General features: G+C 67.1%; 786 protein-coding genes, 9 tRNA genes, 3 rRNA genes, 3 pseudogenes and 1 riboswitch (2 of these 802 cut by a window edge). Of the genes and pseudogenes, 350 read left to right on the top strand and 451 right to left on the bottom strand.

What is annotated here, in order from left to right; translation table 11 throughout:
* On the top strand, positions 1-1,944 hold the 3' portion of the coding sequence (locus ACTWJ5_RS23650; RefSeq protein WP_444436677.1) for a PAS domain-containing hybrid sensor histidine kinase/response regulator. Its footprint begins 1,533 nt before the window's first position; 1,944 of the gene's 3,477 nt are visible here — the last part of the coding sequence; the start codon falls outside the window, past its left edge; its stop codon occupies positions 1,942-1,944.
* Positions 1,945-2,546: 602 nt separating this feature from the next.
* Positions 2,547-3,806, top strand: coding sequence for an MgtC/SapB family protein (locus ACTWJ5_RS23655; RefSeq protein WP_444436678.1), 1,260 nt, complete (start codon positions 2,547-2,549; stop codon positions 3,804-3,806).
* Between the two features lie 119 nt (positions 3,807-3,925).
* On the opposite strand, the gene ACTWJ5_RS23660 is transcribed toward ACTWJ5_RS23655, so the two are convergent.
* Positions 3,926-4,624 carry a MerR family transcriptional regulator gene (locus ACTWJ5_RS23660; RefSeq protein ID WP_245323030.1) on the bottom strand — a complete coding sequence of 233 codons (699 nt, stop codon included), beginning with the start codon at positions 4,622-4,624 and terminating at the stop codon, positions 3,926-3,928.
* 460 nt (positions 4,625-5,084) lie between these two features.
* Between ACTWJ5_RS23660 and ACTWJ5_RS23665 the strand changes: the two genes are divergently transcribed.
* Both ACTWJ5_RS23665 and ACTWJ5_RS23670 read left to right on the top strand, forming a co-directional pair.
* The gene (locus ACTWJ5_RS23665) at positions 5,085-6,860 is read left to right on the top strand and encodes an SDR family oxidoreductase (protein ID WP_444436679.1); all 1,776 of its coding nucleotides are present in this window, start codon (positions 5,085-5,087) and stop codon (positions 6,858-6,860) included.
* 8 nt (positions 6,861-6,868) lie between these two features.
* Entirely contained in the window at positions 6,869-7,756 is an 888-nt protein-coding gene (locus tag ACTWJ5_RS23670; protein ID WP_074981546.1) for a metal-dependent hydrolase, read from the top strand.
* Between the two features lie 304 nt (positions 7,757-8,060).
* Here the strand turns inward: ACTWJ5_RS23670 and rmuC are convergent, their stop codons facing one another.
* From rmuC to ACTWJ5_RS23690, 4 genes are all read right to left on the bottom strand, one after another.
* Positions 8,061-9,425 carry a DNA recombination protein RmuC gene (gene rmuC / locus ACTWJ5_RS23675; RefSeq protein ID WP_116423183.1) on the bottom strand — a complete coding sequence of 455 codons (1,365 nt, stop codon included), beginning with the start codon at positions 9,423-9,425 and terminating at the stop codon, positions 8,061-8,063.
* Between the two features lie 524 nt (positions 9,426-9,949).
* The gene (locus tag ACTWJ5_RS23680) at positions 9,950-10,156 is read right to left on the bottom strand and encodes a hypothetical protein (RefSeq protein WP_058490861.1); all 207 of its coding nucleotides are present in this window, start codon (positions 10,154-10,156) and stop codon (positions 9,950-9,952) included.
* A 75-nt stretch (positions 10,157-10,231) separates the two neighbouring features.
* Positions 10,232-11,002, bottom strand: a complete 771-nt coding sequence (locus tag ACTWJ5_RS23685) for an RES family NAD+ phosphorylase (protein WP_116423098.1) — start codon at positions 11,000-11,002, stop codon at positions 10,232-10,234.
* Positions 11,003-11,371, bottom strand: a complete 369-nt coding sequence (locus ACTWJ5_RS23690) for an antitoxin Xre/MbcA/ParS toxin-binding domain-containing protein (protein WP_043271094.1) — start codon at positions 11,369-11,371, stop codon at positions 11,003-11,005.
* A gap of 278 nt (positions 11,372-11,649) precedes the next feature.
* Between ACTWJ5_RS23690 and ACTWJ5_RS23695 the strand changes: the two genes are divergently transcribed.
* Positions 11,650-12,084 carry an RcnB family protein gene (locus tag ACTWJ5_RS23695; protein WP_074981540.1) on the top strand — a complete coding sequence of 145 codons (435 nt, stop codon included), beginning with the start codon at positions 11,650-11,652 and terminating at the stop codon, positions 12,082-12,084.
* 6 nt (positions 12,085-12,090) lie between these two features.
* On the opposite strand, the gene ACTWJ5_RS23700 is transcribed toward ACTWJ5_RS23695, so the two are convergent.
* Positions 12,091-12,522, bottom strand: a complete 432-nt coding sequence (locus tag ACTWJ5_RS23700) for a hypothetical protein (protein ID WP_301500627.1) — start codon at positions 12,520-12,522, stop codon at positions 12,091-12,093.
* A 128-nt stretch (positions 12,523-12,650) separates the two neighbouring features.
* On the opposite strand from ACTWJ5_RS23700, the gene ACTWJ5_RS23705 reads away from it, so the two are divergent.
* From ACTWJ5_RS23705 to ACTWJ5_RS23715, 3 genes are all read left to right on the top strand, one after another.
* Positions 12,651-13,133: a GreA/GreB family elongation factor gene (locus ACTWJ5_RS23705; RefSeq protein ID WP_253392323.1), complete on the top strand. Its 483-nt coding sequence runs from the start codon at positions 12,651-12,653 to the stop codon at positions 13,131-13,133.
* A gap of 71 nt (positions 13,134-13,204) precedes the next feature.
* Positions 13,205-13,546 (top strand): carboxymuconolactone decarboxylase family protein, encoded by a 342-nt coding sequence (locus tag ACTWJ5_RS23710; protein WP_009620588.1) that lies wholly within the window; start codon positions 13,205-13,207, stop codon positions 13,544-13,546.
* A 91-nt stretch (positions 13,547-13,637) separates the two neighbouring features.
* Positions 13,638-14,009 (top strand): hypothetical protein, encoded by a 372-nt coding sequence (locus ACTWJ5_RS23715; protein ID WP_074981535.1) that lies wholly within the window; start codon positions 13,638-13,640, stop codon positions 14,007-14,009.
* On the opposite strand, the gene ACTWJ5_RS23720 is transcribed toward ACTWJ5_RS23715, so the two are convergent.
* Entirely contained in the window at positions 13,997-15,046 is a 1,050-nt protein-coding gene (locus ACTWJ5_RS23720) for a diguanylate cyclase (protein ID WP_444436682.1), read from the bottom strand. The two genes, ACTWJ5_RS23715 and ACTWJ5_RS23720, sit on opposite strands and share 13 nt — an antisense overlap.
* Before the next feature lie 292 nt (positions 15,047-15,338).
* Here ACTWJ5_RS23720 and ACTWJ5_RS23725 point away from each other — a divergent pair, with 292 nt between their 5' ends.
* Complete coding sequence (locus tag ACTWJ5_RS23725) at positions 15,339-16,175, top strand: 5'-nucleotidase, lipoprotein e(P4) family (RefSeq protein WP_444436683.1); 837 nt, start codon at positions 15,339-15,341, stop codon at positions 16,173-16,175.
* Positions 16,176-16,361: 186 nt separating this feature from the next.
* On the opposite strand, the gene ACTWJ5_RS23730 is transcribed toward ACTWJ5_RS23725, so the two are convergent.
* The 6 genes from ACTWJ5_RS23730 to dapA (ACTWJ5_RS23755) form a co-directional block, all read right to left on the bottom strand.
* Positions 16,362-17,042: a PIN domain-containing protein gene (locus ACTWJ5_RS23730; RefSeq protein WP_064583934.1), complete on the bottom strand. Its 681-nt coding sequence runs from the start codon at positions 17,040-17,042 to the stop codon at positions 16,362-16,364.
* A gap of 152 nt (positions 17,043-17,194) precedes the next feature.
* Positions 17,195-17,284 (bottom strand) — tRNA-Ser (locus tag ACTWJ5_RS23735).
* Positions 17,285-17,379: 95 nt separating this feature from the next.
* On the bottom strand, positions 17,380-18,090 hold the full coding sequence (gene purC, locus ACTWJ5_RS23740) for a phosphoribosylaminoimidazolesuccinocarboxamide synthase (protein WP_009620599.1): 711 nt from the start codon (positions 18,088-18,090) through the stop codon (positions 17,380-17,382).
* 31 nt (positions 18,091-18,121) lie between these two features.
* Positions 18,122-18,880: an MBL fold metallo-hydrolase gene (locus ACTWJ5_RS23745; protein ID WP_444436684.1), complete on the bottom strand. Its 759-nt coding sequence runs from the start codon at positions 18,878-18,880 to the stop codon at positions 18,122-18,124.
* On the bottom strand, positions 18,819-20,015 hold the full coding sequence (gene bamC / locus ACTWJ5_RS23750; protein WP_009620603.1) for an outer membrane protein assembly factor BamC: 1,197 nt from the start codon (positions 20,013-20,015) through the stop codon (positions 18,819-18,821). Before bamC ends, ACTWJ5_RS23745 begins: the two co-directional genes overlap by 62 nt.
* A gap of 12 nt (positions 20,016-20,027) precedes the next feature.
* Entirely contained in the window at positions 20,028-20,906 is an 879-nt protein-coding gene (dapA, locus tag ACTWJ5_RS23755; protein ID WP_249917436.1) for a 4-hydroxy-tetrahydrodipicolinate synthase, read from the bottom strand.
* Between the two features lie 171 nt (positions 20,907-21,077).
* Here dapA (ACTWJ5_RS23755) and ACTWJ5_RS23760 point away from each other — a divergent pair, with 171 nt between their 5' ends.
* Positions 21,078-21,635, top strand: coding sequence for a glycine cleavage system protein R (locus ACTWJ5_RS23760; RefSeq protein ID WP_009620608.1), 558 nt, complete (start codon positions 21,078-21,080; stop codon positions 21,633-21,635).
* A gap of 42 nt (positions 21,636-21,677) precedes the next feature.
* The gene (locus tag ACTWJ5_RS23765) at positions 21,678-22,151 is read left to right on the top strand and encodes a peroxiredoxin (RefSeq protein WP_249917437.1); all 474 of its coding nucleotides are present in this window, start codon (positions 21,678-21,680) and stop codon (positions 22,149-22,151) included.
* An 801-nt stretch (positions 22,152-22,952) separates the two neighbouring features.
* On the opposite strand, the gene ACTWJ5_RS23770 is transcribed toward ACTWJ5_RS23765, so the two are convergent.
* Together ACTWJ5_RS23770 and ACTWJ5_RS23775 are read right to left on the bottom strand one after the other, a co-directional pair.
* Positions 22,953-24,032, bottom strand: coding sequence for an AI-2E family transporter (locus tag ACTWJ5_RS23770; protein WP_074981521.1), 1,080 nt, complete (start codon positions 24,030-24,032; stop codon positions 22,953-22,955).
* Between the two features lie 50 nt (positions 24,033-24,082).
* The gene (locus ACTWJ5_RS23775) at positions 24,083-24,334 is read right to left on the bottom strand and encodes a sulfurtransferase TusA family protein (RefSeq protein WP_074981519.1); all 252 of its coding nucleotides are present in this window, start codon (positions 24,332-24,334) and stop codon (positions 24,083-24,085) included.
* 216 nt (positions 24,335-24,550) lie between these two features.
* On the opposite strand from ACTWJ5_RS23775, the gene ACTWJ5_RS23780 reads away from it, so the two are divergent.
* Entirely contained in the window at positions 24,551-25,987 is a 1,437-nt protein-coding gene (locus tag ACTWJ5_RS23780) for a M48 family metalloprotease (RefSeq protein ID WP_253408271.1), read from the top strand.
* Positions 25,988-26,289: 302 nt separating this feature from the next.
* Here ACTWJ5_RS23780 and nadA read toward each other — a convergent pair whose 3' ends face one another.
* The gene (gene nadA / locus ACTWJ5_RS23785) at positions 26,290-27,348 is read right to left on the bottom strand and encodes a quinolinate synthase NadA (RefSeq protein ID WP_116423090.1); all 1,059 of its coding nucleotides are present in this window, start codon (positions 27,346-27,348) and stop codon (positions 26,290-26,292) included.
* 214 nt (positions 27,349-27,562) lie between these two features.
* On the opposite strand from nadA, the gene ACTWJ5_RS23790 reads away from it, so the two are divergent.
* The 3 genes from ACTWJ5_RS23790 (at position 27,563) to ACTWJ5_RS23800 (ending at position 31,549) form a co-directional block, all read left to right on the top strand.
* The gene (locus ACTWJ5_RS23790) at positions 27,563-28,717 is read left to right on the top strand and encodes an aromatic ring-hydroxylating oxygenase subunit alpha (RefSeq protein ID WP_444436685.1); all 1,155 of its coding nucleotides are present in this window, start codon (positions 27,563-27,565) and stop codon (positions 28,715-28,717) included.
* A gap of 11 nt (positions 28,718-28,728) precedes the next feature.
* A complete protein-coding gene (locus ACTWJ5_RS23795; protein ID WP_444436686.1) occupies positions 28,729-30,390 on the top strand; it encodes a choline dehydrogenase in 1,662 nt (553 codons plus the stop codon).
* A 112-nt stretch (positions 30,391-30,502) separates the two neighbouring features.
* The gene (locus ACTWJ5_RS23800; RefSeq protein WP_444436687.1) at positions 30,503-31,549 is read left to right on the top strand and encodes a GlxA family transcriptional regulator; all 1,047 of its coding nucleotides are present in this window, start codon (positions 30,503-30,505) and stop codon (positions 31,547-31,549) included.
* Here ACTWJ5_RS23800 and ACTWJ5_RS23805 read toward each other — a convergent pair.
* A complete protein-coding gene (locus ACTWJ5_RS23805; protein WP_253392314.1) occupies positions 31,537-32,286 on the bottom strand; it encodes a class II aldolase and adducin N-terminal domain-containing protein in 750 nt (249 codons plus the stop codon). The genes ACTWJ5_RS23800 and ACTWJ5_RS23805 overlap by 13 nt on opposite strands.
* 365 nt (positions 32,287-32,651) lie before the next feature.
* Here ACTWJ5_RS23805 and ACTWJ5_RS23810 point away from each other — a divergent pair, with 365 nt between their 5' ends.
* From ACTWJ5_RS23810 to ACTWJ5_RS23820, 3 genes are read left to right on the top strand one after another with little or no spacing between them, the layout of a single operon-like run.
* Positions 32,652-33,449, top strand: a complete 798-nt coding sequence (locus tag ACTWJ5_RS23810) for an energy transducer TonB (RefSeq protein WP_444436688.1) — start codon at positions 32,652-32,654, stop codon at positions 33,447-33,449.
* A 31-nt stretch (positions 33,450-33,480) separates the two neighbouring features.
* Complete coding sequence (locus ACTWJ5_RS23815; RefSeq protein ID WP_058490881.1) at positions 33,481-34,200, top strand: MotA/TolQ/ExbB proton channel family protein; 720 nt, start codon at positions 33,481-33,483, stop codon at positions 34,198-34,200.
* Position 34,201: 1 nt separating this feature from the next.
* A complete protein-coding gene (locus ACTWJ5_RS23820) occupies positions 34,202-34,603 on the top strand; it encodes an ExbD/TolR family protein (protein WP_009616955.1) in 402 nt (133 codons plus the stop codon).
* 495 nt (positions 34,604-35,098) lie between these two features.
* Here the strand turns inward: ACTWJ5_RS23820 and ACTWJ5_RS23825 are convergent, their stop codons facing one another.
* The 3 genes from ACTWJ5_RS23825 to ACTWJ5_RS23835 all read right to left on the bottom strand — a co-directional run bounded on the left by ACTWJ5_RS23825 (position 35,099) and on the right by ACTWJ5_RS23835 (position 39,252).
* Positions 35,099-36,709 (bottom strand): arylsulfatase, encoded by a 1,611-nt coding sequence (locus ACTWJ5_RS23825; protein ID WP_253408263.1) that lies wholly within the window; start codon positions 36,707-36,709, stop codon positions 35,099-35,101.
* Positions 36,710-36,823: 114 nt separating this feature from the next.
* Positions 36,824-37,651, bottom strand: coding sequence for an ABC transporter ATP-binding protein (locus ACTWJ5_RS23830; RefSeq protein WP_261747933.1), 828 nt, complete (start codon positions 37,649-37,651; stop codon positions 36,824-36,826).
* On the bottom strand, positions 37,648-39,252 hold the full coding sequence (locus tag ACTWJ5_RS23835) for an ABC transporter permease (protein WP_444436689.1): 1,605 nt from the start codon (positions 39,250-39,252) through the stop codon (positions 37,648-37,650). Before ACTWJ5_RS23835 ends, ACTWJ5_RS23830 begins: the two co-directional genes overlap by 4 nt.
* Positions 39,253-39,493: 241 nt before the next feature.
* Here ACTWJ5_RS23835 and ACTWJ5_RS23840 point away from each other — a divergent pair, with 241 nt between their 5' ends.
* Positions 39,494-40,555 carry an ABC transporter substrate-binding protein gene (locus ACTWJ5_RS23840; RefSeq protein WP_444436690.1) on the top strand — a complete coding sequence of 354 codons (1,062 nt, stop codon included), beginning with the start codon at positions 39,494-39,496 and terminating at the stop codon, positions 40,553-40,555.
* An 818-nt stretch (positions 40,556-41,373) separates the two neighbouring features.
* Here ACTWJ5_RS23840 and ACTWJ5_RS23845 read toward each other — a convergent pair.
* The gene (locus ACTWJ5_RS23845) at positions 41,374-42,294 is read right to left on the bottom strand and encodes a LysR family transcriptional regulator (protein WP_009616950.1); all 921 of its coding nucleotides are present in this window, start codon (positions 42,292-42,294) and stop codon (positions 41,374-41,376) included.
* A 346-nt stretch (positions 42,295-42,640) separates the two neighbouring features.
* On the opposite strand from ACTWJ5_RS23845, the gene ACTWJ5_RS23850 reads away from it, so the two are divergent.
* From ACTWJ5_RS23850 to ACTWJ5_RS23860, 3 genes are all read left to right on the top strand, one after another.
* The gene (locus ACTWJ5_RS23850; RefSeq protein ID WP_444436691.1) at positions 42,641-45,037 is read left to right on the top strand and encodes a TonB-dependent receptor; all 2,397 of its coding nucleotides are present in this window, start codon (positions 42,641-42,643) and stop codon (positions 45,035-45,037) included.
* Positions 45,038-45,097: 60 nt separating this feature from the next.
* The gene (locus ACTWJ5_RS23855; RefSeq protein ID WP_444436692.1) at positions 45,098-46,000 is read left to right on the top strand and encodes a TauD/TfdA dioxygenase family protein; all 903 of its coding nucleotides are present in this window, start codon (positions 45,098-45,100) and stop codon (positions 45,998-46,000) included.
* 206 nt (positions 46,001-46,206) lie between these two features.
* Positions 46,207-47,091: a TauD/TfdA dioxygenase family protein gene (locus tag ACTWJ5_RS23860; RefSeq protein WP_444436693.1), complete on the top strand. Its 885-nt coding sequence runs from the start codon at positions 46,207-46,209 to the stop codon at positions 47,089-47,091.
* A gap of 54 nt (positions 47,092-47,145) precedes the next feature.
* On the opposite strand, the gene ACTWJ5_RS23865 is transcribed toward ACTWJ5_RS23860, so the two are convergent.
* The 16 genes from ACTWJ5_RS23865 to ACTWJ5_RS23940 all read right to left on the bottom strand — a co-directional run bounded on the left by ACTWJ5_RS23865 (position 47,146) and on the right by ACTWJ5_RS23940 (position 59,964).
* Positions 47,146-47,221, bottom strand: a tRNA-Lys gene (locus ACTWJ5_RS23865).
* 59 nt (positions 47,222-47,280) lie between these two features.
* The gene (gene queC / locus ACTWJ5_RS23870) at positions 47,281-47,955 is read right to left on the bottom strand and encodes a 7-cyano-7-deazaguanine synthase QueC (protein WP_074981488.1); all 675 of its coding nucleotides are present in this window, start codon (positions 47,953-47,955) and stop codon (positions 47,281-47,283) included.
* A gap of 24 nt (positions 47,956-47,979) precedes the next feature.
* The gene (gene queE / locus ACTWJ5_RS23875; protein WP_444436694.1) at positions 47,980-48,627 is read right to left on the bottom strand and encodes a 7-carboxy-7-deazaguanine synthase QueE; all 648 of its coding nucleotides are present in this window, start codon (positions 48,625-48,627) and stop codon (positions 47,980-47,982) included.
* A gap of 702 nt (positions 48,628-49,329) precedes the next feature.
* Positions 49,330-50,154, bottom strand: a complete 825-nt coding sequence (gene ybgF / locus ACTWJ5_RS23880) for a tol-pal system protein YbgF (RefSeq protein ID WP_009616944.1) — start codon at positions 50,152-50,154, stop codon at positions 49,330-49,332.
* A 6-nt stretch (positions 50,155-50,160) separates the two neighbouring features.
* Positions 50,161-50,667 (bottom strand): peptidoglycan-associated lipoprotein Pal, encoded by a 507-nt coding sequence (pal, locus tag ACTWJ5_RS23885; protein ID WP_009616943.1) that lies wholly within the window; start codon positions 50,665-50,667, stop codon positions 50,161-50,163.
* 52 nt (positions 50,668-50,719) lie between these two features.
* Positions 50,720-51,964, bottom strand: a complete 1,245-nt coding sequence (tolB, locus tag ACTWJ5_RS23890) for a Tol-Pal system beta propeller repeat protein TolB (protein ID WP_218585322.1) — start codon at positions 51,962-51,964, stop codon at positions 50,720-50,722.
* A gap of 53 nt (positions 51,965-52,017) precedes the next feature.
* Positions 52,018-53,070, bottom strand: a complete 1,053-nt coding sequence (gene tolA / locus ACTWJ5_RS23895) for a cell envelope integrity protein TolA (protein ID WP_256512343.1) — start codon at positions 53,068-53,070, stop codon at positions 52,018-52,020.
* Between the two features lies 1 nt (position 53,071).
* The gene (gene tolR, locus ACTWJ5_RS23900) at positions 53,072-53,536 is read right to left on the bottom strand and encodes a protein TolR (RefSeq protein WP_074981477.1); all 465 of its coding nucleotides are present in this window, start codon (positions 53,534-53,536) and stop codon (positions 53,072-53,074) included.
* Positions 53,537-53,554: 18 nt separating this feature from the next.
* On the bottom strand, positions 53,555-54,250 hold the full coding sequence (gene tolQ / locus ACTWJ5_RS23905) for a protein TolQ (RefSeq protein ID WP_009616939.1): 696 nt from the start codon (positions 54,248-54,250) through the stop codon (positions 53,555-53,557).
* A gap of 1 nt (position 54,251) precedes the next feature.
* Positions 54,252-54,698, bottom strand: coding sequence for a tol-pal system-associated acyl-CoA thioesterase (gene ybgC, locus ACTWJ5_RS23910; protein WP_074981475.1), 447 nt, complete (start codon positions 54,696-54,698; stop codon positions 54,252-54,254).
* Between the two features lie 52 nt (positions 54,699-54,750).
* The gene (gene ruvB, locus ACTWJ5_RS23915; RefSeq protein ID WP_009616937.1) at positions 54,751-55,815 is read right to left on the bottom strand and encodes a Holliday junction branch migration DNA helicase RuvB; all 1,065 of its coding nucleotides are present in this window, start codon (positions 55,813-55,815) and stop codon (positions 54,751-54,753) included.
* A gap of 10 nt (positions 55,816-55,825) precedes the next feature.
* The gene (ruvA, locus tag ACTWJ5_RS23920; RefSeq protein WP_043267535.1) at positions 55,826-56,431 is read right to left on the bottom strand and encodes a Holliday junction branch migration protein RuvA; all 606 of its coding nucleotides are present in this window, start codon (positions 56,429-56,431) and stop codon (positions 55,826-55,828) included.
* A gap of 26 nt (positions 56,432-56,457) precedes the next feature.
* Positions 56,458-56,982, bottom strand: coding sequence for a crossover junction endodeoxyribonuclease RuvC (ruvC, locus tag ACTWJ5_RS23925; RefSeq protein ID WP_444436696.1), 525 nt, complete (start codon positions 56,980-56,982; stop codon positions 56,458-56,460).
* Positions 56,983-57,066: 84 nt separating this feature from the next.
* Positions 57,067-57,813 carry a YebC/PmpR family DNA-binding transcriptional regulator gene (locus ACTWJ5_RS23930; protein ID WP_009616929.1) on the bottom strand — a complete coding sequence of 249 codons (747 nt, stop codon included), beginning with the start codon at positions 57,811-57,813 and terminating at the stop codon, positions 57,067-57,069.
* A 65-nt stretch (positions 57,814-57,878) separates the two neighbouring features.
* Positions 57,879-59,657, bottom strand: coding sequence for an aspartate--tRNA ligase (gene aspS / locus ACTWJ5_RS23935; protein ID WP_116423076.1), 1,779 nt, complete (start codon positions 59,655-59,657; stop codon positions 57,879-57,881).
* 43 nt (positions 59,658-59,700) lie between these two features.
* Positions 59,701-59,964, bottom strand: coding sequence for an FmdB family zinc ribbon protein (locus ACTWJ5_RS23940; protein WP_009616925.1), 264 nt, complete (start codon positions 59,962-59,964; stop codon positions 59,701-59,703).
* 216 nt (positions 59,965-60,180) lie between these two features.
* On the opposite strand from ACTWJ5_RS23940, the gene ACTWJ5_RS23945 reads away from it, so the two are divergent.
* The 3 genes and pseudogenes from ACTWJ5_RS23945 to ACTWJ5_RS23955 all read left to right on the top strand — a co-directional run bounded on the left by ACTWJ5_RS23945 (position 60,181) and on the right by ACTWJ5_RS23955 (position 61,464).
* A complete protein-coding gene (locus tag ACTWJ5_RS23945; RefSeq protein WP_009616923.1) occupies positions 60,181-60,651 on the top strand; it encodes a Dps family protein in 471 nt (156 codons plus the stop codon).
* A gap of 216 nt (positions 60,652-60,867) precedes the next feature.
* Positions 60,868-61,125 (top strand): annotated as a pseudogene (locus ACTWJ5_RS23950) (cold shock domain-containing protein membrane protein); the annotation flags it as partial.
* 108 nt (positions 61,126-61,233) lie between these two features.
* Entirely contained in the window at positions 61,234-61,464 is a 231-nt protein-coding gene (locus ACTWJ5_RS23955) for a cold-shock protein (protein WP_134163507.1), read from the top strand.
* Between the two features lie 922 nt (positions 61,465-62,386).
* Here ACTWJ5_RS23955 and ACTWJ5_RS23960 read toward each other — a convergent pair.
* On the bottom strand, positions 62,387-62,593 hold the full coding sequence (locus ACTWJ5_RS23960) for a SlyX family protein (protein ID WP_009616920.1): 207 nt from the start codon (positions 62,591-62,593) through the stop codon (positions 62,387-62,389).
* A 5-nt stretch (positions 62,594-62,598) separates the two neighbouring features.
* A complete protein-coding gene (locus ACTWJ5_RS23965) occupies positions 62,599-63,021 on the bottom strand; it encodes an HIT family protein (RefSeq protein ID WP_009616918.1) in 423 nt (140 codons plus the stop codon).
* A gap of 711 nt (positions 63,022-63,732) precedes the next feature.
* Here ACTWJ5_RS23965 and ACTWJ5_RS23970 point away from each other — a divergent pair.
* From ACTWJ5_RS23970 to ACTWJ5_RS23980, 3 genes are all read left to right on the top strand, one after another.
* On the top strand, positions 63,733-65,070 hold the full coding sequence (locus ACTWJ5_RS23970) for an OprD family porin (RefSeq protein WP_444436697.1): 1,338 nt from the start codon (positions 63,733-63,735) through the stop codon (positions 65,068-65,070).
* 169 nt (positions 65,071-65,239) lie between these two features.
* Positions 65,240-66,955 carry a proline--tRNA ligase gene (locus ACTWJ5_RS23975; RefSeq protein ID WP_444436698.1) on the top strand — a complete coding sequence of 572 codons (1,716 nt, stop codon included), beginning with the start codon at positions 65,240-65,242 and terminating at the stop codon, positions 66,953-66,955.
* Positions 66,956-66,963: 8 nt separating this feature from the next.
* Positions 66,964-67,917 (top strand): hypothetical protein, encoded by a 954-nt coding sequence (locus tag ACTWJ5_RS23980; RefSeq protein WP_043317746.1) that lies wholly within the window; start codon positions 66,964-66,966, stop codon positions 67,915-67,917.
* A 22-nt stretch (positions 67,918-67,939) separates the two neighbouring features.
* Here ACTWJ5_RS23980 and ACTWJ5_RS23985 read toward each other — a convergent pair whose 3' ends face one another.
* Both ACTWJ5_RS23985 and ACTWJ5_RS23990 read right to left on the bottom strand, forming a co-directional pair.
* Entirely contained in the window at positions 67,940-68,215 is a 276-nt protein-coding gene (locus tag ACTWJ5_RS23985; RefSeq protein ID WP_116423070.1) for an acylphosphatase, read from the bottom strand.
* Entirely contained in the window at positions 68,215-68,685 is a 471-nt protein-coding gene (locus ACTWJ5_RS23990) for a TlpA disulfide reductase family protein (RefSeq protein WP_444436699.1), read from the bottom strand. The genes ACTWJ5_RS23985 and ACTWJ5_RS23990 overlap by 1 nt, the downstream gene beginning before the upstream one ends.
* A 30-nt stretch (positions 68,686-68,715) precedes the next feature.
* On the opposite strand from ACTWJ5_RS23990, the gene ACTWJ5_RS23995 reads away from it, so the two are divergent.
* On the top strand, positions 68,716-70,128 hold the full coding sequence (locus ACTWJ5_RS23995) for a PilZ domain-containing protein (protein WP_444436700.1): 1,413 nt from the start codon (positions 68,716-68,718) through the stop codon (positions 70,126-70,128).
* 177 nt (positions 70,129-70,305) lie between these two features.
* A complete protein-coding gene (locus ACTWJ5_RS24000; protein WP_116423069.1) occupies positions 70,306-70,704 on the top strand; it encodes a hypothetical protein in 399 nt (132 codons plus the stop codon).
* Positions 70,705-70,707: 3 nt separating this feature from the next.
* Here ACTWJ5_RS24000 and ACTWJ5_RS24005 read toward each other — a convergent pair whose 3' ends face one another.
* Together ACTWJ5_RS24005 and ACTWJ5_RS24010 are read right to left on the bottom strand one after the other, a co-directional pair.
* Positions 70,708-70,905 carry a hypothetical protein gene (locus tag ACTWJ5_RS24005; protein ID WP_074981608.1) on the bottom strand — a complete coding sequence of 66 codons (198 nt, stop codon included), beginning with the start codon at positions 70,903-70,905 and terminating at the stop codon, positions 70,708-70,710.
* A 158-nt stretch (positions 70,906-71,063) separates the two neighbouring features.
* On the bottom strand, positions 71,064-72,293 hold the full coding sequence (locus tag ACTWJ5_RS24010; protein WP_253408247.1) for a YihY family inner membrane protein: 1,230 nt from the start codon (positions 72,291-72,293) through the stop codon (positions 71,064-71,066).
* A gap of 113 nt (positions 72,294-72,406) precedes the next feature.
* Here ACTWJ5_RS24010 and arsC point away from each other — a divergent pair, with 113 nt between their 5' ends.
* From arsC to ACTWJ5_RS24025, 3 genes are read left to right on the top strand one after another with little or no spacing between them, the layout of a single operon-like run.
* Positions 72,407-72,760: an arsenate reductase (glutaredoxin) gene (gene arsC, locus ACTWJ5_RS24015; protein WP_074981455.1), complete on the top strand. Its 354-nt coding sequence runs from the start codon at positions 72,407-72,409 to the stop codon at positions 72,758-72,760.
* A complete protein-coding gene (gene wrbA, locus ACTWJ5_RS24020) occupies positions 72,757-73,353 on the top strand; it encodes an NAD(P)H:quinone oxidoreductase (protein ID WP_064582419.1) in 597 nt (198 codons plus the stop codon). Before arsC ends, wrbA begins: the two co-directional genes overlap by 4 nt.
* Positions 73,354-73,773 carry a DUF2069 domain-containing protein gene (locus ACTWJ5_RS24025; protein ID WP_043267557.1) on the top strand — a complete coding sequence of 140 codons (420 nt, stop codon included), beginning with the start codon at positions 73,354-73,356 and terminating at the stop codon, positions 73,771-73,773.
* Between the two features lie 240 nt (positions 73,774-74,013).
* Here the strand turns inward: ACTWJ5_RS24025 and hda are convergent, their stop codons facing one another.
* Together hda and ACTWJ5_RS24035 are read right to left on the bottom strand one after the other, a co-directional pair.
* The gene (gene hda / locus ACTWJ5_RS24030; RefSeq protein WP_009616904.1) at positions 74,014-74,721 is read right to left on the bottom strand and encodes a DnaA regulatory inactivator Hda; all 708 of its coding nucleotides are present in this window, start codon (positions 74,719-74,721) and stop codon (positions 74,014-74,016) included.
* Between the two features lie 144 nt (positions 74,722-74,865).
* Positions 74,866-75,906, bottom strand: a complete 1,041-nt coding sequence (locus ACTWJ5_RS24035; protein WP_256512367.1) for a DUF2066 domain-containing protein — start codon at positions 75,904-75,906, stop codon at positions 74,866-74,868.
* Positions 75,907-76,121: 215 nt separating this feature from the next.
* On the opposite strand from ACTWJ5_RS24035, the gene purM reads away from it, so the two are divergent.
* Genes purM through ACTWJ5_RS24050 form a run of 3 tightly spaced genes read left to right on the top strand, consistent with a single transcriptional unit; the run spans position 76,122 to position 78,560 of the window.
* A complete protein-coding gene (purM, locus tag ACTWJ5_RS24040) occupies positions 76,122-77,183 on the top strand; it encodes a phosphoribosylformylglycinamidine cyclo-ligase (RefSeq protein ID WP_253392266.1) in 1,062 nt (353 codons plus the stop codon).
* On the top strand, positions 77,183-77,833 hold the full coding sequence (gene purN / locus ACTWJ5_RS24045; RefSeq protein WP_074981449.1) for a phosphoribosylglycinamide formyltransferase: 651 nt from the start codon (positions 77,183-77,185) through the stop codon (positions 77,831-77,833). The genes purM and purN overlap by 1 nt, the downstream gene beginning before the upstream one ends.
* A 10-nt stretch (positions 77,834-77,843) precedes the next feature.
* The gene (locus tag ACTWJ5_RS24050) at positions 77,844-78,560 is read left to right on the top strand and encodes a DUF3108 domain-containing protein (protein ID WP_074981447.1); all 717 of its coding nucleotides are present in this window, start codon (positions 77,844-77,846) and stop codon (positions 78,558-78,560) included.
* Between the two features lie 57 nt (positions 78,561-78,617).
* Here the strand turns inward: ACTWJ5_RS24050 and ACTWJ5_RS24055 are convergent, their stop codons facing one another.
* Positions 78,618-79,157 (bottom strand): DUF2058 domain-containing protein, encoded by a 540-nt coding sequence (locus tag ACTWJ5_RS24055; protein ID WP_074981445.1) that lies wholly within the window; start codon positions 79,155-79,157, stop codon positions 78,618-78,620.
* A gap of 163 nt (positions 79,158-79,320) precedes the next feature.
* Here ACTWJ5_RS24055 and ACTWJ5_RS24060 point away from each other — a divergent pair, with 163 nt between their 5' ends.
* A complete protein-coding gene (locus ACTWJ5_RS24060; RefSeq protein WP_256512372.1) occupies positions 79,321-80,253 on the top strand; it encodes an aspartyl/asparaginyl beta-hydroxylase domain-containing protein in 933 nt (310 codons plus the stop codon).
* 284 nt (positions 80,254-80,537) lie between these two features.
* Here ACTWJ5_RS24060 and mazG read toward each other — a convergent pair whose 3' ends face one another.
* The 4 genes from mazG to cysM all read right to left on the bottom strand — a co-directional run bounded on the left by mazG (position 80,538) and on the right by cysM (position 85,978).
* Positions 80,538-81,371: a nucleoside triphosphate pyrophosphohydrolase gene (gene mazG, locus ACTWJ5_RS24065; RefSeq protein WP_116423063.1), complete on the bottom strand. Its 834-nt coding sequence runs from the start codon at positions 81,369-81,371 to the stop codon at positions 80,538-80,540.
* Entirely contained in the window at positions 81,364-83,622 is a 2,259-nt protein-coding gene (relA, locus tag ACTWJ5_RS24070) for a GTP diphosphokinase (protein WP_009616890.1), read from the bottom strand. Before relA ends, mazG begins: the two co-directional genes overlap by 8 nt.
* 90 nt (positions 83,623-83,712) lie before the next feature.
* The gene (gene rlmD / locus ACTWJ5_RS24075; RefSeq protein WP_253392265.1) at positions 83,713-85,077 is read right to left on the bottom strand and encodes a 23S rRNA (uracil(1939)-C(5))-methyltransferase RlmD; all 1,365 of its coding nucleotides are present in this window, start codon (positions 85,075-85,077) and stop codon (positions 83,713-83,715) included.
* A gap of 1 nt (position 85,078) precedes the next feature.
* Positions 85,079-85,978, bottom strand: coding sequence for a cysteine synthase CysM (cysM, locus tag ACTWJ5_RS24080; protein WP_058487256.1), 900 nt, complete (start codon positions 85,976-85,978; stop codon positions 85,079-85,081).
* Between the two features lie 332 nt (positions 85,979-86,310).
* On the opposite strand from cysM, the gene ACTWJ5_RS24085 reads away from it, so the two are divergent.
* On the top strand, positions 86,311-88,539 hold the full coding sequence (locus ACTWJ5_RS24085) for a TonB-dependent receptor domain-containing protein (protein WP_444436703.1): 2,229 nt from the start codon (positions 86,311-86,313) through the stop codon (positions 88,537-88,539).
* A 30-nt stretch (positions 88,540-88,569) separates the two neighbouring features.
* Here the strand turns inward: ACTWJ5_RS24085 and ACTWJ5_RS24090 are convergent, their stop codons facing one another.
* Positions 88,570-89,949 carry a HAMP domain-containing sensor histidine kinase gene (locus ACTWJ5_RS24090; RefSeq protein WP_305880426.1) on the bottom strand — a complete coding sequence of 460 codons (1,380 nt, stop codon included), beginning with the start codon at positions 89,947-89,949 and terminating at the stop codon, positions 88,570-88,572.
* A complete protein-coding gene (locus ACTWJ5_RS24095) occupies positions 89,927-90,637 on the bottom strand; it encodes a response regulator transcription factor (RefSeq protein ID WP_074981606.1) in 711 nt (236 codons plus the stop codon). The genes ACTWJ5_RS24090 and ACTWJ5_RS24095 overlap by 23 nt, the downstream gene beginning before the upstream one ends.
* 140 nt (positions 90,638-90,777) lie before the next feature.
* Between ACTWJ5_RS24095 and ACTWJ5_RS24100 the strand changes: the two genes are divergently transcribed.
* The 4 genes from ACTWJ5_RS24100 (at position 90,778) to ACTWJ5_RS24115 (ending at position 95,468) form a co-directional block, all read left to right on the top strand.
* A complete protein-coding gene (locus tag ACTWJ5_RS24100; protein WP_261747918.1) occupies positions 90,778-93,552 on the top strand; it encodes a response regulator in 2,775 nt (924 codons plus the stop codon).
* Positions 93,553-93,560: 8 nt separating this feature from the next.
* The gene (locus ACTWJ5_RS24105) at positions 93,561-94,550 is read left to right on the top strand and encodes a 2-hydroxyacid dehydrogenase (protein WP_058072441.1); all 990 of its coding nucleotides are present in this window, start codon (positions 93,561-93,563) and stop codon (positions 94,548-94,550) included.
* Positions 94,551-94,629: 79 nt separating this feature from the next.
* Positions 94,630-95,070 carry a hypothetical protein gene (locus ACTWJ5_RS24110; RefSeq protein WP_009616879.1) on the top strand — a complete coding sequence of 147 codons (441 nt, stop codon included), beginning with the start codon at positions 94,630-94,632 and terminating at the stop codon, positions 95,068-95,070.
* Entirely contained in the window at positions 95,067-95,468 is a 402-nt protein-coding gene (locus tag ACTWJ5_RS24115; protein ID WP_074981424.1) for an META domain-containing protein, read from the top strand. Before ACTWJ5_RS24110 ends, ACTWJ5_RS24115 begins: the two co-directional genes overlap by 4 nt.
* Before the next feature lie 296 nt (positions 95,469-95,764).
* On the opposite strand, the gene gcvT is transcribed toward ACTWJ5_RS24115, so the two are convergent.
* From gcvT to dinB, 5 genes are all read right to left on the bottom strand, one after another.
* A complete protein-coding gene (gene gcvT, locus ACTWJ5_RS24120) occupies positions 95,765-96,877 on the bottom strand; it encodes a glycine cleavage system aminomethyltransferase GcvT (protein ID WP_444436704.1) in 1,113 nt (370 codons plus the stop codon).
* A gap of 93 nt (positions 96,878-96,970) precedes the next feature.
* Entirely contained in the window at positions 96,971-99,832 is a 2,862-nt protein-coding gene (gene gcvP, locus ACTWJ5_RS24125) for an aminomethyl-transferring glycine dehydrogenase (RefSeq protein WP_444436705.1), read from the bottom strand.
* A 14-nt stretch (positions 99,833-99,846) separates the two neighbouring features.
* The gene (gene gcvH / locus ACTWJ5_RS24130) at positions 99,847-100,224 is read right to left on the bottom strand and encodes a glycine cleavage system protein GcvH (RefSeq protein ID WP_043271120.1); all 378 of its coding nucleotides are present in this window, start codon (positions 100,222-100,224) and stop codon (positions 99,847-99,849) included.
* A 265-nt stretch (positions 100,225-100,489) separates the two neighbouring features.
* A complete protein-coding gene (locus ACTWJ5_RS24135; RefSeq protein ID WP_043271122.1) occupies positions 100,490-102,016 on the bottom strand; it encodes a sigma-54-dependent transcriptional regulator in 1,527 nt (508 codons plus the stop codon).
* A gap of 201 nt (positions 102,017-102,217) precedes the next feature.
* Entirely contained in the window at positions 102,218-103,216 is a 999-nt protein-coding gene (dinB, locus tag ACTWJ5_RS24140) for a DNA polymerase IV (RefSeq protein WP_245323028.1), read from the bottom strand.
* 298 nt (positions 103,217-103,514) lie between these two features.
* Here dinB and ACTWJ5_RS24145 point away from each other — a divergent pair.
* The 5 genes from ACTWJ5_RS24145 (at position 103,515) to ACTWJ5_RS24165 (ending at position 108,545) form a co-directional block, all read left to right on the top strand.
* A tRNA-Met gene (locus ACTWJ5_RS24145) sits at positions 103,515-103,591 on the top strand.
* Between the two features lie 114 nt (positions 103,592-103,705).
* Positions 103,706-103,782, top strand: a tRNA-Met gene (locus tag ACTWJ5_RS24150).
* 164 nt (positions 103,783-103,946) lie between these two features.
* Positions 103,947-106,580: a bifunctional lysylphosphatidylglycerol flippase/synthetase MprF gene (gene mprF, locus ACTWJ5_RS24155; protein ID WP_256512382.1), complete on the top strand. Its 2,634-nt coding sequence runs from the start codon at positions 103,947-103,949 to the stop codon at positions 106,578-106,580.
* A 1-nt stretch (position 106,581) separates the two neighbouring features.
* On the top strand, positions 106,582-107,862 hold the full coding sequence (locus tag ACTWJ5_RS24160; protein ID WP_256512383.1) for a virulence factor family protein: 1,281 nt from the start codon (positions 106,582-106,584) through the stop codon (positions 107,860-107,862).
* 119 nt (positions 107,863-107,981) lie between these two features.
* A complete protein-coding gene (locus ACTWJ5_RS24165; protein WP_058073370.1) occupies positions 107,982-108,545 on the top strand; it encodes a cytochrome b in 564 nt (187 codons plus the stop codon).
* A 251-nt stretch (positions 108,546-108,796) separates the two neighbouring features.
* On the opposite strand, the gene ACTWJ5_RS24170 is transcribed toward ACTWJ5_RS24165, so the two are convergent.
* Positions 108,797-110,701, bottom strand: coding sequence for a potassium transporter Kup (locus tag ACTWJ5_RS24170; RefSeq protein WP_061562501.1), 1,905 nt, complete (start codon positions 110,699-110,701; stop codon positions 108,797-108,799).
* Positions 110,702-110,951: 250 nt separating this feature from the next.
* On the opposite strand from ACTWJ5_RS24170, the gene rimO reads away from it, so the two are divergent.
* The 4 genes from rimO to tsaA all read left to right on the top strand — a co-directional run bounded on the left by rimO (position 110,952) and on the right by tsaA (position 114,860).
* Positions 110,952-112,274, top strand: coding sequence for a 30S ribosomal protein S12 methylthiotransferase RimO (gene rimO / locus ACTWJ5_RS24175; RefSeq protein WP_064583991.1), 1,323 nt, complete (start codon positions 110,952-110,954; stop codon positions 112,272-112,274).
* A gap of 53 nt (positions 112,275-112,327) precedes the next feature.
* Positions 112,328-112,789, top strand: coding sequence for a DUF1456 family protein (locus ACTWJ5_RS24180; protein WP_444436707.1), 462 nt, complete (start codon positions 112,328-112,330; stop codon positions 112,787-112,789).
* 926 nt (positions 112,790-113,715) lie between these two features.
* Positions 113,716-114,081, top strand: coding sequence for a DUF2784 domain-containing protein (locus tag ACTWJ5_RS24185; RefSeq protein ID WP_074985497.1), 366 nt, complete (start codon positions 113,716-113,718; stop codon positions 114,079-114,081).
* 68 nt (positions 114,082-114,149) lie between these two features.
* On the top strand, positions 114,150-114,860 hold the full coding sequence (gene tsaA / locus ACTWJ5_RS24190; RefSeq protein ID WP_074985499.1) for a tRNA (N6-threonylcarbamoyladenosine(37)-N6)-methyltransferase TrmO: 711 nt from the start codon (positions 114,150-114,152) through the stop codon (positions 114,858-114,860).
* Between the two features lie 336 nt (positions 114,861-115,196).
* Here the strand turns inward: tsaA and fpr are convergent, their stop codons facing one another.
* Positions 115,197-115,973 (bottom strand): ferredoxin-NADP reductase, encoded by a 777-nt coding sequence (fpr, locus tag ACTWJ5_RS24195; protein WP_009616858.1) that lies wholly within the window; start codon positions 115,971-115,973, stop codon positions 115,197-115,199.
* A 233-nt stretch (positions 115,974-116,206) separates the two neighbouring features.
* On the opposite strand from fpr, the gene ACTWJ5_RS24200 reads away from it, so the two are divergent.
* Positions 116,207-117,133: a LysR family transcriptional regulator gene (locus ACTWJ5_RS24200; RefSeq protein WP_009616855.1), complete on the top strand. Its 927-nt coding sequence runs from the start codon at positions 116,207-116,209 to the stop codon at positions 117,131-117,133.
* A 273-nt stretch (positions 117,134-117,406) separates the two neighbouring features.
* Here the strand turns inward: ACTWJ5_RS24200 and ACTWJ5_RS24205 are convergent, their stop codons facing one another.
* Positions 117,407-117,778: a diacylglycerol kinase gene (locus tag ACTWJ5_RS24205; protein WP_009616854.1), complete on the bottom strand. Its 372-nt coding sequence runs from the start codon at positions 117,776-117,778 to the stop codon at positions 117,407-117,409.
* 82 nt (positions 117,779-117,860) lie between these two features.
* The gene (gene erdR / locus ACTWJ5_RS24210) at positions 117,861-118,511 is read right to left on the bottom strand and encodes a response regulator transcription factor ErdR (protein WP_074985503.1); all 651 of its coding nucleotides are present in this window, start codon (positions 118,509-118,511) and stop codon (positions 117,861-117,863) included.
* 226 nt (positions 118,512-118,737) lie between these two features.
* Here erdR and ACTWJ5_RS24215 point away from each other — a divergent pair, with 226 nt between their 5' ends.
* Positions 118,738-119,619 (top strand): DMT family transporter, encoded by an 882-nt coding sequence (locus tag ACTWJ5_RS24215; protein ID WP_444436708.1) that lies wholly within the window; start codon positions 118,738-118,740, stop codon positions 119,617-119,619.
* Between the two features lie 3 nt (positions 119,620-119,622).
* On the opposite strand, the gene ACTWJ5_RS24220 is transcribed toward ACTWJ5_RS24215, so the two are convergent.
* On the bottom strand, positions 119,623-120,363 hold the full coding sequence (locus tag ACTWJ5_RS24220; RefSeq protein ID WP_261747913.1) for a tRNA-uridine aminocarboxypropyltransferase: 741 nt from the start codon (positions 120,361-120,363) through the stop codon (positions 119,623-119,625).
* A 167-nt stretch (positions 120,364-120,530) separates the two neighbouring features.
* Here ACTWJ5_RS24220 and ACTWJ5_RS24225 point away from each other — a divergent pair, with 167 nt between their 5' ends.
* Positions 120,531-120,938, top strand: coding sequence for a quorum-sensing-regulated virulence factor family protein (locus ACTWJ5_RS24225; protein WP_043271144.1), 408 nt, complete (start codon positions 120,531-120,533; stop codon positions 120,936-120,938).
* Between the two features lie 10 nt (positions 120,939-120,948).
* On the top strand, positions 120,949-121,170 hold the full coding sequence (locus ACTWJ5_RS24230; protein WP_009616847.1) for a DUF3820 family protein: 222 nt from the start codon (positions 120,949-120,951) through the stop codon (positions 121,168-121,170).
* 14 nt (positions 121,171-121,184) lie between these two features.
* On the opposite strand, the gene ACTWJ5_RS24235 is transcribed toward ACTWJ5_RS24230, so the two are convergent.
* Positions 121,185-123,590, bottom strand: coding sequence for a xylulose 5-phosphate 3-epimerase (locus ACTWJ5_RS24235; protein ID WP_444436709.1), 2,406 nt, complete (start codon positions 123,588-123,590; stop codon positions 121,185-121,187).
* Between the two features lie 128 nt (positions 123,591-123,718).
* Here ACTWJ5_RS24235 and ACTWJ5_RS24240 point away from each other — a divergent pair, with 128 nt between their 5' ends.
* Both ACTWJ5_RS24240 and ACTWJ5_RS24245 read left to right on the top strand, forming a co-directional pair.
* The gene (locus ACTWJ5_RS24240; RefSeq protein ID WP_074985510.1) at positions 123,719-125,140 is read left to right on the top strand and encodes an MBL fold metallo-hydrolase RNA specificity domain-containing protein; all 1,422 of its coding nucleotides are present in this window, start codon (positions 123,719-123,721) and stop codon (positions 125,138-125,140) included.
* A gap of 85 nt (positions 125,141-125,225) precedes the next feature.
* A complete protein-coding gene (locus ACTWJ5_RS24245; protein ID WP_444436710.1) occupies positions 125,226-126,317 on the top strand; it encodes an LOG family protein in 1,092 nt (363 codons plus the stop codon).
* Between the two features lie 484 nt (positions 126,318-126,801).
* On the opposite strand, the gene recX is transcribed toward ACTWJ5_RS24245, so the two are convergent.
* The 3 genes from recX to ACTWJ5_RS24260 form a co-directional block, all read right to left on the bottom strand.
* A complete protein-coding gene (recX, locus tag ACTWJ5_RS24250) occupies positions 126,802-127,266 on the bottom strand; it encodes a recombination regulator RecX (RefSeq protein WP_444436711.1) in 465 nt (154 codons plus the stop codon).
* 8 nt (positions 127,267-127,274) lie between these two features.
* Complete coding sequence (recA, locus tag ACTWJ5_RS24255) at positions 127,275-128,336, bottom strand: recombinase RecA (protein WP_009616839.1); 1,062 nt, start codon at positions 128,334-128,336, stop codon at positions 127,275-127,277.
* An 87-nt stretch (positions 128,337-128,423) separates the two neighbouring features.
* Positions 128,424-128,936: a CinA family protein gene (locus ACTWJ5_RS24260; RefSeq protein ID WP_444436712.1), complete on the bottom strand. Its 513-nt coding sequence runs from the start codon at positions 128,934-128,936 to the stop codon at positions 128,424-128,426.
* Positions 128,937-129,018: 82 nt separating this feature from the next.
* On the opposite strand from ACTWJ5_RS24260, the gene mutS reads away from it, so the two are divergent.
* Together mutS and fdxA are read left to right on the top strand one after the other, a co-directional pair.
* Entirely contained in the window at positions 129,019-131,592 is a 2,574-nt protein-coding gene (mutS, locus tag ACTWJ5_RS24265) for a DNA mismatch repair protein MutS (RefSeq protein WP_253408222.1), read from the top strand.
* A 66-nt stretch (positions 131,593-131,658) separates the two neighbouring features.
* Entirely contained in the window at positions 131,659-131,982 is a 324-nt protein-coding gene (gene fdxA, locus ACTWJ5_RS24270; RefSeq protein ID WP_074985513.1) for a ferredoxin FdxA, read from the top strand.
* Positions 131,983-133,355: 1,373 nt separating this feature from the next.
* Here fdxA and rpoS read toward each other — a convergent pair.
* From rpoS to ACTWJ5_RS24310, 8 genes are all read right to left on the bottom strand, one after another.
* Positions 133,356-134,357: an RNA polymerase sigma factor RpoS gene (gene rpoS / locus ACTWJ5_RS24275; RefSeq protein ID WP_009616703.1), complete on the bottom strand. Its 1,002-nt coding sequence runs from the start codon at positions 134,355-134,357 to the stop codon at positions 133,356-133,358.
* A gap of 95 nt (positions 134,358-134,452) precedes the next feature.
* The gene (locus tag ACTWJ5_RS24280; protein ID WP_052267869.1) at positions 134,453-135,331 is read right to left on the bottom strand and encodes a peptidoglycan DD-metalloendopeptidase family protein; all 879 of its coding nucleotides are present in this window, start codon (positions 135,329-135,331) and stop codon (positions 134,453-134,455) included.
* Positions 135,332-135,397: 66 nt separating this feature from the next.
* A complete protein-coding gene (locus ACTWJ5_RS24285; RefSeq protein ID WP_099049128.1) occupies positions 135,398-136,033 on the bottom strand; it encodes a protein-L-isoaspartate(D-aspartate) O-methyltransferase in 636 nt (211 codons plus the stop codon).
* A gap of 22 nt (positions 136,034-136,055) precedes the next feature.
* Positions 136,056-136,814, bottom strand: a complete 759-nt coding sequence (gene surE, locus ACTWJ5_RS24290; protein ID WP_116423040.1) for a 5'/3'-nucleotidase SurE — start codon at positions 136,812-136,814, stop codon at positions 136,056-136,058.
* Positions 136,802-137,860 (bottom strand): tRNA pseudouridine(13) synthase TruD, encoded by a 1,059-nt coding sequence (gene truD, locus ACTWJ5_RS24295; protein ID WP_444436713.1) that lies wholly within the window; start codon positions 137,858-137,860, stop codon positions 136,802-136,804. Before truD ends, surE begins: the two co-directional genes overlap by 13 nt.
* Entirely contained in the window at positions 137,857-138,330 is a 474-nt protein-coding gene (gene ispF / locus ACTWJ5_RS24300) for a 2-C-methyl-D-erythritol 2,4-cyclodiphosphate synthase (protein WP_064584064.1), read from the bottom strand. The genes truD and ispF overlap by 4 nt, the downstream gene beginning before the upstream one ends.
* A 56-nt stretch (positions 138,331-138,386) precedes the next feature.
* Positions 138,387-139,223 (bottom strand): S-formylglutathione hydrolase, encoded by an 837-nt coding sequence (gene fghA, locus ACTWJ5_RS24305; RefSeq protein ID WP_444436714.1) that lies wholly within the window; start codon positions 139,221-139,223, stop codon positions 138,387-138,389.
* Between the two features lie 253 nt (positions 139,224-139,476).
* The gene (locus tag ACTWJ5_RS24310; RefSeq protein WP_058490920.1) at positions 139,477-140,589 is read right to left on the bottom strand and encodes an S-(hydroxymethyl)glutathione dehydrogenase/class III alcohol dehydrogenase; all 1,113 of its coding nucleotides are present in this window, start codon (positions 140,587-140,589) and stop codon (positions 139,477-139,479) included.
* A gap of 189 nt (positions 140,590-140,778) precedes the next feature.
* Here ACTWJ5_RS24310 and ACTWJ5_RS24315 point away from each other — a divergent pair, with 189 nt between their 5' ends.
* The 3 genes from ACTWJ5_RS24315 (at position 140,779) to yedF (ending at position 143,179) form a co-directional block, all read left to right on the top strand.
* The gene (locus tag ACTWJ5_RS24315; RefSeq protein ID WP_444436715.1) at positions 140,779-141,669 is read left to right on the top strand and encodes a LysR substrate-binding domain-containing protein; all 891 of its coding nucleotides are present in this window, start codon (positions 140,779-140,781) and stop codon (positions 141,667-141,669) included.
* A gap of 69 nt (positions 141,670-141,738) precedes the next feature.
* Positions 141,739-142,965, top strand: a complete 1,227-nt coding sequence (yedE, locus tag ACTWJ5_RS24320; protein ID WP_009616685.1) for a selenium metabolism membrane protein YedE/FdhT — start codon at positions 141,739-141,741, stop codon at positions 142,963-142,965.
* Complete coding sequence (gene yedF, locus ACTWJ5_RS24325) at positions 142,931-143,179, top strand: sulfurtransferase-like selenium metabolism protein YedF (RefSeq protein WP_009616683.1); 249 nt, start codon at positions 142,931-142,933, stop codon at positions 143,177-143,179. The genes yedE and yedF overlap by 35 nt, the downstream gene beginning before the upstream one ends.
* A 234-nt stretch (positions 143,180-143,413) precedes the next feature.
* Here the strand turns inward: yedF and ACTWJ5_RS24330 are convergent, their stop codons facing one another.
* The 24 genes from ACTWJ5_RS24330 to rpsB all read right to left on the bottom strand — a co-directional run bounded on the left by ACTWJ5_RS24330 (position 143,414) and on the right by rpsB (position 169,842).
* On the bottom strand, positions 143,414-143,986 hold the full coding sequence (locus ACTWJ5_RS24330) for a hypothetical protein (protein ID WP_147310714.1): 573 nt from the start codon (positions 143,984-143,986) through the stop codon (positions 143,414-143,416).
* A 4-nt stretch (positions 143,987-143,990) separates the two neighbouring features.
* Positions 143,991-144,704 (bottom strand): 2-C-methyl-D-erythritol 4-phosphate cytidylyltransferase, encoded by a 714-nt coding sequence (gene ispD, locus ACTWJ5_RS24335; protein ID WP_253389756.1) that lies wholly within the window; start codon positions 144,702-144,704, stop codon positions 143,991-143,993.
* Positions 144,701-144,979 carry a cell division protein FtsB gene (ftsB, locus tag ACTWJ5_RS24340; protein WP_024128518.1) on the bottom strand — a complete coding sequence of 93 codons (279 nt, stop codon included), beginning with the start codon at positions 144,977-144,979 and terminating at the stop codon, positions 144,701-144,703. The genes ispD and ftsB overlap by 4 nt, the downstream gene beginning before the upstream one ends.
* 75 nt (positions 144,980-145,054) lie before the next feature.
* Positions 145,055-146,344 (bottom strand): phosphopyruvate hydratase, encoded by a 1,290-nt coding sequence (eno, locus tag ACTWJ5_RS24345; protein WP_009616677.1) that lies wholly within the window; start codon positions 146,342-146,344, stop codon positions 145,055-145,057.
* 46 nt (positions 146,345-146,390) lie between these two features.
* Positions 146,391-147,236 carry a 3-deoxy-8-phosphooctulonate synthase gene (kdsA, locus tag ACTWJ5_RS24350; protein ID WP_043271168.1) on the bottom strand — a complete coding sequence of 282 codons (846 nt, stop codon included), beginning with the start codon at positions 147,234-147,236 and terminating at the stop codon, positions 146,391-146,393.
* Between the two features lie 2 nt (positions 147,237-147,238).
* Positions 147,239-148,867, bottom strand: a complete 1,629-nt coding sequence (locus tag ACTWJ5_RS24355; protein ID WP_253389757.1) for a CTP synthase — start codon at positions 148,865-148,867, stop codon at positions 147,239-147,241.
* 170 nt (positions 148,868-149,037) lie between these two features.
* Positions 149,038-150,351 carry a tRNA lysidine(34) synthetase TilS gene (tilS, locus tag ACTWJ5_RS24360; RefSeq protein ID WP_444436716.1) on the bottom strand — a complete coding sequence of 438 codons (1,314 nt, stop codon included), beginning with the start codon at positions 150,349-150,351 and terminating at the stop codon, positions 149,038-149,040.
* Between the two features lie 328 nt (positions 150,352-150,679).
* Positions 150,680-151,630 carry an acetyl-CoA carboxylase carboxyl transferase subunit alpha gene (gene accA / locus ACTWJ5_RS24365; protein WP_074985531.1) on the bottom strand — a complete coding sequence of 317 codons (951 nt, stop codon included), beginning with the start codon at positions 151,628-151,630 and terminating at the stop codon, positions 150,680-150,682.
* Between the two features lie 116 nt (positions 151,631-151,746).
* Complete coding sequence (gene dnaE / locus ACTWJ5_RS24370) at positions 151,747-155,274, bottom strand: DNA polymerase III subunit alpha (RefSeq protein ID WP_074985534.1); 3,528 nt, start codon at positions 155,272-155,274, stop codon at positions 151,747-151,749.
* A 97-nt stretch (positions 155,275-155,371) separates the two neighbouring features.
* Positions 155,372-155,983, bottom strand: coding sequence for a ribonuclease HII (gene rnhB / locus ACTWJ5_RS24375; RefSeq protein WP_074985537.1), 612 nt, complete (start codon positions 155,981-155,983; stop codon positions 155,372-155,374).
* Complete coding sequence (gene lpxB / locus ACTWJ5_RS24380) at positions 155,983-157,125, bottom strand: lipid-A-disaccharide synthase (RefSeq protein ID WP_444436718.1); 1,143 nt, start codon at positions 157,123-157,125, stop codon at positions 155,983-155,985. The genes rnhB and lpxB overlap by 1 nt, the downstream gene beginning before the upstream one ends.
* Positions 157,126-157,127: 2 nt before the next feature.
* Positions 157,128-157,904: an acyl-ACP--UDP-N-acetylglucosamine O-acyltransferase gene (gene lpxA, locus ACTWJ5_RS24385; RefSeq protein ID WP_009616654.1), complete on the bottom strand. Its 777-nt coding sequence runs from the start codon at positions 157,902-157,904 to the stop codon at positions 157,128-157,130.
* On the bottom strand, positions 157,901-158,341 hold the full coding sequence (gene fabZ, locus ACTWJ5_RS24390; protein ID WP_253389760.1) for a 3-hydroxyacyl-ACP dehydratase FabZ: 441 nt from the start codon (positions 158,339-158,341) through the stop codon (positions 157,901-157,903). The genes lpxA and fabZ overlap by 4 nt, the downstream gene beginning before the upstream one ends.
* Positions 158,342-158,389: 48 nt before the next feature.
* A complete protein-coding gene (gene lpxD / locus ACTWJ5_RS24395; protein WP_116423029.1) occupies positions 158,390-159,451 on the bottom strand; it encodes a UDP-3-O-(3-hydroxymyristoyl)glucosamine N-acyltransferase in 1,062 nt (353 codons plus the stop codon).
* Positions 159,451-159,954 carry an OmpH family outer membrane protein gene (locus ACTWJ5_RS24400; RefSeq protein ID WP_074985541.1) on the bottom strand — a complete coding sequence of 168 codons (504 nt, stop codon included), beginning with the start codon at positions 159,952-159,954 and terminating at the stop codon, positions 159,451-159,453. The genes lpxD and ACTWJ5_RS24400 overlap by 1 nt, the downstream gene beginning before the upstream one ends.
* A 48-nt stretch (positions 159,955-160,002) precedes the next feature.
* Positions 160,003-162,390, bottom strand: coding sequence for an outer membrane protein assembly factor BamA (bamA, locus tag ACTWJ5_RS24405; protein ID WP_444436719.1), 2,388 nt, complete (start codon positions 162,388-162,390; stop codon positions 160,003-160,005).
* Between the two features lie 72 nt (positions 162,391-162,462).
* Positions 162,463-163,815 carry an RIP metalloprotease RseP gene (gene rseP / locus ACTWJ5_RS24410; RefSeq protein ID WP_253408209.1) on the bottom strand — a complete coding sequence of 451 codons (1,353 nt, stop codon included), beginning with the start codon at positions 163,813-163,815 and terminating at the stop codon, positions 162,463-162,465.
* 22 nt (positions 163,816-163,837) lie between these two features.
* Entirely contained in the window at positions 163,838-165,028 is a 1,191-nt protein-coding gene (gene ispC / locus ACTWJ5_RS24415; RefSeq protein ID WP_444436720.1) for a 1-deoxy-D-xylulose-5-phosphate reductoisomerase, read from the bottom strand.
* Positions 165,025-165,840 (bottom strand): phosphatidate cytidylyltransferase, encoded by an 816-nt coding sequence (locus ACTWJ5_RS24420; RefSeq protein ID WP_084302065.1) that lies wholly within the window; start codon positions 165,838-165,840, stop codon positions 165,025-165,027. Before ACTWJ5_RS24420 ends, ispC begins: the two co-directional genes overlap by 4 nt.
* Entirely contained in the window at positions 165,834-166,589 is a 756-nt protein-coding gene (uppS, locus tag ACTWJ5_RS24425; protein ID WP_074985310.1) for a polyprenyl diphosphate synthase, read from the bottom strand. The genes ACTWJ5_RS24420 and uppS overlap by 7 nt, the downstream gene beginning before the upstream one ends.
* A 16-nt stretch (positions 166,590-166,605) precedes the next feature.
* Complete coding sequence (frr, locus tag ACTWJ5_RS24430; protein ID WP_074985309.1) at positions 166,606-167,163, bottom strand: ribosome recycling factor; 558 nt, start codon at positions 167,161-167,163, stop codon at positions 166,606-166,608.
* A 1-nt stretch (position 167,164) separates the two neighbouring features.
* The gene (gene pyrH / locus ACTWJ5_RS24435) at positions 167,165-167,902 is read right to left on the bottom strand and encodes a UMP kinase (protein ID WP_009616635.1); all 738 of its coding nucleotides are present in this window, start codon (positions 167,900-167,902) and stop codon (positions 167,165-167,167) included.
* Positions 167,903-168,106: 204 nt separating this feature from the next.
* Positions 168,107-168,976 carry a translation elongation factor Ts gene (tsf, locus tag ACTWJ5_RS24440; RefSeq protein WP_074985307.1) on the bottom strand — a complete coding sequence of 290 codons (870 nt, stop codon included), beginning with the start codon at positions 168,974-168,976 and terminating at the stop codon, positions 168,107-168,109.
* Positions 168,977-169,101: 125 nt separating this feature from the next.
* Positions 169,102-169,842 (bottom strand): 30S ribosomal protein S2, encoded by a 741-nt coding sequence (gene rpsB, locus ACTWJ5_RS24445; protein ID WP_074985305.1) that lies wholly within the window; start codon positions 169,840-169,842, stop codon positions 169,102-169,104.
* A gap of 400 nt (positions 169,843-170,242) precedes the next feature.
* On the opposite strand from rpsB, the gene map reads away from it, so the two are divergent.
* From map to dapC, 3 genes are all read left to right on the top strand, one after another.
* Positions 170,243-171,025 carry a type I methionyl aminopeptidase gene (map, locus tag ACTWJ5_RS24450; RefSeq protein ID WP_009616630.1) on the top strand — a complete coding sequence of 261 codons (783 nt, stop codon included), beginning with the start codon at positions 170,243-170,245 and terminating at the stop codon, positions 171,023-171,025.
* A 142-nt stretch (positions 171,026-171,167) separates the two neighbouring features.
* A complete protein-coding gene (locus ACTWJ5_RS24455) occupies positions 171,168-173,870 on the top strand; it encodes a [protein-PII] uridylyltransferase (protein ID WP_253408201.1) in 2,703 nt (900 codons plus the stop codon).
* Positions 173,871-173,882: 12 nt separating this feature from the next.
* The gene (dapC, locus tag ACTWJ5_RS24460; protein WP_444436721.1) at positions 173,883-175,079 is read left to right on the top strand and encodes a succinyldiaminopimelate transaminase; all 1,197 of its coding nucleotides are present in this window, start codon (positions 173,883-173,885) and stop codon (positions 175,077-175,079) included.
* Positions 175,080-175,376: 297 nt separating this feature from the next.
* On the opposite strand, the gene ACTWJ5_RS24465 is transcribed toward dapC, so the two are convergent.
* Complete coding sequence (locus ACTWJ5_RS24465) at positions 175,377-177,038, bottom strand: Na+/H+ antiporter (RefSeq protein ID WP_061562512.1); 1,662 nt, start codon at positions 177,036-177,038, stop codon at positions 175,377-175,379.
* A gap of 188 nt (positions 177,039-177,226) precedes the next feature.
* Here ACTWJ5_RS24465 and ACTWJ5_RS24470 point away from each other — a divergent pair, with 188 nt between their 5' ends.
* The 4 genes from ACTWJ5_RS24470 (at position 177,227) to ACTWJ5_RS24485 (ending at position 180,337) form a co-directional block, all read left to right on the top strand.
* Entirely contained in the window at positions 177,227-177,577 is a 351-nt protein-coding gene (locus tag ACTWJ5_RS24470) for an ArsC family reductase (protein ID WP_009616622.1), read from the top strand.
* A 33-nt stretch (positions 177,578-177,610) separates the two neighbouring features.
* Positions 177,611-178,645 carry a 2,3,4,5-tetrahydropyridine-2,6-dicarboxylate N-succinyltransferase gene (gene dapD / locus ACTWJ5_RS24475; protein ID WP_074985294.1) on the top strand — a complete coding sequence of 345 codons (1,035 nt, stop codon included), beginning with the start codon at positions 177,611-177,613 and terminating at the stop codon, positions 178,643-178,645.
* Positions 178,646-178,733: 88 nt separating this feature from the next.
* Positions 178,734-179,936: an aminotransferase class V-fold PLP-dependent enzyme gene (locus ACTWJ5_RS24480; RefSeq protein ID WP_444436723.1), complete on the top strand. Its 1,203-nt coding sequence runs from the start codon at positions 178,734-178,736 to the stop codon at positions 179,934-179,936.
* Positions 179,933-180,337 (top strand): SufE family protein, encoded by a 405-nt coding sequence (locus tag ACTWJ5_RS24485; RefSeq protein ID WP_444436724.1) that lies wholly within the window; start codon positions 179,933-179,935, stop codon positions 180,335-180,337. Before ACTWJ5_RS24480 ends, ACTWJ5_RS24485 begins: the two co-directional genes overlap by 4 nt.
* A 268-nt stretch (positions 180,338-180,605) precedes the next feature.
* Here the strand turns inward: ACTWJ5_RS24485 and tcdA are convergent, their stop codons facing one another.
* A complete protein-coding gene (tcdA, locus tag ACTWJ5_RS24490) occupies positions 180,606-181,424 on the bottom strand; it encodes a tRNA cyclic N6-threonylcarbamoyladenosine(37) synthase TcdA (protein WP_444436725.1) in 819 nt (272 codons plus the stop codon).
* Between the two features lie 215 nt (positions 181,425-181,639).
* Here tcdA and ACTWJ5_RS24495 point away from each other — a divergent pair, with 215 nt between their 5' ends.
* The 5 genes from ACTWJ5_RS24495 to ACTWJ5_RS24515 all read left to right on the top strand — a co-directional run bounded on the left by ACTWJ5_RS24495 (position 181,640) and on the right by ACTWJ5_RS24515 (position 187,127).
* The gene (locus tag ACTWJ5_RS24495) at positions 181,640-184,249 is read left to right on the top strand and encodes a glycosyltransferase (protein WP_444436726.1); all 2,610 of its coding nucleotides are present in this window, start codon (positions 181,640-181,642) and stop codon (positions 184,247-184,249) included.
* A 353-nt stretch (positions 184,250-184,602) separates the two neighbouring features.
* Positions 184,603-185,751: a succinyl-diaminopimelate desuccinylase gene (gene dapE, locus ACTWJ5_RS24500; protein ID WP_444436727.1), complete on the top strand. Its 1,149-nt coding sequence runs from the start codon at positions 184,603-184,605 to the stop codon at positions 185,749-185,751.
* Positions 185,748-185,921 carry a hypothetical protein gene (locus ACTWJ5_RS24505; protein WP_167361010.1) on the top strand — a complete coding sequence of 58 codons (174 nt, stop codon included), beginning with the start codon at positions 185,748-185,750 and terminating at the stop codon, positions 185,919-185,921. Before dapE ends, ACTWJ5_RS24505 begins: the two co-directional genes overlap by 4 nt.
* Before the next feature lies 1 nt (position 185,922).
* Positions 185,923-186,732 (top strand): putative RNA methyltransferase, encoded by an 810-nt coding sequence (locus ACTWJ5_RS24510; RefSeq protein WP_444436728.1) that lies wholly within the window; start codon positions 185,923-185,925, stop codon positions 186,730-186,732.
* 11 nt (positions 186,733-186,743) lie between these two features.
* On the top strand, positions 186,744-187,127 hold the full coding sequence (locus tag ACTWJ5_RS24515; RefSeq protein WP_116423019.1) for a hypothetical protein: 384 nt from the start codon (positions 186,744-186,746) through the stop codon (positions 187,125-187,127).
* A 112-nt stretch (positions 187,128-187,239) separates the two neighbouring features.
* Here ACTWJ5_RS24515 and ACTWJ5_RS24520 read toward each other — a convergent pair whose 3' ends face one another.
* The 5 genes from ACTWJ5_RS24520 to ACTWJ5_RS24540 all read right to left on the bottom strand — a co-directional run bounded on the left by ACTWJ5_RS24520 (position 187,240) and on the right by ACTWJ5_RS24540 (position 192,323).
* On the bottom strand, positions 187,240-187,449 hold the full coding sequence (locus ACTWJ5_RS24520) for a cold-shock protein (protein ID WP_003082372.1): 210 nt from the start codon (positions 187,447-187,449) through the stop codon (positions 187,240-187,242).
* A gap of 388 nt (positions 187,450-187,837) precedes the next feature.
* On the bottom strand, positions 187,838-188,812 hold the full coding sequence (locus ACTWJ5_RS24525; RefSeq protein ID WP_444436729.1) for a DUF4340 domain-containing protein: 975 nt from the start codon (positions 188,810-188,812) through the stop codon (positions 187,838-187,840).
* A 10-nt stretch (positions 188,813-188,822) separates the two neighbouring features.
* Positions 188,823-190,658, bottom strand: a complete 1,836-nt coding sequence (locus tag ACTWJ5_RS24530; RefSeq protein WP_444436730.1) for a GldG family protein — start codon at positions 190,656-190,658, stop codon at positions 188,823-188,825.
* Between the two features lie 10 nt (positions 190,659-190,668).
* A complete protein-coding gene (locus ACTWJ5_RS24535) occupies positions 190,669-191,403 on the bottom strand; it encodes an ABC transporter permease subunit (protein WP_009616584.1) in 735 nt (244 codons plus the stop codon).
* Positions 191,400-192,323 (bottom strand): ABC transporter ATP-binding protein, encoded by a 924-nt coding sequence (locus tag ACTWJ5_RS24540; RefSeq protein ID WP_074985271.1) that lies wholly within the window; start codon positions 192,321-192,323, stop codon positions 191,400-191,402. The genes ACTWJ5_RS24535 and ACTWJ5_RS24540 overlap by 4 nt, the downstream gene beginning before the upstream one ends.
* A gap of 312 nt (positions 192,324-192,635) precedes the next feature.
* On the opposite strand from ACTWJ5_RS24540, the gene plsB reads away from it, so the two are divergent.
* The 19 genes from plsB to ACTWJ5_RS24635 all read left to right on the top strand — a co-directional run bounded on the left by plsB (position 192,636) and on the right by ACTWJ5_RS24635 (position 215,006).
* A complete protein-coding gene (gene plsB / locus ACTWJ5_RS24545) occupies positions 192,636-195,128 on the top strand; it encodes a glycerol-3-phosphate 1-O-acyltransferase PlsB (RefSeq protein ID WP_444436731.1) in 2,493 nt (830 codons plus the stop codon).
* 196 nt (positions 195,129-195,324) lie between these two features.
* Positions 195,325-195,771, top strand: a complete 447-nt coding sequence (locus ACTWJ5_RS24550) for a low molecular weight protein-tyrosine-phosphatase (protein WP_009616581.1) — start codon at positions 195,325-195,327, stop codon at positions 195,769-195,771.
* Positions 195,772-195,805: 34 nt separating this feature from the next.
* Positions 195,806-198,034: a polysaccharide biosynthesis tyrosine autokinase gene (locus ACTWJ5_RS24555; RefSeq protein ID WP_116423014.1), complete on the top strand. Its 2,229-nt coding sequence runs from the start codon at positions 195,806-195,808 to the stop codon at positions 198,032-198,034.
* A gap of 96 nt (positions 198,035-198,130) precedes the next feature.
* The gene (gene rfaH / locus ACTWJ5_RS24560; RefSeq protein ID WP_116423013.1) at positions 198,131-198,631 is read left to right on the top strand and encodes a transcription/translation regulatory transformer protein RfaH; all 501 of its coding nucleotides are present in this window, start codon (positions 198,131-198,133) and stop codon (positions 198,629-198,631) included.
* A gap of 190 nt (positions 198,632-198,821) precedes the next feature.
* On the top strand, positions 198,822-200,048 hold the full coding sequence (locus ACTWJ5_RS24565; protein WP_116423012.1) for a polysaccharide pyruvyl transferase family protein: 1,227 nt from the start codon (positions 198,822-198,824) through the stop codon (positions 200,046-200,048).
* Positions 200,045-201,334 carry an oligosaccharide flippase family protein gene (locus tag ACTWJ5_RS24570; protein WP_116423011.1) on the top strand — a complete coding sequence of 430 codons (1,290 nt, stop codon included), beginning with the start codon at positions 200,045-200,047 and terminating at the stop codon, positions 201,332-201,334. The genes ACTWJ5_RS24565 and ACTWJ5_RS24570 overlap by 4 nt, the downstream gene beginning before the upstream one ends.
* Positions 201,331-202,314, top strand: coding sequence for a nitroreductase family protein (locus ACTWJ5_RS24575; protein WP_116423010.1), 984 nt, complete (start codon positions 201,331-201,333; stop codon positions 202,312-202,314). The genes ACTWJ5_RS24570 and ACTWJ5_RS24575 overlap by 4 nt, the downstream gene beginning before the upstream one ends.
* Positions 202,314-203,588: a hypothetical protein gene (locus ACTWJ5_RS24580; RefSeq protein WP_220376890.1), complete on the top strand. Its 1,275-nt coding sequence runs from the start codon at positions 202,314-202,316 to the stop codon at positions 203,586-203,588. The genes ACTWJ5_RS24575 and ACTWJ5_RS24580 overlap by 1 nt, the downstream gene beginning before the upstream one ends.
* A 28-nt stretch (positions 203,589-203,616) precedes the next feature.
* The gene (locus ACTWJ5_RS24585; RefSeq protein WP_181925964.1) at positions 203,617-204,612 is read left to right on the top strand and encodes a glycoside hydrolase family 5 protein; all 996 of its coding nucleotides are present in this window, start codon (positions 203,617-203,619) and stop codon (positions 204,610-204,612) included.
* Positions 204,613-204,626: 14 nt separating this feature from the next.
* The gene (locus tag ACTWJ5_RS24590; RefSeq protein ID WP_116423008.1) at positions 204,627-205,829 is read left to right on the top strand and encodes a glycosyltransferase family 4 protein; all 1,203 of its coding nucleotides are present in this window, start codon (positions 204,627-204,629) and stop codon (positions 205,827-205,829) included.
* Between the two features lie 6 nt (positions 205,830-205,835).
* The gene (locus ACTWJ5_RS24595; protein ID WP_116423007.1) at positions 205,836-206,936 is read left to right on the top strand and encodes a DUF1972 domain-containing protein; all 1,101 of its coding nucleotides are present in this window, start codon (positions 205,836-205,838) and stop codon (positions 206,934-206,936) included.
* Positions 206,937-206,989: 53 nt separating this feature from the next.
* Positions 206,990-208,405: an undecaprenyl-phosphate glucose phosphotransferase gene (locus ACTWJ5_RS24600; protein ID WP_116423006.1), complete on the top strand. Its 1,416-nt coding sequence runs from the start codon at positions 206,990-206,992 to the stop codon at positions 208,403-208,405.
* A 215-nt stretch (positions 208,406-208,620) separates the two neighbouring features.
* On the top strand, positions 208,621-208,896 hold the full coding sequence (locus ACTWJ5_RS24605) for a hypothetical protein (RefSeq protein WP_116423005.1): 276 nt from the start codon (positions 208,621-208,623) through the stop codon (positions 208,894-208,896).
* Positions 208,897-209,028: 132 nt separating this feature from the next.
* Complete coding sequence (locus tag ACTWJ5_RS24610; protein WP_116423004.1) at positions 209,029-210,135, top strand: polysaccharide export protein; 1,107 nt, start codon at positions 209,029-209,031, stop codon at positions 210,133-210,135.
* 24 nt (positions 210,136-210,159) lie between these two features.
* Positions 210,160-210,819: a YjbF family lipoprotein gene (locus ACTWJ5_RS24615; protein ID WP_074985236.1), complete on the top strand. Its 660-nt coding sequence runs from the start codon at positions 210,160-210,162 to the stop codon at positions 210,817-210,819.
* Positions 210,816-211,583 (top strand): capsule biosynthesis GfcC family protein, encoded by a 768-nt coding sequence (locus tag ACTWJ5_RS24620; protein WP_074985234.1) that lies wholly within the window; start codon positions 210,816-210,818, stop codon positions 211,581-211,583. Before ACTWJ5_RS24615 ends, ACTWJ5_RS24620 begins: the two co-directional genes overlap by 4 nt.
* Positions 211,580-213,676, top strand: a complete 2,097-nt coding sequence (locus tag ACTWJ5_RS24625) for a YjbH domain-containing protein (RefSeq protein WP_444436732.1) — start codon at positions 211,580-211,582, stop codon at positions 213,674-213,676. The genes ACTWJ5_RS24620 and ACTWJ5_RS24625 overlap by 4 nt, the downstream gene beginning before the upstream one ends.
* A 131-nt stretch (positions 213,677-213,807) precedes the next feature.
* On the top strand, positions 213,808-214,212 hold the full coding sequence (locus ACTWJ5_RS24630; RefSeq protein ID WP_074985230.1) for a YbaY family lipoprotein: 405 nt from the start codon (positions 213,808-213,810) through the stop codon (positions 214,210-214,212).
* Positions 214,213-214,328: 116 nt separating this feature from the next.
* A complete protein-coding gene (locus tag ACTWJ5_RS24635; protein ID WP_043314638.1) occupies positions 214,329-215,006 on the top strand; it encodes a DUF4197 domain-containing protein in 678 nt (225 codons plus the stop codon).
* Between the two features lie 346 nt (positions 215,007-215,352).
* Here the strand turns inward: ACTWJ5_RS24635 and ACTWJ5_RS24640 are convergent, their stop codons facing one another.
* From ACTWJ5_RS24640 to ACTWJ5_RS24655, 4 genes are all read right to left on the bottom strand, one after another.
* Complete coding sequence (locus ACTWJ5_RS24640) at positions 215,353-216,510, bottom strand: aromatic ring-hydroxylating oxygenase subunit alpha (RefSeq protein ID WP_444436733.1); 1,158 nt, start codon at positions 216,508-216,510, stop codon at positions 215,353-215,355.
* A gap of 16 nt (positions 216,511-216,526) precedes the next feature.
* Complete coding sequence (locus ACTWJ5_RS24645) at positions 216,527-217,126, bottom strand: TetR/AcrR family transcriptional regulator (RefSeq protein WP_074985225.1); 600 nt, start codon at positions 217,124-217,126, stop codon at positions 216,527-216,529.
* A 1,211-nt stretch (positions 217,127-218,337) separates the two neighbouring features.
* Complete coding sequence (locus ACTWJ5_RS24650; RefSeq protein WP_444436734.1) at positions 218,338-221,409, bottom strand: efflux RND transporter permease subunit; 3,072 nt, start codon at positions 221,407-221,409, stop codon at positions 218,338-218,340.
* A gap of 6 nt (positions 221,410-221,415) precedes the next feature.
* Positions 221,416-222,519: an efflux RND transporter periplasmic adaptor subunit gene (locus ACTWJ5_RS24655; protein ID WP_444436735.1), complete on the bottom strand. Its 1,104-nt coding sequence runs from the start codon at positions 222,517-222,519 to the stop codon at positions 221,416-221,418.
* 97 nt (positions 222,520-222,616) lie between these two features.
* Between ACTWJ5_RS24655 and ACTWJ5_RS24660 the strand changes: the two genes are divergently transcribed.
* Positions 222,617-223,249, top strand: coding sequence for a TetR/AcrR family transcriptional regulator (locus ACTWJ5_RS24660; RefSeq protein ID WP_444436736.1), 633 nt, complete (start codon positions 222,617-222,619; stop codon positions 223,247-223,249).
* A gap of 329 nt (positions 223,250-223,578) precedes the next feature.
* Here ACTWJ5_RS24660 and ACTWJ5_RS24665 read toward each other — a convergent pair whose 3' ends face one another.
* The 7 genes from ACTWJ5_RS24665 to ppc all read right to left on the bottom strand — a co-directional run bounded on the left by ACTWJ5_RS24665 (position 223,579) and on the right by ppc (position 230,768).
* Positions 223,579-224,364 carry a class I SAM-dependent methyltransferase gene (locus tag ACTWJ5_RS24665; protein ID WP_253389781.1) on the bottom strand — a complete coding sequence of 262 codons (786 nt, stop codon included), beginning with the start codon at positions 224,362-224,364 and terminating at the stop codon, positions 223,579-223,581.
* A 47-nt stretch (positions 224,365-224,411) separates the two neighbouring features.
* Entirely contained in the window at positions 224,412-225,239 is an 828-nt protein-coding gene (locus ACTWJ5_RS24670; protein ID WP_444436737.1) for an isocitrate lyase/PEP mutase family protein, read from the bottom strand.
* Between the two features lie 51 nt (positions 225,240-225,290).
* Complete coding sequence (locus tag ACTWJ5_RS24675; protein ID WP_253389917.1) at positions 225,291-226,151, bottom strand: DUF72 domain-containing protein; 861 nt, start codon at positions 226,149-226,151, stop codon at positions 225,291-225,293.
* Positions 226,148-226,498, bottom strand: a complete 351-nt coding sequence (locus tag ACTWJ5_RS24680; RefSeq protein WP_009616550.1) for a hypothetical protein — start codon at positions 226,496-226,498, stop codon at positions 226,148-226,150. The genes ACTWJ5_RS24675 and ACTWJ5_RS24680 overlap by 4 nt, the downstream gene beginning before the upstream one ends.
* Positions 226,499-226,561: 63 nt before the next feature.
* Complete coding sequence (tsaB, locus tag ACTWJ5_RS24685) at positions 226,562-227,236, bottom strand: tRNA (adenosine(37)-N6)-threonylcarbamoyltransferase complex dimerization subunit type 1 TsaB (protein ID WP_301500050.1); 675 nt, start codon at positions 227,234-227,236, stop codon at positions 226,562-226,564.
* A gap of 87 nt (positions 227,237-227,323) precedes the next feature.
* Positions 227,324-227,971 (bottom strand): adenylate kinase, encoded by a 648-nt coding sequence (gene adk / locus ACTWJ5_RS24690; protein ID WP_043271261.1) that lies wholly within the window; start codon positions 227,969-227,971, stop codon positions 227,324-227,326.
* Between the two features lie 160 nt (positions 227,972-228,131).
* Positions 228,132-230,768: a phosphoenolpyruvate carboxylase gene (gene ppc / locus ACTWJ5_RS24695; RefSeq protein ID WP_444436738.1), complete on the bottom strand. Its 2,637-nt coding sequence runs from the start codon at positions 230,766-230,768 to the stop codon at positions 228,132-228,134.
* A 194-nt stretch (positions 230,769-230,962) separates the two neighbouring features.
* On the opposite strand from ppc, the gene ACTWJ5_RS24700 reads away from it, so the two are divergent.
* The gene (locus tag ACTWJ5_RS24700) at positions 230,963-231,310 is read left to right on the top strand and encodes a hypothetical protein (RefSeq protein WP_009616546.1); all 348 of its coding nucleotides are present in this window, start codon (positions 230,963-230,965) and stop codon (positions 231,308-231,310) included.
* A 116-nt stretch (positions 231,311-231,426) separates the two neighbouring features.
* On the opposite strand, the gene cadR is transcribed toward ACTWJ5_RS24700, so the two are convergent.
* Positions 231,427-231,894, bottom strand: coding sequence for a Cd(II)/Pb(II)-responsive transcriptional regulator (cadR, locus tag ACTWJ5_RS24705; protein WP_444436739.1), 468 nt, complete (start codon positions 231,892-231,894; stop codon positions 231,427-231,429).
* Between the two features lie 85 nt (positions 231,895-231,979).
* Between cadR and ACTWJ5_RS24710 the strand changes: the two genes are divergently transcribed.
* The 3 genes from ACTWJ5_RS24710 to ACTWJ5_RS24720 all read left to right on the top strand — a co-directional run bounded on the left by ACTWJ5_RS24710 (position 231,980) and on the right by ACTWJ5_RS24720 (position 235,654).
* Positions 231,980-234,244 carry a heavy metal translocating P-type ATPase gene (locus ACTWJ5_RS24710; protein WP_444436740.1) on the top strand — a complete coding sequence of 755 codons (2,265 nt, stop codon included), beginning with the start codon at positions 231,980-231,982 and terminating at the stop codon, positions 234,242-234,244.
* 183 nt (positions 234,245-234,427) lie between these two features.
* A complete protein-coding gene (locus ACTWJ5_RS24715) occupies positions 234,428-234,829 on the top strand; it encodes a DUF4398 domain-containing protein (RefSeq protein ID WP_116422987.1) in 402 nt (133 codons plus the stop codon).
* Positions 234,830-234,874: 45 nt separating this feature from the next.
* Complete coding sequence (locus ACTWJ5_RS24720; RefSeq protein WP_444436741.1) at positions 234,875-235,654, top strand: OmpA family protein; 780 nt, start codon at positions 234,875-234,877, stop codon at positions 235,652-235,654.
* Positions 235,655-236,092: 438 nt separating this feature from the next.
* Here ACTWJ5_RS24720 and ACTWJ5_RS24725 read toward each other — a convergent pair whose 3' ends face one another.
* The 18 genes from ACTWJ5_RS24725 to ACTWJ5_RS24810 form a co-directional block, all read right to left on the bottom strand.
* Entirely contained in the window at positions 236,093-236,611 is a 519-nt protein-coding gene (locus tag ACTWJ5_RS24725) for an O-acetyl-ADP-ribose deacetylase (RefSeq protein WP_444436742.1), read from the bottom strand.
* A gap of 46 nt (positions 236,612-236,657) precedes the next feature.
* Positions 236,658-236,990: a hypothetical protein gene (locus ACTWJ5_RS24730; protein WP_116422984.1), complete on the bottom strand. Its 333-nt coding sequence runs from the start codon at positions 236,988-236,990 to the stop codon at positions 236,658-236,660.
* Positions 236,987-237,907: an alpha/beta hydrolase gene (locus ACTWJ5_RS24735; RefSeq protein WP_444436743.1), complete on the bottom strand. Its 921-nt coding sequence runs from the start codon at positions 237,905-237,907 to the stop codon at positions 236,987-236,989. The genes ACTWJ5_RS24730 and ACTWJ5_RS24735 overlap by 4 nt, the downstream gene beginning before the upstream one ends.
* A gap of 116 nt (positions 237,908-238,023) precedes the next feature.
* Positions 238,024-239,328, bottom strand: a complete 1,305-nt coding sequence (locus ACTWJ5_RS24740) for a flavohemoglobin expression-modulating QEGLA motif protein (protein WP_444436744.1) — start codon at positions 239,326-239,328, stop codon at positions 238,024-238,026.
* On the bottom strand, positions 239,325-239,888 hold the full coding sequence (locus tag ACTWJ5_RS24745) for a hypothetical protein (protein WP_444436745.1): 564 nt from the start codon (positions 239,886-239,888) through the stop codon (positions 239,325-239,327). The genes ACTWJ5_RS24740 and ACTWJ5_RS24745 overlap by 4 nt, the downstream gene beginning before the upstream one ends.
* A gap of 54 nt (positions 239,889-239,942) precedes the next feature.
* On the bottom strand, positions 239,943-240,656 hold the full coding sequence (locus tag ACTWJ5_RS24750; protein ID WP_009616533.1) for a TetR/AcrR family transcriptional regulator: 714 nt from the start codon (positions 240,654-240,656) through the stop codon (positions 239,943-239,945).
* Positions 240,657-240,973: 317 nt separating this feature from the next.
* A complete protein-coding gene (lysS, locus tag ACTWJ5_RS24755) occupies positions 240,974-242,479 on the bottom strand; it encodes a lysine--tRNA ligase (RefSeq protein ID WP_444436746.1) in 1,506 nt (501 codons plus the stop codon).
* Between the two features lie 118 nt (positions 242,480-242,597).
* Positions 242,598-243,693, bottom strand: a protein-coding gene (prfB, locus tag ACTWJ5_RS24760) for a peptide chain release factor 2 (protein WP_116422981.1) whose coding sequence is annotated in 2 segments (ribosomal slippage) — positions 242,598-243,620 and positions 243,622-243,693 — 1,095 coding nt in all. Because the reading frame shifts where the segments join, the coding sequence is not laid out codon by codon here.
* 78 nt (positions 243,694-243,771) lie between these two features.
* Positions 243,772-244,794 carry a response regulator gene (locus ACTWJ5_RS24765; protein WP_074986367.1) on the bottom strand — a complete coding sequence of 341 codons (1,023 nt, stop codon included), beginning with the start codon at positions 244,792-244,794 and terminating at the stop codon, positions 243,772-243,774.
* Positions 244,795-244,830: 36 nt separating this feature from the next.
* Complete coding sequence (locus tag ACTWJ5_RS24770) at positions 244,831-245,838, bottom strand: chemotaxis response regulator protein-glutamate methylesterase (RefSeq protein ID WP_444436747.1); 1,008 nt, start codon at positions 245,836-245,838, stop codon at positions 244,831-244,833.
* Between the two features lie 267 nt (positions 245,839-246,105).
* Positions 246,106-248,358, bottom strand: coding sequence for a hybrid sensor histidine kinase/response regulator (locus ACTWJ5_RS24775; protein ID WP_444436748.1), 2,253 nt, complete (start codon positions 248,356-248,358; stop codon positions 246,106-246,108).
* Positions 248,355-249,023: a chemotaxis protein CheW gene (locus ACTWJ5_RS24780; RefSeq protein WP_444436750.1), complete on the bottom strand. Its 669-nt coding sequence runs from the start codon at positions 249,021-249,023 to the stop codon at positions 248,355-248,357. Before ACTWJ5_RS24780 ends, ACTWJ5_RS24775 begins: the two co-directional genes overlap by 4 nt.
* Complete coding sequence (locus tag ACTWJ5_RS24785) at positions 249,016-250,257, bottom strand: CheR family methyltransferase (protein ID WP_444436751.1); 1,242 nt, start codon at positions 250,255-250,257, stop codon at positions 249,016-249,018. Before ACTWJ5_RS24785 ends, ACTWJ5_RS24780 begins: the two co-directional genes overlap by 8 nt.
* Positions 250,254-250,754, bottom strand: coding sequence for a chemotaxis protein CheW (locus ACTWJ5_RS24790; protein ID WP_444436752.1), 501 nt, complete (start codon positions 250,752-250,754; stop codon positions 250,254-250,256). Before ACTWJ5_RS24790 ends, ACTWJ5_RS24785 begins: the two co-directional genes overlap by 4 nt.
* Positions 250,729-252,348, bottom strand: coding sequence for a methyl-accepting chemotaxis protein (locus ACTWJ5_RS24795; protein WP_444436753.1), 1,620 nt, complete (start codon positions 252,346-252,348; stop codon positions 250,729-250,731). Before ACTWJ5_RS24795 ends, ACTWJ5_RS24790 begins: the two co-directional genes overlap by 26 nt.
* A gap of 172 nt (positions 252,349-252,520) precedes the next feature.
* Positions 252,521-253,264, bottom strand: a complete 744-nt coding sequence (locus ACTWJ5_RS24800; RefSeq protein WP_074986351.1) for a YkgJ family cysteine cluster protein — start codon at positions 253,262-253,264, stop codon at positions 252,521-252,523.
* A gap of 84 nt (positions 253,265-253,348) precedes the next feature.
* Positions 253,349-254,296, bottom strand: coding sequence for a class I SAM-dependent methyltransferase (locus ACTWJ5_RS24805; protein ID WP_444436754.1), 948 nt, complete (start codon positions 254,294-254,296; stop codon positions 253,349-253,351).
* Between the two features lie 71 nt (positions 254,297-254,367).
* Entirely contained in the window at positions 254,368-255,864 is a 1,497-nt protein-coding gene (locus ACTWJ5_RS24810) for a methyl-accepting chemotaxis protein (protein WP_074986346.1), read from the bottom strand.
* A gap of 148 nt (positions 255,865-256,012) precedes the next feature.
* Between ACTWJ5_RS24810 and ACTWJ5_RS24815 the strand changes: the two genes are divergently transcribed.
* Positions 256,013-258,376, top strand: coding sequence for a DNA polymerase II (locus ACTWJ5_RS24815; protein ID WP_444436755.1), 2,364 nt, complete (start codon positions 256,013-256,015; stop codon positions 258,374-258,376).
* A gap of 670 nt (positions 258,377-259,046) precedes the next feature.
* On the opposite strand, the gene ACTWJ5_RS24820 is transcribed toward ACTWJ5_RS24815, so the two are convergent.
* From ACTWJ5_RS24820 to ACTWJ5_RS24855, 8 genes are all read right to left on the bottom strand, one after another.
* On the bottom strand, positions 259,047-263,543 hold the full coding sequence (locus ACTWJ5_RS24820) for a calcium-binding protein (RefSeq protein WP_444436756.1): 4,497 nt from the start codon (positions 263,541-263,543) through the stop codon (positions 259,047-259,049).
* Positions 263,536-264,120, bottom strand: coding sequence for a hypothetical protein (locus tag ACTWJ5_RS24825; protein WP_135499966.1), 585 nt, complete (start codon positions 264,118-264,120; stop codon positions 263,536-263,538). The genes ACTWJ5_RS24820 and ACTWJ5_RS24825 overlap by 8 nt, the downstream gene beginning before the upstream one ends.
* Before the next feature lie 9 nt (positions 264,121-264,129).
* Positions 264,130-265,545, bottom strand: a complete 1,416-nt coding sequence (locus ACTWJ5_RS24830) for an HlyD family type I secretion periplasmic adaptor subunit (protein WP_444436757.1) — start codon at positions 265,543-265,545, stop codon at positions 264,130-264,132.
* Positions 265,542-267,698: a type I secretion system permease/ATPase gene (locus tag ACTWJ5_RS24835; RefSeq protein WP_444436758.1), complete on the bottom strand. Its 2,157-nt coding sequence runs from the start codon at positions 267,696-267,698 to the stop codon at positions 265,542-265,544. Before ACTWJ5_RS24835 ends, ACTWJ5_RS24830 begins: the two co-directional genes overlap by 4 nt.
* A 39-nt stretch (positions 267,699-267,737) precedes the next feature.
* Positions 267,738-268,964, bottom strand: a complete 1,227-nt coding sequence (locus tag ACTWJ5_RS24840; protein ID WP_444436759.1) for a glycosyltransferase family 4 protein — start codon at positions 268,962-268,964, stop codon at positions 267,738-267,740.
* A gap of 311 nt (positions 268,965-269,275) precedes the next feature.
* A complete protein-coding gene (locus ACTWJ5_RS24845; RefSeq protein ID WP_074978772.1) occupies positions 269,276-270,526 on the bottom strand; it encodes a calcium-binding protein in 1,251 nt (416 codons plus the stop codon).
* A 739-nt stretch (positions 270,527-271,265) separates the two neighbouring features.
* Positions 271,266-272,888, bottom strand: a complete 1,623-nt coding sequence (locus tag ACTWJ5_RS24850; protein WP_444436760.1) for an MFS transporter — start codon at positions 272,886-272,888, stop codon at positions 271,266-271,268.
* A gap of 120 nt (positions 272,889-273,008) precedes the next feature.
* Positions 273,009-274,667, bottom strand: a complete 1,659-nt coding sequence (locus ACTWJ5_RS24855) for a GMC family oxidoreductase (RefSeq protein WP_444436761.1) — start codon at positions 274,665-274,667, stop codon at positions 273,009-273,011.
* Between the two features lie 116 nt (positions 274,668-274,783).
* Between ACTWJ5_RS24855 and ACTWJ5_RS24860 the strand changes: the two genes are divergently transcribed.
* Complete coding sequence (locus ACTWJ5_RS24860; RefSeq protein ID WP_074978780.1) at positions 274,784-275,737, top strand: LysR family transcriptional regulator; 954 nt, start codon at positions 274,784-274,786, stop codon at positions 275,735-275,737.
* Between the two features lie 419 nt (positions 275,738-276,156).
* Here ACTWJ5_RS24860 and ACTWJ5_RS24865 read toward each other — a convergent pair whose 3' ends face one another.
* The 4 genes from ACTWJ5_RS24865 to ACTWJ5_RS24880 all read right to left on the bottom strand — a co-directional run bounded on the left by ACTWJ5_RS24865 (position 276,157) and on the right by ACTWJ5_RS24880 (position 279,234).
* The gene (locus tag ACTWJ5_RS24865; protein WP_444436762.1) at positions 276,157-276,699 is read right to left on the bottom strand and encodes a topology modulation protein; all 543 of its coding nucleotides are present in this window, start codon (positions 276,697-276,699) and stop codon (positions 276,157-276,159) included.
* 398 nt (positions 276,700-277,097) lie between these two features.
* Entirely contained in the window at positions 277,098-277,580 is a 483-nt protein-coding gene (gene eco, locus ACTWJ5_RS24870) for a serine protease inhibitor ecotin (RefSeq protein WP_253389805.1), read from the bottom strand.
* Between the two features lie 113 nt (positions 277,581-277,693).
* A complete protein-coding gene (locus tag ACTWJ5_RS24875; RefSeq protein ID WP_444436763.1) occupies positions 277,694-278,422 on the bottom strand; it encodes a DUF533 domain-containing protein in 729 nt (242 codons plus the stop codon).
* 95 nt (positions 278,423-278,517) lie between these two features.
* Positions 278,518-279,234 carry a tellurite resistance TerB family protein gene (locus ACTWJ5_RS24880; protein ID WP_074978786.1) on the bottom strand — a complete coding sequence of 239 codons (717 nt, stop codon included), beginning with the start codon at positions 279,232-279,234 and terminating at the stop codon, positions 278,518-278,520.
* Between the two features lie 327 nt (positions 279,235-279,561).
* On the opposite strand from ACTWJ5_RS24880, the gene ACTWJ5_RS24885 reads away from it, so the two are divergent.
* The 8 genes from ACTWJ5_RS24885 to ACTWJ5_RS24920 all read left to right on the top strand — a co-directional run bounded on the left by ACTWJ5_RS24885 (position 279,562) and on the right by ACTWJ5_RS24920 (position 288,652).
* Positions 279,562-280,473, top strand: coding sequence for a LysR family transcriptional regulator (locus tag ACTWJ5_RS24885; protein ID WP_009616507.1), 912 nt, complete (start codon positions 279,562-279,564; stop codon positions 280,471-280,473).
* Positions 280,474-280,593: 120 nt separating this feature from the next.
* The gene (locus ACTWJ5_RS24890) at positions 280,594-282,102 is read left to right on the top strand and encodes a gamma-aminobutyraldehyde dehydrogenase (RefSeq protein ID WP_253389807.1); all 1,509 of its coding nucleotides are present in this window, start codon (positions 280,594-280,596) and stop codon (positions 282,100-282,102) included.
* Between the two features lie 119 nt (positions 282,103-282,221).
* Positions 282,222-283,367, top strand: a complete 1,146-nt coding sequence (gene ydcS / locus ACTWJ5_RS24895; RefSeq protein ID WP_249917564.1) for a putative ABC transporter substrate-binding protein YdcS — start codon at positions 282,222-282,224, stop codon at positions 283,365-283,367.
* A 194-nt stretch (positions 283,368-283,561) separates the two neighbouring features.
* Positions 283,562-284,590, top strand: coding sequence for an ABC transporter ATP-binding protein (locus tag ACTWJ5_RS24900; protein ID WP_249917565.1), 1,029 nt, complete (start codon positions 283,562-283,564; stop codon positions 284,588-284,590).
* 1 nt (position 284,591) lies between these two features.
* Complete coding sequence (locus ACTWJ5_RS24905) at positions 284,592-285,542, top strand: ABC transporter permease (RefSeq protein ID WP_444436764.1); 951 nt, start codon at positions 284,592-284,594, stop codon at positions 285,540-285,542.
* Positions 285,532-286,338 carry an ABC transporter permease gene (locus ACTWJ5_RS24910; protein ID WP_253389810.1) on the top strand — a complete coding sequence of 269 codons (807 nt, stop codon included), beginning with the start codon at positions 285,532-285,534 and terminating at the stop codon, positions 286,336-286,338. The genes ACTWJ5_RS24905 and ACTWJ5_RS24910 overlap by 11 nt, the downstream gene beginning before the upstream one ends.
* Before the next feature lie 256 nt (positions 286,339-286,594).
* Complete coding sequence (locus tag ACTWJ5_RS24915) at positions 286,595-288,019, top strand: gamma-aminobutyraldehyde dehydrogenase (RefSeq protein WP_444436766.1); 1,425 nt, start codon at positions 286,595-286,597, stop codon at positions 288,017-288,019.
* Between the two features lie 156 nt (positions 288,020-288,175).
* Positions 288,176-288,652: an ester cyclase gene (locus ACTWJ5_RS24920; protein ID WP_444436767.1), complete on the top strand. Its 477-nt coding sequence runs from the start codon at positions 288,176-288,178 to the stop codon at positions 288,650-288,652.
* 270 nt (positions 288,653-288,922) lie between these two features.
* Here ACTWJ5_RS24920 and ACTWJ5_RS24925 read toward each other — a convergent pair whose 3' ends face one another.
* The 4 genes from ACTWJ5_RS24925 to ACTWJ5_RS24940 form a co-directional block, all read right to left on the bottom strand.
* Positions 288,923-289,960, bottom strand: a complete 1,038-nt coding sequence (locus ACTWJ5_RS24925) for a zinc-dependent alcohol dehydrogenase family protein (RefSeq protein ID WP_253408102.1) — start codon at positions 289,958-289,960, stop codon at positions 288,923-288,925.
* Between the two features lie 77 nt (positions 289,961-290,037).
* A complete protein-coding gene (locus tag ACTWJ5_RS24930; RefSeq protein ID WP_074978806.1) occupies positions 290,038-290,367 on the bottom strand; it encodes a hypothetical protein in 330 nt (109 codons plus the stop codon).
* 136 nt (positions 290,368-290,503) lie between these two features.
* The gene (locus ACTWJ5_RS24935) at positions 290,504-291,610 is read right to left on the bottom strand and encodes an NADH:flavin oxidoreductase/NADH oxidase (protein ID WP_444436769.1); all 1,107 of its coding nucleotides are present in this window, start codon (positions 291,608-291,610) and stop codon (positions 290,504-290,506) included.
* 102 nt (positions 291,611-291,712) lie between these two features.
* Positions 291,713-292,039: a ferric uptake regulator family protein gene (locus tag ACTWJ5_RS24940; protein ID WP_249917568.1), complete on the bottom strand. Its 327-nt coding sequence runs from the start codon at positions 292,037-292,039 to the stop codon at positions 291,713-291,715.
* Between the two features lie 211 nt (positions 292,040-292,250).
* On the opposite strand from ACTWJ5_RS24940, the gene ACTWJ5_RS24945 reads away from it, so the two are divergent.
* From ACTWJ5_RS24945 to ACTWJ5_RS24955, 3 genes are read left to right on the top strand one after another with little or no spacing between them, the layout of a single operon-like run.
* Entirely contained in the window at positions 292,251-293,420 is a 1,170-nt protein-coding gene (locus tag ACTWJ5_RS24945) for a PepSY-associated TM helix domain-containing protein (RefSeq protein WP_253408098.1), read from the top strand.
* 5 nt (positions 293,421-293,425) lie between these two features.
* Positions 293,426-293,956, top strand: coding sequence for a hypothetical protein (locus ACTWJ5_RS24950; RefSeq protein ID WP_064584149.1), 531 nt, complete (start codon positions 293,426-293,428; stop codon positions 293,954-293,956).
* A complete protein-coding gene (locus ACTWJ5_RS24955) occupies positions 293,953-294,261 on the top strand; it encodes a hypothetical protein (protein ID WP_043271358.1) in 309 nt (102 codons plus the stop codon). Before ACTWJ5_RS24950 ends, ACTWJ5_RS24955 begins: the two co-directional genes overlap by 4 nt.
* A gap of 10 nt (positions 294,262-294,271) precedes the next feature.
* On the opposite strand, the gene ACTWJ5_RS24960 is transcribed toward ACTWJ5_RS24955, so the two are convergent.
* Entirely contained in the window at positions 294,272-295,021 is a 750-nt protein-coding gene (locus ACTWJ5_RS24960; protein ID WP_043271359.1) for an AraC family transcriptional regulator, read from the bottom strand.
* Positions 295,022-295,088: 67 nt separating this feature from the next.
* Complete coding sequence (locus tag ACTWJ5_RS24965; RefSeq protein ID WP_444436770.1) at positions 295,089-295,979, bottom strand: ATP-binding protein; 891 nt, start codon at positions 295,977-295,979, stop codon at positions 295,089-295,091.
* 81 nt (positions 295,980-296,060) lie between these two features.
* Here ACTWJ5_RS24965 and ACTWJ5_RS24970 point away from each other — a divergent pair, with 81 nt between their 5' ends.
* The 8 genes from ACTWJ5_RS24970 (at position 296,061) to cmoB (ending at position 304,048) form a co-directional block, all read left to right on the top strand.
* Positions 296,061-296,867: an AraC family transcriptional regulator gene (locus ACTWJ5_RS24970; RefSeq protein ID WP_301500071.1), complete on the top strand. Its 807-nt coding sequence runs from the start codon at positions 296,061-296,063 to the stop codon at positions 296,865-296,867.
* Positions 296,868-296,922: 55 nt separating this feature from the next.
* On the top strand, positions 296,923-299,322 hold the full coding sequence (lon, locus tag ACTWJ5_RS24975; RefSeq protein ID WP_074978815.1) for an endopeptidase La: 2,400 nt from the start codon (positions 296,923-296,925) through the stop codon (positions 299,320-299,322).
* A gap of 331 nt (positions 299,323-299,653) precedes the next feature.
* On the top strand, positions 299,654-300,049 hold the full coding sequence (locus tag ACTWJ5_RS24980) for a protease inhibitor I42 family protein (RefSeq protein WP_043271366.1): 396 nt from the start codon (positions 299,654-299,656) through the stop codon (positions 300,047-300,049).
* Between the two features lie 97 nt (positions 300,050-300,146).
* Positions 300,147-300,809 (top strand): lysoplasmalogenase, encoded by a 663-nt coding sequence (locus ACTWJ5_RS24985; RefSeq protein WP_116422953.1) that lies wholly within the window; start codon positions 300,147-300,149, stop codon positions 300,807-300,809.
* 7 nt (positions 300,810-300,816) lie between these two features.
* The gene (locus tag ACTWJ5_RS24990) at positions 300,817-301,566 is read left to right on the top strand and encodes a substrate-binding periplasmic protein (protein ID WP_116422952.1); all 750 of its coding nucleotides are present in this window, start codon (positions 300,817-300,819) and stop codon (positions 301,564-301,566) included.
* 86 nt (positions 301,567-301,652) lie between these two features.
* Positions 301,653-302,225: a hypothetical protein gene (locus ACTWJ5_RS24995; RefSeq protein ID WP_009616464.1), complete on the top strand. Its 573-nt coding sequence runs from the start codon at positions 301,653-301,655 to the stop codon at positions 302,223-302,225.
* Positions 302,226-302,342: 117 nt separating this feature from the next.
* Complete coding sequence (gene cmoA / locus ACTWJ5_RS25000) at positions 302,343-303,083, top strand: carboxy-S-adenosyl-L-methionine synthase CmoA (protein WP_116422951.1); 741 nt, start codon at positions 302,343-302,345, stop codon at positions 303,081-303,083.
* On the top strand, positions 303,080-304,048 hold the full coding sequence (gene cmoB / locus ACTWJ5_RS25005; protein WP_116422950.1) for a tRNA 5-methoxyuridine(34)/uridine 5-oxyacetic acid(34) synthase CmoB: 969 nt from the start codon (positions 303,080-303,082) through the stop codon (positions 304,046-304,048). The genes cmoA and cmoB overlap by 4 nt, the downstream gene beginning before the upstream one ends.
* A gap of 341 nt (positions 304,049-304,389) precedes the next feature.
* On the opposite strand, the gene pdxJ is transcribed toward cmoB, so the two are convergent.
* From pdxJ to lepA, 7 genes are all read right to left on the bottom strand, one after another.
* On the bottom strand, positions 304,390-305,133 hold the full coding sequence (gene pdxJ, locus ACTWJ5_RS25010) for a pyridoxine 5'-phosphate synthase (protein WP_116422949.1): 744 nt from the start codon (positions 305,131-305,133) through the stop codon (positions 304,390-304,392).
* The gene (gene recO, locus ACTWJ5_RS25015; protein WP_074978824.1) at positions 305,126-305,830 is read right to left on the bottom strand and encodes a DNA repair protein RecO; all 705 of its coding nucleotides are present in this window, start codon (positions 305,828-305,830) and stop codon (positions 305,126-305,128) included. Before recO ends, pdxJ begins: the two co-directional genes overlap by 8 nt.
* 52 nt (positions 305,831-305,882) lie before the next feature.
* A complete protein-coding gene (gene era, locus ACTWJ5_RS25020; protein WP_074978826.1) occupies positions 305,883-306,791 on the bottom strand; it encodes a GTPase Era in 909 nt (302 codons plus the stop codon).
* Entirely contained in the window at positions 306,784-307,473 is a 690-nt protein-coding gene (gene rnc, locus ACTWJ5_RS25025; protein ID WP_009616452.1) for a ribonuclease III, read from the bottom strand. The genes era and rnc overlap by 8 nt, the downstream gene beginning before the upstream one ends.
* Positions 307,470-307,847 carry a DUF4845 domain-containing protein gene (locus ACTWJ5_RS25030; RefSeq protein ID WP_009616451.1) on the bottom strand — a complete coding sequence of 126 codons (378 nt, stop codon included), beginning with the start codon at positions 307,845-307,847 and terminating at the stop codon, positions 307,470-307,472. Before ACTWJ5_RS25030 ends, rnc begins: the two co-directional genes overlap by 4 nt.
* A gap of 138 nt (positions 307,848-307,985) precedes the next feature.
* Entirely contained in the window at positions 307,986-308,840 is an 855-nt protein-coding gene (lepB, locus tag ACTWJ5_RS25035) for a signal peptidase I (RefSeq protein WP_009616449.1), read from the bottom strand.
* Positions 308,841-308,845: 5 nt separating this feature from the next.
* Positions 308,846-310,645, bottom strand: a complete 1,800-nt coding sequence (gene lepA, locus ACTWJ5_RS25040) for a translation elongation factor 4 (RefSeq protein ID WP_074978829.1) — start codon at positions 310,643-310,645, stop codon at positions 308,846-308,848.
* Between the two features lie 316 nt (positions 310,646-310,961).
* Between lepA and ACTWJ5_RS25045 the strand changes: the two genes are divergently transcribed.
* Positions 310,962-313,451, top strand: coding sequence for a TonB-dependent receptor (locus ACTWJ5_RS25045; RefSeq protein ID WP_444436771.1), 2,490 nt, complete (start codon positions 310,962-310,964; stop codon positions 313,449-313,451).
* A 379-nt stretch (positions 313,452-313,830) separates the two neighbouring features.
* On the opposite strand, the gene ACTWJ5_RS25050 is transcribed toward ACTWJ5_RS25045, so the two are convergent.
* Genes ACTWJ5_RS25050 through rpoE form a run of 5 tightly spaced genes read right to left on the bottom strand, consistent with a single transcriptional unit; the run spans position 313,831 to position 317,914 of the window.
* Positions 313,831-315,246, bottom strand: a complete 1,416-nt coding sequence (locus ACTWJ5_RS25050) for a DegQ family serine endoprotease (protein ID WP_074978833.1) — start codon at positions 315,244-315,246, stop codon at positions 313,831-313,833.
* A 34-nt stretch (positions 315,247-315,280) separates the two neighbouring features.
* Positions 315,281-315,736 carry a SoxR reducing system RseC family protein gene (locus ACTWJ5_RS25055; RefSeq protein WP_253389823.1) on the bottom strand — a complete coding sequence of 152 codons (456 nt, stop codon included), beginning with the start codon at positions 315,734-315,736 and terminating at the stop codon, positions 315,281-315,283.
* A complete protein-coding gene (locus tag ACTWJ5_RS25060; protein ID WP_074978838.1) occupies positions 315,733-316,689 on the bottom strand; it encodes a MucB/RseB C-terminal domain-containing protein in 957 nt (318 codons plus the stop codon). Before ACTWJ5_RS25060 ends, ACTWJ5_RS25055 begins: the two co-directional genes overlap by 4 nt.
* Before the next feature lie 19 nt (positions 316,690-316,708).
* Positions 316,709-317,296, bottom strand: coding sequence for a sigma-E factor negative regulatory protein (locus tag ACTWJ5_RS25065; RefSeq protein WP_074978839.1), 588 nt, complete (start codon positions 317,294-317,296; stop codon positions 316,709-316,711).
* A gap of 30 nt (positions 317,297-317,326) precedes the next feature.
* Entirely contained in the window at positions 317,327-317,914 is a 588-nt protein-coding gene (gene rpoE / locus ACTWJ5_RS25070) for an RNA polymerase sigma factor RpoE (RefSeq protein ID WP_009616435.1), read from the bottom strand.
* 394 nt (positions 317,915-318,308) lie between these two features.
* Here rpoE and nadB point away from each other — a divergent pair, with 394 nt between their 5' ends.
* From nadB to pdxA, 5 genes are all read left to right on the top strand, one after another.
* Positions 318,309-319,913, top strand: coding sequence for an L-aspartate oxidase (gene nadB, locus ACTWJ5_RS25075; RefSeq protein ID WP_253389824.1), 1,605 nt, complete (start codon positions 318,309-318,311; stop codon positions 319,911-319,913).
* Positions 319,914-319,986: 73 nt separating this feature from the next.
* Positions 319,987-320,769 carry a DeoR/GlpR family DNA-binding transcription regulator gene (locus ACTWJ5_RS25080; RefSeq protein WP_444436772.1) on the top strand — a complete coding sequence of 261 codons (783 nt, stop codon included), beginning with the start codon at positions 319,987-319,989 and terminating at the stop codon, positions 320,767-320,769.
* A gap of 215 nt (positions 320,770-320,984) precedes the next feature.
* Positions 320,985-321,989 (top strand): 2-keto-3-deoxygluconate permease, encoded by a 1,005-nt coding sequence (locus ACTWJ5_RS25085; RefSeq protein ID WP_256512467.1) that lies wholly within the window; start codon positions 320,985-320,987, stop codon positions 321,987-321,989.
* Positions 321,986-323,233, top strand: coding sequence for a four-carbon acid sugar kinase family protein (locus ACTWJ5_RS25090; protein WP_444436773.1), 1,248 nt, complete (start codon positions 321,986-321,988; stop codon positions 323,231-323,233). The genes ACTWJ5_RS25085 and ACTWJ5_RS25090 overlap by 4 nt, the downstream gene beginning before the upstream one ends.
* An 18-nt stretch (positions 323,234-323,251) precedes the next feature.
* Positions 323,252-324,253 (top strand): 4-hydroxythreonine-4-phosphate dehydrogenase PdxA, encoded by a 1,002-nt coding sequence (pdxA, locus tag ACTWJ5_RS25095; protein ID WP_444436774.1) that lies wholly within the window; start codon positions 323,252-323,254, stop codon positions 324,251-324,253.
* A gap of 2 nt (positions 324,254-324,255) precedes the next feature.
* Here pdxA and ACTWJ5_RS25100 read toward each other — a convergent pair whose 3' ends face one another.
* Positions 324,256-324,708, bottom strand: a complete 453-nt coding sequence (locus ACTWJ5_RS25100; protein ID WP_058073181.1) for a protein YgfX — start codon at positions 324,706-324,708, stop codon at positions 324,256-324,258.
* On the bottom strand, positions 324,692-324,946 hold the full coding sequence (locus tag ACTWJ5_RS25105) for an FAD assembly factor SdhE (RefSeq protein ID WP_009616418.1): 255 nt from the start codon (positions 324,944-324,946) through the stop codon (positions 324,692-324,694). Before ACTWJ5_RS25105 ends, ACTWJ5_RS25100 begins: the two co-directional genes overlap by 17 nt.
* Positions 324,947-325,108: 162 nt before the next feature.
* Here ACTWJ5_RS25105 and ygfZ point away from each other — a divergent pair, with 162 nt between their 5' ends.
* Together ygfZ and ACTWJ5_RS25115 are read left to right on the top strand one after the other, a co-directional pair.
* On the top strand, positions 325,109-326,053 hold the full coding sequence (gene ygfZ / locus ACTWJ5_RS25110) for a CAF17-like 4Fe-4S cluster assembly/insertion protein YgfZ (protein ID WP_444436775.1): 945 nt from the start codon (positions 325,109-325,111) through the stop codon (positions 326,051-326,053).
* A gap of 48 nt (positions 326,054-326,101) precedes the next feature.
* A complete protein-coding gene (locus tag ACTWJ5_RS25115) occupies positions 326,102-326,938 on the top strand; it encodes an HDOD domain-containing protein (protein WP_074978867.1) in 837 nt (278 codons plus the stop codon).
* Between the two features lie 216 nt (positions 326,939-327,154).
* Here ACTWJ5_RS25115 and ACTWJ5_RS25120 read toward each other — a convergent pair whose 3' ends face one another.
* Together ACTWJ5_RS25120 and ACTWJ5_RS25125 are read right to left on the bottom strand one after the other, a co-directional pair.
* A complete protein-coding gene (locus tag ACTWJ5_RS25120) occupies positions 327,155-328,570 on the bottom strand; it encodes a sensor histidine kinase (RefSeq protein WP_444436776.1) in 1,416 nt (471 codons plus the stop codon).
* Positions 328,563-329,234, bottom strand: coding sequence for a response regulator (locus ACTWJ5_RS25125; RefSeq protein WP_074978874.1), 672 nt, complete (start codon positions 329,232-329,234; stop codon positions 328,563-328,565). The genes ACTWJ5_RS25120 and ACTWJ5_RS25125 overlap by 8 nt, the downstream gene beginning before the upstream one ends.
* 185 nt (positions 329,235-329,419) lie before the next feature.
* On the opposite strand from ACTWJ5_RS25125, the gene ACTWJ5_RS25130 reads away from it, so the two are divergent.
* From ACTWJ5_RS25130 to ACTWJ5_RS25145, 4 genes are read left to right on the top strand one after another with little or no spacing between them, the layout of a single operon-like run.
* A complete protein-coding gene (locus ACTWJ5_RS25130; RefSeq protein WP_444436777.1) occupies positions 329,420-330,712 on the top strand; it encodes an OprD family porin in 1,293 nt (430 codons plus the stop codon).
* Positions 330,713-330,734: 22 nt separating this feature from the next.
* Positions 330,735-331,718 carry a Bug family tripartite tricarboxylate transporter substrate binding protein gene (locus ACTWJ5_RS25135; protein WP_058487308.1) on the top strand — a complete coding sequence of 328 codons (984 nt, stop codon included), beginning with the start codon at positions 330,735-330,737 and terminating at the stop codon, positions 331,716-331,718.
* Between the two features lie 17 nt (positions 331,719-331,735).
* Complete coding sequence (locus tag ACTWJ5_RS25140; RefSeq protein ID WP_009616391.1) at positions 331,736-332,206, top strand: tripartite tricarboxylate transporter TctB family protein; 471 nt, start codon at positions 331,736-331,738, stop codon at positions 332,204-332,206.
* 10 nt (positions 332,207-332,216) lie between these two features.
* On the top strand, positions 332,217-333,734 hold the full coding sequence (locus ACTWJ5_RS25145; RefSeq protein WP_301500079.1) for a tripartite tricarboxylate transporter permease: 1,518 nt from the start codon (positions 332,217-332,219) through the stop codon (positions 333,732-333,734).
* Between the two features lie 206 nt (positions 333,735-333,940).
* Here ACTWJ5_RS25145 and recJ read toward each other — a convergent pair whose 3' ends face one another.
* The 3 genes from recJ to ACTWJ5_RS25160 form a co-directional block, all read right to left on the bottom strand.
* The gene (gene recJ, locus ACTWJ5_RS25150) at positions 333,941-335,656 is read right to left on the bottom strand and encodes a single-stranded-DNA-specific exonuclease RecJ (protein WP_444436778.1); all 1,716 of its coding nucleotides are present in this window, start codon (positions 335,654-335,656) and stop codon (positions 333,941-333,943) included.
* Between the two features lie 30 nt (positions 335,657-335,686).
* Entirely contained in the window at positions 335,687-336,226 is a 540-nt protein-coding gene (locus ACTWJ5_RS25155; RefSeq protein WP_009616386.1) for a YaeQ family protein, read from the bottom strand.
* 69 nt (positions 336,227-336,295) lie between these two features.
* Entirely contained in the window at positions 336,296-337,468 is a 1,173-nt protein-coding gene (locus ACTWJ5_RS25160; protein ID WP_074978887.1) for a GGDEF domain-containing protein, read from the bottom strand.
* A 258-nt stretch (positions 337,469-337,726) separates the two neighbouring features.
* On the opposite strand from ACTWJ5_RS25160, the gene ACTWJ5_RS25165 reads away from it, so the two are divergent.
* Entirely contained in the window at positions 337,727-338,926 is a 1,200-nt protein-coding gene (locus tag ACTWJ5_RS25165; RefSeq protein ID WP_074978889.1) for a CaiB/BaiF CoA transferase family protein, read from the top strand.
* A 290-nt stretch (positions 338,927-339,216) separates the two neighbouring features.
* The gene (locus ACTWJ5_RS25170) at positions 339,217-339,540 is read left to right on the top strand and encodes a hypothetical protein (RefSeq protein WP_116422936.1); all 324 of its coding nucleotides are present in this window, start codon (positions 339,217-339,219) and stop codon (positions 339,538-339,540) included.
* 60 nt (positions 339,541-339,600) lie between these two features.
* On the opposite strand, the gene ACTWJ5_RS25175 is transcribed toward ACTWJ5_RS25170, so the two are convergent.
* The 5 genes from ACTWJ5_RS25175 to xerD form a co-directional block, all read right to left on the bottom strand.
* Positions 339,601-339,885, bottom strand: coding sequence for a DUF3509 domain-containing protein (locus ACTWJ5_RS25175; RefSeq protein ID WP_074978892.1), 285 nt, complete (start codon positions 339,883-339,885; stop codon positions 339,601-339,603).
* 131 nt (positions 339,886-340,016) lie between these two features.
* Positions 340,017-341,426: a threonine synthase gene (gene thrC / locus ACTWJ5_RS25180; protein WP_061562593.1), complete on the bottom strand. Its 1,410-nt coding sequence runs from the start codon at positions 341,424-341,426 to the stop codon at positions 340,017-340,019.
* Between the two features lie 89 nt (positions 341,427-341,515).
* The gene (locus tag ACTWJ5_RS25185) at positions 341,516-342,820 is read right to left on the bottom strand and encodes a homoserine dehydrogenase (RefSeq protein ID WP_249917588.1); all 1,305 of its coding nucleotides are present in this window, start codon (positions 342,818-342,820) and stop codon (positions 341,516-341,518) included.
* Positions 342,821-342,992: 172 nt separating this feature from the next.
* Entirely contained in the window at positions 342,993-343,721 is a 729-nt protein-coding gene (locus tag ACTWJ5_RS25190) for a DsbC family protein (protein ID WP_009616374.1), read from the bottom strand.
* 448 nt (positions 343,722-344,169) lie between these two features.
* Positions 344,170-345,066, bottom strand: coding sequence for a site-specific tyrosine recombinase XerD (gene xerD / locus ACTWJ5_RS25195; protein ID WP_249917589.1), 897 nt, complete (start codon positions 345,064-345,066; stop codon positions 344,170-344,172).
* A 95-nt stretch (positions 345,067-345,161) separates the two neighbouring features.
* On the opposite strand from xerD, the gene ACTWJ5_RS25200 reads away from it, so the two are divergent.
* Together ACTWJ5_RS25200 and ACTWJ5_RS25205 are read left to right on the top strand one after the other, a co-directional pair.
* Positions 345,162-346,994 carry a cation:proton antiporter gene (locus ACTWJ5_RS25200; protein ID WP_074978900.1) on the top strand — a complete coding sequence of 611 codons (1,833 nt, stop codon included), beginning with the start codon at positions 345,162-345,164 and terminating at the stop codon, positions 346,992-346,994.
* Positions 346,995-347,110: 116 nt separating this feature from the next.
* Positions 347,111-347,788, top strand: coding sequence for a hypothetical protein (locus ACTWJ5_RS25205; protein WP_074978902.1), 678 nt, complete (start codon positions 347,111-347,113; stop codon positions 347,786-347,788).
* Positions 347,789-348,219: 431 nt separating this feature from the next.
* On the opposite strand, the gene rplS is transcribed toward ACTWJ5_RS25205, so the two are convergent.
* The 5 genes from rplS to ffh all read right to left on the bottom strand — a co-directional run bounded on the left by rplS (position 348,220) and on the right by ffh (position 351,687).
* Complete coding sequence (gene rplS / locus ACTWJ5_RS25210; protein WP_009616363.1) at positions 348,220-348,570, bottom strand: 50S ribosomal protein L19; 351 nt, start codon at positions 348,568-348,570, stop codon at positions 348,220-348,222.
* A 44-nt stretch (positions 348,571-348,614) separates the two neighbouring features.
* Positions 348,615-349,358, bottom strand: a complete 744-nt coding sequence (gene trmD / locus ACTWJ5_RS25215; RefSeq protein ID WP_009616361.1) for a tRNA (guanosine(37)-N1)-methyltransferase TrmD — start codon at positions 349,356-349,358, stop codon at positions 348,615-348,617.
* Between the two features lie 24 nt (positions 349,359-349,382).
* Positions 349,383-349,916, bottom strand: a complete 534-nt coding sequence (gene rimM / locus ACTWJ5_RS25220; protein ID WP_444436779.1) for a ribosome maturation factor RimM — start codon at positions 349,914-349,916, stop codon at positions 349,383-349,385.
* A gap of 5 nt (positions 349,917-349,921) precedes the next feature.
* Positions 349,922-350,170 carry a 30S ribosomal protein S16 gene (gene rpsP, locus ACTWJ5_RS25225; protein ID WP_024766882.1) on the bottom strand — a complete coding sequence of 83 codons (249 nt, stop codon included), beginning with the start codon at positions 350,168-350,170 and terminating at the stop codon, positions 349,922-349,924.
* Positions 350,171-350,313: 143 nt separating this feature from the next.
* On the bottom strand, positions 350,314-351,687 hold the full coding sequence (gene ffh / locus ACTWJ5_RS25230; RefSeq protein ID WP_074978905.1) for a signal recognition particle protein: 1,374 nt from the start codon (positions 351,685-351,687) through the stop codon (positions 350,314-350,316).
* 192 nt (positions 351,688-351,879) lie between these two features.
* On the opposite strand from ffh, the gene ACTWJ5_RS25235 reads away from it, so the two are divergent.
* From ACTWJ5_RS25235 to ACTWJ5_RS25245, 3 genes are all read left to right on the top strand, one after another.
* Entirely contained in the window at positions 351,880-352,680 is an 801-nt protein-coding gene (locus tag ACTWJ5_RS25235) for a cytochrome C assembly family protein (RefSeq protein ID WP_009616342.1), read from the top strand.
* Positions 352,681-352,726: 46 nt separating this feature from the next.
* Positions 352,727-354,025 carry an HlyC/CorC family transporter gene (locus ACTWJ5_RS25240; protein WP_256512480.1) on the top strand — a complete coding sequence of 433 codons (1,299 nt, stop codon included), beginning with the start codon at positions 352,727-352,729 and terminating at the stop codon, positions 354,023-354,025.
* A gap of 280 nt (positions 354,026-354,305) precedes the next feature.
* Positions 354,306-355,607 carry an MFS transporter gene (locus ACTWJ5_RS25245; protein WP_249917591.1) on the top strand — a complete coding sequence of 434 codons (1,302 nt, stop codon included), beginning with the start codon at positions 354,306-354,308 and terminating at the stop codon, positions 355,605-355,607.
* Between the two features lie 342 nt (positions 355,608-355,949).
* On the opposite strand, the gene ACTWJ5_RS25250 is transcribed toward ACTWJ5_RS25245, so the two are convergent.
* The 5 genes from ACTWJ5_RS25250 to ACTWJ5_RS25270 are packed head-to-tail and all read right to left on the bottom strand — an operon-like array spanning position 355,950 to position 359,242.
* Positions 355,950-356,681: an SGNH/GDSL hydrolase family protein gene (locus ACTWJ5_RS25250; RefSeq protein WP_256512482.1), complete on the bottom strand. Its 732-nt coding sequence runs from the start codon at positions 356,679-356,681 to the stop codon at positions 355,950-355,952.
* Positions 356,678-357,859 carry a formate-dependent phosphoribosylglycinamide formyltransferase gene (gene purT / locus ACTWJ5_RS25255; protein ID WP_444436780.1) on the bottom strand — a complete coding sequence of 394 codons (1,182 nt, stop codon included), beginning with the start codon at positions 357,857-357,859 and terminating at the stop codon, positions 356,678-356,680. The genes ACTWJ5_RS25250 and purT overlap by 4 nt, the downstream gene beginning before the upstream one ends.
* A 38-nt stretch (positions 357,860-357,897) precedes the next feature.
* The gene (locus ACTWJ5_RS25260; protein WP_009616323.1) at positions 357,898-358,086 is read right to left on the bottom strand and encodes a DUF1289 domain-containing protein; all 189 of its coding nucleotides are present in this window, start codon (positions 358,084-358,086) and stop codon (positions 357,898-357,900) included.
* Positions 358,083-358,607 (bottom strand): gamma carbonic anhydrase family protein, encoded by a 525-nt coding sequence (locus tag ACTWJ5_RS25265; protein WP_444436781.1) that lies wholly within the window; start codon positions 358,605-358,607, stop codon positions 358,083-358,085. The genes ACTWJ5_RS25260 and ACTWJ5_RS25265 overlap by 4 nt, the downstream gene beginning before the upstream one ends.
* A 38-nt stretch (positions 358,608-358,645) precedes the next feature.
* Positions 358,646-359,242, bottom strand: a complete 597-nt coding sequence (locus ACTWJ5_RS25270; RefSeq protein WP_253408069.1) for a CoA pyrophosphatase — start codon at positions 359,240-359,242, stop codon at positions 358,646-358,648.
* A 136-nt stretch (positions 359,243-359,378) separates the two neighbouring features.
* On the opposite strand from ACTWJ5_RS25270, the gene ACTWJ5_RS25275 reads away from it, so the two are divergent.
* Complete coding sequence (locus ACTWJ5_RS25275) at positions 359,379-359,933, top strand: NUDIX hydrolase (protein ID WP_009616318.1); 555 nt, start codon at positions 359,379-359,381, stop codon at positions 359,931-359,933.
* Positions 359,934-359,992: 59 nt separating this feature from the next.
* Positions 359,993-360,493 carry a L,D-transpeptidase family protein gene (locus tag ACTWJ5_RS25280; protein ID WP_009616312.1) on the top strand — a complete coding sequence of 167 codons (501 nt, stop codon included), beginning with the start codon at positions 359,993-359,995 and terminating at the stop codon, positions 360,491-360,493.
* Positions 360,494-360,544: 51 nt separating this feature from the next.
* Here the strand turns inward: ACTWJ5_RS25280 and ACTWJ5_RS25285 are convergent, their stop codons facing one another.
* Both ACTWJ5_RS25285 and purL read right to left on the bottom strand, forming a co-directional pair.
* The gene (locus ACTWJ5_RS25285) at positions 360,545-360,862 is read right to left on the bottom strand and encodes a Nif3-like dinuclear metal center hexameric protein (RefSeq protein WP_074978926.1); all 318 of its coding nucleotides are present in this window, start codon (positions 360,860-360,862) and stop codon (positions 360,545-360,547) included.
* A gap of 736 nt (positions 360,863-361,598) precedes the next feature.
* Positions 361,599-365,495 carry a phosphoribosylformylglycinamidine synthase gene (gene purL, locus ACTWJ5_RS25290; protein WP_444436782.1) on the bottom strand — a complete coding sequence of 1,299 codons (3,897 nt, stop codon included), beginning with the start codon at positions 365,493-365,495 and terminating at the stop codon, positions 361,599-361,601.
* A gap of 315 nt (positions 365,496-365,810) precedes the next feature.
* Here purL and mltF point away from each other — a divergent pair, with 315 nt between their 5' ends.
* On the top strand, positions 365,811-367,280 hold the full coding sequence (mltF, locus tag ACTWJ5_RS25295) for a membrane-bound lytic murein transglycosylase MltF (protein ID WP_444436783.1): 1,470 nt from the start codon (positions 365,811-365,813) through the stop codon (positions 367,278-367,280).
* Positions 367,281-367,584: 304 nt separating this feature from the next.
* On the opposite strand, the gene tadA is transcribed toward mltF, so the two are convergent.
* Together tadA and ACTWJ5_RS25305 are read right to left on the bottom strand one after the other, a co-directional pair.
* Positions 367,585-368,103 (bottom strand): tRNA adenosine(34) deaminase TadA, encoded by a 519-nt coding sequence (gene tadA, locus ACTWJ5_RS25300; protein WP_444439656.1) that lies wholly within the window; start codon positions 368,101-368,103, stop codon positions 367,585-367,587.
* Positions 368,091-369,482 (bottom strand): multicopper oxidase family protein, encoded by a 1,392-nt coding sequence (locus ACTWJ5_RS25305; protein WP_249919022.1) that lies wholly within the window; start codon positions 369,480-369,482, stop codon positions 368,091-368,093. Before ACTWJ5_RS25305 ends, tadA begins: the two co-directional genes overlap by 13 nt.
* Positions 369,483-369,691: 209 nt before the next feature.
* Between ACTWJ5_RS25305 and ACTWJ5_RS25310 the strand changes: the two genes are divergently transcribed.
* Positions 369,692-370,477: a crotonase/enoyl-CoA hydratase family protein gene (locus ACTWJ5_RS25310; RefSeq protein ID WP_444436784.1), complete on the top strand. Its 786-nt coding sequence runs from the start codon at positions 369,692-369,694 to the stop codon at positions 370,475-370,477.
* Between the two features lie 83 nt (positions 370,478-370,560).
* On the opposite strand, the gene guaA is transcribed toward ACTWJ5_RS25310, so the two are convergent.
* A complete protein-coding gene (gene guaA, locus ACTWJ5_RS25315) occupies positions 370,561-372,141 on the bottom strand; it encodes a glutamine-hydrolyzing GMP synthase (protein ID WP_253389842.1) in 1,581 nt (526 codons plus the stop codon).
* A 101-nt stretch (positions 372,142-372,242) separates the two neighbouring features.
* Positions 372,243-373,712: an IMP dehydrogenase gene (gene guaB / locus ACTWJ5_RS25320; protein WP_009616195.1), complete on the bottom strand. Its 1,470-nt coding sequence runs from the start codon at positions 373,710-373,712 to the stop codon at positions 372,243-372,245.
* Between the two features lie 137 nt (positions 373,713-373,849).
* Here guaB and xseA point away from each other — a divergent pair, with 137 nt between their 5' ends.
* Both xseA and ACTWJ5_RS25330 read left to right on the top strand, forming a co-directional pair.
* The gene (gene xseA / locus ACTWJ5_RS25325; protein ID WP_249919020.1) at positions 373,850-375,229 is read left to right on the top strand and encodes an exodeoxyribonuclease VII large subunit; all 1,380 of its coding nucleotides are present in this window, start codon (positions 373,850-373,852) and stop codon (positions 375,227-375,229) included.
* 328 nt (positions 375,230-375,557) lie between these two features.
* A complete protein-coding gene (locus tag ACTWJ5_RS25330; RefSeq protein WP_043271440.1) occupies positions 375,558-376,394 on the top strand; it encodes a M23 family metallopeptidase in 837 nt (278 codons plus the stop codon).
* 3 nt (positions 376,395-376,397) lie between these two features.
* Here the strand turns inward: ACTWJ5_RS25330 and ACTWJ5_RS25335 are convergent, their stop codons facing one another.
* The 4 genes from ACTWJ5_RS25335 to ACTWJ5_RS25350 all read right to left on the bottom strand — a co-directional run bounded on the left by ACTWJ5_RS25335 (position 376,398) and on the right by ACTWJ5_RS25350 (position 380,108).
* Positions 376,398-376,805, bottom strand: a complete 408-nt coding sequence (locus ACTWJ5_RS25335) for a DUF6491 family protein (protein WP_444436785.1) — start codon at positions 376,803-376,805, stop codon at positions 376,398-376,400.
* A gap of 102 nt (positions 376,806-376,907) precedes the next feature.
* On the bottom strand, positions 376,908-377,420 hold the full coding sequence (locus ACTWJ5_RS25340) for a copper chaperone PCu(A)C (RefSeq protein ID WP_253408048.1): 513 nt from the start codon (positions 377,418-377,420) through the stop codon (positions 376,908-376,910).
* 117 nt (positions 377,421-377,537) lie between these two features.
* Positions 377,538-379,649, bottom strand: a complete 2,112-nt coding sequence (locus ACTWJ5_RS25345; protein WP_444436786.1) for a TonB-dependent copper receptor — start codon at positions 379,647-379,649, stop codon at positions 377,538-377,540.
* Positions 379,650-379,760: 111 nt separating this feature from the next.
* Entirely contained in the window at positions 379,761-380,108 is a 348-nt protein-coding gene (locus ACTWJ5_RS25350; RefSeq protein ID WP_444436787.1) for a DUF2946 domain-containing protein, read from the bottom strand.
* A 467-nt stretch (positions 380,109-380,575) separates the two neighbouring features.
* Here ACTWJ5_RS25350 and leuA point away from each other — a divergent pair, with 467 nt between their 5' ends.
* Positions 380,576-382,246 carry a 2-isopropylmalate synthase gene (leuA, locus tag ACTWJ5_RS25355; RefSeq protein ID WP_074978951.1) on the top strand — a complete coding sequence of 557 codons (1,671 nt, stop codon included), beginning with the start codon at positions 380,576-380,578 and terminating at the stop codon, positions 382,244-382,246.
* 324 nt (positions 382,247-382,570) lie between these two features.
* Here leuA and ACTWJ5_RS25360 read toward each other — a convergent pair whose 3' ends face one another.
* Positions 382,571-382,906, bottom strand: a complete 336-nt coding sequence (locus ACTWJ5_RS25360; RefSeq protein ID WP_249919015.1) for a DUF5629 family protein — start codon at positions 382,904-382,906, stop codon at positions 382,571-382,573.
* Positions 382,907-382,971: 65 nt separating this feature from the next.
* Positions 382,972-383,838 (bottom strand): 4-hydroxy-tetrahydrodipicolinate synthase, encoded by an 867-nt coding sequence (dapA, locus tag ACTWJ5_RS25365; RefSeq protein WP_444436788.1) that lies wholly within the window; start codon positions 383,836-383,838, stop codon positions 382,972-382,974.
* 343 nt (positions 383,839-384,181) lie between these two features.
* Here dapA (ACTWJ5_RS25365) and ACTWJ5_RS25370 point away from each other — a divergent pair, with 343 nt between their 5' ends.
* Positions 384,182-385,135: an aldo/keto reductase gene (locus tag ACTWJ5_RS25370; protein WP_116422913.1), complete on the top strand. Its 954-nt coding sequence runs from the start codon at positions 384,182-384,184 to the stop codon at positions 385,133-385,135.
* A 523-nt stretch (positions 385,136-385,658) separates the two neighbouring features.
* On the opposite strand, the gene ACTWJ5_RS25375 is transcribed toward ACTWJ5_RS25370, so the two are convergent.
* The 21 genes from ACTWJ5_RS25375 to trmJ form a co-directional block, all read right to left on the bottom strand.
* A complete protein-coding gene (locus ACTWJ5_RS25375; protein WP_074978958.1) occupies positions 385,659-386,453 on the bottom strand; it encodes an amidohydrolase in 795 nt (264 codons plus the stop codon).
* Positions 386,441-387,589: a pyridoxal phosphate-dependent aminotransferase gene (locus tag ACTWJ5_RS25380; RefSeq protein WP_074978961.1), complete on the bottom strand. Its 1,149-nt coding sequence runs from the start codon at positions 387,587-387,589 to the stop codon at positions 386,441-386,443. Before ACTWJ5_RS25380 ends, ACTWJ5_RS25375 begins: the two co-directional genes overlap by 13 nt.
* Before the next feature lie 138 nt (positions 387,590-387,727).
* Positions 387,728-389,212, bottom strand: a complete 1,485-nt coding sequence (gene der, locus ACTWJ5_RS25385) for a ribosome biogenesis GTPase Der (RefSeq protein WP_074978963.1) — start codon at positions 389,210-389,212, stop codon at positions 387,728-387,730.
* A gap of 86 nt (positions 389,213-389,298) precedes the next feature.
* Entirely contained in the window at positions 389,299-390,441 is a 1,143-nt protein-coding gene (gene bamB, locus ACTWJ5_RS25390) for an outer membrane protein assembly factor BamB (protein WP_009616177.1), read from the bottom strand.
* Between the two features lies 1 nt (position 390,442).
* Positions 390,443-391,087, bottom strand: a complete 645-nt coding sequence (locus ACTWJ5_RS25395) for a YfgM family protein (protein ID WP_074978967.1) — start codon at positions 391,085-391,087, stop codon at positions 390,443-390,445.
* Positions 391,088-391,113: 26 nt separating this feature from the next.
* Complete coding sequence (gene hisS, locus ACTWJ5_RS25400; protein ID WP_074978970.1) at positions 391,114-392,403, bottom strand: histidine--tRNA ligase; 1,290 nt, start codon at positions 392,401-392,403, stop codon at positions 391,114-391,116.
* Positions 392,404-392,421: 18 nt separating this feature from the next.
* Positions 392,422-393,534, bottom strand: a complete 1,113-nt coding sequence (gene ispG, locus ACTWJ5_RS25405; RefSeq protein ID WP_009616174.1) for a flavodoxin-dependent (E)-4-hydroxy-3-methylbut-2-enyl-diphosphate synthase — start codon at positions 393,532-393,534, stop codon at positions 392,422-392,424.
* Positions 393,535-393,536: 2 nt separating this feature from the next.
* On the bottom strand, positions 393,537-394,571 hold the full coding sequence (locus ACTWJ5_RS25410; RefSeq protein WP_116422909.1) for a helix-turn-helix domain-containing protein: 1,035 nt from the start codon (positions 394,569-394,571) through the stop codon (positions 393,537-393,539).
* Positions 394,568-395,323, bottom strand: coding sequence for a type IV pilus biogenesis/stability protein PilW (gene pilW / locus ACTWJ5_RS25415; RefSeq protein WP_009616172.1), 756 nt, complete (start codon positions 395,321-395,323; stop codon positions 394,568-394,570). Before pilW ends, ACTWJ5_RS25410 begins: the two co-directional genes overlap by 4 nt.
* Positions 395,324-395,341: 18 nt before the next feature.
* Positions 395,342-396,484: a 23S rRNA (adenine(2503)-C(2))-methyltransferase RlmN gene (gene rlmN, locus ACTWJ5_RS25420; protein ID WP_116423180.1), complete on the bottom strand. Its 1,143-nt coding sequence runs from the start codon at positions 396,482-396,484 to the stop codon at positions 395,342-395,344.
* A 27-nt stretch (positions 396,485-396,511) separates the two neighbouring features.
* Positions 396,512-396,943 (bottom strand): nucleoside-diphosphate kinase, encoded by a 432-nt coding sequence (ndk, locus tag ACTWJ5_RS25425; RefSeq protein WP_074978975.1) that lies wholly within the window; start codon positions 396,941-396,943, stop codon positions 396,512-396,514.
* Between the two features lie 356 nt (positions 396,944-397,299).
* Positions 397,300-397,500: a Fe-S cluster assembly protein IscX gene (gene iscX / locus ACTWJ5_RS25430; protein ID WP_253389851.1), complete on the bottom strand. Its 201-nt coding sequence runs from the start codon at positions 397,498-397,500 to the stop codon at positions 397,300-397,302.
* 10 nt (positions 397,501-397,510) lie between these two features.
* The gene (gene fdx, locus ACTWJ5_RS25435; RefSeq protein ID WP_009616168.1) at positions 397,511-397,849 is read right to left on the bottom strand and encodes an ISC system 2Fe-2S type ferredoxin; all 339 of its coding nucleotides are present in this window, start codon (positions 397,847-397,849) and stop codon (positions 397,511-397,513) included.
* 6 nt (positions 397,850-397,855) lie between these two features.
* Positions 397,856-399,715, bottom strand: coding sequence for a Fe-S protein assembly chaperone HscA (hscA, locus tag ACTWJ5_RS25440; RefSeq protein WP_116422908.1), 1,860 nt, complete (start codon positions 399,713-399,715; stop codon positions 397,856-397,858).
* Between the two features lie 45 nt (positions 399,716-399,760).
* Complete coding sequence (gene hscB / locus ACTWJ5_RS25445) at positions 399,761-400,282, bottom strand: co-chaperone HscB (protein WP_043273029.1); 522 nt, start codon at positions 400,280-400,282, stop codon at positions 399,761-399,763.
* 7 nt (positions 400,283-400,289) lie between these two features.
* Positions 400,290-400,613, bottom strand: coding sequence for an iron-sulfur cluster assembly protein IscA (iscA, locus tag ACTWJ5_RS25450; protein ID WP_009616165.1), 324 nt, complete (start codon positions 400,611-400,613; stop codon positions 400,290-400,292).
* 25 nt (positions 400,614-400,638) lie between these two features.
* On the bottom strand, positions 400,639-401,025 hold the full coding sequence (gene iscU, locus ACTWJ5_RS25455; RefSeq protein WP_074978984.1) for a Fe-S cluster assembly scaffold IscU: 387 nt from the start codon (positions 401,023-401,025) through the stop codon (positions 400,639-400,641).
* A 28-nt stretch (positions 401,026-401,053) separates the two neighbouring features.
* Complete coding sequence (locus tag ACTWJ5_RS25460) at positions 401,054-402,268, bottom strand: IscS subfamily cysteine desulfurase (RefSeq protein WP_009616163.1); 1,215 nt, start codon at positions 402,266-402,268, stop codon at positions 401,054-401,056.
* A 28-nt stretch (positions 402,269-402,296) separates the two neighbouring features.
* Positions 402,297-402,794: a Fe-S cluster assembly transcriptional regulator IscR gene (iscR, locus tag ACTWJ5_RS25465; protein WP_009616162.1), complete on the bottom strand. Its 498-nt coding sequence runs from the start codon at positions 402,792-402,794 to the stop codon at positions 402,297-402,299.
* 139 nt (positions 402,795-402,933) lie between these two features.
* On the bottom strand, positions 402,934-403,710 hold the full coding sequence (cysE, locus tag ACTWJ5_RS25470) for a serine O-acetyltransferase (protein ID WP_009616161.1): 777 nt from the start codon (positions 403,708-403,710) through the stop codon (positions 402,934-402,936).
* Positions 403,703-404,482 carry a tRNA (cytosine(32)/uridine(32)-2'-O)-methyltransferase TrmJ gene (gene trmJ / locus ACTWJ5_RS25475; protein ID WP_074978989.1) on the bottom strand — a complete coding sequence of 260 codons (780 nt, stop codon included), beginning with the start codon at positions 404,480-404,482 and terminating at the stop codon, positions 403,703-403,705. The genes cysE and trmJ overlap by 8 nt, the downstream gene beginning before the upstream one ends.
* 152 nt (positions 404,483-404,634) lie before the next feature.
* Between trmJ and suhB the strand changes: the two genes are divergently transcribed.
* Entirely contained in the window at positions 404,635-405,450 is an 816-nt protein-coding gene (gene suhB, locus ACTWJ5_RS25480) for a type III secretion system regulator SuhB (RefSeq protein ID WP_009616159.1), read from the top strand.
* Between the two features lie 398 nt (positions 405,451-405,848).
* On the opposite strand, the gene ACTWJ5_RS25485 is transcribed toward suhB, so the two are convergent.
* From ACTWJ5_RS25485 to queA, 6 genes are all read right to left on the bottom strand, one after another.
* Entirely contained in the window at positions 405,849-406,385 is a 537-nt protein-coding gene (locus ACTWJ5_RS25485) for a glycine zipper 2TM domain-containing protein (protein WP_444436790.1), read from the bottom strand.
* Positions 406,386-406,567: 182 nt separating this feature from the next.
* Complete coding sequence (gene secF / locus ACTWJ5_RS25490) at positions 406,568-407,485, bottom strand: protein translocase subunit SecF (protein ID WP_009616157.1); 918 nt, start codon at positions 407,483-407,485, stop codon at positions 406,568-406,570.
* A 13-nt stretch (positions 407,486-407,498) separates the two neighbouring features.
* On the bottom strand, positions 407,499-409,361 hold the full coding sequence (secD, locus tag ACTWJ5_RS25495; protein ID WP_253389853.1) for a protein translocase subunit SecD: 1,863 nt from the start codon (positions 409,359-409,361) through the stop codon (positions 407,499-407,501).
* Positions 409,362-409,427: 66 nt separating this feature from the next.
* The gene (yajC, locus tag ACTWJ5_RS25500; RefSeq protein WP_074978993.1) at positions 409,428-409,769 is read right to left on the bottom strand and encodes a preprotein translocase subunit YajC; all 342 of its coding nucleotides are present in this window, start codon (positions 409,767-409,769) and stop codon (positions 409,428-409,430) included.
* Between the two features lie 39 nt (positions 409,770-409,808).
* Complete coding sequence (gene tgt / locus ACTWJ5_RS25505; RefSeq protein WP_134163504.1) at positions 409,809-410,927, bottom strand: tRNA guanosine(34) transglycosylase Tgt; 1,119 nt, start codon at positions 410,925-410,927, stop codon at positions 409,809-409,811.
* A 12-nt stretch (positions 410,928-410,939) separates the two neighbouring features.
* Positions 410,940-411,983: a tRNA preQ1(34) S-adenosylmethionine ribosyltransferase-isomerase QueA gene (queA, locus tag ACTWJ5_RS25510; protein ID WP_009616153.1), complete on the bottom strand. Its 1,044-nt coding sequence runs from the start codon at positions 411,981-411,983 to the stop codon at positions 410,940-410,942.
* A 103-nt stretch (positions 411,984-412,086) separates the two neighbouring features.
* Here queA and ACTWJ5_RS25515 point away from each other — a divergent pair.
* The 3 genes from ACTWJ5_RS25515 (at position 412,087) to ACTWJ5_RS25525 (ending at position 414,168) form a co-directional block, all read left to right on the top strand.
* Positions 412,087-412,172: transfer RNA gene (locus tag ACTWJ5_RS25515), tRNA-Leu, on the top strand.
* A gap of 133 nt (positions 412,173-412,305) precedes the next feature.
* Entirely contained in the window at positions 412,306-413,751 is a 1,446-nt protein-coding gene (locus ACTWJ5_RS25520) for a SulP family inorganic anion transporter (protein WP_444436791.1), read from the top strand.
* Positions 413,752-413,841: 90 nt separating this feature from the next.
* Entirely contained in the window at positions 413,842-414,168 is a 327-nt protein-coding gene (locus ACTWJ5_RS25525; RefSeq protein ID WP_249919006.1) for a hypothetical protein, read from the top strand.
* Positions 414,169-414,261: 93 nt separating this feature from the next.
* On the opposite strand, the gene ACTWJ5_RS25530 is transcribed toward ACTWJ5_RS25525, so the two are convergent.
* Positions 414,262-415,803, bottom strand: a complete 1,542-nt coding sequence (locus ACTWJ5_RS25530; protein WP_444436792.1) for an EAL domain-containing protein — start codon at positions 415,801-415,803, stop codon at positions 414,262-414,264.
* A 168-nt stretch (positions 415,804-415,971) separates the two neighbouring features.
* Between ACTWJ5_RS25530 and ACTWJ5_RS25535 the strand changes: the two genes are divergently transcribed.
* The gene (locus ACTWJ5_RS25535; RefSeq protein WP_074979044.1) at positions 415,972-416,484 is read left to right on the top strand and encodes an RDD family protein; all 513 of its coding nucleotides are present in this window, start codon (positions 415,972-415,974) and stop codon (positions 416,482-416,484) included.
* A gap of 671 nt (positions 416,485-417,155) precedes the next feature.
* Here ACTWJ5_RS25535 and lptG read toward each other — a convergent pair.
* Both lptG and lptF read right to left on the bottom strand, forming a co-directional pair.
* Complete coding sequence (lptG, locus tag ACTWJ5_RS25540; RefSeq protein ID WP_074979046.1) at positions 417,156-418,223, bottom strand: LPS export ABC transporter permease LptG; 1,068 nt, start codon at positions 418,221-418,223, stop codon at positions 417,156-417,158.
* Positions 418,216-419,340, bottom strand: coding sequence for an LPS export ABC transporter permease LptF (lptF, locus tag ACTWJ5_RS25545; RefSeq protein WP_074979048.1), 1,125 nt, complete (start codon positions 419,338-419,340; stop codon positions 418,216-418,218). Before lptF ends, lptG begins: the two co-directional genes overlap by 8 nt.
* A gap of 200 nt (positions 419,341-419,540) precedes the next feature.
* Here lptF and ACTWJ5_RS25550 point away from each other — a divergent pair, with 200 nt between their 5' ends.
* The 4 genes from ACTWJ5_RS25550 (at position 419,541) to ACTWJ5_RS25565 (ending at position 425,353) form a co-directional block, all read left to right on the top strand.
* Positions 419,541-421,028: a leucyl aminopeptidase gene (locus ACTWJ5_RS25550; RefSeq protein ID WP_444436793.1), complete on the top strand. Its 1,488-nt coding sequence runs from the start codon at positions 419,541-419,543 to the stop codon at positions 421,026-421,028.
* A 34-nt stretch (positions 421,029-421,062) separates the two neighbouring features.
* Positions 421,063-421,491 (top strand): DNA polymerase III subunit chi, encoded by a 429-nt coding sequence (locus ACTWJ5_RS25555; RefSeq protein ID WP_074979052.1) that lies wholly within the window; start codon positions 421,063-421,065, stop codon positions 421,489-421,491.
* 15 nt (positions 421,492-421,506) lie between these two features.
* A complete protein-coding gene (locus ACTWJ5_RS25560) occupies positions 421,507-421,878 on the top strand; it encodes a hypothetical protein (protein ID WP_009616139.1) in 372 nt (123 codons plus the stop codon).
* Positions 421,879-422,503: 625 nt separating this feature from the next.
* Positions 422,504-425,353 carry a valine--tRNA ligase gene (locus tag ACTWJ5_RS25565; RefSeq protein WP_444436794.1) on the top strand — a complete coding sequence of 950 codons (2,850 nt, stop codon included), beginning with the start codon at positions 422,504-422,506 and terminating at the stop codon, positions 425,351-425,353.
* A gap of 459 nt (positions 425,354-425,812) precedes the next feature.
* Here ACTWJ5_RS25565 and ACTWJ5_RS25570 read toward each other — a convergent pair whose 3' ends face one another.
* Positions 425,813-427,717, bottom strand: a complete 1,905-nt coding sequence (locus ACTWJ5_RS25570; protein ID WP_444436795.1) for a M14 family metallopeptidase — start codon at positions 427,715-427,717, stop codon at positions 425,813-425,815.
* Between the two features lie 209 nt (positions 427,718-427,926).
* Between ACTWJ5_RS25570 and ACTWJ5_RS25575 the strand changes: the two genes are divergently transcribed.
* The 4 genes from ACTWJ5_RS25575 (at position 427,927) to rlmF (ending at position 433,284) form a co-directional block, all read left to right on the top strand.
* Entirely contained in the window at positions 427,927-429,582 is a 1,656-nt protein-coding gene (locus ACTWJ5_RS25575; RefSeq protein ID WP_444436796.1) for a thiamine pyrophosphate-binding protein, read from the top strand.
* A 94-nt stretch (positions 429,583-429,676) separates the two neighbouring features.
* The gene (locus ACTWJ5_RS25580; RefSeq protein WP_444436797.1) at positions 429,677-431,509 is read left to right on the top strand and encodes an SLC13 family permease; all 1,833 of its coding nucleotides are present in this window, start codon (positions 429,677-429,679) and stop codon (positions 431,507-431,509) included.
* A gap of 17 nt (positions 431,510-431,526) precedes the next feature.
* Entirely contained in the window at positions 431,527-431,823 is a 297-nt protein-coding gene (locus ACTWJ5_RS25585) for a winged helix-turn-helix domain-containing protein (protein ID WP_256512579.1), read from the top strand.
* 477 nt (positions 431,824-432,300) lie between these two features.
* Positions 432,301-433,284, top strand: coding sequence for a 23S rRNA (adenine(1618)-N(6))-methyltransferase RlmF (gene rlmF, locus ACTWJ5_RS25590; RefSeq protein ID WP_301500129.1), 984 nt, complete (start codon positions 432,301-432,303; stop codon positions 433,282-433,284).
* On the opposite strand, the gene ACTWJ5_RS25595 is transcribed toward rlmF, so the two are convergent.
* Complete coding sequence (locus tag ACTWJ5_RS25595; protein ID WP_444436798.1) at positions 433,285-434,820, bottom strand: MFS transporter; 1,536 nt, start codon at positions 434,818-434,820, stop codon at positions 433,285-433,287.
* A 162-nt stretch (positions 434,821-434,982) separates the two neighbouring features.
* On the opposite strand from ACTWJ5_RS25595, the gene ACTWJ5_RS25600 reads away from it, so the two are divergent.
* Complete coding sequence (locus ACTWJ5_RS25600; RefSeq protein WP_253412776.1) at positions 434,983-435,873, top strand: LysR family transcriptional regulator; 891 nt, start codon at positions 434,983-434,985, stop codon at positions 435,871-435,873.
* 7 nt (positions 435,874-435,880) lie between these two features.
* Here the strand turns inward: ACTWJ5_RS25600 and ACTWJ5_RS25605 are convergent, their stop codons facing one another.
* Positions 435,881-436,423, bottom strand: coding sequence for a hydrolase (locus ACTWJ5_RS25605; protein WP_444436799.1), 543 nt, complete (start codon positions 436,421-436,423; stop codon positions 435,881-435,883).
* A gap of 119 nt (positions 436,424-436,542) precedes the next feature.
* Between ACTWJ5_RS25605 and ACTWJ5_RS25610 the strand changes: the two genes are divergently transcribed.
* A protein-coding gene (locus ACTWJ5_RS25610; protein WP_112302876.1) for an IS3 family transposase occupies positions 436,543-437,705 on the top strand; the annotation gives its coding sequence in 2 pieces (ribosomal slippage) (positions 436,543-436,798 and positions 436,798-437,705; 1,164 coding nt in all).
* Positions 437,706-438,042: 337 nt separating this feature from the next.
* On the opposite strand, the gene ACTWJ5_RS25615 is transcribed toward ACTWJ5_RS25610, so the two are convergent.
* From ACTWJ5_RS25615 to sbcD, 3 genes are all read right to left on the bottom strand, one after another.
* Complete coding sequence (locus ACTWJ5_RS25615) at positions 438,043-438,744, bottom strand: Dps family protein (protein ID WP_444436800.1); 702 nt, start codon at positions 438,742-438,744, stop codon at positions 438,043-438,045.
* Between the two features lie 191 nt (positions 438,745-438,935).
* On the bottom strand, positions 438,936-442,376 hold the full coding sequence (locus ACTWJ5_RS25620; RefSeq protein WP_444436801.1) for an AAA family ATPase: 3,441 nt from the start codon (positions 442,374-442,376) through the stop codon (positions 438,936-438,938).
* Complete coding sequence (gene sbcD, locus ACTWJ5_RS25625) at positions 442,376-443,596, bottom strand: exonuclease subunit SbcD (protein WP_444436802.1); 1,221 nt, start codon at positions 443,594-443,596, stop codon at positions 442,376-442,378. The genes ACTWJ5_RS25620 and sbcD overlap by 1 nt, the downstream gene beginning before the upstream one ends.
* Before the next feature lie 106 nt (positions 443,597-443,702).
* Between sbcD and ACTWJ5_RS25630 the strand changes: the two genes are divergently transcribed.
* Together ACTWJ5_RS25630 and yejK are read left to right on the top strand one after the other, a co-directional pair.
* The gene (locus tag ACTWJ5_RS25630) at positions 443,703-445,070 is read left to right on the top strand and encodes a TAXI family TRAP transporter solute-binding subunit (protein WP_444436803.1); all 1,368 of its coding nucleotides are present in this window, start codon (positions 443,703-443,705) and stop codon (positions 445,068-445,070) included.
* 64 nt (positions 445,071-445,134) lie between these two features.
* Positions 445,135-446,139 carry a nucleoid-associated protein YejK gene (yejK, locus tag ACTWJ5_RS25635; RefSeq protein WP_074979075.1) on the top strand — a complete coding sequence of 335 codons (1,005 nt, stop codon included), beginning with the start codon at positions 445,135-445,137 and terminating at the stop codon, positions 446,137-446,139.
* A 303-nt stretch (positions 446,140-446,442) separates the two neighbouring features.
* On the opposite strand, the gene ACTWJ5_RS25640 is transcribed toward yejK, so the two are convergent.
* From ACTWJ5_RS25640 to ACTWJ5_RS25675, 8 genes are all read right to left on the bottom strand, one after another.
* On the bottom strand, positions 446,443-447,378 hold the full coding sequence (locus tag ACTWJ5_RS25640; protein ID WP_444436804.1) for a glutathione S-transferase family protein: 936 nt from the start codon (positions 447,376-447,378) through the stop codon (positions 446,443-446,445).
* A 74-nt stretch (positions 447,379-447,452) separates the two neighbouring features.
* Positions 447,453-447,752 carry a GIY-YIG nuclease family protein gene (locus ACTWJ5_RS25645; RefSeq protein ID WP_061562634.1) on the bottom strand — a complete coding sequence of 100 codons (300 nt, stop codon included), beginning with the start codon at positions 447,750-447,752 and terminating at the stop codon, positions 447,453-447,455.
* Positions 447,749-448,447: a glutathione S-transferase C-terminal domain-containing protein gene (locus tag ACTWJ5_RS25650; RefSeq protein WP_058072564.1), complete on the bottom strand. Its 699-nt coding sequence runs from the start codon at positions 448,445-448,447 to the stop codon at positions 447,749-447,751. Before ACTWJ5_RS25650 ends, ACTWJ5_RS25645 begins: the two co-directional genes overlap by 4 nt.
* Before the next feature lie 899 nt (positions 448,448-449,346).
* A complete protein-coding gene (gene pcsA, locus ACTWJ5_RS25655; protein WP_116422880.1) occupies positions 449,347-450,063 on the bottom strand; it encodes a phosphatidylcholine synthase in 717 nt (238 codons plus the stop codon).
* A 261-nt stretch (positions 450,064-450,324) separates the two neighbouring features.
* On the bottom strand, positions 450,325-451,098 hold the full coding sequence (locus ACTWJ5_RS25660) for an amino acid ABC transporter ATP-binding protein (protein ID WP_043273076.1): 774 nt from the start codon (positions 451,096-451,098) through the stop codon (positions 450,325-450,327).
* 12 nt (positions 451,099-451,110) lie between these two features.
* Complete coding sequence (locus tag ACTWJ5_RS25665; protein ID WP_253389870.1) at positions 451,111-452,208, bottom strand: amino acid ABC transporter permease; 1,098 nt, start codon at positions 452,206-452,208, stop codon at positions 451,111-451,113.
* Positions 452,209-452,217: 9 nt separating this feature from the next.
* A complete protein-coding gene (locus tag ACTWJ5_RS25670) occupies positions 452,218-453,402 on the bottom strand; it encodes an amino acid ABC transporter permease (RefSeq protein WP_043273080.1) in 1,185 nt (394 codons plus the stop codon).
* A 118-nt stretch (positions 453,403-453,520) separates the two neighbouring features.
* Positions 453,521-454,549, bottom strand: coding sequence for an amino acid ABC transporter substrate-binding protein (locus ACTWJ5_RS25675; RefSeq protein ID WP_253389871.1), 1,029 nt, complete (start codon positions 454,547-454,549; stop codon positions 453,521-453,523).
* Positions 454,550-455,018: 469 nt separating this feature from the next.
* Here ACTWJ5_RS25675 and ACTWJ5_RS25680 point away from each other — a divergent pair, with 469 nt between their 5' ends.
* From ACTWJ5_RS25680 to ACTWJ5_RS25705, 6 genes and pseudogenes are all read left to right on the top strand, one after another.
* Positions 455,019-455,672: an alpha/beta hydrolase gene (locus tag ACTWJ5_RS25680; protein ID WP_116422878.1), complete on the top strand. Its 654-nt coding sequence runs from the start codon at positions 455,019-455,021 to the stop codon at positions 455,670-455,672.
* Between the two features lie 179 nt (positions 455,673-455,851).
* On the top strand, positions 455,852-456,790 hold the full coding sequence (locus ACTWJ5_RS25685) for a GGDEF domain-containing protein (RefSeq protein ID WP_116422877.1): 939 nt from the start codon (positions 455,852-455,854) through the stop codon (positions 456,788-456,790).
* 104 nt (positions 456,791-456,894) lie between these two features.
* A complete protein-coding gene (gene rhlB, locus ACTWJ5_RS25690) occupies positions 456,895-458,451 on the top strand; it encodes an ATP-dependent RNA helicase RhlB (RefSeq protein ID WP_249918985.1) in 1,557 nt (518 codons plus the stop codon).
* A gap of 1,776 nt (positions 458,452-460,227) precedes the next feature.
* Positions 460,228-460,737, top strand: a pseudogene (locus tag ACTWJ5_RS25695) (methyl-accepting chemotaxis protein); the annotation flags it as partial.
* A 345-nt stretch (positions 460,738-461,082) separates the two neighbouring features.
* Positions 461,083-462,225: an NAD(P)/FAD-dependent oxidoreductase gene (locus tag ACTWJ5_RS25700; RefSeq protein WP_444436805.1), complete on the top strand. Its 1,143-nt coding sequence runs from the start codon at positions 461,083-461,085 to the stop codon at positions 462,223-462,225.
* Positions 462,226-462,876: 651 nt separating this feature from the next.
* Positions 462,877-463,107: a hypothetical protein gene (locus ACTWJ5_RS25705; protein WP_009616111.1), complete on the top strand. Its 231-nt coding sequence runs from the start codon at positions 462,877-462,879 to the stop codon at positions 463,105-463,107.
* Between the two features lie 334 nt (positions 463,108-463,441).
* On the opposite strand, the gene moaA is transcribed toward ACTWJ5_RS25705, so the two are convergent.
* From moaA to ACTWJ5_RS25745, 8 genes are all read right to left on the bottom strand, one after another.
* The gene (moaA, locus tag ACTWJ5_RS25710; protein WP_253389876.1) at positions 463,442-464,431 is read right to left on the bottom strand and encodes a GTP 3',8-cyclase MoaA; all 990 of its coding nucleotides are present in this window, start codon (positions 464,429-464,431) and stop codon (positions 463,442-463,444) included.
* Positions 464,432-464,531: 100 nt separating this feature from the next.
* On the bottom strand, positions 464,532-465,350 hold the full coding sequence (locus ACTWJ5_RS25715) for a peptidylprolyl isomerase (RefSeq protein WP_249918981.1): 819 nt from the start codon (positions 465,348-465,350) through the stop codon (positions 464,532-464,534).
* Positions 465,351-465,414: 64 nt separating this feature from the next.
* Positions 465,415-466,101 carry a respiratory nitrate reductase subunit gamma gene (narI, locus tag ACTWJ5_RS25720; protein WP_009616108.1) on the bottom strand — a complete coding sequence of 229 codons (687 nt, stop codon included), beginning with the start codon at positions 466,099-466,101 and terminating at the stop codon, positions 465,415-465,417.
* 2 nt (positions 466,102-466,103) lie between these two features.
* Entirely contained in the window at positions 466,104-466,835 is a 732-nt protein-coding gene (narJ, locus tag ACTWJ5_RS25725; protein ID WP_116423176.1) for a nitrate reductase molybdenum cofactor assembly chaperone, read from the bottom strand.
* Between the two features lie 17 nt (positions 466,836-466,852).
* Positions 466,853-468,388 carry a nitrate reductase subunit beta gene (gene narH / locus ACTWJ5_RS25730; protein WP_444436806.1) on the bottom strand — a complete coding sequence of 512 codons (1,536 nt, stop codon included), beginning with the start codon at positions 468,386-468,388 and terminating at the stop codon, positions 466,853-466,855.
* A gap of 11 nt (positions 468,389-468,399) precedes the next feature.
* Positions 468,400-472,179, bottom strand: coding sequence for a nitrate reductase subunit alpha (locus tag ACTWJ5_RS25735; protein WP_444436807.1), 3,780 nt, complete (start codon positions 472,177-472,179; stop codon positions 468,400-468,402).
* A gap of 63 nt (positions 472,180-472,242) precedes the next feature.
* Complete coding sequence (locus ACTWJ5_RS25740) at positions 472,243-473,649, bottom strand: NarK family nitrate/nitrite MFS transporter (RefSeq protein WP_249918979.1); 1,407 nt, start codon at positions 473,647-473,649, stop codon at positions 472,243-472,245.
* Between the two features lie 12 nt (positions 473,650-473,661).
* The gene (locus ACTWJ5_RS25745; protein WP_116422868.1) at positions 473,662-474,963 is read right to left on the bottom strand and encodes a nitrate/nitrite transporter; all 1,302 of its coding nucleotides are present in this window, start codon (positions 474,961-474,963) and stop codon (positions 473,662-473,664) included.
* 173 nt (positions 474,964-475,136) lie between these two features.
* Between ACTWJ5_RS25745 and ACTWJ5_RS25750 the strand changes: the two genes are divergently transcribed.
* From ACTWJ5_RS25750 to ACTWJ5_RS25760, 3 genes are all read left to right on the top strand, one after another.
* On the top strand, positions 475,137-476,999 hold the full coding sequence (locus ACTWJ5_RS25750; protein ID WP_256512609.1) for a histidine kinase: 1,863 nt from the start codon (positions 475,137-475,139) through the stop codon (positions 476,997-476,999).
* A complete protein-coding gene (gene narL, locus ACTWJ5_RS25755) occupies positions 476,996-477,649 on the top strand; it encodes a two-component system response regulator NarL (protein WP_009616101.1) in 654 nt (217 codons plus the stop codon). Before ACTWJ5_RS25750 ends, narL begins: the two co-directional genes overlap by 4 nt.
* An 819-nt stretch (positions 477,650-478,468) precedes the next feature.
* Positions 478,469-478,837 (top strand): putative zinc-binding protein, encoded by a 369-nt coding sequence (locus ACTWJ5_RS25760; protein WP_074984560.1) that lies wholly within the window; start codon positions 478,469-478,471, stop codon positions 478,835-478,837.
* An 8-nt stretch (positions 478,838-478,845) separates the two neighbouring features.
* Here the strand turns inward: ACTWJ5_RS25760 and ubiT are convergent, their stop codons facing one another.
* From ubiT to ACTWJ5_RS25805, 9 genes are all read right to left on the bottom strand, one after another.
* Positions 478,846-479,322, bottom strand: coding sequence for a ubiquinone anaerobic biosynthesis accessory factor UbiT (gene ubiT, locus ACTWJ5_RS25765; protein ID WP_116422866.1), 477 nt, complete (start codon positions 479,320-479,322; stop codon positions 478,846-478,848).
* Entirely contained in the window at positions 479,316-480,206 is an 891-nt protein-coding gene (locus tag ACTWJ5_RS25770) for a U32 family peptidase (RefSeq protein ID WP_043273099.1), read from the bottom strand. Before ACTWJ5_RS25770 ends, ubiT begins: the two co-directional genes overlap by 7 nt.
* 11 nt (positions 480,207-480,217) lie before the next feature.
* Positions 480,218-481,213, bottom strand: a complete 996-nt coding sequence (ubiU, locus tag ACTWJ5_RS25775) for a ubiquinone anaerobic biosynthesis protein UbiU (RefSeq protein ID WP_043273102.1) — start codon at positions 481,211-481,213, stop codon at positions 480,218-480,220.
* Positions 481,214-481,273: 60 nt separating this feature from the next.
* Positions 481,274-482,509 (bottom strand): molybdopterin molybdotransferase MoeA, encoded by a 1,236-nt coding sequence (locus tag ACTWJ5_RS25780; protein ID WP_444436808.1) that lies wholly within the window; start codon positions 482,507-482,509, stop codon positions 481,274-481,276.
* Complete coding sequence (gene moaB / locus ACTWJ5_RS25785; protein ID WP_043273106.1) at positions 482,506-483,078, bottom strand: molybdenum cofactor biosynthesis protein B; 573 nt, start codon at positions 483,076-483,078, stop codon at positions 482,506-482,508. Before moaB ends, ACTWJ5_RS25780 begins: the two co-directional genes overlap by 4 nt.
* Before the next feature lie 83 nt (positions 483,079-483,161).
* Entirely contained in the window at positions 483,162-483,614 is a 453-nt protein-coding gene (gene moaE / locus ACTWJ5_RS25790; RefSeq protein WP_074984569.1) for a molybdopterin synthase catalytic subunit MoaE, read from the bottom strand.
* 4 nt (positions 483,615-483,618) lie between these two features.
* On the bottom strand, positions 483,619-483,867 hold the full coding sequence (locus ACTWJ5_RS25795; protein ID WP_009616093.1) for a MoaD/ThiS family protein: 249 nt from the start codon (positions 483,865-483,867) through the stop codon (positions 483,619-483,621).
* A complete protein-coding gene (gene moaC, locus ACTWJ5_RS25800; protein WP_009616092.1) occupies positions 483,864-484,340 on the bottom strand; it encodes a cyclic pyranopterin monophosphate synthase MoaC in 477 nt (158 codons plus the stop codon). Before moaC ends, ACTWJ5_RS25795 begins: the two co-directional genes overlap by 4 nt.
* A 741-nt stretch (positions 484,341-485,081) precedes the next feature.
* Positions 485,082-486,473: a PhoH family protein gene (locus ACTWJ5_RS25805; protein WP_009616091.1), complete on the bottom strand. Its 1,392-nt coding sequence runs from the start codon at positions 486,471-486,473 to the stop codon at positions 485,082-485,084.
* A gap of 407 nt (positions 486,474-486,880) precedes the next feature.
* Here ACTWJ5_RS25805 and yaaA point away from each other — a divergent pair, with 407 nt between their 5' ends.
* The 13 genes from yaaA (at position 486,881) to ACTWJ5_RS25870 (ending at position 505,610) form a co-directional block, all read left to right on the top strand.
* Positions 486,881-487,660 (top strand): peroxide stress protein YaaA, encoded by a 780-nt coding sequence (gene yaaA / locus ACTWJ5_RS25810; RefSeq protein ID WP_444436809.1) that lies wholly within the window; start codon positions 486,881-486,883, stop codon positions 487,658-487,660.
* A gap of 822 nt (positions 487,661-488,482) precedes the next feature.
* Entirely contained in the window at positions 488,483-489,793 is a 1,311-nt protein-coding gene (gene algD, locus ACTWJ5_RS25815) for a GDP-mannose 6-dehydrogenase (RefSeq protein ID WP_043312658.1), read from the top strand.
* Positions 489,794-489,937: 144 nt separating this feature from the next.
* A complete protein-coding gene (gene alg8, locus ACTWJ5_RS25820) occupies positions 489,938-491,419 on the top strand; it encodes a mannuronan synthase (protein ID WP_249918973.1) in 1,482 nt (493 codons plus the stop codon).
* 58 nt (positions 491,420-491,477) lie between these two features.
* On the top strand, positions 491,478-492,647 hold the full coding sequence (locus ACTWJ5_RS25825; RefSeq protein ID WP_444436810.1) for an alginate biosynthesis protein Alg44: 1,170 nt from the start codon (positions 491,478-491,480) through the stop codon (positions 492,645-492,647).
* A gap of 10 nt (positions 492,648-492,657) precedes the next feature.
* The gene (gene algK / locus ACTWJ5_RS25830) at positions 492,658-494,055 is read left to right on the top strand and encodes an alginate biosynthesis TPR repeat lipoprotein AlgK (protein WP_074984579.1); all 1,398 of its coding nucleotides are present in this window, start codon (positions 492,658-492,660) and stop codon (positions 494,053-494,055) included.
* A gap of 83 nt (positions 494,056-494,138) precedes the next feature.
* Positions 494,139-495,572, top strand: coding sequence for an alginate export family protein (locus ACTWJ5_RS25835; RefSeq protein WP_436278227.1), 1,434 nt, complete (start codon positions 494,139-494,141; stop codon positions 495,570-495,572).
* A gap of 185 nt (positions 495,573-495,757) precedes the next feature.
* The gene (algG, locus tag ACTWJ5_RS25840; RefSeq protein WP_444436811.1) at positions 495,758-497,368 is read left to right on the top strand and encodes a mannuronan 5-epimerase AlgG; all 1,611 of its coding nucleotides are present in this window, start codon (positions 495,758-495,760) and stop codon (positions 497,366-497,368) included.
* 11 nt (positions 497,369-497,379) lie between these two features.
* The gene (locus tag ACTWJ5_RS25845; RefSeq protein ID WP_301500152.1) at positions 497,380-498,813 is read left to right on the top strand and encodes an alginate O-acetyltransferase; all 1,434 of its coding nucleotides are present in this window, start codon (positions 497,380-497,382) and stop codon (positions 498,811-498,813) included.
* 57 nt (positions 498,814-498,870) lie between these two features.
* A complete protein-coding gene (locus ACTWJ5_RS25850) occupies positions 498,871-499,944 on the top strand; it encodes a mannuronate-specific alginate lyase (RefSeq protein WP_444439659.1) in 1,074 nt (357 codons plus the stop codon).
* A gap of 397 nt (positions 499,945-500,341) precedes the next feature.
* Positions 500,342-501,904: an MBOAT family O-acyltransferase gene (locus tag ACTWJ5_RS25855; RefSeq protein ID WP_444436812.1), complete on the top strand. Its 1,563-nt coding sequence runs from the start codon at positions 500,342-500,344 to the stop codon at positions 501,902-501,904.
* 13 nt (positions 501,905-501,917) lie between these two features.
* Positions 501,918-503,108 carry an alginate O-acetyltransferase gene (locus tag ACTWJ5_RS25860; RefSeq protein WP_444436813.1) on the top strand — a complete coding sequence of 397 codons (1,191 nt, stop codon included), beginning with the start codon at positions 501,918-501,920 and terminating at the stop codon, positions 503,106-503,108.
* Positions 503,109-503,137: 29 nt separating this feature from the next.
* Complete coding sequence (algF, locus tag ACTWJ5_RS25865) at positions 503,138-503,815, top strand: alginate O-acetyltransferase AlgF (RefSeq protein WP_099049081.1); 678 nt, start codon at positions 503,138-503,140, stop codon at positions 503,813-503,815.
* A gap of 349 nt (positions 503,816-504,164) precedes the next feature.
* Complete coding sequence (locus ACTWJ5_RS25870) at positions 504,165-505,610, top strand: mannose-1-phosphate guanylyltransferase/mannose-6-phosphate isomerase (protein ID WP_444436814.1); 1,446 nt, start codon at positions 504,165-504,167, stop codon at positions 505,608-505,610.
* Between the two features lie 657 nt (positions 505,611-506,267).
* Here ACTWJ5_RS25870 and codA read toward each other — a convergent pair.
* Genes codA through codB form a run of 3 tightly spaced genes read right to left on the bottom strand, consistent with a single transcriptional unit; the run spans position 506,268 to position 509,991 of the window.
* Positions 506,268-507,509, bottom strand: coding sequence for a cytosine deaminase (gene codA / locus ACTWJ5_RS25875; protein ID WP_444436815.1), 1,242 nt, complete (start codon positions 507,507-507,509; stop codon positions 506,268-506,270).
* A complete protein-coding gene (locus ACTWJ5_RS25880) occupies positions 507,509-508,735 on the bottom strand; it encodes a PucR family transcriptional regulator (protein ID WP_444436816.1) in 1,227 nt (408 codons plus the stop codon). The genes codA and ACTWJ5_RS25880 overlap by 1 nt, the downstream gene beginning before the upstream one ends.
* A complete protein-coding gene (gene codB, locus ACTWJ5_RS25885) occupies positions 508,732-509,991 on the bottom strand; it encodes a cytosine permease (RefSeq protein ID WP_074984597.1) in 1,260 nt (419 codons plus the stop codon). The genes ACTWJ5_RS25880 and codB overlap by 4 nt, the downstream gene beginning before the upstream one ends.
* Positions 509,992-510,303: 312 nt before the next feature.
* Between codB and ACTWJ5_RS25890 the strand changes: the two genes are divergently transcribed.
* From ACTWJ5_RS25890 to ACTWJ5_RS25915, 6 genes are all read left to right on the top strand, one after another.
* The gene (locus ACTWJ5_RS25890; protein WP_444436817.1) at positions 510,304-510,768 is read left to right on the top strand and encodes a multidrug transporter; all 465 of its coding nucleotides are present in this window, start codon (positions 510,304-510,306) and stop codon (positions 510,766-510,768) included.
* Between the two features lie 72 nt (positions 510,769-510,840).
* The gene (locus ACTWJ5_RS25895) at positions 510,841-511,671 is read left to right on the top strand and encodes an SDR family oxidoreductase (protein ID WP_444436818.1); all 831 of its coding nucleotides are present in this window, start codon (positions 510,841-510,843) and stop codon (positions 511,669-511,671) included.
* Positions 511,672-511,673: 2 nt separating this feature from the next.
* Positions 511,674-512,051 (top strand): hypothetical protein, encoded by a 378-nt coding sequence (locus ACTWJ5_RS25900; RefSeq protein ID WP_074984601.1) that lies wholly within the window; start codon positions 511,674-511,676, stop codon positions 512,049-512,051.
* 97 nt (positions 512,052-512,148) lie between these two features.
* Positions 512,149-512,829, top strand: coding sequence for a tyrosine-protein phosphatase (locus ACTWJ5_RS25905; protein ID WP_444436819.1), 681 nt, complete (start codon positions 512,149-512,151; stop codon positions 512,827-512,829).
* Between the two features lie 62 nt (positions 512,830-512,891).
* The gene (locus ACTWJ5_RS25910) at positions 512,892-513,779 is read left to right on the top strand and encodes a TIGR01459 family HAD-type hydrolase (protein WP_444436820.1); all 888 of its coding nucleotides are present in this window, start codon (positions 512,892-512,894) and stop codon (positions 513,777-513,779) included.
* A 31-nt stretch (positions 513,780-513,810) separates the two neighbouring features.
* Positions 513,811-514,059 carry a hypothetical protein gene (locus tag ACTWJ5_RS25915; RefSeq protein ID WP_444436821.1) on the top strand — a complete coding sequence of 83 codons (249 nt, stop codon included), beginning with the start codon at positions 513,811-513,813 and terminating at the stop codon, positions 514,057-514,059.
* A 146-nt stretch (positions 514,060-514,205) separates the two neighbouring features.
* Here the strand turns inward: ACTWJ5_RS25915 and ACTWJ5_RS25920 are convergent, their stop codons facing one another.
* The 7 genes from ACTWJ5_RS25920 to ACTWJ5_RS25950 all read right to left on the bottom strand — a co-directional run bounded on the left by ACTWJ5_RS25920 (position 514,206) and on the right by ACTWJ5_RS25950 (position 520,516).
* Positions 514,206-514,421, bottom strand: a complete 216-nt coding sequence (locus ACTWJ5_RS25920; protein ID WP_444436822.1) for a hypothetical protein — start codon at positions 514,419-514,421, stop codon at positions 514,206-514,208.
* A 474-nt stretch (positions 514,422-514,895) separates the two neighbouring features.
* On the bottom strand, positions 514,896-515,855 hold the full coding sequence (locus ACTWJ5_RS25925; protein ID WP_074984609.1) for a FecR domain-containing protein: 960 nt from the start codon (positions 515,853-515,855) through the stop codon (positions 514,896-514,898).
* Positions 515,852-516,361, bottom strand: coding sequence for a sigma-70 family RNA polymerase sigma factor (locus tag ACTWJ5_RS25930; RefSeq protein ID WP_074984611.1), 510 nt, complete (start codon positions 516,359-516,361; stop codon positions 515,852-515,854). The genes ACTWJ5_RS25925 and ACTWJ5_RS25930 overlap by 4 nt, the downstream gene beginning before the upstream one ends.
* Before the next feature lie 326 nt (positions 516,362-516,687).
* Positions 516,688-517,821 (bottom strand): ABC transporter permease, encoded by a 1,134-nt coding sequence (locus ACTWJ5_RS25935; protein WP_074984614.1) that lies wholly within the window; start codon positions 517,819-517,821, stop codon positions 516,688-516,690.
* A gap of 9 nt (positions 517,822-517,830) precedes the next feature.
* Positions 517,831-519,003, bottom strand: a complete 1,173-nt coding sequence (locus tag ACTWJ5_RS25940; protein ID WP_116422843.1) for an ABC transporter permease — start codon at positions 519,001-519,003, stop codon at positions 517,831-517,833.
* Positions 518,985-519,956, bottom strand: a complete 972-nt coding sequence (locus ACTWJ5_RS25945) for an HlyD family secretion protein (RefSeq protein WP_444436823.1) — start codon at positions 519,954-519,956, stop codon at positions 518,985-518,987. The genes ACTWJ5_RS25940 and ACTWJ5_RS25945 overlap by 19 nt, the downstream gene beginning before the upstream one ends.
* 86 nt (positions 519,957-520,042) lie before the next feature.
* Positions 520,043-520,516 carry a phosphate-starvation-inducible protein PsiE gene (locus ACTWJ5_RS25950; RefSeq protein WP_009616066.1) on the bottom strand — a complete coding sequence of 158 codons (474 nt, stop codon included), beginning with the start codon at positions 520,514-520,516 and terminating at the stop codon, positions 520,043-520,045.
* A gap of 168 nt (positions 520,517-520,684) precedes the next feature.
* Here ACTWJ5_RS25950 and ACTWJ5_RS25955 point away from each other — a divergent pair, with 168 nt between their 5' ends.
* Positions 520,685-520,963 (top strand): DUF3509 domain-containing protein, encoded by a 279-nt coding sequence (locus tag ACTWJ5_RS25955; RefSeq protein WP_024128466.1) that lies wholly within the window; start codon positions 520,685-520,687, stop codon positions 520,961-520,963.
* A 240-nt stretch (positions 520,964-521,203) separates the two neighbouring features.
* Positions 521,204-521,461 (top strand): YebG family protein, encoded by a 258-nt coding sequence (locus ACTWJ5_RS25960; RefSeq protein ID WP_009616064.1) that lies wholly within the window; start codon positions 521,204-521,206, stop codon positions 521,459-521,461.
* Between the two features lie 304 nt (positions 521,462-521,765).
* Here the strand turns inward: ACTWJ5_RS25960 and ACTWJ5_RS25965 are convergent, their stop codons facing one another.
* On the bottom strand, positions 521,766-522,794 hold the full coding sequence (locus ACTWJ5_RS25965) for a Glu/Leu/Phe/Val dehydrogenase family protein (RefSeq protein ID WP_043273133.1): 1,029 nt from the start codon (positions 522,792-522,794) through the stop codon (positions 521,766-521,768).
* 173 nt (positions 522,795-522,967) lie between these two features.
* Here ACTWJ5_RS25965 and ACTWJ5_RS25970 point away from each other — a divergent pair, with 173 nt between their 5' ends.
* A complete protein-coding gene (locus ACTWJ5_RS25970) occupies positions 522,968-523,777 on the top strand; it encodes a SirB1 family protein (RefSeq protein ID WP_074984625.1) in 810 nt (269 codons plus the stop codon).
* 246 nt (positions 523,778-524,023) lie between these two features.
* On the opposite strand, the gene ACTWJ5_RS25975 is transcribed toward ACTWJ5_RS25970, so the two are convergent.
* The 3 genes from ACTWJ5_RS25975 to ACTWJ5_RS25985 form a co-directional block, all read right to left on the bottom strand.
* Entirely contained in the window at positions 524,024-526,543 is a 2,520-nt protein-coding gene (locus tag ACTWJ5_RS25975; RefSeq protein ID WP_253389898.1) for a LuxR C-terminal-related transcriptional regulator, read from the bottom strand.
* 158 nt (positions 526,544-526,701) lie between these two features.
* Positions 526,702-528,072: a DUF1329 domain-containing protein gene (locus ACTWJ5_RS25980; RefSeq protein ID WP_074984631.1), complete on the bottom strand. Its 1,371-nt coding sequence runs from the start codon at positions 528,070-528,072 to the stop codon at positions 526,702-526,704.
* A gap of 23 nt (positions 528,073-528,095) precedes the next feature.
* On the bottom strand, positions 528,096-529,853 hold the full coding sequence (locus ACTWJ5_RS25985; RefSeq protein WP_074984634.1) for a DUF1302 domain-containing protein: 1,758 nt from the start codon (positions 529,851-529,853) through the stop codon (positions 528,096-528,098).
* 228 nt (positions 529,854-530,081) lie between these two features.
* Between ACTWJ5_RS25985 and ACTWJ5_RS25990 the strand changes: the two genes are divergently transcribed.
* The 3 genes from ACTWJ5_RS25990 to ACTWJ5_RS26000 all read left to right on the top strand — a co-directional run bounded on the left by ACTWJ5_RS25990 (position 530,082) and on the right by ACTWJ5_RS26000 (position 532,920).
* The gene (locus ACTWJ5_RS25990) at positions 530,082-530,888 is read left to right on the top strand and encodes an AraC family transcriptional regulator (protein ID WP_043300115.1); all 807 of its coding nucleotides are present in this window, start codon (positions 530,082-530,084) and stop codon (positions 530,886-530,888) included.
* A 224-nt stretch (positions 530,889-531,112) separates the two neighbouring features.
* Positions 531,113-532,534 (top strand): NAD(P)/FAD-dependent oxidoreductase, encoded by a 1,422-nt coding sequence (locus tag ACTWJ5_RS25995; protein ID WP_444436825.1) that lies wholly within the window; start codon positions 531,113-531,115, stop codon positions 532,532-532,534.
* A gap of 41 nt (positions 532,535-532,575) precedes the next feature.
* Positions 532,576-532,920 carry a cupin domain-containing protein gene (locus ACTWJ5_RS26000; protein WP_009616056.1) on the top strand — a complete coding sequence of 115 codons (345 nt, stop codon included), beginning with the start codon at positions 532,576-532,578 and terminating at the stop codon, positions 532,918-532,920.
* A 448-nt stretch (positions 532,921-533,368) separates the two neighbouring features.
* Here ACTWJ5_RS26000 and ACTWJ5_RS26005 read toward each other — a convergent pair whose 3' ends face one another.
* The 6 genes from ACTWJ5_RS26005 to ACTWJ5_RS26030 form a co-directional block, all read right to left on the bottom strand.
* Positions 533,369-534,136, bottom strand: a complete 768-nt coding sequence (locus ACTWJ5_RS26005) for a crotonase/enoyl-CoA hydratase family protein (protein WP_074984639.1) — start codon at positions 534,134-534,136, stop codon at positions 533,369-533,371.
* A 115-nt stretch (positions 534,137-534,251) separates the two neighbouring features.
* Complete coding sequence (locus ACTWJ5_RS26010; protein ID WP_009616054.1) at positions 534,252-535,163, bottom strand: SDR family oxidoreductase; 912 nt, start codon at positions 535,161-535,163, stop codon at positions 534,252-534,254.
* A gap of 121 nt (positions 535,164-535,284) precedes the next feature.
* Entirely contained in the window at positions 535,285-536,181 is an 897-nt protein-coding gene (locus ACTWJ5_RS26015) for an alpha/beta fold hydrolase (protein ID WP_444436827.1), read from the bottom strand.
* Positions 536,181-536,957 carry a class II aldolase/adducin family protein gene (locus ACTWJ5_RS26020; RefSeq protein WP_074984641.1) on the bottom strand — a complete coding sequence of 259 codons (777 nt, stop codon included), beginning with the start codon at positions 536,955-536,957 and terminating at the stop codon, positions 536,181-536,183. The genes ACTWJ5_RS26015 and ACTWJ5_RS26020 overlap by 1 nt, the downstream gene beginning before the upstream one ends.
* A 235-nt stretch (positions 536,958-537,192) precedes the next feature.
* Positions 537,193-537,879 carry an LrgB family protein gene (locus ACTWJ5_RS26025; protein ID WP_444436828.1) on the bottom strand — a complete coding sequence of 229 codons (687 nt, stop codon included), beginning with the start codon at positions 537,877-537,879 and terminating at the stop codon, positions 537,193-537,195.
* Positions 537,866-538,243 carry a CidA/LrgA family protein gene (locus tag ACTWJ5_RS26030; RefSeq protein ID WP_009616050.1) on the bottom strand — a complete coding sequence of 126 codons (378 nt, stop codon included), beginning with the start codon at positions 538,241-538,243 and terminating at the stop codon, positions 537,866-537,868. Before ACTWJ5_RS26030 ends, ACTWJ5_RS26025 begins: the two co-directional genes overlap by 14 nt.
* 98 nt (positions 538,244-538,341) lie before the next feature.
* On the opposite strand from ACTWJ5_RS26030, the gene ACTWJ5_RS26035 reads away from it, so the two are divergent.
* Positions 538,342-539,235, top strand: a complete 894-nt coding sequence (locus tag ACTWJ5_RS26035) for a LysR family transcriptional regulator (protein ID WP_444436829.1) — start codon at positions 538,342-538,344, stop codon at positions 539,233-539,235.
* A 277-nt stretch (positions 539,236-539,512) separates the two neighbouring features.
* On the opposite strand, the gene ACTWJ5_RS26040 is transcribed toward ACTWJ5_RS26035, so the two are convergent.
* Positions 539,513-539,965 (bottom strand): flavodoxin, encoded by a 453-nt coding sequence (locus tag ACTWJ5_RS26040; protein ID WP_444436830.1) that lies wholly within the window; start codon positions 539,963-539,965, stop codon positions 539,513-539,515.
* A gap of 148 nt (positions 539,966-540,113) precedes the next feature.
* On the opposite strand from ACTWJ5_RS26040, the gene folM reads away from it, so the two are divergent.
* The 5 genes from folM (at position 540,114) to ACTWJ5_RS26065 (ending at position 542,582) form a co-directional block, all read left to right on the top strand.
* Positions 540,114-540,824 carry a dihydromonapterin reductase gene (gene folM, locus ACTWJ5_RS26045; RefSeq protein WP_253389903.1) on the top strand — a complete coding sequence of 237 codons (711 nt, stop codon included), beginning with the start codon at positions 540,114-540,116 and terminating at the stop codon, positions 540,822-540,824.
* 29 nt (positions 540,825-540,853) lie between these two features.
* Entirely contained in the window at positions 540,854-541,414 is a 561-nt protein-coding gene (folE, locus tag ACTWJ5_RS26050; protein WP_210147067.1) for a GTP cyclohydrolase I FolE, read from the top strand.
* A 2-nt stretch (positions 541,415-541,416) separates the two neighbouring features.
* Positions 541,417-541,788: a dihydroneopterin triphosphate 2'-epimerase gene (folX, locus tag ACTWJ5_RS26055; protein WP_009616045.1), complete on the top strand. Its 372-nt coding sequence runs from the start codon at positions 541,417-541,419 to the stop codon at positions 541,786-541,788.
* A 118-nt stretch (positions 541,789-541,906) separates the two neighbouring features.
* Positions 541,907-542,230: a DUF1244 domain-containing protein gene (locus tag ACTWJ5_RS26060; RefSeq protein ID WP_009616044.1), complete on the top strand. Its 324-nt coding sequence runs from the start codon at positions 541,907-541,909 to the stop codon at positions 542,228-542,230.
* Between the two features lie 13 nt (positions 542,231-542,243).
* A complete protein-coding gene (locus ACTWJ5_RS26065) occupies positions 542,244-542,582 on the top strand; it encodes a HopJ type III effector protein (RefSeq protein ID WP_009616043.1) in 339 nt (112 codons plus the stop codon).
* A gap of 743 nt (positions 542,583-543,325) precedes the next feature.
* Here ACTWJ5_RS26065 and trxB read toward each other — a convergent pair.
* The gene (gene trxB, locus ACTWJ5_RS26070; RefSeq protein ID WP_444436831.1) at positions 543,326-544,273 is read right to left on the bottom strand and encodes a thioredoxin-disulfide reductase; all 948 of its coding nucleotides are present in this window, start codon (positions 544,271-544,273) and stop codon (positions 543,326-543,328) included.
* 378 nt (positions 544,274-544,651) lie between these two features.
* Here trxB and ACTWJ5_RS26075 point away from each other — a divergent pair, with 378 nt between their 5' ends.
* Positions 544,652-546,589 carry a diguanylate cyclase domain-containing protein gene (locus ACTWJ5_RS26075; protein WP_444436832.1) on the top strand — a complete coding sequence of 646 codons (1,938 nt, stop codon included), beginning with the start codon at positions 544,652-544,654 and terminating at the stop codon, positions 546,587-546,589.
* 86 nt (positions 546,590-546,675) lie between these two features.
* Positions 546,676-547,419 (top strand): sulfate transporter CysZ, encoded by a 744-nt coding sequence (gene cysZ, locus ACTWJ5_RS26080; protein WP_444436833.1) that lies wholly within the window; start codon positions 546,676-546,678, stop codon positions 547,417-547,419.
* Positions 547,420-548,020: 601 nt separating this feature from the next.
* On the opposite strand, the gene ACTWJ5_RS26085 is transcribed toward cysZ, so the two are convergent.
* Positions 548,021-549,715, bottom strand: a complete 1,695-nt coding sequence (locus ACTWJ5_RS26085) for an acid phosphatase (protein ID WP_444436834.1) — start codon at positions 549,713-549,715, stop codon at positions 548,021-548,023.
* A 174-nt stretch (positions 549,716-549,889) separates the two neighbouring features.
* On the opposite strand from ACTWJ5_RS26085, the gene ACTWJ5_RS26090 reads away from it, so the two are divergent.
* Positions 549,890-551,092 carry a glycosyltransferase family 4 protein gene (locus tag ACTWJ5_RS26090; RefSeq protein WP_074984660.1) on the top strand — a complete coding sequence of 401 codons (1,203 nt, stop codon included), beginning with the start codon at positions 549,890-549,892 and terminating at the stop codon, positions 551,090-551,092.
* On the opposite strand, the gene ACTWJ5_RS26095 is transcribed toward ACTWJ5_RS26090, so the two are convergent.
* From ACTWJ5_RS26095 to slyD, 6 genes are all read right to left on the bottom strand, one after another.
* Positions 551,093-552,052: a DegV family protein gene (locus ACTWJ5_RS26095; protein WP_444436835.1), complete on the bottom strand. Its 960-nt coding sequence runs from the start codon at positions 552,050-552,052 to the stop codon at positions 551,093-551,095. It abuts the gene before it with no gap.
* 198 nt (positions 552,053-552,250) lie between these two features.
* Complete coding sequence (locus tag ACTWJ5_RS26100) at positions 552,251-553,363, bottom strand: NADH:flavin oxidoreductase (RefSeq protein WP_444436836.1); 1,113 nt, start codon at positions 553,361-553,363, stop codon at positions 552,251-552,253.
* Positions 553,364-553,418: 55 nt separating this feature from the next.
* Entirely contained in the window at positions 553,419-554,012 is a 594-nt protein-coding gene (locus ACTWJ5_RS26105) for a TetR/AcrR family transcriptional regulator (RefSeq protein WP_253389911.1), read from the bottom strand.
* Positions 554,013-554,090: 78 nt separating this feature from the next.
* Entirely contained in the window at positions 554,091-554,831 is a 741-nt protein-coding gene (locus tag ACTWJ5_RS26110; RefSeq protein ID WP_444436837.1) for a nitroreductase family protein, read from the bottom strand.
* Positions 554,832-554,946: 115 nt separating this feature from the next.
* Complete coding sequence (locus ACTWJ5_RS26115; RefSeq protein WP_444436838.1) at positions 554,947-555,429, bottom strand: glutathione peroxidase; 483 nt, start codon at positions 555,427-555,429, stop codon at positions 554,947-554,949.
* A gap of 203 nt (positions 555,430-555,632) precedes the next feature.
* On the bottom strand, positions 555,633-556,118 hold the full coding sequence (slyD, locus tag ACTWJ5_RS26120; protein ID WP_064584245.1) for a peptidylprolyl isomerase: 486 nt from the start codon (positions 556,116-556,118) through the stop codon (positions 555,633-555,635).
* Here slyD and ACTWJ5_RS26125 point away from each other — a divergent pair.
* The 4 genes from ACTWJ5_RS26125 (at position 556,087) to ACTWJ5_RS26140 (ending at position 560,834) form a co-directional block, all read left to right on the top strand.
* On the top strand, positions 556,087-556,422 hold the full coding sequence (locus ACTWJ5_RS26125; protein ID WP_074984683.1) for a DUF3565 domain-containing protein: 336 nt from the start codon (positions 556,087-556,089) through the stop codon (positions 556,420-556,422). The two genes, slyD and ACTWJ5_RS26125, sit on opposite strands and share 32 nt — an antisense overlap.
* Positions 556,423-556,429: 7 nt before the next feature.
* Positions 556,430-557,617, top strand: coding sequence for an acetate kinase (locus ACTWJ5_RS26130; RefSeq protein ID WP_116425546.1), 1,188 nt, complete (start codon positions 556,430-556,432; stop codon positions 557,615-557,617).
* A gap of 59 nt (positions 557,618-557,676) precedes the next feature.
* Positions 557,677-559,800 (top strand): phosphate acetyltransferase, encoded by a 2,124-nt coding sequence (pta, locus tag ACTWJ5_RS26135; protein WP_249918939.1) that lies wholly within the window; start codon positions 557,677-557,679, stop codon positions 559,798-559,800.
* Between the two features lie 125 nt (positions 559,801-559,925).
* Positions 559,926-560,834, top strand: a complete 909-nt coding sequence (locus ACTWJ5_RS26140; protein ID WP_444436839.1) for an acyltransferase — start codon at positions 559,926-559,928, stop codon at positions 560,832-560,834.
* 858 nt (positions 560,835-561,692) lie between these two features.
* Here ACTWJ5_RS26140 and ACTWJ5_RS26145 read toward each other — a convergent pair.
* The 3 genes from ACTWJ5_RS26145 to ACTWJ5_RS26155 all read right to left on the bottom strand — a co-directional run bounded on the left by ACTWJ5_RS26145 (position 561,693) and on the right by ACTWJ5_RS26155 (position 564,239).
* A complete protein-coding gene (locus ACTWJ5_RS26145) occupies positions 561,693-562,421 on the bottom strand; it encodes an OmpA family protein (protein ID WP_058070675.1) in 729 nt (242 codons plus the stop codon).
* 84 nt (positions 562,422-562,505) lie between these two features.
* Positions 562,506-563,150, bottom strand: a complete 645-nt coding sequence (locus ACTWJ5_RS26150) for an MBL fold metallo-hydrolase (protein ID WP_074984674.1) — start codon at positions 563,148-563,150, stop codon at positions 562,506-562,508.
* A 72-nt stretch (positions 563,151-563,222) separates the two neighbouring features.
* Positions 563,223-564,239: an AraC family transcriptional regulator gene (locus ACTWJ5_RS26155; protein ID WP_116425548.1), complete on the bottom strand. Its 1,017-nt coding sequence runs from the start codon at positions 564,237-564,239 to the stop codon at positions 563,223-563,225.
* 123 nt (positions 564,240-564,362) lie between these two features.
* Between ACTWJ5_RS26155 and ACTWJ5_RS26160 the strand changes: the two genes are divergently transcribed.
* Positions 564,363-565,202 (top strand): metal-dependent hydrolase, encoded by an 840-nt coding sequence (locus ACTWJ5_RS26160; RefSeq protein WP_444436840.1) that lies wholly within the window; start codon positions 564,363-564,365, stop codon positions 565,200-565,202.
* Between the two features lie 288 nt (positions 565,203-565,490).
* Here ACTWJ5_RS26160 and ACTWJ5_RS26165 read toward each other — a convergent pair whose 3' ends face one another.
* Positions 565,491-566,429, bottom strand: a complete 939-nt coding sequence (locus ACTWJ5_RS26165) for an alpha/beta fold hydrolase (RefSeq protein WP_444436841.1) — start codon at positions 566,427-566,429, stop codon at positions 565,491-565,493.
* A 69-nt stretch (positions 566,430-566,498) separates the two neighbouring features.
* Positions 566,499-567,161 carry a TetR/AcrR family transcriptional regulator gene (locus ACTWJ5_RS26170; RefSeq protein ID WP_061562682.1) on the bottom strand — a complete coding sequence of 221 codons (663 nt, stop codon included), beginning with the start codon at positions 567,159-567,161 and terminating at the stop codon, positions 566,499-566,501.
* Positions 567,162-567,251: 90 nt separating this feature from the next.
* On the opposite strand from ACTWJ5_RS26170, the gene ACTWJ5_RS26175 reads away from it, so the two are divergent.
* A complete protein-coding gene (locus ACTWJ5_RS26175; protein WP_444436842.1) occupies positions 567,252-568,109 on the top strand; it encodes a hypothetical protein in 858 nt (285 codons plus the stop codon).
* A gap of 319 nt (positions 568,110-568,428) precedes the next feature.
* Here ACTWJ5_RS26175 and ACTWJ5_RS26180 read toward each other — a convergent pair whose 3' ends face one another.
* Together ACTWJ5_RS26180 and ACTWJ5_RS26185 are read right to left on the bottom strand one after the other, a co-directional pair.
* A complete protein-coding gene (locus tag ACTWJ5_RS26180; RefSeq protein WP_074985017.1) occupies positions 568,429-571,158 on the bottom strand; it encodes a LuxR C-terminal-related transcriptional regulator in 2,730 nt (909 codons plus the stop codon).
* A gap of 814 nt (positions 571,159-571,972) precedes the next feature.
* The gene (locus ACTWJ5_RS26185; RefSeq protein ID WP_444439661.1) at positions 571,973-573,868 is read right to left on the bottom strand and encodes a propionyl-CoA synthetase; all 1,896 of its coding nucleotides are present in this window, start codon (positions 573,866-573,868) and stop codon (positions 571,973-571,975) included.
* Between the two features lie 272 nt (positions 573,869-574,140).
* Between ACTWJ5_RS26185 and ACTWJ5_RS26190 the strand changes: the two genes are divergently transcribed.
* Both ACTWJ5_RS26190 and ACTWJ5_RS26195 read left to right on the top strand, forming a co-directional pair.
* Positions 574,141-575,034, top strand: coding sequence for an AraC family transcriptional regulator (locus tag ACTWJ5_RS26190; RefSeq protein ID WP_074985014.1), 894 nt, complete (start codon positions 574,141-574,143; stop codon positions 575,032-575,034).
* A gap of 92 nt (positions 575,035-575,126) precedes the next feature.
* The gene (locus ACTWJ5_RS26195) at positions 575,127-575,306 is read left to right on the top strand and encodes a hypothetical protein (RefSeq protein WP_009616018.1); all 180 of its coding nucleotides are present in this window, start codon (positions 575,127-575,129) and stop codon (positions 575,304-575,306) included.
* A 6-nt stretch (positions 575,307-575,312) separates the two neighbouring features.
* Here ACTWJ5_RS26195 and ACTWJ5_RS26200 read toward each other — a convergent pair whose 3' ends face one another.
* The 3 genes from ACTWJ5_RS26200 to ACTWJ5_RS26210 all read right to left on the bottom strand — a co-directional run bounded on the left by ACTWJ5_RS26200 (position 575,313) and on the right by ACTWJ5_RS26210 (position 581,028).
* Positions 575,313-576,488, bottom strand: coding sequence for a multidrug effflux MFS transporter (locus ACTWJ5_RS26200; RefSeq protein ID WP_444436843.1), 1,176 nt, complete (start codon positions 576,486-576,488; stop codon positions 575,313-575,315).
* Positions 576,489-576,665: 177 nt separating this feature from the next.
* Positions 576,666-579,830, bottom strand: a complete 3,165-nt coding sequence (locus ACTWJ5_RS26205; RefSeq protein WP_301500188.1) for an efflux RND transporter permease subunit — start codon at positions 579,828-579,830, stop codon at positions 576,666-576,668.
* Between the two features lie 13 nt (positions 579,831-579,843).
* On the bottom strand, positions 579,844-581,028 hold the full coding sequence (locus ACTWJ5_RS26210; protein WP_116425554.1) for an efflux RND transporter periplasmic adaptor subunit: 1,185 nt from the start codon (positions 581,026-581,028) through the stop codon (positions 579,844-579,846).
* Between the two features lie 148 nt (positions 581,029-581,176).
* Between ACTWJ5_RS26210 and ACTWJ5_RS26215 the strand changes: the two genes are divergently transcribed.
* Positions 581,177-581,830, top strand: coding sequence for a TetR family transcriptional regulator (locus tag ACTWJ5_RS26215; protein ID WP_116425555.1), 654 nt, complete (start codon positions 581,177-581,179; stop codon positions 581,828-581,830).
* Here the strand turns inward: ACTWJ5_RS26215 and ACTWJ5_RS26220 are convergent.
* Positions 581,809-582,006 carry a heavy-metal-associated domain-containing protein gene (locus ACTWJ5_RS26220; protein WP_009616013.1) on the bottom strand — a complete coding sequence of 66 codons (198 nt, stop codon included), beginning with the start codon at positions 582,004-582,006 and terminating at the stop codon, positions 581,809-581,811. The genes ACTWJ5_RS26215 and ACTWJ5_RS26220 overlap by 22 nt on opposite strands.
* A gap of 152 nt (positions 582,007-582,158) precedes the next feature.
* Here ACTWJ5_RS26220 and ACTWJ5_RS26225 point away from each other — a divergent pair, with 152 nt between their 5' ends.
* The 5 genes from ACTWJ5_RS26225 to ACTWJ5_RS26245 all read left to right on the top strand — a co-directional run bounded on the left by ACTWJ5_RS26225 (position 582,159) and on the right by ACTWJ5_RS26245 (position 586,316).
* Positions 582,159-582,563, top strand: a complete 405-nt coding sequence (locus ACTWJ5_RS26225; protein WP_116425556.1) for a hypothetical protein — start codon at positions 582,159-582,161, stop codon at positions 582,561-582,563.
* A gap of 109 nt (positions 582,564-582,672) precedes the next feature.
* A complete protein-coding gene (locus ACTWJ5_RS26230) occupies positions 582,673-585,096 on the top strand; it encodes a heavy metal translocating P-type ATPase (RefSeq protein ID WP_444436844.1) in 2,424 nt (807 codons plus the stop codon).
* Positions 585,083-585,484 carry a Cu(I)-responsive transcriptional regulator gene (gene cueR / locus ACTWJ5_RS26235; protein WP_253392247.1) on the top strand — a complete coding sequence of 134 codons (402 nt, stop codon included), beginning with the start codon at positions 585,083-585,085 and terminating at the stop codon, positions 585,482-585,484. Before ACTWJ5_RS26230 ends, cueR begins: the two co-directional genes overlap by 14 nt.
* A gap of 254 nt (positions 585,485-585,738) precedes the next feature.
* Positions 585,739-585,993 (top strand): type II toxin-antitoxin system HicA family toxin, encoded by a 255-nt coding sequence (locus ACTWJ5_RS26240; RefSeq protein ID WP_074984997.1) that lies wholly within the window; start codon positions 585,739-585,741, stop codon positions 585,991-585,993.
* Positions 585,990-586,316 carry a type II toxin-antitoxin system HicB family antitoxin gene (locus tag ACTWJ5_RS26245; RefSeq protein WP_074984995.1) on the top strand — a complete coding sequence of 109 codons (327 nt, stop codon included), beginning with the start codon at positions 585,990-585,992 and terminating at the stop codon, positions 586,314-586,316. The genes ACTWJ5_RS26240 and ACTWJ5_RS26245 overlap by 4 nt, the downstream gene beginning before the upstream one ends.
* Positions 586,317-586,743: 427 nt before the next feature.
* On the opposite strand, the gene ACTWJ5_RS26250 is transcribed toward ACTWJ5_RS26245, so the two are convergent.
* The 5 genes from ACTWJ5_RS26250 to ACTWJ5_RS26270 all read right to left on the bottom strand — a co-directional run bounded on the left by ACTWJ5_RS26250 (position 586,744) and on the right by ACTWJ5_RS26270 (position 592,822).
* Entirely contained in the window at positions 586,744-587,634 is an 891-nt protein-coding gene (locus tag ACTWJ5_RS26250; protein WP_444436845.1) for an EamA family transporter, read from the bottom strand.
* Positions 587,635-587,723: 89 nt separating this feature from the next.
* Complete coding sequence (locus tag ACTWJ5_RS26255; protein WP_249920208.1) at positions 587,724-588,275, bottom strand: nucleotidyltransferase family protein; 552 nt, start codon at positions 588,273-588,275, stop codon at positions 587,724-587,726.
* Positions 588,272-589,165, bottom strand: coding sequence for a PA4780 family RIO1-like protein kinase (locus ACTWJ5_RS26260; RefSeq protein ID WP_444436846.1), 894 nt, complete (start codon positions 589,163-589,165; stop codon positions 588,272-588,274). Before ACTWJ5_RS26260 ends, ACTWJ5_RS26255 begins: the two co-directional genes overlap by 4 nt.
* A 92-nt stretch (positions 589,166-589,257) precedes the next feature.
* Entirely contained in the window at positions 589,258-590,439 is a 1,182-nt protein-coding gene (locus tag ACTWJ5_RS26265; protein WP_253392245.1) for a response regulator, read from the bottom strand.
* A 19-nt stretch (positions 590,440-590,458) separates the two neighbouring features.
* Positions 590,459-592,822, bottom strand: coding sequence for an ATP-binding protein (locus ACTWJ5_RS26270; RefSeq protein ID WP_074984987.1), 2,364 nt, complete (start codon positions 592,820-592,822; stop codon positions 590,459-590,461).
* Between the two features lie 122 nt (positions 592,823-592,944).
* Between ACTWJ5_RS26270 and ada the strand changes: the two genes are divergently transcribed.
* The 11 genes from ada to ACTWJ5_RS26325 all read left to right on the top strand — a co-directional run bounded on the left by ada (position 592,945) and on the right by ACTWJ5_RS26325 (position 603,465).
* Entirely contained in the window at positions 592,945-594,003 is a 1,059-nt protein-coding gene (gene ada, locus ACTWJ5_RS26275; RefSeq protein ID WP_444436847.1) for a bifunctional DNA-binding transcriptional regulator/O6-methylguanine-DNA methyltransferase Ada, read from the top strand.
* Between the two features lie 81 nt (positions 594,004-594,084).
* Positions 594,085-594,726: a phosphatase PAP2 family protein gene (locus ACTWJ5_RS26280; protein WP_253411555.1), complete on the top strand. Its 642-nt coding sequence runs from the start codon at positions 594,085-594,087 to the stop codon at positions 594,724-594,726.
* A 455-nt stretch (positions 594,727-595,181) separates the two neighbouring features.
* Positions 595,182-596,090, top strand: coding sequence for a glutamate/aspartate ABC transporter substrate-binding protein (locus tag ACTWJ5_RS26285; RefSeq protein WP_058070656.1), 909 nt, complete (start codon positions 595,182-595,184; stop codon positions 596,088-596,090).
* Between the two features lie 186 nt (positions 596,091-596,276).
* Positions 596,277-597,023, top strand: a complete 747-nt coding sequence (locus tag ACTWJ5_RS26290; protein WP_256512667.1) for an amino acid ABC transporter permease — start codon at positions 596,277-596,279, stop codon at positions 597,021-597,023.
* On the top strand, positions 597,020-597,688 hold the full coding sequence (locus ACTWJ5_RS26295; RefSeq protein ID WP_174672455.1) for an amino acid ABC transporter permease: 669 nt from the start codon (positions 597,020-597,022) through the stop codon (positions 597,686-597,688). Before ACTWJ5_RS26290 ends, ACTWJ5_RS26295 begins: the two co-directional genes overlap by 4 nt.
* Positions 597,685-598,419 (top strand): amino acid ABC transporter ATP-binding protein, encoded by a 735-nt coding sequence (locus ACTWJ5_RS26300; protein WP_009615999.1) that lies wholly within the window; start codon positions 597,685-597,687, stop codon positions 598,417-598,419. Before ACTWJ5_RS26295 ends, ACTWJ5_RS26300 begins: the two co-directional genes overlap by 4 nt.
* A gap of 157 nt (positions 598,420-598,576) precedes the next feature.
* Entirely contained in the window at positions 598,577-600,463 is a 1,887-nt protein-coding gene (locus tag ACTWJ5_RS26305; protein ID WP_074984975.1) for a sensor histidine kinase, read from the top strand.
* A 47-nt stretch (positions 600,464-600,510) separates the two neighbouring features.
* A complete protein-coding gene (locus ACTWJ5_RS26310) occupies positions 600,511-601,788 on the top strand; it encodes a sigma-54-dependent transcriptional regulator (protein WP_444439663.1) in 1,278 nt (425 codons plus the stop codon).
* Positions 601,789-602,254: 466 nt separating this feature from the next.
* A complete protein-coding gene (locus ACTWJ5_RS26315; protein WP_444436848.1) occupies positions 602,255-602,707 on the top strand; it encodes a hypothetical protein in 453 nt (150 codons plus the stop codon).
* A gap of 112 nt (positions 602,708-602,819) precedes the next feature.
* Positions 602,820-603,050, top strand: coding sequence for a hypothetical protein (locus ACTWJ5_RS26320; RefSeq protein ID WP_009615992.1), 231 nt, complete (start codon positions 602,820-602,822; stop codon positions 603,048-603,050).
* Positions 603,051-603,225: 175 nt separating this feature from the next.
* Entirely contained in the window at positions 603,226-603,465 is a 240-nt protein-coding gene (locus ACTWJ5_RS26325) for a hypothetical protein (protein WP_009615991.1), read from the top strand.
* A 7-nt stretch (positions 603,466-603,472) separates the two neighbouring features.
* Here the strand turns inward: ACTWJ5_RS26325 and ACTWJ5_RS26330 are convergent, their stop codons facing one another.
* Complete coding sequence (locus tag ACTWJ5_RS26330) at positions 603,473-604,084, bottom strand: class I SAM-dependent methyltransferase (protein ID WP_058070652.1); 612 nt, start codon at positions 604,082-604,084, stop codon at positions 603,473-603,475.
* Between the two features lie 195 nt (positions 604,085-604,279).
* Between ACTWJ5_RS26330 and ACTWJ5_RS26335 the strand changes: the two genes are divergently transcribed.
* The 6 genes from ACTWJ5_RS26335 (at position 604,280) to prpD (ending at position 613,074) form a co-directional block, all read left to right on the top strand.
* Positions 604,280-605,002, top strand: coding sequence for a GntR family transcriptional regulator (locus ACTWJ5_RS26335; protein ID WP_009615989.1), 723 nt, complete (start codon positions 604,280-604,282; stop codon positions 605,000-605,002).
* Entirely contained in the window at positions 604,999-605,886 is an 888-nt protein-coding gene (gene prpB / locus ACTWJ5_RS26340) for a methylisocitrate lyase (RefSeq protein WP_444436849.1), read from the top strand. Before ACTWJ5_RS26335 ends, prpB begins: the two co-directional genes overlap by 4 nt.
* 145 nt (positions 605,887-606,031) lie before the next feature.
* Positions 606,032-607,192 (top strand): bifunctional 2-methylcitrate synthase/citrate synthase, encoded by a 1,161-nt coding sequence (gene prpC / locus ACTWJ5_RS26345; protein WP_444436850.1) that lies wholly within the window; start codon positions 606,032-606,034, stop codon positions 607,190-607,192.
* Between the two features lie 2 nt (positions 607,193-607,194).
* On the top strand, positions 607,195-609,804 hold the full coding sequence (acnD, locus tag ACTWJ5_RS26350) for a Fe/S-dependent 2-methylisocitrate dehydratase AcnD (RefSeq protein ID WP_444436851.1): 2,610 nt from the start codon (positions 607,195-607,197) through the stop codon (positions 609,802-609,804).
* Positions 609,805-610,089: 285 nt separating this feature from the next.
* Entirely contained in the window at positions 610,090-611,277 is a 1,188-nt protein-coding gene (gene prpF / locus ACTWJ5_RS26355) for a 2-methylaconitate cis-trans isomerase PrpF (RefSeq protein WP_116425567.1), read from the top strand.
* A 312-nt stretch (positions 611,278-611,589) separates the two neighbouring features.
* The gene (gene prpD, locus ACTWJ5_RS26360) at positions 611,590-613,074 is read left to right on the top strand and encodes a 2-methylcitrate dehydratase (protein ID WP_444436852.1); all 1,485 of its coding nucleotides are present in this window, start codon (positions 611,590-611,592) and stop codon (positions 613,072-613,074) included.
* Positions 613,075-613,263: 189 nt separating this feature from the next.
* On the opposite strand, the gene ACTWJ5_RS26365 is transcribed toward prpD, so the two are convergent.
* Genes ACTWJ5_RS26365 through ACTWJ5_RS26375 form a run of 3 tightly spaced genes read right to left on the bottom strand, consistent with a single transcriptional unit; the run spans position 613,264 to position 614,944 of the window.
* Positions 613,264-613,854 carry an LON peptidase substrate-binding domain-containing protein gene (locus ACTWJ5_RS26365; RefSeq protein ID WP_256512704.1) on the bottom strand — a complete coding sequence of 197 codons (591 nt, stop codon included), beginning with the start codon at positions 613,852-613,854 and terminating at the stop codon, positions 613,264-613,266.
* Between the two features lie 15 nt (positions 613,855-613,869).
* On the bottom strand, positions 613,870-614,583 hold the full coding sequence (locus tag ACTWJ5_RS26370; protein ID WP_043273208.1) for an LrgB family protein: 714 nt from the start codon (positions 614,581-614,583) through the stop codon (positions 613,870-613,872).
* The gene (locus ACTWJ5_RS26375) at positions 614,576-614,944 is read right to left on the bottom strand and encodes a CidA/LrgA family protein (RefSeq protein WP_256512707.1); all 369 of its coding nucleotides are present in this window, start codon (positions 614,942-614,944) and stop codon (positions 614,576-614,578) included. Before ACTWJ5_RS26375 ends, ACTWJ5_RS26370 begins: the two co-directional genes overlap by 8 nt.
* A 152-nt stretch (positions 614,945-615,096) precedes the next feature.
* On the opposite strand from ACTWJ5_RS26375, the gene ACTWJ5_RS26380 reads away from it, so the two are divergent.
* The 3 genes from ACTWJ5_RS26380 (at position 615,097) to ACTWJ5_RS26390 (ending at position 617,840) form a co-directional block, all read left to right on the top strand.
* Complete coding sequence (locus ACTWJ5_RS26380; protein WP_009615980.1) at positions 615,097-615,552, top strand: MaoC family dehydratase; 456 nt, start codon at positions 615,097-615,099, stop codon at positions 615,550-615,552.
* A gap of 89 nt (positions 615,553-615,641) precedes the next feature.
* Positions 615,642-617,156, top strand: a complete 1,515-nt coding sequence (locus ACTWJ5_RS26385) for a C13 family peptidase (protein WP_444436853.1) — start codon at positions 615,642-615,644, stop codon at positions 617,154-617,156.
* Between the two features lie 42 nt (positions 617,157-617,198).
* Entirely contained in the window at positions 617,199-617,840 is a 642-nt protein-coding gene (locus tag ACTWJ5_RS26390; protein ID WP_074984955.1) for an oxidoreductase, read from the top strand.
* A gap of 319 nt (positions 617,841-618,159) precedes the next feature.
* Here the strand turns inward: ACTWJ5_RS26390 and ACTWJ5_RS26395 are convergent, their stop codons facing one another.
* The 4 genes from ACTWJ5_RS26395 to ACTWJ5_RS26410 all read right to left on the bottom strand — a co-directional run bounded on the left by ACTWJ5_RS26395 (position 618,160) and on the right by ACTWJ5_RS26410 (position 622,640).
* Complete coding sequence (locus ACTWJ5_RS26395) at positions 618,160-618,420, bottom strand: YceK/YidQ family lipoprotein (RefSeq protein ID WP_009615977.1); 261 nt, start codon at positions 618,418-618,420, stop codon at positions 618,160-618,162.
* A 16-nt stretch (positions 618,421-618,436) separates the two neighbouring features.
* Positions 618,437-619,066, bottom strand: coding sequence for a flavin prenyltransferase UbiX (ubiX, locus tag ACTWJ5_RS26400; RefSeq protein WP_064584270.1), 630 nt, complete (start codon positions 619,064-619,066; stop codon positions 618,437-618,439).
* 1 nt (position 619,067) lies between these two features.
* A complete protein-coding gene (gene mpl, locus ACTWJ5_RS26405) occupies positions 619,068-620,420 on the bottom strand; it encodes a UDP-N-acetylmuramate:L-alanyl-gamma-D-glutamyl-meso-diaminopimelate ligase (protein ID WP_444436854.1) in 1,353 nt (450 codons plus the stop codon).
* A gap of 309 nt (positions 620,421-620,729) precedes the next feature.
* Positions 620,730-622,640: a sigma-54-dependent Fis family transcriptional regulator gene (locus tag ACTWJ5_RS26410; RefSeq protein ID WP_444436855.1), complete on the bottom strand. Its 1,911-nt coding sequence runs from the start codon at positions 622,638-622,640 to the stop codon at positions 620,730-620,732.
* Between the two features lie 304 nt (positions 622,641-622,944).
* On the opposite strand from ACTWJ5_RS26410, the gene exaC reads away from it, so the two are divergent.
* Positions 622,945-624,465 carry an acetaldehyde dehydrogenase ExaC gene (exaC, locus tag ACTWJ5_RS26415; RefSeq protein ID WP_009615972.1) on the top strand — a complete coding sequence of 507 codons (1,521 nt, stop codon included), beginning with the start codon at positions 622,945-622,947 and terminating at the stop codon, positions 624,463-624,465.
* 361 nt (positions 624,466-624,826) lie between these two features.
* On the opposite strand, the gene qhpR is transcribed toward exaC, so the two are convergent.
* Positions 624,827-625,876, bottom strand: coding sequence for an AraC-like transcriptional regulator QhpR (qhpR, locus tag ACTWJ5_RS26420; protein WP_253392236.1), 1,050 nt, complete (start codon positions 625,874-625,876; stop codon positions 624,827-624,829).
* 283 nt (positions 625,877-626,159) lie between these two features.
* Here qhpR and eat point away from each other — a divergent pair, with 283 nt between their 5' ends.
* The 5 genes from eat to ACTWJ5_RS26445 all read left to right on the top strand — a co-directional run bounded on the left by eat (position 626,160) and on the right by ACTWJ5_RS26445 (position 631,804).
* On the top strand, positions 626,160-627,524 hold the full coding sequence (gene eat / locus ACTWJ5_RS26425; protein WP_116425572.1) for an ethanolamine permease: 1,365 nt from the start codon (positions 626,160-626,162) through the stop codon (positions 627,522-627,524).
* Between the two features lie 52 nt (positions 627,525-627,576).
* Positions 627,577-628,971: an ethanolamine ammonia-lyase subunit EutB gene (locus ACTWJ5_RS26430; protein WP_074984943.1), complete on the top strand. Its 1,395-nt coding sequence runs from the start codon at positions 627,577-627,579 to the stop codon at positions 628,969-628,971.
* A 10-nt stretch (positions 628,972-628,981) separates the two neighbouring features.
* Positions 628,982-629,794, top strand: a complete 813-nt coding sequence (gene eutC / locus ACTWJ5_RS26435) for an ethanolamine ammonia-lyase subunit EutC (RefSeq protein ID WP_253392235.1) — start codon at positions 628,982-628,984, stop codon at positions 629,792-629,794.
* A 562-nt stretch (positions 629,795-630,356) separates the two neighbouring features.
* Entirely contained in the window at positions 630,357-630,821 is a 465-nt protein-coding gene (locus ACTWJ5_RS26440; RefSeq protein ID WP_009615966.1) for a GNAT family N-acetyltransferase, read from the top strand.
* A 92-nt stretch (positions 630,822-630,913) separates the two neighbouring features.
* The gene (locus tag ACTWJ5_RS26445) at positions 630,914-631,804 is read left to right on the top strand and encodes a substrate-binding periplasmic protein (RefSeq protein ID WP_074984937.1); all 891 of its coding nucleotides are present in this window, start codon (positions 630,914-630,916) and stop codon (positions 631,802-631,804) included.
* On the opposite strand, the gene ACTWJ5_RS26450 is transcribed toward ACTWJ5_RS26445, so the two are convergent.
* The gene (locus ACTWJ5_RS26450) at positions 631,700-633,280 is read right to left on the bottom strand and encodes a protein kinase (protein ID WP_253410260.1); all 1,581 of its coding nucleotides are present in this window, start codon (positions 633,278-633,280) and stop codon (positions 631,700-631,702) included. The two genes, ACTWJ5_RS26445 and ACTWJ5_RS26450, sit on opposite strands and share 105 nt — an antisense overlap.
* A gap of 191 nt (positions 633,281-633,471) precedes the next feature.
* Here ACTWJ5_RS26450 and ACTWJ5_RS26455 point away from each other — a divergent pair, with 191 nt between their 5' ends.
* The 4 genes from ACTWJ5_RS26455 (at position 633,472) to ACTWJ5_RS26470 (ending at position 636,723) form a co-directional block, all read left to right on the top strand.
* Positions 633,472-634,131 (top strand): DedA family protein, encoded by a 660-nt coding sequence (locus ACTWJ5_RS26455; protein WP_043273221.1) that lies wholly within the window; start codon positions 633,472-633,474, stop codon positions 634,129-634,131.
* A 7-nt stretch (positions 634,132-634,138) separates the two neighbouring features.
* Positions 634,139-634,957 carry a M90 family metallopeptidase gene (locus ACTWJ5_RS26460; RefSeq protein WP_116425577.1) on the top strand — a complete coding sequence of 273 codons (819 nt, stop codon included), beginning with the start codon at positions 634,139-634,141 and terminating at the stop codon, positions 634,955-634,957.
* Between the two features lie 82 nt (positions 634,958-635,039).
* A complete protein-coding gene (ppa, locus tag ACTWJ5_RS26465) occupies positions 635,040-635,570 on the top strand; it encodes an inorganic diphosphatase (protein ID WP_009615962.1) in 531 nt (176 codons plus the stop codon).
* Between the two features lie 709 nt (positions 635,571-636,279).
* Complete coding sequence (locus ACTWJ5_RS26470; RefSeq protein WP_253392231.1) at positions 636,280-636,723, top strand: hypothetical protein; 444 nt, start codon at positions 636,280-636,282, stop codon at positions 636,721-636,723.
* A 172-nt stretch (positions 636,724-636,895) separates the two neighbouring features.
* On the opposite strand, the gene ACTWJ5_RS26475 is transcribed toward ACTWJ5_RS26470, so the two are convergent.
* From ACTWJ5_RS26475 to ACTWJ5_RS26500, 6 genes and pseudogenes are all read right to left on the bottom strand, one after another.
* Positions 636,896-637,318, bottom strand: a complete 423-nt coding sequence (locus ACTWJ5_RS26475) for a hypothetical protein (RefSeq protein ID WP_253392230.1) — start codon at positions 637,316-637,318, stop codon at positions 636,896-636,898.
* A pseudogene (locus tag ACTWJ5_RS26480) lies at positions 637,315-638,013 on the bottom strand (RHS repeat-associated core domain-containing protein); the annotation flags it as partial. The gene ACTWJ5_RS26475 and the pseudogene ACTWJ5_RS26480, both read right to left, overlap by 4 nt.
* A 1,023-nt stretch (positions 638,014-639,036) precedes the next feature.
* Positions 639,037-643,794 carry a polymorphic toxin type 46 domain-containing protein gene (locus ACTWJ5_RS26485; RefSeq protein ID WP_444436856.1) on the bottom strand — a complete coding sequence of 1,586 codons (4,758 nt, stop codon included), beginning with the start codon at positions 643,792-643,794 and terminating at the stop codon, positions 639,037-639,039.
* The gene (locus ACTWJ5_RS26490) at positions 643,794-644,531 is read right to left on the bottom strand and encodes a DUF4123 domain-containing protein (RefSeq protein ID WP_253410252.1); all 738 of its coding nucleotides are present in this window, start codon (positions 644,529-644,531) and stop codon (positions 643,794-643,796) included. The genes ACTWJ5_RS26485 and ACTWJ5_RS26490 overlap by 1 nt, the downstream gene beginning before the upstream one ends.
* A complete protein-coding gene (gene tssI / locus ACTWJ5_RS26495) occupies positions 644,521-646,563 on the bottom strand; it encodes a type VI secretion system tip protein TssI/VgrG (RefSeq protein ID WP_444436857.1) in 2,043 nt (680 codons plus the stop codon). Before tssI (ACTWJ5_RS26495) ends, ACTWJ5_RS26490 begins: the two co-directional genes overlap by 11 nt.
* A gap of 116 nt (positions 646,564-646,679) precedes the next feature.
* Positions 646,680-647,198 (bottom strand): Hcp family type VI secretion system effector, encoded by a 519-nt coding sequence (locus ACTWJ5_RS26500; protein ID WP_043269424.1) that lies wholly within the window; start codon positions 647,196-647,198, stop codon positions 646,680-646,682.
* Positions 647,199-647,899: 701 nt separating this feature from the next.
* Between ACTWJ5_RS26500 and tssA the strand changes: the two genes are divergently transcribed.
* The 28 genes from tssA (at position 647,900) to ACTWJ5_RS26640 (ending at position 680,896) form a co-directional block, all read left to right on the top strand.
* The gene (gene tssA / locus ACTWJ5_RS26505) at positions 647,900-649,456 is read left to right on the top strand and encodes a type VI secretion system protein TssA (protein WP_074986240.1); all 1,557 of its coding nucleotides are present in this window, start codon (positions 647,900-647,902) and stop codon (positions 649,454-649,456) included.
* A gap of 32 nt (positions 649,457-649,488) precedes the next feature.
* Positions 649,489-649,992, top strand: a complete 504-nt coding sequence (gene tssB / locus ACTWJ5_RS26510) for a type VI secretion system contractile sheath small subunit (RefSeq protein ID WP_043273230.1) — start codon at positions 649,489-649,491, stop codon at positions 649,990-649,992.
* 27 nt (positions 649,993-650,019) lie between these two features.
* Complete coding sequence (tssC, locus tag ACTWJ5_RS26515; RefSeq protein WP_074986237.1) at positions 650,020-651,495, top strand: type VI secretion system contractile sheath large subunit; 1,476 nt, start codon at positions 650,020-650,022, stop codon at positions 651,493-651,495.
* A 14-nt stretch (positions 651,496-651,509) separates the two neighbouring features.
* Positions 651,510-651,917: a type VI secretion system baseplate subunit TssE gene (gene tssE / locus ACTWJ5_RS26520; protein ID WP_043273235.1), complete on the top strand. Its 408-nt coding sequence runs from the start codon at positions 651,510-651,512 to the stop codon at positions 651,915-651,917.
* Between the two features lie 10 nt (positions 651,918-651,927).
* A complete protein-coding gene (locus tag ACTWJ5_RS26525) occupies positions 651,928-652,425 on the top strand; it encodes a PAAR domain-containing protein (RefSeq protein WP_074986232.1) in 498 nt (165 codons plus the stop codon).
* Between the two features lie 11 nt (positions 652,426-652,436).
* Entirely contained in the window at positions 652,437-653,261 is an 825-nt protein-coding gene (locus tag ACTWJ5_RS26530) for a hypothetical protein (protein WP_245322943.1), read from the top strand.
* 76 nt (positions 653,262-653,337) lie between these two features.
* Positions 653,338-653,583 (top strand): hypothetical protein, encoded by a 246-nt coding sequence (locus ACTWJ5_RS26535; RefSeq protein WP_245322942.1) that lies wholly within the window; start codon positions 653,338-653,340, stop codon positions 653,581-653,583.
* A 144-nt stretch (positions 653,584-653,727) separates the two neighbouring features.
* A complete protein-coding gene (tssF, locus tag ACTWJ5_RS26540) occupies positions 653,728-655,506 on the top strand; it encodes a type VI secretion system baseplate subunit TssF (protein WP_058072780.1) in 1,779 nt (592 codons plus the stop codon).
* Positions 655,470-656,486: a type VI secretion system baseplate subunit TssG gene (gene tssG, locus ACTWJ5_RS26545; RefSeq protein ID WP_444436858.1), complete on the top strand. Its 1,017-nt coding sequence runs from the start codon at positions 655,470-655,472 to the stop codon at positions 656,484-656,486. The genes tssF and tssG overlap by 37 nt, the downstream gene beginning before the upstream one ends.
* Positions 656,487-656,499: 13 nt before the next feature.
* Positions 656,500-659,076, top strand: coding sequence for a type VI secretion system ATPase TssH (gene tssH, locus ACTWJ5_RS26550; protein WP_444436859.1), 2,577 nt, complete (start codon positions 656,500-656,502; stop codon positions 659,074-659,076).
* Positions 659,077-659,086: 10 nt separating this feature from the next.
* Positions 659,087-660,601 carry a sigma-54 interaction domain-containing protein gene (locus ACTWJ5_RS26555; protein WP_249918842.1) on the top strand — a complete coding sequence of 505 codons (1,515 nt, stop codon included), beginning with the start codon at positions 659,087-659,089 and terminating at the stop codon, positions 660,599-660,601.
* A gap of 54 nt (positions 660,602-660,655) precedes the next feature.
* Positions 660,656-660,796, top strand: coding sequence for a type VI secretion protein (locus ACTWJ5_RS26560; RefSeq protein ID WP_249918841.1), 141 nt, complete (start codon positions 660,656-660,658; stop codon positions 660,794-660,796).
* Positions 660,797-660,815: 19 nt separating this feature from the next.
* The gene (gene tagH, locus ACTWJ5_RS26565; protein ID WP_444436860.1) at positions 660,816-662,015 is read left to right on the top strand and encodes a type VI secretion system-associated FHA domain protein TagH; all 1,200 of its coding nucleotides are present in this window, start codon (positions 660,816-660,818) and stop codon (positions 662,013-662,015) included.
* Positions 662,016-662,020: 5 nt separating this feature from the next.
* The gene (gene tssJ, locus ACTWJ5_RS26570; RefSeq protein WP_253391427.1) at positions 662,021-662,506 is read left to right on the top strand and encodes a type VI secretion system lipoprotein TssJ; all 486 of its coding nucleotides are present in this window, start codon (positions 662,021-662,023) and stop codon (positions 662,504-662,506) included.
* A 2-nt stretch (positions 662,507-662,508) separates the two neighbouring features.
* A complete protein-coding gene (gene tssK / locus ACTWJ5_RS26575; protein ID WP_249918840.1) occupies positions 662,509-663,840 on the top strand; it encodes a type VI secretion system baseplate subunit TssK in 1,332 nt (443 codons plus the stop codon).
* Between the two features lie 4 nt (positions 663,841-663,844).
* A complete protein-coding gene (icmH, locus tag ACTWJ5_RS26580; RefSeq protein WP_116425589.1) occupies positions 663,845-664,714 on the top strand; it encodes a type IVB secretion system protein IcmH/DotU in 870 nt (289 codons plus the stop codon).
* Between the two features lie 16 nt (positions 664,715-664,730).
* A complete protein-coding gene (tssM, locus tag ACTWJ5_RS26585) occupies positions 664,731-668,267 on the top strand; it encodes a type VI secretion system membrane subunit TssM (protein WP_444436861.1) in 3,537 nt (1,178 codons plus the stop codon).
* Positions 668,267-668,995 (top strand): PP2C family protein-serine/threonine phosphatase, encoded by a 729-nt coding sequence (locus ACTWJ5_RS26590; RefSeq protein ID WP_116425591.1) that lies wholly within the window; start codon positions 668,267-668,269, stop codon positions 668,993-668,995. Before tssM ends, ACTWJ5_RS26590 begins: the two co-directional genes overlap by 1 nt.
* A gap of 11 nt (positions 668,996-669,006) precedes the next feature.
* A complete protein-coding gene (locus ACTWJ5_RS26595) occupies positions 669,007-670,011 on the top strand; it encodes a serine/threonine-protein kinase (RefSeq protein ID WP_444439666.1) in 1,005 nt (334 codons plus the stop codon).
* A gap of 22 nt (positions 670,012-670,033) precedes the next feature.
* Positions 670,034-672,076: a type VI secretion system tip protein TssI/VgrG gene (gene tssI, locus ACTWJ5_RS26600; RefSeq protein WP_444436862.1), complete on the top strand. Its 2,043-nt coding sequence runs from the start codon at positions 670,034-670,036 to the stop codon at positions 672,074-672,076.
* 61 nt (positions 672,077-672,137) lie between these two features.
* Positions 672,138-674,930, top strand: coding sequence for a hypothetical protein (locus ACTWJ5_RS26605; RefSeq protein ID WP_444436863.1), 2,793 nt, complete (start codon positions 672,138-672,140; stop codon positions 674,928-674,930).
* Positions 674,927-675,970 carry a tetratricopeptide repeat protein gene (locus ACTWJ5_RS26610; protein WP_444436864.1) on the top strand — a complete coding sequence of 348 codons (1,044 nt, stop codon included), beginning with the start codon at positions 674,927-674,929 and terminating at the stop codon, positions 675,968-675,970. Before ACTWJ5_RS26605 ends, ACTWJ5_RS26610 begins: the two co-directional genes overlap by 4 nt.
* Positions 675,971-676,108: 138 nt before the next feature.
* Positions 676,109-676,762 carry a hypothetical protein gene (locus ACTWJ5_RS26615; RefSeq protein WP_444436865.1) on the top strand — a complete coding sequence of 218 codons (654 nt, stop codon included), beginning with the start codon at positions 676,109-676,111 and terminating at the stop codon, positions 676,760-676,762.
* 261 nt (positions 676,763-677,023) lie between these two features.
* Positions 677,024-677,458, top strand: a complete 435-nt coding sequence (locus tag ACTWJ5_RS26620; protein ID WP_256512754.1) for a hypothetical protein — start codon at positions 677,024-677,026, stop codon at positions 677,456-677,458.
* Between the two features lie 52 nt (positions 677,459-677,510).
* Complete coding sequence (locus ACTWJ5_RS26625) at positions 677,511-677,897, top strand: XAC2610-related protein (RefSeq protein ID WP_444436866.1); 387 nt, start codon at positions 677,511-677,513, stop codon at positions 677,895-677,897.
* Between the two features lie 368 nt (positions 677,898-678,265).
* Positions 678,266-678,577 carry an ArsR/SmtB family transcription factor gene (locus ACTWJ5_RS26630; protein ID WP_444436867.1) on the top strand — a complete coding sequence of 104 codons (312 nt, stop codon included), beginning with the start codon at positions 678,266-678,268 and terminating at the stop codon, positions 678,575-678,577.
* 48 nt (positions 678,578-678,625) lie between these two features.
* Positions 678,626-679,789 (top strand): MFS transporter, encoded by a 1,164-nt coding sequence (locus ACTWJ5_RS26635; RefSeq protein WP_301500212.1) that lies wholly within the window; start codon positions 678,626-678,628, stop codon positions 679,787-679,789.
* 57 nt (positions 679,790-679,846) lie between these two features.
* Positions 679,847-680,896: an alkene reductase gene (locus ACTWJ5_RS26640; protein WP_256512756.1), complete on the top strand. Its 1,050-nt coding sequence runs from the start codon at positions 679,847-679,849 to the stop codon at positions 680,894-680,896.
* 499 nt (positions 680,897-681,395) lie between these two features.
* Here the strand turns inward: ACTWJ5_RS26640 and ACTWJ5_RS26645 are convergent, their stop codons facing one another.
* The gene (locus ACTWJ5_RS26645) at positions 681,396-682,238 is read right to left on the bottom strand and encodes an ATPase (RefSeq protein ID WP_301500214.1); all 843 of its coding nucleotides are present in this window, start codon (positions 682,236-682,238) and stop codon (positions 681,396-681,398) included.
* A gap of 262 nt (positions 682,239-682,500) precedes the next feature.
* Between ACTWJ5_RS26645 and ACTWJ5_RS26650 the strand changes: the two genes are divergently transcribed.
* Complete coding sequence (locus ACTWJ5_RS26650; protein ID WP_074982337.1) at positions 682,501-682,770, top strand: hypothetical protein; 270 nt, start codon at positions 682,501-682,503, stop codon at positions 682,768-682,770.
* Between the two features lie 81 nt (positions 682,771-682,851).
* On the opposite strand, the gene ACTWJ5_RS26655 is transcribed toward ACTWJ5_RS26650, so the two are convergent.
* On the bottom strand, positions 682,852-683,841 hold the full coding sequence (locus ACTWJ5_RS26655) for an NAD-dependent epimerase/dehydratase family protein (RefSeq protein WP_444436868.1): 990 nt from the start codon (positions 683,839-683,841) through the stop codon (positions 682,852-682,854).
* Between the two features lie 178 nt (positions 683,842-684,019).
* Between ACTWJ5_RS26655 and ACTWJ5_RS26660 the strand changes: the two genes are divergently transcribed.
* Positions 684,020-685,072 carry a saccharopine dehydrogenase family protein gene (locus ACTWJ5_RS26660; RefSeq protein WP_444436869.1) on the top strand — a complete coding sequence of 351 codons (1,053 nt, stop codon included), beginning with the start codon at positions 684,020-684,022 and terminating at the stop codon, positions 685,070-685,072.
* Here ACTWJ5_RS26660 and ACTWJ5_RS26665 read toward each other — a convergent pair.
* Positions 685,059-685,958 (bottom strand): LysR family transcriptional regulator ArgP, encoded by a 900-nt coding sequence (locus ACTWJ5_RS26665; protein WP_253391440.1) that lies wholly within the window; start codon positions 685,956-685,958, stop codon positions 685,059-685,061. The genes ACTWJ5_RS26660 and ACTWJ5_RS26665 overlap by 14 nt on opposite strands.
* A gap of 175 nt (positions 685,959-686,133) precedes the next feature.
* On the opposite strand from ACTWJ5_RS26665, the gene ACTWJ5_RS26670 reads away from it, so the two are divergent.
* The 9 genes from ACTWJ5_RS26670 (at position 686,134) to ACTWJ5_RS26710 (ending at position 699,764) form a co-directional block, all read left to right on the top strand.
* On the top strand, positions 686,134-686,736 hold the full coding sequence (locus ACTWJ5_RS26670; protein WP_074982323.1) for a LysE/ArgO family amino acid transporter: 603 nt from the start codon (positions 686,134-686,136) through the stop codon (positions 686,734-686,736).
* Positions 686,737-687,051: 315 nt separating this feature from the next.
* Positions 687,052-687,633 (top strand): superoxide dismutase [Fe], encoded by a 582-nt coding sequence (gene sodB / locus ACTWJ5_RS26675; RefSeq protein WP_074982322.1) that lies wholly within the window; start codon positions 687,052-687,054, stop codon positions 687,631-687,633.
* A gap of 193 nt (positions 687,634-687,826) precedes the next feature.
* Complete coding sequence (locus ACTWJ5_RS26680) at positions 687,827-689,899, top strand: putative bifunctional diguanylate cyclase/phosphodiesterase (protein WP_074982320.1); 2,073 nt, start codon at positions 687,827-687,829, stop codon at positions 689,897-689,899.
* Between the two features lie 128 nt (positions 689,900-690,027).
* Positions 690,028-691,374 carry an imelysin family protein gene (locus ACTWJ5_RS26685; protein WP_074982318.1) on the top strand — a complete coding sequence of 449 codons (1,347 nt, stop codon included), beginning with the start codon at positions 690,028-690,030 and terminating at the stop codon, positions 691,372-691,374.
* Positions 691,375-691,550: 176 nt separating this feature from the next.
* On the top strand, positions 691,551-692,969 hold the full coding sequence (locus tag ACTWJ5_RS26690) for a di-heme oxidoreductase family protein (protein WP_444436870.1): 1,419 nt from the start codon (positions 691,551-691,553) through the stop codon (positions 692,967-692,969).
* A gap of 10 nt (positions 692,970-692,979) precedes the next feature.
* Positions 692,980-694,041 (top strand): imelysin family protein, encoded by a 1,062-nt coding sequence (locus ACTWJ5_RS26695; RefSeq protein WP_444436871.1) that lies wholly within the window; start codon positions 692,980-692,982, stop codon positions 694,039-694,041.
* A 146-nt stretch (positions 694,042-694,187) separates the two neighbouring features.
* Positions 694,188-695,285 carry a DUF1513 domain-containing protein gene (locus ACTWJ5_RS26700; protein ID WP_444436872.1) on the top strand — a complete coding sequence of 366 codons (1,098 nt, stop codon included), beginning with the start codon at positions 694,188-694,190 and terminating at the stop codon, positions 695,283-695,285.
* A gap of 223 nt (positions 695,286-695,508) precedes the next feature.
* Positions 695,509-696,621 (top strand): efflux RND transporter periplasmic adaptor subunit, encoded by a 1,113-nt coding sequence (locus tag ACTWJ5_RS26705; RefSeq protein ID WP_261747712.1) that lies wholly within the window; start codon positions 695,509-695,511, stop codon positions 696,619-696,621.
* Between the two features lie 89 nt (positions 696,622-696,710).
* Positions 696,711-699,764 (top strand): multidrug efflux RND transporter permease subunit, encoded by a 3,054-nt coding sequence (locus ACTWJ5_RS26710; protein ID WP_444436873.1) that lies wholly within the window; start codon positions 696,711-696,713, stop codon positions 699,762-699,764.
* A gap of 165 nt (positions 699,765-699,929) precedes the next feature.
* Here ACTWJ5_RS26710 and ACTWJ5_RS26715 read toward each other — a convergent pair whose 3' ends face one another.
* The 4 genes from ACTWJ5_RS26715 to ACTWJ5_RS26730 form a co-directional block, all read right to left on the bottom strand.
* A complete protein-coding gene (locus tag ACTWJ5_RS26715) occupies positions 699,930-701,300 on the bottom strand; it encodes a spinster family MFS transporter (RefSeq protein WP_074982309.1) in 1,371 nt (456 codons plus the stop codon).
* A gap of 443 nt (positions 701,301-701,743) precedes the next feature.
* Entirely contained in the window at positions 701,744-702,361 is a 618-nt protein-coding gene (locus tag ACTWJ5_RS26720) for an SOS response-associated peptidase (RefSeq protein WP_253391447.1), read from the bottom strand.
* Between the two features lie 18 nt (positions 702,362-702,379).
* Positions 702,380-702,646, bottom strand: a complete 267-nt coding sequence (locus ACTWJ5_RS26725) for a putative signal transducing protein (protein ID WP_058487500.1) — start codon at positions 702,644-702,646, stop codon at positions 702,380-702,382.
* Entirely contained in the window at positions 702,646-702,828 is a 183-nt protein-coding gene (locus tag ACTWJ5_RS26730; protein WP_074982306.1) for a CPXCG motif-containing cysteine-rich protein, read from the bottom strand. Before ACTWJ5_RS26730 ends, ACTWJ5_RS26725 begins: the two co-directional genes overlap by 1 nt.
* 135 nt (positions 702,829-702,963) lie before the next feature.
* On the opposite strand from ACTWJ5_RS26730, the gene ACTWJ5_RS26735 reads away from it, so the two are divergent.
* The gene (locus ACTWJ5_RS26735; RefSeq protein ID WP_064584299.1) at positions 702,964-704,121 is read left to right on the top strand and encodes a 1-acyl-sn-glycerol-3-phosphate acyltransferase; all 1,158 of its coding nucleotides are present in this window, start codon (positions 702,964-702,966) and stop codon (positions 704,119-704,121) included.
* Between the two features lie 61 nt (positions 704,122-704,182).
* Here ACTWJ5_RS26735 and ACTWJ5_RS26740 read toward each other — a convergent pair whose 3' ends face one another.
* Complete coding sequence (locus ACTWJ5_RS26740; protein WP_043314065.1) at positions 704,183-704,470, bottom strand: hypothetical protein; 288 nt, start codon at positions 704,468-704,470, stop codon at positions 704,183-704,185.
* 271 nt (positions 704,471-704,741) lie between these two features.
* Here ACTWJ5_RS26740 and ACTWJ5_RS26745 point away from each other — a divergent pair, with 271 nt between their 5' ends.
* Entirely contained in the window at positions 704,742-704,951 is a 210-nt protein-coding gene (locus tag ACTWJ5_RS26745) for a hypothetical protein (protein ID WP_074982300.1), read from the top strand.
* Positions 704,952-705,015: 64 nt separating this feature from the next.
* On the opposite strand, the gene ACTWJ5_RS26750 is transcribed toward ACTWJ5_RS26745, so the two are convergent.
* On the bottom strand, positions 705,016-705,603 hold the full coding sequence (locus ACTWJ5_RS26750) for a YajG family lipoprotein (protein ID WP_253391450.1): 588 nt from the start codon (positions 705,601-705,603) through the stop codon (positions 705,016-705,018).
* Between the two features lie 512 nt (positions 705,604-706,115).
* Here ACTWJ5_RS26750 and mqo point away from each other — a divergent pair.
* On the top strand, positions 706,116-707,600 hold the full coding sequence (mqo, locus tag ACTWJ5_RS26755; RefSeq protein WP_444436874.1) for a malate dehydrogenase (quinone): 1,485 nt from the start codon (positions 706,116-706,118) through the stop codon (positions 707,598-707,600).
* A 60-nt stretch (positions 707,601-707,660) separates the two neighbouring features.
* On the opposite strand, the gene ACTWJ5_RS26760 is transcribed toward mqo, so the two are convergent.
* The 3 genes from ACTWJ5_RS26760 to ACTWJ5_RS26770 form a co-directional block, all read right to left on the bottom strand.
* Entirely contained in the window at positions 707,661-708,062 is a 402-nt protein-coding gene (locus tag ACTWJ5_RS26760) for a VOC family protein (protein WP_444436875.1), read from the bottom strand.
* A 173-nt stretch (positions 708,063-708,235) separates the two neighbouring features.
* Positions 708,236-708,523 carry a PA4642 family protein gene (locus tag ACTWJ5_RS26765; RefSeq protein ID WP_074982291.1) on the bottom strand — a complete coding sequence of 96 codons (288 nt, stop codon included), beginning with the start codon at positions 708,521-708,523 and terminating at the stop codon, positions 708,236-708,238.
* An 81-nt stretch (positions 708,524-708,604) separates the two neighbouring features.
* Entirely contained in the window at positions 708,605-709,090 is a 486-nt protein-coding gene (locus ACTWJ5_RS26770) for a hypothetical protein (RefSeq protein WP_074982288.1), read from the bottom strand.
* Between the two features lie 143 nt (positions 709,091-709,233).
* On the opposite strand from ACTWJ5_RS26770, the gene ACTWJ5_RS26775 reads away from it, so the two are divergent.
* The gene (locus ACTWJ5_RS26775) at positions 709,234-710,139 is read left to right on the top strand and encodes a LysR family transcriptional regulator (protein WP_444436876.1); all 906 of its coding nucleotides are present in this window, start codon (positions 709,234-709,236) and stop codon (positions 710,137-710,139) included.
* A gap of 255 nt (positions 710,140-710,394) precedes the next feature.
* On the opposite strand, the gene ACTWJ5_RS26780 is transcribed toward ACTWJ5_RS26775, so the two are convergent.
* The 3 genes from ACTWJ5_RS26780 to ACTWJ5_RS26790 form a co-directional block, all read right to left on the bottom strand.
* Positions 710,395-711,819, bottom strand: a complete 1,425-nt coding sequence (locus tag ACTWJ5_RS26780; protein WP_444436877.1) for an aldehyde dehydrogenase family protein — start codon at positions 711,817-711,819, stop codon at positions 710,395-710,397.
* Between the two features lie 193 nt (positions 711,820-712,012).
* Complete coding sequence (locus ACTWJ5_RS26785; RefSeq protein WP_261747707.1) at positions 712,013-712,489, bottom strand: WbuC family cupin fold metalloprotein; 477 nt, start codon at positions 712,487-712,489, stop codon at positions 712,013-712,015.
* A 3-nt stretch (positions 712,490-712,492) separates the two neighbouring features.
* Positions 712,493-713,050, bottom strand: a complete 558-nt coding sequence (locus ACTWJ5_RS26790; protein WP_009615834.1) for a hypoxanthine-guanine phosphoribosyltransferase — start codon at positions 713,048-713,050, stop codon at positions 712,493-712,495.
* A 216-nt stretch (positions 713,051-713,266) separates the two neighbouring features.
* On the opposite strand from ACTWJ5_RS26790, the gene upp reads away from it, so the two are divergent.
* From upp to ACTWJ5_RS26805, 3 genes are all read left to right on the top strand, one after another.
* Entirely contained in the window at positions 713,267-713,905 is a 639-nt protein-coding gene (upp, locus tag ACTWJ5_RS26795) for a uracil phosphoribosyltransferase (RefSeq protein WP_116425615.1), read from the top strand.
* Positions 713,906-713,908: 3 nt separating this feature from the next.
* The gene (locus ACTWJ5_RS26800; protein WP_444436878.1) at positions 713,909-715,198 is read left to right on the top strand and encodes a uracil-xanthine permease family protein; all 1,290 of its coding nucleotides are present in this window, start codon (positions 713,909-713,911) and stop codon (positions 715,196-715,198) included.
* 210 nt (positions 715,199-715,408) lie between these two features.
* On the top strand, positions 715,409-716,410 hold the full coding sequence (locus ACTWJ5_RS26805) for a lysylphosphatidylglycerol synthase transmembrane domain-containing protein (protein WP_058487504.1): 1,002 nt from the start codon (positions 715,409-715,411) through the stop codon (positions 716,408-716,410).
* Positions 716,411-716,735: 325 nt separating this feature from the next.
* Here the strand turns inward: ACTWJ5_RS26805 and ACTWJ5_RS26810 are convergent, their stop codons facing one another.
* The 3 genes from ACTWJ5_RS26810 to purU all read right to left on the bottom strand — a co-directional run bounded on the left by ACTWJ5_RS26810 (position 716,736) and on the right by purU (position 718,968).
* Positions 716,736-717,719: a zinc-dependent alcohol dehydrogenase family protein gene (locus ACTWJ5_RS26810; RefSeq protein ID WP_444436879.1), complete on the bottom strand. Its 984-nt coding sequence runs from the start codon at positions 717,717-717,719 to the stop codon at positions 716,736-716,738.
* Between the two features lie 26 nt (positions 717,720-717,745).
* On the bottom strand, positions 717,746-717,931 hold the full coding sequence (locus ACTWJ5_RS26815) for a hypothetical protein (protein ID WP_116425617.1): 186 nt from the start codon (positions 717,929-717,931) through the stop codon (positions 717,746-717,748).
* A gap of 185 nt (positions 717,932-718,116) precedes the next feature.
* Positions 718,117-718,968 (bottom strand): formyltetrahydrofolate deformylase, encoded by an 852-nt coding sequence (gene purU / locus ACTWJ5_RS26820; protein WP_009615828.1) that lies wholly within the window; start codon positions 718,966-718,968, stop codon positions 718,117-718,119.
* Positions 718,969-719,219: 251 nt separating this feature from the next.
* On the opposite strand from purU, the gene mvaT reads away from it, so the two are divergent.
* A complete protein-coding gene (gene mvaT / locus ACTWJ5_RS26825; protein ID WP_253391455.1) occupies positions 719,220-719,594 on the top strand; it encodes a histone-like nucleoid-structuring protein MvaT in 375 nt (124 codons plus the stop codon).
* Positions 719,595-719,663: 69 nt separating this feature from the next.
* On the opposite strand, the gene sbcB is transcribed toward mvaT, so the two are convergent.
* Positions 719,664-721,097, bottom strand: coding sequence for an exodeoxyribonuclease I (gene sbcB / locus ACTWJ5_RS26830; RefSeq protein WP_444436880.1), 1,434 nt, complete (start codon positions 721,095-721,097; stop codon positions 719,664-719,666).
* Positions 721,098-721,213: 116 nt separating this feature from the next.
* Between sbcB and ACTWJ5_RS26835 the strand changes: the two genes are divergently transcribed.
* From ACTWJ5_RS26835 to ACTWJ5_RS26865, 7 genes are all read left to right on the top strand, one after another.
* Entirely contained in the window at positions 721,214-721,969 is a 756-nt protein-coding gene (locus ACTWJ5_RS26835) for a hypothetical protein (RefSeq protein WP_444436881.1), read from the top strand.
* A gap of 90 nt (positions 721,970-722,059) precedes the next feature.
* Positions 722,060-722,785 (top strand): RDD family protein, encoded by a 726-nt coding sequence (locus tag ACTWJ5_RS26840; RefSeq protein ID WP_074982265.1) that lies wholly within the window; start codon positions 722,060-722,062, stop codon positions 722,783-722,785.
* Positions 722,782-723,765: a stage II sporulation protein M gene (locus tag ACTWJ5_RS26845; protein ID WP_444436882.1), complete on the top strand. Its 984-nt coding sequence runs from the start codon at positions 722,782-722,784 to the stop codon at positions 723,763-723,765. The genes ACTWJ5_RS26840 and ACTWJ5_RS26845 overlap by 4 nt, the downstream gene beginning before the upstream one ends.
* Positions 723,752-725,323 carry a DUF4129 domain-containing protein gene (locus ACTWJ5_RS26850; protein ID WP_256512782.1) on the top strand — a complete coding sequence of 524 codons (1,572 nt, stop codon included), beginning with the start codon at positions 723,752-723,754 and terminating at the stop codon, positions 725,321-725,323. Before ACTWJ5_RS26845 ends, ACTWJ5_RS26850 begins: the two co-directional genes overlap by 14 nt.
* A complete protein-coding gene (locus ACTWJ5_RS26855; RefSeq protein WP_249918812.1) occupies positions 725,320-726,594 on the top strand; it encodes a DUF4350 domain-containing protein in 1,275 nt (424 codons plus the stop codon). The genes ACTWJ5_RS26850 and ACTWJ5_RS26855 overlap by 4 nt, the downstream gene beginning before the upstream one ends.
* Positions 726,591-727,601: an AAA family ATPase gene (locus ACTWJ5_RS26860; protein ID WP_444436883.1), complete on the top strand. Its 1,011-nt coding sequence runs from the start codon at positions 726,591-726,593 to the stop codon at positions 727,599-727,601. Before ACTWJ5_RS26855 ends, ACTWJ5_RS26860 begins: the two co-directional genes overlap by 4 nt.
* Positions 727,598-728,929 carry a DUF58 domain-containing protein gene (locus tag ACTWJ5_RS26865; RefSeq protein WP_444436884.1) on the top strand — a complete coding sequence of 444 codons (1,332 nt, stop codon included), beginning with the start codon at positions 727,598-727,600 and terminating at the stop codon, positions 728,927-728,929. Before ACTWJ5_RS26860 ends, ACTWJ5_RS26865 begins: the two co-directional genes overlap by 4 nt.
* 437 nt (positions 728,930-729,366) lie before the next feature.
* Here ACTWJ5_RS26865 and ACTWJ5_RS26870 read toward each other — a convergent pair whose 3' ends face one another.
* The 3 genes from ACTWJ5_RS26870 to ACTWJ5_RS26880 all read right to left on the bottom strand — a co-directional run bounded on the left by ACTWJ5_RS26870 (position 729,367) and on the right by ACTWJ5_RS26880 (position 730,659).
* On the bottom strand, positions 729,367-729,726 hold the full coding sequence (locus tag ACTWJ5_RS26870) for a PilZ domain-containing protein (RefSeq protein ID WP_009615807.1): 360 nt from the start codon (positions 729,724-729,726) through the stop codon (positions 729,367-729,369).
* Positions 729,727-729,785: 59 nt separating this feature from the next.
* Positions 729,786-730,211, bottom strand: a complete 426-nt coding sequence (locus ACTWJ5_RS26875) for a DUF4124 domain-containing protein (RefSeq protein ID WP_009615806.1) — start codon at positions 730,209-730,211, stop codon at positions 729,786-729,788.
* Positions 730,212-730,287: 76 nt separating this feature from the next.
* Complete coding sequence (locus tag ACTWJ5_RS26880; RefSeq protein WP_061562741.1) at positions 730,288-730,659, bottom strand: hypothetical protein; 372 nt, start codon at positions 730,657-730,659, stop codon at positions 730,288-730,290.
* A gap of 101 nt (positions 730,660-730,760) precedes the next feature.
* Here ACTWJ5_RS26880 and ACTWJ5_RS26885 point away from each other — a divergent pair, with 101 nt between their 5' ends.
* The 3 genes from ACTWJ5_RS26885 (at position 730,761) to pyk (ending at position 734,078) form a co-directional block, all read left to right on the top strand.
* A complete protein-coding gene (locus tag ACTWJ5_RS26885) occupies positions 730,761-731,567 on the top strand; it encodes a tetratricopeptide repeat protein (protein ID WP_444436885.1) in 807 nt (268 codons plus the stop codon).
* Between the two features lie 64 nt (positions 731,568-731,631).
* Positions 731,632-732,561, top strand: a complete 930-nt coding sequence (locus ACTWJ5_RS26890) for a universal stress protein (RefSeq protein ID WP_444436886.1) — start codon at positions 731,632-731,634, stop codon at positions 732,559-732,561.
* A 65-nt stretch (positions 732,562-732,626) separates the two neighbouring features.
* Complete coding sequence (gene pyk / locus ACTWJ5_RS26895; RefSeq protein ID WP_444436887.1) at positions 732,627-734,078, top strand: pyruvate kinase; 1,452 nt, start codon at positions 732,627-732,629, stop codon at positions 734,076-734,078.
* A 911-nt stretch (positions 734,079-734,989) separates the two neighbouring features.
* On the opposite strand, the gene ACTWJ5_RS26900 is transcribed toward pyk, so the two are convergent.
* Genes ACTWJ5_RS26900 through ACTWJ5_RS26910 form a run of 3 tightly spaced genes read right to left on the bottom strand, consistent with a single transcriptional unit; the run spans position 734,990 to position 737,873 of the window.
* On the bottom strand, positions 734,990-735,763 hold the full coding sequence (locus tag ACTWJ5_RS26900) for an enoyl-CoA hydratase (protein ID WP_444436888.1): 774 nt from the start codon (positions 735,761-735,763) through the stop codon (positions 734,990-734,992).
* 48 nt (positions 735,764-735,811) lie between these two features.
* Positions 735,812-736,753, bottom strand: coding sequence for an iron-sulfur-binding ferredoxin reductase (locus tag ACTWJ5_RS26905; protein WP_444436889.1), 942 nt, complete (start codon positions 736,751-736,753; stop codon positions 735,812-735,814).
* Entirely contained in the window at positions 736,746-737,873 is a 1,128-nt protein-coding gene (locus ACTWJ5_RS26910; protein ID WP_043273307.1) for a GGDEF domain-containing protein, read from the bottom strand. The genes ACTWJ5_RS26905 and ACTWJ5_RS26910 overlap by 8 nt, the downstream gene beginning before the upstream one ends.
* Before the next feature lie 254 nt (positions 737,874-738,127).
* Between ACTWJ5_RS26910 and ACTWJ5_RS26915 the strand changes: the two genes are divergently transcribed.
* Positions 738,128-739,651 carry a fumarate hydratase gene (locus ACTWJ5_RS26915; RefSeq protein ID WP_043273308.1) on the top strand — a complete coding sequence of 508 codons (1,524 nt, stop codon included), beginning with the start codon at positions 738,128-738,130 and terminating at the stop codon, positions 739,649-739,651.
* Between the two features lie 446 nt (positions 739,652-740,097).
* Here ACTWJ5_RS26915 and ACTWJ5_RS26920 read toward each other — a convergent pair whose 3' ends face one another.
* The 8 genes from ACTWJ5_RS26920 to ACTWJ5_RS26955 all read right to left on the bottom strand — a co-directional run bounded on the left by ACTWJ5_RS26920 (position 740,098) and on the right by ACTWJ5_RS26955 (position 749,468).
* Positions 740,098-740,400 (bottom strand): ribbon-helix-helix domain-containing protein, encoded by a 303-nt coding sequence (locus tag ACTWJ5_RS26920; RefSeq protein WP_009615780.1) that lies wholly within the window; start codon positions 740,398-740,400, stop codon positions 740,098-740,100.
* Between the two features lie 33 nt (positions 740,401-740,433).
* On the bottom strand, positions 740,434-741,015 hold the full coding sequence (locus ACTWJ5_RS26925; RefSeq protein WP_009615778.1) for a DJ-1/PfpI family protein: 582 nt from the start codon (positions 741,013-741,015) through the stop codon (positions 740,434-740,436).
* A 93-nt stretch (positions 741,016-741,108) separates the two neighbouring features.
* Positions 741,109-742,758: a GMC family oxidoreductase gene (locus ACTWJ5_RS26930; RefSeq protein WP_444436890.1), complete on the bottom strand. Its 1,650-nt coding sequence runs from the start codon at positions 742,756-742,758 to the stop codon at positions 741,109-741,111.
* A 53-nt stretch (positions 742,759-742,811) separates the two neighbouring features.
* Positions 742,812-744,029 carry a mandelate racemase/muconate lactonizing enzyme family protein gene (locus tag ACTWJ5_RS26935; protein ID WP_444436892.1) on the bottom strand — a complete coding sequence of 406 codons (1,218 nt, stop codon included), beginning with the start codon at positions 744,027-744,029 and terminating at the stop codon, positions 742,812-742,814.
* Entirely contained in the window at positions 744,026-745,324 is a 1,299-nt protein-coding gene (locus tag ACTWJ5_RS26940; protein ID WP_444436893.1) for an MFS transporter, read from the bottom strand. Before ACTWJ5_RS26940 ends, ACTWJ5_RS26935 begins: the two co-directional genes overlap by 4 nt.
* Before the next feature lie 88 nt (positions 745,325-745,412).
* Positions 745,413-746,837, bottom strand: a complete 1,425-nt coding sequence (gene aldA / locus ACTWJ5_RS26945) for an aldehyde dehydrogenase (protein ID WP_444436894.1) — start codon at positions 746,835-746,837, stop codon at positions 745,413-745,415.
* 212 nt (positions 746,838-747,049) lie between these two features.
* Entirely contained in the window at positions 747,050-747,994 is a 945-nt protein-coding gene (locus ACTWJ5_RS26950) for a LysR substrate-binding domain-containing protein (protein ID WP_043273317.1), read from the bottom strand.
* Between the two features lie 292 nt (positions 747,995-748,286).
* A complete protein-coding gene (locus tag ACTWJ5_RS26955; protein WP_253391467.1) occupies positions 748,287-749,468 on the bottom strand; it encodes an OprO/OprP family phosphate-selective porin in 1,182 nt (393 codons plus the stop codon).
* A 233-nt stretch (positions 749,469-749,701) separates the two neighbouring features.
* Here ACTWJ5_RS26955 and ACTWJ5_RS26960 point away from each other — a divergent pair, with 233 nt between their 5' ends.
* Positions 749,702-750,577, top strand: coding sequence for a LysR substrate-binding domain-containing protein (locus ACTWJ5_RS26960; protein ID WP_444436895.1), 876 nt, complete (start codon positions 749,702-749,704; stop codon positions 750,575-750,577).
* Positions 750,578-750,751: 174 nt separating this feature from the next.
* The gene (locus ACTWJ5_RS26965; protein ID WP_009615762.1) at positions 750,752-751,012 is read left to right on the top strand and encodes a hypothetical protein; all 261 of its coding nucleotides are present in this window, start codon (positions 750,752-750,754) and stop codon (positions 751,010-751,012) included.
* A gap of 216 nt (positions 751,013-751,228) precedes the next feature.
* Here ACTWJ5_RS26965 and ACTWJ5_RS26970 read toward each other — a convergent pair whose 3' ends face one another.
* From ACTWJ5_RS26970 to ACTWJ5_RS27035, 14 genes are all read right to left on the bottom strand, one after another.
* Positions 751,229-751,753: a GNAT family N-acetyltransferase gene (locus tag ACTWJ5_RS26970; RefSeq protein ID WP_074982223.1), complete on the bottom strand. Its 525-nt coding sequence runs from the start codon at positions 751,751-751,753 to the stop codon at positions 751,229-751,231.
* A 22-nt stretch (positions 751,754-751,775) separates the two neighbouring features.
* Complete coding sequence (locus ACTWJ5_RS26975) at positions 751,776-752,228, bottom strand: hypothetical protein (protein WP_074982221.1); 453 nt, start codon at positions 752,226-752,228, stop codon at positions 751,776-751,778.
* A 159-nt stretch (positions 752,229-752,387) separates the two neighbouring features.
* Complete coding sequence (locus ACTWJ5_RS26980; protein ID WP_444436896.1) at positions 752,388-753,749, bottom strand: MFS transporter; 1,362 nt, start codon at positions 753,747-753,749, stop codon at positions 752,388-752,390.
* A gap of 119 nt (positions 753,750-753,868) precedes the next feature.
* Entirely contained in the window at positions 753,869-755,308 is a 1,440-nt protein-coding gene (locus ACTWJ5_RS26985) for an NAD-dependent succinate-semialdehyde dehydrogenase (RefSeq protein WP_249918801.1), read from the bottom strand.
* Positions 755,305-756,339, bottom strand: coding sequence for an aldo/keto reductase (locus tag ACTWJ5_RS26990; RefSeq protein ID WP_444436897.1), 1,035 nt, complete (start codon positions 756,337-756,339; stop codon positions 755,305-755,307). Before ACTWJ5_RS26990 ends, ACTWJ5_RS26985 begins: the two co-directional genes overlap by 4 nt.
* Before the next feature lie 10 nt (positions 756,340-756,349).
* Positions 756,350-756,862, bottom strand: a complete 513-nt coding sequence (gene fae / locus ACTWJ5_RS26995) for a formaldehyde-activating enzyme (protein ID WP_043273324.1) — start codon at positions 756,860-756,862, stop codon at positions 756,350-756,352.
* 274 nt (positions 756,863-757,136) lie between these two features.
* On the bottom strand, positions 757,137-757,736 hold the full coding sequence (locus tag ACTWJ5_RS27000; protein WP_444436898.1) for a DUF2846 domain-containing protein: 600 nt from the start codon (positions 757,734-757,736) through the stop codon (positions 757,137-757,139).
* A gap of 85 nt (positions 757,737-757,821) precedes the next feature.
* The gene (locus tag ACTWJ5_RS27005) at positions 757,822-759,039 is read right to left on the bottom strand and encodes an acyltransferase family protein (RefSeq protein WP_245323012.1); all 1,218 of its coding nucleotides are present in this window, start codon (positions 759,037-759,039) and stop codon (positions 757,822-757,824) included.
* 105 nt (positions 759,040-759,144) lie between these two features.
* Entirely contained in the window at positions 759,145-760,224 is a 1,080-nt protein-coding gene (locus ACTWJ5_RS27010) for a phospholipase D-like domain-containing protein (protein ID WP_116425652.1), read from the bottom strand.
* Positions 760,225-760,298: 74 nt separating this feature from the next.
* Positions 760,299-760,874: a YceI family protein gene (locus ACTWJ5_RS27015; protein ID WP_116425642.1), complete on the bottom strand. Its 576-nt coding sequence runs from the start codon at positions 760,872-760,874 to the stop codon at positions 760,299-760,301.
* A 254-nt stretch (positions 760,875-761,128) separates the two neighbouring features.
* On the bottom strand, positions 761,129-761,449 hold the full coding sequence (locus ACTWJ5_RS27020; RefSeq protein WP_444436899.1) for an amidase: 321 nt from the start codon (positions 761,447-761,449) through the stop codon (positions 761,129-761,131).
* Positions 761,446-762,573, bottom strand: coding sequence for a serine hydrolase domain-containing protein (locus ACTWJ5_RS27025; protein WP_444436900.1), 1,128 nt, complete (start codon positions 762,571-762,573; stop codon positions 761,446-761,448). The genes ACTWJ5_RS27020 and ACTWJ5_RS27025 overlap by 4 nt, the downstream gene beginning before the upstream one ends.
* Positions 762,574-762,663: 90 nt before the next feature.
* Positions 762,664-763,449 carry an MBL fold metallo-hydrolase gene (locus ACTWJ5_RS27030; protein ID WP_301500240.1) on the bottom strand — a complete coding sequence of 262 codons (786 nt, stop codon included), beginning with the start codon at positions 763,447-763,449 and terminating at the stop codon, positions 762,664-762,666.
* Positions 763,450-763,520: 71 nt separating this feature from the next.
* Complete coding sequence (locus ACTWJ5_RS27035; RefSeq protein ID WP_261747691.1) at positions 763,521-764,417, bottom strand: acyl-CoA dehydrogenase; 897 nt, start codon at positions 764,415-764,417, stop codon at positions 763,521-763,523.
* Positions 764,418-764,561: 144 nt separating this feature from the next.
* On the opposite strand from ACTWJ5_RS27035, the gene olsB reads away from it, so the two are divergent.
* Entirely contained in the window at positions 764,562-765,320 is a 759-nt protein-coding gene (olsB, locus tag ACTWJ5_RS27040; protein ID WP_043273335.1) for an L-ornithine N(alpha)-acyltransferase, read from the top strand.
* Entirely contained in the window at positions 765,320-766,084 is a 765-nt protein-coding gene (locus ACTWJ5_RS27045) for a lysophospholipid acyltransferase family protein (protein WP_444436901.1), read from the top strand. Before olsB ends, ACTWJ5_RS27045 begins: the two co-directional genes overlap by 1 nt.
* A 147-nt stretch (positions 766,085-766,231) precedes the next feature.
* On the opposite strand, the gene ACTWJ5_RS27050 is transcribed toward ACTWJ5_RS27045, so the two are convergent.
* Positions 766,232-767,098, bottom strand: a complete 867-nt coding sequence (locus ACTWJ5_RS27050; RefSeq protein ID WP_074982190.1) for a universal stress protein — start codon at positions 767,096-767,098, stop codon at positions 766,232-766,234.
* A gap of 67 nt (positions 767,099-767,165) precedes the next feature.
* On the bottom strand, positions 767,166-767,765 hold the full coding sequence (locus tag ACTWJ5_RS27055; RefSeq protein WP_043316628.1) for an acyl carrier protein phosphodiesterase: 600 nt from the start codon (positions 767,763-767,765) through the stop codon (positions 767,166-767,168).
* A gap of 118 nt (positions 767,766-767,883) precedes the next feature.
* On the opposite strand from ACTWJ5_RS27055, the gene ACTWJ5_RS27060 reads away from it, so the two are divergent.
* The 3 genes from ACTWJ5_RS27060 (at position 767,884) to dxs (ending at position 771,534) form a co-directional block, all read left to right on the top strand.
* Positions 767,884-768,126 (top strand): exodeoxyribonuclease VII small subunit, encoded by a 243-nt coding sequence (locus tag ACTWJ5_RS27060; protein WP_009615726.1) that lies wholly within the window; start codon positions 767,884-767,886, stop codon positions 768,124-768,126.
* Complete coding sequence (gene ispA, locus ACTWJ5_RS27065) at positions 768,123-769,010, top strand: (2E,6E)-farnesyl diphosphate synthase (protein WP_444436903.1); 888 nt, start codon at positions 768,123-768,125, stop codon at positions 769,008-769,010. Before ACTWJ5_RS27060 ends, ispA begins: the two co-directional genes overlap by 4 nt.
* Before the next feature lie 613 nt (positions 769,011-769,623).
* Complete coding sequence (dxs, locus tag ACTWJ5_RS27070; RefSeq protein WP_116426112.1) at positions 769,624-771,534, top strand: 1-deoxy-D-xylulose-5-phosphate synthase; 1,911 nt, start codon at positions 769,624-769,626, stop codon at positions 771,532-771,534.
* Between the two features lie 16 nt (positions 771,535-771,550).
* Here the strand turns inward: dxs and ACTWJ5_RS27075 are convergent, their stop codons facing one another.
* The 20 genes from ACTWJ5_RS27075 to eutS form a co-directional block, all read right to left on the bottom strand.
* Positions 771,551-772,735 (bottom strand): acetate/propionate family kinase, encoded by a 1,185-nt coding sequence (locus ACTWJ5_RS27075; protein ID WP_444436904.1) that lies wholly within the window; start codon positions 772,733-772,735, stop codon positions 771,551-771,553.
* 98 nt (positions 772,736-772,833) lie between these two features.
* Positions 772,834-773,892: an HTH-type transcriptional regulator EutR gene (eutR, locus tag ACTWJ5_RS27080; RefSeq protein ID WP_256512831.1), complete on the bottom strand. Its 1,059-nt coding sequence runs from the start codon at positions 773,890-773,892 to the stop codon at positions 772,834-772,836.
* Positions 773,893-774,001: 109 nt separating this feature from the next.
* The gene (locus ACTWJ5_RS27085) at positions 774,002-774,550 is read right to left on the bottom strand and encodes a BMC domain-containing protein (RefSeq protein ID WP_009615720.1); all 549 of its coding nucleotides are present in this window, start codon (positions 774,548-774,550) and stop codon (positions 774,002-774,004) included.
* Complete coding sequence (locus tag ACTWJ5_RS27090; RefSeq protein ID WP_444436905.1) at positions 774,550-775,905, bottom strand: 4Fe-4S dicluster domain-containing protein; 1,356 nt, start codon at positions 775,903-775,905, stop codon at positions 774,550-774,552. Before ACTWJ5_RS27090 ends, ACTWJ5_RS27085 begins: the two co-directional genes overlap by 1 nt.
* Positions 775,902-776,390, bottom strand: coding sequence for a BMC domain-containing protein (locus ACTWJ5_RS27095; protein WP_064584334.1), 489 nt, complete (start codon positions 776,388-776,390; stop codon positions 775,902-775,904). Before ACTWJ5_RS27095 ends, ACTWJ5_RS27090 begins: the two co-directional genes overlap by 4 nt.
* Before the next feature lie 13 nt (positions 776,391-776,403).
* The gene (gene eutL, locus ACTWJ5_RS27100; RefSeq protein ID WP_061562765.1) at positions 776,404-777,063 is read right to left on the bottom strand and encodes an ethanolamine utilization microcompartment protein EutL; all 660 of its coding nucleotides are present in this window, start codon (positions 777,061-777,063) and stop codon (positions 776,404-776,406) included.
* 25 nt (positions 777,064-777,088) lie between these two features.
* Positions 777,089-777,970 (bottom strand): ethanolamine ammonia-lyase subunit EutC, encoded by an 882-nt coding sequence (gene eutC / locus ACTWJ5_RS27105; RefSeq protein ID WP_261747684.1) that lies wholly within the window; start codon positions 777,968-777,970, stop codon positions 777,089-777,091.
* Positions 777,971-777,980: 10 nt separating this feature from the next.
* Positions 777,981-779,342, bottom strand: a complete 1,362-nt coding sequence (locus ACTWJ5_RS27110) for an ethanolamine ammonia-lyase subunit EutB (RefSeq protein ID WP_116426119.1) — start codon at positions 779,340-779,342, stop codon at positions 777,981-777,983.
* 9 nt (positions 779,343-779,351) lie between these two features.
* Entirely contained in the window at positions 779,352-780,770 is a 1,419-nt protein-coding gene (locus tag ACTWJ5_RS27115) for an ethanolamine ammonia-lyase reactivating factor EutA (RefSeq protein WP_444436906.1), read from the bottom strand.
* A gap of 9 nt (positions 780,771-780,779) precedes the next feature.
* A complete protein-coding gene (eutH, locus tag ACTWJ5_RS27120; RefSeq protein WP_444436907.1) occupies positions 780,780-782,024 on the bottom strand; it encodes an ethanolamine utilization protein EutH in 1,245 nt (414 codons plus the stop codon).
* Positions 782,021-783,268 carry an iron-containing alcohol dehydrogenase family protein gene (locus tag ACTWJ5_RS27125; protein WP_253410142.1) on the bottom strand — a complete coding sequence of 416 codons (1,248 nt, stop codon included), beginning with the start codon at positions 783,266-783,268 and terminating at the stop codon, positions 782,021-782,023. Before ACTWJ5_RS27125 ends, eutH begins: the two co-directional genes overlap by 4 nt.
* A gap of 1 nt (position 783,269) precedes the next feature.
* Positions 783,270-784,106, bottom strand: coding sequence for an ethanolamine utilization protein EutJ (gene eutJ, locus ACTWJ5_RS27130; RefSeq protein WP_074982166.1), 837 nt, complete (start codon positions 784,104-784,106; stop codon positions 783,270-783,272).
* A 7-nt stretch (positions 784,107-784,113) separates the two neighbouring features.
* On the bottom strand, positions 784,114-785,535 hold the full coding sequence (locus ACTWJ5_RS27135) for an aldehyde dehydrogenase family protein (protein ID WP_444436908.1): 1,422 nt from the start codon (positions 785,533-785,535) through the stop codon (positions 784,114-784,116).
* Positions 785,536-785,629: 94 nt separating this feature from the next.
* Positions 785,630-785,917, bottom strand: coding sequence for an ethanolamine utilization microcompartment protein EutN (eutN, locus tag ACTWJ5_RS27140; RefSeq protein WP_249918783.1), 288 nt, complete (start codon positions 785,915-785,917; stop codon positions 785,630-785,632).
* Positions 785,918-786,032: 115 nt separating this feature from the next.
* Positions 786,033-786,326, bottom strand: a complete 294-nt coding sequence (gene eutM / locus ACTWJ5_RS27145) for an ethanolamine utilization microcompartment protein EutM (RefSeq protein WP_009615702.1) — start codon at positions 786,324-786,326, stop codon at positions 786,033-786,035.
* A gap of 96 nt (positions 786,327-786,422) precedes the next feature.
* Positions 786,423-787,424, bottom strand: a complete 1,002-nt coding sequence (locus ACTWJ5_RS27150; protein WP_249918782.1) for a phosphate acetyltransferase — start codon at positions 787,422-787,424, stop codon at positions 786,423-786,425.
* The gene (eutT, locus tag ACTWJ5_RS27155) at positions 787,421-788,263 is read right to left on the bottom strand and encodes an ethanolamine utilization cob(I)yrinic acid a,c-diamide adenosyltransferase EutT (protein WP_043316655.1); all 843 of its coding nucleotides are present in this window, start codon (positions 788,261-788,263) and stop codon (positions 787,421-787,423) included. The genes ACTWJ5_RS27150 and eutT overlap by 4 nt, the downstream gene beginning before the upstream one ends.
* Before the next feature lie 7 nt (positions 788,264-788,270).
* Complete coding sequence (gene eutQ / locus ACTWJ5_RS27160; RefSeq protein ID WP_116426124.1) at positions 788,271-788,966, bottom strand: ethanolamine utilization acetate kinase EutQ; 696 nt, start codon at positions 788,964-788,966, stop codon at positions 788,271-788,273.
* Positions 788,963-789,430, bottom strand: a complete 468-nt coding sequence (locus ACTWJ5_RS27165; protein ID WP_074982150.1) for a EutP/PduV family microcompartment system protein — start codon at positions 789,428-789,430, stop codon at positions 788,963-788,965. Before ACTWJ5_RS27165 ends, eutQ begins: the two co-directional genes overlap by 4 nt.
* Positions 789,431-789,432: 2 nt before the next feature.
* The gene (gene eutS, locus ACTWJ5_RS27170; protein WP_009615694.1) at positions 789,433-789,768 is read right to left on the bottom strand and encodes an ethanolamine utilization microcompartment protein EutS; all 336 of its coding nucleotides are present in this window, start codon (positions 789,766-789,768) and stop codon (positions 789,433-789,435) included.
* 310 nt (positions 789,769-790,078) lie between these two features.
* A riboswitch (cobalamin riboswitch) is annotated at positions 790,079-790,278 on the top strand.
* A gap of 86 nt (positions 790,279-790,364) precedes the next feature.
* Between eutS and ACTWJ5_RS27175 the strand changes: the two genes are divergently transcribed.
* Together ACTWJ5_RS27175 and ACTWJ5_RS27180 are read left to right on the top strand one after the other, a co-directional pair.
* A complete protein-coding gene (locus ACTWJ5_RS27175) occupies positions 790,365-792,230 on the top strand; it encodes a TonB-dependent receptor domain-containing protein (RefSeq protein ID WP_074982148.1) in 1,866 nt (621 codons plus the stop codon).
* Positions 792,231-792,709: 479 nt separating this feature from the next.
* Positions 792,710-793,846: an IS481 family transposase gene (locus tag ACTWJ5_RS27180; RefSeq protein WP_444436909.1), complete on the top strand. Its 1,137-nt coding sequence runs from the start codon at positions 792,710-792,712 to the stop codon at positions 793,844-793,846.
* Positions 793,847-794,258: 412 nt separating this feature from the next.
* Here the strand turns inward: ACTWJ5_RS27180 and ACTWJ5_RS27185 are convergent, their stop codons facing one another.
* Genes ACTWJ5_RS27185 through ACTWJ5_RS27200 form a run of 4 tightly spaced genes read right to left on the bottom strand, consistent with a single transcriptional unit; the run spans position 794,259 to position 797,897 of the window.
* On the bottom strand, positions 794,259-794,858 hold the full coding sequence (locus ACTWJ5_RS27185) for an HAD family hydrolase (protein WP_253391489.1): 600 nt from the start codon (positions 794,856-794,858) through the stop codon (positions 794,259-794,261).
* Positions 794,855-795,724 carry an acyl-CoA thioesterase II gene (gene tesB / locus ACTWJ5_RS27190; RefSeq protein WP_074982143.1) on the bottom strand — a complete coding sequence of 290 codons (870 nt, stop codon included), beginning with the start codon at positions 795,722-795,724 and terminating at the stop codon, positions 794,855-794,857. The genes ACTWJ5_RS27185 and tesB overlap by 4 nt, the downstream gene beginning before the upstream one ends.
* The gene (locus ACTWJ5_RS27195) at positions 795,721-797,337 is read right to left on the bottom strand and encodes a SagB/ThcOx family dehydrogenase (RefSeq protein ID WP_444436910.1); all 1,617 of its coding nucleotides are present in this window, start codon (positions 797,335-797,337) and stop codon (positions 795,721-795,723) included. Before ACTWJ5_RS27195 ends, tesB begins: the two co-directional genes overlap by 4 nt.
* A complete protein-coding gene (locus tag ACTWJ5_RS27200) occupies positions 797,334-797,897 on the bottom strand; it encodes a GNAT family N-acetyltransferase (RefSeq protein WP_444436911.1) in 564 nt (187 codons plus the stop codon). The genes ACTWJ5_RS27195 and ACTWJ5_RS27200 overlap by 4 nt, the downstream gene beginning before the upstream one ends.
* A 110-nt stretch (positions 797,898-798,007) precedes the next feature.
* Between ACTWJ5_RS27200 and ACTWJ5_RS27205 the strand changes: the two genes are divergently transcribed.
* The 4 genes from ACTWJ5_RS27205 to ACTWJ5_RS27220 all read left to right on the top strand — a co-directional run bounded on the left by ACTWJ5_RS27205 (position 798,008) and on the right by ACTWJ5_RS27220 (position 801,756).
* Positions 798,008-798,928 carry a histone deacetylase family protein gene (locus ACTWJ5_RS27205; protein WP_253410127.1) on the top strand — a complete coding sequence of 307 codons (921 nt, stop codon included), beginning with the start codon at positions 798,008-798,010 and terminating at the stop codon, positions 798,926-798,928.
* A gap of 556 nt (positions 798,929-799,484) precedes the next feature.
* A complete protein-coding gene (locus ACTWJ5_RS27210) occupies positions 799,485-800,660 on the top strand; it encodes a TIGR03862 family flavoprotein (RefSeq protein ID WP_253410266.1) in 1,176 nt (391 codons plus the stop codon).
* Between the two features lie 38 nt (positions 800,661-800,698).
* On the top strand, positions 800,699-801,304 hold the full coding sequence (locus ACTWJ5_RS27215; protein ID WP_116426132.1) for a GNAT family N-acetyltransferase: 606 nt from the start codon (positions 800,699-800,701) through the stop codon (positions 801,302-801,304).
* Between the two features lie 80 nt (positions 801,305-801,384).
* Positions 801,385-801,756 (top strand): VOC family protein, encoded by a 372-nt coding sequence (locus tag ACTWJ5_RS27220; RefSeq protein WP_253410125.1) that lies wholly within the window; start codon positions 801,385-801,387, stop codon positions 801,754-801,756.
* 282 nt (positions 801,757-802,038) lie between these two features.
* On the opposite strand, the gene ACTWJ5_RS27225 is transcribed toward ACTWJ5_RS27220, so the two are convergent.
* The 9 genes from ACTWJ5_RS27225 to ACTWJ5_RS27265 form a co-directional block, all read right to left on the bottom strand.
* Positions 802,039-803,508 carry an aldehyde dehydrogenase family protein gene (locus ACTWJ5_RS27225; protein WP_444436912.1) on the bottom strand — a complete coding sequence of 490 codons (1,470 nt, stop codon included), beginning with the start codon at positions 803,506-803,508 and terminating at the stop codon, positions 802,039-802,041.
* 24 nt (positions 803,509-803,532) lie between these two features.
* The gene (locus ACTWJ5_RS27230) at positions 803,533-804,351 is read right to left on the bottom strand and encodes an ABC transporter permease (protein WP_116426135.1); all 819 of its coding nucleotides are present in this window, start codon (positions 804,349-804,351) and stop codon (positions 803,533-803,535) included.
* A gap of 1 nt (position 804,352) precedes the next feature.
* The gene (locus ACTWJ5_RS27235) at positions 804,353-805,261 is read right to left on the bottom strand and encodes an ABC transporter permease (RefSeq protein ID WP_116426136.1); all 909 of its coding nucleotides are present in this window, start codon (positions 805,259-805,261) and stop codon (positions 804,353-804,355) included.
* A gap of 117 nt (positions 805,262-805,378) precedes the next feature.
* On the bottom strand, positions 805,379-806,521 hold the full coding sequence (locus ACTWJ5_RS27240) for an ABC transporter substrate-binding protein (protein WP_253410121.1): 1,143 nt from the start codon (positions 806,519-806,521) through the stop codon (positions 805,379-805,381).
* 71 nt (positions 806,522-806,592) lie between these two features.
* A complete protein-coding gene (locus tag ACTWJ5_RS27245) occupies positions 806,593-807,708 on the bottom strand; it encodes an ABC transporter ATP-binding protein (protein ID WP_444436913.1) in 1,116 nt (371 codons plus the stop codon).
* A gap of 273 nt (positions 807,709-807,981) precedes the next feature.
* On the bottom strand, positions 807,982-808,800 hold the full coding sequence (locus ACTWJ5_RS27250; RefSeq protein ID WP_074982113.1) for a helix-turn-helix transcriptional regulator: 819 nt from the start codon (positions 808,798-808,800) through the stop codon (positions 807,982-807,984).
* A gap of 170 nt (positions 808,801-808,970) precedes the next feature.
* Positions 808,971-810,305: a DEAD/DEAH box helicase gene (locus ACTWJ5_RS27255; RefSeq protein WP_301500259.1), complete on the bottom strand. Its 1,335-nt coding sequence runs from the start codon at positions 810,303-810,305 to the stop codon at positions 808,971-808,973.
* Between the two features lie 45 nt (positions 810,306-810,350).
* A complete protein-coding gene (locus ACTWJ5_RS27260; RefSeq protein WP_058070349.1) occupies positions 810,351-810,827 on the bottom strand; it encodes a LabA-like NYN domain-containing protein in 477 nt (158 codons plus the stop codon).
* Positions 810,828-810,914: 87 nt separating this feature from the next.
* Positions 810,915-811,649 carry a DUF2076 domain-containing protein gene (locus ACTWJ5_RS27265; protein WP_444436914.1) on the bottom strand — a complete coding sequence of 245 codons (735 nt, stop codon included), beginning with the start codon at positions 811,647-811,649 and terminating at the stop codon, positions 810,915-810,917.
* Between the two features lie 172 nt (positions 811,650-811,821).
* Here ACTWJ5_RS27265 and ACTWJ5_RS27270 point away from each other — a divergent pair, with 172 nt between their 5' ends.
* Both ACTWJ5_RS27270 and ACTWJ5_RS27275 read left to right on the top strand, forming a co-directional pair.
* Complete coding sequence (locus ACTWJ5_RS27270; protein WP_043273363.1) at positions 811,822-812,475, top strand: YciC family protein; 654 nt, start codon at positions 811,822-811,824, stop codon at positions 812,473-812,475.
* Positions 812,476-812,533: 58 nt separating this feature from the next.
* Complete coding sequence (locus ACTWJ5_RS27275; RefSeq protein WP_253410111.1) at positions 812,534-812,959, top strand: VOC family protein; 426 nt, start codon at positions 812,534-812,536, stop codon at positions 812,957-812,959.
* Between the two features lie 10 nt (positions 812,960-812,969).
* Here ACTWJ5_RS27275 and ACTWJ5_RS27280 read toward each other — a convergent pair whose 3' ends face one another.
* Entirely contained in the window at positions 812,970-813,809 is an 840-nt protein-coding gene (locus tag ACTWJ5_RS27280; protein WP_444436915.1) for an SDR family oxidoreductase, read from the bottom strand.
* 208 nt (positions 813,810-814,017) lie between these two features.
* On the opposite strand from ACTWJ5_RS27280, the gene ACTWJ5_RS27285 reads away from it, so the two are divergent.
* Positions 814,018-814,767, top strand: a complete 750-nt coding sequence (locus tag ACTWJ5_RS27285) for a substrate-binding periplasmic protein (protein WP_009615677.1) — start codon at positions 814,018-814,020, stop codon at positions 814,765-814,767.
* A gap of 475 nt (positions 814,768-815,242) precedes the next feature.
* Here the strand turns inward: ACTWJ5_RS27285 and rrf are convergent.
* The 5 genes from rrf to ACTWJ5_RS27310 form a co-directional block, all read right to left on the bottom strand.
* Positions 815,243-815,358 (bottom strand): 5S ribosomal RNA (rrf, locus tag ACTWJ5_RS27290).
* Between the two features lie 131 nt (positions 815,359-815,489).
* A 23S ribosomal RNA gene (locus ACTWJ5_RS27295) occupies positions 815,490-818,380 on the bottom strand.
* A gap of 234 nt (positions 818,381-818,614) precedes the next feature.
* Positions 818,615-818,690: transfer RNA gene (locus ACTWJ5_RS27300), tRNA-Ala, on the bottom strand.
* A 14-nt stretch (positions 818,691-818,704) separates the two neighbouring features.
* A tRNA-Ile gene (locus ACTWJ5_RS27305) sits at positions 818,705-818,781 on the bottom strand.
* 78 nt (positions 818,782-818,859) lie between these two features.
* Positions 818,860-820,396, bottom strand: a 16S ribosomal RNA gene (locus tag ACTWJ5_RS27310).
* Together the 16S, 23S and 5S rRNA genes with 2 tRNA genes alongside form the textbook arrangement of a ribosomal RNA operon.
* Positions 820,397-820,531: 135 nt before the next feature.
* Here ACTWJ5_RS27310 and ACTWJ5_RS27315 point away from each other — a divergent pair.
* Positions 820,532-820,804 carry a hypothetical protein gene (locus tag ACTWJ5_RS27315; RefSeq protein ID WP_444436917.1) on the top strand — a complete coding sequence of 91 codons (273 nt, stop codon included), beginning with the start codon at positions 820,532-820,534 and terminating at the stop codon, positions 820,802-820,804.
* Positions 820,805-820,930: 126 nt separating this feature from the next.
* Here ACTWJ5_RS27315 and msrQ read toward each other — a convergent pair whose 3' ends face one another.
* From msrQ to ACTWJ5_RS27345, 6 genes are all read right to left on the bottom strand, one after another.
* Positions 820,931-821,539 (bottom strand): protein-methionine-sulfoxide reductase heme-binding subunit MsrQ, encoded by a 609-nt coding sequence (gene msrQ, locus ACTWJ5_RS27320; RefSeq protein ID WP_024128092.1) that lies wholly within the window; start codon positions 821,537-821,539, stop codon positions 820,931-820,933.
* Between the two features lie 5 nt (positions 821,540-821,544).
* Complete coding sequence (msrP, locus tag ACTWJ5_RS27325) at positions 821,545-822,558, bottom strand: protein-methionine-sulfoxide reductase catalytic subunit MsrP (protein WP_256512877.1); 1,014 nt, start codon at positions 822,556-822,558, stop codon at positions 821,545-821,547.
* Positions 822,559-822,620: 62 nt separating this feature from the next.
* Positions 822,621-823,439 carry a CDP-diacylglycerol--serine O-phosphatidyltransferase gene (pssA, locus tag ACTWJ5_RS27330; RefSeq protein ID WP_009612935.1) on the bottom strand — a complete coding sequence of 273 codons (819 nt, stop codon included), beginning with the start codon at positions 823,437-823,439 and terminating at the stop codon, positions 822,621-822,623.
* Between the two features lie 140 nt (positions 823,440-823,579).
* Positions 823,580-824,596 (bottom strand): ketol-acid reductoisomerase, encoded by a 1,017-nt coding sequence (gene ilvC / locus ACTWJ5_RS27335; protein WP_074981404.1) that lies wholly within the window; start codon positions 824,594-824,596, stop codon positions 823,580-823,582.
* A 46-nt stretch (positions 824,597-824,642) separates the two neighbouring features.
* Entirely contained in the window at positions 824,643-825,134 is a 492-nt protein-coding gene (ilvN, locus tag ACTWJ5_RS27340; protein WP_009612939.1) for an acetolactate synthase small subunit, read from the bottom strand.
* Between the two features lie 2 nt (positions 825,135-825,136).
* Positions 825,137-826,867 (bottom strand): acetolactate synthase 3 large subunit, encoded by a 1,731-nt coding sequence (locus ACTWJ5_RS27345; protein ID WP_116425853.1) that lies wholly within the window; start codon positions 826,865-826,867, stop codon positions 825,137-825,139.
* Positions 826,868-827,268: 401 nt separating this feature from the next.
* On the opposite strand from ACTWJ5_RS27345, the gene ACTWJ5_RS27350 reads away from it, so the two are divergent.
* Positions 827,269-827,715 carry a DUF4124 domain-containing protein gene (locus ACTWJ5_RS27350; protein WP_009612942.1) on the top strand — a complete coding sequence of 149 codons (447 nt, stop codon included), beginning with the start codon at positions 827,269-827,271 and terminating at the stop codon, positions 827,713-827,715.
* 18 nt (positions 827,716-827,733) lie between these two features.
* Here ACTWJ5_RS27350 and ACTWJ5_RS27355 read toward each other — a convergent pair whose 3' ends face one another.
* Genes ACTWJ5_RS27355 through mrcB form a run of 3 tightly spaced genes read right to left on the bottom strand, consistent with a single transcriptional unit; the run spans position 827,734 to position 831,231 of the window.
* Positions 827,734-828,063, bottom strand: a complete 330-nt coding sequence (locus ACTWJ5_RS27355; protein ID WP_301501349.1) for a YqcC family protein — start codon at positions 828,061-828,063, stop codon at positions 827,734-827,736.
* Entirely contained in the window at positions 828,063-828,893 is an 831-nt protein-coding gene (locus ACTWJ5_RS27360) for a hypothetical protein (protein WP_069863320.1), read from the bottom strand. The genes ACTWJ5_RS27355 and ACTWJ5_RS27360 overlap by 1 nt, the downstream gene beginning before the upstream one ends.
* 16 nt (positions 828,894-828,909) lie before the next feature.
* Positions 828,910-831,231, bottom strand: a complete 2,322-nt coding sequence (gene mrcB, locus ACTWJ5_RS27365) for a penicillin-binding protein 1B (RefSeq protein ID WP_301501347.1) — start codon at positions 831,229-831,231, stop codon at positions 828,910-828,912.
* A gap of 219 nt (positions 831,232-831,450) precedes the next feature.
* Between mrcB and ACTWJ5_RS27370 the strand changes: the two genes are divergently transcribed.
* The 3 genes from ACTWJ5_RS27370 (at position 831,451) to ACTWJ5_RS27380 (ending at position 834,403) form a co-directional block, all read left to right on the top strand.
* On the top strand, positions 831,451-833,013 hold the full coding sequence (locus ACTWJ5_RS27370) for a bifunctional aminoglycoside phosphotransferase/ATP-binding protein (protein ID WP_074981393.1): 1,563 nt from the start codon (positions 831,451-831,453) through the stop codon (positions 833,011-833,013).
* Between the two features lie 209 nt (positions 833,014-833,222).
* Complete coding sequence (locus ACTWJ5_RS27375; protein WP_009612953.1) at positions 833,223-833,495, top strand: TfoX/Sxy family protein; 273 nt, start codon at positions 833,223-833,225, stop codon at positions 833,493-833,495.
* Between the two features lie 107 nt (positions 833,496-833,602).
* Complete coding sequence (locus ACTWJ5_RS27380; RefSeq protein WP_074981391.1) at positions 833,603-834,403, top strand: Crp/Fnr family transcriptional regulator; 801 nt, start codon at positions 833,603-833,605, stop codon at positions 834,401-834,403.
* Between the two features lie 821 nt (positions 834,404-835,224).
* On the opposite strand, the gene ACTWJ5_RS27385 is transcribed toward ACTWJ5_RS27380, so the two are convergent.
* From ACTWJ5_RS27385 to ACTWJ5_RS27405, 5 genes are read right to left on the bottom strand one after another with little or no spacing between them, the layout of a single operon-like run.
* Entirely contained in the window at positions 835,225-836,109 is an 885-nt protein-coding gene (locus ACTWJ5_RS27385) for a ChaN family lipoprotein (protein ID WP_061562784.1), read from the bottom strand.
* 11 nt (positions 836,110-836,120) lie between these two features.
* Positions 836,121-836,888 carry a heme ABC transporter ATP-binding protein gene (locus tag ACTWJ5_RS27390; protein ID WP_444436918.1) on the bottom strand — a complete coding sequence of 256 codons (768 nt, stop codon included), beginning with the start codon at positions 836,886-836,888 and terminating at the stop codon, positions 836,121-836,123.
* On the bottom strand, positions 836,888-837,871 hold the full coding sequence (locus ACTWJ5_RS27395; protein ID WP_116425910.1) for a FecCD family ABC transporter permease: 984 nt from the start codon (positions 837,869-837,871) through the stop codon (positions 836,888-836,890). Before ACTWJ5_RS27395 ends, ACTWJ5_RS27390 begins: the two co-directional genes overlap by 1 nt.
* Before the next feature lie 50 nt (positions 837,872-837,921).
* Positions 837,922-838,815 (bottom strand): heme/hemin ABC transporter substrate-binding protein, encoded by an 894-nt coding sequence (locus ACTWJ5_RS27400; RefSeq protein WP_444436919.1) that lies wholly within the window; start codon positions 838,813-838,815, stop codon positions 837,922-837,924.
* Between the two features lie 10 nt (positions 838,816-838,825).
* Positions 838,826-839,881, bottom strand: coding sequence for a hemin-degrading factor (locus tag ACTWJ5_RS27405; RefSeq protein WP_074981383.1), 1,056 nt, complete (start codon positions 839,879-839,881; stop codon positions 838,826-838,828).
* A 446-nt stretch (positions 839,882-840,327) separates the two neighbouring features.
* Between ACTWJ5_RS27405 and ACTWJ5_RS27410 the strand changes: the two genes are divergently transcribed.
* Positions 840,328-840,657 carry a Rieske (2Fe-2S) protein gene (locus tag ACTWJ5_RS27410; protein ID WP_069863311.1) on the top strand — a complete coding sequence of 110 codons (330 nt, stop codon included), beginning with the start codon at positions 840,328-840,330 and terminating at the stop codon, positions 840,655-840,657.
* A 148-nt stretch (positions 840,658-840,805) separates the two neighbouring features.
* Here the strand turns inward: ACTWJ5_RS27410 and sfsA are convergent, their stop codons facing one another.
* Positions 840,806-841,513, bottom strand: a complete 708-nt coding sequence (gene sfsA / locus ACTWJ5_RS27415) for a DNA/RNA nuclease SfsA (RefSeq protein WP_249918762.1) — start codon at positions 841,511-841,513, stop codon at positions 840,806-840,808.
* A complete protein-coding gene (locus ACTWJ5_RS27420; protein WP_249918761.1) occupies positions 841,513-842,685 on the bottom strand; it encodes a pyridoxal phosphate-dependent aminotransferase in 1,173 nt (390 codons plus the stop codon). The genes sfsA and ACTWJ5_RS27420 overlap by 1 nt, the downstream gene beginning before the upstream one ends.
* A 191-nt stretch (positions 842,686-842,876) precedes the next feature.
* On the opposite strand from ACTWJ5_RS27420, the gene dksA reads away from it, so the two are divergent.
* The 19 genes from dksA (at position 842,877) to ACTWJ5_RS27515 (ending at position 866,378) form a co-directional block, all read left to right on the top strand.
* Positions 842,877-843,320, top strand: a complete 444-nt coding sequence (gene dksA / locus ACTWJ5_RS27425; RefSeq protein WP_009612973.1) for an RNA polymerase-binding protein DksA — start codon at positions 842,877-842,879, stop codon at positions 843,318-843,320.
* Between the two features lie 85 nt (positions 843,321-843,405).
* A complete protein-coding gene (gluQRS, locus tag ACTWJ5_RS27430; protein ID WP_253411224.1) occupies positions 843,406-844,293 on the top strand; it encodes a tRNA glutamyl-Q(34) synthetase GluQRS in 888 nt (295 codons plus the stop codon).
* Between the two features lie 84 nt (positions 844,294-844,377).
* Complete coding sequence (locus ACTWJ5_RS27435; protein ID WP_003095129.1) at positions 844,378-844,554, top strand: hypothetical protein; 177 nt, start codon at positions 844,378-844,380, stop codon at positions 844,552-844,554.
* Complete coding sequence (locus tag ACTWJ5_RS27440; RefSeq protein WP_249918759.1) at positions 844,538-847,489, top strand: sensor histidine kinase; 2,952 nt, start codon at positions 844,538-844,540, stop codon at positions 847,487-847,489. The genes ACTWJ5_RS27435 and ACTWJ5_RS27440 overlap by 17 nt, the downstream gene beginning before the upstream one ends.
* Positions 847,490-847,515: 26 nt before the next feature.
* On the top strand, positions 847,516-848,952 hold the full coding sequence (locus tag ACTWJ5_RS27445; RefSeq protein ID WP_009613009.1) for a sigma-54-dependent transcriptional regulator: 1,437 nt from the start codon (positions 847,516-847,518) through the stop codon (positions 848,950-848,952).
* 757 nt (positions 848,953-849,709) lie between these two features.
* Positions 849,710-851,113: a polynucleotide adenylyltransferase PcnB gene (locus tag ACTWJ5_RS27450; protein WP_253411226.1), complete on the top strand. Its 1,404-nt coding sequence runs from the start codon at positions 849,710-849,712 to the stop codon at positions 851,111-851,113.
* A complete protein-coding gene (folK, locus tag ACTWJ5_RS27455; RefSeq protein WP_444436920.1) occupies positions 851,110-851,595 on the top strand; it encodes a 2-amino-4-hydroxy-6-hydroxymethyldihydropteridine diphosphokinase in 486 nt (161 codons plus the stop codon). Before ACTWJ5_RS27450 ends, folK begins: the two co-directional genes overlap by 4 nt.
* 124 nt (positions 851,596-851,719) lie before the next feature.
* Complete coding sequence (gene panB / locus ACTWJ5_RS27460) at positions 851,720-852,520, top strand: 3-methyl-2-oxobutanoate hydroxymethyltransferase (protein ID WP_043318551.1); 801 nt, start codon at positions 851,720-851,722, stop codon at positions 852,518-852,520.
* Positions 852,517-853,368, top strand: coding sequence for a pantoate--beta-alanine ligase (gene panC / locus ACTWJ5_RS27465; protein WP_116425858.1), 852 nt, complete (start codon positions 852,517-852,519; stop codon positions 853,366-853,368). The genes panB and panC overlap by 4 nt, the downstream gene beginning before the upstream one ends.
* A 109-nt stretch (positions 853,369-853,477) precedes the next feature.
* Positions 853,478-853,858 carry an aspartate 1-decarboxylase gene (gene panD / locus ACTWJ5_RS27470; RefSeq protein WP_009613020.1) on the top strand — a complete coding sequence of 127 codons (381 nt, stop codon included), beginning with the start codon at positions 853,478-853,480 and terminating at the stop codon, positions 853,856-853,858.
* 68 nt (positions 853,859-853,926) lie between these two features.
* Positions 853,927-855,591, top strand: a complete 1,665-nt coding sequence (gene pgi, locus ACTWJ5_RS27475; protein WP_444436922.1) for a glucose-6-phosphate isomerase — start codon at positions 853,927-853,929, stop codon at positions 855,589-855,591.
* A gap of 480 nt (positions 855,592-856,071) precedes the next feature.
* Complete coding sequence (acs, locus tag ACTWJ5_RS27480; protein ID WP_249918757.1) at positions 856,072-858,009, top strand: acetate--CoA ligase; 1,938 nt, start codon at positions 856,072-856,074, stop codon at positions 858,007-858,009.
* Between the two features lie 108 nt (positions 858,010-858,117).
* Positions 858,118-858,996 (top strand): oxygenase MpaB family protein, encoded by an 879-nt coding sequence (locus ACTWJ5_RS27485; RefSeq protein ID WP_249918756.1) that lies wholly within the window; start codon positions 858,118-858,120, stop codon positions 858,994-858,996.
* Positions 858,997-859,113: 117 nt separating this feature from the next.
* Entirely contained in the window at positions 859,114-860,292 is a 1,179-nt protein-coding gene (locus ACTWJ5_RS27490) for an acetyl-CoA C-acetyltransferase (RefSeq protein WP_444436923.1), read from the top strand.
* 77 nt (positions 860,293-860,369) lie between these two features.
* Positions 860,370-860,990 carry a response regulator transcription factor gene (locus ACTWJ5_RS27495; RefSeq protein ID WP_253411232.1) on the top strand — a complete coding sequence of 207 codons (621 nt, stop codon included), beginning with the start codon at positions 860,370-860,372 and terminating at the stop codon, positions 860,988-860,990.
* A 91-nt stretch (positions 860,991-861,081) separates the two neighbouring features.
* Complete coding sequence (locus tag ACTWJ5_RS27500; RefSeq protein WP_444436924.1) at positions 861,082-864,252, top strand: DUF748 domain-containing protein; 3,171 nt, start codon at positions 861,082-861,084, stop codon at positions 864,250-864,252.
* 11 nt (positions 864,253-864,263) lie between these two features.
* On the top strand, positions 864,264-864,554 hold the full coding sequence (locus tag ACTWJ5_RS27505) for a DUF2845 domain-containing protein (protein WP_444436925.1): 291 nt from the start codon (positions 864,264-864,266) through the stop codon (positions 864,552-864,554).
* A gap of 16 nt (positions 864,555-864,570) precedes the next feature.
* Positions 864,571-864,867 carry a DUF2845 domain-containing protein gene (locus ACTWJ5_RS27510; RefSeq protein WP_444436926.1) on the top strand — a complete coding sequence of 99 codons (297 nt, stop codon included), beginning with the start codon at positions 864,571-864,573 and terminating at the stop codon, positions 864,865-864,867.
* Between the two features lie 59 nt (positions 864,868-864,926).
* Positions 864,927-866,378, top strand: coding sequence for a rhomboid family intramembrane serine protease (locus tag ACTWJ5_RS27515; RefSeq protein WP_444436927.1), 1,452 nt, complete (start codon positions 864,927-864,929; stop codon positions 866,376-866,378).
* A gap of 54 nt (positions 866,379-866,432) precedes the next feature.
* On the opposite strand, the gene ACTWJ5_RS27520 is transcribed toward ACTWJ5_RS27515, so the two are convergent.
* The 18 genes from ACTWJ5_RS27520 to rlmE form a co-directional block, all read right to left on the bottom strand.
* A complete protein-coding gene (locus ACTWJ5_RS27520) occupies positions 866,433-866,630 on the bottom strand; it encodes a CsbD family protein (protein ID WP_061562801.1) in 198 nt (65 codons plus the stop codon).
* 52 nt (positions 866,631-866,682) lie between these two features.
* A complete protein-coding gene (locus tag ACTWJ5_RS27525) occupies positions 866,683-867,033 on the bottom strand; it encodes a BON domain-containing protein (protein ID WP_009613032.1) in 351 nt (116 codons plus the stop codon).
* Positions 867,034-867,227: 194 nt separating this feature from the next.
* Positions 867,228-868,646, bottom strand: a complete 1,419-nt coding sequence (locus ACTWJ5_RS27530; RefSeq protein WP_444436928.1) for a hypothetical protein — start codon at positions 868,644-868,646, stop codon at positions 867,228-867,230.
* Positions 868,647-868,934: 288 nt separating this feature from the next.
* Complete coding sequence (pnp, locus tag ACTWJ5_RS27535; protein ID WP_116425865.1) at positions 868,935-871,040, bottom strand: polyribonucleotide nucleotidyltransferase; 2,106 nt, start codon at positions 871,038-871,040, stop codon at positions 868,935-868,937.
* Between the two features lie 167 nt (positions 871,041-871,207).
* A complete protein-coding gene (rpsO, locus tag ACTWJ5_RS27540) occupies positions 871,208-871,477 on the bottom strand; it encodes a 30S ribosomal protein S15 (RefSeq protein WP_009613036.1) in 270 nt (89 codons plus the stop codon).
* 99 nt (positions 871,478-871,576) lie between these two features.
* A complete protein-coding gene (gene truB / locus ACTWJ5_RS27545) occupies positions 871,577-872,491 on the bottom strand; it encodes a tRNA pseudouridine(55) synthase TruB (protein ID WP_069863297.1) in 915 nt (304 codons plus the stop codon).
* A 3-nt stretch (positions 872,492-872,494) separates the two neighbouring features.
* Positions 872,495-872,884 (bottom strand): 30S ribosome-binding factor RbfA, encoded by a 390-nt coding sequence (gene rbfA / locus ACTWJ5_RS27550; RefSeq protein ID WP_074981341.1) that lies wholly within the window; start codon positions 872,882-872,884, stop codon positions 872,495-872,497.
* Positions 872,885-872,987: 103 nt separating this feature from the next.
* Positions 872,988-875,513, bottom strand: coding sequence for a translation initiation factor IF-2 (infB, locus tag ACTWJ5_RS27555; protein WP_444436929.1), 2,526 nt, complete (start codon positions 875,511-875,513; stop codon positions 872,988-872,990).
* A gap of 27 nt (positions 875,514-875,540) precedes the next feature.
* A complete protein-coding gene (nusA, locus tag ACTWJ5_RS27560; protein WP_074981337.1) occupies positions 875,541-877,022 on the bottom strand; it encodes a transcription termination factor NusA in 1,482 nt (493 codons plus the stop codon).
* Positions 877,023-877,068: 46 nt separating this feature from the next.
* The gene (gene rimP, locus ACTWJ5_RS27565; RefSeq protein ID WP_444436931.1) at positions 877,069-877,527 is read right to left on the bottom strand and encodes a ribosome maturation factor RimP; all 459 of its coding nucleotides are present in this window, start codon (positions 877,525-877,527) and stop codon (positions 877,069-877,071) included.
* Between the two features lie 128 nt (positions 877,528-877,655).
* Positions 877,656-877,732, bottom strand: a tRNA-Met gene (locus ACTWJ5_RS27570).
* Positions 877,733-877,821: 89 nt separating this feature from the next.
* Positions 877,822-877,907, bottom strand: a tRNA-Leu gene (locus ACTWJ5_RS27575).
* A 13-nt stretch (positions 877,908-877,920) separates the two neighbouring features.
* Complete coding sequence (gene secG, locus ACTWJ5_RS27580; protein WP_074981335.1) at positions 877,921-878,313, bottom strand: preprotein translocase subunit SecG; 393 nt, start codon at positions 878,311-878,313, stop codon at positions 877,921-877,923.
* A 2-nt stretch (positions 878,314-878,315) separates the two neighbouring features.
* The gene (gene tpiA / locus ACTWJ5_RS27585; protein WP_444436932.1) at positions 878,316-879,071 is read right to left on the bottom strand and encodes a triose-phosphate isomerase; all 756 of its coding nucleotides are present in this window, start codon (positions 879,069-879,071) and stop codon (positions 878,316-878,318) included.
* Positions 879,072-879,136: 65 nt separating this feature from the next.
* Positions 879,137-880,477 carry a phosphoglucosamine mutase gene (gene glmM, locus ACTWJ5_RS27590; protein ID WP_074981333.1) on the bottom strand — a complete coding sequence of 447 codons (1,341 nt, stop codon included), beginning with the start codon at positions 880,475-880,477 and terminating at the stop codon, positions 879,137-879,139.
* On the bottom strand, positions 880,474-881,343 hold the full coding sequence (gene folP / locus ACTWJ5_RS27595; protein WP_074981330.1) for a dihydropteroate synthase: 870 nt from the start codon (positions 881,341-881,343) through the stop codon (positions 880,474-880,476). Before folP ends, glmM begins: the two co-directional genes overlap by 4 nt.
* Before the next feature lie 9 nt (positions 881,344-881,352).
* On the bottom strand, positions 881,353-883,272 hold the full coding sequence (ftsH, locus tag ACTWJ5_RS27600) for an ATP-dependent zinc metalloprotease FtsH (RefSeq protein WP_074981328.1): 1,920 nt from the start codon (positions 883,270-883,272) through the stop codon (positions 881,353-881,355).
* 198 nt (positions 883,273-883,470) lie between these two features.
* On the bottom strand, positions 883,471-884,094 hold the full coding sequence (gene rlmE, locus ACTWJ5_RS27605; RefSeq protein WP_249918749.1) for a 23S rRNA (uridine(2552)-2'-O)-methyltransferase RlmE: 624 nt from the start codon (positions 884,092-884,094) through the stop codon (positions 883,471-883,473).
* 78 nt (positions 884,095-884,172) lie between these two features.
* On the opposite strand from rlmE, the gene ACTWJ5_RS27610 reads away from it, so the two are divergent.
* Positions 884,173-884,487, top strand: coding sequence for a YhbY family RNA-binding protein (locus ACTWJ5_RS27610; RefSeq protein ID WP_444436933.1), 315 nt, complete (start codon positions 884,173-884,175; stop codon positions 884,485-884,487).
* A gap of 48 nt (positions 884,488-884,535) precedes the next feature.
* Here the strand turns inward: ACTWJ5_RS27610 and ACTWJ5_RS27615 are convergent, their stop codons facing one another.
* The 8 genes from ACTWJ5_RS27615 to dnaK form a co-directional block, all read right to left on the bottom strand.
* Positions 884,536-884,940, bottom strand: a complete 405-nt coding sequence (locus tag ACTWJ5_RS27615) for a DUF4149 domain-containing protein (RefSeq protein WP_444439669.1) — start codon at positions 884,938-884,940, stop codon at positions 884,536-884,538.
* Positions 884,941-884,950: 10 nt separating this feature from the next.
* Positions 884,951-885,427, bottom strand: coding sequence for a transcription elongation factor GreA (gene greA / locus ACTWJ5_RS27620; protein ID WP_074981323.1), 477 nt, complete (start codon positions 885,425-885,427; stop codon positions 884,951-884,953).
* Positions 885,424-888,645 carry a carbamoyl-phosphate synthase large subunit gene (gene carB / locus ACTWJ5_RS27625; protein WP_074981321.1) on the bottom strand — a complete coding sequence of 1,074 codons (3,222 nt, stop codon included), beginning with the start codon at positions 888,643-888,645 and terminating at the stop codon, positions 885,424-885,426. The genes greA and carB overlap by 4 nt, the downstream gene beginning before the upstream one ends.
* A gap of 19 nt (positions 888,646-888,664) precedes the next feature.
* Entirely contained in the window at positions 888,665-889,315 is a 651-nt protein-coding gene (gene leuE, locus ACTWJ5_RS27630; RefSeq protein ID WP_444439671.1) for a leucine efflux protein LeuE, read from the bottom strand.
* 26 nt (positions 889,316-889,341) lie between these two features.
* Positions 889,342-890,478: a glutamine-hydrolyzing carbamoyl-phosphate synthase small subunit gene (gene carA, locus ACTWJ5_RS27635; RefSeq protein ID WP_444436934.1), complete on the bottom strand. Its 1,137-nt coding sequence runs from the start codon at positions 890,476-890,478 to the stop codon at positions 889,342-889,344.
* Positions 890,479-890,704: 226 nt separating this feature from the next.
* Positions 890,705-891,511 (bottom strand): 4-hydroxy-tetrahydrodipicolinate reductase, encoded by an 807-nt coding sequence (gene dapB / locus ACTWJ5_RS27640; RefSeq protein ID WP_009613065.1) that lies wholly within the window; start codon positions 891,509-891,511, stop codon positions 890,705-890,707.
* 87 nt (positions 891,512-891,598) lie between these two features.
* Positions 891,599-892,729 carry a molecular chaperone DnaJ gene (gene dnaJ, locus ACTWJ5_RS27645; protein WP_444436935.1) on the bottom strand — a complete coding sequence of 377 codons (1,131 nt, stop codon included), beginning with the start codon at positions 892,727-892,729 and terminating at the stop codon, positions 891,599-891,601.
* A 122-nt stretch (positions 892,730-892,851) separates the two neighbouring features.
* Positions 892,852-893,748 carry the end of a molecular chaperone DnaK gene (gene dnaK, locus ACTWJ5_RS27650; protein WP_074981313.1) on the bottom strand. It continues 1,020 nt past the right edge of the window, so the window shows 897 of its 1,917 coding nt (coding positions 1,021-1,917); its start codon lies beyond the right edge, outside the window; the stop codon is at positions 892,852-892,854.

Genomic DNA, 893,748 nt, shown 5'->3' on the forward strand with positions numbered 1-893,748 from the left:
GTGTTCTCCCGCACCCGCGTCTCCGAGCACTGGCAGGCCAGCCGCTTCATCGGCCAGGAAATCTCCCAGCGGCTCAGCTCGCGCTCGATGCTGGCGGTGCAACTGGAAGACCTGCTGATGCTCGCCGCGCGCTTCGTCGGCGAGGAGCGCGCGCGGCAGAGCTTCATCCGCTTCGCCTACCGCCAGGGCAAGGGCTTCGTGCCCAGCCAGAACGCCAACGACGAGTGGATCGCCCACACCGAGCGCCTGCTCGCCGGCGTGCTCGGCGCCTCCTCGGCGCGCGCGGTGGTGAAGGCCGCCATCGAAGGCCGCGAGATGCAGGTAGAGGACGTGGTGAAGATCGCCGACGAAGCCTCCGAGGTGCTGCAATTCAACCGCGCCCTGCTGCAGGGCGCCATCGAGAACATCACCCAGGGCATCAGCGTGGTCGACCAGTCGCTGCGCCTGGTGGCCTGGAACCACCGCTACATCGAGCTGTTCGACTACCCCGAGGGGCTGATCCACGTCGGCCGGCCGATCGCCGACATCATCCGCTACAACGCCGAGCGCGGCCTGTGCGGGCCCGGCGACCCCGACCTGCACGTGGCCAAGCGCCTGTACTGGATGCGCCAGGGCACCCCGCACACCTCCGAGCGGCTGTTCCCCAACGGCCGCGTCATCGAGCTGATCGGCAACCCCATGCCCGGCGGCGGCTTCGTCATGAGCTTCACCGACATCACCGCGTTCCGCGACGCCGAGCACGGCCTCAAGGAAGCCAACGAGAGCCTGGAGCAGCGCGTCGAGGAACGCACCCAGGAACTCTCCCAGCTGAACCAGGCGCTGACCGAGGCCAAGGGCACCGCCGAGGCCGCCAACCAGTCGAAGACGCGCTTCCTCGCCGCGGTCAGCCACGACCTGATGCAGCCGCTGAACGCCGCGCGGCTGTTCTCCGCGGCGCTGGCGCAGAGCGAACTGCCCAGCGAGTCCAGCGACCTGGTGCGCCACCTGGACTCCTCGCTGCGTTCGGCCGAGGACCTGATCACCGACCTGCTGGACATCTCGCGCCTGGAAAGCGGCCGCGTCAGCGCCGAGCGCGCGGCCTTCCCGCTCAGCGCCCTGCTCGACCCGCTGGGCGCCGAGTTCCGCGCCCTGGCCCAGGAACAGGGCATCGACTTCCACCTGCGCGGCAGCAAGCTGCGGGTGGACAGCGACATCAAGCTGCTGCGCCGGGTGCTGCAGAACTTCCTGACCAACGCCTTCCGCTACGCCAAGGGCCGCGTGCTGCTGGGCGTGCGCCGCGAGGACGGGCACCTGCGCCTGGAGGTGTGGGACCGCGGCCCGGGCATCCCCGAGGACAAGCTCAGCGTGATCTTCGAGGAATTCAAGCGCCTGGACAGCCACCAGACCCGCGCCGAGAAGGGCCTGGGCCTGGGCCTGGCGATCGCCGACCGGCTGTGCAAGGTGCTCGGCCACCGCTTGCAGGTGCGCTCCTGGCCGGGCAAGGGCAGCGTGTTCAGCGTCAGCGTGCCGCTGGCGCGGCAACCGGCGCCGGCCGAGCTCAACGGCCACAAGGCCGAGGTGCCCACCGAGCTGAACGGCGCCCAGGTGCTGTGCGTGGACAACGAGGACAGCATCCTGGTCGGCATGAACAGCCTGCTCAGCCGCTGGGGCTGCCGCGTGCTCACCGCGCGCAGCAAGGCCGAGTGCGAGCAGTTGCTGGACAGCGACGCGCGCCCGGAACTGGCGCTGATCGACTACCACCTGGACAACGGCGAGACCGGCGCCGAACTGATGGCCTGGCTGCGCACGCGCCTGGGCGAACCGGTGCCCGGCGTGGTGATCAGCGCCGACGCCCGCCCCGAGCTGGTGGCGCAGATCCACGCCGCCGGCCTGGAATTCCTCGCCAAGCCGGTGAAACCGGCGGCGCTACGGGCACTGCTGAGCCGGCACCTGAGCTTGCGCTGAGCGGACGTCGTAGGCGCATAACGCCTACGGCGTTATCCGCCGCCTGGCCTTGCTTGCCGGCGGCTCCTGGGTTGACCTTGGCGTTGGCTGTGACCCCGGCGTATCGGCGGATAACCGCGAACGGTTATCCGCCCTACGGTTCCGGGAGGCACGGTATTCCTCCCCCGTAGGAGCAGACCTTGTCCGCGATAGCCGGGACCACCGGCGCGATTCGCGGATGAGATCCGCTCCTACGCCGCCCCATCCACGCCATTCCCTTGTAGGAGCGCGCCCTGCGCGCGAATCGCGGGCAGGGCCCGCTCCTACAGCCCATGGAGAGGCATGGCATTCCCTCGTAGGAGCACCTGTCTTGCCGGCCGCGTCGGGGCGCTCTTCGTAGGATCGAGGGGGACGCCTAGTTCTTGCTCGCGAATGAGCCCCGCAGCGAAGTCTGTTCGCGAGCAAGCTCGCTCCTACGAGAAGCCATGCCCACCGGAACCTTGTCCGCGATAGCCGGACGTCCCGCCGCGAATCACGAATGGCATCCCCGGCTTGACCTGGAACACCCCCTCCACGCCGCCAGCTTCTAGACTCCCAGCATCCCCGCACGGAGCCGTCCCACGATGCTGGACCACATGGAACTCGTCCTCGACCTCACCACCGCCCTGGCCATCGGCCTGCTGGTCGGCACCGAGCGCGGCTGGCGCGAGCGCGACTTCGAGGACATCCGCCAGGTCGCCGGCATCCGCACCTTCACCCTGGCCGGCCTGCTGGGCGGCTTGAGCGCGCTGCTGGCCGGGCACTTCGGCGTCTGGGCCTGGGCGGTGATGGCGCTGCTGGTGGGCCTGCTGGCCGTGGCCGGCTACCTGGCCGACGTGGGCCGCAGCGGCGACCAGGGCATGACCAGCGAGGTCGCCCTGCTCGCCACCTTCCTGCTGGGCAGCCTGGCAGTGGCCGACAGCCGCCTGCTGGCCGCCGGCGGCGGCGTGGTGGTGGCGCTGCTGCTGAGCCTGAAGGAATCCCTGCATGCGGCGCTGAAGCACCTGGAGGCCCGCGAACTCTCGGCGGCCTTCAAGCTGCTGTTCATCTCGGTGGTGATGCTGCCGGTGCTGCCCAACCAGGGCTACGGCCCCTGGCAGGTGTTCAACCCCTACGCCAACTGGTGGATGGTGGTGCTGATCGCCGGCCTGGGCTTCGCCGCCTACGTCGCCGTGCGCCTCACCGGCACCCGCCACGGCCTGCTGATCACCGCGCTGCTCGGCGGCCTGGTGTCGTCCACGGCGATGACCCTCACCCTCGCCGGCATGCACGAGCAGCGCCGCCTGCAACCGCTGCTGGCCGCCGGCCTGCTGGCCACCTCGGCGCTGATGTTCCCGCGGGTGGCCCTGGAGGTCGGCCTGGTCAACGCCGAGCTGCTGCCGAACCTGCTGCCGCCGCTGATCGTCGCCACCCTGATCTATGCCGGCGGCGCGCTGCTGTATTGGCAGCGCGCCAGCCGGGACGAGACGCCCGCCACCAGCGAACCGCCGCTGAAGAACCCCTTCGAACTGGGCCCGGCCTTGCGCTTCGCCGCCCTGCTGGCGCTGATCCTGTTCCTGGTCGAGGCCGGGCACCGCTACCTGGGCGACGTCGGCGTGTACCTGGTGGCGCTGCTCTCGGGCCTGGCCGACGTCGACGCCATCACCCTGTCCCTGGCCAGCAACGCCCTGGGCGGGTTGGGCGCCGAAGTGGCCGGGCACGGCATCGTCCTCGCCGTGGTCAGCAACAGCCTGGTCAAGGCCGCCCTGATCGCCCTGGTCGGCGGCGCCCGGCTGGCCCTGCGCTGCGTACCGGTGATGGTCGCCGGCCTCGCCGCGGGGGCGCTGACGCTGCTCTTCGTGTAGATCAGGCGAGCCAATGCAACGCCCGTAGGATGGGTGGAGCGAAGCGATACCCATCGCCATGACCGCATGGGTTTCGCAAGCTCAACCCATCCTACGAAAAGCACCTTGCAGAAGTGGCGTCAGCGCGGCTGCTCGAACTGGCGGAGGATCTCCTCCACCCGCTCACCGAGCATTTCGTTGGCCGACCGCTTCAGGCCCCGCGCCAGCTCCACCAGCACCACCTGCTCGGCCAGCGGACGCAGGCGCATGAACACCTCGGCCAGTTGCTCCAGGTCGGCCGCGCCAGGCAGCAGCTCGGCGCCGCGCTTGTCCACCAGGTGGGTGACCACCAGGCGCACGATGCCGGCGGCCAGGTGCTCGGTATCGCCGCGCAGCACCGCCAGGTGCTCCAGCAGCGCGGCCAGGGGAATGCCCGAGCGGTACAGCTCGACGCCGGCGTTGAACAACCGCGGGCTGGGGATGCTGATGCGCTCGCCGTCGAATTGCAGCAGACCCTGCTGCAGGGCGCGGTCGATGACCTCGTCGTCGAGTTCGTCGCCGAAGATCGCCTGCAGTTCGTCGAAGCCGATCTGCCCCGGCGTCTCCAGGTTCCAGGCGCCGAGGATGGCCTGGTCCAGGCCCAGCACGTGGTCCAGGTCGTGGCCGCGCTCCCAGCTTTCCAGCAGCTCCTTGATGTTCGACAGGCCGTAGCCGCGCTCCAGCAGGCCGCCGATCAGGCGCAGGCGGCGCAGGTGGCTGGCGAAGTACACGCCGCTGCGGCCGCGCCGCTCGGGCGGCGGCAGCAGGCCGCGGTCTTGGTAGGCGCGGATGTTGCGCACCGTACTGCCGGCCTCGCGGGCCAGCTCGTCGACGCTGAATTCGCGCTCGTCCTCCATCTCCGCCGGGCTTTGCTCGGGGCGCTGGAGCAGGCGCTGCAGAAGGCTCAGGGGCGTGCTCATGGCGGCGATCATAGCCAGCGCCCGGCGCCGGCCACAACCGCAAGGCATCGATACGCAAGCGCTTGCGAAGCCCGTCACAACGCCCAACCAAAGGCGGGACTTCATCGCCCCGCGTACCCTGCCCTTGCCACCAAACCCGCATGGCGACTGGGCTGCGCGCCGCTGCCCGCATTGGTAACAGCGCCGCCGGGCATGGCGCGGGCGGGGCGAATGGGTCAGCATCCACCGTGACATCGACCAATGTCATGGTCGCTCCGTACAACAACAATGGCCTGGAGAACGTCATGCCCCGAGGCACCCCGTCCGCCCATCCGCTCCCGCCGCCGCCACGGGAGGCCGCATGAACGCCATGCTCGAAAACCCCGGCCTGCCGCCGGCCGAACGCCTCGACGTGCAATCCGGCGCGGTGCGCCTGGCGGTGTACCGCTGGGGCGATGCGAACAAGCCGATGCTGCTGTTCGTCCACGGCTACCCGGACAACCACGAAGTCTGGCTGCCGCTGATCGCCCGCCTGCTCGGCCGCTACCAGGTGGTGGCCTACGACGTGCGCGGCGCCGGCGCCTCGGACAAACCACGGCGCACCCGCGACTACCGCCTGGAACTGCTCAGCCAGGACCTGAAAGCCGTGCTCGACGCCGTCAGCCCCGAACGCGCGGTGCACCTGGTGGCCCACGACTGGGGCTCGATCCAGACCTGGGAGAGCGTCACCGACCCGGCGTTGCGTGAACGCATCGCCTCCTACACCAGCATTTCCGGGCCCTGCCTGGACCACGTCGGCCACTGGATGCGCGACCGCCTGCGGCGCAGGCGCCCGGCCGCGCTGCTGCAGATGCTCAGCCAGCTGCTGCACTCCTGGTACATCTACTACTTCCACCTTCCGCTGCTGCCGGCGCTGTCCTGGCGCCTGGGCGCCGCGCGCCTGTGGCCGCAGTACCTGCGCAAGGTCGAGGGCATCCGCAACCCCGGGCGCAACCCGCACCAGGCCAGCGACGGCGAGCACGGCGTGAAGCTGTACCGGGCCAACTTCATCGGTTCGATCTTCAAGCCGCGCAAGCGCCATACCGAGGTGCCGGTGCAACTGGTGGTGCCGACCCGCGACCGCTACGTCGGCCAGCAGCTGTTCCAGCAGCTCTCGCTGTGGGCGCCGCGGCTATGGCGCCGCGAGGTGACCGCCGGGCACTGGCAACTGCTCGCCGAGCCGGAACAACTGGCCGGCTGGATCGACGAATTCGCCCGCCACATCGACGGCGGCGAGGCCAGCCAACCGCTGCAGCGCGCTCAGCAGAAACCCGGCGCCGGGCCCTTCGCCGGCAAGCTGGTGGTGGTCACCGGCGCCGGCGGCGGCATCGGCCGTTCCACGCTGCTGCGCTTCGCCGAACAGGGCGCCAGCGTGCTCGCCGCGGACATCGACCCGGCCGCCGCCGAAGCCAGCGCCGCCCAGGCCCGCAGCCTTGGCGCCACGGCCTTCAGCTATTGCGTGGACGTCGGCGACAGCGCCGCCATGGAACGCTTCGCCACCTGGGTGAAAAGCAGCCTGGGCGTGCCCGACGTGGTGGTCAGCAACGCCGGCATCGGCCTGGCCGGCGCCATGCTCGACACCAGCGCGCAGGACTGGGAGCGCCTGCTGCGCGTCAACCTGTGGAGCGTCATCGACGGCTGCCGCCTGTTCGGCCGGCAGATGGTCGAGGCCGGCAAGCCCGGGCACCTGGTCAACGTCGCCTCCGGCGTGGCCTTCGCACCCTCGCGCAACTACCCGGCCTACGCCACCAGCAAGGCGGCGGTGCTGATGCTCAGCGAATGCCTGCGCGCCGAGCTGGCCGGGCACGGCATCGGCGTCAGCGCGGCCTGCCCCGGCTTCGTCGACACCGGCATCGTCCAGGCCACCCGCTTCGCCGGCCTCAGCGAGGAGCAGCAGGCCCGCCGCCGCGCCAGGGTGCAGCGCTTCTACCGCCGTCGCCGGCTGAGCCCGGACAGGGTGGGCGAGAAGATCGTCCAGGCCGTGCAGCGCAACCAGCCGGTGGTCGCCGCCGGCGCCGAGGTGCACCTGGCGCGCTGGCAGTGGCGCCTGCTGCCCAGCCTGTCGCGCCTGTTGGCCCGTTTCGACCTGACTTCCTGAGGCCCGCCATGACCGACCATCATCACCGCCTGGTGCAACGCAAGGTGCAGTTCGACTACAGCGCCTCGCCACTGCACTGGATCCCCGGCGAGGCCGAGGCCTCCCACGTCATCAACGTCATTCACATGATGCTGCCGGCCGGCGAGCTGTGGTTCTGCCGCCTGTACAACAAGGCGCTGCCCTTCGTGAAGGACGCGCGCATGCGCGACGACGTACAGGGCTTCATCCGCCAGGAAGCGATGCACGCCCGCGCCCACTCCGGCGCCGTGGAGCGCTACCTGACGGTGCACAACATCGACTCCAGCCGCTACCTGAAGGCCATGGACTACCTGTTCGAACAGTTGCTCAGCGACACCCCGCTGGGGCTGCAGTTGTTCAACAGAACGCCCTGGCTGCGCCGCTGGTGGATCGGCCAGCGCTGCGCCATTGTCGCCGCGGTCGAGCACTTCACCTGTGTGCTCGGCAAATGGGTGCTGGAAGCCGAGGCGCTGGACCGCGCCGGCTCCGACCCGGTGCTGCTGGACCTGTTCCGCTGGCACGGCGCCGAGGAAGTGGAGCACCGCAACGTCGCCCACGACCTGCACGTGCACCTGGGCGGCAGCTTCGTCAGCCGCCAGTTGTGGATGTTCGTGGTCTGGCCGCTGATCATCTGGCTGTTCGCCTTCGGCACCCGCACCCTCGCCCGCCAGGACCCGAGCCTGGGCAGGCCGCGGCCCTTCTGGCGCATCTGGCGCGACAGCGAAAAGCGCGGCCTGCTGCCGCGGCGAGCCTCGCTGGCCGGCAGCTTCCTGCGCTACTTCAAGCCCTGGTACCACCCGGACCACGAGGCCAATACCCAGGAGGCCCTGGACTACCTGGCGCGCTCGCCGGCGGCGAGTCGGGCGGCTCGGGGTTGAGGGGAGTTCCGGGTAAGAGAAAGAGCACCCTCTCCCTAACCCTCTCCCTGAAGGGAGAGGGGACCGTTCGGAGTGCTCAGGTATTTCGGCGTTGGCCGGCTAGCACAGAGGCTACCGGCTGAAACCAAGTCTTCTCTCGGCACGGACAAGCCCCCTCTCCCTTCAGGGAGAGGGCTGGGGAGAGGGAGCGGACTCAATCCTCGTGCCACAGCCTAGGGTTCGCGAGCAAGCTCGCTCCTACGAAAAGCGCAGCATCGTATGGCGGATAACCGCGAACGGTTATGTGCCCTACAGCGCGGTAGGACTATTTATCTTCTTCCAGAACCTGCGGCTCGTCGCCCAGCGCCCGCTCCAGCCAGTCGCCCGGCAAGCTCTTGCTGGCCCGCGCCCCGAGCAGCTTGACCTGTTCCGCACGACTGATCAGGTTGCCGCGGCCCTCGCAGAGCTTGTTGCGCGCCGCCGCGTAGGCCTTGTCCAGCTGCTGCAGGCGCGAGCCCATCTCGTCCAGGTCCTGGACGAAGAGCACGAACTTGTCGTACAGCGCGCCGGCGCGCTCGGCGATCTCGCGGGCGTTCTGCGTCTGCCGCTCCTGGCGCCAGAGGCTGTCGATCACCCGCAGGGTGGCCAGCAGGGTGGTCGGGCTGACGATCACGATATTGCGCTCGAAGGCCTCCTGGAACAGGTTCGGCTCAGCCTGCAGGGCCACCGAGAAAGCCGCCTCCACCGGCATGAACAGCAGCACGAAGTCCAGGCTGTGCAGGCCCTCCAGGCGCCGGTAATCCTTGCCGGAGAGGCCCTTCACGTGGCTGCGCAGGGACAGCACGTGCTGTTTCAGCGCCTGCTGGCGGATCACCTCGTCGTCACTGGCGACGAACTGCTGGTAGGCCGTCAGGCTGACCTTGGCGTCCACCACCACCTGCTTGTCGCCGGGCAGGCGGATCAGCACGTCGGGCTGGAAGCGTTCGCCATCGGCGGCGCGCAGGCTCACCTGGGTCTCGTACTCGCGGCCCTTCTCCAGGCCGGCGTGTTCCAGCACGCGCTCCAGCACCAGCTCGCCCCAGTTGCCCTGGGTCTTCTGGCCCTTGAGCGCGCGGGTCAGGTTGGTCGCCTCCTCGCCCAGGCGCAGGTTGAGCTGCTGCAGGCGCTCCAGTTCCTTGCCCAGGGAGAAGCGCTCGCGGGCTTCCTGTTGATAACTCTCTTCCACGCGTTTCTCGAAGGCCTGGATGCGCTCCTTCAGCGGATCGAGCAATTGCCCCAGGCGCTGCTGGCTGGCCTCGGCGAAACGCTGCTCGCGCTCCTCGAAGATCTTCCCGGCCAGCTCGGCGAACTGCGCGCGCAGCTCGTCCCGCGCCGCCTGCAGGTCGCCCAGGCGCTGCTGGTGGCCTTCCTGCTGCTCGCGCAGTTCGGCGGCCAGCGCGGCGCGTTCGGCGGACAGCCGGCGCAGTTCCTCCTCGCGGCCCTCGCGCTCGGCCTGCCAACTGCGCTCGGCCTGCTGCTGGCGCTCGCGCTCGGCGCGGCCCAGGTCCACCTCGCGGCGCAGAGCCGCGGCCTCGCCGGCCAGCTCGCCGTGGCGGCCGCTCAGGCGCTGGAAGGCTTCGCGCTCGGCCTCCAGTTGCGCGCCCAGGCCATCCTGGGCCAGTTGCGCGGTGGTCAGGCGTTCGCGCAACAGCGCCAGTTCGCTCTCCTGCCGCGCCGCGCGCTCGCGCAGGTGCCAGGCCAACCAGCCCAGCGGCAGCGTGGCGGCCAGCAGTCCGATCAGCAGGTTGGGCAAGTCGACGGGCATGGGCGCTCCAGGGCGGGTGGTCGCAGGAAAATTCGCGTCATGGTAGCAGCCGCGAATAGGAATTCAGTGCGGCTTTTGCCGTCAGGGCTCTTGACAACGCGGAAGGAAAGCAAGCGCTTGGGACAATCCACAGAAGCTGTGGATAACCACGTGGATAAGGTGATGAAAACGTCTTATACGCCTTGCCCGCTGGGGCTGCCGCTTAGATTGGTGCTTTTTTCACCAATAAATAAAGCCATTAAAAATCAATAATTTACAAACGCTCAACGAAAAATCAAGCGCTTACGGAGGAATGTTTCCGGTGCTTGACAACAGCCACCAACATTGTGCACAAGTCCGCGCCGGACAGGGGCGGACCGCCTCATTTCAGGGCAATCCGAAGGGATTTTCAGGCAAGCTTCAGCAGAGAATCAGACGCATTCGCGGGCTCTGCGCCGACGTTCCTGGCTAGGAATACTGCCCGCCCCGGCAACAGGCGCGGCCTGGCCCAACGACTCCAGCACGCGCTCGTACATGCGTTGCGCGGTGGGCTTGTCGGGGTACTGGAAGAAGTACTGGTTGAGGTAGACGCGCCACTGGCGGCGGTCATGGGGATGGGCTTCCAGGCGAATGTCCATGGCGCACTCCGTTGCTTGGCCAGCGCAATAAGCTAGCGCGTTCGCCCCACCCCGCGCGGGCAGGACGACGGACGGTCACGCCGGGTGCGGCAGGTCGCCCTCGACCAGGAATCCCGCGCGCGGGAACAGCCGCGGCGCCCCCGGCACCTGGGCATGCTTGAAGGCCACGTAGTCGGCGGTGGTCTCGCACAGCCAGGGCATGAGGTTGCGCGGGCGCTTGTCGACGAAGGCCGAAGGCACGAAGAGCGCGGCATTCAGCCCACCTTCCGGGCAGCGCGCCGAGCGGTATTCGAAGGCCTCCACCGCGGCAGCGCGCATGGCGCTGCCCAGCGCCTGGGTCAGGCGGTAGTCCCGCGGGTCCTGCAGGCGCTCGGCATAGCTGTCGAAGGGCGGCGCCTGCAGGCGTATGCCCCGTTGCACCTGGAAACGCGCCTCGAAGGAAGCGTGCTCGGAAAGGATGCGCCCGCTGGGCGGCGGACTGGCCATGCCCTCCCAGAGCACGAAGCGGTAATAGGCCGCCTCGGCCATGGCCGTCTCCAGGCGCAACGCGGCGTAGAACAGGCTGGGTTCGTGGCGGCGGCCGAAGCGCGAGCCCCAGCGCAGCGGCGGGTAGCGGAACGGCGTCTTCAGCAGGTAGTGCAGGGTTTCGGTGGACGGCGGCAGGTGCGGCTTGCTGGTCTCGATCAGCTCTTCCAGCAGGGCCTGTTCCTCCAGGGTATCCACCAGTTGCAGGGTCGCGACCTGCTCCTGGCTCTCCACCAGGCGCACCAGCTTGCCCCGCAGCGGGGCGATGGCCTGCTCGCCCCGGCATTCGCGCCACAGTTCGGCGCCGACGTCGAGGGCCATTCAGATCTTGCCCCGGATGGCGTCGAGGTACTCGACCACCTGCACCAGGCCCTGCACCTGCTCCATCCGCTGCAGCGGCACACCGCTCAGGTGGCGGTTGGGGGTGCGCAGGAAGTGGCGCATGTCCTCCAGGTTGCCACCGAACAGGGCGAAGAGCGCGCGGTATACCCGCACCAGCAGCAGCGCCAGCTCGCCGGTCTTGCTGCCCACCCGCAGGCCGCCGCTCTTCCAGCGGCTCACCGCGCTGCGGTCGACGCCGACGATGGCGGCCAGCTCCTGCTGCGTCATGCCCAGTTGCTCACGGGCAGCCAGTACCGCCTTGGCCAGGACCAGATCGGCCGACGGAGTTTCCCGGATCAGTGCGCTCATGCCGTACCTCTTTCGTGCATTTGATGCAAACATACCATCAAACGTGAAAACCGCACAAAGCACTTCCCCTTTTCCGGCAGAGCGCCGGACGCGGTTCGGGCGGCCATGTATCAGCGCCCTGACGAAAGCGACGAATTCTTTACCGGACCTTTACTCCACATTGGCGTTTCTTGACCTGGACGCACGGTCTCATGAAGTACCCGAACCGGCTGCGCCCGGTGGCGGGATCGACCGATAGCAGCGCGCGCCGCAACCGCCGGCCGCGCCAGGAGAACACCATGAAGAAGACCGTCGCCCTGCTCTGTGCCGCCCTGATGCTCGGCAGCCCGCTGGCGAGTTTCGCCCAGCAGGGCCCCGGCCCGGACCACGGCCCGAACCGCCCGGACAATCGCCCGCAGCAGCACCAGCAATACCAGCAGCAGAAAGGCTCCCAGGGCGGCCACTACCAGGGCCGCACGGGCCACGCCGATCCGCGCTACTACCGCGACCCGCACTTCCGCCCGCAGGCCGGCATGCCGGTGCCGCATCGCGAATGGCGCCGCGGCGTGGTGGTGCAGCCGGTCTACCGCAGCGACCGCTACTGGGTCACCGACTGGCGCGCCCGTCACCTCTACGCGCCGCCGCGCGACCATCGCTGGCTGTACGTCAACGGCGACTACGTGCTGGTGGCCATCGCCACCGGGGTGATCGTCAACATCCTGGCCGGCTATTGAGGCGCCTCAGGCGCTGGTGCTGAGCAAGGCACCGGCGCCACCGCCGCCATTGCGGATCGCTTCGGCCAGCGCCGCCGCCGTGGCCTGCATGGCGGCGCTGGTGCTGGCGATGCGGCTCTGCAGGGCCATGATGATCGCGGTGCGCTCGTTTTCCGAGGAATATTGCCGCTCCTGCGCGGCCGCCAGTTCCTGCTGCTCCTGCTGCAACTGCTTCTGCAGCTGCTGCAGGCGCTTCTGCAACTGCTCGACGGCGACGCTGGAGCTGCCGCCGCTTTCGGCGCCGGCGCCAGCCGCGCCCTGGCTTTCAGACTTCGCGCCACGACTGGTCACGGCGCCGTCGTCCTGATTGGCATCGGCCGCCGTGCCGCCATCGCCATTGGCAGCTATCCGCAATTGACCGGCGAAGGCCTGGCTGGAAGGCGTCAGGGAAAGGTTCATGCCCGAGGTTCCTTTTTCCGGGTGTTCTGCCGCTCTATCGACTGCCGTAGGAAAAACTTGAAAGACCATTCGCCGATGCCAGGCAAAGGCCCTAGGATAGGCCCCTTCATGCCCAGGCAGCCGTCACCATGGACAAGCAACGCGCCCACCAGTTGATCCTCCAGCGCCTCGACGCCGACCTCGATGTCGCCGTCCGCGCCGCGCGCACCGCCCACGAGGCCGCCACCCACGAGGAAAACATCGCCGAGAACAAGTACGACACCCTCGGCCTGGAAGCGGCCTACCTGGCCGCCGGGCAATCGCGCCGGGTGGAGGAGATCCGCCAGGCGCTCGCTTCGTTCCAGGGCCTGGTGCTGCGCGACTTCGACGCCGAGCTGGGCATCCAGACCAGCGCCCTGGTCGAACTGGCAGACCATGAGGACCGCCGCCGCAGGCTGTTCCTGGGTCCAGACGCCGCCGGCCTGAAGATCGAACTGGACGGCCACGAGGTCCTGGTCATCACCCCGCGCTCGCCGCTGGGCGGCGCCCTGCTCGGCCGCCACCCCGGCGACGAGATCGAGGTCGGCCTGGGCTCGGCGCGCCAGGCCTACGAGATCGTCGCGGCGCTCTGAGCGCCCCGCCCGCAGACCGGCGAATCCCGGACTAAGCTGCATGGCCGTCAACCCGAAAAGGAGATGCCGCCATGCTGTTCAACTGGTCCGAATACGTTCCCGCGGTGAAGAAGGCCTTCGGCTCATTGGGTAAGAAACATCCGAAGATGATCGCCGCCTACCAGGCGCTGGATGCCGCCGCCGCGGATGGCGACGCGCTGGACGCCAAGACCCGCGAGCTGATCTCCCTGGCGGTGGCCATCACCACCCGCTGCGACGGCTGCATCGGCGTGCACGCCGAGGCCGCGCGCAAGGCCGGCGCCAGTGAGGCCGAAGTAGCCCAGGCGCTGGCCACGGCGATCGCCATGAACGCCGGCGCCGCCTACGTCTACTCGCTGCGCGCGCTGGAGGCCTTCGAACAGCCGCAGGGCTGAGGTTCAGGCGCGGCGCCGGGTGCCGCGCCCAGGCTTTCTCCGGCGGCGGAATTGGGTTATCCATTGCGTTTTCGCCCGACGATGAGCCGCCATGTCCTCGCCCAGCATCAGTCTCTGCAAACTCGCCCTCGGCATCGCCGCCGGCATCTGGCTGGGCTTCGTCGCCGTGGCCCTGAGCTGCGTCCTGCTCCTGCGCTTGTGGCCCGGCGCGCCCCTGCCGTTGCCCGCCGGCCTGTCGCCGGCGCCGGCCAGCGCTCCGGCGCCCACCCCGGATGCCAACGCGGCGATGTTCCAGCAGTACCTGGAGAACCAGCGCAAGGCCCAGGCCGAACAGAGCCGGCAACTCGAACAGAGCGAGCGGGAACAGCGCTTCAACAGCGCGCCCTGCCAGTTCTGGCGCCAGCAGTACCAGGCCGACCCCAGCGAGAAGAACCGGCTGAAGATGGACGGCTACTGCGGCTGAGGCTCGGCCCCCACCACCTGGTTGCGGCCCAGGCGCTTGGCCTGGTACAGCGCCCTGTCCGCATCGCTCAGCCAGGCGCTGGCATCCACCTGGTAGGGACTGTAGGAGGCTATGCCGATGCTCAGGCCGACGGACAGGTCCGTCGCCAGCTGGTAGTGCTTTTCCGCGAAGCTCTGGCGCAGGCGCTCCATGATCTCCACCGCCAGCGTCTGGGTGGTGCCGGGCAGGATCACGCAGAATTCGTCGCCGCCATAGCGCCCCGGGGTGTCGGTTTCACGCAGCGAGTGGGTGAGCAGGTGGCTGAGCTCGGTGATGACCATGTCGCCCAGCACATGGCCGAAGCGGTCGTTGATGCCCTTGAAGTGGTCGATGTCGATCAGCGCCACGCTGGCCCGGGTGTGCTGCTGGCGGCACTTCTGGAATTCGTTCTCCAGTTGGTCCATCCAGGAACCATGGTTGAGCAGCCCGGTGAGGCTGTCGGTGCGGCTGACCGCGCGCAGCGCCTGCTTGTGCTCGGACAGGCGCCTGGCCAGGCTGTAGCTCACGCCGCCCACCGCCAGCGGGTAGACCACCAGCATCGGCAGGCAGGCATATACCTGCAGCGGCGTGGCCACGGCGGTGAAGGCGATGCCGAAGCACAGCCAGGCCAGCAGCACGCCCAGCAACTGCGCCACGCTGCCCAACAGGAAGAAACGCAGGCCGCCGGCGGCGATGTTGTCCATCGCCATCATCGACAGGATGGTCACGCTCGGCAGCGGGTTGAGCTGCATGGCGCCGGCCCAGAAGCCGCCGAACAGCGAATCCAGCAACAGGTTGCGCCGCTCCGCCTGGTACGGCGCCCGCGACAGGCGCGCCAACTGGTAGGCCAGGTGCGGCCAGAGAAAGCCGTTGGCCACCAGCAGGGCCCAGGCCCAGCCCGGCCGCTGCAACGGCTCCAGCGCCGCCGCCACGCAGAAAAAGCCGATGCCCAACCCCACCATGCGCGGCAGATAGATGCGCCTGGCGAAAGACAACCCCTTACCGACTACAGCACCCATACATCATCCTGATCCAGGCATCCGGTAGAGCAAGCTAGCAGATCGACAGGAAAGCGCCTACGCGCATTGGCGGCAATTTGACATTATTTCCCGCCCAGGCCATCGCCGGGCCGCAGCGCCAATCCCATGGCGCCCGGGGACGCCGGTAATCGCCCGCAGCCGGGCTCGATCCTTCCGCAACCACGCCAACTCCTTACGGATATGCGTCGCCCCAATTGAGGCCCGCCCCCACCTGGGGTATGAGAACCCCACCCCCGCCGCCATGGCACACAAGCCACAAGGAACGTCACCCATGCCCAATCCAAGAACGACAATCGCTGCAGCCCTGCTCGTCCTCGCCGCGCCCTTCCAACTGGCGCTGGCCGAGACGGCGAAAACCGACACCGCCTCACCCAACCTGCTGACCGCTGCCGTCGCCTGGCGGCAGACGGCCGCCGAGTACCGCGCCCTCTACTACCAAGGCTTCAACCTGGCCAAACTGCGCCTGGACCAGGCCCTGGCCGAGCGCAAGCCCGGCGCCAGGCCACCGGCGATCATCAGCGACCTTGACGACACCATCCTCAGCAGCAACAGCTACTGGGGCGCCCTGCTCAGCCAGGGCAAGGACTTCTTCGACGACGCCCTCTGGGACCGCTGGGTAGCCGCCAACGGCCCCACCCTAACGCCCGGCGCGCTGGACTTCCTCGACTACGCCAAGTCCCGGGGCGTGGAAATCTTCTACGTCTCCAGCCGCGACCAAGGCGACAGGACCGACGAATACGCCCTGAACAACCTGCGCAACCTCAAGGTACCCTTCGCCGACAAGGAACACGTCACCATCCTGCGCGAAAGCTCCAACAAGGAACCCGCGCAGAAAGCCATCGCCGAACGCTACGACGTGCTGCTGATGCTGGGCGACAACCTCAACGACTTCAAACGCCGCTACTACGTCGACGACGCCAAGCAACGCGCCGCCCTGCTCGACGAGGACCGCGCCCAGTTCGGCGACCGCTTCATCCTCTTCCCCAACCCCACCGACGGCCACTGGATGAAAGCGATCTTCGGCGAATCGGAACCGGCCGACACCCCGGCCAATCGCGCCAAGTTCCGCGCCGCGGCGACTTCGGGGGCGTGGAAGGGGCAGGATTGAGGTAGACGCAGAAAGGACAAAGCTCCTGGAGCGCTGGGCGCTCCAGGAGCTTTGACTATCTGCAGGGCTTTGCCTGATCGCGGCGCCTACATTCCGCATAGAACTCCAGCGTCTAGAGCGCCCTCCCGTTCGGCTTGATCCCCATGGATGCGTAAGCTCCAGATTCGCAGCGTATGGAAGCCATCCCTAGACACGCTCCGGCAGCGAATAGGTGACCTTCTGCCCTTTCACCTTCACAAGGCCACGCTTGCACAGGAGCTGGTAAACGCGCTCAGCCTCGGCCAGTGGAGTGTCCTTGCCAAGCGTCGCTCGAATCGTGCTGGTCAGCGTCTTGACCGAAGCCGGCTTCGAAGCCTTCCGACGAACAAGGTCGGCCATGACGGTCTTCAGATGGGCATCGCTCTCAGAAGCAGGCTTGGAAGATGCCTGGCTGGCCGGCTTGGCATCGTTCGCGCTTGCCGCGCTGGCTGCCAGCGTCGCCTGCAGTGCAGGCAAATCCTTGAAGCAGGGCATGGCCTCGATGCTTTCGGAACGCATTGCGAAGATACCTTTGCCCTTCAGGTGCCTGAGCAGGGGATCGAAGCCCTTGTCGGCCGAAATCACGTGGAAGAAAGCCGTGGGATCCTCCAGGGCGAAGCGACCCAGGTAGTAAGCGATATGGAAGTCGAGGGCGTTGGGGCCGGCGGCTTCGAGCTGGATGTAGTCCGCCCGCTCACCCAGGCGCTGGATGGCGACGACCAGTTCGGTGGGCAGCCTGGAGTTGTTCGGGCCGAGGAAGACCCGCAGGCGAAAATGCGCGTCCTGCAGCAGGTCGAGCGACCGGACCGGAATGCTTTCGTAGTCGATCAGTACGTAGTTGGTACGCATCCGCTGCTTCCCGGGCATCCATGTTCCCGGCATTCTGCTGCAGTCATTGACGGAACGGAAGCAGGCTTGCGTCGGAGGTTTCGACTGCCCTGGCGCAGAAAAGACAAAGCCCCTGAAACGCTAGGCATTTCAGGGGCTTTGGCCATCTGTAATGGCGGAGAGATAGGGATTTGAACCCTAGGAGCCATTGCTGACTCAACGGATTTCGAATCCGTCCCGTTCGACCACTCCGGCATCTCTCCGTGCGGCGCGCATCATATCAGCTTGATCGGCGAACGCGAAGCCTTCTTTTGAGAAATTTTCGCGTGCTATCAGATGCTTGCGCGCCTGGAACAGGTCAGAGCGGTACGCCCAGGCGCTGCGCCACTTCCTCGTAGGCCTCGATCACGCCGCCCAGGCCCTGGCGGAAGCGGTCCTTGTCCATCTTCTTGCGGGTTTCCTTGTCCCACAGGCGGCAGCCGTCCGGGCTGAATTCGTCGCCGAGGACGATCTGGCCGTGGAACACGCCGAATTCCAGCTTGAAGTCCACCAGCAGCAGGCCGGCGTCGTCGAACAGCTTGCTCAGCACTTCGTTGACCTTGAAGGAGTAGGCCTTCATCTGCGCCAGCTGTTCCAGGGTCGCCCAGCCGAAGGCCTGGACGTGGGATTCGTTGATGAAGGGGTCGCCCAGGGCGTCGTTCTTCAGGAACAGCTCGAAGGTCGGCGGATTGAGCTGCAGGCCCTCTTCCACGCCCAGGCGGCGCACCAGACTGCCGGCGGCGTAGTTACGCACCACGCACTCGACCGGGATCATCGCCAGCTTCTTCACCAGCACTTCGTTGTCGGCCAGCAGCTTGTCGAACTGGGTCGGGATGCCCGCCGCTTCCAGCTTCTGCATGATGAAGGCGTTGAACTTGTTGTTCACCATGCCCTTGCGGTCCAGCTGTTCGATACGCTTGCCGTCGAACGCCGAGGTGTCGTTGCGGAACAGCAGGACGAGGCGGTCGGGGTCGTCGGTGGTGTAAACCGATTTGGCCTTGCCGCGATAGAGTTCTTCGCGTTTTTCCATGATGGGCTCCGCTTGCTAGGTTGGTAGGGGGTCAGGCGATTTCGCGCCAGTCCAGCCCCGAATGCTGATCGGCTACCTGCAGCCAGTCCGGGTCGCACCCGAGGGTGTCGACGAAACATTGCCGGGCCAGCTGCGGCGTGTTGTTCTTTTCGCTGAGGTGGGCCAGCACCAGGTGCTGCAGCCCTTCCCAGCCCAGTTCCGCGACGAATTGCGCGGACTGGCGGTTGTTCAGGTGTCCCCACTGGCCGCCCACGCGGACCTTCAGCGGGTAGGGATAGGGGCCGCGCGCCAGCATGTCGCTGTCGTGGTTGGCCTCCACTACCAGGGCATCCAGGCCACGATAGCATTCCAGCACCTCGGCGGTGACGCTGCCCAGGTCGGTGAGCTGGCCGAAACGCCGCCGGCCATCGGAAATCACGTATTGCAGGGGCTCGCGGGCATCGTGGGCCACGCCCACCGCGGTCACTTCCAGGTCCTTCAGCTCCAGGCGCTCGCCGGCCTTGAGCAGGCCCGCCGGCTGCAGCGGCTTGCGCAGCCCGCGCAGGGTGCCGTCGCTGAGGTACACGGGAATGCCGTAGTGCCGGGCCAGCAGCTCGACGCCGTGGACATGATCGGAATGCTCGTGGGTCACCAGGATGGCGTCCAGCTCGCCGAGGTGCATACCCAGGCGAGCCAGACGCTTGATGGTTTCACGCAGCGGAAAGCCGCAATCGATCAGTACCCGGGTGTCAGAACTGCTCACCAAGGCCGAATTGCCCCGGCTTCCGCTCCCCAGTACCGCGAAACGCATTGCGCATGCTCTCTTGAAGTTTTTCCAGGACGCTCTGCGCGACGTCGGTCGGCGCGGAGGTGTTGATGTCCTTGTCGAGGGTGACCTGCACCGTGTTGCTCACGGTGGTCAGGCGCACCTGGTAGCGCTGCGCCTTGGCGTCTTCCTCGGCCTTGGCCTTCTCTTCGCTGGCGCCGAACAGGCGGCTGAAGAAGCCGGGCTTCTTCGCTTCCTCGAGCTTCTTCGCGCCCTCGGCGACGTTCACGTAGTAAACGCCCAGGCTGCGGTTGAGGTCGTCGACGCGGATGTCGGCGCGCTCCAGGGCGCGGCCGACGCTGACCCAGGCGCGGTCGAAGTCGGAGTCGAGGGTCAGCATCGGGTTGCCGTTGCCGTCCTTCTCCAGCGTCACGCTGCCGGGAGTGTCGTAGGTGGAGTGCGCGGCCAGCAGCGACACCGAACCGCCCTTCTCGGCGCTGGTGGACATGTTGGCGAGCATTTCGTCGAGCAGCGCGGCGTCCAGCGCCGGGACCGCCGGCTTGCTCGGCCAGTCGGCGCTGGCGCTGCTGCCGGCCGGACGGGTTTCGCTGAGGACGTAGACTTCGCTGGTGTTGGTCTGCACGCCCGGCTCGATGCGCACGCGCACGCGCGCCTCGCTGCTGGGGTCGACGCCGGCGACGCGGCTGCCCAGGCGGCGGGCCAGGGGCGCGGAGAGCTGCGTCAGCGGCTGCCAGTTGGTGGAGAACTCACCGGTCTGCGGGCGCTCGTCGGCGAAGGAGAAGCCGTTGTCCTGGAAGAACTGGTGGGCCACCGGCCAGACTTCCGCCGGCGGGCGCTGGGCGATCAGCCAGCGCGAGTCGCCGCTCTTCTGCAGGCTGTAGTCGCTGGAGCTGCCGGCGTTGGCCAGGGGCAGCGGGCGCGGTACTTCGAACTCGCCGGCCTTCTCGTGGCTGTCGGCGATGTTCATGGGAATCGGCAGCAGCGGGTCGAGCTGCTTGCTCTGCAGCCCTTCGGGCACCTTCATCGGCCCGGTCTGCCGGGAATCCAGATAGTCGGTGCCGCGGTCACGGAAGTAGCCGTCCTTGCCCCACAGCCAGCCGCAGCCGGAGGTGTTGCCGATGACCAGGGCGAGCGCGGTCAGTCCTGCCAGTCGCTTCATGCGCGATGCTCCTCAGGCCAGCACGCCGGTCTGGCGCATGGCCTGACGCAGCGGCTCGTGGCAACGCGGGCTGAGCCAGGTCAGGGGCAGGCGGATGCCCTCGGGGATCAGGCCCATCTCATGCAGGGCCCATTTCACCGGAATGGGGTTGGATTCGATGAACAGAGCCTTGTGCAGCGGCATCAGGCGGTCGTTGATGGCGCGCGCGGCGGCGGCGTCACCGCGCATGGCGGCGGCGCACAGGTCGCTCATGGCGCGCGGGGCGACGTTGGCGGTCACCGAGATGTTGCCCTTGCCGCCCATCAGCATCAGTTCGACGGCGGTGGCGTCGTCGCCGGAGTAGACCAGGAAGTCCTTGCCGACGCGGTCGAGCACTTCCTTGCCGCGCTGCAGGTCGCCGGTGGCTTCCTTGATGCCGATGATGTTCGGCACCTTGGACAGGCGCTCGATGGTCTCCGGCAGCATGTCGCAGGCGGTGCGGCCCGGCACGTTGTAGAGGATCTGCGGGATGGCCACGGCTTCGGCGATGTGGCGGAAGTGCTGGTACAGGCCTTCCTGGGTCGGCTTGTTGTAGTACGGGGTGACCAGCAGGCAGGCATCGGCGCCGCCGCTCTTGGCCGCCTCGGTCAGCTCGACCGCTTCGCGGGTGGAGTTGGCGCCGGTACCGGCGATCACCGGGATGCGGCCCTTGACCTGGTCGACCACGCGGCGGATGACCTCGAGGTGTTCGGCCACGTCGAGGGTCGCCGACTCACCGGTGGTGCCGACGGCGACTATGGCGTTGGTGCCTTCCTGCAGGTGGAAGTCCACCAGCTTGGCAAGGCTGTCCCAGTCCAGTCGACCCTGAGCATCGAAGGGGGTGACCAGCGCCACCATACTGCCCGCAATCATGCAACCGCTCCTGCCGGAAAAAGAAAGCCGTAATGGTACTGGTGCCACCTGCCTTGCACAAGCTGAGCGCGGCGGCCGGCGCACGCCGGACATTCCCCTGGCGGCCGCTTTTCGCTACCCTTTCCCCTTTGTCGACGCGGCCCTCTTGGCCGCCCATCCCAGGAAAGCTGCATGTCCGCCTCACACCCCCGTGAACAATTCCTGCTGATCAGTGCCCTGGGGCCCAACCCCATGGAGCTGACCAGCGTGCTCTGCCGCACCTGCGTGGACAACCGCTGCTCGGTCGTCAGCAGCCGCCTGACCCGCCACGGCGAGTTCAGCGCGCTGGTGCTCCAGGTGTCTGGCAGCTGGGACGCCCTGGCCCGCCTCGAGGGCGGCCTGCCGGCGCTGGCCAAGCGCCACTCCTTCACCCTCAGCCTGACCCGCAGCAACGCCCACGTCACCCGCGCCCAGGCCCTGCCCTACGTGGCCTACGTCAGCGCGGTGTACCGCCCGGACATCCTCAACGAGTTGTGCCAGTTCTTCATCGACCACAACATCGAACTGGAGAACCTGACCTGCGACACCTACCAGGCGCCGCACACCAACACCAGCATGCTCAACGCCACCATCACCGTGACGCTGCCGGCCGGCACCCAGATCAGTTGGCTGCGCGACCAGTTCCTCGATTTCGCCGACGCCCTGAACCTGGACGCGCTGATCGAACCCTGGCGCCCGCAGCACCCGTAAGGCCCCAGTATTTCCAAGGCCGGTATTTCCAAGGAGAGCTCCATGGCTGTCGAACTCGACAAACCCGTCGCCGATTTCCAGGCCCCGGCCACCAGCGGCCAGCAGGTGCAGCTCTCGGCCCTGAAAGGCCAGCAGGTGGTGCTGTACTTCTACCCCAAGGACAGCACCCCGGGCTGCACCACCGAAGGCCAGGGCTTCCGCGACAAGATCGAGGCCTTCGCCAAGGCCAATACCGTGGTCTTCGGCGTGTCCCGCGACGGCCTGAAGTCCCACGAGAACTTCAAGGCCAAGCAGTGCTTCCCCTTCGAGCTGATCAGCGACAAGGACGAGGCGCTGTGCCAACTGTTCGACGTGATCAAGCTGAAGAAGCTCTACGGCAAGGAATATATGGGCGTGGACCGCAGCACCTTCCTGATCGACGCCAAGGGCGTGCTGCGTCGTGAGTGGCGCGGGGTCAAGGTGCCAGGCCATGTCGACGAGGTTCTTGCCGCTGCGCAGGAACTGGCCAAGGCCTGAGCCGTCGCCTGCTGCCTGGGTTCAGCGAAGGCGCCTGATCCAGGCTCCGCCCCCTCACCCCAACCCTCTCCCGGAGGGAGAGGGGGCTGTTCGTGCCATGGGGGTGTCCGGCGTGGCCGGTGAATCCAATCGCGGACAAAGTCCGCTCCTACGCCCGAGCTTCCCTGGAACTGTAGGAAGGCCGCTCCGAGGCGCTCATCGTAGGATGGGTTGAGCTTGCGAAACCCATGCGGTTGCGCTGATGGGTATCGCTTCGCTCAACACCATCCTACGAAAAGCCATGCTCGCTCATGCGGTAGGAGCGGACTCTGTCCGCGATTCAGCGGATTTCCAGAGAAACATCCGAGCGCACTGAAACGCCCCTTCAGAAGGCCGAGCGAAACCCGCGCTCAGGAGGTCATGCGACATGAATGTCGCGAGAGCCCCGTGGGCTACAGGGACGTACCCTCGGGGCGGGCCTCCGTGGCGGGGGAGTTCGTGAGGGTAGCCCGGCTCCATCGGGCCCGTATGTCGGGGCAAGCGTTTTGGTTACTTTGGGGCGATTGCCAAAGTGACTCGCCCGAGGGGGCGAAACTAGAAATCTCCGCAGACTCGGAGCGGCGCGCTACACCGAGCCCCCAAGCCACTGGGTTCCCGCGTTCGCGGGAATGACGGGGTGTGAGGATGGCGCCTGACCAACAAGCCGCTCAGGACAGCCACCTCTCCCTCCGGGAGAGGGTTGCGGTGAGGGGACGGAGCCAGGCTTAGGCTCCAAAGCATCTCTCAAGTATCAGCATCAAACTTTCAAGCAGCCTTTCTCGCTCACATCATCGGACTGACCTGGGGCTGCACCTCCGGCTGCCGCGGCCAGGCATCGAGCACCGCCTTGACCAGCGTGGCCAGAGGAATGGCGAAGAACACCCCCCAGAATCCCCACAGCCCGCCGAACAGCAGCACCGCACAGATGATCGCCACCGGATGCAGGTTCACCGCCTCGGAGAACAGCAGCGGCACCAGCACGTTGCCATCCAGCGCCTGGATGATCGCGTGGGCAGCCATCAGGTAGATGAACTGGTCGCTCCAGCCCCACTGGAACAGCGCGATCAGCGCCACCGGCACAGTCACCACCACCGCGCCTATGTAGGGCACCACCACCGACAGGCCGACCAGCAGGGCCAGCAGCGCTGCGTAGTTCAGCCCTAGGGCGACGAAAGCCACGTAGGTGACGCCGCCGGTGATGATGATCTCGATCACCTTGCCGCGGATGTAGTTGGCGATCTGCTTGTCCATCTCCGCCCACACCTGCTTCATCAGCCCGCGCTCGCGCGGCAGGTAGCTGCGGAACCAGTTGTAGAAGCGCCGGCGGTCCTTGAGGAAGAAGAACACCAGGATCGGCACCAGCACCAGGTAGATCATCACGTTGACCAGCACCGGCAGGCCCGACAGGGAGAAGGTCAGCGCCCACTGGCCGAGCTGGCCGAGTTCGTTGCGCGCGGTCTCGATCAGGCGCAGCACCTGCTCCTCGGTGACCATCGCCGGGTAGCGCTCGGGCAGCATCAGCAGCACCGACTGCCATTCGCCGAACATCCGCGGCAGCTCGTTGAGCAGGGTGAACAGCTGCTTCCAGATCAGCGGCACCAGCACCAGCAGGAACAGCGCGAGCATGCCCAGGAACAGCGCGTAGACCAGCCACAGGGCGAACAGCCGCGGCACCCGCAGGCGCTCCAGGTGGCCCTGCAGGCCCTTGATCAGGAAGGCGATGACCATGGCCGCGAGCACCGGCGCGAGCATGCTGCCGAAGGCCAGGATGACGGTGAAGCCAAGGGCCAGGATGACCGCCAGCACCACTGCTTCCTCGTCGGAAAAGTAGCGCTGCATCCAGCCTTGCAGAACTTTGAGCATCGGGGTTCCTGCGATCGATGAGGACGCCGTCCCGGGCGTCCGGAGGCGGGTTACTTCTTGCGCAACCAGTAGCGGTACAGGCCGTCTTCGACCTCTTCGCGCAGCAACTGGTGCCCGGCCAACTGGGCGAAGGCGCGGAAATCGCGCTGCGAGCCGGCATCGGTGGCCGTCACCTTGAGCACCTGGCCACTGGCCAGGCGGTTGAGCTCCAGCTTGGCCTTGAGCAGGGGCAAGGGACAATTGAGACCGCTGGCGTCCAGTTCCGCGTCACAAGGAATTTCGGCGGACGAGACAGGTGGCATGGCGAAGCACTCCGAGATGGGCGCCCAAGAATACCGAATCCGTTGGAAAAGCCGCCAGGGGCCGGCATGCACGCGGCCTTAAGCGATCCTTCAGACGCGCGGCCTACAAGGGTTGGACGGCATCCGCACAGACGGCCGCCGGGCGCCGCCCCGACCTAGGCATGGGCGACGACCTGCGGCTAAAGTAGAGCCTTTCCCGGAACGAGCTCCCTGTACATGAAAGTACTGCGCCCCGCCCTGCTGTCGCTTGCCTGCCTGTTGGCCATGCCCACCCTGGCCGACGACCTGCCCGCCCTGGGCGACGCCAGCTCGTCCATCGTCTCGCCGGAACAGGAGTTCCAGCTCGGCCGCGCCTGGCTGAGCATGCTGCGCAACCAGGTCGACTCGATCAACGACACCCAGCTCAAGGACTTCGTCGAAAGCAGCGTCTACCGCCTGGCGGAAACCAGCGACCTGCAGGACCACCGCCTGGCCTTCATCCTGATCAAGGACCCGCAGATCAACGCCTTCGCCGCCCCCGGCGGCGTCATCGGCGTCAACGGCGGCCTGTTCCTCTACGCCCAGACCGAAGGCGAGTACGCCGCGGTGCTGGCCCACGAACTCGGCCACCTGATCCAGCGCCACTTCGCCCGCGGCCTGGAAGCGCAGAAGCAGATGCAGCTGCCGGTGATGGCGGCGATGCTCGCCGGGATCGTGGCCGCGGCGGCGGGCGCCGGGGATGCCGGCATCGCCGCCATCGCCTCGACCCAGGCGGCGGCGATCCAGAACCAGCTGCGCTTCTCCCGGCAGAACGAGCAGGAGGCCGACCGCGTCGGGGTGACCAACATGGTCCGTGCCGGCTACGACCCTCGCTCCATGCCGACCATGTTCGAGCGCCTGGCGCGGCAGTACCGCTACGACGCCAGGCCACCGGAGTTCCTGCTCACCCACCCGGTGACCGACTCGCGTATCGCCGACACCCGCAACCGCGCCGAGCAGTACCCACAGGGCGGCAAGGAAGACTCGCTGCGCTACCAGCAGATGCGCGCCCGCGTGCAGCTGATCTTCGAGGAAACCCCGGGCATCGCCGGCAAGCGCTTCCGCGCCATGCTCGACGACAACCCCAAGCTCGACGCCGCGCGCTACGGCCTGGCGCTGTCGCAGATCCGCGTCGGCCAGCTCAACGACGCCCGCGCCACCCTCCAGCCGCTGCTGGCCAAGGCGCCCAACGACGTGGCCTACAACCTGGCCCAGGTCGACCTGGAGATCACCTCGAACAAGCTCGGCGACGCCCTCGCCCGGGTGCAGCGCCTGCTCGGCCAGTACCCCGGCAACTACCCGCTGATCCAGGCCCAGGCCGACATCCTGCTCAAGCAGAACAAGGCCGCCGATGCCGAGAAGATCCTGATCAAGCTGAGCCAGGACCGCCCGCTGGACCCGGACGTCTGGAGCCGCCTGGCCGACGCCCGCACCATCGACGGCAACGCCATCGGCGTGCACCAGGCCCGCGCCGAGTACCTGGCGCTGACCGGCGACTACCCCTCGGCCATCGAGCAGCTGGACTTCGCCAAGCGCCGCGCCGGCGGCAACTTCACCCTGGCGGCCAAGCTGGACGCGCGCCAGCAGGCGTTCCGCGAGCAGGAGAAGATCCTCAAGGAGATGATGCGCGGTTAACCGGATCGCGGTCGTAGAAGCGATTGCGGGCTCTTCGTAGGAGCGAGCTTGCTCGCGAACAGGCTCCGCTGCGGGGCTTATTCGCGAGCAAGCTCGCTCCTACGAGAAGCAGTGCCCGCCGGCAGGGTCCGCGATAGCCGGACGTTCCGGCGCGATTCGCGGATGAGATCCGCTCCTACGCAACCCCACCCGCGCCATTCCCCTGTAGGAGCGCGCCCTGCGCGCGAATCGCGGGCAGGGCCCGCTCCTACAGTAAAAGAAAAGCCCGGCATCGCCGGGCTTTTTCATGTCCGCTGGAAGGCTCAGGCGTTGCCCGCCACCTTCAGCCTCGCCGCCTGGGTGAACTCCAGCATGCGCTTGAGCGGGCGGATGGCCCGCGGGATCAGCGCCGGGTCGACGAAGATCTCGCCGCTGCCTTCCTTCAGGCAGGCCAGGGTGCGTTCCAGGGTGTTCATGGCCATCCACGGGCAGTGCGCGCAGCTGCGGCAGGCCGCGCCGTTGCCGGCGGTGGGGGCCTCGATGAATTCCTTGTCCGGGCACAGCTGCTGCATCTTGTAGAAGATGCCGCGGTCGGTGGCGACGATGAAGCGCTTGTTCGGCAGGGTCTGCGCGGCCTTGATCAACTGGCTGGTGGAACCCACCGCGTCGGCCAGCTCGACCACCGCCTCGGGCGATTCCGGGTGGACCAGGATGGCCGCGTCCGGGTACAGCGCCTTGAGGTCTTCCAGCTGCTTGGCCTTGAACTCCTCGTGGACGATGCAGGCGCCGTCCCAGAGCAGCATGTCGGCGCCGGTCTCGCGCTGGATGTAGCGGCCCAGGTGCTGGTCCGGGGCCCAGAGGATCGGCTCGCCGTTGTCCATCAGGTGCTCGACGATCTCCACCGCGCAGCTGGAGGTCACCACCCAGTCGGCGCGCGCCTTCACCGCCGCCGAGGTGTTGGCGTAGACCACCACGGTACGTTCCGGATGCTGGTCGCAGAAGGCCGAGAACTCCTCCACCGGGCAGCCCAGGTCCAGCGAGCAGGTGGCCTCGAGGGTCGGCATCAGCACGCGCTTCTCGGGGTTGAGGATCTTCGCCGTCTCGCCCATGAAGCGCACCCCGGCCACCACCACGGTCTGCGCCGGGTGCTGGTTGCCGAAGCGGGCCATCTCCAGGGAGTCGGAGACGCAACCGCCGGTCTCCTCGGCCAGGGCCTGGATCACCGGGTCGCAATAGTAGTGCGCCACCAGCACGGCGTTCTGCGCCTTCAGCTCGGCGGCGATGGCCGCGCGGTACTCGGCCTCTTCCTGCACGCTCAGCACACGGGGCTGCTTGGCGGCGAGGTGGGCCTGGACCAGGAGGCGTTCGGATATCTGCGTCATGTCTTCACTGCACCTGCGGGGGTACGACCAGCTGTGGGGGCGATTTTACATCGCCACGAAAGCGAGCGCGCGATCTTGCGGGGAAAGCCGCCGGGAGGCAAGCGCCGGCCGGCCGCGCGAACTTGTCGCATTCCATCAAGAGCGGGCGGTTCCGCTCCCCTAGATTGCTCTACAGCGAGCCCCCATCCCGAGGGGCGCTGCCTGGAGACCAGACATGCAATCCATCGAGCAGATCAAGCAGGGCACCCGCATCGAAGGCTGGGCCGAGCAGCGCCCGGAGGAAGCCTTCACCCTCCCCTCGCGCTATTTCTTCGACAAGGACATCTTCGCCGCCGAGCGCGACCGCATCTTCATGAGCGCCTGGCACCTGGCCGGGCACCGCAACGAGTTCGCCGAGCCCGGGCAGTTCGTGGTCTGCGACATTTTCGACCAGAGCGTGGTGGTGGCCTGCGGCAACGACGGCAAGGTCAACGCCTTCCACAACGTCTGCCAGCACCGCGGCAACCGCCTGCTGGACGTGCGCCGCGGCGCCGACACCCGGGTGCTGCGCTGCGCCTACCACTCCTGGTGCTACGAGATGGACGGCAGCCTGCGCGGCGCGCCGCGCAGCGAACGGCTGATCGCCTTCGACAAACAGCAGTTCAACATCCCGAAACTGCGCGTCGAGGAACTCGGCGGCTTCGTCTACTTCAACTTCGACGCCGAGGCGCCGTCGATGGCCGAACTGTTCCCCGGCGCCGACCAGGAAATGCGCGAGGTCTTCCCCGACCTCGGGCGGATGCGCCTGATCGAGGAGCAGGACGTGATAGTCCCGGCCAACTGGAAAGTCATCATGGACAACTCCATCGAGGGCTACCACTTCAAGCTCTCCGGGCCCTGCCACATAGATCTGGCCAGGCTCATCGATTTCAAGGGCTACCGCTTGAGCAAACGCGACAACTGGTGGACCTACATCGCCCCGGCCAACCTCGCCGCCGAGGAAGCCTACGGGGTGCCGCTGAACGGCCCGCGCAACCCCGACGAACGCTTCTTCAACATCGGCCTGTGGCCGAACAACACCTTCTACACCTTCCCGTTTTCCGAGTTCCTCGGCACCTTCATCATGATCCCGCTGGACGCCGAGCGTTCGCTGTTGCGCTTCGGCTACTACAGCCCCCACGAGACGGTGCCGGAGGTGTCCCACGCCTGCATGAAGTGGATGAACGAGGAACTCGGCCCGGAGGACATCGAACTCAACGTCAGCGTGCAGAAGGGCCTGCATTCCCTGGGCTACGACCAGGGCCGCTACATGATCGACGCCGAGCGCAGCAACGAGAGCGAGCACCTGGTGCACCACTTCCACAAGCTGGTGTTCGACGGCATCCGCTGAGGAGACAGGCCATGCTCGCCACGGAATACGACTACATCATCGTCGGCGCCGGCTCGGCCGGCTGCGTGCTGGCGCGGCGCCTGGGCGCGGACCCGGCGCTGCGCATCCTGGTGCTCGAAGCCGGCCCGGTGGACCGCAGCTGGACCATCGACATGCCCTCGGCGGTGGGCATAGTCGTCGGCGGCACCCGCTACAACTGGAGCTACGCCAGCGAGCCGGAGCCCTGGCTCGACGGCCGGCGCATCGGCACGCCGCGCGGGCGCACCCTGGGCGGCTCCTCGTCGATCAACGGCATGGTCTACGTCCGTGGCCACGCCCGCGACTACGACGGCTGGGCCGCGCGCGGCTGCGACGGCTGGAGCTACCGCGAGGTGCTGCCCTACTTCCGCCGCGCGCAGAGCCACCGCGACGGCGCCGACGCCTACCGCGGCGGCGACGGGCCGCTGCACGTCACCCCCGGCGATGCCTCGCCGCCCCTGTGCCGGGCCTTCCTCGATGCCGGCCAGGAAGCCGGCTACGGCTACAGCGCCGACCTCAACGGCCAGCGCCAGGAAGCCTTCGGCCCGGTGGACCGCACCACCCGCGACGGCAAGCGCTGGAGCACCGCCCGCGGCTACCTGGCCGAAGCCCTGGCCGGCGGCAACGTCACGGTGGCGACCTCGGCGCTGAGCCGGCGCATCCTCTTCGACGGCGCTGCGGCCTGCGGCGTGGAGTTCGAGATGGACGGCCAGCTGCACCAGGTGCGGGCACGCCGCGAGGTGCTGCTGAGCGCCGGGGCGATCAACTCGCCGCAACTGCTGATGCTCTCCGGCATCGGCCCGGCCGAGGACCTGCAGCGCCTGGGCATCCGCCCGCTGCACGACCTGCCCGGCGTCGGCCAGCGCCTCAACGACCACCCGGACACCGTGGTGCAGTACCGCTGCAAGCGCCCGGTGAGCATCTACCCCTGGACCCACGCGCCGGGCAAATGGCTGGTGGGCGCGCGCTGGTTCGCCCGCCACGACGGCCTGGCGGCGAGCAACCACTTCGAGGTGGGCGCGTTCATCCGCTCGCGGGCCGGCATCGAGCACCCCGACCTGCAGCTGACCTTCATGCCCCTGGCGGTACAGCCGGGCAGCGTCGACCTGGTGCCCGACCACGCCTTCCAGGTGCACATCGACCTGATGCGCCCCACCAGCCTGGGCAGCGTCACGCTCGCCAGCGCCGACCCGCGCCAGGCGCCGCGCATCCTCTTCAACTACCTGAAGACCGAGCGCGACCGCGAGGACATGCGCGCCGGCGCCCGCCTGGTGCGCGAGGTGCTGGCGCAGCCGGCGATGCGCGCCTTCGCCGGCGAGGAACTGGTGCCCGGCGCCGACCAGCTCAGCGATGCGCAGCTCGACGCCTGGGCGCGGCGCGTCACAGAAACCGGCTACCACGCCAGCGGCACCTGCAAGATGGGCCCGGCCGGCGACGCCCAGGCGGTGGTCGACGCGCAACTGCGCGTGCACGGCCTGCGCGGGCTGCGGGTGGTGGACGCGTCGATCATGCCGGAGATCGTCAGCGGCAACACCAACGCGCCGACAGTGATGATCGCCGAGAAGGCCAGCGACCTGATCCTCGGCCGCGCGCCGCTGCCGCCCAGCGACGCGCCGGTGTGGCTGCACCCGCGCTGGCGCGAATGCCAGCGCTGACGCGGCCCTTGCCAAACCCGGCCGACTGCCTTTGCATAGAGGCCGTGGGCCTTTCCCCTCCACGAGGCGCCGGCCGAAGCAGCCGCCGCCCAGCACAGTGCCGGATGCAGCCATGACCCTCACCGAACGCGCCGACTGGCCGCCCCTCGCCCGCGAACCCCAGCGCATCGGCATCCTGCTATTGCCGTGCTTCTCCAACTTCGGCCTGGCGGCGCTGATCGAGCCGCTGTCGATCGCCAACTGGCTGGCCCAGCGCAAGCTGTTCGACTGGACCCTGCTGTCGCTCGACGGCAAGCCGGTGCCGGCCAGCAACGGCCTGCTCGCCGCCGCCCAGCAGGGCATCGGCGAGCCGGGCGAGTTCGACGTCTGCGCAGTGATCGCCAGCTTCGACGTGCACCGCCACGCCCGCGACGCCGCGCTCAAGGCCTGGCTCAAGCGCCAGGCGGCGTTCGGCGCGGTGCTGATGGGCATCGAGACCGGCAGCGAGCTGCTGGCCGCCGCCGGCGTGCTCGACGGCCACCCCGCCGCGGTGCACTGGGACAACCTGCAGGGCTTCCAGGAAAGCTACCCGCGCGTGCAGGCCCGCGCGCAGCTCTACTCGGTCGGCCGCAAGCGCCTGACCTGCGCCGGCGCCACCGCGGTGCTGGACATGATGCTGGGCTGGCTGGAAGGAGTGGCCGGCGCCGGCCTGGCCCGCGAGGTGGCGATGCACATGCTGGTGGAGCGGGTGCGCGAACCCCAGGTCGGCCAGGTCAGCGGCTTCCAGCACCGCCTGCACGCCCAGGCCGGGCGCCTGGGGCGGGCCATCGCGCTGATGGAACAGTACCTGGAGGAACCGCTGAGCTGCGAGGCGCTGGCCGCGCGCGTCGGCCTGTCGCGCCGTCAGCTGGAACGGCAGTTCATGCAGCACACCGGGCTGACGCCGCTGAAGTACTACCTGGCCCTGCGCCTGGCGCGGGCCCACAACCTGCTGCAGCAGACGCGCATGAGCGTGGCCCAGGTCGCCGCCAGCGCCGGCTTCGGCTCGCTGGAGCACTTCTCCCGCGCCTATCGCGCGCGCTTCGGCTGCACGCCCAGCAGTGACCGCTCGCAAAGCCTGGAGGCACCGGTCATGCGCCAGCCCCTGGCGCATGACCACCTGCCGGCTCAGCTGCGGTAGTCCGGCTCCTCCTCGTCGAGGATGCCCTGCAGCGCGGCGAAGTGGCGGCGGGCGAAGTCCGGGTAGTCCAGCCACTGCCACGCGGTCTTGCGCGCCACCGCGTCGCTGGCGATGCGCAGCGGGCGCCCCGTGGCCAGCGCGGTGAGGTAGACCTCGCAGGCCCGCTCGAAGTAGTACAGGTCGTCGAAGGCCTGGGCCACGCTGGGCGCCGCCACCAGCACGCCGTGGTTGCCCATCAGCAGGATCGGCTTGTCGCCCAGTTGGCGGCTCACCCGCTCGGCCTCGTCACCCAGGCCCATGCCGTCGAAGCCTTCGTCGATGGCCACCCGCTCGAAGAAGCGCATGGAATTCTGCTCGATCGGCGGCAGCCGCGAATCGGCCAGGCAGGCCAGCGCGGTGGCGTACTTCGAATGCACGTGGAGGATGCAACGGGCGTGCGGATGGCGCCGGTGCAGCGCGCCGTGCAGGGCCCAGGCGGTGATGTCGGGAGCGTCGGGGCGCTCCAGCGCCGATGGGTCGTCGGCATCCAGCAGCAACAGGTCACTGGCGCGGACGCGTGAGAAATGGCGGCCGTAGGGGTTGATCAGGAAGCGCCGGCCGTCCTCGGACACGGCCAGGCTGAAGTGGTTGGCGATGGCCTCGTGCAGGCCCAGGCGCGCGGCCCAGCGGAAGGCGCAGGCCAGCTCGGCGCGGGCCTGGGCATGGGCCTCGGGAAAGGCGATGGCTTCGGTGTGCATGGCGGCGGCTCCTCGACACGGGCGCACCCGGCGGGCGCGCATCCGTTGGCCCCGAGTCTAGGGAGAGGGCCGGCGTCGGCTTGACGCGATGCGACGGGCCCTGTCGCGAAGCCTCTGGAACGGGCTTCGGCGCCCAGCCCTGCGGGCATATTTTTCATGCCGCAAAGGCATGAAGGCCTCCAGCGGATCGGCCAAGCCTTAGTGCCACGCTGCCTGCAGCGATCCGCGCGAATCACTTATTCCTTAAGGAAATTTAAATAAGGCAAACAATTACTTTAATAGCTAAGGCGCTCCCTCAATCATCCAGCCCGTACCCGGCGCCTCCACGGTGCCGCGCATTCGCTAGAAACCCGAGGAGATCGTCCATGGCCAACCCCCAGCCCGCCGTCGCGCAGGACCCGCTCCTGCGCCACGCGCCCGGTGGCGATATGGTCGAGCTGGGCCGGCCGCTGCGCCCGCCCCTGCAGCTGGTGCGCCACGTACCGGCGAAACACAACGTGCTGGGCCGCCGCGAAGCGCTGCTGCTCGGCCTGCTGGTCCTGACCCTGCATGGCTCCGTGGCCTACTGGCTGAGCCAGCAACCCACGCCCAGGCTGCCCGAGGTGCCGCCGCAGGTACCGCCCATGACCATCGAATTCAGCGCCCCCACCCCGCCGGTGGTGGAGCCGCCACCGCCCGAGCCGACGCCGCCGGTAGTGGAAGAACCGCCGCCGCCCGTGGTGGACGAGAACGCGGTGAAACCGCCGCCGCCCAAGCCGATCCCCAAGCCCAAGCCGAAACCCGTGGCCAAACCCAAGCCGGTGGAACAGCCGCCCGCGCCGCCCAAGGCGGAGACCCCGCCGGCACCGCCCGCGCGCCCTGCTCCGCCGGCGCCGGCCCCGGTCACGCCGCCCTCGGCCCACGCCGGCTACCTGCACAACCCGGCGCCGGAATACCCGGCCCTGGCGCAGCGCCGCGGCTGGGAAGGCACGGTGCTGCTGCGCGTCCACGTGCTGGCCAGCGGCGGCCCGAGCGAAATCCAGGTGCAGACCTCCAGCGGCCGCGAGGCCCTCGACCAGGCGGCGATCAAGGCCGTGCAGCGCTGGAAGTTCGTACCCGCCAAACGCGGCGACGTGGCCCAGGACGGCTGGGTCAGCGTGCCCATCGACTTCAAACTGAATTGATCTGCGACGAGTTCGCACAGGAGAGAACCCCATGAGTCTGCCCCTCAACCCCGTGGAATCCGTCGAAGGCGCGGTGATCTGGCTGCTGGCCGGCTTCTCCGTCCTCACCTGGAGCCTGGCCCTGGTCAAGGGCATCCAGTTCGGCCGGCAGAAATCCCAGGACCGCCGCTTCCAGAAGCAATTCTGGGGCGCCACCAGCCTCGAATCGGCCGGCGAGCAGTCCGCCGGCCAGCCCGGCGCCGGCGCCCGCGTGGCCCAGGCCGGCTTCGCCGCCATCCAGGTGCCGGACGGCAACCAGCATGACCTGGCCCAGTCGATCAACCACCAGGACCGCCTGGAGCGCGCCCTGCGCCAGCAGATCCAGCGTGAGCGCCGCTCCCTGGAATCGGGCCTGGCGGTGCTCGCCTCGATCGGCTCCACCTCGCCCTTCATCGGCCTGTTCGGCACCGTGTGGGGCATCATGGAAGCGCTCAAGGGCATCAGCGCCGCGGGCTCGGCGAGCCTGGAAACCGTGGCCGGCCCGATCGGCTCGGCGCTGATCGCCACCGGCGTGGGCATCGCCGTCGCCGTGCCCGCGGTGCTGGTCTACAACTACTTCCTGCGCCGCCTGAAGCTCACCGCGGCCGACCTCGACGACTTCGCCCACGACTTCTACAGCCTCGCGCAGAAGAGCGCCTTCCGCGTCATCGTCCACCCCGCCACGGCCCGCAAGCCGGTGGCCGGCGGCAAAAGCGTGAAGGAGGCGAGCTGACATGGCCTTCTCGACCCAGGACAGCGACGAGGTTCTTTCCGAGATCAACGTCACCCCGTTGGTGGACGTGATGCTGGTGCTGCTGGTGGTGTTCATCGTCACCGCGCCGCTGCTGACCAACGCCATCCCGATCAACCTGCCCAAGACCGAATCGGTGGCCCCGCCGGAGCAGAAGGACCCGCTGGTGGTCAGCATCGACGGCGCCGGCAAGTGGTTCATCAACAAGGACGAGATCCAGCCCGAACTGCTGCAGGGCAGCCTGGAGGCGGCCAAGGCCAAGGAACCTGAACTGCGCGTGCAGCTGCAGGCCGACGAGGGCGTGAACTACGGCCAGGTGGCCAAGGCCATGGCTTCGATCGAGAAGGCCGGGATCACCAAGCTGTCGGTGATCACGGCGCGCTGAGAGGTTCCGCGCGGATCTTCATGTAATACCCCATCGAAACATCCGTTCTTCCAGGTCGCTTTCTTCAACTCAGGCAGGGGAAAGCGGCCTTTTTTTATCTTCGAGAAAGGGCCTTGGGTATGCCGCGTTTCCCCGTAGGAGCGGACCTTGTCCGCGATAGCCGGGCATCCCGGCGCGATTCGCGGATAAGATCCGCTCCTACCGTACAGGCAGGCACGGCTTCTCGTAGGAGCGAGCTTGCTCGCGAACAGACTCCGCTGCGGGACTTATTCGCGAGCAAGCTCGCTCCTACGAAGAGCACCTCGGCGCTGGGACGGGAGTCCCGCCGTTCCCAACGATGAATCATCGCGGATGTCGCCATTCCCATGTAGGAGCGCGCCCTGCGCGCGATTCGCGGGCAGGGCCCGCTCCTACAACTGTGCCTCCCTGGTACCGCGGACTACAAAACAAAAACCCCGAGCATCGCTGCCCGGGGCTTTTTCGTCGCTCAGCGCATCACTTCACCAGGAACGGCGAAGCCCCCTCCACCACGCCGGTCTCGTTGACGTACTGCTTCCAATGCTCGATCAACTCCGCCAGCTTGCCCGGCTGGGCCTCGGCCAGGTCGTGGATCTCGCCCGGGTCCTTGCCCAGGTCATACAGCTGCCAACTGGCCGGCCCCACCGGCGCGGGGATGTACACCGCCTTCCAGTCGCCCTGGCGGATGGCGCGCATGCCGAACAGCTCCCAGCCGGTCACGGTCTTCTCGTCGTGGGCGCGTTCGGTCTCGCCGGAGAGCCAGCCCAGCCAGGACTTGCCGCGCGGCTCGGCGACCTCGCGGCCGCGCCAGCGCTTGCCCGGGTGGCGCACGCCGGCCAGGTCGAGGAGGGTCGGGGTGATGTCCATGACGGTGGCGAACTGCTCGCTGATCACGCCCTGGCGCGCCAGCTGCGGGTAGCGCACGAAGGCCGGCACGCGGATGCCGCCCTCGGTGGTGAAGGCCTTGAACAGCCGCGACGGCGCGGTGGCCGCCTGGGCCCAGCGCGGGCCGTACCAGACATAGGAGTTGGCGCGGCCGATGTTCTCCAGGCTGTTGTCGTAGTGCTGGTCGAGGAAGCCCAGCAGGTCCGGGCCGAACTTCGGGAAGGCCTCCAGCAGCGCGCCCTCGGCGCCGTTGTCGGACATGAACAGGACGAAGGTGTTGTCCAGCTCGCCCTGCCGGCGCAGGTAGTCGACCACCCGGCCGATGTTCCAGTCCATGCGCTCGACCATCGCCGCGTAGACCTCCATGGCCCGCGCCGACTTGGCCCGCTCCTCGTCGCTCAGCGCTTCCCACTCGCGGCTGATGGCGAGCACCGGGTGCGCCTCGACGTCGTGCGCCACCAGGCCCAGGTCCTTGAGCCGGGCCAGGCGCTCCTGACGCAATGCCTCGGGGCCGGCGTCGTAGCGGCCGCGGTATTTGTCCACCACCTCCTTGGGCGCCTGCAGCGGCCAGTGCGGCGCGGAGAATGGCAGGTAGGCGAAGAACGGCCGCGCCTGGTCGCGTTCCTTGAGGTACTGCAGCAGCTTGTCGCCGAAGGCATCGGAGGAATAGAAGCCCTCGGGCAGTTGCTCGACGAACCGGTCGTCCTCGATGTAGAGCGCCGGCGTGCCCTTGAGGATGCGCGGCGTGCTTTCGTCGTAGGGCGGCTCGTAGCCGTAGTGGTTGGCGGCGCCGGGCAGCAGCGAGAAGGAACGCTCGAAGCCGCGCGCGTGGGGCGCCTGCTCGGCCTTCAGGCCCAGGTGCCACTTGCCGGCCATCAGCGTCTGGTAGCCGGCCTCGCGCAGCAGTTCGGGCAGCGCCACCACGCGCTCGTTGAGGTAGCCCTCGTAGCCGGGCTTGCCTTCCAGCTCCGGGGTCAGCGCCTCGGCCATGGTGCCGATGCCGGCGATGTGATGGTCGGTGCCGGTGAGCAGCATCGAGCGCGTCGGCGAGCAGGTCGGCGCGGTGTGGAAGTCAGTCAGGCGCAGGCCGGCGTGGGCCAGGGCGTCGAGGTTGGGCGTGGCGATCTCGCCGCCGAAGGCGCCGATGTCGGAGAAGCCGAGGTCGTCGGCGACTATCACCAGGAAGTTGGGGCGTTTGCTCATGTCGGGACTCGGTCGGTGTTTGGGAAGTTTCCTGTAGGAGCGAGCTTGCTCGCGAACCGCATGGCACTGCGTTTGTTCGCGAGCAAGCTCGCTCCTACGAAAAGAAAAGACGCCTCAGCAGGCGATGAACTCGAACGGCAGGTTCTCCACCCGCCTGGGCTGCGGCGCGAGGTAGTCGCCATCGCCGGTCAGCTCGTGCAGCAGTTCCTCGCGCAGGCGCAGGAAGTCGAAGCCGCCGCGCTCGCGCGGGTGCGCCAGGGGCACCTCGACGATGCGCTTGATGCGCCCCGGGCGCGGCGCCATGACCACCACGCGGTCGGCCAGGAACAGCGCCTCCTCCACGTCGTGGGTCACCAGCAGGGTGGTGATGCGCTCGCGCTCGCGGATGCGCAGCAGTTCTTCCTGCAACTGCTGGCGGGTCAGCGCGTCGAGGGCGCCGAAGGGTTCGTCCAGCAGCAGGATGCGCGGGCTGGCCACCAGGCCGCGGGCGATGGCCACGCGCTGGGCCATGCCGCCGGAGAGCTGGTGCGGGTAGGCGCGGTTGAACGCGGACAGGCCGACCAGCTCGAGGTACTCGGCGACCTTGCGCGCCCTGCCCTCCTCGCTCAGCGGCTCGTTGACCAGGCCTAGGGCGACGTTCTGCTCCACCGTCAGCCAGGGGAACAGGCGGTGTTCCTGGAACACGATGCCACGCTCGCCGCCGATGCCGTCGATGGCCCTGTCGCCGATGCGGATCTCGCCGCGGTACTCGCGGTCCAGGCCCACCAGCAGGCGCAGCAGGGTGGACTTGCCGCAGCCGCTGGCGCCGACGATGGCGATGAACTCGCCTTCGGCTATGTCCAGGTCGAAGCGCTGGATGGCCTCCAGTTGCCGGCCGTCCACCGGGAAGCTCTTGCCGACCTGGCGGAAGCTCACCAGCGGCGCGGAAGTAAAAGCGTTCATGCGTGTCTCCAGCGCGTGGCGCGCGCTTCGATGCGTTGTCCGAGGGCGCCGAGCAGGGCGCCGGTGAGGCCGACCAGGAGCATTCCGGCGCTGACCAGGTCCATGCGGAACAGCTGCTGGGCGCCGATCATCAGGCTGCCGATGCCGCCGTCCGAGGGCATGAAGTACTCGGCGCCGATGGTGCCCAGCCAGGCGTAGATCAGGCCCAGGCGCAGGCCGGCGAAGATCGACGGCGCCGCGCCCGGCAACACCAGGCGGCGCAGACGCTGCCAGGGCGACAGGCGCAGCACGCGGGCGGCCTCGCCCAGTTGCGCCGGCAGGCTGGCGATGCCGCGCTGGGTGGCCAGCAGCAGCGGGAAGAAACTGGCCAGGGCGACGAACACCACCTTGGCCGCCTCGCCCAGGCCGAACCAGGCAGTGAGCAGCGGCACCCAGGCGAAGATCGCCACCTGGCGCAGGGCCGAGAACGACGGGCCGAGCAGGCGCTCCGCCGGGCGCCACAGCCCCAGGGCCAGGCCCAGCAGGAAGCCGGCGCCGGCGCCCAGCAGCAGGCCCAGCAGGGAACGCTGCAGGCTGGCCAGCAGGGCCGTCGGCAGGCTGCCGTCGAGCAGGCCGCGCCAGGTGGCCTCGACCACCGCGGCGGGGCTGGCGAGGATGGCCGGGTCGACCCACTGGCCAACGCTCGCCGCCTGCCACAGGCCGACCAGCGCCAGCGGCAACAGCCACGGCTGCAGGCGCTGCCAGCCCTGGCCGCGGACGCCACGGCGGAACTCGCCGGCGGCCTGCTGCGGCCAGTGCACCAGGCGCCGTTCCAGGGCCTGGATGCCCTGGTCCATGGCCGCGCCCACCAGGCCGATGACGAGGATGCAGACGAACACCACGTCGAGCATGAACAGTTGGCGGCTCTGCACCATCAGGTAGCCGATGCCTTCGCTGGAGGCCAGCAGCTCCACCGCCAGCAGCGAGGTCCAGCCCTGTGCCAGGGCCAGGCGCACGCCGGTGAGGAAGGCCGGCAGCGCCGCCGGCAACAGCAACCGGCGCACCAGCAGCGGCGGCGGCAGGCGCAGCACGGCGGCGGCCTCGCGCAGCCTGGGCTGGGCGTCGCGCACGCCGACCAGGGTATGCAGCGCCACCGGGACTATCACCGCCTTGACCAGCACCACCAGCTTGAGCAGTTCGCCGATGCCGAAGAACAGCATGAACAGCGGAATCCAGGCCAGCGTGGGGACCTGCGCCAGGGCCAGGAAGGTCGGCAGCACGAAGCGCTCGGCGCTGCGGCTGAAACCCAGCCAGGCGCCCAGCGCCGCGCCGCTGGCGATGCCGGCGAGCAGGCCCCAGAACAGCCGCTGCAGGCTGATCCACAGCTGCTGCCAGAGTTCGCCGGCGAACAGCTCGCGGGCGCTCTGCCAGACCAGCGCCGGCGCCGGCAGTATCTGCGCGGACATCCAGTGCTGGGCGGAGGCCAGCCACCAGAGAACTAACAGGGCCAGCGGCAACAACCAGGGCAGCAAGCGCGGGGCGATCAGCGCCAGCCGCTGCGAGGCGGCGGCGCTTGCGGTGGGGTACACAGGCAAGGCGAATGCCTTAGAAATATTCTTCATTGGAATATGAAAAAATCTATCAATGCATTTATGAGCTAAGAGCCTTCATTTAAGGGAAGCCTCCCCAGCGCAGCCAATGCATTCGACGAATATTTTTTATGCCTTTCGTGCATTCGCCCGGCAGCACGGATGCGGGCTGACTTATCTCTATAAATTATTAAAAAATAAATTTTTATTATTTTATTAATCACCCGCGACCTGCCTTAGTGCCTTTCCCATTCCCCCGCAGGAGGCAGGCGCCATGAAGGCCCTCACCCACCAGTTGCTGTCGCTCTTCGCCGCCCCGGTGCTCGCCGGATTGCTCGGTGCTTACGCCCCGTTCACCAGCGCCGCCGAAGCGCCGAAGGAAATCCGCATCGCCGTGCCCGACGTGGGCGCCGGGCAGAACCATTCCGGTGGCGGCCTCGTCGACGTGCTCTACACCCGCAAGCTGCTGGAGAAGGAGTTCGCCAACGACGGCATCCAGATCAAGTGGACCTACTTCAAGGGCGCCGGCCCGGTGATCAACGAGGCCTTCGCCAACGGCCAGGTGGACTTCGCCTACCTCGGCGACCTGGCGGCCATCATCGGCAAGGCCAGCGGCCTGGACACCCGCCTGCTGGCCGCCACCGGACGCGGCGTCAACCACTACCTGGGCGTGCAGCCGGGCTCGGGGATCAAGACCCTGGCCGACCTCAAGGGCAAGCGCGTGGGCATCTTCCGCGGCACCGCCAGCCAGCTGTCGTTCGACAACGCGCTGGCCAGCGTTGGCCTGAGCGAGAAGGACCTGAAGGTCATCAGCCTGGACTTCAACGCCGCCCTGGCGGCCCTCGCGGCCAAGCAGATCGACGCCACCTGGGGCCTGGCCGGCCTCTTCGCCCTGCGCGAGAAGGGCCTGGCGGAAATCCCCCTGAGCACCCGCGACCTCGGCGGCGCCGGCACCCTGCAAGCCGTGCTGGTAGGCAACGGCGCCTTCGTCGACGCCCACCCGGAAATCACCCAGCGCCTGCTCAAGGTGGAACTGCAGGCCCTGGCCTGGGCCGGCGCCGAAGCCAACCACGCGGCCTTCATCGACCTGGTGTCGAACCAGGCCGGCTACCCGTCGATCGTCCTGCAGACCGAATACAAGGACCGCCCGCTGGCCGAGGCCCTGTCGCCGCAACTGGACGCCGGCTTCCTCGGCCAGCTAGACGCCTCGATCCAGGCGGCCAGGCAGTACGGCCTGATCCGCCGCGACTTCAAGGCCGCCGACTGGGCCAGGCCGGACTACCTGGCCGGCGCCGCGAGGCTGGCTGCGGCGCAGCCGGTGGCGCAGGTGCGGTGATTGAGCCCTCAGCGGCCTGAGAGCTCAATCGCGGATGGAGTTTGCCGGGGGCTTTGGGGGCTGGGCTTTAGAGCGCCCTCTCCCCAACCCTCTCCCTGAAGGGAGAGGGGGCTGTTCTGAGCGATGTGTCGGTCAGGCGCCATCCTCCCCCCTAACCTCACCCCGTCATTCCCGCGAACGCGGGAACCCAGAGACTTCCTGCTTGGGTGTGACGCGCCGCTCCGAGTCTGCGGAGATTTCTTGTTTCGCCCCCTCGGGCGAGTCCCTTTTGTCAAACGCCACAAAAGGAACCAAAAAGGCTTACCCCAACATACGGGCCCGACAGAGTCGGGCTACCCTCACGAATTCCCCCGCCACGGAGGCCCGCCCCGAGGGTACGTCCCTGTAGCCCGCGGGGCTCTCGCGACATCCATGTCGCATGACCTCCTGAGCGCCGGTTTCGCTCGGCCTTCTGAAGGGGCGTTCCGGTGCGCTCGGATGTTTCTCTGGAAGTCCAAAAGCCAGAGCGAACGCGCTTTTGCTTTTGCTTTTGCTTTTCGTAGGAGCGAGCTTGCTCGCGAACCGCCCGTCACTGGGTGATTCCCCTTCGGGCCAGCGCAAGCGCTGTTCGCGATGGAGCCGCGTCCCGCATTCGCGGGAATGACGAGGTGGGGTGAGGAGTATCAGGCTGACTCCGAACTCCCCACCCACTCCGAACAGCCCCCTCTCCCGCTTGCGGGAGAGGGTTGGGGAGAGGGCGCTCTTGAACCCGACACCTACGGTAACCACTGTTCGCGAGCAAGCTCGCTCCTACACCCAGCCCCCTCCCCGCAAACACTTCACGCCACCGCGCTCCGCTCTTCCTCATCCAACTCCACCAACATCTCGATCAACGCCCTCGCTGCCGCCGAAAGGCGATAGCCGGTACGACTGACGATCCCGCAACGCGCCTGCAGACTGTCGATGTTATGCGGCAGATTGCGCAGATGCAGGCGCGCCACTTCGCCATTGGCCAGCGCATGGCGCAAACCATCCTCGCTGCCCACGCCGATGGCATCGGTCTGGCTGACGATGCGCACCAGCGAGCCCAGGTGCTCGCACTGGATGTTCGCCTGCAGGTCGCTCTTGCCGCTGAGGTTGGCCAGCAGCTTGCGGATGCCCGGCGGCATCCGCGCCGAGGCCAGCGGGTAGGCGAACAGATCGTTGGTGGACAGGCTCTCCTTGGCCAGCAGCGGGTGCCCGGTGCGACAGAAGAAGAAGCCCCGGCGCGGGCTCAGCGGCCGTGTCTGGAAGCCGGGGTCGGCCTCGAAGTGGCGGATGTCGGCGATGAAGAATTCGATCTCGTCGCGCAGCAGGCTGCGCGACAGACGCTCCCAGTTGTCCACCTGGAAATCGATCTGCAGCCGCGGGTGGCGCCGGATCAGCCGCGCCACCGCATCGGGCACCAGTTTCTGCGCCGGCGCCGGCCCGCAGCCGAAGTGCAGCTCGCCGGCGTCCAGCTTGTTCAGCTGGGTGATTTCCTGGGTCAGGTTGGCCGCGCCCTGCACCAGGCGCAGCGCATGCTGCAGCACCACCTGGCCTTCCGGCGTGGGGCGCAGTTCCTTGCTGCCGCGGTCCACCAGCTGGCAGCCCAGCTCCTGCTCCAGGCCCTGGATGCTGCGGCTGAAGGCCGGCTGGGTGATACCCATGGCATCGGCCGCGCGGACGAAACTGCGGTGTTCGGTGAGGGCGATGAAGTAACGCAGTTGGCGCAGATCCATGATGCTTTACCGGCATTGAAAATATTGGACAAAGGCATTTGCCGTCGGGGATGCGCTGGTTTTAAATGCAAGCTCTTATTCCGTCAACGAAGAATAAAACTTAAATTTATTCTTTTAAGAAATAAGAATATGCCCCTCGACCAGGAGCCCCCAATGGCCTTGCACCCTTTCGCCCCACGCCTGCTGCCGGCACGAATGCTTCCCTCTCGCGGCTGTAGCCGCTGAGCCCCGGCGTCGCCAGACGACGCCCACCGATTAGAAGAGAGCCGTTTCCGCCATGCCCCGCATGGTGCGGCCCCCTGTTGCCCGCGATCCGCCGGGCAGTGCCTGATGCAAGGAAAAGACGATGAGCCAGAGTGCCTCGCTGCAGACCCCATTCACGCTCCGCCCCGGCCGAACCCGGCCCGGCGCCCCCGACTACGCCCTGGCCCTGCTGCTCGCCCTGGGCGGCGCACTGCCGCTGCAGGCCGCCGAGCAGGACGAGGCCAGCACCACGCCCGAGGCCGCCAGCGCCGCCGACAAGGGCACCAGCACCCAGGCCACCGCCCTGGGCAAGGTCACGGTCACCGCCCGGCGCCGCGAGGAAGACTCGCAGAAGGTGCCCACGCCGATCACCGTGCTCGACGGCGCCACCCTGGAGAACCAGCGCATCACCAAGGTGCAGGACCTGCAGCAGGTGCTGCCCAGCGTCAACGTCGCCTACATCCACGCCCGCCAGTCGAGCATCGCCGTGCGCGGCATCGGCAACAACCCGGCCAGCGACGGCCTGGAAGGCTCCGCCGGGGTCTACCTGGACAACGTCTACCTGGGCCGCCCGGGCATGGCGGTGTTCGACTTGCTGGACATCGAGCAGTTGGAACTGCTGCGCGGCCCGCAGAGCACCCTGTTCGGCAAGAACACCACCGCCGGCGTGCTGAACATCAGCACCCGCGCGCCGACCTTCACCCCCGAGCGCACGGTGGAGGTCTCCGGCGGCCAGGAAGGCTACTTCCAGGGCCGCGGTACCGTCTCCGGGCCGCTCACCGACGCGCTGGCCGGGCGCGTTTCCGCCTACCGCACGCGCAGCGACGGCTACATCACCAACATCCACGACGACAACAAGCTCAACGGCGGCGAGCGCCAGGGCATCCGCGGCCAGCTGCTGTACAAGCCCAGCGAGGACTTCAGCCTGCGCTGGATCAGCGAGTACAACGAGGAGGACTCCAGCAACGGCAGCATGGTGGTCTATGGCGCCGCCCCGCGCTTCTGGCAGCGCGCCGCGCTGGTCGGCGCCTCGCCGATCGCCGATCCGGACCGGCACAAGGTCAACATCGACAGCCGCCAGCACGTCAGCGTGCACCAGGGCGGCAGTTCGGTGGAGGCCAACTGGAAGCTGGCCAACGACTTCACCCTGACCTCCATCAGCGCCTACCGCTTCTGGAACTTCACCCCGGCCAACGACGAGCAGTTGAACGTCTCGGCGATCCGCAACACCGGGGTGGCGGTGCGCGACCGCCAGTTCTCCCAGGAAATCCGCCTGGCCTCGCCCACCGGCGGCGCCTTCGACTATGTGGTCGGCGCCTACGCGTTCAACCAGAACCTGGGCAACAAGACCTTCACCGACTACGGCCCCTTCGCCGACAGCTACCTGCTGGGCACCAACCTCAACGCCCTGAACGACACCTCCAGCAAGGCCAACGGCAAGATCGAGACCGACAGCTTCGCGCTCTTCTCCCAGGGCACTTGGCACCTCACCGACCAGCTCGACTTCACCGCCGGCCTGCGCGGCACCTACGAGGAGAAGGACGCCAAGGTGAAGCGCTACGCCCCGGTGGGCGGCGCGCCCGTGACCGGCGCCGGCGCGGTGGTGCGCAACGGCCAACTGGGCGCCTACGACTCCGGCGACCTCAGCGTCTACAGCTTCGCCCCCTCGGCGCTGCTCAGCCTGAGCTACCAGTTCAGCGACGAGCTGCTGGGCTATGCCTCGCTGTCCCACGGTGAGAAGTCCGGCGGGGTGAACCTGGCGGTGGCCAGCGCGCCGACCGCTGGCGCCGACTCGCTGCTGGTCGGCCCGGAACGCGCCAACGATGCCGAACTGGGGATCAAGTCGACGCTGCTCGACCGCCGCCTGCAGCTCAACGCCAACATTTTCTGGACCGGCATCCACGGCTACCAGGCCACCACCCTGTACCAGCCGGCCGGCTCCACCCAACTGGTGCAGGTGCTGTCCAACGCCGGCAGCGTGCGCTCCCGCGGCCTGGAACTGGAGGCCACCGCCCTGCCGCTGCGCGGCCTGACGCTGAACTTCAACGGCTCCTACAACGACGTCAGCTACCTGTCGTTCAAGGACGCCCCGTGCCCGGCCGAGATCAGCACCCAGCCCGGCGCCCCGGCCAGCTGCGACCTCACCGGCAAGCGCGTGGTCGGCGCCTCGAAATGGATCGCCAACCTCAACGGCGAATACAAGTGGCAGTTGGCCAACCGCTTCGAGCCCTACGTCAACGCCAGCTACTCGTACCGCTCAGAGGCCGAGGGCACGCTGGACGACTCCGACCTCTCGAAGATCCCCGGCTACGGCCTGGCGAACTTCTCCGTGGGCGTGCGCCACGACCTGGGCGACGGCCAGCTGGACGCCTCGGTCTGGCTGAAGAACGCCTTCGACAAGGACTACTACCTGGCCGCCTTCGCCAGCATCAACGGCTCCTACACCGCCTCGGTGGGCCAGCCGCGCACCCTGGGCGCCTCGGTCCGCTACGACTTCTGATCCCACTCGCCGCCCCGCGCGGCCCCTTGCAGTACCACCTACAGCAATGAGGAACACGAGATGAGCAACGCAGCACAAGCCATTCGACCCGCCGTACAACTCGACATCCACCCGGTGGCTGGGCGCATCGGCGCCGAGATCCGCGGGGTGACGCTTTCCGGCCAGTTGGACGCGGCCACGGTTGAGGCCATCCAGGCCGCCCTGGTGAAGCACAAGGTGATCTTCTTCCGCGGCCAGAGCCAGCTCGACGACCAGGGCCAGGAAGCCTTCGCCAAGCTGCTCGGCGAGCCGGTGGCGCACCCGACGGTGCCGGTGCGCGACGGCACCGAATACCTGCTCGAACTGGACGGCGCCGAAGGCCGCCGGGCCAACTCCTGGCACACCGACGTGACCTTCGTCGAGGCCTACCCGAAGGCCTCGATCCTGCGCAACGTGGTGGCCCCGCAGGCCGGCGGCGACACCGTCTGGGCCAACACCGCGACCGCCTACGACGACCTCAGCGACGAACTCAAGGCCCTGGCCGACAAGCTCTGGGCGGTGCACAGCAATGAATACGACTACGCCGCCATCAAACCCAACGCCGACCCGGCGCGCCTGGAGCAGTACCGCAAGGTGTTCACCTCCACCGTCTACGAGACCGAGCACCCGGTAGTGCGCGTGCACCCCGTCAGCGGCGAACGCAACCTGCTGCTGGGGCACTTCGTGAAGCGCCTGAAGGGCCTGTCGCAGCACGACTCCCAGCATCTGTTCGCGGTGCTGCAGAGCCACGTCACCCGCCTGGAGAACACCGTGCGCTGGCGCTGGCAGGCCGGCGACGTGGCCATCTGGGACAACCGCGCCACCCAGCACTACGCGGTGGACGACTACGGCACCCAGCCGCGCATCGTGCGGCGTGTGACGCTGGCTGGTGAGGTGCCGGTGGGGGTGGATGGGCAGCGGAGTCGGACTGTCAGGAAAGTTTGAGTCCTGCTTTCAAGAGCCCCTCTCCCTAATCCTCTCCCTGAAGGGAGAGGGGACCGTTCGGTGCGCTTGGGTGTTCTGGAGTCAGCCGGCTAGCCCAGAGATTGCCGGCTGAAACCAAGCCTCCTCTCGGCACGGACAAGCCCCCTCTCCCTTCAGGGAGAGGGCTGGGGAGAGGGCAACCCAAGCCCGATACGGAGCACCAGACCATGAGCCAATCCTCCGCCCTGAAGATCACCCCCGAACCCTTCACCATCATCCCCCTCGACGCCCCGCTGGGCGCCGAGGTCCGCGGCCTGGACGCACGCCAGCCGCTGACGCCCGAGCAGATTCTGGCGATCAAGCAGGCCCACCGCGACCACCACATTCTCATCTTCAGGAACCAGCAACTGGACGATCGGCAGTACCTGAATTTCGCCACTCTGTTCGGCGCGGTGTTCCAGCCGCCGGCGGACGTGCCGGTGCTGTCTTCCGGCGTCGACGGCAAGGCCCCGGACATCGTCAAGGTGGCCAATACCGGCGATGGCGAACTGGGCAACTTCGCCCTGCCCGCGCACATCGACCACCAGTGGACGCCGCTGCCCTCCTCCGGCTCCTTCCTCTACGCGCTGGAAGTGCCGAGCCAGGGCGGCGAAACCCTGTTCACCAACCTGGCGCTCGCCTACCAGAGCCTGGACGCAGCCACGCGCAAGGAAATCGACGACCTGCGGCTGGTCAGCTACAACCCCTTCGTGCGCCTGAAGAACGGCTATTCGGGCGGTTTCGTCACCTACCGCACCCCGGACATCGAGCCGATCCAGGGCACCGAGCACCCGCTGGTGCGCACCCATCCGGAAAGCGGCAAGCGCGTGCTCTACCTCAGCGTCCACACCGAAGTGGAAATCCCCGGCCATGAGCCGCAGCAGGGCAAGGCCCTGGTCGAGCGCCTGCGCGCCCACCTGCAGAAGCCGGAGCTGATCTACAGCCACAAATGGCAGGTCAGCGACATCGTCTGGTGGGACAACCAGGCCACCCTGCACGGCCGCAACGCCTTCCCGGCCAGCGAGCGGCGCCGCCTGAAGCGCATCAGCCTGGGCGGCAGCCGGCCGTTCTGAGTTTCCCGCGGGCAAAGAAAAAGCCCCTGGCCGATGGCCAGGGGCTTTGCGAAGTGGTGGGTCGTGTAGGATTCGAACCTACGACCAATTGGTTAAAAGCCAACTGCTCTACCGACTGAGCTAACGACCCAACGCGAGGCGTATAATACTGATTTCTAACGCAAAAACAACACCTTTACGAAAAATTTTTCAGAAATATCGCGTAGGGTCTGAAATTCCCGCCGCGGCGAAGCCTTCGGCGCGCAGACGGCAGCTGTCGCACTTGCCGCAGGCGCGGCCTGCGTCGTCCGCCTGGTAGCAGCTCACGGTGAGCGCGTAGTCCACGCCGCGGGCCACGCCGGCCTGGATGATCTGCGCCTTGGAGAGGAACTGCAGCGGCGCCTGGATGCGGAAGCCATCGCCTTCCACTCCCGCCTTGGTGGCCAGGTTGGCCATGCGCTCGAAGGCCTCGACGAACTCGGGGCGGCAGTCCGGGTAGCCGGAATAGTCCACGGCGTTGACGCCGATGAAGATGTCCCGCGCACCGAGCACCTCGGCCCAGCCCAGGGCCAGGGAAAGGAACACGGTGTTGCGCGCCGGCACGTAGGTCACCGGGATGCCCTCGCTGGGCGCCTCGGGCACGGCGATGCTGCTGTCGGTCAGCGCCGAGCCGCCGATGCCGTTGAGGTTCAGGCCGATGACCTTGTGCTCGACCACGCCCAGTTGGCGGGCCACGCGCTCGGCGGCCTGGAGTTCGGCGCGGTGGCGCTGGCCATAGTCGAAGCTCATGCTGTAGCAGGCGTAGCCCTCGGCCTTGGCCATGGCTACCACGGTGGCGGAGTCGAGCCCGCCGGAGAGCAGGATGACGGCTTTCTTCTGAGTCATGTGGTTACCCTTCCCGTCCGCGTCTCAGCGGCCCGGTTCGTCGTTCCAGAGGATCTTGTGCAGTTGCATCTGGAAGCGCACCGGCAGGTTGTCGGCGACTATCCAGTCGGCCAGCTCGCGCGGCGCCAGCTGGTGATGGCTCGGCGAGAACAGCACTTCGCCGGCGCGCTCGTCGAGGCGGTATTCGATCAGCTTGGACACCGCCCAGTCGTAGTCCTCGCGGGAGCAGAGGACGAACTTGACCTGGTCGTTGCCGGTGAGCTCGGCGATGTTCTCGTAGCGGTTGCGGCGCACCTCGCCGGAGCCCGGGGTCTTCAGGTCGAGCACCCGGCTGACGCGGCGGTCGGTGGCGGAGATGTCCAGCGCGCCGCTGGTCTCCAGGGATACCGAGTAACCGGCGTCGCACAGGCGCTGCAGCAGCAGCAGGCAGTTGGGCTGCGCCAGCGGCTCGCCGCCGGTGACGCAGACGTAGCGCGGCCGGTAGCCGGCGACGGTTTCGAGGATGCTGTCCAGGCTGCGGATCTCGCCGCCACTGAAGGCGTAGGCGGAGTCGCAGTACTGGCAACGCAGGGGGCAGCCGGTCAGGCGCACGAACACGGTCGGCAATCCGACGGTGCGCGCTTCCCCCTGCAACGAGTAGAAGATCTCGGTGATTCGCAGGGTCTGTTGCATATCAGCCACGGGCGTGACGGCTACACAGGCCATCCGCCTCCGTTGCGGTGTAATCGAACGAACGCCAGGCGTTCGGGAATTCCCGGGCGGGCAGACATCAGCCGAGCTGAAACCGCTCCGCGGCTCCGGGTGGCGGCGATTCTAACGGAAAACCAGGTGTTCGGCGCGCAGAGTCGTTCGTTCGGGTGTAACGGGCGGGCACGCTTTTCGTAGGGGCTAGGCTGTTCGTGCCACCGGGGCGTCCGGCGTGGCCGGTGAATCCAATCGCGGACAAAGTCCGCTCCTACGTCCGTGCTTCCCTGAACCGTAATAGCAACTGTCTGCGTCGAGGAGCTTTTCGTAGGATGGGTTGAGCTTGCGATACCCATCGGGCCATGGTGATGGGTATCGCTTCGCTCAACCCATCCTACGGGACTCGTGCCACCGGGGCGTCTGGCGTGGCCGGTGAATCCAATCGCGGACAAAGTCCGCCCCTACGCCCGTGCTTCCCTGGAACCGTAGGAGCGGACTCCGTCCGCGATCCGGCGGATAACGCCGTAGGTGCTATGCGCCCTACGCAGAAACCTCCGGGTGAGGATCAGAGCGCGGGATAAAGGTTCGCGAGCAAGCTCGCTCCTACAGGAAGGACATGCCCGGCAGGAATGAAAAACGCCGTTTCCCCCAGCTGGAAGAAACGGCGTTTTCAGATGAACGACAAGAGGCTTACTTGAGGCTCTTCAGGTCCCGCTGGGCCAGCTGGGCGGCGGAGCTGCCCGGGTACTGGGCGACCACCTGCTGGAGGATGCCACGGGCCTTGTCGTTGTTGCCCAGGCGGCGCTCCACGTCGGCCAGCTTGTACAGCGAGTCCGGCACCTTGGGGCTGCTCGGATAGGCCTGGCTGACCTTGGCGAAGGCCTGGCCGGCGCCCTGCAGGTCGCCCTTGGCCAGGTTCACCTCGCCCAGCCAGTACTGCGCGTTGCCGGCGTACTGGCTGCTGGGGTATTTGCGCAGGAAGGCGCCGAAGGCCTGGCTGGCCTTGTCGAAGTCCTTGGCCTTGATCAGGTCGAAAGCCGCGTCGTAGTAGAGCTTCTCTTTCGCCGGATCGCCCGGCTCGCTGCTCGCGGGCTGGGCCTGTTGCTGCTGGGCGGCAGCGGCGCCGGCCGCTGCGCCCGCACCGGCGGCGCTGCCGTCGGTGGAGGGGTTCTGTGCTGCCGGAGCGGAGGAAAGGCGGCGGTCGAGGTCCTGATAACGCTCGAGGCTTTCCTGCTTCAGCTGCTGGATCTGGTTCTGCTGTTCTTCGAGGGTGCCGCGCAGGCGGGCGATCTCGTCCTGCATCTGCTGCAGTTGCAGGAACAGCTGGGCTTGCCCGGAGACGGGAGCGGCCGAAGCCGCCCCGCCACCGGCATAAGCACCATCAGCACCTGCGGTGCCGTACCCCGCGGGCGGCGCGCTGGCGTAGCCGCCATCGTTACCATCCACCACCGGAACCGCGGCCGCCGCCATCAGCGGCAGGCCGCAGACCATCAAGGTCAGGAGTCGCAGGCGCATAGGGTCTTACTTCTTCAGCTCAACGCGACGGTTCTGAGCCCAGGACTGTTCGTCGTGGCCGGTGGCAACCGGACGCTCTTTACCGTAGGAAACCAGTTCCAGCTGAGCCGGGGACACGCCCTGCAGCACCAGGTAGCGCTGAACGGCCTTGGCGCGACGCTCACCCAGAGCCATGTTGTACTCGCGGGTGCCGCGTTCGTCGGTGTGGCCTTCCAGGACGACGTGCTGGCCGCTGCCTTTCAGGTCCTTGGCGTGTACGTCCAGAGCGCGCATGGCTTCCGGCTTCAGGTCGGAGCTGTCGTACTCGAAGTAGAAGGTGGTGATCGCACGCAGAGCGGCTTCGTCGCTCAGGCTGCCGTCAACGGCACCGCTGTTGGCGCCGTAGCCAGCGTTCGGGTCAACGCCGCCATTGGCGCCTTCACCAGTAGCATCGCCTTTCTTGGACGAGCAACCTACGGCTACGGCCATGGCGAGGGCGATAACGGCAAATTTGCCGAATTTCAGCATTTCCATCATGTAACTCCTAATGAACCCCAGTGTATAAGTTTGGAACAGTTGGCAACCGTCAGTTCAGGTAAGGGGACCAGGATGGCTCGCGCACGTCGCCCTGAGCGGTGGGTAGCGGTAACCGAACACGTCCGTTGATGCTGGCGAGCATCAACACGCCCCGGTCCTGCTGGCGGGTGGCGTATATTAGCATCGTGCCATTTGGCGCAACAGTGGGCGAATCGTTGAGCGTGGTGTTCGAAAGCACCCGCAGATTGCCGCGTTGCAGGTCCTGGGCGGCGATCTGGAAGTTGGTGAAACCTTCCTGGCGGTGGACCATCACCAGGGTCTTCTCGTCGGCCGAGAGTTTCGGGTTGGCGTTGTAGTTGCCGGTGAAGGTCACGCGGTCGGTGGCGCCGCTGTTGACGTTCATCTTGTAGATCTGCGGCTTGCCGCCACGGTCCGAGGTGAAGTACAGCGTCGAGCCGTCCTTGCCCCAGAAGGGCTCGGTGTCGATGGCCGCGTTGTTGGTCAGGCGGCGCAGCTGGCGCGAGCCCAGGTCCATCAGGTAGATCTCCGGGTTGCCGTCGCGCGACAGCACCAGGGCCAGGCGGTTGCCGTCCGGGGAGAACGCCGGGGCGCCGTTGAGGCCTTCGAAGTTGGTCAGCTGCTCGCGGCGGCCGGTATCCACGTACTGCATGAAGATGCGCGGGCGCTTCTGCTCGAAGGACACGTAGGCGATGCGCCGGCCGTCGGGCGAGAAGCGCGGCGAGAGGATCGGCTCGCGCGACTGCAGCAGGGTCACCGGGCGGGCGCCGTCATAGTCGGCGCGCTGCAGGGTGAAGCGGGTGTTGTCGGCGGAGAAGCGCTCGGCGGTCACGTAGAGCAGCTTGGTGGAGAAGGCGCCCTTGATGCCGGTGAGCTTCTCGAACGACTGGTCGGCGATGAAGTGCGACATGTCGCGCAGCTGCTCGACGCTGCCGCCGACGCTGCCGGTGACGATCTGCTGCTGGGTGGCGACGTTGAACAGGCCGTACTGCACCTGCAGGCGGCCGCCGGCCGGGGTGATGTTGCCGATCAGCACGTATTGCGCGCCGAGGGCCTGCCAGTCGCGGTAGATCACCTCGCTGGCCTGGGCCGGCAGGCTGATCATGTTCTGCCGCGGGATCGGCTCGAAGTAGCCGGAGTTGCGCAGGTCGTTGCCGATGATGTTGGCCATGTCGTCGGGCAGGACGTTGCCGCCCTGCCAGCCGAAGGGCACCACGGCGATCGGCACGGCGCGATCGGCGCCGCTGGTCACCAGAATGTTCTTCTCATCTGCCATCGCCACTCCTGCCACGCAGAGCAGGGCGACGAGCAATCCTCTGAAAATCTTGATCACAGCGTGAGGTCCTCAGGCGTGAAGGTCATCTTGAAGGAGCGGTAGGGATTGAAGTCCTTGGGACTCAGGCCCTGCATTTCAGTAATGCGACCGACGTTCCTCACGGCATTCACCGCGGAACTGTCGAACGCCTTGTCGCCGCTGGAGCGGACGACGGTCGCATTGGTGATGGTGCCATCGGGCAGCATGTTGATCTGCACGGTAACACTCATGCCGTTACGGGCCGATGGCGGACGCGACCAGCCCTCGGATACCCGCGAGCGGATCAGGTCGTCGAAGTTGCCTGCCACCTCGTTGCCCTGTTCGTCGGCCAGGGCCTGCTGCCGCTGCGTGTCGTCGGACAGCAGTTCGGCCAGGGCCTGGGCCTTCTTGTCTTCCTGAGCCTTCTTCGCCGCAGCCTGGGCAGCGGCCTTCTTCTTCGCGGCGTCGGCGGCCGCCTTCTTCTTGGCGTCCTCCGCGGCGGCGAGTTTCTTGGCCTGCTCCTCGGCTTTCTTCCTGGCCTCTTCGGCAGCCTTCTTCTTGGCCTCCTCCGCGGCTTGTTTCTTGGCTTCTTCCTCGGCTTGCTTCTTGGCCTCGTCCTCGGCCTTCTTCTTGGCGATGTCTGCCTGCTGCTTCTGCGCTGCAGCCTTGGCCTCGGCCGCCTTCTTGGCGGCGTCTGCGGCCTTCTTCGCCTCGGCGGCCTTGGCTGCATCTGCAGCTTTCTCGGCCTCCGAAGCCTTTCGAGCCTCATCGGCTTTCTTTTGTTCCGCAGCTTTCGCTTCGGCTATGGCTTGCTGCTCGACCTTCTTTTGCTCCAGCTGTTCCTGTTCGTACTGCTTGGCAGAGGTCTTCTTCGCCTCCCCGGCGATCTTCTGGTTGGTCTGCTGCGTGGCCTGGCTCTTGGACTTGAGCTGGTAGAGCGTGGCCTGGACGATCGGACGCGCAGGCGGCAGCTCGGGCGTCATGGCCCAGCTGACGAAGAGCATCGCGAAAATCAGGACGTGCAGCGCTACCGCCAGTACGACCGGCCAGAAGTAGCTTTCCGATGGAGAGCGTTCGAGTTGGTGCATATCAGGTTCCGGGCGCCTCGGTGATCAGCCCGACGTTACCCACACCGGCCTTCTGCAACCCGCCCATGACAGCCATGACGGAGCCGTAGTCGACAGCCTTGTCGCCACGCACGAAGACCTGCACTTTCTTACCCTGACGGCTGTTCTCGGCCATGATGCCGGTGGCTGCGCTCACCAGCTGGTCGAGATTGATCGCGGTCTGACTGCCCTTGCCCTGGTCGGGATCGACTTCCGAACCCATGTTCCAGTAGTAGGTCTTGTCGGCCTTGATCGATATGGTCAGCACCCGCGAATCGTTGTCCTGCGGGAGCACTTCGCTGGAAACCTTGGGCAAATCGACCTTGACCCCCTGGTTCAGCATCGGTGCGGTCACCATGAAAATGACCAGCAGTACCAGCATCACGTCGATGTATGGCACCACGTTCATTTCCGCGACCGGCTTGCGTTTATGACGGACCCTTGCCATGTCGGCTTACCTCTCTGGTCAATCGTCGCTGGCGTGGACTTTGCGGTGCAGGATGGCCTGGAACTCGTCGGCGAAGGTGTAGTAGCGGCCGATCAGCATTTCCGAACGCGCGGCGAAGCGGTTATAGGCGATGACTGCGGGGATCGCGGCGAACAGGCCGATGGCGGTGGCGACCAGGGCCTCGGCGATGCCGGGGGCGACGGTGGCCAGGGTGGCCTGCTGCACGGCGGCCAGGCCGCGGAAGGAGTTCATGATGCCCCAGACGGTGCCGAACAGGCCGATGTACGGGCTGGTGGAACCGACGGTGGCGAGGAACGGCAGGCTGGTTTCCAGCTTCTCTTCCTCACGGGAGATGGCCACGCGCATGGAACGGGCCACGCCTTCCATCACCGCGTCCGGATCGACGCCGGGCTGCTGGCGCAGGCGCGAGAATTCCTTGAAGCCGGCACGGAAGATCTGCTCCACGCCCGAATCCGGGTCGGGGTTGCTGCCGGCCTGGCGGTACAGCTTGGACAGGTCGATGCCCGACCAGAAGCGTTCTTCGAAGCCATCCAGGGCTTTCTTGGCCGAGCGCATCATGTTGCTGCGCTGGAAGATCATGATCCAAGAAGTGACCGAGGCGGCCACCAGGGTGAGCATGACCAGCTGCACCACGATACTGGCGTTGCTGATCAGGCTCCACATGGAGGTATGGTCGACGACGTTCGGTTCCACGTTATTCTCCTGCTGAAAGGGTGTCCGGAGTGCCGGCAAATGCCGCACGCAACACTTCGGGGATGGCGCGGGGCCTGAGGTTGTCGGCCCGTACGCACGCCACCAGGAAGCGGCCCTCGCATAGCAAGGCCGAATCCGACGCTCGACGAACCTGTTGACGGAAACGCAGGCTCGCGCGGTTCAACTCCTCGACCTCGGCGCTGACGACCAGTTCGTCGTCCAGACGGGCCGGCGCGTGGTAGCGCGCTTCGGCCGAATGAACGACGAAAAGCAGGTTCTCACCTGCCAGCTGGGATTGGGCGAAGCCCAGAGCCCGCAGCCGCTCGGTGCGAGCCCGCTCCATGAACTTGAGGTAGTTGACGTAGTAGACGATGCCGCCTGCATCGGTGTCCTCGTAATAGACCCGGAATCGATGCTCGAACGGCTGACCCCCGTGTTGCGCGCGCATACTCTAGAACCAAGTTGGGGCTTTGCCAATCGGCAATCAGCCACAAATGCAATTAATTACCATCTTCAGGGGAGAAAAGATCCGGCATCGCCCCCTCACCCATCCGCTTCGGCAGTTTCAGGCCGAAATGCAGGTACGCATGCCGGGTGACGACCCGTCCCCGCGGCGTGCGCATGATATAGCCTTGCTGGATCAAATAGGGCTCCAGCACGTCCTCGATCGTATGTTTTTCTTCGCCGATGGCCGCAGCGATGTTGTCCAGCCCCACCGGCCCGCCGTCGAACTTGTCGATCATGGTCAGCAGTAGACGCCGGTCCTGGTGGTCGAAGCCACGTTCGTCGACGTCCAGCAGGTTCAACGCCTTGTCCGCCACCTCGCTGCTGATCGCCCCGCTGGCGCGCACCTCGGCGAAATCGCGCACGCGGCGCAGCAGGCGGTTGGCGATGCGCGGCGTGCCACGGGCGCGGCGGGCGATCTCGAAGGCCCCGGCCGGGTCCATGTCCAGGCCGAGGATGCCGGCCGAACGGGCGACGATGGTCGCCAGGTCGTCGACGCTGTAGAACTCCAGGCGCTGGACGATGCCGAAGCGGTCGCGCAGCGGGTTGGTCAGCATGCCGGCGCGGGTGGTGGCGCCGACCAGGGTGAAGGGCGGCAGGTCGAGCTTGATGGAGCGCGCCGCCGGCCCTTCGCCGATCATGATGTCGAGCTGGAAGTCTTCCATCGCCGGGTACAGCACTTCTTCGACGATGGGCGAGAGGCGGTGGATCTCGTCGACGAAAAGCACGTCGCCCGGCTCGAGATTCGTCAGCAGCGCGGCGAGATCACCCGGGCGTTCCAGCACCGGGCCGGAGGTGCTCTTGATGGCCACGCCCATCTCCTGGGCGATGATGTTCGCCAGGGTGGTCTTGCCCAGGCCCGGCGGGCCGAAGATCAGCGTGTGGTCCAGGGCCTCCTTGCGGCCGCGGGCGGCGCTGATGAACAGCTCCATCTGCTCGCGCACGCTGGGCTGGCCGATGTAGTCGGACAGGCTCAGCGGGCGGATGGCGCGGTCCAGCTGCTCCTCGCGCTCGCGAGGGCCGGCGGTGGCGGCCGAGATCAGGCGATCGGTCTCGATCATGCGCGGCTACCTAGACCATGCCCTTGAGCGAGCGGCGGATGAGTTCTTCGCTGGACAAATCTTTTTCCTCCACGGCGGCCACGGCGCGGCTCGCCTCCTGAGGTTTGAAGCCTAGCGCGATCAGCGCGCTGACGGCATCGGCCTCGGCGCTTGAGACTGTTGCGGCCAGTTTCGGTTCCGTCACCAGGGGGGCGATGGTCGGCATGTTCTCCCAGGCCTTGAAGCGGTCCTTGAGCTCCACCAGCAGGCGCTCGGCGGTCTTCTTGCCGACCCCGGGGATCTTCACCAGGGTGGAAGTATCCTGCGCCTGCACGCAACGCACCAGCTCATCCACTTCCAGGCCCGACATCAGGGCCAGGGCCAGCTTGGGGCCGACGCCGTTGAGGCGGATCAGCTCGCGGAACAGCTCGCGCTCGCGCTTCTCGGCGAAGCCGTAGAGCAGGTGGGCATCTTCGCGCACCACCAGGTGCGTGTGCAGGGTCACCGGCTCGCCGAGGGCGGGCAGGCGATAAAGGGTGGTCATCGGCACTTCCAGCTCGTAGCCGATGCCGTTGACGTCGAGGATCAGGTGCGGCGGCTGCTTTTCCGCCAGGGTGCCACGCAGGCGTCCAATCACGGCTCAGGGTCCTTGCAGGTTGTCGGTCAAAGGCGCAGGCGCCCGCTGCGGCGGCGCGCGGTGGACAGGCCATGGGGCACCAGGCTCTGCCGGGTGTGGGCGTGGCACAGGGCGATGGCCAGGGCGTCGGAGGCGTCGATCTGCGGTTTCTGCGTCAGTTTCAGCAGGTGCATGACCATCATCTGGACCTGCAGCTTGTCGGCCCCGCCGGTGCCGGCGATGGCCTGCTTGACCTGGCTGGCGGTGTATTCGGCGATTTCCAGCCCCTCCTCCGCCGCCGCGACTATGGCCGCGCCGCGGGCCTGGCCGAGCTTGAGCGCGGAGTCGGCGTTGCGCGCCATGAACACCTGCTCGATGCCCATCATGGTCGGGTGGTAGGTCTGGATGACCTCGCGCACGCCGCGGAAGACGATCTGCAGGCGTTCGTGCAGGGCGCCGCTGCCGGTGCGGATGCAGCCGGAGGCAACGTATTCGCAGCCGCGGCCGGTGTCCCTCACCACGCCGAAGCCGGTGATGCGCGAGCCGGGGTCGATGCCTAGGATCAGGGTCATATGCCGGAAACCAAAAGCCGGAAGCCGGAGCGGTCGAATCCGACGGCTCCGGCTTCCGGCGCGAGGCCCGGGTCGGGGATGGCGTCAGCCAAGCTGCGCCATCACCTCTTCGGGGATGTCCGCGTTTGAATAGACGTTCTGTACGTCGTCCAGGTCCTCGAGCATGTCGATCAGCTTGAGCACCTTCTGCGCGGTCTCCAGGTCCAGGGTCGCGGTGGTCGAGGGGATCATCGAGATCTCCGCCTCCTCGCCCTTGAAGCCGGCGGCGGTCAGCGCCTCGTTCACCGCGATGAAGTCGGCGAAGCTGGTGAAGACGTCGATGGAACCGTCGTCATTGGTCACCACGTCGTCGGCGCCGGCCTCCAGGGCCGCTTCCATCAGGGCATCCTCGTCGACGCCGGGGGCGAAGCTGATCTGCCCCTTGCGGTCGAACATGTAGGCCACCGAGCCATCGGTGCCGAGGTTGCCGCCGCACTTGCTGAAGGCGTGACGCACTTCCGCCGCGGTGCGGTTGCGGTTGTCGGTCATGGCCTCGACGATGATTGCCACGCCGCTGGGCGCGTAACCTTCGTAGGTCAGTTCTTCCATGTTGTCCGCGTCGTTCGAGCCGGCGCCACGGGCGATGGCTCGATCGATGGTGTCGCGGGTCATGTTGGCAGTCAGCGCCTTGTCCACGGCCAGGCGCAGACGCGGGTTGTCAGCCGGGTTGCCGCCGCCCTGCTTGGCGGCGACCGTCAGTTCGCGGATCAGCTTGGTGAAGATCTTCCCGCGCTTGGCGTCCTGACGCTCCTTGCGGTGCTTGATGTTGGCCCATTTGGAATGACCAGCCATAACTCACTCCGTCTAGCTTGTTGCGGCGGCGGCGCAGGCTGTGCGCCGCCGCGGTTCATCTGGAATTACTCGGCGGCCTTCTGCTGCTCGCGCAGGCGGATGTGCAGCTCGCGCAGGGCCTTGCCGTCCACGGTGCCCGGAGCCTGGGTCATGACGTCGCCGGCGCTCTGGGTTTTCGGGAAGGCGATCACTTCGCGGATCGACGCGGCGCCGGTCATCAGCATCACCAGGCGGTCCAGGCCGAAGGCCAGGCCACCGTGCGGCGGGGCGCCGTACTTGAGGGCGTCGAGGAGGAAGCCGAACTTCTCTTCCTGCTCCGCATCGTCGATGCCCAACACGCGGAACACCGCCTGCTGCATGGACTTGTCGTGGATACGGATGGAACCGCCGCCCAGCTCGGTGCCGTTGAGCACCATGTCGTAGGCACGGGACAGAGCGGCGGCCGGGTTGGCCTCCAGCTCTTGCGGGCTGCACTTGGGCGAGGTGAACGGGTGGTGCAGCGAGGTCAGGCTGCCGTCGTCGTTCTCTTCGAACATCGGGAAGTCCACGACCCACATCGGCGCCCACTCCTTGGTGAGCAGCTTGAGGTCATGGCCGACCTTGATGCGCAGCGCGCCCAGGGCGTCACAGACGACTTTCGCCTTGTCGGCGCCGAAGAACACGATGTCGCCATCCACGGCGCCGACGCGATCGAGGATCACGTTGAGGTTGGCCTCGGGGATGAACTTGACGATCGGCGACTGCAGGCCCTCGACGCCCTTGGCGCGCTCGTTGACCTTGATGTAGGCCAGGCCCTTGGCGCCGTAGATGCCGACGAACTTGGTGTAGTCGTCGATCTGGCTACGCGGCATGGACGCGGCGCCCGGAACGCGCAGGGCAGCGACACGGCCTTTCGGATCGTTGGCCGGGCCGGAGAAGACCTTGAACTCGACTTCCTTGAGCTGGTCGGCGACGTCCACCAGTTCCAGCGGGATGCGCAGGTCCGGCTTGTCCGAGCCATAGCGGCGCATGGCCTCTTCGAAGGGCATGTGCGGGAATTCGTCGAACTCCACGTCCAGCACTTCCTTGAACAGCTGGCGCACCATCTTCTCGGTAATGGCGATGATGTCGCTCTCGTCGAGGAAGCTGGTCTCGATGTCGATCTGGGTGAATTCCGGCTGGCGGTCGGCGCGCAGGTCCTCGTCGCGGAAGCACTTGGCGATCTGGTAGTAGCGGTCGAAGCCGGCGACCATCAGCAGCTGCTTGAACAGCTGCGGCGACTGCGGCAGGGCGAAGAAGTGGCCCGGGTAGGTGCGGCTGGGCACCAGGTAGTCGCGTGCGCCCTCGGGGGTCGGGCGGCCGAGGATCGGCGTCTCGACGTCGAGGAAGCCGTTGTCGTCCAGGTAGCGGCGGATGCTGCTGGTGATGCGCGCGCGCAGCTTCAGCTTGGCGGCCATTTCCGGGCGGCGCAGGTCGATGAAGCGGTAGCGCAGGCGGGTTTCCTCGCCCACATCGGAATATTCGTCCAGCGGGAACGGCGGAGTCTCAGCCTGGTTCAGCACGTCCAACTCGTAGCCCAGCACCTCGATGGCGCCGGAGGCCATGTTCGAGTTGCGTGCGCCTTCCGGACGCATGCGCACCTTGCCGGTGACCTTGACCACGTACTCGCTGCGCACGCGGTCGGCCTTGGCGAAGGTCTCGGCGCGATCCGGGTCGAACACCACCTGGGCCAGGCCTTCGCGGTCACGGATGTCGAGGAAGATCACCCCGCCGTGGTCGCGGCGGCGGTGCACCCAACCGCAAAGCGTGACTTCCTGGCCGTCCAGGCTCTCGTTCAATTGGCCGCAATAGTGGCTGCGCATCATGGTGTGTTTCGCTTCTCGCAAGTCTTGGATTCGAGGGAACCGCTCATTCGCCGGCGGCACAGGCGCCCGAGCCGCAGCCCGTGGCGGGGCAGGCGGGCTCGGCGGACGCCAGGTTCTTCTTCGCGCCGGTCTTGAAGTCGGTTTCGTACCAGCCGCCGCCGCTCAGGCGGAAGCCGGGGGCGGAGACCATCTTCTTCAATTCCGGGGCCTGGCAGGCCGGGCAATCGACCAGCGGCGCATCGCTGAGCTTCCGCATGGCTTCCAGCTGATGGCCGCAGGAACGGCATTGGTATTCGTAAATCGGCATCGGGACACCTTGGCTGCTACATGGCCGCGGGCCCGCATCCCGCGGCAAAGGCGCGGATTATAGCCTGAAAAAACCATGACTTGCAGCCGCCCTCCAGCGGCCCCCGCGGCGACCGGCCGATAGAAATCCACTATCGGAAGCTTTGATTCAAACCAAAAGGTTCCCGTCAAAGCCCGTGCTAGCCTGACCGGGAATTTTCATCAAGAGGAAGACGCCATGGAAATCGACATCGGCATCGCCGAACAGGACCGCGCCGCCATCGCCGAGGGGCTCTCGCGCCTGCTGGCCGATACCTACACCCTCTACCTGAAGACCCACAACTTCCACTGGAACGTCACCGGTCCGATGTTCAATACCCTGCACCTGATGTTCGAGGGGCAGTACACCGAGCTGGCCCTGGCGGTGGACAGCATCGCCGAGCGCATCCGCGCCCTCGGTTTCCCGGCGCCGGGCACCTACGCCGCCTACGCCCGCCTCTCCTCTATAAAGGAAGAGCAGGACGTGCCGGACGCCCAGGAAATGATCCGCCTGCTGGTCCAGGGCCAGGAAGCCGTGGTGCGCACCGCGCGCAGCATCTTCCCGTTGGCCGACAAGGCAGCCGACGAGCCCACCGCCGACCTGCTGACGCAACGCATGCAGGTCCACGAGAAGACCGCGTGGATGCTGCGCAGCCTGCTCGCTCACTGACACCTCCCCGCCGGGCCCGGCATCATGCCGGGCCCCTCTGCTCGCCCCAGGCGCTAAGCGGTTGATTTGAGAAGGCTATCGGTTTGCTGTTAAATACCGCCCGTGCGCCTCGCGCATAGGCCGCCGGCCTCTTTCAGGTCATTTTCATCGCTGCGAACCAGACCGCACGACCGGCTGCTTCTCTTTACGCTTATCGCTCAAGGTGAATCCATAACCATGCTGAAAATCGTCCACCTGCTAACGGGCGTTGCCGCCCTCGTGTTGTCCTTCGCACCCTCGCTGCGCACCGATGCCATCCCCTACCTGCAGAACCCCGACGCCGTCTACCTGGCCCTGCTCGGCCTGACCGCCCTGCTGCTCACCCCCGCCAACCAACGGGTGCAACAGCTGCAGAGCCTGGTATCGGCACTGATCGCCCTGGCCGTGGTCCTGCAGATTCTCATCCTGCTGGCGCCGCTGCCGTCCATCGGCGACCAACCGGCCATCGTCCTGCCCCTGCTGATCCTGGCCGTCGCCGTGGTCCTGCAACTCGCCAGCGGCCTGCAGAAGCGCCCCAGCGCCGGCGCAGCCCCCGAAGCCCCGATCAGCGACGAGAACCGCGAGACCGGCACCGTGAAGTGGTTCAACACTTCCAAGGGCTTCGGCTTCATCTCCCGCGACACCGGCGAGGATATCTTCGTGCACTTCCGCGCCATCCGTGGCGAAGGGCACCGTATCCTCATCGAGGGCCAGCGCGTGGAGTTCTCCGTGGTGCAACGCGACAAGGGCCTGCAGGCGGAGGACGTGATCGCCGCCCTGCCCGGCCGCCGCTGAGGAACGAGCCGAAGCGCCGATCGGCGCAATGCCGGTCGCTTGAGACAGATGCCGTTTCCCTCCATGGGGAAACGGCATTTTTCATTTTTGGCTCAAGAGCGCCCCCTCCCCCCGGCTGCGCGCCCTGCCTGGAAGGGAGAGCGGGCTGTTCGCGCCACCGGGGTGTCCGGCGTGGCCGGGGAGTCCAATCGCGGACAAGTCCGCTCCTACGCCCGTGCATCCCTGTAACCGAAGGAGCAACTGTCTTGCAAGCCGCGCCGGGGTGCTCTTCGTAGGATGGGTTGAGCTTGCGAAACCCATGCGGTCATGGCGATGGGTATCGCTTCGCTCAACACCATCCTACGGGTCTTGTGCTTGCCGGAGGGTGTAGGCGCGGACTCTGTCCGCGATTCGGCGGATAACGCCGTAGGCGTTATGCGCCCTACGGATTTCCAGAGAAACATCCGCGCGCACCGGAACGCCCCTTCAGAAGGCCGAGCGAAACCCGCGCTCAGGAGGTCATGCGACATGGATGTCGCGAGAGCCCCGCGGGCTACAGGGACGTACCCTCGGGGCGGGCCTCCGTGGCGGGGGAGTTCGCGAGGGTAGCCCGACTCTGTCGGGCCCGTATGCGGGGCAAGCCTTTTTGGTTCCTTTTTGCGGGGGTGGCCTTCCACCGTTTGACAAAAGGGACTCGCCCAGGGGGCGAAACAAGAAGGTCAGGCAGACTCGGTGCGGCGCAGAAACACCCAAGTCAGGGCAACTGGGCTCCCGCGTTCGCGGGAATGACGGGGGTGTGAGGATGGTGCCGGACTGGCAAGCCACTCAGGACAGCCCCTCTCCCGCTTGCGGGAGAGGGTTGGGGAGAGGGCGCTCTTGACCCCAACACCAACACCACCGGCAGGCACTAGCCCCCCCATAAACGGCATCCCCCCACCACAACTCAATAATGCGGCGGCGGCACATCATCCTCAGCAATACCGACCTGTCCCTGCAGATCCTCCAGGCGCTTCAGTAGCACCTGCATCTGCAGGCGCAGACGCTCGATCAGCCGCTCCTGCTCATAGACCACGTCGCTCAGCGTCTGCAGAGCGTCATCCTGGAACGCCAGCCGGCTCTCCAGATCGGTTACCCGTTCCTCCAGGCTCATGGCATTCACTCCTCGAAACGAAAGGCGTCGCCCAGGGCCATGCGCAGCTTGCCACGCACCGCCAGCAACTCCTCGGGCGTGTAGGGGCGCGCCGGATGCCGGCCCCAGACGGGGCCCGGCCAGGCCGCGTCGTCGCGGCGGCGCACGATGACGTGCATGTGCAACTGGCTGACCACGTTGCCCAGGTTGGCGACGTTCATCTTGTCGGCCTTGAAAGTGTCCTTGAGCACTTCCGCCAGATGGGTCGCCTCGCGCCACAGCTCCTGCTGCTCGTCCGGCGCCAGTTGGAAGATCTCGCTGACATCGTCGCGGCGCGGCACGAGGATGAGCCAGGGATATTGCGCATCGTTCATCAGCAGCAGGCGGCTCAGGGGAAAGTCACCCAGCGCGATGGTGTCCTGCTGCAGGCGGGAATCCAAGACGAACATCTGACTTCTCCTGTTCGACCAGTCTTGAAATAGAAGCTTAGCCCCCTCGGGGGAGCGCTGGACGCGGAGGATACTAGAGGCAGGCGGGGAACGGCAGCCGTCCCGCGGCGGCGCGGCACCCTATTCGTGCACTGCGCCAAATCGGGGCACTTTCCGACAACAGGGAAGCAGGGGTATCTGCTGCCTACGGAAAGGAACCTGGCAGGAAAACCCCGGCTTCTCGAGCGAACCTGCAACCCCGGGCGCCCGCCACGGGACTAGGACGGGCCGCAAATATTCCCGCAACATCTTGAAATCTGCGCGCCAACGGCATACACCGTGCAGCATCCGGAGCGATGGCGAAATCTTCGAGGGAGCGAATCGGGTTTTGAGCACGGATGTTGCTAGATGCTCGCCACCGGGAAGAACAACAAAAGCGCGGATCGCAACTGAGCAAAAAACAACCAGAAGATACGCGACATCACCAAGGGGAAATAAAACAAACAAGCGACTGTCAAGTCGTCGCAAAAGCAGATTCTCAAGATGAGACCTACTTGGAAGCGACACTTGTCATACATGTTTGCGACAGTGCCATAAAGAAACCGTTTGAAGTTTCCGGCAACTATCGCCAAGACAACACGCGTGCTATAAGTTAGCGCCGACAAGAAGAACGAGCCGTCACCGCGGCACATAGTGATGGCAAATAATTTCAAAACCAAAGGAGCAATCACGATGAAAGTGATGAAGTGGAGCGCCATTGCCCTGGCGATTTCTGCAGCCACCTCGCAACTGGCCATGGCCGAAGCCTTCGTCAGCGACCAAGCGGAATCCAAAGGCTTTATCGAAGACAGCAGCCTGAACTTCCTGGTTCGCAACTACTACTTCAACCGTGACAACAAGAACGGCAGCACCGACCAGCGCGACTGGACCCAGGGCTTCCTGGGCAACTTCAGTTCCGGCTTCACCCAAGGCACCGTCGGTTTCGGCGTCGATGCCTTCGGCTACCTGGGCCTGAAACTCGATGGCGGCAGCGGTTATGGCGGCACCGGCAACCTGCCGGTCCACGATGACGGCGAAAAGGCAGACTCCTTCGGGAAGGCTGGCGCTGCGCTGAAGATCCGCGTATCCAAGACCGAACTGAAACTGGGTGACATGCAGCCGACCGCTCCGGTATTCGCCGTCGGCGGTACCCGTCTGCTGCCGCAAACCGCCAGCGGCATCAGCCTGATGAGCAGCGAGATCCAGGGCCTCGACCTGGAAGCCGGCCACTACTATTCCGGCACCGGCCAGGACACCACCAACCGCGACGGCAGGCTGACCGCTACCTACGCCTGGTTCGGCGACGAAGACCTGGATGCCCGCACCGTTGATTTCGTCGGCGGCAAATACGCCTTCACCGACAACTTCAGCGCCTCGCTGTACGGCTCCAAGTTCAAGGACGTGTGGAATCAGTACTACACCAACCTGAACTACACCCTGCCGATCGCTGACGATCAGTCCCTGGGCTTCGACTTCAACTACTATCGCACTACCGATTCCGGCAGTGCGAAAGCGGGCGATATCGATAACAACACCTTCTCGCTGGCGGCCGCTTACACCCTCAGCGCGCACACCTTCACCCTGGCCTTCCAGAAGGTCAACGGCGATACCCCGTTCGACTACCTCGGCGTAGGCGACAACAACGCCGGTGGCGACTCGATCTTCCTCGCCAACTCCGTCCAGTACTCCGACTTCAACGGCCCGGGCGAAAAATCCTGGCAGGCTCGTTACGACCTGAACATGGCCGAGTACGGCGTTCCTGGCCTGACCTTCATGACCCGCTACATCACTGGTAAGGACATCGATGGCACCCACATCGACCCGACCAGCCCGTACGCGGCCTACGGTTACGGCGAAGACGGCAAGCACCACGAAACCGACCTGGAAGCCAAGTACGTCGTCCAGAACGGCCCGGCGAAGGACCTGTCCTTCCGCATCCGTCAAGCCTGGCACCGTGCCAACACCGACCAGGCCGAAGGCGACAACAACGAGTTCCGCCTGATCGTCGACTACCCGCTGTCCGTTCTGTAACCAGAACGACCGCAGGTCAAGGAAAGCCCGGCCCCGCGCCGGGCTTTTCCTTTTCCGCGCCCGTGTCCCGCCACTGCATCCAGCTCCCCCGGCCGCGCCCTGTACGGCGCCAGGCACGCACCGTACAATGCCCGCCTACCTCTGTCTCGCAATCGAATAACGGCCAACCATGCGTACCAGTCAGTACCTGCTGTCCACCCTGAAAGAAACCCCTGCCGATGCCGTGGTGATCAGCCACCAGCTGCTGCTGCGCGCCGGCATGATCCGCAAGCTGGCCTCGGGTCTGTACACCTGGCTGCCGATGGGCCTGCGGGTGCTGCGCAAGGCCGAGACCATCGTCCGCGAGGAAATGAACGCCGCCGGCGCCCTGGAAGTGCTGATGCCGGCCGTGCAGCCCGCCGAGCTGTGGCAGGAATCCGGCCGCTGGCAGCAGTACGGCCCCGAGCTGCTGCGCCTGAAGGACCGCCACGACCGCGAGTTCTGCGTCGGCCCGACCCATGAAGAGGTCATCACCGATCTGGCGCGCAACGAGCTGTCCAGCTACAAGCAGCTGCCGATCAACTTCTATCAGATCCAGACCAAGTTCCGTGACGAGATCCGTCCGCGCTTCGGCCTGATGCGCGGCCGCGAGTTCATCATGAAGGACGCCTACTCCTTCCACATGAACCAGGCATCGCTGCAGCAGACCTACGACGGCATGTACACGGCCTACTGCAAGGTCTTCACCCGCCTGGGCCTGGATTTCCGCCCCGTGCAGGCCGACAACGGCTCCATCGGCGGCAGCGGCTCCCACGAATTCCACGTGCTGGCCAACTCCGGCGAGGACGACATCGTCTTCAGCGACAGCTCCGACTACGCCGCCAACATCGAGAAGGCCGAAGCCGTACCGCGTGAAACCGCGCGCGGCCCCGCCACCGAGGAGCTGCGCCTGGTCGACACCCCGGACACCAAGACCATCGCCGACCTGGTGGAGAAGTTCGACCTGGCCATCGAGAAAACCATCAAGACCCTGGTGGTCCGCGGCGCCGAAGAAGGCAAGCTGGTCGCCCTGGTGGTCCGCGGCGACCACGAGCTGAACGAGATCAAGGCCGCCAACCAGCCCCTGGTCGCCAGCCCCCTGCAGATGGCCAGCGAAGCCGAGATCAAGGCCGCCATCGGCGCCGCCCCCGGCTCCCTCGGCCCGCTGAACCTGCCGCTGCCCTGCATCGTCGACCGTTCGGTGGCCCTGATGAGCGACTTCGCCATCGGCGCCAACCTCGACGACAAGCACTACTTCGGCGTGAACTGGGAACGCGACCTGCCGCTGCCGGAAGTCGCCGACCTGCGCAACGTCGTCGCCGGCGACCCCAGCCCCGACGGCAAGGGCACCCTGGTGATCCGCCGCGGCATCGAGGTCGGCCACATCTTCCAGCTCGGCACCAAGTACAGCGAGGCGATGGGCCTTTCCGTGCTCAGCGAGCAGGGCAAGCCGGTCACCCTGATCATGGGCTGCTACGGCATCGGCGTCTCCCGCGTGGTCGCCGCCGCCATCGAGCAGAACAACGACGAGCGCGGCATCCTCTGGCCGGCTGCCCTGGCGCCCTTCCAGGTCGCCATCGTGCCGCTGAAGTACGAGACCGAAAGCGTGCGCGAGGCCACCGACAAGCTCTACGCCGATCTGACCGCCGCCGGCTATGAAGTGCTGCTGGACGACCGCGACAAGAAGACCAGCCCCGGCGTGAAGTTCGCCGACATGGAGCTGATCGGCATCCCGCACCGCATCGTGGTCAGCGACCGCGGCCTGGGCGAAGGCACCCTGGAGTACAAGGGCCGTCGCGACAGCGAGTCGCAGAACGTCGCCGTGGCCGACGTGATGAGCTTCCTCAAGGCGAAGATCGGCAACTGAGCAGCACGATGTCCCGAAGCACCACCCGCCTCAAGGTTGCCGCCCTGTGCGGCAGCCTTGTCTTGAGCGGCTGCGCCAACCAGATGTCGCAGCGCAGCGAACACGAGGAGCGCGTCGAGCGCAAGCTGCTCGACCACAGCCTGCAGATCGACGTCGGCGAGCCCGGCGTCCTGCAGCTGCCGCAGCGCCGCGTCCGCGTGCAGGAGCAGAAGACCTTCGAAGTCACCACCTTCGAGGTCACCCGCCGCTACGACCGCTACACGCCCTACCAGGGCTGGCGCGAGTTCTACGAAGTGCCGCTGGGCGCGCTGACCTTCGTCGCCGGCATCGGCGCCAACGTGGTCAACGTGTTCGCCTTGGGCAACCTGCCGGAAAGCGTCACCCGCGGCTGGATCAGCTACGGCATCGACGGCATGAACCCGTTCATGAACGTGCAATCCAACGGCCGCGCCGAGCAGAACCTGGCCAACATCGACGAACAGCGGCGCAACAGGCACACCGAGTATTCCAGCCTGCCCTGGGCCGAGCGCCCGGTGCAGGTGAGCGTCGGCAAGGAGACCCAGGAACTGCTGACCGACCGTCACGGCATCCTGCGCCTGAACCTGCTGGACAGCCCCTTCAGCGACGACGCCGTGTACCGCGCCGGACGCCTGCAGCTGAGCGTGCGCGATGCCCAGGACAGCGCCCACGCCGAGGCCAGCCTGCTGGTCAGCCCGACGCTGCGGGGCAAGCTGCACGAAGCTCATGCGCTGATCTACGACGACCTTGAAGGCGAAGACGTGCAGCACTGGGTGCACCGCGTCAAGCGCCTGTCCGACCTCGGCCTGGAAGAGGAAGCCAGCGAGCTGGAACAGAGCCTGATCGAGCTGACGCGCAACGATCCGGAGCTGCAGAAGGAATTCCTCCAGCGCCTGCTGAGCGACGCCGGCCGCCTGGCCGCCGACCCCGGCGCCAGCAACTGAGCCCGGGCCGGCGCCGCCGGGTTCAACGCCGCACGATGAAGCCGGTGATGCCCTGAGCCGGCATGTCCTGCAATGCCACGTCCGTCACCTGGGCCTTCTCCGGGCCCTGGTGCAGCCACTCGCGCAGCGTGTGGACGGCGCTCTCCTCCCCTTCCATCAGCACCTCGACCCGCCCATCGGGCAGGTTGCGCACCCAGCCGTCGACGCCCAGCCGGTCGGCCTGCTCCTGGGTGCCCTGGCGGTAATAGACGCCCTGCACACGTCCACTGACGAAGCCGTGCATGCAGATTCTCGCCATCAGCGCTTCTCCTCCTGCAGGGCCAGCAGGCGCGCCTGTACGCCGCTGGCCGTCTGTTCGCCCAGCATGCGCTCGCGCACCTGGCCCTTGGCGTCGACGATGTAGGTCACCGGCAGCGCCTCGCTGCGCGGCAACTTGAAGCGCGGCGCCGGGTCGTCGGCCAGCACCGTGTAGCGGATGCCCAGGTCTTGCGCGGCCTTGCTCAGCTCGGCGTCACGCAGGCCATCGTAGTTGACGCCCAGCACCCGCACGCCCTTGTCCCGGTTGTCCTCCGCCAGGCGGTTGAACTCGGGCACTTCCTTGCGGCAAGGCACGCACCAGTCGGCCCAGTAATTGATGACTAGCCACTGGCCATCTAGGCTTGCTGTAGGTACCTTCTTTCCATACTGATCGACGCCGTAATCCGCCGAGCAGCCGGCCAGGATCAGGCCGGCCAACAGTCCACTGACAAAACGGAGCCGTACTCCCATGCCTTCAGTCCTCGTGTATGCGGGGTGGTCATGATGCTCTCAGCCCTGCGCCTGGAAGTGCCGGACATCCTGGAAGACAACGGCGACGCAGTGAGCAACCTGGCGGCAGGACTGGCGCAAGCCCGGCGGCTGCCCTTGCACGAAGGTCTGCAGCACTGCCTGGGCGTCCTCTTCCGGCTCAACCGTTGCGCACTGACCTTACTGGAAAGGCAGCGCGCGCTGCAAAGCCTCGCCGAAGAATATCGCCACTACACGCAACTGATCCGCGCCGAGAAGACGCCGCCGGCGCTCTTCGTGCACCTGTGCGGCGAACTGGCCGCCGGCTTCAAGCGCCTGCTGCTGCAGATACTCAACGGCCACAAGCCCTCGCGTCCGCACCTGGCCTGGTGCCTGTACATGGCCGAGCACTTCCTCGCCCAGGCCCTGCTGCGCCACTACCAGCAATACCAGCAGCCGCCGGGCTCGCTGTGGCGCGACAGCCACCTGCTGTACTGGATAGGCGAATACCAGCAGTGCCTCGACGAGCCCATCGCCGCCGCCTTCGAGCCCACCCCTGCCGGCACCCTGCGGGGCCTGTACCAGCAGTCCCTGCTGCTGGCGCTGAGCAACCCCTTCCACCTCACCGAGGGCGAGGCGCCGCACCTGTTCAGCGCCCTGGCCCCACTGGCCGGCCTGGCCCGGCTGCAGGACTGGGACGACGAGGAAGAGGAACAGGACGGCTACCTGGTCGATCTCGGCGACGATCACCCGTGCCTCGGCTTCGACCAGAAGCCCGAGGCGCCGGCCGAGCAGTTGCGCCGCCTGGAACTGGGCGCGCTGCTGATCGCCCTGCACGACCCGGCGCCGCTGCGCCCGGCGGCCGAGAGCCTGCTGCTGGAACGTGTCCGCCCGCACTGGCTGGGCCACCAACCGCGCCGCCATACGCGCGCCGAGAAACATGCGAGCTGCCAGTTGGTGATCGGCCTGACGGCCATCCAGGCCCACCTGCTGGCCAGCGCCGCCGGCAGTTGCGAGGCGCAGATGGCCGACGCCAGCCCCGGCGGGGCGCGCATCGTCTGCCAGGGCAGCCAGGCACAGCGCCTGCCGGTCGGGCAACTGCTGCTGATCCTCGACAAGCCGGGCTCGCCGATCCTGGCGATGGTGCGCTGGCGTCACCTCAACGGCGACGGCCTGCACCTGGGCCTGCGCTTCCTCAAAGGCCTGCCACGGCCGGCCTGGCTGCGCCGCACGCCTGACGCACAGCGGCACCCGGCGGTCCTGCAGAGCACCCCGGAACCGGGCAACGGCTGGTACCACGGCATCTGGCTGCCCCAGGGGCAATTCGTCGAAGGCGAGAACCTCTGGCTGCAACTGGCCAGCTTCGACAACCAGACCATCCTCCCGCTGCCCGCGGCCAACCTGACCACGCCCCTGGTCAGCCGGCATCCGCTGCGGCTGGGCTGATGATGTCATTTGGGAAACAGGTCACAGCCAGGATCGCTAACACGCACGTTTTGTGGGCTTGTTGCTCCCTATAATGCGGGGCTTGCGGAAGTTTTCCTTCCGTCAGGCCCTACATCCTGTCAGAACACGCAGGCGCCAAGTACGCCGGCCGAACCCATTCACGGAAGCGACAGACATATGCAGCCCACGGATCAGATCGTCAGCCGGGTGCCCGAACACATAGTGGCCAATGCCAGGCCCCTCGGTACCAGCAACGGTGGGCGGGCTTGCGACTACAACGTCGCCGCCTGGCTGCAGGTGCCGGGCATGGCCCAGCTGCCGGTGACGCTGCTGGCCAGCTACGGCGACGGCGAACGGCAGCACGAGGTGGTGATCGATCACGGCACCCTCAACGCCAGCGGACGCATATTGCTGTCCGGCATCGCGCGGCTGCCGTATCGCTACAGGATCGACAATCTGCAGATCAGATTGCGTTCGGCGGTGGGACTTTCGCGCCTGACGGTGGAAGAACTCTTCGTCCAGGCGGTGGAACAGATCGCCAGCGACCAGCGGATCAACGCCGGCCAGCTGTCGTAGCGCTCAACCCAGCTGGCGGGCGGGTTCGCCGACGGGCTCGGCGGTGCTGGCAGCCTGCTCGTCGAGCGCGGCATGGACGCTGGGCAGCAGCGACTCCGGCCAGCTGCTGAACTGCAGACCGGTGATTCTATTCAGCCGCTCCAGGGCGCTCTGCGGGTCGCGCTGGTGCAGGTGTACAACTTTGTTCAGGTCTTTGTTCATGAAGATGCGGGCCTTCTCGGAACTTCTGGGGAACACCACTGTCCTAAACCGGCTATAGCCAGAAGCGTGCCAAACTTTCGAGGCCCGCGATTCCACGCATTTTCATCTTCGCCCGGCCGCTTCCAGCATTCCGTTTCGCCGCAAACTGACCTTTTACGTCACCTGGAATGTGACGGACTCAACCATTCTGCGAGACTGCCGCCGAACAGCACCTCCCGCTCCGCCTGGTAGCGCTGCAGGGCCTCGCGCAGTGCCGGGTACCAATCCTCCGCCAGGCTGTCCGGCAGCGTCTCCAGGCACGGCAGCGGCCAGGGGCAGCGGTTCAGCAGGCGATGCAGGCTGTAGCTGCCCAGGTCGCGGCAGAGCACCCAGGTATCGTCGCTGCCGCCCGAGCGACAGACCATCTGCTCGCGTTCGAGGAAGGCCAGCATCTCCTCCCATTCGTCCTCCGGCAGCATCCAGCCGGCGCGGTGCAGGTGCGCCAGGCGCGTCGCCTCGCCCTGGCGCTGGCGCTCGTAGAACACCCGCAGCACGCCCAGCAGCACCAGCAGCCGCGGCAACGCCCTGCGCCGCCACAGGCGCGTCGAGGACAGGTTGCAGACCAGTTCGGCGCCGAACAGCACGATCAGCCAGGACAGGTAGATCCACAGCAGGAACAGCGGCACCGTGGCGAAGGCGCCGTAGATCAGCTTGTAGCCGGGGAACAGGCCGACGTAGAGGCCGAACAGCGACTTGGCCGCCTCGAACAGGAAAGCCGTCAGGGTGCCGCCGGCCAGGGCGTGCAACGGCGGCACGCGGGCGTTTGGCACCGCGGCGTAGATGAGGGTGAAGGCCGCCACGCTGAACAGCAGCGGCATGAACTTCAGCAGCATGCCGGCGCCGGGCAGCGCATGGGGCCCGGACAGCAGCGACAGCGAAGTGACGTAGGTCGACACCGCGAAGCCGGCGCCCAGCAGCAGCGGCCCCAGGCTGAGGATCGCCCAGTACAACAGGAAGCGCGTCACCCCGCGGCGCGGCTTGCGCACCCGCCAGATCTCGTTGAACACCCGCTCGATGGTCACCAGCATGCTGAACGCGGTGACCGCCAGGAAGGCCACCCCCAGCCAGGTCAGGTGGCGCGCCTGGACGATGAAGGCGCGCAGGTAGGTCTCCACCGCCTCGCCGGTGGACGGCACGAAGTTGTGGAAGATGAACAACTGGATGCGCTCGCCCATGCCTTCGAAGGTGGGAATGGCCGAGACGATGGCGAAGGTCACGGTCATCATCGGCACTACGGCGAATAGCGTGGTGTAGGTCAGCGCGGCGGCGTGGCTGCTGACGCGGTCGGCATGGAAACGCTGGAGCAGATAACGCCAGAACTCGATCAGGTTCCGCAGGCGCGGGTGCATGCTGTGTCCTTAAGTCGCAGGGCCGCCGGCCCGGCCGAACGCCGATGGTTCAGCCAACCCTCGGGAGGCGGTTAGAATAGCCGCCACTTTAACGGCCCAGCGAGCCCATGGATATGAGCCAACTGACACTTTTCCACAACCCGCGCTGCTCCAAGTCCCGCGGCGCCCTCGAACTGCTCGAGGCGCGCGGCCTGGCCCCGACCATCGTGCGCTACCTGGAAACGCCGCCCAGCGCCGCCGAACTGCAGGCGCTGCTCGGCAAGCTGGGCATAGGCGCGCGCCAGCTGCTGCGCACCGGCGAAGATGAATACAAGGCCCTCGGCCTGGACGACCCGCAGCTCAGCGACGCCCAGCTGATCGAGGCCATGGCCGCCCATCCGAAGCTGATCGAACGGCCCATCCTGGTGGCCGGCGACAAGGCGGTGATCGGCCGGCCGCCGGAGAAGGTGCTGGAGATCCTGCCTTGAGCGCGCCCTACATCCTGGTGCTCTACTACAGCCGCCACGGCGCCACCGCCGAGATGGCCCGGCAGATCGCCCGCGGCATCGAGCAGGGCGGCCTGGAGGCGCGCCTGCGCACGGTGCCGGCGGTATCCACCGAGTGCGAGGCAGTGGCCCCGGACATGCCAGAGGAAGGCGCGCTCTACGCCACCCTCGACGACCTCAAGGACTGCGCCGGCCTGGCCATGGGCAGCCCGACGCGCTTCGGCAACATGGCCGCGCCGCTGAAGTACTTCCTCGACGGCACCAGCAGCCTGTGGCTGACCGGCGCCCTGGTCGGCAAGCCGGCGGCAGTGTTCACCTCCACCGCCAGCCTGCACGGCGGCCAGGAGACCACCCAGCTGTCCATGCTGCTGCCGCTGCTGCACCACGGCATGCTGGTCACCGGCATTCCCTACAGCGAACCGGCCCTGCTGGAGACCCGCGGTGGCGGCACGCCCTATGGCGCCAGCCACTTCGCCGGCGCCGACGGCAAGCGCGCCCTGGACGAACACGAGATCACCCTGTGCCGCGCGCTGGGCAAGCGCCTGGCCGAGGTCGCCGGCAAACTGGAGCGCTGAATGGCCCGCAAGAAGAAACCCCTGCCCTCCCTGGAGCACCTGCGCCCGCGCCTGGCCGCGAGCCGCGCGGTAAGCCTGGGCAGCCTGCTGGGCCTGGTCCTGCTGATCCTCACCTGGGGCCTGCTGTTCACCGACGCCCGTGGCGCGCCGGACTGGGTGCCGAAGGTGTGGACCGCGCTCAAGCTGCTGCCGCTGCTGATCATCGCCCCGGGCATGCTGATCGGCAGCGCCCGCGGCCACGCCTGGGCCTGCTACGTGGTCAACCTGTACTTCATCACCGGCGTGCTCAACACCTTCGAGCCGGGCCAGCGCATCTATGGCTGGGCCGAAGTGCTGCTCAGCGTGAGCCTGTTCTGCGCGGCGCTGCTGTACACCCGCTGGCGCTTCCAGTACGAGCGCAAGCTGGCGGGGGAGGATTAGACCCTGTAGGAGCGCGCCCTGCGCGCGATTCGCGGGCAGGGCCCGCTCCTACAGGTGGGTTCGGAGGCGGACCCATCGTAGGAGCGAGCTTGCTCGCGAACAGATTCCGCTGCGGGGCCCATTCGCGAGCAAGCTCGCTCCTACGAAAAGCACCTCGGCGCAACGTCGTAGGGCGAAGAGCGTACGGCTCCCGGTGACTTGCAGCTTATGGCTTGCGGCTTGCAGCTCCCCCAAAGGGGCCTACCAACCCAGGGTTTCCTTGAGGAAGGGGATGGTCAGCTTGCGCTGGGCCTGCAGCGAGGCCTTGTCCAGCTCGTCCAGCAGGTCGAAGAGGAATTCCATGCTGCGCGCGCCGCGGGTGAGGATGAAGCGCCCGACTTCGTCGGTGAGGTGCAGGCCGCGGCGCGAAGCGCGCAGTTGCAGGGCGCGGAGCTTTTCCTCGTCGGTCAGCGGGTGCAGCTGGAAGATCAGCGAGAGGGTCAGCCGCGACTTCAGGTCAGGCAGCTTGACCGGCAGCTCGCGCGGCGGCATCGAGGCCGCCAGCAGCAGGCGCCGGCCGGCGTCGCGCAGGCGGTTGAACAGGTGGAACAGCGCCTCTTCCCACTCCGGCAGGCCGGCCAGGGCCTCGATGTCGTCGAGGCAGACCAGCTCCAGCTGTTCGAGGTCGTCGAAGATCGCCGGGCCGTATTGCACCAGCTCGGCCATCGGTAGGTACACCGAAGTCTCGCCGTACTGCTCGAAGCGCAGGCAGGCCGCCTGCAGCAGGTGGCTGCGCCCCACGCCCTCGACGCCCCACAGGTAGATGAGGCTCTCCGCCCAGCCGGCGTCGCAGTCGCACAGCCGCTCGACATACCCCAGCGCCGCGGCATTGGTGCCGGGGTAGAAGTTGGCGAAGGTGGCATCGTCGCGCAGACGGATGCCCAGGGGGAGCTGCATAGGTTGTTTCATGCCGGGCGGGGCTTTTCTTCGAAAACGCTTACAGTGAAGCCGTACGGATCAAAAGTGTAACCAAATCATCATTTTGGCGCATCCGAAAAGGCGCCGGAGGCGCAGCATACTGCGAATCCGGCGCCAGGCCCACCCACGGCGTCATTACCAGCGGAAGCGCATGACGTTGCTCGGCACCGCGGGCTGCGCCGGCAGCGGCTGGCCGTTGGCGTCCAGCGCCGGCTGGGCCGGCTCGGCCGGGGCCTCCTGCAGGTGCGCCAGACCCAGTTGGGCGCGCAGCTGGTCGGGGCTGGCGTTGAGGCGGTATTGCAGGTTGTCGCCCTGGGCCAGCAGCAGCTTCGCGCCCATCGGGTCGAGCAGTTTCTGCAACTGGGCATAACGTTCGAGGTTGGCGCCCTGCACCTGCAGGGTCAGGGCGCTAGCCGCGCCCGGCGCGCCGACGAAACGCGGCGCCAGGCGCTGGCTGACCGCCAGCATCACGGCATCGGCCAGGGCGTCCGGGCTGTCGCCCTGAACCTGGCCCTGTTCGCGGGAGTCGCCCAGCCACAGGCGCCATTGCGCCTGCCACTTGCCGCCGTCTTCCTTGGCGTCGACCGCCAGCAGGCCGTCGGCGGAATAGCGCTCGGAAGCGGCGCGCAGCGCGTCGGGCTGGGCGGCAGTGATGTTCTGCGCGGTGCCCACGCCCTGCTCGGAGAGGTCAGCCATCGGCAGCAGCAGCGGCAAGCCGCGGCGCTGGGCGGCGCGGTTGAGCGGCGCGGCGCCTTCCTGGCTGTCGCCCACCAGGCTGCTGCCGGCGGCGCTTTCGTTCAGCCACCAGGCCAGCAGGCTCGGGCGGTTGGCGCCCCAGACCGGCAGGCCGGCCTGGCGCAGGGCGTTGTTCACCGAGGTGGGGTCGAAGTCCACCACCAGGGCCAGCGGCGGGCCGTTCTCGTAGCCGTACTGGCTGATCAGTTGCTGCGGGTCCTTGAAGTAGCCGGCCAGCGCGCCGCTCTGGGCGGCGCGGGGATCGCCGGTCAGGCGCAGCACCAGGGTCTGCAGCGCGCGGGACAGGCCGGCGCTGCGCTCGTCCGGCTGCTGCGAGGCCACCGGCTCATGCACCTGGTAGAGGTTGCCCAGCGCGGCGGCGAAGGACGGCAGGCTGAGCAACGACAGGCAGAGGATCAACAGGCGGGCGGTAAATCGCATGACAGGCTCTCGACGAACGGAATAAGGAAGGGAACGGCACCTGGCAAGCCCTTCCGGAAGGCCTATACCTTAAACAGCCCTCCGGTCAGCGGCAACAGCGCGAGATGGCCGCTGCCGGGCAAGCCTGATAAAATCCCGCGCCTCCCGCGAGGTCGCCGCGAATCCTTCGCGCCGCGGCCGGCAGACGAATCACTCCTTTCTACAGGCCTGGATACATGAGCAGCAAGCAACCCTCGTTGAGCTACAAGGACGCCGGTGTGGACATCGACGCCGGCGAAGCCCTCGTCGAACGCATCAAAGGCGTCGCCAAGCGCACCGCGCGTCCTGAAGTCATGGGCGGCCTGGGCGGCTTCGGCGCGCTCTGCGAGATCCCGGCCGGCTACAAGCAGCCGGTGCTGGTTTCCGGCACCGACGGCGTCGGCACCAAGCTGCGCCTGGCGCTGAACCTGAACAAGCACGACAGCATCGGCCAAGACCTGGTCGCCATGTGCGTCAACGACCTGGTGGTCTGCGGCGCCGAGCCGCTGTTCTTCCTCGACTACTATGCCACCGGCAAGCTCAACGTCGATGTCGCCGCCACCGTGGTGACCGGCATCGGCGCCGGCTGCGAGCTGGCCGGCTGCTCGCTGGTCGGCGGTGAAACCGCCGAGATGCCCGGCATGTACGAGGGCGAGGACTACGACCTGGCCGGCTTCTGCGTCGGCGTGGTGGAGAAGGCCGAGATCATCGACGGCTCGAAGGTGGTCGCCGGCGACGCCCTGGTCGCCCTGCCCTCCTCCGGCCCGCACTCCAACGGCTACTCGCTGATCCGCAAGATCATCGAAGTCGCCGGCGCCGACATCGAGGCCACCCAGCTCGACGGCAAGCCCCTGGCCGACCTGCTGATGGCGCCGACGCGCATCTACGTCAAGCCGCTGCTGCAACTGATCAAGCAGACCGGCGCGGTCAAGGCCATGGCCCACATCACCGGCGGCGGCCTGCTGGACAACATCCCGCGCGTGCTGCCGGACAACGCCCAGGCCGTGATCGACGTGGCCAGCTGGCAGCGCCCGGCGGTGTTCGACTGGCTGCAGGAGAAGGGCAACGTCGACGAGCATGAGATGCACCGCGTGCTGAACTGCGGCGTGGGCATGGTCATCTGCGTCGCCCAGGACCAGGTCGAGGCCACCCTCGCCTCCCTGCGCGCTTCCGGCGAGCAGCCCTGGGTCATCGGCCGCATCGACGCCTGCGCTGCAGACGCCGAACGCGTGGTGCTGAACAACCTGAAAGGCCACTGATGTCCCATCCTTGCAATGTCGTGGTGCTGATTTCCGGCTCCGGCAGCAATCTGCAAGCACTGATCGACAGCCTGGCCGACGGCGCCACGCCGGCAACCATCCGCGCGGTGATTTCCAACCGCGCGGACGCCTATGGCCTGCAGCGCGCCGCCGCCGCCGGCATCGCCACCGAGGTCCTGGACCACAAGGGCTTCGCCGACCGCGAAGCCTTCGACGCCGAGCTGATCCGCCGCATCGACGCCCACGCCGCGGACCTGGTGGTCCTGGCCGGTTTCATGCGCATCCTCAGTTCGGCTTTCGTGCGCCACTACCACGGCCGCCTGCTGAACATCCACCCCTCGCTGTTGCCCAAGTACAAGGGCCTGCACACCCACCAGCGGGCGCTGGAGGCCGGTGACGCCGAGCACGGCTGCTCGGTGCATTTCGTCACCGAGGAACTCGATGGCGGCCCTCTGGTCGTACAGGCGGCAATCCCGGTAGAGTCGCAAGACACGCCGGAGACGCTCGCTGCGCGGGTGCACGCGCAGGAGCACCTGATCTACCCGCTGGCCATGCGCTGGTTCGCCGAAGGCCGTTTGCGCCTGGGCGAGCGAGGCGCCATGCTGGATGGCCAGGCGTTGCCGGCCACCGGCTACCCGTTCCGAACCTAGGAGATTCGCGATGCGTAGAGTCCTGCTGTTCCTGATGGCCCTGCTGACGTTGCCGGCGTATGCCGCCTCGTTCCAGATCAAGCCGTTCGAGGCCAGCTACACCGCGGACTGGAAGCAGATGCCGCTGAGCGGGACCGCGTCCCGCAGCCTCAAGCAAGGCGACGGCGGCAACTGGGAACTCGACTTCCAGGCCTCCATGCTGCTCGCCAGCCTGAAGGAGAGCAGTTCCTTCAAGGTCGAAGGCGATACCTACCTGCCGCAGACCTACCACTGGGCCCGCGAGGGCCTGGGCAAGAACAAGTCCACCGACCTGCAGTTCAACTGGGCGCAGAAACAGGTCACCGGCAGCGACCGCGGCGACGCCGTGCACCTGCCGCTGAACCGCGGCCAGCTCGACAAGTCCACCTACCAGCTGGTGCTGCAGCACGACGTCGCCGTCGGCAAGAAAAGCATGAGCTACCAGGTGATCGAGGGTACCGACACCGATACCTACGACTTCCGCGTGCTCGGCGAGGAGAAGGTCGCCACCCAGGCCGGCCAGATCGACGCCATCAAGGTCGAGCGCGTGCGCGACCCGACCAAGAGCAACCGCAAGACCGTCCTCTGGTTCGCCAAGGACTGGGACTACCTGCTCGTGCGCCTGTACCAGCAGGAGACCGACGGCAAGGAGTACCAGATCATGCTCAAGGCCGGCACCGTCGACGGCAAGCAGGTCAAGGGCTCGTAACCTCGGGCAGCATGAAAAAAACCGGGCATTTGCCCGGCTTTTTCGTTTCCGCAAGTGTCACCACATGAGGTCGTCGGGCACCACGTAGTCCTTGTACGGATCATCATCATCCGGCTCGCCGCTGGGCTCGTTGAGCAGCACCACGCGGCGCTCGTCGCGCTCCTGGATGCGCAGCGCGGCATCGCGCGGGACTATCTCGTAGCGCCCGTCGTAGCTGACGATGGCCAGGCTGCCGCGGCTGAGCTTGTCGCGGATCAGGGCGTTCACCGCGATGCGCTTGACCTTCTTGGCGTCGACGAAGTTGTAGTAGTCGTCGCCCTCCATCCTGGGCAGGCGGGTGCCTTCGATCAGTTGCTTGATCTGCGCGGCGCGGGCCTTCTTCTCGGATTTCTCCTGCTGCTGGCGGTTCAGCTCCTGGTCTCGGGCCTGCTTCTCGGCCTGGGCCTGCAACGCGGCCTGGCGCTGGCTGTCGTCCTTCTCGGCCTGGCCCTTGTGCTCCAGGCGCTGCTGTTTCTGCTTCTGCTTGCTGGCCTGCTTGGCCTGCTTTTCGTTGACCAGCCCGGCTTTCAGCAGCTGGTCACGCAATGACATGCTCATTGGCTAACGACTCTCCGACAGCCTGCGAATATGACGCAGGACAATTCTGACGTGGCGGAAAATTCAGCGGCGACGCGCGCTGAGGGTATAATCCTCGGGCCTGTGTCGGCGTTGCGCAAGTGGCCGGCCGTTTTTCAGCCAAACAGGGCGGACTCGCCATCCCATGATCAAGCTCCTCGTCCTCGCGATCCTCGCCATCTTCCTCATCGCCATTCTCTACGTGCACCTGCGCGGCAAGGTACGCCTGCCGTTCCTGCGCCAGGTGGTCAACCACTCGGCCTGGTTCGCTCCGTACAACTCGCTGATGTACCTGAACTCCAGCGTACCCTCCAAGCCCTACCTGGACCGTGAGCGCTTCCCGGAACTCGACAAGCTGCGCGACAACTGGCAGATGATCCGCGAGGAAGCCGAGCAGCTGTTCGACGAGGGCTACATCCGCGACGCCCTGAACAACAACGAGGCGGGTTTCGGCTCCTTCTTCAAGAAGGGCTGGACGCGTTTCTACCTGACCTGGTACGACGGTCCCCTGCCCTCCGCGCAGCGACTGTGCCCGAAGACCGTGGAGCTGGTCAGCAGCATCCCCAACGTCAAGGGCGCGATGTTCACCCGCCTGCCGCCGAACAGCCACCTGAACAAGCACCGCGACCCCTATGCCGGCTCCCTGCGCTACCACCTGGGCCTGGCCACGCCGAACTCGGACAGTTGCCGCATCTTCGTCGACGGCCAGCCCTACGCCTGGCGCGACGGCGAGGACGTGATGTTCGACGAGACCTTCGTGCACTGGGTGAAGAACGAGACGGACGAATCGCGCCTGATCCTCTTCTGCGACGTCGAGCGTCCGCTCAAGTCGCCGCTGCTGACGCGCATCAACCGCCGCGTCAGCGCCTTCCTCGGCCGCGCCACCGCGCCGCAGAACGTCGAGGGCGAGCGCGTCGGCGGGATCAACCAGGCCTACTCGGTGCTGATTCGTATCGGCAACGGAGTAGGTGGGCAGGTGAAGAAGTTCAAGCGGCGCTATCCCAAGGCCTACCGCATCGGTCGGCCGATTCTGGCGGTGCTGTTGCTGGTGTTGCTGATTCGCTGGATGTTTGGATGATGCGCTTTTCGTAGGAGCGAGCTTGCTCGCGAACCCAGCAGCCACTGGGTTCCCGCGTTCGCGGGAATGACGAGGTGGAGTTAAGCGTTTCAGGACGACTCCAAACTCACCACCCACTCCGAACAGCCCCCTCTCCCTTCAGGGAGAGGGCTGGGGAGAGGGCGCTCTCACCCCCAACACCGCAGCCACCGGCAAACCCCATTCGCGAGCAAGCTCGCTCCTACAAAGAGCCAGCCCATGAAAAAGCCCCGCACTGCGGGGCTTTTTTCGTAACACCGGCGAAACTAACCACACCCCAGCGGATTCTTCTCCTCCCGCTTAGCCTCGCCCCACAGCGCGTCCAGCTCTTCCAGGCCGCACTCCTCGGCCTTGCGGCCCTGGTCGCGCAGGGCGGTCTCGATGTAGCGGAAGCGCCTTTCGAACTTGCCATTCGCCGCACGCAGGGCGGTTTCCGGGTCGACCTTCAAGTGCCGGGCCAGGTTGACCACCACGAACAGCAGGTCGCCGACCTCTTCCGCCTGGGCTTCGGCATCGCCGTCGGCCATGGCTTCCAGCACTTCGTCCAGCTCTTCGCGCAGCTTGTCCACCACCGGCAGGGCTTCCGGCCAGTCGAAGCCGACCTGGGCTGCGCGCTTCTGCAGCTTGGCCGCGCGGCTGAGGGCCGGCAGCGCCACCGGCACGTCGTCCAGCAGCGACAGTTGCACTGGCTCGGCGGCCTTGGCCGCGCGTTCCTCGGCCTTGAGTTCTTCCCAGCGCTGCTTCACCGCCGCTTCCGCCAGCTTCGCCGCGTCGGGCGCGCCGTACAGGTCGCCGTCGGGGAACACATGGGGATGGCGGCGGACCAGCTTGGCGGTGATGCCGTGGACCACCTCGTCGAAGTCGAAGCGCTGCTCCTCGCGGGCCAGTTGGGCGTAGTAGACCACCTGGAACAACAGGTCGCCGGCCTCCTCGCGCAGGTGGTCGAAGTCGCCGCGCTCGATGGCGTCGGCGACCTCGTAGGCCTCCTCGATGGTGTAGGGGGCGATGCTCGCGTAGTCCTGCTTGAGGTCCCAAGGGCAGCCGTGCTGCGGGTCGCGCAGGCGCGCCATGAGGTACAGCAGGTCGTCGAGCTTATACATCCTTGCCACCCGCGCGGTCGCGCCGCGCCTCGATGATGTTGGGCAGTTGCGAGATACGCGCCAGCAGGCGGCCCAGGGAATCCAGGCCGGGGATCTCGATGGTCAGGCGCATGGTCGCGGTGTTGTCGTCCTTGTCCGAGCGGGTGTTCACCGCCAGCACGTTGATGCGCTCGTTGAGCAGCACCTGGGACACGTCGCGCAGCAGGCCGGAGCGGTCGTAGGCGCGGATGACGATGTCCACCGGGTAGGTCTGCACCGGCACCGGGCCCCAGCTCACCTGGATCATCCGCTCCGGCTCGCGGCCGGCCAGTTGCAGCACGGTGGCGCAATCCTGGCGGTGGATGGTGACGCCGCGGCCGAGGGTGATGTAGCCGACGATCGGGTCGCCCGGCAGTGGCTGGCAGCAGCCGGCCATCTGCGTCAGCAGGTTGCCCACGCCCTGGATCTGGATGTCGCCGCGCTTGCCGTGGCCGAGGCGGCTGGGCTTGCGCGGGATGAGTTCGAGCTGCTCGTTGCCGCGCTCCGGCTCCACCAGCGCCTGGGCGTAGTTGACCACGTGGGCCAGGCGCAGGTCGCCGGCGCCTAGGGCCGCGAACAGGTCCTCGCCGGTCTTGTAGTTGGCCTTCTCGGCCAGCTTCTCGAAGTCCACCGGCGGCAGCGCCAGGCGCCCCAGTTCGCGTTCGAGCATGGCCTTGCCGGCGGCGACGTTCTGGTCGCGGGCCTGCAGCTTGAACCAGTGGACGATCTTCGCCCGCGCCCGCGAGGTGGTGACGTAGCCGAGGTTCTGGTTCAGCCAGTCGCGGCTCGGGCCGCTGTGCTTGCCGGTGATGATCTCCACCTGCTCGCCGGTCTGCAGGCTGTAGTTCAGCGGCACGATGCGCCCGTTGATCTTGGCGCCGCGGCAGTTGTGGCCCACCTCGGTGTGCACGCGGTAGGCGAAGTCCAGCGGCGTGGAGCCCTTGGGCAGGTCGATGGCGTGGCCGTCGGGGGTGAACACGTACACCCGGTCCGGCTCGATGTCCACCCGCAGCTGTTCGGCCAGGCCGCCGATGTCGCCCAGTTCCTCGTGCCACTCCAGGACCTGGCGCAGCCAGGAGATCTTCTCCTCGTAGTGGTTGGAGCCGGACTTGACGTCGGTGCCCTTGTAGCGCCAGTGCGCGCACACGCCCAGTTCGGCTTCCTCGTGCATGGCGTGGGTGCGGATCTGCACTTCCAGTACCTTGCCCTCGGGGCCGATCACCGCGGTGTGCAGCGAGCGGTAGCCGTTCTCCTTGGGGTTGGCGATGTAGTCGTCGAATTCCTTGGGAATGTGCCGCCACAGGGTGTGCACGATGCCCAGCGCGGTGTAGCAGTCGCGCATCTCCGGGACCAGCACGCGCACCGCGCGCACGTCGTAGATCTGGCTGAAGTCCAGGCCCTTGCGCTGCATCTTCCTCCAGATCGAGTAGATGTGCTTGGCGCGGCCGGACAGGTCGGCCTTGATGCCGGTGGCGGCCAGGGCGTCCTTGAGCTGCTGCATCACGGTGGCGATGTACTGCTCGCGGTCCAGGCGGCGCTCGTGCAGCAGCTTGGCGATCTGCTTGTACTGGTCGGGCTCCAGGTAGCGGAAGGACAGGTCCTCCAGCTCCCACTTGATGTGGCCGATGCCCAGGCGGTGCGCCAGCGGCGCGTAGATGTCGAACACCTCGCGGGCGACGCGCATGCGCTTCTCCTCGTCGGCGTTCTTCACCGCGCGGATGGCGCAGGTGCGCTCGGCCAGCTTGATCAGCGCGACGCGCACGTCGTCGACCATGGCCACCAGCATCTTGCGCAGGTTCTCGATCTGCGCCTGGGTGCCGAGCACCATGGACTGCCGCGGGTTGAGGCTGGCGCTGATCGCCGCCATGCGCAGCACGCCCTCGATCAGCTTGGCCACCACCGGGCCGAAGCGCTGCTGCACTTCCTCCAGCTTGACCTTGCCCTCGCGGACGCCGCGGTAGATCACCGCGGCCACCAGCGACTCCTGGTCGAGCTTGAGGTCGGCGAGGATCTCGGCGATCTCAAGGCCGGTCTGGAAGCTCGAAGTGCCATCGGCCCAGGCGGCTTCCACCTGGCTGACCGCCTTGTTCTCGGCCTCGCGGGCGAACTCGCAGGCCTCCAGCAGGACCTTGCGATCCAGCACCGGGACCAGGGTCTGGACGTGGTCCAGCCAGGCCTCGAGGTTGATGCTGCCGTCGGTGTTGACCGGCTGGTGCGCTCTCACCTGTACCATCTTGTCTACCCTTCCCCACGGTGTGCCGTGGCACACCGCTCGACTGCGCCGGCCTTTCTGGCGTGGGCCGGTCGGATTGCGCAGGTCGTCCTAACCTGCCTCGAACAGAGCCATCGCCTCCACATGCGCCGTCTGCGGGAACATGTCGAGGATTCCGGCACGCTTCAGGCGATAGCCCTGACGGGCCAGTTCGCCGGCGTCGCGCGCCAGGGTCGCCGGATTGCAGGACACATAGAGTACCCGCTCGGCGCCCAGGGCGCGCATGCCCCGTGCCATCTCGAGCGCGCCGTCACGCGGCGGGTCGAGCAGCACGGCGGAAAATCCCTTGGCCGCGTCCCCGGCGAACCAGCGCGCCGCGGACAGCGGCTGCGCCAGGTCGGCCTGGTGGAACACGGCGTTGTCCAGGCCATTGGCCCGGGCGTTGGCCGCGGCGCGCGCGACCATGCTTTCCACGCCTTCCACGCCCACCACGCAGGCGGCGCTTCGGGCCAGCGGCAGGGCGAAATTGCCCAGGCCACAGAACAGGTCTAGCACCCGTTCCGCTGGTGCGGGGGCCAACCAGTCGAGAGCCTGCGCGACCATGGCCGCGTTGACCGGCTCGTTGACTTGGACGAAGTCCCCCGGCCGGTAGGCCAGGGTCAGGTCCCAGGCGTCCAGGCGGTAGCCCAGGCGCTCTTCGCCGTCGGCCGGCGTCGGTTCGCCGTCGCCCTGCAGCCACAGCTGCACATCCCGTGCCGAACAGAAGGCCCGGAGGCGTTCGAGGTCGGCGGCGGGCAGAGGTTCGGTGTGGCGCAGCAGCAAGGCGCAGGCGGTGCCGTGGAACAGTTCGACGTGGCCGATGGCCCGCGGCCGCTGGAAGCCCTGCAGCAGCCCCGGCAACGCGCGGGCCAGCACCTGCAGTTCGGGCACCAGCACCAGGCAGTCGTCGAAGGCGACGATGGCCTGGCTGACGGCGGCGCGGAACCCCACTTCCAGACGCTCGGCCTTGGCATCCCAGCGCACGGCGATGCGGGCCCGGCGGCGGTAACCGAATTCGGGGCCGGCCAGGGGCGCTGCCCACTCTTCCGGGACGATGTCGCCGAAGCGCTGCAGCTGCTCGGCCAGGGTGCGCTGCTTGAGCGCCAATTGTCCGGCGTGTGGCAGGTGCTGCAGGGTACAGCCACCGCACTTGCCGGCTACCGTGCAGGGTTCGGCGCGGCGCTCCGGCGCGGCGGCCAGGATGCGTTCGCCGCGGGCGTCCACCACCTGGCTGCGCGCGGCCAGCACGCGGGCCTCGACCTCTTCCCCGGGCAGCGCGCCGGCGACGAACCAGGTGCGCCCTTCCAGGTGCGCGATGCCGCGGCCGTCATGGGCCAGGCGCTCGATGCGCAGGCGCTGCTTCTTGCCCACCGGCACGCCGGCGTTGCGGGCGCCGCCGCTGGGCTGGAAGCGCAGGCCGCTTCTGTGCTTGGCCATGTCAGCTGGGGTCGTAGATTCCGGAGGACAGGTAGCGGTCGCCGCGGTCGCAGATGATCGCCACCAGCACCGCGTTCTCCAGTTCGCGGGACAGGCGCAGCATGGCCGCCACCGCACCGCCGGAGGACACGCCGCAGAAGATGCCTTCCTCGCGGGCCAGGCGGCGCATCACGTCTTCGGCCTCGCTCTGGTGCATGTCCACCACGCGGTCGACGCGGCTGGCGTCGAAGATTTTCGGCAGGTATTCCTGCGGCCAGCGGCGGATGCCGGGGATGGACGAGCCTTCCATCGGCTGCAGGCCGACGATCTGCACCGCCGGGTTCTGCTCCTTGAGGTAGCGCGACACGCCCATGATGGTGCCGGTGGTGCCCATGGAGCTGACGAAGTGGGTGATCTCGCCGTTGGTCTGGCGCCAGATCTCCGGGCCAGTGCCCTGGTAGTGGGCCACCGGGTTGTCGCCGTTGGCGAACTGGTCCAGCACCTTGCCCTTGCCTTCGCGCTGCATCTGGTCGGCCAGGTCGCGGGCGCCTTCCATGCCCTGCTCCTTGCTCACCAGGATCAGCTCGGCGCCGTAGGCGGTCATGGCCGCCTTGCGTTCGGCGGTGGAGTTGTCCGGCATGATCAGGATCATGCGGTAGCCCTTGATCGCCGCGGCCATGGCCAGGGCGATGCCGGTGTTGCCGGAGGTGGCCTCGATCAGGGTGTCGCCGGGGTGGATGTCGCCACGCAGCTCCGCGCGGGTGATCATCGACAACGCCGGGCGGTCCTTCACGGAGCCGGCCGGGTTGTTGCCTTCGAGTTTCACCAGCAGGGTGTTGGAGGTTTCCCCGGGCAGGCGCTGCAGGCGCACCAGCGGAGTATTGCCGATGCACTCGGCGATGGTGGGGTACTGCACGGTCATGGAGTCGCTCGTCGTCAGCAAGGCCAATCTGAATAGCGGCCTATGATACCGGTAAACCGTCGCCGGCCATATCGGCAAGCGCAGCGAGTGGCATCGGCGGCAGCGCCCGCCCCTGCTCTGCGGCCGAGGAATCCTTACTCGGACGCAGGAATATCCGAGTAGGAAATCTCCGCAATTCAAACACAGCTCCGATGGGTTCCAGCGCCCATGGGCCGGGGGCTGCGGTGCGATTGGAGGCCCCTGCCGACATATGCGGTAACTTCCTCGAAGATGAAAATGATTTGCGTTAACCACAGGCTCCGCCGCCATCACGAGCAGTCAGGAGCCTACCGATGTCCATTCCTCTTTCCCGCACTTCCCTGGCCGGCGCCATCGCCCTGGCCATGGCCGGCCAGGCCCAGGGCAACGACACCCTGAGCCTGGGCGACACCGTGGTCACCGCCGCCGGCTACGAACAGAAAGTCACCGAGGCGCCAGCCAGCATCAGCGTGCTGACCCGCGAGGAACTGCAAGAGAAGCGCTACAGCAACCTGGCCGAGGCCCTGGAAGACGTCGAAGGCGTCGACATCGGCCAGAGCACCGGCAAGACCGGCGGCCTGAACATCAGCATCCGCGGCCTGCCCAGCGACTACACCCTGGTGCTGATCGACGGCCGCCGGCAGAACAGCGCCGGCAACATCACCCCCAACGGTTTCGGCGAGACCTCCACCAGCTTCATGCCGCCGCTCTCGGCCATCGAGCGCATCGAGGTGATCCGTGGCCCCATGTCCACCCTCTACGGCTCCGATGCCATGGGCGGGGTGGTCAACATCATCACCCGCAAGGTGGCCCGCGAATGGGGCGCCAGCCTCAGCCTCGACCACACCATCCAGGAGCACCGCGACTACGGCGACAGCAGCGGCACCAGCCTCTACGCCAGCGGCCCGCTGGTGGCCGACCGGCTCGGCCTGAACCTGCGCGGCAGCTTCTTCGACCGCAGCGCCTCGGACCTGAGCTTCGACGACGGCGCCACCGTCAGCCGCCGCGGCGCCTCCCCGGTGGAAGGCCAGAACTACAACATCGGCAGCCGCCTGACCTTCACCCCCAACGCCGAGCACGACATCTCCCTGGACTTCGAGCGCGGCCGCCAGGTGTACAACAACGACGACTGCCAGTTGGGCAGCCTCGACGGCAAGGCCGGCGGCAGCGCCACCGACGGTTGCAGCCGCGACGCGCCGACACGCGCCAATGGCTACAAGGACGAACTGCGCTTCGAGCGCGACCAGTTCGCCCTCTCCCACACCGGCCGCCTGGGCTTCGGCACCCTGGACAGCAGCCTGACGCACAGCACCACCGAGACCATCGGGCGCACCATCCCCGGCACCGTCGGGCGGCCCTACAGCGGCTACCCGTCGATCGTCGGCGGCGACGACCGCACCCTCAAGTCCACCGACCTGGTGCTGGACAGCAAGCTGGTGATGCCCCTGGGCGACGCGCACATGTTCACCCTCGGCGGCCAGTACTGGGACGCGAAGGTCGAGGACGGCATCGCCGCCGAGGACTTCCGGCAGAGCTCCTGGGCGCTGTTCGCCGAGGACGAGTGGCGCCTGCGCCAGGACCTGGCGCTGACCCTCGGCGGCCGCTACGAGGACCACGAGGCCTTCGGCGGGCACTTCAGCCCGCGCGCCTACCTGGTGTGGAACACCACCGACAGCTGGACGCTCAAGGGCGGCGTCAGCCAGGGCTACAAGACGCCGACGCTGAACCAGTTGCACGACGGCATCAACGGCGTCAGCGGCCAGGGCCAGCTGCTCACCCTCGGCAGCCCCGACCTGGACCCGGAAACCAGCACCAACACCGAGTTCGGCGTCTACTACGACAACCTCGCCGACTTCAACGCCAACCTCACGCTGTTCCACACCCGCTTCAAGGACAAGATCGACAGCGGCACCCCGATCCCCAACTGCAACTGGCCGGACGCGCCGAACCAGTCCGGCTGCATCGACATGGGCAGCGGCTTCCTGCAGGAGAACTTCGCCCAGCAGGTGAACATCGGCAAGGCCCGCACCCAGGGCGTGGAGCTGGCCGGACGCTGGGCCTTCGCCCCGGCCCTGAGCGCCTCGCTGAACTACACCTACACCGACAGCGAGCAGCTCAGCGGCGACGACAAGGGCGCCCCGCTGACCAACACCCCGCGGCACATGGCCAACCTGCGCCTGGACTGGCAGGCCAGCGAGCGCCTGAAGCTCTGGCTGAAGGGCGAGTACCACGGCGAGCGGGCGCGCTTCACCGCGCGCTACGCCAACCTCAACGCGACCAACCAGGCCATCGCCGACCAGTTGGGCGACCTCGACGCCTACCAGGTGTTCCACCTCGGCGGCTCGTTCAAGGCCACGCCCAACCTGACGCTGAACGCCACCCTGTACAACCTGTTCGACAAGGACTTCCTCGGCGGCGACTCCTACACCGCCGCCAACGGCACCACGGGCTGGGCCTCGCACTACATCCAGGGCGGCGCGGGGACCACCGGCACCCTGGAGGAAGGGCGCCGGCTGTGGCTGTCGGCGGTGATGGAGTTCTGACCGCCGCCGGTCGCCTGGCGCCGTACGGCGTCAGGCGGCCGGCAGGCGCAGGTGCATGCGCAGGCCGGGGTTGCCGCGCTCGGCCCAGAGTTCGCCGCCCTGCAGGCGGATGGCGCTGCGGGCGATGCTCAGGCCCAGGCCGAAGCCCTCGCCGGAACGCGCCGCGGAAAGGCGGGTGAAGGGCAGGAAGATGCGCTCCAGGTCGGCGGCCTCCACCCCCGGCCCCTGGTCGGCCAGGCAGAGGTGCCAGTAGTCGCCTTCGCGCTGGCCGAGCAGGCGGACGCAGCCGCCCTCCGGGGAATGCCGGATGGCGTTGCGCAGCAGGTTCTCCAGGGCCTGCGCCAGGCCATTGAGGTGGCCGCGGACGACGCAGTCCGCCGGCACCTCGCAGTGGAAGCACGAAGGCGCCCAGCCGGACTCGAAGCCGGCGTCCTCCACCAGCAGTTCCCACAACGGCAGGATGGCGACGTCCTCCAGCGGCAGGCGCGGCCGCTCGGTGTCCATCCAGGCCAGTTCCAGGGTGTTGGCCACCAGCCGCTGCATGACTTCCACCTCGCGCTCCAGGCGCAGGCGCAGCGGGTCCTCGGCCGCCGCGCTCTCGGCGGCGACGCGCAGGCGGCTGAGCGGCGTGCGCAGCTCGTGGGACAGGTCGCGCAGCAACTGGCGCTGGAACTCCACGTGGCCGCTCAGGCGCTGGGCCATGTGGTCGAAGGCGCGGCCCAGCTCGCCCAGCTCGTCGCGGCGGACGCTGACCTCGCGGGCGGCGCCCGAGCCCAGGTCGTCGGCGCGCAGCGCGTTGGCGTGCTCGCGCAGGCGCGCCAGCGGGTGGATCAGTTGGCGGTAGAGCAGCCCGCACAGCAGCAGCGCCAGCGCGGCGGGCACCACCCCATGGGTGAAGATCCGCGCCAGCGTGGAGTAGCCGGCGGGCTTGAAGCGTTGCGGCAGCTGCAGCACCAGGCGACCGTCGGCGGGGTGCTCGGGGAAGGGAATGCCGATGTAGGGCAGGCTCCGGCTGCGCTCGCTCACCGGCCAGTCGAGGCCGCGCTGGAAGGTCAGGCGCGTGGCCTCCTCGATGCTCAGCGGCTGGCTGCCCAGGGGCTGCAGGCGGCCGTCCAGCGCCACCATCCAGGTCTGCTCGCTGGCCCGCATGCGTGCCAGCCAGTCGTCCACCGCGGCCTCGCCGCCGGCGTTCCAGGCCCGTTCCAGGTCGGCCGCGTAACCGCGGAGCACGGCCTGGGCCTGGGTATCGAGGAAATAGCCGCGGCGCTCGACCTGGCGGCCCCAGGTCCAGGACAGCCAGATCAGCACCAGGCAGAGCAGCACCACCGGCACCGCCAGGCGCCAGAACAGCGAATGGCGGCTGGGCAGTACCTGGCGGACGCGCCGCTCACTCGGCGCTAGCGAAAACATAGCCCTTGCCCCAGACCGCGCGCAGTTGATGGCGCGCATAACCGATGGACTGCAGCTTGCGGCGCAGGTGGCTGACGTGCATGTCCAGGCCACGGTCGTGGGCGGTGTAGCCACGGTTCAGCACGTGCTGGTAGAGGAACGGCTTGCTCAGTGTCTCGTCGACGTTGCCGAGGAAGGTTTCCAGCAGGCGCTGCTCGGTGGCGGTGAGCGCCGCGGTCTGGCCTTCCCAGACCACCTCGCAGGGTTCCTCGCGCAGCCGCAGCCCGGCGTCCGCGGGGCCGGCCGGCAGCAGGCTGCCGCGCTCCAGGGCGACGCGGCGGAGGATGGCGTCGATGCGCACGTTCAGTTCCGCCAGGCTGAAGGGCTTGGGCAGGTAGTCGTCGGCGCCCTGGGAGAAGCCGGCGATGCGGTCCTGCTCGGCGCCCAGGGCGGACATCAGGATCACCGGCACGCGCTGCTCGCGGCGCAGCTGGCGCAGGGCCTCCAGGCCGCTGCAGCCGGGCAGCATGACGTCCAGCAGGACCAGGTCGAAGGCCTCGCTCAGCGCCTGGTCGAGCCCCTCGCGGCCGTCGCGGCACCAGGTCACGGCGAAGCCGCGCTGGCTCAGGTGACTGTGCAGGTGCGCCCCCAGGGTGGGGTCGTCCTCGATGGTCAGCAGGCGGGGTTGGCTGGTGGCGGTCGGCGTCATGACAAACAAGACTTATTCGCGAACGACAAGTATTCATGACGGCACCTGCCCAGGGCAAGCGCAGCCGTCCGGCGGTCAATGTTCGGGATTCCCGCCCGGCGACCCGCTAAACTGCCCCGAAACCGTTTGGGAGGACGCGCGTGTTCAAGGATCTCGGCATCAAGGGGCGGGTGCTGCTGCTCACCCTGCTGCCCACCAGCCTGCTGACGCTGGTGCTGGGCGGCTACTTCACCTGGGTGCAGCTGTCGGACATGCGCGTGCAACTGATCGAGCGCGGCCAACTGATCGCCGAACAGCTCGCCCCGCTGTCGGCCTCCGCCCTGGACCATGGCGACCTGCCGCTGCTGGAGCGGATCGCCAACGAGGCCCTGGACCAGCCCGACGTGCGCGCGGTGACCTTCCTCAACCCCGAGCGCGTGCGCCTGGTGCATGCCGGGCCGAGCATCCTCACCCCCATGCCCAGCGGCGACGGCAGCCACCTGAGCCTGGTCAGCAGCCTGGACACCACGCACTTCCTGCTGCCGGTGCTGGGCCGCCACCGCAGCCTGTCCAGCACCCCGGAAGAGGACGCCAACCGCCTGCTCGGTTGGGTCGAGCTGGAACTCTCGCACCACGGCACCCTGCTGCGCGGCTACCGCAGCCTGTTCACCAGCCTGCTGCTGATCGTCACCGGCCTGGTGGTCACCGCCCTGCTCTCCCTGCGCATGAGCCGCGCCATCAGCGCGCCCCTGGGGCAGATCGCCCAGGGCGTCGCGCAGCTCAAGGAAGGCCGCCTGGAAACCCGCCTGCCGGCCCTGGGCAGCCACGAGCTGGACGAACTGGCGGGCGGCATCAACCGCATGGCCGAGGCCCTGCAGAGCGCCCAGGAAGAGATGCAGCACAACATCGACCAGGCCACCGAGGACGTGCGGCAGAACCTGGAGACCATCGAGATCCAGAACATCGAGCTGGACCTGGCGCGCAAGGAAGCCCTGGAGGCCAGCCGCATCAAGTCCGAGTTCCTGGCCAACATGAGCCACGAGATCCGCACCCCGCTCAACGGCATCATCGGCTTCACCAACCTGCTGCAGAAGAGCGACCTCACCGTGCGCCAGCAGGACTACCTGGGCACCATCCAGAAGTCCGCCGAGAGTCTGCTGGGGATCATCAGCGAGATCCTCGACTTCTCCAAGATCGAGGCCGGCAAGCTGATCCTCGAGAACATCCCGTTCAACCTCCGCGAACTGGTCCAGGACACCCTCACCATCCTCGCCCCGGCCGCCCACGAGAAGCGCCTGGAGCTGGTCAGCCTGATCTACCGCGACACCCCGCTGAACCTGGTGGGCGACCCGCTGCGCCTGAAGCAGGTGCTGACCAACCTGGTGAGCAACGCCATCAAGTTCACCCACGAAGGCACCATCGCCGTGCGCGCCATGCTCGAGGACGAGAACGACGAGCGCGCGCAGCTGCGCATCAGCGTGCGCGACACCGGCATCGGCCTGACCAACGCCGACCTGCGCGCGCTGTTCCAGGCCTTCAGCCAGGCCGACAACTCGCTGTCGCGGCAGGCCGGCGGCACCGGCCTGGGGCTGGTGATCTCCAAGCGCCTGATCGAGCAGATGGGCGGCGAGATAGGCGTCGACAGCAGCTCCGGCGAGGGCTCGGAATTCTGGATCAGCCTGAGCCTGCCCAAGGCCCGCGAGGACAGCGACGACAACCTGCCGGCGCCGCCCAGCGGCCACCACGTGGCGCTCTGCGAACCCCATGAGCTGACGCGCGCCGCGCTGCACCACCAACTGGAGGATTGCGGCCTGGAAGTGCATGAGTTCGAGGACCTCGACGCCCTGCGCGCGGCCCTGGACAAGCCCGCCGACGCCGGCAGCGCGCCGATCGAGCTGGCGGTGCTCGGCGTCAACCTCGCCGACAGCCAGCCGGACGTGCTGCGCCAGACCATCCGCGACTTCGAGTTCAAGGGCTGCAAGACCCTGGTGCTCTGCCCCACCGTCGACCAGTCGCAGTACAACGCCGTGCTGCCCGAGGGCCAGGTGCAGAGCAAGCCGGCCTGCACGCGCAAGCTGCAGCACGCCCTCGACCAGCTCCTGCACCTGCGCCCGGCGCGCAAGGACAAGCCCTCGCCGCGGGCCGAACGCCAGGTGCCGCACCTGCTGTGCGTCGACGACAACCCGGCCAACCTGCTGCTGGTGCAGACGCTGCTTTGCGACCTGGGCGCGGAAGTCACCGCGGTGGACAACGGCCTGGCCGCGGTGGAAGCGGTGCAGCGCGAGCGCTTCGACCTGGTCTTCATGGACGTGCAGATGCCCGGCATGGACGGCCGCCAGGCCACCGAGGCGATCCGCCACTGGGAAGCCCAGCGCGAGGTCAGCCCGGTGCCCATCGTCGCCCTCACCGCCCACGCCCTGGCCAACGAGAAGCGCGCCCTGCTGCAGGGCGGCATGGACGACTACCTGACCAAGCCCATCGACGAGCGCCAGTTGGCCCAGGTGGTGCTCAAGTGGACCGGCCTGGCCCTGGCCGGCCGCGGCGTGGCAGCCCAGGGCGCGCGCTTCGCCGCCGACGGCCTGGCCGTGCTCGACCCCGAGGAAGGCCTGCGCCTGGCCGCCGGCAAGGCCGACCTGGCCGCCGACATGCTGGCCATGCTGCTCGCCTCCCTGGCCGCCGACCGCCAGGCCATCCGCCTGGCCCGCGAGCGCAACGACCGCGCCACCCTGATCGAGCGCGTGCACCGCCTGCACGGCGCCACCCGCTACTGCGGCGTGCCGCAACTGCGCGCCGCCTGCCAGCGCACGGAAACCCTGCTCAAGCAGAACGATCCGCAGTCCGGCGCTGCGCTGGAGGACCTGGACCACGCCATCGGCGAACTGACCCGCGCCACCGAAAGCCACACCGGGCAGCGCACGCCCCACGACACCCATTGAGGCCGGCCATGCGCATCATCCTGTTCAGCAGCCAGAACTACGACCGCGAGAGCTTCCTCGCCGCCAACCCCGGGCACGGCTTCGAACTGCATTTCCAGCAGAGCCCGCTGCGCCCGGACACCGCCGCCCTGGCCATGGGCTTCGAGGTGGTCTGCCCGTTCGTCAACGACGACCTCTCGCGGCCGGTGCTGGAGCAACTGGCGGCCGGCGGCACGCGGCTGATCGCTCTGCGCTCGGCCGGCTACAACCACGTCGACCTGGCCGCCGCCCACGCCCTGGGCCTGACCGTGGTGCGGGTGCCGGCCTACTCGCCGCACGCGGTGGCCGAGCATGCCGTGGGGCTGGTCCTGGCCCTGTGCCGGCACCTGCACCGCGCCTACAACCGCACCCGCGAAGGCGATTTCTCGCTGCACGGCCTGACCGGCTTCGACCTGCACGGCAAGACCGTCGGCGTGGTCGGCAGCGGCCAGATCGGCCAGGTGTTCGCGCAGATCATGCGCGGCTTCGGCTGCCAGGTGCTGGCCTACGATCCCTACCCCAACCCGGCCATCGAGGCCCTCGGCGGGCGTTTCGTCGGCCTCGACCAGTTGCTGGCCGAGTCCGACATCATCAGCCTGCACTGCCCGCTCAACGACGCCACCCGCCACCTGGTCAACGCCGACAGCCTGCAGCGCATGAAGCGCGGCGCCATGCTGATCAACACCGGCCGCGGCGCGCTGGTGGACACCCCGGCGCTGATCGAGGCGCTCAAGAGCGGCCAACTGGGCTACCTGGGGCTGGACGTCTACGAGGAGGAAGCGGAGATCTTCTTCGCCGACCGCTCCGACCTGCCGCTGCAGGACGACGTGCTGGCGCGCCTGCTGACCTTCCCCAACGTGATCATCACCGCGCACCAGGCCTTCCTCACCCGCGAGGCGCTGGCGGCCATCGCCGGGACCACGCTGGACAACATCGGCGCCTGGCGCCAAGGTGCCCCTGTCAACCTCGTCGAACCCTGAGCCCCGGGGCCGTGGCCACGCCGCCACGGTCGCGAGTCCGGGCCACTTCCCCTACTATGGGCGGACTTTCGGAGGACCCATGGCTCAACACGATTTCCGCTACAACCTGCTCAACCCGCAACACACGCTGAACGAATGCCGCGCGCTCGGGCCGGGCCTCTACCAGGTCACCGGCAACGGTGGCTCGATCCAGAACGGCGACACCCTGCTGGTCAGCCTCAAGGGCAGCCGCGACCTGAGCATGACGCTGACGGTGGACAAGGTGCGCCACCTGATCAACCCGCCGGGGCAATGGACCGCGGTGGCCAAGGGCCCGGTGTTCAAGGAACTGTCGATCCTCAACTGGCAGGTCAAGTGCGACGGCTGCGGGACCATGCTGGACTTCGAGTTCGCCGTCGACGCCAGCCTCGGCAAGCCCGCCCATGCCCCCGCCGCCACCGCGCGCATCGCCGAACTGGGCTGGACGGTGGACGGCGACCGCCACCTCTGCCCCGCCTGCCAGGCCCGGGGGAACCCATGAACAAGACGCTGACGACCCTGCTCGGCGCCCTGCTGCTGGCCGGCTGCGCCCAGCACCCGACGGAACCGGAAAGCGACCAGGCCTACCGCGTGGAATGGATCGGCAAGCGCCCGCTGGTGGGCCGCAGCCACGTCAGCCTGACCTTCGACGGCCAGGGCCGTGCCTTCGGCAACGCCGGCTGCAACCACTGGTTCGCCAGCTACCAGCTGGACGGCGAAACGCTGAGCTTCGGCCAGCCCGGCAGCACCCGAAGGATGTGCGCGCCGGCGCTGATGGAGCAGGAGCAGCGGTTCTTCCAGGCGCTGGGCGAAGTGCAGCGTTGGGAAATAACAGACAAGGGCGAACTGCGCCTGCTCTCGGCCGACAGCCGCGCGCTGCGGATGTGGCCGGAGGATTGAGGCGCCCAGCGGCTCTTCGTAGGAGCGAGCTTGCTCGCGAACGAGGCTTCCGGGGACTCCGGCGCCAGGCCTGAAAGCGCCCTTGCCGGCGCAATCGCGGATGAATCCGCTCCTACGGGGAAATGCCATGCCTCCTGGCAAACGCGTAGGGCGAATAACGCGAAGCGTTATCCGCCGTTCGGACGCGTCATTTAGCACCCGCATGACCATGGCGCTCGGAACCACGGCGTATAACCGCGAACGGTTATACGCCCTACCCCGCTTTTCGTAGGAGCGGACTCCGTCCGCGATGCTCTTCAGCCGCGGTAATACCGCTGCGGCACGAACGGCGTGCGCGCCACCTTCATCGGCACGCGCTTGCCGCGCACCATGGCGAACACTTCGCTGTCCAGCGCCGCATGGGCGCTGGCCACGTAGCCCATGGCTACCGGGGCGCCCAGGCTCGGGCCGAAGCCGCCGCTGCTGACCTTGCCGATCACCGCGCCATCCGCGTCGACGATCTCCGCCCCTTCACGCACCGGCACGCGCTCCTGCGGCAGCAGGCCGACGCGCTTGCTGGCCACACCTTCGCGCTGCTGGGCGAAGATGCGCTCGGCGCCGGGGAAGCCGCCGGCACGCTCGCCATCGGCGCGGCGCACCTTGGAGATGGCCCAGCCCAGGCTCGCTTCCACCGGCGTGGTGGCGCTGTCCATGTCGTGGCCGTACAGGCACAGGCCGGCTTCCAGGCGCAGCGAGTCGCGCGCGCCAAGACCGATCGGCTGCACTTCTTCCTCGGCCAGCAGCGCACGGGCCAGGGCTTCGGCTTGGGCCACGGGCACGGAAATCTCGTAGCCATCCTCGCCGGTATAGCCGGAGCGGCTGACGTTGCATTGCACGCCCAGCAACTCGACGCTCGCCACCTGCATGAAGGTCAGGCCCTTCACCGCCGGGGCGAAACGCGCCAGCACCTCCGCCGCGGCCGGGCCCTGTAGGGCCAGCAGGGCGTGGCTGTCGAACAGCGATTCGATCTCGCAGCGCGCGCCGATGTGCTGGCGCAGGTGCGCCAGGTCCTGGTCCTTGCAGGCGGCGTTGACCACCAGGAACAGGTGGTCGCCGGCGTTGGCCACCATCAGGTCGTCGAGGATGCCGCCCTCGGCGTTGGTGAACAGCGCGTAGCGCTGCTGGCCGACCGGCAGGTCGAGGATGTCCACCGGCACCAGGCTTTCCAGCGCAGCAGCGGCGTCGGCGCCGCGCAGGTGCAGCTGGCCCATGTGCGACACGTCGAACAGGCCGGCCTGGGCGCGGGTGTGCAGGTGCTCCTTGAGCACGCCCAGCGGGTATTGCACCGGCATCTCGTAGCCGGCGAAGGGAACCATCTTCGCACCCAGTTCCAGGTGCAGGTCGTACAGCGGCGTCTTGGCGAGGCTCATGGCAACTCCTTGGCGAAAAAAAGGCCGCGTCGGCGCATCCGGCGCCAACCGCGGCCACGGCGCCCGCCGGAGCGGGCGCGGGGACTTAAGGGTTCACGCGTCCTGGTAGTCGGCGATCGACGGGCAGGAGCAGGCCAGGTTGCGGTCGCCGTAGACGTTGTCCACGCGGCCCACCGGCGGCCAGTACTTGCCGTCCACCAGGCTGGCCAGCGGATACACCGCCTGCTCACGGCTGTACCGGTGCGACCACTCGCCGACCAGCTCCGCCGCGGTGTGCGGGGCGTTCTTCAGCGGGTTGTCGTCCTTGTCCAGCTCACCGCGTTCCACCGCGCGGATTTCCTCGCGGATGCGGATCATGGCGTCGCAGAAGCGGTCCAGCTCCTGCTTCGACTCGCTCTCGGTGGGCTCCACCATCAGCGTGCCGGCCACCGGGAAGGACATGGTCGGGGCGTGGAAGCCGAAGTCGATCAGGCGCTTGGCCACGTCGTCGACGTTGATCCCGCTGGTTTCCTTGAGCGGGCGCAGGTCGAGGATGCACTCGTGGGCCACCAGGCCGTTCTCACCGGTATAGAGCACCGGGTAATGCTCTTCCAGGCGGCGGGCGATGTAGTTGGCGCCGAGGATGGCCGCCTGGGACGCGCGCTTGAGGCCCTGCCCGCCCATCATGCGGATGTACATCCAGGTGATCGGCAGGATGCTGGCGCTGCCGAAGGGCGCCGCGCTGACCGCGCCCTGCTTGCGCTCCAGCTGTTCGCCGTGGCCGGGCAGGAAGGGCGCCAGGTGCGCCTTCACGCCGATCGGGCCGACGCCCGGGCCGCCGCCGCCGTGGGGGATGCAGAAGGTCTTGTGCAGGTTCAGGTGCGAGACGTCGCCGCCGAATTTGCCCGGCGCGCACAAGCCGACCATGGCGTTCATGTTGGCGCCGTCGATGTACACCTGGCCGCCGTTGTCGTGGACGATGGCGCAGATGTCGCGCACCGCTTCCTCGAACACGCCGTGGGTCGACGGGTAGGTGATCATGATCGCCGCCAGGCGCTCGCGGTGTTCCTCGGCCTTGGCCTTGAGGTCGGCCAGGTCGACGTTGCCGCGGGCGTCGCAGGCGGTGACCACCACGCGCAAGCCGGCCATCTGGGCAGTGGCCGGGTTGGTGCCGTGGGCCGAGGACGGGATCAGGCAGATGTCGCGGTGGCCCTCGCCACGGCTGGCGTGGTAGGCGCGGATGGCCAGCAGGCCGGCGTACTCGCCCTGGGAACCGGCGTTGGGCTGCAGCGACACGGCGTCGTAGCCGGTGGCGGCGCAGAGCATGGCCTCCAGTTCCTCGGTCATGGCCCGGTAGCCGGCGGCCTGCTCGGCCGGGGCGAAGGGGTGCAGGTTGCCGAACTCGGCCCAGGTGATCGGGATCATCTCGCTGGCGGCGTTCAGCTTCATGGTGCAGGAGCCCAGCGGGATCATGCTGCGGTCCAGCGCCAGGTCCTTGTCGGCCAGCTTGCGCAGGTAGCGCATCAGCTCGGTTTCGGAGTGGTAGCGGTTGAACACTTCGTGGCGCAGGAAGGCCGAGGTGCGCAGCAGTGCTTGCGGCAGCTGGTCGCCGACACTAGCGGCCAGGGCGGCGAAGTCCGGCAGCGCCTGGCCGGCGGCGAACACCGCCCACAGGGCTTCGACGGCGGCCTGCTCGCAGGTCTCATCGAGGGAAACGCCGACGCGGCCGTCGTCGATCACCCGCAGGTTGAGGCCGGCGGCCTGGGCGGCGGCGTGGACTTCGGCGGCCGGGCGCGCGGTGGCGACGCTCAGGGTGTCGAAGAAGTATTCCTGCTCGACCTTGTGGCCCAGCTGCGCCAGGCCGGCGGCGAGGATGGCGGTCAGCCGGTGCACGCGCCGGGCGATGTCGCTCAGGCCCTGCGGGCCGTGGTAGACGGCGTACATGCTGGCGATGTTGGCCAGCAGCACCTGGGCGGTGCAGATGTTGCTGGTGGCCTTCTCGCGGCGGATGTGCTGCTCGCGGGTCTGCATGGCCAGGCGCAGCGCCGGGTTGCCGAAGCGGTCGATGGAGATGCCGACCAGGCGGCCCGGCATGTCGCGCTTGAAGGCGTCGCGGGTGGCGAAGTAGGCCGCGTGCGGGCCGCCGAAGCCCAGCGGCACGCCGAAGCGCTGGGCGCTGCCCAGGACCACGTCGGCGCCGAATTCGCCCGGCGGGGTGAGCAGGGTCAGCGCCAGCAGGTCGGCGGCTACGCCCACCAGGGTGCCGGCGGCGTGGGCGCGCTCGATCAGCTCGCGGTAGTCGATGACCGCGCCGGTGCTGGCCGGGTATTGCAGCAGCACGCCGAAGTAGGCGGAAAAGTCCTGCAGCGCAGCTTCGTCACCGACCACTACTTCGATGCCCAGCGGCTCGGCGCGGGTGCGCAGCACGTCGAGGGTCTGCGGGTGGCAATGCGCGGAGGCGAAGAAGGCCTGGGCGGCCTTGTTCTTCGACAGGCGCTTGCAGAAGGTCATGGCCTCGGCGGCGGCGGTGGCTTCGTCCAGCAGCGAGGCGTTGGCGATCTGCATGCCGGTGAGGTCGCTGATCAGCGTCTGGAAGTTCAGCAGCGCTTCCAGGCGGCCCTGGGAGATTTCCGGCTGGTAGGGGGTGTAGGCGGTGTACCAGGCCGGGTTTTCCAGGAGGTTGCGCAGGATCGGCGCCGGGGTGTGGCAGGGGTAGTAGCCCTGGCCGATGTGGTTGCGCAGCAGCTGGTTCTGCGCGGCGATGGCGCGCAGGTCGGCCAGGGCCTGGGCCTCGCCCTGCCCCGCGCTGCCGTCGAGCACGCTGGTGCCCTTGATGCTGTTGGGGATGACGCTGTCGGTCAGGGCGTCGAGGCTGGCGTAGCCGACCAGTTCGAGCATGGCCTGGGTGTCGGCCTCGCGCGGGCCGATGTGGCGGGCGATGAATTCGTTGCTGGTGCTCAGTTGGACCTTGCTCATGCGGGCTCCCCGGTTCAGGCGCGGGCGGACAGGTAGGCTTCGTAGCCGGCCTGGTCCATCAGGGTGTCGAGGGCGGCGGCGTCATCCAGGCGGATGCGGAAGAACCAGCCGTCGGCCAGCGGCGCCTGGTTGACCAGCTCCGGGCCATCGATCAGCGCGGGGTTGACCTCGGTGACCTCGCCGGCCAGCGGCATGACGATGTTGCTGGCGGCCTTCACCGACTCCAGCACCGCCACTTCGGCGCCCTGCTCATGGCGGCCGAGCTCCGGCAGCTGAACGTAGACCACGTCGCCCAGGGCCTCCTGGGCATAGTCGGTGACGCCGACGGTCACTTCGCCGGAAGCTTCGAGGCGCAGCCATTCATGGTCGGGTGTGAAGCGCAGGGTGGTCATGGGTCGTCCTCTTGGTCTCGAATCGAGCCGTCGGGTGGCTCGCGATTTTTCCCGGCACGAGAGCAAGGGTGATGCCAAAACCAACAAAGTACTTATAAATCAATCAGTTGATTAACATGGTCGCCAGATACGATCTAGCCATCGGAACGAAATCATTCCACAAAAACCAACCAGTCTCCTGGCCTTTAGCGCATCAGGGCCCCGGCTGGCGCGGCCGCCGCCAGATGGAACGAAACCGCTCCACCGGAGCGAAACCGTTCCACTCTCAGCGCTCGCCGATCCCGTACTTGCGCAGGCGCTGGCCGATGGCGGTGTGCGAGGTGCGCAGCCGCGCGGCCAGCTGGCGCGTCGAGGGGTAGGCCGCGTAGAGCCGCTGCAGCAGCGACTTCTCGAACTGCTGCACGGCCTCCTCCAGGCTGGTGACCTCCTCGTCGGCAGCCTGGCGGGTGTCCAGCTCGGTGCCGGCCACTTCCAGGTCCTCGACGCCGATCACCTCGCCCTCGCCGATGGCCGCGGCGCGGAAGATCTTGTTCTGCAACTGGCGCACGTTGCCGGCCCAGCGGTTGCCCAGCAGCAGCGGGTGGGTTTCCGGCGCCAGGCGGCACGGCGGGCGCTGGATCTGCGTGCAGGCCAGGCGCAGGAAGTGCTCGGCCAGCAGCAGGATGTCCTGGCCGCGCTCGCGCAGCGGCGGCACCTGCAGGTTGAGCACGTTGAGGCGGTAGTAGAGGTCTTCGCGGAAGCTGCCCTCGCCGACCATCTTCGCCAGGTTGCGGTGGGTGGCGCAGAGCACCCGCACGTTCACCCGCACCTCGCGCTCGCCGCCGATGCGGCGGAAGCAGCCGTCGCTGAGGAAGCGCAGCAGCTTGGCCTGCAGGTAGGGCGACATCTCGCCCACTTCGTCGAGGAACACGGTACCGCGGTCGGCCAGCTCCAGCAGACCCGGCTTGCCGCCGCGCTGGGCTCCGGTGAAAGCGCCGGAGGCATAGCCGAACAGCTCGCTCTCGGCCAGGCTTTCCGGCAGCGCCGCGCAGTTCAGCGCCAGGAAGGGTTCCTCGCGGCGCGCGCTCAGGGCATGACAGGCACGCGCCACCAGTTCCTTGCCGGTGCCGGTCTCGCCCTGGATCAGCAGCGGCGCGTCCAGCCCGGCAACCTTGCGCACCCGCGCCTTGAGTTGCATCAGCGGCGCGGAACGGCCGATCAGGCCTTGCAAGCCCTCGGCGTGGTCATGGTGCAGCAGCGACAGGCGTTCGCCGATGCGGCTCGGCGGGTAGAGGGTGAGCAGGCCGCCATCCAGCGCATCGCCAGTGCCGCGGATCGGCGTGGCGTCCAGCAGCAGCGGCTGGCCACCGAGGCTGACCTCGTGCATCGGCAGGCGGAAGCCCTTCTCCATCAGGTGCTCGGCCAGGCCCGGCTCGTCGAACAGGGTGGACAGCGACTCGCCGGCCGGCTGGCGGCCGCACAGGTCGATCAGCCGCGGGTTGGCGAGGAGCACCCGGGCCTGGGCGTCCACCGCCAGCACCGGGTCGCCCATGGCCGCCAGCAGCGCATCCAGGTGCAGGCTGCGGCGCTGGCCGGGAAGCATGTCGACGATCTGCACCGAGAGCACGCCGCGCACCCGCAGCAACGCGCCGTGCAGTTCGTGGAGCACTTCCTGGCGCAGCTCGGGGGCATCTATATAGACGTTCGGCGGCACCATCTCCACCGCGTCCAGGTTCAGGTTGCGCGCGCCCAGCAGCGCCAGGACTTCCTGGGTGATGCCGACGCGGTCGGTGAAGGTGACGTGGATTCGCATGCTTCGGGCCCTGGCTACGCGCTGCGCATGATCGGACTTTTACCCGGCGCCGACAACGCTCAGAACCTGTCTACGAGCTCGCGAGCTAGAGCAGAACAAGGCAAAAACAGGGGAGAGAGCGCAGTTTAGTCCACTAAATGAGCATCACTCGCCTGTTTTCAACGCAGTTATGCCGACGCGCAGCAGATCGTAGGCAGGTTCTCAGAACAGGCTGAGTTGCTCGGCCCTGCCACGCAGGTCGACCAGGCGCACGCCGACGCCGATCAGCCGCACCGGCCGGGCGCCGCGCTGGAAGGCCTGGTTCAGCAGTTGCCGGTAGCTGTCCAGGTCGCGGCTGGCGTTGGCCTGCTCCAGGGTGGTCTGGGTGAAGTCGTGGAACTTCAGCTTGACGAAGGGCTTGCCCGGCCGGTAGCTGGCGTCCAGGCGCTGCATGCGCCGCTGCAGTTCGTCGAGCAGGCCGGGCAGCTCGGCCAGGCAGGCATCGACGTCGGGCAGGTCGCGGTCGAAGGTGTTCTCCACACTGATCGACTGGCGCCGGCTGTCCACTTGCACCGGGCGCTCGTCGATGCCGCGGGCCAGGTTCCACAGGCGCTCGCCGAAGCCGCCGAACTCGCGTACCAGTGCCAGGCGCGACCAGTCGCGTAGTTGCCGGCAGTCCTGCACGCCCAGGCGCGCCAGCTTCTCGGCCGTCACCTTGCCCACGCCGTGGAGCTTCTTCACCGGCAGCTCGGCGACGAAGTCCTCGACCTGCTCCGGGGTGACCACGAACAAGCCGTTGGGCTTGCGCCAGTCGCTGGCGATCTTGGCCAGGAACTTGTTCGGCGCCACCCCGGCGGACACCGTGATGCCCAGCGACGACCAGACACGCCGGCGGATGTCCTGGGCGATCAGCGTGGCGCTGCCGGAAAACTGCTGGCAGTCGCTGACGTCCAGGTAGGCCTCGTCCAAGGACAGCGGTTCGATGAGGTCGGTGTAGTCGCGGAAGATCCCGTGGATTTCCCGCGACACGCCTTTATAGACGTCCATGCGCGGGCGCACGATGGTCAGGTCCGGGCACAGCTTGACCGCGGTGCGCATGGCCATGGCCGAGTGCAGGCCGTAGACGCGCGCCTCGTAGTTGCAGGTGGCGACCACCCCGCGCTTGTCCGGCGAGCCGCCCACGGCCAGCGGCTTGCCCGCGAGGCTGGGGTCGTCGCGCATCTCGATGGCGGCGTAGAAACAGTCGCAATCGATGTGGATGATCTTTCGCTGCCGGGAACTCAACGCGGAACCTGCTCGGAGGGGATAGCGCCGGAACTCGGAGGAGATGCCCCGTCCGTTCCTGCGCATTAGCTGAAGGCTTCCATGGTAATGCAAAACGGCGCGAACGCCTGCGCCGCCGGCCCGGCAGGCCGGGCAAGCCCCGCCCGGCCTGCCCCGCTTCGCTAAGCATCTGAAGAAAAACCAGTTTTTCTGAAAAAACGGTTGACAGGGTAGCCGTCCTGAGTAGAATGGCCGCCGCGGGATGGAGCAGTCTGGTAGCTCGTCGGGCTCATAACCCGAAGGTCGTTGGTTCAAATCCAGCTCCCGCAACCAACATAGAAAAAGGCCACTCTTCGGAGTGGCCTTTTTCGTTTGCGCTCAATTTAAATAATTGATCGGAAAGCAGAAATCGATTGACAGGGTGTTCATCCCGAGTAGAATGGCCGGCGCGGGATGGAGCAGTCTGGTAGCTCGTCGGGCTCATAACCCGAAGGTCGTTGGTTCAAATCCAGCTCCCGCAACCAACATAGAAAAAAGCCACTCTGCGGAGTGGCTTTTTTCGTTACGGCGGAAAAAGACCGAGCCTGACCCAGGCCGCGCCCTCCATAATTGCAGTCATTTGTTCCCATGGACTTGGGAATTCGCGCAGGTGCCCCCACCTGTCGCGCAACAGCCATTGAGGTGCCCGATGCGCGTCGACTCCACCGCGCCTGAGACTCCGGAAACTGCCAGCGCTCCTTCCCGCTCCCGCCTGTTCGAGCGGCTCGGCGCCCATCGCCAGGCCATCGGCGTCGGCGTCACCCTGTTGCTGTTCGCCCTGGCGCTGGTGGCCTGTTACCACCTGCTGCGCGACATCGATCCCTATTCCCTGCACGACGCCGTGCTGGACATCCCCGGCAACGCCCTGCTCGGCGCCCTGGCCGCCACCGTGGCCGGCTTCGTCTGCCTGCTCGGCTACGAATGGTCGGCCACCCGCTTCGCCGGGGTGAAGCTGCCGCTGCCGACGCTGCTCACCGGCGGCTTCAGCGCCTTCGCCATCGGCAACGCGGTGGGCCTGTCGATGCTCTCCGGCGGCTCGGTGCGCTACCGCCTTTATGCCCGCGCCGGGCTGAACGCCATGGAAGTGGCGCGCATGACGCTGTTCGCCAGCCTGTCCCTGGGCTGCGCGCTGCCGGTGCTGGCGGCCATGGCGGCGCTCAGCGACCTGCCCGACGCCGCCCAGGCGCTGAACCTGCCGCAGTGGCTGGTGGCGACCCTGGCGGTGGCCATTCTGGCCTTCTGCGTGCTGCTGGTGATCGGCATGGAGCGGCGCCGCGAGCCGGAACAGCCCTCGCCGGACAGCCAGCTGATCCGCATCGGCCGCCGCTCGGTGCGCCTGCCGGGCCTGCGCCTGTCGCTGCTGCAGCTGGTGATCACCGCGCTGGACGTGGCTGCCGCCGCTACCGTGCTCTACCTGCTGCTGCCCGAGGCGCCGCCGTTCGGCGCCTTCCTGCTGGTCTACATGATCGCCCTGGCCGCCGGCGTGCTCAGCCACGTGCCCGGCGGCGTCGGGGTGTTCGAGGCGATCCTGCTGGCCGCCTTCTCCGGGCAGATCGGCGCCGCGCCGCTGGCCGCCGCGCTGCTGATGTACCGCCTCATCTATGTGGTGCTGCCGCTGCTGCTGGCCTGCCTGCTGCTGCTGGTGGTCGAGGCGCGGCGCATGCTCCTGGCGCGCCAGGCCATGCGCGTGGCCTCCGGCCTGGCCGCGCCGGTGCTGGCGGTGCTGGTGTTCATTTCCGGCATCGTCCTGCTGTTCTCCGGTGCCACCCCGTCCATCGACACCCGCCTGGAGGAGCTGGACTTCCTGGTCCCGCACCGCCTGGTGGATGCCTCGCACTTCGCCGCCAGCCTGATCGGCGTGCTCTGCCTGCTGCTGGCCCAGGGCCTGCGCCGGCGCCTGTCGGCGGCCTGGGCCATCACCCTGGTGCTGCTGCTCAGCGGCGCGGTGCTGTCGCTGCTCAAGGGCGTGGACTGGGAGGAAGCGCTGATCCTCGGCGTCACCGCCCTGCTCCTGGCGATCTTCCGCCGCTCCTTCTACCGCCGCAGCCGGCTGATGGAAGTGCCCTTCTCGCCGCTGTACCTGGCGGCTGCCGGCTGCGTGGTGGCGGCATCCATCTGGCTGTTCCTGTTCGCCTACCAGGACGTGCCCTACAGCCACGAGCTGTGGTGGCAGTTCGCCCTCGACGCCGATGCCCCGCGCGGCCTGCGCGCGGCCCTGGGCAGTTGCCTGCTGCTGGCCGCGGTGGGCCTGACCTGGCTGCTGCGCACCTCGCCGCCGGCGATCCACGAGCCGACGCCCGAGGAACTGGACCGCGCCGCCGCCATCCTCGCCCGCTCCGAGCAGCCCGACGGCGGCCTGGCGCTGTCCGGCGACAAGGCCCTGCTGTTCCATCCGAGCCAGGACGCCTTCCTCATGTACGCCCGCCGCGGCCGCAGCCTGGTGGCGCTGTACGACCCGATCGGCCCGACCCAGGCCCGCGCCGAGCTGATCTGGCAGTTCCGCGACCTCTGCGACCTGCACCACGCGCGCCCGGTGTTCTACCAGGTGCGCGCGGAGAACCTGCCGTTCTACATGGACATCGGCCTGACCGCCCTCAAGCTCGGCGAGGAGGCGCGCGTGGACCTGCGCCGCTTCGACCTGGAAGCCAAGGGCAAGGACATGAAGGACCTGCGCTACACCTGGAACCGCGGCCAGCGCGACGGCCTCTCGGTGGAATTCCATGAAGCCGGGCAGGCGCCGCTGGACGAGCTGCGGGCGATCTCCGACGCCTGGCTGGGCGGCAAGGCCACCCGCGAGAAGGGCTTCTCCCTGGGCCGCTTCACCCCCGAGTACCTGCGCTTCTTCCGCGTCGCCGTGGTGCGCTACCAGGGCCGCGCGGTGGCCTTCGTCAACCTGCTGGAGACCGCCAGCCGCGAGCTGGCCAGCCTGGACCTGATGCGCGTGGTGCCGGACGCGCCGAAGATGACCATGGAATTCCTCATGCTCGGCCTGATCCTGCACTACAAGGAACACGGCTACGCCCGCTTCAGCCTCGGCATGGTGCCGCTCTCGGGCCTGCAGCCGCGCCGCGGCGCGCCGCTGACGCAGCGCCTGGGCGCGCTGGTGTTCCACCGCGGCGAACAGTTCTACAACTTCCAGGGGCTGCGTCGCTTCAAGGACAAGTTCCAGCCCGACTGGGAACCCCGCTACCTGGCCGTGCCCGCCGGACTGGATCCGCTGGTGGCGCTGGCCGATACCGCCGCCCTGATCGCGGGCGGTCTGTCCGGACTGGTGAAACGCTGATATGTCGAAACGTCGCTGGCGCCTGTTGGCCATCGTCCTGCTGCTGATAGTCGTCGCTGCTGCCGCAGCCGTGGCGCTGTGGTTCCACCCGCTGTCCCAGGCGCGCCTGGAGCACGGCAAGTTGCCCGACGGCAGCCCGGTGAGCCTGGCCATTCCCGCCCGCCATCCGACCGCCACCGTGCTGCTGGCGGTGCCCCAGGACAACAAGCTGGACGACGCCCAGCTGCTGGCCCTGGCCCACGACAACGGCGCGCGGGTGGTGCAGTTCCTCTTCCCCGACAACGACTGCGTGGCCCAGCAGCACCGCGTGCAGGCCGCGCTGAACCTGCTCGACGCCCAGCCCACCCTGGTCGCCGGCGTGCACCAGGGCGGCGCCTGGGCCTGGCGCTGGCTGGCCGGGCAGAACAGCGACAAGGCCAAGGCCCTGTCGGTCGGCTTCGCCCTCGACAAGCCCGACTGCGCCGCGCCCAAGCTGCCGCAGAGCGCGCCCCACGGCCACTGGACCGCGGCCTGGAACGACAACCCGGACGACGAGACCGCGCGCTTCGCCCGCACCCAGCAGAACGCCGAGACCGTCATCGCCAACTACTACGACAGCCTGCCGGTGGTCCTCGACGACCAGCTCAAGCGCCTGATCCAGGGCAGCGGCGACGACTTCCCGGTGGTCGAGGTGCCGGCCGCCAAGCCCTCGCCCACCGTCACCCTGTTCTATTCCGGCGACGGCGGCTGGCGCGACCTGGACCGCGACGTCGCCGGGCAGATGGCCGAACTGGGCTACCCGGTGGTGGGCATCGACGCGCTGCGCTACTTCTGGGAGCACAAGAGCCCCGAGCAGAGCGCCGCCGACCTCGCCCTGCTGATGCAGCATTACCGCGAGAAATGGGGCGCCACCCACTTCGTGCTGGCCGGCTACTCCTTCGGCGCCGACGTGCTGCCGGCCATCTACAACCGCCTGCCCGAGGCCGACAAGCAGCAGGTCAGCGCCGTGCTGCTGCTGGCCCTGGCGCGCAGCGGGAGCTTCGAGATCGAAGTGCAGGGCTGGCTGGGCAAGGCCGGCCAGGAAGCCGCCACCGGGCCGGAACTGGCGCGCATGCCCGGGCCCAAGGTGCTCTGCGTGTATGGCATCGACGAGAAGGACGAGAGCGGCTGCACCCAGCCCCAGGCCATCGGCGAGAACCTCGAACTGCCCGGCGGGCACCATTTCGACGAGAACTACCCGGCCCTGGCCAAGCGCCTGGTCAACGCCATCCGCGCGCGCCAGGTGCCGCCGAACGAGTCCTGAGGCGAAGGCTGGCTTACACTTCAGGCATTGGCTGCGTCTTCAGCCTGGCTTCAGGCTGCGGACGCAAGCTGCCCCGACCCGCCGCCACGAGCGGGACAGCCTGAAGAGAAGGAGTTTCCATGAGCCAGCCCCCCTACCCGCGCCGCTACGGCAGCCTGTCCATCGCCCTGCACTGGCTGATGCTGGTGCTGATCGCCGGCGTCTACGCCTGTATCGAACTCAAGGGCAACTACCCCAAGGGCAGCGACACCCGCGCCCTGCTAAGCCAGTGGCACTTCATGCTCGGCCTGAGCGTGTTCTGCCTGGTCTGGCTGCGCCTGATCGGCCGTTTCATCTACCCCACCCCGCCGATCGTGCCCGCCCCGCCGGCCTGGCAGATGCTGCTGGCCAAGACCGTGCACGTGGCGCTCTACGCGATGATGATCGGCCTGCCGCTGGCCGGCTGGACCATCCTCAGCGCCGCCGGCAAGCCGATCCCCTTCTGGGGCCTGCAACTGCCGCCTCTGGTGGCGGAGAACCCGGACCTGGCCAAGCAGGTCAAGGCCGTGCACGAGACCGTCGGCAACATCGGCTACTTCCTGATCGGCCTGCACGCCGTCGCCGCGCTGTTCCACCACTTCATCAGCCGCGACAACACCCTGGTGCGCATGCTGCCCGGCGCCGGCGAGGCGCGGCCGGAGTAACCGCGCCATCCCGCACCTGCGCGCGAATCGCGGACGGAGTCCCGTAGGATGGGTTGAGCTTGCGAAACCCATGCGGTTGCGGTGATGGGTATCGCTTCGCTCAACACCATCCTACGAAAAGCCGTGCATCCTGGAACCGTAGGAGCGGACTCCGTCCGCGATCGGCCGATCCCATGCACGATCGCTTGGCGAGCCCCCCAGAACGAAAAAGCGCGCCCTCAGGCGCGCTTTGTCTTCCCCAGCAAAACCACTCAGATCTCCACCTGCGTCCCCAGCTCGATCACCCGGTTCAGCGGCAGGTTGAAGTAGCGCAGGTTGCCGTTGGCATTCTTCAGCAGGAAGGCGAACAGCCCCTCGCGCCAGCGCGCCATGCCTATGCGCCGGGACGGGATGACCGTCTCGCGGCTGAGGAAGTAGGTGGTGCGCATGGGGCTGAAGTCCAGCTCGTTGAGGTGGCAGTACTTCAGCGCCGCCGGGATGTCCGGGTCCTCCATGAAGCCGAAGTGCAGCAGCACGCGGAAGAAGCCCTCGCCGTAGGCATCCACCTCGAAGCGGCGGTCGGTGGCGACCCGCGGGCTGTCTTCGTTGACCACCGTGAGCAGCACCACCTGCTCGTGCAGCACCTGGTTGTGCAGCAGGTTGTGCAACAACGCGTGGGGCACGGCGTCGGAACGCGCGGTGAGGAACACGGCGGTGCCCTGCACGCGGTGCGGCGGCTGCGAGCGGATGCTGGCGATGAACAGCGGCAGCGGCAGCGAGCCTTCGTCCAGGCGCTCCACCAGCAACTGGCGGCCGCGCTTCCAGGTGGTCATCAGGATGAACAGGGCGATACCGGCCACCACCGGGAAGGCGCCGCCCTGCACCACCTTCGGCAGGTTGGCCGAGAAGAACAGCACGTCCACCAGCAGCATCATGCAGAAGAACGGAATGGCCAGCCACAGCGGCCACTTCCAGTGCAGCCAGAGCACCACGCCCATCAGCAGGGTGGTCACCAGCATGGTCCCGGTCACCGCCACGCCGTAGGCCGAGGCCAGCGCCGCGGACGACTCGAAGCCCAGCACCAGCAGCACCACGCCGACCATCAGCGCCCAGTTCACCCCGGCGATGTAGATCTGCCCCTGCTCCTGGCTGGAGGTGTGCTGCACGAACATGCGCGGCACGAAGCCCAGCTGGATGGCCTGGCGGGTCAGCGAGAAGGCCCCGGAAATCACCGCCTGGGAGGCGATCACCGTGGCCACGGTGGACAGCGCTACCATCGGCAGCAACGCCCAGGACGGCGCCAGCAGGTAGAAAGGGTTGCGCGCGGCCTCCGGGTTGTAGAGGATCATCGCGCCCTGGCCGAAGTAGTTCAGCACCAGGCCCGGCAGCACCAGGGCGAACCAGGCGCGGGAAATCGGCTTGCGGCCGAAGTGGCCCATGTCCGCGTACAGCGCCTCGGCGCCGGTCAGCGCCAGCACGGTGGCGCCGAGGATGGCCACGCCGATGCCCGGGTGGACGATGAAGAAGTTCGCCGCCCAGTAGGGGTTCATCGCGTTCAGCACCACCGGGTGCTGGTAGATGCCGTACAGGCCGAGCGCGCCCAGCACCACGAACCAGATCACCATCACCGGGCCGAACAGGATGCCGATGCGCGCCGTGCCATGGCGCTGGATGAGGAACAGGCCGACCAGCACGATCAGCGCCAGCGGCACCACCCAGTGCTCCAGGCCGTCGAAGGCGATCTCCAGGCCCTCGATGGCCGAGAGCACCGAGATCGCCGGGGTGATCATGCTGTCGCCATAGAACAGCGAGGCGCCGAACAGGCCCAGCACCACCAGCACCGAACTCAGCCGCGGGTAATCGTGGGCGGCGCGGCGCGCCAGCGCGGTCAGCGCCATCACCCCGCCCTCGCCCTGGTTGTCGGCGCGCAGGACGAAGATCACGTACTTGATCGAGACCACCCAGACCAGCGACCAGAAGATCAGCGAGAGGATGCCGAGGATGGCGTCGTGCCCCACCTGCACGCCGTAGCCGCCGACGAAGACTTCCTTGAGCGTGTACAGCGGGCTGGTACCGATATCGCCGTAGCAGACGCCCACCGCGGCCACCATCATGCCCAGGGCGGAGCTTGAATGGTTTTCCTGCTGCTCCGCGGTTCCAGCGCTGGCGTTGGACATGTAACAAAATTCCTCTAGGAAAAATTCGGCGCATCCTGCGCCGACGGGCCCCGCGATGCAAGAGCCACGAAAACCTGATCTGAGTGACTATAGAAGGTGTTTGCCGCCCTTACCCTGTGTCCGGCGGCGCTTTCGCCGGCCGCTGCGGCAGCTTGTCTCACGGAGGCTGGTCAAGCGCGCGGGACGCCGCTAGAATTGCGCACTTTTTGATCAGAGGCGCCGCCAGCGCGCCCTTAGAGGTTAGCCGCCCATGTCCACCGCAACGCCCAAAGTCGGTTTCGTCAGCCTCGGTTGCCCCAAGGCAACGGTCGACTCCGAACGCATCCTCACCCAGCTGCGCATGGAGGGCTACGAGATCGTGCCCACCTACGAGGACGCCGACGTCGTTGTGGTGAACACCTGCGGCTTCATCGACAGCGCCAAGGCCGAATCCCTGGACGCCATCGGCGAGGCCATCGCCGAGAACGGCAAGGTCATCGTCACCGGCTGCATGGGCGTGGCCGAGGACAGCATCCGTGACGTGCACCCCAGCGTGCTGGCCGTGACCGGCCCGCAGCAGTACGAGCAGGTGGTCAGCGCCGTGCACGAGGTGGTGCCGCCCAAGGCCGAGCACAACCCTCTGATCGACCTGGTGCCGCCGCAGGGCATCAAGCTCACCCCGCGCCACTACGCCTACCTGAAGATTTCCGAGGGCTGCAACCACAGCTGCAGCTTCTGCATCATCCCGTCGATGCGCGGCAAGCTGGTCAGCCGCCCGGTGGGCGACGTGCTCAGCGAGGCCCAGCGCCTGGTCAAGGCCGGCGTCAAGGAACTGCTGGTGATCTCCCAGGACACCAGCGCCTACGGCGTGGACCTGAAGTACAAGCTGGACTTCTGGGACGGCCAGCCGGTGAAGACGCGCATGCTGGAGCTGTGCGAAGCCCTGTCGAGCATGGGCGTGTGGGTGCGCCTGCACTACGTCTACCCCTACCCCAACGTCGACGACGTGATCCCGCTGATGGCCCAGGGCAAGCTGCTGCCCTACCTGGACATCCCCTTCCAGCACGCCAGCCCGAAAGTGCTCAAGTCCATGAAGCGCCCGGCCTTCGAGGACAAGACCCTGGCGCGCATCAAGAAATGGCGCGAGCTCTGCCCCGAGTTGACCATCCGCTCGACCTTCATCGTCGGCTTCCCCGGCGAGACCGAGGAAGACTTCCAGTACCTGCTCGACTGGCTGACCGAAGCCCAGCTCGACCGCGTCGGCTGCTTCCAGTACTCCCCGGTGGAAGGCGCCCCGGCCAACGACCTGGGCCTGGAGCCGGTGCCCGATGACGTCAAGCAGGAACGCTGGGAGCGCTTCATGGCGCACCAGCAGGCGATTTCCGCCGCGCGCCTGCAACTGAAAGTGGGCAAGGAAATCGACGTGCTGATTGACGAAGTGGATGCCGAAGGCGCGGTGGGCCGTTCCTGGGCCGACGCTCCGGAGATCGACGGCGCCGTCTACATCGACACCTTCGACGTGAAGCCGGGCGACAAGGTGCGCGTGCGCATCACCGATGCCGACGAGTACGATCTCTGGGCCGAACTGGCCTGAGTCGCCGAAAGCCCCGCCTTGCGGGGCTTTTTCTTTCAACCGGGACACTACCGATGCTCAACAACGACATCCTGCGCAGCCTGCGCTACAGCCTCGACATCGCCGACCACGAGGTCGCCGCCATCGCCGGCCTGGCCGGATTGACGCTGGACGAGGCCGAGGTCGCCGCGCTGCTGGCCCGCGAGGACGAACCCGGCTACCGCGAGTGCCCGGACGAGGTGCTGGCGCGCTTTCTCGACGGCCTGATCATCCACCGCCGCGGCCGCGACGACAGCCGGCCGCTGCCGCCGCTGGAGTTGCCGCTGACCAATAATCTGGTGTTGAAGAAGTTGCGGGTGGCCTTCGAACTGCGCGACCACGATCTGCTGGCGATCCTCGACGATGCCGGGCTGGTGATGACCAAGGGGGAACTCAATGCGCTGTTCCGTGCTCCCGGTCACGGCAACTACCGTCCCTGTGGCGACCAGTTGCTGCGCAATTTCCTCAAGGGCCTGGCCCGGCGCTCCGATCTCTAACCTGTCATTCCCGCGAACGCGGGAACCCAGTGGCTTCTTGTTTGGGTGTGACGCGCCGCTCCGAGTTTGCGGAGATTTTTTGTTTCGCCCCCTCGGGCGAGTCACTTCTTTCAAACGCCAAAGAAGTAACCAAGAAGGCTTGCCCCAACATACGGGCCCGATGGAGCCGGGCTACCCTCACGAATTCCCCCGCCACGGAGGCCCGCCCCGAGGGTACGTCCCTGTAGCCCGCGGGGCTCTCGCGACATCCATGTCGCATGACCTCCTGAGCGCCGGTTTCGCTCGGCCTTCTGAAGGGGCGTTTCGGTGCGCGCGGAGGTTTCTCTGGAAGTCCAAAAGCCAGAGCAAAAGCGGACGCGCTTTTGCTTTTCGTAGGAGCGAGCTTGCTCGCGAACCCGCCAGTCACTGGGTTATTCCCCTTCGGGCCAGCGCAAGCGCTGTTCGCGATGGAGCCGCGTCCCGCGTTCGCGGGAATGACGGGGGTGGAGGATGGTGCCGGACTGGCAAGCCACTCAGGACAGCCCCCTCTCCCTTCAGGGAGAGGGCTGGGGAGAGGGTTACGGACTTCGCCCCCACACCTCTGCCAATCCTGTACTCCGCCCCCCTCCCTAACCCTCCCCCGCAAGCGGGAGAGGGAACCGTTCGGCGTGAAGCGCAATCACCAGCCTCCCTGAATCACAGTACGCAAATCATAGGGCGCGAATAGCAGGAGAACGGCTCCAGGGAGACACGGACGTAGGAGCGGACTCCGTCCGCGATTGGACTCCCCGGCCACACCGAATACCCCGACGGCACGGAGCGGAGCCAGGATTAGCCCCCCGCCAAACCGAAGCACCACCCAAATGAACAGCATCACCACCCTGCCGGCCTTTCCATTGACCCATCTATCCTTCCCTCGACCACTCCACCACGCCGGAAACACCACCATGCTCCTGCGCCTGGCCGCCGACGCCGTGGTGCTGCTGCACCTGGCCTTCATCCTCTTCGTCGTCCTCGGCGGCCCACTGGTGCTGCGCTGGCCGCGCCTGGCCTGGCTGCACCTGCCGGCCGCGGCCTGGGGCGTTACCGTGGAGTGGCTGCAGCTGGTCTGCCCATTGACGCCACTGGAAAACCACCTGCGCCGCGCCGCCGGCGAACAGGGCTACGCTGGCGGCTTCGTCGAGCACTACCTGATCCCGCTGATCTACCCGCCCGGCCTGACACCCGCCGTGCAACTGCTGCTGGGCACGCTGGTCGCGGCGCTCACCCTGGCCTGCTACGGCTGGCTGTTGCTGCGCAGGCGCCGGCGATGACGCAAGCGGCGGGGGTTTGCCGTGCCGATCGGGTAACATGGCGGCCCCTGCTCCACGCGCGTGCCGCCATGTCCTACTCCGTCTCCCCCATCGGCCATATCCGCTCCTGCTTCAAGGAGAAGTTCGCCATCCCGCGCCAACCGCAGCTGGCCCCGGCGGCGCGGGGCGTGCTGGAGCTGCTGCCACCATTCGACGGCGGCGAGGCGGTGGAAGGCCTGGAGCAGGTCAGCCACGTCTGGCTGCTGTTCCTCTTCCACCAGGCCCTGGAAGACAAGCCGCGGCTCAAGGTGCGCCCGCCGCGCCTGGGCGGCAACCGTTCCCTGGGCGTGTTCGCCACCCGCGCCACACATCGCCCCAACGGCATCGGCCAATCGGTGGTGCGCCTGGAGAAGGTCGAGCCCGGGCGCCTGTGGCTGTCGGGCATCGACCTGCTGGACGGCACCCCGGTGCTCGACATCAAGCCCTACGTGCCCTACGCCGACGCCGTGGCCGACGCGCGCAACGGCATCGCCGAGGCGCCGCCGGCGCCGATCCCGGTGCAGTGGAGCGACGCCGCCCTGGCCCAGGCCCGGGAGCAGGCCCTGCGCCTGGGCGAGCCGGTGGTCGAGCTGGTCGAACAGTGCCTGGCCCAGGACCCGCGCCCGGCCTACCAGCAACCCACGCCCGAACGCCGCTACGGCGCACGCCTGTGGGACCTGGATGTGCATTGGCATTACCCCGAGGCTGGGGTCATCCGGGTATTGGATGTGCAACCCGCGTTTCGCCGCCTCACCCCGTAGGGCGGATAACGCCTACGGCGTTATCCGCCGAATCGCGGACGGAGTCCGCTCCTACGGTTCCAGGAAGCACGGCTTTTCGTAGGATGGCGTTGAGCGAAGCGATACCCATCACCGCAACCGCATGGGTTTCGCAAGCTCAACCCATCCTACGAAGAGCACCTCGGCGCAAGACAGTTGCTCCTACGGTTCAGGGAAGCACGGTCGTAGGAGCGGATTCATCCGCGATTGGATTTACCGGCCACGCCGGACCCTACGCACTCCTACGCACGGCATTTCCCCGTATCCGCCATGAACGAAAAAGCCCGCCGGGTGGCGGGCTTTTTCAGCGGGCTGCGCTTACTTCTCGACGAAGGCGCGCTCGATCAGGTAGTCGCCCGGCTCGCCCATGCGCGGGGAGATCTGCAGGCCGAAGCCGTTCAGCACTTCGCTGGTCTCGTCCAGCATGCTCGGGCTGCCGCAGATCATGGCGCGGTCGTCCTGCGGGTTCATCGGCGGCAGGCCGATGTCGGCGAACAGCTTGCCGCTGCGCATCAGGTCGGTCTGGCGGCCCATGTTGCGGAACTCTTCACGGGTGACCAGGGGGTAATAGATCAGCTTCTCTTTCACCATGTCGCCGAAGTACTCGTGCTCCGGCAGAACCTTGGTGATGAAGTCGGCGTAGGCCAGCTCGCTGACCCAGCGCACGCCGTGGACCAGGATGACCTTGTCGAACTTCTCGTAGACTTCCGGGTCCTGGATCACGCTCAGGAACGGCGCCATGCCGGTGCCGGTGCTCAGCAGGTACAGGTGCTTGCCGGGCTTGAGGTCGTCCAGCACCAGGGTGCCGGTGGGCTTGCGGCTGACCATCAGCTCGTCGCCTTCCTTCAGGTGCTGCAGACGCGAGGTCAGCGGGCCGTCCGGGACCTTGATGCTGAAGAACTCCAGGTGCTCCTCGTAGTTCGGGCTGGCGATGGAGTAGGCGCGCATCAGCGGGCGACCGTTGACTTCCAGGCCGATCATCACGAACTGGCCAGTCTTGAAGCGCAGGCCCGGATTACGGGTGGTCTTGAAGCTGAAGAGAGTGTCGTTCCAGTGGTGCACGCTGAGAACGCGCTCGGTGTACAGGTTGCTCATCAAGGACTCCTAGAGATTCGTGGCGCACCCCAGCAGATCCCGGACGTAGCGCGATTGCGCGACATTTTATAGGGGGCGAGAATATCCGCAAAATAAATTATCTGGATATTGCTAATCCAAAACGCAGATAAGGGACGACTGGCGGCCGGCGCGCGCCAGCTTACGCCCCCTGCCGCCCCGCCAGGGGCGACCGAATGTCGCGCCCCTCGCCCGCCACGGAGCCAGCCGAACCGATGAAATTCACCCTGCGCCAGATGGAAGTCTTCGTCGCCGTGGCCCAGCAGGAAAGCGTGTCGCGCGCCGCCGAGGCACTCTCGCTGTCGCAGTCGGCCACCAGCACGGCCCTGGGCGAGCTGGAGCGGCAGTTCGACTGCAAGCTGTTCGACCGCGCCGGCAAGCGCCTGACCTTGAACGCCCTAGGCCGCCAGTTGCTGCCCCAGGCGGTGGCGCTGCTGGACCGCGGCAGCGAGATCGAGACGCTGCTCAACGGCAAGAGCGCCTTCGGCTCCCTGGACCTGGGCGCCACCCTGACCATCGGCAACTACCTGGCCACCCTGCTGATCGGCACCTTCATGCAGCGCCAGCCGGACTGCCGGGTGCGCCTGCACGTGCACAACACCGCCCACGTGGTGCAGCGCATCGCCCACTACGAGCTGGACCTGGGCCTGATCGAGGGCGACTGCCAGCACCCGGACATCGAGGTGCAACCGTGGATGGAGGACGAGCTGGTGGTGTTCTGCGCGCCGCAGCACCCGCTGGCCAACGCAGGCCCCGTGGACCTGCACCGGCTCAGCAGCGAGGCCTGGATCCTCCGCGAGCAGGGCTCGGGCACCCGCCTGACCTTCGACCAGGCCATGCGCCACCACATCGAGCCGCTGAATATCCGCCTGGAGCTGGAGCACACCGAGGCGATCAAGCGCGCCGTGGAGTCGGGCCTGGGCATCGGCTGCATCTCGCGCCTGGCCCTGCGCGACGCCTTCCGCCGCGGCAGCCTGGTGCCGGTGGATACCCCGCAGCTGGACCTGCGCCGGCAGTTCTACTTCATCTGGCACCGGCAGAAGTACCAGACCGCGACCATGCGCGAATTCCTCGACCTGTGCCGCAGCGAGACGGCGGGCATCAGCCGCAGCGACGAGATCGTGCTGCCGATGATTCCCTGAGGCGGGCCTGCCGAACGACCGTAGGAGCAATTGTCTATTGGGTTCCCGCGTTCGCGGGAATGACGTTGGAAAACATGACTTTCATCCCGTCATTCCCGCGTTCGCGGGAACCCAGAAAACAGCGTAGAACCTCGTCCGCGATAGCCGGAGATTGCGGCACGATTTGCGGATAAGATCCGCTCCTACGCTACCCCACCCACACCACTCCATGTAGGAGCGCGCCCTGCGCGCGAATCGCGGGCAGGGCCCGCTCCTACAGGTAACGGCGCAGGCTCAGCCGAGCAGGATCACCGCCCAGGTCACGGTGATGATGCTCAGTGCGACGAACTGCGCGGCGCTGCCCATGTCTTTGGCGTTCTTCGACAGCGGGTGGCGCTCCAGGGACACGCGGTCGACCACCGCCTCCACCGCCGAGTTGAGCAGTTCGACGATCAGCGCCAGCAGGCACACGGCGATCATCAGCGCGCGTTCGCCGCGGCTGACGTCGCAGAAGAACGCCAGCGGGACGAGGATGACGTTGATCAGCACCAGTTGGCGGAAGGCCGCCTCGCCACGGAAGGCGGCGACGAAACCGGCCATGGAGTAGCCGGCGGCGTTGAGGATGCGCTTCAGGCCGGTCTGGCCCTTGAAGGGAGAAGAAGTCACGAAGGGCTCTCTGCGAAAAAAGACGCGGCACTCTAAACCAGGCGCCGTAGGAAAATGTGAAACAAAGGTCACGGGCGGCCGATCAGGCGCCCGGAACCGTTTCCATCTGTTGCAGCAACAGCGCCGCCTGGGTGCGGGTGCGCACGTTGAGCTTGCGGAAGATAGCCGTGACGTGGGCCTTCACCGTCGCCTCGGAGACGTTCAGCTCGAAGGCGATCTGCTTGTTCAGCAGGCCCTCGCAGACCATGGTCAGCACGCGGAACTGCTGCGGCGTCAGGCTCGCCAGACCGGCGCTGGCGGCGCGCACTTCCTCGCTCAGCTCGGTCACCGCGTCGGCCTGCGGCGGCCACCAGACGTCGCCGTCGAGCACCGTGCGCACCGCTTGCTGCAGGGTGGCCATCTCGCTGGACTTGGGGATGAAGCCGCTGGCGCCGAACTCGCGGGAGCGCTGCACCACGGCGGCGTCCTCCTGGGCCGAGATCATCACCACCGGGATCTGCGGGTACTGCCCGCGCAGCAGCACCAGGCCGGAAAAGCCGTAGGCGCCGGGCATGTTCAGGTCCAGCAGGACCAGGTCCCAGTCGGCCTTCTCGTTGAGCCTGGCTTCCAGCTCGGCGATGCTCGCCGCCTCCACCAGTTTCGCTTCGGGGCCCAGGCCCAAGGTGAGGGCCTGGTGCAGGGCACTGCGGAACAGCGGATGATCGTCAGCGATCAGGATTTCATAGGAAGCCATGTAAGTTCCTTGATGGCCAGGCTCGATCCCGGCCGCGGATAACGGCGGGGCCAGCATGGGAAAGGTCGTGACCTGATTGGCGCATTGTACGCAAATGCATCGGCCGATGCCTGCCGAGAATGCAGATGCGGGCGACTCCCAGCGCACCCGCTGACGGGATGGACAGCTTTTCAAAGTCCCCGGCTTGCGGCAGAGTTGCGCTCTTTTTTTGCCTGCCGAGAACACCATGAAGAGCCACGCCCTGCGCGCCGATATCCTGATGCTGGTCACCGCCATGATCTGGGGCGTGTCCTTCGTCGCGCAGCGCCTGGGGATGGATGCCATCGGGCCCTTCCTCTATACCGGCCTGCGCTTCGCCCTCGGCGCGCTGATGCTGCTGCCGCTGCTGGCCTGGTCGGCCAGGCGCGGCGCCCAGCCGTTCAACCGCGGCCTGCTGCTGGCGGGCCTGGCCATCGGCACCGCGCTGACCCTCGGCATCAACCTGCAGCAGGTCGGCCTGCTGTTCACCAGCGTGACCAACTCCGGCTTCATCACCGGCCTGTACGTGATCATCGTGCCGCTGCTCGGCCTGCTGCTGGGCCACCGCACCGGCACGGGCACCTGGCTCGGCGCGGCGCTGGCGGTGATCGGCATGGCCATGCTGAGCATCGGCCCGGGCTTCAAGGTGGCCTCCGGCGACTGGCTGCAGCTGACCGGCGCGCTGGTGTGGGGCTGCCACGTGTTGCTGGTGGGCCTGTTCGCCAGCCGCTACGACCCCATCCGCCTGGCCTTCCTGCAGTTCGTCACCTGCTCGGTGGTGAGCATGGCGCTGGCGCTGGTGTTCGAGGAGATCCACTGGGACGCCATCGTCCAGGCCGGCCCGGCGCTGCTCTACGGCGGCCTGCTCGGCGTCGGCACCGGCTTCACCCTGCAGGTGATCGCGCAGAAGCACGCCATCGCCTCCCACGCCGCCATCATCCTGTCCCTGGAAGCGGTGTTCGCCGCCATCGCCGGGGCGATCTTCCTCGACGAGAGCCTGCACGCGCGCGGTTACTTCGGCTGCGCGCTGATGCTAGCCGGCATGCTGGTGGCCCAGCTGTGGCCGCAGAAGAAGGCCGCGGCGGCCTGAATCCTAGAGCGCGGTGTAGGGCCGCAGGGTCTGGTGCGCCGGGCTCTGCTCGTCCAGGCCGCGCTGGTGCTTGGCGCCCAGGTAGCGCTCGCTGAACACGTCCAGGTAGGCATCCAGCGCGTCCCCCGCGCGCTGGTCGCCAGCCAGGCCCAGGCACAGCGCCGCCACTTCCGCGGTGCACAGGTGCTCGTCGAACTTGGAGCGGCGCAGGCGGTAGCGCGACAGCGCGTCCGGGGTGATGCTCAGCACCGGGAAACGGTCCAGGTAGGGGCTCTTGCGGAACATCTTGCGCGCCTCGTTCCAGGTGGCGTCCAGCAGGATGAACAGCGGGCGCTTGCCGGGCTGCGGCGCGACCTTCTCCACCACCCGCTCGGCGGCGACGAACTCCCCCGGGAACACCACGTAGGGCTGCCACTGCGTATCGTCCAGCAGCGCCAGCAGGGCCGGGTCGACCTCGATCCGCGACCAGCCGAAGGCCCAGGTGTCCGGCACCGTCTCGGCGATCAGCCAGCCGGTGTTGCTCGGCTTCAGCGGCTCGGTGTCGAACATCACCAGGCACATGCCGGCGTTGGCCTGCACCTGCGGCTGCCAGGCGCACATGCAGTAGTCCGGGCGCAGGCGGCAGCCGGCGCAGCGCGGCGAACGCGAGCCGCGGGCCACGAAGGGCTTCACGCAACGGGCCAGGCGCTCGGCGCGCAGGCGGGCGACGGCATGGTTCTTGGTAGCGGGATGGACGGGCGACATCGGCGACTCGGGAGGGCGATCACGGCGGGCGGCGATTGTAACAGAGCCCCTGCGCGCCAAGGCCGCTCGGCAGCCAGGCGGTTTTCAGGGACAATGGGGGATTTGCGGCGTCGGCGAACCGTGCCGGCGTCGCGCGGTCGAATACGCACCCGTTTCAGGAGAAGCCCATGCTGCGCCTAACCGCCCTCGCCCTCTGCCTCGTCCTGCCCGCGGCCCACGCCGCGTCGCTCAAGGACTTCGAACTGGCCAAGACACTGGAGAAAGTCGCCAAGGAAAGCAGCGAAGGCACTCCGCGCGCGATCAACGAGGACATCCTCGACCAGGGCTACACCGTCGAAGGCAACCAGTTGATCAACCACCTCAGCGTGCGCGCCAGCCACGCCGCGAAGATGCGCGCCAACCCCGAGAGCGTGCGCAGCCAGCTGGGCGACAGCGTGTGCAGCAACACCGGCTACCGCCAGTTGCTGGCCCAGGGCGCGGTGCTCACCTACGACTTCACCGAGTACCACAGCAACGCCCCGGTGGCCGTCGAGCGCTTCGATGCCGGCAGCTGCCGCATCAAGCTGCAGAAGTGAAGCCGGAGCCATGCTGGAATCGGAAAAGCTCAACCTGCTGAAGATCGCCCGCACGCCGATGCCCTTCGGCAAGTACCAGGGACGCATGCTGGTGGACCTGCCGGAGGAGTACCTGCTGTGGTTCCAGCGCAATGACAGCTTTCCCAAGGGCGAGCTGGGCCGCCTGATGCAGATAGTGCTGGAGCTGAAGGTCGAGGGCCTTGATTCTCTGGTGAAACCGCTGAAGCGCTAAGACGCCTCAGCGTTTCAGCGCAGGGCCCGCGGGTCCCCCTTGCCGGCCAGCGCCGCGACCTCCTCGGCGGTCAGCAGCGCGCTGCGCGGTACTTCCAGCAGGCGCGCGCAGGCTGCCAGCACATCGCCCCAGCAGGCCCGGTTGGCGAACAGCATGCCGGGCTCGTCGAGGGTCCCGCCGCGGTTGCGGTAGCCCAGCACCGAGCTGCGCAGTGCATCCGGCAGGATCGGCCACAGGTGCCCGCGCGCCACTTCCGGGCGCATGTGGGTGAGCAGCACGCGGCGCCCGTAGGCGTCCGGGAACAGTTGCTCGATCAGCGCCTCGTCGGCCACCGCCGCCAGTTCCCAGTTGTCCCTCGGCGCGCGGAAGCGCCCCGGCTCCTGCAGGTAGACCAGGCGGTACGGGTAGCCGGCCTCGGCCAGACGCGCCACGGCGCGACGCATCTCACCGAGCTGGTAGCTGCCGTTGGCGATCAGCAGCAGCGGATCGCTGCCGGGATGTTCTTCCACCACGATGGCGCCATCGCGCGCCAGTTGTTCCGCCTGGGCCCGGTCGAACAGGTTCGGCCGCTCGCGCTTGGGCGCTACTACGCAGGCGAGCTGCCCACGGCTGCGGTAAATCTGCGGCAGCAGCGCCAGCAGGCTGTTGTGGTCGGCGGGGAACAGCACCCGCACCATGTCGCTCATCTCGCCGAGCAGGCTCTCGCAGAAGGTGGTGTCCTGGTGCGACTGCTGGTTCTTGCCGTTCTCCCAGGTGTGCGATGTGGCCACCAGCGGCCAGCCGAGCCAACCCGCCGGGCGCCCCGCCTCCTTCTGCAGGCGGGCGAAGATCAACGCCTGGCGCACCGCGCCGAGCATCTTCACGCAGAACGCCTCGTAGCTGGCCACCAGGTTGAGCCCGCCCTGGTTGGCCAGGCAGGCGGAAACCACGGCCTCCTCGTTGAGTGCGGTAATGACCCGCCCGTCGACGGCCTCCAGCGCGCTCTCCGGCTGGCAGACGCGGTGCTTCAGCGCCTTGAGCACGCCGCCCAGGCGGTTGCTGGCCAGCTCGTCGGGGTTGCCGACGCGGGCCCGCAGGTCCGGGTTCGCCGCGCACAGTTCGCTGAAGAAGCGGTCCAGCGCCAGCATCGGCGAGCACTGGTCGTTGCGGTAGTGCAGCTCCGGCAGGCTGGGCTCGATGGGCCGGCGCACCGCCAGCGGATTGTCGCGCTCCAGCAGGCGCCCCTGGCGGCTCGCGGTGAACAGTGCGCAGGCGGCGTCCAGCTCCGCTTCCGGCACCCACAGCCGCGCCGCGTGCTGGTTGAACAGCTCACGGGCGTTCGCATCGTCGTGAGGATTGCCCGGCAGCGGCAGGTTGTGCGCGGCGTTGCTGCCGGCGCCGTAGAAGCCGAAGCCCTTGACCGTCTCGGCGATGCCGTAGGGAATCGGCAGCGGGTACTGCAGGATGCCGCTGTTCTTCTCGTGAACGCGATGGGCCAGGCGCTGCTCCATCTCCCAGAGCGCGCAGACGAAGGCGGCCGGGTCGCGGCCGTCGAAACTCAGCGGGTCGAAGCCGCAACCGCTCAGGTGGTGCTTGAAGCCCTCCAGACCCTCGCGGGTGCCCAGTTGGGTGCGCTGCTCGATGCGCCGGCCATTGGCGATCATCACCGGCAGGGCCACGCCGCAGTCCTCGGCGCGCCACCAGCGGGGCATCCAGTCGCTGCCGCGCTGCTCCTCGGCGGCGCCGTCGGAGAGGAAGGCCACCAGGGTCTCGCCGGGTAGCGGCAGGTGCGCGTACTGCAGTTCGGCGAAGCCCAGGTAGCCGCCTTCGGCGATGCCGCCGGCGGTATGCGGGTTGACGTGGCTGCCCAGGGGCGCGGCGACGCTGCCGTCCGGCGCCTGGGCGTAGCTGTAGAAGTCCTGCACCAGGCGCTCCAGGCCGGCGGCGTCGATACTGTAGCGCCGCGCCTGCTCGGGCTGCAGGTTGGCGGTCAGCACGTTGAGCGCCTCGATGGCCGCCACGCAGTGCCCCTGCCCCATCAGCCAGCCGCGGGTGGTGCCGGTCAGGCCATTGAGCGCCAGGTAGCCGGCATAGGCTGGCACCATGTTCAGGGCGCCGCCGGTGTGGCCCTCGGGGCTGGCCTTGAAGTCCTCGGCCTGCAGCGGCGTGCCGTCCAGGTGCACACGGCGCGCGTAGGTCATGTGCACCACCAGCCAGAGCCCGGCGCAGGTCAACCGGTCCAGCGCGCGGAACAGCCGGTAGACGCTGGGCAGGTCCGGCTGCAGGCCGGCTTGGACCAATTGATGAGCCACGCGGAAGACCGCAGCCTGGGTCAGCGCGCTATGCTCAAGCGGACCGTATCCGCTCAACCATTCGGCGAATGCCGGCTGCTCCGCCGCGTGCGCGGCCAGTTCGTCCGGACTGGGCAGTATCTGCGACATGCTCGACGTTCTCCCTGGGGCTATGGGGGAAGTCTAGGTCGCCGGATGGGAGCGGCGCTGACCTGTATCAACGCCATTTCGTTCCAGCTACGCGAGTCTGAAATACCGAATCCTGCTAAGGAGGCCCCATGGCCCTACTCACTTTCATCGGCGCGGCCCAGGAAGTCACCGGTTCCTGCTACCTGCTGGAAACCCGGGACGGCGTGCGCGTGCTGCTCGAGTGCGGCATGCGCCAGGGCCGCAGCAACGGCAAGAGCACCCGCGACAACGAGGCCAGCAATCGCACGCCCTTCCCCTTCGACCCGAAGAGCCTGAACGCGGTGGTCATCTCCCACGCCCACATCGACCACAGCGGCCTGCTGCCGCGCCTGGCGAAGGAAGGCTACAAGGGGCCGATCTACGCCACCGAGTCCTGCTGCGAACTGCTGGAACTGATGCTGATGGATTCGGCCAACATCCAGGAAAAGGACGCCGAGTGGGAGAGCAAGTGGCGCGCCCGCCTGAACAAGCCGGCGGTCACCCCGATCTACACCGTGGAAGACACCGAGAAGGCCCTGAAGCTGCGCCGCAGCGTCAGCTACGGCAGCACCGTGGAAGTGGCGCCCGGCATCCGCGTGACCTTCCACAACGCCGGGCACATCCTCGGCTCGGCCATCGTCGAGATCGAGATCCACGAACAGGGCCTGACGCGCCGCCTGGTGTTCTCCGGCGACCTGGGCAACACCTGCTCGCCGCTGATGCGCACGCCGACGCCGCTGAGCCGCGCCGACGTGGTGCTGCTGGAATCTACCTACGGCGACCGCGACCACCGCGACAACAACGAGACGCTGCTGGAACTGGCGGACATCCTCGAACAGGCGCAAAAGGACGGCGGCAACGTGCTGATCCCCGCCTTCGCCGTCGGCCGCACCCAGGACCTGCTGTTCTACCTCGGGCGCTTCTACCAGGAAGGCCGCCTGCCGCAGCAGATGGTCTTCCTCGACAGCCCCATGGCCGCGCGGGCCAACGACATCTACCTGCGCCACTCCGGCGAATTCTCCGACAGCGACCGCGAATACATCCGCGGCACCGGCACCGTGAAGCTGTCCGAATGGCTGCCGCTGCTGCGCACCACGCAGACGCCGGAAGACTCCATGGCGATCAACCGCATCAAGAGCGGCGCCATCATCATCGCCGGCAGCGGCATGTGCACCGGCGGGCGCATCGTCCACCACTTCAAGCACAACCTCTGGCGCCAGGAGTGCCACATCGTCTTCCCCGGCTTCCAGGCCAAGGGCACCCTGGGCCGCACCATCGTCGACGGCGCCGAGAGCGTGCGCGTATTGCGCCAGCGCATCGCCGTGCGGGCGAAGGTCCACACCCTCGGCGGCTTCTCCGCCCATGCCGGACAATCGCAATTGATTCAGTGGGTTGGCCACTTCGAGAACAAACCCGAGCTATACCTGATACATGGCGAGCGGGAAAAGATGGATGCCCTGCAGGCCGCACTGCTCGAACGCCTCGACTGGAAAGCCAACATTCCCGAACAGGGGGACCGCATCGCAATCTGAAACAGGGTCATCGCCGACTGTCATCAGCGGCATGTCAGACTGGCGCACGCCTACGACAAGGGGTTGAAGAACAAGGAGTATCCCCATGCCCTATGAACCCGAGGACTACCTCTCCAGACACTTCCAGACCAGCGGCACCGACCTGACGCAGAAGGTCGAGGAGCTGGCGGCCCTCGCCGCGCAGGGCGACAGCCCGAACCTGCCGCTGTACCGCGAGATGCTCTTCACCGTGGCGCGCATGGCCCAGGCCGACCGCAACCGCTGGGACGCCAAGATCATGCTGCAGACGCTGCGCGAGATGGAGCACGCCTTCGCCACCCTCGAGCAGTTCAAGCGCCGGCGCAAGGTCACGGTGTTCGGCTCGGCGCGCACGCCCCCGGACCACCCGCTGTACGCCCTGGCCCGGGACCTGGGCCGCACCCTGGCGCGCTACGACCTGATGGTCGTCACCGGCGCCGGCGGCGGCATCATGGCCGCCGCCCACGAAGGCGCGGGGCTGGAGAACAGCCTGGGCTTCAACATCACCCTGCCCTTCGAGCAGCAGGCCAACCACACGGTGGCCGGCACCAACAACCTGCTGTCGTTCCACTTCTTCTTCCTGCGCAAGCTGTTCTTCGTCAAGGAAGCCGACGCCCTGGTGCTCTGCCCCGGCGGCTTCGGCACCCTGGACGAGGCGCTGGAAGTGCTGACGCTGATCCAGACCGGCAAGAGCCCGCTGGTGCCGGTGGTGCTGCTCGACCAACCCGGCGGGCATTACTGGGAGCAGGCGCTGCAGTTCATGCAGGAGCAACTGCTGGACAACCGCTACATCCTGCCCAGCGACATGCACCTGATGAAACTGGCCCGCTCGGTGGAGGACGCGGTCGGGGAGATCGCCCACTTCTACAGCAACTTCCACTCCAGCCGCTGGCTCAAGGACAACTTCGTCATCCGCCTCAACCACCGCCTCAGCGACAGCGCCATGCAGCGCCTGCACGAGGAATTCGGCAACCTCTGCCTGCACGACGGCTTCCACCAGCAGGCCTGCGGCGAACTGGAAAAGGACGAGCCGGAATTCACCCAGCTCACGCGCCTGGCCTTCGCCTTCAACGGCCGCGACCACGGCCGCCTGCGCGAGCTGGTGAACTTCATCAACGACAAGCAGAACTGGACCGAGGCTTGTCCCGTTCCTGCATAGGCCACTGCACCTGTAGGAGCGGGCCCTGCCCGCGATTCGCGCGCAGGGCGCGCTCCTACATGGAATGGCGCAGGTGATTCCGGCTATCGCGGACGGAGTCCGTTCCTACACCCACGCCCAACCGTAGGGCGTATAACCGTTCGCGGTTATACGCCGTTGGTCCGACGTGACACCGCACTGGCGCGTGATTCCGGGGGAAAACGGTGTGCGGAATGGCGTAGGGGCAACTGTCTTGCCAACCACGCCGAGGTGTTCTCTGTAGGAGCGAGCTTGCTCGCGAACAGACTCCGCAGCGGGATTTATTCGCGAGCAAGCTCGCTCCTACGAGAAGCCGTGCCCGCGTCTGTACAAACGGATCTTATCCGCAAACCACGCCGATACCGCCAGCTATCGCGGACAAGCGAACGTGGTATGTGAATGGCGTAGGAGCGGACTCCGTCCGCGATTCGGCCGACAGGCCGGTCAACCAGCGCCAGCCCCGGGCTCAGTCGTCCCCGCCCCGCCCACTGAACAGGCGATTGATGGCTTCCATGGAAAACCCCCGGTAGGCGAGGAAACGCCCCTGCTGGGCACGCTCCCTGGCGTCCTGGGGCAGGCGGGGGAACTTGCGGTGCCAGACATCCCGCAGTTGCGCCTGCCAGTCGACATCCGCCTCGCCCAGGGCCTTTTCGATCTCGCCCCGTGGCAGGCCGCGCAGGCTCAGCTCCTCGCGAATTCGCAAGGGGCCATAGCCGCTGCGCGCCTTGCTGGCGATGAAGGCTTCCAGGTAACGGGATTCGTTGAGTAGCCCTTCCTCGGCCAGGCGGTCGAGGGCGGGCTCGATGAGCTCCGCAAGCGCGCCGCGCTGGCGCAGCTTGCGGACGAGTTCGGCGCGACCGTGCTCGCGTCGCGCCAGGAGGTCCATGGCGGCCCGCCGCACGGCGACGGGCGTATCGAGCACGGTCGGCATCGGCGGGATCAGTAGTCGAGGTCGGCTTCAGCGGCCTCGGCAGCTTCGGCTGCAGCCAACTCGGCCTTGGTCGGCGCCGGCTGGTTGTTCAGCAGTTGCTCGCGGATGGCCTTGTCCAGCACCGCGCAGATTTCCGCGTTCTCTTCCAGGTACTTGGCGGCGTTGGCCTTGCCCTGGCCGATCTTGCTGCCCTGGTAGCTGTACCAGGCGCCGGATTTCTCCACCAGGCCCAGTTGCACGCCCAGGTCGATGATCTCGCCGGTGCGGTAGATGCCCTTGCCGTAGAGGATCTGGAACTCGGCCTGGCGGAACGGCGGGGCGACCTTGTTCTTCACCACCTTGACGCGGGTTTCGCTGCCGACCACCTCGTCGCCTTCCTTCACCGCGCCGGTACGGCGGATGTCCAGGCGCACGGAGGCGTAGAACTTCAGGGCGTTACCGCCGGTGGTGGTTTCCGGGTTGCCGAACATCACGCCGATCTTCATGCGGATCTGGTTGATGAAGATGACCAGGCAGTTGGCGTTCTTGATGTTGCCGGTGATCTTGCGCAGCGCCTGGGACATCAGGCGGGCCTGCAGGCCGACGTGGGCGTCGCCCATCTCGCCCTCGATCTCGGCCTTGGGCACCAGCGCCGCCACGGAGTCGACGATGATCACGTCCACCGCGTTGGAGCGCACCAGCATGTCGGTGATTTCCAGGGCCTGCTCGCCGGTGTCCGGCTGCGAGACCAGCAGGTCGTCGACGTTGACGCCCAGCTTGCCGGCGTAGTCCGGGTCCAGCGCGTGCTCGGCGTCGACGAAGGCGCAGGTGGCACCCTGGCGCTGGGCTTCGGCGATGACCGAGAGGGTCAGGGTGGTCTTGCCCGAGGATTCCGGGCCGTAGATCTCGACGATACGGCCTTTCGGCAGGCCGCCGATGCCCAGGGCGATGTCCAGGCCCAGGGAGCCGGTGGAGATGGCCGGGATGGCCTGGCGCTCGTGATCGCCCATGCGCATTACCGCGCCCTTGCCGAATTGGCGTTCGATCTGTCCCAGGGCCGCGGCCAGGGCGCGCTTCTTGTTGTCGTCCATTGAAGTCCTCGCGAAGTCAGGCGGCCGGGATGGGCCACGAACAACTGTATAAGTAGACAGTATTATTTCACAGGGCAAGGCGCGCGCCTACCCCCGAACGGGATTTTCCCCGACGGCCAGTCGCAACACCCCGTCCAGAGCGGCCGTCACCGCCTGCCGGCGCACCGCGAGGCGGTCGCCGGAAAAAAGAAAGCGCTGCGCGGAGCATTGTTCGCCATCGGCCCAGCACAACCAGACGGTTCCTACAGGCTTCTCTGGCGAACCACCATCCGGACCGGCGATGCCGCTGACCGCAACAGTGAAACGCGCGCCACTGCGCGCCTGTGCGCCGCGGGCCATGGCCTCGACCACTTCCCGGCTGACCGCGCCGACCTGTAGGAAAAGTTCGTCAGGCACGCCCAGCTGCGCGCTCTTCTGCGCGTTGGAATAGGTGACGTAGCCGGCGTCGAACCAGGCCGAGCTGCCGGCGATCCGCGTGATCGCCTCGGCGATGCCGCCGCCGGTGCAGGACTCGGCGGTGCTGACCCGCGCCCCCAGCCGCTGCAACTGCGCGCCCAGGCGCGCGGCCAGGTCGGTGATGCCTTCGTCGCTGATGCTCATTGCGTACTCCGATGCTTAAGCCGTCAGGCCGGATACCGTACACTAGGCGCTTTTGCATATAGAAGACGGACCGCCCAAAGTCATGAGCCAAAGCGACCTTTCTGCTCACACCCCGATGATGCAACAGTACTGGAAGCTGAAGAGACAGCATCCGGAACAACTGCTGTTCTACCGCATGGGCGACTTCTACGAGCTGTTCTACGAGGACGCCAAGAAGGCCGCCAAGCTGCTCGACATCACCCTCACCACCCGCGGCCAGTCCGCCGGCACGCCGATTCCCATGGCCGGCATCCCCTTCCACGCCGTGGAGGGCTACCTGGCCAAGCTGGTCAAGCTGGGCGAGTCGGTGGCCATCTGCGAACAGATCGGCGACCCGGCCACCAGCAAGGGCCCGGTGGAACGCCAGGTGGTGCGTATCATCACCCCCGGCACGGTCAGCGACGAGGCGCTGCTCGACGAGCGCCGCGACAACCTGCTGGCCGCCTTGCTCGGCGACGAGCGGTTGTTCGGCCTAGCGGTGCTGGACATCACCAGCGGCCGCTTCAGCGTCCAGGAAATCCGCGGCTGGGAAACCCTGCTGGCCGAGCTGGAGCGCCTGAACCCCGCGGAACTGCTGATCCCCGACGACTGGCCCGCCGGCCTGCCGGCGGAGAAGCGTCGTGGCGTGCGGCGTCGCGCACCCTGGGACTTCGACCGCGACTCGGCGTTCAAGAGCCTCTGCCAACAGTTCGCCACCCAGGACCTGAAGGGCTTCGGCTGCCAGGACCTGACCCTGGCCATCGGCGCCGCCGGCTGCCTGCTGGCCTACGCCAAGGAAACCCAGCGCACCGCCCTGCCGCACCTGCGCAGCCTGCGCCACGAGCGCCTGGACGACACCGTCATCCTCGACGGCGCCAGCCGCCGCAACCTGGAGCTGGATACCAACCTCTCCGGCGGCCGCGACAACACCCTGCAGTCGGTGGTGGACCGTTGCCAGACCGCCATGGGCAGCCGCCTGCTGACGCGCTGGCTGAACCGCCCGCTGCGCGACCGCGCCGTGCTGGAAGCCCGCCAGGAATCCATCGCCTGCCTGCTGGAACGCTACCGCTTCGAGAACCTGCAGCCGCAGTTGAAGGAAATCGGTGACGTCGAGCGCATCCTCGCCCGCATCGGCCTGCGCAACGCCCGCCCGCGCGACCTGGCGCGCCTGCGCGACGCCCTGGCCGCCCTGCCGGAGCTGCAACGCGGCATGACCGAGTTGGAGGCCCCGCACCTGGGCGAACTGGCCGCGAGCATCCGCACCTACCCGGAACTGGCCGACCTGCTGGCCCGCGCGATCATCGACAACCCGCCGGCGGTGATCCGCGACGGCGGCGTCATCAAGCGCGGCTACGACGCCGAGTTGGACGAGCTGCAGACGCTCAGCGAGAACGCCGGCCAGTACCTGATGGACCTGGAGACCCGCGAGAAGGAACGCACCGGGCTGCCGGGCCTGAAGGTCGGCTACAACCGAATCCATGGCTACTACATCGAGCTGCCGCGCATGCAGGCCGAGCAGGCGCCGGCCGACTACCAGCGGCGCCAGACGCTGAAGGGCGCCGAACGCTTCATCACCCCGGAGCTGAAGGCCTTCGAGGACAAGGCGCTGTCCGCCCAGAGCCGCGCCCTGGCGCGCGAGAAGCAGCTCTACGAGGAGCTGGTGGAGCTGCTGATCGCCCAGTTGGCGCCGCTGCAGGACACCGCCGCCGCCCTGGCCGAGCTGGACGTGCTGGCCAACCTGGCCGAGCGCGCGCTGAACCTCGACCTGAACCGTCCGCGCTTCGTCGAGGAGTCGGGAATCCTCATCGAGCAGGGCCGCCACCCGGTGGTGGAGCAGGTGCTGGACACGCCCTTCGTGGCCAACGACCTGAAGCTCGACGAAGACACCCGCATGCTGGTGATTACCGGTCCGAACATGGGTGGTAAATCCACCTACATGCGGCAAACGGCGCTGATCGTGCTGTTGGCGCACATCGGCAGTTTCGTCCCGGCGGCGCGCTGCGAACTGTCGCTGGTGGACCGCATCTTCACCCGTATCGGTTCGTCCGACGACCTCGCCGGCGGCCGTTCCACCTTCATGGTGGAGATGAGCGAAACCGCCAACATCCTGCACAACGCCACCGACCGCAGCTTGGTGCTGATGGACGAAGTGGGCCGCGGCACCAGCACCTTCGACGGCCTGTCGCTGGCCTGGTCCGCCGCCGAGCACCTGGCGCACCTGCGCGCCTTCACCCTGTTCGCCACCCACTACTTCGAGCTGACCGTGCTGCCGGAGAGCGAACCGGTGGTGGCCAACGTGCACCTGAACGCCACCGAGCACAACGAGCGCATCGTCTTCCTGCACCACGTGCTGCCCGGCCCGGCGAGCCAGAGCTACGGCCTGGCGGTGGCGCAACTGGCCGGCGTGCCCGGCCCGGTGATCCTGCGCGCCCGCGAGCACCTGGCGCGCCTGGAGACCACCAGCCTGCCCCACGAAGCGCCGCGCCAGGAGGCGGGCCAGCCCGCCGCGCCGATGCAGAGCGACCTGTTCGCCAGCCTGCCGCACCCGCTGATCGACGAGCTTGCACGCATCAAACCCGATGACCTGACACCGCGCCAGGCGCTCGATTTGTTATATGCATGGAAGACGCGAATCTGACGGACAGCGGAACAAGCTGCTAGAATCGCGCGCGCTTAGCCGCCCGCCTGAGGAGAGAATTAGAAAATGACCTTCGTCGTCACCGACAACTGCATCAAGTGCAAATACACCGACTGCGTGGAAGTCTGCCCGGTGGACTGCTTCTACGAAGGCCCGAACTTCCTGGTGATTCACCCGGATGAGTGCATCGACTGCGCCCTGTGCGAACCGGAATGCCCGGCACAGGCGATCTTCTCCGAGGACGAGGTCCCGGAGAACATGCAGGAGTTCATCGAGCTGAACAAGGATCTGGCCGAGGTCTGGCCGAACATCACCGAGAAGAAGGACTCGTTGCCGGACGCGGAAGAGTGGGACGGCGTCGCCGACAAGCTCAAGCACCTGGAGCGCTGATCGCTTCCTCCAAGCTCCAAGGCCCGCCTCGCGCGGGCCTTGTGCCATCTGTGACGGCACTTTTTCGCGGGCAAAAAAAAGGGGCGGGATGGCCCGCCCTTTTTTCCCTACCCCATCATCCTGATGAGTCGCATCCCGCGACGTCCTGACCGGCATCCTTGTCGGCCTGCGTCATTCCCTGTACGCAGGAGTGATATTAGCTTTCCGTACAAAAGCGGCAAGCGGCTGCGGGTCGCACCCCGGTAGGGCCAGGATTAGCGCAGTCGAAAATAAAGCCTTTTAAATTCAATTGGTTATTTATAAAGACTGAAGAAAAGGGCCCCTTGCCGGCAAGCCGAATCGTCAAAGACTCACAGCACGTGTAAGCGATGGCTTACAAAACCAAACTCAAAAACTGCTGTCTCGCCTGGCTCGAGCGGATGAAGTTGTTCGGGATGCGTATCCGTTTGGGGCGCCCGTGAAGTCCGGGACAAGGTGTTTTTCGTAGGATGGGTTGAGCTTGCGATACCCATCGCTGGTCCGGGGCCGGTCTTGCCGGTGGAGTCGCGGACGGAGTCCTAGCATGCCGGTGGGCATGGATTCTCGTAGGAGCGAGCTTGCTCGCGAACGGAGCTTCCCGGCGGTGTAGGTGCTGGGTTCAAGAGCACCCTCTCCCCAGCCCTCTCCCTGAAGGGAGAGGGGGCTGTCCTGAGCGAAGGGAGAATCCTGAGTCATCCTGAGACGCCTAACCCCACCCCGTCATTCCCGCGGACGCGGGAACCCAGTGACGGCCAGGGTTCGCGAGCAAGCTCGCTCCTACGAAAAGCAAAAGCGCGTTTGCTCTTGGACTTCCAGAGAAATAGCCGAACGCACCGAAACACCCCTTCAGAAGGCCGAGCGAAACCCGCGCTCAGGAGGTCATGCGACATGGATGTCGCGAGAGCCCCGCGGGCTACAGGGACGTACCCTCGGGGCGGGCCTCCGTGGCGGGGGAATTCGTGAGGGTAGCCCGGCTTTATCGGGCCCGTATGTTGGGGCAAGCCTTTTTGGTTCCTTTTGTGGCGTTTGACAAAAGGGACTCGCCCGAGGGGGCGAAACAAGAAGGTCGGGCAAACTCAGAGCGGCGCAGAAACACCCAAGCCAAGGCAGCTGGGTTCCCGCGTTCGCGGGAATGACGGGTTAGAGATCGGAGCGCGGGGCCAAGAGCCGCAAGCGAAGCCATAGCCCCACCCCATATGAAAAATGCCGTTTCTCCCAGACAGAGAAACGGCATTCCTTCTTACCCGTAGGAGCGCGCCCTGCGCGCGAATCGCGGGCAGGGCCCGCTCCTACAAATGGGGCGCAGGCGAAAAAAAGCCCGGAGCACTCCGGGCTTTTTCACTGCGGGTGGTGCCTTACTGGAACAACGCGTCGCTCGACAGGCCGTTCTTCTCCAGGATTTCCCGCAGACGCTTGAGCGCCTCGACCTGGATCTGCCGCACCCGCTCGCGGGTCAGGCCGATTTCCTGGCCGACCTCTTCCAGAGTGCTGCTTTCGTGGCCACGCAGGCCGAAGCGGCGAATCACCACCTCGCGCTGCTTGTCGGTCAGCTCGGACAGCCACTGGTCGATGCTCTGGCTCAGGTCGTCATCCTGCAGCAGTTCGCAGGGGTCGGTGGGACGATCGTCGGTCAGGGTGTCGAGCAGCGTCTTGTCCGAATCCGGGCCGAGGGACACGTCCACCGAAGTCACCCGCTCGTTGAGGCCGAGCATGCGCTTGACCTCGTCGACCGGCTTCTCCAGCAGGTTGGCGATTTCCTCGGGGGATGGCTCGTGATCCAGCTTGTGCGTCAGCTCGCGGGCCGCGCGCAGGTAGACGTTGAGTTCCTTGACCACATGGATCGGCAGGCGGATGGTGCGGGTCTGGTTCATGATGGCCCGTTCGATGGTCTGGCGAATCCACCACGTCGCGTAGGTGGAGAAGCGGAAACCCCGTTCCGGATCGAACTTCTCCACCGCCCGGATCAACCCCAGGTTGCCCTCCTCGATCAGGTCGAGCAGGGACAGGCCGCGGTTGACATAGCGCCGGGCGATCTTCACCACCAGGCGCAGGTTGCTTTCGATCATGCGCCGACGCCCAGCAGGATCGCCCCTTTGCGCGAGCCGCGCGAAGTGGACCTCCTCCTCGGGAGTCAGCAGTGGGGAAAAACCGATTTCGTTGAGGTAGAGCTGGGTGGCATCCAGCGCCCGGCTGTAATCGATGTGCTTGTGCTGCTTCGATGACAGCGAGCTGGCCTTGCCGGTGACCTGAAGTGAGACCTGCTCTTCGGCAAGTGACTCGTCGAATGTGATGGCGGGCTCCAGCAACAGCAGCTCGTCATCCACGTCAAACTCCGGCCCTTCTTTTTTGAGTGCCATGTCGTTATCCCTTGCTGAGTTCGACAACAAGCCCGGACGAATCCATATCCTTGGGACGTCCAAGCCCGCTCACCCACGCGGGATGCGGCGGTCGATCAACGAGGAGGCAGGTATTGCAAGGGGTCCACGGGTTTGCCCTGACGGCGAATCTCGAAGTGCAGCTTCACCCGGTCCGTGCCCGTGGAGCCCATCTCGGCAATGCTCTGCCCGACTTTGACCTGTTGCCCTTCCCGAACGAGCAGCCTGCGGTTGTGGCCGTAGGCACTCACGTAGGTATCGCTGTGCTTGATGATCACGAGTTCGCCGTAGCCCCGCAAACCACTACCGGCGTACACAACCGTGCCATTCGACGCAGCCAGGACAGGCTGGCCCAATTGCCCGGCTATATCAATCCCTTTATTCAAACTCCCGTTTGATGCAAAGCGGCCTATCAAAGTGCCACTGGTCGGCCACATCCAGCCCTCCACGCCCTTGCCGGAAGCCTGCGAAGGGGCAGTGCTGGCGGGGGGTGTCGAATTGCTGACGGTAGCCGCGGGAGCGGGCTTGGCCGGTGCCGGAGAACCGGCGGCAGGCTTGCCGACCACTACCGGGGCGACGGACGGCGTGGTTTTGGCGACGACGGGCTGTGCCGAGGTGCTGGAGCCGGCGCCGCCGAAACGAATGGCCTGCCCCGGGCGGATGGTGTAGGGCGGCGGGATGTTGTTGTGCGCGGCCAGGGCCTTCCAGTCCCAGCCGTAGCGGAAGGCGATCGAATACAGGGTGTCGCCGCGGCGCACCACGTACTGCCCGCTGGTGGTCGCCGGCGTGCGCTCGGCCTGGTTGCGGTCGACCACCTTGACCTTGCCCCCGGAGGAGGATGCGCAGGCCGCGAGCAGGGAACAAAATGCTGCCGCCAGCAGCATGCGCACGCCGCTCCGAATCCAGATCCATTGTTTCTGGGCCGCGATAGGGCTCACCCCTTCCCCCTTATCCATCGAATATGTGCCCGGCATCTCGCCGTTATGCTCCCCCTGGCCGCGCGACGGCGCTCCCGCCGCCGCTCAGCCCAGGGGGCCGTTGAGCAGGGGAACGAAGCGCACCGAATCCAGCACGCGCCGGTCGAATCCGTCGCCGGTGCGCTCGATCAGCATCAGTTGCTGCACTTCGCCGCTGCCCACCGGGATCACCAGGCGCCCGCCCGGCGCCAGCTGGTCGAGCAGCGCCTGCGGGACCTCGGCGGCTGCCGCGGTGACGATGATACCGTTGTACGGTGCCAGCGCCGACCAGCCTTCCCAGCCATCCCCCCAGCGAAAGACAACATTTCTCAGGTTTAGCTCCGCAAGACGCTCCTTGGCGCGGTCCTGCAGGGCCTGAATCCGCTCGACGGAGAACACCCGCTCGACCAGTTGCGCCAGCACCGCGGTCTGGTAGCCGGAGCCGGTGCCGATCTCCAGCACCTTGTCCAGGGGGCCGGCGGCCAGCAGCAGCTCGGTCATCCGCGCCACCATGAAGGGTTGCGAGATGGTCTGATTGTGGCCGATGGGCAGCGCGGTGTCCTCGTAGGCGCGGTGCGACAGCGCCTCGTCGACGAACAGGTGGCGCGGCGTGCGGCGGATCACCTCGAGCACCCGGGCGTTGGACAGGCCTTCCTCGTACAGGCGCTGGATCAGCCGTTCGCGGGTGCGCTGGGAGGTCATGCCGATGCCGCGGCGACTCAGTTCATCGGCCATGGTCCAGCCCTCCGATCCAGTCCTGCAGTCCATTGAACGCCTCGCGGAAGGTTCGGTCCAGTTGCAGTGGCGTGACCGAGACGTAGCCCTGCATCACCGCATGGAAATCAGTGCCCTCGCCGCCGTCCTCGACATCACCGGCCGCCGCGATCCAGTAGCCTTCGCGCCCGCGCGGGTTGACCACCTTGACCGGCGCCGCGGCGCGCTTGCGGTGGCCCAGGCGGGTCAGTTGGACGCCACGGATGCGTTCCAGCGGCAGGTTCGGGATGTTGACGTTGAGCACGGTGCGCGGCGGCAGTTCGAGCTGCTCGTGCGCCAGTACCAGCAGGCGCGCGAAGTGCATGGCGCTGTAGAGGTTGTCCGGCTGGCGCGAGAGCAGCGAGAAGGCGAACGCCGGCCGCTCCAGGAAGCGGCCCTCGATGGCGGCGGCCACGGTGCCGGAATAGAGCACGTCATCGCCCAGGTTGGCGCCCAGGTTGATACCCGAGACGACCATGTCCGGCAAGGTGTCCAGCAGGCCGTTGAGGCCCAGGTGCACGCAGTCGGTCGGCGTACCATCGACGCCGATGAATCCATTGCTCAGGCGCTGCGCGTGCAGCGGCCGATCCAGGGTCAGCGAGCTGCTGGCGCCGCTGCGGTCCTGTTCGGGAGCGACCACCACGCATTCGGCATGTTCGCTCAGCGCGTCGTAAAGCGCGGCGATACCGGGTGCGTTCACCCCGTCGTCGTTGGCAATCAGTATGCGCATGGGTTTTCCGTCTGCCCTGCCGGTACCAGCTCGACCAGCTCGCGCACGACGACGGTGGCGAAGCAGCCTGCCGGCAGGACGAATTCCAGTTGCAGAATGTCAGGGGCCGGATAATGCCATGCCAGGGCCTGGATGGGGAGGCGCAGGATGCGCCGTTCGTGCGCCAGGTCAGCATTGCCCAGCCACTGGCAAAGCGCCACTTCCGCGGCGCCTACGGCATTTTCCAGCTCGCCGCTGGCGCCGCCGGCCGGCGAGGCGCCCTTGCCCCAGAGCGGCCCGGTGGGGTGCAGGTCGAGTTCGGCCAGGCGCGGGTCGGCGCATTCCGCCTCGCCCGCCGGGAAGAAACTGCGGCTGTCGGTGAAGGCCAGCAGGTCGCCGACCTGGGCACAGTTCCAGCTACCGTCCGTCACCCGCCGCGCCAGCACCTGGTTGAACAGGTAGCTGCGCCCGGCGGAGAGCAGGCGCGAACGCAGGTTGCGCTGCTCCGGCAGGATGCCGCGCTCGGCACAGCTGCGGGCGTCCACGACGTTGCCGCCGTCGAAGCCGAAGCGCTGGCTGCCGAAATAGTTGGGCACGCCCTCGGCGGCGATACGTCGCAGCCGCTCGTCGAGCGCCTGGTGTTCGCCTTGCAGTTGCGTCAGGCGCAGGGTGAAACCGTTGGCCGCGTGGGCGCCACGCTGCAGCTTGCGCTGGTGGCGGGTGCGCTTGAGGATGCGCAGGCTGTCGTCCTCGGCCACTGCCAGGTCGGGGTCGGCCTTGCCCGGCAGGTGCAGGCTGAACCACTGGCGCGTCAGGGCCTGGCGATCCTTGAGTCCGGCATAGCTGATCAGCCGTTGCGACACCCCGGCCGCGCGGGCCAGGCGGCGCGCGGCCTCCTCGGTGTTCAGCCCGCGCTTCTCCACCCACAGCCAGAGGTGTTCGCCTTCGCCGGACAGCGGGATGTCCAGCACCTCGTCGACCTGGAAGTCCTCGGCCACCGCCTTGAGCACCGCCTGCCCGCAGGGTTCGCCATGGGCGCGCGGGCCCAGCAGTTCCAGCTCGGTCATGGACGGACCAGCAGGGCGACGGCGTGCACCGCGATGCCTTCCTCGCGCCCGGTGAAGCCGAGCTTCTCGGTGGTGGTGGCCTTGACGTTGACCTGTTCGAGGTCGACCTGCAGGTCCTCGGCGATGCTGCCGCGCATGGCCTCGATGTGCGGCGCCATCTTCGGCGCCTGGGCGATGATGGTGGCGTCGACGTTGCCGATCACGTAGCCCTTCTCGTGGACCAGGGCCACCACGTGGCGCAGCAGCGCGCGGCTGTCGGCGCCCTTGAAGCGCGGGTCGGTGTCGGGGAAGTGCTTGCCGATGTCCCCCAGGGCGCAGGCGCCGAGCAGCGCGTCGCTCAGCGCGTGCAGCAGCACGTCGCCGTCGGAGTGGGCGATGAGCCCGAACTTGTGGGGGATGCGCACGCCGCCGAGGGTGATGAAGTCGCCCTCGCCGAAGCGGTGTACGTCGTAGCCATGGCCGATACGCATAGAAAAACGCCCTGAGTCAGTCAGGGCGTCGATTCTACCGGAAAGCCGCGACGCCTTCAGGACAGCGCCCGCGCATGGTGGCGCAGGTGGTCGTCGATGAAGCTGGCGATGAAGTAGTAGCTGTGGTCGTAGCCCGGGTGCAGGCGCAGTTCCAGCGGGTGCCCCGCCGCTTCCGCCGCCTGGCGCAGGGCCTCGGGCTTGAGCTGGGTGGCGAGGAAGTCGTCGCGCTCGCCCTGGTCGACCAGGATCGGCAGCCGCTCGCTCGCGCCGGCCAGCAACTCGCAGGCATCCCACTCGGCCCAGGCGCTGCGGTCCTCGCCCAGGTAGCGGCCGAAGGCCTTCTGGCCCCAGGAGCAGTCGCTGGGATGAGCGATGGGCGCGAAGGCCGACAGCGACTGGTAGCGTCCCGGGTTGCGCAGCGCGCAGACCAGCGCGCCGTGGCCGCCCATGGAGTGCCCGGCGATGCCACGGCGGCTGGAGACCGGGAAGTTGTCCTCGATCAGCGCCGGCAGCTCGTGCACCACGTAGTCGTGCATACGGTAGTTGCGCGCCCAGGGTTCCTGGGTGGCGTTGAGGTAGAAGCCGGCGCCCAGGCCGAAGTCCCAGGCGCCTTGCGGGTCGCCCGGCACGTCCGGGCCCCGCGGGCTGGTGTCCGGCGCCACTATCACCAGGCCCAGTTCGGCGGCCAGGCGCTGGGCGCCGGCCTTCTGCATGAAGTTCTCGTCGGTGCAGGTCAGCCCCGACAGCCAGTAGAGCACCGGCAGGCCGGCCTCGGGCTCGGCCTGGGGCGGCAGGTAGATAGCGAACACCATGTCGCAGCCGAGCGCCTGGGAGCGGTGGCGGTAGCGCTGGTGCCAGCCCTCGAAGCTCTTGGTGCTGGAGACGATTTCCATAAAAAGCTCCGTGTAAAGACGAGGAAAGCGCTGGAGGCTGGACGAAAAAGCGCTGCGTATAGCCTTCAGCCTCCAGCGCTCCCGCCGGCTTTTCAGTAATGGATGACCAAGTGGATGCTCTTGCCTTCGTGCATCAGGTCGAAGGCCTCGCCGATTTCCATAAAAAGCTCCGTGTAAAGACGAGGAAAGCGCTGGAGGCTGGACGAAAAAGCGCTACGTATAGCCTTCAGCCTCCAGCGCTCTCGTCGGCTTTTCAGTAATGGATGACCGAGCGGATGCTCTTGCCTTCGTGCATCAGGTCGAAGGCCTCGTTGATCTTGTCCAGGCCCATGGTGTGGGTGATGAAGGTGTCCAGCGGGATTTCGCCCTTCTGCGCCTTCTCCACGTAGCTGGGCAGCTCGGTGCGGCCGCGCACGCCGCCGAACGCCGAACCGCGCCAGACGCGACCGGTGACCAGCTGGAACGGCCGGGTGCTGATTTCCTGGCCGGCACCGGCGACGCCGATGATGGTCGACTCGCCCCAGCCCTTGTGGCAGCACTCCAGCGCTGCGCGCATCAGCTGCACGTTGCCGACGCACTCGAAGGAGTAGTCCACGCCGCCGTCGGTCATCTCGACGATGACGTCCTGGATCGGCTTCTGGTGGTCCTTCGGGTTGACGAAGTCGGTGGCGCCCAGTTCCTTGGCGATGTCGAACTTGGCCGGGTTGATGTCGACGGCGATGATCCGCGAGGCCTTGGCCATCTTGGCGCCGATGATGGCCGCAAGGCCGATGCCGCCCAGGCCGAAGATAGCCACGGTGGCGCCCTCTTCCACCTTGGCGGTGTTGAGCACGGCGCCGATGCCGGTGGTGACGCCGCAGCCGAGCAGGCAGACCTTCTCCAGCGGGGCGTCCTTGGGAATCTTGGCCAGGGAGATTTCCGGCAGCACGGTGTATTCGGAGAAGGTCGAGCAGCCCATGTAGTGGTAGATCGGCTGGCCGTTGTAGGAGAAGCGGCTGGTGCCATCGGGCATCAGGCCCTTGCCCTGGGTGGCGCGCACGGCCTGGCAGAGATTGGTCTTGCCGGATTTGCAGAACTTGCACTCGCGGCATTCGGCGGTATACAGCGGGATCACGTGGTCGCCGACCTGCAGTGAGGTCACGCCCTCGCCCACCGCTTCGACGATGCCGCCACCCTCGTGGCCGAGGATGCACGGGAAGACGCCTTCGGAATCCTCGCCGGACAGGGTGTAGGCGTCGGTGTGGCAGACCCCGGTGGCGACGATGCGTACCAGCACCTCGCCCTTCTTCGGCGGCGCCACGTCCACCTCGACCACCTGCAGCGGCTGGTTGGGGGCGAAGGCGACGGCGGCACGGGACTTGATCATCTCGGAACTCCTGGCGGGTTGATGCATGGGCCTCCGCCTTCGGGGCGGAAGCGGCCGGCGATGGATGCCGGCGGAAACCGGGCGGCCCGGCGAAAAACGCAGGGCACAGCCTTGGAAGTGTAGAAAAGTGCCTGGAAAGAAATAATCAGGCAATAATCAAAACTTTATTGCCATACAGGGACAATCCAGATGAATCGCTGGGAAGGCCTCGACGAATTCGTCGCGGTGGCGGAAACCGGGCAGTTCACCGCCGCCGCCGAACGCCTGGGCGTCTCCTCCTCCCACGTCAGCCGGCAGATCGCCCGCCTGGAGGAACGCCTGCAGACCCGCCTGCTCTACCGCAGCACCCGGCGCGTGTCGCTGAGCGAAGCCGGGCAGACCTTCCTGCAGCACTGCCAGCGCCTGCAGGACGCCCGCGACGAGGCGCTGCGCGCGGTCAGCGACCTCTCCGCCGAGCCCAAGGGCCTGCTGCGCATGACCTGCGCCGTGGCCTACGGCGAGCGCTTCGTGGTGCCGCTGGTGAACGCCTTCATGGCCGACTACCCGCAGTTGCGGGTGGAGATGGAGCTGTCCAACCGCCAGCTCGACCTGCTCCACGAGGGTTTCGACCTGGCCATCCGCCTCGGCCGCCTGAGCGACTCGCGCCTGGTGGCCACGCGCCTGGCGCCGCGAGTGATGTACCTGTGCGCCACGCCCGGCTATCTGGAGCGCCACGGCGCGCCGCGCTCGCCGGCGGAACTGGCGCAGCACAACTGCCTGGTGGGCAGCAGCGACATCTGGACCTTCCTGGAAGACAGCCGCGAGACGCAACACCGCGTGCAGGGCAACTGGCGCTGCAACAGCGGCCAGGCAGTGCTCGACGCCGCGCTGCACGGCTTCGGCCTGTGCCAGTTGCCGGACTACTACGTGCTGGAGCACCTGCGCAGCGGGCGGCTGGTTTCCCTGCTGGAAGAACACCAGCCACCAAACACCGCAGTCTGGGCGCTGTACCCGCAGCAGCGGCACCTGTCGCCGAAGGTGCGGCAACTGGTGGATTTCCTCAAGGAAGGCCTGCAGCGGACGCATCCGGGGTTGTCCTGAAACAGGGTGGTTTCTGGCGATTCGGTTAGAATTACCAGTTTACCACGCTACCCTGCCAAGGATGCCGTCATGTCCGCCCTCTCCGCCTTCCGCGAGCGCTACCTGCTGCGCTTCTGGTCACCGCTGCCGACCCTGGTCGCGCTCGGTGTCGCCTCCGCCTACTACTTCGCCCTGACCGGGACCTTCTGGGCCGTCACCGGGGAGTTCACCCGCTGGGGCGGCCACGTGCTGTCCTGGTTCGGCGTGCCGGTGCAGGACTGGAGCTACTTCAAGATCATCGGCCTGCAGGGCACCCCGCTGGACCGCATCGATGGGGTGATGATCATCGGCATGTTCCTCGGCGCGCTGTGCTGCGCGCTCTGGGCCGGCAACGTCAGCCTGCGCTGGCCGACCAGCCGGCGGCGCCTGCTGCAGGGCCTGGTGGGCGGTATCATCGCCGGCTTCGGCGCGCGCCTGGCCATGGGCTGCAACCTGGCGGCGTTCTTCACCGGCATCCCGATGTTCTCGGTGCACGCCTGGGCCTTCATGCTCTCCACCGTGATCGGCGCCTGGTTCGGCGTGAAGCTGAGCCTGCTGCCGTTCCTGCGCACGCCGCTGAAGGTCACCGGCAAGGCCGCCAGCCTGCCCGACGCGGCGAGCCTAGCCCGCCGCGCGAAGGTGCAGTGGCGCCTGGGCCTGGCGGTGCTGGCCGTGGCCGCGCTGTTCGCCGCCTGGCGCTTCGAGGTGTCGCTGGTACTGGGCCTGGCCACCCTGTTCGGCCTGCTGTTCGGCGGCCTGATCGAGCGCGCGCAGATCTGCTTCACCAGCGCCGCCCGCGACCTCTGGACCACCGGCCGGACCAAGGCCGCCTTCGGCATCCTGCTGGGCATGGCCGCGGCCTGCGTCGGCACCTTCGCGGCGATCCACCTGGGCGTGGCGCCGAAGACCTTCTGGATGGGCCCCAACGCGGTGATCGGCGGCGTGCTGTTCGGCATCGGCATCGTCCTCGCCGGCGGCTGCGAGACCGGCTGGATGTACCGCTCGATGGAAGGCCAGGTGCATTTCTGGGTGGTCGGCGTCGGCAACGTCATCGGCGGCACCCTGGTGGCGGTGTACTGGGACGCGCTGGGCAGCGCCCTGGCCCTGCCCTATCCCAAGCTCAACCTGCTGCAGATGTTCGGCCCCGGCGGCGGCCTGCTGCTGACCTTCGCCGGCCTTGCGCTGTGCATGCTGCTGGTACAACTGAACGCCAACCGCTTCACCCGTTCGAGGAAAACCGCCAATGAGCGCGAACAAGACGCCGACGCTGTCGCTTGACCTGCGTGGCGAGCACTGCCCGTACAACGCCATCGCCACCCTGGAAACCCTGGAGACACTGAAGCCGGGCGACCTGCTGGAAGTGGTCACCGACTGCTCGCAGTCGGTGCACGGCATCCCCGAGGACACCAAGCGCCACGGTTATAACTGCCTGGCGGTGGAGCAGCATGGGGCGCTGTTCCGCTTTCTCATCGAGGTGCCGTTGTTGGGGTGAGCCTTGGCGATCCCCATGCGGGCGTGGTTTCTCGTAGGAGCGAGCTTGCTCGCGAACGGACTCCGCTGCGGGGCTCATTCGCGAGCAAGCTCGCTCCTACGAAAAGCACCCACACCGCTCCTACATTGTTTATTGGGTTCCCGCGTTCGCGGGAACCCAATAAACAATTGCTCCTACGCACAACCCCACCTTGTAGGAGCGCGCCCTGCGCGCGAAATCGCGGACAAGGCCCGCCTAGGCCGAATCGCCACGGCCGGTATTGCGGCCGTGGCGGTGCAGGAAATCGTGGATGTGCCCGGGGAAGCGCGAACCGACCCAGGCGAACACCAGGTACTTGAGCAGTTTGCCGGTGAAGATCGCCAGCAGCACGCCGGGATAGTGCAGCGGCACGTTGGACAGCACCACCAACGCCGGCGTCTGCGGCAGCGGCGAGATGGACACCAGGAACAGCGCCAGCAGGCCGTAACGGCGGGTCCAGTCCATCACCTGCGCCCAGCTCGGGTCCTGCAGCAATTGCGGGAAGTGGGCGTACAGGCTGGCCCAGCCCATGTGGTGCAGGACGATCACCAGCAGCAGCGCCCCCAGCGCGCTGCCCAGGGCGGCGCTCAGTGCTATGCCGCCCCAGCGCCGTGGCGCCACCAGGACCGCCGGCACCACCACGGAGGTGATCGGGTAGGCGGCGGTGCAGGTACCCAGCAGCGCCAGGCCCAGGCACAGCCAGGGCATGCGCCAGCCGTCGCCGGCCCAGCGCAGGATGCGGTGCAAGTCGCCTTCGAGCCTGGGCAGGAACCTCGCAAGGCGCTTCATGGTTTCAGCGTTTTCCGAAAGCCCGTTGCAGCCGCTGCAGGTCTTCCGGGGTGGTGACCTTGATGTTGTCGGCGCGGCCTTCGACCATCTTCGGCGCGTTGCCGGCCCACTCCATCGCAGAGGCCTCGTCGGTGATCGCCGCACCCGCCACCAGGGCATCGGCCAGGGCTCGGTGCAGGGCGCCCAAGTGGAACATCTGCGGCGTGTAGGCCTGCCAGACCACGCTGCGGTCGACGGTTTCCAGCACCCGGCCATCGGCGCCGACGCGCTTGAGCGTGTCCCGCGCCGGCACGCCGAGCAGGCCACCCACCGGGTCGTTGTCCAGTTCGCCGAGCAGCCGGTCGAGGTCGCCGCGGCTCAGGTTCGGCCGCGCCGCGTCGTGCACCAGCACCCAGTCGTCGCTGGCGGCGCCCTGTTCGTTGAGCAGCAGCAGGCCGTTGAGTACGGAATCCGCGCGCTCGCGGCCGCCTTCGGCACGCAGGATGCGCGGGTCGCCGGCACAGGGCAGGTTCGGCCACCAGGGATCGTCAGGCGCCAGGCAGACCACCAGGCCCTTGAGCATGGGGTGGCCGAGGAAGCAGTCGAGGGTGTGTTCGAGAATGCTGCGGCCGGCGAGGTCGAGGTATTGCTTGGGGCGGTCTGCGCGCATCCGCGAACCGATGCCCGCGGCGGGGATCACGGCCCAGAAGGCCGGCAGGGAGATGTCGCGGAATTTCATTGCGCCAGCTGGTAGAGGGTTTCCTTGTCCTTGACCATGCCGAGTTCGTGGCGGGCACGCTCCTCGACCGTCTCGGTGCCTTTCTTCAGTTCCGCCACCTCGGCCTCGAGGATGCGGTTGCGCTCGAGCAGACGCTGGTTCTCGCCCTGCTGGTCGGCGATCTGCTTCTCCAGCTCGCGCACTTGCGCCAGGCTGCCGTCCCCTACCCACAGGCGATACTGCAGGCCGGCGAGGCCCAGGAGCAGGACGAGGAACAGCCAGTAGGGGCTGCGCAGCTTACTCAGACGCAATTGTGGACTCCATGTGCGAAGGGGTGGCTCGCGCCACCCCTTCACCGTACCAGACTAGCCTCAGCCGCGGAATTCCGCGCGGCCACGGTACGGCGCCTTGGCGCCCAGCTGCTCTTCGATGCGCAGCAGCTGGTTGTACTTGGACACGCGGTCGGAGCGGCACAGCGAACCGGTCTTGATCTGGCCGGCGGCGGTGCCTACGGCCAGGTCGGCGATGGTGCTGTCCTCGGTTTCGCCGCTGCGGTGCGAGATCACCGCGGTGTAGCCGGCGGCCTTGGCCATCTGGATGGCTTCGAGGGTCTCGGTCAGCGAGCCGATCTGGTTGAACTTGATCAGGATGGAGTTGCCGATGCCCTTCTCGATGCCTTCCTTGAGGATCTTGGTGTTGGTCACGAACAGGTCGTCGCCGACCAGTTGCACCTTGCCGCCGATCTTGTCGGTGAGGACTTTCCAGCCGGCCCAGTCGGACTCGTCCATGCCGTCTTCGATGGAGATGATCGGGAAGCGCTCGGCCAGGCCGGCAAGGTAGTCGGCGAAGCCGGCGGCGTCGAACACCTTGCCTTCGCCTTCGAGGTCGTACTTGCCATCCTTGAAGAATTCGCTGGAGGCGCAGTCCAGGGCCAGGGTCACGTCGTCACCCAGCTTGTAGCCGGCGTTGGCCACGGCTTCGGCGATGGCGGCCAGGGCGTCTTCGTTGGAAGCCAGGTTCGGTGCGAAACCGCCTTCGTCGCCCACCGAGGTGCTCAGGCCACGGGCCTTCAGCACGGCCTTGAGGTGGTGGAAGATCTCGGCGCCCATGCGCAGCGCGTCGGCGAAGGTCTTGGCGCCTACCGGCTGGACCATGAACTCCTGGATATCGACGTTGTTGTCGGCATGCTCGCCGCCGTTGATGATGTTCATCATCGGCACCGGCATGGAGTACACGCCCGGGGTGCCGTTCAGATCGGCGATGTGCGCGTACAGCGGCACGCCCTTGGCCTGTGCGGCGGCCTTGGCGGCGGCCAGGGACACGGCCAGGATGGCGTTGGCGCCCAGCTTGGCCTTGTTGTCGGTGCCGTCGAGTTCGATCATCGCCTGGTCCAGCGCCCTCTGCTCGACCGGGTCCTTGCCCAGCAGCAGGTCGCGGATCGGGCCGTTGATGTTGGCCACGGCCTTCAGCACGCCCTTGCCCAGGTAACGGCTCTTGTCGCCATCGCGCAGTTCGAGTGCCTCGCGGGAACCGGTGGAAGCACCGGACGGGGCGCAGGCGCTGCCGACGATGCCGTTGTCCAGGATCACGTCCGCTTCAACGGTCGGGTTGCCGCGGGAGTCCAGGACCTCACGGCCCTTGATGTCGACGATCTTTGCCATTCTTGATAACACTCCGAAGATAGATAAACGGGGCGGCTGGTGAGACTTAGGCGGTCTCGATGGTGGGGAAACTCTTCACCAGGTCGTCCAGCTGCTTGAGCTGGGACAGGAAAGGCTCGAGCTTGTTCAAGCGCAGGGCGCACGGGCCGTCGCACTTGGCGTGCTCGGGGTCCGGGTGGGCCTCGAGGAACAGGCCGGCCAGGCCCTGGCTCATGCCGGCCTTGGCCAGGTCGGTGACCTGGGCGCGGCGGCCGCCGGCGGAATCGGCGCGGCCGCCCGGCATCTGCAGGGCGTGGGTCACGTCGAAGAACACCGGGTACTGGAACTGCTTCATGATGCCGAAGCCGAGCATGTCCACCACCAGGTTGTTGTAACCGAAGGAGGAGCCACGCTCGCAGAGGATCAACTGGTCGTTACCGGCTTCCTCGCACTTGGTCAGGATGTGTTTCATCTCCTGGGGCGCGAGGAACTGGGCCTTCTTGATGTTGATCACCGCGCCGGTCCTGGCCATGGCCACGACCAGGTCGGTCTGCCGGGAGAGGAACGCCGGCAGTTGGATGATGTCGCAGACCTCGGCCACCGGGGCGGCCTGGAAGGGCTCGTGGACGTCGGTGATGACCGGCACCTTGAAGGTCTTCTTGATCTCTTCGAAGATCTTCAGCCCCTCTTCCAGCCCCGGACCGCGGTACGAGTTGATGGACGAGCGGTTGGCCTTGTCGAAGCTGGCCTTGAACACGTAGGGGATGCCGAGCTTCTCGGTGACCCGCACGTATTCCTCGCAGACCTGCATGGCCAGGTCGCGCGACTCCAGCACGTTCATGCCGCCGAACAGCACGAAGGGCAGCTCGTTGCCGATCTGGATGTCGCCGACGCGGATGATCTTCTGGCTCATGTTCAGGCCTTCCCGGCTTGCTTCAGGGCGGCGTTGACGAAGCCGCTGAACAGCGGGTGGCCATCACGCGGAGTGGAGGTGAACTCCGGGTGGAACTGGCAGGCGACGAACCACGGATGGTCCGGGGACTCGACCACTTCCACCAGGGCGCCGTCGCCGGAGCGGCCGGAAATCTTCAGGCCGGCTTCCTGCAGTTGCGGCAGCAGGTTGTTGTTCACTTCGTAGCGGTGGCGGTGACGCTCGACGATCACGTCCTTGCCGTAGCAGTCGTGCACCAGGGTGCCGGCTTCGAGCTGGCATTCCTGGGCGCCCAGGCGCATGGTGCCGCCCAGGTCGGAGGCCTCGGTGCGCACTTCGGTGGCGCCGGTAGCATCTTCCCACTCGGTGATCAGGCCGACCACCGGATGGCCGCTGGACTTGTCGAACTCGGTGGAGTTGGCGTCCTTCCAGCCCAGCACGTTTCGGGCGTATTCGATGACCGCCACCTGCATGCCCAGGCAGATGCCCAGGTAGGGGACCTTGTTCTCGCGGGCGTACTGCACGGCGGTGATCTTGCCTTCCACGCCGCGCAGGCCGAAGCCGCCCGGGACCAGGATGGCGTCGGCGCCGTCGAGCAGGCCGGTGCCCTGCTGCTCGATGTCCTCGGAGTCGATGTAGCGCAGGTTGACCTTGGTGCGGCTCTGGATGCCGGCGTGGGTCATGGCTTCGATCAGCGACTTGTAGGCGTCGAGCAGTTCCATGTACTTGCCGACCATGGCGATGGTGACTTCGCGCTCGGGGTTGAGCTTGGCGTCGACCACGCGGTCCCACTCGGACAGGTCGGCCGGGCCGCACTCCAGGCCGAAGCGCTCGACGACGATGTCGTCCAGGCCCTGGGCGTGCAGCACCGACGGGATGCGGTAGATGGTGTCGACGTCTTCCAGGGAGATGACCGCGCGCTCTTCGACGTTGGTGAAGAGGGCGATCTTGCGGCGCGAGGAGACGTCCACCGGATGGTCGGAGCGGCAGACCAGCACGTCCGGCTGCAGGCCGATGGAGCGCAGCTCCTTGACCGAGTGCTGGGTCGGCTTGGTCTTGGTCTCGCCGGCGGTGGCGATGTACGGGACCAGGGTCAGGTGCATCAGCATGGCGCGGCGCGAGCCGATTTCCACGCGCAGCTGGCGGATCGCCTCGAGGAACGGCTGCGACTCGATGTCGCCGACGGTGCCGCCGACTTCCACCAGGGCCACGTCGGCATCGCCGGCGCCCTTGATGATGCGACGCTTGATCTCGTCGGTGATGTGCGGGATCACCTGCACGGTGGCGCCCAGGTAGTCGCCGCGGCGCTCCTTGCGCAGCACGTCCATGTAGACGCGGCCGGTGGTGAAGTTGTTGTTCTGGGTCATGGTGGTGCGCACGAAGCGCTCGTAATGGCCCAGGTCGAGGTCGGTTTCCGCGCCATCATGGGTGACGAACACCTCACCGTGCTGGAACGGGCTCATGGTGCCCGGATCGACGTTGATGTAGGGGTCCAGCTTGAGCATCGTGATCTTCAAGCCACGCGCTTCCAGAATGGCAGCCAAGGAAGCCGAGGCGATGCCTTTCCCCAATGAAGAAACAACACCACCCGTGACGAAGATGTAGCGCGTCATGAAAAGCCCTGAATGTCAGCGTTTAGGCGGCTGGGCCGCCGGGGAAGCGAATGAATGGGCCGCGGCCCAAACCGCGGCGCATGCCGCGCTCAATAGCGAACTCCCGCCGATTCCGTGGGAATCGACGGGAGCGGTACAAGACGGGAGCGTAGTCTACCGGAAAGGCCCTTTCAGCTCAAACCCGGGTCATTCGTCGGGGCTGTCCAGCGCAGGCGCCAGCCCGTCTCGCCGGCCTGGCGCAGCGCCGGCAGGTTGGCCACGCCGAGCAGTTGCCCGCCGCGCCAGAGCAGCGGCAGCCGCGGCCGGACGAAGGCCGGCACGGCGCTTTCGTTGAGCAGCCGCTTGAGGTCGCGACGGCCGCGCTGGGCCAGTTCCAGCTGCTCGCCGCCGCGCCGGCAGGTCACCCGCAGCGGCCCGACGGGCGGTGCACCTTCCAGGTGCAGAAGGCCATTGCCGGGCAGCGCCAGGGGCTGCGACGGGTCGTCCCAGGGCAGCTCGCACGCCGGCGCCTGCAGCCAGGCGCCCGACAGCCACCAGAGCCGCCCGCTGCTGCGCTGCAGCTCGCCGCCGCCCAGGCGCCAGACCGGCGCGGCATCCCCGGCGGCATCGCGCAGGGCCTGCCAGCCGGCCCAGTGGGCACTGTCCGGCATCGGCGTGAAGGGCGCCAGCCAGTGGCGCAGGGCGTTGCGCTGGCGGCTTTCGCCAAGCGCCAGCAGCGGCGCCAGGGCCAGCGAGGGGACGGTCAGCCAGTCGAAGTCGTTGCCGGGCCGTGCCGCCGCCAGGTCCTGCTGCGCCAGTTCGGCCAGCAGCGCCTCGGCCTCGGCCAGGTGCGCGGCGCTGCGGGTGATGTTATCCACAGCCCGCGGCCAGCGCTCGGCGAGCAGCGGCAGCACGCGCTGGCGCAGGTAGTTGCGGGCGAAAGAGGTGTCGGTGTTGGACGGGTCTTCGATCCAGCGCAGGCCATGCTCGCGGGCGTAGGCTTCGAGTTCAGCGCGGGAGACGTCCAGCAGCGGCCGCAGCAGCATGCCGGCTCCCAGCGGCCGGGCCGCGGGAATGCCGGCCAGGCCACGCACGCCGGCGCCACGCAGCAGGCGGAACAGCAGGGTCTCGGCCTGGTCGTCGCGGTGCTGGGCGGCCAGCAGGCAGTCGCCCGTTTTCAGGTGTTTCGCAAAAGCCTCGTAGCGCGCGCGACGCGCGGCCTGCTCCACGCTCGCGCCCGCCGGCACCGTCACCCGTTCGACCAACAGAGGGACACCCAGCTCGCGGCAGAACACCTCGCAGTGCGCCGGCCAAGCATCGGCCGCGGCCTGCAGGCCGTGGTGGACGTGGATGGCGGACAGAGGCGGCAGGGATTCGGTCCTGGCCAGTTGCGCCAGCAGGTGCAGCAGCACGGTGGAGTCCAGCCCGCCGGAGAAGCCTACCCGCCATGCCGGGGCCTGGCGCCAGGGGGCCAGGGTGGTGAGCAGGCGGGATGCTAGGGGCATGGGGGCGGCTACAGGTGAAGAGCGTGAGGGAGACAGGCTTTTCGTAGGAGCGAGCTTGCTCGCGAACGGTGCTTACCGGCAACACCTGTGTTTGGGATTGACTCCGCTCCCTCTCCCCAGCCCTCGGCTGCGCGCCCCGCCCTGAAGGGAGAGGGGGCTAGTCCGTGCCGAGAAAGGATTTGGTGTTAGCCGGGTACTCGGTACAAGCCGGCTAACGCCGAAACATCAGCGTACTCCGAACGGTCCCCTCTCCCTTCAGGGAGAGGGTTAGGGAGAGGGCGCTCTCAGGCCTGGCGCCGAAGCCTTGGCAGAACCGGACCGGCCGCCCTCAGGCGATCCCGTAGCTCATCAGCCGCTCATAGCGACGCGCCAGCAGCTCCTGGGTGCTCAGGCCCTTGAGCATGCCCAACTGCGACTTCAGCGCGTTGCGGATGCTTTCCGCTGCAGCGGCCGGGTCGCGGTGGGCGCTGCCCAGCGGTTCGGGGATCACGGTGTCGACGATGCCCAGGTCCTTCAGGCGCGCCGCGGTGATGCCCATGGCTTCGGCGGCTTCCGGGGCCTTTTCGGCGGTGCGCCAGAGGATCGAGGCGCAGCCTTCCGGGGAGATCACCGCGTAGGTGGAGTACTGCAGCATGTTCAGGTTGTCGCAGACGCCGATGGCCAGGGCGCCGCCGGAGCCGCCCTCGCCGATGACGGTGGCGATGATCGGCGTCTTCAGGCGCGCCATCACGCGCAGGTTCCAGGCGATGGCCTCGCTCTGGCCGCGCTCTTCGGCGTCGATGCCCGGGTAGGCGCCGGGGGTGTCGATGAAGGTCAGGATCGGCATCTTGAAGCGTTCGGCCATTTCCATCAGGCGGCAGGCCTTGCGGTAGCCTTCCGGACGCGGCATGCCGAAGTTGCGGCGCACCTTCTCGCGCACTTCGCGGCCCTTCTGGTGGCCGATGATCATCACCGGCTGATCGTCCAGGCGGGCGACGCCGCCGACGATGGCGGCGTCGTCGGCGAAGTGGCGGTCGCCGTGCAGTTCTTCGAATTCGCTGAAGATGTGCTCGATGTAGTCCAGGGTGTAGGGCCGGCGCGGGTGGCGCGCGAGCTGGGCGATCTGCCAGCTGCTCAGGTTGCCGAAGATGTTCTCGGTCAGCGCGCGGCTCTTGTCTTCCAGGCGGGCGATTTCATCGCTGATGTTGATGGAGTTGTCGTTGCCGACCAGACGCAGCTCTTCGATCTTGGCTTGCATGTCGGCGATCGGCTGTTCGAAATCGAGGAAGTTCGGGTTCATGGGCTATCCGTCGTGCTGAATGGCGGCAGGGCCTGGTCCGTATGGCGCCCTACCTTACGGTATCGGGCGCCCAGGGTCGAGACTGGCGGGCGGGCGGCGTTCGGCCACCGGCCACGCTAGCGGTAGTTGAGGAAGACGTTGTCGCGTCCGAACTGGTCACGCAATGCCTGAATCAGCGCATCGGCCGGGTCGATGCGCCAGTCTTCGCCGAACTGCAGCAGGGCGCGGGCGTCGCTGGAACTGTAGTCGACGGTGACCGGGCAGTTGCCGCGGTGGCGGCCGCACAGCTCGGCCAGCCAGCGCAGGCGGTCGCCCTTGAGCGCATCCGCGGCGACCTTCAGCCGCAGGCTCTCGGCCAGCGCGGTGCGCGCCTCCTCCAGGCCCATCACGCGCTTGGCGCGCAGGCGCAGGCCGCCGGAGAAGTCGTCCTGGCTGACCTCGCCCTCGATCACCACCATGGCGTCGGTCTGCAGCAGGCCCTGGTTGGCGGCGAAGGCCTCGGCGAACAGCGAGGCCTCGATGCGCCCGGAGCGGTCGTCGAGGGTGACGAAGCCCATCTTGTCGCCGCGCTTGTTCTTCATCACCCGCAGGTTGACGATCAGCCCGGCGACGGTCTGGGTGTCGCGCGCCGGCTTCAGTTCGACGATGCGCTGGCGGGCGAAGCGGCGCACCTCGCCTTCGTACTCGTCGATCGGGTGGCCGGTGAGGTAAAGGCCGAGAGTGTCCTTCTCGCCTTTCAGGCGTTCCTTGAGGGTCAGCTCCTTGGCCTTGCGGTGGTTGGCGTAGACGTCGGCCTCGGGCTCGGCGAACAGCCCGCCGAACAGGTCCATGTGGCCGCTGTCGTGGCTGCGCGAGGTCTGCTCGGCGGCCTTGATGGCTTCCTCCATGGACGCCAGCAGCACCGCGCGGTTGCGGTCGATGTCGGCCAGGTAGGCCTTGGGCTCTTCGTGGAAATACGGGCCCAGGCGGTCCAGCGCGCCGGCGCGGATCAGCGCATCGAGAGTGCGCTTGTTGATGCGCTTGAGGTCGATGCGGTCGCAGAAGTCGAACAGGTCCTTGAACGGCCCGCCCTCGGCGCGGCATTCGGTGATGGCTTCCACCGGGCCTTCGCCGACGCCCTTGATCGCGCCCAGGCCGTAGACGATCTGGTTGTCGTCGTCGACGGTGAAGCGGAATTCGGAGTTGTTCACGTCCGGGGCGACGATGCGCAGCTTCATGTGCCGGCATTCTTCGATCAGCGTCACCACCTTGTCGGTGTTCTGCATATCCGCGGTGAGTACCGCGGCCATGAAGGGCGCGGCCCAGTGCGTCTTCAGCCAGGCGGTCTGGTAGGAGACCAGGCCGTAGGCGGCCGAGTGCGACTTGTTGAAGCCATAGCCGGCGAACTTTTCCACCAGGTCGAAGATGTTGCCCGCCAGGTCCTTGTCGATGCCGTTGTTGGCGCAGCCTTCGATGAAGCCGCCGCGCTGCTTGGCCATCTCCTCGGGCTTCTTCTTGCCCATGGCGCGGCGCAGCATGTCCGCGCCGCCGAGGGTGTAGCCGGCCATCACCTGGGCGATCTGCATCACCTGTTCCTGGTACAGGATGATGCCGTAGGTGGGCTTGAGCACCGGCTCCAGGCCCGGGTACTGGTAATCCGGGTGCGGGTAGGAGATTTCCTCGCGGCCGTGCTTACGGTTGATGAAGTCGTCCACCATGCCCGACTGCAGCGGGCCGGGGCGGAACAGCGCCACCAGGGCGATGAGGTCTTCCAGGCAGTCCGGCTTGAGCTTCTTGATCAGCTCCTTCATGCCGCGCGATTCCAGCTGGAACACCGCGGTGGTCTCGGCCTTCTGCAGCAGGTCGTAGGTCTTCTTGTCGTCCAGCGGGATGCGGTCGATGTCGACCAGGTTCTCGTCGCCGGCTTTCTGCTGTTTGCGATGGATGATCTCCATCGCCCACTTGATGATGGTCAGGGTGCGCAGGCCGAGGAAGTCGAACTTCACCAGGCCGGCGGCCTCCACGTCGTCCTTGTCGAACTGGGTCACCAGGCCGCCGCCCTCTTCGTCGCAGGCGATGGGCGAGAAGTCGGTGAGCTTGGTCGGCGCGATCACCACGCCGCCGGCGTGCTTGCCGGTGCCGCGGGTGACGCCTTCCAGCTTCAGGGCCATGTCCCAGATTTCCTGGGCTTCCTCGTCGGACTTGAGGAAGTCGCGGAGCATTTCCTCCTGCTCGAAGGCCTTGTCCAGGGTCATGCCGACTTCGAAGGGGATCATCTTCGACAGCTTGTCGGCCAGGCCGTAGGACTTGCCCTGCACCCGCGCCACGTCGCGCACCACCGCCTTGGCAGCCATGGAGCCGAAGGTGATGATCTGGCTCACCGCGTTGCGCCCGTAGGCGTCGGCCACGTAGTCGATCACCCGGTCGCGGCCTTCCATGCAGAAGTCCACGTCGAAGTCGGGCATGGAGATACGTTCGGGGTTGAGGAAGCGCTCGAACAGCAGGTCGTAGGCCAGCGGGTCGAGGTCGGTGATCTTCAGCACGTAGGCAACCAGCGAGCCGGCACCCGAACCCCGGCCTGGCCCCACCGGCACGCCGTTGTTCTTGGCCCACTTGATGAAGTCCATCACGATCAGGAAGTAGCCGGGGAAGCCCATCTGGATGATGGTGCCCAACTCGAACTCCAGGCGGTCGACGTAGACCTGGCGCTTTTCCTCGTAGTTCGGCGTGTCCTTGGGCAGCAGCACCTCCAGGCGCTCCTCCAGCCCCTCGTAGGAGACATGGCGCAGGTAGTCGTTGATGTCCATGCCTTCGATGGGAATCGGGAAGTTGGGCAGGAAGTACTTGCCCAGCTGCACTTCGATGTTGCAGCGCTTGGCGATCTCGACGGTGTTTTCCAGGGCCTCGGGCAGGTCGCTGAACAGCTCGGCCATTTCCGCCGGCGATTTCAGGTACTGCTGGTCGGAGTAGTTGCGCGAGCGGCGCGGGTCGTCCAGGGCGCGGCCTTCGCCGATGCACACGCGGGTCTCGTGGGCCTCGAAGTCTTCCTGCTTGATGAAGCGCACGTCATTGGTGGCCACCAGCGGCGCGCCGCTGCGCTCGGCCAGCGCCACGGCGGCGTGCAGGTGTTCCTCGTCGTTGACCCGCGCGGTGCGCTGCACTTCCAGGTAGAAGCGGTCGGGGAAGACTTCCATCCACTCGGCCAGCAGCGAGTCGGCCAGCGCGTCCTCGCCGTCGAGCAGGGCGTGGCCGATCTCCCCTTCCTTGGCCGCGGACAGCGCGATCAGGCCCTCGGCGCCCTCTTTCACCCAGTCGCGCTCGATGATGATCTCGCCGTTGCGCTGGCCTTCCTGCCAGCCGCGGGAGATCAGCTCGGTGAGGTTGCGGTAGCCCTTGGCGTTCATCACCAGCAGGCTCAGGCGGCTGAGCGGGCCGTCCTCGTCGCGGCTGGCCAGCCAGATGTCGGCGCCGCAGATCGGCTTGATGCCGGCGCCCATGGCAGTCTTGTAGAACTTCACCAGCGAGCACATGTTGCTCTGGTCGGTGATCGCCACCGCCGGCATGCCGGCGCCGGCCACTGCCTTGCACAACGGTTTGACCCTGACCAGGCCGTCGACCAGGGAGTACTCGGAGTGCAGACGCAGGTGGACGAAGGAGGCGGTCATGGTGGTCCTATGCAACGCGGAAACGATAAGCGGCCGATTGTACCGGCCCGCTCCGCAAAGCTACAGGCTTCAGATCGCCACTGCCGCCCTGCGGCGCTCAGAGGATGCCGGACGGGCTTTCCAGCAGCGCGCGCACCGGGGCGAAGGAGCGTCGGTGGATGGGCGTCGGGCCCAGGCGCTTGAGGGCTTCCAGGTGCACCGGGGTCGGGTAGCCCTTGTGCCCGCCGATGCCGTAGCCCGGGTAGAGGGCTTCCATTTCCTGCATCTCGCGGTCGCGGGAGACCTTGGCCAGGATGGAAGCGGCGGCGATGGCCGGCACCTTGGCATCGCCCTGCACCACCGGGGCCGCCGGCACCCTGAGTTTCGGGCAGCGGTTGCCGTCGATCAGCGCCAGTTTCGGGGTGACGCTCAGGCCCTCCACCGCGCGCTGCATGGCCAGCATGGTGGCGTGGAGGATGTTCAGCCGGTCGATCTCCTCGACCTCGGCGCGGGCGATGAACCAGGCCAGGGCCTTCTCGCGGATTTCGTCGAACAGCACCTCGCGGCGCGCCTCGCTGAGCTTCTTCGAGTCGTTCAGGCCGATGATCGGCCGCGCCGGGTCGAGGATCACCGCGGCGGTGACCACCGGGCCGCAGAGCGGGCCGCGGCCCACCTCGTCGACACCGGCCACCAGTTCCTCGACCAGGTCGAAATCCAGGCCCATCTGCATCAGCGTTTCTCCACCAGGGCGAGCACCGCTTCGGCGGCCTGCGCGGACGCATCCTGGCGCAGGGCGCGGTGGATGGCGTCGAAGGATTCGGTCTGCGCGCTGCCGTCGTCCAGCAGCGGCAACAGGTGTTGCGCCAGGGCCTCGGGGGTCGCCGCGTCCTGGATCAGCTCGGGGGCCAGCAGGCGCCCGGCGAGCAGGTTCGGCAGCGAGATGTAGGGGCTCTTCACCAGGCGCTTGAGGATGGCATAGGTCAGCGGCGCGACCTTGTAGGCCACGACCATCGGCCGCTTGTACAGCAGCGCTTCGAGGGTCGCTGTGCCGGAGGCGATCAGCACCGCGTCACAGGCAGCCAGGGCCTCGTGGGACTGTCCGTCGAGCAGTTGCAGCGGCAGTTGGCGGCCCTGCAGCATCTGCTCCAGTTGTGCGCGCCGCTCGGGGCTGGCGCAGGGCAGCACGAAGCGCAGGCCCGGGCGCTGCTGCAGCAGGCGTTCGGCGGTATCCAAGAACAGTGCGCCGAGCTTGCCCACCTCGCCACCGCGGCTGCCCGGCAGCAGCGCCACCACCTGGGCGTCGGCCGGCAGGCCGAGCTGCTCGCGCGCGGCGGCGCGGTCGGCTTCCAGGGGGATGGTGTTGGCCAGCGGATGGCCGACGAAGCGCACCGGCACGCCGTGCTCTTCGTAGAACTTCGCCTCGAAGGGGAACAGCGCCAGCATCAGGTCGCAGGCCTGCTTGATCTTCAGCACGCGCTTCTGCCGCCAGGCCCAGACCGAGGGGCTGACGTAGTGCACGGTGCGAATGCCGGCGCGGCGCAGTTGCAGCTCCAGCCCGAGGTTGAAGTCCGGCGCGTCGATGCCGATGAAGACGTCGGGACGCGCGAGTATCAGGGTGCGGATCAGGTCCTTGCGCCGGCGCAGCAGCTCGCGCAGGCGGCCGAGGACCTCGACCAGGCCCATGACCGCCAGGCGCTCCATGGGGAATTCGGAAACCAGGCCCTGGGCTTGCATACGCGGGCCGCCAACACCGATGAACTCGATTTCGGGGTAGCGTTCGCGCAGGGCCTGCATCAGGCCGGCGCCGAGGATGTCCCCCGAGGCCTCGCCCGCCACCAGGGCGACGCGCAGCTTGCCGGTGCCCGCAGCCATGGTCAGCGGGTGATGCCGCGGGTGGCGCTCTGGATGGAGTCGCAGAACACCGCGACTTCCGGGAACTGCGCGGCGGACTCGGCCAGCTCGGCGAGCGCCTCCTCCACGGTCAGGCCCTGGCGGTACACCACCTTGTAGGCCCGGCGCAGGGCGTGGATGGCCTCGGCGCTGAAGCCACGGCGGCGCATGCCCTCGAAGTTCATGCTGCGCGCCTCGGCGGGGTTGCCGAAGACGGTCACGTAGGCCGGTACGTCCTTGCCGATGGCGGTGCCCATGCCGGAGAAGCTGTGGGCGCCGATGCGGCAGAACTGGTGCACCAGGGTGTAGCCGGAGAGGATCGCCCAGTCGTCCACGTGCACGTGGCCAGCCAGCGCGGTGTTGTTGACCAGGATGCAGTGGTTGCCGATCACGCTGTCATGGCCGACGTGAACGTAGGCCATGAACAGATTGTGGTCGCCGATGGTGGTTTCCGAGCGGTCCTGGATGGTGCCGCGGTGGATGGTCACACCCTCGCGGATCACGTTGTGGTCGCCGATCACCAGGCGAGTCGGCTCGCCCTTGTACTTCAGGTCGGGAGTGTCCTCGCCGACGCTGGAGAACTGGAAAATCCGGTTGTGTCTGCCGATCTTCGTGGGGCCCTTGAGCACCACGTGCGGACCGATCACCGTACCTTCGCCGATTTCCACATCCGGCCCGACGATGGACCAGGGGCCCACCTCTACGTCGTCGGCCAGCTTTGCCCGCGGATCGATGATGGCGCGAGGATCGATCAAACTCATAGTTTGCGTTCCGCACAGATGATTTCGGCCGAGCACACCGCCTTGTCATCGACGGTGGCGTGGCAGTCGAACTTCCAGATGCCGCGCTTCACGCTGATGAACTGGGCATGCAGGTTCAGCTGGTCGCCCGGCAGCACCGGCTGGCGGAAGCGCAGCTTGTCGGAGCCGACGAAGTAGTACAGGGTGCCGTCGGCCGGCTTCACGTCGAGCATCTTGAAGCCGAGGATGCCGGCCGCCTGGGCCATGGCCTCGATGATCAGCACGCCGGGCATGATCGGGTGCTGCGGGAAGTGGCCATTGAAGAACGGCTCGTTGATGCTGACATTCTTGTAGGCGCGAATGCGCTTGCCTTCGATGTCCAGCTCTACCACCCGGTCCACCAGCAGGAAGGGGTAGCGATGAGGCAGGTATTCGCGAATCTCGTTGATGTCCATCATGTTCAGGGGAGCCTGTTCAGAAAAGGGAAACGCCAAAAAATGCGTGACTCACGCATCAGATGGAGTGTCTCCGCTCGGGGTCACGGCGGCCAGGCGCTTTTCCAGCTGTTGCAGACGACGGGCCATGTCGTCCAACTGGCGAATACGGGCAGCGCTCTTCTTCCATTCAGCGGCGGGCTGCATGGCCGTGCCGGATGAGTAGGCGCCCGGCTCGGTGATCGAGCGGGTGACCATGGTCATGCCGGTGACGAAGACGTTGTCGCAGATCTCGATGTGTCCGACCAGGCCGACGCCGCCGGCGAGCATGCAATGCCTGCCGATCTTGGCGCTGCCGGAAATCCCGCAGCAGCCGGCCATGGCGGTGTGATCGCCGATCTGTACGTTGTGCGCGATCATGATCTGGTTGTCCAGCTTGACGCCGTTGCCAACCAGGGTATCGGACAGCGCACCACGGTCGATGGTGGTGTTGGCGCCGATCTCGACGTCGTCGCCAATGGTGACGCCGCCGATCTGCGCGATCTTCTGCCAGACGCCCTGCTGCTTGGCGAAGCCGAAGCCTTCGCCGCCGAGCACGGCGCCGGACTGGATGACCACGCGCTTGCCGATGCGCACGTCGTGGTAGAGGGTCACGCGCGGGGCCAGCCAACCGCCCTCGCCGATCACGCTGCGCGCGCCGACGAAGCAGTGGGCGCCGAGGGTGACGCCGGCGCCGATCTGCGCGCCGGCCTCGATCACCACGTAGGGGCCGATGCTGGCCGCGGGATCGACGCTGGCGCTGGCATCGACCACCGCGGTGGGATGGATGCCGGCAAGCGCCCTGGGCTTGGGATCGAACTGGTGCGACAACCCGGCGTAGGCCAGGTAGGGGTCGGGCACCACCAGCGCGTTGCCGGTGAAGCCTTCGGCGTCGGCGGCGGTGAGCAGCACCGCGCCGGCCCGGCTGTCGGCCAGGAACTTGCGGTACTGCGGGTTGGCCAGGAAACTCAGTTGCTCCGGGCCGGCATCCTGCAGGGTGGCCAGGCCGTGGATGACCACGGCCGGGTCGCCACGCAGCTCCGCCTGGAGCTGAGCGGCCAGTTCGGCGAGGGTATGGGACCGCGGGCTCATCATCAGCGCAGTTGGTTCATCCGCTCGATGACCTGGCGGGTGATGTCGTACTGGGGTTTGACGTCGACCACCGCGCCGCGCTCGACCACCAGGTCGTAGCCGCCCTTCTTGATGGTTTCCTCGACGGCCTGGTCCAGCTTCGGCTTGAGCTTCTTGAGCATTTCGCGGTCGGCGGAGGCCTTGGCTTCGTTCAGCTCCTTGGACTGGAACTGGAAGTCGCGGGCCTTCTGCTTGAAGTCGTCCTCGGCCTTGTCGCGCTCGGACTTGGACAGCTTGCTGCCGCCGTTGACCAGCTTGTCCTGCAGGGCCTTGGCGTCGCTTTCCAGGGCGCGCAGCTTGGTCAGTTGCGGGCCGAATTTCTTCTCGGCGTCGACGGCGTACTGCTTGGCCGCATCGGACTCGAGGAGCGCCATCTGGTAGTTGAGCACCGCGATCTTCATGTCGGCGAACGCGGGGCTCGCCATCAGGGCGGCGGTGATCAGGACGAACTGGGTCAACTTACGCACATTGCACTCCTGCACAAAGCTAGGTTGTCTATACAACAAGATGGCGAATCAGAAGGTCTGCCCCAGGGAGAACTGGAAGATCTGGGTTTCCGCGTTGTCCGGCTTCTTGATCGGGGTACCGAGGCTGAAGCTCAGCGGGCCGAGCGCAGTGATCCAGGTCAGACCGACACCCACGGACATGGCCATGTCGTTCAGCTTGATACCGTCGCAACCCTGGGTGGTGGACAGCGGGCAGTCGGAGTCGAACACGTTGCCCACGTCCCAGAACAGCACGGTACGCAGTTGGCTCTGGTCCTTGACGAAGGGCAGCGGGAACAGCAGTTCGGCGCCGCCGGTGATCATCACGTTACCACCGAAGGCCTGCGGATCCTGGTCCGGGTCAGTGTAGCGGCCACGGGCGTCGGGGCCACCCGACACGATGCTGGTCGCGGGGTCGGCGACGCTCGGCGTACTGCGCGGGCCGAGGGAGCTGTCCTTGAAGCCGCGCACCGAGTTAAAGCCGCCGGCGTAGTAGTTCTCGTAGAACGGCAGGCGATCGGTGGAGCCGTAGCCGTCGCCGTAGCCCAGCTCGGTGTGGAAGCGCATGGTGTAGGTGTCGGACAGCGGCGCGAAGATCTGGCCGCGATAGTCCAGCTTGTAGAACGACAGGTCGCTGCCGGGGATGGTCGATTCCAGCACCAGGCTTTGCGAGTGGCCGCGGGTGGCCAGCACGCCCTTGTTCAGGGTGGACTCGGACCAGCCGATGGAGGCCTTGAAGTTGGTGAAGTTGTCGCCTTCCTTCTCAAGGAAGTCGAAGATCTCGTCGACGGTGTAGGCGCCGGTGTCGATGGTGTCGCGCTGCACGGTCAGGCCGTAGGTCAGGCGCGAGGTCTCGCTGATCGGGTAGCCGATGCTGACGCCGGCGCCGAGGCTGTTCACCGAGTAGTCGGAGACGTCGACGTCGAGCTTGTCGTAGTCGGTCTTGCGGTAGAAGGCGTTGTAGCCCAGGCTCACGCCGTCGACGGTCCAGTAGGGGTCGACGAAGCCGAAGTTGTAGCGGGTCTGGTAGTCGGACTTGGTCAGGCCGATGCTGACCTTGTTGCCGGTACCCAGGAAGTTGTTCTGGCTGATCGAGCCGCCGAGGATCAGGCCGGCATCCTGGGCGAAGCCGATGCTGGCGGTGATGGAGCCGGAGGGCTGCTCTTCCACGCTGTAGTTGACGTCCACCTGGTCGTCGGTGCCCGGAACGGCCGGGGTCTCGACGTTGACCGTCTTGAAGTAGCCCAGGCGCTCCAGGCGCTGCTTGGACTGGTCGATCAGGTAGGTGCTGGCCCAGCCGCCTTCCATCTGGCGCATCTCGCGGCGCAGCACCTGGTCTTCGGTCTTGGTGTTGCCGCGGAAGTTGATGCGGTTGACGTAGGCGCGCTTGCCCGGGTCGACCACGTAGGTGATGGACACGGTTTTGTCGTCGTCATGGGCTTCCGGCACGCCGTTGACGTTGGCGAAGGTGTAGCCCTCGTTGCCCAGGCGGCGGGTGATCAGGTCGGAGGTGGAGGTCATCACCTTGCGCGAGAACACCTGGCCCGGCTCGACCAGCATCAGCTTCTTGATTTCCTCTTCCGGCACCTTGAGGTCGCCGGTCAGCTTCACTTCGCGGACCTTGTACTTCTCACCCTCGTTGATGTTGACGGTGATGTAGACGTGTTTCTTGTCCGGCGTGATGGACACCTGGGTGGAGGCGATATCCATGTGGATATAACCGCGGTCCAGGTAGTAGGAGCGCAGGCGTTCCAGGTCGCCGGAGAGCTTCTCGCGGGAATACTTGTCGTCGTTCTTGAAGAAGGACAGCCAGTTGGTTTCCTTCAGCTCGAAGAGGCCGGTCAGGTCCTCGTCGGAGAACACGGTGTTGCCGACCACGTTGACGTGGGCGATGGCTGCGACCGTGCCTTCGTTGACGGTGATCTTCAGCGCCACGCGGTTGCGCGGCTGCGGAGTGACCTGGGTCTCGATGTTGGCCGAGTAGCGGCCCTGGGCCACGTACTGGCGCTGCAGCTCGTTGCGCACGCCTTCGAGGGTGGCGCGCTGGAAGATTTCGCCTTCGGCCAGGCCGGACTGCTTGAGGCCCTTCATCAGGTCTTCGGTGCTGATGGCCTTGTTGCCTTCGATCTCGATGCTAGAGATGGACGGGCGCTCGACCACGTCGATGACCAGTACGTTGCCATCGCGGCCGAGGTGGATATCCTGGAAGAAGCCGGTCTTGAACAGCGAGCGGGTCGCCTCGACCAGACGGCGGTCATCGATCTGGTCGCCGACGTTCAGCGGCAGGGCGGCGAACACGCTACCCGCGGATACGCGCTGCAGGCCGTTGACGCGGATGTCGGAAACTGTGAAGGACTCTGCGTGAACCTGGGCGATCATCAACGCGGAAAGAGCCGCGGGTAACAGAAAGCGTTTCATGGAGTCCTTTTTTTCCAACTGACAAATAAAGAATCTGCCGCGTGAGGCGGCAGATCAGAAACCCAATGGCAGCTACAGTCGACTCAGATCGTTGACCAGGGCCAGCAACATGACCCCAACGACCAGGCTGATGCCGATCTGCATCCCCCAAGCCTGGACCCGCTCTGACAATGGGCGGCCACGCACCCACTCGACCAGGTAGAACAGCAGATGCCCGCCATCGAGGACGGGAATCGGCAACAGGTTGAGCACCCCCAAACTAATGCTCAGATAGGCGAGGAAATGCAGAAAATCCCCTACGCCGGACTGGGCCGAAGCGCCCGCCACTTTAGCAATGGTTATCGGCCCGCTCAAGTTTTTTACCGAGAGCTGGCCCAGCACCATTTTCTTTAGAGAATCCAGGGTTAGCAGACTCATCGACCAGGTTCGGGAGAGCGCTTCGCCCACCGCGGCGACCGGACCGAAACTGACTTCGCGGAGCATTTCCGCCGGCCACTGGCCACTGGCCACACCGGCCCCCAGGTAACCGGCACGGGCCTTGCCCTCGCCTTTCGCCGCCAGTTTCAGGGTCAGCTCGCGCTCCTGGCCGTCACGCAGCAGGGCGATGCTCACGGACTGCTCCGGACGAGCGCGTACCTTGTCGACCACCTGCTGCCAGTCGTCCACCGCCTGGCCGTCCACCCGCAGCAGCCGGTCGCCGATGGCCAGGCCCGCGGCCTTGCCGGGGCCCTGCGGGTCCAGCTCGGCGATCACCGGCGGCATGGCCGGGCGCCACGGCTGGATGCCCAGGCCGCCGATGGGATCGGGGTTGTCCGCGCTCTTCAGCCAGGCCTTGATCGGCAACTGGTGCAGGCTCTGCGCCGAGGAGCCCGGCTCGCGCACACTGACGCTCAACTCGCCGGTCTCGCCCAGGCGCCGCACCAGGCGCAGGTTGACCGCCGCCCAGCCGTCCACCGGCTCGCCATCCACCGCCAGCACTTCCTGGCCGGCGGCCAGGCCGCCCAGCGCCGCCGGGCTGTCGGGCACGATGGAGCCGATGACCGGGCGCACCTGCTGGGTGCCCAGCATGGCGAGGATCCAGAAGAACAGGATGGCCAGCAGGAAGTTGGCCACAGGGCCGGCCGCGACTATGGCGATGCGCTGGAATACCGTCTTGCGGTTGAAGGCCTGGTCGAGCTGGTCGAGGGGCACCTCGCCCTCGCGCTCGTCGAGCATCTTCACGTAGCCGCCCAGGGGGATGGCGGCCACCACGAATTCGGTGCCGTGGCGGTCGTGCCAGCGCACCAGGGGCGTGCCGAAGCCCACCGAGAAGCGCAGCACCCTGACCCCACAGCGGCGCGCCACCCAGAAGTGACCGAACTCGTGGAATGTCACCAGGACGCCAAGGGCGATGATCAGCCCGACGACCATGTAAAGTGCGCTCATCTCTACCTCCAGGGCTCAGGGCCTAGCGACCACGCCCATGCAACCAGGCCTGCGCGGCTTCGCGCGCACGGCGGTCGGCCTCCAGCACCACGTCGAGGCTTTCGACCGGCGTGGCAGCCTCGCGGTTCAGCACCTCGTCGATGATAACCGCGATCTCGGTGAAACGGATGCGCCGTTCGAGGAATGCGGCCACCGCCACCTCGTTGGCGGCATTGAGCATCGCCGGCGCGCTGCCGCCCGCCTCGGCCGCCTGGCGTGCCAGGCGCAGGCAGGGGAAGCGCTGTTCGTCGGGGGCCTGGAAGTCCAGGCGGGCGATGCCGAACAGATCCAGCGGCGACACCCCGGAGTCGATGCGCTCGGGCCAGGCCAGGGCGTGGGCGATGGGTGTGCGCATGTCGGGGTTGCCCAACTGGGCGAGCACCGAGCCATCCACGTAGTCGACCAGGGAATGGATCACGCTCTGCGGATGGATCACCACCTCCACCTTCGACGGCGGGGCATCGAACAGCCAGCAGGCCTCGATCAGTTCCAGGCCCTTGTTCATCATGCTGGCCGAGTCGACGGAAATCTTCCGCCCCATGGACCAGTTGGGGTGGGCACAGGCCTGCTCCGGGGAAACTTCTGACAGTTGATCCAGCGGCGTCTCGCGGAACGGGCCGCCGGAGGCGGTCAGCAGGATGCGTCGCACGCCGACCTGGCCCAGGCCCCGGGCGTAGTCACCGGGCATGCACTGGAAGATGGCATTGTGCTCGCTGTCGATCGGCAGCAGCACCGCACCGTGGGCCTGCACTTGGTGCATGAACAGGGCGCCGGACATCACCAGCGCCTCCTTGTTGGCCAGCAGCACGCGCTTGCCGGCCTGCACCGCCGCCAGGGTCGGCTTGAGGCCGGCGGCGCCGACGATGGCCGCCATGACCACGTCCACGTCCGGATGGCCGGCGACTTCGCACAGCCCCGGCTCGCCCACCAGTACGCGAGTGGCCAGGCCTTCGGCCTGCAGGGCGCCCTGCAGATGGCGGGCCTGCTCGTCGCTGGCGACCACCGCGAAGCGCGGCCGATGGGCCAGGCACAGGGCCTCCAGTTCGGCGAGGCGGGAATGCCCGGTGATGGCGAAGACGCTGTAACGCTGCGGATGCCGCGCGAGGACATCCAGGGTGCTCAGGCCGATGGAGCCGGTGGCCCCCAGCACGCAGACTTGCTGCGGCGCGCTCATGGCGTGCCCCAGCCGCTGGCCCAGAGCAGCACGGTGAAGACCGGGATGGCCGCGGTCAGGCTGTCGATGCGGTCGAGGACGCCGCCGTGGCCGGGCAGCAGGTTGCTGCTGTCCTTCAGGCCCGATTCGCGCTTGAACATGCTCTCGGTCAGGTCGCCGACCACCGACAGCGCCACCACCACGGCCGCGCAGGGCAGCGCCAGCAGCAGTTCGCGCACCGACCAGTCACGGTAGATGGCCACCGCGAAGGTGATCGCCAGGCTCAGCGCCAGGCCGCCGTAGAAGCCTTCCCAGCTCTTGCCGGGGCTGACCCGCGGCGCCAGCTTGCGCTTGCCGAAGGCCTTGCCGGAAAAATAGGCGCCGATGTCGGCGGCCCAGACCAGCACCATGACCGCGACGATCAGCCAGTTGGCCAGCGGCCACTGCTTGAGCACCACCAACCCCTGCCAGGCCGGCAGCAGGATCAGCAGGCCGATCAGCAGGCGGCGCCAGCGGCCGCCCCAGCTGGAGGCGCTGTCCGGGTAGGTGAGCACCATCACGGTAGCCAGCAGCCACCAGAGCACCGCCAGCAGCAGCACGGCGCCGGCCAGCTGCGGCAGCCAGTACAGCAGCAGCATCAGCAGCGCGACCACGCCGGCATAGCCGACGCGGGCCGGCTGCTCGTTGTAGCCGGCCAGGCGCGCCCATTCCCAGGCACCGAGGGTCACCACCAGGCCGATGAACAGCGCGAAGGCGAGGCCATCGAGGAGGAAGAAACCACCCAGCGCGATGGGCAGCAGCACCAGCGCCGTGATGATCCGTTGTTTCAGCATGACGGGGGGGCCTCGGCCTGCACCTGCTCGCTGGTCTTGCCGAAGCGACGCTGGCGGGTGGCATAGTCGGCCAGCGCTTCGCGCATCGCCGCGCTCTTGAAGTCCGGCCAGTAGAGATCGGAGAAGTACAGCTCGGCGTAGGCCAGCTGCCACAACAGGAAGTTGCTGATGCGGTGCTCGCCGCCGGTGCGGATGCACAGGTCCGGCAACGGCTGGTCGCCGGTGGTCAGGCAACCTTGGATCAGCCCGGGGGTGATGTCGTCCGGCACCAGGTGCCCGGCCTGCACTTCGCGGGCCAGGCGCTGGGCGGCCTGGGTGATGTCCCACTGGCCGCCGTAGTTGGCCGCCACCTGCAGCAGCAGCCCCTTGTTGCCGGCGGTGAGGTTCTCCGCTTCGCGCATGGCGGCTTGCAGCTCCGGATGGAAGCGGCTGCGGTCGCCGATGATGCGCAGGCGGATGCCGTTCTCGTCGAGCTTGCGCACCTCGCGGCGCAGGGCCATGAGGAACAGCTCCATGAGCGCACCGACCTCGTCGACCGGGCGCTGCCAGTTCTCGCTGGAGAAGGCGAACAGCGTCAGGACCTCGACACCGGCCTCGGCGCAGGTCTTGACCACCGCACGCACCGCGCTGACGCCGGCCTTGTGCCCGGCAACGCCGGGCAGCAGGCGCTTCTTCGCCCAGCGGTTGTTGCCGTCCATGATGATGGCCACGTGACGTGGCACCGCGGCCACCTGCTTGGTCTTGTCCATGACTGCAACCTGGCCGTCAGACGGCCATCAGATCCGTTTCCTTGGCCTCGAGGGCCTTGTCGATCTCGGCGACGAACCTGTCGGTGAGCTTCTGCACTTCGTCCCCGGCGCGACGCTCTTCGTCCTCGCTGATTTCCTTTTCCTTCTGCAGGTCCTTGAGCTGGGCCAGGGCGTCGCGGCGGATGTTGCGCACGGAGACGCGGGCCTGCTCGGCCTCGGCGCGGGCCTGCTTGGTGAAGCCCTTGCGGGTTTCCTCGGTCAGGGCCGGCATGGGGACGCGGATGGTGGTGCCGGCGGTGGCCGGGTTCAGGCCCAGGTCGGAGGTCATGATGGCCTTCTCGACCGCCTGGATCATGCTCTTGTCGAACACGTTCAGGGCCAGGGTGCGGGAATCCTCGACGGTGACGTTGGCGACCTGGCGCAGCGGGGTGTCGGAGCCGTAGTAGGACACCATGACGCTGTCCAGGATGCTCGGGTGCGCACGGCCGGTGCGGATCTTGGCGAAGGCGTGACCCAGGGCCTCCAGGGCCTTGCCCATGCGCTCCTGCGCTTCTTTCTTGATCTCGTTGATCATGTCAATCCTCCTCGATCAGGGTGCCCTCGGCACCACCAACAACAATATTCAGCAGCGCGCCCGGCTTGTTCATGTTGAACACCCGCAGCGGCATTTTCTGGTCGCGGCACAGGCAGATGGCGGTCAGGTCCATCACGCCCAGCTTGCGGTCGAGCACTTCATCGTAGGTCAGGCGCTCGAACTTCTCGGCGTTCGGGTCCTTGAACGGATCGGCAGTGTACACACCATCGACCTTGGTCGCCTTCAGCACCACGTCGGCATCGATTTCGATGGCGCGCAGGCAGGCGGCCGAGTCGGTGGTGAAGAAGGGGTTGCCGGTACCGGCGGAGAAGATCACCACTTCGCCGCTGGCGAGGTGGCGCATGGCCTTGCGGCGGTCGTAGTGGTCGGTGACGCCGACCATGCTGATGGCCGACATGACGATGGCGGTGATGTTGGAGCGCTCCAGGGCGTCGCGCATGGCCAGGCCGTTCATCACGGTGGCCAGCATGCCCATGTGGTCGCCGGTGACGCGGTCCATGCCGGCCGCCGACAGGGCCGCGCCGCGGAACAGGTTGCCGCCGCCGATGACCAGGCCGACCTGCACGCCGATACCGACCAGTTGGCCGATCTCCAGGGCCATGCGGTCCAGGACTTTCGGATCGATACCGAACTCTTCGCTGCCCATCAGGGCTTCGCCGCTCAGTTTTAGAAGAATGCGTTTATAGCGAGGTTGACGAGCGCTCAGCTGCTGAGCCATGACCTTTTTCTCCTGCGGCGATGTGGAATGCGGGGCGCCTGTCCGGGCGCCTGTCGGGGAAGCCTGGCCCTACCAGGCTAGCAGCGCCGCGAACCGACGAACGGTGCGAAGCCGCGGAGACCGCCCCGAATGGTCTCCCCACTTTGACGAAGAGGCCGCACGCGCGAGCGGGCAGCCTCTTCCGGGGCGACGGTGGAAACCGTCTTATTGCTTGGATGCAGCTACTTGAGCAGCAACCTCGGCAGCGAAGTCGGCCTCGGCCTTCTCGATGCCCTCGCCCACTTCGAAGCGAACGAAGGAGACGATCTCGGCGCCGGCTTTCTTGGCCAGTTCACCGACCTTGACTTCCGGATCCTTGACGAACGGCTGCTCGACCAGGCTGGCTTCGGCGAGGAACTTGTTGATGCGGCCCTTGACCATGTTCTCGACGATGTTTTCCGGCTTGCCGGCGATCTTGTCGGCGTTCAGCGCCAGGAAGATTTCCTTTTCCTTGGCCACGGCGTCTTCGGAAACCTGCGACGGGTCCAGGAACTGCGGGTTGCTGGCGGCGACGTGCATGGCGATGTCACGGGCCAGTTCAGCGTTGCCGCCTTTCAGGGTGACCAGTACGCCGATGCGGTGACCGTGCAGGTAGGCGCCGACCACGTCGCCTTCGGCGCGGGCCAGACGACGGATGTTGACGTTCTCGCCGCACTTGGCGACCAGGGCTTCACGGGCGGACTCCTGCTCGGCGATCAGCGGAGCGGCGTCGGTCAGCTTCTGCGCGACGGCCTTGTCCAGGCTGGCGGCGACGAAGTTCTTGAAGTCGTCCTGCAGGGCCAGGAAGTCGGTCTGCGAGTTGACTTCGATGATGGTGGCGGCCTTGGCGTCGTCGGCCACTTTCACCGCGATGGAACCTTCGGCGGCGATGTTGCCGGCCTTCTTGGCAGCCTTGATGGCGCCCGAAGCGCGCATGTCGTCGATGGCCTTCTCGATGTCGCCTTCGGCGGCAACCAGGGCCTTCTTGCACTCCATCATGCCCTGGCCGGTGCGCTCGCGCAGTTCTTTAACCAGTGCTGCAGTGATCTCTGCCATTTGCAAATCCTCTTGAGTTGGTTCTCAAAACCAGATCGCCCGGCGGGCCGGGCGGAATTCGGGAGTGGCAAAAAGGGGGCCAGGCCCCCTTTTTGCGCACCGCTGGACGTCTGGACGTCCCGGAATCAGCCTTCGGCGGATTCGGCCGGCGCTTCTTCGACGAACTCGTCGGCACCGCCCTGGGCGTTCTGACGGCCGCGCAGTACGGCTTCGGCCATCGAACCCAGGTAGAGTTGCACGGCGCGGATGGCGTCGTCGTTACCGGGGATGACGTAGTCGACGCCGTCCGGGCTGCTGTTGGTATCGACGATGCCGATGACCGGGATGCCCAGCTTGTTGGCTTCGGTGATGGCGATGCGCTCGTGGTCGACGTCGATCACGAACAGCGCGTCCGGCAGGCCGCCCATGTCCTTGATGCCGCCCAGGCTGCGATCCAGTTTTTCCAGATCACGGGTGCGCATCAGGGCTTCTTTCTTGGTCAGCTTGTCGAAGGTGCCGTCCTGCTGCTGGGTTTCCAGCTCGCGCAGGCGCTTGATCGACTGACGGATGGTCTTGTAGTTGGTGAGCATGCCGCCCAGCCAACGGTGGTCGACGTACGGCATGCCGCAACGGGCGGCTTCTTCGCGAACGATCTTGCCGGCGGAACGCTTGGTGCCGACGAACAGGATCTTGTTCTTGCCCGAGGCCAGGCGCTCAACGAAGGTCAGGGCATCGTTGAACAGCGGCAGGGTCTTTTCCAGGTTGATGATGTGGATCTTGTTGCGCGCGCCGAAAATGAACTTGCCCATTTTCGGGTTCCAGTAACGGGTCTGGTGGCCGAAGTGCACACCGGCCTTCAGCATATCGCGCATGTTGACTTGGGACATGATAGTTCCTCGATAAGTCGGGTTGGGCCTCCATGCATCCCAATGACCAACCCTCCGCACGTGGCGAGAAGGCACCCAGGTCATCGTGTCGATGCATGTGTGGGTTAGGCTTGAACAGGCCATAGCCTGCAAAAGCGGGGCGCTTTATATCACACAAAGCCGCTGGAGGCTAGAAGCTGGAAGCCGGACGACGTACCGCCGCTCTTCGCTTTTCGCAGGAGCGAGCTTGCTCGCGAACGGCGTAGGCGCGAGTCCCGTTCGCGAGCAAGCTCGCTCCTACAAGAGCAGGCATTCCTCGCTCCAGCCTCCAGCCTCCAGCCTCCAGCCTCCAGCCCCATAGAGCCTGCCGCCCGTGAAAATGGTAAGCTATCGCTTTTGCCGTCCGCCCCAGGAAATCCCAATGACCGTCACCATCAAGACGCCCGAAGACATCGAGAAAATGCGCATCGCCGGCCGCCTGGCCGCCGAGGTGCTGGAAATGATCGGCGAGCACGTCAAGCCCGGGGTCACCACCGACGAACTGGACCGCATCTGCCACGACTATATAGTCAACGTCCAGCAGGCCATCCCCGCACCCCTGAACTACAAGGGCTTCCCCAAGTCCATCTGCACCTCGATCAACCACGTCGTCTGCCACGGCATCCCCAACGAGAAGCCGCTCAAGGAAGGCGACATCGTCAACATCGACATCACCGTCATCAAGGACGGCTACCACGGCGACACCAGCAAGATGTTCCTGGTGGGCAAGACCCCGGAGTGGGCCGACCGTCTGTGCCAGATCACCCAGGAATGCATGTACAAGGGCATTTCCGTGGTCAAGCCCGGCGCGCGCCTGGGCGATATCGGCGAGGTGATCCAGAAGTACGCCGAGAAGAACGGCTTCTCGGTGGTCCGCGAGTACTGCGGCCACGGCATCGGCAAGGTGTTCCACGAAGAGCCCCAGGTGCTGCACTACGGCCGCGCCGGCACCGGCCTGGAACTCAAGGAAGGGATGATCTTCACCATCGAGCCGATGATCAACCAGGGCCGCCCGGAAACCCGCCTGCTGGGCGACGGCTGGACCGCCATCACCAAGGACCGCAAGCTCTCCGCCCAGTGGGAGCACACCGTGCTGGTGACCGCCGACGGCTACGAGATCCTCACCCTGCGCAACGACGAGAGCTTCCCGCGCACCAGCGCGTGAGCGGCGTTGCAATCTCGCCGACGGCTGGGTAGAACATAGAAATCCCGGCCCGGCACCCTCGCCGGGCCTGGCGCCACGCGCCCCAGGCCCGGACGATGACTTGCCCCTGCCCTCCCCCCATCCCAGAATCAGGAAGGCCGCCATGCCGCAGGTGGATCCCGAGTTGTTCGACCCTGGGCAGTTCCAGGCGGAACTGGCCCTCAAATCCAGCCCCATCCCCGCCTTCAAGAAGGCCATCCGCCAGGCCAACGAGGTGCTGGACGCGCGCTTCAACGGCGGCCGTGACATCCGCCGGCTGATCGAGGACCGCGCCTGGTTCGTCGACCAGATCCTGCAGCAGGCCTGGCAGCGCTTCGCCTGGTGCGAGGACGCCGACATCGCCCTGGTGGCGGTGGGCGGCTACGGCCGCGGCGAGTTGCACCCGCACTCGGACATCGACATCCTTGTGCTGCTCGACAGCGAGGACCAGGAGGTCTTCCGCGAGCCCATCGAGGGCTTCCTCACCCTGCTCTGGGACATCGGCCTGGAAGTCGGCCAGAGCGTGCGCTCGGTGGCCGAATGCGCCGAGGAAGCGCGCGCCGACCTGACGGTGGTGACCAACCTGATGGAGTGCCGGACCATCTCCGGCCCCGACCACCTGCGCCAGCGCATGCTCGAAGCCACGGCCACCAGCCAGATGTGGCCCAGCGGCCAGTTCTTCCTTGCCAAGCGCAAGGAACAGATCCACCGCCACACCAAATACAACGACACCGAATACAACCTGGAGCCCAACGTGAAGGGCTCGCCCGGCGGGCTGCGCGACATCCAGACCATCCTCTGGGTGGCCCGCCGCCACTTCGGCAGCCTCAACCTGCACGCGCTGGTCAAGGAAGGCTTCCTGGTGGAAAGCGAGTCCAGCGTGCTGGCCTCCTGCCAGGAATTCCTCTGGAAGGTCCGCTACGCCCTGCACATGCTCGCCGGGCGCGCCGAGGACCGCCTGCTGTTCGACCACCAGCGGCGCATCGCCGGGATGCTCGGCTACCAGGACAACGACGCCAAGCTGGCCGTCGAGCGCTTCATGCAGAAGTACTACCGGGTGGTGATGGCGGTCTCCGAGCTGAACGACCTGATCATGCAGCACTTCGAGGAAGTCATCCTGCGCGCCGGCGAAGGCGGCCAGGTGACGCCGCTGAACAGCCGCTTCCAGGTCCGCGACGGCTACCTGGAAGTGACCAACGCCAACGTCTTCAAGCGCACCCCCTTCGCCCTCCTGGAAATCTTCGTGCTGATGGCCCAGCACCCGGCGATCAAGGGCGTGCGCGCCGACACCATTCGTCTGCTGCGCGACAGCCGGCACCTGATCGACGACGACTTCCGCCACGACATCCGCAACACCAGCCTGTTCATCGAGCTGTTCAAGTGCCGCGAAGGCATCCATCGCAACCTGCGGCGGATGAACCGCTACGGCATCCTCGGCCGCTACCTGCCGGAGTTCGGCCTGATCATCGGGCAGATGCAGCACGACCTGTTCCACATCTATACGGTGGACGCCCACACCCTCAACCTGATCAAGCACCTGCGCAAGCTGCAGCGCCCGGACATGGCCGAGAAGTACCCGCTGGCCAGCAAGATCATGGAGCGCCTGCCCAAGCCGGAGCTGATCTACCTCGCCGGGCTCTACCACGACATCGCCAAGGGCCGTGGCGGCGACCATTCCGAGCTGGGCGCGGTGGACGCCGAGCTGTTCTGCCAGCGCCACCAGCTGCCGCAGTGGGACACTCAACTGGTCAGTTGGCTGGTGCAGAACCACCTGGTGATGTCCACCACCGCGCAGCGCAAGGACCTCTCCGACCCGCAGGTGATCTTCGACTTCGCCCAACTGGTCGGCGACCAGACGCGCCTGGACTACCTCTACGTGCTCACCGTGGCCGACATCAACGCCACCAACCCGAGCCTGTGGAACTCCTGGCGCGCCAGCCTGCTGCGCCAGCTCTACACCGAGACCAAGCGCGCCCTGCGCCGCGGCCTGGAGAACCCGCTGGACCGCGAGGAGCAGATCCGCCAGACGCAGAGCGCGGCCATCGACATCCTGGTGCGCGACGGCATCGACCAGGACGACGCCGAGCAGCTCTGGAGCCAGCTGGGCGACGACTACTTCCTGCGCCACAGCGCCGCCGACGTGGCCTGGCATACCGAGGCCATCCTCCAGCACCCGGACGACGGCACGCCGCTGGTGCTGATCAAGGAAACCACCCAGCGCGAGTTCGAGGGCGGCACGCAGATCTTCATCTACGCCGCCGACCAGCACGACTTCTTCGCCGTGACCGTGGCGGCGATGGACCAGCTCAACCTGAACATCCAGGACGCGCGGATCATCACCTCCACCAGCCTGTTCACCCTCGACACCTACATAGTGCTCGACGCCGATGGCGGCTCGATCGGCGACAATCCCCAGCGCATCGCCGAAATCCGCCAGGGCCTGGTAGACGCGCTGAAGAACCCCGACGACTACCCGAACATCATCCAGCGCCGCGTGCCCCGGCAGCTCAAGCACTTCGCCTTCGCGCCGCTGGTGACCATTTCCACCGACGCCTCGCGCCAGGTCAGCGTGCTCGAGGTCATCGCCCCCGACCGCCCGGGCCTGCTGGCGCGCATCGGTGGGCTGTTCCTGGACTTCGACCTGTCGGTGCGCAACGCCAAGATCGCCACCCTCGGCGAGCGCGTGGAGGACGTGTTCTACGTCACCGACGCGCACAACCAGCCACTCTCCGACCCGGACCTGTGCAAGCGACTGCAGGCGGCCCTGGTCGAGCAGCTTTCACAGGCCAACGGCCAGGAAACCGTTCCGGTCCGCATCAGCATCTGACGAGCGATTCACATGAACCCAGACCTCGACCTGCTCCAGCCCTACCCCTTCGAGAAGCTCCGCGCCCTGCTCGCCGGCGCCCAGCCGCCGGCCGGGCTGCCGCACATCGCGCTGTCCATCGGCGAGCCCAAGCACCGCTCGCCGGAATTCGTCGCCAAGGCCCTGGCCGACAGCCTCGACCAACTGGCGGTGTACCCGACTACCCTGGGCCTGCCGGCGCTGCGCGAAACCATCGCCGCCTGGTGCGAGCGCCGCTTCGGCGTCCCCGCAGGCTGGCTGGACGCCGCCCGCCACGTGCTGCCGGTGAACGGCACCCGCGAGGCGCTGTTCGCCTTCACCCAGGCGGTAGTGGACCGCAGCAAGAACGGCCTGGTGATCAGCCCCAACCCCTTCTACCAGATCTACGAAGGCGCGGCCTTGCTGGCCGGCGCGCAACCGCACTACCTGGCCTGCCGCGCCGGGAACGGCTTCAATCCGGACTTCGACGCGGTGCCGGCGGACGTCTGGCAGCGCTGCCAGATCCTCTTCCTCTGCTCCCCGGGCAACCCCACCGGCGCGCTTGTCCCCCTCGCCGAATTGAAGAAGCTGATCGCCCTGGCCGACCAGCACGACTTCCTGATCGCCGCCGACGAGTGCTACAGCGAGCTGTACTTCGACGAGCAGAACCCGCCGCCCGGCCTGCTCAGCGCCTGCGTCGAACTGGGCCGCTCGGACTTCAAGCGCTGCGTGGTGTTCCACAGCCTGTCCAAGCGCTCCAACCTGCCGGGCCTGCGCTCGGGCTTCGTCGCCGGCGACGCCGAGGTGCTGAAGAAATTCCTCCTGTACCGCACCTACCACGGCTGCGCCATGCCGGTGCAGACCCAACTGGCCAGCATCGCCGCCTGGCAGGACGAAGACCACGTGCGCGCCAACCGCGACCTGTACCGCGAGAAGTTCGCCGCGGTGCTGGACATCCTCGCCGGCGTGCTCGACGTGCAGCGCCCGGACGGCAGCTTCTACCTGTGGGCGAAAACGCCCATCGCCGACACCGAGTTCTGCCGTGGCCTGTTCGACCAGCAGCACGTCACCGTGGTGCCGGGCTCCTATCTGTCCCGCGAAGTGAACGGCGAGAACCCCGGCGCCAACCGAGTGCGCATGGCCCTGGTCGCCCCGCTGGCGGAATGCGTGGAAGCGGCCGAACGAATCAAGCGTTTCGTCCAGGCCAGGTAACGCCCTTCCCCTCCCCTGTAGGAGCGAGCTTGCTCGCGAACGGACTCCGCTGCGGGGTTCGTTCGCGAGCAAGGACTAGGCGTCCCCCTAGATCCTACGAAGAGCCTTTTACGGAGCCACCCGGAGCCATGGCCAGGCGGCGGATAACGTCGAACGTTATCCGCCCTACGCCAGGCCCACCCGCGACGTAGGGCGTATAACCGTTCGCGGTTATACGCCGCCTCACCAGGGCCACAGCCCACGCCCAGATCAACCTCGGAGCCGCCTGGAGCCTGCAGCCTGCCGCCTGCAGCCGCTCTACACCCACCGCCCCGCCTTGCTGGTCAGCCAGGCCTCCTGGGAGTCCAGGTCGCCGAGCACCTTGCGCATGGTCTCGTCGTCCACCAGGTTCTCCCGGCGCAGCTGGTACAGCTCCAGGCGCTGAGTGCGCAGCGCCTTGATGCGCAGGGCCTGGTCGGCCAGCTCCAGGCTGCGCGCCCGCTCCCGCGCCTCGGCGCTGTCCGGAGCCGGGTCGAGCTGCTGGCGGTACTCGGCCATCAACCGCGCCTTCACCTCCGCCAACCGCGCAGCCTCCTCGGCATCCACCTTCTCGCCGGCCGGCATTTCCTCCTTCTCCAGCATGCGGATGGCCGCCACCGCGGTGCGCCGCCATACCGAGCGGTACTCCAGCTCGGACTGGTCGTTGCTGGCCACCGGCAGCCCCTTGAGCAAGGCCGGCAGGCCCAGGGTGGCCGCCAGCAGCGAAACCAGGATCACCCCGGCGGCGATGAAGATGATCAGGTCGCGCTGCGGGAAGGCCTCGCCGCTGCCCAGCAGCAGCGGCACCGACAGCACGCCGGCCAGTGTCACCGCCCCGCGCACCCCGCCCAGCGCCGAGATCGCCGACAGCCGCAGCACCGGCTCGCCGGGCTTGCCGCCCAGCTCGATGCCCCACCAGCGCTCGAAGCGCAGAGACAGCTTCCAGTAGCACCAGACCCAGGCGAAACGCAGCAGGATCAGCACGGCGTACACCGCCAGCACGTAGAACAGCAGTTGCGAGGAACGCCACAGGCTGTCGCCGGCGTGGTGCGTCACCGACTTGAGGATGTCCGGCAGTTGCAGGCCCAGCAGCAGGAACACCACGCCGTTGAAGGCGAACTCCAGCATCGACCAGACGCTGCGGTTGAGCACGCGGGTATGGGTCTGTCGCGGCAGCAGGTCGGTCCAGCTCTGCATCATGCCCGCCGCCACCGCCGCGAGAATGCCGGAGACGCCCAGCTCCTCGGCGACCATGTAGACGGCGAAGGGCAGCAACAGCATGAGCACCACGTGGGTGGCCGGGTCGTCCCAGCCGCGGCGGATCATCCAGGCGCGGATGCGCCCCAGCAGCCAGCTCAGCACCACGCCGCAGGCCAGGCCGCCCACCGCCACGAGCAGGAAGCTCAGGCTGGCGTCGAGCAGCGAGAAGGCGCCGGTCATGGCCGCGGCCACGGCGAACTTGAAGGCCACCAGGCCCGAGGCGTCGTTCATCAGCGCCTCGCCCTGCAGCACGTGCATCAGCCGCCGCGGCAGGCGGTTCTGGGCGATCGCCGATACCGCCAGGGCGTCGGTGGGCGACAGCACCGCGGCCAGGGCGAAGGCGGCGGCCCAGGGAATCTCGGGAATCAGCAGATGGATGAAGGCGCCACCGCCAGCCACGGTGAACAGCACCAGGGCGAAGGCCATGGTCAGGATCGGCCAGCGCATCTGCCAGAACTCGCCCTTGGGCATGCGCCAGCCATCGGCGAACAACAGCGGCGGAATGAACAGGAACATGAACAGCTCCGGGTCCAGCGCCACGTGCAACCCCAGGCTGGGCCAGGCCAGGACCGCCCCCGAGGCGATCTGGATCAGCGGCAGCGGCAAGGGCAGCAGTTGCGCCAGCAGGCGCGTGCCCCCGACCACCAGCAGCAGGATGAGCACGGTATAAACGGTTTGCATCGACGATCTCCCAGTCGCCAGTTCGCGGCGCCCCATTTGAACATCCAGAGACGCTCTCCATCAGCCCCCGGGCGAGCAATAGACTATTGCAATCGCAAAAGAATCGTCCCGCCCTCCCCGCCCCCGCAAGTTCACGGGAAAATGGCATAATCCCGCGCTTGCCAAAGGAACGACGAGGAGCGCCGCCCATGACCCAGCGGACCATCTATGGAATCAAGGCCTGCGACACCATGAAGAAAGCCCGCACCTGGCTTGAGGAACACGGCGTCGACTATGCCTTCCACGACTACAAGACTAGCGGAATAGACCGCGCGCACCTTGAACAATGGTGCGCCGAGCATGGCTGGCAGACGGTCCTGAACCGCGCCGGCACCACCTTCCGCAAGCTCGACGAGGCGCAGAAAGCCGACCTCGACGAGTCCCGCGCGATCGAGCTGATGCTCGCCCAGCCGTCGATGATCAAGCGTCCGGTGCTGGACCTTGGCGACCGCACCCTGGTCGGCTTCAAGCCCGACGCCTACGCCGCCGCGCTGGCCTGATACTTTTTTTACCGTTTTTTCGAGGAACCACACATGTCCCAATCCCTCTTCAGTCTGGCCTTCGGCGTCGGCTCCCAGAACCGCCAGGACGCCTGGCTGGAAGTCTTCTACGCGCAACCGCTGCTGAACCCGGCCGCCGAGCTGGTCGCCGCCGTCGCGCCGATCCTCGGTTACGAGAACGGCAACCAGGCCATTGCCTTCAGCAACCAGCAGGCCTACCAACTGGCCGACGCGCTGAAGACCATCGCCCCGGCCCAGGCCGCCCTGCTCAACCGCCTGGCCGAAAGCCAGAAGCCGCTGGTCGCCACCCTGCTGGCCGAAGACGCCGCCCCCGCCTCCACTCCCGAGGCCTACCTGAAGCTGCACCTGCTCTCGCACCGCCTGGTCAAGCCGCATGGCGTCAACCTGTCGGGCATCTTCCCGCTGCTGCCGAACGTGGCCTGGACCAACATCGGCGCCATCGACCTGGCCGAACTGGCCGAGCTGCAACTGGAAGCTCGCCTGAAGGGCAAGCTGCTGGAAGTCTTCTCGGTGGACAAGTTCCCGAAAATGACCGACTACGTGGTCCCGGCCGGCGTGCGCATCGCCGACACCGCCCGCGTGCGACTGGGCGCCTACATCGGCGAAGGCACCACCGTGATGCACGAAGGCTTCGTCAACTTCAACGCCGGCACCCAAGGCCCGGGCATGATCGAAGGCCGCGTCTCGGCCGGCGTGTTCGTCGGCAAGGGTTCGGACCTGGGCGGCGGCTGCTCGACCATGGGCACCCTGTCCGGCGGCGGCAACATCGTCATCAGCGTCGGCGAAGGCTGCCTGATCGGCGCCAACGCCGGCATCGGCATCCCGCTGGGCGACCGCAACATCGTCGAAGCCGGCCTGTACGTCACCGCCGGCACCAAGGTGGCGCTGCTGGACGACCAGAACAACCTGGTCAAGGTGGTCAAGGGCCGCGACCTGGCCGGCCAGCCGGACCTGCTGTTCCGCCGCAACTCGCAGACCGGCGCGGTGGAGTGCAAGACCAACAAGACCGCCATCGAGCTGAACGAAGCGCTGCACGCGCATAACTAAGTCAGAGCTGAAAGCTGGAAGCCAAAAGCCGGAAGCGGGCTGCACAAGGCACTTCCAGCTTCCAGCTTCCAGCTTCAGGCTTACAGCCATGCTTCTTTCCCCCTGGCGCTCCGCCTTCCCTGCCCTCGCCGCGCTGGCAGCCGAGGAGCAGACCTACCTCGACAGCGCCGCCACCGCGCAGAAGCCCCAGGCCATGCTCGACGCCCTGGCCGGCTACTACGCCAGCGGAGCGGCCAACGTCCATCGCGCCCAGCACCTGCCCGGCGAACGCGCCACCCGTGCCTTCGAGGCGACGCGCACACGCCTGGCGCAATGGCTGGACGCCGGCAGCCCGGAACAACTGGTGTTCACCCACGGCGCCACCGAGGCCCTGAACCTGCTGGCCTACGGCCTGGAGCCGCTGTTCGGCGAAGGCGACGAGATCGCCATCAGCGCCCTGGAGCACCACGCCAACCTGCTGCCCTGGCAGCAACTGGCGCTGCGCCGCGGAGCGAAGCTGGTGGTGCTGCCGCTGGACGACCGCGGGGTCATCGACCTGGAGGCCGCCAGGCAGCTGATCGGCCCGAGCACCCGCCTGCTCGCCGTGAGTCAGTTGTCCAACGTGCTCGGCACCTGGCAGCCACTGCCGGAGCTGCTGGCCCTGGCCCGCGCGCAAGGCGCGCTGAGCGTGGTGGACGGCGCCCAGGGCGTGGTCCATGGCCGGCACAGCCTGTCCGCCCTGGGCTGCGACTTCTACGTGTTCTCCAGCCACAAGCTCTACGGCCCCGAGGGCCTGGGCCTGCTCTGGGGCCGCGCGGACGCGCTGGCGCGCCTGCGCCACTGGCAGTTCGGCGGCGAGATGGTGCAGAACGCCGATTACCAGAGCGCGCACTTCCGCCCGGCGCCGCTGGGCTTCGAAGCCGGCACTCCGGCCATAGGCGCGGTGATCGGCCTGGGCGCCAGCCTCGACTGGCTGACCCGCCAGGACGCCGCGGAAATGGCCGCCCACGAGGCCCTGCTGCACGCACAGCTGCTGGCCGGGCTGCGCGCCCGCGACGGTGTGCGCCTGCTGGGCGAACCCCAGGCGGCGCTGGCCAGCTTCGTGGTGCGGGACGTGCACAGCGCCGACCTTGCCCATCTGCTCACCGAACAGGGCGTGGCGGTGCGCGCCGGACACCATTGCGCCATGCCGCTGCTCAAGCGCCTGGGCCTGCCCGGCGCCATCCGCGTATCCCTCGCCCTGTATAACGACGGCGCCGACCTGGAGCGCTTCTTCCGCGCCCTCGACGGCGCCCTGGAACTGCTGCGATGAGCCTCCCCGAAGCCGCCCGCCAGGCACTGGAAGCCTTTGCCGGCCAAGCCTCCTGGGAACAGCGCGCGCGCCTGCTGATGCAGTGGGGCGACAGACTGGAGCCGCTGGGCGAGGAAGAACGCAACGAAGCCAACCGCATCCACGGCTGCGAAAGCCTGGTCTGGCTGGTGGCCGAACAACGCGATGGCGCCTGGCACTTCCGCGCCACCAGCGACGCACGCCTGCTGCGCGGATTGATCGCGCTGCTGCTGGTGCGGGTGCAGGGGCTGCCGGGGGATGAACTGGCGCAACTGGACCTGGGCCAATGGTTCAACGACCTGGGCCTGGGCCGGCAGTTGTCGCCCTCGCGCAGCAATGGCCTGAATGCGGTGCTCCAACGCATGCGCGAACTCGTTTCGTAGGAGCGAGCTTGCTCGCGAACAACCGAGTCAAGCTCAACTCCGGAGCGATATCGAAGTCCGTCCCCTCTCCCCAGCCCTCTCCCTGAAGGGAGAGGGGGCTAGTCCGTGCCGAGAGAAAGAATGGTTTCAGCTGGAAACCTTCGATGTTGCCGGCTAACTCCAGAACACCCAGCTCTGCCCAACGGTCCCCTCTCCCTTCAGGGAGAGGGTTAGGGAGAGGGAGCGGAGTAACAGCAAACACCTCGATAACAGGTGAGCACCGTTCGCGTTAAGAGGGATTTCCAGCCGCGCTACGCTCCGAAGGCCGCCGCGCCCCCGCCACCAACTTATCCACAGCCCTGGCCGCCGCAGCCATGCCAAAGGTGGCCGTAACCATCATCACCGCCCCGAAACCACCCGCGCAGTCCAGCTTCACCCCTTCCCCGACGAAGCCCTTGGCCTGGCACACGCTGCCATCCGGCTTGGGGTAGCGCAGCTGCTCGGTGGAAAACACGCAGGGCACGCTGTAATGCCGCCCCGGCGTGCGCGAGAAGTTGTAGTCGCGGCGCAGCAGCGAGCGCACCTTGGCCGCCAGCGGGTCGTTGAAGGTCTTGTTCAGGTCGGCCACCTGGATCTGCGTCGGGTCGACCTGGCCGCCGGCGCCGCCGGTGGTGACGATCTGGATCTTGCGCCGCTTGCACCAGGCGATCAGCGCCGCCTTGGCCGGCACGCTGTCGATGCAGTCGATGACGAAGTCCATGTCGGTGGTGATGCAGTCGGCCATGCTCTCGCGGGTGACGAAGTCCGCCACCGCGTGGACCTTGCACGCCGGGTTGATGGAGCGGATGCGCTCGGCCATCACCTCCACCTTGGGCTTGCCCACGGCGCCTTCCAGGGCGTGGACCTGGCGGTTGGTGTTGGTCACGCAGACGTCGTCCAGGTCGAACAGGGAAATCTCGCCGACGCCACTGCGCGCCAGCGCCTCGGCCACCCAGGAGCCGACGCCGCCGATGCCGACCACCGCCACGTGGGCCGCGGCCAGGCGCTCCAGGCCCTGGGTGCCGTACAGGCGGGCGATGCCACCGAAACGCTGATCGTCCACTACCATCACAGTGTCTCCGCAAAAAACGCCCGGCATTCTATAGGAAGGTGGCCGCCGGGGCCGGCCGAATTGACGCCCGGCAAGGCCGGCGCCGGCTACCCGGGACATTCTACGCCGGCCCCGGAGCGCCGGACGGGAGCTATACACCCAGGGGGGTGCGGGGTAGGATGCGCGCCGACCCGTTCCCGGCCCCGAAACACCGACAGGAACCCGATCGCTCCATGCCATCACGCAAATTCGGCCTCAATCTGGTCGTGCTGGTCGCCCTGGCCGCCCTGCTCACCGGCGTCTGGGCCCTGTACAACCGCCCGGTGAGCGCGCCGGACTGGCCGGAAAGCATCTCCGGCTTCTCCTTCTCGCCCTTCCGCCTGGACCAGAGCCCGCAGAGCGGCCGCTTCCCCAGCGACGAGCAGATCCGCTCGGATCTGGAACTGGTCTCGCGGATGACCGAGAACATCCGCACCTACTCGACCAAGGGCAGCCTTTCCGACATCCCCTTCCTCGCCGAGGAGTACGGGATGCGCGTCAGCCTGGGCATCTGGATCAGCGCCGACGAGGCCGAGAACGAGGCGGAGATCGCCCGCGGCATCGAGATCGCCAACCGCTCGCGCAGCGTGGTGCGGGTGATAGTCGGCAACGAGGCGCTGTTCCGCCGCGAAGTCACCAAGGACCAGTTGATCGGCTACCTCGACCGCGTCCGCGCCGCGGTGAAGGTGCCGGTGACCACCGCCGAGCAGTGGCACATCTATGAGAAGTACCCGGAACTGGCCCAGCACGTCGACCTGATCGCCGCCCACGTGCTGCCCTACTGGGAATTCGTGCCCATGCAGGATTCGGTGCAGTTCGTCCTGGACCGCGCCCGCGACCTGCGCCTGAAGTTTCCGAAAAAGCCGCTGCTGCTGGCCGAGGTCGGCTGGCCCAGCAACGGCCGCATGCGCGGCGGCGCCACCGCCACCCAGGCAGACCAGGCCATCTACCTGCGCGAACTGACCAACGCGCTGAACAAGAAGGGCTACAACTACTTCGTGGTCGAGGCCTTCGACCAGCCGTGGAAATACACCGACGAAGGCTCGGTGGGCGCCTACTGGGGCGTGTTCAACGCCGCGCGCCAGCCCAAGTTCAACTTCCAGGGCCCGGTGGTGGCCATTCCCAAGTGGCGCGTGCTGGCCATCGCCTCGGTGGTGCTCGCGCTGCTCACCTTCACCCTGCTGCTGATCGACAGCAGCGCCCTGCGCCAGCGCGGGCGGACCTTCCTCGCCGTGGTCTCGTTCGTCTGCGCGTCCATCCTGGTGTGGATCGGCTACGACTACAGCCAGCAGTACAGCACCTGGTTCAGCATCACCGTCGGCGTATTGCTGGGCATAGGCGCGCTGGGCGTGGTGATAGTGCTGTTCACCGAGGCCCACGAGCTGGCCGAGGCCGTGTGGACGCGCAAGCGCCGCCGCCTGTTCCTGCCGGTCACCGCGGCCGACGCCTACCGGCCCAAGGTCTCCATCCACGTGCCCTGCTACAACGAGCCGCCGGAGATGCTCAAGGAGACGCTGAACGCCCTGGCCAGGCTCGACTACCCGGACTTCGAGGTCCTGGTGATCGACAACAACACCAAGGACCCGGCCGTGTGGGAGCCGGTGCAAGCCCACTGCGAACTGCTCGGCCCGCGCTTCCGCTTCTTCCACGTGGCGCCCCTGGCCGGCTTCAAGGGCGGCGCGCTGAACTACGCGCTGCAGTTCGTCGCGCCCGACGCCGAGGTGATCGCGGTGATCGACTCCGACTACTGCGTCGAACCGGACTGGCTCAAGCACATGGTGCCGCACTTCGCCGACGCGCAGATCGCCGTGGTGCAGTCGCCGCAGGACTACCGCGACCAGCACGAGAGCGCCTTCAAGCGCCTGTGCTACGCCGAGTACAAGGGCTTCTTCCACATCGGCATGGTCACCCGCAACGACCGCGACGCGATCATCGAGCACGGCACCATGACCATGGTCCGGCGCCAGGTGCTGGACGAGCTGAAGTGGGCCGAATGGTGCATCACCGAAGACGCCGAGCTGGGCCTGCGGGTGTTCGAGCGTGGCCTCTCGGCGGCCTACTTCGAGCGCAGCTACGGCAAGGGCCTGATGCCCGACACCTTCATCGACTTCAAGAAGCAGCGCTTCCGCTGGGCCTACGGCGCCATCCAGATCATGAAGCGCCACACCGACGCCTTGCTGCGCGGCCGCGGCCCGGATGGCAGCAAGCTGACCGGTGGCCAGCGCTACCACTTCGTCGCCGGCTGGCTGCCGTGGATCGCCGACGGCATGAACATCTTCTTCACCCTCGGCGCGCTGCTCTGGTCGGCGGCGATGATCATCGTGCCCAAGCGCGTCGACCCGCCGCTGCTGATCTTCGCGATCCTGCCGCTGACGCTGTTCGCCTTCAAGGTCGGCAAGATCCTCTTCCTCTACCGCCGCACCGTGGGCGTGAACCTGCGCGACGCGCTGTTCGCCGCGCTGGCCGGGCTGTCGCTGTCGCACACCATCGCCAAGGCGGTGCTGTACGGCTTCGTCACCCGCTCCATCCCGTTCTTCCGCACGCCGAAGATGCGCTCCAGCCACGGCCTGCTGGTGGTCCTGGCGGAGGCCCGCGAGGAAGTCTTCATCATGCTCCTGCTGTGGGGCGCCGCCCTGGGCATCGTGCTGGTGCAGGGCGTGCCCAGCCCGGACCTGATGTTCTGGGTGGTGATGCTGCTGGTGCAGTCGCTGCCGTACCTGGCGGCGCTGATCATGGCCCTGCTCTCCTCGCTGCCGCGCCCGCGCGAGGAAGAGGCGCCGAGCGGTTCCGAGCAGGTGGGCTGAACGGCCAGGCGCTTTTCGTAGGATGGGTTGAGCCTTGGCGATACCCATGCGGTCATGGCGATGGGTATCGCTTCGCTCAACACCATCCTACGAAAAGCCATGCTCGCTCATACGCCATCCCCCGCACCCTGCTCCTTGTAGGAGCGCGCCCTGCGCGCGAAATCGCGGGCAGGGCCCGCTCCTACAGGTGGGCCCAGAGTCGGAGGCATCGTAGGAGCGAGCTTGCTCGCGAACGGACTCTTCGCCCCTACGCGCATCCTGCCAGGGAAACCGCTGCGACCAGACGACGCGCTGTCCCCGCGCTTTTGCTTTAAGATGTGCGCCTTTTCCGTTTCACCCTGGATGCCTTGCCCATGTCCCTGTCGCCGACCCTGGCCCTCGCCTGCGAGCTGATCCGCCGGCCCTCCGTCACCCCCGTCGATGCCGACTGCCAGCAGCTGATGATGCAGCGCCTGGCCGCCTGCGGCTTCGACCTGGAGCCGATGCGCATCGAAGAAGTGGACAACTTCTGGGCCCGCCGTGCCGGCCGTGACGGCGGCGAAGGCCCGGTGCTGTGCTTCGCCGGCCATACTGACGTGGTCCCCACCGGCCCCGCGCAGGCCTGGCAGCACCAGCCGTTCGACGCCCTGATCGACGCCGACGGCATGCTCTGCGGGCGCGGCGCGGCGGATATGAAGGGCAGCCTAGCGGCCATGATCATCGCCACCGAGCGCTTCGTCGTCGAGCACCCGGACCACCGCGGCAGCATCGCCTACCTGATCACCAGCGACGAGGAAGGCCCGGCGCAGCACGGCACCAAGGCCGTGGTCGAGCACCTGCGCGCGCGCAACGAGCGCCTGGACTGGTGCATCGTCGGCGAGCCGTCGAGCACCACCCTGGTCGGCGACGTGGTCAAGAACGGCCGCCGCGGCTCCCTCGGCGCCACCCTCAAGGTGCGCGGCGTGCAGGGCCACGTGGCCTACCCGCACCTGGCGAAGAACCCCATCCACCTGGCCGCCCCGGCCCTGGCCGAGCTGGCCGCCGAGCACTGGGACGACGGCAACGCCTTCTTCCCGCCGACCAGCTTCCAGATCTCCAACATCAACGGCGGCACCGGCGCCACCAACGTCATCCCCGGCGAGCTGGTGGTGGTGTTCAACTTCCGTTTCTCCACCGAATCCACCCCGGAGGGGCTGCAGCAGCGCGTCGCCACCATCCTCGACAAGCACGGCCTGGACTGGCACATCGACTGGGCGCTGTCCGGCCTGCCGTTCCTCACCGAGCCGGGCGAACTGCTCGACGCCGTGGCCGCCAGCATCCAGGCGGTCACCGGCCGGCAGACCACCCCCTCGACCTCCGGCGGCACCTCGGACGGGCGCTTCATCGCCACCCTGGGCACCCAGGTGGTCGAACTGGGCCCGGTCAACGCCACCATCCACCAGGTCAACGAGCGGGTGCTGGCCAGCGACCTCGACCTGCTGAGCGAAATCTACTACCAGACCCTGGTGCGGCTGCTGGCATGAAAGACGTGAAGAAAGGCTTCTGCCTGGCCGCCACCCAACCCGACATCCCACCGCCGGCCCCGGCCGCCGAGCGGCGCTACGCCCTGCGCAGCTACCAGCTCAACCTGCGCCAGCGCAGCCTGCCGCTGCTCACCGTGCTGAGCCCGCTGCGCACGGAGCGCAAGGACTGAGATGCTCACCTGCCCGATCTGCCAGGCGCCGCTGGAACACCTCGACAACAGCGTGAAGTGCCCCGCCGGGCACAGTTTCGACCGCGCGCGCCAGGGCTACCTGAACCTGCTGCCGGTACAGCACAAGAAAAGCCGCGACCCGGGCGACAACGCCGCCATGGTCGAGGCCCGCCGCCAGTTCCTCGGCGCCGGCCACTACGCCCCGCTGGCCCGGCGCCTGGCGGAGCTGGCCGCCGAACGCGCGCCGGCGCGCTGGCTCGACATCGGCTGCGGCGAGGGCTACTACACTGCCCAGCTCGCCGAGGCCCTGCCCGATAGCGACGGCTACGCCCTGGACATCTCCCGCGAGGCGGTGAAAGCCGCCTGCCGCCGCGCCCCGCAGCTGACCTGGATGGTCGCCAGCATGGCCCGGGTGCCACTGGCCGACGCCAGCTGCCAGTTGCTGGCCAGCGTCTTCAGCCCCATCGACTGGAACGAGGCCGCGCGCCTACTGGCCCCCGGCGGCGGCGTGCTGCGCCTGGGCCCGGGCCGCGACCACCTGCTGGAACTGCGCCAGCGCCTGTACGACGAGGTGCGCGAGTACGTCGACGACAAGCACCTGGCCGACCTGCCGCCGAGCCTGGCCCTGGCCCATACGGAAAGCCTGAATTTCCACCTGGCCCTGGACAGTCGCGAAGCCCGCGAAACGCTGCTGGCGATGACGCCCCACGGCTGGCGGGTCAACCCGCAGCGCCGCGAGCGCATCCTCGCCGAGCCCTTCGAGGTCACGGTGGCGGTGCGCTACGATTGGCTGGAACGCCAAACCCCCTGACGAGGACGCCCATGCGCCAACCGGATATCGAGATCTACCTGAAGGACGCCGACCAGGCCGCCGTCGGCGCCTGGCTGGCCGAGGCGCTGGGCCCCTGCAGCGAATGGCGGCGCCAGGGCGAGACCTTCAAGTGCCTGGCCGACAGCCCGAACGGGATGATCCCGCTGACCTGGCTGCCGCAGGCGGTGGGCAAGTGGCACAGCCTGTTCATCGACAGCGACGCCACGCCCTGGGACGACGACCTGGCCTGCGCCAGGGCGGCCAACGCCGCGCTGGGCGTGGAGGTGCGCTGCGCACCGGGCAGCTGGAGCGAAGAACAGGGCGAGGAAGACGCCGACCGCTGGCTGAAGGTGACCGCCGAGGGCGTCGCCGAGATCACCTGGCGAACCGGCTGAAGCACGAAAACGACGCTGGCGCGATGCGCGGCGTCGTTGCTGAAGAGCCGGGCGCCAGGCGCCGGCTGGAAAACGAAGGCCCGTCTCGCGACGGGCCTTTGTCTTCGGGGGCTCAGACCTTGGAGACGTCTTCCGCCTGCAGGCCTTTCTGACCCTGGATCACCGAGAACTCCACTTTCTGGCCTTCGACCAGGGAGCGGTGACCTTCGCCACGAATGGCGCGGTAGTGGACGAAAACGTCCGGACCGCTGTCGCGTTGAATGAATCCATAACCCTTGGCGTCATTGAACCACTTGACGGTTCCGACCTCACGATCAGCCATTACCACACTCTCCAACTCGCTATTATTTTTGGGTGGCCCCCGGGAATGAGGACTGCAACGGCTCGACAGGCGGAAGGTTGTCCGCGTTGACCGTCCAGGACCTTCGCCGCTGGATGGACAATTCGAATAACGCCCCAATGACGACCGCGCTCCCGAGTATATAAATCAAAAGTTACAGCTGGAAAGCACTTTTTCGCCTCAGTGCCAGCACCGTGGTCAATGCGGCCAAAGTGCCATTTTACGGGGCTTCCAGGGCCATCCTGGTGCACTTTGACGGTGTAACGGAGTTGTAAGTTTTGTCATTGCCGGCGTGCTGCAACGCACATTTCCGCACACGCGTGGCGAAAGTTGCCGAGCGGAACTTCGCCCGGTCGGCCTTTGAAATACCTCAAGGTTTCTTCGCGGTGAAATCCGCCAGGTGCCGGGCCAGCGCCTCGTACTGGTTGGCTTCGATGCGGTAGGCCCAGCCCTTGCGTGCCTGGATCTGCCCGTCGGCGAAGCCGTCGATGCGCTCCAGCAGCAGCCAGTTCTGCCCGCCCTGCTCCAGCACGCGCCCGCTCAGGCTGGCGCCATCGAGGGTCTTGAGCGCCAGGTCCAGCCGCGCCGGCCCCTTGAACTGCACCTGGTCCAGCGGCGCGGTCTCGCTGAAGGTCAGGGCGCCGAAGGGCGTGGCCATGCCATTGGCGATGGACTCGTAGGCCAGCTTGGCGTCCCTGGGCAACTGGCGTACCCGCAGGTTGGGCTCGCCGGCCTTGTCGCGGAACACCGTCAGGGTTTCCCCGCCGGGGTAGCTCACCGACACCTCGGCGACCTTCTCGAAGGGGATGCTGGTGATGCGCCGGTCCAGCCAGTCCAGCTCGTCGGGCGGCAGGCGCAGGTCCTTGTCGATCAGCCAGACCTGCTCGTCGCCGGGCTGGCGCACCAGGCGCCCGCCCTGCTGCGCGGCCTTGCCCACCAGCAGCTCCAGCGGCGCTCCGCCGCTGCGCTCCAGGCTCAGGCGCACGCCGGCGCCCTCGCCCTGGTCGGCGACGCCGAGCTGGGCGAAGTTGCCCGGCTCGCGGGTCTTGGCCTCGACCTTGCGCGCCTGCGCCAGGTTGTGCAGCAGGTCGCCTACCAGGCGCCCGGCCGCCGGGTAGCCGGCCTTGGCCGGCATCACCCAGCGCCCGTCCTGGCGCGCCACGCGGATGTCCGGCTGGCCGGGGCGGCGCACCGTCACCGCGCTCACCTGCTGCACATCCAGGCCCGGGAAATAGCGCACCTCCGCCGGCGGCGCCATGCGGGCCGGCTCGCGCTGCAGCCAGGCGAAGAGGCCGCCGAGCGCCACCACCAAGGCCACCAGCAGGATCAGACTCTTGCGTTGCATGGCCGCCTCCTCAGGCCTGGCGCCGGCGGCGCCACCACCACAGGGCGAGCACGCCCAGGGTCAGCAGCAGCGGCACGGCGGCGATGTTGACGATCTTCAGGGTGCGGCCGAGGGACTCGATATCCGCGTTGAGCTGGAATTGCACGTCGCGCAGTTCCTTGCGGATGCGCACGCGCTCCTGGATGAACTGCTGCATCGCGCTCTGCTGCTCCGGCGTCAGCTCCAGGGCCTTGCCCGGGTCGGGGTTCTGCAGCGCGGCGAGCTTCTGCTCGGTGTCGGCCAGGCGCTGCTTGAGCGCGTCGGCCTTCTCGCGGAAGCGCGTCTCGGCCTGGCGCTGCAGCTCGTCCACCACGGTGAACGGGCGGCTGAAGCGGCCGCGCGAGCGCACGCTGATCAGCGCGTCGGAGCCGGCCAGGTTGTCCAGCGCGTTGATCACGAAGCTGGCGTTGTCGGCCCAGGGCTGCGGCACTCGCTGGCCGAAGAAGTCCTGCACCTGCACCCACATGCGGTCGGTGAGCAGATCGGTGTCGGCCACGGCGATGACGTTGATGCTGTCGGCGCTCTTCAGGCCATCCTTGCGGCCTTCGATGCCATTGGGGAAGGCGCTCTGCGCCGGGCCCTGGATGCGCGCGGCCATGACGTAGCGCTGGCCGGTGGGCTTGAGCTGGGCCATCAGCTCGTCGGGGTCGCGCAGGGTGGCGAAGCGCCGGGCGTCGAAGGGCATGGCCTGCGCCGAGCTCTGGATCAGCGGGGTGAAGCGGGTCTTCGCGTCCTTGAGCGGTTCGAGGATGCCGGCGGTGGCCAGGGTCAGGTTCTCCAGCCCGGCGGTGGCCACGTCGTTGGCGTCCAGCGCCTTGGCGTCGAGGTTCAGCCAGGCCGGGTGATGCGCCGCGCGCTGGCCCTGGCCCATGCTCACCGACATGGCGTAGCTGGCGTCGCCGAGCACCTTGCCAGGCAACAATTGCACGCCCCAGGCCCTGAACAGCGGCTCGAGGTCGGAGGCCTGGTCGCCGGGGCCATCCAGCGCGGCCATGGGCGAGGACTTGTCGGCCTCGCTGAAGGGATCGACGAAGGCCAGCAGCTTGCCGCCGCGCAGCACGAACTGGTCGATGGCGTAGAGCGTCTGCTGCGGCAGGTGCTTGGGATGCACCAGCAGCAGCACGCTGACGTCGTCCGGGATGGCGTCGACGTCGGGCTTGAGGCTCTTCAGGTCGAACTGCTGGCGCACCTCGTCGAGCAGCATCCAGGGCGAGCTGGGCTGCTGCGTCTGCATGTCGAAGCCACCGGTCATCTGCAGGGTGCTGAGCACGCCCACCACCGGCCGCTTGGGGTGCGCCAGGGCGTTGACCAGGCGGCTGAGGTCGTACTCCAGGAATTCCTCGTGGTCCGGCTGGAAGAACGGGATCACCTGGATGTTGTCCAGGGCATCGGTGCCGGCCAGGCCGAAGTACAGGGTGTCGCCGCCCTGGTTCAGCGGCACCGCCTGCAGGCCGAACTCGGCGGCCTTGTCCTCCTCCTCGGAGAACGGCTGCGGGTCGATGACGTGCAGGCGGATCTTGCCGTCGGCCTCGCGCTCGTAGGCCTTGAGCAGTTCCTCCACGCGCTTGGCGTAGTTGCGCAGCGGGACCAGGTCCTTGCTGCCCTTGTCGGAGAAGAAGAAGTACAGGTTGATCGGCTCGCCGATGGAGCCCAGCACCCTCCTGGTGCCATCGGAGATGGTGTAGAGCTTCTGCTGCGTCAGGTCCAGGCGCGCGCCGGTGAAGGCCAGCCCGGAAACCAGGTTGAAAGCCAGGAACAGCAAGGCGATGACCAGCAGCCCGGCGGCGGAATACATCAGTTTCTTCATGCGGGCTTCCTCAATCGGCTTTCTTCAGGTCGACCACCACCGCCGTGGCGGCGAGCCAGGCGACGATCAGGCTGGCGAAGAACAGCAGGTCGCGCAGGTCGATGACGCCCTTGCTGATCGCATCGAAGCGCGTCAGGAAGCTCATCGAGGCCACCGCGTCCAGCAGCCACTGCGGGGCCCAGGCGTTGAAGGCATCGAGCACCAGCGGGAAGCCGCTGACGATGAACACGAAGCACATCACCACGGCGAGGATGAAGGCGATCACCTGGTTCTTCGCCAGCGCCGACATGCACGAGCCGATGGCCAGGTAGCCACCGGCCAGCAGCCAGCTGCCGAGGTAGCCGGCGAGGATGGCGCCGTTGTCCGGCTCGCCCAGGTAGTTGACCGTGAGCACCATGGGGAAGGTCAGCAGCAGCGCGATGCCGGCGAACACCCAGGCGGCGAGGAACTTGCCGGTGACCGCTTCGAAGCGGGTGATCGGCAGGGTCATCAACAGCTCGATGGAGCCGGACTTGCGCTCCTCGGCCCACAGGCGCATGGCCAGCGCCGGGATGAGGAACAGGTAGAGCCAGGGGTGGAAGTTGAAGAAGGCCGTCAGGTCCGCCTGGTTACGCTCGTAGAAATTACCCAGGTAGAAGGTGAAGACCCCGGACAGCACCAGGAAGATGACGATGAACACGTAGGCCAGCGGGGTGGCGAAGTAGCTCGCCAGCTCGCGCTTGAAGACCACCGGCAACTGCTTCATGCCGCCTCCCCCCTGGTCAGGCTGCGGAACACCTCGTCGAGGCGGCCGCGCTCCACGTCCAGCTCGCGGATGCGCCAGCCGCGCTCGGCGATCAGCGCATTCACCTGCGGGAAGATCACCTCGCCGGGCCTGGCCAGCAGCGTCAGGCTGTGCTCCAGCGGGTTTTCCTCCAAGGCCGCCACGCCCGGCAACGCGGCCAGGGCGGCGCGGTCCAGTTCGCCGTCGGCGACCAGGGTCACCGCCTGGTGGTAGCGCGAGCGGCTTTCCAGCTCGAAGGGCGTGCCGTCGGCCAGCAGGCGGCCGTTGGCGATCACTACCGCGCGGGTGCAGACAGCGGTGACCTCTTCGAGGATGTGGGTGGAGATGATGACGATACGGTCGCGGGCCAGGCCGCGGATCAGCTCGCGGACCTGGTGCTTCTGGTTCGGGTCCAGGCCGTCGGTGGGCTCGTCGAGGATCAGCACCCGCGGGTCGTGGAGGATCGCCTGGGCCACGCCGACGCGGCGCTTGAAGCCCTTGGAGAGGGTCTCGATGGACTGCTCGCGGACACTCTCCAGTTCCAGCTGCTCGACCACCCGCGCCACCCGCTCGCGCTTCTGCGCGCCGCGGTAGCCGCGCACCTCGGCGATGAACTCGAGGAAGCCACGCACGCGCATGTCGCCATAGCAGGGCGCGCCCTCGGGCAGGTAGCCGATCAGGCGCTGGGCCTGGAGGGTCTGCGTCTGGATGTCGAAGCCATGGATGCTCGCGGTGCCCGAGGTGGGCGCGAGGAACCCGGTGAGCATCTTCATGGTGGTGGACTTGCCGGCGCCGTTGGGGCCGAGAAAGCCCAGGACTTCCCCCGGTTGCACACTGAACGACAGGTCGTCCACCGCGGTGTGCTGCGCGAATCGCTTCGTGAGTCTGCTTATTTCGATCATATCTCTCACCGTTGCGCCAAGAGCCCGCCGCGAACTCGGAACACACGGGGCAGACGAGCTCCCACAAAATGCCGCCGGGAATATATGAACCGACGGACGGCAGTGCAAGGCGAAGACTGTGACGAAAAAGTACACCGCCGTGCATGAAAATTTATTTAGGAATGCGGTCCTGTTCCTACACCGAAAGCGGCCGAGCGGAGGTCATAGCATGCTTCCAGGCTGCCGTCCCACCCTTTTGCCTGCCGTAGCGTTGCGGCACACTAGCGTCCGCTTGGTCGCCACCGAGCCCCGTTCAACTGCCTGCGAGCCCGTATGCCCCGTTACCCGTTCCGCCGCTTCGGCTTTGGCGTCCTGCGCCGCCTGCTCTACCTCTGGGTGCGCTCGGAAACCATCAACCAGTCGTCCCTGAGCCTGAAGATCGACCGCAGCAAACCGGTGCTCTACGTGCTGCAGCAGCCTTCGGTGAGCGACCTGGCGGTAGTCGACACGGAGTGCCGCAAGGCCGGGCTGCCGCGCCCGGTGATGCCCGTGGCGGTGGGCGGCAGCATCGAGCCGGCGGCCTTCTTCTACCTGACGCCGGAGCCCGACTGGCTCGGCCGCCAGGACAAGCGCGGCGCGCCGCCGGCGCTGGTGCGCATGCTCGCGGCCATCGGCCAGAACGGCGTGGACGACGCGCAGATCGTCCCGGTCAGCGTGTTCTGGGGGCAGTCGCCGGACAGCGAGAAGAGCGCCTGGAAGCTGCTGTTCGCCGACAACTGGGCGGTGACCGGGCGCCTGCGCAAGCTGGCGCGTATCCTCATCCTCGGGCGCAAGACGCGCGTGCAGTTCTCCGCGCCCATCCACCTGCGCGAGCTGGTCGACCAGGGCAAGGGCCAGGAGCGCACCCAGCGCATGGTCCAGCGCATCCTGCGGGTGCACTTCCGCAACCAGAAGACCGCGGTCATCGGCCCGGACCTCTCGCACCGCCGCACCCTGGTCAAGGGCCTGCTGCGCGCCCCCCTGGTGCGCCAGGCCATCCAGGAAGAGGTCGAGACGCAGCACCTCTCCACGGAAAAGGCCGAGGCCCAGGCCCTGCGCTACGCCAACGAGATCGCCGCGGACGTGTCCTACCCGGTGATCCGCTTCCTCGAAGTCACCCTCACCTGGTTCTGGAACAAGCTCTACGAAGGCGTGCGGGTCAACCACATCGAGCGCGTGCAGGACGTCGCCCAGGGCCACGAGATCGTCTACGTACCCTGCCACCGCAGCCACATAGACTACCTGCTGCTGTCCTACCTGCTGTTCCGCAACGGCCTGACGCCGCCGCACATCGCCGCCGGCATCAACCTCAACATGCCCGTGGTCGGCTCCATCCTGCGCCGCGGCGGGGCCTTCTTCATGCGCCGCAGCTTCAAGGGCAACCAGCTGTACACCGCGGTATTCAACGAATACCTGCACACCCTGTTCAGCCGCGGCTTCTCCACCGAGTACTTCGTCGAGGGCGGCCGCTCGCGCACCGGGCGCATGCTCCACCCGCGCACCGGCATGCTCGCCATCACCCTGCGCAGCTTCCTGCGCGACTCGCGCCGGCCGATCGTCTTCGTGCCGGTGTACATCGGCTACGAACGCGTTCTGGAAGGCCGCACCTACCTGGGCGAGCTGCGCGGCGCGGCGAAGAAGAAGGAATCCATCTTCGACCTGTTCAAGGTGGTGGGCGCGCTGCGCCAGCGCTTCGGCCAGGTGTGGGTGAACTTCGGCGAGCCGATCCACCTGGACAGCTTCCTCGAACAGCACGAGCCCGGCTGGCGCAAGCAGGAACTCGGCCCGGAATACCGCCCGGCCTGGCTACCGGACGCCACCAACCAACTGGCCCGCGAAGTGGCCCGCCACCTCAACGACGCTGCGGCGATCAACCCGGTCAACCTGGTGGCCCTGGCGCTGCTCTCCACCAGCCGCCTGGCCCTGGACGAACGCGCCCTGGAACGCGTGCTGGACCTGTACTTGGCGCTGCTGCGCAAGGTGCCCTACTCGCCCAGCGCCACCCTGCCCGACGGCGACGGCAAGGCACTGATCGAATACGTGAAGAGCATGAACCTGCTCGCCGAACAGAAGGACGCCCTGGGCCGCATCCTCTACCTGGACGAGCAGAACGCCGTCCTCATGACCTACTACCGCAACAACGTCCTGCACGTATTCGCCCTGCCGGCGCTGATCGCCAGCTTCTTCCAGAGCAACGCGCGGATCAGCCGCGAACAGTTGCTCAACTACACCCGCGCGCTCTACCCCTTCCTGCAACAGGAACTGTTCATCCGCTGGGACCTGGACCAGCTCGACGCCGTGGTCGACCAGTGGCTGGCCGCGCTGGTGGAGCAGAACCTGCTGAAACAGGACGGCGACGCCTACGTGCGCCCGGCGCCCAGCTCGCGCGAATACGTGCTGCTGACCCTGCTCGCCCGCGCCATCACCCAGACCCTGCAGCGCTTCTACATGGCCATCGCCCTGCTGCTCAACGCCGGGCAACGCCAGCTCAGCGCCGAGGAGCTGGAGAACCTGTGCACCGTCATGGCCCAGCGCCTGTCCATTCTCCACGGCCTGAACGCCCCGGAGTTCTTCGACAAGACGCTGTTCCGCAACTTCATCCAGGCCCTGCTCGACCAGCGTGTGCTGCGCAAGGATGAAGAAGGCAAGCTGAGCTACCACGAGAAACTGGGCGAAGTGGTCGAAGGCGCGGCCAAGCGCGTGTTGCCGGCGGAGATCCGGTTGTCGATTCGGCAGGTGGCGCTCGAACGCCCGTCCCAGGAAGAAACCCCAGCCCCCGCCCCCTGATCTTCCAATCCCCCGGGGGCCGCCAGACGACAAGCGGTCGGCCCCCGTCAAAACCCGCGCACTCATGGCAATACGCCATGACCTCAAAAGCCTGAACCCCGTCACAGAAGGGCTGTGAGCCTTGACTCAGGGTGCCGCGGCTCTTACATTTCCCCGCTTTCATACATACATATCTGTAGGATCAAGGAACGTTCCCGTGTTCAAAAGGATATTGGTCGTCTGCGTCGGTAACATTTGCCGTAGTCCTACCGCAGAACATCTGCTGCGCCAGCGCCTGGCCGGCAGCGATATCCAGGTGAGTTCCGCCGGCCTCGGCGCCCTGGTCGACAAGCCCATCGAAAGCCACGCTCTCGCCATCCTCCAGCAACACGGCGAGCAGCCGCACGAACACCGTGCCCGCCAACTGACCTCCAGCCTGCTGCGCGAATCCGACCTCGTCCTGGTCATGGAAAAGCGCCACCTGCAAGGCGTCAGCCAGATCGCCCCGGAATCCCGCGGCAAGACCTTCCTGCTCGGCAAGTGGCAGGACGATCGAGAAATCCCCGACCCCTACCGCCAGAGCACAGCCGTGTTCGAGCACGCCTACGCGCTGATCGAACAAGGCGTCGACGCCTGGGCCAAACGTATTCGCCCAACCCGCTAAGCCTCACTGACGAAGAAGTAAAAGAAGCACGCCCATGCAGCAGCAAGCCCCGGTAGCCATCCACGACAAAGACGATGACGAGATCGACCTGCTAGGTCTGCTCGGCACCCTGATCGACCACAAATGGCTGATCGCCGGCATCACCGCGGGCTTCATGGCCGTGGGTGTTGCTTATGCGCTGCTGGCGACGCCGATCTACCGATCGGATGCGATCGTGCAGGTGGAGCCGAAGAAGCCGACCATTCCGGGGTTGTCGGATATGGGGGATTTGCTGGGGACCCAATCCGAAGCGATTACCGAGATTCAGTTGCTGACCTCACGCGCGGTTATAGGCAAGGCAGTGGATAGCCTCAAGCTGAATATCGTGGTGGAGCCATCGCGGTTTCCGTTGATTGGTGGCTTCATCGCACGGCATTTCGATCCGGAGACCCCGGATGAAGTCGCAGCGCCGATGTTTGGCCTTAGCCGTTTTGGCTGGGGTGGTGAAGAACTGAAGATCTTCCAGCTCGATGTACCGGAAAATCTCCTCGAAGAGGATCTGACACTTATCGCCGGAGAAAACGGCACCTTCACCCTGCTTGATGACGATGACAATGTTCTCGTGCAGGGCAAGGTAGGTGAGGCTTACGACCAGAATGGAGTGAAGGTTCAGGTCGAATCCCTACGCGCCAACCCGGGTACGCATTTCAATGTAGTGCGTGAGCGCCGCCTGACTACCATCCTGCGCTACCAGGACAACCTGAACGTTGCGGAGACTGGCAAAGAGTCCGGCATCATCAGCCTGTCGCTGGAAAACGACGAGCCGGCCCGCGCCCTGCAGGTACTGGACGAGATCAGCAAGCTGTACGTCCGGCAGAACGTGGAACGTGCTTCTGCCGAGGCCGCCTCCAGTCTGGAGTTCCTGCGCGGTCAACTGCCCGATGTACGTCGTGAGCTGGAAAAGGCTGAAGATGCTCTGAGTGCCTACCAGACTCGCGCCAAGTCGGCCGATATCAGCCTGGAAACCAAAGCCCTGCTGGACCAGATCGTCGCCCTGGATACCAGCATTTCCGAACTCAAGCTGCAGCAAGCGGAAATGGATCGCAAGTTCACGCGCCAGCATCCGGCCTATCAGGCTCTGCAGAAGCAGATCGGCGAACTGACCTCCAAGCAGAGTGGTTTGTCCCACAAGGTAGAAGGCCTGCCGGAAACCCAACAGGAACTGTTGCGTCTCACTCGCGACGTACAGGTCAGTACCGCCATCTACACGCAGTTGCTGAACAAGGCCCAGGAACTGGATGTGATGCGTGCCGGTGCGGTAGGTAACGTTCGTATCATCGATACCGCGGACGTCGACATCACCAAACCGGTCAAGCCCAAGAAGCCTCTGGTGGTTCTGATGGCCACCCTGCTCGGCCTGTTCTTCTCCGTAGGCCTGGTACTTCTGCGCAAGGCCCTGAACCGTGGAATTGAAACACCGGACGCCATCGAGCAACTTGGCCTGCCCGTTTATGCCTCGATTCCCTACAGCGTCTTGCAGAAGGCTGAGGAAGACAGGCGCGACAAAGGCCGTGGTCGTTCAGCTAAAGCCGCACCGCTGCTCGCCATTAGTCATCCCACCGACCTCGCCATCGAGTCCCTGCGCAGCCTTCGTACCAGCCTGCATTTCGCCATGCTGGAAGCCGGAAACAACCGCCTGATGATTTCCGGCCCCAGCCCTGCGGTGGGCAAGACCTTCGTGTCCTCTAACCTGGCTGCCGTCATCGCCCAGACTGGTCAGCGCGTGCTGCTGGTGGATGTGGATATGCGCAAGGGCTACCTGCACAAGGTGCTCAACAGCGGTGAAGAGAATGGTCTGTCCGATGTCTTGGTCAAGCGCTGCGACTTCAACACTGCTGTGCGCACCACCGAGATCGAGGGTTTCCACTTCATTCCGCGTGGCCAGATCCCGCCGAACCCGTCCGAATTGCTGATGCACCCCAACTTCACGGCGTTCCTCGAAGAGGCCAGCCAGCAGTTCGACTTGGTAATTCTGGATACCCCGCCGTTGCTGGCAGTGACTGACGCCGCCATTGTCGGCCGCCAGTCTGGTACCAGCTTGATCGTCACCCGTTTCGGCTTGAACCCGGCACGGGAAATTGAATTGACCATTCGCCGCTTCGCGCAGAACGGTATCGAACTCAAAGGCGCCATCTTCAATGGTGTCGAGAAGCGCGCCTCGGCCTATTACGGCTATGGCGGCTACGGCTACTACCACTACGAGTACAAGTCGGACAAAGCCTGATCGAGGAGAGGCCAGGGAAGGCCTTATCCATATACCCCGTCTGCATAGCGGACATTGGAACGCCGCAGGAGCAGTCAGTCCTGCAACGAGGGAATCATGCCGGACGCAACCGGAAAACGCTGGTATCTGATCCAATGCAAACCACGTCAAGCCCCAAGGGCTTTGGAGCATCTGGAACGCCAGGGATACGAGTGCCTACTCCCCATGCATCAGATCGAGCGTCTGCACAAGGGACAGTTGCAGCAGCTCAGCGAACCTCTGTTTCCAGGCTATCTCTTCATCCATCTGGATAAAGTGGACGATAACTGGTTGCCTATCCGCTCTACCCGTGGAGTAAGCCGGATCGTCAGTTTCGGTGGCCATCCAACCTCGGTGCCTAAGATCGTCATCAGCCAATTAGCCAATCGGCAGGCCCCCATGCTTCCCGCCTTGTCACAAGGTGATCAGGTTCTGATAGATGATCCCAACCTACAACAACTAGAAGCTATATTTTTGAGTAAGGATGGAAACAATCGAGTACTGCTTTTGCTCAACCTATTACAACGAGAGATCACTATTAGCTTCCCTATCGATAGATTGAGGAGAAGAGATGTCTGAACCGCAAGCACAAAAACCTCTAATTACCAGACATCGAGTAGACTCCAGAGAGCTTGACTCCATAAGAAGAGCCGCCCCCACATGCAACTATTGCAAACAGGGAAAAGCAAGTAAATACAGGGAACAATGAAAGCTCTGAGCTTATCCATAGCCCTCTGAAATCTTCTCAAACTTTTATGCCTCTGCACCTATGAATAAAGCAGAGCTCCTATCGTTCTCGATGTTATTTGCGTCCTCAGGAATTCTGACCGTAAATCCTGGGGCGGTAGCGTTCCTTTATTATACCCAAGATTGGCAGCACCTTATGAAAATAGGCATACTCACGATCCATAACGCCAAAAATTTTGGTGCAGTCCTACAAGCATACGCACTCCAACATAGCGTTGGATCAGAATTTGAAGATGTAAAAGTAATCAACTACAACAACCCCCACATCTCAAGCAGCTTAAATATAGTTCGGCCAGCCAGATCTATAAGCTCCATCAGAAGAACAGTACTCGACATCATTGAATTTCGAAGCAGACAACGAGCATGCAAGAAATTTAAAACCTTCATCAACAAATACTTGAAGGTCACTACCCCATTTCATAAAGGGGAAAAACCTGAAGAAGAATTCGACATCTACCTTCTAGGAAGTGACCAAGTTTGGAATCCAAACTGCATATCTTCCACCTCAACACTCGACTCAACTTACTTCTTCGATTTTGCCCCAAAACACTCGCTCAAAGCATCTTATGCGACCAGCGCTGGTGCACATATATTTACCGAAAAAGAAGCCACCAAAGTTCGCTCTCTACTACACGATTTCAAACATATCGGAGTGAGAGAACTCGAACTAAAGAGGCAAATAGAAAAAATATTCAACCTAAAAGTATCTGAAGTATTAGATCCGACTCTATTACTTACATCCGAAGAGTGGAGTCAAAATTTTGATCTTGACCAAGAAAACGATCAACCTTATATGGTTTCTTACTTTGTAAACCGGAAGAACTCATTTTACAACGACATCCTGGTCAAAATCTCCAAACAACTAGAACTTCCCATCATATCAATTAGCCCGGGAATACTCCCCGACAGGTCAGCATCAAAAGTATATAAAGACGCAGGCCCTTTGGATTTCATGAGACTAATCAAAAACTCTTCATATGTGGTAACTGATTCTTTTCATGGGGTGGCATTTTCATTGATCTTTAAAATCCCTTTTTCTGTGACATCTCCAGGAAAGAGTGTAATCCGCATAGAAAATCTTCTTCGCAAACTGGGATTGCAGGAGCGGGTAATACATCCCGAAAGCCATCAGGACTTTATACAGACTAGCCTCTCTTACTCAGAGGCGTCGATTAAATTAGATCAAGAGAGATTCAAGTCCAAGCAATTCCTATCCTCAATATTCGCAGCTCAGCCAAATAACAAATGAATATTTCCCTCGCCTTGAAGGCAATATCGTTACTTTGGCTAAGTTCTGCGTTTGGCGCCGCACTGGGCTTCTTCACTCAGGTTATTCTAGCCAGACATATGGGGCCGACAATGTATGGTGCATTTTCTGCATCTCTAACTATTGTGACGCTGCTTGCTCCCCTAGCAGGGTTCGGCTTACCAGCATTCTGGCTAAGAGTATTCGGCGTAGAAGGCTGGAAAGCTAGGAGATGGCTGCCATCAGGATTCAAGCTTTTAACTCACAGCGCCATTTTAATCACAGCCCTAGTCATACTCTGGTCCTTGTTTTTTGAAACCAGAGAAACAGTTCAAAGATCACTAACCCTTCTCACTCCCTTTCTTGTATGCCAAGCAATCATCGAACTAGTCTCCTCAAAATATCAACTTGAGGAAAACTACAAAAAGCAGGCGCTATGGCAAACCACCCCTCATATATTGAGACTGCTATTTATAGTAGCAGCCACACTAATCTATAACGAGCTCAGTGTAGAACTCGTCTCGTCTGTGTATTCAGCCATTTCACTCATCTACATATCTATTGGTGTAGTTCAACTCAAGAAAATGACAGATGACGGATTCAAGCTGAAAGGTCATGGCCCCTGCCCCACTCAGAGAACACAAGTAACGATACCAAGTATTCGTGACTCTTACTCACACGCCTGGCCTTTTGGAGTAGCAATTCTATTTCATCTAATTTATTACCAAAGCAATATAATATTGCTTCAGCGCCTCGATGGAGACCATTCCGCAGGTTTATATAGTGTCGCTTTTGTAGTAATGAATGGAATTTATCTTTTACCAAGTGTCATCTACCAAAGATTTTTGATAGCAAAAATTCATCGATGGTCATACAGTGACAGACCCCTGTTTAGAAAAGTATATACACAAGGCAATTGGGCCATGGCGGGACTGGGTATTGTAGCTGCTATAGCACTTTACTTTTTATCGCCAGTCCTGATACCGGCAATATTCGGGAGCAGTTACGAGCCTGTGATAAATATTTTACAACTCCTTTCCTTGGCTATTCCCCTACGGTTTGTCGCGATGAGTGTAGGTGCCACACTTGTCACGCAGGAGCATATGCGTACAAAGGTGCGATATATGGGGGCTGTTTCAGTGATTAATGTCATTCTAAATTTTATAGCTATCCCTCGCTATGGGATCATCGGTGCTGCAGCAGTAACAGTTGCAAGTGAATTGATCTTGGTTTCGCTTTACTTTTTTGCCGCCCATCGTCATGTTTTCAAAGAGCACCAACTTGTATGAACAAGATTAAAAGGCAACTCAAGGATATTCTTCGCCCAGCAAAATATACCGTCAATAGTGCCATAGGCTATCTATATGACTATATTCGCTTAATAAGGCACGCGGGATGGGTGAGTGTAGAAACCCCTTCCAAGAGAGATTATAAATCTTCCAAAATATATCACCGTCTAGAAAAAAGCCTAAGCTTTCCTAATCGCCGTAAAAATTCTGGCAAGGACGCGGTTGATGATCTCAGTTACTTCCTTGAAAAACACAAAACGAGCGAGGGATATCCAACATTTCATGAAAGAATTGCGAACAACGTTCTACAGCAATTCTTGACCCAAAACGCCCCCGAATGCAGTGTGCCTAACAAAGAAGCCACTTTAGACATGGCCACTGAATTAAAACTCTCAGAGCTAGGAGGTATCTATAACATAGACTCTCTCAGCATGATTAATGGCACCTTGGAAGACCCAGAAGGCTTCTTCAATACTCGATATTCTGTGCGCGATTTTTCAAGTAGAGAAGTGTCTGTAGAGACAGTACTACGCGCGATAAAGATGGCCTTAAAAACTCCTTCGGTCTGTAATAGACAAGCTTGGCACGCTTACATAATAGATGATGCCGACACCATAAGAGAAGCACTCAGCCATCAAAATGGAAATAAGGGTTTTGGGCAAAAAATACCGTTCTTATTAATATTATCAAGCGACCTACATGCTTTTGACATGCCCGAAGAAAGATATCAGCACTGGATTGATGGCGGAATGTTCTCAATGTCCGTAGTGCTGGCATTACACTCCCTTGGACTAAGCAGTTGCTGCCTAAATTGGAGTAAATCACCGCTCTCGGACATTGCATTTAGAAAGAAATTTAAAATAAAGAAAAGTCACACAATCCTGATGATGTTAGCGGTAGGATACGCCGCAGAAAACCTAAAAGTCTGCCAGTCCCAGCGGAAAAGTCTAGACTCTTACTATACAGCTTTAAAAAAATGATGGAATATAAATCCTCGTTTTATAGAAAGTGGGCGATATATCTCGCAATTGCCGTATTTCCAATTATTGAATGCATCCAAGGCTTCATATTCCAAGGTGATATTTCAAAGGCTCTTACAAACATTCTCGCGGCCCTACTCATTATTGTCTTTTTTCTATTAGCCCCCTCCTCATTCAGTCTAAAAAATACTCATAGCGTCCTGCTCGCAGTACTAATTTTTATATTCTTGCTATTAACCTCAAGCAAGGGAGTAATTTCGGGAAACTTGCAATATGACTTCTTTGCTATTTTACGTTCGATTGTATTAGGATTTGCAACCTATTCAATTGCATATGCGATACCAGACCAGAAGAAAATAAAAATACTGCAAAATTCAGCCATCTATGCATGGCTCTTTGTTACATCATCCATCATATTTTCCGGGTTAACTGGTATTGGCCTATATACTTATGAAGAGTTCTCTGCTGGCCACAAGTTTTATTTTCCCTCAATAAACGAGCTAACCTTTTTCTATATAGCCTCCTTCATCATAACTTATACTCTTTCCTCTTCAACTCCCCAAAAATACGCCACGACATTAGCAACGATAATTTGCTTCAGCATTATCGGCAACAAAGCTTTTATTCCATTATTAGCGCTAGCCTTTTCATTACTAATATTCTTCAACTCCTCAAGACTCACAAGATACATTTACGCTGGTCTTCTATTACTAATTCCTCTCATTTTTATTGCGGCAGATCTCCAATACGACATAATAAGCACGATAACTGACGGCGTTGTGCTTATTCTCTCAAAATATAGTTCTGGCGCAGAAAAATTCTCAACAAAACTTAGTTATTTAAACTTGTTCAGCGCATTAATTAGCGAACGAGACATGCTGGTTGGAATAGCTATAGACTTGTATCAGAAGAGCTATGATTCTATTGATACAATAATCGGATTAAACCTTTCCGAGTATGGAAAGGTTTATGGCTTAAAACGGGGAACCTATTTCTCATTCTCAGAAAATGACATCGTTGACATATTTATGTCTTATGGCCTTTTAGGGCTTGTTATTTTCATACTCATTGCAACAAAGCTATACAGAAAAGAATCCGTCACCCAAAGTACAGCAAGCCTAAAAAAGACTTTAATAATATTATTTGTCGCTAGCGGCGCCCTTACAGGCCATATCTACTTATTTGGGCTTACATGCTTTGTCTTTTCACTATATTGCGGACTTCTATCAAGAAGACAAGCAAAAGCAGCACTCCCACAAGCAAATGAAAATTAAATTTCTCACATTTGCAACAGGTATAGTGATGACAGTAGCAAGTCACTATGCCCTTAGCTCAGAGTTCTGGAAAAGCCCACACAAGGGATTTAACATTCATCCTGACATAACCAAGGCTGAAATCCTAGAAATTAAAAGCCTCGGCGCAAGTATTGTTAGATTAAGTTTTGATACGGTTTCGCTGATAAATAAATACCCCCCATACAACATTAATCAAGAAGCGATATCTCATCTAAACGAGATAATAAAGCTTTGCGAAGATCAGGACCTATTCGTAATACTTGATCTGCATACTGCACCAGGTCTGGAAAGTAACTTCACCACTACGCCCAATGATAGCCTTTGGCGCTCCCAAGAAAAACAACACATCCTGATCGAGGCGTGGAGGGATATCGCGAAGCAGTATAAAGATAGATCTAGAGCATTAATTGCCTATGACATTCTCAATGAGCCATCAATGGCTGAAGGCTATCAAGTTGGCGGGCGTGGAGACTGGAATATACTTGCAAATAAAATAGTAAGTATCATTCGACAATACGACAAGAAAATTACTATTTTAATTGAGCCAGCTGCAAAACTAACCCCCAACGGAAAGCTCAATACAAGAGCTGAAGCTATGGATGACCTAACGCCCATTGAAGATAGGAATATCGTATATAGCCCTCACGTCTACACCCCCCTTCAATATACCCATCAGGGAATAGGGCTGAAAAGCTTTAAAAATCGTACCTATCCCGGATTTTTTGAGAATGAATATTGGGATAAAGAAAAACTCCGAGAGGCATTAAAGCCAATCAGAGACTTCCAAACAAAATACGGCGTAAATATATTTATTGGTGAGTTCAGTGCAATAAATGGTGCACCAGGTAGAGAGGCATATCTTCGCGATTTAATAAGCCTGTTTGACGAGTACCAATGGGGCTGGACATACCATGACTACAGCAATTCAAAATACTGGTCTCCCAAATCTAAATTCAGCAACGATGACCATACCCTGCTTCTTTTGAAGAGAAATTTTAACTAAGAAATGGAACACCCATGAAGATAATCATGGCCGGCCAGAACCATCACATCACCGGAGGGTCTGACCGTGTGCTTTTGGATGAAATTTCATTATTAAATTCGATGGGGCACTATGCCATTCCTTTTGCAGCAAGCAACCCGAAAAATCTACCAAGTGAGTTTGAGATTTTTTTTCCCAGCGATGTGAACCTGAAAAACCCAAGTATTAAGGATGTAGCCCGATATATCTATAACCCTCAGGCAAGGAGGGAACTTTCTAAGCTGCTTCACCACTTCAATCCAGACTTGGTTCACTGCCACATATATTATGGGAAATTATCAGCCTCAATAATATCCGAAATAAAACGCAGACAGATCCCACTAATACAGACATTACACGAATATAAATCTGTCTGCCCTACATACACGCTAACTAAAGATGACATTCCCTGCGAAAGATGTTCCGGGTTTCGCTTTTATAATGCGACTTTAAACCGCTGCAATAAAAACTCTTTAGCTAGATCGGCAATCTCTACTTTAGAGTCCTACACCAGCCTTGCCCTTGGCTCAATTTCTAAGTTCGATCACTTCATCTCTGTTAGTGATTTTCTCCGGAAAAAAGTTATTTCAATGGGCGTCCCAGAAGAAAAAGTAACCACTATTTATAATTTTACAGAGACTGAAAACATCACTCCCAACTACACGCAGGGTAATTATTTTCTTTACTTCGGTAGAGTGGAGAAGATCAAAGGCATCTACACTCTAATCAGAGCCTTCGAGATGACGCCAAATCTTAATCTTATTGTAGCAGGGAATGGCGCAGAACTTTCATCTGCAGTGGATTACTGCAAGAAGAAAAACTTAAACAATATAAAGTTTTTGGGTTTTCTTCCTAAGGAAAAAATAAACAGTTTATTAAATAATTGTATTGCCACGATTGTACCTTCAATGTGGTATGAAACCTTTGGCCTGACCATTACAGAGTCTTTCGCCTACGGTAAACCTGTCATCGCCTCAAAAATAGGGGGGATTCCAGAGGTTGTATCAGATGGAGAGGACGCCTTATTAGTTTCACCAGGCGACGTCGAAGATTTAATAACTGCAATTACTAAGCTAGATAGCGACAGAAACTCTGCAGTGGAAATGGGAAGGCTTGGACGCGAAAACCTAGAGCGAAAATTCAACAAGCAGGCCCACTACCAAAAATTAATTGAGTTATACAAACGACTGGTAAATTAATTTCAAATGAAAGAGATTTATATTCTCGGTACTCGAGGAATTCCCGCAGAACATGGCGGCTTCGAAACATTTGCGGAGCATCTTTCAATCTTTCTCTCGAAGCGAGGTTGGAAAGTCCACGTCTACTGCCAAAAAAATTCTAGTGCCGATATTTATGTTGACCAATGGCAAGATGTGTATCGGATAAATGTCCCTGTCAATGGTGATGGAACGCTAAGTACCATCATTTTCGACTGGAAAGCCACACGAGATGCGATGAAGAGAAACGGAATTTTTCTTACATTAGGCTACAATACCGCCATATTCAATATCCTTCAGAGAATAAAAGGACAAACTAATCTCATAAACATGGACGGTATTGAATGGCACCGGGCAAAATGGGGCCGTATCGCTAAAGCCTGGTTCTGGCTCAATGAAAAAATCGGGTGTTATGCCGGCAACCATCTAATTGCTGACCACCCTAATATAAAGGCCCATCTGTCCCGGACGGTACCCGACAACAAAATAACAATGATCCCCTATGGGGCCGAACTCATCTCCGCCTCCGACGAAACAGCGATCTCTCATTACGGGGTGTCTGCCCGAAATTACTCCATTATCATTGCTCGAGCCGAGCCAGAAAACTCGATACTCGAAATAGTCAAGGCCTTTAGCAGAGAACGAAGAAACCATAAACTTCTAGTACTTGGTAACTACTCGACGTCCAACCCTTATCATTGCATGGTACAGAATGCGGCGAGTGATGAAGTTTTGTTTCTTGGGGCAATTTATACGCCGACCATAGTGAAAGCCCTGCGCTACTTTAGTCGCTTCTATATCCACGGTCACACAGTAGGTGGAACTAACCCCTCTCTAGTAGAGGCGCTTGGCGCCGGTAATGCGGTAATCGCACATGACAATCCATTCAATCGCTGGGTGGCAGGGGAAGGCGCGATGTTCTTCAAGACGGAAGACGACTGTGCAAAAATTTTTGATAATCTGCTTCCTGATATAAAGGCCAGTTTTTGTATGGGAGAGTTTAGTAAATCGCAATTTCTCCTACGATTTACCTGGGAGCAGGTATTACAGGACTATGAGAAATTACTTAACTCTTGGTACCCTCAATAACCTTCTACTTCATCTCACTCTCAACGCCCCTTGTTACTGCAAGGAGACAGATAATGAACGGCATGGATCGCGGAATACTGCGCCCCCATCAGGCGACAATTTCTGTACTACAGAGACTCCTTGACTTCTTTGTAATACTTTTCAGCATGGGAATTTCCATCAAACTTAACTCAATCCCCCTAAGCTATGCTCCGACAGTAGCCACACTTCTTTCATTAGTTATCTTCTATCTCCTAAGTGACTTCTCTCATTTGTACAACTCTTGGCGTGGAGAGCGTATCAGTGAAGAGATAAGAAAGGTAGGTGGCACATGGGCACTCAGCTTTACAACAGTATTTCTCGCTGATTATCTACTATTGGCGACACCACTACTTGATGATGCAGTTATGCTGCAATGGTTCGCCCTATCCCTGGCGCTGCTGTGTTGTTATCGGGTTCTACTTCGAACTTCATTGAATGCTTTGCGCCGGCGTGGTTTCAATACTCGGACAGTGGCAATTGCCGGCGCAGGACCTTTAGGTCAGAGACTGGCTGGAAATATTGCTAGCGCCCCGTGGATGGGGCTAGACCTACTGGGCTTCTTTGATGATAAACGGCGCGACCCCATACGGATTGCAGGCAGCAAGATTAAGCTTCCAGTTTCCGGATCACTAGAGGACCTAGTAGAGCAGGCTCGCTCCGGTCAAATAGACAGAGTATATATAACATTACCAATGCGCAGTGAAGCACGCATCAAATGGCTTACCGAGAAGCTCAGTGACACGACAGCATCTGTCTATATTGTTCCTGACGTATTCATTTTTGAACTTCTACATGCCCGTAGTCAGAATATCAATGGTGTGCCTACAATCAGCATATTTGATAGCCCAATGACCGGCGCCAATAGCGTCATCAAGAGGGCAGAAGACATAGTGCTTTCCGCTGCCATACTGGCAATCATTGCGATTCCAATGGCTCTAATCTCCTTGATGATAAAACTGACCTCCCCAGGACCTATCTTCTTCCGTCAGAAAAGATATGGTATTGATGGAAGATCAATCGAGGTATTGAAATTCCGTAGCATGCGGGTCATGGAAAACGATGAAAATGTAGTACAGGCAACCCGGGGAGATACTCGCATAACACCAATTGGTGCTTTGCTGCGCCGGACCTCTCTAGACGAACTCCCTCAGTTTATTAACGTTCTACTTGGGGATATGTCTATTGTTGGTCCCCGCCCGCATGCCGTTGCTCATAATGAACACTATCGTGGAAAGATTGATAGTTACATGCTTCGCCACAAGGTAAAGCCCGGCATTACAGGCTGGGCTCAGATTAATGGCTGGCGTGGAGAAACAGATACTCTAGATAAGATGCAAAAGCGTGTTGAGCACGATCTAGCCTATATCCACAACTGGTCCCTCTGGTGGGATTTGAAAATTGTTTTTCTCACGGTGTTTAAAGGATTTATACACAAAAACGCCTATTGAGAGCACCAAAAGCTGAAAAGCGCCGGAGTTCTAGTTGTAGTAGTTCAGGGCACCCGTCGAGCTCACCGCTCCCAAGGACTGGAACGAGTTGCGGGCTGCTCGCTGAACGAAATAGGATTACTTCAGCGGCGCCGGGGCTTTTCTGCTTGCGCTGGCTTCGTGCCAGCCTTAACCTTCCTTCTTTCTGAAGGAACGACCCCACAAGGAGTCTTAACGTGAAAAAACTGCTGACGTTCGCCGCCCTGGCGACCCTGAGCATGCCGCTGCTGGCGGCGGAAGAGCCGGCAAACCCGCCGGCCTCCTCCGAGCCACTGACCCTGTCCACCCCGGTTGCCGGCGGTGTCACCGTAGGTGGCGCCATCGGTATCGGCGCTGCCGTAGTGGCAGCAGGCGTTGCCGCTTCCAACAGCGGTGGCGGTGGTGGCCACGACGGCACTCCGGGTACTACCGGCACCACTGGTACCACTGGTACTACCGGCACTGCTCGCTGATTCCAGCCTGTAGCTGTTGGACCCTGCCGCCGCCTCGGCGGCGGCAGGGTTATCTCCAGCCCCCTTAAACCCCGTTCACGGCTCCCGACTCACCGGGCGTTGCCGTATCGACTTGCTGCGTAGTTCCTTCTCATGATTCGCTCTTTATTCGTTGCCGTTGTCGCCGCTCTTTCGCTCCAGGGCTGCATGTTCGCCCCTGGCCAGAATATGGACACCAGCCGCATCGTTCGCGATGACTCCGCCGAGAGCAGCCGCGTCGAGCTGGTGCAGATCACCCCCAAGCTGCTGGCCGTGAATGCCGCGACGGAGATTGATGGTCGGGTTCCACCTGAGTTGCTTAACTATCACCCTCAGGATTATCGCATCGGACCAAGCGATCTGCTTTACATCACCGTTTGGGACCATCCTGAATTAACTGCACCATCCGGCCAACAACAGCAGATCGACGCTAATGGCCGCTTGGTTCGTCCCGACGGATCCCTTTTTTACCCCTATATTGGTCAGGTCCGGGTCGCTGGTCGCACCATAGAAGAAGTTAGAAGTGAAATTTCCGGCCGCTTGGCGCAGTACGTCGAAACACCGCAAGTTGACCTGAATGTACTGCGCTTCGCCAGTCAGAAAGTGATTGTCAACGGCGCCTTTAATAAGTCTGGTCCCCAGGCCATCACCACCGTTCCCCTAAGCCTGATGGAGGCTATTAGCACCGCAGGTGTGAACACCGGCTCCGCCGACCTCTCCAACATGGTCCTCAAGCGCGATGGCCGCGAGTACAAGCTCAACCTGGACGCACTCAACGACCAGCAGCAGAGCCAGCTCTACAGCGTCTACCTGAAGGATGGCGACCAGATCTACCTGCCCTACAACGACCGCAAGAAGGTCTACCTGATGGGCGAGGTGAACAGCCCGCGCGCCATCACCTACAAGACCAAGTACCTGAACCTGGCCGATGCCCTGGGCAGCGTCGGTGGCCTGAACCAGGCCAGTTCCAACGGCAAGGCCGTCTACGTGATTCGCGGCGTTGAAGACCTGGAGCGCGAACCTGCCAAAGTCTTCCAACTGGACGCACAATCGCCCACAGCCTTCATCCTCGCCCAGCGCTTCAACCTGGAACCGCAGGACGTGGTCTATGTCGGTCCTGCTGGCGTCACCCGCTGGAACCGCTTCATCAGCCAGTTGGTACCGTCCACCACCATTCTGGGTACTGGTGCCAACATCAAGAACGACCTGAACGACGAATAACCCACCGAGCTCAGGTCGACCGACGTGAAACTCCTCCAATTCGCCGCCCTGGCTGGGGCGGCCTTGTCGCTATCCGCCTGCAACCCTCTGATGCAGGCGTCGTGGGATACCCTGCGCGCCGCCACCCAGGGCCCGAAGCCGCTTGAGCTGACCCAGGCCCAGGTGGATGCGGTGCCCTATTACCAGATCAAGCTGCAGACTCAAGGCGGCGAAGCCGTGATGGCGCTGGTGCGCCAGCAGGGCAATCTGCAGTTCTGGCTCGCCTCTACCCACCAGGTGCTGATGATGCGGGATGGCCTGGTGGTGCGCACAACCGGCTTCGGCGACAACCTCGCCGGCACGCACCTGGGTGCCGACTCGCCGTTCCACGCCGGCCTGCACAAGCTGGCGGATGGGCAGCGCAGTGAGCGCTGGATCGATCTGGCGAGCGGCTATCGCCTGGGGATTCCGGTGCAGAGCAGTTTCCACAAGGTCGGCCTGGAGCGCGTGAGCATCCTCGAGCGCGACTACGACCTGTTGCGCGTCGATGAAGACATCCGCGCTCCCCTGCTGGGCTTCAGCGCCACGAACAAATACTGGGTCGACCCCAAGGACGGCTTCGTGATGCAGAGCCTGCAACAGGTCACGCCCGACCTGCAGGTTGCGATCACCCAGTTGCGTCCGTATCGGGGGGCAGGCAAATGAGCATTCGCCTTCTCGCCCTGGCCGCACTGCTGCTGGCCGGCCCGGCCATGGCCGGCGATTCTGTCGAAGTTCGCGGCGACGCTGCCAGGTCCGGTCCCGTGGCCATTACCGCGACTACTCGCCTTGGCGACGTCTTCCGTGCCGCCCAGGTCGATGCCGAGAGCTATTGGCTGGGCGCCGCGTGGTTGCAATCGAAGCTTGTGCCGGAGCAGAAACGCCTGAAGGCCGGCATCCTGTTCGATCTGTCCATGCTGCAACAGAAAGCCCTGTTGGACGATCAGCCCACGCTTTCCACCCTCGCCAAGCGCCTCTATGACCAGGTGGCCAGCCTGCCGGTCAGTGGCCGACGCCTGCACCTGCTGGACCCTGTCGAGGTTGAAGTCACCCCGGCGCAGAACAGCCTGGTGTCGCCTGGCGACATTTTCATTTTCCCGGCCCGGCCGAGTGCGGTACGTGTGCTGGGTGCCGTGGCGGCCGACTGCTACTTCACCCACGTGCCGATGCAGCAGGCACGCGACTATTCCGCTGCGTGCCCGTCGCTGCCGGAAGCCGATCCCGACTATGTCTATCTGATCCAGCCGGACGGCCAGGTCACTCGCCTCGGCATCGCCCTGTGGAACCTCCAGGAAGGCCAGCCCGCTGCGCCGGGTGCGACCATCCTGGTACCGATCAAGTCGGCCGGGCCGGATAGCCCCGTCCCGCAGCTGAATGAAGAAATGGCCCAATTCATCGCCACCCAACCGTTGTCCGAGGTGGCGCAATGAAGCTCCGCTATTCCCTCTGCCTGCTGCTGCCCTGGGCCATGGCCCATGCCGACCCCCGCGACACGAGAAACGACTTCGGCATCATGGGGTTGATGCAGACGCCCACGGCGCGCATGGCGCCGGCAGGGGACGTCGCAGTCACCGCCAACCGTGTCGATCCCTATTCGCGCTACAGCTTTGCCCTGCAGCCATTCGACTGGCTGGAAACATCGTTCCGCTACACGTCCGTCAGCAACCGTCGTTACGGCGCCGAAGACTTCAGTGGCGACCAGAGCTACAAGGACAAGGCGGTAGACGCCAAATTCCGCCTGCTCCAGGAAAGCCGCTGGACACCGGAACTCGCGGTAGGCGCACTGGACATCGGCGGTACCGGCCTGTTCTCCAGCGAATACTTCGTCGGCAACAAGCGATTCGGGAACTTCGACGTCAGCCTGGGCATTGCCTGGGGGTACCTCGGTAACCGTGGTGATTTCAGCAACCCGCTGGGCTGGGTAGACGACAAGTACGACGACCGTCCAATCCCCACCAGCGATGTAGCCAATGCTGGTTCCTTCGACGCCAGTAACTATTTCCGCGGTTCTCCCGGCATCTTCGGCGGCGTACTCTGGCAAACCCCTTGGGATCGCCTGGCGCTCAAGCTGGAATACGACGGCAACGACTACAAGCGCGAACCGCTGAGTAACAACCAGGACCAAAGCTCCCCGATCAACCTCGGCTTCGTCTTCAAAGCCAGCGACTCGGTAGACCTGACCGCCGGCTGGGAGCGTGGCAACACCGCCATGTTCGGCATCACCCTGCACACCAACTTCGCTTCCCGCTCCGCGCCGGCCAAGACCTTCGACCCGCCGGCCGAACCGCTGCCGGCCAAGGCGCCGGACCTGCATCCGGACCAGGTGGACTGGGCGAACGTATCCAGGCGCCTGCAGAACAACGCCGGCTACAAGGTCGAGCGCATCACCCAGCGCGACAAGGAAATCGTCGTCTACGGCGAGCAGACCCGCTACCTCTACCCGCCCAAGGCGGTAGGGCGCGCGGCGCGCATCCTCGACAACAGCGTGGACGACGACATCAAGTACTTCACCGTGGTGGACAAGCGCTACGACATGCCGGTCACCGAGACCAGCGTACCGCGTGAGACCTTCCGCGAAGTGGTGAACAACGACCGCCCGCTGGACGACCTGCGCCGTGGCACCGAAAGCAACTGGCCGCTGCCGCACCAGGAGAAAGTGCTTTACACACAGAAGCCGGATCCGTTCAGCTACGGCCTCGGCCTGGGCTACAAACAGAACGTCGGCGGCCCCGACGGCTTCCTGCTCTACCAGTTCACCGCGGACCTGAACGGCGAATACCGCTTCACCCCGGACACCTGGTGGAGCGGCTCGCTCAGCGCCAACCTGCTGAACAACTTCGACAAGTTCAAGTACGACGCGCCGTCCAACCTGCCGCGCGTGCGCACCTACCTGCGCGAGTACTGGACCACCTCGGACGTGACCATGCCGACCTTCCAGTTGAACAAGGTCAAGCGCCTGGACGAGGACATGTACGGCATGGTCTACGGCGGCTACCTGGAGTCGATGTTCGCCGGCGTCGGTGGCGAGCTGCTGTATCGCCCGCTGGGCGAGCGCTGGGCCATCGGTGGCGACCTCAACTACGTACGCCAGCGCGATTTCGAGCAGGACTTCGGCCTGCGCGACTACAAGGTGCTCACCGGCCACGTCACCGGCTACCTGAAGACCGACTTCCAGGACGTGCTGGCCGCGGTCAGCGTGGGCCGCTACCTGGCCCGCGACTGGGGCACCACCATCGACCTGTCGCGCGAGTTCAGCAACGGCGTGCGCTTCGGTGGCTGGGTGACGCTCACCACCGCCTCCAAGGAAGAGTACGGCGAAGGTAGCTTCGACAAAGGCATCTACGTGTCGATCCCCTTCGACGAGATCATGAGCAGCTCGACCATGCGCCGCGCCAACCTGGCCTGGGCCCCGCTGACCCGTGACGGTGGCGCCCGCCTGGGCCGCAGCTACTCGCTGTATACCCTCACCGACGGACGCAACGTCGACATGTTCGACGGCAGCTTCAGCAAGATCACCGAGTAAGCCCCCAGCCCCGCCGCAACGGCGGGGCTGCTTGCTGCAGATCAGCGAAACCTCCGCTTACAACCCCTCTCACAACCTTTGCGCCTAAGCTGTGTCGGATGACGCCCGTTCTATCCGGAAGGAATCCGTCGATGAAGCTCACCGCCCTCCCCCTCTTGTTCATGACCGGCATGCTCGCCGCCTGCACTTCGAATTCGCCTTCGCAGAGTGCTTCGCTCAGTGGCGAGGTGTTCTACCTGCAGCGCATTGCGTTGCCGCCGGGAGCGCAGGTTTCGGTGAGCCTGCAGGATGTTTCCTTGGCCGATGCGCCGGCCGTGGAGCTGGCTTCGCAGACGCTGCCCGGCGGGCAGCAGGTGCCGGTGGCCTTCAAGCTCGATTACGACCCGCAGCGGGTCCAGCCCGGCCACAGCTATGCGGTCAGCGCGCGTATCGAGAATGCCGGCAAGCTGCTGTTCATCAGCACCGAGCGCCACAGCGTCAAGCTCGACGGCAGCGATCCGCAGCCGCTGCGCATCCGCGTCGACGCGGTGCGCTGATACTTCCCTCCTCTTCCGGCCGGGTTCCGTTGCCGGCCCGGCCTCGCTAAGCTTGCCCCTTCTTCCTTCGCCGAGACGCTCGGCGAAGGTTCCGCCCTGCCCCACAAGGAATCCCGATGCTGCGTTTCACCGCCCTGCTGGCCGGCGCCCTGTTGTCCGCCAATGCCTTCGCCCTGTCCCTCGCCAACCTCAGCCAGACCGACGCCAGCGGCGGCCTCAAGGATGCCTTGAGCCAAGGCGCGCAGATCGCAGTCAAGCAGTTGGGCAAGCCCGGCGGCTTCACTAACGATCCGGCCGTGCGCATCGAGCTGCCGGGCAAGCTGGGCAAGGCCGCCAAGGTGATGAAGCAGTTCGGCATGGGCGCCCAGGTCGACCAGCTGGAAGCCAGCATGAACCAGGCTGCCGAGGCCGCCGTGCCGCAGGCCCAGGCGCTGCTGGTGGATGCGGTGAAGAAGATGACCGTGCAGGACGCCAAGGGCATCCTCGCCGGCGGCGACGATTCCGCCACCCAGTACCTGGAGCGCAGCAGCCGCGAGCAACTGCGCCAGCGCTTCCTGCCGATCGTCAAGCAGGCCACCGACAAGGTCGGCCTGGCCAAGCAGTACAACGCCTTCGCCAGCCAGGCCGCGGCTTTTGGCGTGGTCGATGCCAAGGATGCGAACGTCGAGGGCTACGTTACCGAGCAGGCGTTGGATGGGCTGTTCAAGGTGATCGCCCAGCAGGAGAAGGGGATTCGGGAGAATCCGGCGGGGGCGGCTACCAGTTTGGCGAAGAAGGTTTTTGGGGCGCTCTGAGGCACGCGGAACTCGTAGGAGCGAGCTTGCTCGCGAAGGGTGTTTCTCGATGGCTGCGGTGTTGGGTTCAAGAGCACCCTCTCCCCAACCCTCTCCCGCAAGCGGGAGAGGGGGCTGTCCTGAGCCGGGAGAGAATCCTGAGTCATCCTGAAACGCCTCACCCCACCTCGTCATTCCCGCGAACGCGGGACGCGGCTCCATCGCGAACAGCGCTTGCGCTGGCCCGAAGGGGAATAACCCAGTGACTGGCGGGTTCGCGAGCAAGCTCGCTCCTACAGGGTGCTCCCGGACCGTAGGGCGTATAACCGTTCGCGGTTATCCGCCGTTGGCCTGAGACGCCACAGCTCTACGGGTCCAGAGCGGTACCGGCGGGGTGGCTCAGAGCCTGGTCCAGGTTCTGGTGGAACCACTGCAGCGCCACTTCGTAGGTGCCGTGCCACAGGCGTTCGCTGGCGCCAGAGCGGATGCCGTTCTGTACCCGCGTGGCCATGGCGAAGTCTTCTTCCAGGGCGGCGTAGAGGATTTCGTTGTTCTTCTCGAAATATCGCAGGGCCCTCTCCGTCTGCGGTTGTTCGGGCAGCAGCGTGTGGCTAAGTACCCGCGTCGCCAGCGGGCCGTCGGGGAACACACTGGAGAAGTCGATGTGGTCCGGCTCCACCAGCACCAGGGTGTTCGGCCAGAGGAAATACAGCAGGTTGCCGTGGCGGCGCAGGTCCCATTGCGCTTGCGGTTGCCCTTGCAGCTCGCGCAGGTTGCGCTTCACGTAGTAGTTGCGGATGTGCCGGCCGAAGCGCTCGAAGCTGCCCAGGTTGGGCCAGAACAGGTGGTCGATGGTGGCCTGGTGGGCCTTGGCCACGTGGTAGTTCTCCAGGAAGGTGTCCACCGTCAGCTTCCAGTTCACCGGGCGGCGGATGTCGCGCGGGTCGAAGAGGACGTGGTGGTCGATGGCGAAGCTGTCGAAGTCCGCGCAAATCGTCTCGCCGAAGAAGCCGTCCAGATCCAGCGCCGGCCCCGGTGACAGCCGCACCCAGACCGCGCCGAAGCGTTCGGCCACCGGCAGCTCGGTGAGGTTCAGGCAGGCCCGGTCGATGCCTTCGAAACCGTAGCCGTGGGGAATGCCGCGCAGTTGCCCGTCCGGGTTGTAGGCCCAGGCGTGGTAGGGGCAGACGAACACGCGGTTGCGCCCTGCCGCCTCGCTTACCAGTTGCGTGCCGCGGTGCTTGCAGACGTTCAGGAAGGCCCGCAGCCGGCCCTGCTCGTCGCGGGTCAGCAGCAGCGGCACCATCAGCTCGCGGGTGAGGAAAGCGCCCTTGGGTATCTCGCCGGAACGCGCCACCAGCACCGGCTCGCGCAGCAGCACCTCGTCGCGTTCGCGGCGGTAGCGCGCCTCGTCCAGGTAGACGGAGACCGGCAACGACGACGGCTGTTCTGCGCCATCGGAAGCGCCCCGCTCGGCCAGGGCCAGGACCTTGTTCAACAACGCCACCTGGGTTGCGTGCTGCATGGGGTTCTCCTTCTGCTCAGTTCGACAGGGGCGCCAGCGCGCCGCGGATGAAATGCCAGAGCTGCCGCGCCAGTTGCGCGGCCGGCGGCCGGGGCTGGCGCGCCAGGGCTTCCAGCAGGGCCTGGCGCAGGCCGCCGAGGATCATCGCCGCGACCAGTTGCGCGTCCAGTTGCGCGTTGAGCTGCCCAGCGGCCTGGCCGCGGCGGATGTTGTCGGTGCCCTGGCGGATGTTCTCGGCGATGCGCCGGGCCTCCAGCGCCGCCACCTCGGGCTCGCGCGCCAGGCTCACCAGCACCAGCGGCGCCAGCGGTTCGGCGTAGACGAACTCCACCGCCCGCAGCACCCGCTGCTCCTCGCGCTCGCTCCAGTCCTGGGCCTGGGGCAATGGGTCGGCGACCATCACCTGGGCCTGGTAGCGGTCGTAGAAGTCCTCGGCCACCGCCGCCAGCAGCCCGGCGCGCGAGGCGAAGTAGCGGTAGATCAGCCCTACCGAGACGCCGGCGCGCTCGGCCACCCGCCCCACTTCCAGGCCGCCGCCGAACTCCAGCAGCTCGGTGCGCGCAGCCTCCAGCAGGCTGGCTCGGGTTTTCAGGGCTTTAGCCGAAAGGTCGGGCATGGCGGGACTCGCGGGGCCGGATAGGAAAAGTGAATTCAGTTTACTTATTTCATCCAGCAAGCCAAGCCCCGATTACCACAAGAGCAGCCCGGCCATGGGCGGCTGTTCACTTAAGCGATGTGTGGTGGTTCAGCGAAGGTGCTCCAGCCTGGCTCCGCTCCCTCACCCCAGCCCTCTCCCGGAGGGAGAGGGGGCTGTTCGGAGTGGGTGGGGAGTTTGGAGTTATCCTGAAACGCCTAACCCCACCCCGTCATTCCCGCGAACGCGGGACGCGGCTCCATCGCGAACAGCGCTTGCGCTGGCCCGAAGGGGAATAACCCAGTGGCTGCAGGGTTCGCGAGCAAGCTCGCTCCTACGAAGAGCAAAAGCAAAAGCGCGTTCGCTTTTGGACTTCCAGAGAAATAGCCGAGCGCACCGGAACGCCCCTTCAGAAGGCCGAGCGAAACCGGCGCTCAGGAGGTCATGCGACATGGATGTCGCGAGAGCCCCGTGGGCTACAGGGACGTACCCTCGGGGCGGGCCTCCGTGGCGGGGGAGTTCGTGAGGGTAGCCCGACTCTGTCGGGCCCGTATGTCGGGGCAAGCCTTTTTGGTTCCTTTTGTGGCGTTTGACAAAAGGGACTCGCCCGAGGGGGCGAAACAAAAGATCTCCGCAGACTCGGAGCGGCGCGTTACACCAAGCCCAATCCCGAAGAAGTCTCTGGGTTCCCGCGTTCGCGGGAATGACGGGGTGGGGATTAGAGCGAGGGATCAGGATTCGCAAGCGAAGCCACAGCCCCTCCCGTATGAAAAATGCCGTTTCCCCCAGCCAGAGAAACGGCATCCTCTCTTAAGTGAACAGCATTAGGCCATGAGCGAACCCTGCCTGCTGTACCGCGTCGCCCCCACCCTCAACCGCCCCGAGCGCCTCAACGCCATAGACGACCGCATGCCCGCGGCCACAGCCCGGAAGGCGTACACTTCAAGGCGCGTTGCGAGGAGGTGGGCTTCGCCCAGGCGGTGCGCGAACGGGATTCGGGGGCACCGATTCCCTGAGCCGCAACGTCCCGCTCGTAGGGCGTATAACCGTTCGCGGTTATACGCCGCTACGCCTCGATCGACAGTCAACGCCATGGCCGAGCCCGAAGCGCCTCGCCATGGTGCTCCGAGGTCGATACCGAAGCAGCCTGGGGCCAAGGTCAATCGGCGTATGACCGCGAACGGTCATACGCCCTACGCAGGCTCCTGCTTCACCCTGAACCAGGCCGCGTAGAGCGCCGGCAGGAACAGCAGCGTCAGCGCCGTGGCGACGATCAGGCCGCCCATGATGGCCACCGCCATGGGCCCGAAGAACGCGCTGCGCGACAGCGGGATCATCGCCAGCACCGCCGCCAGCGCGGTCAGCACGATGGGGCGGAAGCGCCGCACCGTGGCCTCGATGATGGCGTGCCGGCGGTCCAGGCCGTGGGCGATGTCCTGCTCGATCTGGTCCACCAGGATCACCGAGTTGCGCATGATCATCCCGGCCAGGGCGATGGTGCCGAGCATGGCGACGAAGCCGAAGGGCTTCTGGAACACCAGCAGGAACAGGGTCACGCCGATCAGCCCGAGTGGCGCGGTGAGGAACACCATGGCCATGCGCGAGAAGCTGCGCAGCTGGATCATCAGCAGCGTCATCACCACCACCAGGAACAGCGGCATGCCGGCGTTCACCGAGTTCTGCCCCTTGGCCGAATCCTCCACCGTGCCGCCCACGTCCAGCAGGTAGCCGTCCGGCAACTCGGCGCGGATCGGATCGAGGGTCGGGGAAATCTGCTTGACCAGGGTGGCCGGCAGCGAGTCGTCGTAGATGTCCGCGCGCACGGTCACCGTCGGCAGGCGGTTGCGCCGCCAGATGATGCCTTCCTCGAAGCCGTACTCCAGGGTCGCCACCTGCGACAGCGCCACGCTGCGGCCGTTGTTGGTGGGGATGGCCAGGCTCGGCAGCTGCGACAGGTCCTGGCGCTCGCGGGCGTCGCCGCGCAGGAGGATCTCGATCAGCTCGTTGTCCTCGCGGTAGTAGCTGACGGTGGAGCCGGTCAGCGAACTCTGCAGGAACTGCGAGACGTCCTGGGTGCTCACGCCCAGGGCGCGGGCGCGGTCCTGGTCGAGGTTGAGGCGGATGACCTTGCTCGGCTCCTCCCAGTCCAGATGCACGTTCACCACGTGGGGGTTCTCGCGCATCTTCTCCGCGACCTTGCGCGCCAGCGCGCGGACTTCCGGGATGTGCTCGCCGGACACCCGGAACTGCACCGGGTAGCCCACCGGCGGGCCGTTCTCCAGGCGGCTGATGCGGCTGCGCACCGTGGGGAAGTCCTCGGCCATGCGCTGGATCAGCCACTGGCGCACCTCCTCGCGGCCCTTCAGGTCCTTGGCCAGCACCACGAACTGGGCGAAGCTCGCCGCCGGCAGCTGCTGGTCCAGCGGCAGGTAGAAGCGCGGCGAGCCGGTGCCGACGTAGGCCACGTAGTTCTCGATGCCCGGATGCTCGGCGAGCAGCTTCTCCAGGCGCTTGACCTGCTCGGCGGTGGCGGCCAGCGAGTCGCCCTCGGCCAGCTTCAGGTCCACCAGCAGCTCCAGGCGCACCGACGGCGGGAAGAACTGCTGCGGTATCAGGCGGAAGGCGGCGATGGAGCCGACGAAGGCCAGCAGGGTCAGGACGATCACCGTCTTGTTGTGGCGCACGCACCACTCCACCAGGCGCCGGAAGTGCTGGTAGAAGCCCGTCGAGTAAGGGTCGTGGCCCTTGTCGCTGCCGCCGTGCTTTTCCGCATGGCGCTTGGCCAGATCCGGCAGCAGCTTGGCGCCCAGGTAGGGCACGAACATCACCGCGGCCACCCAGGACACCAGCAGCGCGATGGTCACCACCTGGAACAGAGAGCGGGTGTATTCGCCGGTGCCCGACTGCGCGGTGGCGATCGGCAGGAAGCCGGCGGCGGTCACCAGGGTGCCGGTGAGCATCGGGAAGGCGGTGCTGGTCCAGGCGAAGCTGGCCGCCTTGAGGCGGTCGTAGCCCTGCTCCATCTTCACCGCCATCATCTCCACGGCGATGATCGCGTCGTCCACCAGCAAGCCCAGCGCCAGCACCAGCGCGCCGAGGGAAATCTTGTGCAGGCCGATGTCGAAGTAGCGCATGCAGACGAAGGTCATCGCCAGCACCAGCGGGATCGACAGCGCCACCACCAGGCCGGTGCGCAGGCCCAGGGAGAAGAAGCTCACCAGCAGCACGATGACCAGCGCCTCGGCCAGCACCCGGACGAACTCGCCCACACCTTCACGCACGGCGGCCGGCTGGTCGGACACCTTGCGCAGCTCCATGCCCGCCGGCAGGTTCTGCTGCAGGCGGTGGAACTCGTTTTCCAGCGCCTTGCCCAGCACCAGGATGTCGCCGCCGTCCTTCATCGCCACGGCGATGCCGATGGCGTCCTCGCCCATGAAGCGCATGCGCGGCGCCGGCGGGTCGTTGAAGCCGCGGTGCACCTCGGCCACGTCGCCGATGCGGAAGGTGCGGTCGCCCACGCGGATGGGGAACTGGCGGATGTCCTCCACCGAATCGAAGCGCCCGGAAACCCGCAGCTGCACGCGGTCGCTGGCGGTCTCGAAGAAACCGGTGGCGCTCACCGCGTTCTGCTCCTCCAGGGCCTTCTGCACCGCCGCCAGGGGCAGGCCGAGGGTGGCCAGCTTGGTGTTCGACAGGTCGATCCAGATCTTCTCGTCCTGCAGGCCGACCAGCTCGACCTTGCCGACGTCCTTGATGCGCTGCAGCTGCAGCTGGATGCGGTCGGCGTAGTCTTTCAGCACCGCGTAGTCGAAGCCCTTGCCGGACAGCGCGTAGATGTTGCCGAAGGTGGTGCCGAACTCATCGTTGAAGAACGGCCCCTGGATGCCCTGCGGCAGGGTGTAGCGGATGTCGCTGATCTTCTTGCGGATCTGGTACCACAGCTCGGGGATGTCCCTGGACCTGAAGTCCTCGCGGGCGACGAAGGTCACCTGCGACTCGCCCGGCCGCGAGAAGGAGACGATGCGGTCGTAGTCGCCGGTCTCCATCAGCTTCTTCTCGATGCGCTCGGTGACCTGGCGCGAGACTTCCTCGGCGGTGGCGCCGGGCCAGTTGGTCTTGACCACCATGGCCTTGAAGGTGAAGGGCGGGTCCTCGCTCTGGCCGAGCTTGGTGTAGGACAGCGCCCCGGCGATGCCCAGCAGCAGCATCAGGAAAAGTACGATCGGTCGGTTCTGCAGGGCCCAGGCGGAGAGGTTGAAGCGCATCCTGCGTCACTCCTTCGCCAGCAGCTTGACCGAACGGTTCTCGCGGTCGACCGGGCGTACCTGCTGGCCTTCGCGCAAGACCTGGACGCCCGCGGCGACCACCCAGTCGTCGGGCTGCAGCCCTTCGAGCACCGGCACCCGGTCCTCGGTGTAGGGCCCGATGCGCACCGCCCGGCGGTGCAGGCTGGCATCCTTCGGGTCGACCACCCAGACGAACGGCTGGCCGCCCTCGGCGCTCACCGCCGCCAGCGGCACGGCCAGGGGCACGGCGCCCTCGCTGTGGATGTACACCCGGGCGCTCTGGCCCAGCTCGGCCGGCACCTTGGCATCGTCGAAGGCCACCCGCGCGGCGAAGGTGCGCGACTGCGGATCGGCGGCCGGCGACAGTTCGCGGATGTGGCCGCTGAAGCGCTTGTCCGGCTGCGACCACAGCTCGACGCTGACGCCCTCGCCGATGCGGAAGCGCTCGATGGCGTGTTCGGGGAAGCTGATCAGCACCTCGCGGTCGCCATCGGCGGCCAGGGTGAAGACCGTCTGCCCGGCGGCCACCACCTGGCCCACTTCGACGCGCCGCGCCGAGATCACCCCGTCCTGCGGCGCGCGCAGCACGGCGTAGTCGGCCTGGTTGCGCGCCACGTCGTACTCCGCGCGCACCTGCTTCATGCGCGCCTCGCCGGCGCGGTAGGTGTTCTCGATGTTGTCGAACTGCGACTGGCTGACCAGCTTGCGCTCCAGCAGCACCTTGTAGCGCTGGTATTCCGAACGCACGGTCTGCAGGTTGGCCTCGGCGGCGGCGACCTGGGCGCGGTTGGCCTCCAGCTGCAGGCGCACGTCCTCGGGGTCGAGCTCGGCCAGCGGCTGGTCGCGGCGCACGCGCTCGCCGGTCTCCACCAGGCGCTTGGCCACCTTGCCGCCGATGCGGAACGCCAGCTCCGGCTCGTGGCGGGCGCGCACCTCGCCCGGATAGGCCTCGGTGACCGAACGCGCCAGCTGCGGCTGCACGACCATGGCCGGGCGCAGCGCCGGCTTGGCCGGTTCGCCGTTGCCGCAGGCGGCTAGGGTCAGGGAGAAGGCGAGAGGGACAGCGACGGACAAGGCATGGCGGAACATGATGTATGACCTTTCGCAAAACGCAGTTGAATTCTTATACTCGCCGGTATAGTAAGAATACAAAACCGACCAGTCCAGTATTTGAAGTGTAAAAAAAATGTCCCAGCCCACCCTCCCCACCGGCCCCGGCCGCCCCAAGGACCCGGCCAAGCGCCAGGCGATCCTCGAAGCCGCCAAGGAGCTGTTCGTGCGCAACGGCTACGACGGCAGCAGCATGGAAGCCATCGCCGCCGAGGCCGGGGTTTCCAAGCTCACCGTGTACAGCCATTTCACCGACAAGGAGACGCTGTTCTGCGAGGCGGTGCAGGCCAAGTGCGCCGAGCAGGTGCCGGAGCTGTTCCACGAACCGCCGGCCGACGCGCCCACGCAGGAGCTGCTGCTGAACATCGCGCGCGGCTTCAACCGCCTGATCAACAGCCCCGAGGCCATCGCCCTGAGCCGCCTGATGATCGCCCAGGGCGGGCAGAACCCGGCGCTGTCGCAGATGTTCTTCGACGCCGGCCCGCAACGCGTGCTGGACCAGATGCAGCGGCTGATCGCCCAGGCCCAGCGCAGGGGCGAACTGCGCGAGGGTGACGCGCGCAACGCTGCAGAGCACTTTTTGATGCTGGTGCAGGGCTGCGTGCACTTCCGCCTGCTGATCGGCTGCGTCGAGCGGCCGCCGCTGGAGGAGAGCGAAAGGCATGTGCAGGAGGTGGTGGAGTTGTTTTTGCGGGCATATCGGCCTTGAGGCGTATGCCGTGGGCGCTTCTCCTGTAGGAGCGAGCTTGCTCGCGAACGGTGCTCACCCGGGACCTCGATGTCAGTGCTTGACTCCGCTCCCTCTCCCTAACCCTCTCCCTGAAGGGAGAGGGGACCGTTCGGTGTGCTTGGATGTTTTGGAGTCAGCCGGCAACATAGAGGGTTTCCGGCTGAAACCACTCCTGCTCTCGGCACGGACAAGCCCCCTCTCCCTTCAGGGAGAGGGCTGGGGAGAGGGAAAGGCGTCAACCCAACACACCACAGCCGCCGGTAAATCCCTTTCGCGAGCAAGCTCGCTCCTACGAAAAGCCCCTCCGCTCAGGGCTTGAGGGACTTCAACGGATAGATGTCATACCGGCTCGACTTCCCTTCCAGGCTGTAGCTCGGCTTGGCGCCCTCGATGATCGGCGCCTTGCGCGGGCGCTTGACCACCACGCGGTGGCTGGCCAGGGCCAGGGCCGCCTGGAGCAGCGCCGGGGCGTCCATGTCGTCGCCCACCAGGGGGCGGAACAGGCGCATTTCCTTTTTCACCAGGGCGCTCTTGTCGCGGTGCGGGAACATCGGGTCGAGGTAGATCACCTGGGGCGCTTCGCCCTGCCAGGCGCCCATCAGGTCGATGGCGTTGCCCTGGTGCAGTCGCATCCGCGCCACTATCGGCGCCACTTCCAGGTCGCGTGCCGCGCGGGCCAGGCCGTCTTCCAGCAGGGCGGCGATCAGCGGTTGGCGCTCGATCAGTTGCATCTCGCAGCCCAGGGTGGCGAGGACGAAGGCGTCGCGGCCCAGGCCGGCGGTGGCGTCGAGCACCTGCGGGCGCACGCCCGGCTGCACGCCCACCGCCTTGGCGATCATCTGCCCGCTGCCGCCGCCGAACTGGCGGCGGTGGGCGGCGGCGCCTTCGAGGAAGTCCACGCGCACCGGGCCCGGCGAGTCCGGGCCCAGTTGCAGCAGTTGCAGGCCCTGCTCGCCCAGTTGCAGGGCGAAGTCAGCCGCGCCCTCCTCCGCCAGTTCCAGTCCCAGACGCTGGGCCCATTGTCCGGCGGCTTCACGGTAGTGGGGCTCCAGGGCCTGGACGATGATGCGGGGAGTGTCTGCGCTGGCGCTCATGCGGGTCGATCCGGTGCAAAAGCGCCGATTCTACCGCAGGCCCCGGCTCAGCGCCGGAACAGCTCGTTGAGGCGGGCGAAGGGCATGCCTTCCTGGGTCGCCTCCAGGCGCCCGCTGGCCAGTTCGCTGGCGGCGTGGAAGAAGGCGCCGTAGGCCACCCGCGCCAGGGACGAACCCAGGCTGACGCGCTTCACGCCGAGTTCAGCCAGGTCGCTCAGCGACAGTTGCAGGGCCGGCGAGCCGACCAGCACGTTCACCGGCCGCGGAGCCACCGCGCGCACCACTGCGTCGATCTGCTCGCGGGTGGTCAGCCCCGGCGCGTAGAGCACGTCGGCGCCGGCGTCGGCGAAGGCCACCAGGCGGCGGATGGTGTCGTCCAGGTCGTCGCGGCCGTGCAGCAGGTTCTCCGCGCGGGCCGCCAGGGTGAAGGGGAATTCCAGGGAGTGCGCGGCCTGCACCGCCGCGCGCACGCGTTCCACCGCCAGTTCGAAGGGGTAGATGGGATCGTCCGGGCGGCCGGTCGCGTCCTCGATGGAGCCGCCCACCAGACCGATGCTGGCGGCCAGGCGAATGGTCGCCACGCAGTCCTCGGGCGCGTCGCCGTAGCCGTTCTCCAGGTCGGCGGCCACCGGCAGCGGCGTCGCCTCGACGATGGCGCGGGCGTTGGCCAGGGCTTCCTCGCGGCTCACCTCGCCTTCGGCGTCGCAGAGGCCAAGGGCGAAGGCCAGGCCGGCGCTGGTGGTGGCCAGGGCCTCGAAGCCCAGGCCGGCGAGCATTTTCGCCGAGCCGGCGTCCCAGGGGTTGGGCAGGACGAACAGGCCGTCGCGGCGGTGCAGGGCCTGGAAGGCCAGGCCGCGTTCGCGTTGGGTGGTCATGGGGGCGCTCTCCGTGCGAATGGGAGCTTGCAGGTTAGCGCAACCGGGGCCTCAGAGCAGGCCCAGTTGCTCCACTTCCGGCTGCGGCAGTTGCAACGCCGGCAGCCCCGGCAGGCGCTCGGCCAGCAGGGCGTGGAAGCGCTGCGCCTGTTCGGCGGCGCGGTGGTTGTCCGGGGTGTGGAGGAACACGTGAGGCGTCAGGCCGTCCTCGATCCAACCGGCCACCTTGTCCACCCAGGGCGTCAGGTAGGCCTGGTTGGCGTCCAGGTCCGGCCCGCCGATGAAGCGCACCTGCGGGCTGTCGCTGAAGGCCGCCGGGCGCACCGGAATCCTCGGTTTCTTCGACTGCGCATGGCGCACCGCCGGGTCGTCGGACTGGCAGGCGAACAGCGCCCGCGAATCCAAGCAGATGCGTTCCACGCCGCGCTCGTGGAGCAGGCGGTTGAGCAGCCGCTCCTCCTCGCCTTTCTCGAAGAACGCCGGGTGGCGCACCTCCACGGCAATGCACCGGGCGCCGAACTCGTCCAGCCAGGCGGCCAGCTCGCCCAGGCGCTGCGGGCCGAAGCCGGCGGAAAGCTGCAGCCACAGCGGGCTCACCCGGGTGCCCAGCGGCGCCAGCAGGTCAAGGAAGTCGCGAGTGGCGCCGAACTGCTCGCGCAGGTCGCCTTCGTGGCTGATGTCGCGGGGCAGCTTGGCGCAGAAATGAAAGTCCGCCGGCATGGTCTGCGCCCAGCGCTGCAGCGTGTCGGCGCTGGGCCGGGCATAGAAGGTGGTGTTGCCCTCCACCGCGTTGAACACCTGGCTGTAGAAGCCCAGGGTGTCGGCCGGGCGCAGGTCGGCGGGGTAGAAACTGCCGCGCCAGGCGGGCTCGTTCCACGACGGGCAGCCCAGGTAGTACGGCAGGCCCATCAGGCGTAGAGGTCGATGCCCAGCACTTCCGGGGCGTCGTAGCCGCCCAGCGGCAGGTTGGCGGTGCTGCTATAGCTGGCCAGGGCCTGGGCGGCGCGGTTGCTGACCGGGCGCTGGTAGGCCAGGACGTCGCTGAGGACGATGGGCAGGCTGCCGCTGCCGGCGTTGCCCGGCTCCACGTAGCGCGTCTGCGCCTGCTGCTCCAGGCCCTGGCTGGCAGCCACCGAGGCCGGCTGCTCGCGACGCGCCTCGGCCTCGCGCATGACCTCGCGATAAGGCGTGACCGCGGTGCCGGGGCGGCTGCCGGAGTCGGGCGTGATGGAGTAGCTGGACAGGCCGTCGATGCGCATGTTCAGGGCTCAGCGGGTAAGGATTTCACTCTAGCGAGCGCTCCAGGGCTTGGCAATCGCCGGTCAGCCGGCCTTGGGCGTGGCCACGTTGTCGCGCAGGTAGACCGGCTGCGCCTGGTCCGCCGGCACGGCGTCGCCGCGTTCCCAGGCGAACAGCGCCAGGTCCAGCAGGTCTTCGGCGTTGGGCAGCAGGCTGGCATCCTCGGCCTGCACCTTCACCGCCAGGCGCTCGCGGTAGCCCCAGCCGGTGCCGGCGCCGAACCAGTCACCCTCGGCATCACGCGGCAGCGCCACGCTTTCCGGCGGCAGTACCGCCTCGGCGCCGGCCAGGCGCATCTCGCCCCGCTCCAGGCGGTAGCAACCCCAGTAGACCTCGTCCATGCGCGCGTCGATGGCGGCCGCCACCTGGCTGGCGCCGTGCTCGCGGTGGGCGCGCTGGGCCAGCACGGCGAGGTCGGAGATCGGCAGCACCGGCTTGTCCAGGGCGAAGGCCAGGCCTTGCACCACGCCGATGGCGATGCGCACGCCGGTGAAGGCGCCGGGGCCGCGGCCGAAGGCGATGGCGTCCACCGCGCCCAGGGCGATGCCGGCCTCGTCGAGCAGTTCCTGCACCATGGGCAGCAGGCGCTTGGCGTGCAGCCGCGGGATCACCTCGTGGCGGCTGAAACGCCGGCCGTCGTGCAGCAGGGCGACGGAGCAGGCTTCGGTGGAGGTGTCCAGGGCCAGCAGGGTGGGCATCGGGGTCTTCCGGCAAGCTGAAAAAGGGCGGGCATTATAAACGCCAAAGGCCCGCAAGCGGGCCTCTGGTGCAGGTCGGGCGGCGACTCAGCTGAGCGCGGCCAGAACCTTGGCGGTGATCTGGTCCACCGAGCCGACGCCTTCGACGCGGCTGTACTTCGGGGTGCCTTCGACGGCGGCCAGCTTCTGGTAGAAGTCGACCAGCGGCTTGGTCTGGGTGTGGTAGACCGACAGGCGGTGGCGCACGGTCTCTTCGCGGTCGTCGTCACGCTGGATCAGGTCTTCGCCGGTGACGTCGTCCTTGCCGGCGACTTTCGGCGGGTTGTGCTCGACGTGGTACACGCGGCCGGAAGCCGGGTGCACGCGGCGGCCAGCCATGCGGCTGACGATCTCTTCGTCGTCGACGGCGATCTCGACCACGTGGTCGATGCTCACGCCGGCTTCCTTCATGGCCTCGGCCTGGGGAATGGTGCGCGGGAAACCGTCGAACAGGAAGCCGTTGGCGCAATCGGGCTGGGCGATGCGCTCCTTGACCAGGTTGATGATCAGGTCATCCGAAACCAGGCCGCCGGCATCCATCACGCTCTTGGCCTGCAGGCCCAGCTCGGTGCCGGCCTTGACCGCTGCGCGCAGCATGTCCCCGGTGGAGATCTGCGGAATGCTGAACTTCTCGGTGATGAAGCGAGCCTGAGTACCTTTGCCGGCACCGGGCGCCCCGAGCAGAATCACACGCATCGATATGCTCCTTAGTCTTGTTGAAAGCGAAATCCCGGATCTGCCTTATGGGGCCTATCTGAACATGCTTGAAATGGCGCAGGAATACGCCGAAAGGCTGATCAAGATACACAGCGCACCCTGAGCGCACAAGCCACCGGAAAGTCGTGGCCGGGGCCGCTCAACCTGTGTTGCGCAGCCCCGCGGCGATGCCCGCCACCGTCACCAGCAGGGCCTGTTCCAGACCGCCGCAGGCGTCGCCTTCGCAGCGTCTGGAACGGGCCAGCAGCTCCGCCTGGAGCAGGTGCAGCGGGTCCAGGTAGATGTTGCGCACGGCGATGGATTCGCGCGTCTCTGTGGCCTGCGCCAGCAGGCGCTGCTGGCCGGTCAGGCCGAGCACCACGCGCAGCGCCTGCGACAATAGGTCGCGTAAATGCGCACCTAATGGTCGCAGTTCCGATTGCACCAGACGTTCGTCGTAGAGTTGGGCGATTTCGCCGTCGGCCTTGGCCAGGACCATCTCCAGCATGTCGATGCGCGCGCGGAAGAACGGCCACTGCTCGCGCATGCGCTGCAGCAGGCTGCCCTCGCCGCGGTCGATGGCGTTGAACAGCGCGGTCTCCCAGCCCAGCCAGGCCGGCAGCATCAGCCGCGTCTGCGTCCAGGCGAAGATCCACGGGATGGCCCGCAGGCTCTCGATGCCGCCCTGGCGGCGCTTGGCCGGGCGGCTGCCCAGGGGCAGGCGGCCGAGTTCCTGTTCCGGCGTGGCCTCGCGGAAGTAGTCGACGAACTGCGACGTCTCGCGCACCACCTGGCGGTAGGCGGCCAGGGAATCGGCGGCCAGGCGCTGCATTTCCTCGCGCCAGGCCGGCTCCGGCGCCGGTGGCGGCAGCAGCGTGGCCTCCAGCACCGCGGCCAGGTAGAGGTCGAGGTTCTGCCGGGCGATGCCGGGCAGGCCGAACTTGAAGCGGATCATCTCGCCCTGTTCGGTGGTGCGGAAGCGCCCGGCCACCGAGCCCGGCGGCTGCGAGAGGATGGCCGCGTGGGCCGGGCCGCCGCCGCGCCCGACGGTGCCGCCGCGGCCGTGGAACAGCAGCAGCTCGACGCCATGGGCGCGGCAGATGTCCACCAGCGCTTCCTGGGCGCGGTACTGCGCCCAGGCGGCGGCCAGGGTGCCGGCGTCCTTGGCCGAGTCGGAGTAGCCGATCATCACTTCCTGCGGCCCGGACAGGGCCTCGCGGTAGGCGTCCAGGCCGAGCAGGCGGTCGATGCAGGGGCCGGCGTTGTCGAGGTCGTCGAGGGTTTCGAAGAGTGGCACCACGCGCAGCGGCCGGCGCAACCCGCATTCCTTGAGCAGCAGTTGCACCGCCAGCACGTCGGACGGCTGGCCGGCCATGGAGATGACGTAGGAGCCCAGCGAGGCCGCCGGCGCGGCAGCCGCCACGCGGCAGGTGGCCAGGACTTCGGCGGTGTCGGCGCTGGCCTGGTAGTCCGCCGGCAGCAGCGGGCGATGGTTGCCCAGCTCCTCCAGGAGGAATTCCTGGCGCACCGCCTCATCCCAGTCCTGATAGCGGCCCAGGCCCAGGTACTCGGTGATTTCGCTCAGGGCGGCGGCGTGGCGGCCGGAGTCCTGGCGGATGTCCAGGCGCGTCAGGAACAGGCCGAAGGTGGCGGCGCGGCGCAGGCTGTCGAGCAGCGCGCCGTCGGCGATCACGCCCATGCCGCAGGCGTGCAGCGAGCGGTGGCACAACTCCAGCGGCGCCAGCAGCTCGCGGTTGTCCTGCAGCACCGCCTCGGGTGCAACCTCGTCTTCGTTCAGCGCGCGCTGGGCCCAGGCCCGTGTGGCGCGCAGGCGTTCGCGCAGTTGCTTGAGCAGGGCGCGGTAGGGTTCGGCCACCTCGCCGGTTTCCGCCAGCAGCTCCTCGCTGGCCTGCTGCATGGACAGGTCGGCGGCCAGGCTGTCGACGTCGCGCAGGTAGAGGTCGGCGGCCATCCAGCGCGCCAGCAGCAGCACCTCGCGGGTGACGGTGGCGGTGACGTTGGGGTTGCCGTCGCGGTCGCCGCCCATCCAGGAGGCGAAGCGGATGGGCGCGGCTTCCAGCGGCAGGCGCTGGCCGGTGCAGCTTTGCAGGGTCTCGTCGACGTGGCGGAGGAAGTTGGGCACGGCCTGCCAGAGCGAATGTTCGATCACCGCGAAGCCCCACTTGGCCTCGTCCACCGGCGTTGGCCGGGTGCGGCGGATCTCGTCGGTGTGCCAGGCTTCGGCCACCAGCCGGCGCAGGCGCGTGTCCACCTGCTCGCGCTCCTCGGGGAGCAGGTCGGTGTGGTCCTTGGCCGCCAGTTGCGCGGCCATGGCGTCGTATTTCTGGATCAGGGTGCGCCGCGCCACTTCGGTGGGGTGCGCGGTGAGCACCAGCTCGATGTCCAGCTGCGCCACCTGGCGCGCCAGCTCCGCCGGCTCCACCCCGGCCTTGCGCAGGCGCCCCAGCAGTTCGCCCAGCACACGCTGCTCGAAGGGCTGCGGCTCCTTCGGCCCGCGGCGGCGGATGCGGTGGTACTGCTCGGCGATGTTGGCCAGGTTGAGGAACTGGTTGAAGGCCCGCGCCACCGGCAGCAGCTCGTCCTCGCCCAGGCCATCGAGGGCCGCCGCCAGCTGCCGCGCGCCTTCGGCCGAACCGCGCCGCGCCGCCTTGGCGCCCTGGCGGATCAGCTCGACCTTGTCGAGGAAGGCCTGGCCGTACTGGTTGCGGATGGTCTGCCCGAGCAGTTCGCCCAGCAGGTGCACGTCCTCGCGCAGGCGCGCGTCGATATCCGCCATGGGGGTTCTCCGTGTCTGGATTCTCTTACAGTGCCGCCTGGCGACACTCACTGACAAGCGTGCGACGAACGCCCGCGATCCTGCTCCGACAGCGTCTAGGCTAGATGTGATCCCGAAGGATTCGGGAAATTCTTCCCGGCGGCCCCAAAAGGGCCGTCTTCCCCGCCGGCCACGAGCCGGCCCATGAGGTGAACATGAAGATCCGCGATCTGGTACGCCATTGGGAACAGAACGCCAGGGGGCGCATGACCAGCCACAGCTACAGCATCCCGCTGGACGTGGAAACCGCCGCGCGCCTGGCCGCGCTGCACGACATGTACCCCAAGCGCAGCGTCGAGGAACTGCTCGGCGAACTGGTCGGCTCGGCCCTGGAGGAACTGGAGGCGAGCTTCCCCTACGTGAAAGGGCAGAAGGTGGTGGCGCTGGACGAACAGGGCGACCCGCTCTACGAGGACGTCGGCCCTACCCCGCGCTTCCTGCAGCTGTCGCGCAAGTACCTGCATGAGCTGACGGGGCACAAGGAAGAGCCGAGCCATTCCTGACTGCTGTAGGAGCGGGCCCTGCCCGTGATTTCGCGCGCAGGGCGCGCTCCTACAGGGGTATGACGCGGCTGTCGCGGACGGAGCCCTACGGCGAGCACAGCATCTACCGCCTTCTCTCAATGCCGACCATGCACCCCGGGCACGTGCAGGTGCCCGGCCTCGGCGCAGGCTTCCGGCACCGCCGAGGGCTCGGCGGGCAGCTGCAGTTCACGGAGGATGCCGCAGTCCTCGCTGTTGCCGCTGCCGCTGCAGCGGGCGCGCAGGTCCTGCAGTTGCTGGCGCAGCGACTGCAGCTCGGCGATGCGCACTTCCACGTGGTGCAGGTGATCGTCGATCAGCCGGTTGGCGGTGCCGCAGTCGGACTCGGGGCGGTCGCGCAGGCCGAGGAGGATGCGGATTTCCTCCTGGGTCATGTCCAGCGAGCGGCAGTGGCGGATGAACGACAGCCGCTCGACGTGGGCGTTGTCGTATTGCCGGTAGTTGCCGCCGGTGCGCGCCGGCTCCGGCAGCAGGCCCTCGCGCTCGTAGTAGCGGATGGTCTCCACCGGGCAGCCGGTCAGTTTCGCCAGTTCACCGATCTTCATCGCCCTTCCCTCCCGGAACCGCTTGACTCTGTAGTTGCTACAGGGTGTGCAATCGCAAGCATACCGTCAAATGGGAAACGACCTGATGACCGACGCCAACAGCCGCCAGCCTGGATGCGGGCCCTGCTGCCACGATCACGCCCCCGCCGCCGTGCATCGCCATGAACACGAGCATGGGCATGACCACCACCACGAGCGCCCGCGCCACGCCGAACCGGCGCTGGGCGCCGCCGCGGCCGCGGCCACCGGCGAGCTGCGCTGGAGCAGCCTGCGCATCGAGGCCATGGACTGCCCCACCGAGGAGCGCCTGCTGCGCGACGCCCTGGGCAAGCTGCCGGCGGTAGAGCAGTTGGAGTTCAACCTGATGCAGCGCCTGCTCAAGGTGCAGCACCGCTTCGACAGCCTGGAGCCGCTGCAGAAGCTGGTCGCCTCCCTGGGCATGGAGGCCGAGGCCGTGGAAGACGGCCAGCCGCTCGCCAGCGCGCCGGGCAGGCACAAGCCCTGGTGGCCGCTGGCCCTGGCCGGGGTGCTGGCGCTGGCCGCGGAAGTCTGCGAATGGTTCGCCCTCGGCCCGCAGTGGCTAGTGGCAGCCCTGGCCGTGGCGGCCATCCTCGGCGCCGGCCTGCCGACCTACCGCAAGGGCTGGATCGCCCTGAAGAACCGCGACCTGAACATCAACGCGCTGATGAGCATCGCCGTGACCGGCGCCATGCTCATCGGCCAGTGGCCGGAAGCGGCCATGGTCGCGGTGCTGTTCGCCATCGCCGAGCTGATCGAGGCGCGCTCCCTGGAACGTGCGCGCAGCGCTATCCGCGGCCTGCTGCAGTTGGCCCCGGAACAGGCCACGGTGCTGCGCGACGGGCAATGGCAGGACGTGCCGGCCAAGTCGGTGGCCGTGGGCGAGCGCGTGCGCGTGCGCCCCGGAGAACGCATCGCCCTCGACGGCGAGGTGGTCGACGGCCGCTCCAGCGTCAACCAGGCGCCCATCACCGGCGAGAGCCTGCCGGTGGAAAAGCAAGCCGGTGAACCCCTGTTCGCCGGCAGCATCAACGGCGAGGGCGCGCTGGAGTATGCGGTGAGCCGCGGCGCCGACGACAGCACCCTGGCGCGGATCATCCACGCCGTAGAGGAAGCCCAGGGCTCGCGGGCGCCGACGCAGCGCTTCGTCGATCAGTTCGCGCGCATCTACACGCCGGTGGTGATCCTCATCGCCATCGCCACCGCGCTCATCCCGCCGCTGGCCTTCGGCGGCGCCTGGCTCGACTGGGTGTACCGCGCCCTGGTGCTGCTGGTGATCGCCTGCCCCTGCGCGCTGGTGATCTCCACCCCGGTGACCATCGTCAGCGGCCTGTCGGCGGCGGCGCGCACCGGCATCCTGATCAAGGGCGGGGTGTTCCTCGAACTGGGCCGCCAACTGCAATGGCTGGCCCTGGACAAGACCGGCACCATCACCGAAGGCCGTCCGACGCAGACCGACTTCCACGGCCTGCGCGGCGACGAGGCGCGTGCCCGGCTGCTGGCCGCGAGCCTGGCGGCTCGTTCCGACCACCCGGTGTCCCAGGCCGTGGCCCGCGCCGCCGAGGCCGATGGGCTGGCGCTGTATGGCGTCGACGCACTGGAGGCCATCCCCGGCCGCGGCGTGAAGGGCGTGGTCGATGGCCACCTGCACCACCTGGGCAACCATCGCCTGGTGGAGGAGCTGGGGCTGTGCTCGGCGGCGCTGGAAGCACGCCTCGACGCCCTGGAGCAACAGGGCAAGACCGTCATCGTGCTGCTCGACGACGAAGGCCCGCTGGCGCTGTTCGCCGTGGCCGACGCGGTCAAGCAGACCAGCCGCGAGGCCCTCGTCGAGCTGCACGGCCTGGGCGTGAAGACACTGATGCTGACTGGCGACAACCCGCACACCGCGGCCGCCATCGCCGCCCAGGTGGGCATCGACCAGGCCCGCGGCAACCTGTTGCCCGAGGACAAGCTGCGCGAGGTCGAGCAGCACCAGCCCGGCGGCGCGCGGGTGGGTATGGTCGGCGACGGCATCAACGACGCCCCGGCCCTGGCCCGCGCCGACATCGGCTTCGCCATGGGCGCGGCGGGCACCGACACGGCCATCGAGACCGCCGGCGTGGCGCTGATGGACGACGATCTGCGCAAGCTGCCGCAGTTCATCCGCCTGTCGCGCCGCACCCACGCCGTGCTGGTGCAGAACATCAGCCTGGCGCTGGGCATCAAGGCTGTGTTCCTGGCCCTCACCCTGGCCGGCCTGGGCACCCTGTGGATGGCGGTGTTCGCCGACATGGGCGCCAGCCTGCTGGTGGTGTTCAACGGCCTGCGCCTGCTCCGCCTGCGCTTCTGAAAGCCGCGTCGCAGACATGGCCGCCCCGCCGGGCGGCCATTTTTTTTGAACCCTCGGACAAGTCCTCAAGTCCCCAGTAATACCTGGCCGCAACGGGACAACGCCGCAGCGCAGGGCTGCGAACGGCCGGGCCGGGCACCGCCCGCTGAGCATCCGCGTTCCCCAGACGAGAGGACTCGAACAATGGAACTGAAAACACCCCAACCCCGCCTCGCCTTCCTGCGCACGGGCCTGCTGGCCGGCCTCGGCGCCCTGGCCCTGGCCGGCTGCGCCGGCAACCCGCCGAGCGAACAGATGGCAGTCACCGAATCGGCGGTGAACGCCGCGGTCAGCGCCGGCGGCCCGCAGTACGCGCCGCTGGAAATGAAGACCGCCCAGGACAAGCTCGGCCAGGCGCGCATCGCCCTCAACGACAAGGAATACGAGCAGGCCAGGCGCCTGGCCCAGCAGGCCGAATGGGACGCCCGCGTGGCCGAGCGCAAGTCGCAGGCGGTCAAGGCGCAGAACGCCGTCAAGGACGCCCAGCAGGGCGTGATGGAAATCCGCGAGGAAGGGCTGCAGAAGCTCCAGCAGCCACAGCAGTAGGCGCCCTTCCCCATTCCCCCCTCCGGATCATTAAGGACGACAGCCATGCGTAAACTCATCGCCCTCCCCGCCCTCTCCAGCCTGGCGCTGCTGCTGGCCGCCTGCGCCCACGAGCCCAACGCCAACCTGGAGAAGGCCCGCAGCGACTACTCCGCCCTGCAGGCGCAACCCCAGGCCACCCAGCTCGCGGCCCTGGAAACCAAGGACGCCGGCGACTGGCTGGCCAAGGCCGACAAGGCCTACCGCGACGGCGAGAAGCAGCAGGACGTGGACCAATTGGCCTACCTGACGCAGCAGCGCATCAACCTGGCCAACCAGACCATCGCCCTGAAGAGCGCCGAAGGGCAGCTGCAGAACGCCTCGGCGCAGCGCACCCAGGCCCGCCTGGACGTACGCACCCAGCAGCTCAAGGAGCTTCAGGCGAAGCAGACCCAGCGCGGCACCCTGGTGACCTTCGGCGACGTGCTCTTCGACCTCGACCGCGCCGACCTCAAGCCCGAGGCCAGCCACAACATCCAGCAGTTGGCCAGCTACCTGCAGCAGAACCCCGAGCGCAAGGTGCTGGTCGAGGGCTACACCGACAGCAGCGGCTCGGCCGGCTACAACCAGGGCCTGTCCGAACGCCGCGCCGACTCGGTGCGCATGGCCCTGCTGGCCCAGGGCGTCGACCCCGCGCGGGTGACCACCCGCGGCTATGGCAAGGACTACCCGGTGGCGAGCAACGCCAGCTCCTCCGGCCCCGCGCAGAACCGCCGGGTGGAGGTGACCATCTCCAACGACGCCAAGCCGGTGGTGCCGCGGTCGTCGGTGGATAGCGATTACTGACGCGGCTATCCATATAGGAGCGCGCCCTGCGCGCGATTTCGCGGGCAGGGCCCGCTCCTACAGGTTACTTAGCCGGAACCACCGGCGCGCTTCGCGGATGAGATCCTACGGTTCCAGGATGCACGGCTTTTCGTAGGATGGCGTTGAGCGAAGCGATACCCATCACCGCAACCGCATGGGTTTCGCAAGCTCAACCCATCCTACGAAGAGCACCTCGGCGCAAGACAGTTGCTCCTACGCCGCCCCACCCGCACCCTTCCCATGTAGGAGCGCGCCCTGCGCGCGAATCGCGGGCAGGGCCCGCTCCTACATTGCCGGCGAGCATGGCTTTTCGTAGGAGCGAGCTTGCTCGCGAACCGCATGGCACCGCGTTTATTCGCGAGCAAGAACTAGGCGTCCCCCTCGATCCTACGAAGAGCACCTCGGCGCAGTCGGCGCCTACGCGCCACCCCGCAACAGGCGCCGGTAGAGTTCGGCCATGTCTTCGGCGAAAGGCACCAGCAACAGACGTTGCAGGCTGCTGCCGGCGGGCCGCAGGCGGCGCAGTTCGGTGATGGCGATGCTGGCCGCCGCTTCCAGGGGATAGCTGTAGATTCCGCAGCTGATGGCGGGGAAGGCGATGCCCTCCAGCTCATACTGTTCCGCCAGCGCCAGGCTGTTGCGGTAGCAGGCGGCGAGCAGGTCCGGCTCGCCGTGGCCGCCGCCGCGCCAGACCGGGCCTACCGTGTGGATGACGTGGGCGGCGGGCAGGCGGAAGCCAGGGGTGATCTTGGCCTCGCCGGTCCTGCAGCCGCCCAGGTTGCGGCAGTGGTTCGCCAGTTCCGGGCCGGCGGCGCGGTGGATGGCGCCGTCCACGCCCCCGCCGCCGAGCAGCGAGCTGTTGGCGGCGTTGACGATGGCGTCGATGCGCAGGGTGGTGATGTCGCCTTGCCAGACGTGGATCTCGGGGTTGCTCATGGTCGCGCCCTCCAGGTTGCTCCCAGCCTAGCCCCGAAGCATGCCGTCAGCGGACTTCCTGCGGGGTTTCCTCGCCGGCGCAGCGCACGGCGTGCTTCTTGTTGTCCACCAGCACGCCGGAGAGGCCCTTCTGGGTGGTGTCGAACAGCACCAGCACGCCGTCGATGCATTGCGCGATCTGGTTGGCCGGCTCCAGCGAGAGCTTCACGTCCTGCCCGGGGATGCTCTTGAGCATGGTGAACTCGGCCAGCAGCAGGGCGTCCTGCTCCTTGGCGAAGTGCAGGTAGCCGTAGAACCAGAGCGTGCCGACACTGACGATGATGCTGCCGATGGCGGTGAGGATGTACGGGATCATGTTGCGGTCGGTGCTGGTGGTCATGGCTTGCCCTGGGACTGGCTGGCCGGCTCGGCCGGCGGATCGGTGTTGGGGACTTCGGCCAGGCGGCGCAGGCCGCTGAAGTGCTGCGGGTCGTCGAGGAAGCGCAGCATCACTTCGCGCCAGGTCGGTTCGCCGAAGGTTTCCACGTGCCCGCCGCGGGTCAGCTGGAAGACTTTCGGCGGCCGCGCCGCCTTGTACAGGCTCAGGCCGTTGTCCAGGGGCACGATGGTATCGTCGATGCTGTGAAAGAACAGCACGGGTGCGCCAGAAAGTCGCGGCATGGCGCGGATCGCGCTGTCGCCATCGGGCACGAACCAGGACAGCGGAATCTGCAGCGGCCAGGTCAGCCAGGCGGTGCCCAGGGTGTAGCGTGCCACTTCGCGGTAGCTGGCGGGCACGCCGTCGAGCACCACGGCCTTGAGTTGCTTCACCCGCTCGGGATGCTGCGCCAGGTAGTGCACGCCCATGGCACCGCCCAGGCTCTGGCCGAGCAGGATCAGCGGCTTGCCCTGGGCCTCGGGGGCCTTGTCCAGCCAGGCGAAGGCCGCGTCCATGTCCTGGTACACCGCCGGCAGGCTGGGCTCGCCCTGGGAATGGCCGTAGCCGCGGTAGTCGATCATCAGCACCTGGTAGCCCTGCTCCGGCAGCCAGAAGGTGCCGCCCAGGTGCCAGGCCATGTTGCCGCCGTTGCCGTGCAGGTGCAGCACCGTGCCCTTGACCGGCACGCCGGGCTTGGCCGGCAGCCACCAGCCGGCGAGCTTCACGCCGTCGGCGGTGGTGAGGGTGACGTCGCGGTAGTCCAGCTTGGCCCGCGCCGGGGTGATGGCGACGTCGGGGTTGGGGTAGAACAGCAGCGAGCTGCAGCCGCCGAGCAGAAGCAGCAGGGACAGCGCGGCGGCCTTGAAGCGGTGGGTCATGGTCGGGTCATCCTTGGTACGGCTCTTCGTAGGAGCGAGCTTGCTCGCGAACCAACTCCGCCGCGGAATCCGTTCGCGAGCAAGCTCGCTCCTACGAAGGGCATTTCGGCGCGGTCCTAGAGGATATTCGCGTAGTCCGCCTCGATGCGGTCCAGGCTCAGGTGGTTGAGGAAGTTGGAGAAGCACATCCAGGCCGACAGCGCGTTGAGGTCGCGGAACTGCGGCGGCAGGTACTTCGGCGGCACCACCAGCCCTTCGTCCACCAGTTGGCGCAGGGTGCGCATGTCTTCCAGGGTGGCCTTGCCGCAGAACAGCAGCGGGATCTGCTCCAGCTTGCCCTTGCGCACGGCGAGCTGGATGTAGTTGTAGATGAGGATGAAGCCCTTCAGGTACGACAGGTCCTTGGTGAACGGCAGCCCGCCGGGCGTGGAGCCGCGGAACACCCGGCTGGCGTTCTGGTAGCTGCTTTCCTGGCTGTAGCCCTGCTCGCGGTAGAAGTGGAACACCTCGAGGAAGTCCGCGCCCTCCTCCGCCATGTGGATGGCGCGGGTGCGGTTGGTCAGCTTGCGCAGGCGCGTGGGATAGGAGGCAAAGGCGATCACCTCCATGAGGATGGCCAGGCCTTCCTGGGTCACGGTGGAGGACGGCGGGCCCTTGGCCAGGAAGGTGCAGATCGGCTGGTTCTGCCCGTTCAGGGTGGTGCCCACGTGCACCAGGCCCTCGTGGACTTCCAGGGCGCGCACGTCGCGCTCGTTGAACATGGCGTCGGCGCGCACCTTGATGTAGTCGGCGCCGGCCGCGGCGTCGGCGACTATGCCGTCGGACTCGAACACGCGGATGGTGTCCTCGGCCTCGCCGAAGGTCTTGTTCAGGCGCTCCTGCAGCATGGCCACCGCTTCCTTGGCGGTGAGGGTCTTGGGTTCGTCCTTGAGGTCGCCGCGGTCGGCGATGTTGTTCAGGTAGTCCGAGAGCATCAGGCCGAGGTCGGCCAGGGTCGGGTCACCGGCGTGGAAGGCGTCGGAGGCCGAGCCGTAGAGTTCCTGGGAGATCAGCCCGAAGTCCTGGGTGCCGCGCGCCTCCAGCATGCGGATGACCATGCGGTACTCGCGGCACATGCGCCGCATGATCTGCCCCACCGGGTTGAACTGGCCGAGCTGGCGGGTGACATCGCGCTCCAGGTTCTGGAACTCCTGCTTCTTGGCGTTGCCGTCGAAGGCCAGCGGGCGGCCGTCGTAGTAGCCGCGGTCGACCTTGGGCGCATGCTTGCCGCGGCCCTTGAGGAAGTCTTCGCGCACGCTGTCGTCCCATTTGATGGCGTCGAGCACGCGGATCGGCGTCTGCGCCTCCACCAGGCGGTCGGACAGGCCGCGGATGATCTGCTGGTACTCGCTGGGCGTGCTTTTCTTGCGCCGCGGGTTCATGGGCGTTCTCCCGGAGTCACTCGCTGGAAGCGTAGCGCTTCGCTGAAGACTTCGGCGTTGGCGGGGTCGTCCAGGTAGGCCAGGACGTCGCCCAGGGGGCTGGCCACCAGCGCGCCGGCGCCCTGCTCGCTGTCCACCTTCTGGCCCTGCAGGGTGCCCTTGGCCATGGCCTGGAGGATCTGCTCGACGTCCAGCGAGTAGACCACCAGCTCGTCCTTGTCGGTGATCTCGAAGCCGGCCAGCAGGTAGTTGCCGCCCTGGCTCTTGGGCAGTTCGGCGGACAGGTACCAGCGCTGGCCGTGCTGGGCCACGGTGAAGGGCAGGTCCTCGGCGCTGTCGGTGTTGCCGCTGTCGTCGTAGTAGCTGAAGGCGCGGTACAGGCCCTCACCGGTGCGGCTGATCTCGAGGAACTGTTCCTCGCCGTATTCGTCGATCCGCGACCACTGGCCGAGCAACTGCTTGGGCGCGGCCTCCTTCGCCGGGATCGGCTCCTTGAAGGTCACCAGGCAGCCGCCGAGCAGGAAGATGCTCAACAGCAGCAAGGCGCGCCAGGCTTTCATCGAAGTCTCCTCAGGGGCCGCGGGCGGCACGCCATATGGGGTCGTCGGCGGGCTTCAGAGGCCCAGCACCAGGTACAGGTAGCGGGTCAGGATGGCGCGCATTTCCACGGTGTCCAGGTGCTCCACGCCATCCAGCAGGCCCTGATACTCCATCTGCAGGATGATGGCCGTCAACACCTTGGCGTCCTGTTCCGGCTGCTGCGAGCCGAGCACCTCGAAGAAGTGCACCACGCCCAGGGAGAGGATGCGCCTGTGGCTCTGCGCCAGCTGTTCCAGGCGCGGGTTGAGCAACGCCTCCTGGCGGAACGCCTGCTCGGCCAGCAGGTGCTCGCGGCGCTCGGTGAGCTGCACGCGCACGTACTGGATGGCCAGCTCGGTGATGCGGTCGGCCAGCTCGCGGCGCGCCTCGGGGCTGCCGGTGAGGCCGGCGGCCAGAGCCTGCAGGTCACCCTCGACGCTGGCCCAGAAGGCCGACAGGGCTTCGGCGCTGCGTTCGACGAAGAGCGCGAAGGTGTCGGTGATGAGGTCGTCGATGTCCTTGAAGTAGTAGGTGGTGGCAGACAAAGGCACGTCCGCCTCGGCCGCCACCGCCCGATGGCGCACGGCCCGCACGCCCTCGCGGACGATGATGCGCATGGCCGCGTCGAGGATCGCCTGGCGGCGCTGCTCGCTGCCCTGGCGGGCGGCCTTGCGGCCCTGGTACTGGACACTCTCGGCCACCGCACTGGCGGCCTGGGCGGCGCTGTCTCTGGAAACTGCTCGGGGCACGGTCTTTCCTCCGCTCGCGGGCGATGGCGCATTGTTCGGGCTTTTGCTTGGGGAATCAATTGGTGGCAAAGGCCGCCGAAGCGTTCGGCGCAAGCGGCGAAGACGATCGCGGACGGAGTCCGCTCCTACGCCCGTGCTTCCCTGGGGCCGTAGAAGCAACTGGCGCTCTTCGTAGGATGGGTTGAGCCTTGGCGAAACCCATGCGGTCGTGGTGATGGGTATCGCTTCGCTCAACGCCATCCTACGCGGCGTTGTGTTTGCCGGTTCGCAGGCACGAAAAAGCCGCCCTAAGGCGGCTTCTCCACTTGCTCCTGCGCTTACGCCTGCGGGCGCATGTGCGGGAACAGGATCACGTCGCGGATCGACGGCGAGTTGGTCAGCAGCATCACCAGGCGGTCGATGCCGATGCCTTCGCCGGCGGTGGGCGGCATGCCGTATTCCAGGGCGTTGATGAAGTCGGCGTCATAGTGCATCGCCTCGTCGTCGCCGGCGTCCTTCTCCTTGACCTGCAGCATGAAGCGCTCGGCCTGGTCTTCGGCGTCGTTCAACTCGGAGTAGGCGTTGGCGATCTCGCGGCCGCCGATGAACAGTTCGAAGCGGTCGGTGACGCTCGGGTCCTGGTCGTTGCGGCGGGCCAGCGGGGAGACTTCGAAGGGGTACTGGGTGATGAAGTGCGGCTGTTCCAGCTTGTGCTCCACCAGCTCCTCGAAAATCATTACCTGCAGCTTGCCCAGGCCTTCGTGGCCGAGGACCTTGGCGCCGGCCTTCTTGGCGATCTCGCGGGCTTTTTCGACATCCTGCAGGTCAGCCGCGGTGATGTCCGGGTTGTACTTGAGGATGGCGTCGAACACCGACAGACGGGCGAAGGGCTCGCCGAAGTGGAAGACCTTGTCGCCGTAGGGCACGTCGGTGGTGCCGAGCACCGCCTGGGCCAGCTCGCGGAACAGTTCCTCGGTCAGGTCCATGTTGTCTTCGTAGTCGGCGTAGGCCTGGTAGAACTCGAGCATGGTGAACTCGGGGTTGTGCCGGGTCGAGACGCCTTCGTTGCGGAAGTTGCGGTTGATCTCGAAGACCTTCTCGAAGCCGCCGACCACCAGGCGCTTGAGGTACAGCTCCGGGGCGATGCGCAGGAACATGGCCATGTCCAGCGCATTGTGGTGGGTGGCGAAGGGCTTGGCCGCGGCGCCGCCGGGGATGGTCTGCAGCATCGGGGTTTCCACTTCGAGGAAACCGCGCTCGGACAGGAAGCGGCGGATGTGGGCGATCACCTGGGAACGCACGCGGAAGGTGTGGCGGGTTTCCTCGTTGACGATCAGGTCGACGTAGCGCTGGCGGTAGCGCTGCTCGGTGTCGGTCAGGCCGTGGTGCTTGTCCGGCAGCGGGCGCAGCGACTTGGTCAGCAGGCGCACGCTGCTCATGTCGACGTACAGGTCGCCCTTGCCGGAGCGGGCCAGGGTGCCCTCGGCGCCGATGATGTCGCCCAGGTCCCAGGTCTTGATCTCGGCCAGCGTCTCTTCGGGCAGGGTCTTGCGGTTGACGTAGACCTGCAGGCGGTCGCTGCTGTCCTGCAGGACGATGAAGGCGCCACGGTTGAGCATGATGCGACCGGCGACCTTGACCGGGATGGCTGCGGCTTCCAGCTCTTCCTTGGTCTTGTCGGCGTACTGCTTCTGCAGGTCCGCGAAGTAGGCGTCGCGGCGGAAGTCGTTGGGGAAGGCGATGGCCTTGGCCTCGCGCACGGCGGCAAGCTTTTCCTTGCGCTGGGCGATCAGCTTGTTTTCTTCCTGTTGCAGCTCGTGCTGGTCGAGTTGTTGGTCGCTCATGGTCGTTCTATCTGCCTGGCGTCGATTCATTCAATTAGGGATAACAACTGTAGGAGCGAGCTTGCTCGCGAAGCTCTTCAATGGGTTCGCGAGCAAGCTCGCTCCTACGGGGTGCGGTCTACAGGCCCTGTTTAAGGCTGGCTTCCAGGTATTCGTTGAGGTCGCCGTCGAGCACCTTGTCGCAATCGCTGCGTTCCACGCCGGTACGCAGGTCCTTGATGCGCGACTGGTCGAGCACGTAGGAACGGATCTGGTGGCCCCAGCCGATATCGGACTTGGTGTCTTCCAGCGCCTGCGAGGCGGCGGTGCGTTTCTGCATCTCCTGCTCGTACAACCGGGCCCGCAGCATCTTCATGGCGGTGTCCTTGTTGGCGTGCTGGGAGCGTTCGTTCTGGCACGCCACCACGGTGTTGGTCGGCACGTGGGTGATACGCACCGCGGAGTCGGTGGTGTTCACGTGCTGGCCGCCGGCGCCGGACGAACGGTAGGTGTCGATGCGCAGGTCCGCCGGGTTGATCTCGATCTCGATGTTGTCATCGATTTCCGGCGAGACGAACACCGCGGTGAACGAGGTGTGGCGGCGGTTGCCGGAGTCGAACGGGCTCTTGCGCACCAGGCGGTGCACGCCGATCTCGGTGCGCAGCCAGCCGAAGGCGTACTCGCCCTTGATGTGCACGGTAGCGCCCTTGATGCCGGCGACCTCACCCTCGGACAGCTCGACGATCTCGGCGTCGAAGCCGTTCTTGTCGGCCCAGCGCAGGTACATGCGCAGCAGCATGTTGGCCCAGTCCTGGGCCTCGGTGCCGCCGGAGCCGGCCTGGATGTCCAGGTAGGCGTTGTTCGGGTCCATCTCGCCGCTGAACATGCGGCGGAATTCCAGCTTCTCGAGGATTTCGCGCAGGCGCTGGACTTCCGCTTCGACGTCGCCGACGGCGCCTTCGTCGTTCTCCTCGACCGCCATGTCGAGCAGGTCGCGGGAGTCGGCCAGGCCGCCGGTCAGCTCGTCGAGGGTCTCGACGATCTGCGCCAGCATGGCGCGCTCGCGGCCCAGGTTCTGGGCGTATTCGGGCTTGTTCCAGACCGCCGGGTCTTCCAGCTCGCGGTTTACTTCGATCAGACGATCATGTTTCAGATCGTAGTCAAAGATACCCCCGAATGGACTGGGTACGGTCGGAGAGGTCCTTGATGCTGTTGAGGATCGGTTGGATTTCCATGGCGGTCAGCACTCACGGGTAATGGCGTGGAAAAACCCGGAAGTATACCCGAGAAAGCCGCCCGTGGGCGGCTGTGCGTCAGCCGGTTGCGCCGCCGTCCACCCCCACCTGGTTGCGTCCGCCGTGCTTGGCGTTGTAGAGCGCGCGGTCGGCGTGTTCGATCAGCCGCAGGCAGCTTTCGCCCTGCCCCGGGGTGAGGGTCGCCACGCCGACGCTGACCGTCAGCACCGCGCCGGCATCCGGCTGCTCGTGGGCGATGCCCAGGGCCTGCACGGTCAGCCGCAGCTTCTCCGCCAGCAGCCGCGCGCCGCCCGGCGAGGTGCCCGGGAGGATGATGGCGAACTCCTCGCCGCCGTAGCGCGCCGGCAGGTCGGAGGAGCGCGCGCAGCTTTCGCGGATGGTCCCGGCGACGCGGCGCAGCGCCTCGTCGCCGGCGACGTGGCCGAAGGTGTCGTTGTAGGCCTTGAAGTGGTCGACGTCGATCAGCAGCAGCGACAGCTGGCTCTGCTCGCGCAGGCCGCGGCGCCATTCCATTTCCAGGTACTCGTCGAAGTGGCGGCGGTTGGACAGCCCGGTGAGGCCGTCGGAGTTCATCAGCCGCTGCAGCACCAGGTTGGTCTCCAGCAGCTTCTGCTGGCTCTCGCGCAGCGCACGGTAGGCCTCGTCGCGCTGCTGCAGGGCGAGGTAGGAGCGCGAGTGGTAGCGCACCCGCGCCACCAGTTCGATGGCGTCGGGCAGCTTGACCAGGTAGTCGTTGGCCCCGGCGGCGAAGGCGGCGCTCTTGACCTGCGGCTCCTCCTTGGTCGACAGGACGATGATCGGGATGTCGCGGGTCTGCGGGTGGCGGCGGTACTGGCGCACCAGCTCCAGGCCGTCGGTGTCGGGCATCACCAGGTCCTGCAGGATCACCGTCGGGCGGATCTGCAGGGCCTGCTCGATGGCCTGGGTGGCGTCGGAGCAGAAGTGGAAGTCGATGCCGCCGTCCTCGGCCAGGGCGCGGCGCACGGCCTCGCCGATCATGGCCTGGTCGTCGACCAGCAGGACCATGACCGCGGTGTCGTCCGGAGTAATCAAGGGGTTCTCGCTATGCTTGGGGTTCATCGTCGTCGTGGCGCCGCTGGCGCTGCCTCCGGAATGTCAGCCGTACAGTTCGCCCAGGCGCCGGGCGATGTCGCCCAGGCCGCGGATTTCGGTGGCGGCGCCGATCGCCGCGGCGGCCTTGGGCATGCCGTACACGGCGCTGCTGGCCTGGTCCTGGGCCAGCGTCAGGAAGCCGCGCTCGCGCATGTGCTTCAGGCCCTGGGCGCCGTCGCGGCCCATGCCGGTGAGCAGCACGCCGGTGGCCTGGCCCACCCAGTTGTCGGCCACGCTGTCGAAGAACACGTCGATCGAGGGCCGGTAGATGTGCCCGCAGGGTTCGGCGGTGTAGGCCAGCTCGCCGTTGCGTTGCAGGCGGATGTGGTCGTTGGTGCCGGCCAGCAGCACGCAGCCGGGCTGCGGCACCTCGCCGTTGCGCGCCAGGCGCACGGGGATGCGCGCCTGGCTGGCCAGCCATTCGGCCATGCCGGCGGCGAACACTTCGTCCACGTGCTGCACCACCACCATGGCCGCGGAAAAACTCGCCGGCAGCTTGCCCAGCAGCTCGGCCAGGGCCGCCGGGCCGCCGGCCGAGGCGCCCACGGCCACCAGGCGGCGGGCCTTGGCCGGGTTTTCGCGCACGGCGACCTCGCTGCGCGGCCGGCTGTTGCCCGGGGCCGACAGCCAGGCCAGGTTCTGCAGCTTGCGCAGCAGCGGGCGGGCCGCCTCCAGGGAATCGCCGACGCCCAGCGCCGGGGTGTTCACCGCGTCCACCGCGCCGCAGCCCATGGCCTCGAACACCCGCGAGAGGTTCTGCTCCAGGTCCACGGTGACCACGATGATGGCGCAGGGCGAGGCGGCCATGATCCGCCGCGTGGCCTCCACGCCGTCCATCACCGGCATCAGCAGGTCCATCAGCACCACGTCGGGGGTCTGCGCGGCGCACATTTCCACCGCCTCGGCTCCGTTGCTGGCGACCCACAGCACGCGGTGCGTGGGTTCGAAGGCCAAGGCCCGGCGCAACGCTTCCACCGCCAGCGGCATGTCGTTGACGATGCCAACTCTCATCTTAGGGTCGGCTCCCGTTTCGGCGCGAGCCGCGTTGCCGCGACAAATCACGCCAGGCTAGGCGCGGGACGCAGGCAATGGTCGCTCCCTTGGCAAGTCCCGCAACGACGCATGGCGTGATTTGCCGCGCAACCCGAAGGGACGGGCCGCATTTTGCGCAGCGCCGCGTTACTCGTCGTTCATTTGGAATAACCAAACCTCTCTCCTCGCGCCTTGCTCTGCGCAAAATGCGGCTCCGTCGCGGCCGCGCCGAAACGGGAGCCGACCCTACGCACCTCCGATCAGATCGACCACCGCGTCCAGCAGAGCCTCGTCGTGGAAACTGGCCTTGGCCAGGTAGTAGTCGGCGCCGGCATCGAGCCCGCGGCGGCGGTCCTCCTCGCGATCCTTGTAGGACACGACCATGACCGGCAGGGCTTGCAGGCGGGCGTCGCGGCGGATCAGCCCGACCAGTTCTATACCGTCCATGCGCGGCATGTCGATATCCGTGATGACCAGGTCGAAGCGCTCCGAACGCAGGGCGTTCCAGCCGTCCATGCCGTCCACCGCCACCGCCACGTCGTAGCCGCGGCCGGCCAGCAGCTTGCGCTCCAGTTCGCGCACGGTGAGCGAGTCGTCCACCACCAGCACGCGCTTGCGCAGCGCCGCGCCCTGGCGGTTGCCGGCGTCGATGCGCTCCAGGCGGCCGCTGGCCAGCAGCTTGTCCACCGAACGCAGCATGTCCTCGACGTCGAGGATCAGCACCGGCGTGCCGTCGTCCAGCACGGCGCCGGCGGAAACGTCCTGGACCTTGCCCAGGCGCGCGTCCAGCGGCATCACCACCAGGGTGCGTTCGCCGATGAAGCGCTCCACCGCCACGCCGTACAGGTTGTCGCGCTCGCGGATCAGCACCAGCGGGATGTCGCCCTCCGGCGCGCGGCCTTCCGGGCGCTGCAGCAACTGGTGCGCGGCCACCAGGCCGACGTGCCGGCCCTCGTGCCAGAACTGCTGGCGGCCCTCGATCTGCACGATGTCTTGCGGCGCCAGGCTGCGCATGCGCTCGATGTGCGCCAGGGGGAAGGCGTAGGCCTCGCCGCCGATCGCCACCACCAGGCTGCGCACCACCGAGAGGGTCAGCGGCACCTCGATGTGGAAGTGGCTGCCCTGCCCGCGCACCTGCTCCATGCGGATGCCGCCACGCAGCTGGCGCACCATGTGCTGCACGGCGTCCAGGCCGACGCCGCGGCCAGAGACCTCGGTGACCTGCTCGCGCAGGCTGAAGCCGGGCAGGAAGAGGAAGGCCAGCAGCTCCTCCTCGGACAGCCGCGCAACCGTCTCCTCGGTGGACAGGCCACGGCGCACGATGCCTTCGCGCAAGCGCTGCAGGTCGACACCGGCGCCGTCGTCGCGCAGGTCCAGCACCAGCATGCCGGCGTGGTGCCGCGCCAGCAGGCGGATCAGCCCCTGCTCCGGCTTGCCGGCCCAGCGCCGCGCGTCCGGCGTCTCGATGCCGTGGTCGACGGCGTTGCGCAGCAGGTGCGTCAGCGGCGCCTCGAGTTTTTCCAGGACCTCGCGGTCGACCTGGGTGGACACCCCGTCCACTTCCAGGCGTACCGACTTGCCCAGCTCGCGGCCAAGGTCGCGGACCATCCGCGCCTGGCCGCCGAGCACGTCGGCGAAGGGCCGCATGCGGCAGGCCAGGGCGCTGTCGTAGAGGGTCTGGGCGCGCTGCGAAGTGGTCCAGGCGAATTCGTCCAGCTCGGCCATCTGTTCGCCCAGCAGTTGCTGGCACTCTCCGACCAGACGCCGGGCATCGGCGAGGAAGGCCTGGGCCTGCGGGTCGAGGCTGGCGCCGGCGGCGTCGCGGGCGCCGTCGAGCAGGCGGCTGGCGGTGGCCTGCAGGCGCTTCAGACGCTGCATGGAGGCCAGTTGCGGTTGCAGGCGCTGGGAGTCGACCAGGGCCTTGCTGGAAAGGTCGAGCAACTGGTTCAGGCGTTCGGCGGTGACGCGCAGTACCCGGCCGGTGCCCTCCTCGCCCTTTTTTTCAGCCGCGGCGGGCACCGGCTCGGCGGTTTCGGCCGGCAGCACTGGCGGCGCGGCTGGCGGCGCTTCGGCGGCGACAGGTGCGGCGGGCTGCGCAGGCTCCGCGCCCAGCAGCGTCTCCAGGCGCTGCACCAGGCCGGGCACCGCCGCGCGCGCCTGGGCAGCACGCTCGGCCTGGACGTCGGCGATGTGCAGCAGGATGTCGGTGCCGGCCAGCAGCGCGTCTATGTGCTCCGCGCCCAGCAGCAGGCGGCCGTCCTGGGCGGCCACCAGGCATTCCTCCATGACGTGGGCCACCTGCACGCCCTCGTCCAGGCCGACGATGCGCGCGGCGCCCTTGAGCGAATGCGCGGCGCGCATGCAGGCCTCCAGCTGCGCGGCCTGGCGCGGTTCGCGCTCCAGCGCCAGCAGGCCCTGGCCGAGCGCCTGGGCCTGGGCCTCGGCCTCCAGGCGGAAGAGTTCCAGCAGCGAGGCGTCCTTCATCTGCTCGGGGGTCATACCAGGCTCCGGGCGGCGGCAGCAAGCAGGGCCGGGTGGTCGAGCAGGCGCACGCTGCGCTCGCGCCACTTCAGCACGTCGTGGGTGAAACGGCTGCCGGCCGCCGTGGCGACGCGCGCCTGGCCCGGCGCCAGCGGGTGGATGCCATCCACCTCGTCCACCGGCGCCAGGACCGGCCCGCTATCGGTGGCCAGCACCAGCATGCGCGGCAGGCGGCGGCCCTCGTCCTCGCGCGGGGCGGAAGGCGGCAGGCCGAGCAGTTCGGCCAGCGACAGGCAGGCGACCAGCGTGCCGTGCACGTTGGCCACGCCCAGCACGACCGGCGAGCGCTGGTGCGGCAGCGAATGCACCGGGCAGTTCGGCGCCACCTCCGCCAGCGCCAGGGTGCGCAGGGCCAGCCATTCTTCGCCGAGGCGGAACAGCAGGTAGGCATCGCCCGGCGGCGCCTCGTCCTCGACGCTGGCGGCCTGCTCGCCTTCGGCGCCCAGGGCGTAGCGGTCCAGCAGGCGCACGGCAGCGGCGGCGTGGACCGGGCAGTTGCGGCAGTGGATGTGTTCGGCCAGCCGCGGGCAGGACTTGTCGCCGCGGATGCCGATGCGGTTCCAGCAATCGTCCACCGCCTGTTCGGCGGCCTCCGGGTGCAGGTGGTAGCGCTGCTCAGGCATCGCGCTTCACTCCTCGCGCGGCGCGCTCCTGCAGGCGCCGCGCGCCTTCCTGGTCGCCGCGGGCGGCCAGCAGGGCGGCCAGGTGCAGCAGGCTTTCCTGGTGGTCGGGCTGCAGGTACAGCGCCTTGCGGTAGTAGCCCTGGGCCTGTTCGTTGCGGCCCTCGGCATCGGCCAGCAGGCCGAGCCAGTAATAGGCCTGGGCCGCCGGGCCGTGCTGGGCCAGGTAGGCCTCGCAGGCGGCGCGGGCCTGGGCCATCTGGCCCTGGTTGGCCAGCCGGGCGATTTCCGCCAGGCCCTGTTCGGCGCCGCTCGGCGGCGCTACCGCCGGCCTGGCGGGTGGCGGCAGAGGCGCGCGGCGCGGTATCGGGCGCGGCGCCATGGCGGGCGGCGGCGTGATTTGCAGGGTGGGGCGCGGCCTGGCCGCCGGCGCCTCGGGCTCCGCCGTCACGCGCAGGAAGGCGAAGGACTGCGGCACGCCCAGCGCGCGCAGCCCCGGGCGCGACGTCAGGCTGGCCTCGGCCGGGCCGATGAACAGCGCGCCGTCCTCGCGCACCAGGCGCAGCAGCACCTGCACGGCGCGTTCCTGGGTGTCGCGGTCGAAATAGATCAGCAGGTTGCGGCAGAACAGGAAGTCGTAGGGCGCCTCCTCGGCCAGCAGGCCGGGCGCCAGCAGGTTGCCGCGGCGCAGGCGCACGCGGCGGCGCACCCGCTCGTCGAGGCGGTAGTCGGGGCCCTCGGCGTGGAAGTAGCGGTCGCGGAAGCCCAGTTCGCTGCCGCGGAACGAGTTGCGCCCGTAGACGCCGTGGGCCGCGCGCTCCAGCGAGGCCGGGCTGACGTCCAGGGCGTCGATCTGGAAGGCCGCCTCCGGCAGCCCCGCGTCGAGCAGGGCCATGGCGATGGAGTACGGTTCCTCGCCGGTGGAACAGGGCAGGCTGAGCAGGCGCAGGGGCCGCGCGCCGGCCAGTTCCAGTTGCCGGCGCAGGGCCAAGCGGCCGAGGGCGGCGAAGGATTCGGGGTAGCGGAAGAACCAGGTCTCCGGGACTATCACCGCCTCGATCAGCGCCTGCTGCTCCTCGGCGGAGCCCTGCAGGCGCTGCCAGTAGGCCTCCAGGTCGCCGCCGCTGCTGCGGTTGGCGCACTGGCGCACGGCACGGGCGATGACCGCCTCGCCCACCGACTCCGCGTCCAGGCCGATGCGCGCCTTGAGCAACTGGCTGAAACGCTCGTCGCTCATGGCCGCTCACCCTGGGCCAGGAGCAGTTCGCGCACGTGCTCGGGCAGCAGTTCGTCCACCTGCACGCGCTGCAGCAGGCCCTCGGCGTCTTCCAGCACCGGCCCCAGGTAGCGCGCCTCGCCCGGCTCCAGGCCGTAGTCGCGGAAGGCCGCCGGGTCGCGGCGCAGTGTCTGGCTGGCCTGTTCCAGGATCAGCCCCAGGCGCCGCTGCGGGCCGCTGCCGGCGAAACGGTAGTCCACCAGCACCAGGCGCGTGCTGGTGTGCCGCGGCGCCGGGCGGCCGCAGGCGATCTGGCTGAGGTCGAGCACCGGCAGCAGTTCGCCGCGGTGGACGAACAGCCCGGCCACCCAGGCCGGTACCTCGGGCACCTGCTTGAAGCGCCGCAGCGGCAGGACCTCGACGATCTCGTGCACGTCCAGCGCGTAGCGGTCGGCGCCCAGGCGGAACTGCAGGTACAGCCGCCCGCCGGCCTCAGACCTTGAAGCGCGAGACGCCATTGCGCAGTCCATTGGCCACAAGGTTCAGCTCGTCGATGGCGAAACCGGCCTGGCGCAGCGACTCCACGGTCTGCCCGGTGGCCTCGCCCAGCTGCACCAGGGCCTGGTTGATCTGCTCGGCGCCGGTGGCCTGCGCCTGCATGCCTTCGTTGACCATCTGCACCCGCGGCGCCAGGGCCTGCACCTGGTGGATGATCTGCGACAGCTGCTCGCCGACCTGGCCGACCTCGGCGATGCCGCGGCGTACTTCCTCGGAGAACTTGTCCATGCCCATCACCCCGGCGGACACCGCCGACTGGATCTCGCGGACCATCTGCTCGATGTCGTAGGTGGCCACCGCGGTCTGGTCGGCCAGGCGGCGCACCTCGGTGGCCACCACGGCGAAGCCGCGGCCGTACTCGCCGGCCTTCTCCGCCTCGATGGCGGCGTTGAGCGAGAGCAGGTTGGTCTGGTCGGCGACCTTGACGATGGTGGTGACCACCTGGTTGATGTTGCCGGCGCGCTCGTTGAGGATCGCCAGCTTGGCGTTGACCAGCTCGGCGGCGCCCATCACCTGGTGCATGGTCTCTTCCATGCGGGCCAGGCCCAGCTGGCCGGAGCCGGCCAGGGTGGAAGTCTGTTCGGCGGCGCTGGACACCTCGGTCATGGTGCGCACCAAGTCCCGCGAGGTGGCGGCGATCTCCCGCGAGGTGGCGCCGATCTCGGTGGTGGTGGCAGCGGTCTCGGTGGCGGTGGCCTGCTGCTGCTTGGAAGTGGCGGCGATCTCGGTGACCGAGGTGGTGACCTGGATGGCCGAGCGCTGCGCCTGCGCCACCAGGGCCTTGAGCTCCTCGGCCATGCCGTTGAAGCCGCTCTCGATCACCCCGAACTCGTCGTTGCGCTCCAGCGCCAGGCGCGCGGTGAGGTCGCCGCCGCTCATGGTATCGAGGGTCTTCACCACCTTCTCCACCGGGCCGGTGATGGCGCGCATCAGCAGCAGGCCGAGGACGCCAGCGGCGAAAATCGCCAGCAGCAGCGAGACCAGCATGGTGACCTCGGCCACCTCGACCTGGTGGACGATGGCGATGGCCGCCGAATCGGCGATCTGTTTGTTCAGCGCGATCAGCTCGTTGAGCGTCTGCCGGCCCTTCTCCCAGGCCGGCAACAGGTCATGCAGCAGGGACTGGCGGGCGGCCTCGTGGTCCTTGTCGTAGAGGTCGAGCAGTTGCTCCAGCTGCGCCTGGAAGTCCACCGCCTGCTGCTTGTAGCGGGCCAGCAGCTCGCGGTCGGCCGACTCGTGCACGGTGGACTCGTAGGTGGCGATGCGCTGCAGCAGGGTCTCGTGCAGCTCGCGGAAGCCCTGGCGGCCGGCGGCATCCAGCGGCTTGCCGTCGCCCAGGCCGACCAGGGCCTGGGTGCGCAGCATGGTGTCGGTCCAGGAGGAACGCACCGTGGTCAGCGCATAGGTGCCCGGCATGGCGTCGGTGCTGACGCGGCGCGAATCACGCTCGACGGCGAGCAGGGTGATGTAGGAAACCACCACCATCAGCAACATGATCGCGATCACGACCGCGAAGCTGGCCAGGATACGTCGGCGGAGCGTCCAATTCTTCACAGTATTCCCCTGGTGATGGTCGGCTGTCTGACAGGTAAAACCTGCAGACGAAGGCGGATTGTCGTCAGCCTTCTTTTCAGTTCTAGCGGAAAATGCCGCATATATTATCCGCGCTAGCGAATTTTCGGCGTCATTATTCCGAAGTACTACTACCCGACCATCCCCTCCCCCATCAGGCCGCGCGCAATGGAATGAAGGCGCAGTCGTCGGCCAGCAGGGCGGCGATCATCGCCCCGGTTTCCTCCAGTTGGCGGGCCAGGTCGTCGCTGGAGACATGCAGCTGCCAGTCCGCCGCGGAACTGGCCGGCGCCTGCGCGCGCACCGCGTCCAGGGCCGCCAGGAAGGCCTTGCGCTGCGGCAGGTAGGCGGTGAAGCCGTCGCCCTTGAGCGCCGAGACGCTGATGCCCAGGCGCTCGCAGATGGCCGCCTTGGCGGCGATCTCCTCGCGGTCGGCCTGGCGCGAGCGCTCGATCAGCGCCGCCAGTTCGGTGTCCACCAGGCGTCCGCCGACGATCAGCTCCGGGCCCTCGTCCCAGACCTGCGGCGGGCAGTCCTTGGCCTCCGCGCGCAGCGGGATGTGCGGGTTGATCTCCATGGGATAGATGCGGCACACCAGCGGCCGCCGCTCGTAGATGCCACAGCGCATGTCGCTGCCCAGGTGGCGGCAGGCGCCCTGGTTGAAGGCGGCGAAGGTGATCGCCAGGTGCGCCTGGGTGCTGCCGCAGCGGACCGGCAGCGAGCGGCGCAGCACGTGCTCGCGCTGCCCCTCCGGCAGCCCGGCGCCATCGTCCAGCACCGCTTCCAGCAGGACGATCAGGCTGCCGCCATCGGCCACCCAGTCGCGGGATTCGTCGAGGGTCAGGGGTACGTGGTGGTCATGGCAGCACTTGCCGCAACCGTTGCAGGAAAAGCGCATGGGATTCGCTCCGTGGCCAGGGGGTGACGGAAAACCGGCGTTTTCTGTGCCATGGCCGATGCGGAGCAGATTGTGTGCCAGGTGTTACACCGAGCCCTGGCGAGCGAACACCAGCGCCTTGAGCGCCGCATCCTCATCGATGTCGGCGAACTCCGGCGGGTTGTCCAGGCGCTCGACGAAGGCCAGCTCCGGCGCCTCGGCCGCCATGCCCTGGATGAGGAAGGCCGGGCTCACGGACGGATCGTTGACGCAGGCCAGCACCCGGCCGCCGGGCGCCAGCAGCTCGGGCAGGCGGCGCAGGATGCGCGGGTAGTCCTTGCCGAGGGCGAAGCTGCCCTTCTGGAACGACGGCGGGTCGATGATCACCAGGTCGTAGGGCCCGGACTTCTTCACCTTGCCCCAGGACTTGAACAGCTCATGGCCAAGGAACTCCACCCGTGACAGGTCGTGGCCGTTCAGCCGGTGGTTGTCGCGCCCGCGGCTGAGCGCGGCGCGCGCCATGTCCAGGTTGACCACGTGCTCGGCGCCGCCGGCGATGGCGGCCACCGAGAAGCCGCAGGTGTAGGCGAACAGGTTGAGCACCCGCTGCCCGGCGGCCCGGGCCTGCACCCACTGGCGGCCCAGGCGCATATCGAGGAACAGGCCATTGTTCTGCTTGCGGCCCAGGTCCAGCAGGTAGCGCAGGCCGTTCTCGCTGACCACGCGTTCCTCCGGCACCTCGCCGAACAGAGCCTGCATGGCGCTGTCCGGGCGGTAGCGGTGCTGCAGCAGCAGTGCCTCGGCGCCACTGGCGCGCCATTGCGGCGACTCGCAAAGGCCCAGCAGCAGGCGCTCCAGCGCCGCCAGTTCGGCTTCGCCCGGCTCGCGGAACAGCGACACCAGCAGCACGCCCTGCAGCCAGTCCGCGGTCACGTGCTCCAGCCCCGGCCAGCGCCGGCCGCGGCCATGGAACAGGCGGCGAACCTCGGCGGGCGGCGCCTCCAGGGCGGCCAGCAGCTGTTGCAGGAGTACGTCGAGGGCTTGTGCGTTCATGGCGTCGGGGCTGGAAAAAGGGGCGGCCATTCTGGACAGGATCGACGCAAAAGAGAACCGCCCGTAGCGCCTCAGCGGGTGACCTGGAAGCGCTCGGTCAGGCGCTGCAGGCGCCCGCTCAGCTCCTGCAGGCGCGAGCCCTCGCGCTCCAGGGACTGGGCATCGCTGTCGTTGTGCTCGGCCACACCCTGCACGTCCTGCAGGTGGAGGATGACCTCCTCGCTGACGGAACTCTGCTCCTGGGTGGCCACAGCGATGAGCTGGTTCATCTGGCTGATGCTGGCGATGCCCTCGGTCATGCGCAGGAGCAGTTCGCTGGTGCGCCGGCTGCGCGACACGCACTGCTCGACGTTCTCCCGGCTGCTCGACATGGCCTGGGCCGCGGCGCGACTGCCACTTTGCAGGCGGCCGATCACTTCCTGGATCTCGCGGGTGGACAGCGCGGTCTTCTGCGCCAGGTTGCGCACCTCGTCGGCCACCACGGCGAAGCCGCGGCCCTGCTCGCCGGCCCGCGCGGCCTCGATGGCGGCGTTGAGCGCCAGCAGGTTGGTCTGTTCGGCGATGCCGCGGATGACTTCCACCACCCGGCCGATCTGCTGGGCCTGGGCGTCCAGGTCCTGGACCTGGCGGTCGCTGTCGTCGATCTGGCTGGCGAGGCGGCCGATCTCCTCCAGGCTCTCGCGCATCAGCTCGCTGCCGTCGCGCGCCTCCTGGTTGATGCGCAGGGCGGTCTGCGCAGCCTCGCCGGCATTGGCCGCCACGCCCTCGATGGTGCTGCCCATCTGGCGCATGGCGCCGGACATGTGCGCGGTCTCGCCCAGTTGGCGCCGGGCGCCGTCGCGCAGCGTCTGGGTGGTGCTGGCCAGCTGCTGGGCCAGTTCGTTCAGCCCCAGGGCATCGCGCAGGACTACGGCGACCAGTTCGTCCAGCCGCGCGAGGAAGCGGTTGAGGCGCGAGTTCATGGCGCCGGACACCGGGCTGCGGTAGCTGAGGTCGACCACGTCGCTTTCGGTCAGGCGGCTGACCGAAGCCAGCAGGCCCATGGCGCCGCGGGCCTCGGCGTGGGACTGGATGGCCAGGTAGACCAGGATCGAGCTTTCCAGCACCACGTAGAAAGCGTGCAGGAAGATGATCGGCCATGTGCCCTGGGGCGCCACCCACAGCCCGCTGCCGCCCTGCTGCAGAGCGAAGAAGGCCAGGTGGTGGACGGCGATGAAGCTGGCGGCGACCACGATGGGCAGCCAGTCGCGGTAGAACACCAGGATCGCCAGCAGCACGAAGATGCCGAAGTGCATCTCGATGATCCCGCCGCTCTGGTTGATCTGCAGGGCGGCGAAGGCCATGAAGGCGATGCCCATGCAGCAGCGCATCAGGCGCCGGCCGCCGATCAGCGGGTACAGGCCGTGCATGGCCGCCAGCGTGCCGCCGCCGATCAGCAGCGCCTGCCCCCAGGTGTCGTGCCAGGCGGCCAGAGCGAGCGAGTAGGCGAACATCAGCCAGAGCACGCCGAACATGATGCGGTCGGCCTTGCGGTAGTGGTTTTCCAGGGAGAAGGGGGAGTGAGGCATGACGAACAGGGTACCGGCGGGTGGAATGACCCCCACTTATCGGCCGCTACCGCCGCCAACCTTAGGCCGCTCGTCCAGAGGCGGCCGGGCGCGCGTCCGGCGCCCCGGGTAGAATGAGCGTCTGAAAGATTCTTCCCAGGGGTTACCGGTGGCAGCACAACACGGCTTCGTCCTCACCCGGCACTGGCGCGACACGCCCGCCGGCACCGAGGTGGAGTTCTGGCTGGCCACCGACGCCGGCCCGCGCCGGGTGCGCCTGCCGCCGCAGACCTCGGTGGCCTTCCTCCCCGCCGCCCAGCGCGAGGCAGCGCAGCGCCTGCTGCAGGGCGAAACCGGCGTGGAGCTGCGCCCGCTGCAGCTGCGCGACTTCGAGCAACGCCCGGTGCGGGGCCTGTACTGCCGCCAGCACCGCCAGCTGATGGACCTGGACAAGCGCCTGCGCGCGGCCGGCATCGAAGTGCTGGAGGCCGACATCCGTCCGCCGGAGCGCTACCTGATGGAGCGCTTCATCACCGCCCCGGTGAGCTTCGATGGCGAGGCCAATGCCGAGGGCGTGCTGTGCGAGGCCGTGCTCAAGCCGGCGCCGGACTACCGGCCGCAGCTGAAACTGGTGTCCCTGGACATCGAGACCGACATCCACGGCAACCTCTATTCCATCGCCCTGGAAGGCTGCGGCCAGCGCCAGGTGTATATGCTCGGCCCGGCCAACGGCGACGCCAGCTGGCTGGACTTCGACCTGGCCTACCGCAACAGCCGCGGCGAACTGCTGGAAAGCCTCAACCAGTGGCTGGCCGAGCACGACCCCGACGCCATCATCGGCTGGAACCTGGTGCAGTTCGACCTGCGCGTGCTGCGCGAGCACGCCCAGCGCCTGAAGATCCCCCTGCGCCTGGGCCGCGACGGTGACGAGATGCACTGGCGCCAGCACGGCGGCGGCAACAACCACTACTTCGCCGCGGCCGCCGGGCGGCTGATCATCGACGGCATCGAGGCGCTGCGTTCGGCCACCTGGAGCTTCCCCTCCTTCAGCCTGGAAAGCGTGGCGCAGACGCTGCTGGGCGAAGGCAAGGCGATCGACAATCCCTACGACCGCATGGCCGAGATCGACCGCAAGTTCGCCGAGGACAAGCCGGCGCTGGCCCACTACAACCTCAAGGACTGCGAGCTGGTCACGCGCATCTTCGCCAAGACCGAACTGCTGCACTTCCTGCTCGAACGCGCCAGCGTCACCGGCCTGCCCGCCGACCGCAGCGGCGGCTCGGTGGCGGCCTTCACCCACCTGTACCTGCCGGCCATGCACCGCCTCGGCTTCGTCGCCCCCAACCTCGGCGGCAAGCCGCCGGAGGCCAGCCCCGGCGGTTTCGTCATGGACTCGCGCCCTGGGCTGTACGAATCGGTGCTGGTGCTGGACTACAAGAGCCTGTACCCGTCGATCATCCGCAGCTTCCTGATCGACCCGGTGGGCCTGGTGGAAGGCCTGCGCCAGCCGGACGACGAACACTCGGTGGAAGGCTTCCGCGGCGCCCGCTTCTCGCGCAGCCGGCACTGCCTGCCGGCCATCGTCGAGCGCGTGTGGCAGAGCCGCGAGGCGGCCAAGCGCGAGGGCAACAAGCCGCTGTCCCAGGCGCTGAAGATCATCATGAACGCCTTCTACGGCGTGCTCGGCTCCAGCGGCTGCCGCTTCTTCGACCCACGCCTGGCGTCGTCCATCACCATGCGCGGGCACCAGATCATGCGCCGCACCCGCGAGTTGATCGAAGCGCAGGGCCACCAGGTGATCTACGGCGACACCGACTCCACCTTCGTCTGGCTCGGCGGCGCCCACGCCGAAGCGGACGCCGAGCGCATCGGCCGCGCCCTGGTGCAACACATCAACCAATGGTGGAAGGAACACCTGCGCGAAACCTACGGCCTGGAAAGCGCCCTGGAGCTGCAGTACGAAACCCACTACCAGCGCTTCCTGATGCCCACCGTGCGCGGCGCCGAGGAAGGCAGCAAGAAGCGCTACGCCGGCCTGGTACGACGCGCCGATGGCAACGAGGAAATGGTCTTCAAGGGCCTGGAGACGGTGCGCACCGACTGGTCGCCGCTGGCCCAGCGCTTCCAGCAGGAGCTGTACGAACGCATCTTCCGCCGCCAGCCCTACCAGGACTACGTGCGCGACTACGTGCACCGCACCCTGGCCGGCGAGCTGGACGACCTGCTGGTCTACCGCAAGCGCCTGCGCCGGCGCCTGGACGACTACGAACGCAACGTCCCGCCCCACGTCCGCGCAGCCCGCGCCGCCGACGACTACAACCAGAGCCAGGGCCGCCCGCGGCAATACCAGCACGGCGGCTGGATCAGCTACCTGATCACCACCGCCGGCCCCGAGCCCCTGGAAAACCGCCGCGCGGCCATCGACTACGAGCACTACCTGACGCGCCAGCTGCAACCGGTGGCCGACGCCATCCTGCCCTTCGTCGGCGACGACTTCGCACGGCTGGTCAATCGGCAGATGGCGTTGTTCTGAACACACCCGCTGGCGGGATCGCGGACGGAGTCCGCTCCTACGGTTCAGAGAAGCGCGGGCATAGGAGCAACTGTCTTGCCGACTGTGCCGAGAGGCTCTTCGTAGGATGGGTTGAGCTTGCAAAACCCATGCGGCCGCGGTGATGGGTATCGCTTCGCTCAACACCATCCTACGGGGTGGTTTGCCGGCGGGCGTAGGAGCGGACTCCGTCCGCGATTGGATTTACCGGCCACGCCGGACGCCCCGGTGGCACGGACGGGTGAGCGCGCCCTGCGCGCGATTCGCGGACGGAGTCCGCTCATACAGGTTGACGCCGAACTTCCAGAGCATGCCGGACAGCCCCCCCTCCCTTCAGGGCGGGCCGCGCAGCCGAGGGTTGGGGAGAGGGAGCGGAGTCAACCTGGCACACGGCTGCCGCCGGAAGGCACCGTTCGCGAGCAAGCTCGCTCCTACGAAAAGCCCCCGGCAGCGCCAGGTTCAATCGGCATGGATGTCGTTATGCCGCGTCTCGCGCAGGAACAGCAGCGAGCCTCCGGTAACCAGCATCGAATACCAGAAGCCGTAGAAGATGACTTCGCACGGCTGTTCGGTTGGCAGATGGAGTTGTCCTAAAGTCACTGAAAAAAAGCCCCTCGACTCACATCGAAGGGCCCTTCTCAACACAGAGCGATCAGTTGCCGGCAGCAAGCACCAGTTCCAGCCCGTGGCGCTGCTCGAACACCGCGCCGGATCCTGCTGGGCTCGGTACGCCGAAGGCAGCCATGTTATCTATCAGGTGTTGTGTCTTGCCCTCCAGCGAAGCAATGGCATCACTCATCAAGGATAGAGAGACGCCTTGTACCGCAGGCCCCTCTGCCAGCAAGGAGTTGGACCGTTCACCTCCGTTCGTGCTTCTGCTGCCGATCGATTTGCCTTGAAGCAACGATTTGACCTGCTCGACGTCCCAGATGGTGCCATCGGCGAAGCGGATTTCTTCCAGGCGGCAATCACTTTTACCGTCGTTGGCAAGGTAATTACTGAGTGTGATCCGATCGTCTGTGCCTTTCAGGCTCAAAATCAGATCGGAGCCCCAGCGACTCAGTTGGATATCATCGGCAGAAATGTCCGAGCCGAATTCGATGGCATCCGTCTTACCGGTACTTCGGTCGTAGTTTTCGATACGGTCCTGGCCCCAGCCCCGTTCGAAACGGTACACATCGCTGCCGTCTCCACCATGGAGGTAATCGTTGCCGGCACCGCCCACCAAGGTATCATTGCCAGCGTTGCCGAACAGCGTGTCGTTACCAATACCGCCGCCAACCCAGTCATTGCCGATACCACCATCGAGTCGATCATTGCCTGCGCCACCACTCAGGTGATCATCACTGGCATAGCCGGTGAGAATGTCGTGGCCCGCTCCACCTTGTAGCAACAATGACTTGACCCGCTCGACATCCCAGATGGTGCCATCGGCAAAACGAATCTCTTCCAGGCGATACTGGTTGTTGCCGTCGTTGGAGAGGTAACTGATGAGGGTGATCCGATCGTCACTGCCCTTCAGGCTCAGGATCAGCTCATTACCTTGACGGCTTAGTTGGATATCGTCAGCAGTAATGTCTGCACCGAACTCAATGGCATCAACTTTGTCAGCGCTTCTGTCGTAATTGGAAACCGTGTCCTGCCCCCAGCCACGTTCGAAACGGTACACATCGCTGCCGTCCCCACCATGGAGGTAGTCGTTGCCGGCACCACCCACCAAGGTGTCGTTGCCAGCATCGCCGTACAGGCTGTCGTTACCGATACCGCCCTCAAGCCAGTCATTACCGGCCCCGGCAGAGAGCCGATCATTACCGGCACCGCCGCTCAGGCGATCGTCACTGGCGTAACCGGTCAGGGTATCGTTGCCCTCGCCACCTTGCAGTAGCAAGGCGTTGACTCGGTTGACATCCCACACGGTACCGTCGGCAAAACGAATCTCCTCCAGCCGGAAATCACTGTTGCCATCGTTGTAAAGGTAATTACTGATCGTGATCCGATCGTCACTGCCTTTCAGGCTCAGGATCAGGTCGAAGCCCCAGCGACTCAGTTGGATATCATCGGCAGAAATGTCCGAGCCAAACTCGATGGCATCAACTTTGTCGGCGCTTCTGTCGTAGTTATAGATACGATCCTGGCCCCAGCCTCGCTCGAAGCGGTACACATCGCTGCCGTCACCGCCCTCGAGGTAATCGTTGCCGGCTCCACCGATCAGGGTATCGTCGCCAGCCCTTCCATAGAGGGTGTCATTACCGGCCCCCCCCTCCAGCCAGTCGTTACCGGCCTCGCCATAAAGCCAATCATTACCTGCGCCGCCACTCAGGCGATCATCACTGGCGTAACCGGTCAGGGTGTCGTTACCCTCGCCACCCTGCAGTAGCAGGGCCTTGACTCGGTCGACATCCCACACGGCACCGTCGGCAAAACGAATCTCCTCCAGCCGGAAATCACTGTTGCCGTCGTTGTAAAGGTAATTACTGATCGTGATCCGATCGTCACTGCCCTTCAGGCTCAGAACCAAGTCGTTGCCGTTGCGCCACAGTTGGATATCGTCGGCAGAAATGTCCGAGCCGAACTCGATGGCATCCGTCTTGCCGGTATTTCGGTCGTAGTTGTCGATACGGTCCTGGCCCCAGCCCCGTTCGAAACGGTATACATCACTACCGTCTCCACCATGGAGGTAGTCATTACCAACACCACCCACCAAGGTGTCGTTGCCAGCATCGCCGTATAGGGTGTCGTTACCGATACCGCCCTCGAGCCAGTCATTGCCGGTCCCGGCAGAGAGCCGATCATTACCGGCGCCGCCGCTCAGGTAATCATCAGTGGCATAGCCGGTAAGGGTGTCATTGCCCTCGCCTCCTTGCAGCAGCATCGCCTTGATCCGTTTGACGTCCCAGATCGTGCCGTCGGCGAAGCGGATTTCTTCCAGGCGATACAAGTTGTTGCCATCATTGAAGAGGTAATTGGTGAGCGTGATCCGATCATCGCCGCCCTTCAGACTCAGGATCAGGTCGGAGCCCCAGCGCCCCACCAGGATGTCGTCAGTCGAGATGTCATTGCCAAATTCGATAGCATCAACTTTGTCGGTGCTTCTGTCATAATTGAAAACCGTGTCCTGCCCCCAGCCACGCTCAAAGTAATAAACATCACTACCGCTACCGCCTTCAAGGTGGTCATTACCTGCGCCACCAATCAGCGTGTCATTGCCACTTCCGCCGCTCAGTCTCTCATTATCAGCCACACCCAACAGCAGGTCGTCGGTATCGGTCCCACTCAGGCGCCCATTATTAGTGCCTCCCACAACCAGACTCGCGCCTAGAGACGCAAGCACGATACCCAAGGTCCCCCCAAGCGATCTCCCAGCCCTCCGTATCTCCTCAAGTGCCTGGACGCCAGCATCCGTTTTCAACGCTTTTATATTCTTGGCAAACTCGCCGATGAATCCCGCCCCACTCTCTCCTCTTGTCTGATACTCGGTTATCAGTTCATCGACCAGAAGCGAAACATCCAACCTGAACTGTCCGCTAGCCTCATCGAAGGACAAACTCACACGATCATAAAGATGTTTGAAACTCGATTGAGCCAGCAACTGTGTAGCGACATAATCCTTGAGCTTCGAGTACGCTTGCGCCAGTAGACCAGCAGCATTAGGGCCCAGTCCACCAGCCTGCCACTTGTTCACATAGTTCTCGCCAAGAAAGCGCTCCAACGCTGCTATTTTTCGAGCATCTCCCAGCTTATTATTGGCAGCACCACGATCATTAGGATCTATATCCTGAACACCTGCCCAGGCATAAATCAAAGAATCAAGAATCTCCGATTTTTTGGAAAAATTCTTTTCTTCAACATACTCCCCCAGCAACTCTCTTATTCTTCCAGTAGAGTCCTTGGCAATGGACTGATTCAAATCAGAAACACTCCCGAACCCGGCCACATTGGGCAAGGATGAAAATTCCGAACCAAGGTCCACCTTGTTCCTATCTTGCGTATTTGCACTATCGAAAGTGAACCAGACATCATCCATGGCTTGGGTGTCGCCATTCAGATCGACATAGCCACCCTGCTGAAGAATTTTGTTGCCGTGCTCATCTACCTTGTTCTGGTTGGAGAACCCGGTCGACAGTTTGCCTACGCCCGCATCCTCCAGCGTCAATAATTCTCCTTCATTCACCTTTCCATTACTGTTGCTATCCTTCCAGACTCTCAATTGGGAAAAGGCTTCGTCACCGGCATCGATCCAGCCATCTCCATTGCTGTCCAGGTCCGCGAGGGCCAGGAAACCATTGGTTGCCTTTCCGCCATCGGCGAGATCCGTGTTATTGCCGAACAGTTCACTCCCGTCGTCGATCTCGCCATTGCCATTTCGATCGAACACCAGCAGGCCATCATCCTTGCCAACCCAGCCGCTCAGTTCGGCAAAGCCGTTGCCATCATGATCGAAATGAATACCAGCATCCTTACCAAGGGTCTCAACACCATCCCCATCGAGGTCAAGGATCAAGGGGGAGGCATTCTGCTCAGAGTCTTTAAAATCCTTCTGCAACTCCGGAATCAGCAGGGGAAGACAGGACTGGCCACCATCAATGTAACTCTGCTGTAACTCATTCCAAGTCCAAAGTGGCGGAGATCCGACCATCCCTCCCCATTTATCTGGAGACACCTCATCCTTATACCTTTCCTTGAGCGAGCCTATTGCATCGAACAATTCCGATACAGCCTGTGCAATCTCTCTATTTTCACTATCAGTAGAAAGAGCATATAACCCCAGACCTATTGCAGCCGCTGCAAATAAAGCTGCTGCAGCCGGCCCAGACGCAATTAAACCGGCAACCCCAGCCAACGAGGCTAGTGCAGAAAGCAAGGAGCGGTCAGATGCCTCTCCATTTGCCTTTATATCATTTAAAACCGCCAGAGCACTTGACAATGCAGATGCAGGAGCCGCCACTTTTGAAAGTGGTGCAAATGAAAGAGCTGCGGAAGATGCTGATGCGCTAGCTGCCAGAATATCAGAAGAACTAATTTCCTTCTTCCTCATCATATCGCGAACATCTTTAGCAGCATTAGCAACAGCTACTGAGCCATTTGTTTTATTTGAAATATGACCAGCCACTCCGCTGGCCAAACCGGCAACAGATGAAAACTTAGACATTGACACACCTCCTATCTCTTAATTTATAAATTAAAAACGAAGAAACTGTAAAAATCGCCAAAACAAACATTATCCAGATAGTTCCCAACGCTGAATCCTTTCTATTTTGACATTCATTCAAATTAGAGCATCTTGAGCCACACACCTCCCGCCCCTGATATTTACAGGAATACAACTCTCTCCCGATTGCATTGAACACCAACTCCTTCCCTTTATATTCTCTTAACCCCAAAATCCTTACATATCTAGGAGATGCAAATAACCATCGATACTTGTCGCCATCCCTATAAACAACGGTATTACCAATTGAAGATCCAGAAGTAACGTGATACAAAACACCAGAAAAACTATTAACCTCCCCTTCAATTTTTCTATCGGTCAAAATATCAACAAAGTGGAAAACAGAAAAAAACACCAGCAAAACAATCCCAATCCTAGTCCCGACAAGAAACTCATCACCGCGAAACAAATCCCTCACTTGACGAAAAAATCCAATTAGCACATTCATCGTTCTTGACCCTCCGCCATATAAACCCCTTTTTAAAAATCCCAACGCCCGTCTATAAATCAGCCTCATAGTTTGTTCTTACCTCTCCCCCAAACTCTCACTCACATACTGTTTAAGCGGACTCAGGAAATACTCGATCACCTTCCGTTTATCCGTTTTCACCTCCGCACTGACCGCCATTCCCGGCGTCAGCGGAATATCCCGCGTGCCGACGCGGATATGGTTTTGCTTCAACCGGATACGCATGCTGTAGAGCAGCCCGCGCTTTTCATCCTCGATAGCGTCGTCGGAGATGCTGATGACTTCGCCCGGCACCACGCCGTATTTGGTGAAGGTGAAGGTCTCGACCTTGATTTCCACTTCCTGCCCGGGCCAGACGAAACCGATGTCCTTGTTTTCCAACATGGCTTCCACTTCCACGGGCTGGTCCTTGGGCACGATGGCCATCAGGGGCTGGGCTGCGGTGACCACGCCGCCGCGGGTGTGGATGGCCAGTTGCTGGACGGTGCCGTCCACAGGGGCGGTGAGGCGGGTCAGTTGGTCGCGCTGCTGTGCCTTGCGCAGTTCCTGGGACAGGGCGGCGGCCTTCTGTTCGGATTGCTGCTGCAGGTCGAGCATGGCCCGGCGGGCCTGGGCGATCACGCCTTCGCGGCGCTGTTCGGCTTCGCGCTTGGAGGCCCGCAGTTCCAGCAGGCGAGCCTTTTGCACCGCGAGCTCGCGGGTCTGCTCCAGGCGGGACTGTTCCTTCTCCAGCCAGGCGTGCTTGGCGACGAAACGGCGCTCCATCAGGCGCTTGTAGTCCGCCGCCAGTTGCTCGGCGATGGGCAGGGTGATGCGCAGGGAGTCGACCGTGGATTGCGCCGCCTGGATTTCCGCGCTGCGCTGTTCGATCAGCGCCTGGGTCTGCTCGACATTGCTGCGTAGCTCCAGGTATTGCCCGCTCAGCCAACGCTGGGCGCTTTGGCGCTGCTCTTCGCTGGCCTGGGGCAGGCGCTTCGCCAGGGAGTCGGGTTCGATTCCGTCGCGAATGGCTTCGAGCATGGCGCTTGCACGGGCGCTATCCACCCTGGCCGCCAGCAGGTCCGCTTTCAGGCGTTCCACGTCCGCCTCGGTCTGGCTCGGGTCCAGTTCCAGCAGCAGGTCGCCGGCCTTCACCTGCTGCCCGTCGTAGACATGGATGGCCTTGACCACGGCCACCTCGCTGGGCTGGATGACCTTGGTCTTGCCGCTGGGCACGATCTTGCCGCGGGCAGTGGCGACCACGTCTATCTCACCTAGACAGGCCCAGAGCACGGCCAGGGCGGCAAAGGCCATGATCGACCATTTGATGTAGCGCACCAGCGGACCGACCGGCTGCTCCTGCAAGGCCAGGGCCGCGGGCAGGAACTGCACTTCATGGGGCAGGCGTTGCGGCGCGTCCATCGCCTGGCGATTGCGCCAGGCCTGGCGCCATGCTTCACGGTAGCGCTGCAGCAGTTCACGGCGGGCGCTCATGGCGCACCGCCCTGCTGCAGGCGGAACAAGCGCGAATAGTGCCCGGCCTGGTGGGCGAGCAGTTCGGCATGGCTGCCCTGTTCGACGATCTGGCCACGCTCCATGACCACGATACGGTCGGCATCGCGCACAGCGCTCAGGCGGTGCGCGATGATGATCACGGTGCGCCCCTTGCAGATGGCCTTCATGTTCTGCTGAACCACGCGCTCGGACTCGTAGTCCAGGGCGCTGGTGGCCTCGTCGAAGATCAGGATGCGCGGGTTGCCGATCAGCGCCCGGGCGATGGCGATGCGCTGCCGCTGGCCTCCGGATAGAGAGGAGCCATGTTCGCCGACCAGGGTGTCGTAGCCTTCCGGCAGTTCCAGGATGAACTCATGGGCACCGGCGAGGCGCGCGGCCTGGATCACCGTTTCCACCGGCACGCCGGGGTCGGTCAGCGCGATGTTCTCGCGGATGCTGCGGTTGAACAGCAGGTTATCCTGCAGCACTACGCCGATCTGGCGACGCAGCGAAGAAACGTCGGCCAGCGCGAGGTCCATGCCATCCACCAGCACCCGCCCGCGCTCGGGCACGTACAGCCGCTGCAGCAGGCGCGTGAGGGTGCTCTTGCCGGAGCCGGAGCGGCCGACGATGCCGATGACCTCGCCCGCAGCGACGCCCAGGCTGATGCCACGCAGCACCTCCGAACCGTCTGGACGATAGCGGAAATGCACCTGGTCAAATTCCACGCGGCCTTTCAGCGCGGGCAGGCTGCTGCGGGAGGTTTGCGAAAGCTCCGTCTGGCTGTTGAGGATGTCCCCCAGGCGCTGCACCGATACGCCGGTCTGCTGGAAATTCGTCCACAGTTGCGCCAGGCGCATGATCGGTTGCGACACCCGGCCTGCCAGCATGTTGAAGGCGATCAACTGCCCTACGGTGAGTTGGCCCTCGATGACCAGGCGCGCACCCAGCCACAGGGTGGCGACCGTGACCAGCTTGCCGATCAGCGAGACCCCCTCGTTGGCCAGCATGGACAGGCTCTGTGTCTTGAAGCCGGCCGCCACGTATGCCGCCAGTTGGTTGTCCCACTTGCGGGTGGTTTGCGGTTCGACGGCCATCGACTTGAGGGTATCGATGCCGTTGATGGTTTCCACCAGGAAGGCCTGGTTCTCGGCCCCGCGATTGAAGCTTTCCTGCACCCGCGCGCGCAGCAGTGGCGTGACGAACAGCGAGAGCAGGAAATACAGGGGTAGCGAGAGCACCACCACCAGGGTCAGCCAGCCGCTGTAGAAGCACATCACGGCGATGAACACCACCGAGAAAAGCACGTCGAGCACCAGGGTGATGGCATTGCCGGTGAGGAAGTTGCGGATGTTCTCCAGTTCGCGCACTCGCGCCACCGAGTCGCCGACGCGACGCGCCTGGAAATACGCCAGTGGCAGCGTGATCAGGTGGCGGAACAGGCGCGCACCGAGTTCCACGTCGATGCGGCTGGCGGTATGGGCGAAGACATAGCTGCGCAAGCCGCTGAGCAGGGTTTCAAACAGCATGATGCCGAGCAGGCCGACCGCCAGTACGTCCAGGGTCGAAAGCCCTCGGTGCACCAGTACCTTGTCCATCACCACCTGGAAGAACAGCGGCGTCAACAGGGCGAATATCTGCAGTACGAAAGACGCCACCAGGACCTCCCCCAGTGGCTTGCGGTACTTGACCACGGCCGGGATGAACCAGGTGAAGTCGAAACGGGAAAGACCGGCGGCATCCGAGGCCTCGGAGCGGACCAGAATCAGCTCGCCACTCCAGCGACTCTCCAGGTCAGCCAGGGAGCAGACTTCCGGCCGCGGTGCATTGGGGTCCTGGATCAGTGCCTGCCCCTGGTCGAGCCGTGCGATGAGGAAGAAGCCGCCGGCATTCGACCGGGCTATGGCAGGGAGCGGCGTTCTGGCCAGTCGATCGACCGTGCTGCGCGCGGCGCGCGCCTTGAGGCCAAGCTTGCGCGCCGCCAGGAGGATTTCAGCAGTACCGAAGCCTTCCTGGGACGGGCTGAACTCATGGGCCAGTTGCTCCGGCGAAACGGCGACCTGATGAAAACGCGCCAGCATCACCAGACAGGCCACTCCGCTGTCCAGTTTCGGGGTGGCATCGGCTATGCCTTCGGGTTGTTCCAGGGGCATCGGCTTTCCTTGTGCTTTTCCAAGAGTGCGTCCATGGCCTCAGCGAGCCGCCACGGCCCTTCCTTCGAGGGCATCGGCCAGCAACTGGCGGTAGGCCTCGAGCCCAGCGGTGACGCTGTAACGTTGTGCCGTGAGCCGGGCGGCATCCCGCAGCTGCTGCTGCGAAACCGGCTGTTCCAGGGCAGCCAGGACGCGCTCGGCGATGGCTTGCGCGCAGAAGAAGTCGACCAGGTAACCGTTGCGCCCGTCTTCGATCACCTCGCGCACCGGCGCGGTATCCGAACCGACGACCAGGCAGCCGCCGGCCATCGCCTCGAGCAGCGACCAGGACAGGACAAAGGGATAGGTGAGGTAGACATGGGCTGCGGAGACCTGCAGCACACGCCGGTAGGTTGCATACGGCACCTTGCCGAGAAAGTGCACGCGCTCCGGGTCCGGCGACACTTCCTCCAGCAACTTGCTGCGCCAATTGGCGGCATCCCGCGGCGGCGCCCCGTAGCTGCAACCGTCGCCACCGACGACGAGCACCTGGGCGTGCGGGTTGGCCGCCAGAATGGCCGGCAGCGAACGCATGAAGCTATGGAAGCCCCGGTAAGGCTCCAGGTTGCGCGCCACATAGGTCACCACCGGCTGCCCGGCCCGCAGTTGCCGACCGCAGGGTAGAACCAGCGAGGCTTGAGGGTCCGGTCGCAACTCATCGACCGGAACGCCTTCGTGGGCGATACGGATCTTTCCCCGATAGGCCTCGGGATGAAGGGAATGCTGCCAATGGGTTGGCGTGACGCCCAGGTCGCACTGTTCGAGGTTGAGCAGATGCAGGGTATTGCGCAGGCGCAGGCGCGCGGAGTCGTCCAGCGTCGAGGGAAACTCGGGATCGAAGCCCGAATCCGCCCCTTGATGCTGGTAATAGAACTCACAGAAATGGATCAAGGGGACGTCGGGGAATACGTCCTTGACGAACAGCGTCTCTCCCCAGCCGGGATGCGCCAGGATCACATCCGGGCGATATCCCTTGCGCCGCTGTTGCAGCAGCAATCGCGCTACCTGCTGGCCATGCAGCACTGCGTTTTCCAGCGTGCGCAGATAACCATGCGCCTGTCTGGCCGGCGCCCGGGTGGGACGGTATCGGAGCAGTGGCACACCGGGTAGCCCTGGCGCGCTGTCCAAGCCGACGGCCCGCACCTCGCAGGCGGAATCGCTGGCCAAGCTCCGAGCCAGGTAGCGGAACTGGCCAGGGAAGTTCTGGTGCAGCAACAGGACCTTCACAGGATGACTCCCGTCCGTTGCTGGCGGCCGCAGACTAGCGGACTGGCTCGATAACTCCCACGTGAAATGCGCAGCATGATCGACTCCCTGAAATGCCCTGGATAGCTGGGAGTCTTTTTAAGAGGAGGCCCTAGGAACGTATGCAGTCCACTTCCAGTTCTGCCTGCAAATTTTTCCTAAACGCTACAGAAACAATGGAAATTTCCCAGGAACTCGACACGACGATTCTTTCGCCGGAACTGGAGCCGAAATAGTTGGATGGCAAAGGTCAAAGGCTCCTCGGCTCACACCGAGGAGCCACTCCTCCGGAGTCAGCCAGCGACTGCCAGGAGATGCTCCAACTGCGTGCTCACCGCAACCGCACCCAGGGAGCCGCTGGCAGGCGGCGTACCGAACGCCGCAAGCACGTTGACCAGTTGATGAGCCTTGCCTTCGAGAGTGAGCAGCAAGCCATCGGCATCGAGCCTGCCGGATGCTGCAGCCGGCGGCGCTCCAGGCGACTCGTCCAGCGGCGACATCGGCGTATGGCTGCCAGGGCCGCCGGGCAAATCGCAACGCCCCTGGCGGGAACCTCCACGCTGCAATGCGGCGTCGATATAGTCACGCCCCCAGACGGTGCCATCGGCGAAGCGAATCTCGGCATCTCCGTGCTTGAAATCGAAATAGCCCGACCATTCGAGCCGGTTGCCGGTGCCTTCCTGGATCAGGTACAGAACGCCATCCCGCTCGGCGATCCTCAGGCTTGAAGGGTCCACTCCCTCGCCGAACTCCAGCGTTTCCCGACCATCCTTGCCATTGGTGCTGAAGAGGCGATCCGCCCCCCAGTTCCTCTCGAAGCGGTAACGGTTATGGCCGGAATGCCCCATGAGGAAATCATCGCCAGCGCCACCGATGAGGGTATCGTCCCCATCGCCACCCAGCAGATAGTCGTTTCCCTCCCCACCATCGAGGTGGTCGTCTCCCTTCTCACCGAATAACCGATCGTTGCCCAGGCCACCGGAAATCCGATTGTCCCGATCATCACCGTGCAGATCGTCGTCGTTCTCGGTTCCCGATAGCACCTGGTCGAGGATATGTTCAGGCAGCCAGCGCGTGCCATCGGCGAAACGTATCTCGCGCAGCGGGCCGGCCTCGTCGAAGTAGCCCAACAGGGCGATGGAGTCACGCCCATCCTGGCCGAAGATCATGAGATCGTTGCCGTTCTTGACCAGCCGTATGTCGCTGCCGGAAATACCGGGGCCGAACTCGATGCTATCGCCGGGTGGCCTGGTGATACCGGTTTCCCAGTCATACAGCGGGTGCGGCTCTATGGTGTCGTTTCCCCAGCCGGGAGCGAAGTAGTAGGTGTTTTCGCCATCGCCTCCCATCAGGTAATCGTCGCCGCCGCCCCCCTCGAGAAAGTCGTCACCAGCGTCGCCGTACAGCAGGTCATCTCCAGCGCCGCCGATCAACGTATCATCCGACGGGCCGCCCTCGACGTAGCCGCCCTCCCGGCCCAGCCCCAGAGGCTGCGCGCCCAAGAGCAATGGATACTCCAGGTCGTTCGCGTAGTGCTTGCTCATCGCTCGATCTCCTTGTCATGTCCTTCCACTGCTTGCTGTTTCCATCAGTACTCGAGGATGTCTTCCAGCCCTTGCCGGCAACCGGCGCGGGCTCGCTTCCCGGAGGCCCTGCATGACCTGTTCCCCCCTGAAGGCCTTGGAAGACAGAGCGTTTTTAGAGCGAGCGTTCAAGAGAGTATGCAGTCCACTTTCCCTGTCACCCGCATGCTCGTTCCCGGATATCGCAGCGAAAATGGGACATGATGAAGAACTCGGCAGCCCTGAATTATCTGTCAGCACGTCCCCGACACTTGCACGACGGCCCGCACGAGGCGGGCCGTCTTGCTCTTGCAGCACGGTCAATCGGCAGATGGAGTTGTTCTGAACACACCCGCCCCGGCCGGACGTAGGGCGCATAACGCCTACGGCGTTATCCGCCGAATCGCGGACAGAGTCCGCTCCTACGGTTCAGAGAAGCACGGGCGTAGGAGCGGACTCCGTCCGCGATTGGATTTGCCGGCCACGCCGGACGCCCCGGTGGCACGGACGGGTGAGCGCGCCCTGCGCGCGATTCGCGGACAGAGTCCGCTCATACAGGTTGACGCCGAACTTTCCCGAGCGCGCCGGACAGCCCCCTCTCCCTTCAGGGAGAGGGTTGGGGAGAGGGGGCGGAGTCAACCTGAAACACAGCTGCCGCCGGAAGGCACCGTTCGCGAGCAAGCTCGCTCCTACGAAGAGCCGAAAGCCGGCGGCGCCATGATCAATCGGCATGGATGTCGTTATGCCGCGTCTCGCGCAGGAACAGCAGCGAGCACACCAGGCTCACGCCGGTGATCAGCACCGGATACCAGAGGCCGTAGAAGATGTTGCCGGTGTACACCACCAGGGCGAAGGAGATGGTCGGCAACAGACCGCCGAACCAGCCGTTGCCGATGTGGTACGGCAGCGACAGCGAGGTGTAGCGGATGCGCGTCGGGAACAGCTCGACCATCAGCGCCGCCAGCGGGCCGTAGCAGCAGGTGGCGATGAAGATCAGCGCCACGATGATGGCGATCACCATCGGCCGGTTCACCAGCGAGGCATCGGCCTGGGTTGGGTAGCCGGCCTCCTTCACCGCGGCGCCCAGGGCGGCGGCGTCGAAGCCTTCGATGCGCTTCTCGCCCACGCTCACCACCAGCTCGCTGCCGGCCGGTGCGGCCTGGGTGCTGTAGGGCACGCCGCCTTTCACCAGCAGGGTCTTGGCCTTGTCGCAGGGGCTGTCGAATCTGGCCTTGCCCACCGGGTCGAACTGGAAGGTGCAGGTGGCCGGGTCGGCCATCACCACCACCGGCGCCTGGCGCGAGGCCTGGTCGATCTGCGGGTTGGCGTAGTGGGTCAGGGCCTTGAACAGCGGGAAGTAGAACACCGTCGCCAGTAGCAGGCCGACCACCAGCACCGGCTTGCGCCCGACCTTGTCGGACACCCAGCCGGCCAGCACGAATAGCGGCGCGCCTATCACCAGGGAGATGATCAGCAGCACGTTGGACAGCCCCGGGTCGACCTTGAGCACCTGGGTGAGGAAGAACATCACGTAGAACTGCGCGGCGTAGAAGGTCACCGCCTGGCCGGCGTTGATGCTGAACAGGGCGATCAGCACGATCTTCAGGTTGCTCCAGTTGGTGAACGACTCCTTCAGCGGCGACTTGCTGATCTTGCCCTCGGCCTTCATCTTCAGGAACGCCGGCGATTCCTGCATGGACAGGCGGATCCAGGTGGAGATGCCCAGCAGCACGATGGAGATCAGGAACGGCAGGCGCCAGCCCCATGTCTCGAAGGCCTCGCCGGTGGCCTGGCGGCAGCCCCAGATCACCAGCAGCGACAGCAGCAGGCCGGCGGTGGCGGTGCACTGGATCCAGCTGGTGTAGGCGCCGCGCTTGTTGGCCGGGGCGTGCTCGGCGACGTAGATGGCCGCGCCGCCGTATTCGCCGCCCAGGGCCAGGCCCTGCAGCAGGCGCAGGGCGATGAGGATGATCGGCGCGGCCACGCCGATGCTGGCGTAGGACGGCAGCAGGCCGACGCAGAAGGTCGACAGGCCCATCAGCAGGATGGTGGCGAGGAAGGTGTACTTGCGCCCGATCATGTCGCCCAGACGGCCGAACACCAGGGCGCCGAAGGGCCGCACCAGGAAGCCGGCGGCGAAGGCCAGCAGGGCGAAGATGAAGGCAGTGGTGTCGTTGACGCCGGCGAAGAACTGCTTGCTGATGACTGCTGCCAGCGATCCGTAGAGGAAGAAGTCGTACCACTCGAACACGGTGCCGAGCGAGGAAGCGAAGATCACCTTGCGCTCTTCGCGGCTGCTTGAGCGCCCCCGTTCGAACGACTGGGGCTGTGCTAGATCGGTCATTACGGCTCTCCTGCCCCTCGTGGGGGCTCTTATTGTTGTTTCAGCCTCGACCGCCACGGCCCGGGGGCCGAGCGACGCTGTCTGCTGTCGAACCTCGTGTTCGTCCCGCCGGGGTGGCCGTCAGGACAGGGCCTTCTCCTCCCGGCCGCTGATAGGGATGACCTCCGCCTGCCGCGAGGGTTCGGCCAGGATCATCCGCGCCGCCTTCTCGGCGATCACCAGCACCGGCGAGCAGCTGTTGCCGGAAGTCAGGCTGGGCATGATCGAAGCGTCGGCGATGCGCAGGCCGGGGATGCCGTGCACGCGCAGCTCGCTATCGACCACGGCATTTGGCCCGCTGCCCATGCGGCAGGTGCCGGCGGGGTGGAAGATGGTGGTGCCGATGTCAGCCGCGGCGCGGTGCAGGTCTTCCTCGCTGTGGAAGTCCGGGCCGGGCTTGTATTCCTCCGGGCGGAAGCGCGCCAGGGCCGGCGCGGCGGCGATGCGGCGGGTCAGGCGGATGGCGTCGGCGGCTACCTTGAGGTCTTCCGGGTGGCTCAGGTAGTTGGGCTGGATCAGCGGCTTGGCGCGCGGGTCGGTACTGCGGATGCGCACGCTGCCGCGGCTTTGCGGACGCAGGTCGCACACCGAGGCGGTGAAGGCCGGGAAGGCGTGCAGCGGCTCGCCGAAGCGCTCCAGCGACAGCGGCTGCACGTGATATTCGAGGTTGGCCGAGGCCTGGCCGGGGTCGGACTTGGCGAAGGCGCCCAGTTGGCTCGGCGCCATGGACAACGGGCCGCTGCGCTTGAACAGGTATTCCAGGCCCATGCCGACCTTGCCCCAGGGCGTGGCGGCGATGCGGTTCAGCGTGCGGGTGCCCTGGATGCGGTAGATCAGCCGCAGCTGCAGGTGGTCCTGCAGGTTCTCGCCGACGCCGGCCAGCTCATGGCGCACACCGATGCCCAGTTGCTCCAGCAAGGGCCGCGGGCCGATGCCCGAACGCTGCAGCAGTGTCGGCGAGCCGATGGCGCCGGCGCACAGGATCACCTCGCGGCGCGCCCGCAGTTCGCGGCGGGCGCCCTGCCAGTCCACCACCAGTCCTTTGGCGCGGCCGTCTTCGAGGCTCAGCTGCTGCGCCTCGACATTCGTCAGCACCAGCAGGTTCGGGCGCTGCTCGACCGGGCGTAGGAAGGCCTTGGAAGCGTTCCAGCGCACGCCGCCGCGCTGGTTCACCTGGAAGTAGCCGCAGCCTTCGTTGTCGCCGCCGTTGAAGTCGTCCACCGAAGCGATGCCGGTCTGCGCCGCCGCCTCGCGGAAGGCATCGAGGATTTCCCAGGACAACCGCTGCTGCTCCACCCGCCATTCGCCGCCGCCATGGTGGATGGCGCTGTCGCCGGCGAAGTGGTCCTCCATGCCGAGGAACAGCGGCAGCAGGTCGTTCCAGCCCCAGCCGGGGTTGCCCTCGGCGGCCCAGCCGTCGTAGTCGCGGGCCTGGCCGCGCATGTAGATCATGCCGTTGATCGACGAGCAGCCGCCGAGCACGCGGCCGCGGGGGTACTTGATGGCGCGGCCGTTGAGGCCGGGAACGGACTCGGTGTCGAAGCACCAGTCGGTGCGCGGGTTGCCGATGCAGTAGAGGTAGCCGACGGGGATGTGGATCCAGGGGTAGTTGTCCGGGCCACCGGCTTCGATCAGCAGCACACGGTTGGCCGGGTCGGCGGACAGCCGGTTGGCCAGCAGGCAACCGGCGGGGCCGGCCCCCACGATCAGGTAGTCGAAAGCGTCCAGTGCCTGGGGCATGGGCTGACCTCTTGTTGTTCTTGTCGATGCGTCGCTTGAGGCTAGCCGCTCATTCGCGATAAAAAAACGAACATTTCGAGTCAGCTGCTGATCGTTTTCTAACAACGGAGCCCGCCATGTTCGACTGGAACGACCTGCGCTACTTCCTCGAACTGCACCGCAGCGGCCGCCTGCTGGCCACCGCGCGCAAGCTCAACACCACCCACGCCACCGTGGCCCGGCACATCGAGAACATCGAACGCGACCTGGGCACCCAGCTGTTCGCCCAGCACACCGGCGGCTACCAGCTGACTCCGGCGGGCCTGGCGCTGCTCAAGCATGCCGAGGCCATGGAGAACACCGCCCTGCTCGCCCAGGAGGAAATGAGCCAGAGCATCAGCCCCCTGGGCCAGGTGCGCCTGGGCGTGACCGAGGGCCTGGGCACCATGTTCCTCGCCCCGCGCCTGGGCGAGCTGATGCGCCAGTACCCGGGCCTTGAGCTGGAACTGGTGTCGGTGCCGCGCTTCGTCAGCATCACCAATCGCGAGGCGGACATCGCCATCACCCTGGAAAGGCCCAACGCCGACCTGGTGATCAGCCGCCGCCTGACGCGCTACCGCCTGAGCCTGTTCGCCAGCCCCGCCTACCTGGAAAAGGCCCCGCCCCTGCGCGACCGCGACGACCTGTGCAAGCACCAGTGGATCGGCTATGTGGACGACCTGCTGTTCAGCCAGGAACTGATGTTCCACCACAGCTTCTGCCGCCATCCCCAGGTGGTGTTCCGCAGCACCAGCGTGGTAGCCCAGCAACAAGCCGCCCAGGCTGGCGTCGGCCTGGCCATCCTCCCGCAGTTCATGGGCCTGCACGACCCGCTGCTGGTGCCGGTGCTGCCGGAGGAATTCATCGAGCGGGAGTACTGGATGTGTACGCGGCGGGAGCTGCACCGGTCGGTGCGGCTGAGGTTGGTTTGGGATTTTCTGGTGGGGTTGTGTGAGCGGGAGCAGGGCGTGTTGATGGGGGAGCCGAAGACTGGAATGACAACAGGCCTCCCCGGAGGAACAAAGCTGGCGGAACATCAGCCGCAGGACTGATGGCCGCCCCATATTAAGCGGTTATTTCTTTCTAGGCTTTCCTGCGCCAAGGTCGGAGCCCCGTGGGTTGGGCCGTGGGACGCTTTTGTAGGAGCGAGCTTGCTCGCGAACAGAGTTTCCCGGTCATGCCGGTGCCGGGCATGAGAGCGCCCTCTCCCTAACCCTCTCCCTGAAGGGAGAGGGGACCGTTGGGCAGGGTTGGACATCATGGTGTTAGCCGGCCACGATGGTGGTTTCCGGCTTAAACCATCCTTCCCTACTGGCATGGACAAGCTCCCTCTCCTTTCAGGGCGGGGCGCGTAGCCGAGGGCTGGGGAGAGGGGACGGATTCAACTGAAAACACCAGAGTCGCCGGCAAGTTCCCTTCGCGAGCAAGCTCGCTCCTACCAGCGCGGTACTGACGATTCAGGTCTCTGCACTCAGAAGTTGTGCTCCGCTGTCGCAGACGGACTCCAGTCCAACTCTCGGAGAAACTGCCTGACCTCACGTCGCGAGCGCAGATGGATGATGCGCCGCCCCTGCCGGTGCGCATCCAGCAATTCCATCACCTTGGGGCGGCTGCGCTTGGGGTAGTTCCAGATCCAGCTCAGGAACGCCGGGTCGGGCAGTTGTTCGGGGCAGCCCTCGGCCATGTCCGGGCGGACTCGGCCGCGGTAGCGGAAGCCGCGCCAGAGGGCGCGCCACAGGCAGAGCAAGGGTGGCAGGTCGAGGAAGATCACGGTGTCGCAGGCGGCAAGGCGCTGCGCCAGGGTGCCGGAGTAGTTGCCGTCCATCACCCAGCGCTCGCCCTGGCAAAGCACCTGTACGCGGGCCTGCCAGTCCGGTTTTTCCGGCTCTTGCCAGCCGGGCTGCCAGTACAGCGCGTCCATGTGGATGACCGGTAGCGCCAGGCGCTGGCCAAGGGTGGCGGACAAGGTGCTCTTGCCGCTGCCACCGGAGCCGATGATCAGGATTCTTTGCACAGAACGCTCCCTGTTGGCCTGCTGCGGGCCGCGTATTGTGCGGCAACCCTGGCGTTGACGTTAAGTGAGTCCAGGCGAACTGCATCGCAGGCCGAACCGTGGCGCTCTTCGTAGGATGGGTGGAGCGAAGCGATACCCATCGCCGTGCTTGGCCGGGCGCCAGCAGTGCTGGCGGGATCGCGGACGGAGTCCGCTCCTACAGGTCGCCGGGAAATACGGCATTCCTCTCCCCGTAGGAGCGGACCTTGTCCGCGATGGCCGGAGGTTTCGGCGCGGATCGCGGATAAGATCCGCTCCTACGCCACCCCAGCCACGCCATTCCCTTGTAGGAGCGCGCCCTGCGCGCGAATCGCGGGCAGGGCCCGCTCCTACAGGATGCATGGGCTTGGTCGGGGGGCTTACTCGGCGCGGGCGTGTTCGACCTTGTCCGAGGCGGACCAGATGCGGTAGCGGACTTCGATGTCTTTCGGCGCGTAGATCACGATCGGCAGCTTGCTGTTGTAGCGCAGCAGGAAGCCGTCGCCGACCACCGGTACGAAGTCCTTCCTGCTGGTGCCTTGCGGGCAGGCCATCAGGGTGCTGGCCGGGCCGCCGACCTTGTCCAGGCGGTAGTAGGGGTAGCCCCAGCCTTCCAGGGTCTTTTCTTCCAGGCTGCCGCCCAGGCGTTGGCGGTTGCAGTCGACGGTCAGGGTCTTGCCGGCCAGGACTTCGACCTTGAAGTTCTCTTCATGGGCTTGCTGCGGCAGGTGGATGACCTGGCGCACGAAGCCGTCTTCGGCCTTGGGATAGGGCGCCACGTCTTCGAGTTTGGCGGCGTTGGCCAGGGTGGCGGTGGCGCTGAGCAGCAGCGCGGTGGAGAGGGTGAAACGGGTGAAGGGCATGACGCCTCCTTGCCGGTTGAAGGGCGAACGCAGGATACATTCGTCCGGATTGATTGCGTCCCTTCGACCATGTGCCTGTGCGAATGCGCGGCCCAGGGCCGCGCGAAGTTGTTTCAGGCTACTTCACCGCCGGTCTTGGCCTGCTGTTCCAGGTGCGCCTGCAGTTCCGGGTCGAGCTGCAGCTGGTAGGCCAGCTCGTCCAGGTAGTTGCGCTCGCTTTCCTGCTGGTCGTCCACCAGCATCACGCTGGCCAGGTACATTTCCGCGGCCTTGCCCGGGTCGCCTTGCGCGGCCTGGGCCACGTCGGCGGCTTCGAGGGGTTTCTGTACCTCGTTGTCGAGCCAGGCCTGCAGTTCCGGTTCGCCGGCGTGGCGGGAAATTTCGGCGTAGATCGCCTGCTTTTCCTTGTCGTCGATGCGACCGTCGGCCTTGGCCGCGGCGATCAGGGCGATGAGGATGGCGTGGCTGTGGGCTTCGGCTTCGTCGCCGGAGAGCTGGTCGACGGTGGTCGGCGGCTGTTGCTGCGCGGCGGCCGCCTGTTGCTGCTGCCAGTTCTGGTAGGCCTGGAAGGCCATCATGCCCAGGGAGGCGAGCATGGCGTAGTTGACCCCGCCGCCGCCGCTGGAGCGGCCCTGGCTGGCCGGGGCGCCGCCGCCGAGCATGCTGCCCAGCACGCCGCCCAAACCGCCCAGGCCACCGGCCGATCCGCCACCGTCAGTGGCTCCCCCAAGCAGGCCGCCAAGCAACCCGCCAAGGCCTCCCAGGCCGCCTGCGCCGCCCTGTTGCGCCTGCGCGCCCTGGCCGGCCCGCAGCAGTTGTTCCAGCAGATCCGTGGTGTTCATGGCAGCGCCCTCGGCGTGGTTGCAGTCAGGCAACGATAGTCCCGGTGGCGGATTCCGCCAATGCCGTCCGGGACTATTCAGGGGCGCGCTGAGAATCAGGCCGGCAGTGCCTGCAGGGCCTTCTGCGCCTGGGCTTCCAGCTCGGCCTTGAGGCCCGGGTCGAGGCTCAGCTGGCGGGCCAGTTCGTCGAGGTAGGCGCGTTCCATGTAGTTCTCCTCGTCGACCATCAGCAGGCTGGCCAGGTACATCTCGGCGGCCATTTCCTCGCTCTGCGCGGCCCCCGCCACTTCCCGCGGGTCCAGCGGCTTGGCCAGTTCGCGGTCGAGCCAGCCCTGCAGTTCCAGGTCGCCGGTGAGCTTGGCGATCTCGCCGTCGATCAACTGGCGTTCGCGGGCGTCGATATGGCCATCGGCCTTGGCTGCCGCCACCAGGGCGCGGAGGATGGCGTGGCTGTGGGCCTCGGCCTCCACCGGCGGCAGGCGGTCCACCGTCTGCGGCTCGCCGCGCGGCGCGCTGGCCTGCTGGCGCTGCCAGTTGCCGTAGGCCTTGTAGGCGATCACCCCGAGGGCGGCCAGGCCACCGTAGGTGACGACCTTGCCGCCCATCTTCCGCGCCTTCTTGCTGCCCAGCAGCAGGCCCAGCGCGCCGGCGGCCAGGGCGCCGCCACCGGCGCCGGAGAGCAGGCTGCCAAGGTCCAGGCCGCCCTTGCCCTGGGCCTGGCCGGGCTGGCCGCCGCTCTGGGCGAGGCCCTTGTTCTGCAGGAGGTCCTGGCCGGATTTGAGCAGTTGGTCGAGCAGGCCACGGGTGTTCATGGCGGTCTCCTGGGTCGGTTGAGGGAAACCTCGACTCTAGCGCCCGCTCCCGTGGGTACGCAGGCGCAGAGTGCTTCGGGATATTGCCGGGGAGTACGAATCGCGGGCAGGGCCCGTTCCTACAGGTGCAGGAGAACGTCGTCGTAGGATGGGTTGAGCGAAGCGATACCCATCGCCGCGGCTCGCGAATGATCCCCGCGACGGAATCCGTTCGCGAGCAAGCTCGCTCCTACGAAGAGCAGGCAGGTTGGGCGGGTGCTTTCATTCGATTTAAAAGAATGCTCCTATAGATTTTCGATAAAGCACAAAAGCCATGGCCCGCCACCCATGATGACCCTGCGCCAGATCCGCCATTTCATCGCCGTCGCCGAGACCGGTTCGATCTCCGCCGCCGCCCAGGCGGTGTTCATTTCCCAGTCCACCCTGACTCTGGCCATCCAGCAACTGGAGGAGGAAATCGGCGTGCGCCTGTTCGAGCGCCACGCCAAGGGCATGACGCTCACCCACCAGGGCCACCAGTTCCTGCGCCAGGCGCACCTGATCCTGGCCACGGTGGAGAACGCCAAGCGCAGCCTGCAGCAGAGCACCGACAAGGTCGCCGGCAGCCTGACCATCGGCGTGACCAGCCTGGTCGCCGGCTACTACCTGGCCGACCTGATCACCCGCTTCCAGCGCGCCTACCCCAACGTGCAGACGCGCGTAGTGGAGGACGAGCGGCCCTATATAGAGCACCTGCTGGTGAGCGGCGAGATCGACGTCGGCGTGCTGATCCTCTCCAACCTGGAGGACCGCCACGCCCTGCAGACCGAGGTGCTCACCCACTCGCCGCACCGCCTCTGGCTGCCAGCCCAGCACCCGCTGCTGGAGCGCGACAGCATCGGCCTGGCGGACGTCGCCGGGGAGCCGCTGATCCAGCTCAACGCCGACGAGATGGGCCTGCACACCCAGCGCATCTGGTCGCGCGCCGGGCTGGTGCCGCAGGTGACGCTGCGCACCGCCTCGGTGGAGGCCGTGCGGAGCCTGGTGGCCGCCGGCCTCGGCCTGTCGATCCAACCGGACATGACCTACCGCCCCTGGTCGCTCGAGGGCGACATCATCGAGGCGCGCCCGCTGGTGGACCTGGGCGAGCCGCTGGACGTCGGCCTGGCCTGGCGCCGCGGCACGGCGCGGCCGGCGCTGGTGGACCCGTTCCTCACCGTGGCCCGCGAACAGCCCAACGCCAAGCGGCCTTCCATCTAGCAGCATTCGATTTAATCGAATGCCACTTTCAGTATTTAGAATTTGTCGACCTCAGGTCCGGAATCTAGTCTCTGGCTTCATACAAAAGGGCCAGTTCCGGGCAACCCACCGGAGCAACCCATGGCCCCCGAAAACAAGACCGAGAAGAAAAGAGCCGCGAAGATGAACGCCCTGGCGAGCACCCCGACCCTGTACACCGAGCTGCTGATCGACGGTCAGCTGACGCCCGGCCAGGGCCTCGCCGAGGCGATCCTCAACCCCGCCAGCGGCGAAACCCTGGTCTCGGTCGCCGATGCCTCTCCCGAGCAGATCGAACAGGCCATCGACGCCGCCCAGCGCGCCTTCCCGGCCTGGTCGCGGACCACCCCGGCGCAGCGCTCCGCCGCGCTGCTGGCCATCGCCGACGCCATCGACAAGCGCGCCGACGCCCTCGCCCGCCTGGAAGCCCTGAACTGCGGCAAGCCGCTGCACCTGGCGCGGCAGGACGACATCCCCGCCACCGCCGACGTGTTCCGCTTCTTCGCCGGCGCCGTGCGCTGCCAGCAGGGCCAGCTGGCCGGCGAGTACGTGCCCGGGCACACCAGCATGGTGCGCCGCGACCCGGTGGGCGTGGTGGCCTCCATCGCGCCCTGGAACTACCCACTGATGATGGCCGCGTGGAAGATCGCACCGGCCCTGGCCGCCGGCAACACCCTGGTGTTCAAGCCTTCCGAGCACACCCCGCTGTCGGTCCTGGCGCTGGCCCCGGCGCTGGCGGACATCCTCCCGCCGGGCGTGCTCAACATCGTCTGCGGCGGCGGCGAGAACGTCGGCAGCCACCTGGTCGGCCACCCGCGGGTGCGCATGGTCTCGCTGACCGGCGATATCGTCACCGGGCAGAAGATCCTCCAGGCCGCCGCGCGCACCCTGAAACGCACCCACCTGGAGCTGGGCGGCAAGGCGCCGGTCATCGTCTGCAACGACGCCGATATCGAGGCGGTCGTCCAGGGCGTGCGCACCCACGGCTACTACAACGCCGGGCAGGACTGCACCGCCGCCTGCCGCATCTACGCCCAGGCCGGCATCCACGACCGCCTGGTGGCCGAGCTGGGCGAGGCGGTGGCGAGCATCCGCTTCGCCCGCAAGCGCGATCAGGACAACGAGATCGGTCCGCTGATCAGCGCCCGCCAGCGCGACCGCGTGGCCAGCTTCGTCGAACGCGCCCTGGGCCAGCCGCACATCGAGCGCGTGACCGGCGCCGCCGTGCATTCCGGCCCCGGCTTCTACTACCAGCCCACGCTGCTGGCCGGCTGCAAGCAGCAGGACGAGATCGTCCAGCGCGAGGTGTTCGGCCCGGTGGTCACGGTGACGCGCTTCGAGCAACTGGAACAGGCGGTGGACTGGGCCAACGACTCCGAATACGGCCTGGCCTCCTCGGTGTGGACGCAGAACCTGGACAAGGCCTTCCAGATCGCCAACCGCCTGCAGTACGGCTGCACCTGGATCAACACCCATTTCATGCTCGCCAGCGAGATGCCCCACGGCGGCCTCAAGCGCTCGGGCTACGGCAAGGACCTGTCCAGCGACTCGCTGCAGGACTACAGCGTGGTGCGCCACATCATGGCCCGCCACGGCGACCGCTTGGATTGAACGCCCCGGCGGGCCCGCCCGCCGGTACATAAGAAATGCCCCGGCGGTACGCCGCGCGAGGGCCGTTGCTCGATTGACACTGCCCCACCAATAGAGACAACAAACGAGGGAGACATCGCATGCGCAAGACAGCACTGTTCAGCGCCATCACCACCGCCCTGCTGGCCAGCGCCGGCGTACAGGCCGCCGACGCCATCAAGGCGGTCGGCGCCGGTGAAGGCCGCCTGGACATCATCGCCTGGCCGGGCTACATCGAACGCGGCCAATCCGACAAGGCCTACGACTGGGTCACCCAGTTCGAGAAGGACACCGGCTGCCAGGTCAACGTGAAGACCGCCGCCACCTCCGACGAAATGGTCAGCCTGATGGCCAAGGGCGGCTACGACCTGGTCACCGCCTCCGGCGACGCCTCGCTGCGGCTGATCTACGGCAAGCGCGTGCAGCCGATCAACCCCGAGCTGATCCCCAACTGGAAGAACGTCGACGCGCGCCTGAAGGACGCGCCCTGGTACACCGTCAACGGCAAGACCTACGGCACCCCGTACCAGTGGGGCCCGAACGTGCTGATGTACAACACCAAGGTCTTCCCCAAGGCGCCGGACAGCTGGAGCGTGGTGTTCCAGGCGCAGGACCTGCCCGACGGCAAGCCGAACAAGGGCCGCGTGCAGGCCTACGACGGCCCGATCTACATCGCCGACGCCGCGCTGTACCTGAAGAGCACCCAGCCGGAACTGAGCATCCAGGACCCGTACCAGCTGACCGAGGCGCAGTACAGCGCCGTGCTCGACCTGCTGCGCAAGCAGCATTCGCTGATCCACCGCTACTGGCACGACGCGACCGTGCAGATGAGCGACTTCAAGAACGAAGGCGTGGCCGCCTCCAGCTCCTGGCCGTACCAGGCCAACGCGCTGAAGGGCGAGAAGCAGCCGATCGCCACCGTGTTCCCGAAGGAAGGCGTCACCGGCTGGGCCGACACCACCATGCTGCACGCCGAGGCCGCGCACCCGAACTGCGCCTACAAGTGGATGAACTGGTCGCTGGAGCCCAAGGTGCAGGGCGACGTCGCCGCCTGGTTCGGCTCGGTGCCGGCCGCGCCGGAAGGCTGCAAGGCCAGCGAGCTGCTGGGCGCCGAAGGCTGCGCCACCAACGGCTTCGACCAGTTCGCCAGGATCGCCTTCTGGAAGACCCCGCAGGCCGAGGGCGGCAAGTTCGTGCCCTACAGCCGCTGGACCCAGGACTACATCGCGATCATGGGCGGCCGCTAAGCCAGCGCCGTAGGGACATTCGTAGGATGGGTTGAGCTCCGCGAAACCCATCACCCCGGAGCGATGCCACATCGATGGGTATCGCTTCGCTCAACCCATCCTACGTCCCGCTTTCCCGACATCCGTTTCTGATTCACCCGATTTTTCCGGGCAGGGCCTTCGCACGCCGAATTCCTGCCCCTGGAGCGTGCCCCATGACCACCCCCGCTGTTCAATTCACCCAGGTCTCCCGCCAGTTCGGCGAGGTGAAAGCCGTTGACCGGGTGTCCATCGACATCAAGGACGGCGAGTTCTTCTCCATGCTCGGCCCCTCGGGCTCGGGCAAGACCACCTGCCTGCGCCTGATCGCCGGTTTCGAACAGCCCTCCTCCGGCTCCATCCGCATCCATGGCCAGGAGGCCGCCGGCCTGCCGCCGTACCAGCGCGACGTCAACACCGTGTTCCAGGACTACGCACTGTTCCCGCACATGAACGTGCTGGAGAACGTCGCCTACGGCCTGAAGGTGAAAGGCGTGGGCAAGGCCGAACGCCTCAAGCGCGCCGAAGAGGCCCTGGGCATGGTCGCCCTCGGCGGCTACGGCAGCCGCAAGCCGGTGCAGCTCTCCGGCGGCCAGCGCCAGCGGGTGGCCCTGGCCCGCGCCCTGGTCAACCGCCCGCGCGTGCTGCTGCTGGACGAACCCCTGGGCGCGCTGGACCTGAAGCTGCGCGAGCAGATGCAGAGCGAGCTGAAGAAGCTGCAGCGCCAGCTGGGCATCACCTTCATCTTCGTCACCCACGACCAGAGCGAAGCGCTATCGATGTCCGACCGCGTGGCGGTGTTCAACAAGGGCCGCATCGAGCAGGTCGACACCCCGCGCAACCTGTACATGCAGCCGGCCACGCCCTTCGTCGCCGAGTTCGTCGGCACCTCCAACGTGCTGCGCGGCGACCTCGCCCAGAGCCTCACCGGCAACACCCAGCCGTTCTCCATCCGCCCCGAGCACATCCGCTTCGCCAGCGGCGAGCGCGGCGCCGGCGACCTGGAGATCAGCGGCCTGCTGCACGACATCCAGTACCAGGGCGCCGCCACCCGCTACGAAATCCGCCTGGACAACGGCCAGAACCTCTGCCTGAGCCAGGCCAACAGCCAGTGGGATGCCGCCGCCGTGGCCCACCAGCCGGGGCAGCGCGTGACCGCGCGCTGGGCGCGCGAGGCCATGGTGGCGCTGAACGAGGGCGCCTGAGATGGAGCTGACGATGAACACGCAGGCTCCCACGGCCGGCAACGGCCCGCTGCGGCGCCTGTCCAACCTGCTGTACCGCAAGCCGACGCTGTACCTCTCGCTGCTGCTGGTGCCGCCGCTGCTGTGGTTCGGCGCCATCTACCTGGGCTCGCTGCTGACCCTGATGTGGCAGGGCTTCTACACCTTCGACGACTTCACCATGACGGTGACGCCGGACCTGACCTGGGCCAACTTCGCCGCCCTGTTCACCCCGGCCAACTTCGACATCATCCAGCGCACCCTGGCGATGGCGGTCGCGGTGTCCATCGCCAGCGGCGTGGTGGCCTTCCCCATCGCCTACTACATGGCGCGCTACACCAGCGGCAAGACCAAGGCGTTCTTCTACATCGCGGTGATGATGCCGATGTGGGCCAGCTACATCGTCAAGGCCTACGCCTGGACCCTGCTGCTGGCCAAGGGCGGCGTGGCCATGTGGTTCGTGCACCACCTCGGCCTGCAATGGCTGCTGGACCTGCTGATGGACGTGCCCGGCGTGGGCGGCAACACCCTGTCCACCTCGAACCTGGGGCGCTTCCTGGTGTTCGTGTACATCTGGCTGCCGTTCATGATCCTGCCGATCCAGGCCTCCCTGGAGCGCCTGCCGCCGTCGCTGCTGCAAGCCTCGGCCGACCTTGGCGCGCATCCGCGGCAGACCTTCCTGCAGGTCATCCTGCCGCTGTCGATCCCGGGCATCGCCGCCGGCTCGATCTTCACCTTCAGCCTGACCCTCGGCGACTTCATCGTGCCGCAGCTGGTGGGCCCGCCGGGCTACTTCATCGGCAGCATGGTCTACGCCCAGCAGGGCGCGATCGGCAACATGCCGATGGCCGCCGCCTTCACCCTGGTGCCGATCGTGCTGATCGCCGTCTACCTGTCCATCGTCAAACGCCTGGGGGCCTTCGATGCACTCTGACAAAGCCTCCTTCGGCCTGAAAGCCGCCGCCTGGGGCGGGCTGGTGTTCCTGCACTTCCCGATCCTGATCATCTTCATGTACGCCTTCAACACCGAAGACGCCGCGTTCAGCTTCCCGCCGCAGGGCTTCACCCTGCACTGGTTCAGCGTCGCCTTCGGCCGCCAGGACGTGCTGGAGTCGATCACCCTGTCGCTGAAGATCGCCTGCATCGCCACCCTGATCGCCATGCTCCTGGGCACCCTGGCCGCGGCCGCGCTGTACCGCCGCGACTTCTTCGGCAAGGAGGGCATCTCGCTGATGCTGATCCTGCCGATCGCCCTGCCCGGCATCATCACCGGCATCGCGCTGCTCTCGGCGTTCAAGACGCTGGGGATAGAACCGGGCTTCCTGACCATCGTCATCGGCCACGCGACCTTCTGCGTGGTGATCGTCTACAACAACGTGATCGCCCGTTTCCGCCGCACCTCCCACAGCCTGATCGAAGCCTCGATGGACCTGGGCGCCGACGGCTGGCAGACCTTCCGCTACGTGATCCTGCCGAATCTCGGCTCGGCCCTGCTGGCCGGCGGCATGCTGGCCTTCGCGCTGTCCTTCGACGAGATCATCGTCACCACCTTCACCGCCGGCCACGAACGCACCCTGCCGATCTGGCTGCTCAACCAGCTGACGCGCCCGCGCGACGTGCCGGTGACCAACGTGGTGGCCATGCTGGTGATGCTGGTGACCATGCTGCCGATCCTCGGCGCCTACTACCTGACCAAGGGTGGCGAGGGTGTGGCGGGGAGTGGCAAGTGACACCGTGCCGTGCGGCCCTCTCCCTAACCCTCTCCCTGAAGGGAGAGGGGACTCGATCGGAGCAGGAGGAAACCAAGGCCTCAGCCGGCACGTACGGCTCCCTCTCCCTTCGGAGCGGGGCGCGCAGCCAGGGCGGGGGGAGAGGGAAAAGCCCCCGCTCCGAAACAACAGACCCCCTCAGGACTGCCTTAAGCGGCGGCCCCACAAGAAAGACCAACGATTACGCCACAAGCTCCTGACCAAGAGGACTTAAAGAATGCAAACCAAACTGCTGATCAACGGCCAACTGGTCGCTGGCGAAGGCGAGAAGCTCGCCGTGCTCAACCCCTCCCTGGGCACCACCCTGGTGGAGATCGCCGAGGCCACCCCGGCCCAGGTCGACGCCGCCGTGCAGGCCGCCGACGCCGCCTTCGACGCCTGGTCGCAGACCGCGCCGAAGGACCGCTCGCTGCTGCTGCTGAAACTGGCCGACGCCATCGACGCCCACGCCGAGGAACTGGCCCGCCTGGAATCCAACAACTGCGGCAAGCCCTACAGCGCCGCGCTGAACGACGAACTGCCGGCCATCGCCGACGTGTTCCGCTTCTTCGCCGGCGCCAGCCGCTGCCTGCAGGGTTCCGCCGCCGGCGAATACCTGCCCGGGCACACCTCGATGATCCGCCGCGACCCGATCGGCGTGGTGGCCTCCATCGCGCCCTGGAACTACCCGCTGATGATGGTCGCGTGGAAACTCGGCCCGGCCCTGGCCGCCGGCAACACCGTGGTGCTCAAGCCTTCCGAGCAGACGCCGCTGACCGCCCTGCGCCTGGCCGAGCTGATGGCCGACATCTTCCCCGCCGGCGTGGTCAACCTGGTCTTCGGCCGCGGCCCCAGCGTCGGCGAGCCGCTGACCACCCACCCGAAAGTGCGCATGGTCTCGCTGACCGGCTCGGTCGCCACCGGCAGCCGCATCATCGCCGGCACCGCCGACACCGTGAAGCGCATGCACATGGAGCTGGGCGGCAAGGCCCCGGTGATCATCTTCGACGACGCCGACATCGACGCCGCCGTGGAAGGCATCCGCACCTTCGGCTTCTACAACGCAGGGCAGGACTGCACCGCCGCCTGCCGCATCTACGCGCAGAAGGGCATCTACGCCAAGTTCGTGCAGAAACTGGGCGAAGCCGTCGCCAGCATCTGCTACGGCGAGCAGGACGACCCGGACACCGAACTCGGCCCGGTCATCACCGAGCAGCACCTGGAGCGCGTCATCGGCTTCGTCGAGCGTGCCCGCCAACTGCCGCACATCGAAGTGGTCACCGGTGGCAAGCGCGCCGACCGCCCCGGCTTCTTCTTCGAACCGACCGTGCTGGCTGGCGCCCGCCAGGACGACGAAGTGGTGCGCCGCGAGATCTTCGGCCCGGTGGTTTCGGTCACCGAGTTCGACGACGAGGCGCAGGCGCTGGCCTGGGCCAACGACTCCGACTACGGCCTGGCCAGCTCGGTGTGGACCAGCGACATCGGCCGCGCCCACCGCCTGGCGGCCCGCCTGCAGTACGGCTGCACCTGGGTCAACACTCACTTCATGCTGACCACCGAGATGCCCCATGGCGGCATGAAGCTTTCCGGCTACGGCAAGGACATGTCCATGTACGGGCTGGAAGACTACACCGCCGTTCGTCATGTGATGTTCAAGCACTGAGGCAAGTCGCTGGGCCCCCGCGTTCGCGGGGGTGACGGGGTTAGCTAGCGCACGATCTCCCATCGTCATTCCCGCGAACGCGGGAACCCAGCGACTTCCCGGCACCCAGGGCCACCCGGCCCACAACCCGCGGGCGCGCCCGCAACGGAGGCAAGCATGCGTCACCTCGTCAGAGCGTTCTACCTGCTGTCGCTGTTCACCCTCGCCGGCCTGGCCCAGGCGGCCGAGACACCGAAACAGATAGTCGACGCCTACATGGCCGCGTGGAACGCCCACGACGCCGAGAAGGCCGCCGGCTACCTGGCCAAGGACGCGGAGTACTTCGACGTTACCGTCGGCACCCCGCAGAAGGGCCGCGAGGCCGCGCGCGACAACGTGATCAAGGTCTTCGTCGGCGCCGTGCCGGACCTGAAGTGGAAGATGAACGGCAAGCCCATCGTCGACAAGGACGGCATCGCCTTCCAGTGGACCTTCAGCGGCACCAACACCGGCGCCTGGGACGCGCAGACACCGGCGACCAACAAGCCGCTGTCGTTCGACGGTGTGAGTTATGTGAAGGTCAAGGATGGCAAGATCGTTTACCAGGGGGATTACTACGACGCCCTTGGGTTGCATAAGCAGTTGGGGTGGTGAGGTTGGCCTGGGGCTGGAAGGTTTGCGCTGGCCCCACCAACCCTCTCCCCCCGCCCTCTCCCTGAAGGGAGAGGGAGCTATCCGTGCTAACCGAAACGAAAGGTGTTCGCCGGCGAGCGCCGATGTTGCGCTTCAAACCATAAGGCCCCCTCTCCCTTCAGGGAGAGGGTTGGGGAGAGGGAGCGGAGTCAATCCATCACGCCAACATCGCAGGAATACACGGTTCGCGAGCAAGCTCGCTCCTACGAAAAAACGAAAAGCCCCCCGCCATCAAACCTCGATGATCACCTTCAACGCCTTGTTCTGCGCCGCCTTGCCGAAGGTCTCGTAGGCCTGGAGGATGTCGCCCAGGGCGAAGCGGTGGGTGATCAGCTGTTCGGGCTGCAGCTTGCCGGCCTGCACGCTCTTGAGCAGCATCGGCGTGGTCACCGCGTCCACCAGGCGGGTGCGCAGGGTGATGTTGTGCGACCACAGGCGCTCCAGGTGCAACTCCACCGGCACCCCGTGCACGCCGAGCACAGCGATGTCGCCGCCAGGTGCGATCAGTTCCTCGCACAGGCTGAAGGTGCTCGGTACACCCACCGCCTCCACCGCGCTGTCCACGCCCAGGCCGTCGGTCAGCGCCTTCACCTTCTCCAGCAGTTGAGGGTCGCCGGCGTTGAAGCAGTCGGTGGCGCCGAAGCCCTTCGCCACTTCCAGACGGTTGTCGTCCAGGTCGATCATGATGATCCGCGCCGGCGAGTAGAACTGCGCGGTGAGCAGCGCGGCCAGGCCCACCGGGCCGGCGCCGACGATGGCGACGTTGCCGCCGGGCTGCACGCGGCCGTTGAGCACGCCGCACTCGAAGCCCGTGGGAAGGATGTCGCTGAGCATCACCATGGCCTCCTCGTCCGCCTCGGCGGGCAGGTGGTACAGGCTGGTGTCGGCGTGGGGGATGCGCACCTTCTCGGCCTGGGTGCCGTCGATCAGGTGGCCAAGGATCCAGCCGCCGGTGCGGCAGTGCGAGGTCATGCCCTTGCGGCAGAAGTCGCACTTGCCGCAGGCGCTGATGCAGGAGATCAGCACGCGGTCGCCGGGCTTGAACTGGCTGACCGCCGCGCCGACCTTTTCGACCACCCCGACGCCCTCGTGGCCGAGGATGCGTCCGGGCCTGCAGGCCGGCACGTCGCCCTTGATGATGTGCAGGTCGGTGCCGCAGAGGGTGGTGCGGACCAGGCGCACCACGGCGTCGCCGGGCGCCTGCAGTTCGGGGTCGGGGCGCTCTTCCAGGGCGATGTCGCCGACACCGCGGTAGACCAGGGCTTTCATGGCCGGGCTCCTTTCGGGGAATGGTCAGGACAGGCTAGTCCCGCCCCGGCGGCCAGGGCCTGATCCCGATCAAAGGCTCATTCGGCGGTGGGCAGCTCGGTGATGTGGATTTCCGTCAGCAGCGGCTCGGGCTTGAGCTGGCTGCGCTTGAGCAGCGGGCAGAAGCGCGCCAGGCTGCCGATCAGCTCCCACTGGGTTTCCAGGTCGCCGGCCAGGTGGGCGATGTCGTTCAGGGCACGCTGGCCGACCTGCTGCAGGTGCGGGTCGGTGCTGCGGCCCAGCTCCAGGGAAAGCTGGCCGATCAGGGTGCTGAGGGCGGACATGTTGCGCGTCGCCAGGGCCAGGATGTTCGCCAGCAGGGCGATCTCCGACTCCGGCACGGCGGAGGGTGGGGTGCGTGCGTCCATGCGTCTACCAGTGGCAAGTGCGTCGTCCTGACGCGTTGCGGCGGAGCATAGCAGCAAAATGCCTGCATACGATCCATTTCACATTTTGTTGTACGAAAGTGCTGGCGCGCCGCCCGACGGACGGCGCGCCATGGCCTCAGGCTTCGCCCAGGGGCTTGCGCATTGGCGTGCCGCGATGGGCCGCGCGCAGGTACTGCGCCGGCCAGGGCACCTGCTGGCCGCCCAGCTCGTCGGCGGCGTTGAGCGGCCAGTAGGGCTCGCGCAGCAGTTCGCGGGCCAGCAGGATCAGGTCGGCCTGGCCGGTGCGCAGGATGTGCTCGGCCTGCACCGGCTCGGTGATCATGCCGACGGTGCTGCTGGCAATCTCGGCCTCCTTGCGCACCCGCTCGGCGAACTGCGTCTGGTAGCCCGGGCCCACCGGAATCTCGGCGTTCACCGCGGTGCCGCCGGAGGACACGTCGATCAGGTCGACGCCCAGGTCCTTCAGGCGCCGGGCCAGCACCACCGTCTCGTCGGGGTTCCAGCCGTCCTCCACCCAGTCGGTGGCCGACAGGCGCACCAGCAGCGGCAGTTCCTCAGGCCAGACCTCGCGCACCGCCTGGGTCACTTCCAGCAGGTAGCGGATGCGGTTCTCGAAGCAGCCGCCGTACTGGTCGCGGCGCTGGTTGGACAGCGGCGAGAGGAACTGATGCAGCAGGTAGCCGTGGGCCGCGTGCACCTCCACCACCTTGAAGCCCGCCGCCAGGGCGCGCTCGGCGGAGCGGACGAAAGCCTGGGTGACCTCGGCCATCTGCGCCTCGGTCAGCGCCGTGGGCGTGGTGTGCTTGGGGTCGAAGGCAATGGCCGACGGCGCCAGCGGCACCCAGCCGCCCTCGGCTACCGGCATGCTGCCCGGCTTGCCCAGCCAGGGCGCATAGGTGCTGGCCTTGCGGCCGGCATGGGCCAGCTGGATGCCGGCCACCGCCCCCTGGGATTCGATGAAGCGGGTGATGCGCCGCAGGGGCTCGACCTGCTCATCCTTCCACAGGCCCAGGTCGCGGTCGGTGATGCGCCCTTCCGGAACCACCGCTGTGGCCTCCACCAGGACCAGGCCCGCGCCGCCCACGGCGCGGCTGCCCAGGTGCACCAGGTGCCAATCGTTGGCCAGGCCGTCCTCGGCCGAGTACTGGCACATGGGGGAAACGCCGATGCGGTTGGGCAAGGTCAGTTGGCGCAGGGTCAGGGGCTCGAACAGCTGGCTCATGGCTACACTCCCTCAGGTTCTTTCAACGAATGATCGACACTTCAACTGTAGACCGGGTTGGCCGGCCGACACGCCAATCGTTCGTCCACGAACCCCTCGGCCCTAGGCCAAAAGCTCTGTCTCCAGGCCGTAGCGGCGCTGCGCATCGCGACGCAGCACGCCGCTGGCATGCAGGCGCCGCAAGGTCTGGCGCACGCAGTTGGGCGAGATGGGCGCGGCTTCGTCCAGCAGGCGCTGGTGCAGCGCCGAAACGCTGTAGAAACCGCCGGAGCAAAGCACATCCAGTACCTTCAGGCGCGGCAGGCTGCAACGCAGGCCGGCGCGTTCGAGCAGCTTGCGCGCCGGGCGCAGTTCACGGCGCAGCGCCAGCGGCAGGACCTCGGGCCGGCCGTCGGCGGCCGCGTCGGGGAAGCGATGATGGAGGGTCACGAAAGAGTCCTTTTCCGGGCCGCCATTGCGGCTTTCTCTAATGAAGACGAACGAGCGAGGCAAAACCGGCAACCGGAGCGATGAAATAATTTATTGCAAACCCACTGGCCGATTTCTCCGTCTCATCCGTCCTTATCCATAGAATCCCCGGCCAATGGCGGGGCCCCGGCGGCATCGCCGCCTCCTCCACTGCGTGAAGCCTGAAGCCCCCATGTCCAAGAAATCCCGTGCCAGGAACTGGTTCCTGATCCACAGCTGGCTGGCCTTGCCCATCTGGTTCTTCGTCTTCCTGGTGTGCATCACCGGCACCCTGGCCACCGTCAGCCAGGAGATCGTCTGGCTGGCCAACCCGGCCATCCGCGCCAACGCGCCGCCCGGCAACGCCCAGCGCCTGGGCTACGACGCCCTGCTGGCCGCGGTCCGGCGCCAGCAGCCGCAGGCCCATGTGCAGGGCCTGCGCGTGCCGAGCGAAGAGCACTTCGCCGTGGAGGCCCAGGTCAGCTACCCGGACGCGCGCAACGCCACCCTCTACGTCAACCCGTACAGCGGCGCCATCCAGGGCGAGGCGCCGCTGTTCGACTTCCGCAACTTCACCCGCGCCCTGCACGGCTGGTGGCTGGTGCCCTTCAGCCACGGCTACAGCTGGGGCTGGTACCTGGTGACGCTGCTGGGCCTGCCGATGCTGGCCTCGCTGGTCACCGGGCTGGTGGTCTACAAGCGCTTCTGGCGCGGCTTCCTCGCCCCGCGCCTGCGCCTGAACCAGGGCGCGCGCATCTTCTGGGGCGACTTCCACCGCCTGACCGGCATCTGGTCGATCTGGTTCATCGCGGTGATCGCCGTCAGCGGCACCTGGTTCCTGGTCCAGGCGGTGCTCTACGACAACGCCATTTCCATCTCCAGCGAGGGCGTGCCGGCCATCATCCAGCCCGAGCAGGTGCCGCCGGGCGTCGACGGCGGGCCGCCGCCGCGCATCGGCCTGGATCAGGCGGTGGCCGTCGCGCAGCGCGAGATTCCCGGCTTCGAGCCGCGCTACCTGGCGCTGCCGGGCGATGCCTTCGCGCCCATCGGCCTGCTCGGCCACGGCTGGTTCCCGCTGCTGTTCGAGCGCGCCAAGGTCAACCCCTACGACGGCAGCCTGGCCGCCACCCGGCGCCTGGGCGACCGCAGCGGCCTGGAGTTCTTCAGCGAATCCATGCGCCCGCTGCACGTGGGTGACTTCGGCGGGCTGTGGGTGAAACTGATCTGGTTCGCCTTCGGCCTGCTGCTCAGCCTGATGGTGCTCAGCGGCCTGCAGATCTGGAGCAAGCGCACCCTGCTGGCCACCGCCAAGCAGTTGAAGAAGCAACGCGCCCCGCAGCGCACCGCGGCCCTCACGGAGTGAACGCCATGCCCGCCCGTCAACCTTCGCGCCTGCGCCGCCAGTGGCTGCGCTGGCGCTTCCACCTCAGCGCCCTGCTGGTGCTGATCCCCCTCGGCTACCTACCGGCGTTCCTCCACGACGCCCGCGTCGACCGCGGCCTCACCGGCCTGGGCGAACGCGAGGTCGGCGAACTGCAGGTCGGCCCCTGGCGCGCGCGCCTGGCCGAATGGGAAGTCGGCGATCCCGAGGACGAAGGCCGCGCCGGCCACCTCAAGGCCTTCACCCTGGCCTGGTGCCAGGGCTGCGAGCAGCGCATCCGCGCGGCCTACCTGCGCATCGGCCGGCCCTACAGCCTGAGCGCCCCCGGCGCGCTGCTCAGCGGCAGCCCGTACCAGCAGTTCACCGAGGTGGCGGTGCCGCCACGCGCCCGCGCCGACGACCAGCTGTGGCTGACCGTCGAAGCCTGGGACGGCAGCGTGCACCAGGCCAGCCTGCCCCTCGCCGAGGCCTCCCCGTCGCTGGTGGCCTGGCTCGACCGCCAAGGAGCGTCCCGATGAAAGCCCTGCTTCCCCTCCTCCTGCTGGGCCTCGCCCCGCAGGCAATGGCCCACGCGCCCTTCCTCGAATGCAAGGCCCTGGACGCCGAGCGCATCCGCTGCCTGGGCGGCTTCAGCGACGGCAGCCAGGCGCAGGGCGTGAAGCTGCGGGTCCTCGGCCATGACGGCCAGACGCTGCTGGAAGAACGCCTGGGCGCCGACTCCAGCCTGACCTTCCAGCGCCCGGCGGTGCCCTACTTCGTGCTCTTCGACGTCGGCCCCGGCTACCGCGCCGAGGTCGACTCCCGCGACATCGCCGGCCCCTGAGGCGGCCGGCTCAACCGCGGCGCAGGGCCCCGGGCGTGAGCCCCAGGTAGCGGCGCATCGCCGTGGTCAGGGCGCTCTGGCTGGAGAAGCCGCACTCTTCCGCCACCCGCACCAGCGCCAGGTCGGTTTCGCGCAGCAGGCGCGCGGCGGCGTCCAGGCGCTGCTTGAGCAGGTACTGGTGCGGCGTCAGGCCGACGCTGTCCTTGAACTGGGCGTGGAAATGGCTGGGGCTCAGGCAGGCCACCTGGGCCAGTTCGGCCACCGTGATGCGCCGCGCCAGGTGGCTGCGGATGTGCCCGTCCAGGCGCTGCATGTCCAGCGGGCCGGTGGCCGGCCGGGGTGTCTCGCCGAACAGGCGCAGATGCAGGGCGCGCAGCAGTACGCCGCCCAGTGCCCTGGCCAGCAGCGGGTCGCTGCCGTAGCGCGCCAGTTCCGCGCCGGCGTAGCTGAGCAGGTTCTGGAAGTCGGCATCCAGCGTCGGGTAGCGCGGCGCCTCGAACAGCCGCGCCAGCAGCTCGCGGTCCTCGTCAGCCACACCTGGCGCCTGCAGGTCGAGGATCAGCATGCGGTTGTCGCCCGTGCCGGCGAAGGCGTGCCGGGCGTCCCCCGGCACCAGGCAGGCGCGCATGCGGCAGACCTCGCCGCCGCGCCCGTCGACCTCGAACTCGGCGCGGCCGGCCAGGGCCATCACCAGTTGGTGATGTTCGTGGTCGTGGGCGTGGGACTGCTCGGGCAGGCGAGCGAGACGGGCGTGCAACATCGGCAGGAGGCGTGCGTGGCTTTCCCGCACTCTAGCGAAGTTGCGCGGCCCTGCCCAGCCGCGCCGGTCAGAGCGCCTGGCGCCCGGCGTAGTCGCGGGCGAACTGCGCGGCGATGCGCCCGGAGCGCGAGCCGCGGTGGGTCGCCCAGCGGATCGCCTCGGCGCGGCTGGCCTCGATGGCCTCCTCGCCCAGGCCGTGGGAGTGCAGCCAGCGCGCCACCGCCTCCAGGTATTCGTCCTGGCTGAAGGCGTAGAAGGAAATCCACAGGCCGAAGCGCTCGGACAGCGAGACCTTCTCTTCCACCGCCTCGCCCGGGTGCAGCTCGCCGTTCTCGCCGCGGGAGAAGGCCAGGTTGTCGGCGGCGCGCTCGGCCAGCAGGTGGCGGCGGTTGGAGGTGGCGTAGATCAGCACGTTGCCGGCCTGCCCCGCCACCGAGCCGTCGAGCACCGTCTTCAGGCCCTTGTAGCCGGTCTCGCCGTCCTCGAAGGAGAGGTCGTCGCAGAACAGGATGAAGCGCTCCGGGCGCTGGCGGACCAGCTCGATGATCTGCGGCAGGTCGCCCAGGTGCTCCTTGTCCACCTCGATCAGGCGCAGGCCCTCGGCATGGAAGGCGTGCAGGCAGGCCTTCACCAGCGAGCTCTTGCCGGTGCCGCGGGCGCCGGTGAGCAGCACGTTGTTGGCCGGGCGGCCCTGGACGAACTGGCGGGTGTTGCGCTCGATCAGGGCCTTCTGCCGCTCGACGTTGCGCAGGTCGTCGAAGGCGATCAGCGCCGGCTCGCGCACCGGCGTCAGTTGCGCCTGGGCCACCCCGGAGTGGGGGCGGTATTCCCAGAGGTAGGCGATCACTTCCGGCTGCAGCGCCTGGGCCGGCTGCGGCGGCAGGTTGCGCTGCAGCAGGTCGGCGATGCGGGTGAGCTGCTCGGTGAGCGGTTGCAGGGCACTGGCGAAATCGGACATGGGAAAAACCGGGCGCGAGGGGATTGGCGAGCATGCTAGTAACGGGCGAGACTGGCCGTCTAACGCAAAACGGGCGATGAAATGCGAGAAGCGGACATTCCCTCCATCCACGGCGACCAGCACGCCACCGGCCCGGTGACCGCCGTCGCCCTGGACTACGCCGACGGCCACCAGGTGCCCAGCCACAGCCACCAGCGCGCGCAACTGCTCTATGCGGTGCGCGGGGTGCTGGTGGTGGGCACAGCCGGCGGCCTCTGGGTGGTGCCGGACAACCGTGGCCTGTGGATTCCCGCCGGCATCGAGCACTGGACGCGGATGGTCGGCGAGGTGCGCGTGCGCACTCTCTACATCGAGCCGGACAGTGCGCCGCACCTGCCCACCGCGTGCACGGTGCTGGCCATTTCGCCGCTGCTGCGCGAGCTGATCCTGGCCGCCGTCGGCATCGCCGGCGAGGTTCCGGCGGACAGCCGCGACGGCCGCGTGCTGCGCCTGCTGCTCGACGAGCTGACCAGCGAGCCGGCGCTGCCCCTGCACCTGCCGCTGCCCAACGAGCCGCGCCTGCGCCGGCTGTGCCGGGACATGGGCCTGGACGCCGGGCTGGAAGCCTGGGCCGCGCGGGCCAAGGTCGACGCCAAGACGGTGCGCCGCTGGTTCCTGCGCGACACCGGGCTGACCTTCGGCCAGTGGCGTCAGCAGGCCCGTCTGCTGCGCGCCCTGGAGCTGCTGGGCAGCGGCGTCAGCGTGCTGGAGGCGGCGCTGGAGGTCGGCTACTCCACGCCCAGCGCCTTCAGCGCCATGTTCAGCCGCCAGTTCGGCCGCCCGCCCAGCGACTTCCTGCGCCCGCCGCGGGAAACCTCCGGCAACAGGCCGCGCTCGTCGGGGAATTGAAAGTCGCGGGCCGATTCCCCATCTAGACTGTCATGTTCAATCAGTCAGGTGCCTCATGAGCGACCAAGACGAGATTCACGATATCCACAGCGCCGAGGAGGTCACCGGGACCGGCCTGGTGTTGCCCGGCCAGAAGCTGCCGACCACCGTCTACGTCATCCCGATCCACAACCGCCCGTTCTTCCCCGCGCAGGTGCTGCCGGTGATCGTCAACGAAGAACCCTGGGCGGAAACCCTGGAGCTGGTGGCCAAGACCGACCACCACTGCCTGGCGCTGTTCTTCATGGACAACCCGCCGGACGACCCGCGCCACTTCGACCCGGACAGCCTGCCCGAGCACGGCACCCTGGTGCGCGTGCACCATGCCAGCCGCGAGGGCGGCAAGCTGCAGTTCGTCGCCCAAGGCCTGTCGCGGGTGCGCATCCGCGGCTGGATCAAGCGCCACCGCCCGCCGTTCCTGGTCGAGGTGGACTACCCGCACACGCCCAGCGACTCCAGCGACGAGGTCAAGGCCTACGGCATGGCGCTGATCAACGCGATCAAGGAGCTGCTGCCGCTCAACCCGCTGTACAGCGAGGAGCTGAAGAACTACCTGAACCGCTTCAACCCCAACGACCCCTCGCCGCTCACCGACTTCGCCGCGGCCCTGACCACCGCGCCCGGCAACGAGCTGCAGGAGGTGCTGGACACGGTGCCGATGCTCAAGCGCATGGAGAAGGTCCTGCCGCTGCTGCGCAAGGAGGTGGAAGTCGCGCGCCTGCAGAAGGAGCTGTCGGCCGAGGTCAACCGCAAGATCGGCGAGCGCCAGCGCGAGTTCTTCCTCAAGGAGCAGCTCAAGACCATCCAGCAGGAGCTGGGCATCACCAAGGACGACAGGAGCGCCGACGCCGACGAGTTCCGCGCCCGCCTGGAAGGCAAGATCCTCCCCGAGCAGGCGAAGAAGCGCATCGACGAGGAGCTGAACAAGCTGTCGATCCTGGAGACCGGCTCGCCGGAATACGCGGTCACCCGCAACTACCTGGACTGGGCCACCGCGGTGCCCTGGGGCGTGCTGGGCAAGGACAAGCTCAGCCTGCCCCACGCGCGCAAGGTGCTGGACAAGCACCACGCCGGCCTCGACGACGTCAAGGACCGCATCCTCGAATTCCTCGCCGTGGGCGCCTTCAAGGGCGAGATCGCCGGCTCCATCGTGCTGCTGGTGGGCCCGCCCGGGGTGGGCAAGACCAGCATCGGCAAGTCCATCGCCGAGAGCCTCGGCCGGCCGTTCTACCGCTTCAGCGTCGGCGGCATGCGCGACGAGGCGGAGATCAAGGGCCACCGCCGCACCTACATCGGCGCCCTGCCGGGCAAGCTGGTGCAGGCGCTGAAGGACGTCGAGGTGATGAACCCGGTGATCATGCTCGACGAGATCGACAAGCTCGGCGCCAGCTACCAGGGCGACCCGGCCTCGGCGCTGCTGGAGACGCTGGACCCGGAACAGAACGTGGAATTCCTCGACCACTACCTGGACCTGCGCCTGGACCTGTCCAAGGTGCTGTTCGTCTGCACGGCCAACACCCTGGACTCCATCCCCGGGCCGCTGCTCGACCGCATGGAAGTCATCCGCCTGTCCGGCTACATCGCCGAGGAGAAGCTGGCCATCGCCAAGCGCCACCTGTGGCCCAAGCAGCTGGAGAAGGCCGGGGTGCCGAAGGAGCGGCTGTCGATCAACGACGCCGCCCTGCGCGCGGTGATCGAGGGCTACGCCCGCGAGGCCGGGGTGCGGCAGCTGGAGAAGCAGCTCGGCAAGCTGGTGCGCAAGGCCGTGGTCAAGCTGCTGGAAGACCCCGAGGCCAAGCTGAAGATCGGCGCCAAGGACCTGGAGAGCTACCTCGGCATGCCGGTGTTCCGCACCGAGCAGCTGCTCTCCGGCATCGGCGTCATCACCGGCCTGGCCTGGACCAGCATGGGCGGCGCCACCCTGCCCATCGAGGCGACGCGCATCCATACGCTGAACCGCGGCTTCAAGCTGACCGGGCAACTGGGTGACGTGATGAAGGAGTCGGCGGAAATCGCCTACAGCTACATCACCGCCAACCTGAAGAAGTACGGCGGCGACGCCAACTTCTTCGACCAGGCCTTCGTCCACCTGCACGTGCCCGAGGGCGCCACGCCCAAGGACGGCCCCAGCGCCGGCGTCACCATGGCCAGCGCCCTGCTGTCCCTGGCGCGCAACCAGGCGCCGAAGAAGGGCGTGGCCATGACCGGCGAGCTGACCCTCACCGGCCAGGTACTGCCCATCGGCGGGGTGCGCGAGAAGGTGATCGCGGCGCGCCGGCAGAAGATCCACGAACTGATCCTGCCCGAAGCCAACCGCGGCGACTTCGAGGAACTGCCGGACTACCTCAAGGAAGACCTGACGGTGCACTTCGCCAAGCGCTACAGCGACGTGGCCAAGGTGCTGTTCCCGGCCTGAGGGCATAGGCATCCACCTGTAGGAGCAGGCCCTGCCTGCGAATCGCGCGCAGGGCGCGCTCCTACAGGTTGCCCCGAGGCACGGCATCCCCCCGTAGGAGCGGACCTTGTCCGCGATCGCCGGCCATCCCGGCGCGAGCTGCAGGCTGACACGGCTTCTCGTAGGAGCGAGCTTGCTCGCGAACGGACTCCGCTGCGGGGCATCAGGTTCGCGAGCAAGCTCGCTCCTACGAAGAGCATCTCACCCATGCCGTTCCCTGGGGACGTATGGCCCCACCGCACCGGACCTTTGCGATATCCTCCCGCCTGTCCGGACCGTCCGAGGAGTCGTCATGCCGTCGCCCCGCCCCCTGCTCGCCCTGCCCCTGCTGTTGCTCGCCGCCTGCGCCAGCCAACCCAAGCCCGTGGTCAGCCTGGAAGACGACAAGCCCTGCAAGCCCCTGGAACTGCACCAGGGCCAGGAACTGGTGCTGATGCTGCCGAGCAACCCCACCACCGGCTTCCGCTGGGAAGTGCGCAACCCCGCCAGCCACGTGCTGGCCAGCCTGGGCCCGGAGGTCTACAACAACCCCGAGGACAGCGGCCTGGTCGGCAGCGCCGGCGAGTCCACCTGGCGCTTCCGCGTCACCGCCAGCGGCGAGGACCACCTGCAACTGGCCTACCGCCGCCCCTGGGAGGCCGACGTCGCTCCCGAGCGCACCTTCGACTGCGCGCTCAAGGCCTACTGAACGCGGCGCCAAATACCACCCGATCTGACGCCCGCGGCCTGGGGCGGCGGCGACGGCTGCGGCACAGTCGACGCACCCTGCTGCGGAGAATCGACAGATGCGCTGGCTGCTCCCCCTGGCCGTCCTCGCCGGCCTCGCCTACCTGCTCGGCATCGCCCTCGACCTGCCCTGGCTGCGCATGCTCTGCAAGCCGCTGCCGATCATCGCCCTGCTCGGCTGGGTGAGCCGCGAACCCGCCACCCCCTACCGCCGCTGGATAGCCCTGGGCCTGGCGCTGTCGCTGCTCGGCGACGTGCTGCTGGAATGGCCGCTCAACGCCTTCGTGCCCGGCCTGTGCGCCTTCCTCCTCGCTCACCTGGCCTACCTCGCCGCCTACCTGGGCGAGACGCGGCGCCCCGCCCCGTTGGCCCTGGCCTGCGCGGTGCTTCTCGGCGGCAGCCTGTTCCTGCTGCTCGACCGCCAGGGCCTGGGCCCGCTGCGCCTGCCCATCGCGGCGTACAGCCTGGTGATCGCCTGCATGCTCTGGCGCGCCCTGGCCCGGCTGCCGCAGGCCTCGCCCAGCGCCCGCCTGGCCGCCGCCGGCGCGCTGCTGTTCGTGATCTCCGACGGCATGATCGGCATCAACCGCTTCGTCTCGCCCTTCGCCGGTTCCGGCTACGCCATCATGCTCAGCTACTGGCTCGGCCAACTGGGCATCGCCGCCTCGGTTAGTGCGCGCCATACGCCTCTGCCATACTCGCAGGCGAACCCCCTCGCCTGAGGACGACATGCTGCGCGCCACCCTCACCGCCCTGTGCTGCGCGGCAGCCCTGGGCGCCACCGCCGAGCCGCTGCGCCTGGGCGGCGACGACTGGTGCCCCTACCTGTGCCCGCAGACGCCGGAGAAACCCGGCTACCTGCTCGAAGGCCTGGGCCAGGCCCTGCCCGAGCCGCCGCAGTTCGAGAACCTGCCCTGGTCGCGGGCCCTGCAGATGGCCCGCGAAGGCCTTATCGACGGGGTGATCGGCGCCTACGCGGAGGAAAGCCAAGGGCTGCTGATCGGCCGCGAGCCCATCGCCTGGGCCGACATGCATTTCTACACCCGCGCCGACAGCGACTGGCGCTACCGCGACCCGGCCTCCCTCGACGGGCTCGCCGTCGGCCTGGCGCAGGGCTATTCCTACGGCGAGCAACTGGACGCCTGGCGCGACCGCAACCTGGACGACCACGAGCGGGTGCAGGTCCTCAGCGGCGAGCGCGTGCTCGAACGCAACCTGCAGAAGCTGCTGCTCGGCCGCGTCGACGTGGTGCTCGAGGACCGCCGCATCGTCGACCGCTACCTCCAGCGCCAGGGCCTCGCCGGGCAGGTCCGCAGCGCCGGCGAGCTGCCCAGCCCGCGGCCGATGTACGTGGCCCTGAGCCCGCACCTGAAGGACGCCGACGCACGCCTGGCGCAGCTCGACGAGGGCCTGCGCAGGCTGCGCGAAGGCGACGCCTGGGCACCGCTGATGCGCGAGTACCTGGTCTCCGTCGACTGACACATTCGCCCTGTAGAAAAGTCCGGCAGGCGCTGCCGTCATCGTCTATAGATCAAATACCAGGGAGTATCGAATGGAGAGGTTTCATGCGTGCTGAAGTCCGTTTGCTGGGGATGCTTGGAACCTGTCTGATGCTTGGCGCGTGCGGCAGCCTGCTGCCCAGCGAGCGCGCCGAAGTGCAGTCCCCCTTCATCGACTACCAGGACGCCGAGCACCGCTACGAACAGGTGGTGCCGGGCCGGACCACGCGCTCGCAACTGCTCAGCCTGGGCTTCGACCCGCTGACCCAGGGCAACGCCAAGATGCTCTCGTTCATCGACGTGCGCCTGCTCTTCGTGCAACCGAACATCCCCATCGACTACCTGCCCGACGGCCTGGTGACCTGCCTGCAGGCCAAGGACCGCTGCATCGGCTATTCCTTCGACTTCAACAAGACCGACAGCCAGCGCATCGGCAGCTTCTGGGCCGACATGTTCAACTTCCGCAAGCGCCGCCAGGTCCAGGGCTGGTCGTTCCGCCCGGTGTTCGTGCTGATCGACGACGTGGTGGTGCACAAGGTCAGCAACGGCGAGCCGAACATCCGCCGCGTGGAAGACAAGAAGAACCCCCTGGGCCCGCTGCAGGGCGCCGGCGAGTACTTCTCCGACAAGCTCAAGTGAGGCGCCGGGCTCATCGCCCGGAGGTTGGGGCGCCGCGCCCCGCTCGGCTACAATGCGCACCCCGGCGCCCGAGACTGGCGCCGGCCGTCCGCATCACCCGTACCGAGGCCCCACCGCGTGAGCGAGTCTGACCGCATCTTCGCCCAACCCCAGGAACACGTCGCCGACTTCACCTTCAACGAGGACGTGGCGCGCGTCTTCCCGGACATGATCAAGCGCTCGGTGCCGGGCTACCCGACCATCGTCGAGAACATCGGCGTGCTCGGCGCGCGCTTCGCCCAGCCGCACAGCCTGATCTACGACCTGGGCTGCTCGCTGGGCGCGGTGACCCAGGCGCTGCGCCGCCACGTCAGGGCCGACGGCTGCCGGGTGCTGGGCGTGGACAACTCCGCCGCCATGCTGGCGCGCTGCCGCGAGTACCTCAGCGCCCAGGACGCCATGTACCAGGAACTGCTGCCGGCGGACCTGCTGGAGGCGGACATCCTGGCCATGGACTTCCAGCCCTGCTCGCTGGTGGCCATGAACTTCACCCTGCAGTTCATCGAGCCGGGCAAGCGCCTGGAGTTGCTGCAGCGCATCCGCCAGGCCTTGCTGCCCGGCGGCGCGCTCATCCTCTCGGAGAAGCTGCGCTTCAGCGACGACGCCGAGCAGGAGCTGCTGAACGAGCTGCACCTGGACTTCAAGCGCGCCAACGGCTACAGCGAGCTGGAGATCGCCCAGAAGCGCACCGCCATCGAGAACGTGATGCGCCCGGACACCCTGGACGAGCACCGCGAGCGCCTGGCCCAGGCCGGTTTCTCCAAGGTGGTGCCGTGGTTCCAGTGCCTGAACTTCGCCTCGCTGGTCGCCCTGCCATGATCGAACGCTTCGCCCTCGACGGCCTGCGCCGGGAACTGGCCGGCACGCCCCTGCAAGCCTGGAGCGAATCCCTCGCCGCGCAGCTCGCGGCCAAGGTGGCGGACGGCCACGGCGACCTGGAACGCTGGCTGGCCGCCGTCGACCAGTTGCCCGGACTGCGCGCCGAAAGCGTCGAGCTGGCCCGCTGCTTCGCTCTGGAAGGCGCCTGCGACGAGGCCACCCGAGCCGAACTGAAGACGGCCCTGCAAGGGCTGATCCCCTGGCGCAAGGGGCCCTTCGACGTGTTCGGCGTGCACATCGATACCGAGTGGCGTTCGGACTGGAAATGGGAGCGCGTCTCGCCGCACCTGGACCTGGCCGGCAAGCGCATCCTCGACGTCGGCTGCGGCAACGGCTACTACCAGTGGCGCATGCTCGGCGCCGGCGCCCGCAGCGTGGTGGGGGTGGACCCGAACTGGCTGTTCTTCTGCCAGTTCCTGGCGATGAAGCGCTACCTGCCGGAGCTGCCCGCCTGGCACCTGCCGCTCACCCTGGAGGAGCTGCCGGAGAAGCTGGAAGGCTTCGACACCCTGTTCTCCATGGGCGTGCTCTACCACCGCCGCTCGCCCATCGACCATCTCTACGCGCTCAAGGACTGCCTGCGCCGCGGCGGCGAACTGGTGCTGGAAACCCTGGTGGTGGAAGGCGACGTCACCACCGTGCTGGTGCCGGAGGACCGCTACGCGCAGATGCGCAACGTCTGGTTCCTGCCCTCGGTGGCGGCCCTGGAACTGTGGCTGCGCCGCGCCGGCTTCACGGATGTGCGCTGCGTCGACCAGAGCCGCACCACGGTGGAGGAACAGCGTTCCACCCAGTGGATGCGCTACCAGTCGCTGCCGGAATTCCTCGACCCGCACGACCCCAGCCGCACCCTCGAAGGCCTGCCGGCGCCGCTGCGCGCCACCCTGGTGGCGCGCAAGCCCTAGCGAATCGCGGGCAGAGGGAATGCCGTGGGTGGGGTTGCGTAGGAGCGGATCTCATCCGCGAATCGCGCCGGGACGTCCGGCTATCGCGGACAAGGTCCGCTCCTACGGTACGGGCAGGCCCGGCTTCTCGTAGGAGCGAGCTTGCTCGCGAATGAGCCTCGCAGCGGAGTCTGTTCGCGAGCAAGCTCGCTCCTACGAAGAGCACCTCGGCGCAGCCGGCAAGACAATTGCTCCCACGACTGGGTGTCCCAGGAAACGTAGGGCGTATAACCGTTCGCGGTTATACGCCGATACACCGCCGCCTCCGCCAACGCCGGAGCCGCGCCCGGAACCCCTAGGGCTCAGCGCTTGGCCGCCGCCACGATCAGCGCCTTCATCTCCGCCACCGCCTGCTTGAAGCCGACGAACAGCGCGTGGGCCACCAGGGCGTGGCCGATGTTCAGTTCGTTGATCCCGGCGATCGCCGCCACTGCCTCTACGTTGTGGTAGTGCAGGCCGTGGCCGGCGTTGACGATCAGCCCGTGGGACAGGCCAGCCTCCACGCCGTCGCGGATGCGCGCCAGCTCCAGCGCGGTTTCCGCCGCGCCGTGGGCGTCGGCGTAGCGCCCGGTGTGCAGTTCGATGGCCGGCGCGCCGATACGGGCGGAGGCTTCGATCTGCCGCGGGTCGGCATCGATGAACAGCGACACCTCGCAGCCGGCGGCGGCCAGGCGCTGCACCGCGGCGTGGATGCGCGCTTCCTGGCCGGCCACGTCCAGGCCGCCTTCGGTGGTCAATTCCTGGCGGGTTTCCGGGACCAGGCAGACGTGGGCCGGGCGGATCGCCTCGGCGAAGGCCAGCATCTCCTCGGTCACGCCCATCTCGAAGTTCATGCGCGTCTGCAGCACCTCGGCGAGCACGCGCACGTCGCGGTCCTGGATGTGCCGGCGGTCCTCGCGCAGGTGCACGGTGATGCCGTCGGCGCCGGCTTCCTCGGCGTCCAGCGCCGCTTTCACCGGGTCCGGGTAGCGGGTGCCGCGGGCCTGGCGCAGGGTCGCGACGTGGTCGATATTGACGCCGAGGAGGATGCGGTTGGCTTCAGTCACGGGGAGGTTCCTTGCGATTCATGAAGAGTTCGCGGCTGACCAGCGGTCGGCCGCCGAGGTGCGGCGCCAGGGCCTGGCGCATCAGGCGCTTGGCCGCGGCCAGGGCGCCGGGGGCGCTCCAGTCGGCCTCAGCCATGGCCAGCAGGTCGGCGCCGTGGAACAGGCCCGGCTGGAAGCCGCCCACCGGCTCCAGGCCGGCGTCGGGCAGCAGGCGGTAGAGGCCGCCGGGGACGATGTCTTGTCCGACAATATCGCGATCGAGGGCGAAACCATAGCCCAGCTCGTCCAGCAGCCGCCATTCGAAGGCCCGCAGCAAGGGCTCCAGCGGGCGCCCCGCGGCCAGCGCCGGCAGCGTCGCGCGATAGTGCTCGAACAGCTCGGGATGGGCGACCTCGGCCGGCAGCACACGAATCAGCAATTCGTTCAGATACAAGCCGCTGAATAGCGCCTCGCCCGCCAGCAGGTTGGGGATGCCGGCAGCCTCCAGGCGGCTGACGTTCTTCAGCTCGCCGCGGCCGCGGAATTCCGCCTCCAGCGGCACGAACGGCCGCGCCAGCGCCCCGGACTTGCCGCGCGCGCCGCGCAGCACGGCGCGCAGGCGGCCTTCGGGGGTGAAGAAGTCCACCAGCGCGCTGGTTTCCTTGTACGGGCGGCTGTGCAGGATGAAGGTCGGCAGGGGAACGCTGACGAGGCTCATGCGCGGGTGCGGCCTTCAGGCGGCCCGTTGGAGCGGGCCGCGCGGGTGGGTGTCAGAGGTCGCCGTAGCCGAGCGAGCGCAGGGCGCGTTCGTCGTCGGACCAGCCGCCCTTCACCTTGACCCAGAGGTTGAGCATGACCTTGGAGTCGAACAGCACTTCCATGTCCTTGCGCGCGCTCTGGCCGATGCTTTTGATGCGCTCGCCCTTGTCGCCGATGATGATCTTCTTCTGCCCTTCGCGTTCCACCAGGATCAGCGCGTGGATGTGCAGCACGGCGCCCTCCTGCTTGAACTCCTCGATCTCCACGGTGATCTGGTAGGGCAGCTCGGCGCCGAGCTGGCGCATGATTTTCTCGCGCACCAGCTCGGCTGCGAGGAAGCGGCTGCTGCGGTCGGTGATCTGGTCTTCGGGGAAGAAGTGCTCGCTTTCCGGCAGGCGCTCGGCCACCAGTTTTTCCAGCAGGTCGAGGTTCTGCCCGTGCTGGGCGGAGATCGGCACCACTTCGGCCTTGGGCAGCAGCTCGGTGAGCCATTGCAGGTGCGGCAGCAGCTCGGCCTTGTCTTCCAGGCGGTCGACCTTGTTCACCGCGATCAGCACCGGGCAGCTGACGTGCTGCACGCGGTCCAGGACCATCTGGTCCTCGTCGGTCCAGCGCAGGCGGTCGACGACGAAGATCACCACGTCGACGTCCTTCAGCGCGGCGCTGGCGGAGCGGTTCATGTAGCGGTTCAGCGCCTTGTCGTTGTCCTTGTGCAGGCCGGGGGTGTCGACGTACACCGCCTGCACCGCGCCTTCGGTCTTGATGCCGAGCAGGGTGTGGCGGGTGGTCTGCGGCTTGCGCGAGGTGATGGCCAGCTTCTGCCCGAGGATGTGGTTGAGCAGCGTCGACTTGCCCACGTTGGGGCGGCCGACGATGGCGACGTAGCCGCAGCGGCTGATGTCGTCGTGTTGTTCAGTCATGGCCATTCTCCACGCCCAGGGCCACCAGCGCGGCGGCGGCGGCCACCTGCTCGGCGATGCGGCGGCTGCCGCCGTGCCCGTGGGTCTTGTCGTTCAGCAGGGCCACTTCGCACTCGACGAAGAAGGTCCGGCAATGCGGTTCGCCCTGGATGTCCACCACGTCGTAGCGCGGCAGCTCGCAGGCGCGCGACTGCAGGAACTCCTGCAGGCGCGTCTTGGGGTCCTTGTTGGTGTCCACCGGGGTCAGCTCGCGCAGTTGCGGGCCGAGCCAGGCGAGGATGCGCTCGCGCGCGGAATCCATGCCGGTGTCCAGGTAGATGGCGCCGATCAGCGCTTCCATGGCGTCGGCGAGGATCGACTCGCGGCGGAAACCGCCGCTCTTGAGCTCGCCCGAGCCCAGGCGCAGGTAGTCACCCAGCTCGAAGCCACGGGCCAGCAGGGCCAGGGTCTCGCCCTTGACCAGCCGTGCGCGCAGGCGCGACAGCTGGCCCTCGCGGGCCTGCGGGAAGTGGCTGAACAGGGCTTCGCCGATGACGAAGTTGAGGATGGCGTCACCGAGGAACTCCAGGCGCTCGTTGTTGCGCCCGGCGAAGCTGCGATGGGTCAGGGCCAGGACCATCAGGTCCTGGTCCTTGAAGGTGTAGCCGAGCTTGCGCTCGAGTCGATCCAGGGTATTGCTCACGGCGTTCTTACACGGAATTCTTTGTCGAAGTGGACCACCAGGTCGAGGTTCTCGATCAGCGGCTCGCGTTTTTCATACTTCAGGTGCGCGCGGAACTCGTTGTTGTCCTGTTCCACGGTCAGCGCGTCCTCGAGCTTCAGGTCGCGGATGTTGTTGATGGTCAGCGCCTTGTCCACGTAAGAGTAGAACTCCGGGACGCTGCGCACATCCGCCGCCTTGTCGGTTTCCACCGATTTGATGGCCTTCTCGATGGCGTAGTAGTCGAGGTAATGCGGAATGATCTTGAACGCGGTACTGGCCAGGAAGGCCACAATGGCCAGCACCACCAGCCAACCCAGCAACGACATCCCCTTCTGCGAACCTGCGTACTTCATGCTGACCTCATGTCGGTATGGTTCTCATCCCCCGCCACCGGCGGTTCCAAGTGCAAGCGGGGCAGACCCGCTCCCCGCGTGCCGCCCCGCCCTTCGTTCTAGCACCGACCGGCGGCCGGCGCTCGACGCATCTCACATTCAGTGAATCACGCCGACCCGCGAGAAGTTCGGCAGGTTGCGCAGTTTCGGGTCCGGCCAGCTCATCCACACGGCGAAGGCCTTGCCGACGATGTTGCGGTCCGGAACCATGCCCAGCAGCTCCTTGGGGATCTTCGGATCGTTCCAGTAGCGGCTGTCGTTGGAGTTGTCGCGGTTGTCGCCCATCATGAAGTAGTGCCCGGCGGGTACCGTCCACTCCTTGCCGGGCTCCACGCGGTAGCGCGTCATCTCCTTGCGGATCAGGTGCTCGGCCTCGCCCAGCTTCTCCTGGTACAGGGTCACGCTGCCCAGGCTGCCCGGCTCCTCGCCGATCAGTTGCTCGGCCACCAGCTGGTCGTTGACGTACAGGCGCTTGTCGCTGGTGTAGCGGATGCGGTCACCCGGCACGCCGACCACACGCTTGATGTAGTTGATGTTCGGGTCGCTGGGGTAGCGGAACACCATGACGTCGCCGCGCTGCGGGTCGCCGACCGGGATCACCTTGGCGTCCAGCACCGGCAGGCGGATGCCGTAGGCGAACTTGTTGACCAGGATGAAGTCGCCGACCTCGAGGGTGGGCTTCATCGAGCCGGAGGGAATCTGGAACGGCTCGACCAGGAAGGACCGCAGCACCAGCACGATGAACAGCACCGGGAAGAAGGACTTGCCGTACTCGATCAGCACGGGTTCCTTGTTCAGCTTGTCCAGCACTTCCGGATCGGGCTCGGTGACCGAGCCCTGGTAGGCGGAAATGGCGGCCCGGCGGCGCGGTGCGAAAAGCACCAGGTCGACCAGGGCCAGGGCGCCGCACAGGGCGACGGCGATCACCAGCAACAGCGGGAAATTCAGCGTCATAGAATCTAACTGTCCACTTTGAGCACGGCGAGGAAGGCTTCCTGGGGAATCTCCACGCTACCGACCTGCTTCATCCTTTTCTTACCGGCCTTCTGCTTCTCCAGCAGCTTGCGCTTACGGCTCACGTCACCACCGTAGCACTTGGCCAGCACGTTCTTCCTGAGCGCCTTGACCGTCGAACGGGCGATGATCTGCCCGCCGATGGCCGCCTGAATCGCGACGTCGAACATCTGACGCGGGATCAGTTCCTTCATCTTCTCCACCAGCTGGCGCCCCTTGTAAGGGGCGTTGTCGCGGTGGACGATCAGGGCGAGGGCGTCCACCTTCTCGCCGTTGATCAGCACGTCGAGACGGACCAGGTTGGCCGGCTCGAAGCGGTCGAAGCTGTAGTCCAGCGAGGCATAGCCGCGGCTGGTCGACTTCAGACGGTCGAAGAAGTCCAGCACCACTTCGTTCATCGGCAGGTCGTAGATCACCTGGACCTGGCCGCTGAGGAAGTGCATGTCACGCTGCACACCGCGTTTCTCGATGCACAGGGTGATGACGTTGCCCAGGTGCTCCTGAGGCACAAGGATGGTGGCCCGGCAGATGGGCTCGCGCATCTCGTCGATGGACGAAAGGTCGGGCAGCTTGGACGGGTTGTCGACATAGAGGATGTCGCCGTTCTTCTGCACGATCTCGAAGATTACGGTGGGCGCCGTGGTGATCAGGTCCAGGTCGTATTCGCGCTCCAGGCGCTCCTGGATGATCTCCATGTGCAACATGCCGAGGAAGCCGATGCGGAAGCCGAAGCCCAGGGCCTCGGAGCTTTCCGGCTCGTACTGCAGGGCGGCGTCGTTCAGCGTCAGCTTCTGCAGGGCTTCGCGGAAGTCCTCGAAGTCGTCGGAGCTGACCGGGAACAGGCCGGCGTAGACCTGCGGCTTGATACGCTTGAAGCCGGGCAGCACGGCCACGTCGGGGGTGGTGCTGAGGGTCAGGGTGTCACCCACGGGCGCGCCGTGGATGTCCTTGATGCCGGCGATGATGAAGCCCACTTCGCCGGCCTTGAGGTCCGGCGTCTCGGTGTGCTTCGGCGAGAACACGCCGACGCTGTCCACCTGGTGCAGCTTGCCGGTGGACTTCACCAGGATCTTGTCGCCCTTCTTGACGCGGCCGTGCTTGACGCGCACCAGCGAGACCACGCCCAGGTAGTTGTCGAACCAGGAGTCGATGATCAGCGCCTGCAGCGGCGCCTCGATCTCGCCCTCGGGCGCCGGGATGGTCTGCACCAGGCGCTCGAGCACCTCGTCCACGCCCATGCCGCTCTTCGCCGAGCAGGCCACGGCGTCGGTGGCGTCGATGCCGATGATGCTCTCGATCTCGTCCTTCACGCGGTCCGGGTCGGCCTGCGGCAGGTCCATCTTGTTCAGCACGGGCATGACTTCCAGGCCCTGCTCGATGGCGGTGTAGCAGTTGGCCACCGACTGCGCCTCGACGCCCTGGCCGGCGTCCACCACCAGCAGCGCGCCTTCGCAGGCGGCCAGGGAGCGGCTGACTTCGTAGGTGAAGTCGACGTGGCCGGGGGTGTCGATGAAGTTCAGCTGGTAGGTCTTACCGTCCTTCGCCTTGTAGTGCAGGGTGACGCTGTGGGCCTTGATGGTGATGCCCCGCTCGCGCTCCAGGTCCATGGAGTCGAGGACCTGCGCTTCCATCTCGCGGTCGGACAGACCACCGCACATCTGGATGAAGCGGTCGGCCAGGGTCGACTTGCCATGGTCGATGTGGGCGATGATGGAGAAGTTGCGGATATGACTCAGGTCACTCACGGCTTGACACACTCGGAAGGCTGAAGGCGGCGATCCGCCGAAAAATAGCCGGGGAGTTTACCTGAATCCGCAGCCAGGCGTCACCCTGCGCCGCAGCGCTGCCGACGCCCAGCGGCGGCCATCCAGTACGTTCGTACGATGCGCCCGCATCCAACGTAGGATTTTCCCACCCCGCCCAGGGCCCTAGTGTCCTCCGTGCAGCAGCACGCCGGCCAAGGCCCCCTCCCCACCGAGCACCTGCGCGCCTGGCCCAGGCGCGGCAGAGCGATTCGGCCGCGCAGCTCCACAACGCCAACAAGAACCAGGAAGCACTGCCATGCCCAGACGCCACCCCTTCGGCCCGAGCGCCCTCGCCCTGCTCGTGGCCCATGCCGCCGGCCTCGCCCTGCCCGCCCGGGCCGCGGACGGCGAGCAGCCCCTGTCGCTCGGGCAGAGCGAGGTGATCAGCAGCCTGCCGCTGCCCTCGCTGGGCGTTTCCCGCGACCAGATCGCCGCGCCGGTACAGACCTTCAGCGGCGAGGACATGCAGAAGAGCCAGGCGCTCGACCTGGCCGACTACCTCAAGCGGCGCAGCGCCGGGGTCTACGTCAACGAGATCCAGAACAACCCGCTGCAGCCGGACATCAACTACCGCGGCTTCACCGCCTCGCCGCTGCTCGGCACGCCCCAGGGGCTGTCGCTGTACCTCGACGGCGTGCGCATGAACCAGCCGTTCGGCGACGTCGTCAGCTGGGACCTGATCCCCGACAACGCCATCGCCGGCGCGCAACTGATGCCCGGCAGCAACCCGCTGTTCGGCCTCAACACCCTGGGCGGCGCGCTTTCGGTGCAGACCAAGAACGGCCGCGACAACCCCGGCGGCGCCGTCCAGGCCACCCTGGGCTCCTACGGGCGCAGGATCGGCGAGGCCGAATACGGCGGCAGCGAGGGGCAATGGGACTGGTTCTTCGCCGGCACCCACTTCGAGGAAGACGGCTGGCGCGACCACTCCGACTCCGACGCGCAGCAGCTGTTCGGCAAGCTCGGCTGGCAGGGCGAGGCCACCGACCTGAAGCTGACCTACAGCTTCGCCGACAGCGACCTCAACGGTAACGGCATGGTCCCCGAGAGCTTCCTGCGCCGCGACCGCGACAGCGTGTACACCTATCCGGACAACACGCAGAACACCGCCAACTTCCTCAACCTGCAGTGGAACCACGACTACAGCGACGACCTGAGCGCTTCCGGCAACCTTTACTACCACCACATCAAGACCGACACCTTCAACGGCGACATCAACGACGAGTCCCTGCCCGAGGGCATCGGCGAAGCCGGGCAGAACATCCTGCCGACGGCCGGCAGCTACACCACCGCGGCGAACCTGGCGGCCTGCGTCGCGCAGTTCGAGCCGGGCGGCGAACCCGGCGAGAAATGCACCGGGATGATCAACCGCACCAGTACCACCCAGAGCAATATCGGCCTGTTCGAGCAGTTCTCGCTGCGCAACCGCCTGTTCGGCAAGGAAAATCTGCTGTCCCTGGGCGGCGGCTTCGACTACAGCCAGGTACGCTTCCGGCAGTCGGCCGAATACGGCGCGCTCACCGCCGACCGCGGCATCGTCGGCACCGGCGTGTACGCCGAAGCCGGCAACGCCTTCAACCTCGACGGCGAGCTGGACGACCGCGCCGCGCGCCTGAAGGGCAACACCCGCACCTGGAGCCTCTACGGCAGCGACACCCTGAGCCTGGCCCCGACGCTCGACCTCACGCTGTCCGGGCGCTACAACGACATCTCGGTGCGCAACCACGACCAACTGTCCCACTACGAACTCGACGGCGACACCCTGGGCGATACCGTCGACGAGAACGCCTCGCTCAGCGGCAAGCACAGCTTCAACCGCTTCAACCCGGCCATCGGCCTGACCTTCCGTCCGACGCCCAGCCTGACCACCTACGTCGGCTACAGCGAAGGCAGCCGGGCCCCGACCACCATCGAGCTGGGCTGCGCCAACCCCGAGTCGCCCTGCCGCCTGCCCAACTCCATGGCTGGCGATCCACCGTTGGAACAGGTGGTGACGCGCACCTGGGAAGCCGGCCTGCGCGGCCTGATCGGAAACAACGTGCAGTGGAACGCCGGGCTGTTCAGTGCACGCAACAGCAACGACATCATGTTCGTGTCCTCCAGCACCAGCGGCAGCGGCTACTTCGCGAACTTCGGCGAAACCCGCCGGCGCGGCGTCGAAACCGGCATTTCCGGGAATTGGGGCGACTGGGCGCTGGCCGCCAACTACACCTTCATCGACGCCACCTACCGCTCGGGCGAAACCTTCCTGGGCGAGGCCAACAGCAGCGCGGACGACGGCAACATCAGCGTGAAGTCCGGCGACCGCATTCCGCTGGTCCCGCGCAACATCCTCAAGCTGTCGGCCGACTACGCGGTGACCGAGCGCCTGAGCATCGGCGCCGATGCCATCAGCGTCTCCAGTTCCTACGTACGCGGCAACGAGAACAACGACCATCAGAGCGGCGGCCTGTACCAGGGCGGCGGCGAGATCGGCGGCTATACCGTGTTCAACCTCAACGGCGCCTACCAGCTCACTCCGGCCTGGCGTGTCTTCGCCCAAGTCAACAACCTGTTCGACCGTGAGTACGCCACGGCCGGCATGCTTGGCGCCAATCCGTTTGACGACAACGGCGTGCTGCGAACCGATGGCGCCGCCGGTAACGGTACGGTCAACGGCAGGCGCAGCAATTCGGTGGGTGAGACCTTCGTTGCTCCGGGGGCGCCGCGTACCGCCTGGCTGGGGGTGCGCTGGGCGTTTCTTTGAGCCGCGCTGAATGCGCTTAAGAAAAAACGCCGTTTCCTGAGGGGGAAACGGCGTTTTTCATTTGGCCTTCAGAGGTATTCCGGTGCGCCCGGAGGTTTCTGCGTGCGGCGTTATCCGCCGAATCGCGGACAGAGCCCGCTCCTACGCTTCCAGGAAGCACGGCTTTTCGTAGGATGGCGTTGAGCGAAGCGATACCCATCACCGCAACCGCATGGGTTTCGCAAGCTCAACCCATCCTACGAAAGCACCTCGACGCAGACAGTTGCTCCTACGGTTCAGGGAAGCACGTCGTAGGAGCGGACTCCGTCCGCGATTGGATTCATCGGCCACACCGGATGCCCCGGTAGCACGACCCTTTTCCGGCCTACCTACCCGCCAGTCATTCCCCCAGCTTGAAGGTAATGAAGCTGGCACGCCCCTGGCGCAGAACGCGCATGGACACCGACTTGCCCTTCGGCAGCGCCTTGGCGATGTCGGAGAAGGCCTTGGCGGAATCCACAGTGCGGTTGTTCAGGTGGGTGATGACGTCGCCCGGACGCAGGCCGATCATCGCCGCCGGGCCGTCCTGAACGTCCTTGATCACCACGCCGCCCTTGATGTCCAGCGACTTGCGCTGTTCGGCGGTGAGGTCGGCGACGGTCACGCCCATGCGGTTGCTGCTGCGCTCGGCGCCCTGCCCTTCGACGGCGGCGACTTCGTCGTCCTCGTCCGGCAGGTTGCCGATGGTCATGTTCAGGGTCTTGCGCGAGCCATCGCGGAACACGTCCAGGGCCGCCTTGTCGCCCGGCTTCATGCCGCCGACCAGGTGCGGCAGGTCAGCCGACTCGTTGATGGTCTGGCCGTTCAGGCTGAGGATCACGTCGCCGACCTGCAGGCCGCCCTTGGCCGCCGGGCCGTCCTGCACCAGCTGAGCCACCAGGGCGCCGGCCGGCTTGTCCAGGCCGAGGGATTCGGCGAGGTCCTTGCTGACCTCCTGGATCACCACGCCCAGCCAGCCGCGGCTGACCTTGCCGCCTTTCTTCAGCTGGTCGGCCACGTTCATGGCGACGTCGATCGGGATGGCGAAGGACAGGCCCATGAAGCCGCCGGAGCGGGTGAAGATCTGCGAGTTGATGCCGACCACCTCGCCCTGCAGGTTCAGCAGCGGGCCGCCGGAGTTGCCCGGGTTGATGGCCACGTCGGTCTGGATGAAGGGCACGTAGTTCTCGTTCGGCAGGCTGCGGCCCTTGGCGCTGACGATACCGGCAGTCACCGAGTGGTCGAAGCCGAACGGCGAGCCGATGGCCAGCACCCACTCACCGACCTTGAGCTTGTCGGAATCGCCCAGCTTGAGGGTCGGCAGGCCCTTGGCGTCGATCTTCAGCAGGGCCACGTCGCTGCGCGGGTCCGCGCCGATCAGCTTGGCCTTGTGCTCGCTGCGGTCGGACAGGCGCACGACGATCTCGTCGGCGTCGGCGACCACGTGGTTGTTGGTCAGGACGTAGCCATCATCGGAAATGATGAACCCCGAACCCAGGGATTGCGCCTCGCGCTGCGCCCCACGCGGCGGGCGTTGGCCACGCGGCATGCTGCGCTCGATGAAGTCGCGGAACATCGGCGGCAGGCCTTCCAGGTCGGGCATCTGCCCGCTGGCGACCTGGTCCGGCACCTTCTGGGTGGTACTGATGTTCACTACGGCCGGCGAAGCCTTCTCCACCAGCGGGGTGAAATCCGGCAATTCGGCGCGGGCGACCACAGACAGGCTCAAGGCCAGCAGGGCGACCATCGCGGCCATACTGCGTTTCAGGGTTTGCATGGACTACTGCTCCCGTATTCAAAGGGAAGTGGACTTAGGCGGGGCCCTCGGCCCCTGTGACCAGCGTACGCAGCACAACCGGCTGCAACGCCGGGTCATCCGAATGGCGCCGGGCATGGCGCCGTACCCACAGCCAGGTCACGAGGAAACCCGCGAGGCCGGCCAGGATCAACCAGGGCTCGGCGAGGCCGGCGCACCACGCGAGCAGCGTAGCGGTGAACAGGCCGAGCAGGGGGAATAGATAGAACATCAGGGCGCATTTCAACAAGAGGTCCTCGCGTATGCCGAGCACCACCTCGTCACCCACCCCGAGCGGGAAAGCAGAAAGGGCGCGGACTTCTCCGCGCCCCGAAGTGGAGCCCAACTGCTGTAGCAAACCCTGGCCGCATCCGGCCTTGGCGCTGCAAGCTGAGCAGGTGCCCTGGCGCAGCGTCTGGACCCGCACCGCTGCGGATTCGACGCCGATCACCCGACCCCGCTCTTCGATCACTGCGCGGCGGCTCCCTGGGCGGGCGCCTGCGGACGCACCGACATGGCGATGCGCTCGGCGGTCCCGGTGGGAATCTCGCCGACAACGGTGACCATCATGCCGCCATCTTCGGTATTGAGGCGTTTGGACACCACCGAGGTCGGCCCCAGCTGGGTGCGCGCGTCGTCGATCCTGGCGCCGTGCAGCGGCTCGATGAAGATCGAGAAACGCGCCAGGCCATCGCCATAGTCCATGCTGACGACGCGGTCATCCGACACCGGACTGCGGCGCTCATAGGTGTTGTTCAGGGTGAAACCCGGCGGCACCCATTCCGAGCGCCAGCTGCTGGCGACCGGGGCGTCCGGCTTGCCCGCCGGGACCGCTTGGCAGGCATCGGAGGGCTGCAGGCCGTTGTCGTCCGGCGCCGCGGTGCTGAACTGGGTGAACTGCAGGCGTTCGAGCGCCTGGCCCTTGTCGTTGAGCAGCAGCGACTTCAGCGGCAAGCCGGTTTCCTGGTCCAGGTGCAGCTCGAAGCCGTAGCGGTACTGGTCGCGGGGGATCAGCCCGATCACCGTGGCCGCGCGCCCGGCGATGCGGGACTGGCCGACCACGCGGATGTCGTACCAGGAAGCCAGGTCGTCCGAGGCCAGCTTGCGCACCGGCCAGAGCTGCCCGGCACCCAGTTGCCCGGCCATGCCGCCGGCGATGCACTGGGTCACGCCATCGCGCTTGACCACTTCCTGGCGCGGGCCGTCCAGCTGCAGCCAGTGCTCGCGCACCGAGCCGTCGGGCTCGACCAGACGCCAGACTTCATGGGTGGAGAAGATGCCGTTGCGCTCGTAGACGAAGGTGCCCTGGAAGCTTTGTCGCTGCTGGCCCTCGGTCAGTCGCTTGACCCACGCCTGAACATCGGCGGCCTGTACCGGCATTGCCAGCAGACCGCCCAGGAAGAACAACAGGAAGGTGGCGCGCATGACGCTCCTTAAAGGGGTTTCAGCGACTTTCCAGGCTGGCGGCTCGCGCGTAAGGCAGGGCGCTGTCGGCACCGTTCACCGCCGACTGCTGGGCATGCTGGCGGAGATATCCCGGAAGACGCTGTTCGTGCCAGGTGGTGGGGCTGCCCGAGCCACCAGTGATGACCTGCGGTGCGTCCTCGTCCTGGTTGTAGCCGGCCAGTACCGCCGGGCCCTGCACCTGCGGCAGAGTGATCTGCGGCGTGGCGCCTTGCTGGGCCAGGCTCGGAGCAACGCTATCATTCTGATGGTATAGACGAACACCCGCCAGCACGGCCAGTGTCACCGATGCGGCAACCGCTACGCGCCCGACGTTGCGCCACGGATTGCGCCGCGGCTGGGCCGGGGCGGCCTCCTCGGCCAGCGCAGCCGATACCGCCGCGGCGATATCCAGCTTGGGCAGCACCGGCTCGCGGTGCATCACCGACCGGGCCAGTTGATAGCGCGACCAGGTGGCACGCATTTCCGCGTCTTCACCGCAGGCTGCGAGTACCCGGCGCAGTTCGAGTTCGTCCGCTTCGTTATCCATCAGCGCGGACAGCGACTCCTGCAGGGCTTCACGACTCATGGCGTACCTCTCTTGGCTGTTCCGCCGTATTCAGGGCTGTTCATCATGCAGCAACGGCTGCAAGGCTTTGTCTATCGCTTCCCGCGCACGGAAGATCCGTGAGCGGACCGTACCCACCGGGCATTGCATCACGGTGGCGATATCCTCGTAGCTCAATCCCTCGAATTCGCGCAGGGTCAATGCCGTGCGCAGGTCCTCTGGCAGTTGCTGGATGGTGCGATGGACCGTTTCCTCGATCTCGTCCCGCAACATTGCCCGTTCCGGCGATTCGATGTCCTTCAGGGCGTGGTCGCCATCGAAGAACTCCGCATCCTCGGCTGTCACATCGCTGTCCGGAGGCCGCCGACCGCGCGCCACCAGGTGGTTCTTCGCGGTATTGATGGCGATCCGGTACAACCAGGTATAAAAGGCACTGTCACCGCGGAAGTTGCCCAAGGCGCGATACGCCTTGATGAAAGCCTCCTGCGCAACGTCCTGGGCTTCCTGGGCGTCGTGCACGAACCGCACGATCAACCCGAGGATCTTGTGCTGGTACTTCAGCACCAGCAGATCGAAAGCCCGTTTGTCTCCGCGCTGTACCCGTTCAACCAGTTGCTGATCCTGTTCCTGGGTTAGCATGCATGCTCCTCAACAAGCCCGGAGGAGCTGCGAGCACCCTGCAGAATCGCTCTGCCAAGATAGACTCGGATGTCTTGCAAAAGTTCTCCCCTCCAAGCGTACGCCGCACAGTTTTTTTGTCGCTTCACCGCGACCCGGCCGGACCCATTGTCCAAGCCCTTGAAAATCCACTGCAATCGGCGAACAACCACAGCCTTCTCGCGCGTCGGGAACCCCGTTGCAAGAAGGTTTCGGACATTCACCGTTAGAACCAGAAAGACTGAAATAGTTCCACCTGCCGCCCCTGGCGCATGAACGCCGGGGCTTGCGCCAGAAATACGGCGGCAGGCACAGGGCCGCTATTGTGCCGATCCCCCCTTCTATATACTAGGCCGCCACCAATCGGAATCCGGGCATGAGCGAGCACTTTCATCACGACGTCCTTGTGATCGGCAGCGGGGCCGCGGGCCTCAGCCTCGCCCTGACATTGCCGCAGCACCTGCGCATCGCCGTGCTGAGCAAGGGGGAACTGTCCCAGGGCTCGACCTTCTGGGCCCAGGGCGGGGTCGCCGCGGTGCTGGACGACACCGACACCGTCGAGTCCCACGTGCAGGACACCCTGGACGCCGGCGCCGGCCTGTGCCGGGAAGACGCCGTGCGCTTCACCGTCGAGCACAGCCGCGAGGCCATCCAGTGGCTGATCGACCAGGGCGTGCCCTTCACCCGCGACAACGAGGCGGGCCGCGAGGACAGCGGCTTCGAATTCCACCTCACCCGCGAGGGCGGCCACAGCCACCGGCGCATCATCCATGCCGCCGACGCCACCGGCGCGGCCATCTTCAACACCCTGCAGGAACAGGCCCGGCAGCGCCCGAACATCGAGCTGCTGGCGCAGCGGGTGGCGGTCGACCTGATCACCGAACGCAAGCTCGGCCTGCCCGGCCAGCGCTGCCTCGGCGCCTACGTGCTGAACCGCGACAGCGGCGAGGTGGACACCTTCTCGGCGCGCTTCACCGTGCTCGCCTGCGGCGGCGCCAGCAAGGTCTACCTCTATACCAGCAACCCGGACGGCAACTCCGGCGACGGCATCGCCATGGCCTGGCGCGCCGGCTGCCGCGTCGGCAACCTGGAATTCAACCAGTTCCACCCCACCTGCCTGTACCACCCGCAGGCCAAGAGCTTCCTCATCACCGAGGCGCTGCGCGGCGAAGGCGCCTACCTGCGCCTGCCCAACGGCGAGCGTTTCATGAAGCGCTTCGACCCGCGCGCCGAACTGGCCCCGCGGGACATAGTCGCGCGCGCCATCGACCACGAGATGAAGCGCCTGGGCGTGGACTGCGTGTACCTGGACATCAGCCACAAGCCGGCCGAGTTCATCAAGGAACACTTCCCCACGGTGTACGAACGCTGCCTGACCTTCGGCATCGACATCACCCGCGAGCCCATCCCGGTGGTGCCGGCCGCCCACTACACCTGCGGCGGCGTGCTGGTGGACGAGCACGGCCACACCGACGTGCCGCACCTCTACGCCATCGGCGAAACCAGCTTCACCGGCCTGCACGGCGCCAATCGCATGGCCAGCAACTCGCTGCTGGAGTGCTTCGTCTACGCCCGCTCCGCCGCCGCCGACATCCAGGCGCGCCTGGAAAGCACCCCGGCCACCCCGGCCCTGCCGAGCTGGGACGCAAGCCAGGTCACCGACTCGGACGAAGACGTGATCATCGCGCACAACTGGGACGAACTGCGGCGCTTCATGTGGGACTACGTCGGCATCGTGCGCACCACCAAGCGCCTGCAGCGCGCCCAGCACCGCGTGCAGATGCTGCTCAGCGAGATCGACGAGTTCTACAGCAACTACAAGGTCAGCCGCGACCTGATCGAATTGCGCAACCTCGCCGTGGTCGCCGACCTGATCATCCGCTCGGCCATGCAGCGCCACGAAAGCCGCGGCCTGCACTACACCCTGGACTACCCGGGGCTGCTGCCCGAGGCGCGCGACACCATCCTCAGCCCCCGCTAGCCCGCCCCGCCCGCCACCGCGGGCGGCCTGCGCAACGGCCAACCGGCAGCCCCGACAGCAAAGCGAGACCGCCATGAAACCGACCGACCGCCAGCGCGCCATCCTCGACCTCGTTCGCCACCGCGACACCAGCGTGGAAGAACTGGGCGCCGCCCTGGGCGTTTCGGAGGCCACCGTGCGCCGCGACCTCAGCCTGCTGGCCCAACAGCGGCGGCTGGTGCGGACCCACGGCGGCGCCACCGCGCTGATCGGCACCCACGAGCCGGAAGCCAGCCTGGAGCAGCGCAACGCCAGCCATCGAGAGGAAAAGATGGCCATCGCCCGGGCCGCGGCCGCGCACATCCGCGAGGGCGACAGCATCTTCCTCGACAGCGGCACCACCTGCGCGGCGCTGGCAGCGCATCTGCGCGCATTGCAGAACGTGCACGTCATCACCAACAACCTGCTGGCGCTCACCGCGCTGGCCAATGCCCCCGGCGTGCGGATCACCCTGATCGGCGGCGACCTGCGCAGCACCGGCATGAGCACCTTCGGCCCGCTGGCGGAACTGTCGCTGAGCCGGCTGAGCTTCGACCGCGCCTTCCTCGGTGCCGACGGCGTCGTCGCCGGGCTCGGCCTCTGCGAAGCCAGCGCCCAGCAGGCCTACCTCAAGGAATGCGTGATCAGGCGGGCGGCCGAGGTGTACATACTGGCCGACGCCGAGAAGCTGGGCCGCGCGCGCCAGCAGCACTGGACGCCGCTGGAGCGGGAATGGCGCCTGATCACCTCGACGCCGGACGAGAGGACGCTCGAACCCTTCTGCCAGTTGCCCATGGCCACCGTCGAACTGGCGCCGACCAGTTCCTCCGCCCGCTGAAGCGGGCCCCCTTCCCTCGCTCCGCCCAGCCTCCAGCCGCCTCCCTCCGCAGCCTGCCGGCCGTCCCTTCTTGATCGAAATGCGCAAAACCATGATTGACTTGCGCAGAACATGTCCTTTAAATCGCATCCTGATGATCGAATCAATCAAATACATGAGCGATTCGATCAAATCCCCCTACAACAAGTCGAACAAGAACGAACAGGTACCTGCCCATGATCCAGATCCCGATCAAGCGCACGATCGAGCGTATTCCCGGCGGCATGATGATCGTCCCGCTGCTGCTCGGTTCGCTGGTGGCCACCTTCGCGCCGGACACGCCGAAATTCTTCGGCTCCTTCACCAACGCCCTGTTCACCGGCGCGCTGCCCATACTCGCGGTGTTCTACGTCTGCATGGGCGCGAGCATCAACGTCCGCACCACGCCCTACCTGCTGAAGAAAGGCGGCGCGCTGTTCGCGACCAAGGTCGGCACGGCGATGCTCCTCGGCATCCTGCTCGGCCAGTTCCTGGGGGAACAACCCATCTCGGCCGGCTTCTTCGCCGGCCTGTCCACACTGGCCGTGGTGGCGGCGATGAACGACACCAACGGCGGCCTGTACATGGCGCTGATGGGCCAGTACGGCCGCCCCGAGGACGTCGGCGCCTATTCGGTGATGTCCTTGGAATCCGGCCCCTTCCTGACCATGCTCACCCTGGGCGTCGCCGGGCTCTCGGCGTTCCCCTGGCCGACCTTGCTGGGGGCGATACTGCCGCTGCTGCTGGGCATCCTCATCGGCAACCTCGACCGTGAAATGCGCGAATTCCTCGGCAAGGCGGTGCCGGTGCTGATCCCCTTCTTCGCCCTCGCCCTGGGCGCCAGCCTGGACCTGCACAAGGTCTGGCAGGCCGGCGTGCTCGGCCTTCTGATGGGCGTGGCGGTGGTGCTGCTGACCGGCATCCCGCTGTACTTCGCCGACCGCCTGACCGGTGGCACTGGCGTCGCCGGCGCCGCGGCGGCCACCACGGCGGGCAATGCCGCGGCCGTGCCGGCCCTGGTCGCCGCCGCCAACCCGGTCTACGCCCCGGCCGCCGCCAGCGCCACCATGCTCGTCGCCTCCTGCGTGGTGGTCACCGCCATCCTCACGCCCGTACTGGTCTCCACCCTGGCCAAGCGCGTCAGGCAGCGGGCCGAAAGCGCCGAGCAGCGCACCTCGATGGCGCCGGAGTCGCCCCGATGAACATGCTGATCATCGCCGACGACCTGTCCGGCGCGGCGGACTGCGCCGTGGGCTTCGCCAGCCGCGGCTGGCGAAGCCTGGTGATGCTCGACGCCCGGCCGACGCAGGCGCAGGTCGAGGTCATCGCCGTGGATACCGACAGCCGCCGCCTGGACGCCACACAGGCCGCGCAGCGCAGCGTCGCAGCCTTCCATGCCCTGGCCAGGCCGGGCCAGCGGCTGTACAAGAAGATCGACTCGACCCTGCGCGGCAACTGGGCCGCGGAAGTCGCCGCGCTGCATCCCCTGGCGGGCCTGGCGCTGGTCGCCCCCGCCTTTCCGGAAATGGGCCGCACGGTGCGCGACGGTCAGGTGCTGGTGCACGGCGCGCCGCTGGAAAGCACCGACACCTGGCGCCTAGAACATGCCGATGCGCCGGCCGACATGGCCAGGATGCTCGGCGCCGCCGGGCTGCGCGTCGAACACTGCGCTCTGGAACAACTGCGCCGGTCGGCGGGGCAAGTGGCCCGGATCATCCAGTCGGCCATGGAGCGCGGCGTCCAGGCCCTGATCTTCGACGCCGAGACGGCCGAGGACCTGCGCCTGCTGGCCCGGGAAACAGCGCAGCCGGAACTCCGGGCGTTCTGGGTCGGCTCCGGGGGCCTGGCAAGGCAGATAACCGAAACGCCTGCGCCCTCCTCTTCGCAGGCAATCCCCGCCGAGGCCGGGCATCTCCCATCGCAGCTGTCGACAGTAGTGCTGGCCGGCAGCCTTTCCGCCGTCGCCGACCGGCAATGCGAAGAACTGCAACGACGCAGCGACATCCTCCAGCTCAGCCTGCCGCCGGCCGTGCTACGCCAGGGCAGCGAGCATGCCGACTGGCCGGACTGGCAGGCGCAGGTGGGCGCGCTGCTCGAACAAGGCCGCGACCTGCTGCTGCGCATCGGCCGCGACGAACGCCCCGATCCCGCCGAAGGCGCCCTGCTTTCGGCCAACCTCGCCGCCCTGCTCAAGCCACATTTCCATCAGGTCGGCGGCCTGGTCGCCACCGGCGGCGAAACCGCGCGGGCGATGCTCGGCGCGGTCGGCATCGACGGCCTGCAGCTGGTCGGCGAGATCGAGGCCGGCAGCGTCCTCAGCCACCCCCTGGCCCCGGCGGGCGGCCACCGGCCCGGCATCGTCACCAAGGCCGGCGCCTTCGGCAGCCCCGAAGCCCTCTATCGCGCGTGGCGCCACCTGCGCGACGCGCAACAGTCCCCATCCTGAATTCAGAGTGTCCCAGCAATGAACGACTATCTTCCCGTAATCGGCATCACCATGGGCGACGCCGCCGGCGTCGGACCGGAGATCATCGTCAAGAGCCTGGCCAGCACCGGGCTCCACCGATTCTGCCGCCCCCTGGTGATCGGCGATGCGCAGCGCCTGGAGAAGGCCGACCGGCTGCTCGGCGGGCTGGCCCGGGTACGGCGCATCGAGGATGCCGACGACGCCCGCTTCGAGCCGGGCGTGATCGACTGCATCGACCTCGGGCTCATCCCCGACGACCTGCCCTTCGGCGTGCTCTCCCCCGTGGCGGGTGATGCGGCCTACCAGTACATCGCCCGCGCAGTGGACCTGGCCAAGGCCGGGAAGATCGACGCCATCTGCACCGCCCCGCTGAACAAGGAGGCCCTGCACGCCGGCGGCCACAAGTTTCCCGGCCATACCGAGTTGCTCGCCCACCTGACCCATGTCGACGAGGTCTCGATGATGCTGGTGGCCCCCAAGCTGCGCGTCATCCACGTCACCACCCACATCGGCATCATCGATGCCATACGCCGCATCGAGCCCGGCCTGGTGCAGCGCACCATCGAGCGCGGCCACGAGACCCTGGTGCGCTCCGGCATCCCGCAGCCGCGCATCGGCGTCTGCGGCATCAACCCGCACGCCGGGGAAAACGGCCTGTTCGGCTACGGCGAAGAGGAAGAGAAGATCATCCCCGCCGTCAGCCTGCTGCAGGCGCGGGGCCTGGACGTCACCGGCCCGCTGCCGGCCGACACGCTGTTCTACCGCGCCGGCCGCGGCGACTTCGACCTGGTGGTGGCCATGTACCACGACCAGGGGCACGGCCCGGTGAAGGTCCTCGGGCTGGAAGCCGGGGTGAACGTTACGGTCGGCCTGGATGTGGTGCGCACCTCGGTGGACCACGGGACCGCCTTCGACATCGCCGGCAAGGGCATCGCCGACGAACGCAGCCTGCTGGAAGCGCTACGCCAGGGCGCGGAACTGGCGAACAGGCCGCGCTGAAGCTACTGCGGCGCCGCCCAGCGGCCCCGGCTGAAGCGCAGCCTTACGCGCAGACGGCGGTGGGCCTGCGCCGCCAGGCTGTCGGCCGGCAGGCACAGGCCGCGGCTCAGGCGCTGGCCCGGCAGGCGGAAGCGCAGCACGATCAGCGCCGGCAGCGCGAGGCTGTCGGCGCGCAGTTGCACCGCCTGCCAACCGTCGGCCGGGCTCCACAGCTGCCAGCCGTCGGCGTCGTGGCGCAGAGCGCGGTAGGCGTGGCGGCTGCGCAGCAGGACCTGGCGCGGCAGCACCCACAGGGCATGGATCAGGCAGAGCAGCAGGCCGGCGGCCTGCCAGAAGGCGGGAATGGCGGCCAGATACAGCGCCGCCACGGCGAGCGCCAGGCTCGCCAGGTAGGCCGCCAGCAGCCGCTCGGACGGCCGCCAGTGGCACTCGAAGGGCTCACTTCGGTTGGACACGGTCCAGGATCATGCGCACGATGTGGCGCAGGTCGGCGTCTTCCGGCTCGCCGCGCTGCATGAACCAGCCGAACATGTCCTGGTCCTCGCATTCCAGCAGCATACGGAAGCGCGCCTGGTTCTCGGCGTCCAGGCCCGGGTAGACCTCCTGCACGAAGGGCACCAGCAGCACGTCCAGCTCCAGCATGCCGCGGCGGCTGTGCCAGAAGAGTCGTTTCAGTTCGGTTTCGTCGGTCATCTGCGGGTCCTCGGCGCTACATCGGAAACCCCACGGTGCGGCGCCTGCCGGATTCCGTGAAGCGAGCGGCATTATACGCATGCCCTCGCCCGGCGGCACCCGCTGACAAGCGCAGGCCCCGGCTCTATGATGAGAAGCCTAACTTTCTTCCAGCGACCCGCAATGGCCGATTCCGCGTTCTACACCGCCCTGACCCACGAAGGAGTCCTCGCCGTCCGTGGCGTGGACGCCGCCAAGTTCCTGCAGGGCCAGTTGACCTGCAACCTCAACTACCTCGACGCCACGACTTCCAGCCTGGGCGGCCGCTGCACGCCCAAGGGGCGCATGACCTCCAGCTTCCGCATCGTCGCCGAGGGCGACGGCTACCTGCTGGCGCTGGCCGCCGAGCTGCTGGAGGGTCAACTGGCCGACCTGAAGAAGTACGCCGTGTTCTCCAAGGCCAGCCTGAGCGACGACAGCGCCGCCTGGCTCCGCTTCGGCCTGAGCGGCGGCGATGCCGTGCTCGCCGGCCTCGGCCTGGAACTGCCCGCCGAAGCCGACCGCGTGGCGCGCAACGGTGATTTGCTGGCCATCAACCTGGGCCATGGCCGCGCCGAACTCTGGGTGCCGGCGGCCCGCGCCAGCGAAGTGCGCGAGGCGCTCGACGCCGGCCTGGACGAAGGCACCCTCAACGACTGGCTGCTGGGCCAGGTGCGCGCAGGCGTCGGCCAGGTCTTCGGCGCCACCCGCGAGCTGTTCATCCCGCAGATGATCAATCTGCAGGCGGTCGGCGGCGTGAGCTTCAAGAAAGGTTGCTACACCGGCCAGGAAATCGTCGCGCGCATGCAGTACCTCGGCCGCCTCAAGCGCCGCCTGCACCGCCTGGCGCTGGACGCCGCCGAGCTGCCCGAGCCGGGCGCCGCGCTGTTCTCGCCGGTGCACGGCAGCAGCGTCGGCGAAGTGGTGCTGGCCGCCCGCGCCGCCGAAGGCATCGAGCTGCTGGCGGTGCTGCAGGACGACGCCGTGGCCGACGGCCGCGTGCGCCTCGGCCAGGCCGAGGACGGCCCGGCCCTGCGCCTGCTGACGCTGCCCTACGTTCTCGACAGCGACCGCGAAATCCAGCGCTGACCGAATCGCCTGCCGGGTGGGGAGCCCGGCGTCCCTCAAGGAAACGCCATGAGCAAGCTTGCCGAAAAAGTACAACAGGAACTGCTGCGGGCCATCGACAACGACGAACTGGTGCTGCCCACCCTGCCCGAGGTGGCGCTGCGGGTCCGCGAGGCGGCGGAGGACCCGGACGTCAGCATCCATGACCTGGCCCGGGTGATCGGCAACGACGCCGCGCTCACCGCGCGCATCATCAAGGTGGTGAACAGCCCGCTGCTGCGCACCAACAAGGAAATCACCGACCTGCAGATGGCCATCGGCCGCCTGGGCATCAACTACACCAGCAACCTGGCCACGGGCCTGGCCATGGAGCAGATGTTCCAGGCCACCTCCGACGTGGTCGACCGCAAGATGCGCGAGGTGTGGAACAAGAGCGTCGAGGTCGCCGGCATCTGCCACGCGCTGTGCCGCCACTACACCCGGCTGATGCCCGACCAGGCGACCCTCGCCGGCCTGGTGCACCAGATCGGCGTGCTGCCGATCCTCACCTACGCCGAGGAGAACAGCGAACTGCTGGCCGACTCCATCAGCCTCAACCACGTGATCGAGCGCATCCACCCGATCATCGGCGACCGCATCCTCAAGGCCTGGGAATTCCCCGCGCCCATCGCCGAAGTGCCCGGCCACTACCTGGACTTCACCCGCGACTCCGCCAAGGCCGACTACGTGGACATCGTCCAGGTCGCCACCCTGCAGAGCTACCTGGGCAGCCAGCATCCCTTCACCGAGCTGGACTGGAGCGGCATCCCGTCCTTCGCCAAGCTGGGCATCGACCCGCAGGCCAACCTCAACGAGGACGAGGACCTGTCGGCCGCCATGGAGGCGGCGATGGGGATGTTGCAATAGGTCACCGGTCCGGCGTTGGCGCGGGGCTCTTCGTAGGAGCGAGCTTGCTCGCGAATAGCGCTTGCCGGCGGGCTTCGGTGTCTGGATTAACTCCGCTCCCTCTCCCCAGCCCTCTCCCTGAAGGGAGAGGGTTAGGGAGAGGGCGCTCTTCGGAGCTACACCAAACCTTTCCGGTAGAACACCCTTCGCGAGCAAGTTCGCTCCTACGAAAATCGCCTAGCCGCCCCTCGCCTCTTCCACCGGAAAACTCACCCGCACCAACAACCCACCCAACTCGCCATGGGCCAGCTCGATACGAGCCCGGTGCGCCGCGCAGATCTCCCCAACGATCGCCAACCCCAGCCCGGTGCCCTCCTGGCGCTTGCGGTAGAAGCGGCCGAAGACCTTGTCGCGCTCCTCCGCCGGGATGCCCGGGCCGTCGTCCTCGATCTCCAGAACGGCCGGCGGCTCGACGCGGATCACCACGTTGCCAGCGGCATGGGCCAGGGCGTTGCCCACCAGGTTGTCGAGCAGTTCGTGGAGCAGCGTCGGGTCGCCCTTGATCCACACCGGCCGCTCCGCCTCCAGGGCCAGGGCCACGCCACGCGCGTGGGCCAGCGGCGCCAGCACCATGCCCTGCTCGCGGGCCAGGGCGCCCAGCTCGATGGCCTCGCCGCCGCCCTCGGCGATGGCCCGGGCGCCGCTTTCCACCCGCGCCAGGGACAGCAGCTGGTTGGCCAGCCCGGTGACGCGGTCGGTGTACTGCACCGCTTCCTCCAGCGTCTCGCGCCAGCGTTGCGGCTCCTGCTCGCGCAGGCCCAGCTCCAGCCGCGCCTTGAGCGCCGCCAGCGGCGTGCGCAGTTCGTGGGAGGCTTCGGCGATGAACTGCGACTGGCGCTCGAACAGGCTGCGCAGGCGCACGGTGAAATGGTTCAGCGCCGCCACCAGCGGGCGCAATTCGCGTTGCACCGCCACCGGCGGCAGGGGCCGCAGGTCGTCCGCCTGGCGCTCCTCCACCGCCGCGCGCAGGCGGTCGAGCGGGCGCAGGCCGGCGCTCACCGCGTACCAGACCATGACCAGCGCGGCCAGTGCCGACAGCGCCAGGTTGAGCAGGGTGTCGGTGAGCAGTTCGCGGGCCAGGCGCTCGCGCGCGCCGAGGGTCTCGGCCACGCGGATTTCGGCCATGCCGTTGACCGTCGGCTGGCTGACCGGCTGCAGCAGGCTGACCACGCGCACGCCCTGGCCCTGGTATTCGCTGTCGTAGAAGCGCGCCAGCGCCGGGTAGTCGTCGGTGCGCAGAGTTCCCGGCGGCGGCGCCGGCAGGTTCTCGTAGCCGGAGATGGACTGCCCGCGGGTGTCGATCACCTGGTAGAAGATGCGCCCGGCGCTGTCGTAGGCGAAGCTGTCCAGCGCCACGTAGGGCACATTGGCGCGCAAGCTGCCGTCGCTGTCGTAGAGGCCGTCGGCGATGTCCCGCGCCGAGGCCAGCAGGGTGCGGTCGTAGGCGATGTCCGAGGCGTGGCGGGCACGCTGGTAGGTGGCCAGGCTACCCAGCAGGAGCAGCACCAGCAGCAATCCGCCCAGGCGCCACAGCAGGCGCCAGCGCAGGCTGCCGGAACCGGGCAGGGCCAGGCGCCGGAGCACCTCAGGCATCCACGGCCTCGAGCAGGTAGCCCAGGCCGCGGAAGGTGACGATGCGCACCGCGTCGCCCTCCAGCTTCTTGCGCAGGCGGTGCACGTAGATTTCGATGGCGTCGGCGCTGGCGTCCTGGTCCAGGCCGAACACCTGGGCGGCCAGTTGCTCCTTGCTCAGCACCCGCCCGGGGCGGGCGATCAGCGCTTCCAGCACGGCCTGCTCGCGGGAAGTCAGGGTCAGCGCCTCGCCGGCCAGGGTGAAACGCCGCGCGCCCAGGTCGTAGACCAGCTCGCCGCAGCGCTGCTGCTGTTCGCCGCCGAGCACGCTGCGCCGCAGCAGGGCCTTCACCCGCGCTTCCAGCTCGCTCAGCTCGAAGGGCTTGGCCAGGTAATCGTCGGCACCGAGGTTGAGGCCATGGACACGGTCCTTGACCTCGCCGCGGGCGGTCAGCATCAGCACCGGCAGGGTCTTGCCGCGGCCGCGCAGGCGCGCCAGCACCTCGAAGCCGTCCAGGCGCGGCAGGCCGACGTCGAGAATGGCCAGGGCGTATTCCTCGCTGGCCAGGGCCAGGTCGGCGGCCACCCCGTCGCGCAGCAGGTCGACCGTCCAGCCCGCGCCCTTGAGCGCCTGCTGCACGCTGTCGCCCAGTTGCGGATGGTCTTCGACCAGAAGGATGCGCACGGCGGTATTCCTCGCTCGGATGTGGACAGGTGCACGCAGTTTACCCGCCCACGGGCGCCTGTGAACGGCTGAAAGCCTGGTGAAAGGCAGCGGCGCTAGGATCGCCCCTCAGACGACGAAGATCGTCCCCAAATCGGCTGGCGGCGTGGCGCCATCCACACAAGAACAAGAAATGGAGTCCACCGATGCTGACTGTCCAGCACCCGGCCCGTAGGGCCAATCCCGTCCTGTTCCGTGTCTTCCCTGCCGGTTTCGGCGCGGCCCTGGCCCTTGGCGGCCTGGCCGGGGAAGCCGACGCCTCCGGCTTCATCGAAGACAGCAGCCTGAAGCTGCAGACGCAGAACATCTACTTCAACCGCGACTTCCGCGACGGCGCCGGCCAGTCCAAGCGCGAGGAGTGGGCGCAAGGTTTCATCCTCGACTTCCAGTCCGGCTACACCGACGGCACCGTCGGCGTCGGCCTGGATGCCCTGGGCATGCTCGGCCTGAAGCTCGACTCCAGCCCCGACCGCACCGGCAGCGGCCTGCTGCCCACCCACGACGACGGCCGCGCCGCGGACGAGTACAGCAAGCTCGGGCTGACCGCCAAGTTCAAGGTCTCGCAGACCGAACTCAAGCTCGGCAGCCTGATCCCCGACCTGCCCACCCTGCAGCCCAACGACAGCCGCCTGTTCCCGCAGATATTCGAGGGCGGCCTGCTGGAGTCCCGCGACCTGCCCGGCCTGACCTTCACCGGCGGGCGCCTGGAAAAGGCCATCGACCGCGACTCCACCGACACCCAGGACCTGGCGCTGAACAACAAGAACAAGCGCTTCACCGGCAGCGTCGCCGGCGAGCACTACGACCTGGCCGGCGGCGACTACAAGTTCGACGACCACTTCACCGGCCGCTACCACTACGCCGAGCTGGACGAGGTGTACCGCCAGCACTTCATCGGCCTGCTCAGCAGCCACAAGCTGGGCGACGGCAAGCTGACCACCGACTGGCGCCTGGCGATCAGCGACGACGACGGCGCCGCCCGCGGCGGCAGGATCGACAACCGCGCCTTCAACGCCATGCTCGGCTACGCCATCGGCGCCAACAAGTTCAGCGTTGGCTGGCAGCAGATGGACGGCGACAGCGCCTTCCCCTACATCGACGGCAGCAACCCCTACCTGGTGAACTTCGTCCAGGTCGGCGACTTCGCCGAGACCAAGGAACGCTCCTGGCAGCTGCGCCACGACTTCGACTTCGCCGTGTTCGGCCTGCCCGGCCTGACCCTGATGAACCGCTACCTCAAGGGCGACAACGCCGAGATCAACGGGCGCACCGGCGAAGGCCGCGAGTGGGAACGCAACACCGACCTCAAGTACGTGGTGCAGAGCGGCCCGCTGAAGGACTTCGGCGTGCGCCTGCGCAACGCCACCTACCGTTCCAACTTCGCCCGCAACGCCGACGAAACCCGCGTCTACCTCACCTATTCCCTGGCGATCTGGTAAACAACAACAAGAAGAGGCCCCGATAATGACCAAGCTCCGCACCCTCCCCCTGCTCCTCGCCGCCGGCGCGCTGTTCACCGCCGCCGTCGCCCACGCCGAGCCCAAGCGCCCGGAATGCATCGCCCCGGCCGCCCCCGGCGGCGGCTTCGACCTGACCTGCAAGCTGGCGCAGAGCGCCCTGCTGGACGAGAAGCTGCTGTCCAGCCCGATGCGCGTCACCTACATGCCCGGCGGCGTCGGCGCGGTGGCCTACAACGCCGTGGTCGCCCAGCGCCCGGCCGACGGCAACAGCATCACCGCCTTCTCCAGCGGCTCGCTGCTGAACCTGGCCCAGGGCAAGTTCGGCCGCTACGACGAGAACGCGGTGAAGTGGCTGGCAGCCATCGGCACCAGCTACGGCGCCATCGCCGTGCGCGACGACTCACCCTACAAGAACCTCGCCGACCTGGTGGCCGCGCTCAAGGCCGACCCGGGCAAGGTGGTGATCGGCTCCGGCGGCACCGTCGGCAGCCAGGACTGGATGCAGACCGCGCTGATCGCCAAGGCCGCCGGCATCGATCCGAAGCGGCTGCGCTACGTCGCCCTGGAAGGCGGCGGCGAGATCGCCACGGCGCTGCTCGGCGGGCACATCCAGGTGGGCAGCACCGACATCTCCGACTCCATGCCGCACATCCGCGCCGGCAAGATGCGCCTGCTGGCGGTGTTCGCCGAGGAGCGCCTGCAGGACGAGGGCATGGCCGACATCCCCACCGCCAGGGAGCAGGGTTTCGACATCGTCTGGCCGGTGGTGCGCGGCTTCTACGTCGGGCCCAAGGTCAGCGACGAGGACTACCAGTTCTGGAAGGCCTCGTTCGACAAGCTGCTGGCCTCGGAGGACTTCGCCAAGCTGCGCGACCAGCGCGAGCTGTTCCCCTTCGCCATGACCGGGCCCGAGCTGGACAGCTACGTCAAGCAGCAGGTCGCCCGCTACCGCCAGATGGCCCATGACTTCGGCCTGATCCAGTAAGCCGCGAGGTTCCCGACATGCACGCCCCCCACTCGCTGCCGCAGCGGCTGTTCGCCGGTGCCTGGCTGCTGGCCTGCCTCGGCCTGGCCGCCGTGGCCTGGAACTACCAGGCGCCCTTCTCCTACGAACCGGTGGGCCCGCGCGCCTACCCGCTGCTGTGCCTGGCGCTGATGGCGATCGGCCTGGCCTGGCTGATCCTGCGGCCCACGCCGGTGCGCCACGACGACGAGCAGCCGCTGGAAGGCGCGCTGCTGCGCAAGGTGGTGGCGTGCATCGGCCTGCTGCTGGTCTACGCCGGGCTCTTCGAGCCGCTGGGCTTCATCCTCGCCAGCGCCCTGGTGGGCAGCTTCATCGCCCTGCTCTACGGCGGCAAGCCGGCCGTCAGCGTGCTCACCTGCACGCTGCTGAGCATCGGCCTGTACCTGCTCTTCGACCGCACCCTGGACGTCCCGCTGCCGCGGGGCGTGCTCGACTTCCTGCCCTTCTGAGGACACCGTCATGGATACCCTGAGCTATCTCGGGCAGGGCTTCGGCGTCGCCCTGAGCCCCTACAACCTCGTCACCGCGCTGATCGGTACGCTGATCGGCACCGTGGTCGGCCTGCTCCCGGGCCTGGGCCCGATCAACGGCGTGGCCCTGCTGATCCCGGTGGCCTTCGCCCTCGGCCTGCCGCCGGAGTCGGCGCTGATCCTGTTGGCCGCGGTGTACCTGGGCTGCGAATACGGCGGGCGGATCTCCTCGATCCTGCTGAACATCCCCGGCGAAGCCTCCACCGTGATGACCACCCTCGACGGCTACCCCATGGCGCGCAACGGCCTGGCCGGCGTGGCCCTGTCGCTGTCGGCCTGGAGCTCGTTCATCGGCGCCTTCATCGCCACCTGCGGCATGGTGCTGTTCGCCCCGCTGCTGGCGAAATGGGCGATCGCCTTCGGCCCGGCGGAATACTTCGTGCTGATGGTCTTCGCCATAGTCGCGCTCGGCGGCCTGGCCGGCGACCGGCCGCTGAAGACGCTGCTGGCGGCGCTGCTCGGGCTGTTCCTCTCCAGCGTGGGCATCGACGCCAACAGCGGCGTGTACCGCTTCACCTTCGAGAGCATCCACGTGGCCGACGGTATCCAGTTCGTGGTGCTGGTGCTGGGCCTGTTCTCGGTCAGCGAGATCCTCCTGCTGCTGGAGAAGACCCACCACGGGCACAAAGCCGTGGAAGCCAGCGGGCGCATGCTGTTCAACCTCAAGGAGGCGGCCTCGGTGTTCGTCGTCAACCTGCGCTGCGGTCTGCTCGGCTTCATCATGGGCGTGCTGCCCGGCGCCGGCGCCACCCTGGCCAGCGCCGTGGCCTACATGACCGAGAAGCGCTATGCCGGCGCCAGCGGCAAGTTCGGCCAGGGCGACATGCGCGGCCTGGCCGCCCCGGAAACCGCCATCGGCGCTTCCGCCTGCGGCGCCCTGGTGCCGATGCTGACCCTCGGCGTGCCCGGCTCGGGCACCACCGCGGTGATGATCGGCGCGCTCAGCCTGTACAACATCACCCCCGGCCCGCTGCTGTTCCAGGAGCAGCCGACCATCGTCTGGGGCCTGATCGCCTCGCTGTTCATCGCCAACCTGATGCTGATCATCCTCAACGTGCCGATGGTCCGGGTGTTCACCCGCATCCTCTCGGTGCCGAACTGGGCGCTGGTGCCGGGCATCGCGATCATCACCGCGATCGGCGTGTACGCCGTGCATGCCACCACCTTCGACCTGTTCCTGATGGTCGCCATCGGCATCCTCGGCTACATCCTGCGCAAGCTCGACTTCCCGCTCTCGCCGCTGCTGCTGGGCTTCATCCTCGGCGGGCTGATGGAACAGAACCTGCGCCGCGCGCTGTCGATCTCCAACGGCGAGCTGGGCATCCTCTGGTCCAGCCCCATCGCCATCGGCACCTGGACCCTGGTCGCGCTCATGCTCGTGCTGCCGCTGTACCGCGCCTGGCGCCGCCGCCTGGCCCGGCGCAACGCGGAGCTGGCCGGCGCCTGAGCCGGAAGACCAACCACGCTCGCCGCGTTCTCTCCTGCGGCGATTTCAGACCCGCCTTGCGCGGGTCTCTTTTTGCCTGAAGTGGGCGCTGGTAAAACCCTGCGATGGGTATCGCTTCGCTCAACCCATCCTACGAGGGACTGCAGGTGTGCCAGGGCGCTTTCGCAGGATGGGTTGAGCTTTGCGATACCCATCGGCCGGCGAGCTCAGCGTGGCGCCAGGTGCACCACCATCAACTGCACGCTCTCGTTGCCGCGGTATTCGTTGACGTCCAGCTTGTAGGCCACTTCCGCCCAGCGCACCGTCGGGTTCGGCCAGACCTCGCGGTCGACGTTGAAGGCGATGCCGTCCAGCTGCAGCGAGCCGCACTCGGTCTTGAGCACCAGCTTCAGGTGGCGCTCGCCGACGATGCGCTGCTGGACGATCTGGAACACCCCGTGGAACAGCGGCTCGGGGAAGTGCTGGCCCCAGGGGCCGGCCTGGCGCAGGGCGCGGGCCAGTTCCAGGTGGAACTCGGTCAGGCTCAACTGGCCGTCGGAGAGGATGCGCCCGGTGAGGTCGTCCTCGCTGAGCTGGCGGCGCACCTCGGCGTCGAAGGCCGCGGCGAAGGCGCCGAAGTGCCCTTGCGACAGCGACAGGCCGGCGGCCATGGCATGCCCACCGAACTTGCTGATCAGCCCCGGGTGGCGCGCGGCCACGGCGTCCAGCGCATCGCGGATGTGCAGGCCCGGCACCGAGCGCGCCGAGCCTTTGAGGCTGCCGTCGCCGGCGTCGGCGAAGGCGATGGTCGGGCGGTGGTAGCGCTCCTTCAGGCGCGAGGCGAGGATGCCGATCACGCCCTGGTGCCAGTCCGGGTCGAACAGGCACAGGCCGAAGGGCATTTCCTCCACCGGCAGCTCCTTGAGCTGGGCCAGGGCCTCGCGCTGCATGCCCTGCTCGATGGCCTTGCGGTCCTGGTTGAGCTGGTCGAGCTGCACCGCCATGTCGCGGGCCAGGGCCTCGTCCTCGCAGAGCAGGCATTCGATGCCCAGGGACATGTCGTCCAGGCGCCCGGCGGCGTTCAGCCGCGGGCCGAGGATGAAGCCCAGGTCGGTGGAGGTGATGCGCCGGGCGTCACGCCCGGCCACTTCCAGCAGCGCGCGCAGGCCCGGGCGGGCGCGGCCGGCGCGGATGCGCGCCAGGCCCTGGTGCACCAGGATGCGGTTGTTGGCGTCCAGCGGCACCACGTCGGCGACGCTGCCCAGGGCCACCAGGTCGAGCAGCTCGGCCAGGTTAGGCTCCGGCGTGCCGCTGCGGGCGAACCAGTCCAGCTCGCGCAGGCGCGCGCGCAGGGCGAGCATCACGTAGAAGATCACGCCGACCCCGGCCATGGCCTTGCTGGGGAATTCGCAGCCCGGCTGGTTGGGGTTGACGATGGCGTCCGCCGCCGGCAGTTCCGGGCCCGGCAGGTGGTGGTCGGTGACCAGCACGCGCAGCCCGGCGGCCTTGGCCGCGGCCACGCCGTCGATGCTGGAGATGCCGTTGTCCACGGTGACCAGCAGCTCCGGGCGTTTCTCCAGGGCGACCGCGACTATCTCCGGGGTCAGGCCGTAGCCATATTCGAAGCGGTTCGGCACCAGGTAGTCGACCCAGGCCGCGCCGAGCAGGCGCAGGGCCAGCACGCCGACGCTGCTGGCGGTGGCGCCGTCGGCGTCGAAGTCGCCGACGTAGAGGATGCGCTGGCGCTTCTCCAGGGCGTCGACCAGCAGCTCGACGGCGGCGTCGATGCCCTTGAGCTGGCGGTACGGGATCAGCCGCGCCAGGCCCTTGTCCAGCTCCTCGGCGGACTTCACGCCACGGGCGGCGTACAGGCGGGTCAGCAGTGGCGGCAGGTCGCCGAGGTCGGGCAGGTGTTCGGGGAGCGGGCGGGGATCGATGCGCATCGGTCGTACAGTGTCCTTATCCGGCGGCGCTCAACGCTCACCCATCAGCCATTCCAGTTGCAGTTCGTGCTGGCCGTTCTCGTCGGTGACGAAGATCGTCCCCTCGCTGATCATCACGGTCCAGTTGATCGAGCGCGGCAGGTCGCGGGCCAGTTCTTCCAGGGGCTCCTGGGGCACGGCGGCGACGTTGAGGTTCTTCAGGTGGCGCACGCCGTCGAGGACCTTGGTGGTCCACACGCGCAGGTTGCCGTAGGCCAGCAGCGAGAGCTTCTCGCAGCGCCGCGAGCACCACACCAGGCGCTCGCTGTCCGGCTGGCCGACCTCGATCCAGTGCAGGATGCGGTCGTCCAGGCTCTTCTCCCACAGCGACGGTTCCTCGACGTCCGACAGGCCGCGGCCGAAGGCCAGTTGCTCGTTGTACCAGAGCACGAAGGCGATCAGGCGGACCGCCAGGCGCTCCTCGGTTTCCGAGGGGTGGCGGGCGACGGTGAAGCGCAGCGTCTCGTAGACGCCGCGGTCCAAGTCGGTGAGGCTGATGTCGGCCTTGTAGGGGGTGGCGGAGAGGGCCATGGTCTATCCCAGCGATGCGAAGGCGGCAAGTCTACCCCGATTGCGCCGGCCCTGCCGCCCCCGTCGCGCTCAGCGGTGGCCGCGGCCCTCGCGGCCGGAGCCCGGCGCCGACAGCTCGATGCGGTTGCGGCCCTTGGCCTTGGCCAGGTACAGCGCCTGGTCGGCCAGCGACAGCAGCCGCGCCAGCTCGTAGCCGCCCTCCTCGCTGGTGGCCACGCCGATGCTGACGCTGAGCAGGCCATCCGCGACGAACGGCACCTCGGCGAACTCCCGGCGGATGCGTTCGGCCACCTGGCAGGCGGCTTCGGTGCCGGCGCCGATCAGCAGGCAGGCGAACTCCTCGCCGCCGATGCGCCCGAACACGTCCTGGCGGCGCATGCGCGAGGCGGTGATGCGGCTGAACTCCTGCAGGGCGCGGTCGCCCACCGGGTGGCCGTAGGCGTCGTTGAGGCGCTTGAAGTTGTCCAGGTCGCAGACCAGCAGCGCCACCGGCTCGCCACGCTCGGCGCACAGGCGCAGCAGGCGCTCGCCGGAATCCATGAAGGCGCGGCGGTTGCCGATGCCGGTCAGGGGGTCGCTCAGGGCCGCCGAGCGGAACTTCAGCTCGGCGCGGTCCTTGACCATGGTCAGGGTGGTGAAGGCCAGGCCGACGGCGACCAGCATGGTCTCGAACACCAGCAGGGTGAACAGGGTGGTGTAGGTGCCGGAGGGCACCACCGGCACCTCGCCGCGGTCGACGAAGATGCGCAGGGTATAGAAGCCGGCGTGGAACAGCAGCAGGGCCAAGGTCGGCCGCAGCGGCACCTCCAGGCGCTGGCGGCTGCGCCACAGCTCGGCGGCGGCGAGCAGGCAGTAGACCACGGTCAGCGCCGAATGGACCTGGATGCGCAAGACCATCGACTGCAGGAAGGCCGGCCACAGGCACAGCAACAACCAGATCACGGCCCCCGCGGCCACGCCGGGCCAGTAGGGCGAACGCCCGGCGAACACCCGCATGCTGGTCCACAGCAGTGCGCAGGAAAGCGCCACCACCATGTTGCCGGCGACGATGGCCAGCAGCTCCAGGCCGAAGCTGCGCAGGGCGATGAGGAAGGTGGACAGCGCCCCGAGCAGGAGCATGGCGGCCATGTAGCCGAGGGTCGGCTCGCGGCGCCCACCGTACCAGGCGAAGAACATCAGCACGCCGACCAGGGCGAGGATGTACAGGTCCACCAGCAGCAGGGTGGGCAGGCTCAGCGACATGCGCCCTCCTTCGGCATCCCGCGCGCAGGCGACGTAGGGTCGACGGAAGGAGAAAGATCAACGGCGCGCATGAACGGATACCCGGCCGGCCTGAAAAGGGTGTGGGAATGTTCCCTACTCTACGCGTCCGGCGTCGATCGCGGAACGCCTTCACAACCGATCGGTCAGCTTTGCCCGCGCCGCCGCCCCGGCCATGGCTTGCGGCGGGCCGGCGACGGCCCTAGAGTCGCCCCACTGCCCGACTGATGGAACCCTTCGATGAACGCCACCGCCAAACCCCTCGCCGGCCTCAAGGTCGTGGAACTCGGCACCCTGATCGCCGGCCCCTTCGCCGCGCGCCTGTGCGCGGAGTTCGGCGCCGAAGTGACCAAGATCGAGTCGCCCGACGGCGGCGATCCGCTGCGCAAGTGGCGCAAGCTCTACGAGGGCACCTCGCTGTGGTGGTTCGTGCAGGCGCGCAACAAGCGCTCGCTGACTCTCAACCTCAAGCAGGAAGCCGGCCGCGAGGTGCTGAAGAAGCTGCTGGCCGAGGCCGACATCCTCATCGAGAACTTCCGCCCCGGCGTACTGGAGAAGCTCGGCCTGGGCTGGGATGTGCTCCACGCACTGAACCCGAAGCTGGTGATGGTGCGCCTGTCCGGCTTCGGCCAGAGCGGCCCCTACAAGGACCAGCCGGGCTTCGGCGCGGTGGGCGAATCCATGGGCGGGCTGCGCTACATCACCGGCTTCGAGGACCGCCCGCCGGTACGCACTGGCATCTCCATCGGCGACTCCATCGCCGCCCTGTGGGGCGTCATCGGCGCGCTCATGGCCCTGCGCCACCGCGAGGTCAACGGCGGCCAGGGCCAGGTGGTGGACGTGGCGCTGTACGAGGCGGTGTTCGCCATGATGGAGTCCATGGTCCCGGAGTTCGACGTGTTCGGCTTCATCCGCGAGCGCAGCGGCAACATCATGCCCGGCATCACCCCGTCCTCGGTGCACACCACGGCCGACGGCAAGCACGTGCAGATCGCCGCCAACGGCGACGCCATCTTCCGCCGCTTCATGCTCGCCATCGGCCGCCAGGACCTGGCCGACGACCCGCAACTGGCAAGCAACGACGGCCGCGATGCGCGGCGCGACGAGCTGTACGGGGTGATCGACCGCTGGGCCCGCTCGCTGCCGCAGGAAGAGGTGCTGAAGGTGCTGAACGAGGCCGAGGTGCCGGCCAGCCGCATCTACTCCGCCGAGGACATGTTCAGTGATCCGCAATTCCTCGCCCGCGAGATGTTCCTCTCGGCGAAGCTGCCGGACGGCAAGCCCTTCAAGATGCCCGGCATAGTGCCCAAGCTCTCGGAAACCCCCGGCTCGGCAGAGTGGATAGGCCCGAAGCTGGGCGAGCACAACGACGCAATCCTGGCGGAGTTAGGCTACGACGCCGGACAGATCGCCGCGCTACGGCGGGATGGGGCGGTCTGATAGCGGTGAGCACACTGCTCTTGTAGGAGCGAGCTTGCTCGCGAACTGGAGTCACCTGCGACTTCGACGCCATGGCTTGACTCCGCCCCTCTCCCCAACCCTCTCCCTTCAGGGAGAGGGTTGGGGAGAGAGGCTCTTAACCCCTAACACCTACGTCCCCGGCAACCCCCATTCGCGAGCAAGCTCGCTCCTACGAAAAGAACGGAATCACCTGGCTGATCCACGCTGGAAAATCCACTACCTGATCCTTTCGGCGCCCATTCCGGGCGCCCCGCAGAGGAGAAGGCTCCATGGAGATGAACCAGCACTGCCTGGACACGCTGCGCAAGCTGGCCCAGGGCATCGACCCGCGTAGCGGCCTGCCGCTTCCCGAGGAGGATGCCTGCCAGGCGCCGGAGGTGATCCGCGCACTGTTCCAGGCCATCCAGGCCCTCGAAGCCCAGAGCAAGGTACGCCCGCCGCCGGAGCAGGCCGGCAAGCCCTGGAGCGAGGAAGAGGAACAGGCCCTGCTGCAGCGCTTCGACGAGGGCGAACCCATCACCGCCATCGCCCGCGCCCATGGCCGCACCACCGGGGCCATCCGCGCCCGCCTGGTGCAGTGCGGGCGCCTGTAGAAACACGAATGCCGCCGTCCCGGGCCGGGGCGGCGGCATTCGCGATGGAACCGGCGGGGCTCAGGTGTCGTAGCTGAGCACCTGGGCGGCGCGCTGGCGCAGAGCGTGGATCACGTCATTGCAGATGCGCCCCTCCTGCACCGCCAGGTCGCGGCTGATGGCCTCCAGCGCCTCCTGGCTGCTGCGCTCGTCGGCCAGCTGTTCGCCACTGAGGACGCGACGCAGGACGACCTCGCCTTCGGAAGTGCTCAGGCTCAGCACCCGGCCACCGTCCGGACGCGCGGGGCCGAGATCGTGGGCGTACTGGCTGAAGATGGCTGCGAGCAGGGGCTCGAGTCGGTCCATGGGGTTCTCCTGGGATACAACGGATACGTCAGGAAAAGACCTCTATCTGAAGGAAAAAGTTCAATAACCTCAGATATTTGCCCCGAAAACGAAAAAGCCCGCCAAGGTGGCGGGCTCTTCCTGCGGCCGGTTTAGAGCGGCTTGCCGCGGTTGCCGTGGGCGCTGACGAAGGCCTGGACCTTGGCCAGTTCGTTGGGCAGCACGGTGCAGCGTTCCTCGCGCTGGAACAGGTCGGCCAGGTGCGCCGGCAGCGCCGGGGCCGCCTCGATGCCGGCCTTCTCCACCGCTTCGGGGAATTTCACCGGGTGCGCGGTGCCCAGGGTGACCATGGGGATGGCCAGGCTGCGACGGCATTCGCGGGCGGCGCGCACGCCGATGGCGGTGTGCGGGTCCAGCAGTTCGCCGCACTCGGCGTAGACCTCGGCGATGGTCTGGCAGGTCTGCTCGTCGTCCACCGCCAGGGAGTCGAACAGGCGGCGCGCCTCGGTCCAGCGGTCATCCTCGACGGACAGCTTGCCGGTGGCCTTGAAGCCGTCCATCAGCTCGGCGATGGCCTTGCCGTTGCGGCCGTGCAGGTCGAACAGCAGGCGCTCGAAGTTGGACGAGACCATGATGTCCATGGACGGCGACAGCGACGCGTGCAGGGTGTCCTTGTCGTAGCGGTTGCCGGACATGAAGCGGTGCAGGATGTCGTTGCGGTTGGTCGCCACGATCAGTTGGCTGACCGGCAGGCCCATGTTGCGCGCCAGGTAGCCGGCGAAGATGTCGCCGAAGTTGCCGGTGGGCACCGAGAAGGCCACCGAACGGGCCGGCGCGCCGAGCTGGATGGCGGCATGGAAGTAGTAGACGATCTGGGCCATGATCCGCGCCCAGTTGATCGAGTTGACCGCCACCAGGCGGGTGCCTTTCAGGAAGCCCTGGTCGGCGAAGCTGGCCTTGACCATCTCCTGGCAGTCGTCGAAGTTGCCTTCGATGGCGATGTTGTGGATGTTTTCGCCGAGGATGGTCGTCATCTGCCGGCGCTGTACCTCGGACACGCGGTTGTGCGGGTGCATGATGAAGATGTCGACGTTCTCGCAGGCCTTGCAGCCTTCGATGGCCGCCGAGCCGGTGTCGCCGGAGGTGGCGCCCATGATCACCACGCGCTCGCCGCGCTTGGTCAGCACGTGGTCGAGCAGGCGGCCGAGCAGTTGCAGGGCGAAGTCCTTGAAGGCCAGGGTCGGGCCGTGGAACAGCTCCAGCACCCACTCGTTGCCGTTCAGCTGGCGCAGCGGCGCCACGGCGTTGTGGGCGAAGACGCCGTAGGTCTCCTCGAGGATCTTCTTGAAGTCGGCGTCCGAGATGCTGCCGGCGACGAACGGGCGCATCACCCGGAAGGCCAGCTCGTGGTACGGCAGGCCGGCCCAGGAGGCGATTTCCTCGACGGTGAAACGCGGCAGGTTTTCCGGCACGTACAGGCCGCCGTCGCTGGCCAGGCCAGCCAGCAGCACGTCTTCGAAGTTCAGCGCGGGCGCCTGGCCGCGGGTACTGATGTAGCGCATGTTAGAAACCTTTCTTGAAAACCGATAAAAGCGCTGGAGGCTTGAGGCTGGACGTAGAAGCCTTCTCGTCCAGCCTTCAGCCTATAGCCTTACGCGAGCTGCTCTACACGAATGCGTACGACGTTGCCGACCACGTCATCCAGCGCTTCCAGCGCGGCGATGGCTTCGATGATGCGGGACTCGAGCACGCGGTGGGTAACCAGGATCATCGGCACCAGACCGTCATGCTCTTCGACTTCCATCTGCATGATCGATTCGATGTTGATGCCGCGCTCGGAGAGGATGGTCGCCACCTGGGCCAGTACGCCCGGGTGGTCCTTGGCCTGGATGCGCAGGTAGTAGGCGCTTTCGCAGGCTTCGATCGGCAGGATCGGGTGGTCGGAGAGCGCGTCCGGCTGGAAGGCCAGGTGCGGCACGCGGTTCTCCGGGTCGGTGGTGAGCACGCGGACCACGTCGACCAGGTCGGCGACCACCGAGGACGCGGTGGGCTCCATGCCGGCTCCGGCGCCGTAGAACAGCGTGGAACCGGCGGCGTCGCCGTTGACCATGACCGCGTTCATCACGCCGTTCACATTGGCGATCAGGCGGTCGGCCGGGATCAGCGTCGGGTGCACGCGCAGCTCGATGCCGGCGTCGGTGCGGCGGGCCACGCCCAGGTGCTTGATGCGGTAGCCCAGGGCCTCGGCGTAGTTCACGTCGGCGGTGGTCAGCTTGGTGATGCCCTCGGTGTAGGCCTTGTCGAACTGCAGCGGGATGCCGAAGGCGATGGACGCCAGGATGGTCAGCTTGTGCGCGGCGTCGATGCCCTCGACGTCGAAGGTCGGGTCGGCTTCGGCGTAGCCCAGCGCCTGGGCTTCCTTGAGCACGTCGGCGAAGGCGCGGCCTTTCTCGCGCATCTCGGTGAGGATGAAGTTGCCGGTGCCGTTGATGATGCCGGCCAGCCAGTTGATGCGGTTGGCCGCCAGGCCCTCGCGGATCGCCTTGATCACCGGGATGCCGCCGGCCACCGCGGCCTCGAAGGCGACGATCACGCCCTTTTCGCGGGCCTTGGCGAAGATTTCGTTGCCGTGCACGGCGATCAGCGCCTTGTTCGCGGTGACCACGTGCTTGCCGTTCTCGATGGCCTTGAGCACCAGCTCGTGGGCCAGGGTGTAGCCGCCGATCAGCTCGATGACCACGTCGATTTCCGGGTTGTTCGCCACGTCGAAAATGTCGGCAGTGATGGGGGTGCTGCCGGTTTCGCATTTCGGATTGGGGCGACGGGCGGCAATCTGCGCAACCTCGATACCACGCCCGGCACGGCGGGCAATCTCCTCGGCGTTGCGTTTGAGTACATTGAAGGTACCGCCACCGACGGTCCCCAACCCACAGATTCCCACTTTCACCGGTTTCACGCTGAAACTCCCCATCATCGCGGCAAACGGGGTACGTCCCGGCCCGCGGCGCATGCGCGGCGAGAGCGGGGACGTACCGTACGAAGGCCGGGCGAACGCCCGGCCTCATGGTTAAAGGAACCGCACATTACGAAGCGGCTCCCTATTAGTCAAATCAGGCGCAGGGCCCGATTCACTTGGTGTCCAGCACCAGCTTGGCGATTTCGCCGGCGCTCTGGTAACCCGGCAGCATCTGGCCGCTTTCGAGGATGATCGCCGGGGTGCCCTGCACGCCGACCATCTGGCCCAGCTGGAACTGCTTGTCCACCGGGTTGGGGCACTGCGCGGCCTTGATTTCCTTGCCGTGGAACATCTCGGTCATGGCCGCCGCGCGGTCCTTGGAGCACCACACCGCCTGCAGTTGCTGGTCACCTGGGGACTTCGGCCCCTGGCGCGGGAAGGCCAGGTAGCGCACCTCGATGCCGCGCTTGTTCAGCTCCGGCACCTCGGCGTGCAGCTTCTGGCAGTACGGGCAGGTGGTGTCGGTGAACACGGTGATGTGCGCCTTGGCCTTGCCCTGGGCGGGGAACACCACCATGTCGCTGGCCGGCAGCGCATTGATGGTCTTGGCCACGCCGGCCGCCTCGGCGACCTCGGTGATGTTGGTGGCCGCGCCGTCCTTCACCTGGTAGATGTTGCCCTGCACCACGAAATTGCCGTCGACGCTGGCGTAGAGCACACGGCCGCCCTTGAGCTGGACCTGGTACAGGCCCTGCACGGGGCTGGCGCTGATGGTTTCGATGGGCAGGTCGGGCTGCAGCGACTGCAGGGTCTTGCGGATGGTCTGGTCGGGCTCGGCGGCCAGGACAAGGGTGCTGGCGAGGCCCAAGGCCGCGGCAGCCAGGAAACGGGACAGACGCATGGAAAACTCCTGTGGATGAACCTCGCAGCCTACCACAGCAGAGCCCGCGGACCGAACCGCGAGCTTGTAGCACGAGGCTTCAGGGCGCGCCGTTGGTCGATCGGCGTCCCTTATCTCGTAGGGCGTATAACCGTTCGCGGTTATACGCCGCTTCACCCATGCCCTCCCTGGCTCCGGCTTCGAACCGAGGCTCTTCCAGCTCGACATCGAGCGGCAGGCAACCAAGGCCAGACGGCGCCTTGTCGCAGGAGCGGATCTCATCCGCGGGACGGCTCCCCGTAGGATGGGTGGAGCGAAGCGATACCCATCAGCACGAGCGCATGGGTTTACCCATCCTACGAAAGGCACCTCGGCGCAGGGCCCTGCCCTGTAGGAGCGAGCTTGCTCGCGAACCGATTCCGCTGCGGGGTTGGTTCGCGAGCAAGCTCGCTCCTACGAAAAGCCCTCTTCAGCCACGAGGGTGGTGCTGCGCATGCAGCTCCTGCAAGCGCGCGCGGGCGATGTGGGTGTAGATCTGCGTGGTCGACAGGTCGCTGTGGCCCAGCAGCATCTGCACCACGCGCAGGTCGGCGCCATGGTTGAGCAGATGGGTGGCGAAGGCGTGGCGCAGGGTGTGCGGCGACAGCGACTTGCCGATGCCGGCGACCTTGGCGTGGTGCTTGATGCGGTACCAGAAGGTCTGCCGCGTCATCTGTTCGCCGCGCAGGCTGGGGAAGAGCACGTCGCTGGGGCGGCCGCCGAGCAGGTCGTCGCGGGCGTTGCGCAGGTAGCGTTCGAGCCAGACGATGGCTTCCTCGCCCAACGGCACCAGGCGCTCCTTGCTGCCCTTGCCGAACACCCGCACCACGCCCTGGCGCAGGTTGAGCTGTTCGAGGGTCAGGCCGACCAGTTCGCTGACGCGCAGGCCGCAGGCGTAGAGCACTTCCAGCATGGCGCGGTCACGCAGGCCCAGCGGGTCCTCGGTCTCCGGCGCGGCCAGCAACGCCTCGACGTCAGCCTCGGACAGCGACTTGGGCAGCGGCTTGCCCAGTTGCGGCAGTTCCACCTGCAGGGTCGGGTCCTCGGCGATGAGTCCCTCGCGCAGGCAGTAGCGGTAGAAACCGCGCACGCCGGAGAGGAAGCGCGCAGTGGAGCGGGCCTTGTAGCCCTGGGCCAGGCGCCAGGCCAGGTGGTCGAGGATCAGCTCGCGGCCGGCGCGCTCCAGGCTCACGTCCTGCTCCCCCAACCAGCCGTTGAACAGCGCCAGGTCGCTGCCGTAGGCCAGGCGGGTGTTGTCGGCAAGGCCCTTTTCCAGCCAGAGGGCGTCGAGGAAGCGGTCGATCAGCGGGTGCGCAACGGGATTCACGGCGGTTTTCGGATTCTAAAGCGGACGGGGCGCAGCTAGTCTTCCACAGGCAGGCCGTCCGCGGCCAGCCATCCCCTCGTCAAGGAATCCTCCGCATGGATGAAACCCGAGTTCTGCTTTCCCTCGGCGGCATCGGCGCCGGCGCCCTGCTCTGCCAGTGGCTGGCCTGGCGCCTGCGCCTGCCGGCGATCCTCTTCCTGCTGCTGTCCGGCATCCTCGCCGGGCCCCTGCTCGGCCTGCTCGACCCGCAGGCGCTGTTCGGCCCGCTGCTGTTCCCCCTGGTCTCGCTGTCGGTGGCGCTGATCCTCTTCGAAGGCAGCCTCACCCTGCACTTCAGCGAGTGGCGCGAGATCGGCAAGGTGGTGCAGCGCATGGTCACCTGGGGCGCGCTGCTGACCTGGGGCGTGATCGCCCTGGCGGTGCACTGGCTGCTGGACTTCAGCTGGGAGATGGCGCTGCTGTTCGGCACCCTCACCCTGGTCACCGGCCCCACGGTGATAGTGCCGATGCTGCGGGTGGTGCGGCCGAAGGCGACCATCGCCAACATCCTGCGCTGGGAGGGCATCGTCATCGACCCCATAGGCGCGCTGCTGGCGGTGGTGGTCTACAGCTTCATCGCCGCCAGCGACACCGGCAGCGGCTGGCGCCACAGTCTTGGCGCCTTCGCCGGGGTGATCGCCTGCGGCAGCGCCTTCGGCATCCTCGGCGGCCTGGCCCTGGGCCAGGTGCTGCGCCGCCAGTGGCTGCCGGACTACCTGCACAACCTGGCCGCGCTGTCGGCGGTGCTGGGCATCTTCATCGGCGCCAACCTCACGGTGCACGAGTCCGGCCTGCTGGCGGTGACGCTGATGGGCATGTGCCTGGCCAACATGAAGGGCGTGGACGTGCGGCAGATCCTGCACTTCAAGGAGAACCTCAGCGTGCTACTGATCTCCGGCCTGTTCATCGTCCTCGCCGCGCGCCTGGACCTGTCCGCCCTGCTCGGCCTGGGCCCGGCGGCGCTGCTGGTGCTGGCGCTGATCCAGTTCGTCGCCCGCCCGCTGAACGTGCTGGTGAGCAGCGCCGGCTCGTCGCTGAACTGGCGCGAACGGGCGCTGCTGGCCTGGATCGCCCCGCGCGGGATAGTCGCGGCGGCGGTCTCGGCGATCTTCGCCATCCGCCTGCAGGAGGCCGGCCACGAGCAGGCCCAGTTGCTGGTGCCGCTGACCTTCCTGGTGATCATCGGCACCGTGGTCCTGCAGAGCGCCACCGCGCGGCCCCTGGCGCGCCTGCTGAAAGTGGCGGAGCCGGCGCCCAGCGGCTTCCTCATCGTCGGCGCCAACCCGGTGGCGCGGGCCATCGGCACGGCGCTGAAGAACGCCGGCAGCCGCGTGCTGCTCACCGACTCCAGCTGGGAGAACATCCGCGCCGCGCGCATGGACAACCTGCCCACCTACTTCGGCAACCCCACCTCGCAGCATGCCGAGGCGCACCTGGACCTAGTCGGCCTCGGCCACCTGCTGGCCCTGTCGCCCTCCGGCGAGCTGAACACCCTGGCCTGCATGCGCTTCCGCCACGAGTTCGGCGCGCGCCTCTTCAGCCTGACCAGCGGCCAGGAGAGCCGGCGCACCGACAAGCACCGCGCCAGCGACCAGCACCGCGGGCACAACCTGAGCCCGCGCGAGCTGAGCTACCCGCAGTTCGCCGGCCTGCTGTCCCGCGGCGCCGAAGTGCGCAGCACCCTGCTCAGCGAGAGCTTCGGCTGGGAGCAGTACCAGGCGCTGTACGGCAACGCCGCCACCCTGCTGTTCGCCCGCGATCCCTCGGGCTGGATGCACGTGGCCAGCAGCACCCGGCCGCTGAACCCCGCGGAGAGCTGGCTGGTGATAGCGCTGATCGAGGAAGGCGCCCACGCGGCCGGCAAGGAGGACGACCGACAGTCGGAATGATCCGGGATCGGCTGGCGAATCGTCCGTCAGCCTATCCTAAGATGGGTGACAGGGCGGGGTGTCGGAAGCAATGATTGCACCACGCCATCATTCTTTCAGTTCCACGGTCCACAACCATGCCCAACACCCAGAATTCCCGCCTCGGCCAGATTCTCGTCAGCAAGGGCCTGATCAGCGCCGCCCAACTGGACCAGGCGATCCAGTTGCAATTGCGCAACGGCCTGCGCCTGGGGGAAACCCTGATCGCCCAGGGCTGGGTCAGCGAACGCCAGGTCAGGCAGGCGCTGAAGAAGCAGAACAACCTGCGCCTAGCCGCCACCCTGGTGGCGGCCCTGCTCGGCCCCTTCCAGCTGGCCAGCGCGGACATCCAGCGCCAACAGGCCCCGGCGATCAGCCAGAGCCACCAGCAGCGCGGGCTGAAGCCGCTGAGCGACAGCGAAATGAGCAGCATCAATGCCCAGGGTTTCGATGAAACCCTGCAGAGCCTGTTCGTCAGTGCCGAGGCCGGTGACGGCGTGGGCACCATGAAGCAACTGGCGCGCCTGGTGCTGCCGGTGGTGGACAGCCTGCAGGCCGAGACCTCGATGAAGGACGTGGTCTACGACACCGAACACATGGCCTCCAGCCTCAACCCCGACGGCTCGATCAGCCTGCGCCTGCCCAGCTCCATCGGCGAGATGCGCTTCGACAACATCCGCGTCGCCGGCGCCCCGCAGAGCCAGAGCATGGGCAGCCTGAGCCTGCAGGACATCGACCTGTCCCAGGCCTCGCTGCACGTCAGCATGCGGCCCTGAGGCGACCGGAAAGCCCGCTCCTACCATACCGGTGGGCATGGCTTTTCGTAGGAGCGAGCTTGCTCGCGAACAAACGCGGTGCCATGCGGTTCGCGAGCAAGAACTAGGCGTCCCCCTCGATCCTACGAAGAGCATCTCGGCGCAGCCGGCAAGCGTGTAGGGCGTATAACCGTTCGCGGTTATACGCCGTTTGACCTTGGCTACCGCTCCGCTCGGTTCCGGGCTTGTCGTGGGCCGACATTCTCCCAGGCTCAGCCATGGCGTAGCCGACGGGATGGGTGTAGCGGCGTACAACCGCGAACGGTTGTACGCCCTACGGTTCCAGGGAGACACAGGCAGGGCCCGCCCCTACAGGCGTCCCCGGCAAATCGCAGGCATGAAAAAAGCAGCCCGAGGGCTGCTTTTTTCCGGATCGACTGGGAGTCGTGGACTCAGACCAGTTTTTCCTTGATGCGCGCTGCCTTGCCGGACAGTTCGCGGAGGTAGTACAGCTTGGCCTTGCGCACGTCGCCGCGGCGCTTGACGCTGACGCTGTCGACCAGCGGGCTGTAGGTCTGGAAGGTACGCTCTACGCCTACGCCGTTGGAGATCTTGCGAACGGTGAACGCGCTGTTCAGGCCGCGGTTGCGCTTGCCGATCACGACGCCTTCGAAGGCCTGCAGACGCTGACGGTCGCCTTCCTTCACTTTCACCTGGACGATTACGGTGTCGCCGGGGGCGAACGCCGGAATCTCTTTGTTCATCTGTTCAGCTTCGATCTGCTGAATGATCTTGTTGGTCATCTCAGTGCTCCTAAGACAAGCGCTCGGCGCTCGCCATCGATACGTTAACTATCGTCCCGCTGGCGGATGTATTCCTCCAGCAGCTTCTTCTCTTCTCCAGAAAGCGAGCGGCAATCCAGAAGATCGGCACGTCGTTCCCAGGTCCTTCCAAGGGACTGCTGCAAACGCCAGCGCCGGATGTGTTCGTGGTTGCCGCTTAGCAGCACCTCGGGAACACGTTTGTCTGCGTACACCTCGGGTCGGGTGTAATGCGGACAGTCGAGCAGGCCGTCGGTGAACGAGTCCTCCTCGGCGGAGTCCACGTGGCCCAATGCACCGGGCAACAACCGTGTGACCGCGTCGATCAGCACCATGGCCGGAAGCTCACCCCCGGACAGGACATAATCGCCAATCGACCATTCCTCATCCACGTGCTCTTCGATGAAGCGCTCGTCGATGCCTTCGTAACGCCCGGCTATGAGGATCAACCGCTCCTCGTTCGCCAGTTCCTTCACGGCCGCCTGCGTCAGTTTGCGACCCTGCGGCGACAGGTAGATCACCTTCGCCGGTCCGCCTGCGGCTTGCCGGGCATCGCCCAGTGCGCCTTCCAGCGGCTTGATCTTCATCACCATGCCCGGACCACCGCCGAAGGGCCGGTCGTCCACCGTCTGGTGACGGTCATCAGTGTTGTTGCGTGGGTTGAAACACTCGAGCCGGATCAGCTCCTGTTTCACCGCACGGCTGGTGATGCCGTAGTCACTGATGGCGCGGAACATCTCCGGAAAGATGCTGATGACTCCGATCCACATGGGTTGAAACTCCTACCCTGCGGGTCAGAAATCCGCGTCCCAGTCCACCCTGATCTCGCCAGCCGCCAGGTCCACCGATTGCACGCATTGCTCCGTATAGGGCAACAGGCGCTCGCGGTCATCCAGGCTGCCCGCACAGGGCTTGACCACCATCACGTCGTTGGCGCCGGTCTCCAGCATGTGGTCGAGTATCCCGAACAGTTGCCCGTTCGTGTCGATCACCTTGAGACCTTCCAACTGGCTCCAGTAGAACTCGCCGTCGTCCAGCTCCGGGAGCTCGCTGCACGGTACCAGGATCTCGAAATCCGCATAGGTGCGGGCGACTTCGCGATCATCCAGTCCCTTCAGCTTCGCCACCAGGACATTGCCCTGCACGCGGCCACTGACCAGTTCAGCCTGTCGAACCTCGGTGCCACGCCGTAGCGTCCAGCGCCGGTAGTCCAGCAGGTTGTCCAACGGGTCGGTAAAGGAATACACCTTCACCTCGCCACGAATGCCATGCACGGAAACTATCTTGCCGAGTACGATCATTTCCTCGGCCGCAGGCATCGTGTTCATCGACTTCAGGCAGCCTTGGCGGCTTCCTTGATCAGCTGGGCAACGCGCTCGGACGGTTGGGCGCCCTGGCTCAGCCAGTAGTTCAGACGCTCCTGGTTGACCGAGAGCTTGACTTCGGCGCCAGTGGCGACAGGGTTGAAGAAACCGACGCGCTCGACGAAACGGCCGTCGCGAGCGTTGCGGCTGTTGGTCACGGTCAGGTGATAGAACGGGCGCTTCTTGGAGCCGCCACGAGCCAGACGAATGGTTACCATGCGTACATTGTTCCTATGGTTTGCTTGCAAAAAAGAAATGCAGCCCCCGGGCACGGAGCCCGAAAGGCCGCATATTCTATGAGCTAAAGCCCCGCGCCGCAAGCCGCAGCACGTCGGCCCGCCAGCCGGGCGGGCCCGTGGGGTCACATCTTCGGCATGCCGCCGGGGAACATGCTGCCCATGCCGCGCATCATCTTGGCCATGCCGCCCTTGGCGGTGACCTTCTTCATCATCTTCTGCATCTGCTTGTGCTGCTTGATGAGGCGGCCGACGTCCTGCACCTGGGTACCGGAACCCATGGCGATGCGGCGCTTGCGCGAGCCGCTGATCACTTCCGGGTCGCGGCGCTCGGCGGGGGTCATGGAGTTGATGATCGCCTCCATCTGCTTGAACTGCTTCTCCGCCGCGCCCTGGGCGTTGCCCATCTGCGCCAGGTTGACGCCGCCCATCATCGGCAGCTTGTCCATCAGGCTGCCCAGGCCGCCCATGTTCTTCATCTGCTGCAGTTGGTCGCGGAAGTCTTCGAGGTCGAAGCCCTTGCCCTTCTTGATCTTCTTCGCGAGCTTCTCGGCCTTCTCGCGGTCCATGTTCTGCTCGGCCTGCTCGATCAGGCTGAGCACGTCGCCCATGCCGAGGATGCGCGAGGCCACGCGGTCCGGGTGGAAGGGGTCGAGCGCTTCGCTCTTCTCGCCCATGCCGAGGAACTTGATCGGCTTGCCGGTGATGGCGCGCACCGAGAGCGCGGCGCCGCCGCGGGCGTCGCCGTCGACCTTGGTCAGCACCACGCCGGTCAGCGGCAGGGCGTCGTTGAAGGCCTTGGCGGTGTTGGCGGCGTCCTGGCCGGTCATGGCGTCGACCACGAACAGGGTTTCCACCGGCTGGATCGCCGCGTGGACCTGCTTGATCTCGTCCATCATCTCGCTGTCGACGTGCAGGCGACCGGCGGTATCCACGATCACCACGTCGATGAACTTCAGCTTCGCCTCGCGGATCGCCGCCTCGGCGATGGCCACCGGCTTCTGGCTGGTGTCCGAGGGGAAGAAGGTCACGCCGATGTCGTTGGCCAGGGTTTCCAGCTGCTTGATCGCCGCCGGGCGGTAGACGTCCGCCGAAACCACCAGCACGGACTTCTTCTTGCGCTCCTTGAGGAAGCGCGCCAGCTTGCCGGCGGTGGTGGTCTTGCCCGCGCCCTGCAGGCCGGCCATGAGGATGACCGCCGGCGGCGCGGCGTTGAGCGCCAGGTCCTCGTTGGCCGCGCCCATCAGCTCGACCAGCTCGGCCTGCACGATCTTCACGAAGGCCTGGCCCGGGGTCAGGCTCTTGGACACCTCGGTGCCGACCGCGCGCTCCTTGATGCGGTTGACGAAGTCCTTGACCACCGGCAGGGCCACGTCGGCCTCGAGCAGGGCCATCCGCACCTCGCGGAGCGTATCCTTGATGTTGTCCTCGGTCAGCTTGGCTTTGCCGGTGACCTGGCGCAGCGTTTGCGAGAGGCGGTCTGTAAGGTTTTCGAACATGCGCGTTCCTATCGGGCCGGGAGCGGCCGGGGTGGGCGTGGCAGCAAGCGCGGGATTATAACCAACTGCGAAGGCCGCAGACACCGCCGATGATCCCGCCGCAGCGAGAAAGCGAAGCGTTCCCGGCTGCTTTCTAGGCATGGGCGTTCTGTGCCAAACTCGGCACCTTTCGAAGGATTCGCCCAAGACGCTATGCACCCTCTGCTGCCCAGCCTGCTCGCCGCCCTCCTCTACCTGGGCGCCACGGCCTACCACGGTGTCTGCCTGGCGCGCCGCGCCGCGCCGAACAAACCCCTGCTGCTGGTGCTCGGCCTGGCCGCGCTGGTCGCCCAGTGCCTGGGCCTGACGCCGCAACTGCTGACCGACGCCGGGCTGGTGCTGGACTTCTTCAACGCCGCCAACCTGATCGCCGCGGCGGTGATCGCCCTGACCCTGCTGGCCTGCCTGCGCATCCCGGTGGAGAACCTGCTGCTGTTCCTCTTCCCGCTGGGCATGCTGACCGCCGCGCTGTCGGTGCTGGTGCCCCACGGCACCCTGGAGCCGATCAACGAGCAGCCGGGCATCCTCGCGCACATCCTGCTCTCGGTGCTGGCCTACGGCCTGCTCACCATCGCGGTGTTCCAGGCCCTGCTGCTGCTGGTGCAGGACCATCGCCTGAAGCACAAGCACCCGGCCGGGCTGATCCGCAACTTCCCGCCGCTGCAGACCATGGAAAGCCTGCTGTTCGGCTTCCTCTGGGGCGGCTGGGTGCTGCTCTCGCTGTCGCTGGTGTCCGGCTGGCTGTTCCTCGACAACCTGTTCACCCAGCACCTGGCGCACAAGACCATCCTCTCCTGCTTCGCCTGGGTGGTCTTCGCCGTGCTGCTGTGGGGCCGCCACCAGCTCGGCTGGCGCGGGCACAAGGCGATCCGCTGGACCCTGGCCGGCTTCTGCCTGTTGATGCTGGCCTACTTCGGCAGCAAGCTGGTCAAGGAATTCATCCTGCACATCTGAGCCCGGCGGCGCCTGGGCGCCACGGAACGCTGAGGGAACCCGACGCATGGGCGACATCCACCCCGGCTACCTGATCGGCCTGCTGGTCGTCCTGCTGCTGTGCTCGGCGTTCTTCTCCAGCGTCGAGACCGGCGTGCTCAGCCTGGACCGCTACCGCCTGCGCCACCAGGCCAAGCAGGGCAACCGCGCGGCGCGGCGCACCAGTTGGCTGCTGCTGCGCACCGACCGCCTGCTGGGCACCATCCTCATCGGCAACAACCTGGTCAACGTCATCGCCTCGTCCCTGGCCACCCTGCTGGCCCTGCGCCTGTGGGGCGACTTCGCGGTGGCGCCCACCGCCCTGGCGCTGACCCTGGTGCTGCTGATCTTCGGCGAGATCACCCCCAAGACCTACGCCACCCTGCGCCCGGAACGCGTGGCCTTCCCCGCCAGCCTGCCGCTGCTGTGGCTGCAGCGCCTGTTCAGCCCGCTGCTGTGGCTGATGAACGGGGTGAGCAACGGCATCCTGCGCCTGTGCGGCCTGGACCCGGCGCAGCGCCGCAGCCGGCCGCTGAACAACGACGAGCTGCGCAGCGTGGTCAGCGAATCCAGCGAGAAGCTCAGCGCCAACCGCCAGGACATGCTGCTGAGCATCCTCGACCTGGAAAAGATCACCGTGAACGACCTCATGGTGCCGCGCAACGAGGTGCAGGGCATCGACCTGGACGACGACGTGGAAAGCATCATCGGCCAGCTGCGCAACACCACCCACACGCGCCTGCCGGTGTTCCGCAACGACATCAACCAGGTCGAGGGCATCGTCCACATGCGCCAGATCGCCCGCCTGCTGACGCACAACCAGCTGACCAAGGACAGCCTGCGCGCGGCCTGCCTTGAGCCCTACTTCATCCCCGAGAGCACGCCGCTGGCCACCCAGCTGATCAACTTCCAGAAGCAGAAGCGGCGCATCGGCATCGTCGTCGACGAATACGGCGAGGTGATCGGCATCATCACCCTGGAAGACATCCTCGAAGAGATCGTCGGCGAGTTCAGCAACGCCGACGCCCTGCGCAACCCGGACATCCACCCCCAGGCCGACGGCACCTACGTGATCGACGGCTCGGCGAACATCCGCGAGCTCAACCGCGCCCTCGGCTGGCAACTGCCCAGCGAGGGGCCGAAGACCCTCAACGGCCTGGTCACCGAGGCCCTGGAGCAGATCCCCGACTGCCCGGTGTGCCTGCGCATCGGCCCCTACCGCCTGGAAATCCTGCAGTCCGGCGAGAACCGCGTGAAGAGCGTGCGCGTCTGGCTCACCGGGCGCGCCGCCGCGCCGGCGCCGGGCAGCGCCGACGGGCTTGCCTGAGCGGCCGGCCCGCGCCCTATAATCGCCCCCTGCTTACCCAGCATCCCGCGCCAGGGCCTGCGCTACCCGCGCAACGCCCGGCGCCAGTCGACCGCCCGCCAGCCCGAGCCCGGCCCCGCGCCTGCGCCCGGCGAAGCACCCGGCCTCGCCCCGACCCGCCGCGAGGTTCCCGCCCCTGCCCTACCCGGGTGGCGCTTCCCGCCTCGCGCACGGGCGCAGCCTCCATCGCCGCCGGACACGCCCGCAGAGCCGTGCCGGCCATGACTGACAGGGATATCCCATGACCACCGCCAGCCTTGCCGCTGCCGCCGAACAGCAACCCGCCAACTCCACCGCGCGGGTCGCGGTCGCCAGCTTCATCGGTACCGCCATCGAGTTCTACGACTTCTACGTCTACGCCACCGCCGCCGCCCTGGTGATCGGCCCGGTGTTCTTCCCGCAGACCTCGGGCACCGCGCAGATGCTCAGCGCCTTCATCACCTTCGGCATCGCCTTCCTCGCCCGGCCGCTGGGCTCGGCGCTGTTCGGCCACTTCGGCGACCGCATCGGGCGCAAGTCGACGCTGGTCGCCTCGCTGCTGCTGATGGGCCTGTCCACCACCCTGATCGGCCTGCTGCCGGGCTACGACAGCATCGGCGCCTGGGCCCCGGCGCTGCTCTGCCTGCTGCGCTTCGGCCAGGGCCTGGGGCTGGGTGGGGAATGGGGCGGCGCCGCGCTGCTGGCCACGGAGAACGCCCCCAAGCACCGCCGCGCCTGGTTCGGCATGTTCCCGCAGATGGGCCCGTCGATCGGCTTCCTCGCCGCCAACGGCCTGTTCCTCGGCCTGGCCATGACCCTCAGCGAGGAGCAGTTCCGCGCCTGGGGCTGGCGCATTCCCTTCATCCTCAGCGCGCTGCTGGTGATCGTCGGCCTCTACGTGCGTCTGAAGCTGTCGGAAACCCCGGTGTTCGCCAAGGCCATGGAACGCCAGGAGCGCTCCAGCCTGCCGATCGCCGAGCTGTTCGCCCAGCACTGGCGCCCGGTGCTGCTGGGCGCGCTGGCCATGGTGGTGTGCTACGCGCTCTTCTATATCTCCACCGTGTTTTCGCTGAGCTACGGGGTGACCAGCCTGGGCTACAGCCGCGAGCAGTTCCTCGGCCTGCTGTGCTTCGCGGTGCTGTTCATGGCCGCGGCCACGCCGATCTCCGCCTGGCTGAGCGACCGCTACGGGCGCCGCCCGGTACTGATCGTCGGCTGCATCGCCGCCATCCTCTCCGGCTTCACCATGCAGCCGCTGCTGAGCCAGGGCTCGTCGGTGGAAGTGGCGATCTTCCTGGCCCTGGAGCTGTTCCTCATGGGCGTGACCTTCGCCCCCATGGGCGCCCTGCTGCCGGAACTCTTCCCCACCCGCGTGCGCTACACCGGCGCCTCGGCGGCGTACAACCTGGGCGGCATCCTCGGCGCCTCGGTGGCGCCCTACATCGCCCAGAAGTTGGTGGGCATGGGCGGCTTGAGCTGGGTCGGCGGCTACGTGTCGGTGGCGGCGGCGCTGAGCCTGATCGCGGTGCTGTGCCTGCACGAGACGCGGGAGCGGGAGCTCTGATAGCGCCATCGCGACCGGGGCTGTCACTCCAGCCCCGTAGGATGGGTTGAGCGAAGCGATACCCATCGCCGTGACAGCATGGGTTTCGCAAACTCAACCCATCCTACGAAAGGCAACTCGGCGCAGACCATAGCCCCATCGGCGTACAACCGCGAACGGTTGTACGCCCTACGGTTTCTACGCCGCATCAGCCATGGCATATCCATGTAGGAGCGCCGGGATGCTCTTCGTAGGAGCGAGCTTGCTCGCGAACAGACTCCGCAGCGGGGCTCATTCGCGAGCAAGCTCGCTCCTGAAGCTGTGCTCGCCTGCAACGTAGCGGGCCCTGCCCGCGATCCGGCCTCAGCCGCGCTCCGCGGCCACCAGCCACTGGGCCAGATGCTCGCCCCACACCTGGTAGCCCAGCGCCGACGGGTGATAGCCATCGATGGCGAGATACTGCGGCTGCATCTCCAGCCCCACCGCGCAGTATCCAGCGCCTAGCGCCGTAGCCAATTCCCGCAACTGGCCATCCAGCAACGCAGCGCGCCAGCCCAGCAGTTGCCGCAGCAGCCAGGGCAAGGCGCGGAAATGCCGCAGCGGCGGCACCGCCGTGCACACCACCCGCGCGCCGCCGGCCTGGAAATGCCCGATCAGACGGGCGATGGATGCCTGCCAGCGCTCGGTGGAACTGAAATGCGTGGTGTCGTTGACGCCGAAGACCAGCGCCACCAGGTCATACCCCCCGTCGGCCAGCGGCAACAGGCGCTCGCAGGCCTCACCGGCGGTAATGCCGTTCTCCCCCAGCGCCCGCCAGGCCACCGGCCGTTGCAAACGCGCCGCCAGGGCCGCAGCGAGGCGCCCGGCCAGGGCGAAGTCCAGGCAGGAAGCGCCGACGCCGGCGACGGTCGACTCGCCCAGCAACAGCAGCCTCAATGGCTCGCCGGGGAGTTCGGCGCCGGCCAGCCCTTCGCGGGAACCGGCCGCCGGCGCCAGACGCAGGGCCGTGCGCCGGGTACGCACGGCCATCGGCAGGGCCAGCGGCAGCAACGGCAGCGCCGCCGCCCACCAGGCCAGCCCCGCCAGGCGGTTCACAGTTCGATGACCACCACCTCGGCCGAACGGGTGGCCTTGGCCCGCGCTTCCTCGATGGATTCGGCGCGCGCCAGGGCCACGCCCATGCGCCGCTGGCCGGAGACTTCCGGCTTGCCGAACAGACGCAGGGCGCTGTCCGGCTCGGTCAGCGCGGCGCCCAGGTTGCCGAAGCTGACCTGCTGCGACTCGCCGTCCACCAGGATCACCGCCGAGGCCGAGGGCCCGAACTGGCGGATCGCCGGGATCGGCAGGCCGAGGATGGCCCGCGCGTGCAGGGCGAACTCGGAGAGGTCCTGGGAGATCAGCGTCACCAGGCCGGTATCGTGGGGGCGCGGCGAGACTTCGCTGAACCACACCTGGTCGCCCTTGACGAACAGTTCCACGCCGAACAGGCCGCGCCCGCCCAATGCCTCGGTGACCGCCTTGGCCACGCGCTCGGACTCGTCCAGGGCCTTCGGGCTCATGGCCTGGGGCTGCCAGGATTCATGATAGTCGCCCTTGACCTGGCGGTGGCCGATGGGCGCGCAGAAGGTGGTGCCGCCGATATGGCGCACGGTGAGCAGGGTGATCTCGTAGTCGAAGTCGATGAAGCCCTCGACGATCACCCGGCCCTTGCCGGCGCGGCCGCCTTCCTGGGCGTAGTCCCAGGCGGCCTTGAGGTCGGCGTCGGACTTGAGCACGCTCTGGCCCTTGCCCGAGGAGCTCATGATCGGCTTGACCACGCAGGGGTAGCCCACCGCTGCGGCACCGGCGACGTAGTCCTCGTAGGTGTCGGCGAAGTGGTACGGCGAGGTGGGCAGGCCCAGTTCCTCGGCGGCCAGGCGGCGGATGCCCTCGCGGTTCATGGTCAGCTGCGCGGCGCGCGCGCTGGGCACCACGGTGTAGCCCTCGGCCTCCAGCTCGACCAGGGTGGCGGTGGCGATGGCCTCGATTTCCGGGACTATGTAGTGCGGCTTCTCCTGCTCGATCACCGCGCGCAGGGCGGCGTCATCGAGCATGCTCAGCACGTGGCTGCGGTGCGCCACCTGCATGGCCGGGGCGTTGGCGTAGCGGTCGCAGGCGATCACTTCGCAGCCCAGGCGTTGCAGTTCGATCACCACTTCCTTGCCCAGCTCGCCGGAGCCACAGAGCAGTACGCGGGTCGCCGTGGGCGACAGGGGGGTTCCAATACGGGGCATTGCGTGCAACCTCGGGAAGGGGATGTTCTGTCGGCGCGCTAGAGCAGCACGCCCTGTTCGCGGGCGCGCTCATGGCACAGGCGCAGCACCTCGCGGCGCTCGTCGTTGTCCATGCGGCCCCAGCGGGTGATTTCGTCGGCCGTGCGCTGGCAGCCTATGCACAGGTCCTGATCGTCCAGGGTGCAGACGTAGACGCAGGGCGAGGCCACCGGGCGTTCCTGGCTCATTCTTCCTGCTCGGCCAGGTCGCGGGCGTAGCGCTGGGCGTTGTGCACGTAGTGGGCGGCGCTGGCTTCGAGCATCTTCTTCTGCTGCTCGCTCAGCTCGCGCACCACCTTGCCGGGCGAGCCCATGACCAGCGAGCCGTCGGGGATCACCTTGCCTTCGGGGATCAGCGAGTTGGCGCCGATGATGCAGTACTTGCCGATCTTCGCGCCGTTGAGCACCACGGTGTTGATGCCGATCAGGCTGTAGTCGTCCACCGTGCAGCCGTGCAGCATGACGTTGTGGCCGATGGTCACGCCCTTGCCGATGTTCAGCGGGAAGCCCATGTCGGTGTGCATCACGGTGCCATCCTGGACGTTGCTGTTCTCGCCGATGTGGATCAGCTCGTTGTCGCCACGCAGCACGGCGTTGAACCAGACGCTGGCGCCGGCGTCCAGGCGCACCTTGCCGATCACCGCGGCGTTCGGGGCGATCCAGCTGTCGGGATGGGTTTCGACTCGGGCGTCGTCCAGGCGGTATTTCATCGGTGGCTCCTCAGGCATCTCGTTGTTGTACGCGCCGCTCAGCTGAGCTTGATGAATTGTGGCGGCGCTCGGTGCAGGTCGATGCGGTCATCGAACAGCAGGTTGACCAGCTCGACGACCATGATCGCCGACAGGCCCCAGATCTTGTATTCGCCGAAGCGGTAGCTGGGCACGTACCAGCTGCGCCCGAAGTAGTCGATGCGATGGGTCATTTCCCGCGGGTCGCCGCGGAAGAACTCCAGCGGCACCTTGAACACCGCGGCGATCTCGCCGTCGTTGGGGGTGTACTCGACGAAGTCCGGGACGAAACCGACGAACGGCGTCACCTTGATGCCGTGGCGCGAGACCAGGGTGCTCAGCGGCCCGAGCACCTCCACCAGGCTCGGCGGCAGGGCGATCTCCTCCTCGGCCTCGCGCAGCGCGGTGTGGATCAGGTCGACGTCCTCGGGGTCGCGGCGCCCGCCGGGGAAGGCCACCTCGCCGCTGTGGGTGGACAACCCGGTGGCGCGCAGGGTCAGCACCAGCTCTTCGCTGGGGGTGATGGGCAGCAGCACCGCCGCTTCGGGGAAGCGCTGCTCGCTGTTCAGGTCCTGGGGGGTGTGCGCCGTGATGCGCCGGCGCAGCTCGTCCAGCATGCGGACATCCTGCGTGTAAGCCATTCTCTCAATTGTGGAATCATGGCATGAAAGGCTGCCTCGCCCAAGCCCCACCCCCTTGCTGCGCGGGCCTTCCGGCGAGCAAGATGGCTGTATCGATTCCCAGGGAAAGTGCATGAAATTCTGCAGTCAGTGCGGCGCCAGCGTGAGCCTGCGCATCCCCAGCGGCGACAACCGGCCGCGCTACATCTGCGACCAGTGCCATACGGTGCATTACCAGAACCCGCGCATCGTCGCCGGCTGCCTGCCGGTATGGGAGGGGCGCATCCTCCTGTGCCGCCGCGCCATCGCCCCGCGCCAGGGCTTCTGGACGCTGCCGGCGGGCTTCATGGAGAACGGCGAGACCCTCGAGCAGGCCGCCGCCCGCGAGACGCTGGAGGAAGCCTGCGCCCGCGTGCGCCAGTTGCAGCTCTATACCCTGTTCGACCTGCCGCACATCAGCCAGGTGTACATGTTCTTCCGCGCCGAGCTGGCCGACCTGGACTTCGCCGCCGGCGAGGAAAGCCTGGAGGTGGGCCTGTTCGAGGAATCGGCGATTCCCTGGTCGGAGCTGGCTTTCCCCACCGTGGGCCGTACCTTAGAATGCTACTTCAGCGACCGGCAGAGGCAGGACTTCCCGGTGCGCAACGAGGCCATAGCACCCATGCCGGGCCACTATAAGAAGACCTGAACACTTTGCAGGGCCGTGCATCGCGGCGCTTTATCGAACATCCGGGGGATCGTCTTTCCATGCGCTGGCTGCTTGCCTTTCTGTGCCTGACCTTTGCCGCTCTATCGCAGGCCAATGCGACGCCGACCCTGGAAGGCCGCATCGACAAGGTGCTGGTGCTCAAATCCGAGCACAAGCTGCACCTCTTGAGCAACGGCAAGATCCTCAAGAGCTACCGCATCTCCCTGGGCAAGAGCCCGCGCGGCACCAAGCTGGCCGAGGGCGACAACCGCACGCCGGAGGGCTTCTACTGGATCGACTGGCGCAAGACCAGCGACAAGTTCAACCTCTCCATGCACATCTCCTACCCCAACGCCCGCGACGTGGTGCGCGCCCGCGAGAAGGGCCTGTCGCCCGGCGGCATGATCATGATCCACGGCACCCCGCTGAGCGACGAGTACCCGGAGTGGTACTTCTCCACCCTGGACTGGACCAACGGCTGCATCGCCATGACCAACCCGGACATGCAGGAGGTCTGGAGCCTGGTCAAGGACGGCACGCTGATCGAGATCCGCCCCTGAGGCGGCAATGAAAAAAGGCGCCTTCGGGCGCCTTTTTTCATTTTGCGGTGGCTAGAAGACCATGTCCGACAACCGCCACACCTCGAAGGCCGGCGTCTCGTAGGGGTGCGCGGCCTTCAGCGCCTTGACCGAGTCGTGGATCAGTTCGTCGGCCACCACCATCTCCACCTTCCATTCGGCCACCTGCTCGATGAGGCCGGTCGAGCCGAGGAAGGGGTTGCTACCCTGCAGCGGGCGGAACTGGCCCTGGCCGAGGGACTGCCAGCAGCAGCTGTCGTAGGCACCGATGCGTCCTGCACCTGCGGCGAACACCGCTTTCTTCACCGTCTCCAGGTGAGTCTCGGGAACATAGAAGCAGAGTTTGTACATCGGACGCTCCGTGGCGGAAAACTGGACCGGGTGGGGAGTCGAGGAGCGAATGCTGCCACAGATGATGGCGTTTTGCCTCCAATGACTCAGCGGTCATGCTCGGCAAATATCGACAGCGCGATTGCCTTCACGTTCTAAGGGAAAATTCCCAAGATTTTTAAAACGTGATGGAGCGCAGATTCAGTCGGAATCACTTTCCGATAAAGCGCCGCCAGCGCCCAGCCCAACCTTTGGTGGGGTCCGATTCGCTGCACCGCGATGCTCGTAGGAGCAACTGTCTTGCCGGCTGCGCCGAGGCGCTCTTCGTAGGAGCGAGCTTGCTCGCGAACAGACTCCGCAGCGGGGCTCATTCGCGAGCAAGCTCGCTCCTACAAAAGCCGTGCTCGCCTGCAACGCAGGATCTCATCCGCGAATCACGTCGATCGCGGACAAGGTCCGCTCCTACACTGTTTTCTGGGTTATTCCCCTTCGGGCCAGCGCAAGCGCTGTTCGCGATGGAGCCGCGTCCCGCGTTCGCGGGAATGACGGGGTAAGAATCGTGTTTTCCGACGTCATTCCCGCGAACGCGGGAACCCAATAGACAGTTACGCGTACGATGGCGCCTCCCTGTAGGAGCGGACCTTGTCCGCGATTCGCGCGCAGGGCGTGCTCCTACAGGAGGTCGGGTTCGCGAGCCCGCAACGAAAAAGGGGAAGGCCGAAGCCTTCCCCTTTTTCCTGCTACGTCAGATACGGCCTCAGCCCACCCAGACGCGGGCATTGCGGAACATGCGCATCCAGCCGCCGTCTTCCTGCCACTCGTCCGGGCGCCAGGAGTTCTGCACGGCGCGGAACACCCGCTCCGGGTGCGGCATCATGATGGTCACGCGGCCGTCGCGGCTGGTCAGGCCGGTGATCCCGCGCGGCGAGCCGTTGGGGTTGGCCGGGTAGCTCTCGGTGACCTTGCCGTGGTTGTCGACGAAGCGCAGCGCCACGCAGCCGGACAGGTCCGACTCCAGCAGGGCTTCCTCACTCTCGAACTCCGCATGGCCTTCGCCGTGGGCGATGGCGATCGGCAGGCGCGAACCGGCCATGCCCTGCAGGAAGATCGACTGCGACTCCTGCACCTGGACCATGGCCACGCGCGCCTCGAACTGCTCGGAACGGTTGCGCACGAAGTGCGGCCAGAATTCGGTGCCGGGGATCAGCTCGTGCAGGTTGGACATCATCTGGCAACCGTTGCACACGCCCAAAGCGAAGCTGTCCTTGCGCTCGAAGAAGGCCTGGAAGCCGTCGCGGGCACGGGCGTTGAACAGGATCGACTTGGCCCAGCCCTCGCCGGCGCCGAGCACGTCGCCGTAGGAGAAGCCGCCGCAGGCCACCAGGCCCTTGAAGTCTTCCAGGCTGACGCGGCCGGCGAGGATGTCGCTCATGTGCACGTCAACCGCGGCGAAGCCGGCGCGGTCGAAGGCCGCGGCCATTTCCACCTGGCCGTTGACGCCCTGCTCGCGGAGGATCGCCACCTGCGGGCGCACGCCCTTCTTGATGTAGGGCGCGGCGATGTCGTCGTTGACGTCGAAGCTGAGCTTGGCGGACAGGCCGGGATTGTCCTCGGCCAGCAGGCCGTCGAACTCCTGGTCGGCGCACTCGGCGTTGTCGCGCAGGCGCTGGATCTGGTAGCTGGTTTCGCTCCAGATACGCTGCAGCAGGCGGCGCTCGGCGCTGTACACCGGCGCGCCGTTGAAGCCCAGCTCGATGGCGTCGCCGTTGACCGGCTGGCCGATCACCGCCACGCAGTCGCCCAGGCCGGCGGCGCTGAACTGCGCCAGCACTTCCGGGGTGGCCGCTTCGCGGACCTGGATGACCGCGCCCAACTCCTCGCTGAACAGCGCGGTATTGAGTTCCTCGCGGCTGGAAGCCAGGTCGTCGAGGCGCAGGGACAGGCCGCAGTGGCCGGCGAAGGCCATTTCCAGCACGCTGGCCAGCAGGCCGCCGTCGGAACGGTCGTGGTAGGCCAGCAGGTGGCCGTCGGCGTTGAGGCCCTGGATCACCGCGAAGAAGGCCTTGAGGTCCTCAGCGTCGTCGACGTCCGGGGCCTGCTGGCCGATCTTGCCGTAGGTCTGCGCCAGGATCGAGCCGCCCAGGCGGTTCTTGCCGCGGCCGAGGTCGATGAGGATCAGGTCGGTCTCGCCCTTGTCCAGGCGCAGTTGCGGGGTGAGGGTCTTGCGCACGTCGCCGACCGGGGCGAAGCCGGAGATGATCAGCGACATGGGCGCGGTGACGCTCTTCTCCACGCCCTCATCCTGCCAGCGGGTCTTCATGGACATGGAGTCCTTGCCCACCGGGATGGTGATGCCCAGCGCCGGGCACAGTTCCATGCCCACCGCCTTGACGGTGTCGTACAGGCGCGCGTCCTCGCCCGGGTGGCCGGCGGCGGCCATCCAGTTGGCCGACAGCTTGATGTCGGAGATCGCGCCGATGCTGGCGGCAGCCAGGTTGGTGATGGTCTCGCCGATGGCCATGCGGCCCGAAGCCGGGGCGTCGAGCAGGGCCAGCGGGGTGCGCTCGCCCATGGCCATGGCTTCGCCGGTGTAGACGTCGAAGCTGGTGGCGGTGACGGCGCAGTCGGCCACCGGCACCTGCCACGGGCCGACGAACTGGTCGCGGGCCACCAGGCCGGTGATGGTGCGGTCGCCGATGGTGATCAGGAAGCTCTTGCTGGCCACGGCCGGGTGGCGCAGCACGCGCTCGGTGGCTTCACCCAGGTCCAGGGCGGCGGCGCTGAAGTCATCGCCGATCTCGGCTTCGCGGGCGACCGAGCGGTGCATGCGCGGCGGCTTGCCGAGCAGCACGTCGAGCGGCATGTCCACCGGCTTGTTGCCGAAGTGGCTGTCGGCGACGGTCAGGTGCTTCTCCTCGGTGGCCTCGCCGACCACGGCGAACGGGCAGCGCTCGCGCTCGCAGATGGCCTTGAAGGTCTCGAAGTCGGCGGCGTCCACCGACATCACGTAGCGTTCCTGCGACTCGTTGCACCAGATTTCCAGCGGGCTCATGCCCGGCTCGTCGTTGGGCACCGCGCGCAGTTCGAAGCGGCCGCCGCGGCCGCCGTCGTTGATCAGTTCCGGCAGGGCGTTGGAGATGCCGCCGGCGCCGACGTCGTGGATGAACTTGATCGGGTTGTTCGCGCCCAGTTGCCAGCAGCGGTCGATGACCTCCTGGCAGCGGCGTTCCATTTCCGGGTTCTCGCGCTGCACCGAGGCGAAGTCCAGGTCGGCGGCGGAAGCGCCGGTGGCCATAGAGGAAGCCGCGCCGCCGCCCAGGCCGATGAGCATGGCCGGGCCGCCGAGCACGATGAGCTTGGCGCCGACGCTGATCTCGCCCTTCTGCACATGGTCTTCGCGGATGTTGCCCAGGCCACCGGCGATCATGATCGGCTTGTGGTAGCCGCGCACTTCCTCGCCGCGCGGGGTGGCCACGGCCTGCTCGAAGGTGCGGAAGTAGCCGGTCAGGTTGGGACGGCCGAATTCGTTGTTGAACGCGGCGCCGCCCAGCGGGCCTTCGATCATGATGTCCAGCGCGGTGACGATGCGCTCGGGCTTGCCGTAGGGCACTTCCCAGGGCTGCTCGAAACCGGGGATGTTCAGGTTGGAGACGGTGAAGCCGACCAGGCCGGCCTTGGGCTTGGCGCCGCGGCCGGTGGCGCCTTCGTCGCGGATTTCGCCGCCGGAGCCGGTGGAGGCGCCGGGGAACGGGGCGATGGCGGTCGGGTGGTTGTGCGTCTCGACCTTCATCAGGATGTGCACCGGCTCTTCGCTGGCGCCGTACTGGCGGGTCTCGGAGTTCGGGTAGAAGCGCCCGGCGACCGAGCCCACCATGACCGCGGCGTTGTCCTTGTACGCGGACAGCACGCCTTCGCGGTGCATTTCATAGGTGTTCTTGATCATGCCGAACAGGCTCTTGTCCTGGGCCTGGCCGTCGATGTCCCAACTGGCGTTGAAGATCTTGTGGCGGCAGTGCTCGGAGTTGGCCTGGGCGAACATCATCAGCTCGACGTCGTGCGGGTTGCGGCCCAGCTCGACGAAGCTCTTCACCAGGTAGTCGATCTCGTCCTCGGCCAGGGCCAGGCCCAGCTCCAGGTTGGCCTTCTCCAGCGCGGTGCGGCCGCCACCGAGGATGTCGACCACGGTCAGCGGCTTGGGCTGGGCGTGGCTGAACAGGCCGGCGGCCTCTTCCATCTGGTTCAGCACCAGTTGCGTCATGCGGTCGTGCAGGCGCGCGGCGATGTGCGCGGCGTCGGCCTCGGACAGCTCGCCGGCGACGTAGTAGGCGATGCCGCGCTCGATGCGCTCAAGCTTCGCCAGGCCGCAGTTGTGGGCGATGTCGGTGGCCTTGCTGGACCACGGCGAGATGGTGCCGAAGCGCGGCACCACCAGGAACAGCCGGCCCTTGGGCTCCTGCACCGGCACGCTCGGGCCGTACTTGAGCAGCCGTCCGAGCACCTGTTCCTCATCGGCGGTCAGCACGCCACTGACCTCGGCGAAATGCGCAAACTCGGCGTACAGCCCGGTGACAGCGGGTACCTGCCGGGTCAGCAGGTCGAGCAGTTTGCCGTGGCGGAAGGCGGAAAGGGCGGGAGCGCCGCGCAGGATCAGCATTGTCGGAACAGCCTCTGGAGACAGGGGAATTCGCAGGGCCGGGAGGGCCGGCCCGCAGAGGCCGTGCATTCTACCGTAAAGCATGCCCCGGCGGCACCTGCAGCTCGGCCGACGGCAAGGGCTTTCTGCCATTGGGCGGGGGAGCGGCGCCATTCATCTTCGAACGCTTTCGAACAGGCTCGCCGCACGCCCGCTCCAGGCGTGCCCCGGGGCCCCTGACCGGAGTCTGGCACGGCCTCTGAAACGAAGCTGCTAGCAGAGATGCCCCGAGCTGTCCAGATATTGGGCTCCGCGACCTTGGCGTATACTGCGCCGATGTTTGCCCTGAACCCGTCACGCGTGCGCTCCGCCGTATGGATCCTGGCGACCTGTATCTTTCTGCTGCTCTCCGGCTGTAGCGAGGCGAAAGTCCCGACAGTCCTGGAGCGAGTGCAGAAGGACGGCGTGCTGCGCGTGATAACCCGCAACAGCCCGGCCACCTACTTCCAGGATCGCAACGGCGAGACCGGCTTCGAATACGAGCTGGCCAAGCGCTTCGCCGATCACCTGGGGGTGAAGCTGCAGATGGAGACCGCCGACAACCTCGACGACCTCTACAGCAAGCTCGGCCAATCCGGCGGCCCCGACCTGGCCGCCGCCGGCCTCACCCCCGGCGGCGAGCGGGAGATCTCCGTACGCTTCTCGCACTCCTACCTGGACGTCACCCCCCAGGTGGTCTACCGCAATGGCGACCCGCGCCCCACCCGCCCGGACGACCTGGTCGGCAAGCGCATCGTGGTGCTCAAGGGCAGCAGCCACGCCACGCAGCTGGCCGAGCTGAAGAAGAAGTATCCGAAGCTGGAGTACAAGGAATCCGACGCCGACGAGATGGTCGACCTGCTGCGCATGGTGGACGTCGGCGACATCGACCTGACGCTGATCGACTCCAACGAGCTGGCGATGAACCAGGTCTACTTCCCCAACGTGCGCGTGGCCTTCGACTTCGGCGACGCCCGCGGCCTGGCCTGGGCCTTGCCCGGCGGGACGGACGACAGCCTGTACGCCGAGGTCAACAAGTTCCTCGACAAGGTCAAGCAGGACGGCACCCTGCAGCACCTGAAGGACCGCTACTACGGCCACGTCGACGTGCTCGGCTACGTCGGCGCCTACACCTTCGCCCAGCACCTGCAGCAGCGCCTGCCGCGCTACGAAACGCACTTCAAGCAGATCGCCCAGACGCTGAAGATGGACTGGCGCCTGCTCGCCGCCATCGGCTACCAGGAATCCATGTGGCAGCCCGACGCCACCTCCAAGACCGGCGTGCGCGGCCTGATGATGCTGACCAACCGCACCGCCCAAGCCATGGGCGTGTCCAACCGTCTAGACGCCAAGCAGAGCATCCAGGGCGGCGGCAAGTACTTCGACCAGATCCGCGACGAGTTGCCGGACAGCATCAAGGAGCCGGACCGCAGCTGGTTCGCCCTGGCCTCCTACAATATCGGCAGCGCCCACCTCGACGACGCCCGCAAGCTGGCCCAGCAGGAAGGCCTGAACCCGGACAAGTGGCTGGACGTGAAGAAGATGCTGCCGCGCCTGTCGCAGAAGCAGTGGTTCCGCAAGACCCGCTACGGCTACGCCCGCGGCGGCGAGACCGTGCATTTCGTGCAGAACGTGCGGCGCTACTACGACATCCTCACCTGGGTGACCCAGCCGCAGCTCGAAGGCGGCCAACTGGCCGAAAGCGGCCTGCACCTGCCCGGGGTGAACAAGACCCGCCCCAGCGAAGAGCCTGACGAGAAGCTCTGAAGCGCAGAGCATCGCGGACGGAGTCCCCTACGAGGGAACTCCATGCCTCACGACAACTGTAGGAGCGGGCCCTGCCCGCGATTTCGCGCGCAGGGCGCGCTCCTGCATGGGAATGGCGCGAGCGGGCAGCGTAGGAGCGGATCTCATCCGCGAATCGCGCCGAGGCCTCCGGCAAACACAACACCCGTAGGATGGTGTTGAGCGAAGCGATACCCATCACCTCGGCGCATTCGGCAAGACAGTTTTCAGGAATGCACTATCGTAGGAGCTGACTCCGTCCGCTATTCGCGTAGGACGCCGCGCCCTATCCCTTGCGCCTTGCCTTAAAGAAAGCCGACAACATCGCACTGCACTCCTCCGCCAGCACCCCACCCTCCACCAGCACCTTGTGGTTGAGGAAATCCTGGGCAAAGAACTCCCCCCGGCTGACCACCACCCCCGACTTGGGCTCAGCGGCGGCATAGACCAGGCGCTGGATGCGCGCATGCACCAGCAGGCCGGCGCACATGCTGCAGGGCTCCAGGGTGACGTAGAGGGTGCTGCCGGGCAGGCGGTAGTTGCCGGCCGCCGCCGCGGCCTCACGGATGGCGATCATCTCGGCATGGGCACTGGGGTCGTGGGCAGTGATCGGCTGGTTGAAGCCACGCCCGATGACCTGGCCCTCCAGCACCAGCACGGCGCCCACCGGCACCTCGCCCAGGGCCGCGCCCTGCTCGGCCAGGGCCATGGCCTCGCGCATGAACTCACGATCGCGACTGCGGTCGATCACCGGGGCCAGCCCCTTCACCGTCGGGTGGCCCTTGCTGTTGGTCAGCCGCACCAGGCGTCACCCACGGCGATGGTGCCCATCAGGCCGGTCTCCATATGGTCGATGACGTGGCAGTGGAACATCCACAGGCCAGGGTTGTCCGCCACCAGCGCCACCTTCGCGCTCTCGTTCTTGCCCAGCAGGTAGGTATCACTGTAGTACGGGATGATCTTGCGGCGGTTGGACGCCAGCACCTTGAAGGTCATGCCGTGCAGGTGGATCGGGTGCTGGTACTGCGTCAGGTTGCGCAGGGTGAAGATATAGCTCTTGCCCAGCTCCAGCTTGGCCAGCGGCGGCGCGTTGTGCTTGTGCTCCTCGCCGCCCTGCCAGGCCACGCCGTTGATCTGCCACAGCGACGGGGTCGCCTGGCCCTTGGAGTAGTCGGTCATGGCGCCCACCCACTCGAACTTGAAGTCGATGGTCTCGGCCTTGTCCAGGTCCGGCTCGCTCACCGGGTTGTGCGGCAGCGCCGGCGGCCATTCGGCGGAACCACCCTGCAGCGGCGCCACGCCGCGCACCGTGCCCAGGCGCACCACGCCGTCGCGCAGGGACAGCTCCTGGCCCTCGGCCGGACCGCGGATGGCCAGCTCCAGGCGCATGCCCGGGCCGATCCAGTATTGCTCGTCGAGGTCCCGCGGCTCCACCGGGTGGCCGTCAATGGCGTAGATCTTCGCCTCGCTGCCCGGCAGGTTGAGCCGGTAGGTCACGGTGTTGTCGATGTTGAGGATGCGCACGCGGGTCACCTGGCCGGCGGGCAGCTCGATCACCGGCACGTGCTCGCCGTTGATGGTCGACAGACTGCCGCGGGTGCCCTCGCGAGCGGCCTCGCGCGGCACGCTGAAGGCGGTGAAGGCGCCCTGCTCGTCCACGTGCCAGGTCTTCAGGCAGAGGATTCTCTCGTGGCTGAAGCCGCTGGGCTCGCGCTCGTCGATGATCAGCGGGCCGACCAGGCCGCGGCCCAGCTGCTCGCTGCTCATCAGGTGCGGGTGGTACCAGTAGCTGCCGGCGTCGGGGGTCTTGAACAGGTAGACGAAGCTCTGCCCCGGCTGCACCGGCGGCTGCGAGATGTAGGGCACGCCGTCCATCTCGATGGGCAGGCGGATGCCGTGCCAGTGGATGGTGGTCGGCTGGTCCAGCTTGTTGGTGAAACGCACGCGCAGCCAGTCGCCCTGGCGGGCGCGGATCTCGAAGCCGGGGAAGCGGTTGCCGTAGAGCAGCGCCGGGGTCTTGTGCCCGGGCACCAGCTCCAGGTCCATGGGCGCGGCGATCAGTTCGTAGTCGTGCTCCGCGGTCACCTGCGGGCGCGCCAGCCATAGACGCGCGCCGCCGGCGCCGAGGCCGACCACGGCGAGGCCGGCGATGCCACCCAGTACCTGTCTGCGGGTAAAGCTCATGTCTCCCCCAACCCCTGCGGGTATCTCGCAAATGCAAGATTTTCTCATTTTCCCGGTGGCAAGGCGAGCACGAAGGCGCTGCGCGATGTCGCATCCCGGGCAACCGCAGCAAATGCCTGACAGACATGGACAGCCACGCCACGGAAGGCTATCTGAATAACTTCGCTTCCACGGCGATACACCGCCATTGACGACGAGAGAGACGAGGCATGAGCCAGAAACTGAAGGTGGAACGCAAGGGCCATGTGCTCTGCATCGGGCTGAACCGCCCGGAGAAGTACAACGCCATGGACGTGGAGCTGTACCTGACGCTGGCCGACGCCTACGGTGAACTGCAACGCGACGACGAACTGCGCTGCGGCCTGCTCTACGGCGAAGGCAAGCACTTCTGCGCCGGCCTGGAGCTGGACAAGTGGGGCCCGCAGTTCGCCAGCGGCCGCTTCCCCGAACTGCCTCCAGGCGCCTGCGACCCCTTCGGCCTGGACCCGGCTCGGCGGGTGGCCAAGCCGATCGTGGTCGCTGCCCGCGGCGTCTGCTTCACCGCCGCCCTGGAACTGATGCTGGCCGCCGACGTGCGCATCGCCGCGGAAGATGCCCGCTTCGGCCAGATCGAGGTCAAGCGCGGCATCTATGCCGTGGGCGGCGCGACCATCCGCTTCGTGCAGAACATCGGCTGGGGCAACACCATGCGCTACCTGCTCACCGGCGACGAATTCGACGCCCGGGAAGCCCACCGCATAGGCCTGGTGCAGGAAGTGACGGCCCCCGGCGAGGAATTTGCCGCAGCCCTGGCCATAGCCGAACGCATCGCCCGCCAGGCCCCGCTGGGCGTGCGCGCCACCCTGGCCAGCGCGCGCCTGGCCCTGGCCGAAGGCGAGACGGAAGCCGCCCGCCGCCTGCTGCCGGACCTGCAACCGCTGATGGGCAGCGAGGACGTCAAGGAAGGCGTCGCCTCCTTCCTCGAACGCCGCGAGGCGAACTTCGTCGGCCGCTGAAACGACGACGGGGCGGCGTGGATGACCACGACCGCCCCGTCTTCCAGTTGCCGGCGCCGCTCAGCGGCGCCGGCGTGCTGGGATCACTCCCACTCGATGGTCGCCGGCGGCTTGCTCGACACGTCGTAGGTGACGCGGGAGATGCCTTCGATCTCGTTGATGATGCGGTTGCTGACCTTCTCCAGCAGCTCGTAGGGCAGGTGCGCCCAGCGTGCGGTCATGAAGTCGATGGTTTCCACCGCGCGCAGGGCCACGACCCAGGCGTAGCGGCGGCCGTCGCCGACCACGCCGACGGATTTCACCGGCTGGAACACCACGAAGGCCTGGCTGGTCTTGTGGTACCAGTCGAAGTTGCGCAGTTCCTCGATGAAGATGTGGTCGGCGCGGCGCAGCAGGTCGGCGTATTCCTTCTTCACTTCGCCGAGGATGCGCACGCCCAGGCCCGGGCCCGGGAACGGGTGGCGGTAGACCATGTCGTAGGGCAGACCCAGTTCCAGGCCGATCTTGCGCACTTCGTCCTTGAACAGCTCGCGCAGCGGCTCGACCAGTTCGAACTGCATGTCTTCGGGCAGGCCGCCGACGTTGTGGTGCGACTTGATCACGTGGGCCTTGCCGGTCTTGGCGCCGGCCGACTCGATCACGTCGGGGTAGATGGTGCCCTGGGCCAGGAACTTCACGTCCTGCAGCCTGGTGGCTTCCTCGTCGAAGACCTCGATGAAGGTCTTGCCGATGATCTTGCGCTTCTGCTCCGGATCGGACTCGCCAGCCAGGCGGCCGAGGAACTTGTCTTCGGCGTTGGCGCGGATCACCTTGACGCCCATGTTCTCGGCGAACATGGCCATCACCTGGTCGCCCTCGTGCAGGCGCAGCAGGCCGTTGTCGACGAAGACGCAGGTCAGCTGGTCGCCGATGGCCTTGTGCAGCAGGGCCGCGACCACCGAGGAGTCGACGCCGCCGGACAGGCCCAGCAGCACCTTGGCGTTGCCCACCTGGGCGCGCACGGTGGCGATGGCGTCGTTGACGATGTTCGACGGCGTCCACAGGGCTTCGCAGCCGCAGATGTCCAGCACGAAGCGCGAGAGGATGCGGCCGCCCTGCTTGGTGTGGGTCACTTCCGGGTGGAACTGCACGCCGTAGTAGCCGCGAGCGTCGTCGGCCATGGCGGCGATCGGGCAGCTCGGGGTGCTGGCGAGGATGTGGAAGCCCTCGGGGATGTCGGTGACCTTGTCGCCGTGGCTCATCCATACGTCGAGGCCGAGCACGCCGTCTTCATCGACGTGGTCCTCGATGCCGTCCAGCAGGCGCGCCTTGCCGACCACGTCGACGCGGGCGTAGCCGAACTCGCGCAGGTCCGAACCCTGCACCTTGCCGCCCAGCTGCTCGGCCATGGTCTGCATGCCGTAGCAGATGCCGAACAGCGGCACGTTCAGGTCGAACACCGCCTTGGGCGCCCGCGGGCTGTCCAGCTCGTGCACCGACTCCGGGCCGCCGGCCAGGATGATGCCGCGCGGGGCGAAGGCGCGGACGTCGTCGTCGCTCATGTCGAATGGGTGGATTTCGCAGTACACGCCGATCTCGCGCACGCGGCGGGCGATCAGCTGGGTGTACTGGGAACCGAAGTCGAGGATCAGGATCCGGTGGGCGTGGATATCTTGATGGGCCATTTTCTTCCCCTGGGGAAATGGCTGAAGGCTGAAGGCTGAAGGCTGAACGAAAGAGCAATCTCGTCCAGCCTCCAGCCTCCAGCCTCCAGCGAAAGAGCGGTTTAGCCGACGCGGTAGTTCGGCGCTTCCTTGGTGATCTGCACGTCATGCACGTGGGATTCGGCCATGCCGGCGCCGGTGATGCGCACGAACTGCGGCCGGGTGCGCATGTCCTGGATGTCGGCGCTGCCGGTGTAGCCCATGGCGGCGCGCAGGCCACCCATCAGCTGGTGGACGATGGCGGTCAGCTGGCCCTTGTACGGGACGCGGCCTTCGATGCCCTCGGGGACCAGCTTCTCGGCGCCGGCGGAGGCGTCCTGGAAGTAGCGGTCGGAGGAGCCGGTGGCGCCAGCCATCGCACCCAGGGAGCCCATGCCGCGGTAGGACTTGTAGGAACGGCCCTGGAACAGCTCGATCTCGCCCGGAGCCTCTTCGGTACCGGCGAACATGGAGCCCATCATCACGCAGTAGGCGCCAGCCACCATGGCCTTGGCCAGGTCGCCGGAGAAGCGGATGCCGCCGTCGGCGATCAGCGGAACGCCGGTGCCTTCGAGGGCGGCGGCGACGTTGGCGATGGCCGAGATCTGCGGCACGCCGACGCCGGCGACGATGCGGGTGGTGCAGATGGAGCCCGGGCCGATGCCGACCTTGACCGCGTCGGCGCCGGCGTCGGCCAGGGCCTTGGCGGCTTCGCCGGTGGCGATGTTGCCGCCGATCACCTGGACCTGCGGGAAGGTTTCCTTCACCCAGCGCACGCGATCGATCACGCCCTTGGAGTGGCCGTGGGCGGTGTCCACCACCACTACGTCGACGCCGGCGGCGACCAGCGCGGCGACGCGCTCGGCGGTATCGGCGCCGGTGCCGACGGCGGCGCCGACGCGCAGGCGGCCCTGCTCGTCCTTGGACGCCAGCGGGTAGGTCTTGGCCTTCTCGATGTCACGGAAGGTGACCAGGCCGGTGAGGCGGAACTGCTCGTCGACCACCAGCATCTTCTCGATGCGGTTCTCGTACAGCTTGGCCTTGATCTCTTCCAGGGCGGTACCTTCGCGGGCGGTGATCAGCTTGTCCTTGGGCGTCATGATCGCCGCCACGCTGTCGCCGACGTTCGGCTTCACGCGCAGGTCGCGGCCGGTGACGATGCCCACCAGCTCACCCTCTTCCACCACCGGGAAGCCGGAGAAGCCGTATTCGCGGGCGATCTGCAGCAGCTCGATGATCTTGGTCGAGGGCGTCACGGTGACCGGGTCGCGAACGATGGCGGTCTCGTGCTTCTTGACCTTGCGCACCTCGGCAGCCTGCTGCTCGATGCCCATGTTCTTGTGGATGATGCCGATACCGCCTTCCTGCGCCATGGCGATCGCCAGGCGGGATTCGGTCACGGTATCCATGGCGGCGGACACCAGCGGGATGTTCAGTTCGATGCCCCGGGTCAGGCGAGTCTTCAGACTCACGTCCTTGGGCAGGACCTCGGAGTAACCGGGGATGAGGAGGACGTCGTCGAACGTCAGGGCTTCTTGGCTGATGCGCAGCATGGCGAGGGCTCCCACACGGGAAAATGGAAGCGCGGCATTATACCCCAGCTTCACGCTCGGGCTCAACGCGCCCGACCGCTGGATTCGCGGGTTTCGCGCTGGCCCTCGGCAAGGCCCCGGGCTTATCATCCAGCGCCATGTTCAATGACCCTTTCCAACGGCTGGGCCTCGACCGCGAGGTGCTGACCGTCAGCCAGCTCAACCAGCGCGCCCGCCAGCTCCTGGAGGACGTGTTCCCGCAGGTGTGGGTGGAAGGCGAGATCTCCAACCTCGCCCGCCCCGCCTCCGGGCACATCTATTTCACCTTGAAGGACGGCAACGCCCAGGTGCGCTGCGCGCTGTTCCGCCAGCACGCCCTGCGCGTGCGCCAGGCCCTGCGCGACGGCCTGGCGGTCAAGGTGCGCGGCAAGGTCTCGCTGTTCGAGGGCCGCGGCGACTACCAACTGATCGCCGACGCCGTCGAACCGGCCGGTGACGGCGCCCTGCGCCTGGCCTTCGAGGCACTGAAGCAGAAGCTCGCCACCGAGGGCCTGTTCGCCGCCGAGCGCAAGCGGCCGCTGCCGGCCCATCCGCGGCGCATCGGCATCGTCAGCTCGCCCACCGGCGCGGTGATCCGCGACATCATCAGCGTGTTCCGCCGCCGCGCGCCGCAGGTCGAGCTGACCCTGGTGCCCACCGCGGTGCAGGGCCGCGAGGCCACCGCGCAGATCGTCCGCGCCCTGAAGCTGGCCGATGCGCGCGGTTTCGACGCCATCATCCTGGCCCGCGGCGGCGGCTCGCTGGAAGACCTCTGGTGCTTCAACGAGGAAGTCGTGGCCCGCGCCATCGCCGCCTGCGCCACGCCGGTGGTCAGCGCCGTGGGCCACGAGACCGACGTTTCCATCAGCGATTTCGTCGCCGACGTCCGCGCGCCCACGCCCTCGGCCGCCGCCGAGTTGCTGGCGCCGCACGCCGGCGACCTGCAGCAGCGCCTGGACGGCCTGCGCCGCCGGTTGATCCTGCGCATCCAGGACCGCCTGACCCGCGAGCGCCTGCGCCTGGAAGGCACCGCCCGGCGCCTGCGCCACCCCGGCGAGCGCCTGCGCCAGCAGGCCCAGCGCCTGGACGACCTGGACATGCGCCTGCGCCGCGCCTTCGAGCGCCAGCTGCAGGTGCGCCAGGAACGCATCGGCCGCCTGCAGACGCGCCTGCAGGCACAGCACCCGGGCCGCGCCCTGGCGCTGCTGCGGCAGAAACTCGACAGCCTGGCCGCGCGCCTGCCCCACGCCACCCGGGCGATCCTCCGCGAGCGCCGCCAGCGCCTCGACGGCCTGGCCCAGAGCCTGCACATCGTCAGCCCGCTGGCGACCCTCGGGCGCGGCTACAGCATCCTCCTCGACGAGCGCGGCCAGGCCATCCGCCGCGCCGCCCAGGCCCAGCCCGGCCAGCGTCTGACCGCGAAACTGGGCGAAGGCCAACTGGAAGTGCGGGTGGAAGACAACCACCAGGCCCCGGTCACCCTCTCGCTGCTGGACTGACCTGGGCCTTGGCTGTGACATGCGCCGAAATCGCGGACGGAGTCCGCTCCTACGTTTCCAAGAAGCACGGCTCTTCGTAGGATGGTGTTGAGCGAAGCGATACCCATCACCACGACCGCATGGGTTTCGCAGGCTCAACCCATCCTACGAAGAGCCCTCCGGTGCAAGATTGCCCCGTAGGATGGCGTTGAGCGGAGCGATACCCATCACCCCGGCGCAGCCGGCAAGACAGTTGCGCCTACAGGGACTGACGAATAACCGCCAACGGTTACACGCCCGACGTTCGTGCCATGTAGACTGCCGGCTTTACCGGATTTACGGAAAGCCCATGTTCCGCGTCTTCTGCCTGCTGTTCGCCACCCTTCTCGCCCTGCCCGCCCATGCCGAGGGTTTCATCAGCCGTACCCTGAACAAGCCGGTGCCCGGCGGCGTCGCCGTGGTCCAGCTGGGCAGCGCGGGGCCGGCGCCGAGCGCCAGCTACCAGGGCAAGCCGGTGCTGGTGGTGCGCGAGGAAGGCCGCGACTGGATCGCCGTGGTCGGCATCCCACTCAGCGTCAAGCCGGGCCAGCAGCAGCTCCAGGTGAAGCAGGCCGGCGCCAGCCGCAGCCTGCCGTTCCAGGTCGGCAGCAAGCACTACCGCGAGCAGCGCATCACCCTGAAGAACACCCGCCAGGTCAACCCGCTGCCCGAGGACCTCAAGCGCATCAACCGCGAACTGGCCGAGCAGACCGCCGCCTACCGCAGCTTCAGCCCCGGCACGCCGAGCAACCTGGTGCTGGACAAGCCGGTCAACGGCCCGCTCTCCAGCCCCTTCGGCCTGCGCCGCTTCTTCAACGGCGAGGAACGCAACCCGCACTCCGGGCTGGACTTCGCGGTGCCCGCCGGCACGCCGATCAAGGCCCCGGCGGCGGGCAAGGTGATCCTCATCGGCAACTACTTCTTCAATGGCAACACCGTGTTCGTCGACCATGGCCAGGGCTTCATCAGCATGTTCTGCCATATGTCGAAGATCGACGTGAAGCTCGGCGACCAGGTCCCGCGCGGCGGCGTGGTCGGCCGCGTCGGCGCCACCGGCCGGGCCACCGGGCCGCACATGCACTGGAACGTCAGCCTCAACGACGCCCGCGTCGACCCGGCGATCTTCATCGGCGCCTTCAAGCCCTGAGGTTCATTCTGCGCGGCTGGGCACCCGCTCCAGACGATAGAGCTCGCCGATCAGGCAGGGCTCGGGGATACCGCTCGAGTCGTACGAGAGAATGCGGTCGAGCCTGGTCACCGCTCCCACCGTGCTGCTGATGTTCAGGCGGTTGCTGAACGACAGGTTGTCGCACGGCGAGGAGAAGGCCACCAGGTAGCGCCGGCCGGGCGCGTGGCCGAGGACGATGTGGCCCTTGTCGAGGTATTCCCAGCCCTGGGTTTCCCACACCGGGATCGACTTGACCGTCTCGCCCTGGCGGTAGCCGAGGCGTTCCAGGTGCTGGTCGAGGGGCAACGGGTCGTTGCGCAGCCCGGACTGGCTGCAGGCGGCCAGCAGGACGGCAACCGCCAGCATGGCGGCACTGCGGACATTGCGCATGCTCACCTCCCGGCCACGGATGGGTGGCCCATGTCGAGCCGAAACCGGCCCGGCTCCATTTTCCCACCCTGGGAAAAGGCCGGCGCGCGGCCGGCCGGACGGTCAGTTCATCTTCATCCCGGGCATGTCGTGACCCGACATATCGTGGCCGGACATGCCGTGCTCACCCGCCTCGGGCGCCTGTTTCTGCACCTGCACCTCGACCTTGAGGTCGCCGGCCTGCTGGAAGTGCAGGGTCACAGGGAAGCGCTCGCCGTCGACCAGCGGCTTCTTCAGGCCGAACAGCATCAGGTGGTAATGGCCCGGGGCGAAGGTGACAGTGCCGCCGGCGGGGATGTCCACGCCGTCGACCTTCTGCATCTTCATCATGCCGTCCTTCATCTGGTGCTCGTGGACCTCGGCGCTGGCCGCGCGCTCGGTGTCGGCGCCGAGCAGGCGGTCGGCCGCCTTGCCGTGGTTGTGCACGACGAAATAGGCCGCGCCGTTCTCCGAATTGGCCGGCAGCAGCAGCGACCAGGGGTGCTCGACATCGAGGTCGCCGGCCTTGTATTCGTGGGCCAGCAGCGGGGTGGAGAAGGACAGCATGGCCGCCAGGGCCAGGAGGGTCTTGCGCATGTTGGAAACTCCTAACGATCTCATGGGCCGCCCGTCGAGCGGGCGGCTTCGCCGGGGGCTCGGTCAGCATAGCTGCTGGGCGCCCCCGCTCATACCGGCGGCCGCGGCCGCCGGGGTTCAGAAGCTGAAGTCCACCTTGGTCCAGAGCGTACGGCCCGGTTCGCGAATCGCCTGGGGATCGTTCGCCGGGTAGCCGAAGCCGGCGTTGCCGGCGAGGTTCAGGTGCTCGGCGTAGTCCTTGTCGAACAGGTTGTCGACGCCGGTGCTGACCTTGAAGTGCTTGTTCACGCGGTACGCGGCGTTGAGCGAGAAGACGCCGAAGCCGGCGCTCTCGTCGAAGTCCTTGCCGACCACGTTGCCCTGCCCCTCGGCCACCCGCCCCTGCTTCGCCACCAGGCGCCACAGGGCGCCGGCGCTCCAGTCGCCCTGCTCGTAGGTCAGGCCCAGGCGGGTTTCCAGCGGCGGCATCTGCGGCAGCGCTCGGTCGTCGCTGGTGTTCTTGCCCCAGGCGTAGGCCAGGGTGGCGTCGGTCTTCCAGTTCGGCGCCAGTTGGTAGGCCGCGCCCAGTTCACCGCCCATGATGCGTGCGTCGACGTTGGTCGCCTGGGACGTTGCCCCCATCATGCCGCCGCTGGTGTAGGTGAACAGGATGTAGTCGCGGATCTCGCCGACGTAGCCCGAAGCCCAGGCCTTGAGCTTCTCGCCCTCGTACTGGGCGCCGAAGTCGAGCTGGGTGGTCTTTTCCGGCTTGATGGCGTCGAAGGCGTTGGCCGAGCCGGCCGGGCCCATGTTCGGGGAAAACAGCTCCCAATAGTCAGGGAAGCGCTGCACATGGCCGAGGCCGGCGTAGAGCGTGGTGGGCGAGTCGGCCAGGTCGTGCTCGTAGCGCAGGAAGCCGCTGGGTAGGGTGTCGGCGCGGGTGTCGTCGGCCGTGGGGTTGGGCCGCATCATCATTCCCGAGCCGGTGGTCTGCCGGTAGTCCTTGGCCGAGGCGCGGTCCAGCCGCGCGCCGGCGATCACCCGGTCGCGCTCGGCGGCGTACCAGGTCAGCTCGGCGAAGGCGCCGTAGTTGTGGAAGGTCGCGTCCTTGCTCCACGGCACCTCGTCGTAGGCGCCGATGCCCATGGCGCTGCGCTGGCGGTGCTCGCTGCTCTGGGCGTCGACGCCGGAGATCAGCTTGAAGTCGTCCCAGCGCCAGGTGGCCGCCAGGCGCCCGCCGAGGGTGCGGCGGTCGACGTTGGAGGCCATGGGCCCGGCCATCATGCCGGTGCCCGAGGGCGTGCGCAGGCTGTAGTTGTCCATCACGTGATCGGCGTAGTTGTAGTAGACCTGCGCCTCCAGCTTGTCGAGCACGCCGCCGAGGTTGGACTTCTCGAAGCGCAGGCCCAGGCTCTCGCGCTTGAACTGCGAGCCGTCCATGCCGCGCCCGGCGTAGCGTGCCTCGCCGTCGCCCTTGCCGGCGGTCAGCTCGACCAGGGTGTCGGCGTCCGGCGTCCAGCCCAGGGCGACGTCGCCGTTCCACTTGTTCCAGCGCGAGGGCACGGTGTTACCGCCGCCGTCCTCGTAGTCGTCGGACTGCGAGCGGTTGCCGGTGAAGCGCAGGTAACCCTCGGGGCCGCCGGCGGCTGCGTCCAGCACGCGGTCGAAGCGGCCGTTGGAGCCGGCCACCAGGCTGCCGTTTATCCGCGTGCCCAGCTCGCCGAAGCGCTCCGGCTCGCGGTCGAAGCGGATGGTCCCGGCCGAGGCGCCGGGGCCCCAGATCACGGTTTCCGGGCCCTTGACCACGGTGAGCCGGTCGTAGGTCTCCGGGGATATATAGGAAGTGGGCGCGTCCATCCGCGCCGGGCAGGCGCCGAGCATCACGCCGCCGTTGGTGAGGATGTTCAGCCGCGAGCCGAACATGCCGCGCAGCACCGGGTCGCCATTGCTGCCGCCGTTGCGGATGGCGGAGAAGCCGGGGATGGTCTTCAGGTAGTCGGCGCCGTCGCTGGCCGGGATCGGCTGGCGCGCCTGCTTCGGGTCGGTGACCACGGTCAGCGGCGAACTCTGCGCCACCGCGGTGATGACGCTGGGTTGCAGTTCGATGGCGTGGTGGCCGGCGTGCGGGTCGTCGGTCTCGTCGGCGCGTACGGACGGGGTCAGGCCGACGATGCCGCCGAGGGCGGTGAGTGCGCAAAGGGTGCGCAGGTGCGCCGGGCGAACGCGCCCGCGCAGGAAGAGTCTGGACATGCGAAATTCCATGATCAATGACGATGTTCTTCTGGCCAGGCACGGCGGATGCGCACGGAGGAAGGTTCCTCTGCGCGATGGCGACTTGCGCTGGCTACGGCGAAAGAAGGGTCAGGCGGTCATGGACGGTGGCGCGCGCGAACGGGCGCCGGGGAAGATCGGCGAAGGCGGGATGGATTGTTCGATGACGACCTGGGGCGCCGGGGCGGCCCCGGGCAGGTCGGCGGAGAGCGCCAGGCGCGGGGTTTCCAGCGCCGGGCTGTGGAGCAGCAGGCCGCAGTAGCCGCACTTCTCCATGAAGTGGTCGGCGGAGAAGCCCTGCTGCGCGGCATCGGAGCCATGGTGGCCGCCGCGCATCTGTTCGGAGCAGGCCATGTCCTCCATCCCGGCCATCGCCGGCATGGGGTGGTCCATGGGCATGGACTGCGACAGCAGCGGGCCGAGGTGGATCATCAGCATGGCGAAGAGCGCCAGCCAGATGCCCGTGCCTTGTCCTGTGCCTCGCCGTCTGCGACCTGTCACTGGAAGTCCCCGAATCGATTGGCGGCGTTTTACCCTGCCGGGCCGATGGGCGCAATTCGCCGATGGCTCAATGCTGTGCGGCATGGAGACGCATCGGAGAGTAAGGCAGAAAAAGCGCTTCGCAATTCCTTGCGCAATAAAGCTCACATACGAGCATAAAATCTCGTTTAGTTTTATTGATCGACGATTACTACCAATTTTTCCACAATGCTTGCCATCCACCCCCAAAGCGCACTAGGGTGGGCGCTATGAAAACCGCACACACCCTCATCCTGCTTCGCCAACACGCCTGCCTGCGCCTGGTCAGCCCGCGACTGCGTGGCTGAATCCGTTTCCCGGCTTCACCTCTTCATCTTTCTACCGCGCAGGGCCGCCGCTGGCCCGGAAGAACAAGGATTCCGCCCATGACCATGCTCAAAGACCCGTCGAAGAAATACCGTCCCTTCACCCCGATCACCCTGCCCGACCGCACCTGGCCGGACAAGATCATCGACCAGGCGCCGATCTGGCTGAGCACCGACCTGCGCGACGGCAACCAGTCGCTGATCGAGCCGATGGACGCCGAGAAGAAGATGCGCTTCTTCAAGTGCCTGGTGCAGGTCGGCCTGAAGGAAATCGAAGTGGGCTTCCCGTCCGCCTCGCAGACCGACTTCGACTTCGTCCGCGAGCTGATCGAGGGCGGCCACATTCCCGATGACGTCACCATCCAGGTGCTGACCCAGGCCCGCGACGACCTCATCGAGCGTACCTTCGAATCCCTGAAGGGCGCCAAGCGCGCCATCGTGCACTACTACAACGCCTGCGCGCCGAGCTTCCGCAAGATCGTCTTCAACCAGGACAAGGAAGGCGTCAAGCAGATCGCCATCGCCGCCGGCAAGACCATCAAGCGCCTGGCCGCCGCCGCGCCGGAAACCCAGTGGGGCTTCGAGTACTCCCCCGAGGTGTTCAGCTCCACCGAGACCGACTTCGCCGTCGAGGTGTGCAACGCGGTGATCGACGTGTTCCAGCCGACCCCGGCCAACCGCCTGATCCTCAACCTGCCGGCCACCGTCGAGTGCGCCACGCCGAACAACTACGCCGACCAGATCGAGTGGTTCGGCCGCCACATCGACAAGCGCGACAGCGTGATCATCAGCCTGCACACCCACAACGACCGCGGCACCGGCGTGGCCGCCTCGGAGCTGGCGCTGATGGCCGGCGCCGACCGCGTGGAAGGCTGCCTGTTCGGCAACGGCGAGCGCACTGGCAACCTCTGCCTGGTGACCATGGCGCTGAACATGTACACCCAGGGCATCAACCCGGGGCTGGACTTCTCCGACATCGACGCCGTGCGCAAGGTGGTGGAAGAGTGCAACCAGATTCCGGTGCACCCGCGTCACCCCTACGTCGGCGACCTGGTCCACACTGCCTTCTCCGGCTCCCACCAGGACGCCATCCGCAAGGGCTTCGCCCAGCAGAAGGACGACGCCGTGTGGGAAGTGCCCTACCTGCCGATCGACCCGGCCGACATCGGCCGCAGCTACGAGGCGGTCATCCGCGTCAACAGCCAGTCGGGCAAAGGCGGCATCACCTTCCTGCTCGAACAGGAATACGGCATCAGCCTGCCGCGCCGCATGCAGATCGAGTTCAGCCAGGTGGTGCAGAACGAGACCGACCGTCTCGGCCTGGAAATGACCGCCGAGCAGATCTACAACCTGCTGCAGAGCGAGTACCTGCAAGCCGTCTCGCCGTTCGGCCTGAAGAACTACCGCCTGCAGGAAGAGAACGGCATCTGCGCCATCGACATCGACGTCACCCACAAGGGCGAGCAGCACCGCTGGCACGGCAAGGGCAAGGGCACCCTGGAAGCCCTGGTCGCCGCGCTGCCGGTGGACGTCGAGATCATGGACTACAACGAGCACGCCATCGGCGCCGGCACCAACGCCCGCGCGGCAGCCTACATCGAGCTGCGCGTCGAAGGCGGCCGCTCGCTGCACGGCATCGGCATCGACGAGAACATCACCACCGCCAGCTTCCGCGCCCTGTTCAGCGCGCTGAACCGCGCCGTGACCCTGGGCCAGGCGAAAGCCGCCTGAACCCGCCGGTGATGTGAAAAAGGGGCCTTCGGGCCCCTTTTTTCATCTTCTCGGTCAGGCTGCGCCGAAGCGCTCTTCGTAGGAGCGAGCTTGCTCGCGAACCAAGCCCGGCTCCGTGACCGCCCGGTTCGCGAGCAAGCTCGCTCCTACGAGAAGCCGTGCTCACCTGCTACGTAGGACCTTGTCCGCGATAGCCGGGCATCTCGGCGCGGATCGCGGATGAGATCCGCTCCTACGCTGCCCCACCCGCACCATTCCCATGTAGGAGCGCGCCCTGCGCGCGATATCGCGGGCAGGGCCCGCTCCTACAGGGAGACGCCATGCCTACTCGTCGTCGCCGCTGGCGCTCACCGCGCCCAGGCAGCGCAGGCGGTGCTCGCTGCCGTTGGATTGCAGCGTCCAGCTGTCGTCGCTGGCCTCGTACCGGGCTTCCATCACCTCGTTGTAGGTGAACTGCCAGCGCCGCTTGTCGCGGCCGTCGACCACCTCCACGCGCAGCACCACGTCTTCGCTGGCGAAGGCCTGGCCGGCTTCGGCGGCGATCTCGGCGCGGTCCAGCAGGTCTTCGTCGAGGCTGAATTCCCAGGCGTGCAGGCCGTCCAGTTCGAGCATGTCGGTCAGTTCGAGCTGGTCCAGCAGATAGAGGGTTTCTTCGGACATTTTTCGTATTCCCGGTGAGACAGGCCGCCATCATAGAGCAAAGCCCCGCCGGCGGCCCTCCCCGCCTAGTCGGCCAGTGCAGCCAGCACGCCGCGCAGACGCTCGACGGTGGCCGCCGAGCAGGGCTGCATGGGCTCGCGCAGTTCGTCGGCGATCAGCCCCTGCAACGCCAGGGCGGCCTTCAGCGGTGCCGGGTTGGGCTCGACGAAGGCAGCCTGCATCCACGGCAGCAGGCGCAGGAAGGTGCTCCGCGCGCCGGCCAGGTCGCCCGCCTCCGCCTGGCGCTGCATGCGCACGTAGAGGTCGGCGCGCACGTGGGCGGACGCGGAGATGGCCCCGGCGCCGCCCAGGCACAGGTTGGCGAAGATCTGCAGATCCTCGCCGGCCAGCACTTCGACGTCGCCGTCGGCGATCAGCGCCAGGGTGGTCTCGAAGTCGCCGCTGCAGTCCTTGATCGCGACGATGCGCGGGTGGCGGACGATGCGCCGCAGGGTCTCGCGCTCGATGCGCACGCCGGTGCGGTAGGGAATGTCGTAGAGCACCACGGGCACGCTGGCGGCGTCGGCCACGGTCTGGAAGAACGCCTCCAGGCCCTGCTGCGACGGGCGGATGTAGTAAGGCGCCGGCACCAGCAGGCCAGCCACGGGGCGGCGCTGGATTTCCTGCTGGAAGGCCAGCAACTCGCGCAGGTTGTTGCCGGCCAGGCCCATGATCACCTGCTGCGGCGGCACCCACTGCAGCACGGCGTCGAGCACCGCCAGCTGCTCCTCATGGCTGAGCGCGGCGGCCTCGCCGGTGGTGCCGCAGACCACGAAGCCGGCGACGCCGTCCTCCAGCAACCTGCCCACCAGGCCGCGCAGGGCGGCGAAGTCGATTTCCCCGGCACGCAAGGGCGTGGCCAGGGCCACCCAGATCCCACGAAACGTAGACATGCGAAAAACTCCTTGTGGCTGACCGTCTGGTCGCCGTCAGGGAGGGTGCGGGATGCAAGCGGGGGAAGATCGACCTGGCGCCTGGTTGTCCTGTCAGCCCATCTGACGGGACAGCGCGCCCCGGTCAAATGAGCGACTGTTTCTTCGATTTCTTGGCAACGGCGACGCACGCGCAGGCCGGGGCGAAAGAGCCCGGGAGCGGCAGCGAGTGGTCGGAGTTGGCGAACATGGGAAGTCCGTTGCGCGAATCAGGCACCGAATATGCTCAACGTCGGACTTGGCTGTCAACCTTCTCCTAGGGTCTATGCTGGTTCAACCACACCGCAGTATGGAGAAGTGACAGGTGAACTCTCGCGAACTGGGCCGCTCCGGGCTGGCCATTCCGCCGCTGGTGTTCGGCGGCAACGTCTTCGGCTGGAGCGCCGACGAGGCGACCTCCTTCCGCCTGCTCGACGCCCTGCTGGACGCCGGGCTGAACTGCATCGACACCGCCGACGTATACTCGCGCTGGGTGCCCGGGCACAAGGGCGGCGAGTCCGAGGCCATCATCGGCAAGTGGATGAAGCAGCGCGGCAACCGCAGCAGGATGATCATCGCCACCAAGGTCGGCATGGACATGGGCAACGGCCACAAGGGCCTTTCCGCGGCCTACATCGAACAGGCCGTGGAGCACTCGTTGCAGCGCCTTCAGACCGACTACATCGACCTCTACCAATCCCACTGCGACGACACCCACACCTCCCTGGAAGAAACCCTCGGCGCCTACGCCGAGCTGGTTAAGAAGGGCAAGGTGCGCGTCATCGGCGCCTCCAACTACGACGGCCGGCGCCTGCGCGAGGCCCGCGAAGTGGCCGAGCACCTGCACATGCCCAGCTACCAGAGCCTGCAGCCGAACTACAACCTCTACGACCGCGCCGACTACGAGACGCGCCTGGAACCGACGGTGCGCGAACTGGGCATCGGCGTCATCCCCTACTACGGCCTGGCCGGCGGCTTCCTCAGCGGCAAGTACCGCAGCGAGGCCGACCTGGACAAGAGCCCGGCGCGGGCGGACAAGGTCAAGGGCTACCTGAACGAGCGCGGCGTGACCATCCTCGTGGCCCTGGACGAAGTGGCAGAGGAATACGACGCCACCCCGGCCCAGGTGGCCCTGGCCTGGCTGATCGCCCGCCCGGGCATCACCGCGCCCATCGCCAGCGCCTCCAACCTGGAGCAGTTGCCGGACCTGGTCGCGGCGACGCGGCTGCAATTGAGCCAGGAGGATATCCACCGGCTGGATGCGGCGAGCGCCTATTAAGGCGCCAGCCGGGTAGCCGATGATCGCGGATGGAGTCCGTTCCTACATCACCGGCTGGCGGCGTCTTTCGTAGGAGCGAGCTTGCTCGCGAACCGCATGGCACCGCGTTTGTTCGCGAGCAAGCTCGCTCCTACGAAGAGCATCTCGGCACAGGGTGCAGGACAGTTGCTCCTACAGAGGGGCACGATGCCCGGAGGTCCCGGCGCGATTCGCGGATGGGATCCGCTCCTACGACACCGCCCGACCATGCCATTTCCATGTAGGAGCGAGCTTGCTCGCGAACGGTGCTTACCGGCGACAACTGTGTTGTGGGTTACTCCGCTCCCTCTCCCCAATCCTCTCCCGCAAGCGGGAGAGGGGGCTGTCCGGCATGGGCGCAAGGTTCGGCATCAACCTGTAGGAGCGCGCCCTGCGCGCGATTCGCGGGCAGGGTCCATTCCGGACCAGAGCGTAGGAGCGGATTTATCCGCGATGGGTATCGCTTCGCTCAACACCATCCTACGAAAAGCGTCTACCTACAGCCTCAGGGCTCGATGACGAAGTGGTCGGCGTCGAGGTAGGCCGGGAAGCGTTCGCGGTAGGCGGCCAGCGCCTGGGCCGAGAGGCTGGCGTGGAACACGCCGTCGCCATTGGTCGCTTCCAGCAGCGCTTCGCCCTGGAAGTCCAGCACCTGGCTGTCGCCGGCATAGGCGTGGCCCTTGCCGTCCTCGCCCACGCGGTTCACCGCCGCCACGTAGCACAGGTTCTCGATGGCCCGCGCCGGCAGCAGGCGGTTCCAGTGCAACCGGCGGGCGGCCGGCCAGTTGGCGGTGTAGAGCAGCAGGTCGGTGTCCTGCGCGTCGCGGCTCCAGGCCGGGAAGCGCAGGTCGTAGCAGACCAGCGGGCGCACCCGCCAGCCCTTCCACTCCAGCAGCACCTGGCGCTCGCCCGGCGTGTAGTGCTTGTGCTCGCCGGCCATGCGGAACAGGTGGCGCTTGTCGTAGTGCAGGATCTCGCCGTCCGGGCGGGCCCAGAGCAGGCGGTTGCGGTGGCTGCCGTCGGCGGCGCGGACGATCACGCTGCCGGTCACCACCGCGTCCAGGCGCGCGGCCTGGTGGCGCAGCCAGGCGTAGGTTTCGCCCTCCTCCGCCTCGGCCAGGGCCTCGGAATCCATGGAGAAGCCGGTGGTGAACATCTCCGGGAGGATGACGATGTCGGCGCCGCGGGCCTGTTCCAGCAGCGCGTCGAAATGCGCGCGGTTGGCCGGCGCGTCGTGCCAGGCCAGGGTGGTCTGCACCAGGGCCAGGTTGAGGTCGGGCAGTTGGCTCAGATCGCGCATAGCTTGTCCGCCGCCTGGCGCAGCGTCTCCTCTTTCTTGGCGAAGCAGAAGCGCACCAGGCGCATGTCCGCCGGGGCCTGCTGGTAGAACACCGAGACCGGGATGGCCGCCACGCCGTGTTCGCGGGTCAGCCACTCGGCCATGGCGACGTCGTCCAGGTCCGGGCGGATCGCCGAGTAGTCGACCACCTGGAAGTAGGTGCCGGCGGCGCGCTGGAAGCTGAAGCGCGAACCGTTCAGCAGGTCGCAGAACAGGTCGCGCTTGGCCTGATAGAAGCCCGGCAGCTCGCGCAGGTGCTCGGGGTGCGCGGCCATGAAGTCGGCCAGCGCCCACTGCAGCGGGGTGACGCCGCAGAAGTTCACGTACTGGTGGATCTTGCGCATTTCCGCCGACAAAGCCTGCGGCGCCACCACGTAGCCGGTCTTCCAGCCGGTGACGTGGTAGGTCTTGCCGAAGGAGCTGACCACGAAGGCGCGGGCGTAGAGTTCGTCATGGGCCAGCACGCTGGCGTGCTGCACGCCGTCGTAGATCAGGTGCTCGTAGACCTCGTCGCTGATGACGTAGATCTCGCGCTCGCGGATCAGCGCCGCCAGGCGGTCCAGGTCGGCGCGGTCGATCAGCGCGCCGCTGGGATTGTGCGGGCTGTTGAGGAAGATCAGGCGGGTGCGCGGGGTGATGGCGTCGGCCAGGCGCTGCCAGTCGATGCGGAAGTCCGGCAGGTTCAGCGGCACGTGCACGCAGCGGCCACCGGCCAGTTCCACCGAGGGTTCGTAGCTGTCGTAGCAGGGGTCGAGGACGATGGCCTCGTCGCCGGGGCGGATCAGCGCCTGCACGGCGCAGAAGATCGCCTCGGTGGCGCCGGGGGTGATGGTCACCTCGGCGTCGGCGCTGACGTTGCGCCCGTAGAAGGCGGCGACCTTGGCCGCTACCTGCTCGCGCAGCGCCGGCAGGCCGGTCATCGGGCAGTACTGGTTGTGCCCGGCCATGACGTGGCGGGCCACGGCTTCGCGCAAGGCGGCGGGGCCGTCGAAGTCGGGGAAGCCCTGGGACAGGTTGAGCGCGCCGCACTCGGCGGCGAGCTGCGACATGCGGGTGAAGATGGTGGTGCCGACGTTGGGCAGTTTGCTGGCGAGCATAGCGGTTCCTAATAAAAGCCGATAAAGCCGATTAAGAGCGCTGGAGGCTTGAGGCTGGACGAAATACAGAGCACCGGAAGACTCTCGTTCGTCCAGCCTCCAGCGCTCTTTTCGGCTCTCGCTCTTCTCGTCTCTTTATCAACGCTTGTCTTTCTTCTTTTTTTCGGCCTTCTTGTGGTGCGACATCAGCCGGCGCTTCTTGTTGACCTGGCGCTCGGTGAGCTGGGTCTTCTTGCCTTCGAAGGGGTTGTCGCCGCCCTTGTATTCGATGCGGATCGGCGTGCCGACCAGCTTGAGCACGCGCCGGTAGGTCTTCTCCAGATAGCGGGTGTAGGCCTTGGGCACCGCTTCGGTCTGGTTGCCGTGGACCACGATCAGCGGCGGGTTGGCGCCGCCCAGGTGAGCGTAGCGCAGCTTGATGCGGCGGCCGTTGACCATCGGCGGCTGGTGCGTCTGCACCGCGTCCTCGAGGATCTGCGTCAGCTTGCTGGTGGGCCAGCGGGTGACGGCGGAGCGGAACGACTCCTGCACCGACTTGTACAGGTGGCCCACGCCGGTGCCATGCAGCGCCGAGATGAAGTGGATGTCGGCGAAGTCGACGAACAGCAGGCGGCGCTCCAGCTCGGTCTTGACGTAGTCGCGCTCGCCCGACTCCATGCCGTCCCACTTGTTCAGCGCGATGACCAGCGCGCGGCCGGTCTCCAGCACGAAGCCGAGCAGGTTGAGGTCGTGCTCGACCACGCCCTCGCGGGCGTCCATCACGAAGATCACCACGTTGGCGTCCTGGATGGCCTGGAGGGTCTTCACCACCGAGAACTTCTCCACCGCCTCGAAGATCTTGCCGCGGCGGCGCACGCCGGCGGTGTCGATCAGGGTGTACTTCTCTTCGTTGCGCTCGAAGGGGATGTAGATGCTGTCGCGGGTGGTGCCGGCCTGGTCGTAGACGATCACCCGCTCCTCGCCGAGCATGCGGTTGACCAGGGTCGACTTGCCGACGTTGGGGCGGCCGATGATGGCGATCTTGATGCCATCCTTCTCGCTCGGGCCGGGGATGCGCTTGGCTTCCTCGCCCTCGGCGACTTCTTCCAGCTCGTCCGGCAGGTCGTTGTCTTCCGGCGCCTCGGGCTCGGGCTGGAACATCTCGCCCAGGGCCGTCTGCAGCATGTGGGTGATGCCGCGGCCGTGGGCGGCGGCGATGGTCAGGGCGTCGCCCAGGCCCAGCGGGCTGAATTCGGCGCGGGCGATGTCCGGATCGACGGTGTCGATCTTGTTGGCCACCAGGTAGCTGCGCTTGTTCCGCTTGCGCAGGTGCTCGGCGATCATCTCGTCGGCGGCGGTCAGGCCCGCGCGCGCGTCGACCATGAACAGCACCGCATCGGCTTCCTCGATCGCCTGCATCGACTGCTCGGCCATCTTGGCGTCGATGCCTTCCTCGTCACCGGTGATGCCGCCGGTATCGATGACGATGAATTTCTTGCCCTGCCACTTGGCCTCGCCGTACTGGCGATCGCGGGTCAGGCCGGCGTACTCGGCGACGATGGCGTCGCGAGTCTTGGTCAGGCGGTTGAACAGGGTGGACTTGCCGACGTTCGGGCGGCCCACCAGGGCGATTACGGGAACCATGCGGCTCTCCAGGAAATTTCAGGAATTCGTAAAAAACACGCCGGCCGCTGTCGTCATCCAACAGCGGCCGGCAGGTAGAACATAGCTTAGCGAATGGTGAAGGCGACCAGCTTTCCGCTGTTGCCGTACACGTACATCCACCGGTCGACCACCAGCGGGCGCACGCGCACGCCGTCGCCGTCGACCTTCTCGCGGCCGACGAAGCGGCCGTCCACCTGGCTCAGCAGGTGCACGTAGCCTTCCAGGTCGCCCACCACCACGTTGCTGGAAAACACCGCCGGGGCCGACAGTTGGCGGCGCGCCAGGGCGTCGTTGCTCCACAGCGAGGACGAGCTGCGGCCGTCCAGGGCTTCCACGGTGCCGCTGGCATCGCTGACGTAGACGCTGCCGATGCCTTCGGCGACGCCGGCGTAGCTGGAGGCCTCGCGCTGCCAGATCACCCGGCCGCTGGCCAGGTCGAGGGCGGCGGCGCGGCCCTGGTAGCTGGCAACGTAGATCACGTTGTCGACCAGGGTCAGGCCGCCGTCGATGTCCACCACGCGGTCCAGTTCGGAACGGCCCTGGGGCACGGCGACGCGGGTTTCCCAGATCGGCAGGCCACGCTGCACGTCCACCGCCACCACCTTGCCGCTGGCCAGGCCGGCGATGGCCATGCGCCCGGCGATGATGGGGGCGCCGGTGCCGCGCAGGGTCAGCACGGGCACGGTGTTCTCGTACACCCAGCGCTGGTTGCCGGTGCTGGCGTCGAGGGCGATCAGCTTGTCGTCCTGGGTCTGCACGATCACCACGTCGCCGTCGGTGGCCGGCGCCGCCAACACTTCGCTGGGCACGCGGGTACGCCACTTCTGCTCGCCGTTGGCGGCGTCCAAGGCGATGACGTCGCCCTTCAGGGTGCCGACCAGCACCAGGCCGCCGCCGACGCCGACACCGCCGGAGATCGGCAGGTCGAGGTCCTGTTTCCAGAGCACGTCGCCGTTCTCGCGCTGCATGGCCATGACGCGGCCTTCGGCGGAAGCGGCATAGATGCTGGAGCCGTCCACGGCCGGCTGCAGCAGTTCGTAGAGGTCGCCCTGGCCGTCGCCGACCGAGCGGCTCCACTGCTTGTCCAGGCGCACCTCTTCCTTGAAGTCGGTGAGTTCCGCCGGCGGCAGTTCCTTCTTGCTGTTGCTGCTGCAACCGACCGCGAGCAGGGTCAGCGCCAGCAGCGCCGCATGTTTCCAGCGCAGCATGTCAGGCACCTCCCTTGGCGAGGTCGTCGAGTTTCACCTGCAGGGCGCCAGCGGCGGCCTCTTCGGGCAGGGCGGCCTTGGCCTTCTCGTAGGCGCTGCGGGCGTCGTCGGTGCGCTTGAGCTGCACCAGCAGGTCGCCCTTGAGTTCTTCGCGGCTGGAGAGGTAGGCCTTGTCGGCGTCGCCTTCGAGCAGCTTCAGGCCGTCCTCGGCCTTGCCCTGGGCAGCCAGGACACGGGCCAGGCGCTGGCGGGCCAGCTCGCCGAGGGTGGCGTCAACCGGCTTGTCGACCACGGATTTCAGCTCGCTGGCGGCATCGTCCAGCTTGCCGGCGTCCACCGCCACCTTGGCGACGAACAGGCGGCCGTACTGGGCGTAGTGGGTACCGCCGTACTCGCTGGTCAGCTTGTTGGCCAGCTCGGCGACGCGCGCGGTGTCCGGCTGGCCGGAGGGCGTCAGCGAGGCTTCGACCAGTTGCTGGTAGAGGATGGAGGCGTTCTGCGACTGGTTGGCCTGGTACTTCTTCCAGGCCTGCCAGCCGAACACCACCACCAGCGCCAGGGCGGCCCCGGTGAGCAGGGGCATGCCGTTGCGCTGCCACCAGTCCTTGAGATCCGCCAGTTGTTCTTCTTCGGTACGCGTGGTCACCCCAATACTCCTAATCCGCTCGATTCTCAGGCCCGCTGGATGCAGGCTGCCAGGTGCTCGGGCAGAGCCTCCCAGGCTATGTTCTGTTGCTCACCCTCGCCACGCAGGGGCTTGAAACCTACCACGCGCGCGGCCAGTTCGTCGTCACCCAGGATCAGGGCGAATTGGGCACCGCTCTTGTCGGCCTTCTTGAACTGGCTCTTGAAGCTGCCGGCGCCGGCGTTGAGCAGCAGGCGGATGCCGGGAACGGCGTCGCGCAGCTTCTCGGCCAGGCTCAGGGCGGCCAGTTCGGCCGGCTCGCCGAAGGCGCAGACGTAGACGTCGGCCGGGCGCTTCAGCTCGGCGGGCACCACGCCCAGGGTCTCCAGCAGCAGCACCAGGCGTTCCACGCCCATGGCGAAGCCCACGCCCGGCGTCGGCTTGCCGCCGAACTGGCTGACCAGGCCGTCGTAGCGGCCCCCGCCGCAGACGGTGCCCTGGGCGCCGAGCTTGTCGGTGACCCATTCGAAGGCGGTGCGGCAGTAGTAGTCCAGGCCGCGCACCAGCTTCTGGTTGATCTCGTAGCGCAGGCCGACCGCGTCCAGGCGGGCCTTCAGGCCCTCGAAGTGGGCGATCGACTCTTCGTCCAGGTAGTCGTGCAGGGTCGGCGCGCCAACCAGCAGCGCCTGGGTGCTTTCCACCTTGCTGTCGAGGATGCGCAGCGGGTTGGTGGTCATGCGCCGCTGACTGTCTTCGTCGAGCTGCTCGAAGCGTTCCTGCAGGTAGGCCACCAGCGCTTCGCGGTAGCGCGCGCGGGCCTCGCTGGAGCCCAGGGTGTTGAGCTGCAGGGTCACGGCGTCGGCCATGCCCAGCTTCTGCCACAGGCGCCAGGTGAGGATGATCAGCTCGGCGTCGATGTCCGGCCCCGGCAGGTTGAAGACTTCCACGCCAATCTGGTGGAACTGGCGGTAGCGGCCCTTCTGCGGCTTCTCGTAGCGGAACATCGGCCCGGTATACCAGAGCTTCTGCACCTGGCCGCCGCCGGTCAGACCGTGTTCGAGCATGGCCCGCACGGTGCCCGCTGTGCCTTCGGGGCGCAGCGTCAGCGACTCCTCGTTGCGGTCGAGGAAGGTGTACATCTCCTTGTCGACCACGTCGGTGCCTTCGCCGATGCCGCGGGCGAAGAGCTCGGTGAACTCCATGATCGGCAGGCGGATTTCGCTGTAGCCGTATTCTTCCAGCAGGCCGGCGAAGGTGTTTTCCAGGTAGCGCCATACCGGGGTCTGGTCCGGCAGGATGTCGTTCATGCCACGAATGGCTTGCAGGGACTTGCTCACATGTTGTCCTTGTTGCGGTCAGCCGCGCACGATCAGGGCGGCGTCGGCTTCGGCCTTGGCGGCCGCTTTTTCGCGGATCAGCCGTTCCAGCTCATCCACCAGGTTTTCGTTCTGCAGCTTCTGCGCCGGCTTGCCGTCGATGTAGACGAGGTTGTTCGGCGTGCCGCCGGTGAGGCCGATGTGGGCCTCCTTGGCCTCGCCCGGGCCGTTGACCACGCAGCCGATCACGGCCACGTCCATCGGCACCAGCAGGTCTTCGAGGCGGCCTTCGAGCTCGTTCATGGTCTTGACCACGTCGAAGTTCTGCCGCGAGCAGCTCGGGCAGGCGATGAAGTTGATGCCGCGCGAGCGCAGGTGCAGGGACTTGAGGATGTCGAAACCGACCTTGATCTCTTCCACCGGGTCCGCGGCCAGGGAGATGCGGATGGTGTCGCCAATGCCCTCGGCCAGCAGCATGCCCAGGCCCACCGCGGACTTCACGGTGCCCGAACGCAGGCCCCCGGCCTCGGTGATGCCCAGGTGCAGCGGCTGCTCGATTTCCTTGGCCAGCAGGCGGTAGGCCGCCACGGCCATGAACACGTCGGAGGCCTTCACGCTGACCTTGAAGTTCTGGAAGTCCAGGCGCTGGAGATGCTCGACGTGGCGCATGGCCGATTCCAGCAGGGCCTCGGGGGTCGGCTCGCCGTATTTCTTCTGCAGGTCCTTCTCCAGCGAACCGGCGTTGACGCCGATGCGGATCGGGATGTTCTTGTCGCGGGCCGCGTCCACCACCGCCTTGACGCGGTCCTCGCGGCCGATGTTGCCGGGGTTGATGCGCAGGCAGTCGACGCCCAGCTCGGCCACGCGCAGGGCGATCTTGTAGTCGAAGTGGATGTCGGCCACCAGCGGCACGCGGACCTGCTGCTTGATCTTGCCGAAGGCCTCGGCCGCGTCCATGTCCGGCACCGAGACGCGCACGATGTCCGCGCCGGCGTCTTCCAGGCGGCGGATCTGCGCGACGGTGGCGGCCACGTCCAGCGTATCGGTGTTGGTCATGCTCTGTACGGCGATGGGCGCGTCACCGCCCACCGGCACCGAGCCGACCCAGATCTTGCGGGACTGGCGGCGTTTGATCGGAGAAGCGCAATGCATCTTTAGTTACCACCCAACTTCATGCGTGCCGTCTCGCCGCGGGAATAGGGCGAAACGTCGACCGGCTGGCCGTTGTAGCTGACCTGGGCGCCGCGGGCGAAGCCCAGGCGCAACTCCAGGGGAACCTTGGCGGCGACTTCCATGGAGTCGCCCTTGCGCTTGAGCGCGCTGACCAGGACCTTGCCGTCGGCGTCGGTGACCTGGGTCCAGCAGTCGGCGATGAACTGCACCTTGACCACGCCCTGGCCGGCCGAAGCCACCACCGGAGCGGCAGCCGGAGCAACAGGTTCGGCAGCGGGCGCAGCCGGGACCGCCGGGACAACCGGAGCGACCGGAGTCGCAGGCACGGCATCGGTGTTGGTGGCCGGTACGGCGGGAGCAGTCGGCGCTGCAGGGGCGGCCACTTGGGGCGCGGTCTCGGCCGGGTTGGCTGGGGCCTCGGCATTCTGTTCGGGCTCGGCGGCGCCGCTGTCGCCAGCCGGTTCGCTCGGCGCGCTGGCCTTATCCTCGGCGACGGCCTGGTCTTCGGGCTCGTCGAGGCTGTGCACTTCGGTGGTGCCGTCGGCGCTCTCGACCTCGACGTGCTCCAGGTTCAGGCCGCTGTTCTCGGCGACGTTGCGCCCGGCGCGCTCCTGCCACCAGAAGTAGCCGAAGCCCACCAGCAGGGCCAGCAGCAGCAGGCTGAACAGGCGCAGCAGGTTGCGCGACAGGCGCATCGGCTCGGCCACCCGGCCGAGGCTCTGCACGTTGCTGCCGGTGGCGTCGGTGCCGGTGTACTGGTCGAAGGCGGTGACCATCTGCGCCTGGTCCATGCCCAGCAGCTTGGCGTAGGCACGCACGTAGCCGCGGGCGAAGGTGTGGCCCGGCAGCTTGTCGAAATTGCCCAGCTCCAGCTGGCGCAGGGAATTCTCGGTGAGGTTCAGTTGACCGGCCACCTGCGAGGTCGACCAGCCCCTGCTCTCGCGCGCCTGGCGCAAGGCCTCACCCGGATTGGCGCGGCTCGTGCTGGCGACTTCTGGCTGCGACGTCTTCATCATTTCTCTGCCTGGTATGCCTGGTATTCGGGGGATGCGGGATACAGGCGCTTGAGCTGCAGGCCGTAGCTGGCGGCGGTGTCCTTGTCGTCAAAGACCCTGGCCAGCCGCACGCCCAGCAGCAGGCTCTTGGCGTTCTGCTGTCCCTGCTTCAGGTATTCGTTGTAGTAGTCGCGCGCCGGCACGTACTGGCGATCGTCATAGGACAGCTGCGACATTTCCAGCAAGGCGCTGGGCTGCCGGCGGTTCAGGCGCAGGGCCTTTTCGAAGTACTGCTTGGCCTGCTCGCGCTGCTTCAGCTGGAGGCTGACCAGGCCGAGGTTCTCGAAGACCCGCGAGCGCTCCGGGTAGAGGCTGTCCTCGGCGGCCTTCTGGAAGGCATTGGTGGCCTCGTCGTAGCGCTTCTGTTCGTACAGGAAGCTGCCGTAGTTGTTCCAGATGCGCGCATCCGAGCGCGAGGACAATGCCTTGCGGTATTCCTGCTCGGACAGCTTGGGCTCCATTTCCTGCTGGTAGACCAGGGCCAGCGCAGCGTGGGCGTCGGCGCTCGAGGAGTCCAGCTCCAGGGCCTGGCGCAGCGGCACCTTGGCCTGCTCGGTATTGCCGTTCTGCAGGTAGCCGATGGCCAGCTGGATGTAGGCGTCGCGGGCCTCTTCACGGCCCTTGGCGGTGCTCAGGGGATCCTGCTTCCCAGACGTCACGCAACCCGCCAGCAGGCTGGCCAGGAACACGAACAGCGCGGCGCGCAAGGTCATCGGAATCCTCCCTCGAGATCAGTTTCGATTGGCGGGCGCCTTCTCGGCGTCGGCCGCCAGCTGGCGTACGGCGATGTAGCGTTCGCTGCGACGGGTACGGTCCATCACCTGGCCGACCAGTTGGCCGCAGGCGGCGTCGATGTCGTCGCCGCGGGTGGTGCGCACGGTGACGTTGAAGCCGCCCTTGTGCAGCATGTCCTGGAAACGGCGGATCGAGTTGTTGCTCGGCCGCTCGTAACCGGAATGGGGGAACGGATTAAACGGAATCAGGTTGATCTTGCAAGGAATTTCCTTGAGCAATGCGATCATCTGCTCAGCGTGCTCGGGCTGGTCGTTGACGTCCTTGAGCAGGGTGTACTCGACGGTCAGCACGCGCTCCTTGCCCAGGCGGGTGATGTAGCGCTGGCAGGCGTCCAGCAGCACCGCCAGGGGATACTTCTTGTTGATCGGCACCAGTTGGTTGCGCAGCTCGTCGTTGGGCGCGTGCAGCGACAGCGCCAGGGACACGTCGGTGACTTCGCCGAGCTTGTCGATCATCGGCACCACGCCGGAGGTGGACAGCGTCACCTTGCGCTTGGAGATGCCGTAGCCGAAGTCCTCCATCATGATGCTCATGGCGGTGACGACGTTGTCGAAGTTCAGCAGCGGCTCGCCCATGCCCATCATCACCACGTTGGTGATGGCGCGGTCGATCTTGCCGGGCACGGTGCCGAAGGATTTGTTGGCGAGCCACACCTGGCCGATGATCTCGGCGGAGGTCAGGTCGCTGTTGAAGCCCTGCTTGCCGGTGGAGCAGAAGCTGCAATCCAGGGCGCAGCCGGCCTGGGACGACACGCACAGGGTGCCGCGGCCGTTCTGCGGGATGTACACGGTCTCGACGCAGCTGCCGGACGCCACGCGCACCACCCACTTGCGGGTGCCGTCGCTGGAGATGTCCTGGCTGACCACTTCGGGGCCGCGGATCTCGGCACAGGCCTTGAGCTTTTCGCGCAAGGCCTTGCCGACATTGGTCATGGCGTCGAAATCCTCGGCGCCAAAGTGGTGAATCCATTGCATCACCTGGCCGGCGCGGAAGCGCTTTTCACCGATGGACTCGAAGAATTCCTCGAGCTGGGGCTTGGTCATGCCCAGCAGGTTGGCCTTTGCAGCGGTATCAGTCATGGATTCACCCTCGCCCATTCGCCTGGATCAGCGAATGCGCTCGCACACCTCGGTGCTGGAGAAGAAGTAGGCGATTTCGCGGGCAGCCGAAGCTTCCGAGTCGGAACCGTGAACGGCGTTTTCGTCGATGGAAACGGCGAAATCGGCGCGGATGGTGCCAGCGTCGGCTTTCTTCGGATCGGTGGCGCCCATCAGCTCACGGTTTTTCAGGATGGCGTCTTCGCCTTCCAGAACCTGAACGACGACCGGGCCGGAAGTCATGAAGGCAACCAGGTCCTTGAAGAAGGGACGCTCTTTGTGCTCGGCGTAGAAGCCGCCGGCTTCGCGCTCGGACAGCTGGACCATCTTGGAAGCGACGACGCGCAGACCGGCCTTCTCGAAGCGGGTCAGGATTTCGCCGATGACGTTCTTGGCGACGGCGTCGGGCTTGATGATGGAGAAGGTACGTTGCAGGGCCATTTGGAATAACTCCGAAAAGCAAGGTTGGTAATGCCGAGAAGCCCCTGGGGCGACCCCAGGAGCTTCTGTGATTCAGGGTGAGCCGCGCGACAGCGGCAGCCTCTGGCTGGCACGCACGGGGCCGGTACACGCTCGGCGTTCCGGCAGGCGCCGGCAGGTACCGCGGGGAACCTGACCGAACACCTAAAGATAAAACCCGCGAATTATACGCGGGTTCGGGGAAAAGCATAAGTGCAGCTGCAAGCGGCAGGCGAAAGCGAAAGACCTGTAGGAGCGAGCTTGCTCGCGAACCCGGGCCGCGGGAGCAGAAGCGGTTCGCGAGCAAGCTCGCTCCTACGAAAGGCCGGGTCGAGCCTTCAGTCCGCCTCTTCGATCCAGGCGCCCTGGATGGCTTCCAGGACCTTCTCGCCGCCGCGCGACGGGTCGTCGCTGAATTCCGGCAGGCCGACCACCCAGTTGTGCAGGTCGACGAAGTTGACGTAGCGCGGGTCCACGTCGGGATGGCTATCGGCCAGCTGGATGGCGATTTCCAGCACATCGGTCCATTTCAGGCTCATGTCCGCTCCCTCAATGACCTTCGGAAACCTGGTTGATGGTGTATTTCGGAATCTCCACCACCAGGTCCTCGTCCGCCACCACCGCCTGGCAGGACAGGCGCGAATCCGGCTCCAGGCCCCAGGCCTTGTCCAGCATGTCGTCTTCCAGCTCGTCGGACGGCTCCATGGAGTTGAAGCCCTCGCGCACGATCACGTGGCAGGTGGTGCAGGCGCAGGACATCTCGCAGGCGTGCTCGATATCGATGCCGTTACGCAGCGCAGCCTTGAGGATGGTCTCGCCCGGCTGGGCCTCGACCACCGCGCCCTCCGGGCAATGCTCGGGGTGGGGCAGAAATACGATCTGCGGCATCTTCGCTTATTCCTCGATTTCGTTGAGCCGGCGACCGGCCAGGGCGGCCTTGACGGAAGCGTCCATCCGTCGCGCGGCGAAGGCGTCGGTCACCTGGGACAGACGCTTGATCTGTTGCTCGATGGCGGCGGTATCGCTACCGGCGGCCAGTTCGCGCAGGGTATCCATGCTGGCTTCGATGGCCAGCCGCTCGTCGGCGTCCAGCAGGCGCTCGCCATCGGCGTCCAGCGCCGAGCGCACGGCTTCGAGCAGGCGCTCGGCCTCGACCTGCTGCTCGCGCAGCGCGCGGGCGTTCATGTCATCGCCGGCGTACTGGAAGGAGTCCTGCAGCATGCGGGCGATCTCGCCGTCGGTCAGGCCGTAGGACGGCTTGACCTGGATGCTCGCCTCGACGCCGGAGCTCATCTCACGGGCGGACACCGCCAGCAGGCCGTCGGCGTCCACCTGGAAGCTGACGCGGATCTTCGCCGCGCCGGCCACCATCGGCGGGATGCCGCGCAGCTCGAAGCGAGCCAGGGATCGGCAGTCCTTGACCAGTTCGCGCTCGCCCTGCAGCACGTGGATCATCATGGCCGTCTGGCCATCCTTGTAGGTGGTGAACTCCTGGGCGCGGGCCACCGGGATGGTGGTGTTGCGCGGAATCACCTTCTCCATCAGCCCGCCCATGGTCTCGAGGCCCAGGGACAGCGGGATGACGTCCAGCAGCAACAGCTCTTCGCCGCGCTTGTTGCCGGCCAGGGCGTCGGCCTGGATGGCGGCGCCGATGGCCACCACCTGGTCGGGGTCGATATCCACTAGCGGCTCGCGGCCGAACAGCTCGCCCACCGCCTGGCGCACGCGCGGCACGCGGGTGGAGCCGCCGACCATGACCACCGCGCCGATGTCTTCCAGCTCGATGCCGGAATCACGCACGGCGCGGCGGCAGGCCTTGAGGCTGCGGGCGACGAAGGGTTCGATCAGGGCGTCCAGCTGGCTGCGGTCCAGCTTGCCGCGCCAGTCGCCATAGGCGACTTCGACGCTTTCGTTGAGGGTCAGGGCTTCCTTTGCCGCGCAGGCGGCCTGCAGCAGTTGGCGCTGGCTGCCCGGGTCGAGGTCGTCGGAAACGCCGGCCTGCTGGATGATCCAACTGGCGATGGCATGGTCGAAGTCGTCGCCGCCCAGGGCGCTGTCGCCGCCGGTGGCCAGGACCTCGAAGACGCCGCGGGTCAGGCGCAGGATGGAAATGTCGAAGGTACCGCCGCCCAGGTCATAGATGGCCACCACGCCCTCGGCGTTCTTGTCCAGGCCGTAGGCGACCGCCGCGGCGGTGGGCTCGTTGAGCAGGCGCAGCACGTGCAGGCCGGCCAGGCGCGCGGCGTCCTTGGTGGCCTGGCGCTGGGCGTCGTCGAAATACGCCGGCACCGTGATCACCGCGCCGACCAGCTCACCGCCCAGGGTGGCTTCGGCGCGCTGGCGCAGGCTGCGGAGGATTTCCGCGGAGACCTCGACCGGGCTTTTCGGGCCCTGCACGGTCTCGATGAACGGCATGTGCGACTCGCCCTGGGTGAAGCGGTAGGGCAACTGGCCACCGAGCTGCTTCACATCCTCCAGGCCGCGGCCCATCAGGCGCTTGACCGAGATGATGGAGTTCAGCGGGTCGGCGGAGGCGCCGCGCTTGACCGACTCGCCGACCTCGACGCGGTCGGCCAGGTAACGCACCGCCGACGGCAGGATCAGGCGCCCCTCGGCATCGGCCAGGGGTGCGGCGACGCCGCTGCGTACGGCGGCGACCAGGGAATTGGTGGTGCCCAGGTCGATGCCCACGGCCAGCCGGCGCTGGTGCGGCTGAGGGGTTTGTCCGGGCTCGGCGATCTGCAATAGGACCATGCGGCTTCTAATCAGGCGTAACGGGCGCGGCACGAGCCGCGCGGATTAATCGTCGAGTCGCTCTTCGAGCTGGCGCACTTCCTGCGCCAGCTTGTCGAGAAACTGCATGCGGCGCACCAGGCGCTCGGCTTGCTCGCGGCGCGCGGCGTCGTCCCAGCAATCGGCGAAGCTGTCCTCCAGCTGCTGCTGTGCAGCCTTCAGGCGGCGCTTGAAGGCGGCTACGCCATCCAGGTCGGCGCTGTCCTGCAGGTCTTCCAGCTCCTCGCGCAACTGCATCTGCTGCAGGAGAAACTCCGGGTCCTGCACCGTGGCTTCCAGCGGCAGCGCCTGGCCACGCAGGGACAGCAGGTACAGCGCCCGGCGCGGCGCGCTCTTCAGAGTCTGGTAGGCGTCGTTCAGCTCGGCGGCGCGCTCCAGCGCCACGCGCTGCTCGCGCTCGGAAGCATCGGCGAAGCGGTCCGGGTGGACGCTGCGGACCAACTCACGGTAACGCTGGCCGAGGGCATCCAGATCGAGGCGGAAAGCCGGCTGCAGGTCGAAGAGCGCGAAGTGACAAGGACTACCCACGCCGGCCTCAGACGTTGAAGCTTTCGCCGCAGCCGCACTCGCCACGAACGTTCGGGTTGTTGAACTTGAAGCCCTCGTTGAGGCCTTCCTTGGTGAAGTCCAACTCGGTGCCGTCGAGGTAGACCAGGCTCTTCGGGTCGATGATGACCTTCACGCCGTGGCTCTCGTAGACCAGGTCCTCGGGCGCCAGCTCATCGACGAACTCGAGCACGTAGGCCAGGCCGGAACACCCGGTGGTGCGCACGCCAAGACGAATGCCCTCGCCCTTGCCGCGCCCCTCGAGGGAGCGCTGGACATGCTTGGCGGCGGCTTCGGTCATGCTGATGGCCATGGGAACTCCTTACTCAACTGAGCGGTTAGAGCAGACCCTTCTTCTGCTTGTAGTCGCGCACGGCCGCCTTGATGGCGTCCTCGGCGAGCACCGAGCAGTGGATCTTCACCGGCGGCAGGGCCAGTTCTTCGGCGATGGTGGTGTTCTTGATGGCTTCGGCCTCGTCCAGGGTCTTGCCCTTCATCCACTCGGTGGCGAGGGAGCTGGAGGCGATGGCCGAACCGCAGCCGTAGGTCTTGAACTTGGCGTCTTCGATCACGCCCTGCTCGTTGACCTTGATCTGCAGGCGCATCACGTCGCCGCAGGCCGGCGCGCCGACCATGCCGGTGCCGACATCGGGATCCTCGGCGTCGAGCTTGCCGACGTTGCGCGGGTTTTCGTAGTGGTCGATGACCTTGTCACTGTATGCCATGGCTAATCCTCACTTTCTATGGGGCGGGTCAGTGGGCCTGCCATTCGACCTTGGACAGGTCGACGCCCTCTTTGAACATGTCCCACAGCGGCGAGAGCTCGCGCAGCTTGGAAACGGCTTGCCCCACGATACCGGCGGCGTAATCGACCTCTTCCTCGGTGGTGAAGCGGCCGAAGGTGAAACGGATGGAACTGTGCGCCAGCTCGTCGTTGCGGCCCAGGGCGCGCAGCACGTAGGACGGCTCCAGGGAGGCGGAGGTGCAGGCCGAACCGGAAGAGACCGCGAGGTCCTTCAGGGCCATGATCAGCGACTCGCCTTCCACGTAGTTGAAGCTCAGGTTCAGGTTGTGCGGCACGCGCTGGGTCAGGCTGCCGTTGACGTAGAGCTCTTCCAGGCCTTCGAGCTTGGCGAAGAAGCGGTCACGCAGGGCGCGGATGCGCTCGTTCTCGGCGTGCATTTCTTCCTTGGCGATGCGGAAGGCCTCGCCCATGCCGACGATCTGGTGGGTGGCCAGGGTGCCCGAGCGCATGCCGCGCTCGTGACCGCCGCCGTGCATCTGGGCTTCCAGGCGCACGCGCGGCTTGCGGCGCACGTACAGGGCGCCGATGCCCTTGGGACCGTAGGTCTTGTGGGCGGAGAAGGACATCAGGTCGACCTTGAGCTTGTCCAGGTCGATGTCGACCTTGCCGGTGGACTGCGCGGCGTCGACGTGGAACAGGATGCCGCGCGAGCGGGTCAGCTCGCCGATGGCGGCGATGTCGTTGATGGTGCCGATCTCGTTGTTCACGTGCATGATCGAGACCAGGATGGTGTCGTCACGCAGCGCCGCCTCGACCATGGCCGGGGTGATCAGGCCTTCCTCGGTGGGGTCGAGGTAGGTCACCTCGAAGCCTTCGCGCTCCAGCTGGCGGGTGGTGTCCAGCACCGCCTTGTGCTCGATCTTCGAGGTGACGATGTGCTTGCCCTTGCTGCCGTAGAAGTGCGCCACGCCTTTGATGGCGAGGTTGTCGGACTCGGTGGCGCCGGAGGTCCAGACGATCTCGCGGGGGTCGGCATTGACCAGCTCGGCGACCTGGCGGCGGGCGTTCTCCACAGCTTCCTCGGCCTTCCAGCCGAACACGTGGGAGCGCGAGGCCGGGTTGCCGAAGTTGCCGTCCACCAGCAGGCAGTCAGCCATCTTCTGAGCGACGCGCGGGTCCACCGGGGTGGTAGCGGAGTAGTCGAGGTAGATCGGCAATTTCATCAGGTAACTCCTACAGGCTGGCGCGCGCTCAATCGATGGCGGACGCTTCAATCTTATCGAGGCTCGGCCGTTTGCCGGTGCCTCCGCAACGACGCTCATCCTGCCGCTGCGCGACTTCCTGGACTTCTCGGCGCTCGACCAGGTCGGCGAGGCTGATGCCGCTGAGGAATTCGTGGATCTGCTGGCTGAGGTCGCACCAAAGGTGGTGAGTCAGGCAGGTGTCGCCGGAGTGGCAATCCCCCTGCCCCTGGCAGCGCGTGGCGTCGACCGATTCGTTGACCGCATCGATCACCTGGGCGACGTGGATGCCGGCCATGTCGCGGGACAGCTGGTAGCCGCCGCCGGGACCGCGCACGCTGGTCACCAGGTTGCCACGGCGCAACTTGGCGAACAGCTGTTCGAGATAGGACAGGGATATGCCCTGGCGCTCGGAAATGTCCGCCAGGGAAACCGGACCACGCTGGGCATGCAACGCCAGGTCGAGCATGGCGGTTACGGCATAGCGGCCTTTGGTGGTCAGACGCATGGAACATTCCCGAATGGATCACTGGACTGGCGAAAGGATGCCATTTCCGAGTATTTGAGTCAACTATAAGACCTATCAAATTACTCGGGATTAGCCAGCGAAGGGCGGCATAATGTAGCAGGAAATCGTTAGCGGCGCATCAATGCGCCGCCTTGCCCTCTTCATCCTTGACGCCGGCGAAGTCCTCTTCACGCAGCTCCGGCAGCTTTTTCGCACAATAGTCGCTACCCAGGGCCGTCAGCGCCTGGCACATGCCCTCCAGCCGGCCGTCGACCGCCTGCAGGTGGTCGAGCAACTGACCGATGGCGCGGGCCACCGGGTCGGGCATGTCCTGGCTGACGCCGTAGGCGTCGAAGCCGAGCTTCTCGGCCATGGCCTGGCGCTTGGCCTGCTGCTCGGCGTCGTCCTTCATGATGATGCGCCCGGGAATGCCGACCACGGTGGCGCCCGGCGGCACTTCCTTGGTGACCACGGCGTTGGAGCCCACTTTCGCCCCGGCGCCGACGGTGAACGGGCCGAGTACCTTGGCGCCGGCGCCGACCACCACGCCATCGGCCAGGGTCGGGTGGCGCTTGCCCTTGTTCCAGCTGGTGCCGCCAAGGGTCACGCCCTGGTAGAGGGTCACGTCGTCACCGATCTCGGCGGTCTCGCCGATGACGATACCCATGCCGTGGTCGATGAAGAAGCGCCGGCCGATCCTGGCGCCCGGGTGGATCTCGATGCCGGTCATCCAGCGGCCGAAGTTGGACACCAGGCGCGCCAGCCACTTCCAGCCGGAAGTCCACAGCAGGTGGGCCAGGCGGTGCAGCCACACGGCGTGCAGGCCGGGGTAGCAGGTGAGTACCTCGAAGGCATTGCGCGCTGCCGGGTCGCGATGGAATACGCTCTGGATATCTTCGCGCACACGCTCAAACATCATCTTCACTCCGCTTGCAGGCCGCGCCCTGCGCGACCTTCTGTGTTTCGGTGAGGATACCCCGGAGGATATTCATCTCCAGCTTGCTGACCCCGGCGCGGCCGTACAGGCGGCGCAGGCGCGACATCAGGTGCCGCGGCTTCTGCGGGTCGAGGAAGCCGATGTCGACCAGGGTGGACTCCAGGTGCGCGTAGAAGCGCTCCAGCTCGTCGGCGGTGACCGGCAGGCTGTTGAGCATGGCGGTGGTCTCCAGCTTCTCCTGCTTGGTCGGCTGGCCTTCGGCGGCCAGCCAGGCCATGCGCACCTCGTAGGCGAGCACCTGGACCGCCGTCGCCAGGTTCAGCGAGCTGAACTCGGGGTTGGCGGGAATGTGCACGTGGAACTGACATCGCTGCAATTCTTCGTTGGTCAAACCCGCGTACTCGCGGCCGAACACCAGGGCCACCTCGCCGCCCTGCTGGGCGTGCTGCAGGCTGGTGGTCGCGCACTCGCGGGGGTCGAGCAGCGGCCAGGGGATGCGCCGGTCACGGGCGCTGGTGCCGAGCACCAGGCTGCAGCCCACCAGGGCGTCTTCCAGGGTCGGCACCACCTGGGCGGCGTCGAGGATGTCGGTCGCCCCGGAGGCGCGGGCCACCGCCTCGCCGCTGGGGAAGTCCATGGGGTCGACCAGCACCAGGCGCGACAGGCCCATGTTCTTCATGGCCCGGGCGGTACCGCCGATATTGCCGGGATGACTGGTGTTCACCAGCACCACGCGAATTCTGTCGAGCAACCGAAGCTCTCCACACAAGCAGATACGAAAAGGAACGGAATCCTACCGCAGCGCTCGGTCTTGCGCCACGCAAGCGACAGGCCGCCCTATGAGCGCCACGGTTTTCTGGTACAATGTTCGGCTTTCTTTAACATCATCCAGGTGACCTCTCCATGCAGCCCATGCTGAACATCGCCCTGCGCGCGGCCCGCAGCGCCGGTGAACTGATCTTCCGCTCCATCGAACGCCTGGACACCCTCTCGGTCAACGAAAAAGACGCCAAGGACTACGTCACCGAAGTCGATCGCGCCGCCGAACTCAGCATCGTCACCGCCCTGCGCAAGGCCTACCCGAACCACGGCATCATGGGCGAGGAAGGCGGCTACCTCGAGGGCAGCGGCGAAGGCGCCGACTACCTGTGGATCATCGACCCGCTGGACGGCACCACCAACTTCATCCACGGCGTCCCGCACTTCGCCGTCAGCATCGCCTGCAAGTACAAGGGCCGCCTGGAGCACGCCGTGGTCCTCGACCCGGTGCGCCAGGAAGAATTCACCGCCAGCCGCGGCCGCGGCGCCGCGCTGAACGGCCGCCGCCTGCGGGTGAGCAACCGCAAGAGCCTGGAAGGCGCCCTGCTGGGCACCGGCTTCCCGTTCCGCGACAGCCAACTGGACCATCTGGACGCCTACCTGGGCATGTTCCGCAGCCTGGTCGGCCAGACCGCCGGCATCCGCCGCGCCGGCGCCGCCAGCCTGGACCTGGCCTACGTCGCGGCCGGCCGCTTCGACGCCTTCTGGGAGTTCGGCCTGTCCGAGTGGGACATGGCTGCGGGCGCCCTGCTGGTGCAGGAAGCCGGCGGCCTGGTGAGCGACTTCACCGGCAGCCACGAATTCCTCGAGAAGGGCCACATCGTCGCCGGCAACACCAAGTGCTTCAAGGCGCTGCTGACCAGCATCCAGCCGCACCTGCCGCCGTCGTTCAAGCGCTGAGCGCCAGCGGAATGAAAAAGCCCGGCCATGTGCCGGGCTTTTTGTTGGGCGCATCCAGCGAGTCCTCCGGCAAGCTCAACTCCCCGTAGGATGGGTTGAGCGAAGCGATACCCATCACCATGGCCCGATGGGTATCGCAAGCTCAACCCATCCTACGAAAGCACCTCGGCACAGCCCCCTGTAGGAGCGGACCTTGTCCGCGATAGCCGGAGGTATCGGCGCGATTCGCGGATAAGATCCGCTCCTACGCTATGGGCGGCACGGATTCTCGTAGGAGCGAGCTTGCTCGCGAACAGACTCCGCTACGAGGCTCATTCGCGAGCAAGCTCGCTCCTACAAAGAGCTTCTGCCGGAAACGAAAAAGGCGCCCCGCGGGGCGCCTTCTCGTGCTTCGATGCTTACTGCTGGCTGAGGATCAACCGGCCGCTCTTGTCCACCGGGATCTGGCTGCCCGGGTCGCGGTCCATGCGCACCTGGCCGGCCTTGCCGTCGAGCATGTACTTGACGTCGTAGCCCACCACTTTCTCGCTGGCGTCGTTCACGGTGCTGCAGCGGGTTTCGGTGGTGGTGTAGGTGTCACGCTCCTGCATGCCTTCCTGCACCTTGTTGCCGGCGTAGCCGCCGCCAACCGCACCGGCCACGGTGGCGATCTTCTTGCCATTGCCGCCGCCGATCTGGTTGCCCAGCAGGCCGCCGGCGATGGCGCCGATGGCGGTGCCGACGATCTGGTGCTGGTCCTTGACCGGGCGCTGGTGGGTGACCGCCACGTCCTTGCAGACCTGGCGCGGAGTCTTGATGGTCTCCTTGACCGGCTGGACGGCGACCACCTCGGCATACTCGGGGCCGCGGTCCACCAGGCTGTACGTGGCCACCGCTCCACCCGCCGTAACGCCGACTGCGCCCAACACGGTACCGATGAGCAACGACTTGTTCACATAGACCTCCTGGCTTTCCTTTCATACGGGCACCTGCCCTTGTCCTTGCCTTGGAGCAGGGAATTCTTAGGAAAGTTCCGACATTCCTTCACGATGCGCCACTGCATGCCGACACACGGCCGGATCGCGCACAAAGAAAAACTCCCGCCGGAGCGGGAGTTTCGAAGGACGGCAGGACGGCCTCAGGGGCGGTCGTCGACTTCCTTGGCCTGCGGCGGGATCAGGTCCTCGGCCGAGAGCTTCAGCCAGATCAGCACCACGTCGGCGATGTAGATCGACGAGTAGGTGCCGGCCAGCACGCCGACGAACAGCGCGATGGAGAAGCCGAACAGGTTGTCGCCGGCGAAGAACAGCAGCGCGGCGATGGCCAGCAGGGTGGAGATCGAGGTGGCCAGGGTCCGCAGCAGGGTCTGGCTGGTCGAGATGTTGATGTTCTCGATCAGGCTGGCCTTGCGCAGCACGCGGAAGTTCTCGCGCACCCGGTCGAAGATCACGATGGTGTCGTTCAGCGAGTAGCCCACCACCGCCAGCACCGCGGCGAGCACGGTCAGGTCGAAGGTGATCTGGAAGAACGACAGCACGCCCATCACGATGATGGCGTCGTGGATCAGCGAGAGAATGGCGCCCACGGCGAACTTCCACTGGAAGCGGAAGCCGACGTAGATGAGGATGCCGCCCAGGGCCAGGAGCATGCCCAGGCCGCCCTGGTCGCGCAGTTCCTCGCCGACCTGCGGGCCGACGTATTCCACGCGCTTGAGGCTGGCCGGGTTCTGGGTGTCGGCCTGCTGCAGCGCCGCGGCGACCTTCTTGCCCAGCTCCGGGTCTTCGCTGGGCATGCGCACCAGCACGTCCCTGGTGTCGCCGAAGCTCTGCACCACGGCCTCGGCATAGCCGGCCTTGACCAGCTCGTCGCGGACCTTGCCCAGGTCGGCCGGCTGCTGGTAGTTCAGCTCGATGAGGGTGCCACCGGTGAAGTCCAGGCCGAAGTTGATGCCCTTGGTGATCCAGCTGCCGAGGGCGATCAGGGTGAGGACCAGGGTGGCGGCGAACGCGATGTTGCGCACGCCCATGAAGTTGATGGTACCGATCTTGATATTCATCTCATGATCCCCCTTAGATCCACAGCTTCTTGAAGTCACGCCCGCCGAAGATCAGGTTGACCATTGCGCGGGTGACCATGATGGCCGTGAACATCGAGGTGAGAATGCCCAGCGACATGGTCACGGCGAAGCCCTTCACCGGGCCGGTGCCCATGGCGTAGAGGATGCCGCCGACCAGCAGCGAGGTCAGGTTGGCGTCGACGATGGCGGTGAAGGCGCGGTTGAAGCCTTCGTGGATGGCGCGCTGCACCGACATGCCGCCGGCCAGTTCCTCGCGTATCCGCGAGAAGATCAGCACGTTGGCGTCCACCGCCATGCCCATGGTCAGCACGATACCGGCGATGCCCGGCAGCGTCAGGGTCGCGCCGAGGATCGACATCAGCGCCACCAGCAGGACCATGTTGAAGCCCAGGGCGACGGTGGCGATCACGCCGAAGAAGCGGTAGATGACGATGATGAACAGCGACACGAACACCATGCCCCACAGCGAGGCGTCGATGCCCTTGGCGATGTTGTCCGCACCCAGGCTCGGGCCGATGGTGCGTTCCTCGGCGAAGTACATCGGCGCGGCCAGGCCGCCGGCGCGCAGCAGCAGGGCCAGTTCCGAGGACTCGCCCGGGCCGTCGAGGCCGGTGATGCGGAACTGGTTGCCCAGGGCCGACTGGATGGTCGCCAGGCTGATGATCTTCTTCTCTTCCTTGAAGGCCGGGACGGCGACTTCCTGCTCGACGCCGTCGACCACCTGCTTGGTGTAGCGGGTGATCGGCTTCTGCTCGATGAACACCACGGCCATGCTGCGGCCGACGTTGTTGCGGGTGGCGCGGTTCATCAGCTCGCCGCCGTGGCCGTCGAGGCGGATGTTCACCTGCGGGCGGCCGTTCTCGTCGAAGCTGGCGCTGGCGTCGGTGACCTGGTCGCCGGTGATGATCACGCTGCGCTCCAGGGCCACCGGCGGGCGGCGCGGCTCGCGGAACTCGAAGGTCTCGGTGGCCGACTTGATGGCGTCGGGCTCGGCGGCCAGGCGGAATTCCAGGTTGGCGGTCTTGCCGAGGATGCGCTTGGCTTCGGCGGTGTCCTGCACGCCCGGCAGCTCGACCACGATGCGGTTGGCGCCCTGGCGCTGCACCAGCGGCTCGGACACGCCCAGCTCGTTGACGCGGTTGCGCACGGTGGTGAGGTTCTGCTTGATCGAGTATTCGCGGATCTCGGCGAGCTTGGCCGCGGTCATGGCCAGGCGCAGCACCTGCATGCCGTTGCGCGAATCCTGGGTCACCTCGAAGTCGCGGTAGTCCTTGGCGATCAGCGCCTTGGCCTTGTCCAGCGATTCGTCGTCGGTGAAGCCCAGCTGGATGGCGCGGTCCTGCACCGGCAGGCTGCGGTAGCGCAGGCGCTCCTTGCGCAGGGCGCTCTTGATCTCGCTCTCGTAGACGTTCAGACGGGCGTCGACGGCCTTGTCCATGTCCACTTCGAGGAGGAAGTGCACGCCGCCGGAAAGGTCGAGACCCAGCTTCATCGGGTGGGCGGCGATGTTGCGCAGCCAGTTCGGGGTGGTCTGCGCCAGGTTCAGGGCGACCACGTAGTCGTCGCCCAGGGCGCGACGCACGATGTCCTTGGCGGGAAGCTGGTCTTCCTGCTTGACCAGGCGGATCAGGCCGCTGTTCTTGCCGAGGCTGCCCGCCTTGACGGCGATGCCGGCGTCGGTCAGCGCCTTGCTGGCCTTGTCGATGTCGGCCTGGGTGATCTGCAGCGCGCTACTGGCGCCGCTGACCTGCACGGCCGGATCGTCCGGGTAGAGGTTGGGTGCGGAATAGATGAAGCCGACGGCAAGCACCGCCAGGATCAGCAGGTATTTCCACAGTGGATATTTGTTGAGCATTGGTACCGCCCGTTATGACGCGGGGCGCTTCATGCGCCCCGTCTATTGGTTTTCTTTGCCTGGAACTCAGATGGCCTTGAGCGTGCCTTTCGGCAGGGTCGCGGCGATGGCGCCCTTCTGGAACTTCAGCTCGACGTTGTCGGCGACCTCGACGACCACGAAGTCCTCGGCGACTTTCAGCACCTTGCCGGCGATACCGGCGGAAGTGACGACTTCGTCACCCTTCTGCAGGTTGGACAGGAGGCTCTTGTGCTCCTTGTTACGCTTGGCCTGCGGACGCCAGATCATCAGGTAGAAGATGACCAGGAAGCCGACCAGGAAGACCCACTCAAAACCAGTGCCCATCGGGCCTGCGGCGGCCGCGGGAGCAGCGGCGTCGGCGTAGGCGGCGGGAATCAGAAAGCTCATCGGATACTCCTGTCTCTATATTCTTTTGGAAAATCGGGATCAATCGCCCAACGGCGGCGTCGGAAGGCCGCGTTTGGCATAGAAGGCGTCGACAAAGGCGGCCAATGTACCCTGTTGGATTGCCTCGCGCAAACCAGCCATAAGCCGCTGATAATGCCGCAAGTTATGGATGGTATTGAGCATGCTGCCGAGCATTTCCCCGCACTTGTCCAGGTGGTAGAGGTAGGCGCGGGAGAAGTGCTTGCAGGTGTAGCAATCGCAGGTCGGGTCCAGCGGCGATTCGTCGTGCTTGTGCACGGCGTTGCGGATCTTGATCACCCCGGTGTCGACGAACAGATGGCCGTTGCGCGCGTTGCGCGTGGGCATCACGCAGTCGAACATGTCGACGCCGCGGCGCACACCTTCCACGAGGTCCTCGGGTTTGCCCACCCCCATCAGGTAACGGGGTTTGTCGGCCGGCATGCGTGGCGGCAGGAAGTCCAGCACGCGGATCATCTCTTCCTTGGGCTCGCCCACCGACAGGCCGCCGATGGCCAGGCCGTCGAAGCCGATCTCCTGCAGGCCTTCCAGCGAGCGCATGCGCAGCTCTTCATGCATGCCGCCCTGGACGATGCCGAACAGCGCCGAGGGGCTGTCGCCATGGGCGATCTTCGAGCGCTTGGCCCAGCGCAGCGACAGTTCCATGGAACGCTTGGCCACGTCGAACTCGGCCGGATACGGGGTGCACTCGTCGAAGATCATCACGATGTCCGAACCCAGCGCGCGCTGCACCGCCATGGACTCCTCGGGGCCCATGAAGACCTTGGCGCCGTCCACCGGCGAGGCGAAGTACACGCCCTCTTCCTTGATCTTGCGCAGCGCGCCCAGGCTGAACACCTGGAAACCGCCGGAGTCGGTGAGGATCGGCCCCTGCCACTGCATGAAGTCGTGCAGGTCGCCATGCTTGCGGATCACCTCGGTGCCCGGGCGCAGCCACAGGTGGAAGGTGTTGCCGAGGATGATCTGCGCGCCTATGCCCTCGATGTCGCGCGGCAACATGCCCTTGACCGTGCCATAAGTGCCCACCGGCATGAACGCCGGGGTCTCGACCACCCCGCGGGGGAAGCTCAGGCGGCCGCGCCGGGCCTTGCCGTCGGTGGCCAGCAGTTCGAACTTCATGAAACTCATGGATCAGTCCTCGGGCCCGCGCGGCGCGGGGTTGCGGGTGATGAACATGGCATCGCCGTAGCTGAAGAAACGGTACTCGTGCTCCACCGCCGCAGCGTAGGCGGCCATGGTCTGCGGGTAGCCGGCGAAGGCCGAGACCAGCATCAGCAAGGTCGACTCGGGCAGGTGGAAGTTGGTCACCAGGGCATCGACCACATGGAAGGGCCGGCCCGGGTAGAGAAAGATGTCGGTGTCGCCGCTGAACGGCTTGAGCTGGCCGTCGCGGGCCGCGCTCTCCAGCGAACGCACGCTGGTGGTGCCGACGGCGATCACCCGGCCGCCACGGGCGCGGCAGGCGGCCACGGCGTCGACCACGTCCTGGCCGACCTCCAGCCACTCGCTGTGCATGTGGTGGTCTTCGATCTTCTCCACGCGCACCGGCTGGAAGGTGCCTGCGCCGACGTGCAGGGTGACGAAGGCGGTGTCCACGCCCTTCTCGCGGATGGCCGCCAGCAGCCCTTCATCGAAATGCAGCCCGGCGGTGGGCGCGGCCACGGCGCCGGCGCGCTCGGCGTAGACGGTCTGGTAGCGCTCGCGGTCGGCGGCCTCGTCGGGCCTGTCTATATAGGGAGGCAGCGGCATGTGCCCGACCCGCTCCAGCAACGGCAGCACGTCCTCGGCGAAGCCCAGTTCGAACAGCGCGTCGTGGCGCTGCAGCATCTGCGCCTCGGCGCCGCCGTCGATGAGGATCTTCGAACCCGGCTTGGGCGACTTGCTCGAACGCACGTGGGCCAGCACGCGGCGGCTGTCCAGCACGCGCTCGACGAGGATCTCCAGCTTGCCGCCGGACTCCTTCTGGCCGAACAGCCGCGCCGGGATCACCCGGGTGTTGTTGAACACCATCAGATCACCCGGCCGCAGGTATTCCAGCAGGTCGGCGAAGTGACGGTGGCTGAGGGCGCCGCTCGGCCCGTCCAGCACCAGCAGGCGGCTGGCGCGACGTTCGGCGAGCGGATGGCGGGCGATCAGGGCCTCGGGCAGATCGAAATGGAAGTCGGCGACGCGCATGGGGTATATCTCGAAGGGCCGGATATATTACTGGAATTGCGATGGCATCGCCACGCGGGTGGATTGACCGGTACCGAGGGCCTCCCTATACTGCCGCGCCATTGCCTCGGTGGCGGAATGGTAGACGCGGCGGATTCAAAATCCGTTTCTGGCGACAGAGTGAGAGTTCGAGTCTCTCCCGGGGCACCATCCAGATTCCCAGTGAATCTCGGAACACCAGAAGAACCGGCCCTTGAGCCGGTTTTTTGTTGCCTGCGCGCACCCGCGCGACGCCTTGCGCACCGCCCGCGACCGCCCATTGCGGTCCAACTTCAGGAACGCCATGAAACCCGCCCGTCTGCGCGCCGACATCCTGGCCGGCCTCACCACGTCCTTCGCCCTGGTGCCCGAGTGCATCGCCTTCGCCCTGGTGGCCCACCTCAACCCGCTGATGGGCCTGTACGGCGCCTTTTTCATCTGCACCCTCACCGCCCTGTTCGGCGGCCGGCCGGGCATGGTTTCCGGGGCCGCCGGCTCCATGGCCGTGGTGATAGTGGCGCTGGTGGTGCAGCACGGCGTGCAGTACCTGCTGGCCACCGTGCTGCTGGGCGGCCTGGTGATGATCGCCTTCGGCCTGCTGCGCCTGGGCAAGCTGGTGCGCATGGTGCCGCACCCGGTGATGCTGGGCTTCGTCAACGGCCTGGCGATCGTCATCGCCCTGGCCCAGCTGGAGCACTTCAAGACCGGCGGGGCCTGGCTCGGCGGCGCGCCGCTGTACCTGATGCTGGGCCTGGTGGCGCTGACCATGGCCATCGTCTACCTGCTGCCGAAGCTGACCCGCGCGGTGCCGCCGGCGCTGGTGGCGATCCTCGGCGTCGGCCTGCTGGTATACCTGCTCGGCCTGCCCACGCGCACCCTCGGCGACATGGCGCACATCGCCGGCGGCCTGCCCGCCTTCGCCCTGCCGCAGGTGCCGTGGAACCTGGAGACGCTGCGGATCATCGCGCCCTACGCCATCCTCATGGCGCTGGTCGGCCTGCTGGAAACCCTGCTGACCTTCAACCTCACCGACGAAATCACCCAGAGCCGCGGCTACCCGGACCGCGAGTGCGTGGCCCTGGGCGCGGCCAACATGGTCTCCGGGGTGTTCGGCGGCATGGGCGGCTGCGCCATGATCGGCCAGACCATGATCAACCTCGGCTCCGGCGGCCGCGGGCGGGTTTCCGGGGTGGTCGCCGGGGTGATGATCCTGCTCTTCGTGCTGTTCCTCTCCCCGCTGATCGAGCGCATCCCGCTGGCGGCGCTGGTCGGGGTGATGTTCGTGGTGGCCCAGCAGACCTTCGCCTGGGCCTCGCTGCGGGTGCTGAACAAGGTGCCGGCGAGCGACGTGCTGGTGATCATCGTGGTGACCGTCATCACCGTGTTCACCGACCTGGCCACCGCGGTGCTCTGCGGCATCGTCGTCGCCGCCCTGGACTTCGCCTGGAAGCACGCCCGCGAACTCTACGCCGACAGCCACCTGGAGGCCGACAGCAGCAAGCTCTATCGCCTCCACGGCACGCTGTTCTTCGCCTCCACCACGACCTTCCTGGAGCAGTTCGACCCGACCGGCGACCCGCCGCAGGTCACCCTGGACTGCCGCCACCTGAGCTTCGTCGACTACTCGGCCATCGCCGCGCTGAAGACCCTGCGCGAGCGCTACGCCAGGGCCGGCAAGCACCTGCGCGTGGTGCACCTGTCCGAGCGCTGCAAGCAGTTGCTCAAGCGTGCCGGGGTACAGCACGGCTGATTCGGACGTTCTTCCGAAAATGACCGGCAGCGCTGGCGCGCCGGGAACCCTGTGGAATAATGCCGCCCCTTTTTTGACTAGGAGGTCCACATGGTCACTCACTTCCTGATTGGCACCAGCCAGGCCGCTTGCGGCCGCAGCGACCCGAACGTGGCGGGCTCGCAGGATGTCGCGCAGGTCAGCTGCAAGACCTGCCGCCGCACCAACGCCTTTACCCAGGCGCAGGAAGCCACGGGCACCGCGCCCGCCGTTCCGAGCCCTGCGCCGGCTGCGGCGCCGAAGGGCAAGCAGCCCGCCCGCGCCCCGGCACAACCCGGCCGCGACGCCGCCCGGCAAGCCTGGCAGGCCCGCCTGAGCGCCCTGTCCGGCAAGACCCGCCTGCCCCGCGGCAGCCGCCGCGCCCAAGCGTACGTCTGATCGCCGCTGCGCTGCCGGCGGTGCCCGCTGGGCGCCGTCGGCATGCATAGGCTCGGCATCTTTACGGGCCACGCAGTTCGGCGCGCCGCCGCCCTAGACGCCTGTACGGACGCGGCGCTCCAGTTCGGCGACGAACTCCGCCAGCGGCATCGGCTTGCCGAACAGGTAGCCCTGCAGGCAGGGCACGCCGCGGGCCACCAGGTAGTCGCGCTGCGCCGGCGTCTCGATGCCTTCGGCGATGACCTGCAGGTCCAGGCGGTCGCAGAGGTCGAGGATGCTGTCGAGGATGTGCCGGGAGCGGCTGTCGTCGTCGACGGTGGCGACGAAGCTCTTGTCGATCTTCAGGGCGTCCACGCGGAAGCGGCGCAGGTAGGCCAGACTGGAATGGCCGGTGCCGAAGTCGTCTATCGCCAGGGTCACGCCCAGGTCGCGCAGGCAGCCGAGCAGGTCGTCGGTGGGGGTGTCGATCAGTTCGCGCTCGGTCAGCTCCAGCATCAGTTGCACCGAGCCCACCGGGAAAGCGCCGAGGAAGTCCAGGCAATCGGTCAACAGGCTGCTGCTGCGGCAATTCACGGCGCTGACGTTGACGCCCAGGTGGAAGCCGTCGCCCAGCAGGTGCGCGTGCTTAGGCAACTGGGCCGCCAACTGCTGCAAGAGCGCGCGGGTCATGGGCACGATCAGGCCGCTCTGCTCGGCCAGGGGGATGAAGATGTCCGGGCTGACCAGCCCCGCGCGCGGGTGGCGCCAGCGCATCAGCACCTCGGCGCCGATCCAGCGGCCGCTGGCGGCGTCCACCAGCGGCTGGAGGAAGGGCACGAACTCGCCGGCGTACATGGCCCGCTCGATCTCGCGGGCAGGCGTCGCCGCACGCCCCAGCATCCAGTGGCAACCGAGGCCGAACAGCCCGCCGAGCACCGCCAGCATGGCGAACAGCGGCCAGTAGTCGTCGCGCATCACACCCCACTGGGCGCCGGCCGGGAAGCCACCGACCACCTGGTAGGGAAAGCGCGTCGAGGCCTGCTGCGTCTCGGCCAGGGGGAAGGCGTCGGGCGCGCCCTCGTGCACCTCGCCCGCCTCGTCCATCCAGCGCGGGCCGACCCGGACCAGCAGTTCGCTGCGCTGGTCCACCAGTTGCAGGACGTTGCTCAGGTAGCGCCCGTCCACCGCCGCCAGCACGGCGGCGGGACCTTCGGCCAAGCGGTACACGATCAGCGCGAAGTCCGGCGTCACCGCATTGCCGGGCAACAGGTTGAGGCGCCCGTCGACGAAATCGGCCGTGTTCACCGCTTCGTCGACGTTGCCGAACAGCGAACTGCAGAACACCCGGCCATCACGCACCAGGTTGACGGTGCGCACGAAGGGCACGGTGGCGACCTGCTCGCGCAGCACCAACTCGGCCGCGGAACAGGGCCCTTCGGCATAGGCGATGGTGGCCCGCGCCGAGCCGGCGGCGTTGCCGAGCATGATGTCGATCAGGTGCAGCGCCTCGCTCGAGGCGAGCCCCGCTTCGCGCTGGAGGCTGACCAGTGTCTGCCAATAGATGATGCCCCCGCCCAGCAGCAGCGGCAGCAGGGCGACCAGCAGGGAAACGCACAGGCGCCAGAGCAGGCGCCGGACTTTGCTCGATCCAGGCATCCGTGTCATCCCGGGCGCCGCCGCTGTCATCGGGCTCGGCGAGCAGCCTGAGCGGGCGCCTGAAACCAGCGTAGATCATTCCGCCTGCGGCACCCTGGCCTCGGTGGCGATCGGCCAAAGGTCGTATAATCCCCGCCCTCGTCCCTGCTCCGAGCGCCGAACGACGCCATGCCCAAAGCCCGACTCCAGCCGGAGGGGAACTTCCCCCCCGCGCCCCTGCTGCGCCGCTTCGCGGCCATGTTCTACGACTTCCTGCTCTGCGTGGCCCTGCTGATGGTGGTCACCCTGCTCTACCAGCAGGTGCTGCTGCGCCTGCTCCTGGGCGGCGAAAAGCTCCGGCAGCTCGCCGACCAGGGCGGGCTGGTCGGCGACCCGCTGCTGTCCAGCCTGCTGTTCATCAGCCTGTTCGCCTTCTTCGCCAAGTTCTGGACGCACAAGGGCCAGACCCTCGGCATGCAGGTCTGGGGCGTGCGCGTGCAGAACGCCGACGGCACGCCGATCAGCCTGATGCAGGCGCTGCTGCGCTTCATGATCGCCATCGGCTCCTGGGCCTGCGGCGGGCTGGGCTTCCTGTGGATGCTCTGGGACAAGGACAAGCGGACCTGGCACGACCGCTATTCGGAGAGCGTGGTGATCCAGATTCCCAAGGCGGTGCGCAAGGCGACGCAGGGGCGGGGGTGAGGCTGGGGCGTTTTTTGTAGGAGCGAGCTTGCTCGCGAAGGGGGTTTTCCGGTGGCTACGGTGTTGGGGGTAAGAGCGCCCTCTCCCCAGCCCTCTCCCTGAAGGGAGAGGGGGCTGTTCGGAGCGGGTGGGGAGTTCGGAGTCATCCTGAAACGTCTAACCCCACCCCGTCATTCCCGCGAACGCGGGAATCCAGTGACTGCGGGGTTCGCGAGCAAGCTCGCTCCTACGAAAAGCAAAAGCAAAAGCGCGTTTGCTCTTGGACTTCCAGAGAAACATCCGCGCACTCCGAAACGCCCCTTCAGAAGGCCGAGCGAAGCCCCCGCTCAGGAGGTCATGCGACATGGATGTCGCGAGAGCCCCGCGGGCTACAGGGACGTACCCTCGGGGCGGGCCTCCGTGGCGGGGGAATTCGCGAGGGTAGCCCGACTCTGTCGGGCCCGTATGTTGGGGCAAGCCTTTTTGGTTCCTTTTGTGGCGTTTGACAAAAGGGACTCGCCCGAGGGGGCGAAACAAGAAGGCCGGGCAGACTCGGAGCGGCGCAGAAACACCCAAGCCAAGGCAGCTGGGTTCCCGCGTTCGCGGGAATGACGGGGGGGGATAGATGGGCGTGCCAGCCATGTAGGACCCGCAGGCCACGCCGAATCACCGGCCCGGCCAACCCCGGGATATCACCCCGCCCGCTTGAGCAACCACGCCCCCAACAACGCACAGATCGCCGCCGGCAACAACACCGCCAACAGCGGCGGGAAGTTGAACACCTGGCTCGACGGCCCCAGCAGATCCTGGGCGATGCGGAAGGTAAAGCCCACCAGCACCCCGGTGAACACCCGCTGGCCGAGGGTCACGCTGCGCAGCGGGCCGAAGATGAAGGAAATGGCCATCAGCACCAGGGCCGCGGTCACCGCCGGCTGCAGCACCTTGGTCCAGAACGCCAGCCAGTAGCGGTTGGTGCTCAGGCCCTGGTCCTTGAGGTAGTGGATGTATTCCCACAGGCCGCTGATGGACAGCGCCTCGGGCTCCATCACCACGGTGCTGAGCAGTTGCGGGCTGAGCTGGATGTTCCACGCCTCGGACGGTGCGCTGACCAGTTCGCTGCGCTTCTCCTGCGGGTGCAGCAGCGTGGTGTTCACCTCTTCCAGGGTCCACTGGCCGTCGCGGAACACCGCGCGCTTGGCGAAGCTGGCGCTCTTGAGCACGTGGCCTTCGGCGAAGTCGTAGCGCGTCACGCCCAGCAGGGTGCCGTCGGCCTGCACCACGTTGATGTGGATGAATTCCTGCCCCTGGCGGTGCCACAGGCCGTTGCGCGAGCTGACCGCGCCGCCGCTGCTCTGCGCCAGGGCACGGTCGCTCTGGGCCTGGGTCTCGGTGTAGGGCACCACGTATTCGCCTATCAGGATGCCGGCGAACATCAGCACCAGCATCGGCTTCATCACCGCCCAGACGATGCGCTGCAGCGACACCCCGGCGGCGCGCATGATGGTCAGCTCGCTGTTGCTGGCCAGGGTGCCCAGACCCACCAGGCAGCCGATCAGCGCGGCCATCGGCAGCATGTCGTAGGCGCGGCTGGGCGCGGTGAGCAGCACGTACTTCAGGGCCACGCCCAGGGTGTAGTTCTCGTCCAGGGCGCCCAACTGGTCGATGAAGGCGAACAGCAGGGCCAGGCCGAGGATCACCCCCAGCACGGCGAGGATGGCGACGAAAATGGTAATGCCGATGTAGCGGTCGAGCTTACGCATGCTTGCGCTCCTTCACGGAGCGTGCGCGCGAGGCCGCCCATTTCAGACTCAGCGGTTCCCAGAAGGCCAGCAGCAGGCCGATGGCCAGGAAGATCGCATGTACCCACCACAGCCCCAGGGCCATGGGGATCTTGCCCTTGTCGAGCATGCCGCGGGCGGCGATCAGCAGCGCCAGGTAGGCCATGTACAGCAGCACCGCCGGCAGCAGCTTGAGGAAGCGGCCCTGGCGCGGGTTGACCCTGGACAGCGGCACCGCCAGCAGGGTGACGATGAACACCAGCAGCGGGATGGAGAAGCGCCACTGCAGCTCCGAGCGCATGCGCGGCTCCTTGCTGGCGAACAGGTCGCTGGTGGGGATGGCGTCGCGGTCGTCGATCTCGCTGCTCACCTCCGGCTTGGGCAGCAGCACGCCGTAGGTGTCGTACCTGATGGCGCGGTAGTCGGCCTGGCCGGGCACGCCGTCGTAGCGGAAGCCGTCCTTGAGGATCAGGTAGCGGCTGCCGTCGGGGTGGATCTGCTGCTGTCCGCTGGTCGCCACCAGCACCGCGAGGCCGCGGTCCTGGCCGTTGCGCGGCGGGTTCTTGTCGGAGATGAACACCCCGCCGAGCTGGGTGCGGTCGTTGCTCAGTTGCTCGGTGTAGGTCACCCGCGAGCCGTCGCGCATCGACTGGAAGCGGCCCGGCGCCAGGGTGTCGAACTCGGTCATGGCGTCCTGCTTGTTCAGGATCAGCTGCATCTGCGCGATGCCCTGGGGTGCCAGCGACAGGCTCAGCCAGGCCACCAACAGGGCGATCAGCGCCGCCGGCGCCATGCTGTAGGCCAGCAGGCGCTGCTGGCTCATGCCGGTGGCGGTGAGCACCGTCATCTCGCTTTCCAGGTACAGCCGGCCATAGGCCAGCAGGATGCCGAGGAACAGCCCCAGGGGCAGGATCAACTGGAGGAAGCCGGGCAGGCGCACGCCCATGATCATGAACAGCGAGCCGGGGTCCAGCATGCCCTGGGCGGCCTGCGCCAGGTACTTGATGAAGCGGCCGCTCATGATGATCACCAGCAGCACGGCGCTCACCGCGCTCATGGTGACCAACACTTCACGGGACAGGTAACGGAAGACAATCAAACCGGGCACTCCAGGGTTGTCACGCTCGGGCGGCTACGCTCAAACTAGCCGCCGTGAGGCACTGCCGGCACGCCCTACGACGGGCCGGTGAAAAATACGCGGCATTATCCTGCGATTCGCCGGGCCTGTCACTGCGCAGACACCGGGACGGGTCGCCGACCACCCGCCACTTCGACCCTTCGCTCCGGGGACACCTTGTCATGGAATTCCTTGTAAAAAGCGTCAGTCCGCAAACCCTGAAGACCGCCACCCTGGTGCTCGCCGTCGGCGAAGGCCGCAAACTCGGCGCCGTGGCCCAGGCCGTGGACGCCGCCAGCGGCGGCGCCATCGCCGCCCTGCTCAAGCGCGGCGACCTGGCCGGCAAGGTCGGCCAGACCCTACTCCTGCAAGCTTTGCCCAACCTTAAGGCCGAACGCGTGCTGCTGGTGGGCGCGGGCAAGGAGCGCGAACTCTCCGACCGCCAATACCGCAAACTGGTTTCCTCGGTGCTCGGCAGCCTGAAGAGCCTGGGCGGCAGCGACGCCGTGCTGGCCCTGGGCGACCTGGCGGTCAAGGGCCGCAACGCCCACGGCAAGGCGCGCCTGCTGGTGGAGACGCTGGCCGATGGCCTGTACGTGTTCGACCGCTTCAAGAGCCAGAAGGCCGACGCGCCCAAGCTGAAGAAGATCACCCTGCTGGCCGACAAGGCCGACGCCCCCGCCGTCGAGCAGGGCGCCAAGGAGGCCCAGGCCATCGCCAACGGCATGGCCCTGACCCGCGACCTCGGCAACCTGCCGCCGAACCTCTGCCACCCCAGCTTCCTGGCCGACGAGGCCAAGGCCCTGGCCAAGGCGCACAAGAACCTCAAGGTCGAGGTGCTGGACGAGAAGAAACTCCGCGAGCTGGGCATGGGCGCCTTCCTCGCCGTGGCCCAGGGCAGCGAGCAGCCGCCGCGGCTGATCGTGCTGCAGTACAACGGCGGCAAGAAGGACGAGGCGCCCTACGCGCTGGTGGGCAAGGGCATCACCTTCGACACCGGCGGCATCAGCCTCAAGCCCGGCCTGGGCATGGACGAGATGAAGTTCGACATGTGCGGCGCCGCCAGCGTCTTCGGCACCTTCCGCGCGGTGCTGGAACTGCAGCTGCCGATCAACCTGGTGGGCCTGCTGGCCTGCGCCGAGAACATGCCCAGCGGCCGCGCCACCCGCCCCGGCGACATCGTCACCAGCATGAGCGGGCAGACCGTGGAAATCCTCAACACCGACGCCGAAGGCCGCCTGGTGCTGTGCGACACCCTGACCTACGCCGAGCGCTTCAAGCCCCAGGCGGTGGTGGACATCGCCACCCTCACCGGCGCCTGCATCGTCGCCCTGGGCGCCAACACCTCGGGCCTGATGGGCAACAACGACGCCCTAGTGCGCCAACTGCTCAAGGCCGGTGAGCACGCCGACGACCGCGCCTGGCAACTGCCGCTGTTCGACGAGTACCAGGAGCAGCTGGACAGCCCCTTCGCCGACATCGCCAACATCGGCGGGCCGAAGGCCGGCACCATCACCGCCGGCTGCTTCCTCTCGCGCTTCGCCAAGAAGTACCACTGGGCGCACCTGGACATCGCCGGCACCGCCTGGATCAGCGGCGGCAAGGACAAGGGCGCCACCGGCCGCCCGGTGCCGCTGCTCACCCAGTACCTGCTGGACCGCGTGAAGTAATGGCAAAGCGCAATCGTTCGATGGGATCGCCGGCATGACGCGGGTCGACTTCTACGTCATCCCCAGCGCCGATCCCGACGCGCGCCTGACCATCGCCTGCCGCCTGGCCGACAAGGCCTGGCGGCAGGGCATGCGGGTGTACCTGCTGTGCGCCGACGAAACTCAGCGCGAGGCCCTGGACGCGCGTCTGTGGAGCTTCCGCAAGGAAGCCTTCGTGCCGCACAACGCCGCCGAGGAAGACGCCCAGGCCCCGGTCACCCTGGGCCTGGGCGAGCCGCCGGCGGGCCGCCGCGACCTGCTGATCAACCTGACGCTGGCGGTGCCGGCTTTCGCCGGCGAGTTCTCGCGCATCGCCGAACTGGTGGTGGAGGAGCCTGCCATCCGCCAGGCGGCGCGGGAGAATTTCCGCTACTACCGCGAGCAGGGCTATCCTTTGCAGGACCATCGCCTGCCGCGCCTCTGACGCTCTACCGGAAAAATGGACAGCCGCAAGCCTCCGCAAGACCCCGACCACCTGCTCGACGACCTGGAGTCGATCCACGACCTGCTCGGCGAGCCGGATGGCGAACCGCCCCTGCTCACCGAATCCTTCGAGCCGGACAACATCCCCCTGCTCTCCGACGTGGTGCAGGCCTCGCCGCGGCCGGCCCCGGCCGAGGAAGAGCCCGAGGACGACCTGCCACCAGCGGGCCACAACCGCGAACAGGCCCGCCTGGACAGCGAACTGCGCGCCGCCGCGCAACTGATCCTGCAGGACGTGATCGACGACTTCGTGCCGCAGATCGAAGCCGAACTGCAGCGCCGCCTGGAAGCGCGCCTGCAAAGGCTGCTGGCGCAGCGCAAGCCTTGACGCCGGCCCATTGCAGGAGCGCGCCCTGCGCGCGAAATCGCGGGCAGGGCCCGCTCCTACAGGTTGACGCCGGACCTCCTGCCCACGCCAAACGGCCCCCTCTCCCTCCGGGAGAGGGCTGGGGTGAGGGCAACGGGGCCAACCCGAAACCCCGCCGTAACGCCCCCTGCCCATTGTAGGAGCGCGCCCTGCGCGCGAATCGCGGGCAGGGCCCGCTCCTACAGGTTGACGCCGGACTTCCCGACCACGCCGAACGGCCCCCTCTCCCTCCGGGAGAGGGCTGAGGTGAGGGCAACGGGACCAACCTGAAAACCCCGCCGTAACGCCCCCTGCCCATTGTAGGAGCGCGCCCTGCGCGCGAATCGCGGGCAGGGCCCGCTCCTACAGGTTGACGCCGGACCTCCCGCCCACGCCGAACGGCCCCCTCTCCCTCTGGGAGAGGGCTGGGGTGAGGGCAACGGGACCAGCCTGAACACCCGCCGTAACCGGCAAACCCCATTTCGCAAGCAGGCTCCCTCCTACGCAAGCCCCCTCCAGCCCCCTGATCGCCGGTGGCCGCCGCCCCTCGGCAGCCGTTATACTCTCCGGTTTTCCGTCTAGCCGCTAACAGGGTCCCGCCGCGCTCATGGACAAGACCTACCAGCCCCACGCCATCGAATCCCACTGGTACCCCACCTGGGAGCAGAACAACTACTTCGCCCCGCAGGGTTCCGGCGAGCCGTACACCATCATGATCCCGCCGCCGAACGTCACCGGCAGCCTGCACATGGGCCACGGCTTCAACAACGCCATCATGGACGCGCTGATCCGCTACCGCCGCATGCAGGGCCGCAACACCCTGTGGCAGCCGGGCACCGACCACGCCGGCATCGCCACCCAGATGGTGGTGGAGCGCCAGCTGGCCGCCCAGGGCGTCGCGCGCCACGACCTCGGCCGCGAGAAGTTCCTGGAGAAGGTCTGGGAGTGGAAGGAACAGTCCGGCGGCACCATCACCCGGCAGATCCGCCGCCTGGGCTCCTCGGTGGACTGGTCGCGCGAGCGCTTCACCATGGACGACGGCCTGTCCAACGCGGTGAAGGAAGCCTTCGTCCGCCTGTTCGACGACGGCCTGATCTACCGCGGCAAGCGCCTGGTCAACTGGGACACCAAATTCCACACCGCCATTTCCGACCTGGAAGTGGAGAACCACGACGAGAAGGGCCACCTCTGGCACCTGCGCTACCCCCTGGCCGACGGCCACAAGACCGCCGACGGCAAGGACCACCTGGTGGTCGCCACCACCCGCCCGGAAACCCTGCTCGGCGACAGCGCGGTCGCCGTGCACCCGGAGGACGAGCGCTACCAGGCCCTGATCGGCACCTTCGTCGAGCTGCCGCTGGTGGGCCGGCGCATCCCGATCATCGCCGACGACTACGTCGACCGCGAGTTCGGCACCGGCTGCGTGAAGATCACCCCGGCCCACGACTTCAACGACTACGAAGTCGGCAAGCGCCACGACCTGCCGCTGATCAACATCTTCGACAAGGACGCCGCGGTTCTCGGCACCGCCCAGGTGTTCAAGCTCGACGGCAGCGTCAACCCGGATGTCGACGCCAGCCTGCCGGCCGCCTATGCCGGCCTGGACCGCTTCGTCGCACGCAAACAGATCGTCGCCGACTTCGAAGCCAAGGGCCTGCTGGAGAAGATCGACGACCACGCGCTGAAAGTGCCCAAGGGCGACCGCTCCGGCACCATCATCGAGCCCTGGTTGACCGACCAGTGGTACGTCTCCACCAAGCCGCTGGCCGAACCCGCCATCGCCGCCGTGGAAGACGGCCGCATCCAGTTCGTGCCCAAGCAGTACGAGAACATGTACTTCAGCTGGATGCGCGACATCCAGGACTGGTGCATCAGCCGCCAGCTGTGGTGGGGCCACCGCATCCCGGCCTGGTACGACGAGGCCGGCAACGTCTACGTCGGCCGCGACGAGGCCGAAGTGCGCGCCAAGCACAACCTCGGCGACGCCAAGCTGCGCCAGGACGAGGACGTGCTGGACACCTGGTTCAGCTCGGGCCTGTGGACCTTCTCCACCCTCGGCTGGCCGGAACAGACCGAATACCTGAAGACCTTCCACCCCACCGACGTGCTGGTGACCGGCTTCGACATCATCTTCTTCTGGGTGGCGCGCATGATCATGCTGACCATGCACCTCATCAAGAACGAGGACGGCACCCCGCAGATCCCGTTCAAGACCGTGTACGTCCACGGCCTGGTGCGCGACGGCCAGGGCCAGAAGATGTCCAAGTCCAAGGGCAACGTGCTCGACCCGCTGGACATCGTCGACGGCATCAGCCTCGACGCGCTGCTGGAAAAACGCACCAGCGGCATGATGCAGCCCAAGCTCGCCGAGAAGATCGCCAAGCAGACCAAGGCGGAATTCCCCGAAGGCATCGCCAGCTACGGCACCGACGCCCTGCGCTTCACCTTCTGCTCACTGGCCTCCACCGGCCGCGACATCAAGTTCGACATGGGCCGCGTCGAGGGCTACCGCAACTTCTGCAACAAGCTGTGGAACGCCGCCAACTTCGTCATCGAGAACACCGATGGCCAGGATACCGGCGTGAACGGCGAGCCGGTCGAGCTGTCCGCGGTGGACCGCTGGATCATCTCCGCCCTGCAGCGCACCGAGCAGGAAGTCGCCCGCCAGCTCGACGCCTTCCGCTTCGACCTGGCCACCCAGGCCCTCTACGAGTTCATCTGGGACGAGTACTGCGCCTGGTACCTGGAACTGGTCAAGCCGGTGCTGTGGGACGAGAACGCGCCCGTCGAGCGCCAGCGCGGCACCCGCCGCACCCTGGTGCGCGTGCTGGAGACCGCGCTGCGCCTGGCGCACCCGTTCATGCCCTTCATCACCGAGGAAATCTGGCAGCGCATCAAGGCCTCCGCGGGCAAGAGCGGCGAGACCCTGATGCTGCAACCCTGGCCGGTGGCCGACGAGGCGAAGATCGACGCCGCCGCCGAAGGCGACATCGAGTGGGTCAAGCAGCTGATGCTGGGCATCCGCCAGATCCGCGGCGAGATGAACATCTCCATGGCCAAGCGCATCGACCTGGTGCTGAACAACGCCTCCCCCGAAGACCACCGCCGCTTGGCCGACAACGAGCCGCTGCTGATGAAGCTGGCCAAGCTGGAGTCGGTGCGCGTGCTCGACGAAGGCGAGGAACCGCCGATGTCGGCCACCGCGCTGGTGGGCGAACTGCAGGTGCTGGTGCCCATGGCCGGGCTGATCGACAAGGCTGCCGAACTGGCGCGCCTGGACAAGGAAATCCAGCGCCTGGAAGGCGAGGTCAAGCGCGTGGGCGGCAAGCTGTCCAACGAAGGCTTCGTCGCCAAGGCCCCGGCCGAAGTGATCGAAAAGGAACGCACCAAGCTCGCCGAAGCCGAGCAGGCGGTGACCAACCTGATCCAGCAGCGCGAGAAGATCGCCAGCCTGTAACAGGCATCATCCACAAGGCCCGCGAATGCGGGCCTTGTGCTTTCTGGCACTGACGTTACGGCCGGCGGCGGATAACCGCGAACGGTTATCCGCCCTACGATTCCAGAGAAGCACGGTCGTAGGAGCGGACCTTGTCCGCGATAGCCCAAGCTACTGGCGCGATTCGCGGATGAGATCCGCTCCTACGCTGCCCCACCTGCGCCATTCCATGTAGGAGCGCGCCCTGCGCGCGAATCGCGGGCAGGGCCCGCTCCTACAGGTACAGGAGAAATGCCGTCGTAGGAGCGGATCTCATCCGCGAATCGCGCCGGCAGGGCCGGCGTTCGGTCCATCGCGTGCGGAGTCCTACCACACCGGCGGGCACGGCTTCTCGTAGGAGCGAGCTTGCTCGCGAACAGACTCCGCTGCGGGGCTCATTCGCGAGCAAGCTCGCTCCTACGAAGAGAAGAGCCTTGTCCCTCAGAACACCGTGCCAACCGGGTAGACGTAGGCATTCACGTCATAGAAGGGCGTGCGCTGGTAGAACCATTCCAGCCGCGCATGCGGGTCCTTGGCGAAGGCCTTGTCCTCCTTCAGCTTCTTCTCGAATTCCGCCTTCAGCTGCGGGTCCTCGGCGAGCATCTTGCGCGCCATCGGCTCCATCACGTACTCCTCCGGCTCTTCGGCGGACACCAGCGTCGAGTTGAAGAAACCCCAGGACCAGAAGGAGTCCGGGCTCTCGGCGGTCAGCAGGTTGATCGCCAGCACACCCAGCGGCTGGTCGGTGTCGATCACCACCGAGCCTGCCGGGAAGGTCTGCAGGCGCTGGAACGGTTTGCCGCTGCCGCTGACCAGCAGGTGCCCCTCGTAGCCGGGGATTTCGTTGGCCGCGGCGCGGTCCGGTTCGAAGCCGCCGGCCAGCTTGATGTCGTCCATGCGGTACAGGGTGACTTCGATGGCGGCCGGCTGCTCCAGAGTCTTCATGCGGATGCCGTGGGCCTTGAGCCGGGCGATCACTTCGCTCCACTGCACCGGCACCACGTACTGCTTCGGCCGCTTGACCACAAGGTCAGGCACCGAGTTGTCGCTGATCGGCACCTGCAAGGTCTTCGGCTTGTTGCTCCAGACGATGGTCCTGGCGCCGGTGATGGGCGATTGCTCGTAGTGGTAGTCGCCAACGACGAAGGGCGTGTGCTGCTCCTTGCCCGGCTTCCAGGTGAGGATCACCTCCTTCTGCGCCTCCAGGCGCTCGCGGTCCTTGGCGATGGCGGCCTTGAGCGAGTCGGCGTTGTCGCCGATCACCTGGAACATCGCCTTGAGCATTACGTAGTTGCCCAGCACCTGGGTTTCATACGGGTGCAGCGCGTGCTGCTCGATGAGGATCGAGGGCACGTTGCGGATGTCGCCGTACTGGTTGGAGAAGCGCGCCAGGTCGGTGCGGTAGGGGTAGTAGCCCTTGGCCGGGTCCTGGTTGTCGTTGAGGCTGATGCACTCGTGCACCACGTGGCCGTCGTCCTCCAACTCCTTGTACACCGGGCCGCGCATGACCTTGTCCATCCACTGGCTGGACGCCGGCGACCAGCCGTTGCCGTTGTGGCAGTAGGAGCTGTCGTAGGGGTACATGGCGCCGTCGGTGGAGTGGGTGTCGGCGAAGAAGCTCAGGTCGTACTGGTTGAACACCCAGGCGACGTTGCGGATTTCCGCACTGTCGAGCTTGGTGAAGTCGCGGTTGAGGTTCAGGTTCAGGCCGTTGACGCGCCAGCCGGTGACCTCCGGGCCGTTCTGGTTGATCCGCCCGTAGGGGCTGCGGCGCAGGTCGCCGTCGACGTTCACGGTGGGGATGAAGAGGATGTTGACCTTCTCCAGCAGCCCGGCCAGCGGCTTGGCCCCGGCGGTCATGTCGCGCAGCAGCATGAACATGGCGTCCTTGCCGTTGGCCTCGCCGGGATGGATCTCGGCCTCGACGAAGATGGTCGGCTTGCCCGAGCCGTTCAGCCCGCTCGGCGACTTGTCGGCCTCGCTGGACGCGGTCACCAGCAGCATCGGCTCGCCGCTGGCGCTCTTCTCCGGCAGCTCGCTCAGCTGCAGCTTGCCGCCGGAAGCATCGGCCAGCTTCTTCAGGTACTCGCGGGTCTGCTGGTAGTCGCAGGTCTGCCGGAAGCCGCTGGACTCGGCCAGGGTGATCAGCGGGTCGTCGGGCTTGGCCAGGTAGCGGGTGCTGCTCAGCTTCTGCTCGAACATCGGCGGCAGGATGCGCTGCCTGGCGGCCGCCGGGTAGCCGCTGTCGTCGACGTAGCCGGGCGCCTGGGGTAGCGCGGCCAGGGCCGGCAGGCTGCCGCTCAGCAGCAGCGCGGCGTACAGCGGGCGGAATCCTCGATGGCGCATGGTGGGCCTCCTTTCGCGGTGAGCCATGGCCCGGAAACCTTAGACCATGATCCGCGCGGCCGAAGGGGCCGGTTGTCGCAGCTGTCATTCCGGGGTGGAATGACTACCCGAAGAAAGCTCGCTTGGCGCGGCGCAGGCTTTGGGCCGAAGATCGACGCGCCAGCGCGGCCCGGAAAGCCGCCGTCCCGACTTCCACAGGAGCCCGCACCATGTCCGACCTCCCCGCCCGCAATGGCGGCCAGATCCTCGTCGAAGCCCTGCTGCGCAACGCGGTGGACACCGTCTACTGCATCCCCGGCGAAAGCTACCTGCCGGTGCTCGACGCCCTGCACGACGCGCGTTCGATCAGCACCATCGTCACCCGCCACGAAGGCGCCGCCTCGAACATGGCCGACGCCTACGGCAAGCTCACCGGGCGCCCGGGCATCTGCTTCGTCACCCGCGGGCCGGGCGCCACCCACGCGGCCAACGGCGTGCACACGGCGAAACAGGACTCCACGCCGATGATCCTCTTCGTCGGCCAGGTGGAAAGCGCCTTCAAGGGCCGCGAGGCGTTCCAGGAGGTGGACTACCGGCAGATGTTCGGCGGCCTGGCCAAATGGGCCACGGAGATCGACGACATCCAGCGCATCCCCGAGGTGGTCGCCCAGGCCTTCGCCGTGGCCCAGTCCGGCCGCCCCGGCCCGGTGGTGGTCGCCCTGCCGGAGGAAGTGCTGTTCGGCACCGCGCAGGTGGCGGACGCGCCCGCCCCGCGCATCCCGCAGGTCGCCCCGCCGCTGGCCGCGCTGGAGGAGCTGCGCAGCCTGCTCGCCCGCGCGCGCAAGCCGCTGCTGGTGGTCGGCGGCACCGGCTGGGACGATGCCGGGCGCCGCGCCCTGCAACGCTTCGCCCGGGCCAACGAACTGCCGGTGGTGGCCTCGTTCCGCCGCCAGGACCTGTACGACAACCGCGACGAGCAGTACGCCGGCCAGCTCGGCTTCGGCGCCTCGCCCAGGCTCGCCGCGCGGGTGCAGGAGGCCGACCTGCTGCTGGTGCTCGGCTCGCGCCTGAGCGAGACGCCCAGCGCCGGCTACACCCTGGTGCGCAGCCCGAAACCCGGGCAGACGCTGATCCACGTCCACCCCGACGCCAGCGAGCTGGGCCGCGTCTACCAGGCCGACCTGCCGATCCAGGCCAGCCTGCCGGCCATGGCCGCCGCCCTCGACGCCCTGGCGCCACTGGAAAACCGCCCCTGGGCCGAGTGGACCGCCGAGGCCCGCGCCGACTACCTGGCCTATTCCACCCCGCCGGCCAGCCCCGCCGAACTGCAGGGCGTGGACCTGGCCGCGGTGGTCGGCCACCTCGCCGAAACCCTTCCCGAAGACGCGGTGATCAGCAACGGCGCCGGCAACTACGCCGTCTGGGTGCACCGTTTCTACCGCTATCGCGCCGCCCGCAGCCAGTTGGCACCCACCAACGGCGCCATGGGCTACGGCTTCCCCGCCGCCATCGCCGCCAAGCTGCGCGAGCCGCAGCGCGAGGTGGTGTGCTTCGCCGGCGACGGCTGCTTCATGATGTACCCGCAGGAACTGGCCACCGCCGTGCAGTTCGGCGCCGCGCTGATCGTCATCGTGGTCAACAACGGCATGCTCGGCACCATCCGCATGCACCAGGAACGCGAGTATCCGGGGCGCGTCTCGGCCACCGAACTGCACAACCCGGACTTCGTCGCCCTGGCCCGGGCCTTCGGCGCCCACGGCGAACTGGTCGAGCGCACCGAGGACTTCGCCGCTGCCTTCCAGCGCGCGCAGGCCTGCGGCAAGCCGGCGCTGATCGAGCTGCGCACCGACCCACGGCAGATCACCCCGGTGGCGCGGCTTTCCTGAAAACTGCGGGAGGCTTCGCTAAGCTGCATCGGATCAAGGCATTGCGCCCGTCGCCTGGGCACAATGCCCGCCGATTCGCCGGCTAAGGAAGCGCATGAATCCGCAACTGCTCTGGGTCCTGTTCCTGCTCGCCACCGCGGTGGCGCTGTTCGTCGTCAACCGGCCGCGCATGGACGTGGTCGCCCTGCTGGCCATGGTGGCCCTGCCGCTGACCGGCGTGCTCAGCGTGCAGGAAGCCCTGGCCGGCTTCGCCGACCCCAGCGTGGTGCTGATCGCCGCGCTCTTCATCATCGGCGAGGGCCTGGTGCGCACCGGCGTGGCCTACCGCATCGGCGAATGGCTGACGCACAAGGCCGGCAGCGACGAGACGCGTCTGCTGGTGCTGCTGATGCTGGCGGTGGCCGGGCTGGGCTCGGTGATGAGTTCCACCGGCGTGGTGGCGATCTTCATCCCCGTGGTGCTCAGCGTCGCCGGGCGCCTGAACGTCTCGCCGGCGCGGCTGATGATGCCGCTGAGCTTCGCCGGGCTGATCAGCGGCATGCTCACCCTGGTGGCCACGCCGCCGAACATGGTGGTGCACAGCGAACTGGTGCGCGAGGGCGAGCCGGGCTTCGGCTTCTTCAGCTTCACCCCCATCGGCCTGGTGATCCTGGTCCTGGGCGTGGCCTACATGCTGGTGGCCCGGCGCTGGCTCGGCGATAACCACGACGGCCCCGGCAACGCCGCGCAGCGCCGCTCGCTGCGCGACCTGATCCGCGACTACCAGTTGGCCGGGCGCGAACGCCGGCTGCGCATCCGCCCCGACTCCACGCTGGCCGGCATGACCCTCGGCGACGTCCAGTTGCGCACCGAGCGCGGCACCAACGTGATCGCCATCGAGCGCCTGGCGCGCTTCCGCCTGAAGATCCTCAGCCCCGGCGCCGACGTGGTGCTGCAGGTCGGCGACGTGCTGCTGGTGGACATCTACCAGCCGGGCATCGACCTGCTCGCCCTCTACCACGAATACGGCCTGGAGCCGCTGAGCCTGCACGGCGACTACTTCACCGAGCGCGCCCACGAGGTGGGCATGGCCGAGGTGACGCTGCCGCCGGAATCCGCGCTGCTGGGCAAGAGCATCCTGCAGCTGGGCTTCCGCAGCCAGTACGGACTCAACGTGGTGGGCCTGCGGCGCAACCGCGAAGCCGTGGTCGACGGCCTGCTGGACGCCAAGCTGAAGGTCGGCGACACCCTGCTGGTGGTGGGCGCCTGGAAGGACATCCGCCAGCTCCAGGGCCAGGGCCGCGACTTCCTGGTGCTGAGCCTGCCGGCGGAGGTGGACGAGGCCGCGCCGGCGGCCAGCCAGGCGCCCCACGCGCTGCTGAGCCTGGGGGTGATGGTGCTGCTGATGGTCAGCGGCCTGGTGCCCAACGTGCTGGCCGCGCTGATCGCCTGCCTGCTGATGGGCGCCTTCCGCTGCATCGACATGGACAGCGCCTACCGCGCCATCCACTGGCAGAGCCTGGTGCTGATCGTCGGCATGCTGCCCTTCGCCCTGGCCCTGCAGAAGACCGGCGGCATCGACCTGGCGGTGCGGGCCCTGGTGGCGGCCCTGGGCGGCGCCGGGCCCTACCTGATCCTCGCCAGCCTGTTCCTGCTCACCGCGCTGATCGGCCTGTTCATCTCCAACACCGCCACCGCCGTGCTCATGGCGCCGGTGGCCATCGCCACCGCCAGGGCCCTGGGCGCCCAGCCGGAACCCTTCGCCATGATAGTCGCGCTGGCCTCCTCGGCGGCCTTCATGACGCCCATCTCCTCGCCGGTGAACACCCTGGTGCTGGGCCCCGGGCACTACCGCTTCGGCGATTTCGTCAGGGTCGGCGTGCCCTTCACCCTGCTGGTGATGATCGTCAGCGTGTTGCTGGTACCCTGGCTGCTGCCGCTGTATTGACCGAACAAGGAAAGCCCATGGAAGTGAGCAAGACCAAGAGCAGTTTCTACCGCCGCCTGTACGTCGCCTGGCTGGTGCACAGCGGCCAGGCCAGCAGCGTGCCGGCGCTGATGGAAGCCACCGGCATGCCCCGGCGCACCGCCCAGGACACCCTGGCGGCGCTGGCCGACCTGGACATCGACTGCGCGTTCGAACAGCACGCCGGCGAGCGCAACAACGCCGGGCACTACCGCATCCGCGACTGGGGCGCCATCGACCCGCGCTGGATCGAGGCGAACCTGGCGAAGATCAAGGCGACTCTGGAATACCCCTGAATCCGCCTTGTAGGAGCGGACCTTGTCCGCGATAGCCGGACATATCGGCGCGATTCGCGGATGAGATCCGCTCCTACGCCGCCCCACCTGCGCCATTCCCCTGTAGGAGCGCACCCTGCGCGCGAATCGCGGGCAGGGCCCGCTCCTACAGGTTGCCTGGAGACATGGCATTCCTAACCGGAGCGGACCTTGTCCGCGATAGCCGGACGTCCCGGTGCGGTTCGCGGATAAGATCCGCTCCTACGCCGCCCCACCCACACCATTCCCCTGTAGGAGCGCGCCCTGCGCGCGAATCGCGGGCAGGGCCCGCTCCTACAGGTTGCCTGGAGACATGGCATTCCTAACCGTAGGAGCGGACCTTGTCCGCGATAGCCGGACGTCCCGGAGCGGTTCGCGGATGAGATCCGCTCCTACGAGAAGCAGAAGGCGCGCTTCTGTGGGAAAATCGCCCTCCGCTCCCCTGCCCTGCCGCCCGCCATGCCCAAGCCGCCGAAACGCCCCGCCAAGCCGCAACCGCTGCGCGATCCCGCCGCGAAGAAGCCCGACCTGCTGCACCCGCGCAACCGCCACCAGGGGCGCTACGACTTTCCCAGCCTGATCGCCGCCAGCCCCGAGCTGGGCGAATACGTCATCACCAACCCCTACGGCAAGCCCAGCATCGACTTCGCCGACCCGCAGGCGGTACGGGTGTTCAACCGCGCGCTGCTCAAGGCGCAGTACGGCATCGGCCACTGGGAAATCCCCGCCGACTTCCTCTGCCCGCCGATCCCCGGCCGCGCCGACTATGTGCACTACCTGGCCGACCTGCTGGCCGAGGACAACGAAGGCCGCGTGCCGCGCGGGCCCGGCGTGCGGGTGCTGGACATCGGCGTCGGCGCCAACTGCATCTACCCGCTGATCGGCCACCGCGACTATGGCTGGCGCTTCCTCGGCGCCGACATCGAGCCCGCAGCCCTGGCCTCGGCGCGCAACATAGTGCAGGGCAACCCGGGCCTGGCCGAGGCCATCGAGCTGCGCCAGCAGAGCGAGCCGCAGCACATCTTCCACGGCCTGCTGCACGCCGACGAACGCTTCCACGCCAGCCTGTGCAACCCGCCGTTCCACGCCTCCCCCGAGGAGGCCCGCGCCGGCAGCCGGCGCAAGTGGAAGAACCTCGGCAAGCTCGACCCCTCGCGCAAGCTGCCGCTGCTGAACTTCGGCGGGCAGAGCAACGAGCTGTGGTGCGAAGGCGGCGAGATCGCCTTCCTCAAGCGCATGGCCAGCGAGAGCCGCGAAGTGGCGCAGCAGGTGCAGTGGTTCAGCTCGCTGGTGTCCAAGGCCGGCAACCTCGACGACTTCCGCCGCGCCCTGAAGAAGGCCGGCGCGCTGCAGGTGCGCACCCTGGACATGGCCCAGGGGCAGAAGCAGAGCCGCTTCGTCGCCTGGACCTTCCAGAGCGCCGAACAACGCCGCGGCGCCTGATCAGGCCTCGGCGGCCAGCGCCGGGCTGCGGGCGCGGTCCAGCAGCAGGAACACCAGCACCGCCACCAGCGCGGTGATCCCGGCGAGCACCTGCAACACGCGGCCGAAGGCCGCCACATAGTCCGCGCGCAATTGCTCCACGGCCAGTTGCGGAGCCCCGGCCGCGGCCGCCGCCAGGTTGCCGATGGCCAACTGGTTGGCGGTGGCCAGGCGCAGCTCGGCCGACAAGCCCGGCGCCTGCAACTGGGCGGCCAGCAAGGTCGCCAGCAGCGCGCCGACCACCGCGATGGCCACGCCGTCGGCGGACACCCGCACGGTATTGAAGATGCCGGTCGCCATGCCGGCGCGCTCCGGCTCCACCACGCTCACCGCCAGGCCGTCCATCAGCCCCCAGGGCAGGCCGATGCCCACGCCGATGCACAGCAGCGGCAGCCCCAGCGGCAGGTCGCCGGCCAGGTTGCGGGCCAGCCACAGCAGCCCGCCGGCCACCACCAGCAGGCCCAGCGCCGACAGCCCGCCGGCGCTGAAATGGCGCGCCAGCAGCGCCGCCAGGAAAGGCACCAGGAGCAGCGGCGCGGACAGCGCCAGCAGCGTCCAGCCGGCCTGCACCGCGCTCTGCCCCTCGATGCCGATGAAGCGCCCCGGCAACAGCACAATCAGCACCACATAGGCGAAGGCCGGCGAGGCGGCCAGCAGCTGCACGCCGACGAAGCGCCACTGGCGGAACAGCGAGAGGTCCAGCATCGGTTGCGCCGCGCGCCGCTCCACGCGGACGAACAGCGCCAGCAGCGCCACGCTGGCCAGCAACCAGGCAGACACCGCAGGGCTGCTCCAGCCACGCTCCGGCGCCAACAGCAGGCCATAGGTGAAGGCACAAAGAGCGGCGGTGAAACTCAGCGCGCCCGGCCAGTCCAGGCCGAGCGCCCGTGGGTCGCGGCTCTCCCGGCAATGGCGCATGACCAGGGGGATGGACGCGAGCCCGCAGGCCGCCGGCAGCAGGAACACCCAGCGCCAGCCCGGGCCGTCGCTGAGCCAGCCGGCCAGCAGCGGGCCGAACGCCAGGCCCACGCCGAAGGTAGTGCCGAGCAGGCTGAACACCCGGGTGCGCAGCGGGCCCTGGAACACCTGGGCCAGCGCCGCCATGGCCGCGGCGAACGCCGCCGAGCCGCCGACGCCCTGCACCACGCGCAGCACGTCCAGCGCCGGCACCGAGCCGGCCAGGGGGACCGCCAGGGTGGCCAGGGCGAACAGCCACAGGCCAAGCAGCCACATGCGCCGGCGCCCATAGACGTCGGCCAGGCTGCCGGCGGCCATCATGGCCGCGCCATAGGCCAGCACGTAGCCGTTGACGATCCAGTTGAGCGCCACTGCCGAGCCACCCAGTTCGCGGCTGATCGCCGGCAGCACCACGGCCGGGCCGGTGAAGCACAGCGGGATGAGCACGGCAGTGAGGCTGGCCGCCAGCAGCAGGAGCCAGCGGGAGGTGGCCGGAGGTGCGCCGACGTCGTCGGTTCGGGAAGAGCGGGAAAGGGTCATGGCAGGTCCGTCGTTGAGCCAGGGGAACACCCGACGCACGCTAACCATCCCGGCATTGCGGAAAAACCGGCTAGGATTCCGAACATAACGGACTTATCTGTCCGCAATCCTTCGCGAGCGCCGCCGCACAATGGGCGCACGCCCAACCCAAGGTGCCACGCCATGGATAGCCTCAACGGCCTGCGGGTCTTCCTGCAGGTCGCCGAAACCCTCAGCTTCGCCCAGGCCGCGCGCCTGCTCGGCCTCTCCGCCTCGGCGGTGGGCAAGAGTGTCGCGCGCCTGGAGGAACGCCTGGGCGTGCGCCTGTTCCACCGCAGCACGCGCAGCCTCAGCCTGAGCAACGAAGGCCTGCTGTTCCTCGAACGCTGCCGCCGCGTGCTCGACGAACTGGCGGCGGCGGAACAGGAACTGGCCCAGGCCACCCAGCAGGCCCGCGGCCGCCTGAAGATCAGCATGCCGCTGGTCAGCGGGCTGTTCCCCCAGGTGCTCCCGGAATTCATGCGCTGCTACCCGCGCATCCAGCTGGACATCGACTTCACCGACCGCCTGGTGGATGTCATCGAGGAAGGCTTCGACCTGGTGGTGCGCAGCGGCGAGCTACGCGACTCGCGGCTCAAGGCGCGCCAGCTGGGCGACTTCCACCTGCTGCTGGTGGCCGCGCCGGCCTACCTGCGCCAGTACGGCACGCCCCGGCGCCCCGCCGACCTGGCCGGGCACCTGTGCCTGCACTACCGCTTCCCGAGCACCGGCAAGCTGCAGAAGTGGCCGCTGCGCCTGGCGCCGGGCGAGGCGGAACCGCGCCTGGACGGCGGCCTCACCTGCAACACCGCCGACACCCTGATCAGCGTCGCCGGCCAGGGCATGGGCATCGCCTGCCTGCCGGACTTCGCCGTGCGCGGCGCGCTGGCCGACGGCAGCCTGGTGCAGGTGCTGGCCGAGCACACCGAACACCAGGGCAGCTTCCACGCGCTGTGGCCGGCCGGGCGGCGCATGCCGCTGAAGCTGCGGGTGTTCCTCGACTTCCTCGGCGACCGCCTGTTCGCCGCGCGCTGAGCCGCCGTCAGCGGATGAACTCGCGGCTGACGGCGCGGAAGGTCTCGCTGCCGGCGCGCTCCAGCCATTCGAAGGCGACCATCTCGCGGTTGACGATCACCGCGCCGGCCTGGCGCATGCGCTCCAGGGCCAGGGCCTTGTCCTCCGGGCGCCGCGAGCCGACCGCCTCGGCCACCACGTAGACCTCGCGGTCCTCGGCCAGCAGGCCGAGCACGGTCTGCAGCACGCAGACGTGGGCCTCGGTGCCGCACACCACGAACTGCCGGCGCTCGCCGCCGGGCAGTTGCAGCAGGCCCGGGTCGGCCACCGCGGAGAAGGCGATCTTCTCCAGGATGGACTCGGCCGGCAGGTGCTCGCGCAACTGCGCCAGGGTCGGGCCCAGGCCCTTGCTGTACTGCTCCGTGGCCAGCACCGGCATGCCTAGGCGCTGCGCCACGGCCAGCAGCCAGGCGCTGTGCTGCAGCAGCGCCTCGGCGTCGTGGATGGCGGGGAACAGGCGTTCCTGGATGTCGATGAGGAGGAGGGTCGAGGTGGGGGCGTGGAGCAGCATGGGGGAGGTCTCCTGGGGGTGGTTCTTCTTTTTCGGCTTGCTGTGTGGGGGTGTCTGTAGTGGTCTACTAACCCCGGACACCCATTTAGGCGAGAATGCTCGCCACAGAGAGGTGTCCGATGACCAAGCAACGCCGTACCTTTACCCCTGAGTTCAAGCGCGAAGCTGCCTGCCTGGTGCTCGATCAAGGCTACAGCCATGCCGAAGCGGCCCGTTCGCTCGGCTTGGTCGAGTCGGCCCTACGCCGATGGGTTAATCAGCTTCAGCAGGAGCGCGGCGGCGTTACGCCGGCCAGCAAAGCGTTGACGCCAGAGCAGCAAAAAATCCAAGAGTTGGAAGCCCGGATCACGCGCCTTGAACGCGAGAAATCGATACTAAAAAAGGCTACCGCGCTCTTGATGTCGGAAGATCTCGAGCGTACGCGCTGATCCGCCAGCTCAGCGACCATGAGCCCGTTGATTGTTTGTGCGAAGTGTTCGAAGTCACTCGCTCAAGTTACTACGCACATCGTCACAGAAGGCGAACTCCGGACGTTGAACGACTGCGGTTGCGCAGTCGAGTGAATGAGTTGTTTACGCGAGGTCGAAGTGCGCCCGGCAGCCGTACCATCATGGCAATGATGCAAGAAGAAGGTGAGCAAATCGGGCGGTTCAAGGTCCGCAGCCTGATGCGTGAGCTGGCGTTGATCAGTAAGCAGCCAGGATCACATGCGTACAAAAAGGCCACAGTGGAGCGGCCAGATATTCCGAACACCTTGAACCGAGCGTTTGATGTCGAAGCGCCAAATCAGGTCTGGTGTGGAGACATCACTTACGTCTGGGCACAGGGCAAATGGCACTATCTGGCGGTTGTCCTGGATCTGTATGCACGCAGAGTGGTTGGTTGGGCCTTATCAGAAAAGCCGGATGGAGACCTGGTGGTCAAAGCGCTGGACGTCGCCTACGAACAACGTGGAAAGCCTCAAGGACTCCTGTTCCACTCCGACCAGGGATCGCAATATGGCAGCCGTCAGTTCCGCCAGAGACTGTGGCGCTACCGCATGCGCCAGAGCATGAGCCGCCGAGGCAACTGTTGGGATAATGCACCGATGGAGCGAGTATTTCGCAGTTTGAAATCAGAGTGGATACCGACCACGGGCTACCTGACCGGGCAGCAAGCTCAACGAGACATTGGCCAATACCTGATGGGCCACTACAACTGGATCCGGCCGCATCAGTTCAACGATGGACTGGCTCCAGCGAAAGCTGAAGAAAAACTTAAAACCGTGTCCGGGATGAGTTGACCACTACACCCAACCGGGAAAGTTGGTCGACACAAAGGCAGAGAGGAGAATGAGCAAAGGTGAAGCGCTGGAGCGGCGTCGAAGTCCGCTCCCTCTCCCCAGCCCTCTCCCTGAAGGGAGAGGGGGCTTGTCCGTGCCCACGCAGAGGAATGGTTTCAACCTGCAACTTCGCTTCCGGCTAACGCCAGAATATCCATCTGCGCCGAACGGTCCCCTCTCCCTTCAGGGAGAGGGCTGGGGAGAGGGAGCCACACCCACAAGCCGCGCCGAAACCTCCCCCCGCACCAAAGAAAAAGGCCCCTGCAAAAGGGGCCCTCCTCTCTTCAGCCATGCACCCTCAATGCCCCGTCACATCCCCGCGGCGGCTGGTCTCGAAGAGGAACCAGGTGCGCTGCTCGGTCTCGTCGATCCAGTTCTCGATGAGGCTGGCGGTGGCGATGTCGTGGTACTCGTCGCACAGGTCATGGACCTCGCGCATGTAGGCGGTCAGCGACTTGTTGTCTTCCTGCAGCTCGGCCAGCATGTCCAGCGGCTGGACGAACTCGGCGTCGTTGTCGGCGATGCGCTTGATGCGGCCGATGTGGCCGATGGAGCGGATAGTGTTGCCGCCGATCTTGCGCACGCGCTCGGCGATCGGGTCGGTCATGGCGAAGATTTCGGTGGCCTGGTCGTCCAGCAGCAGGTGGTAGTCGCGGAAGTGCGGGCCGCTCACGTGCCAATGGAAGTTCTTGGTCTTCAGGTACAGGGCGAAGACGTCGGCCAGCAGGCGGCTCAGGGCCGCGCTGAGGTCGCGGGTGGCGTCCCTGGACAGGTCCGACGGGGTCGCCAGGGCCGGTGCGCGGCGCGGTGCCGGCTTGGCCGCGGCGGCGGGTTTGGCGGCAGCTGCCGGCTTGGCGGCGGGTTTCTTCGCTGCCGGCTTTTTCGCCGCGGCAGGTTTCGCAGCAGCGGGTTTGGCAGCAGCCGGCTTGGCCGCAGCCGGCTTGCTGGCGACGGTCTTGGGTGCAGCGGGTTTCTTCGCAGTGGCTGCGGTTTTCTTCATCTCGATCACCTCAAGGGGTCTTGTGGATGCCGCCCCTGTGCGTGCCGAAACTGGCGGTCCGGGACGAGCCTGACGCACTCCCTGCGTTATTCCTCTCACGGCCAAGAGTGCGCTCTTGAGCCTACCTCGCCGCGCTTCGATTGCAAGTCGTCGCGCCGCCCAACGTGCGGCGCAATGACGCCGGGCAAGACTCAGGATTGCACGGCGAAGCACGCGTCGAGGCGGCTGTACCCCATACCGACACCCTTGTGCACCTTGAGTTGCACGGGGATGCGTTCCTTGAGCGCCTCGACGTGGCTGATCACGCCGATGCTCTTGCCGCTGGCGTTGAGGCTGTCGAGGGCGTCCAGCGCCACTTCCAGGGTCTCGCCGTCGAGGGTGCCGAAGCCTTCGTCGAGGAACAGCGAGTCGATGCTGGTCTTGTGGCTGACCAGGTCGGACAGCGCCAGGGCCAGGGCCAGGCTGACCAGGAAGCTCTCGCCGCCGGAAAGGGTGCGGCAGTCACGGGCGACGTCGCCCTGCCAGGTGTCCACCACTTCCAGTTCCAGCTCGCCGTCGCTGCGCCGCGCCATTTGGTAGCGGCCGTGCAGGCGCTGCAGTTGCCGGTTGGCCAGGTGCACCAGGTGGTCGAGGGTCAGGCCCTGGGCGAAGCGCCGATACTTGGCGCCGTCGGAGGAGCCGATCAGGCCGTTCAGGCGTTGCCAGAGATCGTGGTGCGCCTCCTGCGCGGCGATCTCGGCGAACAGCGCCTGCTGGCTGGCGCGGCGCACGTCGTCACCCTGCAGTTGCGCGCGCACTTCGCCCTGGCGCTGGCCCAGTTCGCGCAGCTGGGTGGCGAGGGCCTGCAACTGCTCGTCGAGGGCCGGCAGTTCCAGTTCGCCCAGCGGCTGCGCACGCAGTTGGCGCTCGGCTTCTTCGGCGGCGGCGCGCAGTGCCACGGCCTCGGTCAGTGCGGTGTCCAGGCGAGCCTTGAGTTCGCCCAGGCGCAGGCGTTCGCCGTCTTCCAGCAACGCGGCGAGGAAGGCCGCCAGCTCGGCGAACGGGCTTGCAGCCAACGCCTGCTGCCAGGTGCGCTCGCATTCGGCCAGGGTAGTGCGCGCCTGCTCCAGGTGCGCGGCGAGGCTCTGCTCGCGGCCGAGCAGCGCATCGGCCTGGCGCTGCGCCGCCTGCAGGGCCGACTCAGCCGCTTGCAGGGCCTGTTGCGGCTGCGCCTCGGGCGCCGGCTCCGGCAATGCCTGCTCGCCACTGGCGCTCCAGCGTTCGCGCCATTGCCCGGCTTGCGCTTCGGCTTCCTGCAACAGGCGCCGGGCTTCGCGCTCGGCCTCCTGCAGTTGCTGGTCCCGTTGCTGGGCCTGCTGCCAGGCGCGCCATTCGCCTTCGCGCTCGGCTAGCCAGGCTGCGCCTTGCTCGGGCAAGGCAGCGGCGAAACCGTCGAGGCTGGCCAGCAGTTCGGCGGCCTGGCGTTCGGCCTGCACCTGCAATTGTTCCAGGCGTTGCTGCTGTTCCGCCTGGCGCTGCTGTGCATTGTCCAGATCGCGACGCAGCAAAGCCTCCTGCTGCAACGCGGCCGCATGGCTGCGCTCGGCGTGCTCGCGGGCGCTCGCGGCCTGCTGCAACTCGCCCTTGAGCGCATCGAGCGCCGCCAGGCGTTCCTGCAGGTCGGCCAGGGCCTGTTCCTGGGCCTGGCGAATCGCGGCCAAGCCGGCGGCATCCTCGATGGCTAGGTTCTGCTCGATCGACTGGCGCTGCCATTCGGCATCGAGCTGATGCAGTTGTTCGCGCAGTTGCTCCAGTTGCTGCCGGACCTGTGCGGCCTGGGCCGTCACGTCGGAGAGTTCGTCGCGCAGCGCCACGCCGTCGCTTTCCAGTGCGGTCAAGGCTGCGCGGCATTCATCGAGGGCGCGGCGCGTCTGCGACACGTCCAGCGCCTGGTAGCTGGCGATGGCCGGGTGTTCGTGGGAGCCGCACAAGGGGCAGGCTTCGCCGGGCTGCAGTTGTGCTCGATATGCCTCCAGGGCCTGGATGCGCTGCTCCTGCTCCAGCAGCTTCTCCTTGTCGGCGACCTGCTGTTTCAGCCCCTTGTAGCGCTCGCGCAGTTCGGCGATCGCGGTTTCCTTCTGCGCCTGGCGTTGCTGCAGCGAATCGAGCTGGGGTTGCAGGCGGGCAGACTGCGCGCTGGCCTGTCCGCGGCTCTGCGCCAGCTGTTGCAGGCGGTCCAGCGCCCTGCCCTGCTGCTGCAATTGCTGCCAGCGTTCGCGCAGGGCGCTTTCACCGGCGCCTTGCAGCAGGGCCTGCAAGCGCGCCTGCTGCTGCGCCTCGGCCTGGCGCGCCGCGTCCAGCGCTTGCCCGGCGCCAGCCAGGGCCTGGCCATGGGCGGCGAGTTGGCCGTGCAACGATTGGATGGCGGAGGCTTCCTGCTCCAGGCGCGCGCGGGCGCCCTGAAGTTCACCACCGAGCTGTTCGCGCTGGGCGAATTGCGCGCGCCAGCCCCCCAGCAGTTCACCCAGGCGGGCGCGTTGCGGGTGCGCGGCAAGCTGCGCCTGTACTTCGCGGCGCTGCGTTGCGAGTTCATCGATGGCGCGCTGGCGCTGCCCCGCCCACTGCGCGCTGTACTGGCTGGCCTGCCACAGGCTGCGCACGGCCTGCTCCGCGCAGTCCCGCTGCTGGCGTTGCAGGTCCGCCAGGCCGGTTTCGTCTCGCTCCAGCGCCTGGCGCGCCTGTTGCCAGGCCCCATGCAGCGGCTGCAGGCGTGCCGCTGGCTCGCTGGCGGCCAGGCGCTGCAGGTCGGGGGTTGCCTGGAGCAGGGCATCGCGGGCCTGCTGCTCCCGCGCGGCGGCCTGCTGGTGCTGGTGTTCGGCGCGGGAAAGGTCCTCGCGCCAGCGGCGCTGGGCCTGCAGTTCGGCCTGGCGCTGGAGCAGCGGTGCTTCCTCGGCCAGCAGGCGTTCGGCTTCGGCCTGCAGCTCGCCGCGCTGTTCCTCGCTGAGCAGCTCCATACCTTCGGCACGGCTTCTCAGTAGTTTCAGGTCGCTCTCCGCCACCTTGGTACGTTCGAACACGCGCTGGGAAATCAGCCCGTAGATTTCGGTACCGGTGAGTTCTTCCAGCAGTGCCGCGCGGTCGTTGGCGCTGGCTTCGAGGAAGGCGGCGAAACCGCCCTGGGCCAGCAGCATGGACTTGGTGAAGCGGCCGAAGTCGAGGCCGGTGAGCTGCTCGGTCTGGCGCAGCTTGTCGTTGATCTTGTCGGTGAGGATTTCCCCCTCGCCGCCGGCCGCCTCGATGCGCGCCAGTTCCACCTTGGGCGCCTGCAGCGCGCCGTCGACCTTGTCGCGGGCCCGGCGCTGGCTCCAGAAGGCGCGGTAGCGGCGGCCCCTGACCTCGAACTCGACCTCGGCGAGGCAGTCGGCGGTGTGCCGCGTCATCAGCTCGTTGCCGCTCTGCGACAGCGTGCTCATGCGCGGCGTGCGGTGGTACAGGGCCAGGCAGATGGCGTCCAGCAGGGTGGTCTTGCCGGCGCCGGTGGGCCCGGTGATGGCGAACAGGCCGTTGCCGGCGAAGGGCTCGGCGGCGAAGTCGATCTTCCACTCGCCCTTGAGCGAGTTGAGGTTCTTCAGGCGCAGGCTGAGGATGCGCATCAGGCTTGCTCCTCCTGCAGTTCGGCGACCACCTGGCGGTACAGCCCGGCCAGTTCCTGGCGCAGCGGCGGTTCCAGCTGCTCGGCGTCCAGGAGTTGTTCGAAGACGTCCTCGGCGGAGAGTTCGTCGAGGGTCTCGCGCGCCTCGCCGAACAGCCCGGCCTGCTGGTTGCCGCGTTCACGGCGGGTGCGCAGCACTTCCACCGGCAGTTCCTCGCAGAGCTTCTCCAGGCGCGCCTGCAGGTCGTTCAGGTAGTCGTCGCTGCGCACCAGCACTTCCACCCATACCGGGCGTTCCGGCGTGCCCAGGTTGGCGGCTTCGGCCAGCGCCGCGGGCAGGCTGTCGAGGTCGCCGGCCAGCGACTGCAAGGGCTGGAAGCAGGGCACGGGCAGCGGCGTCACCGCGCGCAGGCCGCTTTCGTCGAGGTCCACCAGCAGTACCTCCTTGGCCTGCCGCGCCTCGTCGAAGCTCAGGGCGATGGGCGAGCCGCAGTAGCGCACGTGCTCCAGGCCGCCGACCTTCTGCGGCCGGTGGATGTGCCCCAGGGCGATGTAGTCCGCCGCCGGGAAGGCGCTGGTGGGGAAGGCCTCCAGGCTGCCGACGTAGATTTCCCGCACCGACTCGCTGGCGCTGGCGCCGACCGTGGTCAGGTGCCCGGTGGCGACTATCGGCAGCTTGCCACCGAGTTCGGCACGCTTGGCCTCGGCCAGGGCGAACAGCGCCTGGTAGTGCGCCTGGATGCCCTGCTGCAGCGCCAGTTGCTTGTCCTGCGCGCTCTGCCCGGCCTGGCTGGCCAGCAGGTCGCGCGGACGCAGGAAGGGAATCGCGCAGAGCACCGCGCCCGGCGTGCCGTCGCGTTGCGGCAGCACCAGCAACTGCCGGTCGAGGTCGGCGCCGGCGGCGGCGATCACCCGCGTGCCGAGCACCGCCAGCAGCTCGCGGGATTCCTCCAGCATGGCCACCGAGTCGTGGTTGCCGCCCAGCACCACCAGGCTGGCGCCGGTCTCGCGCAGTTCGACGATGAAGCGGTTGTACTGCTCGCGGGCGTAGCTGGGCGGCGCGCCGGTGTCGAACACGTCGCCGGCGATGATCACCGCGTCCACGTCGTGCTCGCGCACCCGCTCCACCAGCCAGCGGCAGAAGGCGCGGTGTTCGGCCTCGCGGCTCTTGCCCATGAAGTGCTGGCCGAGGTGCCAGTCGGAGGTGTGGAGGATGCGCATGCGCCTGCTGTCCCGCTGTCTGATTCAGCCGGCGATGATACCCGCTTCCGGGGTGCGCCCGCGCCAGGCTGGCTATCCTGAAAGGACGCCGGCCGGGAATCAGACCATGCAACGCCTGCTCAACATGCTCCGCGACCTCGCCATCCTGGTGCGCGCCAACCTGTGGATAGTGCCCGTGCTGGCCGCCCTGGTGGCCGCGGTCTTCTACTTCGTCGCGCCGCCGCCGCCGATGAGCGCGACCCTCGCCACCGGCGCCCCCGACGGCGGCTACGCGGCCTTCGGCGAAAAGCTGCGGGCCGAGCTGGCCGAACAGGGCTTCGAGCTGAAGCTGGTGCCCAGCGCTGGCTCGCGGCAGAACATGGACCTGCTGCTGGACGAGCACAGCGGCGTGGACATCGCCCTGGTGCAGAGCGGCCAGGAGCGCCAGCTCGCCGCCGGGCAGCGGCAACGCCTGCAGACCCTCGGCGCCATGTTCCAGGAGCCGCTGTGGCTGTTCCAGCGCCGCGACGTGCACATCGACCGCATCGCCGACCTGCTGCCCCTGCGCGTGGCCCTGGGCAGCCGCGGCAGCGGCACCGAGGCGATCACCGCGGCCATCCTCCAGGCCAACGGCATCGGCGACGAACAGCACCCCGCCGGCTGGCAGGCCAGCGGCGGCGACAGCGCCGCCGACGCCCTGCTGGCCGGCAGCCTGGACGCCGCCTTCTTCGTCGGCCCGGCGGACAACCCGCTGATCCAGCGCCTGGCCGCCAGCGAGCAGCTGCTGCTGGCCGGCTTCCGCCGCGCCGACGCCTACGAGGCGCGCCTGCGCTTCCTCAAGCGCCTGGAGGTGGGCGAAGGCCTGCTGAACCTGGAACACAACGTGCCGCACCGTAACCTGACCACCCTGTCGCCGGTGGCCACCCTGGTGATCAACGAGCGCTTCCACCCGGCGCTGACGCCGCTGATCCTCCAGGCCGCGCGCCAGGTGATGCGCCAGGGCAGCCTGCTCGACGCCCCCGGCGCCTTCCCCGCCGCCGAGCCGCGCACCCTGCGCCTGAACGAGGACGCCGAGCGCTACTACAAGAGCGGCCTGCCGCTGCTGCAGCGCTTCCTGCCGTTCCGCATCGCCTCCCTGGCCGACCGCTACATCATCCTGCTGATCCCCTTCCTCGCCATCCTCATCCCGCTGTTCAAGTCCATCGGCCCGCTGTACCGCTGGCGCATCCGCGCGCGCATCTACCGCTGGTACCGCTACCTGCGGGAAATCGACCGGCGCCTGGACGAAAACACCGGCAGCGCGGAACTCAGCCGCGAGATCGAGCGCCTGGAGAGCCTGGAGGCCGAGTTGTCGCGGGTGGAGGTGCCGCTGTCGTACTACAACGAGCTGTACGAGTTGCACCTGCACCTGAACTACGTGATCCGCCGCCTGCGCCAGCTGCGCCGCAACCGCCGCGAGCGCGACGGCGAGGCGCCGCTGGACAAGGCCGGGTGAGCGTGGCGCGTCGCGCTCGGGTAGACTGGCGGCTTTGCCACCATCGTCCAGAGCCGAGCCCGAGATGCCGATTCGTCACGCCATCGTCCACCTGATCGACAAGAAGCCCGACGGCAACCCCGCCACGCTGCACGCGCGCGACGCCGAACTGGGCGACTCCCAGGCCATCGAGAACCTCATGGCCGACCTCAACGAAAGCTACAACGCCAAGCCGAACAAGGCCTGGGGCCTGTTCCAGGAAGAATCCGGCGCCTACCCGTTCAGCGGCTGGCTGGCCGAGTACCTGGATGGCGGCAAGGACTTCGTCGCCTTCAGCCGCCAGGCCGTGGAGCACCTGAAGAGCCTGATGGAGGAGTCCAACCTCTCCACCGGCGGCCACGTGCTGCTCTGCCACTACCAGCAGGGCATGACCGACTACCTGAGCATCGCCCTGCTGCACCACAGCGAAGGCGTGGCGGTGACCGAGGCGCTGGAAGTGGCGCCCTCGCGCCACCTGGACCTGGGCCAGCTGCACATGGCGGCGCGGATCAACTGCTCGGAATGGCGCAACAACAAGACCTCCAAGCAGTACATCTCGTTCATCAAGGGCAAGGGCGGCAAGAAGGTCTCGGACTACTTCCGCGACTTCATCGGCTGCCAGGAAGGCGTCGACGCCCCCAGCGAGACGCGCACCCTGCTCAAGGCCTTCAGCGACTACGTGGAAAGCGAGGACCTGCCCGAAGAGCAGGCCCGCGAGAAGACCGACACCCTGGTCGACTACGCCACCAGCCAGGCTCGCATCGGCGAGCCGATGGCCCTGGACGCGCTTTCCGAACTGATGGACGACCAGGCGCCGCGCGCCTTCTACGACTACATCCGCAACAAGGACTACGGCCTGGCCCCGGAAATCCCCGCGGACAAGCGCACCCTCAACCAGTTCCGCCGCTTCACCGGCCGCGCCGAGGGCCTGTCGATCAGCTTCGAGGCGCACCTGCTGGGCAGCAAGGTGGAGTACGACGAGGAGCGCGACATGCTGATCATCCGCGGGTTGCCGACGCAGTTGCACGACCAGCTCAAGCGCCGCAAATAACCGCGAATCGCGGACGGAGTCCGCTCCTACGTGTCCAGGAAGCACGGTCGGAGCGGACCTTGTCCGCGATAGCCGGACATTCCGGCGCGATTCGCGGATGAGATCCGCTCCTACGTCCCCCACCCACGCCATTCCCCGTAGGGCGCATAACGCCTACGGCGTTATCCGCCGTTGTCCCGGCTGTAGGAGCGGGCCCTGCCCGCGATTCGCGCGCAGGGCGCGCTCCTACAAGGGAATGGCGTGAAGGGAATGGCGTGGCTGGCGCTTTTCGGGCCAAAGGCCAAGGGCCGTGGCTCCTGCGTTTCAGCGCGCCTCGATGCCGAACCCCAGCCGCGGGAAATGCACATGCACCACCCCGGCGCGCGGGTCCTCGCGGCGCAGGATCAGTTCCTCGCTGCCCACGTGCAGCAGCTCCCCCTCCACCGGATCGACGCCGTAGTCGGTCGCTGCGATGGCCACCCGCTGGCCGGCCCGCAGGCCGTTGGCGTCGCTGAACGGCTCGTCCGGCAGCGCCGCCGGCTGGCTGTCGCGGGCCACGGCGATGGCTTCCTCGCCGCTCATCTCGCTGTGCGCGCCATGGCCGAAGCCGAGCACCCGGCCCAGCCAGGCCACCACCGACGGGTAGGCGTCCACCAGCGGCGAGGTCACCGGGGTGGCCTTGACGAACCAGAGCACGTGGGCGACGGCGAAATCCGCCACGGACGGCTCGCCGAACAGGAAGTCGCCCTCCTCCCGCGCCAGTTGCTGCTCCAGCCGCGCCATGAACACCGGCCACTGCTGCCGCGCCTGCTCGGCCGGCAGGCGCGCGGCGCTGCCGCCGCTGAACAACTGGCTGCGGTCGGCGACGAAGGCCTTGAGGAACTCCGGCGGCAGCTTGCCGAAGCGCACGGCGATGGACTCGGGCTGGAACACCAGGCTCACGCCATGCTGGAACAGTACCGAATCGGCCCAGGCGGCGAAGGCGGCGACGCTGAATTCCTGGCCCTCGGGGAACAGCGCCGGGGTGGCCTTCTCCTGCTCCAGGCGGCGGGCGATCAGCGCAGTGTCGCAGTAGACGTCGGCCCCCACCTGCAGCACCGGCGTCTTGCGGTAGCCGCCGGTGAGCGCCAGCAGGTCGGGCTTGGGCATGATCGGCGGGATCAGCACCGAGCGCCACGACAGCTGCTTGAAGCCCAGCAACAGGCGGGCCTTCTCGGCGAAGGGGGAAGTCGGGTAGTGGTGCAGGATCAGCTCGGACATGCGGGGCTCCGTTGGCCGGCGTTGAGGGCCTTCCAGCTTACTCCGCCGCGGCGCGCGGTCCTACCCGGTCGAAGCTATGGACGGCTATCCGCCGCGCTGATGGCCAGGGCCGCGCCGGCCAGCGCCAGGCGTTCCTTGGCCGGCTTGCCCAGGGCCTTGATCGCCCGCTCGCGGCGCAGCGCCTCGCCCTTGCCGGCGCAGGCCTCGACGTACACCAGCGCCTGCGCCGGGCTGGAATGGAAGAAGCGCGCGCCACGCCCGCTGCAGTGCGCCTCGAAGCGCCGCTGCGGGTCGTCGCTGATGCCGCAGTAGAGCGCGCCGTTGGCGGCGCGCACCAGGTAGACGAACCAGGGCTTGGGCTCGGCCTGGGTCATGTCCAGACCCGCTGCTGCATGCGCTCGCAGTAGCCGACCAGCCGCTCGTATTCGCGCGCCATGTGGTTGAGGGGGGTTTCCAGGGTGCACAGGACCAGGTTGGCGAGTATCCCGTAGGCCGCGGCATCGGCGCTGCAGGGCTGGGCGCCGCCGAAGTACGGCAGGTCGCCGAGCATGCCATCGAGGGCGTCCAGGTCCTGGCGGGCGAAGCTCAGCAGTTCCTCGCGGCTGTGGGCGGCCAGGCCGCGGCCGCGCATCTCGCCGCGGATCTTGCGGCGCACCAGCGCGCCGACCACCGGCCGCAGCGGCGCCGGGATGCCGCGCAGCAGCACCGGGGCGACCTGGCGCCAGCCATCGTCCTCCAGCCAGCGGAAGTACACCAGCAGCGGCGCCAGGTGCTCGTCGCACAGCCGCGTGATCGACACCGCCCAGCCACGCCCGCGGGCGTCGAGGCCGGCGTCCAGGTCCAGGGCGAAGCGCTGTTGCAGGTCGTGAATGATGATCTCGGTGTCGGCGACGGTCTGCCCCTCGACCTTGATGAAGGGCAGCTTGCCCTTGGGCCCCTTGCGCGGGTCCGTCACATGCTGCACCTGGTATTCCAGCCCGGACAGGCGCAGGAAAGTCTCCAGCTTCAGGCAGAAGGGGCTGACGTTGGGCACATTGAAGGCCGGGGGGAACTGGAACAGGGTGATCATGGCGAGGCTTCCTGCGCGGGCTCGCCTGACATTTAAGCGCATGCCAGGCGCCGCGGCGAGCCCTGTCGGAGTGCTATCAGATATGGCGGGGTTTGCGGGGTGGCTCCGTAGGAGCGGGCTCTGCCCGCGAATCGCGCGCAGGGCCCGCTCCTACAGGTGGGCATGGCGTGCGCCGGGACGCTCCTACGGTGCGAGCGGACATGGCTTTTCGTAGGAGCGAGCTTGCTCGCGAACAGGGGTTACCGGTGACGTAGGTGTTGGGTTCAAGAGCGCCCTCTCCCCAACCCTCTCCCTGAAGGGAGAGGGGGCTGCCCTGAGCTGCCGGAAACTCCAAAGTCATCCTGAGACGCCTATCTATCCCCGTCATTCCCGCGAACGCGGGAACCCAGGGTTCGCGAGCAAGCTCGCTCCTACGAAAAGCAAAAGCAAAAGCGCGTTCGCTCTGGCTTTTGGACTTCCAGAGAAACATCCGAGCGCACCGGAACGCCCCTTCAGAAGGCCGAGCGAAACCGGCGCTCAGGAGGTCATGCGACATGGATGTCGCGAGAGCCCCGCGGGCTACAGGGACGTACCCTCGGGGCGGGCCTCCGTGGCGGGGGAGTTCGTGAGGGTAGCCCGGCTCCATCGGGCCCGTATGTTGGGGCAAGCCTTTTTGGTTACTTTTGTGGCGACTGACAAAAGTGACTCGCCCGAGGGGGCGAAACAAGAAGGCCAGGCAGACTCGGAGCGGCGCAGAAACACCCAAGCTGAGGCAACTGGGTTATTCCCCTTCGGGCCAGCGCAAGCGCTGTTCGCGATGGAGCCGCGTCCCGCGTTCGCGGGAATGACGAGGTGGGGGTAAGGAGCGGAGGACGCGGTTCGCGAGCAAGCTCGCTCCTACAAGAACGCCCCGCCCTACCTCAGCTGAACCACTCCATCGCCGTCCGCCAGACACAAACCCCGATGAAATACGCCGAAGCCGCAAACCACAGCCACAACAGCCAGGTCTGGTCCACCGGCTGCTGCAGAATCAGCAACGCACTGCTGAACATCCAGACAAAGGTCACCGCAATATTCAGCGGCATGAACTGGCGCACCCGGAAGGGGTGCAGGAACTTCATCCGCGTCAGCGTCAGCCCCGCCAGCACCAGCACCGTGACCAGGCTCACCCAGGGCCCGGGCCCGAGGACGAAGAAATACACCGCCACCACGTTCCAGGCCGCCGGGAAGCCGACGAAGTAGTTGTCCTTGCTCTTCATGTTCACGTTGCAGAAGCAGAACAGCGAAGACACCAGGATGACGCCGACGATCGCCAGCTCGCTGTGCACCGGCAGCGGCACGTAGCGGTAGATGAAGATCGCCGGGATGAACACGTAGGTGAGGTAGTCGATCACCAGGTCCAGGGTCGAGCCGTCGAAGTGCGGCAGCACCGCCTTGACGTCGAACTTGCGCGCCAGGGTGCCGTCCAGGCCGTCCACCAGCAGGGCCGCGCCCAGCCACAGCAGGCAGGCCTGCGGGCGGTTGTCGACCAGCGCGAGCAGCGCCAGCAGGGCCAGGATGACGCCGCTGGCCGTCACCGCGTGGGCGCTCCAGGCCTTGGCTTTGCTCAGGTTCAACGGAGTGAGGGTCAGGTTCACGGCGCTTCTCTTCAGTCAGGCGGCAGTGCGAGCTATTTCAACGTATAGCCCATCCGTGGGTTTCCACAGGATGCTCCTGGGTATCGGAACACCGATCCGACGGCCGAGTTCAGCCGGCCGGCCTTGGTGGGCGTGGAAAAGGCCAGGATACGCCGAAGCGCACCCGCAGCGCCAAGGGCGCTGACGAGCGTAGGACGGCTTTGCGACGGCTTTCGGACGCCAGGGATGCGGCGCGGCCCGCGGGGGCCGCGCCGCGCAGGCTCAGTGGATGATCTGGCTGAGGAACAGCTTGGTGCGGTCGGATTGCGGGTTGTCGAAGAACTGGTCCGGCGGTGCCTGTTCGACGATCTCGCCCTTGTCCATGAAGATCACCCGGTTCGCCACGGTGCGGGCGAAGCCCATCTCGTGGGTCACGCAGAGCATGGTCATGCCGCTCTGGGCCAGGCCGATCATGGTGTCCAGCACTTCCTTGACCATTTCCGGGTCGAGCGCCGAGGTGGGTTCGTCGAACAGCATGATCTTCGGCTTCATGCACAGCGCCCGGGCGATGGCCACGCGCTGCTGCTGGCCGCCGGAGAGCTGCCCGGGGAACTTGCCCGCCTGCTCGGGGATGCGCACCCGCTCCAGGTAGTGCATGGCCACTTCCTCGGCCTCGCGCTTGGGCATCTTGCGCACCCACATCGGCGCCAGGATGCAGTTCTGCAGCACGGTCAGGTGCGGGAACAGGTTGAAGTGCTGGAACACCATGCCGACCTCGCTGCGGATCGCCTCGATCTGCTTGAGGTCGTTGGTCAGCTCGGTGCCGTCGACGATGATGCTGCCCTGCTGGTGCTCCTCCAGGCGGTTGATGCAGCGGATGGTGGTGGACTTGCCCGAACCCGACGGCCCGCAGAGGACGATACGTTCGCCCTGGCGCACGGTGAGGTTGATGTCCTTGAGCACGTGGAACTGGCCGTACCACTTGTTCACGCCCTTCATCTCGATCATCACGTGATCGCCGATGGCCGGGACGGTCTTGTTGCTGGCTTCAGACATGATGACGAACTCCTAACGCTTGTGGCCGGTGTCCAGCTTGCGCTCCAGGTGCATGGAGTAGCGGGACATGCCGAAACAGAAGACCCAGTAGACCAGCGCGGCGAACACGTAGCCCTCGGTGGACATGCCCAGCCAGGCCGGGTCCGCGGTGGCGCGCTTGATGCTATTCAGGAAGTCGAACAGGCCGATGATGATCACCAGGCTGGTGTCCTTGAACAGCGCGATGAAGGTGTTGACGATGCCGGGGATCACCAGCTTCAGGGCCTGGGGCAGGATCACCAGGCCCATCATCCGCCAGTAGCCCAGGCCCATGGCCGCGGCCGCCTCGTACTGGCCCTTGGGAATGGCCTGCATGCCGCCACGGACCACCTCGGCGATGTAGGCGGCCTCGAACAGCACCACCATCACCATGGCGCGCAGCAGCTTGTCGAGGTTCATGCCCTCGGGCAGGAACAGCGGCAGCATCACCGAGGACATGAACAGCACGGTGATCAGCGGCACGCCGCGCCAGAACTCGATGGTGGTGACGCACAGGACCTTGATCGCCGGCATCTTCGAGCGCCGCCCCAGGGCCAGCAGGATGCCCAGCGGCAGCGCCCCGGCGATGCCCACCGCGGCGATCACCACGGTCAGCATCAGGCCGCCCCACTGGCTGGTGGGCACGTTGTCCAGGCCGAGGAAGCCGCCGTGCAGCAGCCAGTAGGACACCAGCGGCAGCGCCAGCAGGTAGGCCAGGCCGTACTTGAGCTTGTGCTGGAACTGGCGCAGGAACAGCGGCGCGGCGCCGACCACCACCAGCAGCACGTTGAGGTCCACCCGCCAGCGCAGCGCCTCGGGGTAGAAGCCGTACATGTACTGGCCGAGGCGGGTGCTGATGAACACCCAGCAGGCGCCCTCGCGGCTGCAGTCGGCGCGGCTCTCGCCGACCCAGTCGGCCTTGAACACCGCCCACTCCAGCAGCGGCGGGACGATCAGCCAGATGACGTAGAGCCCGACCAGGGTCAGCAGGGTGTTGATCCAGTTGGAGAACAGGTTGGCGCGCAGCCAGCCAATGACCCCGACGCTGAGCGCCGGCGGCGGCAGATCGGGCTTGAAGGTATGGTTTGCCATGGCGTCCCCCTAGCGTTCGATCAGCGCGATGCGCTTGTTGTACCAGTTCATCAGCAGCGAAATGCTCAGGCTGATGGCCAGGTACACGCTCATGGTGATGGCCATGGTCTCGATGGCCTGGCCGGTCTGGTTGAGCACCGTGCCGGCGAACAGCGAGACCATGTCCGGGTAGCCGATGCCGGCGGCCAGCGAGGAGTTCTTCGCCAGGTTCAGGTACTGGCTGGTCAGCGGCGGCACTATCACCCGCAGCGCCTGCGGGATGATGATCAGCCGCAGCGTCTGCCCCGGGCGCAGGCCCAGGGAGCCGGCGGCCTCGGTCTGGCCGTGGCTGACCGCCTGGATGCCGGCGCGCACCGTCTCGCCGATGAAGGCGGCGGTGTAGATCGACAGCGCCAGGACGATGGACACCAGCTCCGGGATCACCACCCAGCCGCCGCGGAAGTTGAAGCCCTGCAGCACCGGCACGTCCCAGTGCACCGGCACGCCGGCCACCAGGATGGTCAGCGCCGGCAGCACGATCAGCGTGGCCAGGCCCGTGAGGAACACCGGGAAGGTCTTGCCGGTGGCGTGGCGGCGTACCTTGGCCCAGCGCCAGAGCACGGCCCAGGCGACGATGGCCAGGAGAACGGCGATGAGGAAGGCCGGCAGCGCCTCGGTGGCCACCGGCGCCGGCATCTGCATGCCGCGGTTGTTGAAGAACAGCAGGCCGCCGACGCTCAGGCTCTGCCGCGGCCCGGGCAGTTGCGCGAGCACGGCGAAGTACCAGAAGAAGATCTGCAGCAGCGGCGGGATGTTGCGGAAGGTCTCGATGTACACCGTGGCGATCTTGCGCACCAGCCAGTTCGGCGACAGCCGGGCCACGCCGAGGACGAAGCCGATGATGGTCGCCAGGACGATGCCGATCACGGTCACCAGCAGGGTGTTGAGCAGGCCGACGAAGAATACCCGCCCGTAGGTGTCGGACTCGCTGTAGTCGATCAGGTGCTGGGAGATGCCGAAGCCGGCGCTGTTGCCCAGGAAGCCGAAGCCGGACTGGATGCCGCGGTGGGCGAGGTTGGTCTGGGTGTTGTCGAAGAGGAACCAGCCGAACGCCACCACGGCGACGACGGCGATGATCTGGAAGGCCCAGGCGCGCACGGCCGGGTCGCTGAGCGACAGGCCGCGCGGGCGCCGGGCTTTGACGGAATTCTGCATGTAAGCCCTCTCGCAGGCCGCCCCGGCGGGCACGGAGCTACGCCCGTGACCGCGCGGGGGACCTCACGTCGTTCGAAACGGGGCCCGCGCCCAGGTTCCGGGCGCGGGCTGTGGGAGGTCAGCGCACCGGCGGTGCGTACTGCAGACCACCCTTGTTCCACAGGGCATTGAGGCCGCGCTTGATCTTCAGCTCGCTGCCTTCACCGACGTTGCGCTCGAAGATCTCGGCGTAGTTGCCGACCTGCTTGACGATCTGCACCGCCCAGTCCTTCGGCAGCTTCAGGTCCTTGCCGTAGTCGCCCTCGGCACCCAGCAGGCGGTTGATGTCGGGGTTCTTCGAGGACTTGGCCATCTGCTCGACGTTCTTCGAATCGATCCCCAGCTCCTCGGCGTTGAGCATGGCGAACAGCGTCCAGCGGACGATGTCGAACCACTCCTCGTCGCCCTGGCGCACGGCCGGGCCGAGGGGCTCCTTGGAGATCACTTCCGGCAGCACGATGTAGTCGTCCGGCTTGGCCAGCTTGATGCGCTGCGCATAGAGCTGCGACTGGTCGGAGGTGAGCACGTCGCAACGCCCGGACTCCAGCGACTTGGCGCTTTCGTCGGAGGTGTCGTAGGTGATCGGGGTGTACTTGAGGTTGTTCGAGCGGAAGTAGTCGGACAGGTTCAGCTCGGTGGTGGTGCCGGCCTGGATGCACACGGTGGCGCCGTCCAGTTCCTTGGCGCTGCTCACGCCGAGCTTCTTGTTCACCAGGAAGCCCTGGCCGTCGTAGTAGGTCACGCCGGCGAAGTTCAGGCCCATGGCGCTGTCGCGGGAACTGGTCCAGGTGGTGTTGCGCGAAAGCACGTCGATCTCGCCGGACTGCAGCGCGGTGAAGCGCTCCTTGGCGGTCAGCGGGGTGAACTTGACCTTGCTGGCGTCACCGAAGACCGCGGCGGCGATGCCATGGCAGACATCGACGTCGATGCCCTTGTACACGCCCTTGGAGTCGGCATAGGAGAAGCCCGGCAGGCCGTCGCTGATGCCGCACTGCACGAAGCCTTTCTTCTTCACCGCGTCCAGGGTCGCACCGGCCTGGGCCAGGCCGCTGAGCCCGAGAACGCTCAGAGCGGTCAGCACCGCCAGTGTGGATTTCACCATCTTCATCGATCACCTCCAGTTTGCTTTTATTCGTGTTGGAGTCCCGGCCCACTCGCCCTCGTGAGGCGCCGCACGGTCTGCTCCGGACCTTGCATCGAAGTGGAAACCTTAGGTCAGTCTAGCCGGCTCTGCGGATACGTCCCGCACCACCGCCCAGGCTGCCCCGCTCGCGGATGACGCGAGCCGGACGTATTGCGGGGGCCGCCCTCACCTTGGCGGCCTGTTCAATGGGCTGCCCGCCCCGCCGACGGCACTGGTTTCCGGATGGGGGTCGGATAGAGTGTTACGCCGGCGGGACGGATCGCAGCCTGGTGCCTGAGTTAGCAAGGGCCGTACCAGAATGCCTCCCGGCCCCCGTTTCGGCGAAGGTCAAGTCGATAAGTTATGGCAAAGCGACATCCTTTTCGCAGATTCGCCGATCCTTTTTCCGGCGTGCGCGCCTTTGCGGCGCACATGCCCCATCCTGGAGCCCCCGATGAGCCAACCCCTGCTACTCGAACCTACCCAGCCGGCCGACTCGTGCGTCATTTGGTTGCACGGCCTAGGCGCCGACCGTTACGACTTCGAACCGGTGGCGCGCATGCTGCAGACGATCCTGCCGCGCACCCGCTTCATCCTGCCCCAGGCGCCCACCCGCCCGGTGACGGTGTTCAACGGCATGCCGGCGCCCAGCTGGTACGACATCAAGGCCATGGCGCCGGCCCGGGCCATCGACGAGGCGCAGCTGGACGCATCGGCCGACGCGGTGATCGCGCTGATCGAGGGCCAGCTGGCCCAGGGCATCGCGCAGGAGCGCATCATCCTGGCCGGCTTCTCCCAGGGCGGCGCGGTGGTGCTGCACACTGGCTACCTGCGCTGGCCGGGCGAGCTGGGCGGGGTCATGGCGCTGTCCACCTATGGCCCGACCTTCGACGATGACCTGCAACTGCCCGAGACGAAGAAGCAGCAGCCGGCGCTGTGCCTGCACGGCACCTACGACGACGTGGTGGCGCCCGCCATGGGCCGCGCCGCCTACGACTTCCTCCACGGGCAGGGCGTGGCCGTGCAGTGGCGCGACTACCCCATGGCCCACGAAGTGAGCAACCAGGAGATCGCCGACATCGGCGCCTGGCTGCGCGAGCGCCTGTGACGCCGCATTTCGGGCGGCTCGCGGGGTAGTCGTCAGGGTGGGCCGACCGCTGGTCGGTCCACCCGGCCAGCGAATTGCCAGTACGCAAAAGTCATTAATACTGAAGTTCCCGAAGGACGAACCAGACTACGGAGAGTCATCGTGCCCCTCAGCGGAACCTGTCGAAAGCCCCATCAGCCATGAAGCCGACACAGTGGCAGCAGGATATCCAGCAGTTGCGCCACCTGCGGCTGTTCCAGAACGTCGCCGGGACCGCCTTGCAGCGGCTGCTCAACGAATTCCGCGCGCTGGAGCTGGAGGCCGGCGAGGTCCTGCTTTCGCCCTTCAACCGCAACCACTTCCTCTACCTGGTGCTCGAAGGCCAGCTCAAGGTCTACCTCGGCTCGCTGGACAATTCCCCGGTATCCACCCTGGGCAGCGGCGACTGCGCCGGCGAGATCAGCTTCATCGACCATGACCACCCCTCGGCCTACGTGGTGGCCACCGAGCCCACCCGCGTGCTGCGCCTGCACCGCGAGGCGCTGCTGAGCCTGTTCGAACACTCCCCGCAGTTGATGCAGAACTTGCTGGAGATGCTCTGCGCGCGGGTGCGCCAGGGCAACCGGATCATCCTCAACACCGAGCAGAACGCCAACATCGACACCCTCACCGGGCTGTTCAACCGGCGCTGGCTGGAGCACGTCTACGAGCGCGAGAGCACCCGCTGCGCGTTCAACGAACAGCCGCTGGCGATGCTCATGCTGGATGTCGACCACTTCAAGGACTACAACGACCGCCACGGCCACCTGGCCGGCGACTACGCCCTCTGCCTGGTGGCCCATACCCTGCGCAGCCAGCTGCGGCCCAAGGACAGCATGGCGCGCTTCGGCGGCGAGGAATTCGTCATCCTGCTGCCGGAAGTGAGCCTGGACGAGGCCCGCGCCATCGGCGAGCGCCTGCGCATGAGCCTGGAGCAGATCGACTCCTTCTATTCCCCGCTGGGCGCCCTGCCCGGCGTCACCGTGTCCCTCGGCGTGGCCGAGATGTACCTGCAGGAAAGCCTGCAGGGCCTGCTGCGGCGCGCCGACGAGGCCCTGTACCGGGCCAAGCAGCACGGCCGCAACCGCCTCTGCGGCTGATCCACGGCAGGCTTTGGCCGGCGCCCCCAGCGCACGGATTTCGCCTGGCTGGCAACTTGCTTTACACTGGCGGCCGTTCAATCCTTAACCACTACGAGATCACCGTGCTCAAGGCACTCAAGAAAATCTTCGGCAAGGGCGAGGGCGAGCAGCCCGCCGCAACGCCCACCCAAGCCCCCTCCTCCCCCGCAGCCGCCAGCCAGGACGGCGAACAGCGCCCGCGCAAGCCGCGCGCTCCCCGCCCCGAAGGCGAACGCAACGACAAGCCGCCGCGCCCGCCCAAGGGCGACAAGCCGCGCGGCGAGCGCCAGGACAAAAGCGAACGCCAGGACCGCAGCGGCGACCGCCCGGAGAAGGCCGAGCGCACTGACAAGCCGCCGCGCGAAAAAACCGAGAAGGCCGAGCGCCCGCGCCGCGAGCGCAAGCCCAAGGCCCCGGTGGTGGACAACTGGAAGCTGGAAGACTTCGTGGTCGAGCCGGCCGAAGGCAAGACGCGCTTCCACGACTTCAACCTCGACCCGCGGCTGATGCACGCCATCCACGACCTCGGCTTCCCCTATTGCACGCCGATCCAGGCGCAGGTGCTGGGCTTCACCCTCAAGGGCCAGGACGCCATCGGCCGCGCCCAGACCGGCACCGGCAAGACCGCCGCCTTCCTCATCTCGATCATCACCCAGCTGCTGCAGACGCCGCCGCCCAAGGAACGCTACATGGGCGAGCCGCGCGCGCTGATCATCGCGCCGACCCGCGAGCTGGTGGTGCAGATCGCCAAGGACGCCGTGGGCCTGGCCAAGTACACCGGGCTGAACGTCATGAGCTTCGTCGGCGGCATGGACTTCGACAAGCAGCTCAAGACCCTCGAATCGCGCTACTGCGACATCCTCGTGGCCACCCCCGGCCGCCTGCTGGACTTCAACCAGCGCGGCGAGGTGCACCTGGACATGGTCGAGGTGATGGTGCTGGACGAGGCCGACCGCATGCTCGACATGGGCTTCATCCCCCAGGTCCGCCAGATCATCCGCCAGACCCCGTACAAGGGCGAGCGCCAGACCCTGCTGTTCTCCGCCACCTTCACCGACGACGTGATGAACCTGGCCAAGCAGTGGACCGTGGACCCGGCCATCGTCGAGATCGAGCCGGAGAACGTCGCCAGCGACACCGTCGAGCAGCACGTCTACGCCGTGGCCGGCAGCGACAAGTACAAGCTGCTGTACAACCTGATCGCGCAGAACGACTGGACCCGCGTGATGGTCTTCGCCAACCGCAAGGACGAAGTCCGCCGCATCGAGGAACGCCTGACCAAGGACGGCATCAGCGCCGCGCAGATGTCCGGCGACGTGCCGCAGCACAAGCGCATCAAGGTCCTGGAAGGCTTCCGCGAAGGCAAGATCCGCGTGCTGGTGGCCACCGATGTGGCCGGCCGCGGCATCCACGTCGAAGCCATCAGCCATGTGATCAACTTCACCCTGCCGGAAGACCCGGACGACTACGTGCACCGCATCGGCCGTACCGGCCGCGCCGGCAGCACCGGCACCTCGATCAGCTTCGCCGGCGAGGACGACGCCTTCGCCCTGCCGCCGATCGAAGAGCTGCTGGGCCGCAAGATCACCTGCGAGATGCCGCCCACCGAGCTGCTCAAGCCGGTGCCGCGCAAGCACTGATCCAGGCGCGAAACAGAAAAAGGCGAAGCCACGGGCTTCGCCTTTTTCGTTTCCGCCGGCGTTACGCCCGGTGACGCCGGGCGCCCACGGTGACGCACCAGCGCGGTGCGCAGCGCCCCATTCGTCCCGCCGGGTCCGCCGGGACGACGCCTCCCCTCTCCCCGCCAACAATGGCACCCGGCCATCGTCCTGCCTGGGCCCGGGGCTACCGACCGGGCAGATAAACGAACGGCCTGATCGATTTTGTTTACGCTCGTAAAGAAATTTGCACGCTTCTTGCAGAATTTTTTACGACGCCCTTCAGAACAAGCCTTCGGAATCCCGCCCATGCCCTTGCGCGCCAAGCTCGCCCTCAGTTTCCTGCTCATCGGCCTCATCCCGGTGCTGGTCATGGCCATGGTGGTCTATCACCAGGCCAGCCGCGCCCTCGAAGAACAGAGCCTGAACGCCCTGGAGGCGGTGGCCAGCATCAAGCAGCGGCAACTGATGGACGCCTGGCAGGCGCGCCACGACCAGCTCAGCAGCCTGGCCGGCAACCTCGGCGCCAACTACGCGGGGCTGGAGAGCGAGGCGCTGGTCACCACCGCCAACTACGACCGCCCGGTGTTCGAGAACTTCACCAAGACCTTCGGCTACCGCGAGCTGCGCCTGGTGGCCAGCGACGGCAGCGTGGTCTTCAGCCTGGGCCGCGGCGCCGACTACCAGCAGAACATGAACGCCGAGCAATGGCGCGATACGCCCTTCGGGCGCTTCGTCCGCGGCGCCCTGGGCAGCGGCAAGGCGAGCATCAGCGACCTGGAGCCGGCCCTGGACGACAAGCAACCGGTGCAATGGCTGGCCGCGCCGATCAAGGACCACGACAAGCTGCAGCTGCTGCTGGTGCTGGAACTGCCGCTGAAGGCGATCAACGACGTGATGCAGAGCCGGCAGGGCCTGGGCGAGGCCGGCGAGACCTACCTGGTGGGCGGCGACGGGCGCCTGCGTTCGGACTCGGTGCGCTTCGCCGACCACCGAGTGCGCCGCGCCGGCGACGCGCCCGCCGCCCTCCCCGGCCAGGCCAGCGAAAAAGCCCTGGCCGGCGAGCAGGGACGCCTGACCGAGACCGGCCTGAGCGGCGCGACGGCGCTGAAATCCTTCGTGCCGCTGAACCTCGACGGCCTGCACTGGGCGCTGGTGGCGGAAATGGACCAGGACCAGGCCTTCGCCCCGGTGCGCAAGCTGATGTGGCAGATGCTGGTGCTGGGCCTGCTGACCCTCGCCGGCGTGGCCGCCGGCACCTGGCTGGTCAGCCGCAGCGTGATGCGCCCGCTGGGCGGTGAGCCGGCGAGCATGGCGGCCCTGGCTCAGCGCCTGGCCAACGGCGAGCTGAAGCTGGCCGGCGGCGCCGATGCCGGCAGCGGCCTGATGCAAGCCCTGCACGAGATGGCCGCGGCCTGGCGCCAGGTGGTCGAGCGCCTGCGCCAGGCCAGCGAGGCGGTGGGCGACGCCAGCGGCGACATCCTCGACGCCGCCGGGCGCACCAGCAGCCACCTCGACCAGCAGCAGGAGGCCCTGGAGATGGTGGTCAGCGCCGTCGACCAGATGGCCGCCACCGTGCAGGAAATCGCCGGCAGCGCCAGCCGCAGCGCCGACGGCAGCGCCGCCGCGCGCGAGGCTTTCGTCACCATGCAGGGCACCCTGCAGCGCATGATCGGTCGCCAGGACCAACTGCTCGCCGGCCTGCGCGACGCCGACCGGGTGGTGCAGGCCCTGGCCGGCGACAGCCAGCAGATCAACTCGGTGCTGGAGGTGATCCGCTCGATCGCCGAGCAGACCAACCTGCTGGCCCTCAACGCCGCCATCGAGGCCGCCCGCGCCGGCGACGCCGGCCGCGGCTTCGCCGTGGTGGCCGACGAAGTGCGCAGCCTGGCCCAGCGCACCCGCAGCGCCACCGACGAGATCGTCACCATAGTCGGCACCCTCGGCGACTCCTCCACCCAGGCCCAGGCCAGCATGGGCGGCGCCAGCGAACAGGCGCGCACCCTGGAGCACGACACCCAGGCGGTGCTGGACTCCCTCGGTGCCCTCGACGAATCCCTGCAGGGCGTGCACGCCATGGCCTTCCAGATCGCCGCGGCGGCCGAACAGCAGGCGGCCACCACCCAGGAAGTGAACCAGCACATGCACCGCCTGAGCGACATGACCGCGGAGAACCGCAAGACCGCCGCGCACACCCGCGACTGCGGCGAGCACTTGCGCAAGGTGGCTGGGAGCCAGGAGGCGTTGGTGGCGCAGTTTCAGCTGTAGGGCGCGAATCGCGGACGGAGTCCGCTCCTACGGTTCCAGGAAACACGGCTTTTCGTAGGATGGCGTTGAGCGAAGCGATACCCATCCTACGAAGAGTACCTCGGCGCAAGACAGTTGCTCCTACGGTTCCAGGGAAGCACGGGCGTAGGAGCGGACTTTGTCCGCGATAGCCGGACGTTCCGGCGCGATTCGCGGGCAAAGGTTGACGCCAACCCCCACGCCAGAGCCCTCCATCCTTGCCGCCCCCACCCCCAAGAATCCAGAATGGAAAAATCATCCATCCCGGAGCCCCGGCATGCCCATCCCCCTTCCCCCCGCTGCCACCCGCCTGACGCAGAGACGCCCATGACCGAGGTCGACTTCCTGATCATCGGCGCCGGTATCGCCGGCGCTTCCACCGGCTACTTCCTCTCCCCCCACGGCAAGGTCGCCGTGCTCGAGCGCGAATCCCACGCCGGCTACCACTCCACCGGCCGCTCGGCGGCGCTGTATACCGTGGCCTACGGCACGCCCCAGGTACGCGCCCTGACCGCCGCCAGCCGGGCCTTCTTCGACGCCCCGCCGGAGGGCTTCGCCGAGCACCCGATCCTCAGCCCGCGCGGCGAGTTGATCGTGGACTTCGCCGGCAACGCCGAGGAACTGCGCCGCCAGTTCGACAGCGCCCGCGCCAATGTGCCGGAGATGCGCCTGCTGGACGCCGACGAGGCCTGCGCCATGGTCCCGGTGCTGCGCCGCGAGAAGGTCCACGGCGCGCTGTACGACCCCAGCGCCGCCGACATCGACACCGACGCCCTGCTGCAGGGCTACCTGCGCGGCATCCGCCGCAACGGCGGCAGCGTGCAGTTCGACAGCGAGGTGCTCGCCGCGGCCTACGTCGATGGCCAGTGGGAAGTACGCACGGCCCAGCAGAGCTACCGCGCCCCCGTGCTGGTCAACGCCGCCGGCGCCTGGTGCGACAAGCTGGCCGAACTCGCCGGCGTCGCCCCGCTGGGCCTGCAGCCCAAGCGCCGCGCGGCCTTTCTCTTCGCTCCGGGCGAAGGCGTGGACAGCCATGCCTGGCCGGTGTTGGTGAGCCTGGACGAGTCCTTCTACTTCAAGCCCGACGCCGGCCTGCTGCTCGGCTCGCCGGCCAACGCCGACGCGGTGGAGCCCCACGACGTGCAGCCCGAGGAGCTGGATATCGCCCTGGGCATCCATCGCATCGAGGAGCACACCACCCTGAGCATCCGCCGCCCCAGCCACACCTGGGCCGGGTTGCGCTCGTTCTTCGCCGACGGCGAGCTGGTGTCCGGCTATGACCCGCAGGCGCCCGGCTTCTACTGGGTGGCCGGCCAGGGCGGCTACGGCATCCAGACCTCGGCGGCCATGGGCCAGGCCAGCGCTGCGCTGATCCGTGCTGATGAGCTGCCCGAGGTGCTGGTGCGCCATGGGTTGAATGCGGATGGGCTGGCTCCGGCGCGGCTCAAGCCGAGGTCAAGCGGCGGATAACCGCGGACGGTTATCCGCCCTACGCTGCGCCAGCCATGGCATTCCCCTGCACGCGATTCGCGGGCAGGGCCCGCTCCTACAGGTTGACGTCGGACTTCCCGCCCACGCCGAGCTGCCCCCTCTCCCTCTGGGAGAGGGTTGGGGTGAGGGAGCGGAGGCAACCTGGCACACACAGCCGCCGGTCAGCACCGTTCGCGAGCAAGCTCGCTCCTACAGGTTGACGCCAAACTTCCCACCGACGCCGAACGGCCCCCTCTCCCTTTGGGAGAGGGCTGGGGTGAGGGCAACGGAGCCAGCCCGCCCCCTCCGTACCCCCCTCCCCATTGTAGGAGCGCGCCCTGCGCGCGATTTCGCGGGCAGGGCCCGCTCCTACAGGGTGACGCCGAACTTCTCGCCGACGCCGAGCGGCCCCCTCTCCCTCTGGGAGAGGGCTGGGGTGAGGGAGCGGAGGCAACCTGGCACACACAGCCGCCGGTCAGCACCGTTCGCGAGCACGCGAAGACAGCCCCTTCCGCGTGACCATGTCCGCGCACACCGGACGTTTCCCACCGTCCGGCGCGCCCATCCCGAATGGCCCGCCTGCGCGGTGGCCGGGAGAATGCGGGTCGGCCCATCCTGGGCCGATCCCTTTCCTGCTTGCGAGAGACAGCCATGAACGATCTGAAAGTACTCAACGAAAACGAAATCGACCAGGTAGCCGGCGGCTTCCTCTTCGGCATGCTGGGCGACCTGTTCGGCACTTCCGGCTCGCAGTCCGGCGGCCTGCTGGGCGGCGTGTTCAACGTGCTGCAGAACCTGCCGATCGTCGGTGGCCTGTTCGGCCTGGTCAACAGCATCTTCGGCGGCCTGTTCGGCGGCGGCTCCTCCAGCAACCCGCGCTGAACGCCAGGCGGCGGATAACGTCGCCGCACTCTCTTTCGCCTCGGGCGGACTACCCCCTACGAGGGATGTCAGTGCCCCGGCGCTGGCCTAGTCTGACTTGCAACGACAGCCATATGGAGGGACCGCCAGACGAGATGATCTGCCTTTCCAACCACGGTTATCCAGCGCAGACATGCGCCCAGGCCCCAGCGAACCGCTCATTTCGCCGGGGCCTTTTCTTTGGGGACGGGAAAGCACGACCGTAGGATGGGTTGAGCTTGCGATACCCATCGGGCCGGGGTGATGGGTATCGCTTCGCTCAACCCATCCTACGAGGGGCGTTCTTTACTTTGGCTCAGCCGCCGCTGAGGTTCATGAAGCGCAGCACCTGCACTTCGCCGCCGGTGTTGAATTCGTGGCGGGCGGGCTTGCGTTGCAGGGCGGCGTGGAGGGCGTCGAGGATCGGGCCGTCGTCCAGCGGGTAGCGGCGCAGCAGGCCGCGCAGGTCCACGGAGTGCTCGTGGCCCAGGCACAGCAGCAGGCGGCCTTCGGCGGTCAGGCGCAGGCGGTTGCAGGTGGCGCAGAAGTTGTGCGAGTGCGGCGAGATGAAGCCGATGCGCGTGCGCGGGTGCTGCGCCAGGCGCACGTAGCGCGCCGGGCCGCCGCTGTGTTCGGCGCTGTCCAGCAGTTCGAAACGCTCGGCGATCAGCGCGCGCACCTCGTCGCTGGAGCAGAAGCTCTCCTCGCGGTCGCGACCGACCTGGCCCAGGGGCATTTCCTCGATGAAGCTGATGTCCAGTTCGTTGGCGATGGCGTAGTCCACCAGCGCCGGCACCTCGTCGGCGTTGCGGCCCTTCATCACCACGCAGTTGAGCTTGATCCCGGGAAAGCCCACCTCCCGCGCCGCGTCTATGCCGCGCAGCACCTGGTCGAGGCGGCCGGTGCGGGTGATGGCCTGGAAGCGCTGCGGGTTCAGGGTGTCGAGGCTGATGTTCAGGCGCGTCAGGCCCGCGGCGCGCAGGTCGCCGGCCAGGCGGACGAGTTGCGAGCCGTTGCTGGTCATGCACAGTTCGCGTAGGCCGGGCAGCGCGGCCAGGCGTTCGCACAGGCCGACGATGCCGGGGCGCACCAGCGGCTCGCCGCCGGTGAGGCGCAGCTTGCGCACGCCGCGCTCGACGAACAGCCGGGCGACGCGCTCGATCTCTTCCAGGGTCAGCACCTGCTGGCGTGGCAGGAAGCGCATGTTCTCGGCCATGCAGTAGACGCAGCGGAAGTCGCAGCGGTCGGTCACCGACAGGCGCAGGTAGTCGATCTTGCGGCCCTGGCCGTCGATCCAGTCGGACATGTGGGTGCTCCGGTTGATGCTTTGGCGAAGGCGGATGATCCGGCCCTCTCCCCAGCCCTCTCCCTGAAGGAAGAGGGGGCTGTCCAGTGCGGCGGCTGCCTCACTGCACCAGCGGCGAGTCCGCGGCGTCGAAGGCGAAGCCTTCGATGTGCGCCTCGCCGGCCAGCACCGCGATGTACTGGCTGACCGCGCGCTGCAGCACCTGGGCGCGCAGGTAGGCGGCGATGCGCGGGCGGGCTTCGGCGAAGGGCAGCGGTTCGCCGCCCTCGCGCGCCAGCAGTTCGACCACGTGCAGGCCGTAGCGGCTTTCCAGGGGCTGGGCCAGCAGGCCGGGGGTTTCCCGCAGCAGGCGTTTCTCGAACTCGGGCACGGTCTGGCCCGGCTCGATCCAGCCCAGGTCGCCGCCCTCGTCCTTCGACGGGCAGGCGGAGAAGCGCATGGCCTTTTCGGTGAAGCGCTCGGGGTGTTCGCGCAGCGCTTCCAGCAGGGCCAGGGCCCGTTCGCGGGCCTTGGCGCGGCCTTCCAGGTCGTCCGGGGCGCAGGCCAGCAGGATGTGCCGCAGGCTCATGCGCCAGGGGCTGGTCAGGCGGCCGGGGTTGGCCTCGTACCATTGCCGGCAGCTGGTTTCGTCAGCCTCGGGTGTCCCTACGTCACGGTCGACCAGGGCACGGATGCGGGCTTCCTCGGGCGCCTCGTCCTCCTCCGCCTCGGCGCTGATGCCCAGCGCGTCGGCGCGCTGCAGCAGCAGCTGGCGCACCACCAGCGCGCGGCAGGCGGCGTGCAACGCCTCGGCGTGGCTGGTGGCCGGGTGGTACTGGAGTTCGCGGGCCAGTTCGTCGGCGTCGATGGCGATGCCGTTGACCGCCAGCTTCGGCAGCTCGACGTGTTCGACGCGGTTTTCGTAGTGGGAGCAGCTCATGGGATTCACCTTCGGTGGCGGATAACCGCGAACGGTTATCCGCCCAGTGGGTTGGCGCGACTGTTCAGGCCGCGCGGCTCTTCTGGCGGACCACCTGGTAGCGGCGGCCCAGGTACCACACCGGGGCGCTGACGATGTGCACCAGGCGGGTGAAGGGGAAGAGCACGAACAGCGTCAGGCCGAGCATCACGTGCAGCTTGTAGACCAGCGACACCGGGGCGATGGCCTCGGCCGCGGCCAGCGGCTGCAGGGTGACCACCGACTGCGCCCAGTCGGCCAGCATGACCATCACCGAGCCGTCCAGGTGGTGGGTGGAGGCGACGATGGTGGACAGGCCGAGGATCAGCTGGGCGTAGAGCACCAGCAGGATCATCAGGTCCGAGGCGTTGCCGGTGGCGCGCACCCGGGCGTCGGTCAGGCGGCGCAGGATCAGCCCGGTCAGGCCGATGAAGCAGAGCACGCCGAAGAAGCCGCCGGAAACCATGGCCAGCAGTTGCTTGTGCTCGGTGCTGATCAGGTGCTCGTAGACCGCGTGCGGCGTCAGCAGGCCGACGAAGTGGCCGGCGAGGATGAACAGCACGCCCACGTGGAACAGGTTGCTGTACACGCGCATGCCTTTCTTGCTCAGCATCTGGCTGGAGCCGGCCTTCCAGGTGTATTGCGACAGGTCGAAGCGCGCCCAGCTGCCCACCAGGCAGATGAACAGGGCGACGTAGGGGTAGACCCCGAACAGCAGGGTATTGAACGACATGATCAGGCTCCTTGGCTGGCCACCCGGCGCGGCGGCACCGGCTGGGCGACCCATTGCAGGGGTTGTTCGAGGGCACTGGAGGGCTGCCGCGGGTTCGACGGGCAGCCGGCGGCGGGCTCGCCGAAGCTCACCTGGGTTTCCTCCCAGGCCTTGTCCAGCGCCTCCAGGCTGTCGTCGCGAGCCTCCTGCTCGCAGTCGCGGTGCAGCCCGGCCAGGTCCGGGCGCTCGCCGGAGAGTTCCAGCAGGCCGTGGAACACCGCCGCGTAGGCGCTGCCGCGCTCGTCCAGGCGCGTCGCCAGCAGGGCAAGGATGTGCGCCACCTCGGCCAGGCCGACGCGCGCGCCCTCGGCGTCCTGCAGGGCGAGGAACTCCAGGTACAGCGGCAGGTAGTCCGGCAGCTCGTTGACGTGGATGGCCAGGCCCGCGGCGTTGTAGCGGTGCAGCAGATCGACCATGGCCTGGCCGCGGTCGCGGCTCTCGCCGTGGACGTGCTCGAAGAGCAGCAGCGAGACCGAGCGGCCGCGTTCGAACAGGCCGTCGTAGCGCGCCTGCACGTCCAGCAGGTCGCCCTGGCAGAGTTCGTTGAGCAGCGCGGCGAGGCCGTCGCGCTGCGCCTCGGGCAGGTCGCTGGTGCGGATCAGCGCGTGCAGCGCCAGGCTTTCCTCGCGCACTTCCAGGCGCGGGTAGTCCAGCAGCAGCGCGCAGAGCTTGAGCAGTTGGCTGTGGCTTTCCAGGGAGATAGTCATGGCCTTCACTCCTGGATCTGCACGGTCTGGATGACGTTGCGGCGGTCCACCGGCTTGCCGCCGAACAGGTTCACGCCGGAGTTGCCCGAGCAGCCGCTGCCGAAGCTGAAGCCGCAGCCCGAGCGCTCGGCGAAGGCGTCAGAAAGCGCCTCCTCGCGGTGCGCGGTGGGGATGACGAAGCGGTCCTCGTAGTTGGCGATGGCCAGGTAGCGGTACATCTCCTCGACCTGGCTGACGCTCAGCCCGGCCTTGGCCAGCACGTCCAGGTCCTGCTTGCCTTCCACCTGCTCGGCGCGCTTGTAGGCGCGCATCGCCAGCAGGCGCTTGAGGGCGCGCAGCACCGGCGCGGTGTCGCCGGCGGTGAGCAGGTTGGCCAGGTACTGCACGGGGATGCGCAGCGATTCGACGTCCGGGATCACCCCGTCGCTGCCGATGTGACCCTCGGCGGCGGCGTTCTGGATCGGCGACAGCGGCGGCACGTACCAGACCATCGGCAGCGTGCGGTATTCCGGGTGCAGCGGCAGGGCCAACTGCCAGTCCATGGCCAGCTTGTACACCGGCGACTTCTGCGCCGACTCGATGACGCTGTCCGGCACGCCGTCCTTGCGCGCCTGCTCGATCACTTTCGGGTCGAACGGGTCGAGGAAGATTTCCAGCTGCTTCTGGTACAGCTCGCGCTCGTCGGCGCAGCTGGCCACTTCATGGATGCGGTCGGCGTCGTAGAGCAGCACGCCGAGGTAGCGGATGCGCCCCACGCAGGTCTCCGAGCACACGGTGGGCTGGCCGGCCTCGATGCGCGGGTAGCAGAAGATGCACTTCTCGGACTTGCCGCTCTTCCAGTTGAAGTAGATCTTCTTGTACGGGCAGCCGCTGATGCACATGCGCCAGCCGCGGCACTTGTCCTGGTCGATGAGGACGATGCCGTCCTCCTCGCGCTTGTAGATCGCCCCGCTCGGGCAGGACGCCACGCACGCCGGGTTCAGGCAGTGCTCGCACAGGCGCGGCAAGTACATCATGAAGGTGTTCTCGTACTCGCCGTAGATGTCCGCCTGGACCTGGTCGAAGTTCTTGTCCTTGCGCCGCTTGGCGAACTCGGTGCCGAGGATTTCCTCCCAGTTCGGGCCCCATTCGATCTTCTGCATGCGTTGCCCGCTGATCAGCGAGCGCGGCCGCGCCACCGGCTGGTGCTGCGCCTTGGGCGCGGTGTGCAGGTGCTGGTAGTCGAAGTCGAAGGGTTCGTAGTAGTCGTCGATCTCCGGCAGGTCGGGGTTGGCGAAGATGTTCGCCAGCACCCGGAACTTGCCGCCGATGCGCGGGACGATGGAGCCGTCGGCGTTGCGCACCCAGCCGCCCTTCCACTTCTGCTGGTTCTCCCACTCCTTCGGGTAGCCGATGCCGGGCTTGGTCTCGACGTTGTTGAACCAGGCGTATTCCATGCCCTCGCGGCTGGTCCAGACGTTCTTGCAGGTGATGGAGCAGGTGTGGCAGCCGATGCATTTGTCGAGGTTCAACACCATGCCGACTTGCGAACGAATTTTCATGGCGTCTCTCCTCAAATGTCCCGGGGCAGCGGCTGCGGCAGGGCGTCGCCGCCCAGGCCACCGTGTTCCGGCTCGTCGAGCCAGTCGACCTTGTTCATCTTGCGCACCACCACGAACTCGTCGCGGTTGCAGCCCACGGTGCCGTAGTAGTTGAAGCCCCAGGCCTGCTGGGCGTAACCGCCGATCATGTGGGTGGGCTTGAGCACCACGCGGGTCACCGAGTTGTGGTGGCCGCCGCGGGTCTTGGTGGTCTCGCTGCCGGGCACGTTCACGATGCGTTCCTGGGCGTGGTACATCAGCACCATGCCGTCCTTCACCCGCTGGCTGACCACCGCGCGGCAGGTGGCGGCGCCGTTGGCGTTGAAGACTTCGACCCAGTCGTTGTCCTCGATGCCGGCGCGCTTGGCGTCATGCTCGCTGAGCCAGATGATCGGCCCGCCGCGCGACAGGGTGAGCATCAGCAGGTTGTCGCTGTAGGTGGAGTGGATGCCCCATTTCTGGTGCGGGGTGATCCAGTTCAGGGTGATCTCCGGGTTGCCGTTGGGCTTCTTGTTGAACAGCTTGTCGGTGCTGCGGGTGTTGACCGGCGGCCGGTAGCTGACGAAGCCTTCGCCGAAGGCCTGCATCCACGGGTGGTCCTGGTAGAACTGCTGGCGGCCGGTGATGGTGCGCCACGGGATCAGCTCGTGGACGTTGGTGTAGCAGGCGTTGTAGCTCACGTGCTCGTCTTCCAGGCCCGACCAGGTGGGGCTGGAGATGATCTTGCGCGGCTGCGCCTGGATGTCGCGGAAGCGGATCTTCTCCTCTTCCTTGGGCAGCGCCAGGTGCTCGTGCTCGCGCCCGGTGATCTTGGCCAACGCGTTCCACGCCTTGACCGCCACCTGGCCGTTGGTTTCCGGGGCCAGGGCGAGGATCACCTCGGCGGCGTCGATGGCGCTCTCGATGCGCGGCCGGCCCTGGCTGACGCCCGGCTCCAGCACTCGGTGGTTGAGATCGCCCACCAGTTTCACTTCCTTCTCGGTGTTCCAGCCGATGCCCTTGCCGCCGTTGCCCAGCTTGTCCAGCAGCGGGCCGAGGGAGGTGAACTTCTTGTAGGTGTTCGGGTAGTCGCGCTCGACCACATGCAGGGTGGGCATGGTTTTGCCCGGCAGCGCTTCGCACTCGCCTTTCTTCCAATCACTGCCGCCGAAGGGCTGGGCCAGTTCGTTGGCGGTGTCGTGCAGCAGCGGCACGGTGACCAGGTCCTGCTCCACACCCAGGTGGCCGACGGCGACCTCGGAGAATTTCTTCGCGATGGCCTTGTAGATCTCCCAGTCGCTCTTGGCCTCCCAGGCCGGGTCGATGGCGGCCGACAGCGGGTGGATGAAGGGGTGCATGTCGGAGGTGTTGAGGTCGTCCTTCTCGTACCAGGTGGCCGTCGGCAGGACGATGTCCGAGTACATGCAGGTGGAGGACATGCGGAAGTCCAGGGTGGTGACCAGGTCGACCTTGCCTTCGGCGCCCTGCTCCACCCAGTCCACCTCGGTGGGACGCGGGCCGCCGGCCTTGCCGAGGTCCTCGTTCATCACGCCGTTCTTGGCGCCCAGCAGGTACTTGAGCATGTACTCGTGGCCCTTGCCCGAGCTGCCCAGCAGGTTGGAACGCCAGATGAACATGTTGCGCGGGAAGTTCTGCGCGTCGTCCGGCTTCTCGCTGGCGAAGCGCAGGTTGCCGGCCTTGAGCTCGCGCACCACGTAGTCCTGCACCGGCAGCCCGGCCTTCTCGGCGTCGGCGGCGATGCGCAGCGGGTTGCGGTCCAGCTGCGGCGCGGAGGGCAGCCAGCCCATGCGCTCGGCGCGGATGTTGTAGTCCACCGCGTGCTCGGGGAACTGCCTGCTGTCGGCCAGGGGCGAGAGCACTTCGTGCATCGACAGCTTTTCATGGCGCCACTGCGAGCTGTGCAGGTAGAAGAAGCTGGTGCCGTTCATCTGCCGCGGCGGGCGGCTCCAGTCGGTGCCGAAGGCCAGCGGTACCCAGCCGGTCTGCGGGCGCAGCTTCTCCTGGCCGACGTAGTGGGCCCAGCCGCCGCCGCTCTGGCCGATGCAGCCGCACATCATCAGCATGTTGATGACCGCGCGGTAGTTCATGTCCATGTGGTACCAGTGGTTCATCGCCGCGCCGATGATGACCATGGCCTTGCCGTGGGTCTTGTCGGCGCTGTCGGCGAACTCGCGGGCCACCTGGATGGCGCGGGCGGCCGGCACGCCGGTGATGCGTTCCTGCCAGGCCGGGGTGTAGGGGGTGTCGGCGTCGTCGAAGCCGTGGGCCACGTTGGCGCCGCCCAGGCCGCGGTCGACGCTGTAGTTGGCCATCTGCAGGTCGTAGACGGTGGCCACGCGCAGGGTCTTGCCGTCGGCGCCCTGGATGTCGCGGAAGGGCACGCGGCGCAGCAGCACCTCGTCGTTGTCCACGCCCTTGAAGTGCGGGTGCAGCTGGCCGGCGAAGTACGGGAAGCCCACCTCGCAGGCGTGCTCCGGGCCGTCGATCAGGCTCAGGCTGAGGCGCGTCTCGCGGCCCTGGCCGCCTTCCTTCTCCTCGATGTTCCACTTGCCCGACTCGCCCCAGCGGTAGCCGATGGCGCCGGTGGGCGAGACCAGCTCGCCGCTGCTTTCATCGAAGGCGATGGTCTTCCACTCGGGGTTGTTGTCCTGGCCCAGCTGGCCGTCGAGGTCGGCGGCGCGCAGGTAGCGGGTCGGCTTGAAGGCGCCCTCGCCGTGCGGCTCCAGCAGCACCAGCATGGGCATGTCGGTGTACTGCCGGCAGTAGTCGACGAAGTAGGCGCGCGGCTTGTCGAGGTGGAATTCCTTGAGGATGACGTGACCGAAGGCCATGCCCAGCGCGGCGTCGGTGCCCTGCTTGGGGTTGAGCCAGAGGTCGGTGAGCTTGGCCACCTCGGAGTAGTCCGGGGTCACGGCCACGGTCTTGGTGCCCTTGTAGCGCACCTCGGTGAAGAAGTGCGCATCGGGGGTGCGCGTCTGCGGGACGTTGGAGCCCCAGGCGATGATGTAGCTGGAGTTGTACCAGTCGGCCGACTCCGGCACGTCGGTCTGCTCGCCCCAGATCTGCGGGCTGGCCGGCGGCAGGTCGCAGTACCAGTCGTAGAAGCTCAGGCACACCCCGCCGATCAGCGACAGGTAGCGGGCGCCGGCGGCGTAGCTGACCATGGACATGGCCGGGATCGGCGAGAAGCCGATGACGCGGTCGGGGCCGTAGGTCTTCACGGTGTAGACGTTGGCCGCGGCGATGATCTCGGTGACCTCGTCCCAGCTGGAGCGCACGAAGCCGCCCAGGCCGCGCTCGCTCTTGTAGCTCCTGGCCTTGGCGGCGTCCTCGACGATGCTCGCCCAGGCGTCCACCGCGTCCTTGTGCGCGGCGCGCGCCTCGCGCCACAGCTTGAGCAGCGGCTTGCGCACCTTGGGGTACTTCAGGCGGTTGGCGCTGTAGATGTACCAGGAGTAGCTGGCCCCGCGCGGGCAGCCGCGCGGCTCGTGGTTGGGCAGGTCCGGGCGGGTGCGCGGGTAGTCGGTCTGCTGGGTCTCCCAGGTGATCAGGCCGTTCTTCACGTAGATCTTCCAGGAGCAGGAGCCGGTGCAGTTCACCCCGTGGGTGGAACGCACGATCTTGTCGTGCTGCCAGCGCTGGCGGTAGCCGTTCTCCCAGGCGCGGCTCTCGTTGGAGACCTCGCCATGGCCATCGGCGAATTCGCCCTGTTTCTTCTTGAAGAACTGCAGGCGGTCGAGCAGGTAACTCATCTGTATCTCCTCACCCGGTCTACGCCGGGCGTTCAAACGCTAATCAGGCTCGCGAAACGGGGCTCAGCAGGGGCTTTCCGCACCCTTGCGCGCATACCACCACCAGGTCGCAACGATGCAGCTGAGGTAGTAGGCGACGAACACGTAGAGGGCGCCCTCGGCGCTGCCGGTCATGTCCAGCGAAGTGCCGAAGGCCTTGGGGATGAAGAAGCCGCCGAAGGCGCCGATGGCGGCGGAGAAGCCGATCACCGCGGCCGACTCCATGCTGGCGTTCCGGGCCGCCTCGGCCTCGCTGTAGCCGCCACGCTTGAAGCGCGCGGCCCATTCGTTGCGGAAGATCACCGGGATCATGCGGAAGGTGGAGCCGTTGCCGATGCCGGCGAAGAAGAACAGGCCGATGAAGGCGCCGAGGAAGCCGAAGAAGCTGCCCGCGCCACCGTCGCCGGGGAGGAAGGCGATCACCGCGAACACCCCGGCGATCATCGCCGCGTAGTTCCACAGGGTGATGCGCGCGCCGCCGAACTTGTCCGCCAGCCAGCCGCCCAGGGGCCGGCTCAGGGCGCCCACCAGCGGGCCGAGGAAGGCGTACTGCAGCGGGTTGATGTCCGGGAACTGCGTCTTGCTGAGCATGGCGAAGCCGGCCGAGAAGCCGATGAAGCTGCCGAAGGTGGCCACGTACAGCCAGCACATCAGCCAGTTGTGCTTGCGCTTGAAGATCACCGACTGCTCGCTGAACGAGGCCTTGGCGTCGGCGATGTCGTTCATCCCGAACCAGGCGGCGATGGCCACCACGGCGATGAACGGCACCCAGATCCAGCCGGCGTTCTGCAGCCACAGGCGGCCGCCGTCGGAAAGCTGCTGCGGCTCGCCGCCGAAGCTGCCGAACAGGCCGCCGGCCACCGCCAGGGGCACGGCGAACTGCATCACCGAGACGCCCAGGTTGCCCAGCCCGGCGTTCAGGCCCAGGGCCGTGCCCTGCTGGCTCTTGGGATAGAAGAAGCTGATGTTGGACATGCTGGAGGCGAAGTTGCCGCCGCCGAAGCCGCACAGCAGGGCGATGGTGGCGAACACCCAGTAGGGCGTCTGCGCATCCTGCACGGCGAAGCCCAGCCAGATGCACGGGATCAGCAGCGAGGCGGTGGACAGCGCGGTCCAGCGGCGGCCGCCGAACACCGGCACCATGAAGGAGTAGAACACCCGCAGGGTGGCACCGGAGATCGACGGCAGCGCGGCCAGCAGGAACAGCTGGTCGTTGCTGAAGGCGAAGCCCACGGCGTTCAGGCGCACGGTGACGGTGCTCCAGATCATCCACACGGAGAAGGCCAGCAGCAGCGCCGGGATGGAGATCCACAGGTTGCGCGTGGCGATGCGCTTGCCGGACTGCGCCCAGAACTGCGAGTCCTCGGGGCGCCAGTCGACCAGCAGGGGCCCCCGCGCGGCTTTGAGTTGGGAATTGGCGATCATGCCCATGTCGGCACTCCGTCAGGATTGGCTGGAAGTCAGAGGGGAAAGGTCGACGTCGGCCGTCTGGGCCCGGCCGTCGAGGCGGCGCTGCTGCTTGATCGCGTAGTGCATCCAGACCATGCAGACGATGGTCAGGCCGAACAGCAGCATGAAGCAGGAGGAACGCACGCCGATGTGGTCGGCGGCATAGCCGAACAGGATGGGCAGGCAGAAGCCGCCGAGGCCGCCGATGACGCCGACCATGCCGCCGACGGTGCCCATGTTCTGCGGGTAGTAGTCGTGGATGATGCGGTACACGCTGGCCTTGCCGAAGCCCTGGGCGATGCCGACCACGAACACCAGGAAGGTGAACAGCCAGACGTTCAGGCCCACGCCCAGGCTGAGGTCGCCCTGGATGCCGTGGATGGTCATGGTGGTCTGCGGGTAGGACAGGAAGAACAGGCACACCAGGCACACCCAGAACACGCCCCAGTTCACCGCGCGGGCGCCGTAGCTGTCGCTGAACCAGCCGCCCAGGGCGCGGATCAGGCCCGACGGCAGGGTGAACAGCATGGTGATGAAGGACGCGGTCTTCAGGTCCAGGCCGTACTCGGCGATGTAGTACTTGGGCAGCCACAGGGCCAGGGCGACGAAGCCGCCGAAGACGAAGAAGTAGTACAGGCCGAAGCGCCACACCCGCAGCTCGGCCAGCGGCGCCAGCTGCTTGGCCAGGGTCGGCCGGGCGCGGTTGGCGTCGGCCTCGCCGCCCTTGGCGTGGGCCGGGTCGTTCCAGGTGCAGAACCAGAACAGCGCCGCGGTCACCAGCATGGCCACCGAGTACACCTGCGGCACCATGCGCCAGCCGAAGGCGACCACGATCAGCGGCGCCACCAGGTTGGTGATGGCCGCGCCCGCGTTGCCGGCGCCGAAGATGCCCATGGCGGTGCCCTGGCGCTCCTTCTCGAACCAGGCCGAGGTGTAGGCGATGCCCACCGCGAAGGAGCCGCCGGCCAGGCCGACGAACAGGCCCAGCACCAGGTACTGCCAGTACTGCGTGGCGAAGGCCAGGCCGTAGATGGGGATGGCCACCAGCAGCATGTGGATGAAGAACACGATGCGCCCGCCGAAGCGGTCGGTGATCAACCCCAGGGGCAGGCGCACCAGCGAACCGGTGAGGATCGGCAGCGCCACCAGCAGGCCGAACTGCGCCTCGGACAGGCCCAGTTCCGCCTTGATGCGGATACCGATGATCGAGAACATCGTCCAGACCGCGAAATTCACGGCGAACGCCAGTGTGCTCATGCCGAGCACGGAGTACTGTTTCTGTCGATGCGATGCCATGGCCAACACTCTTTCGTCGATGCCGTTGGCCGCACGTTAGGCAGAGCCCATTTCGCGTCCGTTGACCGCGATCAATGAGCCCGGGGCCGTTTCATGGGCAGATGTGCGCCGCTACCTACAAATGGGTATCGCCGAAACACATGCACAACACATTGATTTAAAAGGCTTTTTAAATGAACACAGGCACTCGTTCGGAGCCTGATGCGGCCGAGCGGTTCTTTGGAGGTACGGCCCCCGCCGGCCGCCAGACCCTGCGCCGCTCCATCGTCCTGCGCTTCGGCTGCTACCTCACCCTGCTGGTGTCCCTGGCCCTGGCCGGCATGTTCAGCGCCCTGCTGTTCGCCGACTACTCGCACCAGGACGCGGCGGTGATCAACCAGGCCGGCTCGCTGCGCATGCTCAGCTACCGCCTGGCCCTGGAGCCCTCGGCGGAAGGCCGCCAGGCGCTGCGCCGCACCCTCGGCGAACGCCTGGAAAGCAGCGAGATCGCGCGCCTGCTGCAACGCGCCGACGCCGACGACCCGCTGCGCCACCAGCACCAGCTGCTGCGCCTGGAACTGGCTAGCCTGGACGTCGCCCAGACCCCGGCCCTGGCCACCCTCGACACCCTGGTCGGGCACATCGACGCCTTCGTCGGCACCCTGCAGCGCAACGCCGAGCAGCGCTCGCAGATGCTCAGCACGGTGCAGGGCCTGTGCCTGTTCCTCAGCCTGCTGGTGGTGTTCGTCAGCCTCTACGACCTCAGCTACCACGTGGTCGGCCCGCTGCGCGAGCTGACGCAGACCGCCCGCCGCCTGGGCCGCGGCCAGCTGGAGGCGCGCGTCAGCTACAGCGGCGAGGACGAGCTGAGCCAGCTGGGCGAGCGCTTCAATCAGATGGCCGAGGAACTGCAGGGCATCTACGGCGAGCTGGAAGCGCGGGTGGCGGACAAGACCCGCGCCCTCTCCCACAGCCACCAGCGCCTGGAACTGCTCTACGCCAGCGCCCGCCGCCTCGGCCAGGACCCGTACGACGAGCGCAGCCTGCGGCCGCTGCTGGGCCAGCTGGAGCAGGTGCTGCAGGCCGGCAAGGTGACCCTCTGCCTGAACAAGGACGGCGTCGAGCGCGCCTACAACTCGCTGACCCCCAGCGGCGCCATCGCCGACTTCTGCCTGCAGGGCGACTGCGGCACCTGCCGCACCCGGGCCGACAGTTGTGGCGAGGGCGGCGGCCTGCAGCCGCTGCTGATGTTCCCCCTGGCCAGCGGCGGGCACCGTTTCGGCGAGCTGTTCGTGGAAGCCAGCGGCCGCCTGGAAGACTGGCAGGCGCAATGCATCGAGGCCTTCTGCGACAACATCGCCCGCACCTTCGCCCTGGCCCTGCAGCAGGATCAGGAAAGCCGCCTGGCGCTGTTCGCCGAGCGCAGCACCATCGCCCGCGAGCTGCACGACTCGCTGGCGCAGTCGCTGTCGTACCTGAAGATCCAGGTCAGCCGCCTGGGCACCCTGCTCAAGCGCGAAGCGCCGGCGGAGAAGATCGACGAGACACTGGACGAGCTGCGCGAGGGCCTCAACAGCGCCTACCGCCAGCTGCGCGAGCTGCTCACCACCTTCCGCCTGAGCCTGGAGCGCTCCAGCCTGGCGGTGGCGCTGGAGGACACGGTGCACGAGTTCGCCGAGCGCGGCGAGCTGACCATCGAGCTGGACAACCGCCTGGCGCACATCCCGCTCAACCCCAACGACGAAATCCACCTGCTGCAGATCGTCCGCGAGGCGCTGTCCAACGTGGTCCGCCATGCCCACGCCGACTGCGCGCGGGTGGTGCTGGCCGAGGGCGAGGACGGCCAGGTGCTGGTCAGCATCGAGGACGATGGCGTGGGCCTTGACCCAACGCAGAACCGCAACGGCCACTATGGGCTTAGTATCATGCGCGAACGCAGCCAGACCCTCGGCGCCGACTTCCACATCGCCCCGCGCGAGCCGCGCGGCACCCGCGTCAGCCTGAGCTTCCAGCCACACCCCCTGTCCCAACGCCAGCGCGAGGAGTCCGCCCCATGACCGCCAGCCCCACCGACGATCGAGCCCGCATCCTGCTGGTGGACGACCACCCGATGATGCGCCGCGGGGTGATCCAGCTGCTGGAGTTCGAGGACGACCTCAGCGTGGTCGGCGAGGCCGGCAGCGGCGAAGAGGCCCTGCGCCTGGCCGCCGAACTGGACCCGGACATGATCCTGCTGGACCTCAACATGAAGGGCATGAACGGCCTGGAGACCCTGCGCGCGCTGCGCGAGAACGGGGTGGACGCGCGCATCGTGGTGTTCACCGTGTCCGACGACCGCGGCGACGTGATCAGCGTGCTGCGCGCCGGCGCCGACGGCTACCTGCTCAAGGACATGGAGCCCGAGCGCCTGCTGGAGCACATCCGCCAGGCCGCCACCGGCCAGCTCAGCGTCAGCCCGCAACTGACCCAGGTGCTGGCCCAGGCCCTGCGCGGCGACGAGCACCCCAAGCGCCTGGAAGACCTGACCGACCGCGAACGGCAGATCCTCCGCCAGCTCGCCCAGGGCTTCAGCAACAAGATGATCGCCCGCAAGCTGGACATCACCGAAGGCACGGTGAAAGTCCACGTCAAGCGCGTGCTGCACAAACTGGGCATGCGCTCGCGGGTGGAAGCGGCGGTATGGGCGGTGGAGAACCGGTTGGGTTGAGCGAAGCACGGCGCATCCCCGGAGCGCTCTTCGTAGGAGCGGACCTTGTCCGCGATAACCGGAATCACCGGCGCGATTCGCGGATAAGATCCGCTCCTACGCCGCCCCACCCACGCCATTCCCCTGTAGGAGCGCGCCCTGCGCGCGAATCGCGGGCAGGGCCCGCTCCTACAGGTTGCCTGGAGACATGGCATTCCTAACCGTAGGAGCGGACCTTGTCCGCGATAGCCGGACATATCGGCGCGATTCGCGGATGAGATCCGCTCCTACGCCGCCCCACCCACGCCATTCCCCGTAGGAGCGCGCCCTGCGCGCGAATCGCGGGCAGGGCCCGCTCCTACAATTTCAGCCCCCCCGGAGGGTATAACGCCAACGGTTCCCGGGAAGCACGGTCGTAGGAGCGGACCTTGTCCGCGATAACCGGACGTCCCGGCGCGATTCGCGGATAAGATCCGCTCCTACGCCACCCCACCCACGCCATTCCCCTGTAGGAGCGCGCCCTGCGCGCGAATCGCGGGCAGGGCCCGCTCCTACAATTGGCGGATAACCGCGAACGGTTATTCGCCCTACGCTCCCGGGAGGCTCTTCGTAGGAGCGAGCTTGCTCGCGAATGAGCCCCGCAGCGGAGTCTGTTCGCGAGCAAGCTCGCTCCTACGAGAAGCCATGCCCACCCGATAACCGGACATACCGGCGCGATCCGCGGCCCCACGAAAAACCGCCGTACCTCCACAGGAGTAGCCGTCAGCACGAATTGACGCAGGTCATGTCGCCGCGCCTGGCAGCCGCCGGACACTGCGCACTCACCGCGCGGAGGTCGCCATGCACCCGAAGTCCCAGTTGCCCCTCGTGTATTCCTGTTCCGGCTGTTCCAACCTGGCCCAGTTGGCCAACGACCTGGCCCTGCGCCTGGACCGCGACGGCCTGGCGGAGATGTCCTGCATCGCCGGCGTCGGCGGCGACGTGCCGCCGCTGGTGAAGAAGGCCTGCTCCGGCCGGCCGATCCTGGCCCTGGACGGCTGCCACCTGCATTGCGTGCGCGGCTGCCTGGCGCGCCATGGGGTGATCCCGGCGCACGCGCTCACCCTCACCGAGTACGGGCTGCGCAAACGCTACGGCGAAAGCAGTTCGCTCGACGATTTCGAGATGCTCTACGAGGAACTGCAGTTCCTCCTGCTCAGCAGCGCCTGAGCGCCGCCTCAGGCCTGCTGCGCCTGCACGCCGCGGGCAGCGCGCTGCAGGCCGTTCCACAGCCACGGCGGCAGGCTGTCGGGGTCGAGGCTGTCGATCAGGTTCTTCAGCGCCAGGCCCAGTTCGGTGTCGCCCTCGATCACCAGGCGACGGCGGAAGAACAGGGTGTCGGGGTCCTCCTGACGCCCGGCCAGCAGCAGGAAGTCGCGCCAGCCGCCGCGGATGGTCACGCTGGGCACCGGGCCTTCCGCCAGTTGCAGGCCGCTACGGCCACGGGTGAGGTTCCAGCCCAGGCCCAGGTCGCTCACCTCCAGGCGCAGCCAGTGGCCCTCCAACAGATCGAAGTCCCCAGCCGCCAGCGGCGCGGCAAACAGGCGGTTGGCGGCGCGTTGCAGCACTGCCCGCTGCAGCGGCGCGGGCACCCGCGCGGCCAGTGGCAGCAGGCGTTCGGCGGCGCGCAGGGCGCCGGTTTCGAGATTCAGCACAGGTTCACCTCATCGCTGCGCAACATGCCGGGGCGGCCATGCCAGTAGCCGTTGCAACCTTCCACCGCCAGCGGCGGCGCAGCGCCGCGGCGCACCCGATCGAAGGCCTGGACCACTTCCACCATGCCCTGCGCCCGCGGGCTCAGGCGCAGCAGGTCGGCGCCGCAGTCGCGCAGCGAGGCGTAGTCGGCCAGCAGGTTGCCCGGCTCGCCGGACATCGTCTGGATGCCGTTGAGGGTGAACAGCGGCGCGCCTTCCTGGCTGAGCATCGACATCCCCTCCGGGTAGTTCTGGCAGCAGAACTGGCAGTCGTCCTTGGGCCGGTTCTCCGCGCGGGCGGTGAAGCAGCGCGCGGAGTACGCCAGGGGCAGGTGGCCGTAGGCGAACACCTCGGTTTCCAGGTCTTCCAGGCCCAGCTCCCGGGCCTGCTCCAGCACCGCCAGCACCTGCTCGCCGGAACACTCCACCGGCGGCACCCAGCGGCGCAGGCCGCAGCCGTGCAGCTCGGCCAGGGCATGGCCGTTGTACAGGTTCAGCGCCGGGCCGCCGACGAACTCGACGCCCAGGCCGTGCAGTATCTGCACCGCGCCCATGTCGTTGGCCTCCACCCGCAGCTCGCCGTTGCCGCACAGCCGGCGCAGCGCCGACAGCTCGGAGGCCGCCTCGATCAGCGCCAGCCCCGAGAGGAGGATTTCCGCCCCGCTCTGCTGCGCCAACTCGCGGCCCAGGCCCAGCCAGTCGTCCAGCGACAGGGCGCGGCGCTTGGAGCACACGGTCTCGCCGAGGTAGATGGCGTCCAGCGGCTGTTCGGCCATCTGCGCGTAGAAGTCCAGGAGTGTCCGGCGGTCCCAGTAGAACAGCACCGGCCCCAGGCTGAGTTTCATCAGGCTTTCCCTCACTGCCAGGAACGATGGTAGGCGCCCAGGGTGGTCTGGTGGCCTTCGGAAAGTTTCTCCAGCGCGGCCTGCCACTGCGCCTGCGGCTGGTAGCGCTCCGGCGCGCGGCGCCAGCTGTCCAGCGCCTGGCGCCAGACGCGGGTGACCTGCTCGACGTAGGCCGGGCTGCGCTGGCGGCCCTCGATCTTCACCGCCGCCACGCCGATCTGCGCCAGCTGCGGGATGAGGTCGATGGTGTTGAGGCTGGTGGGCTCCTCCAGGGCGTGGAAGCGCTGGCCGTCGACCACGAAGCGGCCCTTGCAGAGGGTCGGGTAGCCAGCCGGCTCGCCCGGCGCGTAGCGGTCGATCAGCACTTCGTTCAGGCGCGAGGTCAGCCCCTCGGGCTCCTCGCTCCAGCGCACCGCCTTGGCCGGCGAGCAGACGCCGCAGAGGTTCGGCGACTCGCCGGTGACGTAGGAGGACAGGTGGCAACGCCCCTCGGCCATGATGCACAGGCTGCCGAAGGCGAAGACCTCCACCGGCACCGGGCTGTTCGCCGCCACCTGGCGCACCTGGGCCAGCGACAGCACCCGCGGCAGCACCGCGCGGCGGATGCCGTAGCGCTCATGGTAGAAGGCCAGCGCCGCGACATTGGTCGCCGAGCCCTGCACCGACAGGTGCAGCGCCAGGTCCGGGTGGCGCCGCGCGGCGTAGCCGAGCACCGCGCAGTCGGCGGCGATCAGCGCGTCCACGCCCAGTTCGGCGGCGTGGTCCACGGCCCGCTGCCAGCGCGGCCAGCCGGCGGCGCCGGGGTAGGTGTTGACCGCCAGATAGAGCTGCCGGCCGGCCGCGCGGATCAGCCCCAGGCCCTCCTGCAATTGGCGGTCGTCGAGGTTCAGCCCGGCGAAGTGGCGGGCGTTGGTGTCGTCGCGGAAACCCACGTAGATGGCGTCGGCGCCTTCGCGCAGCGCCGACTTGAGGGCGGGCAGGCTGCCCGCCGGACATACCAGTTGCATGCTTCCCCCTTGCATGGAACGGCCGCCGCGCCTCGGCGAGGCCGGCGGCCAGGGCTGACGTCAGCCGTACAGTTCGCTGAACGGCAGGTAGGCCACGGGCTCGCCGGCGGCGAGGGTGCGCCCCGCCTCCACCACCGCCAGGCCGTCGGCCCAGCTGGCGGCCAGCAGCATGGCCGAGCCCTGCTGCGGGTGGATTTCCACCCGGCTGACGCCGCCGGCGTCGGTCGCCAGGCGCGCCCGCAGGTACTGGCGGCGTTTGTTCGGCTGCGGCCAGGCGAAGGCCGCCGGCAGGTTCAGCGGCGCCAGCGCGGTCTCGGCCAGCCCCTGGGCGCGGCGCAGGAAGGGCCGCGCCGCCACCAGCGCGGTGACCAGCGCCGCCGCCGGGTTGCCCGGCAGGCCCAGCCAGGGCTTGCCGGCCACGCTGCCGAAGGCCAGCGGCTTGCCCGGCTGCATCGCCAGGCGCCACAGGTGCAGCTCGCCGAGGGCGCCGACCGCCTGCTTGAGGTGGTCGCGCTCGCCCACCGAGACGCCGCCGCTGCTGATCAGCACGTCGCATTCGGCGGCGGCCAGCTCCAGGGCATCACGGCTGGCGGCCAGGGTGTCGACCAGCACTTCGTATTCCTGTACGTCCAGGCCCCATTGGCGCAACAGGGCGCCGAGGCTGAAGCGGTTGGCGTTGTAGATCTGCCCCGGCGCCAGCGCCTGGCCGGGCTCGCGCAGCTCGTCGCCGCTGCTCAGCAGGCACACGCGCAGGCGCCGGTACACCGGCACCCGGGCCTGGCCCACGGCGGCCAGCAGGCCCAGCTCCTGGGGCCGCAGGCGGCACCCTGCGCGCAACAGCGGCACGCCCCGGCGCAGTTCCTCGCCACGGCGGCGCACATGGCTACCGGCCGTGACCGCCGGCAACCACACACGGTCGCCCTCGGCCCGGCAGTCCTCCTGGGCCACCACGCTGTCGGCCCCTGGCGGCAAGGGCGCGCCGGTGAAGATGCGCACGGCGCAGCCCGCCGGCAGCGCCTGGTCGCCCGCCTCGCCGGCGGCGATGCAGCCGGCCAGCGCCAGGCTGCCGCCGCCCGCCGGCACGTCGGCCGCGCGCAGGGCGTAGCCGTCCATCGCGCTGTTGTCCCAGTGCGGCAGGTCGCAGGGAGCTTCCAGATCGCTGGCCAGCACCCGGCCGAGGGCATCGGCCAGGGCCACGGATTCCACCGCCGGCGGCGCCGGGGCGCGCGCCAGCAGCTCGGCCAGGGCCTCGTCCACCGGTTTCAGGCCGTGGCCGTCACAGCCGCAGCCGCTCATGACCGGCTGCCGCAGGCACAGGCGCCGCCGCCGCAGCCGCCCTCGGGCCTGGGCGGGGTCTTCAGGTGCGGCACGAAGCTGCATGGCCGGGTGCGGCTGTCCAGCTGCGCGGCGAGGATTTCCCGCCAGGCGGTGCGGCAGGCGCCGGGCGAGCCGGGCAGGCAGCAGACCAGGGTGCCGTTGGTGACGCCGGCCAGGGCCCGCGACTGGATGCTGGAGGTGCCGATCTCGCCCAGGGAGACCTGGCGGAAGAGTTCGCCGAAGCCCTCGACGCGCCGCTCCAGCAGCGGCTCGACGGCCTGCGGGGTGTTGTCGCGGGCGGTGAAGCCGGTGCCGCCGGTGATCAGCCCGACCTGGATGCGTGGGTCGGCGATCCAGGCGCAGACCACCGCGCGGATCTGGTGGATGTCGTCCACCACCAGGCGCCGCTCGGCCAGCACGTGGCCGGCCTCGCGCAGGGCGTCGGCCAGGCTCTGGCCGGAGTCGTCGGTTTGCAGGGTGCGGGTGTCGCTGACGGTCAGCACGGCGATCTGCAGGCTCTGGAAGTCCTGCGTGGCCAGGTGGCTCATGGCTGCCTCCGGGGAAGGATGAGACTGCGGCCAGCCTGCGCCTCGGCGGCTGGCCTGCCCATTCCTCGGAAGAGGTAGCGCGACTATTTGTCCCAGCGTTGCGCCGCGGCCTGGTCGCTGCAGCGGCCTTCCACCCAGCGCGGGCCTTCGGCGGTGTCTTCCTTCTTCCAGAAGGGCGCGCGGGTCTTGAGGTAGTCCATGACGAAGTTGCAGGCGTCGAACGCCGCCTGGCGGTGGGCGCTGGCGGTGCCGACGAAGACGATGGGCTCGCCCGGCTCCAGGCGGCCGATGCGGTGGAGGATCTCCAGGCGCAGCAGCGGCCAGCGCTCCCGGGCTTCGTCGGCGATCTTCTCCAGGGCCCTCTCGGTCATGCCCGGGTAGTGTTCGAGGAACATGCCGCCGACCTCGCGGCCGTCGTTGAAGTCACGCACGTAGCCGACGAAGCCGACCACCGCGCCGATGCCGACGTTGGCGGCATGCAGCGCGTTGACCTCGGCGCCGGGGTCGAAGGGGTTTTCCTGGACGCGCACGGCCATGGCCTCAGCCTCCGGTGACGGTGGGGAAGAAGGCCACCTCGTCGCCATCGGCGAGGGGCTCGTCGAGGGCGCACAACTCCTGGTTGCGCGCGCACATCAGGTTCTGCTCGGCCAGCACCTGCCAGGCGCCGCCGCGTTGCAGCAGGTGTTCGCGCAGGCCGTCGACGCTGGCGAAGGCCTCGCTCCAGCCCAGCTGCTCGCCGTCCAGACCGAGGGCCTCGCGGTAACGGGCGAAGTATTGCACGCGGATCATCGGCCCTCCTCCGCACGGTAGTGGCCGCTCTTGCCGCCGAGCTTCTCCAGCAGGCGCACGCCCTCGATGGTCATGCCCTTGTCCACGGCCTTGCACATGTCGTAGATGGTCAGCGCGGCGACGCTGGCGGCGGTCAGCGCTTCCATCTCCACGCCGGTCTGCCCGGCCAGCTTGCAGCGCGCCTCGATGCGCACGGCGTCCTCTCCGTCGGCCTGCAGCTCGACCTTGACGCTGGTGAGCAGCAGCGGATGGCAAAGCGGGATGAGTTCATGGGTGCGCTTGGCCGCCTGGATGCCGGCGATGCGCGCCACGGCGAAGACGTCGCCCTTGGGGTGGCCGCCGTCCTGGATCAGGCGCAGGGTCTCCGGGCGCATGCGCACCCGCGCTTCGGCCACGGCTTCACGGGAGGTCACCGCCTTGTCGGTGACGTCGACCATGTTGGCGCGGCCCTGGGAATCGAGATGGGTGAGCAAGGAAGGTCTCCGGGTAGAACGAGCGATGGCAACCAGTGTACGCCCTGGATGGGCCGTGGGGGGCCTGGCGGATGGTGAAAAAGGAGGGGGATTGTATACAGAAAGAGGTAGGGCGGGTTCGCGAGCAAGCTCGCTCCTACGAAGAGCGGGGGGATGGTGCTTTTTTGCTTGCGAATGGGAGTTGCCAGCTGTCCGTTACCCTCACCCCAGCCCTCTCCCAGAAGGAGAGGGGGCCGTTCGGCGTGGACGGAAAGTTCGGCCTCAACCTGTAGGAGCGAGCTTGCTCGCGAACAGGACCCGCCGGCTGACTGCATGGCCCCCCATTCTGCCCAACGGTCCCCCCTCCCGCTTGCGGGGGAGGGTTAGGGTGGGGGGGCGAGTTCAGGCCGAGCGCTGGAGCAGCGGCGAAGTCCGTAACCCTCTCCCCAGCCCTCTCCCTGAAGGGAGAGGGGGCCGTTCGGCGTGGACGGAAAGTTCGGCCTCGACCTGTAGGAGCGAGCTTGCTCGCGAACAGGAGCAGCCGGCTGACTGCGTGGCCTCTCGTTCTGCCCAACGGTCCCCTCTCCCGCTTGCGGGGGAGGGTTAGGGTGGGGGTGCGGAGTACAGGTTTGGCAAAAGTGTGTGGGCGAAGTCCGTAACCCTCTCCCCAGCCCTCTCCCTGAAGGGAGAGGGGGCATTCCGTGCATGGGGGAAGACTCGCGTACTCCGGCCAGCCCAGCAGGAGCCCGGCCGGGCCCGCGTTTACAGATGCGCCTCGGCGAACTCCGCCAGCACCGAGCGCGGTACCCCTTGCAGGGTCACGTGCACGCCGTGGGGGAAGTCCTTGAAGCGTTCGGTCAGGTAGGTCAGGCCGGAGCTGGTGGCCGACAGGTAGGGGGTGTCGATCTGCGCCAGGTTGCCCAGGCAGATCACCTTCGAGCCATTGCCCGCGCGGGTGATGATGGTCTTCATCTGGTGCGGGGTGAGGTTCTGGCATTCGTCGATGAGGATCAGGCTCTGCTGGAAGCTGCGGCCGCGGATGTAGTTCAGCGACTTGAACTGCAGCGGCACCTTGCTGAGGATGTAGTCGACGCTGCCGTGGGTGCATTCGTCGTCCGAATGCAGGGCTTCCAGGTTGTCGGTGATGGCGCCCAGCCAGGGTTCCATCTTCTCGGCCTCGGTGCCGGGCAGGAAGCCGATGTCCTCGTCCAGGCCCTGCACGCTGCGGGTGGCGATGATGCGCCGGTAGCGCTTGGTGACCATGGTCTGCTCGATGGCCGCGGCCAGGGCCAGGATGGTCTTGCCCGAGCCGGCGGCGCCGGACAGGTTGACCAGGTGGATGTCCGGGTCGAGCAGCGCGTACAGCGCCAGCGACTGGTACAGGTCGCGCGGGCGCAAACCCCAGGCTTCCTGGTGCAGCAGCGGCTCCTGGTGCAGGTCGAGGATCAGCAACTCGTCCTGCTGGATGCCCTTGATCCAGCCGACGAAGCCCTGCTCGTCGACGATGAACTCGTTGATGTGCACCGCCGGCAGGTTGTCGGTGAGCTGCACGCGGTGCCAGGTGCGGCCGTGGTCCTGGCGCGTCTCGACCTTGCTGACGCGGTCCCAGAACGAGCCGTTCAGCGAGTGGTAGCCACGCGGCAGCAGGGCCACGTCGTCGATCAGCTGGTCGGTGTGGTAGTCCTCCGCCGCCACCCCGCAGGCGCGCGCCTTCAGGCGCATGTTGATGTCCTTGGTGACCAGCACCACCCGGCGGCTGCTGTTGCGGCTCTGCAGCTCGACCAGCTGGTTGATGATCTTGTTGTCGTTGAGGTGCTCCGGCAGCCAGGTGATCGGCTCGGCGCGCTTGCTCATGAGGATCGACAGGCTGCCGCAGGGGCCGCTCTTGCCACGCTGGATGGGAACGCCGTCCTCCACCTGCTCCGGGCTCGCCTCGCCCAGCACCTGGTCGATCAGGCGGATGGCCTGGCGGCATTCGGCGGCGACGGAGTGTTTACCGGTCTTGAGCTTGTCGAGTTCCTCCAGCACCGTCATCGGGATGGCGACGTGGTGTTCCTGGAAGTTGAGCAGGGCGTTGGGATCGTGGATCAGAACGTTGGTGTCGAGGACGTAGAAGATCGGCTGGGTGGTGCTGGAACGTCCGTGGTCATCCATACGCGTGTCACCTCATTCTGGGGGCGTTACGACGGAATGCCGTGACAGCGCTCCGCCGTGCGGTGAGACGCCGACTCTCGATGCCGGGGCTCGAGAGGGGTGCAAGCAAGGGACGGGCCGGGGCCGCCACCTGTCTGCAGGGTTCGGCGGTCTACGGCTCCAGAAATACAGGAAAAATTGTGACGGTAGAAAGTCTTTTTCCTTATCAGGCGAATTTTTTTCGCCGGCTGACGAAATACCTTGGCGCGGCTGCGTTACGGCGCTAATTTTATTAATCCGATCATCGGCTTATCCGCACCCGATCGCCCTCCCGCGCCCCGCCTCATTGGCCCCGCCTATCGTCCCCATGGGTGGAGCCGGCCCCGGCAACTCCCTACAATCGCCCGACGCTTCGAGGAGACCGCACGATGCTGATGGTGATTTCCCCCGCCAAGACCCTGGACTACGAGACCCCGCCGGTCACCGACCGCCACACCCTGCCGCTGCACCTGGACGATGCACAGGAGCTGATCGGCGTGCTGCGCGAGATGACCCCGGCGCAGATCGGCAGCCTGATGAGCCTGTCGGACAAGCTCGCCGGCCTGAACGCCGCGCGCTACGCCAGCTGGCACCCCGACTTCAGCCCGGCCAACGCCAAGCAGGCGCTGCTGGCCTTCAAGGGCGACGTCTACACCGGCCTTGCCGCCGAGGACTTCGACGCCGCCGACTTCGACTTCGCCCAGCGCCACCTGCGCATGCTCTCCGGCCTTTATGGCGTGCTGCGGCCGCTGGACCTGATGCAGCCCTACCGCCTGGAGATGGGCACCAGGCTGGCCAACGCCCGCGGCGCCAACCTCTATGAGTTCTGGGGCGAGCGCATCAGCGCCTGGCTGAATCAAGACCTCGCCGAGCAGGGCGACGCCGTGCTGCTCAACCTGGCCTCCAACGAATACTTCGGCGCGGTGAAGCGCAAGGCGCTGGACGCCCGCATCATCGACACCGAGTTCAAGGACCTGAAGAACGGCCAGTACAAGATCATCAGCTTCTACGCCAAGAAGGCCCGCGGCCTGATGGCGCGCTACGTGATCAAGGAGCGCCTGACCGACGCCGAGGGCCTGAAGGACTTCGACTACGCCGGCTACCGCTTCGATGCCAAAGCCTCCTCCGCCGACCGCCTGGTGTTCCTCCGCAACCACCCCGAAGCCTGACCTGCCCCGAAAAGCGGCGGCCGCCCGGCCGCCGCCCGCCCCGCTTCCCGCCTTCTTACCCACACGCCGAAAACGGGTACTGCTACCGTTCGTCGGCAACCGCGCTGGCTTTGCAAAAATTTTTCTCGCCCCCGCGCGCCATCACCACGGCAGAAAAGCGCCTTTTTTGCCATCGCGCATGTAATCCATTGGCCATTAAAAGCACCCCGCCATTACATGCAATTCACGATTGCAAGTTGCACGAAATACCTTGAAACACCCTCCCCGACATCCTGAACGGCAGCTGAACGAAGTGTAAAACGGCTGAATCACCGCGGAACTTTTTCCAATCCTTGCATTTTGCAAGTCCGCCAAAAACGACAATCGTGTTTCAGCTTGATATCAAAAGCGCCTTATTTGATGGCGATTGGATATTTAATTCCGATTACCCCTCAGGATGGGTGGCAGGAACTATCGAGCGGCCTCGAACATCCTACTTCCGCAACGCCCATCATGGGTTTGTTGCCCATAACCAGGTTTTTCGAAAACGCATCGAGCGCTGCTCGAGGGACTCGTTCAACCTGAATAATTTCAATGAGTTATGAAATTAATGCAGAACTCCAAGGCAAACTTTAGCGCATCAGAAGAGTGCAATTAGTTCTAACTTTGCAATCACCCTGAAACATTAAAGTGCATACCGCGGAATTCTGCCCGAATTGAGTGCAGAAAATTCGAGTCACTCACGGACTGCCTGAAGCGGCGCGCCTGACAGGGGCGCCGCAGCAAAAGGGAATTGGCCAGAAGGCCAACTTTTAACAGCTCGACAAAGCAGAGGTGAATACGATGCGTATCAGCATCTTTGGTCTTGGCTACGTCGGTGCAGTATGCGCCGGTTGCCTGTCCGCCCGTGGTCACGAAGTGATCGGCGTGGACGTTTCCACCACCAAGATCGACCTGATCAACCGCGGCAAGTCGCCCATCGTCGAACCGGGGCTGGAGCCCCTGCTGGAACAGGGCATCCGCACCTCGCGGCTGTCGGGCACCACCGACTTCAAGCAGGCGGTGCTGGACAGCGACGTCTCCTTCATCTGCGTCGGCACCCCGAGCAAGAAGAACGGCGACCTAGACCTGGGCTACATCGAGAGCGTCTGCCGCGAGATCGGCTACGCCATCCGCGAGAAGGCCGGCCGCCACACGGTGGTGGTGCGCAGCACCGTGCTGCCGGGCACCGTGAAGAACGTGGTGATCCCGATCATCGAGGACTGCTCGGGCAAGAAGGCCGGCGTCGACTTCGGCGTGGGCACCAACCCCGAGTTCCTGCGCGAGAGCACCGCGATCAAGGACTACGACTTCCCGCCCATGACCGTCATCGGCGAGCTGGACGCGCAGACCGGCGACCTGCTGGAGGAAATCTACCGCGAGCTGGACGCGCCGATCATCCGCAAGTCCATCGAAGTCGCGGAGATGATCAAGTACACCTGCAACGTCTGGCACGCCGCCAAGGTCACCTTCGCCAACGAGATCGGCAACATCGCCAAGGCTGTCGGCGTCGACGGCCGCGAGGTGATGGACGTGGTCTGCCAGGACCGCAAGCTGAACCTGTCGCGCTACTACATGAAGCCCGGCTTCGCCTTCGGCGGTTCCTGCCTGCCCAAGGACGTGCGCGCCCTCACCTACCGCGCCGGCCAGCTGGACGTCGAGCACCCGATGATCGGCTCGATCATGCGCAGCAACGCCTACCAGGTGCAGAAGGCCTTCGAGATCATCACCGCCCACGGCAGCCGCAAGGTCGGCCTGCTCGGCCTGTCGTTCAAGTCCGGCACCGACGACCTGCGCGAGAGCCCGCTGGTGGAGCTGGCCGAGATGCTCATCGGCAAGGGCTACGAGCTGCAGATCTTCGACCGCAACGTCGAGTACGCCCGCGTCCACGGCGCGAACAAGGAGTACATCGAGTCGAAGATCCCCCACGTCTCCTCGCTGCTGGTCTCCGACCTCGACCAGGTGGTGAAGACCTCCGACGTGCTGGTGCTGGGCAACGGCGACGAGCTGTTCGTCGACGTGGTGAACCAGGCGCCGCAGGGCAAGAAGGTGGTCGACCTGATCGGCTTCATGTCCCACGGCTCCGACGAGCGCGCCGAAGGCATCTGCTGGTAAGCGCTGCCGGCTCTTCGTAGGAGCGAGCTTGCTCGCGAACGCTCCTCCCGGCGGTACCGGTGCCGGGGCGGTTCGCGAGCAAGCTCGCTCCTACGGGAGCCCACCTGTTCCCACGAAGCCAAGACGCGACTGACGGACCTGACCATGGACGCATACAAACGAGCCCTCGGCGAAGCCACCGGCTGGCTGGCCTTCCTCTGCCTGCTGATGGGCCTGGCGCTGATCGTGCCCCCCACGGTGTTCGACCCCAATGCCCGCGACTTCCTGCTGATCATCGGCGCGGTGGGCATCTGGCGCTATTCCATGGGCGGTCTGCACTTCCTGCGCGGCATGCTCTTCCTGCACGTCGTCTACCCGCACTACAAGCGGCGCCTGCGCAAGCTCGGCAAGGCGGCGGACCCGTCCCACGTCTACCTGATGGTCACCAGTTTCCGCATCGACGCCATGACCACCTCCATGGTCTACCGCTCGGTGATCCAGGAGGCCATCGCCTGCGGCTACCCGACCACCGTGGTCTGCTCCATCGTCGAGATGTCCGACCAGGTGCTGATCAAGCAGCAGTGGCAGAAGCTCAACCCGCCCACCCACGTGAAGCTGGACTTCGTGCGCATCCCCGGCACCGGCAAGCGCGACGGCCTGGCCCACGGCTTCCGCGCCATCTCCCGGCACATGCCCGACGAAGGCTCGGTGGTGGCGGTGATCGACGGCGACACCGTGCTCGAACCCGGCGTGGTCCAGGCCACGGTGCGCTGGTTCAAGCTGTTCCCCCAGGTCGGCGGCCTGACCACCAACGAATTCTGCGAGGTGCAGGGCGGCTACGTGATGAGCCAGTGGCACAAGCTGCGCTTCGCCCAGCGCCACATCAACATGTGCTCCATGGCCCTGTCCAAGCGCGTGCTGACCATGACCGGGCGCATGTCGGTGTTCCGCGCCGCCGTGGTCACCGACCCCGACTTCATCGCCGACGTCGAGGCCGACCACCTGGACCACTGGCGCCTGGGGCGCTTCCAGTTCCTCACCGGCGACGACAAGTCCAGCTGGTACAGCCTGATGCGCCTGGGCTACGACACCTTCTACGTGCCGGACGCAGCCATCAACACCGTCGAGCACCCGCCGGAGAAGAGCTTCGTCAAGGCCAGCCGCAAGCTGATGTTCCGCTGGTACGGCAACAACCTGCGGCAGAACTCCCGCGCCCTGGGCCTGGGCCCGCGGCGCCTGGGCTGGTTCACCACGGTGGTGCTGTTCGACCAGCGCCTGTCCATGTGGACCTGCCTGCTGGGCCTGGTGGCGGCGATCATCGCCAGCATCAAGTACAGCATCACCTTCCTGCTGGTGTACCTGCTGTGGATCGGCATCACCCGCCTGATCCTCACCCTGCTGCTGTCGCTGTCCGGCCACCCGATCGGCCCGGCCTACCCGCTGATCCTCTATTACAACCAGATCGTCGGCGCCCTGGTGAAGATCTACGTGTTCTTCCGCCTCGACCAGCAGTCCTGGACGCGCCAGAGCACCAAGCTCGACCGCGGCCTGAACAGCTACCAGCGCTGGTTCAACACCTGGTCCTCGCGCGCCATGACCTTCTCTGCCGCCAGTGTGTTCGTCGCCGTACTCCTGACGATCGTATGACCCCTTGAGCAACCGGCCCGCGGCCGATCCGACCCGTTTCGAACATAGGACCGACTTCATGAATACCGCCGTCAACGTCAACGTCGTGCACGAATCCGAAGCCCAGCGCCAGCACGCGCGGGTCAAGCTGCCCGCGCGCATCCGCTACATCGGCGCCCACCGCGAGGGCGTCGACGCAAGGCTCTTGGACCTTTCCGCCGGCGGCTTCGCCTTCACCGCCAGCGGCGCGCCGATCCAGGTCGGCGACCTGCACAAGGGCAAGCTGCTGTTCCAGATCGACAGCATCAGCTTCGCCCTGGAAGTGGAGTTCCAGGTGCGCTCCTTCGACCCGGACAGCCGCCGCACCGGCTGCGAGTTCCAGCACCTGAAGCCGCGCGAGGTCGCCGCCCTGCGCTACCTGATCACCGCGTACCTGGCCGGCGAGGTGGTCAGCGTCGGCGACATGCTCAACACCCTGCAGCGCGAGAACTTCACCAAGGCCCGCAAGCACGGCGGCGCCGGCGGCGGCATGGGCTTCTTCGGGCGCATCCGCGCGGTGACCCTGAGCACCGCCATCTTCGTGGTCGGCGTCGGCGCCTTCGCCTTCATCCTCAACCAGCTGTACAACCTGTACTTCGTCACCCATGCCGACTCCGGCGTGGTCAACATCCCCGCCCAGCAGATCACCATGCCCCGCGAGGGCACCGTCGACAGCCTGGTGCAGATGGACGCCGAAGTGGCCAAGGGCGCGCCCATCGCCACCTTCTCCACCAGCCTGCTGGACCTGCTCAAGGGCAACCTGTCCGACGAGCAGCTCAACCCCGGCAACATCGAGAAGCTCTTCGGCCACCAGCTCAAGGGCACCCTCACCAGCCCCTGCGACTGCCGGGTGATCGAGCAGCGCGTCGCCAACGGCCAGTACGCCAACAAGGGCGACGTGATCTTCACCCTGGCCCCGCGCGAGGCCAGCGCCACCGTCGAGGCGCGCTTCGCCTACCGCAACGCCGCCGAACTCTCACCGGGCACCCAGGTGCACTTCCAGATCGCCGGCGACAGCGAAGTGCGCAGCGGCCGCATCCTGCGCACCGCGCCGGTGGACGGCGACCTGTCGTCGGAAATCCGCGCGCAGATCCAGCCCGACCAGCCGCTGGACAGCCAGCTCGCCGGGCGCCCGGCGGAAGTCAGCATCGGCGGCCTGCCCGGCCGCACCCTGCTGAACAAGGCCATGGCCATGGCCACCGCGCGCTGAGGACCCAAGCATGAACGCCATCGCCCACCATCCGCTGCGCGGCGCCGCCCTGGCCCTGGCCATCGGCCTGGCCGCCGGCTGCGCCGGCCTGCCGGACCAGCGCCTGGCCGACGAAGCCATGGCCCGCGGCGACATCGCCACCGCCCAGGCCAACTACCAGGCCCTGGCCACCCTCGGCTACACCGACGCGCAGATCGGCCTGGCCGACATGCAGGCCGCCAGCGGCGACAGCGCGGCCCAGGCCAAGGCAGAGAAGCTCTACCGCGACGCCGCCGAGACCTCGCCGCGGGCCCGCGCGCGCCTGGGCAAGTGGCTGGCAGCCAAGCCCGGCGCCACCGACGCCGAGCACCGCGAGGCCGAGCAACTGCTCAACCGCGCCTTCAACGAAGGCGAGGACAGCGCCCTGGTGCCGCTGATCGTGCTCTACCTGCAGTACCCGCAGGCCTGGCCGGGGGTCAACCCGCAGCAGCGCATCGACCAGTGGCGCGCCCAGGGCCTGCCCCAGGCGGACCTGGCGCAGATCATCCTGTACCGCACCCAGGGCACCTACAACCAGCACCTGGGCGAGATCGAGCAGGTCTGCCAGCGCTGGCTGACGCGCATGGACGTGTGCTGGATGGAGCTGGCCACCGTGTACCAGGTGCAGGGCGACGCGGACAAGCAGAAGGCCCACCTCGACCGCCTGCGCGCCGCGTACAAGGCCGGCCGGGTGCCGCCGGAGCGGGTGGAATCGGTGGCCCAGGTGCTGGCCGACGCCGACCTCGGCAAGCCCGACCCGCAGACCGCCCAGGCCCTGCTCGGCGAACTGGCGCCGACCTACCCCGCGGCCTGGGTCGACCTCGCCAAGCTGCAGTACGACTACCCCGAGCTGGGCGACGTCGAGCAGATGCTCGACTACCTGAAGAAAGCCCAGGACGCCGCCCAGCCGCGCGCCGAGCTGCTGCTCGGGCGCCTGTACTACGACGGCAAGTGGATGCCCCAGGACCCGCAGAAGGCCGAGCAGCACCTGCTCAAGGCCGCCGCCAGCGAACCCCAGGCGCACTACTACCTGGGGCAGATCTACCGCCGCGGCTTCCTCGGCAAGGTCTACCCGCAGAAGGCCGCCGACCACCTGCTGATCGCCGCCCGCGCGGGCCAGGCCAGCGCCGACATGGCCCTGGCCCAGCTCTGGTCGCAAGGCCGCGGCGTACAGCCCAACCGCGTCAACGCCTACGTCTTCGGCACCCTGGCGCAGCGCCAGCAGATACCCCAGGCCGGCGACCTGATGAGCGAACTGCAACCGCAGCTGCAGCCGGCCGAACTGAGCCAGGCGCAGCAGCTGCTCAAGCGCGAGGAACAGGCCCGCGGCGCCAACTGGCAGGCCACCGTCAGCCTCATGCAGAACGAACAGGAACAAGAAAGCCTATGAAGCGCCCCGACCCGACCTCCGCCCCGCTGTTCCAACCGATCCGCCTGGCCCGCGCCATCCGCCGCGCCCGGCTGTTCCCGGCGATGCTCGGCGCCGGCATGAGCCTGGCCGGCACCCTGTTCGCCGCCGGCGCCTGGGCCGACGACACGCCGCCCAAGAACTACGGCATCGACATCAAGATCACCGCCGAGTCCGAGGACGATCGCGACCTGGGCACCGCCCACGGCGGCGACCTCAACGGCATCGGCATCGACCTGCGGCCCTGGGCCTTCGGCCAGTGGGGCCAGTGGAGCGCCTACGTGATGGGCCAGGCGGTGGCCGCCACCGACACCATCCAGACCGACACCCTGCAGTCCGACGAAGTCGACGCCAGCGGCCGCGACAGCAGCGACCACAAGCGCGAGCCCGACGACGCCTACCTCGCCCTGCGCGAGTTCTGGGTGGACTACGCCGGCCTCACCCAGTACCCCGGCGAGCACCTGCGCTTCGGCCGCCAGCGCCTGCGCGACGACAGCGGCATGTGGCAGGACACCAATATCGAGGCGCTGAACTGGACCTTCGACACCACCCTGCTGCGCGCCCACCTGGGCGCCGCCCAGCGCTTCTCCGAGTACCGCACCGACATCACCGACCTGGCGCCGGAAGACGAGGACCGCACCCACGTCTTCGGCGACATCTCCACGCAATGGGCGCCACACCACTGGGTGGGCCTGCGCCTGCACCACAGCGATGACAGCGGCAACCTGCCGGATGCGGGCGAGACCATCGACTCGCTGGACAAGCGCTCCACCGGCGACCTCACCTGGGTCGGCATCGAGGCCAACGGCGACGGCTACAACTACCGCTCGCAGATGCCGCTGAACTACTGGGCCAGCGCCACCTGGCTGACCGGCAACCGCGACCGCCTGACCAGCGCCGCGGTGGACGGCGAGCGCGTGGCCACCGGCAAGCAGAGCGGCGACGTCAACGCCTACGGCGTCGACCTGGGCCTGCGCTGGAACATCGACGAGCAGTGGCGCGCCGGTGTCGGCTACGCCCGCGGCAGCGGCGGCGGCCACGACGGCGAAGACCAGTACGAACAGACCGGCCTGCAGAGCAACCGCTCCAACTTCACCGGCACCCGCGCCCGCGTGCACCGCTTCGGCGAGGCCTTCCGCGGCGAACTCTCCAACCTGCAGGACGCCACCGTGTTCGGCGCCTGGCAGCTGCGCGACGACTACGACGCAAGCGTGGTGTACCACAAGTTCTGGCGCGTGGACGGCGACTCGGACATCGGCAACAGCGGCATCACCGCGCCCCTGGAGAACAACTCCAAGGACATCGGCCAGGAAGTCGACCTGGTGGTCACCAAGTACTTCAAGCAGGGCCTGCTGCCCGCCTCGATGAGCCAGTACATCGACGAGCCCTCGGCCCTGGTGCGCTTCCGCGGCGGCGTTTTCAAACCCGGCGACGCCTACGGCAGCCACGTCGACTCGACGATGCACCACGCCTTCGTCGATTTCATCTGGCGCTTCTGAGGATCAGGGCGATGCGAGCTGGCAGTCACTGGTTCCCCGCGTTCGCGGGGATGACGGAAAACCCCTCCCGCGTGCGAACGGGCACGGGGAGCGCGGGGGTTCGCATCCCCCGCCCGGCGACCGTCACTCCCGCGCACGCGGGAGCCCAGCGCCTTCCGGCTCCACGCCCACAGGGAGAACCCATCATGAACCGCCATCCGCTCCCCCTGGCCGCCCTGCTGCTCGGCGGCCTGCTGGTCGCCACGGGCCCCGCCTGGGCCTCGACCCCGGCGGCCAACGCCAAGGACGCCGAGGCCAGCGAGCAGCCCTCGCCGGCCAACCAGCCCGGCCACGTCCAGGGCCTCAAGGAAACCGGCAACTACACGGTCACCGCGCTGCCCGAGGGCCCGCTGCACCTGGACCCGCCGAAGCTGCCCGACCTCTCCGGCTACACCGCCGAGGCGGTGGCGAAGAAGATCGTGCGCAAGCCCGGCGGCAAGGCCGTGGTGCAGCGCATGGTGCAGCAGCAGCCGCTGAAGGAATTCACCGGCGGGCAGAACCGCCTGGCCGAGTGGGTCAAGCGCCAGCGGCAGATGCCCCAGGCCATCTTCATCGAGGGCGGCTACGTCAACCTCGCGCAGCTGGCCGGCAAGCTCGGCAAGGCGCTGGAGCAGGTCGAGCCCGGCGTGTACGTCGCCCGCCTGCCCATCGTGGTCAGCCAGGGCGCGACCCTGGAGATCGACGGCAAGGTCAAGGAACTGCGCCTGTCCCAGGACCGCGGCGCCTTCCTGGTCAACGACGGCAAGCTGTTCATCCGCGACACCAAGGTCACAGCCTGGAACGAGGCGAAAGGCGAGCCGGCCTGGTTCAAGAGCCCCAACGAGTTCCGCCCCTTCCTGATCTCCTGGGGCGGCGCCGAGGCCTACCTGGTCGACAGCACCTTCCAAAGCTTCGGCTACAACGCCTCCAAGGCCTACGGCATCTCCATCTCGCAGTACAGCCCGGGCATGGACAAGACCATGAAGCGCCCGCGGCCCAAGGGCTGGGTGATCGGCTCGACCTTCGTCGACAACTGGTACGGCTTCTACTGCTACGAGGCCGACGACCTGGTGGTGCGCGGCAACACCTACCGCGACAACGTCATCTACGGCATCGACCCCCACGACCGCTCGCACCGCCTGATCATCGCCGAGAACACCGTGCACGGGACCAGGAAGAAGCACGGCATCATCGTCTCGCGCGAGGTCAACGACAGCTGGATCTTCCACAACAGGACCTACGACAACCACCTCTCCGGGATCGTCCTGGACCGTAATTCCGAGCGCAACCTGGTGGCCTACAACGAGGTGTACCGCAACCACTCCGACGGCATCACCCTGTACGAGAGCGGCGACAACCTGATCTACGGCAACCAGGTGCTGGGCAACCGGCGCCACGGCATCCGCATCCGCAACAGCGTGAACATCCGCCTGTACGAGAACCTCGCCGCCGGCAACAAGCTGATCGGCGTGTACGGGCACATCAAGGACCTGTCCAACACCGACCGCAACATCGACCTCGACCCCTTCGACACCAAGGTGTCGCTCATCGTGGTCGGCGGCAAGCTGGTGGGCAACGGTTCCGGGCCGCTGTCGGTGGACTCGCCGCTGTCGCTGGAACTCTACAAGGTGGCCATGCTCGGCCCGACCAAATCCTCGGGCATCAGCTTCAACGGCGTGCTCGGCGAGAAGCAGGACCAGATCCTCGACCTGCTCGTGCGCCAGCAGCGCGCCGTGCTGATCGACCCCGTGGAAAGCCAGGCCGAACTGCAGAATTGAGGACCCGTACCATGACCATCCGCCCCCATCGTCTGCTGCGCCTGTCGACTCTGGCCGCCGGCCTGCTGCTGGCCCACGGTATTCTTGCTGCGGGCGCCGCCGACGCCGGCGCGCCGACCTACAGCGCCCTGCCCGCGGCCGGCCTGTGCCCGGCCGCGGCCGACGACAAGGCCTACAACACCAAGTACCTGGGCTTCTTCACCCACCTGGTGCCGGCCCAGGAAGACTGGCTGTTCCGCACCACCTACGACCTGCGCACCGACTTCGGCACCACGCCCGAGGGCTGGCGCGAACTCAAGGCGCTGAACGAGGCGCTCAAGCGCCGCGGCGTCGAGCTGATGGTGGTCTACCAGCCCACCCGCGGCCTCATCAACCGCGAGAAGCTCAGCCCCGAGGAGAAGGCCGCGTTCAACTACGAACTGGCGAAGAAGAACTACCTGGCGACCGTCGCCAAGTTCCGCGAGGCCGGCATCTACACCCCGGACTTCTCGCCGCTGTTCGACGAGAAGGAAGCCCACCCCTACTACTTCAAGGGCGACCACCACTGGACGCCCTACGGCGCCATGCGCAGCGCGAAGATCGCCGCCGAAACCCTGAAGGAGATGCCCGCCTACGCCGACATCCCGAAGAAGGAATTCGAAAGCAAGCGCGTGGGCCTGCTGTCCAAGCTCGGCACCTTCCACAAGGCCGCCGCGCAGCTGTGCGGCAGCAGCTACGCGCCGCAGTACGTCGACCGCTTCGAGACCGAGCCGGTGGGCGACAGCGGCGGCGGCGACCTGTTCGGCGACGGCGGCGACCCGCAGGTGGCGGTGGTCGGCACCTCCAACAGCGGCCCGGCGTACAACTTCGTCGGCTTCCTGGAGCAGTACGGCAAGGTCGACATCCTCAACAACGCCGTCTCCGGCGGCGGCTTCGACAGCTCGCTGCTGGCCTACCTGACCAGCAAGGAATTCCACGACAAGCCGCCGAAGATCCTGGTCTGGGAATTCGCCACCCACTACGACATGGCGCAGAAGAGCTTCTACCGCCAGGCCATGCCCCTGGTGGCCAACGGCTGCGCCGAGCAGAAGGCCGTGCTCAGCCGCAAGGTCAAGCTGCACGCCGGGCGCAACGAGGTGCTGCTCAACAGCGGCGCGCTGCCGATCCGCAGCGGCAGCTACACCGCCGACGTCACCTACAGCGACCCGGGCATCCACGAGCTGAAGAACACCGTCTGGTACATGAACGGCCGCCGCGAGCAGCTGAAGATCGAGCAGTCCAAGGCCGTCGACACCGGCGGGCGCTACGTCTTCGAACTGCGCAACGACGAGGACTGGCCGGACCAGCAGTTCCTCTCCCTGGAGATCGAGGCGCCGGACGACATGCCGGCCGGCCTCGAGGTCGAGGCGAAGCTGTGCCAGACCCCGCAGATCAAGGCCACCGCCAGTACCGTGGCCGGGAGGTAATCCATGTCCATCCAGCGACTTTCCCGCAACAAGGGCCTGCGCCTGCTGTGGCCGGCCATGGCCCTGAGCAGCCTCGGCGCCCTCTACGGGCAGAGCAGCCAGGCCGCCGACCTGGTGCCGCCGCCGGGCTACTTCGCCGCGGTCGGCGAGCGCAAGGGCGACGCCGACAGCTGCCCGGCGGTGCCCGCGCCCTACACCGGCTCGCTGCAGTTCACCAGCAAGTACGAGGGCTCGGACTCGGCGCGCGCCACCCTCAACGTGGCCGCCGAGGGCAAGTTCCGCGAGCAGATCAAGGACATCACCGACATGGAGCGCGGCACCACCAAGCTGATCACCCAGTACATGCGCAGCGGCCACAAGGGCGACCTGGACTGCGCGCTGAACTGGCTGACCACCTGGGCCCGGGCCGACGCGCTGGAAAGCGGCGACTTCAACCACACCGGCAAGTCCATGCGCAAATGGGCCCTGGGCAGCCTGTCCTCGTCCTACCTGCGCCTGAAGTTCTCCAGCAGTCGCCCGCTGGCGGCCTACCCGCAGCAGGCGGCGCAGATCGAACAGTGGTTCGGCAAGCTCGGTACCCAGGTGGTCAGCGACTGGAGCAACCTGCCGCTGAAGAAGATCAACAACCACAGCTACTGGGCCGCCTGGTCGGTGATGTCCACCGCCGTGGTGACCAACCGCCGCGACCTGTTCGACTGGTCGGTGCGCGAATTCAAGGTGGCGGCCAGCCAGGTCGACGCCCAGGGCTATCTGCCCAACGAACTCAAGCGCCGCCAGCGCGCCCTGTCCTACCACAACTACAGCCTGCCGCCGCTGGCGATGATCGCCGCCTTCGCCCAGGTCAACGGCGTGGACCTGCGCCAGGAAAACAACGGCGCCCTGCAACGCCTGGCCGAAAGGGTGATGCAGGGCGTGGACGACCAGCAGGACTTCGACCGCCGGACCGGCAACGACCAGGACATGACCGACCTGAAGGAAAACAGCAAGTTCGCCTGGCTGGAGCCCTACTGCGCGCTCTACAGCTGCGCGCCGAAGACCCAGGACTGGCGCAGGAAGATGGAGCCGTTCAACAGCTTCCGGCTGGGTGGGGATGTGACGAAGGTGTTCAACCGCGGGAATGGCGGGAGCTGATGCGCTCAATGGGAGTGGGGTGCAGGCCGGCAAGTCCGCCCCCTCTCCCCCCGCCCTCGGCTGCGCGCCCCGCCCTGAAGGGAGAGGGAGCTAAAAGCGCCACCGGCTGACTCCGCAGTCCATCACCGCACCGAACAGTCCCCTCTCCCTTCAGGGAGAGGGTTAGGGAGAGGGCAAGAACCTCCCAGCGACACCGCGACAACCGGCTGACTCCCGCAACAAAGACGGACCCAGCCACTCCCCGACCCAAGCGCAGTAAAGACGCCGGGCGGGCGCACCACCTTAGCGACAAAACGGGGAGGAACTGGCGGGTGACACCGGCCTTTTCCTTGCGCGCCACGCGGCGCCGGAAGGGCTGGAGCCACCCAGGGTACGAAGCTCCAGAGCGAGACGGGCAATGGTCTTTTCTTCCAACGTGTTCCTGTTCCTGTTCCTGCCGATCTTCCTCGGCCTGTACTACCTGAGCGGGAACCGCTACCGCAACCTGCTGTTGCTGGTGGCCAGCTACGTCTTCTACGCCTGGTGGCGGGTGGACTTCCTCGCCCTGTTCGCCGGCGTGACCCTGTTCAACTACTGGATCGGCCTGCGCATCGGCGCCGCCGGCGTGCGCACCCTGGCGGCCAGGCGCTGGCTGATCCTCGGCGTGGTGGTCGACCTGGCCGTGCTGGGCTACTTCAAGTACGCCAACTTCGGCGTCGACAGCCTCAACCAGATCATCACCTCGTTCGGCATGCAGCCCTTCGTGCTGACGCACATCCTGCTGCCCATCGGCATCAGCTTCTACACCTTCGAGTCGATCAGCTACATCATCGACGTCTACCGCGGCGACACCCCGGCCACGCGCAACCTCATCGACTTCGCGGCCTTCGTGGCGATCTTCCCGCACCTGATCGCCGGCCCCGTGCTGCGCTTCCGCGACCTGGTGGACCAGTTCAACCACCGCACCCACACCCTGGACAAGTTCGCCGAAGGCTGCACCCGCTTCATGCAGGGCTTCGTCAAGAAGGTGTTCATCGCCGACACCCTGGCGGCCCTGGCCGACCACTGCTTCGCCCTGCAGGACCCGACCACCGGCGACGCCTGGCTCGGCGCCCTGGCCTACACCGCGCAGCTGTACTTCGACTTCTCCGGCTACAGCGACATGGCCATCGGCCTGGGCCTGATGATGGGCTTCCGCTTCATGGAGAACTTCAACCAGCCCTACATCAGCCAGTCCATCACCGAGTTCTGGCGACGCTGGCACATCAGCCTGTCCACCTGGCTGCGCGACTACCTGTACATCAGCCTGGGCGGCAACCGCGGCAGCACCTTCCAGACCTACCGCAACCTGATCCTGACCATGTTGCTGGGCGGCCTGTGGCACGGCGCCAACGTCACCTACATCATCTGGGGCGCCTGGCACGGCGTGTGGCTGGCCATCGAGCGCGCCCTGGGCGTGAACGCCGCGCCGCGGGTGCTCAACCCGCTGAAGTGGGCCTTCACCTTCCTGCTGGTGATCGTCGGCTGGGTGATCTTCCGCGCCGAGAACCTGCACGTGGCCTGGCGCATGTACGCAGCCATGTTCAGCTTCGGCGACTGGAGCCTGTCCGAGCAGAGCCGCGCCAGCCTCACCGGCCTGCAGGTGGGCACCCTGGTGGTGGCCTACGTGGTGCTGGCCGTCTTCGGCCTGCACCAGTTCTACAACCAGCCGCTGCAGAGCAAGGCGCCCAAGGCCGCGGCCAGGACCGACGACGTCGCCGCCGACGGCCCGGCCAGCGCCCAGCCGCGCAGCCCACAGGATGCCGAGAGCGACCCGGCGGCCATCGCCTACTCGCGCAGCGGCGCGGCGGTGTACCGCCCGCACTGGCTCACCCAACTGCCCGTGCTGGCCACCCGCGTGGCCCTGCTGGCGCTGTTCGCCGCCTCGGTGCTGAAGCTCTCGGCGCAGAGCTACTCGCCCTTCCTCTACTTCCAGTTCTGAGCGAGGCCGGACCATGCAACCGACTCCTTACGTTTCCAAAATCAGCAAACCCCTGCAATACGCCTACGTCGCCGCCTTCGGCGGGATACTGCTGGGCCTGGCCGGCTGGTCGCTGAAGGCCTTCCCCAGCTTCGCCGCCGCCGAGGGCACCACGGTGCTCAACGGCAAGCTGGCCCACGCCTTCGAAGGCCACTACGACGACCAGTTCCCCATCAAGCGCCTGGGCACCAACCTCTGGGCCGCGCTGGACTACGCCCTGTTCGACGAAGGCCGCCCGGGCGTGGTGATCGGCAAGGACGGCTGGCTGTACACCGACGAGGAATTCAAGCCGGCGCCCAGCCAGACCCAGCTGGACGACAACTGGGCCCTGGTGCGCGGCGTGCAGCAGGAGCTGGAACGCCGCGGCGTGAAGCTGGTGCTGGCGATCATCCCGGCCAAGGCGCGCATCTACCCCGAGTACATCGGCAAGGAACAGCCGGCCCAGCTGCACGTCGGCCTGTACGACGAATTCCTGCAGCGCGCGCGCCAGGCCGGCATGGCCGCGCCCAAGCTGCTGGACACCCTGGAGCAGGCCAAGGACAACGGCCAGGTGTTCCTGCGCACCGACACCCACTGGACGCCGCTGGGCGCCGAGGCCGTGGCCCAGCGCCTGGCCCAGAGCATCCGCGAGGGGCAGAACCTCGACCTGCCGCAGCAGACCTTCATCACCGACGCCAGCAAGGCCACGCCGCACAAGGGCGACCTGCTGACCTTCCTGCCCCTGGACCCGCTGTTCAGCGAACTGCTGCCGGCGCCGGACCAGCTGCAGGCGCGCCAGACCCACCCGGCCGAAGACAACGCGGCGGCCGGCGGCGACCTGTTCGGCGACAGCGCCGAGCCGCAGGTGGCCCTGGTGGGCACCAGCTACAGCGCCAACCCCCACTGGAACTTCGCCGGCGCCCTCAAGCAGGCGCTGTCCACCGACCTGATCAACTACGCCAAGGAAGGCAAGGGCCCCCTCGAACCCATGCTCGAACTGCTCAAGGACCCGGGCTTCCAGCAGAAGCCGCCGCGCCTGCTGGTGTGGGAATTCCCCGAACGCTACCTGCCGATGCACAGCGACCTCAGCCAGTTCGATGCGAACTGGCTGGCCCAGCTGCGCGCGGCCGGCAACCGTGACGAACGCCTGGCGGCCAACCCGCCGGGCCTGACCGCGGCGCACTGAGCGCCACGCCAAGGGCGCCAGCGCGCCCCATGAAAACAGTGAAGACGGAGGTACACCCCATGACTCGTTCCAAGACCCTCGGCTGGAAATCCCCCGCCCTGGCACTGGCCCTGGGCCTGGCCGCCTTCGGCGCCCACGCCGGCGAAGCCGCGCTCTACGGCCCGCAGGCGCCCAAGGGTTCGGCCTTCGTGCGGGCCTACAACGCCGGCAACAGCGAACTCTCGGTGAGCGTCGGCAACGCCCAGCTCAACGACGTATCGCCCCTGGGCTCCAGCGACTTCAAGTTCCTCCCGCCGGGCAACTACACCGCCAAGGTCGGCAGCCAGAGCCTGCCGGTGAAACTCGACCCGGACGCCTACTACACCCTGGTCAGTCAGCCCGGCGGCCAGCCCAGGCTGGTGCCCGAGCCGCCCTTCAAGAACAAGCAGAAGGCCCTGGTGCGGGTGCAGAACCTCAGCGGCCAGGCGCTGACCCTGAAGACCGCCGACGGCAAGACCGAAGTGGTCGGCAACGTCGCCCCGCAAAGCCACGGCGACCGCGAGATCAACCCGGTGAAGGTGAACCTGGCGCTGTTCGAGGGCGGCAAGAAGGTCAGCGACCTGAAGCCCGTCACCCTGGAGCGCGGCGAGGTGGTGTGCCTGTACGTCACCGGCGAGGGCGGCAAGCTGTCGCCGGTGTGGGTCAAGCGGCCGGTGAAGGCGGATTGAGGCTCACTCCATGACACCCCGGCGCGAAGCCCTAGCCCTCTCCCCCCGCCCTCTCCCTGAAGGGAGAGGGAGCTATCCGTGCAAGCGGAAAGCTCCGCGCAAGCCGGCGAGCGAGGTGGCGCCCCTTCACGCCGAACAACCCCCTCTCCCTTCAGGGAGAGGGCTGGGGAGAGGGGCTCTTAACGCCCCCCCACACCAAATCACCCAAAAGAACACCACAAAAAGACCGGCCACACCGGCAGAAAAAACCAGCGAGCTGCCAAGACGGCCCGCACGGAGAGGTCACCCGAAACGGTAACGGCGCCCGGCGCCCCACAGAACGCATGAACGCTTTAAGGAGAAACCCCACATGATTCCCGTCATTCTTTCCGGTGGTAGCGGCTCGCGACTCTGGCCCCTTTCCCGCAAGCTGTATCCCAAGCAGTTCCTGGCCCTGGCCGGCGAGCACACGCTGTTCCAGCAGACCCTCGAGCGCCTGGCCTTCGAAGGCATGGAGCCGCCGCTGGTGGTGAGCAACAAGGAACACCGCTTCATCCTCCAGGAACAGCTCGAACAACTGAAGCTCAAGACCCAGGGCATCCTGCTCGAACCCTTCGGCCGCAACACCGCCCCGGCCGTGGCCATCGCCGCCATGAAGCTGCTCGCCGAAGGCCGCGACGAACTGCTGCTGGTGCTGCCGGCCGACCACGTGCTGGACGACCCGCGCGCCTTCCAGCGCGCCCTGGCGCTGGCCACCGTGGCTGCCGAGAAGGGCGAGATGGTGCTCTTCGGCGTACCCGCCAGCCGCCCGGAAACCGGCTACGGCTACATCCGCGCCAACGCCGACGACAAGCTGCCCGGCGGCGTCGCGCGGGTCGAGCGCTTCATCGAGAAACCCGACGAGGCCCGCGCCCGCCAGTTCGTCGAGGAAGGCGGGCACTACTGGAACAGCGGCATGTTCCTGTTCCGCGCCAGCCGCTTCCTGGAAGAACTCAAGCGCCACGACGCCGACATCTACGACACCTGCCTGTTGGCCCTGGAACGCAGCCAGCACGAAGGCGACCTGATCAACATCGACCCGGCCACCTTCGAATGCTGCCCGGACAACTCCATCGACTACGCGGTGATGGAAAAGACCCAGCGCGCCTGCGTGGTGCCCCTGGCCGCCGGCTGGAACGACGTCGGCAGCTGGTCGTCGATCTGGGAAGTGCACGACAAGGACGCCAACGGCAACGTCACCAAGGGCGACGTGCTGGTGCACGACAGCCGCAACTGCCTGGTGCACGGCAACGGCAAGCTGGTCTCGGTGGTCGGCCTGGACGACATCGTGGTGGTGGAAACCAAGGACGCCATGATGATCGCCCACCGCGACCACGTGCAGGACGTGAAGAAGGTGGTCAACGAACTGGACGCCGCCGGCCGCAGCGAAACCCAGAACCACTGCGCCGTGTACCGCCCCTGGGGCAGCTACGACTCGGTGGACATGGGCGGCCGCTTCCAGGTCAAGCACATCACCGTCAAGCCCGGCGCGCAGCTCTCGCTGCAGATGCACCACCACCGCGCCGAGCACTGGATCGTGGTCTCCGGCACCGCCCAGGTGACCTGCGACGACAAGGTGTTCCTGCTCACCGAGAACCAGTCCACCTACATCCCCATCGCCTCGGTGCACCGCCTGGCCAACCCCGGCAAGATCCCGCTGGAGATCATCGAAGTGCAGTCCGGCAGCTACCTGGGCGAAGACGACATCGAACGTCTGGAAGACGTCTACGGTCGAACCGAAGAGAGCGGCATCCGCGCGCAGGTAGCCGCTCGCTAGTTGAAGGACGGCGTCTCCCCCATCGATGCCAATCACCCCCCAGGCCTTGTGCCTGGGGGTTTTTCTTTGTGCGCAGGGAATGGCGTGGGTGGGGCGGCGGCTATCGCGGACGGAGTCCGCCGGGGGGCTCTTCGTAGGAGCGAGCTTGCTCGCGAACGGCTTCGCTGCGGGGCTGGTTCGCGAGCAAGCTCGCTCCTACGAGAAGCCGTGCTCGCCCGGACCTTGTCCGCGATAGCCGGACATATCGGCGCGATTCGCGGATGAGATCCGCTCCTACGCCGCCCCACCCACACAGTTCCCCTTCCTACAATTCCAGGCAAACCCGTAGGGCGCATAACGCCAACGGCTCCCGGGAAGCACGGTCGTAGGAGCGGACCTTGTCCGCGATAACCGGACATATCGGCGCGATTCGCGGATGAGATCCGCTCCTACGCCGCCCCACCCACGCCATTCCCCTTCCTACAATTCCAGGCAAACCAGTAGAGCGCATAACGCCAACGGCTCCCGGGAAGCACGGTCGTAGGAGCGGACCTTGTCCGCGATAGCCGGAACCACCGGCGCGGATCGCGGATGAGATCCGCTCCTACGCCGCCCCACCCACGCCATTCCCCTGCGCGCGAATCGCGGGCAGGGCCCGCTCCTACAGGTATCCCGGCATCAGCCTTCGAGCAGCTCCACGCTCTCCGGCGCGCGGCGCATCAGCACGCGGCCGTGGCGGATGGAATACAGCGCCCTGGTCTGCTGGCGCACCGCCTCGTAGTCGCTGTCCACGCCCAGCACCAGCAGGTTGGCCGGGCGGCCGGCGGCGATGCCGTAGCGCTCGCCCAGGTTCAGCGCGCGGGCGCTGTTGTCGGTGACCAGGTCGAGGCTGCGCTGCAGGTCCTCGAAACCCATCATGTGGCAAATGTGCAGGCCGGCATCGAGCACGCGCAGGATGTTGCCGTTGCCCAGCGGGTACCACGGGTCCTTGATCGAATCCTGGCCGAAGCACACGTTCATCCCGGCGTGGTCGATCTCCGCCACGCGGGTCACACCGCGGCGTTTCGGGAAGCTGTCGAAGCGCCCCTGCAGGTGAATGCTCTCGGTCGGGCAGGAAACGAAGCTGATGCCCGAACGCTTGAGCAGGCGGAACAGCTTCGAGCAATAGGCATTGTCGTAGGAGCCCATGGCCGTGGTATGGCTGGCAGTCACCCGCGCCCCCATGCCACGCACCCGCGCCTCTTCGGCCAGCACTTCGAGGAAGCGCGAATTGGGGTCGTCGGTCTCGTCGCAGTGCACGTCCACCAGGCAGCCAGTGCGCTCGGCCAGGTCCATGAGGAACTTGATCGAGCTGACACCCTGCTCGCGGGTGTTCTCGAAGTGCGGGATGCCACCGACCACGTCCGCGCCCAGGCGGATCGCCTCTTCCATCAGCTCGCGGCCGCCCTCGTAGGACTCGATGCCCTCCTGCGGGAAGGCGACGATCTGCAGGTCCACCAGGTGCTTCGCCTCCTCCTTCACTTCCAGCATCGCCTTGAGCGCGGCCAGCGTGGGATCGGTGACGTCCACGTGGGTGCGCACGTGCTGGATGCCGTGGGCGGCCAGCATGCGGATGGTGGTGTGGGCGCGGGCCTTGGTGTCCTCATGGGTGATGGTTTCCTTGCGCTGCGCCCAGCGCTCGATGCCCTCGAACAGGGTGCCGCTCATGTTCCACTCCGGCTCGCCGGCGGTGAGGGTGGCGTCGAGGTGGATGTGCGGCTCCACCAGCGGCGCGATCACCAGTTGCCCGGCGGCGTCGAGGTCCTCGGCCGCGGCGGCGACGCTGGCCGCCTGGGGCAGCACCTCGGCGATGGTCTCGCCCGCGCAGCGGATGGTGAACAGGCCGGTTTGCTTGCGCAGCTTGGCGTTGACGATCTTCATTAGCGTGGCTCCTCAGGCTGGGCGCTGGACATGCGGCGGATGAGCAGCGCCATGGATGCGTTCAAGCGGAACTGCGGGTCGTCGAGGGACTGGCCGCTCAACGACTCGATGCGCGCGATCCGCTGGTTCAGGGTGTTGCGATGGATGCCCAGGCGCTGGGCGGCGCGCAGTGCGTTGCCACCCTCCTGGAGCAGGGCGTCGAGGGTGTCGACCAGCAGCTGCGGCTGCTTGCGCCCGGGCGCAAGCAGGGCGCCGAGGGTGTCGTGGAGGAACTGCTCGATCACCGTGCGATCGGGAATCGCCCGCAGCAGGCGCAGCACGCCCAGCTCGCGGTAGTCGCAGAGGCCGCCCGGCGGGCGCAGTCCCTCGGCCACCTCCAGCGCCTGGCGCGCCTGCAGCAGCGCGCGGGGGAAGTCGGCGCAGTCCGCGGCGGGCGCCGACAGGCCGAGGTAGGCGCGCAACGGCAGCTCCCGCGCCAGGGTCGCCGCCAGCCCTTGCAGGGCGTCGCGCCCGCAGGCCTGCTCGCAGTCGGCCAGCAGCAGCACGAACAGGTCGCCCTGGACGATGGTCGGCAGCGCGTCCGGCAGGTTGCGCTGCCAGTCCTCCAGGCGGTCGAGCAACTGCTGGCGGTACAGGTGCAGGCGGCGCTCGGCCTCCTCCGGGGCGTACTCGCGGAACAGCCCGTCGATGCCGGCCAGGCGCAGCGCCACCAGGCGCCGTGGCGCGTCCAGCGGCAGCTGCAGGTGCTCGGCGCGGCGGCGGACGATGGCCAGGCTCGGGCAGTCGCCGCTGAGCAACTGGCCAAGGATGTCGCGCCGCGAGTGCTTCACCTGGGTCATCTGCACCAGCGCCGTGCCGATCAGGTGGGTGACGATCACCATCTTCAGCGCGTAGGGCTGCTCGATCAGCGGCAGGCCCTCGGCCTCGGCCAGCGCCACCAGCGCTTCGGGGATGCGCTGGATGAACTCGTCGCCGGTGAGGATCACCAGCCCGGCGATGCCGCTGGCGATGCCCTCGCGGGCCAGGCGCAGCAGGTTGGCCTCGTCGCGCGGGTGGTTGATGCCGGTGACGAACACCAGCTCGCCGCCCATCACCCACTCGGCGATGCCTTCGTTCTCCGCCACGTAGGACCAGCGCACGCTGCGCTGCAGGTTGCGTGCGCCGGCCCGCAGGGTCAGGGTCTCCAGGCCCGGCAGGCGGAGGATTTCCTCGACGCTCAGGCTCAAGCGCGCGGCTCCGCCACGCCGGCGCGGGCACGGGCGATTTCGCCGAGCACGATGTAGCAGGCCGCCGAGGCGCCGATGCCCACCAGCGGGGCTATCCACGGCGAGGCATAGGCCAGCGCCGCGCCCACGGCGTAGGACACCAGCCCGGCGACGTTGAACGCCGGGATGTGCGGGCCGACCAGCGCCGGGTAGTTGCCGCGGTGGCGGTGCCAGAAGTCGGCCATGATCACCCCGCCCAGCGGCGGGATGATCGAGCCCAGCAGCACCAGGAAGGGAATCAGCCACTCGTACATGCCGCCGATGGCCAGGATGATGCCCACGCCCGCGGCGAGCAGCGTCATGCTGCGCCGGCGCTCGCTGCGCACCAGGTGGCAGGCCGCGGCGGAGACGTTGTAGATGGTCGGGCCCTGGATGGTCCACAGGTTCAGGCAGAGCATGATCACCGCAGCGAACGACAGGCCCTGCAGGACCATGACTTCGACGATGTCGGCGTTCTGGTAGACGATGGCGCACCAGGCGCCGGCGACGATCATCAGGCCGTTGCCGACGAGGAAGCTGATGACGCTGGCGGCCACGGCGATGCGCCCGCTGCGCGCCATGCGCGTCCAGTTGGTGGCCTGGGTGGCGCCGCTGGCGAAGGTGCCGAAGACCATGGTCACGGCGGCCGAGAAGGTCATGCCAGTGCTCGGCTGCACCGCCAGCAGCCCGGCCCAGCCGCCGGCCTTGTGGGTGGCGATGACCATGGAGGCCACCAGCAGCACGAACATCAACGGCACCGACACCCGCGACAGCAGGTCCAGGCCCTTGAAGCCGATGATCGCGGTGATGCTGAAGCCCAGGCCGAACAGCACCATCAGCGGGATGGTCAGCCAGCCCGGCAGGGCCAGCATCTTCACCAGCACGATGGCCACGGTGGCGGTGCCCCAGGCGTACCAGCCCAGCTCGGCGAAACCGAGGAGGAAGTCGGAGAGTTTGCTGCCGCGCTCGCCGAAGCAGAAGCGCCCCATGAGCACGGTGTTCAGCCCGCTGCGCGAGGCGATCAGCCCCAGGGCGGCGGCGTAGACGGCCAGCAGCGTGTTGCCGACGACGGCGACCCAGAGCATGTCGACGAAGTCGAAGGCCATGCCGATCTTGCCGCCGGCGAACATGGTGCCGGTGAAGAAGGTGAAGCTGAACAGGACCATGGCGATGGGCAGCAGCCCTTTGCGCCCTTCCCTGGGCGTGGCGCTCAGGGGGAATTCACTGGGGGAACTCATGGATGTCTCCGCGAGGTGGATGGGGTGTCTGTCGGCCTGGAGCAAGGAGCGGGCCGGAAAAGCCGACGGGGAACGACGCGGAAACTTTTGAGCATGACGAACATCGATGAATGTTCAGAATGCACACTTCACAAGGGAAATATGCCGCCGCGTGCCTGCTCAAATGTGCATTATGCGGCTTTTCGAGGCAGAAGGCAGCGCCCGGCGCACCAAATCCGCGCAACCTTGACCCAGGTCGCCAGCGCGTATCGGAATCGTTCGAGAAGCGGCGGATTTGCTAGGCTGCTGCCCAGGCCCACCCCGGACGCATCCATGTTCTTCGGCATCCTCCTCATCGTCACCTGGATCATCCTCCTGCTGCGCTACCCCGCCCGCGCCCTGCCGATCTCGGCCGCGGCCCTGGTCGGCCTGGGCCTGGTGGTGGCCCTGGCGATCTGGCAGGACAGCCTCGACCAGCGCCGCCTGGAGCGCCTGGAACTGCGCATCCGCTACGCGCCGATGCTGTGCCCGGCCGACCGCCCGCTGCGCGTCGACCTGAAGAACGGCAGCGACGCGCCGCTGCTGGAGCTGCGCTGGAAGGTCGCCGCCTACCGCCCCGGCGACACCACGGACCTGGCCGAGAACCTCTACGAGGCGCCGCGCTACCGCGGCCCCGGCGCGCTGCTCGGCGGCGACGCCTGGAGCGACTGCCTGCCGCTGCCGGCGCTGCGCCCGGGCTACCGCGCCAGCACCCTGGAGTTCCGCGCCGAGCGCATCGAAGGGCGCTTCGGCGACTGAGTTCACCCGCGCGGCGCAATCGGCTAGGGTAGGCGCCGAACACCCACGCGCCCCACGCCAAGGAAAGCCGCCATGCCCCAACCCGTCGCCCTCATCACCGGCTGCTCCAGCGGCATCGGCCGCGCCCTGGCCGAGGCCTTCCAGGGCGCCGGCTACAGTGTCTGGGCCACGGCCCGGCGCGACGAAGACGTGGCCGCCCTGGGCCAGGCCGGTTTCCGCGGCGTGCGACTGGACGTCGACGACGGCGCCGCCATCGCCCGCCTGGCCGGGCAGCTGCAGCGCGAGGCCGGTGGCCTGGACGTGCTGGTCAACAACGCCGGCTACGGCGCCATGGGCCCGCTGCTGGACGGCGGCGCCGAAGCCCTGCGCCGGCAGTTCGAGACCAACGTCTTCGCCGTGGTCGAACTGACCCGCGCCTGCTTCGGGCTGCTGCGCGAACGCCGTGGGCTGGTGGTGAACATCGGCAGCGTCTCCGGCGTGCTGGTCACCCCCTTCGCCGGCGCCTACTGCGCCTCCAAGGCCGCGCTGCACGCGCTCAACGAGGCGCTGCGCCTGGAGCTGGCGCCCTTCGGCATCGAGGTGCTGGAGGTGCAGCCCGGCGCCATCGCCTCCAGCTTCGGCGCCAACGCCGGGCGCACCTGGCAGGAGCTGGTGGACGACCGCTCGCCCTGGTGGCCACTGCGCGAATTCATCCGCGCCCGCGCCGGCACCTCCCAGGACAAACCCACCCCGGCCGCCGAACTGGCCCGCCAGCTGCTCGCCACCGTGCAGCGCCGCCCACGCCCGCGCCTGCTGCGCGTCGGCCACGGCAGCCGCGCCTTGCCACTGCTGGCGCGCTGGCTGCCCACCGCCCTGCTGGACAAGGCCCTGAAGAAACGCTTCGGCCTGGACGGGAGCCTCTAGCCATGCCCATCCGCACACGCTACTACGCCCTCACCGGCATCCTCATCGCCATGCTCCTCAACGTGCTGCTGCGCACCCTGCTGCGCTACGGCCTGGTACCGGTGAACCTGCTGGTGGCGCTGGCCATCGGCGCCGGCATGGCGTTCTTCTTCGCCCGCCGCGTGGGGCGCCTGCCCAGCGTCGCCGAGCGCTGGCGCCTGCTCGGCTTCTACGCCGCCGGCCTGGCCCTGCTGTACCTGGCGCTGGTGGCCCTGGCCGCCTGGCGCAACCCGCCGAGCCACGCCGCGCTGCTGCTGTACCTGGTGAACTACCTGGTCTACCCGCTGGCCGCCTGGTGGTTCTTCCGCCCGCCGGTGCAGGCGCGCTTCCTGCCCCGCTGATCGCCGCGGGGCGTCTTCACGCTTTTTTCACGATCTTTTCATCCGGCCTTTATCGCCCGCCGCCTACTGTCTGCGCTCCGCCAGTCAGGAGGCCTCCATGCGCCCCGCCCTGCCCTTCGCGGCCCTGCGCCGCTGCCTGCTCGCCCTTGCCGCCCTCGCCCTGGTCGCCGGGGCGGCCCACGCCGACGAGCGCCCCGCCGACTGGGCGCAGCCGGTGGACAAGTCGTTCAACCTCTACCGCATGTCGCCCACCCTTTACCGCAGCGCCCTGCCCGACGGCCAGGACCTGCCGCTGCTGCAGCAGCTCGGCGTGCACACGGTGCTGAGCTTCATCAAGGACGACGACAAGGCCTGGACCGGCGCCGCGCCGCTGCAGATCCTCAGCTTCCCGACCCACGCCGACCGCGTCGACGACGCCGACGTCATCCGCGTGCTCAACCTGCTGCAGGCCGCCCAGCAGCAGGGCCCGGTGCTGATGCACTGCAAGCACGGCAGCGACCGCACCGGGCTGTTCTCCGCCATGTACCGCACGGTGGTCCAGGGCTGGAGCAAGGAAGACGCGCTCAAGGAAATGCGCGAGGGCGGCTTCGGCAGCGCCGACGACATGACCGACGCCATCCACTACGTGCAGAACGCCGACATCGACGCCATCCGCCAGGCCATGGCCGAGGGCCGCTGCAGCCCCAGCCCGTTCAGCCTGTGTCACCTGCGCGGTCTGGTGGAGGTGCCGGTGGCCCCGGCGCCGGAGAGCGTCGCCCAGGCCCACCCGGCCAGCTGAAAGCATTCACCTGCCTGCCCGCGGTGCGTTAGGCTGGGGCTTTTCCCCGCGACAGGCTTGCCATGACCTCCCCACGCTTCAGCGCCGTCACCCACACCCGCCTCATCGATCACGCCGGCCTGGATGCCTTCTGCGCCAGCTACGACGGCTTCATCCTCGACCTCTGGGGCGTGCTGATGGACGGCGCCGAGGTGTTCCCCGGCGCCCTCGCTTGGCTCCACCGCCGCGCCGCCGAGGGCCGCCCGGTGTGGTTCCTCAGCAACGCCTCGCGCAGCGTCGCGGAAATGGCCGACACCCTGGCGCGCCTGGGCGTGCCGCGCGAGCTGTACGCGGGCATCACCACCTCCGGCCAGTTGGCCATCGACGCCATCGAGCACGATGCGCAGCTGCAGCGCGGCGGTATCTGCATCGCCGGCGTGGCCGACGCCCTGGGCACCTGGCCGGCGCACATCCGCGAGCGTTTCGGCACGGATATCCACAAGGCCACGCTGATCCTCGGCGTCGGCAGCTTCCCCCAGGACGAGCTGGAGGCGCGCTTCGAACCGCTGCGCCAGGCCCTGGACCTGCCCTTCCTCTGCGCCAACCCGGACCGTGTGGTGGTCTCCGCCGGGCGCACGGTGTTCGGCGCCGGCCGCCTGGCCGAGGCCTTCGCCGAGGAAGGCGGCGAGGTGCGCTGGTTCGGCAAGCCGGACCCGGCGGCCTTCCGCATCGCCGAGCGGCAACTGCAGGCGCGCGGGGCGCAGAACATCCTGTTCGTCGGCGACTCCCTGGTGACCGACGTACCCGGCGCCCTGGCCGCGCGCATCGACACCCTCTGGCTGGCCGCCACCGGCATCCACCGCCAGGCCCTGGGCGTGCCCTTCAACGGCGAGCTGGACGCCGACAAGGTGCAGGCGCTGCTCGACGGCTACGCGGTCAGACCGCACTTCGCGGCGCCCGGGCTGGTCTGAAGCAAGGACGACAGCCGCGGGAAACCGCCCCATGCACGAACTCCTCGACCTGCTGCAATGGCCGGCGATGCTGGTCACGGTACTGGCCGCCTGGCTGGTCGGCTCCCGCGAGCGCCGGCGGCGCAAGCTCGGCTTCTGGACCTTCCTGGCCAGCAACGCCCTGTGGATAGCCTGGGGCCTGCCGGCCAAGGCCTACGCCCTGGTGCTGCTGCAACTGTGCCTGGCGGCGATGAACATCCGCGGCAGCTACAAGAACCGGCGCAAGACGAGCGATGCCTGAGGCAGGGCTGGCCATGCGGCGAGCCGGGGCGAAGGAGCTTTTCGTAGGATGGGTTGAGCCTGCGAAACCCATGCGGCCATGGCGATGGGTATCGCTTCGCTCAACCCATCCTACGAGGGTTGTTCCCGCCGTCCGCGGGAGCTGCCCTACCGGTTGGTGGCGCGTTCGTACAGGCGGGTGGCGTCCTCGACCAGCAACTGCACGGCGCCCAGGGCGTTGGCGAGGATTTCCGGCGTCGGGCTGCCGAGGTCCTGCGCGCCGGCGAGCACGCGCAGCAGGTCACGGGCGGCTACCTGGCGGCTGTAGGCGGCATCGAGTAGTTCGAGGTTGGAAACAGATTTGGGAAGCAATGAAATGGTCATGGGTATGAATCTCTTGAGCAATGTTCGAATCCACTTCCCAGACGCCAATCCGGGAGAGCGGGCCGTACAGGTTGGCGTGCCGGCTCAAGATCCGGTGCATCCGAAGATGCCCTGCACGACCCGCCCATGACACAGACGCGGCCGTACGGGTGCGAGTGTTTCCACTAGCACCTCTTGAGCAAACGGGACGCCAATCCCGCACCGCCCTGCTGGGCGGCGAAGCAACGGTATGGGCAGGGAACGGGCCGTGTCAATCGCACCACGGAGCGTAGGGTGGGTTTCTTCCGTTCTTCCTGGCGCCAATCAGGGAGGGCGGACCGTGCAGGTTGGCGTGCCGGGACAGAGGAACCGGTGCATCCGAAGATGCCCTGCACGGCCCGCCCATGACACAGACGCAGCCGTATGAGTGCGAGTATTTCCACCAGCAGCTCTTGAGCATACGGGACGCCAATCCCGAAGCGATGATACGGCGCGCTAGGCCGGCACCAGCGTCACCCAGTAGCGGGTGCGGTACTGCGCGCGGACCGGCAGGCTGCGCTGCAGGGCGGCGATGGCCTGTTCCGGCTGGTCCAGCGGGAACACCCCGGAGATCGCCAGGCCGGCCACCGCCGGGTCGCAGCGCAGCACGCCCGGGCGGTAGCGCGACAGTTCCGTGCACAGGCGGCCGAGGGTCCATTGCCGGGCCACCAGGTAGCCGTCGCTCCAGGCCAGGGCGTCGGCGTCCAAGTCGGCGACGCCATACAGCCCCTGGCGGTCGAAGCGGACCTGCTGGCCGGCCTGGATGACGCCGGCGACGTGCTCGCCATCGCCCGGCGAGACCGCCACCGCGCCCTGTTGCACCGCCAGCAGCGCATCGTGGCTTTCCAGGCGCACGGCGAAGCGCGTGCCCAGGGCCTGCAGGCGGCCCTGGGCGGTGTCCACCCAGAAGCCGCGGCCGGCGGCGTCGTGGCCGGTCTGCACGAGGATTTCCCCAGCCAGCAGGCGGATGCGCCGGCTGTGGGCGTCGAAGGCCAGGTCGATGGCGCTGTCGGTGTTCAGCTGCAGCCAGCCGCCGTCGGGCAGCGCGATGCGCCGGCGCTCGCCGACGCCGGTGCGTTCCTGGGCCAGCCAGCGCGAGTCGCGCAGGCCGTAGGCGCCGCTGCCGAGCACCGCGGCGCAACCAGCCAGCAGCATCAGGTTCTTCAGCGCGCGGCGCCGCGTGGGGTCGAAGGCGGCCTGGCGCAGGGCACTGCTGGCGGTTTCCGGCGCCACGCCAGCCAGGCGCCCGTCGAAGAAGTCCAGGCGCTGCCAGGCCTGCTCGTGGCTCGGGTCGGCGGCGCGCCAGCGCTGGCAGGCGGCCTGTTCGTCGGCGCCGGCCAGGCCCGAGGCCAGGCGCACGCGCCAGCCGATGGCCTGCTCGACCACGCCGTGTTCCAGCGGCTGCGCCCGGCTCATGAATACAGCGCCTGGTAGCAGTGGGCGAAGGCCTGGGTCATGTACTGCTGCACCGAGCTGAGCGAAACGCCCAGCTGCTCGGCGATCTGCGGGTAGGTCAGGCCGTCCAGCTGCGACAGCAGGAAGGCGCTGCGCACCTTGGGCTTGAGGCCGTCGAGCAGGCGGTCGATCTCCATCAGCGTCTCCAGCACCAGGGCGCGCGCCTCGGCCGAGGGCGCCTCGGCCTCCGGCTGCTGCGCCAGGCTGTCGAGCCAGGCGCGCTCCAGGCTCTGCCGGCGGAAGTGGTCCACCACCAGCCCGCGGGCCACGGTGGCGAGGAACGCGCGGGGTTCGCGCAGGCCCTTCAGTTCGCGGCGGCCGAGTAGGCGGACGAAGGTGTCCTGGGCCAGGTCGGCGGCCTGCTGGTGGCATTCCAGGCGGCGGTAGAGCCAGCCCAGCAGCCAGTGGTGGTGGCCGGCGTAGAGTTCGCCGACCTGGGAATGGGTGGAAGCGGACGGGGACGACACGGGAGCCCTCTGCGCCAGGGGCGCGTTGCACCGGGGATGCGCCTGTGAACACCCCTCAAATGCGAAGCCTTATCATTTGCGCAAAGATGCCATGAGCGCGCCATCCCGGCAAGGGGCGGCGACGGGTGGGAAGGCGATTTCCGAGCCGCGCCAGCCCCGTAGGATGGGTTGAGCGAAGCGATACCCATCGCCATGGCCACAGCGAGATCCGCTCCCGCAGGCGGGCACGGCTTCTCGTAGGAGCGAGCTTGCTCGCGAACAGATTCCGCTGCGGGGCCCGTTCGCGAGCAAGCTCGCTCCTACGAAGAGAAAGAGCGCTTCGGGGCTCACCAGCCCTTGAGCTGGTCCCAGCGCCAGTTGCGGAACTGGTAGATCAGCGTGCCCAGCAGGCCGTAGGCGGCGGCCATGCCGAGCAGCACCAGGATGCGGTCGGAAACCGCCGAGAGCGGCAGGTTCATCTGGTTCATCTCCACCACCGCGCGGATCGCCCAGGTGGAGGGGATGCCGTTGGCCAGCCACTGCACCCACTGCGGCATGGCCTGGGGCGGCCAGGTGAAGCCGGCCATGTAGAACAGCGGCAGGGTGATGAAGGTCATGGTCAGGTACACCGCCTCTTCCGAGGGCAGCAGCTCGGCGAGGAATTCGCTCAGGGCGATCACCGCCAGCAGGAAGGGCAGCACCAGGCCCATGAGCATGAAGAACGAGGCGGTCTGCCGGTAGCCCATGATCCACGGCCAGATCACGTAGAAGAGCATGGCCAGCACCGTCCAGATCAGCAACTGCGCGGCGTAGCGGCCGAAGCGCGTGGACGGCGGCTGGCGCAGCGAGCGCGGGGTGCCGCCGCGCAGGTTGAGGTTCACCCGCGTGCAGGACAGCAGTAGGCTGTGCTGCAGGATCAGCGTCACCAGCCCCGGCAGGACGATGGCGGCGAAGCTGGTGCCGGGGTTGAACAGGTCGGTCAGCTGGCCCACCACCGGGCTCAGCAGCACCTCGGCCTGGCTCGCGCTGAAGCCGTTGTGCAGCAGCAGGTGGGCGTTGTAGCGCAGCGTCAGCTCGTTGTAGGTGGCGCTGATGTCCTGCTGGATCTGTCCGTTGGCCATGCGGTTGGTGGCGTCGCCGAAGATCGGCACGCTCACCGCCTCGCCGCGCAGCACGCGCTTTTCGAAGTCCACCGGGAGGATGACGATGCCGAACAGCCGGCGCCAGGCCAGGTCGTGCTGCGCCGTGGGCAGCTCGCTGTAGCTGCGCACGGCGATCTTGGGCGCGGCGTCGAGCAGGCGGATCAGCTCGCGGGAGGCGGCGCTGTGGTCCATGTCGACCACCGCCACCGGCAGGTCGTCCATGGTGCGGTGGGCGTAGGGCAAGGTGGTCAGCGCCACCGACAGCACGGTCAGCAGCCACAGCGGCTTGCCCAGCATGTTCTTCAGGGTCTGCCTGAGGACGCTCCAGAAGTTCTCCATGGCGCCTCCTCAGGCCGGGCTCAGGTCGAGGCGCCGGCGCAGGCGCAGCTTGGCGATCATGTAGGCCAGCAGCGGGTAGACCAGCAGCCGGCAGCAGGCGTACAGCCCGGACTCCGGCGGGGCCTGGCGCAGGAACTGGTCGAACAGGCCGTGCAGGGTGTGCGTCAGCGGCTCGGCCAGGCTGATGAAGCGGGCGATCTCGGGCATCGCCAGGTCCGGCAGCAGCACCCCGGAATAGGTCTGCGCCACGCCGATCAGCAGGCCGATCAGCGAGTAGGCGCTGAAGCGGTTGGCGGTGAAGATGAACAGCACCAGGCCGACGCTCTGCGCGGCCATCACGTAGCACACGGTGATCGCCAGCATCCACAGCGGGCTGCCGTTGATCTTCGCGCCGTTGAGCGTCACCAGCAGGAACAGCTCCAGCATCAGCAACGCGCTGAACAGCAGCGTATAGGGCGCCAGCTTGCCCAGCAGGCGCACGCCCAGCGCCCGGGCGCGCAGGATGTGCGGCGAGGAGGCGCGCAGCTCCGGGGCCTCGCGGGCCAGCACGTGGACGGTGGCGACGATCACGAACAGCTGCAGCAGGTGCACGATGGCGGCGAACTGCTGGTAGTAGATGTAGTTGCCGCTGGCGTTGAACAGGCTCTCGTAGGCCACGCTGATGCTCGCCAGCTTCGGCAGCGGGGCGCCCGCGCCGGCGGCCAGGTAGGGGCGCAGGTCCTGGTTGACGCCGGCGACCAGGCCGCTGAAGTCCTGGGTGGAATAGAAGCCGGCGGAATAGAACAGCGAGTTGTAGTAGAGCACCGCGCGCGGCTGGCGCCCGGCCAGGGCGTCGGCCTCGAAGTCGCGGGGGATGTACAGCAGCGCATAGTCGTCGGCCGTGCGCAGGCGCCGCAAGCCTTCCTGCAGGCCGCCGCCGAGCACCTCGACCTGGGCGTGGGAACCGGCGTCCAGCTCGCGCACCACGCGCCGCGACAGGTGGCTGTGGTCGGCGTCGACCACGGCCACCGGCATGTCCAGCAGGGTGCCGGCCTGGTAGATGCCGCTGATCAGGGTGAACAGCAGCAGCGGCCACAGCCAGCCGAGCCAGTGGATGGTCCAGCTGCGCACGGCGATGCGCGTCTCGGTGTTGAACGCCTGGGCGAAGCGCAGCAGGTTGCGCCTTATTGCTGCCATTGCCACAGCGCGCTCATCCCCGGACGCAGGCCCTGCACCGCTTGCAGCGGATACAGGCGGACCTCGAAGGTCTTCAGGTCGAAGTCGCCGGTGGCGCGGGTGGCGCGCTTGGTGGCGAAGTCGCCCAGCGGGGCGATGTAGCGCACCTCGGCCTCCACCTCGGCGTCTTCCAGCGCCGGGATGCGCAGCTTCACCTTGTCGCCCTTGCGCACCTTGGCGAGGATGTCCTCGCGCAGGTTGAACACCAGGTAGCTGTCGGACAACCGCACCAGGGTCAGCAGCGGACTGTAAGCGTTGATCAGCTCGCCCTCCTCCGCCGGGATGGGCCCGACCTCGCCGTCCATCGGGGCGAGCACGGCCAGGTCGTCGGTCTGTGCCTGCAGTTCGGCGATCTGCGCGTCGGCGCGGCGCACCGCGGCCTGCAGCGCCTGGCGCACTTCCTCGCGGTCGCCGCGCTGGCCCTGGTCGAGGTTGGCCTGGGCCTCGGCCACCTGGTTGCGCGCCACGTCGCGGGCGCGGCGGGTGGTATCGAGCTGCGCCTGGGAGACGAAGCCGCGGCCGGCCAGTTCCTCGTTGCGCTGGAAGTCCAGCTCGGCGTTGCGCAGCTCGGCCTGGGCCTGCTGCAGGCTGGCCTGGAGGGCGCGCAGGGTTTCCTCGCGGGTGCCGTGCAGGGATTCGTCGAGCTGCGCCTGGGCCTGGCTGCGCCCGGCGCGCAGCGAGTCCAGCTGGGCCTGCAGCTCCGGGCTGCTCAGGCTTATCAACAGCTGGCCCTTCTGCACGTCGTCGCCACGCCGCACGTGCAACGTCTCGACGCGGCCCTTGGCCTTGGAGGCGACTATGACTTCGGTGGCGTCCGCCTCGCCTTGCAGCAGCAAGGGCTGGGTGTGCAGACGCAGGTACAGGGTGATGGAGATGATTACCAGGAGCAGCAGGGGTGCGAACAGCTTCCAGCCCTTCATCGTGCGGGTCTTCCCTCGGCGGCGCGAATTATTCCGATGTTAGTGCATCGCGGCCGCAAAGGGAGCCACCCCAGGTGAAACGGCCTTCAGCGCTCGTCGTCCTGCAGCAGCGCCTGCTCGCCCTTGCCCGACGGCGCCGAGGGGAAGCGCGAGGAGGCGTAGCGCACCACCAGGATGGCCAGGGCCAGCAGCAACAGGGCCACCGAGACCAGGATGATGCCGTCGTCGGGCACGTGGTTGTGCTGGATGTCGGCGATCATCAGGCGCGTCAGCGCGGTCATCGCCACGTAGATCAGGAAGCGCACCGGCATGTGGTTGGTCTTGAAGTAGATGCCGACCATGGCGCCCAGTTCGAGGTAGATGAACAGCAGCAGGATGTCGTCGATGCTCGCGTGGCCCTTCTCGAACATCTCGACGAAGGCCACCGCCGCCGACCAGAACACGGTGCCGCCGATGGCGAACAGCGCCAGGTAGTGGAAGCCCTCCACCAGCAGGTTGCCCAGCGACTCGGCCATTCCGTGCATCTGTTGGCGCATGCGTTCGGCCCATTGCAGTTTCATCCGTCGACTCCCGGTTCGATAAAGCGATTGTTGGCTTGGTACGTGCAAGACACACGCCATTGACCCTGGGCAGCAATAGCCTGCCGAGGCTGCGGCAATATGAATGCGAACTTTGCTGACGCCTTCCAGTCCATGAAGGGTCACGCCACCACGCAGGCAGGATCGAAGATGGAAAGCCCCTTCCAGGTACTCACCGATGCATTCCAGGCCCAGTTCCGGGTCAATTTCAGCCTCGAACGGCCGGACGGCAGCATCGTGCTGACGCTTTCCACCGAAGCCGGCGTGGCGGCCAAGCGGCTCATCCGCAACGCCCAGCTGCAGGACGCCGAACAGCTGCAACGCCTGATCCAGAGCATCCGCTTCGGCATCGCCATCGAGCAGGGCGACAGCGCCCCGCGCCTGCTGGCGGACATGACCGCCGGCCGCGCCTTGCGCATCGCCTCCTGAACCTTCCTCCCGCGTGCCCGGCCAGTCTGCCGGGCGCCGCCGCCGCGCGCCATCCACCAGCCCCGCGCCAACTTGTCGCATGCCCTGCCATGGCCCCGCGTGCCCCGAAGCGGTTCGCCGGCCATACTGGCCTTCTGCAATTTCCCTCTTCCCAGGGGCCGGGCGATTGCCTTATGCTTCACTGTATAAATAAACAGTACTTATTCCCCCCAGACAGCAAGAAGGCATACGAGGTGATGAATGGCCGTCGAAGTGGTGTACCGCAGCAGCCGCGATCCGGAGCGCCTGTTCATGGATAAGGCAGAAGCCGACCGGCACGACAAGATGCTCGAACTGGCGGAGAACCTCGCCGCCGTCCTGCACAAGGCGGTGCCCTCGCTGAACGAGGAGCAGGTGGAGGAAGTGGGCATCTTCATGGCCCGCCACCGCGACACCTTCGCCCGCGCCTTCAAGAACCAGCCCGACGCCCTTGGCGAGTTGTTTGCAGAAGGGGAATGAGCAGCGCCCGAACAGCCATGCCAGGGTGCTCTACGTAGGATGGGTTGAGCTTGCGAAACCCATGCGGTGGTGGTGATGGGTATCGCTTCGCTCAACCCATCCTACGATGGTGCTTCCTTGGAACTGTAGGAGCGGAATCCGTCCGCGATCACCGGCGCACACCGACCTGCCGGCCGGATCGCGGATGAATCCGCTCCTACGATCTGGCCCCGCCGTGCCCCTGTAGGAGCGGGCCCTGCCCGCGAAATCGCGCGCAGAGCGCGCTCCTACAGGGCGTCTATCCCAATGCCCCTACTGCAGCCTGTCATCCCCCATGCCCGTAGAGAATCCGCTCGGCAAGCATGTCGGCCACCCGCGCCGGCGAGCGGTGGTCGGCCTGGGCGTGGGCGAACACCTCGGTGAGGCGGTTGCCGATCTGCGCCAGGTGCGCGGTGATCGCCGGCAGCTCCTGGCCCTGGTGCTGCAGGGCGACGTAGATCAGCCCGCCGGAATTGATCACGTAGTCCGGCGCATAGAGGATGCCGCGGGCTTCCAGCTCGTCGGCCACGTCCGGGTGCGCCAACTGGTTGTTCGCCGCGCCGGCCACCACCGCGCAACGCAGCTGCGCCACCACCGGCGAGCTGAGCACCCCGCCCAGGCCACAGGGCGCGAGGATGTCGCAGGGCGTGGTCAGCAGCGCCTCGTTGGCGATGGGCTGGGCGCCGAACTGGTCGACCGCCAGTTGCACCTTGCCCGGGTCCAGGTCGCTGACCAGCAGTTCGGCGCCGGCGGCGTGCAGGTGTTCGCACAGGGCGTAGCCCACGTGGCCCAGCCCCTGCACGGCGATGCGCAGGTCCTCCAGGTCGTCGCTGCCCAGGCGCGCCTGGGCGCTGGCGCGGATGCCGGCGAATACGCCCAATGCCGTGTGCGGCGAGGGATCGCCGCCGCGGGTGGTGCTGGTGACGTGGTCGGTGTGCTGGGCGATGCAGTCCATGTCGGCGCTGGAGGTGCCGCTGTCCACCGCGGTGACGTAGGCCCCGCCAAGGCTTTCGATGAAGCGGCCGAAGGCCTCGAACAGCGCGCCGCGGTTGTCCACATGGGGTGCGCGCAGGATCACCGCCTTGCCGCCGCCCTGGCGCAGGCCGGCCAGGGCGGCCTTGTAGCTCATGCCCTGGGCCAGGCGCGCGGCGTCGCGCAGGGCCGCCTCGTCGTTGGGATAAGGCAGGTAGCGGCAGCCGCCCAGGGCCGGGCCCAGGCGGGTGCTGTGGATGGCGATGACGGCCCGCAGCCCGGTGGCCGGGTCGTAGGCGAGGTGCAGTTTCTCTAGCCGGGTGGCTTCCATCATGTCGAACATGGCGGCGCTCCCTTGCTGGCGCGTGAGGGTCGGCCGGCGGCGCCTGCCGCGGCCGGCCCCTTCAGTATAGGCAGAGGCGCCGCGGGCCAGCGGCGGCGCCGACGACCAGCCACGGCGGCTCTGGACGGCGCCCCGGCGCTGCGGGTAAAACGCAGTATCAGCCGGAGAACGCCATGGACCCGCGCCAAGCCTGCCTCGCCTGCCTAGCCCAGGAGCCACCAGCGCTGTTCGAGGCGGCCCTGTGGATAGCCGCCGAGCACGAGCCGCACCTGCCGCCCGAGCAGGCCCTGCGCGTGCTCGACGAACTGCAGCGGCAACTGCAGGCGACGCTGCCCGTGGCCGCCGGCGACATCGAACGGGCCCAGTTGCTGCTGCGCCGGCTGAACGAGATGGGCTTCGCCGAGGACGACGACGTGCCCCTGCTGGCCCGCGCCGCCCTGCTGCCCCAGGTGCTGCAGCGCCGCCGCGGGCAACCGTTGTCGCTGGCGCTGATCGCCCTGGAGCTGGCGCGCCGCCAGGGTATCGCCCTCCAAGGGGTGAACTTCCCCGCGCGCTTCCTGCTGCGCGTGCCCGGCGCCGACCACCTGCTCGACCCCGCCACCGGCCGCCGTCTCTACCCCCGCGACTGCCGCGACCTGCTGGCCCGCCACCTGGGCCCGAACGTGGAGCTGAGCGCCGCCTTCCTGCGCAACGCCGAGCCGCGCGAGATGCTCCAGCGCCTGTCGCGCAACCTGCGCCAGCTGCACCAGACCGCCGGCGACCACCTGGCGGCCCTGAAGGATGCCCAGCGCGTACTGGAACTGGGCGCCGCCAGCGCCGCCGACCACCTGGCCCGCGCCGACCTCTACCACCACCTGGAATGCCCCCAGGCCGAACGCTACGACCTGGAGCGCGCCCTGCTGCTCAGCGACGACCCGGCCGAGCAACTGCGCCTGGGCCAGCGCATCGAGGCGATCGCGGTGCAGAAGAAGGCGTTGCACTGAACGGGGGCTTAGGCGTGTAAGCGTGATGGGTATCGCTTCGCTCAACGCCATCCTACGAAAAGCGCTTCGGCACCCACCTGTAGGAGCGCGCCCTGCGCGCGAATCGCGGGCAGGGCCCGCTCCTACACACAACAGTCCCGAGCCGGTGAGGCACGGCTTCTCGTAGGAGCGAGCTTGCTCGCGAACGAACCCCGCTGCGGAGTCTGTTCGCGAGCAAGCTCGCTCCTACGAAGAGCATCGTGGGGGTCAGGCTTTGAGCAGCCCCAGCTCCTTGGCCCGGGCCACGGCCTGGGTGCGGCGTTCGACGCCGAGCTTGCCGTTGATGCGCCGGGCGTGGGTCTTCACGGTGTGCAGGGAGATGAACAGGCGCTCGCCGATCTCCAGGTTGGAGCAGCCGCGGGCGATCAGTTCCAGCACCGACAGCTCGCGCAGGCTGAGCAGCGGCGCCGGGCGTTCGCCGGCCTGTTCGGCCAAGCGTTCCGGCAAGCGCTGGCGGGCGTCTTCCAGTATCGCTTCCAGGCCGTGGCGGCGGGCCAGTTCCAGGCCTTCCTGCCAGCAGTCGCGGGCCTGTTCGTCGGCGCCGGCGGCGGCATGGGCCAGCGCCAGCCCCAGCCGGACCTCGCAGACCAGGGCCATGCGCCCCTGCCGCTGCATTTCCGCCAGCAGGATCGACAAGCGCTCCAGCGCCCGTTGCGCCTGGCCGTCCTGGATGTCGGCCATGGCCAGTTGGCATTCCACCCGCAGCAGCAGGTCGACCGCCGAGGCCGGCGCGCTGCGGCCTTCCTCGCGGTAGCGGCTCAGCACCCGGGTGAAGATTTCCCGAGCCTGGGCGGTCCGCCCCTGGCGCAGGCCGAGGGTGCCGCCGGCCAGCAGCAGCGGGCCGCGGTAGACCGCTTCGGGAATATGCTGCAGCTGCATCTGCCGCTCGGCTTCGAGCAGGCGGTTGAAGGCCACGTCGAACTGGCCCTGGCGCGCATCCAGCATCGCCAGGCCGATATAGCCGTACAGGGCGCAGGGGTCGAGGCTGCGCTGCGCGCCGCGCAGGCCGTCCTGCAGCAGTTGGCGCGCCTCGGCCGGGCGGCCCTGGTGGTAGCACAGCCAGCCCAGGCGCAACTGCGCGCGGCAGGCCACCGGGCAGCCGCTCTGGTGCCGTTCGGCCAGGGTGTCGAGCATGCGCCGCAGCAGGGCTTCGGCGCGCGGCAGCTCGCCGCGCTGGGCCAGCAGGTAGGCGTGGTCGATCTCCAGGTAGACCTCGAAGATGGCGCTGCCGCGGGCGCGGGCCAGCTTCAGGGCGTCACGGTTGAGCAGCCGGGCCTCGTCCAGGCGGCCGTCGATCAGCGCCAGCTGGCTGAGCGCGGACAGGCTGATCAGGCGCTGCGCCCAGGCTTCGTCCGGCAGGTCGTCCAGGGCGGCCTGCAGCAGCGGCGCGGCCTCGCGGCGGCCACGGGCGTGGGCGAGCATGCCGGCCAGGCCCAGCCACTGCGCCACCAGCGCCCGCTGACGCGCTTCGCCGGGCAGCGGCAGGAAGCGCGAGAAGTCCTGCAGCTGCGTCTCGACCTCGTCCAGGCGCCCGCCGAAGAGCAGCGCCCAGGCGTTGAGGATCAGCAGGCGCGGCGTGCTCGCCAGCAGTTCCTGCGGCAGCGCCTCGCGCAGGCGCAGCACCCGCGCCACGTTGTGCCCCTGCAGCAACTGCTCTTCGGTCAGGCGCTGCAACAGGCTGGCGGCGACGTCGGGTTGCTCGGCGCGCAATGAGTGTTCGAAGGCGGCATGGATGTCGCCCTGCTGGCTGTACCACTGGCAGGCCCGGCGGTGCAGGCTGCAGGGCGAGCCGTGGCCCATGTCGGCGAGTTCGTCGGCCAGCAGCGGCGGCAGGCGGTACCAGGCGCCGGCGCCCTCCTCGCGCTGCAGGCCGACGCCGCGTTCGAGCAGGGCTTCGAGAACGCCGGGCTGTTCCTCGAAGAGGTATTCGGCCAGGGAGGTGCAGCAGCGGGTGAGCCGCGCCAGGTCGCAGAGCACCTCCGCCAGCGGCGCCGGCAGGGCATCGAGGATTTCCCGCTGCAGGTATTCGCGCAGCAGCGGCCGGCCGGCCTCGGCCAGTTGCCCGGGCGAGGGCGTGCCCGCCTCGGCCGGCCAGCCGAGCAGGCGCAGGCGGATGCCGGCGCACCAGCCGTCGGTCTGCTCCAGCAGCGCCAGGCGCAGTTCCTCCGGCCAGTCGCGGCCGTTGCGCAGCAGGAAGGCTTCCAGCTCGGCGGCGTCGAAGCCCAGTTCCGCCGCGCCCAGTTCCAGCAGTTCGCCCTCCAGCAGCAGGCGCGCCAGGTTGCACGCCGGGCGCCGCCGGCTGGCCAGCCACCAGGACACCCAGGGCGAAGCCTGGGCCAGCAGGCGGTCGAGGCAGGCGTCCAGCGCGGCATCGGGTTCGCGGGAGTAGTCGTCGAGCATGATCCACAGCGGTTCGCGGCAGTCGCGCAGGCGGCCGAGCACTTCGACCTCGCCGACCGGCCCCAGGCCCAGGGCCTCGCCCAGGCGCCGGCACAGGGCCGCGGCGTCCAGGGCCTCGCCGCCCAGCGCCAGCCAGGCGACGCGGGTGCCCGCCGGGGCGGCGCGGGCGCATTCGCCCAGCAGAACGGTCTTGCCGTGCCCCAGGGGCGCGAGCAGCAGGCGCAGGCGGTGTTCCTCGTGCAGCAGGGCCTGGCGCAGGCGCGCGCGCGGCAGGTGCTGCGGTGGCAGGCGGGGCAGTGAAGACTGGGGGGTGGCAGCGTCGATCATGGGCAGGGGTCCGACCGATCCTGACGTTCGAGACTAGTCAGGAGGCGGCCCCCGGGGAAGGGCTATCAGCCGGATGTATGTAGCGACATATCACTCTTTGGCATTACAGGAAGGTACATGACCGGCGACAGCCCTCGCCGCCGCCGGCCATGCCCGGTTCAGCGCACGCCTTCGTTGCGCAGCGCCGCCGGGGTGTAGTCGGCCATGCTGGCCTTGATGCCGAAGCGGTAGCCGCTCTTCTCTTCGTTGAACAGGCCCAGGGCCAGGTAGCGGCCGGCGATCACGTCGTAGATCACCTCCGGCACGTAGCCGCCGGCCTGGTGCGCGTAGTTGAACATCTGGTGGCCTTCGGAAACGCGCCACAGCTGGCCGCGGCCGTCGTAGTGGTCGACCTCGGCGATCTGCCAGCTGTCCTCGTCGATGTACATGTGGCGCTTGGCGTAGATGTGCCGCTCGCCCGGCTTCACGGTGCCCACCACTTCCCACACGCGGTGCAGCTCGTAGCGCGTCAGGTCCTGGTTGAGGTGGCCGGCCTTGACGATGTCGTCGTACTTGTAGGTCGGCAGGCCCAGCTTGTAGCTGTTGTAGGGGATGTACAGCTCCTTCTTGCCCACCAGTTTCCAGTCGTAACGGTCCGGCGCGCCGGAGAACATGTCGAAGTTGTCCGAGGTGCGCAGGCCGTCGGCGGCGGTGCCGGGGCCGTCGTAGGCCACCTGCGGGGCGCGCCGCACGCGGCGTTGGCCGGCGTTGTAGATCCACGCCAGGCGCGGCTCCTTGACCTGGTCGAGGGTCTCGTGCACCAGCAGCACGTTACCGGCCAGGCGCGCCGGCGCCGTTACCGACTGCTTGAAGTACAGCAGGATGTTACTGACCTTGGCGAGGTCCACGTCGCCCATGTTCTGCGGGAAGGCCACGGTCTCCTCGAAGCGGATCGGCGTGTAGCTGCCGTTGGTCTGCGGGGTGACCTGGACCACGGTGCGCGCCAGGTTGCCGCCGCGGTAGCGGGTGATGTGGTTCCACAGCACCTCGACGCCGTTCTTCGGCAGCGGGAAGGCGTAGTAGCGGCTCTTGTCGAAGTTGGCCAGGCCGTTGCCGTCGTTGATCGGCTGCACGTTCACCGCGCTGGTCTTGACCGCCTGGTAGATCTCCGCCGGCTGCGAGAAGGTGCGGTGGGTCTTGTACACCGGGATGCGGTAGGTGTCCGGGTAGCGCTTGAACAGCGCCACCTGGCCGTCGGTGAGCTTGTCCCTGTACTGGTCGACGTTCTGCGCGGTGATGGTGAACAGCGGCTTCTCGCCGGCGAAGGGGTCGCTGAGGAAGCCGCGGGCGTCCTCGCTGCCGGCGCTCTTGTCGATGCCGCCGGTCCAGGCCGGGATGCTGCCGTCGGCGTTGCCTTCCTTCTGCGCGCCCATGGGCGTGAGGCTGGTGCCGAGCTTGGCCGCCTCGTCCGCGGACACCGCCGCCATCACGGCGCCGGAGAGCAGGCTCAGGGCCAGGGCGCCGCATTGCAGGATTCGTATCTTGTTCATCTTTCCTGTCCTTGACTGACCGATCAGAAGTTCACACCGAAGCTGACGGCGATGAAGTCGCGATCGTTGATCGGGTTGTAATCGCCACCGAAGAAATCGGTATAGCTGATGCTGGCGGTATAGGTGTTCTGGTAGTCCGCATCCAGGCCGACGCTGACCGCCTTGGCGCCTTCGCTGAAGTTCGGGCCGTAGCCGTGCACGTCGTGGGACCAGGCCAGGTTCGGCTTGAAGTTGATGCCGGCGATGACGTTGGGATAGTCGAGGATGCCGCGCACGCGGTAGCCCCAGCTGCTGCTGGTGTAGAAGCCCTTGTTGTTGCACTCGCCGGGATTGGCGGTGTTCAGCAGGCCCTGGCACAGGGAGTTGTTGGGCAGCTCGCCGATGCCCCAGATGGAGTCGCGGCCGAAGCGCAGCTCGCTGTCGTCGATGCCGCTGATGTGGTTGTAGCCCACCTCGCCGACCACTGTCAGGCGTTCGGCGGCCAGCACCTGGTCGAAGAACTGCGTCACCGTCACCTGGGCCTGGGTCACCGGCTTGCGTACGTAGCCGTGGATCACCTCACCGGCGCTGGGCGTGGCGAAGCCGCTGGAGTAGATGGGGTTGCCGAACAGGGTGGTCGGGTAGAGCGCGGCCACGGTCAGGTCGGTGCTGTTGAGCTGCAGCGGCATGTTCGGCCGGTAGCTGACCTCACCGGCCACCGAGGTGCCGCCGATGTTGGTCTGGAAGCTCAGGCCGTAGAGGCGGATGTCCTCCGGGTACTCGATCAGGTACTGTGCGCTGGCCTCGCCGGTGGCGGCGTTGGCGGTGGCCAGGCCTTGTCCGGCGATGGTGCTGAAGACCGGGTTGCGGCTGTGGTAGTTCATCACGTAGGCGCCGAACTCGGTGTCGTTCAGCTCCGCCGCGTACCAGCGCAGGGCCAGGCCCCACTGGCCGCCGTCGCGGGCGGTGTTGTCGCCGGAGCGCGCCAGGTAGCGGTAGCCGCTGGCCGGGTCGGTGTCGAAGTCGCTGCCGGCGTAGACCAGGCGGTTGCAGCCGTTGGCCGCCACGTCGGTGGTGGAGAAGAAGGTGCCGCAGTTGTCGACCACGGTCTTCTCCCACTTCAGCTGGTAGAAGCCCTCGGCGGTGAGGCTGTCGGTCAGGCCCTGGGACATGTAGAACATGCTCACCGGGATCAGGCCTTCCTTGATCTCCGCGCCGGGGCGGCGGAAGGCGGCGACGTCGACCGGGTTGATGCTGTTGATGGAGTTCTGGATGAAGGTGCTCTCGCCCCAGCTCACCACCTGCTTGCCCAGGCGCACGGTGCCGGGCAGGTCGCCGATGCTGTACTTGTGGTAGATGAAGGCGTCCAGCAGTTCGGCGCCGGAGGAGCGCGCGCCCATGCTGCGGCCCTGGTCGCTGATGTCGTACAGCTCGCGGTGCTCGTCCTTCAGCTCGAAGTCGTACCAGTACTTGCCGCGGACGAAGACGCCGGTGTCGCCGTACTTCAGCTCCAGGTCGTGGATGCCCTTGAAGATCTTCGAGAAGGTCTCGCCCTTCTTGAAGTTCAGGCGGCCGTCGTCGGAGGTCTGCGACGAGGCGCGGCCGCCGTTGCGGGCGCCGACGTATTCCGAGTCGGCGTCGCGCAGCCCCCAGCTGGCCCCCACGGACAGCGTCGAATCCAGCTGCCCCTCGATTTCCCCGATGTTGAACGAGACGGCCCCGGCCTGGGTGGCGCAACCCAGGGCTACAGCAGCGGCCAGCAGTTTCGGTTGGAACGATACGCGCCTTGTTTTTGTTGTCATTCGGCACTCCTGACGGTGTCTAGGCGGCTACACGCTACTCAGCCGGCCCGGTCGCGACCAAGCGCACCAAGGAGGTATTTGCACTGTCAGCCGAAAGAGTGAATCCCCCCTCTGCGACGGCCCCGGGCGGCCACCATTGACGCCGGGCATGGCCCATCATGCAGTGCCTGGATGATAGCGGGGCCTCCCCCCTACCCGAGCGCGCCGCTCTGCGGCATCCTGTGCGCCATGCGAGCGACCCACCCGACCCCGGCCGACAGCCACCTCACCCCGAGCACCCGCGACGTGGTGCAGCGCTACCACGACAGCTGGAAGCGCCGCGACCTGGACGCGGCGCTGGCTCTCTACCATCCCGAGGTGGAATACAACGACTACTTCCAGAACCGCCGCATGGGCCTGGCGGACCTGCGCGAGTACGTCACCCAGACCATGCCCAGCCGCCCGGACGAGTTCCTCGACCACATCGACCGCATCCGCGTCGACGGCGACACGGCCTTCATCCAGTACCGCACCGCCATCACCCTCAGCGGGCGCCTGGCGGTGTTCCACTCCAGCGAAGCCATCAGCGTGCGCGACGGGCTGATCTGGCGCATCAACGAATACGCCACCCTGGTCCGCGAGGACGCCCCGGGCGCCGCACGCGCCTCCGGCGACAGCCGCCCGCCGGCCAGCCGCCTGGGCCTGTCGCCGCGCCAGCTCAGCCAGTTGGCCGCGGACCTGGAGGAATACTTCCACAAGGCCCAGCCGTACCTGGCGCCGGACCTGGACCTGTCGCAGGTGGCCGGCGCCACCGGCTACACGCGCAACCAGATTTCCTACCTGCTCAACCAGGTGATGGGCCTGAGCTTCTACCAGTACGTCAACCAGAAGCGCCTGCAGCACCTGCTGGAACAGTTGCGCCCGGCCACCTCGGCGCGCATCGACGAGCTGGCCTTCTCCGCCGGCTTCAATTCGCTGTCGGCCTTCTACCGCTGCTTCCGCCAGCAGACCGGGCTGTCGCCGCGGGAATACCTCAAGCGGATGGAAAACCCGTAACGCCGAGGCGCTCCTGCGCACCGCTTTTCGTAGGAGCGAGCTTGCTCGCGAATGGGCCCCGCAGCGGAGTTTGTTCGCGAGCAAGCTCGCTCCTACGAAGAGCACCCTGGCGCAGTTGGCAAGACATCGCCCATTTCCCCGCGTACCCGCGCGCACGACAGGAATGCCGGGCGCTTCTAGGCTTGCGCACATTCCCGATCACCCTTCTGCCCGGAGTCGCCCCTATGTCGGCATGGCGCCATATCAGCCTGTGGATGAACCAACTGGACGACGACTTCATCGCCCGCCCGGCCCTGGAAGGCGCCCTGGAGGTCGACGTGGCCATCGTCGGCGCCGGCTACACCGGGCTGTGGACGGCCTATTACCTGAAGACCCGCGCGCCGCAATTGAAGGTGGCCATCCTCGAAGCCGAGACCGCCGGCTTCGGCGCCTCCGGGCGCAACGGCGGCTGGCTGATGGGCGCGCTGCTGGGCGAGGACCGCCTGGTGGGCCGCATGCCCGAGCCGCGCCGCCGCGAGACCTGGGACCTGCTGCACGGCATCCCCGACGAGGTGGCCAGGGTGCTGGAACACGAAGGCATCGACTGCGACTACCGCAAGGGCGGCGTGCTCTATTGCGCGGCGCGCTACCCGGAGCAGGAACGCCGCCTGCGCCAGTACCTGGCCGACCTGCGCCACGAGGGCCTGGGCGAGGACGACTACCGCTGGCTGTCGAAGGCCGAACTGGACGGCCAGCTGCGCATCCCCAGCGCCCTGGGCGCGCTCTACACCCCGCACTGCGCCACCATCGACCCGGCCAAGCTGGCCCGCGGCCTGGCCCGTGCGGTGGAACGCCTGGGCGTGCAAGTGTTCGAGAAGAGCCGCGTCAGCCACTGGCAGCCCGGCCTGCTGCGCACCGACAAGGGAAGCGTGAAGGCCCACTGGATAGTGCCGGCGGTGGAAGGCTACGCCGCCGCCCTGCCGCCCCTGGGCAACTACCAGTTGCCGGTGCAGAGCCTGCTGGTGGCCACCGAGCCGCTGCCCGAGTCGGTCTGGGCGGAGATCGGCCTGGAGCACGGCCAGGCCTTCAGCGAATTCAGCCGCCAGGTCACCTACGGCCAGCGCACCCGGGACAACCGCCTGGCCTTCGGCGCCCGCGGCGGCTACCGCTTTGGCGGCAAGCTGCGCAGCGACTTCAGCCTCAATGACGACGAGATCGGCCTGCGCCGCTACCTGTTCGGCGAACTCTTCCCGCAGCTCAAGGACGTGAAGATCACCCACACCTGGGGCGGCAACCTGGGCATGTCGCGGCGCTTCCACCCGCACATGCTGGTCGACCGCCGCAACGGCATCGCCCTGTCCGGCGGCTACGGCGGCGAGGGCGTGGGCGCCACCAACCTGGGCGGGCGCACCCTGGCCGACCTGATCCTCGGCAACGACAGCCTGGAGACCCGGCAGAACTGGGTGATCCACGACCGCGCCATGACCGACGCCCTGCGCGCCTGGGAACCCGAGCCGTGCCGCTGGCTGGGCTACAACGCGATCATCCGCAGCTTCGTCCACGAGGACGAGGTGCTGGCCAACCCCAACACCCCGGCCTGGCGCCGGCAACTGGCGGAAAGACTCGCCGCCGGCATGGAAGGCCTGATGACCTGGAAGGTCGGCTGAAGCCGCCTCCCCCTTTGCACCGACAACCCACTGGAGCCCCGATGAAGATCACCCACCTCAAGGACACCCCCAACGCGCCCCTGGGCGAAGCCAGCCCGGTCGGCGTACCGCTGGGCGAGCCGGTCTCGCACACCCGCGTGGCCGAAGTGGAACGCCCCGACCAGGTCGACACCGGCATCTGGGAATGCACCCCGGGCCGCTGGCGCCGGCAGATCGTCGAGCAGGAGTTCTGCCACTTCATCAGCGGCCGCGGCACCTTCACCCCGGACGACGGCGAGCCCATCGCCTTCCAGGCCGGCGACGCCTTCCTGCTGCCGCAGAACAGCCTGGGGGTGTGGGATATCCAGGAGACGGTGCGCAAGACGTATGTGATCATCAAGCGCTGAGGCTCTTCGTAGGAACAACTGCCTTGCCGACTGCACCAAGGCGCTCTTCGTAGGATGGGTTGAGCTTGCGATACCCATCAGGCCATGGCGATGGGTATCGCTTCGCTCAACACCATCCTACGACGAGGTTCGCCCTGCCATGTAGGAAGCGAGCTTGCTCGCGAAGGGAGTTTCCCTGAGGCGCCGCTGCATGAGGGAAGCGCCTTTCCCTCTCCCTAACCCTCTCCCTGAAGGGAGAGGGGACTGTCCTCTGCCTGCTGCGGGTTCGGCGTAATCCTGTAAGCATGGCGTATCAGGAGTAGGCCTGGCTTCCAACTCGCTCCGAACGGCCCCCTCTCCCTTCAGGGAGAGGGCTGGGGAGAGGGTGCGGAGTCAACCCGAAACACCGTAGTCACCGGAAGGCGCCATTCGCGAGCAAGCTCGCTCCTACGAAAAGCAACCCTGCCCCTCAAAACTTCCCATGCCGCCCCTCCCCCCGCGCGAAGCGTTGCGCCCCGGCCTGGGTCTCGCCACTGAGAATCACCATCAGCCCACCCTGGAATTCATTCGCCATGGCCACGTCGAACGACTGGTTCCACTGCGCGTAGACGCTGCCGCGGTCGGCCAGCATGCAGGCCTGGGGGAAGTCGGCGATCTGCCGGGCCAGGTCCTCGGCGGCGGCGCGGGCCTCGCCCTTGGCCACCACGCGGTTGGCCAGGCCCATGCCCAGGGCTTCCTGGGCGGCGACCGGGCGGCCAGTGAGGATCAGGTCCAGCGCCCGGCCCTGGCCGATGATGCGCGGCAGGCGCACGGTGCCGCCGTCGATCAGCGGCACGCCGAAGCGCCGGCAGAACACCCCGCACACCGCGTCCTCGGCCATTACCCGCAGGTCGGCCAGCAGCGCCAGCTCCAGGCCGCCGGCCACGGCGTAGCCCTCGATGGCGGCGATCAATGGCTTGTTCAGGTGCATGCGGCTGGGGCCCATGGGGGCGTCGCCTTCCATTTCCAGGCGGTTGCGCCGCTCGCTGTCCTCGGCCACTGCGGCGAGGTCCGCGCCAGCGCAGAAGGTGCCGCCGGCGCCGGTGAGCACCGCCACCTTCGCCTGCTCGTCGGCCTCGAAGGCGCGCAGGGCCTCGGCCAGGGCGTCGGCGGTGGGCCGGTCGACGGCGTTGCGCGCCGCGGGGCGATCGATGATCAGGGTGGTTACCGGGCCGTTGTGCTCGACGATCACGCTCATGCTGGACTCCAGGCTGACGGAAAGGACGAAGGCCGACTTGCGCCGGCCTTCCACCTTACTGCGTCACGGAGCGCGGAGCAGCACCCTGGCCGTTCCTCCCGTCAGGCTGGCCGCTTCAGCCGACGTATTTCTGCAGGTTGGCCATCATCTCGCGCAGGGCCTCGACGTTGTCCGCCGGGTGCACGGCGTTCTCGAAGCTGCTGATCTGCTGCCAGTGCGCCGCCACGTCCTCGGCGTCGAAGCCCTCGCGCGGGTCGAAGCCGAAGCCCAGGCTGCGCTCCCAGCGCACCTTGCCCATCCAGCCGCCGCCCACTTCATACAGGCCGGAGGTGTCCTGGCAGGCCTCGCTGCCCAGGTAGACCACCAGCGGGCTCACCAGCTCGGGCTTGAGCTGCTCGAACACCTGCGGCGGGATCAGCCCCTCGGTCATGCGGGTGCCGCCGGTGGGGGCGATGGCGTTGACCAGGATGTTGCTCTTGCGCCCTTCCAGGGCCAGGGTGCGGGTCAGGCCGTAGAGGCCGAGCTTGGCCATGCCGTAGTTGCTCTGCCCGAAGTTGCCGTAGATGCCCGAGGTGGAGGCGGTGAAGATCACCCGCCCGTAGCCCTGCTCGCGCATCAGCGGCCAGGCGGCGCGGGTCACCTTGTAGGCGCCCTCGACGTGGACCTTGTAGACCAGGTCCCAGTCGGCGTCTTCCATCTTGTGGAAGGTCTTGTCGCGCAGGATGCCGGCGTTGTTCACCACCACGTCGACGCGGCCGAAGGCTTCCACGGCCTCGCGCACGATGTTCTCGCCGTCGGTCACCGAGTCGTGGTTGGCGATGGCGGTGCCGCCGGCGGCGCGGATCTCCGCCACCACGCGGTCGGCGGCCGAGGCGTTGGCGCCCTCGCCATGGGTGCTGCCGCCCAGGTCATTCACCACCACCTTGGCGCCATGCTTGGCGAACAGCAGGGCGTGGGCACGGCCCAGACCGCCGCCGGCGCCGGTAACGATCACTACCTTGTCGTCGAAACGAACGGCATCACTCATGGTCGGTACTCCCAGGCAGGTTGATGGCTACGGAGTGTCAAACAGACGTTTGACGGTCACAACCAAGACGCCGGGGCTGAATATGCCCCGATAAGGTCCGGGGATGATGCCGGCGGCCCGTTCAGGCCGCCGGCTGCACCTGCCCCGCCAGGCGCGCGCGGAACGCCAGGTAGTGCGCCAGCACCTGTTCCGGCGCCTCGGTCTGCGGGTAGTGGCCGATGCCGTCGAGCATCACCGTGTCCGGCCGCGGGATCAGTTGGCGGTAGCGCTCGACCATGTGCGCGCCGGAGATCGGGTCCACGGGCCCGTCGATCAGCCGCAACGGCACGGAGGTGCGCTGCATGGCGCCCACCCAGCGCTCGCGGTGTTCGCGGCGGTCGAGGATGTAGTGGATCAGCCGGTGCATCACCTTCGGCCCGTCGTTGCAGGCGATCAGGCTCCAGAAAGCGTCCAGCTCCTCCTCGCTCGGCCGGGTGCGCGGGCCGAACACCTTGGCGAAGTTGGCGGCCAGCTTGCCACGGTCGAAGAAGCGCCCGAAGAAGCCGCCCAGCGGGCTGAGCAGCAGCTTCTGCGAGAGCACCGGGCGGTGCGTCTCGGGGAACAGCCCGCCATTGAGGAACACCAGCGAGGCCAGTTGGATACGCCCTTCCAGGTGCCGCGCCAGCAGTTCCTGGCCGACGCTGTTGCCGTAGTCGTGGACCAGCAGGTGCACGGGCTCGCGCACCGCCAGATGCTCCAGCAGCGCCTGCTGCAGGTCGGCCTGTTCGAGGATGCGGTAGGCGTGGTTGCGCGGCTTGGCCGAGTCGCCGAAGCCGAGCATGTCGCAGGCGATCACCCGGTAGCGCCCGGCCAGCGGCTGCCACAGCTTGTTCCAGTCCCAGGAGGCGCTGGGGAAGCCGTGGATCAGCAGCAGCGGCTCGCCCTCGCCGGCCTCCCAGTAACGGATGGCGTGGCCGTTGAAGTCGAAGGTGCGCCCCTGCGCGCGCCAGTCGCGCAGGGGGATGGCGATGCCGGCCATCAGTCGCGGTAGCCGGGGTTCTGCAGGTCGAGCTTGCGCAGCAGCGCCGGCCAGGCCAGCGCCCCGCCCATGCCCTGGGAGGTCTTCATCACCCCGGCGACCATGGCCCGGGCGCCGTCGAGGATCTGCTGCGGGATGTGGATCAGCTCGCCACCGCCGCTCTGCGCCATCACCTGCGCCTCGCAGGCGCGCTGCAGGGTGAACATGCCGAGGAAGGCGTCGGCCACGGTGCCGAAGGCGGTGAGCAGGCCGTGGTTGGGCAGGATCATGAAGTTCTTGTCGCCCAGGTCGGCCTGCAGGCGGGCCTTCTCGTCGTGGTTCAGGGCCACGCCCTCGTAGCCGTGGTAGGCCAGGCTGGAAAGCACGAACAGCGACTGCTGCGACAGCGGCAGCAAGCCGTTCTTCTGCGCCGACACGGCGATCCCGGCGGGGGTGTGGATGTGCAGCACGCAACCGACGTCGTGGCGCACCTCGTGCACGGCGCTGTGGATGGTGTAGCCGGCGGGGTTGATGTCGTAGGGGCTGTCCATCAGCTTCTTGCCGGCCAGGTCCACCTTCACCAGGCTGGAGGCGGTGATCTCGTGGAACATCATGCCGTAGGGGTTGATGAGGAAGTCCTCGGTGCCGGGGACCTTGGCCGAGATGTGGGTGAAGATCAGGTCGTCCCAGCCGTGCAGGGCGATCAGCCGGTAGCAGGCGGCGAGGTCGACGCGGGTCTGCCATTCGGCCTCGGAGACCTGGTCTTTCACGGAAGGTGCGGGAGCGGCGGCGTTCATGGAGCGGTCCTCATCGGTTGTTGTTGTTCGATGGGGCCAGTCTAGTCAGGCGAAGGCCGCGGGACTGTCGGGGGTCTGACAGTCCTATCCTACGCGGCAAATGACGACACCCATCCTACGAAAGGCACCTCGGCGCGGCTCTTCGTAGGAGCGAGCTTGCTCGCGAACCGCACTCTGCCGGACAGGCCTGGTGCAAGAACGGTTCGCGAGCAAGAACTGGGCGTCCCCCTCGCTCCTACAGAACCAGTGCGACAGCCGGCGCCAGTAGCAGGTTGAACAGCCCGGTGAGGACCATCAGCAGCCCCGCGGTGGAGCCCTCCTCGCCGCCAAACTCATAGGCCCGGCTGGTACCCGCCCCGTGAGCGCCGACGCCCAGCAGGGCGCCGCGGGCGAGGGTCGAGCGCAGCGGCAGCAGCTTCATCAGCAGGCCGCCGGCCAGGGCGCCGAACACCCCGGTGATCATCACGAAGGCCGCGGTCAGCTCCGGCACGCCGCCCAGGTCGTGGGACATCTCCATGGCCAGCGGCGTGGTGATCGAACGCGGCACCAGCGACAGCGCCACCTGGCCGTCCAGCGCCAAGGCGTTGGCCAGCATCCAGGAGCTGCCGATGGCCACCGCGGTGCCGGTGCCCATGCCCACCAGCAGCGCCGGCCAGTGCCGCGCCAGCAACGCGCGCTGCTGCCAGATGGGCACGGCGAAGGCCACGGTGGCCGGGCCGAGCAGCGCCACCAGCCAGTTGGTGTCGCGCGAGTAGTCGGCGTAATGGGCGTGCAGCGGGATGGCCACGGCGAACAGCAGCACCGGGACGAACACGATGGGCGCGAAGCCGTACCAGCGCACGCGCTTGTACAACTGGCGGCTGAACAGGTAGCCGCCGAGGGTCAGGGCCAGCCAGAACAGCGCTTGCTTATCGAGACTCATGGCGCGACCTCCAGCGGTACATGCCTTCCACCGACAGCGCGGTGACCAGCATCACCAGCAGCGTGCTGCACATGATCACCAGCAATATTTTCCAGCCCTCGCTGCGCAGCAGCGGGCCATAGTCCAGCAGGCTCATCAGCGCGGGGATGAAGAACAGCAGCATCTCCGCCAGCAGCAACCCGGCGCCGCCCTGCAGCAGGGCCGGACGGATCGCCCCGCTGGCGAACAGCGCCAGCAGCAGGCCGAGCCCCACCACCCCGCCGGGCAGCGGCAGGCCGGTGGCTTGTGCCAGCCAGCCGCCGAACCACCAGAAGGCGATGAGGACAGCGAGTTCGAAGCCCAGTCGGGCGATGCGGCGGATCATTTCGGGTGCCTGCGTGGCGGTGTCCTGTGGATGGCGCTCAGGTTAAGCCCGGGGCTACTATCGCCAAAGCGAATTGTTCGAATCGAGGCCATTCCAGAATGGAATTCAAGCAACTGCGCAGCTTCGTCGAAGTGGTGCGCCAGGGCAGCTTCACCCAGGCCGCCGCGCGCCTGCACGCCAGCCAGTCGGCCATCAGCAAGCAGGTGGCCCAGCTGGAGCAGAGCCTGCAGGTGCAGCTACTGGAACGCAGCGGCCCGCACGTGCGCCTGACCGCCGCCGGCGAAGTGGTGCTGCGCCGCGCCGAGGACATGCTGCGCCTGCGCCGCGAACTGCTGATCGAACTGGACGACCTCAGCCAGATGAAGCGTGGCGAACTGCGCCTGGGCCTGCCGCTGCTGGGCGCCGACGCCCTGTTCGCCTGGCGCTTCGCCGAGTACCGCAAGCGCTACCCGCACATCCAGGTGCACCTGGTGGAAGGCGGCAGCAAGAGCCTGGAGCAGGCGCTGCATGCCGGCGAACTGGAACTGGCCGGCGCCCTTGCGCCGAACGACCCGGCCTTCGACTGGCAGCCGTTCTGCAACGAGCCGCTGGACGCCCTGCTGCCGGCCGAACACCCGCTGGCCGGGCGCGAAAGCATCGCCCTGGCCGAACTGGCCGACACGCCTTTCCTGCTCTACCAGCAGAGCTTCACCCTCAACGACCGCCTGCTGCGCGCCTGCCGCGACGCCGGCTTCGAACCCCGCGAAGGCGGGCGCAGCGGCCAGGCCGACTTCCTCGGCGCGCTGGTGGCCGCCGGGCAAGGCGTGGTGCTGCTGCCGCGGGCGGTGGCGCAGGAAGTGGAGCGGCCGGGGGTGGCGCGGGTGCTGCTGAGCGAGCCGGACCTGCGCTGGGACATCTGCTTCATCTGGCGCCGCGACGCCTACCTGTCCCACGCGGCCAAGGCCTGGCTGGCGCTGCTGGAGGAGTTTCCGCTGCATCCCATGGGCGTATAACCGTTCGCGGTTATACGCCGTTTCACCCAAGCCAAAGCCCACGCCAAGGTCAACCCCGGAACCGCCGGTAACCAAGGCCAAACGGCGGATAACGTGGAACGTTATCCGCCCTACACCAAACCATGACGTAGGGCGTATAACCGTTCGCGGTTATACGCCGTTTCACCCAGCCCACAACCCACGCCCAGGCCAACCCCGGAGCCGCCGGTAACCAAGGCCAGGCGGCGGATAACGTGGAACGTTATCCGCCCTACGCCAAACCATGACGTAGGGCGAATCACCCCTTCAACGCAGCGATGAACTCCGCGATCCAGGGCTCGGCATCGGTTTCCGGGGTGACCGTCTCGCTGGCGTCCAGGCGCAGCATCGGCAGCACCTCGCTCAGGCCCAGCTCGGCGTACAGCTCGCGCACCTGCTCGCCGCCGCCGCAATAGGTGTCGCCGTAGCTGGAGTCGCCCAGGCCGATCACCGCGCCGGGCAGGCCGCGCCAGTTCGGCAGGCGGTCGCGCAGGGCGTAGTACAGCGGCTGGATGTTGTCCGGCAGCTCGCCCAGGCCGGTGGTCGAGGTGACCGTCAGGAAGGCGTCGGGCGCGGCTTCGACCAGCGCGTCCAGCGTGGCGCGCGGCTCGAACCAGGTCTCCAGGCCCGCGGCCTCCAGCAGGCGCTTGGCATGGCGCGCGACCTCTTCGGCGGTGCCGTAGACCGACCCGGACAGAATGGCGACTTTCATGGAAACTCCCGGTTCATGCGACAAACGCCCATTATGCCGCAAGCCGGCCACGGGTGTTCGCCGGCGCCGCCGGACTGGTATAGTTTTTTCCCACCGCGCCGCTCGGATATGCCTCCGCCGGCCGTTTCCCACCTGCCACGAGGCTCGCATGAGCGCATCCCCGGCCCCCATCCTGATCACCGGCGCCAGCCAGCGCGTCGGCCTGCACTGCGCGCTGCGCCTGCTCGACGCGGGCCAGCCGGTGATCGTCAGCTACCGCAGCGACAAGCCCGGGCTGCAGCAACTGCGCGAGCGCGGCGCGACCTGCCTGCACGGCGACTTCGCCGACGAGGCCGGCATCCTCGCCTTCATCGACGAACTCAAGGCGCACACCGACAGCCTGCGCGCCATCGTCCACAACGCCTCGGCGTGGCTCGCCGAAACGCCCGGCCACGAGGCCGAGGCCTTCCGCGCGCTGTTCAGCGTGCACATGCTCGCCCCCTACCTGATCAACCTGCACTGCGCGCCGCTGCTGGAGCGCTCGCAGCCGGCCGACATCATCCACGTCAGCGACGACGTGGTGCGCAAGGGCAGCGCCAAGCACGTCGCCTACTGCGCCAGCAAGGCCGGGCTGGACAGCCTGACGCTGTCCTTCGCCGCGCGCTTCGCGCCGAAGATCAAGGTCAACACCATCGCCCCGGCGCTGGTCATGTTCAACGCCGGGGACGACGCCGACTACCGCGCGCGCACCCTGGCGAAATCCGCCCTGGGCATCGAACCCGGGCCGGACGTCGTCTACCAGGCCATCCGCTACCTGCTGGACACACCCTACGTCACCGGCACCACCTTGACCGTCAACGGCGGCCGGCACCTCAAATGACCGCCCGGCGTGGCGCGAGGAAACCTGCAATGACCGATTCCCTGTCCGCGAACTACCGCGAGATACTCCTGGGCCTGGGCGAGAACCCCGACCGCGAAGGCCTGCTCGACACCCCCAAGCGCGCCGCCAAGGCCATGCGCTACCTGTGCCACGGCTACGAGCTGAGCCTGGAGGAGATCGTCAACGGCGCGCTGTTCGCCTCGGATAACGACGAGATGGTGATCGTTCGCGACATCGAGCTGTATTCGCTGTGCGAACACCACCTGCTGCCCTTCATCGGCAAGGCCCATGTGGCGTACATTCCCACCGGACGGGTGCTGGGCCTGTCGAAGGTGGCGCGCATCGTCGACATGTTCGCCCGGCGCCTGCAGATCCAGGAGAACCTGACGCGGCAGATCGCCGAGGCGGTCGAGCGCATCACCGGCGCCGCCGGCGTGGCGGTGGTGATCGAGGCCCAGCACATGTGCATGATGATGCGCGGGGTGGAGAAGCAGAACTCGCAGATGTTCACCTCGGTGATGCTCGGCGCCTTCCGCGACTCCAGCAACACCCGCCAGGAATTCCTCCAACTGATCGGACGGAGCAAGTGACAATGACGCAATTGCAGCCGGGCATGGCGCGGATCCGCGTGAAGGATCTGCGCGTGCGCACCTACATCGGCATCAAGGAAGAGGAAATCCTCAACAAGCAGGACGTGCTGATCAACCTGACCATCCTCTACCCCTCGCAGGAGGCGGTGCAGGTCAACGACATCGAGCACGCGCTGAACTACCGCACCATCACCAAGGCGATCATCGCCCACGTCGAGGAAAACCGCTTCGCCCTGCTGGAGCGCCTGACCCAGGAAATCCTCGACCTGGTCATGGCCCACCCGGCGGTGCGCTACGCCGAGGTGGAAGTGGACAAGCCCCACGCCCTGCGCTTCGCCGAATCGGTGTCGATCGCCCTCGCCGCGCAGCGCTGAGCCACGCGGCGCCGCCTGGCCAACGGCCATTGCTGGCGCCCGCCCCGGCTCTTATCATCTGCGCAGCCCCGAAGAGCCCCGACGTCCCACGACGACGCGCCAAGCGAGAGCCCGACCCATGAGCAAGCCCGAACACAGCATCCTCGACCTCAGCCAGGAACAACGCACGGAACTGGAAGCCGCGGCGTTCCGCACCCTGGTCCAGCACCTGCGCAACCGCAAGGACGTGCAGAACATCGACCTGATGAACCTCGCCGGCTTCTGCCGCAACTGCCTGTCCAAGTGGTACAAGGCCGCGGCCGACGACATGGGCCTGGAACTGAGCCCGGAACAGGCCCGCGAGGAGATCTACGGCATGCCTTACGCCGAATGGAAGGCGAAATACCAGAAGGAGGCCTCGCCCGAGCAGCAGGCCGCCTTCGACACCGCCAAGAAACACTGACGAGCCCGCCTTGATGACCCTCACCGATTTCCGCGCGCGCCTGCGCAGCGAGCAGCATCTGTTCACCGATACCCTGGCGTTCATCGCCGAGCACTACAGCTACAGCCCCAGCGCCTTCAGCAACGGCCCGGTGGAGAACCCGGCCGGGCAGAACGAGGGGTCCTGCAAGACGCTCGGCTTCGCCATCCTCGAGGGTCTGAGCCTGGAGGAAACCCTGCTGGCCTTCGGTGAGCATTACCGCGCGGTGCGTGACACGCCCGAGGGTACTGATCACGCCAATATCCGGGCGCTGCAGAATACCGGCCTGGCTGGTGTGCGCTTCGAGCGTCAGCCGTTGTCGCGGCGTGGCTGAAGACTCGGAATGTAAAAAAGCCCCGCGATGCGGGGCTTTTTCTTGGGGGGCGTTTTGGGGCAGGGCTCGCTCGAGTGTGAGATTCGGTCCCACGCTCCTTACCCACCCTCGTCATTCCCGCGAACGCGGGAACCCAGTGGCTTCTTGTTTGGGTGTAACGCGCCGCTCCGAGTCTGCGGAGATTTTTTGTTTCGCCCCCTCGGGCGAGTCACTTCTTTCAAACGCCAAAGAAGTAACCAAGAAGGCTTGCCCCGACATACGGGCCCGATGAAGCCGGGCTACCCTCACGAATTCCCCCGCCACGGAGGCCCGCCCCGAGGGTACGTCCCTGTAGCCCGCGGGGCTCTCGCGACATCCATGTCGCATGACCTCCTGAGCGCCGGTTTCGCTCGGCCTTCTGAAGGGGCGTTCCGGTGCGCTCGGATGTTTCTCTGGAAGTCCAAAATCCAGAGCGAGAGCGGACAGCTCTTCGTAGGAGCGAGCTTGCTCGCGAACCGCCCGTCACTGGATTCCCGCGTTCGCGGGAATGACGGGGTTGAAGGATGGTGCCTGCCTCCAACGCCACTCCGAACAGCCCCCTCTCCCTTCAGGGCGGGGCGCGCAGCCGAGGGCTGGGGAGAGGGAAAGGACCTAATCCAAACACCAACGACCCCAAGTGAACCCCATTCACAAGCCCCCCTCCCCCACAAAGGAAAAAGCCCCGACCAGCGGGGCTCCGTCCTGCACGCCGGCTCTTGGGGCCGTTACAACGAATCCAGGTAACGCTCCACGTCCAGCGCCGCCATGCAGCCGGCGCCGGCCGAGGTGATGGCCTGGCGATAGACATGATCAGCCACATCACCCGCAGCGAACACACCGGGGATACTGGTAGCGGTAGCGTTGCCATCACGGCCGCCGTTGACCACCAGGTAGCCGTCCTTCAATTGCAGCTGGTTCTCGAACAACGAGGTGTTCGGCGTATGCCCGATGGCCACGAACAGCCCGTCCACCTTCAATTCCTCGGCGCGGCCGTCGTTGTTGCGCAGGCGCACGCCGGTGACGCCCATGTCGTCACCCAGCACCTCTTCCACCTGGGCGTTCAGCTTCAGGACGATTTTCCCCTCGGCTATACGGGCGCGCAGCTTGTCCTGCAGGATCTTCTCGGCGCGGAAGGTCTCGCGGCGGTGCACCAGGGTCACCTTGCTGGCGATGTTGGCCAGGTACAGCGCCTCCTCCACCGCCGTGTTGCCGCCACCGACCACAGCCACTTCGCGGTTGCGGTAGAAGAAGCCGTCGCAGGTGGCGCAGGCGGAGACGCCCTTGCCCATGAACGCCTCTTCCGAGGGCAGGCCCAGGTAGCGGGCGCTGGCGCCGGTGGCGATGATCAGCGCGTCGGCCGTGTAGGTGCCGCTGTCGCCCTTGAGCACCAGGGGCTTGCCAGCCAGGTCCACGGCGTTGATGTGGTCGAAGACGATCTCGGTCTCGAAACGCTCGGCGTGCTCCTGCATGCGCTGCATCAGCGCCGGGCCGGTGAGGCCGTGGGGGTCGCCGGGCCAGTTGTCCACCTCGGTGGTGGTGGTCAGTTGGCCGCCGGCCTGCAGGCCGGTGATCAGCAGCGGCCTGAGGTTGGCGCGGGCGGCATAGACGGCGGCCGAGTAACCGGCAGGGCCGGAGCCCAGGATGATGACGCGGGCGTGACGAACTTCAGACATGACTGACTCCTCGTCGAACAAGAAAGGGAGCTGCCAAGGTACCTGGGGGAAGGCTGGGAGGAGCGGCAGCTCCCGCTAAACGCACAGATCGCGAGGAAGGCAGGGCCGTCAGGAGCGGGCGGCGCTGCCGTGGAGTCATCCACGGCCTGAAGTCTGTCAGACGTTTCCCAATACCACCTTGAGATAAGTCAGGGACATCCCGCTTCGCCGGCCGGCCGGCCGGTTCGCGACTGGAGATTGCCGCGCAGCGTATAGCCCGCGCGGGCCCAGGCGAAATGCCCAATCTCAATGCCTCCGATAGAGCCCCCCTATCTCCCTCGGCGGGCCAACTAGACTCAGGAGGTCCGCCCCTCTCCACCCGCCACCTGCGTACCCGGCATGACCCTGAGAAACCGCCTGCTCCTGCTGTTCCTGCCGCTGCTCGCCCTCATCCTGCTGGGCATCTGGCAGTTGTCGGAACACATCCTCCTCGCGCGCTTCGACCGCGACGACCGCCAGCGCCTGTACGACGAGGTGCGCGTGCTCGACAGCCGCCTGGCCTTCGAGAAGAAGCGCCACCTGGACCTGCTGCGCAGCTATGCCTGGTGGGATGCCAGCTACCGCTTCGTCCTGCGCCCCACGCCGGGGTTCGTGCGGGAGAACCTGGACATCGACATGCTCGGCAACCTGGGCTTCGACTTCGCGCTCTACCTCGACAGCCAGGGGCGCGTCGTCGCCCAGCGCTGGGAGGAGGCGCGTCTCACCGCGCCCCAGGCGATAGCCGGCGCACCCAGCCCCGAGCGGCTGCGCCAGGCCCTGCTGAGCAACGCCCTGGAGCTGGGCGTGCTGGACCTGCAGGGCGACCCGTCGCGCAGCCTGGCGCAATGGCTGCTGGTGGACGGCACCCCGCTGCTGCTGCTCAGCCAGCCGATCAGCGACAACCTGGGGCGCGCCGAGCCGGTCGGCGCCATCGTCGCCGGCTATCTGCTCGACCAGCGCCGGGTGAACGCCCTGCAGGAACAGATGGACGCGCGCCTGCAGGTACAACCCGGGGTGACGCCCGGCGACGGCTGGCGCGCCCTGCACGTGCCGGGGCGCAACGGCGGCGCGCTGCTGAGCCCGCGGCGGGTGCTGGACGCCGACACCCAGCAGGCCACCCTGCTGTTCCTGAGCTCCGCCGACGTACCGCAATTCAGCCTGGCCATCAGCAAGTCGCGGGTCGCCTACCGGCAGGGCCAGGAAGCCATCCGCCTGTTCCTCGGCATGACCTTGCTGATCACCCTCGCCGGCCTGCTGCTGGCCTACCTCGTCCTGGAATTCTGGGTGATCCGCCGCGTGCAGCGGCTCAACCGCGGGGTGGCGAACATCGGCGCCGACGCCGGCCCCGCCCGCCTGGCCGACATGGGCCGCGACGAAGTCGGCCAACTGGCCTGCGAGGTCAACCAGATGCTCGAACGCCTGGAGCGCAGCGAGGCCCGCGACCGCGCCATCCTCGACAGCATCCGCGACGGCTACTTCGAGATGGACGACAGCGGCGTGGTGCTCACGGTGAACGCAGCCTTCTGCCGCCTGCTCGGCTACGCCGCCGAGGAAGTGGAAGGCCACTCCTACCGGGAACTGCTCGACGAACAGGACGTGGCGCGCGCCCGCGGGCTCTACCAGCAGGTGCGCGACGGCGAGCAGGAAACCACCTTCGCCGCGCCCTTCAAGCGCCGCGACGGCCAGCGCATGGTCTTCGAGACGAAGGTCTCGCCGATCGTCGACGCCCAGGGGCAGTTCTGCGGTTTCCGCGGCATCCTCCGCGACATCAGCCTGCAGGTGGCCTACCAGCAGCGCCTGCTGGACCTCGCCTACCGCGACGCGCTGACCGGCCTGGGCAACCGCAAGGCCTTCGGCGAACAGCTGCCCCTGGCCCTGCAGCGCTGCGCCGAAGGCACCGGCGTAGCCCTGCTGTACATCGACCTGGACCACTTCAAGCCGGTCAACGACCGTTACGGCCACGCCGCCGGCGACGCCGTGCTGGTCGCCGTGGGCGAGCGCCTGCGCAACAACCTGCGCCAGCCGGACATGGCCTTCCGCCTGGGCGGCGACGAGTTCGCCGTGATTCTCGCGGACGTCGACTGCGCCACCGCCGAAGCCCTGGCCGGGCGTCTGCTGGCCAGCCTCAACCAGGACTACCACGCCGGCGAGCAGCGCCTGGAATTCCTCTCCGCCAGCATCGGCATCGCCCTCTACCCGGCCGACGCCGGCGACACCGATGGCCTGCTCCAGGCCGCCGACAGCGCCATGTACCGCGCCAAGCAACAGCGCAACCACTACAGCCGCTACCGCGCCTAAACCCCACACAACAGGCAAAACAGACGGCTCGCGGCCCCGCGCCGGCCCTGCTAAGGTCGCAAGCTGGTTTCCTACGGAGATGTTCCATGCCAACCCTGAGCGGCCCGCAATACCTCGGCGAAGGCCTGAAACTCATGATGCGCCCGGGGCTGCGCCTGTTCGTGCTGCTGCCCCTGACGATCAACCTGCTGCTGTTCGTCGGCCTGATCGGCTTCGCGGTGAACCAGTTCAGCCACTGGGTCGACTGGCTGATGCCCAGCCTGCCGCAGTGGCTGGACTTCCTGCAGTACATCCTCTGGCCGCTGTTCGTCCTGCTGGTGCTGCTGATCCTGTTCTTCAGCTTCACGCTGGTGGCCAACCTGATCGCCTCGCCGTTCAACGGCTTCCTCGCCGAGAAGGTCGAAGTGGTGGTGCGCGGCCAGGACGACTTCCCCGCCTTCAGCTGGGCCGAACTGGCGGCGATGGTGCCGCGCACCATCGCCCGCGAACTGCGCAAGCTCGGCTACTTCCTGCCGCGGGCCATCGCCCTGTTCATCCTCAGCCTGATCCCCGGCCTGAACATCATCGCGGCGCCGCTGTGGCTGGTGTTCGGCGTGTGGATGATGGCCGTGCAGTACATCGACTACCCGGCGGACAACCACAAGCTGGGCTGGAACGAAATGCTCGCCTGGCTGCGCAGCAAGCGCTGGGCGTGCATGGGCTTCGGCGGGGTGACCTACCTGGCGCTGCTGATCCCGCTGGTCAACCTGGTCGCCATGCCCGCCGCCGTGGCCGGCGCGGTGCTGTTCTGGGTGCGCGAGGATGGCGACAAGGCGTTGGCCAGGCACTGAGCCGGGCTTCCCCCACGAACGCCCCGCCACACACGACACCCCGTAGGATGGCGTTGGGCGCAGCGATACCCATCCTACGAAAAGCACCTCGGCGCAATCGGTCACGGCGGTTGCGCCTAACCCCATCGACAAACACGACGCCCCGTAGGATGGCGTTGAGCGAAGCGATACCCATCACCGCGGCCGCATGGGTTTCGCAAGCTCGACCCACCCTACGGAACTGGTGGCCGCCGGCATGGACGCCCACCCGATGCGCGCCGACGTCGTCGCCTACGCCCCACGCGATTAAGACACACCCCCGTAGGAGCGGCGCGGCTGGGGCAGCGTAGGAGCGGATCTCATCCGCGATCCGCGCCGATACCTCCGGCTATCGCGGACAAAGTCCGCTCCTACGCCCTTCGGCAAACACAAGACCCGTAGGATGGCGTTGAGCGAAGCGATACCCATCACCGCGGCCGCATGGGTTTCGCCAAGGCTCAACCCATCCTACGAAAAGCGCCTTGGCGCAGCCGGCAAGACAGTTGCTCCTACGGTTACAGGGAAGCACGGGCGTAGGAGCGGACTCCGTCCGCGATTGGATTCACCGCGGGCCCTTCCCGCTTCACGCCGTGAAACGCAGCGCCGCCGTCAGATCGCCCATGGGCTGCTGGCCGCGGGCGCGCATGGCGTCGTCGCGCAGCTTCAGGCCGTCGAGCTTTTCCAGGTCGAACACCCGGGTGATCAGGCGCAGGATCGAGGCGGTGTCGTAGACGGTGTGGTCCACCGTGCCGTGGCGGGCGAAGGGCGAGACCACCAGCGCCGGGATGCGCGAGCCGGGGCCCCAGCGGTCGCCCCTGGGCGGCGCCACGTGGTCCCACCAGCCGCCGTTCTCGTCCACCGTGATGACGATCACCATGTTCTGCCACTGCGGGCTTTCCATCAGGTGCTTCACCGCGCGCACGATGTGCCGGTCGCCGCTGGCCACGTCGGCATAGCCGGCGTGCATGTTGAGGTTGCCCTGGGGCTTGTAGAAGCTCACCGCCGGCAGCTTGCCGGCGCGGGCGTCGGCGAAGAAGCGGTTGCTCGACGGGTCGTCGCCCAGGCCGCCGTCGCGCAGGCGTTTCGCGCGTTCCTCCGGGTGTTCCGGGCCCTGCTGGACGAAGTAGTTGAACGGCTGGTGGTGGTACTGGAAGTTGGGAATCTTCGGGATGCCGGCGGAGTTCTTGTACTGCTCCAGGGTGGCCTCCCAGGCGCCGGCGTACCAGGCCCAGTCCACGCCCTTCCTGCTCAACTTGTCGCCGATGTGCTCGTGGCGCTGCGGCACCATCACGTTGGGCTGGTCCGGCAGCGCGTAGTCCGGGCGCTTGGGGTCGCGCTGCACGGTCGGCCAGTAGGGCGGCAGCATGGTGTTCACGCCGTAGCCGTCGGGGGTCAGGGCGCTGGGGCCGAACTTCGGTGCGCCGCCAGTGACGCTGGCGGGCGAGTCGTCCAGCGGTTTCAGCCGCGGGTCGGCGGGATTGTCGCTCATCAGCTGGGCGATCTGCGTGTGCGCCGGCGAGTTGTGCACGTCCGGGTACACCGGCGGGGTCGCCGCCACCAGGTAGTGGTGGTTGAGGAAGGAGCCGCCGAAGGCGCCCTGGAAGAAGTTGTCGCACAGCACGAAGTCCCGGGCCAGGTCCCACAGGCGCAGGCTGTACGGGCTCTGCGCGTAGTAGCCCATGGGCAGCGCGCCGGAGTCGGCCCAGGCGACGAACATATCGTTGCGCCCGCCGTTGATCTGCATCTGGTTCTGGTAGAACACGTGCCACAGGTCGCGGGTCACCAGGCCCAGGGGCAGGTCCTCGCCCTGCGGGCCCTTGAGCGCGAAGGGCGCGTTGGGCAGGTTCTCCTGGTACTGCGCGCCCTCGGCGTAGGTCACGCCTTCCAGGCTCTGGCCGACCTGCAGCACGCCGCCGTACACCGGCGGCAGCTTGCCCAGCAGGCGGCCGTCGCGGTCGCGCTGCTGGTAGTCGGCCGGCTGCAGCGACGACAGCGGCTTCTCCACGCCGGGGAAGTCGCCGAACAGGTTGTTGAAGCTGCGATTCTCGGCGTAGATCACCACGATGCTCTGCACCTGCTCGCGCAGCGCCCGGTCCAGCTCGGCGCCCTCCAGTTCGCGCACGGCCTCGCCGGCCTGCGCCGTGCCCTCGCCCACCAGGCCGGCCAACGCGGCGCCGGCGCCCAGGGCCGCGGCGCCGCCGAGGAAGCGGCGGCGGCCGGCGTCCGCCAGTGGCTGGGCATCGTCCTGCCCGGGATTCTGATCGCGCTTGTCGCTCATCGACGGCTCCCCCATGTCGGAAATCGCGGCACTCTATCAGCCCCGTATGACAGGCGGGCGAAGGCTCTATGACAGGCCTTTCCAAAAGCCTTGCGAGAACCCCCTGAATCCCCGTCACATTTGTGCAACCCCGGCGTCACACGAGCTACACCGGCCAGGCGGAGACTGCCGTTCATGAGCACGACTCCCCTGCGCATCGCGCTGATCAGCGAAACCTTCCCGCCGGAAATCAACGGCGTGGCCAATACCCTCGGGCGCCTCGCCGCCGGGCTGCTGCAGCTCGGCCACCGGGTGCAGGTGGTGCGCCCGCGGCAGCACGTCGACGACGGCCGCCACAGCGACGACGAGCTGCTGCTCACCCGCGGCTGGCCGCTGCCCGGCTACCCCGGCCTGCAATGGGGCCAGTCGTGCCTGCACAAGCTGCTGCGGCACTGGCGGCGGCTGCGCCCGGACGTGCTCTACATCGCCACCGAGGGCCCGCTCGGGCTGGCCGCCCTGCGCGCCGCGCGACGCCTGCGGATTCCCGCGCTGAGCGGCTTCCACACCAATTTCCAGCAGTACAGCGCGCACTACGGCCTGGGCCCGCTGACGCGCCTGGTGACGGCCTACCTGCGCTGGTTCCACAACCGCACCCAGCGCACCCTGGTGCCCAGCGCCAGCCAGGCGCTGGAGCTGGAGCGCCGCGGCTTCGCCCACCTCGCCCAGCTGGCGCGCGGCGTGGATGGCCAGCTGTTCCAGCCCGGCCGCCGCGACGATGCCTTGCGCCGCGAGTGGGGCCTGGGCGAGCAGGACATCGCCGTGCTGCACGTCGGCCGCCTGGCCGCGGAGAAGAACCTCGGCCTGCTCGGCCGCGCTTTCAATCAACTGCGCGCCGCCCACCCGCAGTTGAAGCTGCGCCTGGTGATCGTCGGCGACGGCCCGCAGCGCGCGCAGCTCGCCCGCGAACTGCCGGATGCGATCTTCTGCGGCCTGCAACGCGGCGAGGAACTGGCCCGGCACTACGCCAGCGGCGACCTGTTCCTCTTCCCCAGCCTGTCGGAGACCTTCGGCAACGTGGTGCTGGAAGCGCTGGCCTCGGGCCTGGCGGTGGTCGCCTACGACCAGGCCGCCGCGGCCCAGCACATCCGCCACGGCCACGACGGCGCACTGGCGATTCCCGGCGACGAGGCCGATTTCATCGATGCCGCCAGCTGGCTGCTGGAAGACCGCGAGCACCTGCGCCGGGTGCGCCTGAATGCGCGCCAGCACGCCGGCCGCCTGGAATGGCGGAGCATCGTCGAACGCTTCGAGGGCTACCTGCTGGAAGCCATCCGCCAGCCGCTGCCGGCACCGGCCAACGGCACCGACGCGCTGGGCGCCGATACCGTGCGCAAGTGATCAGGCGAAGGGCTTGGGCTCGGCGGCGAACGACAGGCTCATGGCCCCGGCGCCGAGGTTGATGCCCCCGGTCGGGCTGAGCATGCCCAGGTGCATGGCGATGCCGCGCTCGCCGCAGGCCTGTTCCAGGGCCTCGAAGCCCGGCAGGTCGCGCAGCGCCGAGGGGTCGCCGGCGTAGCTCAGGCCGACGTGCGGGGCCAGCAGTTCACCAGCCTCCACCCGCGCGCGGGCGAAGTTGAGCAGGCGCTCGGCGGACTTCTCGTAGTTCGGCGACACCGACACCGGCTTGTCCTCGCCCTGCACCAGGCTCAGCACCGGCTTCATGTCGAGCATCGAGCCGATGCCGAGGAAGGCGCCGCGCAGGCGGTCGCCGATGCTGCTGCGGTCGCCCTTCTGGAAGCCGCGGCGGCGCACGTGGCCGAGGTCGTTGGCGACCAGGAAGGTGTTCATCTGCTGGCTCAGCTGCTCCAGGCGCGTGCGGATGGCGTTGGGGTGCTGGTCCTCGCCGAGCAGGCGCGCGCCTTCGGCGGCCAGCACCGCCAGGCCGGCGAACACCGTCTGGCTGTCCACCACGCGCAGCGCGAAGGGGCCGTTGATGCCGGCCGCGGCGCGTTTCTCGCGGTAGTTCTGCAGCAGGCCGAAAGAAGCCTGGGTGGCGTTGTCGAAGATCGGGCTGCGCGCGCTGCTGACGGTCAGGCAGATGACGTAGTCGAAGTCGGTGACCAGCTGTTCGAGGAACCAGGCCTGGGTTTCCACGGCTGTCAGCGGTTCGCTGCCGTCTTCCGGGGCGACCTTGGGCAGCTCCTCGGCGTAGAAGCGCAGGGTGGTGTCGGGGTCGCGATCGTCGATGATGCGCCGCTGGCCTATCCGGATACCGATGGGCAGGACGCGGATGTTGTTGGCAGCGAGGAATTCGGGGGGCAGGTCGCAGGTCGCATCCACCACCAGGCCGATCCGCATGGCTTAGCTCCTTTGGCCGTGTGCCGGCCTATTGTTGTGTGTTAGCCGCCCTACAATGCCCGTTTCCGACATTCAAGTCAGCAGATCGGAAGGTCTGCTTCGGAAAAGATTTGTAAATTTGGCGGAAATGGCCTTAGGAAAAGGACAAAAGAAACCGCCCGGGGAGCTGCCCCGGGCGGTCTTGTCGGTCCGCGGCGATCAGGCCAGGGACATCAGCGCATCGCGGCTGAACGGCTTGATGTCGGCCAGGCGGCCGTCGCGCACCTTCAGCGCCCAGTCCGGGTCCACCAGCAGCGCGCGGCCCACCGCCACCAGGTCGAACTCCTGCTTGCCCAGGCGCTCCAGCAGGCCCTCGATGCCCGAGGGCTGGGCCACTTCGTCGGTCTTGCCGAAGAAGGCCAGGAACTCGCTGCCGTCCAGGCCGACGTTGCCCACGGTGATGGTCGGCTTGCCGGTGAGCTGACGCGTCCAGCCGGCCAGGTTGAGGTCCGAGCCTTCGAACTCGGGAATCCAGAAGCGGCGGGTCGAGCAGTGGAAGATGTCCACGCCGGCCTCGGACAGCGGCTTGAGGAACGCCGCCAGTTCTTCCGGGGTCTGCACCAGGCGCGCGGCGTAGTCCTGCTGCTTCCACTGCGAGAAGCGGAAGATGATCGGGTAGTCCGGGCCCACCGCCTCGCGCACGGCGCGGATCAGCTCGATGGCGAAGCGCGAGCGGTTGGCCAGGCTGCCGCCGTATTCGTCGGTGCGCTTGTTGCTGCCGTCCCAGAAGAACTGGTCGATCAGGTAGCCGTGGGCGCCGTGGATCTCCACACCGTCCATGCCGATGGCCTTGGCGTCGCGGGCGGCCTGGGCGAAGGCGGCGATGACTTCCTGGATGTCTTCCCTGGTCATCTCGTGGACCAGCACCTGGCCGTCCTTCACCTTGCCGCTGGGGCCGTAGCCGGGGACGCTGGCGTCCGGCTCCACGCCCAGGCGGCGCACGGAACCCACGTGCCACAGCTGCGGGACGATCTTGCCGCCTTCGGCGTGCACCGCGTCGACCACCTGCTTCCAGCCGGCCAGGGCGTCCTCGCCGTAGAAGCGCGGCACGTTCGGGTAGCCGTTGGCGGCCTTGTGGCCGACGGTGGTGCCTTCGGTGACGATCAGGCCGACGCCGGCGGCGGCGCGGCGGCGGTAGTACTCCACCACCTGGGCGTGGGGCACGCCGCCCGGGCTGAAGTTGCGGGTCATCGGGGCCATGACCACGCGGGTCGGCAGCTCCAGGTTGCCGAGGCGGAAGGGCTGGAACAGGCTCTCTACGGATGCGCTCACGAAGGTTCTCCAGGGGCGGCCGGGCGGCCCGTCCCGTCAGTGGGTTGCACGATGTTCAGGCCGCCAGCACCCGCTCCAGGCGGGCGATGAAGGCTTCCATGGGTTGCAGCGAGCCGCTCGCCTTCAGCCGCCCCAGCACGCCCTGCCAGGCGTTGGCGATGAAGTTGGCGAGGTTCTCGCAGTCCTCGTCCGCGGCCAACTCGCCGGCGCGCTGCGCCTCGGCCAGGCAGTCGCGGAGGATGTCGGCGCCGCGCTGGAGGATGGCGTCGACCTGGGCGCCGATGGCCGGCGACAGTTCGGCCATCTCGAAGCTGAGGCTGCCGATGAAGCAGTGGTACTCGGCCTTCTCCTGGCGGGTAAAGTGCGCCAGCAGTTCGGCGTAGTAGCCGAGGATGCGCGCGCGCGGGCCCAGCGCCGGGTTGCCCAGGGCCTCGGCGTAGCGCTGCAGGCGCGAGCCGTAGATGTGCTCCAGGGCCTGCAGGGCGAAGTCTTCCTTGCTCTCGAAGTAGTGGTAGAAGGAGCCCTTGGGAATGCCCGCGGCCTGGACGATGTCCTGCACCCCGGTGCCGTGGTAGCCGCAGCGGGTCATGACCGCCGAGCCCTTGGCCAGGATGAGGTCGCGCTTGTCGAGTCGGATGCTGGTGTTCATGGGGCGCAGGATATGACCGGTCGTCTCGCCCTGCCCAGCACTATTGATGGCGGTGATTCTGCGCCACAGGCAGCGGCCTCAGTGCCAGCTGACGTACTGCTCCAGCGGGAAGCGCAGGCGCGGGTTGTACACGCCGCGCTCGGCGGCTCGGCCCACCGCCAGCAGCATGACCGGCACGGCCCGCGGCGGGATGTCCAGCACGCGGCGCAGGCGCACCTCGTCGAAGCCTTCCATGGGGCAGCTGGCGTAGCCGTGGCTCTGCACCGCGAGCATCAGGTTCTGCGCCGCCAGGGCGGTGGACTTGGTCGCCCACAGGCGCATCTGCGCGTGGCTGTTGGGCGTGCGCATCAGCGGCCGGCGCAGGCCGACCAGGCGCACCAGGCAGCGCTTGAACAGGCCGCGCAGGCCGAAGGCGCCCTGGTCGTACTGGAAGGGCGCGCTCTTCGCGTAGAACCTGCGCACCTGCTCCGGCACCTGCGGCTCCGGCCACTGTTCGAGCACCTGGCGGCAGGCCTCGCGCCAGGTGTCCGGGCGCGCCAGCACGGCGATCAGCACCGGCGCGGTGCGCGCGGCGTTCTGCTTCAGGCAGACCTCGTGCAGGCGCTGGCGCAGCGCCGGGTCGCGGATCACCTGGAAGCTCCAGGGCTGCAGGTTGCAGGAGTTGGGTGCGAGGCTCGCCAGTTCCAGGCAGTCGCGCAGCACCGCGTCCGGCACCGGCTCGTCGGTGAAGCGGCGCACCGAGCGGCGCTGCTCGATGAGCTGGCGCAACTGGGCCGGCCCGCAGGCCAGGTCGGGGGTTTCGGCGACGAATCGGGTCATGGCGGCGTCCTCGGTCGGTCCGGGGATTAAACCCGGCCAGCGGCGCCGCGCACAGGCGGATGAGAGAAATGCCGGCAGGATTGGCGCAAGCGCCCTCTCCTGCCGGTGCGCAGGCTCAGCCCAGGGCCTTCTCGATGGCCTGCACCAGGGCCGCGTCGTCCGGCGCGGTGCGTGGGCTGAAGCGCGCCAGCACGCGGCCGTCGGGGGCGAGCAGGAACTTCTCGAAGTTCCAGGTGATGTCGCCGGGGAACTCGGCGCCCTCGCCCGCCAGCAGGCGGTACAGCGGATGGCGTTCGGGGCCGTTGACTTCCAGCTTGGCCGACATCGGGAAGCTGACGCCGTAGTTCAGCGAGCAGAACGACTGGATGTCCACCTCGCTGCCCGGCTCCTGGCCGGCGAACTGGTTGCAGGGCAGGCCCAGGACCACGAAGCCGCGGTCGCGGTACTGCTGGTAGAGCTTCTCCAGCCCGGCGTACTGCGGGGTCAGACCACACCTGGAGGCGACGTTCACCACCAGCACCACCTTGCCCTTCAATGGGGAGAGCGGCAGATCCTGGCCATCCAGGCCACGCAGAGTCAGATCGTGAAAAGCGCTCATTGGAGTACTCCTTGAATGAAATAGGCACACGAAGTGCCGTGCGCCCGGCCGGACAAGTCGTCCACGCGGCGCATCCCAGTCGGTTCGGGAAAAAGGCCCAGCGTCCGTGCATGCGAAAGGCGCCCTCAGGCGCCTTTCACGGGTACAAGCTTAGCAGCTCCGACCGGGTGTCACCGGGCCATCAATCGGCCCGACGAAACACCTCAGTGGTGGTGGCCGCCCTCGCCATGGATGTGGCCGTGGGCGACTTCTTCCTCGGAAGCTTCGCGCACGTCGACCACCTTGACCTTGAAGTTCAGGCGCTGGCCGGCCAGCGGGTGGTTGCCGTCGACGGTCACGTCGTCGCCGTCGATGTCGCGGATGGTGACGATCTGCATGCCGCCGTCCGGAGCGGAAGCGTGGAACTGCATGCCGACCTGCAGCTCGTCGACGCCTTCGAACATCTCGCGGCTCAGGGTGGCGACCAGCTCGGCGCTGTATTCGCCGTAGGCTTCGCCCGGCTCGATGGCCACGTCCAGCTCGTCGCCGACCTGCTTGCCTTCCAGGGCCTTCTCCAGACCGGAGATGATGTTGCCGGCACCATGCAGGTACACCAGCGGAGCGCCGCCGGCGGAACTGTCGATGACCTCACCTGCGTCGTTGGTCAGGGTATAGTCGATGGAAACCGCCTTGTTGGCTGCGATCTGCATGGGGAAGAACCTTTCCGAAAAAGAAGTTGAGCGAACAAGTCTACGCCGGGCCGGGGATGAAAGCGACCCGAAGGCGGACGGATGGCCCGTGCGCGAGCCGCCGCGCCTGCTTGACTTCCATCAGGACGAGGACGGCCACTGGGTGGCAGTGTTGTCCTGCGGCCACACCCAGCACCTGCGCCACCAGCCGCCCTGGCAGTCGCGCCCCTGGGTGCTGGACGCCAAGGCGCGCGCGGCGCTGATCGGCCGGCCCTTCGCCTGCGGCTGGTGCGCCCGGGCAACCCACCCCGACGACAAGGACTGAGACGAGCATGGCGGCACGCAACATCCTGGTAATCAACTGCGGCAGTTCCTCGATCAAGTTCGCCCTGGCCAGCGAGGATCGCGAGGGCTTCGTCCTGCACGGCCTGGCCGAGCGCCTGGGCGAGCCCGGCGCGGTGCTCGGCTGGGTGCGCGGCGGCCAGCGCGACAGCCTGGAGCTGGGCGACGGCGCCGGCCACGAAGTCGCCCTGGCGCGCCTGCTGCCGCTGGTGGAGCAGGCTGTGAAGGGCCCGCTGCACGCCATCGGCCACCGCGTGGTGCACGGCGGCGAGCGCTTCACCCAGGCCTGCCGGATCGACGCCGAGGTGCTCCAGGCGATCCGCGACACCGTGCCCCTGGCGCCGCTGCACAACCCGGCCAACCTGCTGGGCATCGAGGCGGCCATGGCGCTTTATCCACAGCTGCCCCACGTCGCCGTGTTCGACACCGCCTTCCACCAGAGCCTGCCGCCGCGCGCTTACCGCTACGCCCTGCCGGAACCGCTGTACCGCGAGCAGCACGTGCGCCGCTACGGCTTCCACGGCACCAGCCACCGCTACGTCAGCCACCGCGCCGCCGAGATCAGCGGCCTGGCCCTGGGCGACAGCTACTGGATTTCCGCGCACCTGGGCAACGGCAGCTCCACCTGCGCCATCGCCGAGGGCCAGAGCCGCGACACCAGCATGGGCCTGACGCCGCTGGAAGGCCTGGTGATGGGCACCCGCAGCGGCGACGTCGACCCCAACCTGCACAGCCACCTGGCGCGCACCCTGGGCTGGAGCCTGGAGAAGATCGACCACATGCTCAACCACGACAGCGGCCTGCTCGGGCTTTCCGGGCTGTCCAACGACATGCGCACCCTGGAGCACGCCCGCGAGCAGGGCCACGCCAACGCGGCGCTGGCCATCGAGGTGTTCTGCTACCGCCTGGCCAAGTCCCTGGCGGCCATGACCTGTGCCCTGCCGCGCCTGGACGGGCTGATCTTCACCGGCGGCATCGGCGAGAACTCGCCCCTGGTGCGCAACCTCACGGTGCAGCACCTGCACGTGATGAACCTGCAGCTCGACGGCGAGGCCAATGCCCGCTGCGTGCGCGGCGTCGAAGGGCCGATCCACGCCCAGGGCCATCCGCGGGTGCTGGTGATCCCGACCAACGAGGAACGCCAGATCGCCCTCGACACCCTGGCCGTGCTCGGCTGAAGATTGCCTCCCCGGCCCCACAAGGGCCGCAGCGAACCCGAACGGCTTAAGGAGCCCGGATGCATACCTTCTTCATCGCCCCGACCGGCTTTGGCGTCGGCCTCACCTCCATCAGCCTCGGGCTGATCCGCGCCCTGCAGCGCGCCGGCCTGAAGGTCGGCTTCTACAAACCCATCGCCCAGCCGCAACCCGGCGACGACGGCCCGGAGCGCTCCAGCGAGCTGGTGGCCCGCACCCACGGCCTCAAGCCACCCACCCCGCTGCCGCTGGGCAAGGTCGAGCGGATGCTCGGCGACGGCCTGCTGGACGATCTGCTCGAAGGCATCATCCACGAGTACCGGGCCGCCGCCGAAGGCCAGGACGTAATGATCATTGAGGGCATGGTCCCCACCCGCCACGTCAGCTACGCCGCGCGCATCAACTTCCACCTGGCCAAGAGCACCGACGCCGAGGTCATCCTGGTCTCGGCGCCGGAGAACGAGACGCTCAACGAGCTGTGCGACCGCCTGGAGATCCAGGCCCAGCTGTTCGGCGGCGCCCACGATCCGAAGCTGCTCGGGGTGATCCTCAACAAGGTCCGCGACGTCGACGGCGAAGGCCGCCCGCTGGAGGGCGAGGCCGCCGCCCAGCGCTTCGCCGCGCGCCTGAGCGAGCACTCGGCACTGATGCGCGGCGGCGAGTTCCGCCTGCTCGGCTGCATCCCCTGGCAGGACGACCTCAACGCCCCGCGCACCCGCGACGTGGCCGACCTGCTCAATGCCAGCGTGCTCAACGCCGGCGACTACGAGCAGCGCCGGGTGCAGAAAATCATCCTCTGCGCGCCCTCGGCGCCGAACACCGTGCACCTGCTCAAGCCCGGCGTGCTGGTGGTGGTGCCGGGCGACCGCGACGACATCATCCTCGCCGCCTGCCTGGCGGCCATGAACGGCGTGCCCCTGGCCGGCCTGCTGCTGTGCAGCGGCCTGGCGCCGGACGCGCGGATCATGGAACTGTGCCGCAGCGCCCTGCAGAGCGGCCTGCCGGTGCTGACGGTGAACACCGGCTCCTACGACACCGCCGGCGATCTCACGCGGATGAACAAGGAAATCCCCATCGACGACCGCGAGCGCGCCGAGCACGTCACCGAGTACGTCGCCGGGCACATCGACTTCGAATGGCTGCGCGAGCGCTGCGGCGCGCCCCACGAGCCGCGCCTGTCGCCGCCGGTGTTCCGCTACCAGCTGACGCAGCGCGCCGCCCGCGCCGGCAAGCGCATCGTCCTGCCCGAGGGCAGCGAGCCGCGCACCGTGCAGGCGGCAGTGATCTGCCACGCCCGCGGCATCGCCCGCTGCGTGCTGCTGGCCAAGCCCGACGACGTCCAGGCGGTGGCGCAGATGCTCGGCATCGCCCTGCCGGCGGACCTGGAGGTCATCGACCCGGACCTGGTGCGCAGCCGCTACGTCGAGCCCATGGTGACGCTGCGCAAGGGCAAGAACCTCAACGCGCCCATGGCCGAGCAGCAGCTGGAAGACAACGTGGTGCTGGGCACCATGATGCTCGCCCTGGAAGAGGTGGACGGCCTGGTCTCCGGCGCCATCCACACCACCGCCAACACCATCCGCCCGGCGCTGCAGCTGATCAAGACCGCGCCGGGCTACAACCTGGTGTCCTCGGTGTTCTTCATGCTGCTGCCCGACCAGGTGGTGGTCTATGGCGACTGCGCGGTGAATCCCGATCCTTCGGCCAGTGACCTGGCGGAGATCGCCCTGCAGAGTGCCGACTCGGCGCAGGCCTTCGGCATCGTCCCGCGGGTGGCGATGATCAGCTACTCCACGGGGGACTCGGGAACCGGCGCGGATGTCGAGAAAGTGCGGGAAGCGACGCGCATCGCGCAGGAAAAACGCCCCGATCTGTTGATCGACGGGCCCTTGCAGTATGATGCCGCCGCCGTCGCCGGCGTCGGCCGCCAGAAGGCTCCCGACAGCCCGGTGGCCGGCCGCGCCACGGTGTATGTGTTCCCCGACCTGAACACCGGGAACACCACCTACAAGGCGGTGCAGCGCAGCGCCGACTGCATCAGCATCGGCCCCATGCTGCAAGGCTTGCGCAAGCCGGTGAACGACCTGTCGCGCGGCGCCCTGGTGGAAGACATCGTCTACACCATCGCGCTCACCGCGATCCAGGCCGATACGCAACAGACCTGATCCAAGGAGGGCCGCCCAGCGGCGGCCCAGGCCAACGCCGGCACAGGAAGGTGCCACCCGAACAGCGGGGCCGGAACCCCGACCACGCGCCGCCGCCGAGCGTCGCCCATGTACAAGGAACATCCATGCTCAACTTCCTTCCCCATGCCCTGCGCGGCTCGCTCGCCGGCCTGCTGCTGATCCTCAGCACCCTGTGCTGGTGCGTCCCGCTGTTCGGCATGACGCTGTTCAAGCTGCTGCTGCCCTTCGCCCCGGCCCAGGCGGTTTGCCGGCGGATCATGGGGCTGATCGCCGAAGGCTGGATCAGCTGCAACAAGGGCTGGATGAACCTGGTGCAGCGCACCGGCTGGAACGTCCAGGGCCTGGAAGGCCTGGAGTACGACCATTCCTATCTGGTCACCAGCAACCATCAGAGCTGGGTCGACATCCTCGTCCTGCAGTACCAGCTCAACCGGCGCATCCCGCTGCTGCGCTTCTTCCTCAAGCAGCAGCTGATCTGGGTGCCCGTCATCGGCCTGTGCTGGTGGGCGCTGGATTTCCCCTTCATGAAGCGCTACAGCAAGGCCTACCTGGCCAGGCACCCGGAGAAGCAGGGCCAGGACCTGGCCACCACCCGCAAGGCCTGCGCCAAGTTCAAGCGCATCCCGGTGGCCATCTTCAACTTCCTCGAAGGCACCCGCTTCACCCGCGCCAAGCACGACGAGCAGGGCTCGCCGTTCCAGCACCTGCTCAAGCCCAAGGCCGGCGGCATCGCCTTCGTCCTCGACGCCATGGGCGAGCAGCTGCGCACCCTGGTCAACGTGACCATCCACTACCCCGACGGCAGCCCAACCTTCTGGTGCCTGCTGTCCGGGCGCCTGAAGCGCGTGGTGGTGCGCTTCGAGGAGCTGGAGATTCCGCGGCAGTTCATCGGCAAGAGCTACGACCAGGATGCGGATTACCGGGCGGAGTTCCAGCGCTGGGTGAACCAGCTGTGGGAGCGCAAGGACCAGGTGCTGGCACAGTTGCACCGGGAGTATCCGGCCAAGGCTTGAGGGGGTGCGCTTTTGCTCTTGTAGGAGCGAGCTTGCTCGCGAAGGGTGATGGTGGTGCTGGGTTCAGAGCGCCCTCTCCCCAACCCTCGGCTGCGCGCCCCGCCCTGAAGGGAGAGGGGGCTGTTCGGAGTGAGTGGGGAGTTCGGAGTCAGCCTGATACTCCTCACCCCACCTCGTCATTCCCGCGAATGCGGGACGCGGCTCCATCGCGAACAGCGCTTGCGCTGGCCCGAAGGGGAATAACCCAGTGACGGGCGGTTCGCGAGCAAGCTCGCTCCTACGAAAAGCAAAAGCAAAAGCGCGTTTGCTCTTGGACTTCCAGAGAAACATCCGCGCACTCCGAAACGCCCCTTCAGAAGGCCGAGCGAAACCGGCGCTCAGGAGGTCATGCGACATGGATGTCGCGAGAGCACCGCGGGCTACAGGGACGTACCCTCGGGGCGGGCCTCCGTGGCGGGGGAGTTCGTGAGGGTAGCCCGACTCCGTCGGGCCCGTATGCGGGGCAAGCCTTTTTGGTTCCTTTTGTGGCGTTTGACAAAAGGGACTCGCCCGAGGGGGCGAAACGAGAGACATCCGAACACTCGGAGCGGCGCGCTACACCAAGCCCCCAAATCTCTGGGTTATTCCCCTTCGGGCCAGCGCAAGCGCTGTTCGCGATGGAGCCGCGTCCCGCGTTCGCGGGAATGACGGGGTGAGGTTAGGGGTGGGAGGATGGCGCCTGACCGACGCATCGCTCAGGACAGCCCCCTCTCCCGCTTGCGGGAGAGGGCTGGGGAGAGGGCGCTCTTAAAGACTCCCCCTCCCCCCCAAACAAAAAAAGCCCGCCAACCGGCGGGCTTTTTTTCATCCAGGCAACACTTACTGATACTGCTGCTGCCCACCCTGCGGCGCAGTGCCCTGGGCGCCCGGCAGGGCCTTCAGGTTCACCTCGACCCGACGGTTCTGCGCACGACCATCCACCGTGGAGTTGCTCGCGATCGGCTGGTCCGGCCCCATCCCGCGAGTGCTCACGCGAGTACCGTCGACGCCTTGCGAAGTCAGGTAGGTCGCCACACTCTGCGCCCGGCGCTGCGACAGGTCCATGTTGTGCTGGCGGCTGCCGGTGCTGTCGGTGTAGCCGACGATCTCGATGCTGTTCTGGTTGAACTGCTTGAAGGAGTTCGCCAGGTTGTTCAGCGGCGCGTAGAAGGACGGAGCGATGTTCGCCGAATCGGTGGCGAAGGTGATGTTGCCCGGCATGATCAGCTTGATGTCATCGCCCTGGCGCTGCACCTGCACGCCGGTGCCCTGCATCTGCTGGCGCAGCTGGGCCTCCTGCTTGTCGGCGTAGTAGCCGTAGCCGGCGCCGGCCATGCCGGCCACCGCGGCGCCGATCAGCGCGCCCTTGCCGCGGTTGTCGTGGTTGATCGCCGCGCCGGCCACGGCGCCGGCCAGCGCGCCCAGGCCGCCGTACTTGGCGGTCTTGCTCACGCCGCCCTCCTGGGGGACCTGGGTGTTGGGGTCATAGGGATTCTGCGAGGCGCAACCGGCCATGAGAGCGAAGGCGGTGACGGCCGCGACCATGGACAGACGACGTGCGGTGAACATGAAGGAGGACTCCTCGGATAGCGATACGCCCTTTCCCGGGCGGCAGGTTAGAGCTTGGAACGTGCAAAAGATTCCACAACAACCTTAAGCACGAATGAACGGATTCTCACGCATTTCATCGCCCAGGCGCGTGTCCGGGCCGTGGCCGGTGACCACGGTGGCCTCCTCGTCCAGGCTGTACAGGCGCTGTTTGATCGAACGCTCGATGGTGGCGTAGTCGCCGCCCCACAGGTCGGTGCGGCCGATGCCGCGGCGGAACAGGGTGTCGCCGGCGATCAGCAGCCTGGCGCCGGGGAACCAGAAACTCATCGAGCCCGGCGTGTGCCCCGGGGTATGCAGCGCCACGCCGCAGCCGCAGGCCAGCTCCTCGTCGTCCTGCAGCCACTGGTCCGGCGACGGCACCGGCTTGTAGGGCACGCCGAACATGCGGCACTGCATCTCCAGGTTGTCCCAGAGGAACTGGTCGCCCTGGTGCAGGTGCAGGGTGGCGCCGGTCTTCTCCTTCATCTGCCCGGAGGCGAGGAAGTGATCCAGGTGCGCATGGGTGTGGATAATGCTCACCACCTTCAGGCCGAGGGCGTCGAGGCGCTGCAGGATCAGCTCGTGGTCGCCGCCCGGGTCGACCACGATGGCCTTCTTCGTCAGCGGGTCGCCGATGATGGTGCAGTTGCACTGCAGGGGGCCGACGGGGAAGGTTTCGCGGATCAGCGCGGGCTGGGCGGCGTCCATGGGGTATTTCCTGGCAGGTTTCGACAAACGCCAAGGGTGACGGCAAAGCCGCCGCGCTTCAACTCCCCGTGTTCAGTCGGCGCGGTAGTCGGTGGGCAGCTTGCCGGTCCACTTGCGGAACGCCCGGCGGAAGTTCGACGGGTCGTTGAAGCCCAGCAGCAGGGCGATCTCGTACAGCGGCAGGTGGGTGGTGGTGAGGTATTGCAGGGCCAGGCGCTTGCGCACGTCGTCCAGCACCTGCTGGTAGGTGGTGCCCAGGCTGGACAGGTGCCGGCGCAGGCTGCGGCCGCTGGTGTGCAGCTCGCGGGCGGCGCTGTCCAGGTCGGGGAACTCGCCGGGGCGCGCCAGCAGCAGGCGGCGGATGCGCGTGAGCAGGCCTTCCTGCACGTCCAGGCTGGCCAGCAGCGCCTCGCACTGCTGCTCGCACATCTGCACCGTGGCCGGGTTGGCCAGGGCCATGGGGCGGTTGAGGTATTCCCGCGGCAGGCTGATGAAGTGGAACGGCTGGTCGAAGGCCGCCGGCCTGCCGAACACCTCGGTGTAGCGCTCGGCGTAGGGCGGCGCGGGGAAGGCGAAACCGACCTCCACGCCCTGCAGCGGCTCGCCGACGAGGAAGCGGGCGATGGTGTACAGGCTGGTCATCAGGCCCTCGCCGGCGAAGCGCTGCATGGGCCCCAGGGGGATCGACTCGCTGGCGCGCAACTGCGAGCGGTCCTGCTCCTCGACGCGCTCCAGGTCGTAGGCCAGGCCCAGCACGCGGTAGTACTTGAGGGCGAAGTCGATGGCCTTTTCCAGGTTGGCGCTGGACAGCACCGCGTAGCCGAGGATGCCGTGGGTGGAGACGTTCAGGCGCTGGCCCAGCAGCAGGCCGAAGGCCGGCTCGCCGCAGTTGGCCAGGGCGGCGCCGGCGAGCAGGTTGAAGTCGACGAAGGACAGCCGCCCGGCCGGGTTCTGCAGCACCTCGGGGCGCACCCGGGCCAGTTCGAACAGGCGCTGGCGCGGCACGCCGAGCTCCTCGGCGAGGTCGAGCAGGGCCTGGGCGTAGGCCACGGGAACCAGTTCGGCGGTGAAGTTGAGCGGTTGCTTCATGGGCTTCTTCTTGTTCTGACCGCTGGCCGGATATGACCGGAAAGTTGGCAGAAGATAACCTTGTGAGCCTTCCCCCGCAAGCCCAAGATCGGTGCCATGGAAACCCACAACAATGGAGCCGTCATGGCCAGCACGACCCCCGCAGGACTGGAAATCAAGCCACGGCACATGGACTTCGAGCTGCCCGATCCGCTGCCGCGCCACTGGCACGGCGGGGACGCCTTCAAGTCGCACCTGTTCGACGCCATGTCGGTGCTCTTCCCCGATGGCGAGCGCTTCTTCATCGACTCGGTGCGCAACTTCCGCGAGCAGATCGCCGACCCGGTGCTCAAGGAGCAGATCCGCGGCTTCATCGGCCAGGAAGGCCACCACAGCCGCGAGCACCTGGTGTACAGCCAGCGCCTGAAGGACCTCGGCTACGACATCACGCGCATCGAGAAACTGGCCCAGGCGCGCATCCGCTACACCCAGAAGAAGTTCAGCACCCGCCGCCAACTGGCGGCCACCGCGGCGCTGGAGCACATCACCGCGATCATGGCCAACGGCCTGCTCACCAACCCGCGCACCCTGGAGGGCGCCGAGCCGGTGATGCAACGCCTGTGGCGCTGGCACGCGCTGGAGGAAACCGAGCACAAGGCGGTGGCCTTCGACGTCTACAACCAGGTCTGCGGCAGCCGCCGCCTGCTGCGCCGGGCGATGGTGATGGCGACCCTCTTCTTCGTCCTCGACACCTTCCGCGGCCTGGTGCACATGCTCAAGCGCGACGGCCTGCTGTGGAACTGGCGCGTGTGGCGCGACGGCCTGAAATGGAGCTGGGGCAAGGACGGCGTGTTCCGCCCGCTGCTGCGCGAGTACCGCGACTTCTTCCGCAAGGACTTCCACCCGTGGCAGCACGACAACCTCGACCTGCTGTACCAGGTGCGCAAGGAATACGATCCGCAGCCGATGGCGCATGCGGGTTGATTCCGGCTTTTCCACAACGCCCCGCCTCGTCGGGGCGTTGGTGTTTCTGCAGGGGCCGATCGCGGACGGAGTCCGCTCCTACGCCTCCGGGAAAGCACGGCTTTTCGTAGGATGGCGTTGAGCGAAGCGATACCCATCACCATGGCCCGATGGGTTTCGCAAGCTCAACCCATCCTACGAAAAGCATCCCGGCGCAGCCTGCGCCCATGTCCGCAATCCGCCGAAAGGCGTTCCCCCTGCACAACGAAAGAGCCCCGGCGAACCGGGGCTTTTTCATCGCAGGCCCGATCAGGCATGCAGGAAGCGCAACGCATCCGCCGCCGTCTGCTGCGGGATTTCCTCCATGGGAATGTGGCCCACCCCGGGATAAGTTTTCACCTGGATGCCCGGCAGGTCGCGCTGCCACAGCGGCACGTGCTTCGGCGAGATCCAGCGGTCGCGCTCGCCCCACATCAGCAGCGTCGGCACCTTGATCTGCGCCACCCGCGCCGGGGTGCCCGGCAGTTCCTCGCGGTTGGCCTTCACCAGCACGCGGAAGATGTCGATCATGGCGCGGCGGTTGCCCGGGCGGCGGCTGATGTCGTAGTAGCGGTCGACCACCCCGGGCTGGATGCGCTGCGGGTTGCCGTAGACCTCCCTGATCCCCTGGGCCACCAGGGCCCGCGGCATCCAGGCCGGCATCAGCAGGCCGGCGCCGGGCAGCGCGGCGCTGGCGATCATCAGCGGCACCTTCTGCATGTGGTAGCCGGCCGGGTCGACCAGGATCAGCCGCTCCACCCTGTGCGGCTGGGCCAGGGCGTAGTTCCAGGCGATGTAGCCGCCCAGGGAGTTGCCGGCGATGGACACCCTGTCCAGCCCCAGGCGTTCGAGGAACAGGCCGAACACCTTCACCAGGCGCTCGCCGCTGTAGTCGCGGTCGCGGCCGCCGCCGGTGAGGCCGAAGCCGGGCACGTCGAGGCGGACGATGCGGAAGTGCCGGGCCATCTCCGCCACCCAGCCGTCCCAGGTGTGCAGCGACGCCATCACCCCGTGCACCAGCACCAGCACTGGCTTGTCGCGGCCGCCCTCGTCGCGGTAGTGGATCGGGAAGCCGTCCACCTCGATGAAGCGCGAACCGGCCTCGCTCGGGGCGTAGCGATCGATCAGGGCTTCCAGCGGCAGGGCGCCGAAGCCCAGGCGGGCGAAGCCGGCCGCCAGCGGCGGTTGCAGGCTGTAGGTTGCGGACATGGGGCACTCCGGTGCGCGTTGTTGTCGATGCCCGATCAGAGCACAGCGCCCCAACGCGTTGCGCCCAACCTAGGTAGTGCGCTTGCAGAGGCTGTCGACCAGCAGGTCGCCGAGCACCCGCTTGACCTCTTCCAGGTCGGGCCGCACGGCGCCGCCGAGCAGTTCGTGGGAGGCCGCCTCCAGGGCCCAGAGCAGCGCCTGGTAGGTCAGGGGCGCATGCTTGACGCCCTCGCCGACGAAACGTTCCTCCAGCAGCGCCTGCAACTCGTGCAGCGCCTGGCGGCGGTGCGCGGCCAGGGGTGAGTCGGAGCGTAACGCTTCCTCGTGCATCAGGCGGATGATCGGCCCCACCGCCTGGTGGTAGTCGAAGAAGCGCGCGACCATGGCGCGTAGCCAGGCCTCGCTGCTGCCGGTGGCGGTGCGCATCTCGCGGAAGCGCATCAGCAGCAGCTGCACGGCGGTGCGGTAGATGCCCTCGAGCACGTCGAGCTTGCCGTCGAAGTACTTGTAGAAGGTGCGCCGCGAGACCTTGGCCGCCGCCAGCAGGTCGTTCACCGTGGTCTCGGCAAGGCCCTTGGCGACGAACACCGGGATGCTCGCCAACTGGATGTTGGCGCGCTGCAGGTGGTTGACCAGCGGCCCCTCGCCGCTGCCTTCCTGGCGCGCCAGGGCGCCGTAGCCGCCTAGGTCCTCGAACACCGCCAGCACCGCGCCGGATTCCTGGATCGTCATGCCCCCTCCACCCAACCAAGGCGCGGGGTGACGCCGGCCCCGCCCGTCGCTAACCTAGGCCGACCGCTCCCGCGCAAGGAAAGCCCGTTCGTGCCGACCCTAACACGCCGCCTGCTGTGGCCGCTGGCCATCCTTTTGCTGGTCATCTGCCGCCCCGCCGCGGCGGCCGGCAACGAGCTGTTCTACCTCGGCCAGCGCATCCCGGACATCCAGCGCACCTGGACCAGCGAGGACTACCAGCAACTGATCGACGCGCTGAAGAAGATCGAGGAAACCCAGGCCAACAGCCTGCCGCGGCGCAGCGGCGAATTCACCGGGCCGATCTACCAGCGCATGGTCAGCGAGGAGAACTTCCGCCCGCAGATGAACATCTACGCGCCGCTGGAGCTGCGCCAGAACGAGGCGCGCGAGGTGCTGTTCAAGCTCAAGGAGCTGATGCGCCTGTACTTCGACTTCCGCGCCGCCAAGCAGCCCTACGGCGCAGAAGCCCTGGGCCTGATGAGCTATTCGCTGCGCGAGCAGGCCATCCTGTTCAACCTGACGGTGGAATTCTGGATGACCCTGGCGCAGAGCGAGCAGCGCAACCCGGTACGCCTGAAGGGCATGCAGGAAGCCAAGGCCGCGGCGGCGATGCTGACCAGCAGCGCCCTGGACTACCTGGACCTGACCGCGCAGTTCGAGCGCCAGGACTTGGTGCTGTACAGCGCCGAACTGGCCAAGCAGTTGCCGGAGCTGTTCATCCACCTGCCCGGCGAAACCCGCGGCCAGCTGCTGGCGCGGGTGCAGGCGTTCGCCGACAAGCATCCCTACCCGGAAGTGCGGGAGAACATGCGCGACCTGCTGCCGGTGCTGCAGGGCATCCAGGCCGACGTGCAGCGCCAGCTGGCCAAGCCGGCGAAGGGCGCGCCGGCGCCGAAGGCGTTGGATTTGAGTCCGCCGAAGGAGTAGCGCGGCAGCCCCTTGTAGGAGCGAGCTTGCTCGCGAACGGGATTTACCGGCAGCAGTTGTGTTTCGGATCGACTCCGTTCCCTCTCCCCAGCCCTCTCCCTGAAGGGAGAGGGGGCTAGACCGTGCCGAGAGAAGGAATGGTTTTAGCCGGAAACCACCGCGCCTGCCGGCTGACTCGGGAAAACCAGACCACGCCGAACGGTCCCCTCTCCCTTCAGGGAGAGGGTTAGGGAGAGGGCGCTCTTCAAGGCCAGCACCGAAGCCAACGGCAGAACACGTTCGCGAGCAAGCTCGCTCCTACGAAGAGCTCAGCGCCCAACTAACGCAACAACCCCAACACCTTCGCCCGGGCCACCGCCTGGGTGCGCCTTTCCACCCCGAGCTTGTCGTTGATGTGCCGCGCATGGCTCTTCACGGTATGCAGCGAGATGAACAGGCGCTCGCTGATTTCCTGGTTGGACAGGCCCTGGGCGATCAGCTCCAGCACCGCCAGCTCGCGGCCGCTGAGGCCGTCGGCGAGGGTGGCCGGGCGTTCCGCCTGGGCCGGCAGGCGTTGCAGCAGCAGGCGTTGCAATGGACAGGGCGCGCGCTGCTCCAGTTGCTCGCGCAGCCAGTCCGGCTCCTGGGCCAGCAGTTCCTGCAAGGGCAGCAGCGCCCCGCCGACGGCGCCTTGCAGGCAGGCGTCCAGCGCTTCGCGGGCCTCGCGTTCGCGGCCTTGCTGCAACAGCAGGCCGGCCAGTTGCGCCTGGGCCAGGCGCGCCGGCATCTGCGCCCCGGCCGGCTGCGCCGCGGCGATCAGCGTGCGCAGGCGGCGCTCGGCCTCGGCCGGGCGCTCCTCGCGGCGGGCCAGTTGCGCTTGCAGCAGTTCGATGTAGTACGGCAGTTGCGGGTGGCACTCCGGCGGCGTCGCCGGGTTGGCCCCGGAGTAGGTTTCGCCCAGGCGCTCCAGCCAGGCCGCGGCCAGCTCCAATTGGCCCTGGGCCAGCCACAGCTCGCATTTGACCAGGGTGATGACCGACAGGTAGTACACCGGCGGCACATCCCACACGTGCATCAGCCGCTCGGCCTCGGCCAGTTGGGCGAAGGCCTGGGTGTAGTTGCCCTGGCGCCCTTCCAGGCCGGCCAGCGCGCAATAGCCGATCACCAGGCTGACGTCGCGGCAGGCGCGGGCCTCCTCGATGCCGGCGCGCAGTTTCTGCCGCGCCTCGTCGCCCTGCAGGCCCAGGCCGCGCAGGTAGCCCTGGTAGATCAGCAGCCGGCCGCGCACGGCGTAGCGCCGGTGCGCCGGTTGCCCGGCCAGGCGCGCCAGGCCCTGTTCCAGTTCCTCGCCGGCGCGCAGCACCTCGCCGCGGGCCTGCAGGCCGCGGGCGCGGTCGTAGTGCACCAGCGCTTCCAGCAAGGGGTTGCCGAAGCGCTGCGCCAGTTCCAGGGCCTCGCGGTTGAGGCCGCGGGCGCCCCAGGAATCGCCGCGCACGATGGCCAGGTTGGCCAGGCTCGACAGGCACATCAGGCGCGGCCCGGAGCGTTCCGCCGGGAGCTGCGCCAGGGCCTCGGCGCAATGCCGTTCGGCGCCTTCGATGTCGCCACGGCCGCGGGCGATGATGCCGGCCAGGGCCTGCCACTGGGCCAGCAGGTCGGCCTGGGTGGCGGCGTCGGCGGCCGGCAGGAAGCGCGCCAGCTGGGCGCCCAGTTCCTCGGCGGCGTCCAGCTGGCAGGCCAGGGCCAGGGCCCAGCTGTACAGCACGATCAACCGCGGCGTGCTGGCCAGCAGGCTGTCGGGCAGGTCCATCTTCCAGCGCAGCAGGGTGGCGACGTTCTGCTCGGCCAGCAGCTGTTCTTCCGACAGGCTCTGCACCAGGCTCGCCGCCACTTCCGGGTGGCCGGCGCGCAGGGCCTGGTCCACCGCCTCGTCGAGCAGCCCGCGGGAGCTGAACCAGCGGCAGGCGCGCAGGTGCAGCGAGCCCGCCGAGGGGCCGTCGGCCGGCAGTTCGCGGGCCAGCAGCAGGTCGGAGAACAGGTGGTGGTAGCGGAACCACTGGCCCTGCTCGTCCAGCGGCACCAGGAACACCTGGTGCCGCTGCAGGTGGCGCAGGATGGCGGCGCTGTCGTGGCTGTCGCGCAGGGCGTCGCACAGTTCGCCGCAGAAGCGTTCGAAGCGCGCCGTCTGCAGCAGGAAGGCCTGGACCTCCGGCGGCTGCTTGTCGATCACCTCTTCCAGCAAATAGTCGCGGATCAGTTCCTCGGTGCCGTTCAGCGGCGCGTCGCAGCCCTGCCCGCCGAGGCCCTCGGGGTGGGCCAGCAGCCACAGGCGCAGGCCGGCGATCCAGCCTTCGCTGCGTTCGATCAGGCGCTCGACCAGCGCCTCGCTGGCCGGGGTGCCGCTGGCCGAGACCAGGGCGGCGGTTTCCTCGGCGGTCAGGCGCAGGTCCTGCTCGCTGAGCTCCAGCAGCTGGCGCGACAGGCGCAGGCGCGCCAGGTGCCAGTCCGGGCGCTGGCGGCTGGTGACCAGCAGCACCAGGCCGGGCGGCTGGTGGTTGAGGAGGAATTGCAGGCAGCGGTCGAGCACCGCGCCCTGGGCCAGGTGGTAGTCGTCCAGCACCAGCAGCAGCGGCGCCTCGGCGGACAGGCGCTCGGCCAGTTCGTCGAGCAGGTCGTCGAGCCAGGCCTCGAAGGCGAACGGCTGGTGGCGCTGGCGCATCTTCAGCACCGCCATGGCGTCGTCGCCGAGGCCCGGGAGGTACAGGCGCAGCCCTTCGAGCAGGCGTTCGAGGAAGCGCCCCGGGTCGCTGTCCCGCACGCTCAGGCCCAGCCACAGGCTGCGCCAGTGCGGCGCCAGGGATTCGCAGAACTCGATGGCCAGGGAACTCTTGCCGAACCCGGCCGGCGCAGAAAGCAGCAGCAGGCGCCCACCCAGGCCCGCGCCCATGCGCTGGCACAGCCGCGCGCGGCTGACGTAGCCGGCGGGCAGCGGCGGCCGATAGAAGCGGCTGCCGCCTGGCGGCGGGCTGCTGGCCTCCGGCGGGGGTGGCAGAGTCGAGAAGTCGGTCATGCCCTGGCTCTTGCTCTAGCTCTTATGAGGGATCCTTCGTAGCCGAGCCTAGTAGCTCGACCGGGCTATTTGAAGCCGAATTTGTTACATAACCCGGCGTTTTGCCACTAAATAATTCAGCATTCTCAGATAAATACGACATATTCCGACGGAACATCCTCTTCTGTATCGGCAGCGGATTCCGTATTCACAGCCGGAATAGCTGCACATCATCGGAAATGCAACGGGGTTCGCAGTTTCCTGAACGTTGGGATGCATATAGGCTGGCCACGCCGGGGTGCTCTTCGTAGGAGCGGACCTTGTCCGCGATGGCCGGGCATATCGGCGCGGTTCGCGGATGAGATCCGCTCCTACACTGCCCCACCTGCGCCGCTCCCCTGTAGGAGCGCGCCCTGCGCGCGAAATCGCGCGCAGGGCCCGCTCCTACAATTCCAGGATGGCACGGGCGTAGGAGCGGACCTTGTCCGCGATGGCCGGGTATATCGGCGCGATTCGCGGATGAGATCCGCTCCTACGCTGCCCCACCTACGCCGTTCCCCTGTAGGAGCGCGCCATGCGCGCGAATCGCGGGCAGGGCCCGCTCCTACAATTCCAGGATGGCACGGGCGTAGGAGCGGACCTTGTCCGCGATGGCCGGGCATATCGGCGCGGTTCGCGGATGAGATCCGCTCCTACGCTGCCCCACCTACGCCGTTCCCCTGTAGGAACGCGCCCTGCGCGCGAATCGCGGGCAGGGCGCGCTCCTGCAAATGGACAAAAAAAGGGCCGCAACGCGGCCCTGGAGAAAAGCCGGCCCGCAGGCCGGCGCGTGGGTTCAACTGGCCCGGGCTAGGCCCACGGCCTGCAGGCGGGCGGCGATTTCGTCGAGGATGGCCGGGTCGTCGATGGTGGACGGCGGCGCGTAGTCCTCGCCGTCGGCGATCTTGCGCAGCACGGCGCGGAGGATCTTGCCCGAGCGCGTCTTGGGCAGGCGCTTGACCACCACCGCGCGCTGGAAGCAGGCCAGCGCGCCGATGCGCTCGCGGACCAGCGCCACCAGTTCGCGCTGCAGTTGCTCCTCGGTGATCCGCGCGTCGTCCTTGAGCACCACCAGGCCCAGCGGCACGTGGCCCTTGAGCGGGTCCTGCACGGCGATCACCGCGCATTCGGCCACCGCTTCGTGCAGCGCCAGCAGCTCTTCCATCTCGCCGGTGGACAGGCGGTGGCCGGAGACGTTTATCACGTCGTCGGTGCGGCCCATGATGTGGACGAAGCCGTCCTCGTCGATGAAGCCGCCGTCGCCGGTGTGGTAGTAGCCGGGGAAGGCCCGCAGGTAGGCGCTGAGGTAGCGCGGGTGGTCGTTCCAGAGGGTCTGCGCGCAGCCGGGCGGCAGCGGCAGGCCGATGACGATCGAGCCGGTCTGCCCCGGCGCCAGCAGGCGCCCCTCCTCGTCCACCACCTGCACGTCGTAGCCGGGCACCGCCAGGTTGCTGGAGCCGGCGCGCTGCTCCTGGCAGCCCAGCCCGGTGCAGGGCGCGGTCACCGGCCAGCCGGTCTCGGTCTGCCACCAGTGGTCGAACACCGGCTTGCCGGTCAGCTCCTCCAGCCACTGGTGGGTGCTGCTGTCGAGCTTCTCGCCGGCGAGGAACAGCTGGCGCAGCGAACCCAGGTCGTAGCGCTTGAGCAGTTCGCCGTTGGGGTCTTCCTTGCGGATCGCGCGGATCGCCGTGGGCGCGCAGAACAGCGCGTTGACCTGGTGTTCCTCGATCACCCGCCAGTAGCTGCCGGCGTCCGGCGTGCGCACCGGCTTGCCCTCGTAGAACAGCGTGGTGCAGCCGTTCATCAGCGGGCCGTAAACGATCAGCGAGTGGCCGACCACCCAGCCGACGTCGGAGATGCCCCACCAGACGTCGCCCGGCTGCATGCCGAAGATGGTCGGCAGCGTGTAGTGCAGGGCCACCGCGTGGCCGCCGTTGTCGCGCACTATGCCCTTGGGCTTACCGGTGGTGCCGGAGGTGTACATGATGTACAGCGGATCGCCGCTGGCCATCTCCACCGGGTCGGCCGGCTCGGCGTGGGCCACCGTCTCGCGCCAGTCGAGGTCGCGCCCGGCGTGCAGCTCGGCCATCGCCTGCGGGCGCTGCCAGACCAGCACCTGGGCCGGCTGGTGCAGGGCCAGCTCCAGGGCCTTGTCCACCAGCGGCTTGTATTCGATGACGCGCTCGAACTCCAGTCCGCAGGAGGCGGTGAGGATCAGTTTTGGCTTGGCGTCGTCGATGCGCAGCGCCAGCTCGTAGGGGGCGAAGCCGCCGAACACCACCGAGTGCACCGCGCCGATGCGCGCGCAGGCCAGCATGGCCATGGCCGCCTGGGGCACCATCGGCATGTAGATGATCACCCCGTCGCCCTTGCCCACGCCCAGGGCGCGCAGGGCGCCGGCCAGGCGCGCCACTTCGTCGCGCAGCTCGCGGAAGCTGTAGCGCTGCTGCACGCCGGTGACCGGGGAGTCGTAGATCAGCGCCGCCTGCTCGCCGCGGCCCAGGGCGATCTGCCGGTCGAGGGCCAGGTAGCAGCTGTTCAGGCGGCCATCGGCGAACCAGCGGTGGCTGCCGTCGGGGAGAGTTTCGAGGATGTTGCGCGGGCGCTGGTACCAGGCCACGGCCTCGGCCTGTTCGGCCCAGAAGGCGGCAGGGTCCGCAATGGAGCGGGCATGGGATTGCCGGTAATTCATCATCTGACCCTCTGAATTGTTTTTATCGAGGTCGAATAACGAGTATGGACAGGCCGCGGGGGGCCGCCATCAACCTTTGGTCGTAAGCCGGCGGAGCCTTCCTGGGAGACCGCGCCCCTCGGCCGAACCGGCTGCCCTGGGGACCAACCGGCTTTTATTGCGGGAGGCCATCACGCCCCCTCCTTCCCGGGCAAAGCTATCACCGGCATGCAGGCGCCAAGATCGACTAAATTGTGTTCTTGATGGATTAAATTGCTGAGCCTGCTACCCAGATGTCGAGAACCTCGGATTGGCCCCTGCCCGCCGACAGCCTGCGCCTGCTGCTGCCGCCCACGCTGCTCGGCAAGCTGGCCGCGCACCCGCTCAGCCGCGACCTCTACCCCACCTCCCTGGGCCATTACCGGCGCGCCCGCGACCACCAGATGAGCCGCGAGCGCCACGACGACCACCTGCTGATCTACTGCAGCGAAGGCCTCGGTCACCTGCTGGTCGAAGGCCCCGGCGGGCCCCTGGCGCTGACCATCGGCTGCGGCGACCTGGTCTGGCTGCCGCCGGGCATGGCCCACGCCTACCGCGCCGACGATTCGCAGCCCTGGACCATTTCCTGGGTGCACCTGCGCGGCGACGGCGCCGCCTGGCTGCGCCAGGCCGCCGGCTACGGGGCCTCGCCGGTGCGCCACTGGGGCGTGCAGCATGCCCTGCTCAGCGGCTTCGCCCAGTTGCTGGAGGCGCGCCACAGCGGCTACCGCTTCCAGCCCTTCCTGCTCGCCGCCAGCCGCCTGCGCGCCCTGCTCTGCCAGTTGCCGCTGCTGCGCCCGCTGCGCGAGGGCGGGCTGGACCTGGACGGCCTGCACGCCTACATGCGCGAGAACCTGCACCAGCGCCTGGACCTGGCCCAACTGGCGGCCTTCTGCAACCTGTCGAAGTTCCACTTCGTCAACCGCTACCGGGCGCTGACCGGGCGCACGCCGGTGCAGCACTTCCTGCACCTGAAGATCGAATACGCCTGCCAGTTGCTGGACAGCAGCGGGCACAGCGTCGCCCAGGTCAGCGAGGCCCTGGGGTATGACGACAGCTATTATTTTTCAAGACTTTTCAGCAAGGTCATGGGGCTCTCGCCCAGCGCCTACCGGGCCCGCCTGGGCGAGGGCCGCGGCGGCGCCTGAGGCCCCCGGCGCCGATTGTCGAGTCGCCCCGGACAGCCCGGCTGGCGGAACTACACTCAGCTTCCCCCCAACACAGACACGGGTGTCGCGCCATGCACATACTCGTTCGTCCGTCGGCCGGCGCCCAGGGCAAGCGCTGGCAGGTCTGCCTCGATCAGTTCGCCGTGGACTTCCGCAACGAGCAGGAGGCGCGGCACTTCGTCAGCACCCTGGAGGCCCGCCTGCGCGCGCCCCACGCGCTGCCGCGCACGGAGCAGCCACTGACCGGCTGAAGCGCCTCAGACGCTGCGCTCGCTGATCTGCCCGGTGTACCAGCCCAGCAGCGCCGCGCAGCCGCCGCAGGTCGTGATCACCAGCGCCATGGGCAGCGCGCTGCCGTCGTGCAGCGCGCCGACCAGCGCCGAGGCAGCCGCCGCCACCGTGAACTGCAGGCTGCCCATCAGCGCCGAGGCGCTGCCGGCGTGGCTGCCCTGCCCGGCCATGGCGCAGGCCGAGGAGTTGGGCAGCAGGAAGCCCAGGCTGGCGATGGCGCCGAACAGCGGCAGCAGCAGCGGCCACAGGTGCGCCGGGCGGAACAGGGTGACCGCCAGCAGCGCCAGGCCGCAGAAGAAGTACACCCACACCGCGCGGCGCAGCCAGAACCCCGGCCCGCGGTAGCGCAGCAGGCGCGCGTTGACCTGGGCCATGAGGATGAAGCCGGCGGCGTTGCTGCCGAAGATCCAGCCGTAGTGTTCCGCCGGCACCTGGTAGAGCTGGATGAACACGAAGGGCGAGCCGGCGATGTAGGCGAACATCCCGGCGATGGCCACGCCGCCGGTCAGCGCGTAGCAGAGGAAGGCGCGCTCGCCCAGCAGCCGGCGGTATTCCCTCAGGGCGCCGGACAGCGGCGGCCGCGGGCCGGCGGGGATGGTCTCGGGCAGCCACAGGGCGATGGCGCTGCCGGCCACGGCGCTGAACACCACCAGGCAGAGGAAGATCGACTGCCAGCCGAACAGCCCCAGCAGCGCGCCGCCGCCCAGGGGCGCGAGGATTGGCGCCAGGCCCATCACCAGCATCAGCTGCGAGAAGGCCTTGGCCGCCGCCACCGCATCGCACAGGTCGCGCACCACCGCCCGCGAGATGACCATGCCGGCGCAGCCGCCCAGGGCCTGGACGAAGCGCGCGCCGATCAGCCAGTGCAGGTCCGGCGCGAAGGCGCAGGCCAGCGAGGCCGCGGTGAAGATTATCACCCCCAGCAGCAGCGGCAGGCGCCGGCCGTAGCGGTCGGCCAGCGGGCCATAGAGCAGTTGGCCGATGGCCAAGCCGGCGAAGTAGGCCGACAGGCTCAGCTGGATGTGCTCGACGTCGGTGCCGAAGGCCGCGGCCAGCGCCGGGAAGCTAGGCAGGTAGAAGTCGATGGCCATGGGGCCGAAGGCGCTCAGCGCGCCGAGGATCAGCAGGATGCGAAAGGTCATGGAACACCGTGGGCGCCGTCGCCGGCGGACGGGGCCTGGAAAGGTTCGGGCAAGAATTGCAAGCAGGCTAACGAAACGCCGGCAAGCATATCAATTCGCCGGCCCCGGGACAGGGCCGGAAGAGGAAATTTGCGAGCCGGCTTCAGGCCCCGGCCAGGCGGCCGGCGCCCGTGCCCGTCAGTGCGCCGGCCCCTCCCCCTGGGCCGCTTCGGCCGCGGGCCGGGTCTTGGTCTTGCGCTTGCCCAGGCGTTCGGCGGCCGATTCCACCAGCATGTAGAACATCGGGATGAGGAAGGTCGCCAGCACGGTGGCCGCGAGCATGCCGCCGATCACCCCGGTGCCGATCGAATGGCGGCTGGCCGAGCCGGCGCCGCTGCTGATGGCCAGCGGCACCACGCCGAGGATGAACGCCAGGGAGGTCATGACGATCGGCCGGAAGCGCAGCTTGGCCGCCTCCAGCGCCGCCTGCAGCGGGCTCAGCCCCTGCTCCTCGCGGACCATCACGGCGAACTCGATGATCAGGATGGCGTTCTTCGCCGCCAGGCCGATCAGCGTCACCAGGCCGACCTGGAAGTACACGTCGTTGCTCAGCCCGCGCAGCCAGATGGCGAGGATGGCGCCGAACACCGCGAAGGGCACCGCGGTGACCACCGCCAGCGGCAGGGTCCAGCGCTCGTACTGGGCGGCGAGGATGAGGAACACCAGGATCAGGCCGAAGACGAACGCCGTGCTGCCCGAGCCCTGGGTCTCCAACTCCTGGTAGGCCGAGCCGATCCAGGTGAGGAAGTAGCTGTCGCCGAGGGTCTGGTCGGCCACCTCCTGCATCGCCGCCAGGGCCTGGCCGGAGCTGTAGCCCGGCGCCGGGCCGCCGAGCAGCTTGGCCGCGGGGAACACGTTGAAGCGCGCGTAGGAATCCGGGCCGAGGGTGCGCTGCACGCTGACCAGGGCCGACAGCGGCACCAGGTCACCGCTGGAGGAGCGCACGTACACCTGGGTCAGGTCCTCGGGCTTGCGGCGGAAGTCCGACTCGGACTGCAGGTTGACCTTCCAGGTCCGCCCGTAGAGGGTGAAGTCGTTGACGTAGTAGGCGCCGAAGGTCGCCTGCATGGCGGTGAACACATCGTTGATGGCCACCCCCAGCGAACGCGCCTTGGTGCGGTCGAGGTTGATGAAGTACTGCGGCACGTTGGCGTTGAAGGTGCTGGTCACCCCAGCCAGTTCCGGGCGCTTGGCCGCCGCCGCCATGAACTTCTGCACCATCTGTTCGAGCTGCGCGGAGGTGCCGCCGCTACGGTCCTGGATGTACGCCTCGAAGCCGCCGGTGGTGCTCATGCCGGTGATCGGCGGGGGGTTGAAGCTCATCACCACGCCATCCTGCTGCCTGGCGCCCATGGCCATGAAGGTGCGCGTGAGGTTGCGCGCGTCCAGCTCGGGGGTCTCGCGCTCCTTCCAGTCCTTGAGGGTGACGAAGGACACCCCGGCGCTGGTGGTGTTGGCGTTGGTGAGGATGTTCAGGCCGGCGAAGGTCAGCACGTCCTGCACCGCCGGATGCTTCTCCAACTGCTGCGAGACGGCGTCGGTGACCGCCTCGGTGCGCGACAGCGAGGCCGCCGGCGGCAGCATGTAGGCGTTGATCACGTAGCCCTGGTCCTCGTCGGGCACCAGCGAGCCGGGCACCCGGCCGAACAGCAGCAGCATCAGCGCGATCATCCCGCCGAACACCAGTAGGCCGATGAGCACGCGCTTGAGGAAGAACTGCACGCCGGCGCCGTAGGCCGAGGTGGCCGAGTCGAACATGCGGTTGAACCAGCGGAACGGCGCCGCCGGCTCCTTGTGCTCGGGCTTGAGGATCAGCGCGCAGAGCGCCGGCGAGAGGGTCAGCGCGACTATCCCGGAGATCACCACCGAGACCGCGATGGTGATCGCGAACTGCTGGTACATCTGCCCGGCCAGGCCGCCGAGGAAGCCCACGGGGACGAACACCGCGCAGAGCACCAGGACGATGGCGACGATCGGCCCGGTCACCTCCTCCATGGCCTTGATCGCCGCCTCCCGCGGCGGCAGCTTCTCGGTGCGCATCACCCGCTCGACGTTCTCCAGCACCACGATGGCGTCGTCCACCACGATGCCGATGGCCAGCACCATGCCGAACAGCGTCAGCAGGTTGATGGAGAAGCCCAGCAGGTACATGCCGGCGAAGGTGCCGACCAGCGACACCGGGATGGCCAGCACCGGGATCAGCGTGGCGCGCAGGTTCTGCAGGAAGATGTAGACCACCAGCATCACCAGCACCAGGGCCTCGAAGAAGGTGTGCACCACCTCCTCGATGGATACCTTGACGAAGGTGGTGGTGTCGTAGGGGATCTTGTAGACGACGCCTTCGGGGAAGCGCTTGGCCAGCCGCTCCATGGTGGTTTCCACGGCCTCGGCGGTGTCCAGGGCGTTGGCCCCCGGCTGCAGGTAGACGCCGAAGGAAGCGTTGAGCCGCCCGTTCAGCGTGGTCTTCATCGAGTAGTCCTGGGCGCCCAGCTCGATGCGCGCGACGTCCTTCAGGCGCAGGCTGGCGCCGGTGCTGTCGGTGCGCAGGATGACGCCCTCGAACTCCTTCGGGTCGGTGAAGCGGCCCTGGGTGCTCACCGTGTAGGTGAAGTCCTGCGGGGTGTTCAGCGGCTCCTTGCCGAAGTTGCCGGCGGCGAACTGCGAGTTCTGCTCGCGGATGGCGTCGACCACGTCGCTGGGGGTGAGGTTGTACTGCGCCAGCTTGTCCGGGCGCAGCCAGATGCGCATGGCGTAGTCCTTGGAGCCGAACTGGGTGACGTCGCCCACGCCGGGGAGGCGCTTGAGCTCGTCGATGACGTTGATCAGCGCGTAGTTGCTGATGAACACCGGGTCGCGCGAGCCGTCCGGGGAGAACAGCGTCACCACCTGGAGGATGTCGGCAGACTTCTTCTGCACCTTCACGCCCTGCCGGCGCACTTCCTCCGGCAGCTTGGCCAGGGCGGCCTGGACCTTGTTGTTGACGTTGATGGTGGCCTGGTCCGGGTCGGTGCCGACCTTGAAGTACACGGTCAGGCTCATGGCGCCGCTGCTGTCGGAGTTGGACAGCTGGTAGATCATGCCCTCGACGCCGTTGATCTCCTGTTCCAGCGGCGCCGCCACGGTCTCGGCGATGACCTGCGAGCTGGCGCCGGGGTAGGAGGCGGTCACCGAGACCTGCGGCGGCAGGATCTCCGGGTACTGCGCCACCGGCAGCGCGCGCAGGGCCGCCAGGCCCGCGAGCAGGATGACGATGGAGATCACCATGGCGAACACGGGGCGGTCGATGAAGAAGCGCGAGATCACGATGGCCGCTCCTTCAGGACTGGGCTGGCTGGGCGGGGGCCTGCTGCGCCGGCGCGGCCGGCGCCTCGACGGCCTTCACCGGCTGGTCCGGGCGGACCTTGGGCAGGCCGTCGACGATCACCCTGTCGCCGTCGTCGACGCCGGAATCGACTATCCAGCGCTGGTTGACCACCTGCGAGGTGGTCACCTGGCGCACGCGGGCGAAGCCGTCCTTATCCACCACGTAGACGAAGGTGCCGCGCGGCCCCTGGGCCAGGGCGCGCTCGGGCACGGTCACCGCGGCCTTGCGGACGATGCCGGTGACCACCACGCGGACGAACTGGCCGGGGATCAGGTGGGTTTCCGGGTTGGGCACCACGGCGCGGGCGTTGATGGTGCCGGTGCCGGTGTTGACGAAGCTGTCGGTGAAGTCCACCACGCCGTCGATGGGGTAGCGGCTGCCGTCGCCGAAGAAGATCTGCGCGTTCAGCTTGCCGTGCTCGGGCAGCACCAGGCGGCCCTGCTGCACGCCCTCGCGCAGGCGCGCGGCCTCGGTATCGGAATAGGCGAAGTTGACGTAGATGGGGTCGAGCTGGGTCAGCTCGGTGAGCAGGCTGGTGTTGGGGTCGCTGGCGGTCACCAGGCTGCCCTCGGAGCGCGTCTCCTTGCTGGCCATGCCGGAGATCGGCGCCTTCACCGTGGTGTAGTCCAGGTCGATCTGCTTGGCGTCGACGTTGGCCTTGGCCGCCTCGACGTCGGCCTTGGCCTGCTCGTAGTCGGAGGTGTAGCGATCCAGCTCGCTGGCGCTGGCGAAGCCCTTGCGCTGCAGCTCGCGGATGCGCCTGAGGTCGCGGTCGGTCTGGCGGTAGCGCGCCTGGGCCTGGGCCAGCGCGCCCTTGGCCTGGCCGAGGGCGGCCTGGTAGGGGCGCGGGTCGATCTGGAACAGCACCTGGCCCTGCTTCACCGGCCGGCCTTCCTCGTAGGTGCGCTTCTGCAGGATGCCGCTGACCTGGGCGCGCACCTCCACCTCGCGGTAGCCGGCCGCCCGCGCCGAATATTCGAGGTTCAGCGGCAGGCTGGCGCTCCTGGCCACTTCCACCGTGACCTCCGGGGCCGGTGGCGCCGCGCTCCCCTCGTCCGCCAGGGCCGGCAGGACAGACTGCGCGGCGACCAGGGCACACAGGGTCAGGGCGGCGGGCAAGCGCGGGGTGAACGGCATAGAACCTCTCCATGGAAAATGTCGGCTAGGACGATTCGGCACGCTGTCGGGGGAAAACTGCCATCCGCCAGTAACTCACGGTTCCCGCTCGAAATTTCAGTAAACTGCGGGAACACCAGTGAGCCTAGCCCGTATAGCAAACCGCGCCATGAGAAGAACTAAAGAAGATTCGGAACGGACCCGCCAGACGATCCTCGACTCGGCGGAGGCGCTGTTCCTGGAAAACGGCGTTTCCAGCACCAGCCTCGAGGAGATCGCCCGCAACGCCGGGGTGACGCGCGGGGCGGTGTACTGGCACTTCGAGAACAAGGCCCACCTGTTCAACGAACTGCTCGCCCAGGTGCGCCTGCCGCCGGAACAACTGGCCTTGCGCCTGTCCGGCTGCGACGGGGTGGACCCGCTGCAATCGCTGTTCGACCTGTGCGTGGAAGTGGTGCACAGCCTGGCGCAGAACGCGCAGAAGCGCCGCGTGCTGACCATCCTGATGCAGCGCTGCGAGTTCACCGAGGAACTGCGCGAGGCGATCCTCCGCCACAACGCCTTCATCCGCCAGTTCATCGACCTTTGCGAGCAGCTCTTCGCCCGCGACAAATGCCGGGTGCGGCTACTGCCCGGGGTGACGCCGAAGACCGCCTCGCGGGCGGTCCACGGCCTGATCCACGGGCTGATCAACGACTGGCTGCGCGACCCGCAGCTGTTCGATCCGCTGGAGGACGCCGAAGCGCTGTTCGAGCCGCTGTTCCGCGGCCTGATCCGCGACTGGAGCCGGGCCGGCGCGGCTCAGGCCAGCGCGGCCTCGTAGCCCTCCTCGCGGATCGCCGCCAGCACCTCTTCGGCCGCCAGGCGGCTGGCCACCCGCACCTCGCCGCCGGCCAGGTCCACCTGGACCTCGGCCGCGCCGTCGCGGGCCTGGATCGCCTGGGTGATGGCCCGCACGCAGTGGCCGCAGGACATGCCTTTCACGCTGAACGCTTGCATGGTCGAACTCCTCGGGTTCGCTTGACGATGGGCGCAGTGTCGACCTTGCCACCGTGGCAAGGTCAAGCCCCCTGCGGCGCCACGCCGCGGGCTTGCCCCCGGCGCCGCCCTCGGCCAAGCTCTGCGCATCCGAGCCCTACCGGGAGCCCCCCATGCGCCGCCTGCTCCGCGCCCTGCCCTGCCTGCTCTGGCCCGCCCTGGCCCTGGCCGCCGACCCGCCGACGGTGCAGGCCTGGCCGCAGCAGGACCCGCCGCCGCCCGGCTACGCCGTGCTCAACATCAGCCGCCAGGGCCTGCAGAGCGGCAGCGCCTGCGACATCGACCTCTACGTGCGCGGCGAACTGCTGGCGCGCCTGCAGCCCGAAGGCACCGTGGCGCTGAACCTGTCCCCCGGCGAGGTGCCCATCCGCCTCGCCGTCTCCGCCACCGGCGCCTGCCGCGACGGCATGCAGCAACTGCAGGCGCAGACCCTGCGCCTGCGCGCCGGGGAAATCCGCAACTACCGCATCGGCTACCGCGAGGGCGGGCTGTTCCTGACGCCGGTCAACGATCCCTGAGCGAGGGCTTGACCTTGCCCTCGTGGCAAGGTTCATCCTCGCAGCATCGTCGGATCGTGACCGCCGCGCCCGCCGGAAGCGGGCGGCGGACATCAGGAGGATCGTCCACATGAACAGCCCCATCGAGCTCGACCTGCCGGTGACCGGCATGACCTGCGCATCCTGCGTTGGCCGCGTCGAACGGGCCCTGAAGAAGGTGCCCGGGGTGCTCGCGGCCAGCGTCAACCTGGCCAGCGAGCAGGCGCGGGTGAGCGTCGACTCGCCCGAACAGCTGCCGGCCCTGGTGGCCGCGGTGGAGAACGCCGGCTACCAGGTGCCCAGCCACAGCCTGGAGCTGGCCATCGACGGCATGACCTGCGCCAGCTGCGTGGGCCGCGTGGAGCGCGCGCTGAAGAAGGTCCCCGGGGTGCGCGAGGCCAGCGTCAACCTGGCCAGCGAACGCGCCCGCCTGGACCTGCTCGGCCCGGTTGACCCGGCCACCCTCATCGCCGCGGTGGACAAGGCCGGCTACCACGCCCGCCTGCTCCAGGCCGAACGCCCGGCCGAGGACCCGGCCCTGGCGCGCCTGGCCCGCGAGCGCTGGTTCCTGCTGGCGGCCATCGTCCTGGCCGTGCCCCTGGTACTGCCGATGTTCGCCGAATGGGCCGGGCTGCACTGGATGCTGCCGGCCTGGGTGCAGTTCGCCCTGGCCACCCCGGTGCAATTCATCATCGGCGCGCGCTTCTACGTCTCGGCGTGGAAGGCGGTGCGCGCCCGCAGCGGCAACATGGACCTGCTGGTGGCCCTGGGCACCAGCGCCGGCTACGGCCTGAGCCTGTACCTGTGGCTGAGCGCCGCCCCCGGCGCCATGCCGCACCTTTATTTCGAGGCCAGCGCCGTGGTGATCGCCCTGATCCTCCTCGGCAAGTACCTGGAAAGCCGCGCCAAGCGCCAGACCGCCACGGCCATCCGCGCCCTGGAGGCGCTGCGCCCGGAACGCGCCACGCGTATCCGCGACGGCCACGAGGAAGACGTCGCCATCGCCGAGCTGAGCCTGGGCGACGAACTGCTGGTGCGCCCCGGCGAGCGCTTCCCGGTGGACGGCAAGGTGCTCGACGGCCGCAGCCACGCCGACGAGGCGCTGATCACCGGGGAAAGCCTGCCGGTGCCCAAGGCCCCGGGTGACAAGGTGACCGGCGGGGCCATCAACGGCGAGGGCCTGCTGACCATCCGCGCCACCGCCCTGGGCGGGGAAACCGTGCTGGCGCGCATCATCCGCCTGGTGGAAGACGCCCAGGCGGCCAAGGCGCCGATCCAGAAGCTGGTGGACAAGGTCAGCAACGTCTTCGTCCCGGTGGTGATCGGCATCGCCCTGGTCACCCTGGCCGGCTGGCTGCTGGCCGGCGCCGGCGTGGAAACCGCACTGATCAACGCGGTGGCCGTGCTGGTCATCGCCTGCCCCTGCGCCCTGGGCCTGGCGACGCCGACGGCGATCATGGCCGGCACCGGCGTGGCCGCGCGCCACGGCATCCTGATCAAGGACGCCGAGGCCCTGGAAGTCGCCCACGCGGTGAGCGCCGTGGCCTTCGACAAGACCGGCACCCTCACCTCGGGCACGCCCAGCCTGGTCCACTTCGCCGTGGCCGAAGGCGAACCCGACGCCGCCCTGGCCCTGGCCGGCGCCCTGCAGCGCGGCAGCGAGCACCCGCTGGCCAAGGCGGTGCTCAGCGCCTGCGCCGAGCAGCACCTGCGCGTCCCCATCGTGAGCCACAGTCAGGCCCTGGCCGGGCGCGGCATCCAGGGCCAGGTCGGCGAGCGCCTGCTGGCCCTGGGCAACCGCCGCCTGCTCGACGAACAGGGCCTGGCCGCCGGCGAACTGCAAGACAAGGCCACGGAATGGGAAGGCCAGGGCCGCACCCTGTCCTGGCTGCTCGAACTGCAGCCGCAACCGCGCCTGCTCGGCCTGTTCGCCTTCGGCGACAGCCTCAAGCCCGGCGCCGCCGAGGCGGTGCGGGCGCTGCGCGAGCGCGGCATCGGCAGCCACCTGATCACCGGCGACAACCGCGGCAGCGCGCGGGTGGTCGCCGAAGCGCTGGGCCTGGACGACGTCCACGCCGAAGTGCTGCCGGCGGACAAGGCCGCGGTGGTGGCGCAGCTCAGGAGCGGCGGCAAGGTGGTGGCGATGGTCGGCGACGGCATCAACGACGCCCCGGCGCTGGCCGCGGCGGACGTCGGCATCGCCATGGGCGGCGGCACCGACGTGGCCATGCACGCCGCCGGCATCACCCTGATGCGCGGCGACCCGCGGCTGGTCCCCGAAGCTCTGGACATCGCCCGGCGCACCTACGCGAAGATCCGCCAGAACCTGTTCTGGGCCTTCATCTACAACCTGGTCGGCGTGCCCCTGGCCGCCTTCGGCCTGCTCAACCCGATGGTCGCCGGCGCCGCCATGGCCGCCTCCAGCGTCAGCGTGGTGAGCAACGCGCTGCTGCTCAAGCGCTGGAAACCGGCACAGAGCGCGAACGCAACGGGAGACGGCGATGAACATCGGTGAAGCGGCGAAGAAGAGCGGCCTGTCGGCGAAGATGATCCGCTACTACGAATCCATCGGCCTGCTCGCCCCGGCCGGCCGCAGCGCCAGCGGCTACCGCCACTACAGCGAGCAGGACCTGCACCGCCTGGCCTTCATCCGCCGCTCGCGGGACTTCGGCTTCTCCCTGGAGGAAGTCGGCCGCCTGCTCGCCCTCTGGCAGGACCGCCAGCGCGCCAGCGCCGACGTCAAGGCCCTGACCGGCCAGCACATCGCCGAACTGGAACGCAAGATCGCCGAACTCACCGCCCTGCGCGACACCCTGCAGGAACTCCACGACCACTGCCAGGGCGACCACCGCCCGGACTGCCCGATCCTCAAGGACCTGGAGTCGGGGAGTTGCTGTCACTGAGCGCAGCGAGTCTTTCGTAGGAGCGAGCTTGCTCGCGAATGGTGTTTACCGGCAGTCATGGCGATGGGTATCGCTTCGCTCAACCCATCCTACGACGGCAGTTCTCCTACGGTTGAGCAGTAGTCCGATCGGCGGATAACACCGTTGGCGTTATGCGCCCTACGAAACATCCCACACCCTGTCGGGAAAGCTCATTCGGCTGGCAAAACGCCTACGACGGTATCATAATCCGATACCAACAAGAGGCATCACGGATGAATAGCCGGCAGCGGGCGACCCTGGAAGCGCTCTACGCGGTCCCTACGCCATGCAACCTGGAATGGGCACGCATTGAATCCCTGCTGCTCTCGCTGGGCGCCAGGCTTATCGAAGGCAACGGCTCGCGCGTGCGCTTCGAGCTGAATGGCGTCATCGCCAGCTTCCACCGCCCGCACCCGGCCAAGGAAGCCAAACCCTATCAGGTCCGCGATGCGCGGGCCTTCATCGAACGAGCGGGATACGCACCATGAGCCCGATGAAATACAAAGGCTATGTCGCACGCATCGAGTACAGCGACGACGACGGGCTGTTCATCGGCCATATCGCCGGCATCCAGGACGTCATCGGTTTCCATGGCGAGTCGGTGAGCGAGTTGCGCCAGTTGTTCCATGAGGCCGTCGACGACTACCTCGACACCTGCGCCAAGCTTGGTCGCGAGCCACAGAAGCCCTACTCCGGCAAGCTCAGCCTGCGCCTGGACCCGGCACTGCATGCCCGCGTCGCGCTCAAGGCGGAGCTGAGCAACAAGAGCATCAACCAGTGGGTGGCGGAGCGGCTGAGCGAAGCGGTGTGATTAGTCACGGCTATGGGTATCGCTCCGCTCCACCCATCCTACGACGGCGTTTCTCCTGTGGTTGATCGGCGGTAGGGCGTAATTCGCCCTACGCGCCCGTGAAGCACGGCACTTCCCTGTAGGAGCGAGCTTGCTCGCGAACGGTGTTTACCGGCAGCAGCTGTGTTTCGGATTGACTCCGCACCCTCTCCCCAGCCCTCGGCTGCGCGCCCCGCCCTGAAGGGAGAGGGGGCTAGACCGTGCCGGCTGATATCAAGGTTTCAGCTGGACACCACAGCAGGAATGTCCGGCTGACTGCAAAACATCCAACTCTGCCCAACAGTCCCCTCTCCCTTCAGGGAGAGGGTTAGGGAGAGGGCGCTCTTCAGGGCCAGCACCAGAGCAACCTCACCACACCATCACCATAAGGCCTGGCCCTGAACCAAGGTCAGCCACGCACCTGCGCCACCGCCCCGCGCCGCCACAACGATGCCGGCAACACCGTCACCGCCAGCCCTACGAAGACCAGCGCGCAGGCCAACCAGTCCTGGGCGGTGAGTCGTTCGCCCAGCAGCAGCCAGCCGGACAGCAGGCCGGAGACCGGCACCGCCAGGGCGAAGGGGGTGACCTGGCTGGCCGGGTAGCGGCGCAGCAGGAAGCTCCACAGGCCGAAGCCCACGGTGGTGGCGAGGAAGGCGATGTACAGCAGCGCGCCCATGCCTTCCCAACTGATGCCGGTCAGCGCCGTCAAGATGGCTTGCGGGCCTTCGAAAATCCACGACAGGACCAGCAGCGGCAACGGCGGAATCAGGCTCACCCAACTGATCAGGCGCAGCATGTCGCTGGCCCCGGAGCGCTTGGTGGCGATGTTGGAGAAGGCCCAGGCCAGGGCCGCGGCCATCACCAGGGCGAAGGCCAGCAGGCTGTCGCCCAGGGGGCGTTCCAGGCCGATCAGCAGCAGGCCGCCGGCGGCCAGGGCGAGGCCGGCCAGGGCGCGGGCGCTGGGGCGTTCGCCGAGGAAGGCGGCGGCGATCAGCACGGTGAAGAACACCTGGCTCTGCAGCACCAGGGACGACAACCCGGCGGGCATGCCCAGGTGCATGCCGACGAACAGCAGGCCGAACTTGACCACCCCCAGCAGCACGCCGATCTGCACGATGCGCCAGAACGGCGCCGGCAGCGGCCCGCGCAGGAACACCAGCGGCAGCGCCGCCAGGGCGAAGCGCAGGGCGCAGAACAGCAGCGGCGGGAAGTCGTGCAGGCCGACCTTGATGATGACGAAGTTGACGCCCCAGATCAGCGTGACCAGCAGGGCGAGGAGGATGTGCGGCAAGGGCATGGCGGTGCTTCCGGGTGGGATCGGGCCACGCTAGCAGGGCCGCGGCGGGCTGTATGTACACAGTTGCCGCGCAAATGGCGCATACAGCGTCAGGGCAGTTCGATGCGCAGCTGCGGCCAGCGCCGTGTCCAGTCCTTGCCCCGCAGGCGCTGGCGGTAGACCTCGGGCTTGCCGCGGAAATGTTCGGTGGGGCGAACGCGCAGTTCGAACAGGTCGTCCAGGCCCAGCGGCGCCAGCAGCTCCAGGCCCTGGTCGGCGAGGCGCACCGCCACCGCGGTGCAGACTTCCGGCCAGTGGCGCATGGCGTCGGCGACGTCCGCATAGGGCGCATCGCCGTTGCGCAGGTGCATGCGCGCCTGGTTGCGCACCGACCAGGGCACCTGCGGGCAGGCCCGGGCCAGGCGTCGCTCGAAGGCTTCGTCGGCCTCGGCTTGCAAGCAGCGGGCGTCGAAGTACAACACGTCCACGTCCGCCAGCGCGCCGGGGACGAGCTCGTGCAGATGGTCCCAGACGGCGTTGCGCACGAAGCCGGCGCCGATCCAGGCGCCGGGCGGGCCGTACTCGCGCAGGGCGCGCAGCAGGCCCAGGCGTTGCGGGCAGGCGGCGAGCAGAGCGATCAGGCGCGCCGCCTGCGGGCTCACTGCAGCCACGGCGGTGGTGGCGGCTCCTCGGCGTGCGGCGGGCCATCCTGCTCGGCGCGGGCCGCCTCGCGGCGCTCCTGCTCGCGCAGGGCGGCGGCGATCTCGCGCATCACCGCATCGACGTCGGCTTCCTCTTCCGGCTCGTCGAAGAGGCCGGTCAGCGGGGTGTCCGGCTGCAGCTTGCCGTCCTCGTACAGCGCCCACATTTCCTTGGCGTAGCGGGTGTCCTTGAGCTCCGGGGCGAACTGGCCGAAGTAGGCGGCCATGTTGCCGACGTCGCGTTCGAGCATGCGGAAGGCGTGGTTGTTGGCCGCCGCGTCCACCGCCTGGGGCAGGTCGATGATCACCGGGCCGTCGGGGCCGAGCAGCACGTTGAACTCCGAGAGGTCGCCGTGCACCAGCCCGGCGCAGAGCATCATGACGATCTGGCGGATGAGGAAGTCGTGGTATTCGCGCGCCTGCTCCGGCTCCAGCACCACGTCGTTGAGGCGCGGCGCGGCGTCACCGTCTTCGTCGGCGACCATTTCCATCAGCAGCACGCCGTCGAGGAAGTCGTAGGGCTTGGGTACCCGCACCCCGGCATTGGCCAGGCGGAACAGCGCCGCCACCTCGGCGTTCTGCCAGGCCTCCTCCTGCTCGCGCCGGCCATAGCGCGAGCCCTTGGCCATGGCCCGGGCCTGGCGGCTGTTGCGCACCTTGCGGCCCTCCTGGTATTCCGCGGCCTGGCGGAAACTGCGTTTGTTGGCCTCCTTGTAGACCTTGGCGCAGCGCAGCTGCTCGCCGCAGCGCACCACGTAGACCGCCGCTTCCTTGCCGCTCATCAGCGGGCGCAGCACTTCGTCGACCAGGCCGTCCTCGATCAGCGGCTCTATGCGTTTGGGTGTCTTCATCAGGCTCCGTCGTCGTTCTTATCCGGCCCAAGCGGCCGCAGCCGCCCCTTATACGACATGCGCCGGGTGACGCCCAGCACCGACCGCCGGAATCATGGTGGCGTCGTGGTCATTTCGATGCTTTCGCCCAGGGCGTCGGCCATGCGCTCGATCTCGCTGCCCAGGGCCTGGGCGTCGTCGGCGTAGCGGATGGCGATGGCGGCGAAGCCGTCGGCCACCTCGGCGAAGGCCTCCACCACCTGCGGGTCGAAGTGGCTGCCGCTGGCGGCGAGGACCTGCTGGCGGGCCTCGTCCGGCGCGAGGGTCGCGTGGTAGGGATGGCGGCTGGTCAGCTCGTCGTAGCAGTCGATCAGCGCCAGCAACCGTGCCGACAGCGGGATCTGCTCGCCGCGCAGTCCCCGTGGATAGCCGCTGCCGTCCCAGCGTTCGTGGTGGCCGTAGGCGATCTCCTTGGCGTAGCGCAGGAATTCCGCCGGGCTGCCCAGGCGGCGTTCGGCGGCGGCCAGGGCGTCGTGGCCGATGCGCGTGTGGCTCTGCATCAGCAGCTGGTCCTCGGGGCTGAGCTGGCCGGGGTTGAGCAGCACGCGGTCGGGCACCGCCACCTTGCCGATGTCGTGCAGTTGCGCCGAGCGCGCCAGCAGTTCGATCTGCTCCAGGTCCAGGCCGCCGGCCTCGCCCTCGCGCCGGGCCAGGGCGTCGGCGAGCAGGCGCATGTACTGCTCGATGCGCAGCAGGTGGCGGCTGTGCGGGTTGTCGCGCAGGTCGCAGAGGGTGGCCATGGCCTCCAGGGTGGCGTCCTGGGCGGCCTGCAGTTCGCGGCTGCGGCGGCGCACTTCCAGCTCCAGGTATTCGCTCTTGTCGCGCAGGAAGTCGGCGTTGGCCTTGAGCTTGAGGTGCGCGCGGATGCGCGCCAGGGTCACCGGCGGGCTGATCGGCTTGGTGATGTAGTCCACCGCGCCCAGGTCCAGGCCGCGCTGTTCGTCGGCGGTGCTGACCATGCCGGTGAGGAAGATCACCGGGATCTCGGCGGTCAGCGGGTCGGCCTTGAGCTGGCGGCAGACTTCGTAGCCGTCCATCTCCGGCATCATGATGTCGAGCAGCACCAGGTCCGGCCGCGGCTCGCTGGCGGCCAGGCGCAGGGCCTTGGCGCCGCTGCCGGCGACGCGCACCTGATACTGGCCCATGAGCAGCTCGCTCATGAGCATGAGGTTGTCCGGTTGGTCATCGACCACCAGGATCACTTCCTGGTCCGGTCGGTCCAGCATGCTGTCCAAGGTTCCACCCCTCTTGCGCTCAGATGCGGATGTCGCGCTCGCGCGACAACACCAGCAGTTTTTCCAGGGCCCGCTCGAATTCGAAGCGGCGGATGCTCGCCGCGACTTCGTCGTACCCGTCATTGAAGATACTGCGCAGCAGGCCCGCGCGCTCGCCGACCAGCCGTCCGGCACGCGGGTCGTCGGCGGCCAGCAGGTGCGCCAGGCGGCGCACCACCTGCTCGGCCTGCTGGCGCTCGGCCGCCGGCAGTTCGACCGCCGGCGGCCCCGCCGGTTCTGGCGCCTCCAGCAGCGGCGGCGCCGTCGAGGGCGAGCGCAGGATGCGCGACAGGTCGATGGGCCGCGCGTCCTCCACGTGGCCCAGGGGCAGGCGGCACCAGAACAGGCTGCCCTTGTCCGGCTCGCTGTCCACCCCGACCTCGCCGCCCATGGCCTCGGCCAGGCGCTTGCAGATCGCCAGCCCCAGGCCCGAGCCGCCGTAGCGCCGGGTGATGGAGTTGTCGGCCTGGCGGAAGGACTCGAACAGGCGTTCCTGCTGCGCCGGGCTGATGCCGATGCCGGTGTCGCGCAGGCCGAAGTACAGCCAGTCCTCGTCGCCGGCCTGCATGTCCAGGCGCACCTCCAGCTCCAGCCCGCCGTGCTCGGTGAACTTGAGCGCGTTGTTGCCGTAGTTCATCAGGATCTGCCGCAGGCGCAGCGAGTCGCCCAGCAGGTGCGAGGGCAGCCGCGGGTCGATGTGGCAGTCCAGGCTCAGGCCCTTGCCCGCGGCGCGGATCGCCAGCAGGTCGACCAGCTCGCCGAGCAGGCGCTCCAGGTCGAAGTCCAGGTGCTCGAACTCCAGGCGCCCGGCCTCCACCTTGGACAGGTCGAGGATGTCGCTGATCAGCTCCAGCAGGTACTGGCCCGAGCCCTGGATCTTGCCCAGGTAGTCGCGCTGCTGTGGGTCCAGGGCGGTCTGTTCGAGCAGGTGCGCCAGGCCGATGATGATGTTCAGCGGGGTGCGGATCTCGTGGCTGACGTTGGCCAGGAACTCGCTCTTCAGCCGCGCCGCCTGCTCGGCCAGGTCGCGGGCCTGGGCCAGGGCCTCCTCGGTGGCCTTGCGCGCGGTGATGTCGCGGCTCACCCCCACCAGCCCGAGCAGGGCGCCGTGGTCGTCGTGGAAGGCGCTGCGCAGGGTGTCGAACAGCACCCGCCGGCCGTCCGGGTAGACCACCCAGCCCTCGCTGGCGAACGGCTGGCTGGCCGACAGCGCCTGGCGGTCGCGCTCGCCGCGGCCGGCGCTGGCGGCATCGCTGAACAGCTGGGCGTCGCTGCGCCCGATCACGTCCTCGGCCGGCAGCCCCAGGCATTCGGCGAAGGCGTGGTTGGCGCCCAGGTAGCGGCCCTCGGTGTCCTTGAACCAGATGGGATCGGGGATGGCGTTGATCAGCGCCAGCAGGGTGCGCCGCTGGCGGTGCTCCTCGGCCTCGGCGCGGGCGCGCTCGGCCACCTGGATCTGCAGGCGGCGGTTCCAGACCAGGACGAAGGCGAGCAGGGCGAAGAAGCCCGCCACGTAGGGCCAGGCCGCCTGCAGCAGCTGCATCCAGTCGAAGGCGTCGATCTGCGGCAGCCAGCGCTGGCGGATGCGCTCCTGCTCGTCGTCGTCGATGCTGGCCAGGGCGCGGTCGAGCAGCGGCACCAGGGGCGCCAGCTCGCGGCGCACGGCGAAGCGCACCTGGCTGTTGTCCAGGCCGCTGTCGCCGCGCACCTCCAGGTTGCTCAGGTTGAGCTGGCCGATCAGGTAGTTGGTCGAGATGAGATTGCCCACGTAGGCGTCGGCGTTCCCGGAAGCCACGGCCTTGAGGGCTTCGGTGGTGTCGTCGACGATGACGAAGGCCACCCCCGGCACCGCCGTGCGCAGCAGGTCGTGCACGGCGAAGTCGCGCTCCACGGCCACGCGCTTGCCGGAGAGGTCGTCCAGCACCCGCACATTGCTGTCGCGGCGGGCGAAGATCAGGCTGCTGGTGCTCAGGTAGGGCTGGCTGAAGGCGAGGAAGCTCTCGCGCTCGGGCGAGCGCGCCACGGTCGGCAGCAGGTCGACCTCGCCCTTGCGCGCCGCTTCGATCACCTGCGCCCAGTCGTCGAAGGTCTGCGTCTGCAACTGCAGGCCCAGGCGCTGGGCGACCTGGTTCAGATAGTCGGCGCTGATGCCCTGGAACCTGCCCTGGGCGTCGACCATCTCGAACGGCGGCCAGCCATCGCGGGAAATGCCCACCCGCAGCGTCGGGTGGGCCTCCAGCCAGCTGCGTTCGTGGCCGCTGAGCGCCAGTTCCGCGCCCCACAGCGGTGGGCACAGCAGGAGGCAAAGCAGCAGGCAATGACTGAGGAGTCGGCGGCAGGGCATGGCGGGCTCTCGACGGACCTCCTGCAAGCGTAGCCGGCAGTTTGAAAAGCGATTACGGATTGCCCGCCCGCCGGGTGACGCCGACAATTTCCCCATGTACCCGGTCCTCCCTGGAGAGCGCCATGCCCCCACTTCCCGATGATGAACGCTGCTGGCAGGCGGTCTGCGAGCGTGACGCGGGCTTCGACCAGCGTTTCGTGTTTTCCGTTCGCTCCACCGGCGTCTATTGCCGGCCGAGCTGCCCGGCGCGGCGGCCAAGCCGCGCCAACGTGCGCTTCCACGCCGACGCGGCCGCCGCCGAAGCCGCGGGCTTCCGCCCCTGCAAGCGCTGCACGCCCGACGGCGAGAGCCCGGCGCAGCGCCTGGACGCCCTGGTCGCCGCCGCCTGCCAGTTGCTGGAGCAGGCCGAGCGCCCGCTGACCATGGACGAACTGGCCGCGCGCATCGGCCTCTCGGCTTCGCACCTGGCCCGCGCCTTCAAGGCGCGTACCGGCCTGACGCCGCGGGCCTGGGCCGAGGCCCGCCGCCAGCAGCGCCTGGCCGCCGCCCTGCCGCAGGCGCGTTCGGTGCTCGATGCCGCCCTGGAAGCGGGCTATTCCGGCACCCGCGCGCTCTACGAGGCGCCCACCGCGCTGAGCCCGGCGCAGCGCCGGCAGAAAGGCGCCGGCACCCGCCTGCGCTACGCCATCGCCCCCTGCCCGCTCGGCCAGGTGCTGCTGGCGGCAAGCCCGCGGGGCGTCTGCGCCCTGCTGTTCGGCGACGCGCCGGAGCTGCTGGAGGCGGAACTCCGCCAACGCTTCGCCGCCGCCGAGCTACAGCGCGACGACGCCGGCCTGGGCGACTGGCTGGGCCGGGTGCTGCGCCAGCTGGAACAGCCCGAACGCGCCGCCGGCCTGCCCCTGGACCTGCACGGCAGCGCCTTCCAGCTGCGCGTCTGGCTCGCCCTGGCGCAGATTCCCAGCGGGCAGACACGGCGCTACGGCGAACTGGCCGAGCAGTTGCACAGCCATCCCCGGGCCATCGCCCGCGCCTGCGCGAGCAACCCGGTGGGGCTGCTGGTGCCCTGCCACCGGGTGGTGGCCGCCGACGGCGGCAGCGGCGGCTACCGCTGGGGCCTGGAGCGCAAGCGCGAGCTGCTGCGCCGCGAGGACCAGGCGGCGCAGCAGGACGAACCGGCCTGAGCCGCCTCCGATCGGCCGGGCCCATGGCAGAGCCGTCGCTGTGCTATGGTTCGGCCCCTCGAAGGACCGCCTGCAAGCCCCATGACCCTCTGGAACCTCATCACCCGTTTCGGCGACAGCTCGCTGCTGCTGCCCTGCGCGCTGTTCATCTATGCCTGGTTGCTGCTGCGCCGGGAAAGCCACAACGCCCACTGCTGGCTGCTGCTGTTCGGCCTGGCCGCCGGCGTAACCCTGCTCTCCAAGCTGGCCTTCATGGGCTGGGGCATCGGTATTCCGGCGTGGAACTTCACCGGGCTGTCCGGCCACAGCATGATGGCCGCCAGCGTCCTGCCGGTGCTCTGCAGCCTGCTGCTGCCCGCCCGCCCCGCCTGGCGCCTGGCCGCCGCGGCCGGCGGCGCCGTGCTGGCGGTGCTGGTGGGCGTGTCGCGGCTGCAGATCAACGTCCATTCGCCGGCGGAAGTCTACGGCGGGCTGGCCGTGGGCCTGGCCGCCAGCGGCGCCTTCCTCTGCCTGACGCAGCGCCGCCTGCCGTCGCTGTCGCCCGTGCTGCTGGCCCTCGTCCTGCTGCTGGCCTCGCTGCAAGGCGTGACGGGCGTGCGCGCGCCCACCCACCAGATGCTGGAACGCATCGCCGCCTACATGGCTGACCGCGACAAGCCGTTCAAGCGCGGCGAGTGGGGCGGCTTCCATCGTCTCGACGGGCAGCGGGCGCCGGCGGCCTGAGCCGAGATGCGCTTCGCAGGATGGGTTGAGCCTGCGAAACCCATGCGGTCGTGGTGATGGGTATCGCTTCGCTCAACCCATCCTACGGTGAAATACCCTGCCTCCCTTACAGACCGCGCCGGAGTGCTCTTCGTAGGAGCGGGCCCTGCCCGCGATTCGCGCGCAGGGCGCGCTCCTACAAGGGAGCGGCGTGCGCGTTCGGAAAACCGAACGCACGAACGGCGTCTATTCGGCAGTCCGAACACCCGTCTCGCCAACGGCCCGCCGATCCCGAATATAAATCCTTTAAATTCAATTACTTGAAATAAATCCCAGGGACTGGCACGGTCCCTGCTCCAGTGCTTCCCGTGAGCATGCGGCAGCGCCGCGCTTGCCCGCCGGCCGCCAGGAGGGCCCGCCGCCGGGTACGCCTGCCGCAGGATCGACAACAACCAGAACAAGTCGAGGAAGCATCAATGCGTATCGCACCCCGTGTGCTGGGCGTGGCCATCGTCGCCGCCCTGTTCGCCACTCCGGCCCTTTCCGAGGAACTCACCGGCACCCTGAAGAAGATCAAGGACTCCGGCACCATCGTCCTCGGCCACCGTGACGCCTCCATCCCCTTCTCCTACCTGGCCGACGACCCGCGCCAGCCGGTGGGCTATTCCCACGACCTGCAGTTGAAGGTGGTCGAGGCGGTCAAGCAGGAACTGGGCATGCCCGACCTCAAGGTGCGCTACAACCTGGTCACCTCGCAGACGCGTATCCCGCTGGTGCAGAACGGCACCGTGGACATCGAGTGCGGCTCCACCACCAATAACCTCGAGCGCCAGAAGCAGGTCGACTTCTCCCTCGGCATCTTCGAGGTGGGCACCCGCCTGCTGACCAGGAAGACCAGCGGCATCAGCGACTTCGCCGACCTCAAGGGCAAGAACGTGGTGACCACCGCCGGCACCACCTCCGAGCGCCTGCTCAAGTCGATGAACGCCGAGAAGAAGATGGGCATGAACATCATCTCGGCCAAGGACCACGGCGAGTCCTTCCTGATGCTCGAATCCGGCCGCGCCGTGGCCTTCATGATGGACGACGCGCTGCTCTACGGCGAAATGGCCAAGGCCCGCAAGCCCGACGACTGGGCGGTGGTCGGCACCCCGCAGTCCTACGAAATCTACGGCTGCATGGTGCGCAAGGGCGACGAGGGCTTCAAGAAAGTGGTCGACAAGGCCATCGCCGATACCTTCGCCTCCGGGCAGATCAACGACATCTACGCCAAGTGGTTCACCCAGCCGGTGCCGCCCAAGGGCCTGAACCTCGAATTCCCGATGAGCGACACGCTCAAGAAGCTGATCGCCAGTCCCACCGACAAGTCTGCCGAGCAGATGTAACGGTGGCGCCCCGCCGCGCTCACGAGGCGCGGTTGGGCGGGGAACGGGAGCGCCAGCGGCGTTCCCGGCCTCCCCTTCCTTCCTGATCCACCACCGGAACACGCCCGCCACCCACGGGCGCAGGCGCCTGCGCGCCGCGTTCCGGCCGTTTCGACGCCCCGCACGGGGCCATCGAGGGCAACCTTCATGAACTACAACTGGGACTGGGGCGTGTTCTTCAAGTCCACCGGGATCGGCGACGAGATCTACCTGGACTGGTACCTCACCGGCCTGGGCTGGACCATCGCCGTCGCCCTCAGCGCCTGGCTCCTCGCGCTGGCGCTGGGCTCGCTGCTGGGCGTGCTGCGCACCGTGCCGAACCGCTGGCTGTCGGCCATCGGCACCGGCTACGTCGAGCTGTTCCGCAACGTGCCGCTGCTGGTGCAGCTGTTCATCTGGTACTTCCTGGTCCCGGACCTGCTGCCGCAGCCGCTGCAGGACTGGTTCAAGCTCGGCCTGGCGCCGGAGACCTCGGCCTTCGTCAGCGTCGTGGTGTGCCTGGGCCTGTTCACCGCCGCGCGCGTCTGCGAGCAGGTGCGCACCGGCATCCAGGCGCTGCCCGGGGGGCAGGTCGCCGCCGGCCGCGCCATGGGCTTCAGCCTGCCGCAGGTGTACCGCTACGTGCTGCTGCCGCAGGCCTTCCGCATCATCATCCCGCCGCTGACCTCGGAGTTCCTCAACATCTTCAAGAACTCCTCGGTGGCCTCGCTGATCGGCCTCATGGAGCTGCTGGCGCAGACCAAGCAGACCGCCGAGTTCAGCGCCAACCTGTTCGAGGCCTTCACCCTGGCCACGGCGATCTACTTCACCCTGAACATGAGCCTGATGCTGTTCATGCGCCTGGTCGAGCGCAAGGTCGCGCTGCCCGGGCTGATTTCCGTGGGAGGCAAATGATGGACTTCAGCTCGATCGTCCCGGCGCTGCCGGGCCTGTGGGACGGCATGGCCATGACCCTGCAGCTGACCGGTCTGGGCGTGCTCGGCGGCGTGGTGCTGGGCACCCTGCTGGCGCTGATGCGGCTGTCCCACAACCGCCTGCTGAGCAACCTCGCCGGCTTCTACGTCAACTACTTCCGTTCCATCCCGCTGCTGCTGGTGATCACCTGGTTCTACCTGGCGGTGCCCTACATCCTGCGCTGGATCACCGGCAGCGACACCCCGGTGGGCGCCTTCACCAGTTGCCTGGTGGCCTTCGTGATGTTCGAGGCGGCGTACTTCTGCGAGATCGTCCGCGCCGGCATCCAGGCCATCCCCAAGGGCCAGATGGGCGCGGCGCAAGCCCTGGGCATGACCTACGGCCAGTGCATGCGGCTGATCATCCTGCCCCAGGCGTTCCGCAAGATGACCCCGCTGCTGCTGCAGCAGAGCATCATCCTGTTCCAGGACACCTCGCTGGTCTACACCGTCGGCCTGATGGACTTCCTCAACGCGGCGCGCTCGCGCGGCGACATCATCGGCCAGCCCCACGAATTCCTGATCTTCGCCGGTCTCGTCTACTTCATCGTCAGCTTCACCGCCTCCTTCGCGGTCAAGCGCCTGCAGAAAGGGTTAGCCCTATGATCACCATCGACAACGTCAACAAGTGGTACGGCGACTTCCAGGTCCTCACCGACTGCAGCACCTCGGTCGCCAAGGGTGAAGTGGTGGTGGTCTGCGGGCCGTCCGGTTCGGGCAAGTCGACGCTGATCAAGTGCGTCAACGCCCTGGAGCCGTTCCAGAAGGGCGACATCGTGGTCGACGGCACTTCCATCGCCGACCCGAAGACCAACCTGCCGAAGCTGCGCTCGCGGGTGGGCATGGTGTTCCAGCACTTCGAGCTGTTCCCGCACCTGACCATCACCGAGAACCTGACCATCGCCCAGGTCAAGGTGCTCGGCCGCGGCAAGGACGAGGCCACCGAGAAGGGCCTGGCGCTGCTCGACCGCGTCGGCCTCAAGGCCCACGCCCACAAGCATCCCGGCCAGCTTTCCGGCGGCCAGCAACAGCGCGTGGCCATCGCCCGCGCCCTGGCCATGGACCCGATCGTGATGCTGTTCGACGAACCGACCTCGGCGCTGGACCCGGAGATGGTCAACGAGGTGCTCGACGTGATGGTCCAGCTGGCCCAGGAAGGCATGACCATGATGTGCGTGACCCACGAGATGGGCTTCGCCCGCAAGGTGGCCGACCGGGTGATCTTCATGGACCGCGGGCAGATCGTCGAAGACTGCGCCAAGGAGGAGTTCTTCGGCGACCTGGAAGCCCGCTCCGAGCGCGCCCGGCAGTTCCTGGCCAAGATCCTCACCCACTGAAGCCGCATGGCTTCTCGTAGGAGCGAGCTTGCTCGCGAACGAGCCCCGCTGCGGCGTCTGTTCGCGAGCAAGCTCGCTCCTACGAAGAGCAGCATTGGCACCTCTCCATCGGCCCGGCCCGGCGCCGGGCTGGTCCGCTTCCGACGACTGTGATGCAATGCCCGCCCAGCCATTGACCCTGCCACCGCCGAACGTGAAGCCGAGCCTCGTGCGCAACCTGCTGTTGCCGATTCCGCTGATCCTGCTGATGCTCGGCTTCGGCTACGGCGGCTACCTGGTCAGCGCCGGCGCCGGCACCCGCGCCCTGGTCGCCAGCGGCGAGCGCCAGCTGGAACTGCACGCCCGCGGGGTGGAAAGCGAGATCAGCCGCTACACCTACCTGCCCAGCCTGCTGGAGCTGGAAAACAACGTCACCCGCCTGCTGCTGGAACCCACGCCCTACCGCCGCGACCTGGTCAACGCCTACCTCGAAGGCCTCAACCGCCGCGCCGGCAGCCGCGCCATCTACCTGCTCGACACCTCCGGCCGCGTGCTGGCCACCAGCAACTGGCAGGACGCCGACAGCTACCTGGGCGAGGACCTGTCCTTCCGCGCCTACTTCCAGGACGCCGTGCAGGGCCGCCCGGGGCGCTTCTACGGCATCGGCAGCACCGTCGGCGAGCCCGGCTACTACCTGGCCCACGGCCTGGTGCACGGCGGGCGCATCGTCGGCGTGGCGGTGGTCAAGGTGAAGATGGAGGCCCTGGAGGAACGCTGGGAGAAGGCCCAGCTGCAGGCCTTCGTCAGCGACGAGAACGGCATCATCGTCCTCTCCAGCAACCCGCAACTGCGCCTGAAGGCGGTGCGCCCGCTCAGCGCCGCGGACAAGGAGCGCCTGGCGCGCAGCCTGCAGTACTACTGGTGGGCGCTCAACGAATGGCAGCCCAGCTCGCGCCGGGCCCTGGGCGAGGGCGTGGAGGAAATCGGCTTCCGCGACCGCGACGCCAGCGGCGAGCAGCACGCCGAGCGCCTGTACCTGAAGCAGAGCCGCCGCCTGAACGACACCCCCTGGGACTTCACCCTGCTCAGCCCGCTGCAGGACGTGCGCCGCGAAGCCATGATCCACGGCGTGCTGGCCGCGGTGGGCTTCGCCCTGCTGGCGTTTCTGCTGATCGCCTGGAACGAGCGGCGCAAGGTCCTGGCCACCCGCCTGGCCGCCCGCGAGGCGCTGGAACAGGCCAACGACGAACTGGAGCGGCGCATCGCCGAGCGCACCGCCGACCTGCGCGCCAGCAACCAGCATCTACGCGAACAGATCCGCGAGCGCCGCCAGGCCGAGGACACCCTGCGCAAGGCCCAGGACCGCCTGGTCCAGGCCGGCAAGCTGGCGGTGATCGGGCAGATGTCCACCAGCATCGCCCACGAGCTGAACCAGCCGCTGGCGGCGCTGCGCACCCTCTCCGGCAACACCGTGCGCTTCCTCCAGCGCGGCGCCCTGGACATCGCCAGCAGCAACCTGGAGGCGATCAACGAAATGGTCGACCGCATGGGCCGCATCACCGCCAGCCTGCGCGCCTTCGCCCGGCGCGCCGACGACCACGGCCAGGCGCGCCTGGGCAAGGCGGTGGACGCCGCGCTGCGGGTGCTGCAGGTGCGCCTGAAGGACTGCCCGCTGGCCCTGCACCGCGAATTCGACGACGTGTGCCTGGGCATCGACCAGACGCGCCTGGAACAGATCCTGGTCAACCTGATCGCCAACGCCCTCGACGCCATGAGCGCGCAGGCCGACCGCCAGCTCTGGCTCAGCGGCCGCGCCGAGGGCGCGCAGTACCACCTGACGGTGCGCGACAACGGCCCGGGCATCCCGCCGGATGCCCGCGAGCACCTGTTCGAACCCTTCTTCACCACCAAGCCCGGCGAGCACGGCCTGGGCCTGGGCCTGACGCTCTCGGCCAGCCTCGCCACCGCCGCCGGCGGCAGCCTCGGCGTGGCCCACCCGGAGGCCGGCGGCACCGCCTTCGAACTCAGCCTGCCACTGCTGCCCACTCAGGAACCCACGCCATGAGCGACGAAAAACTCCGCGTACTGGTGGTCGAGGACGACCCCCACGTGCTGCTCGGCTGCCAGCAGGCCCTGGCCCTGGAAGACATCGACAGCGACGGCGTGGCCAGCGCCGAGGAAGCGCTGCGGCGCGTGGGCGCCGACTTCCCCGGCATCGTCATCAGCGACATCCGCCTGCCCGGCATGGACGGCCTGCAGCTGCTGGCCCGCCTGCGCGAGAAGGACGCGCAGCTGCCGGTGGTGCTGATCACCGGCCACGGCGACATCGCCATGGCGGTGCAGGCCATGCGCGACGGCGCCTACGACTTCATGGAAAAACCCTTCGCCCCCGAGCGCCTGGTGGACGTGGCGCGGCGCGCCCTGGAGCACCGCCGGCTCAGCCGCGAGATCGGCCAGCTGCGTCGCCAACTGGCCGGGCGCCAGGCCCTGGAGGCCCGGCTGATCGGCCGTTCGCCGGCGATGCAGGCGCTGCGCGAGCTGATCGCCAACGTCGCCGACACCTCGGCCAACGTGCTCATCGAAGGCGAGACCGGCACCGGCAAGGAACTGGTCGCCCGCTGCCTGCACGACTACAGCCGGCGCCAGGCCAAGGCCTTTGTCGCGCTGAACTGCGGCGGCCTGCCGGAAAGCCTGATCGACAGTGAAATCTTCGGCCACGAGGCCCACGCCTTCACCGGCGCCGGCAAGCGGCGCATCGGCAAGATCGAGCACGCCGACGGCGGCAGCCTGTTCCTCGACGAGATCGAGAGCATGCCGCTGAACCTGCAGATCAAGCTGCTGCGGGTGCTGCAGGAACACCAGCTGGAACGCCTGGGCTCCAACCAGCTGATCCCGGTGGATTGCCGGGTGATCGCCGCGACCAAGTCGGACCTCGCCGCCATGGGCCGCGAGGGCAGCTTCCGCAGCGACCTCTACTACCGCCTCAACGTCATCACCCTGCAACTGCCGCCGCTGCGCGAGAGGCGTGAAGACATCCTGATGCTCTTCGAGCACTTCCTGCAGCAGTCCTCGCTGCGCTTCGACCGCCCGGCGCCGGCCATCGACAACGCCACCGCCGCCAGCCTGATGGCCCACGACTGGCCGGGCAACGTGCGCGAACTGCGCAACGTCGCCGAACGCTTCGCCCTCGGCCTGCCGGTGCTGAGCAGCAGCGGCCTGGGCCCGGACGCCAGCGAACCGCGCTTCGCCGAAGCCGTGGAAGCCTTCGAGCGCAGCCTGCTGCAAAGCGCCCTGGAACGCCACGCCGGCAACCTCAGCCAGGCCGCCCTGGCCCTGGGCATGGCCAAGACCACGCTGTTCGACAAGGTGAAGAAGTACGGCCTGGCGTAACGCCAATCCCTACGGGGTTCGCGAGCAAGCTCGCTCCTACGGTTCCGGGGAAGCACGGTCGTAGGGCGTATAACGCTCCGCGTTATACGCCGCTACACCCATGCCCTCGTCGACGCCGGGGTCGAACCGGGGCAATCCTCTTCCGTCGGTGGAGACGGCCAAGGTCGGCTCCGAGCAGGATGTGGCCGAGGTCAGGCGGCGTATAACCGCGAACGGTTATACGCCCTACGCGAATCGCGGGAAGCACGGTCGTAGGGCGTATAACGCTCCGCGTTATACGCCGCTACACCCATGCCCCCGCCAACGCCGGGGTCGAACCGGGGCGATCCTCTTCCGTCGGCGGAAACGGCCAAGGTCGGCTCCGAGCGGGGCATGGCCAAGGTCAGGCGGCGTATAACCGCGAACGGTTATACGCCCTACGCTACACTAGCCGCCTTCCCCATCGCCGCCCCGCCGGAGCCGCCCCATGTCCGCCAAATCCGAAGCCTTCTGGAACCAGCTCTGCGCCGACGCCGGCGTCGATCCGCAGCGGCGCCTGGCCGCGCGCCAGGCCATTCTGGCCGACGCGAAGGCGGTGGATGCCTGCTTCTACCGCCCCGATGACGCCGACCCGGACGCCGAGGAGCTGGACCTGGGCGACGCCAGGGTGCTCATTCTCGGCCCCTTCGAGGCGCCCGCCGACTGGGACGCCGCCGAGCGCGAGGCGTTCTTCGAGGATGCCGACCCGGCGGCCTTCTTCAACGCCCTGGTGGAGTGCGAGGCCGAGCCCGGCAGCAAGGCCTTCTTCGTCCCGGAGATCGGCGATTTCGTCGCCGTGATGCCGAGCCCGGACAAGGTGCAGATGTACTTCCTGCACGACTGGCACGAAGAGGAAGACGGCTGCCATTGCGTGCTGGTGCGCGATGACGAAGGTCTCTGAGCCGACGCGCAACCCAGGCTTTTTCCTACAGAAGCAGCGGTGAATCTCCACTAGGCCGGGCGCCGGGCCGAACCTACAGTTGCAGGTTCAATTGCACCCAGCGGCGCCCGCCATGCCCCACGATCACGACAGCCTGCCGGTGGAACTCGAAACCCACCTGCCCAACCACGCCCCGCGCATCCTGCGCGGGCGCATCAGCCTGAACGACTACCACGACCTGCTGCTGGGCGACACGCCCGCCCTGGTCCGCCTGACGGACCTCCACGGCCAGAGCGACCTGTTCATCCGCGGGGTGAACATCCGCTGGGTGGTCCGCACCGACGACAGCGACGCAGCCGCCTAGACGCCACGCCGAAGCGTGCCCGGGCGCGGGGCTAACTGAACCGAAGCTGAATATCGCCACGATTCATTGGCGCCCGGGGAACCGGGCGGCGCGGCGTCAGTCCCAAGGGAATACGAAAGGTACTTCGGCAATTTCCTACGCAGCCTTCGGCAGCAGCGCCGTGCGAGAACCCACCATGCAACCGGATCAAGACACCCTCTGGGTCGAACTGGAAACCCTGGACAACGCCCAGCGCCCGCACCGCCTGCGCGGACGCATGCAACTGCGCGACTACTTCGACCTGCTGGCCGGTTGCGCCCCCAGCCTGGTGCGCCTGGACGACTGCCGCGCCGACCGCCGCGGCCCGGTGGCCGACCTGTTCATCCGCAGCGTGCACATCCTGCGGGTGATGGCCCTGGGCCCGGTGCCGGCCTGAAGCGCCTTCAGTCGGCCATTCCCTTGTAGACATAGGTCATCGGCCTGGGCCCCGGCAGGTACTCGCGGCTCAGTTCGCGCACCTGGAAACCGCCGGCCTCGATCAGCGCCGGGATGTCGCGGTCCAGGTGGCAGCCGCCGGCCAGCGGCTTCCAGATCGGCGTCAGGCGGTGCTGCCAGGCGCGCACGCCAGCGTCCGGCGCCAGGCCGTGTTCGCAGAAGAGGAACTCGCCGCCCGGCTTGAGCACCCGGCGCATCTCGCGCAGCGCCGCCAGCACGTCCGGAATACTGCACAGGGTGAAGGTGCAGACGATGGAGTCGAAGCTGCCGGCGTCGGCGCGAATCTGACCCAGCTCCAGCGCCACCATTTCCACCGGGATGCCGATGCCCGCCGCGCGCTTGCGCGCCAGGCCCTGCATCTGCGCCGCCGGGTCGACGCCGACGATTGTCGACACTTTCCCCGCGTCGTAGAAACCCAGGTTCAACCCGGTGCCGATGCCGATCTCCAGCACCCGGCCACGGGCCCGCGGCACCAGCTTCGAACGCTGCTTCATCACCTCGCCCATGCCGCAGGCGCAGTCGATCAGCCGTGGCAGCAGGTAGCGATCGTAGACACCCATGCTCGTCTCCCCTGGCGGTTTCGCCCAGCCTAGCGCAGCCCAGGCCGCGCCGCGCGGGCTTTTCCGCCATCCGCCGGATTCCTGGGAACCTTTGTGCATAACTCGTCGGCCCATTAGACGATTGTCGACAATCCCCTTGACCACACGAACAAGGGGGGTTAGTTTTCGCCGCACCTGATGTGGATTGTCGACACCATGAACGAATCCCTGCTCCTGCCCAACGACGTCGAAGGCGACGGCGAGACGCTTTCGGAACACGTGTTCCGCAAGATCCAGTCGGCCATCGTCAAGGGCGAGATCGCCCCCGGCAGCAAGATCTCCGAGCCGGAGCTGGCGCGCACCTACGGCATCAGCCGCGGCCCGCTGCGCGAGGCGATCCACCGCCTGGAGGGCCAGAAGCTGCTGGTGCGCGTGCCCCACGTCGGCGCGCGGGTGGTGTCGCTGAGCCATGCCGAACTGATCGAGCTGTACGAAATCCGCGAGTCCCTGGAAGGCATGGCCTGCCGCCTGGCCGCCGAGCGCATGAGCCAGGCCGAGATCGACGAGCTGCGCCGGGTGCTCGACACCCACGAGCGCGACGAGGCCTTCCAGGCCGGGCGCGGCTACTACCAGCAGGAAGGCGACTTCGACTTCCACTACCGGATCATCCAGGGCAGCGGCAATCGCACCCTGAGCCAGATGCTTTGCGGCGAGCTGTACCAACTGGTGCGCATGTACCGCCTGCAGTTCTCCGCCGTGCCGAACCGGCCGCGCCAGGCCTTCGCCGAGCACCACCGCATTCTCGATGCCATCGCCGACCGTGATGGCGAACTGGCCGAACTGCTGATGCGCCGTCACATCGGCGCTTCCAAGCGCAACATCGAGCGTCACTACCTGGACGCCCAAGCCAAGACAGCCAACGAACGAGGTGAGTCATGAGTCTGCTTTCCCCCGGCCAGCGTTTCCGTACCGCCCTTGCCGAAGAGAAACCGCTGCAGGTGATCGGTGCGATCAACGCCAACCACGCCCTGCTCGCCAAGCGCGCCGGCTTCAAGGCCATCTACCTGTCCGGCGGCGGCGTGGCCGCCGGCTCCCTGGGCCTGCCGGACCTGGGCATCAACACCCTGGACGACGTGCTCACCGACGTGCGCCGCATCACCGACGTCTGCGACCTGCCGCTGCTGGTGGACATCGACACCGGCTTCGGCCCCAGCGCCTTCAACATCGAGCGCACGGTCAAGAGCCTGATCAAGGCCGGCGCCGCCGCCGCGCACATCGAGGACCAGGTCGGCGCCAAGCGCTGCGGCCACCGTCCGGGCAAGGAAATCGTCTCCACCGAGGAGATGGCCGACCGCGTGAAGGCCGCCGCCGACGCCAAGACCGACCCGAACTTCTTCCTCATCGCCCGCACCGACGCCATCCAGGCCGAGGGCGTGGACGCCGCCATCGAGCGCTGCCTGCGCTACGTGGAAGCCGGCGCCGACGGCATCTTCGCCGAGGCCGCCTACGACCTGCCGACCTACAAGCGCTTCGTCGACGCGCTGAACGTGCCGGTGCTGGCCAACATCACCGAGTTCGGCGCCACCCCGCTGTTCACCCGCGACGAGCTGGCCTCGGTCGGCGTGGCCATCCAGCTCTACCCGCTGTCGGCCTTCCGCGCCGCCAACAAGGCCGCCGAAGCGGTGTACACCGCGATCCGCCAGGAAGGCCACCAGCAGAACGTCATCGAGCTGATGCAGACTCGTGCCGAGCTGTACGACCGCATCGGCTACCACGCCTTCGAGCAGAAGCTCGACGCGCTGTTCGCGGCGAACAAGAAGTAAGCCGGACGGCGACTGGCCCCAAGGCACTGGGTTCCCGCGTTCGCGGGAATGACGCCGAGGGGCAGCGCCGCCGCAATCGAATCGAAACGCCCGGCCTCGCCGGCGGAACAAGAACAAAGCAACCGGATTCGTGAGGAGAGATACGATGAGCGCCACCGCCGAAACCACCACCGGCTTCAAACCGAAGAAATCCGTGGCCCTGAGCGGCACCGCCGCCGGCAACACCGCCCTGTGCACCGTCGGCCGCACCGGCAACGACCTGCACTACCGCGGCTACGACGTGCTCGACTTCGCCAACCGCTGCGAATTCGAGGAAATCGCCCACCTGCTGGTCCACGGCAAGCTGCCCAACGTCGCCGAACTGGCCGCCTACAAGGCCAAGCTGAAGGCCCTGCGCGGCCTGCCGGCGGGCGTCAAGGCCGCCCTGGAAACCCTGCCGCCGTCGGCCCACCCGATGGACGTGATGCGCACCGCCGTGTCCGTGCTCGGCTGCCTGTCGCCGGAGAAGGACGACCACAACCACCCCGGCGCCCGCGACATCGCCGACAAGCTGATGGCCTCCCTGGGCTCGGCCCTGCTGTACTGGTATCACTTCAGCCACAACGGCAAGCGCATCGACGTGGAGACCGACGACGACTCCATCGGCGGCCACTTCCTGCACCTGCTGCACGGCGAGAAGCCGCGCGAGTCCTGGGTGCGCGCCATGCACACCTCGCTGAACCTGTACGCCGAGCACGAGTTCAACGCCTCCACCTTCACCTCCCGCGTCATCGCCGGCACCGGCTCCGACATGTACTCCTGCATCGCCGGCGCCATCGGCGCGCTGCGCGGCCCGAAACACGGCGGCGCCAACGAAGTGGCCTTCGAAATCCAGAAGCGCTACGACAACCCGGACGAAGCCGAGGCCGACATCCGCGCCCGCGTCGAGAAGAAGGAAGTGGTGATCGGCTTCGGCCACCCGGTCTACACCGTGTCCGACCCGCGCAACAAGGTGATCAAGGAAGTCGCCCGCCAGCTCTCCGAAGAGCAGAGCAACAGCAAGATGTACGACATCGCCGAGCGCCTGGAAAGCGTGATGTGGGAAATCAAGAAGATGTTCCCCAACCTCGACTGGTTCAGCGCCGTGAGCTACCACATGATGGGCGTGCCCACCGCCATGTTCACCCCGCTGTTCGTGATCGCCCGCACCGCCGGCTGGTCCGCCCACGTCATCGAGCAGCGCATCGACGGCAAGATCATCCGCCCGAGCGCCAACTACACCGGTCCCGAAGACCTGAAGTTCGTGCCGCTCAAGGATCGTAAATAATCATGAATGCCCAATACCGTAAAAGCCTGCCCGGCACACAACTGGACTACTTCGACGCCCGTGCGGCCGTCGAAGAGATCCAGGCTGGTGCCTGGGACAAACTCCCGTACACCTCGCGCGTGCTGGCCGAGCAGCTGGTGCGCCGCTGCGAGCCGGAGCTGCTCACCGCGGCCCTGGAGCAGCTGGTCTACCGCAAGCGCGACCTGGACTTCCCCTGGTACCCGGCGCGCGTGGTCTGCCACGACATCCTCGGGCAGACCGCGCTGGTCGACCTGGCCGGCCTGCGCGACGCCATCGCCGACCAGGGCGGCGACCCGTCCAAGGTCAACCCGGTGGTGCCGACGCAGCTGATCGTCGACCACTCCCTGGCCGTGGAGGCCCCGGGCTTCGACCCGGAGGCGTTCGAGAAGAACCGCGCCATCGAGGACCGCCGCAACGAGGACCGCTTCCACTTCATCGAGTGGACCAAGACCGCGTTCAAGAACGTCGACGTGATCCCCGCCGGCAACGGCATCATGCACCAGATCAACCTGGAGAAGATGAGCCCGGTGATCCAGGCGCGCGGCGGCGTGGCCTTCCCCGACACCTGCGTGGGCACCGACTCGCACACCCCGCACGTGGACGCCCTGGGCGTGATCGCCATCGGCGTCGGCGGCCTGGAAGCCGAGACCGTGATGCTCGGCCACCCGTCGATGATGCGCCTGCCCGACATCGTCGGCGTCGAGCTGACCGGCAAGCGCCAGCCCGGCATCACCGCCACCGACATCGTCCTGGCGATCACCGAGTTCCTGCGCAAGGAACGCGTGGTGGGTGCCTACGTCGAGTTCTTCGGCGAGGGGGCGGACAGCCTGTCCATCGGCGACCGTGCGACCATCTCCAACATGTGCCCGGAATACGGCGCCACCGCCTCGATGTTCTACATCGACGGCCAGACCATCGACTACCTCAAGCTCACCGGCCGCGAGCCGGAGCAGGTGGCGCTGGTGGAGAACTACGCGAAGACCCTCGGCCTGTGGGGCGACGCCCTGAAGACCGCCGAGTACGAACGCGTGCTCAGCTTCGACCTGGGCAGCGTGGTGCGCAACATGGCCGGCCCGTCCAACCCGCACCGCCGCCTGCCGACCTCGGCGCTGGCCGAGCGCGGCATCGCCGACGAGGCCAAGCTGGAATCCGGCCGCGACGAAGAAGCCCACGGCCTGATGCCCGACGGCGCAGTGATCATCGCCGCCATCACCAGCTGCACCAACACCTCCAACCCGCGCAACGTGGTGGCCGCCGGCCTGCTGGCGAAGAAGGCCAACGCGCTGGGCCTGGTGCGCAAGCCCTGGGTGAAGACCTCCTTCGCGCCGGGCTCCAAGGTCGCCAGGCTGTATCTGGAAGAAGCCGGCCTGCTGACCGAGCTGGAAAAGCTCGGCTTCGGCATCGTCGCCTACGCCTGCACCACCTGCAACGGCATGTCCGGGGCGCTGGAGCCGAAGATCCAGCAGGAGATCATCGACCGCGATCTGTACGCCACCGCCGTGCTCTCGGGCAACCGCAACTTCGACGGGCGCATCCACCCCTACGCCAAGCAGGCCTTCCTCGCCTCGCCGCCGCTGGTGGTGGCCTACGCCATCGCCGGCACCGTGCGCTTCGACATCGAGCAGGACCCGCTGGGCACCGACGCCAACGGCAACCCGATCACCCTGAAAGACCTGTGGCCGTCCGATGAAGAGATCGACGCCATTGTCGCGGCCAGCGTGAAGCCGGAGCAGTTCCGCCAGGTGTACATCCCGATGTTCGACCTGGGCAGCGTGAAGGAAGCCGACAGCCCGCTGTACGACTGGCGCCCGCAGTCCACCTACATCCGCCGCCCGCCCTACTGGGAAGGCGCGCTGGCCGGCGAACGCACGCTCAAGGGCATGCTGCCGCTGGCGATCCTGCCGGACAACATCACCACCGACCACCTGTCGCCGTCCAACGCCATCCTCGCCAGCTCGGCGGCCGGCGAATACCTGGCGAAGATGGGCCTGCCGGAGGAGGACTTCAACTCCTACGCAACCCACCGCGGCGACCACCTCACCGCGCAGCGCGCCACCTTCGCCAACCCGCAGCTGATCAACGAGATGGCCGTGGTCGATGGCCAGGTGAAGAAGGGCTCGCTGGCCCGCGTGGAGCCGGAAGGCAAGGTGATGCGCATGTGGGAAGCCATCGAGACCTACATGAACCGCAAGCAGAACCTGATCATCGTCGCCGGCGCCGACTACGGCCAGGGCTCGTCCCGCGACTGGGCGGCCAAGGGCGTGCGCCTCGCCGGCGTCGAGGTGATCGTGGCCGAGGGCTTCGAGCGCATCCACCGCACCAACCTGGTGGGCATGGGCGTGCTGCCGGTGGAATTCAAGCCGGGCACCACGCGCCTGACCCTGGGCCTGGACGGCACCGAGACCTACGACATCGAAGGCGAACTGTCGCCGCGCTGCGACCTGACCCTGGTGGTCAACCGCCGCAACGGTGAAGTGCTCAGGGTACCGGTGACCTGCCGCCTCGACACCGCCGCCGACGTCAGCGTGTACAAGGCCGGCGGGGTGCTGCAGCGCTTCGCCAAGGACTTCCTCGAGGGGGCAGTGGCCTAAGACCGCAGGTTCGAGAAAAGCGCTGGAGGCTGGAGGCTGAAAGCTGAACGAGAAGCCGCTCCCTCGTTCAGCCTCCAGCGCCTTTTTCGGTTTTTCATCCCCTCAGCCGGTACAAGGCCAGCGGCGTGCTACAGCGCTTCGCCAAGGGCTTCCTCAAGGGGGCAGTGGCCTAAGACCGCAGGTTCGAGAAAAGCGCTAGAGGCTGAAGGCTGAACGAGAAGCCGTTCCCTCGTTCAGCCTCCAGCGCCTTTTTCGGTTTTTCATCCCCTCAGCCAGGACGAAATCATGGCTCAGCAACCCCAGATCAAGATTTCTGCCACCTACATCCGCGGCGGCACCAGCAAGGGCGTGTTCTTCCGCCTGCAGGACCTGCCCGAACGCTGCCAGGTGCCCGGAGCTGCGCGCGACAAGCTGTTCATGCGCGTGATCGGCAGCCCCGATCCCTACTCGGCGCACATCGACGGCATGGGCGGCGCCACCTCCAGCACCAGCAAGTGCGTGATCCTGTCCAAAAGCAGCCAGCCCGGCCACGACGTCGACTACCTCTACGGGCAGATATCCATCGACAAGGCCTTCGTCGACTGGAGCGGCAATTGCGGCAACCTCTCCACCGCCGCCGGCGCCTTCGCCATCCACGCCGGCCTGGTCGACCCCGCGCGCATCCCGGACAACGGCACCTGCGTGGTGCGCATCTGGCAGGCCAACATCAACAAGACCATCATCGCCCACGTGCCGGTGACCAACGGCCAGGTCCAGGAAACCGGCGACTTCGAACTGGACGGGGTGACCTTCCCCGCCGCCGAGATCGTGCTGGAATTCCTCGACCCGTCCGACGACGGCGAGGAAGGCGGCTCGATGTTCCCCACCGGCAACCTGGTGGACGACCTGGAAGTGCCCGGCGTCGGCACCTTCAAGGCGACCATGATCAGCGCCGGCATCCCCACGGTGTTCGTCAACGCCGAGGACATCGGCTACAAGGGCACCGAGCTGCGCGAGGACATCAACTCCGATCCCGAGCAACTGGCGCGCTTCGAGCAGATCCGCATCGCCGGCGCCCTGCGCATGGGCCTGATCAAGACTCCCGAAGAAGCGGCCACCCGCCAGCACACGCCGAAGATCGCCTTCGTCTCGCCGCCCAAGGACTACCGCACCTCCAGCGGCAAGCAGGTGCAGGCCGGCGACGTCGACCTGCTGGTGCGCGCGCTGTCCATGGGCAAGCTGCACCACGCCATGATGGGCACCGCCGCCGTGGCCATCGGCACCGCCGCGGCCGTGCCGGGCACCCTGGTGAACCTCGCGGCTGGTGGCGGCGAACGCAGCGCCGTGCGCTTCGGCCACCCCTCCGGCACCCTGCGCGTGGGCGCCGAGGCGAAGCAGGTGGACGGCGAATGGACCGTGACCAAGGCCATCATGAGCCGCAGCGCGCGCATCCTCATGGAAGGCTGGGTGCGGGTGCCGGGCGACGCCTTCTGAGCGCTGCCCCGTAGGAGCGGACTCCGTCCGCGATGGCCCCTCCTGCCGTCGGGGAGGCCCGGCTTCTCGTAGGAGCGAGCTTGCTCGCGAACAAACGCGGTGCCATGCGGTTCGCGAGCAAGCTCGCTCCTACGAAGAACACCCCGGCGCGACCTGCAAGACAGCTGCTCTTACGTTGTTTTCTGGGTTCCCGCGTTCGCGGGAATGACGGGATCGAGTGTCGTGTTTCCCGGAGTCATTCCCGCGAACGCGGGAACCCAGTAGACAACCCCAGCGTCTAGACTCTCCCGGATTACCGCGCAGGAGCACGCCATGAGCACCAACGCCGATCCGAACACCCGCCCCGACTACGACGGCGTCCTGCAGCAGATCGCCGACTACGTCCTGACCTACCGCGTCGACTCCGCCGAGGCCCGCGACACCGCGCGGCTGTGCCTGATGGACAGCCTGGCCTGCGCCCTGCTGGCCCTGCGCTTCCCCGAATGCACCAAGCTGCTCGGCCCGCAGGTGGAAGGCAGCGTGGTGCCCCACGGCTCGCGGGTGCCGGGCACGCGCTTCTGCCTCGACCCGGTCAAGGCCGCCTGGGACATTGGCGCGCTGGTGCGCTGGCTGGACTACAACGACACCTGGCTGGCCGCCGAATGGGGCCACCCGTCGGATAACCTCGGCGCCATCCTCGGCCTCGCCGACCACCTGGCGCAGCGCGCCCAGGCCAATGGCGAACCGCCGCTGAGCATGGGCGACGTGCTGGAATCCATGGTCCTGGCCCACGAGATCCAGGGCGTGTTCGCCCTGGAGAACGCCTTCAACCGCGTCGGCCTGGACCACGTGTTCCTGGTCAAGCTCGCCTCCACGGCGGTGAGCGCACGGCTGCTCGGCGCCGACCGCGAGCAACTGCTCTCCGCCCTCTCCCACGCCTGCGTCGACGGCCAAGCGCTGCGCACTTACCGCCACGCGCCCAACGCCGGCTCGCGCAAATCCTGGGCCGCCGGCGACGCCAGCAGCCGCGGCCTGCGCCTGGCGGACATCGCCCGGCGCGGCGAGATGGGCATCCCCGGCGTGCTGAGCGCGCCGCAATGGGGCTTCTACGACGTGCTGTTCAGCCACACCAACAAGGACCTGGCGCTCAAGCCCGACGACCAGCGCCGCTTCCGCCTGCCGCAGCCCTTCGCCAGCTACGTGATGGAGAACGTGCTGTTCAAGATCAGCTTCCCCGCCGAGTTCCACGCGCAGACCGCCGTGGAAGCCGCGGTGCAGTTGCACCCGCTGGTGCGCAACCGCATCAGCGAGATAACCCGCATCGTCATCGACACCCAGGAATCGGCGATCCGCATCATCTCCAAGACCGGCCCGCTGGCCAACGCCGCCGACCGCGACCACTGCATCCAGTACATGGTCGCCGTGCCGCTGATCTACGGCACCCTGGAAGCCGAGCACTACGAAGACGCCTTCCACGCCGCGCACCCGCTGATCGACCGCCTGCGCGACAAGATGGAAGTGGTGGAAGACGCGCGCTACAGCCGCGAATACCTGGAGCCGGGCAAGCGCAGCATCGCCAACGCCGTGCAGGTGTTCTTCTCGGACGGCAGCAGCACGCCGAAGATCGAGGTGGAATACCCGGTGGGCCACCGCCGCCGCCGCGCCGAGGGCATCCCGCTGCTGGAGGCGAAGTTCCGCAACGCCCTGGCCACCCGCTTCGCCCCGCAGCGCTGCGCGCAGATAACCGCGCTGTGCGACGACCCCGCGCAGCTGGAAGCCACGCCGGTGCACCGCTTCATGGATTTGCTGGTGATCTGAAGCGGAGGGGCGTAGGGCGTACAACCGTTCGCGGTTGTACGCCGTTACACCCGACCTCGTGCCCGGCTCCTTGGTCGAGCCCGGAGTGCCTTGAAACAGGCGCTCCGTGGCCAAACCCGATACGCGCCGGAAACCAAGGTCAAACGGCGGATAACGTCGAACGTTATCCGCCCTACGCCGCCCCTTTCCTCAGGCCAACAGATCGCCCTGCAACTGCTCCAGCAGCACCTGGATGCGCGCCAGGCGCACCGTGGGGTCGTCCATCTCCAGCAGCACCTGCTTCTGCTCCGGCTCGAAGGGCAGCAGGTAGGCCAGTTGGCAGGCCAGCTCCTGCTGGCCGTTGACCTCGCCGCCCATCTCCAGGGTGGCGACCATCGGGTGCAGCGACAGCGCGCCGAGCAGCGCGGCCAGGTCGTCGTGCTCCTCGGTCAGCGGCTGGTCGGGCTGTTCCTCCAGCCAGACCACCTCGGCTTCCAGCAACTGGTCCGGCTGCACCTGCGTATCGCTTATCCGAAAACGCCGGCCACCCTCGACGCGGATGCCCAGCAGGCCGTTGGGCAACTGCTGCCAGTCGCGGATCAGCGCCTCGCAGCCGACCTGGCTGAACGCCTCCGGCGCCTCGCCCACTTCGCGGCCTTCGACGATGGACACCACGCCGAAGCCGCCGCCCTGCTTCATGCAGCGGCCGATCATGTCCAGGTAACGCGCCTCGAAAATCTGCAGGTCCAGGCGGCAACCGGGGAACAGCACGGTGTTGAGGGGGAAGAGCGGCAACTTCATGTGAATCTTCCTGCTTCAGGCGATCAACGCTACCGCCAACGGTAGCAGCACTGCGGTGGCCACGCCCATCAGGCTCATCGCCAGGGCGGCGAAGGCGCCGCATTCCTCGCCCTCCTGCAGGGCTCGGGAGGTGCCCACGGCGTGGGCGGTCATGCCCAGCGCCATGCCCTGGGCGGCCGGGTGGCGCACGCCGATGCGGCGCAGCAGCTCCGGGCCGAGGATGGCGCCGAGCACCCCGGTGATCAGCACGAACACCGCCGCCAGCGCCGCCACGCCGCCGATCTGGCTGGCCACCAGCATGGCGATGGGCGAGGTCACCGACTTCGGCGCCAGGCTCATCAGCAGCTCGCCGCGCAGGCCGAACAGCCAGCCCAGGCCGATGCCGGCCACGGTGGCCAGCACGCCAGCCACCAGCAGGGTGACCAGGGTCGGCCAGAACAGCTGGCGGATGCGCTTGAGGTTGAGGAACAGCGGCACCGCCAGGGCCACCGTGGCCGGGCCGAGCAGCACGGTCAGCACGCTGACCCCGGCGCTGTAGGCCTGGTAGTCGATACCGGTGCCCAGCAGTACCAGGATCACCATGGCCATGGACACCAGCACCGGCTGCAGGAATACCCAGCGCGTGCGCTCGTAGGCCGCCAGGGCCAACTGGTAGGCCGCCAGGGTGATGCCGATGCAGAACAGCGGATGGTGGGTGACCGCCTGCCAGGCGCCTTGCCAGTCAAGCATCGGGGGCCTCCTTGCGGCCGCGCTGGCGGTCGATCAGCTTCTGCATCAGCCAGCCGGCGAACAGGAAGGAGCCCAGCAGCGACAGCGCCAGGGCCCCGGCCAGCGGCCAGAAGTCCGCCAGCAGCTGGCGGCCGTAGACCATCACCCCCACCGCCGGCGGCACCAGCAGCAGCGGCAGGTAGCGCAGCAGCGAGGAGGCCGCGAGCGTGATCGGCTCGCCCACTTCCCCGCGCGCCAGCAGGAACGCCAGCAGCAGCACCAGCCCAATGATCGGGCCGGGGATCATCGGCAGGATGAGAACATTCAGGCCGGTGCCCAGCAGTTGGAACAGCACCAGCCAGATCAGGCCGCGGAGCAGCATGGCAACCTCCTGTGAAAAAGCCCGACATTATGCCCAAGTACGCCCGGCCTATGGCATGGCATTCGCTTCAAGCATAGGTGCGCAGCCGTCATCGACCTGTGCCATGCTGCATCGCACGCAAAAAACAACAACACGCGTTCGCGGAGGAAAACATGCCGTTCGTTCCCGTCAGCACCCTCAAGGACTACATTGGCAAGGACCTGGGCCATTCCGAATGGCTCACCATCGACCAGAACCGCATCAACCAGTTCGCCGAGTGCACCGAGGACCACCAGTTCATCCACGTGGACCCGGAGAAGGCGAAGAAGACCCCGTTCGGCGGCACCATCGCCCACGGCTTCCTCTCCCTGTCGCTGATTCCCAAGCTCTGCGAGGGCCTGCTGGTGCTCCCGGAGAACCCGAAGATGGTGGTCAACTACGGCCTCGACAGCGTGCGCTTCATCCAGCCGGTGCCGGTGGATTCGCGGGTGCGCCTGCAGGTGACCATCCTCGACGTCAGCGAGAAGAACCCCGGCCAGTGGCTGATCAAGGCGCGCTGCACCCTGGAGATCGAAGGCCTGCCCAAGCCGGCCTACATCGCCGAATCGCTGAGCCTGGCCTTCGTCTGACACCGGCGCCCGGCCCCCTGCAAAAAAGCCCGCGCCCGCGGGCTTTTTTGCGTCACACTGGTGCAAAACCGCCGTGACCGACCTGCCGCATGCGCCTGCACCTTCCCCTCCTCGCCCTGATCCTGGCCCTGGCGGCCTGCGACCAGGGCCCCGCCCAGCCCTCGGCCGACCTGGTGCTGCCCGACGGCGCGCGCTACCACGGCGCCCTCGTCGACGGCCGCCTGCACGGCGAGGGGCGCCTGGAGCATGGTAACGGCGCCTGGTACCAGGGCCGCTTCGCCAAGGGCCTGTTCGACGGCCCGGGCGAATGGCATGGCGCCGACGGCAGCCACTACCAGGGCGGCTTCCGCGCTGGCCTCTACCACGGCCAGGGCCAGCTGGACGATGGCCAGGGCAACGAATACACCGGCACCTTCGAGAACGGCCAGTTGCGCGGCAAGGGCAGCTTCAGCGACGCCGACGGCGACCGCTACGAGGGCGGCTTCGAGAACACCGAATTCAGCGGCCAGGGGCGCTTCGTCAACGCCGACGGCGACGTGTGGAGCGGCCAGTTCAGCCAGGGCGCGCTGAACGGCCAGGGCAAGTACGAGGGCCGCGACGGCAGCCGCTACGAAGGTGGCTTCAAGGACTGGCGCTTCGCCGGCGAAGGCGTGCTGACCCAGGCCGACGGCCAGGTCTACCGTGGCCAGTTCGCCGACGGCAAGTTCGCCGGCAAGGGCAGCCTGCGCGGCGCCGACGGGCGCCTGCAGGCCGGCATCTGGAGCAACGGCCTGCTGCGCCGCGACGAACAGGGCCGGCGCCTGCCCAACCCGGTGGAAGTCGGCCTGCTGGAACAGGGCCGCCTGCTCGACCGCGCCCTGGCCGCGCTGCCGCCTTCCACGCCGCAAGTGGAGCTGTACGCCCTGAGCGTGGGCGGCGACGGCAAGCAGAGCGTGTTCCTGCGCGAGGCCGACTACGTCGCCCGCCTGCTCGGCCAGCGCTTCGGCGCGCGCGGCGTGGTCACCCTGGTGAACAACCGCAACCACGCCGACGACCGCCCCATGGCCACCCGCGAGAGCCTGGCGCGGGCGATCCGTGCCCTGGCGCGCAGCAGCGGCCCGGAGGACCTGGTGTTCATCTACCTGACCAGCCACGGCAGCCACGACCACCAACTGATCCTCGACATGCCCGGCATCCGCCTGGACAACCTGCCCGCCGCCGACCTCGCCGAACTCCTCGCGCCGCTGAAGGACCGCTACAAGGTGCTGGTGATCTCGGCCTGCTACAGCGGCGGCTTCATCGAACCTCTGAAGGACGACAGGACTCTGATCATGACGGCGGCGCGCAGCGACCGGGTGTCCTTCGGCTGTTCCGAGGAAGCGGACTTCACCTACTTCGGCCAGGCCCTGTTCGCCAACGCCCTGAACGCCACCGACGACCTGCAGCAGGCCTTCCAACTGGCCAGCAGCGAGGTCGCCCGGCGCGAGACGGCGGACGGATTCGACGCCTCCGAGCCGCAGCTGTGGGCGCCGCCGGCCGTCCTGCAGCGCTGGAACGCCTTGCGCGCAGGCCAGGCCAGCCGGGCCCTGAGCGCCGATGCGGGGCACGTGCAGGAAAAACGATAGCCCGGCAACTACGCTTGTAACTGTGTCAGCGGAGAAACCAGGATGTATTCAACACCGACGCATGTCATTCTCGCCGGCGCCACCGGCCTCACCGGCGAACACCTGCTCGACCGCATGCTCAGCGAGCCGACGGTCAAGCGCGTGCTGGCGCCGACGCGCCGGCCACTGGCCGCCCACCCGCGCCTGGAGAACCCCATCGGCCCGCTGGCCGAACTCATCCCCGGCCTGGCCGGGCCGGTGGACACGGTGTTCTGCTGCCTGGGCACCACGCTCAAGGAGGCAGGCTCCGAAGCGGCCTTCAAGGCGGTGGACCACGACCTGCCGCTGGCCCTGGGCGAGCACGCGCTCAAGCTCGGCGCGCGGCACTACGTGGTGGTCAGCGCGCTGGGCGCGGACAGCAAGTCCTCGCTGTTCTACAACCGCGTCAAGGGCGAGCTGGAAGAAGCCCTGCAGAAACAGGGCTGGGCGCAACTGACCATCGCCCGCCCGTCCCTGCTGCTGGGCCAGCGCGAGGAAATCCGCCTGGCCGAACTGCTCGCCGCGCCCTTCGCCCGCATCCTCCCCGGCAAGCTGCACGGCATCGAAGCCTGCGCCCTGGCCCGCGCCCTCTGGCGCCTGGCCCTGGAGACGGGCAAGGGTGTGCGGTTCGTGGAGTCGGATGAGCTGCGCAGGCTCGGGAAATAACCCCCAGTTGCGCCGAGATGCTCGCTCCTACGAAAAGCGGTGTTCGCCTGCAATGTAGCGATAGCCGGAGGTTCCGGCGCGGTTCGCGGATAAGATCCGCTCCTACGCAACGCCCACCTACAGGAGCGCAACCTGCGCGCGATTTCGCGGGCAGGGCCCGCTCCTACAGTTCGGCATGAGGCATGGCATTCCCCTGGAGCGGACCTTGTCCGCGATAGCCGGAGGTTCCGGCGCGGTTCGCGGATAAGATCCGCTCCTACGCGACGCCCACCTGCAGGAGCGCGCCCTGCGCGCGAAATCGCGGGCAGGGCCCGCGGCGTCAATTCCCGCCCCACACCTGCAGGCCGATCCCCAGCTCGGCGGCGATCGACAGCGGCAACAGCACGGTGTCCAGCAACGCGCTACCCGGCAGGTCCAGCCGCGGGTATTTCGGCGCCTCGGTGCCGTAATGATCCTGCGGGCAACAACCGCCGTTGATGGAATACCAGTCCAGCCGCGTGCCGGCGTAGATCAGCGGGGCGCCGGGCTTGTTGGCGTTGAGGGTCTTCACGGTGGCGCAGCCGCCCAGTTGCAGCAGCATCAGGGCGGCGAGGAGCTTATTCGTCACTGACAAGGTGGTGTTCGCCCCAGCGCGGCAGCATGTCCTGGGGAATGCCCAGTTGGTTGAGGATGCGCGCGACCACGAAGTCGACCAGGTCGTCGATGGTCTGCGGCTGATGGTAGAAACCCGGCGCCGCCGGCAGGATCACCGCGCCCAGGTTGGACAGCTTGAGCATGTTCTCCAGGTGGATGCTGGAGAGCGGCGCCTCGCGCGGCACCAGGATCAGCTGGCGGCGCTCCTTCAGGGCGACGTCGGCGGCGCGCTCGATCAGGTTGTTGCAGGCGCCGCTGGCGATCGCCGACAGCGTGCCGGTGGAGCAAGGCACCACCACCATGGCGCCGGGCGCGCCGGAGCCGGAAGCCACCGGGGCCATCCAGTCTTCCTTGCCGTAGACGCGGATCTGCCCCGGCGCGGCGCCGGTGTATTCGCTGAGGAAAGCCTGCATCGCCTGGGGCTTGCCCGGCAGGGTCACGTCGGTCTCGGTGGCCACCACCAGTTGCGCGGCCTTGGAAATCAAGAAGTGCACCTCGCGGTCTTCCTGCACCAGGCAGTCGAGCAGGCGCAGGCCGTACTGCGCGCCGGAGGCGCCGGTCATCGCCAGGGTGACGCGTTCGGCTCCCGCCATCTCAGTCCTCCAGGGCCTTGGCCAGCTTGCCGTGCAGGCCGCCGAAGCCGCCGTTGCTCATGATCACTACTTGGGTGCCCGGCGTGGCCACGGCCCTCACGCCTTCGATGATGGCCTCCAGGGAATCGCACACCTGAGTCGGCACGGTCGAGCCGGCCACGGTGGCGGCCAGGTCCCAGCCCAGGTTCGGCGGCGCGTACCAGAACACCCGGTCGGCCTGGGTGACGCTGTCCGCCAGGCCGTCGCGGTGGGCACCGAGCTTCATGGAGTTGGAACGCGGCTCGACCACGGCGATCACCGGGGCGTCGCCGACGCGCTTGCGCAGGCCGTCGAGGGTGGTGGCGATGGCGGTGGGGTGGTGGGCGAAGTCGTCGTAGAGGGTCACGCCCTTCACTTCGGCGACCTTCTCCATGCGCCGCTTGACGCTCTTGAACGCCGACAGCGCGGCGCAGCCCAGCTCCGGCACCACGCCGACGTGGCGCGCCGCGGCCAGGCAGGCCAGGGCGTTGGCGACGTTGTGCTGGCCGGTCAGTTCCCATTCCACCGTGCCCTGGGCGGCGCCGTCGAACAGCACCTCGAAGCGCGAGCCGTCGGCGCTGAGCAGGCGCGCCTGCCATTGGCCGCCCTCGCCGGTAGTTTGCACCGGCGTCCAGCAGCCCATGCCGATCACGCGCTTGAGCGCGGTTTCGTTTTCCGGGTGGATGATCAGGCCTTCGCCGGGGATGGTCCGCACCAGGTGGTGGAACTGCCGCTCGATGGCCGCCAGGTCCGGGAAGATGTCCGCGTGATCGAATTCCAGGTTGTTCAGGATGGCAGTGCGCGGGCGGTAGTGGACGAACTTGGAGCGCTTGTCGAAGAAGGCGCTGTCGTACTCGTCGGCTTCCACCACGAAGAACGGCGTGCCGCCCAGGCGCGCGGAGACGCCGAAGTTCTGCGGCACGCCGCCGATCAGGAAGCCCGGGCTCATGCCGGCGTGTTCCAGCACCCAGGCCAGCATGCCGCTGGTGGTGGTCTTGCCGTGAGTGCCGGCGGCGGCCAGCACCCAGCGGCCCTGCAGCACGTGGTCGGCCAGCCACTGCGGGCCGGAAACGTAGGGCAGGCCCTTGTTCAGCACGTATTCCACCGCCGGGTTGCCGCGCGACAGGGCGTTGCCGATCACCACCAGGTCCGGCGCCGGCTCCAGGTGGGCGGGCTCGTAGCCCTGCATCAGTTCGATGCCCTGGGCCTGCAGCTGGGTGCTCATGGGCGGGTAGACGTTGGCGTCGGAACCGGTGACGCGGTGCCCCAGTTCCTTGGCCAGCACGGCCAGCGAGCCCATGAAGGTGCCGCAGATGCCGAGGATGTGGATATGCATGCAGACTCCTGCAATCAAGCCTGGGAAGGCGCTTCGAATGGGCGGCAGATTAGCACAGCGCCGCCTTCTCGCGGCGCGGCCGGGAGCATCAGACGGCGCCATTGGGCGGGGGTTCCGCGCAAGCCATTGGTGGGCCTGGCGTAGGGCGTATAACCGTTCGCGGTTATACGCCGATACACCCAATCTTCACCCAAAGCCAAGGTCGAACCTGAAGCCGTCCATCTACACAGCCGCCCCACCGCCAAGGTCGAACCCGGAGCCGCCTGGGGCCTGGGTCAAACGGCGTACAACCGCGAACGGTTGTACGCCCTACGGTACGGAGCGGCTCAGACCGTGGCGGCGCAGCTTGCGGTAGAGGGTGTTGCGGCTGATGCCCAGTTGCTGCGCGGTGCGGCTCATGTGCCAGCGCTGCGCCTCCAGCACCGCCAGCAGCGCGCCGCGCTCGGCATCGAGCAGGCAGTCGGCGGGTGCTTCCGCTTCGGGCTCTGGCTTGGGTTGCGCGGCGCGGCGGATGTCCACCGGCAGGTCGGCCAGGTGCACGCGGCCGCCCTCGCTCAGCGCCACCAGGGTGCGCAGCACGTTGCGCAGCTGGCGCACGTTGCCCGGCCAGGGATGGTCGAGCAGGACCTGGCGCACGTCCTCGTCGAGCACGATGGGCCGGCCCCGGGATTCCTCGGCGAGCAGTTGCGCCAGCAGCTGTGGCCGGTCCTCGCGCTCGCGCAAGGCCGGCAGTTGCAGCACCAGGCCGTTGAGGCGGTAGTAGAGGTCCTCGCGGAAGGTGCCGGCGGCCACCAGCTCCTCCAGGTTGCGGTGGGTGGCGCTGATCAGGCGCAGGTCCACCGGCTGCGCCACGCCATCGCCCAGGGGCACCACCTGGCGCTCTTCCAGTACGCGCAGCAGGCGCGTCTGCAAGGCCAGGGGCATGTCGCCGATCTCGTCGAGGAACAGGGTGCCGCCGTCGGCCTGCAGCAGCTTGCCGCGCATGCCTTCCTTGCGCGCGCCGGTGAAGCTGCCGCCGCGGTAGCCGAACAGCTCGCTCTCGATCAGGCTTTCCGGGATGGCCGCGCAGTTCAGCGCGACGAAGGCCTTGCCGGCGCGCTCGCCGGACTGGTGCACGGCCTTGGCGAAGGCCTCCTTGCCCGAGCCGGTCTCGCCGTGCAGCAGCAGCGGCACGTCGTGAGCGTAGACCTTGAGCGCACGACGGAAGTCCGCGGCCAGGCGCTCGTCGCCCAGGCACAGCCCCGGCGCGACAGGCGCCGGCCGTGATACGGGAATCGCCAGCGGCCGCGGCTCACCCCGCAGCTGGGCGTGGAACTGGCGCCCGGCATGGCTGCGCAGCGGCCAGCTGAGGCCGGCCTGGGTGCTGGCGCGGCCGAGCAGCTCGTCCAGGCGGATGTCGAAGCAGTCCTCCACCGATCGGCCGAGCAGGCCGTCGCGCGGGCGGTCGAGCAGGTTCAGCGCGCCCTGGTTGGCGGCGAGGATGCGCCCGGCGCCGTCGAAGGCCACCAGGCCCTCGCTGAACAGCCCGACGTACTCGGCTTGCAGGTGGAAGCGCAGCAGCCACTGGCCTTCGAAGCGGCGCAGGAAGTAGCAGCTCTCGATCATCTTCGCCGAGAGGTTGACCAGCGCCATGGTGTGGAACTGGCTCTGCCGCGACAGGTCGCGGCGCGCCGAGGACACGTCGAGCACCGCCAGCAGTTCGCCGTGGGGGTCGAACACCGGGCTCGCCGAGCAGGTCAGGCCGGTGTGCAGGCTGCGGAAGTGTTCGTCGCGGTGGATGGTCAGCGCCTGGCGCTCGATCAGGCAGGTGCCGATGCCGTTGGTGCCCTCGCGGGCCTCGCTCCAGTCGGCGCCCAGCCACAGGCCGGCGTGTTCGAAGGTGGCGCGCTCGGCCTCGTCGCAGACGCGGTTGAGGATCACCCCGCGGGCGTCGGTGAGCAGCACCGCGTGGCCGGCACCGGCGAGCTGCTGGCGCAGGCTGGTCATCTCGCCGCTGGCGATCTCCAGCACCTGCTGCAGGCCTTCGCGGCGCTCCAGCATGCGCCGGTGCTCCAGCACCGTGGGCGGCAGCGTCTGCGCCGGGTCGAGGTGGTATTCCTCCAGGCAGCGCAGCCAGGAACGGGCGATCGACGGATCGGCGGCGGGGCCGCTGGCCGGTTGCTGCCCGCGGGCCACTGTCATGACCTGGCGGGCGTGGCGACTCATGGCGTTCGCACTCATTGTTATGGTTCTCCACGGAAGGGACGGCAGGCAGTCCCGGGGCGACCGTTCCCGCAGCATCGTCCAGCGCGCCGCGCAATGCAATGCCCGCGTGACCTGGCGGTCAGCCGCTGTACCGGATACGGGACAAACTGTCACCCAGGCCTGTGCCAGCGCTGCCACACCGCCCGTCGGCGCGCGCCCGCAAGCCGACCGCCGGCCCAGCAACCACGCGGTTCGCACTGGCATGGCCCGACCCTTGCTCTACGCTTGTCAGACCGCAAACGCGTCCTCCCCAACAAGCACAAGAGCCAGGAGATCCACCATGCGTTACGCCCAACCCGGTAGCCAAGGTGCTGTCGTTTCCTTCAAGTCCCGCTACGGCAACTACATCGGTGGCGAGTTCGTACCGCCGGTCAACGGCCAGTACTTCGTCAACACCTCGCCGGTGAACGGCCAGCCGATCGCCGAGTTCCCCCGCTCCGACGCCGCCGACATCGACAAGGCCCTGGACGCCGCCCATGCCGCGGCCGATGCCTGGGGCCGCACTTCGGTGCAGGAGCGCTCGCTGGTCCTGCTGAAGATCGCCGACCGCATCGAACAGAACCTGGAAGTGCTCGCCGTCACCGAGACCTGGGACAACGGCAAGCCGGTGCGCGAAACCCTCAACGCCGACATCCCGCTGGCCGCCGACCACTTCCGCTACTTCGCCGGCTGCATCCGCGCCCAGGAAGGCTCGGCCGCGGAGATCAACGACAGCACCGTGGCCTACCACATCCACGAGCCGCTGGGCGTGGTCGGGCAGATCATCCCGTGGAACTTCCCGCTGCTGATGGCCGCCTGGAAACTCGCCCCGGCCCTGGCCGCCGGCAACTGCGTGGTGCTCAAGCCGGCCGAGCAGACGCCGCTGGGCATCTGCGTGCTGATGGAGATCATCGGCGACCTGCTGCCGCCGGGCGTGCTCAACGTCGTCCAAGGCTTCGGCAAGGAAGCCGGCGAGGCGCTGGCCACCAGCAAGCGCATCGCCAAGATCGCCTTCACCGGCTCCACCCCGGTGGGCTCGCACATCCTCGAGTGCGCGGCGAAGAACATCATCCCCAGCACCGTCGAGCTGGGCGGCAAGAGCCCGAACATCTACTTCGAAGACATCATGCAGGCCGAACCGACCTTCATCGAGAAGGCCGCCGAGGGCCTGGTGCTGGCCTTCTTCAACCAGGGCGAGGTGTGCACCTGCCCATCCCGCGCCCTGGTGCAGGAATCCATCTACCCGCAGTTCATGGAAGTAGTGATGAAGAAGGTCAAGGCGATCAAGCGCGGCGACCCGCTGGACACCGACACCATGGTCGGCGCCCAGGCCTCGCAGCAGCAGTTCGACAAGATCCTCTCCTACCTCGACATCGCCCAGCAGGAAGGCGCCGAAGTGCTGGTCGGCGGCCAGGTCGAGAAGCTCGAAGGCAGCCTGGCCACCGGCTACTACATCCAGCCGACGCTGCTCAAGGGCAGCAACAAGATGCGCGTATTCCAGGAAGAAATCTTCGGCCCGGTGGTGGGCGTCACCACCTTCAAGGACGAGGCCGAGGCCCTGGCGATTGCCAACGACACCGAGTACGGCCTGGGCGCCGGCGTCTGGACCCGCGACATCAACCGCGCCTACCGCATGGGCCGCGGCATCAAGGCCGGCCGCGTGTGGACCAACTGCTACCACCTGTACCCGGCGCACGCCGCGTTCGGCGGCTACAAGAAATCCGGCGTGGGCCGCGAGACCCACAAGATGATGCTCGACCACTACCAGCAGACCAAGAACCTGCTGGTCAGCTACGACATCAATCCGCTGGGCTTCTTCTGATAGCAGCGAGCTTCCGACTCTCTTCCGCGCGGCCTTCGGGCCGCGCTTTTTTTCGCCTCGAAGAAGTAAGCGTTCGCGGTTACTCGCCATTATCTCCCGCCATGGATGGGAAATTCGCAGTCAACCTGTAGGAGCGGGTCCTGCCCGCGATTCGCGCGCAGGGCGCGCTCCTACATGGGAACGGCGCGGGTCGCGCAGCATAATCCGCGCCGGAATCTCCGGTTATCGCGGTCAAGGTCCTACGTTGCAGGCGTGCACGGCTTTTCGTAGGAGCGAGCTTGCTCGCGAATGAGCCCCGCAGCGGGGTCTGTTCGCGAGCAAGCTCGCTCCTACGAAGAGCGCGCCGGCGCGGCCGGGAAGATCAGGCCTCATCGCTGCGCCACTGCCGCGGGCTCACGCCGAACCAGCGGCGGAAGGCGCGGGAGAAGGCGCTGGTCTCGGAGTAGCCCAGCAGCGGCGCCAGTTCGGAGATCGGCCGCTGGCGCTGGCGCAGGTAGTGCACCGCCAGTTCGCGGCGGGTGTTTTCCACCAGTTGGCTGAAGCTCAGCCCGGCCTCGCGCAGGCGCCGTTGCAGGCCGGCGTTGGTCAGCTCCAGGCGTTCGGCGATCAGTTCCAGCACCGGTTCGCCCTCGCTCAGGGCCAGGCGGATCTGGGTGCCGGCGTCTTCCAGCAGGTCCGGCCCGCGGCCCTGCTCGCCCAGGCGGCGGATCACGTCCTGCACCAGGAACAGCAGGTTGGCGTCGCTCTCGGGCATCAGCCGGCCCTTGATGTCGGCCTTGGGCACCAGCAGCGAATTGCAGCCGCGCTGGAAATGCACCGGCGCGCCGAACACCCGCGCGTGCTCCTGCCAGTCCTCCGGACGGGCATGCTCGAAGCCCACCGCGCGCGGCGACCAGTCCTGGCCGAGGGCGTGGCGCAGCAGGTTCAGCGCCATGCCCATGGTCAGTTCGGCATCCTGCCGGCGATCGAGGATGGCGCCGTGCTGCACCTGGTAGTCGAAGCGGAAGCACTCGCCGCAATCCACCAGGCGGATCAGGGTGCTGTGCTGATGGAAGGGAAAAGCCGCAGCGAAGTTGCGCAGGGCGTCTTCCAGGGTTTCCGAACACAGCCCCACGTAGCCCAGCAGGCCAAGGGCGCGGGGCTGGAACTGCTGGCCGTAGCGCAGGCCGAAGTTGTCGCAGCCGGACTGCCGCGCCGCCTCTTCCAGCACCTGGCAGTAGTTGGTCAGGGCCAGGCTCAGGGTGGGGTGGCGCAGGCGCTCGGGGTCGATGCCGGCGCGGCCGAAGACGCGGTCGATGTCGCCGCCCTGGGCGGTGATGAAGCCATCCAGGCCACTGGCGGCGGCGGACAGCACGCCCAGGTTGCTCGCCGAGGGCGTGGCGACGGCACAGGAAAACAGGGACGGGTTCATGGGCACGCTCGTTGTTATTGATCGCTTATCCGACAAAACCACGTAGCAATTACCGTGCCTCGCCCCGGAGGCCCGAAATGCCCCATGACAGCCGCCGCATCGGCCCGTGGACGCGACATTCCCGTGCAGGCCTCGCGCCATCCTGGGGCGATGGGTAACACCTCGTTGCAACTTGACCGCAGAGGCCGCACGGCGGGCTCCAGGGTCAAGTCCTGGGCCCCCGCCGTCGCTACCATCGAAGCCAGGCAACCCGTCCACGCCCCGAGGGGCAGAGGAGTCCGCAATGAGCGCATCACAACTAAAACCGACGCTGGGAACCTTGCACCTCTGGGGCCTGGCCGTGGGCCTGGTGATTTCCGGCGAGTACTTCGGCTGGAGCTACGGCTGGGGCACCGCCGGCACCCTGGGCTTCCTGGTCACCACCCTGATGGTGGCCCTGATGTATACCTGCTTCATCTTCAGCTACACCGAGCTGACCACCGCCATCCCCCACGCCGGCGGGCCCTTCGCCTACAGCCTGCGGGCCTTCGGCAAGAACGGCGCGACCATCGCCGGCATCGCCACCCTGATCGAATTCGTCTTCGCCCCGCCGGCCATCGCCATGGCCATCGGCGCCTACCTCAACGTGCAGTTCCCGGCGCTGGACCCGAAATGGGCGGCCACCGGCGCCTACGCCATCTTCATGACGCTGAACATCCTCGGCGTGAGCATCGCCGCCACCTTCGAACTGGTGGTCACCGTGCTCGCCGTGGCCGAGCTGCTGGTGTTCATGGGCGTGGTGGCGCCGGGCTTCAGCTTCAGCAACTTCGTGCTCAACGGCTGGGCCGGCTCCAGCACCTTCAGCAGCGCGGCCATCGGCGGCATCTTCGCGGCCATTCCCTTCGCCATCTGGTTCTTCCTCGCCATCGAGGGCGCGGCCATGGCCGCCGAGGAAGCCAAGGACCCGAAACGCACCATCCCGCGCGCCTACATCGCCGGCATCCTCACCCTGGTGACCCTGGCCATCGGCGTGATGATCTTCGCCGGCGGCGTCGGCGACTGGCGCGAGCTGTCAAACATCAACGACCCGCTGCCGCAGGCCATGAAGGCGGTGGTCGGCAACAACTCCACCTGGATGCACATGCTGGTGTGGATCGGCCTGTTCGGCCTGGTGGCCAGCTTCCACGGCATCATCCTCGGCTACTCTCGGCAATTCTTCGCCCTGGCCCGCGCCGGCTTCCTGCCCGCGGGCCTGGCGAAGCTGTCGCGCTTCCAGACCCCGCACCGGGCCATCCTCGCCGGCGGCGTGGTGGGCATCGCGGCGATCTTCAGCGACAACCTGATCAGCCTGCAGGGCATGACCCTGACCGCCGCGATGATCACCATGAGCGTGTTCGGCGCCATCGTCATGTACATCATGAGCATGCTCAGCCTGTTCAAGCTGCGCCGCAGCGAGCCGCACCTGGAGCGCACCTTTCGCGCGCCCGGCTACCCGATCGTGCCGGGCATCGCCCTGGCCCTGGCGCTGGTCTGCCTGGCGGCCATGCTGTGGTACAACCAGGTGATCGCCCTGGTGTTCCTGGCGCTGATGCTCGCCGGCTTCATCTGCTGCAACCTGGTGATCGCCGCGCGCCGTGGCGTGCCGGCCAGCTTCGCCAGCGAAGGTTGATCCACCCGCGCCGGGCCGCGAGGTCCGGCGCCGTTGAGCACAAGGAGTTCCCATGCCCGGATACGCCCACAGCGTCGGTGGCCAGACCTGGCGCTTCGACAGCCTCAGGCAGCTGATGGCCAAGGCCAGCCCGGCGCGCTCCGGCGACTGCCTGGCCGGCGTCGCCGCCGGCAGCGACGCCGAGCGCGTGGCCGCGCAGATGGCCCTGGCCGAGGTGCCGCTCAAGCGCTTCCTCGACGAGGCGCTGATCCCCTACGAGCAGGACGAAGTCACCCGCCTGATCATCGACGGTCACGACCGCGCCGCCTTCGCCCCGGTCAGCCACCTGACGGTGGGCGACTTCCGCGACTGGCTGCTCGGCGACGCCGCCGACGAGGCCAGCCTGCGCGCCCTGGCGCCGGGGCTGACGCCGGAGATGGCGGCGGCGGTATCGAAGATCATGCGTGTGCAGGACCTGGTGCTGGTGGCGCAGAAAATCCGCGTGGTCACCCGCTTCCGCAACACACTGGGCCTGCGCGGCCGGCTGTCCACCCGGCTGCAGCCCAACCACCCCACCGACGACCCCGCCGGCATCGCCGCCAGCGTCCTCGACGGCCTGCTCTACGGCAACGGCGACGCCATGCTGGGGATCAACCCGGCCACCGACAGCCTGCAATCCATCTGCACCCTGCTGGAGATGCTCGACGCCATCATCCAGCGCTACGAAATCCCCACCCAGTCCTGCGTGCTGACCCACGTCACCAGCTCCATCGAGGCGATCAACCGCGGCGCGCCGCTGGACCTGGTGTTCCAGTCCATCGCCGGCACCGAGGCGGCCAACGCCAGCTTCGGCGTGAGCCTGGCGATCCTCCAGGAAGGCTACGAGGCGGGCCTGTCGCTCAAGCGCGGGACACTGGGCGACAACCTCATGTACTTCGAGACCGGCCAGGGCAGCGCGCTGTCGGCCAACGCCCACCACGGCGTCGACCAGCAGACCTGCGAGGCCCGCGCCTACGCCGTGGCCCGGCATTTCAAGCCGTTCCTGGTGAACACCGTGGTCGGCTTCATCGGCCCGGAATACCTGTACAACGGCAAGCAGATCATCCGCGCCGGCCTGGAGGACCACTTCTGCGGCAAGCTGCTGGGCGTGCCCATGGGCTGCGACATCTGCTACACCAACCATGCCGAGGCCGACCAGGACGACATGGACATGCTGCTGACCCTGCTGGGCGTGGCCGGCATCAACTTCATCATGGGCATCCCCGGCTCCGACGACGTGATGCTCAACTACCAGACCACCTCCTTCCACGACGCCCTCTACGCCCGCCAGAGCCTGGGCCTGCGCCCGGCGCCGGAGTTCGAGGCATGGCTGGAACGCATGCACATCCTGCAGCAGCGCGAAGGCAAGGTGCGCCTGGCCGAGCAACTGCCGCCGGCGTTCCGCCCGGCCCTGGCGCAACTGAACTGAGGACGCGCGGATGAGCGAAGAGAAGTCCACCGCCACCCCCAACCCCTGGCAGGAACTGCGCCGCCTGACCCCCGCGCGTATCGCCCTGGGCCGCGCCGGCACCAGCCTGCCGACCAGGGCGCAACTGGACTTCCAGTTCGCCCACGCCCAGGCCCGCGACGCCGTGCACCTGCCCTTCGACCACGCCGGCCTGAGCGCCGCCCTGGCCGAACGCGGGCGCGCAAGCCTGCTGCTGCACAGCGCCGCCGCCGACCGCCACACCTACCTGCAGCGCCCCGACCTGGGCCGCCGCCTGGACGAAGACTCGGCGACCCTGCTGCGCCAGCACGGCGAGGCCAACCCCGCGGGCTACGACCTGGCCGTGGTGGTGGCCGACGGTCTCTCCGCGCTGGCCGTGCAGCGCCATGCCCTGCCCTTCCTGGAACGCCTGGAGGACATGGCCGCAACCGAGAACTGGAGCCTGTCGCCGGTGGCACTGGTGCAACAGGGGCGCGTGGCGGTGGCGGACGAGGTCGGCGAACTGCTGCGGGCGAAGATGGTGGTCATCCTCATCGGCGAACGCCCCGGCCTCAGCTCGCCGGACAGCCTCGGCCTGTACTTCACCTGGGCGCCGAAGGTGGGCCTGAACGACGCCTACCGCAACTGCATCTCCAACGTGCGCCTGGAAGGCCTGAGCTACGGCATGGCCGCCCACCGCCTGCTGTACCTGATGCGCGAAGCCTGCCGCCGCCAGCTCTCGGGGGTGAACCTGAAGGACGAGGCGGAACTGCCGACGCTGGAAGGCCAGGGGCCGGGGGCCAACTTCCTGCTGGCCGGGCGCTGAGGCCGGCTGCGCCGAAACGCCCTTCGTAGGAGCGAGCTTGCTCGCGAACCGCATGGCACGGCGTCTGTTCGCGAGCAAGCTCGCTCCTACGAGAAGCCGGGCCTGCCCGTACGGTAGGAGCAACTGTCTTGCCGGCTGCGCCAAGGCGCTTTTCGTAGGATGGGTTGAGCCTTGGCGAAACCCATGCGGTCGTGGTGATGGGTATCGCTTCGCTCAACGCCATCCTACGGGTCTTGTGTTTGCCGGAGGGCGTAGGAGCGGGCCCTGCCCGCGATTCGCGCGCAGGGCGCGCTCCTACATGAGCAGGGTGCGTGGCCGGCTATCGCAGATGAATCCGCTCCTACGGCCGAGCCCATGGAACGTAGGGCGCATAACCGTTCGCGGTTATCCGCCGTTGGCCGGAACACCGCCACCCCACACGCACACCGAAACACCACTGTCGATCAAACGCTCGCTTGGATTGCGCTTTCAACGATTTCTGGTGCAGCATCCGGGCAGTGCTGTGCTGGCACAGCACCTGCATCGTGACAGCAGCCCATTCACCGAACGCAGAGATCCGCCCATGCGCATCGTGCAAGCCACCCTCGATCACCTCGACCTGCTCGCCCCGCTGTTCGTCAAGTACCGTGAGTTCTACGGGATGCTGCCCTACCCCGAATCCTCGCGGAAATTCCTCGAGAAGCGCCTGAAGCGCAAGGAGTCGGTGATCTACCTGGCGCTGCCGGACGACAGCGACGACAAGCTGCTGGGCTTCTGCCAGCTCTACCCGAGCTTCTCCTCGCTGTCGCTCAAGCGCGTGTGGATCCTCAACGACATCTACGTCGCCGAGGACGCCCGCCGCCAGCTGGTGGCCGACCACCTGCTGCAGCACGCCCGGCAGATGGCGCGGGAAACCAACGCCGTGCGCATGCGCGTGTCCACCAGCACCAACAACGAGGTGGCGCAGAAGGTCTACGAGTCCATCGGTTTCCGCGAGGACACCGAGTTCAAGAACTACATCCTGCCCATCAGTGACGATCTCGTCTAAGCCGAGGGCGCATTACGCTGGCAATGGCTTAACGCCAGCATTACAGTGAAGCATCGCACGTGCCGCCCGGCGTTCGGCGGCTAAGGGGCTCCATGGGCAATCCCCAGCGTCTACTGCGTCACTTCACCCTGCTCCTGCTGTTCGGCCTGGGCACCGTCCAGGCCGATACCCTGCGCGTGGCCACCCTCGACTGGGAACCCTACGTCGGCGCCGACCTGCCCGGCCAGGGCCTGGCCAGCCGCATCCTCGACGAGGCCCTGGCGCTCAACGGCGACCGCGCCGAACGGGTGTTCCTGCCCTGGCAGCGGGCCCTCAACGAAACCCGCGAAGGCCACTACGACGCCCTGATGCCGGCCTACCTGTCGGCCGACCGCAGCCGCGACTTCTACACCTCGATGCCGCTGCTGGACTCGCAGCTGGGCTTCTTCCACCGCCGCGACCGCGCCATCGCCTACCGCGCCGGCGACCTCGACAGCCTGCGCCCCTACCGCATCGGCGTGGTGCGCGGCTACGTCAACCAGGCGGACTTCGACAAGGCCGACTTCCTCACCAAGGAAGTGGTCAACAACGACTGGCAGAACCTGGAAAAACTCCTGCGCGGGCGCCTCGACCTGGCGGTGGTGGACCGCTACACCGGCTACCACCTGCTGGCGCGCAACGCCCCGGCGCTGCGCGAACAGCTGGAATTCATCGAGCCGCCGCTTGAGGTCAAGCCCCTCTACGTGCTGATTCCCAAGACCCGCACCGGCGGCGAGGCGCTGGCCGCCAACCTCGACCGCGGCCTGCGTACGCTGCGCCAAAGCGGTCGCCTGCAACAGTTGATCGCCGACGCCCACCTGGAAACCGCCCAGGGCATGCGCGCCGTGGCCGAACACCCGCTAGCCGAGCAGGTACCAGGCGCCGCCGGCCACGACCGCGCCCGCGAAGGCGCCGACAACCGCCCAGCGGCGCCAACCCTGGACTGGCAGGCGAGCCTGCGCTAACCCGGCCTCCAGGGCCTGGACCAGTTCCGACAGCGCCTCGAAGCGGTTTTCCGGCTCCGGCGCCAGGGCCCGCGCCAGGCAACCATCCCAGCCGGGCGGCACAGCCACCCCGAGGTCCGCCAGGGGTTGATAACGCACTGCCGCGCCAGCCTCCGGCAAGGCCGGCTCGGGCCAGCGCCCGCTGGCCAGCCAGTAGGCGTAGGCGGCCACCACGAACTGCTCGGCGCGGCTGTCCAGCGCGCCACCCGCGCGCAGCTCCGGCGCCAGCGGCAGCACATCGGCCGGCAACGCCTGACGCGGGCAGCCCGGCACGATCGCCGCCAGCTCCGGCAACAGCAGCAGGCGCCCGCGCTCGTCCACCACGATCTGCCGCGGAGATATCCACAGCCCCTGCATACCCCGCCGCTGCAAAGCCCGCAGGGCCTCCACCAGTTGCCGCAGCAGACTCAGCAGTTCAGCCGGGCCCGGCTTGCGCCAGGCGCCGCGCCAATCCGCCAGGCTGCGCCAGCGCCCCGCCGGCAGGGCGAACAGCTGGTAGGCGTGCTGGCGCGGCACACGGGGCGAGAGCACATCGGGCAAGCTCGCCACCTTGCAGCCGCGCAGCGCCCATTCGCGCAGCCAGAAGGCCTGGTCGGCGGCCTGTGCCGCGGCCAGCAGCCAGGCCTCGCGGTCATCCTCGTGACGCACGCGGAACAGCCGCCCCTCGGGCCCATAGGGGCAGGCCTCCAGCAGCCGCCAGCCTTCCAGCGCTATCCCCGGCCGCAGCACCGGCGGCGCCGGCCAGCCGGTGGGCACGGGCAGGCCCGGCTGCGCCACCAGGCACTCCGGCAACACCAGCGCGGCGGCGCCGGGCGCCCGCAGCAGCGGCTCCAGCAACACCGGCAGCTCAGCCTCGGCGAGCCGTCCAAGGCCCTCCAGCAGCGGCCGGCGATCGATCACCTCGAGCAGCGGCTGTGGCGCCATCAGCAAGGCCTCGCCCGCCTGCAGCGACAGGTTGTGCTGGGTCAGCGGCAGCTCGGCCTGGCCGCCCAGGCTGCCATCCTCCCGGCCGGGCAGGGCCTGCAGCTCACCGGCGCGGTAACGCAGCAGGCCGATGTTGCCGCAACGCAGGAAATGCGCCTGCCCGCCCTGCACCAACAGCACGCCCGCGGCCAGTTCGGCGCTTGGCCGGCCAGCCCGGGCGCGGCGGAAATTCAGCATGTTCAGCGAGGCCAGCACCTGGCGCACCGCCTGGGCCTCGGACCAGGCGTCGGGCGCGCAGGCGAAGTCGGCGAAGAGCGCATCCAGCTGCACCTCCAACTCCTGCACCAGATTGGGGCAGCCGCGCCCCCAGAGCAGCCCCAGCATGAACAGCGCCGGCCGCCCCTGGCGCCCACCCAGCCACTCGGCGCGCACCCGCGCCGCCTGGGCCGGCAGATCGGGCCCGGCGCCAAGGGCGACACCGGGCAGGGGCGAATGGGCAAGACGCAGGGACATGGGGCGAGGTTCCGACAGAGATTTCCACTGCAGAACTGCAGCCTTCATGCCGACAGTCTTTTCACTCGCGCGCTGTAATATCCTGCAACCTGTCCTAGGCAGACGCCTGCGACAAAGCGCGCCCCACTGCAACGCGGGGGTGCCTATAATGCCGGGCTCGGCAGTTCACCACGCGGTTTTCAAGGCGCCTCATGGATTTCAACCCGATCGACCTCGTTCTGCATCTCGACACCTATCTCTCGCTGCTGGTCAACAACTACGGGGCCTGGATCTACGCCATCCTGTTCCTGGTGATCTTCTGCGAAACCGGCCTGGTGGTAACGCCCTTCCTCCCCGGCGACTCCCTGCTGTTCATCGCCGGCGCCATCTGCGCCACCGGCGGCATGGACCCGTGGGTGCTGGGCAGCCTGCTGCTGTTCGCGGCCATCAGCGGCGACAGCACCAACTACGTGATCGGCCGAACCCTGGGCAAGCGCCTGTTCAGCAACCCGGACTCCAAGGTGTTCCGCCGCGACTACCTGGACCAGACCCACGCCTTCTACGAGCGCCACGGCGGCAAGACCGTGACCCTCGCGCGCTTCCTGCCCATCGTGCGTACCTTCGCCCCCTTCGTCGCCGGCATGGCCTACATGCCCTACCTGCGCTTCCTGTTCTTCAGCGTCGCCGGCAGCATCGCCTGGGTCGGCGGCCTGGTCACCCTGGGCTACTTCTTCGGCAACGTTCCCTTCATCAAGCAGAACCTGTCGGTGATGATCATCGCCATCATCGCCTTCTCCCTGGTGCCCATGCTGATCGGCGTGATCCGCCACAAGCTGGCGCGCAACGGCAAGCCGCAGGCCTCGGAGCGCTGATACCGCGATGTGGTCGTTCAGCGCCTGGCGCCGCCGGCGCTTCCTCGCACGCCACCCGCTGGACGCCCAGCTGTGGGCCGAGGTGCTGCGCCACCTGCCGATCCTCGACGGCCTGAGCGAAGAGGAACTGCGCCTGCTCGGCGAGCGGGCGCTGCTGTTCCTGCGCGACAAGCACCTCACCGCCCTGCCCGGCGTCGAGCTGGACGACTTCCGCTGCCTGCTGCTGGCGGCCCAGGCCCAGTTGCCGCTGCTGCACCTGCCGGAGCTGAACTGGTACGGCGGCTTCCACGAGCTGGTGCTCTACCCCGACGACTTCCTCAGCCCGCAGAAGCACCGCGACCCGGCCGGGGTGATCCACGAGTTCGACGACGAGCGCAGCGGCGAAACCTCGCTGCAGGGCCCGGTGGTGCTGGCCTGGCCGGGGGTGGAAAACGGCGGCGGCTGGGACGCCTACAACCTGGTGATCCACGAACTGGCGCACAAGCTGGACATGCTCGACGGCGACGCCAACGGCCTGCCGCCGCTGCACCGCGACATGCGCATCGGCGACTGGTCGGCGGCCATGAAATCGGCCTACGACGAGATGAACCGCAAGCTCGACCGCCATCCCGAGGCGCACACCGCCATCGACCCCTACGCGGCGGAGAACCCGGCGGAATTCTTCGCCGTCACCAGCGAATACTTCTTCACCGCCCCGGACCTGCTGCACCGGGCCTATCCGAAGGTCTACGAGCAACTGGGGCTGTTCTACCGGCAAGATCCGCTTGCGCGCCTGCAACGACTGCAGCGCGAGCACCCCGACTATCAGGAAACTCCGGCGCACTGAGCGATGTCTGTGGCTTGGCCACGGCAATCTGCCTATAATCCGCCGCACTTTTTCGGCCCGACCAACCCCCTTGGAGTCGTCCATGAGCTACAGCAGCATCCCGGCTGGCAAAGACCTGCCGAACGACATCTACGTCGCCATCGAGATCCCGGCCAACCACGCGCCGATCAAGTACGAGATCGACAAGGACACCGACTGCCTGTTCGTCGACCGTTTCATGGCCACCCCGATGTTCTACCCGGCCAACTACGGCTTCATCCCCAACACCCTGGCCGACGACGGCGACCCCCTGGACGTGCTGGTCGTGACCCCCTACCCGGTGGCCCCGGGTTCGGTGATCCGCGCCCGTCCGGTCGGCGTGCTGAACATGAGCGACGAAGCCGGCGGCGACGCCAAGCTGATCGCCGTACCGCACGACAAGCTGAGCGTGCTGTACCACGACGTGAAGGAATACACCGACCTGCCGGCCCTGCTGCTGGAGCAGATCAAGCACTTCTTCGAGAACTACAAGGACCTCGAGAAGGGCAAGTGGGTCAAGGTCGAAGGTTGGGGCAACGCCGAAGAAGCGCGCTCCTACATCACCAAGGCCGTCGCCGCCTTCCAGGCCAAGTGATGGTCGCGGGGCAACCCGCCACGAAGAAGCCCCGCCCCCGCGCGGGGCTTTTTTCTGGGCGCGACGGGCACGCTCGTCGCAACGACGGCGCCTGGCGGAAATGCCATTAGGCAAGCCCGGCCGAATTTGCTAAAGTGCGCGCCCACGACGCCGGTCCCAGAGCCGCGTCCACAGAATTCAAAGGCGGTCGCTGCTTACCAGAAGTAAGGACGGGCCACCCCCTGAAGAGCCGGCCACAAGCCGGCTTTTTTAATGCCCGCGGGAAACGCCGGCCTTGCGCCAGCTTTGCTCTGGCCGCTCAACTCGGCTCAACCTCAGCATCAGACGGCCAGCGCCAATCCCAGGTGGAAGATATCCACACGCTGCACGCCGAACCATCCGCCGCATGCCCTCCACCAGCAGTCCCGCCGCAGCGAATAAAGTGGCCCTGGCGATGGCCAGCAGCGCCAGGTTTACCGCCAGCGACGAGCCGTCCGGTACCAGCAGCATCACCACGCCTAGCCCCGAGGAGCGCCGCCCCCATCAGCCCCCCGGCAGCTCCTACCCGCGCCACCTCGGCCAACGCCAGGCCAAGGCTGCCGAATACGCAGGCGGCGGCGATCACCCGCCCCTGAAGATCGCATCCCATGATTCCCCTCACTGAGCGCCCGTAAAGGCCTTCAGACTAACCAGCAGAAGGGAAGATGCTCGTTTCATTGCGACAATGGCCATGACGAATAGCGCCAAGGAAGCAGAGAGTGAAGTTTTCGGGAAAGAAACTTCAGTAAGTGACGTGCTGCGCTGTGAGCAGCGTAATACTGCTTCTGAAACCACAACGGGTTGTCGATTTCCGCTACCTCCAGGCGAGCGACGCGCGGTAGCGGGCCGACCAGAGGATTTCGCCGCCGTAGCTGATCAGTTTTCTGCAGACACTAGACAGTCGAGTTGGAAAGCGGCTTTCAGCGGACCTTCGCTATCCAATATGGTCAACGAGTGGGAACTGCCGGACTGCAGATCTAGCTACGATACAAGGCATTACCGCTTCCGGCGAGAGATCATTCTAATTTTTCTTTCCTGCCCCTCTTATTTTTTAGAATATTCCAAAAATATTTTTAATTATAAAACCTTCAAACAAAACAACAGCCCTCACAACTTAAATCAACTGAACATATAGCCCCAATAAATAATAACATTATCAGAGCTCGTAGCCTTCAAACGATTACTCATGTGCCTCTTGTTAGCCTCGGCTACCGGACAGATACATCAGATAACGCTATCAACCCATCAGCTCAAACATCAAAACTAGCAATATAGACATCCTAACCATCCCCAATAATCTGGGCGCATTAGGTATCGTTCAGTAGAACGCCTTCATACATACCTTCCATGGATAGACATGATATCCAGGAGATATCCTCAGAAAAAAAGTATGTATGCTGCGGGATCTCAGAGAAAACTGAAAACACCCTACTCATATCCTTGGCACAAAATTTATATGCACAATCCGTCAGTGAGTCTCCAATACAAAAAACATAGCCAAACGGTGCATTAGAGAGTTTTTTTGCAATCTCTTCAAGACCATCATTCAGACCATCACCAAAATAGAAAAATCTATTGGTGACACTTTGCCAGGCAATCTTCCCCCCCGAAAACTTAAACTGAGAATTGATCCTCATCAAAAACTTGTCATGCATCTCATCTGACAAAACCTCATACTTAACCCCTGACTCTTTCAAAGACAATCTCAAATCGTCGTCATAATAGCTCATCTACTTAGGGCCTTTGTTAACTTCAAAACCAACTGGGGTGTAGCATTAAAAATATAATGAGGTCCTTTCTCTTTGCCGGACCATACATTTATATGAGCGCCATTTCTTTCATCATACTCTATACGATATCCTACTTTTCCATCCGAAGTTTGCATTCCAATTGGTTTTCCAGCATTCTCACCAAATTTTCCAATAGTGGGTTTCTCCGCTTTAAAACCTCTCTCGCCCAACCAATCAAGAGCACTATTTCTTGCCTGCTCAAATGTTTCAAACTCTACGTTTTCAGCAAAGGGTTTATTTTCTTTCTCTGCTCTTGGACACTTTGTAAGCCCACTAGCCAACCCCAACGGATCCACCCACCCCGTTGGGTTAGGCACATACTGGTAGTGGTTCAACCCACCCGCCAGCTTGATCGGGTCCGGCGTCAGGAAACGGCCGGTGTTGGGATTGTAGTAACGATGCCGGTTGTAGTGCAGGCCGGTTTCCGCGTCGTAGTACTGCCCCTGGAAGCGCAGCGGGTTGTCGATTTCCGCCACTTCCAGGCGGGCGACGTTGCCGTAGGCGCGGTAGCGGGCCGACCAGAGGATTTCGCCGCCGTAGCTGGTCAGTTCCTGCGGAGTGCCCAGGTGGTCGAGCTGGTAGTAGAAGGGCTCGGCCTTCAGCGGGCCTTCGCCGTCCAGCATGATCAGCGGACGAAGCTGCCAAACTTACAAGGTGGCAGTAATATAAGCCGTCACTAATTTCGATCAGCTTGTTGCTTTCTAGAAAAGCTAATGGTAGCTCAAGAGAGGCATCTAATATGAGCGCATTTCCCTGTCCGGGCTTCAGTAATTTATCAATCTCTGCCTTAGACATGATGAAAAATTATCCATCACGCCAATCAAACCATACTTAGTCTTTCTTCATGAATTCAGCCAAATTTCTTCTTTACAAAACCAAAGAGAGAATTCGCAACACCACAGACAGGTAGAAAAACTCAAATTTATATTTATTCTTTCAAGAGAATCAAATATAAGCTCCTCCGAATCGCCCCTTGTTCACCAACAGTACTGATATCCTCTGCATAGAAGTTATCGTATTCAACAAGACTTAGCCGTGACACATCCTCCCCCTTAAATCTTTTCAAAACACATACGTAGTCGAACCATATTCAACTGATGAAATCGCATATATGGCTACCCATCGTCTTCTCTCAGGAGTCTCAGCAGGAAGCTCTTGGGCTATCTCAGCATACGCCCCAATCAGCCCCATATATCTTGCGCAATATTATTCTTCAGTTCAGCCTCCAATCTCTCCAAACTAATACAGCCTAATGATTTAGATCTTTTTAGAGTGCAATTAAAAATGAGGACGAGTGGCGTGAAGATCATGGAAACATGGTTTTTAATTTATAATTAATTTAGAACCCTAATATGAGAAAAATAATAAACCTTATGACAAACCTGACAACCATGCCTCACACTGGCATAGGATCTCTGACTCACTTAAAGATTGCGAGATCAGCCGCTCTTTCTCCTGGAGCCTCCCCTCCCCTAACTCCATATAAAAAAACATCCAACCATCCCGCCCATCATTCTCAATCAGATAATTCTTCCCATTTTTTAAGACTCTAATTGACCAAGATGAAAAAAAATCCGGGTGATCCGAAAATAAAATCACCTTTGCACCACATCTTCTCATAACTTCATATAGAGCTTTTTGATCCATAACGGCTCCAGCTAATCAATTTTCTCAAAGTTTTCTTTCATCCCTGTAAACACCTGAGTACCGCCACCGCTAGATGGTTGGGAGACACCTCTAACAGACCATGTATCGTCGATTTCCTTTGCGGTCGACTTCAAGACTTTTGTTTTTTCATTCGTCAGATAAACCCCTTTTAATTTAAGTTCTACTGTACCAGCAGCACGATTTTCACCCAACGCACCTATCCCCAACTCCGATGGAGTTGTACTAGAATTTATTGAGTAATAGTTTCCCTGAGGTGCCCCCGGAGACTGGTATTGATAAACACGTTTACCTCTATTTAAAGTCTCTACGTTTACCGACTGGGTAAAATCGATACCATTCAAGTGGCCCGGGATACTAGCCTCATCAAATCTTTGAGATCGATAAAACTCAGTTGCAACCTCACGTCTACCACGCTGAGTAATATCAGCTTGAAGATCGCCTGTCCGCTCATATTTTTCATTTAGTTCTCCCCGTCTCTGTAGAGGGCAGTCGTTGGAAACTTGAGCCAACCCCAACGGATCTACCCACCCCGTCGGGTTAGGCACGTACTGGTAGTGGTTCAACCCACCCGTCAGCTTGATCGGGTCCGGGGTCAGGAAACGGCCGGTGTTGGGATTGTAGTAACGATGCCGGTTGTAGTGCAGGCCGGTTTCCGCGTCGTAGTACTGCCCCTGGAAGCGCAGCGGGTTGTCGATTTCCGCCACTTCCAGGCGGGCGACGTTGCCGTAGGCGCGGTAGCGGGCCGACCAGAGGATTTCGCCGCCGTAGCTGGTCAGCTCCTGCGGAGTGCCCAGGTGGTCGAGCTGGTAGTAGAAGGGCTCGGCCTTCAGCGGGCCTTCACCGTCCAGCATGGCCAGCGGGCGGAAGCTGCCGGGTTCGTAGACGTAGCTGCGGTAGCGGCCTTGGCCGCTTTCGGCGACCAGGCGGTCGCCCTGCCAGATGAATTCGGTGGTCTTGCCGCCCACTTCCTTGGCGATGCGCCGACCGAAGGCGTCGTATCGGTAGCTGACCTGGCGGCCATCGGGCAATTGCACGCCCACCAGGCGGTGCTGGCTGTCGTAGCGATACTGGGTAACCAGCTTCTGCCCGGCGCCGCGGCGTTCGCGGAGCAGGTTGCCGTAGGCGTCGTAGTCGTAGTGGCAGTCCCCCTGCATCAGCAGGCGGTTGCCCTGTACGTTGACCTGCCGTGGGTCGCCCTGCTGGGCATTCTGGGTCAGCAGGTTGCCCGCTGGGTCGTGGGCGAAGCTTTCCGGCAGGTCGCCGCGCACGGCGACCAGGCGGTCCAGCGGGTCGTAGTGGTAACTGCGCACGCCCTTGCGGCTGTCTTCGACGCTGGCGAGGTTGCCGCCGGCATCGTAGCTGTAGCGCCGCTGGTACAGCGCGCGCTCGCGCTGGCTGACCTGGTGGGCGAGAAGCCGGCCCTGTTCGTCGTACTGGTACTGGCTGAGCAGTTGGCCTTGCTGGCGCTGGCGTTCCCGGCCGAAGCTGAACTGGTGGCTGGTCAGGCGCTGGCCGTTCAGGTCGATGGCGCTGAGTTCGCCGCCCGCCCGGTGGCGGTAGTCGAGGGTGCTGCCATCCGGGAGCCGGCAATGGCTCAGCCGCCCCAAGGCATCATAGCCGTATTGCAGGGTCGCCCAGCCCTGGTGTTCGCGGGTCAGGCGGTTCTGCAGGTCGTACTCGTAGGCCAGCGGCCATTCGCCGTCGTCCACGCCCACCAGGCGGCCCAGGGCATCGTAGCTGTAGTGGACCTCGCTGCCGTCGGGCTGCGTTCTGACCAGCAGGCGGCCCGAGGCGTCGCGCTGGTAGCGGGTGACGAGTTCGCTGCCGTCCTCGCCATACTCGGTCTTCTCCAGCAGGTGCCCGTTGAGGTCGTAGGCATAGGCACAAGTGCGCCCGTCGAAACCGGTTTCCCGGCTGATAAGGCCGCTGGGGTGGTAGTCGAGGCGGTACAGCTCGCCACGCTCGTTCTCTATCTCGCTGAGCAGCAGCCGGGCGTTGTCATAGCGGTAGCGCAGTTGGCTGCCGTCGGGATTGATGCGCCGGGTGACGAGGTGCAGGCCACCGTCGTATTCGTAACGGGTCACCCGGCCGAGCTCATCGCGCTCCGCCGTCACCTTGCCGTAGGCGTTGTATTCGTAGGCGCGGCTGGCGCCCCCCGGCAGGGTGACCTGGCGCAGGCGGCCCAGGGCATCCCACTCGAACTGGGTAATGGCGCCCTGTTCGTCCTGGCGGGTGATCTGGCGGCCGAATACGTCATAGCGATAACGGCGCACGCCGTCATCCGGCAGGCGTTCCTCGATCAGTTGGCCCAGGCCGTTCCAGAGCAGTTGATGGCTGCTGCCGTCGGGATGCTGGATTTGCAGCAGGCGGCCGCGTTCGTCGTAGCGGAAGAAGGTGGAATGGCCGTCCGGATCGGTTTGCTGGATGACGTCGCCCTGGGCATTGCGGCGGTAGCGCCAGCTCGCCTTGCCGCGCTCCACGGCGCTGACGAAGCCGTCGCGGTACTCGAAGCTGGTGGGCTCTTCCTCCGGCGGCACCAGGGCCACCAGGTGGCCGCCCTCGTCGTAGTGATACTCGGTCACGGCTCCAAGGGGGTCGCGTTCGGCCACCAGTTGCCCCTGCGGGTTGTAGGCCTTCTCGTGTACCGCGCCGTCGGGATCGACCTGGCGTACCAGGCGTGCGTTGCCGTCGTGGACGAAGACCTGGCGGCCGCCATCGCTCTGGAGCAGGGTCGCGGTACCCGCTTCGTCGTCCCACTCGAACTGGAAGTCCAGGGGCTCGATGCTCGACCACTGGCGCACGCAGCGAGCCTGCTTGCCGGCGCCCTCCCAGGCCCAGTAGAAGCTGGCGCCGCCGGCCAGGTGGCGTTCGAGGATCACATGCTGTTCGTCGTAGCGGTAGCGCTCGATTTCGCCAAGCGCATTGTGCGCCTCCAGCAGTTGGCCAGCGGTGTTGTAGACGTAGCTGGCCAGTGTCTGCACGCTGCGCCAGGAGGCCTCCTCGGTGTCCGCCGGGACCTGCTGCTGGTATTCCACGGCCTGGATGCGGCCCTGCTCGTAGCGGAACGCCAGGGCCCGACCGGCGCCGTTGCTCAGGCGGCTGATGCGGCCGGCGAGGTCGCGGCTGACGTGAAGGCGATTGCCGTAGGCATCGCTGATGGCGACCAGGTCGCCGCCCTTGTCATCGTGGCGGAAGTGGTAGAAGCGCGGCTTGTCGCCCGCCTGGGCCAGGACAAGTTCGGCCGGATCGGCGCCGATGAAGATGGCGGCCTTCGACAGCCGGTTGTTGATGGCGGGCCGCTGCCGGTCCGGCAGCGGGAAGCTGGTACGGCGGTTTTCATGATCGATCCAGGTCACCTGCCCGTCTTCGATCAGCAGACGATGGGCCAGTCCGTGGCTCCAGCCGTACCCCAGGCCGTGGTCGAACTCCACCGCACTGGTGCGGTACAGGCGACTCCAGACGAAGGGCAGCAGGCCATCCAGGCTGGCATCGTCGAGTGTCAGCAGTTCCTCGCCGGTGACCATGGAAACCGGTTCGCCACCGGTGCAGGTTTCCTTGCACGCCTGGGCCGGCCGCTCGTTGGGCGTCGTGGCCTGGCGGTCGACGTTGGGCCGGGCATCGACTTCGCGCAGCGTGCTGTTCTTGCGCGCATCCCAGATCAGTTCCGCCTTGCCACGCTGGACGCCGCTGGCGATGCCGCGGGCGGCCACCACACGGTATTTCTCGATGTAGTCGAGCACGCCTTCGAGGATGCCGAACACCGATTTGACGAAACCGATGACGGCATCGACCAGACGCTTGCCGTACTTGGCCAGGCGCACCGCCAGGTAGGCAATGCCCGTCCCCTCGACCGCGACGGTCAGGACGATAGCGATGAGGATGTCGATCAGCACGGAAACCAGGATCCGCGAGATCTCCTTGGCAGCCGTACCGGCTATCTGGCTCGGTGGCAATGCGGAAAGCCAGAGGGTCGCGCTGCGCAGCAGCAGGTAGAGCACCGCCTCGTCGCTGGCCAGGAGCATCACCCGGGCCATCTTCTGCGGCGCGCTCTTGGCCAGGGCAGCCAGTTCGCTGGCCTTGTCGCCCAGCATGTGGGCGTACTTCATCGGGTCCTGGAGGATCTCGAAGATCAGCTTGATGCCTTCCCAGACATCCTTCACCGCCTGCCAGCTGCCTTCGAGGATGCCGGTGCCGGCGGCCGACAGCACCGACGATACGCCATGGGCCTGCCATTGCGGCCTGAAACCGGCCCACTGCCCACGCAGCCAGGTCTCCAGCTGGTTCGTCAGGCCGTCGTAGCGGCTGAACAGTTCGTCGACCTGTTGCGCACTGACCGCGGAATTCACCTGGATGGAGTACCACTTGCCGGGCTGCCCCTTGAAGCTGGCCTTGCCGTCGTCGCCCAGGGTCAGGGTCTGCTGCAGGCTATTGTCGTCCCGGGAGCGGACATCCACCTGAATGCGCCCCAGCGGCACCTCGTAGGCCGACTCGAACTTGCTCTCGATTTCCAGGATGCCGCTGAGCGGGCACTGCGCGACCAGACCGAAGTCGCTATCGCCCAGGCTCACCGACTTGCTGCTGGAACCCGCCCGGATGCTTCGTTCCATGCCCAGCAGGGATGGCAGGTCCATCGCGCGGCTACCGGCATCGGCCGTCCGGGCGTACCAGCTCTCGGTCATCTCGCGGTACCGAGTCAGGCTGTTCCTGAAGTCATTCAACTCCTGTTCGATTACGGCAATCTGGTCCATCAGTTGAGCTCCAGCGCCAGCTGCTCCAGCAGGGCGTTCTTGAGAGTGGCGACGTCACTGCCGCGGCGGGCGAGATGGGCGATCTTCAGCCGCAGGTTCGCCTCGGGCAGGCAGTCACAGAGGTCGGGATGTTCTTCCTGCAGCCATTGCAGGAGGTTGGCGGACAAGGTGCTGCTGTCCTCGCGCGCCAGGCTGTCCAGCAGTGCCTGTGGCGGCGTCCACCAGGGGAAGGGCCGCTCGGGCGGCAGTACCGTCTCGGCGGCCTGAAGGGCGCGGCCGTTTATCAGGTAGCGATCGAACATCGGCAGCAGGGTCGCGGCATCCGCACCGAGGAAAGTCAGGATCGGCAGGAGATGCCGTCCATCCCAGAAGCGGAAGAACACTTCGTTGCCTTCCGGCATCCTTACCTGGGTCAGGCTGCGCAGGTGTCCGAAGATGCGCTCGGGGTCGCCGCTGGAAACGGCCAGCCACCCCCAATCCTCGGCGTCGGTCTCGCCGACCCAATCGAGGAAACTGCCGTCGGTCTCTGGTTCGACGAGATAGGGCATCACCTCTTGCCAATCGGCGTAGGGCGTTCCCTGCCAGAGCGGTCGCAGCGCCCGATGCATGCCCTGGCGGTTCCAGGCCCTCAGCGGGGCGGCCGCGCTGACGCTGCTGAACACGCCGTACAGCCGCTCGCCTTCGGCCAGCGGCTTCGCGGCCAGCCATTCACGTGGGGTGAGGCGTTCAGAAGACACAATGGCCCTCCTTGCACTTCTCGCATTCCTCGCAGAAGGGCGCGCTGCGCTTGAAGGTATTGATCTGCGCCGGGGTCAGGAGGGACCCGGGCCGGTCGGCATCAGCCTGTTGGAGCAGGCCCGGCAGCAAAGGAGCCGCCGCCGTGCCCGTGCCGGGGCTGCCTCCACTGTTGACCCGTACCGTGGCGCCGCTGAGGGTGACGCCAGCGCCGTCCAGCTTGACGAAACTGCCGCCAGCCTTGATGGTCAGTTCGCTACCGGCTTCCAGCACCACCTTGAGTCCGGCGGAGAGGTGGATTTCCTGACCGGCCTCGATGAACTGGCCATTACCGAGCTTCAGGTGCTGGTCGTTGCCCACCGTCAGGTGGTCGTCGGCGCGCACCTCGACCTTGCGGTCGCCATGGGTGGTGCGGTGTTCCTCGGCCTTGAACTCGCTGTAGGCGTTGGCTTCCACGGTGTCGTGGCGTTCGTGGCCGACGCGGATCTTCTGGTCGTGCTCGATGTTCTCGTCCCAGTCGCGCTGGGCATGCAGGTAGATCTGTTCCTGGCCCTTGCGGTCCTCGATGCGCAGCTCGTTGTAGCCACCGCCGCCGGGGCTGGAGAGCGTCTTGAACAGGCTGCGGGTCTTGTTCGCCGGCAGCTCGTAGGCCGGCAGGTGCTCGGCGTGGTACAGGCAGCCGCTGATCAGCGGCTGGTCTGGATCACCCTCGAGGAAGGTCACCAGCACTTCCATGCCGATGCGCGGGATGGCGATGGCGCCGTACTGCTTGCCGGCCCAGTTGGAGGCCACGCGCAGCCAGCAACTGGTCTTGTCGTCGGCCGCACCGATGCGGTCCCAGTGGAACTGCACCTTGACCCTGCCGTAGCGGTCACAATGGATTTCCTCGCCCTTCGGCCCCGTCACCACGGCGGTCTGGCTGCCCAGCACGCGCGGCTTGGGATGCGCCAGCGGCGGGCGGTAGGGCACGTCCCAGGGCGTGGCGAGGAAACGGTTGCGGTAGCCCTGGTGGAAGTCGTCCTGGCCGTCGCGGGCGTCGCTGGTGACCGACTCTTCCAGCACCTGCGGCTGCTTGCCTTCGTGCAACACTTCGGTGAGCAACCAGAGGTCGTTCCACTCATCGCGCGGGTGCTCGCGCAGGGGCAGGAAATGGCCGCTGCGCAGGCTCGGCTGGTCGCTGCGGCCCTCGGCCTGGCGGTAGTCGGCGCGGTGCCTTTCCAGGCTGCGCTGGCTCAGCAGCTTGCCGCGCTCGCGCTCGGTGAAGCGGCCGGGGTAATCGTAGTCCTCGAGATCCGGGCGGCTGTCGCTGCGGGCCATGCTTTCCAGTTGCAGCCTGGGCTTCTCGAAGTCGTAGTCGCGGCGGCTGACGCGGGCGGTACGGGTTTCCAGGCGCTGGCCGAAGCGCTTGATCACCGGCAGGTCGGCGACCAGGCCGGAGTCCTGCTGGTAGGCCACCGGGGCCAGCTTGGGGAAGGCCGTCTGGTCGTCGCCGAACACCAGCAGGTGCCCGTCGGGGCCGTGCTCGAAGTGGTAGTGGAGGCCTTCCTCTTCGCACAGTCGCTGGACGAAGTGCAGGTCGCTCTCGTCGTACTGGGTGCAGTAGTCGCGCGGCGGGTAGACGGTGGGGCCGAGCTGGAAGCGCTGGGCATCGGCGAGGATGCCGTGCTCTTCCAGCACCTGGGTGATGATCTGCGGCACCGTCAGCTGCTGGAAAATGCGCTGGTTATGCCGATGCGCGAGGTAGACCAAACGTGGCACCAGGCTCACCTGGTAGCGGGTCAGACGCTGGCCGGATTCGCCCTGGGCCACCCGGTGCAACTGGCCATGGATGCCGTGGCCCTGCCCCAGGTCCAGGTAGGCGCCCTTGTGCAGCAGGCTTTCCAGGTCCAGGTCGGGACGTTCGCTGACCAGCTCGATATCGAAGCGGTAGGGCTGGTTCAGGGCTTCGCGGCCGTGGAATTCGAGGACTTGCAGGTCGCTGTCGAGGCCGTCGAGGGTCAGGCTGAAATGGGGCTGGTTGGCCGGGGCGAACATCCTATGTTCCTCTGCGCAGAGGGCCTGCCCGGCAGTTGCCGCAGCGCCGGCTCAGGCCTGGAAAAGACACATCGGCCGGAAACCCGGCCGATGTGAACAGCATGTGTCGCGACCGATCAGGAGGCGATCGGGGTGCGCCAGTCGTCGGAACCGGAGGTACCGGAAACCTCGTGGGTCCAGACGATCTTGCGGTAGGTGAAGTAGACGTCTTCCAGATGGGTGAAATGCGCCATGTTCGGGTCCTGGCAGTTCGGCATGCGCGACTGCACGTCGACGATCACCGCGTCTTCCAGTTCGATGGTGAAGTAGTGCTCCTGGGTGCCGGTGGAGGAGGTGCGGTACCACTCCAGGCGGCACTTGTTCAGGCGCTCGCCGGAGGTCAGAGCGTTGAAGATCAGCGGCGAGGACTTGTCGAAGACCTTGGTGATCATCAGCGGCTTGTGCACGCGCTGGCCGGTCGGCTGGCCGGACTGCGGGTCGCGCGGGATGATGACCTGGTGGTTGAACGCCTGGACCAGGACCTGGTCTTCGTGGCCTTCCTGGAAGATGTTGCCGACCGAGTCCTCGGTGAAGGTGCCGGCGGTGATCAGGCCCTGTTTGGTGCCTTCGAGGGACAGATACGCGGGTGTTGGCATGAAAGCTCTCCTTGCCGTGTGAGTTGATGGCCCCGGGGTTCACGACCCAGTGGGTGGCCGGGCTATAACAATTTGCGTGCCAAACACTTCTCAGCGCCCGGAATACAAGGCTTGCGATAAAGCAGCCATTGTTTTTGAACAACTCACGCCACGGTTAGTGCGCAACTTCTTGCACACCACTGCGCAACTTATTTCACACCAGGCATCCACCCCTACTCCCATCTATTCGGAAGCGATACAACCCGAACTTTTCCCGTAAAAACCTCGGCAAGAATTTGCACACCGTGGAATATCACAGCTCTTCTTCAACATACCAAGGGTTGGAAAAAGTTCCCGGGCAAATCGATATCAAATCGATATCAAACAGCATTAATCGGAGATTAAGAAATTTCTTAGCAATGCTGAAAAGCGCGAAAAAGCACCTGTAAAACCGCTGAAAACCATCATTCTAGAGCCATTCAAAAGGAATGAGGGTTGTGTGCGCCAACTCACACGACCTCATTTGGACTTGAAAATCCTACAAATAAAATAGCCAATGTCCTACAAGACATCCTTGATCAATACATGCACTATTGCCCGCCACTTGGCCGGCAGTTTCTTGCCACCCAGGAATGCCGATCGCCCGTCCGGGAACCTCATACGGGAACTTTTAGTACGGCGTCATATAGATAGTTCAGCCTAATCACGGAACGATTGCAGGGATGAGCCACACCAGAAAACTTGCATCGCATTATCTCGAACTGGCCGATACGCCTGCCTCGCAGGTGAATTACGCCGGCGAGGACGTCCGTTATTCGGTGGAATTCGAAGCGCTGGAAACCGAGCTGAGCAAGGCCACCTCCCTGCATGGCGGCGGCCCGATCGACTGGCAGAAGATCCTGGAGGGCAGCGAGCGCCTGCTGCGAGAGCAATCCAAGGATCTACGCGTCGCTGCCTGGCTGACCTGGGCCCTGCAGCAACGCGAATCCTTTTCCGGCCTGCTGGCCGGCCTGGGGATGCTCCTGCGGCTCTGCGAGCAGCACTGGGATGATGTCCACCCGCGCAAGCCGCGGACCCGAGCGGCAGCCCTGGAATGGCTGGCGACACGTCTGGAGCCCCTGTTCGCCGACGATGTTGCGGTAAAGGAGCAGCTGCCGTTGTTCCGCCAGTTGGCCGATACCCTCAAGAAGCTGGAGGAGCTCCTCCACGAAAAGCTGGGCGATGATGTCCCCAGGTTGCTTCCGCCGCAGAGGGCCCTGGAGGCGATGGTCCAGCGGGCCTCCCAGGCGCAGCCCGAACAGGGGCCGGTCGGCGCGGTCATGGCCCAGGTGAAGCAGGCCGCCACTCAGTTGCTGGCGCCTGTCAGCAGCATCGAGAACGAGAAGGACGCCCACAAGGCCCTGCGCGCCCAGCAGGACGGGGCCCGCCCGCTCTGCGCCTGGTGGCTGAAGCAGAAGGCCACCGACCTGCGCGCACTGCGCCTGAACCGCACCCTGCTGTGGCTGCCGATAGACAACCTGCCAGAACGCAATGCCGAACAACTCACGGCGCTGCGCGGTCTGCCCCAGGACAAGCTGAACAACTACCGCGAGCGTTTCGAGAAAGGCCACTACGCCGACCTGCTGGTCGACCTGGAAGGCAGTCTCGCGCGTTCGCCCTTCTGGTTCGACGGCCAGCGCCTGGCCTGGGAGTGCCTGCAGGCGCTGGACGCCGAACACGCCATGCGTGAAGTGGAAATCCAGTTGGCGCTGTTCCTGCAGCGGCTGCCCGGGGTGGTCGAGTTGCGCTTCCACGATGGCAGCCCTTTCGCCGACCCGGCCACTCGCGCCTGGATCAGCGCCTATGTCCTTCCCCATCTGCAGGCGCCGGCCAGCATCCGCGAAGTGCCGGTGAGCCAGGAACTCCCAGCCTGGGAACTGGCCCTGCAGGAAGCCTTGCCGGTGTTGCGCAAGGACGGCCTGAAACCCGCGGTACAGCAGCTCAAGCAGGGGCTGCAGAGCGCCTATGGCGGCCGCCAGCGCTTCTTCTGGCAACTGAGCATGGCGCGCCTGTGCTACCAGGCCAAGAAATACGAACTGGCCCGCACCCAACTGGAATCCCTCGACCAGGAACTGCAGGACACCGGCCTGCACGACTGGGAACCCGACCTCGCCCTGGAGGTGCTGCACCTGTTGCACAGCTGCTGCGAACTGCTACCGCAGAACCATGCCGTGCGCGAGCGCAAGGACGAGGTCTATCGCAGGCTGTGCCATCTCGACCTCGAGATGGTGCTCGACTAGGCCTTCGGGCCCTAACGCAAAGGAGACATGCCATGGCCAAAGAAGGCTCGGTAGCCCCCAAGGAACGCATCAACATCACTTTCAAGCCGGCTACCGGCGGTGCTCAGGAAGAAATCGAGCTGCCGCTGAAGGTACTGGTGCTCGGTGACTTCACCCAGCGCGCAGACGAACGCAAGGTCGAGGATCGCAAGCCGATCGGCATCGACAAGAACAACTTCGACGAAGTGCTGGCCAAGCAGGAACTGGGCCTCACCCTGAGCGTGCCGAACCGACTGCAGGACGAAGGTGGCAGCGACGAACTGGCCATCGCCCTGAAGATCAACTCGATGAAGGACTTCAACCCCGCCAACCTGGTCGACCAGGTGCCGGAGCTGAAGAAACTGATGGAGCTGCGCGAAGCCCTGGTCGCCCTGAAGGGCCCGCTGGGCAATGCCCCGGCCTTCCGCAAGGCCATCGAGGGCGTGCTCGCCGACGAGGAATCGCGTGGCCGCGTACTCAACGAGCTCGGCCTCGACGGCAACGAGCAGGACGCCTGAGCCAAGGACTGAAAAGGAAGCCAACACATGAGCACCAGCGCAGTACAGCAAAACGGCGGCGCCAGCACCGAATACGGCATTCTCGACCGCATCATCGCCGAAACCCGCCTGAGCCCGGACGACGACGCCTACGGCATCGCCAAACGCGGCGTGTCGGCCTTCATCGAGGAGCTGCTGAAGCCGCAGAACCAGGGCGAACCGGTGAAGAAGGCCCTGGTCGACCGGATGATCGCCGAGATCGACGCCAAGCTCAGCCAGCAGATGGACGAAATCCTCCACCACGCCGAGTTCCAGGCACTGGAGTCGTCCTGGCGCGGCCTGAAGCTGCTGATCGACCGCACCAACTTCCGCGAGAACATCAAGGTCGAACTGCTCAACGTCTCCAAGCAGGACCTGCTGGATGATTTCGAGGACTCCCCGGAAGTGGTCCAGTCCGGCCTCTACAAGCACATCTACACCGCCGAGTACGGCCAGTTCGGCGGCCAGCCGGTGGGCGCCATCGTCGCCAACTACTACTTCGACCCGAGCGCGCCCGACGTCAAGACCATGCAGTACGTGGCCAGCGTCGCCAGCATGTCCCACGCGCCCTTCATCGCCGCTGCCGGCCCGAAGTTCTTCGGCCTGGAAAGCTTCACCGGGCTACCGGACCTGAAGGACCTGCGCGATCACTTCGAAGGCCCGCAGTTCACCAAGTGGCAGAGTTTCCGTGAGCAGGAGGACGCGCGCTACGTCGGCCTGACCGTCCCGCGCTTCCTGCTGCGCAACCCGTACGACCCGGAAGACAACCCGGTGAAGACCTTCGTCTACAAGGAAAACGTCGCCAACAACCACGAGCACTACCTGTGGGGCAACACGGCCTATACCTTCGCCAGCAGGCTGACCGACAGCTTCGCCAAGTTCCGCTGGTGCCCGAACATCATCGGCCCGCAGAGCGGCGGCGCGGTGGAGGACCTGCCGCTTCACCACTTCGAGAGCATGGGTGAGATCGAGACCAAGATCCCCACCGAGGTGCTGGTATCCGACCGCCGCGAGTACGAGCTGGCCGAGGAAGGCTTCATCGCCCTGACCATGCGCAAGGGCAGCGACAACGCGGCGTTCTTCTCCGCCAACTCGGTGCAGAAGGCCAAGAACTTCGGCATCAGCGAGGAAGGCAAGATCGCCGAGCTCAACTACAAGCTCGGCACCCAGTTGCCCTACCTGTTCATCGTCAACCGCCTGGCGCATTACCTGAAGGTGCTGCAACGCGAGCAGATCGGTGCCTGGAAGGAGCGCACCGACCTGGAGCTGGAACTCAACAAGTGGATTCGCCAGTACGTCGCCGACCAGGAGAACCCCAGCGCCGAAGTCCGTAGCCGCCGTCCGCTGCGCGCCGCGCAGGTGGTGGTCAGCGATGTCGACGGCGAGCCGGGCTGGTACCGCGTCAGCCTGAGCGTGCGTCCGCACTTCAAGTACATGGGGGCGGACTTCACCCTGTCGCTGGTCGGCAAGCTCGACAAGGAATGAGCAGGAGCTGAGCGATGAGCGGATACGGCAGCCTTTTCGAACGCCTCGGCGGCGAAGCCGGCCAACGTGCCGGCTGGAGCCGGGAGGTCGCCGCCATGGCGTCGGTGGCTGCCCATCTGGCCAAGATGCTCAGCACCCGTGCGGGCAGCGTGCAAACGCTGCCCGACTACGGGCTGCCCGACCTCAACGACATGCGCCTGAGCCTGCACGACGCCCTGAACCAGGCCCGCAATGCCATCGAGCGCTTCATCGAAGCCTATGAGCCACGCCTGTCGAATGTCCGTGTGAGCCCCCTGCCCCGCGAGCGCGACCCGCTGCACCTCGCCTTCTCCATCGAAGGCGTGCTCGAAGTCGACGGCCTCAAGCGTCCGGTCAGCTTCGCCGCGAGCCTGAATGGCAGCGGCCAGGTCCAGGTCAGCTAAGGAGAACCCCATGTCCGGAAAACCCGCCGCCCGCGTCACCGACCCGACCGCCTGCCCCGTCCCGGGCCACGGCGTGAACCCGATCGCCGCCGGCTCCCCCGACGTGCTCTTCGACGGCCTGCCCGCCGCTCGACAAGGCGACCCGTCCGCTTGCGGCGGCGCCATGGCCGGCAACGTGATCCCGAACGTGCTGATCAACGGCAAGCCGGCCGTCGTGGTCGGCAGCGTGGGTAGCCATGGCAATGTGGTCGTTGGTGGGTCGGGGACGGTGCTTATCGGGAGTACCCATTCACCCGCATCTTTCGTGGCACCGCTACCGATTGCCTTTGGCTTCGATGCTCAGTGCCTGCTGACGAACAGCCTGGGCGATCCTTTGGCCAACACCCGCTATTTGATTGTCCGCCAGGATGGCACTGAGGAAAGTGGTATCTCTGACGAGAACGGCCTGACCCATCGCCTGGCGGCACATTCCCAGGCCGAAAAATTCGAAATTTTCATCGAATTCTGAGGGACAGAGCGATGGCTAACGAGCCCAAGCGCCAGAAAGAAGGCGTGAACTACGTAAAGGCTGGCGAGTCCACTTCGTCTGAGGCCAAGCAGACCGCACCGGTAGTGGTCTCCTATTGCCGCTGTACCGGCAAGGAGGTGACTACGCTGAACGGATACGAATCCATCCCCAGCTACCGTGGCGACCTGCCATCTCCCCTACAGATCATCTGGTATGCCCCCAAGGGCGAAGACCTGCTACGAACTAGGTTTTCCGATACGGAAATCCGAAGCTGGATCAAGGACGCGGCTCACTACCACGGAATTCCGCATCTGCTGCTCGCGGTGATCCTGCAACAGGAAAACGGTCCTGGCGCCAGCACAACCCTGCAGGCGCTGCAGTTCGGCGAACGCTCACTGACGACCTTCCTCGCTATCGTCGACGAGGTGGCCTTCGATATCGTCCCCGACAAGGTCGCTGGCAGTTCCAGCGGGTTCGTCAACATGAGTCGAAAGACCCTGAGAGACGCCGCGACCTATACCGAGAGTTACTACTGCAAGAAGCCGATGCCCAAGGATGTGCAGTACCGGATCTTCGGTTTCGACCAAGACACCCGGATTCCCGGTGATGACTGGAAGGCCGATCTTTACTACGCCGCTGCGCATCTTCGACAACTGATCGATCGCATCACCGCAACACCCTGTCACAGCGGCCCCCTGGCACCAGACAAGCTCAAGGCGGTTATCGGAGCCTATAACGGGTCGGGTCCCCTGGCAGAGAAATATGCCAGTGATGCGATGGCACTCCTGGAGCGCGCCAAAACCGGTGCTTCGCCTCTGTACTTCTATGAACGCTAAACGAATCGTTCTACTACTCGTAGCCATCGCCCTACTGAGCATCCTGCTATTCACACGGCTTGCCAGCAATGCACTGATGCTGCTCATGGATCGCACCAACTTCATCCCTGCGCAAGCCTCGATCCTGACGCTGTCCCCGTACGTGATCAGTGAGGGCTCGGGCGCTTACTGGCTCTATGCCGAAGATCGCAACAACTACTACCACTTCACCTACGAGCCCGGCCGGGAATACCTAGTCATGAGCAAGAACCAGTCCTGCCCGTCCTTCAAGAAGGACGATTTCAGGACGTGGTGCCAAGCCAAAGTGCAGAGCATCCGCTAACCAGGCAACGGACGGAAAAGAAGCCAGGCATCCCCTCGAAATGCCTGCGCAAAGATGACCGGACCAGAAAACCAGAAAACCAGAAAACCAGAAAACCAGGGGCTGCCGGGCCCGCCTTGAAACAGCTACAGGGAAGAGCACCCGATGTCCTTCAACCACTACTACCAAAGCGAACTGAGCGCCCTGCGCCAGCTGGGCCGGCGTTTCGCCGAGCGCAGCCCGGCGCTGGCGCCGTTCCTTGCGCAGAGCGGGCGCGATCCGGATGTCGAGCGCCTGCTGGAGGGTTTCGCCTTCCTCACCGGGCGCCTGCGGCAGAAGCTCGACGATGAACTGCCGGAACTGACCCATTCACTGATGCACCTGCTGTGGCCGAACTACATGCGGCCACTGCCGGCGTTCAGCATCCTACAGTTCGATCCGCTGCCGCATCCCGGCCCGGCGCTGCTGGTCCCGCGCGATACGCCCGTGGAAAGCCAGCCCATCGCCGACGTGCGCTGCCGCTTCCGTACCTGCTACCCGACCGAGGTCGTGGCGCTGCGTACCAGCGGCCTGAACTACTCGGTGAAGGGCGATGGCGCGCTGCTCAGCCTGCGCCTGGAAATGACCTGCGATGGCCACCTCGGCGAACTGCAGCTGAACCGTCTGCGCTTCTACCTGGCCGGCGAGCGCTACATCAGCCAGATGCTCTACCTGGGCCTGGTGCACGACCTCGACAACGTCGAGCTGGTACCGCTGGACGGCGACCACAAGCCCCTCGTCGAAGGCGAGAAGCCGATGCGCCTGCCGGGCGACCGGGTGCAGCCGGTCGGCTTCGCCGAAGACGAGGCGCTGATCCCCTACCCGCTCAATACCTTCCGCGGCTATCGCTTCCTGCAGGAATACTTCGCCTTCCAGGACAAGTTCCTGTTCGTCGACCTGCTGGGCCTGGACCGCCTGCGCACCCTCCCCGAGGACAAGCTCAAGCAGGTACGCGGCCTGGAGCTGCGTTTCGACATCCGCCGCAGCGGCATCCAGCGCCTGCGGCCAACCCTGGACAACCTCAAGCTGCACTGCACGCCAATCGCCAATCTGTTCAGCCACGACGCGCTGCCGATCCGCCTGGATGGCAAGCAGGACGAATACCTGCTGCTGCCCGCCGAGTACGACGTGCAGAACTGCGGCGTCTTCGCCGTGGAGAACGTCACTGGCTGGCGTCCCGGCGGCCTGGGCCACCAGGAATACGTGCTGTTCGAGTCCTTCGAGCACGACGCCAGTTTCGACGTGCCCAGCAGCCGCCCGCACTACAGCGTGCGCCAGCGTTCCTCGCTGCTGCACGACGGCCTGGACACCTACCTGAGCTTCGGCGTGCGCGACTACGAAGAGCACGAGACTCTGTCCATCGAGCTGACCTGCACCAACCAGAACCTGCCGCGCCGCCTGAAGCTGGGCGACATCAACCTGGCCAGCGAGAAGACCCCGGAGTTCCTCAGCTTCCGCAACATCACCCCGGTGACGTCCAGCTACGCGCCGCCGCTGAATCGCGACTTCCTCTGGAAGCTCATCAGCAACATGTCGCTGAACTACCTGTCGCTGGCCAACATCGAGGCGCTCAAGGTGATCCTCGAGACGTACGACCTGCCGCGCTACTACGACCAGCAGGCCGAGAAGGTCAGCAAGAACCTGCTCAACGGCCTGCGCTCGGTCCGTCACGAACCGGTCGACCGCCTGCACCGTGGCCTGCCGGTACGCGGCCTGCGCACCGAGCTGACGATCGACCCGCAAGGCTACATCGGCGAAGGCGACATGTTCGTCTTCGCTTCCGTGCTCAATGAATTCTTCGCGCTCTACGCCAGCCTCAACTCGTACCACGAGTTGCAGGTGAAAAGCACACAGGGAGAGGTGTACCAATGGACACCGCGCATGGGACAGCAGCCCCTGCTCTGAGCCGGCTCAGCCGGGACATTCGCGAGTACTCGCTGTTCCAGGCCGTGCTCCTGGTCATCGAGCGCCTGCGCCAGGCGACCCCGGAGGGCCTGCCGTGCAGCGACGAGGCGCTCTACGAGCGCCTGGAGTTCCAGGCCAACCCGAGCCTGGGTTTTCCCGGCAGCGATATCCACAGCGTGCAGTTCTTCGAGGAGAACGGAGAGCCGCGCGCGCGCCTGCGCCTGAATCTGGTCAGCCTGTGCGGCTCCGGCTCGCCGCTGCCGGCCTTCTATGGCGAGCAGGCGCTGGGCGACAGCGAGGACGGCAACCCGACCCGCGATTTCCTCGACCTCTTCCATCACCGCCTGCACCGGTTATTGCTGCCGATCTGGCGCAAGTACCGCTACCACGCCCGCTTCGAAACGGGCGCGCTGGACGCCTTTTCCGAGCGCCTGTTCGCCCTCATCGGCCTGGGCGGCGAGCAGCTGCGCCGCGCCGAGGAGCTGAACTGGAAACGCCTGCTGCCGTACCTGGGCCTGCTCAGCCTGCGAGCCCATTCCGCAGCGCTGATCGAGGCGGTGCTGCGTTACTACTTCAAGCACGCCGCGCTTTTCATCGAGCAGTGCATCGAGCGCAGCGTGTGCATCCAGGCGGACCAGCGCAACCGCCTCGGCCTGGCCAACAGCCGCCTGGGCGAGGACCTGGTGCTGGGGGAACAGGTACGCGACCGCAGCGGCAAGTTCCGCATCCACATCCGCGAACTCGACTGGGGGCGCTTCCACGACTTCCTGCCGATCGGCAACGGCTATCAACCGCTCTGCGCCCTGGTGCGCTTCACCCTGCGCGACCCGCTGGACTACGACCTGCGCCTGGAACTGCACCACGAGGCCATCCGCGAGCTACGCATAGGCGCCGACAACCCTTGCCGCCTGGGCTGGACCAGTTGGCTGGGACGGGAGCGTGCCGACGGCATCGTCACCCTGGGCAGCCGCATTCATTAAGGACCGATGACCCATGATCAACCTCGACCTGCAACAACTCGTCCAGGCCCTGGACGCCGAGACCCGCCGCGACCTGGAGGGCGCCGCCGAGCGCTGCGTGGCCCGCAACGGCAGCAAGATCCTCGTCGAGGATCTGTTGCTGGCGCTGCTGGAACGCCCCCAGGGCCTGTTGCAACGCGCCCTGCAGGATGCCGGGGTGGGCGTCGGCGAGCTGGCGGCGGCGCTGCAGCCGCGCGCCGAGAACAGCGCCTCGCGCAACCCGGTGTTCGCCGTGGAGCTGATGCAGTGGCTGCAGGACGCCCTGCTGGTGGCCAACCTGGAACTGCGTCAGAGCCTGATCGACCAGGCCGCGCTGATCCTCGCCCTGCTGCGCAATCCCCTGCGCTATGCCGGTAGCCACTACCAGGAGCTGCTGGCCAGACTGAACGCTGAGCGCCTGCGCGAATACGCCCTGGCCCAGCAGGAGCGGCAACCCGCCACTGGCGCCGCCAATCCCGGCGAGTCGATGCTCGAGCGCTTCACCCACAACCTCACCCGCCAGGCCCGCGAAGGCCGGCTGGACCCGGTGCTGTGCCGCGACGGCGCCATCCGCCAGATGATCGACATCCTCGCGCGGCGGCGGAAGAACAACCCCATCGTGGTCGGCGAGGCCGGGGTCGGCAAGACCGCCGTGGTCGAGGGCCTGGCCGCGCGCATCGTCGCCGGCGAGGTGCCCGAGGCGCTGCAGGGCGTCGAACTGCTGTCCCTGGACATGGGCCTGCTGCAGGCCGGCGCCAGCGTCAAGGGCGAGTTCGAGCGCCGCCTGAAGGGCGTCATCGAAGAAGTGAAGGGCGCGGCGCGACCGACCATCCTGTTCATCGACGAAGCCCACACCCTGATCGGCGCCGGCGGCCAGGCCGGCGGCTCGGATGCGGCCAACCTGCTCAAGCCGGCCCTGGCGCGCGGCGAGCTGCGCACCATAGCCGCGACCACCTGGACCGAATACAAGAAGTACTTCGAGAAGGACCCGGCGCTGGCGCGGCGCTTCCAGCCGGTACAACTGCACGAACCCAGCGTGGCCGAGGCGGTGACCATCCTGCGTGGCCTGGCCAAGGTCTACGAATCCAGCCACGGCATCTACCTGCGCGACGACGCCGTGGTCGCCGCGGCCGAGCTCTCGGCGCGCTACCTGGCCGGCCGCCAGTTGCCGGACAAGGCCGTGGACGTGCTCGACACCGCCTGCGCCCGTGTCCGCATCAGCCTGGCCGCCGCTCCGGAAAGCCTGGAGCGGCTGCGCGGCGAACTGGCCGAAGGCGAGCGCCAGCGCCAGGCCCTGCGCCGCGACCGCGAGGCTGGCCTGGCGGTCGACGATCAGGCCCTGGAAGCATTGCAGCAACGCCTGGAACAGGCCGCGGCGGAACAGACCGAGCTGGAACAGCGCTGGCAACGTCAGCGTGAGCTGGCCAACGAACTGCTCGACCTGCGCCAACGCCTGGCCAGGGCCCGCGAGGACGCGGAAGAGGATTCGGAAGGCCTGGAAGAACGCCTGCACCAGACCCACGCCACCCTGCGCGAAGCCCAGCAGGACGAACGCCTGGTCAGCTTCGAGGTCTGCCCGCGGCTGGTCGCCGAGGTCATCAGCCACTGGACCGGCGTACCGCTGTCGCAACTGGCCCGCGAGCACAACGCCAAGGTCGCCAGCTTCGCCGCCGACCTGCGCCAGCGCGTGCGCGGCCAGGAACAGGCGGTGCAGGCGCTGGACCGGGCCATGCGCGCCACTGCCGCCGGCCTGAACAAACCCGACGCGCCGGTGGGCGTGTTCCTGCTGGTCGGCCCCAGCGGCGTCGGCAAGACCGAGACCGCCCTCGCCCTGGCCGACCTGCTGTATGGCGGCGAGCGCTTCCTCACCACCATCAACATGTCCGAGTTCCAGGAGAAGCACACCGTGTCCCGGCTGATCGGCGCGCCCCCCGGCTACGTCGGCTACGGCGAAGGCGGCATGCTCACCGAGGCAGTACGCCAGAAGCCCTACTCGGTGGTGCTGCTGGACGAGGTGGAGAAGGCCGACCCGGACGTGCTCAACCTGTTCTACCAGATCTTCGACAAAGGCATCGCCAACGACGGCGAAGGCCGCGAGATCGACTTCCGCAACACCCTGATCCTGATGACCTCGAACCTCGCCAGCGAGCGCATCGCCGCACTCTGCGCCGATGGCCAGCGGCCCGGCGCCCAGGCGCTCGAGGAAGCCATCCGCCCGGCGCTCAGCCGTCACTTCAAACCGGCCCTGCTGGCCCGCATGCGCGTGGTGCCCTACTACCCGGTGGAGGGTGAAGTGTTGCATGAACTGGTGCGCCTCAAGCTGGCCCGCCTGGGCGACCGCCTGCAGCGCCGCCAGCTGCAGTTCAGCCATTGCGATGCCCTGGTCGAACACCTCGCCGCTCGCTGCACCCAGGGCGACAGCGGCGCCCGCCTGATCGACCAGTTGCTCGACCAGCACCTGCTACCGCAGATCGCCGACCGCCTGCTGCAGGCCATGGCCGTGGGCGAAACGCTGAACCGCGTACACGCCACCCTCGATGGTGGCGCGGCCGTTACCTGCGAGTTCGCCTGAGGTGCCGGTCATGTTCAAGCGCATCTCCCAGCCGCTGCGCTATGCCGAAAGCCTGCTCGGCCACTACAACGAGCTGGCCCGGGCAGCGGACGCCCAGGGCCTGCTGGGCGGGTTCGTCCGCGCGGCCGGAGCGCTCAGCGGATGCGAACTGGTCCAGCTGTACCTGCTGGATGCCACCCACACCAGCCTGGGGCTGCATGCGGAGTGCCTGGAGGGGCGCCTGCAACCGCGGGAGGCAACCAGCCTGCCGGCCGACTACAAGGACCAGCAACTGCTGCAATACAGCCTCTGCCAGAACCGTGTACTGAGCCTCGCCGAGCTCAACCCCAGCCTGCACGAAACCGCCTTCCTGCCAAACGGCGGGCAACCGTGGCGAGCCCTGCTCTGCGTACCCCTGCAGGATGGCCAACAGGCGGTGCAAGGCCTGCTGCTGTGCGTCGGTCGCCAGGCCCATGAACTGGGAGGCTTCGCCGCCTCGCTGGAACAACTGGGCACTTTCGCCCTCTCGCAGCTGCAACTGCTGCAGCGCCTGCGTCTGCGCCGGGGCGAAGCCCCCCCGGTATCCACCCCGGCGAGCCCCTGCGCCAGCGGCTACGGCCTAATCGGCGACAGCCCGGCCATGCGCCAGACCTACCAGATGATCGGCAAGGTGCTGCACAGCCCCTACACCATCCTGCTGCAGGGCGAGACCGGCACCGGCAAGGAACTGGTGGCACGCGCCATCCACGACTGCGGGCCGCGCCGCAGCAGTGCCTTCATCGTGCAGAACTGCTCGGCGCTGCCGGAGCATCTGCTGGAAAGCGAGCTGTTCGGCTACCGCAAGGGGGCGTTCACCGGCGCCGACCGCGACCACCAGGGCCTGTTCGACGCCGCTGACGGCGGCACCCTGCTCCTCGACGAGATCGGCGACATGCCCCTGCCGCTGCAAGCCAAGCTGCTGCGGGTGCTGCAGGAGGGCGAAGTGCGGCCGCTGGGCAGTACCCGCACCCACCGCATCGACGTGCGGATCATCGCTGCAACCCACCGCGACCTGAATGCGATGGTCGCCACCGGGGAGTTCCGCGAAGACCTCTACTACCGGTTGGCGCAGTTCCCCATCGAATTGCCGCCGCTGCGCCAGCGCGGCGAAGACATCCCGCGCCTGGCCCGGCACTTCGCCGACAAGGCTTGCGCCTTTCTCCAGCGCGACCTCTGCCACTGGTCCGACGCCGCGCTGGACTGCCTGTCCGCCTATGCCTTCCCCGGCAACGTGCGCGAGCTCAAGGGCATGGTCGAACGCGCCGTGCTGCTTTGCGAAAGCGGCGAACTGCAACCCTCGCACTTCGTCCTGCGCGAAGAACCGGTAGACCCCGACCGCAGCCTCAACCTGCGTGAACGCCTGGAACAGGTGGAACGTGCCCTGCTGCTCGACTGCCTGCGCAAGAACGGCGGCAACCGCACCCTGGCCGCCCGCGAGCTGGGCCTGCCACGACGCACCCTGCTGTATCGCCTGGGGCGCCTGAACATCCATTCGACGGAGGCCTGAGCTTCCATGTCGAGCCCATCCATCACCGCTCTGCCATCAACCGGAGGTCGTCCGATGTCCCCTCTTCCCTGGCGCGCCGCGCTGCTCACCCTGGCCGTTCTGCTCGGCCTGACCGGATGCAGCGGCAACTACAAGTTCAACGACAAGGACTACCGCCCGCTGGGCGACCCGCAGACGCTCAACCGCGGCAACTGACCGCAAGGAGTCCACGACCATGGAACTGGTTTTCGAAATGGTGAGCGCCCAGCAATTCGTGCCCGGGCTACTGACCAACAAGACCTTCAAGCAGGCCGGCGGAGTGATCGGCCGCGCCGAGGACTGCGATTGGGTGATTCCCGATCGCCGCCGGCACCTGTCCGGCCACCACGCCGAAATCAGCTACCGCGATGGCGCCTTCTACCTGACCGACACCAGCAGCAACGGCATCCAGCTCAAGGAGAGCGGGGCCCGCCTGCGCAAGGGCGAGGCCCAGCGCATCGAGCACGGCTGCGTGTACTGCCTGGGCGACTTCGAGATCCGCGCGCGTCTGGTCCAGGACCCTGCGCAGTTCCTCGACCAGGTCGGCCGCCCGAGCGCGGCCGGCAGCATCATCCCGGACGACGCATTCCTCGACCTCGACCCACTGGCCGCTCTCAACCAGCAGGAGCGGGCTTACGTGCAGAGCGACGATTTCGGCCTGCTCGGTACCCACCAGCAGACGGCGCGCCAGCAGGCCGACTATGCGCGCATCGACATGGAAAGCCTGCCCCTGCCGGAACTGGTGCCTGCCCCGCAGCCGGCGCCGGCCGCCGAGCCGCCTGCCGAGCCGCAACGTCAGCCGGACGGCTTCTGGCAACGCTTCGCCGGCGCGCTGGGGGTGCCCCTCGACAACCTCGACCAGGATGCCCGCGAAGCCCTGGCAGTGGACGCCGCGCGCCTGCTGCGCCAGTGCGTGGGCGGCCTGCAACAGAGCCTGCGCACACGCACCGAGCTGAAGAACGAATTGCGCCTGGCCCTGACCACCGTGCAAGGCGCTGGCAACAACCCGCTCAAGCACAGCGCCGACAGCCACGATGCGCTCAACGCCCTGCTGCGCCCCGGCAAGCCCGGCCAACTGCCCGCCGAACAGGCCGTGGCCCGCGCCTTCCGCGACCTGCAGGCGCACCAGGTGGCGTTGCTCAGCGCCAGCCGCGCCGCCGTGCGCGAGGCCCTCGAACACTTCGCCCCGGAACAGTTGGCGCTGCGCTTCGAACGCGACGGCCAGGTCTCACGCTTCGCCGGCGCCGCCGGCCACTGGCGTGCCTATGGCCGCTACCACCAGAGCCTGCGCCAGGACGACGAGTGGAGCGAACGCCTGCTCGCCCGCGATTTCGCCCAGACCTACGAAGAACAGGTCCGGCTGATCGCCACCCTCAACAGCGACTCCCAAGGATGATTCCCATGCCCCGCATGAAACCCCTCGTCGTGCTGGCCCTGCTGCTCCTGTGCAGCGCCTGCTCGAGCCTTTCGCCCTATTCCCGGCTGACCAAGCTCGACCTCGAGCTCAGCGCCAGCGAGCAGCTCAACCCCGATCTCAACGGTCGCCCCTCGCCGATCGTGGTGCGCCTGTTCGAACTCAAGCATCCCGTGGCTTTCGAGAACGCCGACTTCTTCAGCCTCTACGAGCGCGCCAAGGAATCCCTCGCCCCCGACCTGGTGGCGAGCGAAGAACTGGAACTGCGCCCCGGCGACAAGCGCGAACTGAAGCTCAGCGTCAACGACGGCAGCCGCTACGTCGGCGTGCTCGCCGCCTACCGCGACCTGCCGGAAAGCCAGTGGCGCTACGTGGTGCAACTCACCCCGACACGGCAGACCCGTGCCCAGCTGCGCCTGGAACAGGACGGCATCCACTATCTGGGCGCCAGCCTGGCTAAGAAGGGTGACTGAGCATGACGGCACACAAGGTCATCTGGCGCGAAGGCATGCTCCTGCGCCCACAGCACTTCCAGCAGAACGATCGCTACTACGATCACCAGCTCAAGGCCCGCACACGCCTGTTGAACCGCTACAGCTGGGGCTTCTTCGAACAGGAAGTGGACACCCAGGGCCTGGCCATCGGCAAGCTGGTGCTCAACCGCGCCTCCGGCGTACTGCCCGACGGCACCCTGTTCGACCTGGGCAAGCTCGCCCAACCGCTGGCGGTGGACGTTCCGTCGAACACCAGCAACACCCCGGTGTACCTGGCCCTGCCGCTGGTCACCGGCAACCACATCGAGGCCCGGCGCCCGGAACAGCTGGACTTCCTCGCGCGCTACACCTGCCGCGAACAGGAAGTGGCCGACTCCAACGCCGGTGACGACAGCAGCAGCCAGGTCACCTGCGCCCACCCCGACTTCCAGCTGCTGCTGGGCGAGCAGCGCAACGACCAGGCCTACGTGCGCCTGAAACTCTGCGACATCCTCGACACCTCGCCGGAAGGCGGCATCACCCTCGACCCCGAGTTCATTCCCACGCACCTGCACTTCCACGCCAGCGGCTACCTGCTGTCGTGCCTGAAGGAAGTGGTCAGCATGCTCGGCCACCGCGGCGAAACCCTGGCCGAACGCATCCGCTCCACCGGTACAGTGGGCGGCGCCGAGGTCGGCGACTTCCTCATGCTGCAACTCATCAACCGCACCGAACTGGTCCTGCGGCATTGCATGGACCTGGAGCAGGTGCACCCCGAGGAGGTCTACCGCACCCTGCTGGCGATGCTCGGCGAACTGGCCACCTTCGCCAGCGACAGCAAGCGCCCGCGCCTGGATGGGCGCTACCAGCACAGCGACCAGGGCGCCAGCTTCCGCAAGCTGATGGAAGCGATCCGCCAGGTGCTGTCGATGGTGCTGGAACAGCACGCCATCGAGCTGGTCCTGCAACAGCGCCAGTACGGCATCCTGGTCTCGCCGCTGCATGACCACAAACTGCTCGGCAGCGCCTCCTTCGTCCTCGCCGCCAGCGCCCAGTGCGACGCCGAGACACTGCGCCAGCGCCTGCCCGCGCACCTCAAGGCCGGCCCGGTGGAGCGCATCCGCCAACTGGTCAACCTGCACCTTCCGGGTGTCCGCATCAAGCCGCTGCCGGTGGCTCCGCGGCAGATCCCGTTCCACGCCAACAAGACCTACTTCGTTCTCGAACTCAGCCCGGAAGAACAGGCGCAACTGGAACGCTCCGGCGGCTTCGCCTTCCACGTCACCGACGAATTCCCCGGACTCGAGCTGAAGTTCTGGGCCATCAGGAACTGAGCGCATGATCAAGGAAATGGACTATTCGCAGGACGACAAGACCGTCCTGCTCGACCGTCGCACCGAGGAGCCGGCCCGCGGCCCGCTGACCGACCTCGAGGAGCCGCCACGCTTCGAGCACCTGGAGCAGCGGATGATCTACGCCGCGCGCCTGCGCCCGGCGGAAGCCATCAACATCGGCCTCAATCCGCTGGTCAGCGCCGCCGCCGAGCTGCTGTCGGAAGTGGTGCGGCTGAAGCACAGCCCGGCCGGCGAGGAGTTGCAGGGCCTCAACCAGCGCCTGTCCGACGGCGTTCGCCAGTTCGAGCTGCTCGCCCTGCAGGACGGCGCCGACAACGGCCAGGTGATGGCCGCCCGCTACGTGCTCTGCACCGTGCTCGACGAGGCGGTGGTCACCACGGCCTGGGGCAACGAGAGCGAGTGGGCGCAGATGAGCCTGCTGAGCAACTTCCACAACGAGACCTTCGGCGGCGAGAAGTTCTTCCAGCTGCTCGAACAGGTGACCCGCAACCCGGTCAAGCACCTGCACATGCTCGAACTGATGTACCTGTGCCTGGCGCTGGGCTTCGAGGGCAAATACCGGGTGCTGCCACGCGGCCTGCTCGAACTGGAGGCGATCCGCGACAGCCTCTACCGGCAGATCCGCCAGCTGCGCGGCGACGTGCCGCGCGAACTGTCCCCCCACTGGGAAGGCCTGCGCGACCAGCGCCGCGGCCTGGTGCGTATCGTGCCCTGGTGGCTGGTGGCGCTGTTCACCCTGGTCTGCCTCGGAGTGATCTATTCAGGCTTCGCCTGGGTCCTCGGCGAACAGCGCGAAAGCGTCCTGCAACCCTATCAGCAGCTCGACCCGGCGGCGGTCGAGCCCACGTCGTAACACAGGGATTGGTGTAATGAAGAACTTCCTCAAGAAGACCGGCGCCTTCCTGCGCCGGACCTGGGTCTGGAGCCTGCTGCTGGTGCTCCTGCTGGCCCTGCTGGTGTGGTTCGCCGGCCCGCTGCTGGCGGTGGACGACCACAAGTTCTGGGCCGGCGCCAGCGCGCGGCTGCTGAGCATCGCCGTGCTCTTCCTGGCCTGGGGCCTGTTCATGGTCTTCGTCAGCTGGCGCAGCACGCGCCGGCGCAAGCAGGAACAGGAGAGCGAAGATGGCCAGGAGCGCCTGCGCCGCGAAGAGATGATGGACGAGGAGCAGCGCGAGCTGCGCAGCCGTTTCAAGGACGCCCTGCACACCCTCAAGGTCTCCAGCCTCTACCGCGGCCGCAGCGAGCGCTGGCGCCAGGAGCTGCCCTGGTACCTGCTGCTCGGCCCGCAGGGCAGCGGCAAGACCAGCCTGCTGGACTTCTCCGGCCTGGAGTTCCCGATCAACCGTATCGACCGCAAGCTGACCCGCGACACCAGCGGCACCCGCTACTGCGACTGGTACTTCGCCGAGCACGGCGTGCTGATCGACAGCGCCGGGCGCTACCTCACGCAGCCGGCCAGCGAGGTCGACAGCAGCGCCTGGCAGACGCTCCTCGACCTGCTGCGCAAGCGTCGTCGCGCACGCCCGCTCAACGGCGTGCTGGTGAACCTGCCGGTGGACCTGCTGCAGCGCGGCAACGAGGAGGAATTGACTCTCCTGGCCCACCAGGTGCGCGCGCGCCTGCTGGAAATCCACCAGCGCCTGCACGTCGAGGTACCGGTGTACGTGGTGCTGAGCAAGGCCGACAAACTGGCCGGCTTCGAGGAATTCTTCGACCAGTTGTCCCGCGAGGAAAGCGACCAGGTGCTCGGCACCAGCTTCCGCAAGGAACAGAACGGCACCGATATCACGGTGCTGCGCCAGGAGTTCGAGGAACTGCTGCGCCGCCTGCACAGCCAGATCATCATGCGCATGCACCAGGAGCGCGATACCCAGCGCCGCGGCCGCATCCTCGACTTCCCGCACCAGCTCGGGCAGATCGGCGAGCAGTTGTGCCTGTTCGTCGACACCGCCTTCACCGGCAACCGCTACCAGCGCGCCACCCAGTTGCGCGGCTTCTACCTGACCAGCGCGCCGCACCTGACCGCCAAGGTGGACAACAGCACCGCCCAGGTCGGCGCCAACACCGGGCTCGCCACCAAGGCCCTGCCGACCTTGCGCAATGGCCGCTCGCGCTTCATCCAGCACCTGTTCAGCCGGGTGATCTTCCCCGAAGCCGACCTCGCCGGGCTCGACCACAAAGAGCGCCGTCGCATCAACTGGGGACAACGTGCGGTCTACGCCACCGCCCTGGTCGTCCTCGGCCTGTTCGGCCTGCTCTGGGCCAACAGCTTCTCCAGCAACCACGGGCGCCTGGAGCAGGTGCGCGACATCGACCGCCAACTGCAGGAGCAGCACGCCGCGCTGGCCCCGCAGGACGACGCCCGGGCCGCGCTCAAGGCGCTGGACAGCGCCTATGCCGCCAGCCAGGTGTTCCCGCCCAAGGGCGATGTCTCGCTGCTCGAACGCAGCGGCCTGTACCAGGGCGAGAAAAGCACCCCGGTACTGCAGACGGCCTACCAGCGCGAACTGCAAAGCCAGCTGCTGCCGCGCGTCGCCCGCACCCTCGAAGGGCAGATCCGCGCCAACCTCGGCGACCGCGAGCGCCTGCTCGGCAGCCTGCGCGCCTACCTGATGCTCAACCTGCCGGAACGCCGCGACCCGGCCTTCCTCAAGGATTGGCTGGCGGCCGACTGGTCGCTGCGCTACAGCGGCGACGCCGTGGTGCAGAACGGCCTGGGCAGCCACTTCGCACGCCTGCTCGAACTGCCCTTCGTCTACCCGCTCAACGACCAACTGGTGGCACAGGCACGCCAGGTGCTGCGCGCCGAATCCCTGGCCAGCGTGGTCTACCGCGTGCTCCGCGAACAGGCCCGCGACCTGCCGCAGTACCACCTCAGCCAGCACCTGGGCCCGCAGGGCGCGCTGTTCTCCGGCACCGACTACGTGATTCCCGGCCTGTACACCCGCAACGGCTACCAGCAGTACTTCATCGCCCAGGGCACGCCCATGGTCCGCGAGATCCTCCGCGACAACTGGGTGCTCGGCGAAGGCAGCAGCCTCAGCGGCCAGGACCTCAGCCGCCTGATGGTCGAGCTGCAGCAGCTGTATTTCCGCGACTACGCCAACCACTGGAGCGAGGCGGTCAACCAGGTGCGCCTGCAGCCGGTGGTCGACGCCGGCCGCGGCGCCGACGAAGTGGCCGGGCTCACCGCGGCCAACTCGCCGCTGCTGCAACTGCTCCAGGAAGTGCGCGACAACACCCGCATCCCGGGCCTGGCGGACAACGCCGGGGATGTCGCCGCAGCGGCCGGCGCGGCCAGCGATGCCGGCGGCAAGCTGGGCAAGGTCGGCAAGATGGCGGCGGCCGCCGCCGAACAGGCCCAGGACGCCCTCGCCAAGAACCTGCCGGATACCGCGCGGCAAGCCATGCAGCGGCGCTTCGAGCCACTGCACCGCCTGCTCGACGACAACGGCGGCCCCACCGCCGACCTGGCGCCGGTGATGCAAGCGCTCAACGACCTGCAACTGCAACTGGCCGCCCTGGCCCGCGCCAGCCAACCGCAGCAGGCCGCCTTCGAACTGGCGCGCAACCGCATGGGCGGGCAGCTCGACGCCCTGGCCAACCTGCGCAACGCCGCCACGCGCCTGCCGCAGCCGGTCAACGGCTGGCTGGCCCTGCTCGCCGAGGACAGCTGGACGCTGGTGCTGGGCGACGCCTACATCTACCTCAACCAGCGCTACCAGAGCGAGCTGTACAGCTTCTACTTCAAGGCCATCAACAAGCGCTATCCGTTCAACCCGCAGAGCAGCAGCGACGTGGCCATCGCCGACTTCCGCGAGTTCTTCAAGGCCCAGGGCATCGCCGACCGCTTCTTCGAAAGCTACCTGCAGCCCTTCGTCAGCGGCGATCCGGGCAACTACCGGCTGCGCAGCGTCGACGGCCACAGCCTGCCGATGTCGCGCGCCTTCCTCGAGCAGATGGGCTACGCCCAGGCGATCCGCCGCAGCTTCTTCGCCGACAACCCGGCCGAGCCCCAGGTGCAGTTCAAGCTGGAGCCCTACTCCATCGACTCCAGCCTGAGCCGCGCCGACTTCCGCTTCGGCGACCAGCAGCTGGAATACCGTCACGGCCCCATCGTGCCGGTGGCCTTCAAATGGCCCACCGACGCCGACGACGGCCGCACCAGCCTGGTCCTCGAGGAACTCGGCGGGCGCCGCGTGAGCCTGGAGAAGAACACCGGCCCCTGGTCACTGTTCCGCCTCTTCGACCAGATGCGCACCGAGTACCACAGCGGGCGCGACGTGCTGATGCTCAAGGCCGATCTGAGTGGCCTGCGCGCCAACTACCTGGTGCTGGCGCAGCGCTCGCCGAACCCGTTCGACCTCGGCACCCTGCGCAGCTTCCGCCTGCCGGTGTCGCTCTGATGCCGTCCGCCAGGCCCTGGCGCAGCGCCGCGCGCACCGACCCCGGCAAGGTCCGTGCGCGCAACGAGGACGCCTTCCTCGACTGCCCGGAGCGCGGCCTCTGGGTGGTCGCCGACGGCATGGGCGGCCACCATGGCGGCGACCGCGCCAGCCGGCTGATCGTCGAAAGCATCGCAGCGCTGCCGAGCGATTGCGGTTTCGAGGCACGCCTGCAGCAGTTGCGCCAGTGCCTGCACTGGCTCAACCGCCGCTTCGGCCAGGAGCTCACGGTCACCGCCGACCAGCCCTCGCGCATCATGGGCAGCACCGTCGCCGCCCTGCTGCTCGACGGCCAGCGCGCCGCCTGCATCTGGGCCGGCGACAGCCGCTGCTACCTATGGCGCGGCGGGCGCCTCTACCAACTGACCCGCGACCACTCGCTGCAACAGCAACTGATCGACGAACAGGGCCTGAGCCCGGAGGACGCCCGCCGGCACCCTTCGGCCCACGCCCTGACCCGCGCCATTGGCGCCAGCGACGACCTGACGCTCGACATCCTCGAACTGCTGGTCTACCCCGACGACGCCTTCCTGCTGTGCAGCGACGGCCTCTACCAGTACGTCAGCCAGGAAGCCCTGGGCTACGCCCTCAGCCTGGCCTCGCCCACTGCCGCGCTGGAACGCCTGTTCGACCACGCGCTGCTGGGCATGGCCCGCGACAACCTCACCGCCGTGGTGGTCCGCCGGTGAGCAAGCAGAGCATGGCCGCGGACCAGGCCGAAGCCGGCAACCTCACCTACTTCGCCTTCATCGACCCGGAGCGCGCCGTGCCGCTGGCCGGCAGCGAACCGCCGCCGGCCCCGGCCACGCCGACCTTCAGCCCCCAGGCGCTCCCCGAAGTGCTAGGCGGCCGCTACCGCCTGGAACGCCTGCTGGGCGTCGGCGGCATGGGCGCCGTGTACCGCGCCCGCGACCTGCTGCGCGAGCAGTTCGGCGATCCCGATCCTTATGTGGCGCTCAAGGTGCTGAGCGAAGAGTTCGCCGAATACCCCGACGCCAGCGCCCTGCTCTACAGCGAATACGCCCTGACCATGCGCCTGCGCCACCCGCACGTGGTGCGCCTGCACAGCTTCGAAGTGGACACCGCCTGCCAGCGCGCCTTCATCACCCTGGAACTGATGCGCGGCCTGACCCTCGACCAGTTGCTCAGCGAGCGCCCGCAAGGGCTGCCCTGGGACGAGTTCCGGGAAGTGGCCGGCGCGCTGCTCGACGCCCTGGCCTATTCCCACGAGCGCGGCGTGCTGCACGGCGACCTCAAGCCCAGCAACGTGATGCTCGGCGAAGACGGGCTGCGCCTGTTCGACTATGGCCTGGGCCAGGCCCGCGATGGCCTGCTCGACGGCCTGCCGAAACTCTGCCGCGCCCGCATCGCCGCCTGGACGCCACGCTATGCCGCCCTCGAACTGCTCGAAGGCGCGCCGCTGTCGCCGGCCAGCGACCTCTACGCGGTGGCCTGCGTGCTCTACGAACTGCTGTGCGGCACCCACCCGTACCGGCGCCTGAACGCCAAGCAGGCCAGGGCCATGCAACTGGAACAGCAACTGGTGCCTCCCGCGCAACTGCCGCGCCCGGCCTGGCAGGCCTTGCGCTGCGCACTCGCACTGAATGAAGCGAACCGCCAGATCAGCGTCGCGCAACTGCGCGACGCGTTCCGCACACTGCCACCCCAGGGGCTGCGCCGCTGGTTCCGGTGGCGCAACGGATGACTTTCGAACAGGGAGCCCGAGCATGTTCAACCCGGCCAACCAGACCCACTTCAGCCTGACCCTCGACGGCCTGGAGCACGACTTCCAGGTCCTGCGCTTCCACGGTCGCGAAGCCATCAGCCAGCCCTACCGCTTCGAACTGGAACTGGTCAGCGAACGCCCCGGCCTCGACCTGGAAGCCCTGCTGCACAAGCCCGCGTTCCTCGCCTTCAGCCCCAGCGGGCCGGGCGTCCACGGGCTGATCCAACTGGCTGGGCAAGGCGACGCCGGCCAGCGCCTGACCCGCTACCGGGTGGTCCTGGCACCGCAGCTGGCCTACCTCGCGCTGCGCAGCAACCAGCGCATCTTCCAGCAGCTGACGGTGCCGCAGATCATCGCCCGGGTGCTGGAGGAGCACGGCATCCTCGCCGACGCCTACCGCTTCCAGCTCGGCCCCACCGTCTACCCGCCGCGCGACTACTGCACCCAGTACGACGAGAGCGACCTGCACTTCGTCCAGCGCCTGTGCGAAGAGGAGGGCCTCCACTACCACTTCGAGCACAGCCCCGACGGGCACCTGCTGGTGTTCGGCGACGACCAGACCGCCTTCCCGCGCCTGGGCCAGCCCACACCCTACATCGCCGATACCGGCCTGGTGGCCGACGAGCCGGTGATCAAGGGCTTCGTCCTGCGCCTGGAAGGCCGCACCAGCCGCGTGACCCGCCGCGACTACGACTTCCAGAAACCGCGCCTGCGCATGGAAGCGGCCTACCGGCCGCAGCAGGAGCAGGACCAGCCGGACCTGGAAGACTACGACTACCCCGGTCGTTTCACCGACCGCGAGCGCGGCAAGCTGCTGAGCCAGCGCAGCCTGGAAAGGCACCGCGCCGACTATCGCCAGGCCGAGGGCCGCAGCGACCAGCCGAGCCTGTGCAGCGGCCACTTCCTGGAAATGTCCGAGCACCCGCGCGGCGAATGGAACGACCTCTGGCTGCTCACCGAGGTGCTGCACGAAGGCAGGCAGCCGCAGGTGCTGGAAGAGTCCATCACCAGCGACACCGCCGACAGCCAGGACGACTTCCACCAGGGCTACCGCAACCGCTTCCTCGCCACCCCCTGGGACGTGCACTACCGCCCGCCGCTGGCCCACCCCAAGCCGCGGGTGCTGGGCACCCAGACCGCCGTGGTGACCGGCCCGGCGGGCGAGGAAATCCACTGCGACAAGTACGGGCGGGTCAAGGTGCAGTTCCACTGGGACCGCGAGGGCCAGGCCGACGACAAGACCAGTTGCTGGCTGCGCGTGGCCAGCGGCTGGGCCGGCAACGCCCTGGGCGCCGTGGCCATCCCGCGCGTCGGCATGGAAGTGCTGGTGGACTTCCTCGAAGGCGACCCGGACCAGCCGCTGGTCAGCGGCTGCCTGTACCACGCCGAGCACCTGCCGCCCTACGAATTGCCGGCCCACAAGACCCGCACCCTGTTCAAGAGCAACAGCTCGCCGGGCGGCAGCGGCTACAACGAACTGCGCATCGAGGACCGCAAGGGCCAGGAACAGATCTTCATCCATGCCCAGCGCGACTGGGACGAGAACATCGAGCACGACCAGAGGATCCGCGTCGGCCACGAGCGCCACGACACCGTGGAAGCCAACGCCTACGGCGAGTTCAAGGCCGAGGAGCACCAGACCATCCACCTCGACCGCCAGGTGGAGGCCAAGCTCGACGACCACCTGGCGGTGGCCAACAACCAGCACATCCGCCTGGGCAATGCCCAGCTGACCCGCGCCGGCCGGGAAATCCACCTCAAGGCCGGGCAGAAACTGGTGATCGAGGCCGGCCAGGAACTGACCCTCAAGGCCGGCGGCAGCTTCATCAAGCTCGACGCCAGCGGTGTCACCGTGTTCGGTCCGCTGGCGAAGATCAACGCCGGCGGCTCGCCGGGCAGCGGTTCGGGCATCGCCCTCAAGTCCCCCCTGCAACCGGGCGCCGCGGATGCGGACAAGGCCGGCGGGCCGATGGACGAGGCGCTGGCCAATCAACCGCTGGAGCGGACGATCGACAGGCCCCGAATGGTCAATTTCTCCTTCTGAACACCAGGCAAGGTCGCGCGCTGGTGCGCCGTCCCAATGGAGCTGAAAACGGAACATCACCATGGAAAAGCAGAAGAAAGTCGAGCGCTGGTCCTACCCCTTCAAGGCCAAGGGCAGTAACGGCGGCGCGAGCAGCGAAATCACCGATCCGCAGGTCTACTACGACGCGCTGGCGAAGGCCGGAAGCGGCTTCTACCCGGTCTCCAGCAACGGCCTGTGGCACGGTGGCGTGCACTTCGACCAGAACACCGGCGCACAGCTGGACCAATCGTCCGTCCGCTGCATCGCCGACGGCGAAGTGGTCGCCTATCGCATCGACGAGAAGTACAAGACGCTCACCTATGGCGAAGGCGCGAGCGCTCACGAGACGATCTACTCCACCGGCTTCGTGCTGGTGAGGCATCGATTGGAATTGCCACCGGTTCCCGCCCCGGCCACTCCAGCTACCGGCGGCCCCCAGCCCGCCGCGACGCCCCCGGCCGCGGAACCGGACCTGACGTTCTACAGCCTGTACATGCACCTGATGGACTGGCAGGGCTACCAGGACAAGCCCGAGCTGGAACGGCCGGCCTTCTGGGCAGGCGATACCCGCATCGTCAAGCAAGGCGCTCCCGACAAGCTCCAGGGCCTGCGGGTCCGCGCAACGCCGAACGGCACCGTACTGGGTGTGCTGCCCCGCGGCACCCTGGTCGAGGCGGAAGCCGCCGGGCCGGGCATCAACCCGAACTGGTTGAAGTTTATCCGCGCCACCCCCGCCGTAGCGGGGCTCGCGGAAAATACCGGCTACCTGCACAAGGGCCCTGCCGACGGTTCGGTGCTGAAAGCACTGGGTGAAGGCCGCCATATCGTCAACCACAAGGCCAAGGACCCCATCGAGCCCGCTCAGAAAGGCGCGAACATCCGCTCGGCCGCCAACGGGAACTCTCCCATCCTTGGCCTTCTCCCTGCGGGAACCCAGGTACGCGTCTCCCCCACCGCCACCACCAAGAGCTACCACAAGCTCCTCGCGATTATCCAAGACAGCGCCACGCCCGCGGTGAGCGCCGAGCAACTGGCAAGCGAAGGCTACGTGTGGGTGAAGGACCTGGAGGCCATCAAGGAACCCCAGGCGCGGGATAGCGTGTTCCTCGTCGAGCCTCCTGTCCCGATCCAGGCCGGCGCGCTGATCGGCCACCTCGGCAAGTACCAGGCCGCGACGCAAGGCGCCCCGCAGGATCTCCTGCATCTGGAAGTCTTCACCTGCGACGACATGGAGGCCTTCGTTACCCAGAGCCGCGCCAGGGCGAAGCAACTCAAGCCGGAACAGAAGACCCTGCTGAAGATTCCCTCCGAAACCAAGCTCATCACCCGGGAAGACGCCACCCAAGAGAACCCGCCACAGGTCTCCGATCCCGGCCAGCCCACCGCCTACGACATGATCCTGCCCCTGGCCGTACTCGAAGCCCTGCCAGCGGAAAGGAAAATCACCCTCACCACGACCACGGGCGGCACCACCACCACCGAACGATGGTGGAAGCTGGAAAACATGCCCGGCAAGGATGGCCAACCGATCAGAGGCTGGGTGAAGGAAGACGAACTCATTACTCCCCGCCTGCATCCCTGGGACTGGGAAGGCTTCGACTTCATCAAGGAAACCAGCACCCTGAGCGACCAATATGCGTGCAAGCTCAGCAGCGATGGCGTACTGGACGATGGCGAGAAGACCAACTACCAGGCCCAGATCAACCAAGGCGACAGCGGGCCTATCAAGGAACGGCTGTACGACATCATCGACACCAACAACGATGAAAAACTCACCCCCGAGGAGATCAGGAACGCCCTCGGCAAACCCTGGCACGCGCAGTCGATCAGCCGGCTGATCATCCAATATGAAAGCGAGTGGTATGCCGACCCTGGCTTGAGTAAGTGGGAGGCGTTGAATTGTTATATGACCAAGGAGGGGGAGAAAGATTGGAGCCGAGAGAAAGAAAGGATAAGGTCCCTGCTTTGGTGGGACAAGCTACAAGAAAATAGCCAAATTAGCAAAGTGGACAAAACATGGCATATTCATCCCTCAACCTTGGCTTCCTCATTCTTGGCTACTGCCAAGAAACTATTAACGCATGAACAAATAGTAAAAATATTTCCGGACTCTCCAGAAAGCAGCAGAAATGAGTTCAGAAAAATATTCAACGAGTATGCAGATCGATTTGAAATAAATACCAGAGACAGAATCTCTCAATTCTTAGCCCAAGTTAAAACGGAAGTCGGAAGCGCACTAAAAGGAAAAGAAGAGTCCCTTTGGTATTCGGTCCAAGGGTTAAAGGACAAATTCAAGAGATATTTTGACAACTACCCTAACGAAGCAGACGCGCTGGGATATAAACGAATTTCTCGTACAGAGTACAATCATCTCTCCTCTGCACAGAAAACTGCATACATAAAGGTAGACAACAATTATGCTTACACGCAAACCCCACAAGTCGACGAAATTGCCAAACGAGTTTACTGCTGCTGTGGGCCCAGTGAAAATTTCACTCTGCAGCAAGGTGGATGCGAAGAAGGACTAATGTTCAAGGGAAAGGGCTTTATACAGCTCACTTGGAAGTCCAACTATCGGGCTGTGGAAAATATATTAAAGAACAAACTCCCAGAAGAAAGTGAACTGGACTTCACTGGCAATCCAGACCAAGTTATAGAAACAAAATATGGGCTTCTATCCGCAATGGGCTTTTGGGAAATGCACAAAATAAATAACTTGGTCCAAGCCACCACTGCAAGCACCGACAAAATAACAGAGGTTGTCAATAAACATACTGACAGCTACGCAACTCGCAGAACCAACTTCACCGAAATATACGAGATCATGAAATGAAGCCCATGCTTTTTACTCCCGCATTATTTTTGGTATCGGCAGTTTCATTTGCGGCCCCACCAATTGAAAAACTATCAAATCTTTCCGACACCAAGCAGAAGAACATTATAGAGATATATCCAAGAGACTCTACCGGCAAGCAGCGCCTAATTATTCTCTCCCCTAAAAGGGATCGTGTATTACTTGACTCAGAAAATATATTGACCACAATTCCGAACGAATACTCACCTAGCAGCTACGATGGCTTCAAACTTGAAACAACCAGTCCCCATAGTGGCTCTTTAGGTCTAATAGACAATCAATCAGAAGTTTTCGAAGTATCAGAAAAGACGGATTATCAATTCGACAAAATAATCCTAGTTACTATAGAAGATGGAAACACTCAGAATAATTTCAACATAGTTTATAGCTATGAAAGCGAAGCAAAAGATTTCAAATTAAACGCACTGTATTCTGTACAAAATAATAATCAGTGCGACCAATCTGTCACTGCTGTTTACAAGATAGCAAGTCCTTCAATAGAAGAAACTCTCAGTAATTTTGACGGAACTGAGACCTTCGAGCGCTTAAAAACCATAAGAAAACAGCTGAACTCAAATGAATCCTATGGAGCAAAGATCCTAACCAACCAAACATTATCTATCTATGAAAACGCCATGAAAGAATACAAATCGCGAAACAAAAGCAAACTAAAAGAAATAGTTTCATCCCTAATTGAATCAGGCGGCGACTCCGAAACATGCCCACCAGAAAGCTACATCATCTCAAAATATTACCTTCCACAAGATCTTACTTTCAGCAACAACCTAGGGTTCCTCTTTGAGCAGACCGGCCACTATGCTGAAGCAATTACGCTACTACGAAAGGTAATCCAGGATAACCCACAGCGAACAGTTGCATACCTCAACCTTGCTGACAGTTATTGGGGAGCAGGGAATCACGCTTCAGCCAAGGAGAATTATCTTCACTATGTGGAACTAATGAGATCTGCAGACAAAGGTGGAAAAATTCCATCACGAATTTTGGACCGCACACAGTAATGCTGATACGGGCCAACTTAATATAATTAAAATACAGAAGCATAGCGTTCCCATAGACTTTGAGGGAATAGTCGAATGTGCATTAGATATAAGGACCTATGTCTATACATAGGAGCGTTACTATCTGCATTTTCAAGCATGGTAAACGCCAGCACTAACGCCGAGTGCCCTAAAGAAGCTGGCTACGAAAAATATAGCGAAGTAAGATTTGAAAAATCAGTAGTTTGCATAACAAACAACAACAGGTTAGCAAAATTAATAATAAAAAATGCGAACCCCGCCCAAACAGTAACGGAAAACACCACATTAATAGAGCCATCTGACATACAAGAGAAAACAGTTCACCTTGAGAAAATTAACAACCAGGCAAACCTATACTTTGAATACCCAAACAACATATACCTTATAGCTATAGATGTGAACAATACAAAATTAATTTATGCCACTCACTCAATAAAGGTCCCAGCATCAAGCGAAAATCTAGCCAATTCAGAGCTCACTCTAAAAACAGAAAATCAATTCTTAGAGCCAGCCAGTATAAAAAGCATCACAAAGGATTTCTTGTTCAACAGCAGTAAGTTAGAGCTTTCATCTGAAACAAGACTAAAAATCACATCAAAAAAAGCTCTGCTTTGGGACTCAGCGACGGCTGAAACCCCGACAAAAATGTATTTGACAAAAGGAGATATAGTCAGCGCCACAGAATATAAGAATGGGAAACTAAAAATAAAACATATAACAGCCAAAGGAAAAGAAATCGAGAAATGGATAAAAATCTCCGTCATCCTGTAATACAAAGCACCGTATTTCATGGCTAAAAAATAATACATATAAAGCTAATGCTTTATCCAAGTACACAGTCCGCTAACTCAGATCATAAGCAATTCTTCCTCTTTATCTGTCTAGTAGGGTGATGTGACACTGTTGAGAGCAATGATTAACATGTCAAAACCTATAGTTACGTCTATCATCTTAGCTCTCTCGGTTTACACTTGTGAATCCAAGGGAATGACTGGCACACCAGAGTTACTAAAAGGAGTGGACACCCAAGTCATGCTGGATAACTGGAGCGATCATGCAAAAACATGGCAAAAGATAACATTCAAAGACCAACGAAAGCAGTTCCTGATATACAAGAAAGAGCAATCCCCAGAACATAGCAGTATAGAGGACACAAAAGAACTCTTCTCTATATTTGGCGAATCACTCTCTCCAAGTAAAAAAATCCTTACTCTCCAGCGCGGAGAAACTGGGACAAAGTATCTTGAAGATGGGTCAACGAAAGAAACTGAATTATCACACTGCGAAATTATCAACATGAACAACGGTTGCGTCATGCAGTCAAGATCTGCAGCGTATTGCACTGGACAATGGACATCCAATGATGAGTGGATAGACCAAACCTCAGGAGGTGGTCAACAACCGCTAGTACTGGAGGCTCCATCTCCTGTACAGCTAAAAGAAAAGATAGCAAAAATTTCCGACTAAGAAACAAAGAACCTATCTTTCTCCTTTCACCACTTCTAATATAAGCCTCAGCATGCCACTTCCTAAAACAGCTATTATTTTTAGTTTTATTTTCACTTCTTGCGCGCAGGCACAGGAAGTAATCTTCAGTCCGTCACCTGGGAATTCAATAACGCTAATCACACAGAATTCCACCATAAAAATAAAAAATGAAACAAACTTGAAGAATAGCAGGACCATCGACTTCGATACAGAAAAGCAACTTCATATTGACGTGGAAGACTATAATTTTGACGGACTTCCCGACTTTGCTATTTGGTACTTGGACGATGGTATGGGCTCGTATTCTATACACAGAGTATTCATCTACAGTTCAAAGAGCAATGATTTCCATGAAACATTTCCAAGATGTGGCGACGAATTTATAAATTTGAAAAAAGCTCAAAAAAACAATCATTAATCAGCACATATTTTGAGAAAAACATGCCTAAGACATGTAGAACAACATTCAGAAGAAATGAATAAATGGTTTTTTATGCAACCGCCTCATTTCTGAGAGATTTACAGTTTTCGCATAGCGGGAGAAGATTCATTCTCTCTCCCTTACTAACCAGACCGAACCAACACAGTAAAAGTACATCATCCCCTTCAGCCCACGGTCTCTCCTACTCCTGGCCAGCCCCCCACCAACCGGCCTGATGACCTGCCCTTCTCTCCCTCCGCTCGCCTACTATCAACCCCATCGATCATCATCATCAGCTCAAACGAATTCATATCGTTTTTCACCGATATATAGTTCGTTCCCAAGCGATACACACAAAGGCAGCGATGAGCGAAGCACTGAACCTCGATGAAATCTTCAAGGCCCTGGCCCACCCCGTGCGGCGCGACATGCTGCGCTGGCTGAAGGAGCCGGAGCGCTATTTCGACGAGCAGGAACACCAGCCTTTCTCCATCGGCGTCTGCGCCGGGAAGTTCGACCAGCGCACCGGGTTGTCGCAATCCACCGTCTCGGCGCATCTGGCCACCCTCCAGCGCGCCGGCCTGGTGACCAGTCGGAAAATCGGCCAGTGGCACTTCTTCAAACGCAATGAAGACACCATCGCGGCCTTTGTTCGCCACTTGAGCGAAGCGCTGTAGCCGCAGCGAACTGCCTAGAACGTCCCACTTTCTTCCAGGAGCAGGCGCATGCCCCTTCCGCTTCTCGTCCTCGCTTTGTCCGCGTTCGCCATCGGCACCACAGAATTCGTCATCATGGGGCTGCTGCCGGACGTGGCCGGCGACCTCGCGGTGTCCATCCCCAGCGCCGGCTGGCTGGTCAGCGGCTATGCCTTCGGCGTGGCCATCGGCGCGCCCATCATGGCGCTGCTGACCGCCAAGCTGCCGCGCAAGCGCGCGCTGCTGATGCTCATGGGCATCTTCATCCTCGGCAACTTCCTCTGCGCCGTCGCCGCCAGCTACGGCATGCTGATGCTGGCGCGGATCGTCACCGCGCTGTGCCATGGCGCCTTCTTCGGCATCGGTTCGGTGGTCGCCGCCGGCCTGGTGCCGGCCAACCGCAGGGCTTCCGCCGTGGCGCTGATGTTCACCGGGCTGACCCTCGCCAACGTGCTCGGCGTGCCCCTGGGCACCGCACTGGGCCAGGTCGCCGGCTGGCGCTCGACCTTCTGGGTGGTGACGGTGATCGGCGTGTTCGCGCTCATCGGCCTGTGGCGCATCCTGCCCGCCGGGCACGACGAGGAGGCCGTGGACCTGCGCCAGGAAGCCGCGGCCCTGCGCAGCGGCCAGCTGTGGCTGGCGCTGGCCACCACCGTGCTGTTCTCCGCCGCGGTGTTCGCCCTGTTCACCTACGTCGCGCCGCTGCTCGGCGAGGTCACCCAGGTGTCACCGCGCGGCGTGACCTGGACCCTGGTGCTGATCGGCCTGGGCCTGACCTTCGGCAACATCCTCGGCGGCCGCCTCGCCGACTGGCGCCTGGGCACCACCCTGGCCGGGGTGTTCGCCACCATGGCCGTGGTTTCCGCGGCGCTGAGCTGGACCAGCCACTCGCTGCTGCCGGCCGAGATCACCCTGTTCGTCTGGGCCGCGGCCGCCTTCGCCGCCGTGCCGGCCCTGCAGGTCAACGTGGTGCGCGTCGGCCAGGCCGCGCCGAATCTCGTCGCCACCCTGAACATCGGCGCCTTCAATGTCGGCAACGCCATCGGCGCCTGGGTCGGCGGCAGCGTCATCGACCATGGCCTGGGGCTGACCCGCGTGCCCCTGGCCGGCGCCCTGCTCGCAGTACTGGCGCTGATCGCGGTGATGATCGCCTTCAGCGGCAAGCCCAACCAGGCGCAGCCCGTCCTGGACTGAACCTATCGAACATCCACCGAACCCTCACCGAACATCCCGTAACGGAGCACCGCAGCAATGACCACGCTCTTCGACCCGATTACCCTCGGCGACCTGCAACTGCCGAACCGCATCATCATGGCCCCGCTGACCCGCTGCCGCGCCGACGAGGGCCGCGTGCCCAACGCGCTGATGGCCGAGTACTACACCCAGCGCGCCGACGCCGGCCTGATCCTCAGCGAAGCCACCTCGGTGACGCCCATGGGCGTCGGCTACCCCGACACCCCCGGCATCTGGTCCGACGACCAGGTGCGCGGCTGGAGCAACGTGACCAAGGCCGTGCACGCCAACGGCGGGCGCATCATGCTGCAGCTGTGGCACGTCGGCCGCATCTCCGACCCGCTGTACCTGAACGGTGAAACGCCGGTGGCGCCCAGCGCCATCAAGCCGGCCGGGCACGTCAGCCTGGTGCGCCCGATCAAGGAGTTCGTCACCCCGCGCGCGCTGGAGACCGAGGAGATCGCCGACATCGTCGAGGCCTACCGCCAGGGCGCCGAGAACGCCAAGGCCGCCGGCTTCGACGGCGTGGAGATCCACGGCGCCAACGGCTACCTGCTCGACCAGTTCCTGCAGAGCAGCACCAACCAGCGCACCGACCAGTACGGCGGCTCCATCGAGAACCGCGCGCGCCTGCTGCTGGAAGTCACCGACGCCGCCATCGAAATCTGGGGCGCCGGCCGCGTCGGCGTGCACCTGGCGCCACGCATGGACTCCCACGACATGGGCGACGCCGATCCGCTGGCGACCTTCGGCTACGTGGCCCGCGAACTGGGCAAGCGCGGCATCGCCTTCATCTGCACCCGCGAGAAGGAAGGCCCCGACAGCATCGGCCCGAAACTGAAGGAAATCTTCGGCGGCCCGTACATTGCCAACGAGCGCTTCACCAAGGCCAGCGCCAACGCCTGGCTGGCCAGCGGCAAGGCGGACGCGGTGGCCTTCGGCATCCCCTTCATCGCCAACCCGGACCTGGTGGAGCGTCTGGCCAAGGATGCGCCGCTGAACGAAGCGCATCCGGAAACCTTCTACGCCAAGGGGCCGGTCGGCTATCTGGACTACCCGCGGTTGTAAGGACAGGGCATGAAGAAAAGGGCGCCTTCGGGAGGCGCCCTTTTCGTTTGTGGCGGATATGTTGCCAACTGCGCCGGCGCGCTTTTCGTAGGATGGGTTGAGTTTGCGAAGGGCCTAGAGCCCCTCTCCCCAACCCTCTCCCTGAAGGGAGAGGGAGCTTGTCCGTGCCGAGAGAAAGTATGGTTTCTGCTGGAAACTACAGTACCAACCGGCTGACTCGGGAAAACCAGGCCACACCGAACGGCCCCTCTCCCTTCAGGGAGAGGGGGCTTGTCCGTGCCGAGAGAAGGTATGGTTTCTGCTGGAAACTACTGTGCCAACCGGCTAACTCGGGAAAACCAGGCCGCACCGAACGGTCCCCTCGCCCTTCAGGGAGAGGGTTAGGGAGAGGGAACGGAGCCAACCCAAAGCACGAAAACCATCGGTGAATACCATTACAAACCATGTAGGAGCGCGCCCTGCGCGCGAATCGCGGGCAGGGCCCGCTTCTACACGGGGCTCAGCGGTTGGTCAACTGCTGCTGGAGGTTCTGCACCTGCGCCTGCAGCGCGTTGATGTTGCGCGTGACCTGGGCGCGGAAGGCGTCGAACTCGGCGGTGCTGCCGCCCTGCTGGCCCTGCTTGCCTTCGACTTCGCTGCGCAGGATCAGCAGGTCGTCCTGGATGCTCTTGATCGACGGGCTCTGGTCGCCGCGCTTCTTCAGTGCAGCGATGTCGGCGCTCAGGCTCTGGATCTGCGTGTTGGCGGTGGCCAGGTCGCCCTGCAGGCTCTTCACCTTGGCCTGTTCGTCGGCCAGCGACTTGATCTTGCCGTCGAGCTGGGCGATCAGTTGCGCGGCGCTGTCCTGCTGGGCCTTGAGTTCGCTGTTCAACTGGTCGAGGCGCTTGGCTTGCTGGCCGTCGATCTGCGACAGCGAGTCCTGCTGCTGGCGCGCCTGGTCGGCGAGCCGGCCTTGCAGCTGCTTGACCTGCAGCTTGAGCTGCTCGCGCTCGCTGGTCACCGAGGACTCGTTCTGGACGAACTTGCCGCGGATATCGTCGAGGCGGCCGGCGGCTTCCTCGCTGATCTTGGCGAAGCTTTCCTGGGTGGCGATCAGTTGCTGCTCCATCAGCGTCAGTTGCTGGTGGCTCCACCAGGCCACGCCGCCGAGGGCGATGGCCATGGCCGCCACCAGCGCCCACAGCGGGCCGGTGCTGCCGCCCTGGGCCTTGGGCTGGGGCGCCAGGCGCTTGCCGTCGGGCTCGTAGACGCGGCGCGGATGGTGGCCGAACTCGTCGCGGTCGGCGGCGTCGGTGGTCAGGCTGGGCACATCGTCGAAGTCGTCGAAACTGTCGTTACGCATGAAGGAAACCTGTGGGGGAAAGCGGCATGGCGCCTGCGCAGGGCGCAGTATATCCGTTCGCGCCGACGGCTTGGACAGCGCGCCATCGGGGGGCGCGGCGCACCGCGGCGGCGCGCACGGGCCCTGGCAGAGACCACGCCGGCGCGGCCGGGGTTCCCGCCAGGCCGCGGAAATAATGGCAAGGCGACAGTATGGCATATGCCTTGCTCTGCCTCCGCACCGGCGCCGCCCTGGCGCCCACTGCGGGGGAGGGAGTTGGGTGATCGAATTCAACAAGGCCATCCTGGACTGCATGCGCGAACTGCGCCGCCGTCTGCGCGAGGAACAGGCGCTGGACATCCAGTTCCAGCAGGCCGATGCCATCGCGCTCATGCTGCGCGCCTGCGAGGGCTCCAGCCGGGACGATACCCGCGAGCTGGGCCAACGCCTCAGCGAGCTGAGCGGCGTGCGCCTGCCGCGGGTGGTGCAGGAGCCGAGCTTCCTGCCCAGCGAGTCCGGGCAGCGGCATTACTCGGGGCCGTTGCGCGGGTGACGGCGGGGTCGAGTGCAGCAGGATCCCGGGCGATGGGTTTCGCTGCGCTCTACCCATCCTACGAAAGCCGCGACGGATGCTTCAGAGCCCGCTGGCTTTCCACCAGTCGCAGAACTCGTCCACCGCGTCCCACAGGCTGGCGCGCGGCTCGTAGCCGAGGAACTGGCGGGCGCGGCTGATATCCAGGCTGAAGTCCTTGGCCAGCACCGCCATGCCCATGCGCGTGAGCACCGGCTCGGGACGGCCCGGGCGCAGGTAGCAGAGGCCTTCATTCAGCGCCGCCACCGACCAGGCCAGGGGATAGGGCATGTGCGCGGTCACCGGCGGCAGGTCGAGGCGGCGCATCACGTAGTTGACCACGTCCCACAGCGGCACCGGCTGGCCGTTGCTGATGTTGTAGGCCTGGCCGAGCGCGGTGCCGGTGACCAGCAGCGCGCTGAACAGGGCATCGTTGAGGTTCTGCACGCTGGTGAAGTCGACCTTGTTCAGGCCCTTGCCGATGATCTTCAGCTTGCCCTTGCGCTGTGCCGCGATCATCCGCGGGAAGATGCTGGTGTCGCCGGCGCCGGTGACGAAGCGCGGGCGCAGCGCCAGCACCTCCAGGCCGAACTCGGCGGCGCCCAGGGCGACCTTCTCCGACTGGTACTTGGTGGCGCCGTAGTGGTTGGCGAAGCGCGTCGGCACCTGGTCCTCGTTCAGGCCGACGTGGGCGCGGCCGTCGAAGTAGATCGACGGCGAGGACAGATGCACCAGGCGCCGCACGCCCTGTTTCAGGCAGGCCTCGACCACGCTTTCGGTCATCACCACGTTGGCCTGGTGGAAGTGTTCGTAGGAGCCCCACACGCCTACCGCGCCGGCGCAGTGCACCACCGCATCGACGCCCTCGCACAGGCGCCGCACCAGGGCCGCGTCCGCCAGGTCGCCCGGCATGAACTCCGCGCCCCGCCGCACCAGCGGCTCCAGGGCCTCGGCGCGACGGCCGTTGACGCGCACCGCCAGGCCCTGTTCCAGGGCGAAGCGGGCGAAACGCCCGCCGATGAACCCGCTGGCGCCGGTGACCAGAATCTTCATGCACGCACCTCTATAGTTGTTGTCTGCCGACTCTAGCAGGCCACCCGCCCGGCCACGCTGGCCGCGCACGCCAGAACGGCGTCCTTGCGAGCCGCCCGACTCGCGGCCGGGTGACAGCCGGCGCCGAGGCCGGTTAGAACCCCGACGATCCTTCCCCGTTCCCTGTGCGAGGCCCCGAATGAGCAAGCCCTACTGGATGATCTACGGCGCCAACGGCTACACCGGCCGCCTGGTGGCCGAGGAGGCCCGACGCCAGGGCCTGAGCCCGCTGCTGGGCGGGCGCGATCCCGCCGCCGTGCAGGCGCTGGGCAGCGTGCTGGGCCTGGAGTGCCGGGTATTCGGCGCCGAGGGCGCGGGCGCGGCCCTGGCCGACGTCGCCGTGCTGGCCAACTGCGCCGGGCCCTTCTCCGCCACCGCCGCGCCCCTGCTGGAGGCGTGCCTGGCCAATGCCACGCACTACGTCGACATCACCGGCGAGATCGGCGTCTTCGAACACGCCCACGGCCTGGATGAACGCGCCCGCGCCGCCGGCTGCGTGGTCTGCCCCGGCGTCGGCTTCGACGTCATCCCCACCGACTGCGTCGCCGCCTGCCTGGCCGAGGCCCTGCCCGATGCAACCCAACTGGCGCTGGGCTTCGACACCGGCAGCGGGCTCTCGCCGGGCACCGCCGCGACCACGGTGGAAGGCCTGAAGCTGGGCGGCAAGGTGCGCCGCGACGGCCGCCTGGTGGAGGTGCCGCTGGGCTACAAGCGCCGCGACATCGACTTCGGCCGCGGCCTCAAGCATGCCGTGAGCATTCCCTGGGGCGACGTCGCCACCGCCTTCTACAGCACCGGCATCCCCAACATCGAGGTGTACCTGCCAGCGCCGCCGCTGGCGGCCATGGGCATGCGCCTGATCGACCCACTGCGCCCGCTGCTCGGCCGCGACGGCGTCCAGCACTGGCTCAAGCGCCAGATGCAGCGGCGCGTGAAGGGCCCCGACGAGCAGGCGCGCGGCCGGTTGCGCACCTGGGTCTGGGGCGAGGTGCGCAACGGCCGCGGCGAGCGGCGCACCGCGCGCCTGGAGACCGCCAACGGCTACGACGTCACCGTGCACGGCGTGCTCCTGGCTGTGCGCCACCTGCTCGGCCACGACGGCCCCGGCGGCTACTTCACGCCCTCGCAGCTGTTCGGCCCGCGCTGCGTGGAGGCCCTGCCGGGCAGCGGGCGCATCGTCATCCGCGGCTGATCGGCACCAGGCTGGCGGCGGCCCGGCGCAGCAGGTGGGCGGTCAGCGCGGCGAGCAGCTCGCCGCCGTTGCGCCAGTGGTGCCAGTACAGCGGCACGTCGATGACCTGGCCCGGCAGCAGTTCCACCAGTTCGCCGCGGGCCAGCTCGCCCTGCACCTGCTGCTCCGGCACCAGGCCCCAGCCCAGGCCGCCGCAGGTCATGCGCACGAAGCCCTCGGACGAGGGGCACAGGTGGTAGATGAAGGTGCCGTCCACGCCGAGGTCGGCGAGGTAGCGGTGCTGCAACTGGTCATCCGGGCCGTAGACGATCGCTGGCGCCCGTGCCAGCGCCTCGGCGCGCACCCCCTTGGGGAAGTGCCGGGCAACGAACGACGGGCTGGCCAGGCCGCGGTAGCGCATCGCCCCCAGCGGCTCGCTGCGCGCCCCCGCCACCGGCCGCGGGCTGGCGCACAGGCAGCCGGCCACCTCGCCGGCGCGCATGCGCTTGAGACCCACCTCCTGGTCTTCCACCACCAGGTCCAGCAGCACCCGGCGCTCGGCGCAGAAGTCACCGATGGCAGCGGCCCACCAGGTCGCCAGGCTGTCGGCGTTGAGCGCCAGGCGCAGGCGCTCGGGCGAGCCGCCTTCGTCCAGCGCCGGCACCCACTGCTGCAGGTCGCCCTCCAGCAGGCGCACCTGCTGCACGTGGTTGAGCAGGCGGCGGCCCAGCTCGGTGGGCTGCGGCCGCGCCGCGCGCACCAGCACCGGCTGGCCGACGCGCGCTTCGAGCAGCTTGATGCGCTGCGAGATCGCCGACTGCGACAGGCCCAGGGCCTGGGCGCCGCGTTCGAAGCCGCCCTGCTCCACCACCGCCGCCAGGGCGGCCAGCAACTTGTAGTCGAACATCAGTTTTCCTAATGAGCCATCAACAGGATTCGTTTTCCTTATACAGGCACAACCCCCAGACTCGCCAGGCATTCCCCCTCGAACCCGCCCACCGGAGCCCGACCATGCCTGGCCTGACCCTCCCCGTTCCTTCGCTGCCCCGCCAGCGCCCCAGCCGCCAAGGGAGGGCCTGAACATGTGGCAGAGCTACCTCAACGGCCTGCTGGTGGCCGCCGGCCTGATCATCGCCATCGGCGCGCAGAACGCCTTCGTCCTGGCCCAGAGCCTGCGCCGCGAGCATCACCTGTCGGTGGCCGCGCTCTGCGTGCTGTGCGACGCCGTGCTGGTCAGCGCCGGGGTGTTCGGCCTGGCCAAGGTGCTGGCGGAGAACCCGACGCTGCTGGCCGTGGCCCGCTGGGGCGGGGTGATCTTCCTGACCTGGTACGGCGCCAAGGCGCTGCGCCGCGCCATCGCCCCGCAGGCCATGGGCGAGGCCGGGCAGACCGGCCCGCGCTCGCGCCGCGCGGTGCTGATGGCGGCGCTGGCGGTGACCCTGCTCAACCCCCACGTGTACCTGGACACCGTGCTGCTGATCGGCTCCCTCGGCGCCCAGCAGGCCGCCCCCGGCGCCTACGCCATGGGCGCCGCCAGCGCCTCGCTGCTGTGGTTCTTCACCCTGGCCCTGGGCGCCGCCTGGCTCGCGCCCTGGCTGGCGCGTCCGGCCACCTGGCGGCTGGTCGACCTGATGGTGGCGGTGATGATGCTCGGCATGGCCAGCCAACTGGTGCTGGCTAGCTGAACGTCGGCGGGACGAAAAAACGAACGTCGAACGGTCATCACAGTCAGCTATAGCGAATCGCGGCGAACGCCCTGCGCCGCGCAGCGATGGGCCTTTGCCCCTACAGTTGCTGCGTGGATATGCCGGGGGGCGGGTGCTATGATCCGACCTTCGCGGCGCCAGCCTGCTAGGCCTGCTGGACGCACCCGACGCGCGCCTCGCTCTGCGGAGCAGGGGCGCTACGTACGGATGCCGCGACAATAACCGAACCGGCCCCGTGTACCGGTCGCGCGTTCGCCGCGCTAGCCCTGACCTGAGGAAGATAGGAGAGACACCATGGCTTTCGAATTGCCGCCGCTGCCTTACGCCAAGAACGCCCTTGAGCCGCACATTTCCGCGGAAACCCTCGAGTACCACCACGACAAGCACCACAATGCCTACGTCGTGAACCTGAACAACCTGATCCCGGGCACCGAGTTCGAAGGCAAGAGCCTGGAAGACATCGTCAAGACCTCTTCGGGCGGCATCTTCAACAACGCCGCCCAGGTGTGGAACCACACCTTCTACTGGGAATGCCTGGCTCCCAACGGCGGTGGCCAGCCCACCGGCGCCCTGGCCGACGCCATCAACGCCGCCTTCGGTTCCTTCGACAAGTTCAAGGAAGAGTTCACCAAGACCGCCATCGGCACCTTCGGCTCCGGCTGGGCCTGGCTGGTGAAGAAGGCCGACGGTTCCCTGGCCCTGGCCAGCACCATCGGCGCCGGCAACCCGCTGACCAGCGGCGACGCCCCGCTGCTGACCTGCGACGTGTGGGAACACGCCTACTACATCGACTACCGCAACCTGCGTCCGAAGTACGTCGAAGCCTTCTGGAACCTGGTCAACTGGGACTACGTGGCGAAGAACTTCGCTGCCTGATACCCTCGGTTGCTCCGCGGAAACCCGGCCTGAAGCCGGGTTTCTGCTTTCTGCGCGCCAGAAGGACAAGGCTCGGCTAACCTGAGAGTCGGATTTGGTCGGAAAAAGGGTGATGGCCCTTTGACGTCAAAGCTCCGTTTGCCAATACTCAGACCTGTCTTTCGCCGGATGGCGATGAACAAGGAAAGCACCCTTGAAACTGGACCCCCGGCACAGGCTCTCCCTCAAGCTGCTGCGCGTCGTACTGCTCGCGGCGCTGGTGGTGGGTGTCGTCCTGAGTTGCGCGCAGATCGTCTTCGACGCCCACAAGGCGCGGCAGGCGGTGCACAACGATGCCCAGCGGATCCTCGCCATGGTCCGCGACCCGTCCACCCAGGCGGTCTACAGCCTGGACCGCGACATGGCCATGCAGGTGCTCGAAGGCCTGTTCCAGCATGAAGCGGTGCGCTACGCCGCCATCGGCCACCCCGACGAACCCATGCTGGCGGAGAAATCCCGCCCGCTGCTGGACTCCCCCACCCGCTGGCTCACCGACCCCATCCTCGGCCCCGAGCAGCACTATTCCATCCGCCTGGTCGGCCGCGGCGAGCCCGGCGAGTACTACGGCGACCTGAAGATCACCCTGGACACCGCGCCCTACGGCCAGGACTTCGTGGTCACCTCGGTGATCATCTTCCTCTCCGGCATCCTCCGCGCCCTGGCCATGGGCCTGGTGCTGTTCCTGGTCTACCACTGGCTGCTGACCAAGCCGCTGTGGCGCATCATCGACCACCTCACCAGCATCAACCCCGACCGCCCCGGCGAGCACAAGCTGCCGATGCTGGCCGGCCACGAGCACAATGAACTGGGGTTGTGGATCAACACCGCCAACCAGTTGCTGGAATCCATCGAGCGCAACGGCCACCTGCGCCGCGAGGCGGAGAACAGCCTGCTGCGCATCTCCCAGTACGACTTCCTCACCGGCCTGCCGAACCGCAAGCTGCTGCAGCAGCGCCTGGACCAGATCCTTTCCGACGCCGGCCGCGAGGAGCGCCGCGTGGCGGTGCTGTGCCTGGGCCTGGACGACTTCAAGGGCATCAACGAGCAGCACGGCTACCAGTTCGGCGACCAGTTGCTGATCGCCCTGGCCGACCGCCTGCGCGGCCACAGCGCCCAGCTCGGCGCCCTGGCGCGCCTGGGCGGCGACCAGTTCGCCCTGGTCCAGGCCGACATCGAGCAGCCCTACGAGGCGGCGGAACTGGCCCAGCAGATCCTCGACGACCTGGAGCTGCCCTTCCAGCTCGACGAGCAGCCGGTGCAACTGCGCGCCACCATCGGCATCACCCTCTACCCCGAGGATGGCGAGAGCACCGAGAAGCTGCTGCAGAAGGCCGAGCAGACCATGACCCTGGCCAAGACCCGCTCGCGCAACCGCTACCAGTTCTACATCGCCAGCGTCGACAGCGAGATGCGCCGCCGCCGCGAGCTGGAGAAGGACCTGCGCGAGGCGTTGTCGCGCAACGAGCTGCACATCGTCTACCAGCCGCAGGTGGACTACCGCGACCACCGCGTGGTCGGCGTCGAGGCCCTGCTGCGCTGGCAGCACCCGACCCAGGGCTGGGTCGCGCCGGACCTGTTCATCCCCCTGGCCGAGCAGAACGGCAGCATCTTCGCCATCGGCGAATGGGTGCTCGACCAGTCCTGCAAGCAACTGCGCGAATGGCACGACCAGGGCTTCGACGACCTGCGCCTGGCGGTCAACCTGTCCACCGTGCAGCTGCGCCACAACGCCCTGCCCAGGGTGGTCAGCAACCTGTTGCAGATCCACCGCCTGCCGCCGCGCTCGCTGGAGCTGGAAGTCACCGAGACCGGCCTGATGGAAGACATTTCCACCGCCGCCCAGCACCTGCTCAGCCTGCGCCGCGCCGGCGCGCTGATCGCCATCGACGACTTCGGCACCGGCTATTCCTCGCTCAGCTACCTGAAGAGCCTGCCGCTGGACAAGATCAAGATCGACAAGAGCTTCGTCCAGGACCTGCTGCAGGACGACGACGACGCCACCATCGTCCGGGCCATCATCCAGCTGGGCAAGAGCCTGGGCATGCAGGTCATCGCCGAGGGCGTGGAGACCATCGAGCAGGAGGCCTACATCATCGACCAGGGCTGCCACGAGGGGCAGGGCTACCTGTACAGCAAGCCGCTGCCGGCGCGCGAGCTGACCCTCTATCTGAAGCAGGCGCGGCGCCTGGCCGAGGCCGCCGGCAGCTCCAGCATCGAACGCCGCTGATCCCCCCGCTGTGAAGGCTGCTGGCAAATCGCAAGCGCGGCCTTTTCAAAAATGCAAATCTTTCGCATTATGTTGCCGCTTTCGTTGCGCACACCTTTTTGCGCCACCCTCATGCTAAGGAACCCGCCATGACTCGTATGCCCTGGGCCACCGCCAGCCTGCTGGCCATCGCTATCTCCCTCGCCGGCTGCGGCGACGACAAGAAAGAAGCTTCCGCCCCGGCCAGCCAGGCCGCCACCCCGGCCGCCAGCACCCAGAGCGCCGCCCCGGCCGCCGCCAAGGTCGACGAGGCCGCGGTCAAGGCCGTGGTGAAGAACTACGCGGACATGGCGGAGGCCGTCTTCAGCGACTCCCTGACTACCGCCCAGGCCCTGCAGAAGGCCGTCGACGCCTTCCTCGCCAAGCCCAGCGAAGAAACCCTCAAGGCCGCCCGCGAGGCCTGGCTGGCCGCGCGCGTGCCCTACTCGCAGAGCGAAGCCTTCCGCTTCGGCAACAAGGTGGTCGACGACTGGGAAGGCGCGGTCAACGCCTGGCCGCTGGATGAAGGCCTGATCGACTACGTCGCCAAGGACTACCAGCACGCCGAGGGCAACCCGGCCGCCAGCGCCAACATCGTCGCCAACACCGAGATCCAGGTCGGCGAAGACAAGATCGACGTCAAGGAAATCACCGGCGAGAAGCTGGCCAGCCTGAACGAAGTGGCCGGCTCCGAAGCCAACGTCGCCACCGGCTACCACGCCATCGAGTTCCTCCTCTGGGGCCAGGACCTCAACGGCACCAAGCCCGGCGCCGGCAACCGCCCCTACACCGACTACGTCCAGGGCAAGGACTGCACCAACGGTCACTGCGACCGCCGCGCGGCCTACCTGAAAGCCGTCACCGACCTGCTGGTGGCCCAGCTGGAAGAAATGGTCGGCAACTGGAAGGCCGGCGTCGCCGACAACTACCGCGCCAAGCTGGAAGCCGACGGCGCCGACGCCAACCTGCGCAAGATCTTCTTCGGCATGGGCAGCCTGTCCCTGGGCGAGCTGGCCGGCGAGCGCATGAAGGTGGCCCTGGAAGCCAACTCCACCGAAGACGAGCACGACTGCTTCAGCGACAACACCCACCACACCCTGTACTTCAACGCCGAAGGCATCCGCAACATCTACCTGGGCGAGTACAAGCGCGTGGATGGCAGCGTGGTCAAGGGCCCGAGCGTGGCCGACCTGGTGGCCAAGGCCGATGCCCAGGCCAACACCGACCTGAAGGCCGACCTCGACGCCACCCAGGCCAAGATGCAGGCCATCGTCGACCGCGCTGAGAAGGATGGCGTGCACTTCGACCAGATGATCGCCCCGGCCGACGAGGCCGACCACAAGATCATCAGCGACACCATCGCTTCCCTGGTCAAGCAGACCGGCGCCATCGAGAAGGCCGCCGCCGCCCTGGGCATCCAGGACCTGAAACCGGACAACGCCGATCACCAGTTCTGATCGACGCCCGCGCTGCGGCAACCGGCCGCAGCGCACTCCGGCTAACCCAAGGCCCCGCGAACCGGGGCCTTGGCGTTTCATCCGGGCCACACGGCAATAGCGAATACAAATTTTTCATATTTGCATTTGCCCAACTGCTAAGATGGCCCGCCCGTTTTTCAGCCTGGATCGCCTCGATGTACCGCCGTCCAACCGCAGCCCTCGCCGCCCTGCTCGCTACCCTTGCCCTCGCCGGCTGCGGTCGCGAAGAGCCCAAGGCGGTGGCCGAACCGGGCGAGGCCCTGTCCGGCGGCGGCGCCACCGTGTACCAGGCCGACCGCAACGCCTACTCCATGCCCTCGGGCAACCTCACGCCCAGCCGCCGCCTGGACTTCAGCGTGGGCAACAGCTTCTTCCGCAACCCCTGGGTGATCGCGCCCACCACCACCACCGCGCGCGACGGCCTGGGGCCGCTGTACAACACCAACGCCTGCCAGAACTGCCACATCAAGGACGGCCGCGGCCATCCGCCGGGGCCCAAGGACATCAACGCGGTGTCCATGCTGGTGCGCCTGTCGATTCCCGCCGGCGCCGAGGACGCACGCACCCTCAAGCGCCTGGGCGTGGTGCCCGAGCCGGTCTACGGCGGCCAGCTGCAGGACTCGGCGATTCCCGGCGTGGCCCCCGAGGCGCGGGTGCGCATGGACTACGAACCGCTGAAGGTGAGCTTCAAGGACGGCACCGAAGTCGAGCTGCGCAAGCCGATCCTGCGCCTCACCGAACTGGGCTACGGCCCCATGCACCCGGACACCCTGTTCTCCGCCCGCGTCGCCCCGCCGATGATCGGCCTGGGCCTGCTGGAGGCCATCCCCGAAGCGGCGATCCTGGCCAATGCCGACGCCGAGGACCGCAACGGCGACGGCATCCGCGGCCGCGCCAACCGCGTCTGGGACGACGCCCGCCAGCAGACCGTGCTCGGCCGCTTCGGCTGGAAGGCCGGGCAGCCCGACGTGGCGCAGCAGAACGCCCACGCCTTCTCCGGCGACATGGGCCTGACCAGCCCCCTGCTGCCCAGCGACGACTGCACCGAGGCCCAGGTCGACTGCCGCCAGGCCGTCGACGGCGGCAAGCCCGAGGTCAGCCAGCGCATCTTCGATCAGGTCGCCTTCTACGCGCGCAACCTCGCGGTGCCGGCGCGGCGCAAGGTCGACGACCCGCAGGTGCTGGCCGGCAAGGCGCTGTTCCACCAGGCCGGCTGCGCCGGCTGCCACACCCCGAAGTTCACCACCGGGCCCGACGCCGCCGAGCCGGAACTGGCCAACCAGGTGATCCGCCCCTACAGCGACCTTCTACTACATGACATGGGCGAGGGACTCGCGGACAATCGCCCGGAATTTCTCGCCAGCGGACGCGACTGGCGCACCCCGCCGCTGTGGGGCATCGGCCTGACCGAGGTGGTCAACGGCCATACCCAGTTCCTCCACGACGGGCGCGCGCGCAACCTGCTGGAAGCCGTGCTCTGGCACGGCGGCGAGGCCGAGGCGGCCAGGCAGCGGGTACTGGCCTTCGACGCCGCGCAGCGCAGTGCCCTGCTGGACTTCCTGAATTCACTCTAAGGAGCCGAACATGTTCCGCCCCCGACTACTGCTCACCAGCCTCGCCATCGCCCTGGGCGCCTGCTCGCCGCAGGACCCGCAGGCGACCACCAGCGCCGCGCTGGCCCAGCAGGTGATCCTGCCGGCCTACAGCCGCTGGGTCGACGCCGACCGCGCCCTGGCCGCCAGCTCCCTGGCCTTCTGCCAGGGCAAGGAAGAGCTGGCCAAGGCTCGCGCCGATTTCGTCGCCGCGCAGAAGGCCTGGGCCGAGCTGCAGCCGCTGCTGATCGGCCCGCTGGCCGAGGGCAACCGAGCCTGGCAGGTGCAGTTCTACCCGGACAAGAAGAACCTGGTGGCGCGCCAGGTCGAGCAACTGCTCAACGGCGACGCGCAGATCACCCCCGCCACCCTGGCCAAGTCCAGCGTGGTGGTGCAGGGCCTGACCGCCTACGAATACATCCTCTTCGACGCCAGGATCGACCTGGCCGACGCCGCCACCCGCGCGCGCTACTGCCCGCTGCTGGAAGCCATCGGCGAGCACCAGCAGGCCCTGGCCCAGGACATCCTGACGCGCTGGAAGGCCGACAACGGCATGCTCGCGCAGATGAGCAAGTTCCCCAACGAGCGCTACGCCGACGCCCACGAGGCCATCGCCGAGATGATGCGCGTGCAGGTCACCGCCCTGGACATGCTGAAGAAGAAGCTCGGCACCCCGCTGGGCCGCCAGAGCAAGGGCATCCCGCAGCCGTTCCAGGCCGAAAACTGGCGCAGCGACATCTCCCTGGCCAGCCTGGAGTCCAGCCTGAACGGCGCCGAGGCGCTGTGGAAGGGCACCGACGGCAAGGGCCTGCGCACCCTGCTGCCGAGCGAGCAGAAGGACCTGGCCGGCAAGATCGACGCCGCCTACGCCGACGTCCACGGCAAGTTCGCCGCGCTCAAGCAGCCCCTGGGCGAACTGCTCAAGGACGACGCCGGGATCAAGCAACTCAACGAGCTGTACGACAGCCTGAACGTGGTCCACCGCCTGCACGAGGGCGAGCTGGCCAAGGCATTGAACGTGCAGTTGGGCTTCAACGCCAACGACGGCGACTGACCAGTCGAGCGTCGGCCATGCGTCGTTGGACAGACACGTCGAATTGCTCATTTGCAGATGCAAACTCCGCATTCGCCGTGTCTCTCCGCCTAGCCTGGCTCTAGCTCGCCGGATCAGGGGTGAATGAAGTGAAAGAGGTGAACGCCATGCTGCGACGTCACGTGATCGGCCTGGGCAGCCTGCTGCTCGGCGCCCTCTCCTTCGGCGGCTGGACGCTGTCGCGCAAGGGCAAGGAGCCCCTGCTGCTGTCCGCCCGCGACGACGCGGATGGCAAGCACTACGCGGTGGGCTACCGCCTGGACGGCAGCTGCGCGTTCGCCACCGAAGTGGGCCTGCGCTGCCACGCCATCGTCCAGCACCCGACGCTGCCGCTGGCGCTGTTCGTGGCCCGTCGCCCGGGGCGCCAGAGCTACCTGGTGAGCCTGGAGGACGGCCGCCTGCTGCAGACCCTGGACTCGCAGGCGGACCGCCACTTCTACGGCCACGGCGTGTGGCACAAGGACGGCGAGTGGCTCTACGCCACCGAGAACGACACCACCGACCCGGGCCGCGGCCTGCTCGGCATCTACCGCTTCGACGGCGAGAAGCTGGCGCACGCCGGTGAAGTACCGACCCACGGCCTGGGCCCCCACGAAGTGGCCTGGCTGCCCGACGGCGAAACCCTGGTGGTGGCCAACGGCGGCATCCGCACCGAGGCCGAAAGCCGGGTGGAAATGAACCTCGACGCCATGGAACCGAGCCTGGTGCTGATGCGCCGCGACGGCTCGCTGGTCTCCAAGGAAACCCTGGCCCAGCAGATGAACAGCGTGCGCCACCTGGCCATCGCCGCCGACGGCACCATCGTCGCCTGCCAGCAGTTCATGGGCGACGCCCACGAGGCCGCCGACCTGCTCGCCATCAAGCGCCCCGGCCAGCCCTTCCAGCCTTTCCCGCTGGGCGAGGAACAGCGCCAAGCCATGGTCCAGTACACCGCCAGCGTGGCGGTGCACGACGAACTGCGCCTGGTGGCCCTGACCGCGCCGCGCGGCAACCGCTTCTTCATCTGGGACCTGGACAGCGGTGCCCTGCGCCTGGACGCGCCGCTGCCCGACTGCGCCGGCGTCGGCGCGGTGAAGGACGGCTTCGTGGTCACCTCCGGCCAGGGCCGCTGCCGCCTCTACGACTGCCGCGGCGAGAAGATCGCCGCCGAGCCGCTGCAACTGCCGCCGGCGTTCTGGGACAACCACCTGCACCTGGCCTCCTGAACCGCGCAGGGCCGCGCTAAATCCTCCGCGAGGGGAAACGTCCTGCAATCAAGGCACTTTGACGCGGCAGCGAACTCCGTCTAATGTGCGCACTTCTGCCCCGCAACGGGGCATTCCCGCCAGGCTCCGGGAACCTATGCAGTCCCGCGAAGGCAGGGCCGGTCATACAGGAACGGGCCCCTCGCAGCGCAGAGCCGCCAGGCACTTACCAAGGAACAGGAACATGTTGCGCCGCATGCTGATCATGCTCGGCGCGGTCGCCGTCATAGTCGCGGTGCTCGCCGGCTCCAAGTACTTCTCCATCCAGAAGCAGATCGCCCAGTTCACCGCGCCGCGCCCGCCGGTCAGCGTCACCGCGGTCAAGGCCGAGGAACTCACCTGGCAGAGCCGCCTGCCGGCCATCGGCACCCTGCGCGCCAACCAGGGTGTGGTGCTCACCGCCGAAGCCTCGGGCACCGTGCGCCAGGTGCTGTTCGCCTCCGGCGAGAAGGTCCGCGTCGACCAGCCCATCGTGCAACTGGAGAACGACGTCGAGGCCGCCACCCTGCGCACCGCCGAGGCCGACCTCAACCTGGCCCAGGTGGAGTTCGAGCGCGGCCGCAGCCTGGTCGGCCGCCAGGCCATATCCAAGAGCGAGTTCGACCGCCTGGCCGCGCAGTTGCAGCGCTCCAGCGCCACGGTCGCGCAGCTCAAGGCGGCGCTGGCGAAGAAGCGTGTGCTCGCCCCCTTCGGCGGCACCATCGGCATCCGCCAGGTGGACGTCGGCGACTACGTCTCGCCGGGCACGCCCATCGCCACCCTGCAGGACCTTTCCACCCTGCTGGTGGACTTCTTCCTGCCGGAACAGGACTTCCCCCGCCTGCAGGTCGGCCAGCGCGTGCTGGTCACGGTCGCGGCCTACCCGGGCCAGGTGTTCGAGGCGCGCATCCAGGCGCTGAACCCGCGGGTGGACAACGAGACGCGCAACCTGCAGGTGCGCGCCGGCATGGCCAACCCCGACGGCAAGCTGCTGCCGGGGATGTTCGCCAGCCTCGAGGTGCAGTTGCCGGAAACCGCGCAGCGCGTGGTGGTGCCGGAAACCGCCATCGCCTTCACCCTGTACGGCAACTCGGTGTACGTGGTGGGGCCGAAGCAGGACAAGGACGGCAAGCCGCAGAACGATACCAAGGGCCAGCCGCTGCTGGCCGTGGAGCGCCGCTTCGTCAAGGTCGGCGAGCGCCGCGAAGGCAAGGCGGTGATCCTCGACGGCCTGAAGGTCGGCGACCAGGTGGTGACCAGCGGCCAGCTCAAGCTGGACAGCGGCACCCCGGTGGCCATCGTCGACGACGTGCACTGAGCCGCAACCCAAGCACCAGGGCGGCCCGCGCGGCCGCCGAACCCCGCCCGGCCACGGCCGCGCGGGCGCAATGACAAAGGACTGGAACCATGGCCTTTACCGATCCCTTCATCCGCCGCCCGGTGCTGGCGACGGTGGTCAGCCTGCTGATCGTCCTGCTCGGCATGCAGGCCTTCAGCCGCCTGGTGATCCGCGAATACCCGCAGATGGAGAACGCGCTGATCACCGTCACCACCTTCTACGCCGGGGCCAACGCCGAGACCATCCAGGGCTACATCACCCAGCCGCTGCAGCAGAGCCTGGCCAGCGCCGAGGGCATCGACTACATGACCTCGGTGAGCCGGCAGAACTACTCGGTGATCTCCATCTACGCGCACATCGGCGCCAACACCGACCGCCTGGTGACCGAGCTGCTGTCGAAGATCGGAGAGGTGAAGACGCAGCTGCCGCCCGACGCCGAGGACCCGGTGCTGGACAAGGAAGCCGCCGACGCCTCGGCGCTGATGTACATCAGCTTCTACAGCGAGCACATGGACAACCCGCAGATCACCGACTACCTGTCGCGGGTGATCCAGCCCAAGCTCGCCACCCTGCCGGGCATCGCCGAGGCCGAGATCCTCGGCAACCAGGTGTTCGCCATGCGCCTGTGGCTGGACCCGGTGAAGATGGCCGCCTACGGCATCACCGCCAGCGACATCGACGACGCCGTGCGCAAGTACAACTTCCTCTCCGCCGCTGGCGAGGTGAAGGGCGAGCTGGTGGTCACCAGCGTCAACGCCGCCACCGACCTGAAATCGCCGCAGGCCTTCGCCGCCATCCCGCTGAAGACCCTCGGCGATCGCCGCGTGCTGATGAGCGACGTGGCGCGGGTGGAACTGGGCGCGGCCAGCTACGACTCGGTCAGCTCGTTCAACGGCATCCCCTCGGTGTACATCGGCATCAAGGGCACGCCCAGCGCCAACCCGCTGGACGTGATCAAGGAAGTCCGCGCCAAGATGCCCGAGCTGGAGGAGCAGCTGCCGCCGGACCTGAAGGTGTCCATCGCCTACGACGCCACGCGCTTCATCCAGGCCTCCATCGACGAGGTGGTGAAGACCCTCGGCGAGGCCATCCTCATCGTCATCGTGGTGGTCTTCCTGTTCCTCGGCGCCTTCCGCTCGGTGCTGATCCCGGTGGTGACCATCCCGCTGTCGATGATCGGCGTGCTGTTCTTCATGCAACTGATGGGCTACTCCATCAACCTGCTGACGCTGCTGGCCATGGTGCTCGCCATCGGCCTGGTGGTGGACGACGCCATCGTGGTGGTGGAGAACATCCACCGCCACATCGAGGACGGCAAGTCGCCCTTCCAGGGCGCCATCGAAGGCGCCCGGGAAATCGCCGTGCCGGTGGTCACCATGACCATCACCCTGGCCGCGGTGTACGCCCCCATCGGCTTCCTCAGCGGCCTGACCGGCGCGCTGTTCAAGGAGTTCGCCTTCACCCTGGCCGGCGCGGTGATCATCTCCGGGGTAGTGGCGCTGACGCTGTCGCCGATGATGTGCTCGCGCCTGCTGCGCCACGATGAGAACCCCAGCGGCCTGGCGCATCGCCTGGACCTGCTCTTCGAAGGCCTGAAGCGGCGCTACCAGCGCAGCCTCCACGCCACCCTGGACAATCGCCCGGTGGAGCTGGTGTTCGGCGCGCTGGTACTGGCGATCATCCCGCTGCTGCTGGTGTTCACCCACAAGGAACTGGCGCCGGAGGAAGACCAGGGCATCGTCTTCCTCATGGCCAACGCGCCGCAGACCGCCAACCTGGACTACCTGAACAAGTACACCAGCGAGTACGAGCGCATCTTCCGCACCTTCCCCGAGTACTATTCGGCGTTCCAGATCAACGGCTACAACGGTGTGCAGAGCGGCATCGGCGGCATGCTGCTCAAACCCTGGGACGAACGCGAGCGCAGCCAGATGGAGCTGCTCCACGCGGTGCAGGCAGAGCTGGACAAGATCCCCGGCCTGCAGATCTTCGGCTTCAACCTGCCGTCGCTGCCGGGCACCGGCGAGGGCCTGCCATTCCAGTTCGTGATCAACACCGCCAGCGACTACGAGTCGCTGCTGCAGGTGGCCGAGCGGGTGAAGAAGCGCGCCGAGGAATCCGGCAAGTTCGCCTTCCTCGACCTCGACCTGGCCTTCGACAAGCCGGAGCTGGTGGTCGACATCGACCGCGCCAAGGCGGCGCAGATGGGCGTGTCCATGCAGGACCTGGGCATCACCCTGGCCAGCCTGCTGGGCGAGGGCGAGATCAACCGCTTCACCATCGACGGGCGCAGCTACAAGGTGATCGCCCAGGTCGAGCGGCGCTTCCGCGAGAACCCCGAATGGCTGGGCAGCTACTACGTGAAGAACGGCCGCGGCGAACTGCTGCCGCTGTCCACCGTGGTGACTCTCCACGAGCGCGCACGGCCGCGCCAGCTCAACCAGTTCCAGCAGCTGAACTCGGCGATCGTCTCCGGCGTGCCGCTGGTGAGCATGGGCGACGCCATCGACAGCGTGAAGCAGATCGCCGAGCAGGAGTCGCCGCGCGGCTTCGCCTTCGACTACGCCGGCGCCTCGCGGCAGTTCGTTCAGGAAGGCAACGCGCTGCTGCTGACCTTCGGCCTGGCCCTGGCGGTGATCTTCCTGGTGCTGGCCGCGCAGTTCGAGAGTTTCCGCGACCCGCTGGTGATCATGGTCACGGTGCCGCTGTCGATCTGCGGCGCGCTGGTGCCGCTGTTCCTCGGCCTGTCGAGCCTGAACATCTACACCCAGGTGGGCCTGGTGACGCTGATCGGGCTGATCAGCAAGCACGGCATCCTCATCGTCGAGTTCGCCAACCAGCTGCGCCACGAACGCGGCCTGGGCGTGCGCGAGGCGGTGGAGGAAGCCGCGGCCATCCGCCTGCGCCCGGTGCTGATGACCACCGCGGCCATGGTCCTGGGGGTGATCCCGCTGCTGCTGGCCACCGGCGCCGGCGCGGTGAGCCGCTTCGACATCGGCGTGGTGATCGCCACCGGGATGACCGTGGGCACGCTCTTCACCCTGTTCGTGCTGCCGTGCGTGTACACGCTGGTGGCGAAGAAGGACCTGGCGCCAGAGGGCGAGCCGACACCGGCGCATTGAACGAAAAAGCCCCGCAGCAGCGGGGCTTTTTCTTTGCCGGCCTTGCGGCCGGATCGCGGACGGAGTCCGCTCCTACGGGGGAATGGCGTGGGTGGGGTGGCGTAGGAGCGGACTCCGTCCGCAATGGCCCGGCCCCAGCCACGGTGCTGGCCGGGGCATAACAGCCTACGCCGGCTGCCGCTGCATCCCGCCCCTGTCCTGACCGGACTCGCGCTGCAGGCTCCAGTTCTGCAGGTGCTCGCGGCTCTGGCGGTAGGGCTTCAGGCCCATGCCCAGCAGCACCACGCCGCCCAGCAGCGCCAGGCTGGTGACGATCAGCAGCGAGTAGCGCAGCGCCATGTCGTCGTGGAACACGAAGTCGGTGACCAGCGCCACCGCGGTGGGGCCCACGCCCAGGCCGAACAGGGTGACCACGAACAGGTAGATGGCCGAGGCCTGGCCGCGCATGGAGTTGGGCATGATCTCCTGGATCGCCGCCGGCGCCACGCCGAAGGGCATGCTCAGGCAGAACACCGTGGGCGCCATCAGCAGGGCCACCAGGTTGGCGTCGTCCAGCAGCGGGAAGGTCACCGACAGCGGCAGCGCCAGGCAGGCCGCCAACAGGCCCACGCGCATGTTGGCGTCGGTCCTGCCGCGCTTGGCCCAGCGGTCGGCCAGGCGCCCGCCGAAGACGATGCCCAGGCAGCCGAACACCGCCACTATGCTGCCGTACACCACGCCGACGTGGCCGGCGTCCCAGCCGTAGGTGCGGACGAAGAAGGTCGGCACCCAGGCGCCGCTGCCGTAGCTGGCGAAGGAGATGCAGGCAAAGCCGAAGTTGTGGCAGATCACCGTCCTGCGGTTGGCCCGCAGGTAGGCGCCGACCTCGCGCATCGGCACCTCGACGCCAGCGCCCACGCCGTGGCGCTGCGGCTCCTTCACCGCCAGCATCAGCAGGGTGAAGAGCACCCCGGCGGCGCCGAGGAGCAGGAAGATCAGCTGCCAGGGGCGCACTTCGCCGAACAGCGGCAGATGCACGTCGCCCTGGGCCGAGGCGAACTTGATCACCAGCCCGCCGAGCAGGAAGGCCAGCCCGGAGCCCAGGTAGATGCCCATGGAATAGACGCTGATGGCAGTGGCCCGGCGCTGCGCCGGGAAGCTGTCGGCGATCAGCGAATAGGCCGCCGGCGACAACGCCGCCTCGCCGACGCCGACGCCGACGCGGAACAGCAGGAACTGCCAGTACTGCCGGGCCAGGCCGCAGGCCGCGGTCATGGCGCTCCAGATCAGCACGCCGACGGTGATCAGCCCGCGCCGGCTGCGGCTGTCGGCCATGCGCCCGAGGGGGATGCCGCAAAGGGTGTAGAAGAGCGCGAAGGACAGCCCCATGAGCAGACTCATCTGGGTGTCGCTGATGGCCAAGTCACGGCGGATCGGCCCGACCAGCAGGTTGAGGATCTGCCGGTCGATGAACGACAGGACGTAGGCGACCATGAGGATCGCCACCGTGGACCAGGCCACGGCACTGGAGGGGTAGCCGTTGTTGTTATTGTGCATGCCGAACTCCTGTTCGCCGCCAACGCGGCCAGAGCGAAGGGGTGGAGTGCAGCTTAGGCAAGCGAGGGGGAAGCTGGCGCGCACTATCAGGCTGCTGAATGCGAGTGGGGGCCTCTGGATGATAAGGCGGAGGCTTTTCGTAGGAGCGAGCTTGCTCGCGAAGGGGGGTTGCGTGGGTGCCTACCCTGAAGAGCGCCCTCTCCCTAACCCTCTCCCTGAAGGGAGAGGGGACCGTTCGGCGTGCATGGGTATTCCTGCGTCAGCCGGCAAGCGCGGTGGTTTCCGGCTGAAACCATGCCTGTTCTCGGCACGGTCTAGCCCCCTCTCCCTTCAGGGAGAGGGCTGGGGAGAGGGAGCGGAGTCAATCTGTCGCACCTCGACAACCGGGAGGCGCCATTCGCGAGCAAGCTCGCTCCTACGAAAAGCCCCTCAACGCCCCCGCCCTAAGCCGGCGTCAGACACTCCGGCCCATCACAAGCCGGATCATTGACTATGCTCGCCAACGCCTGCTCCCGCAGCCGCACCTGCGGCCGGGCCAGCAGGCTCAGCAGCTTGGGCAGCGGCGTCTCGTCCCCCAGCCAGAGCGCCCTGTCCTCCTCGCTCTCCAGCAGCAACGGGCGGCGCAGCGGACCGGCCGCCTGGGTCACCAGGGCCAGGCTCAGCCAGGTGTGGCCGTCCACCGGGTAGGCCTCCCAGACTGCGGCGAAATAGCTCAGGCCACTGGCGCCGGCCACCCAGTAAGGCCGCTTGCGCACCCCGCGCCATTCGTAGAAGCCGTTGGCCGGCACCAGGCAGCGGCGGCGGGCGAAGGCCTCGCGGAACATCGGCTGCTCGGCCAGGGTCTCGGCGCGGGCGTGGGCCGGGGTGCGCGACAGGTCGGTGAGCCAGGCCGGGGTCAGGCCCCAGCGCGCCAGGTCGGCGCGGCGCGCGTCGGCCTCCTCGCGCAGCATCAGCAGCTGCGCGCCGGGGGCGAGGTTCCAGTGCGGCGGGTGGTCCTTGGGAAAGCCCGGCAGCTCGGCGAGCTCGCGGGTCCAGCGGAACAGGGCAAAGCGGGCGGTCATCGGCGCTCCAGCGCGGCCTCAACAGAGCAGCACGCCGCTGGCCGGGCCGAACTCGTCGGCCGGGCCGGGCAACGGCTGCGCGGCATTGTACGCCTGGATCAGCTCCCGCGCCTGCTGCGCCGCGTCGTCGTCGACCCACAGGTGCAGCAGCCCGTGCAGCGGCAGTTCGCCGATGCCACCGAGCAGGTGGCGGCCACCGAGGTGGCAGTCGATGCCCTCGCTGGCCAGCATGCCGGCCAGCAACTCGGCCTCGGCCAGGTCGGCCGGTTCGTAGACTCGCTGCATCAGTCGTCCTCCCGGTGAACCTCCAGCGTCCACTGGGCGCCGTCGGTGTACAGCTGGAACAGGATGGGCCGGCAACACACCGGACAATCTTCATAGTAGCTCTGGTCGCCGCCGGAGAGGTCTAGCACGGCCTCGGCCGGTTCCCCGCAATAGGGGCAGCGGTAAGCCTGGGTCTCGAGCATCTGAAGGTCCCCTGTGACTTCCGTTATACTCCCGCGGTCTTTTTATCCGGCCAGGCCCGCGGGCATGGCCGTTTTCCGGGGGAGAGGCCCGCGCCAGACGCGTGCCGTGCCAGTTACACCCATGAACAAGAGAGCATGATGGGCGAGTTCGAAGCCATCCGACCGTACAACGACGCCGAAGTCCCGGCCGTTCTCCAGCGCCTGCTGAGCGACGACGCCTTCCTGGGTATTCTGGCGCGTTATCGTTATCCGCGCCTGTCGCGCCCCTTCGGCTGGCTGCTGCGCCCGCTGATCGCCCACCGCCTGGCCCGCGAGGTCACCGGCATCCGCAGCGTGGTGGAGCTGCAGGACAAGTGCGAGCCCTACGTCGACCGCACCATCGAGCACGCCACCGACGGCGTCACCTACTCCGGGCTGGACAACCTCAAGAGCGGCCGCGCCTACCTGTTCATCGCCAACCACCGCGACATCGTGATGGACCCGGCGTTCTGCAACTACGCCATCTACCACGCCAAGCTGCCGACGCCGCGCATCGCCATCGGCGACAACCTGCTGCAGCGGCCCTTCGTCAGCGACCTGATGCGCCTGAACAAGAGTTTCATCGTGCACCGCTCGATCAGCGGCCGGCGCGAGAAACTGGCGGCCTACACCACCCTCTCGGCCTACATCAACCACTCGATCCGCGACGACGGCGAGTCGGTGTGGATCGCCCAGGCCGAGGGCCGCGCCAAGGACGGTGACGACCGCACCGACTCGGCGATCCTCAAGATGTTCCACATGAGCCGCAAGGACGAGCCCTTCGCCGAGGTGGTCCGCGAGCTGCACCTGATCCCGGTGTCGATCAGCTACGAGTACGACCCCTGCGACGCCGCCAAGGCCCGCGAGCTGTACACCCGCGCCACTACCGGCGAGTACCGCAAGGCGCCGGGCGAGGACGACGCCAGCATCGCCCAGGGCATCACCGGCTACAAAGGCCGCGTGCAGATCAACTTCGGCGCCGAGATGGACGGCGACTACGCCGACGCCAAGCAGCTGGCCGCCGCCCTGGACCGGCAGATCCTCGGCAACTACCGGCTGTTCCCGGTGCACTACCTGGCCTACGAGATGTCCGAGCTGCGCGACCCGGCCCTGGCCGTGCCCGGCGCCGAGAGCCTGTTCGGCGCCGAGGAACTGCGCCGGGCCCGCGAGCAGTGGCAGCAGCGCCTGCAGGCCTGCCCGCCGGAGCACCGCCCCTACCTGGTCCTGCAGTACGCCAACCCGGTGCTGAACCAGTACCGGCTCAAGCAGGCCTGAACCACGGCCATGAACGAAAAGGGCGCCCATGGGCGCCCTTTTGCATCGTGACGGTGCGTTTTCAGCCCGGCAGGTGCGTGCTGTACTGGCTCAGCGCGACGGCCAGGGCCAGGCAGGCGAAGCCGAAGAGGTAGAAGAAGCGGTTGATCTTCGCCGTCGAGGGCTCGGCCTCGGCCAGCGGCGCGGCCACGCCCTCGCCACCGGCGACCAGGCGTTGCAGGGCCTGGCGCTCGCGCCGGCGGGTGGCCAACAGCAGCCAGGCGCCGGCCAGGGCGAAGAACAGCGCCAGGTCGTTGAGGACCCGGGCGGGATGGGCCTGGAACAGATTCCAGAGCGCCTGCAGCGACATCACGACCTCCACACTTCAGGACTGCACGCCCGGAAGCCAGAAAGCGCCAAGGCCGAGTTCTGTACGAAGCGACGAACCGCAGCGGGTGCGTCACAGGACTGAAAGAAAGACGCCCGATTGTATCTGTCAGGAGGATGGCGCAGCCAGTTCGGTCGTCTTATTCACGACGAACGTCAGTCTTATCGAGAAGGGTTCTAAGCCTTTTCCGACACCTGGCACATGACTGGCTAGTCACCTTTCGCCATCCGGTATCCCGCCTAGGAGATTCGCCATGCTCGAAATCGTACCCCACGAAAGCGCCTACCTGATCGAACACCTGGATGAAATCGAAGCCGTGGTCACCGACCTCTCCTTCAACGTCCAGGACGACCACTGGCTGGTGTACTGCCAGGCCTGCGGCCACGAACACCTGGACCTGCCGGAGGCCGACGAGCGCCGGCCGGCCTACGAGACCGACCCGTTCCGCCAGGCCGCCGCCTGAATTCCCACGTCCATGAATGAAAAAGCCCGGCAGGTGCCGGGCTTTTTCATTCGCGCCAGGACGATCAGCGCTGGTTCAGCGTCTGCCCGATAGTCGGGTCCTTGAACACGCGGTCCAGGGCGTCGCTGAGCACGTCGCTGACCAGCTTGGTGTTGGTCTGCTGGTTCGGCGCCATGCCGAAGCGCTGGTTCAGGCTGGAGCCGTAGCGGCCGTTGTAGCGGCGCCCGCCGGCCTGCACGTCGACGCGGAAGGTCGCGCCTATGGTGGCCTCGGTGACGTAGACGCCGTCCTTGGGCGACTGGTACTTCAGCTCGGCCAGGGTGAGGGTCAGGGTCGGGGCGTTGTAGGCGTTCGGCGAGGGGGTGAAGCCGAGCAGGCGTACCGCCGCCTCGGTCTGCGCCTGCAGCTTGGGAATCACGTCCTGGCTGCGCACGGTGACCGCGCTGGTCTCCGAATAGAGGCCGCCGCGGGTGCCCAGCTCGGTGCTCTGGCGGCCGTCGACCACCTTCACCACCACAGGCTGGCCCTGGCCGACGGCGACCGGCTGGCCCTTGAATACCGGGTCCGGGTTCAGTTGTTGCGGGCTGAGGGCACAGCCGGACAAGGCCAGGGTGCCGGCGGCGATCAGACTGAGCAACAGGCGCTGCAACATGTTCGTGTCTCCATGGGTTGGGCTCGGAACGGCGGGCAGTATACCGGCCGTCGGAGCGCCCTGATAGCGCTCTGCAGGTTGGACGCTGGCACTTTGTTGCAGGTTCCTTGGCGGCGACACGCGCGCGGAAAAAACGCACCACGATGGTGCAAAAAGGGCAAATCCGGTGACCGGAACTCGGAAAAAAGTCTAAGTCCGAGGGCTTTTTTTGCATTTCGTCGTTATAATCGCGCCCCGATTATAAGGACGCCTCCTGATCGGGTCCCACAGCCCGACGGCCTCGCGCCCGTCGGCCTGTCACACCCTCCTAGAGAGTCGCCAATTGCGCCGTGGCCACCGGTCCCGCGCTTTGTACCGATCGTTGCGACGAACTTTCAGGCAAGGATTGCCGCGAGTCCCCTCCGTACCGAGTCCGGACCCGCCCGCAGCGACGACCCCCTTTGAGCTTCACGTCTCCATAAGAGCGTGATTTGAAGGTTTTTCACTACTTCACGAGAGTGTGGCGAGCGAGAATGGCGAACGAACACGAAGCGTTGGATGTGCTGCTGGTTGGCGCCGGCATCATGAGCGCAACCCTGGCGACCCTGTTGAAGGAAGTCGAACCCGGCACCCGCCTGGAGATCGTCGAACTGCAGGAATCCGGAGCCATCGAGAGCTCCAACCCCTGGAACAACGCCGGCACCGGCCACGCCGGCCTCTGCGAGCTGAACTACACGCCGCAGGCCGCCGACGGTTCCATCGACATCAAGAAAGCGGTGCAGATCAACGCCCAGTTCGAGGTGTCCAAGCAGTTCTGGGCGCACCTGGTGGACAAGGAAGGCTTCGGCAATCCGCGCAACTTCATCAACCCGGTGCCGCACCTGAGCTTCGTCCGGGGCAAGGACGTGTCCTTCCTGAAGAAGCGCTTCGAGACGCTGAGCCGGCACCACGCCTTCGAGTCCATGGTCTATACCGAAGACCGCGAGCAGCTGGGCCAGTGGGTGCCGCTGACCATCCCCGGCCGCCCGGCCGACGAGCAGGTCGCCGCGACCCGCGTCGAGCACGGCACCGACGTCAACTTCGGCGCCCTGACCAACCAGCTGCTGGCCCGCCTGGGCAAGCAGGACGGCGCGAAGGTCAGCTACTTCCAGAAGGTCGTGGGCCTTGAGCGCGACGGCCAGGACTGGATCGTCGACATCAAGAACACCCAGAACGGCCAGTCGCGCAAGATCCGCACGAAGTTCGTCTTCCTCGGCGCCGGCGGCGGCGCGCTGCCGCTGCTGCAGATGTCCGGCATCCCGGAAAGCAAGGGCTTCGGCGGCTTCCCGGTGAGCGGCCAGTGGCTGCGCTGCGACAACCCCGAGGTGGTCAGGCAGCACCAGGCCAAGGTCTACAGCCAGGCCGAGGTCGGCGCCCCGCCGATGTCCGTGCCGCACCTGGACACCCGCGTGGTCGACGGCAAGAAGTCCCTGCTGTTCGGGCCCTACGCCGGTTTCTCCACCAAGTTCCTGCGCCACGGCTCCTTCCTCGACCTGCCGCTGTCGGTGCGTGGCAGCAACCTGATGCCGATGCTGGCGGTCGCCCGCGACAACATGGACCTGACCCGCTACCTGGTGCGCGAAGTCATGCAGTCCATGGACCAGCGCCTGGAAAGCCTGCGCAAGTTCTACCCGCTGGCCAACCCGGCCGACTGGCGCCTGGAAACCGCCGGCCAGCGCGTGCAGATCATCAAGAAGGACGCCAAGAAAGGCGGCATCCTGCAGTTTGGCACCGAGCTTGTGGCCTCCGAGGACGGCACCATCGCCGCCCTGCTGGGCGCCTCCCCGGGTGCCTCGGTGACCGTTTCGATCATGCTCGGCCTGCTGGAGCGCTGCTTCCCGCAGCAGTACCAGTCCGAAGCCTGGGGCGCCAAGCTCAAGGAGATCTTCCCGGCCCGCGAGAAGCAGCTGGAGACCGATGCCTCGGCCTACCGCGAGATCAACGCCTACACCTGGCAGAAGCTGCAGCTGGATCAGTGATCCACCGCCAGCGCAAAAGGCCCGCCATTCGGCGGGCCTTTTCGTTTGCGGGGCTATCGTTCAGCGGCAGCTGATCATCCAGCCGACGCCGAAGCGGTCGTGGAGCATGCCGAAGCGCTGCGCCCAGAAGGTCTTCTCCAGCGGCATGTCCACCCGCCCCTCCTCCGCCAGCGCGGCGAAGGCCTTCTCCGCCGCCACTACGCTGTGCAGGGCCAGATGCAGCGCAAAGCCGTTGAACGGCGCCTCGTGCTCGCCGCGCCCGTCGGACATCAGCACCTCGGTCTGGCCGATCTGCAGGCTGGCATGCATGACCTTCTCGCACCAGCCGTCAGGCACCTGCAGCGGCCCCGGCGCCTCCTCGTAGCGCATCAGCGCATTGAGCTGCGCGCCGAGGGCCTGCTGGTAGAAGGCGATGGCTTCGTCGCACTGGCCATGGAAGAACAGATAGGGCTGTACATGCATGTCGGCGTCCTCACCTTGTCGTTGTTCTACCTGCAAGTCTAGGCGGGGGGCCGGGGTTCGCGAGCAAGCTCGCTCCTACGAAGAGCATTCCACCCTGTAGGAGCGAGCTTGCTCGCGAACCCTGCGGGCACGAAAAAGCCCGCACGCGGCGGGCTTCTTCACAGCAAGGCCGATCAGCCGCGGGCGGCTTCGATCACCTCGATGTAGGGCTCGGCCTGGCGCTGGTCGCGGATCAGCGCGATGAAGTCCTGGCCCTTGGCATCCTTGGCGCCGAGGTCGTAGCCGGCCTCGACGAAGAACTTCACGAAGCGCTCGAAATCGTCGATGCGCAGGCCACGGTAGGCCTTGATCAGCTTGTGCAGCGACGGCGGGGTGTCGTCGGCCGGTTCGACCTCGAGGAACAGCTTGATCGACTCGTCGCCGATCTCTTCGCCAATCACCTGCTTCTTGTCTTTACGCATCGCTCGCTTCTCTCTACGGCACCAGTCGACGGCCCGGCCGTCATCAAAGGCGGGCAGTGTAACCCCGCGGCGGGCGCCGGCTCAACGCAGGCGCACGGCGCCGCTGTGCAGGTCGGCCCAGACATGGCCGTTGGGGTAGCTGAGGAACTGGCAGTACACCGGGCCATGGCGCAGCAGGTCGAGCAACTGGGTATAGGACGCTGCCGGGTAGGACAGGCTCAGCGTGCGGCTGGCGGCGTCGTAGCTGGGCTTCTTCAGGCTCTTGCCCTCGCTGTCGAAGCTGATCAGCACCTGGGTCACGGCGCCGCCCTTGTTCAGCGGCTTGCCCTTGAGGCGCAGCAGCGCCGGGGTGGTGATCGGGATCGGCTGCTGGTTGGACTGGCGCTGGTTGCCCAGCACCACGCTGTATTCGGTGACCTGCAGCAGTTGCTGCTGCTCCGGCGCCTCGCCGCGCAGGTTGTTGTCGTCCGGCGGCAGGAACTGGGCATGGGCCACCGGCGCAGCGGCGGCGAACAGCGGCCCGGAGAAGGCCAGGAAGGCAAGGCAGAACAGGTGGCGCAACGTCATCGTGAACCCCGCGGGAAAACTCGTCCGGCACTCTAGCATGGGGCCGGCAGCACTCGTACAGGTACGTGGTGAGGGCTTTCAAGCATTGATAAAATTCGATGCGTTCGCTCACTCACATGCCACCAGATGGATGCAGAGGCCCCATGCTGCACAACGTTTCCGACCTCGACCTGCGCCTGCTGCGCATCTTCGCCACGGTGGTGCGCTGCGGTGGCTTTTCCGCCGCCCAGGGCGAACTGGGCATGGGCCAATCAACCATCAGCACCCATATCGCCAGCCTGGAGACGCGCCTGGGCTACCGCCTGTGCGAACGCGGCAAGAGTGGCTTCCGCCTGACCGACAAGGGCGCCCTGGTGCTGCAGCACGCCCAGGGGCTGTTCGCCGCGCTGGGCGACTTCCGCGACCAGGTGCAGTCCCTGGCCGGGCGCCTGGTGGGCGAGCTGCGCCTGGGCCTGGCGGACAACATCGCCACCCTGCCCGAGGCCCGCATCCACGAGGCCCTGGCGCGCTTCGGCCGGCGCGACCAGGAAGTGCGCCTGCAGCTGTCGATCGGCTCCTCCAGCGAACTGGAACGCCAGGTGCTGGGCGGCGAACTGCACCTGGCCATCGCCTGCTTCAGCCGGCAATTGCCGAACCTGCGCTATCGCCCGCTGTACAGCGAGCGGGTGGCGGTGTTCTGCGGCCGGGGCCATCCGCTGTTCGAGCACAAGGCGCCCGGCCAGGCCGAGCTGGAGGCCTGCGCCTGGGTGCAGTACGGCTACGCCCAGGCCGACGTCCAGCTGCCGGCCGACCCACGGCGCAGCACGGCGCTGGCCAGCAACATGGAAGCGGTAGCGCACGCCGTGCGCGCCGGCACCCACCTGGGCTACCTGCCGACGCACTACGCACAGCGCTGGGTGGACCGGGGCGAGATGCGCCCGCTGCTCGCCGAGCGGCTCGGCTACGGCATCGAGCACAGCCTGCTGCTGCGCGACGATGCCGGGCACAACCAGGCCCTGCAGGCGCTGGTGGAGGACCTTTGCGCCGTGCATGGCGTGTCCCTGCCCTAGGGATCTCATCCGCGAATCGCGCCGGGGCATCCTGGCTTCCCGTAGGAGCGAGCTTGCTCGCGAACAAACGCGGTGCCATGCGGTTCGCGAGCAAGCTCGCTCCTACGAAGAGCACCTCGGCGCAGCGGGCCCTGCCCGCGATTCGCGCGCAGAGCGCGCTCCTACAGGGGAACGATGTGGGCGGGGCAGCGTAGGGCGTATAACCGTTCGCGGTTATACGCCGGGCCGGAACATCGGTGCCCCACGAGCAAAACCTCAGCGCGGCGCGGTGATGTGCTTGATGCCGAGGAACGCCGACAGCCCCCACGGCCCCAGCTCGCGGCCGATGCCGCTGGCCTTGCCGCCGCCCCAGGAGGTCTGCGGGAACACCACCTGCGGCGAGTTCAGCCAGACGTGGCCGGCCTCCAGGCGCTCGGCGACGCGCTGGGCGCGGGCCAGGTCGGCGCTGACCACGGTGGCGGCCAGGGCGAAGTCGCAATCGTTGGCCTGGCGCAGGGCGTCGGCCTCGTCGCTGAAGCGGCGCACGCAGAGCACCGGGCCGAAGATTTCCTCGCGCCACAGGCGGCTGTGTTCCGGCACGTCGACGTAGACGGTCGGGCGGATACACCAGCCCTCCCCTGCCTCGCCGCCGGTGAGGCAGGCCAAGCCTTCATTGCGGGCGATGGCGAAGTAGTCCAGCACCTTGCGGTACTGCGCTTGGCTGGTCATCGGCCCCATGTCGATCTCGCCGGCCAGCGGGTCGCCGACGCGCAGCGCCTCGACGGCCACCTTCAGGCGTGCCAGCAGATCATCGGCGATACTCTCTTCCACCAGCAGGCGCGAAGTGGCCGAGCACATCTGCCCGGCGTTCCAGTAGACGCCGGCGATGATCCACTGCACGGCATCGTCCAGGTCGCTGTCGGCGAACACCAGGATCGGCGACTTGCCGCCCAGTTCCAGGCCCACCGGCAGGGTGCGCGCGGCGGCGGCCTGCATGACCTTGCGGCCCACGGCGTTGCTGCCGGTGAAGGACAGCTTGTCGATGCCGGGGTGGCTGCTGATGGCGGCGCCGGCGTCGGCCAGGCCCGGCACCAGGTTCAGCACGCCGGCGGGCAGGCCGATGGCGTCGGCGACTTCACCGAGCACCAGTTCGATCAGCGGGGTGATCTCCGACGGCTTGAGCACCACGGTGCAGCCGGCGGCCAGGGCCGGCGCGACCTTCCAGGCGCTGGTCACCAGGGGGAAGTTCCACGGCACGATCAGCCCGGCCACGCCCACCGGCTCGAAGCGCGTCTGCGAGCGGAAGCTGGCGTCGGGCAGCGCCACGTCGGCGTTCTGCCGCGCGTCCAGGCCCGCGGCCAGTTCGGCATAGTAGGCGAAGGTCGCGATGGCGTCGCCGATGTCGATCTCCGCCTCCAGGCGCGGCTTGCCGCTGGCGCGCATCTGCAGCTCGACCAGCGCCTCGCGGCGGACTTCCAGTTGTTCGGCGAAACCGCGCAGATACTGCGCGCGCTCGGCCCCCGTGGTCTCGCGCCAGTTGGTGAAGGCGCGACGGGCAGCGGCCACGGCCAGGTCGACTTCGGCAGCGCCGGCGGCGGCCACCGCTTCCAGAGGTTCACGGGTGGCGGGGTTGATCGGCTGCAGGGTGGCGCCGCTGGCGGCGTCGCACCATTGGCCGTCGATATAGAGCTGGGTGCGCATGGTGACCTCGGAGGTAGTTTCAGCGAGGCCGGCAGGATAGGCGGGGGATGGATCGGCAAAAATGCATATCGATGCATGAATACATCGACGTATATAGATGTGTAGGAGCGAGCTTGCTCGCGAACGGATTCCGCGGCGGGGGTTCGTTCGCGAGCAAGCTCGCTCCTACGAAAAGCCCCGCATCACGCGGGGTTCAGGCGGGAAACTGCGCCCGCATCCAGGCCAGGTATTCAGCCGCGCCGGGTTCACCCTCGCGCGGGGCCCAGGCGCCGCGTTCGTCGTCGGCCAGGGCCTGGTAGGGGCCGGCCTTGCATTCGAACATCAGGCTGTCCGGCGCCAGCGCCACCAGGGCGTGGAAGGTGCCCGGCGGCAGGTCCACGCCGGGGCAGTCGCCTTCGACCGACAGTTCGCGGGTGGCGAGCAGTTCGCCGGCCTCGGAGAAGATCAGCAGGCCCAGGCGCCCCTTGAGCACGATGATGCTCTCGGCCTTGTCGGGGCTGCGGTGGCAGTGCGGCTGCACGTAGGTGTCCGGCTGCAGCGCATTGAGCAGGCGGTGGCAGGGCTCTTCCATCGCGTGCAGGTTGTGGTGCTGGCGGCGACGCGGGCTGGCGGCCGCCTGCCCGGCCAGCCCGGCGAACAGGGCCCGGTCGAGGAAACGCGGCCCGGCCACGGCTCAGAGGCCCTTGACGGCGAAGATGCCCGGGGCGTTGCGCCAGTAGCCCTTGTAGTCCATGCCGTAGCCGAAGATGTAGCGGTCCACGCAGGACAGGCCGACGTAGTTGGCCTTCAGGTCCGGGCGCGCCTTGCGGTCGTGGTCCTTGTCGATCAGCACCGCGGTGTGCACTTCGCGGGCGCCGGCGTGGCGGCAGAAGTCGATGATCGCCGAGAGGGTGTGTCCTTCGTCGAGAATGTCGTCGACGATCAGCACGTCGCGGTCGATGAAGGAGATTTCCGGCTTGGCCTTCCAGAACAGCTCGCCACCGGTGGTCTCGTTGCGGTAGCGGGTGGCGTGCAGGTATGACAGCTCCAGGGGGAAGTCCAGCTTCGGCAGCAGCTTGCCGGAGAAGATCAGCCCGCCGTTCATCACGCAGAACACCACCGGGTTGCGCTCGGCCAGGTCCGCGTTGATCGCCTGGGCGACGCGGCCGATGGCGGCGTCCACTTCGGCGTCGTTGTACAGGCAATCGGCTTCGGCCATGACTTGGCGGATGTGCGCGAGATCGACGGACATTGGCGGGCTCTCCCGGAAAAAGTGCGCAAAGGTACCCATCCCTCTGCCCTGGAGCAAGTACCGGCGGACGAAAGTCGCCGACAATCCCGCGCCAGGCCAGACGGGTTCCGGCAGTAGGCGGCCGGCGGCTATTTGTCGCGCACCGACTGCCAACTGCCCCTAAGATGCTTTACGCTACCGCAATTTTTTGCCAGCCCCCTCCCGGAGACCCCGTCCATGCCCGTGCACGAGATTCGCCATCCCCTGATCCGCCACAAGATCGGACTGATGCGCCGCCACGATATCAGCACCAAGAATTTCCGCGAGCTGGCCCAGGAAGTGGGCGCCCTGCTGACCTACGAAGCGACCAAGGACCTGCCGCTGGAGAACTACGAGATCCCCGGCTGGGCCGGCTCGGTGCAGGTGGAGAAGATCGCCGGCAAGAAGATCACCGTGGTGCCCATCCTGCGCGCCGGCATCGGCATGCTCGACGGCGTGCTCAGCCTGATCCCCGGGGCCAAGGTCAGCGCCGTGGGCGTGGCGCGCAACGAAGAGACGCTGCAGGCGCACACCTACCTGGAGAAGCTGGCGCCGGACATCGCCGAGCGCCGCTCGCTGATCATCGACCCGATGCTGGCCACCGGCGGCTCCATGGTCGCCACCATCGACCTGCTGAAGAAGGCCGGCTGCAGGGAAATCCGCGCCATGGTGCTGGTGGCCGCGCCCGAGGGCATCAAGGCGGTGGCCGAGGCGCACCCGGACGTCATCATCTATACCGCCTCGATCGACCAGGGGCTGAACGAGAACGGCTACATCATCCCCGGCCTGGGCGATGCCGGCGACAAGATCTTCGGCACCAAGCAGAAGGAAAACTGATCCATGGCCGATGAATTCAACGACCCGCTGTGGCGCCAGGTCATCGCCGGCGCGCAGATGCTCTTCGTGGCCTTCGGCGCCCTGGTGCTGATGCCGCTGATCACCGGCCTGGACCCGAACGTGGCGCTGTTCACCGCCGGCTTCGGCACCCTCATGTTCCAACTGGTGACAGGGCGCCAGGTTCCAGTGTTCCTGGCCTCCAGCTTCGCCTTCATCACCCCGATCATCCTCGCCAAGGGCCAGTTCGGCCTGGCTGCGACCATGGGCGGGGTGGTCGCCGCCGGCTTCGTCTACACCTTCCTGGGCCTGGCGGTGAAGATCAAGGGCACCGGCTTCATCGACCGCCTGCTGCCGCCGGTGGTGATCGGCCCGGTGATCATCTCCATCGGCCTGGCCATGGCCCCCATCGCCGCCAACATGGCCATGGGCAAGGCCGGCGACGGCGCCGAGCTGATCCCCTACCGCACCGCCATGCTGATCTCCATGCCGGCGCTGATCACCACCCTGATAGTCGCCGTGTTCGGCAAGGGCATGCTGCGCCTGGTGCCAATCATCAGCGGCGTGCTGGTGGGCTATGCGCTGGCCTTCATGTTCGGTGTGGTCGACGTGGCCAAGATCGTCGCCGCACCCTGGCTGGAGCTGCCGAAGTTCACCGCGCCGGAGTTCAACTGGCAGGCCATCCTGTTCATCGTCCCGGTGGCCCTGGCCCCGGCCATCGAGCACATCGGCGGGGTGATCGCCGTGGGCGGGGTGACCGGCAAGAACTACCTGAAGACCCCGGGCCTGCACCGCACCCTGCTGGGCGACGGCATCGCCACCTCCGCCGCCGGCCTGTTCGGCGGCCCGCCGAACACCACCTACGCCGAAGTCACCGGCGCGGTGATGCTGACCAAGAACTACAACCCGAAGATCATGACCTGGGCGGCCGCGTTCGCCATCGGCCTGGCCTTCGTCGGCAAGTTCGGCGCCATCCTGCAGAGCATCCCGGTGCCGGTGATGGGCGGCATCCTCTGCCTGCTGTTCGGCACCATCGCCTCGGTGGGCATGAACACCCTGATCCGCCACAAGGTCGACCTGTCCCAGGCGCGCAACCTGTGCATCGTCTCGGTGACACTGGTGTTCGGCATCGGCGGCGTGCTGATCGGCTCGGGCACCGGCCCGGACGACTTCGGCCTGAAGGGCATCGCCCTGTGCGCCATCGTCGCCATCGTCCTGAACCTGCTCCTGCCCGGCGAGGACGGCTGGCAGAACAAGGCGCTGGAGGAAGGCGCCAAGGAAACCGAACACCCGTGAGCCCCGGGCGCCCCGGACCGACGAAAGGACCGGGGCGCCGCTGCCGAGGCTGCCGTAGACTCCCCTCAGCGACTGCGAACGCCAGCCCGAAGCGGTAGTCCACAGAAGAGGGAAGCGCACAGTCCCGGAGGTAAATGTCATTTCCGTCTGCCGCAACACCCCGCGCCCCGAGCTGAACGGAGCGCGCCCCACCCGCCGCGAGGCCCGGCCATGAGCCGCGCCTGGTGGCTGCTGATCGCCCTGCTCGGCGCCTCGCTGGTGCCGCTGGTGCTGGGCGGCCGGCCGATGCTCGAGCAACTGGCGAGCTTCCCGCTGGACAACCTGCTGCTGTTGCTCGGCATGATCCTGCTGTGCTGGCTGATCAACGCCCAGAAGCTGCGCGTGCTGCTGGCCGGCCGCGCCGGGCCGCTGAGCCAGCGGCAGTCGATCGGCATCATCATGGCCTCGGAGTTCGCCTTCTACGCCACCCCCGGCGGCAGCGGCGCGCCGCTGACGCTGATGGCCCTGCTGGCCCGCCGCGGCCTGCGCCCGGCGCAGAGCAGCGCGATCTTCGCCGTCGACCAGTTGAGCGACCTGCTGTTCTTCCTCACGGCGCTGCTGGTAGTGCTGTGCTACACGCTGTCCCACAGCCTGAGTCCGAACCTGGAATCCTCGCTGCTGGTCAGCGCCGTGCTGCTGGGCGGCATCCTGTTCGGCGTGGTGCTGCTGGCACGCTTCCAGCGCCGGGTGATCCGCGCCAACGGCCGCCTGCTGGCGCGCCTGGGCGTCAAGCCGCGGCGGCGCCTGCACTGGGCGCGCAAGCTGCTGCACTTCCGCGACAGCATCGCCACCAGCCTCAAACAGCCGCGCCGGCGCCTGGCGCTGGTGTTCCTGCTCACCAGCAGCCACTGGTTGCTGCGCTTCTCGGTGCTCTACCTGATCCTCCAGGCCATGGGCGTGGAACTGCACTGGGCCTGGACCTTCCTGATCCAGCTGCTGTCCCTGGCCGCCGGCCTGGCCACCCTGCTGCCGGGCGGCGCCGGCGGCACCGAGCTGACCTCGCTGGCGATGCTCAGCCCGCTGGTGGGCAAGCCGACCGCGGCGGCGGCCATTCTGGTCTGGCGGGTGGTGACCTACTACTTCTACCTGGTGGCGGGCGCGCCGGTATTCGCCATCATGGCCGGGCGCCCGCTGCTGCGCCGCCTGATCGGCTTGCGCAACCGCGACGCCTAGAAACTCCGTGCCTCCTACATGGGAATGGCGCGGGTGGAGCAGTGTAGGAGCGGACCTTGTCCGCGATAGCCGGAACCACCGGCGCGTTTCGCGGATAAGATCCGCTCCTACACCGTCCGGCAAACCCATCGCCATGGTCCGATGGGTATCGCAAGCTCAACCCATCCTACGAAAAGCACCTCGGTGCAGTCGGCAAGACAGTTGCGCCTACCGCACAGGCAGGCATGGCTTCTCGTAGGAGCGAGCTTGCTCGCGAACCGCATGGCACGGCGTTTGTTCGCGAGCAAGCTCGCTCCTACGAAAAGCCGGGGTATCCCGCTGCCTTTTACGGCACCAGCACCGCCGCGCCCTGGAAACGCCCATGGCGCAGATCGTCCAGAGCCTGGTTGGCCTGCTCCAGCGGATACCGCTGCACCTCGGTGCACACCCCAGCCCGGGCGGCGACAGGGAAGAACTCCAGGCCGTCGCGGCGGGTCAGGTTGGCCACCGAAACCAGCTCACGTTCTCCCCACAGGATCGAATAGGGGAAGCTCGGAATGTCGCTCATGTGGATGCCGGCACACACCACCCGGCCGCCCTTGCGCACGGCGCGCAGCGCGGCGGGCACCAGCTCGCCGGCCGGGGCGTAGATGATCGCTGCGTCCAGCGGCTGCGGCGGCGCCTGGTCGGATGGGCCGGCCCAGACAGCGCCCAATGAGCGGGCGAAAGCCTCGGCGGCGTGGTCGCCGGGGCGGCTGAAGGCGTAGACCTCGCGCCCCTGCCAGCGCGCCACCTGCAGCACGATGTGCGCCGCCGCGCCGAAGCCGTACAGGCCCAGGCGCCGGCCGTCGCCGGCCTTGACCAGCGAGCGCCAGCCGATCAGCCCGGCGCAGAGCAGCGGCGCCAGCTCGGCATCGTCGCCCGCTTCGCCCAGGGCGAATGTGAAACGCGCATCGGCCACCACGTACTCGGCATAGCCGCCCGGCCGGGTGTAGCCGGTGAACTGCGGCGCGTCGCAGAGGTTTTCCTGGTCGCGGGTACAGGGCGGACAGTGACCGCAGGTATGCCCCAGCCAGGGCACGCCGACCCGCTGGCCCAGAGCGAAGCCCTCGACGCCCGCGCCCAGGGCATCGACGTAGCCGACGATCTCGTGCCCGGGGATCACCGGCAGGGGCACCGCCGGCAGTTCGCCATCGACCACGTGCAGGTCGGTACGGCACACCCCGCAGGCCGCCACGCGCACGCGCAGCTCACCTGGGCCGGGTTGCGGCACGGGCAGCTCGCGCAATCGCAGCGGCTGGCCCACCTGTTCGAGCAGCATGGCGCGCATGGGTCACCTCCACACGGGCGAATCGGCTAGGGTTTCTTCGGCGGCGCCTCGGGGCGCACCCCTTCGTCCTGCACTTCGCGCCAGAGTTCGGCGGCGCCGGGGAACTCGGTGCCGTCCTCCTCGCTCAGCGCATCGATGTCGTAGCGGCTGGTACAGCCCTCGCCCAGGGTGGGCGGCGGGGTGGCTGTGCCGGGGGCCTTCTCGTCGGACATGGCCGGGCTCTCCTGCAATGCGGGTTCGCCCGGCCAATGCGGCTCAGGGCCTGTTTACGATCTCGCGAGCTAGAGCAGAACAAGGCAAAAACAGGCGAGAGAGCGCAGTTTAGTCCGCTAAATGAGCATCGCTCGCCTGTTTTTAACGCAGTTATGCCGACGCGCAGCAGATCGTGGACAGGTCCTCAGTCGAACACCACTGTCTTGTTATCGTGCACCAGCACGCGGTCTTCCAGGTGATAGCGCAAACCGCGCGCCAGCACCATCTTTTCCACGTCCTTGCCCAGACGCACCATCTCCTCGACGTTGTCGCGGTGGCTCACGCGCACCACGTCCTGCTCGATGATCGGGCCGGCGTCCAGTTCCTCGGTGACATAGTGGCAGGTCGCACCGATCAGCTTCACGCCGCGCAGCGAGGCCTGGTGGTAGGGCTTGGCGCCGATGAACGAGGGCAGGAAGCTGTGGTGGATGTTGATCACCTGGTGGCGGTACTTCTGGCACAGGTCCGGCGGCAGGATCTGCATGTAGCGCGCCAGCACCACGTTGTCGGCCTGGTGCTCGTCGATCAGCCGCGACACCTCGTCGAAGGCCGGCTGCTTGTTCTTCGCATCCACCGGCACGTGGAAGTACGGGATGCCGTGCCACTCGACCATGCTGCGCAGGTCGTCGTGGTTGGCGATCACGCAGGGGATCTCGCAGTCCAGCTCGCCGCTGTGCCAGCGGTGCAGCAGGTCGGCCAGGCAGTGCGACTCGCGGCTGGCCATCAGCACCACGCGCTTCTTCACCGCCGAGTCGGTGATGCGCCAGACCATGTTGAACTCGCGGGCGATGGGGGCGAAGGCCTGGCGGAATCCGTCGAGGTCGAACGGCAGGGAGTCGGCGCGAATCTCGTGCCGCATGAAGAACCAGCCGTTGTCGTTGTCGGAGTGATGACTGGCCTCGGTGATCCAGCCGTTGTAAGTGGCCAGGAAATTACTCACCTTGGCGACGATGCCGACCCCGTCGGGACAGGCGATCACCAGTCGGAAAGTGCGCATGGGTGTAGCTCCAGATACTTCGCGAAGGCCGCTATTCTAGCGGCTGCCCGGGAAAACCGCGACCGCCGGCAAGGGACATTCGGACAGGTCCTGATTTAAGTGCGCGGACAATGCGTCTATCGAAGCAACTTAAATATTACGTTAAGTAGCCAGAAAACTTTATCCAATGGTTTACTCGAACAAATCGGCTGACTATTATTGGGAATACTAATATTCCAGCAACGCTTGACCTCAAGACAAGGTACGCCGACATGTCACTGATCAATGAGTACCGCGCCACCGAAGAAGCCATCAAGGAACTTCAAGAGCGCCTCAAGTCCCTGGAAAAGGACGACAAGCTGAAGAAGGAACTGGAGTTCGAAGAGAAACTCCGCACGCTCATGGGCGGCTATGGCAAGTCCCTGCGTGACATCCTCGCGCTGCTCGATCCGGACGCCAAACTGAGCAAGGCCCCGCGCGCCGCCAAGACCACCGGCAGCAAGCGCGCGCGCAAGGTCAAGCAGTACAAGAACCCGCATAACGGCGAAGTCATCGAAACCAAGGGCGGCAACCACAAGACGCTCAAGGAATGGAAGGCCAAGTGGGGCGCCGACACCGTCGAGAGCTGGGCCACCCTGCTGGGTTGAGCCCCGCGCCACGCGAAAACGCCAGCTTCGGCTGGCGTTTTTTATTGCCCGCGAAGAACTCGCCGAACACTAAAGGCAATAACGCTGACGCAAGACAGCGGCATATGCCTGCCATTCCTGCAGCAATGCCCTACCCTGCAGCCCAGTATTTTCGAGCTGTTCGGCCAGAGCCACTTCGAAGTTCGCCAGGGTATTGGGCGCACCGTACTCGTCGAGCATCAGCCGGCAACGGCAGAACTCCCGCCATTGTTCCTGCTCGGCCGTAGACAAAGTTTCCGGAAAATTCCGCGCGCGATAACGGAACAGAAGTTCCACCAGGCGCGGATCGTCGAATGGCCATTGTTCTCGTCCCAGGCGCACGGGGTCCGCCTGGCGTACCTGTTCGCAGAGCCGCCGGTCACGGTCGCCGATAAACCCGTCATATAGCTGCTGTTCCGGATCCTCGACGCCGGGGAAGTTCTCTTGTTCATATATCGCGGCCAGCTTGTCCTGCCACTGCGGCTTGCCTTCGACCAGCACCTGCGCGCGTGCCTGCCAGGCCGCCAGGTCGATGCCCAGGCGCGCCTGGTCCTGCTCGCGCAGCACCGCCAGCGGCGCCAGCACCGGGCAGCGGTTGACGTGCACCAGCTTCAGCGGCACCGGCAGCTCGCCCTCGCCGAGTTCCTCGCGGCGGGTGTACAGGCGCTGGCGCAGGGTCTCGGCATCCAGTTCCAGCAACGGCGCCGGGTCCAGCCCCAGGTCGCAGACGATCAGGGCGTTGCGGTTGCGCGGGTGCCAGGCCAGCGGCAGCACCAGCGACAGGAAGCTGCGCGCCGCCGAGAAACGCCCGGACACGTGCACCAGCGGCTTGAGCAACTGCACCTGGTCGAGCACCGCGTGCTTGCCGCGCAGGCGGTAGAGGAAGTCGTAGAGCTTGGGCTGGCGCTGGCGGAGCAGCCGGGCCATGGCGATGGTCGCGCGCACGTCGGACAGCGCGTCGTGAGCCTGGCCGTGTTCCAGGCCGTTGGCCTCGGTCAGGCGCTCCAGCTTCAGGGTGACCACGCCCTCGTCGTTCAGCGGCCACTGGATGCCTTCCGGGCGCAGCGCGTAGGCGGTGCGCACCAGGTCGATGAGGTCCCAGCGGCTGTTGCCGCCCTGCCATTCGCGGGCGTAGGGGTCGAAGAAGTTGCGGTAGAGGCTGTAGCGGGTGACTTCGTCGTCGAAGCGCAGGGTGTTGTAGCCGGTCACGCAGGTGCCCGGGCGCGACAGCTCGGCGTGCAGGCGGGTCATGAACTCGGCCTCGCCCAGGCCCTGCTCTTCCAGGCGCTGCGGGGTGATGCCGGTGATCAGGCAGGCCGCCGGGTGCGGCAATATGTCGTCGCTGGGGCGGCAATAGAAGTTCAGCGGCGCCTCGATCTCGTTGAGCGCCTCGTCGGTGCGGATGCCGGCGACCTGCAACGGGCGGTCGCGGCGCGGGTCGATGCCGGTGGTCTCGTAGTCGTACCAGAAGATGCTGGCGGTCATGACGCTCTCCCTTGGCCTGGCCGGGCAGTCTACCATCCCCCCGCGGGCTGCCCGGAACCTCGGTATGGGTTATGGTGTAGGCGCGGTTTCTTTCACATCACCAGGGATTGGCTCATATGAACCAGGAATTCGAACAGAACCCCTACGCGACACCGGCCAGCCAGCTGCAGCAGAACCCCACGGGCGTGGGCGCGCCCAGCATCGAGGAAGCCCTCGCCCGCGGCTACGACTTCCGCATCGGCGACGTGCTGGGCGAAGCCTGGCACAAGGTCAAGGGCATGAAGGGCACGCTGGTGGTCGCGGCGATCATCTACGGCGTGGCGGTCAACCTGCTGAGCTTCGTCATCGCCTTCGTCCTCGGCCTGCTGGGCCTGATCCACGACTCCGAACCCGGCGCGCTGCAAATCATCGTCAGCGTCCTCGCCAGCGCGCTCTGCTACCCGCTGCTGGCCGGGCTGAACATGATCGGCATCCGCCGCGCCGCCGACCAGCCGGCGACCATCAACGAGCTGTTCGCCTACTTCGGCCTGTTCGCCCCGCTGCTCATCACCGGCCTTGCGATCACCGTGCTGACCTACCTGGGCCTATTCCTGCTGGTGCTGCCGGGCATCTACCTGGGCGTCTCCTATGCCCTGGCCATCCCGCTGGTGGTGGAGCGCGGCCTGTCGCCCTGGCAGGCCATGGAAACCTCGCGCAAAGCCATCGGCCAGCACTGGTTCAAGGTCTTCGGCCTGTTCCTGGCGCTCGGCCTGATCATGCTGCTCAGCGCCATCCCGTTGCTGATCGGCCTGGTCTGGACGCTGCCGCTGGCCTTCATCGCCATCGGCGTGCTCTACCGCACCATCTTCGGCGTCTTGCCGCCGGCCAACTGAGAAACAGCCCGGAATTGCCCGCCGCCCTGGTTGCCTAGCCGGGCGGCGCTGGCTAGCATCGGACTTTCCCTCTAGCGACTGCCAACGCCCTTGATCGCCGCCGCGCCACCACGCCCCGCCAGCCCGCCGCTGGACACCCGCTACCAGGTGGAAACCCCGGAAGGCATCGACCTGCTCCTGCGCCCGGCCGGGCCGGTGGCCCGCGCCCTGGCCTACCTGATCGACCTGGGCATCCGCGTGCTGCTGATGCTGGTCATGTACATCCTGCTGGCCTTCCTCGGCCAACTGGGCACCGGCCTGGGGCTGCTGCTCACCTTCCTCGTCACCTGGTGGTACATGGTCCTGTTCGAAGTGCTCAACCAGGGGCGTTCGCCCGGCAAGCAGGTCATGGGCCTGCGCGTGGTCCACGACGACGGCACGCCGGTCGGCTGGTCCGCCTCGCTGCTGCGCAACCTGCTGCGCTTCGCCGACATCCTGCCCTTCGGCTACACCCTGGGCCTGCTCGCCTGCCTGTCCAACCCGGCGTTCAAGCGCCTGGGCGACCTGGCCGCCGGCACCCTGGTGATCTACCGCGACCCGCCGCCGAGCCGGCCGCAGCTTTCCCAGGTGCCGCCGCTGCTGCCGCCGTGCCCGCTGAGCCTGGCCGAACAGCGCGCCGTCACCGGCTTCAGCGAACGCGCCGCGGGCCTGTCTGCGGCGCGCCGCGAGGAACTGGCGGGGATTCTCGCCGAGCCCCTGGGCGTGCCCGCGGAACAAGCCGAGACGCGCCTGGCCGGCATCGCCAGCGGCCTGCTCGGCGGAGGCCTGGCGCCATGAAGCAGAGCCTGTTCGAGCAGCGCCACCGCAACGACTGGAAGCGCTTCGCCAAGCGCCTGGAGCAATTGGAGAGCGGCAAGCGCGAGGAATCCACCCGCGACGGCGACTTCGCCAGCGACTACCGCAGCCTCTGCCAGCAACTGGCCCTGGCCCAGGACCGCGGCTACAGCAGCCACCTGATCGACCACCTGCAGCAGCTGGCCATGCGCGGCCACCAGCAGTTCTACCGCCACCGCAGCCACCTCGGCTCGCGGCTGATCGGCTTCCTGCTGGCCGGCTTCCCGCGGCTGGTGCGCGAGCAGTGGCGCGCCATCGCCGTCGCCAGCCTGCTGTTCTACGGCACCCTGCTGCTCATGGGCGTGCTGGTGTACTGCTTCCCCGACCTGGTCTACAGCGTGCTCAGCGCCGAACGGGTGGCGGAGATGGAAGGCATGTACGCCCCCGACGCCGCGCGCCTGGGCCCGCTGGGCGAGCGCGGCGCCGGGGACAACTGGCAGATGTTCGCCTTCTACGTGATGAACAACATCGGCATCGCCTTCCAGACCTTCGCCAGCGGCCTGCTGTTCGGCCTGGGCAGCCTGTTCTTCCTGTTCTTCAACGGCCTGATGATAGGCGCGGTGGCCGGCCACCTGACGCAGATCGGCTACGTGCAGACCTTCTGGTCCTTCGTCATCGGCCACGGCGCCTTCGAGCTGACCGCCGTCACCTTCGCCGGCGCCGCCGGGCTCAAGCTCGGCTGGGCGCTGCTCGCCCCGGGCCGCCTGAGCCGCGGCGAGGCGCTGCGCCAGGCCGCGGCCAAGGCCATCCAACTGGTCGCCGGGGTGATCCTGCTGCTGCTCGTCGCCGCCTTCGTCGAGGGCTACTGGTCCTCGCTCACGCGCTTCCCGGCCACGGTCAAGTACGGCGTCGGCGCCGCGCTCTGGCTGCTGGTCGGCAGCTACTTCCTGTTCGCCGGACGCCAGCGCCATGCGCCTGACTGACGCCAGCGTGGCGATCCGCCCACGCAGCGCCTGGGAGGCGCTGGACCTCGGCGTGCTTCTGGCGCGGCGGCATGCCGGGCTGCTGATGGCCAGCTGGGCGCTGGTCACGCTGCCGGTGTTCGCCGTGCTCAGCCTGTTGCTGTGGGACTACTCCAGCCTGGCCATCCTGATCTTCTGGTGGCTGAAGCCGGCCTTCGAGCGCCTGCCGCTGTACATCCTCTCCCGCGCCCTGTTCGCCGACACCCCGACGCTGCGCGAGGCCCTGCGCGCCTTCCCCGGCCTGCTGCGGCGCCAGCTGCTGCCCAGCCTGCTGTGGCGGCGCTTCAGCCCGACGCGCAGCTTCGACCTGCCGGTGCTGCAACTGGAGGGCCTGGCCGGCGCGGCGCGCAGCCAGCGCCTGGTGGTGCTGGGCCAGCGCAACGCCGGCGGCGCTACCTGGCTGACGGTGGTCGGCATGCACTTCGAGCTGGCCCTGTACCTGGGGCTGATGGCGCTGCTCTACCTGATGCTGCCGCAGCAATGGCTGTCGGACTGGAAATGGCAGGCCCTGCTGGATGCCCTGCAAGGCGACTGGCAATGGCTGGAGCACCTGTCCAACCTGCTCTACGCGCTGGTCCTGGTGGTCTGGGAACCGGTCTACGTGGCCTGCGGCTTCACCCTCTACCTCAACCGCCGCACCGAGCTGGAGGCCTGGGACATCGAACTGGTGTTCCGCCGCCTGCGCCAGCGCCTGGTGGGCAGCGCCTACGCCCTGCTGCTGGTGTGCGCCGGCGCCCTGGCGATGCTGCCCGGCAGCGCGCCCTGGGCCGCGGAAAGCGCCACCAGCTGCCCGCTGCCCAACCAGGACCCGAACGGCCCCGAAGCCGCGCGCCTGCTGCACCAGAAGCTGACCAGCGAGCAGTCGCGCCAGGCCGTCGACGCCCTGCTCGACGCCCCGCCCTTCCGCAACAGCGAGACGGTCACCCGCTGGCGCCTGGGCGAGCCGCCCAAGGAGAAGGCCGGCAAGGGCAGCGAGGACGACCTCAAGGCCTTCTTCGACGCCCTGGCCCACTGGCGGCCGCTGGGCCTGATCCTGCAGTCGCTGCAGACGCTGCTGTGGGCCGCGCTGATCGCCGCCGTGGTCCTGCTGCTGTGGCGCTACCGCGAATGGCTGCGCCTGTTCGCCTCCCGCCTGGGCCTGCCGCAGAAGGCCCCGCGCGAGGCGCCGGCGGTGCTGTTCGGCCTGGAACTGGCGCCGGAAAGCCTGCCCGAGGACGTCGCCAGCGCCGCCGAGCGGCTCTGGGACGAGCAGCCCCGCGCGGCCCTGGGCCTGCTCTACCGCGCCCTGCTCAGCCGCCTGCTGCACGACTACCGGGTGCCGCTGCGCGATTCCAGCACCGAAGGCGAAGTGCTGGGCCAGGTTGAAGGCCTGCAGCGGCCCGAACTGGACAGCTACGCGCGGGAGCTGACCGGCCACTGGCAGGCCCTCGCCTACGGCCACCGCCCGCCGCCCGGCGAACTGCGCCAGGCGCTGTGCGACGGCTGGCGCCAGCTGTTCGGCCCGGGAGCGCCGGCATGAGCCGCTCCACCCGCTGGCTGCTCGGCGTGCTGGTGCTGCTGGTCGGCGCCGCCGTGGCCTGGTACCTGTACCAGAACCTGCGGCCCTACCCGGAGAAAATCGAACACGGCCCCTCCCCCGAGGTGCGGGCCAACCCCTACCTGGCCGCCGAACGCTTCCTCCGCGGCCGCGGCCTGCGGGTCGACAGCGCCAAGGGCCTGGAAGTGCTCGACAACCTGCCCAGCCAGGGCCACACCCTGATCCTGCTGGGCGGCCGCGAGAACGTCACCCCCGCGCAGAACCGCGCCCTGCTCGACTGGGCGCGCCGCGGCGGCCACCTGATCGTCACCGCCGAGCGCCTGTGGGACGAGAAGGACGGCAAGAGCGGCGACCTGCTGCTCGACCCGCTGGGCATCCAGCAATACCTGACCGAGGACCTGGACAAGGGCGCCAGCGCCGACAAGCCCGAAGCCGATGGCGAGGCCGCGCCGCCGGCCAAGGTGCCGCCGCCCAAGGGCGTCGAGCAGCCAGCGTCCCCCACGGCGGACCCGGCCAAGGCCGAGGAAGAAGAGGACGCGGACGCCTACCCGGACCTGACCAAGCTCTACCTGGAGAACGAGCAGGCCCCGGCCTACATCGGCTTCGACACCGAGTACCACCTCTACGACTCGAAGAACCTCGCCTACGCCTGGGCCAACAGCCACGACGCCACCCACCTGCTGCAACTGCAGCTGGGCGACGGCCTGGTCACGGTGCTGACCGACAACTGGATCTGGCAGACCGCCAACCTCGACGCCTACGACAACGCCTGGCTGCTCTGGTACCTGACCCAGGACAGCGCCGTGACCCTGGTCTACCGCGCCGACGGCGACAGCCTGCTCAACCTGCTGCTGCGCAACTACCCGCAGGCGCTCGTCGCCCTCGCCCTGCTGCTGGCGCTGCTGCTGTGGCGCGCCGGCCAGCGCCAGGGCCCGCTGCAACCGGTGCCCAGCCGCGCCCGCCGGCAACTGGTGGAACACCTGCGCGCCGGCGCCGACTTCCTGCTCCGCCAGCGCGGCCACGTGGCCCTGGTGCAAGGCCTGCAGCGCGACGTGCTGCGCCGCGCGCGGCAGCGCCAGCCGGGCTTCGAACGCCTGCCGATCGCCGAACAGTGGCAACTGCTCGGGCGCATGACGCGCCTGCCGGTCAGCGCCATCAGCCAGGCCATGCGGCCCTACCCGGCGCCACGCATGAGCGCCGCCGAATTCACCCGCCAGGTCGCCCACCTGCAAAGCCTCAGGAATGCCCTATGAGCGAACAGACGCCCGAACCCAGCGCCACCCCGTCCGCCAACCCGGCGGCCCAGCGCCAGCGCGCCAGCCAGCTGGCCCAGGCCCTGCGCCACGAACTGCAGAAGGCCCTGATCGGCCAGGTCGGGGTGATCGACGACGTGCTCACCGCCCTGCTCGCCGGCGGCCACATCCTGGTCGAGGGCGTGCCGGGGCTGGGCAAGACGCTCCTGGTGCGCGCCCTGGCCCGTTGCTTCGACGGCGCCTTCGCGCGCATCCAGTTCACCCCCGACCTGATGCCCAGCGACGTCACCGGTCACGCCGTGTACGACCTGGCCAGCGAGCAGTTCAAGCTGCGCAAGGGCCCGGCCTTCACCAACCTGCTGCTGGCCGACGAGATCAACCGCGCCCCGGCCAAGACCCAGGCGGCGCTGCTGGAAGTGATGCAGGAACGCCAGGTCACCCTGGAGGGCCGTGCCCTGCCGGTGCCGCAGCCGTTCATGGTGCTGGCCACGCAGAACCCCATCGAGCAGGAAGGCACCTACCCGCTGCCCGAGGCCGAGCTGGACCGCTTCATGCTCAAGCTGCGCATGGACTACCCGCAGGAGGCCGAGGAACAGACCCTGGTGCGCCAGGTGACGCGCTCGGCGCGCAGCGACATGCTCGACGTGGCGCCGCTGCGCCCGCTGCTCAAGGACAAGGACGTGCTGGCGCTGCAGAAGATCGCCGCCGACCTGGCCATCGACGACCAGGTGCTCGACTACGCCGTGCGCATCGCCCGCACCACTCGCAGCTGGCCGGGCCTGGCCCTGGGCGCCGGGCCTCGCGCCTCCATCGCCCTGGTGCGCTGCGCCCGTGCCCGCGCGCTGCTGCGCGGCGGCGACTTCGTGATTCCGGACGACGTGAAAGGCTGTGCCCTGGCCGTGCTGCGCCACCGCGTGCGGCTGTCGCCGGAGCTGGACATCGAGGGCCTGTCGGTGGACCAGGTGCTGCAACAGTTGCTCGACCAGGTATCGGCGCCGCGCCTATGAAGCCATCGCGCGTCCTGCTCGCGCTGCTCGCCGCGCTGGCCCTGGCCGCCATCGGCCTGGGCAGCGCCACGGCCCTGGGCAGCCCGGCGCCGGCCTGGCTGCAACAGCTGTGGTGGGGCCTGCTGCTGGCCCTGCTCGGCCTGGCCCTGGGCGATGCCCTGTGGCTGCGCCGCCTGCCCAGCCCGCGCCTGCAACGCCAGCTGGCCGGCAACCTGCCGCTGGGGCGCTGGAGCGAGGTGCGCCTGCAACTGCAGCACGGCTTCGGCCAGCGCCTGCGGGTGACGCTGTTCGACCACCTGCCCTCGGGCATGGACTTCGAGCACCTGCCCCTGGCCGCGGAACTGCACCCGGGCGAGACCACCCAGCTCGGCTACCGCGTGCGGCCGCTGCAGCGCGGCCACTTCGTCTTCCCCCGCTGCGAGCTGGAACTGCCCAGCCCGCTGTGCCTGTGGCGCGGCCGGCGCTTCCTCGAGGTGCGCGACGAAACCCGCGTCTACCCCGACTTCGCGCGCATCTACGGCGCCGAGCTGATGGCCGTGGACCACTGGCTCAGCCGCATCGGCGTGCGCCCCGGCCAGCGCCGCGGCCTGGGCCTGGAATTCCACCAGCTGCGCGAATTCCGCGACGGCGACACCCTGCGCCAGATCGACTGGAAGGCCACCGCGCGCAAGCGCACGCCCATCGCCCGCGAATACCAGGACGAACGCGACCAGCAGATCCTCTTCCTGCTCGACTGCGGCCGCCACATGCGCAGCAAGGACGGCGACCTCTCGCACTTCGACCACGCCCTCAACGCCAGCCTGCTGCTGGCCTACGTGGCCCTGCGCCAGGGCGACGCCGTGGGCCTGCAGACCTTCGCCGGCGAACGGCCGCGCCACCTGCCGCCGGCCAAGGGCAACGCCCAGCTGGGTGCGCTGCTCAACGCCGTCTACGACCTGGACAGCAGCCAGCGCCCGGCGGACTACGCGGCCGCCGTGCAGGCTCTGCTCACGCGCCAACGCCGCCGCGCCCTGGTGGTGCTGGTGACCAACCTGCGCGACGAGGACGATGAGGAACTGCTGGGCGCGGTGCGCCGCCTCGGCCGCCAGCACCGCGTGCTGGTCGCCAGCCTGCGCGAGGAAGTGCTCGACCAGTTGCGGCAGACGCCGGTGCAGGGCTACGACGAAGCGCTGACCTATTGCGGCGCCCTGGACTACCTGAACGCCCGCGCCGGCCTGCACGAAAAGCTGCTGGCCAACGGCGTGCCGGTGCTGGATGCCAGGCCCAGCCAGTTGGGTCCGGAACTGGTCAGCCGCTACCTGGGTTGGAAGCGCGCCGGGACCCTGTGACCGGCGCCTTGCATTGCGCGTAGGGCGCCGGCCCCGCCGGACGTCCCGGTGGCACGGCCGACGGTGGCGATGGGTATCGCTTCGCTCAACACCATCCTACGACGGCATTTCTCCCACATTCGTAGGAGCGGACCTTGTCCGCGATAGCCTGGCGTATCGGCGCGATTCGCGGATGAGATCCGCCTACGTTGTTTTCTGGGTTCCCGCGTTCGCGGGAATGACGGGATTAAGATTCGTGTTTTCCGACGTCATTCCCGCGAACGCGGGAACCCAATAGACAGTTGTTCCTACGGGTCGTCCCACACGCCACGCCCATGTAGGAGCGCGCCCTGCGCGCGAATCGCGGGCAGGGCCCGCTCCTACACGTATCATTCGCGTACCGCCGATGTTTCCCTTTCCTTCACTACCGCCCAGGTCGGTTCAGCGCATCCCGCGACTCAGACCGACTCCACCTGGCGGCGAAAACTGAAATAACGGCGCAGCGCTTCGACCAGCTCGACGTACTCCGCCGGCGGCGCCACCAGGCTGAAGCCGGAGTCGAAGCTGCCCGGGGTGACGTCTTCGTGGCACCACTGGCAGGTGCCGCTGAAGTCGATGTGCTGGAGCTTGCCGTCCTGCCCGGGAATCTTCAGGCGCATGTCGAATCGCCCGCCCACCAGCATCGGCAGCTGGCTGATCAGCAGCATGCCGTCCAGCGATACGTTGCCCAGGTAGCCCATGGGCTTGTCGGTGATGCTATTGAACACCTTCAGGTAGTACGGCAGCTGATGGCGCTCTATGTGTCGTTGATGACGCATAATGGCTATTCGCTATGAGTTTTACCCAGTATGACGGCGCGACCGCCCTGCGGCCAGCACTAACGGCAACCTTCGGCCACCCGCTCGGCCAGCGAGCGACGAGCGGCATCGATCTGCTCGTCGCTATAGTAGAGGCGTTCACCCTTGGTATCTGTGGAGTAGTAGCGACCTCCGCGCTGCAGTGTCGCCAACTGGTCGCGCAGGCGGTCGCACTCGGCGCCCGCCTTGGCCTGCTGCTCGGCGGCACGGCTGCGCGCCGCGGCCTGCTCCTCGCTGCGCGCCTGGTAGAACTGGCGGGTACGCTCCTCGCGCTCGCGCGTGGCGGCATCGCGCTCGACCACCTGCGGCCGGACCTCGACGCGCTGCGCGCCGGGCGGAGGGGTTTCGCTGAAATGCACCTTGCCCTGGGCATCGGTCCAGCGATAGATGTCGGCCGCTGCCAGCAAGGGGGCCAGGGCCATGCACAGGCACAGCAACGCACGCATCGCAACCTCCTCCTTGAAGGCAGCCTCTTGAGCTTAGCGAGCACCCGGGCCCGCTCAAGGCGGCAACGACCGGCGGTCAGGGACGCACCGGCAACGGTTGGGCGGCCTCGCCCGTCAGGCGCCCATTCTGGCGCAGCGTCTCCAGGCGTGCCTTGGCGCGGTAGGCATATTCGCTGCTCGGGTAGCGGGCGATGATGAAATCGTAGGTCTGCGCCGCATCGACGTAGTACTTCTGGCGCTCCAGGCACAGGCCGCGGAGCATCGAGATCTCCGGCTGCAGCCAGGGCCGCGCGCGGCTCTTGCGCTCGGTGCGCGAAAGGTCGAGCATCACCTGCTCGCAATCGCCGCGCGCGTAGGCGCGGTAGGCGTCGTCCAGGTTCTTGTTGGTCGACCAGCTGTTGCAGCCGGTAACACTCGCCGCCAGGGCCAGGATGCACAGGGTTCGCATGGGGCATATCCTCCGTTGGGAACTGTATCGGCGCGCCTTGGCCGCGCTGAAGGGCATCACTAGACTGCGCAGGGAACCCGCCCCGGCGCCAAGGAGATGCCATGCGTTTGCACCCCGCCCTGCCCCTCGCCGTCCTGTTGGGCCTGCTGGCCGCCTGCTCGCCGACCACCCCGCTGTTCGTCGCCCAGGTCACCACCGGCGAAGTCGCCGAGTACAAGAAGCTCAAGAGCGACCGCATGACCGCCGCGGTGGAGGAGGAAGGTGACCTGCTCACCTACAGCGCCCAGGCCATCCGCGACAACAAGAGCGCCGAGGCCGAGCGGCTCTACCTCAGCGGCTACGACAATAGCCGCTACAGCCCGGACGTGCGCGCCATCGCCCTGTACCAGATCGGCCTGATCTACATGAGCCGCTACAACGACCAGCGCGACGACGCCAAGGCCCTGGACTACTTCCAGCGCATCGACCGCGAGTTCCCCGGCACCGCCGCGGCCAGCCACGCCGACGCGCGCATCCTGATGATCCGCCAGCGGGCGAAGGAGCCGGTGCAGAAGAACGCCCGCGAGCTGCTGGCCACCTGGAAGCCGCAGCAGAACCTCGACCTGAACAAGACCAGCCTCGACCCGGACATGACCCTGCTGTCGCGCCGCGCGGTGCTCAAGGACCGCGTCGCCGAGGCCGAACAGTTGTACCTGCTGGCGGTCAACGATCCGGCCATCCCCGCCGACATCAAGCAGAAGGCGCTGTACCAGCTGGGCCTGATGTACATGGCCCCCGATAACCCGCACCCCAGCCGCGCCAAGGCCATCGGCTACCTGCGCCACCTGCTGGTGGACTACCCCGACGGCGAGCTGGCGAACAAGGCCGCGCGCCACCTGGACCAGGCGCTGAACCAGGGCGGCGACTGACGCAGGTCAAGCCGGGCCGGCTACGCTTGCACTGCAATGGCAGCAGCCAAGCGAGGAGCCGACCATGAAACTGCAGCACCTGCTGGTGGTCATCGACCCCACCCGCGACGACCAGCCAGCCCTGACCCGCGCCCAGTGGATCGCCGAGCGCAGCGGCGCCGGCGTGACCCTGCTGGTGTGCGACTACAACCCGGCGCTGGACAACGGCCTGCTGATCCCGCAGCACGAACTGGAGCGGGTGCGCATCCTGCAGCAGGCCGAGCGCCTGGACTGGCTCGACAAGCTGGCCGCGCCGTTGCGCCAGGCCGGCATCGAGGTGCGCTGCCACACCCGCTGGGGCAAGCCGCTGTACCGCGAGATACTCGCCGCGGTGGCCGAGCACCAGCCCGACCTGGTGCTCAAGTCCAGCAGCCGCCACGGCCTGCTCAAGCGCCTGTTCCTGACCAACACCGACTGGCAGCTGATCCGCCATTGCGAGGTGCCGCTGTGGCTGGTCCACCACGGCACCTGGGAAGGGCGCAAGCTGTGCGCCGCCCTCGACCCGCTGCACGAAGGCGACAAGCCGGCGAAGCTGGACCGCCGGCTGATCGCCACAGCGCTGGAACTGAACCGCCGCCTGGGCCTGCACGCGAGCTACCTGCACGCCTACGTGGCGCTGCCGCAGACCCTGGCCTTCGACGCCCAACTGCTGGGCAGCTACGACGAACACCTGAAGGCCACCGAAGCGCACCACCGCCAGGCCCTGCACATGCTGATGGCCGCCCACCCGGCCATGGCCGCCGGCGACACCCACCTGCTGCAGGGCTTCCCCGAGGAGGTGATCCCCGAGTTCGTCCGCAACCAGGGCATCGACCTGCTGCTGATGGGCGCGGTGGCCCGTGGCCAGCTGGAGAGCGCACTGATCGGACATACCGCCGAGCGCGTGCTGGAGGAAGTCGAGTGCGACCTGCTGGTGCTCAAGCCGGCAGGCGAACCGTCATCGGAAAAGGGGTAAGATGGCCGCTGGGCCGGCCCGGCTCCCGCCGCCGGCCCGCACGCTCGTCTTCCAAGGAGTCCCGCATGTCCGTCCGCCGCACCAAGATAGTCGCCACCCTCGGCCCAGCCAGCCAGTCCCCCGAAGTCCTCGAGCAACTGATCCTCGCCGGGATCGACGTGGCCCGCCTGAACTTCTCCCACGGCACCCCTGACGAGCACCGTGCCCGCGCCCAACTGGTGCGCGACCTGGCCGCCAAGCATGGCCGCTTCGTCGCCCTGCTCGGCGACCTGCAAGGGCCGAAGATCCGCATCGCCAAGTTCGCCAACAAGCGCATCGAACTGGCCGTGGGCGACAGCTTCCGCTTCTCCACCAGCCACCCGCGCGATGCCGGCACCCAGGAAGTCGTGGGCATCGACTACCCGGACCTGGTCAAGGACTGCGGCGTGGGCGACGAGCTGCTGCTGGACGACGGCCGCGTGGTCATGATGGTGAAGCAGGTGAAGGCCGACGAGCTGGTCTGCGAAGTGCTGATCGGCGGCCCGCTGTCCGACCACAAGGGCATCAACCGCCGCGGCGGCGGCCTGACCGCGCCGGCCCTGACCGAAAAGGACAAGGCCGACATCAAGCTGGCCGCGAGCATGGACCTGGACTACGTCGCCGTGTCCTTCCCGCGTGACGCCAAGGACATGGAATACGCCCGCAGCCTGCTCCAGGAGGCCGGCGGCAAGGCCTGGCTGGTGGCCAAGATCGAGCGCGCCGAAGCGGTGGCCGACGATGAGGCGCTGGACGGCCTGATCCGCGCCAGCGACGCGGTGATGGTGGCCCGCGGCGACCTCGGCGTGGAAATCGGCGACGCCGAGCTGGTCGGCATCCAGAAGAAAATCATCCTGCACGCCCGCCGCTACAACAAGGCGGTGATCACCGCGACGCAGATGATGGAGTCGATGATCCACAACCCGATGCCGACCCGCGCGGAAGTCTCGGACGTGGCCAACGCCGTGCTCGACTACACCGACGCCGTGATGCTCTCGGCCGAGAGCGCCGCCGGCGAGTACCCGGTGGAAGCAGTCCAGGCCATGGCGCGCATCTGCCAGGGCGCGGAAAAGCACCCGACCACCAAGAAATCCAGCCATCGCCTGGGCCAGACCTTCGAGCGCTGCGACGAGAGCATCGCCCTGGCGGCCATGTACACCGCCAACCACTTCCCGGGCATCAAGGCGATCATCTGCCTCACCGAGAGCGGCTACACCCCGCTGATCATGTCGCGCATCCGCTCCTCGGTGCCGATCTTCGCCTACTCCCCGCACCGCGAGACCCAGGCCCGCGTGGCGCTGTTCCGCGGCGTCGAGACCATCCCCTTCGACCCCGCCGCGCTGCCGCCGGAGCGCGTCAGCCAGGAAGCCGTGGACGCGCTGCTGCAACGCGGCGTGGTGACCAAGGGCGACTGGGTGATCCTGACCAAGGGCGACAGCTACACCACCCAGGGCGGCACCAACACCATGAAGGTGCTGCACGTGGGGGACCTGTTGGTCTGAGTGGGATGGTGAGTGATGGAGGCCGCCCTTTGGGCGGCCTTTGTTTTTTGGGGGTTTCGCCGGGAGTATCGCGGCGTTGGCTCGGCTCCGTTCCCTCTCCCCAGCCCTCTCCCTGAAGGGAGAGGGGGCCGTCCGTGCAAGTGGGAAATAATGGTTTTCGCCGGCAACACCAAAGTTGCCGGAAAGCACCGCGGTTACAGTTCGCGCCGAACCAGTCCCCTCTCCCTTCAGGGAGAGGGCTAGGGAGAGGGCCGCGGCCAAGCCACACGCCAAGGCCAACCGGCACACGCCCCCATCGCCACAACCGCATGGGTTTCGCAAACTCAACCCATCCTACGAAAGCACCTTGGCGCAGTCGGCAAGACCGTCCGCCTCCTACATTGCAGGCGAGCACAGCTTTTCGTAGGAGCGAGCTTGCTCGCGAACAGACTCCGCTGCGAGGCTCATTCGCGAGCAAGCTCGCTCCTACGAAGAGCACCTCGGTACAGCCTTATAGTTTTCTGGGTTCCCGCGAACGCGGGACGCGGCTCCATCGCGAACAGCGCTTGCGCTGGCCCGAAGGGGAATAACCCAATAGAACAACTACTCCTACGCACTGGTCAAAACCCGGCCAGCACCGCCCAAGCCTAACAACCACGCGCCCCCGACACATCCGCCCCAAGCTTATCCACAGGCCTTCCCACAGTTATTGTGGGCAAGCCCCGTGCGCTGATCGCACAACCCGCCCCACCGGCCGGCTGTAGGACAATCCCACCAAATCAGGCACTTACGCAGACCCTGGCCAACAGCGAAACGGACAATGGATCAAATACCGAACAACACCGCCCAACCCAGGCCCGGCGGGCGCCCGGGCAGTTGGCCCCAAGGTTATGCACAGCTCTGCCCACAGTTTCTGTGGGCAGCTGGCCAGCTCAGGCGAAGCGCGAGAAGTCCGGCTGGCGGCGCTGGGTGAAGGCGCTCAGGGCCTCCAGAGCCTCCGGCGAACTCAGGCGCTGGACGAACAGTTCGCCCTCTTCCGCCACCACCTTGCGCAGTTCATCGATGTAGGGCGCCTTGAGCAGGCGCTTGCTCAGCGCCAGGGCCGCCGGCGGCAGGACCTGCAGGCTCTGGGCCACTTCGCGGGCGCGTTCGAGGGCGGCGGCGCCGTCGGCCAGGGCTTCGTTGGCGATGCCGAAGGCCACCGCCTGTTCACCGCTGAAGCCGTCGCCGCGCATCAGCAGGCTGGCGGCGCGGACGTGGCCGAGCAGGCGCGGCACCAGGAAGCTGGAACCGAACTCCGGGCACAGGCCGAGGTTGACGAAGGGCATCTTCAGCTTGGCGCCGCGGGCCACGAAGACCTGGTCGCAGTGCAGCAGCAGGGTGGTGCCGATGCCTACTGCCGGGCCGGCCACAGCCGCCAGCACCGGCTTGCTGAACTCCATCAGCGCGCGCATGAAGCGGAACACCGGGCTGTCCTGGCCGCTGGGCGGGTACTGGAGGAAATCGTGGATGTCGTTGCCGGCGGTGAAGCACTCGGCGTTGCCGGCGATCAGCACCACGCGCACGCCGCGATCGTGCTCGGCGGCCTCCAGGGCGTCGGCCAGGGCCGCGTACATTTCCCGGGTCAGCGCGTTCATCTTGTCCGCGCGGTTCAGGCGCAGGGTCAGCAGGCCCTGTTCGCGCTCGACGAGAATCTGTTGGCTCATGGCAACTCCTTGGCAGCAGGCTGTGGCGGCCGGGCTCTACGGCCCGGCTCAGGCGTGGGAGAGGAACAGGTCGGCCAGGGTCTGGCCGCGCGGCACGCCGGCCAGGTACAGGTGGCGGGCGAAGCGCTCGACGCTGGCGGGCTGGCCGCAGAGTAAGGCGATGCTTCGCCGCGAGACAAGACGGAATTGCGCCAGATGCGCGTCCAGATCGGCCGGCAGCGCCAGCGTCACCTGCAGGTCGGGATGGGCCGCGGCCAGCGCCGCCAGTTCCGCCGCCAGGTAGTGCTCGGCCGGCGTGCGCACCAGGTGCAGCAAGCGGATCGGCCCCTGGTGCCCTCCGGCCAGGGCCTGGCGCAGGATGCCCCACAGCGGCGCCAGGCCGGTGCCGCTGGCCATCAGCAGCAGCGGGCGTTCCTGCCATTCGGGGTCGTAATGCAACGCGCCGCCGCGCAGTTCGCCCAGGCGCAGTTCGTCGCCCACCCGCAGCTGGCGCGCCGCGTCGCAGAAGGCGCCGGGGGCCTGGCAGGCGATGTGGAATTCCAGCCAGGGCTCGGCGCCCGGCAGGCTGGCCAGGGAATAGGGCCGCGCCACCTCGCCCAGCCACAGCACCAGGTGCTGGCCGGCGCGGTAGCGCAAGGGCCGTTGCGGCTGCAGGCACAGACGCAGACGCAGAATGTCCGCCGCCGGCCAGTCCAGCTCGGCGACCGTCGCCGGCAGGCCGTCACGCTGGGGATCGAAGACCTCGACAGCGCAGTCCTCTACCACCCGGCACTGGCAGGCCAGGCGCCAGCCCTCGGCGCGGCGCGCGGCGTCCAGCGCCTCGGGGCGCTCATCCAGCAGCTCCCCGCTGCTGCAGCGCACCAGGCAGGCATGGCAACTGCCCGCGCGGCAGCTGTAGGGAATGGCGATCCCCTCGGCGCGCAGGGCATCCAGCAGGTTGCTTCCGGCGGCCACTTCCCAGTGCCGGCCACCGGCATGCAGTTCAGGCATCGCTCTCCTCCCATGCCGCCTCGCAGCGATTGCGTCCGCTGCGTTTGGCACGGTAGAGCGCCTGGTCGGCCCGCTGCAAGGCCTCGTCGAGATCGTCGCCGCTCTGCAGCAGCGTCATGCCGGCGGAAAGGCTCAGCACCGGCACTTCCACGCCCATCGGCTCGGCCGCCGCATAGGCCTGGCGCAGGCGCTCGCAGCAGGCGGCGAGGCGGTCGCTGTCGGCCTCGGGCAGCAGCAGCACGAACTCCTCGCCGCCGTAGCGCGCCAGCACGTCGCCCTCGCGCAGGCAGGCCCGCGCCACCGCGGCGAAGGTCTGCAGCACGCGGTCGCCGGCGGAATGGCCGTGGACGTCGTTGATGCGCTTGAAGTGGTCGAGGTCGATCAGCGCCAGGCCATGGCGCTGCCCCTCGTCCAGATCGTCCAGCGCGCGTCCGGCCAGGCGCAGGAAATGGCGGCGGTTGAACAGCCCGGTGAGTTCGTCGGTGGCCACCAGGTCTTCCAGCTGGCGCATCATCCCGCGCAGGGTGTCCTGGTGCGCCTGCAGCGCGTAGCGGCGTTGGCGCATGCGCTGGCGCAGGGCCTGCACGTAGCCGGCGAACAGCGTCAGCCAGACCAGCACGATGAACAGCACCAGCAGTTGCAGCACGGCCTGCCCGGGCAATTGCAGGCGCTGGCGGAAGGCTTCCCAGAGGTTGAGGCCGGCGAAGGCGATGAAGGCCAGGCCCGCGCAACGGGCGAACACCCGTGGCTGCAACTGGAACACGCCGAACAGCAGGATCAGCACGTAGAGCACCATCAGGGTGCCGCGCACGCTGTCGACATGGGCCAGGAAGAAGGTGGTCCAGACCAGCGCCACCAGCACCTGCGGCTCGGTCAGGCTGGCGTCGACGAAGCGCTGGTTGCGGCCGCTGGCGAACAGCCAGAAGAACACCGCCTGGCTGGCCACGGCGCACAGGGTGGCGGCCAGCGCCAGCGCCGGGGAGCCATGGTAGAAGTCGCCGATCACGGTCAGCCAGAGCAGCAGCAGGGCCATCGCGTAGGTGCCGAGGGCCATGCCGAACCGCCTGAACAATAGTTTTTGGAGGGCGCGCTGCTTCAGCGGGGAACTCGGTGTGCTCATGGGGGCTCCATCCCGTAATGGCACTTGGCCCTCACTCTACTATCAAAGCCACAGCATGCCTAGCCGACCGGAAAGTGGGCGCTTGCCGCCCCTGCCGACCAAGGTCGGATCGCCGGCGCGTGCGCCCGGCCCTGGCACGGCGCTATACTACGGCGCCCTTTTTGCGCCGGTGCCTGACCGGACGCGTTCGGTGTACGTGGCTTAGCCGCCTGAGATTCCCGCCTGACATACCCGCCTGAAGAGGACCGTGCTCCATGGCCGTGATCAAGCAAGACGACCTCATCCAGAGCGTCGCCGATGCCCTGCAGTTCATCTCCTATTACCACCCGGTCGATTTCATCCAGGCCATGCATGAGGCGTACCTGCGCGAAGAATCGCCGGCCGCCCGCGATTCCATGGCGCAGATCCTCATCAACTCGCGCATGTGCGCCACCGGCCACCGCCCGATCTGCCAGGACACCGGTATCGTCACCGTGTTCGTCCGCGTCGGCATGGACGTGCGCTGGGACGGCGCCACCATGAGCGTCGACGACATGATCAACGAAGGCGTGCGCCGCGCCTACAACCTGCCGGAGAACGTCCTGCGCGCCTCCATCCTGGCCGACCCGGCCGGTGCGCGTAAGAACACCAAGGACAACACCCCGGCGGTGATCCACTACTCCATCGTCCCGGGCAACACCGTGGAAGTGGACGTCGCGGCCAAGGGCGGCGGCTCGGAGAACAAGTCGAAGATGGCCATGCTCAACCCGTCCGACTCCATCGTCGACTGGGTGCTCAAGACCGTCCCGACCATGGGCGCCGGCTGGTGCCCGCCGGGCATGCTCGGCATCGGCATCGGCGGCACCGCCGAGAAGGCCGCGGTGATGGCGAAGGAAGTCCTGATGGACCCGATCGACATCCACGAGCTGAAGGCTCGCGGCCCGCAGAACCGCATCGAGGAACTGCGCCTGGAGCTGTTCGACAAGGTCAACCAGCTGGGCATCGGCGCCCAGGGCCTGGGCGGCCTGACCACCGTGCTCGACGTGAAGATCATGGACTACCCGACCCACGCCGCCTCGCTGCCGGTGTGCATGATCCCCAACTGCGCCGCCACCCGTCACGCCCACTTCGTGCTCGACGGCTCCGGCCCGGCCGAGCTGGAAGCGCCGCCGCTGGACGCCTACCCGGAAATCGTCTGGGAAGCCGGCCCCTCCGCGCGCCGCGTCGATCTGGACAAGATCACCCCGGAAGAAGTGCAGAGCTGGAAACCGGGCGAGACCCTGCTGCTCAACGGCAAGATGCTCACCGGCCGCGACGCCGCGCACAAGCGCATGGTCGACATGCTGAACAAGGGCGAAGAGCTGCCGGTGGACCTGAAGGGCCGCTTCATCTACTACGTCGGCCCGGTCGACCCGGTAGGCGACGAAGTGGTCGGCCCGGCCGGCCCGACCACCGCCACCCGCATGGACAAGTTCACCCGCCAGATCCTGGAAAGCACCGGCCTGCTGGGCATGATCGGCAAGTCCGAGCGCGGCCCGATCGCCATCGAGGCGATCAAGGACAACAAGGCCGTATACCTGATGGCCGTCGGCGGCGCCGCCTACCTGGTGGCCCAGGCGATCAAGAAGTCCAGGGTCCTGGCCTTCGCCGAACTGGGCATGGAAGCGATCTACGAGTTCGACGTGAAGGACATGCCGGTGACCGTGGCGGTCGACACCAACGGCGAGTCGGTACACATCACCGGCCCGGCGATCTGGAAAGACAAGATCGCCCACAGCCTGGCGGTGGAAGTGAAGTAAGCTTTCGCTTTCGCGCCAAGAAAAAGCCCGGCCATGCGCCGGGTTTTTTCATGCCTGCGGAAACCGTAGGGCGCATAACGCCCCAGGCGTTATCCGCCACCGGCCCCCGCGCCAACGCCACCGGCGGATAACCGCGAACAGTTATGCGCCCTACGAACGGACCGTAGGAGCGGATTCATCCGCGATTGCGCCGGCAGGGCCGGTTTCCGAAGCATCACGGACGGAGTCCTGCGTTACAGGCGAGCACGGCTTTTCGTAGGAGCGAGCTTGCTCGCGAACCTGATGTCCCGCAGCGGAGTTTGTTCGCGAGCAAGCTCGCTCCTACAGGGCCGGGCGCACACGAAACCGTAGGCGCGGATCGCGGATGAGATCCGCTCCTACGCTGCCCCACCTGCGGCATTCGCGCCCTGCGCGCGAAATCGCGGGCAGGGCCCGCTCCTACAGGATCAGGCGCTGCGCGGCACCCGGCTCAGCTCCACGATGTTGTCGCGGCGCTGTGCCAGGTAGCGGGTGCAGCTCACGCGCAGGAAGGAGGCGAAGTTGACCACTTCGCCGCGATAGTCCATCACCTCGTCGTAGAGCTTGGCGATCAGCTGGTTGGTGGTCATGCCGTCCACTTCGGCGATCTCCCGCAGGATGTCCCAGAACTGGTTCTCCAGGCGCAGGGTGGTGACCACGCCGCGGATGCGCAGGGACCGGGAGCGCGACTCGTAGAGGATCGGGTCGGCCTTCACGTAGAGTTCGCACATGCTCTGCCTCCTTCTTTAGGCGCGCTCGCCAGTCTACAGGCTGATCTTCGTGCCGAGCACTTCGAGGAACTTCGCCAGCCACGCCGGATGCGCCGGCCAGGCCGGGGCGCTGACCAGGTTGCCATCGACGTGGGCGGCGTCCACCGGGATATCCACGTATTCGCCGCCGGCCAGCTTCACTTCCGGGCCGCAGGCCGGGTAGGCGCTGCAGGAGCGGCCCTTGAGCACGCCGGCCGCGGCCAGCAGCTGGGCGCCGTGGCAGACGGCGGCGATGGGTTTCTTCGCGGCGTCGAAGGCCTTCACCAGTTCGATCACCCTGGCGTTCAGGCGCAGGTATTCCGGGGCGCGGCCGCCGGGGATCAGCAGCGCGTCGTAGTCTTCAGCGCGAACAGTGGCGAAGTCAGCGTTGAGGGCGAAGTTGTGCCCCGGCTTCTCGCTGTAGGTCTGGTCGCCCTCGAAGTCGTGGATGGCGGTGCGCACGCTCTGCCCGGCCTTCTTGTCCGGGCACGCCGCGTGGACGACGTGGCCGACCATCTGCAGCGCCTGGAAGGGCACCATGGTTTCGTAGTCCTCGGCGTAGTCGCCGACCAGCATCAGAATCTTCTTCGCGGCCATCGCAGCATTCCTCCGGGCAGAGGCCCGGCCATGGGTGGCCGGGCATGCCAGACAGGTTAGCCACTCCCCGCCGCGGCGGGTAATAGGCCGCTACTACACCGCCAGGCGCTGCGGCGCTTCGGCCTGGACCTGGCGGGCATCCTCCAGGATCAGCTCGGCGCCCTTCTCCGCCACCATCATCACCGCCGCGTTGGTGTTGCCGGAGGTGACGTTGGGGAAGATCGACGCATCCACCACGCGCAGGCCCTCGATGCCGTGCACCCGCAGGCGCTTGTCGACCACGCTGGACTGCGGGTCGGCGCCCATGGCGCAGCTGCCGCACAGGTGGTAGATGGAGCCGCAGTTCTCGCGGAAGTACTGCAGCATGGCCTCGTCGGACTGCACCGCCGCACCCGGCAGCACCTCTTCCACAGTCACAGCCTTGAGCGCCGGTGCATTCATGATCTTGCGGATCAGCCGGCTGCCCTGGATGGCCTCGTCTATGTCCTTCTGCGTGCTCAGGTAGTTGGGGTCGATCAGCGCCGCGTCGGCCGGGTTCTTCGAGGCGATGCGCACCTCGCCGCGGCTGGTCGGCCGGCACGGGTTGAAGCACAGCAGGAAGCCCGAGTACGGCTCCGGCTTGAGGCTGGCCTTGCTGCTCTTGGGAATCTGGTAGGACAGCGGGTTGAAGTACAGCTGCAGGTTCGGGTGCGCCTGCCCGTCGTCGCTACGGAAGAAACCGCCGCTCTGGTTGACGCTCATGGACAGCGGCCCCTTGCGCGTGAACAGGTACTCCAGGCCCAGCTTGGCCTGGCCCAGCAGCGAGCCGAAGTCGTCGTTGAGGGTGCGCACGTTGGCCTTGTAGTAGTAGCTGACGCACAGGTGGTCCTGGAGGTTCTTGCCCACCGCCGGCAGGTGCAGCACTTCCGGGATGTGATGCTGGCGCAGCAGCTCGCGGTCGGCCACGCCGGAGAGTTGCAGCAGCTTCGGCGAATCCACCGCGCCGGCCGCCAGTATCACTTCGCGGCGCGCGCGGAATTCGCGCTGCACGCCATGCTGGTTGAGGCTCACGCCGACGGCGCGCCTGTTCTCGTCGAACAGCACGCGTTCCACCTGGGCGTGGCGCTCGATGTTCAGGTTCGGCCGGCCCAGCGCCGGGTGCAGGTAGGCGAAGCTGCTGGAGCAGCGCTGGCCGTCGCGGGTGTTGACGTCGTAGATGCCGGCGCCTTCGAAATGCGTGCCGTTGAAGTCCTCGCTGCGCGGGTAGCCGAGCTCCTCGCAGCCCTCGAGGAAGGCGTCGCAGATCGGGTGGGTGTGGCCCTTCATCGGGCTGATGCGGATCGGCCCGCTGCCGCCGTGGTACTCGCTGTCGCCCAGCGGGTGCGATTCCAGCTTGCGGAAGTACGGCAGCACCTCCTTGAACGACCAGCCGTCGTTGCCGTTGGCCGCCCAGTCGTCGAAGTCGTGGGCCTGGCCGCGCACGTAGATCATCGCGTTGATCGAGCCGGAGCCTCCCTGCACCTTCCCGCGCGGCGCATACAGCTGGCGGCCGGCGAGCTGCTGCTGCGGCTGGCTGTAGTACATCCAGTTGAAGGTCGGGTTGTAGTAGAGCTTGGCGAAGCCCACCGGCACCTTGAACCAGGGCGAGGAATCCTTGCCGCCGGCCTCCAGCAGCAGGACGTTGTACTCGCCGGACTCGCTCAGGCGGCTGGCCAGGATGCAGCCGGCCGAGCCGGCGCCGACGATGATGTAGTCGTAAGTCATGAATCTCGTACCGCAAGTAAGGGGGCCCGCGCCGGCCGGCGCGGGCGCGGGTGTCAGCCCTTGGCCGGGGCGTTGTCCTTGACGTCGACCGGGTCCGGGCCCATCTGCAGGTGCAGGCGCTCGCCGGTGTAGGGGGAATACCGGCGCACCACGTCCATGTCCAGCTCCACGCCCAGGCCGGGCTCGCTGGAGGGGATGATGTAGCCGTCTTCCCAGTGCAGCGGCTTCTTGAGGATTTCCGCGTGGAAGCCGTCCCAGGTGCCGATGCTTTCCTGGATCAGGAAGTTCGGCGTGCAGGTCGCCAGCTGGAAGCTGGCCGCCGCGCCGATCGGGCCGTTGTACAGGTGCGGGGCGATCTGCGCGTAGAAGGCCTCGGCCATGGAGGCGATCTTCTTGCCTTCCAGCAGGCCGCCGCAGCGCCCCACGTTCATCTGCAGGATGGACGCGCCGCCGGCCTGCAGCAGGCGGAAGAACTCGTACTTGGTGGTCAGCCGCTCGCCGGTGGCGATGGGGATGCTGGTCTTGGCGGCGACCTGGCCCATGGCCTCTTCCTGGCCCGGCGGGATGGGCTCCTCGAACCACAGCGGGTCGTACTTCTCCAGGCGCCTGGCCAGGCGGATGGCCGAGGACGGCACCATCTGCCCGTGGGTGCCGAACAACAGGTCGCACTTGTTGCCCACCGCCTCGCGGATCTTGCGGCAGAAGGTCTCGCAGCGCTCCAGCACTTCCAGCGACAGCTGGTGGCCGGAGAACGCGGTGTAGGGCCCGGCCGGGTCGAACTTCAGCGCGCTGAAGCCGAGGTTCATGTTGTGCACCGCGCATTCGGCGGCCAGGTCCGCGTCGGAGTAGTCGTACTCACCCTGGGCGTTCTTCGGGTACAGGTAGGTGTAGGAGCGCAGGCGCTCGTGGACCTTGCCGCCGAGCAGCTCGTACACCGGCTTGTTCGCCGCCTTGCCGACGATGTCCCAGCAGGCCATTTCCAGGCCGCTGACCACGCCCATCATGGTCAGGTCGGGGCGCTGGGTGAAGCCGCTGGAGTAGGCGCGGCGGAAGAAGCGCTCGATGTGGTGCGGGTCCTGGTCCAGCAGGTAGCGCTGGAACACGTCCTCGATCACCGGGACCATCGCGCTGGGGTGGAAGGTGGCGGCGTAGATCTCGCCGACGCCCTCGATGCCGCAGTCGGTCTTGAGGGTCACGAACAGCCAGTACATGCCGCCGATGTGCGGCGGCGGGACGGCGACCACGTGGGTCTGCAGGGAGACGACTTTCATGCTTGGCGCGCTCTCTTGTCGATGCGTTTCTTCAGGATCAGGGTGGCGACCACGCCCAGCAGGCCCACCGCCACGACGTAGGAGAAATAGATCTGGTAGCCGACGAAGCCGGGGAAGCGGTCGGTGATCCAGCCGTTGAGCAGCGGCAGGAAGACGTCCGGCGAGTAGCCGACCAGGGAAATGATGCCGATGGCCAGGCCGGTGACGCGCAGCGGGATGTGGCAGTCGTCGAGGATGGCCCAGTACAGGCCGCGGATGGCGTAGGTCATCAGGCCGATGAAGATCACCAGGAACACCAGCACACTCAGCACGTGCAGGCTCGGCAGCAGCACCAGGCCGAGCATGCCCAGGGCCGAGAGCAGCATGGCCCAGGTCAGCACCCCGGTCTTGGAGAAGCGGTCGCCCAGCCAGCCGCCGCCGATGCCGCCGACCGGGCGCATCCACAGCTTGATGGTGGTGATCAGCCCGGCCATGGTCGCGCTCAGGCCGAAGCCGCCTTCCTGCAGGTAGGCCGAGAAGCTGTAGGTGGCCCAGAAGAAGTGGTAGCCGCAGAACACGATGGCGGTCACCAGCCACAGCTCGGGGATGCGCGCCAGGGTGCGCAGGTCTTCCAGCAGGTTGCCCTTGCCCGAGGCGGCGCGTTCGCCGTGCGCGCCTTGCGGGTCGCGCAGCATCATCAGCACCACGCCGAGGACGATGCAGCAGGCGGCGTAGAGGTGGATGACCAGCTGCAGGCCTTCGGCGTTGCGCTCGCCGCGGGTCTCGGTGACGTAGGCGAACAGCGCGATGGCCACGGTGGCCAGCAGCGCTTCCACCAGCCCGCGGCCGCCGTCGAGCACGCCGAAGAAGCGGCCCTGCTCGGTCTCGCCGGCGAGCATGTTCACCCGCTTGATCAGCGAGGCCCAGAAGGTCAGCCCGGTGGTGATGCCGAAACCGCAGAAGATCGCCAGCAGCGCCTGGAAGCCGGGCAGCTGCGCGTACCACAGGCCCAGCACGCCGGTGCCCAGCAGCGAGAAGCTGATCAGGTAGCGCGGCGAGATGCGGTCGGCCAGCCAGCCGCTGGGCAGGTAGCTGACCAGGAAGGCGGTGCCGAGGATGGAATATAGGTAGCCCAGCTCGCTGTTGCTGATGGCCAGGGCCTCGAGCATGGTGCTCTGGTACACCTGGCGCAGGTAGAGCATGGGGTAGATGGCGCCGGCGGCGAGCACCAGCAACGCCAGTTGCAGGTAGCGCGACAGGTTGGCGCTGGACGGAACGGCCATGGGCATGGCCTCTGCACTTATTGTTTTTTTCATCATGCGTCTCGTGGCCGGCGCTGGCACCGGCGGGTTGTCGGAAAAGCGCGGCGCGCGCCGGGCGCAGGCAGGCGCCCGGCGCGGCTCGTCAGTACTTCAGGACCACCAGGCGGGTCTGGGTGAACTCCAGCATCCCGTGCTTGCCGTCGTCGCCGCCCAGGCCCGAACGCTTCCAGCCGGCGTGGAAGCCCTGGTAGGGGTCGGCGGGGGTGCGGTTGACGTACAGCTCGCCGGCCTCGATGGCGTTGGCCACCTTCATCGCCGTGCGGTAGTTCTCGCTGTAGAGCACCGAGGACAGGCCGAACTGGTGGTCGTTGGCCATGGCCAGGGCTTCGTCGAGGGTCTCGTAGCGCAGCACCGGCAGCACCGGGCCGAAGATTTCCTCCTGGACGATCTCCATGTCCTGGCGGCAATTGCTCAGCAGGGTCGCCGGGTAGAAGTGGCCCGGCCCTTCCGGCAGCATGCCGCCGCACTCCAGCTGCGCACCTTCGGCCAGGGCGCGCTGCACCTTGGCATGGATTTCCTGGCGCGAACGCTCGTTGACCAGCGGGCCCATGCGGCTCGGGTCCTCGCTGCGGTCGCCGCTGCGCACCGCGGCGAGCTTGTCGCGCAGCAGGGCGAGGAAGCGGTCGTGCACGCTGGCCTGCACGTACACGCGCTCGATGGCGGTGCACAGCTGGCCGCAGTGGGTGGTCTTGGACGCGGCGATGGCGCTGGCGGCCTGCTCCAGGTCGGCGTCGGCCTCGATGATCGCCGGGGTCTTGCCGCCCAGCTCCAGCGACGGCTTGGCGATGTTGGCCTTGCAGTAGTCGAGCACGGTGCGCCCGGCGCCGACACTGCCGGTCAGGGTGATCATGCCCACCGCCGGGTGCTGGCAGAGCGTGGCAGCGACCTCGTGGACCATGGTCAGCACGTTGAACACGCCGGCCGGCAGCTCGGCCTCGGCGGCGGCGCGGGCGATCTCGAAGGCCGAGGTCGGGGTGTTGTTGCTCGGCCGCACCACCACCGTGTTGCCGGTGATCAGCGCCGGGGCGACCTTGCGCAGCAGGGTGTAGACCGGGTAGTTGAAGGGGATCAGGCAGGCCACCACGCCGATCGGCTCGCGTTGCAGCAGGATGGTCTCGTCGCGGGAGTCGCTGGGGATCACCTCGCCCTCGATGCGCCGCGCCCACTCGGCGTGGTAGCGGGTGATCTGCGCGGCGTAGACGGCCTCGTTGGTGGCGTCCTGCAGGCTCTTGCCGGACTCGCGGGCCAGCGCCTCGCCGATGCGTGCGGCGTTGCGCTCGATGGCCTCGGCGAAGCGCCGCAGGTATTCGCCGCGCTCGATGGCCGGCAGCTTCGCCCAGTCGCGCTGGGCGCGTTGCGCGGCTTCCACGGCCTGGCGCACCTCGGCCTCGCTGGCGGCCGGCACCTCGGCGATGCAGGCCTCGGTGGCCGGGTCGGACACGGCGATGCGGGCGGCCACGGAGCAGTCGCGGAAACGGCCGTCGATGAAGTTCTGGTCAGTACGCATGGGCATTCCTGTGGTTCAAGCAGCGCGGTGGCGGAGGAACGACAGGAGCGACGCGGGGCGGGCGCTAGGCCGCGCCGGCAGGCGGGTGCGGGCAGGCATGGGAAACACTCTTGTCGTTCTTGGATGGCCAAGTTTCGACAGGCGCGGCAGGCCGGACAAACGATTAATAGCACCGGGTAACCTGCGTTTTTCGCATGTTACCCGGCGGCGTTTCAGCGCGGGCTGACGATGTGCGCGGCGTTGTCCAGGCTGCGCTCGGCCAGGCGCACCTCTTCCAGCAGCCAGTCGCGGAAGCGCTCCACGTGCTCCGGCAGTTCCTGCCCCGGGCGGCTCACCCACCAGTAGGACTGGTGGCCGTCCACCTGTACGTCGAGCAGCTGCACCAACTGCCCGGCCACCAGCTCGCGGGCCACCATCTGGCGGTCGGCCATGGTCACGCCCAGGCCGTCGATGGCGGCGCGGATGGCCATGTCCAGCAGGTCGAACTCGTAGCCGCCCTGCAGGTCGACGCCCTGGATCTTCGCCGCATCCAGCCAGTGGCGCCAGGTCAGGTAGCGCTGGTCGTCGCGGGCCAGCACGTGCAGCAGGGTCATGCCATTGAGCGGCATCCCCTGCTCCGGCTCCTCGCGCTGCGCCAGCAGGCCCGGCGCGCACACGGCGATGTGCTTCTCGTGCATCAGCAGCGAACTGTCCAGGCCCTCCCATTCGCCATTGCCGAAGCGGATGGCGCAGTCCAGGGTGCCGGTCTCGGCCAGGCTGTCCTGCAGGTGCGTGGTGAGGGTCACCTCCAGCCCCGGATGGGCCTCGCGCAGGCGCCCCAGGCGCGGCAGCAGCCAGCGGCTGGCGAAGGTCGGCGGAGCGTTCAGGCGCAGGCGGTTGAGGTGCTGGCGCTGCTGGATGCCGCGCACCGTCAGCTCGATGCGGTCGAACGACTGCTGCAACGCGCGCAGCAGCATGCGCCCGGCGTCGGTCAGTTGCAGGTGGTGGTGGCGGCGCTGCAGCAGCGGCTCGCCGAGCTGCTCCTCCAGCTGGCGCACCTGGCGGCTGACCGCGCTCTGGGTGACGTTGAGCAGTTCAGCGGCGCGGGTGAAGCTGCCGGTGCTGCCGGCCACCTCGAACGCCTTGAGTGCATTGAGCGCCGGAATCTTGCGCTTCATCGCTGGCCCTCCCCTCGCGCCCCCGTTGGACGCGGCATGCGTCTTTGAGTATGGCAACGGCCGCGGAGTCACCGCGGCCGCAAGGGCTCCTCACTCAAAACCTGTTTACGACCTCGCGAGCTAGAGCAGAACAAGGCGCAACGACCAACGGGAGTAACAGCCGAAGGCTGGCCCGAAGGGCGAGCGCAGCGAGTCAGACAGGCGAGGAAGCGGAGTTTAGGCCGCTAAATGAGCATTCCTCGCCTGTCTTCAACGCAGTTATGCCGACGCGCAGCAGGTCGTAGACAGGTTTTCAGAAGTAATAACCGACGTTGGCGTACAGCTGGTTCTCCCAGTGGTCGGTGCCGCCCTGGGCCAGGCTGTCGGTGTAGCTGCTGCCGCCGATGTAGGGGTCGTTGCGGCCGTTGAGCCATTCCACGGCGATGTAGAAGGAACGCACCGAGAACGAGGTGCCGAGGATGAAGCGCTCGGAGGCGTCGAAGCCGCTGGCCGACTTGTCGAAGCGGCTGTAGTTGCCGTACACCTTCATGCCGCTCACCCAGCCGCCGACGAAGGTGACGGGGAAGCTGTAGCTGAGGTCGCCGACGTAGAGGTTGCCGCGGCTGGCGACGTTGAAGGTGCCGTCGTAGCCGCCGAAGCTGACCACCTCGTCGCTGCCCGGGTTGCGCGGCGACATCTGCTGGCGCCCGGCCTGCAGCTGCACGCCCCAGGGGCCGTTCTGCCCCAGGTAGTGCAGGGCGTAGGCGTTGCGCCGGCCGGCGTCGTGGGTGTCCTTGTTCTCCAGGCGAGAAGTCAGGGCCGACACGCCCACCTCGGACTTCCAGTCGCCCAGCTGCAGCGAGCGCGCCAGGCGCGCGACCACGATCTGCCGTTCCTGGTTGCGGGTGCCCTCGGGCACGTAGTCGTCGGCCGAGGTCACCACCGTGGAGTAGGTGCTGCCGTTGCTGGTGCCGCGCCCCGGCCAGGCCGGACGGCCGTACAGGCCCGCCTGCAGGTTCCAGTCGCCCTGCTGCTGGATGTACTTGGCGCCCACCGCCGAGACGTCCTCCAGGCCCACCACGTTGCCGAGGGTCTCGTAGAAGGTGCTGCCGAAGAACGGCTGCAGGCCGAAGGGAATCTGGTTGAGGCCGACCTGCACCTGGCGCTCGGCGTCGAAGCGGTAGCCGACCCAGGCGTACTCGGCGAAGGCGACGTCGCCGATGTGGTCGGTGTACTGGTAGGGGTACTGCTTGCCGTAGAAGCGGTAGCGCGCCGCGCCTATCCAGCTGTCGGAGGTATAGGTGGCGCGCAGCATCAGGGTGTCGAAGCCGGCCTTGTCGATGTCGCGGTCCGGGTCGTGGTCGAAGCGTGCGCGAATGGCGCCGCCGACGTCGAGTTCGTCCGTCACCGGTACCGCCAGGGCGGCGGCGCTGCAAGTCAGCAGGACGGGAAACAGCAGGTGCGCACAGCGGCGCGGCAGGGGAAATCTGGCCACAATGGGAAGCCTCGGCGAAGTTCTTGTCGTTATTCGGCGCACCGGCGCGGACACTCCCCCCACACCTTGTGCGCGGCCGAAACTAGCCCCTGGCGCGAGCCGCGCACAAACGACTAAATCGCCGGGCGAACCGGAGAAAAACGCATGTTTGTAGGACCGGCCCCGGCGCTAGAATCGGCGCACCACGACCAGCCCGCGCGCGCCACCCCGCGCGCCCTTTCGGAAGCCGCCCCATGCGCAGCCTGCCGCCCCTGAACATGCTCCGGGTCTTCGAGGAAGTCGCCCACCACCGCAGCTTCAACCGCGCCGCCGAGGCGCTCAACGTCACCCAGGGCGCGGTCAGCCGGCAGATCAAGCAACTGGAGGACTACCTGGGCGTCAGCCTGTTCGTGCGCACGCCGCGCGGCCTGACCCTCACCGAGACCGGCAGCGCCCTGGCGCCGCACCTGGGCGAGGCCTTCGACCGCATCGAGCGCGCCCTGCAGGCGGTGCGCGTGCCCAACCTGCGCCAGCGCCTGCGCATCCTCGCGCCGCCGACCTGGGGCACGCGCTGGCTGTCGCCGCGCCTGCGCAGCTTCCTGCAGCGCTACCCGGACATCAGCCTGAGCGTGACCAACACCCAGGACGCGGACAACCCCGGCGAGCTGGACTGCCGCATCCGCTTCGGCCTGGAGGCCGCCGCCCACTGCCACAGCCAGCTGCTGGTGATGGAACGGCACATCGCCGTGGCCAGCCCGGAGCTGTTCGACGGCGAGCGCCCGCCGGAACTGCACGCCCACCCGCTGCTGCACATCCTCCACGAGGGCAAGCGCCTGAAGGTCTGGGAGAACTGGCTGGAAGCCGTGGGCCGCAACGACGTCGACGCCGGCAGCGGCATCGAGTTCAGCACCCTCGACCAGGTCATCCACACCGCCCTGGCCGGCGGCGGCCTGGCGGTGATCGACCGGCAGATGATCGAACGCGAACTGGCCACCGGCAGCCTGCTGCCGATCACCCCGGTGGAAGTGCTCGGCCCCTATGGCTACTGGCTGGACATCCCCGCCGACAAGCGCGGCCTGTCCAAGGTGCAGCGCTTCCAGGACTGGCTGGAACTGATGAGCAACCCCTAGCCGTTTTGAGGATTTGCCGACAGCTTCGCCACGAGCGTGGAAATCTCCCCCGTCCGACTCGGAGGAATTGCACAGGCCTTCGCGCTCCTCCCAAAGGCATGGCGGTCCAAGATCATGCGCTGGAGTCCGCCCCCGCTCACGGACGCCGGAAATCGCCACCGCAAGGACCCGATCATGTCTATCAAGCACACACTGAACCTGCTGGACGAGCGACTGCTGAAGGAGTTGCTCGACGCAGCCCAGGAAGCCCTGAACGACACCGCCACCGCCAAGCGCGTCGCCCACGTGCTGGGCGTGGAGCCCGCACGGGTCCACGCCCTGGCCAACGTCGCCCTGGGCCTGTCGCAGGCGGACGACGAACGCGCCCACGACGTCGGCACCCTGCGCCAGCTGGACGACCTCACCCGGCGCATCCGCGGGCTGATGAGCCCCTGAAGCCACGCGACCGTCTCCCGGCGCCTGGCAGCCCTGGAGGGCACCCTCGGCGTGGCCCTCTTCGACCGGGCGCCTGGAGCAGGACATCCCCCGACCATAGGGCGCATAACGCGAAGCGTTATCCGTCGTTGCCGGATGGCACCTCCAGAACAGGCTGGGGCTGATGAGCAACCACAAACCAGATGAACGGGAACAGTCTGAGGTACCTAGCGGTATCTATTTACGGACGCCGCTCGAATCCTGATGGGCAAGCTCTTCAAAAAGAGGCGCTGTCGGATACACCAGGCGTAACCGGTCCATATCGGAAGATTCGAAACCCAGCGACTTGTAGTACCTTGCCGCCGCCTCATCCTTGGCGTCGACTGCCAGGAAAGCGATACCGGCATGCTTCGACATTGCATAGAGGCGGCGAAATACATCAGCGAGTAGTCGTTGCCCCAACCCCTGCCGTTGGCACGACCTATCCACCGCCAGACGACTCAGCAGCACTGCCGGAAGCGGATAGCGCGGGAGCCGTTTCCGCTCCTGCTCGGCCACGTCCTCAAGGCGAACCGACGTACTCGCCAGCGTGTAGTATCCGAGGAGCGTTCGCTCCCTTCCCAGCGCCAGGAATGTCCTGGACAGATGACGCTTCTGATCCTGGGAGGCGTATTTGACGATGTAGTCGTTGAGGTCTGGAGAGACGCAGTCAAACGTCCTGCGGTTCACCGACTTGTCGAAGTCGACAGTGATGAAATCCATTCATTCTTCTTGGCGCCAGCAGTCAGCGCAGCGAGAGGATCTTCTTCAAGGCCTTGTTAGCCTTCGGTGGATTCTCCAGCATGTCCAGTGCCCGTCGGACATTCAGAACCGTCTCACCACAAGCTGCGAATCGATCGGTAGCCCGTGACGCATCCCTCGCCTGGAGCGACGCCACGTGCATCGGCTCATGACCTCTCACCGCTTCGGACAAGGCGCTCGCAATCCGGCTGCTGCTGTATTGGAAACTCCGCATGGCATGATTGTATGGCTCGATATGTTCCGCCACGATTTCCGGGCTTTTCATGTCCGCGGCACGAATAATGGCGGCATAGAGATTCTTCTGCTCTTCCTCGTCGTCCAGATGGACATGCAGGTAGCGTCCGGTCTCTTCAGGATCGGTAACAGGCACTTCAATGGGAAAAGCTCCGGGCTGAATGCCCTTTCTTTCCTTCCCTATCTTCGCTTTTGCAGTCATGAGGCACCTCGTGCGGTGCTCAATTATTGCACAAGCTCATACAGCGCATGCATCCCCGCCCCATGTCCGAACCGTCCCGATCGCGAATGGGAGAAAAGCCATTTCGCCTCCCAACCTGAACAGGGAGCCCCTTCACCGCAGGCTCCCTGACACGGCCGGCTAGAGCACCGCCGCCACCTTAGCCGCCGGCTGTGCCGGCCCCGCCTCGCCTTCGCCCTTGCCGGCGTCGGTCAGCGTCAGGTACTTGGTCTCCGGCGCCCAGGCCATGGAGATCAGCGCGCCGAACAGGAGGATGCCGGCGAGGATGGCCATGGTCGGGTTGAGGCCGATGCCGGCCACGCTGACCGGCAGCAGGAAGGTGCTCAGCGCCGAGCCCAGGCGGCTGGCGGCGGTGGCCAGGCCGATGCCGCCGGCGCGCACTTCGGTGGGGAAGCTTTCCGCCGGGTAGACGCCGACCAGGTTGCTCACCGCCGAGAGCACCAGGGTGAACAGGCCGAAGGTCGCCACCATCAGCCAGGCCAGGCTGCCGGGCAGCAGCACCAGCAGGAAGAGCGCGGCGGAGAGGATCAGGAAGGAGCCGATGAGGAAGCCGCGGCGGGTGAATTTCACCGTGCACCAGATGCCCAGCAGGGCACCCACCACCAGCAGCGCGTTGAGCAGCATCTCGGTGCCGAAGCCCTCGGCCAGGCCCATCTTCTGCAGGATCGACGGCAGGAAGGTGTAGATGGCGAAGTACGGCATGACGATGCAGATGAAGAACAGGCAGTTGAACGCGGTGCGCTTGCGGTACTGCGCGCTGAACAGCTGGCGGAAGCCGCCCTTGTGCTCCTCGGCCATCTCGTCGTCGAGCACCACGTGCGCGCCCAGGTGCTTGCGCACGATCGCCCGGGCCTCCTCGATGCGGCCTTTGTGCACCAGCCAGCGCGGCGATTCCGGGGTGCCGATGCGGGCGATCAGGATCATGGCCGCGGGGATCGCCGAGGACGCCAGCATCCAGCGCCAGGCGTCGTCGCCCAGGCCGAGCATGGCGGTGCCGACGAAGGTGGCGGCGACGTAGCCGAAGGTCCAGATCACGCTGAAGGAGCCCAGCAGCACGCCGCGGTGCTTCTTCGGCGAAAACTCGGCGAGCATGGCGTGGCCGACGCTGAAATCGCCGCCCAGGCCGATGCCGATCAGCACCCGGCAGAGGAACAGTTGCAGCGCCGTCTCGGCGAAGAACTGCAGCAGCGAGGCCAGGGTGATCAGCACGAAGCTGATGAGGAAGATCTTCTGCCGCCCCAGGTGGTCGGAAATCCAGCCGAAGAACAGGCTGCCGAAGAACAGGCCGAGCAGCGCCGAGCTGCCGATCAGGCCCTGCCAGAAGGGGTCGAGGTTCAGTTGCGGGTTGATCAAGGTGAAGGCGATGCCGATCAGCCCGAGGATGTAGCCGTCGGTGAAATGGGCGCCGAAGGTGAGGCCGGCGATCTTGATGTGGAACCTGCCGATGGGCAGGTCATCGATTCTGACTGTGTTACCCGACATGATCGTCTCCGAGTCTTTTTCTTGTTGTCTGAACGGAAGGGTGACCGCCGCACCGGTCGGGGCGGCGGCGGTTGGCGGAACTCCTTAGCGGCGTGGCCGCGGCTGCATGCGGGGCGGCGTCAGTCGGACAGGCCGCCGAGCAGCAGGTACTTGATCTCCAGGTAGTCGTCGAGGCCGTATTTGGAGCCCTCGCGGCCCAGGCCGGATTCCTTGATGCCGCCGAAGGGCGCCACCTCGGTGGAGATGATCCCTTCGTTGATGCCGACCATGCCCGCCTCCAGGCCCTCGGCCATGCGCCAGACGCGGCCGATGTCGCGGCTGTAGAAGTAGGCGGAGAGGCCGTAGGGCGTGTCGTTGGCCAGGCGCAGCGCCTCGGCTTCGTCGCGGAAGCGGAAGCAGGCGGCCACCGGGCCGAAGGTTTCTTCGCCGGCGATGAGCATCCCGGCGTTCGCCTCGGCCAGCACCGTGGGCTCGTAGAAGGTGCCGCCCAGGGCATGGCGCTGGCCGCCGCAGAGCAGCCGGGCGCCCTTCTCCAGGGCGTCGCCGACGTGCTGCTCGACCTTGGCCAGGGCCGCTTCGTTGATCAGCGGGCCCTGCTCGGTATCGCCTTCCAGGGCGTTGCCCACGCGCAGCGCGCGCACCGCTTCGGCGAGCTTGGCGGTGAAGGCTTCGTACACCTCGTCCTGCACGTAGAAGCGGTTGACGCACACGCAGGTCTGCCCGGTGTTGCGGAACTTCGAGGCCATGGCGCCGCGCACCGCGGCGTCCAGGTCGGCATCGGCAAAGACGATGAAGGGCGCGTTGCCGCCCAGTTCCAGGGAGACCTTCTTCAGGGTGTCCGCGGCCTGGCGCATCAGCAGCTTGCCGGTGCGGGTGGAGCCGGTGAACGACAGCTTGCGCACCACGCCGGAGGCCTGCAGCGCGCCGCCGATGGCCGGGGCATCGCCGGAGACGATGTTGAACACCCCGGCGGGAATGCCCGCCTGCTCGGCCAGCACGGCCAGGGCGAAGGCCGACAGCGGCGTCTCTTCCGAGGGCTTGAGGATCAGCGTGCAGCCCGCCGCCAGGGCCGGGCCGACCTTGCGGGTGACCATGGCCAGGGGGAAGTTCCACGGGGTGATGGCGGCCACCACGCCGATCGGCTGCTTGGTGACGACGATGCGCGCGTCGGCCTTGGGCGAGGGGATCACGTCGCCGTACACGCGCTTGGCTTCCTCGGCGAACCATTCGAGGAAGCTCGCGGCGTAGGCCACCTCGCCTTTCGCCTCGGCCAGCGGCTTGCCCTGCTCGCGGCTGAGCAGGCGCGCCAGTTCGTCCTGGCTGGCCAGCATCAGTTCGGCCCAGCGGCGCAGGCGCGCCGCGCGTTCCTTGGCCAGCAGCCCGCGCCAGGCCGGCAGGGCGCGCTCGGCGGCGGCGATGGCGGCGTTGGTTTCCTCGGCGCCGCCGCGCGGCACTTCGGCGACCACCTCGCCGGTGGCCGGGTTGCGTACCGCGTAGGTCGGGCCGCCGCTGTGCCACTGTCCGTCGATGTAGTGGCCGGCTTTCAGCAGTGCGCTCATGCCACGGCCTCCGTCAGCGAAAAGGTCTCGCGCATCGGCCGGGCCACGCGGAGGATGCGCTTGCCGGCGGTGTAGTCGTTGATGACGTCGCAGGGCGTGTAGTTGCGCTCCAGCTCGTAGAGTTCTTCCTCGTCCAGGCGCGTCTCCAGCGCGGCCAGGGCGCTGTCGAACTGCGCCGTGGTGTCGGCGCCGACCAGCATGCAGTCCACGCCGGGGTGATCGAGCACCCAGGCCTGGGCGATCTGCGCGTTGCTCACGCCGCGGCGCTGGGCCACGCGCTGCACCGAGCGGGCGATCTCGAAGGAGGCCTCGTCGGCGTACATCTGCTGGGTGAAGAAGTCGGTCTGGTTGCGCGTGGATTGCGCATCGCCGGTCAGCAGGCCGCGGGCCAGCGGGCTGAACACCGAGACGCCGAGGCCCTGGTCGCAGCAGAAGGGGATCATCTCGCGCTCTTCCTCGCGGTAGGCGCAGTTGAGCTGCAGCTGCATGTTGATCGGCTTGACCCAGCCGTTGCGCTCGCAGGCCATGAGGATTTTCGCCAACTGCCCGGTGAGCATGGTGGACACGCCGATGTAGCGGGCCTTGCCGGCGCGGACGATGTCGTTCAGCGCACCCATCGCCTCTTCCACGGGGGTGTTCAGGTCATAGAAATGCAGCATGTAGATGTCGACGTAGTCCATGCCCAGCCGGGCCAGGGAGGCGTCGATGCTGTCCATGATGTGCTTGCGCGAATGGCCGCTGGCGTTGATGCCCTGGCGGGTACCGTAGCCGACCTTGGTGGTGACCACGATGTCCTCGCGGCGCACCAGGCGCTTGAGGATGCGCCCCACCACTTCCTCGCCGACGCCGGCGGAATAGAAGTCGGCCAGGTCGATGAAGTTCACCCCGGCGTCCAGCGCGTGCTTCACGATCGGTTCGCTGCGCTGTTCGTCGAAGATCCACGGCTTCCAGTCCGGGGTGCCCATGTTCATGGTGCCCAGGCACAGCTTGGAGACCTGCAGGCCGGAGTTGCCGAGACGGATGTATTGCATGACGGCGACCTCAGGCTTTGGGGGTGTAGAAGGGGTTGGCGATCTGCCCGACCACGTCGGCCAGCTGCGCGCGCTCGGGCTTGCAGGCCAGCGCCGCGCGGATGGCGGTGCGGCAGGCGTTGTAGTTGTTCAGGTAGACGGCATCCAGGTCGTCGCAGGCCGGGTTGACCCAGTTGGCGGTGACGATGGCCCACTCGTCCTCGGCTTCGGCCGGCAGGGTGCCGTCCAGCAGGGCCTCGGTGACGGCCTTGGCGATGCCGGCCTGGGACGCGCCCCAGGTGGCGTTGGCGTGCAGGTCGCCGCCGATCGGGGCCTTGTTCACGTAGAGGGTCATCGGCTTGACCGGGAGGTTCGGCTGGGCGATCACCATGAACGGGCAGTGGCCCTGGCTGGGCGAGGCCAGGCTGCTGGCGAAGGCCTGGCCGGCGGGGCCGTTGCGCGGGCCGAGCAGGATGTTGATATGTGCGGCGTTGACGCCGGGGCCTTCGAAGCCTTCACCGATGTAGAGATCGAGCTGTTTCATGGGTACCTCGTGGGATCGTCAGGGCGAGCGGGGGCGCGGGCCGCGAAGGTCCGTGCGCAGGGCTGCGGGGCAGCCGGGTTCAGTAGGCGGTTCGCGACGGGGTTGGAGGAGGAACGAGCGGGAAGCGGGAAAGCAGCGGGAGGAATTCAGGCATGGCGCAATCGCTCGTTGTTGTTGTCGGGAGCCGTTGCGCGATTTTTTAGCACCGGCCCGTTGCGGGCCGGTAAGCATAAAAACTCAAGGAGCTATGAGTTCAACTCATAACCTGGGGGACTCAGATGCCGACCTTGTCCAGGGCCTTGCCGACGCCTTCCCAGAAACGCCGCTGGCGCCGCACCTCGTAGCCGCTGGCGGCGATCTGCGCCGGTTCCTGGATCAGGCGGGTGCGGGCGATCTCGGGTTCGGCCAGGCGCGCCTCGATCAGTTGCAGCGGGCCGTCGCCCTCGCTGTGGCTGCGCTTGGCGGGCACGCGGTCCTCGTCGTAGCGCAGGTAGTAGACGCCGCCGGCCTTGGCTTCGAGCATGAAGCTGGCGATGCGGGTGAAGTCCAGCGGGCCGTCGGCGAAGAAGGTCCAGAAGCTGCCGAACAGCGGCCGGCGCATTTCCAGCTTGAAGCTGCCCGGCTCGAACTCCAGGGCCAGGTAGCCGTTGCTCGGCAGGCTGCCGATCAGCTCGTTGTTGAGGAACAGGCCGGGGGCTTCCAGCTCCTCGTCGGCCCACTGGTTCTGCGGGCGGTAGAGATAGACCAGGGCATGTTGCGCGTCGCCGGGTCGCAGCGGCGCGAAGGCCTGGCCGTCGGTGGCGCCGAAGAAGGCGCCGGGGGAACTGCAACCGGCCAGCAGCATAAGAACCAGGCCCAGCAGCGATCGCAACATGCGTCAGTCCCTTCTTGTGGTCATGCCGTGAGCATAACCAGCGACGGCCGCCGGGCCACCCGCCGAAAGTCCGGGTGGCGGCGCCTCAGGGCAAGGTGGCCGGGCGCCTTTGCGCCGCCTGCGGTAACAGGTGACGCACCAACCACTTGCGCGTGGGTACCACCAAGCGCTCCTGGAACAGCACACAGCTGACCACCATGAACAGCAGGAACAGCGGGTACAGCCACAGCGACAGCTGCTGCTCGGTGGCCGCGGTGATGCAGTAGGCCCAGTCGGCCAGGCAGTCGCCGGGCGCGCGGATCAGCTTCTCGGTGCGCGAGAACAGGGTGAACAGCGGCACGTGCAGGGCAAACAACGACAGCGAAGCCGCCCCCAGGCGCGGCGACCAGTGGCGGATCGCCGGGCTGTGCGGGTCGCGCGGCAAGGCGCTGATGTACACCAGCACCAACTGCGCCGGCAGCAGCAGGCCGTTGTGCAGCAGGAAGTACCAGTGCCGCGCGCCCTGGGTATAGAGGTAGTCGGCGGCGAGGAAGTTGGCCACCACGAAGGCGCCCAGCGCCAGCACCGCGCCGGTGCCGGGCAGGCGGCCGCTGTCCTTGTGCTCGCGGAACAGGCCGTAGGCGAGGATGCCGCCGAGGAATTCCGGCAGGCGCAGGATCGGGTTGCGGTGCAGCAGGCCGGTCCAGGGCATGCCGTACTGCTGGTGCAGCGCCAGCAGCAGCGGCGGCACCAGGTACAGCAGCCAGAGTGCCAGCAGCGCCCGCCGCTTGTTGCCGATGCGCATCAGCCGCGGCGCCAGCGCCGGGAAGCAGAGGTAGAAGAAGAACAGCGTGGACAGCGACCAGAGCGGCGCGTTGAAGGTCAGGTACAGCGGGTTCCAGGCCTGCAGCATGGTCAGCTGGAGGATGCTGTTGAGCAGCAGCTCGCGGTCGCTCATCCAGTGGCGGAACAGCTCCGGATGGGTCTGGCCGAGGGTGTCGTGGGTGTCGTAGACCACGAAGCGCGGGGTGGCCTGGTCCAGGTCCGGGCCGATGCCCAGCTGGCTGATCAGCAGCAGCACGCCGATGGTCAGCAGGATCGAGAAGATGTGGATCGGGTAGAGGTTGGAGAAGCGCTTGGTGAGGAAGCTGCGCGGGCTCTCGCGCAGTTGGCCGTCGGTGACATAGACGTGGGCCAGGAGGAAGCCGGAGAGCACGAAGAAGGTGCTGGTGGCGAAGAAGCCCAGGCTGGTCAGCTCGTCCAGCCCGCGGAACTTCTGCTCCGCCGGGTAGACATGGAGGGTGTGGTAGACCACCACGTACATCCCGAGCAGGAAGCGCAACCACTCCAGCCCGATGAACCTTTCCTTGCCGATCTTGTTCACGACCTTACTCCCGTTCTCCCCGGGGTGCCTGCCCCGGCGGACTGCTCAACGGCGGCGGTCAAGGAAGTTGACCACCACCCGGTCGAGCCAGCCCCACAACCGCTGGTGCAGGCGCATCCACAGGGAGCGGCCGTGCCACAGCGTGAAATCAATCTCCCGGCTGGCGGCGAAGTCGGCGATCAGGCAATCGGCCACCGCCGCCGTGAAGTCGGCGTCCAGTATCTCGATATTGGCATCCAGATTGAACCGCAAGTTCCAATGGTCGAAGTTGCACGAACCGACGCTCGTCCAATCGTCCACCAGCACCACCTTCATGTGCAGGAAGCGCGGCTGGTACTCGAAGATGCGGATGCCGGCGCGCAGCAGGCGCGGGTAATAACGCTGCCCAGCATAGCGCACGGGGGCGTGGTCGGTGAGCCGGCCGGTCAGCAGCAGGCGCACCTCCACCCCGCGCCGGGCGGCCTTGCGCAGGGCCCGGCGGACCTTCCAGGTGGGCAGGAAATACGGCGTGGCCAGCCAGATGCGCTGCTGCGCACCGTTCAGGCTGCGCACCAGCGACTGCAGGATGTCGCGGTGCTGGCGGGCGTCGGCATAGGCCACCCGGCCCAGGCCGCTGCTGCCGACGGGCGTGGGCGGCAGGCGCGCCGGCGACACCATCTGCTGCGGGCGCCAGGCCTTGGCCTGCAGGCAGGCATGCCACTGGCGCTCGAACAGCACCAGCCAGTCGGCCAGCACCGGGCCCTGCATTTCCACCATCACCTCGTGCCAGGCGCTGGCGTTCTCCGGCACCGACCAGAACTCGTCGGTGGCGCCGGCGCCGCCGACGTAGCCGAGGTCCTGGTCCACCAGCAGCAGCTTGCGGTGGTCGCGGAACAGGTTGCGCCAGCCGCCGCGCCAGCGCAGCGGGTTGTACAGGCGCAGCTCGCCGCCGGCCTCGCGCAGGCGGCGGCCCCAGGCGCTGCCCAGGCGCAGGGCGCCGAAGCCGTCGAACAGGCAGCGCACGGCCACGCCGCGGCGCAGGGCGTCGATCAGGGTTTCCAGCAGCAGCTCGGAACAGGTGCCGCCCTCCACCAGATACAGCTCCAGGTCCACCTGGCGCTGCGCCCGGGCGATGGCCGTGAGCATGCTCGGGAAGAAGTCCTCCCCGTCCACCAGCAGGGCGAAGCGGTTGCCGCTACGCCAGGGGAAGACCGGCCCGCTCACCGCTGGGCGAAGATCAGCACGGCGCCCACCGGCACCGCCAGGTTGATGGTCTGCAGGCCGGCGAGCTTGCGCAGCTGCTCCACGCCCGGCGCCAGGCCGAAGTCGGCGGCGTCGAGGATCAGCGGCGACAGCGTCACCACCTGGAAGCGCCGTTCGTCCAGGCGCGTCACCAGCACCTCGGCGCGGTAGGCGTGGCTGGCGCCGTGCAGGTCCAGGCGCAACGGCAGCGGCATTTCCAGCTGCGCGCCGTTGGCCAGGCCGAGGATCGGCCCCAGGTCCAGCTGCGCGTCCACGCTGGCCTCGGGGTAGCGTTCGGTCTCGAACAGCAGCTCGCGGATGCGCTCGTCGCGCAGCGGCACGCCGCTAAGCACCGAGTCCAGCTCGATGCGCAGGCTGGCCTTGCCGTGGTCGTCGACGCTGCCGTGCATGACCAGGAAGCGGTTGTTGTCGGCGCCGGCGGCGCCGCGGCCGGTGACGAAGTTCAGCCGCGAGGACTCGTAGTCGAGGTACCAGGCCGCCTGGACGGAAGCGGCGAAGCAGGCAGCGAAGAGGAAGGCGAACAGCGAGCGCATGAAATCCCTTACATGGAAAACGACCGGATCAACGGCCAACGATAGCCGCCCGCCGTCGGCTTGCAAACCGGCCGGCGAGCCCGTTGGGCAGGCGGCAGCGCCATTGGTTCAGACGTAATTGGTTCAGGCGTAGGGCGTATAACCGTTCGCGGTTATACGCCGATACACCCAGGCCATGGCCAACGCCCAGGCCAACCCAGGAGCCGCCGGGGATCAAGGCCAAGCGGCGGATAACGCCGTAGGCGTTATGCGCCCTACGCCTGCGGCAGCAGCCGGCAGCCCTCGCGCGGGCCGAGCCAGGCGGCGGTCTGGGTGCTGCCCAGGCCGCGGGCGGTCACGCGCTTGTGCTCGGCGTCGTCGAGGAAGGCGCTGGTGGGCACGTACTGCTTGGTGTAGCCCTGGCAGTATTCGGCGCTGTTGCCCATGACGTAGCGGCAGGAGCAGTACTCCTTGGCCGTGTAGGCGCCGATGATCGGCGGGAAGGACTCCAGGTGCACGCGGTTGGCCCAGGCCCAGCCGGCCAGGGCGACCAGCGCCAGGAGCAGCAGGCTGAGCAGCGGATGGCGGCGGATCATGGCTTGGCCTCCGGCTGGGCGAAGGCCGCGAGGGCCCGCTTGAGGAAGTCGTCGTGGCGGTAGCTGCCGTCGCGGTCGTCGGCGTAGCGCACGATCACCAGCTTCTGGTCGGGCAGTACGTAGAGCGCCTGGCCCCAGTGGCCGAGGGCGGCGAAGGTGGTTTCCGGGGCGTTCGGCCAGGGCAGGCCGGCGCCGGCCGGGGCGCGGTTGAGCCACCACTGGCCGCCGGGCACGCCGTCGCTGGCGTCTTCCGCAGTCGGGCGGTAGTTGGCGAACGGCGTGAGGGCGAACTGCATCCAGGCCTGCGGAAGCAGTTGGCGTTCCTTCCAGCGCCCGCCGCGCTGCATCAGCAGGCCGATGCGCGCCAGGTCGCGGGCGGTCATGTAGGCGTAGGAGGAGCCGACGAAAGTACCGCTGGCGTCGCGCTCCCACACCGCCGAGCGGATGCCCAGGGGCTCGAACAGCGCTGTCCAGGGGTAGTCGGCGTAGGCATCGCCGACCATCTGCTTGAGGCTGGCGGCGAGCACGTTGCTGTCGCCGCTGGAGTAGCGGAAGCGCTGCCCCGGTTCGGCGTCGGCGGGGAAGCCGGCGACGAAGCCGGCCATGTCGTCGCGGCCGCGGGTGTAGAGCATGGCCACCACCGAGGACTTCAGCGGGGCGTATTCGTAGTCTTCTTCCCAGGCCAGGCCCGAGGCCCAGTTGAGCAGGTGGCGCATCTTCACCTGCGGGTGTGCGGCGAAGGGCGCGAAGTGCTGCGCCACCGCGTCGTCCAGCTGGAAGCGGCCCTCGCCGTAGGCCACGCCGAGCACGCAGGCCATGATGCTCTTGCTCATCGACCAGGTCAGGTGCGGGGTCTGCGCCCGGGTCGGCCCGGCATAGCGCTCGTAGACCAGCTGACCGTCGCGGATCACCACCACGGCGTCGCTGCGCACGCCCTGGCGGGTGGCGTCGTCGCGCGCCGGGAAGGCATAGGCCTCGAAGGCCTGCAACGCAGGGCCACTGGGCGCGGGGCCGGGCTGCCAGTCGGCGTCCGGCCAGGTTTCCGCATGGGCCGGCGCCAGCAGGCACAGGCCGGCGACCAGGGTGAGGCCACGCAGCAGCGGGCGCAGGGAGGGCATGGGCATCGGCGGGCCTCTTGTTGTCAGCTCCGGCGGAACCCTAGCACGCTGCCATGACGGCTTTAAGCGCCGATCACGCCGTAATGGCGGACGAATTCAGCGCGGCACCTGGTAGTCGGCCGGGCCGAGCAGGTCCATGCCGCATTCCAGGCCGCTGATCCAGTCCAGGAAGGCGTCGATCATCGGCCGCCCGACGAAGGGCCGGCCGTGCTGCGGCACCATCATCTGCACGTCGAGGGTGCGCACCATGTCCGCCCACAGCCGGCACACCTTGTTGCTGGCCATGTAGCGACGGTGGAAGCCGAGCATGTGCGGCAGGTGCTCGATGAAGTCCTGCACCGGGCTGGCGTCGTCCACCAGGGAGGCGCCCATGTCGCCGGAGAAGAGGATGCGGCTGACCGGGTCGTAGATCTGGAAGTTGCCCACCGAGTGCAGGAAGTGCGCCGGCAGCACCTTCAGCTGGCAGCGCCCGAGGTTCAGCGACTGGCCGCGGTCGGGCACGGCGATGACGCGGTCGTAGGTGGAGATGCCGTGGCTGACCGCCAGGTAGCTGGCCGTCAGGTGCGGCAGGAAGCGCGCCCAGAGCTTGGAGCAGATGACCTTGGCGCGGGTGTGCAGCAGCCACTTGTCCAGCGCGGCGATGATGTCCGGGTCCTGGTGCGAGGCGAAGATGTAGTCCAACTCCTGCAACGGCATCAGCTTCGACAGCTCCAGCGACAGCGGCGTGTAGGTCAGGTCGCCGCCCGGGTCGAGCAGCAGGTACTGGCCGTGGTCGACGATGAGGAACTGGTTGGACTGCACCCCGTCGCCACTGACGAGGTCGTCGAAGCACAGGCATTGGTGGGTGCCGTTGTCGAACAGCACTATGGGTTCGCGACGCATGGAGCTTCCTGCGGGTCATGCCGGTGGGGCGGCGGAATGTCGCGCAGGGTACCCAGGCGCGGGCGCCGGCCTCACTGACCTGGGTCAAGCCCCAGTGCCGCCCAGGCCTTGTCCAGGCGCCTGGCGCGAGCGCTGCCGCCCAGGGCGAGCACGGCGCGGTCGCGCTTCCACAGCTGCGCCCAATGCTCCGGGCCCTGGGCGATGGCGGCGTCCAGCGCCGGGGTCAGGGCGTCGAACTGGGCGAACAGGCCGCCCAGCAGCAGGTGCGTCGCCGTGTCGCCCACCGGGTGCCGCGCCACTTCGGCGCAGCCGGCCAGCAGCCCGGCCAGGCGCAGGGGCAATTCCCGCGGCCAGCGGCTGGCCAGGCCCACGCCGTACAGCCAGGCCAGCAGCGCGGCCATCACGTGCAGGTCTTCCAGGCCGCGGAACGGCTTGCTGTAGGCGTCCCAGCCGTCGCCCGGCAGGCGCTCGCAGTGGGCGCCCTCGAGGATCAGCCGGGCGTGGGGGATGTCGGGGATCAGCGGCATGGCCGGCATCGGCTCCAGGCGCGCGCCGGGGGCGCCGGCCAGCACCACGGTCATGGCCAGGCGCGGGGCCTCGCCGTCCGGCTCGTCGCGCGCCGCCACAAGGTACCAGGCGGCGCTGTCGGCGGCGGTGGCGAAGTCCTTGCGGCCGTGCAGGGTCAGGCCGTCCAGGCGGGTGGCCAGGTCCGCCGGGCGCAGGCTCTTGCCCTCGCTGACGCAGAGCGCGCCCAGCCCGGCCGGGGCCGCCGGCCACAGGGCGCGCAGGGCCGCCTGGTAGCCGCCGAGGAAGGCCAGGCCGGGAGTGGCCGCCAGACGCCCGGCGAGCACCGCCAGCTCCAGCGGCCCGGCGCCAGCGGCGCAGGCCAGCAGTTCGGCGTACCAGTCCTCCAGGGCCAGGCCGGCGGGCAGTGGCTCCAGGGGGCCGAGCAGGCGGTTCCAGGGCATGGGGCGATCCTCATCCGGGGGGTGGTGTTGTCATACAAGCATCACGCCAGGGTCACAAGCGTGACACCGCCGCTTCCTAGCCTGAGCTTGCACAACAAAGGCGACCGGCCGCAACCCGCCTGGCCGGCCCATGGAGGCCTCCGCATGAGTCAGACCGCCCACGCCTGCGACACCCCGCGCGAAGAACGCCGCCTGAAAGCCGTGCGCCTGCGCGGCGCCCGCGCCCTGCGCGAAGCCCAGGCCCTGCGCTTCCGCGTCTTCAGCAGCGAGTTCGATGCACGCCTCAAAGGCGCCGAACTCGGCCTGGACCTGGACGACTACGACAGCCACTGCCTGCACATCGGCGTGCGCGACCTGGCCAGCGGCGCCCTGGTGGCTACCACCCGCCTGCTCGACCACCGCGCCGCCGAACGCCTGGGGCGCTTCTACAGCGAGGAGGAATTCCACCTCGACGGCCTGGCCGAGCTGCAGGGCCCGGTGCTGGAGATCGGCCGCACCTGCGTCGACCCGGCCTACCGCAACGGCGCCACCATCGCCGTGCTCTGGGGCGAGCTGGCCGAAGTGCTCAACGAGGGCGGCTACCGCTACCTGATGGGCTGCGCCAGCATCCCCATGCGCGACGGCGGCATCCAGGCCCTGGCGGTGATGCAGCGCCTGCGCGAGCGCTACCTGTGCCGCGAGAACCTGCGCGCCGAGCCGAAGACGCCGCTGCCGGCGCAGGAACTGCCGGACAACCTCACCGCCGAGCTGCCGCCGCTGCTCAAGGCCTACATGCGCCTGGGCGCGAAAATCTGCGGCGAGCCCTGCTGGGACCCGGACTTCCAGGTCGCCGACGTGTTCATCCTGCTCAAGCGCGACGAGCTGTGCCCGCGCTACGCCCGCCACTTCAAGGCGGCCGTGTGATGCGCGGCGCCTGGCGCATCGCCCGCCTGCTGGCGGTGATCGGCCTGGGCCTGGCGCTGGCCGCCGGGGTGGCGCTGCTCGAACGCCTGCCCGGCTACGACTGGACCGCCCTGCGCCAGAGCCTGACGCGCTGGTGGCTGGCGCGCCTGAGCCGCGCCCTGCCGCTGCGGGTGAAGGTCTACGGCGAGCTGCCCCGGCAACCGGCGCTGTGGGTCAGCAACCACGTGTCCTGGCTCGACATCCCGCTGCTCGGCGCCCTGGCGCCGCTGACCTTCCTGTCCAAGGCCGAGGTGCGCCAGTGGCCGCTGGCCGGCTGGCTGGCGGAAAAGGCCGGCACCCTGTTCATCCGCCGCGGCTCGGGCGACGGCAGCCGCCTCGGCGAGCAGATCGCCGGGGCCCTGCAGCTGGGCCGCTCGACGCTGATCTTCCCGGAAGGCACCACCACCGACGGCCGCGGCCTGCGCAACTTCCACGGTCGCCTGCTGGCCGGCGCCATCCACGCCGGGGTGCCGCTGCAGCCGGTGGCCCTGCGCTACCTGCGCGACGGCGAGCCGGACCCCCTGGCGCCCTTCATCGGCGACGACGAGTTGGTCAGCCACCTGCTGCGGCTGCTGCGCAACGACCGCGGCTGCGTGGAAATCCACCTGCTCGCGCCGCTGCCCAGCCAGGGCCGCGACCGCGCCCAGCTGGCGCAGCAGGCCCATGCCGCCATCGGCACGGTGATCTACGGGGAAGTCGCTCGGGACCAGGCGCTGGCCGCCTGAAAGAGAAAGTCGAACCTGCCGGGCGCCACGGCTGGCAGGTTCCGCCCCGGACGGCGGCGCAGGCTTGAGCGCCAACCGGAAAGCACGGCGCCCGCCAATGGCGGGCGCCGTCGTTCCAGCGGCGCGCAGGGCCTGCGCCGCGCCGTCCTACACGCCGGTTTCCGGCGGCACGACCAGGATGTCGCAATCCAGTTCGCGCAGGGCGTAGTCGGCCACACTGCCGATCAGGGCACGCTTGATCCCGCCCATGCCCCGGGTACCCATCACCAGCAGGTCCGGCCGGTGCTTCTCGGACATGCGCTCCAGCACGTTGCCCGGCAGGCCGACGGCGACCAGCTGCTCGTCGATCCAGGGTTCCAGCTGCTGGTCCCGGAGGAACGCCTTGAACTCGTCCACCGCCTGGCGCGTCTCGGTGCCGACGAACTCGTCGATGCGCTCCTCGCTGACCCCGGAGTACTGCATCATGCCCTTGGCCAGCGGGCTGAAGGCATAGATGGCGCGGCGCACCGCGCCCTGCAGCAGGCCCAGGCGCTCGGCGACGCGCACCGCATTGGCCGAGGCCGGCGAGGTGTCCAGCGCCAATAGCAGGTCACGGTATTCACCGACCGCCGGCTGGTTGACCATCAGCACCGGCAGCTTGCCGGCGCGCACCACGCGTTCCACCGTGGTGCCGACGAAGATGTCGCGCAGCACGCTCTTGCGGTGCGAGCCCATCACCAGCAGGTCGACATCCTCCTCCAGCGCGCAGCTGACGATCTTCTGGTTCGGGTCGCCGACCTCGACGCGGATGCGCGGGCAACTGCCGCCCAGGGCGGTGAGTTCGACCAGGCGCGCCTCCAGCAGCAGCCGGACCTGCGTCGCCTCCTGCTCGACCAGCGCCGCCGGCTGGTCCTCATCCACCACGCAGAGCACCGTCCACGGGCAGCCGAAGCGCTTGGCCAGGGCGCCGGCGCGTTGCAGGGCCTTCTCCGAGCGCGAAGACAAATCCGTGGCGATCATCAATGATTTGAGCATGCTGCACCTCCCTCTCCGTCGTGGGTTCTATTGCATCCTTTCATGGCTTTCCTACGTTTGATGCATATCAAGCCGGGGGGCGATCCCCAGGCAAATTGTCGCGCCGCCCAGCCAGCGCCAGCAGTTGCGGGTAGAACGCGCGGAAGTCGTCGCTCAGCGGCTGGTAGCGCTCGGCCAGTTCCTCCCAGGCGCCGTCCAGCAGGCCCGGGCGCGACAGCCGGCGGGCCATGCCGGCGAGCACGTCCTGCAGCACCGTGAACTCGCGGTAGCTGCCCAGCCAGTCCTGCGCCGCCATGCGCGGGGCGATGCGCGCCAGGCGCTCGGGCAACTGCGGGGTGGTGTTCAGTACACCATAGACGCGGCGGGTGAATTCGCTGAGCGGCTCGTTGCTGAATGTGTCCCAGTCCCGCGCCAGGCAATGGTCGAAGAACACGTCCAGCAGCACGCCCGCCAGGCGCCGCCGCTCGGCGGGAAAACGCAGCTTCGCCGCATGCACCAGCGGATGGCTGTCGGTGAAGGCATCGATGCGCCGGTGCAGGCGGATGGCCGCCTCGATGTCCGCCGGCCAGCGCCCAGCCAGCGGCCCCTTGACGAAATCGCCGTAGAGGCTGCCGAGCAACTGCGCCGGCTGCGAACCGCCGAGGTGGAGATGGGCGAGGTAGTTCATGGCCCAAGCTTAGCGCGAAACCCGCGCCGCCGGGATGCCGGGCAAGGCCCGCGGATTTGCCCGCAAGGCCCGTCTCTGCTAGTGTCGCCGGGTTCCGAATACCCCGCCGAGATGTCCCATGGCCCGCAAGAAAGCCGTCGATTTCGAACAGTCCCTCGCCGAACTGCAAACCCTGGTGGAACGCCTGGAAAGTGGCGAGTTGTCCCTGGAGGACTCGCTCGGCGCCTTCGAGCAGGGCATCCGCCTGACCCGCGAATGCCAGGCGGCGCTGAGCCAGGCCGAGCAGAAGGTGCAGGTGCTGCTGGAGCGCGATGGCGAGCTGAGCGAGGCGCCGTTCGACAGCGAAGGCGAAGACGCATGATCGCCGCCTACCAGGCGCGCTGCCAGGCGCGTGTAGACGCCGCCCTGGAAACCCTGTTCACCCCGCCCCGCGAAGACCTCCAGCGCCTCTACCGGGCCATGCGCTACAGCGTGGTCAACGGTGGCAAGCGCGTGCGCCCGTTGCTGGCCTACGCCGCCTGCGAGGCCTTGGGCGGCGACCCCGCCCGGGCCGACGGCGCGGCCTGCGCGGTGGAACTGATCCACGCCTACTCGCTGGTCCACGACGACCTGCCAGCAATGGACGACGACGACCTGCGCCGCGGCCAGCCGACCACCCACATCGCCTTCGACGAGGCCTGCGCCATCCTCGCCGGCGACGGACTGCAGGCGCTGGCCTTCGAAGTGCTGGCCGAGGCCCGGTTGAACCCGCAGGACGCCGAAACGCGCCTGGCCATGGTCGCCGCCCTAGCCCGCGCCGCCGGCTCCGCCGGCATGGTCGGCGGCCAGGCCATCGACCTCGAGGCGGTGGGCCGCAAGATCGACCAGGCGGCCCTGGAAACCATGCACCGGCACAAGACCGGCGCGCTGATCGAAGCCAGCGTGCGCCTGGGCGCCCTGGCCAGCGGCCAGGCCGACGCCGAACGCCTGGAGGCCCTGGCCCGCTACGCCGGGGCCATCGGCCTGGCGTTTCAGGTGCAGGACGACATCCTCGACGTGGAAAGCGACACGGCTACCCTGGGCAAGACCCAGGGCAAGGACCAGGCCCACGACAAACCCACCTATCCCGCCCTGCTCGGCCTGGAAGCCGCCAAGACCTACGCCCTGGCCCTGCGCGACCAGGCCCTGGCGGCCCTGGAGGGCTTTGGCGAAGGTGCTGAGCCGCTGCGGGAGCTGGCTCGCTATATCGTCGATCGGCGTAGCTGAGGGGTCGGCGGTACGGGTCAGGCAGCGAGGTATCGGCGAAGTCCGCAACCCTCACCCCAGCCCTCTCCCAGAGGGAGAGGGGGCCGTTCGGCGTGGGTGGATAACACAGCGTTAGCCGGCTGGTTCCGCGGTTATACGCCGTAGGCCAATTGCACCGGGATGCCCGGTGTGGCCGGTGAATCCAATCGCGGACGAAGTCCGCTCCTACGGTTCCAGGAAGCACGGCTTTTCGTAGGATGGCGTTGAGCGAAGCGATACCCATCACCGCAACCGCATGGGTTTCGCAAGCTCAACCCATCCTACGAAGAGCACCTCGGCGCAAGACAGTTGCTCCTACACCCGTGCTTCCTGGAACCGTAGGAGCGGACTCCGTCCGCGATTCGGCGCATAGCGCCGTACAGATTTCCAGAGAAACATCCGCGCGCACCGGAACGCCCCTTGGAAGGCCAAGCGCTCTGGCCCAAGGCCCACAGGCAAAACCAGCCCCGCCCCACAGGAACAACCGCAAGAAACCCACCCCCTCCCCCAACCAAACAGCACCCCCACCTTGCTTGGGCCTGTCAGAAGCATCAGGTAAACTGCCGCATCTTTGCCTCTCATAACGATCAGCCTGATGCCCACGACGTTCCACGAGATCCCCCGCGAGCGCCCCGCCACCCCCCTGCTCGACCGCGCCAATACGCCGGTCGAGCTGCGCCGGCTGGGCGAGGCGGAGCTCGTCAGCCTCGCCGACGAACTGCGCCAGTACCTGCTCTACAGCGTCGGCCAGACCGGCGGCCACTTCGGCGCCGGCCTGGGGGTGATCGAGCTGACCATCGCCCTGCACTACGTCTTCGACACCCCGGACGACCGCCTGGTGTGGGACGTCGGCCACCAGGCCTACCCGCACAAGATCCTCACCGGCCGCCGCGAGCGTATGGGCACCCTGCGCCAGAAGGACGGCCTGGCCGCCTTCCCGCGGCGCTCGGAGAGCGAGTACGACACCTTCGGCGTCGGCCACTCCAGCACCTCCATCAGCGCCGCGCTGGGCATGGCCATCGCCGCGCGCATGCAGGGCTCCGGGCGCAAGTCGGTGGCAGTGATCGGCGACGGCGCGCTGACCGCCGGCATGGCCTTCGAGGCGCTGAACCACGCCTCCGACGTGCAGGCCGACATGCTGGTGATCCTCAACGACAACGACATGTCGATCTCGCACAACGTCGGCGGCCTGTCCAACTACCTGGCCAAGATCCTCTCCAGCCGCACCTACAGCAGCATGCGCGAGGGCAGCAAGAAGGTGCTCTCGCGCCTGCCCGGGGCCTGGGAGATCGCCCGCCGCACCGAGGAATACGCCAAGGGCATGCTGGTCCCCGGCACCCTATTCGAGGAGCTGGGCTGGAACTACATCGGCCCGATCGACGGCCACGACCTGCCCACGCTGATCGCCACCCTGCGCAACATGCGCGACCTCAAGGGCCCGCAGTTCCTCCACGTGGTGACCAAGAAGGGCAAGGGCTTCGCCCCGGCCGAGGCCGACCCCATCGGCTACCACGCCATCACCAAGCTGGAACCGGCCGGCGCTGCGCCGAAGAAGGCCGGCGGGCCGAAGTACTCCAACGTCTTCGGCCAGTGGCTGTGCGACATGGCGTCGCAGGACCCGCGCCTGGTCGGCATCACCCCGGCGATGAAGGAAGGCTCTGACCTGGTGGCCTTCGCCGAGCGCTTCCCGGAGCGCTACTTCGACGTCGCCATCGCCGAGCAGCACGCCGTGACCCTCGCCGCCGGCATGGCCTGCGACGGCATCAAGCCGGTGGTGGCGATCTACTCCACCTTCCTGCAGCGCGGCTACGACCAACTGATCCACGACGTCGCGGTGCAGAACCTCGACGTGCTCTTCGCCATCGACCGCGCCGGCCTGGTCGGCGAGGACGGCCCGACCCACGCCGGCAGCTTCGACCTTTCCTACCTGCGCTGCATCCCCGGCATGCTGGTGATGACCCCCAGCGACGAGGACGAACTGCGCAAGCTGCTGACCACCGGCTACCTGTTCCAGGGCCCGGCGGCGGTGCGTTACCCGCGCGGCAGCGGGCCGAACACCCCGATCGACCCGGCGCTGGAACCGGTGGAGATCGGCAAGGCCGTGCTGCGCCGCCAGGGCAAGGCCGGCAAGGTCGCCATCCTGGCCTTCGGCGTGCAGCTGGCCGAGGCCCTGCAGGTGGCCGAGCGCTTCGACGCGACCGTCGCCGACATGCGCTTCGTCAAGCCGCTGGACGAGGCCCTGGTGCGTGAGCTGGCCGACAGCCACGAACTGCTGGTGACAATCGAAGAAAACGCCGTGATGGGCGGCGCCGGCGCCGCGGTCGGCGAGTTCCTCGCCCGCGAGAACCGCCAGCAGCCGCTGCTGCACCTGGGCCTGCCGGACTACTACGTGGAGCACGCCAAGCCGGCGCAGATGCTCGCCGAATGCGGCCTGGACGCCGCCGGCATCGAGCGCGCCATCGCCGAGCGCCTGGCGCTGCTGGCCAACCCCGCGCCCGAGGCCTGAGCCCCGGCGCGCGGCGTCAGCCCAGCAGCGCCAGCGTGTCCAGGGCGATCATGCGCTCCTCGGCGGTGGGCACCACCAGCACCCGCGGCGAGCCGGGCCGGTGGATTTCCCGGCAGCGGCCGCCCACGCAGGCCGCGTTGGCCGCCTCGTCGACGGCGAAGCCGAGGAACCCCAGGTGGGCCAGGGTCCTGGCGCGCACCAGCACCGAGTTCTCGCCGATCCCGCCGGTGAACACCAGGCCATCGATGCGCGGCATGGCGCAGCCCATCGCCGCCAGGGACTTGGCCAGGCGGTAGCAGAACACCTCGATGGCCAGGGCCGCGCCCGCGTGGCCCCGGGCGCGCGCCTGCTCCAGGGTGCGCATGTCGTTGGACAAGCCCGACAGGCCGAGCAGGCCGCTGTCTTCGTTGAGCATCCTGTCGACTTCCTCGATGGTCCAGCCCAGGCTGCGGATCAGGTGGCCGTGCAGGTTGGGGTCGACGTCGCCGCTGCGCGTGCCCATCACCAGGCCCTCCAGCGGCGTCATGCCCATGCTGGTGTCGCGGCTGCGGCCGTTGACGATGGCGCAGGTGGAGCTGCCGTTGCCCAGGTGCGCCGACAGCCAGCAGCTGTCCTCCGGCGGCAGGCCGCACAAGGAAGCGGCGCACTGGCTGACGTAGCGGTGGCTGGTGCCGTGGAAGCCGTAGCGGCGCACGCCGAAATGCCGGTACAGCCTTTCCGGCAGGGCATAGCGGTAGGCGTGCTCGGGCAGGCTCTGGTGGAAGGCGGTGTCGAACACCGCCACCTGCGGCAGTTGCGGGTACAGCGCCAGGGCCGCCTCGATGCCGGCCAGGGCGCCGGGGTTGTGCAGCGGCGCCAGGGCGACGGTGTCGCGGATGTTCTGCATGACCTGCGGGTCGATGCGGCAGGCCTGGCTGAAGTGCTCGCCGCCATGCACCACGCGGTGGCCGATGCCTTGCAGGCGCCCTTCGGCGGCTACCTGCACCAGCTGCAGCAGGCGCGCCAGGGCCTGGCGGTGGTCGGCGTTCGGCAGGACGAGGTCGACGCGGCCGCCGGCGTCGACGATGCGCAGGCTGGCCTGGGGCGTGCCCAGGCATTCGACGATGCCGCTGGCGCGGAACTCGGGGGAGCTTTCGTCGACCAGGGCGAACTTGATCGACGAACTGCCGCAGTTGATGACGAGGATGCTTCGGTCGGACATGGAAGGTTTTCCTGCAGGACAAGGGAGAGCCCGGCGCGCCGCGCCGCCCCGGACCGCGAAGGGCCGGGCACGGGCGCGCCGGGGAGAAGAGGTGCGGCCTACCAGGCCGCGCTCAGGCGTTCGCGGTTGGCCAGGGTGGCCGAGGGCCGTTCACCGAAGAGCTGCTGGTAGTCGCGCCCGAACTGCCCCATGTGCCAGAAGCCCCAGGCCATGGCGGCGTCCTGCACGGTCGCGTAGGGCGAGTGGGGGCTGCCCAGTTCGCGGTGCACGGCGTTCAGGCGCACGGCCTTGAGGTAGTGGATGGGGCTGCGCCCGAGCACGTCCAGGAAGCAGTTGCGCAGCGTGCGCTGGCTGACGTGCAGGAGCCGGCAGAGCTCCAGAGCGCTCACCGGCCGGCAGGGGTTGTCCAACACGTATTCGCGCGCCCTGGCGACCACCCAGTGCTTGCGCAGCAGGGTGCGGGAGCAGGCGTCGCGGGCGGGTTCCGCGCCCTGCAGCAGGTCCAGCAGGCAGAGCAGCAGGTCGTGGTTCAGCTGCCGCGCCACCGCGGGCTCGCGCAGGCTCAGCGGCTCGACCTGGGCCAGCGCCAGCGCGGCGCGCATGAAGTCGCACAGGCGCCGCCGGGCGCCGGGCTCGACCTGCAGCAGGCGCGACTCCTCCAGCAGCAGGCCGAGGTGGCGCAGCTCCTCCAGTTCCAGGTGCTCCAGCAGCGCCTCGCGCTCCACCACCAGGCCGAGGATGTTGTAGTCGTCCGGGGTGCTCAGCTCGAACTCGCGGCCGCCCGGGCGCACGGCGATGGCCTGGGCGTCGATGCAGTCGCGGCCGATGTAGCCGACGTCCTTGTCGCCGTAGGGGATGCCGAACCAGAAGGCGCCGGGCCAGACCATGCAGGACTGGTGCAGCGCGTGGCTGGTGTATTCGCGGAAGAACTGCAGGCCGTCGAGCCAGACCTCGGTCAGCTCGCCGCGGAAGGACCCGGGATCGAGCTGGTCGTAGAGCTGCTGCCAGGCGGTGATGTTGCAGGCGTGGGCGTAGACGTCGCGGGTCTGCCGCCGGCGCACGCCGTCGCAGTGGCCCAGGGGTTCGTCCAGCCTGCCCGGCGTGCCGTCGCACGCCCAGAGGTGATGCAGATCGATTGCGCTTTTCTTGTCCGACATGACGCCTTGCCCGATAGCTTCAGGGACCCGCGCGAGCGGGTCGGGTTTCGTCATGCAAGGCACGGCCAGGTGGGTGGCTCTACGGCTACCTCACACTGTGGGGGATTGCTCAGAGCAGGTGTTGCCACAGGTCAAGGTGCGGCCTGGGCACGGTCATGCCGTGGACCAGCAGCCCCTTTTCCCCGGCGCTGGCGCAGGCCACCCGCACCGCCGCCTCCACGTCGGCGACCTCGCCGGTCAGCACCAGGTAGCACTTGCCGCCGATGCCGAAGGCCATGTGCACGCGCACCAGGGTGACGTTGGCCGCCTTCACCGCGGCGTCGGCGGCCTCGATGCAGGCCGCCACGCTGAAGGTTTCCACCACCCCCAGCGCGCGCGGCCGCTCCACCGGGTTGACGCCGCTGATGGCCGGCAGCACCGATTCGTGGATGTTCGCCAGGACGAACTGGTCCACCAGCATCTGCCCGCCCTCGGCCGCGCCGGCCTGCACCGCCTGGCGCACCGCGGCGACCTCGCCGCCGACCATGGCGATGTACTTGCCGGGGCAGATGGTCTTGGCCGCCAGCAGCTGCACGTCGGCGCTCTTCAGCATCAGGTCGGCGAGCTGCACGCCGCGGGCGATGCTGGTCAGTTCGATCAAACCTATGGCGTGGTGCATCAGGCTTCTCCTGGTGGGTTGGCGACGAGGCGGATATGGCTGTCTCCGACCTCCGCCACGCGGCCGGCGATGCTGGCGTGCAGCGGCACGCCGAGTTGTCCTTCGGGCACTTCGGCGATGCACTCGCCCAGCGCCACCTGCTGGCCCACGGCAACGCGGGGCCGGGCGGCCACGCCGATGTGCTGGCGCAGCGCCAGGCGCACTTCGGCGGGGTGATATTCCTGCGTCAGCAATGGCGCCTTGTGGTTGTAGGCCTGCAACTCCAGGCGCGAGACCAGGCGGCTGACCGGCAGCAGGCGGTATTCGGCCATGGGGTCGGCGCCGCGCAGTTCGCCCTGGTAGCGGGCGCCCTCCTCGCGCAGGCGGGCCTTGAGCGCCTGGTTCAGGCGCATCGGCGAAATCTCCACCGGGCAGGCGTAGGCCTCGCAGATGCCGCACTCGGAGCAGGTCAGCGCCGACAGCAGCACGCTGGGCTGGGCGACATGCTGGTAGTTGGTGGCGCGCACGATCAGGTGCGGCGGCAGCTCGTGGCCGATCATGTGCCGCGGGCACAGCTCGGTGCACAGCGTGCACTGCTCGCACACCGAGCGGGCCATGGCCAGCACCGAGTCCATGCTCTGCCGGCGGCGGCGCACCAGCAGGTGATCCTGCGGCAGCACCAGCAGGCCGCCGGTGGTCTTGCTGACCGGTTCGTCTAGGTCGTCCAGCAGGCGCCCCATCATCGGCCCGCCGTTGATGAAGGCCGGGCGCTCCAGGGTGCTGCCGCCGGCCAGGGCCAGGGCCTCGCGCAGCGGCGTGCCCAGCGGCAGGCTGAGGGTCAGCGGCTGGCGCACCGCGCCGTTCACGGTCAGGGTGCGGTGGGTCACCGGCAGTTGCAGCTCCACCGCGCGGCCGACGTTGATCAGCGTCTGCACGTTGCTCACCACCACGCCGATGGCCAGCGGCAGCGCCGCCGGCGGCACGCGCCGGCCGGTGGCCAGCCAGATGGTGATGACCTCGTCGCCGGCCGGGTAGACGTCCGGCAGTATGTGCAGGCGCACGCGCTCGGGCAGCAGCGGCTGCAGGCGCTCGATGGCCGCGCGGTACTTGGCCTTGAGGGCGATGATGCCTTGCTTCGCGCCGGTGGCGGCCATGCCGTGGAGCAGGCCCTTGAGCAGCCATTCGGCCTGTTCCACGGCGAGCTGCTGGTCGACCTTGAGCAGGGGCTCGCACTCGGCGCCGTTGACCAGGTAGATCTCCGCCTCGGCCTTGAGCTTGACGTGGGTCGGGAAGCCCGCGCCGCCTGCCCCCACCACGCCGGCGGCGAACACCCGGCGGCGGATTTCCCCGGCGTCCAGGGCCTCGACGGCAATCATCGCGGCGCCCCTCCCGGCAGGCGGTAGCGGCTACTGCGGCGGCGCAGCCGGCCCTGGGCGAAGAGGCCTTCCAGCCAGGCCCGGGCCTGCGCCACCGGGATGTCGAAGGCCGCCGCCACCTCGCTGGCGCTGTAGCCGTGCTTGCGCCGGGCGAGCAGGCCGAGCAGCGCCTCCTGCGGGGCCGGCGCCGGGGCCGGGCCCTGCCCGGCGTCCAGCAGGCTGCCCAGCAGGTAGGCGGTGTCGTCTTCCGGGCGGCCGATCTCCTTGCGGCTGACCAGGCAGCCGCGCCGGGTCGCCAGCGCCGCGCCGGCGTCCAGCGCGGCGCGGCAGGCGGCCAGGTCACCCTCCACCACCAGGGTGACCAGCGCCGGGTTGGTCACGGCCTGGCGCAGCAGGCGCACCGACGCCGCCTTGAGCATGGCGTCGGCGGCCTCTATGCCGCAGGCCAGGCCCCTGACCTCCAGCAAGCCCAGGGCATCGATCATGGCGCTCACCTCCTCAGGCCCGCTGGATGGGGTTGCGGGCGATCTCCAGCACCGCCTCGGAGAAGGCGTTGCAGGCGGCGCGGCAGGCCGCCTGGCTGCCGGCGAGGAAGGCCGCCGAGTAGTTGGTTTCCGAGGGCGGCGGCACGTAGGTCACCAGTTGCACGTCGGCGGCCTTGAGCGCGGCGTCGATGCCGTAGGTGGCCTCCAGCGGCGGCGCCACCAGGTAGGCGATGGGGTCGCCCAGGGCGATGCCGGCGCCGGCCGACAGGTAGCTGCCGGTGCGCGACACCACGTGGGCGAGGAAGGCCACGCTGTGGGCGTCGTCGGCCCAGCGGAAGCTCGGGCCGGCCTCGATCACCTCGCTCATGGCGTCGAGCCCGGCGCGTACCTCGGCGGGGTTGGGGCCGCCGAGCATGATCAGCACCTCGCCGGCGGTGGACGAAGGCCCGTTGGCCGCCCCGGCATACAGCGAGCGGCCGTACACCACTTCCACCTGGGCCTGCTTGGTGGCCTCGTCGGCGGCGATGTAGGCGACGTCGTCGGAGTCGACGCTGATCAGCCCGAGGCTGCGGATGTGCTCGCCCACCTTCAGCTCGCGGCGGAAGTCTTCCTGCAACGAGGCGATCAGGCGCATGGCCGTGACGCTCGGTTTGATCGGATCGAGAATGCTCATGTCGGGTTGCTCCTCAGCAATGGGCTCAGCGGTTCAGGGCGATGCCGGAGGCCTGCTTCTCCAGCATCCGCCGGGCCAGGTCGACGATCACCGCCGCCGCCTCCACCGGCGGCGTGCCGCCGCGGTGGATGTTGGAGATGCAGGTGCGGTCGGCCTCCACGGTGCCGGCCAGGGTCGGCTTGTACACCGCATAGCAGGACAGGCTCTCGGACTGGCCCAGGCCGGGGCGCTCGCCCACCAGCAGGATCACCACCTGGGCGCCGAGCAGTTCGCCGATCTGGTCCTCGACCTTGACCCGCCCGTAGCGCACGAAGAACGGCGTGCCGACGTCCAGCCCGGCGTTCTTCAGGCCCTCCAGCAGGGGCGGGAGGATTTCCTGGAAGTTCACCGTCACCGCGTCGGTGGACAGGCCGTCGGAGATCACCACCTGCACCTGCGGGTTCTTCCGGCACTCGGCCTGCAGGGTCGCCACCGCCTTTTCGCTGAGGCGGCGGCCCATGTCCGGGCGGGTCAGGTACTGGTCCTTGGTGTCGATTTCCGACTGCACTTCCAGCAGGCCCTGCTGGGCCACCCACTCGGCGGGCACCTCCTTGAGCACGGTGTCCTTGGAGCGCGAGTGGTCGGCGAGGAAGCGCAGCAGCGCCTGGGTGCGCGGGCGCACGCCGGCGCGGCCCAGGCACACCCGCGCGGCGGTGGCCTTGCGGAATTCCTCCAGCACCTCGGGGCGCTGCGGGGCCTGGACGCCGATCCACTGGCGGGCCTGCTCCGAGCCCAGGTCCCAGGCGCACAGGCCCTCTTCCACGGCGCTCGGCGCCGCCGCCGCAACGCCAGGGGCCGCCGGCGCGGGGCGGGCCTGGAGTTCATTCAATACCGAACGGACGATGTCCTCGATCTGCTGCTGATGCATGTCGCTTCCCTCAGAAGAAAATGGATGGATCGCCGGCGCGGGCGGTCAGCCGGCCGTCGCTCATCAGGCCCATGCGTTCGAGCCAGCGCTCGAACTCCGGCGCCGGGCGCAGGCCCAGCAGTTGGCGGATGGTGGCGGTGTCGTGGAAGGCGTTGGTCTGGTAATTGAGCATGATGTCGTCGCCCATCGGCATGCCGATGATGAAGTTGCAGCCGGCGGTGGCGAGCAGGATCATCAGGTTCTCGTTGGAGTTCTGGTCGGCGTCGGCGTGGTTGGTGTAGCAGCAGTCGCAGCCCATGGAGATGCCGCTGAGCTTGCCCATGAAGTGGTCTTCCAGGCCGGCGCGGATGATCTGGCGGTCGTTGTACAGGTACTCCGGGCCGATGAAGCCGACCACGGTGTTGACCATGAAGGGGTCGAAGTGGCGGGCCAGGCCGTAGTTGCGCGCTTCCATGGTCAGCTGGTCGGCGCCGTAGTGGGCGCCGGCGGACAGCGCCGAGCCCTGGCCGGTCTCGAAGTACAGGCAGTTGGGCCCGGCGATGCGGTTGTACTCGGCGCCCACCGCGCGCGCCTCCTCGAGCATCTCCAGCTCCACGCCGAACTCGCGCAGGCCCTTCTCGCTGCCGCAGATGCTCTGGAAGATCAGCCCGCCCGGCGCGCCACGGCGGATCGCTTCCATCTGCGTGGTGACGTGGGCCAGCACGCAGCCCTGGGTGGGGATGGCGAACTTGTCGATGGCCTCGTAGACGGTGTGCAGCACGCGGGTGAGGTTCTCGACGTTGTCGGTCACCGGGTTGACGCCGATCACCGCGTCGCCGATGCCGTAGGACAGGCCCTCGTACATCTGCGCGGCGATGCTCTGCACGTCGTCGCGGGTGTCGTTGGGCTGCAGCCGCGCGCTGAAGCGCCCGGGCAGGCCCATGGTGTTGTTGGCCTTCTTCACTACCGGCATGCGCTTGGCGGCGTAGATCAGGTCGGCGTTGGAGCAGATCTTCGCCACCGCCGCCACCACCTCGGAACTCAGGCCCTTGCGCAGGAAGGCGATGTCGTCGGCGCCGGTGTCGTCGGCGAGGATGTATTCGCGCAGCTCGCCGATGCGCCACTGGGCGATGCGCGCGTAGGCGCTCTCGTTGATGCCGTCCTGGATCAGCCGGGTGACGCTGTCCTCCTCGTAGGGGATCACCGGGTTCATGCGCACGTCGGCCACCGTCAGTTCCGCCAGCACCTGCTTGGCCGCCACCCGCTCCTGGGCGGTGCCCGCCGCCACGCCGGCGAGCACGTCGCCCGAGCGCGGCTCGTTGGCCTTGGCCAGGACCTCCTTGACGTCCTTGAACTGATAGGTCTTGCCGAACAACTGGGTCTTGAGTTTCATCACACCACCTCAGGAAGGGAAAGCCAGTGACTTGACGGTGACCGGAAGGATCTCGCCGTCGAACAACGGGCTGCCGATATCGATGTAGTCGCCATCGCTGGTCGCCACTTCGTCGATGACCGCCAGGGCGCGGCCGGCCAGGCGCGGCTGCAGGAGCATGCCGAGGACCTTGCCGAGGTCCTGGGCGGCCACCACCAGCAACGGATGGGCTTGGGATTCATGGCGCTGGAAGCCGGCGAGTTCTTCCACGCAGCGCTGGATGGCCCGGTAGGCCACCGGCAGGTCCGCCGGCAGGGCCAGGGCGTAGAGGTCTTCGTCGGTGCGCAGGTCCATGCGCAGCAGGTTCTGCCGCCAGCCGTCGGCGAGGCCCGCGCCCTGGCCGGCGGCCCAATCGGTCGCGCAGGGCACCACCGGCACGTTGCGCATCGGCAGCTGCATTTCGCGCAACCAGATGGTGCTGCCGGACAGCGACAGGCTGTGGGCGCCGGCGCCGATCACCGTGGCGCGCACGGTCTGCTTCGGCTCGGCCAGCGGCAGGCGCTGGAAGCCGGGGTCCTCGTGCAGCGCCGTGGCCAGCAGCGGGCCGATGTCGCCGAAGCGGAACGGCGCCTGCTCCGCGCCGTGGTAGAAGCATTCGCCGACGCCGCCGGAGAGGGTCAGCGCCTGCAGCCGGCCTACCGCCGGCAGCGGCTCGGTCATCAGCAGCTCCCGGGCCAGCGGCGAAAGCGCGCCGTCGATCACCTCGTAGAGCAACGCCGCCATGCGCCGCGCAATCGTGCGCAGTTGCTCGATGGACAGCGCCTGCGGCTCGCCACCGAACAGCTCGCGGCAGACCGCCCGCGCCGGCCCGTGCAGGCGCAGCAGCGCGCCGCGGCTGTTGGTTTCCACCAGGCGCCCGCCGACGTTCAGGCAGGCCGAGCCGATCACCCGGCCGGCCTCGAACAGCACGTAGTTGGCGGTGCCGCCGCCGATGTCGATGTTCAGCACCCGCCCGGCGCAGGCGGCGGACAGCTCCGCCGCGCCGGCGCCGCGCCCGGCGATCACCGATTCCAGGTGCGGCCCGGCGCTGGCCACCACGAAGTCGCCCAGCCGCTCGGCCAGGCGCAGCACCGCCGGGCGGGCGTTGCGCGCCTTGGAGGTCTCGCCGGTGATGATGATGGCGCCGGACTCCACCTGCGCGGGCTCCAGGCCCGCGGCGCGGTACTGTTCGAGGATGAAGGCGAGCAGCTCGTCCTCGCGCAGGTGGCCCTCGAAGTCGATCGGGGTGAAGGCCACCGGGCTGACGTAGGTGACCTCCCGCGCGGCGAACTCGTAGTGCGGCACCTGGGACAGCGAGGCACGGTTGACCAGCACCAGGCGCGAGAAGATCACCTGGGTGGTGGTGGTGCCGACGTCGATGCCGACGCTGCGCAGCTCGCGCCTGCTCATGGCCGCGCCCTACTCGGCGCCCAGCGGCGCGGACAGGCCGCTGTCGGCCGGCCGCGGCTTGGGCGCGATGAGCATGGCCACGGCCACCGCGGTGATGCCGCCGAACAGCTTGCCGACCAGCATCGGGAAGATCATCGCGGACATGTTCGCCGCGGTGAAGCCGAGGTGGTCGCCCAGGGCGAAGCCGGCGGACACGGCGAAGGCGCAGTTGATGATCTTGCCGCGCGCATCCATCTTGCCGAACATGCCGAACATCGGGATCACGTTGGCCAGGCTCGCCACCATGCCGGCGGCGGCGTCCCGGTTCATGCCCAGCAGGCCGCCGACCTTCATCAACGGGGTGCCGAACCAGCGCGTCAGCAGCAGCACCATGGGGTAGGCGCCGAGCAGCACGCAGGCGATCGAGCCGATCACTTCCATGGCGCGCATCACCGCGCCGGGCTCGTCGCCCTCGGCCATGAAGATCGGGTCCAGCCCCGGGATCAGCGTCCAGCCCACGGTGAACTGCACCACCGCGGCGGCCAGGCCGAGGGTGATCAGCCCCACCAGCAGTTTGGCGAACACCTCGAAGCCGGCGATGATCTTCTCCGGGCAGAACTTCAGGCCCAGGGCGATCAGCGCCGCGACCGCCAGCACCGGGATCATGTTGACGAGGATCATCGCCAGCGAGAAGCTCACCGGCTCGCCGTTGACCTCGATGCCCGAGTACATCGCCACCAGCCCGCCGGCGATGCAGCCCAGCGGCACGGTGACGATCCCGGCCAGGGTGCCCAGGGCCAGGTAGCGGCGGTCGGCGGGGTCGATGATGCCCAGCGCCACCGGGATGATGAACACCAGGGTCGGGCCCATCATGGCGCCGAGGATCAGCCCCGAGTACAGCCAGGCGGCGGTGTCGCCGCCGGCCAGTTCCTTGGCCAGGGAGAAGGCGCCCATGTCGTTGGCCAGCAGGGTGCCGGCGAACATCGCCGGGCTCGCCCCGACGCTCTCGTACAGCGGGATCACCAGCGGCCCCAGCAGGTTGGCCAGCACCGGCGCCAGGGCGGTGATGCCGACCATCGCCAGGCCCAGCGCGCCCATGGCCATGAAGCCTTCCTCGAACTGCCCGCCGGAGCCGCCGATGCCGCGCCCGAGCCAGCCCAGGCCGAGATGGCCGAGGACCTTCTCGGAGCCGCCGAACTGGCTGAATACCCGGTCCACCGCTCCGATCAGCAGGAAGACCATCATCACGTACAGGATGATTTCGTTGATGCTCATGACAACTGCTCCTGAACAGAATTGTTTCCTTGCTGGCAGGCGCCTCGGCGCTGCCAGGCGTCCTGGTAGATCGCGCTGATCTGTTGCGCGCAGGCGCTGCGCGGGTTGCCGGCCAGGCAGATGTCCTGCCGGGCCGCCTCGGCCAACGCGGCGAAGTCCTCGCGGCGCACGCCGTGGGCCCGCAGGTCGCGGCCGGCGGCGCCGACTTCGTCGATCAGGCGCTGCACCGCGGCGATGCTGCGTTCGGCATCCAGGCTTTCGCGGCTGAGGGCGTGGCCGATGTCGGCGTAGGCGTGCTTGCACACCAACTGGTTGAAGCGCATCACCGCCGGCAGCATCAGGGCGTTGGCCTGGCCGTGGGGAATGCCGTAGCGCGCGCCGAGGGGGTGCGCGGTGGCGTGGCACAGGCCCAGGCCGGAATTGGAAAAGGCCATGCCGGCCATGTACGAGGCGAGCATCATCGACTCGCGGGCGCCGACGTTGCCGCCCTGCCCCACCGCCAGCGGCAGGGCCTCGCCGATCAGCGCCACGGCGCGCAGGGCCAGGCCCTGGGTCAGCGGCGTGGCGCTCGGCGCGACGTAGGCTTCGATGGCGTGGGTCAGCGCGTCTATGCCGGTGGCGGCGGTCACCGCCGGCGGCACGCCGAGGGTCAGGCAGGCGTCGATGATCGCCAGGTCGGGGATCAGGTCGGTGTGCACCAGCACCTGCTTCAGGTGCCGCTGGCTATCGGTGATCACCGCCACGTTGGTGGCCTCGGAGCCGGTGCCGGCGGTGGTCGGCACGGCGATCAGCGGCATGCGCCGGCGCAGCGCCGGGCCGTCGCCGAGGTCGCTCACCCGGCGTTCCGGGTTGGCCGCCAGCAGCGCGGTGGCCTTGGCCGCGTCCAGCACCGAGCCGCCGCCGAAGGCCAGCACGCCGTCGCAGTCGGCGGCCAGCAGTTGCCGGCCGGCGGCCTCCACCACTTCGCTGTGCGGCTCGCCGCCGGCGTAGACCAGGCATTCGCAGCCCAGCCCGGCGTCGTCCAGCGAGCGCAGCAGGCCCTGGTCCAGCGCCTGCTCGTGCAGGCGGCCGTCGACCATCACGAACAGCCGGCGGATACCCAGCGCCGCGCAGGCCTCGCCGGCGCGCACGGTGGCGCCGGGACCGATGTAGGTGCTGGGCGGCACGCGGAATTCGCGCACCGCGCGGGCATTGAGCATGTCCAGGGCGCGATAGATCACCCGGCCGACGTCCTGCTCGTGCATGTCAGCGTTCCTCCTCGGCTTGCAGGCCGCAGGCGGCGATGGCCAGCGGCGTGGTGAACAGCGGCGGCGCGGGCAGGATCACCCGCTGCGCGGGGAAGGCCGCGGCGAACAGCGGCTGCACGCCGGGCAGGGTGCAGGAGCCGCCGGACAGGTAGATGGCGTCCACGTCCTGGCCTTGCAGGTGCGTGTGGACGATGTCGGCCATCTTTTCGAACACCGGGCGCGCCAGCGGCCACAGGGCCTCGCCCTCCTTGCGCTTGCGCCGCTCGGCTTCCTCCAGCGACACGTCCAGGTGGCCGGCGAGCACCAGGCTGACGTGATGCCCGCCGGTGGGTTCGTCGGCGGAGTAGGTCACCTCGCCGCCGTGCACCACGGCGACGCCGGTGGTGCCGCCACCGATATCCACCACCGCGGCGCGGTCCAGGCGCAGCATCCGCGCCACCGCCGAGGGCTCGTCGATCACGCAGCCGACTTCCAGGCCGACGGCCTCCAGCACATGGGTGGAAATGCTCGCCTCGGTGCCCGGCGGGTACGAGGTCGCGGCGCGCTGGAAGCACACGCCCAACTGCCGCTCCAGGCTCTCCACCTGGCTGCGCACCAGCTTCACCGCGCCGAAGAAGTCCCAGACCACGCCATCGCGCACCACGTCGGCCCAGTCCAGGCGCACCGCCACCGGCAGCGCCTGGGCATCGAGCACCACCGACACCACGGCGCTGGTGCCCAGGTCGATGCCCAGGCTCAGCGGCCCGCGGTCGCCCGGTTGCGCGACGGGGTGCGCCAGGCAGTAGGCGGCGCGTTCCAGGCGCGGCAGCAGCCAGTTTTCGAGATCGCGTTGCATGGCCGCCTCAGACGATCCGCAGGTGGTCGACCATGACGCAGCGGCGCAGGCGCACGAAGGTGCGCGCCGAGGTCACGCCCTCGCCGGTCGGCGTGGTGATGGTCATGGTGGTCCAGCCCTCGCCGCCGAAGCCCAGGCCGGCCAGGCACGGCCCGTTCTTGACGAAGATGCTGGTGTCCATGGCGTTGGCCATGCGGTCCAGGTGGTCGAGGTTGCGCGAGTGCATGGCCGCCGTGTGGTGGCAGCCGCCCTCCAGCTTCACCGCCAGGGCGATGGCCTGGTCGACGTTGGCCACGCGCACCATCGGCAGCACCGGCATCATCATCTCGGTGATGGCGAAGGGATGGTCGGCCGGAGTTTCCAGCAGCAGCAGGCGCGTCTGTTCCGGCACCTGCAGGCCGATGGCGGCGGCGATCTTGGCGGCGTCGCGGCCGACCCAGTCGCGCGAGACGCTGCCGCGCCCCTGCTCGTCGACCTTCGGCAAAAGCAACGGCAGCAGTTGCTGGCCCTGGGCGGCGCTCAGCTCCACGGCCTGCTGCTTGAGCATCTCGGCCTTGAGGGCGTCGGCGACGCTGTCGACCACGATCAGCACCTTCTCGTCGGCGCAGATGATGTTGTTGTCGAACGAGGCGCCGAACACGATGTCGCGCGCGGCGCGGGCCAGGTCGGCGGTCTCGTCCACCACCACCGGCGGGTTGCCGGCGCCGGCGGCGATCAGGCGCTTGTCGGTGTGCTTGCGCGCGGCTTCCACCACCGCCTCGCCGCCGGTCACCACCAGCAGGCCGATGCCCGGGTAGCGGAACAGCCGCTGGGCGGTCTCGATGTCCGGGCGCTGCACGGTGGTGACCAGGTTGGCCGGCGCGCCGGCTTCGACCATGGCCTCGTTGAGCAGGCTGACGGTGCGCTGCGACACCCGCTTGGCCGCCGGGTGCGGGGCGAACACCACGCTGTTGCCGGCGGCGATCATGCTGATGGCGTTGTTGATGACGGTGGCCGCCGGGTTGGTCGAGGGCGTCACCGAGGCGATCACGCCCCAGGCCGCGTTCTCGATCAGCGTCAGCCCGCGATCGCCGCTGAGCACCTGCGCCTGCAGGCATTCGCTGCCGGGCGTGTGGCGGGCCTGGGCGATGTTCTTGGCGGTCTTGTCGGCCACCCGGCCCATGCCGGTTTCCTCCACCGCAAGCTCCGCCAGCTCCTCGGCGTGGCGCTCGCCGGCGGCGCGGATGGCGGCGATGGCCCGGTCGCGCAGGGCCACCGAGCGCAATGCCTGCTGCGCCTGCGCGGCGGCGGCCACGGCGGCGTCCAGTTCGACGAACACGCCGGGGGCGCAGGTCGCGCCCGGCGACGCGACAGCGGCCGTGGAGGTCGCCCCTATCGAGGCGAGCACCGCCTTGACCACCTGTTCGATTTCCTTCGGGTTGATGTCCACGTCGTGCCTCACAGAATTCAGGGATGAGCCGGGCCACTCCACCTGGCGCGGGCCGGTGGAGGACGCTTGTCGTGAATGACCGCCGGGGGCGGGCCTATTTGCGGTAGAGCAGGCTGCCGTCGAGCACCGCTTCGTCGACGATGCCGACCACGCACAGGTCGATCGGCGCGCGCACCTCGGCCAGGGCCTGGCGCGCGGCGCTGCCGCCGGCCAGCATCACCCACTCGCCGTTGCCGGCGCCGAGGCTGTCGCTGGCCACGTGCCGTTCACCGTCGGGGCGGCCGGCGCGGTCGAGCATCTCGACCAGCAGCAGCCGGTCCAGGCCCATGCCCGGATGCTTCACGGTGCACACCACCTGCCCCACGACAATCGCCAGTTTCATCGCCTGTTACCTCGTCGGGCCGCGTCCCTCGCGGCGTACGCATGGTTCCTCAGTGGCGGCGCCCGGAACGCGCAGGGCGAGCGCGGGCACCGCTCGGACGGTCGCGGCGAGCCGCTCAATCCACCGGGCGATCCGCCGCCAGCTTGATCGGAAAGACCTCTTCCAGGTCCGAATGCGGACGCGGGATCACCTGCACCGAGACCACTTCGCCGACGCGCTGCGCGGCGGCCGCGCCGGCATCGGTGGCCGCCTTGCAGGCCGCGACGTCGCCGCGGACCATGGCGGTGACCAGGCCTCCGCCGATCTGCTTGACGCCCACCAGCTTCACCCGGGCGGCCTTGACCATGGCGTCGGAGGCCTCGATCAGCGCCACCAGGCCCTTGGTTTCGATCATGCCTAATGCTTCCATCTCACTCTCCTCGAACAATCGATCGCCCTTCGCAGGGCCTCTTCGGAGTGGCTAGCCACTCGCGTTACCCCCGGACGGCGGGGGCCGCCGTCCGGCTCAGGCGACTCGCCCGACAGCCTCGGCGCCGCCGGCCATCTTGTTGGCCAGCAACACCGTCTGGATCATTTCCTCGCTCGTGCAGCCGCGCGACAGGTCGTGCAGCGGCGCGTTCATGCCCTGCAGCATCGGGCCGATGGCGTTCATGCCGCCGAGCCGCTGGGCGATCTTGTAGCCGATGTTCCCGGCCTCCAGGCTGGGGAACACGAACACGTTGGCCGCCCCGCCCAGCGGGCTGCCGGGCACCTTCGCCGCAGCCACCTCGGGGACGAAGGCGGCGTCGAACTGGATCTCGCCGTCGACGCACAGCTCCGGCCGGCGCTCGCGCACCAACTCGCAGGCCTGGCGCACCGCCTCGGCGTCGGCGTGCCTGGCGCTGCCGTGGCTTGAGAACGAGAGCATCGCCACCCGCGCCGGCTCGCCGGTCACCCGCTCGAAGCTGGCCGCCGAGGCCAGGGCGATGTCCGCCAACTGCTCCACCGTCGGCCGGGGCACCACGCCGCAATCGGCGAACGCCAGCGGGGCGCCGCCGTCCGCCGGCAGCATGAAGAACACCGAGGACAGCGTGCGGTTGCCCGGCGCCAGGCCGACCACCCGCAGGCCGGCGCGCAGCACGTCGGCGGTGGCGCTGAGGTTGCCGGCGATGCACAGGTCGACCTGGCCGGCCGCCAGCAGCGCCGCGCCGAACCACAACGGGTCGTGCAGTTGTTCCAGGGCCTGCTCGGGGCTCAGCTTGTCCTGGCGCCGGGCCAGGTCTTGGGCGAAACCGTGCAGCCAGGGCGAGCGCGCGGGGTCGATCAGCCCGAGGTCGCCCAGGCGGATGTGCCGCTCCAGGCAGTAGCCGCGCAGGGCGAAGGGGTTGCCCAGCAGCAGCGGCTCGGCCAGGCCCTCGGCCTTGAGGTATTGCGCCGCCTCGATGGCGCGGCGGTCCAGGGCGTCGGGGAAGACCACCCGCGGCGGGTTCTGCCGGGCGGCCCGGCGGCAGTCGTCGAACAGTTTCATGGGGCCTCTCCCTGCACGCGCCGACTCAGTTCCGCGGCGCTCGGCCAGGGTTGCCCGCGCAGGTGCAGCAGGCTCAGCAGCATGGCCACGTAGAGCGCGCTGGACAGGCGGTTGAGGGCATGCAGCAGGTCCGCGCGGCGCAGCTTGAAGCCGGCCTCCATGAACACCTGGGCGGCGCAGATTTCCACCTCGCGGACCTTGGCCCGCAGCAGGTTGAGCAGCGCCGGCGCGCGGCCGTGGCCGCACTCGGGCACCAGGTGATCGTGGCCCAGGTATTTCAGCGGCGCGTGGGACAGGCGGTGCAGCACAGCCTCGTCAAGCCCGCCGACGGCGAATCCGGCCAGTTCCTCGTCCAGCACGTCGGCGCGCATCAGTTGGCCGAGCAGCGAACGGATGTCGGCCAGCCAGGCGGCCAGTTCGGCCGGCTCCGGCAGCTCCACCTGCAGCCACACCGCCAGGGCGATGGCCGCGTCCAGCTGGGCGCGGAACTGCAGGCGCGGGTCGTTCTTGGCCACCAGTTCGTGGGCGTTCAGGTGGGTCATCCCGGCAGGCTTGTCGGCCGGCGCCGAGCCGCACAGCTGGCAGGTCGCGGCGACGCGCCGGGCGCTGCCGGTCAGCCCGTGCACCGCCTGCAGGCACGGCGCGCCGTCCGCGTCCGGCTCTTCGGTCGCCCGGTACAGGCGGCCCTGTTCGTCATGGAACTTCAGCGACAGGTGGCGCTCGTCGATCAGCGCGCGGGCGGCGGGGGTCAACCGCGCGTCGGCGGGCAGCCGCAGCTCGGTGCCTTCGCTCAGGCCGTGGCGCTCGCGCAGCCAGCTTTCGGTGATGAAAGTGCTCATGGCCGCCTCACTGTTCCTGCCAGTTGGCCGGCCAGGCCACGTAGAGGAAGCGCACCCGGCTCGGGGTGCCGAACTCGATGGCGCTGCCCTTGGGAATGAACAGCAGGTCGCCGGGCAGGCCCACCAGGGTCTCGCCGTTCTGGCGGATGTGCAGTTCGCCCTCCAGCACCAGGTCCACTTCGTCGTAGTTCAGCGTCCAGGGGAAGAACGCGTTCTCCCACTGCATGAAGCCGGCGCCCATGCTGCTGCCGTCCTCGGCGCCGACCACGTCGGTGATGCCGATCTGGTATTCGCCCGGCACGCCCTCCAGGCGGCCGAAGCGCACGCTGCCGCCCTTCACCAGCTTGATCCCGCCGGCGCCGGTGCGCGCCTCGAAGGCCGCCCGGGCCACGCAGGCGCCGCCCTGTTGCGCGGCCTTGCGCACCAGTTGGTCGACCAGTTGCGCGTCCACTTCGGCTGGCAGCCGCGCCAGCACCTCGGCGCGAATCCGCGCCAGCTCGTCCTCGCTCGGCCCGGCTACGGCCGACTCGGGCGCTGCCGCCGCCGGCTCGCCGGCCACCCGCTCGATCAGCGCCAGGCCCGCCTGTTCGGCGACCGTGCGCGCCTCCGGGGTGACGATGCAGCGCGGCAGCTCCACGGCCAGGGAACTCTGCCCGGCGGCGATGGCTTCACGGATGTCGTTGGCGGTAATCAGCTTCTTCATCTCAACAGGTCCTCGATCGGATTCCGTGCGTTCAGCAGCGCGCGCAGGCGCTCGATGCTGGCGGGGTCGTCGCTGGCGGTATGGACGATCTCGCCGTCGATGCCGTGGCTGCGCAGCAGGCGCTCGATGGCGGGCAGGTCGACGCCGGGCAGGTCGCACTTGCTGATCACCCCGATCAGCCGCTTGCCGGCGTGGATGTCCAGCAGCCCGGGCGGCAGGCGGCACTCCATCGCATCGGCGGGGTGCACGTAGACCAGGGTGTCGACGTCGTCGGTGCTGGTGATCAGCGCGCGGTACAGGCGCGGGTGGCTGACGAACTCCCCGGGGGTGTCCAGCGCGCCGCAGGGGCCGTAGTCCAGCGCCTGGGTCTTGCGCGCCGCCGCGGGATTGCCGCACAGGGCGTTGAACAGGGTGGTCTTGCCGGCTCCGACGCCACCGATGAGGGCATAACGCGGCGCGTCCATGGTCAGCTCCTGGTCACCGGGCAGACGCTGTAGTCCAGCAGCCGGCCGAGGGCGGCGCAGGTCTGCGCCAGCGCCTCCTCCACCGCGCCGACGCTGCCGTGCAACACCAGCGCGCCGCTGAAGCGGTCGAGGAAGCCGATGCGCACGTCGGCGGCCTTGGTGGCGAAGTCGCCGGCGATCATCGCGGTCTCGCCCGGGGTGAGGGTCATGATGCCGATGGCCTGGGCCCCGGGAACGCCGATCTTGCTCGACAGCTCCTCCTGGGGATGCGCGATCAGGTGCGCCAGGGTCACCTGCTTGCCCGGGACGAATTCCTGGATGATGCGCTCTTTGGACACGTGCTCCCCTCCTCTACTGCTTAGGAAGCTAACAAGTGCCCGGACGGCGGCCCTATCAAAATCCGGCAAAGTTTTCCGCCGCCCCGAAAGACCAGAAAACTCCTACAAAAACCGGCTGGAACGCCCGCACGGCGCCGCATTGGCGACTGCTGGCCGGAGCTTTCCGGCCGCGGTTCGCACCGTGCTGAGTGACTTTGTCGCAGCCGCCGGAAAGCCTCCGGGCACAGGCGGGGCGCCGCCATGGACGTGACGGGCCGCAGAGGAAAGGGGCGTCTGACGGACAGGTTCCGCGTCGGCCCGACTTGCCCGGCCGTCGCGTTGTTCGTAAGGTGCGCACGTTTTCGTTCGAGGTAACGGGAAGCAGGTGGAAGACCTGCGCTGCCCCCGCAACGGTAACCGACCGCAGGCCTTGCGCCTGCCGCGCTCCAACCCGCCACTGTGCGCCACGCATGGGAAGGCCGGGAGCGTGCGAGTCGGCAGCCCGGAGACCGCCCTCGACACGCATGACAGGTGTTGCGGAGGGCCGCACCTTCAAGCGCGGCCACTCCCGCCCTTGCCAGCCCTCCTCGAAAGTCCACTTTTGAGGAACCCCAGCGATGAAACTTTCCCGTCTTGCCCTGGCCGTCGCCGTGTTGCCCGCGGCGGCCTTCGCCGGCGACGATGCCGAACAGGCCTACCAGTTGCCGTCGATGGTCATCACCTCGGCGCGCCAGGCCGAACCCCGCGGCCAGGCCACCTCGGCCAACACCGTCTTCACCCGCGACGACATCGAGCGCCTGCAGGCGCGCAGCGTGCCCGAGCTGCTGCAGCGCGTACCCGGCGCGCAGTTGAGCAACGCCGGCGGCCTGACCAGCTACTTCCTGCGCGGCACCAACCCCGGCCAGACCCTGGTGCTGGTGGACGGCCAGCGCATCGCCTCGGCGAGCAGCGGCATCGCCCGCCTGGACTACCTGAGCATCGACAACATCGAGCGCGTGGAAGTGACCCGCGGCCCGCGCTCGGCGCTGTACGGCGCCGACGCCATCGGCGGGGTGATCCAGATCTTCACCCGCCGCGGCGAAGCCGGCCTGCACCCGCAAGTGCGCCTGGCCGCCGGCAGCAACGGCACCTTCCAGCGCAGCGCCTCGCTCGCCGGCGGCGACGAGCGCACCCGCTTCGACCTCGGCGCCAGCCTCGACGAGAGCCGCGGCTACGACTACACCCGCGACAACGTCGGCGCCGACAGCGACCACGACGGCCAGCGCAACAAGGCCGTGCACCTGAACCTGGACCACCGCCTGAACGACGACTGGAAGGCCGGCTTCAGCCTCAACGACCAGCGCGGCGACAGCGAATACGACGACGCCTACAGCTACGCCCCCGCCGAGCCCCACGACGAATTCCGCGTCAGCAGCTACAGCGGCTACCTCGAAGGCCAACTGACCTCGATGTGGAACAGCCGCGTGGAGCTGGGCCGCAGCTTCGACCGCAACAAGGCCGTCGGCGCCGCCGAGGTGTGGAACAACGGCACCCTGGAAACCACCCGGCACTCCGCCAGCTGGCTCAACCGCCTGCAGCTGGACGCGCGCAACCAGCTCGCCCTGGGCGCGGACTGGTACGAGGACAAGGTCGACGGCAGCACCGCCTTCGCCGAGGACAGCCGCACCAACCACGCCTTCTTCGCCCAGCACAGCTTCAAGGGCGAGGCCTTCTCCACCGAGCTGGGCCTGCGCCACGACGACAACGAGCGCTACGGTTCGCAGAACAGCTGGAACGCCGCCGTCACCCTGCCGGTGGGTGACAACCAGAGCTGGATCGCCAGCTACGGCGAGGGCTTCCGCGCGCCGACCTTCAGCGACCTCTACTACCCCGGCGCCAGCAACCCGGACCTGAAGGCCGAGACCTCGAAGACCTACGAGCTGCAATGGCGCGGCGACTTCGCCGGCACGCATCTGGAGGCCGCGCTGTACCGCACCGAGGTGGACGACCTGATCGCCTGGGACAGCGCCAGCAACATGCCGCAGAACATCGCCAAGGCGCGCATCGACGGCTTCGAGGCCAGCCTGGCCCGCGAGGTCCTCGGCTGGCAGGCCAACCTCGGCCTGAGCATCATCGACCCGCGCGACCGCGACACCGGCCACACCCTGCCGCGCCGCGCCCGGCGCACCCTGAGCCTGGACCTGGACCGCCAGTTCGGCGCCTTCGGCGTCGGCGGCACCTGGCGCGCGCTGAGCAACAGCTACGCCGACGCGGCCAACCAGGACCGCCTGGGCGGCTACGGCGTGCTCGACCTGCGCGGCAGCTGGCAGTTCAGCGAAACCCTGCGCTGGGACCTGAAGCTGCAGAACCTGCTGGACCGCGACTACGCCCGCGCCAGCTACCAGCGCCCGACCGATCCCATGGGCTTCCCCAGCGAGACCGTTCACTACAAGGAAGCCGGGCGCACCGCACTGCTGGCGTTGACCTGGACGCCGGAGCTGTAGCCATCGCGGGCAGGGCCCGCTCCTACAGGTTGACGCCGAACGTCCCGTTCACGCCGGACAGCCCCCTCTCCCTTACACAGGGAGAGGGTTGGGGAGAGGGGACGGCGCCAACCCGGAACACAGTTGCTGCCGGTAAACACCATTCGCGAGCAAGCTCGCTCCTACGAAAAGCACCTCGTCACGGCCCAGTAGGAGCAAGTATCCATTGGGTTCCCGCGTTCGCGGGGATGACGGGGTGAACGCCGTGTTTACCGACGTCATTCCCGCGCCAGTCGTAGGGCGTATAACCGTTCGCGGTTATACGCCGTTGCCCCTGCACGGCATGTCCCCGTTGGGACAACTGTCTTGCTGACCGCGCCGAGGCGCTCTTCGTAGGATGGGTTGAGCCTGTGTTCTGCCGGGAGACATGGGTAACAGGTGTCGGGAGACATAGGTAACGCATTTAGGATCACGGAATTGCCGTATCGGGAGATCGAGCGATGCCGTGGAAGGAGTGCACACCTGTGTCCAGTCGATATGAGTTCGATCTCCTGGCAGAACAGCCTGATGCCAACGTGCGGGAGCTGTGCCGGCGCTTCGAGATCAGTCCGAAAACAGCCTACAAGTGGCTTCGACGCTACCAAGAGCAAGGCGAACCGGGATTGCTGGATAAGTCCCGGCGTCCCTTGAGTTGCCCCCGCCGTAGCAGCGAGGACCTGGAGCACGCTGTCCTGGCCTTGCATGAGGCCTATCCCGCCTGGGGCGGCCGCAAACTGCGCAGCCTGATGTCGGGTGACGAGTCTGCACGTCCGCATCACAGCACGCTCGATGCGATTCTGCGCCGGCATGGCCGGCCGTTGCGTTATGGGGCCGACGCCGGCCCTGCCGCGACATCGCGCTTCGAGCACGAGGCGCCAAACGACCTCTGGCAGATGGACTTCAAGGGGCACTTTGCGCTGTTCGGCCAGCGCCAGCATTGCCATCCATTGACGCTGCTCGATGACCACTCACGCTTTGCCCTGTGCCTGGCGGCCTGTGCTGACGAGCGGCGTGAAACGGTCCGCCAACAACTGATCAGGGTATTCCGGCGCTATGGCCTGCCCCGGCGCATTACCAGCGACAACGGCCCACCCTGGGGCTCAACCCGTCGCGGCGGCCTCTCGGCTCTGGAAGTCTGGTTGATGCGCTTGGGCATCAAGGTCGGACACAGCCGGCCTCACCATCCGCAGACCCAAGGCAAGCTCGAACGCTTCCATCAGACGCTCAAGCGCGAGCTGCTGCACGACGCGCACTTCCGCACCCTGGAGCAATGCCAGGCGGGTATGGACCGCTGGCTGGAACAGTACAATCAGCAACGTCCGCATCAGGCGCTGGGCCAGAAGCCGCCCTTGACGCGTTACCGGAGCAGCCCCAGGCCATACCCGGAAAAGTTGCTGGAAGTGGAGTACGAGCCCGGAGAGCGGGTGCTGACGGTACATACCAAGGGCCAGATTCGCCTCGATGGCCGAATGGTATTCGTCAGCGAAGGTCTGGCGGGTGAGCGAGTCGCCATCCGCCCCGCCAAGGAGGATGGCGTACTCGACATCATTTTCATCAACAAAACGGTCCGGCAGGTCGACCTCAGGCAGCCGGAGTGACCATGGGAAACCGTTACCCATGTGTCCCGACAGGCGTTACCTATGTGTCCCGGCAGAACACCTGCGAAACCCATGCTGCCGTGGTGATGGGTATCGCTTCGCTCGACCCATCCTACGACGGCGTTTCTCCGCACTTCGAGCGGACCTTGTCCGCGATAGCCGGAACCACCGGCGCGTTTCGCGGATGAATCCGCTCCTACGCAACCCCACCCACGCCATTCCAATGTAGGAGCGCGCCCTGCGCGCGAAATCGCGGGCAGGGCCCGCTCCTACAGGTTGCCGTGAGGCATGGCATTCTCACCCGTAGGAGCGGATTCATCCGCGATTCCGCCGGCAGGGCGGACGACGCCCAGGCCCTTGGCGCCGCGGGGGATCGCCGTTAAACGGCGTATAACGCGGAGCGTTATACGCCCTACGCCAACACCCCGGCCAAGCGCCCCAGCGCTGCGCAATCCGCGGCGTGCCAGTCGCTCAGTTCCGGCCAGGGGTTTTCCGCCAGGTTGACCAGCGCCGTGTAGCTGCCCGCCGCGCGGCCGCATTCCAGGTCGAAGCGGTAGTCGCCGACCATCAGCATCTCCCTCGGCTGCACGCCCCAGCGCTCGGCCAGGTGCAGCAGGCCGTCCGGGTTGGGCTTGGGCCGGGCTTCGCCGCGGCCGAGGATGTCGCCGCTGGCGAAGCAGTCGCCCAGGCCGATGGCCTGCAGGGTCACCAGCGCCAGCTCATGGGCGTTGCGGGTGAGGATGCCGAGGCGGTAGCCGGCTTCATGCAGCGCGCGCACCAGGTCCACCGCGCCGGGCGCGGCGGTGGAGGCCAGCGCCAGCTCGCGTTCGTGCTCCAGCAGCCAGGCATGCTTGGCCGCCGCCTCCGCCGCGGGCAGCGCCGCCAGGTGGGTGAGGATGTCGTCTTCCTGGGGAATGCCCAGGGCCCGCTTGATCGCCGGGAAGTCGTGCACCGCCAGGGTCAGGGTGCCGTCCATGTCGAACACCCAGTGGCGGATCAGGCCCGGTTTCATGCCCAGTCCTCGCGGCGGCGGATCAGGCCTTCCTGGGTCGACGAGGCCACCAACTGGCCGTCGCGGTTGAAGATGCTGCCGCGCACGAAGCCGCGGCCGTTGCCGGCCCAGGGGCTGTCGATGGCGTACAGCAACCACTCGTCCGCGCGCAGGTCGCGGTGGAACCACACGGAGTGGTCGATGGTGGCCACCTGCATGTCCTTCTGCCACACCGAGCGGCCGTGGGGCAGCAGCGAGGTGGTGAGGAAGCCGAAGTCCGAGGCGTAGGCGAGGATGTACTTGTGCAGCGCCGGCACGTCCGGCAGCTTGCCGTCGGCGCGCAGCCAGAGGTACTTGATCGGCTCGCCGACCTGCGGGTCGTAGGGGTCGTTCTGGGTGACCGGGCGGATCTCGATGGGCTTGGGGTACAGCAGCTTGTCGCGGATGCGCTCGGGGAACTGGGCGATGCTGCGCTGCTTGAGCTCCAGGTCCGTCGGCAGGTTCTCCGGGCCGGCCACATCGGGCATCGGGATCTGGTGCTGGAAGCCCTCCTCGTCGTACTGGAAGGAGGTGCTCAGGGCGAAGATCGGCTGGCCCTTCTGGATCGCCGTGACGCGGCGGGTGCTGAAGGTGCCGCCGTCGCGCACGCGGTCGACCTGGTAGACCACCGGCATGCTGGCGTCGCCCGGGCGCAGGAAGTAGCCGTGCATGGAGTGCACGTGGCGCGCCGGCTCCACCGTCTGGCTGGCCGCCGACAGCGCCTGGCCGAGCACCTGGCCGCCGTACAGCTGGCGGAAGCCGAGGTCCTGGCTGATGCCCCGGAACAGGTTCTCCTCGATGGGTTCCAGGCTCAGCAAAGCCACCAGGTTGTCCAGGATCTGGGTCATGACGTTTCCTCGGAATCGGTACTGCGAATGGGATGCGGGCGGCGCGGCTGGGGGTACGCGGGCGAACTGCTCAGGCGAGTGTCCCATACCGCGCGGCCGACGGTGAAATGATAGAGGCTGACCGGGCGGTCCGGTCCTTCGCCGAGCAATTCCCGCAGCGCCTCGTCGAAATAGCAGCCGATGCCGGTGCCCGAGAGCCCGGCGGCCTCGGCCTCCAGGTAGAGCAGTTGGCCGATCTGCCCGGCCTCCCAGTACAGCCGCGGGTAGGTCCAGGGGCCTTCGGCCAGGGCGGCGTCCAGGTCGGCGAGCATGGCGAAGGCCACGCAGCCGTCGCTGGCGATGTCCTGGCCGCAGGAGAGGAAGGCCGAGAGCTGGCGGGCGTCACCTTCCAGCAACAGGTACAGCAGTAGTTCGGCATCCGCCCGGCGCCACAGGAAGTCCCCGCGCAAGCCACCCGGCGCGCGGCCGCTGCGGCCCAGCCAGTAGAGCCCCGGCGCCAGGCCCTGGACGCGGTGGACGAACAGCAGCAGGTCGAGGCGCGGCGGCTCGCCCGAGCAGGCGAAGGGCACCGGCGAGTTTTCCGGCAGCAGCCGGCGCAACCAGGCCAGCAGCAGCTCGGCGTGGATGCCGCTGCGGCCGTCCAGGCTCTGCGCGCTGCGCCGGCGGTGGAGGATCGGGCGCAATGGCAGGCCGGGGTTGTCCGTGGTCGCCTCGGCACGCGGCAGGCGCCAATCGGCAGGAGCCAGCGCCAGCGCACGGCACAGCGCGTGGACGCGCTCCAGCTCCGGCCAGTGCCGGTAGCTGCGCGACAGGCGATTCGGAGCGCCCTGCAACTCCAGCGCCGCCAGCCCCCGCAGCAGCGCATCGGGTACGCGGGGCTCGCTGTCCTGGGGCGGACCTATCCACAGCAACGCATCCACCGCTTCGCGCTCGTGGAAACCCTCGCGGTCAAGGCCGAACGCGGCATCCAGGTGGCGCTCGTCCACCGCGCGCAGCAGCCGCACTTCCCAGCCCTGGATGGCCGCGGCGATGGCCAGGGCTGCCAGGGCATGGCCAAAATCGTGCTGGCAGTAGCGGTAGGCGCGCTCGCCGTACTTCCAGGCCTCGCGCCAGGGAATGCTGGCCAGCGCCAGCAGCAGGCCGGCGCCGGGCAACTGCTGCGCCACGGCGGACGGCAGCTCGGCGCGCACTTCCAGCAGGTGTTCGTCGGCGGTGTAGTGCGCCAGCACGGCGGACTTGTCCACAGCCCCGGCCGGCAGCAGCAGGTAGGCCTCGGTGGGGTGCAGGTTGCCGCTGGAGGGGTTGACGCGCAGCGCCCAGCGGCTGCCGCCGGCTTCCTTCCAGGCGGAGATCGCCAGGCTGTCGTAGAGCAGTTGCGAGACGCTTTCCAGGCCCAGCGGCGCGGGCTCGCCGAGGGGACCGGCGAACACGCCGTCGTAGCCCGGCGACTCCTCCTGCGGGCGGTGCAGCAATTCGATCGGCCGCGCCCCGGCATAGCGGCGGAAGGGCGCCGGCTGGGTAGCCCAGTCCAGTTGGCCGGGCCCAGGGGCGAAGCGCTCCGGGGCGTGGCAGCTCAGCGCGTGGTAGGCGCGCACATCGTCGGCGGCGCTCATGTCTGCGCCTCCAGCCATTGTTCGCGGCTGATGCGGAACAGCACATGCGGACGCAGCGCGTGGCCCTGGGGCAGGCGCGGGTGCTCGAAGTCGGCGGCCGCGTCGCGCTGCATGCCCAGGCGCCGCATCAGGTCCTGGGACGGCAGGTTGGCCGGCACGGTGAAGGCCACCACCTCGGTCAGGCGCAGGTGCGCGAAGGCGTATTCCAGCACCGCCCGCGCTGCCTCCAGCGCATAGCCCTGGCGCCAGAACGCCCGGTTCAGGCGCCAGCCGATCTCCACCGCCGGGGTGAAGGCGGCTTCGAAGCCCACGTGCTGTACGCCCAGCACGCCGAGGAAGGCACCGTCGTCGCGGCGCTCGACTATCCACTGGCCGAAGCCGTGCTCGGCGAAGTGCGCGTGGATGCGCGCGGCCAGGGCGTCGCTGTCCTCGCGGCCCATGCAGGCGGGGAAGTGGCGCATCACCTCGGGGTCGGCGTTGAGGGCGGCGAAGGCCTCCAGGTCGCCATCGCGCCAGGGGCGCAGCAGCAGGCGCGGAGTGCTCAGGCTGGACAGGTGCATGGTTCGCCTCGGCAAGGTTCGTCAGCTGCCTATTGTGCCCCATGCGCGGCCCTGGCGCCCGGCCGCGGGGCCGGCTTACCCTTGCCGCTGAACCGCCCGAGCCCTGCCCCATGCCGTTGCCCCTGGTCTACCACGACGACTACAGCCCGCCCTTCCCCGCCGGCCACCGCTTCCCCATGGAGAAGTTCCGCCTGCTCAAGGAACACCTGGTGGACAGCGGCCTGACCAGCGACGCGGCGTTGCTGCGCCCCGAGCCCTGCCCGGCGGACATCCTCGCCCTGGCCCACGACCGCGGCTACATCGAGCGCTATTGCAGCGGCGACATGAGCCGCGAGGAACTGCGCCGCCTCGGCCTGCCCTGGAGCGAGGCCCTGGCCCGGCGCACGGTGCGCGCGGTGGGCGGCTCGCTGCTGGGCGCCGACCTGGCGCTCAAGCACGGCCTGGCCTGCCACCTGGCCGGCGGCACCCACCACGCGCACCATGACCACGCCTCGGGCTTCTGCATCTTCAACGACCTGGCGGTGATCGCCCTGCACCTGCTGGAAAGCGGCCGCGCCGGGCGCGTGCTGATCTTCGACTGCGACGTGCACCAGGGCGACGGCACCGCGCGCATCCTGGAGCAGGTGCCGGACGCCATCACCGTCTCGCTGCACTGCGAGAAGAACTTCCCCGCGCGCAAGGCGCACAGCGACTGGGACATCCCCCTGCCGCTGCACATGGGCGACGCCGACTACCTGCGGGTGGTGGACGAGGCGCTGGACTACCTGCTGCCGCTGTACCAGCCGGACCTGGTGCTCTACGACGCCGGGGTGGACGTGCACAAGGACGACGCCCTGGGCTACCTGAACCTCACCGACGCCGGCCTGGCCGCCCGCGACGAGCGCGTGATCGAACGCTGCCTGGCCCGCGACATCCCGGTGCTGGGGGTGATCGGCGGCGGCTACGACAAGGACCGCGCGGCCCTGGCGCGGCGCCACGGCATTCTCCACCACAGCGCGCAGCGGGTCTGGCAGCGCCTGGGCCTGGGCTGAGTTGTCCACGGCAACTGTGGAGCAACCTGTGGAAAAGCTGCGGGGAGTCTGCCCTGGCCCACGCCGGGCCTGGGCCGCAGCCGGATGTACGAAAGATGACCAGACAGCGTTCGAAGGAAAAGGTGCGACTTTTCCACGGATGCTGTGGAACCTCCTGTGGAAAAACTGCGGGGCATTCGCTGCAGCCCAGTATTCACGGGATCTCCAGCCCGATGAACAAAACATGACCAACGCGCTTTTCGTAGGAGCGAGCTTGCTCGCGAACGGTGCCGCGGCGGGGTTGGGGTTCGCGAGCAAGCTCGCTCCTACAGTCGGCCGGGCACGCTGGTTTGTCCCCGGAAGCTGTGGAGCCGCCTGTGGATATCCTGGGTACAAACCTGTGACTTGCCCACGCGCCGGGGCCCCCGCACGGCCGCCGGCGAATTGACCAGCCCCGGCCGCCAGCGGCTAGGCTAGAATGCGCGCCCTTTCCAGCGACCATGCCCAGCCCATGACCGAGCACAGCTCCCTGCCCTCCCCCAGCGCCATCGTCATCGGCGGCGGCCCCGCCGGCCTGATGGCCGCCGAAGTGCTGGCCGGCGCCGGCGTGCGCGTGGCGCTGTACGACGCCATGCCCTCGGTGGGGCGCAAGTTCCTGCTGGCCGGCGTGGGTGGCATGAACATCACCCACTCCGAAGATCAGGCGGCCTTCGTCGGCCGCTACGGCGAGCGCCGCGGGGAAATCGGCGCGCTGCTCGCGGATTTCGACAGCCAGGCCCTGCGCGAGTGGATCCATGGCCTGGGGATAAATACCTTCGTCGGCACTTCCGGCCGCGTCTTCCCCACCGACATGAAGGCTGCGCCCCTGTTGCGTGCCTGGCTCAAGCGCCTGCGCGACAGCGGCGTGGTTATCCACACCCGCAGCCGCTGGCAGGGCTGGGACGAGCAGGGCCGCCTGCTGATCGACGGCCCCGAAGGGCACCAGGCCCTGCAGGCCGACGTGACCGTGCTGGCCCTGGGCGGCGGCAGCTGGCAACGCCTGGGCTCCGACGGCGCCTGGGTGCCGATGCTGCAGGCGCGCGGCGTGGGGGTCGCGCCCCTGCGGCCGTCGAACTGCGGCTTCGAGGTGGCGGGCTGGAGCGAGTTCTTCCGCGACAAGTTCGCCGGCGCGCCGGTCAAGCCGGTGGCCATGAGCCTGGAGGGCGAGGCGCCGCGCCAGGGCGAGTTCGTGGTCACCGCCGGCGGCATCGAGGGCAGCCTGGTCTATGCGCTGTCCGCCGGCATCCGCGAGCGCATCGCCCGCGACGGCTCGGCCACCGTGCTGCTCGATCTGCTGCCCAACCGCAGCATCGAGCAGGTGGCGAAAGCCCTGGCCCAGCCGCGCGGCTCCAAGTCCATGGCCAACCACCTGCGCGGCCGCCTGGGCCTGGACGGCGTGCGCGCCGGCCTGCTGCGCGAGTTGTCCACAGCCGCCGACTACGCCGAGCCGCAGCGCCTGGCCGCGCTGATCAAGGCCCTGCCGCTGACGGTGGTGCGCCCGCGCCCGCTGGACGAAGCCATCAGCAGCGCCGGCGGGGTCACCTTCGAGGCTGTGGATAAGCAGCTGATGCTCAACGCCCTGCCCGGCGTGTTCTGCGCCGGCGAGATGCTCGACTGGGAAGCGCCCACCGGCGGCTACCTGCTCACCGCCTGCTTCGCCAGCGGCCGCGCCGCCGGCCTGGGCGCCTTGCGCTGGCTGAAGCTGGAACCATAGTGCTAGATTGCGGATTCCGCCCCAGCAGAGTCCGCGCCATGCCCCTGAGCTTCCGCCCGGCCCGCCCCGAGGACGTCGACGCCGCCGTCCCGCTGATCTACAGCTCCGGCCCCGATGCCTTCGACTACGCCTTCGCCCGCCCCGGCCGCAACCGCGCCCAGGACTTCCTGCGCCACGCCTTCGTCCAGGGCGGCGGCCAGTTCGGCTGGCGCCAGCACACGGTGGGCGAACTGGATGGGCGGGTGGTGGCGGTGGGCACGGTCTTCGGCGGCGAGGCCAACCTCGGCTACCTGCTCGCCGCCAGCCGGCAGATATTCGGCTTCTTCGGCCTGGGCGCGGCGGCGGTGATCCGCCGTGGCCTGCAACTGGAGCGGATCATCTGCCCGCCGCCGAAACGGACGCTGTACCTCGCCCACCTCGGCGTGGCGCCGGAACTGCGCGGCGAAGGCCTGGGCAGCCAGTTGATCGACCACTTCCTCGAACGCGGCCGCCGCGCCGGCCTGCCCATGGCCGCCCTCGACGTGTCGGTGGCCAACCCGCGGGCCCAGGCGCTGTATGAACGCCAGGGCTTCACGGTGCAGGCCGAGCGCCACTCCGACCTGCCGGGCGTGGCCAGCCACCGCTACATGCAGCGCGCCCTCTGAGCCTGCGCTAGACTGCGCGCCAGCCGCCCGGCAGAGGCGGCAACCCACCGTGCCGGCCAGTGCCACGACAAGGAAGCGCCATGAGCAAGCTGAACAGCGTCGAACTGAAAGTCTTCGTCCCGGCCCGCGACTACGCCCAGTCCCAGGCCTTCTACCGCGACCTGGGCTTCGCCAACCCGTGGAGCTCGGAGGAGCTGAGCTACTTCCACCACGGCGACCACTGCGCCTTCCTGCTGCAGAACTTCTATGTGAAGGAATTCGCCGAGAACCTGATGCTGCACCTGCTGGTGGAGGACGCCGACGCCTGGTGGCAGCGCCTGCGCGAGATCGATATCGCCGGGCGCTATGGGGTGCAGTTGGGGGAGCTGGAGAACCGGGCTTGGCGGATGCGGGATTTCACGCTGCATGATCCGAGCGGGGTGTTGTGGCGTATCGGCCACAATCTTGATTGAGCAGGGGCATGGCTTTTCGTAGGAGCGAGCTTGCTCGCGAACTGGCGTTCTGCCGGATGGGGTCGGTGCGCCTCCTCAAGAGCCCCTCTCCCCAGCCCTCTCCCTGAAGGGAGAGGGGGATTGGCTTCAACCGGAAATCACCGAGGCCGCCGGCTGACTCTGGAACACCCGAACACACCGAACGGTCCCCTCTCCCTTCAGGGAGAGGGTTAGGGAGAGGGAGCGGAGCCAGGCCAAGGCAGCGGAATCGCCGGGAAGCTCCGTTCGCGAGCAAGCTCGCTCCTACAGGTACCACCCCCACGCTTGATCGGACACATACTCCGTCACCTGCTTCACCTCCAGATAATTCTCCAACCCCCACACCCCCAACTCCCGCCCGATCCCACTCTGCTTCATGCCCCCCCAAGGCGCCTGGGTGAAGGTCGGTTGCGAACAGTTGACCCACACGATCCCCGCCCGCAACCCATCGGCCACCCTTGCAGCACGTTGCGGATCGCCAGACATCACCGCGCCCGCCAGGCCGAAGCGGCTGTCGTTGGCCAGGCGCAGGGCCTCGGCTTCGGTCTTGAAGCGCTTCACGCAGAGCACCGGGCCGAAGATTTCCTCGCGCCAGACGATGGCGTTCTCCGCCGGCTCGTCGAAGATGGCCGGCTCGACGAACCAGCCCTCGTCCAGCCCCGCCGGGCGACGGCCGCCGGTGAGCAGGCGGGCGCCGCTGGCCTTGCCCTGTTCGATGAAGCCGAGCACCTTGTCGTACTGCCCCTGGCTCACCAGCGGGCCGAGCAGCACGCCCGGCTGCAGGCCGTTGCCGATGGTGATGGCGCGGGTAGCTTCCACCAGGCGCTCGATCAGCCTTGGCGCTATGCCCTCCTGCACCAGCAGGCGCGAAGTGGCGCTGCACACCTGGCCCTGGTTCCAGAAGATGCCGAACAGGATCCACTCCACCGCCGCTTCCACGTCGCTGTCGTCGAAGACGATGAAGGCCGACTTGCCGCCCAGCTCCAGGCTGACGTTCTTGATGTCCTGGGCTGCCGTCGACATGATCTTCGCCCCGGTCGGCACGCTGCCGGTGAAGGCCAGCTTGTCCACTCCCGGGTGCTGGGCCAGCGGTCCCCCGGCGTCGGCCCCCAGGCCCGGCAGCACGTTGAGCACGCCGGCGGGCAGGCCGATGGCGTCGGCCGCGGCGGCCAGTTCCAGGGCGCTCAGCGGCGTCAGCTCGGATGGTTTGAGCACGCAGGTGGCGCCGGCGGCCAGGGCCGGGGCGACCTTCCAGGCGGCCATCAGCAGCGGGTAGTTCCAGGGGATGATCTGCCCGGCCACGCCCACCGGCTCGTGGCGGATGCGGCAGCGGAAGCGCTCGTCGGGCAGCGCCAGCGCCTGGTCCTGGCGGCCGTCCAGCTCGCGCGCAAGCTCGGCGTAGTAGCGGAAGCAGCCGATGGCGTCGGCCACGTCCCATTGCGCCTCGGGCAGCGGCTTGCCGTTGTCGCGCACTTCCAGCTCGGCCAGGGCGGCCTGGTTGCGCTCCAGTTCGTTGGCCAGGGCCTCCAGCCACTCGGCGCGCTCGCTGCCGCGGCTCTGCCCCCAGCCGCGGTTGAACGCCTGGCGCGCCGCGCGCACGGCGTGGTCGACGTCTTCCTCGGTGGCCGCCGGCACTTCGCGCAGCGGCCGGCCGCTGGCCGGGTCGAAGCTGGTGAAGGTGCCGCCCAGGTCCGGGCTCACCCATTGCCCATTGATGTACAGCTGGTCACGCATCGCTCGTCTCCTTGAATGCGGCCCTCAGGCGGCCTGTACGCCGGCGCGGCGGTTCTGCAGGTAGCGGGAGGTGAACAGCAGCGCCAGCGAGGCGCAGATGATCACCGTGGAAATGGCGTTGATCTCCGGGGTGATGCCACGGCGGATCGAGGAGAAGATGTAGATCGGCAGCGTGGTCTCGGAGCCGGCGACGAAGAAGGCGATGATGAAATCGTCGAAGCTGAAGGTGAACGCCAGCAGGAAGCCGGCGAGGATGGCCGGGGCGATCTGCGGCAGGGTCACCCGGCGGAAGGTCTCCAGCGGCGGCGCGTAGAGGTCGGCGGAGGCTTCCAGCAGGGCCTTGTCCATGGCCTCGACGCGGGTGCGCACGATGACCATCACCAGCGCCATGGTGAACAGCGAGTGCGCCGCCACCACGGTGGGGAAGCCCATGCGCAGCTTCGGCAGGCCCATGTCCAGCGCCAGCAGCAGCGGGTTGAGCACGTCGAACAGGGTGATGAAGGCGATCAGCGTGGCGATGCCGATGACGATCCCCGGGACGATGATCGCGCAGTAGGTCAGCGCGTCGAACAGCAGGCGCACGCGCCGGCCCACGCGCTGCAGGCCGAACACCGCCAGGGTGCCGAAGAAGGTGGCGATCAGTGCCGAGCACAACGCGATCAGCGCGCTGTTGCCCAGGGCCTCCATGATGAAGGGGTTGCCGAAGGCGCGGCCGAACCACTGCACCGAGCAGCACTGGAAGCTCAGGGCGCTGCGCCCGGCGTTGAAGGCGAAGAGCATGATCAGCGCGATGGGCGCGTAGAGGAACAGGTACAGCGAGGTCGAATAGCCGCGCAGCCACATGTCAGAGCACCCCGTCGTTGCGCGGGCCGCCATAGCGCGCCGCGAGTTTCAGGTACAGGCCGATGATCGCCAGCATCATCGCCACCAGGGTCATGGCCACCGCGCTGCCGAACGGCCAGTTGCGCGATTGCAGGAACAGGTCGACCAGGGCGTTGCCGACGAAGAACACCTTGCCGCCGCCGAGGATGGCGGGGATCAGGAACTCGCCCATGAGCAGGATGAACACCAGCATCACCCCGGTGATGACGCCCGGCGCCGACAGCGGCAGGGTCACCCGGCGGAAGGTCTCGAAGGCGCTGGCGCCGAGGTCGCCGGAGGCTTCCAGCAGGCGCTTGTCGAGCTTCTCCAGGCTCACGTAGATGGGGAACACCATCAGCGGCAGGTAGCCGTAGACGATGCCGATCAGCACCGCCCAGGGCGTGTTGATCAGGCGCACGTCGGCGATCCCCAGGCTCTCCAGCAGCGCCGGGATGCCACGGCCGCTGAGGATGAAGATCCAGGCGTAGGTGCGGATCAGGAAGCTGGTCCAGAACGGCACTATCACCAGGGTCAGCAGCAGCGACTTGTTGCGCCGCACCTTCACCGCCAGGAAGTACGCCAGCGGGTAGGCCGCCAGCAGGCAGGCCAGGGTGCCCAGCGGCGCCAGGGTCAGGGTGTTCCAGAAGGCCTGGGCGCGCGAGCCGAGGTTGAGGTAGTTGTCCAGCGTCAGCCCGCCGCCGTAGCCACCCACCGCGCTGCGCTCGCCGAAGCTGAAGACCAGGATGATCACCAGCGGCATCAACAGCAGCAAAAGGAACCACAGGGTGGAAGGCAGCAGCAGGAGCAGCGTGACGCGGCGGCCGAGGCTCCTCGCCGGGACGGCCGCAGGCGTCGCAGCGGCCTGCAGGGGGGCGCTGACAGCGATGTTCATGTTCGATTCCCTACGCATTGAGTTGCATGGGCCCTCCCCTGTAGGAGCGAGCCTGCTCGCGAACATCGCCATGCCGAAGCGGTTCGCGAGCAAGCTCGCTCCTACGAAGGGCCGTCCTCAGGCGGCCTTGAAGCGCGCCATCAGCTCGGCCCGCGCCGGGCTGGTGAGGGTCGCCGCGGCGCCGAACTCCAGGGGCGAGAGGCGCTCGGCCGCTGGGTACATGATCGGGTCGTCGAGCATCTCCTTGGGCAGCAGCGCATCCACCCGCTTGTCGCCGCTGGGGTAGCCGTGGGCCAGGACCTCCAGCTTGTTGTGCTGCGGGTCGAGCAGGTAGTTGATGAAGGCGTAGGCGGCGTCGCGGTGCTCGGCGCCCTTGGGGATGGCGAAGAAGTCGCTCCAGATCTCGCCGCCTTCCTTGCCCAGCACGAAGGTCATGTCCGGGTTGTCGCGGTGCAGCTGCGAGGCGTCGCCGGTCCAGGCCATGGCCATCCAGGCGTCGCCGTTGCGCAGCGAGGGCTGGATGTCGGAGTTGATGGCGAACAGGTGCGGCTTGGCCTTGATCAGCAGCTTCTCGGCCTCGGCCAGCTCCTTCTCGTCCACCGAGTTGAAGCTGTAGCCGTAGTACTTCAGGGCGTTGCCGATGGCGGTGAGCTGGTAGTCGTGGACGATGGTGCGGCCCGAGGCGCTGGTCAGCGTCAGGTCCCAGAACTGTTTCCACGAATCGAGGTTGTCCTTGATCCGGCTGGCGTCGTAGACAATGCCGGTGGTGCCCCAGTTCTTCGGCACCGCGTAGACCTTGCCGTCCACCGTGCCCTGGGCCATGAAGCGCTGCTCGAAGGCCTGGGGGTCGAAATTGGGGATGCGCGAGAGGTCCAGCGGCTCGATCAGCCCCAGCTTCACGTAGGTGCTGATGGTGTAGTTGGTCGGCACGAAGACGTCCCAGCCGCTGCCGCCGGCCTGCAGCTTGGCGAGCATCTCCTCGTTGGAGCCGAACACGTTCATCTGCACCCGCGCGCCGGTGGCCTTGGCGAAGGCGTCGAAGTTCTCCTGGCTGTGATAGTTCGGCCAGGTGGCCAGGGTCACGCGGTCGCCGAGGTTGCCGCTCTCGCCGGCGTAGGCCTTGCCCAGCAGCAGGCCCGGGGTGTTCGCCGCCACCACCGCCGCCGCCAGGCCCAGGCCGGTGCGGCCGAGGAACTCGCGGCGGGTGATGGAGCCGTTTTCCCAGCTGCGCATGGTTTTGATGAAAGTCTTCTTGTCCATCGTCACTCCCCGCCTGTCTGCTGTCGTTATGGTTGGTTCTTCGAAGGCCACGCCGGGCGCGGCCGCACTGCTCAGAGGCCCATGGCCAGGCCGCTGGCCTGGTTCCAGCCGACCTGCACCCGCGCGCCGTGCTCGAAGGCTTCGCCGGCCTCGGCGCCCTGGCGCGGCACGCGCACGCAGACGATGCCGAAGGCTTCGGTGCGCACTCGGTATTCGGTGAGGTTGCCCAAGTAGATGCGGTCTTCCACGCTGCCGCCCAGGCGCACCTCGCGGGCCAGCTCGGCGCCGGCGGCGGCGATGCCGACCAGCTCCGGGCGCACCGCGATGCAGCCTTCGCTCTGCGCCGCCAGGGCCGGGCCGGTGGGCGTCTGCGGGCTGCTCAGCTCCAGGCCGGCGGCGGTGGCGAGCACCACGCGGCCGCCGTCGACGCGGCGCACGGTGCCGCCGAACAGGTTGGATTCGCCGATGAAGTCGGCCACGTAGCGGCTCGCCGGCGTCTCGTAGAGGGCTTCGGGGGTGGCGGTCTGGATGATCAGGCCGTCCTTCATGATGCTGATGCTGTCGCTCATCGACAGCGCCTCTTCCTGGTCGTGGGTGACCAGCACGAAGGTGATGCCGACCTCGCGTTGCAGGCGCAGCAGCTCGGACTGCATTTCCTTGCGCAGCTTGCGGTCCAGCGCGGCCAGCGGTTCGTCGAGCAGCAACACGGTGGGCTTGTTGACCAGGGCACGGGCCAGGGCCACGCGCTGCTGCTGGCCGCCGGACAGCTCGTGGGGCCTGCGCGCGCCGAAGCCGGACAGGCGCACCATCTCCAGCGCCTCGTCGGCCATGCGCCGCTGCGCGGCGCGGTCCGGGCGCGGGGTGCGGTAGCGCAGGCCGTAGGCGATGTTTTCGGTCACGCTCAGGTGCGGGAACAGCGCGTAGTGCTGGAACACCATGTTCACCGGGCGCCGGTGCGCCGGCACCCCGGCCACCGCCTGGCCGGCCAGCAGCACCTCGCCTTCGCTGGGCTGCTCGAAGCCGGCGATCATGCGCAGGGTGGTGGTCTTGCCGCAGCCGGAGCTGCCGAGGAAGGAGTGGAAGGCGCCGCGGCGGACCCCGAAGTTCAGGCCGTTGACCGCCGGCACGCTGCCGTAGCGCTTGACCACGTTGCGGAACTCGATGTCGAAAGCCTGGCTGGAATCCATCGCCGCACGCCCCTTCGGTGGCTGTTCTTGTTGGCATCCACGCTAGCAACGGGGCTTTCGGGGTGTATATATCCCTCGGGGGATAGACGCCGGGCGCACGGCCTACCGCATCGGCACGGAGATGTTCGCGAGCAAGCTCGCTCCTACGAAAGACGCCCTTGCCCCAGGCCGCGCGACCATGGGCAACGGCGGATAGCGATGGACCTGTAGGAGCGGGCCCTGCCCGCGATCTCGCGCGCAGGGCGCGCTCCTACATGGGCATGGCGCCGGCGGTCAGCCCGTGGCGCGCAGGTCGCCGGCGTCGTCCTGCCCGGCCAGCTCGCGGATGAACAGGCCGAGCAGCTCCGACTGGCTGCCGATGCCGAGCTTGGCGTAGATGTTCTTGCGGTGGATCTTCACCGTGCCCGGGCTGATGTCCAGTTGCTCGGCCACCGAGGCGCTGGAGTGGCCGCGCAGCAGCAGCTGGACGATCTCCTGCTCGCGCGCGGTGAGCAACTGCGCGCCGAACTGGTCGAAGGCCTCGCGGATCTTGTAGTCCAGGTCCTGCGCCGGGCGCGGCTGGGCGCGGCGCAGTTCCCAGGCTTCGCGCACCACCTGCTCCACCGCCGGGCGGGCGCAGTCCAGCAGTTGCATCTCGTCGCGGCTGTAGGCCGGGCTCGAAGTCTTGCGCATCAGCGACAGCACCGCCTTGGCGCCGCCGGCCAGGTCGACGAAGAAGGCGATCTCCTCGGTCAGGCCGGTCTGCTGGTAGTAGGTCTGGTAGTACTCGCCCAGGTAGAAGTGGTCCGGGGCGAACTGGCGCAGGCGCCACAGGCCCGGCGCCTGGTTGCGGGTGCAGGCGAGGTAGAAGGGGTCGAGCAGGTAGGGGCCGACCTGGTAGTCCTGCACGTAGACGTGGCGCACGTCCGCCGGGAAGGTGTCGAACAGGTCCAGCGGGCGGTGGTTGCCTTCGTAGACGAAGAGCACGAAGTGGTCCACCGGGCAGGCCTGCTGCAGCCACTGGCTGAGGCCGAGCAGGCGCGGGCGTCCGGGAGCGAGCGGGAGCAGCTGGGCGAGCCCGGCGGTCCAGGCTTTGAGTTCCTTGTGGCGCATAGGGCTGTCGTTCTTGTTGTGTGCGCGGTGCACACACTATAGGCGTTCAGAATTGCGCACGGAAATGCAGGTTTTGCGCCAGTATCCTGAAAGCCCGCCAGCCGTGGCCCGCAGCGGCAAGGCCGAGGGGCCGGCGCACCAGCACGAGGCGCCCTGCCCCGCGCTCGCCCTCAACGGCCCTTCGGCTTGCCCTTGCCGGCCGGCGCCTTGGCGAAGCCCGGCGCCTTGCGCACCGCCTTCACCTGGGGCTTGTCGGCCAGCAGGTCGCCCAGGTGGATATTGCCCGGCTTGGCCGCGGGCACCTTGGGCTGCTTGGGTTTCTTCGGCTTCTTCAGCACCTGCCCGCCGGGCGCGGTCTGCGGGACCCGGTGGTCCGGCTCGAAGCCCTCTTCCTCGCTACGCGGCAGGGTCTGGCCGATCAGCGTCTCGATGGCCGCCAACTGCTGCACTTCGTCGGCGCACACCAGCGACAGGGCCTGGCCGCTGGCGCCGGCGCGGCCGGTGCGGCCGATGCGGTGCACGTAGTCCTCGGCGACGATGGGCAGGTCGAAGTTGACCACCAGCGGCATCTGGTCGATGTCCAGACCGCGGGCGGCGACATCGGTGGCCACCAGGAAGTCCACCTCGCCGTCCTTGAACCGCTGCAGGGCGCGCAGGCGCGCCGGCTGCGGCTTGTCGCCGTGGATGGAGTCGGCGGCGATGCCTTCGGCCTGGAGCACGCCGACCAGCTCGTCGACGCCCTTGCGCGTCTTGGCGAACACCAGGGCCTGGCGCCAGCGGCGGGCCTGCAGCAGGTGCAGGAACAGCTCGGCCTTGCGCTTCTTGTCCACGGTGATCAGTTGCTGCTTCACCGTCTTCGCCGCGGTGTTGCGCGGCGCCACCTCGATGGACAGCGGGTCGTGCAGCAGGCCGCCGGCCATCTGGCGGATCGCCTCGGAGAAGGTGGCGGAGAACAGCAGGGTCTGGCGCCGCTTCGGCAGCGCGGCGAACACCTCCTCCAGCTCGCGGGCGAAGCCCAGGTCGAGCATGCGGTCGGCCTCGTCCAGCACCAGCACCTGCAGCTGGGTGAATTTCAGGGCGTTCTGCCGGTACAGGTCGAGCAGCCGCCCGGGGGTGGCCACCAGCACGTCGACGCCCTTGCGCAGCTTCATCATCTGCGGGTTGATGCTCACCCCACCATAGGCCACCGCCGTGCGCAGCGGCACGTGCTGGCCATAGGCGCGGAAGCTGTCGTGCACCTGCTCGGCCAGCTCGCGGGTGGGCACCAGCACCAGGGCGCGCACCGAGTTGGCGGCCACCTGCGGGCCCTCCTGCAGCAACTTCTGCAGCAGCGGCAGGGCGAAGCCGGCGGTCTTGCCGGTGCCGGTCTGCGCCGCGGCCAGCAGGTCGCGACCCTTGAGCACGGCGGGGATGGCCTGGGCCTGCACGGGGGTCGGGTTCTGGTAGCCGAGGCCGTCGAGGGCGCGCAGCAGGGGTTCGATCAGGCCGAGGGCGGCGAAGGTCATGGAGCACTCACGCAACGGAAGGGGGAATGGCCGGCATTGTAGCCGCTAGTGGCGCAGCAGCAGCTCGCCCTCGATGGGCACGTAGCGCGTCGCCGAGCGGATCAGCGCCTGCGCGGTCAGGCCCGGCACGCCATAGGCGGCGGCGGTCTTGCCCTGGGCGCGGACGCGTTGCAGCAGCAGGTCGAAGTCGCCGTCTCCGGAGCACAGCACTATCTCGTCCACCCGCGCCACGGCGTCGAGCACGTCGATGGTGATGCCCACGTCCCAGTCGCCCTTGGCCGAGCCGTCGCTGCGCTGGATGTAGGGCTTGAGCTTCACCTCGAAACCGAGGTTGCGGAGGATCTGCTGGAACTGCTGCTGGCGCGGGTCGCCACGGTCGATGGCGTAGGCGTAGGCCTCGACTATGCGGCCTTCGCGGCTCAACTCGCTCCACAGGGCGGCGTAGTTGAAATGGCAGCCGTAGGCCTGGCGAACCGTGTAGTAGAGGTTCTGCACATCGGCGAACAGGGCGAGGGTTTTCAACGGCGGCTCCGGATCAGGCGGTGGACGCGCATTATCGCAGCCCACCGCCGCACCGCCAGCCCCGCGTCGTCGGCGCGGGGCTATCGATCAGCTGAACATGTCGCCGTCGTCGTCGAAGAAGCTGGAGTCGTCGGCGAAACCGCCATCGTCGTAGCCGGTGTCGGTGAAACCGTTGTCGGCGTAGCGATCACCGTCGGGGAAGGACGGGTTGGAGTCGTCCAGCCCGGAGGATTGCGGGTCGAAATGCTCGGCCGGCACTTCTTCCTGGATCACCTCGACGATTTCCTGCGGCTGCGAGTGGTGGAACATGTTGGTCAGCAGGTCCGCCACCACTATGCCGCCGGCCACGCCTGCCGCCGTCTGCAGGGCGCCGCGCAGGAAGCCGCCGCCCTGTGCCGGCGCGGCCTGGGGCGCGGCGGGGCGGAAGTCGTTGGGGTTGCTGGCGTAGTTGGCATTGGCGCCGGGCTGGGAGAAGCGCGTCTGGCCCCAGCCATCCGGGCGCTGTTGCGCTTGCTGGGGTTGCGCCGCCGCTTCGCGCTGGCCGCCGCCGAACAGGCCGGCGAGGAAGCCGCCGCTGCTGGGGCGGTTCTGCTGCAGGCTGGCGACCTGGGCTTCGAGTTCCTTGACGCGCTGGTCCAGGCGCTTGATCGCCGCCTCCTGGATCAGCATCGCCTGCGCCATGTAGTAGGGCGCGGCCGGCTGGCGCACGAGGTGCTGGTTGATCTGCGCCTCGGCCTGGGCGTCGCGCGGCGCGGTTTGCCGCTCGGCTTCCTGCAGGCGGGTGAACAGGCCATCGATCAGGGTTTGCTCTTCGGAATTCATCTGGGGCCTCGAGTGAGCACCGGGGGAGGGAACGCATCACAAGATTGGATCGGCCGGCGAAAAAACAAGTTCCGGTCGATGAAAACTTCTTCATCCGCGCTGGCGGGGGCTCTGGCCTGCGCCGCCGGGCTTGGGTTAGAGTCGATTGCCAACTGGTCCCCTAGACGAGCCGATGAATCCCATCTCCATCCTGCGCGATACCTGGTACTTCTTCAGCCGCCACATCGGCACGCTGCTGCCGCTCTGCCTGCCCTGGATCGTCCTGGAGACGCTCACCCAGCAACAGCTGAGCATGGCCGCCAATTCCCAGCAGTTCGCGCCCTGGGGCATGGCCGCCGGGTTGATCTTCTACCCCATCTACACCGCCAGCCTGCTGCTCTACCTGGTCGACTTCGGCGAGGGCCGTCAGCGCGGCGTCGGCGAGCTGTGGCGCGCGGCGCTGCGCCTGTGGCCGGCCTTCGCCCTGCTCTCGGCGCTGAGCTCGCTGCTGATCGTCATCGGCCTGTCGCTGATGGTGCTGCCGGGCATCTACGTGATGATCAAGCTGGCCTTCGCCGAGGTGCTGCTGGTCAAGCGCGGCCTGCGCCCGATCGATGCCATGCGCGAGAGCTTCCGCCTCACCGGCGGGCACTTCTTCCTGCTGCTCAGCACCGTGCTGGTGATCCTCGCCCCCACCTGGGCCCTGCAGGGCTGGATCGAGCAACTGAGCGAGAACGCCCTCGGCTACAGCCTGGCGCTCAGCGCCCTCAGCGGCTTCTTCCAGCTGCTGCTGACCGTCGCCGCCTACCGCATCTACATCCTCGGCCCGGAGCGCGAGGAAGCCTGAGGCAGGCTCCGGCGCGGGCGGCTAACCTTGTCTCTCCCGACCGCGCCAGGAACCTGCCATGAGCGACGACAACAGCCCGCCGAGCTGCATCTCCCACGTGTCCATCGGCACCAATGACTACGACCGCGCCCGCGCCTTCTATGACGCGGTGCTGGCCACGCTCGGCTGCCGCCGGGTGATGGAACACCCCGGCGCCGTGGCCTATGGCCGCGAGTTCCCGGAGTTCTGGGTGCAGACGCCGCTGGACGGCGCTCCGGCCAGCGTCGGCAACGGCGCCCACGTAGGCTTCATCGCCAACAGCCGCGAAGCGGTGGATGCCTTCCACGCCGCCGCCCTGGCCGCCGGCGGTCACGACGACGGCGCGCCGGGCCCCCGCCCGCACTATGGCGAGCCCTACTACGGCTGCTTCGTCCGCGACCCGGACGGGCACAAGATCGAGGCCACCTTCTGGGACCTGGGCAAGGCCGTGCCGCACACCCACTGACGAGCCCGGCTCAGCGCCGGCTCGGCTTCAGCCCGGACATGCGCGGCACCAGCAGGCGCTCGAACAGCCAGGGGCAGTAGCGGGCCAGGATGCGCGCGCGCCAGTTGACGTTGGACAGCACCAGCAGGCGCTTGCGCTGCAGGGCGCCCTGGTAGATCGCATCGGCCACGTCTCGCGGCGACGCCACTTCGCTGCCCAGCACCACGGCCGGCTGGCGGATCACCGAGCCGTCGCCGACCAGGGCGTTCTTGCGCAGGTCGGTGGCGGTGAAGCCGGGGCAGGCGAGGGTCACCGAGACGCCGGTGCCGTCCAGCTCCATGCGCAGGGTGTCGAACAGACCGTGCAACGCATGCTTGCTGGCGTTGTAGGCGCTGCGATAGAGCAAGGGGGCGAACCCGGTCAGCGAACTGAGCACGACGATCTGCCCCTGGCGGGCGATCAGGCTGGGCAAGGCCGCCCGGGTGCAATGCAGGGCGCCGTAGAAATTCACCGCCATCACCCGCTGGAACACCTTCAGGTCGGTCTCTGCGAACAGGCTGCGGTGGGTGATGCCGGCGTTGTTGATCAGCACGTCGATGCCGCCGAAGCGTTCTATGGCGATGGCCACGGCCTGCTCCACCGCGGCGGGCTCGGTGATGTCGCAGCGCAGCCCCAAGGCTTCGACGTTGAGGTGCTGCTGCAGGTGCTGCACCAGGCTGTCGAGCGCGGCCTGGTCCAGGTCGAGGATCACCGGCCTGGCGCCAGCCTGGGCGAAGCGCAAGACCAGCGCACGGCCGATGCCCGAGCAGCCGCCGGTCACCAGGACCGTCTTGTGCAGGTAGACCTTGCTGGAGAAGACCTTGCGTGGCATGTGCGGAGCCCTCGGCCAGGCGCGGGTGCAGCCGGTTGCCCCTCAAGCATAGCCCCGTGGCGGTCACGCTCCGGCTGCCCCGTGTGCCGCTGGTCGCAGCCCTTGAATGTCGCCGCCGCTTTGCCGGCCGCGGACTGGACAAGCCCCGGTTGGCGACTCATGCTCAATGCAGACACCAACACAAGAACGATAAAGGTGCGGCGCAGCAATGCTCAAGAAACTCCTGTTCCCATTGGCCTCGTCGCTGCTTCCGGCGTCGCTGGCCCATGCCCTGCCAGGCCCGGCCGGTGGCCCCCAGTCGCTGGCGGTCGGCTATTACGAGTTCCCGCCGTACATCTATACCGACGATGACGGCAGTACCCAGGGCGAAGGTGCCGAGCTGATCCGCAAGCTGCTGCGCCAGGCAGGCTACCGCGCCGAACTCCGGGCCCTGCCCAGTGCCCGCCTCTACCAGGGCCTGCGCGACGGCAGCGTGCAACTGTGGGCCGGGGCCCCCGGCAAGCCCGAGCTGGCCGAAAGCACCCTGGAGTGCGAGCACGTGCTCGGCCAGGTCACCCTCAACCTCTATCGCCTGGCGTCCCATCCCGCCCCGCGCCTGCCCCAGGGCCTGGCCGGCAGCCGGGTGATCCTGATCAGCGGCTACAGCTACTGGCGGCCCGCCACCCAGTTGCTGGACGACCCGCGGCTCAACCTGGAAGTCCACCGCACCAGCACCCACAGCGCGGCGCTGCAGATGCTTCTGCGCGAACGAGGCGACTACCTGCTGGACTACCAGGCCCCAGTGGAGGAAGCCCGCAACGCCGCCGGCCTGCCGCCGCTGGCCTACGACACCCTCTACCGTCTACCGTTGAAACTCATCGTCTCCCGTCGCACGCCCGATGCCGAACAACTCCGCCAGCGCCTGGACCAGGCGTTCGAGCAGTTGAGTGCGAAGGGGGAGAAGGTCGAGCTGAACTAGGGCCAGGGCGGGGGCGTTCCGTGTAGGAGCGCCCCATATTGCCGGCGAACATGTCTTCTCGTAGGAGCGAGCTTGCTCGCGAACAAGCTCCGCGACGGGGCTCGTTCGCGAGCAAGCTCGCTCCTACGAAGAGCACCGCGGTACAGCCTGTAGACAATTACGCCTACGGGCGCAGGAGACACGCTCTCGTAGGATGGCGTTGAGCGCAGCGATACCCATCGCCACGGCCTCGCCTCACGTGTAGGAGCGGGCCCTGCCCGCGATTTCGCGCGCAGGGCGCGCGCCTACAGGGGGAATGGCGTGGGTGGGGCGGCGTAGGAGCGGATCTCATCCGCGAATCGCGCCGGGACCTCCGGTGATCGCGGACAAGGTCCGCTCCTACGGGAGACCTGCCTGGCGCCGTCGCCCCGGCTTTTCCGCGCCCCAAAAGCAAAACCCCCGACCAGCCAGGCTGATCGGGGGTTTTGGGATAGGTGCTTGACGATGACCTACTCTCACATGGGGAAACCCCACACTACCATCGGCGATGCGTCGTTTCACTGCTGAGTTCGGGATGGGATCAGGTGGTTCCAACGCTCTATGGTCGTCAAGCAATTCTTTCGGATGCTCGTGGCTTGCGCGCACGCTCACCCAGATTCGGGTATGTGACAGGTATTTGCGGTTCACACGAACTTTCGGTTCGTCGACTTCACCGTCCAACACACAAATTGTTTGGGTGTTATATGGTCAAGCCTCACGGGCAATTAGTATCGGTTAGCTCAACGCCTCACAGCGCTTACACACCCGACCTATCAACGTCGTAGTCTTCGACGGCCCTTCAGGGGAATCAAGTTCCCAGTGAGATCTCATCTTGAGGCTAGTTTCCCGCTTAGATGCTTTCAGCGGTTATCTATTCCGAACATAGCTACCCGGCAGTGCCACTGGCGTGACAACCGGAACACCAGAGGTTCGTCCACTCCGGTCCTCTCGTACTAGGAGCAGCCCCTCTCAAATCTCAAACGTCCACGGCAGATAGGGACCGAACTGTCTCACGACGTTCTAAACCCAGCTCGCGTACCACTTTAAATGGCGAACAGCCATACCCTTGGGACCGGCTTCAGCCCCAGGATGTGATGAGCCGACATCGAGGTGCCAAACACCGCCGTCGATATGAACTCTTGGGCGGTATCAGCCTGTTATCCCCGGAGTACCTTTTATCCGTTGAGCGATGGCCCTTCCATACAGAACCACCGGATCACTAAGACCTACTTTCGTACCTGCTCGACGTGTCTGTCTCGCAGTCAAGCGCGCTTTTGCCTTTATACTCTGCGACCGATTTCCGACCGGTCTGAGCGCACCTTCGTACTCCTCCGTTACTCTTTAGGAGGAGACCGCCCCAGTCAAACTGCCCACCATACACTGTCCTCGATCCGGATAACGGATCAGAGTTAGAACCTCAAGCATGCCAGGGTGGTATTTCAAGGTTGGCTCCACGCGAACTGGCGTCCACGCTTCAAAGCCTCCCACCTATCCTACACAAGCAGGCTCAAAGTCCAGTGCAAAGCTACAGTAAAGGTTCACGGGGTCTTTCCGTCTAGCCGCGGATACACTGCATCTTCACAGCGATTTCAATTTCACTGAGTCTCGGGTGGAGACAGCGCCGCCATCGTTACGCCATTCGTGCAGGTCGGAACTTACCCGACAAGGAATTTCGCTACCTTAGGACCGTTATAGTTACGGCCGCCGTTTACCGGGGCTTCGATCAAGAGCTTCGCTTTCGCTAACCCCATCAATTAACCTTCCGGCACCGGGCAGGCGTCACACCCTATACGTCCACTTTCGTGTTTGCAGAGTGCTGTGTTTTTAATAAACAGTCGCAGCGGCCTGGTATCTTCGACCGGCGTGGGCTTACGCAGTAAATACTTCACCCTCACCGGCGCACCTTCTCCCGAAGTTACGGTGCCATTTTGCCTAGTTCCTTCACCCGAGTTCTCTCAAGCGCCTTGGTATTCTCTACCCGACCACCTGTGTCGGTTTCGGGTACGGTTCCTAGTTACCTGAAGCTTAGAAGCTTTTCCTGGAAGCATGGCATCAACCACTTCGCTCTCTAAAAGAAAGCTCGTCATCAGCTCTCGGCCTTGAACACCCGGATTTGCCTAAGTGTCCAGCCTACAACCTTAAACTTGGACAACCAACGCCAAGCTGGCCTAGCCTTCTCCGTCCCTCCATCGCAGTAACTAGAAGTACAGGAATATTAACCTGTTTCCCATCGACTACGCATTTCTGCCTCGCCTTAGGGGCCGACTAACCCTGCGTCGATTAACGTTGCGCAGGAACCCTTGGTCTTTCGGCGTGGGAGTTTTTCACTCCCATTGTCGTTACTCATGTCAGCATTCGCACTTCTGATACCTCCAGCAAGCTTCTCAACTCACCTTCACAGGCTTACAGAACGCTCCTCTACCGCGCATCTTGCGACGCACCCGTAGCTTCGGTGTGTGGTTTGAGCCCCGTTACATCTTCCGCGCAGGCCGACTCGACTAGTGAGCTATTACGCTTTCTTTAAAGGGTGGCTGCTTCTAAGCCAACCTCCTAGCTGTCTAAGCCTTCCCACATCGTTTACCACTTAACCACAACTTTGGGACCTTAGCTGACGGTCTGGGTTGTTTCCCTTTTCACGACGGACGTTAGCACCCGCCGTGTGTCTCCCACGCTGACACTTCCAGGTATTCGGAGTTTGCATCGGTTTGGTAAGTCGGGATGACCCCCTAGCCGAAACAGTGCTCTACCCCCTGGAGTGATACGTGAGGCGCTACCTAAATAGCTTTCGAGGAGAACCAGCTATCTCCGAGCTTGATTAGCCTTTCACTCCGATCCACAAGTCATCCCCTACCTTTTCAACGGGAGTGGGTTCGGTCCTCCAGTCAGTGTTACCTAACCTTCAACCTGCTCATGGATAGATCGCCCGGTTTCGGGTCTATACCCAGCGACTAAACGCCCTATTAAGACTCGCTTTCGCTACGCCTCCCCTATTCGGTTAAGCTCGCCACTGAATATAAGTCGCTGACCCATTATACAAAAGGTACGCAGTCACCCAACAAAGTGGGCTCCCACTGCTTGTACGCATACGGTTTCAGGTTCTATTTCACTCCCCTCTCCGGGGTTCTTTTCGCCTTTCCCTCACGGTACTGGTTCACTATCGGTCAGTCAGTAGTATTTAGCCTTGGAGGATGGTCCCCCCATGTTCAGACAACGTTTCACGTGCGCCGTCCTACTCGATTTCACTTCCTAGAACCTTTCACATACGGGGCTATCACCCACTATGGCCGCACTTTCCAGAGCGTTCTGTTAGATTCTAAGAAGCTTAAGGGCTAGTCCCCGTTCGCTCGCCACTACTAAGGGAATCTCGGTTGATTTCTGTTCCTCAGGGTACTTAGATGTTTCAGTTCCCCTGGTTCGCCTCACACACCTATGGATTCAGTGTGTGATAACCAGCTTATGCTGGCTGGGTTCCCCCATTCAGAGATCTCCGGATCAAAGTCTGTTTGCCGACTCCCCGAAGCTTATCGCAGGCTACCACGTCTTTCATCGCCTCTGACTGCCAAGGCATCCACCGTATGCGCTTCTTCACTTGACCATATAACCCCAAGCAATCTGGTCATACGTCTCGAACGTGAAGACGACATTCGCCGAAAATTCGCGCTTGAACTCGCAAATTTTACCTTGACTTGAACAATCCCCAGTGAAAGAGATCATTCAGTCTACTTCTATCACATACCCAAATTTTTAAAGAACGGTTCCGGTACAAAGACCAGACAGCAAGGTTCGTTTCTTCGAACATTCCTGTCTGAGCTTTACGACGATTCGGAGATGGTGGAGCCAAGGAGGATCGAACTCCTGACCTCCTGCGTGCAAAGCAGGCGCTCTCCCAGCTGAGCTATGGCCCCAAATCACTACGATTTGGTGGGTCTGGGCAGATTCGAACTGCCGACCTCACCCTTATCAGGGGTGCGCTCTAACCGACTGAGCTACAGACCCATAAAGGGTTGCCTAATCGTCTAACCAGTGAATCAAGCAATTCGTGTGGGAGCTTATGAGTAAGCTAGGATCTTCGATTAAGGAGGTGATCCAGCCGCAGGTTCCCCTACGGCTACCTTGTTACGACTTCACCCCAGTCATGAATCACTCCGTGGTAACCGTCCCCCTTGCGGTTAGACTAGCTACTTCTGGAGCAACCCACTCCCATGGTGTGACGGGCGGTGTGTACAAGGCCCGGGAACGTATTCACCGTGACATTCTGATTCACGATTACTAGCGATTCCGACTTCACGCAGTCGAGTTGCAGACTGCGATCCGGACTACGATCGGTTTTCTGGGATTAGCTCCACCTCGCGGCTTGGCAACCCTCTGTACCGACCATTGTAGCACGTGTGTAGCCCTGGCCGTAAGGGCCATGATGACTTGACGTCATCCCCACCTTCCTCCGGTTTGTCACCGGCAGTCTCCTTAGAGTGCCCACCATAACGTGCTGGTAACTAAGGACAAGGGTTGCGCTCGTTACGGGACTTAACCCAACATCTCACGACACGAGCTGACGACAGCCATGCAGCACCTGTGTTCCGATTCCCGAAGGCACTCCCGCATCTCTGCAGGATTCCGGACATGTCAAGGCCAGGTAAGGTTCTTCGCGTTGCTTCGAATTAAACCACATGCTCCACCGCTTGTGCGGGCCCCCGTCAATTCATTTGAGTTTTAACCTTGCGGCCGTACTCCCCAGGCGGTCGACTTATCGCGTTAGCTGCGCCACTAAGATCTCAAGGATCCCAACGGCTAGTCGACATCGTTTACGGCGTGGACTACCAGGGTATCTAATCCTGTTTGCTCCCCACGCTTTCGCACCTCAGTGTCAGTATCAGTCCAGGTGGTCGCCTTCGCCACTGGTGTTCCTTCCTATATCTACGCATTTCACCGCTACACAGGAAATTCCACCACCCTCTACCGTACTCTAGTCAGGCAGTTATGGATGCAGTTCCCAGGTTGAGCCCGGGGATTTCACATCCATCTTACCAAACCACCTACGCGCGCTTTACGCCCAGTAATTCCGATTAACGCTTGCACCCTTCGTATTACCGCGGCTGCTGGCACGAAGTTAGCCGGTGCTTATTCTGTTGGTAACGTCAAAACAGCAAGGTATTAACTTACTGCCCTTCCTCCCAACTTAAAGTGCTTTACAATCCGAAGACCTTCTTCACACACGCGGCATGGCTGGATCAGGCTTTCGCCCATTGTCCAATATTCCCCACTGCTGCCTCCCGTAGGAGTCTGGACCGTGTCTCAGTTCCAGTGTGACTGATCATCCTCTCAGACCAGTTACGGATCGTCGCCTAGGTGAGCCATTACCCCACCTACTAGCTAATCCGACCTAGGCTCATCTGATAGCGTGAGGTCCGAAGATCCCCCACTTTCTCCCGTAGGACGTATGCGGTATTAGCGCTCCTTTCGGAACGTTGTCCCCCACTACCAGGCAGATTCCTAGGCATTACTCACCCGTCCGCCGCTGAATCCAGAAGCAAGCTCCCTTCATCCGCTCGACTTGCATGTGTTAGGCCTGCCGCCAGCGTTCAATCTGAGCCATGATCAAACTCTTCAGTTCAATACTGATCGGGTTTTGAGAAAACCCTAAACTTGGCTCAGCAATCGCAAAAACTCTCGAATTCACGAGTGTTACTTGTGATGCTGATAATCTTGCGATCACCAGTCTTAACTCACAAGCACCCACACGAATTGCTTGATTCAACTTGTTAAAGAGCAGTTGGTTGATTCTTTCATCTCAACCGAGGCCGCGCATTCTACGCCAACCTCTTATTTCGTCAAGCGTTATTTTCAGAATTTTTCGTTCCTACTCAACCGCTTGCGCTGTCGATCGGCCGGAGCTTCTCGTCAGCGGGAGGCGCATTCTACAGCGATCAGGATCACTGTCAAGCACCTCGGCGATCTTCCTTTTGGCTCGCTGCCGGAGCAGCTGTCGAACCCAAAGGCGGCAAGCGAATCACCCGCCTGATCACCACCCCTAACTTCTAACCTGCTTAAGTGCTTGATTTTCAAGCTCTTTCAGCGCTTCGTCGCTGGGAGTGGTGCGCATTATAGGGACTTCAAAATGCCCGTCAACACTTTTCTGAAAGAATCTTCAGCGGGATGCGAAACGGGCCCGCAGCGCCGGCAATTGCCGCGCCACCGGCGGCAGGCGCAGCAACAGCAGGAATACGCCTATGGCTGCATATAGCGACCAGCGCTCGATGTCCGAACGCACCACCCACAGCATATGCAGGAGCCCCAGGGCGAGGATGACATAGACCAGCCGGTGCAGCTTCTTCCAGCCGCTGCCCAGTTTGCGCATGCTGTATTTGTTCGAGGTCAGGGCCAGCGGCAACAGGCCCAGGAAACCCAGGGTCCCGACGATTATGTAGGGCCGCTTGCGTAATTCGACGCCCAGTTGCGTCCAGTCCAGACCGAGGATGAACACCAAGTAGGCGCACAGGTGCAGGCATATATAGGTGAAACACCACAGGCCGAGCTGCCGGCGCACCAGGATCCAGCCGTTCCAGCGCGTCAGCCTCTGCAGCGGGGTCATGGCCAGGGTCAGCAGCAACAGGACCAGGCCGCCCTGCCCCAGGTTGTCGACCAGCGCCTTGCCCGGGTCGGGCCCCAGGGCGAAGATCCAGGCCAGGTACAGCCAGTAGAGCGGCGGTATCAGCGCCAGCAGGAATACGCTGGCGCGCCAGATAGGATTGCGCATCCGCATCAATAGTTCTTCCTCAGGTCCATCCCCGCGTACAGCGAGGCCACTTCGTCGGCGTAGCCGTTGAACATGAGGGTGGGACGAACATTGGGGCTGAATAGTCCGCTGGGCAGGCGCCGCTCGCGGGCCTGGCTCCAGCGCGGGTGGTCCACCGTCGGGTTGACGTTGGCGTAGAAGCCATACTCGTCGGGCGCCAGGCTTTCCCAGGTGGTCTTCGGCTGCTCGGCGACGAAACTGATGCGGATGATCGACTTGGCGCCCTTGAAGCCGTACTTCCACGGCACGATCAGGCGCAGCGGCGCGCCGTTCTGGTTGGCCAGGATGCGGCCGTACATGCCCACGACGAGAATCGCCAGCGGGTGCATGGCCTCATCCATGCGCAGGCCCTCCACGTAGGGCCAGTCGATCAGGGCGAAATTGGATTGCACGCCGGGCATGCGCTCGCGGTCGACCAGGGTTTCGAAGCGCAGGTACTTGGCGTTGCCCGTCGGCTCGACACGCTTGATCAGCTCCGACAGCGGGAAGCCGATCCAGGGGATGACCATCGACCAGGCCTCCACGCAGCGCAGGCGGTAGATGCGCTCTTCCAGCTGGTAGGGCTTGATGAAGTCCTCAAGGGCGTACTTGCCGGGCTTCGCCACCTCGCCATCGATCACCACCGACCAGGGCTCGGTCCTCAGTGCGCCGGCGTTGGCGGCCGGGTCGCCCTTGTCCGGGCCGAACTCGTAGAAGTTGTTATAGGTGGTCGCATCCTTGAAGGGGGTGATGCTCTCCCCTTGCACGGTAACGGCATCCCATTTGATCGCCGGCAGCTTCTCACTGAACCAGCCCGGTGTGCTCGCAGCGGCTTCTACATCGGCATATCGGGAAGGATCAGCCAACCCCATGGCCGGCAGACCGGCAAGGGCGGCACCTGCCGCACTGGCGGCGAGGAAACGGCGGCGGGAGAGATAAAGGGTTTCAGGGGTGACTTCCGACTCTTGGCAATCGGAAGGTCGGGCAATACGGATCAGCATGGCGGGCTCCGCAACGACTGGCTGTGTGCGCCAATAGACTGCGGAGCCCGGGGGAAATTACATCAGCTCGGACGGCGGCGACGGCGCAATTGCAACAAGTATTGCACCGGACCGGACGCGGCATAAGCGAGGAACAGCAGCAGCAGGATGCGCGGCGGGTCGGTGAAGACCACGGCGAAGGCCAGCACCACCACCAGGATCGCCACGAAGGGCACGCGGCCGCGCAGGTCGAGATCCTTGAAGCTGTGGTACTTGATGTTGCTGACCATCAGCATGCCGGCGGCGGCGACCATCAGCGCGACCAGCAGGGAGACCTTGGCACCCTGGATGTCGAAGTCGGCGAAGGCCCACACGGTGCCGGCCACCAGGGCGGCGGCGGCCGGGCTGGCCAGGCCGATGAAGTAGCGCTTGTCGGCCTTGCCCACCTGGGTGTTGAAGCGCGCCAGGCGCAGCGCGGCACCGGCCACATAGATGAAGGCGACCATCCAGCCGACCTTGCCCAGGCTGCTCAGTGCCCACTCGAAAGCGACCAGCGCCGGGGCCACGCCGAAGGCGACCATGTCCGACAGCGAGTCGTACTCGGCGCCGAAGGCGCTCTGGGTGTTGGTCAGGCGCGCGACGCGACCGTCCAGACCATCCAGGACCATGGCGACGAAGATGGCGATGGCGGCATTGGAGAAGTCGCCGCTCATGGCGTTGATGATGGCGTACAGGCCGGTGAACAGCGCCGCGGTGGTGAACAGGTTGGGCAGCAGGTAGATGCCGCGGTGGCGGACCTTGCGGCCGTCGGCGTCGTGCCCTTCCTCGACGTGCTCGTCGATGGGCAGCAGGCTTTCGGTTTCTTCGGAGGCCTTGTTCGGCTCCTCGGGACCTTCACTCATGGAGACTTCCTTAGGGAACTCAGCGGAAAAAGATCGAGCGCGGGGCACGGACGCCCGGGCGCACAGGCTTTATACCAGAACCCTGCGCAAGAACGAAAAAACGCGGCCGGGGCCGCGTTTCTTCAAGTGTCGCTAAGCCCTTAGTTCTTGGACTTGTCGACGATCTTGTTGGCAGCGATCCAGGGCATCATGGCGCGCAGCTGCTCACCGATGACTTCGATGCCGTGAGCGGCGTTGTTACGGCGCTTGGCGGTCATCGATGGGTAGTTGGTGGCGCCTTCGGAGATGAACATCTTGGCGTATTCGCCGTCCTGGATGCGCTTCAGAGCGTTGCGCATGGCCTGACGGGATTCGGCGTTGATCACTTCCGGACCGGTCACGTACTCGCCGTATTCGGCGTTGTTCGAGATCGAGTAGTTCATGTTGGCGATGCCGCCTTCGTACATGAGGTCGACGATCAGCTTCAGCTCGTGCAGGCACTCGAAGTAGGCCATTTCCGGCGCGTAGCCGGCTTCGACCAGGGTTTCGAAACCGGCTTTCACCAGCTCGACGCAACCGCCGCAGAGAACGGCCTGCTCGCCGAACAGGTCGGTTTCGGTCTCGTCCTTGAAGGTGGTTTCGATGATGCCGGTACGGCCGCCGCCGACGCCGCAGGCGTAGGACAGGGCGACGTTCTTGGCATTACCCGAAGCGTCCTGGTAGATGGCGATCAGGTCAGGGATGCCGCCGCCCTTGACGAACTCGGAACGCACGGTGTGGCCCGGAGCCTTCGGCGCGATCATGATCACATCGAGGTCAGCGCGCGGTACGACCTGGTTGTAGTGAATGGAGAAGCCGTGGGCGAAGGCCAGGGTAGCGCCCTTCTTCAGGTTCGGCTCGATCTCGTCCTTGTACAGGCGGCCCTGGAACTCGTCCGGGGTCAGGATCATCACCAGGTCGGCGGCGGCGACGGCGCTCGGCACGTCAGCCACTTTCAGGCCATGGTTCTGCGCCTTGACGGCGGACGGCGAGCCCGAACGCAGGCCAACGGTGACGTCGACGCCGGAGTCCTTCAGGTTGCAGGCATGGGCGTGGCCCTGGGAACCGTAACCGATGATGGCAACTTTCTTGCCCTGGATGATGGAGAGGTCACAGTCTTTATCGTAGAAAACGCGCATTTGGGTAATCCCCTGGTCTAGTGGCCTCGTGGGCCGTCTTTCAAATTCAGATGCTGAGAGTCTTGTCGCCGCGGGCGATGCCGGTCACGCCGGTCCGCACCGTCTCGATGATCGCAGCGGTACCGATGGCCTGGATGAAGCTGTCGAGCTTGTCGCTGGTGCCGGCCAGTTGCACGGTGTAGACGCTGCTGGTGACGTCGACGATCTGACCGCGGAAGATGTCGGTGGTGCGCTTGACCTCGGCGCGCTGGGCGCCGGTGGCCTTGATCTTCACCAGCATCAGCTCGCGCTCGATGTGGGCGCTTTCCGACAGGTTCACCAGCTTCACCACCTCGATCAGCTTGTTGAGGTTCTTGGTGATCTGCTCGATGACTTCGTCATGCCCGGCCGTGGTCAGGGTGAGGCGCGACAGGGTCGGGTCCTCGGTCGGCGCCACGGTCAGGGTCTCGATGTTGTAGTTGCGCTGGGAGAACAGGCCGACCACGCGGGACAGCGCGCCGGGTTCGTTTTCCAGCAGCAGGGAAATGATGTGTCGCATGATCAGGTACGCTCCGTCTTGCTCAGCCACATGTCTCGCATCGAACCGCCGCGGATCTGCATCGGATAGACGTGCTCGCTGGTGTCGACCTGGATGTCGAGGAAGACCAGGCGGTTCTTCATGGCGAACGCCTCTTCCATCTTCGGCTTCAGGTCCTTGAGGTCGGTGATGCGCATACCGACGTGGCCATAGGCCTCGGCCAGCTTGACGAAGTCAGGCAGGGATTCCATGTAGGAGTGCGAGTAGCGGCTGTTGTACTGCATGTCCTGCCATTGGCGGACCATGCCCAGCGCACCATTGTTCAGGTTGACGATCTTCACCGGCAGGTCGTACTGCAGGCAGGTCGACAGCTCCTGGATGTTCATCTGGATGCTGCCTTCGCCGGTCACGCAGGCCACGTCGGCCTCCGGGAAGTTCAGCTTCACGCCCATGGCCGCGGGGAAACCGAAGCCCATGGTGCCCAGGCCGCCGGAGTTGATCCAGCGGTTGGGCTTGTTGAAGCGGTAGTACTGGGCGGCGAACATCTGGTGCTGACCCACGTCGGAAGCCACGAAGGCGTCGCCGCCAGTGACTTCCCACAGGGCCTCGATGACGCTCTGCGGCTTGATGATGCTGCCGTCGCCCTTGTCGTAGGGGAACAGGCCGCGGTTGCCGCGCCACTCGTCGATCTGCTTCCACCAGGCGGCGAGGGCTTCCTTGTTCGGCGTCTCGCCGATTTCCTTGAGGATGGTGGCCATCTCGGCCAGCACGCTGTCCACCGGGCCGACGATCGGGATGTCGGCCTTCACGGTCTTGGAAATCGAGGCCGGGTCGATGTCGACGTGGATGATCTTGGCGTTCGGACAGAACTTGGCCGCGGTCTCGCCGTTGATAACGCGGTCATCGAAGCGCGCGCCGACGGCGAAGATCACATCCGCGTGGTGCATCGCCAGGTTGGCGGTGTAGCTGCCGTGCATGCCGAGCATGCCGACGAACTGGCGGTCGTTGCCGGGGAAGCCGCCCAGGCCCATGAGGGTGTTGGTCACCGGGACGTTGAGCAGGCGCGCCACTTCGGTCAGCGGCTCGGAAGCATTGCCCATGATGACGCCGCCACCGGAATAGATGATCGGGCGCTTGGCCGACAGCAGCAGCTCGGCGGCCTTGCGGATCTGGCCGGAGTGGCCGCGGACCGCGGGGCTGTAGGAGCGCAGCTTGACCTTCTTCGGGTAGGCGTACTCGAACTTCTGCGTCGGGTCGCCCATGTCCTTCGGAATGTCGATCACCACCGGGCCCGGACGGCCGGACTGGGCGATGTAGAAGGCCTTCTTGATGACCTCGGGGATTTCCGAAGGGTGCTTGATGATGAAGCTGTGCTTCACGATCGGCCGGGAAATGCCGACCATGTCGGTTTCCTGGAAGGCGTCGGTGCCGACCATGTTGCTCGACACCTGGCCGGAGATCACCACCATCGGGATGGAGTCCATGTAGGCGGTGGCGATGCCGGTGATGGCGTTGGTCGCGCCGGGGCCGGAGGTCACCAGGACCACGCCGGGCTTGCCGGTGGCGCGGGCGTAGCCGTCGGCCATGTGGGTAGCGGCCTGCTCGTGACGCACGAGGATGTGGGTCACGTCGTTCTCTTTGAAGAGAGCGTCGTAGATGTGCAGGAGGGCACCGCCCGGGTACCCGTAGATGTACTTAACGCCTTCGTCACGCAACGAGCGGACGACCATTTCAGCGCCGGATAAAAGCTCCACGTTGTCACCTCTAGAACGCTAAACGATCTCCCAGGGGCGGGGGACCGAAACTTGGTTGGCTGCCCGGCAGACAATTGGGCGATTGTGATCGCCGGCTACGTCGACTGCCGAATGACAGAACTTGGAGGCGCACCTGGTGTGTTACGGAGGGCCTCCACCCAGCGCGAGGTAACGCGAAGCAGGGTGAAACTTAGCGGCGCGGGTAGCGCCTCTTGTCTGCCGAGTAAAACCAGCTTGCGGCCGGCCCACTGCAGCGAACCTTGGATTCTTCTGATTCGGCCGCGTCAAGTCAAGCCATATATGGATTTGTGTCTAACGCAGGTTGTGATCTTTCTCTGCGGACGCATCGACACTTTTGGTTATAGTTACCCGCAGTTTCCGCATCCAAGGACCGAAACCGCATGCGACGGACGATTGTGATGGGCGCTCTGATGTTCGCCCTGAGTGCTCCGCTGATGGCCGCCCAGGTATACAAGTGGGTCGACGCCCAGGGCGTCACGCATTTTGGCGCGCAGCCGCCGCAGGGCGCCGAAGCCGCCACCGTGGACACCAAGGTCGCGCCGCCGCCCTCGGGCTTCCCGCTGCCGCCCAGGCCGGCTCCCGCGCCGGCGCCTTCGGCCAGCGACAAGCAGAAGGCCGCCGACGAGAAGGTGCGCCAGGAGGTCGCCCAGCAGGAGGCCGAGCGCGCGCGCTACTGCGACACCCTGCGGACCAACCTGGCGCAACTGAAGAACAACCCGCGGGTGCGGGTGGCCGACGACGACGGCGAGATGCGGCGCATCCCGGAAGAAGAGCGGCAGGCCCGCATCACCCAGACCGAGCAGGACCTGCAGAAGAACTGCAACTGATAGGCGCGTAGGCGCGGCTCAGGGCGCCTCGCCGATCAGCCGGTCGAACTCGCCCAGGGCCTCGAACAGGGCGTGCATGTGCTCGCCCTCGTCCACGTAGACCATTTCGGCGATGGCGCGGATGCCCGAGGCGCGCGGCAGCTGCGCGCCCGTCTCGATGATCAGCTTCATGCGCGGCAGGAAGATCCACTGCAGCCATTCCTCCAGCTCCAGCGTATCCACGCAGAACGGCTCCTGGCTGGCCAGCGCCTCCTCCGAGGGCGGCTGTTCCCCCCACAGCAACAGCGCGCGCAGCTCCCGCTCGATCAGCAGGAGCTGGTCGGCCACGGCCGGCAGGCGATCGTCCATCACAGCGTCGCCTTGGCGTTCTGCCGCGCGGTAGCCGCGCCGGCCGCGTCACCCTGGGCCTCGCGGGCCTTGGCAATCACGTCCCACAGGCTGGCCTGCAGCGTCGGCCGGCCATTGGCCAGCGACAGACCGCGGCGCGCCACCTGCTCGGCCTGGGCGGCGTCGCCCTGGGCCAGGCGCACCTGGGCGAGCTTGTAGAGCACCTGCGGCTCGCGCGGGGCGATGCGCTGGGCGCGCTCCAGGCTGGCCGAGGCGCCGTTGAGGTCGCCGCCGCCCTGCTGTTGCTGGGCAGTGGTGAGTAGAGCCAGGACCGGGCCATCGAGCTGCTCGTCGGCGGCCAGCGGTGCGTTGCGCGAGGGAATGCCGGACGGCGCCTGCACCGGCGCGGCCGGGGCCTGCTGCTGGTAGCTGGGCTGTTGCTGCTGGTAGACCGGCTGCTGGTAGGTCTGCTGGCTGAAGCCGCCGGTGGCGCTGATGTTGCTCGGCGCGCTGCCGACGGGCGCCGCCGGGACGCTGCCGGACTGCACGCCCGGGGTGATCGGGGCGGTGGAGATCGGTGCTGCGCCAGTCTGCGCCGGGAAGGTCTGGATCGGTGCCATGCCGGCATCCTGGGGTACCATCACGGTCACGCCGGAATCACCCGCCGGCTGCGATGCCGCGCTCGGCGCGGTGTTGGCATTGGCCGGGCGGTTGGCATTGGAATAGCCGACCCGCTCCTGGTTGGACACCGAGGTGCCGGAATCCCGCACCGGGATAGCGCCCTGCTGCGGGGAAGCGCAGCCGGACAGCACGGCCGCGGCGGCAGCCACGGCAAACCACGCGTTTTTCACTTCGAATCCTCTCGCCTCAGTTCAGCCAGCCACGGACCCAGTCCATGACCTCGCCGGCCGGCGTCTGGTTGTTGCCACAGCCGGCGCCGGGCGCCGGCTCGCTTCCGCGAATATAGGGCATCTGCACGGCGCCCGGACAATTGGCGTCGCTGCCCTGGCCGGTACGCGGATCGACCCAGGCCATGCTGACATTATCCGGCATCGGCATGTCCAGCGGCAGGGGGTCGGCCTTGCGCATGAAGCTGGTCCAGATCTGCAGCGCGCCGGTGGCGCCGGTGAAGGGCGTCTTGCCGTTGTCGTCGCGGCCCAGCCAGACCACCGCCAGCAGGTCCTGGCCGAAACCGGAGAACCAGCTGTCGCGGGAGTCGTTGGTGGTGCCGGTCTTGCCCGCCAGGGTCAGGTTCGACGGCAACTGGTTGTAGGCCGAGCGCGCGGTGCCCTCGCGCATCACCCGCTGCATGGCGTTCTGCAGCAGGTAGATGGAGCCCGAGTCGAAGCGCTGCTGGACCTGGAACGGATAGCGCTTGAGCGGCTGGCCGTCGGCGGCGACCACGCTGCGGATACTGCGCAGCGGGGTGTTGAAGCCGCCGCTGGCGATGGTCTGGTACATGGTCGCCACCTGCATCGGCGTCATGGCGCCGGCGCCCAGCAGCATCGACGGGTAGGCCGGCCAGTCCACCTGTACGCCCAGGCGTTCGAGGGTCTTGAGCACGTTGGGCACGCCCAGGTCCAGGCCCAGCTTGGCGGTGGACAGGTTCAGCGAACGCGCCAGCCCCTGGTAGAGGAAGATGGTGCCGTTGGAGCTGCCTTCGTAGTTCTTCGGCGTCCACACCTGGCCGTCCTTGCCCTTGATGGAGAACGGCTGGTCCTGGATCCAGGTGGTCAGGGTGTACTGGCTGGGCCGTTCGAGGGCGGTCAGATAGACCGCCGGCTTGACCAGCGAGCCGATCGGCCGGGTGGCGTCCACCGCGCGATTGAAGCCGGCGAAGCGCGAATCGCGGCTGCCGATCAGCGCCTGCACTTCGCCGGTCTCCGGGTTGGTCACGACCATCGCGGTTTCCGTCTGGTCCAGGCCCTTGCGCCCGGCGAAGCGCTTGAAGGTCTCGGTGACCGCGGTTTCCGCCTTGTACTGCAGGATCGGATCGAAGCTAGTGAAGATGCGCAGGCCTTCCTCGGTCAGGTCTTCCTCGCGGTAGTCCTGGCGCAGCTGGCGCTTAACCAGGTCGAGGAACGCCGGGTACGAGCTGTTGGCCATGCTGCCCTGGCGCGTCACGCCCAGGGGCGCCTGCTTGGCCGCCACGGCCTGCTCGGGGGTGATCACGCCCTGCTCGGCGAGCACGTCGAGCACCACGTTGCGCCGCTCCATGGCGCGCTCCGGGTTGCGCCGCGGATTGTAGTAGGACGGCCCCTTGACCATACCCACCAGCAACGCGATCTGCGGCAGCTTGAGCTCGGACAGCGGCTGGCTGAAGAAGTACTGGCTGGCCAGACCGAAGCCGTTCACCGAACGCTGGCCATCCTGGCCGAGGAACACCTCGTTGAGGTAGCCCTCGAGGATCTCGCGCTTGTCGTAGTGCAGCTCCAGCAGCACCGCCATCATGGCTTCGGTGAGCTTGCGGCTGAGGCTGCGCTCGTTGGTCAGGAAGAAGTTCTTCACCAACTGCTGGGTCAGGGTGCTGCCGCCCTGGCGCAACTGCCCGGCGCTGGCGTTGACCCAGACGGCGCGGGCGATGGACTTCAGCGAGACGCCGTGGTGGGACCAGAAGTCGCGGTCTTCCACCGCCACCAGGGTGTCGACCAGGTACGGCGGCACCTCGTCCAGCTTGATGAGGATGCGGTCTTCGTTGTGCGAGGGGTACATGCCGCCGATCAGCAGCGGCTCCATGCGCGCGACGTCCAGCTTGGAACCGTCGGCGCGGGACAGGCCGGCCACGTAGTCGCCGGAGAAACGCACGCGGATGCGCTGCGCGGGCTCGGCGCCCTCGTAGAACTGGAAGCCGCGGGTATTGAGGTCGACCGTGCCGCCGGACACGGCCACCATGCCCGGGCCGCTGACAGTGCCATCGCGGCGGTAGCCCAGGGCGCCGAGCTCCTGGAGGAAGTCGTCCTTGTTCAGCTTCAGGCCGACGAACAGCTCCAGCGGCCGGGCATAGACCTTGGCCGGGATGGTCCAGCGCTTGCCGGAGAACTTCTCCTGCACGACCGCATCGAGGTACACGGCGAAACCGGCCAGCACGACCAGGCCGACGAGGCTGAGTTTGAGCAGCCAGCCCAGCCACTTGCGCGACGGAGCGGACTTTTGATTCTTACGGGAACGGGGGGATCGGGGACGCGTCATGGCGGCGCATTATACGTACTTTATCCACAGGGGACAGACGCCGCGCGAGGCGGTGTCCGGGCTCTGTCGCAGGCGCGCGGAAGTGCCCCGGCCAAAGCGACGCAGCTTCGACCAGCGGGCAGCCGATTGGTTGCCTGCGGCGCCAGGCAAGTTTGCAGCCACCGGCGATGCCGCCATAATGCCTGCCTCCCGAATCCGGACAGCCAAGGACAATATCCCGTGAGCCAGACTCTGATCGCTGCCCTGCAGAACCCTGCCCTGTACCCCCACCCGGTGGAGCAGGTGCGGGTCATCGAAACCCACATTTCCTGGGTCCTGCTCACCGGCCAGTACGTTTACAAGATCAAGAAGCCGGTGAACTTCGGCTTCCTCGACTTCACCGACCTCGCGGCGCGCAAGCATTTCTGCGAGGAAGAACTGCGCCTGAACCAGCGTCTCACCGAAGGCCTGTACCTGGAAGTGCTGCCGATCACCGGCAGCGAGGCCGCGCCACAACTGGGCGGCGAAGGCCCGGCGATCGAATACGCGCTCAAGTGCCGCGAATTCCCGCAGAACGCCCTGCTCAGCGAGGTGCAGGCGCGCGGCGAGCTGACCTCCGAGCACATCGACGCCCTGGCGAAGCAGATCGCCGGCTTCCACCTGCGCACCCCGCAGGTGCCGCAGGACAACCCGCTGGGCTCGGCCGAGGCGGTGATGGCGCCGGTGCGGCAGAACTTCGAACAGATCCGCCCGCTGCTCAGCGACAAGGCCGACCTGCTGCAGCTGGACGCCCTGGAAGCCTGGGCCGAAAGCTCCTATGACCGTCTGGAATCGCTGCTGCAGGCGCGCAAGGCGAACGGCTTCATCCGCGAATGCCACGGCGACATCCACCTGGGCAACGCCGCGCTGATCGACGGCCAGGTGGTGCTGTTCGACTGCATCGAGTTCAACGAGCCGTTCCGCTTCACCGACGTCTGCGCCGACTACGCCTTCCTCGCCATGGACCTCGAGGACCGCGGTCTGAAGTGCCATTCGCGGCGCTTCGTCAGCCAGTACCTGGAGCAGACCGGCGACTACCAGTCCCTGGAAATCCTCAACTTCTACAAGGCCTACCGCGCCCTGGTGCGGGCCAAGATCGCCCTGTTCAGCCTGGCCCACCAGCACGACGCCGTGCAGAAGGCCGCGACCCTGCGCCAGTACCGCAACTACGCCAACCTGGCGGAGAGCTACAGCGCCATACCCTCGCGCTTCCTGGCCCTGACCATGGGCGTTTCCGCGGTGGGCAAGAGCTCGGTGGCGCTGCGCCTGGTCGAGGCCCTGGGCGCCATCCGCCTGCGCTCGGACGTGGAGCGCAAGCGCCTGTTCGGCGAACAGCACGAAGCCCAGCGCGGCGCCCTGCAAGGCGGCATCTACAATGCCGAATCCAGCGCGGCCACCTACGAGCGCCTCAACGCCCTGGCCGGCGACATCCTCCGCGCCGGCTACCCGGTGGTGCTCGACGCTACCTTCCTCAAGCACGCCCAGCGCCAGGCCGCGCGCCATATCGCCGACGACACCGGGGTGCCCTACCTGATCCTCGACTGCCAGGCGCCGGAAAGCGTGATCGCCGGCTGGCTGGCCCAGCGCCAGGCGCAAGGCGGCGACCCGTCCGACGCCACCCTCGAAGTGGTGCAGGCCCAGCAGGCCGGACGCGAAGCCCTGGACGCCGACGAGCAAGCCCACAGCAAGCGCGTCGACACCCAGGACAGCGCCAGCCTCGACACCCTGGTGGGCAGCATCCGCCAGCGCCTGCCGGGCATCTGACCCCCTCGACGCAGCCCGGGCACGATCGATGCCCGGGCTGCCGTTCGTCACGCCAAGGGCGCTTTCGCGCCCGCCGATGTCACAAAGCCACATTGCCCCGCCAAGGGCCCGCTACACTTCATCGTCAAGTGAGCCGGCCGTCTCCAGCAGTTCACGGCCCTCGCCGCCATGCATGACCCACCCCGTGTGCCGCATCGCAAGGACCGACGATGAACGACGAACTGCTGCATCTGAAGAATCTCGGCAAGACCTCGGCCCAGTGGCTGCACGCCGTGGGCATTCACAACGCCTCCGACCTCCGCCGCCTGGGCGCGGTCGGCGCCTACCGCGCCGTTCGGGCCCGCGGCTTCCGGGCCTCCAAGGTGCTGCTCTACGCCATCGAGGGCGCCCTGCTGGACGTCCATTGGAACGACCTGCCGCCGGCGCACAAGGCCGAACTATTGGGCCAATTGGAGACTTTTCCTCAAAGGAATCAGAGTTAGCTCACAAGCCTTCCAGGAAATGATTTACGGCCGCGGGCCAGAACCCTATCGTTTCAGGGCCCTTCGTGCGCCCCGACCGCCAACGTCCGTCCAAGGAATTACGGCCCATGTACCTACTCGGTGAACAACCGGCCTATGCCGACCAGCTGATCAGCCGTCTGCAGGGGATTCCCGCCCAGCTGCTTTCCGGCCTCGCCCCCTGCGCGGAGCCCATCCGCCTGGAACGTACCGACGACCTGTCGGCCGAGCTGCCGAACCAGCAGCTGTTCCTGATCGAGAACGGCCTGCTCCACGCGCTGGTCGACGAACGCCCGCTGTTCTACCTGCAGGAGGGCGACCTGGTGGGACTGCGCCAGGGCATCGACCTGCCGCCGTGCCGCTACACCAGCGACGAGCCGTTGTGCCTGGTGCCCTATTCGCGCAGCGACGTGTTCCACCACATCCACGCCGACGAGCAGCGCCAGGAACTCTTCCTGCACTACCTGATCGGCCATACCGCCCTGCTTTCCGACGCCCTGGCACACCTCAAGCAGCCGGACATCCGCCCGTCCACTGGCTTCCGCCACTTCGCCGCCGGCGACCAGTTGATCCAGCAGGGCGACGATGCCGAGCACGTGTTCATCATCATCGAGGGTCACGCCGAGGCCTTCGTCGACGGGCAAAAGGTCGGCGACGTGCAGAAGGACGAGATCTTCGGCGCCATGGCCGTGTTCACCGGCGAGAAGCGCAGCGCCAGCGTGGTCGCCAGCGAACCCTGCACCGTGATGGTGATCCCCAAGGACCAGTTCCTCAGCCTGATGCAGAGCAACCCGCGCATCGCCCACAGCCTGATCGAGGGCATGGCCCGGCGCATCGACCTGCTCAACCGCGAGGTCACCCAACTGCGCCTGCAGCTCGGCGCCGGCTAGCCGAAGCCCGATCCAGACGAAGCCCGGCCATGTGCCGGGCTTCGTCATTTCTGCAGGGCGGACTTTTTTTGCGAAATGCTGTTGACTCACAAATGATAATAGTTATTATTACCACAGCTGGCCGCGAGGTCGGCGGGTAAGCTGAGAGCCCTACCGCAGTCGGACACTCAGGTTATCTCCTCATCAGGCTAATCACGGTTTTCGACCCGGCTCATCGCCGGGTCTTTTTTTTGCCCCGCATTTTTCCTGGGAAACCTTTCCCATGACCGTTCGCCGGAAAATGCAGGTGCGATGAAAAAAGCGTTGACTCGCGAATGATAATTGTTATTATTAACCCCACTGGTCGCGAGGCCAGTGGGTAAGCTGAGCGACCACGCAGTCGGACGATCAGATTATCTCCTCATCAGGCTAATCACGGTTTCGACCCGGCTCATCGCCGGGTCTTTTTTTGCCTGAAGGAAAGTCATGGGCGGGGGATTTCTTTTCGTAGGAGCGAGCTTGCTCGCGAACAGCGCTCTGCCGGTTGGGCTCGGTACTCGACCTGGAGAGCGCCCTCTCCCTAACCCTCTCCCTGAAGGGAGAGGGGACCGTTAGGCAGACGCTGATGTTCTGGAGTTAGCCGGCTAGCGCAGAGTTGCCGGCTGAAACCATGCCTGTTCTCGGCACGGACAAGCCCCCTCTCCCTTCAGGGCGGGGCGCGCAGCCGAGGGCTGGAGAGAGGGAAAGGAATGCCACCGAAACATCGAAGCAGCCGGGAGCGCCGTTCGCGAGCAAGCTCGCTCCTACAAAAAGAGGAGCCCTCCCGTCAGGCTATGCCCACATCAACGCAACTTCGCACAATGATCCTGCGGCGGCAGCGCCGGCGTGTACCAGACGTAGTCCGCCTGCTGCGGCGACACCGTCTTGCCGACCTCGGCCAGCATCAGCACCTGCATGCCCTCCCCCGCCTCCAAGTCTTCCAGGTGCAAGGGCACGCCCAGGTCGCGGCGCACGTGGAAGCCGCCGGCGATCAGCACGGCGGGCGCGGGCGCCGCCTTCAGCCGTTCGGCCATGCGCCGGTCGCGCTGCTGCTGTACCGCCAGCATGGCCGGCATCTGGCTTTCCGGCAGCAGGCCGCAGTGGGATTCGCGGATGTCGTCCAGCAGCACCCGGCGCACCTCCTCGGCCGTCGAGCGAGTGCCGGCCAGGGCTGGCTGCTCCCCATAGATGCGCTTGATCTCGCTGCGGTCCAGATTGGCCGCCAGCAACGGCGCCGGCTGCTTGACCAGCCAGGTCACCATCGGGCCGTAGAGCGACCAGTCCCAGCCCGGCTGCCAGGCCAATGCGGCGTACAGGTCCTGCGGCGCCTTGCCGGCAGCGCTGGCCTCCTGGGCCGCCGTCACCCGCTGCTGCTGGTTGGGATTGAGCATTTCCAGCAGCACGCTGCCCTGCTCGCGGCGCTGGGCCAGGGCGCGCACCAGCCACAGCTCCAGGGCGTGGTGGTCGGGATTGTCGTGCTGTTCGCCGACCAGCACGCGGGGCGCGGCCTGCAAGCGTTCGAGCAATTGTTCCGGGGTCAGCACCTGACCGCTGCGCAGGTCGCGGATGACGCCCAACTCGGCGCTGTCGCGGCCCTCAGGGCTCTGCCAGGCCGGCAGGGGCGGCGCGGACGGCAGGCTCTGGCAGGCCGCCAACAGCGCCACCAGCGGGATCAGCAGGTATTTCATGTGAACTCCTTTCAGCGGGCGACGATCAGCGGATGGCCGCGCTCGGGGTGGCGCTGCACCAGCACGTCCAGGCCGAACACCTCGCGCAGCGGCTCTGCGCGCAGTACTTCGTCCGGGGTGCCGAACAGGTGCGGGCGGCCGTCGTGCAGCAGAAGCAGGCAGTCACAGTAGCGCGCGGCGAGGTTGAGGTCGTGCAGGATGACCAGCACCGCGGCGCCGCGTCCGGCGAATTCGCGCACCGCATGCAAAGTGGTGTGCTGGTGCAGGGGGTCGAGCGCCGAGGTCGGCTCGTCCAGCAGCAGCACCTGCTCCGCGCCGCCCGGCCACAGCTGCGCCAGGACCCGCGCCAGGTGCACGCGCTGGCGCTCGCCGCCGGACAGCGCCAGGTAGCTGCGCCCGGCCAGGTGCGAGGCGTCGGCCGCCGTCATGGCTTCGGCGATGATCTGCAGGTCGCGCTGGCGGCCGCTGTCGTGGGGCAGCCGGCCGAAACCCACCACCGACTCGACGCTGAAGGCGAAATTCAGCGACGAGGACTGCGGCAGCACCGCCAGGCGCTGCGCCCGCGCCGTACCCTGCCATTGATCCAGCGCGCGACCATCGAGGCTCACGCTGCCGCCGGCCAGCGGCAGCTCGCCATTGAGGGCGCCCAGCAGGGTGCTCTTGCCCGCGCCGTTGGGGCCCAACACACCGAGCACCTCGCCCGGCTGCAGCGCCAGGCTCACGCCCTGCAGGACCACCTGATGCCCACGCTTCACCGTCAGGTTCTCCGCCGTCAGCATCAGGAACGCCCCCGGATCAGCAGATAAAGGAAGAAGGGCGCGCCGATCAGCGCCGTGACGATGCCGATCGGCAGCTCCGCCGGCGCCAGCGCCAGGCGCGCCACCAGGTCGGCGAGCAGCAGCAGGATGGCGCCGCCGAACATCGAGGCCGGCAGCAACACCCGGTGATCGGGGCCGACGATCAGACGCAGCAGGTGCGGCACCACCAGGCCGATGAAGCCGATCAGCCCGGCCGCGGCCACCGCGGCGCCAACGCCCAGCGCCGTGCAGAGGATCAGTTCGACCTTCAGCCGCTCGACGTCGAAGCCCAGGTGACGCGCCTCGGACTCACCCAGCAACAACGCGTTGAGCGCATCCACCCGGCGCGGCAGCCAGCAGGCCACCAGCAGCGTGACCAGCAGCAGCGGCCACAGCCGCGGGTAGCTGGCGCCGTTGAGGCTGCCGAGGTTCCAGAAGGTCAGGGTGCGCAGCGTGGCGTCGTCGGCGAGGTAGGTGAACAGGCCGATCAGCGCGCCGGCCAGCGCGGTGAGGGCGATGCCGGCGAGCAGCATGGTGGCCACGCTGGTCTGCCCATTGTGGCGGCCGAGCCGGTAGACCAGCGCGGTCACCAGCAAACCGCCGCCGAAGGCGCAGGCGGACAGCAAGTAGGGCGCGAAAGCTTCCGGCAGGCCACCCATGGAAGCGCCGAAGACGATAGCGATGGCGGCGCCCAGCGCGGCGCCGCTGGATACGCCGATCAGCCCGGGGTCGGCCAGCGGGTTGCGGAACAGCCCCTGCATGGCCACCCCGGCCAGCGCCAGCACGCCGCCGGTGGCGACGCCCAACAGGGTGCGCGGCAGGCGGATCTGCCCGACGATCAGCTCGGCCTGGCCGAGGTCGTCGGCGGACACCGGCAGGCCGCACAGACGCGCCAGCGCCCGCAGCGTGTCGCCCAGCGGCAGGCTGACCGGCCCCAGGGCCAGAGACAGCCAGAGGACCAGCAGCAGAAGAAAACCAAGGAGCAGGAACAGCGGTCGGGCAGCGTGCTTCGCAGTCAAGGACGACCTTCCGGGTTCAGGGCCTGCGCGGAAGGATAAAAGGCCTTGGAGAGGCTGGCCAATGCGTCCGGAACGCGCGGACCGAGACCGCCGACCAGCAGCGTCGGATCGAGCACCAGCACGCGGGCCTCACGCGCCGCGCGGGTAGCGGCCAACCCGGGGGTCTGTCGGATCAGCGCCTCGCGGGCCTTGTCGCCATCCAGGCTGCGGTCGGCCAGCACCACCACCTGCGGATCGAGGGCGGTCAGGGCTTCGCCGGACAACGCCTTGTAGCCCTTGTGGCTGGCCAGGTTGCGCCCGCCGGCGTACTGGATCATCCAGTCGCCGGCGGTGTCCTGTCCGGCCACCAGCAGGCTGCCGCCGGCGTTGCCGACCAGCAGCACCACGCCCGGCGCGGCTTGCCCGGCCTGGGCCTTGGCCACCCAGGCCTGCTGCGCCGCCAGGCGCGCCTGGAAGTCCGCCGCCACCTTGCCGGCCTGCTCGGGCGTGCCCAGCAGTTCGCCCAGGCGTAGCAGGTTGTCGTGCACGGTCTTCTCGTCGGCCTTGGCCGACAGGGTTTCGATCCGCACGCCCGCCGCGCGCAGTTGCTGCAGCACCGGCGGCGGCCCCATCTCCTCGCTGCCGAGGAGGATGTCCGGCTTCAGCGCCAGGATGCCTTCGGCCGCCAGCTGGCGCTGGTAGCCGATCTTCGGCAACGCCTTGAGGCTGGCCGGGTGCAGGCTGGTGGTGTCGACGCCGACCAGGCGCGACTCGCCGCCCAGGGCCACCACCCACTCGCTCAGCGAACCGCCGGCGCTCACCCAGCGCTTGGGCAGGCTGTCGGCGATGGCGCTGGAGGCGACGAGGCACAGCCCGGCGAACAGCCCGGCCAGCAGGGGACGCGCAGTCATGGTTGCCTCCTCAGATGGCCGCGAAGGATTCGGCGAGGCTACGCCATTCTTGCAGTTCCGGCACACCCGGCTTGCGCGCGCCGAACACCTGCAGGACCAGTTCGCCGTCGGCGTCGAAGGCTTCCCAGCTGGTGACGATGCCGTCGCTGCTCGGCTTGCGCACGCGCCACAGCTCGCGCACGCCAGGGGTCTTCAGGTGCAGGTTGAACTGCGGGTCGAGCACGTTGAACCAGTCGTCCAGCCACTTCAGGTTGTCCACGGTGCCGGTGTGGATCTGGATGCAGTGGGCGTTGCCGACGAAGATCATGATCGGCAGGCGGGACTGGCTGGCGGCCTCCAGCAGGCGCGGCAGCTCGGCGACGTCCAGCGGCTCGGCCCATTCGCGGCCGGCCAGGCGCAGCGCCTGGGTGCGCTCGGCCTTGTGCTTCTTCAGCAGGGCGAAGAAGTGGTGGGTGTCCTTCAGCGCCGCCCAGCCCTGGCGCAGGGAAGCGACGTCGATCTCGCCGTCGGCCAGCGGCGCGGCTTTCGCCTCGGCCGGACGCAGCTCCAGGCGCTCGCTCTGTTCCTCGGCGCGGAAGCGCTCCACCAGCGGCGCCCAGGCGGCGACGTCGCTGTGCTCGGTGAGAAACACCTTGTGCACCGCGGTGCCCTGGCGGTCGAACACCTGGATGCTGCGCTGGGTGCCGTGGGCGGTTTCCTCGCTGATGGCGAACACGCTGTCCCAGCCGCCGAGGAACAGGCGCAGGTCGATGTCCGGGGACACCACCAGGCCCATCTGCCCGTTGCCCGACACGGTGACCTCCTGGTAGGGCCCCTTGCGCTCGTGCACGCAGTGCTCGTTGCGCGTCAGCGCCATGATCGGGCCCAGTTCGCCGAGGGCCGGCAGCAGCGCGGCCCACTCCGGGCGCAGGCGCACGGCATCGACGCCGAGGCGGCTGGCGGTCAGCTCGGCCTCGCTCACATCCAGGTGTTGCGCGGCATCGCGGGCGCGCAGGCGCGGTTTCTCGGCACGCAGCGCCTGCCAGGCGCGGTACAGCTCGGAAGCCGGCGCGGAAAGGGTAGTCATCGCAGAAATCCTCGTTCGCAAGGGGGCCTGCCGCATCGCGGCACAATGAAAGAAACTCTGCCACAACGAATCCGGCAATTCTATTTGATAATTATTTGCATCTGATTTCATGACCCCCTATGGTGTGCAGCCAATTTTCCGCGGCCATCCAAGCCAACTGCCGGTTTGGGATATGATGCGGGCCCGCGGCGACCTCGGCGATACGCGAACCTGGCCCGAATGCCAGGCGTCGCCAGGGATGAAGCTCCGCCCGTTCAACCTCGGCGAAAAGAAGCATTGGCAATGGGGCGACCTGCACGGTCTCACCGACAACGGCTCCAGCCCGGATCGCAGCGCGCCCTGCGCAACGTCGAGGCTGGTCCTGACGACTTCAGCACAAGGACGTGCACCCTATCCCGACGTCAGAGGGCGCGATGCGCCCTGCTGTCGGCGCCGGGAGCGTCCGGATGATCCTGCTGTGTCATCCGGGCGAGCTGGCCGAGGGGCGGACCCGCGGCTTCCAGGTCGAAGGCCTGAAGGTCTTCGCCGTACGGCGCCAGGGCCGCGTCCATGTCTACCGCAACCGCTGCCCGCACCGCGGCGTGCCCCTGGAGTGGGAGGCCGACCGCTTCCTCGATGCCAGTGGCGCGCTGCTGCAGTGCGCCCACCACGGCGCACTCTTCCTCATCGAATCCGGCGAATGCATCCAGGGCCCCTGCCTGGGCGAGGTGCTCGACAGCCTGCCGTGCCGCGAGGACGAGCAGGGGTTGTGGATAAGCCTGCCCGAGGATGACTGAGAACCAGCCTACGACCTGCTGCGCGTCGGCATAACTGCGTTAAAAACAGGCGAGCGATGCTCATTTAGCGGACTAAACTGCCCGCTCTCGCCTGTTTTTAGCCTTGTTCTGCTCCAGCTCGCGAGATCGTAGACAGGCTCCGAGCGACCTACAGCTCGATGCGCAGCGGCCGGCTCAGGCGGATTTCGCTGACGTCGATGTCCGCGCCATAGGCCAGCATCTCGACGCCGGCGTCACGCGCCTCGCGCAGCGCCGCGGCATAGACCGGGTCGATTTCCTCCGCCGGGCGCACCGCCTCGATGCCGGATAGGTTCACGCAATACAGCAGCACCGCCCGGGTGCCCTGCCGCGCCAGAGCCGCCAGCTCGCGCAGGTGCTTGGCCCCGCGGGTAGTGACCGCATCGGGGAAGGCCGCCACCGGCGTGGCGTCGAAGCCCAGGGTGACGCTCTTCACCTCGACGAACACCGGCCCGGCGGCGAACTCCAGGCGAAAGTCCGCGCGGCTGTTCTCCACGCCGTAGGCGACTTCCCGGCGCAGCGCGGCAAAGCCGGCCAGTTCGGCGACGCCCCCGGCCAGCAGGGCCTCCTCCACCAGGCGGTTGGCGCGCCCGGTGTTGACGCAGGCCAGGCGCCCCTGGGGCGTCTCGCTCAGCTCCCAGGTGCCCGGCAGCTTGCGCTTGGGGTCGTCCGAGCGGCTGAACCAGACCCGGCAGCCCTCGCTCATGCAGTTGAGCATGGAGCCGGTGTTCGGGCAGTGGATGGTCAGTTGCTCGCCGCCGGCAGTCTCGATATCGGCGAGGAAGCGCTTGTAGCGGCGCAGCAGGCGCGCCTCTTCCAGTTCCGGAGCGAAGCGCATCAGGGCCGCCAGCTCTTCAGGCCGCGGGCGATGCGCTCCACCGCCTGCTCCAGGCGCGCCAGGTTCTGGGTGTAGGCGAAGCGCACGTGGTGGTCGGCCTGGTAGCGGCCGAAGTCCACGCCCGGGGTGAAGGCCACGTGCTCGGTCTCGATGAAGTGCTGGCAGAAGCGGTAGGCGTCGCCGCCGAAGGCGCTGATGTCGGCATACAGGTAGAAGGCCCCTTCCGGCTCCACGGCGATGCCGAAGCCCAGCTCGCGTAGGGCCGGCAGCAGGTAGTCGCGGCGGCGGGCGAACTCGGCGCGGCGCTCTTCGAGGATAGCCAGGGTGCCTTCCTCGAAACAGGCCAGCGCGGCGTACTGGGCCATGCTCGGGGCGCTGATGTAGAGGTTCTGCGCCAGCTTCTCCAGCTCGCCCACCGCCTCCGGCGGCGCCACCAGCCAGCCCAGGCGCCAGCCGGTCATGCCGAAATATTTGGAGAAACTGTTGAGGACGAAGGCCTCGTCGTCCACTTCCAGCACGCTGCTGGCGTCCACGCCGTAGGTCAGGCCGTGGTAGATCTCGTCCACCACCATGTGCCCGCCGCGGGCCTTCAGCGCCTGCGACAACGCGGCCAGTTCATCCTTGTGCAGCAAAGTGCCGGTAGGATTCGCCGGCGATGCCAGCAAAGCGCCTACACTGTCCTGATTCCAGTGCGCATTCACCAGCTCCGGGGTGAGCTGGTAACGGCTCTGCGGGCCGACCGGCACCAGTTGCGCAGCCCCCTCCACCAGGCGCAGGAAGTGGCGGTTGCACGGGTAGCCGGGGTCGGCCAGCAGCCAGTGGCGGCCCGGGTCGACCAGCAGACTGCTGGCCAGCAGCAGGGCACCGGAACCGCCCGGGGTGACCAGGATGCGCTCGGGGTCGATGGCCAGGCGGTAGCGCGAGGCGTAGAAGCCGGCGATGGCCTCGCGCAGCTGCGGCAGGCCACGGGCCGCGGTGTAGCGGGTGTGGCCGGCGGCCAATGCGGCCTGGCCGGCGGCGACTATGGGCGCGGCGGTGCTGAAGTCCGGCTCGCCGATCTCCAGGTGGATGACGTCGTGGCCGGCGGCCTGCAGCTCGTTGGCTCGCGCCAGCAACGCCATGACGTGGAAAGGTTCGATGGCGCGGCTGCGGGCACTGAAGGAAGAAACCATGGGAAATACCGAACTTTGCGACGAAGAGGCGATTCTAACCAAGCCATCGGCGGGTGGCAGCAGGCTCGACAACCGGGAGTAGCATCGCGATTATCGATCTGGTAAGTTCGCCCGCTTGCGAGCGCGGGGCCGGCGTCGACCGGAGAGGGACCATCCGCGACAGGATTAGCGAGAGTGAGAGGCGGCCACACATGCCCACCAATGCAAAACAGCAGAGCAGCCAACTGATTCGTGGCTTCGAGCCCTACCAGGAAACCAAGGGCGAGGAGTACATGAGCGAGCGCATGCGCGCCCACTTCACCTCCATCCTCAACAAGTGGAAAGTTGAGCTGATGGAAGAAGTCGATCGCACCGTGCACCACATGCAGGACGAAGCGGCCAACTTCCCGGACCCGGCCGACCGCGCCAGCCAGGAAGAGGAGTTCAGCCTCGAACTGCGCGCCCGCGACCGCGAGCGCAAGCTGATCAAGAAGATCGACGAGACCCTCCAGCTGATCGAGGACAACGACTACGGCTGGTGCGATTCCTGCGGCGTGGAGATCGGCATCCGCCGCCTCGAAGCCCGCCCCACCGCGACCCTCTGCATCGACTGCAAGACCCTCGCGGAAATCAAGGAAAAGCAGCTCGGCTCCTGATGCCGGCGGCTTTTCGCGAACGGGGCGCCTAGGCGCCCCGTCGCGTTTGTGCGGCGCTCCCCGCCCCTGACCACAAGCCTGCGCCATGCCCGACTCCCACTACACCGGACGTTTCGCCCCCACCCCCAGCGGCTACCTGCATTTCGGCTCGCTGGTCGCCGCCGTCGCCTCCTACCTTGATGCCCGCGCCGTTGGCGGGCGCTGGCTGGTGCGCATGGAAGACCTCGACCCACCGCGGGAAATGCCCGGCGCCCAGGCCGCCATCCTGCAGACGCTGGAGCGCTACGGCTTCGAGTGGGACGGCCCGGTCGAACGCCAGAGCGAACGCAGCGAAGCCTACGCAGCGGTCGTCCAGCAGTGGCTGCGCAGCGGCCTGGCCTACGCCTGCACCTGCTCGCGCAAGCAGCTCGAAGGCAGCGGCGGCATCTACCCCGGCACCTGCCGCAACGCCGGCCACGACTGGCACGGCGAGGTGGCCATCCGCATCCGCGTGCCGGAACTGGAGTACGCCTTCGTCGACCGAGTCCAGGGCGAGTTCCGCCAGCACCTGGGCCACGAAGTGGGCGACTTCGTCATCCGCCGCCGCGACGGCCTCTATGCCTACCAGTTGGCGGTGGTGCTGGACGACGCCTGGCAGGGCGTGACCGACATCGTCCGCGGCGCCGACCTGCTCGACAACACCCCGCGCCAGCTGTACCTGCAGGAACTGCTCGGGATAGCCCAGCCGCGCTACCTGCACGTGCCGCTGATCGTCCAGCCCGACGGCCACAAGCTGGGCAAGTCCTACCGCTCGCCGCCGCTGGCCGCCGAGCAGGCCGCCCCGCTGCTGCTGCGCGCCCTGAAGGCCCTGGGCCAGGCCGCGCCGGCGGAACTGGCCGGCGCCACCCCGGCCGAGGTGCTGGCCTGGGGCGTGGCGCACTGGGACGCCGCGCGCATCCCCCGCGTACTGACGCTGGCAGACGCCCGGCTCTAAGATGATGAGAGGGGCCATGCGCCCCGGCTTGCAGGCGCCCATCGGCAGCCTGTAGCCTGCCGTCCGCACAACGAGAGGCATGACATGTACATCTATCGACTGGTGCTGCTCCTGGTCGTGGGCATCTACCTGTTCTCGCCCGCCATCATGGACTGGTGGATCGACCCCAACGGCGCCTGGTATCGCCCTTACCTGCTGTGGCTGATTCTCATAGTCGTGACCTTCATCCTGCAGAGCCAGCGCGATGCTGACGAGCTTTAGCCTCACCCAGCTGATCCTGATCAGCGCCGCCTACCTCACCACCCTGTTCGGTGTCGCCTGGATCACCGAGCGCGGCTACGTGCCGCGCCGCCTGGTGCGCCACCCGCTGGTGTACACCCTGTCGCTGGGCGTCTACGCCAGCGCCTGGGCCTTCTATGGCACCGTCGGCCTGGCCTACCAGTACGGCTACGGCTTCCTGGCCATCTACCTGGGGGTGTCCGGGGCCTTCCTGCTGGCCCCGGTGCTGCTCTACCCGATCCTGCGCATCACCCGCGCCTACCAGCTGTCGTCGCTGGCCGACCTGTTCGCCTTCCGCTTCCGCAGCACCTGGGCCGGCGCGCTGACCACGCTGTTCATGCTGATCGGCGTGCTGCCGATGCTGGCCCTGCAGATCGAGGCGGTGACCAACTCCATCAGCCTGCTGACCCGCGGCGCCGACGCCAACAGCGCGGCGCTGGCGTTCTGCGCGCTGATCACCCTGTTCGCCATCCTCTTCGGCGCCCGCCACATCGCCACCCGCGAGCGCCACGAAGGGCTGGTGATGGCCATCGCCTTCGAATCCCTGGTCAAGCTGATCGCCCTGGGCTCCATCGGCCTGTTCGCCCTCTACGGCGTGTTCGGCGGCCCCGACGGCCTGGAGGTGTGGCTGCTGCAGAACCAGGAGGCCCTGAGCACCCTGCACACGCCGCTGGCCGAGGGGCCCTGGCGCACCCTGCTGCTGGTGTTCTTCGCCTCGGCCATCGTGATGCCGCACATGTATCACATGACCTTCACCGAGAACCTCAACCCGCGCGCCCTGCTCAGCGCCAGCTGGGGCCTGCCGCTGTTCCTGCTGCCGATGAGCCTGGCGGTGCCGCCGATCCTCTGGGCCGGCCTGCACCTGGGCGCCTCGACCAACCCGGAATACTTCACCCTCGGCCTGGGCATGGCGGTGGACAGCCCGGCCCTGGCACTGGCCGCCTTCATCGGCGGCATCTCGGCGGCCAGCGGGCTGATCATCGTGATGACCCTGGCGCTGTCGGGCATGGTCCTCAACCACCTGGTGCTGCCGCTGTACCAGCCGCCGGCCGAGGGCAACATCTACCGCTGGCTGAAATGGACGCGGCGGGCGCTGATCGCCACCATCATCCTGCTCGGCTACGGCTTCTACCTGCTGCTGGGCTCGGAGCAGGAACTGTCGAACCTGGGCATCGTCTCCTTCGTCGCCACCCTGCAGTTCCTCCCCGGCGCGCTCTCGGTACTCTACTGGCCGGCCGCCAACCGCCGCGGCTTCATCGCCGGCCTGGTGGCGGGCATGCTGGTGTGGGGCGCCACCATGCTGGTGCCGCTGATGGGCAACGTGCAGACCCTGCACATCCCGCTGTTCGACTCGCTGTACGTGCTCGACGAGGCCAGCTGGCACCTGGCCGCCCTTGCCTCGCTGGCGGCCAACGTGCTGGTGTTCACCCTGGTGTCGCTGTTCAGCGAGCCCAGCGACGAGGAAAAGGGCGCTGCCGAAGCCTGCGCGGTGGACAACGTGCGCCGCCCGCAGCGCCGCGAACTGCTCGCCGTCTCGCCGCAGGAATTCGCCAGCCAGTTGGCCAAACCGCTGGGCGCGAAGACCGCGCAGAAGGAAGTGGAACAGGCCCTGCGCGACCTGCACCTGCCCTTCGACGAGCGCCGCCCCTATGCCCTGCGCCGCCTGCGCGACCGCATCGAGGCCAACCTCTCCGGGCTGATGGGCCCAAGCGTGGCCCAGGACATGGTCGAGACCTTCCTGCCCTACAAGGCCAGCAGCGAGAGCTACGTCACCGAGGACATCCACTTCATCGAGAGCCGCCTGGAGGACTACCACTCGCGGCTCACCGGCCTGGCCGCGGAGCTGGACGCCCTGCGCCGCTACCACCGGCAGACTCTCCAGGACCTGCCGATGGGCGTGTGCTCGCTGGCCAAGGACCAGGAAGTGCTGATGTGGAACCGCGCCATCGAGGAACTCACCGGGGTGCCCGCGCAGCGCGTGGTCGGCTCGCGCCTGTCGGCCCTGCCGGATCCCTGGAAGGGCCTGCTGGAAGGCTTCATCGAGGCCCCCGACCAGCACCTGCACAAGCAGCGCCTGGCCATCGACGGCCAGACGCGCTGGCTGAACCTGCACAAGGCGGCCATCGAGGAACCCCTGGCGCCGGGCAACAGCGGCCTGGTGCTGCTGGTCGAGGACCTCACCGAGACGCAGTCCCTGGAAGACAAGCTGATCCACTCCGAGCGCCTGGCCTCCATCGGCCGCCTGGCCGCCGGCGTGGCCCACGAGATCGGCAACCCCATCACCGGCATCGCTTGCCTGGCGCAGAACCTGCGCGAGGAACGCGAGGGCGACGGCGAGCTGACCGAGATCAGCGCGCAGATCCTCGAACAGACCAAGCGCGTCTCGCGCATCGTCCAGTCGCTGATGAGCTTCGCCCACGCCGGCGGCAAGCAGGTGGCCGCCGAGCCGGTGTGCCTGGCCGACGTCACCCAGGAAGCCATCAGTTTGCTATCGTTGAACCGGCGCAGCGTCGAAGTGCAGTTCTTCAACCTGTGCGACCCGGACCACTGGGTGGAGGGCGATGCCCAGCGCCTGGCCCAGGTACTCATCAACCTGCTGTCCAACGCCCGCGACGCCTCCCCGCCCGGCGGCGCCATACGGGTACGCAGCGAAGCCTCGGAGAACACCGTCGACCTCATCGTCGAAGACGAAGGCAGCGGCATTCCCAAGTCCATCATCGATCGCCTGTTCGAGCCCTTCTTCACCACCAAGGACCCCGGCAAGGGGACCGGCCTGGGCCTCGCACTGGTCTATTCGATCGTGGAAGAGCATTATGGGCAGATCACCATCGACAGCCCGGCCGATCCGGAACGCGAATGCGGCACCCGCATCCGCGTGACCTTGCCGCGGCATCCTGGCCCGACGGCCGAGCAGTAGACGAGCACGTCGAGAGAGCTGAATACATGGCACATATCCTCATCGTCGAAGACGAAACCATCATCCGTTCCGCCCTGCGACGGTTGCTCGAGCGCAACCAGTACCAGGTCAGCGAGGCCGGCTCGGTCCAGGAGGCCCAGGAGCGCTACAGCATTCCGTCCTTCGACATGATCGTCAGCGACCTGCGCCTGCCCGGCGCGCCCGGCACCGAACTGATCAAGCTGGCCCAGGGCACCCCGGTGCTGATCATGACCAGCTACGCCAGCCTGCGCTCGGCCGTGGACTCGATGAAGATGGGCGCGGTGGACTACATCGCCAAGCCCTTCGACCACGACGAGATGCTCCAGGCCGTGGCGCGCATCCTCAAGGACCGCCAGGAAGGCCGTGGCGCCAGCGCCGAGGCACGGGGTAACACCCGCGCGGCGGGCGAGCGCGGTAACGGTAACGCCGCCCCGGCCGAGGGCGAGATCGGCATCATCGGCTCCTGTCCGCCGATGCTCGAGCTGTATTCGAAGATCCGCAAGGTCGCCCCCACCGACTCCAATGTCCTGATCCAGGGCGAATCGGGCACCGGCAAGGAACTGGTGGCGCGCGCCCTGCACAACCTGTCCAAGCGCACCAAGGCGCCGCTGATCTCGGTGAACTGCGCGGCCATCCCGGAAACCCTGATCGAATCCGAACTGTTCGGCCACGAGAAGGGCGCCTTCACCGGCGCCAGCGCCGGCCGCGCCGGCCTGGTGGAAGCCGCGGACGGCGGCACCCTGTTCCTCGACGAGATCGGCGAACTGCCGCTGGAGGCCCAGGCCCGCCTGCTGCGCGTGCTGCAGGAAGGCGAGATCCGCCGTGTCGGCTCGGTGCAGTCGCAGAAGGTCGACGTGCGCCTGATCGCCGCCACCCACCGCGACCTGAAGATGCTGGCCAAGACCGGGCAGTTCCGCGAAGACCTCTATTACCGCCTGCACGTCATCTCGCTGAAGCTGCCGCCCCTGCGCGAGCGCGGCAGCGACGTGATGGAGATCGCCCGCGCCTTCCTGGCGCGCCAGTGCTCGCAGATGGGGCGCGCCCCGCTGAGCTTCTCCCACGAGGCCGAACAGGCCATCCGCCACTACCCGTGGCCGGGTAACGTGCGCGAACTGGAGAACGCCATCGAGCGCGCGGTGATCCTCAGCGAAGGCCAGGAAATCCCCGCCGACCTGCTGGGCATCGACATCGAGCTGGACGATCTGGAGGACGACTTCGTCGACGAGGCGGAGGTGCGCAACGCCGTGGCGGCCAACAACCACGAGCCCACCGAGGACCTGTCGCTGGAGGACTACTTCCAGCATTTCGTCCTCGAGCACCAGGACCACATGACCGAGACCGAGCTGGCCCGCAAGCTGGGTATCAGCCGCAAATGCCTGTGGGAACGGCGCCAGCGCCTGGGCATCCCGCGGCGCAAGTCAGGGGCCTCGGCCGACTCCTGAGGTGCGCACAGCTGTTACCGCGGACATCCCGCGTAACAAAAGCCGGGTTCATCGGTAACGATAACCCGGCTTTTTTGTGCCTGCCCGAAACCCCTTCCTACAGCTAAACCCTTGAAAAATAAGGATTCTAAAAAGTTGGCACGGCATCTGCTTTGTTATTGGCACAACAACAATAACAAGCACGAAACCACAGAACAAAAACAACACGTAACGACTCCAGCACAACAAAAACAAAATCGCGGAGGCGCAGCTAACTGATTCTTTTGGAGGAGAGTAGCTGGCGGGAGAAATCCCGCAACCGATCGAAGAACAATAAAACTGCCTCTAGGCAGCGGCGAAATCGGTTGGATCGAAAGATCACTGCTCACTCAGCGACCAAAGCAATCCGTTTGCTCTTGTCGATCCCGAATGGGAATGCCTCGAAGCGGCTAGCCTCGAGGACGGGTCTACAAACAAAAACAACAAGCCCGGCATCATAACAAGAACAAAGCACGCACCTACTTGGGGGGGAGCTTCGGCTCCCCCAGTAGCTTTCCCCGCTCTCCCCTGCCTCCCTCTCCGTCCTTCGTTCCCCATCTCCTGCGCCCCGATGCTAGAATCCGAACCCGTTCGGACATACAACGCATCAGAATTACCGCCGATTGTTTCCGCTGGCCATGCTTTTCAAGCATGATGGGCTGCCTGCCGACTGCGACCACCGGCCAGGGCACGCTGCGTTGCGCGACGCAATCCACCCCAACCTGTTAATAGTGCCTCCATGCTGAAAAAGCTGATCTCCTCCCTTCGCTCTCCCTTGCGCCGCAAGCGCGCAGTCCGCACCACTCCGGAAATCGTCGGCAGCAACCAGCATCCGCTGCGTCGCGAGCAGTTCAGCCGGCATGCGGTGAGCGTGGTGGACCGGCTGCAGAAGGCGGGATACCAGGCCTACATCGTCGGCGGCGGCGTCCGTGACCAATTGCTGGGCATCGCCCCCAAGGACTTCGACGTGGCCACTAGCGCCACCCCCGAGCAGGTTCGCGCCGAATTCCGCAACGCGCGGGTGATCGGCCGGCGCTTCAAGCTGGTGCACGTGCACTTCGGCCGCGAGATCATCGAGGTGGCCACCTTCCGTGCCCACCACCCGCAGGAAGAAGGCGAAGGCGACAGCAACCAGGCGTCGCGCAACGAGGCCGGGCGCATCCTGCGCGACAACGTATACGGCACCCTGGAAGACGACGCCCAGCGCCGCGACTTCACCATCAACGCCCTGTACTTCGACTGCAGCGACGAGCGCATCCTCGACTACGCCCACGGCGTGCACGACATCCGCAACCGCCTGGTGCGCCTGATCGGCGACCCCGAGCAACGCTACCTCGAGGACCCGGTGCGCATGCTGCGCGCGGTGCGCTTCGCCGCCAAGCTGGACTTCGAGATCGAGAAGCACAGCGCCGCGCCGATCCGCAAGCTGGCGCCGCTGCTGCGCGAGATTCCCTCGGCGCGGCTGTTCGACGAAGTGCTCAAGCTGTTCCTCAGCGGCCGCGGCGAGCGCACCTTCGAGCTGCTGCTCGAATACGAACTGTTCGCCCCGCTGTTCCCGGCCAGCGCCAAGGCCCTGGCCCGCGACCCGGAATACACCGGCAAGCTGATCCGCCAGGCCCTGGCCAACACCGATCTGCGCATCCACCAGGGCAAGCCGGTCACCCCCGCCTTCCTCTTCGCCGCCCTGCTCTGGCCGGCCCTGCCGGCGCGCGTGGCGCAGTTGCAGGAGCGCGGCATGCCGCCGATCCCGGCGATGCAGGAAGCCGCCCACGAACTGATCAGCGAGCAGTGCCAGCGCACCGCCGTGCCCAAGCGCTTCACCATCCCGATCCGCGAGATCTGGGACATGCAGGAACGCCTGCCGCGACGCCAGGGCAAGCGCGCCGACCTGCTGCTGGAGAACCCGCGCTTCCGCGCCGGCTACGACTTCCTGCTGCTGCGCGAGAGCGCCGGTGAAGAAACCGGCGGCCTCGGCGACTGGTGGACCGACTACCAGGACGCCAGCGACGGCGAACGCCGCGGCATGATCCGCAACCTGGCGGCCAGCCAGGACGATGGCGGCGCCGCCCCGCGCAAGCGTCGCCGCGGCGGTGCTAGCCGTCGCCGCCGTGGCCCGCGCAGCGAGGGGGCCGGCAACGAGTGAGCGAGCGCGTCTATCTCGGCCTGGGCAGCAACCTTGCCGATCCCCTGGGCCAACTGCGCGCCGCCATCGAGGCCCTGCAGGCCATTCCGCAGACTACGGTCGCCGCGGTTTCGCCCTTCTACGTCAGCGACCCGCTGGGCCCGTCGGACCAGCCGCGCTACGTCAACGCCGTGGCCGCGCTGGATACCGACCTCGAGCCCCTGGCCCTGCTCGACGCCCTGCAGCGCATCGAGCTGGAACAGGGCCGCGTGCGCAAGGACGAACGCTGGGGCCCGCGCACCCTCGACCTGGACATCCTGCTGTTCGGCGAGCGCCAGCTCGACGAGCCGCGCCTGACCGTGCCGCACTACCACATGCACGCCCGCGCCTTCGTCCTCTACCCCCTGGCGGACCTGGCGCCGCAGCTGCGCCTGCCCGACGGCCGCAGCCTGTCGGAACTGCTGGCGGATTGCCCATTCGCGGGCCTCGAACGGCTATCCTGATCGTCACCCCAGTTGGCGGTAACGCCGTAACAGTCCGGTAACACCTGCGATTGACTTCGCTCCGCCCCATCCGGACTATAGGTGCCCCGCGCCGGCGCCAGCCGGCCCAACGAGGACCGTTTTCATGCCTGATGTCACCCTGACCACCCTGCAAGGCCTGAAGCAAAGCGGCGAGAAGATCGCGATGCTCACAGCCTACGATGCCACCTTCGCCCAGGCGGCCAGCGCCGCGGGCGCGGAGATGCTGCTGATCGGCGACTCCCTCGGCATGGTGCTGCAAGGCCACGACAGCACGCTGCCGGTCACGGTCGAGGAAATGGCCTACCACACCGCCTGCGTGAAGCGCGGCAACCAGGGCGCGATGATCGTCACCGACCTGCCCTTCGCCTCCGGCACCTCGCTGCAGCGCCTGCTGGACGACGCGGTCAAGGTCATGCAGGCCGGCGCCCACATGGTCAAGCTCGAAGGCGGCGCCTGGCTGGCCGAGCCCATCGTGCGCCTGGCGCAGATGGGCGTGCCGGTGTGCGCGCACCTGGGCCTCACCCCGCAGTCGGTCAACCTGTTCGGCGGCTTCAAGGTCCAGGGCCGCCAGGAAGCCCAGGCCCGCCAGCTGCGCGCCGACGCCATCGCCCTGGAGCAGGCCGGCGTCGCCATGCTGCTGCTGGAGTGCGTGCCCAGCGCCCTGGGCCAGGAGATCAGCGAAGCGGTGAAGATCCCGGTGATCGGCATCGGCGCCGGCCCCGGCACCGACGGCCAGGTCCTGGTGATGCACGACATGCTCGGCCTGTCGCTGTCCGGCCGCGCGCCCAAGTTCGTGAAGAACTTCATGGAAGGCCAGGACAGCATCCAGGGCGCCTTCGCCGCCTACGTCAAGGCCGTGAAAGACGGCTCCTTCCCCGGCCCCGAACACGGATTCTCCGCATGAACACCGTCAAGACCGTCCGCGAACTGCGCGCCGCCGTCGCCCGCGCGCGCGGCGAAGGCAAGCGCATCGCCCTGGTGCCGACCATGGGCAACCTGCACGCCGGCCACGCCGCCCTGGTGGCCAAGGCCGGCCAGCGCGCCGACTTCGTGGTCGCCAGCATCTTCGTCAACCCGCTGCAGTTCGGCCCCAGCGAAGACCTGGACAAGTACCCGCGCACCCTCGCCGCCGACCAGGCCAGGCTGCTGGAAGCCGGCTGCCACCTGCTGTTCGCCCCGGGCGTGGAAGAGATGTACCCCGACGGCATGGAAGGCCAGACCAAGGTCAGCGTGCCCGGCGTTTCCGAGGGGCTGTGCGGCGGCAGCCGTCCGGGCCACTTCGATGGCGTCGCCACCGTGGTCTGCAAGCTGCTGAACATGGTGCAGCCGGACATGGCGCTGTTCGGCGAGAAGGACTTCCAGCAACTGGCGGTGATCCGCAAGCTGGTGCGCGACCTGAACATCCCCGTGCAGATCTTCGGCGAGCCCACCGTGCGCGCCGAGGACGGCCTGGCGCTGTCCTCGCGCAACGGCTACCTGAACGACGACGAGCGCGCCCGCGCGCCGGTCATCCAGCGCACCCTGCGGCAGCTCGCCGAGGCCCTGCGCGGCGGCTCGCGCGACTTCCCGGCGCTGCTCGAAGAGGGCCGCCGGCAGATCGAGGCCGCCGGCCTGCGGGTGGACTACCTGGAAATCCGCGAGGCCCTGAGCCTGCGCCCGGCCGGCGCCGGCGACCGGCAGGTGGTGGTCCTGGCCGCCGCTTTCCTCGGCAAGACCCGCCTGATCGACAACCTGCCGCTGCAGCTCGACTGACCCGCCGTTACCCGCCCAGGCCGCGCCGCACGCGGCTTGAGGCCGGGTAACAGGTTGGGCATACTCTGCCGCCGTTCGCGCCAAGCCCCACAACAACAGGAGCGCCGCCATGCACAGCATCATGCTCAAGGCCAAGCTGCACCGCGCCGAAGTCACCCACGCCGTCCTCGACTACGAAGGCTCCTGCGCCATCGATGGCGAGTGGCTGGACCTCGCCGGTATCCGCGAGTACGAACAGATCCAGATCTACAACGTCGACAACGGCGAGCGCTTCACCACCTACGCCATCCGCGGCGAGGAAGGTTCGCGGATGATCTCGGTCAACGGCGCCGCCGCGCACAAGGCCAAGGTGGGTGACCGGGTGATCATCTGCGCTTATGCTCAGTACAGCGACGCCGAGCTCGCCAACTACCAGCCGCGCATGCTCTACATGGCCCCGGGCAACCAGCTCAGCCACACCAGCAACGCCATCCCGGTGCAGCTCGCCTGAACCGTCAAAGCCCGGAACCCCCGGGCTTTTTCACGCTCCAACGCACGTCACACCCCCGAAGGTACCGCATGGAACACCACCTCACCCCGCTGGATGCCACTCGCCTGCCGAGCTGGCAGGCACTGGCCGAGCACCGCAAGGATCTGCAGGACTTCAGCATGCGCCAGGCATTCGCCGGCGATCCGAAGCGTTTCGAGCGTTTCTCCCTGAGCGCCTGCGGCCTGTTCCTCGACTTCTCGAAGAACCTGATCCGCGAGGACACCCTCGGCCTGCTGGTCAAGCTGGCGGAAGAAGCCCAGCTGGGCGAGGCCATCCAGTCCATGTTCCGCGGCGACGTGATCAACGCCTCCGAGCGCCGCCCGGTGCTGCACACCGCGCTGCGCCGGCCGATCGGCGACAAGGTGCTGGTGGACGGCGTCGACGTGATGCCGGAAGTGCACCGCGTGCTGCACCAGATGACCGAGCTGGTCGCCTACGTGCACAACGGCCTGTGGCGCGGCTACACCGAGAAGCCCATCACCGATGTGGTGAACATCGGTATCGGCGGCTCCTTCCTCGGCCCGCAGCTGGTCTCCGAGGCCCTGCTGCCTTTCGCCCAGAAAGGCGTGCGCTGCCACTACCTGGCCAATATCGACGGCAGCGAGTTCCGCGAGCTGACCAGCAAGCTGAACGCCGAGACCACCCTGTTCATCGTCTCCTCCAAGTCCTTCGGCACCCTGGAGACGCTGAAGAACGCCCAGGCCGCACGCGCCTGGTACCTGGCCCAGGGCGGCAACGAAGCCGAGCTGTACCGCCACTTCATCGCGGTTTCCAGCAACAAGGAAGCGGCGGTGGCCTTCGGCATCCGCGAAGAGAACGTGTTCCCCATGTGGGACTGGGTCGGCGGGCGCTACTCGCTGTGGTCGGCCATCGGCCTGCCGATCGCCATGTCGGTGGGCATCAACAACTTCAAGGAACTGCTGTCCGGCGCCTACAGCATGGACCAGCACTTCCAGAGCGCGCCCTTCGCCCGCAACATCCCGGTGCTGCTGGGCTTGCTCGGCGTCTGGTACGGCGATTTCTGGGGCTCACGCAGCCATGCCATCCTGCCCTACGACTACTACCTGCGGAACATCACCGACCACCTGCAGCAGTTGGACATGGAGTCCAACGGCAAGAGCGTGCGCCAGGACGGCACCCCGGTCAGCGCCGGCACCGGTCCGGTGATCTGGGGCGGCGTCGGCTGCAACGGCCAGCACGCCTACCACCAGTTGCTGCACCAGGGCACCCAGTTGATCCCGGCGGACTTCATCGTCCCGATCTCCAGCTACAACCCGCTGGCCGACCACCACCAGTGGCTGTACGCCAACTGCCTGTCGCAGAGCCAGGCGCTGATGCAGGGTAAGACCCGCGCCGAAGCCGAGGCCGAGCTGCGCGCAAAAGGACTGGACGAGGCCGAGGTGCAGCGCCTGGCGCCGCACAAGGTGATCCCCGGCAACCGCCCGAGCAACACCCTGGTGCTGGAGCGCATCAGCGCCCGCCGCCTGGGCGCGCTGATCGCCATGTACGAGCACAAGGTCTACGTGCAGAGCATTCTCTGGGGCATCAACGCCTTCGACCAGTGGGGCGTGGAGCTGGGCAAGGAGCTGGGCAAGGCCGTCTACGGGCGCCTGGTCGGCAGCGACGAGTCGGGCGCCGAAGACGCCTCCACCCAGGGCCTGATCGACTACTTCCGCGGCCGTCACCGCGGCTGAGGCCCATCGCGGGACAAAGCGCCGTTTCCTCCACAGGGGAAGCGGCGTTTTCATTTCCGCTACGGCAACGCCACCCCGCCATTCCCCTGTAGGAGCGCGTCCTGCGCGCGAAATCGCGGGCAGGGCCCGCTCCTACGTTTCCAGGAAGCACGGCTTTTCGTAGGAGCGAGCTTGCTCGCGAATGAGCCCCGCAGCGGAGTGTGTTCGCGAGCAAGCTCGCTCCTACGAAGAGCATCCCAGCGCGGCCTGCAAGACAGTTCCGCCGGGAGGCATGGCATATCCCCGTAGCCCCGGCGCACGAACCGACAGCGGATACCGCTGGCGCGTTATTCGCCCTGCGCAAGGCATTCGCTGCACGCGGAAGTATGCGGGCCCCGGCCGAACTGCCGGCCATCCCTCCAAGACTTGAACCGGGCCGCGCATTGGCCCAGTCTTGAGCCAGACGCCTTACCAAGACATCACAACAACAAGGATATCGTCATGTTCGAAATCACCGCTCACCCGGTGCCGGACGCCGTTCGCCAGCGTGCCTACCTCGACGAGGAGGACTACCAGCGCCTCTACCGCCAATCCATCGAACAACCGGACGTGTTCTGGGGCGAACAGGCCAAGGCCCTGCTCGACTGGTTCAAGCCCTGGCACTCCGTGCACCACGGCGACCTGGCCCGCGGCCAGGCCAGCTGGTTCAAGGGCGGCCAGCTCAACGTCGCCTACAACTGCATCGACCGCCACCTGGAACAGCGCGGCGAACAGGTCGCCATCATCTGGGAAGGCGACAACCCCGCCGAGTCCGCCCACATCACCTACCGCAAGCTGCACAGCCATGTCTGCCGCCTGGCCAACGTGCTCAAGAGCCGCGGCGTGGAGAAGGGCGACCGGGTGTGCATCTACATGCCGATGATCCCCGAGGCGGCCTATGCCATGCTGGCCTGCGCGCGCATCGGCGCCATCCACTCGGTGGTGTTCGGCGGCTTCTCGCCGGACTCCCTGCGCGACCGCATCCTCGACGCCGACTGCCGCACCGTGATCACCGCCGACGAAGGCGTGCGCGGCGGCAAGTACATCCCGCTCAAGCAGAACGTGGAAAAGGCCCTGCAGGACTGCCCGAACGTCTCCACCGTCGTGGTGGTGCAGCGCACCCAGGGCAAGGTGCCCTGGGTCGAGGGCCGCGACCTCTGGTACCACGAAGCCCTGCACGGCGTCAGCGAGGACTGCCCGCCGGAGCCCATGGACGCCGAGGACCCGCTGTTCATCCTCTACACCTCCGGCTCCACCGGCAAACCCAAGGGCGTGCTGCACACCACCGGCGGCTACCTGCTGGGCGCGGCCATGACGCACAAGTATGTGTTCGACTACCACGAGGGGGACATCTACTGGTGCACCGCCGACGTCGGCTGGGTCACCGGGCACAGCTATATCGTCTACGGCCCGCTGGCCAACGGCGCCACCACCCTGATGTTCGAGGGCGTGCCCAGCTACCCGGACGCCTCGCGCTTCTGGCAGGTGATCGACAAGCACCAGGTGAACATCTTCTACACCGCGCCCACCGCCATCCGCGCCCTGATGCGCGAAGGCGAGGAACCGGTGAAGAAGACCTCGCGCGCCAGCCTGCGCCTGCTCGGCTCGGTGGGCGAGCCGATCAACCCCGAGGCCTGGGAGTGGTACTACCACGTGGTCGGCGAGACGCGCTGCCCAATCGTCGACACCTGGTGGCAGACCGAGACCGGCAGCATCCTCATCACCCCGCTGCCCGGCGCCACCTCGCTCAAGCCCGGCTCGGCGACCCTGCCGTTCTTCGGTGTGCAGCCGGTGCTGCTGGACGAGCACGGCAAGGAGATCGACGGCCCCGGCGCCGGCGTGCTGGCGATCAAGGCCAGCTGGCCGAGCCAGATCCGCAGCATCTACGGCGACCACCAGCGCATGGTCGACACCTACTTCAAGCCCTATCCCGGCTACTACTTCACCGGCGACGGCGCGCGCCGCGACGAGGACGGCTACTACTGGATCACCGGGCGCGTCGACGACGTGATCAACGTCTCCGGCCACCGCATCGGCACCGCCGAGGTGGAAAGCGCCCTGGTGCTGCACGACGGCATCGCCGAGGCCGCGGTGGTGGGCTACCCCCACGACCTCAAGGGCCAGGGCATCTACGCCTTCGTCACGCCGATGAACGGCGTCGAGCCCAGCGAAGAGCTGAAGCAGGAGCTGCTGGCGGTGGTCAGCAAGGAGATCGGCAGCTTCGCCAAGCCGGAAGTGCTGCAGTGGGCGCCGGGCCTGCCGAAGACGCGTTCGGGCAAGATCATGCGGCGCATCCTGCGCAAGATCGCCTGCAACGAGCTGGACAACCTCGGCGACACCTCGACCCTCGCCGACCCCGGCGTGGTCCAGGGGCTGATCGACAATCGCCTCAACAGGTGAAGGGCGGCTGCAAGCTGCAAGCTGCAAGCTGCAAGCTGGAGAGCCTGCGGTTAAGCTAACCGTATGCACCACTTGTAGCTTGACGCTTGAGGCTTGCAGCTCCCCGTCATGGAAACCGTTCGCCGTCATATCGAAAGCCAGGTCCTGAGCCTGACCGGACTCGCCCTCGGGGGCGTCGATTTCGAATCCCCCAAGGGCGACCCGGGCCTGTTCGGCCCCGACTCGGCCTGCTGGAAAGTCCATGGCGACTTCAGCTCCATGCTCATCGGCGGCATCAGCGCCCTGCTCCTGCAGATGCTCCACCCCGCCGCCCTGGGCGGCGTCTGGGACCACTCCAACTTCCGCGCCGACATGCTCGGTCGCCTGCGCCGCACCGGCCAGTTCATCTCCACCACCACCTACGGCTCGGTGGCCGATGCCGAGAAGCTGATCGCCCGGGTGCGGCGCATCCACGACAACGTCAGCGGCACCCTGCCCGACGGCACCTTCTACTCGGCCAGCGATCCGGACCTGCTGACCTGGGTGCACGTCGCCGAGGTCAGCTGCTTCCTCAAGTCGCACCTGCGCTACCTGAACCCCGACCTGCCCGGCAGCGAGCAGGACCGCTACTACGACGAGATCGCCCTGGTCGCCGAGCGCCTGGGCGCCCGCGACGTGCCGCGCTCGCGCCTGGAGGTGGCCGAGTACCTGGAGCGCATGCGCCCCCAGCTGCACTACAACGAGCGTACCCGCGACGTGGTCGAGGTGCTGCTCGACGCCCCGGCGCCCAGCTCCCTGGCCAGGCCCTTCAGCGCCCTGATGATGCGCGCCGGCATCGACCTGCTGCCGGACTGGGCCGCCGACATGCTCGGCTTCTCCCTGCGCCCGCTGCAGCGCCAGCTGATCCGCGCCAGCGTGCGACGCAGTGTCCCACTGCTGCGCTGGGCCGTGCGCAACGGCTCGCTGCACCGCGCGCGCCGGCGCATGGGCCTGCCGCCGCTGCGCTGACCGGTCGATCCCGCGCCTGACTCAGCGGTTCGGAGAGTGGTCGGCGGCGCGCCGCCTGTGCAACCATGCCTGCTCGTTCGCCGCGGCCCGCGCCGCCCCATGCTGAGGATTCGTGTCATGCAAGATGTCGTCATAGTCGCTGCCACCCGCACCGCCATCGGCAGCTTCCAGGGTTCCCTGTCGGCCCTGCCGGCCCATGAGCTGGGCGCCGCGGTGATCCGCCGCCTGCTCGAACAGACCGGCGTGGCCGCCGAGGCGGTCGACGAAGTCATCCTCGGCCAGACCCTCACCGCCGGCGCCGGGCAGAACCCCGCGCGCCAGGCCGCCATCGCCGCCGGCCTGCCGAACAGCGTACCGGCGATGACCGTCAACAAGGTCTGCGGCTCGGGCCTCAAGGCCCTGCACCTGGCCGCCCAGGCCATCCGCTGCGGCGATGCCGAAGTGATCATCGCCGGCGGCCAGGAGAGCATGAGCCTGTCGCCCTACGTGCTGCCCAAGGCCCGCACCGGCCTGCGCATGGGCCACGCGCAACTGCTCGACAGCATGATCGTCGATGGCCTGTGGGACGCCTTCAACGACTACCACATGGGCATCACCGCCGAGAACCTGGTGGACAAGTACGACATCAGCCGCGAGGAACAGGACGCCTTCGCCGCCGAGTCCCAGCGCAAGGCCGCCGAGGCCATCGCCGCCGGGCGCTTCGAGGCGGAGATCACCCCCATCGAGATTCCCCAGCGCAAGGGCGAGCCGCTGCGCTTCGCCACCGACGAACAGGTCCGCGCCGGCACCAGCGCCGAGTCCCTGGCCAAGCTCAAGCCGGCGTTCAAGAAGGACGGCAGCGTCACCGCCGGCAACGCCTCCACCCTCAACGACGGCGCCGCCGCGGTGCTGCTGATGAGCGCCGCCAAGGCCGCCGAACTGGGCCTGCCGGTGCTGGCGCGCATCGCCGCCTACGCCAATGCCGGCGTCGACCCGGCGATCATGGGCATCGGCCCGGTGTCCGCCACCCGCCGCTGCCTGGACAAGGCCGGCTGGCAACTGGCCGAGCTGGACCTGATCGAGGCCAACGAAGCCTTCGCCGCGCAATCCCTGGCGGTGGGCAAGGAACTGGGCTGGGACGCCGCCAAGGTCAACGTCAACGGCGGCGCCATCGCCCTCGGCCACCCCATCGGCGCCTCGGGCTGCCGCGTGCTGGTCAGCCTGCTGCACGAAATGCTCCGCCGCGATGCGAAGAAGGGCCTCGCCACCCTCTGCATCGGCGGCGGCCAGGGCGTCGCGCTGGCCCTGCAGCGCTGAACCTCGCCGGGCGCGGCCGCAAGGTCGCGCCATCTGGGCTATCTTCATTGGGCGGATCGCGCCTTCAAGGATTGCCCATGAACAAACGCGTCATCGTGGTGGAGGATCACCCGGCCATGCGCCTGGCGATTCGCTCGCTGCTCGCCCAGGACCCCCAGTTCGAGATCGTCGGCGAGGCCGACGACGGCAACGCCGGGCTCAATCTGGTGCGCCAGCAGAAACCCGACCTGGTCATCCTCGACCTCAACCTGCCGGGCATGGACGGCATGGACCTGCTGGCGCGGGTGCACATCTTCGACGAGAACATCCGCCTGCTGGTGCTCAGCTCCCAGGACGAGCGGCTCTACGCCAACCGCGTGGAAGCCGCCGGCGGGCACGGCTTCGTCAGCAAGAACAAGGACACCGCGGCCATCCTCAACGCCGCGCGCATGCTGGTCGCCGGCTACCGCTGCTTCCCCGAGCGTCCCCTGGGCGCGCCCGGGCAGCCCGGCGACGACCCGGTGGCGGCGCTCACCCCGCGCGAGCTGGTGGTGCTGCGCAGCCTGGTGCGTGGCCTGAGCAACAAGCAGATCGCCGAGGAACTGTTCCTCAGCCAGAAGACCGTCAGCACCTACAAGACGCGCATCCTCGAGAAACTGCAGCTGAACAGCCTGGTGGACCTGGTGGAGTTCGCCCGCCAGCACAACCTGCAGGCCTGAGCACCGCGGCCGCGCTGCCACGGCTCAAGACTTGGAACTTTGCACGCGTGCCATACTCCGAGGTACGCCACGACGGAAAATGACTCCCGCTATGCCCAAAGGATTGATTCGCGCGATCGGCACCCTGGTGCTGCTGTTCCTCCTCTATTGCCTGCTGGGCTTCTTGATCCTCCCCGGCATCGCCCTGCGCGTGGCCAACCAGCAACTGGCCCAGTACGCCACCCTGCCCGCGCACATCGAGCGCATCGAACTCAACCCCTTCAGCCTGGAGCTGAACGTCTGGGGCCTGCGCATCGGCCAGCCCGGCCAGGAGCAGGTGGCCTTCGAGCGCCTGTACGCCAACCTGCAGCTCGACAGCCTGTGGACGCGCCAGCTGCACCTGGCCGACGTGCAACTGGACAAGCCCCATGGCGAAGTGGTGTTCGCCGAGGACGGCAGCCTCAACCTCAGCCGCCTGTTCAAGCTGCCGCCCAGCGAGCCCAAGCCCGAGCAGCCGGACAGCAAGCCCTTCCCGCTGCGCATCGAGCGCGTCGCCCTGAGCCAGGGCAGCGTGCACTTCCAGGACAACCGCCCGAGCGAGCAGGTGGATTTCGTCTTCAACCCGCTGGGCTTCGAGCTGCACAACCTCAGCACCCTGCCCGACAGCGGCGCGCAGATGACCCTGAGCGGCACCGGCCCCCACGGCGGCAAGGTCGACTGGAAGGGCGACCTCAGCCTGACTCCGCTCGCCTCCAGCGGCAGCCTGTCGATCCAGGGCATTCCGCTCAAGGCCTGGTGGCCCTACGTGCGCGACAACGCGCCGCTGGAGTTGCAGAAGGGCATCCTCAGCGTTGCCACCGAGTACAAGCTGGACCTGAGCAAGGACACCCAGCTGCAGTTGGAAAAGACCAGCGCCAACCTGCGTGACCTCGACCTCAAGAGCCCGGCCGGCAAGCCGCTGGTCACCCTGGCCAGCCTCGACGTGGCCGAGACCAGCCTGGACCTGGCCAAGCGCGAAGTGCTGGTCGGCCAGATCCGCAGCCAGGGCCTGGAAACCTGGGCGGCCCGCGAGAAGGACGGCCAGCTCGACTGGCAGAAACTCTTCGCCGACTTCCAGAAGCCCGCGCGCAAGCCGGCCCCTGCCCCTGCCGAACAGCCGGTGCCCACGGCCGATGCCGCGGCGAAACCCGCCGACGCCGGGGCCACTGCGGCCGCCAAGCCCGTAGCGGACGCGGCCAGCCCTGCGCCCGCCAAGACCGATGCGGCCCCGGCGGACAAGACCGAAACCCAGGCTGCGGCGAAGCCCGAGGCCAAACCTGAAGCAGAGGCCCAAGCCCAAGCCCAAGCCCAAGCCCAAGCCGACCAGGCTGCGGCCGCCGCCGACAAGCCGGCAAGCCCGCCGCCGGAACCGGCCAAGCCGACCGAGCCGCAGAAGCCCTGGCACGTGGTCCTGCGCGACACCCAGCTGCGCGGCTACAAGGTGCACCTGGCCGACCGCGTACCGGCCAGATCGGTGGCCCTGGATGTCGGCCCGCTGGACCTCGACCTGCAGGACCTCGACAGCTCGCTGACCCAGGCGCTGCAGCTCAAGCTCAAGACCGGCATCGGCAACCGCGGGCTGATCGAGGCCAGCGGCAGCGTCATCCCCAACCCCGTCAGCGCCAAGCTCAAGGTCGCCACCCGCGACATCGACCTGCGCCTGGCGCAGTCGTACCTGGAACCCTTCATCCGCCTGGAGCTGCGCAGCGGCTTCCTCGCCAGCAAGCTCGACGTCGACCTCAAGAGCACCGAGCCGCTGGCCTTCAGCGTCGGCGGCAGCGCCGAGGTCAGCCAGTTGCACACCCTGGACACCCTGAAGAACCGCGACTTCGTCAAATGGCAGAAGCTCACCCTCGACGGGCTGGCCTACAAGCATGGCGACAGCCTGGTGATCCAGAGCGTGTCCTTCGAGCAGCCCTACGCGCGCTTCATCATCAACGAGGACCGCAGCACCAACGTCAGCGAGCTGATCATCGCCCAGCCCGAACAGCCGGCGGCCAAGGGCGCCGCCAGCCCGGCCAAGGCCGGCAGCGACAAGCCCCTGGGCATCCACATCGGCGGCATCCGCATCAACGACGGCTCGGCCAACTTCGCCGACCTGACCCTGCGCCCGGACTTCGCCACCGCCATCCAGCAACTGGGCGGCGAGATCGGCACCCTCGACAACCGCAACCCGCAGCCGGCCAGCGTCGACATCAAGGGCAAGGTCGACAAGTACGCCCCGGTCACCATCAAGGGCAGCCTCAACCCCTTCTCGCCGCTAGAGAAGCTGGACATCGCCACCAGCTTCAAGCGCGTCGAGCTGACCACCCTGACGCCCTACTCCGGCAAGTTCGCCGGCTACCGCATCCGCAAGGGCCGGCTCAACCTCGACCTGCACTACCAGATCACCAAGGGCCAGTTGAAGGCCGACAACAAGGTGCTGGTGGAACACCTGCAGCTGGGCGAGAAGGTCGACAGCCCCGACGCCGTCGACCTGCCAGTGAAGCTGGCGGTGGCCCTGCTCAAGGACACCAACGGCAACATCGACATCCAGCTGCCGGTGGAAGGCGACCTGAACAACCCGCAGTTCAGCGTCATGCCCATCGTCTGGCAGACCCTGCGCAACCTGGTGCTGCGCGCCGTGCAGGCACCCTTCAAGTTCATCGCCGGCCTGGCCGCCGGTGGTGGCGACGAGGACCTGGGCAACGTGCCCTTCGCCGCGGGCTCCAGCGAGCTGACGCCCGCGGCGCAAGGCAACCTCGACAAGCTCGCCGCCGCGCTCAAGCAGCGCCCGGCGCTGAAGCTGGAAGTCGAGGGCGTGAGCGCCGCCGCGGCCGACGGCCCGCTGCTGGCCGAGCAGCGCCTGCAGCAGGAATTCCGCAGCAACTACTACAAGATGCTGCAGCGCCGCGGCGACAAGGTGCCCAGCGACGCCAGCCAGCTGGAGGTGCCGGAAGACCTGCAGCCGGCCCTGCTCGAAGGCATCTACCGCACGCGCCTGAAGAAACAGCCGCCGGCCGAGTGGCAGGAACTGGGCAAGGACGAGCGCACAGCCAAGCTGCGCCAGGCGGTGGTCGACTCCTGGAGCGGCAGCCAGTTGCTGCTGCGCAAGCTGGCCCAGGAGCGCGGCGCGCACATCAAGGACTATCTGGTCACCAAGGGCGGACTGGGGGATGATCGCATCTACCTGATCGACGTCAGCCAGGCCGAGGCGGACAAGGGCGGCGAGGTCGTCACCCAGCTCCACCTCGACAGCGAATGAGGCACGCCCAGATGAAGTCCCGTCCCCTGCTGGCCGGCGCCCTGCTGTTGGCCAGCGCCGGTGCCCAGGCCGACAGCATGCGCTGCGGCAGCGCCCTGGTCAGCGTCGGCGACCGCGCCTGGGAAGTGGAGCAGAAGTGCGGCGCGCCGGACCATCGCGACGACGTCGGCTACACCCTCGGCGGCTACGACCGCCGCGAGTTCAAGGTCGAGGAATGGGTGTACGGCCCGCGCAACGGCGCCACCTACATCCTCACCTTCGAAGCCAACCGCCTCAAGCGCATCGAATTCAAGCGCGACTGACCGCAGCGGAGCCGCCATGCGCCTGTTCGTCCTCCCCCTGCTGCTGCTCGCCGCCACCCCGGCGCTGGCCGACAGCCTGCGCTGCGGCAGCCGCCTGATCAGCAACGGCGACACCAGCAGCGACGTGCTCGAACGCTGCGGCCAACCGGTGGACCGTTCCTACCTGGGCAACCGCATCGTCGTCGGCGACTGGGGCCAGCGCGAGGAGGTGCGGGTGGAAGAATGGATCTACGGGCCCTGGAACGGCATGCTGTATTTCGTGCGCTTGCGCGGCAACCGCATCGACGCCATCCAGAGCAAGCGCAGCAACTGACAGACAGCGCCCAATGCCGGTGATAGTCTCGCGCCATCACCGCCAAGGACAGGTCGCCCATGCTCATCGTGCCCGCCGAACACCCGCTGGACTGGAAGAAGCCACCGCTGGTGACGCTGCTGCTGATCCTGCTCAACTGCCTGATCTTCTTCGTCTACCAGGGTGGCGACCGGGCCCGCCAGGAACAGGCCGTCGGCGTCTACCTGGAGCTGGACCTGCTGGGCCGCGAGCGCGCCCTGTTCGGCGAATCGCTGGCGCGCCGCGAGAAGCTGGACGACAACCAGAAGCGCGCCATCGAGGGCCTGCGCCGCCAGGACCTGGCCTGGCTGATCCTCCGCGACCTGGAGTTCGGCCATGAACTGCGCGGCCAGCCGGCCTTCCAGCAGGACCCGGCCTGGCAAGCCGCGCGGGCCAGCGCCGAGGCCGCGCGGGACCGCCTGAGTTCACTGCGCTTCGGCTTCATCCCCGCGCAATTCAGCCTGCAGGGGCTGTTCGGCTCCATGTTCCTGCACGGCGACTTCTGGCACCTGGCCGGCAACATGGTGTTCCTGTTCATCTTCGGCTTCGCCCTGGAAATCGCCCTGGGCCGCCTCAAGTACCTCGCCCTGTACCTGGTCAGCGGGCTCTGCTCCGGGCTGCTGTGGTGGGCGCTGGACCCGGTATGGGTCACCGGCATCGGCGCCTCCGGCGCCATCTCCGGGCTGATGGGCATGTACATCGGCGTCTACGGGTTGCGGCGCATCCGCTTCTTCTACTGGCTGGGGCCGCTGCTCGGCTACTTCAGCGCGCCGGCGCTGTGGATACTGCCGCTGTGGATGGGCAAGGAGCTCTACGGCCTGCTGCGCGCCGCCGACCATGTCAACTACTACGCCCACCTCGGCGGCCTGGCCTCGGGCTTCCTGCTGGTGTGGCTGCCGCGCAGCTTCGGGCGGCTGAAGGTCGACGAGGCCTACCTGGCCAAGGAAGACCCCGACGCCGCCTTCAAGCGCGACCTGGCCGCCCTCGACGCGCTGATCGGCCGCTTCGCCCTGGACCAGGCGGCGAGCCGCGGGCAGGACCTGCTGCAGCGCCACCCCGGGCGCCTGCTGCTGATCGAGCGCCTGTACGGCGTGGCTGTGTCCCGTCAGGACGCCGCGCTTCTCGGCGCCGTGCTCAAGCAGCTGTTCGCCCTGCCGCCGAGCGAGGCCGCAGCTCTGCTGCGCCGTCTGGCCGACGACAGCGCCGCGGAGAAACAGCGCCAGTTGGCCCACCCCGCGGTGCAGCTGCACCTGCTGCAACGGCTCCTGCAACTGGAAGACGGGCCGCGCGCCCTGGGTGCCTGGCGGCGCCTGGCGAAAAGCAGCCAGCACCCGGCGCAGCTGCCGCAGATGACGCTGCAACTGGCCAAGCGCCTCGGCGCCCAGCGCGACAGCCAGGGCCTGCGCGAGCTGGCGCAGTTCCTCCGCCAGCGCTACCCCGAAGCCGAGCAGACGCGGCAGCTGGCGCTCTACCAGCAGCAACTGGCGCGCTGACGAAAAGGTCCCGCCGGCTTGCGCCGGCGGGGCCCAGTGAAACCTCGCGCTGGATTACAGGCGGTCGCTGAAGTCGCGGACTTCCCGCTCCGCGCGGTCGCGGCTCCAGCCGTAGCGTTCCTGCAGCTTGCCGACCAGGTATTCGGCATGTCCGTCCGCCACTTGCAGGTCGTCGTCGGTCAGCTTGCCCCACTTTTCCTTCAGGGTGCCGGACAGCTGCTTCCACTTGCCCTTGATCACGTCGGAATTCATCACGCTATTCCTCGTTCGATGGGCAGGCCCGGCGCGAGCCGGGCCGCCATTGTCAGTCCACGGCCTTCAGGCCGTCGGCGGATACCGCCTTGACGCCCTTGATGCCCTTGGTGGTTTCGATCGCCAGGTCACGCTCGGCGTCGGTCTTCACGGTACCGGACAGGGAGACCACGCCCTGGTTGGTTTCCACCTTGATGCTGGTGCCGCTGATGTCCTTGTTGGCGATCAGGCTGGATTTCACCTTGCTGGTGATCCAGGTATCGGAAACCGCTTCCTCGGTCTTCTGCACGGTGTCATTCGCAGCGAGGGTCGTCGGTTGCGCGAACACCGGGCTGGCGAGCGAGAAGCTCAGGGCGGAAGCGGTGGCAGCGGCAAGGGCCAGTTTGCTGAAACGGTGTTTCATGGCGATCTCTCCTGTACTTTGCAAGGAACTGCGACCATGCCTGGCGGCAGTTTCACAAGGGATATCGCAAGCTCCGGGCCAGTTTTTCCGCGAAGGCTAATTCCTTTTAAATCAAACACCTAGCAAAATCGCCCGGGGCCCCTGGACCGGCAAATTGCACACTGGGGGCCAAGGCGCCGTGCAATTTGCACGGGCTAACCGCCCTGGCGGGCCATCTTCTCCAGCACCTGTTCCAGGCTGGCCACCTCGGCGAGCAACGGCGTGTCCGGGTAGCGCTGGCGGATGAACGCCAGCAGCTTGCCGGCCGGCTCCAGTTGCCCGAGGCCTTCGGCGAAGCCGCGCGCGGCCAGCAGGTACGCCCGCGGAATCTGCGGGTACTGCGGGAAGCGCTGGTGCAGGTTGCGCAGCAGACTCAGGGCCTCGCGGGCCTTGTGCCGCTGCAGCAGCACCTCGGCGATACGTTCGCACACCAGCGGGTCGTCCGGCAGGTAGTCGGCCTGCAACTGCCGGGCATTGAGCAGCGCGCCGGCCGCCAGTTGCGGGTTCAGCCGCGTCGCCAGGGGCAGGTAGTCCGCCAGGTGGGCCAGGCAGGCCTCGCGCTCGTTCAGCCCGTACAGCAGCTGGTGGTAGCGCTCGTTCAGGCGCAGGTCCTCGGGGTCCTGGCGCAGGGCCGCGGCCAGGGTTTCCACGGCGGCGCCGCCCTGCCCTTCCTTCACCCGCACCTCGGCCTCGGCCAGCGCCCTGCGCCGGCGCCATTCGGCCTCTGGGAAGCCCTGCACGAGGTCATCGCCGGCCACCGCGTAGCCCAGCGCGCCCTGGTACTGGAACACGGCGTAACCCATCATTGCGCACATCACCACGCCGAAGTAGCCGAGCAGCGCCACCATCACCGGCATCAGCACTACCTTGGGCAGGCCGAAGCCGAGCAGCCAGGCCAGGTAGTTCGGCGATTGCCAGAGGATGAACAGGAAGACGCAGAGGATCAGGTAGCGCCAACCCATGGCGCCGATCACCTGGCCGACCTCCACCGGGCTGAGCGCCGCGCCCAGGCTCTTGTCCAGGGCCAGGCGGATGATGCTGGCCGGCAACACCAGCACCAGGGCGACGTTCACCGCCCAGAACAGCGAGGGATTGTCGAAGTCCGCGGCCAGCCACAGCAGCACCGCGGCCACGACGAACACCGCCAGCTGGCGCAGGAAGGCGCCCAGGCTGGAGAGGTCGAAGGCCTCGCCCAGGCCGGGCGCATCGTTGCTGCCCAGGCTGACCACCTCGATGACGCTGTGCAGGTACTTGGTGGCCACGCTCAGCAGGGCCAGCCACAGCAGCAGCATGCTGGGCATGAACAGACTGGCCAGGGCCAGCGCCGCGGCGAACATCAGCGGGCCCGGTTGCAGGGCGTAGGCGAAGAACTTCGGCAGGCGCTCCCAGAACGGCTGGGCGCTGTTGGCCGCGCCCAGGTACTGCAGGCCATTGCGGCACAGCGGGCAGGCCGGGGCGTATTCCGGCGCGTCGGCGTTCAGCGGCACGCAGCAGTCGCCGTAGTGGCGCTGGCACGGCAGGCAGAACCAGGTGGCGGGCTGCGCCTGGTGGTAGTGGCAGTAATGCTTGTCCATCGGCCTGGCTGTCCTTGCGTGCTGGCGAGGCGCCATTTTCCAGGCAAAAAAAGAGGGCCCGCAAGGGGCCCTCTTTCATTTTGCTACCGCTTAGAACCTGTTCACGATCTCGCGAGCTAGAGCAGAACAAGGCGCAACGACCAACGGGAGTAACAGCCGAAGGCTGGCCCGAAGGGCGAGCGCAGCGAGTCAAACAGGCGAGGGAGCGCAGTTTAGTCCACTAAATGAGCATCACTCGCCTGTTTTTAACGCAGTTATGCCGACGCGCAGCAGATCGTGGGCAGGTTCTTAGACGCCGGAGGCTTCTGCGGCGGCTACATCCTTGATGGACAGCTTGATGCGGCCGCGGTTGTCGACGTCCAGAACCAGGACCTTGACTTCCTCGCCTTCCTTGAGCACGTCGGTGACCTTGTCGATGCGCTTGTCGCTGATCTGCGAGATGTGCACCAGACCGTCCTTGCCCGGCAGGATGTTGACGAAGGCGCCGAAGTCGACGATGCGCTCGACCTTGCCGACGTAGATCTTGCCGATCTCGGCTTCCGCGGTGATGCCCAGGACGCGCTGCTTGGCGGCCTCGGCGGCTTCCTTGGTTTCGCCGTAGATCTTCACGCTGCCGTCGTCCTCGATGTCGATCGAGGCCTTGGTCTCTTCGCAGATGCCGCGGATGGTGGCGCCGCCCTTGCCGATGACGTCGCGGATCTTGTCCGGATCGATCTTCATCGACAGCATGGTCGGGGCATTTTCCGACAGCTCGGCGCGCGGCTGGGCGATGACCTGGTTCATCTGGCCGAGGATGTTCAGACGCGCTTCCAGCGCCTGCTCCAGGGCGATCTCCATGATCTCTTCGGTGATGCCGTTGATCTTGATGTCCATCTGTAGGGCGGTGACGCCCTTGTCGGTACCGGCGACCTTGAAGTCCATGTCGCCCAGGTGGTCTTCGTCACCCAGGATGTCGGTCAGGACGGCGAACTTGTCACCTTCCTTGACCAGGCCCATGGCGATGCCGGCAACCGGAGCGCGAACCGGCACGCCGGCGTCCATCAGCGCCAGGGAGGCGCCGCACACGGAAGCCATGGAGCTGGAACCGTTGGATTCGGTGATCTCGGAAACCACGCGGATGGTGTAGGGGAACTCGTCCTGCGACGGCAGCATGGCGGCGACGCCACGACGGGCCAGGCGGCCGTGGCCGATTTCGCGACGGCCCGGGCTGCCCATGCGGCCGCACTCGCCCACCGAGAACGGCGGGAAGTTGTAGTGCAGCATGAACGGATCCTTGCGCTCGCCTTCGAGGGTGTCGAGCAGCTGGGCGTCACGGGCGGTGCCGAGGGTGGCGACGACCAGGGCCTGGGTTTCGCCACGGGTGAACAGGGCCGAGCCGTGGGTCTTGCCGAGCACGCCGACTTCGATCTTCAGCGGACGCACGGTGCGGGTGTCGCGACCGTCGATACGCGGCTTGCCGTTGACGATGTTCTCGCGAACGGTGCGGTATTCCAGCAGGCCGAATACGTCCTTGACCTCACCGGCCGGGTACTGGCCTTCGCCTTCGCCGGCGAACCTGGCGACGATCTCGTCGCGCAGGGCGTCCAGGGCCGCGTAGCGATCCTGCTTGATGGTGATGGTGTAGGCATCGGAGATAGCCGCGCCGAACTCGGCCTTGATGGCCTCGACCAGGGCGGTGTTCTCGGCCGGGGCGCTCCAGTTCCAGCTCGGCTTTCCGGCTTCGGTAGCCAGCTCGGCGACGGCGCGGATGACTGCCTGGAACTCTTCATGGGCGTACAGCACGGCGCCCAGCATCTGGTCTTCGGTCAGCTCGTCGGCTTCGGACTCGACCATCAGCACGGCGTCGGAGGTGCCGGCCACGACCATATCGAGGCTGGAGCTCTGCAGTTGCTCGTAGGTCGGGTTGAGGATGTAGCCGACTTCCGGGTGGAAGCCGACACGGGCGGCGCCGATCGGGCCGGCGAAGGGAATGCCGGAGATCGCCAGGGCGGCGGAGGTGCCGATCATGGCGGCGATGTCCGGATCGGTCTTCTTGCCGGTGGAAACGACGGTGCAGACGACCTGCACTTCGTTCATGAAGCCTTCGGGGAACAGCGGGCGGATCGGACGATCGATCAGGCGCGAGGTCAGGGTTTCCTTCTCGGAAGGACGACCTTCACGCTTGAAGAAACCACCGGGGATGCGGCCGGCTGCGTAGGTCTTTTCCTGGTAGTGCACGGACAGCGGGAAGAAGCCCTTGTTCGGGTCGGCCTGCTTGGCACCCACGACGGTGACCAGCACGGTGACGTCGTCCATGGTGACCAGCACGGCGCCGGTGGCCTGGCGGGCGATGCGGCCAGTCTCGAGGGTTACGGTCGATTGACCGAACTGGAATTTCTTGGTTACCGGGTTCACGGTGTCTTTACCTTCACTTAGTTGCCTTGGGGGAAATCGTGGAAATGCCGGGAGTCGGACCCGATGACATTCCCTAAAAAGCGAGAAGCCGGGAGCCCGAAGCCAACGGCCGGTTTGCACCGACCGTCGACCCCAGACTCCCAGCTTCCCACTTCAGGCTTGCCGTCTTAGCGACGCAGGCCCAGGCGACCGATCAGGGCGCTGTAACGAGCAGTGTCCTTGTTCTTCAGGTAGTCCAGCAGCTTGCGGCGCTGGTTGACCATGCGGATCAGGCCACGACGGGAGTGGTGGTCTTTGCCGTTGGCCTTGAAGTGGTCCTGCAGCTTGTTGATGTTGGCGGACAGCAGGGCAACCTGCACTTCCGGGGAACCGGTGTCGCCTTCAGCTTGCTTGTACTCGTTTACGATCTGGGCTTTCTCTTGGACGCTCAGTGCCATGATGGGCTTTCCTCTGAGGTAACAGGCCAGGGACTTTTCCCTGTGTTCATAAAGGAGGTGTGACCGTGCCTGTTGACAGCCACCCTCGGGTTTCCGGCCTTACGACCGAATCAGTCGACGCGGCGCGATGCGCCCGTCGTCGGTCACTTCACCGATACCGATGAAGCGACCTTCGTGATCCTGTACCCGCAGCATGCCGAACTTCGGTGCCTCGGGTGCGCGTACCGGCTGCCCGTGCAGCCAGTAGTAGGCGCTGTGCTCGGACAGCTGCAGCAGCGGCCAGTGCTCCAGGCCGGCGTCCACCGGCAGCAGGAAGCGGTCGAGGGCCTCGTTGCCGCCCTCGGCATGGACCTGCACCAGTTCCTCCAGCGTCACCGCCTGGGCCAGGCCGAAGGGGCCCGCCTGGGTGCGGCGCAGCGCAGCCACGTGGGCTCCGCAGCCCAGCTCGCGGCCGATGTCCTCGACCAGGGTGCGGATATAGGTGCCCTTGCTGCAGGAAACGGCCAGGGTGGCGCAAGGCGCCTCGAAGGCCAGCAGATCCAAGCGCGCAATAGTAACAGAACGCGCCTCGCGCTCCACTACCTCTCCTGCGCGGGCCAACTTGTACAGCGGCTGGCCGTCCTTCTTCAGTGCCGAATACATCGGCGGCACCTGCTCTATCTCGCCGCGGAAGCGCGGCAGCAGGGCCTCCAGGGCCTCCCGACCGACGGTCACCTGGCGTTCCTCGAGCACTTCGCCCTCGGCGTCGCCGGTGGTGGTGGTGACGCCCAGCTGGGCCACGGTCTCGTAGCCCTTGTCGGCATCCAGCAGGTACTGGGAGAACTTGGTGGCCTCGCCGAAGCACAGCGGCAGCACGCCGGTGGCCAGGGGGTCGAGGCTGCCGGTGTGCCCGGCCTTTTCCGCATTGAGCAGCCAGCGCACCTTCTGCAGGGCCTGGTTGGAGCTCATGCCGCGCGGCTTGTCGAGCACCAGCACACCGTTGACCGCACGGCGGATACGTTTCACCTGGGCCACGCCTTACTCCTCGGAACCGCCACCGTGACGACGGTCTTCCGCCACCGCCCGCTCGATCAGCGCCGACAGCTCGGCACCGCGGCGGATGCTGGCGTCATAGCTGAAATGCAGCTGCGGCACGGTGCGCAGCTTCATCGCCTTGCCCAGGTGCATGCGCAGGAAGCCGGCAGCGTCGTTGAGGATCGAGACGTTCTGCTTGATCAGCTCGGCGTTGTCGTCCTGCCCCATCACGGTGATGAACACCTTGGCGTGGGACAGGTCGCGCGCCACGTCGACGCCAGTGATGGTCACCAGGCCCAGGCGCGGGTCCTTGACCTCGCGCTGGATCAGCAGCGCCAGTTCGCGCTGCATCTGATCGCCGATACGTTGGGTACGGCTGTACTCTTTTGCCATTTTCCTAACCTGCTTCCGGTGGCCCATGGGCACCGGACGAATAAGCGGCAAACGCCCGGATCAGCAAGGCTGACCCGGGCGCTGCGTTTACGCTCGTCGGCCCTTACAGGGTACGAGCGACTTCGACCTTCTCGAACACTTCGATCTTGTCGCCGACGCGGACGTCGTTGTAGCTCTTCACGCCGATACCGCACTCCATGCCGGCACGGACTTCGGCCACGTCGTCCTTGAAGCGGCGCAGCGATTCCAGCTCGCCTTCGAAGATCACCACGTCGTCGCGCAGTACGCGGATCGGACGGTTGCGGTGCACCAGGCCCTCGGTGACCATGCAGCCGGCGACCGCGCCGAACTTCGGCGAACGGAACACGTCACGCACTTCGGCGATACCCAGGATGTTCTCGCGGACATCGCTGCCGAGCATGCCGGTCAGGGCCTTCTTGACGTCTTCGATGATGTCGTAGATCACGTTGTAGTAACGCATGTCCAGGCCTTCGGCCTCGACGATCTTGCGCGCACCGGCGTCGGCACGGACGTTGAAGCCGAACAGCACCGCATTGGAGGCCAGCGCCAGGTTGGCATCGGATTCGGTGATGCCACCGACGCCGCCGCCGACCACGCGGACCTGCACTTCTTCGTTGCCCAGGCCGCTGAGCGAGCCCTGCAGGGCTTCCAGAGAACCACGCACGTCGGCCTTGAGGACGATGTTGAGGGTCTTCTTCTCTTCCTGGCCCATGTTCTCGAAGATGTTTTCCAGCTTGGCCGACTGCTGGCGAGCCAGCTTGACCTCGCGGAACTTGCCCTGGCGGAACAGCGCGACTTCGCGGGCCTTCTTCTCGTCGGCGACCACGGTCACTTCGTCACCGGCGTCCGGCGTGCCGTCCAGGCCGAGGATTTCGACCGGGATGGACGGGCCAGCTTCCTTGATCGGTTTGCCGTTCTCGTCGAGCATGGCGCGCACGCGGCCGTAGTTCACGCCGCAGAGGATCATGTCGCCCTGGCGCAGGGTACCGTCCTGAACCAGCACGGTGGCTACCGGGCCACGGCCCTTGTCCAGGCGCGATTCGACCACCACGCCACGGCCGGGGGCCGACGGGGTGGCTTTGAGTTCCAGGACTTCGGCCTGCAGCAGCACGGCTTCGAGCAGCTCGTCGACACCGGTACCCATCTTCGCCGAGACCGGCACGAAGGGTGCGTCGCCGCCCCACTCTTCCGGGATCACGTCGAGCGCGGCCAGGCCATTCTTGATGTTGTCCGGGTTGGCGTCGGGCTTGTCGATCTTGTTGATCGCGACCACGATCGGCACGCCAGCGGCTTTCGCGTGCTGGACGGCTTCCTGGGTCTGCGGCATCACGCCGTCGTCGGCCGCCACCACCAGGATGACGATGTCGGTCGCCTGGGCGCCACGGGCACGCATCGCGGTGAACGCGGCGTGGCCGGGGGTGTCGAGGAAGGTGACCATGCCGCGGTCGGTTTCCACGTGGTAGGCGCCGATGTGCTGGGTGATGCCGCCGGCTTCGCCCGCGGCCACCTTGGCACGGCGGATGTAGTCGAGCAGCGAGGTCTTGCCGTGGTCGACGTGACCCATCACGGTCACTACCGGCGCACGGGCTACCGCCTCGCCTTCGAACTTCAGCGACTCGGCCAGTTGCTCTTCCAGGGCGTTCTCGCTGACCAGCTTGACCTTGTGGCCGAGTTCCTCGGCGATCAGCTGGGCGGTCTCCTGGTCGAGCACCTGGTTGATGGTCACCGGGGTGCCCATCTTGAACATGAACTTGACGACTTCGGCGCCCTTCACCGACATCTGCTGGGCCAGCTCAGCAACTGTGATGGTCTCGCCGATACTCACTTCACGCACAATCGGTCCTGTCGGGCTCTGGAACCCGTGCTGGTTACGCTTCTTCAGCTTCGCCTTGCCGCGACCGCCGCCACGACGACCGAAACTGTCATCGTCATCCACGCCGGAGCGGACAACGCGCGGAGCGGTGGTCTTTTCCTTTTCCTTGATCGACGGGCGATGCTGGGCGTGCTTGCGATCGCGACGCTCGTCTTCCTCTTCGCGCTTCGGCGGACGGCGTACTTCGGCTTCCTTCTTGCGCTCCTCGCCAGCAGCCGGAGCGGCGGCGGGCGCGACAGGCGCAGCAGCCGGAGCCTCGGCAGCGACAGCAGGCGCCGCCGGCTGGGGAGCCTGTTCAGGCTGGCGACGGGCCGCTTCCTCGGCCTGACGGCGGGCGTCGGCTTCAGCCTTCTGACGGGCTTCTTCCTCGGCCTTCACGCGAGCCGCTTCTTCGGCGGCGCGCTGCTCTTCCAGCTCGCGCTGGCGCTCGGCCTCGATCTCGTCGGGGCTGCGCTTGACGTAGGTCTTCTTCTTGCGGACCTCGACGCTCACCGTCTTGCTGCCGGCCACCCGCAGGGTGGAGGTGGTCTTACGCTGCAGGGTGATCTTGCGCGGTTCTTCCAGGCGATCGCCGTGGCTACCCTTGAGGTGCGCCAGCAGAGCCTGCTTTTCGTTGTCGGTCACTACCTGCTCGGCACTGCTGTGCGGCAGGCCCGCCTCGCGCATCTGCTGCAGCAGGCGCTCGACCGGCGTATCGACCGTTTTGGCCAGTTCTTTCACCGTGACTTGCGTCATGCATTTCTCTCCTCAGGCCGCGAATGCTTACTCGAACCAATGGGCCCGGGCGGCCATGATCAACTTGCCGGCACGCTCTTCGTCCATGCCGTCGATGTCGAGCAGGTCGTCGATCGACTGCTCGGCAAGATCTTCACGGGTGGTTACGCCACGCAGCACCAGGTCCAAGGCCAGCTCTTTGGTCATGCCATCGAGGCTGAGCAGGTCTTCGGCCGGTTGCGCGTCGGCAAGTTTTTCCTCGGTCGCGATGGCTTTGGTCAACAGACGGTCCTTGGCGCGCGAGCGCAGCTCGTTGACGATGTCTTCGTCAAAGCCGTCGATGTTGAGCATCTCTTCCATCGGTACGTAGGCGATTTCTTCCAGGGTGGTGAAGCCTTCCTCGACCAGCACCTGGGCCAGTTCCTCGTCGACATCCAGCTCGTCGACGAAGCGCTGCAGGATGTCGCCGGTCTCGGCCTGCTGCTTGGCCTGGATGTCGGCCTCGGTCATCACGTTCAGCGTCCAGCCGGTCAGTTGGCTGGCCAGACGGACGTTCTGGCCGCTGCGGCCGATGGCCTGGGCCAGGTTGTCCTCGGCGACGGCGATATCCATGGTGTGGGTATCTTCGTCGACGATGATCGCCGCCACTTCGGCCGGGGCCATGGCGTTGATCACGAATTGCGCGGGGTTGTCGTCCCACAGGACGATGTCCACGCGCTCGCCGCCCAGTTCGCCGGACACGGCCTGGACGCGCGAACCGCGCATGCCGATGCAGGCGCCCTGCGGGTCGATGCGCTTGTCCTTGGAGCGGACCGCGATCTTGGCGCGCGAGCCCGGGTCACGGGCAGCGGCCATGACATCGATCAGTTGCTCGGCGATTTCCGGCACTTCGATGCGGAACAGCTCGACCAGCATCTCCGGCGCGGTGCGCGAGAGGACCAGTTGCGGGCCGCGGTTCTCGCTGCGGATTTCCTTGAGCAGGGCACGCACGCGGGTGCCGACGCGGAAGGTTTCGCGCGGGATGATCTGGTCGCGGGCCAGCAGCGCTTCGGCGTTGTTGCCCAGGTCGACGATGACGTTGTCGCGGGTGACCTTCTTGACGGTGCCGGAGATGATCTCGCCGACCTTCTCGCGGTAGGCGTCGACCACCTGGGCGCGCTCGGCCTCGCGGACCTTCTGCACGATGACCTGCTTGGCGGTCTGGGCGGCGATGCGGCCGAACTCGATGGACTCGATCTTCTCTTCGATGACGTCGCCGGCCTTGGTGCCCGGATGGCTTTCCTGCACGTCTTCGACGGTCAGCTCGGCGGCCGGGTTGGAGTAGTCTTCGTCCTCGACCACGGTCCAGCGACGGAAGGTGTCGTAGTTACCGTTGGTGCGGTTGATCTGCACGCGCAGGTCGACCTCGTCCTCGAAACGCTTCTTGGTGGCGGTCGCCAGAGCCAGTTCCAGCGCCTCGAAAATCACGCCGGGCGGTACACCCTTCTCGTTGGATACCGACTCAACAACCAGCAGTACTTCTTTGCTCATCGTACGCCTCGCCTTTCAATCCATTGGAATCCGCTTGATCCGCGGCTCACTCAAATCGGGGAATGATGTTGGCCTTATCGATCGAATCGATCGGCAGCAGGTATTCATGGTCATCCACCAGGACCACCACGTCCTGCTCCTCCACACCGCGGAGGACGCCCTGGAAGTTGCGGCGTCGCTCGAAGGGCACGCGCAACTTGATCTTCACTTGCTCGCCAACGTAGCGGGCGAACTGCTCGAGGGTGAACAGCGGGCGGTCCATACCCGGGGAGGAAACTTCCAGGGTGTATTCGCCGCTGATCGGGTCCTCGACGTCGAGCACGCCGCTGACCTGACGACTGACCGTCTCGCAGTCCTCGATCAGGATGCCGTCGGGCTTGTCGATATAGACCCTCAGCAGGGAATGACGTCCCTGGGACAGGAACTCGAGGCCCCAGCACTCGTAGCCGAGCGCCTCTACCACAGGGGCCAGCAAGGCCTGCAACTGTTCTAGCTTGCTCGACACCTGATCGCCTCGCGTATGCCGTAGAAACGAAAAATGGGCGAAACGCCCATCCCTAAAGGACCGCCCAGCAACGGCGGCGCGGACTGTCCAGCTAGCAAAAAGCCCCTGAAAAGGGGCTCTGCCATAACTGGTTGCGGGAGCTGGATTTGAACCAACGACCTTCGGGTTATGAGCCCGACGAGCTACCAGACTGCTCCATCCCGCGTCAAAGCTGGTGCGAAATTATACGGTTACACCCTATCCAGGTCAACCGACGCACCGGAAACGAAAGCCCCGCATGCGGGGCTTCGTATATGGTACCGAGGAGGGGACTCGAACCCCTACAGCCTATGGCCACTACCACCTCAAGGTAGCGTGTCTACCAATTCCACCACCTCGGCAAAAACCTTTGCCTTACTTCTGCTCAGGAGCTGCCGGAACGTCACCGTTGCCAGCTGCTGGGGCTTGTTGCTGCCCCTGGGTCGCCGGCACGTCGGAGGTTGCCGGGACCTTCTCCTGCTTCTGCTCCATCACTGCCGGATCAGGAAGTCCGATGTGACGTATCATATCAGCTTTTTCTTTAGCGAAATACGCTAAACCCAAGCTGGTAATGAAAAAAACTGCAGCCAGTACAGCAGTAAAACGACTGAGGAAGGTTGCGGAACCCTGGCTACCGAAAACGGTACCCGAAGCACCAGCGCCAAAGGAGGCACCGGCATCCGCACCCTTGCCATGCTGAAGCAGGACCAGTACAACCAGACCCAGCGCCATCAGCAGGTGAATCACGATTACAACTGTTTCCAGCATCTTCAGCTTCCCGCGGCGCGACAGATCGCACCGAACTCATCCGCATTCAGGGAGGCGCCACCAATCAGCCCCCCATCGATGTCCGGCATGCCGAACAGCTCGACCGCATTCGCCGCCTTGACGCTACCGCCATACAGCAAGCGAACTCCGCGGGCGACCTCGGCATTCTCCGCCGCCAATTGCGCACGGATGGCCGCATGTACTTCCTGAGCCTGCTCGGGCGAAGCGGTCAGCCCCGTCCCGATGGCCCATACGGGCTCGTAAGCCACTACGGCGCGGGAGAAAGCCCCGACGCCCAAATCCTCTATCACCGAACCCAGCTGGCGCCCCACGACCTCGAGGGTCTTGCCGGCTTCGCGCTGCTCGCGGGTCTCACCCACGCACAACACCGGAACCAGACCACAGGATTGCGCCGCCGCGAACTTGCGACCGATGACCTCGTCGCTTTCGCCCAGGACCTGGCGGCGCTCGGAGTGCCCCACCAGAACCAGGGAACAACCGGCATCGACCAGTTGGCTGGCAGCAATCTCACCCGTGAGGGCACCCTGCATCGGTTCGACCGCGCAATTCTGCGCACCAACCGCAACCGACTTGCCATCCAGCCCTTGCAGGACCTGGTTGATGTACAGACAGGGCGGCAGAACCGCCACGTCGACACCTGTAGGCAGAGCCAGTTGTCGCAAGCCTTTGATCAGCTCCGCAACACTGGAGCGGGTACCGTGCATTTTCCAGTTCCCGGCCACTAAGGGTCGACGCATGCTGTACCTCGCTGAGCAAAGTGGGCGCAGATGTTACTCGACAAAAATCGGACTGACAAGAGAAATCAAGCACATACCTCGGTTACGACCTTCGCCAGCTGTTCGGCGTAGGCACGCACCCGGGTCTCTTCGTCGCCCTCGACCATCACCCGCACCAGCGGTTCGGTGCCGGACTTGCGCAGCAGCACGCGACCACGGCCAGCCATGCTTTCGGTGACGCGGGCGCAAGCCTCCTTGACCGCCGGATGCTCGATGGGATCGACGTCCTTGCCCTGGTAGCGCACGTTGATCAGCACCTGCGGGAACCTGCGGATACCCTGGCGCGCCTCGGCGAGGGTCTGGCCGCGGCTCTTCAGCGCCATCAGCACCTGCAGCGAGGCGATGATGGCGTCGCCGGTGGTGGTGTGCTGGGCGCAGACCACGTGGCCGGAGTTCTCGCCACCCAACTGCCAGCCGCGATCGAGCATTTCCGCCATCACGTAGCGGTCGCCGACCTTGGCCCGGGTGAAGGGGATCTGCAGGTCGGCCAGGGCCAGTTCCAGGCCCAGGTTGCTCATCAGGGTGCCGACCACGCCGCCCTGCAGGCGGTTGCGCTCCTGCATGTCACGGGCGATCAGGAAGAGGATCTCGTCGCCGTCCACCACCGCGCCGGTATGGTCGACCATCATCACGCGGTCGCCGTCGCCGTCGAAGGCGATGCCCATGTCAGCCTGCTCGGCGATGACCGCCGCCTGCAACGCGGCGACGTGGGTGGAACCGCAGTTGTCGTTGATGTTCAGGCCGTTGGGCTGCGCGCCGATCACCGAAACCTGGGCACCCAGCTCGCGGAACACGCTGGGCGCGACCTTGTAGGTGGCGCCATGGGCGCAGTCGACGACCAGGCGCAGGCCGGAGAAGTCGGTGCTGGTGGGCACGCTGCTCTTGCAGAACTCGATGTAGCGGCCGGCGGCGTCGTTAATCCGCGAGACCTTGCCCAGGCGCGCGGAGTCGACGACCGTCATGGGCGTGTCGATCAGTTCTTCGATCATCAGCTCGACGTCGTCCGGCAGCTTGGTGCCCTGGCCGGAGAAGAACTTGATGCCGTTGTCGTCGTGGGGATTGTGCGAGGCGCTGATGACGATGCCGGCCTCGGCGTGGAAGGTGCGCGTCAGGTAGGCGATGCCGGGGGTCGGCATCGGGCCCAGCAGCATCACGTCGGCGCCGGCGGCCGACAGGCCGGCCTCCAGGGCCGATTCGAACATGTAGCCGGAAATCCGCGTGTCCTTGCCGACCAGCACGCGGCACTTGCCCTGCTGGCGGAAAGCCATACCTACCGCCCAGCCCAGCTTGAGCACGAAGTCCGGCGTGATCGGCGGCGTGCCGACGCGGCCACGGATGCCATCGGTACCGAAATATTTCCTGCTCATGCTGTCATTCCTTCTTCCTTAGCCTGTTCCACCGCATCGATCATGCGGACCACATCCACCGTTTCGGCAACGTCGTGCACGCGAATGATGCGCGCCCCCTTGGCCACGGCCAAGGCCGCCAGCGCCAGGCTGCCATACAGACGGTCACCGACCTCGCGCCCTAGCGCGCGGCCGATCATGCTCTTGCGCGACACTCCGACCAGCAGCGGGCAGCCCAGTTCCAGCAGACGCTCCATGCGCTGGAACAACACCAGGTTATGCGCCTGGGTCTTGGCGAAGCCGAAGCCGGGATCCAGCACCAGGCGCTCGCGCGCGATTCCCGCCGCCTCGCAGACGGCGATGCGCTCGGCGAGGAAGCCATGCACCTCGGCCAGGATGTCGGGGTAGCGCGGGTCGTCCTGCATGCTGCTCGGCTCGCCGCGCATGTGCATCAGGCACACGGCCAGGCCGGTATCCACCGCGGCATCCAGCGCGCCGTCACGCTGCAGCGAACGCACGTCGTTGATCAGCCCGGCGCCCAGGCGCGCGGTCTCGCGCATCACCGCAGGCGTCGAGGTATCGACGGAAATCACCACGTCCAGTTCGCGGGCGATGGCTTCCACCACCGGCGCCACGCGCTCCAGCTCCTCGGTCGGCGACACCAGGCGCGCGCCCGGACGGGTCGACTCGCCGCCCACATCGATCAGGCTGGCGCCAGCCTCGACCATCGCGACGGCGTGGCGCAACGCGACGTCGCGCTGGCTGAAGCGGCCGCCGTCGGAGAAGGAGTCCGGGGTGACGTTGAGGATACCCATGACATGGGTACGCCCTAAATCAAGAACCCGGTTGCCGCAAGGCAACCGGGTCGGGTACAGCTCGAAACTCATCTAGTGCTCTCAGTGCTCGCCGGCGGGCCCACCGATGGGGTTTTCCTTGCGGCCACCCTCGTCGCGGCTGGCTGTCGCCGAGCCGGAGGAACCGGAACCGCCGCCCTGCCAGTCGCGCGGCTCGCGCGGCACACGGCCGGCCATGATGTCGTCGATCTGGTCGGCATCGATGGTTTCGTACTTCATCAGCGCGTCGGCCATCATGTCGAGCTTGTCGCGATTCTCTTCCAGCAGGCGCTTGGCGGTGCCGTAGCAGTCGTCGATGATGCGCCGCACTTCCTGGTCGATCAGCTTGGCGGTCTCGCCGGACACGTTGGCGTGCTGGCTGCCGGCGCTGCGGCCGAGGAACACCTCGCCCTCCTCTTCGGCGTACATCAGCGGACCGAGCTTCTCGGACAGGCCCCACTTGGTGACCATGTTCCGCGCCAGCTGGGTGGCACGCATGATGTCGTTGGAGGCGCCGGTGGTGACGCCTTCGAAGCCGAGGGTCATCTCTTCCGCGATACGGCCGCCGAACAGCGAGCAGATCTGGCTTTCCAAGGCGCGCTTGGACAGGCTGTAGCGATCCTCCTCGGGGAGGAACATGGTCACGCCCAGGGCGCGGCCGCGGGGAATGATGGAAACCTTGTAGACCGGGTCGTGCTCCGGCACCAGGCGGCCGACGATGGCGTGGCCGGCCTCGTGGAAGGCGGTGTTCTTCTTCTCCTTCTCGGACATGACCATGGTCTTGCGCTCGGCGCCCATCATGATCTTGTCCTTGGCCAGCTCGAACTCGCGCATGTCGACGATGCGCTTGTTGGAACGGGCGGCGAACAGCGAGGCCTCGTTGACCAGGTTGGCCAGGTCGGCGCCGGAGAAACCCGGAGTACCGCGGGCGATCACCGCCGCGTCGACGTTGTCGCCCAGCGGGACCTTGCGCATGTGCACCTTGAGGATCTGCTCGCGACCGCGGATGTCCGGCAGGCCGACCACCACCTGGCGGTCGAAGCGGCCCGGGCGCAGCAGCGCCGGGTCGAGCACGTCCGGACGGTTGGTCGCGGCGATGACGATGATGCCGTCGTTCATCTCGAAGCCGTCCATCTCCACCAGCAACTGGTTGAGGGTCTGCTCGCGCTCGTCGTGACCGCCGCCCAGGCCGGCGCCACGATGGCGGCCGACGGCGTCGATCTCGTCGATGAAGATGATGCACGGGGCGTGTTTCTTGGCCTGGTCGAACATGTCGCGCACGCGGGAGGCGCCCACGCCGACGAACATCTCGACGAAGTCGGAACCGGAGATGGTGAAGAACGGCACCTTGGCCTCGCCGGCGATGGCCTTGGCCAGGAGGGTCTTACCGGTACCGGGCGGGCCGACCATCAGCACGCCGCGCGGGATGCGGCCGCCCAGGCGCTGGAACTTGCCCGGATCGCGGAGGAACTCGACCAGCTCACTGACCTCTTCCTTGGCCTCGTCGCAGCCGGCGACGTCAGCGAAGGTGGTCTTGACCTGGTCCTCGGACAGCAGGCGCGCCTTGCTCTTGCCGAAGCTCATCGGGCCGCCGCGGCCACCGCCGCCGCCCTGCATCTGGCGCATGAAGAACATGAACACGGCAATGATCACCAGGATCGGGAAGCTGGCGACCAGCAGTTGCGTCCAGATGCTCTGCTGCTCGGGCTGCTTGCCCTCGATGACCACGTTGTTGTTGACCAGGTCGCCGATCAGGCCGTTGTCCTGGATCGCCGGACGGACGGTCTTGAAGGTGTCCCCGTCCTGGCGCTTGCCAGTGATCACGTAGCCGTCGACGGTAACCCGCTCGACCTTGCCTTCCTTCACCTGTTGGATGAAGTCCGAGTAGTTGAGCGTCTGCGGCTCGCTCGGACTGGAGAAGTTGTTCATCACGGTGACCAGCACCGCCGCGATGATCAACCACAGGATCAGGTTCTTTGCCATGTCGTTCAATTGATTACCCTCTGAAGCCGGCTCCGCCCTGGAAACCGCTTCACACGACGGCCAGACTCCTTCCGGCCAAATTACTACACAACCCCTAGCGACGTAGGAGGCGTCTGTAACCCTTTATGAACCCCGGCGCGAGCCGGGACAAGCCCTACTTGCGTGCAGTGGACGGACAGACGGCCCATTCGTCGCAGTCTAGGCCCCGCGGAAGCCCCGTGCGAGCAGATATTGCTCGCGGGAGCGGTCGCGGGAGGACAGCGGCTTGCGCATCTGCACCTTCTCGAAATTCTCGCGGACCATCTTCAGGTAGGTGTCGAAGCCCTCGCCCTGGAATATCTTGATCAGGAAATCGCCGCCCGGTCGCAACACCCGGGTGCACAGGTCCAGCGCCAGCTCGCAGAGGAACATCGCACGGGGCATGTCCACGGCGGGCAGTCCACTCATATTGGGGGCCATATCGGAAATCACAAGGTCCACCGGATTTTCTCCGATGGCCTCGAGCAGCCGGGCGAAGACCTCGTCCTCGGTGAAGTCGCCCTGGATGAAGGTGACATCCGGGATGCTGTCCATCGGCAGGATGTCCGAGGCGATCAGCGTGCCCTTGTCGCCGATCACCCGGCTGGTGACCTGCGACCAGCCGCCCGGCGCGGCGCCGAGGTCGACCACGGTCATGCCCGGGCGCAGGATGCGATCCTTCTCCTGGATCTCCAGCAGCTTGTAGCTGGCGCGCGAGCGGTAGCCGTCGCGTTGCGCCATCTTCACGTACGGATCGTCGAAGTGTTCTTTCAGCCAGCGATGGCTAGTCTTGGAACGGGCCACTTGTTACCTCGTCTGAGCGGGCACCCGGTAAACCGAAACTCGGGTAGAATATCCGCCTTTTTTCCCAGGGGTCTGATTATGGCGCTCACTCAGGAGCAGAAGAAACAGTTCAAATCTATCGGCCACCACTTGAAGCCTGTATTGACCGTTGCCGAAAACGGTCTTACCGAAGGCGTCATGGCCGAGCTGGAGCGTGCGCTCAACGATCACGAACTGATCAAGGTGCAGTTCCGCATCACTGAGCGCGACGACCGCCGCGCGCTGATCGACGAGCTGTGCCAGAACGGTAGTTGCGAGCTGATCCAGACCATCGGCAAGATGGCCCTGGTCTACCGCCGCAACCCCAAGCCGAACCGCAACCTGTCCAACGTCAGCCGCTACAGCGGCCTGTGACAGCGCAGGCCGGGTGCCCAGGCGCCCGGCCAAGGCTTCCTCCGGCGCTCAGCGCGCCGCGTCCCGCCCCGGTACCGGCTGCAGCACCAGCAGCACGCCGCACAGGGCCAGCACCAGGTAGTTGAACAGCAGCCAGCGCTGGGCATCCGGCGCCAGCTGGTTCACCACCAGGTAGCTCGCCACCATCGCCAGCACCGTCAGCAGCAATTGCCCGCGCATCTCGCGCCAGAGGCTGGGCAAACCCTGCGCGGTCACCAGCACCAATACCTGGAGCAGCGCGCAGAAGCCGGCGAAACCCACCAGCAGCGGCGTCAGGGCATCGGCCACCGACTGCACCAGCAGCGGCGCCAGACCGACCTTCTGCAGCGCCGGCAGGACCACGAAACGCAACAGCCAGAGGCCGCCGACCCAGAAGGTCTGGGCCAGCAACCAACTGGCTGCGGCAGCTTTCAGCGGACGCGACTCAGGCGTGGCGGACTTCAACGATCTCGTACTCGACGTCGCCGCCGGGAGTCCGGACCAGCACCGCATCGCCCTCGGTCTTGCCGATCAGCGCGCGGGCGATCGGCGAGTTGACCGAGATCTTGCCGCCCTTGATGTCGGCCTCGTCGTCGCCGACGATCTGGTAGGTCACGGTCTCGTCGGTCTCGACGTTGGCGATGTCCACGGTGGTGCCGAAGATCACCTTGCCGGTGTGCGGGATGACGGTGACGTCGATGATCTGCGCATTGGACAGCTTGGCCTCGATGTCGCGGATACGCGCCTCGGACATGCCCTGCTGCTCGCGGGCGGCATGGTACTCGGCGTTTTCCTTGAGGTCGCCCAGCTCACGCGCTTCGGCGATGGCCTGGGTGATCTGCGGACGCAGAACGGTCTTCAGGTGCTTCAGTTCTTCTTCCAGGGCGCGAGCGCCCTGGACGGTCATCGGGAATTTACTCATGCGTTGATTCCTGCATGCAGGTCCTGCAGCCGGCGAACGGTCTTCTCGGGACCGAACTTGAGCGCCTCGCAGATCGCCTGCCCCGCCGCGATGGTGGTGGTGCAGTAGATCTTGTGCTGCAGAGCGTTACGACGGATCGAATAGGAATCGGCGATCGACTGGCGGCCTTCGGTGGTGTTGATGATCAGGGTGACTTCGTCGTTCTTGATCATGTCGACCACGTGGGGGCGGCCCTCGGTCACCTTGTTCACGCGACGCACCGGCAGGCCGGCCGCCTCGATCACCTTGGCGGTACCGGCGGTGGCGACCACCTCGAAGCCCAGCGCGACCAGGTCACGGGCGACCTGCACGGCCTGCGGCTTGTCGTCCTCGCGGACGCTGATGAAGGCGCAACCGGCGTTCGGCAGAATCTCGCTGGCGCCCAGCTGGGCCTTGGCGAAAGCCTCGCCGAAGCTGTCGCCCACGCCCATGACCTCGCCGGTGGATTTCATTTCCGGGCCGAGGATGGGGTCGACGCCTGGGAACTTGGCGAACGGGAACACCGCTTCCTTGACGCTATAGTACGGCGGGATCACCTCTTCGGTGAAGCCGACTTCCTCGAGGCTCTTGCCGGCCATGACGCGCGCCGCGACCTTGGCCAGGGATTCACCGATGCACTTGGAGACGAAGGGCACGGTACGCGAGGCGCGCGGGTTCACCTCGATGACGTAGATGTCCTCGCCCTGCACGGCCATCTGTACGTTCATCAGGCCGACGACGCCCAGCTCCAGGGCCATTTTCTTGACCTGTTCGCGGATCTCGTCCTGGATGTGCTTGGGCAGCGAGTACGGCGGCAGCGAGCACGCGGAGTCACCGGAGTGCACGCCGGCCTGCTCGATGTGCTGCATGATGGCGCCGATCACCACGGTCTCGCCGTCGCAGACCGCATCGATGTCCACTTCGATGGCGCAGTTGAGGAAGCGGTCCAGCAGCACCGGGCTGTCGTTGGAGACCTTCACAGCCTCGCGCATGTAGCGCTTGAGCTCTTCTTCCTGGTAGACGATTTCCATCGCCCGGCCGCCCAGTACGTAGGACGGGCGCACCACCATCGGGTAGCCGATGTTCTTCGACAGGCTCAGGGCCTCGTCTTCGCTGCGCGCGGTGGCGTTGGCCGGCTGGCGCAGGTTCAGGCGCTGGACCATCTGCTGGAAGCGCTCGCGGTCCTCGGCGCGGTCGATGGCGTCGGGGCTGGTGCCGATGATCGGCACGCCGGCCTCTTCCAGGGCGCGGCAGAGTTTCAGCGGGGTCTGGCCGCCGTACTGCACGATCACGCCCTTGGGCTGCTCGACGCGGACGATCTCCAGCACGTCTTCCAGAGTCACCGGCTCGAAGTACAGGCGGTCGGAAGTGTCGTAGTCGGTGGAGACGGTCTCCGGGTTGCAGTTGACCATGATGGTCTCGTAGCCGTCTTCGCGCATCGCCAGCGCCGCGTGCACGCAGCAGTAGTCGAACTCGATGCCCTGGCCGATGCGGTTCGGGCCGCCGCCGAGGATCATGATCTTGTCGCGGCCGGACGGGTTGGCCTCGCACTCTTCCTCGTAGGTCGAGTACATGTAGGCGGTGTCGGTGGCGAATTCGGCGGCGCAGGTGTCCACGCGCTTGTACACCGGCACGACCTTCAGCTTGTGGCGGTGGCTGCGCAGGTTCTTCTCGGTCACGCCGAGCAGCTTGGCCAGGCGCGCGTCGGAGAAGCCCTTGCGCTTGAGCTTGCGCATCAGGTCGGCGTCGATGCCGGACAGGCCGAGGGTCTTGACCTTCTCTTCTTCCTTGATCAGGTCCTCGATCTGCACCAGGAACCATTCGTCGATCTTGGTCAGGGCGAAGACTTCTTCGATGCTCTTGCCGGCGCGGAAGGCGTCGGCCACGTACCAGATGCGCTCGGCGCCCGGCACGGTCAGCTCGCGACGCAGGATGCCCTCAGCTTCCGGGTCGGCCAGGTCGAGTTTCGGATCGAAGCCGGCAACGCCCACTTCCAGGCCGCGCAGGGCTTTCTGCACCGACTCCTGGAAGGTACGGCCGATGGCCATGACCTCGCCCACGGACTTCATCTGGGTGGTCAGGCGGGCGTCGGCCTTGGGGAATTTCTCGAAGGCGAAGCGCGGCACCTTGGTCACGACGTAGTCGATGGCCGGCTCGAAGGAGGCCGGGGTGCGGCCGCCGGTGATGTCGTTCTGCAGCTCGTCGAGGGTGTAGCCGACGGCCAGCTTGGCGGCGATCTTGGCGATCGGGAAGCCGGTGGCCTTGGAGGCCAGGGCCGAGGAACGCGACACCCGCGGGTTCATCTCGATCACGACCATGCGCCCGGTGTCCGGGCAGATGCCGAACTGCACGTTGGAACCGCCGGTCTCCACGCCGATCTCGCGCAGCACCGCCAGGGAGGCGTTGCGCATGATCTGGTATTCCTTGTCGGTCAGGGTCTGCGCCGGGGCCACGGTGATGGAGTCACCGGTGTGCACACCCATGGGGTCGAAGTTCTCGATGGAGCAGACGATGATGCAGTTGTCCTTCTTGTCGCGGACAACCTCCATCTCGTATTCCTTCCAGCCGATCAGCGATTCGTCGATCAGCAGTTCGTTGGTCGGCGACAGGTCCAGGCCGCGGGCGCAGATTTCTTCGAACTCTTCGCGGTTGTAGGCGATGCCGCCGCCGGTGCCGCCCATGGTGAAGGACGGACGGATGATGCAGGGGAAGCCGACCTGCTCCAGCACGCCGTAGGCTTCTTCCATGCTGTGGGCGATGCCCGAGCGCGGGCAGGCCAGGCCGATGGCCTTCATGGCCTTGTCGAAGCGCGAGCGGTCCTCGGCCTTGTCGATGGTGTCGGCGTTGGCGCCGATCATCTCAACGCCGAACTTCTCCAGCACGCCATGGCGCTCCAGGTCCAACGCGCAATTCAGCGCGGTCTGGCCGCCCATGGTCGGCAGCAGCGCGTCGGGGCGCTCCTTCTCGATGATCTTGGCCACGGTCTGCCACTTGATCGGCTCGATGTAGGTGGCGTCGGCCATGGCCGGGTCGGTCATGATGGTGGCCGGGTTGGAGTTCACCAGGATGACGCGGAAGCCTTCTTCCTTCAGGGCCTTGCAGGCCTGGGCGCCGGAGTAGTCGAATTCGCAGGCCTGGCCGATGACGATGGGGCCGGCACCGAGGATCAGGATGCTCTTGATGTCTGTACGCTTGGGCATGGGACTCTCGTTGCAATATTCAGGAAAGGGTTGCGCTGGCCAGCTTCAGGCCGAAGCCGACGAACAGGGCGCCGACGCCGCTCGAGGCGCCGGCCGCCAGTCGCTGCCGGCGGCGGAACCAGGCCGCCAGGCGCACACCGGAAAAGATCAGGAAGCTGAGGTAGAGGGCGCTGATGACCTCGAGGATCGTGCCCAGCACCAGGAACGACACGCCGGGGTAGGCATAGCCCGGGTCGACGAACTGGATGAAGAAGGACACGAAGAAGAGGATTGCCTTGGGGTTGGACAGGCTCAGCAGCAGCGCCTTGCGGAACGGCTGGGCGACGTCCACGTCCTTCACCGGGGCAGCCTGTTCCAGCGGCTGGCGCAGCTTCTGCAAGCCGCCGCGGAGCATGCCCAGGCCCAGGTAGAACAGGTAGGCGGCGCCGGCGTACTTCAGGCCGAGGAACAGCACCGGCTCGGCCTTGAGCAGCGAGGCGATGCCCAGGGCCGACAGCAGCATCAGGATGGCGTCGCCCAGGAACACCGCGCTGGCCGCCCGATAGCCGGCGCCGACGCCACGCTGGGCGGCGGTGGCCAGCACGAACAGCGAGTTCGGGCCCGGCAGCAGGACGATGAACAGCGTACCCAGGACGTAGGTCCAGAGGTCGGTGATTCCCAGGGTCGGCATCATCTTCGCTTACCTCTTCGCAGATCTCAGCGACGCTCGGCCATGGCCGAGATGAAACGGTCGAACAGCGGCGCCACGTCGTGCGGGCCGGGGCTGGCTTCCGGGTGGCCCTGGAAGCTGAAGGCCGCCTTGTCGGTGCGCTCCATGCCCTGCAGGGTGCCGTCGAACAGCGACTTGTGAGTGGCGCGCAGGTTGCCCGGCAGGCTCTGGTCGTCGACGGCGAAGCCGTGGTTCTGGCTGGTGATCATCACCACGCCGGTATCCAGGTCCTGCACCGGGTGGTTGGCGCCGTGGTGGCCGTGGCCCATCTTCATGGTCTTGGCGCCCGACGCCAGGGCCAGCAGCTGGTGGCCGAGGCAGATGCCAAACACCGGGATCTCGGTGTCGAGGAACTCGCGGATGGCCTGGATGGCGTAGTCGCACGGCTCGGGGTCGCCGGGGCCGTTGGAGAGGAAGATGCCGTCCGGGTTCAGCGCCAGCACTTCGCCGGCCGGGGTCTGCGCCGGCACCACGGTCAGGCGGCAGCCGCGGGCCACCAGCATGCGCAGGATGTTCAGCTTGACACCGTAGTCGTAGGCGACCACGTGGTAGGGCAGTTCGGCGGCGGGGATTTCCGGGTGGCTGTCGGTTTCCAGGTTCCACACGCTGGAGCGCCACTCGTAGCGCTCGGTGGCGGAAACCACCTTGGCCAGGTCCATGCCTTTCAGGCCCGGGAAGGAACGCGCCAGCTCCAGCGCCTTCTCTTCGGTGGCGTCGTCGCCAGCGAGGATGCAGCCGTTCTGCGAGCCCTTCTCGCGCAGGATGCGCGTCAGGCGGCGGGTGTCGATACCGGCGATGGCGACGGTGCCGTTTTCCTTCAGGTAGTCGGGCAGCGACTGCTTGTTGCGCCAGCTGCTGGCCAGCAGCGGCAGGTCGCGGATGATCAGGCCGGCGGCCCAGACGCGGTTGGCTTCGGCGTCTTCCGGGGTGGTCCCGGTGTTGCCGATGTGCGGATAGGTCAGGGTGACGATCTGTTGGGCATAGGAAGGATCGGTAAGGATTTCCTGGTAGCCGGTCATGGCGGTGTTGAACACCACCTCGCCGACGGTCTGACCATCGGCACCGATGGCTTCACCGCGAAAAATGCTGCCGTCGGCAAGTGCAAGTATGGCTGGCTTAGTCAAGAAGACCTCCCGTGAATCAAGCCTGGCTGGGCGTACGCAGGTTGTAAAAAAGCGGGATGACATCAGAAGAGGTCATCCCGCTTTTTATATGGTTCATGCTGCGCTGCTTTTAGTGGACACACTAAATCTGTAGTTTACAGAAACGCGACATAATGGTCCACCTTTTGCACGACGTGTGGCGCTACCGCTGGGTCATTTTTGCCCCCGTCATGCCGCAGCCAGGCGCTCAACGCAGCCCGAGCACGTCCTGCATGTCGTACAGGCCGCTGCCCTGCCCTTCCAGCCACAGCGCCGCACGCACCGCGCCACGGGCGAAGGTCATACGGCTGGAGGCCTTGTGGGTGATCTCCACGCGCTCGCCCTCGGCGGCGAACAGCACGGTGTGATCGCCCACCACGTCGCCGGCGCGCACGGTGGCGAAGCCGATGGTCTCGCGCTCGCGGGCGCCGGTCTGGCCTTCGCGACCGTAGACCGCCACTTTCTCCAGATCACGCCCCAGGGCATTGGCCACCACTTCGCCCATGCGCAAGGCGGTGCCGGACGGCGCGTCGACCTTGTGCCGGTGGTGGGCCTCGATGATCTCGATGTCCACTTCGTCGCCCAGCACGCGGGCGGCGGTGTCCAGCAGCTTCAGGCAGAGGTTGACGCCGACGCTGTAGTTGGCGGCGAAGACGATCGGGATGTCCTTGGCGGCCTCGGCCAGCAGGGCCTTCTCCTCCACGGAGAAACCGGTGGTGCCGATGACCATGGCCTTGCCGGCCTTGCGGCAGACTTCCAGGTTCTTCAGCGTCACGGTGGGATGGGTGAAGTCGATCAGCACGTCGAACTCGTCGACCACCTTGGCCAGGTCGCCCGACAGCGGCACGCCGATGCGGCCCAAGCCGGCCAATTCACCGGCGTCGGCGCCCACCAGGGTGCTGTCGGGACGGTCGATGGCGGCGGTGAGGCCGGCGCTGCCGTTGGTCTGCTGCACCGCCTCGATCAGGTTCTTGCCCATGCGCCCGGCGGCGCCCATTACGGCTATACGTCGCATAACAGAAAGCTCCAAGCTGGAAGCCAGAAGCCGGAAGCCCGAGCCGGCCCGCTTCAAGCCTCCAGCTTCGAGCTTCCAGCCCATCACTTATAAATCGTCGAAGAAGCGCTTCATGCCTTCGAACCAGCCACTGGCGCGGGGTGAGTGGGAGGTGTCGCCCTGCAGGCTGCTGCGGAACTCCTCGAGCAGTTCGCGCTGGCGCTTGTCCAGGTTCACCGGCGTCTCGACCACCACGCGGCACATCAGGTCGCCGGCGCCACCGCCGCGCACCGGGGCCACGCCCTTGCCGCGCAGGCGGAACAGCTTGCCGGTCTGGGTGCCCTCCGGAATCTTCAGCTTCACCCGGCCATCCAGGGTCGGCACTTCCAGCTCACCGCCCAGGGCGGCGTCGGCGAAGCTGATCGGCACTTCGCAGTACAGGTGCTTGCCGTCGCGCTGGAAGATGTCGTGCTCGCGCACGTTGACCACCACGTAGAGGTCGCCCGCCGGGCCGCCATGGGCCCCGGCCTCGCCCTCGCCGGTGAGGCGGATGCGGTCGCCGGTGTCGACGCCGGCCGGCACCTTGACCGACAGCGTCTTCTGCTCTTCCACGCGGCCTTGGCCATGGCAGGTGCCGCAGGGGTCGCTGATCATCTTGCCGCTGCCATGGCAACGCGGGCAGGTCTGCTGCACCGAGAAGAAGCCCTGCTGCATGCGCACCTGGCCGATGCCGCCGCAGGTGGTGCAGGTGACCGGCGAGGTGCCGGGCTTGGCGCCGCTGCCGCTGCAGGTCTTGCAGCCGACCAGGGTCGGCACGCGGATGGTCACGGTGGTTCCGCGGACCGCGTCTTCCAGGTCCAGGTCGAGGGTGTAGCGCAGATCGGCGCCGCGCTGCGGGCCGCCGCGGCCGCCACGACCACCGCTGCCACCACCGAAGAAGTCGCTGAAGACGTCGCCGAAGATGTCCGAGAAGCTCGCGCCGCCGAAGCCGGCACCGCCGCCGCCCATCTGCGGGTCGACGCCGGCGTGGCCGTACTGGTCGTAGGCCGCGCGCTTGCTGGCGTCGGACAGGATCTCGTACGCCTCGTTGGCCTCCTTGAATTTATCCTCGGCTTCCTTGTCGCCGGGATTGCGGTCCGGGTGGTACTTCATGGCCAGCCGGCGGTAGGCCTTCTTCAGGTCCGACTCGCTGGCGCCACGCTCGACACCCAGTACCTCGTAGAAATCACGTTTGGCCATAAATTCTTTGCACCTTGAAAACCTCTCCCCCAGACACGCCGACGCGGGAGCAAGCCCCCGCGTGACGTTTCATGCGCACCGACACGCTGGTCGGTGCGCCGGAGCGCAAGCTTGCACGAGGCTTACTTGTTCTCCTTGACCTCTTCGAACTCGGCGTCGACCACGTCGTCGCCGGCCTTGTGGTCAGCATCGCCGGACTGGGCTTCGGCGCCCGGCTGCGGTTGCTCGGCGTACATCTTCTGCGCCAGCGGAGTGGACGCCTGGGACAGCGCGTTCATCTTCGCTTCGATCTCGGCCTTGTCGTCGCCCTTCACGGCGGCTTCCAGGTCGGCCAGCGCCTTCTCGATGGCAGCCTTCTCCTCGGCGGTGGCCTTGTCGCCAGCCTCGGTGACCATCTTGCGGGTCGCGTGGACCAGCGCATCGCCCTGGTTGCGGGCGGCGGCCAGCTCCTCGAACTTGCGGTCTTCCTCGGCGTTGGCCTCGGCGTCACGCACCATTTGCTGGATCTCGTCCTCGGACAGGCCCGAAGAGGCCTTGATCACGATGGACTGCTGCTTGCCGGTGGCCTTGTCCTTCGCACCGACGTGCAGGATGCCGTTGGCGTCGATGTCGAAGGTCACTTCGATCTGCGGCACGCCGCGCGGCGCCGGCGGGATGTCGGCCAGGTCGAACTTGCCCAGCGACTTGTTCTGCGCGGCCTGCTTGCGCTCGCCCTGCAGCACGTGGATGGTCACGGCGCCCTGGTTGTCGTCGGCGGTGGAGAACACCTGCGACTTCTTGGTCGGGATGGTGGTGTTCTTGTCGATCAGCGCGGTCATCACGCCACCCAGGGTCTCGATGCCCAGGGTCAGCGGGGTGACGTCGAGCAGCAGCACGTCCTTGACGTCGCCGGCCAGCACGGCGCCCTGGATGGCAGCACCCATGGCCACGGCTTCGTCCGGGTTGACGTCCTTGCGCGCTTCCTTGCCGAAGAACTCGGCGACGGTCTTCTGCACCAGCGGCATACGGGTCTGGCCGCC

Origin of the sequence: Pseudomonas sp. A6, assembly GCF_052367875.1 — a bacterium.
Classification (GTDB): Bacteria; Pseudomonadota; Gammaproteobacteria; order Pseudomonadales; family Pseudomonadaceae; genus Pseudomonas; species Pseudomonas citronellolis.

What these genes read in the sequence shown, in the direction of transcription:
- prpF (WP_116425567.1), top strand. Translation starts at nt 610,090, where the DNA reads ATGGCTCAGCAACCCCAGATCAAGATTTCTGCCACCTACATCCGCGGC.
- tssE (WP_043273235.1), top strand. Translation starts at nt 651,510, where the DNA reads ATGAGCGGATACGGCAGCCTTTTCGAACGCCTCGGCGGCGAAGCCGGC.
- ispG (WP_009616174.1), bottom strand. Translation starts at nt 393,534, where the DNA reads ATGCATTGCGCTTCTCCGATCAAACGCCGCCAGTCCCGCAAGATCTGG.
- fdx (WP_009616168.1), bottom strand. Translation starts at nt 397,849, where the DNA reads ATGCCGCAGATCGTATTTCTGCCCCACCCCGAGCATTGCCCGGAGGGC.
- ACTWJ5_RS26170 (WP_061562682.1), bottom strand. Translation starts at nt 567,161, where the DNA reads ATGACGATCCAGGAATCCGGCGCGGTGCTGGCGGTGTTCGAGGACCTA.
- truD (WP_444436713.1), bottom strand. Translation starts at nt 137,860, where the DNA reads ATGACCGAGCTGGAACTGCTGGGCCCGCGCGCCCATGGCGAACCCTGC.
- lpxD (WP_116423029.1), bottom strand. Translation starts at nt 159,451, where the DNA reads ATGATGAGCCCGCGGTCCCATACCCTCGCCGAACTGGCCGCTCAGCTC.
- ACTWJ5_RS26690 (WP_444436870.1), top strand. Translation starts at nt 691,551, where the DNA reads ATGTACCGCCGTCCAACCGCAGCCCTCGCCGCCCTGCTCGCTACCCTT.
- ACTWJ5_RS24945 (WP_253408098.1), top strand. Translation starts at nt 292,251, where the DNA reads ATGTCCAAGAAATCCCGTGCCAGGAACTGGTTCCTGATCCACAGCTGG.
- ACTWJ5_RS27490 (WP_444436923.1), top strand. Translation starts at nt 859,114, where the DNA reads ATGCAAGATGTCGTCATAGTCGCTGCCACCCGCACCGCCATCGGCAGC.
- ACTWJ5_RS24710 (WP_444436740.1), top strand. Translation starts at nt 231,980, where the DNA reads ATGACCGACGCCAACAGCCGCCAGCCTGGATGCGGGCCCTGCTGCCAC.
- ACTWJ5_RS25605 (WP_444436799.1), bottom strand. Translation starts at nt 436,423, where the DNA reads ATGCTGCTCCACGCCCCCACCTCGACCCTCCTCCTCATCGACATCCAG.
- ACTWJ5_RS24105 (WP_058072441.1), top strand. Translation starts at nt 93,561, where the DNA reads ATGCGCATCATCCTGTTCAGCAGCCAGAACTACGACCGCGAGAGCTTC.
- yedF (WP_009616683.1), top strand. Translation starts at nt 142,931, where the DNA reads ATGAGCGCGAACAAGACGCCGACGCTGTCGCTTGACCTGCGTGGCGAG.
- ACTWJ5_RS24900 (WP_249917565.1), top strand. Translation starts at nt 283,562, where the DNA reads ATGACCACCCCCGCTGTTCAATTCACCCAGGTCTCCCGCCAGTTCGGC.
- ACTWJ5_RS26015 (WP_444436827.1), bottom strand. Translation starts at nt 536,181, where the DNA reads ATGGCCGGCATCGCCATCCCCCTGCGCGACTGGCGCGCGCAGGGGCGC.
- ACTWJ5_RS26390 (WP_074984955.1), top strand. Translation starts at nt 617,199, where the DNA reads ATGTATTCAACACCGACGCATGTCATTCTCGCCGGCGCCACCGGCCTC.
- tagH (WP_444436860.1), top strand. Translation starts at nt 660,816, where the DNA reads ATGGAACTGGTTTTCGAAATGGTGAGCGCCCAGCAATTCGTGCCCGGG.
- era (WP_074978826.1), bottom strand. Translation starts at nt 306,791, where the DNA reads ATGACTGAACAACACGACGACATCAGCCGCTGCGGCTACGTCGCCATC.
- ACTWJ5_RS25715 (WP_249918981.1), bottom strand. Translation starts at nt 465,350, where the DNA reads ATGAGCTGCTCCCACTACGAAAACCGCGTCGAACACGTCGAGCTGCCG.
- cueR (WP_253392247.1), top strand. Translation starts at nt 585,083, where the DNA reads ATGAACATCGGTGAAGCGGCGAAGAAGAGCGGCCTGTCGGCGAAGATG.
- ACTWJ5_RS26900 (WP_444436888.1), bottom strand. Translation starts at nt 735,763, where the DNA reads ATGAGCCAACAGATTCTCGTCGAGCGCGAACAGGGCCTGCTGACCCTG.
- ACTWJ5_RS26890 (WP_444436886.1), top strand. Translation starts at nt 731,632, where the DNA reads ATGAAACTGCAGCACCTGCTGGTGGTCATCGACCCCACCCGCGACGAC.
- lysS (WP_444436746.1), bottom strand. Translation starts at nt 242,479, where the DNA reads ATGAGCGACCAACAACTCGACCAGCACGAGCTGCAACAGGAAGAAAAC.
- ACTWJ5_RS24880 (WP_074978786.1), bottom strand. Translation starts at nt 279,234, where the DNA reads ATGAACACCCGTGGCCTGCTCGACCAACTGCTCAAATCCGGCCAGGAC.
- dapA (WP_444436788.1), bottom strand. Translation starts at nt 383,838, where the DNA reads ATGTCTACGTTTCGTGGGATCTGGGTGGCCCTGGCCACGCCCTTGCGT.
- ACTWJ5_RS27185 (WP_253391489.1), bottom strand. Translation starts at nt 794,858, where the DNA reads ATGAAACCGGGCCTGATCCGCCACTGGGTGTTCGACATGGACGGCACC.
- ACTWJ5_RS26715 (WP_074982309.1), bottom strand. Translation starts at nt 701,300, where the DNA reads ATGCACAATAACAACAACGGCTACCCCTCCAGTGCCGTGGCCTGGTCC.
- purN (WP_074981449.1), top strand. Translation starts at nt 77,183, where the DNA reads ATGTCCCATCCTTGCAATGTCGTGGTGCTGATTTCCGGCTCCGGCAGC.
- ACTWJ5_RS24470 (WP_009616622.1), top strand. Translation starts at nt 177,227, where the DNA reads ATGACCCAGCGGACCATCTATGGAATCAAGGCCTGCGACACCATGAAG.
- ACTWJ5_RS24180 (WP_444436707.1), top strand. Translation starts at nt 112,328, where the DNA reads ATGCTCAACAACGACATCCTGCGCAGCCTGCGCTACAGCCTCGACATC.
- narH (WP_444436806.1), bottom strand. Translation starts at nt 468,388, where the DNA reads ATGAAAATTCGTTCGCAAGTCGGCATGGTGTTGAACCTCGACAAATGC.
- ACTWJ5_RS25340 (WP_253408048.1), bottom strand. Translation starts at nt 377,420, where the DNA reads ATGCGCAAGACCCTCCTGGCCCTGGCGGCCATGCTGTCCTTCTCCACC.
- ACTWJ5_RS27275 (WP_253410111.1), top strand. Translation starts at nt 812,534, where the DNA reads ATGAGCGACGACAACAGCCCGCCGAGCTGCATCTCCCACGTGTCCATC.
- ACTWJ5_RS24980 (WP_043271366.1), top strand. Translation starts at nt 299,654, where the DNA reads ATGCCGTCGCCCCGCCCCCTGCTCGCCCTGCCCCTGCTGTTGCTCGCC.
- thrC (WP_061562593.1), bottom strand. Translation starts at nt 341,426, where the DNA reads ATGCGCTACATCAGTACCCGCGGCCAGGCGCCCGCGCTGAACTTCGAA.
- ACTWJ5_RS25330 (WP_043271440.1), top strand. Translation starts at nt 375,558, where the DNA reads ATGTTCCGCGTCTTCTGCCTGCTGTTCGCCACCCTTCTCGCCCTGCCC.
- ACTWJ5_RS27055 (WP_043316628.1), bottom strand. Translation starts at nt 767,765, where the DNA reads ATGAACTACCTCGCCCATCTCCACCTCGGCGGTTCGCAGCCGGCGCAG.
- prpC (WP_444436850.1), top strand. Translation starts at nt 606,032, where the DNA reads ATGAGCGCCACCGCCGAAACCACCACCGGCTTCAAACCGAAGAAATCC.
- ACTWJ5_RS25920 (WP_444436822.1), bottom strand. Translation starts at nt 514,421, where the DNA reads ATGACCATTTCATTGCTTCCCAAATCTGTTTCCAACCTCGAACTACTC.
- ACTWJ5_RS27195 (WP_444436910.1), bottom strand. Translation starts at nt 797,337, where the DNA reads ATGAGCGCCGCCGACGATGTGCGCGCCTACCACGCGCTGAGCTGCCAC.
- ACTWJ5_RS27180 (WP_444436909.1), top strand. Translation starts at nt 792,710, where the DNA reads ATGCCGTGGAAGGAGTGCACACCTGTGTCCAGTCGATATGAGTTCGAT.
- narL (WP_009616101.1), top strand. Translation starts at nt 476,996, where the DNA reads ATGACCGCCAGCCCCACCGACGATCGAGCCCGCATCCTGCTGGTGGAC.
- ACTWJ5_RS25240 (WP_256512480.1), top strand. Translation starts at nt 352,727, where the DNA reads ATGGGCGACATCCACCCCGGCTACCTGATCGGCCTGCTGGTCGTCCTG.
- ACTWJ5_RS25870 (WP_444436814.1), top strand. Translation starts at nt 504,165, where the DNA reads ATGATTCCCGTCATTCTTTCCGGTGGTAGCGGCTCGCGACTCTGGCCC.
- ACTWJ5_RS24640 (WP_444436733.1), bottom strand. Translation starts at nt 216,510, where the DNA reads ATGCAGCACGCAACCCAGGTGGCGTTGTTGAACAAGGTCCTGGCCCTG.
- ACTWJ5_RS24910 (WP_253389810.1), top strand. Translation starts at nt 285,532, where the DNA reads ATGCACTCTGACAAAGCCTCCTTCGGCCTGAAAGCCGCCGCCTGGGGC.
- ACTWJ5_RS23855 (WP_444436692.1), top strand. Translation starts at nt 45,098, where the DNA reads ATGAGCAACGCAGCACAAGCCATTCGACCCGCCGTACAACTCGACATC.
- ACTWJ5_RS25735 (WP_444436807.1), bottom strand. Translation starts at nt 472,179, where the DNA reads ATGAGTTACCTGCTCGACCGCCTGCAGTTCTTCAAGAAGAAACAGGGC.
- ACTWJ5_RS26665 (WP_253391440.1), bottom strand. Translation starts at nt 685,958, where the DNA reads ATGTTCGACTACAAGTTGCTGGCCGCCCTGGCGGCGGTGGTGGAGCAG.
- ACTWJ5_RS24715 (WP_116422987.1), top strand. Translation starts at nt 234,428, where the DNA reads ATGGAACTGAAAACACCCCAACCCCGCCTCGCCTTCCTGCGCACGGGC.
- ACTWJ5_RS23980 (WP_043317746.1), top strand. Translation starts at nt 66,964, where the DNA reads ATGTCCCGAAGCACCACCCGCCTCAAGGTTGCCGCCCTGTGCGGCAGC.
- fpr (WP_009616858.1), bottom strand. Translation starts at nt 115,973, where the DNA reads ATGAGCAACCTGTACACCGAGCGCGTTCTCAGCGTGCACCACTGGAAC.
- ACTWJ5_RS23970 (WP_444436697.1), top strand. Translation starts at nt 63,733, where the DNA reads ATGAAAGTGATGAAGTGGAGCGCCATTGCCCTGGCGATTTCTGCAGCC.
- ACTWJ5_RS27505 (WP_444436925.1), top strand. Translation starts at nt 864,264, where the DNA reads ATGAAGTCCCGTCCCCTGCTGGCCGGCGCCCTGCTGTTGGCCAGCGCC.
- ACTWJ5_RS26215 (WP_116425555.1), top strand. Translation starts at nt 581,177, where the DNA reads ATGAGAAGAACTAAAGAAGATTCGGAACGGACCCGCCAGACGATCCTC.
- ACTWJ5_RS24855 (WP_444436761.1), bottom strand. Translation starts at nt 274,667, where the DNA reads ATGCCCCAGGCACTGGACGCTTTCGACTACCTGATCGTGGGGGCCGGC.
- plsB (WP_444436731.1), top strand. Translation starts at nt 192,636, where the DNA reads ATGCCCCGTTACCCGTTCCGCCGCTTCGGCTTTGGCGTCCTGCGCCGC.
- ACTWJ5_RS25145 (WP_301500079.1), top strand. Translation starts at nt 332,217, where the DNA reads ATGGATACCCTGAGCTATCTCGGGCAGGGCTTCGGCGTCGCCCTGAGC.
- ACTWJ5_RS26225 (WP_116425556.1), top strand. Translation starts at nt 582,159, where the DNA reads ATGCGCCGCCTGCTCCGCGCCCTGCCCTGCCTGCTCTGGCCCGCCCTG.
- dinB (WP_245323028.1), bottom strand. Translation starts at nt 103,216, where the DNA reads ATGCGCGACGACCCCAGCCTCGCGGGCAAGCCGCTGGCCGTGGGCGGC.
- ACTWJ5_RS24765 (WP_074986367.1), bottom strand. Translation starts at nt 244,794, where the DNA reads ATGAACCCCAAGCATAGCGAGAACCCCTTGATTACTCCGGACGACACC.
- ACTWJ5_RS27115 (WP_444436906.1), bottom strand. Translation starts at nt 780,770, where the DNA reads ATGAGCAGGCGCGAGCTGCGCAGCGTCGGCATCGACGTCGGCACCACC.
- ACTWJ5_RS26835 (WP_444436881.1), top strand. Translation starts at nt 721,214, where the DNA reads ATGAACCAGGAATTCGAACAGAACCCCTACGCGACACCGGCCAGCCAG.
- eutT (WP_043316655.1), bottom strand. Translation starts at nt 788,263, where the DNA reads ATGAGCACTTTCATCACCGAAAGCTGGCTGCGCGAGCGCCACGGCCTG.
- ACTWJ5_RS25595 (WP_444436798.1), bottom strand. Translation starts at nt 434,820, where the DNA reads ATGACCCTTTCCCGCTCTTCCCGAACCGACGACGTCGGCGCACCTCCG.
- ACTWJ5_RS24515 (WP_116423019.1), top strand. Translation starts at nt 186,744, where the DNA reads ATGCGCCAACCGGATATCGAGATCTACCTGAAGGACGCCGACCAGGCC.
- ACTWJ5_RS26285 (WP_058070656.1), top strand. Translation starts at nt 595,182, where the DNA reads ATGCGTATCGCACCCCGTGTGCTGGGCGTGGCCATCGTCGCCGCCCTG.
- eutR (WP_256512831.1), bottom strand. Translation starts at nt 773,892, where the DNA reads ATGTCGGACAAGAAAAGCGCAATCGATCTGCATCACCTCTGGGCGTGC.
- ACTWJ5_RS24850 (WP_444436760.1), bottom strand. Translation starts at nt 272,888, where the DNA reads ATGACCGATCTAGCACAGCCCCAGTCGTTCGAACGGGGGCGCTCAAGC.
- ruvC (WP_444436696.1), bottom strand. Translation starts at nt 56,982, where the DNA reads ATGACCCTGATCCTAGGCATCGACCCCGGCTCGCGCATCACCGGCTTC.
- tssA (WP_074986240.1), top strand. Translation starts at nt 647,900, where the DNA reads ATGAGCCACACCAGAAAACTTGCATCGCATTATCTCGAACTGGCCGAT.
- ACTWJ5_RS25825 (WP_444436810.1), top strand. Translation starts at nt 491,478, where the DNA reads ATGAATACCGCCGTCAACGTCAACGTCGTGCACGAATCCGAAGCCCAG.
- tolA (WP_256512343.1), bottom strand. Translation starts at nt 53,070, where the DNA reads ATGCACCAACTCGAACGCTCTCCATCGGAAAGCTACTTCTGGCCGGTC.
- ACTWJ5_RS24730 (WP_116422984.1), bottom strand. Translation starts at nt 236,990, where the DNA reads ATGACCACCAGCACCGACCGCAACATGATCCCGTACATCCTCACCGCC.
- rimM (WP_444436779.1), bottom strand. Translation starts at nt 349,916, where the DNA reads ATGAACACGATGCCTGCGGCCGAGGAAATGATCGTACTCGGCAAGATA.
- ACTWJ5_RS25410 (WP_116422909.1), bottom strand. Translation starts at nt 394,571, where the DNA reads ATGATGAAGACGTCGCAGCCAGAAGTCGCCAGCACGAGCCGCGCCAAT.
- ACTWJ5_RS24260 (WP_444436712.1), bottom strand. Translation starts at nt 128,936, where the DNA reads ATGAGCATCAGCGACGAAGGCATCACCGACCTGGCCGCGCGCCTGGGC.
- ACTWJ5_RS27240 (WP_253410121.1), bottom strand. Translation starts at nt 806,521, where the DNA reads ATGGACAAGAAGACTTTCATCAAAACCATGCGCAGCTGGGAAAACGGC.
- arsC (WP_074981455.1), top strand. Translation starts at nt 72,407, where the DNA reads ATGAGCCAACTGACACTTTTCCACAACCCGCGCTGCTCCAAGTCCCGC.
- ACTWJ5_RS23845 (WP_009616950.1), bottom strand. Translation starts at nt 42,294, where the DNA reads ATGGATCTGCGCCAACTGCGTTACTTCATCGCCCTCACCGAACACCGC.
- ACTWJ5_RS24810 (WP_074986346.1), bottom strand. Translation starts at nt 255,864, where the DNA reads ATGCCTCACTCCCCCTTCTCCCTGGAAAACCACTACCGCAAGGCCGAC.
- ACTWJ5_RS25705 (WP_009616111.1), top strand. Translation starts at nt 462,877, where the DNA reads ATGAACGATCTGAAAGTACTCAACGAAAACGAAATCGACCAGGTAGCC.
- tssK (WP_249918840.1), top strand. Translation starts at nt 662,509, where the DNA reads ATGACGGCACACAAGGTCATCTGGCGCGAAGGCATGCTCCTGCGCCCA.
- panB (WP_043318551.1), top strand. Translation starts at nt 851,720, where the DNA reads ATGCCTGATGTCACCCTGACCACCCTGCAAGGCCTGAAGCAAAGCGGC.
- ACTWJ5_RS25650 (WP_058072564.1), bottom strand. Translation starts at nt 448,447, where the DNA reads ATGATCACCCTGTTCCAGTTCCCCCCGGCCTTCAATGTGCCCAACGTC.
- ACTWJ5_RS26560 (WP_249918841.1), top strand. Translation starts at nt 660,656, where the DNA reads ATGTCCCCTCTTCCCTGGCGCGCCGCGCTGCTCACCCTGGCCGTTCTG.
- acs (WP_249918757.1), top strand. Translation starts at nt 856,072, where the DNA reads ATGTTCGAAATCACCGCTCACCCGGTGCCGGACGCCGTTCGCCAGCGT.
- yedE (WP_009616685.1), top strand. Translation starts at nt 141,739, where the DNA reads ATGTCCGCCCTCTCCGCCTTCCGCGAGCGCTACCTGCTGCGCTTCTGG.
- moaE (WP_074984569.1), bottom strand. Translation starts at nt 483,614, where the DNA reads ATGGCCGTGCGCGTCCAGGAAAACCCCTTCGACCCCGGCGCCGAGGTC.
- ACTWJ5_RS26525 (WP_074986232.1), top strand. Translation starts at nt 651,928, where the DNA reads ATGTCCGGAAAACCCGCCGCCCGCGTCACCGACCCGACCGCCTGCCCC.
- ACTWJ5_RS23790 (WP_444436685.1), top strand. Translation starts at nt 27,563, where the DNA reads ATGCAATCCATCGAGCAGATCAAGCAGGGCACCCGCATCGAAGGCTGG.
- ACTWJ5_RS23840 (WP_444436690.1), top strand. Translation starts at nt 39,494, where the DNA reads ATGAAGGCCCTCACCCACCAGTTGCTGTCGCTCTTCGCCGCCCCGGTG.
- purC (WP_009620599.1), bottom strand. Translation starts at nt 18,090, where the DNA reads ATGGAAAAACGCGAAGAACTCTATCGCGGCAAGGCCAAATCGGTTTAC.
- ACTWJ5_RS25535 (WP_074979044.1), top strand. Translation starts at nt 415,972, where the DNA reads ATGCCCAAAGCCCGACTCCAGCCGGAGGGGAACTTCCCCCCCGCGCCC.
- ACTWJ5_RS25105 (WP_009616418.1), bottom strand. Translation starts at nt 324,946, where the DNA reads ATGACCGACGAAACCGAACTGAAACGACTCTTCTGGCACAGCCGCCGC.
- ACTWJ5_RS27050 (WP_074982190.1), bottom strand. Translation starts at nt 767,098, where the DNA reads ATGCTCAAATCATTGATGATCGCCACGGATTTGTCTTCGCGCTCGGAG.
- tssJ (WP_253391427.1), top strand. Translation starts at nt 662,021, where the DNA reads ATGCCCCGCATGAAACCCCTCGTCGTGCTGGCCCTGCTGCTCCTGTGC.
- ACTWJ5_RS26485 (WP_444436856.1), bottom strand. Translation starts at nt 643,794, where the DNA reads ATGGACCAGATTGCCGTAATCGAACAGGAGTTGAATGACTTCAGGAAC.
- ACTWJ5_RS26640 (WP_256512756.1), top strand. Translation starts at nt 679,847, where the DNA reads ATGACCACGCTCTTCGACCCGATTACCCTCGGCGACCTGCAACTGCCG.
- ACTWJ5_RS26980 (WP_444436896.1), bottom strand. Translation starts at nt 753,749, where the DNA reads ATGTCGGGTAACACAGTCAGAATCGATGACCTGCCCATCGGCAGGTTC.
- ACTWJ5_RS26410 (WP_444436855.1), bottom strand. Translation starts at nt 622,640, where the DNA reads ATGAGTGCGAACGCCATGAGTCGCCACGCCCGCCAGGTCATGACAGTG.
- ACTWJ5_RS25740 (WP_249918979.1), bottom strand. Translation starts at nt 473,649, where the DNA reads ATGGGCATGATCGCCAATTCCCAACTCAAAGCCGCGCGGGGGCCCCTG.
- ACTWJ5_RS27165 (WP_074982150.1), bottom strand. Translation starts at nt 789,430, where the DNA reads ATGGACGCGCCGCGTTATGCCCTCATCGGTGGCGTCGGAGCCGGCAAG.
- ACTWJ5_RS24680 (WP_009616550.1), bottom strand. Translation starts at nt 226,498, where the DNA reads ATGCGCATCGACGGCCTGTCCAGCTACTCCATCACGCCCGACTCCGGC.
- ACTWJ5_RS26810 (WP_444436879.1), bottom strand. Translation starts at nt 717,719, where the DNA reads ATGCGCGCCATGCTGCTCGAACAGGTGGGCCAGCCGCTGCGATTGCGC.
- ACTWJ5_RS24330 (WP_147310714.1), bottom strand. Translation starts at nt 143,986, where the DNA reads ATGAAGCGCCTTGCGAGGTTCCTGCCCAGGCTCGAAGGCGACTTGCAC.
- ACTWJ5_RS24525 (WP_444436729.1), bottom strand. Translation starts at nt 188,812, where the DNA reads ATGCAACGCAAGAGTCTGATCCTGCTGGTGGCCTTGGTGGTGGCGCTC.
- ACTWJ5_RS23805 (WP_253392314.1), bottom strand. Translation starts at nt 32,286, where the DNA reads ATGCACACCGAAGCCATCGCCTTTCCCGAGGCCCATGCCCAGGCCCGC.
- ACTWJ5_RS24465 (WP_061562512.1), bottom strand. Translation starts at nt 177,038, where the DNA reads ATGCAAACCGTTTATACCGTGCTCATCCTGCTGCTGGTGGTCGGGGGC.
- ACTWJ5_RS23995 (WP_444436700.1), top strand. Translation starts at nt 68,716, where the DNA reads ATGATGCTCTCAGCCCTGCGCCTGGAAGTGCCGGACATCCTGGAAGAC.
- ACTWJ5_RS23745 (WP_444436684.1), bottom strand. Translation starts at nt 18,880, where the DNA reads ATGCGTTTCGCGGTACTGGGGAGCGGAAGCCGGGGCAATTCGGCCTTG.
- ACTWJ5_RS25060 (WP_074978838.1), bottom strand. Translation starts at nt 316,689, where the DNA reads ATGCGCGCCACCTTCCTGTTGTTCTTCCTGGGCGGTCTGCTGGCAATG.
- fdxA (WP_074985513.1), top strand. Translation starts at nt 131,659, where the DNA reads ATGACCTTCGTCGTCACCGACAACTGCATCAAGTGCAAATACACCGAC.
- algG (WP_444436811.1), top strand. Translation starts at nt 495,758, where the DNA reads ATGAACCGCCATCCGCTCCCCCTGGCCGCCCTGCTGCTCGGCGGCCTG.
- ACTWJ5_RS24875 (WP_444436763.1), bottom strand. Translation starts at nt 278,422, where the DNA reads ATGAACACCACGGATCTGCTGGAACAACTGCTGCGGGCCGGCCAGGGC.
- ACTWJ5_RS25900 (WP_074984601.1), top strand. Translation starts at nt 511,674, where the DNA reads ATGCCCATCCGCACACGCTACTACGCCCTCACCGGCATCCTCATCGCC.
- ACTWJ5_RS27060 (WP_009615726.1), top strand. Translation starts at nt 767,884, where the DNA reads ATGGCCCGCAAGAAAGCCGTCGATTTCGAACAGTCCCTCGCCGAACTG.
- ACTWJ5_RS23780 (WP_253408271.1), top strand. Translation starts at nt 24,551, where the DNA reads ATGAAAGTACTGCGCCCCGCCCTGCTGTCGCTTGCCTGCCTGTTGGCC.
- ACTWJ5_RS24510 (WP_444436728.1), top strand. Translation starts at nt 185,923, where the DNA reads ATGCTCACCTGCCCGATCTGCCAGGCGCCGCTGGAACACCTCGACAAC.
- ACTWJ5_RS24785 (WP_444436751.1), bottom strand. Translation starts at nt 250,257, where the DNA reads ATGAGCGACGAGCGTTTCAGCCAGTTGCTCAAGGCGCGCATCGGCCTG.
- ACTWJ5_RS24005 (WP_074981608.1), bottom strand. Translation starts at nt 70,905, where the DNA reads ATGAACAAAGACCTGAACAAAGTTGTACACCTGCACCAGCGCGACCCG.
- ACTWJ5_RS25235 (WP_009616342.1), top strand. Translation starts at nt 351,880, where the DNA reads ATGCACCCTCTGCTGCCCAGCCTGCTCGCCGCCCTCCTCTACCTGGGC.
- ACTWJ5_RS25770 (WP_043273099.1), bottom strand. Translation starts at nt 480,206, where the DNA reads ATGAAACTCAGCCTGGGGCCGGTGCTGTTCTACTGGGACCGCCGGACA.
- ACTWJ5_RS24620 (WP_074985234.1), top strand. Translation starts at nt 210,816, where the DNA reads ATGAGCATTCGCCTTCTCGCCCTGGCCGCACTGCTGCTGGCCGGCCCG.
- tssI (WP_444436862.1), top strand. Translation starts at nt 670,034, where the DNA reads ATGTTCAACCCGGCCAACCAGACCCACTTCAGCCTGACCCTCGACGGC.
- ACTWJ5_RS26920 (WP_009615780.1), bottom strand. Translation starts at nt 740,400, where the DNA reads ATGTGCGAACTCTACGTGAAGGCCGACCCGATCCTCTACGAGTCGCGC.
- ACTWJ5_RS25550 (WP_444436793.1), top strand. Translation starts at nt 419,541, where the DNA reads ATGGAATTCCTTGTAAAAAGCGTCAGTCCGCAAACCCTGAAGACCGCC.
- adk (WP_043271261.1), bottom strand. Translation starts at nt 227,971, where the DNA reads ATGCGTGTGATTCTGCTCGGGGCGCCCGGTGCCGGCAAAGGTACTCAG.
- eutC (WP_253392235.1), top strand. Translation starts at nt 628,982, where the DNA reads ATGAGCGAAGAGAAGTCCACCGCCACCCCCAACCCCTGGCAGGAACTG.
- ACTWJ5_RS27530 (WP_444436928.1), bottom strand. Translation starts at nt 868,646, where the DNA reads ATGGACAAGCATTACTGCCACTACCACCAGGCGCAGCCCGCCACCTGG.
- ACTWJ5_RS23985 (WP_116423070.1), bottom strand. Translation starts at nt 68,215, where the DNA reads ATGGCGAGAATCTGCATGCACGGCTTCGTCAGTGGACGTGTGCAGGGC.
- ACTWJ5_RS27255 (WP_301500259.1), bottom strand. Translation starts at nt 810,305, where the DNA reads ATGACCTTCGCCGCCCTCGGCCTGATCGAACCCCTGCTGCGCGCCCTC.
- ACTWJ5_RS25525 (WP_249919006.1), top strand. Translation starts at nt 413,842, where the DNA reads ATGGTCACTCACTTCCTGATTGGCACCAGCCAGGCCGCTTGCGGCCGC.
- secF (WP_009616157.1), bottom strand. Translation starts at nt 407,485, where the DNA reads ATGAATATCAAGATCGGTACCATCAACTTCATGGGCGTGCGCAACATC.
- ubiX (WP_064584270.1), bottom strand. Translation starts at nt 619,066, where the DNA reads ATGGCGGGAGCCGAACGCGTCACCCTGGCGATGACCGGCGCCTCCGGC.
- fabZ (WP_253389760.1), bottom strand. Translation starts at nt 158,341, where the DNA reads ATGATGGACATCAACGAGATTCGCGAATACCTGCCTCATCGCTACCCC.
- ACTWJ5_RS24090 (WP_305880426.1), bottom strand. Translation starts at nt 89,949, where the DNA reads ATGTTTTCGCTAGCGCCGAGTGAGCGGCGCGTCCGCCAGGTACTGCCC.
- tsaA (WP_074985499.1), top strand. Translation starts at nt 114,150, where the DNA reads ATGTCCTACTCCGTCTCCCCCATCGGCCATATCCGCTCCTGCTTCAAG.
- purU (WP_009615828.1), bottom strand. Translation starts at nt 718,968, where the DNA reads ATGCGCACTTTCCGACTGGTGATCGCCTGTCCCGACGGGGTCGGCATC.
- ACTWJ5_RS24035 (WP_256512367.1), bottom strand. Translation starts at nt 75,906, where the DNA reads ATGCGATTTACCGCCCGCCTGTTGATCCTCTGCCTGTCGTTGCTCAGC.
- folM (WP_253389903.1), top strand. Translation starts at nt 540,114, where the DNA reads ATGAGCGCATCCCCGGCCCCCATCCTGATCACCGGCGCCAGCCAGCGC.
- ACTWJ5_RS26605 (WP_444436863.1), top strand. Translation starts at nt 672,138, where the DNA reads ATGGAAAAGCAGAAGAAAGTCGAGCGCTGGTCCTACCCCTTCAAGGCC.
- ACTWJ5_RS27085 (WP_009615720.1), bottom strand. Translation starts at nt 774,550, where the DNA reads ATGCACCACGCCATAGGTTTGATCGAACTGACCAGCATCGCCCGCGGC.
- ACTWJ5_RS26140 (WP_444436839.1), top strand. Translation starts at nt 559,926, where the DNA reads ATGCTCAACTTCCTTCCCCATGCCCTGCGCGGCTCGCTCGCCGGCCTG.
- hda (WP_009616904.1), bottom strand. Translation starts at nt 74,721, where the DNA reads ATGAAACAACCTATGCAGCTCCCCCTGGGCATCCGTCTGCGCGACGAT.
- ACTWJ5_RS26750 (WP_253391450.1), bottom strand. Translation starts at nt 705,603, where the DNA reads ATGTTGCAGCGCCTGTTGCTCAGTCTGATCGCCGCCGGCACCCTGGCC.
- ACTWJ5_RS24135 (WP_043271122.1), bottom strand. Translation starts at nt 102,016, where the DNA reads ATGCGAATCCACGTCACCTTCACCGACCGCGTCGGCATCACCCAGGAA.
- ACTWJ5_RS24200 (WP_009616855.1), top strand. Translation starts at nt 116,207, where the DNA reads ATGAAATTCACCCTGCGCCAGATGGAAGTCTTCGTCGCCGTGGCCCAG.
- upp (WP_116425615.1), top strand. Translation starts at nt 713,267, where the DNA reads ATGCCCGTGCACGAGATTCGCCATCCCCTGATCCGCCACAAGATCGGA.
- ACTWJ5_RS26985 (WP_249918801.1), bottom strand. Translation starts at nt 755,308, where the DNA reads ATGAGCGCACTGCTGAAAGCCGGCCACTACATCGACGGACAGTGGCAC.
- ACTWJ5_RS24835 (WP_444436758.1), bottom strand. Translation starts at nt 267,698, where the DNA reads ATGCCCCTGGAACAACCCGAAGGCATAGCCGATGCCACCCCGAAACTG.
- ACTWJ5_RS26730 (WP_074982306.1), bottom strand. Translation starts at nt 702,828, where the DNA reads ATGCTCGAGACCCAGGCTTACCGCTGCCCCTATTGCGGGGAACCGGCC.
- ppc (WP_444436738.1), bottom strand. Translation starts at nt 230,768, where the DNA reads ATGGCGGATATCGACGCGCGCCTGCGCGAGGACGTGCACCTGCTGGGC.
- cysE (WP_009616161.1), bottom strand. Translation starts at nt 403,710, where the DNA reads ATGTTTGAGCGTGTGCGCGAAGATATCCAGAGCGTATTCCATCGCGAC.
- ACTWJ5_RS26020 (WP_074984641.1), bottom strand. Translation starts at nt 536,957, where the DNA reads ATGAACGCCGCCGCTCCCGCACCTTCCGTGAAAGACCAGGTCTCCGAG.
- ACTWJ5_RS25045 (WP_444436771.1), top strand. Translation starts at nt 310,962, where the DNA reads ATGCCCAGACGCCACCCCTTCGGCCCGAGCGCCCTCGCCCTGCTCGTG.
- pta (WP_249918939.1), top strand. Translation starts at nt 557,677, where the DNA reads ATGCATACCTTCTTCATCGCCCCGACCGGCTTTGGCGTCGGCCTCACC.
- ACTWJ5_RS26440 (WP_009615966.1), top strand. Translation starts at nt 630,357, where the DNA reads ATGCGCATCGTGCAAGCCACCCTCGATCACCTCGACCTGCTCGCCCCG.
- eutQ (WP_116426124.1), bottom strand. Translation starts at nt 788,966, where the DNA reads ATGAAGAAGCTGATTACCGCCAACGACATCCGTGAAGCCATCGCCGCC.
- ACTWJ5_RS27515 (WP_444436927.1), top strand. Translation starts at nt 864,927, where the DNA reads ATGCTCATCGTGCCCGCCGAACACCCGCTGGACTGGAAGAAGCCACCG.
- ACTWJ5_RS26180 (WP_074985017.1), bottom strand. Translation starts at nt 571,158, where the DNA reads ATGACCGACTTCTCGACTCTGCCACCCCCGCCGGAGGCCAGCAGCCCG.
- purM (WP_253392266.1), top strand. Translation starts at nt 76,122, where the DNA reads ATGAGCAGCAAGCAACCCTCGTTGAGCTACAAGGACGCCGGTGTGGAC.
- ACTWJ5_RS25600 (WP_253412776.1), top strand. Translation starts at nt 434,983, where the DNA reads ATGGATAGCCTCAACGGCCTGCGGGTCTTCCTGCAGGTCGCCGAAACC.
- sbcB (WP_444436880.1), bottom strand. Translation starts at nt 721,097, where the DNA reads ATGACCGCCAGCATCTTCTGGTACGACTACGAGACCACCGGCATCGAC.
- ACTWJ5_RS27355 (WP_301501349.1), bottom strand. Translation starts at nt 828,063, where the DNA reads ATGGACGATCGCCTGCCGGCCGTGGCCGACCAGCTCCTGCTGATCGAG.
- ACTWJ5_RS27225 (WP_444436912.1), bottom strand. Translation starts at nt 803,508, where the DNA reads ATGCGTGACCAGCTGTACATCAATGGGCAATGGGTGAGCCCGGACCTG.
- ACTWJ5_RS26145 (WP_058070675.1), bottom strand. Translation starts at nt 562,421, where the DNA reads ATGTTCACCGCACGTCGTCTGTCCATGGTCGCGGCCGTCACCGCCTTC.
- ACTWJ5_RS23700 (WP_301500627.1), bottom strand. Translation starts at nt 12,522, where the DNA reads ATGAACCTTTCCCTGACGCCTTCCAGCCAGGCCTTCGCCGGTCAATTG.
- ACTWJ5_RS25165 (WP_074978889.1), top strand. Translation starts at nt 337,727, where the DNA reads ATGAACGCCACCGCCAAACCCCTCGCCGGCCTCAAGGTCGTGGAACTC.
- ACTWJ5_RS24110 (WP_009616879.1), top strand. Translation starts at nt 94,630, where the DNA reads ATGGCTCAACACGATTTCCGCTACAACCTGCTCAACCCGCAACACACG.
- ACTWJ5_RS24570 (WP_116423011.1), top strand. Translation starts at nt 200,045, where the DNA reads ATGAATATTTCCCTCGCCTTGAAGGCAATATCGTTACTTTGGCTAAGT.
- ACTWJ5_RS24595 (WP_116423007.1), top strand. Translation starts at nt 205,836, where the DNA reads ATGAAAGAGATTTATATTCTCGGTACTCGAGGAATTCCCGCAGAACAT.
- purL (WP_444436782.1), bottom strand. Translation starts at nt 365,495, where the DNA reads ATGCTGATCCTGCGCGGCGCTCCCGCCCTTTCCGCCTTCCGCCACGGC.
- gluQRS (WP_253411224.1), top strand. Translation starts at nt 843,406, where the DNA reads ATGCCCGACTCCCACTACACCGGACGTTTCGCCCCCACCCCCAGCGGC.
- ACTWJ5_RS27435 (WP_003095129.1), top strand. Translation starts at nt 844,378, where the DNA reads ATGTACATCTATCGACTGGTGCTGCTCCTGGTCGTGGGCATCTACCTG.
- dnaJ (WP_444436935.1), bottom strand. Translation starts at nt 892,729, where the DNA reads ATGGCCAAACGTGATTTCTACGAGGTACTGGGTGTCGAGCGTGGCGCC.
- ACTWJ5_RS25565 (WP_444436794.1), top strand. Translation starts at nt 422,504, where the DNA reads ATGGACAAGACCTACCAGCCCCACGCCATCGAATCCCACTGGTACCCC.
- dnaE (WP_074985534.1), bottom strand. Translation starts at nt 155,274, where the DNA reads ATGACCGCCTCCTTCGTCCACCTGCGTCTGCACTCCGAGTACTCCCTG.
- ACTWJ5_RS26385 (WP_444436853.1), top strand. Translation starts at nt 615,642, where the DNA reads ATGCGCCTGCACCTTCCCCTCCTCGCCCTGATCCTGGCCCTGGCGGCC.
- mvaT (WP_253391455.1), top strand. Translation starts at nt 719,220, where the DNA reads ATGTCACTGATCAATGAGTACCGCGCCACCGAAGAAGCCATCAAGGAA.
- prpB (WP_444436849.1), top strand. Translation starts at nt 604,999, where the DNA reads ATGAGTCTGCTTTCCCCCGGCCAGCGTTTCCGTACCGCCCTTGCCGAA.
- ACTWJ5_RS24665 (WP_253389781.1), bottom strand. Translation starts at nt 224,364, where the DNA reads ATGAGCGCCAGCGCAGACACTCCCCGCATCATCGTCCAGGCCCTGGAG.
- ACTWJ5_RS24650 (WP_444436734.1), bottom strand. Translation starts at nt 221,409, where the DNA reads ATGCGCTTCAACCTCTCCGCCTGGGCCCTGCAGAACCGACCGATCGTA.
- ACTWJ5_RS24845 (WP_074978772.1), bottom strand. Translation starts at nt 270,526, where the DNA reads ATGAGCAAGCACTACGCGAACGACCTGGAGTATCCATTGCTCTTGGGC.
- ACTWJ5_RS24995 (WP_009616464.1), top strand. Translation starts at nt 301,653, where the DNA reads ATGCGTGCTGAAGTCCGTTTGCTGGGGATGCTTGGAACCTGTCTGATG.
- ACTWJ5_RS25745 (WP_116422868.1), bottom strand. Translation starts at nt 474,963, where the DNA reads ATGGCATCGCATCGACAGAAACAGTACTCCGTGCTCGGCATGAGCACA.
- ACTWJ5_RS26365 (WP_256512704.1), bottom strand. Translation starts at nt 613,854, where the DNA reads ATGAAGTTGCCGCTCTTCCCCCTCAACACCGTGCTGTTCCCCGGTTGC.
- lptG (WP_074979046.1), bottom strand. Translation starts at nt 418,223, where the DNA reads ATGCGTAAGCTCGACCGCTACATCGGCATTACCATTTTCGTCGCCATC.
- ACTWJ5_RS24935 (WP_444436769.1), bottom strand. Translation starts at nt 291,610, where the DNA reads ATGAGCCAGCTGTTCGAGCCCCTGACCCTGCGCCAACTGACCTTGCCC.
- ACTWJ5_RS25155 (WP_009616386.1), bottom strand. Translation starts at nt 336,226, where the DNA reads ATGGCCCTCTCCGCCACCCCCTACAAGGCCGACATCAGCCTCACCGAC.
- leuA (WP_074978951.1), top strand. Translation starts at nt 380,576, where the DNA reads ATGACCATGCTCAAAGACCCGTCGAAGAAATACCGTCCCTTCACCCCG.
- ACTWJ5_RS25305 (WP_249919022.1), bottom strand. Translation starts at nt 369,482, where the DNA reads ATGAGCTTTACCCGCAGACAGGTACTGGGTGGCATCGCCGGCCTCGCC.
- tpiA (WP_444436932.1), bottom strand. Translation starts at nt 879,071, where the DNA reads ATGCGTCGACCCTTAGTGGCCGGGAACTGGAAAATGCACGGTACCCGC.
- ACTWJ5_RS26085 (WP_444436834.1), bottom strand. Translation starts at nt 549,715, where the DNA reads ATGAGCGACAAGCGCGATCAGAATCCCGGGCAGGACGATGCCCAGCCA.
- rpsP (WP_024766882.1), bottom strand. Translation starts at nt 350,170, where the DNA reads ATGGTAACCATTCGTCTGGCTCGTGGCGGCTCCAAGAAGCGCCCGTTC.
- tesB (WP_074982143.1), bottom strand. Translation starts at nt 795,724, where the DNA reads ATGACCCAGATCCTGGACAACCTGGTGGCTTTGCTGAGCCTGGAACCC.
- dapD (WP_074985294.1), top strand. Translation starts at nt 177,611, where the DNA reads ATGTCCCAATCCCTCTTCAGTCTGGCCTTCGGCGTCGGCTCCCAGAAC.
- ACTWJ5_RS23770 (WP_074981521.1), bottom strand. Translation starts at nt 24,032, where the DNA reads ATGCTCAAAGTTCTGCAAGGCTGGATGCAGCGCTACTTTTCCGACGAG.
- ACTWJ5_RS25575 (WP_444436796.1), top strand. Translation starts at nt 427,927, where the DNA reads ATGTCCGACCTCCCCGCCCGCAATGGCGGCCAGATCCTCGTCGAAGCC.
- secD (WP_253389853.1), bottom strand. Translation starts at nt 409,361, where the DNA reads ATGCTCAACAAATATCCACTGTGGAAATACCTGCTGATCCTGGCGGTG.
- ACTWJ5_RS23765 (WP_249917437.1), top strand. Translation starts at nt 21,678, where the DNA reads ATGGCTGTCGAACTCGACAAACCCGTCGCCGATTTCCAGGCCCCGGCC.
- ACTWJ5_RS26660 (WP_444436869.1), top strand. Translation starts at nt 684,020, where the DNA reads ATGAGCAAGCCCTACTGGATGATCTACGGCGCCAACGGCTACACCGGC.
- rimO (WP_064583991.1), top strand. Translation starts at nt 110,952, where the DNA reads ATGTCCACCGCAACGCCCAAAGTCGGTTTCGTCAGCCTCGGTTGCCCC.
- lepB (WP_009616449.1), bottom strand. Translation starts at nt 308,840, where the DNA reads ATGACGCTGAATTTCCCGCTGTTGCTGGTGATCGCCGTCGCCCTGTGC.
- ACTWJ5_RS23990 (WP_444436699.1), bottom strand. Translation starts at nt 68,685, where the DNA reads ATGGGAGTACGGCTCCGTTTTGTCAGTGGACTGTTGGCCGGCCTGATC.
- queA (WP_009616153.1), bottom strand. Translation starts at nt 411,983, where the DNA reads ATGCGCGTCGCCGACTTCCATTTCGATCTGCCCGAGGCCCTGATCGCC.
- ACTWJ5_RS26185 (WP_444439661.1), bottom strand. Translation starts at nt 573,868, where the DNA reads ATGAATTACCGGCAATCCCATGCCCGCTCCATTGCGGACCCTGCCGCC.
- ACTWJ5_RS25080 (WP_444436772.1), top strand. Translation starts at nt 319,987, where the DNA reads ATGAAACCGACCGACCGCCAGCGCGCCATCCTCGACCTCGTTCGCCAC.
- ACTWJ5_RS27075 (WP_444436904.1), bottom strand. Translation starts at nt 772,735, where the DNA reads ATGTCCGACCGAAGCATCCTCGTCATCAACTGCGGCAGTTCGTCGATC.
- pgi (WP_444436922.1), top strand. Translation starts at nt 853,927, where the DNA reads ATGGAACACCACCTCACCCCGCTGGATGCCACTCGCCTGCCGAGCTGG.
- bamC (WP_009620603.1), bottom strand. Translation starts at nt 20,015, where the DNA reads ATGAAGCGACTGGCAGGACTGACCGCGCTCGCCCTGGTCATCGGCAAC.
- ACTWJ5_RS27520 (WP_061562801.1), bottom strand. Translation starts at nt 866,630, where the DNA reads ATGAATTCCGACGTGATCAAGGGCAAGTGGAAGCAGCTGTCCGGCACC.
- dapE (WP_444436727.1), top strand. Translation starts at nt 184,603, where the DNA reads ATGTCCCTGTCGCCGACCCTGGCCCTCGCCTGCGAGCTGATCCGCCGG.
- tilS (WP_444436716.1), bottom strand. Translation starts at nt 150,351, where the DNA reads ATGCCCCTAGCATCCCGCCTGCTCACCACCCTGGCCCCCTGGCGCCAG.
- ACTWJ5_RS26240 (WP_074984997.1), top strand. Translation starts at nt 585,739, where the DNA reads ATGAATAGCCGGCAGCGGGCGACCCTGGAAGCGCTCTACGCGGTCCCT.
- ACTWJ5_RS24530 (WP_444436730.1), bottom strand. Translation starts at nt 190,658, where the DNA reads ATGAAGAAACTGATGTATTCCGCCGCCGGGCTGCTGGTCATCGCCTTG.
- ACTWJ5_RS25805 (WP_009616091.1), bottom strand. Translation starts at nt 486,473, where the DNA reads ATGGATGACCACGGACGTTCCAGCACCACCCAGCCGATCTTCTACGTC.
- ACTWJ5_RS23835 (WP_444436689.1), bottom strand. Translation starts at nt 39,252, where the DNA reads ATGAAGAATATTTCTAAGGCATTCGCCTTGCCTGTGTACCCCACCGCA.
- suhB (WP_009616159.1), top strand. Translation starts at nt 404,635, where the DNA reads ATGCAGCCCATGCTGAACATCGCCCTGCGCGCGGCCCGCAGCGCCGGT.
- tssH (WP_444436859.1), top strand. Translation starts at nt 656,500, where the DNA reads ATGATCAACCTCGACCTGCAACAACTCGTCCAGGCCCTGGACGCCGAG.
- ACTWJ5_RS25760 (WP_074984560.1), top strand. Translation starts at nt 478,469, where the DNA reads ATGCACCCGAAGTCCCAGTTGCCCCTCGTGTATTCCTGTTCCGGCTGT.
- olsB (WP_043273335.1), top strand. Translation starts at nt 764,562, where the DNA reads ATGAGTCAGACCGCCCACGCCTGCGACACCCCGCGCGAAGAACGCCGC.
- ACTWJ5_RS26590 (WP_116425591.1), top strand. Translation starts at nt 668,267, where the DNA reads ATGCCGTCCGCCAGGCCCTGGCGCAGCGCCGCGCGCACCGACCCCGGC.
- ACTWJ5_RS25965 (WP_043273133.1), bottom strand. Translation starts at nt 522,794, where the DNA reads ATGTTCGACATGATGGAAGCCACCCGGCTAGAGAAACTGCACCTCGCC.
- ACTWJ5_RS25750 (WP_256512609.1), top strand. Translation starts at nt 475,137, where the DNA reads ATGAACACAGGCACTCGTTCGGAGCCTGATGCGGCCGAGCGGTTCTTT.
- ACTWJ5_RS25245 (WP_249917591.1), top strand. Translation starts at nt 354,306, where the DNA reads ATGACCACCGCCAGCCTTGCCGCTGCCGCCGAACAGCAACCCGCCAAC.
- ffh (WP_074978905.1), bottom strand. Translation starts at nt 351,687, where the DNA reads ATGTTCGAAAACCTTACAGACCGCCTCTCGCAAACGCTGCGCCAGGTC.
- ACTWJ5_RS25520 (WP_444436791.1), top strand. Translation starts at nt 412,306, where the DNA reads ATGAAACCCGCCCGTCTGCGCGCCGACATCCTGGCCGGCCTCACCACG.
- ACTWJ5_RS25140 (WP_009616391.1), top strand. Translation starts at nt 331,736, where the DNA reads ATGCACGCCCCCCACTCGCTGCCGCAGCGGCTGTTCGCCGGTGCCTGG.
- ACTWJ5_RS26295 (WP_174672455.1), top strand. Translation starts at nt 597,020, where the DNA reads ATGATGGACTTCAGCTCGATCGTCCCGGCGCTGCCGGGCCTGTGGGAC.
- ACTWJ5_RS23730 (WP_064583934.1), bottom strand. Translation starts at nt 17,042, where the DNA reads ATGCGTACCAACTACGTACTGATCGACTACGAAAGCATTCCGGTCCGG.
- dapC (WP_444436721.1), top strand. Translation starts at nt 173,883, where the DNA reads ATGAACCCAGACCTCGACCTGCTCCAGCCCTACCCCTTCGAGAAGCTC.
- ACTWJ5_RS27110 (WP_116426119.1), bottom strand. Translation starts at nt 779,342, where the DNA reads ATGAAACTCAAGACCCAGTTGTTCGGCAAGACCTATCAGTTCAAGGAC.
- ACTWJ5_RS23680 (WP_058490861.1), bottom strand. Translation starts at nt 10,156, where the DNA reads ATGGACATTCGCCTGGAAGCCCATCCCCATGACCGCCGCCAGTGGCGC.
- ACTWJ5_RS27385 (WP_061562784.1), bottom strand. Translation starts at nt 836,109, where the DNA reads ATGAAATACCTGCTGATCCCGCTGGTGGCGCTGTTGGCGGCCTGCCAG.
- ACTWJ5_RS26315 (WP_444436848.1), top strand. Translation starts at nt 602,255, where the DNA reads ATGTCCGCCAAATCCGAAGCCTTCTGGAACCAGCTCTGCGCCGACGCC.
- ACTWJ5_RS25350 (WP_444436787.1), bottom strand. Translation starts at nt 380,108, where the DNA reads ATGCTGATGATCCACCTCGGCCCGCTGCTGTCGCAGTCCATGCCCATG.
- ndk (WP_074978975.1), bottom strand. Translation starts at nt 396,943, where the DNA reads ATGGCCCTGCAACGTACCTTCTCCATCATCAAGCCCGACGCCGTCGCC.
- qhpR (WP_253392236.1), bottom strand. Translation starts at nt 625,876, where the DNA reads ATGAACCCGTCCCTGTTTTCCTGTGCCGTCGCCACGCCCTCGGCGAGC.
- tgt (WP_134163504.1), bottom strand. Translation starts at nt 410,927, where the DNA reads ATGAAGTTCGAACTGCTGGCCACCGACGGCAAGGCCCGGCGCGGCCGC.
- ACTWJ5_RS23655 (WP_444436678.1), top strand. Translation starts at nt 2,547, where the DNA reads ATGCTGGACCACATGGAACTCGTCCTCGACCTCACCACCGCCCTGGCC.
- ACTWJ5_RS26300 (WP_009615999.1), top strand. Translation starts at nt 597,685, where the DNA reads ATGATCACCATCGACAACGTCAACAAGTGGTACGGCGACTTCCAGGTC.
- ACTWJ5_RS24915 (WP_444436766.1), top strand. Translation starts at nt 286,595, where the DNA reads ATGCAAACCAAACTGCTGATCAACGGCCAACTGGTCGCTGGCGAAGGC.
- ACTWJ5_RS27210 (WP_253410266.1), top strand. Translation starts at nt 799,485, where the DNA reads ATGGCCGCCGAAGTGCTGGCCGGCGCCGGCGTGCGCGTGGCGCTGTAC.
- ACTWJ5_RS26270 (WP_074984987.1), bottom strand. Translation starts at nt 592,822, where the DNA reads ATGCCCTGCCGCCGACTCCTCAGTCATTGCCTGCTGCTTTGCCTCCTG.
- infB (WP_444436929.1), bottom strand. Translation starts at nt 875,513, where the DNA reads ATGACGCAAGTCACGGTGAAAGAACTGGCCAAAACGGTCGATACGCCG.
- ACTWJ5_RS26160 (WP_444436840.1), top strand. Translation starts at nt 564,363, where the DNA reads ATGGCCAGCACGACCCCCGCAGGACTGGAAATCAAGCCACGGCACATG.
- ACTWJ5_RS26090 (WP_074984660.1), top strand. Translation starts at nt 549,890, where the DNA reads ATGAGCACGACTCCCCTGCGCATCGCGCTGATCAGCGAAACCTTCCCG.
- algD (WP_043312658.1), top strand. Translation starts at nt 488,483, where the DNA reads ATGCGTATCAGCATCTTTGGTCTTGGCTACGTCGGTGCAGTATGCGCC.
- ACTWJ5_RS24950 (WP_064584149.1), top strand. Translation starts at nt 293,426, where the DNA reads ATGCCCGCCCGTCAACCTTCGCGCCTGCGCCGCCAGTGGCTGCGCTGG.
- ACTWJ5_RS25835 (WP_436278227.1), top strand. Translation starts at nt 494,139, where the DNA reads ATGCTCGGCGCCGGCATGAGCCTGGCCGGCACCCTGTTCGCCGCCGGC.
- ACTWJ5_RS27610 (WP_444436933.1), top strand. Translation starts at nt 884,173, where the DNA reads ATGGCGCTCACTCAGGAGCAGAAGAAACAGTTCAAATCTATCGGCCAC.
- ACTWJ5_RS26030 (WP_009616050.1), bottom strand. Translation starts at nt 538,243, where the DNA reads ATGATCCGCCGCATCGCCCGACTGGGCTTCGAACTCGCTGTCCTCATC.
- queE (WP_444436694.1), bottom strand. Translation starts at nt 48,627, where the DNA reads ATGCAACAGACCCTGCGAATCACCGAGATCTTCTACTCGTTGCAGGGG.
- ACTWJ5_RS27220 (WP_253410125.1), top strand. Translation starts at nt 801,385, where the DNA reads ATGAGCAAGCTGAACAGCGTCGAACTGAAAGTCTTCGTCCCGGCCCGC.
- ACTWJ5_RS24920 (WP_444436767.1), top strand. Translation starts at nt 288,176, where the DNA reads ATGCGTCACCTCGTCAGAGCGTTCTACCTGCTGTCGCTGTTCACCCTC.
- ACTWJ5_RS26125 (WP_074984683.1), top strand. Translation starts at nt 556,087, where the DNA reads ATGGAAACCGCCTTGTTGGCTGCGATCTGCATGGGGAAGAACCTTTCC.
- ACTWJ5_RS24780 (WP_444436750.1), bottom strand. Translation starts at nt 249,023, where the DNA reads ATGCCTGAGCAGCGCTACCACCTGCACCCGGAGGCCGCCGAACAGGCG.
- ACTWJ5_RS23775 (WP_074981519.1), bottom strand. Translation starts at nt 24,334, where the DNA reads ATGCCACCTGTCTCGTCCGCCGAAATTCCTTGTGACGCGGAACTGGAC.
- ACTWJ5_RS24960 (WP_043271359.1), bottom strand. Translation starts at nt 295,021, where the DNA reads ATGTTGCACGCCCGTCTCGCTCGCCTGCCCGAGCAGTCCCACGCCCAC.
- eutN (WP_249918783.1), bottom strand. Translation starts at nt 785,917, where the DNA reads ATGAAACTGGCGATTGTCGTGGGGCAGGTGGTGTGCACCGTGAAGCAT.
- pilW (WP_009616172.1), bottom strand. Translation starts at nt 395,323, where the DNA reads ATGACCTTGCGCGCCGCGCTGTTCGTGTTCCTGGCCAGCCTGCTGGCG.
- ACTWJ5_RS24585 (WP_181925964.1), top strand. Translation starts at nt 203,617, where the DNA reads ATGACAGTAGCAAGTCACTATGCCCTTAGCTCAGAGTTCTGGAAAAGC.
- ACTWJ5_RS26705 (WP_261747712.1), top strand. Translation starts at nt 695,509, where the DNA reads ATGTTGCGCCGCATGCTGATCATGCTCGGCGCGGTCGCCGTCATAGTC.
- iscX (WP_253389851.1), bottom strand. Translation starts at nt 397,500, where the DNA reads ATGAGCCTGAAATGGACCGATGTGCTGGAAATCGCCATCCAGCTGGCC.
- ACTWJ5_RS27350 (WP_009612942.1), top strand. Translation starts at nt 827,269, where the DNA reads ATGCGACGGACGATTGTGATGGGCGCTCTGATGTTCGCCCTGAGTGCT.
- gcvT (WP_444436704.1), bottom strand. Translation starts at nt 96,877, where the DNA reads ATGAGCCTCGCCAAGACGCCGCTGTACGACCTGCACCTGGAACTGGGT.
- ACTWJ5_RS25190 (WP_009616374.1), bottom strand. Translation starts at nt 343,721, where the DNA reads ATGCGTCTGTCCCGTTTCCTGGCTGCCGCGGCCTTGGGCCTCGCCAGC.
- cadR (WP_444436739.1), bottom strand. Translation starts at nt 231,894, where the DNA reads ATGAAGATCGGTGAACTGGCGAAACTGACCGGCTGCCCGGTGGAGACC.
- ACTWJ5_RS25115 (WP_074978867.1), top strand. Translation starts at nt 326,102, where the DNA reads ATGAGCAAGCTTGCCGAAAAAGTACAACAGGAACTGCTGCGGGCCATC.
- ACTWJ5_RS26280 (WP_253411555.1), top strand. Translation starts at nt 594,085, where the DNA reads ATGACCCTCTGGAACCTCATCACCCGTTTCGGCGACAGCTCGCTGCTG.
- ACTWJ5_RS24315 (WP_444436715.1), top strand. Translation starts at nt 140,779, where the DNA reads ATGAATCGCTGGGAAGGCCTCGACGAATTCGTCGCGGTGGCGGAAACC.
- alg8 (WP_249918973.1), top strand. Translation starts at nt 489,938, where the DNA reads ATGGACGCATACAAACGAGCCCTCGGCGAAGCCACCGGCTGGCTGGCC.
- mltF (WP_444436783.1), top strand. Translation starts at nt 365,811, where the DNA reads ATGTTTGCCCTGAACCCGTCACGCGTGCGCTCCGCCGTATGGATCCTG.
- ACTWJ5_RS26855 (WP_249918812.1), top strand. Translation starts at nt 725,320, where the DNA reads ATGAGCCGCTCCACCCGCTGGCTGCTCGGCGTGCTGGTGCTGCTGGTC.
- iscA (WP_009616165.1), bottom strand. Translation starts at nt 400,613, where the DNA reads ATGGCCATCAGCATGACCGAAGCCGCCGCCAAGCATGTCCAGCGCTCC.
- rpsO (WP_009613036.1), bottom strand. Translation starts at nt 871,477, where the DNA reads ATGGCACTGAGCGTCCAAGAGAAAGCCCAGATCGTAAACGAGTACAAG.
- gcvP (WP_444436705.1), bottom strand. Translation starts at nt 99,832, where the DNA reads ATGAGCAAGGTCCAACTGAGCACCAGCAACGAATTCATCGCCCGCCAC.
- ACTWJ5_RS23710 (WP_009620588.1), top strand. Translation starts at nt 13,205, where the DNA reads ATGCTGTTCAACTGGTCCGAATACGTTCCCGCGGTGAAGAAGGCCTTC.
- rpoS (WP_009616703.1), bottom strand. Translation starts at nt 134,357, where the DNA reads ATGGCACTCAAAAAAGAAGGGCCGGAGTTTGACGTGGATGACGAGCTG.
- ACTWJ5_RS25945 (WP_444436823.1), bottom strand. Translation starts at nt 519,956, where the DNA reads ATGAAGGGCTGGAAGCTGTTCGCACCCCTGCTGCTCCTGGTAATCATC.
- ACTWJ5_RS27375 (WP_009612953.1), top strand. Translation starts at nt 833,223, where the DNA reads ATGAACGACGAACTGCTGCATCTGAAGAATCTCGGCAAGACCTCGGCC.
- cysZ (WP_444436833.1), top strand. Translation starts at nt 546,676, where the DNA reads ATGCCAACCCTGAGCGGCCCGCAATACCTCGGCGAAGGCCTGAAACTC.
- ACTWJ5_RS24555 (WP_116423014.1), top strand. Translation starts at nt 195,806, where the DNA reads ATGCAGCAGCAAGCCCCGGTAGCCATCCACGACAAAGACGATGACGAG.
- ACTWJ5_RS26000 (WP_009616056.1), top strand. Translation starts at nt 532,576, where the DNA reads ATGAAGATCACCCACCTCAAGGACACCCCCAACGCGCCCCTGGGCGAA.
- ACTWJ5_RS26880 (WP_061562741.1), bottom strand. Translation starts at nt 730,659, where the DNA reads ATGCGAACCCTGTGCATCCTGGCCCTGGCGGCGAGTGTTACCGGCTGC.
- ACTWJ5_RS25580 (WP_444436797.1), top strand. Translation starts at nt 429,677, where the DNA reads ATGAATCCGCAACTGCTCTGGGTCCTGTTCCTGCTCGCCACCGCGGTG.
- ACTWJ5_RS23945 (WP_009616923.1), top strand. Translation starts at nt 60,181, where the DNA reads ATGGAAATCGACATCGGCATCGCCGAACAGGACCGCGCCGCCATCGCC.
- ACTWJ5_RS26380 (WP_009615980.1), top strand. Translation starts at nt 615,097, where the DNA reads ATGCCGTTCGTTCCCGTCAGCACCCTCAAGGACTACATTGGCAAGGAC.
- ACTWJ5_RS24085 (WP_444436703.1), top strand. Translation starts at nt 86,311, where the DNA reads ATGTCCATTCCTCTTTCCCGCACTTCCCTGGCCGGCGCCATCGCCCTG.
- ACTWJ5_RS23860 (WP_444436693.1), top strand. Translation starts at nt 46,207, where the DNA reads ATGAGCCAATCCTCCGCCCTGAAGATCACCCCCGAACCCTTCACCATC.
- ACTWJ5_RS25310 (WP_444436784.1), top strand. Translation starts at nt 369,692, where the DNA reads ATGAGCCAGAAACTGAAGGTGGAACGCAAGGGCCATGTGCTCTGCATC.
- ACTWJ5_RS26450 (WP_253410260.1), bottom strand. Translation starts at nt 633,280, where the DNA reads ATGTCCCTGCGTCTTGCCCATTCGCCCCTGCCCGGTGTCGCCCTTGGC.
- ACTWJ5_RS25640 (WP_444436804.1), bottom strand. Translation starts at nt 447,378, where the DNA reads ATGTCCGAGCTGATCCTGCACCACTACCCGACTTCCCCCTTCGCCGAG.
- ACTWJ5_RS26375 (WP_256512707.1), bottom strand. Translation starts at nt 614,944, where the DNA reads ATGCTGCTCCGCGGCCTGATCTGGCTGGTGCTGTTCCAACTGCTGGGC.
- ACTWJ5_RS26445 (WP_074984937.1), top strand. Translation starts at nt 630,914, where the DNA reads ATGGGCAATCCCCAGCGTCTACTGCGTCACTTCACCCTGCTCCTGCTG.
- ACTWJ5_RS23810 (WP_444436688.1), top strand. Translation starts at nt 32,652, where the DNA reads ATGGCCAACCCCCAGCCCGCCGTCGCGCAGGACCCGCTCCTGCGCCAC.
- tssC (WP_074986237.1), top strand. Translation starts at nt 650,020, where the DNA reads ATGAGCACCAGCGCAGTACAGCAAAACGGCGGCGCCAGCACCGAATAC.
- ACTWJ5_RS27015 (WP_116425642.1), bottom strand. Translation starts at nt 760,874, where the DNA reads ATGCGCTCGCTGTTCGCCTTCCTCTTCGCTGCCTGCTTCGCCGCTTCC.
- lpxB (WP_444436718.1), bottom strand. Translation starts at nt 157,125, where the DNA reads ATGGCTGCGGGCACCGGCAAGCTGCGCGTCGCCCTGGTGGCGGGCGAG.
- ada (WP_444436847.1), top strand. Translation starts at nt 592,945, where the DNA reads ATGCCCCCACTTCCCGATGATGAACGCTGCTGGCAGGCGGTCTGCGAG.
- ACTWJ5_RS24725 (WP_444436742.1), bottom strand. Translation starts at nt 236,611, where the DNA reads ATGAGCAACCCCGAGATCCACGTCTGGCAAGGCGACATCACCACCCTG.
- ispC (WP_444436720.1), bottom strand. Translation starts at nt 165,028, where the DNA reads ATGAGCGCGCCGCAGCAAGTCTGCGTGCTGGGGGCCACCGGCTCCATC.
- ACTWJ5_RS23695 (WP_074981540.1), top strand. Translation starts at nt 11,650, where the DNA reads ATGAAGAAGACCGTCGCCCTGCTCTGTGCCGCCCTGATGCTCGGCAGC.
- ACTWJ5_RS25985 (WP_074984634.1), bottom strand. Translation starts at nt 529,853, where the DNA reads ATGACAACAAAAACAAGGCGCGTATCGTTCCAACCGAAACTGCTGGCC.
- lpxA (WP_009616654.1), bottom strand. Translation starts at nt 157,904, where the DNA reads ATGAGTTTGATCGATCCTCGCGCCATCATCGATCCGCGGGCAAAGCTG.
- ACTWJ5_RS27495 (WP_253411232.1), top strand. Translation starts at nt 860,370, where the DNA reads ATGAACAAACGCGTCATCGTGGTGGAGGATCACCCGGCCATGCGCCTG.
- ACTWJ5_RS24495 (WP_444436726.1), top strand. Translation starts at nt 181,640, where the DNA reads ATGCCATCACGCAAATTCGGCCTCAATCTGGTCGTGCTGGTCGCCCTG.
- ACTWJ5_RS25085 (WP_256512467.1), top strand. Translation starts at nt 320,985, where the DNA reads ATGATCCAGATCCCGATCAAGCGCACGATCGAGCGTATTCCCGGCGGC.
- ACTWJ5_RS24280 (WP_052267869.1), bottom strand. Translation starts at nt 135,331, where the DNA reads ATGGATAAGGGGGAAGGGGTGAGCCCTATCGCGGCCCAGAAACAATGG.
- ACTWJ5_RS25170 (WP_116422936.1), top strand. Translation starts at nt 339,217, where the DNA reads ATGGAGATGAACCAGCACTGCCTGGACACGCTGCGCAAGCTGGCCCAG.
- glmM (WP_074981333.1), bottom strand. Translation starts at nt 880,477, where the DNA reads ATGAGCAGGAAATATTTCGGTACCGATGGCATCCGTGGCCGCGTCGGC.
- algK (WP_074984579.1), top strand. Translation starts at nt 492,658, where the DNA reads ATGAACGCCATCGCCCACCATCCGCTGCGCGGCGCCGCCCTGGCCCTG.
- ACTWJ5_RS26695 (WP_444436871.1), top strand. Translation starts at nt 692,980, where the DNA reads ATGTTCCGCCCCCGACTACTGCTCACCAGCCTCGCCATCGCCCTGGGC.
- ACTWJ5_RS26930 (WP_444436890.1), bottom strand. Translation starts at nt 742,758, where the DNA reads ATGACTTACGACTACATCATCGTCGGCGCCGGCTCGGCCGGCTGCATC.
- accA (WP_074985531.1), bottom strand. Translation starts at nt 151,630, where the DNA reads ATGAACCCGAACTTCCTCGATTTCGAACAGCCGATCGCCGACATGCAA.
- ACTWJ5_RS24230 (WP_009616847.1), top strand. Translation starts at nt 120,949, where the DNA reads ATGCTGGAATCGGAAAAGCTCAACCTGCTGAAGATCGCCCGCACGCCG.
- tsf (WP_074985307.1), bottom strand. Translation starts at nt 168,976, where the DNA reads ATGGCAGAGATCACTGCAGCACTGGTTAAAGAACTGCGCGAGCGCACC.
- eutM (WP_009615702.1), bottom strand. Translation starts at nt 786,326, where the DNA reads ATGGAAGCATTAGGCATGATCGAAACCAAGGGCCTGGTGGCGCTGATC.
- ACTWJ5_RS24235 (WP_444436709.1), bottom strand. Translation starts at nt 123,590, where the DNA reads ATGTCGCAGATACTGCCCAGTCCGGACGAACTGGCCGCGCACGCGGCG.
- ACTWJ5_RS26430 (WP_074984943.1), top strand. Translation starts at nt 627,577, where the DNA reads ATGCCCGGATACGCCCACAGCGTCGGTGGCCAGACCTGGCGCTTCGAC.
- ACTWJ5_RS24670 (WP_444436737.1), bottom strand. Translation starts at nt 225,239, where the DNA reads ATGACCACCCAACGCGAACGCGGCCTGGCCTTCCAGGCCCTGCACCGC.
- rpoE (WP_009616435.1), bottom strand. Translation starts at nt 317,914, where the DNA reads ATGCTAACCCAGGAACAGGATCAGCAACTGGTTGAACGGGTACAGCGC.
- panC (WP_116425858.1), top strand. Translation starts at nt 852,517, where the DNA reads ATGAACACCGTCAAGACCGTCCGCGAACTGCGCGCCGCCGTCGCCCGC.
- ACTWJ5_RS27390 (WP_444436918.1), bottom strand. Translation starts at nt 836,888, where the DNA reads ATGCTGACGGCGGAGAACCTGACGGTGAAGCGTGGGCATCAGGTGGTC.
- ACTWJ5_RS26110 (WP_444436837.1), bottom strand. Translation starts at nt 554,831, where the DNA reads ATGACCCGATTCGTCGCCGAAACCCCCGACCTGGCCTGCGGGCCGGCC.
- ACTWJ5_RS25555 (WP_074979052.1), top strand. Translation starts at nt 421,063, where the DNA reads ATGACGCGGGTCGACTTCTACGTCATCCCCAGCGCCGATCCCGACGCG.
- ACTWJ5_RS24215 (WP_444436708.1), top strand. Translation starts at nt 118,738, where the DNA reads ATGAAGAGCCACGCCCTGCGCGCCGATATCCTGATGCTGGTCACCGCC.
- ACTWJ5_RS26150 (WP_074984674.1), bottom strand. Translation starts at nt 563,150, where the DNA reads ATGGACGCCGCCCAGCCCGCGCTGATCCGCGAAACCTTCCCCGTCGGC.
- ACTWJ5_RS26905 (WP_444436889.1), bottom strand. Translation starts at nt 736,753, where the DNA reads ATGCCTGAACTGCATGCCGGTGGCCGGCACTGGGAAGTGGCCGCCGGA.
- ACTWJ5_RS25645 (WP_061562634.1), bottom strand. Translation starts at nt 447,752, where the DNA reads ATGACCCAGGCCGAGCCCAAGCCCTGGTTCGTCTACCTGGTGCGCGCC.
- ACTWJ5_RS24520 (WP_003082372.1), bottom strand. Translation starts at nt 187,449, where the DNA reads ATGGCTGATCGTGAGGTCGGAACCGTCAAGTGGTTCAATGACGCCAAG.
- ACTWJ5_RS24630 (WP_074985230.1), top strand. Translation starts at nt 213,808, where the DNA reads ATGAAGCTCACCGCCCTCCCCCTCTTGTTCATGACCGGCATGCTCGCC.
- xseA (WP_249919020.1), top strand. Translation starts at nt 373,850, where the DNA reads ATGTTCAATGACCCTTTCCAACGGCTGGGCCTCGACCGCGAGGTGCTG.
- dxs (WP_116426112.1), top strand. Translation starts at nt 769,624, where the DNA reads ATGCCCACGACGTTCCACGAGATCCCCCGCGAGCGCCCCGCCACCCCC.
- ACTWJ5_RS26630 (WP_444436867.1), top strand. Translation starts at nt 678,266, where the DNA reads ATGAGCGAAGCACTGAACCTCGATGAAATCTTCAAGGCCCTGGCCCAC.
- ACTWJ5_RS26035 (WP_444436829.1), top strand. Translation starts at nt 538,342, where the DNA reads ATGGAATTCAAGCAACTGCGCAGCTTCGTCGAAGTGGTGCGCCAGGGC.
- ACTWJ5_RS26975 (WP_074982221.1), bottom strand. Translation starts at nt 752,228, where the DNA reads ATGACTGCAAAAGCGAAGATAGGGAAGGAAAGAAAGGGCATTCAGCCC.
- recJ (WP_444436778.1), bottom strand. Translation starts at nt 335,656, where the DNA reads ATGCGCATCGATCCCCGCCCGCTCCCCGAACACCTGCCCGACCTCGGC.
- dapA (WP_249917436.1), bottom strand. Translation starts at nt 20,906, where the DNA reads ATGATTGCGGGCAGTATGGTGGCGCTGGTCACCCCCTTCGATGCTCAG.
- ACTWJ5_RS27405 (WP_074981383.1), bottom strand. Translation starts at nt 839,881, where the DNA reads ATGACTACCCTTTCCGCGCCGGCTTCCGAGCTGTACCGCGCCTGGCAG.
- ACTWJ5_RS27205 (WP_253410127.1), top strand. Translation starts at nt 798,008, where the DNA reads ATGCCGTTGCCCCTGGTCTACCACGACGACTACAGCCCGCCCTTCCCC.
- rplS (WP_009616363.1), bottom strand. Translation starts at nt 348,570, where the DNA reads ATGACCAACAAGATCATTCAGCAGATCGAAGCTGAACAGATGAACAAA.
- tsaB (WP_301500050.1), bottom strand. Translation starts at nt 227,236, where the DNA reads ATGCCCACCCTGCTGGCCCTGGACACCTCCACCGAAGCCTGCTCCGTC.
- ACTWJ5_RS25910 (WP_444436820.1), top strand. Translation starts at nt 512,892, where the DNA reads ATGACCTCCCCACGCTTCAGCGCCGTCACCCACACCCGCCTCATCGAT.
- ACTWJ5_RS24170 (WP_061562501.1), bottom strand. Translation starts at nt 110,701, where the DNA reads ATGTCCAACGCCAGCGCTGGAACCGCGGAGCAGCAGGAAAACCATTCA.
- guaB (WP_009616195.1), bottom strand. Translation starts at nt 373,712, where the DNA reads ATGCTGCGCATCAGCCAAGAAGCCCTGACGTTCGACGACGTCCTCCTC.
- ACTWJ5_RS25375 (WP_074978958.1), bottom strand. Translation starts at nt 386,453, where the DNA reads ATGCGCGATCTGAGCCAACTGCCCGACCTCAACCTGGCCCTGGTGCAG.
- ACTWJ5_RS26865 (WP_444436884.1), top strand. Translation starts at nt 727,598, where the DNA reads ATGAAGCCATCGCGCGTCCTGCTCGCGCTGCTCGCCGCGCTGGCCCTG.
- ACTWJ5_RS24025 (WP_043267557.1), top strand. Translation starts at nt 73,354, where the DNA reads ATGGCCCGCAAGAAGAAACCCCTGCCCTCCCTGGAGCACCTGCGCCCG.
- leuE (WP_444439671.1), bottom strand. Translation starts at nt 889,315, where the DNA reads ATGCCGACCCTGGGAATCACCGACCTCTGGACCTACGTCCTGGGTACG.
- ACTWJ5_RS24050 (WP_074981447.1), top strand. Translation starts at nt 77,844, where the DNA reads ATGCGTAGAGTCCTGCTGTTCCTGATGGCCCTGCTGACGTTGCCGGCG.
- ACTWJ5_RS26535 (WP_245322942.1), top strand. Translation starts at nt 653,338, where the DNA reads ATGCTGCTCATGGATCGCACCAACTTCATCCCTGCGCAAGCCTCGATC.
- ACTWJ5_RS27485 (WP_249918756.1), top strand. Translation starts at nt 858,118, where the DNA reads ATGGAAACCGTTCGCCGTCATATCGAAAGCCAGGTCCTGAGCCTGACC.
- guaA (WP_253389842.1), bottom strand. Translation starts at nt 372,141, where the DNA reads ATGGCCCATCAAGATATCCACGCCCACCGGATCCTGATCCTCGACTTC.
- mrcB (WP_301501347.1), bottom strand. Translation starts at nt 831,231, where the DNA reads ATGACGCGTCCCCGATCCCCCCGTTCCCGTAAGAATCAAAAGTCCGCT.
- ACTWJ5_RS25895 (WP_444436818.1), top strand. Translation starts at nt 510,841, where the DNA reads ATGCCCCAACCCGTCGCCCTCATCACCGGCTGCTCCAGCGGCATCGGC.
- ACTWJ5_RS25090 (WP_444436773.1), top strand. Translation starts at nt 321,986, where the DNA reads ATGAACATGCTGATCATCGCCGACGACCTGTCCGGCGCGGCGGACTGC.
- ACTWJ5_RS25905 (WP_444436819.1), top strand. Translation starts at nt 512,149, where the DNA reads ATGCGCCCCGCCCTGCCCTTCGCGGCCCTGCGCCGCTGCCTGCTCGCC.
- ACTWJ5_RS26965 (WP_009615762.1), top strand. Translation starts at nt 750,752, where the DNA reads ATGTCTATCAAGCACACACTGAACCTGCTGGACGAGCGACTGCTGAAG.
- ACTWJ5_RS25700 (WP_444436805.1), top strand. Translation starts at nt 461,083, where the DNA reads ATGACCGAGGTCGACTTCCTGATCATCGGCGCCGGTATCGCCGGCGCT.
- tolB (WP_218585322.1), bottom strand. Translation starts at nt 51,964, where the DNA reads ATGGCAGATGAGAAGAACATTCTGGTGACCAGCGGCGCCGATCGCGCC.
- codB (WP_074984597.1), bottom strand. Translation starts at nt 509,991, where the DNA reads ATGAGTTCCCCCAGTGAATTCCCCCTGAGCGCCACGCCCAGGGAAGGG.
- ACTWJ5_RS26960 (WP_444436895.1), top strand. Translation starts at nt 749,702, where the DNA reads ATGCGCAGCCTGCCGCCCCTGAACATGCTCCGGGTCTTCGAGGAAGTC.
- sodB (WP_074982322.1), top strand. Translation starts at nt 687,052, where the DNA reads ATGGCTTTCGAATTGCCGCCGCTGCCTTACGCCAAGAACGCCCTTGAG.
- ACTWJ5_RS27175 (WP_074982148.1), top strand. Translation starts at nt 790,365, where the DNA reads ATGAAACTTTCCCGTCTTGCCCTGGCCGTCGCCGTGTTGCCCGCGGCG.
- acnD (WP_444436851.1), top strand. Translation starts at nt 607,195, where the DNA reads ATGAATGCCCAATACCGTAAAAGCCTGCCCGGCACACAACTGGACTAC.
- ACTWJ5_RS24985 (WP_116422953.1), top strand. Translation starts at nt 300,147, where the DNA reads ATGCGCTGGCTGCTCCCCCTGGCCGTCCTCGCCGGCCTCGCCTACCTG.
- recX (WP_444436711.1), bottom strand. Translation starts at nt 127,266, where the DNA reads ATGCCGACCGTGCTCGATACGCCCGTCGCCGTGCGGCGGGCCGCCATG.
- msrQ (WP_024128092.1), bottom strand. Translation starts at nt 821,539, where the DNA reads ATGCGCAATCCTATCTGGCGCGCCAGCGTATTCCTGCTGGCGCTGATA.
- yaaA (WP_444436809.1), top strand. Translation starts at nt 486,881, where the DNA reads ATGCTGATGGTGATTTCCCCCGCCAAGACCCTGGACTACGAGACCCCG.
- ACTWJ5_RS24790 (WP_444436752.1), bottom strand. Translation starts at nt 250,754, where the DNA reads ATGGCGTCTCGCGCTTCAAGGTCTGAGGCCGGCGGGCGGCTGTACCTG.
- greA (WP_074981323.1), bottom strand. Translation starts at nt 885,427, where the DNA reads ATGAGTAAATTCCCGATGACCGTCCAGGGCGCTCGCGCCCTGGAAGAA.
- ACTWJ5_RS25680 (WP_116422878.1), top strand. Translation starts at nt 455,019, where the DNA reads ATGAGCCAACCCCTGCTACTCGAACCTACCCAGCCGGCCGACTCGTGC.
- ACTWJ5_RS26780 (WP_444436877.1), bottom strand. Translation starts at nt 711,819, where the DNA reads ATGCGCACCCAGCTCTATATCGACGGCCAATGGTGCGACGCCGCCAGC.
- ACTWJ5_RS25205 (WP_074978902.1), top strand. Translation starts at nt 347,111, where the DNA reads ATGCCCAACACCCAGAATTCCCGCCTCGGCCAGATTCTCGTCAGCAAG.
- queC (WP_074981488.1), bottom strand. Translation starts at nt 47,955, where the DNA reads ATGACTCAGAAGAAAGCCGTCATCCTGCTCTCCGGCGGGCTCGACTCC.
- ACTWJ5_RS25845 (WP_301500152.1), top strand. Translation starts at nt 497,380, where the DNA reads ATGACCATCCGCCCCCATCGTCTGCTGCGCCTGTCGACTCTGGCCGCC.
- eat (WP_116425572.1), top strand. Translation starts at nt 626,160, where the DNA reads ATGAGCGCATCACAACTAAAACCGACGCTGGGAACCTTGCACCTCTGG.
- rpsB (WP_074985305.1), bottom strand. Translation starts at nt 169,842, where the DNA reads ATGTCCCAAGTCAACATGCGCGATATGCTGAAGGCCGGTGTGCACTTC.
- ACTWJ5_RS24700 (WP_009616546.1), top strand. Translation starts at nt 230,963, where the DNA reads ATGAAGATCCGCGATCTGGTACGCCATTGGGAACAGAACGCCAGGGGG.
- ACTWJ5_RS24000 (WP_116423069.1), top strand. Translation starts at nt 70,306, where the DNA reads ATGCAGCCCACGGATCAGATCGTCAGCCGGGTGCCCGAACACATAGTG.
- ybgF (WP_009616944.1), bottom strand. Translation starts at nt 50,154, where the DNA reads ATGCGCCTGCGACTCCTGACCTTGATGGTCTGCGGCCTGCCGCTGATG.
- ACTWJ5_RS26850 (WP_256512782.1), top strand. Translation starts at nt 723,752, where the DNA reads ATGCGCCTGACTGACGCCAGCGTGGCGATCCGCCCACGCAGCGCCTGG.
- ACTWJ5_RS25120 (WP_444436776.1), bottom strand. Translation starts at nt 328,570, where the DNA reads ATGCCTGAGGTGCTCCGGCGCCTGGCCCTGCCCGGTTCCGGCAGCCTG.
- ACTWJ5_RS26870 (WP_009615807.1), bottom strand. Translation starts at nt 729,726, where the DNA reads ATGCGTCATCAACGACACATAGAGCGCCATCAGCTGCCGTACTACCTG.
- ACTWJ5_RS26875 (WP_009615806.1), bottom strand. Translation starts at nt 730,211, where the DNA reads ATGCGTGCGTTGCTGTGCCTGTGCATGGCCCTGGCCCCCTTGCTGGCA.
- moaA (WP_253389876.1), bottom strand. Translation starts at nt 464,431, where the DNA reads ATGTCCGACTGGATCGACGGCCAGGGCCGCAAGATCGACTACCTGCGC.
- ACTWJ5_RS24485 (WP_444436724.1), top strand. Translation starts at nt 179,933, where the DNA reads ATGAGCCTCCCCGAAGCCGCCCGCCAGGCACTGGAAGCCTTTGCCGGC.
- ACTWJ5_RS26165 (WP_444436841.1), bottom strand. Translation starts at nt 566,429, where the DNA reads ATGTCCGCAACCTACAGCCTGCAACCGCCGCTGGCGGCCGGCTTCGCC.
- ppa (WP_009615962.1), top strand. Translation starts at nt 635,040, where the DNA reads ATGAGCTACAGCAGCATCCCGGCTGGCAAAGACCTGCCGAACGACATC.
- ACTWJ5_RS26800 (WP_444436878.1), top strand. Translation starts at nt 713,909, where the DNA reads ATGGCCGATGAATTCAACGACCCGCTGTGGCGCCAGGTCATCGCCGGC.
- ACTWJ5_RS24930 (WP_074978806.1), bottom strand. Translation starts at nt 290,367, where the DNA reads ATGGACGCACGCACCCCACCCTCCGCCGTGCCGGAGTCGGAGATCGCC.
- ACTWJ5_RS26635 (WP_301500212.1), top strand. Translation starts at nt 678,626, where the DNA reads ATGCCCCTTCCGCTTCTCGTCCTCGCTTTGTCCGCGTTCGCCATCGGC.
- ACTWJ5_RS24990 (WP_116422952.1), top strand. Translation starts at nt 300,817, where the DNA reads ATGCTGCGCGCCACCCTCACCGCCCTGTGCTGCGCGGCAGCCCTGGGC.
- ACTWJ5_RS24735 (WP_444436743.1), bottom strand. Translation starts at nt 237,907, where the DNA reads ATGACCCACCGCTTCAAGGCCGCCGCGCTGTCCCTGCTGCTTCTGCTC.
- eutC (WP_261747684.1), bottom strand. Translation starts at nt 777,970, where the DNA reads ATGCATCAGCAGCAGATCGAGGACATCGTCCGTTCGGTATTGAATGAA.
- ACTWJ5_RS24580 (WP_220376890.1), top strand. Translation starts at nt 202,314, where the DNA reads ATGGAATATAAATCCTCGTTTTATAGAAAGTGGGCGATATATCTCGCA.
- ACTWJ5_RS24645 (WP_074985225.1), bottom strand. Translation starts at nt 217,126, where the DNA reads ATGCCCGACCTTTCGGCTAAAGCCCTGAAAACCCGAGCCAGCCTGCTG.
- ACTWJ5_RS25585 (WP_256512579.1), top strand. Translation starts at nt 431,527, where the DNA reads ATGGAAGTGAGCAAGACCAAGAGCAGTTTCTACCGCCGCCTGTACGTC.
- eno (WP_009616677.1), bottom strand. Translation starts at nt 146,344, where the DNA reads ATGGCAAAGATCGTCGACATCAAGGGCCGTGAGGTCCTGGACTCCCGC.
- ACTWJ5_RS24160 (WP_256512383.1), top strand. Translation starts at nt 106,582, where the DNA reads ATGTCGAAACGTCGCTGGCGCCTGTTGGCCATCGTCCTGCTGCTGATA.
- ACTWJ5_RS27200 (WP_444436911.1), bottom strand. Translation starts at nt 797,897, where the DNA reads ATGCACCTGTCCAGCCTGAGCACTCCGCGCCTGCTGCTGCGCCCCTGG.
- ACTWJ5_RS26370 (WP_043273208.1), bottom strand. Translation starts at nt 614,583, where the DNA reads ATGCTTGACTGGCAAGGCGCCTGGCAGGCGGTCACCCACCATCCGCTG.
- ACTWJ5_RS26455 (WP_043273221.1), top strand. Translation starts at nt 633,472, where the DNA reads ATGGATTTCAACCCGATCGACCTCGTTCTGCATCTCGACACCTATCTC.
- ACTWJ5_RS23800 (WP_444436687.1), top strand. Translation starts at nt 30,503, where the DNA reads ATGACCCTCACCGAACGCGCCGACTGGCCGCCCCTCGCCCGCGAACCC.
- fghA (WP_444436714.1), bottom strand. Translation starts at nt 139,223, where the DNA reads ATGGAAATCGTCTCCAGCACCAAGAGCTTCGAGGGCTGGCACCAGCGC.
- ACTWJ5_RS26115 (WP_444436838.1), bottom strand. Translation starts at nt 555,429, where the DNA reads ATGAGCGCTTTTCACGATCTGACTCTGCGTGGCCTGGATGGCCAGGAT.
- rlmN (WP_116423180.1), bottom strand. Translation starts at nt 396,484, where the DNA reads ATGACTGATACCGCTGCAAAGGCCAACCTGCTGGGCATGACCAAGCCC.
- ACTWJ5_RS26025 (WP_444436828.1), bottom strand. Translation starts at nt 537,879, where the DNA reads ATGAGTCTCGATAAGCAAGCGCTGTTCTGGCTGGCCCTGACCCTCGGC.
- ACTWJ5_RS24310 (WP_058490920.1), bottom strand. Translation starts at nt 140,589, where the DNA reads ATGATCAAGTCCCGTGCCGCCGTCGCCTTCGCCCCCAACCAGCCGCTG.
- tcdA (WP_444436725.1), bottom strand. Translation starts at nt 181,424, where the DNA reads ATGGTAGTGGACGATCAGCGTTTCGGTGGCATCGCCCGCCTGTACGGC.
- ACTWJ5_RS23795 (WP_444436686.1), top strand. Translation starts at nt 28,729, where the DNA reads ATGCTCGCCACGGAATACGACTACATCATCGTCGGCGCCGGCTCGGCC.
- ACTWJ5_RS25380 (WP_074978961.1), bottom strand. Translation starts at nt 387,589, where the DNA reads ATGCTCGCCAGCAAACTGCCCAACGTCGGCACCACCATCTTCACCCGC.
- ACTWJ5_RS26625 (WP_444436866.1), top strand. Translation starts at nt 677,511, where the DNA reads ATGCCACTTCCTAAAACAGCTATTATTTTTAGTTTTATTTTCACTTCT.
- ACTWJ5_RS23665 (WP_444436679.1), top strand. Translation starts at nt 5,085, where the DNA reads ATGAACGCCATGCTCGAAAACCCCGGCCTGCCGCCGGCCGAACGCCTC.
- ACTWJ5_RS26790 (WP_009615834.1), bottom strand. Translation starts at nt 713,050, where the DNA reads ATGTCCGTCGATCTCGCGCACATCCGCCAAGTCATGGCCGAAGCCGAT.
- frr (WP_074985309.1), bottom strand. Translation starts at nt 167,163, where the DNA reads ATGATCAACGAGATCAAGAAAGAAGCGCAGGAGCGCATGGGCAAGGCC.
- ACTWJ5_RS25130 (WP_444436777.1), top strand. Translation starts at nt 329,420, where the DNA reads ATGCTGACTGTCCAGCACCCGGCCCGTAGGGCCAATCCCGTCCTGTTC.
- ACTWJ5_RS27010 (WP_116425652.1), bottom strand. Translation starts at nt 760,224, where the DNA reads ATGCTCACGGCCATCGCCCGGGCGCAGCGCCAGGTGGACCTGGAGCTG.
- tolR (WP_074981477.1), bottom strand. Translation starts at nt 53,536, where the DNA reads ATGGCAAGGGTCCGTCATAAACGCAAGCCGGTCGCGGAAATGAACGTG.
- ACTWJ5_RS24165 (WP_058073370.1), top strand. Translation starts at nt 107,982, where the DNA reads ATGAGCCAGCCCCCCTACCCGCGCCGCTACGGCAGCCTGTCCATCGCC.
- der (WP_074978963.1), bottom strand. Translation starts at nt 389,212, where the DNA reads ATGGTTCCCGTAATCGCCCTGGTGGGCCGCCCGAACGTCGGCAAGTCC.
- ACTWJ5_RS23965 (WP_009616918.1), bottom strand. Translation starts at nt 63,021, where the DNA reads ATGTTCGTCTTGGATTCCCGCCTGCAGCAGGACACCATCGCGCTGGGT.
- rfaH (WP_116423013.1), top strand. Translation starts at nt 198,131, where the DNA reads ATGCCGGACGCAACCGGAAAACGCTGGTATCTGATCCAATGCAAACCA.
- bamB (WP_009616177.1), bottom strand. Translation starts at nt 390,441, where the DNA reads ATGCTGCGCTGGAAACATGCGGCGCTGCTGGCGCTGACCCTGCTCGCG.
- ACTWJ5_RS24095 (WP_074981606.1), bottom strand. Translation starts at nt 90,637, where the DNA reads ATGACGCCGACCGCCACCAGCCAACCCCGCCTGCTGACCATCGAGGAC.
- ACTWJ5_RS27125 (WP_253410142.1), bottom strand. Translation starts at nt 783,268, where the DNA reads ATGCACGAGCAGGACGTCGGCCGGGTGATCTATCGCGCCCTGGACATG.
- ACTWJ5_RS25860 (WP_444436813.1), top strand. Translation starts at nt 501,918, where the DNA reads ATGCAACCGACTCCTTACGTTTCCAAAATCAGCAAACCCCTGCAATAC.
- ACTWJ5_RS25630 (WP_444436803.1), top strand. Translation starts at nt 443,703, where the DNA reads ATGCAACGCCTGCTCAACATGCTCCGCGACCTCGCCATCCTGGTGCGC.
- ACTWJ5_RS24655 (WP_444436735.1), bottom strand. Translation starts at nt 222,519, where the DNA reads ATGTTCCGCCATGCCTTGTCCGTCGCTGTCCCTCTCGCCTTCTCCCTG.
- ACTWJ5_RS24970 (WP_301500071.1), top strand. Translation starts at nt 296,061, where the DNA reads ATGCGAGAAGCGGACATTCCCTCCATCCACGGCGACCAGCACGCCACC.
- ACTWJ5_RS25265 (WP_444436781.1), bottom strand. Translation starts at nt 358,607, where the DNA reads ATGAAATACCGCCTGGACGACGCCCGAGTCGAAACCCATCCCGACAGC.
- ACTWJ5_RS25270 (WP_253408069.1), bottom strand. Translation starts at nt 359,242, where the DNA reads ATGCTGGACGAGCTGCGCCGGCGCATCACGGCGCACACCCCCCAGGAC.
- ACTWJ5_RS27440 (WP_249918759.1), top strand. Translation starts at nt 844,538, where the DNA reads ATGCTGACGAGCTTTAGCCTCACCCAGCTGATCCTGATCAGCGCCGCC.
- pyrH (WP_009616635.1), bottom strand. Translation starts at nt 167,902, where the DNA reads ATGGCTCAGCAGCTGAGCGCTCGTCAACCTCGCTATAAACGCATTCTT.
- ACTWJ5_RS25780 (WP_444436808.1), bottom strand. Translation starts at nt 482,509, where the DNA reads ATGAGCGGCTGCGGCTGTGACGGCCACGGCCTGAAACCGGTGGACGAG.
- ACTWJ5_RS26770 (WP_074982288.1), bottom strand. Translation starts at nt 709,090, where the DNA reads ATGACGTTGCGCCACCTGTTCTGCCTTGCCTTCCTGGCCTTCTCCGGG.
- ACTWJ5_RS25530 (WP_444436792.1), bottom strand. Translation starts at nt 415,803, where the DNA reads ATGCCTGGATCGAGCAAAGTCCGGCGCCTGCTCTGGCGCCTGTGCGTT.
- ACTWJ5_RS26335 (WP_009615989.1), top strand. Translation starts at nt 604,280, where the DNA reads ATGAACGAATCCCTGCTCCTGCCCAACGACGTCGAAGGCGACGGCGAG.
- ACTWJ5_RS24635 (WP_043314638.1), top strand. Translation starts at nt 214,329, where the DNA reads ATGCTGCGTTTCACCGCCCTGCTGGCCGGCGCCCTGTTGTCCGCCAAT.
- nusA (WP_074981337.1), bottom strand. Translation starts at nt 877,022, where the DNA reads ATGAGCAAAGAAGTACTGCTGGTTGTTGAGTCGGTATCCAACGAGAAG.
- ACTWJ5_RS25950 (WP_009616066.1), bottom strand. Translation starts at nt 520,516, where the DNA reads ATGAAACTGCAATGGGCCGAACGCATGCGCCAACAGATGCACGGAATG.
- ACTWJ5_RS26940 (WP_444436893.1), bottom strand. Translation starts at nt 745,324, where the DNA reads ATGAAAAAAACAATAAGTGCAGAGGCCATGCCCATGGCCGTTCCGTCC.
- ACTWJ5_RS24055 (WP_074981445.1), bottom strand. Translation starts at nt 79,157, where the DNA reads ATGAGCATGTCATTGCGTGACCAGCTGCTGAAAGCCGGGCTGGTCAAC.
- mpl (WP_444436854.1), bottom strand. Translation starts at nt 620,420, where the DNA reads ATGCATATCCACATCCTCGGCATCTGCGGCACCTTCATGGGCTCGCTG.
- ilvN (WP_009612939.1), bottom strand. Translation starts at nt 825,134, where the DNA reads ATGCGACACATCATTTCCCTGCTGCTGGAAAACGAACCCGGCGCGCTG.
- ACTWJ5_RS24225 (WP_043271144.1), top strand. Translation starts at nt 120,531, where the DNA reads ATGCTGCGCCTAACCGCCCTCGCCCTCTGCCTCGTCCTGCCCGCGGCC.
- ACTWJ5_RS27450 (WP_253411226.1), top strand. Translation starts at nt 849,710, where the DNA reads ATGCTGAAAAAGCTGATCTCCTCCCTTCGCTCTCCCTTGCGCCGCAAG.
- eutL (WP_061562765.1), bottom strand. Translation starts at nt 777,063, where the DNA reads ATGAGCATTCTCGATCCGATCAAACCGAGCGTCACGGCCATGCGCCTG.
- ACTWJ5_RS25345 (WP_444436786.1), bottom strand. Translation starts at nt 379,649, where the DNA reads ATGTCCAGACTCTTCCTGCGCGGGCGCGTTCGCCCGGCGCACCTGCGC.
- ACTWJ5_RS24805 (WP_444436754.1), bottom strand. Translation starts at nt 254,296, where the DNA reads ATGAACGCACAAGCCCTCGACGTACTCCTGCAACAGCTGCTGGCCGCC.
- ACTWJ5_RS27095 (WP_064584334.1), bottom strand. Translation starts at nt 776,390, where the DNA reads ATGATCGATGCCCTGGGCTTGCTGGAGGTCAGGGGCCTGGCCTGCGGC.
- ACTWJ5_RS26095 (WP_444436835.1), bottom strand. Translation starts at nt 552,052, where the DNA reads ATGCGGATCGGCCTGGTGGTGGATGCGACCTGCGACCTGCCCCCCGAA.
- ACTWJ5_RS26655 (WP_444436868.1), bottom strand. Translation starts at nt 683,841, where the DNA reads ATGAAGATTCTGGTCACCGGCGCCAGCGGGTTCATCGGCGGGCGTTTC.
- ACTWJ5_RS24660 (WP_444436736.1), top strand. Translation starts at nt 222,617, where the DNA reads ATGTCCCAGCCCACCCTCCCCACCGGCCCCGGCCGCCCCAAGGACCCG.
- ACTWJ5_RS26325 (WP_009615991.1), top strand. Translation starts at nt 603,226, where the DNA reads ATGCAACCGGATCAAGACACCCTCTGGGTCGAACTGGAAACCCTGGAC.
- ACTWJ5_RS26720 (WP_253391447.1), bottom strand. Translation starts at nt 702,361, where the DNA reads ATGACCGCCCGCTTTGCCCTGTTCCGCTGGACCCGCGAGCTCGCCGAG.
- ACTWJ5_RS25160 (WP_074978887.1), bottom strand. Translation starts at nt 337,468, where the DNA reads ATGTCGCTGAGCCTGCCCACCCTGCTGCTGGTGGACCTGTACATCCTC.
- ACTWJ5_RS25560 (WP_009616139.1), top strand. Translation starts at nt 421,507, where the DNA reads ATGGACAGCCGCAAGCCTCCGCAAGACCCCGACCACCTGCTCGACGAC.
- ACTWJ5_RS27215 (WP_116426132.1), top strand. Translation starts at nt 800,699, where the DNA reads ATGCCCCTGAGCTTCCGCCCGGCCCGCCCCGAGGACGTCGACGCCGCC.
- rnhB (WP_074985537.1), bottom strand. Translation starts at nt 155,983, where the DNA reads ATGCAGATGGGCCTGGATTTCGACCTGGTCGAGGAACTGGTGGCCGGT.
- ACTWJ5_RS23720 (WP_444436682.1), bottom strand. Translation starts at nt 15,046, where the DNA reads ATGGGTGCTGTAGTCGGTAAGGGGTTGTCTTTCGCCAGGCGCATCTAT.
- yajC (WP_074978993.1), bottom strand. Translation starts at nt 409,769, where the DNA reads ATGAGCTTTCTGATTCCCGCCGCCTACGCCGACGCCGCTGCTCCCGCG.
- iscR (WP_009616162.1), bottom strand. Translation starts at nt 402,794, where the DNA reads ATGCGTCTGACCACCAAAGGCCGCTATGCCGTAACCGCCATGCTCGAC.
- ACTWJ5_RS26915 (WP_043273308.1), top strand. Translation starts at nt 738,128, where the DNA reads ATGGCCGTGATCAAGCAAGACGACCTCATCCAGAGCGTCGCCGATGCC.
- uppS (WP_074985310.1), bottom strand. Translation starts at nt 166,589, where the DNA reads ATGGACAAGACCAAGCAGGTGGCCGCGGTGCCACGTCACGTGGCCATC.
- ACTWJ5_RS26925 (WP_009615778.1), bottom strand. Translation starts at nt 741,015, where the DNA reads ATGGCCGCGAAGAAGATTCTGATGCTGGTCGGCGACTACGCCGAGGAC.
- ACTWJ5_RS27400 (WP_444436919.1), bottom strand. Translation starts at nt 838,815, where the DNA reads ATGACTGCGCGTCCCCTGCTGGCCGGGCTGTTCGCCGGGCTGTGCCTC.
- ACTWJ5_RS24535 (WP_009616584.1), bottom strand. Translation starts at nt 191,403, where the DNA reads ATGAAGCAGTTGCCGGTGGTCTTCAAGCGCGAGCTGGCGAGCTACTTC.
- ACTWJ5_RS24965 (WP_444436770.1), bottom strand. Translation starts at nt 295,979, where the DNA reads ATGTCCGATTTCGCCAGTGCCCTGCAACCGCTCACCGAGCAGCTCACC.
- ACTWJ5_RS27270 (WP_043273363.1), top strand. Translation starts at nt 811,822, where the DNA reads ATGAATCCCATCTCCATCCTGCGCGATACCTGGTACTTCTTCAGCCGC.
- ygfZ (WP_444436775.1), top strand. Translation starts at nt 325,109, where the DNA reads ATGGCCGATTCCGCGTTCTACACCGCCCTGACCCACGAAGGAGTCCTC.
- ACTWJ5_RS23975 (WP_444436698.1), top strand. Translation starts at nt 65,240, where the DNA reads ATGCGTACCAGTCAGTACCTGCTGTCCACCCTGAAAGAAACCCCTGCC.
- prpD (WP_444436852.1), top strand. Translation starts at nt 611,590, where the DNA reads ATGAGCACCAACGCCGATCCGAACACCCGCCCCGACTACGACGGCGTC.
- ACTWJ5_RS25665 (WP_253389870.1), bottom strand. Translation starts at nt 452,208, where the DNA reads ATGGCAAACCATACCTTCAAGCCCGATCTGCCGCCGCCGGCGCTCAGC.
- icmH (WP_116425589.1), top strand. Translation starts at nt 663,845, where the DNA reads ATGATCAAGGAAATGGACTATTCGCAGGACGACAAGACCGTCCTGCTC.
- pyk (WP_444436887.1), top strand. Translation starts at nt 732,627, where the DNA reads ATGTCCGTCCGCCGCACCAAGATAGTCGCCACCCTCGGCCCAGCCAGC.
- ybgC (WP_074981475.1), bottom strand. Translation starts at nt 54,698, where the DNA reads ATGCGCGCGCAACACGGGGGTCAGCCGTTCGAGCATCGATTCCGGGTC.
- ACTWJ5_RS24420 (WP_084302065.1), bottom strand. Translation starts at nt 165,840, where the DNA reads ATGCTGAAACAACGGATCATCACGGCGCTGGTGCTGCTGCCCATCGCG.
- ispA (WP_444436903.1), top strand. Translation starts at nt 768,123, where the DNA reads ATGATCGCCGCCTACCAGGCGCGCTGCCAGGCGCGTGTAGACGCCGCC.
- hscA (WP_116422908.1), bottom strand. Translation starts at nt 399,715, where the DNA reads ATGGTCCTATTGCAGATCGCCGAGCCCGGACAAACCCCTCAGCCGCAC.
- ispF (WP_064584064.1), bottom strand. Translation starts at nt 138,330, where the DNA reads ATGCGTATCGGCCATGGCTACGACGTACACCGCTTCGGCGAGGGCGAC.
- ACTWJ5_RS25065 (WP_074978839.1), bottom strand. Translation starts at nt 317,296, where the DNA reads ATGAGTCGTGAAGCCCTGCAGGAGTCGCTGTCCGCGCTGATGGATAAC.
- ACTWJ5_RS24885 (WP_009616507.1), top strand. Translation starts at nt 279,562, where the DNA reads ATGATGACCCTGCGCCAGATCCGCCATTTCATCGCCGTCGCCGAGACC.
- ACTWJ5_RS24455 (WP_253408201.1), top strand. Translation starts at nt 171,168, where the DNA reads ATGCCGCAGGTGGATCCCGAGTTGTTCGACCCTGGGCAGTTCCAGGCG.
- ACTWJ5_RS26105 (WP_253389911.1), bottom strand. Translation starts at nt 554,012, where the DNA reads ATGAACACCAGCATCCGACTCGACAAGCGCGACCTCATCCTGGCCAAG.
- ACTWJ5_RS26970 (WP_074982223.1), bottom strand. Translation starts at nt 751,753, where the DNA reads ATGGATTTCATCACTGTCGACTTCGACAAGTCGGTGAACCGCAGGACG.
- relA (WP_009616890.1), bottom strand. Translation starts at nt 83,622, where the DNA reads ATGGTACAGGTGAGAGCGCACCAGCCGGTCAACACCGACGGCAGCATC.
- pdxA (WP_444436774.1), top strand. Translation starts at nt 323,252, where the DNA reads ATGAACGACTATCTTCCCGTAATCGGCATCACCATGGGCGACGCCGCC.
- ACTWJ5_RS26740 (WP_043314065.1), bottom strand. Translation starts at nt 704,470, where the DNA reads ATGTCGCTGCAGGCGCTCTGGAATCTGTTCCAGGCCCATCCCGCCCGG.
- ACTWJ5_RS26805 (WP_058487504.1), top strand. Translation starts at nt 715,409, where the DNA reads ATGAGCCGCGCCTGGTGGCTGCTGATCGCCCTGCTCGGCGCCTCGCTG.
- ACTWJ5_RS23670 (WP_074981546.1), top strand. Translation starts at nt 6,869, where the DNA reads ATGACCGACCATCATCACCGCCTGGTGCAACGCAAGGTGCAGTTCGAC.
- ACTWJ5_RS24010 (WP_253408247.1), bottom strand. Translation starts at nt 72,293, where the DNA reads ATGCACCCGCGCCTGCGGAACCTGATCGAGTTCTGGCGTTATCTGCTC.
- mutS (WP_253408222.1), top strand. Translation starts at nt 129,019, where the DNA reads ATGAGCCAAAGCGACCTTTCTGCTCACACCCCGATGATGCAACAGTAC.
- eutH (WP_444436907.1), bottom strand. Translation starts at nt 782,024, where the DNA reads ATGAGCATCAACGAAATCATCCTGTACGTGATGATGGTCTTCCTGCTG.
- ACTWJ5_RS27285 (WP_009615677.1), top strand. Translation starts at nt 814,018, where the DNA reads ATGCTCAAGAAACTCCTGTTCCCATTGGCCTCGTCGCTGCTTCCGGCG.
- tssI (WP_444436857.1), bottom strand. Translation starts at nt 646,563, where the DNA reads ATGTTCGCCCCGGCCAACCAGCCCCATTTCAGCCTGACCCTCGACGGC.
- ACTWJ5_RS25995 (WP_444436825.1), top strand. Translation starts at nt 531,113, where the DNA reads ATGTCGGCATGGCGCCATATCAGCCTGTGGATGAACCAACTGGACGAC.
- ACTWJ5_RS24505 (WP_167361010.1), top strand. Translation starts at nt 185,748, where the DNA reads ATGAAAGACGTGAAGAAAGGCTTCTGCCTGGCCGCCACCCAACCCGAC.
- folX (WP_009616045.1), top strand. Translation starts at nt 541,417, where the DNA reads ATGACGCAATTGCAGCCGGGCATGGCGCGGATCCGCGTGAAGGATCTG.
- ACTWJ5_RS26735 (WP_064584299.1), top strand. Translation starts at nt 702,964, where the DNA reads ATGATGGGCGAGTTCGAAGCCATCCGACCGTACAACGACGCCGAAGTC.
- surE (WP_116423040.1), bottom strand. Translation starts at nt 136,814, where the DNA reads ATGCGCATACTGATTGCCAACGACGACGGGGTGAACGCACCCGGTATC.
- ACTWJ5_RS24775 (WP_444436748.1), bottom strand. Translation starts at nt 248,358, where the DNA reads ATGACCCCCGAGCAGATGAAGGACGCCTCGCTGCTGGAACTCTTCCGC.
- ftsH (WP_074981328.1), bottom strand. Translation starts at nt 883,272, where the DNA reads ATGGCAAAGAACCTGATCCTGTGGTTGATCATCGCGGCGGTGCTGGTC.
- nadB (WP_253389824.1), top strand. Translation starts at nt 318,309, where the DNA reads ATGAGCGAGCACTTTCATCACGACGTCCTTGTGATCGGCAGCGGGGCC.
- ACTWJ5_RS26245 (WP_074984995.1), top strand. Translation starts at nt 585,990, where the DNA reads ATGAGCCCGATGAAATACAAAGGCTATGTCGCACGCATCGAGTACAGC.
- purT (WP_444436780.1), bottom strand. Translation starts at nt 357,859, where the DNA reads ATGCCCCGTATTGGAACCCCCCTGTCGCCCACGGCGACCCGCGTACTG.
- ACTWJ5_RS23705 (WP_253392323.1), top strand. Translation starts at nt 12,651, where the DNA reads ATGGACAAGCAACGCGCCCACCAGTTGATCCTCCAGCGCCTCGACGCC.
- kdsA (WP_043271168.1), bottom strand. Translation starts at nt 147,236, where the DNA reads ATGAGCCAGAAGATCATCCGCGTCGGCGACATCCAGATCGGCAACGAG.
- ruvB (WP_009616937.1), bottom strand. Translation starts at nt 55,815, where the DNA reads ATGATCGAGACCGATCGCCTGATCTCGGCCGCCACCGCCGGCCCTCGC.
- yejK (WP_074979075.1), top strand. Translation starts at nt 445,135, where the DNA reads ATGCCGATTCGTCACGCCATCGTCCACCTGATCGACAAGAAGCCCGAC.
- ACTWJ5_RS26210 (WP_116425554.1), bottom strand. Translation starts at nt 581,028, where the DNA reads ATGCCGTTCACCCCGCGCTTGCCCGCCGCCCTGACCCTGTGTGCCCTG.
- ACTWJ5_RS26670 (WP_074982323.1), top strand. Translation starts at nt 686,134, where the DNA reads ATGTGGCAGAGCTACCTCAACGGCCTGCTGGTGGCCGCCGGCCTGATC.
- ACTWJ5_RS23960 (WP_009616920.1), bottom strand. Translation starts at nt 62,593, where the DNA reads ATGAGCCTGGAGGAACGGGTAACCGATCTGGAGAGCCGGCTGGCGTTC.
- ACTWJ5_RS26330 (WP_058070652.1), bottom strand. Translation starts at nt 604,084, where the DNA reads ATGGGTGTCTACGATCGCTACCTGCTGCCACGGCTGATCGACTGCGCC.
- exaC (WP_009615972.1), top strand. Translation starts at nt 622,945, where the DNA reads ATGCGTTACGCCCAACCCGGTAGCCAAGGTGCTGTCGTTTCCTTCAAG.
- moaB (WP_043273106.1), bottom strand. Translation starts at nt 483,078, where the DNA reads ATGAGCCACCTGGCCACGCAGGACTTCCAGAGCCTGCAGATCGCCGTG.
- ACTWJ5_RS25990 (WP_043300115.1), top strand. Translation starts at nt 530,082, where the DNA reads ATGCGAGCGACCCACCCGACCCCGGCCGACAGCCACCTCACCCCGAGC.
- ACTWJ5_RS24800 (WP_074986351.1), bottom strand. Translation starts at nt 253,264, where the DNA reads ATGCGCTTTTCCTGCAACGGTTGCGGCAAGTGCTGCCATGACCACCAC.
- ACTWJ5_RS24955 (WP_043271358.1), top strand. Translation starts at nt 293,953, where the DNA reads ATGAAAGCCCTGCTTCCCCTCCTCCTGCTGGGCCTCGCCCCGCAGGCA.
- ACTWJ5_RS25570 (WP_444436795.1), bottom strand. Translation starts at nt 427,717, where the DNA reads ATGCGCCATCGAGGATTCCGCCCGCTGTACGCCGCGCTGCTGCTGAGC.
- ACTWJ5_RS25260 (WP_009616323.1), bottom strand. Translation starts at nt 358,086, where the DNA reads ATGAGCCAGGAACGCCCGGTGGCCTCGCCCTGCGTCTACGTCTGCACC.
- ACTWJ5_RS25890 (WP_444436817.1), top strand. Translation starts at nt 510,304, where the DNA reads ATGTTCTTCGGCATCCTCCTCATCGTCACCTGGATCATCCTCCTGCTG.
- fae (WP_043273324.1), bottom strand. Translation starts at nt 756,862, where the DNA reads ATGAAACAGCTCGATCTCTACATCGGTGAAGGCTTCGAAGGCCCCGGC.
- ACTWJ5_RS24540 (WP_074985271.1), bottom strand. Translation starts at nt 192,323, where the DNA reads ATGATCGAAATAAGCAGACTCACGAAGCGATTCGCGCAGCACACCGCG.
- ACTWJ5_RS27510 (WP_444436926.1), top strand. Translation starts at nt 864,571, where the DNA reads ATGCGCCTGTTCGTCCTCCCCCTGCTGCTGCTCGCCGCCACCCCGGCG.
- ispD (WP_253389756.1), bottom strand. Translation starts at nt 144,704, where the DNA reads ATGAAATTCCGCGACATCTCCCTGCCGGCCTTCTGGGCCGTGATCCCC.
- ubiU (WP_043273102.1), bottom strand. Translation starts at nt 481,213, where the DNA reads ATGCAACTGGTATGTCCGGCGGGCAGCCTGCCCGCCCTCAAGTCGGCG.
- msrP (WP_256512877.1), bottom strand. Translation starts at nt 822,558, where the DNA reads ATGCTGATCCGTATTGCCCGACCTTCCGATTGCCAAGAGTCGGAAGTC.
- dksA (WP_009612973.1), top strand. Translation starts at nt 842,877, where the DNA reads ATGCCCACCAATGCAAAACAGCAGAGCAGCCAACTGATTCGTGGCTTC.
- ACTWJ5_RS25960 (WP_009616064.1), top strand. Translation starts at nt 521,204, where the DNA reads ATGGCCGTCGAAGTGGTGTACCGCAGCAGCCGCGATCCGGAGCGCCTG.
- ACTWJ5_RS27445 (WP_009613009.1), top strand. Translation starts at nt 847,516, where the DNA reads ATGGCACATATCCTCATCGTCGAAGACGAAACCATCATCCGTTCCGCC.
- ACTWJ5_RS26555 (WP_249918842.1), top strand. Translation starts at nt 659,087, where the DNA reads ATGTTCAAGCGCATCTCCCAGCCGCTGCGCTATGCCGAAAGCCTGCTC.
- ACTWJ5_RS27150 (WP_249918782.1), bottom strand. Translation starts at nt 787,424, where the DNA reads ATGAAACTGTTCGACGACTGCCGCCGGGCCGCCCGGCAGAACCCGCCG.
- ACTWJ5_RS25925 (WP_074984609.1), bottom strand. Translation starts at nt 515,855, where the DNA reads ATGAGCCGGGCGCAGCCGCTGGAACACGGCGTGGTCGAGCAGGCCATC.
- ACTWJ5_RS26060 (WP_009616044.1), top strand. Translation starts at nt 541,907, where the DNA reads ATGAGCAAGCCCGAACACAGCATCCTCGACCTCAGCCAGGAACAACGC.
- ACTWJ5_RS23850 (WP_444436691.1), top strand. Translation starts at nt 42,641, where the DNA reads ATGAGCCAGAGTGCCTCGCTGCAGACCCCATTCACGCTCCGCCCCGGC.
- ACTWJ5_RS23940 (WP_009616925.1), bottom strand. Translation starts at nt 59,964, where the DNA reads ATGCCGATTTACGAATACCAATGCCGTTCCTGCGGCCATCAGCTGGAA.
- ACTWJ5_RS24590 (WP_116423008.1), top strand. Translation starts at nt 204,627, where the DNA reads ATGAAGATAATCATGGCCGGCCAGAACCATCACATCACCGGAGGGTCT.
- ACTWJ5_RS26845 (WP_444436882.1), top strand. Translation starts at nt 722,782, where the DNA reads ATGAAGCAGAGCCTGTTCGAGCAGCGCCACCGCAACGACTGGAAGCGC.
- ACTWJ5_RS26935 (WP_444436892.1), bottom strand. Translation starts at nt 744,029, where the DNA reads ATGAAAGTCGTCTCCCTGCAGACCCACGTGGTCGCCGTCCCGCCGCCG.
- ACTWJ5_RS24600 (WP_116423006.1), top strand. Translation starts at nt 206,990, where the DNA reads ATGAACGGCATGGATCGCGGAATACTGCGCCCCCATCAGGCGACAATT.
- ACTWJ5_RS25275 (WP_009616318.1), top strand. Translation starts at nt 359,379, where the DNA reads ATGAAATTCTGCAGTCAGTGCGGCGCCAGCGTGAGCCTGCGCATCCCC.
- ACTWJ5_RS26620 (WP_256512754.1), top strand. Translation starts at nt 677,024, where the DNA reads ATGCTGGATAACTGGAGCGATCATGCAAAAACATGGCAAAAGATAACA.
- tssB (WP_043273230.1), top strand. Translation starts at nt 649,489, where the DNA reads ATGGCCAAAGAAGGCTCGGTAGCCCCCAAGGAACGCATCAACATCACT.
- ACTWJ5_RS26200 (WP_444436843.1), bottom strand. Translation starts at nt 576,488, where the DNA reads ATGACCTTTCGCATCCTGCTGATCCTCGGCGCGCTGAGCGCCTTCGGC.
- ACTWJ5_RS25855 (WP_444436812.1), top strand. Translation starts at nt 500,342, where the DNA reads ATGGTCTTTTCTTCCAACGTGTTCCTGTTCCTGTTCCTGCCGATCTTC.
- ACTWJ5_RS25915 (WP_444436821.1), top strand. Translation starts at nt 513,811, where the DNA reads ATGCACGAACTCCTCGACCTGCTGCAATGGCCGGCGATGCTGGTCACG.
- ACTWJ5_RS24825 (WP_135499966.1), bottom strand. Translation starts at nt 264,120, where the DNA reads ATGAGGCTGATTTATAGACGGGCGTTGGGATTTTTAAAAAGGGGTTTA.
- tssF (WP_058072780.1), top strand. Translation starts at nt 653,728, where the DNA reads ATGTCCTTCAACCACTACTACCAAAGCGAACTGAGCGCCCTGCGCCAG.
- ACTWJ5_RS27090 (WP_444436905.1), bottom strand. Translation starts at nt 775,905, where the DNA reads ATGATTGCCGTCGAGGCCCTGGACGCCGGGGAAATCCGCCGCCGGGTG.
- ACTWJ5_RS25795 (WP_009616093.1), bottom strand. Translation starts at nt 483,867, where the DNA reads ATGATCCGCGTGCAATACTTCGCCCGTTACCGCGAGGCCCTCGGTCTG.
- tssG (WP_444436858.1), top strand. Translation starts at nt 655,470, where the DNA reads ATGGACACCGCGCATGGGACAGCAGCCCCTGCTCTGAGCCGGCTCAGC.
- ACTWJ5_RS24220 (WP_261747913.1), bottom strand. Translation starts at nt 120,363, where the DNA reads ATGTCGCCCGTCCATCCCGCTACCAAGAACCATGCCGTCGCCCGCCTG.
- slyD (WP_064584245.1), bottom strand. Translation starts at nt 556,118, where the DNA reads ATGCAGATCGCAGCCAACAAGGCGGTTTCCATCGACTATACCCTGACC.
- ACTWJ5_RS25280 (WP_009616312.1), top strand. Translation starts at nt 359,993, where the DNA reads ATGCGCTGGCTGCTTGCCTTTCTGTGCCTGACCTTTGCCGCTCTATCG.
- ACTWJ5_RS26645 (WP_301500214.1), bottom strand. Translation starts at nt 682,238, where the DNA reads ATGCGTAACGACAGTTTCGACGACTTCGACGATGTGCCCAGCCTGACC.
- ACTWJ5_RS25955 (WP_024128466.1), top strand. Translation starts at nt 520,685, where the DNA reads ATGGAAAGCCCCTTCCAGGTACTCACCGATGCATTCCAGGCCCAGTTC.
- ACTWJ5_RS24720 (WP_444436741.1), top strand. Translation starts at nt 234,875, where the DNA reads ATGCGTAAACTCATCGCCCTCCCCGCCCTCTCCAGCCTGGCGCTGCTG.
- nadA (WP_116423090.1), bottom strand. Translation starts at nt 27,348, where the DNA reads ATGACGCAGATATCCGAACGCCTCCTGGTCCAGGCCCACCTCGCCGCC.
- ACTWJ5_RS25850 (WP_444439659.1), top strand. Translation starts at nt 498,871, where the DNA reads ATGGCCCTGAGCAGCCTCGGCGCCCTCTACGGGCAGAGCAGCCAGGCC.
- ACTWJ5_RS26610 (WP_444436864.1), top strand. Translation starts at nt 674,927, where the DNA reads ATGAAGCCCATGCTTTTTACTCCCGCATTATTTTTGGTATCGGCAGTT.
- ACTWJ5_RS27020 (WP_444436899.1), bottom strand. Translation starts at nt 761,449, where the DNA reads ATGATCCGCCGCCATCCGCTGCTCAGCCTGCTGCTCCTGGCGCTGGTC.
- ACTWJ5_RS26595 (WP_444439666.1), top strand. Translation starts at nt 669,007, where the DNA reads ATGGCCGCGGACCAGGCCGAAGCCGGCAACCTCACCTACTTCGCCTTC.
- ACTWJ5_RS24830 (WP_444436757.1), bottom strand. Translation starts at nt 265,545, where the DNA reads ATGAGCGCCCGCCGTGAACTGCTGCAGCGCTACCGTGAAGCATGGCGC.
- ACTWJ5_RS23760 (WP_009620608.1), top strand. Translation starts at nt 21,078, where the DNA reads ATGTCCGCCTCACACCCCCGTGAACAATTCCTGCTGATCAGTGCCCTG.
- ACTWJ5_RS26040 (WP_444436830.1), bottom strand. Translation starts at nt 539,965, where the DNA reads ATGAAAGTCGCCATTCTGTCCGGGTCGGTCTACGGCACCGCCGAAGAG.
- ACTWJ5_RS27030 (WP_301500240.1), bottom strand. Translation starts at nt 763,449, where the DNA reads ATGCGTCGCGAACCCATAGTGCTGTTCGACAACGGCACCCACCAATGC.
- narI (WP_009616108.1), bottom strand. Translation starts at nt 466,101, where the DNA reads ATGTCGTTCAATACCCTGCTGTTCGGGGTCTACCCCTACGTCGCCCTG.
- ilvC (WP_074981404.1), bottom strand. Translation starts at nt 824,596, where the DNA reads ATGCGCGTTTTCTACGATAAAGACTGTGACCTCTCCATCATCCAGGGC.
- erdR (WP_074985503.1), bottom strand. Translation starts at nt 118,511, where the DNA reads ATGGCTTCCTATGAAATCCTGATCGCTGACGATCATCCGCTGTTCCGC.
- ACTWJ5_RS27000 (WP_444436898.1), bottom strand. Translation starts at nt 757,736, where the DNA reads ATGTTGCGATCGCTGCTGGGCCTGGTTCTTATGCTGCTGGCCGGTTGC.
- ACTWJ5_RS23725 (WP_444436683.1), top strand. Translation starts at nt 15,339, where the DNA reads ATGCCCAATCCAAGAACGACAATCGCTGCAGCCCTGCTCGTCCTCGCC.
- ydcS (WP_249917564.1), top strand. Translation starts at nt 282,222, where the DNA reads ATGCGCAAGACAGCACTGTTCAGCGCCATCACCACCGCCCTGCTGGCC.
- recO (WP_074978824.1), bottom strand. Translation starts at nt 305,830, where the DNA reads ATGAGCCTCGTCAGCGTTCCCCTGCCGACCTTCATCCTGCACAGCCGC.
- ACTWJ5_RS26530 (WP_245322943.1), top strand. Translation starts at nt 652,437, where the DNA reads ATGGCTAACGAGCCCAAGCGCCAGAAAGAAGGCGTGAACTACGTAAAG.
- ACTWJ5_RS24625 (WP_444436732.1), top strand. Translation starts at nt 211,580, where the DNA reads ATGAAGCTCCGCTATTCCCTCTGCCTGCTGCTGCCCTGGGCCATGGCC.
- folE (WP_210147067.1), top strand. Translation starts at nt 540,854, where the DNA reads ATGACCGATTCCCTGTCCGCGAACTACCGCGAGATACTCCTGGGCCTG.
- ACTWJ5_RS25360 (WP_249919015.1), bottom strand. Translation starts at nt 382,906, where the DNA reads ATGTCCGAAGAAACCCTCTATCTGCTGGACCAGCTCGAACTGACCGAC.
- ACTWJ5_RS26010 (WP_009616054.1), bottom strand. Translation starts at nt 535,163, where the DNA reads ATGAGTGATGCCGTTCGTTTCGACGACAAGGTAGTGATCGTTACCGGC.
- lon (WP_074978815.1), top strand. Translation starts at nt 296,923, where the DNA reads ATGAGCGACCAAGACGAGATTCACGATATCCACAGCGCCGAGGAGGTC.
- sbcD (WP_444436802.1), bottom strand. Translation starts at nt 443,596, where the DNA reads ATGCGCATCCTCCACACCTCCGACTGGCACCTCGGCCAGCACTTCATG.
- pssA (WP_009612935.1), bottom strand. Translation starts at nt 823,439, where the DNA reads ATGAGTGAAGGTCCCGAGGAGCCGAACAAGGCCTCCGAAGAAACCGAA.
- ACTWJ5_RS26460 (WP_116425577.1), top strand. Translation starts at nt 634,139, where the DNA reads ATGTGGTCGTTCAGCGCCTGGCGCCGCCGGCGCTTCCTCGCACGCCAC.
- ACTWJ5_RS26990 (WP_444436897.1), bottom strand. Translation starts at nt 756,339, where the DNA reads ATGCAATACATCCGTCTCGGCAACTCCGGCCTGCAGGTCTCCAAGCTG.
- ACTWJ5_RS23690 (WP_043271094.1), bottom strand. Translation starts at nt 11,371, where the DNA reads ATGAGCGCACTGATCCGGGAAACTCCGTCGGCCGATCTGGTCCTGGCC.
- ACTWJ5_RS24890 (WP_253389807.1), top strand. Translation starts at nt 280,594, where the DNA reads ATGGCCCCCGAAAACAAGACCGAGAAGAAAAGAGCCGCGAAGATGAAC.
- ACTWJ5_RS24770 (WP_444436747.1), bottom strand. Translation starts at nt 245,838, where the DNA reads ATGAGAGTTGGCATCGTCAACGACATGCCGCTGGCGGTGGAAGCGTTG.
- ACTWJ5_RS26700 (WP_444436872.1), top strand. Translation starts at nt 694,188, where the DNA reads ATGCTGCGACGTCACGTGATCGGCCTGGGCAGCCTGCTGCTCGGCGCC.
- mqo (WP_444436874.1), top strand. Translation starts at nt 706,116, where the DNA reads ATGGCGAACGAACACGAAGCGTTGGATGTGCTGCTGGTTGGCGCCGGC.
- ACTWJ5_RS25050 (WP_074978833.1), bottom strand. Translation starts at nt 315,246, where the DNA reads ATGCAAACCCTGAAACGCAGTATGGCCGCGATGGTCGCCCTGCTGGCC.
- trxB (WP_444436831.1), bottom strand. Translation starts at nt 544,273, where the DNA reads ATGTCTGAAGTTCGTCACGCCCGCGTCATCATCCTGGGCTCCGGCCCT.
- ACTWJ5_RS23825 (WP_253408263.1), bottom strand. Translation starts at nt 36,709, where the DNA reads ATGAGCAAACGCCCCAACTTCCTGGTGATAGTCGCCGACGACCTCGGC.
- ACTWJ5_RS23930 (WP_009616929.1), bottom strand. Translation starts at nt 57,813, where the DNA reads ATGGCTGGTCATTCCAAATGGGCCAACATCAAGCACCGCAAGGAGCGT.
- ACTWJ5_RS25615 (WP_444436800.1), bottom strand. Translation starts at nt 438,744, where the DNA reads ATGAAGAAAACCGCAGCCACTGCGAAGAAACCCGCTGCACCCAAGACC.
- eco (WP_253389805.1), bottom strand. Translation starts at nt 277,580, where the DNA reads ATGCCCTTCACCCGTTTCACCCTCTCCACCGCGCTGCTGCTCAGCGCC.
- ACTWJ5_RS26190 (WP_074985014.1), top strand. Translation starts at nt 574,141, where the DNA reads ATGTCGAGAACCTCGGATTGGCCCCTGCCCGCCGACAGCCTGCGCCTG.
- panD (WP_009613020.1), top strand. Translation starts at nt 853,478, where the DNA reads ATGCACAGCATCATGCTCAAGGCCAAGCTGCACCGCGCCGAAGTCACC.
- ACTWJ5_RS25200 (WP_074978900.1), top strand. Translation starts at nt 345,162, where the DNA reads ATGGATGAAACCCGAGTTCTGCTTTCCCTCGGCGGCATCGGCGCCGGC.
- ACTWJ5_RS26250 (WP_444436845.1), bottom strand. Translation starts at nt 587,634, where the DNA reads ATGCCCTTGCCGCACATCCTCCTCGCCCTGCTGGTCACGCTGATCTGG.
- ACTWJ5_RS26395 (WP_009615977.1), bottom strand. Translation starts at nt 618,420, where the DNA reads ATGCTGCTGCAACTGGGCGGCTGCGCCACCGTGAAGACCCTCAACGCC.
- tssM (WP_444436861.1), top strand. Translation starts at nt 664,731, where the DNA reads ATGAAGAACTTCCTCAAGAAGACCGGCGCCTTCCTGCGCCGGACCTGG.
- ACTWJ5_RS26615 (WP_444436865.1), top strand. Translation starts at nt 676,109, where the DNA reads ATGGTAAACGCCAGCACTAACGCCGAGTGCCCTAAAGAAGCTGGCTAC.
- ACTWJ5_RS23830 (WP_261747933.1), bottom strand. Translation starts at nt 37,651, where the DNA reads ATGAACGCTTTTACTTCCGCGCCGCTGGTGAGCTTCCGCCAGGTCGGC.
- ACTWJ5_RS24185 (WP_074985497.1), top strand. Translation starts at nt 113,716, where the DNA reads ATGCTCCTGCGCCTGGCCGCCGACGCCGTGGTGCTGCTGCACCTGGCC.
- ACTWJ5_RS25670 (WP_043273080.1), bottom strand. Translation starts at nt 453,402, where the DNA reads ATGCAGAATTCCGTCAAAGCCCGGCGCCCGCGCGGCCTGTCGCTCAGC.
- ACTWJ5_RS25975 (WP_253389898.1), bottom strand. Translation starts at nt 526,543, where the DNA reads ATGATCGACGCTGCCACCCCCCAGTCTTCACTGCCCCGCCTGCCACCG.
- mazG (WP_116423063.1), bottom strand. Translation starts at nt 81,371, where the DNA reads ATGTATAAGCTCGACGACCTGCTGTACCTCATGGCGCGCCTGCGCGAC.
- mprF (WP_256512382.1), top strand. Translation starts at nt 103,947, where the DNA reads ATGCGCGTCGACTCCACCGCGCCTGAGACTCCGGAAACTGCCAGCGCT.
- ACTWJ5_RS23820 (WP_009616955.1), top strand. Translation starts at nt 34,202, where the DNA reads ATGGCCTTCTCGACCCAGGACAGCGACGAGGTTCTTTCCGAGATCAAC.
- ACTWJ5_RS26685 (WP_074982318.1), top strand. Translation starts at nt 690,028, where the DNA reads ATGACTCGTATGCCCTGGGCCACCGCCAGCCTGCTGGCCATCGCTATC.
- ACTWJ5_RS26475 (WP_253392230.1), bottom strand. Translation starts at nt 637,318, where the DNA reads ATGAGCTATTATGACGACGATTTGAGATTGTCTTTGAAAGAGTCAGGG.
- cysM (WP_058487256.1), bottom strand. Translation starts at nt 85,978, where the DNA reads ATGACCGTGCAGTACCCCACCATCGCCGAGTGCATCGGCAATACTCCG.
- ACTWJ5_RS25460 (WP_009616163.1), bottom strand. Translation starts at nt 402,268, where the DNA reads ATGAAATTGCCGATCTACCTCGACTACTCCGCTACCACCCCGGTGGAC.
- ACTWJ5_RS25685 (WP_116422877.1), top strand. Translation starts at nt 455,852, where the DNA reads ATGAAGCCGACACAGTGGCAGCAGGATATCCAGCAGTTGCGCCACCTG.
- map (WP_009616630.1), top strand. Translation starts at nt 170,243, where the DNA reads ATGACCGTCACCATCAAGACGCCCGAAGACATCGAGAAAATGCGCATC.
- ACTWJ5_RS25285 (WP_074978926.1), bottom strand. Translation starts at nt 360,862, where the DNA reads ATGTACAAACTCTGCTTCTATGTTCCCGAGACTCACCTGGAGACGGTG.
- ACTWJ5_RS27035 (WP_261747691.1), bottom strand. Translation starts at nt 764,417, where the DNA reads ATGCCCTGGAACCGCCTGCTCGGCCCCCTGGAGCCACTGCCCGCCGGC.
- ACTWJ5_RS27525 (WP_009613032.1), bottom strand. Translation starts at nt 867,033, where the DNA reads ATGAAACACCGTTTCAGCAAACTGGCCCTTGCCGCTGCCACCGCTTCC.
- ACTWJ5_RS24245 (WP_444436710.1), top strand. Translation starts at nt 125,226, where the DNA reads ATGCCCTATGAACCCGAGGACTACCTCTCCAGACACTTCCAGACCAGC.
- rbfA (WP_074981341.1), bottom strand. Translation starts at nt 872,884, where the DNA reads ATGGCAAAAGAGTACAGCCGTACCCAACGTATCGGCGATCAGATGCAG.
- ACTWJ5_RS27420 (WP_249918761.1), bottom strand. Translation starts at nt 842,685, where the DNA reads ATGGTTTCTTCCTTCAGTGCCCGCAGCCGCGCCATCGAACCTTTCCAC.
- ACTWJ5_RS26130 (WP_116425546.1), top strand. Translation starts at nt 556,430, where the DNA reads ATGGCGGCACGCAACATCCTGGTAATCAACTGCGGCAGTTCCTCGATC.
- ACTWJ5_RS24740 (WP_444436744.1), bottom strand. Translation starts at nt 239,328, where the DNA reads ATGAACCCGCGGCGCAAGAAAAGCACGCCCAGCGAGTACCAGCAGATC.
- ACTWJ5_RS26860 (WP_444436883.1), top strand. Translation starts at nt 726,591, where the DNA reads ATGAGCGAACAGACGCCCGAACCCAGCGCCACCCCGTCCGCCAACCCG.
- ACTWJ5_RS25030 (WP_009616451.1), bottom strand. Translation starts at nt 307,847, where the DNA reads ATGAAGTACGCAGGTTCGCAGAAGGGGATGTCGTTGCTGGGTTGGCTG.
- ACTWJ5_RS26725 (WP_058487500.1), bottom strand. Translation starts at nt 702,646, where the DNA reads ATGCAGCGAGTCTACGAACCGGCCGACCTGGCCGAGGCCGAGTTGCTG.
- cmoB (WP_116422950.1), top strand. Translation starts at nt 303,080, where the DNA reads ATGATCGAACGCTTCGCCCTCGACGGCCTGCGCCGGGAACTGGCCGGC.
- trmD (WP_009616361.1), bottom strand. Translation starts at nt 349,358, where the DNA reads ATGTGGATCGGAGTCATCAGCATCTTTCCGGAGATGTTCCGCGCCATC.
- ACTWJ5_RS26470 (WP_253392231.1), top strand. Translation starts at nt 636,280, where the DNA reads ATGACGAATAGCGCCAAGGAAGCAGAGAGTGAAGTTTTCGGGAAAGAA.
- ACTWJ5_RS25675 (WP_253389871.1), bottom strand. Translation starts at nt 454,549, where the DNA reads ATGAAGATGGTGAAATCCACACTGGCGGTGCTGACCGCTCTGAGCGTT.
- codA (WP_444436815.1), bottom strand. Translation starts at nt 507,509, where the DNA reads ATGAAGATCGTCAACGCCAAGCTGCGCAAGCAAACCGGCCTGTTCACC.
- algF (WP_099049081.1), top strand. Translation starts at nt 503,138, where the DNA reads ATGAAAACAGTGAAGACGGAGGTACACCCCATGACTCGTTCCAAGACC.
- ACTWJ5_RS26910 (WP_043273307.1), bottom strand. Translation starts at nt 737,873, where the DNA reads ATGAGCACACCGAGTTCCCCGCTGAAGCAGCGCGCCCTCCAAAAACTA.
- ACTWJ5_RS24285 (WP_099049128.1), bottom strand. Translation starts at nt 136,033, where the DNA reads ATGACCTCCCAGCGCACCCGCGAACGGCTGATCCAGCGCCTGTACGAG.
- aldA (WP_444436894.1), bottom strand. Translation starts at nt 746,837, where the DNA reads ATGCGTACTGACCAGAACTTCATCGACGGCCGTTTCCGCGACTGCTCC.
- ACTWJ5_RS25970 (WP_074984625.1), top strand. Translation starts at nt 522,968, where the DNA reads ATGGACCCGCGCCAAGCCTGCCTCGCCTGCCTAGCCCAGGAGCCACCA.
- aspS (WP_116423076.1), bottom strand. Translation starts at nt 59,657, where the DNA reads ATGATGCGCAGCCACTATTGCGGCCAATTGAACGAGAGCCTGGACGGC.
- ACTWJ5_RS24820 (WP_444436756.1), bottom strand. Translation starts at nt 263,543, where the DNA reads ATGTCTAAGTTTTCATCTGTTGCCGGTTTGGCCAGCGGAGTGGCTGGT.
- eutJ (WP_074982166.1), bottom strand. Translation starts at nt 784,106, where the DNA reads ATGCAACGCGATCTCGAAAACTGGCTGCTGCCGCGCCTGGAACGCGCC.
- gcvH (WP_043271120.1), bottom strand. Translation starts at nt 100,224, where the DNA reads ATGACCACCCTGCGCTTCACACCCGACCATGAATGGCTGCGCCTCGAA.
- ACTWJ5_RS26710 (WP_444436873.1), top strand. Translation starts at nt 696,711, where the DNA reads ATGGCCTTTACCGATCCCTTCATCCGCCGCCCGGTGCTGGCGACGGTG.
- ACTWJ5_RS24860 (WP_074978780.1), top strand. Translation starts at nt 274,784, where the DNA reads ATGTTCGACTGGAACGACCTGCGCTACTTCCTCGAACTGCACCGCAGC.
- carB (WP_074981321.1), bottom strand. Translation starts at nt 888,645, where the DNA reads ATGCCCAAGCGTACAGACATCAAGAGCATCCTGATCCTCGGTGCCGGC.
- rlmF (WP_301500129.1), top strand. Translation starts at nt 432,301, where the DNA reads ATGCCCAAGCCGCCGAAACGCCCCGCCAAGCCGCAACCGCTGCGCGAT.
- ACTWJ5_RS27230 (WP_116426135.1), bottom strand. Translation starts at nt 804,351, where the DNA reads ATGTGGCTGCGCGGCTATTCGACCTCGCTGTACCTGTTCCTCTACGCG.
- ACTWJ5_RS24565 (WP_116423012.1), top strand. Translation starts at nt 198,822, where the DNA reads ATGAATAAAGCAGAGCTCCTATCGTTCTCGATGTTATTTGCGTCCTCA.
- ACTWJ5_RS23715 (WP_074981535.1), top strand. Translation starts at nt 13,638, where the DNA reads ATGTCCTCGCCCAGCATCAGTCTCTGCAAACTCGCCCTCGGCATCGCC.
- ACTWJ5_RS23685 (WP_116423098.1), bottom strand. Translation starts at nt 11,002, where the DNA reads ATGGCCCTCGACGTCGGCGCCGAACTGTGGCGCGAATGCCGGGGCGAG.
- rlmD (WP_253392265.1), bottom strand. Translation starts at nt 85,077, where the DNA reads ATGGCCAAGCACAGAAGCGGCCTGCGCTTCCAGCCCAGCGGCGGCGCC.
- ACTWJ5_RS24610 (WP_116423004.1), top strand. Translation starts at nt 209,029, where the DNA reads ATGATTCGCTCTTTATTCGTTGCCGTTGTCGCCGCTCTTTCGCTCCAG.
- ACTWJ5_RS26220 (WP_009616013.1), bottom strand. Translation starts at nt 582,006, where the DNA reads ATGCAAGCGTTCAGCGTGAAAGGCATGTCCTGCGGCCACTGCGTGCGG.
- bamA (WP_444436719.1), bottom strand. Translation starts at nt 162,390, where the DNA reads ATGAAACGCTTTCTGTTACCCGCGGCTCTTTCCGCGTTGATGATCGCC.
- ACTWJ5_RS26815 (WP_116425617.1), bottom strand. Translation starts at nt 717,931, where the DNA reads ATGTCCGACGAGAAGGCCCCCGGCACAGCCACCCCGCCGCCCACCCTG.
- ACTWJ5_RS25335 (WP_444436785.1), bottom strand. Translation starts at nt 376,805, where the DNA reads ATGCGCAATGTCCGCAGTGCCGCCATGCTGGCGGTTGCCGTCCTGCTG.
- ACTWJ5_RS26885 (WP_444436885.1), top strand. Translation starts at nt 730,761, where the DNA reads ATGCGTTTGCACCCCGCCCTGCCCCTCGCCGTCCTGTTGGGCCTGCTG.
- ACTWJ5_RS25175 (WP_074978892.1), bottom strand. Translation starts at nt 339,885, where the DNA reads ATGGACCGACTCGAGCCCCTGCTCGCAGCCATCTTCAGCCAGTACGCC.
- ACTWJ5_RS25620 (WP_444436801.1), bottom strand. Translation starts at nt 442,376, where the DNA reads ATGCGCATCCTCAGCCTGCGCCTGAAGAACCTCAACTCGCTCAAGGGC.
- ACTWJ5_RS26320 (WP_009615992.1), top strand. Translation starts at nt 602,820, where the DNA reads ATGCCCCACGATCACGACAGCCTGCCGGTGGAACTCGAAACCCACCTG.
- ACTWJ5_RS27280 (WP_444436915.1), bottom strand. Translation starts at nt 813,809, where the DNA reads ATGCCACGCAAGGTCTTCTCCAGCAAGGTCTACCTGCACAAGACGGTC.
- ACTWJ5_RS26290 (WP_256512667.1), top strand. Translation starts at nt 596,277, where the DNA reads ATGAACTACAACTGGGACTGGGGCGTGTTCTTCAAGTCCACCGGGATC.
- ACTWJ5_RS27005 (WP_245323012.1), bottom strand. Translation starts at nt 759,039, where the DNA reads ATGTACGTGGTGGTCTACCACACCCTCCATGTCTACCCGGCGGAGCAG.
- ACTWJ5_RS26075 (WP_444436832.1), top strand. Translation starts at nt 544,652, where the DNA reads ATGACCCTGAGAAACCGCCTGCTCCTGCTGTTCCTGCCGCTGCTCGCC.
- ACTWJ5_RS27500 (WP_444436924.1), top strand. Translation starts at nt 861,082, where the DNA reads ATGCCCAAAGGATTGATTCGCGCGATCGGCACCCTGGTGCTGCTGTTC.
- ACTWJ5_RS26765 (WP_074982291.1), bottom strand. Translation starts at nt 708,523, where the DNA reads ATGCGTAAAGACAAGAAGCAGGTGATTGGCGAAGAGATCGGCGACGAG.
- ACTWJ5_RS27025 (WP_444436900.1), bottom strand. Translation starts at nt 762,573, where the DNA reads ATGCCCATGCCCTCCCTGCGCCCGCTGCTGCGTGGCCTCACCCTGGTC.
- iscU (WP_074978984.1), bottom strand. Translation starts at nt 401,025, where the DNA reads ATGGCATACAGTGACAAGGTCATCGACCACTACGAAAACCCGCGCAAC.
- ACTWJ5_RS24355 (WP_253389757.1), bottom strand. Translation starts at nt 148,867, where the DNA reads ATGACGCGCTACATCTTCGTCACGGGTGGTGTTGTTTCTTCATTGGGG.
- ACTWJ5_RS26745 (WP_074982300.1), top strand. Translation starts at nt 704,742, where the DNA reads ATGCTCGAAATCGTACCCCACGAAAGCGCCTACCTGATCGAACACCTG.
- ACTWJ5_RS27245 (WP_444436913.1), bottom strand. Translation starts at nt 807,708, where the DNA reads ATGGATTCCAGCCAGGCTTTCGACATCGAGTTCCGCAACGTGGTCAAG.
- ACTWJ5_RS24745 (WP_444436745.1), bottom strand. Translation starts at nt 239,888, where the DNA reads ATGAAAGCCTGGCGCGCCTTGCTGCTGTTGAGCATCTTCCTGCTCGGC.
- ACTWJ5_RS24905 (WP_444436764.1), top strand. Translation starts at nt 284,592, where the DNA reads ATGGAGCTGACGATGAACACGCAGGCTCCCACGGCCGGCAACGGCCCG.
- rseP (WP_253408209.1), bottom strand. Translation starts at nt 163,815, where the DNA reads ATGAGCGCACTTTACATGGTCGTCGGGCTGATCATCGCCCTTGGCGTC.
- dapB (WP_009613065.1), bottom strand. Translation starts at nt 891,511, where the DNA reads ATGCGACGTATAGCCGTAATGGGCGCCGCCGGGCGCATGGGCAAGAAC.
- ACTWJ5_RS27045 (WP_444436901.1), top strand. Translation starts at nt 765,320, where the DNA reads ATGCGCGGCGCCTGGCGCATCGCCCGCCTGCTGGCGGTGATCGGCCTG.
- ACTWJ5_RS26500 (WP_043269424.1), bottom strand. Translation starts at nt 647,198, where the DNA reads ATGCCAACACCCGCGTATCTGTCCCTCGAAGGCACCAAACAGGGCCTG.
- ACTWJ5_RS26950 (WP_043273317.1), bottom strand. Translation starts at nt 747,994, where the DNA reads ATGAAGCGCAAGATTCCGGCGCTCAATGCACTCAAGGCGTTCGAGGTG.
- ACTWJ5_RS26260 (WP_444436846.1), bottom strand. Translation starts at nt 589,165, where the DNA reads ATGAAGACACCCAAACGCATAGAGCCGCTGATCGAGGACGGCCTGGTC.
- ACTWJ5_RS24575 (WP_116423010.1), top strand. Translation starts at nt 201,331, where the DNA reads ATGAACAAGATTAAAAGGCAACTCAAGGATATTCTTCGCCCAGCAAAA.
- ACTWJ5_RS24060 (WP_256512372.1), top strand. Translation starts at nt 79,321, where the DNA reads ATGATCAAGCTCCTCGTCCTCGCGATCCTCGCCATCTTCCTCATCGCC.
- ACTWJ5_RS24480 (WP_444436723.1), top strand. Translation starts at nt 178,734, where the DNA reads ATGCTTCTTTCCCCCTGGCGCTCCGCCTTCCCTGCCCTCGCCGCGCTG.
- ACTWJ5_RS23815 (WP_058490881.1), top strand. Translation starts at nt 33,481, where the DNA reads ATGAGTCTGCCCCTCAACCCCGTGGAATCCGTCGAAGGCGCGGTGATC.
- ACTWJ5_RS25660 (WP_043273076.1), bottom strand. Translation starts at nt 451,098, where the DNA reads ATGTCTGAAGCCAGCAACAAGACCGTCCCGGCCATCGGCGATCACGTG.
- ACTWJ5_RS25980 (WP_074984631.1), bottom strand. Translation starts at nt 528,072, where the DNA reads ATGAACAAGATACGAATCCTGCAATGCGGCGCCCTGGCCCTGAGCCTG.
- sfsA (WP_249918762.1), bottom strand. Translation starts at nt 841,513, where the DNA reads ATGCGCTTCGCTCCGGAACTGGAAGAGGCGCGCCTGCTGCGCCGCTAC.
- ACTWJ5_RS24240 (WP_074985510.1), top strand. Translation starts at nt 123,719, where the DNA reads ATGGCCCTACTCACTTTCATCGGCGCGGCCCAGGAAGTCACCGGTTCC.
- ACTWJ5_RS26195 (WP_009616018.1), top strand. Translation starts at nt 575,127, where the DNA reads ATGCACATACTCGTTCGTCCGTCGGCCGGCGCCCAGGGCAAGCGCTGG.
- ACTWJ5_RS26230 (WP_444436844.1), top strand. Translation starts at nt 582,673, where the DNA reads ATGAACAGCCCCATCGAGCTCGACCTGCCGGTGACCGGCATGACCTGC.
- ACTWJ5_RS25935 (WP_074984614.1), bottom strand. Translation starts at nt 517,821, where the DNA reads ATGGAGAACTTCTGGAGCGTCCTCAGGCAGACCCTGAAGAACATGCTG.
- pal (WP_009616943.1), bottom strand. Translation starts at nt 50,667, where the DNA reads ATGGAAATGCTGAAATTCGGCAAATTTGCCGTTATCGCCCTCGCCATG.
- ACTWJ5_RS27410 (WP_069863311.1), top strand. Translation starts at nt 840,328, where the DNA reads ATGATCCTGCTGTGTCATCCGGGCGAGCTGGCCGAGGGGCGGACCCGC.
- folP (WP_074981330.1), bottom strand. Translation starts at nt 881,343, where the DNA reads ATGAGTTTCGAGCTGTACCCGACCCGGTTGCCTTGCGGCAACCGGGTT.
- ACTWJ5_RS26775 (WP_444436876.1), top strand. Translation starts at nt 709,234, where the DNA reads ATGCTGCACAACGTTTCCGACCTCGACCTGCGCCTGCTGCGCATCTTC.
- ACTWJ5_RS24925 (WP_253408102.1), bottom strand. Translation starts at nt 289,960, where the DNA reads ATGAAAGCCCTGGTCTACCGCGGTGTCGGCGACATCGCCCTGGAAGAG.
- ACTWJ5_RS26760 (WP_444436875.1), bottom strand. Translation starts at nt 708,062, where the DNA reads ATGCATGTACAGCCCTATCTGTTCTTCCATGGCCAGTGCGACGAAGCC.
- ACTWJ5_RS27265 (WP_444436914.1), bottom strand. Translation starts at nt 811,649, where the DNA reads ATGAATTCCGAAGAGCAAACCCTGATCGATGGCCTGTTCACCCGCCTG.
- ACTWJ5_RS24115 (WP_074981424.1), top strand. Translation starts at nt 95,067, where the DNA reads ATGAACAAGACGCTGACGACCCTGCTCGGCGCCCTGCTGCTGGCCGGC.
- ACTWJ5_RS27235 (WP_116426136.1), bottom strand. Translation starts at nt 805,261, where the DNA reads ATGAACATCGCTGTCAGCGCCCCCCTGCAGGCCGCTGCGACGCCTGCG.
- ACTWJ5_RS26305 (WP_074984975.1), top strand. Translation starts at nt 598,577, where the DNA reads ATGCCCGCCCAGCCATTGACCCTGCCACCGCCGAACGTGAAGCCGAGC.
- recA (WP_009616839.1), bottom strand. Translation starts at nt 128,336, where the DNA reads ATGGACGACAACAAGAAGCGCGCCCTGGCCGCGGCCCTGGGACAGATC.
- ACTWJ5_RS26155 (WP_116425548.1), bottom strand. Translation starts at nt 564,239, where the DNA reads ATGAAGCAACCGCTCAACTTCACCGCCGAACTGGTTCCCGTGGCCTAC.
- ACTWJ5_RS26065 (WP_009616043.1), top strand. Translation starts at nt 542,244, where the DNA reads ATGACCCTCACCGATTTCCGCGCGCGCCTGCGCAGCGAGCAGCATCTG.
- secG (WP_074981335.1), bottom strand. Translation starts at nt 878,313, where the DNA reads ATGCTGGAAACAGTTGTAATCGTGATTCACCTGCTGATGGCGCTGGGT.
- ACTWJ5_RS27250 (WP_074982113.1), bottom strand. Translation starts at nt 808,800, where the DNA reads ATGCGCCACAAGGAACTCAAAGCCTGGACCGCCGGGCTCGCCCAGCTG.
- ACTWJ5_RS26005 (WP_074984639.1), bottom strand. Translation starts at nt 534,136, where the DNA reads ATGAGCGTGATCGTCGAGCACAACGGCCCGGTAACCACCCTGATCATC.
- ACTWJ5_RS27380 (WP_074981391.1), top strand. Translation starts at nt 833,603, where the DNA reads ATGTACCTACTCGGTGAACAACCGGCCTATGCCGACCAGCTGATCAGC.